The sequence below is a fragment of the Pseudomonas sp. DR 5-09 genome (assembly GCF_001655595.1).
Lineage (GTDB): Bacteria > Pseudomonadota > Gammaproteobacteria > Pseudomonadales > Pseudomonadaceae > Aquipseudomonas > Aquipseudomonas pharyngis.
The window spans coordinates 4,738,470-5,661,215 of sequence record NZ_CP011566.1; the positions used below are offsets into that span (position 1 = coordinate 4,738,470).

The window sequence follows — 922,746 nt, forward strand, 5'->3', positions numbered from 1 at the left end:
GCGGCATTGGATTGCTGCTCGGCCTGGCGAGCGTACTCGCAGGCCTCTTTCAAGGCTTCGCGATCCAGTGCCAGATCGACACTGACCGCGTGATCGAGCCAAGCCTCGAGATTGATACTGCCGTCAGTGTTGATCGGCTGGTGTGCTCTCACCTGTACCATCTTGCTTTACCTTCCCTACGACGCAGATTCAATGCGTCAAATCACTGACCGTCAATGCCCGTTCGCGCTCGCGGGGCCAAGGCGAGCGCTACGGACGACCAGTCGGATCAGACGAGCCATCCTGGCTCGCTTCAAATAACGCCATGGCCTCGACATGTGCCGTCTGAGGAAACATATCGAGAATCCCGGCACGTTTTAACCGGTAGCCCTGCTTGATCAATTCGACCGTATCGCGCGCCAGAGTTGCAGGGTTGCACGACACGTACACCAACCGTTTGGCGCCCAAGGCCGCCAGCTTGCGCACCACCTCGAAAGCACCGTCGCGCGGTGGGTCCAAGAGTACCGCAGAAAAGCCGTTTCCGATCCACTGGGCATCGGTCAAAGGCTGGGATAAATCGGCCTGAAAAAACTTTGTGTTATGCAAATTGTTGCTAGCGGCATTGGCCGCCGCGCGATCGACCATGGTCTGCACGCCTTCGACCGCCACCACTTCACGCGCAGCTTTCGCCAGCGGCAGGGCGAAGTTGCCGAGACCGCAAAACAGGTCGAGCACGCGCTCATCGCTCGTCGGTTTCAACCAGTCCAGCGCCTGGGCGACCATGGCCTCGTTGACCCCGGCGTTGACCTGGATGAAATCCCCCGGCCGGTAGGCCAGTTGCAGGTCCCATTGTTCCAGGCGGTAACCGAGCGACTGTGCATCATCCACTGGCTGCGGTTCGCCTTCGCCATGCAGCCAGAGCTGCGCTTCATGGAACGCGCAGAAATCCTTGAGGATCGTCAGGTCGGCCTCGGACAGCGGCGCCACGTGACGCAGCAGGACGGCGAGTGACGAGCCGCTGAACAGTTCGACATGCCCCAGCGCCTGAGGCTTGCTCAAGCGCCGCAGCATCTCCGGCAAACGGGCCATGATCGGTTGCAAGGGCTGTACCAGCACCGGGCATTCGCTGATCGCGACGATGTCCTGACTGCCGGCGGCACGGAAACCGACTTCAAGCTGTTTGGCCTTGCTGTCCCAGCGCACGGCGATCCGGGCGCGGCGACGGTAGCCGAATTCGGGGCCGGTCAACGGCGCCGCCCACTCTTCGGGCTCGGCACCGGCGACTCGCGACAACTGCTCGGCGAGCATGCGCTGTTTCAGGGCAAGCTGTTCGTTGTGGGGCAGATGCTGAACGCTGCAACCACCGCAACGTCCGGCATGCTGACAAGGTGTGGGACGACGCAATTGACTGGCGCTGAACACGCGCTCGGTACGCGCCTCGACCACTTTGCCGTGGGCGCCGAGCACCCGCGCTTCGACCTCTTCACCGGCGAGGGCGCCGAGGACGAACCAGGTCTTGCCTTCAAAAAACGCGATGCCGCGACCGTCATTGGCCAGGCGCTCGATGCTCAGACGCTGCTTTTTGCCGGTCGGGATTTGCGCGGCCTTGCTGCCGCCGGTGGGCTGGAAGCGCAGGCCTCTCTCATGCTTGGCCATCAGTTGGGCGCGTCGAAAATGCCGGTCGACAGGTAACGGTCGCCACGGTCGCAGATGATCGCGACGATCACCGCGTGTTCAACTTCTTTGGACAGGCGCAGCATCGCTGCCACCGCACCGCCCGAGGACACGCCACAGAAGATGCCTTCTTCGCGGGCCAGACGCCGGGTGACGTCCTCGGCTTCGCTTTGCGCCATGTCGACGATGCGGTCAACGCGGTCGGCCTGGTAGATCTTCGGCAGGTATTCCTGCGGCCAGCGGCGGATGCCGGGAATGGCCGAGCCTTCCATCGGTTGCAGGCCGACGATCTGCACCTTGTCGTTCTGCTCCTTGAGGTAGCGCGACACGCCCATGATGGTGCCGGTGGTACCCATGGAGCTGACGAAATGGGTGATGGAGCCCTGGGTCTGACGCCAGATTTCCGGGCCGGTGGTGGTGTAGTGCGCTTCAGGATTGTCGCCGTTGGCGAACTGATCCAGCACCTTGCCACGGCCTTCGGCTTCCATCCGCTGGGCGAGATCGCGAGCGCCTTCCATGCCCTCTTCCTGGCTGACCAGAATCAGCTGCGCGCCGTAAGCGGTCATCGCCGCCTTACGCTCGGCACTGGAGTTGTCCGGCATGATCAGGATCATCTTGTAACCCTTGATCGCGGCGGCCATCGCCAGGGCGATCCCGGTGTTGCCCGAAGTCGCTTCGATCAGCGTATCGCCTTCGTGGATCTGCCCGCGCAACTCGGCACGGGTGATCATCGACAGCGCCGGACGATCCTTGACCGAACCCGCCGGGTTGTTCCCTTCGAGCTTGAGCAAAAGGGTGTTGCTGGTGACACCGGGCAGGCGCTGCAAACGCACCAGCGGCGTGTTGCCGACGCAATCGGCGATGGTTGGGTACTGCAAGGTCATGGCGTTTTTTCGCAATCCGGACTGCGGGGGCGCCTATCATACCGGCAAACCTGCGCAGGCCATATCACGCAAAGTGTGGTGCTTATGGTTTCTTGGAATAAGCAATAAAAGTCGCGCCAGTGGTGCGACTTTTAAATAGTGTCAGCAGCGCTGACACTTTCTTGTGCAGCTCAAACGATCTGCGGGCGGCTCATGTCCACTGTGGCAGCTGGCTTGCCAGCGAAGACGTCGGGACTGACAGCACTGTCATCCGCCACCAACCGCAGATTCAAGCGCAATCCCGACGGGCCGTTCTCGGCCCACAGGGTTCCGCCCTGGCGTTGCACCGCGTTCCTCGCGATGCTCAGGCCCAGACCAAATCCACCGTCCCCCGGCCGCGAGCCGTCGAGTCGGATGAAGAGCGAGAAGATCCGCTCCAGATCCGCCTCGGCCACGCCGCCACCCTCGTCCTCCAGCCACAGGTGCCAGTAATCGCCATCCCGTCGACCATCGAGCCGCACGATGCCGCCCGGTGGCGAATGTCGAATCGCATTACGCAGAATGTTTTCCAGTGCCTGGGCCAGGGTGTTGAGATTGCCGCGCACCCAGCACGAGGCCTCCACCCCGCACTGCAACTGCCCCATCGGACAGCAGCTTTCGTAGCAGGCGTTTTCCGTGAGCATTTCCCACAGCGCCTGAATCTGGATCGCTTCGTCCGGCAACGGCGCGCGTTCGGTGTCGAGCCAGGCCAACTGCAGGGTGTCCTCCACCAATCGCTGCATCACGTCGACTTCGCGACCGATACGTTCGCGCAGCGGTTGCAGCTGCTGCTCGCTTTCGCTGGCGACCCGCAACCGACTCAGGGGCGTGCGCAGTTCGTGGGACAGGTCGCGCAACAGTTGCTGTTGCAGGGCCACGGTGGATTGCAGGCGTTCGGACATCGAGTCGAAAGCACGGGCCAGTTCGCCAAGCTCATCGGGCCGCTGGGTGATGCCGCTCGACAACCGCACATTCAATTGATCGGCACGCCACGCATTGGCCTGCTCGCGCAGATTGTTCAGCGGCACCACGAGCAGGCGATACAGACCGACGCACAGCAGCAAGGTGAACAGACCTGGAATCACCCCGTTGGTGATGACGCGCCAGAACACCCGGTATTTGCCCGGCAGAAATCGCTCGGGCAACTCGATCACCAGACTGCCGGCGGTCGGGTCAGTGGGAAATGGAACCCGCAGCCACGGCCGGCCCTTTTTGTGAATCGGCCAGTCAAGGCCGCGCAGGAAGGTCAGGCGTTGAAGCTCTTGAGCGTTCAACGGCTGGCTGCCCAGCGACTGCAGGTTGCCGCCGATCACGCCGACCCAGCCGGCTTCGCGCAACTCCATGCTCTGTAACCAGCTATCGATGCCATCGCGCCCGCCCTGCTGCCAGGCGCGCTCGGCCTCGGAGGCATAACGGCTCAGCGTGCGACGGGCGTCGTCGGAGAGGAACTGGTTGCGCTGCTCCATGTACCGGCCCCAGGACCAGCTCAGCCAGATCATCAACAGACAGAACGCCACCAACAGGCAGGCGAGTTTCCAGAACAGCGAGTGCCGGCCCGGCAGGTCAGACACTTTCATCGATGGCACTCAGGACGTAACCCTTGCCCCACACCGTGCGCACTTCCCGCTCGGTGTAGCAGACTGACTTGAGTTTGCGGCGGATCTGGCTGATGTGCATGTCGAGGCTGCGGTCGTGGGCCGCATAGCCGCGTTGCAGAACGTGCTGATAAAGGAAGGCCTTGCTCAGCACTTCCTCGTCGTTGCGGTTGAGGGTTTCCAGCAGACGGTATTCGCTGCGGGTCAGGCCGGCCGGTTGATTACGGTAGAACACATCGCACTGCTCGTCGTCGAAACGCAGCCCGCTGGCCGGCATCACCGGGGCGGCGACAGCCGGGCGCCGGTCGAGCGCGACGCGCCGCAGGATCGCCTCGATGCGCACATGTAACTCGGCCATGCTGAAAGGTTTGGGCAGGTAGTCATCGGCGCCGAGGCGGAAACCGCTGATACGGTCGGCCTCGGCACCCAGCGCCGACATCAGCAGCACCGGGGTGGAATGGCTCTGACGCAGTTGAGTCAGGACATTCAATCCATCCAGCCCCGGCAACAGAATATCCATCAACACCACATCGAACGGCTGGCGCCGGGCAATGCTCAGGCCTTCGCTGCCGTTCTGGCACCAGGTGACCTGGAAGCCGCTGCGGCCCAGTTGTTCATGGACATAGGCACCGAGGACGGGATCGTCTTCGATGGAAAGAATGCGGGGTTGGCCAATAGAGACAGGAGTCATGACTATCTGCAAATAATTCTCAGTTGGGCGATTATTCAAGATTGCCCGGCGCCCGGCAACCCAAGCTTGACCTGTCGGACAGATGACCGGCCTGAGAGTGAACAACCACGACATCATTTTTCCCAAGATTGCCCGCAAGCAAATCGCTACACTGCGCCGATACCGCGTGCCGGACGCACGTGTGAGTCAACGATCAGCGGGATGCAGGAGAAAGGCGTGCTCAAGAAACTGGGAATCAAAGGTCGCGTATTGTTGCTGACCCTGTTGCCGACCAGCCTGATGGCACTGGTGCTGGGCGGGTACTTCACCTGGACGCAGCAATCCGACCTGCAAGCTCAACTGATGCAGCGCGGCGAAATGATCGCCGAGCAACTGGCTCCGCTGGTGGCACCGGCCATGGGCCACGGCGATGCCGAACTGCTCGAGCGCATCGCCACCCAGTCCCTCGAACAACCAGACGTGCGCGCCGTGACCTTCCTCGCGCCCGACCGCTCTCCTCTCGCCCACGCCGGCCCGACCATGCTCAATCAGGCGCCGAGCGGTGACAGCGCGCACCTGCTGCGACGCAGCGGCAACGATGCCACCCGCTATCTGCTGCCGGTCTTCGGCAAACACCGCAACCTCGCCGGCGAGCTGATCCCGCAAGAATCCGACCGCCTGCTCGGCTGGGTTGAACTGGAGCTGTCGCACAACGGCATGTTGTTGCGCGGCTACCGAAGCCTGTTCGCCAGTCTGTTGCTGATTGGTGCGGGGCTGGCCGGCGCCGCGCTGCTGGCCTTGCGCATGGGCCGCACGATCAACCGCCCGCTGAGCCAGATCAAACAGGCCGTCGCCCAGCTCAAGGACGGTCATCTGGAAACCCGCCTGCCACCGCTGGGCAGTCAGGAACTGGATGAACTGGCGTCCGGCATCAACCGCATGGCCGGCACCCTGCAGAACGCCCGGGAAGAATTGCAGCACAGCGTCGATCAGGCCACCGAAGACGTGCGCCAGAACCTGGAAACCATCGAGATCCAGAACATCGAGCTGGACCTCGCCCGCAAGGAAGCGCTGGAAGCGAGCCGGATCAAATCCGAATTCCTCGCCAACATGAGCCACGAGATCCGCACGCCGCTCAACGGCATTCTGGGGTTCACCCACCTGTTGCAGAAAAGCGAACTGACCCCGCGCCAGCTCGACTACCTGGGCACCATCGAAAAATCCGCCGACAGCCTGCTGGGGATCATCAACGAGATCCTCGATTTCTCGAAGATCGAGGCCGGCAAACTGGTGCTCGACCATATTCCGTTCAACCTGCGCGACCTGTTACAGGACACCCTGACCATCCTCGCCCCCGCCGCGCACGCCAAGCAGCTGGAACTGGTGAGTCTGGTGTACCGCGATACACCGCTGTCGCTGGTCGGTGATCCGCTGCGGCTCAAGCAGATCCTGACCAACCTGGTGAGTAACGCGATCAAGTTCACCCGCGAAGGCACCATCGTCGCCCGCGCCATGCTCGAAGAAGAAAACGACGACAGCGTGCAGTTGCGCATCAGTATTCAGGACACCGGCATCGGTTTGTCGAACCAGGACGTGCGCGCGTTGTTCCAGGCCTTCAGCCAAGCTGACAACTCACTGTCGCGCCAACCCGGCGGCACGGGTCTGGGGCTGGTGATTTCCAAGCGCCTGATCGAACAGATGGGCGGCGAAATCGGCGTCGACAGCACCCCGGGTGAAGGTTCGGAATTCTGGATCAGCCTGAACCTGCCCAAGACCCGCGACGATGCCGAAGACCTGCCCGCCGCGCCGTTGCTCGGGCGCCGTGTGGCGGTGCTGGAAAATCACGAACTGGCGCGTCAGGCCCTGCAACATCAGCTGGAAGACTGCGGCCTCGATGTCACGCCGTTCAACACGTTGGAAAGCCTGACCAATGGCGTTACCGGCGCCCATCAGACCGATCAGGCCATCGATCTGGCGGTGCTCGGCATCACCAGTAACGACATGCCGCCGGAGCGCCTCAACCAGCACATCTGGGACCTTGAGCACCTCGGTTGCCGGGTGCTGGTGTTGTGCCCGACCACCGAGCTGACGCTCTATCACCTTTCGGTGCCCAACCCTCACAGTCAGTTGCAATCGAAACCGGCCTGCACCCGCAAACTGCGCCGGGCCTTGTCGGACATGGTCAACCCGCGCCAGCAGCGCAGCGAACCGGGCGAACCGTTGTCGAGCCGCGCGCCGAAAGTGCTGTGCGTCGACGACAACCCGGCCAACCTGTTGCTGGTGCAGACGCTGCTCGAAGACATGGGCGCCAAGGTGCTGGCCGTGGAAAGCGGTTATGCCGCAGTCAAGGCAGTGCAGAACGAAACCTTCGATCTGGTGCTGATGGACGTGCAGATGCCCGGCATGGACGGACGCCAGAGCACCGAGACGATTCGCCAGTGGGAAAGCGAGCGGCACTGCACGCCGCTGCCGATCGTCGCCCTCACCGCCCACGCCATGGCCAATGAAAAACGCGCGCTGCTGCAAAGCGGCATGGACGACTACCTGACCAAGCCGATCAGCGAGCGGCAACTGGCGCAGGTGGTGCTGAAGTGGACCGGCCTGGCGCTGCGCAATCAGGCGCCGGACCGTGGCGGCGAAAGCCTGCTGGGCAATCAGGAACTGCCGATTCTCGATCACGAAGAAGGTTTGCGCCTGGCCGCCGGCAAGGCGGATCTGGCGGCGGACATGCTGGCGATGCTGCTGGCCTCGCTCGAGGCCGATCGCGAAGCCATTCGCACCGCCCGCGACAGTCAGGATCAGAACGGTCTGCTGGAACGGGTGCACCGCCTGCATGGCGCCACCCGTTACTGCGGCGTGCCGCAATTGCGCGCCGCCTGCCAGCGCAGCGAAACCCTGCTCAAGCAGCAGGACCCCAAGGCCTCGACCGCGCTGGACGAGCTGGAACGGGCGATCAATCGTCTGGCGGCCCAGGCGAAGATCAGCGCCTGATCCACGGCAATGCCGGTCAACGCCGACGCGGCTACAGTTGTCGCGGGTGAATTGCGCCCGCGTCGATGCTCCAGGAGGATTTCATGCGCACGATCGTTTTCAGCAGCCAGACCTACGACCGCGACAGTTTCCTCGCCGCCGAATGCCCGGCCGGGATCGAACTGCACTTTCAGCCGGCCCGGCTCAGTCTCGACACGGCGGCGCTGGCCGAACATCACGAGGTAGTCTGCGCCTTCATCAACGATGACCTGAGCGCGCCGGTGCTGGAACGTCTGGCGGCCGGCGGCACACGCTTGATCGCCTTGCGTTCCGCCGGCTACAACCATGTGGATCTGGCCGTCGCCAAACGCCTCGGACTGGCCGTCGTGCGTGTACCAGCCTACTCGCCCCACGCGGTGGCCGAGCATGCGGTGGCGTTGATCCTCGCCCTCAACCGGCGCCTGCATCGCGCCTACAACCGCACCCGCGAAGGCGATTTCAGCCTGCACGGTCTTACCGGTTTCGATCTGGTGGGCAAGACGGTCGGCATCGTCGGCACCGGACAGATCGGCGCGACCTTCGCGAAAATCATGCACGGCTTTGGCTGCGAACTGCTGGCCTACGACCCTTATCCGAATCCCGCCGTCGAAGCGTTGGGCGCGCGCTACCTGAACCTGCCGGATCTGCTGGCGCAAGCACGGATCATCAGCCTGCACTGCCCGCTCAACGAGCAGAGCAGACACCTGATCAACCGCAATTCGCTGGCGCACATGCAACCGGGGGCGATGCTGATCAACACCGGGCGCGGCGGTCTGGTGGACACGCCAGCGCTGATCGACGCCTTGAAGGACGGCCAGCTCGGTTATCTGGGACTGGATGTGTATGAAGAGGAAGCGCAGCTGTTTTTCGAGGACCGTTCCGACCTGCCGCTACAGGACGACGTGCTGGCGCGGCTGCTGACGTTCCCCAATGTGATCGTCACCGCGCATCAGGCGTTTCTGACCCATGAGGCGCTGGGCGCGATTGCCGCGACCACCCTGCACAACATCGCGACCTGGGCGGCGGGTACGCCGCAGAACCAGGTCGAGGGCTGAACGGTCGGACTCAGACCGGAGGCGGCGTCGGGGTAATCGCTACGCACAGGATCAACAGCGCCAGCCAGCCGAACCCCAGTAAACGCTGCTTGAGGGAGTGCCCGTTGCGCAGCAGGAACCAGACAAACACCAGCGGCATCAGAAACGCCATGATCTTCAGCCAGCCTTCCACCGGGCGCGAGCCGTCCGGGTTCAGCACCGGCTCGACCGGCTGCGAACGACGGCGTCGCCCCGCAGCGGCCGGCATGATCTTCGGCCGCTCGGGTGCCGGCGGCGGGACATAAGCCTCGGGCACGGCCTTGTTGCGCGGCAGGCTGCCAAAGGAAATTGTCGACGTGCCCGTCTGGGCGTGCGAAGCAGGCGCCTCTGCCAGCGGGGCCCCGCAATGAATGCATGCCGTGGCTTCGGAGCTGATGCTCCGCTTGCATTCATAACATTCGATCAGCGCCATGTTCCGTTCCTTGAAAATGAAGGCGGCAGTTTGCCACGACTGCGGTGTCGATTTGAACCGGATCGAAGGTCGCACGCGCGCATCATTCTGCAATCAAGCCCGTGCTAGCATGTCGCGCATATTTGGAGGACCCATGGTCGAACACGATTTCCGCTACACCCTGATGAACCCGCAACACACCCTCACCGAATGCCGCGCCCTGGTTCCGGGCCGTTATCAGGTCACCGGCAACGGTGGCTCGATCCGCATCGGCGACGTGCTGGTCGTAACCCTCAAAGGCAGCAAGGACTTGTCCATGCGCCTGACCGTCGACACCGTCCGCCACCTGATCAACCCGCCGGGTCAATGGACTGCCATGACCACCGGCCCGGTGTTTGGTGAGCTGGCGATCCACACCTGGCAGGTCAACTGCGACAGCTGCGCCAGGGAGCTGAGCTTCGAATTCGCCGTGGACGCCAAGTTGGGCAAGCCTGCGGAAAAACCGGCCGCCACCGCACGCATCGCCGAGCTCGGCTGGAAAGCCGTTGGCGACAAGCACCTGTGCCCGAAATGCCAGGAGCCGGCGTGATGAAACACCTGGCCCTGACCGCTGTTGTCGGCGCCGGCCTGATGGGTTGCGCCGCGGAGCCTGTGCAACTGCAACAGAACCGCAGCTACATTCTGGAATGGATCGGCGAGCGTCCGCTGATGGACTACAGCCACCTGACCGTGACCCTTGGCGATGATGGCCGGGCGTATGGCAATGGCGGCTGCAACCACTGGTTCGCGCCGTACACTCTGGAAGGCGACAAGCTGAGCTTCGGCAAGATCGGCAAGACCCGCAAACTCTGCGCACCGGCGCTCATGGAGCAGGAGCAACGCTTCCTCCAGGCCCTGGAGCATGTTGAGCGCTGGGACATCTCGCCGATCGAGCAGATGCGCTTCTGGCCCGCCGAAGGCAAGCCGCTGCGCTGGTGGCTGGAAGAAGGCTGATCTTCAGATCGCCCCTTGATCATTCCCGCGCTCCGGCGTGGGAATGATCAGCCAAGGCGAATCAGTTGGTCGCCTGCAACGCCTCAAGCTTCGCCATCACCCCCGCCGCTGTCTGCTCGCCCAGCAACTGTTCCCGCACCTTGCCCTTGTTGTCGATGATGTAGGTCACCGGCAAGGCCTCACTGCGCGGCAGCTCGAACAGTTCCGACGGATCCTGCGCCAGCACCGTGAATTTGATGCCCAGTTTTTCGCTGGCGCTCTTCAGCTCTTCACCCTGCACATTGTCGAAGTTGACCCCGAACACGCCGATCTTCTTGCCCTTGAGCTCTTCGGCCAAATGATTGAGTTCCGGGATTTCCGTGCGGCACGGGCCGCACCATTCGGCCCAATAGTTCAGCACGACCCATTGTTTGTCGAGGCGCTCGGACGCCACTTTCTGCCCGTTCTGGTCGATGCCGTAGTCGTTACCGCAGCCCCCCAGCATCAACGCCCCGATGATCGTCAATGCCGCTGCCAGTGCCCGTGTCATGTCGTGTTCCTTGTGAAAAATTGAATGCGCCTGCGACCCACCGCCTCCCAAGGTTCTGGATTGCGCGCTGCACAGTTAGAATAGCCGCCACTCTACGCAAGAAGCGACCCGCCCATGACCGATCTGACGCTTTATCACAACCCGCGCTGCTCGAAATCCCGCGGTGCGCTCGAACTCCTCGAAGCCCGTGGCCTGACGCCAAACGTGGTGCGCTACCTCGAAACGCCGCTGGACGCCGCGCAGATCAAGGCTTTGCTCGGCAAGCTCGGAATCAGCGCACGGCAACTGCTGCGCACCGGCGAAGACGAATACAAGACCTTGAACCTGGCCGATGCCAGTCTCACCGAGCAGCAATTGATCGAAGCCGTCGCGGCCCATCCGAAGCTGATGGAGCGACCGATTCTCGAAGCCGGCGACAAAGCCATTATCGGCCGTCCACCGGAGCAGATCCTGGAGCTGCTGCCGTGAGTGCGCCGTACATTCTGGTTCTGTATTACAGCCGCAGCGGCTCGACCAACGAGATGGCCCGGCAGATCGCCCGTGGCGTCGAGCAGGCGGGCCTCGAAGCACGCCTGCGCACCGTGCCGGCGATCTCCACCGAGTGTGAAGCCGTGGCACCGGACATTCCGGATGAAGGCGCGCTGTACGCCACATTGGATGACCTGAAGAACTGCGCCGGCCTGGCCCTCGGCAGCCCGACCCGTTTCGGCAACATGGCCGCGCCGCTCAAGTACTTCCTCGATGGCACCAGCAACCTGTGGCTGACCGGCGCACTGGTCGGCAAGCCGGCCGGAGTGTTCACCTCCACCGCCAGCCTGCACGGTGGTCAGGAAACCACCCTGCTGTCGATGATGCTGCCGCTGCTGCACCACGGCATGCTGATCACCGGCCTGCCTTACAGCGAATCGGCGCTGCTGGAAACCCAGGGCGGCGGCACGCCTTACGGCGCCAGCCATCACGCTGGGGCCGACGGCAAAAGCGGTCTCGATCAGCACGAAGTGGCGCTGTGCCGCGCCCTCGGTGCACGTCTGGCCAAGACCGCCCAGAAGCTGGGGAACTGAGATGGCCAAAAAGCCGAAAGTCCTGCCCGCCGTCGAATGGCTGGAGCCACGGGTGCGGGCCATGCGGGTGATCAGTCTGCTGTGCTTTTTCGGCCTGGCTGGATTGCTCGCCGCTTATTACCTGGTGTTCGCCGACCTGCACGGCGCGCGGCCGTGGGTGATTCTGCTGATCGAGCTGATCCCGTGGATCGTGCTCGCACCGGGCATGATCATGGGCAGCGCACGCGGGCATTCGTGGATGTGCTTTGTGGTGAACCTGTATTTCATCAAGGGCGCGCTGGCCGCATACGACCCGAGCCGGCAGCTGTTTGGCGTGCTGGAGATGATCGCCAGTCTGGCGGTGTTCTGCTCGGCGTTGCTGTATGTGCGCTGGCGGTATCAGCTGAATCGCAAACTGGCGGGCGAAGGCGAAATCTCCGTCGCCTGACAGACCGCTATCGCTGGCAAGCCAGCTCCCACCGGTTTCGGGATCGTTCCCACGCTCCGCGTGGGAATGCCGCCCGGGACGCTCTGCGTCCCTGAGACGCGGAGCGTCTCTTTATGCATTCCCACGCAGAGCGTGGGAACGATCACTCTGAGCTCAATGGTTGACGGTGTAAGCCAGCATCATCGAGATCTGGCTCATCGGCCGTCCGCCACTCTCTTCATGCCACTGGTTGAACGCGTTCTGCACAGTCGCCAGATCCCGCAGGCTGGTGGGTGCCTTGTCGACGATCTTCTGTGCATTCAACGCCGCGACCACGTCGTAGCTCGGCACAAAGGTGTCCTTGCCAACCATCCGCAGGAACCGCGGCGCCGACAGCCCGCCCAATTGATGGCCGTGCTTTTTCAGGTAGGTCCACAAACCGACGATGTCGGTCACCGGCCAGTCGGCCAGCAACGCACCGAAACTGCCCTTCTCTTTCTCGACGTCCAGAATGAACTGCGCATTGCGCGGCACGCTTTTCAGCTTGCCCAGGTGACGGATGATCCGCGCATCCTGCATCAGCCGTTCAAGGTGTTCGGCACTCATCAGCACGACCTTTTCCGGGTCGAACTTGAAGAACACTTCTTCGAAGGCCGGCCACTTGGCGTCCACCAGACTGTGCTTGAGCCCGGCGCGAAATACCCGCAGGGCCATGGTCGAGAGATAACGGTCGTCGCTGATCTTGCGCAGTTGCGCCGGGGTCTTGGGAACGGGCAGATGGGCTTCCAGTTCAGCCGCCGAACCGAAGCGGTTCAGACAGTATTCGTGCAGCCACTTGTAGTCGCGCATGCCCTCTCCTTTTGAATGAAACGAAAAACCAATGTGGGAGCCAGCCTGCTGGCGATAGCGCAGTGTCAGTCACCCATGTAGGGCTGGCACACCGCAATCGCCAGCAGGCTGGCTCCCACAATGGGTACGGCTTACAGGTTTACGACGTTGACGAAACGCGAAGCGGCGGTCTCGTCGATCTTCAGGCTGGTGAAGTCAAACAGGTTACGGTCGGCCAGTTGCGACGGGATCACGTTCTGCAAGCTGCGGAAAATGCTCTCGGTACGGCCCGGGGTCTTGCGTTCCCAGTCCACCAGCATTTCCTTGACCACCTGACGCTGCAGGTTTTCCTGGGAACCGCAGAGGTTGCACGGGATGATCGGGAATTGCTTGAAGTCCGAGTAGGCCTGGATGTCTTTCTCGTTGCAGTAGGCCAGCGGACGGATCACCACGTTGCGCCCGTCATCGGCGCGCAGCTTCGGCGGCATGGCCTTGAGGCTGCCGTTGAAGAACATGTTGAGGAAGAACGTCTCGACGATGTCGTCGCGATGATGACCGAGGGCCATTTTGGTCGCGCCGATTTCGTCGGCGAAGGTGTACAGCGTGCCGCGACGCAGGCGCGAGCACAGCGAGCAGGTGGTCTTGCCTTCCGGGATCAGCTCCTTGACCACCGAGTAGGTGTCCTTCTCGACGATGTGGTACTCGATGCCCAGCTCTTTCAGGTAGGCCGGCAGCACGTGTTCGGGGAAACCCGGCTGCTTCTGGTCCATGTTCACGGCGACAATCTCGAACTTGATCGGTGCAACCTTCTGCAGGTGCATCAGCACGTCGAGCATGGTGTAGCTGTCCTTGCCCCCAGACAGGCAGACCATGACCTTGTCGCCGTCTTCGATCATGTTGAAGTCGGTGACGGCTTCGCCCGCCAGGCGGCGCAGGCGCTTTTGCAGTTTGTTCTGGTTGACCGTAAGAGTGCCCATGACGCGAAATCCGTGAGGTGTGACGAAAGGCGGGCATTTTACGCAAAAACACTGGGCTTGTGGCCACAGGTTGTCGCCGCTCGCAGCGCCCTTCTACACAGACCTCGACGCGATTACCCCGAGGTTTTACAGCGCGATTTGCTCTAAGCCCCTATCACCTGTGCGGTTAAGACCTTTCTATACTGCGACATAAGGTCGCACACAATCTGAAGACCTGTATTTGCTCGGCCGCATTGGCCCGTAGGCGCTCCGCTGGGGGGCGATGGCAATAACGAGAGGAGTGACTGGCATGATCCATCACGTAGTGGGACTTTTTACCCACCCCGATCAGGAATGGAAGGAAATCCGTGGCGACCAGGAAGAAAGCATCAGCCACATGTACCTGACGCACACGCTGATCCTGGCGGCGATCCCCGCTGTTTCGGCCTTTATCGGCACCACCCAGGTCGGCTGGGTGATCGGCAACCGCGCACCGGTGATGCTCACCGTCGAAAGCGCGTTGTGGATGACGATCATGTCTTATCTGGCAATGCTCGGCGGGGTCGCGGTCATGGGTGCCTTCGTGCACTGGATGGCCCGCACCTATGACGCCAACCCGAGCCTGGCCCGTTGCGTGGCATTTGCCACCTACACCGCGACACCGCTGTTCGTCGGCGGGCTGGCGGCGCTCTATCCGCACATGTGGCTGGGGATGATCGTCGGCACGGCGGCCATCTGCTACACGGTGTATCTGTTGTATGTGGGCCTGCCGACCTTCATGAACATTCCGTCCGACGAGGGCTTCCTGTTTTCCAGCTCGGTGCTGGCGGTGGGTCTGGTGGTGCTGGTGGCCATCATGGCGTTTACCGTGATCGTCTGGGGACTGGGCGTGGGGCCCGTCTACACCAATTAGCAATCGGTTCATCCCGAGAAAAACAAGATCCGCCAACACAGGCCGCCGCAAGGCGGCCTTCTCGTGCCGGTTGAAAAGGAGCGACGACCATTCGGCAGTTCGACGATTCGCAACGCCCCGGGGTTGCGGCATACTCGACGCCTCTGGAGATCCATCAAGCATGCCCGAGCAACTCAATACCCGCGTCGAAGACTGTTTCCAACTCGCTGAATCCTTTTTCAAACGTCCCTTCAAACGCCCCGTGGTGAGCCTCAAGCTGCGCGGGCAAAAAGCCGGGGTCGCGCATCTGCACGAGAACCTGCTGCGCTTCAATCCGCAGCTGTACCGGGAAAACACCGAGCACTTCCTCAAGCAGACCGTGGCCCACGAAGTCGCACACCTGATCGCCCATCAACTGTTCGGCGATCGCATCCAGCCCCACGGCGAGGAGTGGCAACTGATCATGCGCGGCGTCTACGAATTGCCACCGGATCGCTGTCACACCTATGAAGTCAAACGCCGCAGCGTGACCCGCTACATCTATAAATGCCCGTGTGCGGACAGCGATTTTCCGTTTTCGGCGCAGCGCCATAGCCTGGTCCGGCAGGGGCGGCGGTATCTGTGCCGGCGCTGTCGCAATACGCTGGTGTTCAGTGGCGAGATGCGGGTCGAATAACCTGGATTTTGTGTTGTCTGGTCGGGCCTCTTCGCGGGCAAGCCCGCTCCCACAGTGTCCGGTGTGTTCACAGCCTCTGTGTACGACACGTAACCTGTGGGAGCGGGCTTGGTCCGGGCGGCGATCCGACGAAGAGGCCGCAACAGGCACTAGAGAACGACCTTTGCCCGCCGCAACTCGGCAATCCGCTCAGGGCTCAACCCCAACTCCGCCAACACCTGATCCGTATGCTGCCCCAGCGCCGCGCCAACATGCCGTGGCGCCGGCAACGCCTCGGAAAACTTCAGCGGGCAAGCGATCTGCGCCTGCGCCGAGCCATCGCCACGGGGCACCTGCGTCACCAGTTCCCGCGCCTGCAATTGCGGATGGCGCACCGCCTCGCCCAGATTCAGCACCGGTTCGACACAGGCATCGATTCCGGCGAACAGCTCACACAGTTCGGCAAAGTCATGCTTCTCGAACTCGACCTTCAAGGCGTCCTTGAGCGCCTGCTGTTGCTCGGGTCTGGGTGACAAGCCCTGCGCCGCCAGCTCCGGCCGACCCAGCGCCGCACACAGTTGCTGCATGAAGGCCGGTTCCAGACTGCCCACCGACATCCAGCGCCCGTCTCGAGAGCGGTAGTAATCGTAGAAACTGCCGCCATTGAGCATCTGCTCTTCCCAGCCCGGCTCTTCGCCGCAGGCCAGATACCCGGCTCCGGCCATGGCGTTCAGGCTGAACGCGCAGTCGGTCATGCTCACGTCCAGATGGGTGCCCTGCCCGGTTTGCTGACGGGAAATCACCGCTGCCAGCAGACCGATCACCCCGTGCAGCGAGCCGCCCGCCACATCCGCTACCTGCATGCCCAGCGGCAACGGCCCGCTGCCGGCGCGCCCGGTGTAACTGGAGAGCCCCGCCAGCGCCAGATAGTTGATGTCGTGGCCGGCGCGATCCTTGTACGGCCCGGTCTGGCCGTAACCGGTGATCGATACGTAAATCAGCTTCGGATTGATCGCCTTCAGCGCCTCGTAACCCAGCCCCAGGCGCTCCATCACTCCGGGTCGGAATTGCTCCAGCACGATGTCGTAATCCACCAGCAACTGCTTCACCAGCTCCAGCGCTTCGGGCTGCTTGAGGTCCAGTGCCAGGCTGCGCTTGTTGCGGTTGAGATACGCGTGACTGGCCGAGACGCCGTGATCGTGAGGCGGCAACACCCGCACCAGGTCGAGCCGGTTCGGCGATTCGATGCGCAGTACCTCGGCGCCCATGTCCGCTAGCAGCAGCGAGGCGAACGGCCCCGGCAGCAGGGTCGAGAAATCCAGAATCTTCAGTGAGGCCAGCGGTGCAGACATGGGCATTCTCCATCAACGATGCATGCAGCCTAGGCAGCCATCGGCGATGGGGCAATTACCGGATCCATCAGTTGCGCTGACCGTTGCGCTCAAACAGCAGACAAGAAAAAACCCGCCGAAGCGGGTTTTTCCATTCGAGCGATGCTTACTTCACATTGCTCGGGGTCGGGCCTTCGGCCACGCCCAGGTCGTCTTCTTGACGCTCGTCAGAGATACCGCGACCGCCCGAGGCCAGCTCGGATTGCAGCACGTCGGTGTCCAGCTCCTTGACCCACTTGGCCACGACGATAGTCGCTACGGCGTTGCCGACCAGGTTGGTCAGGGCGCGGGCTTCGGACATGAAGCGGTCGATACCGAGGATCAGCGCCAGACCGGCCACCGGCAGGTGACCTACGGCCGACAGGGTGGCCGCCAGTACGATGAAGCCCGAACCGGTCACACCGGCTGCGCCTTTGGAGGACAGCAGCAGCACCAGCAGCAGGGTGATCTGATGGGTGATGTCCATGTGGGTGTCGGTCGCCTGAGCGATGAACACGGCCGCCATGGTCAGGTAGATCGAGGTACCGTCGAGGTTGAACGAGTAGCCGGTCGGGATGACCAGACCTACCACCGATTTCTTCGCGCCCAGACGTTCCATCTTGATCAGCATGCGTGGCAGTGCCGATTCCGACGAGGACGTACCCAGTACGATCAACAGCTCTTCACGGATGTAGCGCACCAGTTTGAACACGCTGAAACCGTGAGCCCGGCAGATCGCACCCAGCACCAGCACGACGAACAGTACGCAGGTGATGTAGAAGCAGATCATCAGCTGACCCAACTGCACCAGCGAGCCGACACCGTAGGCACCGATGGTGAACGCCATGGCGCCCAGCGCACCGAGTGGCGCCAGTTTCATGATCATGTTGATGATGTTGAACATCACGTGGGCGAAGCGATCGATCATGTCCAGCAGCGGACGACCGTATGAACCCAGGCGATGCAGCGCATAGCCAAAGATTACCGAGAACATCAACACTTGCAGGATGTCACCGGTGGCGAATGCGCCGACGATGGTGTTCGGGATCACGTTGAGGAGGAAGCCAACGATGCTCTGGTCTTTACTGGCCGTCACATAAGTGGCGATTTTCGAGGCGTCCAGGGTGGTGACGTCGATGTGCATGCCGGCGCCCGGCTGCACAACGTTGACCACGACCAGACCGATCAGCAGGGCAATGGTGGAAACGATTTCGAAGTACAGCAGCGCGTAGCCGCCGGTCTTGCCCACGGATTTCATGTTCTGCATGCCGGCGATGCCGCTGACAACGGTACAGAAGATGATCGGCGCAATGACCATTTTGATCAGTTTGATGAACCCGTCACCCAGTGGCTTGAGCGCCACACCGGTCTGTGGGTAGAAGTGACCGAGCAGGATGCCGATGGCGATGGCAACGATCACCTGGAAATACAGGGATTTGTACAGTGGCTGACGAGTCGTCATTGCAAAGTTCCTCAAGAGTCCCGCGTTGCAACATCCATCTGTTGAACGCGACACCTGAATTGCGAACCCTCCTGCACTGGAGGGATTTGTTGTGTCGAACGGCGCTTTTCCGGACCGGCTCGGCGCACGCTTCTGTCGCTCTTATCGCAAACGTCGTGCCACTTTGGTGCAAATCGCTGCAAGCCTTTTGATATCAGGGGATTCGAGTTTTTCTGTGTCACCATTCGGTGACTCAAGTGTGGCGGATTTCCGCCAACTCGCCCGACCTCGTCCTACAATTTGGCGGAAATCCGCCTTGTTACCGATCAAAGGCAGCCGCTACCATCGGTCGCCAGAGGAAGGATCTGCCGCTCATGCGCGAACGTACCATCGCCAGTCACTTTGCCCGCGCCGCCCTCGGTGGCGCGCGGCGCTCGGGTTACGATTATTCGGACCTGCTGCAGCAACTGGGCATCAGCCCCGAACTGCTCGACGAGCCGCGCGCGCGGATCGCCCCGGAACAATTCACCCAGTTGATCCAGGACCTGTGGCTGGCCCTGGACGACGAATACCTGGGTTTCGGCAACGCGCCGAGCAAGCCCGGCAGCTTCGCCATGATGTGCCACGCGATCATTCATTGCCGCAGCCTGGAAAAGGCTCTGCAACGCGGCTTATTGTTTTATAGCCTATTCCCCGAAGCCCCGCGCCTGACCCTGACCCATGAAGACGAATGGGTGCGCCTGAGCCTCGACGATGCGCAATTGTGGGATCCGGATCACTTTCTCAGCGAGAGCCTGCTGGTGATCTGGCATCGCCTCGGCAGCTGGCTGATCGGCCAGCGGATTCGTCTTGAACAGGCGAGCTTCAGCTACCCGAAACCGGCGCACGGGGCGGAATACGACCTGCTGTTTTCCTGCCCGCTGGAGTTCTCGGCAACGCAAAGCAGCCTGGTGTTTCACAGCCGCTATCTGCACATGCCGCTGTTGCAGGACGAACGCACCCTCAAGCATTTCCTCGAACGCTCCCCCGCCGACCTGCTGTCCCGCCCGGACGACGGCAACAGCCTGAGCAGCCGACTGCGTCGCTTGCTCAGCCACGACAGCGCACGCTGGCCGGATCTGGAAGCCGTGGCCGCACACCTGCACATCAGCCCGCAAACCCTGCGCCGGCATCTGCGCGAGGAAGGCACCAGTTTTCAGGAATTGAAGGATCAGTTGCGGCGGGACATCGCGATTTATCACCTGGGGCGGGCCGATCTGTCGTTGCAACAGATCGCCGAACAGCTCGGGTTTTCCGAGCCGTCGGCGTTTCACCGGGCGTTCAAGAAGTGGACGGGGCTGACGCCGGGGGCGTATCGGGCGCAGGAGCAGTAGGCCGTCACACCGCAGGAAAATGAATCCTGAACGCCGCCCCGCCCATCGGCGAATCCCCCAGGGTCAGCTTGGCGCTGTAGCTCTCGATGATGTCCTTGACCACTGCCAGCCCGATCCCCTGCCCCGGGTGCTGGCGGTCGAGGCGTTCGCCGCGTTCGAGTATCCGTGCGCGCTGATCCGGTGGTACGCCGGGGCCGTCGTCTTCGATGCACAGTTCGATTCCGGAATGGCTTTCGCGCACGCTGATGCGCACTTCGCTCAAACACAGGCGATAGGCGTTTTCCAGCAGGTTGCCCATCATCTCCAGCAAGGCGCCCTGCTCGATCGGCACGTAACAGTGCTCCGGCAGATCGAAGGCGACGCGCACGTGTTTGTCGCGGTAGACCTTGTCCAGCGTGTCGCACAGGCTTTGCAGCACCGGGCGCAGGCGCACCTGATGGCGTACCAGACCGCTTTTGCGCAGGCTGGCGCGTTGCAACTGGTAGCCGATCTGCTGGCTCATGCGTTCGATCTGGGTTTGCAGCACCCAGGCCTGGTCGCGGTCTTCGGGGCGCTGGGCCATGTCTTCGCTGACGCCCTGCAATACCGCCAACGGGGTTTTCAGGCTGTGGGCCAGGTCGTCGAGGGAGTCGCGGTAACGGCTGCGCTGCTGGCGTTCGCTGTGCAACAGGCGGTTGAGGGAGCCGGTCAGGCGCAGCAGTTCGCGCGGGTGTTGTTCACTGAGGCTTTCGAGGGTTCCGCCTTCGATTTCGTCAAGTTCCTGACTGAGCCGGCGCAAGGCTTTCAGGCCCCAGGTCAGGCCGATCCACAGCAGCGCGAGCAGCACCAGCAGCGCCGCGCCGAAACCGAGGTAGAGATTTTCCCGCAGGCCTTCGAGGGTGGTTTCGTATTCGCGCACCGGTTGCAGGGCCACGATACTGAAGGCCGCGCTTTTGCCGCCGAGCAGTTTGACTTCGACGTCGTAGACGAAGAATTCCTGACCGTTGGCCTCGCGGATCCGTGCGAACTCGTTGCCGAGGCCATCGTAGCGCGGCGTGTAGTTGATCTTCTCTTCCTGGGTGCCCTTCGAGCGCCAGACCAGATGCCCTTCGCGGTCATAGATGTAGCCGAGCAGGCGATTGTCCGTGAGGTTGAAGCGCTCGTCGGGCAACTGTGCCGGCATCATCAGGTGGTTGTTTTCAACCCGCGCGGCGGAGATCAGCGTGGTGACGTCGGACGCCAGTCGCTGCTCGATCGAGTCCTGCAGCGCCAGGCTGAACGCGCCCTGCATCGCCGGGAGCAACGCGAGCATGAACAGCACCGCCAGGGTGGTGGCGGCGAGCATCAGCCGGACGCGAAGGGAACGGATCAAGTGCAGCGCTCATTGAACAGGTAGCCGAGGCCACGCACGGTGTCGATCGGCTTGAACCCGGCCGGGCCTTCGAGCTTGCGACGCAGACGGCCGACCAGCACTTCGATCACGTTCGGATCGCGCTCGTCGTCATCCGGGTACAACTGCTCCATCAGCCGATCCTTGGGCACCACTTGCTGGTGATGGCGCATGAGGTATTCGAGGATCCGGTATTCGTAGGCGGTCAGCGCCAGCGGTTGCTCGTCGAGGGTCGCCTGTTTGCGATTGAGGTCCAGCAACAGCGGGCCGGCGACGATGGTCGACTGGGTGAAACCGCTGGAGCGGCGCAGCAACGCATTGAGCCGCGCTTCGAGCTCTTCGAACTGGAACGGCTTGACCACGTAATCGTCAGCGCCGGCGGCCAGGCCTTCGACCTTGTCCTGCCAGTTGCCGCGCGCGGTGAGGATCAGGATCGGAAAGGTCTTGCCGCCCGAGCGCAACTGGCGGATCAGGTCGAGCCCGCCCATGCCCGGCAGGCCGAGGTCGATCACCGCCAGGTCAAAGTTGAATTGCCCGGTCTGGTACAACGCCTCTTCGGCGTTGGCCACGGACTCGACCACGTGACCGCTCTCCGTCAGGCGGGTTTGCAGGTGATGGCGCAACAGCGCTTCATCTTCGACGACCAACAGTTTCATAACCTTCTCCCGGGTAAAACGAAATCTCCAGACAACCAATTGTGGGAGCTAGCCTGCTAGCGATTGCGATTTGACAGCCGACCATGATGTCGACTGTCAGGACGCTATCGCTAGCAGGCTAGCTCCCACAGGGGCCAGGGCAAGCCGCGCTTTAGAAAGCGTAGTTGGCCGACAGGTAAGTCTGGGCGCTGCTGGTCAAGTCCAGCGAGCCTTGCTTGCTGCCGCCGCTCTCTTTCATCTCGGTGCTGGCGTTGCTGCGCAGGTAACGGTAACCGAGTTCGACCGAGGTGTTCTGCGAGACTTGCTGCAGCACACCGAACTGACCGCCGACGGCGTAACCGATGTCGCTGTCACGGCTGTAGCCTGGCGAATCCTGGGTCAGCTTGGTCAGACCCGCCGTGGCACCGCCGAACAGCTTGGTGCTGCCGCCCACCGGGTAGAACAGATCGTAGCTGCCCAGCAGGTTTTCCTGGCGCAGTTTAATGCCATTGTGCGAGCCCGACACGTTGTCGTACGTGGCGTAGTAGCGACCCTGGCTGTTTTGCTGACCCAGACGCAGGCCGTAGGTGTTGTTGCCGTCGATGGCCGCAGTGGCGTCCGGGTGGCCGAGGTTGTCGTTCAGGGCGTTGGATTTCTTGATCTTGTCGCTGGTCTGGCCAAAGGTCAGGCCGGCGAAGTTGCTGGTGGTGTCGGCGTGGGCCGCGATACTGGCGCTCATTACGGTAAAAGCCAGCAGCAGTTTATTTAAACGAGTCATGGAGTTTCCTCTTTCACAGTGCTGTTTGGGTATGGCGCAAGGTTACTGAGCCTCCCCTGTACCGCCCCTGAACGCTCTCTGAACCTCGCCTGAATGAAATGAACTAGGCTGTTTTGACCCCTTATTGTCCGGAGACCCGATCATGCGCCTGCTATTGACCCTCGCCCTTCTCGCCTTAAGCAGCCTCAGCCAGGCTGCGATCAAGACCGAGGAAATCCCCTATCAGAGCGCCGACGGCACGAAGCTGATCGGTTACTACGCCTACGACGACGCGATCAAGGGCCCGCGCCCCGGCGTGGTGGTGGTGCATGAATGGTGGGGACTGAACGACTACGCCAAGCGCCGCGCCCGGGATCTGGCCGGGCTTGGTTACAGCGCGCTGGCCATCGACATGTACGGTGAGGGCAAGAACACCGAGCACCCGAAAGACGCGATGGCGTTCATGCAAGCGGCCACGCAAAACGCCGATGCCGCCAGCAAGCGCTTTCAGGCCGGGCTGGATCTGTTGAAGAAACAGCCGCAGACCGACAAGAATAAAGTCGCCGCCATCGGTTACTGCTTCGGCGGTGGCGTGGTGCTGAATGCGGCGCGTCAGGGTGTGCCGCTGGCCGGCGTGGTGAGTTTCCACGGCGCGCTGGCCACCAAGACCCCGGCTGCGCCTGGCAGCGTGAAGGCGAAAATTCTCGTCGAGCATGGCGCGCTGGACAGCATGGTCACCCCGGACAACGTCGCGGCGTTCAAGTCGGAAATGGACAAGGCCGGCGCCGACTACAAGTTCGTCAGTCTCGACGGCGCCAAGCACGGCTTCAGCAATCCCGACGCGGATCGCCTGAGCCACGGCGATCACGGTGGCCCGGATATCGGCTACAACAAGGCCGCCGATGAAAAATCCTGGGCGGACATGCAGGCGTTCTTCAAGAAAATCTTTGGCTGAACCCCTGTTGCTGATCGTTCCCACGCTCTGCGTGGGAATGCATACAGTGACGCTCCGCGTCACACGGCGAAGGGACGCGGAGCGTCCCGGGCGGCATTCTCACGCGGAGCGTGGGAACGATCATGTCGGCACTATCCAGCCCGAAGACAACCCGGCAAAATGCCGACATGACTGCCAGCCCTTTCCTCCCCGCCTGCTGCACCCCGCTCGATGCCCATTGGCCGCTGCCGACGGTGTTGCCCGACACCGTGCTGCTGACCACCCATTTCGACCCGTCGCAACTGCTCGGCGATGACTTCCGCCGCAGCGCCATCGAGCCGCCGCCGAGCATTCAGCGTTCGGTGGCCAAGCGGCAGGCGGAATTCCTCGCCGGGCGGATTTGCGCCCGGGCCGCGTTGCAGCAATTGGAAGGCTCAAGCACTGTTCCGGCGATCGGCGAGGACCGTGCACCGGTGTGGCCGGCGCACATCTGCGGCTCGATCACCCACAGCACCGGCCGTGCGGCGGCGATTGTCGCCAACAAACAGCACTGGCGCGGGCTGGGCATGGACCTGGAAAACCTGCTCAACGCCGAACGCGCCGAACGACTGGCCGGAGAGATCCTGACCCCGCCGGAAATGCAGCGCATGGCCGCCGGCTCCCGAGATCAGATTGCGTTGTGGGTGACCCTGACCTTCTCGGTGAAAGAAAGCCTGTTCAAGGCGCTGTACCCGATCGTGCAGCAGCGCTTCTACTTCGAACACGCCGAAGTGCTGGAGTGGAATGAACAGGGTCAGGTGCGGCTGCGGTTGCTGACGGATCTGTCCTGTGAATGGCGCAACGGTACGGAGCTTGATGCGCAATTCGGCGTGCAGGACGGCCAGTTGCTGAGTCTGGTCAGCATCCAGGCGTAGGCGGCTTCAGCGCCGCTCCTGATTCCTCGGCCAGCTCAGGCTGAAGCACGCTCCGCCCAGACTCTTGCTCTTGCCAATCAGCGCCCGCCCGTCGTGCCAGTGGATGATCCGCCGCACGATCGACAGGCCCAGCCCGTGTCCGCCGGACGCCCGGGTGCGGCTGTCGTCCAGGCGCAGGAACGGCGTGAAGATTTTCTCCCAGGCGGTTTCCGGCACACCGGGGCCGTCGTCCTCGACATCCACCCGGCAGCGCATCTGCCCGACCTGATAACTGACCGTGACCTTCGAGCGTGCATGGCGCATGGCGTTGCTCACCAGGTTCTGCAAGGCGCGGTGCAGGTAACGCGGCTCGGCCTCGACCCAGGCGTCATCGCAATCCGCTGCTGACAGGCACAGACCGCGCTGCACCGTGACCTCGGCGCGCAGAGGCGCCAGCTCTTCGATCACCTGATTGACCAGCGCATCCAGGTCAATGCGCTGGAAGGTCAGCGCCGGCGAGCCCTGCTCCAGCCGGGCGTACGTGAGCATTTCGTCGACCAGTTTGTCGAGATCTTCGATGTCGTGGTCCATGCCCTCGCGGTATTTTTCCAGCGCCTGCGGGGTGGTGGCCGAGCCGATCATCTCCAGACCGAAACGCAGGCGCGCCACCGGCGTGCGCAATTCGTGGGACACCGCGCGCACCAGTTCACGCTGAATGGCGAGCAACTGCTGCAAGTGCTCGGCCATGCCGTTGAACGCCGCCGCCAGTTTGCCCACCGAGTCGGCACCCCGGGCCGGCACCCGGGTTTCCAGGCTGCCTTTGGCGATGCGCGTAGCGGCAGCTTCGAGTCCGCGCAAACGCCGTTCAAGCTGACGCACCAATAAATAGACGATCAGGCCGATCAGAGTCAGGCCAAGGGCGGCGATCAGCACCAGCCATTCCGGCGGGTACGGGTTCATCTGATACAGCGGCCCGATTTCCAGCACCCACGGCGTGCCGACCATACCGGCGAACACCCGGATCGAATCGCCACCCTTGCCCAGCGCCATCACCGTATCGCCTTCGGACACCCGACGGCTCTGGTCTTCGTCCATGTCCGCGTCGCTGACCGTGACCAGCCGCAAATCGAAGCCGAAGCCTTTGTCTTCTTTCAACTGCGCCAGTCGTTTGGGCTGCTCGCCCACCGGTACACGCACCAGTTCATCGGCCAACAGGTAAATGGTCGCCCGGGCCAGTTGCTCGCTGATCTGCTGCACCTCGCCCACCAGCACCAGTTGATCCTTGTCGCTGACCAGCCGATAGACCTTGGCCGCGTGTGGGCCGGTCTGTTCGACCAGCGCCTGGCCGCGCTGCACCCGGGTGCGCTGAGTCAGGTCGAGGTCGGTCTGGGCAAAGGTTTTCAGCGCCAGCGGAATCCCGAGCAGTCGCTCCCACACCAGCAAGGCGCGATGGCGCTCGGTCTCGTTCATCGGTTGCAGGTTGTCGGCCATCAGCGAAAACGTGCCGTGGGCCAGACGCTCGCGATACTGCTCGCTGCGCACCTGATTGAGCAGGTGCAGCGCAAGCACGCCGAGCACCGCCACCAGAATCAGCGCCGCGCACATGCCGCCATAGATGCGCAGGAAGATCGAATTCACAGCGGCAGGTCTGCGCAGGCTTCCGGCACGAACAGATAGCCTTTGCTGCGGATGGTCTTGATCAGGCGCGGATGGTCGGGGTCGTCGCCGATCTTCGGGCGGATGCGCGAAATGCGCACATCGATCGAACGGTCCTGGCCGTCGTAGCCAATGCCGCGCAGTGCGGTGAAAATTTCTTCTCGGGACAGGATGCGTCCGGCGTTGGACACCAGCAGCCAGAGCAGATCGAATTCGGCGCTGGTCAGTTCGATGCCACTGTCGCTGAGCCAGGCTTCGCGCAACGCGTTGTCCACCACCAGCGGGCCGAATTGCAACCGACGCGGATTGCCTGCCGATGGCTCCGGTGTGTCACTGCGTCGCAACAATGCCTGGATGCGTGCCAGCAACAGCCGCGGGCGCACCGGTTTGCACACGTAATCGTCGGCACCGAGGTCGAGACCGAGGATCTGGTCGGCGTCGTCAGTGCGCGCGGTGAGCATCAGGATCGGCCCGTCGTAGCGGTCACGGACCTTGCGGCAGATGCTCAGGCCGTCTTCGCCGGGGAGCATCAGGTCGAGGATTACCAGATCCGGTTGCTCCTTGATGATCCGCGCCGCCGCCAGTGCGCCGTTGCCTTCGATCTCCACGCGCAATCCGTTGGCTTGCAGGTATTCACGGGTCAGTTCGGCCAGACGCTGGTCATCCTCGACGATCAATACCTGCCAGGCTTCTTGCTCCACGAGTGACCTCTGCTTGCCGATGCTGCTTATAAAGGAAGGATCCTCCCGTCTTTTTGTCATCTTTAAGGAGGATAAGAATGCGTGCGCATGGGCCGATTGTATAAACGGCGAACAACCAGAACACAAGTCGGTAAATGCGTTCGGACAAGGCGGATTTTTGTGATAGGGTTCGCGCCCTCAAAATTCCGCCGCGGCATTTTTTTGCGGTGAAAAACAGTGACAGACGGTCTAGCTCAGCAGGTTCGCGGCCTACACGGGAATTCCTGGTTTCTTACACAATTTACGCACAGGTTTATCCACAGCTCGTACGTTGCAAGCCCCCTCGAAACGCATTATCTTGTAGCACGGCGCGAGGACAGACCCTACATATAGGGTTTTCCATTCCAGAGCCCAACCACATTTCGGACCTGAAACTCAAGTGCTTTATTGCCAGTTTCCGGTTGAACCAAGCAAGTTTTTCAAAGCCCAAACCGCACTTGCGGATGGCACCGTTTTTCAGGTTGGCAACGACCGGAACGGTACGGGTGTTGCAGTCATTACTGTCACCCTGGAAGTAATCCGGCTCGAGCCTTGGCTCGTGGCCGAAAACTTCGGCAAGGATGCGGCGTCATTAGCCTTTTTCCTACTGGTCCGAAGTTGTTATGCCCGACGCCCGTCGGTTGTAGTGCTTCGGACCAGAACGGTGAGCACCATGATGGTGCCCAAACAAACATAGAGAATGTGGAGATCACCCCCCATGCAAACCGACACAACTCGCGAGAACCCGCAGGGCACCTTGCCGCAGGCCGCCGATTCGAATTCGGATCTGGCTGCCACCGCGCCTGGTCAACTGCGCGTGATCAAGCGTAATGGCACTGTCGTTCCTTACACCGATGACAAGATCACCGTCGCTATCACCAAAGCGTTCCTCGCAGTTGAGGGCGGCACCGCTGCCGCTTCGTCGCGAATCCACGACACCGTTGCCCGCCTGACCGAACAGGTCACCGCGACCTTCAAGCGTCGCATGCCGTCGGGCGGCACCATCCACATCGAAGAAATCCAGGACCAGGTCGAACTGGCCCTGATGCGTGCCGGCGAGCAGAAAGTGGCTCGCGACTACGTGATCTACCGTGACGCCCGTTCCAAGGAACGCGCCACCCGCACCACCGCCGAAGCACCGGTACAGGCGCACCCGTCGATCCGCATCACCCGCGCCGACGGCAGCCTCGCGCCGCTGGACATGGGCCGCCTGAACACCATCGTCACCGAAGCCTGCGAAGGCCTGGCCGAAGTCGACGGCGACCTGATCCAGCGCGAAACCCTGAAGAACCTGTACGACGGCGTGGCCCTGAACGACGTCAACACCGCGCTGGTGATGACCGCGCGTACCCTGGTCGAGCGCGAGCCGAACTACTCGTTCGTGACCGCCCGCCTGCTGATGGACACCCTGCGTGCCGAAGGCCTGGGCTTCCTGGGCGTGGCCGAGAGCGCCACTCACCACGAAATGGCCGACCTGTACGCCAAGGCACTGCCGGCCTACGTCGCCAAAGGTATCGAGTTCGAACTGCTGAACCCTGTGCTGGCCTCCTTCGACCTGGAAAAACTGGGCAAGGCGATCAACCACGAGCGCGACCAGCAATTCACCTACCTGGGCCTGCAGACCCTGTACGACCGTTACTTCATCCACAAGGATGGCGTGCGTTTCGAACTGCCGCAGATCTTCTTCATGCGCGTGGCCATGGGCCTGGCGATCGAAGAGAAGCAGAAAGAAGACCGTGCGATCGAGTTCTACAACCTGCTGTCCTCGTTCGACTACATGGCTTCGACCCCGACCCTGTTCAACGCCGGCACCCTGCGTCCACAGCTGTCGAGCTGCTACCTGACCACCGTGCCGGATGACCTGTCGGGCATCTACCACGCGATCCACGACAACGCCATGCTGTCGAAATTCGCCGGCGGCCTGGGCAACGACTGGACCCCGGTTCGTGCGCTGGGCTCGTACATCAAGGGCACCAACGGCAAGTCGCAGGGCGTGGTTCCGTTCCTGAAAGTGGTGAACGACACCGCCGTCGCCGTTAACCAGGGTGGCAAGCGCAAAGGCGCTGTCTGTGCCTACCTGGAAACCTGGCACATGGACATCGAAGAGTTCATCGAGCTGCGCAAGAACACCGGTGATGACCGTCGTCGTACCCACGACATGAACACCGCCAACTGGATCCCTGACCTGTTCATGAAGCGCGTCTTCGATGACGGCAAGTGGACCCTGTTCTCGCCGTCCGAAGTACCGGACCTGCACGACCTGACCGGCAAGGCCTTCGAAGAGCGCTACGAGTACTACGAAGCCCTGACCGAATACCCGGGCAAGATCAAGCTGTTCAAGACCATCCAGGCCAAAGACCTGTGGCGCAAGATGCTGTCGATGCTGTTCGAAACCGGCCACCCATGGCTGACTTTCAAGGATCCGTGCAACCTGCGCAGCCCGCAGCAGCACGTCGGCGTGGTTCACAGCTCGAACCTGTGCACCGAGATCACCTTGAACACCAACAAGGACGAGATCGCGGTCTGCAACCTGGGCTCCATCAACCTGCCGAACCACATCGTCGACGGCAAGCTGGACACCGCCAAGCTCAAGCGCACCATCGACGTCGCCGTGCGCATGCTCGACAACGTGATCGACATCAACTACTACTCGGTACCGCAGGCGAAGAACTCCAACTTCCGTCACCGTCCGGTCGGCCTGGGCATCATGGGCTTCCAGGACGCGCTGTACCTGCAGCACATCCCTTACGGTTCCGACGCTGCCGTCGAGTTCGCCGACAAGTCGATGGAAGCGGTCAGCTACTACGCGATCCAGGCTTCCTGCGATCTGGCCGACGAGCGCGGCTCGTACGAGACGTTCCAGGGTTCGCTGTGGTCCAAAGGCGTACTGCCGCTGGATTCGCAACAGATCCTGATCGAAGCACGTGGCCAGAAGTACATCGACGTCGACCTGACCGAGTCCCTGGACTGGGCACCGGTTCGCGCCCGTGTGCAGAAAGGCATCCGTAACTCGAATATCATGGCCATTGCACCGACCGCAACCATCGCCAACATCACCGGCGTCTCGCAGTCGATCGAACCGACCTACCAGAACCTGTATGTGAAATCGAACCTCTCGGGCGAATTCACCGTGATCAACCCGTACCTGGTTCGCGACCTGAAGGCTCGCGGCCTGTGGGACTCGGTCATGATCAACGACCTGAAGTACTACGACGGTTCGGTTCAGCAGATCGAGCGCATCCCGCAAGAACTCAAAGAGCTCTACGCGACAGCGTTCGAAGTGGACACCAAGTGGATCGTTGACGCCGCCAGCCGTCGTCAGAAGTGGATCGACCAGGCCCAGTCGCTGAACCTGTACATCGCCGGCGCATCGGGCAAGAAGCTGGACGTGACCTACCGCATGGCCTGGTACCGTGGTCTGAAAACCACCTACTACCTCCGTGCCCTGGCCGCGACCAGCACCGAGAAGTCGACCATCAACACCGGCAAGCTGAACGCTGTATCCAGCGGCGGCAACCACGGCGACGACTCGGTCCTGGCAGCCCCTGCCGGCCCGGCTCCAGTACCGAAGGCTTGCGCCATCGACGAGCCGGATTGCGAAGCTTGCCAATAAGCTGAGCCGAATCGGGCGTTGCGAAACGCCTGATCCGAGAAACCCCCGACAGACTTCTGGTTTGTCGGGGGTTTTCTTTTGCCCGCGCAAAAAGCAAAAGCAAAAGCCCCCTCACCCTAACCCTCTCCCGGAGGGAGAGGGAACTGACCGAGGGGTTTGGGAGAGATACGCCGACGTGAAATACCGAGTTGAACTTGGGTTTAAAAAAGCATGCAACTCGACTCCTGCTGCTTCTTCGGCTTTGGCTTTGGCTTTGGCTTCCCACCACTCAACACGATGAGCGTTAGCTCGAGTACCGCTTTTGACGTGCCGGCCCCATCGGAAGGCTGAGTGGAGGGATTTATCCGGGGGTGGGAGCGCAGCGACCGTGCGGCGCAGCCGCATGCATCGAGAGGAGGTGCAGCGAAGCAAACCGTAGGCGATGCCCCCGGATGAATCCCGTAACGAAGGAACACCGAGCCAAAGCGAGGTGCCGAACGCCGGGGCCCAGCGTTTTGGTTACTTTGGGCTGGGCCGGCATTCCGGCGTTTGCAAAAGTGACTCGCTGTAAAAGCGAAACCGCCAGCGGCAGCACCCGAAGCAACGGATATTCACCCAATCAACCAAAGCATGGTCGTCCACCTGGACGCCACAGCAGACAAAAAAAGCCCCTCAAAAAGAGGGGCTCCTTAACCAGCCAAAACCCAGAATCAGGTCATCTGAATAATGGTCTGCATGATAGTGCTCTGAGTCGAAATGGTCTTGGCATTCGCCTGATAGTTACTCTGACCCTTGATCAGATCAACCAGCTCATTGGTCAGGTTAACGTTCGACTCCTCCAGCGAGTTCGAAACCACCGAACCCAGCGTACCGGTCTCCGGCGCATCGTAGCCCGGAATACCCGAAGCGAAAGTCTCTTTCCAGCTGGTACCACCGATCGGCTGCAGGCCCTGCTCGTTGGTGAAGCTCGCCAGCGCAACCTGGCCGATGGCCTTGCTCTGGTTGTTGCTGAAGTTGGCGAACAGCGTACCGGTACCGTCGATGGTCAGGTTGGTGATCTGGCCAGTGGCGTAACCATCCTGAGTCGGGATCGAACGCGCGGTGTCAGCGTTGTATTGAGTGGTCTTGGCCATCGAAATGGTAATGCCGGCCGGGTTAGCCGAAGCACCGTTGGCCGTCCACACACCGTTGGTGACAGTGCCCGGTACCCAGCCAGTGAGTTTCAGGTCGCTGCTGATCACGGCAGGAGGAGTGCTGACCTGAGTCAGCTTGCCAGTGGAGTCAAAGGTCATGGTCGATGCGACAGGCGCAGTGACTTTCGGATCGCTGCCGGTAGCATCCGGGTTGCGACCGTCCACCAGGGTGTAGACCTTCCAGGTGTTGGCGCCGGTCTTCACCATGTACTGATCCATGACATGGGAGTTGCCCTGGCTGTCATAGATCGGAGTGCTGAACGACTTGGTGTAGGTCGCGAGGTTGGTCGGGTCGAACTTGCCGGCCGCTACTGTGTCGTCGATCACCGGAGCGGTCGAGTTCAGGTTGATGGTCGAGGTCACCAGCGAGGTGGACTTCGGCGCCAGGTTCGAGGTGTCGATCTTCAGATCGGTCAACACGCCGTTGATGATCTTGCCGTTGGAGTCCACACCGTAACCTTGCAGACGCGAGGTGTAGTCGGTGTTGGTGATGAAGCCGTCCTTGTCGACCTTGAACGTACCGGCACGGGTGTAGGAGATCGAACCGTTGTTGCTCAGGGTGAAGAAGCCCGAACCATTGATCCCCATATCCAGCACGTTGCCGGTGTTGTTGATGTCGCCTTGGGTGAACTGCTGGGAAACGTTGGCCAGACGCACGCCGTTACCAATGACCTTGCTGCCGCTGCCCAGGCGAGTCGCCGAGTAGACGTCTTCGAATTCTGCGCGGGACGATTTGAAACCGGCGGTCGCGACGTTGGCGATGTTGTTGCCGGTCACGTCCAGTTGCTTGTTGGCTGCATAGAGACCGCTAAGGCCGATATTGAAAGACATATTCCACTCCTTTGTGCCGGTTAGTCGGCTCTATATACCAATGGTTTGTACTTTGGACAGGGCGACGGTGCCCTTGCCGGACAGGTTGAGCATCAGCTCGCCGCCGGTCTGGCTGATCGTCACGCTGGTGACCGTGGCTGGCAGGTAGGTCGCCAAATCGGTCGCGGTGCCGTTGATCGAGGCGTTGGCCTTGACGGTGTAGGTACCGGTTTTCACCAGGTTGCCGTCCTTGTCCTTGCCGTCCCAGGTGAAGCTTGCATCGCCTGCGGCGCGACTGCCCAGATCGATGGTGCGAACGGTGGCGCCGCTGCTGTCGGTGATGGTGACGGTACCGCCGGCAATCGACGACGGAACGGTGACCGAACCGGTCATGCCTTTGCTCGGATCGTCCAACTGAACCGTGTTGGTCTGCACAATCACATTGCGACCCACCAGCGACGACGCCTGCAGGGCTTGCGACGAGTTGTAGTTGCCGGCCAGCGAACTGACGGTGCTGTTGAGGGTGGTGATCCCCTCGAGGCTGCTGAACTGCGCGAGCTGGGCAACGAATGCGCTGTTGTCCTGCGGGTCGAGCGGGTTCTGGTTCTTCAGCTGAGTCACCAGCAGTTGCAGGAACGCGTCCTTGCCCAGGGCCTGGCCGCCGGTCGAGCTGTTGGTGGCCGAAGCGATGCCGCCGGTGGTCGTGCTACTGGTCTTCTTCGAAGAGTTGGCCAGTATGTCGTTCATCGTCAGGCTGCTGGTGGTATCGGTAACACTCATGGCAGTCGCCCCTTATTACTGACCGAGGGTCAGTACCTTCTGCATCATGGTTTTGGCGGTGTTCATCATTTCGGCGTTGGTCTGGAACGACCGGCTCGCGGAAATCATGTCAGCCATTTCTTCCACCACGTTGACGTTCGGGTAGTAGACGTAGCCTTTGGCGTCGGCCGCCGGATGGTTCGGCTCGTAGCGCGCTTCGAGGTTGCTCTGGTCTTCGACCACGCCCATGACCTGCACGCCCTGGCCCGCAGCATCCTGGTTCTGGAACAGCGAATTGCTGCCGCCGCTCTGGCCGCCCTGGAACATGGTGGCGAACACCGGGTGACGGGCGCGATAAGTCTGGTCGATGCTCGACGAGACGGTCTCGGCGTTGGCGATGTTCGAAGCCACGGTATTGAGACGGGTGGTCTGGGCGCTCATGCCGCTGCCGGCAATGTTGAAAACGCTGGACAGGGACATGGATTACTCTCCGCGCAGGGCTGAGACCAGCCCTTTGAATTTGCTGTTGAGCAGGGTGAAGCTGGCCTGGAAGCCGACGGCGTTTTCCGCGTAGTTCGACTGTTCCAGTTGGGCGTCCACGGTGTTCTGGTCGATCGACGGCTGCATCGGCGTGCGATACATCAGCGACTCGTCGCCATTGCCCAGACCTTCAGCTTCGATGTGACGGCTGTTGGTCATGTTCAGGGCGATGGTGCCGTTGGCGTTCTTCTGGCTCTGTGCTTCGAGCACTTTGGAGAACTCCAGATCCCGCGCCTTGTAATTCGGGGTGTCGGCGTTGGCGATGTTGTTGGCCAGCACTTCGGCACGCTGGGCGCGGAAGCCCAGAGCCTTTTCGTGAATGCCGAGCGCTTTATCGAAGCTGATGCTCATGTCGGGAACCTTCAGGTGACCGGATTTTTCGTAACTGGGTTATAGCAAGCGGCGTGCCAGTTTGAGAAAGCCCCGGATTACGGGGCTTTGCATGCAATCGGCAACACGGCAATGCCAGAAAAGCGGCAACCGGTTTCCGCCGGATGCCGCTTTTCTGCCGCCTGCCACCGGCAAAAACCTTCAGGCATAAAAAAACGGGAGCCCCTGAGGACTCCCGTTTTTTGTGTCGCCAGTGTTTCACTTCGCCTGGTAGATGATCCCCGGGCTGCACTGAACCATCTGGTAATGATCCGGCAGACCGTTCAGCGCTTCGGAAGCGCCAAGGAACAGATAACCGCCCGGCTTCAGCGTGCTGTGGATGCGCAACAGGATGTCCTTCTTCACCTCGGCGGAGAAGTAGATCAGCACGTTGCGGCAGAACACGATGTCGAACTTGCCAAGGCTTGCGTAGCTGTCGAGCAGGTTGAACGAGCGGAATTCCACCCGGTTCTTGATCGGCGCCTTGATCACCCAGCGCCCCGGCCCTTTCGGGTCGAAGTAGCGCTGCAGACGATCGGCGGACAAGCCGCGGCCAATCGCCAGGCTGTCGTACTCGCCGGTCTTGCAGTTGGTCAGCATGCTGCCGGACAGATCAGTGGCGACGATCTGCACGCCCATCTTCAACTGGCCGATGTTGGTCCGCTCGAACTCGTCGATCGACATCGACAGCGAGTAGGGTTCCTGACCCGACGAGCAGGCCGCCGACCAGATCCGCAGACGCTGGTTGGGAGCGGCCTTGATCGCTTCGGGCAGCACCTTGTTCTTCAAGACTTCAAACGGATAGGTGTCGCGAAACCACAGGGTTTCGTTGGTCGTCATGGCATCGACCACCTGCTCGCGCAAACCGCTGCGCGGCTGGGTCTGGATGCGCTGAACCAGCTCACCCAGGGACTTGATGCCTTGCTGCTCCATCAGTTTGTTGAGACGGCTCGACACCAGATACTGCTTGTTTTCACCGAGCAAAATGCCACAGGCTTTTTCCAGGAAGACCCGGAACTGTTCGAAATCCAAATTACCCGTAGACAAATGATGCCGCCTCTTAAATCGTGTTGAACGCCGAGGGCAGAAGGCCCTTAGCTGATGTCTGCTGCTTTGATCCGGTCGACTACCCGGGATGCCAGGTCATCAGGACGGAATTTGGCCAGGAAGTCATCGGCACCGACTTTCTTGACCATCGCCTGATTGAACACACCCGACAACGAAGTATGCAGGATGATATGAAGCTTTTGCATGCGAGGGTCGCTGCGAATCTCGGCCGTCAGGGTATACCCGTCCATCTCCGGCATTTCGATGTCGGAGATCATCATCAGGAACTCTTCTTCCGGCTTCTTGCCCTCGTCGACCAGCTTGCGCAGGTAATCCAGCGCCTGCCTGCCGTCGTTCAACGCCACCACTTCGACACCGACCGTCTGCAGGCAACGCGTCACCTGCTTGCGCGCCACCGACGAGTCATCGACCGTCAGCACCCGCAGCGACAACGCCTTGCTCTGGGTCTCGACATCCACCACGCCGACCGAAATCGCTTCCGGGGTCGGCGCAACTTCCGCCAGCACCTTCTCGACGTCGATGATTTCGACTAACTGATTGTCGACCCGAGTCACAGCGGTCAGGTAGTGATCGCGTCCGGTGCCCTTGGGCGGCGGATGAATCTCTTCCCAGTTCATGTTCACGATACGTTCCACCGAGCGCACCAGGAAACCCTGGGTCTTGGTGTTGTATTCCGTGATGATCACAAACGGACTGTTCTTGTCTTTCAACGCACCGGAGCCGGTCGCCATCGCCAGATCAAGGATCGGAATGGTCGCCCCCCGGATATTCGCCACCCCGCACACGACAGGACTGGACTTGGGCATCAGCGTCAGTTGCGGGCACTGCAGCACTTCCCGAACCTTGAACACGTTGATCCCGTAGAGCTGCTGGCCGTCGAGACGGAACAACAACAGCTCCAGGCGATTCTGCCCCACCAGTTGCGTGCGCTGGTTCACCGAATCCATTACACCAGCCATGCCCAGACTCCTACACCAACGCCAAGTGTTGTTGCGACGCACATTCATTGCTAAACGGCACGGCGCTTGCTTTTTAACTCGTATGAACGCTCAAACGACATTTTTCCGACGCCTGACATCTCCCCTCCGCAGAGGGCTTTGCGCGATGTCCGCCGTTTGCCTGTCTTTCGCTGGCAGCCCTGCCGTTGCTGATGCGGTTACCATGCCTGACATGCTTATCGGCGTCACTCAGGGCTTTCTTGAATTCACCGTAGAAGACTATCTGGCCACCAGTCAAACGGAAGGCCGATATGAAATCGAGGTCAACCAGCTCGATCCACGCATGCGCATGCCTATGTGCGACAAGGAATTGACAGCGACACTGGAGAGTCCGGCACGTCCACTGGGCCGTGTCACGGTCAAGGTCCGCTGCGAAGGCGCCTCCCCCTGGACGGTGTTCGTGCCCGCTCAAGTCCGCCTGTTTCGCGAGATTGTCACCACCACCCGGCCACTCAAGCGCGCCGGCATCATCGAGCCGCAGGACGTGACCTTGCGCGAGCGCGACGTCAGCACGATCAATCAGGGTTTCCTGACGTCGGTGGATGAAGCCATCGGCCAGAAATTGACCCGACCAACGGTAGCCGATCAAGTCATTACCCTGGTGCATCTGGAACAGGCGGAAGTGGTTCGCAAGGGCGATCAAGTGGTGATCACCGCCCGCAGCGGCACCCTCGCCGTGCGGATGCCGGGCGAAGCGCTGGCCAACGGCGGCCTGAAAGAACAGATTCGAGTGAAGAACCTCAACTCCCAGCGGGTCATCAAGGCGCAGGTTGTGGCGCCCGGCCAGGTGGAAGTAGCGATGTAAGCGGCGAGTGAGCGGCAGGATGAACGGATATTTGAAAAGCCCCTGAGCGTTTGGCAGAAAACTGGCGCTGACCAGAGCTGTTCCCTAAACTGTGCCGCAGCAGGACCTGCAACGGCGCATGCAAGCTCATTGCTAAATGGGCCTAAAGTTTTCCAGGGGATGGCCGAGAACATGGCAAGCGTCCAAATTCCCAGAGGTTTTTAACATGGTCATCGATTTCAGCCGTTTGAACAGCTCCTCGTCACTTACGGGCAGTACACGTACCAGCAACGCCAAGGAAACCGCCGAAACCGGCACCTCCGCGCCGCTGAATACCCCGGCCGAACAGGCCAGTACCGCAAAAAGCGGGGAATCGGTACACCTCAGCAATGAGGCTCAACAGTTGCAGAAGGTCACTGACAAGCTGCGTGATCAGCCTGCCGTCGACAAGGCCCGCGTGGCCGAGTTGAAAGCAGCGATTGCCGATGGCAGCTACAAGGTCGACAGCAACCGTGTAGCCAGCAAACTGCTCAATTTCGAAGCCCAGCGCTAGGCCTCGGTCAGCGCCAGGCTTTTGGACGCTTAAAACCCAAGGCCAGCCATGCACGACACTAATTTATTGCAACTGATCATCGACGACTTTGCTCCAGCTCAACAATTGCTGGAGTTACTGCAAACCGAGTCCCTCGCCTTGCACGGTCGCGACATGCCTCTGCTGGAAGAAATTCTGGCGAACAAGCAGGCATTGATCATTCTGCTCGAACAGCATGGCCGCAAGCGCAGCGAAATCCTCGCCAGTCTCAATCTGTCGCTCGACCGCGCCGGCCTGGAACAACTGGCCAGCCAGTCGAGTATCGGCGACCAGTTGCTCAGCCAGAGCGATGTCCTGACCGATCTGATCGCCCAGTGCCAGGCAGCCAATGCCAGGAATGGCCAGTCGATCATCATGCAACAGGCCGCCACGGCCAATCAGCTGAAAATCCTCACCGGCGGCGAGCCACCCGCGCTCTACGATGCCAGTGGCACCTTCTCCAAACTGCAGAAACCGCGCGCGCTCAGCCAGGCGTGATGCTTTCTTCTATGCTTGCGCCCTATCAACGTGCGAAACATGCTGGCAAAATACTGGCCAGTCATAGTCAAATTTTGTCTGGAGATTGATTCAACGTGTCCAACGTCCTCAGCGCGGATGATGCTCCGCAGCCCCCAAAGGTGCTCACTACACCTCTGGAAATCTCCAGCAACCTGCGCCAGCTGCAAGAAAGCCATGATCCTCTGATCATCACCTTCCACGAGCGCAGCCAGCGCTTCCAGAGCTACCTGATCAAGGTTGACCGGGAAACCGCCACGATTGCCCTGGACGAAATGATCCCGCGCGATGGCGAACGCTTCCTGCTCGCCGGTGAGCCGTTCAAGGTCGAAGGTTTTCATGACGGCGTGCGCATTGCCTGGGAATGCAACGGCACGCTGAACATCGAAGAATCCAGTGGCGATCGTTTCTACACTGGCGACCTGCCCACCGAAGTGGTTTATCACCAGCGCCGCAATGCGTTCCGCGCCGCTTTGAAGCTGACCGACCTGGTCAGCGTCGAACTGGGCGGCGAAAAGCTCAAGTCGCCTATCGGCGGCAAACTGCTGGATATCTCCGCCACCGGCTGCAAACTGCGCTTCGAAGGCGACATCACCGACCGCCTGCAACTGGGCCAGGTTTATGATCGCCTGATCGCCGCGCCGCTGTTCGGCAACCAGCCGACTTCGGTCGAGCTGCGTTACCTGCACTTCGAAGAAAAACTCAACATCACCTTCGCCGGCCTGCGCTTTCACAACATCAGCGGCCCGGCGGCGCGCAACGTCGAGCGTTTCGTTTATCAACTGCAACGCGAAGCGCGTCGGTTCGATAAAGACGACCTCTGATCGGCAGGCATGAAAAAACGGGCAGTCACTGCGGTGACTGCCCGTTTTTTATGCCTGAATCACGGCCTGGCGGGGCTGATGTCCGGCCCTTCGCCTTCGATTGTCGAGTCGGTTGACGCGACAGGTTCTGGCTCGGGTTCAGGTTCAGGCTCCGGAGCGACCGTATTCTGCATCTGCTCCTGCACCACCTGCTCGTCAACCCGCGGGTCCAGCGCTGCCACCAACGGCGAACTGGACATGCTGTCCGGCATCGCCACGTGATGCAGCGGTGCATCGTCGACCTGGTGCAGATTGGTCACGGCTTTCGGCCGGATCCGCCACACCAGCACCAGCGCGAAAAAGGTGAAGAACGCATACAGGCTCTGCGGCCCGAACAGCTTCATCAGCACCCCGGCCGCCAGCGGGCCGATACTCGCACCCACGCCGTAAGTCACCAGCAACATTGCCGTCAGCGACACCCGGCGCTCGCCTTCGACGTGGTCGTTGGAGAACGCCACCGCCAACGGGTACAGGCAAAACTGCACCAGCGAGCAGAGGAAGCCGACCACGAACAGCACCTCCAGCGGCACCTGCGGCAGAATCGCCAGTGGCAACGAAGCAACCGCGAGGAACAGCGCGAAACAGCGGATCAACAGCGCCCGGTCATAGCGGTCGGACAACCAGCCCAGCGGCCACTGCACCACCAGCCCGGCAAAAATGCAGCTACCCATGAACAGACCGACCTGTTCGGTGGACAGCCCCTGCTGCGAGGCATACAGCGGCGCCAGACCGTAGAACGAACCGATGATCAGCCCCGCCCCGAGCACCGTACTCAGCGACTGCGGCACGCGCTTGATAAAGAAGCGCGGCTCCATCGGCGCCGGATGCAGCGGCGCCGGGTGAATCCGCCGGGTCAGTGCCACCGGCACCAGACACAGGGCGAAGCACAGCGCGACCAGCATCAACAGTTCCAGACCAAGGCCCGGGTGCATGACCAGAATCAGCTGACCGAGCACCAGCCCCAGGTACGACGCGATCATGTAGCCGCTGAACACCAGACCGCGCTGGTTGGCGTCGGCCTGCTCGTTCAGCCAGCTCTCGATGACCATGTACTGGCACATCATGCCGAGGCCGACGATGGTCCGCAGCACCAGCCAGGCCGGCAGCCAGTCCACCAGCCCATGACCGAGCACCGCCGCGCCGACAATCCCGGCACACGCCGAGTAGGCGCGGATATGCCCGACCCGGGCAATCAGGCGGTGACCGATCTTGCCGCCCAGCACCAGACCGAAATAGTTGGCCGCCATCAACGCACCGACCCACAACCCGTCGACATGGTCGGCAGCCAGACGCAAAGCCAGATAAGTAGATAGAAGGCCCGAGCCGATCAACATCATCAGCGAGGCGAAATACAGCGCTCGAAAGGATTTCCAGATTTGGCGCATCGGCGTTCCGAGCGGCTCCTTGCAGTAAGTATCGGGCTATCAAACGATAGCCCGACGGCGACATTTCGTCAGGCCTGGGCTGCTAGAACACGGCGTTCCCAGGGAGTGATTTCATCAAAGAAACTGGTCAACTCCATGGTCTTCGAAGCGATGTAGCCTTCGATGAACTCCGTGCCGAACAGTTCCTTTGCAAGCTGGCTGCGTTTCAGACGTTCGAGCGCCGCGTGCAAGGTACACGGCAGCGAAAGATTGTCCGGCACTTCGAACTCGCCCTGAATCGCTTCGCTTGGTTCGAGTTCATGCTCGATGCCGTACAAGCCGGCGGCCAGGCTTGCGGCAATCGCCAGATACGGGTTGGCATCGGCGCCCGGCAAGCGGTTCTCGACCCGACGGGCAACCGGCGAACTGGCCGGGATGCGCAGGCCGGCGGCACGGTTGTCGTGGGACCAGCAGGCGTTGTTCGGCGATGCAAACGGATGGCACAGGCGCTGGTAGGAATTGACGTTCGGCGCAAACAGCGCGGTGAAATCAGCCATGCCCGCCTGCTGCCCGCCGATGAAGTGGCGGAACATTGCAGTCGGCTGACCGTCCGCATCGCTGAACACATTTTTGCCGCTGCCGATCTCGACGATGCTCTGATGAATGTGCATCGAACTGCCCGGCGTGTGCGCCAGCGGCTTGGCCATGCACACCACGGTCAGGCCGTGCTTGAGCGCGACTTCCTTGAGCAGGTGCTTGAACAGGAAGGTCTGGTCGGCCAGCAGCAGCGGATCGCCGTGCAGCAGGTTGATCTCGAACTGGCTGACGCCCATTTCGTGCATGAAGGTGTCGCGTGGCAGGCCCAGAGCCGCCATGCATTTATAGACTTCACTGAAGAACGGTCGCAGACCGTTGTTGGAACTGACGCTGAACGCCGAATGACCGTCCTCGCGACGACCGTCGAGACCGACTGGCGGCTGGAACGGTTGGGTCGGGTCGGTGTTCGGAGCGAACACAAAAAATTCGAGTTCGGTCGCCACCACCGGCGCCAGACCGAGGGCTGCGTAGCGGGCAATGACCTTCTTGAGCTGGCCACGGGTCGACAGGTTGGAGCTTTCGCCGGTCAACTCGTCGGCATCACAGATTGCGAAGGCCCGCGGCTCTTCGCTCCATGGCAACGGATGGATCTGCGCAGGATCGGCCACCAGCGCCAGATCGCCGTCATCGCTGCCATAGAATTTCGCGGCAGGATAACCGCCCATGATGCATTGCAGCAGCACCCCCCGGGCCAACTGCAGACGCCGCCCTTCGAGGAAGCCCTCGGCGGTCATTACCTTGCCCCGTGGCACGCCGTTCAAATCCGGCGTGACACATTCAATCTCATCAATGCCCGTCAATCGCTGCGCGAGTGAACGCTGGCCATCGGTTGTCATGACGCAATCCTTGTTATTGTGCGAGCCGCGAACGGCGACCCGGACAAAATAGGCTTCGGCTGTTCGGAATATCAAGCAGCAGCCAACAAAAAGAATTCCGGTCGATGAATCGGTGATTCAGGGCAGGTAAATACTGAACACGCCGCCGCCCAACGGGCCGCCATTGCGGATCTCGGTCCGGCCGCCAACACCGTTGCGCTGATGCAGCGCGGCGATGCGTCCGGCGAAGTACAGACCAAGGCCGGTGCTGCCACTGCTGTGGTTGATACCCTGCACGTAATCGGACTGACGCTCGAGCATTTCGGCCGGGTAACCGTCGCCGTCATCGTTGATGCTCAGCACCAGTTGCCCCGCCTCATCGCTGACGGTGATCAGCAGCGATTCGCGGGCGTAGCGGATCGCATTGTTGATGCAGTTGCCCAGCACCGAGGCGATCAGCTCACGATCGAAGAAGCCCAGGGGACTGAGCGGATCGACTTCGTAAGTGGCGAGGATTCCACGACTGGCGAACACTTCCTGATGCGCCGCCAGTTGCGCCTCGATGAAGTCGTCCAGCTCGTGATAAGCCGGCTGCAACGGCATCTGATTGACCCCGAGCTTGTACAGCCCGAGCAGCTGCACCAGCATGCCGTTGAGGTGGGCGAACTCGAAGTCGATCACGCCCTGCTCCGGCCCCTGGCGCTGCGCTTCGGGCAAGCGTGCCAGCCATTGGCTGTGGGCCTGCATCAGCATCGCCAGGGAGTTCTTCATGTCGTGCACGGTGGAGGCGATCACCGTGGAAAAATCCAGTGCCTGCTCGTCTTGGTTCATTCGCCAAACGCCTTGCTTTTCAGCTTCTGATAACGCGGATAACGCGCGTCGGTATCGGGCATCATGCCCACCAGTTTCAGGCAGGCCCGACATTCTTCCAGCTCCGCCGACGGCACATTGGTGTCGGTGCCGTGCAGCAGCGACTGGGCCATGTTCAGCGCAATACTGATGTTCTTCGGTTGCATCTTCAGCGCCTTGCGGAACACCTCGCGGGCCTCCACCAGGTTGCCGGTCTTGTACACGCGCACGCCCTGCCGGTTGAGGTCGGCGGCAGCGTTGCTGGAGCTGAGAATAGTCGGGTCGTCAGTGAGCTTGGCGATGTCTTTCATCACCGTCGGGTCATCGCCGTAGATTTCCGCGCAGCTCTTGAGCATCGACGTACCCGCCTCGGCCTGACCGAGCATCTGCAATTGCTTGGCCACCAGCAACGCGGCCTCGGGGCTCATGAACTGCTCCATGCCGTCCAGGCGCATCAGCGCTTGTTCGGTGAGTTTTTCGGCGGTCTCGGCATCGTTGAGCAACAGGCTCGTGGCCTTCATCAGCCGCGCACGAATCTGCAGGCCCGGATCGGTCGGGTTTTCCTTGGCCACGGCACTGAGGGTGGTGTTGATCTCCAGACGCGTACGGGTGTCGAGCCCGCGTTCGCTGCCCTTGCTGATCAAGGCATGCGCCAGGCCCAGATTGCTTTCCGGATCCTTGAACCGCGATTGCGCGCCCTGATTCACCGCCTGGCGATAAGCCCGGGAAGCGGTGTCGAAATCTTCGTTGGCCATCGCCAGCTTGCCCAGCAACGCCTGACGGCGCACCGCCAGCGGCGACAGGCGAATCGCCTCCTCCAGCACTTGCTGCGCGCCTTTGGTATCGCCTTCGGCGACCAGCACGTCAGCCATGCCGTCATACAGCGCCGGCATCATCGGGAAGACCTTCAGGGCTTTTTCATAAACGCCCTTGGCCTGACTGACCTGCCCACGCTTGAACAGCAACTTGCCTAACCCGGCAAACGCCCACGGCAACGGCCGGTCAGCGATGATGCTGTCGTAAAGGCGCTCGAGCGCTTCGTTCTGGTTCATGTCGCGCAACGCATCGGCGCGATAGCGCAGGCACAGCGGCGAATAGCGGATGTCCTGTTTGCACAGGGCGATGCAGGCGTTGAGCACTTCCATCGGTTTGCCACGGTCGAGGGCTTGCAGAATCGGCTTGAGCAGGGTCTTGCGCTGCTCCAGACGCTCCAGCCGCTGAGCCAGGCCAGAGCGGTTGAACGGCTTGGTCAGGTACGCGTCCGGTTCGTGCTCCAGGGCACTGAGCACCATCGCCTGACTGGTCTCGGCCGTGACCATCACGAACACCGCTTCGTGGCTGATCAGCTTCTCCATCATCAGGTCTTCCAGCACCTGCTGACCGTTCTTCTTGCCGTCACCGAGGTGGAAGTCCTGGAGGATGAAATCGTAGGACTTCTGCGCACACATTTTCAGCGCCTGCTCACCCGTGTCGGCGGTGTCCACATCCTTGACGCCCAACTCGCGCAACATCGAACGCACGGAACTGCGGAAATCCGAGAAATCATCGACGATCAGAAAACTCTTTTGGTGATACGACAGCATCGAGGATTTCCAGGCAATTGAAGAAGATGGACCATTTCCAGGCGCGCAGATGATAGCTGCCGGCCAAATGCTATCAAGCGATTTCGCGCGACTCTGTAGTCACCCAACGGGTTATCGGCCGGATCAGTGGTTCTCTTGAAGCGGGGGTTCAAGATTCGTTGCGCAAGGATTACCCTGCGCGGCGGTTCTCACCTTCCAATGGCAAAGGATTCATCGTGTACATCAAGGGACGCTACATCGTATCGGCCTGTGCGTTGCTGTTTTTTCAGCAGGCACTGGCGAGCGGAATGGACTGCACAAAGGCGGCGAGTGTTGTGGAGCAGGCGATTTGCGCGGACAAGCCGCTATATGAGCTAGATGTGCAGATGGGGGCCGCTTACCGTAGGTTGATGAAAGCTGCCCCGGAGCAGGCCGAAGTGAAAAAGGCTCAGCGTCAGTGGCTCAGGGAGCGTGATAGATGTGGCGAGGAGGTCAGTTGCCTGAGCCAGCGTTATCAGGATCGTTTGCAGGTCTTGCACGCGCAGTGGATCGACGCGGTGGCCTACAAACCGGACGAGATCGATAAACAGGTCATGGAGGATCTGCAGCAGCGGGTTCGGGAGATGAGCAAGGAGAGTCCGGAGTTTGCGCTGGAGCGGGCGCTGAATTCTCTGACCCTTGGCTACGTCGGCAGCTCGTTTTCAGCCGAGCTGGATGAGGATGAGCAACCGCTCTTCCCCACGACCATCCCCAAAGATGTCACGCAAGACGAGTGGAAAGCACTGCAAGCATCCGACATCAAGGGAGCCGCAGAGTCCGGCCAAACCTCGTACACCCTGATGGATCTGGATGGTGACGGCCAGCGCGACCTCATTGTGGAAACCTACGCTGGCGGCACCGGGATGTTTCATTACACGGAAACCTGGCGTCGGGGCGACAGCAGATTTATCAGGAGAACGGCTGAGATTTCCCCTCAGAACAGTAACGACAGCGTCCTTTTCTATACCAATGACCGCGGTGCCAATCAATCCGCGTACCTGATTGGTGCTCGCGGAAAAATCTATTTCGCCTACCGAAACGGCAGCTACGGCGAAGATCAGGTCTATCTGCTCAATCCCCTGAAGATAAACCGGGAGGCGCCAACGGTCAGCGTACGCTATGACTACCAACTGACCGTTCCACACACTCAGCACATCGAGGACAGCGATAAAGCCTACGAACTGGAACCGTCCCTGCAGAAGGTTCTAGCCCAGGCGGTGGCCGGCATGAATGCAAATCCAGGGATGACGGGACAGCAGAAAACACCACTCTGCCCCATCCCTCCATCCGCCAAGGACACTGAGGAGTACTACGGCTATGGCGCGAGTTATTACGCGATCGAACCTGTCGCCGATTTCCCCGTAGTCATTGGTGATGATTGTTATGTCGCACGACTGATCAACTGGTTCGGTACCTACGACGAAAAAAGCGGTCTGCCTGCGTTACTGTTGATGCGCAAACCCGAGTCCGAAGATCCGCAGCGCAGTTATTCAGCGAACGGGCGCCGGCACATCACGCAGGTCAGCACGTCAGTGGGCAAAACCGAAGGCGGAGCTGATAATTTCTAAAGCTTCGCGCCTTTCGAAATACAAAAAAGCCCCACCAGATTTCTCTGCATGGGGCTTTTCAATTCAGGGCGCCTCTCAGACCTCCGCCACCAACACATCGGCAATCCGAATACTCAACGCCGCACCTGTCAGCGTCGGGTTCACGCAGGAGGACGATGGCATGACGCTCGTGCCTGCGATGAACAGGTTGGAATGGTCGTGACTGCGGCAATCGCGGTCCACCACCGAGTCTTTCGGGTCATCGCCCATGATGGTGGTGCCCATGATGTGCTGACGGTTCTGGAAGCCCGTGTCCGTGCTGAGGATGTCGGCGTCGAGCAGTTTTGCAAACTGCTTGAAGTCTTCCAGCGCCTTCTCTTTACCGGCGTGCCAGTAGTCGGGAACGCTGTAGTAGATCTCGGGAACCGGCAGACCGATGGCGTCGAACTTGGTCTTGCTCGGGGTGACCCGGTTTTCCGGCAGCGGCAAGGTTTCGAAATCGACGGCCCAGTTCAGGGAGCGCGCCGATTGCAGGCGGATCTGCTCATCGAGCTTCGAGCCCAGCACGCCTTTGGCAATCAGGTTCGAAGTGATTTGCGACGTCGGCACGGTGTTGCGCACCTTGATCTTGTAGCTCGGGTAATCGTTGCGAAACGCGCCATCGCGACTGTTCAGATAGACCAGCAATTGCGTCGGCCCTTCGCCCGGCCACATGTCTTCCTTGGTCATGACGTTCATGCTGATGCCGGTGTGGTCCATCAGGTTGCGCCCGACCTGATCCGAGGAGTTGGCAATCCCGTTCGGGTACTTTTCCGAGGTCGACATCAACAGCAGCTTCGGCGACTCGATACCGTATGCCGCCAGTACAAAGGCCCGGGCGGTCAGTTTGTGTTTGGACTTGTCGGGGCGCATGTACCAGATCGCGGTGATCTTGCCGTCGTCGCCCGCCTCGATCTTGTAGACGACAGAGTTGTCCAGCACCTTGGCGCCATGGCGCTCGGCTTCATCGATGTGCATCGAACCATCGTACTTGGCTGCAATCGGGCACACCGGGTTGCAGTTGTTGTTGCCGGCACAGGGAGGCCGTTTGCCATAAGGACGGGTCGCCCGGCCATTCGGCTCGAGGATCGGGTTATACCCGCCCTTGCTGAGCAATTCGGAAAGGCGTTTGAACATGTAGCTCGGCTTCAGGCCCTCCATCGGATAGGGAATCGAGCGCGGCGGATAGGCGTCTCCGCCCTGCCCGCTTTCGTCCTGGCCGTCGACACCGGAAACGCCCAGTTCGATTTCAGCTCGAGCGTAATACGGTTCGAGTTCGTCATAACTGATCGGCCAGTCACGCCCACGGCCATACAGCGACTTGAGACGAAAATCATTGGGCAGCATGCGCCACAGCGAGGAACCGAAGTGCCAGGTGGTGCCGCCCACCACACGCAAGTAAGAAGTGTTGTATTTCACTGGCCCTACCTGCTGCAAATAGTCGCCGTAGGTCGACGGCGCGTGAGGCAGGCTCGGATAGGGCGACCCGGCGCCCTGCAGCTTGGCATTGGCCAGCGAGAGTTTTACCGGGGCATTGCGGAATGTTTCCACCACATCACGGCGATTCACCCGGGGACCGGCCTCGAGCACGATCACCGACTTGTTCGCTTTGGCCAGGCCCGTGGCGATCAGACCGCCCATGACACCGGAACCGATGATCACCACATCGGCGTCGAATTGATCGCTGCTCATACTGTCGAGTCCTGAATGACTGCTGGTTTGGGACCCCATGAATCCGGGCCGCCACCGTAGGTTGGAATGATGAGAATGCCGTGAGTGGGCTGATACATCATGGCGAGGGAATAGCTGATCAACTCGGCATCCGCCGGCTCACCGACGATGCCCAGATACCAGGCGGAAATGATGCTGGTGGCCGTGTCCCGCAGCGACGGATCCGGATTCGGTTGCGCCAGGTATTCATCGACATGCTTGTAACCCTGTGCGCCGATCAATTGCTTCAAGGCAATCACGTTGGTCGAGAAATTCGGCGCGCGCTTGTCCAGCGCAGCGTAATAACGACCGGCCAGAACCGGATTGACCGCACGGCTGACCAGAAACTGCGACAGCGCAATGAAATCGTCGCTCGATACCTGGGCTGCCAGCACCGACTGCCAGGGCAGCGCACTGCCGATCATCGCGGCCAGGCCCAGCGTCACGGAACCGCGCAACAGATTGCGGCGAGTGAGCCCAGTCGAGCTTTCGATTTGCGTTTTTTCGTGTTTGTGCGTCATTGAAGTGTCCATTGCTCAGGCCCCCTTGCGCCGACGTGCAATCAAGGCCCATCCGCCCAGGCCGATCAACACGCACACGAGAATGATGACCGGGGTCGTAAACTTCGCCATCACTGCCAGTGGCGCCTGGGGCCCACCGTTGCGTACCTGTGCCACATCGGCGGCGGTGACAACCGTGTCGGCATTGCCGTAGCGCGACAGCACGTAGTTGCTGACGTCGGCAATCTGCTGGTCGTTCAGGCGGTCGGTGAACAACGCGTCCGGACCGAAACCCGGCATGTCGATGGCCACACCGTCGACTTCACGATGCACGCCGTACACGATGGCCGCGATCAGGTTGTCGCTGCGACTGGTGGCGGTGTTGTGAAACAGCGATGGGTATTCCCGCGTGCCTTGACCGTTCGGCTGATGGCAGTTGGCGCAAGTGCCACTGAATATGTGCCATCCCGGATTGTCCCCCGGTTTGCCTCCGCGCAGCGTCAACTCATCGACCGAGGCCTGACCGTACTCGTGCCGGGCCTTGCTCTCCCCGGTCTTGATCGGCGTGGTCTGCAACAGATAGGCCGCGATGGCTTTGAGATCCACATCGCTCAGATGCTGCAGACTGTTCTCCACCGCCTCGGCCATTGGGCCTGCCGCCTGGGCCTTGCCCTCGACGTGACCGGTACGCAGATAGGCCACGATCTCGTCGCTCGACCAGGCACCGATGCCGCTGACTTTGTCGGAAGTGATATTGGGGGCGTACCAACTGCCCAGTGATCCGCCGGCCAACGGTTTTGCGCTGTCGGCCGCCATCAGGACATTGCGCGGTGTGTGGCAGGTATCGCAGTGAGCCAGGCCGTTGACCAGATAGTCGCCGCGATTGACCTCGGCGGACTTGGCCGGATCCGGCGTGAAGCGTGTTTTGCTGTGGAACAGCGCGTTCCAGCCAATCATCGATGCGCGGATATTGAACGGGAAATCCAGAGCGGTTTTCTGGTTCGGCGTATCGACCGGCGCCACTTCATGCATGAAGTAGTCGTAGAGCGCAGCAATGTCGCTATCGGTCATCTTCGAATAAGAGGTGTAGGGCATCGCCGGGTAAAGCCGAGTGCCATCGGCCGCCACCCCGTCACGCACCGCACGGGCGAATTGCTCAGACGTGTAATTGCCGATACCCGCCGTTTTCGAAGGCGTGATGTTGGTCGAGTAGATCGTGCCCATCGGTGAGCCGAGCGGATAGCCGCCCGCAAAAGCCTTGCCGCCTGGCGCCGTATGGCAAGCCACACAGTCAGCCGCTACCGCCAGACGCTTGCCCGCCGAGGCCGTGCTGTCGAGCGTCTCGCCGTACGCGGTGCCAGCTATGGCGATCAGCAGCGTAACCAATCCGGCAGAGGCGTACCCCCTGCGTTTCCCTTTATCAATGCGACGCGACATGAGTCCTATCCTAGGCTGCTTCGTTCTTTTTTTTCACGGTTCTGGAAATCACGAACACAGCGTCCTCGTCATCTTGAGCGACAAGGACGATGAGGTACGATGTCGTACGTATTTATTGGAATATTCCACACAATGTAACACTTGGCAACAAATAGAAAAGGCCAAGTGCCATCTTTTGTATGTATGTGCTGAATGCTCTAAAACGCTGGTTACAAGGGAGTTTAATGCGGAATATATTTAGATAAGAAACAACTGGTAACCCTACAGTTGTGGACTCCGCAGCCGAAAGATGTACGACGACGAACCATTTTCGTACGAGCTGCGCTCGATATTGCTCCGCCCCCACATGTCAGCAGGATGCCCCTTATGAGTTGGTTGAATGACGCAAGACTTTCCACGAAATTGATCACGGCCTTCGCGGCGTGCGCCTTCATCACCCTGGGGGTGGGCCTGCTGGGAAGCCGGGGAGTGACCGAACTCTCGACAAGCCTCAGATCGGTGTTCGGCAACAACCTCGTCGCCGTCGCCAACATCGCGCAGACCAAAATCAAGGCTGTCGGACAGACCCGTGACATGTATCGGCTTTACGTCGCCACTGCCGCCAACCTGCCCCAGAGCACCAAAGACGAATTTCTCGCCTCGATGAGCGCCAACCAGTTGGCGAGTGAAAAAGCCTTTGCCGAATACCGGAAAACCGAGCTTGCCGACGACGAACGTGCAGCCGGTGACCGGATGGAGAAGGCCTGGCCCGTTTACCAGGCGATCGTGCAAAGGTATCTGGGCCTGATGAAGGCCGGCGACCTGGAAAATGGCCGCGAACTGCTGCTCGGCGACCTGCAGAAAAACTATCGCGTCGTCATGGACGAATTGACCATCATGACCAACTCCAACGACATGCAGGTCAGCGAAGCCGCAAAACGATCGGTTCTGACGGAGTCCTCCGCCAAGACCTCGCTGTACATCGGCATCGTGCTGGCCTTCGTCGCGGCGATTTTGCTCGGCCTGTTCATCAGCCGACTAATCAGCCGCCCCATCTCCAAAGCCGTTGAAAGCGCCCGAAGCATCGCTGGGGGCGACTTGACTCAAAACATCGTCAGCACCGGCCGCGACGAGGCCGGCCAGCTGCTCACAGCCCTGGCCGAGATGCAGAGCAGTCTGAAAAGCACTATTCAGCAGATCGCCAGCGCGGCGGATCAACTGGCTTCCGCTGCCGAAGAACTCACCGCCGTCACAGACAATGGAAGCCGCGGACTGATTCGTCAGAACGACGAGATCCAGCAGGCAGCGACGGCTGTCACGGAAATGACCTCCGCCGTGGAGGAAGTTGCGCGCAATGCGGTATCCACCTCCGAGGCCTCCCAGACCACCAGCCGGGAAGCCAGCAACGGACGCGATCAAGCGCGAAACGCCGTTGCCGCGATCAACCATGCAACCACGGAAATCGCCACCTCCACCACCATGGTCAAGGATCTGGCGGAGAAAGTTCGAGACATCGGCAAGGTTCTGGATGTGATCCGGGGGATTGCCGAGCAAACCAATCTGCTGGCGCTTAACGCTGCCATCGAGGCTGCGCGCGCGGGTGAGCAAGGTCGAGGTTTTGCCGTGGTCGCCGACGAGGTACGAGCCCTGGCGGCAAGAACCCAAGCTTCGACGGGGGAAATCGAAGGCATGATCAACGACGTTCGCAACAGTGCAGACGAAGCCGTCGGCGCCATGGGGAAAAGCCAGGCGCTGGTCAGCGAAACCCAGTCACTGGCGCAAGCCACCGGCCAGGCATTGGAGCTGATTGCCGACGGCATCTCGCAGATCAATGATCGCAACCTCGTCATCGCCACAGCCTCGGAAGAACAGGCACACGTAGCTCGCGAAGTGGACCGAAATCTGGTCAACATCCAGGATCTCTCCACCCAGACGGCGGCAGGCGCGCATCAGACCAGCGCCTCGACCCAGGAACTGTCCAACCTGGCGGCATCGTTCAACACCCTGGTCAGTCGCTTCCGCTTGTAAACTCGCGACAACAAAAAAGCCCCGCCAGATCACTCTGCGCGGGGCTTTTTCCATAGATGGTGTCCCAGGGCAGGTTCGAACCCTTATCCGACATTCCCTGGCACCAAGCTAAAGAAAACCCTGTAAAATCAATAGGTTCAAATACGCAGCTACTGCACACTGAGGTGAAGGAGCCCCCATAAACGCTTACTAGTCCGGCCACAGTGGTTCTGCGCCGAAATACGCTTCGATCAATAAGCTCAGCCTTAGCTAGGTTCTGTACGAAAATTAATGCCGTTGCCATCGCAGCGTGGCCTTCGGAGCGCACTCTAACCAGCTTTTCGCAGTATGTGCCGACCACGATTCTCTATCAGCCATCGAATCATCTGACACGAAGATGTTCCTTTTTCATTCCTCGGTTAAGCAAACATCAAGAAGGCTTGGCTTGCGTATGCGCTCGGAGCGGTGCCGCTGACTCACCTAGTGCGCGCACTAGCAGTCAGAGCGTACATTCCTTATCAGCCAGTAACCGGAGACAGCGTCCTCGAGGTCGTCCGATTTTTCAAGGATACCCGCCGACTGAGCATGTGCAATGTCGTCGATAGGCTTCAATGTAGGAAATGAATGGAATGGACATCACAGTTGATCTCCCATGTCGCCAGATCGACCACACCCTCCTGATACTACCGGACACTCAACTACTTAATTACACCATCAACGCGTTCTCGTCCTACCAATTACAGAACAATTGATGTAAAGCTACCCCCTATGGTCAGAGCACTATGGAATTTTACTGCGGATCAATCCAGATCAGAGATGCGCATGATGTTATTGAATCCTCCAGGCGGCCCTCTACTCATACATAGCGAAAATTGCCATGCGCCGTTTTCGGTAAATTTGCAGACCAGTCATAATGAAGATACCAAATTAGCACTACCAGTCGTACAAGCTCCCACACTATTTCACTGACGAAATGTAACTCTAACTCTAGGATACCAAGTCGACACTCAACACATTGGCTAGCCTAGCCTTGCGCCAGTTCAAGAAAGCAGCGATATCTGGTCGAGAAATAGCGATTCTGCGAGCCCTCGTAACAAATAAAACATCACCTGTCTGCTCATCAAACTTAAAAAGCTCCGTACCGATCAGCATATCGAATAGAGCGTTTGCTGCCCTACCCATTTCATCCGTGTCAAAACTATCTGCTGAAACTGGCCATGAATTATTTTTAAAGCGCTTATTTTGATGTTCGATTTTTTTATGAGCACGACCAAGTTTACTGGTGAGATTTTCAATTTCAACATTTTTTGATGTGATCATTCTCCTAGCAATAGGATCAACCACCCAACTTTCGAGGTCGCCGGCATGCATTTTTACCTCAATAAAATAAGCGTCAAGCAGTGACCGATAATTACCATCGGGTCTTAGGAGCGTACTACTATTAATCGGCCGGTACTTTTTCCCCTCCGCGAGAGCCTGCCGCTGCTCTACCGCTCTAATAGTTTGACAAACAACCTCAGCCAACTCAGTAATTTTGGACGCTGGTGATTTCCTTGCCCGCATTGAATTCAATATATCTATGGTAATATCCATCCTAGACCTTACCTTGTTGTCTTGCCAGGCAGCACAGTTACTCGACATCACTCTTCTCCAATTGCAGTCAATATTATAGGAGAATAATTTTCCAATGCGACAATCTGAGCCACTTCTAATCTCTTGGTAAATTCATCAATAGTTATATTGTTGATCTGGAGCATTGACTTAACCTGAGTCACCACTAAAGCAGCAGGATCAGAAGTTGCCGGCCTAAAGATCTCAGCAACATCCACACTACCGCCTCGTAAGCGCATCTTCAAAAAGTTATACTTAGCTCTTACTACTTCAGTTTGCAACTCGGGATATAGACTATTTTCATATAGCCTTGAGAAAATATACTGAATCGATGAGTCATTCATCTCTATTTCGCGCATGCTTTTTCTCATAAGCTGGGGCTGAATAGAAACAAGTTTATCGCTCGAAGCAACATCTCGCCGATAGCACTCCACCAAGTAGTCGCGACTCCAAGTCCAGCCTAGAAGATCAGACACAGTTTTTTCAAGCTTCTCGTCAATCTGCTCTAACTCAAAGATATTTTCATCCGAAATAGAATCAGCGTAGGAATGTAGCTCTTCTACCTCCATAGAAAGATTATAGATCTTGACATCCATGGCAGGGATATTATCAATCCCTTTTACAGAAAAAATGCACAACCCACATCGCTTTTCGAGACCCTCATCAATTATTTCTTGTGTACACCTATCCCCTTTGGTGCATATATGTGTCGAGTGATAACTTACCTTATTATCATACTTGTACGCCAAATCTTTCAACACTGAGTCGTTTTGAAGCACAGAAGTATGTGACATAGTAATACATTTAAAATCCCGCAACGCCTGAGGTACATTGACATTCAGTGCCTTCCGAAAATTAGAAGTTGGATGAGATGCATCAAGACGCTCTCCCTTCCATATTTTTGCTATATCACTGCTGATCTTTTCAGCCACCTCATTATAGTCTTCGTCTATGAGAGTTCCGTAATAACGAACGGTGCGTATGCCTTGACCGGTTTTAAACTTTCCAACCTCACTGTCTTTCATAACTCGCTGCCAGACTTTAACGGTGCTGTTTCGCGTGTGGTGAGGCGTCATATCTGTAACGAGGCGCACAGGACAGTACGGAAAATGCACGTTCAAAACCACCACATGATTTGGAATTACAGTTTCCCCGTGACCAAACCCCTTAGGCTTAAATTCATAGAATTTTGATACAATACCGTGCTCCTTAAGAAAAAACTGAAACCCCACTAAAAAAAACAAATACGCCTCAGAATATACGTTATCTGTATATGGGTCTCCATTTGGAATTGACTTCGAAAAAAGAGGAAAGTAATCCTCACGGACATTATCATGTCTATTCTCGTAGCTCTTCAGCCTTTTAAAAGATTGGCTCGAAACTAACCCTCGGATCTTTCTCTGATAACGCAACACAACAATTGTTTGACCACTGACGATTGTTTTAATCGGTCTCTTTTTTACTTTGTCCACCACCACATGCAACCAATATGCTTTATTTAATTCGACCTCTCCAAGCACATACTTATCGAAATCAGTGGACAGCCATTGAACTGACTGATGCCTAAGACCACTTTCAACGGCTGAAATAGTATGCACAACGAGATGAGGACTGAAAATAGCTTTATTTTCTCCATCCGCCAGTGGAATGCACCAACGTTTGAAAAAACAGCGCGGCAGCACTTTCACTACATATTTACGACCTGAATAGTAAAATTCGTTATTCCATCCAAGCGATTGCGCACGCTGCTCCAAGCTACCATGCATTATATCAGTGTAGTTTTGCTCTAATACATCATCATTAAGAATTTCTAAAGCTAAAAATATACAATATAGATAGTTTATAGCAAGGCTGTACTCCGCCCGTTTGAATGGACGCTTATTCGAATTTGGCAAGCCCGAACCTTCTGGCATGTCAATTTTCAAAAGGTAATTTTTGAACTGCCCCTCTGCATCTTTAAGTTGTTTCGTCTCCATCCACTCAAACATTGCTCGAAGCTGCTGCAAAGATGCGGATTTAACACTAGGAGAATCATTCGTCATACTTTTGACAAATTCTTTGAGAGACAGCGGCATGTCATAACCCTTGCTAAGCGGTGCGACAAACTTTAAGTCCAATTGAGAGATATAATCCGGATACGACAAATCCTTTCGCCCCCCCAAAAAGGCAAACCATTTCTCCAAATAAACAAACAAATATATATTTAAAAGCATCAAGCCAGAAGCGCTATGATTTTCGCTTTCATATGCCTTAAGTTCCAAATACGATGTTTGCACCGCAACCCACCGCACAAGCGTCTCAGTCCTATGGAAATTCGCGTTAATCAAGATTGGATTTTGCATAATCCTGGCAGGCATGAATTGCCTCCTCACCAGAAGACGACAATAATCTACAAGTTGGTTATCTGACTCTGATCGATCAATGATCGGTGCGAAATCTATAGCCGTTAGCTCCCCGCGGCTTCCTGACTTATATTTTGATGGCCGCAGCGCATTAAGAGCATGATATAGCTCATCATAGCTAAATCCGACCCGCCCTCCAAAAAAATTGCATACGTAGTAAGCAATAGTATGAACAGGCATCTCCGCAGTAAGTCGCTCTTTATCATAATAATATTTTTGATGAACCGCGACTAAACTTTCGACAGTCAAGTCTTCTGGCTTAACCGCTCCAATAATCCAGAACAGCCGCGCACCGTATTGTGCTACTCTCTCTCTTACTCGCTGATCAACTCCCTGCCAGAAAGCGGAAAGATTAATTTTATCTCTAGCAGAGATTGTGAAAGCCATTAGCTCGGGATAATGAACTAAACCAAACTCAAGAAGCACGGGTGAGGCATGCTTAAATTGGTTTGCTTTGAGCAATGGAGTCAATAGCAAACACTTGTTCTTAAACAATAAAATCAACAAAAGCCAAAGCGCTCTTCTCAAGCAGACCTTAGTCGCAGAAATATAATCAGCTGCGTCTTCAGCCAAAAGTTTCTTCACCAAACACTTTGATGCCTTCAAATCCCCTAGCAATACGTAGTCATAAGCCGACATCACCCATGAAGAGTCATAAAATCTCTTTCCAGCCCCTTTAGAGAAAACAAAAAACTTTTTGAAGGTGTAGGGTTTCATGGCAGGGCTGGAGTTTACAGACTCATAGCTCGCAGTGATTGAACCATAAGATGCATCCAAAAAACCGCTAACAGTTCGGATATTTTTTCGAACTGCGTCATTCAAAGCTGCGTCATCAACTAGAAATACAGGCTTATCTGTAAAGTTAACATTCATTGGACAGAGCCCATGAGAATATGCTCGTAGTAACCATTGACAATGTAAAAATCTTCTGCGGCCTCCAAAGCACTGGATGAATCAACGTGATTATAAATCTCCGTACTTTCAATATTTATATGCCCTACGTAGCTGCTCGTCTTCTCCACCCCTAACCCTTTACCATTGTCAGTGGGGATATCATTGCACAGATAAGAAATATGCATATGCCGAATATCATGTTGCGCCCCAATACAAACGCCTATTTTTTTAAGATTCGCCTTGAATGTCCGAAGAATTGGAGACTGATCGACCAAACAGAGGGGCATTCCTTTTGTTGGCCCTCTACTTACGCAAAAAAGAAAGTTATGAGAAATATAAAATCCATGACTGTCTACACAGGGTAATTGAGGCGACGACAATAACGTCGGAAGGCTATCCCAAAACATCGTAGCGAAAGGCTCGATCAGAGTAAGCCGTTGATTGGCTCTCCCCTTGAATCTAAGGGAATTCACTTGAGACATTGACAAGCCCATATTTAGGTAAACTTTCTTCCTATCCCGAGGATCATGAATATAGACAATCTTATTCTTCACATCGATATCAGAAATAAGCACTTGCAAAGTTTCAGATATGCGTGCACCTCCCGCGGCTAACAGCGAATAATAAACCCGATCCCTGATATTGCGCGTTTGCTCTATCATCCGCACAACATCATCTACATTAAGCTTGAGCTCTCCGACATTTCGTGAAGATCCACCAACGAAATACTGGGGTATGAAGTTCAGGGCCTTTATCCCCACCCCACCAGCTATGCACTCCGCAAGATATGAGTTAACCCTTCTACTTCCCCACCCTTTTCTTTTGTAATCAAAATCAGATATCTCTGGAAGATGCGAAATTAATGTCCTATTGGATGCTGAACTCAAATGATCAAAGTTTACATCGGCTTCACTTGAGCCCACATATTTTTCGGACAGCTGAAAAAAAAGCGTCAAAGCACTTCGATTGATTTTCATAGTTGCGGATGACGAAACTCCCCACCCTAAACGCTTAACCAAAACCTGCACGATCTCCAATTCAGACTCACAACCAAAACTCAACGCTTGAAAATAAAGCTCCACAGTGGAGTATTTACTTAGATCAACCCAATCTGATGCAGCCAAAACAGCCATGTATTCGACGGTAAAATCTAAATACTTACATACGCACGGGGTATAAGTTTTTACCGTACCAACAGGAGCATTACTAGAAAATAGTCGCCTCACATACTCCTCTACACATTCAATCACTTCACCAGCCAGCGATTCCAGAACATCTATAGGCTGACCTGCTATCACGGTTTTTTTATATCTAAAATTTTTCATCTGTGGAAAAGTCCAAAAAATAATTATCCGACCTAGTTCATACTGCAAAAGGGCGTTGAAATTCAAAATTTACTAATTTGCTAACTTTCTCATTAGCACAGCCGCACTTTTTGAACCGGCATTCCAAGCTAGCAATAGGTCGGAAAAATTACGCACTCGGCGAGAACGTAAGCATGATGCCGTCTTTACAGAAAATTACTTTTTTGAAGCTACTACAAAATCTTCAACACATACAACGACCTCACTAAAAATTCTTCCATGTCAATTTATTGGAATTAAATATCGGCTTGTCAATTCATGACCTATACCAATGAAACGCCCCAGCACTTTGTCAATACAAGCCATATAATCGTACAAATTTGCGTTAGTCGTCAGTCTAGATTTTTTCAAACTGAAAACCGCGTAACGCTGCCCCTCTGCGGCTTTCAGAGTCAACTCAACTAACATTAGCCATAAAATGCCTGTCAATATATTTCATATATTTAGAGAGTTAGAGCTTACTTTCCCGGAGCACATTTGCTGCGCTTTAGGTTGAGCGCGGCGCTGGGATGCACAAAACAAGCCAAAAGAGGAGCAGTCACTAAATAAATGGAACAGTGTAAGCCCCGTTAACATTCAAAGGATTGAGAGTTAATCTAGTGTCCATCTGTTAACAGAATATAATATGGCTCAATACAAAATATGACATGACCGTCGACGTTCACGACCTCACCATTCGGGCTTTCAAACTTAAGATCCAATGATCTTTGTAGTTCATCCTCTACACCCTGTACCGAATGGCCGGGAAATACCTCTGCAATAGGCTGGTAGGATGCCTAGCAGACTGGATTTTTTAGGATGCTGATCCCTCAAGGCAACGGTCAATTGCGTCACACGCACTATTCATTGCACGCAGTAGCATCTTCACTCTAGGAGCCTATCCCCCAGATCACACCGAACGATATGATGGCTGGTGGGTGTATCCAGGCCTCCAGTCTGGTTCAGCACTCGAAACGATGGACTGTTAGAGGTGCTGATGAAGATCACAAAGAACCTGAACACCTACGAAATCGAAGACCTGTACCCCTCTTGTCAAACGGATGCTTCCATCCGCCTGCCCATCAGCATGAGCCACGGTGGTCTTTTAGGGGTAGATGCGGCCCTTGCTCAACTGGTAATCAGCTGGGCCCGAGCTCAGGAACAGAGCGTACTGCGTTTGTTTGCGAATGCTGAGAGCGCGCCAGAACAGATCGCTCAATTGGGTAGAACTGCTGCTGGACTGGCCGCACTCATTATGTGCTCCCGCATTGAGACAGAAACTCATGAGTCCATCGAAAAACGAGCGGCTCTCACCCTAATCAGGCCTCTCATCGAGGCAATGTACGACGGGGATCTTCGCAACACCTCCAGTGAGCGAGGCGCACGCCCTAAGACGATTAACCTATACAGCATTAACTTCGCCAAAATGGAGTTCATCAAGCCATTCTACTTCGGCGAACGTGATCCTCAGATTCAATCTCATGCGTCATTCTCGAGCCTGCTCGAGATGTCATCTGCATTGATGTATCCAAAGCATGACAAAAACACACTGCACCGAGGTGGGCTGCCTGCTTTGGGAAGCGTGTTGGCCGAGCTCATTGCCAACGCTGATCAGCACTCCGTTACTGATGTGCACGGCGTCAAATACAAGAAGGGCCTTCGCGGTTGCTCAGTAAAGGCCAGCCGAATCAAGCGACATGATGTCCACCTCCAATCGGACAAGGAACCTCAATTCGCTCTATTTGTGATCAGGAACATGCTCAAGGGCGATGACTATCTCGACTTCCTCGAAATCTCAGTTATCGACAGCGGCCCTGGACTTGCACGACGGTGGCTTTCTGCAAGGGAGGGTGCGCCAATTGAAGACTTGGGAGAACTCCCATTGGCAGAGGAGCTCAAGGCCACCCTCGACTGCTTCAAAAAACATGTCACGACCAAAGATTCTGTGACATCAGGCATGGGATTGCATAACGCCGTTCAAGCGCTCAACAAACTCAAAGCTTATGTGCGCCTGCGCACAGGAAGACTCTGTCTTTATCAAACCTTCCAAGGTCAAGATCACGTTGTTGAATTCAACCCCAAGAATTGGAGCGGTGACCGAGAGCTGGCTGCGGCCGAAGGCACTGTATTCACCATCTGCATCCCGGTGAAATGACATGGCTGACTTGTTCGATTTCGAAGTTTCCCTCACTCCCTCTTCCACTGCAGAACCAGCCCAGGTTGTTGTTTTCTTCTCCGGCCCGGAAAGGATCGGGGACGCTCAGATCACCGAAGCGCTACAAAAGCGGCTAGGCCAATACATTCTTCCTGACCATGTAACCTTCTTGGTACCTGAGTGCTACCAAGAATGGGTCAAAGAACAGTGCGCTGACAAAACTACGCCTATCGCTATAGCTCTCCAGCGACGAGGGCCTGGCTCCGCTCCGACTTACGGTTTCTCCTTTTTCAATAAACATGGAGACATCAACAAACACGTAATCGTCGCAGGCGTCTCCAAAACGATTGGTCACCTAATCACCTGTGGGGCTGAAAAAATCATTCAAGCTGGGATGAAGAAGCTGGTGAAATGCACGCAGGTACTCACCAAGGCTCCTGCAGGCTTCCTCTTTTCGAAGCCATCGTCGAGGTCATCCAATTATTTCATCCGTGCTGAAAACCTGCTGACTGAAACCCTCCACTCCCACTTTCTGGCATTCTCCTGCCTGAGGGTACTTAAGGAGGCCTCCAACGATGGTTTACGTGCCCTTGACACCATCTACCTCGACACGATGGCGTTCCTGCCAATCGCACTTTCGATTCAGCTTTTCCAAACGAAGTTCGATGATCAAACAATCCTCAGCATCAAGTCATTCCATTCCCATGACGGCTTGAAGGACGGGCCGTTACCAGATGCAGCTTCCTCGCTCTGCTTGATCTCCGCTTCGACTAACTGCGGACTCGCCAAGGAGTGGATGAAGGTCAATGGATCGCCGGCAAGCCGCGTGGCCACCTTCCTCTCGTTTCTGTCCGAATCCGAATGGTGCACAGTTCTCCACACCCTCGATAAACCAGATGACTTCGAATCGCCCGCCGAGACCGACTCCAACGAGGCCAAGCAGATGATTCGAATTCATGGTGAGCGATTCGTCGCGCAACACACCGAGACGCGTCTGCTAAACATCAGCATGGATCACCTTCCAGATGGCTTGCAGACCAAATTCTTCTCATACATGGGCAAAGGTCTGTTTAAGTGCTTCAGCCAGGTTCCTCAGCGGGAAAGGCAGCGAACTATCCACGTTGACAAGGAAAAGCTTGTCGCCACCAAGGAGTTCAAGGATTGGTTCACCAAAGCCCTGATTGAAGAGTCGCCTGCATCGACGTCACTCATCATCCACGACGATGATGCAGCAAGCGAAAAGATGGCAAACGATGCCTTAGATTTCCTCAAGGACAGGGGGTTGAATTGCGGTGTAGTCAGTGCCTCCAACTTCGCCCCACAAAAGAAATTTGATGGGTCAGTGATCATCGTTGCTGCCGCTGCCGAGCGAGGTACTCTACTACTGAGCATCAGTCGTAGGCTCCGATCCGCTCAGAACGCTGGCACAAGAGTGTATCTAGTAGGTGCATTGCTTGGCCGTTCATATGAACTGATGAAAGAACTGACAGCCAACCTTACGCAGCCTCCAAAAGGCAGCAGGAGGTATGTATTTAAACCATACCTTGAAATCCCGGCATCCAGCTTGGCGTGCAATAGTCACTGGCATTTGGAACACAAGCTGCTAAGCGGCCTGATTGCAGTTGACGGGAGCGACGTATCGCCCTTGGTGAAATCTCGCGTTGAGGCCTTCGACACAGCACGCGCCGAAGGCCTGTCAGAACACGTTTTCTGGCAGAGCAGTTATCACAAAGGACAGATGAGTTTGACTAAAGGCTTCGCCTTTGTAAGCGGCACCCAAGACGTCACGGTGGCTGCCTGCGTAGACATCTTCCTGACTATCTTGTGGATCCTTCAAAACGCCCGAGAAAATGCCAAAATCAAGGACGCCAAACGCCTTGAATCCGGCGAGCTCCATCAGGTGCTACTCACGCCTGAAGTTTTCTCTCGATATGACGACGGAATCATCCAAGGCGCATTCCTCCGAGCAGCTCTGCCTACAGAGCTCGATTACAGCGCTCACGAAACCTACAGTGCATCAATGGCCGACATCATCTTGCGTGTTGTCCAGGGCTACGGGTTCGAGCGCGGTGATGCTGCTATGGAATTCATCATTGCGCTGTCGATTGGGAAAATCCGTTTGCACAAAGAGGTGGACGAAAAGCTTCGAGCGAGCATCAAGCTAGCCCTTCAAAATAAGGTAGACGACATCGGACTTCTGCTGGGGGACGAGGCCGCACCGTTCTAGTTAGGTCACTGCACGTTACCCCGACCGTCTTGCTGATAGCTGGGCGGTCGGTGACATGTTCCAACCCAGTAACTCATTGGAGTTATAAGTAGCTACCTACCCGACACACACTAGATTTGCTGTGACCTTCTGAAAGCATTACGCGAGCCGAGCCCTGCCCGAATGTGCGATAAGAACACTCAGGCATCGATGATGAATAGCTATCAGCTCGCCTGACTTACTGAAAGAGAGCAATGGATATGCGCAAGAAATCCCAGTCATGGTTTGTTCCGCTCCTAATTCTCTTTGCTGTCCTATGGGCTATGGGTAAAAAAGCCCCCCCTGCCCCTCAGGTTCAACCGAACATACTGAGCGCGCCAAATACGCTGGTTTCAACTACGCCGGCTTATTCAGCACCGTCCCTCGCAATTGATCAGTTCGTGAGCGCTGACAAACTCAATGTCCGGGATCAACCAGACGGAAAAGTCATCTCTAAGCTAAAGCGTGGGGACAAGGTTCAGGTGTTCGAAAAGCGAAACGATTGGGTGCGCATAAGCGTTGATGGCCAACCTGGGAAATGGCTGTCATCTAAAAGCCTGTGCAGCGGATCGAATTGCTACGTTGTCTCTTCCCCGAAACCGGTGCGGGTCACGCCGCAACCCATTCGTACCCCTAGTACGGAATACGGCTCTTCATGCCCATGCTCTTCTGGGAATGTTTGCATAGGGCCAAGAGGAGGCAGGTACTGCATCACTTCCGGCGGAAATAAACGCTACGGCGTTTAAGTCGATGTACTGGAAAGAACGTGCCAAAACCAACTTGCCCTCGAAGCAGCACTTATGGAGCTTACCCTCCATGTAAAGGCCCAAGGATTGGCAGAAGTAGGAGATAACGTTCGTGGTGCGCATTACACCATCGGTGAGAACGCCGGGCACATCAAACAGGGTTTAGCGCGGCTTAAAAAACTTCCATGACTCACCCGCTCTTTGATTTTAATCTCAAGCGAGTATCGCGTGAGCACTACATCACCGGGAAAGCAGCGATCAACTTTCCCGATCCGGGTAGCACTTCTGGCGGGTGACATTCCCTTTCCTATTTTGATCGCGAATCCGGGGTGGCTAAGGTGTCATTGGAAGGCATCCATTATCCTGACACCACATGGCATCACTGACGTGACTGAACAGTTAGCTCGCCGTGGCTGGTCTGCGGAGGGCCATTGTCTGTTCATGACCGATCACTACAGGGCCGCCGCGGAAAGGGTTGTAATGTAAGTCTCGGGTAAGTCCAGCCACTGTAACGTCGAGATCGCCGAATGGTTTCCTGATGTGGCGGATAGACAACGACTGCTCACTCTCCTCAATGTTGGGATGCCGATGCTAGCCATTCTGAACAAGCGGGAAAAGGTGAGCGCCTTGGTACGCATGCAGCCCCTCGGATAGCGACGCGAGGTTAGGCACGCTTAGCAAACGACTGTGAATTATTTAAATTATTGGCTAGCGATAATTATCGCCCTGCCATAATTCTGAATAATTTTGCATGTATCACAGTCGGAACCTAGCAGGCCATTTGGGTCACCAGTCATAGGCGGGCACAAGGCCCGAAGGGGCGACGCCTTCACGTACGGCCCAGCGATTGCGACGCGTCTTTCTATTAAAGTGAGCGCCACGATGTCGTACGCCGACCAGTTCCCCTCCTTGCTTTATTACCAGTTCGCTTTTGATGCGAGCGATAATGGAGTTCACTGGGTCACCCCATCAGCCCTACCCTCATCCAGCCATGCCCCTAGCAAAGCTGCTGGTGTCATGCGTCGGCGAAACGACAGGTAAGTCAATGAAGAATGTCAGGCTAGTGCGTCATGGAGAAAGTGCGGCCAATGCCGGTGCTGCAACCCTTGATCGCGCAAGTATCCCGCTCACCGAAAAGGGCATCGAACAAGCTAAACGAGTGGCGCAATCCGTCGGCCGTGCACCTGAGTTAATCGTTGTCTCCCCTTTATCTCGGGCTCGAGCGACTGCGGATGCGACCATCTCCGTATTCCCTGATGTACCAATCGAAAAATGGCCCATCGAGGAGTTCACCTATCTTGATCCGGCTAGGTGTGTGAATACCACCGTAGGGCAACGGAAGGCATGGGTGGAACAGTATTGGGCGAACGCGGATCCGTCCTACATTGATGGAGAAGGTGCTGAGTCGTTTCTAGAGTTTGTTGGCCGCGCACGATCGTTCCTAGATCGCCTCACAACGCTCCCGGCGCAAGACATCCTAGTCTTTTCACACGGGCAATTTCTCAATGCGGTAGCTTGGCTCATTGAGCGCAAGCCACTCCAGGTTGATGACCAAGCGATGATCGAGTGGCGCAGGTACGAGATCGATAATCATGTACGTAATGGTTGTGGGTATACCGTGACCCGTGCTCTAGTCGATTCGTTGTGGACAGTGAGCAATTCAATCGACATAGATGGCGCGGTTAATCTCAACAAGCTCCAAGTAAGGTCTCCCATGCCATGAGCATCGAAGCAAAGTTCCTTCACCTCCAAGCAATCCATAACCTCCTCGCGCCATACCGCTACCTCTATTACGTAAACCTTGAAGGTATGGAATCCATCGGAGAGTTCACTGAAGTTTCCTCCTATGCATACTGAGCTGACCGGCGTTTACCGGATCGCCATCGAGATGCTGGAGGACGCCCCTCCCCCGGGACAGGAATACGGGTATTTCAGCGCATTCGTAGATTTCGCGCCGCGCTCCCATGCCGCTCGGGAGATGCGTCGCCTGGCAGATGAGCTCACCCATTGGCGACTTCCCAACAACTGGAAGTGATATAGACTCGGTTTGCAGGGCATCCCGCTCAACTCTGCTCCGCCAAGGGAAGCGCGGCGACCGGGCAGTTGAATAGCGCTTGGATTGTTCAGCTTGATACTCAGACAAGGTTGGCCTGGCAAGCGGACGGAAAGATATCCGACCCTCCGAGGGCGTACCAGATCCGCAGATATATCCGCATATTTAGAGTCTGTATCGGGCTGAAACCCTTGCACAACAGGGGCTCCATGGTTACGGAAAATCCGCGATCCGATGCTGGCTTTTCCTACCGTGGCTACAAGTAAAATACTGCCTTGAAGCCCTCCTGCAAGATATGCTTGACCCTCAAACAAGTCAAAATGCCAACCGTGCTTCGCCTCAGCACAAAGCCAATCAACGCCAAGGAGTGCGCCATGCCGGCCAGTTACCCACCAGAGTGGTTCCAAATGGCGGACGTCCGGCGGCGTCGATTATCGGCAGCTATCTGGATTCCCCTGCGTCAATCCGAAGTGATTCACAAAGGCGGTGCAGACAGGGAGCTCGGCGCATTCGAAGAATTGCTTTGCGTCGGCTCACTAGCGGTATACGCAGATCAGCGTGAGATAGGCGAAACACTAGGTTGGAGCTCCATTGGGTTGATGCATACCCCAGGGCCTTACGCCTTTGACGACGGCCGCTACAAGCCAGCAGATCAGTATCTCCATGAGGATGAAGAGCCGCCGGTGGGAGTGGAACTGGTTCTCCTAAACCATTTCAACATTGATCACGATACGGAGTGGCTGATAAATCAGGATCTGATCCTTGCACTGCGATTGATGCAGGAAGGTGATTCATGGATAAGCCCCAACGAAGGTTACATGGAGGTTATCCGGCAGCGCAGGAATGAAGATGGTCGAGTGATTGCCATCGAAATTCGTGCTGAACATTTGCGAGATTATTTGTGTGCACGCGGTCTCGCCCTCAGGTTGGCGCAATACCGAGAGCGTAAGCAATACCTCGCAGATGCTTCTCACATCCCATGGCATGGTGCACCTGTCGAAGAAAAGAAGGCCAACGAGCTCTTCAAGTTGCATACCTTTAGCATCAGGGCCGATGGAGGCTTGCTGGGCCGAATGTCGATCATGAGGGTCTGGCGCACAGATGTTGACCCTGAAGAAGACGTCCCGACATTTTCGGCAGAAGACAACAGCAACACGGACTATGAGCACTACGAAGTTGAACACTCCGGGCTCACCTATGAGCAAGTAGACGGTCGGCTCTGGCGTGAAGAGTGGGTAGAGCCCGCATCGAAAAGCGAACGAGTCAGGGGAGACCGGCCTGAGGAAGAGCTGTATTACACGACAGGAGCCGCTGGCGAAAAGCTGCCGGCCAGCGAGCTCAACGATGAGGACATCGGGCTGTACCTATGGTTCAAGGCAGAGGTAATTCCAGCCCTGTTGGCGTTTAAGGGGGCGGCGTTGGAGTGGTACACATCAGACACCGGTTCGATCAAATGCTCCCCTGACTACGATATTCATTTTGGGATAAATGAGCAGAGCCACATCAATGCTCACGCCTACGACATCGTCAAGTTACCGCTTTGGCAACAAAAGATATGGCATGGGTTCAACATCTCGCCAGACGGCCGCCCCTCACGCGAACTGGTTGCGTCCCAATTCCAAAGCGATCCCGCAGATACCATCGCGCCGGAAGCGATGTTCAAGATGGTGATTGCCAAACTCAACTCACTCTTCTCCGAACGCTTCGAGGCTCCGCTGTTTAAACCCCATGACCATTCGGCTGATATCCAGCGTAACTGTCACCGCTTCCGCGCGCTAGACAAAAATGGGGTGTTGGCGTTGGCCAAAGACATTTCCAGATTAACTGTGGACTCTATCGACATCGGGCTTTTGAAGCAGACTGTGGATGTTGACCCTAAGGAAAAACTGGGAGGCCTGAAGCTCCTAGAGCGCCTGCTATTGAAATATTGCGACAAGGACACAGCACGTCAGATGATGACACCGCTTCATATCGCCTACGGGCTGCGCCTGGGTGACGCTCACCTGCCTTCCAAGAATGATTAAAAGGAAGCGCTACGCGATCTGAATACAGCTGACGGCGCTCATCCAATCACAATCGGAGCAACCTTGCTGGCCCAAGTGGGGGTCAGCCTCATTGAGATAGGTAATACCATTCATACCGGGCCTAAAGCCGCCAATTCAGATACCTAGCCCATTGCGAATCTATGATCACGATGCTCGATGGAATGGACGAAAGGCGGCTCAAGCCGCGCGGTATTAAGCAAGGCTTTTTGACGGTTTGCTAGTCGGATCACTACATATAAAAAGGGCCTAGGCACCAGCTAGACAAATATTGACTGCAAAATGCCATGCTTCGATTATCTGTACCCCCGTGTACGCTTCTGAGGCTTTGATGAACAAATCCACATATGTCACCCGGTCGGTAAAAGATTTTGTGGATTGGCTTGCTCAGAGGTTATGCGGAGCCCCTATCCACTTCGCGGCACCTAAAGCCAAGCCTTACCAATACCTACACGACGCGCTTGCTGCCTATCAGTGGCCTCCAAGATTTAAGGCACCATTGCCGGTCAGCGTCTCTGGACGTCCATATATCCATCCCTCGTTGCCCTCCCTTCCTGGCGGAAGCAATTTTGCAGTCAACACCGCCTCGCTATCGAGCTTAGAGAACGCTCTCAGTACATCTTATACCGCTGGCTCCTCGCGCAGTAATCAGCTCGCTGGCGCGGTGGCTGCCACGTTCCATTGGGGCGGCGTATACACCAAAAGAGGCAATGGTGCATGGCTTCTGAATAATCATCATCAGCTCCATGGAATTCTAAATGGGTTTGTTCGTGACCATGCGCGCGGAGACGACATATCTACAGTGCCAAATCTTCGGTTCAATTCGGGGATGACGAAGGTCTATGCGCTGTTGCTGAGTGACTTCATCATTTACGACAGCCGTGTCGCTGCCGCCCTTGCTTGGCTGGCGCATAGTTGGTGGACTACCTGGTTGAAACGATCCACTCTATCGTTCCCGGCCGAACTGATGTTTGGCTGTCTCGCCGCAAATGGCTCAATGGCACCGTTCAGAAACCCAGACCCTACAGTGTTTCCGACGCTCCGGAACTGCCCGTACAAACATTACACGTGGAATGTCAGGGCGAATTGGATTTTGGGGGATGCTCACAAGCTAGCAGGTGGGAGTAGCGGCTTCGCGAACCTACGAGAGGTCGAAGCAGCCTTGTTCCAAATGGGTGACAGAGTTTGCTGATCCTCGGCCGTCTAATAGTGCCTGGTACCCAGTTTCTTATTTAAGGCGCGATAGATCCAGTGTTCCTCCCCTCCCCCTCCAGTCACCATAGGAATCGCTAATGCTTGCTAAATCGCTCCCTAACCGAAAAGCGTTCATTCAGTCACTAGGCGCCACGTGCAGAAATTGGACGTGGAGTTGGTCATTCGTGAACGAATCGGAGCAAAGGATCATCTTCGGAGCTTGGGATATCAATAAAAATAGCGGTCGGACGTTAATCCTTAGCGATAAATGGAGGGTTGAGAACGGCAGGCGAACTCGTGGGTATCCTCAGAGCTTGGAGCATCTCAGGTTAGTCGAGGAAAAGGGCTACGAGCTTTATACCTTCAACATCACTCACTCTGATGAGCTTCAGGATGAGCATGGAAATGGCCCTGCGAAGATCAAAGTTTTCGAGCGCACGATCATCCGTAAATGGCTGACCCGAGAAGGTGGCGATTGGTACGCATGCGACGAGCCGGTGCATGCATTGATTCCCGAGGAAGTGATGGAACCTGAGCTTTTCTTGGAAGGCGCATTGAGGGCTATCCAAGTTAACGCCTACGAACGCAGCTTGCCGGCCCGCGACGCATGCATCCGTTATCACGGCGCTGTATGTGCAGCCTGCAGGTTTGATTTTGGGCAAACTTACGGTGCCACTGCTCAGGGCCTCATCCATGTGCACCACATTGTCCCTCTCAGCGAAATCGGCAGGGAGTACGAGCTAAACCCCGTGACGGATCTGATACCCCTTTGTCCAAACTGCCACGCGGTTGTTCACAGACGGAAGGAAACGATGAGTGTTGATGAGCTTCGAAAGTGCTTGGCTTCAGCGAAGGTGTTGCACGGCTGAGGTACGGTACTCAGCAAGAATGTCGCGTAATAGATATCGCAAGCAGATGCCGCCCCAATCGTCATCACTACGGTCGACCACGAGAGTATGTGAACTGAATACCCGAATGCATTTTGATATGCCGACAGCGGTCATGAACTCGTTGCTTTGCGCAAGCGCCTAGACCTGGAAGCCCTGTGATGAAGCTGATGAGCCGGAATCATCAAAGCTGCTCGCAGCCGTCCATGATCAGATAGAAACGGTTGAGGTTTGGAACAACTCGAGGCCGCCGGAGAGCTTAAGCGATTCGTTAAACCCGCTTATCAGTCCTCTCTTCTCCAACTTCTAAAAAAAGCTCACGTCCATCAACAAGCCCACATAAATGATGCAGGAACATATGTAGAGGTAGGTCGTGAACTAAAACCTACCACGTTCGAAAGTAATCAAGACGCTTACAGACTCGCCGATAAAGAAAGCTCGATTAACAAGAATTACATGGTCAACGATGAATCAATACTACTTTCCCGTACCGGATAACCAGAGCTCGCAACCGGTCGTCAGGTTCTCTGAGATCCGCATGCTCGCCACTGTCTCTACCCTAGCATTGCTGCTGCTCCTATCGGCAGCACTCTTGGTAAAAATAGACGCACCATACGCAAACTACATCGCCTTGGCTTTGACCGCCACAATGATTTCCAGCGTGTACGTCGTCATTAGCCTGATCGAATTGAAGCTTGCCGGAAAGCTTATGAACATGAAATCCGGCTTGTCCCTTTGGCTGTCGGTGATTGGCCTTTTGATATGGTTCTCAAAGATTGACGCACAGGTAGAAGTTAACAATATCTTTGGAGTTGATGCGTCGTTGTTGCCGATGACAACAGCAGCTGCAACGTTTATGCACGTTATGATACGTACAGAGCCAGCGATTTATACGATAATGGTCGTTTCAGCCGTGCTGTTCATTTTTTCCTATCCAGCTGCACGTCTGAGAAAAGAAATCCCTTTGTATGCAATCTGCCATACTTCAAACCTGCTCACCTTCATTGTGATCGCGTCCTTAGTTTCTAACGTAATTTCGCTAGATCGCCGCCGCAACCAAATCCTGTACCACATAGCTCACATGGCTGACTTCAGCAGCAAGTCACCCTGCGCGAATGTCAACTCTTTAACAGAAGATGTGCTCTATCTTGATAGCGTACGGAGTAAGATCCTGGTTGCCCCAAAAATCAAAGAGCACGAACCAACAACCTTGTCGACCTTCTCACTTCTGGCTCCTACCCTAGTTCCTAGCGACTTCAAACGCCTTAATTGTGACTACAAGCTGCCCCTCCTTGGCTCAAACTAAGGAACTGTATAGCCCAACAGCCCTCGGTAGGTTGGGCTCGAATCGCTCACGGTCGACAGGGAGGGCTGCGCACGACTTGATCTTCCAAGCATCAAGTCAACATTCATCTTGCCGATACAGCACCCAATGCAATGATTAAGGCCTGCACGTGGATACTTTTCGAGAGTCTTTGTTGGTGGTCGCTAAATACGTTGGGATAGTGTGGAAATATTTTTCCAGTCCAAGCGTGCTGGGTGTACTGTCAGTTATAGCGGCGACAATGTCAGCGTACGCTGCCTTTCTTTCCTATCAGGCGACTCTGAGCGCCACCAACGTAGCCGAAGCATCTCAGGCGCTTGCCCAAAAGATTTACAGCGATCAAATAGCGATGGGACGCCCTTCCATATCCATTCTTTCCGGGGAAACATCCATTTCTGAAGACCAAGAAAGCTCATACTCAAGTCAAACAACGAAAAAGTATAAGGCCTCGCTCACATTGAAAAACTCTGGCCTACGTGTCACAGAAAGAGCCTGGATAGCCTTGTCTAATGCCGGCTCTAACGTTGCAGTCGTTTCTCTGCCAAAGGATACTGACTATCCCGTTGCGTTCGACATTAGCTGGGCCTCAAACTCAGAATTGAGGAGGAGTTCGTGGTATGCCGCGATTGTGTACGAAGACCAAGTACCCAACGATGCCCCTGTCCCGACAAGTATTACCTCAGAATCGGCAGCCCCCCTACGTGTAGTTTGCTCAGATGTAGCCGTCTTCAAGATGTCGTCGTGGCCAAAAGATCCGACTCAGGATCCTTCCATTAGAGCCCTCTCCTCTGGCTCACCTGTCGCCGTCATGCACATTGACTCAGACAAGAAGAGCTCATCTTTCTGGGGCTCAGAGGATTATTCGGTCAGAAACCATTTAGTGAACGCAATCAGGAGTGACCGGGCTTGTTTGGACAAAGTGTTCTGAGAATGGCAAACCGAAGCTCCTGGCTCACTCAAGATTTGCTTTGACCTTCTGATAGCATTAGGACGAGCCGGGCCTTGCCCGAAGGTGCGATAGCAACACTCGTGCATCGATGATGGATAGACATCAGCTCGCCTTGCTAGCGCCCTCTTCCCCAGAGCGAAAACGGCCATCCCTCAGCAGCCTTGTCCTCCACCAAGAAGCCAATGCTGTACCGCGCGCGCGTTATCGCTACATACAACTTATTACGACCCTCTTCTGTTGCATCATCGTCAAACGCTGATTCATCGCCTTTCAAAAAGCGCACAAAATTAGGGGTTGGCAAAATGAGCACTCGATCAAAACCAAGCCCCTTGCTTTTGCCAAACGTGTAGTAGTCGGTGTCGGGAGGCAAATACTTTAGGCCAATGTCGCTGCGCCACTTGAGCACCATGGGCTGGAAAGCTTGCAGGTAAGCTGTCACGTCTGACTGCCTTACCAAGTGCACACCTGTGTGATGGCGATGTTCCTTTGGAACCGCCTTCACCGTCGATTCAGTTTTCTCAAAGAGCGCCGCAACACCACGGTGAACGGAGTCACTCAGGTCACAGATTTCCTGAATGCAGCGACGGTTCTGCCGCAGAGTCTTTCGCTCAAAACCAAGCATATTCAGGAAAATGTCCAGCTTCTGTTCCGGCGATTTTGGCTCTTTTAGCCCATAGGCTGTGTCGTAGATCGTCTGGCGAAAATCACCGACACAACGCAATGAGTGCGGCATGGCCTTGTTCAGCGATTTCATGACCGTGTAATCCCAACCGACAAGGTCTTGCACTTCGTCGAAGAAGACTCGGTCGTAAATTTCAGCCAAGCGTTTGGCCGGCGCATCTTTTGTGAGCTTGGCAACCTGACTGGCGAGCTTACCGAGAAGACTCGTATGCGCTTTTGATCGGCACTCACTTAAGTAGTAGAGAGGATTGACCTCTCCATCGATACGCTCTTTACGACCTGGAATCGGTCTTCGTGTCTTGGGGTTTTGATGAGGGTTACCAGTGTTGAACAGCGTGGTAGCGATGCGATCGGGGAACAAAACCCTCTGGTAAGGCCTGATCATGTCCTCTAGATAGAACGAGTACAAACCTTTCACAACAAATCTTTCGCTGCTTCCACCATACAGTTCCGCAAATCGCGATCGCAACTCCGCCTGATTGTTGGTGGTGTACGTCACCACCAGTACCTTTTCGCCACACTCAATACGCTCGATCGCTTCGGTGACGATTAGATGAGTTTTGCCCGAGCCAGCTCCTGCAATCCACAATTCGTTAGCCAAAGTCGAGCACCTCTTCCAGAAAACCAGGTACGTTGAACTTGAGCTTGCTTTCAAACAGCCGGATCGCCGAATCGACCTTCCTCGCGCCTTTACCGTTTCCTGGAACACTCCGGAACCAATTGATCAGGTACTCTTTGCGCTCACCTAAAGTCGTATGCTCGTCGTAGGTAGCGAAGGTTTTTGTGGCCAGCAAAGTCTTGGCCAGCTCATTCAAGGTCTTGAGGTTCTTCGCGTTGGCATGGATCAGGGCCGGCTCAAGCGAAAATTCCTCATCGACCGGTGACGAAAACACCCTGATGTTGGCATAGTCTTTGTACCTCTCCTTACCGGGCTCGACATGCCTCTTGTAGTTTCCGTCATTGTCCCGCAATACATGAACCCGTGTACCAATGACCTTGCCAATTTCAATGAAGGTAGAGAACCCAACGCCACGCACCACGATGATGTCTATCCCGTGCTCCTCGGGTAATACACCGTGCTTCATCTGGTAAATTTTCTTCAGCACGAGCTCGTCAGATGGCCCTTCGACCAATATCACATTGCGCGCCAACGCTACCCGCAGGGAATCGTAACCAGGCAATCGCTTAAGCGTTTTGACGACCTTCGGGTTCAGTTCATGCAGCCGTTGGTACTTCGTTTGCACGAGGCAAATTTTGTTGATGCTCAGCTTGTTGAGCACGTAGGAGCTGTGGGTCGTTAGGAATAGCTGTTTGTCCGCACGTTGATCCTCGATATATCGCACGAGGCGATTCAGGTTCGAGTGAGAGAGATGGTTTTCAGGCTCCTCAATCAGCACCAGGTCAATGTCGCCAGGTCGGTTCTGAATCGCCAGTTTGATTTGAACCTTGCTCTGCTCACCCTTCCCGATGAAGTGAAAAGGCACCTCATCCACCTTCAGCTGCAGGCCTGTTTGGATCGAACCGGCAGGAAGCGTGTTGGCAGCAATTGACAGTGTTTTGTCCGTAACCAACTTGTCCGAATCGAGACTCTGGTTGATCGCGTCGACTTCGGCAGACTTGTTGAAAGCTTGCTGATTTTCGCGATAGTTGATGGTGAGCTTGACGTAGTCCTCTTTCGCCAGGGCAGCGTTGAGGATGTTACCGATGTATTGATTCTTCCCCATGGTCGGGTGGATGCGGGTTGGGTCGATGTACTGAGCCCTGAACTTCTTGGAGACATGGCGAATCGGCTGCCAGGAAAAGTCCAACCATTCGGTCGTGTAGAACTCCACGGGAATGGCCGTCATTTGGGAACTGGTGCTGAGGAACTCCTGGTAAGCCTCCTCAAGGCTTGGATCAAAATACGCCTGGACGATCACACCTTGAGTGTCCAGACCAAGGTCGTTGTTGCTGCCCTTGTACTCTGGAACTCCGTCGATGTATGCCTCAATCAGAAGCTTGGGAAGATGCTTCGAGGCACGGTTGGTCTTCAGAAATGCCTCGGTGGCATCGCGGTTGAACAGATCTGGTGAAAATTCGCCGGGAAACGGACGACCACGATGGCTGAAATTCAGCACGATCTCCAAAGCTTCCAGGATCGTGCTCTTCCCAGCGTCGTTATCACCCACAAAGATATTCACATCCCGGTTGAACTCGAGATGCTCATCCGTAAATTTTTTGAAGTTCACCAAGCGAAGCGACTTAACGTGCACAGCAATTCCCTCTGACTGATGCGACTGGGTACTGTGGCCTAGTTGGCTTTCGCTTTTTCATCCTGTACCCACTCGCGCTTCCCCCCTACACGATCAGATGCATGGTGAGTAAGGACGGGGATGAATGCTGGCATGTAACGGCCACATGCGGCCGAAAATAGCCCGGAATCTCAACAGCTGTCCAGATGCCAGCAAGGAGCATTACGAGTGAGCTCTTCACATTGCGCACGCGATTAGAGGGCTCGGTGTAATCTGAACAAACTTCCAAGTAAGGTTTCCCTGCCATGAGCATCGAAGCAAAGTTCCTTCACCTCCAAGCAATCCATAACCTCCTCGCGCCATACCGCTACCTCTATTCCATTGACCTTGAGGCAACCTGTGATGAGGTTGGAGTGCACGAATCTCCAAGGTCGCTTGTGGTCGTCCCCGATCAAATGGAAACGATTGAGATTGGCCTGGTGGTGATTGATTTGGAGTCGCTTGAGATCATCGATGAATTCCAGCGTTTCGTACGCCCCCAGATCAACCCTAGACTTACTGATTTCTGCAAGCAGCTCACATCTATTCAGCAATCGAACGTGGACGGTGCCCTAACCTATCAAGAGGTTGGTGAAGAACTGCGAACGTTTGCTGCGCTTTATCCAAATGCGGCCTGGGCGTCATGGGGTGACTACGATGCAAGACAGCTTGATCGCGATGCTGGCTTAGCTAGGTGCCCTTCCCTGCTCGAAGGCTTACCGCATTTCAATGCCAGGAAATGGCATAAAGGCCTATACGACGATCAGCCGATAAGCCTAAAGGAGACAGTTGAGTCGCTGGGCCTAGTTTGGGAGGGCACTTATCACCGAGGTATCGACGATGCTAGAAATGTGGCCTCGATCATCAAGGAAATGCTGGGTTAGTAATGAGCCGGGCCTTAGGGCCCGAAAGTGCGATTGCCTCGTACATGCGCACCAGACCGAACGAATCGTTAACTAGTGATCTGCGCTCTACGGCGGTCGATATTTCAGGCAATGATTGGCGTCTCAATGACTCGATCAGCCGACTCCAAGTAGGTGGCCAAATCGATGATCTGGCGAAGAAAAACGACGACCTCAAGTTTCTGATCGTCGTCGGGCAGCCCTATCCGTTTTAGCATCGCTTTCGCATCCTCTTCGATCGCTGCTAGCGCATCAATATCGCTCTGCAATCTCATTTCGGCCTCCTGCCATGTTGAGATTCGAGATCAATACCTCACTTCTTCATACCACGCCAGCCGGCACACGCGCGGCTCCGCTCGGTATTGACACAAAGCGACGTCGCCTCATCTGCTTGTCGACGATATGCCTACCTAGATTTTAAGTGCTCGGCTCATCAGGCTGGATGAGATCACGCATCCCATATAAACGCCCGCTTCATCACCGTTGACCAAGCGACGATTCGATTCGGATCGATCTGCCTGGGAGCGAGGCGTTGCCAATGCGGATCCGTTTAGGTTGAACCTCTGTTGCCTAGGCGGACTCCCAAACCTAAATCCAGGAGAAACGTATGACCCAGACAGCTTTGGTCGTGGGCGCCAGCGGCATCGTCGGCAGCGCCATCACTCAGTTACTCATCGACAACCAGTGGCAGGTCGCAGCGCTATCGAGGCACCCTTCGCAAGTGCAAGGCGTGATACCTGTGGCGGCAGACCTTCAGGATCCTGCTTCGCTGGAACAGGCGCTGGCGGATCTGAAACCCACTCATGTGTTCATTACCACATGGTCACGGCAAGCCACGGAAGCCGAGAACATTCGCGTTAATGCCGCGATGGTTCGCAATGTGCTCGCCGCCATTCGCCCAGCCAAAAGCGTTGAGCACGTAGCACTGGTTACTGGACTAAAACACTACCTCGGCCCTTTCGAGGCCTACGGTAAAGGCAGCCTTCCACAAACACCGTTCCGCGAGGAGCAGGGCCGTCTGGATGTCGAGAATTTCTATTACGCACAAGAGGACGAGCTCTTCGCCGCTGCTGAAAAGGATGGCTTCACTTGGAGCGTTCATCGCCCGCATACCGTTACCGGGGTTGCTGTAGGCAACGCGATGAATATGGCAACCACCCTCGCCGTCTATGCCTCGATTTGCAAACAAACCAACCGCCCTTTTGTGTTTCCCGGATCGAGAGTGCAGTGGGACAGCCTTACCGATATGACGGATGCCCGGCAATTGGCGAAACAACAACTGTGGGCGGCCACCACGCCGGCTGCGGCCAACCAGGCATTCAACGTCACCAATGGCGACGTGTTTCGTTGGAAATGGATGTGGAGCCGAATTGCCGACTACTTCGACTTGCCTGCTGCCGAATACCCCGCTTCACTCTCACCACTTGAGACGCAGATGGCTGATGACCAAGTCGTATGGGCGCAAATAGTCGCGGAATACGGTTTGAAAGAACCTGATATTGGTCGCCTGGTCTCCCCATGGCACACCGATGCTGACCTCGGTCGACCTATCGAAGTGGTCACGGATATGTCGAAAAGCCGTGCCATGGGTTTCACTACCTACCAGGCGAGTGATCAAGCATTTTTCGACGTGTTCGACAAATTACGCAAGATGCGCTTGATACCCTAGGTCGTGCCACAAGGGATATGCTCAGATGAGTCCAAGGAAAGGAGAAGGAAATTGACAAGCGAATACTCGTTGTCCGACGTGCTGGAAAGGATGTATCAGAATCAGCTCGCCTTAGAGGCGGCGTTGATGGAGTTAACGCTTCATGTCGAAGCCTAGGGGAGCTCTGAGGTTGGAGACAATGTTCGCGGCGCTTTGTGGGGCATCGGTGAGAACGCCGGACATATCAAACAAGGTTTAGCCCGGCTTAAGAAATCCTCTTAAGCCAGGCTTTGCCCGAAGGGATGGTGAGCAGGGATAGCTCCCGAGCTTCAAAGGTGCAGTCATCGATATGGAGTATTTCCGAGCTGAACACACCGAAATCAAAAGTTGCCCTATCGCCACCCTATGGAAATTAGACAGAATGTTCATGCATAAACATTGGGTCACCATTTTTTTCGCCAATACGTTCAAACACAGGAATCATTGTCTCGTCAATCTCACCAAGTTGCCAGCATACAAGTACCCTCTTGTCCTCTGGACTAGCCTTGTAAGACTGAGTGCGATGGATTGTTCCGGTGCCATCAAATAATATGGCTTCTCCCTCAGAGTACGTATGAACTGTCGAACGCTCATCAAAATCCAGCGACTCGCCTCGAAGCACAGCGGTTGTTTCTAATCCTCCGAAATGAGGTTTAAAATCTAACAGTGGCGTGAGCACGGTTGCACTTTGATTTAATTTCAAGCCTTCATCTGTGAAATCGGAGTGCCATCTGCCTGTAGGATAGCTTCCTGTTATTTCAATAATGTTTGCCTGAAGCACTCTCATTTTTTCAGCCTTATCGCCCACTATATTTCGCACTACGTGCAGCTCGCAGCCATCTAGCACCTCCCGAAATAGAGCTATAGCTCGTTCAGACTTTGCAAAATACCAGCGCATGCTTACACCCTCAAACTCCTCGCTATAATCCTCATGAGCCTTAATCCCGATATCAATATCATCTGGCAGACAATCATCTAGAAAATCCTTATACAAGGCGCGAATAGGCTCTAGCGCCTCATATGAAAACTTAAGTTTAGTTACTCGCTCACTCAAAAACTGCGCCTTCTTGGACATTCTTCACCTCAGGAATAAAACCCGCGCAAGAAAACTTGCGCGGTGTCGCAAGCTCAAGACAATTGCTTTACTGGGATATTCGTAAGAGCTTACTTATGCGGCTACGCGAGCCGACATAAGTTCAGCAGCAGCTTTTGCTGGTTTGGTTTCCGCCGCCGCTTTAGCCGGCTTCGTTTCCGCCGCTGCTTTAGCCGGCTTGGTTTCTGCCGCTGCCTTGGCTGGCTTGGTTTCCGCCGCTGCCGTCGCTGGCTTGGTTTCCGCCGCTGCCTTGGCTGGCTTGGTCTCCGCCGCTGCCTTGGCTGGCTTGGTCTCTGCCGCTGCCTTGGCTGGCTTGGTTTCCGCCGCTGCCTTGGCTGGCTTGGTTTCCGCCGCTGCCTTGGCTGGCTTGGTTTCCGCCGCTGCCTTAGCTGGCTTGGTCTCCGCCGCTGCCTTGGCTGGCTTGGTCTCCGCCGCTGCCTTGGCTGGCTTGGTCTCCGCCGCTGCCTTGGCTGGCTTGGTCTCCGCCGCTACCTTGGCTGGCTTGGTTTCCGCCGCTGCCTTGGCTGGCTTGGTTTCCGCCGCTGCCTTGGCTGGCTTGGTCTCCGCCGCTGCCTTGGCTGGCTTGGTTTCCGCCGCTCGCGTCACAATTTCAAAATTCCTTGCGAGGGAACTGCCATTCTGAATCAAACTAATAGATTGCATGAGTTTAGATATCCTTATTAAGTAAAGAGCACGTTTGCTATTACGGTCACATCCTTACAACTTCACCTATGCTACAGATTTGGCTTCCAAGTTTCTGGACGCACATCCTCTTATTATAATTCGCAAAAATACGATATTTCATCGCAACCAATAAGGGAGCAACCTAGAAAGACAGAAAACCAGAACAATCCTTCTTAGCTACGAACTTTAACCATAGCGATCAAAACGCCAGTTAATACAAGTATCGCGGCACACCAGTACGTGACTCCATAACCCACGGCAAGAAGCGACGTCCCAATTAATGGGCCGATCACGTATCCCAGCGCCGCTGCCCCAAATGAAAGTCCAGCAACACTTCCTTGCTCCGACTCTTTTACAGAACTCGAAAGGTTTCCTTGAAGACCGGGAAATAAGAACGCAAATCCAGCCCCTGCGAGAGACGCTCCCACCGTAATCTGCTCAATCGTGACAGCGCCAAGCGCGATTGATGCAAGACCAGTAAATGCAAGTGCACCACCGATAGAAATTGCTTTGAGGGGGCCTGGTTTAAAATACTGAATTATAACAAATTGAGTTATCACCATTGCTACGGCCAGCCCAAATACCACAACTCCTGTTTGTTTTACAGTTTCAGCTGCATTCAAGTGCAATGTGTCTTGGACATGAAAGGCGATAGACTGCTGTAGGGCTGAAAAGCCTACATAAACCAAAACAGTAGCCAGCAAACCTCCGATAACTCTAGAATCGAACAGGTTCAATGCATTGGTTTTATGAACAGCTTCAGGTGAAAGGTTTCCATTTGGCCTGTCTAGCAAAAATATTCCTAACAGGACATTCAAAAAAGAAAGAGCTGCAACAACGTACAGCGGGCAGAGCAATCCGTATCCTCCAAGGCCGGCGCCCAAAAGCGGCCCCAGTGTAGACCCCAACCCAAAACAAGCAGACATTAGGCCCATCTTCGCCGGACGCTTTTCTTTCGGAGTGACCATCGCAATGCTTGCCATCGCTGCTGGATGAATTCCGGCAGTCATCGATGCGTAAATAACACGAACAAAAATCAAAAGACCCAACACACTTATTGCGGAGAACGCTAAATTCATCCCAGCATTTAAAACCAATGCAAAGCACAATGAGCCCGCAGCGTAACTGAACATACCGATCAAATAAACGAGACGACTTCCTGAACGATCGATCACCCTCCCCCAAATGGGCGAAGCGAAAGTAAGTATAAAGGCGGAGATGGCGACGATAGATCCCGTTTGGACATCGGACAGCCCAATCTGACGAGCCGCCGGCCCCAGCAATGCATAGAGAAGTGTCTGCCCTGCACCAACTAAAATCAGCCCCATTGCCAATATCAGTTGACCTAGTGGCAATCTAGGAGAATTTTTAACTTCAGCAATTAATTCAAAAGGCGCTTCAGCCATATTTACCCTTCCTTAGGTATCGGGAGTAATTCCAATCGAAACACAGTGCTCAGCCAGATGTGTTCCCGGCGCAATTTGTAACAACGCCGATCACCCTGTCAAAGTATTTTTTTTCGCACCAATTTAGCTCTTATTTTTTTAGGGCCCGAGTCCAGATCTGTTTAGAAAATTTTCTGGGCGGCTCGAAATGGTGCGCATCTTCCAAATTAGTGCACGCTAAAAACTACTCAGTTTTGACAAAAAAATACCGGAGTGGCGCTTTGATTTAGGTACAACGATCGTGCGCACGTTGCCCGTGATACTACAAGGCGCTATTAGAGCGAAACTGAAGAAGCCCTCGGCACGAGGTGTCGAGCTCTTAGCAGTTCTGCCAATTCGTCAGCTTGTGCGGGTGATCTGGTTGCTATCGGCAGCAGTAAGTTTCACGCCGTCGCTTAGTTCAAAAGGCAACTGGCGCCAGCCCATTGTTGAATTGACGAGGCCGAATCCAGTTTTACCGATGCATCAGGTAATAACTGATGTCGCGGTGCGCTCTTGAGCTGTCATGTTGCCCACGGTCGGTAGGGATATGTGTCCTATCTGGACAGAAAAATTGACTGGTGTTCATGAGCCGGGGTTCCGCTTTTTCGAGCGACCGCTCGTCCATGATGCTCAAAAAAGAGGCGCTCCGAAGAGCGCCTCATTGTTCATCTTACTGCTCACTGACCGGCTTAGAGTCAGTAGACTCAGCCCCTCCGATCATGATGCGCTTAGGCTTCGCCTCCTCTGGTACAACTCTGAGCAAGTCAATGTTCAGCAAACCGTTGGCGAGCTTCGCTCCCTGCACCTCAATGTGATCCATCAATCGGAACGACAGCCGGAACCCCCGCTGAGCGATACCTTGATGCAGGTAGGTGACATCTTCGTTGCTTTCTCGCTTATCACCGGCGACCGTCAAAACGCCTTTTTCAACCTGGATGTCTAAATCCGCCTCAGCAAGGCCTGCCACCGCGATGACAATTCGGTAATGGTCATCACCGTGCTTTTCGACGTTGTGGGGAGGATAGGAAGTTCCGGCGTCACTGCGAAGCGCCGATTCGAAAAGGTCGTTGAAACGGTCAAAGCCGACCGAATGGCGGAAAAGTGGGGCCAACGAAAGAGTAGTAGCCATTGCTAAATCTCCTGAGTTTTCTCCAAGTGATTTGAGACGCGACCCGCATTCGGCATCGCGTAAAACCCCAGGTAGGAACAGAAGACAAAAATTCAAGGGCGTGCGGAAAAATTTCTATGCGCAATAATCTGATCCCCGACGATCTGTAATTCTGCAGTGGCGCTAGCAACATGCGCTAGCATCCTTCGCATCCGCCATCAAAATGGAGATGGCGGATACCGAGTCCGTTAGTTATCAGCTCTTAGGAGCACCTTGGTCGACCAAAGCGCGCCAAGTCTTGTAGCTCGGACGCTCCTGCATTCTTGCGTACCAAGCGCTCAACGCTTCACATTCTTCAGGAACCGGCAGTTTCACCAACGATGCGAAGATCATCCCGCCGATGACTGCGATGTCCGCCATCGAAAATTTGTCGCCGGCAACATAGGACTGTTGTTGGAGGAGCTTGTCGAAGTAACGCATGCCTCGGGTCGCTTTTTCTCCCATCTTCGCACCCCACTCGGCGTTCTGGTAAAGCTCGACCTTTGGCCCAAGCCCCGGCGTTGCGTGATGGAAATAAACACTAACCGCGTCCAGGAATTCGATTTCCGCGCGCTTGGTCATCATATGAATCAGACCTTTCTCTAGAGGTGTTTCCCCGGTTAGGGCCGGGTTGCCATCCAAGCTATCCAAATATTGAGTGATGGCGGTGCACTCAGCGATCCGTGTTCCATCCTTCAGTTCAAGCACCGGAAGGGTGCCGGAGTAGTTGATCGCCAAAAATTCAGGTTCTTTATGCTCCCCAGTCCAGAGATTCACCGAGACGAACTCAATCGTTTGCAACATGCCCTTTTCGGCGAGTGCGATGCGTACTCGGGCTGGGTATGGGCCATCAAACCAGTCATAGATCTTCATTGGAGAGGTGGTCGAGACGTCAGCGCGTGATTGTAAAGTAGTCATAAAACAATACCTGCCTATCAGTTGGTAGGTTAAGATTGTTCCTGAATTTCTTTACCGTCAACCCCCTACCTGTCAATTGGCAGGCTGGAACGAAAGGAGTACGATCAGCGGCATATCAGTAGCATTCAGTTAAGGAAGGTGTGACGTGAGCGAGAACGCTAGAGAGCGCATCCTGGCATCCGCTAAAGCTGCGGCCCAGTTGCACGGCTACGCCGGGATCAACTTCCGTAGCATTGCTGAGGAGGTGGGTATCAAGAATGCGAGTATTTATTACCATTTTCCAAGCAAAGCTGATCTTGGCGCAGCCGTGGCGGAACGGTATTGGCAGGAAACGAAGGAAGAGCTCCGTGAGCTCCGGCTTTCCCATATTGACCCGAAGCGGTGTCTGCAGCTCTATCCATCGATCTTCCGTAAGTCCCTCGAAAACAGGAATAGGCTGTGCCTCTCGAGTTTCATGGCCGCCGAGTTCGAAGACCTCCCTGATCAAGTGTCTAAGGAAGTTAAGGCGTTCGCAGACGTGAACGTGAAGTGGCTTGCAGAGGTTCTAGCTGACAGCAAATGGGGTGACGCTGAAAGTTGTGAGCGACGTGCTCTTGCGATCTACACTGCAGTCGCGGGCGCGCAGCTCATAGCTCGAACCAGAGAGGATATGAACCTGTTCGACGACTTGATTTCAAGCTATCAGGAAGCGGGGTTAATTCCCGCTTATACGTAGCAGTTGCAAGAGCCAAGACGTTTCTTCGTTTGGAAAGCCCCGCCTGAAAGAACTGCTTCAGCTCCAACAAATACATGATTGATCTACGTGTGAATATGAGAAAGAGTCGAACCCATTCTGGCTGTTTCTTTAAGGGCAGGTCATCAAAGTAAATGATGGTGAATCTTTTTGAAAAAGAGTCAGCTCCCAGTCAAAACCTGCATGACCTGCGGCCTTCCTTTCACATGGAGGAAGAAGTGGGCACGTTGCTGGGAGGATGTACGTTACTGCTCGGAGCGCTGCCGTCGCAGTAAACCTGCTAAATCCTGAGCCCAAAAAAGGGCCATCACAGGCCCTTTTGCACCCAAACCAAATTACTTGGTCAGCCAGGACTCAACAGTCGCGGCGCCGTGCTCTGTTTTCCACTCTTTCAGCGTTTTGTGATTGCCACCCTTCGTTTCTACGACTTCGCCTGTGTGAGGGTTTTTATAAACCTTCAATTGACGAGGCTTGCGGCTTCCAGCCTTGGACTCGACAGCTGGAGCGCGACGGCCAGCTTGTGGATCTAGCAGGTTGATAACGTCCTTGAGGCTGTAGCCGTATTTTGCGAGCAAATCGCGCAGTTTGGTTTCAAACTCAATTTCTTTCTTGAGGCCAGCGTCACCCTTGAGGGCTTCCAGAGCCTGGAGCTGTTCGGCGAGGTGTTTTTCGAGCTGGCGAAATTCTGCGAGTTTGGACATGACAGGTCTCGATTAGATAGGTAACTAAGAGTGTATTGCAGTTCTGCATTTCGTGCTCGCTTCGCGCTCGGACTGCGGAAAATTATTACTTAGCGATAACCATGGCTCAGCCATAATTCCAAATATTTTAGGAGAGCGCGTCGTTCCCCCGACAAATACTGTCGACTCTCGGTTTTAGTCAGTCGTCAGCATCAGACGCCAGCGAGATTGGCTGAACCAGATGCGAGCCCTGATTACGAACATTCCCCACATCCTTCGCAACCTTGTACCAATGGAAGTCTGTAGCGGGCCTGCAGTGCTCCAGTGCTAATTCACGAGCACGCTCAGGTGACGTGCCGGGATCGACCCATTCGCGGGCGTGCTCAGGAGCCAAAACCAGCGGTTTCCGATCATGAATATCTACCATTCCTTGATCGCTGGCGGCGGTGATGATCACGAAGCCGTCTCGATCATCCGGCTCCAGGCCCTCGTGCACCTCAGCCAACGCTGCGAAGAACATCGGAATTTGCTCTTTCAGAGTTATGAAATATGGCTGCTTTTTCTTCGGATCTTCTTCGTCCTTGACCCATTCGAACCAGCCGTTCGCCGGAGCAAGCACGCGTCCGTTTGGCCAGAGCTGATTGAAAAACTTGCCGGTGATGACCGTCTCGACTCTGGCATTGATAGGGTCAGGACGCTTTCCCTTCGCCCAGAAAGGCGCCCATCCCCATTTGACCTTATCCACTCTCAAGCCCTCTCGAACGGGCCGAATGATTTCTACCCGCGTCGACGGTGCCACGTTGTACCGCTCAACGGGCCAGAAGTCATAGCCATTGATCACCAGCTGCTTTGGCGCAAGCTCCTTGAGGTAGTGATCCATCGATTCGTAGATCGAGTAGCGTCCGCACATGGTGTCACCCGTCGAATTGTCGTACCTAAGAGATTGACCGCAAGCGAACCGAATCGTTAACTGTATATACGTACAGTAAACCACCTCCCAAGGCTTGCATCATGAGTATCACTATCCTCGGCCCACTCGCGTCTGGCGGCAGGAGGCTGCCCCTCTATTCATCCAGAGTTCCGGCAGGCTTTCCCTCCCCTGCGGCTGACCACATCGAAAAACACATTTCCCTCGATGAGCTGTTCGATATCCGCGCGCCACACGTATACCTGGTGAGAATTGACGGAGATAGCATGCAGGGCGCCGGGATCTTCTCAGGGGATCTGGTAGTTGTTGATCGAAGCATCGATGCAGTGAGTGGGGATATCGTCATCGCGGCGCTCAACTCTGATCCCTTCTGCAAACGCCTGCTTCTGCGAGAGAACGCCGTGGTGCTTGTGTCAGAGAATCCAAAATATCCGGCGAGACATGTCATGGAAGGCGATGAGCTTGTGATCTGGGGCGTTGTAAAATACAGCGTGCGCGATCATGACAACACGTGAGCCTGTCTTCGCCCTGATCGACTGCAACTCGTTTTACGCGAGCTGCGAGCGCGTCTTCAGACCCGACCTCACCAAGACGCCAATCGTGGTGCTGTCCAACAACGACGGCTGTGTGATTGCGCGTAGCTACGATGCCAAACCTTTTGTGAAAATGGGTCAGCCATACTTCCAGATCAAAGACCATCTACGCCGGCATGGAGTTGTGGCGTTCAGCAGCAATTACGCTCTGTACGGCGACATGAGCGAGCGCGTCATGACTATCATCGAATCGATGGTGCCGGCACTTGAGGTCTACAGCATTGATGAAGCATTTGCTGATTTGACTGGCATGCCTGGAGATCTGTCCGCATTTGGTAGGCACATTCGCTCCACCCTTTTTAAGCGAACAGGTATTCCAGTCGGGGTGGGGATTGCACGCACGAAGACGCTGGCCAAACTCGCCAACCACACAGCCAAACGGCTGCTGGACATCACCGGAGGCGTGGTGGATCTTTGCGACCCGTTCAAACGGGACTGGACGCTTCGCAATACCGACGTCGGCGAGGTTTGGGGCGTCGGGCGTCGCATGAAGGCACACCTGGAAACGATGGGCATCAAGACGGCGATGGATATGGCGAAAGCCGACCCATGGATGCTTCGACAAAAATTCAGCGTGGTGATTGAGAAAACGGCTCGGGAGCTAGCCGGTACGCCATGTTTGGAACTGGGGGAAGCTGAGCCACCGAAGCAGGAGATTTGCTGCAGCAGGATGTTCGGCAACCGTCTCACACACATCGAGCCGATCAAGGAAGCGGTCGCTACCTACACCCAACGCGCGGCGGAAAAGCTCCGAGCGCAAAACTCACTGTGCAAGAAGATCCGCGTGAGTATCAGGACAGGCATGTTCAATCCCGAAGAAGCGAAGTACGCAAACGGCGCACTTGTCGAACTCCCCTACCCCACAAACGACGTTCGACTCATGACCAAGGCTGCGACCGAAGCGGTCAATCGCCTCTTCCGACCAGGCTTCAAGTACAGCAAGGCGGAGGTTCTGCTGATGGATCTGCGGCAGCCAGGCGAGTACACCGATGACCTGTTCGCGCACTCTCAACCCGCGATGGCAGACAAGGTCATGAGTGTTCTAGATGAGATCAATAACCGCTGGGGAAAGGGAGTTGTCCGGTTAGCTAGCGTGCCTGCGGCGCCTGAATGGGCGATGCGTCGAGACCTAATGAGCCAGAGTTACACGACCAAGATAGATCAACTGTGGACGGTGAGGGCTGGATAGCAGGCCGGCAGAAGCGAGCAAGCGTCCGACGTAAAGGACATCGTGAATGGCTGTTTAAGGCCAGAAGCGGACGTTCAATTTATTCCGCTCCCGACCAACATTCGTTCAGACTAGGCGGTAGTAAACAACAGTTCAACCTATCCGTCTGAAGTGCCAAATAGCCTAAGCATTAGTGCAGCATAGAGAATTGGCGTACGGGGCATGGCATTGGAAGAAACCCGCTCAGGCTGTCATGGCACGATTGGTGGCAACTATTTGCTCGTGCGTAAACTGACTCCCGGGAGCCATAAACCTGGCGATCAGTGCGTCGCGGTTTTGAGGCGCCCGTACCTTGTCTGCCGCGTTCAGCGCCAATTTCAATTCCGGCAATGTCAATTCGGTACAGTACGCTGGTGTACCTGGTTGCTGGCGCCACGATTCTTCAAGGCTGCCAGCGGCAAGCGCGATAAAGCCAGTATCCTCAACAAGATCCTGCGCGATGGTTTCCGCGTATGTGCTTCCTCCAGCCACAGGTATGGCGAGGCGCGTTGGGGAGCCGACCGGCTGACCTTTGTCTGCGAGGGTCGCGGCGAGGACGGCGTTCCACGCCTTAACAACCGGGTGGCCAATCTGCTCACTTACCCAGATGCTTTCTGGCATGCCATCTTCGACCTCCTTGATTACCCCGTCACGCCCCGGATAATAATTTGATGTATCAATGACAACTGTCTTCTCCGGCACCTTGCTCATGATCGGTTCGAGATCAGGATAATTTGCAAAGGGAATCGAGAGGATAATCACCTCTACCCCGGAAACCACTTCTTCCCTGGTCACCGCATGCACGCCGATTTCATTGGCAAGGCTTTGAATGCTCTCAGGGCCTTTCGAATTTGCCAGTTTAACTTCGTGTCCACACGCAGCGAGCTTTCGCGCCAAAGTAGAGCCAATGTTACCTGCGCCAATAATTCCGATTTTCATTTAAACAACTCCTCGCACTCATGTGAAATTGAAAAAAAGTTTTTGGCCGAGTACTGTTTGATTGGTTTGTATTCGACTATTAAGCACCATCAGAAAAAAAACACGGCGCGCTTATTTTATTAAAAGCATATGCGCCTGAGACATTGTTAGTCTGCATAATGATTTAGAAACTTGACATGCATGGCGACCTTGCAGGTCGTCATCCATGTGTCGTCATAACGAGCTCACGCATAAATTAGCTTGGAAAGCTGAACAATGTAGTTGCGGCTTGGGTTTGTTCCAATATTGCCGAATCTCTCGTTATATACCGAAAAGAAGAGATCTTGGCGCTTTCGCGAGCGCGCCAGATCCGCGTCAGCCAGTGCCTGGGGCAGGTGCTCAAGCGTCACCTCAGTGCAATAGCAGGGCGTGCCGCACTGTTGCTTCCAGGATTCGGCCAACGAACCAGCATAGTAGGCGTCGAATCCGGAATCCTCGACGAGTGCCATCGTCACAACGCGGTCATGATCACGATCAGCCGCGACAGGGACGGCAATGCGCTCCGGATCGCCAACTGGCCTGCCAGCTTCATTTAGCGAGGCGGAGTAAATTGTATTCCAGGCTTTTGCGAGGGGACGGCCAACTTGTTCGGATGCCCATACACTGTCGGGCTGACCATTCTCGATTGCATCCAATCGATCGTCCCGCGCAGGTATATAGTTGGATGTGTCGATGATCACGCTGTCTTCAGGAAGGCCTTCGAGAAGCGCTTTAAGATCTGGAATTCGTACAAAAGGTATCGAGAGAATTACGACGTCAGCACCCACCAAAGCCTCTTCTTTCGTGACTGCAATTGCACCCGTGGAGAGCACACCAGGATCAATTGTATGCGGCCCGCGTGAATTTGAAACTCTTACTGTATGGCCAGCAGTGCTTAGCAGTCTTGCAAGCGTTCCCCCGATAAATCCGCTACCGATAATTCCGACGTTCATAGAGATTCCTCATCTTTGGAGCTGGATGTTCACAACATAAGCCTCAGCGAGTGCTAACAAACAGAGCCTCTCCCTACACGATCTGTTCTACAAATACATCGCGGCTCTGGGAGCCGGTGTTTCATTTGTTTGTGGCATCACCTTAAAAGCTATGCCTTTGTCAGCTGCTTCTGAGGCAGGTATTAACTGATAGCCGGTCGCGCCAAACCCTCAAGCGTGCGATGAAGCTCCTGAAGGTCTTCGGGCGTGAGCTGGCACGCCGTTCTGATCTTGTCAGTGATGCTACGAAGTTCATCCTCCATGCCGCGGGCAGACGCCGTGAGGTCTATAAGCACTCGGCGTTCATCGACGGCATCACGTGTGCGTGTAATCACCCCGGCAGCTTCCAGCCTTTTGAGTAACGGTGTAAGCGTGCCGGTCTCCATGTCGAGACGTTCACACAAGTCGCTCACAGATCGAGGCGACCCGTTCAAGAGCTCAAGCGTGACCAGGTACTGCGAAAAAGTTAGGCCCAGTGGTTCGAGGAACGGCTTGTGCAATCGAACCATCCGGTTCGCGGCAGCGTTAAGCGCGAAGGAAAGTTCTGTGGCTACGCTTCGTTGCGTCGAACTCATATATATCGCCTGCTATTATGTAGTGTGCTACATAAATTATTCTCGACTCCTACAGGTGTCAACAGCTTCTGAAGCTTCCAATCTTTTTTCAGATGAAATGCCCTGGATCGGCAGCGAAATTGTGAACACACCGATTGAGCGATTCGGCCTGCAGGTAAGCAGATGCAATCTGCTCACCTGGACACAGGGCGCGCTTCAGAGCAATGACTCATTCTGCCGGTGGTTTGTATCCCGCAAGCATTTTCAGCACGTCATCATGTGACCCGCTTGCCTCAGCAAACCGCAGGGGCTTAGCCCGCTCAACGACGAGTTCAGGTGGAGTGGGAGAAATCTTTAGCAGTTCGAAGACTTCATCCAAAAACTCCTCCAACGGCATCGCATGCTCGTCGTTTTCCTGGCCGAGCAATGTGGTACGCACACCCGGTGGCGCAAGTTCGATAACCTCAACTGGCGAGGCTTCCAGCTGCACTCGAAGACTTTGAGTGAACGAGTGAACTGCCGCTTTGGTTGCGCTGTAGGTAGGCGTGGCTGGCAGGGGGACAAATGCCAAAGATGAACTGACATTGATCACTGTCGCGCCAGGCTGCTTGATTAGTTGCGGAGTAAACGCATACACCATACGAATCGTGCCTAGCAAGTTCGTTGTCACGATATCTTCGGCTGTACTCAAGTATCCCGGATCAGTCAGATCCTCCCAATGCATGATCCCTGCGTTGTTGATGAGAACGTTAAGATTTGGATGGCTGATCGCAAGCGCTTCGCTGGTGCGCTGGATGGAATGAGCATCAGAAACGTCCAGCAATACTGATTCAATGCCAGGATTTTCCGACACAATTTTGTCGAGCAGAGCCTTGCGACGTCCCGCGATGATGACGTTGTTGCCCGCTTTATGAAGCCGTAGCGCCAGCCCGAGGCCTATGCCTGAGGTGCCGCCTGTAACCAGAATCGTGTTGCCAGTGCTGTTCATAGTAAACTCCAGAAACGATACTTAAGCGGACAAGTGTCCACTTGCAAACCGTACCGGACAGTTGTCCGCTTAGCAATGCAATGAGGGAAAATTATTCATGCCTGACGAGTTGGTGATGCGTTCTGACGCCAAGAAAAATCGGGAGCGGATTCTGGAGGTCGCAGTGGTTGAACTGACCAGCGATCCTGCAGTTCCGCTGAGTACGATTGCGAAAAAGGCTGGAGTAGGACAGGGAACTTTTTATCGCCATTTCCCTACCAGAGAGAAGCTGGTATTCGAGGTCTATCAGTTCGAAATGCAGCAGATCGCCTTGTTGGCACAAGAGCTGCTCGCAACAAGACCCCCGAAGGAAGCCCTCCGAGAGTGGATGGATAGCCTTGCCGAATATGCAATGACAAAGGCAGGACTCGCTACAGCAATCCAACAAGCGGCCTCCGTTTACGACTTCCCTGGCAAGTCGGGTTACGCTCCAGTTCAAGATGCAGCCGAGTTGCTTTTAAGAGCGAACGAAAAGGCGGGGACGATTCGTACCGGGATCACTAACGATGACTTTTTTCTAGCCATCGCCGGCATCTGGCAAATGGATACTCAGAGCGAATGGCGATCTCGCTTGTCCAGATTGATGAACCTAGTGATGGATGGCCTATGTTTTGGGAGCCCTGAAAGCCTGAAAAACAAGGTCTAATACCCAACTGGAAAAGAGGGTCAGAGTTAATTGGGGATAGATCGCGTTCACCAGAAGCAGATGTTGCGCAAAGCTGGCTTGCCTCAGAAAACTCTCGCCGCCCCCTTACCATGTACGTCACCCGGAGAGCAGCCATATTGCCGGCGATTTTGAGCTCAATCCGCCCTACTTCTTCTTACTTCTTGAAGTGCACAAGATCTCTCGGCTGGCGACCTTCCAGACCCGCAAGCAAATTTTCCAGGGCTCGCTTGGCCATTGCGTTGCGGGTGTCAGTCGTCGCAGAGCCAATGTGAGGTACGGTGACGACGTTTCTCAGGTTAAAAAGCTCGGAGTTCGTCAGGGGCTCCTTCACATAAACGTCCAAACCAGCCGCCCGGATTGTCTTTTCTCGCAGAGCCTCGATGAGTGCGTCCTGATCCACGACAGGCCCACGCGAAATATTGATCAAAATACTTTCCGGGCCCATCAAAGCGAGTTCTTTGCGTCCGATAAGATTCCTCGTGGCGTCCGTCAATGGCACGACCGGACAAACAAAGTCAGACGCGCTTAAAAGCTCTTCCTGCGGTACAAACCTCGCACCAAGTTCCTGTTCAAGCTTTGGTTTACGACTGTTGCCGCTATACAAAATGGTCATGCCAAAACCAAAGCGGCCTCTGCGTGCGATGGCTTCTCCGATTTTTCCCAGACCGATAATGCCCAACGTCTTTCCATGAACGTCGCACCCAAATTGGGATGCATCGATGGTTTGTGTCCAGTTTCCCTCTTTAGTCCAGGAATCAAGCTCAGGAATGCGCCTTGCTGTGGCGAGGATCAGGGCCAAAGCCAGGTCAGCAGTGGTTTCGTTCAGCACATCTGGTGTATTGGTCAACATGATCCCTCGGCGGTTGAAGTAGTCGAGGTCATAGTTGTCGTAGCCAACCGATATGCTTGAGACGATCTCAAGATTTACAGCCGCAGCCAGCTCAGCTTCACCCAGACGACGACTTCCACCAATCAGCCCGTGAGCGTTCGAAATAGCGGCCTCGAACTGGGCGTCCATATCACCAAGCTCAGGGCTAATGATGATGACGTCGTAGTCGTCTTTGTAAGGTTCAAGCAGGCTGGGGGAGACCCGGCTGAAGGCCAGGATTGTCTTTTTCATGACGGCGTATTCCACCTGTTCCAATATCAATTTGAATCGTGCTCTGACTTCAAAAAGGTTTTTGCCCACTCACGATAACTGTCCGAGAGTGTGTATTTAGAAAGCAGCTCAGGAAGGGATAGCTCGCTCCCCTCCGTGCCGCTTTGTTCGCGTAGCGCCTCGTAGGTTGCTTTGATTGCGGACAAATAGGGGGCATGCCCATTGACCACGATCCGCACATTGGCAGCACTCAATTTTTCAACATTGCTCAGAGCAGGATTTCCATAGTTGATCAGCATGATCGGCACTCTGAGATGTGCCGTAAGTGCTTCTAGGTGCTGGAAGTCCTTAACACCGACCAGGCAAATAGCATCTGCTCCAGCCTTCTGATAAGCCGCAGTGCGAGCGATGGAGTCGTCCAAAGTGGTCACAGCCACATTCGTACGGGCGATGATGCTGAGTGCATCATCCGACCGGGCAAATCGCGCGGCATAGATTTTGGCTGCGGCTTCTTCCCTTTCAATAAGCACATGCGACTGCTCGTCGTACTTGGCCGGTAGATGGGTGTCTTCCAGTGTCAGGGCTGCAACGCCGGCCTTCTGTAACTCTGTGACTGTTCGCATCACATTCAGCGCGTTACCAAAGCCATGGTCAGCATCCCCAATGATCGGAATCTGGCTTGCCCGTCCGACCCTGGAAACCTGCTCGACATATTCATCCAGCGTGAGTAATGCAATGTCAGGTGCGCCGAGCACCTGAAGCGACGCAACGGAGCCGCCTTGAATGGCAACGTCAAAGCCAAGGTCGTATGCCATCCGAACTGAGATCGGATCGAATACGGAAGCTGCAAATTTGCAGGTGTCTCCCTGGAGTAACTCACCAAACACCTTGCGTAAATCATGATGTGATCGCTCTATCATGTTGGCTCCATCAATCTTTCCAATCAGGTCTCTCCACGCGGAAGAAGGCATGGAAAACACTACCGGTCATAACCGTTTAGATGGGAATGACCGGATCGCTTTGTAGTTTATTTATGCGCCAGCGATGCCTTGCTTGCCGCCTTTTCTTGCTTCATTGCGGCGATTTCACGCTCGCAAGCCTCGACATCGAACGAGTTGTCCCACTTGGCAATGGCGATGGTGCCGATGCCATTGCCGATCAGATTGGTCACGGCCCGCGCTTCGTTCAAGAAACGATCAATGCCCAAAAGCAAAACGAGTCCGACCAGAGGAATGGAGTGGATGGTCGTGAGTGTTGCAGCCAGCGTGACAAACCCCGCACCCGCGACACCAGCTGACCCTTTGGATGTCAGCAGGAATACGCCTAGCAGGATCATCTGATCAACGAAGGTCAGTGGCGTGTTGGTCGCCTGGGCGATGAAGATCGCGGCCATGGTGAGGTAGATGCAGGTGCCGTCTGCGTTGAAGGTGTATCCCGTTGGCAGCACCATGCCCACTACAGATTTCTTGCAGCCAAGTTTTTCAAGTTTCACCATCATGCGTGGCAGCACTGCTTCGGTTGAGCAGGTGCCAAGAGTGATGAGAATTTCGTCCTTGAAATAACGGAGAAACTGCATGAGTGGCATGCCTGACCATCTGGCCACCGTGCCTAGCACCACCACAATGAAAATCAAGGTTGTGATGTAGAGCGCGATCAGCAACTGACCGAGTGACAGCAAGGTGCCAATCCCGTACTTGCCGATAGTGAACGCCATACCTGCACCCGCACCAATCGGCGCCAAGCGCATGACCATTGCAACGATCTTGAACAGGCCTTGCAGGAACAAATCAATAGTGTTGATCAGCGGCTTGCTGGTTTCGCCCATCTGAACCAGGGCAACTCCCATCAAGACCGAAAGCAGAATGACCTGCAGCATGACGCCGTTGGAGAATGCGCCAAGGAACGTGTGGGGAATGATATTAAGGAAGAAATCAATTGTACCGCCTTGTTCACTCGCGGCCTGGCTGTACTTGCTGATAGCATTTCCATCGAGCGCGTTGACGTTAATGTTCATCCCGACGCCAGGCTTGACGATGTTCACCACGATAAGGCCTACGACCAGGGCGATAGTCGATAGAATTTCAAAGTAGATCAGCGCTTTTACGCCAATCCGTCCGACCTCCTTGATACTGCCCATTTTCGCGATACCGACGACGACCGTACCGAAGATAATGGGGGCCAGCAGCATTTTTATCAGCTTGATGAAACCATCGGCGAAGGGTTGGAGCTTGGCTCCAATATCAGGCACGAAGTAACCGATTGCTGCACCGATCACGATGCCGATCAGCACCTGCACATACAGCTGGCTATACCAGCGGGACTTGGAAGTTTCCACGGAAGCACCTCATTTTATTTTTGTGATGGGCATGTGGCTTGGCGTCAGTGGGTGACGCCTGACTCTGCGGCCTCCCTGAAGGAGGCCACAGATAGAGGGAAATCAGCCTTCGCCTAGCTCACGCATGACTGCGTACAAAGCGGATTTGGCTTCGAAGCCAACACCTGGAATATCAGGCAGACCGACATAACCATTTTCCACCTTGATTCCGTCAGCGAAGCCGCCGAAAGGCTGGAACACATCGGGGTAAGACTCGTTGCCGCCCAAGTGCAGGCCTGCTGCGATATTGAGGGACATCTGGTGGCCGCCGTGCGGAACCACGCGACGGGAAGACCATCCCATTTCGTCCATCACTTTCAGGGTGCGCATGTACTCAACGAGTCCGTAAGACAGCGCGCAGTCGAACTGCAGAAAGTCGCGATCAGGGCGCATGCCACCGTGGCGCAGAAGGTTACGAGCGTCCTGATGGGAGAACAGGTTTTCCCCGGTAGCCATCGGCAGCTCGTAGTGATTGGCAAGCTCAGCCTGGAGTGCATAGTCCAGCGGGTCGCCGATTTCTTCGTACCAGAAGAGGTTGTACTTCTTGATGGCTTCCGCATAAGCAATACCGGTCTGAAGATCGAAGCGACCGTTGGCATCGACCGCCAGTCGACGACCGTCCCCAACCACTTCGAGTACCGCTTCGATGCGACGAATATCTTCGTCCAGTGGCACTGCACCGATCTTCATTTTGACAACGTCGTAGCCACGATCTAGGTAGCTCTGCATTTCTGCTTTGAGTTTGGTCTGGTCTTTGCCTGGGTAGTAGTAGCCACCTGCTGCGTAGACCCAGACTTTGTCATCGGCCACGCCGTTACGGTACCGATCAGCCAGCAGACGATAGAGAGGCTTGCCTTCGATCTTGGCAACGGCATCCCACACGGCCATATCAATGGTGCCGACTGCAACTGAACGTTCGCCGTGACCACCTGGCTTTTCGTTGGTCATCAGGGTCTTCCAGATGGCGAACGGATCCAGGTTGTTGTTCTCATGGTCGATAAGAGTATCCGGATCAGCTTCCATGATTCGCGCGAGGAAGCGATCACGCATCAACGCGCCTTGACCATAGCGACCGTTGGAGTTGAAGCCGTAGCCAATGACAGGTTTACCATCGCGAATCACATCCGTGACAACAGCAACGACCGAGCAGGTCATTTTCGAAAAATCGATGTAGGCATTGGCAATGGGAGAAGCGATAGAAACAGTTTTTTCGCGGATGTCTACGATACGCATGACGGGTTCCTCTTGTTGTTGGTGGCCCCACGTTATGCTTTGCGATGACACCCGCCCAATGCTATTAATGCCGCGCCCTATGCACAGGAGGCATTGCCCTTGGAACTCGTTTGGCTTGAGGATTTTTCAGCGCTTGCGGAGTACGGCAGCTTTGTGCGGGCGGCTGAAGCGCGCCACGTTACTCAACCTGCCTTCAGTCGCAGAGTCCGCGCTCTGGAGAATTGGATGGGTGTCGAATTGTTCATACGCACCCCCCAGGGGGCGACGTTGACCGAGGCTGGAAGACAGATTTTGCCTAGCGCCCAAGAGGCTGCCAGACGCTTGTACCGGATGCGCTCCGAGGCACAGGAAGTGGCTGGGATGGCCGCCAAAACGCTGCAGTTTGCAGCCACTCATTCGTTGTCATTTACCTTTTTCCCAAGGTGGTTGAGAAGTGCAGAAAATGGCGCGCCGATAGATGCCGTACGTCTGCATTCAGACAGCATGGCTGTTTGCGAGCAGATGCTGATACATGGCCAGGTTCAATTTCTGCTTTGCCATCGCCACCCCGACGTTCCACCCCTGCTGGCCCCTGATCAGTTCACCGGGAAAAAGGTCGGAGAGGATGTGCTCATACCCTTGGCGAGTGCCTCTGCCACGTTGGGTACGTCCCCGGAAACACTGCCTTATTTGGCATATACCCAGGAATCCGGTCTAGGCCGTATCGTCGCTCACCGACTCCACGGCAAGGAAGACTACCTTCACCTCAAGCCGCTTTTTAGCAGCCATCTTGCGGCGGTTCTGATGTCCATGGCACTGGAAAGCAAGGGCGTAGCGTGGTTACCAAAAAGCCTGACCGAGCAGGAAATGGCTGATGGGCGGCTGGTCAGAGCTCTCGACGAAAGCTGGGATATACCGTTAGAGATTCATCTCACTCGACCTAAAGCCCCCATTAGCTTATCTGCGGAAGAGTTCTGGGCCAGGCTTGCTTAATAGATCCATCTTACTGCCACCCCATTTTTCACTTTCTAACGGCACTCTGGCGAGCCAGAAAACTTGGCTGTTAGTGACTGAGTGCCTCCTACTGGCCGAAAGCAGTCATTTATAAGTGGCTGCTTCCGGCCAAAAGCAGCCGCTTACCTAAGCTTCGCTTTTGGAGGCAGTTTTGCTTTACCCGATATTAACAAATATCGACGCTAGGCTTAGCCGATGTTCACTTCAAATGGGCCGCTTCGAGCTGAGCAGTAGCGTCCTTGACGATAAAGCGCTCAATCGTACGTACCCACCTGTAAACCGCCTGTTCGGTTCTTACTAAGTTGCCGGCTGAGGGGGCCTCTCTTTAGCGTTAAACAACAGCCGTTTGCATGATGTCAGAGTAATCTCCTGTTGGTATGCTTGCTCGATTTCAGGGAGGTGTGGTCTATGCGGGTATGGAGGGATGCAAAAGAGAGATTGTTGCTTGCAGCAGCTTTCGGCGTTTTGGTTCTGATTGTGCTGATTAATCTGAAGTTGCCGGTGTGGCCCCCACTAGATGGCGGAAGAGCTGCTGCATTTTTTCGCGCTGAAGCTACAGGTAGCGTTACCAGTGATCTTCTTGTCGGTCTGTTTTCGGCGTACGTATTTTACGTGATTGTCGATCTCATTCCACGCAATCGGAGAGAACAACTGACCTTGAACCCCTTGAACATGATTGCTGCTTCTGTGATAGACGCATACGAGCGCACAAGGGTATTTGGACATGAGACTCCCATCACCTCAATCGACTTGGCCGTGCTTGATATTCATAGGCTGAAGGCTCTAAAAAGCGAGCTGGTGACTAAAAAAGATATACTGAAAGTGAAGTTCGCAATGGAAACCGGCCACTCTAGGTATCCCGACTTCCAGCATGCGCTAGCAATGGCAGCTTCTATCTCACCAGAACACGCATTGAGCTGGCTTGTGCTTACAGACAAGATTCGTTTGCTTGCCGAGCAGTTTGGGCAGTGGCCAGTAAACCCTTGCCTTGATAATTATCTTGGTCTACCAACTGATGAGCAGCGTGGGAACGAAAAAATCATGGAGGCTTACTGCAAGTATCAGAAAGATATGGCATTAATCGAAGGAGCGCTTCGCCTTAGGGTTATGGAGGTTATTGAGGCGACGATTTTCTGGGTGCAACATCAAACCTCGTAGCACCCAATGCCCTTGACGGGCTGCTAACGGCCAATAGCGGCCACTAGCGAGCTGCCCTTTTCGACCCAAAGCAGACGTCGAACACCAAAATTTTTGCCGTTTAAAAATCGATTTTGCATCGTGCTTCAGCGGCCTGTATTCGTAATGTAAGACCAGACTCGAAGCACATGACAAGATGATGATCTGGTTGGATGTGATCTGTCAGGTAAAAGGCCTGTGTCTCTGCGTTGGACTCCACGGCTCCGATCGAATGAATAACACTATCGTCGCCATCGATTGGGTAATCATCCCGCCCACTTGATGAAAAGTAATCGACCTCATGGAAGCTGATAGTAATCTTGTGTGCTTCTTCGGTCGGCACCCAGGCTTCAGTCCGTCGAGTAAAGATGAGTACAGCCGACCTATCCACGATGTCGTAATTAATGGTGCTGGCGTGGTAGAAGTTATGAAGGTCATACGCACGGTTTTGAATCTCAACCTCAATATGCCCGAATTCGAAACCATGAAATTGCATGGGTAAGCCCTAATGATCTAACGGCAGGCGTGTATCGTACGGCATCGTCGCAATGACTGCTTTTGGCCGAAAGCTGCCAATCGCAAGATTCCGACCTGACGACTAAAGAAAGCTGGAACTGTATAGCTCCAAACAGGATCCCCGAATCCCCATTTTCTCGGCAAGTTCTACCGCTATCAGACTCGCCCGAGTCCGCAGACGCTCACTCCGCGAGCGCACCGGCACCAGCTTGCATCGTTAAACGAGTGTGTAATTGGGTTTGAGATGCTGCAGCTCGTTTCAGATCAATACATCTATGAAGGAGGTGCGCCTTAGCTTGCCAGTTAGCTGCTCTCGCCTAGGGAGAATTTGTTCCCCAAGGCAGGTTCCAAAGGATGAGGCGGATAGGCGAGTTTTCCGGCGTTTAGCCTTAACTCCGCAACACGTTCAATCAGGAAATGGGATGCGGCAATCCCACCAGCGGGACGGGCGCTTTCAGTCGTCTCCTCAGGGATCGAATTTGTCCCCATACCTAGCGTGTAAAGCACGATTTCGTTCGATCCTCCAGATCCACGGATCGTAGTCCTCTGGCAATGCGGCGAGTTTGGCGCTGATGATCACTTGCACCGTTTCATCACGCAGCAACCTACTGGTCAGCTCGCGGTATTCGCCACGCGTAACCACACCATAAGTGGCGTGATTTTCTTTTACGTAGAGGTCGGTCAATCCCACCCGCATATGGCCATACTTTTCTACGTCATCGGGGTAGATGTCGTCTAGGCTGAGGTGCCCCATATCGAACTCCAGGTTTCAAAGCCGCCATCGAAAGCCTGCGCGATCATTGAAATCGTTCCTTCGCGACAGCGCCTACGTAAACCAGCCAACAGCAAGCGACTTAACATGCGCATGATAGCGTTCGCTCAGTTATCAATACTGAGAGTCCGCCTTGAACGCACCTGACGCATGTGTCGATTTCAACAACCTGATCAACGCACCGAAATTTTCCGACGGCACAGTCGGGCTGTACCAGAAGAAGCGGTGGCGACTGCTGGCTGAAGACATATTTCAAAGCACCACAATAGAGGCACTCCTCGAAGCGAGAGGTAAAGCGGAAGGCTATATCCATGGCCTTGTAGATGCCGGGCACCTCTCGACCAAGGACTACGAGCGTGATTTCCTCATTCTGTGCATCACTCAAAGGCGGCGCGAATTCCTGCGCAAATTGCTAAACGAATACGGGTACTGAAGTAATAAACTCATGCCTTAGCAGCAATTCCAAAGCGTTTCGGGGAGTGTTTTACGTCCCCATAATGGCTCTCAGCTTGAGCCATAGCTCCTCCTGGTTCGGTACTGAGCTAAGGCCCAAGTCAGGATCTGTGCGAATTAAACGTCGATCATGATCTGGCCAACTTTCAAAAGGATCATCATCCAGGGCGAGCCAATTCGTCAGGCGGGCCCTAGTTACCGCAGCACGGATCTGCTGATAGCGGCTCTGCATGTCATAGCCCTCAAACGGAGCCTTGGGCATCCTTGAGTGCCATGTACTGCTCACGGTGAGAGCCTGCAACTCTGGCGGTAACGCAGCGCGGGCACGGCGGTAACCGAGGATGCGCACCCAACTGGTCGATAAGCTGATTTTGACCTTAGGAAATTCCTTCAGTATCTCTACAAGGATTCCGGCATGCATCATGAGGTGTCCGGGTGCACGCAACACCAAACCACTCCGGGTACGGTAAACGTCGTCTGGGTGCAGCACTCCATCAAAATCGAGAAATAGAACTCGATCATTCGGCGCCAGCCGGCTGCTTGTCAGGAAGTTCGAATCAAGCATGGTAAAGATCTCTCAAAGCCGGCCCTCCTGGACGTTAGCTTCTTACCGTGGAGAGCACTGCCGTAGGCACTCAATCAACTCCGTCAGTAGCTCGTCAAGACTGACTAGGCCATCCGCATATCGCTGCATCTCAGCAAGGTGCGAAGAGGAAGGCCTCACACCATCGAGTACCTGACAAGCAAGAACCTCAGCCACTGCCTTGCGACGTCGTTCGCGCTCGAAATCATCGGTCTCCACGTGCCACCTCTCCTTCGCTTAGAAAGCCTTCACCACAGGGGACGACTTGCTATGAAGCGCTTACTTAAACGCCTTACTGAAGCGCTGAGAAAGCGTCGCAGCATCGATCACCGTCCAGCTTTCCGGTTGGCTACTTTTTCGAATAAAGTTGATCGCACATCCAACCATGAACACGCCAGCAGCGACTCCTTCCCAAGCCGCAGCCTTAAACGTCGCCGGAACGAGATAACTCGGGTTGACGCTACCCGTTATGAGGTGGATCGGATAAGGCGAAATGAAACAACCAGCAACGGCCACCGCAATCATCAAGGGTACCGCTGCAACTAGCATTAGAACCGGTACTTTGATCTGGTACTGCTTAGCCGCGACAAGCTTGCCGCTCGAACCCTTTACTGCGTAGATGATGGCTTTGTTCTCAGTCTTGTCCTTTTTCTTCGTAAAGATGCCGTACAGGGTCACTCGCTCCCCCGCCTCAATCTCTTCAAAAATCTTTCCTGGCAGCAAAACACTCGGCAACACTTGCCCATCGATAACGATGCGCGCGGTCACAGTCCCCTGCTCGGTGGCAATCACTCGTGGCTTCTCGATCACTCCAGTAACCTGCCGGCAATCAAATCGAATCAAAACGTGCTCCTGCAATTTTTAAAGGCGTAGCTAATCGCGCTGCCTGAATGGCAGCGTGGGTGAAAGTGTTGAGTCGGTTACGCTCGAAACGAAAAAACGGTACTAAGTGCTGCTGGCTTCCTTAACCCATCACCAAGCAACAGGTAGACCGTGCTTTTGGTTTCAAACAAGCACGGGTGATCATGCGAAATTCCGAAATTGGTGCGCACCCAGTGGCCGGGAGAAAAACGTCGGCGGCTGTCCATGACGACCTCATGGGAGTAGACAGCATTTGGTAGGAGCCCCATTGATGCGAGTCGATCCTGCTCCGCCTGAGTGAGCTGGAGATCAGCGATGATCCATTGCTTCACTAGGCAGAAAGGCTTCCCCGGAAAAGTCCTTTCAGCGAGCGCTATTAATTCTTCTTGCTCGCCATGCCAACCAAGAACGACTTCCCCACTTCCGTAAAAAAACTGAGCAATCTCATCAAGAGTTACTGGCATGGCGCCTCCAGTGTTTGAACCATCACGTGCGTGCACTGGTGTAGATATGGCCCGTTCCAGTGATGAACTCGTAGACGGGGTTTTCCTCAGTGCCGGGCTGGATGCGAATTTCAGAGAGAAGCTCCATTGCGTATGACCCCTGCTCGCTCTTTGTGGGTGGAAGTATGAGATGGATGTTCGTCACGATCAGGAACTCACCCTGCTCCGCTGCACGCATCATCTGAACGGTTTTCACATCCGTAACGAGGTGAGCAACCGGGCTAAAGCCACCATCCTCTAATCCCATTCCCTCAATCAGAAACGAGTACTCGCACCGACTGATATCGACCGATTTCCAGAGCATTCGAATGCTGTCCGGAGTTCTAAACTGCCCCTGCAAATTGCTGCTATTGGTTACAAACACTGCGGATAAACCCTATTTCAAACCCTGCCAAGCTCTGAATAAGCTCAGCGTAAGGCAGCCTTCGATTGACCCTGCTCATGCATCGGGCAACCGGATAGGGATGCTGCCGAAAGGCACGCGATTCCTTGGCGCTATGCATCCTGTTGAATGGCCATCATAAGCAAATATCCCACCATTAACAATTAGAGATATTTGGTGGGCCAATGCGAGTATGGCTCTATCCTTCATTTTGAGAAACTGAACGTGAAGGAAGAGCTAGCCGTCACGCTGCGCGCCATCCGGCAAATGAAAGGATTGGGTTATGAGGCCCTGGCGGGAACCATCAGCCAGAGCAACCTTAGCTTGCTCGAGCAAGGGAAAATCCAGGCGACGCTACCTACCCTAGTCAAGATCGCCGAAACGCTCGATATCAACCTTCTGACTCTATTGGCGTTGTGCTTGGCGATCCGTGACAAAGAGGCTCCTGAACATTTGATAAAAAATGCGCAGAAAGAGCTTCAAGGCTTCATCGAGTCGGGCGGCCTTAAATTCATGGAGGATCAGATTCAAGACGGCGCATTGAAAAAACGATCTCGAGGAACTCGAGCGGATGCTCAGAAGGTGAGTGCCGTTGTTGAACTGAAAAAGCGAGGCATGACACAAGCCGAAGCTGCGCGTGAACTGGGTTTGTCGACATCGACTGTTCAACGGTATTGGCAAAAGGGATAAGCCTTCATAGGAGGAACCGTCACAAAGGTTCTCCTCATCTTCACTCATCAACGTTCGACTCGGGATGGAACTTGTGCCTTCAGGGCCTGGACGCTTTCTGCATTTAACAACCATCAACACAATCCCAGAAGGTCGCGTTTACCTCTATGCTGGCCAAATGGTATTGTCAAACCATTGTCGCCCTTCGCGACTTGCCGGTATTAGGAGAAGCCAGCTTGGGAGCTCTAGAAAGGTTGTCTGGAACCTCGCCGTATCTTTCGAGATTCGCCACTCCGAGGACTGGGGAAGACAAAATCCCTGGCTATTACTCTTCTGACCTCAATATGTGGGCGATTGACTCGCCAGCTGGGGCAGTCCCCATCATCGCTGATGGAGCTCTGAATGAGCTCATGACCAAGACCAAGGTAAATGCTGAGCAAGATGATGAGACCCCTTGGCAGGTCGAGTTGTTGACCAAAACCTATCAAAAGGTTGAGAGCGATGATGACGACCACATTCGCTATCGAGGGCAATCGTCCGCTGATAGCTTTAGCAAAGCACTTAGTTTTGATTCCAGCAACCACCTGCTGCAGCTTGTGACCAAGACCGATGCGAATACAGAACGCGACGACCGGTGTGAGGCCAATCAAATTCTCGAGTTGATTACCAAGACGAATGTCGAGTTGGAGCGTGACGACAACGGCGATCCTACCTTCGGGCTGGACACTCGTTACTATATCGACTGACCTGGAAGCGCTTCATGTTGCTGCTTGTTACCAATCGTCGTGACATCACGATGGATTATGTTGTGGCTGAGCTGCGCCGGCGTGGCCAACCTTTCATGCGCTTGAACACGGAGTTGCTCCCACAGGCACTGTGCACGATGGCAGGATATCCTCGAGATGCATGGTCTATATTACTGGATGGGGAAACGGTTCAAGGTTCGCAAATTTCAGGTGCTTATTTTCGCAGACCAGGTGCGCCGGCTGTATCTGACCAAGTAGTGGAAGCAGGAGAGCGGGCCTATATCGAGGCGGAGTGGAGTAGTTTTCTCAAAAGTTTGTATTCACGCTTGGAGGGGCGGTGGCTCAACTCACCAACTAAGATCTTCATGGCTGAAGACAAGCCAATGCAACTTCTACTCGCGCAAGAAATTGGCTTCGCTGTTCCCCAAGCATCCATAACGAACGACATCTCCTCAGCACGAGCCATATCGACAGTCAGCCAGGCGATTGGAAAGCCGCTTCGTCAGGCTGTTCTGACGGGCGAAACAGAACGAGTCATTTTCACCTCGCGATTGGGCATTCTTGAGGATGACCAAGCTCAAGCCATCGCAATGGCCCCCTTCATTGTTCAGGCTGAGGTGCTTAAACAATACGATGTACGGGTCACTGTGGTCGGTGAGCGAGTCTTCGCTACCGCAATTTGGTCTCAAGAAAACCCAGAAACAGAGATCGATTGGCGACAGGGAAGCCGTCCAGATCTTCGTCATGAGAAAATCAATCTTCCCGAATTGGTACAGAGCCAATGCGTAGAGCTGGTGCGTCGTCTTGGTCTGCGCTACGGGGCTATTGATCTGATAAGTGATCGGAAAGGAAAGCTGTGGTTTTTGGAGATTAACCCTAATGGTCAGTGGGCTTGGATAGAAAACCTTACAGGGTATCCAATCGCCTCGGCAATCGTGGATGAGTTGACGGGGAATACGATTGCCAAAATTTAAGGAGCGCCTTCAATGGTTGTGGCCGAGCCTCATCCCCCTGACATCAGAAGAGCAGGTAGAGGATGATGAGTGGGCGCGTCAGCTAGCTTCATCTGTCCAAGCGAGCAATTGGTCTAAGGACAGTGAGGTAGTACTGGAAGAATCGCGTCGTCTGTTCGATGCAGAGGTTGACCGTCGCAAGGGAGCTGATGCCAAGGCAGGTATCTACTTAGCTGCGATCACTGCGCTGATTCCCGTTCTGGTCTCTCTGTTACCTACCGTGTGGAGTGATAAGTCCAGTAAATGGCTGGGTTGTCTTGGATTGTTCATTTTTGGTTGGGCTGTCGCCTATTTGCTGAGAGCCGGAGCGTGGGCGTTCCGTACGTTACAGGTCGCGGGCTTTGCTCAGCTAGGCCCTGGAGAATTAGTAAAGAGCTGGAACAAAAAGACACCGAAGGCTGCACTGGCCAAGCAATTATCTAGTGCTGTGCTCTACAACTACCCTCTGGTGAACAGAAAGGTCACCGGAATCAAAATGACTCATGAATACCTTCTTCGGGCATTCTTGAGCTTTACCATACTGCTGGTTCTGCAAGTAATTTGGCCGGTAGGGGTGTGGATTTTAGTAGAGGGCAACAAGCTAATTAGCCCGGACGTGATATCGCCAATGATCATGTGTTTTTCATAAACGGAGAATTACACGATTGAGAGTCATTATCGAGGTAAGCGACTCCTGTCGTCTTAGTATAACCTGATACAAACCTACAATAACTATTCGCACATATTTATAGTGACCATCAATATTCTTTATAATCTATCTACCCCCTCGACGCGTGAGTGCAAGGCGCCTTCCCAGCGTCGCCATTCAACATTCCTGCATAACAGCAGACTTACACCGGCACCGTTCTAAGGCAAACTTCCAGAACCCTCTATAAATTTCTCCTGCCTATTTAACCAGTAAAGGAATATAGAATTGCATATTAAAAGTTTTGGCCTGCTAGGACTCCGAACACTCCATCTGAATAACATAATGCAGACGAGCTCCCTCGACCGGCGTAATGTTCCGCAACTCGAAGCTTCAAGGATTAATATTTTTGTCGGCCCCAACGGAGGGGGCAAGTCAACTGTGTTGGACATGGTACGTGCACTCAAGAATGTTGATATTATAAAAACGATTGCTCGTGAAAACATGCGCTCAACTACTGCGGCGACATCCATCATCCACTTTAACAATGGAACCTGGGTGGCTTCAATATTTAACAAGCTAGCCATCGACGAATTTGGGACATACATATCCGTCACTACACAGGATAATAGATACCTATTCGAGGGCAGCATCTACAGCAAGGCGTCAAAACCGCCAAAAGAGCTCGTAAAGGTTATAGAAAAACTAAACGCAAAAATTAGTTTCCGTTCCACACACGACGAACGCGGAGTCCGCATCAAAAATATTATCAATGCGCTAAATATTGATGGCAAGCATCTAGTTGGCCTTGCGCCACACCCACTGCGGCCCGACCAAGTAGAATATACTAGGTCCCCGAATGAAAATGACACTTACAAGCATGCCAATCCAATTAGATATATTGATAAAAGCACTCTAGGTGTCTTTCTCAACGATGACTTGGGCCAAGATAACCACATCCCAATAAAGATGCTGCCTTCTGGATGGCGAGCGTATGCGGGGCTGTTGGGATGGCTGAATTCTGTTGACGATGACCAGATATGTGTCATCGAAGAGCCTGAAGTTCACCTGCATCCAACGCTTCAGAGGCTCATGATGGCTAGGGTTTCTGAAATCGTCATTCGCAAAAATCTTCAGCTTTTCATCTCTACGCACTCCTCTGTGCTAATAGACGTATCAAGCTGGCCCGTACCAGATACCAGACTATTCGAGGTCAACGGTTATGCGCTGGCGGAATTAACATTCCCGGCAAGGGCTTTGGCAGGGCTAGGTATTAAGCCTAGCGACGTGTTCCAGGCGAATGGTGTGATATGGGTCGAAGGGGCGTCTGATCGAATCTATATATTGAACTGGCTGTCGGAATGGTGCTCAATGCACGGTAAAAAAATGCCCGTGGAAAATCTTGACTTTTCGTTCGTGCTTTACGGCGGATCGACGCTCGGCCACTTCACATCAAGCGCGGCACCTGGATTGATTGACATATTCAGTATCAACAGAAATTCTATCGTTATTATGGATCGAGATCTCGACTTCCAACGCGCACCTGACGGTACTGACATATGTATCAACAAGCGCTGCGTAAAGTATCAGGTGTGGACTGATATCACTAAACACAACTCAAACACAGGATTTTGCTGGGTTACCGAAGGCTATACTATCGAAAGCTACTTACCACCAACCTTCCTTAATAATTATTATAAATTAGTTAACTCCAGGCTGACAAAGACCTCCACCAAATCCAAGGTAGCTATTGCCGCTCAATTTAAAGTAGAGACAAGTTCATTTAATGAAAGCTTTGACCCGGCAAGCGATTTACCCGTTCGAATTGAAAAGCTTTTCAAGACTATAGAAGCATGGAAGCTGTAGCCCTCTAAAACGATGTTAAAGAGCAAGCAGAGCGCGCCGGCCCGACGCGCCAGATACTTGAGGATGAAAGCCAAAAGGGGCCAAGGTGCTCAGCGCGGCTTGATTCACAACAGCCGACCGGCAGGCACGCCTAAAAAGCTGCTCATCCCTCAGGGCTTCCTTTCTGGTGACGATGGTTCTGCCATCAGGTACGCTAAATCACAGTACGCGACATCAAAAACGTGGATACCGGCTTAAACATGGCTACTCGGCAGGTACCGCAGCGCCCATGATACGCTAGCGCAAACCCACAATGAATCGAAAATATAGGGAAATATATGCTAAAGCGTTTGCAGCTTGATCCTACCCAAGGCCTAGAGAAACAATTCTTATTTTGGCTTTCCATTGGCATACCCTTACTCCTAGGACTTTCCTTGGCAATTCCTGTTTGGATTGGTTACAGCCTTGACTTCAGCGAAGTTGGTTACGAGAATTTTTTAAGAATCAGCAAATTCCCAATTGCAATCTGTTCATTAGCTATTCCTCTAAGCGTATTGGTAGGCAAGCTCCATGGCGCGCGCCAATCTGCTATACAAATTGAAAACACTCGCAAACAGATCGAAAACACCTTAACTCAAATTACCAACACTGAGCAGGACAACAAGACAAAACTATATCTCGCTCACTTTGACCATTTCTGCAAGCACATTGACTTTGTGGAAAGTGCCTTGACGAAGCGTTACCATCACCTATTTGCTGCCGACAAAGATCCCGAACCTCTTATCAATAAGATTGCCCTCTACAAATTTATGTACCGTGAAAACTCTCTTCGCGCAGGAGTCTTCCCACTAGACTCGCACTTCAAAAATTTCAGCTCCAACCTTATGTCCCGTTTACTCAAAAGCTACAGGAGTTTTCTTTATTCACAACAGCGTGAAAATTTTGTTAGGGGGTTGGAGGATTTGGAAAATACTCTGATCCACGTCCAAGTAAAACTCTTTCACTGTAGAAAATCTCGGAGCTCAGTGTTTTTGAGACCAGACATGTTTGATGCTAGCTACCTTGACCGGTTCCCTTATAGTATCAATGCAGATGTGGATGAGTATCTTGAACAGGTAACTTTCTGGGCCCTGCTTCTTGAAAGTGTAGAGTCTTTCGAGAGCTCCGACATTACGGAAAGCAGTGCCCATGGCGTGCTAGCGACATTAGGAATGCCACACACACCCAAACCTTCCGACATAGAAAAAGTCGCGGGATACTGGCACGATCTAGCAATGAAGGTTATCGCTGGTATTTCGTTTACGACCGAGCAGGAATGAGATTTCAACCTATCAGATGTCCAACTCGACCCTACCGTCCGCTCGATCTTTCGGATCTCATTCGGTAGGGAATCGCGTGCTCCGCAATATGTATCAGAAACCCGCAGCGACCGTCGCCACACTCGAGGCGGGTTCACCTGAATAGGTGCCAGCGCTCGCCTCCGTTTCCATGTAAACGCTATTAAAGATATTCCGGGCGTTGAACGACAGCCTCACGTTCTTGTTCGGGTCAGGAAACACCATCAGATCGGCACGTTCATAGCCACTAGCACTTTTTGCTGTGGGCAGAATCTCCACAGCGCTTCCCGGCGTTGAACACCCCGCCACCAAACCCCAGCCCGCGCAGTTGAACTTCTCGAATCTGATATGTCGAACAGAGTGAACCGCTGATGATGGGCACTCCTTCAAGTCGAGCCCCCTCCTCCAGCCGGCTGTGCATGGTGAGTTTGGCGTCGATTAGCTCGCATAAAGCGACAGACGTTCCGTTGGCTGATAGACGATGTCCACGGGCGGCGAGGTGTCCGGAACGCCTGTGCTGAGGATGCTTACAGTGATGGCGCTTGCGAATTTATGAAATACCCCAAGATCGTCAATAGCGCACCGCCAAAGATAAGCAGCGCGTTGATAGCAACGAAAATCTTCCAAATTCTCCGGCTTCGTACGTTGAGATACATGAGCAGCAATCTCCAGGCGTAATCCAATATAGTGTGGTTATGAAGCGCACTGGTGATTGACAGATATTTGAAAAAATTCGCGAACAGCTGCCTGAGCTTACCTTCGGTCAGTTGAACGGGATCTTTGAACATCCCAATTATTATTCCCTTCTCTTTCATCGAGATAAGGTCAGACTTGTAAGGAGCCATGAAGACTGTGAGGCCACCGCTAGCTGTCTGCGTGAACCACATTGCTGAAACATGCTCTGTGTGGGTACTTCGCTTGATCACCCTAACTTTTTGGTCGACACCTTCAGCCTCCCTGACTTCCTCAACCTCTTTGACGCACGAAAGCCCAAGCTGCCTTGACATGCAGGTGATCTGGAGATGATTCAATCGCTTGTTCATGGGTGTTTCATTGGCATCTGGATGCAATTCACTGTGGATTCTCATACCACCATATCAACGAGCGTAGGGTGAGTTTTCGACATCCTTGAACATATTGCGGATGCGGGCTTCCATATCGACCCACATCATTCGCCTGATGACGGCCACTTCCGCGTCCTTCTGAAGCTTTTTGGCGTATTTCTGCAGCGCCTTTTTCATTGCGAATCCCACTCCTAAACTGTCCCACCGGACTGTGGAGCATGGCAAGCGGCTCTATGCCCACCACGTCTCCACTTCTTTCCAAAACCTCATGCAGCAAGAAGACTCACGGCCCCCTGGGCTTGGCTCTGGCTGTCGCATCAGCCACCAATGGGTCATCAGGCCAAAAATGCTTCGGGTATCTTCCTTTGCGATCCTTCTTAACTTATGCATAGGTAGTGCGCCAGAAGTTCGCGAGATCTTGGGTGACTTGCACTGGCCTGCGGGCCGGCGACAGGAGGTGCAGAACCAGCAGCTGCTTGCCTAGGGCGATGCGAGGGGTTTCTGCCAGGCCAAAGAGCTCCTGCAACCGCACGGCAAGGATGGGTGGCTGCTGCGGTAGTCGATACGGATATTGGAGCCTGACGGCACGTGGAGCGCCTGAGGTGCCTGAGCCTCCAGTTCCTGCGGAAGTGGCAAAGGTAGGAGGTTTCGGACTATCGAAGGCAGATCCAGGTGACTGAAGTGACTGAGCCTCGTGACTTTGCCCAAGTATGGCGTCAGCCACTCTTCCAGTGTATCCAGTGATTGGTATCACTGAGATCAGGCCATTTGCTAGCGGATTGGCCACTCTGGATATCCATATGACGGAGCAGATCGACCCGTGCTTGCCACTGCCGCAAATCAGGGCTCCAAGGCGGGAGTTCGATGCCCTTCCGCCTCACTAGACTGACCAAGGCCAACGATCGGGTTTGCTCATCAACACTAGGCAGGGGTGTCGTCGACAGGATGAGTTGCCCAACCTTCAATTGCCTCAGCCTTGAACGCTCTTTCTCTTTCGTCCCAGTCCACCTCGTCGACAGACCTCACAAGATCAGCCATTTCATAGAACAGAGCTGGATTATTGCGCAGTAGTTCGCGAGCACTCAGGCACAGAGCCAGTGCAAGGTTAGAGTCAAGATTTCGCAGATGGTACTCGTCGAAGATGAGTGTTCTACCAAGCGCACGATTTGAAGATAAGAATAGCGAGGGCAGGAGCAGGAGCAGGAGCAGGAGCAGGTCAGAGCCAAATGGCTTTGGCACCAAATGTATAAATGTTTAGAAAACGTTTGATGTGAGGGATGCTCAAACTCTGAACTGATACGAAAAGACCCGGACAGATCTCAGACAGGCAACCAATTCGTGAGATGCGCCCACGGAAGGTGAGCTGCGAGAAGAATGTGTCCCCTGCAGGAATCGAACCTGCATCTAGCCCTTAGGAGGGGCTCGTTCTATCCGTTGAACTAAGAGGACATCACATTTACCACTTCTCTACACCTACATTCTACGCAAAATCAGCAGCTTAAAGAAGCTGTCTCAATGTGCAGTGGAGTTCGGTGCTTCTGCGCTGCATGCCCCAGAATCGGCGACATTCCAATGTGCAGTAAAATCAATGTCGGATAAGAACTGCCAACCTTCCCCTTAGGAGGGGGATGCTCTATCCAATTGAGCTACTGGGACACAAATCTGTCGGTGCGACAGACGGCGTGCATGTTAACGGCCGGGCCCTGTTTTGTCATGTCGTCCGCAGGGCTTTTTAAGTGTAGGCAGGCGCCTTGCAAGGGTGCCCGACGTTTTACCGTGCAATTTGCATCGCCGCAAAAAGCCACCATTGCAAAATGCAATGCTCCACCTCCGAAAAACCCTGATAAATGCTTGTTTTTAAAGGACTTAACAGCGGTTAGACTATTGGCACGACGGCTGCTTTACCGGTTCTTATACAAGAACAACCGGAGACTCGTCTCATGAACAGCGCCCTCGTGTTCGCAAATGCAATCGCATTGGCCGTTCTGGTCGGCTTTCACTTCGCCCCCGCGGATAACGAAAAAGTGGCCGGACGCATGCCGCACTACCTGCAAGTGCAGAAGGCGCCGCAATGGGCGGTGTTGAGCGATAAGAGCTTTGCCCCGCAAGCAGTCAGCGAGTCTGAACAGGCGTTGCCGACGCATTCGACTGAACGTCTGGTTTTTTGAAATATCTTCAGGAGTACAGCATGTCCAAGTCAGCTGCAGGATTTCTGATCCTCGCCTTATTGAGTGGCCTCGGGCATTTTTCGCTGTTCGAGGAAACCGAAATATCCCTGCCCCTGATCGGTTGCGGCGTCTTTTCGGCGCTGTTCGTATTGGCACTGGTGGCCGGACGCAAGATCAAGTTTGATCCGGTATTGCGCTGAACCTGACCAGCTCCAGCAGATGATTGACGGCAACGGCCAGGTCGCCCGAGTTGTCGATCAGGTGCACAGGGCTGTCGGTTGAACGCCTGTCCTTGAACAGCGTGTTGCGGGCCAGCCTCGCATCGATCTGTTCCATCGTCTCCCGCCCACGCCGAAGCAGGCGCTCACGCAAGACGTCGTCTCGCACCGTCAGCAACACCGGCACCAGCGTCGGATAGCGTTCCAGCGCTTGCCTGAGGTTCGCCCGAGAACCGTTCACCAGGACGTGTTTACCGGCTTTCAACCATTGGTCCATTTCCACCGGTATCCCGTAGGCGAGACCATTGGCCTCCCACGCCAGCGAAAAATCGCCAGCGCGCTGAAGTCGTTCGAACTCCTGCGGCGTTACGCCGATCGCATCCTCACCCACGGATTCGGCCGAACGGGTGATGACCCGGCGCATGACTTCACAATTCAACGCCCGCAAAGGTTCGCGCGCAGCCTCAATCAGGCTGTCCTTGCCGGAGCCGGAAGGTCCCATGAGATAAATCAAATTGCCATCCATCCTGAAAACGCCCTCCGGCGGGCAGTTGCCCCTAGTAAATCGGCCATTTGCCACTATCCTGTACAAGGTAAGGAACAACGATTCAACCCGCATAGCATGCACGTTCTGAGGCCTTCGGGCATCAGCCGACGTGCTTCAGGACGCGGTCAGCGATACGGGCCGATGCATTCTTTTCAAACCAGTCCGCATTTCTGATAATTGGTGCTGGCATTACGCCTTTACCCGGATCAATATTTGTCACAGAATTGACGCCAATGATCTGGCAATTTTGAGGCATGATGCGCGCCTCTTAACAATTCAGGTTGAACCATTTGGCGCGGATGCTTGTCCTACCACACATCCTGCGGCCAATCCCGAGAACCGCTCCCCTGAACTAACCGGTTAAATATATGCGCCCATTGAAACAGGCAATTTATTCCAGCCGTACGGCTGACAAGTTCGTCGTACGTCTGCCAGACGGAATGCGTGAACGCATTGCCGAGGTGGCTCGCAATCATCACCGCAGCATGAACTCCGAGATCATTGCGCGCCTTGAGCAGAGTCTTATTCAGGAAGGTGCATTGGGCGAAGAACTGAGCATGCGCCTGGACAGCCCTGAGCTGTCGTTGCACGAACGCGAGCTGCTGCAACGCTTCCGCCAACTCTCCCATCGCCAGCAGAACGCGCTGGTGTCTCTGATCGCCCACGACGCCGAAATGGCCGCAGACGCATCCTGAGCCAAACCGAACATCTCAAGCCAGCATGAATGCTGGCTTTTTTTTGCCTGCAATTTGAGTTTTCCAAGGACGAAAAAAAGCCCGCAAATCGGCGGGCTGTTTTTTTATGCAGTCGGTCAGAGCAAAAAGATCGTCGCCAACCCCAGGAAGATGAAGAAGCCACCACTGTCGGTCATGGCCGTGATCATCACGCTGGCGCCCATCGCCGGATCGCGACCCATCTTCGCCAGGGTCATAGGGATCAACACCCCCATTAACGCTGCCAGCAGCAGGTTCAATGTCATGGCGGCCGTCATGACCACGCCCAGCGACCAGCTGCCATAGAGCAAGTAAGCGACCACACCGATCACCCCGCCCCAGACCAGGCCGTTGATCAACGCCACGGCGAGCTCCTTGCGCATCAGGCGCGAGGTATTGCCGGTGCTGACCTGATCGAGGGCCATGGCGCGAACGATCATGGTGATCGTCTGGTTGCCGGAGTTACCGCCGATGCCCGCCACGATCGGCATCAGCGCCGCCAGGGCCACCAGCTTCTCGATCGAACCTTCGAACAGACCGATCACCCGCGATGCGACGAATGCCGTGATCAGGTTGATCGCCAGCCACGCCCAACGGTTGCGCAGAGATTTCCAGACCGAAGCGAAAATATCTTCCTCTTCACGCAGACCCGCCATGTTGAGGACTTCGCTTTCGCTCTCCTCACGAATCAGGTCGACCATTTCGTCGATGGTCAGACGGCCGATCAGCTTGCCGTTCTTGTCGACCACCGGGGCCGAGATCAAGTCGTAACGTTCGAACGCCTGAGCGGCGTCGTAGGCGTCTTCATCCGGGTGAAAACTCACCGGGTCACTGGCCATGACTTCGGAAACCTGCTTCTCCGGGTCATTAACCAGCAAACGCTTGATTGGCAGCACGCCCTTGAGCACGCCGTCGTAGTCGACCACGAACAGTTTGTCGGTATGGCCCGGCAGCTCTTTGAGGCGGCGCAGGTAACGCAGAACCACTTCGAGACTGACATCCTCACGGATGGTCACCATCTCGAAGTCCATCAGCGCACCGACCTGCTCCTCGTCGTAGGAGAGAGCAGAACGCACACGTTCGCGTTGCTGCTGGTCCAGAGTCTCCATCAGCTCATGGACGACGTCTCGCGGCAGCTCGGAGGCCAGGTCAGCAAGTTCGTCGGCATCCATGTCCTTGGCCGCAGCCAGGAGCTCGTGATCGTCCATGTCGGCGATCAGGGTTTCACGGACGGAATCGGATACTTCGAGAAGAATGTCGCCGTCGCGATCAGCCTTGACCAACTGCCAGAGCGTCAGACGATCGTCCAGCGGCAGAGCTTCAAGAATGTAGGCGACGTCGGCGGAGTGCAGATCATCGAGCTTGCGTTGCAACTCGACGAGGTTTTGCCGGTGGACCAGGTTCTCGACCCGGTCATGATGCGGGCCTTCCTGGCGATGAGTCAGGTCTTCGACGACCCGTTGGCGCTGCAGCAGCTCGACGACCTGAGCCAGGCGATCCTGCAGGCTTTCCTGTGTTTTCTTTACTTCGATTTCGGACATAGGCGAACTCCACTCCCAGCAGCGGGGCACGCCGGAAGGATCAATCAGTCAATTCATGATTGGTGAAACGGGTTACTGAATAACTACTGGGTAAGTCCATGGAGGTTTTCCATAAGCCCCGGCGGGGCTGACGGGCGCAATGATACACCGCCTGACGGTTTTAAACGTTAAAAAATCGTGGCTGAAACAAGCGCTTGCGAGACAAAGCTGAGCACTGCCCTGATCCTTCACACTGCGACGACTCATCCTGAAAAGAAAACACACCGGCGGTGAAAAAACTGCCGGCTACGCTTGAGGAAGATCGTCATGGAGGACGCCGAATGCCATCGAAAACATCCCGATTCATGCTGACCACCCTGCTCTGCCTGCCCGCCATCGGGAGCGCAACGACACTTCATCGTTGCGAAGCCTCTGATGGTAGCGTCACGTTCACAACGCTGAGCTGTGCGAACGACGAGCACCTTTCGTTGCAGGAAGTTCGCCCCTACTCGCCAGGCTCGACAGCCAACCTGATACCCGAAGCCCGGCACGAAGAAATATCCGGTATGAATATCAGAAAGCGAGAAATGGCTGTCGTCGGGCGCACCCAGGACAAATGCGGAGATCTGATCGACGCGCGACAGAAACGCGAGGCAATCATCAATCAACGAATCATCGCCGGCATGAGCCAACAGGATGTTGAAAGCGCTTTGGGCAAACCCGACAAGGTGAGCATCCGTAATTCGGCAACGAGTTATCGTTACGACCTCAAGCGAGGGCGCAGTGCTCAAATCGATTTTGATGAGAAAGGATGCGTGACAGGAAAAGCCAAATCCAGGACAGCAAAAAGCCCGCGTTAAACGCGGGCTTTTCGGTATATGGTGCACTCGACAGGATTCGAACCTGTGACCGCTCGGTTCGTAGCCGAGTACTCTATCCAGCTGAGCTACGAGTGCAGTTTGTGTTTTTAGACCAGACCACAACTGGCTGTAACCAAGTCATCCGCATCGCTGCAACTGACTCTTAAATGGTGCACTCGACAGGATTCGAACCTGTGACCGCTCGGTTCGTAGCCGAGTACTCTATCCAGCTGAGCTACGAGTGCATTCTGTGTTTTTAGACCAGATCACAACTGGTTGAAGCTGAGTCATTTACATCACTGTAATTGACTCTTAAATGGTGCACTCGACAGGATTCGAACCTGTGACCGCTCGGTTCGTAGCCGAGTACTCTATCCAGCTGAGCTACGAGTGCATTTGTTGCGCCGTATTATAGCCCGTCTAATCTCTATTCCAACCACTTTTTCTAATAAATTCAACAACTTACAGAAAAAGCCAGATTACAACGTACTAAGCAAATAATGGCGGAGAACGGGGGATTCGAACCCCCGACACCCTTTTGAGGTGTACTCCCTTAGCAGGGGAGCGCCTTCGGCCACTCGGCCAGCTCTCCGCAACACGGGGCGTATATTAACCACCTTCTTCCCCGTTTGCAAACATAAAAATCGATAAAAATTAATGGCTTGGTTCTTCGTCCTTCTCTTTCTTTATACGCAGATAGATTTCTTCACGGTGCACGGCCACCTCTTTCGGGGCGTTGACGCCGATACGCACTTGATTTCCTTTAACGCCGAGCACGGTCACGGTGATTTCGCCATCACCGATAATCAGGCTTTCTGCGCACCGACGAGTCAGAATCAGCATACCTTTCTCCTCACGCGAATCATTTCAGGGACAACAGTCTGCAAAAAAAAGGCACCCGACCTACAACCGGAGCGATCGTAGCCCTACATGCCTGAGTATTGACCAGCGCGAGCAAAAGAACAGTTCGGGGGCTCGCGCCATTCAAAAAATAAAGGGCGCGGTCAGACCGCGCCCTTCAGACAACGCATCACTCGCCCTGACGGGCCGGAGCGTCGAGCTCGAAAGCCGTGTGCAGGGCGCGCACGGCCAGTTCCAGGTACTTCTCTTCGATCACCACGGAAACCTTGATTTCCGAGGTCGAGATCATCTGGATGTTGATGCTTTCCTTTGCCAGGGATTCAAACATGCGGCTGGCCACGCCTGCGTGGGAACGCATGCCGACGCCGACGATCGAGACCTTGGCAATCTTGGTGTCGCCAACCACTTCACGGGCACCGATCTCGCGAGCGGTGTTTTCCAGCACGGTTTGCGCGGACTGGTAGTCGTTGCGGTGCACGGTGAAGGTGAAGTCGGTAGTGTTATCGTGCGCGACGTTCTGCACGATCATGTCGACTTCGATGTTCGCGGCACTGATCGGGCCGAGAATCTTGAACGCCACGCCCGGGGTGTCTGGCACGCCACGGATGGTCAGCTTGGCTTCATCGCGATTGAAAGCGATGCCGGAAATGATCGGCTGTTCCATGGTTTCCTCTTCATCAATAGTAATGAGGGTGCCCGGACCCTCCTTGAAGCTGTGCAGTACGCGCAGCGGAACGTTGTACTTGCCGGCGAACTCCACCGCGCGGATCTGCAACACCTTGGAACCGAGGCTGGCCATTTCCAGCATCTCTTCGAAGGTGATCTTGTCCAGACGCTGAGCAACCGATACCACGCGCGGGTCAGTGGTATAGACACCATCGACGTCGGTGTAGATCTGGCACTCATCAGCCTTCAGCGCAGCGGCCAGCGCCACGCCGGTGGTGTCGGAACCGCCACGACCCAGGGTCGTGATGTTGCCGTGCTCGTCGACGCCCTGGAAACCGGCGACCACCACCACGCGACCTGCTTTCAGGTCACCGCGAATCTTCTGGTCATCGATCTGCAAGATACGCGCTTTATTGTGCGCACTGTCCGTCAGGATCCGCACCTGGTTGCCGGTGTACGACACCGCCGGCACACCGCGCTTGATCAGCGCCATGGCCAACAGGGCGATCGTCACCTGCTCACCGGTGGAAACGATCACGTCCAGTTCGCGCGGAACCGGTTGATCTTCGCCACTGATTTGCTTGGCCAGATCGATCAGACGGTTGGTCTCGCCGCTCATTGCAGACAGCACAACCACCAGGTCATCGCCGGCATCGCGGAATTTCTTAACCTTGTCGGCGACCTGCTCGATTCTCTCGACAGTGCCGACCGAGGTGCCTCCAAATTTCTGTACGATCAAAGCCATTTCAAAGCCGCCTCTGCCCATGAAGGGCGCCCAATAATCACTCGAACAGCCGTCGGGCCCGCCACTAGACTGCGGGCCCGACGGGCCGTCTTATAAACCCTGCTCGACGAATGGAACGGTCAGCGCCAGTGCGCTATCCAGTGCGCCGGCGTCGACACCGCCGCCCTGCGCCATGTCCGGACGACCACCGCCCTTCCCGCCCACTGCCGCAGCAGCCTGTTTCATCAAATCACCGGCTTTGAGTTGGCCAGTCAGGTCCTTGGTCACGCCTGCGACCAGTACGACCTTTTCCTCATGGACACTGCCGAGCAGGATCACTGCGCGGCCGAGTTTGTTTTTCAGCTGATCGACCAGCGCCAGCAGCGCCTTGCCGTCCTGACCCTCCAGACGCACGGCCAGCACTTTCACGCCCTTGACGTCCACAGCCGAGGCCGACAGATCATCGCCCGCAGCGGCGGCAGCCTTGGCCTGCAACTGCTCGAGCTGCTTTTCAAGCGCACGGTTGCGCTCCAGCACCGCCGAAAGCTTGTCGATCAGGTTGTCGCGGCTGCCCTTGACCAGGCTGGCCGCTTCCTTGAGTTGTTCTTCAGCAGCGTTCAAGTAAGCCAGCGCCGCAGCGCCAGTGACCGCTTCGATACGACGCACGCCCGATGCCACACCGCCTTCGCTGATGATTTTCAGCAGGCCGATGTCGCCGGTACGGTTGGCGTGGATACCGCCGCACAGTTCGACGGAGAAATCACCGCCCATGCTCAGCACGCGCACGTTGTCGCCATACTTCTCGCCGAACAGCGCCATCGCGCCTTTCTGCTTGGCGGTTTCGATGTCGGTTTCTTCGGTTTCAACGGCGGAGTTTTTGCGGATCTCGGCGTTGACGATGTCTTCCAGCGCCTTGATCTGCTCAGGCTTGATCGCTTCGAAGTGACTGAAGTCGAAACGCAGGCGCTGACTGTCGACCAGCGAGCCCTTCTGTTGAACGTGGTCGCCCAGCACTTTGCGCAGCGCAGCGTGCAGCAAGTGAGTGGCCGAGTGGTTCAGCGAAGTGGCGTGACGCACGTCGGCTTCGACGTGGGTTTCCACCGGTGCGCCAACGATCAGGCTGCCCGACGCCAGTACACCGTGGTGCAGGAACGCGCCGCCGGTCTTGGTGGTGTCGCGCACGTCGAAACGGCTGTTGCCGGCCTGCAGGTAACCGCAATCGCCAACCTGACCGCCGGATTCGGCGTAGAAAGGGGTCTGGTTCAGAACCACAACGCCTTCCTGCCCTTCACTCAAGACGTCCACTGACTGGCCATCTTTATAGAGAGCAACGACTTTCGCCGAACCGCTGGTGGCGTGATAACCGGTGAACTCGGTGTCGACGTCAACCTTGACCAGGCTGTTGTAGTCCAGACCGAACGAGCTGGCGGAACGTGCACGGACGCGCTGGGCTTCCATTTCACGCTCGAAACCGGCTTCGTCGATGGTCAGGCTGCGCTCGCGGGCGATGTCCGCAGTCAGGTCCATCGGGAAACCGTAGGTGTCGTAGAGTTTGAACACCACGTCGCCCGGCACCACGTCGCCTTTGAGCTCGGCCAGATCCTGCTCGAGGATTTTCAGGCCCTGCTCCAGGGTCTTGGCGAACTGCTCTTCTTCGGCCTTCAGTACGCGCTCGATATGCGCCTGCTGGGATTTCAGCTCCGGGAACGCTTCGCCCATCTCGGCCACGAGTGCGGCAACGATCTGGTAGAAGAAGCTGCCCTTGGCGCCCAGCTTGTTGCCGTGACGGCAGGCGCGACGGATGATCCGGCGCAGCACGTAACCGCGACCTTCGTTGGACGGCAGCACCCCGTCGGCAATCAGGAAGCCACAGGAACGGATGTGGTCCGCCACGACTTTCAGCGACGCCTGGTTGTCGTTGCTGCAGCCGATGGCCTTGGCCGATGCGGCCAGCAGGCTCTGGAACAGGTCGATTTCATAGTTCGAGTGAACGTGCTGCAGCACGGCACTGATCCGCTCAAGACCCATGCCGGTGTCCACCGACGGCGCTGGCAGCGGGTGCAACACGCCATCGGCGGTGCGGTTGAACTGCATGAACACGTTGTTCCAGATTTCGATGTAACGGTCGCCGTCTTCTTCCGGCGAGCCCGGTGGGCCGCCCCAGATGTCGGCGCCGTGATCGTAGAAAATCTCGGTGCAAGGACCGCACGGGCCGGTATCGCCCATGGTCCAGAAGTTGTCGGACGCGTAAGGCGCGCCTTTGTTGTCGCCGATGCGCACCATGCGCTCGGCCGGCACACCGACTTCCTTGGTCCAGATGTCGTAGGCCTCGTCATCGCTGGCGTAGACGGTGACCCACAGTTTTTCCTTCGGCAGGTTCAGCCACTTCTCGGAGGTCAGGAAGTTCCAGGCGTAGGTGATGGCATCACGCTTGAAGTAGTCGCCGAAGCTGAAGTTACCCAGCATTTCGAAGAAGGTGTGGTGACGGGCGGTGTAACCGACGTTTTCCAGGTCGTTGTGCTTGCCGCCGGCGCGCACGCATTTCTGGCTGGAGACGGCGCGGGTGTACGCGCGCTTTTCCTGGCCCAGGAAGCAGTCCTTGAACTGGTTCATCCCCGCGTTGGTGAACAGCAGGGTGGGGTCGTTGCCCGGAATCAAAGAGCTGGAGGCTACACGGGTGTGGCCTTGCTCTTCGAAGAAGCGAAGGAAGGCTTCACGGATTTCTGCGCTTTTCATTAGGTTCTTCCACGGAGGCTGCGGCCAAAGGCCTGTACGAAACGTCAACAGACGAAACGACGGCAAAGGGCCGCATTATATCGGCCCTGCGCGCGGGGTACAGCGTGTTTATACGATAGAAACGGTCAATTGGGCCGCTAACGCTGTCACTTGCGCGAAAACTCGACGAATGTCGCGATCACTTGCTCGATTTGCGAGCGATTGACGTCCATGTGCGTGACCATCCGCAGCCGGGCGGCAGCGCTCAACTTGATCCCGCGCTCGGCGGCAAATGCCTTGATCGCCTCGGCACGGTCGCCCATCTGCACGTAAACCATGTTGGTCTGCACCGGCTCGACACTGAAACCGGCCTCGCGCAAGCCTTCAGCCAGCAACTGTGCGTTGGCATGGTCATCGGCCAGACGCTCCACGTTGTGATCCAGCGCATACAGCCCCGCCGCCGCCAGCAGTCCGGCCTGACGCATGCCGCCACCGACCATTTTGCGCAGGCGCCGGGCCTTTGCAATCAACGCCGACGAACCGCACAGCACCGAACCGACCGGCGCGCCAAGGCCTTTGGACAGGCACACCGAGACCGAATCGAAATACTGGGTGATTTCCCGTGCATCGACTCCGAGCTTGACCGCCGCGTTATACAGCCGCGCGCCGTCCAGATGCAGCTGAAGGCCATTGTTCTGAGTGAACTGGCGGGCCCGGGCCAGATAGTCCAGCGGCAGCACTTTGCCCTGCATGGTGTTTTCCAGCGCCAGCAGGCGGGTGCGGGCGAAGTGGAAATCATCAGGCTTGATCGCCGCTGCCACCTGATCCAGGTCCAGCGAACCATCGGCCTGCACTTCCAGCGGCTGTGGCTGGATCGAGCCGAGCACCGCTGCGCCGCCACCCTCGTACTTATAGGTGTGCGCCTGCTGGCCGACGATGTACTCGTCACCGCGCTCGCAGTGCGCCATCAAGCCCAGCAAATTGCTCATGGTGCCGGTCGGGACAAACAGCGCCGCAGCAAAACCCAGCCGTTTTGCCAATTCGGCTTCCAGACGATTGACCGTCGGATCTTCGCCATACACGTCATCGCCGGTGTCGGCGCGGGTCATCGCGTCGAGCATGGCGGGGGTCGGTTGAGTGACGGTGTCGCTGCGAAGATCGATAACGCTCATGAACCTGGCCTCAAGTCAGCAGGGAAAATCCCTTTTCGAAGACGAATTACTGCGGGCATGGCGCGGATTAATCAACCCTTGCGCAAGGAAAAGTCGTTTTCACGCTTCGAATAATCCGATGGCAATCATCACAAAGGCGCAATGCACGGCCTGGCAATCTGTGTTAAAAACGCTGCGCCGCCCGATAAAGGGCGGCGAAACGTTCTCAGGGCGGGGTGCAATTCCCCACCGGCGGTAATTGCGCGCAATGCGCATAGCCCGCGAGCGCTTGGTGACGAGCACGGCAAAAGCCGTGAGCGGCGGCAAGGTCAGCAGACCCGGTGTGATTCCGGGGCCGACGGTCACAGTCCGGATGAAGAGAGAACGGGATTGACGCCAAAGGGCCGTCCGCCGTGTATGCGCGAGCGTGCGTACCCTTGAATCCCTTTCGATTCATAACGCCCTGTTTTTCACACAAACAGGAGTCAGAACATGCAACCCACCGCTATCGACAGCAAAAGCAAACACCCTCACGGCGAGCGCGTCGCGTTCATCCAGGCCTGCTGGCACAAGGAAATCGTCGACCAGAGCCGTAAAGGTTTCCTCGCCGAAATGATCGCTCAGGGTTATCAGGAATCGGACATCGATTTCTTCGAAGTCGGCGGCGCCTTTGAAATGCCTCTGCACGCCAAGCTGCTGGCCAAGACCGGTCGTTATGCCGGTATCGTCGCGGCGGCGCTGGTGGTGGACGGCGGGATCTACCGTCACGAGTTCGTCGCCCAGTCGGTGGTCAGCGGCCTGATGCAGGTGCAGCTGGAAACCGAAGTGCCGGTGTTCTCGGTGTCGCTGACCCCGCACCACTTCCATGCCGGCGAAGAGCACCAGAAGTTCTTCTTTGAGCATTTCGTGCACAAGGGTCAGGAAGCGGCGAAGACCTGCGCCGATACGTTGCAGAAAGTGCGTGCATTGCGCCGCACCGAGCCACGTGCTGTAGCGGTCTGATGAAATAACGATCTCCCCCGCGCGCTGCGCGGGGGAGATTCAGTTTCAGGCAAGATTTTCGTCGGTGGTCGGCACGATCAGAATGCCCGCTCGCAGGCCGTTCTTGACCTTGGGATTGGGGAAGATAATCCGCGCGCCCTGCTCTTCGATGATCCAGCGGGTATTGGCCAGGTCTTCGGCCAGCACATAACCCACATCCAGTTCCGAAAAGTTTTCGATGTCCGCTGGCAAGTTCAGGCGGAACGCATCGCTGTGCTTGATGATTTCCCGGGCCACGCTGAACAGTTGCAAACCGTCCAGGCCCTGCTCGGCCATCTCCGGCTCGGTGCCTTCGATGATCTGCTTCAGACGGGTTTCCAGCAGCGACACATTGACCCCGGCGTTCTGCCCGAATGGCCGCGCCTTGCCCAGTTCCAGCGTGAAGGACTCGGCCCCCAGCTTGTCGTAGGTGTAGGAGCTGAACACGATCGACGGCTTGTTCTGCAACAGCACCGCTTCCATGCCGGCGGCGCGCAGACGGGCCAGTTCAAGACGGGAATGCTGGCGACCTTCCTTCCACGGATACAAAGCGAACTGCTCGATCTTCGAACCGCGAATCGCCGTGTGCAGGTCGTAGTGCAGGCGCTGACGGTCAGGAAGGCTGAAGAAACTCGCCGCCAGCCGTTCCAGTTCGCAGGCACGCAGGGCTTCGGAACCGCTGCTTTGTTCGTGACGGCCATTGAACAGCCGATTGACGTCCTGCTCGACGAAACGCTCGCCCTTGCGAATCGCTTCCGGGTTGCCGAACAGAAACAGAATACGTGCACGCGGCTTCAGGTCGCCGCGAGCGATGTCATGCAGCAGCCGGTCGAGCAATTCGATCGGTGCCGTTTCATTACCGTGGATGCCTGCCGACAGCAGCAGGTCCAAGCCGTTATCGCGCGCTTCGGGTGGCCGGACTTCCAGCGCACCCTCGCTCAACCAGCGCATGCGCACGCCTTCGACAGTCAGTTGAGTCTTCTCCGCCGGTTCGCGGCCGGCGAGGGTCAGTTCAAGCAGTTTGCCGAGGGCGAGCATAGAGCGGTTTCCTTAGTGGTCGTGGTTGCAATCCGGGCCGTGCACGTGGCCGTCGTCGTCGCCGAGGTCAGCCGGTTCCATCTCCAGTTGCAGACTTACCAGATTAGTCGCCAATGGGCGCAACAGCAGGTTGGCGTACTCTTCGTCGCCCTCTTCGACGTCCACGCCGATCAGCAGTTGGCCACGGCCGTCCTGCTGGATCCACAGCTCTTTGCCTTGCCACATGACCGCGACGCGGGTGCAGGAAGTTTCCAGTTGCTTGCCGTCGGTGTCTTCAAGGATCAGCCGCAGGGAATCGCTCATGTCTTTTTTACGCTCTGTTGGGGGAGAAAAGCCGCGCGCCGCGTTCAGGCGGCGCGCCGGCCATCAATTGATCTGGAATGGATAAACCGCGCCCAGTTTAAGGATTTGCGTCAGTTCATCCAGTGCCGTCCGGCATTCAAGCAGCAACTGCGGATCCGCCAGATCGCTTTCGGTCAGGCGGTCGCGGTAGTGCTTTTCAACCCATGCGGTCAACGAACCGTACAACGGGGCGGTCATGATAACCCCTGGGTTGACGGCCGCCAGCTCGGTTTCGTTGAGCGCGACGCGCAGTCGCAGGCACGCCGGGCCACCGCCGTTCTGCATGCTTTGCTTGAGGTCGAAGACTTTCACTTCACGGATCAGGCCGCCGGAGCTGGTCAGGCCTTGAAGGTAATTCCACACGCGCTCGTTGCCACGGCATTCTTCCGGCACGATCAGCAGCATCGAACCATCAGGGCGCGACAGCAGCTGGCTGTTGAACAGGTAGGAACGCACGGCGTCGTCCACGGTGACCGCCGAACGCGGCACACAGACCGACTGGAACTTGCCGCCGACCTTGGCCAGTTTGGCTTGCAGTTCGGCCAGCATCTGATCGGTGTCGAGGAACGCGTCCTCGTGATAGAACAGCACCTCGCCGTTGCCCACCGCGATCACGTCGTTGTGGAACACGCCCTGGTCGATAACGGCCGGATTCTGCTGCGCGTAAACCACGCCGTCATCACGCAGGCCGTGCAGACGGGCAACCGCCTGCGACGCTTCGAGGGTCTGGCGCGCCGGGTATTTCTGCGGTGCCGGGTAGCGAGTGTCGAACGCACTGCGACCGAACACGAAGAACTCGACACCAGCCTCGCCGTACTCACGGCAGAAACGGGTGTGGTTCGCTGCGCCTTCGTCGCCGAACTGCGCCACCGCCGGCAATGCGGCGTGGTGAGCGAAGTGTTGCTGGTTGGCGAACATTGCGCCCAGCACGCGACTGGTGGTCGGGTGTTCGATGCTGCGGTGGTATTTGCAGTTCAGGTTGGCGGCGGTGAAATGCACGCGACCGTCAGCAGTGTCGGCACTCGGGCTGACCGTGGCGGCGTTGGCTACCCACATGCTCGACGCCGAGCAACTGGCGACCAGCAGCGGCATCGCTTCTTTGGCGGCGCGCTCGATCACCTGAGCGTCGGTACCGCTGAAACCCAAACGGCGCAAGGCAGCCACGTCCGGACGCTCCTGCGGTGCGAGCACGCCTTGCTGAAAGCCCATTTCCATCAGCGCTTTCATTTTCGCCAAGCCTTGCAGCGCCGCTTCCTTGGGGTTCGAGGATTGCTGGCTGTTGCTCTGGGACGCAACGTTGCCGTAGGACAGACCACCGTAGTTATGGGTCGGCCCCACTAGACCGTCAAAATTGACTTCATAGGATTTCATCAGCGAGGCTCCACGAGAATCTGTTGTTATAGGCTTCAGTAACTATTCTTTGAGACCGCGGCGCGGCCATCGCTGGCAAGCCAGTTCCCACAGGGATCTCATCGCCCTTGTGGGAGCTGGCTTGCCAGCGATTAGCATCACGCCATCTTCACGCCAGGCGTCAGGGCCGCCGGCAACACCAGGCTCGGGGTTTCCAGCGAGGCCACCGGGTACGCGCAGTAATCCGCCGCGTAGTAGGCGCTGGCGCGATGGTTGCCCGAAGCGCCGACACCGCCGAACGGTGCGCTGCTCGCAGCCCCCGTCAGTTGCTTGTTCCAGTTGACGATCCCGGCACGGCTTTCCAGCCAGAACTGCTGATAGCGCTCTTCGGAATCCGACAGCAGGCCAGCGGCCAGACCGAATGCGGTGTCGTTGGCTTCGGCAATCGCGGCTTCGAAATCGCTGTAACGAATTACTTGCAGCAGCGGACCGAACAGTTCTTCGTCGGAACGATCGGCAACCGCCGTCACATCAACGATGCCCGGAGTCAGCAGCGCCGACTGCGCCTGCGGTTGAGTCATCGCCAGCAGCGACACTGCGCCATTGGCCAGCAGATGCGCCTGGGCATCCATCAACGCTTTCGCCGCGCCAAGGGAAACCACCGAGCCCATGAATGGCGCCGGCTGCTGGTCGAACGCGCCGACCTCAATGGTCGAGCTGACTTCCACCAGACGCTTGAGCAGGCTGTCGCCCCACGTGCCTTGCGGCACTAGCAGACGACGGGCGCAGGTGCAACGCTGACCGGCGGAAATGAACGCCGACTGAATGATCGTGTAAACCGCCGCATCAAGATCAGCGACCTGATCGACCACCAACGGGTTGTTGCCGCCCATTTCCAGCGCAAGAATCTTGTCCGGACGACCGGCGAATTGCTGATGCAGGTGATTGCCGGTACGGCTGGAACCGGTGAAGAACAGACCGTCGATACCCGGATTGGCCGCCAGAGCAATCCCGGTTTCCCGGGCGCCTTGCAGCAGGTTCAGGACACCGGCCGGCAGACCGGCTTCGATCCAGCACTTGACCGTCAGCTCGGCGACTTTCGGGGTCAGCTCGCTTGGCTTGAACAGCACGCTGTTACCGGCCAGCAGCGCCGGCACGATGTGGCCGTTCGGCAAATGACCAGGGAAGTTGTAAGGGCCGAACACCGCGACCACGCCGTGGGGCTTGTGGCGCAACACGGCGGTGGCGTCGCCCAACGGGCCGCTCTTCTCGCCGGTACGTTCGCGGTAGCTCTGCACCGAGATCGCGATCTTGTTGACCATGCTGGTGACTTCGGTCGCGGCTTCCCACAGCGGTTTGCCGGTTTCCTCACCAATGGTGCGGGCCAGCTCATCAGCGTGGTTTTTCAGCGCGGCGGCGAACGCTTCGAGCACGCTGATGCGATCTTCCAGGGTACGACGGGCCCAGCTTGGGAATGCCTGACGCGCAGCCTGCACGGCCGACTCGACCTGAGCGGCGGTGGCGCCCTCCCCCGACCACAGCACTTGCTGGGTTACCGGGTTCAGCGATTGAAAGGCCTCGCCCTGACCGGCCAGCCACTCACCTGCGATGTATAGCGAATTCATTATTTCGACTCCCGGGCAGCAGACAACGCCACGGCGCGCACCTGATCGCCAGCGTTGAGTTGAAGACGTTTGGCGGTCAGCGGATCGACCACCAGGGTGCCGGCGGCCAGACGGGCCGGCGCAGCCGTGATGCGGCAGTCTTCACGTTTGCGGTTATGGATGATGAACGGCGTGGCGTCGTCGCCCGGCGTGCCGATGGCCAGCACCAGCGCTTCGCTGTCACGCACCGCGCGGATCTTGCTGGTCTCGCACTCGATGGCCGGGCCGGCGTCGAAGATGTCGACATAACCCTGATAGCTGAAGCCTTCGCTCTTGAGCATCGCCAGCGCAGGCTCAGTGTCCGGGTGCACCTGGCCGATGACGTTGCGCGCGTCCGGCGACAGGAAGCAGGTGTACAGCGGGAATTTCGGCATCAGTTCGGCGATGAACGCCTTGTTGCCGACGCCGGTCAGGTAATCGGCCTGGCTGAATTCCATCTTGAAGAAGTGCCGGCCCAGGCTTTCCCAGAACGGCGAACGACCGGCGTCATCCGACACGCCGCGCATCTCGGCGATTATCTTGTTGCCGAACAGTTGCGGGAATTCGGCGATGAACAGCATCCGCGCCTTGGACAACATGCGGCCGTTGAGGCCGGTGCGGTAATCGGCGTGCAGGAACAGCGAGCACAGCTCGGAGTTGCCGGTCAGGTCGTTGGCCAGGAACAGCGTCGGGATCTCGCGATAGATGTTCAGCTCCTGCGAGGCGCTGACGGTCAGGCCGACGCGGAAGTTGTACCAAGGCTCGCGCAGACCGACGGCGCCGGCGATGGCGGAAATCCCCACCACGCGACCGTTGTCGTCTTCGAGCACGAACAGGTAGTCCGCGTCGCCACGGCCGGCTTCACCGCGAAAGGTCTTCTCGGCCCAGCCGACCCGGTGGGTCAGGCGCTCTTCGTTGGCCGGCAAGGTGGTCAGGCCGGTGCCGGTGCTGCGGGCCAGGTCGATCAGAGCGGACAAATCGCTGCTGCGTACGGGACGAACAATCATGCTATCTCCTCAAACGGGCCGCCGTGGCCACCCGTGAAACTCGCTAAGGCGTTAAACCGCCACCAGGCGCACGCTGGCACCTTCACCGACGCCCAGGGCTTCGGCCGCTTCCAGATCCAGGGTCACCGGTTTGCCCGGCGCGTAATCCAGCTCGAGCAATACCGCGCGGTAATCCTGCAACTGGGCATTGGCCACCAGATACTGGCGACCGGCACCTTTGACCGGCTCGCCGAGCTTCACCGGCACCACACGGCTCTGGGCGATCGAACGGATCCCCGAAACACGCGCATGCAGGGTCGGGCCACCGTCAAAGATGTCGATGTAGTGATCGGTCTCGAAGCCTTCGCGCATCAGGATGTCGAAGGTGATCTGCGCACGCGGGTGTACCTGGCCCATCGCTTCCTGAGCGGAGTCCGGCAGCAGCGGCACGTAGATCGGGTAATGCGGCATCAACTCGGCGAGGAACGTACGGCTTTTCAGGCCACACAGGCGCTCGGCCTCGGCGTAGTTCAGGTCGAAGAAGTTGCGACCGATGGCGTCCCAGAATGGCGAGTCGCCGTTCTCGTCGCTGTAACCGACGATCTCGGTCACCACCGAATCGGCGAACCGCTCAGGGTGGCTGGCGACGAACAGCAGACGGCCACGGGAGTTGAGCTCGGCCCAAGGCGAACCCACCAGCTCGCGCTGCACGTAGAAACTGGTCAGCAAGCTGTTACCGGTCAGATCGTGGCATTGCGAGAGGACGTGGATCTTGTTGTGGATCTTCAGCTCGCGGGAAGCATGCACGAAGGTCTCGTTGCGAAAGCTGTAGAACGGCTCGGAGTAACCGGCCGACGCGACGATTGCCGAGCAGCCCACCAGTTTGCCGGTGGCAGTGTCTTCGAGGACGAAGAAGTAACTCTCTTCGCCGTTGAAGCTCACTTCGGCGGCAAACGAGGCTTCGCTCGCGGCGATCTTGTCGCTCAGGCGTTCAACGTCATCCGGCAAGGAGGTGACACCAATCGGGCTGTCCGCAGCCAGACGCTGTACCTCGCCCAGATCAGCCATTTGCGCGGGGCGCATCACCAGCATGGTGTCACTCCTTTCTCTTATCAATTCACAGAAAATAACCGGGCAGCTACTGCATACACAGAGATCAGTGTGGGAGCGGGCTTGCTCGCGAAAGCGGATTGTCAGTCAACATTTTCGCTGTCTGACCACCGCTTTCGCGAGCAAGCCCGCTCCCACATTTGATTTTGCCCGGCATCAAAATTGGGTTCGGCGCCTGATCAAGTCAGGCGCCGAAGGGGCTATCAGGCTTGCGTCAGTTTCGCCGCAGCACGTTCGAAGCGGTCCAGACCGGCGTCGATGTCCGCGTCTTCAACCACCAGGCTCGGGGCGAAACGGATCACGTCCGGGCCGGCCTGCAGAATCATCAGGCCTTCTTGTTCGGCGGCGTTGAAGATGTCCTTGGCCTTGCCTTTCCAGGCATCGCTCAGCACGCAACCGATCAGCAGACCGAGACCGCGCACCTGGGTGAACAGGCCGTACTTCTCGCCGATCTGCTGCAGGCGGGTCTTGAACTTGTCGTGCTTGGCGTTGACGCCGTTCAGCACCTCAGGGGTGTTGATCACGTCAATCACTGCCTCAGCCACGGCGCACGCCAGCGGGTTGCCGCCGTAAGTGGTGCCGTGAGTGCCGACGACCAGATGCTTGGCCAGCGCTTCGGTGGTCAGCATCGCGGCGATCGGGAAACCGCCGCCCAGGCTCTTGGCGCTGGTCAGGATGTCCGGAACCACACCGAAATGCTGGTAGGCGAACAGGTTGCCGGTGCGGCCCATGCCGGTCTGCACTTCGTCGAACACCAGCAGCGCGTTGTTGGCGTCGCACAGTTCACGGGCGCCTTGCAGGTAAGCCAGCTCGGCCGGCAGCACGCCGCCTTCACCCTGGATCGGCTCCAGAACGACCGCGCAGGTCTTGTCGGAAACAGCGGCTTTCAGCGCTGCCAGATCGTTGTACGGCACGTGGGTGATGCCGGTGATTTTCGGGCCGAAACCGTCGGAGTACTTCGACTGGCCACCGACGTTCACGGTGAACAAAGTACGGCCGTGGAAGCTGTTGAGCGCGGCGATGATTTCGTACTTTTCGGTGCCGAAACGGTCGAACGCGACGCGGCGGGCCAGCTTGAAGGCGGCCTCGTTGGCTTCGGCGCCGGAGTTGCAGAAGAACACGCGCTCGGCAAAGGTGGCGTCGATCAGCTTGTGCGCCAGGCGCAGGGCCGGCTCGTTGGTGAACACGTTGGACACGTGCCACAGCTTGTTCGCTTGCTCGGTCAAGGCACCAACCAGCGCCGGATGCGCGTGACCCAATACGTTGACGGCGATGCCGCCGGCGAAGTCGATCAGCTCGCGGCCGGCCTGATCCCAGACGCGGGACCCGGCGCCACGCACCGGAATGAAAGCGGCAGGCGCGTAGTTGGGAACCATAACCTGGTCGAAATCGGCGCGTTGTACCGCAGCGTGCTCAACGGACATCGGAGTCTCCTGATGAGGGCCACCCGCCTGAAACTGGCGAGCGATGGGGGGATTGTAAGGACAGTTTTGTGCCCGGCCTTGCCGCCAAGCGACAACTTCTTATAGCGCAAACCCCGGATTTTCCCGGGTTTACGGCAATGCGACATATACCGTCGCAAAGGCGCAGTTTAAACCGTCGACGACAATTGCAGCAGGCCTGCGAGGATATCAATTCCACAGCGTGTCGCTGCGATAACTATGTACCGCACTTCATCGTGCGCATTTTGATTCGCTTGGCACTTTTCCAGACGCCAAGGCGCAATCACCATGCAATCACCGACCGAAAAACCACCCGTGCCTCCTCTGGCTTCCGAGTACGCCCCGCTTCATTCGCCGCCACACTATCAACCCCTTCTCAATGGCATCCCTGAATGGCTGGGCAAGTCCTCGCAAACCAGGCGCGACGCACTGAAAAATGCGCGCAGCACAATTCCCGACACATTCAAGTTGGCACCACGGGCACAACACCTCGCGCTACGCGCCGCCATCGCAGATCACATGCAGGTGCAAAACAGTGTCGATCAGTTGCTGGAAGGCGTGCAGGACGCCCACACTTTTGCCGAACCCTTGCTGAAAACCGGGTTGAAATCACGCTACGGACTTGAGCTGGACGTGAGGGCAACTTTCCTGCGCCTCTATATTCCGATCACGCCGCCCGGCCTTTCCATCCGCACCGGCGTACGGGTCTGGACGGTTTCCTTGCTGGACGCGGCGCTGCACAACTTCGAAGAACATGAAACACGAGCCGACGCCTACGACAGCGACTCCTGCTTCATCAACAAACCGTCGACCACAGGACAGTTCGAGACACGGCCGGCGCTCGGCACACAAATTGGCATTCCTGCTTTCACTCGCCTGTGCCGGGAGCTGGATATCGGCGCAGGCTACAAGCGCTACCTTGAAACCAGCCTCGGTATCTCCGATCCTGCCGTGGCCGCTGAATTGACCCCGAAGGTCAAGGCGACCCAGATCGCAGGTCTCAAAGCCGCGCTTGAGCTGGCGCGCCTCAACCGGGATATCGACGAACGCTGGTATCGGCTGATCGGTGGCCTGAGCGACGGTTTGCAGGGCATGCGGGTGAACGGCCAGACCCTGCGCTGTCACGATCTGACGATGATGTCGGCGGAGCTGGCAGGTATCGTGATTTTTGCGCCAGACCTGGAACAGGCAGGCACACCGTCAGGCGTGGTGGCCTACGTGCCAGGCGACCCTGAGCACCCGGTCAAATACTATGCCTCGACCGCCGAACTGGAGAAGGAACTCACCCGTCAGTTGCGCTCCCCGCAGTACCAGCAATTTTTCAGCGGATTCGTCGCCCATGCCCAGCGGGGGCAATTCTTCTCCGAGCTGAACCGGCGCCTGAGCCAAGTGAAATGGCACGCCCCCGAACCCGGCAACCCTCAGCCCACCTGGCGCGATACCCCCATTGAGCACCCCAAGTTGCAGCTGGCGATCAGCGCCATCGCTGGCGACCTGTCGGAACACCTTTATCAACGCAAGCTGAACAAGATACTCAACGATGCCGCCACCCTTGCCGTCCCGACCGCGGCCGTCGACCGCAATGCCCGCTGGGCACGATGGGATTCCTTTGTCAGCGTGGCGACGTCGATTCTCCAGATTGCCGCGTTTGTCGTGCTGCCCTTCGTGCCGTTCCTGGGTGAAATGATGATGGCTTACATGGCCTATCAGTTTCTCGACGAGGTATTCGAGGGCATTGTCGATTGGGCTCAAGGATTGGCCACCGAGGCCGGCGAGCAGCTCTTCGCCGCGCTGGAATCCCTGGTGCAACTCGGCGCTTTCGGCATTGGCGGCAGTATCGCCCTGGCCGAACTTCCCAGGGTTCTGCCGGCCCCCGTCGTGGCCTTCATCGATCGTTTCCGGCCCGTCAAGTTGCGCAACGGCAGAACGCTGTATTGGAAGCCGGACCTGAAGCCCTACGAACAGCAGGCCCTGCCGCCCGATGGCAGCGTGCCGGACCCGTCCGGCCTGCATGAGTATCAAGGACGCAAATGGCTGCCGGCCGAACAGGGGCACTACGCCGTCAGCCATTCGGGACAGCCGGACAAGTTATACATCGAACATCCGAGCCGACCGGACGCGTATCGCCCGACCGTTTTCCATAACGGTGAAGGCGCCTTCCATACCGAACTCGAGCGCCCGCTGGAATGGGACAGAGCGACGGTATTGCAGCGCCTGGGTCCAAGTGTTGAATCGTTGCCCCCGACGCGACGCGAACGGCTGCTCCAGGTCAGCGGTTGCGACGAAGACGTCCTGCGCAGGATGCACATGAACCGCGAGCCCATGCCGCCCTTGCTGGCCGACAGTCTCCAGCGTTTTCTGATTGATCGGGACTTGCAGGATTTCATCGACCGGATCGGCAGCCGCAAGGCCGAGGATTACCTCACCGCCGATCCGCTGATTCAACTCCAGCTTCTCAAGGATCAGCACCTGTGGCCCTTCGGCAGACGACTACGCCTGTTCAGCGAACAGGGCGACGTCGTCTGGCAATCCTCCACCGATCAACAGTTGCCGCTGACGGACATCCATGAGAACAGACTGACCGACGGCGACTTGCTCAAGACTCTGCTGCAGACACTCGACAACCACGAAATCAATACGCTGCTTGAAGAGGAATTCGGCCAGGTGATCGCCCTCGAAGTACGCACCCGAAACCTGCGTGCCCGCCTGACGCAGATCGCGACAACTGTACGCACGGCCTTGTTCGAGACGCGCTATCAGGCGCTTCAACACCGCGATGAACCGCTGGCAAGAACCGTGGCCCTGCACGAACCCCGCCTGCCCGCAAAAATCAGCGAAGCGCTGCTCAATACCGCCACGGGTTCGGAACTGTTGGAGATCGAAGCCGGAAACTGGCCCGCTCGGCAACAGGAACTGGCGCAAGAGGCCCGGTTTGAACTGCGGGTGACTCGCGCCTACGAAGGGCTGGAGCTGGATTCGGTGAGCAACCCCGACTCCGACACCCTGGCGCTGCACAGCCTCCAGCGATTACCGGGCTGGTCTGGCGACGTGCGTCTGGAGGTACGCTCCGGATCCCCGCAAGGACTACTGCTCGACAGCACGGGTCCCGAATCGGCCGCCATCAGGAGGGTACTGGTACTCGACGCCAACGGTCGATGGAAGCCGTATGACCAGCACGGTCTGGAGTTGCAGGGGACCGCCGATTTCTACACCTGTGTTCTGCAAGCCTTGCCGGACGCCCAGCGCCAGGCATTGAACCTGCACATCGGTGAAGGTGAAAAGCTCAGGCAGGCCCTGCGTGACAATCCGCTGCCACGCAGTGATCTGCGCCTGACGATTGTCAACGAACCCCCTTCCCCGCCGGCCATCGAGACTCTGCGCCTGACCGGGGCACAAGGTTACGCCCGAGAAACGCCGCGCACCCCGCGCACTCTGGAAAACCGCATCAGGCAGGTGTACCCGAGCCTGTTGCAGGGCGACTTGCAGGACATGGTCGCGCGACTGCAAGCCCACCCTCACGGGGCGAATGCAGAACTGTCGCGGCTCAGCCTCGAATACGCCCAGCTCGACAGCGACCTGAATCAGTGGATGCACGCCGCTGTTCCCAACAATCCGGAGACAGGGGGCTCTGCGTCCCTCGCCCGGCAGATGGCCAGCCTGCGCGACCGCCAACTGTTCGCCCATCTTCTGCGTAAATGCTGGCGCAGAGAAACCCCGGAAGCGACCGGTTTCCGTCTGTTGTTTTCAGAGCCACTGCCGGGAGACTTGCCCGTCCTGAGCGCCAGTTTCGATCACATCACCAACCTGGAACTGACCGGCACAGACAATCCCGGCAGCGTCGACGCATTTCTCCAGCGTTTTCCAAACTTGCAACGCCTGGCCCTGAACCATTTCGACCTGGACGACCTGCCGCAAAGTCTCCAGACGATGCGCTCGCTGCGACAACTGAGACTGCGCCAATGTGGCGTCGTTCTCACCCCACAAAACCAGCTGCTGCTGTCGTCACTCAACGAACTGACGGCGCTCGATCTGCAGGGTAACCCCTTGGGTATCACGATGGACGTCAACGGCCTTTCTGCGCTGACCTATCTCAATCTCATGGATACCGGCATTTCCGCACTGCCTGCCGGGCTGCTGGATCATCCGCGCCTCAGAAGCGCCTGGCTGGCCGGCAATCAGATCACTTCGCTGCCCGATGTGCTGTTCGAGCTGTCGCCCAGCACCGGGACGACATTCGACTTCGCCGGCAATCCACTTTCCAGCGCCACGCGCGAACAGGTGAAAGTCTATTTCAACCGCACCGGCAATTACATGGGCGTGCGGCCAGGGCAACCCGAGATCGACCGGACCAAAATGCTGTTCACCGACCTCAACGATCGCCAGGCCAGCGAGCTGATTTACCGACTTCCAGGCTCTCTCGCCCAAGGCCGGCTTCAGCTGGAACGATGGGAAGCCGAAATAACCCGTCTGACCGCAGATCTGGCCAGATGGGTCCGGGACATTCCAGACCGCAATCCACTCAGTGGCGAGACACTGACCCTCAATGAACGACTCGAAGAACTCTTTGCCAGGGAAACGTTCGCCGGGCGCCTCGAACGGCTATGGCGCCACCGTTCCACGACTCAGCCGCTGGTACGGGCCGAAACCTTGAATGCGCAGGCAACCTTCATGGGAGACATGCCCGTGCTGAGCGCGGATTTCAGTCACATCCGCACGTTGTCCTTGAGTGGCAACAAATCGATCACCTCCGCATCCTCATTCCTCGCCGGTTTCCCGCGGTTGACTACGCTGATTCTGCGCGATTTCACCCTTGACCGGACTGCGCAAACGCTCGCCCGCCTTCCAGCTCTCGAAGCGCTGGTCCTGAAAAATTGCGGCGTGACCTTCAGTGCCGAAGCGCAAGCGGCACTGGCCGCCATGCCCGCGCTGGACTCCCTTGAGTTGCCCGGCAACCCATTGGGCGATTCACCCGATGTCGGCGCCTTGAGCCAACTCAACTACCTCGATCTTTCCAGCACGGGAATCAACGAAGCGCCAGTCGGCATGACTCGCCATCCGAACCTCAAAACGGCCATCGTCAGTGACAATCGGATCCGCGAATTTCCCGAGGATTTTTTTCAACTGCCGGCCACCGTCAGCGAAGGATTTGATTTTTCCGGCAACCCGCTGAGCGCTGAGACCCGGGAACGCATCAAGACCTACTCTCGGGAAATCGGTCCGGATTTCGGCGTACCTGCCGATGAAGCAGATATCGCAGCCACCAAAGCCCTGTTCCCCGCCCTGGACACCGAGGAAGCCAGCGACGTCTTCTATGGCTTGCCCGGCGACCTGGAACAGGGCCGCATCCTGCTCAGGCACTGGAAGGCGGAAATCGAACAACTGGTCGCGGACCTCGAACAATGGAAGACCGCGATTCCCGCCTCACATCCGGTCAGCGGTCAACCGTTGAGCCCGGCAGAGATGTTCGTCGAGCACACCAGGAGAACAGCCTTTGCCGACCAACTGGAGCGGTTGTGGCACATGCGGTCTTCGGACAACCCCAGGCAGCGGCACGACACCCTGATAACGACGCTTACGTTCATCGGCGAGCTGCCTCGGTTGTCGGCGGACTTCAGCCATATTGCAGAGTTGTCAGTGCATGGAAGTACGACCCTGAGCGCCACCGACGCCTTTCTGGGGTCTTTCACCGGCTTACATCATCTGGAACTGCATGATTTCAACCTCGCAGAGATCCCGCGAGCCTGCGCACGAATGCCTTCGCTGCAACGCCTGATCCTGGAAAACTGCAGGTTGTCACTGACTTCGCCTGGCCAGACCATCCTTTCCTCTTTGAATGCCCTGCAGTATCTGAATCTGAGTCGCAACCCGCTGGGTACGCCTCCGCCTCTCGACAGCCTGCCGGCACTGATTCATTTGCGTCTGGTCGATACCCAACTGACCAGCGTGCCGGACGGCCTGCTCACACACCCGCGCCTGACTGTCGCAATCTTCGATCGCAACCGGATCAGCGAACTGCCCGAAGACCTGTTCGATATTCCGGTGAACCCCCCCCGACAATTCACCTTCGCCGACAACCCGCTGACCCCGGCCACTCGCGATCGGGTCAAAGTCTGCTTCCAGGAGCACCGGCAAAACTTCGGCGTCTCCATGCCCAACGAAGACCTGGACCGGCTCATAGAACTGTTCCCGTCAGTGGATCGCGAGGATGCCGAACGCGTCTTGTACCTGCTGCCTGGAACCATCGAGCAAGGGCGTGCGCAGATTGCCCGCTGGGAATCGGAATTGCAGCAACTGGTCGAAGCCCTGCACCGCTGGGTGGGCGATATTCCCGAGCGTTTCCCCGCTACCGATGAAGTACTCAGTCAAATCGAACGCGATACCGAGCGTGCCGAACGCGAGGCCTTTCGCCTGGAACTCGAGGCGTTCTGGCGCGAGCGACTGGAGGAGAATCCGGAAACACGAGCTGTGACGCTGAGCCTCAATCTTGCGTTCATCGGCGACATGCCCACCTTGAGCACTGACTTCAGCCACGTCACGGCGCTGTCGCTTCATGGCAATTCACAACTGCGGATCAATGACAACTTTCTGCACTGTTTTCCCGGCCTCGAAACCCTGGAGCTGCGCGAACTGGCGCTCGGACGCATTCCACAATCGATCACCCGGATGCCTGCACTCGAGGAGCTGGCATTGAGCGACTGCGACGTGGTGCTGGACAGCGAAGGCCACACCGTTCTTGGAATGCTGACCCGACTCAAAAGCCTGGATCTGTATCGCAATCCACTGGGCATGGTGCCTGACTTGCGCAACCTGCGAGCACTGGAGTACCTCGACCTGTCGGCGACGGCCATCACCGAACTTCCCGCGGGGCTGTTGAACCACCCCGCGCTTGAAACGGTTGTACTCAACAACAACCGCATCACCGAGCTTCCCGAAGATGTCTTCGCCTTGCCGGCAGCCGTCGGCAATGGCTATGACTTCGGCGACAATCCCTTGAATGCCGCCACCCGTGACCGGATCAAGATTTACTATCGCCGTAACGGCGAAGACCTTGGGGTCATGGCCGAAATGACAGACCTGATCCGAGTCCAGACCCTGTACCCCGCCCTCGACGACGAACAGGCGAGCGCCTTCATCTACCGACTGGACGGCTCGCTGGCGGATGGGCGGAGCGAACTGACACGTCGTGAAACCGAACTGGCAACATTGCTGGGTGATCTTGCGGCATGGGAGGCCGACCTGCCGGTCAATGACATCAGCGGCCAGCCACTCGACGCCGCGGAGCGCCTGAAAGAAGAGCAAAACCGTGCGCGTTTCAAGGAGGAATTGCTGACCTGCTGGCGCAAGACACCGCTGGAAGGCGCGGACATCGAAGATCACCGCTTCGCGTCGAGCCTGCCGCTACGAGGTGAACTGCCGACACTGACGGCGCAATTCGGCCACGTATCGGATCTGTACCTGCTCAGTGTCAGCGATCACTCGCCGCGCATCGGCCGTTTCCTGGAGGCGTTCCCCAGTCTTGATAGCCTCGATATCCGAGGCTACGACCTGAGAACCGTCCCCGAAGCCATCTTCAGGATGGGGCGTCTGACGTCGCTGAGCCTGCCGGAATGCAACATCACCCTGACGCCAAACGATGTGCACGGCCTGGCGGGGCTGCACACTCTCGAGCTCTTGCACCTGCAGGACAACCCGCTTGGACTGGCTCCCGACCTGAGCAACCTGCAGGCACTGACCGATCTGGACTTGAGCACGACCGGCATCCGCGAAATTCCCAGGGGTGCGCTTGGCAACTTCAACTGGATGGAAATCGATCTGTCAGGTAATGAAATCAGCGAAATGCCGGACGAACTGATGGAGGTACCGGCCTATGTCGGTGATCGCTACGATTTACGTGGCAACCCCTTTTCCATGCGTGCGATGAACCGCATCCGAGCCTATTTCCAGGAGACGGGCAACACCCTGAACGTCGACGGCATTCTCGATCATCCGCCCCAGGTCATACGGCCCGTCGTCAATATCGAAGACTGAGCAAGACCTGGAGTATCAGCGCCCTCGAGGCGCTGATACCCGGAATCAACCGCGCTCGGGCGGCACCGAGGACAGCTCGAACGGGCTGCTGCTGCGCCGCTGGTTGCGGTCTTCCCGCGGCGTGGCGCCGAAGAAGTTGCGATAGGCGCTGGAGAAATGCGGCCCCGAGGAGAAACCGCACGACAGGCCGATCTGGATGATCGACTTGCTGGTCTGCATCAACATCTGCCGGGCCTTGTTCAGGCGCAGTTCCAGGTAGTACTGGCTCGGCACGCGGTTGAGGTATTGCTTGAAGATCCGCTCCAGCTGGCGACGGGACACGCACACATGCTGGGCGATTTCGTCGGTGGTCAGCGGCTCTTCGATGTTGGCTTCCATCAGCAGCACCGCCTGGGTGAGCTTCGGATGGCTGGAGCCGAGGCGGTTCTGCAATGGAATGCGCTGACGCTCGCCGCCTTCGCGGATGCGTTCGACCACCAGTTCTTCAGAGACCGCACCGGCCAGTTCCGCACCATGATCGCGGGCCAGGACTGCCAGTAACAGATCGAGCACCGACATGCCGCCGCACGCCGTCAGCCGATCGCGATCCCAGTCGAACAGATGGCTGGTGGCGATGACTTTCGGGAAGCGCTCGGCGAAATCGTCCTGCCAGCGCCAGTGCACCGCTGCGCGGTAACCGTCGAGCAGACCGAGATGCGCCAGCGGATACACGCCAGCCGACAAACCACCGATCACACAACCGGCGCGTACCAGTTGCTTGAGCGCGCTGCTGAGTGCCGGCGCCAAAGCTGTCGGTGGCTCATCGGCGAGCAGGAACAGTTTCTGGAAGTTTTCGAGTTTGCCGGCCCAGGGTTCGCCGGGCAGTTGCCACTCACCGTCAATCGGTGCTTCGGCCTGCAGGAACGACAATTCGTAAACCACATCCGGATGCACACGCTGGGCAACACGCAAGGCCTCCTCCGCCAGCGCCAAAGTCAGAGCTTTAGTGCTGGGCCAAATCAGGAAACCAATTCGATGGGCAGTCATGGGCGGGCAATCCGAAACGTAAACAGAGGGAAAAACCGAAATCGGCTGCAACCAAATTAGACCATCTGGCGCGCTGCGCAGCATGACCTAATCTGGTGCATAACGGGAGCGATTACTTCAGGCTGCCCGAGAGGAATTGTTGCAAACGTTCCGATTGCGGATTGACCAGCACTTCACGCGGGTTGCCGCTTTCTTCGACGACGCCTTTGTGCAGGAACACCAACTGGTTCGACACTTCACGGGCAAAGCCCATTTCGTGGGTCACCACCACCATGGTGCGGCCTTCCTGAGCGAGGGCCTGCATGACTTTCAGCACGTCGCCGACCAGTTCCGGGTCGAGGGCCGAAGTCGGTTCGTCGAACAGCATCACTTCCGGTTCCATCGCCAGCGCACGGGCGATTGCCACACGCTGCTGCTCGCCACCGGACATGTGTCCCGGGAACGCATCCTTACGATGAGCCACGCCGACCTTGTTCAGGTAGTGCTCGGCTTTCTCGCGGGCTTCGGCCTTGGACACACCCAGCACGTGAACCGGCGCTTCCATGATGTTTTCCAGCGCGGTCATGTGCGACCACAGGTTGAAGTGCTGGAACACCATCGACAGGCGCGAACGCATGCGTTGCAGCTGTTTCGGATCAGCGGCTTTCAGCGCGCCGTCCTTGTTCGCCACCAGTTTCAGCTCTTCGTTGTTGAGCAGGATCTTGCCCGCGTGCGGCTGCTCGAGCAGGTTGATGCAACGCAGGAAAGTACTTTTGCCGGAGCCACTGGAGCCGATGATGCTGATCACATCGCCGGCGGCCGCTTTCAGGGAAACGCCCTTGAGCACTTCGTGACTGCCATAGCGTTTATGCAGGTCTTGGACTTCAAGTTTGTACATGCGGTCGGTTCTCACAAAAACAGTCAGTCGTTGAGCAAAGGGCCGTCGCGCAGCGCATCGCGCCCCGCCACTTTGGCCAGCCAGAAACCGGGTTGGGCGTAACGCAGCCGCTCAATGGCAAACAGCACCCCGGACGTACCAGCACACACCGTGCTGACCCGATCCGACAGCGGATCGATCACTTCGAAAATCTTGTCACCGGCTTCAACCCACTCGCCGGGCTTGCGCAGAAAACTCACCACCCCCGGATGCGGCGGCAGGAGCATTTCGGTGCCTTCGAACGGCATGCCTTCGCACGGCTCGTGCGCCGCGCTCGGCCACTCGCCACGGATCAGTCCCTGCTCGGCGAGGAACGCCAGAATGCCTTCGGCCCAGGCTTCGGCTTGCGTCGGCGTGGTGTCAGCCTGACCGCCGAGTTCAACGGTGGTCGCCAGGCACGCCAGTGGAATCTGCGCGTCCGGGAACAGCCGCGACAGGCGCAGCCACGGCAGCGAACAGGCCTCGTCGAACGAGCTGCCGCCGGAGTCTTCCGCCAGCAAACCGACCTTCACGTCCAGGTGCGCGGCGAGCGAACGCCACTGCGGCCAGTGTTGCGGCAAGGCGTACATGTGCAGCGCGGCTTCGCAGTCGCAATGCAGGTCCAGCACCACATCGGCGGTGGCGGCATGTTGCAGCAGGATGCGCTGCATGCCTTGCAACTGGCTGCTGGCCTCGGGCAATGCGGCCAGGTGATCGGCCATTGCCTGACGGATCAGACGGATATTGGCGTGCGGATCATCACCGAGTTGTCCTTCCAGCCTGGCGGCTACGGGGGCGCTGAGCTCGACGAAATCACGGTTGAAATTCTTGCCGCTGCCGGCCTCGAAGCGGCCCTGATGGTTGCCTTGCAACAACTGGCCGAGACCCAGCGGGTTGGCCACCGGCACCAGTTCGATGACGCCGTTGAGCAGGCCCTTGGCTTCGAGTTCGCCGAGGCGTTTTTTCAGTTCCCAGGCAGTGCGCATGCCGGGCAGTTCGTCAGCGTGGAGGCTGGCCTGGATGTAGGCCTTGCGCTCGCCGCTGCCGAAGCGAAAAACCGAAATCCGGCGCTCGCTGCCCAAATGACTCCACGGCAGAACGTGGTCGATGCGTTCCATATCAGTGCTTCCTCGGGGCCAGGTAGCTCAGCCAGCGACGCTCGGCCAGCTTGAACAAGCGCACCAGAATGAAGGTCAGGCACAGGTAGAACACGCCGGCGGTGATGTACGCCTCGAACGGCAGGTAGAACTGCGCGTTGACGGTACGGGCGGCACCGGTGATGTCGATCAGGGTCACGATGGACGCCAGACTGGTGGTCTGCAGCATCATGATCACTTCGTTGCTGTACTGCGGCAGCGCCCGGCGCAGGGCCGATGGCAGCAGGATGCGCTTGTACATCTTGACGCGCGACATGCCCATGGCCTTGGCCGCTTCGATCTCGCCGTTCGGCGTGGCCTTCAGGCTGCCGGCGATGATTTCGGCGGTGTAGGCGCTGGTGTTGATCGCGAACGCCAGGCACGCACAGAACGTTGCGCTGGACAGCCACGGCCAGAGAAAGCTTTCACGCACCGCTTCGAACTGGGCCAGACCGTAGTAGATCAGGAACAGTTGCACCAGCATCGGCGTGCCGCGAATCACGTAGGTGTACAGCCAGGCCGCGCCGTTGACCACGGCGTTCTTGGACACACGCATCAGCCCCAGCGGCAGGGCCGCGAGCAGACCGAAGAACAGCGACAGCGCGAGCAACTTGAGGGTCGTGACCAGACCGCCGAAGTACAGCGGCAGGGCCTCCCAAATGACGTTGTAGTCGAAGATCATAGATCAGCCGCCCTTACGCCTACCGAGTAGCGCTTCTCAAGGTGACGCAGCGCCAGCAACGAGACACTGGTGATCACCAGGTACATCGCCGCCACTGCGAGGAAGAAGGTGAAAGGCTCGCGGGTGGCGTCGGCCGCCTGCTTGGCCTTGAACATCATGTCTTGCAGACCGACCACGGAAATCAGCGCGGTGGCCTTGGTCAATACCAACCAGTTGTTGGTGAAGCCCGGAATCGCCAGACGGATCATCTGCGGCACCAGCACCCGGAAGAACACCTGGAAGCTGCTCATGCCGTACGCCATGCCGGCTTCGGCCTGACCTTTGGGGATCGCCATGAATGCGCCGCGGAAGGTTTCCGACAGGTACGCACCGAAGATGAAACCGAGGGTGCCGATACCGGCGGCCAGCGGGTTCAGGTCGATGTAATCGTCATAGCCGAGCATAGGCGCAACGCGGTTGAGCAGGTCCTGACCGCCGTAGAAGATCAGCAGGATCAGCACCAGGTCAGGAATCCCGCGAATCACCGTGGAATACAGATCGCCCAGCCACGCCAGCCAGCGCACCGGCGACAGGCGCAACGCGACGCCGATCAGCCCGAGAACGATGGCCAGGGCCATGGACGACAAGGCGAGCTGAAGCGTCAGCCAAGCGCCATCGAGGATGACAGCCCCGTAGCCTTTCAACATGATTCAGGTCCTCGAAAGTTGGGATGAAAAAATGGCGCAAACCGCAGAGATCCTGTTGCTTGCGCCATTTCGGACGGGTCGAGCGACGTCTTTACTTGCCGTAAATGTCGAAGTCGAAGTACTTGTCCTGGATTGCCTTGTACTTGCCGTTCTCGCGGATGGCCGCGATGGCGGTGTTGATCTTGTCTTTCAGGGCGTCGCCCTTGCGTACCGCGATGCCTACGCCGTCGCCGAAGTATTTGACGTCGGTGAACGCCGGGCCGACGAACGCGAAGCCTTTGCCGGCGTCGGTTTTCAGGAAGCCGTCATTCAACAGCGTAGCGTCCGCCACGGTGCCGTCGAGGCGGCCGGCGGCCACGTCGAGGTAGATTTCGTTCTGCGAGCCGTACGGCTTGATCTCGGCACCCAGCGGGGCCAGGACTTCGCGGGCGAAACGCTCGTGGATCGAACCACGCTGCACGCCGATGTTCTTGCCCTTGAGCTCAGCCAAACCTTCGCTGACCTGAGTGCCTTCCTTCATCACCAGGCGAGCCGGGGTGTTGTAGTACTTGTTGGTGAAGTCCACGGACTTCTTGCGGTCGTCAGTGATCGACATGGACGACAGGATCGCGTCGATCTTGCGCACTTTCAGTGCCGGGATCAGACCGTCGAACTCTTGCTCGACCCACTGGCACTTGACCTTCATTTCTTCGCACAGCGCGTTGCCGATGTCGTAGTCGAAACCGACGATGCTGCCGTCCGGGGCTTTGGATGCGAATGGAGGGTAAGCCGCTTCGATACCGATTTTCAGAGGCTTTTCATCGGCGAACGTCGGCAGGGACAGCACGGACAGTGCCAGGGCGCCAAGCAGCACAAGTTTCTTCATCTTGGGACTCCATCGGTAAAGGGCAAAAACGGCAGAGTGAGCGACAGCCCAATATGCGAATGGGTGTAACGAAATCGGTTGCTGCGTGCGTGGGACAGTTCCAGTCAAAACCGCGACGGCTTCAACGCAAGCCACGACGAGCGAGTGATCGGCATTCTAACGACAGGCCCGAAGCCGATATTTCTTCAATGCGACAACTAATTACAGATGCACCGAGAAACCCGCTTGAGCACATTGACAGCCCTGCAATTTCATGCAAGAGCGAAAGACAGTGAACCGATCTATGCTGCAAATTGCGGGCCTATTATTCGCAAACCCTTCTAATCCGGCAAGCGCGGGGTTATGTCTTATTTTTCACCGGCGGTTTTGAGGCTCTAAAACGGGGCGATGCGTTTCTCATTGCCCCGTTGCGGGGCGCGCGGTTACACATTCGGTTACTTGAAGACTGACAGGTAACAGTGGGAATGGGCTGACGGAACAATTCGATAATTATTGGCTGCGGGTTTTGTGTTACATCAAAGAATTGCACCTTTGCATGACAAACCGCTTTCGCTGGCAAGCCAGCTCCCACAAGGATCTACGCTGCTCGCGCAACCTCCAACACACCACAAAACCTGTGGGAGCTGCGGTGCGACGATTCGACTTGCCAGCGAAGGGGCCAGCACTAACAACCCATAAACTCCAGACAACAAAAAGCCCCGCCCGGCGCAATGCCGGACGGGGCTTTTCAGCCTTCAGACCCGCCGCTTACGCGACGTTCATGGTCTTGTGCGTATCGATCAGATGCTGCACCACACCCGGATCGGCCAGGGTGGAGATGTCGCCCAACCCTTCGTATTCAGCCGTAGCGATCTTGCGCAGGATGCGGCGCATGATCTTGCCCGAACGGGTCTTCGGCAGCCCCGGCGCCCACTGGATCACGTCCGGCGAAGCGATCGGGCCGATCTCCTTGCGCACCCAGTTCTTCAGCTCCAGGCGCAGTTGCTCGCTCGGCTCTTCGCCATTTTTCAGGGTGACGTAGACATAAATGCCCTGCCCCTTGATGTCGTGCGGCACACCGACCACCGCCGCTTCGGCGACTTTCGGGTGAGCAACCATCGCACTTTCGATCTCGGCAGTGCCCATGCGGTGGCCGGAGACGTTGAGCACGTCGTCCACACGACCGGTGATCCAGTAATAACCGTCGGCATCACGGCGCGCGCCGTCACCAGTGAAATACATGCCACGGAAAGTCTTGAAGTAGGTATCGACGAAACGGTCGTGGTCGCCGTACAGCGTGCGCGCCTGACCTGGCCACGAATCGAGAATCACCAGATTGCCCTCGGCCTCGCCCTCGATGATGTTGCCGAGGTTGTCCACAAGCGCCGGAACCACACCAAAGAACGGACGTGCCGCCGAACCCGGCTTCAGCGCATGGGCGCCCGGCAACGGGCTCATCATGTTGCCGCCGGTTTCGGTCTGCCACCAGGTATCGACGATCGGGCAACGGGACTTGCCGACGTTCTTGTAGTACCAGTCCCAGGCTTCCGGGTTGATCGGCTCGCCCACCGAACCCAGCAGACGCAGGCTGCTGCCGTCCGCGCCTTCAACGGCGGCGGTGCCGGAGGCCATCATCGCGCGGATCGCGGTCGGTGCGGTGTAGAGGATGTTGACCTTGTGCTTGTCGACGATCTTCGCCACCCGGGTGATGTCCGGGTAGTTCGGCACGCCTTCGAACAGTAGCGTGGTCGCGCCGTTGGCCAGCGGGCCGTAGACAATGTAGGAGTGACCGGTGACCCAGCCGACGTCGGCGGTGCACCAGTAGATTTCGCCCGGACGGTAGTCGAACACGCGCTCGTGAGTCATCGCTGCGTACAACAGGTAGCCGCCGGTGGTGTGTTGCACGCCCTTCGGCTTGCCGGTGGAGCCGGAGGTATAAAGGATGAACAGCGCTTCTTCAGCACCCATCTCTTTCGGCGCGCAAACGGTGCCCGCCACTTTCATCAGGTCTTCGTACCAGATGTCGCGATGCTGGTTCCACTTGATGTCACCGCCGGTGCGCTTGCACACGATGACTTTCTGGATGCTGCTGGTTTCCGGGTTGGTCAGCGCGTCGTCGACGTTGGCCTTGAGGGAGATCTTCTTGCCGGCGCGGATGCCTTCGTCAGCGGTGATCACCACTTTCGAGCGGCAGTCGATGATGCGGCCGGCCAGGGCTTCCGGCGAGAAACCGCCGAACACCACCGAGTGAATCGCGCCGATCCGGGTACAGGCCAGCATGGCGACCACGGCTTCGGGGATCATCGGCATATAAATGGTCACCACGTCGCCGCGGTGCACGTCCTGGCCACGCAGGGCGTTGGCGAGTTTGCACACTTGTTCGTGCAGTTCGCGGTAGGTGATGTTGCGGCTTTCGGAAGGATCGTCGCCTTCCCAGATGATGGCGACCTGATCGCCGCGCTCGGCCAGATGACGGTCGAGGCAGTTGTAGGAAACGTTCAGGGTGCCGTCGGCAAACCACTTGATGTCGACATGGTGATCGTCGAACGAAGTCTGTTTCACCGTGGTGAAAGGCTTGATCCAGTCGAGGCGCTTGGCTTGTTCGCGCCAGAAGCCGTCAGGGTTGACGACCGACTGTTGGTACATGGCTTTGTAGGTCGCCTCGTCGGTCAGCGTATTGGCCAGAACCTCGGGACGAACGGGATACAGGGAAGCCGCACTCATCTTTCCTACCTCGGTGTAATAGTTGTTTTTGTATGACCCTGTTGTAGCCGGGGCGCCCGTATAGAACCATTCGACGATGGTAGTAACAAGCCCCTACAAAACATCCAGAAATGCCACAGACACCCCTGAAGCAAACCCCGCAACCCTTGTGGGAGCTGGCTTGCCAGCGATTCAGACGACCCGGTTTCCCGAGAAAGCCGCAGCGCTGGTAACACCCTCTCCAAGGATTGTTACCAAATCTGCCAAAGGTGTTTATCAAAACCGGGTCTGTTTACCCCTGCCCCGCCTCCCTAAAATTCACCTCGCCGACAAGGCAAAGCGATTAACAAGGTTACAGCCCCCACGAAGGCCGTTAATCCAGTTCTGAAGTAACAAAGCAAAACGATGAAGTTCCACACGCAACCCCAAAAAGGTTGCGTGACCCCACTCGACCTCAAGAAGGTAAATTTCAAATGAAAGCTTTATTGGTTCTGGCCCTCAGCAGTCTGTGCGCAACCGCCATGGCAGACGAGGTTCCGACTGATGTCGCACAGCAACAACAGGCTATCGAGGAATACACTTACTCCACTCACCTGGACATCGCCAAAGTTGTTTCCATGAGCGAAGTTCCGAATGTCTGCGAAGTTGTTCCGGCAAAAATGGAGTACGACGACTCCAAGGGTCAGCGTCACATCCTGCGTTACAGCATCATGGGCAACGGCTGCACCAATTGATGCGTTGAGACTGCACCGAATCGGATCACTCAGCGCAACATCGAGGGTCGATTCCAGCCCGGCTTCGGTCGGGCTCAGTTGTGTTTGAAGCGGCGCAAAAGGGTTGCAAAACACAAGATATAGTGAAAAACGCGTTTTTTTGCTCGTTTTTTGAGCAATCAATCACACGCCAAAAAATTAATGAAAAAAAATTCTCCGGGGCCAATCCCGGCGAAAGCCCTGTAAACCCTCGCTCCGATCGAAATCACCCGCGCGCTCGACCGCCCTGCGCTGTTTCGCCCTCCCCCACGCCCGTGTTTTTTTCCCTATAATGCCGCCCTAATCGGGTCAGCAATATTCCCTTACAGGGATCAAAGCCATTCTGAAGCCCCGCAGCAGCGACAACGCTGACCTGCGCCCGTCAGAGGCTCTCGGAAACCCGTAAAAATTTTCTGTTTATTGCCTGCGTAGCACCGCTGCAAAAAACGACATCCAACGCGGCCTGTACGGCCGTGTGAAAAACCAACCAATCAGTTTTCACACGGGCACAGGCCCTCACGCAGGAGACGACACGTCATGCTGAGCTGGGACGAATTCGACAAAGAAGACAGTGAAGTAGCAGCAGTGAAAGGCGCCAACGCCGGCCACGCTAGCGAAGCCAACATGGACCGCCTCGACAGCGCCGGCGGTGCCGCCGCCCTCGAAGCCCGCGCCGTGACCGCCGAAGACTCGGCCGCCGTGGCCCGCGCCAAGGCTGCACTGGATTCCCTCGACGTCGCCGAAGGCCTCGCCGAACTCGAAGGCTCCGCCGCCCGTGTCGCCGTTGACGAAAAGCGCATGATCAACTGCCGCGCCGACCTCAACCAGCTCGTGCCATTCAAGTACGACTGGGCCTGGCAGAAATACCTGGACGGCTGCGCAAACCACTGGATGCCGCAAGAAGTCAACATGACCGCCGACATCGCCCTCTGGAAAAACCCGGAAGGCCTGACCGACGACGAGCGCCGCATCGTGATGCGCAACCTCGGCTTCTTCTCCACCGCCGACTCCCTGGTTGCCAACAACCTGGCCCTGGCCGTGTACCGCCTGATCACCAACCCGGAATGCCGCCAGTACATCCTGCGCCAGGCCTTCGAAGAGGCGATCCACACCCACGCCTACCAGTACTGCATCGAATCGCTGGGCATGGATGAAGGCGAGATCTTCAACATGTACCACGAGATCCCGTCGGTCGCGAAAAAAGCCGCCTGGGGCCTGAAATACACCCGCGCCATCTCCGACCCGGAATTCAACACCGGCACCGTCGAGACCGACAAAGAGCTGCTGCGCAACCTGATCGCCTACTACTGCGTTCTGGAAGGCATCTTCTTCTACTGCGGCTTCACCCAGATCCTCTCCATGGGCCGCCGCAACAAAATGACCGGCGTCGCCGAGCAGTTCCAATACATCCTGCGCGACGAATCCATGCACCTGAACTTCGGCATCGACGTGATCAACCAGATCAAAATCGAAAACCCACACCTGTGGGACGCTGAAATGAAGGAAGAAGCTTCGCAGATGATTCTGCAAGGCACTCAGCTGGAAATCGAATACGCCCGCGACACCATGCCTCGCGGCGTACTGGGCATGAACGCGGCGATGATGGAGGACTACCTGAAGTTCATCGCTAACCGTCGTTTGAGCCAGATTGGTTTGAAGGAAGAGTACCCAGGGACCACTAACCCGTTCCCTTGGATGAGCGAGATCATGGACTTGAAGAAAGAGAAGAATTTCTTTGAGACTCGGGTTATTGAGTATCAGACTGGTGGTGCGTTGAGCTGGGACTAATCGTCTCGTGAGACAAGATTTGACGATTGCTGCTTGAGTCGTCGAATTGAGAAAGCAAAAAGCCCTGATTTAATCGGGGCTTTTTTATTTGCGGCTGTTTGTACTTTTCCGTCCCTACGTTACAGCGCTCAATCTCCTACAGCACTTACAGCCGCTTCGCATTGAAGCCAACTGCAAGCACCTCTAAGCTCAATTGCAGGTGCCTAAGAAACACCCAACGTAGAAAGCTTGATCAGTCACACAGACGCATATGCCGTCAGTGGAGCTGCCTCGCTCGTTGGGATTTCTTAAGTCCACTCTACGTTGGGGTCTGGCCTCCAAAAATCTAAACGTAGAGGTAATGGATATGCCCGATCCTTTTTCTGTAACTGTCTTCTCGCGTCACAACCTCGCTCTACATGCCCTTCTACTCGAAAACCAAACGTGGTTCTGCGCTCGCGATGTCGGCCGCTTGATGGGTTTCCATCTGTGCGAACGAATGGTCAACAAGCTAGACAAGGATCAACGTCGCGTTTTGTGGATTGAGTATTTTCGGCAACCCGAAAAACAGCTGATGCTAAGTGAGTCCGGTGTGTATGCGCTGCTGGTGTACCACTACGTCCCGGGGAACCGGTTGTTGCGGGAGTGGTTGACTCTGCAGGTGGTGCCGGCCTTGCGCGATGCAGAGCACTCAGGACATTCAGAACGACCGACGTTGAGTTTGTTGGATTGGCCGGAGATGTCGTTGAGCGTGTTGCATTGGCAGGATGAAGGCTGGATTCGACTGCGGGATATGCCTTATCTGCTGAACGATCAGACGCAACGGCGGGCGACGGAGGCTAAACCTTGGTGGAGGAGAGTCTCCCAGCTGTTTCCGTCATCTAAGCACTCGATCGGCTAAGTATCGCGCTCGCAGCTACCGAGGATTTTCAATCCCCGGTAGCTGTTCTATTAATCCATTTCGCATATTAGGTTAAATCGTCAAAAACCCAACGCCCACTGAGAATTCCTTTCAATTGCTCAACGCTCAGTAGCTGCTGCGGCTTTCTATGAATAATCGCGTGGCAATTTGCACAAAGCGGGATCAAGTCAGTCTCGGGATCCACAACCTGATCCTCGTCGAGTTCGGAAATGGGCTTCAAGTGGTGCACATGAATAAAACCCTTTGCATGAGCTCCGTATGCTTTCTCAAAATCAAAATCACAAGCTTTGCATTGAAGCCCGTGAATAGCGATTGCCTGCGCTCTCAGCTTTGGACAGCGCTCATATCTAACACCGTAGTAAATTATTTTTTTCCCTTCAGTACCAACGATCTTAGTTTCAAACTCCTGCGTGATATTGCTTGGACTGAACTCATCAATCAGAACTGACTTCAACGCTGCTCGGGATAAAATATGGTCGAATACGGTTTGATCGATTGGGCGAACACCATTCCGCCAATAGTTTTTTTCAAGATTTACAGGGATCTGCTCAAAATACTCTCCATCAGCCTTGATCGGGATCGCTGATTCAAATGGTTTGAAATCTTCAATGACAGCAAACCAATCACCCTGCTTGCTATTCACATCCGCGTAAACCTTACCTATTCGGGCAACCCCAAAATAATGAGGCTGAGTACTCAGACGCTGCCCTGAAAAAGCCTTATTTGTCATTTTCCCTTTGTAATACAGCACCCTCGTTCCTTCGGCCAGAATCGCTCGGTACTGCTTCGGAAAGTGATAAGAGACTCCTGTTACGTCGTCCCACTTTGACTCATCATTTTCGGCAATTACAGCTGGCATCCACTCACCTCCCTATCAGAGGATGAAGACTACCAAATTTCAGGAAATCTCCTACACGATCAACAGAAAGCTCTCACTCGCAACTCAAAACAGTACCTAGAAAGCAGCGATTTAGCCTATGTCGCAAAGAAAGCCCTTCCAAGACGCCGAACCTGGGCCGAAAACATGAAGATGCTGGCTACTAAAGTGAATTAACAGGTGCGCTATCACGTACCTCCCGCTATTAATACCCCTCCCCCACTCAAGGACCCGAGCCCCACCATGAAATTCGACCTCGCCTACTGCCTCAGCCTCGACGACAAGTTGTCGATCTATGACGTTCGCGATCTCAATTTCGATGAGACGGTGGCGTTCGATTCTGCGAAGGAACACTTCCAGTGCCCCAACGACGCCTGTCGTTCGGCGTTCGATGCTTCCAACGAGTTGGGTACGTTCAACGCCAAGAACGTGAATTACGTGCGCACGCCGCACTTCAAGAATCTGCCCGGTACGCAGCATGTGGCGGGTTGTCCGTATGTGAGTTTGAAGACGTCGGCGTCGGGGGTTGAGGCGGCGGATGGGGAATCGGATGACGAGCGGGAGGAGCATTTCCCGTCGGAGTTGTTGCTGACGCGTCGTGAGTATGTGCGCAAGCCTGCCGCGCCTGCGGGGGCGGCGGATGTGTTGCGGGATGATCCGGTGCGGGTGGCGGCTACCCCCTCAAAAGAATCGCCGAGTCGTGAGACGGCGCCGGACAAGACCAGTGTCTTCGCTCACCCCGTGGAGTGTTTTGTGTCGAACTTCGCGGACAAGGATTTGCTCAAGCGCATGCCGTTGAAGATTGGCGAGCATACGGCGCCGTACAGTTCGTTCTTCAAGAAGATCGAGTACTTGATGGACAACAAGGGGCTGATTTACTGGGGCCGGATCAAGAAGATCGAGGACTTTCACAGCGCCAGTTTCCGGATCGATTTCGAGGACAAGGTCTGGTTCAAGAAACCGGATGACAGCAAGAAGAAGCCTTATCCAGTCAGTGTTTATCTGAACAAGAAGCTGATCGACAACTACCGCAAGCGCAAGGCGTTTCTGGAAGAGATCAAGCACGCGATCGACAGTGATAAGGAGTTGTTCTGTTTCTTCTATGGTGTGACGCCGGAGTTGAAGCAGGTGCCGGGCAAGAAGAACCCCGAAAAGCCTTTCGAGGTCTTCAATGCCAATATCGAGAACCTGGATCACTTCATCATTCGTGAAGCGCCGGGTCTGGCGTGATGGTTAGCCCTGGGGTAGTTGCAGTTGGACGGCGCCGGGGTGTTGTTTGACGACTGAGTACGGCAGGATCGACCAGTCCGGCGCATCGCAGGCGCGGGCGACGCGAGCGAAGTAGGCGCCCAGGTACAGGCCTTTCGGGGTGAAGTGCCAGGACGGATAACCCCAGATGCTTTCATCGGTGTAGTCGCAACTGTCTTCATCGCCCTCCGCCGGTTTCTTCATTTCCTCGGGGTACAGCGCGGTGAGTTGTTTGATCAGCCACGGCACCAGCACTTCGCGCTGGTAAGTCGAGCGCGCTGCACTTTCTTTTTCGTTCAGCGGCTGATCGCCCAGACTATCGCGCTCGGCGTGCAGTAGTGGTTTGCCCTCGCCTACCCACAACACATCTTCCAGCGACAACGGATGGCCGGTGTTCACGTCGATGTTGAGCGGCGAATCGCCGAAGTCCGGATGCGCGCCGCCGCAGTAATAGCTGGTCGAGATATTCAGGCTGACCACGGCTGGCGAGATCAGTTGCGGTTGTGCCTGCTGCATGAACTCGACGTTTTCCCCGCCCTGCAACTGGCAGCCGTGATAGCTGATGACTTCGCTCCACAAGCGCCCGAGCAACTGTTGGTTGACCCGCTGCAGGTCATCTTTCGGCAGGCCGGACTCCACGGTAAACAAGGCAATCTTCGACTCAGGCTCCGTCCACCATTGCAGGGTGTAGCCCATGAAACCCTCTTTCTTCGTGGCTTTGAGCTTGAGCCCCTGTAGCCGCAGATATTCGTACGGTTCGCTGGCGGGCAGCGTGGCGATGAAGGGCAACATGGTGGCGGTCGGCGCAGCTATTTTGGCCTCGGAGAGTTGTACCGCAAGTTTTTTGCCCTGAGGGCTTTGCCATTCGCCCTGCCAGCCGTTGGCGGTTTCTTCAAGCTTGAGCGTCGGCAAAGGCTTGTCATCGCCATAGCGATTGTTGCCCTCGACCAACGTCAGCGTACTGTCCTGCAACGCACCGCTCAGAGGCAAGTCGCGATGGTATTTCTCATAGAAGTAGCGGCCGGTCACTTCATCCGGCTGCTGTGTATTGAGCTCAACCACAATCGGCGTCTTGCCCAGCGTGCCGGTAAACACACGTCTGCCATCGTCAGCCTGAGCGGTGGAAAGCAGTGAAAACAGCACGGCGGTGTATGGCGCCAGGCGCAACAGTCCCTTGAGCATGGATCGATCCCTGAGTGAATAAGGCTGCGGAGTATGCAGAGGATGCGCGCAGGAATCGAGGTGCTACTTCAGTGTCATGCCCAGCATCACGATGATGAGTAGCGCGATATACACCCACGCATGCACCCGATCCGGTATCCGCCCGATCCACGGCGTGGCCAGTCGAATCCCCAGCATCGAGCCCAACGTCAGCACTGCGAACGCCAGCAGATCTACATACCCGATAAACCATGGCCCAAATTTTGTCTCGCTGAGTCCCGCCATCGCCATGTACGTCAGGGTTCCCGCCAACGCCACAGGCACGCTCAACGGATTGGCCATCGACGTCGCCTGCGACATGCTCAAACCGCAACGCCGCAATAACGGCACGGTCATGACGCTTCCTCCTACACCGAGAAAGGTTGCGATGGTGCCAATGCCTACACCGCCGCCAGACGTTTCCAGTGTTCCCAATCGCCGTGGGATGGCGCCTTCGGACTGCGTAAGAAATCCGCGTCGCAGCAGGCAATCGACAATCGTCACGCCGAGGTAGGCGATGAAGGCATAACGAATGACTTCGCCGCTGACCCACACCGCGGCGATTGCGCCGACGACTGCGCCCAATCCGATGAACCCGCCCAAGGGCCACAGGTAATCACGGATGAGGTTGCCGGCGCGGCGATGTTTGCCGGTGGCGACCAGGGCGTTGACGATCATCACGCAGGTCGAGGTGGCGACAGCGATGTGCATGGCGGATTGGCTGATCGGGTCGTCGGCGCCGTGGCTGGCGGTGAGCATGCGGTATAGCAACGGCACGACGACGAAGCCGCCGCCGAAGCCGAAGAGCACGGCGGTGACGCCGGTCAGGCAACCGAAGAGTGTCAGCAGGAGGTAGAACATGGCGCGTCGTCCGTTGATTGGGAGCGGTCGACGATAGAGCGGCGGCGCTTGGCCCGCTTCAGCAACCCAGCCAATAATGTTTGCGTTTACGCCAACTGCTGGGTGCCGCTCGATGCGCAATGTTTCGATCAATCTGCTGGATGACACGCCGCGCTCGGTGGTGGCGATCGGTACGGATTATTCCCACGGCTATCTGTTGCCACGTCATACGCATCGGCGGGCGCAATTGTTGTACGGCGCGACCGGGGTGATGCAGGTCAGCACGCATGACGGCAACTGGGTGGTGCCGCCGCAGCGAGCGGTGTGGATTCCGCCGGGGGTGGCGCATGAGGTGTTGATGCTGGGGGTCAGCACGCGCAGTTTGTATATCGAGCCGGGGGCGGTGGATCTGGGCGAGCGTTGTCAGGTGATCAGTGTGTCGCCGTTGATGCGGCACTTGCTGATGGAAGCCGTGGAGCTGCCGCTGACGTATGACCTGAGCGGGCGTGACGGCGTGCTCATTGACTTGTTGCTGCATGAATTGGTGCGCAGTGCACCGCTTCCGTTGCATATCCCGCTGCCGTCTGACGGAAGACTGCTCGAGCTGTGTCAGACCTTTCTGCATCAGCCGAATGCCCACCAATCCCCCCAGCATTGGGCCGATCAGCTGCACGTAAGCTTACGCACCTTCAACAGACTGTTTCGTCAGCAGACCGGCCTAAGTTTCAGTCAATGGCGCCAGCGCGCCTGCGTGATACTGGCGCTGGCGCGGCTGGCGGCGGGTGAAGCGGTGACGCGGATTGCCCTGGATTTCGGTTATGACAGCCCGGCGGCGTTCTCGACGATGTTCCGCCGGATCCTCGGTCAGGCACCGTCCGTCTGGTTGGAGGCGGCGAACTAGGGCAAATCAAAAAATGCGTTTGATCCCGGCCGAAAACAACTGTACAAAAACACAGTACATTTTCCATCAGCACTCTCGAGCCCGGAGCACACCATGGCCTCTTCAGCGATGAACCTCATCCTTGAACGTATCGCCCTTTTCCAGTTCACCCCGACCCATTGCGCCCAGGCCCGAGGGATGTTGGGCTGGAGTATTGAACAGTTGTCGCGAGAGGCCAAGGTTTCAGTAGAGGACATTCAGCGGTTCGAAGCGCAGCAGGACGTGGCGGATGAGGTGCGGCTGGCGTTGACCTATCGGTTTGAGGCGCAGGGGCTGGTGTTCTTTCCGGGGTTTGCGCCGGGGCGTGGGGGAAATGTCAGAAGTGCGATGCCGGAATCAGCGAGTCATGGAGATTATGCGATGGCTGACTGAACCAATTGATTGAGATTATCCCAATATAGGTATATTTTTCGCATGAGTACAAGGAAGCCACTCCTGTGGGTTAGCAGTAGCAAGAAAGATCTCAAGCAGATGCCCACTGATGTACAGGATGTTTTTGGTTACGCACTGGATTTGGCCCAAAGCGGTCTCAGACATCCAGATGCAAAACCTCTGAAGGGGTTTGGAGGCGCGGGTGTCCTCGAGTTGATTGAGGACTTTGATACGAATACCTACCGCGCCGTTTACACGGTCCGTTTTGGCAATGCAATTTACGTCCTGCATTGTTTTCAGAAAAAGTCGACCACCGGTATAAAATCCGCGCAGTGCGATGTCGATCTGATCCGAAAGAGACTTCAAGCCGCTCAGGACCACGCGAAAGGAACTTAGAAATGATTGAAATCGAAGAAGGCAGCGGCAACGTCTATCAAGACCTCGGCTTGCCCGACGCCAGTGAAATGCAGGTCAAGTCTCAACTCGCCGCAAAGATCGGTGAAATCATCAAAGCGCGTCATCTCACTCAATCTCAAGCTTCTGAAATCTTGGGGTTATCACAACCCAAGCTATCCGAAATGCTGAGAGGAAAATTCCGCGGCATCAGTGAGGCCAAGATGATGGAATGCCTTTCCCACCTCGGCCGAGATGTGCAGATTGTGGTCAAACCGGCCCCCCGCTCTCGCAAAGAGGGCCGAATTGAAGTGGTGTTCGCATAACGCGAAGCTCCACTACGCCCTTTGAACCACTGCCTCATTCTCCCCTTCAACCGCCAACCACCATGCATTACCTCGTTGCGGTTGTGCCAGGTTAAACACCTCGCCCATTTTCGGCGTGGTGATGGACACACTGCGTTCCCAGGCCAGCGCCAGAATGCGGTCAAACGGCTCATGCCAGGCATGCATCGCCAGGTCGAACGTGCCGTTGTGGATCGGGAACAGCCAGCGCCCCTTGAGGTCGAGGTGGGCCTGCAGGGTTTCTTCAGGTTGCATGTGCACGTGGGGCCATTCGACGTTGTAGGCACCAGTTTCCATCAGGGTCACGTCGAACGGGCCGTACTGTTCCCCAATGCGTTTAAAGCCGTCGAAATAACCGCTGTCACCACTGAAGAAAATCCGCGTATCGCCATCGATGATCACCCACGAAGCCCACAGGGTCTGGTTGCCATCGAACAGGCCCCGACCGGAAAAGTGCTGCGACGGGGTGGCGATGAAGCGGATGCCGGCGACTTCGGTGCCCTGCCACCAGTCGAACTGGCGGATCTTGCTGGCATTGATGCCCCATTTGACCAGCGTGTCGCCGACGCCTAGCGGGGTCAGGAACACGTTGACCTTGTCGGCCAGTTTCAACACCGCTTCGTAGTCCAGGTGGTCGTAGTGGTTGTGCGACAGGATCACCGCTTCGATCGGCGGCAACTCGTCAATGCTGATCGGCGGCTGGTGAAAGCGTTTCGGTCCGGCCCATTGCACAGGCGAGGCGCGCTCGGCAAACACCGGGTCGGTGATCCAGAACTTGTCTTGCAGCTTCAACAGCAAGGTCGAGTGGCCGAGGCGGTAGACACTCTGGTTGGGAGCGGCGATCAGGTCGGCGCGGGTCAGTGGCTGCACCGGGATAGCTGCCGCCGGCCGAGTGTTACGTGGTTTGTGGAAGATCATGTTCCACATGATCCGCAGCATCTTGCGCAAACCTTCGCGCTGCACCGGCGCGTGGTTACGGAAAGTCCCCTCGGCCTGTCGCGCAGCTTCAGGTGCTGGACTAACCGCGGAAGAAATTGATTTGGCCATGACTGAAAGACTCCAGGTAAACCGCGCAATTCACGGCTTTCCACGGTGGGACGATAAATGGCCAAGGCACGCACGCATCAGCCGGACATCTGGTTTTAGGGTGCACCGATTAAGGCAACATTACACTGATCGGTGTAGTTTCTAGGTTGCATCAAACCGGATGCCAAGTAAACTGCCGAGTGTAATTCTCTCCTTTTTCCTGCCGAATCCAATTTATGACAGCTCCAACGCGCCTCACCGACCGCAAACGCGAAGCCATCATCCTCGCGGCCATTTCCGAGTTCCGGGCCAACGGTTTCGAGGTCACCAGCATGGACAAAATCGCGGCGAGCGCCGGGGTGTCGAAGCGCACGGTGTACAACCATTTCCCCAGCAAGGAAGAGCTTTTCGCCGAAATTCTCAATCAGTTGTGGGCACGGATCAGTACTGAGCAGGCCGTGTCGTATCAGCCCGATCAGCCCTTGCGGGATCAGTTGCGAACGATGCTGTTGGCCAAGTTGCAAATGATGGCGGACGACAACTTCATGAATCTGGCCCGTGTCGCCATCGCGGCTGCGATCCACTCGCCCGAACGCGCGCAGAACATGGTGGCGCGCATGGGCGAACGTGAGGAAAGCGTGACCGTGTGGATTCGTGCCGCACAGGCGGATGGTCGATTGAAACCGGTCGATCCAGAGTTCGCCGCCCATCAAGTGCAGGGGCTGCTGAAAACCTTTGCCTTCTGGCCGCAGATCTCCCTGGGCCAGCCCTCGCTCGAGAGCACGATGCAAAATGCCGTGGTCGATTCTGCAATCGACATGTTCCTGGCCTGCTATCAGCTCTAGATCAGGCCTGCGCCACAGTAAATGGCTCACAAGGACACTGAATTTTCCCGCTGGAATAAATGACAATGCCTGCCATTGGCCGATGAACGGTCACGCTGAAGAATTACACTGCAAAGTGTTTCAGAATGAATCTGGCGCAGAACACCATGGAAAACCAACGCGGCAAAGGCTTGTCATTCGCCAGACGCATTTACCTGCCGCGAGCCATCGGGCTGGGCATCGGCTTCTTCAGCGTGGGCGCCGCGGTGTATCCATTGAACATGCCGTCCTGGCTCTGGACCTTGTTGCTGTTTAACGGCTTTCTCTGGCCGCATGTGGCCTATCAATGGTCGACCCGCTCGGCCTTTCCCTATCGCGCCGAACGCCGCAACCTGCTCTATGACTCGGTGTTCGGCGGTTTCTGGACCGCGTGTTTCCAGTTCAACCCACTGACCACCGTGACCATTCTGTCGATGATGACCATGAACAACGTCGCCGCCGGTGGCGTGCGCCTGTTCTGGCTCGGCGCGCTCGCCCAGGTGATCGGCGTGCTGCTGGGCTGGTCAATGTTCGGGGTCAAGTTCACTCTGACGGCCACGCAGACTCAAGTCTGGGCCTGCCTGCCGATGCTGACGCTTTATCCGCTGGCTTTGGGAATGGTTTGCTACCGGTTGGCGATCAAACTCGCCGAACACAAACGCACTCTAAGCGCCCTGAGCCGCACCGACAGCCTGACCGGCCTGCTCAACCACGGCGCCTGGAAAGACCTGCTGCATCTCAAGTTCCAGCAGTGCCGACAGCACGATTCCCAAGCGATTCTGGCGCTGATCGACATCGATCATTTCAAGTCGATCAACGACAGTTACGGACACATCGTCGGCGATGCGGTGCTGCGGCAATTGAGTCACGAGCTGAAGTTCGTGCTCGACGGAAGCGAGCTGGCCGGACGATACGGCGGCGACGAATTCTGCGTGATCCTGCCTAACCTGCCCCTGAGCAAGGCCGAAGCGCTGATGAAGCAACTGCGTCAGGGAATGGATCGTTACCGCCATCCCGACGTCCCCGAGCTGCGAGTCAGCCTGAGTATCGGGCTTGCTCGCTATCAAACCTCGTACGCCGATGCCCTTGAGTGGTTCGAAGATTCCGACAAGGCGCTGTACACGGCCAAGCACACGGGACGTAACACAATCAGCGTAGCGTTGAGCCGATCACCCGCCTGAAAAAACTTGTACAAAATTGAGAAAAATCGATTTCTTGTACAAGTTTATAAAGTTTTGTATAAGTTAATCCGCCAGCCGGGATGCTGGCACACTGCTTCCAGCCATCGATATATCTGGCTGGCTGACGCGGAAACAGGGACCCCACCTTCAGTCCTATTTCCAGAGTGCCATGAACATGATTTTCAACCGCCACAAGACTGCCCTCGTCGATCTCCAAAACACCATCAACCAACAAGCCGGCCTGCTGGAGGCGATCAACCGCTCCATGGCAGTGATCGAATTCGATGTCGACGGTGTGGTTCTGCGCGCCAACGACAACTTCCTGAAAACCATGGGTTACACCCGCGAACAGGTGATCGGGCAGCCCCATCGCCATTTCTGCTCTCCAGAGTTTGCCCGTGGCAATCAGTACACCGAGTTGTGGTCGCGATTGAAAAGCGGCCAGTTCCAGTCCGGCACCTTTGAACGTATTGACAGCCAGGGCCGACCAATCTGGCTCGAAGCCAGCTATAACCCGATCAAGGATGACTCGGGTCGCGTGGTGAAAGTGGTCAAGTACGCCATGGATGTCACCGCCAAAGTGCAGCAGGAAAGCGAAGCCAATGCGAAATTGCAGGCGATCGACCGCGCCATGGCGGTGATCGAATTCGATCTCGACGGCAATATTCTCACTGCCAATCAGAATTTTCTGACGCGCATGGGCTACACCCTCGCCGAACTCAAAGGCAAACATCACCGTTTGTTCTGCCCCGCGCAGCTGGTCAACAGCAGCGCCTACCAGGATTTCTGGCGCCGGCTGAATCAGGGCGAACTGTTTCAGGGCCAGTTCGAACGCGTCGACAAACGCGGGCAGACCGTGTGGCTTGAAGCCAATTACAACCCGGTCTACGACGCCGCCGGCCGCTTGTGCAAAGTGGTGAAGTTCGCGTCGGACGTGACCGCCCGGGTCGAGCAGCACGAGCAGGATGCGCGCAGTGCCAGCGCCGCCTATCACATCTCGGTGGCCACCCGAAAAGTCGCCGAGCAAGGTACGCAAGTGATTCAGCAAGCGGCCAGTGAAATGCGCGAAATTGCCGACGACATCGCCGAATCCTCAACCCTGATCGCACAACTCGGCGAGCGCTCCGAGCAGATCACCGCTATCGTCAACACCATCCGCGCGATTGCCGATCAGACCAATCTTTTGGCCCTGAACGCCGCCATCGAAGCCGCGCGAGCCGGTGAGCAGGGTCGCGGTTTTGCCGTGGTGGCCGATGAAGTGCGGCAACTGGCGGCGCGCACCAGCGGCTCGACAGCGGAAATTTCCAACATGATCGGCCTGATCCAGACCGAAACCCGTCAGGCGATCAAGAGCATGGACGGCACCCGTGGTCGCGCGGCACAGGGTGTTGAGCTGGCGGATCAGGCCGGTACGGTGATTTTGCAGATTCGTGACGGCGCCAGCGAAGCGGTGGAAGCGGTGAGCATGTTCGCCAATGAGCGGGCGCCGGGTTAAACGCGATCACGGCCACCGCAGCGCCCGCCCCAGTTCATCGAACAGCGTGACCACCGAGCGCAATGCGCGGCAGTCCGGGCGGGTCAGCAGCCACAACGCGGTGTCGTAACCGTGCAAGGGTTCGCTCAGGGCTTGCAGCCCTTCATTGATGAGAAAGTCCGGCAACGCCGCCACGCCCAGTCCGGCGCGGACCAGTTCCGTGACAGACAGCATGCTATTGCAGCGATAGCTCGGCGTCACACCGGGCAACTGCTGACGGCGCCAGGCGACGGTCGGGTGATCAGGCAAAAAGTCGTCAGGGGCGATCCAGGTCAGTGCCGCCAAATCGGTCGCTTCAACCTTTTGTAGATAACGCTGACTGGCGCAGATACGGTAGGAGATCTTCGTCAGCTCACGTCCGACCAGATGCTCCGGCGGTGTACGTGTCAGGCGCAGGGCGATGTCGGCATCGCGGCGGCTGAGGTTGGCGAAATCGTTTGAGGTGCTCAGCTCGATGGTCAGCGCCGGATAGTTCGGCATGAACTGCGCCAGCGCCGGCAGCAGCAGACCTTGCAACACCGAATCGGTACAGGTCAGGCGCACCGTACCGCTGACCACTTCGCCGCCCTGCTCCACACCGATACGCGCTGCTTCCAGTGCTTGCTCGGCACGTTCGGCCTGCTCGGCCAGGGTTTGCACGAGGCTGGTGGGCAGATAACCGGCGCGGCTTTTTTCGAACAGTTGCTGGCCGAGGGACGCTTCCAGTCGGCGCACGGCGCGAAACACCGTCGACACATCGACCTTCAACAACTGCGCGGCCCGGGCCAGAGAGCCGCCGCGCACCAAGGCGAGAATCAGGGCCAGATCCGGAAAATCCAGTTGGTATTGCGTGGCTGCATTGATCACTTGGGCAAACGCCAATTTCGAGTGCGTGAACGCCAATCTATAGTGAGCTTCGTCCCTCAACAAGCACAGCGAGTACTCATGGAATCCAGAGCCCTGCGCATCGCCCTGATCGGTGATTACGATCCGCAAGTCACCGCCCACCAGGCCATCCCGGTCGCCCTCGGACTGGCGGCGGAACACCTTCGCCGTCCGGTCGATTTCCAATGGTTGGCCACCGACCGAATCCTGACGGAAACACCGCTGGAACATTTCGACGGCTTCTGGTGTGTGCCGGCCAGCCCCTATAAAAGTGAAGACGGCGCCCTGCGGGCCATCCGCTTTGCCCGCGAGCAGCAGCGCCCTTTCCTCGGCACCTGCGGCGGTTTTCAGCATGCGGTGCTGGAGTTTTCCCGCAACGTGCTGGGCTGGGCCGACGCCGAGCATGGCGAAACTTCGCCCGACGCCAGCCGCGCAGTGCTCTCGCCGCTGACGTGTTCGTTGGTGGAAGCAGTGGACAGTATTCATCTGGTGCCCGGTTCGTTGATCGCCAGGGCGTACGGAACGTCGGAAATTCGCGAAGGCTATCGCTGCCGCTACGGTGTGAATCCGCAGTTCGAACGGGAGTTGCTGACCCATGAACTACACGCCGTGGGTCACGATTCGGCAGACGATCTGCGTGCCATCGAACTGCAAAACCATGTGTTCTTTGTCGCCACACTGTTCCAGCCGGAACGCGCAGCGCTCAAGGGGAACTTGCCATCGCTGGCGCGAGCGTTTGTCGAAGCCTGCTCGGAGCACTGTCGATGAAACCGAACACTGCGTGTTTCGCCGTGATCTTCACTTCGACCCGCACCGAGGGCGATAACGGCTATGCCGAGGCCTCCGAGCGCATGATGCAATTGGTTGCCGAGCAACCGGGTTTTCTCGGCATCGATTCGATCCGGGGCGCGGACGGGGTGGGGATTACGGTTTCGTACTGGGAGAGTGAGGCGGCAATTCTGGCGTGGCGCGAGAATCCGGAGCACCGGGTGATTCAGGCGCGTGGACGGGCCGAGTGGTATTCGGCGTTTCATACGCGGGTGTGTCGGGTGGAACGGGAGTATCGGTTCGGGGAGTGAGTATTGCGGTGTAATCACTGACCCCTTCGCGGGCAAGCCCGCTCCCACAGGTTATGGGTTGTTCTGAAGATCCCACTGTACCTGTGGGAGCGGGCTTGCTCCGGGCGGCGTTCCGACGAAGGGGCCAGAACAGTCGCAGCAGAATCTCAGCCCTTCACCAGACTACGCACCGCCTCAATCTCCGGCACCTCGCGCTTGTTCATGTAAACGCGCAACGGCTCGGTGATGTTGATCCGGTCATCGATGTTCTGGTCCAGCAGCAACTGGATCAGTTCGCGCTTGAGGGTCATGGTCTGTTCGGTGGCCGGTGCCCAGACGAATTCGCTGCACGGAATGATGCCGTCATCGGCCACGTCCATGCCGAACGAGTCCTCACTGAAGCGCACGATGTACTGGCCGGTCTTGCGGTTGAGGCCGACAAAGCCCTTGAGGTCGTCGGCGGCCTGGCAGATGAGTTGCGATGTGATGCGCATGGTAAACCTCACAAAAGTGATCGAAGGTTTACACGCAGGGCAATGGGTGGCGCGCCCTCTGCCGGGGCGGTTGCCGTGGCCAAGCGTACTGCAAACGAACGCACAAAAGTGCGCAAATTTTCGCTTTCAGTACGTTTATGTCGGTCTCGCGATAGCAGGTTTTCGTTTGAGTTGCTAAAAGGTACATCTTTGAAAATGCCTGCGAAAGGAACTCGATAATGCCCGCCACTTTCACCAAAAGCGCACTGCTGCTGAGCCTGATGCTCGGCCTCGGTCAGGCCCACGCCGCCAACCAGTCGAGCCCCGTCGCACTGGCCGCCACTCAAGGCATTCCGCACCCGGCGGTGATCGCCCACCGTGGCGCCTCCTTCGATGCCCCGGAATCCACCGCTGCGTCCTACAAACTGGCCCGCGACCTGGGCGCCGATTACCTGGAAATGGATTTGCAGCGCAGCAAGGACGGCGTGCTGTTCGCCCTGCACGACGACAACCTGCAACGCACCACCGACGTCGCCACCAAATTCCCGGAGCGCAAGGACAGCCCGGCCAATGCCTTCACCATGGCCGAACTGAAAACCCTCGACGCCGGCAGCTGGTACAACGCCAAGTACCCGGATCGCGCCCGCCCGTCCTACGTCGGTCTGAAGATTCTGACCCTCGACGAAATCATCGACATCGCCCAGGCCAACCCAAAGCACAAACCCGGCCTGTACATCGAAACCAAGGAGCCGAAGCTGTTCCCGGGGATCGAGCATGACCTGAAGGAAAAACTCCAGGATCGCGGCTGGTTGAGCCCGGCCGGTTCGAAACTGGCGAAAAGCGCCCTCGGCGTCGGTCAGGGCAAAGGCAAGGTGATCCTGCAGACGTTCGAGAAGAGCAGCCTGGAAATGCTGCAGAAGGAAATGCCGCAGGTGCCGAAAATCCTGTTGCTGTGGGTGGGCGAAGGCAGCATCGAGCCGAAATCCAAAGTGACCTTTGCCGAATCCGGCGAGAAGGACAAGAACGCGTTCTACGGCAAGCAGGAGCCGAAATCCGAAGCCGAGTTCAAGCAGTGGATCGACTACGCCAAGGCCCAGGGTGCAATCGGCACCGGCCCTTCGGCGAAGCTGACCCACGGTGGCGATCAGAGCTATTCGGATCTGGTGCAGCCCTGGATGAACCAGTACACCCACGATCAGGGCCTGCTGGTGCACGTCTACACCGTGGATGAGCCGGTGGACTTCGAGAAAGTCATGGCCGCCGGCGTCGACGGCATCTTCACCAACCGCGCCAGCGAACTGCTGAAATTCTACAAACGCCCGGCCGCCGCCAGTGTGGATCAGGTGTTGAAGAACAACGGCTTCTGATCTGCAAATTCGGGCGTCAGTATCGCGAGCAGGCTCGCTCCCTCGGGGAGTCCGGCCTGCTCGCTGCGTTTTAAGGGTGAGTTAAGTTGCGGCGATTAACCTGAACTCACTTAAACGAATCACCCAAAGGAATAACCGATGAAAACTTTGACTGCCCTGTTTACCGCTGCCGCCCTGACCCTCACCGCTGGCCTGGCCCAGGCTGACGTTCGCGTTGACCAGATCCCGCAACTGGTCAAGGAAGGCAAGATCAAGTCGCTGGAGTCGATGAACGCAGAAGCGCTGAAACTGCATCCGGGTGCGACCATTACTGACACTGACCTGGATAACCACTTCAATGGTTATGAGTACGAAGTTGAACTCAAAACTGCCGATGGCAAAGAATTCGATGTGGACTTCGATGCGACCACCGGCAAGGTGCTGAGCAACAAGCAAGATACTTGATTGGCTGATAAAACAAAGCCGCACGACTTTTGGGTTGTGCGGCTTTTTTGTGTCTGGCGTTTGACGAAACTCCGGTTTCGCCTGTGAGAACCATCCCCTCACCCCAGCCCTCCCGAAACGTCGGACCGCCCCCAAGGGGGCGAGGGGGAAAGGGAGCCGATCTTCATGCTGTTCAAACCTGAGTTCGACTCAGAACTGTCAGGTCGGCGTAACTCGAACATTCAACTCCGTCAGTCCCCTCTCCCTTTGGGAGAGGGCTAGGGTGGGTAAAGACCGGGTACATCCTTTACGTTTGAGACCGGGGACATGGTTTACAGGTATCAATCATGGTCAGGAGGTGCTGACCATGCCCTGGAATCAAGAGTCCCCGATGGATCAACGAGTGAAATTAGTCAGTGACTGGCTCAGTGGCAGCTACACCAAGAGCCAATTGAGCCGGCGTTATGGGGTCAGCCGGCCAACCGTCGATAAATGGCTGGATCGGTATGCAGCGCTCGGTGTGGATGGCTTGAAAGAGCAATCCCGCAAGCCTTTGAACTGCCCTCATCAAACCCCGGATGAAATCATCGCCACATTGCTGGCCAGGAAAAACGAGCATCCCGATCGAGGCCCCAAACAGATCATTGATCGCCTGCGAAAGTCCGATCCACAGATCCCATGGCCGGCCGCGAGCACTGCTGGTGAGTGGTTGAAGAAGGCTGGCTTGGTCATTGCGCGGCGCCCTTATCCTTTGCGCCCGCGTGCTCCGACGCATTTACGCCCGGCCGATGAACCCAACCAGACCTGGTGTGCCGACTTCAAAGGGCAGTTCAGGATGCAGGACGGCAATTGGTGCTATCCGCTGACCATTACCGATCAGATGAGTCGCTATCTGCTGCTCTGCCGGGCGCTGCCCGGCACGCACAGCGAGCCGACGCGACAGGGATTCGAATGGGCTTTCCGGGAGTTTGGATTGCCGGACGTAATCCGCACAGATAACGGGGCGCCTTTCGCATCGACCGGTTTGTCGCGGCTGTCGAAGCTGTCCGTCTGGTTCATCAGGCATGGCATCCATATCGAGACAATCACACCAGGGCGTCCTGACCAGAACGGTCGACACGAACGGATGCACCGCACCCTCAAAGCAGCGGTACTGCGAACACCGGCGGAAAATCTCGTACGCCAACAGCTGGCCTTTGAAGAGTTCGTTCAGGACTTCAACCATGATCGACCACACACCGCACTGGGCATGAAACCGCCGGCTTCCGTCTACAGACCTTCGTTGCGCCCGTATCCGGGCTACTTGCCCGCGGTCGAATATGGCCCTGAGGTTGAGGTACGCAAGGTTCGCTCGAACGGCGAGTTCAAGTGGAAGGGGCAACGAATGTTTTTGGGCGAGGCGCTGATCGGCGAGGACATCGCGCTGAAGGAAGTGGCTGATGACGTGTGGGAGCTGTACCTTTGCAACTTCTGTTTAGGCAGGCTTGAGCGCGGTGCCAACCGCGTATCAAGCCTGTAAAAGGTGTAAACGATGTCCCCGGTCTAATGTGTAAAGGATGTACCGGTCTCTACAGTGAGGGGGAAAGGCTTCACGCGGTCGTACTGACCAACGAACCGGAAGTACCGCTGTCCGAATCCTGCAATGCCGCCAACAACGCCGCCGTCGCCGTCTGCAACGAAGCCGATGTCGTCGCGATCTGCGATTGTGCAGCCGCCACATCCGCAGCCTTGGCGTCCTGACTTTCCTGCTTGGCCTGAGCCGCTTGCAACGCCTGCTGCTCTTCCTGCAACTGCTTCTGCAGCTCGGCAATCTGCTTGCGCAGTTCCTTCACCGTATCCGATTCATCGCTGCTGGAACTGCTGTCCCCCGCCGGCGCCGCACCGCCGCCTGCTGCGACTTTGCTGGTGTCTGCCTTCACGCCAGTGCCGGCCGCCGCGGTGGTCGAAGTGTCGTCGCCCGTGTCGGCAATCGAGGTTTTGCTGGTAGACGTAGTGACGGTCTGATTGATCGAAACAGACGTGATGCTGACCATGGGAAATCTCCAATGCCGGTGATAGATAACCGGGCATCGGCGGCGGTCTGCACGAATTGAGATCGACTGTGTACCGACTCGGTATCCGAACCGGTACACAGTCACTGGCCGGTCAGACGCTCAGGCGAGCGGTGACGTCGTTCAGTTGGCCGGACAGGCCGTGCAGGTTCTGGCTGGCGCTTTCGGTGCGCTGCACGTTGTCGAGGTTGGTGCTGGCAATCGAGGTGATCTCAGTCAGGTTGCGCGAGATGTCTTCGGCGACCGAGGTCTGCTCTTCGGCTGCCGTGGCGATCTGGCGGTTCATGTCGCGGATTGCTTCCACCGCGTGGGTGATGCGCTCGAGCATGGCACCGGCCTGGGTCACTTGCTCGACGCTTTCATCGCTGCGGGTCTGGCCGCTGTCGATGGCGTGGGCCGCATCCACCGCGCCGGTCTGCACGCTGTGGATGATCTGGTTGATCTCGATGATCGACTCCGCCGTACGCTGCGCGAGGTTGCGAACCTCGTCGGCAACCACCGCAAAACCACGCCCGGCTTCACCGGCACGGGCCGCTTCGATGGCGGCGTTGAGCGCCAGCAGGTTGGTCTGCTCAGCGATCCCGCGAATCACTTCCAGCACCTTGCCGATGCGACCGCTGTCGGCTTCCAGACGACGGATGACCGTGGCGGTGTTGGCGATTTCGCCGCGCATCTGGGTGATGCTGTGGATGGTGCTCTGCATGACCTTTTCACCCTGTTGCGCGGACTGGTCGGCATCGTCGGCCGCACGAGCGGCGTCGGCCGCATGACGGGCGACTTCCTGGGCAGTGGCGGACATTTCGTTCATCGCGGTGGCCACCTGATCGGTGCGGTTGAACTGTTCGTTGGTGCCGCCGGCCATCAGCGTGGCGATGGCATTCAACTCGCCGCTGGCGTTGTCCAGATCCTTGGCGCTGCGTTGCAGATGATTGAAGGTTTCGGCGAGGAAATCGCGCAGGGTGTTGGCGGCAGCCGCCAGGTTGCCCAGTTCGTCCTGACGGTCGCTGACCACGCGCTCGACCAGACGGCCCCTGCTCAACTGGGTGACATAGTCGATGAGCTTGCGGATCGGCTCGACCAGGTTGCGGTTGACCAGCCACAGGCTCAGCAAACCAATCAGCAAACCCGACGCGAGCATCACCAGCAGCCCCAGCCACACAGTGCGATCAGCACTGGCGCTGATCTGCGCCGATTGCTCGGTGCCCTGCTTGCGCAACTCGGCGACCAGTTCGCTCATCTGATCGCTGGCGGCACGGTCAACGCCTTTGACGGCGGCATCGCCAGCAGTCGGATCGGCACCGGCGGCGACGTAGGCATCACGACCCTTCTGGTACGCAGCGCCGAGCAGACGATGTTCTTCGCGCAGGCGTTCGATGCGGGTTTTCAGCGCAGGCTCGAGGCCTTTCTGGTTGGCCAGCTCACCGAGGATGCCCTGCACATCGCGCTGACGGTCTTCGAACTGGCCCCAGTACTTGGCCAGATCCGCCGGTTGCTTGCCGCGCAGCAGAACGTTTTTCCACTCCTGGACCTGCACCTTGAATTGCAGGTTGGCTTCGTCGATCAGTTGCGAAGTGTGCAAGGGGCCGGCGATCAACTGGCTGTAACTCTGCACGCCGTTGGACAGGAAGTGAAAGCAGGCCAGCGCGATCAACAGCATCGCCAGCAGGCTGCCGCTCAGCAGGGCGAGAATTTGCGCTCTCAGGGATTTTTGCAGCATCGCAGGTACTCGGGACAGGGATGAGGCACGTCCGGTAAGACGTGATTTTTTAGCCGGACATCCCTGTCGGCGGACCTTGGCTCTTGGCCGAAGGCGCGCAACCTAACTCATGCGTGATCGGCTTGTCAGAGGCCTTCTTGAGAAAACTCCGACCACCGGTAACGCGTTGATTTGACGTCATTTTGCTGTCACACAACCGTCACGTGACATTGCGATGATGCGGCTCGGGTGAATCTGCAAATCCCGCGACAGACGCCTCCTCGCAGCGAGCCTTCATGAACCACAGCCTCGATATCAGCCATCGTGACCCTGACCTGTTCGGCCTGCTTTACGGCTTTCGATTTCGCCCCGGCGAACGCGGGCGCGAGGTGGATTCGGCCACCGCCCTGCGCTGCCTGCAAGACGATAGCGACAGCGATGAGTTTCTCTGGCTGCACCTGAACCTGGCCCACGCTGCGTGCGAGCGCTGGATGAAAAGCCATCTGCAATTGCCCGAAGAATTTTTCGAAGCGCTGCACGAAGGTTCGCGTTCGACCCGCATCGAGCATGTCGATTCGGCGTTGCTGGCGGTGGTCAACGATGTGGTGTTCAACCTCAGCAGCATGGTGTCGTCGGACGTGTCGACGCTTTGGGTCTGCGTGCGCAGCAAACTGATCGTCAGTGCGCGTCTGCAACCGCTGCACTCGGTGGACAAGCTGCGTTCATCGGTGAAGTCCGGCGAGTGCTTTCGTTCGCCGCTGGAACTGCTGGTGCACCTGCTGCGCGACCAGGGCGAAGTGCTGACGCAGATCGTGCGCAAGACCAGCATGAGCGTCGATCAGGTCGAGGACGAATTGCTCTCCTCGCGACTGTCGACCAACCGCGCCGAACTCGGCGCCAACCGGCGGGTGCTGGTGCGCCTGCAACGGCTGCTGGCGCTGGAACCGGGTTCGCTGCTGCGCCTGCTCAACCGACCGCCGCCCTGGTTGCAGAAGGAAGACGTGAAGGAGCTGCGCAAGTCCACCGAGGAGTTCGCGCTGATCATCAACGACCTCACGGCTCTGGGCGAGCGAATCAAGCTGTTGCAGGAAGAGATCGCCGCCAACCTCAACGAACAGAGCAACCGCACGCTGTTCACTCTGACCGTGGTCACGGTGCTGGCGCTGCCGATCAACATCATTGCCGGTTTCTTCGGCATGAACGTCGGCGGTGTGCCACTGGCCACCGATCCGGAGGGGTTCTGGATTCTGGTGGCGCTGGTGGCAACGTTTACGGTGATCGCCGGGCGCTGGGCGTTTCGCAAACGCCGGGATTATTAGGACCGGCGGCGCGGCCAATCCGCCAAACACTGATCTGTCGCAGTCTCTCTGTAATATTTAGCAACGATCATGGGCGACACTCCTTCCCCCGCTCAGGATTGTCCGCCCATGGCTACTCCCTCCCTGACCGTCAGCCCGGCCTCCGCTGCCAGCGGCAGGCCGGCGCTCGACAAAAAAACCGGCCCCTTCACTTACGTGGTGTTCTTCGCCGTGCTGGCCATGGGAATGCTGTTCACCGCCTACAGCCTGATGCACGACATGCACGAACTCGGCACGGTGGTCACCACCTGGACCCCGTTCCTGCTGCTCGGCGTAGCCCTGTTGATTGCGCTGGGCTTCGAGTTCGTCAACGGCTTCCACGACACCGCCAACGCCGTGGCCACGGTGATCTACACCCACTCGCTGCCGCCGAATGTGGCCGTGGTGTGGTCGGGATTCTTCAACTTCCTCGGCGTGCTGCTGTCCAGCGGTGCAGTCGCGTTCGGCATCATTGCGCTGCTGCCAGTGGAGTTGATTCTGCAAGTCGGCTCGTCCGCCGGTTTCGCGATGATCTTCGCCCTGTTGATCGCGGCGATCCTGTGGAACCTCGGCACCTGGTGGCTGGGCCTGCCCGCCTCGTCGTCGCACACGTTGATCGGTTCGATCATCGGCGTCGGCGTGGCCAACGCGCTGATGCACGGCCGCGATGGCACCAGCGGTGTGGACTGGGCCCAGGCCACCAAAATCGGTTACGCGCTGCTGCTGTCGCCGCTGGTGGGTTTCGGTTGCGCGGCGCTGTTGCTGCTGGCGCTGCGTGCGTTCGTGAAGAACCGTTCTCTATACAAGGCACCCGAAGGCAACACCCCGCCGCCGTGGTGGATTCGTGGCTTGCTGATTTTGACCTGCACCGGCGTTTCGTTCGCTCACGGTTCCAACGACGGCCAGAAAGGCATGGGCCTGATCATGCTGATTCTGGTCGGCACCCTGCCGATGGCTTATGCACTGAACCGCACGATGCCGGAAGAACAGTCGCTGCAATTCGCCGCCGTCGCCCAAGTGACCCAGCAAGCGCTGGTGAAAAGTGCGCCACTGCCGGCACCGGCCGATCCGCGCGCCGTGCTCTCCGACTACGTGCGCAGCAAGGAAGCCACGCCACAACTGATCCCGGCCCTCGCCGTCCTGACCGGGCACATCGGTGAAGAAGTCAAAGGCTACGGCTCGCTGGCGAAAGTCCCGGCCGAGGCCATGGGCAACGTGCGTAACGACATGTACCTGGCCAGCGAAACCATTCGCCTGATGGACAAGAACAAGGTCGGCACCTTCGACGCCGACACCAGCGGCAAGCTGCAACTGTTCAAGCAACAGATCGACAACGCCACCCGGTTCATTCCGTTGTGGGTGAAGATCGCGGTGGCGATTGCGTTGGGGCTGGGCACCATGGTCGGCTGGAAGCGGATCGTGGTCACGGTCGGCGAGAAGATCGGCAAGACCCACCTGACCTACGCCCAGGGCGCCTCGGCGGAAACCGTGGCGATGCTGACCATCGGCGCCGCCGACATGTTCGGTCTGCCGGTGTCGACCACTCATGTGTTGTCCTCGGGCGTGGCCGGGACCATGGTCGCCAACGGTGGCGGTTTGCAGATGAAGACCATCCGCAATCTGCTGATGGCGTGGGTACTGACATTGCCGGCGGCGATTCTGTTGTCGGGCAGCCTGTATTGGCTGTTTACCCAGATTTTCTGATCCAGCGGAATCCCTGTGAGAGCCCTTGCTCCCACAGGGATTTGCGGCAGAAATCAGAGCGTCGAACGAATCAAATCCCCCAGCCAGTCCATGAACACCCGCACCCGCAACGGCAGATGCCGCTGCCTCGCGTACAACAGTGAAATGCCCATCGCCGGCGCGGTGTATTGCGGCAGCACGGTGACGATCTCGCCGCTGTCCAGATAGGTGTTCATCCCGGTGCGCGGCACCTGGATCAGACCAAACCCGCCCAGGCACGCCGACTCGTAGGCGTCGGTGCTGTTGACCGTCACACTGCCGGCCATCGGCACCCGGTGGACCTGTCCGTCCTGCTCGTAGACAAACCCTTCTGAACGCGAACCCAGCACACCGACGTAGTGGACCAGTCGATGCTGCGCCAGATCTTCAATGGTCTGCGGCACGCCGTAGCGCTCCAGGTACGCGGGGCTGGCGCAGTTGATCATGCTGAAATCCCCCAGGTGCCGCGCCACCACCGATTGATCGGGCTGCGCGCCGATGCGCAGCACGCAATCGAAACCTTCGGCGAGCAGGTCGACCCGGCGATCGGTGCTGCTGATTTCCAGTTCCAGGTTCGGATGACGGGCCATGAATTCCGGCAACTTCGGCATGATCAGCCGCCGCGCCAGAATGTTCGGCATGTCAATCCGGATCCGCCCGGTCAGCGACGCTTCGTCCTGACGGAACAGGTTTTCGATTTCGTCCATGTGCGACAGCAGATCCTTGCTCCGCTCATACAGCGCGAGGCCGTCCTGAGTCGCCTGGACCTTGCGCGTGGTGCGTTGCAGCAGGCGCGTGCCGAGCAGGGTTTCCAGCGCCTGCACCTGCTCGGATACCGTTGAGCGCGGCAGCCCCAGACTCTCCCCCGCCATCGTGAAACTCGACAATTCGCTGACCCGGACGAAAGTGCGCAGCAGTTCCAGTTTGTTCATGGGCCACCCATTGATTGTTCGGACAATCCGACCAGTGATTCCGGTTTCAGTCTGTTTATCACCTCATGGCGGATAAATAAACTTGGCCCCATCAACCGTCACCGCCATCGAGGAAAACCCATGAACCGCAAAATCGCATTGATCACCGGTGCCAGCCGTGGCCTCGGCAAGAACGCCGCCCTGCACCTCGCCGCGCAAGGCGTGGACATCATCGGCACCTACAACAGCCGCGCCGATGAAGCCCAGGCGCTGGTGCAGGAACTGCAAACACTCGGCGCCAAAGCCGTGATGCTACAACTGGATGTCGGCCGCAGCGAAGGCTTTGCCGATTTCGCTGTGCGAGTCGAGCAGGCGCTGCAACAGCTCGAGCGTCCGCGCTTCGATTTCCTGATCAACAACGCCGGAATTGGCGTGCATGCGTCGTTCGCCGACACCACGCCGGAGCAGTTCGACCTGCTGATGAATGTGCAGTTGAAAGGGCCGTTCTTCCTGACTCAGCAACTGCTGCCGCTGATCAACGATGGCGGGCGGATCATTAACATCTCCAGCGGTCTGGCGCGTTTCACCCTGCCGGGTTACGCGGCTTACGCGGCGATGAAAGGCGCGATGGAAGTGCTGACCCGTTATCAGGCCAAGGAATTGGGGGCGCGGCAGATCGCCGTGAATATCCTGGCACCGGGCGCCATCGAAACCGACTTCGGCGGCGGCGCGGTGCGCGACAATTCGGCGCTGAACGCCATGGTCGCCAGCAACACCGCGCTGGGCCGCGCCGGGCAGCCGGATGACATCGGCGGTGCGCTGGCGCTGTTGCTGTCGCCGGGGGCGCAGTGGATCAACGGTCAGCGGATTGAAGCGTCGGGCGGGATGTTTCTCTAAACCTGTACAAAGTCCGGACAAAAAAATCGCAGCCCTCACAGGCTGCGATTTTTTGTTTTCAGCTCTGGCAAGCGCTGCGCATCACCAGCCGCTCGCGCACCACGTCATAACCCCAGTGATAAACGTAGGTGTATGGCAGGAAGAACAGCAGCACGCCGATGTCGAGCAGGAACGCCTGCCACAGGCTGACCGACAGCCACCAGGCAATCAGCGGCACGCCCATCACGATCAACCCGCCCTCGAACAGCAGCGCGTGCGCCACCCGCACCCAGGCGTTGTGGGCGATGTTCCAGCGCTTGAGCATCCGGTCGAAGAAGCCGTTGAACACCACGTTCCAACCCAAGGCCAGCAACGCGATGGCGATAGTGACGGCGCCCATTTCGACCAGCGGTTTGCCCATGATCCACGCCAGCAACGGGGTACAGATCAGGATCGCCAGCAGTTCGAAACCGATGGCCTGGAAGATACGCTCAGTGATGGATTTGTTGGAAGTCATGGCCGAAGTCCTCTGTGAAGATGGTTGCCATGATCCAGCACCACACCGATACTTCATAACCAATAACCATCGATCAAGGCGATAGTTCATGGCGTCTCAGGAAGTGTTGCTGGCATTTGTCCAGGCGGCGACTCAAGGCTCGTTTTCCGCGGCGGCGCGCAAACTAGGGCGCAGTCAGTCGACCGTGAGCGCGGCGGTGGCCAGTCTGGAGATTGATCTGGATCTGGTGCTGTTCGACCGCAGCAGCCGCAAGCCGACCCTGACCCCGGCCGGGCACGTGATGCTGCAACGGGCCGAGGCGATTCTGTCGGCCACCAGCCGAATGGAAATGACCGCCCGGCAGTTGGCTCAGGGCGTCGAGCCGAAACTGACGGTGGCGATTTCCGACACTTATCAGTCCGACCGTTTCGAAGCGGCACTGGTGGGGTTCGAGCAGCGTTATCCGGATCTGGAGCTGGAATGCCTGATCGCCGAGTGCGATGACCTGGTCGAACTGGTGCAGCGCGGCCGGGCACACCTGGCGTTCGCCGAAATGCAGGACAACTACCCACCGGATCTGGCGAGCGCGACCGTCGCCGAGCGTACGGAAATTGCCTTGTTCGTGGGGCGTGGTCATCCGTTGGCGACGCACGATTCCATCGATCAAACGGTCCTTGAACAGCATCGCGAGCTGCGCCTGGCCACCATCGTCAATCCCTATGACAGTCGCGGCAAAGGTCGGGTGTGGTCGGCGCCGAGTTATCTGATGCTGCTGGAAATGGCTGAAAAAGGTTTCGGCTGGGCCCCGCTGCCGCGCTGGCTGGTAGAGCGTTTCGGCAATGACTTGCTGGTGGAACTGAAGGTGCGCGGCTGGCCGAAACCGGTGTTCGTCGATGCGCTGTGGTCGAGGCTGTACCCGCCGGGGCCGGCGGGGAGCTGGTTGCTGAGCAAGATGCTGGAATAGCGGTGCCCTCAATCGCTAGCAGGCTAGCTCCCACACTGGATCTGTGGGAGCCAGCCTGCTGGCGATGGCGGCCGCTCAGGCCGCTGCAATACCGACCGGACGGTTCACCTGAAAGTACTCGTGCAACCCGCGCATCGTCGGCAACTCCAGCGCCTGCGCCGCGTAGCACAATCCCACCCGCCGGGTCGGCGCCGGCAGGTGCAGCGCTTTTACAACGATGCGCTCGTGCCCGCTCACCAGCGACTGCGGCAACATCGCCACGCCGACACCCGCCGCCACCATGTGCAACGCCTGTTGCAGTGAACCGGCATGCCCGGCCACTACTTCCGGCGAGCGTCCGTACAGCGCCATCAACCGTTGATGCGAAGGATGTTGCGGACAGGTGATCCAGTCTTCGATCGGCGCCCAGCCTGCCTGCGCGTTGGCCATCGGATGGTCGAGAGGCAGCGCCATCACATACGACTCTTCCCACAGCGGCAGGAACAGTTCGTCCTCGCAGCACATTTCCTCGACCGCCAATCGACCATCGCCGTGACAGCTCTCTTCCAGGGTCAGCAGCAGATTGGGCAATGCCTGATGGGCCATCCGCACGAAGGCTTCGATGTGACTGGCGGCGATGTCGCCCTCGATGCCGAGGGTCAGCGGTACGCGATTTTCGCGGCCGCGAAACATCCGGCTCAGCGCCTCGGATTCGGCCACCATCCGGCGTGCCTGCGGGTACAGCAGTCGCGCTTCGTCGCTGACGTCCACACCACGGGGCTGACGCACGAACAGCGTCGCGCCGAGTTCTTCTTCCAGCTGTTTGATGGTCACCGACAACGTGGGCTGACTGATGAACAGCCGTTGCGCGGCAGCGGTGATGTTGCGTTCTTCGAACACCGCGAGGAAGGCTTTGAGATGGCGGAGATCCATAGGAGATTCCGATAGCAGACAGAGGAATAAGGCATTTTTCAGCCTCCAGCGGGCTAAATATACTGCGTCACGAATCTGGTTATTTGTTTTTCTTATCTCAGGAGTTCAACCATGAGCAAGCCCTTGATCATCATCACCGGCGCCAGCTCGGGCATCGGCGAAGCCACCGCCCGCCGCTTGAGCGCGGCCGGCCATCCACTGTTGTTGCTGGCCCGGCGCATCGAACGCCTTGAAGCTCTGGCACTGCCGAACACCCTCAGCCGCCGCGTCGACATCACTGACCGCGGCGCTTTGCTGGCCGCTGTCGCCGAGGCCGAAGCGCAATTTGGCCCGGCCGATGCGCTGATCAACAACGCCGGCGTGATGCTGCTGGGCGAGATGAGCAAACAGGACCCGGCGCAGTGGGACCAGATGCTCGACGTCAACGTGAAGGGTCTGCTCAACGGCGTGCACGCGGTGGTGGCCGGGATGATCGAGCGCAAGCATGGCACCATCATCAACGTCAGCTCGGTGGCCGGGCGCAAGACCTTCCCCAACCATGTGGCCTATGTCGGCACCAAGTTTGCGGTGCATGGGCTGTCGGAGAATCTGCGTGAAGAGCTGTCGCCGCATAACGTGCGGGTGACCACGATTGCTCCGGGCGCGGTGGAGACCGAGTTGCTGAGCCACACCACGGATGAGGCGATCAAGACCGGGTATCAGGCGTGGAAACAGGACATGGGCGGCACGGTGCTGAGCGCCGAGGATGTGGCGACGGCGATTGCTTATGCGTATGGGCAGCCGCAGGGGGTTTGTATTCGCGAGATTGTGATGGCTGCGACTCGGCAGCAGGCCTAAAAGCGAAAGGCGAAAGGCAAAATCAAAAGCGCCCTCACCCTAACCCTCTCCCGGGGGAGAGGGGACTGACCGAGGTGTCTTACGTCATACATCGACCTGAAAGATCTGGTCGATTATGGATTCACAGCGAACCGTTCAGGTCGGCGTATATCCCCAATATCCCCGGATCGGTCCCCTCTACCTCTGGGAGAGGGCTAGGGTGAGGGCAAGCGATCCAAAGCCGAAAGCCGCCCCTCGATAAACCGCCGCTCCGGCTCTTGCAGGGTCAATTCCAAGGCTCGCCGGTAAGCCGCCCGCGCCTCTTCAACCCGCCCCAACTGCCGGCAAAACTCCGCCCGCGCCGAATGCGCCAAGTGGTAATCCTGCAACTCCCCACGCCCCAGAATCCCTTCAATCAGCGTCAACCCCGCCAGCGCCCCGTCACGCTTGGCCACCGCCACCGCCCGGTTCAACTCGATCACCGGCGACGGCACCGCCCGCAGCAACACGTCATACAGCCCGACGATCTGCGCCCAGTCCGTTTCCCCCGCCGTCGGCGCTTCGGCATGCACCGCCGCAATCGCTGCCTGCAGGCAGTAAGGCCCGAAGCGTCCCGTGGTCAGCGCCTTTTCCACCAGATCACAGCCTTCGGCGATCAGCTCGGCATTCCACAATCCGCGATCCTGATCATCCAGCAGAATCAGTTCTCCATCCGGCGTCGACCGCGCCGAGCGCCGCGATTCATGCAGCAGCATCAACGCAAGCAACCCCATGACTTCCGGGTCCGGCAACAACTCCAGCAGCAACCGCCCGAGGCGGATCGCCTCACGGGTCAGGTCTTCGCGGGTCACCTGGGCGCCACCGGATGCCGAGTAGCCTTCGTTGAACACCAGATAAATCACCCGCAACACGCTGTCGAGGCGTTCGGGCAATTCGCTCAGGCTCGGTACTTGATAAGGGATTTTCGCATCACGAATCTTCGCCTTGGCCCGCACGATGCGCTGGGCAATCGCCGCCGGCGCCGAGAGGAATGCCCGGGCGATTTCCTCGGTGGTGAGGTCGCAGACTTCACGCAGGGTCAGCGGCACCTGCGCGTCCGCCGCCAGCGCCGGGTGGCAGCAGGTGAAGATCAGGCGCAGGCGATCGTCTTCCACGTCTTCAGCGTCCCATTCGGACTGCTCCAGTTCTTCCAGTTGCGCCAGCAATAACGGCTGCGAGGCCTTGAACCGCGCACGACGGCGCAACACGTCAATGGCCTTGAAGCGCCCGGTGGAAACCAGCCAGGTCCGCGGATTGTCCGGCACGCCGTCACGCTGCCAGCGTTCGACCGCGACGAAGAACGCCTCGTGCAAGGCTTCTTCGGCGAGGTCGAAATCGCCGAGCAGGCGGATCAGGGTCGCGAGGATCCGCCGCGAGTCTTCGCGATAGACCTGCTCGACCCGCGCCCTGACTTCAGACATTCAACTGGCGCACGGGACGCACTTCGACGCTGCCGACCCGGGCCGCCGGAATGTTGCCAGCGACCTGAATCGCTTCGTTGAGGTCACGCGCGTCGATCAGGTAGAAGCCGGCCAACTGCTCCTTGGTCTCGGCGAACGGGCCGTCGGTGATCGACAGCTTGCCGTTGCGCATGCGCACCGTGGTGGCGGTCTGCACCGACTCCAGCGCTTCGGCGGCGACCATTCGGCCGCTGCCCTGGATCGACTCGGCGTAGGCCCAGCATTCGGCGTCCTCCGGGCTGTCGGGTGACGAATGCAGCAGGCGCTCATCGCTGTAGACCAGGCATAAATACTTCATGGCGTTCTCCTGAATCGGACGAATCAACTATGGCTGAAGATCAGGGTTTCGCATCGAACAGGGTCGAGCCGGTCATCGGATCGAACGGCGCCGACCAGTGCTCGTGGACAATTTTCCAGGCACCGCCGACCAGCCGATAACAGGCGGTGGCACGCATCCAGCAACTCTGGGTTTCGCCCTGTTCATTGGTGCCGCCGCAGTTGGCAACCCAGTGGGCGAAGGCGATGTTGTCGCCTGTTTCGATCGCGATTTCGTGGAACTCGAAGATGTGCGGGCCGGGGCACATTTCCATGCAATCCACCCAGTGCGCGCGGTAGGCCGGTTTGCCCTTGAATTGCAGGGCCTTGATCGCATCGAACGAGAGGATGTCGTCGGCGTACAGCGCCATGACTTTCTCGACGTCCTTGGTCATGACGGCTTCGCGGTAGGTGTTGATCAGAGTCTGGATATCGCTTTGTGCGCTCATGGTGTTCTCCGTGGTTTTTGTTGTGAAGACACCCTTAGTCGTTCGGCGATTTGCCGGATCGACAGCTGAAACAAAAAAATTCCAGGGAACGCAAAGTCGCTAGAATCCGAGGCTCATCTTTGTAGGAAAAAGGAAATTCCCTTGTCAGCCAAACTCGTGCCGTACGAGAGCCTTAACGCCTTGCAGCGTCAGCAGGTCGAAGCGATTGAAATCCACGCCGAGCAGATCAAGTTCTCCGGCGACATCCACGGCGCCCTGCACACGCTGCTGTCGAAACCCGGCCCTGGCGTGAAGGGTTTTGCCCTGCTGGCCGAAGATAAGCCAGTGGCGTTCCTGCTGCTCAAGCGCCCGCCGGTTCTGCCGGAATGGGCCGATGAACACAGCGCCACCCTGCATGCGTTGCAGGTCGATCACCGCGCACAGGGCAAGGGCTATGGCAAGGCTTGCCTGCTGGCGTTGCCGGAGGTTGCACGTCAGGCCTGGCCGGAAATCAAAGGGCTGGAGCTGTCGGTGGACGCCGACAACGACGCTGCGATTGCGCTGTACGCCAAGTACGGCTTCGTCGACAGCGGCGAAGCGTACAAGGGCCGCATCGGTTACGAGCGGCGCATGGGGTTGTTCTTCTAATCGTCGAGGGAGCAACGATGATCGATTCAATCGAAGCGCTGGAAGCCATCTACGGCTTGCCCCACGAACGAGCGGTGCGCAAGCAGATCGGTTTTCTCAACGAGGACTATCAGGCGATGGTCCGGGTTTCGCCGTTGGTGATTGTCAGCTCGGTGGGTGCCGACGGCATCGACGGTTCCCCGCGCGGCGATGCGCCGGGGTTTGTGCGGATCATTGACGAGCGCACTCTGGCCCTGCCGGATCGCCCGGGCAACAACCGCATCGATACCTTGCGCAACGTGTTGCACGATCCACGGGTGTCGCTGCTGTTCATCATTCCGGGGATTGGCGAAACGTTGCGGGTCAACGGTACGGCGACCATCAGCGCTGATCCCGAGTTGCTGGAAAGCTTCGCGGTCAACGGCAAACCGGCGCGTACGGTGTTGCTGGTGAGGGTGGAGGCGGCGTTCTTTCATTGCTCGAAAGCGTTTGTGCGTTCGGATGCGTGGAATCCGCAAACCCATCTACCGCGCTCGGCGCTGCCGACTGCAGGGGCTTTTCACAAGCGGTTGAATGATGGGCAGTTTGATGCCGAGGCTTATGATCGCGAGGCCCCGGCCAGAGTACGTGACACCCTCTACTGACCCCGTCCACCGATCGTTCCCACGCTCTGCGTGGGAACGCAGACTTTGACGCTCTGCGTCATGACGGTGCCAGGCGTTGCATCAGTGGTGCGGCAGGAACGCGGAGCGTCCCGGGCTGCATTCCCACGCAGAGCGTGGGAACGATCAGGTCAGGGGTTCTTCTTCAGAGGGTCAGGATCATCTCGTGCCACGCCATTCCACCGTGGTCGGATTCGGACGGTTTGATGTAGGCAAAACCGAATCCGGCGTACAGCGGTATATGCCGTTCCTTGCACATCAGGTGAATCGTCGCCTTGCCCTGCTCGCGCATGCGTTCGATGAATTCACCCAGCAGACGCTTGGCCAGGCCCAGGCCCTGATAATCCGGGTGCACCACCACCGACATGATCACCACGTTCGGCCCCGCCGGGTCGTGGCCGATCAGTTCCTTGAACGCCTCGTCGGACATCTGCACGTCAAACGCCGCGCCGGAGTTGATGAACCCGGCTACCTGCCCGTCCACCTCGGCGACGATGAAACCGTCCGGCCAGGTGGCGATGCGCGTGGCGATCTTTTCGCGGGTCGCGGCTTCGTCGCCCTCGTAGGCGAGGGTTTCGATGGCGTAGCAGCGATCCAGGTCGGCGGCGGTGACGTGGCGGATGACGGTGTTCATGGCGGCTCGAAATCAGTGGAAACAAGGCCGCCAAGGATAAAGGAATAAGGTGTTCATATCGATCCGCGCAGGGGGCGTAAAGCCTGCGTATAAGCGCTTTTCTTCGGATTCGGGACGGTCTATTTCTGGTGCCTGTCTCTGATCACCCGAGGGGGGAACCGTTTATGAGCAGCGTGGAAATCGGTTTGTTGATGGTGTTGGGCATCAGCTTCTTCGGCTTCATTACCCTGGGCATCGACCTATTGCGGGCACGACGGATCAAGGGCAAGTAAGGCTCGACCGGCAGCGCGAAGCGGGTTCGCGCTGCCGGTTGCCGATCAGGTTTTCTTTTCCACCGGGACGCAGATTTCCAGCTTGCCGGTATTGAGCTTCGGGTTGAAATCGGCGCTGTAGCGTTCCAGCTCCGGGGCGTTGAGCCCTTTGTATTCGGATGCCGGCAGCCAGGTTTTGTAGATGTAATCAATGGTCTGCGGCAACTGATCCAGCGAACCCTTGTGTTCGAACACCGCGTACTGGCGCGGGAGGATTTCGATCCACGGATATTTTTCCTGCGGGAAATCGTCCAGCTTCCTGATCTCGACCCCGGCCATGTAATCGAAACCGCCGTTGCCGTCGAAATTGCTGCAGACACCGTAGGTCACTTCGCCCTTCTGCCCCGGAATATGTCCGATGTGCGGGATCAGTTTTTCCCACAGCGCAGGGATGTCCTGAACGGTCTCTTTGGTGAAGCGATCGCGAAAACCTGCAATCAGCAGGAAGTGTCCATGTTCGAAGCGAGGTTCAGCCACTTCGACGCGTTTTTGCTCATCCATGACTCGACTCCTTGAACGAAAAAAGTGGGTTCGGCTGGGAGTATAGAAGCCAAACCCGATTCGCACATTTACAGCGTATGCAGGGCCTCGGCGGCCCCGGAGCCGACAAACTCGTTATAACCGGATACGATCACGTAGACCGCGAAATAGCAGAAGATCGCGGCAGATGCCATGTACGAATAGCGCAGCAGTTTGTCGCCCAGCAACTTGCCGCCATGGCTCGCGGCGAAACACAGTCCCGCCGACCACAGCAGCCCGGCGCACAGGAAACCACCGAGAAACAGCGCAGAGCTGAGTGGACCGCCGCCACCGGAACGGGCGATCAACGTACCGCCCACCGCCGCGAACCAGAGGATGGCGCTCGGCGACGACATGGCGAGAAAAATCCCACGGAAGAACTCCTTGCGATGGGAGTTCTGGCCGACCTCGGCGGTCGCCGCCAATTGCGCCTCGTGGTGGATCGCCGAATAGATCATCTTCGCCGCGAAGTAGATCAAGAGCGCCGAACCACCGATCCACAGCACCCAGCGCACGGTTTCGTATTGCAGCAGAACGGTCATTCCGGCCAGCGCCAGCACCGCGTAGACCAGGTCACCGACGCAGGTGCCGAGGCCCAGTGCGAAGCCTTGAAAATAGCCGCGCTGCATCGCCAGCGTGATCATCGCGATGTTGGCCACGCCGATATCCAGGCACAGCGAAAGGCTCAGCAAGAAGCCGCTGGTAAATTCCATCAACCGGTTTTCCTTGAGAAAAATTTGTTTACAAAGGCTCTGGACAGTATGCCATCGCTGACCTTATCGTCCGCCACAGGTCACCGCAGTGACCAGCGTCGCTCGGACGGTTCCGGGCGCTTACGTTATCCGAGGCAACAATGGCTGAACAAGGTTCGCCGCGCCGCTTTGCGCGCATTGATCGACTCCCCCCTTACGTTTTCAACATCACTGCCGAGCTGAAGATGGCCGCCCGACGTCGTGGCGAAGACATCATCGACTTGAGCATGGGCAACCCCGACGGCGCCACGCCGCCGCACATCGTTGAAAAACTGGTGCAGGTTGCGCAACGCGAAGACACCCACGGTTACTCCACGTCCAAGGGCATTCCGCGCCTGCGCCGGGCGATTTCCAACTGGTACAAGGAGCGCTACGCGGTCGAGATCGACCCGGAAAGCGAAGCCATCGTCACCATCGGTTCCAAGGAAGGCCTGGCGCACCTGATGCTGGCGACCCTCGACCAGGGCGACACCGTGCTGGTGCCAAATCCGAGCTACCCGATTCACATCTACGGTGCCGTGATTGCCGGCGCCCAGGTGCGGTCGGTGCCGCTGGTGCCGGGCGTGGACTTCTTCGCCGAGCTGGAGCGGGCGATTCGCGGCTCGATCCCGAAACCGAAGATGATGATCCTCGGCTTCCCGTCGAACCCGACCGCGCAGTGCGTGGAGCTGGACTTCTTCGAACGGGTGATCGCCCTCGCCAAACAGTACGACGTGCTGGTGGTGCACGACCTGGCCTACGCCGACATCGTCTACGACGGCTGGAAAGCCCCGTCGATCATGCAGGTGCCGGGCGCCAAGGACATTGCGGTGGAGTTTTTCACCCTGTCCAAGAGCTACAACATGGCGGGCTGGCGTATCGGCTTCATGGTCGGCAACCCGGAGCTGGTCAGCGCCCTGGCGCGGATCAAGAGCTACCACGACTACGGCACCTTCACCCCGCTGCAGGTGGCCGCGATTGCTGCGCTGGAAGGTGATCAGCAATGCGTGCGCGATATCGCCGAGCAATATCGCCAGCGCCGCAATGTGCTGGTCAAAGGCCTGCATGAACTGGGCTGGATGGTCGAGAACCCGAAAGCTTCGATGTACGTCTGGGCGAAGATTCCCGAAGCCTACGCGCACCTCGGTTCGCTGGAGTTCGCCAAGAAGCTGCTGGCCGAGGCCAAGGTCTGCGTCTCGCCGGGTGTCGGTTTTGGTGAGTACGGCGACGATCACGTGCGCTTCGCATTGATCGAAAACCAGGACCGGATTCGCCAGGCGGTACGCGGGATTCGCGGGATGTTCCGGGCGGATGGTCTGGTGACCAAATCCTGAGGTGATGATCGTTCCCACGCTCTGCTTGGGAACGATCAATCCACCAAGCACAAAAAAACCGCATCGCTGCGGTTTTTTTGTGTCTTGCGTTCGGGTTAAACGAACAGCGACAACAACAGAATAAAGCCCAGACCCACCACGGACAGGATGGTTTCCATCGCTGTCCAGGTCTTGAAGGTCTCGGCCACGGTCATGTTGAAGTACTGCTTCACCAGCCAGAAACCGGCGTCGTTGACGTGGGACAGGATCAGCGAACCGGCACCGGTGGCCAGCACAAGCAGCTCACGGTTCACGCCAGGGATCATCCCGACCACCGGCACCACGATGCCCGCGCCAGTGATGGTCGCCACGGTGGCCGAACCGGTCGCGATGCGGATCACCGCGGCCACCAGCCACGCCAGCAGGATCGGCGAGATCTGCGCGCTGACCGCCATGTGGCCGATCACGTCGCCCACGCCGCTGGTCACCAGCATCTGCTTGAAGCCACCACCGGCACCGATGATCAGGATGATCGCGGCAGTCGGCGCCAGGCTCGCGTCGAGCCATTTGAGCATCTGCTGAGAACCGATGCCCTGCTTGTAGCCGAAGGTGTACAGCGACAGCAGCAATGCCAGCAGCAGCGCCGAGATCGGGTGACCGATCATGTCCATCCAGGTGCGGAAGAAATGACCGTCCGGCAGCGCCACGTCAGCGAAGGTTTTCAGCAGCATCAGGAACACCGGCAGCAGCACGGTGACCAGGGTGATGCTGAAGCTCGGCAGATTGGCCGAATCGTTTTCACGCGCCAGTTGATCGACCAGTTCCTGGTTCGGATGACCCGGAATGTGCTTGGCGATGAACGTACCGAAGATCGGACCGGCGATGATGGCGGTCGGCAGTGCGACGATCAGACCGTAAAGAATGGTCTTGCCGATGTCGGCACCGAACACGCCGATGGCCAGCAGCGGGCCCGGGTGCGGCGGCACCAGACCGTGCACGGCGGACAGGCCGGCGAGCAGCGGGATACCGATCTTGATGATCGACACACCGGTGCGGCGAGCCACGATGAACACCAGCGGAATCAGCAGCACGAAGCCGATTTCGAAGAACAGCGGAATGCCCACCAGGAACGCGGCGAACATCATCGCCCACTGAACCTTGTCCTTGCCGAAGGCGCGGATCAGGGTCTGGGCGATCTGATCGGCACCGCCGGATTCGGCCATCATCTTGCCGAGCATCGTACCCAGCGCGAGGATGATGCCGACGAAACCGAGCACGCCACCGAAGCCGTCCTGGAACGCCTTGATGATGGTGCCGATCGGCATGCCGGAGGTCAGGCCGAGGAACGCGGCGGCGATGGTCAGGGCAATGAAGGGGTGAATCTTGAATTTGGTGATCAGGACGATGAGTCCGATCACCGTAACCACTGCATCGAGCAGCAGGTAGGCGTCATGGGACATGCCAAACATGAGGGGGTGTCTCCTGGTTTGTTGTTGTTATTAAAGCGGGTTAATCAGAAGTCGCATGGACAGCGCTATCTTCGCAATCACACTCATACCGCCTGTTTCAGGCCATGGGCCTGCCACCAGACGTGGGCTTGCGATGCGAGCTCTTCAACGCTGTGGATCGAAGCATTCAGGGCCAGGGTCAACGGCTCGCCCTTGGGCGATTCGAGGGTGGCGAACTGGCTTTCGATCAAGGTGGCCGGCATGAAGTGGCCCGGACGGTGGGACACACGTTCAGCGGCGACTTCAGGCGTCAATTCGAGGAACACGAAACCCAGGCCCGGCAAGGCGCTGCGCAGCACTTCGCGATAACTGTGTTTGAGGGCCGAGCAAGTCAGCACCGGGCGTTCGCCCAGGGCGTCGACGCGGCGCAGTTCGTCGCACAGGCTGTCGAGCCAGCCGGCACGGTCTTCGTCGTTCAGGGGGATCCCCGCGCTCATCTTTTCGATGTTCGCGGCCGGATGGAAAGTATCGCCTTCAATGGCAGTGGCGCCGCTCAATTGGCACAGGGCCTCGCTGACGCACGTCTTGCCGCAACCGGCAACGCCCATGATGACCAGGGCGGTGATGGGATGATTCATGTAACACCTCAGCGCGCAGACAGCGCTACCTTTGCTAGCTATGACTCTAGTGCACAGGCAGAAGTTGCCGACGCCTTCTTGTCGTTTTTTTGGGTTGCAGCAGGTTTTGTCCGTACGCCAAAAAGCGAGGATCAGGCAGGACCTCGCTTACGCATTTGCAGCTGCATAAGGACAGCGCTACCTTAGTGCCTTGATTTTTGTTTGGCAAGCCGCCCGATGACCACCCCTAAAAACGATAAAAACACCCGCACCACCGGCCGTCCCACCCTTAATGAAGTCGCCCGTCTGGCTGGCGTCAGTCCGATTACCGCCTCCCGCGCCCTGCGTGGGGTCAGCACGGTTGCCACCGAACTGGTGGAAAAAGTCCAGAAAGCCGCGCTGGAACTCAACTATGTGGTCAACCCCGCCGCCCGCGCCCTGGCCTCGGCCCAAAGCCATTCGGTGGTGGTTCTGGTGCCTTCGCTGTCCAACCTTTTATTCATCGACACCCTGGAAGCCATTCATCGGGTACTGACGCCCAAAGGCTTCGAAGTGCTGATCGGCAACTTCCACTATTCGCGCGATGAAGAAGAAAACCTGCTGCGCAACTACATGGCCTATCAGCCACGCGGTTTGCTGCTGACCGGTTTCGACCGCACCGAAAGTTCGCGGCGGATGATCGAGGCCAGCAACATTCCCTGCGTGTACATGATGGAACTGGACAGCGCCGCCGGGGTGAACTGCGTCGGCTTCTCGCAGCTCAGCGCCGGCGAAACGGCTGCCGAACATTTGCTGTCCCGTGGCCGCAAGCGCCTGGCGTACATCGGTGCGCAGCTCGATCAGCGCACCCTGCTGCGCGGTGAAGGCTTTCGCAAAGCGCTACAGAAGGCCGGTCGCTACGATCCGGATCTGGAAGTGCTGACCCCGCGTTCATCGTCCGTAGGTCTGGGTGGCGAGTTGTTCCTGCAATTGCTGGCGGCGCATCCGGATGTCGATGCGATCTTCTTCGGCAATGACGACCTCGCTCAGGGCGCATTGCTTGAAGCGCTGCGCAACCGGATCAAGATCCCCGAGCAAGTGGCGATCCTCGGCTTCAACGACCTGCCGATGTCGGAACACATGGTGCCGCGCCTGAGCAGCATCAACACGCCCCGAGAAGCGATCGGCAAGCGTGCAGCGGAACAGATGCTGACGCTGATGGCCGGCAACAGCGTGGCGCGGCCGGTGGAGGACATGGGCTTCGAACTGAAGATTCGCGAGAGCACCTGACTCAACCGCCCAGCAACTCCACCAGAGCCAGCGCGCCCTTCTGCAGCGGCTGGCTCTTGAGCCATACCGCATGCACCGGCAGCACCAGGCCGTTTTCGATGTTGCGGAAATTCAGTCGTTTCAGCCGTCCGCTATCGAGCCACGGCTGCACCACAGACAGCGGAAAATTGCCCCAGCCCAACCCTGCCTCGACCATCTCCAGCGCCGTTTCCAGGTTGTCGGTGCGCCAGTGGGATTCGGCCACCAGCGGCCGGGTTTCGCTGATCGGCAAATCACGACTGCCGACGACGATCTGCCGCACATGCACCAGATCCTCGAGAAACAGATCCTGACCCTGCAACAGCGGGCTATCCGCCGCCAGCGTGGCGATCATTCGCTCACTGCCGACGAACTGAAACCGTTCCAGCACATTCACGCTCAACCCGGCGAACGCCAGGCACACGCTGACCCGGCCACTGTGAAGCATTGCCAGCACATCATCCTGCGGCGCAGTCAGCACTTCGATGTCGAGCAGCGGATGGCGCTCGCTGAGGTCCTTGATCGCCGACAGCAACCGTCGGCGATCGATATCCGCCGCCACGCCGATCGACAACTTGCTCTCCAGCCCCAGCGACAACTGCACCGCGTGTACCTGCAATTGCTTGAGCTGATCGGCGATCAGCCGCGCATGGGGTACCAGCGACAGCGCCATCGCAGTGGGTTGCGGTTCGCGATGGCTGCGATCAAACAGCGAGTAACCGAGTTCGGCCTCCAGATTGCCGATGGCCATGCTCACCGCCGACGGGACTTTGCCCAATGCCCTGGCCGCGGCGGAAAACGAGCCGCGCTCGATCACGGCAAGAAACAGCTCGATGCTTTCACTGTTGAAATTCACGTCTCACACCTGTCAATAAAACTGAAAGCTACTGACTTTTTCTGTCACCTCTATTGAAGCTATCTTTCGTCGCCTTCGCCAGTCCCACTGGCCACAAGTCGCAAGAAAGAGGCAATTCCCCATGCAAGGCGTCAAACGCAAACTGGTCTACGTGTCGCTCTATGAAGTGATCGGCATGACCTTCTCGGCCCTCGGTCTGGCCTTGTTGTCCGGCACTTCGCCCGGCAGCACCGGCCCGCTGGCGGTGATCATCACCACCATCGCCGTGACCTGGAACTTCATCTACACCTCGCTGTTCGAGCGCTGGGAAAGCCGCCAAGTGTCGCGAACCCGCACGGTGAAACGGCGCATTGCCCACGCCGTCGGCTTCCAACTGACGCTGATCGTGTTCCTGATTCCACTGATCGCCTGGTGGATGAACATCAGTCTGGTGCAGGCCTTTTTGCTGGACCTGGCGCTGATCGTGTTCATCCCTTGCTACACCTTCGCGTTCAACTGGCTGTTCGATAAGGTGTTCGGCCTTCCGGCCTCGGCATTGCCGGATCCGCAGCCCGCGACATAAATCGTTAATTGGTAAGCGGATATTGCAAGAAATCGGCGGTTTTACTGCGCCAACCGCCGATATAAACAATCCTTGATTTCCGATAGCAGGCTAAGCTTTTCCATCAATAAAAAATGGATCAGCCCATGACTGCAAACGCCCCCGCCGCGCAATGCGACGGCATCGACCCGATACGCGCCGCCGAGATCTCCGCCCGCATCGACCGCCTCCCGGCAGTCGCCACCCTCTGGCGGCTGGTGGCGCTGCTGTCGATCGGTGGTTTTTTCGAACTCTACGACCTGTTCCAGACCGCCTACATCAGCCCCGGCCTGATCCGCGATGGCATCTTCGCCACCGGCAATCAGGGCGTGTTCGGTTTCTCCGATCAGGCTGCGTTCGCCTCAGCGACGTTCCTCGGTTTGTTTCTCGGCGCCAGTCTGCTGAGCCCGATGGCCGATCGGTTCGGTCGGCGGGCGATCTTCACCTTCGCGCTGGTCTGGTACACCGTGGCCACGGTACTGATGGGCGTGCAGAGTTCGGCGTTGGGGATCATCTGCATGCGTTTTCTGGTGGGCATCGGCCTCGGCATCGAACTGGTGACCATCGACGCCTACCTCTCGGAACTGGTGCCCAAGCGCATGCGCAGTTCGGCGTTTGCCTTCGCATTTTTCGTGCAGTTCCTGTCGGTGCCGGCAGTGGCGTTGATGTCCTGGTGGCTGGTGCCGCAAGCGCCGTTCGGGGTGTCCGGCTGGCGTTGGGTGGTGTTGGCGAGCGCGGTGTTTGCACTGTTCATCTGGTGGCTGCGCAAACGTCTGCCGGAGTCGCCGCGCTGGCTGGCGCAGCATGGCCGCTTCGATGAGGCGAACCGGATTCTCGATAACATCGAGGCGCGCTGCGAGAAGGATCACCGCAAGCCATTGGATGCACCGGAAGCGGTAGCCGTCGATGTCGAAGGCAAGGGCCGTTTCGCCGATATCTGGCAACCGCCCTATCGCCGCCGCGCGTTGATGCTGATCGTCTTTCACATTTTCCAGGCGATCGGTTTCTTCGGCTTCGGCAACTGGCTGCCGGCGTTGCTTTCCGGTCAGGGCGTCAGCGTCACTCACAGCTTGATGTACGCGTTCATCATCACCCTCGCCTACCCCCTCGGCCCGCTGCTGTTCGTCAAATTCGCCAACCGTTTCGAGAACAAGTGGCAGATCGTCGGCTCGGCCCTGGGCGCCATGACTTTCGGCACCCTGTTCGCGTTGCAGACCAGCGCCTTCGGCCTGATCTTCTGCGGTGTGATGATCACCTTCTGCAACGCCTGGCTGAGCTTCAGTTATCACTCCTATCAGAGCGAGCTGTTCCCCACCAACATCCGCGCCCGGGCGGTGGGCTTCTGTTACTCGTTCAGTCGCTTGTCGACGGTGTTCAGCAGCCTGTTGATCGGTCTGTTCCTCGACCACTTCGGCACACCGGGCGTGTTGGCGTTCATCGTCGCCAGCATGTTGATCGTGATGCTGACCATCGGCTATTTCGGCCCCCGCACCCGCAACCTGGCGCTGGAAAACATTGCCCATCGCTGACGGACAACGGTCATCCCCTGCCGCCCACCGGCAAGGGATGACCGCTTTACCTGTTCACGAAAAACCACAAGCCATTGATAAATATGAATTTATTCAACAGGCACGGTAATTGCTGCCTAGGGCTGACAGTCATTACCTACAGGTTCATTCATCATGTTGGTCAGTGCAAAACAACAACAAATCATTCATCTACCCAAGCAGCTGAATGACGATGCAACCGCCACCGCCGCAGCCGGACTGCAAGGCGGCCTGCACGGCGCGATGCTGCAAACCCTGCAAAACCAGGCCCAGGCGCAAACCGCCGAAGCCACCGCCAAGGTGCAGGAATCGGCCACGCAACTGGCGACCCAGCAAGTCAGCGAAGCCACGCGCATCAGCGACAACGTCGACGAAGCGTTCGCCAAGACCCGTGTCGCTCTGCAAACCTCCGATACTTCGCAGACCAAATCCACGGGCTCATCGGCTATGGATGAGTTCAAGGACTACATGAGCAAAACGCCGGAACAGCGTCTGCGCGACAGCATCCTCCAGGAAATGGGCCTGACCGAGGACGACATCAAAGCCATGCCGCCGGAGAAACAACTGGCCATCGGCAAAGAAATCGCCGAGCGACTGCAGGACAAGATGAAGCTGGCCGAAGCCGAGAAGCAGAACAAGCAAGACGCCAACTCGGCGAAGATCAGCGACGAGTCGGCTGACAAGTTCCTCGCTTCGCTCTGACTGCTGCCGGTTGAATCGGATTAAACACTGACACCTGTGGGAGCGGGCTTGCCCGCTCCCACAGGTTTTTCGGATGTTGCGATCAGTCAGTTCAACTGCAACGTCTCGTTGAACTGGCTGATCGCATCCACCACATGCCGCGAGCCCTGCTGAATCTCGCGGATCGCATCCCCCGCCTCGTTCGCCAGTTCCACCCCGAGCCCGGTGCGACTCAGGCTCGACTGCATGCTCGACACCGCGCTCAATGACAACTCATGGTTCTTGCGCACCACATCGACGATCTCCAGGGTCGCCTGACTGGTCCGTGCCGCGAGGCTGCGCACTTCGTCTGCCACCACCGCAAAACCACGCCCGTGTTCCCCCGCCCGCGCCGCCTCGATGGCCGCGTTGAGCGCCAGCAGGTTGGTCTGGTCGGCAATTCCGCGAATGGTCTGAACGATGGTGCCGATGATGTCCGACTGTTTGCTGACCGCATCGATGCTCAGCGCCGCCTCGTTGAGGTCGCGGGAAATGTCCTGAATGATCTGCACCGTTTGCTGCACGACCTGTGAGCCTTTTTGCGCACAGGCGTCGTTTTGTACCGAGGTGCTGTGGGCCGATTCCGCAGCAGTCTGCAAGGTGGTCATCTGGTGGGTGATGTCGCTGGCGAACTTCACCACTTTGTACAACCGACCCTTGGCGTCGAACAGCGGGTTGTAAGAAGCTTCGAGGTAAACGGTCTGCCCGGACTTGTTCTTGCGCTCGAAGCGGTGCGAGTGATATTCGCCGCGATTGAGCGAGGCCCAGAACGCCTTGTACTGCGCGGACTCGGCTTCGACCCGATGACAGAACAGACTGTGGTGATGGCCGACGATTTCGTTGAGCGAGTACTGCATGGTTTTGAGAAAGTTGTCGTTGGCCGTGATCACATTGCCTTCCGGGGTGAACTCGATCACCGCCATAGAGCGACCGATGGCGGCCAGCATGCTCTCCTCTTCCTTCTCCTTGTTCACTCGCGCGGTGATATCCGCCGCCACTTTGATCACACTTCGGACCTGTTTGTCCGGGCCATACACCGGCATGTAACTGGCTTCGAGCCAGATCTCCCGACCGCTTTTGTTCAAACGCAGGAAAGTGCCGCTGATGGGTTCGCCCCGGGCCAGGTCACGCCACAATTTGGCGTATTCCTCGCTGCGGTAAAACTCCTCTTCACAAAAGATCCGGTGGTGTTTGCCACGCACTTCATCGGCGCTGTAGCCCATGGTCTTGCAGAAGTTGTCATTGGCATCCAGAACGATGCCCTCGGGGGTGAATTCGATCATTGCCATCGAACGGCTGATCGCCGCCAGCTTGGCGTTGGCTTCGGTCAGGGCACAGCTGAAACGTTCGATTTCCTGCAGATCAGCCTTGTGATGTAGGTTGAACATGTCTCTATCACCTTCCGCGCGTTCTTTTGATTTGATGAAAGTTCAGGTCTTTCAGAATCCACCACTACGTTCCACAGAACAGGCACACGCCTTCCTCCACGGGAGGAAGTTGTCAGGTGATAAACGATGATTAATCAAAGAGTCCATGCAGCGACGCTCTAATCAAGACATCCTTTTCTTGATAGCCCGCAGGCGGGCCATTCCTAACATGCAGAAGAACTTCCATTTAAAAAAAAGCTCCTTGTCGGTCAAGTGTCGGTGCCTTGGATTGCGCACTCTGGCAGCTTTGTTCACGGCTAACCGATTGCCGCCGGAGCGCTTTGAATGGCGGTCGACATAGTTAGTTATGAATGAGCATAGACAGCGCAAGGCCTTGCGCAAGGCCACTAGTCGGCCAGTAATGCGGGAGTTCGGACAGGAAGCGGACGAGAAACGGTTCAGCGCAAAAACGTTTTTGCCGGTCGGACGCCATCGCGGGCAAGCCGCGCTCCCACAGGTACCACGCTGGCTTTAACATTGCGCACAACCCTGTGGGAGCGGGCTTGCCCGCGATGGCGTCGGTGCAGCACTACAGAAATATCAGAAAAGAACTACAGACTCCCACTCACCTTGTTCGCCACATCACCCGGCACCCAAGGCTTCCACACTTGCGGTTGATCGCGCAGGAACGCCTCGGCCACCTGCCGTGGCTGCTGGCGCTTTTCGCTCATCCCGGCCAGAGTCTGGTTCAGCAGATCGATCGGCAAGTCGACCTTTTCAAAGAACGTCACCAGTTCCGGGTACTGCGCCTTGAACGGCGCCGACACGCCAATCGCCAGGCTCGCCGGCATCGAACGGGTGCCTCTCGGATTGGGGTTGTTGGCATCGGCCAGGGTTTTCCAGGCTTCGGCGTCGAACGGTGGCTCTTCCAGCTTCACCAGTTTGAAGCGACCGAGCAGCGGCGTCGGCGACCAGTAGTAGAACAGCACCGGTTTGCCCCGCTTGATCGACGACGCCACCTCGGCATCCAGCGCCGCGCCGGAGCCGGTGCGGAAGTTGACGTAACTGTCGTTCAACGCATACGCCTTGAGTTTCTGGCTGTTGACGATTTCAGAAGTCCAGCCGGTCGGGCTGTTGAGGAAGCGCCCGCGGCTCGGGTCTTCCGGGTCCTTGAACACATCCTTGTAGCGCGGCAGATCGGCCACGGATTTCAGTTCCGGCGCCAGCGGTTTGATCCCGCGCTCCGGGTCGCCCTTGATCACGTATTCCGGCACCCACCAGCCTTCGGTGGCGCCCTTCACCGTGTCGCCGAGGCCAAACACCTTGCCCTCGGCGGCAGCCTTGACCCACGCGGGACTACGCCCTGCCCACTCTTCGCCGATCACTTGAATGTCGTTTTTCGCCAGCGCCGCCTCCAGGCTGACGGTGCTGCCCGGCAGGGTGTCGGTCGGGTAGCCGTAGCCTTTCTCGACGATCAGGCGCAGCACTTCGGTGATGAAACTGCCGCTTTCCCAGGTGATGTCACCGAAGTGGATCGGCGCGGTTTTTTCCGCTGCCACGGCGTGGCCGGCGGTCAGGGTCAGGGCCAGCAGCGAACTGCCGAGCAGGGTTTTGAGCGATCTCATGCGGACCTCTTGTTCTGGGAGGAAATCAGGGTTTGGTTGGCGCTGTGGCGGTTGCACAAGGCCTGGGAGCGGGTCATGTACAGGCTCACCGAACGTTGGGAGATACCCAGTTCGGCGGCGATTTGCGGGTAGGTCAGGCCGTCGATTCGCGCCAGCAGGAAGGTCGAACGCACCTTGCCCGGCAGGCGCTGGAGCGTCCGGTCCAGGTGCTTGAGGCTCTGCGACAGGTCGGCGAGTTCTTCGGGAGACGGCGGGTGATCGAAGTCACCCTGATGAAGCTGGTGCAAATGCCGACGCTCCAGATCACGCCGCCGCCAGCGCTCGTACAGCAGGCGTTGGGCGATGGTGGTGAGCAAGGCGCGGGGTTCACGGATGGCGGTCAGGCCCGGCGCTTCGAGCAGTTGCGCGAAGGTTTCGGCGGCGATGTCTTCGGCGGTGGCCGCATCATTCGATTGCCGACGCAGACGTGTGCACAACCACTGGTAATGGTCGCCAAACAACGTGTGCACATGATTGCGATGGGATAAGTCGGCGCCGGACATGGGGGCTCCTTGGTCAAGGGTCGCTGAATGTCCGGTCGTCCGGTGGCGCGATCCTAGCAAGGCGCCTTATGCGTTAAAAATACTTAAAAAGAATTTTTATATTCCATTAGTGAATTACAAGAGACTGCTAGCGCAAGCGGCCATAACCCAGCTCTTCGACCTCGCGCTGATAATCCAGCAGGACGAGGTAATCACTTTCACTGGCGGGCAGGACTTCGGGCAAACCGAGGATGCGGGCCACATCGGGCAGGTCTTGAAGGCTGCGATTCATCGCCCGGCGCAGGTGTTCAATCTGTTCGTCCGTCGTGCTGGCAGCGGTGATGAAGGGCAAGGTCGGGCTGAACGCACTGCGTGCCACCACCCGCAAGCCGCTGACCTCTGCAGCGGCGTATTGCGCCAGATACGCAAAGGTCACGCTGTCGATGGCCGCCAGATCGGCGCGGTCTTCGCGCAACCAGCGCAGGCTTTCGCGATGCCCGCCACTGATGCCCACAGAGGCGAAAAACTGACCGTCCCGATGCAGCGGCGCCAGACGCTGACGCAACAGGTTCATGCCGCTGTTGGAGTCCTCGCTGTTGATCACCCCGCGACTGTCGAAGAACTCCGCCAGATTGCGGCGCGGATCCTCGGCGCGGGCGAGGATCAGGCTGCAATGGTTGCCGGCGCTGGCGTCGGGCAATTCGTAACGCGGACGACCGACAATCTTTACCTGCCCACGCAGCGCGGTCATCAGCGGATAGCCGCAGGTCTGGGTCAGCAACAAATCAGGCGAGCGCCAAAGTTCAAGCAACGACAAGCCGTCGGCATCGAGCCGCGAACGGCCCAGGTGTTCGAGAATCCGCGCCAGCCACTGCTCGTTCGCCGCGCGAATCGGCTCGGGTGCGATGTACATCAATAGTTCTGCGTAACCTGACGTCATGCTGGCCTCAAATAAAAGGATGCTGCGGGCTGTCGATCGGCTTGATGCCGTGCCGGCGCCACAATTGCCCATATCCTTGCACCAGAAAACCGCCACTGCGCGCCACCCACTGTTCCCGGCGCATGCGGTAGGCCTCGGGCAAGTCGTACCACGAAAGCTTCGGCAAGTCGTGATGCACCAGATGGAAATTCAGGTTCAGGAACAGCCAGCGCCACGGCCATCCGGCTTCGTTGAGCACCGTGCGCTGCTCCGGTTGCGTGTGCGGTCGGTGTTCATAGTAGGAGCGAACCATCGCGATCGACAGCGCCGGGACGCTGATCAAAAACAGGTAATGCCACACCGGCAACACGCTGTAGCGGGCGATGAAAAAAAGCATCAGCACGGTCAGGGCGCCGTGGGTCAACCACATCAGCCAGGCCTGGCGCTCGCCGCTTTTCAGACGTTGCAGTTCTTGACCGGCCAGCGCCAGCAACGCCAGCGGTGCGCCAAGAATGAATCGGCCCAATACGGTTTTGTTCAGCCAGTGCAGGCTGCGTTCGAACAACGAACGGCCCTGCCAGCGCTCGGCACTCAAGTAACGGCTTTCGGGATCGACGCCGGGAATCGTCAGGTGTTCGTCGCGATGGTGCTGCAAATGGCTGTCGCGATACAGCGTGTAGGGATACCACACCGCAAACGGCGCATAGCCGAGGATTTTGTTGACGAAGGTCCAGCGCGTCGGATGACCGTGAAGCAATTCGTGCTGCACCGACAGCCACAGCACCAGTAACGGAATCAGCAGCAGCGTGCTCCACCAGACGCCGAGCCATTCGCTGCCCAGCACAATCGCGAACCAGCCACCATATACGCCAATCAGCAGCAGCCAGGTCGGCCACTCGGTGCGGGCGGTGAAGCGCTGGCGCAGGGTTTCGATCTGTAGGCGATGGGCATCGTCGAAATAGTGGGGCATGGCGTGGCTCGGAACGAGGGTCTGATCGTTCTGTGCAACACCAACGGGAAATCTTGCAGATTATTTTTGCGGGCTGTTTTCAAGGGCAAGACAGGAGCCCGGATCCGGGCTCCCGAACGGCGTGATCAATGGCCAAAGATGTCGACTTTTTTCGCCCTCTTCTCGTGGCGTTTTTCGATGGCGGTCTTGGCCGGTTTCTTCTTCGCGGCTTTCTTCGAATCCATACCTTTGGACATGATGCGTACTCCACTCAGAGGGGATGTGAGATCAGGTATACACCTATCCCGGCGGGCACGTTGTTTTATAATCCGCAGCTTTTGCACCGGCAGTCCGATTCATGACCGACATCCGTTACAGCCAGCTCGACGACCTGTCCTGGCCTCTGATGAACAAGTTCTACCGCCAGCATCAATCGTCGATGAAAGCCGTGCGCGAGGCGCAATTGTGGGTGGCGCGGCGGGAGGAAATCGTGGCGGCGCTGTGCCTGCGGCCGGTGTTCGGCGGGCATTGGCTGACCGGACTGTTTGTTGATCCGGCCTGCCGCGAGCAAGGCATTGCCGCGCAGCTGATTGCCGAAGCGGTGAAGGACGTCGAGGGGCCGGTTTGGCTGTTCTGCCACCCGGACTTGCGCGGATTCTACGAGCGGCGCGGCTTCACTTTCGATCCTGCCCTGCCCCAGGCCATGGCCGAGCGCTTGAGTCGTTATGCGCGGAGCAAGCCGATGATTGCCATGGAACTGGCACCGCGCGCGGGCTAGTCAGTCGTCAGCGTTGGGATCGAGATCCGGAAACATCACTTCGGTAAAACCGAACTTGCTGAAATCGGTAATGCGCGACGGGTACAGGCGCCCGATCAGGTGATCGCATTCATGCTGTACCACCCGCGCATGGAACCCTGAGGCCACCCGCGAGATCGGCTCACCCTTGGGGTCGACGCCTTCGTAACGGATCCGCTGGTATCGATCCACCGCGCCCCGCAGGCCCGGCACCGACAGGCAGCCTTCGAACCCCTCTTCCATCAGCGGACTGAGCGGCGTGATCAGCGGGTTGATCAGGATCGTCTGGGGCACCGCTTCGGCGTCCGGATAACGCTCGCTGTGCTCGAAACCGAAGATCACCAGTTGCAGATCGACACCGATCTGCGGCGCGGCGAGACCGACGCCGCCGACGCTTTCCATGGTCTGGAACATGTCGTCGATCAATTGCCACAGCTCGGGACTGTCGAGCATTTCGGCGGGCACCGGCGGCGCGATGCGCAGCAGGCGTTCGTCGCCCATCTTCAGGATTTCACGGATCATGATCAGGCTTCGTCAGTGTTCGGCTTGAGCGAGTGATCGCGCCCGAGGCCGGAAACGTGTTGTTTGGGATGTTCATCGAGTTCGCCGGGGACTTTCTCGCCCGAATCCTTGCCCTCGCTGGACATGTGTTCGATCACCGCATTCATCTCTGCACCGAGCAACAACACGGCGGCGGAAATGTAGAAATACAGCAACAGCACGATGATCGCACCGATGCTGCCATACATGGCGTTGTAGTTGGCGAACGTCTTGACGTAGAACGCGAAGCCCAGGGACGCGATGATCCACACCACCACCGCCAGCACCGAGCCGGGGGTGATGAAACGGAATTCCTGTTTGACGTCGGGCATCACGTAGTAGATCAGCGCCACGGCCACCATCATCAGGATCACGATCACCGGCCAGCGGGCGATGGTCCACAGGGTGACGATGACTTCTTCGAGCCCGACCTGCGCGGCGATCCAGCCCATCACCTGCGGGCCGAGCACCATCAGCGCTGCGGCCACCAGCAACATGCCGGCGATGCCGACGGTGTAGATGATCGACAGCGGAAACCGCTTCCACAGGGGCCGGCCCTCGACCACGTCGTAGGCGGCGTTCATCGCACTCATCATCAGGCGCACGCCGGCAGACGCGGTGTACAGGGCGATGACGATACCCACCGAAAGCAGGCCGCCCTTGGATTGCTGCAGTTGATCGATCACCGGGTTGACCTGCTCCAGCGCCTGGGGCGGCAACACCAGCTCCGATTGCAGGCGCAGCCAGGAGAAGAAGTCCGGCAGGTGCAGGAAACCGATCAGGGCAATCAGAAACAGAATGAACGGGAACAGCGAGAACAGCATCTGGTAGGCCAGTGCCGAGGCATAGGTCGACATCTCGTCGTCGACGAATTCGGTGACCGTGCGCACCATCACCCGGTGCAGGGGCAGACCTTTCATGTCGGGGAAAATCATTCGCGTCTCCTTTCGCCGCAAAACAGGTTGAAGTCGTGGCGACTCAGGGGCCGTTTTTCTCTCATCAAAGTAGCTTACTTGGCGACTTTGAAACACTGTGTTCCTTGACCGCATGTGAGCGGGATACGAAAACGGCCATCCTTGGATGGCCGCTTCGCTGTTTCGTTCAAGGCCTGATCAGGCCTTGTCGACGCCTTTCTTGACCGCATCCTTGGCTTTGCCCACCGCTTGCTGGGCCTCGCCTTTCTTCTCTTGCACTTTGCCTTCGGCCTGCAGTTTGGTGTTATCGGTGGCTTTACCGACACCTTGCTTGACGTTGCCGACCGCTTCGTTGGCCATGCCTTTCACTTTATCGCTCGTGCTACCCATGGTGATTCTCCTTGGAACATTAACGGGGAAAGTCAGTACGTAATGATTGACTGACCCGGTTTGCGCCAAGTTTCATTTATTTTCAGGGCTTCATTTCGTCGCGGTGTGCAGGTTGGGCTTTATGTTTACGAGCGTACCCCCGAGAATGCCCATCAAAAGGGCGCCAGGCGCCACAGAACCGACCCCGCAGGAATGTTATGAAACTCGATAAAAAGCAGGCCATCGCCCGTCGCAACCAGGAATTGGGCGGTGCCGTGCTCGGCACCAACAACTGCCACTTCGCCGAACTGAACCGTAACCGCAACATCTGGTGGTTCGACCTGCCGGTGTCGCGCCTGGCGATCGGTCAGTACGAGTGGATCCACCTGTTGATGCACACCCCGGCCACCGACGAACTGCTGCACCTGAAAGTGCCGACCGTGTTCCTGCGCGAGAAACTCGAAGGCCTGGTGATCCGCAACGAAGGCAAACGCAAGGCTGCCCTGAGCCTGGAACTGAGCGCCGACAAGGACTCGTACCTGCAGGACATGCGCCCGGCGGGGACCAACGTGAACTTTGCGCCGTTCCGCCAGTAAGATTTCGGGGGCCCCTCCCCCCTCACCCTAGCCCTCTCCCAGAGGGAGAGGGGACCGACCGAGGTGATTGGACAAGGTACGTCGACCTGAGATATCGAGCCGAACTCGGGTTTTGAACAGCCCCCCGATCGGCTCCCTCTCCCTCGGGAGAGGGCTGGGGTGAGGGGCAGGTTCACCGCATAATCCAGGCCCTGCTCTGCACCAACAGAAAGCCCCGCATCTGCGGGGCTTTCTGTTTTATGCGGCGCTCTTCGCCTTGATCTTCTTCAGCTCTTCGTCGCGCAACTCGCGACGCAGGATTTTGCCGACGTTGGTGGTCGGCAACGCATCGCGGAACTCCACGGAACGCGGCACCTTGTAGCCGGTGACGTTGGCGCGCATGTGCTCCATCACCTGTTCCTTGGTCAGGGTGACACCCGGTTTGGCGACGATGAAGATCTTGATCGCCTCGCCGGATTTTTCGTCCGGAACGCCGATGGCTGCGCACTGCAACACGCCCGGCAGGGCCGCCAGCACGTCTTCCAGTTCGTTCGGATACACGTTGAAACCGGACACCAGAATCATGTCTTTCTTGCGATCGACGATGCGCATGTAGCCGTCCGGCTGGATCAGCGCGATGTCGCCGGTCTTCAGCCAGCCTTCGCTGTCGAGCATTTCATCGGTGGCTTCCTGACGCTGCCAGTAGCCTTTCATCACTTGCGGGCCCTTTACGCACAGCTCGCCGATTTCGCCCAGCGGCTGCTCGACACCGGCGTCGTCAATGACTTTGCACAGGGTCGACGGCACCGGAATGCCGATGGTGCCGATCTGGATGTTCTGGATCGGGTTGACCGTGGCCACCGGGCTGGTTTCGGTCATGCCGTAACCTTCGCAGATCGGGCAACCGGTGACCGCTTTCCAGCGCTCGGCTGCGGCCAGTTGCAGGGCCATGCCGCCGGACAGGGTGACTTTCAGCGCCGAGAAATCCAGCTTGCGGAAACCTTCGTTGTTGCACAGGGCCACGAACAGCGTGTTGAGGCCGACGAAGCCGCTGAACTTCCACTTCGAGAGTTCCTTGACCATCGCCGGCAGGTCGCGCGGGTTGCTGATCAGGATGTTGTGGTTGCCGATCAGCATCATCGCCATGCAATGAAAGGTGAACGCATAGATGTGGTACAGCGGCAGTGGCGTGATCAGGATCTCGCAACCTTCATTGAGGTTGGAACCCATCAGCGCCTTGCACTGCAGCATGTTGGCGACGAGGTTGCGATGGGTGAGCATCGCGCCCTTGGCCACGCCGGTGGTGCCGCCGGTGTATTGCAGCACTGCGACATCGCCGCTGTCCGGGTTGGCTTCTGCCACCGGCTGGCCCTGGCCCTTGCTCAGCACGTCGTTGAACTTGACGGCTTTTGGCAGGTGATAGGCTGGAACCATTTTCTTCACGTACTTGATGACGCTGTTGATCAGCAGGCGCTTGATCGGCGGCAGCAGGTCGGCGACTTCGGTGACGATGACGTGTTTGACGCCGGTTTTCGGCACCACGGCTTCGGCCAGGTGCGCCATGTTCGCCAGGCACACCAGCGCCTTGGCACCGGAGTCGTTGAATTGGTGTTCCATTTCCCGCGCGGTGTACAGCGGGTTGGTGTTGACCACGATCAGCCCGGCGCGGATGGCGCCGAAGACGGCGACCGGGTACTGCAACACGTTGGGCAGTTGCACGGCGATTCGATCACCGGGCTGCAAATCGGTATGCTGTTGCAGATAAGCGGCAAACGCACCGGACAATTCGTACAGTTCACCGTAGGTGATGGTCTTGCCCAGGTTGCTGAACGCCGGTTTGTCGGCGAAGCGTTGGCAGGATTGCTTCAACACTGCCTGAATATTCGGGTACTCGTCTGGATTGATGTCGGCAGCAATTCCAGCGGGGTACTTATCCTTCCAAAAGTCTTCGATCATGGAAGCCCACTCCTCAGCAACGCGAATTCAGCACCGCATTTGATGCGATTATTATTGGTGTTTGTTTATTGGTGAGTCTGGCTTTTTACAAGGCCGAGAAGTCACAAAGCGCGCCGAGAGTAGCAGCTTTGCCAAGGGTCGACTAGAGCCAAAAGCGGCCCCTACAGTCATTTTCATGACTCAAGAACTACTGGGAGTCATTTTAGAGCAAAAATCCTATAACACCTTGAAAGTCCCGGTTTTCAGGGGCTTGAACCAAAAAAATCGCGAGCGGGCTCGCTTCCACAGGTTCACTGATGATCCTGTGGGAGCGAGCCCGCTCGCGATAGAGTGAAGCGCAATTCTTTTATGCGATATCGCGTAACTCTCTGCGCAGAATTTTCCCGACAGGCGTCATCGGCAACGACTCACGCAGCACGATGTGTTTTGGCACCTTGTAAGCGGTGAAATTTTCTTTGCAGTAGGCCTTCAGCTCTTCCAGGCTGACTCCGGTTTCCCGCGCCACCACAAACAGCTTCACCGCCTCGCCGGAACGCTCGTCCGGCACGCCGATCACTGCGCAGTTGGCGACTTTCGGGTGGGCCATCACCACGTCTTCGATTTCGTTCGGATACACGTTGAAACCGGAGACGATGATCATGTCTTTCTTGCGGTCGACGATGCGCACGAAACCGTCCGGGTCGATGACTGCAATGTCGCCGGACTTGAACCAGCCCTCGGCATCCAGCACTTCGGCGGTGGCCTCGGGCTTGTTCCAGTAGCCCTTCATGATCTGCGGGCCCTTGATGCACAACTCGCCGCGCTCGCCCAGGGGCTGCTCGACGCCGTCGTCGTTGATGATCTTCAACAAGGTGCCCGGCACCGGCAGGCCGACCGTGCCGATCCGCGACAGCTCGCCGTACGGGTTGGTGCAGGCCACCGGCGAGGTTTCGGTCAGGCCATAACCTTCGGTAATCCGGCAACCGGTGATCTGCTCCCAACGCTCGGCGGTGGCCTTGACCAGCGCGGTGCCGCCGGAGTTGGTGAGCTTGAGGGTGGAGAAATCCAGGGTCTTGAAGTCCGGATGATCCATCAGCGCGACAAACAGCGTGTTGAGCCCCAGCAGCGCCGAGAACTTCCAGTTCTTCAGCTCCTTGATGAAGCCGCCGATGTCACGCGGGTTGGTGATCAGTACGTTGTGGTTGCCCGACACCATCATGCACATGCAATTCGCGGTGAAGGCATAGATGTGGTACAGCGGCAGCGGCGCAATCATCACCTCCTGCCCTTCGCGCAACAGCGGCTGGCCGTCGCTGCCGAACTGACCAAGGCAGGCGCGCACCTGCTGCATGTTCGCCACCAGATTGCCGTGGGTGAGCATCGCGCCCTTGGCCAGGCCGGTGGTGCCGCCGGTGTATTGCAGGACGGCGATGTCATCCAGGCCGGCCTTCAACGGCTTGATGCCCAGGCCCCGACCCATGCGCAACGCGCTCTTGAAGGAAATCGCCTGGGGCAGCGAATACGCCGGCACCATCTTCTTCACTTTGCTGACCACAGTGTTGACCAGCCAGCCCTTGGCGGTGGGCATCAGGTCGCCCATCTTCGCTTCGATCAGATACTGGATGTCGGTGTCCGGCAGCACTTCCTGGACTTTCTGGCCGAACAGGTTCAGGTACACCAGCGCCCGGGCGCCGGAGTCCTTGAACTGGTGGCGCATTTCCCGCGCGGTGTACAGCGGGTTGGTGTTGACCACGATCAGCCCGGCACGCAAGGCGCCGAACACGGCAATCGGATAATGCAGGACGTTGGGCATCTGCACCGCGATGCGATCCCCCGGCGCCAGATCGGTGTGGGCTTGCAGATAACCGGCGAACGCGGCGCTCTGGCGCTCCAGCTCGGCGTAGGTCAGGGTCACGCCCATGTTGCTGAACGCCGGGCGATCAGCGAATTTCTTGCAGGAACGCTCGAACACCTCGATCACCGACTTGAACTCACCCGCGTCGATGTCCAGGGGTACGCCCGCCGGGCGTTTGTCATTCCAGAAATCAGGTTGCATTGTTCTTGTCCTCTTTACCTGAGCCGATCCGGGGCCGCTTCGCTGTCATTTCTTTCGGTCCCTGAAAAAGCCGAGAGCAAAAAGCGGGGCTTCACGGACACTAGCAGCTATGGTCAATCAGGCAAATATGGGTAAGGTCGTCATTGATCGTGTGAATCTTCCTGCCGTGGCGTGAGCTGATCGGACGCGCTATACAATGCAACCTCTGCAAGACGCTTCAGCAAAAACAGGCCGCAAAAGGAATCGCCATGATCCACGACACCTTCTGGCTGGACGCGAGTGACCGCAGCCGCCTCTTCGTCAACCTGTGGCTGCCGAACGCGCCGCTGAAAGCGTTGATTCTGCTGGCCCACGGCATGGCGGAACACAGCGCCCGCTACGCTCGGCTGGCAGAGGCGTTCTGCGCCGAAGGCTACGGTGTGTACGCACCCGATCAGCGCGGCCATGGCAAAACGGCCGATCATGGGACGCTCGGACACTTCGCTGACGACGACGGCTGGTGCAAGGTGGTTGGAGATCTCGCGAGCCTCAACCAGTTCCTCGGCCAGCGTCATCCAGGGGTTCCGATCGTGCTGCTCGGGCACAGCATGGGCAGTTACATTGCCCAGGCTTATCTGCTGCATCACAGCGCCAGCCTGCATGGCGCGATTCTCAGCGGCTCGAATTTCCAGCCGGTTGCGCTGTACCGCGCGGCCCGGCAGATCGCCCGGTTTGAAAAGCTGCGCCAGGGCGCCAAGGGTCGCAGCGCGCTGATCGAATGGCTGTCGTTCGGCTCGTTCAACAATAAATTCAAACCGGCGCGCACCGCGTTTGACTGGCTGAGTCGCGACCCGGCCGAGGTCGACAAGTACGCCACCGACCCGCTGTGCGGCTTTCGCTGCACCAATCAGTTGTGGATCGACCTGCTCGGCGGGTTGCAGCAAATCAGCAAAGCGTCCAATCTCGCCCAGATTGATCCGGGCCTGCCGCTGCTGGTGATTGGCGGCGAATGTGATCCGGTGAGCGAAGGCAAGCGTCTGACTGATCTGGCCAACGCCTTGCGCGCGGCCGGCAGCCAGAACCTGCAACTCAAGATCTACCCACAGGCGCGGCACGAATTGTTCAACGAGAGCAACCGCGACGAAGTGACCGCCGATGTGCTGGCCTGGATCGACCAGGCCTTGAGCCATCGCCGGCCGCACCGCAGCGAATAATTTTTTGTGGATTCATTTAATCCGTCACAGGAATTCAGACCCATGACCCAGGTTACCAACATCCCTTACGAAGCCCTCGAAGTGGGCCAGACCGCGAGCTACAGCAAGACTGTCGAGGAACGCGACATTCAGCTGTTCGCCGCGATGTCCGGTGACCACAACCCGGTGCACCTGGACGCCGAGTTCGCCGCCGCCAGCATGTTCAAGGAACGCATCGCCCACGGCATGTTCAGCGGTGCGCTGATCAGTGCAGCCGTGGCTTGCGAGCTGCCTGGACCGGGCACCATTTATATTGGCCAGCAGATGAGCTTCCAGAAGCCGGTGAAGATCGGCGACACCCTGACAGTACGTCTGGAGATTCTGGAGAAACTGCCGAAATTCCGCGTGCGTATTGCCACGCGCGTATTCAACCAGCGCGATGAGCTGGTGGTGGATGGCGAAGCCGAGATCCTAGCCCCGCGTAAACAGCAAACCGTTACCCTGCCGACCTTGCCGGCCATCAGCATCGGCTGATGGTCCCCCGGTTAAATCCGGACACAAAAAACGCCAGACCAGCTGGCGTTTTTTGTGGGCTTCGAACGCTTACGAGCGTGCGCGAGCCTGGTTACGCAGCGCCTTCACCTGATCGTGATTGCGTTGCACGCCGTGGTACTGGCGCTCCACCAGGTCACGGATGCCGACCAGGTTGTGCTTGTTGATCTTCTCGATCGCTTCACGATAAGCCTTCAGGGCGTGGTCTTCACCGCGCTCGGCTTCGTTGAGCACAGCCTCTTCGTCCTTGCCGGTGAACATCGCTTTGACGTCGACCCAGCGACGGTGCAGATCACCGCTGACGCTGGTCGAGGTTTCCGGATCGCCGCCCATCGAACGCACGGCCGCCTGCAACTCGGCCGCCGCCGTGGCGCAATCGGCAGAGCGCTGGGTGAACAGCGCTTTCAGTTCTGGGTGCTTGATGTCTTCAGCGCAGGTCTTGAAGCCTTCCTGACCGTCCTTGCTGGTTTCGATCAGGTCGTTGAGGACGGAGATGGCTTCTTTATTCATGTCAGTCATTTTTCAATTCCTTGCGTGGTGAAAGATGCAAGGAGTGTTGCAGTGGTCGTGCCAGCTTTTCGAAAAGAAATTAATCGTTAATTTTCAATGACTTAAAAATAAAACGAAAATCTGTATGCCTGTTATTTGCATGATCTGTCATTTGGCCTGCATGCAGAATGCCTGTATTTTCCAACGTGTTTTCAAACCCAGACGATTCCAACGATGAACCCTGAAAAGCTCGAACTGCTGATCACCCGCGAAATGCCCTTCGGCAAGTACAAGGGCCGGATCATTGCCGACCTGCCGGGCCCGTACCTGAACTGGTTCGCCCGGGAAGGTTTTCCCCATGGAGAACTGGGCGGGCTGCTGGCATTGATGCAGGAAATCGATCACAACGGCCTGTCGGAACTGCTCGAACCGCTGCGCGCCAAACATGGCAAGCCTGCCCCGCGCCACTGAGGCGTCATCCTGATCCGAGTCGAGTCGACCATGCCCGATAACACCCGCCGCGCCCGAGACGAAGCCTTCTGGCAAACCTTCGCCGACCGTTACGATCGCCACCCCGGCCCCGTGAACCTGGAGAACGGCTACTTCGGACGGATGTCGCGCACCGTGATCGAGGAGTATCAGCGCAACGTCGAGCTGATCAACAACAGCAACTCGATCTACGTGCGCCAACGTTTCGAACAGAACGACCTCCTCGACATACGCGCGCAACTGGCCGAGCTGATCGGCGTCCGCGCGCAAAGCGTGGCGTTTACCCACAACGCCACTGCCGGCCTGCAATCGCTGATCCGCAACTACAACCGCCTGCAGCCAGGCGACCAGGTGCTGATCTGCGATCTGGAGTACGACACGGTCAAGGGCGCCATGCGCTGGCTGGCGCAGCATCGCGGGGTCGAGGTGATCGAGATCGAGCACGCCCACCCGGCCAGCTTCGACAGCCTGCTGGCAACTTACCGCGAAGCCTTTACCCGCTATCCTAAGCTCAGGCTGATGGCTTTGACTCACGTCACCCACCGCACCGGGCTGGTGATGCCGGTGCAGGCCATTGCCTCGCTGGCCAGGGAGCATGGCGTCGATATCATCCTTGATGGCGCCCATGCTCTCGGGCAGATCGAGTTCGACCTCGAAGCGTTGGGCATCGCCTTCGCCGGGTACAACCTGCACAAGTGGATCGGCTCGCCGCTGACCCTCGGCTTTATCTACATTGCACCGCAGCGCCTGGCCGACATCGACCGGGACATGGGCGAGATGCATTTTTCGGCTGACGACATCCGTTCGCGCACGCCTTACAGCACGCCGAACATTCCGGCGTTGATGACCTTGCCACTGGTGTTCGAGGAACACCGCGCACTGGGTGGCGCGGCCGCCAAAGGCGCGCGGATGAATTACTTGCGCAACCTGTGGGTGAGCGCCGTGCGCAATCTGCCGGGCATCGAAGTCACGACCCCGGACGATCCGCGTCTGTATTGCGGCATCACCTCGCTACGCTTTACCCGTCATGCCGACCAGCAGGCGATGGTCGAACGCCTGCTCAACGACTACAACCTGTTCACCGTGGTGCGCAACGGCGCGGCCTGTGGGCCATGCATCCGTATCACGCCGTCGCTGACCACCACGGCGACGGAAATCCAGCTGCTGGTTCAGGCGCTGAACGAACTGCGTTAAACCGTGTACTTGTCGAAGTCCTCGGGCTTGATCTGCGACGACACCGCAAAGGTGTCGATGCCGATCGTGAGGTGGCCAAAGTAGCCGTCCTCGTGCGAGTCGCGGCCGATCGGCCAGACGGTCAGGGTCGATGCTTCTCCGCCCATAGTGGTGTAGTAGGCATCGTCGGCGTTACACACCGGCGCCGAGCCTCGCCCGCGATAGGCCTTGTTGTTGAGCACGCCGCGGGAGACCACCTCCGGGAAATACAGTTGGCCGACCCAGGCTACATTGCGCTCCTCCAGATATTCATTGCCGGCAACGATGCGCACCGCCACGTGAATGTGCAGGGCTCGCCCGGCGTAGAAACCCGGATAGATCGTGGTGAAGCGCACCCTGCCCTTGTGGTCGCTGAACTGACCACCGCGCAGGTAGGTGTCATCGTCGGTTCGCGGGATCGAGCCGATATCCTCGACGTCGACTTCCAGATCCGGGTTGACCCGACTCCAGCCGGAATACGCGCCGCGTGCGTTGCAGTGCCAGATATCCACCAGCGCACCACTGACCGGCTCGCCGGTCATGGCATCGACGATGGTCAGGCGCAGCAGCAACGGCAGGCCCTCGGCGCCTTCGCTGATGTTGCGGCGCAGCAGTTTGGGATTGCGAAAATAAGGCCCCGCGACTTGCTCGGGGGCCAGTTGATAAACCGATGGAGCTGAAGACTGGTTATCCATGACGCATTCTCTCTTCCATAAGATGAACGCAGGTTAGCGCCACACGCGAGGCCGGGTGCGGTAACTATGTATCTCGAGATAACGAAGGATTTTTCGGGCAAAAAAAAACGGCGCACCGACCAAGCGCACCGTTAAAGCCGTAGAACACACAACGAAGTGTAGGGTTGCAACTAATTGAAAAGTATCAGTCCAGCAGCGCCAACGCCTCGGCAGTGCATTCCTGAATGCGGGCCCAGTCGCCGTTCTTGATCCACTCCGGATCGAGCATCCAGCTACCGCCCACGCACATGACGTTTTTCAGCGCCATGTAGCTCTTGATGTTGGCCGGGCCGACGCCGCCGGTCGGGCAGAATTTCACTTCGCCGAACGGGCCGCCGAGGGCCTTGATTGCCGCTACGCCACCGCTGACTTCAGCCGGGAACAGCTTGAAGCGGCGATAACCCAGGCCATAACCTTCCATGATGCCGGAGGCATTGCTGATGCCCGGCAGCAGCGGGATCGGGCTTTCGACACTGGCTTCCAGCAGGTCACGGGTGATGCCCGGGGTGACGATGAATTGCGAACCGGCGGCTTCGGCCGCGGCCAGCATGTTGCGGTCGAGCACGGTGCCGGCACCGGTCACCAGTTCCGGGCGCTGTTCGCGCAGGATCTGGATCGCCTTGAGGCCGAACTGCGAACGCAGAGTCACTTCCAGCGCGGTCAGACCGCCGGCAGCCAGAGCGTCGGCCAATGGCAGCACGTCCTGTTCGCGGGCGATGGTGATCACCGGCAGGATCCGCGCCTTGGCGCAGAGGCTGTCGATCAGGGCAACTTTGTCCGCCATGGAAACGGTCGGGGATGGAATTGTCATAGCGGCTGTTCCTTGGCTCATGGGCACCAGTAAATCTCTAACGTAGGTTGCAGAAACGCGCGAACCGGCATGGCGGCGACGTCGTTGGATGCCAGTGCGGCATTCAGGGTGGTCAGTTTCGACTGACCGGAAATCGACAGAATCTTGTGCCGGGCCGAGGCCAGCAGTGCGCGGCTCATGGTCAGGCGCTGGCGTGGCACGCTTGGTGCGAGCATCGGCCAGCAGCGACGGGTGCCGTCGGCTTGCAGGGCTTCGGCCAGGTTCGGGCTGTCCGGGAACAGCGACGCGGTGTGACCGTCATCACCCATGCCCAGCACCAGCACGTCAATGGGCGGCAATTCGGCGAGCAAACGATCAGCCTGCTCCGCAGCCCGCTCGACGTTGGCCGCCGCGCTGTAGAGGCTGAGGAACTGCGCCTTGGCCGCCGGGCCCTTGAGCAGATATTGCTTGAGCAGACCGGCGTTGCTGTCGGCATGTTCGACCGGTACCCAGCGTTCGTCGGCCAGGGTCACGACGACCTTCGACCAGTCCAGTTCCTGCTTGGCCAGGTGCTGGAAAAACGCCACCGGGCTACGACCGCCGGACACCACCAGCACGGCGTTGCCACGTGCCGCCAGCGCTTCGCTCAACTGCTTGGCGACATTCAGCGCCAGGCCTTCGGCGAGCAGCACCGGGCTCTTGAATTCGCGGGCATTCACGCCCTCAGGCAGTTTCACATCAGATATCGCCATACCACGACCTCCCGTCCCGCGTGATCAATGCAATGGAGCTCATCGGCCCCCACGACCCGGCCGCATACGGCTTGGGCGCGTCACCGGATTTTTTCCACCCGGCGATCAGCTGGTCACACCATTTCCACGCGGCTTCGATTTCATCTTTACGGACAAACAGGTTCTGATTGCCGTTCATCACTTCCAGCAACAACCGCTCGTAGGCATCGGGGATCCGAGCGCTGCGCCAGGTGTCGGAAAAATTCAGTTGCAGCGGGCCGCTGCGCAGTTGCATGCCCTTGTCCAGGCCTTGCTCCTTGGTCATCACGCGCAAGGAAATGCCTTCGTCCGGTTGCAGGCGGATGATCAGTTTGTTGCTGATCTGCAGGCGCTGTTCGGGGGCGAAGATGTAGTGCGACGGTTCCTTGAAGTGGATGACGATCTGCGACAGTTTCTGCGGCATGCGCTTGCCGGTGCGCAGGTAGAACGGCACGCCGGCCCAGCGCCAGTTGCGGATGTCGGCACGCAGCGCGACGAAGGTTTCGGTGTCGCTCTGGGCGTTGGAATTCGGCTCTTCGAGGTAGCCCGGCACGGACTTGCCTTCACTGTGCCCGGCGATGTACTGGCCGCGCACCACCTGCGTGGTGAGGCCTTCCGGACTGATCGGCGCCAGGGCCTTGAGCACCTTGACCTTCTCGTCGCGGATGCTATCGGCGGACAGGTCGGCCGGCGGATCCATGGCGATCAGGCAGAGCAGTTGCAGCAGGTGGTTCTGGATCATGTCCCGCAGCTGGCCGGCCTTGTCGAAGTAACCCCAACGGCCTTCGATGCCGACCTTTTCGGCCACGGTGATTTCCACGTGGGAGATGTAGTTCTGGTTCCACTGGGTTTCGAACAGGCTGTTGGCGAAACGCAGGGCGATCAGGTTCTGAACGGTTTCTTTGCCCAGGTAGTGGTCGATGCGGTAGGTGCGGTTCTCCGGGAAGAACTGCGCCACGGCGTCGTTGACCTTGCGTGAGGATTCCAGGTCGGAGCCGATCGGTTTTTCCAGCACTACGCGGGTGTTTTCCGCCAGACCCACTTTCGCCAGGTTCTCGCAGATCGCGCCGTACACCGCCGCCGGGGTGGCGAAGTAGGCAATCATGCGTTGCGTGCTGCCGGCCAGTTCGGCCAGCGCCACATAATCTTCAGCCTTGAGGAAGTCGACGTGCAGGTAGGTCAGGCGTGCCAGAAAGCGCTCGGCCACGGCCTCGTCCAGCTCCTTGCCCACGTAACGGCGCAGCTCGGCGGCGATGAACGCCAGATGCTGCTGCTCGGTGCCCGCCTCACGGGCCAGTGCGATAATGCGCGTGTCCTCGTGCAGCAGGCCGGCGCCATCAAGGTGATAAAGGGCAGGAAACAGCTTGCGCAGGGCCAGATCGCCCAAGGCGCCGAACAAGGCGAATGTGCACGGTTCAACCGTAATCAAAGGCATGATGTTTGTTCTTTTATCAAGTTAAGCTACAAATACCTTTTTTCAAGGCATCACTCAAGGGAAAATGTAGTAATAACCACAACATTTTCGCAAAATACAGATTCCGAGTGGTGGTCGGTCGGAGCCATCAGTAGGATAGGCCACCGTCACGGGCCACATCAAAGGCCCAATTTGCATAGCCGCGCGCTTATCGGCGCCGGTGAATCTAGGAATTCTTATGGACCGCGTGCGAAATTTACTGGAACAGATCCAGAGTCGCCTTGAAGAGCTGAACAAGGCCGAACGCAAAGTCGCCGAAGTGATCCTGCTCAACCCACAGCAGGCCACACGCTTCAGCATCGCCGCCCTCGCCCAGGCGGCGTCGGTCAGTGAACCGACGGTCAACCGTTTCTGCCGTTCGTTCGGCGTCAGCGGCTACCCCGAACTCAAGTTGCAACTGGCGCAGAGCCTGGCCAGCGGCGCGGCCTATGTCAGCCGCGCAGTGGAAGCTGACGACAATCCCGAGGCCTATACGCAGAAGATTTTCGGCAGTGCGATCGCCTCGCTGGACAGCGCGTGCCAGGCACTGGACCCGAACCTTATCAGCCGCGCCGTCGACCTGTTGATCCAGGCCCGGCAGATTCACTTCTTCGGCCTCGGTGCTTCGGCTCCGGTGGCGCTGGATGCGCAGCATAAATTCTTCCGCTTCAACCTGGCGGTGACTGCTCACGCCGATGTGCTGATGCAACGGATGATTGCATCGGTGGCGCACACCGGCGAGCTGTTCGTGATCATTTCCTACACCGGCCGCACCCGCGAACTGGTGGAAGTGGCGCGCATCGCACGGGAGAACGGCGCTTCGGTGCTGGGCCTGACGGCCGAGAACTCACCGCTGGCCAAGGCCAGTACGCTGAGCCTGAACATTCCGCTGCCGGAAGACACCGACATCTATATGCCGATGACTTCGCGGATCATTCAGTTGACCGTGCTGGATGTACTGGCGACGGGGATGACCTTGCGTCGCGGGGTGGATTTCCAGCCGCATCTGCGCAAGATCAAAGAGAGCTTGAATGCGAGCCGGTATCCGGTTGGAGATGAGTTCAACTAAGGCGTTAAAAGCTTAAAAGCCAACCCTCATCGGAACGCCGCCCGCCCAGCCCTCTCCCGGAGGGAGAGGGGGCCGACGGTGTTGCCCTCAAAAGTTACATCGACCTGAACGATCAACGTTTCCTCTGGCTTGGCCAAGCCAAGATCACCGCTGTAGTCGCAAGTCGGTGTAAATAGCCAATCCAACTCGGTCAGTCCCCTCTCCCCCCGGGAGAGGGTTAGGGTGAGGGCAGCGGTCGAACTGACACACTCAAGCCCCCGCCCACGCCTGCAAACTCAAATGCGCCTTCTCCCCCGGCGCCAGATGCAGGCTGTCGGTGCCACCCGCCGCCGCTTCAACACAGACAAACTCCGAGATCTCATCCCAGGTTACGCCCAGCAATGGCCGCGCCCCCGGATGCCACACCACGGTGTCCGCGCTGTCGCCAGTGTCGATACACAATTCGCGCTGCCAGGCGTGATCCTTGAGCTGTAATTCGCCGTCGTGCTGGAACACTCGCTGACAGCCACCATCGACCCGCAACTCGCCTTCCTGCTGGCAAACCTCACGGTTCAACTGGTCGTAACCCTGCGCCCCTTCGAGCCCAGACAGCGCTATCTCACTCACGTCACCAATACGCCAGTAAGCGTGCAAAGCCTGGCTCAACTGGCACGGCATGTCGTCCTGATGCTCGGTGCTCAGGCGCAATTCCATGCGTTCGCCCAGGTGCGCGTGCAGGTCCACCTGCCAGTCGCACAGCTGCAATTGCCAATGCAGGCGCACGCCGTCCTCGGCGCTGCTGCTGTCGAGCAGTTTCCAGTCCAGCAATCGCGCCCAGCCATGGGACGGCCACGCGTTTTCGCTCGGGTGACGGCCATACCACGGCCAGCATACCGGCACGCCACCGCGAATCGCGCCGACATGCGGCCATTTCGCCGCGCACCACAACCACGGCTTTTGCCCGCGCGGTTGAAAGTGCAGCAATTGCGCACCCTGACGACTGAACACCGCCTGACACAGCGGATGATCGATCACCAGCACATCGCGCATCTGATAGCGCTCCCAGGCGAACACCGGACGTTCGCGCAAGGATTTGAAGAAGCGTTGCAGCGGATGCTCATGCATGGGCCACGGTTCCAGATTCAACTTTCATGGGCTGCGACACCCCTGTCCAAAAAAAAGCGGACAGCCTTGGCTGTCCGCAAATATGCGCACATAGAGAGGAGCTTATCGCAGACGCGTCAGAACGTAGACTGAATTTTCAGGCCAGCGACCAAAGCGTTATCCACTTCATCCACACCGCCCGGATGAGTGATGTATTGCAGGTTCGGGCGCACGGTCAGCCAGTTGGTCACGTGGAAGCCGTAGTTGATCTCGTAGTTGTATTCGGTTTCACGAATCGGCGAGAACACCGGATTGTCGTAATCCGAAACGCCATTGGAGACGTTAAGCAGTTCGGCGTTTTTCTTCACGTCATCGTTGACGTGAATACGCGCAGCACCGATACCGAAGTCATCCTTCGGACGCGCATCGAACAGACCTTTGTACACAAACATCACGGACTGATAGTTGTCGATGAAGTTGGTGTCCTTGTCGTGGAACGTGGCGTTGGCAGCGATGCTCAGACCACGGCTCTTGTCACCGTTATGGCTGGTGAGTTGCTGTTGCGCAACGAACCAGTAACCGTGCTTGCTGCTGTGGGTACGGTAGGCATCACCGGTGGTCGCCGCGTCGAAACCGTTGACGTCTTCGCGAACGTCGTCGGCATCGGCCGTGCTCTTGTAGTAACCGACACGGTATTCGCCCGGCAGGCTGTTCGGGTTAGGCAACCAGACCAGTTCCACTGGCAATACGGTGCCTTTGGTGCCGCTGCCGCTCAACTTGAAGCCGTTGCCATGTTCCAGCTGCGACGGGTTCTGGTTGTACGCACCGATCTGCGCGTAGAGCTCGTCGTTGATGTTGTATTTGATGCGAATGGCCGCCTGGCTGACCGGCCAGTTGTACCAGATGTTGGTCGCCCAGTTACCCACTTGCGAACCGCAGAACGCCAGGTTCTGGAACTCGCACGGGAAGGTGTTGAAGTCTTCGCCTTCGCCGAAGTAACCGGCCTTGACGTCGAGTTTGTTGTCGAAGAACTGGTGTTTGATCCACAACTGGGTCAGCCGCACCATGTGACCACGACCGTAGACTTCCTGCGAGGAGCTGAGTGTGCCGGCACGCGGATCGCCAACACGGTCGTTGGAAATGTTTTCGCCATTACGGTTGGTCAGCTGGATCTTGGCCTGGGTGTTGTCCCAGCCCCACAGTTTTTGCAGGTCCAGCGCCACGCCCAGACCGAACTGGTCGGAGTAGCGCGCCGTCTTGTCGTTGTTGTAGCCGCCGTGAAGGTTGCCGCCCACCTCACCGACGTAGTCCATCTTGATGTCGATGCCCTGCTCGATCAGCTTGGTCCGCTCGCCACCCCAGTCCCCGGTCATCCACTCCGAATCGGAGCTGAACGCGTCAGCCGCGTGGACGCTGCCGGCCAGCATCATTGCCGCAACTGCTGACAACTGGCCGATTCGCTGAGCGTTGTTGTTCTTCTTCATCCCTACATCCTCGTTTTATTGTTATTAACTGTTCTTCTTATTTAACGCGGTTTACATCTGATGCGGCGCGCGACAGGCCACGCACCGCGTGCTCCCTGCGGGAACGGGCCTGCCCGCTCCCGCCTGTGTTCATCAGCGACCCTTGAACTGGGCCACGTTAGCGCTGTGCGGTTCGGCTTTCGGCAGACCCGCAATCCCCAGGCGTTCGCCGGACTGGGCGTCGAACAGCAGCACTTTCGACGGATCGAACTGCAGGGTCAGGGTTTCGCCCACCTGCGGTGCCACATCCGGCGCCAGACGGCAGCAGACCTTGGTGTCGTTGAGGTTGACGAACACCAGGGTGTCCGGACCGGTCGGCTCGGTGACCTGCACTTCAGCCTTGATGCTCGGCAGGCCATTGCCCTCGCCGTTCGCCAGCGCGATCTGCTCCGGGCGCAGGCCGAGGATCACTTCGCGGTCTTCGAGACCGGCGTCCTGCATCGCCATCGGCAATTCGCAACGGGCCTGGCCGCTGTCGAGCAGCGCCACCAGACGGCCGTCCTTGCGTTGCAGGCGCAGTGGAATGAAGTTCATCGGCGGCGAACCGATGAAGCTCGCCACGAACAGGTTGGCCGGGTCGTTGTAGATCTCTTTCGGCGTACCGAACTGCTGGATGATCCCGTCCTTCATCACCGCCACTTTGTCGCCCAGGGTCATCGCTTCGATCTGGTCGTGGGTCACGTAGACCGTGGTGGTTTTCAGGCGCTGGTGCATCAGTTTCATTTCGGTGCGCATCTCGACACGCAGCTTGGCGTCGAGGTTGGACAGCGGTTCGTCGAACAGATAAATCTTCGGCCGACGCGCCAGGGCACGGCCCATCGCCACGCGCTGTTGCTGGCCGCCGGAGAGCTGACCCGGCTTGCGATTGAGCAGGTGCTCGATCTGCAGCAGCTTGGCCACGCGGGCGACTTCTTCGTCGATCGCCGACTGGCTCATCTTGCGGATCTTCAGACCGAACTCGATGTTCTCGCGCACGCTCATGGTCGGGTACAGCGCGTAGGACTGGAACACCATGGCGATGTCACGATCCTTGGGACTCATGCCGCTTACGTCCTGGTCGCCGATCATGATTGCGCCGCCGGTAATGGTTTCCAGGCCGGCGATGCAGTTCATCAGGGTCGACTTGCCGCAGCCCGAAGGCCCGACGAGGATCAGGAACTCACCGTCCTTGATCGACAGTTCGATGTTCTTCAGGGTGTCCGGCAGGCCGGTACCGTAGGTCTTGTTTACATTGCGAAGTTCGAGCGTAGCCATGATTACCCCTTGACTGCGCCGGCCGTCAGCCCGCGCACGAAATACTTGCCTGCGACCACATAGACCAGCAGGGTCGGCAGCCCGGCGATCATCGCCGCCGCCATGTCCACGTTGTATTCCTTGGCCCCGGTGCTGGTGTTGACCAGGTTGTTCAGCGCCACCGTGATCGGTTGCGAATCACCACTGGAGAACACCACGCCGAACAGGAAGTCGTTCCAGATCTGGGTGAACTGCCAGATCAGGCAGACCATGATGATCGGCGTCGACATCGGCAGGATGATCTGGCGGAAGATCGTGAAGAAGCCCGCGCCATCGAGACGCGCCGCCTTGATCAGCGCATCCGGAATGCTCACGTAGTAGTTACGGAAGAACAGCGTGGTGAACGCCAGACCGTAGACCACATGGATGAACACCAGGCCGGTGGTGGTACTCGCCAGGCCCATCTTGCCGAGGGTGAACGAGGCCGGCAGCAACACGGTCTGGAATGGCAGGAAGCAGCCGAACAACAGCAGACCGAAGAACAGTTGCGAACCGCGGAAGCGCCAGAACGACAGCACATAACCGTTCAACGCACCGATGGCGGTGGAGATGATCACGGCCGGCACGGTGATCTTGATCGAGTTCCAGAAGTAGCCGTCAACGGTGGCCCAGGCTTTCACCCAGCCGATGCCGCTGACCACGGTCGGCCAGCTCAGCAGGTTGCCGGTGGAGATGTCTTCCGGGGTCTTGAAGCTGGTCAACAGCATGACCACCAGCGGTACCAGGTACAGCAGGACCGCGAGGATCAACACCGCGTAGATCGCGATGCGACTCAGGCTGATGGCAGGTTTCGAAGCGAGACTAGTCATGACGCTTGGTCCTCAGCTCGGAGTACAGGTAAGGCACGATGATCGCGAGGATCGCACCGAGCATCAGGATTGCACTGGCCGAGCCCATGCCCATCTGTCCACGGCTGAAGGTGAACGAGTACATGAACATCGCCGGCAAATCGGAGGAATAACCAGGGCCGCCGGCCGTCATGGCCGCCACCAGGTCGAAGCTCTTGATCGCGATGTGCGCCAGAATCATCACTGCACTGAAGAACACCGGACGCAGGCTGGGCAGCACCACTTTCCAGTAGATGCGCGGCATGCTCGCGCCGTCGATCTGGGCGGCACGGATGATCGATTGATCGACGCCACGCAGACCGGCGAGGAACATCGCCATGATGAAGCCCGAGGCTTGCCAGACCGCCGCGATCACCAGGCAATACACCACGCGATCCGGGTCGATCAGCCAGTCGAGACGGAAGCCTTCCCAGCCCCAGTCCCGCAGCAATTTGTCCAGGCCCATGCCCGGGTTGAGCAGCCATTTCCACGCAGTACCGGTGACGATCATCGAGAGCGCCATCGGGTACAGGTAAATGGTGCGGATAAAGCCTTCGCGACGGATTTTCTGGTCGAGGAAAATCGCCAGTGTCACGCCGATTACGAGGGTGATTCCGATGAACATGCCGCCGAACACGGCCAGGTTCTTGCTCGCCACCCACCAGCGGTCGTTGTCGAACAGGCGCTCGTATTGCGCCAGCCCTGCCCACTTGTAGTTCGGCAGGAAGGTCGACGTGGTGAACGACAGGACAAACGTCCAGAGGATATAGCCATAGAAGCCCACCAGAACGATGAACATGCTCGGCGCCAGCACCAGTTTCGGTAGCCAGCGCTGCAATGCGTCGAACGGCGAGGCCTTGCTGAACACAGCAACAGAACTCATGGGAAGATCCAGTAGAAGGATTAAGAATTACGGATGCGATCCCTGTGGGAGCCAGCCTGCTGGCGATTGCGTTGTGTCAGTTCACACTTTCGGTGGCTGACGGTCCGCTATCGCGAGCAGGCTCGCTCCTACAGGCCAAGCATTACTTGGCAGCCTTGATGGCCGTGCCGAGTTTCTTGGCAGCGTCGGCCGGGTCGGCTTTCGGGTCGTTGATGTAGTTGGTCACGACATCAAAGAACGCACCCTGCACGGCCAGCGTGGTCGCCATGTTGTGCGCCATGCTCGGTTGCAGGCCGCCGCTCTTGGCGTCTGCCAGGAAGTCCTTGGCAGCGGTCTGGGCGCAGGAGTCGAAACCGTACTTGCCCATGTCGGCGAGCATGTCGTTGCGCACCGGAATCGAGCCCTTGTTGATGCTGAAGACTTTCTGGAAGTTTTCACCCAGCACGACTTTGGCGATGTCCTGCTGACCGGCCGCGGTGCCCGCGTCCTTCTGCTTGAACACGGCCAGCGAGTCGATGTTGTAGGTGAACGCCTTGTCGGTGCCCGGGAACGCAACGCACTCGTAGTCCTTGCCGGCGACTTTCTTGGCGGCGGTCCATTCGGACTTGGCCCAGTCACCCATGATCTGCATGCCGGCCTTGCCGTTAATGACCTTGGCCGCTTCCAGGTTCCAGTCTTGGCCTTTGCCGTCCTGGTCCATGTAGGTCGCGACTTTCTTCAGCTCGGTCAGGGCCTTGACCATTTCCGGGCCGGTCAGGGCAGCGTTGTCCAGGTCGACCAAGGCTTTCTTGTAACCATCAACGCCCATCACCGACAGCACGACCGCTTCGAACACGGTGCTGTCCTGCCAAGGCTGACCGCCGTGAGCCAGCGGGATGAAGCCCGCCGCTTTCAGCTTGTCGCCGGCGGCGTAGAATTCTTCGAGGGTGGTCGGGGCTTTTTCGATACCGGCTTTCTTGAAGACTTCCGGGTTGATCCACAGCCAGTTCACGCGGTGAATGTTCACCGGCACGGCCACGTAATCACCTTCGAACTTCACAGTGTCGGAGACTTTCTTGTCGAGCAGGCTGTCCCACTTCTCGGACTTGGAAACGTCCTTCAGCACGTCAGTGTCGAGCAGACCGGTCGACGCCCATTCCTGGATGTCCGGGCCCTTGATCTGGGCAACGCCTGGCGGGTTGCCGGCTACTGCGCGGCTTTTCAGCACGGTCATGGCAGTTGCACCGCCACCGCCGGCGACAGCGCCGTCTTTCCAGGTGAAACCGTCTTTCTCGACTTGTGCCTTGAGCACATCGACGGCAGCTTTTTCGCCACCGGACGTCCACCAATGCACGACTTCCACCGAACCTTTGGATTCGGCAGCGGAAACACTCAGGGGCAGCACAGCGAGCGGGAACAGGGAGGCGACAGAAATGACAGTAGCGAGGCGAGAAATCGCATTCATCTGAGATGTACCTTTCTTGTTGTTATGCATGCAAGTCTGGTGCTTGCGCTGCACACGAGTTTAAACAGAGCGTTTCCCCCCGCAGGTAACGAAGGGACGCGCGAATGTCACCACATGGTTACACAGGAACGCTTCGAGACAGGTGTGCCAGAGCACTGGCCATGCTCGGTGCCAGCGGCAGACGCGGAATCAGAACAGCCTGCCAGGCGTGGTACAGATCCGGTTTGCCCGCCCAGATATCGGCACTTGGACGGTTTTGCGGGTCGAGTTCGTGATGCCAGCTGCCGCCGCAGCGGTCGATGAAATACGTTTCGCAAAATTCCCAGAACAGGCGATACCAGGTTTCGTACTGCGCATCGCCGGTGCGTTTGAGCAAGGCACTGGCGGCAGCGCTGGCCTCGGCGTGGGTCCAGTGCAGGCGATGACGCACCACCGCTTTGTTGTTCCAGTCGAGGGTATAGACGATGCCCGGCGCACCATCGACATCCCAGCCATGGCGGCAGTTTTGTTCGAACAGCTTTTGCGCATCGGTGGCCAGCCAGCCGGGCGTCAGCATGCCGGCCTGAACCCGCGCGGCTTCGAGGTGCAGCAACAGCCGCGCCCACTCGAAACCATGGCCCGGCGTGGTCCCGTAGGGACGGAAACCGTCGGCGGGATTGTCATGGTTGTAGTCGCGCAGCGGTTGCCAGTTGCGGTCGAAATGCTCGATCACCAGGTAATCGTTGGCGGCGGCGTGCCCGTGAATCACCCGCTCGACGATGCGTTGCGCACGCACCAGCCAGCGCGGGTCTTCGGTGACATCGGCCAAGGCAAGGAAGGCTTCGGTGGCGTGCATGTTGCTGTTGGCGCCGCGATAGGCCTCTTCTTCGCGCCAGTCGCGATTGAAGAACTCGCGCATGGCGCCCTCTTCCTCGCTCCAGAAATACGTGTCGATGATGTCGATGGCGTCATCCAGCAACGCCTGCGCGCCCGGACGTTGTGCGACCACTGCGGAACTCGCCGCCAGAGCGACGAAAGCATGCAGATAAGCGTTCTTGCCGGTGTTGCCGTCACGGTGTTCGGCGACGGCGAACCAGCCGCCGTGCAGCGCATCACGCAACGGACCGCGCAGGGCTGTAATGCCGTGATCGACCAGCTCGGCGAACCCCGGCAGGCCCTGAATGTGGGCCATGGCGAAGCTGTGGGTCATGCGTGCGGTGTTCATGGTTTCGGCTTGCGCGCCGGCCTGGAGCTGGCCGCGCTCATCGAGATTGCCAAACCCTTCGGGCAGCCGTGAAGCCTTGGCAAATGCCAGCAGGCGCAGGCCTTCATCGGCGAGCCATTGCTGGTGGGCAGGGGCGTTCAGCCAACTGCTGAAGCCCGGATTGAAATGATCCATGGGTGGCCTTTTTTGTTGTTATGACTGCGGGCAGTCTAAACAACGGGCCGGGAGGGGCTTGTAACGAAGGGGGCGGGTTTTGTCACCGAGTCGTGACAAAGAGCCAGCCCTCACCCCAGCCCTCTCCCGGAGGGAGAGGGGGCCGACCGAGGGATATTGCAGAGGTAGGCCGACCTGAACGATTCGCTTTGAATCCATAATCGATAAGGTCTTTCAGGTCGATGTATGACGCCAGACACCTCGGTCGGTCCCCTCTCCCTCCGGGAGAGGGTTAGGGTGAGGGCAAGCTTTTGACTTAATCCGCCGAACGCGGTAATTGCAGGGTCACGCGCAATCCGCCTTCGCGCAGGTTCTGCAGCGTCACTTCACCGCCATGGCTATGGGCAATGTTGCGGGCGATCCCCAAACCGAGACCGTAACCCTGCTGCTGTCCCGCCAAGCGGAAGTGCGGCTCGAACACCTGCTCCAGCCGCTGCTCCGGCACGCCCGGCCCTTCATCGTCGACATGCAGCACAAACGCACGATCATCGTCATCGATGTGCAGGTGGGCGTTCTGCCCGTACTTCAACGCGTTGTCGATCAGGTTGCCGATGCAACGCTTGAGCGCCAGCGGCTTGCCCGGATACGCCGCCAACGCCCGCCCCTGCTGCGTCACGCGACCATTGCCGGCCGGCGCCAGATAGGGTTCCACCAGGCAGTCGAGCACATGGTTCAGGTCCACCGGCTCGATGTTTTCGTGGATGTCGGTGTCCTTCACGCATTGCAGCGCGCCTTTGACCAGCAGCTCCAGTTCGTCCAGATCGCGGCCGAACTTGGTTTGCAGCTTCTCGTCTTCCAGCAGTTCGACCCGCAGGCGCAGTCGCGTAATCGGTGTACGCAGGTCATGGGAAATCGCGCTGAACAACTGGCTGCGCTCGGTCAGGTAACGGCTGATCCGCTCGCGCATGGTGTTGAAGGCGCGGCCCACTTCGACCACTTCGCTGCCGCCGCCCTCGGCCACCGGCTCGACATCGGCGCCCAGCGACAAATCCCGCGCGGCCCGTGCCAGACGCTTGAGCGGCCGGCTCTGCCAGTGCACCAGCAGGCCGATGAACAACAACAGAAAACCGCTGGTGAAGACGATGAACCACACCTGCTGGGTCGGCAGGCCTTGCTCTTCGAGACTGGTGTAGGGCTCGGGCAGCAGCGATGCGATGTACAGCCATTCACCGGGCGCCAACTGAATCTGGGTCACCAGCACCGGTGGATTCACCGGTTCCAGCGTCAGCGCGTAATGCGCCCAGGAACGCGGCAACTCATCGAGCTTCAACCCGGCGTTGAAGATCCGTAGGTCATCGGGGCTGACGAAGGTCACCAGAATGTCGGTGTCCTGGCCCAGCGACTGACGCAGCACTTCATCCACCGCTTTCAGCACCGCCGCCTTGCGCGGCGTCACCGGCAGCACTTCCATGCCCAGCGGTTTGTCATTGAGCGTCACCACAAAACGCGTGCCGCCCATGCTGCGCAATTGGTCGAGCACCAGAGGCCGATAGGCCACCGGCAACGAGCGGAAATAACTGACGCTGGCGGTCATCGAATGGGCGAGGCTGCGGGCGCTGGTGACCAGCCCTTCGAGCTGGGTCGCACGCAATTGGGACACCCAGATCACGCTGGACAGGGTCTGGGCGAACAACACCGCGAGCAGCGTCAGCAGCAGCATTCGCCCAAGCAGCGAACGCGGCATCGGCACTTTGCGCGCGGTGGTGCGCAGGAACTCAATGACCATTGCCGGCAACCACATTGGCTGCCAGTTGGTAGCCGCTGCCGCGCACGGTGCGGATCAGGCGTGGCGGTTTTTCGGTGTCGCGCAGACGCTGGCGCAGACGGCTGACGGCCATGTCGACGATGCGGTCGAGGGGCATCAGGTCGCGGCCACGGGTGGCGTTGCCGATGGTGTCGCGGTCGAGGATTTCCTGGGGATGATCAAGAAACAGTTTCAACAGGGCGAAGTCGGCGCCGGACAGAATCACCTCCTCGCCGTCGGCGTGAAACAGCCGATGGCTGACCATGTCCAGCCGCCATTCATCGAACGCCAGCACTTCACTGCCGCCACGTTCCTGGCCGAATTGGGCGCGACGCAGCAGGGCCTTGATCCGGGCTTGCAGTTCGCGGGGGCTGAAAGGTTTGCCGAGGTAATCGTCGGCGCCAAGCTCCAGGCCGATGACCCGGTCGGCTTCGTCGGAACTGGCGGTGAGCATGATGATCGGCACCTGGGCCTGACGCGGATGCTGGCGCACCCAGCGGCACAGGCTGAAGCCGTCTTCATCGGGCAGCATCACATCGAGGATCACCAGATCGCTCGGCGCGTCGTTCAGCGCCTGACGGAAACCGGCGCCATCCGCCGTGGCCCGTACCTGAAAACCCGCGCGGGTCAGGTAGGTTTCCAGCAACTCGCGTATCTCCTGGTCGTCATCGACCAACAAAATCGACTTGTTGACTGAGCTCACTTCGAAGGCATCCTTGTTGTTGGAATTGGGCGGATTATGCCTGATGTGTTGATTGTTCCCACGCTCGGCGTGGGAATGATCATTTACCGGATTGTTCGAGCGCCACTCCTGCACCGACGAGCCCCGAGTACGGCGCTGTCACCAGCCACACCGGAATCCCCTTGAAGTAATCGCTCATGCAGCCCTTGTCGGCGAAGCTGCGGGCGAAACCGCTTTCGAGAAAGAAGTCGGCAAAGCGCGGAATCACGCCACCCACGATGTACACCCCGCCACGGCCACCGGTGGTCAGCACGTTGTTGCCGGCCACGCGACCGAGCCAGCAGCAGAACTGTTCCAGCACTTCCAGAGCGATCGGGTCGCCTGCAAGACCTGCCGCAGTGATTGCCTCAGGTGTGTCGAGTTTCGGTTCATGACCATCCACCGCGCAGATCGCCCGGTAGACCCGAGGCAAGCCGCCGCCGCTCAATGCGGTTTCCGCGCTGACGTGGCCGATCTCGTTGTGGATGTGTTGCCAGAGCTGGGTTTCACGCGGACTGCTCAGCGGCAGATCGACGTGACCGCCCTCTCCCGGCAACGCGGCAAACCGACCTTCCCCCAGATCGAGCAAGGTGCCGACGCCCAGGCCAGTACCCGGGCCGATCACCACTGCCGGGCGCAATGGTTCCGGCGTGCCTTCGCAGACCACGCGGAATTCGCCGGGCTGCAAACGGGTCATGCCCAGGGCCATGGCCGAGAAGTCGTTGATCAGCAACAGCTGCTCGACCTGCAAGGTCTGGCAGAACGCCTTGCGGCTCAGGCGCCAGTGGTTGTTGGTGAATTTGAATTCATCGCCGCTCACCGGCCCCGCCACCGACAGGCAAACCGAGCCGATAGCGCCCGGCGCCAGACCGAGCCCGCTCAGGTAGAGGCTGATCGCCTCTTCCGGGCTGGCGTGGTCGGCCGTGGCCAGCACCTGAACCGATTCGAGCTGCTGATCTTTCCACAACGCAAACCGCGCGTTGGTGCCTCCGATGTCACCGACCAAAGCCAGTTTCAATTAAGCGTCTCCAGGGCAGAAGTGAAGGCGCTGGCGCCCTGCTCCGCCGAGCTGAAGGCCAAACGCATGAAGCCAAACAGTTCGCGACCGCTGCCGATGTTGTTGCCCAAAAGGCCTTTGGCGGGTTCGCGCGCTGCGAATTCGGCGGCGTCCACCTTGAGTTCCAAAGTGCCTTTGACGCCATCGACGCGGATGATATCGCCCTCTTGCACGCGCGCCAAAGCGCCGCCGACATAAGCCTCGGGACTGACGTGAATGGCCGCCGGGATTTTCCCCGACGCGCCGGACATGCGCCCGTCCGTCACCAACGCCACCTTGAAGCCGCGATCCTGCAGCACACCGAGGAACGGCGTCATTTTGTGCAGCTCCGGCATGCCGTTGGAGCGCGGGCCCTGGAAGCGCATCACCGCGACGAAATCCTTCTCCAGCAGACCGGCCTTGAAAGCGTCGGCCAGATCCTGCTGATCCTGGAACACCATGGCCGGTGCTTCGACGATCTGGTTTTCCAGCGCCACGGCAGACACCTTCATCACGCCGCGACCGAGGTTGCCTTCCATCACCCGCAAGCCGCCCTCTGCCGAGAATGCACGGGCCACCGGACGCAGGATGTTTTCGTCGAGGCTGTCGGTCGGGCCTTCGCGCCACACCAGCTTGCCGTTATCGAGGAACGGCTCCTTGGTGTACTGGCTCAAGCCGTGGCCGAGCACGGTGTTGACGTCTTCGTGCAGCAGACCGGCTTCGAGCAGTTCGCGGATCAGGAACGACATGCCGCCCGCCGCCTGGAAGTGGTTGATGTCAGCCTTGCCGTTCGGATAGACGTGGCTCAGGGTCGGCACGACTTCGGAGAGGTCGGCCATGTCCTGCCAGGTCAGTTGAATGCCTGCCGCCATGGCGATGGCCGGCATGTGCAGGGTGTGGTTGGTCGAGCCGCCGGTGGCGTGCAGCGCGACGATCGAGTTGACCAGCGCCTTCTCGTCGACGATTTCGCCGATCGGCAGGAAGTTGCCATTCTGTTTGGTCAGGCGCGTGACCTGATGCGCGGCTTCGCGAGTCAGGGCCTCACGCAGCGGCGTGTTCGGGTTGACGAACGATGCGCCCGGCAAGTGCAGGCCCATGACTTCCATCAGCAACTGGTTGGTGTTGGCGGTGCCGTAGAAGGTGCAGGTGCCGGGGCTGTGGTACGACTTCATTTCCGATTCCAGCAGCTCTTCGCGGGTCGCCTTGCCTTCGGCGTACTTCTGCCGCACGTCGGCTTTTTCCTTGTTGGAAATCCCCGAGACCATCGGCCCGCCCGGGACGAAAATCGTCGGCAGGTGACCGAAACGCAGGGAGCCCATCATCAGGCCCGGCACGATCTTGTCGCAGATGCCGAGCATCAGCGCGCCGTCGAACATGTTGTGCGACAGCGCCACCGCCGTCGACATCGCGATCACTTCGCGGCTCGGCAGGCTCAGCTCCATGCCCGGTTCGCCCTGGGTCACGCCGTCGCACATCGCAGGCGTGCCGCCGGCGAACTGGCCGACCGAGCCGATTTCGCGCAGGGCGTTCTTGATCTGTTCCGGGAAGACTTCGTACGGCTGATGCGCCGAGAGCATGTCGTTATATGACGAAACAATTGCGATGTTCGCCGAGTTCATCATCCGCAGGCTGTGCTTGTCTTCGCTGCCACACCCGGCCACGCCGTGGGCGAAGTTGGCGCATTGCAGCTTGCCGCGCATCGGCCCGTCGGTGGCGGCGCCGCGAATCAGTGCAAGGTAAGCCTGACGCGTGGCGCGGCTGCGGGCGATAAGCCGTTCGGTGACCTCAAGAACGCGGGGATGCATGTGTAGAACTCCAGGCTAACGGATGTGGCGACCTGATTGTCTATGCTGATCAAAAGCCCGTTCGCGTGGGATGACGAACGGTTTTCTTGATCATTCGGACCAGTTGATTCAGGTCACTCGTTGTAGATAAAACAAAATATTGCCACTAAAAAGGCTTGTTTTCTATTTTTATGCGAATAATCTTGTAATTCCAACAACAAAACGACGGCGGCGCTGTTCAATGACTCTTCGAATCGCAATCAATGGTTTTGGCCGCATCGGCCGTAATGTCCTGCGCGCACTGTATACCCAAGGCTATCGTCAGGATTTGCAGATCGTCGCCATCAACGATCTGGGCGACAGCGCGATCAATGCGCATCTGCTCAAGTACGACACCGTTCATGGCACATTCGACGCCGAAGTGGCTCATGACAACGAGAGCCTGACCGTCAACGGCGACCGCATTTCGGTCAGCGCCATCCGCAACCCGGCCGACCTGCCCTGGGCCGCGGAAAAGATTGATGTGGTGTTCGAATGCACCGGTCTGTTCACCGACCGCGCCAAAGCCGCTGCGCATATTACCGCCGGCGCACGCAAAGTGATTATCTCGGCCCCGGCCAAGGGCGCCGATGCCACCGTCGTTTATGGCGTGAACCACGACATTCTGCGCCAGTCGCATCAGATCATTTCCAACGCCTCGTGCACCACCAACTGCCTGGCCCCGGTGGCCCAGGTGCTGCACCGCGAACTGGGCATCGAAAGCGGTCTGATGACCACGATTCACGCTTACACCAACGACCAGAACCTGACCGACGTTTACCACACCGACCCGTACCGCGCCCGCTCCGCCACCCAGAACATGATCCCGAGCAAGACCGGCGCTGCCGAAGCGGTGGGCCTGGTGCTGCCGGAACTGGCCGGCAAACTGACCGGCATGGCCGTGCGCGTGCCGGTGATCAATGTGTCGCTGGTTGACCTGACCGTGCAGTTGAAGCGCGAAGCCTCGGCCGATGAAGTCAATGCACTGATGAAAGCGGCGAGCCAGCATTCGAAGATCCTCGGCTACAACACCCTGCCGCTGGTTTCGAGCGATTTCAACCACAACCCCTTGTCGTCGATCTTCGACGCCAACCACACCAAATCCACCGGCAAACTGCTGAAAGTGCTGGCCTGGTATGACAACGAGTGGGGCTTCTCCAACCGGATGCTCGATAACTGTCTGGCGCTGTGCAACGCGGAATAAACGCCTGCCCCCACAGGTTTGATTTCAATCTGAAATCAACACTTGACCACTCGGGCGGATGATAAGCATTATCATTCGCTCGAAATGGATCAGGTCTTCCCGTGAGTCAATCACACTTCAATCACGTGTTCCTCGCCCAACGCACGTCGCTGCTGCGGACTCTGGAACGGATGGTCAACAACCACAGCACCGCCGAAGACCTGTTGCAGGAAACCTACCTGCGCGTCACCCGGGCGCTGAGCGAACGGGCCATCGATCACCTTGAACCCTTTGTCTTCCAGACCGCGCGCAACCTGGCGCTGGACCATTTGCGTGCGCGCAAGATTCATTCGCGCACCATGGTCGACGACGTGCCGCAAGACGTGGTGCACAGCGTCGCCGCCCCCGCCAGCAGCGCCGAAGACGCCGCCCACGCCGAACAATTGCTGGAGCGCCTGAACGTGAGCCTCGGTGAACTCAGCCCCCGCCAACAGCAAATCTTCATCCTCAGCCGCCTGCACGGGCACAGCTATCAGGAAATCGCCGAAGAACTGAGCGTCTCTCTCAGCACGGTGCAGAAAGAACTCAAACTGATCATGACCATCTGCATCGGTGTCGCCGAACGCTTGAACAACGACTGATGCCGTAGGGCTTTTCTGTAAACCTCAGGATCGACTGCACTGATCATCGGGCTTTGTTACCCTTGCCCGACTTTTACGCTTCACTAAAAAAACAGCCGTGCACAGACACTGCCGAGGAAACACCGTGACGGACATCCACCGCTCCCCTTCGCCTTCATCGGCGCAGGACGCTGCAAGCGCAATGGACCAGGCTCTGGACTGGCTCATCGTGCTCGGCAGTCCGGACGAGGAGCAGACCCGGCAATTTCACGCCTGGCTGGCGGCCGACCCGTTGAATGCCGAGGCGTTCGCCAAGGCCCAGGCAATCTGGGACGGCCCGCAGATCGCCCAGTGCGCACAGAACCTCGCGGCCAAACCGAAGAAAGTCACCGTCCTCACTCGTTTGCGCCCGCACTGGAAGCCGCTGGCCACCGCCGCCGTGCTGCTGCTCGGGCTGTTCAGTTTCAGCAACCTGCCGATGCGATTGCAGGCCGATCACCTGACCGTGGTCGGCGAACGTCAGCGCCTGCAGCTCGAGGACGGCTCAAAAGTCCTGCTCAACACCAATTCCGCGTTCTCCAGCACGATCAATGATCAGCAGCGAGTCGCGCGGTTGTATCAGGGCGAAGCGTTTTTCGAGATCCCGGCCAGCCGCAGCCAGCCGCTGGAAATCGACGCCGGGCCCGTGAAAGCCAGCGTACGCGACACCGCGTTTGCCGTGCGTTATCTGGACGGCGTGGCGCAGGTGCGGGTGCAGCGCGGCGATGTCGATCTGCGCGCGACCCGTGACGATGCGCGGGTGCGGCTGTCCGCCGGGGAAAGCATCCGCATCGGCCCGAACGGTTTCGACCGCCCGGCCAAGGTCGACGCCGCCACCGATCTGGCGTGGGTGCAGGGTCGGCTGATCTTCGAAAACTGCCCGCTGAACCAGGTGCTGGCCGAACTGCGCCGTTACTATCCGGGCTTCATCATCAACACCAACGAGCAGTTGGCCGACGTCGCCGTCACTGGCAACTACCGTCTCGACCAGCCGCTGGATGTGGTGCGTTCGCTCGCTCATATCACCTCGGCCAGGCTTCGGGAATTCCCGGCGCTGGTGATCCTGAACTAAATGAGAATTATTTTTACTCGATAGCCGAAGCTCGTTCGTCTCGTTATAGCCAATGCAATTGATTCGCATCTCGCGAGATCAATCAGTACCTATAAAGATTCGTGCGACACGGAGCGCTATCGATGTCCTCTCGCCTTACCCGCCAGACTTCTTCCCCTTCCCGCATGCTGTCGCTGCTGACCGCCGCCATCCTGATGGCCGGCACCGCGCCGCTGATGGCCGCCACCGAACAGCCGGCGCGCAACATGGGCGACTACTCGTTCGCCATCGGCCAGCAGCCGCTGGTGTCGGCGCTCAATGCGTTCACCGCCGTCACGGGCTGGCAGGTCGGTTTGCCGGCGCAACTGGGTCAGGACGTGTCGTCGCCGGGCGTGCGCGGTTCGCTGCCACCGGAAAAAGCCCTGGAGCGCCTGTTGGTGGGGACCAACCTGAGCTTCCGCAAACTGAGCAACAACAACGTCGTGCTGGAAAAACGCGCCAGCGGCGGCGCACTCAATCTTGATCAGGTGACCATCAGCGCCACCCGTCAGGAACAGTCGGTGAGCAGCGTGCCGGCCACCGTCTCCGTGCAGACCCGTCAGGATCTGGACCGCAACAACGTCAACACCATCAAGGATCTGGTGCGCTACGAGCCGGGCGTCTCCGTCGGCGGCGCCGGCCAGCGTGGCGGGATCAGCGGCTACAACATTCGCGGCATCGACGGCGACCGGATTCTGACTCAGGTCGACGGCGTCGAAGTGCCGGACGGTTTCTTCAACGGCCCCTACGCCAAGACCCAGCGCAACTACGTTGACCCGGAAATCGTCAAACGCGTCGAAATCCTCCGTGGCCCGGCCTCAGTGCTGTACGGCAGCAACGCCATCGGCGGCGCCGTGAGCTACTACACCCTCGACCCGGACGACATCATCAAGCCCGGCAAAGACGTCGGTGCCCGCCTGAAAACCGGCTACAGCTCCGCCGACGAGAGCTGGCTGAAATCCGCCACCGTCGCCGGTCGCACCGACCAGTTCGACGGCTTGCTGCACTACAGCCAGCGCGACGGTCACGAAACCGATTCCTACGGCAGCAACAACGGCACAGGCCTGGAGCGCACCGCCGCCAACCCGGAAGACGTGAAAGCGACCAACGTGCTGGCCAAGATCGGCTGGAACTACAACGAAGGTTCGCGCCTGGGCCTGACCTACGAAAAGTACAAGGATGATCGCGACACCGATCAGAAAAGTGCTTACGGCGGCCCGTACTTCAACGGTGCTCCGACGATCCCGGACAGCGTGCTGCCCGGCGGCATGTACCAGTGGCGTACCGGCAACGACACCATCACCCGCGAGCGTTTCGGCCTGGAGCACAGCTTCGAGTTGAACAGCCTGCTGGCGGACAACGTGAAGTGGAGCCTCAACCACCAGACCGCCAAGACCGATCAGAGCACCGACGAGTTCTACTACCCGATCACCCGCAAAGTGCTGCGCACCCGCGACACGATTTACGAAGAGAAACAGTGGGTCTTCGACGCGCAACTGGACAAGGCATTCGCCATCGGTGACACCGATCATGTGCTGACTTACGGCACCACCATCAAGCAGCAGAAAGTCACTGGCTCGCGCAGCGGCGACGGCAAGTGCCTGGCGGTCGGTCGCGGCTGCACCGCCATCGGCGCCACCAGCGCGGCTGACGTGCTGAAAAAATCCAGCGACTTCCCGGACCCGACCATCAACACCTACAGCCTGTTCGCCCAGGATCAGATCAGCTGGAACAACTGGACCTTCCTGCCGGGCCTGCGCTACGACTACACCCAGCTCAAGCCGCACATCACCCAGGAATTCCTCAACACCGTGGCCGCCGACGGCAATGGCACGGTCAGTGATTCGAACAAGACCTGGCACAAAGTCTCGCCGAAATTCGGCCTGACCTACGCCCTGACCGAGAACTACACTTGGTACGGTCAGTACGCCGAAGGCTTCCGCACCCCGACCGCGAAAGCGCTGTATGGCCGCTTCGAGAACAGCACCACCGGCTATAACGTGGCACCGAACCCGGACCTGGAGCCGGAAAAAAGCAAAAGCTATGAAACCGGCCTGCGCGGCAACTTCGAGCAAGGCTCGTTCGACGTGGCGGTGTTCTATAACAAGTACCGCGACTTCATCAACGAAGACGCCGTCACCCCTGGCTACGACGAGCTGACCTTCCAGTCGAGCAACATCAAGCACGCCACCATCAAGGGTGCCGAAGTCAAAGGTCGCCTGAATCTCGATTCCTTCGGCGCGCCGCAAGGCCTGTACACCCAAGGCTCGATTGCCTACGCCTACGGACGCAACAACGACAACGGCGAGCCGCTCAACAGCGTCAATCCGCTGACCGGCGTGTTCGGCCTCGGTTACGACCAGGACAACTACGGCGGCCTGCTGAGCTGGACCGTGGTCAAGAAAAAGGACCGCGTCGACGACAGCAACTTCAAGTCGCCTGACGGCGTCAGCAGTCAGTTCAAGACTCCGGGCTTCGGCATTCTCGATCTGGCCGGTTATTACAAAGTCACCGACGACGTCACCGTCAGCGGCGGCATCTACAACCTGACCGACAAGAAATACTGGCTGTGGGATGACGTGCGCGGTTACGACAGCGTCGGCGAAGCTTCGGTGACACAACCGGCCAACCTTGATCGCCTGACCCAGCCGGGTCGCAACTTCGCGATCAACCTGGTCTGGGATATCTGATCCGGATGACCTCACGGCGCGCATGCATTGCCGCGTCGTGAGGTTTTTTACTGTCCGGCGCTTGCCCGTACGTCTCGTTATCAAGCGCCTCTTCTTTTCAAGGACATCTCATGAGCACCCCGGAAAAAGCCCTGCGTTCGCAACGCCTGAACCAGATCACCCACGAGCCGCACAGCAAGCTCGATGCCCTGGTCAAGGCCCATGCGCCGTTCGAGAACCGCGCCAATTTCGCCCGTTTCGTGGTCGCGCAGTACCTGTTCCAGTCGGAACTGGTCTCGCTGTACAACGATGCCGAACTGACCGCCATCGTCCCCGACCTGCCGGCCCGCTGCCGCGCCGAAGCTGCCAGGGCCGACCTCGCCGACCTCGACACCGAAGTGCCTGCGCCAGTCGCCGGCGCCGTGAAGAATCCGAGCAAGGCCCGCGCCCTGGGCTGGATCTTCGTCTCCGAGGGCTCCAAGCTCGGCGCCGCGTTCCTGATCAAACGCGCTGTCGCGCTGGACCTGAGCGAAACCTTCGGCGCCCGTCACCTGGGCGAACCTGAAGGCGGTCGTGCAGAAGGCTGGAAAAGCTTCGTGCGCACCCTCGATTCGCTGCAATTCAGTGCTGAAGAAGAAGCGGAAGTGGAGCAAGGCGCGATTGATGCGTTCAACCGCTTCACCGTGCTGCTGGAACAGGCTTACGCCACAGAAGCCGAGCCGGCCTGAAGCCACACCGACTGCCCATTGTGGGAGCTAGCCTGCTAGCGATTGCGGCCTGACATTCAATTCAGATGTCGACTGATATACCGCCATCGCGAGCAGGCTCGCTCCCACATGGGAACCGAGCAAGTCTGTAGAATCCCCGTTTCGCCTCACGCACTTCGAGCCCATGCCCCAACCCGCCGCCTCCCGACTCGCCCGCCTGCTGTTCGGTCTGCTCGCCTATGTCAGCCTCGGCATCGGCCTGGTCGCCATCGTCGTGCCCGGCCTGCCGACCACCGAGTTCATCCTGCTCGCCGCCTGGGCCGCGACCCGCAGTTCGCCGCGCCTGAGTGCCTGGCTGGAAAACCATCGACTGTTCGGGCCGATCCTGAGCAACTGGCGCAACGGCAAGATCATCGCCCGCAAGGCCAAGGTCAGCGCCACGGCCAGCATGCTGCTGTGCGCCACGCTGATGCTGGTGATGCTCGATCACGGCTGGCCGATTTATCTGGCGATTGCCGGGATGACCCTGGGCAATCTGTGGATCTGGTCGCGACCGGAAGCGTTGCCGAAGATTTCCTGATTTTTCCCTTGTTTTCAGGGTATTTACCCGCGCAAACGTTTAGCCGCGACCGCTCGTCGGCTGGTAATTCATGCCTCTGCGCCTCGCGCCGATGAGCATTGAATGGCGCTGAATGGATTTGGCGAACCGGGCACCTTCCTGCCCCTTAGCCAACAGCTCATCCATTCGCGAGAACGTCCCATGTTCGACTCCCTGTCCATCCGCCTGAAAATCGTCCTGCTGTCCGGCCTGTGCCTGCTCGGTGTGGTCGCGCTGATCGTTGGCATCAACATTTACCAGACCAACCAGAACGACGAACTGGTCAGTGCTTCCAGCAGCAAGATGCTCACCGCCAGCGTGCAGGACCTGCTGCAGGCCAAGGCCGCCGAGCAAGCGGTGCGGGTGCAGAAAACCTTCGGCGAAAGTCTGTTGGTGATCACCGCCCTGGCGGACCAGATCAAGGACATGCGAGTGATGGCCGCCAAGCGTTCGCTGGACGCCGGCGCCCTGCGTGAAGAGTTGAACCTGAGCCTGAAAACCGCCTTCGAGCGCAACAGCAAGGTGCTTGGCATCTGGCTGGCGTTCGAACCCAACGGACTGGACGGCAAGGACAGCGAATTCGCCAACGATGCCGCGCGTCAGTCCAACGAGGCGGGACGCTTCGCCAGTTACTGGAGCCGTGCTGCGGGTCCGTCGCTGAACACGATCATGGTCGAAGACGACATGAACAAGACCACCCTCAGCGTCAGCGGCACGCCTTACAACAGCTGGTACACCTGCCCTCGCGACAACAAACGTACCTGTCTGCTTGATCCTTACGCCGACACCGTGGGCGGCAAGGAAATGCTCATGACCACCATTTCCGTGCCCCTGCTGGTGGACGGCAAGGCCATCGGCGTGGTCGGTGTCGACATTGCCCTCGACGCCCTGCAAGCGGCGGCCGTGGACTCTCAGCGTGACCTGTTCAACAGCGCCGGGCACATGCTGATCGTCTCCGGCAGCGGCGTGCTCGGTGCCTACAGCGCGGATGCCGGCAAGGTCGGCAAGAGCATCGGCGACACCCTCGGCGTCGAGGGCAAGGACGTGCTGCAACTGCTGAGTGCCGGCACACCGAAGATTCTCGAACGGGGCGACCTGATCCGCGCCGTGTATCCGGTCAACCCGATTGCCGACTCCAAGGCCTGGGGTGTGGTCATCGACCTGCCGAAACAAGTGCTGCTGGCCGACTCGGTCAAGCTCCAGGCAGTGCTCGACGACGCGCAGGAAACCGGCACCATTACCGCCCTCGCAGTTGCAGTGATCGCCGGCCTGATCGGTCTGCTGCTGATCTGGCTCACCGCCTCCGGCGTGACCCGTCCGATCAACAGCGTCGCCGAGATGCTGAAGAACATCGCCAGCGGCGAAGGCGACCTGACTCAGCGCCTGAACTACACCAAGCAGGATGAACTGGGCGAACTGGTGAACTGGTTCAACCGCTTCCTCGACAAGCTGCAACCGACCATCGCCCAGATCAAACAGAGCATCACCGAGGCTCGCGGCACCGCCGATCAATCGTCGGAAATCGCCCGCCAGACCAGTGAAGGCATGCAGGTGCAATTCCGCGAGATCGATCAGGTGGCCACCGCCTCCAACGAAATGAGCGCCACCGCCCACGACGTGGCCAACAGCGCCTCGAACGCTGCCAACGCCGCGAAAGGCGCCGACCAGTCGGCCAAGGACGGCATGTCGATCATCGAGCGCAGCACCCGTGACATCAATCAACTGGCCGATGAAGTCAGCAGAGCGGTGACCGAGGTCGAAGAGCTGGCGGTCAACAGCGAGCAGATCGGTTCGGTGCTGGAGGTGATCCGCAGCATTGCCGAGCAGACCAACCTGCTGGCGCTGAACGCCGCGATCGAAGCGGCCCGTGCCGGTGAAAGCGGTCGTGGTTTTGCGGTGGTGGCCGATGAGGTCCGCAACCTCGCCAAGCGCACCCAGGATTCGGTGGAAGAAATCCGCGTGGTCATCGAACGCATCCAGACCGGCACCCGTGGCGTGGTCGCGACCATGCACTCGAGCCAGACCCAGGCCCACAACAACGCCGGTCAGATCCGCCAGGCCGTGGACGCCCTCGGCAAGATCAGCGACGCGGTCACCGTGATCAGCGACATGAACCTGCAAATCGCCAGCGCCGCCGAACAGCAAAGCGCAGTGGCCGAAGAGGTCAACCGCAACGTCTCGGCGATCCGCACCGTCACCGAAACCCTGACCGAACAGGCCACCGAATCGGCGGCGATCAGCAGCCAGCTCAATGCATTGGCCAGCCAGCAGATGAAATTGATGGATCAGTTCCGCGTCTAGAACATCACTGTCATCTCTTGTGGGAGCTTGCCTGCAAGCGATGGCGGTGGATCAGTCGATACATCTATCGGCAGACACTCCGCTATCGCTTGCAGGCAAGCTCCCACAGGGATTTGTGTTGACTAGGGAAATCAGGGTTTTCATCTAACTCGATATTCTTTTGCACTATGATCAGGCCCTCTTCCGGAGGGCCTTCGATGACTGATCTGCTCACGTCCATTCAAGCCGCGCTCGGCTTGTCCCGCATGCCGATTCCGTTCACCGGCGAGGGCGCCCTGCCCTCGGCGTTTGCCGTCACCGACCTGGCCTGCGCGAGCATTGCCGCTGCCGGGAAAGCGGTCGCCGAACTCCTTCAGCAGCAAACCGGCCACTTGCCCGAAGTTGAAGTCGACCGCCGCCTCGCCTCTTTCTGGTTCGCCACCTCGCTGCGGCCGATCGGCTGGGAAGTGCCGCCGCTGTGGGATCCGGTGGCCGGCGACTACGCAACCAAAGACGGCTGGATCCGCCTGCACACCAACGCCCCGCATCACCGCGCCGCCGCTGAAAGCGTGCTCGGCGCCTGTGCCGACCGCGCGGCCATGGCAGCAAAAGTCGCGCAATGGGCCAGTGCCGATCTGGAGCAAGCGGTGGTCGAGGCCAAGGGTTGTGCGGCTGAAATGCGCAGTTGGGAACAGTGGCAAAAACATCCCCAAGGGTTGGCGGTGAATGCCGAGCCCTTGGTGCATTTCAGTGACGGGAAAGAAGAAAGTCATCAACCCTGGCAAGGCTCGGTGGCGCAGCCATTGGCGGGGCTCAAGGTGCTTGATCTGACCCGCGTACTGGCCGGCCCGACCGCCAGCCGCTTCCTCGCAGGGCTGGGCGCCAACGTCCTGCGCATCGACCCGCCGACCTGGAACGAACCCGGCGTGGTGCCGGAAGTGACTCTCGGCAAACGTTGTGCGCGGCTGGATCTGCATGAGCTGGCAGATCGCGCAGTGTTTGAAGGTTTGCTCAAGGATGCCGACATTCTTCTGCACGGTTATCGCGCCGACGCCCTTGAACATTTCGGCTTCGGCGTCGAGCGCCGCCGGCAACTGGCACCGGGGCTGATCGACGTCTGCCTCAACGCCTACGGCTGGAGCGGCCCGTGGCAGAACCGGCGCGGCTTCGACAGCCTGGTGCAGATGAGCAGCGGAATCGCCGAGGCCGGGCAGCGCTGGAAGCAAGCGGACAAACCGACACCGCTGCCGGTGCAGGCGCTGGATCATGCGACGGGGTATCTGATGGCGGCGAGTGTGATTCGGTTGCTGGCTGAACGGTTACGCAGTGGTCGAGGTGGATCGGCGCGGTTGTCGCTGGCGCGGACGGCGAAGTTGTTGGTTGAGCATGGGGCCGGGACTGACGAAGCGTTGCGTCCGGAGGAGGCAAAGGACCAGAGCTTGCAGATGGAACACACGCCATGGGGGCCGGCACGTCGGCTTCAAACGCCGCTGCGTATTGCTGGAGCGCCGTTGCAGTGGGCTTTGCCGGCGACTGAGTTGGGGTCGCATCGTCCGCAGTGGTTTTGAGATTTGTGCATGGTTTGAGATCGCTGCCCTCACCCCAGCCCTCTCCCGGGGGGAGAGGGAGCCGACCGAGTTGTCTGGCGCCATGCATCGACCTGAGAGATCGAGTCGATTTTGGATTCGGTGCATAACGTTCAAGTCGGTGTATTTTCTGAATATCCCGCCCTCACCCTAACCCTCTCCCTCCGGGAGAGGGTTAGGGTGAGGGCAGCGATCTCAAGCCGTACACCAAAATCTCAGTCGAATCGACTCAAAGACGCCCACAACACCTGCGCCGCATACCCCCGAAACGGCCGCCAGGCCTCAGCCCGACCAGACAACTCCCGCGCCGTCATCCGTTCCCCTTCCTGCACCTCCAGCGCCCGCAGCAATCCCACATCCCCGGTCGGAAACCCGTCCATGTCCCGCAACTGCCGCAGGGCAATGTACTGCGCCGTCCAGTCGCCAATCCCTTGCAGCGCCAGCAACCGCGCCGTCCCGGAGGCAAACAGCAGCGGATCGTCCAATGACGCCTGCGCCACCCCGGACAAAGTGCGCCCGCGACTTTTCGGCATGCCCAGCGCCGCCAAATCAGCGTTCGCCAAAACCTTTGCCTGAGGAAAGACGTGAGTCAGGCCCGGCACTGCAGAACGCAAAGGCTCGCCATACTGCGCCACCAGTTTCCCCGCCAGCCGAATCGCCGCGACCACGGTGATCTGTTGCCCCAGCACCGCGCGAAACGCCAGTTCCAGACCATCCCACGCCCCCGGCACCCGCAACCCCGGGCGCTCGGCGATCAGCCGCGCCAGCAGCGGATCTACCGCCAGATGCCGCTGCATCCTGGGTAGATCCGCATCCAGATCAAACATCCGTCGCAAGCGCACAACAATCTCGGGAACCGCCGACGGATCCGGGAAATCCAGCTCCACCTCCAGCGCATCAGCGTCGCCGGGCCAGACCGAAACCGTGCCCTGCACCCCGTTCAACCCGATGCTGCGCGAATACATACCATCAACCACCGTCTCCATTCCCGCCACCGCGCGGGCCGCGAGAAACCCGAGCAGCGCCGGCCAGTCGCAAGATCCCTGATAGTCGAGCCGTAACCTCACAGAGACAACACGCCGCTGTACAACCCATACGCCGCAAGCCCGGCCCCGGCGATCACGCAGGTGAAAATCCCCTTCTCGAGCGTGGTGAACAGCGGCTCGCCCTGCTCATGCTTGGCCTTGGCGAACAGGATCACCCCCGGCGCATACAACAGCGCCGACAACAGCAGGTATTTCACCCCACCGGCATATAACAGCCACACCGCGTAACACAGCGCGATGCCGCCGATCAGCAGATCCTTGGTGCGTTCGGCAGAGGCATGTTCATAGGTTTCTCCCCGCCCGCTCAACAGCACCGCATAGGCTGCCGACCACAGGTACGGCACCAGAATCATCGACGAGGCGAGGTAAATCAGACTGGTATAGGTGCCGGCGGAAAACAGCGTAATCAGCAGGAAAATCTGGATCATCACGTTGGTCAGCCACAACGCGTTGACCGGCACATGGTTGGCGTTTTCCTTTTTCAGGAACGCCGGCATCGTATTGTCCTTGGCGGTGGCGAACAGGATCTCCGCGCACAACAGCGCCCACGACAGCAACGCACCGAGCAACGAAATGGCCAGGCCCACGCTGATCAGCAACGCGCCCCATGGCCCGACGATGTGTTCCAGCACCGCGGCCAGTGACGGGTTCTGCAAGGTCGCCAGTTCCGGCTGACTCATGATCCCCAGCGACAACACATTGACCAGCACCAGCAGCGCCAGCACACCGATAAAACCAATCACCGTGGCGCGGCCCACATCCGTGCGCTTCTCCGCCCGGGCCGAGTAAACGCTGGCGCCTTCGATACCGATGAACACGAACACGGTGACCAGCATCATGTTGCGCACCTGATCCATCACGCCGCCGAAATTCGGGTTGCTCCGGCCCCAGATGTCGCGGGTAAAAATCTCGGCCTTGAACGCCACGGCGGCAATGACCACGAACATGATCAACGGAATGATCTTGGCCACGGTGGTCAACTGATTGATCAGCGCCGCCTCCTTGATCCCGCGCATCACCAGAAAATGCACGGCCCACAGCAACACCGAGGCGCAACCGATGGCGATCGGCGTGTTGCCCTGGCCGAACACCGGAAAGAAGTAACCGAGGGTGCTGAACAGCAACACGAAATACCCGACGTTGCCCAGCCAGGCACTGATCCAGTAACCCCACGCCGAAGAAAAGCCCATGTAGTCGCCGAACCCGGCCTTGGCGTAGGCATACACGCCGGAGTCCAGTTCCGGTTTGCGATTGGCCAGGGTCTGGAACACGAAGGCCAGGGTGAGCATGCCGATCGCCGTGATGCCCCAGCCGATCAGGATGGCGCCGGCATCGGCCCGGGCTGCCATGTTCTGCGGCAGGGAAAATATCCCCCCGCCAATCATCGAACCCACCACCAGGGCGATCAGTGCGCCAAGGCGCAGCTTTTGCGTCGGTTGCGACATTCCAGCGTCTCCAGGTTCCCGAGGTCGGCATTGGCCGCCCATGGTGATGTAACCGGTATTAACCAAACGGTTAGAGCGTAAGTACGTTTATTGAATAACGCCAATCAACGCCTTTTATATATAGCGGATGGCACTAATGCCTAGCACGGATAGGCAGTTTTGTGTGCGAATCCTGATAATTCGATTCTGTACTGAAAACAGAGGTGAAAAATTTGCCAAACCTTGAAAACGGACTAGCGTGATAACTCGAAAGTAATAGGAAAAGTTCCCAACTACATATGCCGAAAGCCTCTAGGACAGGCCTCACAGGCAGAAGCCTTATGCCATCAGACGTTTCATAAGTCATTCATTAACAATGGAATGTGAACATGCACTGATCTAAGTCAGCTGTTTGAATAGCTAACAGAACTACGCTGTGAACTCTTCTCTCCTGCAATGGAGTCATGCAATGTCTGAAGCTCCCGGAAAACTACGACTAGGTGCACTGGTTGCATTGGTAGTCGGCTCAATGATCGGTGGCGGGATATTCTCTTTGCCACAAAACATGGCCGCCAGTGCCGACGTCGGCGCGGTTCTGATTGGCTGGGTCATCACCGCTGTCGGCATGCTCACCCTCGCTTTCGTCTTTCAAACCCTCGCCAATCGCAAGCCTGACCTGGACGGCGGTGTCTACGCCTACGCCAAGGCCGGTTTCGGCGATTACATGGGTTTTTCCTCGGCCTGGGGTTATTGGATCAGTGCCTGGCTGGGCAACGTCGGTTACTTCGTTCTGCTGTTCAGCACCCTCGGGTATTTCTTTCCGGTTTTTGGGGAAGGCAACACCGTTGCTGCTGTGATCGGCGCCTCTGTGCTGTTGTGGGGCGTGCACTTTCTGGTGCTGCGCGGGATCAAGGAGGCGGCGTTCATCAACCTGGTGACCACCGTCGCCAAGGTCGTGCCGCTGCTGCTGTTCGTGCTGATCGCGATCTTCGCCTTCAAACTGGACATCTTCACCGCTGACATCTGGGGCGTGAAAAACCCGGATCTGGGCAGCGTGATGAACCAGGTGCGCAACATGATGCTGGTCACCGTGTGGGTGTTCATCGGCATCGAAGGCGCGAGCATCTTCTCGGCCCGGGCGGAAAAACGTTCGGACGTCGGCAAGGCGACCGTGATCGGTTTCATCACCGTGCTGCTGTTCCTGGTGCTGGTGAACGTGTTGTCGCTGGGCATCATGACCCAGCCGGAACTGGCCAAACTGCAGAACCCGTCGATGGCCGCCGTGCTGGAGCATGTGGTCGGTCACTGGGGCGCGGTGCTGATCAGCGTCGGTCTGATCATCTCGCTGCTGGGGGCGCTGCTGTCGTGGGTGCTGCTGTGTGCGGAGATCATGTTCGCCGCCGCCAAGGACCACACCATGCCGGAGTTCCTGCGCAAGGAGAACGCCAACCACGTGCCGGTCAACGCCCTGTGGCTGACCAACGCGATGGTGCAGCTGTTCCTGATCATCACCCTGTTCTCGGCCAGCACTTACCTGTCGCTGATCTACCTCGCCACATCGATGATTCTGGTGCCGTACCTGTGGTCGGCGGCCTACGCCCTGCTCCTGGCAGTGCGCGGCGAAAGCTACGAAGGCTTCGCGGCCGAACGGCGCAAGGACCTGATCATCGGCGCCATCGCCCTGATCTACGCGGTGTGGCTGCTCTACGCCGGTGGCGTGAAGTACCTGCTGCTGTCGGCACTGCTCTATGCCCCCGGCGCGATCCTGTTCGCCAAGGCCAAGCTCGAACTCAAACAACCGGTTTTCACCAACGTCGAGAAGCTGATTTTCGCCGCAGTGGTCGTGGGCGCCCTCGTGGCCGCCTACGGACTGTATGACGGCTTCCTGACTCTGTAATTGCCCAACGTTTTCTCTCTGGAGGATCACTGAAATGACCACGGAAAAAGTCAAGTACGGCGTCCATTCCGAAGCCGGCAAACTGCGCAAAGTCATGGTTTGCTCCCCAGGTCTGGCCCATCAGCGGCTGACCCCGAACAACTGCGATGAACTGCTGTTCGACGACGTGCTGTGGGTCGCCCAGGCCAAGCGCGACCACTTCGACTTCGTCACCAAGATGCGCGAGCGCGGGATCGACGTGCTGGAAATGCACAACCTGCTGACCGACATCGTCGCCATCCCTGAAGCGCTGGACTGGATCCTCGAACGCAAGGTCACTGCCGATTCGGTGGGCCTGGGCCTGATCAACGAAGTCAAATCCTGGCTGAAAAGCCTGGAGCCGCGACACATCGCCGAATTCCTGATTGGCGGCGTGTCCGCCGATGACCTGCCGGACAGCTTCGGTGGCAAGACCATCCAGATGTTCCGCGACTTCCTCGGCCACTCCAGCTTCATTCTGCCGCCGCTGCCGAACACTCAGTTCACCCGCGACACCACCTGCTGGATTTACGGTGGCGTGACGCTGAACCCGATGTACTGGCCGGCGCGTCGTCAGGAAACCCTGCTGACCACCGCCATCTACAAATTCCATCCGCAATTCACCAACGCCGATTTCGAAATCTGGTACGGCGACCCGGACAAGGATCACGGCAGCTCGACCCTCGAAGGCGGCGACGTGATGCCGATCGGCAACGGCGTGGTGCTGATCGGTATGGGCGAGCGTTCATCCCGTCAGGCCATCGGCCAACTGGCACTGAACCTGTTCAAGAACAAGGCCGTGGAAAAAGTCATCGTCGCCGGACTGCCGAAGTCCCGTGCAGCGATGCACCTGGATACCGTGTTCAGCTTCTGCGACCGCGACCTGGTCACGATCTTCCCGGAAGTGGTCAACCAGATCGTCGCCTTCACCCTGCGCCCTGACGAAAGCAAGCAGGGCGGCATCGACATCCGTCGCGAAGAAGGCACGTTCCTCGACGTCGTGGCCAAAGCCCTCAACCTGCCGAAACTGCGCGTCGTCGAAACCGGCGGCAACAGCTTCGCCGCCGAACGCGAGCAATGGGATGACGGCAACAACGTGGTGGCCGTGGAACCGGGCGTGGTCATCGGCTACGACCGCAACACCTACACCAACACACTGCTGCGCAAGGCGGGGGTGGAGGTCATCACCATCAGCGCCGGCGAACTCGGTCGTGGCCGCGGCGGCGGCCACTGCATGACTTGCCCGATCATCCGCGACCCTATCGATTACTAAACGACCATCTCCCCGGCCGCACCTATCCCGTAGCGGCCGGGCCGATTACCGAATCCAAGGAGAATCATCATGGCGTTCAACATTCACAACCGTAACCTGCTCAGCCTGGAACACCACACCCCACGTGAGCTGCGCTACCTGCTCGACCTGTCCCGCGACCTCAAGCGCGCCAAGTACACCGGCACCGAGCAGCAACACCTGAAGGGCAACAACATCGCCCTGATCTTCGAAAAAACCTCGACCCGCACCCGCTGCGCGTTCGAAGTCGCCGCTTATGACCAGGGCGCCAACGTCACCTACATCGATCCGAACTCCTCGCAGATCGGCCACAAGGAAAGCATGAAGGACACAGCCCGCGTGCTGGGGCGCATGTACGACGCCATCGAGTACCGTGGCTTCAAGCAGGAAATCGTCGAAGAGCTGGCCAAGTTCGCCGGCGTGCCGGTGTTCAACGGCCTGACCGATGAATATCACCCGACCCAGATGATCGCCGACGTGCTGACCATGCGTGAGCACGCCGACAAGCCGATCCACGAAATCAGCTACGCCTACCTGGGCGACGCGCGCAACAACATGGGCAACTCGCTGCTGCTGATCGGCGCCAAACTCGGTATGGACGTGCGCATCTGTGCGCCGAAAGCCCTGTGGCCCCACGACGACCTGGTGGATCGCTGCAAAAAATACGCAGAGGAAAGCGGCGCGCGCATCACCCTGACCGAAGACCCGAAAGCCGCGGTCAAGGGCGTGGACTTCATCCACACCGACGTCTGGGTATCGATGGGCGAGCCGGTGGAAGCCTGGGCCGAGCGTATCCAGCAACTGCTGCCGTACCAGGTCAACGTCGAACTGATGAAAGCCACCGGCAACCCGCGCACCAAGTTCATGCACTGCCTGCCGGCGTTCCACAACAGCGATACCAAGGTCGGCAAACAGATCGCCGAACAGTATCCGCACCTGAAAAATGGCATCGAAGTGACCGACGACGTGTTCGAGTCGCCGGCCTGCATCGCCTTCGAGCAAGCGGAAAACCGCATGCACACCATCAAGGCGATTCTGGTGTCGACTTTGGCTGATCTGTAACCGGCACAGCTCCAACTGACACGACACGGTCACTGTGGGAGCTGGCTTGCCAGCGATAGCGGTGTGTCAGCCAACGACAATGCTGACTGACCCGGCGCCATCGCGGGCAAGCCCGGCTCCCACAGTGACCGCGCTCGTTCAGTCAGACCCTATTGTTATTCAGAAGGACAAGCACCATGCGTATCGTCGTAGCCTTGGGCGGTAACGCCCTGCTCCGCCGTGGCGAGCCGATGACCGCTGACAACCAGCGCGCCAACATCCGCATCGCCACCGAGCAAATCGCCAAGATCCATCCCGGCAACCAACTGGTCATCGCCCACGGCAATGGCCCGCAAGTCGGCCTGCTGTCGTTGCAGGCAGCGGCCTACACCTCCGTCACCCCTTACCCGCTGGACGTGCTCGGTGCCGAAACCGAAGGCATGATCGGCTACATCATCGAACAGGAACTGGGCAACCTGCTGGACTTCGAAGTCCCGTTCGCCACCCTGCTCACCCAGGTCGAAGTCGATGCCAACGACCCGGCCTTCAAGAACCCGACCAAACCGATCGGCCCGGTCTACGAGAAAGCCGAAGCAGAAAAACTTGCCGCTGAAAAAGGCTGGGCGATTGCCCCGGACGGCGACAAGTTCCGCCGCGTGGTGGCCAGCCCACGGCCTAAACGCATCTTTGAAATCCGCCCGATCAAGTGGCTGCTGGACAAGGGCAGCATCGTGATCTGCGCCGGCGGTGGCGGGATTCCGACCATGTACGACGAGAAGCGCAATCTCAAAGGCATTGAAGCGGTGATCGACAAGGATCTGTGCTCGGCGCTGCTGGCCGAACAGCTGGAGGCGGACTTGCTGGTGATCGCCACCGACGTCAACGCGGCGTACGTCGACTTCAAAAAGCCCACCGAGAAAGCCATCGCCCAGGCCCACCCGGACGAACTCGAACGCCTGGGCTTCGCCGCCGGCTCCATGGGGCCGAAGGTGCAGGCAGCCTGTGAATTCGCGCGCCATACTGGCAAGGTCGCGGTGATCGGTTCGCTCTCGGACATCGAAGCCATCGTCCAGGGCACCGCCGGTACGCGGGTCAGCACGGCAGCGCCGGGCATCACCTACCGATAAAAAGAAACTCCGGGGGCAGACCTCATGTCTGCCCTTCTCCCATGCCTTGAAAGGAGAAAACCATGGCCCAGTTCGAACCCGGTCATTTGCATATCGAGCGGCATGCGTTGACTGACGACGACGTCAATTACAACGTGCACCTCGACTATGAAGTGTTCACCGATCCCCAGAAAGGCAAAGGGATACAGTTCACCCTGCATGGCAGCATGCAGGGCAAAGAGGTCAACGAACCGTTCTTTCTGCCCAAGGAGGAAGCCTACAACTTCGCTCGCAACGTGACGCAGATTGCCGAAAAGTACGGCATTCCCAAGAGCCACAGCCAGATCGGCTCGGTGCACAAGCATTACGACCTGATGTTTGAGGACATCCGCAAGCAGCTGAATATGCAGTCCGGGGATCCGGTCAATCCCGAGCATTTCGAGTAACCCCAAAAGCCCCCTCACCCTAACCCTCTCCCGGAGGGAGAGGGGACTGACCGAGTTGCTCGCTCAAGGTACACCGACCTGAATTAGCGAGCCGAACTCAAGTTTTGAAAAGCCCCCAATCTGCTCCCTTTCCCCCTCGCCCCGCTGGGGAGAGGGCTGGGGTGAGGGGTGGATTTCAAGTACGACGCCGATCTCAAGATTTCACCCCAGTCCCCCATCAAGGCATACTTGCCCCCCTCCGCACTCCAGAACCCAGAACCGCCCCATGCGTATCCACGTCAGCTTCATCGACCGCGTCGGCATCACCCAGGAAGTCCTGGCTATCCTCGGCGGGCGCAATCTCAATCTGGATGCGGTGGAGATGATCCCGCCCAACGTCTACATCGACGCCCCGACCCTGAGCCCGCAAGTGCTCGAAGAACTCAAAGATGCGCTGTTTCGCGTGCGTGGTGTAGAAGCAGTGACCGTGGTCGACATCCTCCCCGGCCAGCGTCGGCACTTGCAGCTCGATGCGTTGCTCGCGGCGATGACCGACCCGGTACTGGCGCTGGACAGCGCCGGCAAGGTGCTGCTGGCCAACCCGGCGCTGATCGCCCTGTACGGTCGCGAGCCGGCGGGCGAAAGCGTTTCGGAACTGTTCAACGATCCGGGTCTGCTCGAAACCCTGCTCGAACAAGGCTTCCGCCTGCCGCTGCGGGAAATCACCGTCAATGGCCAGACCCTGTTGCTCGACGCCACGCCGATCACCGACGCCGGCGCCCTGCTCACGCTGTATCAACCCAACCGCATCGGCGAACAACTGTCGGCGCTGCATCACGACCATGCCGAAGGTTTCGATGCGCTGCTCGGTGAATCGCCGCCAATCCGCACCCTCAAGGCCCGCGCCCAACGGGTGGCGGCCCTCGACGCGCCGCTGCTGATCCAGGGCGAAACCGGCACCGGCAAGGAACTGGTGGCCCGCGCCTGTCACGCCATCAGCGCCCGGCACAACGCGCCCTTCCTCGCACTGAACTGCGCGGCCCTGCCGGAGAACCTCGCCGAAAGCGAACTGTTCGGCTACGCCCCCGGCGCCTTCACCGGCGCGCAACGCGGCGGCAAACCGGGGCTGATGGAACTGGCCAACCAGGGCACAGTGTTCCTCGACGAAATCGGCGAGATGTCGCCGTACTTGCAGGCCAAGCTGCTGCGCTTTCTCAACGACGGCAGCTTCCGTCGGGTCGGCGGCGATCGTGAGGTAAAGGTCAACGTGCGGATTCTCAGCGCGACCCACCGCGACCTGGAGAAAATGGTCAGCGAAGGCCTGTTCCGCGAAGACCTGTTCTACCGCCTCAACGTGCTCAACGTCGAAGTACCGCCGCTACGTGAACGCGGTCAGGACATTCTGTTGCTGGCGCGCTATTTCATGCAGCAGGCCTGCGCGCAGATCCAGCGCCCGGTCTGCCGCCTCGCCCCGGGCACTTACCCGGCGCTGCTCGGCAACCGCTGGCCGGGCAACGTGCGGCAATTGCAGAACGTGATCTTCCGCGCCGCCGCGATCTGCGAAAGCAGCCTGGTGGACATCGGCGACCTCGACATCGCCGGCACCTCCGTGGCACGCCAGACCGACACCGACGTCGACAGCCTGGAAGAAGCGGTCGAAGCCTTCGAGAAATCGCTGCTGGAAAAACTCTACGTCAGCTACCCCTCGACCCGCCAACTGGCCAGCCGCCTGCAAACCTCGCACACCGCAATCGCCCATCGGCTGCGCAAGTACGGCATCCCCAACAAACCCTGATCCACCGCAAATTCCCTGTGGGAGCGAGCCTGCTCGCGATGGTGGTCCAGCAAGCAATGATGGCGACTGACACAGCCTCTTCGCGAGCAGGCTCGCTCCCACAAGGTATGTGGCGGATTCGAAATCCGTTCAAAAGCGACCTCCATCTGTACTGAAAGCGCTACAGCGGAACGATATCGCTACACCCTCCTCCGATCACCGCTGTGCAAGGCTTTGATCCGGTTCAGCTTTTTTCTTCGTCTCACGCCGTAGCGATTTCGCTACAGCCAACGTGTTCGCACCCGCACACAAATCAATCAAACCGTTGATTTATAACGATATTTTTACATTGGCCGCGTTCTTGCTAAGTAACCGCTCATAAAATCAGGGCATTGCCGCCCGAGTATTCCACCGCGTCCACCAGACGAGTCTGGCCCCTAGGAGATTCCATGAGCGAGTTGCGTTTTACTGAAGATCACGAATGGCTGCGCGCCGAAGCCGATGGTTCTGTCACCGTTGGCATCACCGCTTTCGCGCAGAACGCCCTGGGCGACGTGGTGTTCGTGCAACTGCCTGAATTGCAGGCGTACGACAAAGGCGCCGAAGCCGCCACCGTGGAATCGGTAAAAGCCGCCAGCGGCGTTTACATGCCACTGGACGGTGAAGTCCTGGCCACTAACCCGGCCCTGGAAGACAGCCCTGAACTGGTCAACGAAGATCCGCTGGGCGAAGGCTGGTTCTTCCGCTTCAAGCCAACCGACGCGACCGCCGTCGCCAAGCTGCTGGATCAGGACGCCTACGACCGCCTGATCAAAGCCCAAGCCGAAGCCTGAGGAATCTGAAATGACCCAAGTAAATCTCGGCACCGCCAACGAATTCATCGCCCGTCACATCGGCCCGCGCGCCGGTGACGAACAAGCCATGCTCAACAGCCTCGGCTTCGACTCGCTCGAAGCCCTGAGCGCCAGCGTCATCCCGGAAAGCATCAAGGGCACCAGCGTGCTCGGCCTCGACGACGGCCTGAGCGAAGCCGATGCCCTGGCGATGATCAAAGGCATCGCCGGCAAGAACCAGCTGTTCAAGACCTACATCGGCCAGGGCTACTACAACTGCCACACGCCATCGCCGATCCTGCGCAACCTGCTAGAAAACCCGGCTTGGTACACCGCTTACACCCCGTACCAGCCGGAAATTTCCCAGGGCCGTCTCGAAGCGCTGCTGAACTTCCAGACCCTGATCAGCGACCTCACCGGCCTGCCGATCGCCAACGCCTCCCTGCTCGACGAAGCCACCGCCGCCGCCGAAGCCATGACCTTCTGCAAACGTCTGAGCAAGAACAAGGGCAGCCACCAGTTCTTCGCCTCGATCCACAGCCATCCGCAAACCCTCGACGTGCTGCGCACCCGTGCCGAGCCTCTGGGCATCGACGTAGTCGTGGGCGATGAGCGTGAGCTGACCGACGTGACGCCGTTCTTCGGCGCGCTGCTGCAATACCCGGCCAGCAATGGTGATGTGTTCGACTATCGCGAACTGACCGAACGCTTCCACGCCGCCAACGCACTGGTCGCCGTCGCCGCTGACCTGCTGGCTCTGACCCTGCTGACCCCGCCGGGCGAATTCGGCGCCGACGTGGCCATCGGCAGCGCGCAACGCTTCGGCGTGCCGCTGGGCTTCGGTGGCCCGCACGCGGCTTACTTCTCCACCAAAGATGCGTTCAAGCGCGACATGCCGGGCCGCCTGGTCGGTGTCTCGGTTGACCGCTTCGGTAAGCCGGCCCTGCGTCTGGCGATGCAGACCCGCGAGCAACACATCCGCCGCGAGAAAGCCACGTCGAACATCTGCACCGCGCAAGTGCTGCTGGCCAACATCGCCAGCATGTACGCCGTGTATCACGGCCCGAAAGGCCTGACCCAGATCGCCAACCGCGTGCATCACCTGACCGCGATCCTGGCCAAGGGCCTGAGCGCACTGGGCGTGACCGTCGAGCAAACCAGCTTCTTCGACACCCTGACCCTCGCCACCGGCGCACAAACCGCCGCGCTGCATGACAAGGCTCGCGCCCAACAGATCAACCTGCGGGTGATCGACGCCCAGCGTCTGGGCTTGTCGGTCGACGAAACCACCACCCAGGCCGACATTGAAACCCTGTGGGGCCTGTTCGCCGACGGCAAGACCCTGCCGGAGTTCGCTGCTCTCGCCGCTGCCGCGCAAAGCACCATTCCAGCCGCGCTGGTGCGTCAGTCGCCGATCCTCAGCCACCCGGTGTTCAACCGCTATCACTCGGAAACCGAGCTGATGCGCTACCTGCGCAAACTGGCGGACAAGGACCTGGCACTGGATCGCACCATGATCCCGCTGGGCTCGTGCACCATGAAACTCAACGCCGCCAGCGAAATGATCCCGGTGACCTGGGCCGAATTCGGTGCGCTGCACCCGTTCGCCCCAGCCGAGCAAAGCGCCGGTTACCAGCAACTGACCGACGAACTGGAAGCGATGCTCTGCGCCGCCACCGGTTACGACTCGATCTCCCTGCAACCGAACGCCGGTTCCCAAGGTGAGTACGCCGGTCTGCTGGCGATTCGCGCCTATCACCAGAGCCGTGGCGAAGACCGTCGCGACATCTGCCTGATCCCGTCGTCCGCCCACGGCACCAACCCGGCGACCGCCAACATGGCCGGCATGCGCGTGGTCGTGACCGCGTGCGACGCCCGTGGCAACGTGGACATCGAAGACCTGCGCGCCAAGGCCATCGAGCACCGCGAACACCTCGCGGCGCTGATGATCACTTACCCGTCGACCCACGGCGTGTTCGAAGAAGGCATCCGCGAAATCTGCGGCATCATTCATGACAACGGCGGCCAGGTGTACATCGACGGCGCCAACATGAACGCGATGGTCGGCCTCTGCGCACCGGGCAAGTTCGGCGGCGACGTGTCGCACCTGAACCTGCACAAGACTTTCTGCATCCCGCACGGTGGTGGCGGCCCGGGCGTCGGCCCGATCGGCGTGAAATCGCACCTGACTCCGTTCCTGCCGGGCCACGGCCACATGGAACGCAAGGAAGGCGCGGTCTGCGCAGCACCGTTCGGCAGCGCGAGCATTCTGCCGATCACCTGGATGTACATTCGCATGATGGGTGGCGCAGGTCTCAAGCGCGCTTCGCAACTGGCGATCCTCAATGCCAACTACATTTCCCGTCGCCTGGAAGAGCACTACCCAGTGCTGTACACCGGCAGCAACGGTCTGGTGGCGCACGAGTGCATCCTGGATCTGCGCCCGCTGAAAGACAGCAGCGGCATCAGCGTCGATGACGTCGCCAAGCGCCTGATCGACTTCGGCTTCCACGCACCGACCATGTCGTTCCCGGTGGCCGGCACGCTGATGATCGAGCCGACCGAAAGCGAATCCAAGGAAGAGCTGGACCGCTTTTGCGACGCCATGATCCGCATCCGCGAAGAAATCCGCGCAGTGGAAAACGGCACCCTGGACAAAGACGACAACCCGCTGAAGAACGCTCCGCACACCGCAGCGGAACTGGTGGGCGAGTGGACTCACCCGTACAGCCGCGAACAAGCGGTGTACCCGGTGGCGTCGTTGATCGAAGGCAAGTACTGGCCGCCGGTCGGTCGCGTCGACAACGTGTTCGGCGACCGCAACCTGGTCTGCGCCTGCCCGTCGATCGAAAGCTACGCTTAAACGAATAGGGGGGCAGGTTTACCTGCCCCGATTTCAGCATCACCACAGATCCCCCTGTGGGAGCGGGCTTGCTCGCGAATGCGGTGTGCCAGGCAACATTGATGGCGACTGATTCACCGCATTCGCGAGCAAGCCCGCTCCCACAAGGAAATGCATCAAGCCTGATATTCCGCCAATTCCTATAACAAGAAACCGGAGAACAACTCATGTCGTTAAGCGTGTTCGACCTGTTCAAGATTGGCATCGGCCCCTCCAGCTCCCACACCGTCGGCCCGATGCGCGCAGCCGCGCGCTTCGTCGAAGGCCTGCGTCGGGAAAACCTGTTGTCGGCCACCACCAGCGTCAGGGTCGAGTTGTATGGATCCCTCGGCGCCACCGGCAAGGGACACGGCAGCGACAAGGCCGTGCTGCTGGGCCTGGAAGGTGAACACCCGGACACCGTGAATACCGAAACCGTCGCCGCCCGTCTCTCGGAGATTCGTGGCAACGGGCGTTTGAACCTGCTTGGCGAACACAGCATTGCGTTCAACGAGAAAGAACACTTGGCAATGATCCGCAAGCCGTTGGCCTATCACCCCAACGGCATGATCTTCCGTGCCTTCGATGCGGCGGGATTGCAGATCCGCAGCCGCGAGTACTACTCGGTCGGCGGTGGTTTCGTGGTCGACGAAGATGCGGCTGGCGCCGACCGTATCGTCGAAGACGCCACCCCGCTGACCTTCCCGTTCAAGAGTGCCAAGGACTTGCTCGGTCACTGCGCCACCTACGGTCTGTCGATCAGCCAGGTGATGCTGACCAACGAAAGCGCCTGGCGCCCGGAAGCGGAAACCCGCGCCGGCCTGCTGAGAATCTGGCAAGTGATGCAGGACTGCGTGGCCGCCGGCTGTCGCAACGAAGGCATCCTGCCGGGAGGCCTGAAGGTCAAGCGGCGGGCGGCGGCGTTGCACCGGCAGCTGTGCAAGAACCCGGAATCGTCGCTGCGCGATCCGCTGTCGGTGCTGGACTGGGTCAACCTCTACGCTCTGGCCGTCAACGAAGAAAACGCCAACGGCGGGCGCGTGGTCACGGCACCGACCAATGGCGCAGCGGGGATCATTCCTGCGGTGCTGCATTACTACATGCGCTTCATTCCCGGCGCGAACGATGACGGCGTGGTGCGTTTTCTGCTGACTGCGGCGGCCATCGGCATTCTGTACAAGGAAAACGCCTCGATCTCCGGCGCCGAAGTCGGCTGTCAGGGCGAGGTCGGCGTGGCCTGTTCGATGGCAGCTGGTGCGTTGTGCGAAGTCCTCGGCGGCAGCGTTCAGCAAGTGGAAAACGCCGCTGAAATCGGCATGGAACACAACCTCGGCCTGACCTGCGATCCGATCGGCGGGCTGGTGCAGGTGCCGTGCATCGAGCGCAACGCCATGGGCTCGGTCAAGGCGATCAACGCCGTGCGCATGGCCATGCGCGGAGACGGGCAGCACTTCGTCTCCCTCGACAAGGTCATCCGCACCATGCGCCAGACCGGCGCCGACATGAAAAGCAAATATAAGGAGACCGCCCGTGGCGGTCTGGCGGTCAACATTATCGAGTGCTGATCGCGCCATAAACTCGCTCTCCCTTTGGGAGAGAACACAAAACTGGCCCCCTCTCCCTCCGGGAGAGGGTTGGTGTGAATCAAGGAGTCACGCATGTCCACTGAACAACTGTCGAAAACCCCGCTGCACGCTCTGCACCTCGAACTCGGCGCCCGCATGGTGCCGTTCGCCGGCTACGACATGCCGGTGCAATACCCGCTGGGCGTGATGAAGGAACACCAGCACACCCGTGAGCAGGCCGGGCTGTTCGATGTCTCGCACATGGGCCAGATCCGCCTGACCGGCGCCAATGCCGCCAAAGCCCTGGAAACCCTGGTGCCGGTAGACATCATCGACCTGCCGGTGGGCATGCAGCGCTACGCAATGTTCACCAACGAAACCGGCGGCATCCTCGATGACCTGATGGTCGCCAACCTCGGCAATGACGAGCTGTTCCTGGTGGTCAACGCCGCATGCAAGGACCAGGACCTGGCCCATCTGCAAAAACACATCGGCGATCAATGCAAGATTGAACAGCTGTTCGAAGAACGCGCCCTGCTCGCCCTGCAAGGCCCGGCTGCCGTGACCGTGCTGGCACGCCTGGCGCCGGAAGTGGCGAAAATGACTTTCATGCAATTCACCCGCGTGAAGCTGCTGGGCGTTGACTGCTTTGTCAGCCGCTCGGGCTACACCGGTGAAGACGGTTATGAAATCTCGGTTCCGGCAGCCGATGCGGAAAAACTCGCCCGCGCCCTGCTGGCCGAACCGGAAGTCGCCGCCATCGGCCTTGGCGCCCGTGACTCGCTGCGCCTGGAAGCCGGCCTGTGCCTGTACGGCCACGACATGAACACCGAGACCACACCGATCGAAGCCAGCCTGTTGTGGGCAATCTCCAAACCTCGGCGTGCCGATGGTGCGCGCGCCGGTGGTTTCCCGGGTGCGGAGCAAGTCTTCGCTCAACAGCAAAACGGCGTTCAGCGCAAACGCGTCGGCCTGCTGCCGCAAGAGCGTACGCCGGTCCGTGAAGGTGCAGAGATCGTCAACGACGCTGGCGAAATCGTCGGTAGCGTGTGCAGCGGCGGGTTCGGCCCGACCCTGGGCGGCCCGTTGGCCATGGGTTACCTGGACAGCGCCTACGTCGCACTCGATACGGCCGTTTGGGCAATTGTTCGTGGGAAAAAGGTGCCATTGCTTGTAAGCAAAATGCCATTTGTTCCACAACGCTACTATCGCGGTTGATTGACTGTTTCTATAAGTAACGCGATTGCGTTATGCGTGCACTAATGTGTAACGCAATCGCCATAAAACAGTGCACTCCACTTACATACGATTCGAATTTGAACTTGGCTTATAACGTTCGAAAACAATTGAACAAGCTAATCGTATAAGCCGGACTAGTGAATCGACTAAGTGCCAGCAAGCGCAGGAAAACCGGGGCCTTCGCGGGGCTTGTTTTTTCTCCCGTAGTTGGCGTAGAGTTTGTCCACTGTGTTTGCATGGGTCAGCTTGGAATCGTGACCTGGGCAGTAGCCTACAAGTTAGCTACATCCCGTTCGACGTCTTCTTACTCTCCTGCAACCAGCCCCAGTACTCTTTCATGAGAAGGAGACTGTCATCAATTTTTGCGTCAAAGGAAATAAGAAATGTCCACACGTCAGAGCGGTACCGTCAAGTGGTTTAACGACGAGAAAGGTTTTGGTTTTATCACTCCAGAAAGCGGTCCGGATCTGTTCGTGCATTTCCGCGCCATTCAGGGCAACGGCTTCAAAAGCCTGAAAGAAGGCCAGAAAGTGACCTTCGTTGCTGTGCAGGGCCAGAAAGGCATGCAGGCTGACGAAGTACAAGCCGAAGGCTGATCTTCTGTTACGAAAAAGCCCCTGATATTGATATCAGGGGCTTTTTTGTGGGCGCAAATCCGTAAAATGGCGCTTCACTTTCCGTCCAGAGGCTGCCATGTCGAAACACCTGCTCACCCCCCAGGGCGATTTCCCCGCCGTCGGCCTGGGTCGTCGTCTGGCAGCGATGTTCTATGACTTTTTGCTGTGCACCGCTCTGCTGATCGTGACCGGTTTTGTTTACAAGCTGATCCAGGCGGCAATCATCGGCGAAGAGCGCCTACGCGTCATGACCGATGCCGGGCAGCTGGATGGCGATCCGCTGTACTCCACGGTGTTGCTGTTGGTGCTGTTTGGCTTCTTTGCCAAATTCTGGACCCACGCCGGGCAGACCCTGGGCATGCAGGTCTGGGGCATTCGCGTGCAGAACGCCGATGGCACTGCGATCAGCCTGTGGCAGGCGTTGCTGCGGTTCATGGTGTCGATTGCGTCGTGGCTGTGCCTGGGCCTGGGGTTCTTCTGGTCGCTGCTCGATAAGCAGAAGCGCGCTTGGCATGACATCTACTCCGACACGCAGCTTGTGCGAATTCCAAAGAAAGCCAAATAATCCTCCAGATGCAAAAACGCCCCGATCCAATCGGGGCGTTTTTGTTTGCGTCGCAAGGTCAGGCGTTGCCGGCCAGCTTCATCCGTGCTGCCTGAGTGAAATCGAGCATGCGTTTCAGCGGACGAATCGCCTGCGGGATCAGGGCCGGGTCGACGAAGATCTCGTTCGAGCCCTCCTTCAGGCACCTCAGCGTGCGTTCAAGGGTGTTCATGGCCATCCACGGGCAATGTGCGCAACTGCGGCATGCCGCGCCGTTACCGGCGGTTGGCGCCTCGATGAAGACCTTGTCCGGGCACAGCTGCTGCATCTTGTAAAAGATGCCGCGATCAGTGGCCACGATCAGGGTCTTGTTCGGCAGCGATTGAGCGGCGGCAATCAGCTGACTGGTAGAACCGACGGCGTCCGCCAACTCGATCACCGAGGTCGGCGACTCCGGATGCACCAGAATGGCGGCGTCCGGGTACAGCGCTTTCATGTCTTCCAGCTGCTTGGACTTGAACTCCTCATGGACGATGCATGCACCATCCCAGAGCAGCATGTCGGCGCCGGTCTGACGCTGGATGTAGGTGCCCAGGTGCTTGTCCGGACCCCAGATAATGGTTTCGCCGTTGTCCATCAGGCTTTCGACGATTTCCAGTGCACAACTGGAGGTCACGACCCAGTCGGCCCGGGCTTTGACGGCGGCCGAGGTGTTGGCATACACCACCACGGTGCGCTCCGGATGCTGATCGCAGAACGCCGAGAACTCGTCCACCGGGCAACCCAGATCCAGCGAGCAGGTCGCTTCCAGGGTCGGCATCAGCACGCGCTTTTCAGGGTTGAGAATCTTCGCGGTCTCGCCCATGAATTTCACGCCGGCAACCACCACGGTCTTGGCCGGATGGGCGTTGCCGAAGCGAGCCATTTCCAGGGAGTCGGAAACACAACCGCCGGTTTCTTCGGCGAGGGCCTGGATGATCGGATCGCAATAAAAGTGGGCAACCAGCACCGCGTCCTGAGCCTTGAGCTCGTCGGCGATGGCGGAACGGTAATAAGCTTCTTCCTCGGCTGTCAGCGGCTTGGGCTGCTTGGCGTCGAGGTGGGCTTGTACCAGAAGGCGTTCGGAAATCTGCGTCATGTTCGCAAGACCTGCAGGCGCATTCGCGCGAAAGTCGAGTATACACCCGGCTCCGGACCGCTTGAGGGTACCGCCGGGAAAGTGAGTATTATCAGGCACGGACAGCAATGAAGCTGCGCAAGGCTACAGAATATCCCGTTGATACAAAAGATGATTCTGACCTGTGTCACGGAGGGAAGAAACGAAGGGAGGAATGCCCGAATCGCAGGCAAAAAAAAACCCGGAAATCCTCACTTTCGTGGGCCTTCCGGATTTTCTAAACCGCCAAATATGGTGGGTCGTGTGGGATTCGAACCTACGACCAATTGGTTAAAAGCCAACTGCTCTACCAACTGAGCTAACGACCCGCTGTGTGGTGGCGCGTATAATACTGATTTTTAAGGACTATTCAACACCTAATTTGAAAAAAATCAAAAATAAGGTGTCGGGTCGCTGATTCCGGCCGCCGCGAAGCCTTCTGCACGCAGTCGGCAGCTGTCGCATTTGCCGCAAGCGCGGCCATCATCGTCGGCCTGATAGCAGGAAACGGTCAGCCCATAATCAACGCCAAGCTTCACCCCCGCCTGGACGATCTGCGCCTTGCTCAGATTCTGCAGCGGTGCCTGGATGCGGAAACCATTGCCTTCGACGCCAGCCTTGGTTGCCAGATTGGCCATGCGCTCGAACGACTCGATGAACTCGGGACGGCAATCCGGGTAACCGGAGTAGTCCACCGCGTTGACGCCGATAAAGATGTCGCGGGCGCCGAGCACTTCAGCCCAGCCCAGGGCCAGCGACAGGAAAACCGTGTTGCGCGCCGGCACGTAAGTCACCGGGATGCCTTCACCCAATTCTTCCGGGATATCGATGCTGGTGTCCGTCAGAGCCGAACCGCCCATCCCGTTCAAGTTCAGGCCGATCACCTTGTGCTCGACCACGCCCAGATCGCGGGCAACGCGAGCGGCGGCATGCAGTTCGGCGTAGGAACGCTGACCGTAATCGAAACTCATGGTGTAGCAGGCGTAGCCTTCAGCGCGGGCCATGGCCACGACAGTGGCCGAGTCCAGGCCACCCGACAGCAGGATTACCGCACGTTTTTGGCTAGTGTTCAGTTGTTCAGTCATCTCAGCGCCCCGGCTCATCATTCCATAGATATTTATGCAGCTGCAGTTGCAGGCGCACTGGCAGGTTATCCGCCACCACCCAGTCCGCCAGATCCCGAGCGTTCAGGTCGTGGTGACTTGGGGAAAACAGCACTTCACCCGCACGTCGCTCAAGACCGTACTGGATCAGCTTCGATACCGCCCAGTCATAGTCGTCCCTCGAGCAGATGACAAACTTCACCTGATCGTTGGGCGTCAGCAGTTCGATGTTCTCGTAACGGTTACGATGGGCTTCTTTGGAGTCTGGCGTCTTCAGGTCGACCACCCGACTGACCCGCGAATCGACCGCCGAGATGTCGAGAGCGCCGCTGGTTTCCAGCGAGACCTCGTAGCCGGCATCGCATAATTGCTTGAGCAAAGGGATTGCATTGGGCTGTGCCAACGGCTCACCGCCAGTGACGCAGACGTAGCGCGGGCGAAAGCCGGCCACTTGCTCGAGGATGTCGTCGAGGGTACGGATCGTGCCACCGCTGAACGCGTAGGCGCTGTCGCAGTATTGGCAACGCAAGGGGCAACCGGTCAGGCGCACAAAAACAGTGGGCAACCCGGCAGTCCGCGTTTCCCCCTGCAACGAGTAGAAAACTTCGGTAATTCTCAATGTGTCTTGCATAGTCGCCACGGGCGTAACAGCTAAACAGGCTGTCCGCCTCCGTCAGGCACCTCTGGCAACCCCGCCAACGCGTAGATCACCAGAAGCGTGTTTCATAAAAGGGCGTGAATTCTAACGAAAAAACCCGCGACAAGCGCGGGTTTCTTCCAAACGGGTCAACGCTGTTACATGCGTTGCAGATCGCGCTGGGCCAACTGAGCGGCGGACGTACCCGGATACTGGGCCACCACCTGCTGCAGAATGCCTTTGACCTTGTCGGTATGACCGAGGCGGCGCTCTACGTCAGCCAGCTTGTACAGCGAATCCGGCACTTTGGCGTGCTTGGGATACAGCTGCGAAACCTTGGCAAAAGCCTGACCTGCACCTTGCAGATCGCCTTTGGCCAGGTTCACTTCACCCAGCCAGTACTGGGCGTTGCCCGCGTATTGGCTGTTCGGGTATTTACGCAGGAATGCGGCAAACGCCTGGCTGGCCTTGTCGAAATCCTTGGCTTTGATCAGGTCGAAAGCGGCATCGTAATACAGCTTTTCCTTGGCCGGATCAGCCGGTTCGCTACCTGCGGCAGGTGCCTGGGCGGCAGCAGCGGCGCCGGCTCCAGCAGCAGCACCGGCAGCAGCACTTGCATCGCCACCGGCAGAAGAATTCTCGGGAGTCGCGGCTGGTGCAACGCCGGATCCTATGCGCCGATCAAGATCCTGGTATCGCTCCAGGGATTCCTGTTTCATGCGCGAAACCTGGTTCTGCAGTTCTTCGATCACGCCTTGCTGGCGCGACAGTTGATCCTGCATTTGTTGCAGTTGGTTGAACAGCATGCCGTTTGCCGAGGCAGGGGCCGAAGCCGCTCCCCCGGCATAGGCGCCGTTCGTACCGTAACCTGCAGGCGGATAACTGCTCCCGCTATTGTTATAACCGGAGTTGTCATCGACCACAGGAACCGCAGCCCACGCCGCAAGCGGCGCGAGGCTGAGAGCCAGAACAGTTACAGCACGACGGCACGTTCGCATATCGAATTACTTACGCAGTTCGACGCGACGGTTTTGAGCCCAGGACTGCTCGTCGTTGCCGGTAGCAACTGGACGCTCTTCGCCGTAGGAAACCAGTTCCAGCTGAGCTGGGGAAACACCTTGCAGTACCAGGTAGCGCTGAACGGCTTTCGCACGACGCTCGCCCAGTGCCATGTTGTACTCACGAGTACCACGTTCGTCGGTGTTGCCTTCCAGAACAACGCGAGCGCCGTTTGCTTTCAGGTCTTTGGCGTGAACGTCCAGAGCGCGCATGGCTTCTGGCTTCAGGTCCGAGCTGTCGTATTCGAAGTAGAAGGTGGTGATTGCGCGCAGAGCAGCTTCTTCGCTCAGGGAACCGTCAACTGCACCAGTGTTTGCGCCGTAACCAGCGTTTGGATCAACAGCGCCTTCACCGGCGTTGTCGCCGCCTTTGGACGAGCAACCTACAGCTACAGCCATGGCCAGAGCCAGCGCAGCAAATTTACCAAACTTCAGCATTTCCATCGTGAAACTCCTAATGAACCCCAGTGTGTTAAGTAAAACGTAAAGCGCCGCGTCAGTTCAGGTAAGGGGACCAGGACGGTTCTCTGACTTCGCCTTGAGCGGTAGGAAGCGGGAGCCTCACGCGTCCATTAATGGACACGAGCATCAAGACTCCCCGGCCCTGCTGGCGGGTGGCGTAGATTACCATGGTGCCGTTGGGCGCAACAGTAGGCGACTCGTCCAGAGTGCTATCAGTGAGGATTTTTACACTTCCGCGCTGCAAATCCTGAGCCGCCACTTTGAAATTGGTGAAACCGTCCTGACGATGGATCATCACCAGGGTCTTTTCATCCGCCGAAAGCTTGGGGTTGGCGTTGTAGTTGCCCACGAACGTCACACGCTCGGCACCGCCACCGCCAGCACTGGTCTTGTAGATCTGCGGTTTGCCGCCACGGTCGGAGGTGAAGTAGATGGTCGAACCATCCTTGCCCCAGTACGGTTCGGTATTGATGCCAGGACCTGCGGTTACGCGGGTGATCTGACGCGAACCGAGGTTCATCACGTAGATGTCCGGGTTACCGTCTTTCGACAGCACGAACGCCAGGCGATTGCCATCCGGCGACCAGGCTGGCGCGCCGTTCAAGCCTTCGAAGTTGGTGATCTGCTCGCGGCGACCGGTGTCGATGTTCTGCATGAAGATGCGCGGACGCTTCTGCTCGAACGACACATAAGCGATACGCTTGCCGTCCGGTGCAAAACGCGGCGACAGGATCGGCTCACGCGATTGCAGCAGGGTCACGGCACGGGCGCCGTCATAGTCCGAACGCTGCAGGGTGTAACGGGTGTTCTTCTCGGAGAAACGCTCGGCCGTGACGTACAGCAGGCGAGTCGAGAATGCACCTTTGATACCGGTCAGTTTTTCGAACGACTGATCGGAGATGTAGTGCGCCATGTCGCGCAGTTGTTCGGTGGTACCGGACACACTGCCGTCAGCCACTTTCTGTTCGGTGGCGACGTTGAACAAAGCCCACTGCACCTGCAGACGGCCACCGGCCGGCACGATGCTGCCGACCATCATGTATTGCGCGCCCACCGCCTTCCAGTCACGGAAGATGATTTCGCTTGGCTGGCTTGGCTGACTGATCATGTTTTGCTTTGGAATCGGCGAGTAATAGCCCGAGTTGCGCAAATCGTTACCAATGATTTCAGCCATGTCATCCGGCAGGACGGCACCGCCCTGGAAACCGAACGGTACGACGGCGATCGGAGTCGCCCGATCGCTGCCGCTGGTGACCAGAATGTTCTTTTCATCCGCCATCGCGATCCCTGCCATGCAGCAGATCACGACCAGCATTCCTCGAAGAAGGTTTCTCACAAGGCTAGATCCTCAGGTGTGAATGTCATCTTGAATGAACGATACGGAGCGAAATCGCTCGGCTTCATTCCCTGCATTTCCGTCAAACGTCCAATATTCTTGACCGCTGCCACTGCCGACGCATCGAACGGACCGTCGCCACTGGACTTGGCCACGCCGACCGAGGTCACCGTACCGTCCGGCAACATGCCGATCTGCAGCACAACCGTCATGCCTTTGCGTGCTGAAGGTGGACGCGCCCAGCCTTCTGCTGCCCGCGCACGAATCAGGTCATCGAAACTGCCCGCAACTTCGTCGCCCTGCTCATCGGCCAAGGCCTGCTGGCGCTGCGGCGTGTCGGAAAGCAAATCTGCCAGGGCCTGAGCCTTTTTGTCTTCGGCGGATTTACGTGCCGCTTCCTGCGCTTTCTTCTTCGCAGCATCGGCAGCAGCTTTCTTCTTCGCGTCTTCGGCGACTTTCTTCTTCGCCTCTTCAGCTTCAGCTTTCTTCTTGGCGTCTTCGGCGGCTTTCTTTTTCGCGTCTTCGACGATCTTCTTCTTGGCTTCTTCAGCGGCCGCTTTCTTGGCCTCTTCTTCAGCAGCCTTTTTGGCTTCTTCTTCGGCTTTCTTCTTGGCTATATCAGCCAATTGTTTCTCTTCTGCCTTCTTGGCTTCGGCGGCTTTCTTGGCGTCGTCGGCTTTCTTGGCTTCATCAGCCTTCTTCGCCTCGTCCGCTTTCTTCGCCTCATCGGCCTTCTTGGCTTCCTCGGCCTTTTGAGCCGCTTCTTCTTTCTTTTGTTCCGCAGCCTTCACCGCTTCCTGCTCGACCTTTTTCTGCTCCATCTGCTCGACTTCGGTCTGGCGCGCGGCGGATTTCTTCGCCTCACCCGCAATCTTCTGATTGGTCTGAGTGGTTGCCTGACTTTTCGATTTCAGCTGGTACAGGGTCGCCTGAACAATCGGCTTGGCTGGCGGTAGCTCCGGGGTCAGGGCGAAACTGACAAACAGCATGCCGAACACCAGCACGTGCAAGCCAATCGCCCAGACACTAGGCCAGAAGTAGCTTTCCGAGGCGGACGGCTCTCGCTGTTGCTGCATCAGGGCGCCTCGGTGATCAAGCCAACGTTACCGACCCCGGCTTTCTGCAACCCGCCCATGGCGCCCATGACGGAGCCATAATCGACGGACTTGTCGCCACGGATGAAAACCTGGGTACGCTTGCCACCTTCAGTGCCGGCGCGAATGATCTTGGTCACCGCATCGGTCATCTGTGGCAGGGTCATGGCCCGGTCCTGCTGCTTCTCGGTGTCGACTTCGCTGCCAAGGTTCCAGTAGTAGGTCTTGTCCGACTTGATCGAAATGGTCAGCACCTGGGTGTTGTTGTCCTGCGGCAAGGCTTCGCTGGAAACCTTGGGCAGATCCACTTTCACGCCCTGATTGAGCATCGGCGCAGTCACCATGAAGATGACCAGCAGCACCAGCATCACGTCGATGTAAGGCACTACGTTCATCTCGGCGACCGGCTTGCGCTTGTGTCGGGCTCGAGTGATTAAAGCCATCGGGAAATACCTGCTTATTCTTCGCTGGTGTGCACTTTGCGGTGCAGGATCGCCTGGAATTCATCGGCGAAGGTGTAGTAGCGGCTCAGCAAGGTTTCGCTGCGGGCAGAGAAACGGTTGTAAGCGATAACGGCCGGGATCGCGGCGAACAGACCGATCGCGGTGGCGATCAGGGCTTCGGCGATGCCGGGTGCCACGGTGGCCAGGGTGGCTTGCTGGGCGCTGGCCAGACCACGGAAGGAGTTCATGATCCCCCACACGGTACCGAACAGACCGATGTACGGGCTGACCGAGCCGACGGTGGCGAGGAACGGCAGGCTCTGCTCGAGTTTTTCTTCTTCGCGGGAGATGGCGACGCGCATGGCACGGGCCACACCTTCCATCACCGCTTCAGGATCGACGCCAGGCTGCTGACGCAGACGGGAGAACTCCTTGAAGCCGGCACGGAAGATCTGCTCGACACCCGAATCCGGATCCGGGTTGCTGCCGGCCTGACGGTAGAGTTTGGACAGGTCGATACCCGACCAGAAGCGCTCCTCGAAGCTCTCGAGGGCACGTCGACCGGCGCGTATCAGATTGCTGCGCTGAAAGATCATGATCCATGAGGTCACCGATGCGGCCACCAGAGTCAACATTACCAACTGCACCACGATGCTGGCATTGCTGACCAGGCTCCACATGGAGGAATGGTCGACGACGTTAGCTTCCACGCTTTATCTCCTGCTTTGAGTGTGTACCCGTGCCGACCGCGTCGGCAAAGGCCGCACGCAGGTCTTCGGGAAGGGCCCGGGGTTTCAAACTGTTAGTGCGCACACAGGCCACCAGAAACTGCCCTTCGCAGAGCAGCACATTATCCGTTGCCCGCCTGACCTGCTGTCGAAAGCGCAGGCTGGCACGGTTCAATTCGATTACATCAGCGCTTACCAGAAGCTCGTCATCCAGTCGCGCCGGCGCGTGATAACGCGCTTCGCTGGAATGCACGACGAACAACAGGTCCTCCCCTGCCAGCGCCGACTGGGCAAAGCCCAGCTCGCGGAGCCGCTCGGTTCGAGCCCGTTCCATAAACTTGAGGTAATTAACGTAATACACGATGCCGCCCGCATCGGTGTCCTCGTAATAAACGCGACAACGATGTGCGAACGGCTCAAGCCCGTTTTGCGCGCGCATACTCTAGTGCTTACTCCTCGGGTTGCCAATCCGGCCAGGCAACTGTTTTTCATTGTTGGAAGGCTTTACCGCAAAAGTACCGTCCTGTGACAGTACAAACGCTGAATAAATCGACAATAAATGTGTATCAATCGTCCACGGCATCGAGAAACTCGTCTACCACGGGCATCTCGCCCATTCGTGTCGGAATGTTTAAACCAAAATGCAGGTACGCGTGACGGGTAACCACCCTGCCCCGCGGCGTACGCATGATGTAGCCCTGCTGAATCAGGTACGGCTCGAGCACGTCTTCAATGGTGTGGCGCTCTTCGCTGATCGCCGCTGCCAGACTGTCGATGCCCACCGGGCCGCCATCGAATTTCTCGATCATGGTCAACAGCAGACGCCGGTCCTGATGATCGAAACCGTGCTCGTCGACATCCAGCAGATTCAGCGCCAGATCCGCGACAGCCTTGGTGATGTGGCCCTTGGCCCGGACTTCAGCGAAATCCCGCACCCGACGCAACAGTCGGTTGGCGATCCGCGGCGTGCCACGGGCGCGGCGGGCAATCTCGAAAGACCCTTCCGGATCCAGCGGCAAGCCGAGGATATTCGCCGAACGGCTGACAATCGTCGCCAGGTCAGCGGTGCTGTAGAACTCGAGACGCTGGACGATGCCGAAACGGTCGCGCAAAGGGTTGGTCAGCATGCCCGCCCGCGTGGTTGCACCGACCAGGGTGAACGGTGGCAGATCGAGTTTGATCGAACGCGCCGCCGGCCCTTCACCGATCATGATGTCGAGCTGGAAATCTTCCATGGCCGGGTACAGTACTTCTTCGACGATCGGCGACAGACGATGGATTTCATCGATGAACAGCACGTCGTGCGGCTCAAGATTGGTCAACAGCGCCGCCAGATCCCCCGGACGCTCCAGCACCGGACCGGAAGTGCTCTTGATCGACACGCCCATTTCCTGAGCGATGATGTTGGCCAGCGTGGTTTTACCCAGCCCCGGCGGACCGAAGATCAGGGTGTGGTCGAGGGATTCGCTACGGCCACGGGCGGCCTGGATAAACAGTTCCATCTGCTCGCGAACGGTCGGCTGGCCGATGTACTCGGCCAGGCTGACGGGACGTATCGCCCGATCCTGGACTTCTTCGCGCTCACGCGGACTGTGCGTGGCGGCGATCAGACGATCAGCTTCAATCACTTAAATCATTCCCTTCAGGGCGCGTCGAATCATGTCTTCGCTGCTCAGGCCTTTCTCTTTGATCGCGGAAATCGCCTTGCTCGCTTCCTGTGGCTTGTAGCCCAGGGAAATCAGCGCGCTGACCGCATCGTTCTCGGCGGTGTTGACCGGCGCCGGGCCGTCCGGCTGGTTCGGCACCAGGGCGAACATGGCCGGCGAGGTTTCCCAGGCCTTGAAGCGATCCTTGAGTTCGACCAGCAGACGCTCGGCGGTTTTCTTGCCCACGCCCGGCACCTTGGTCAGCGCCGAGGTGTCCTGGGACTGCACGCAACGGATCAGTTCGTCGACCTCCAGACTCGACATCAAGGCCAGGGCCAGTTTCGGTCCAACACCATTGAGGCGGATCAACTCGCGAAAAAAGTCTCGCTCACGCTTGCCGGCAAAACCATAGAGTAACTGCGCGTCTTCGCGTACGACCAAATGGGTGTGCAAGGTCAGCGGTTCACCGACCGACGGCAGACGATAAAGGGTGGTCATGGGCACTTCCAGCTCATACCCGAGGCCGTTTACATCCAGAATCAGGTGCGGCGGCTGTTTCTCAGCCAGAGTGCCGCGCAAGCGTCCAATCACGTTTCAGATCCTTGAGCGTTGGCCAGCCGTGGGCTGGCGACCGACAGAGCATGGATTCACGGCCGACAACCCAGGCACGAAATCCACATTCCGTAAAAATGACTGCTGATGCTATCAGAGACGCAGGCGCCCGCCACGACTGCGTGCCGTTCCCAAGCCGTGCGGTAACAGACTGGAGCGTGTGTGGGCATGACAAATGGCAATGGCCAGGGCATCCGATGCATCGATTTGCGGTTTGCTGGTCAGCTTGAGCATGTGCATGACCATCATCTGCACCTGCTCTTTATTAGCGGCACCCGTGCCGACCACGGCCTGCTTGACCTGGGTGGCCGTGTACTCGGCGATTTCCAGGCATTCTTCGGCGCCGGCAACGATAGCGGCCCCCCGGGCCTGCCCGAGCTTCAGCGCCGAATCGGCGTTTTTCGCCATGAACACCTTTTCGATGCCCATGGTGACCGGACCGTAGGTCTGGATGATTTCGCGCACGCCGCGATAAACGATCTGCAGACGTTCATGCAACTCGCCAGCGCCGGTACGAATGCAGCCCGATGCCACGTAGATGCAGCCGCCGCGTCCGGTATCGCGAACAATCCCGTAACCGGTGATACGCGAGCCGGGGTCGATACCTAGAATTAAAGTCATAACGCCTGCGGGTTCGGTAAAAACACAAAAATCAAAACATCAAATAACCAATGCGGGAGCGGGCTTGCTCGCGAAGGCGGCGTATCAGCAAGCATCAATGCTGGAGACACCCCGCCTTCGCGAGCAAGCCCGCTCCCACCGTGAAGCCTAGCCGCTCTTAGCCTAACTGAGCGGCCACGTCTTCCGGAATGTCGGCATTGGAATAGACGTTTTGCACGTCATCCAGATCCTCAAGCATATCGATGAGCTTGAGCACCTTCTCGGCGCCCTCCAGGTCCAGTTCGGCGCTGGTGGTCGGCTGCATGACGATTTCCGCGTCATCACCCTTGAAGCCAGCAGCTTCCAGGGCATTGCGCACTGCGTAGAAACTGGTGAACGAGGTGAACACGTCGATCGAGCCGTCTTCGTGGCTGACCACGTCGTCGGCATCGGCTTCAAGTGCCGCTTCTGTCAGTGCGTCTTCGTCGACACCCGGTGCAAAGCTGATCTGGCCCTTGCGTTCGAACAGATACGCCACCGAACCGTCGGTACCGAGGTTGCCGCCACACTTGCTGAACGCGTGGCGCACTGCCGCTGCGGTACGGTTGCGGTTGTCGGTCATGCACTCGACCATCACCGCCACGCCACCCGGGCCGTAACCTTCGTAGGTCAGTTCTTCAACGTTGTCGGCCTCGGTCGCGCCGGCGCCACGGGCCACGGCACGGTCGATGATGTCCCGGCTCATGTTGGCGCCCAGCGCCTTGTCCAGCGCCAGACGCAGACGCGGGTTGGAGCCCGGATCGCCGCCGCCCTGACGGGCCGCCACGGTCAGTTCGCGGATCCACTTGGTGAAGATCTTGCCTCTCTTGGCATCCTGGCGTTCTTTGCGGTGCTTGATGTTCGCCCACTTGGAATGACCTGCCATAACTCGCTCCGAATTCTCTTGAACAATGCCCGCCATGCAGATGCATCGGCCAGCAAAAAAATCTTGTTTTCAATCACTGCAGAAAGAAAAAAGGCGCATCCGAAGATGCGCCTTCAGGCCCGTCTTACTCGGCCTTTGGCGTTTCGCGCAAACGGATGTGCAATTCGCGCAATGCCTTCGCATCCACGACACCCGGCGCCTGCGTCATCACGTCGGCAGCACTCTGGGTTTTCGGGAAGGCGATCACTTCACGGATCGACTGGGCGCCGGTCATCAGCATCACCAGACGGTCCAGACCGAAGGCCAGACCACCGTGCGGCGGCGCGCCGTATTTCAGGGCGTCGAGCAGGAAGCCGAACTTCTCTTCCTGTTCCGCTTCGTTGATGCCCAGCAGACGGAACACCGCCTGTTGCATCTCCTTGCGGTGGATACGGATCGAACCGCCACCCAGCTCGGTGCCGTTCAGCACCATGTCGTAGGCACGGGACAGAGCGCCGGCCGGGTTGGCTTCCAGCTCTTCTGGCGAGCACTTCGGCGCGGTGAACGGGTGGTGCAGCGCCGAGAAGCTGCCGTCATCGTTCTCTTCGAACATCGGGAAGTCGACGACCCACATCGGTGCCCACTCGCAGGTCAGCAACTTGAGGTCGTGACCGAGCTTGATACGCAGCGCGCCCAGGGCTTCGCTGACGATCTTGGCCTTGTCGGCGCCGAAGAACACGATATCGCCGTCGACTGCACCGACGCGATCGAGGATCACGTTCAAGTTGGCTTCCGGGATGTTTTTCACGATCGGCGATTGCAGACCATCAACACCGGCAGCACGCTCGTTGACCTTGATGTACGCCAGGCCCTTGGCACCATAGATGCCGACGAACTTGGTGTAGTCGTCGATCTGCTTGCGCGGCATGCTCGCCCCGCCTGGAACGCGCAGTGCGGCGATACGGCATTTCGGATCGTTGGCAGGGCCGCTGAAGACCTTGAAATCCACTTCTTTCAGTTGATCGGCCACGTCGACCAGCTCCAGCGGGTTACGCAGGTCCGGCTTGTCGGAACCGTAACGGCGCATGGCTTCTTCGAACGTCATGTGCGGGAATTCGCCGAACTCCAGACCCAGCACTTCCTTGAACAGGTTGCGGATCATGCCTTCGGTCAGGCCCATGATGTCTTTTTCGTCGAGGAAGCTGGTTTCGATGTCGATCTGAGTGAACTCAGGCTGACGGTCGGCACGCAGGTCTTCGTCGCGGAAGCATTTGGCGATCTGGTAGTAACGGTCGAAGCCGGCGACCATCAGCAGTTGCTTGAACAGCTGTGGCGATTGCGGCAACGCGAAGAACGAACCGGCGTGGGTACGGCTCGGTACGAGGTAGTCGCGCGCGCCTTCTGGCGTGGCACGGGTCAGGATCGGCGTTTCGACGTCGAGGAAGCCGTTTTCGTCGAGGTAGCGACGGATGCTGGTGGTCATGCGCGAACGCAGACGCAGCTTCTCGGCCATTTCCGGACGACGCAGGTCCAGGAAGCGATAACGCAGACGGGTTTCTTCGCCGACGTCGGAGAACTCGTTCAGCGGGAACGGCGGGGTTTCCGACTCGTTCAGCACTTCCAGCTCGTAGCCCAGCACTTCGATCATGCCCGACGCCATGTTGGCGTTGGTGGCACCGGCCGGACGCAGACGCACCTTGCCGGTGATCTTCACGACGTATTCGCTGCGCACGCGATCGGCGGCGGCGAAGCTCTCGGCGCGATCCGGATCGAACACTACCTGGGCCAGACCGTCACGATCACGGATATCGAGGAAAATCACCCCGCCGTGGTCGCGACGACGGTGAACCCATCCGCAAAGGGTAATTTCCTGGCCTTCCAGGCTTTCGTTCAGTTGGCCGCAATAATGGCTGCGCATCATGGTAGTGGTTCGCTTCTCGTAATTCGAAATTCGGTGGAGATCCCGCTGCACTCAAGCACTGTGCAACTTGTGGAAACTCGCGCGTGTCGTTCGACCTGGGTCTGAACCCTAGTCAGATTTGTCGCCACCGGCCAGGTTCTTCTTCGCGCCGGTCTTGAAATCGGTTTCGTACCAGCCACTGCCGCTGAGGCGAAAGCCCGGCATGGACAGCTGCTTCTTGAGTTCCGGCGCCTGGCAGGCAGGGCAATCGACCAGTGGTGCGTCGCTGATCTTTTGAATGGCTTCCAACTGATGACCACAGGAAGCACATTGGTAATCGTACATCGGCATGGGGTTGTCTCGGCAATCAGATTGCCAGCACGCGCAGGGCTGTGCGGCGAAAGGGCGGGATTATAGCCATTAAATGCGGCCTGTGCAGCCGGAAGACTGCACAGGCCGTCTCGTCAGTGACACCCCCCGTTATTGATCCCGGGAGAATCCCGCAGGCCGTGCACCACACACACCACCCGCACCAGACCGCTGAAGTTTTTCACCCCGCCATGGCGCAGGTGCACTTCACGATCAACGCGGGACAACAGCGTGCCGACCGAACAGCAATTGTCCTCGGCCATCCGGCCCAGAATGTTCCAGTAAACCTGCTCCAGCCGCATGCAGGTCGCGAACCCGTTCAAACGTACCGATCGGGACGACGGCCGGATCAACTCCATGTCGAATCCGCCGAGAAAGGGCTCCACGATTTTCTGTTGCTGCGAACCGCCAGCGATCTCTATTCGCCTGTCTCCACCTTCCATATCGTTGACACTCCTTTGCCATTTCTGCGCTTGTTTTCAAGGCAACATCCTGTGACCTCATTAAAAGCGCAGGCGCAAAGGCAGATCCAGATGACTTTTTGACCATCCGCGTAGGATAAGCCAACGCGATACGGAGGATCATGGAGCGGTGGGGCGTCTTCCTTGCTTCCTACATTCGCGAATGACTTTTCCGGGCAAAAAAGAGAACAGCGCACGAATGAAGTGAGTCCGTGCGCCTTCCGCCGTCAGGCCTCGAGCAGTGCGCGCAACATCCACGCGGTTTTCTCGTGAACCTGCATACGCTGAGTCAGCAGGTCGGCGGTCGGCTCATCGCTGACTTTATCCAGCAGGGGGAATATCCCCCGCGCCGTGCGAGTGACTGCCTCCTGACCCTCGACCAATTGTTTGATCATGTCCTCGGCACTCGGCACCCCCTCTTCCTCTTTAATGGAAGACAGCCGCGCATAGGTCGCGTACGCGCCCGGGGCGGGAAAACCCAGGGCCCTGATACGTTCGGCAATCGAATCCACCGCCAGGGCCAGTTCGTTGTATTGCTCCTCGAACATCAGATGCAGGGTCCGGAACATCGGCCCGGTGACGTTCCAGTGGAAGTTGTGGGTCTTCAGATACAGCACGTAGGTGTCCGACAGAAGGCGCGAGAGCCCTTCGACGATGGATTTGCGGTCTTCTTCACTGATACCGATATCGATTGCCATGTTTACCCCCTAAAGGCGATTGAATTCATCCAACAGGTGCCGCTCCACTGTAGCAAGGCCACCCCCGCCCCGCAGCCCCCGCATGACCCCGATAGACGCGACAAATCGTCCGACGCCTGCCGCTGGCCGGCGTAATTTGAGTACCCGCAGGCTTTGCTGTTAAATAGGCAGTGTGTCGCTACGCCCCGTTTTCCGGGCCTGCGCATAGGCTGATGCCGGGTACGTGTCCAACGCCTCTTTATTGTTCCGAAGCGAACCGTGCGCCTTCAGCTCTTCCTTGTGAGCCGTCATAACGTGAGTCAATAAAAATGTTGAAAATCGTCCACCTGCTAATGGGCGCAGCAGCCTTGCTGCTGTCCTTCATACCTAGCCTGAAGTCCGAAGCGGTACCTTACCTGCAACAACCCGATGCACTTTACCTGGCCTTTTTCGGCCTGCTGAACCTGATCCTTGCGCCAGTCATCCCTTACTGGAACAAAGGTCCGCGCCAGCATCTGCAAAACCTGGTCAGCGCCTTGCTGGTCCTGACCGTCGTCCTGCAAACCCTGACCCTGATCGCGCCGATGCCTGTCATCGCCGGCCAGCCAGCCGTACTGTTCAGCCTGGTGATTGCACTGATTGCCGTGGTCCTGCACCTGGCCGTCAGCTTTTATAAATCCTCACCGGCCGCCGCTACGCAAAGCTACGACATGAGCAACCGCGATACCGGCACCGTCAAGTGGTTCAACACCTCCAAGGGCTTCGGCTTTATCTCCCGGGATTCCGGCGATGATATTTTCGTGCACTTTCGCGCCATCCGTGGCGAAGGCCACCGCGTTCTGGTCGAAGGCCAGCGCGTGGAGTTCTCGGTGATGAACCGTGACAAGGGCCTGCAGGCCGAAGACGTGATCGCCGCCCTGCCGCGTCGCTGATTCACGCCTCCCGGCAATAAAAAACCGCGAACAGCCTGGCTGTTCGCGGTTTTTTTTGTTCACGGGAGCATGCCCGCACACCTCTCAATAGTGTGGCGGCGGCGCGTCTTCCTCAAAGGATCCGATCTGGCCGACCATCTCTTCCTGACGCTTGAGTACAGCTGCCATCTGCAATTGCAGACGCTCAACCACCCGCTGCTGCTCCACCAGCACATCGTTCAATGCCTGAATGGTGTCGTCCTGAAACGCCAGGCGGCTTTCCAGCTCGGTAACACGTTGTTCGAGGCTCATGACTCAGCCCTCCAGAAAGTTGAAATCGTCGTCCAGCACCAGACGCAGGCGCTCGCGGATCGCGGCCACTTGCTCGGCACTGTAAGGCTTGGCAGGGTGCTTACCCCAGACCGGCGCCGGCCAGGCGGCATCGTCCCGTTTACGCACGATGACATGCATATGCAGTTGGCTGACAACATTACCCAGGGTCGCGACATTCATCTTGTCGGCGTCGAAGGAGTCCTTGAGTACCTCGGCCAGGGCTGTGGTTTCCTGCCACAAGCGCTGCTGGTCGGCGACATCCAACTGAAACAACTCGCTGATATCGTCGCGGCGTGGCACCAGGATGAACCACGGGTAGTTGGCATCGTTGGACAACAGCAGTCGGCAGAGCGGGAAATCGCCGATGGTCAGGGTGTCCTGTTGAAGTCGTGAATCTAAAGCAAACACTGCGCGCACTCCCGGCGGTTGACCTGTTTTCAGCTTAGCGCCCCACTGCGAAAGCAGCGCGCCAAACGACTGGACGGCAGCATACCTGCGATTGTGGAGTCCTTCACGGCGAATGCGCTACTGCAAGGATTTCCAGCGCCCCGGAATGAGCCATTTGCAGCACGAGCGCACCAGTACGGAACCTGCCAATGAACACGGCGCAAGGACCGGGTCATATCGTGGCGTTTACGGCCCTTCAACCGCTCAACTGTATGAATTCAGTACAGCCATTGAAATTTTTTGCACCAAAACCGCACAGCACGTCTACGCTCAGTGCGTCGGGCATCCGCCGAATACTCACTGACGGGGTGAACCGGTAACGTTTTTGGTTGTCGCGCTGCGACTTTCAGGGAGCAACACCATGCGAAGGATGGCGTCAAGCCTGTTCGAAAGGCCCTCGAAGCCCCCGGTTTTATGAGGTTTTTACAGCATCAGACGAGCACGTTGAAAAAAACCGGAACAATTCAGCGGTTTGTGCACGCTTGTTGCATTCATACCCATATGGACTATAAGCGCACCACAAGAAGTGGATGCCTTGAGCCCCATAAAAACAGTGGCAGGGTTGCCCGATGGAGATTCAAGCGTTTTGCCAAGGGACTCTTTTTTACCGATGCTCAAGCTCTGTAAAACAGCGCTGAAGTTGTCAGTCCCATTGCATTTGGACTGTAAATTTGCGACATCTACCAAGCCGTTTGCGACACGCTCGTAAAGAAGCTGAAAGGTTGGATTCGCAAGTATCGCCAACATGGTCGGCGTGATATAAGTTTGCGCCGACACAAAAAGAAAGAGCCGCCCAGATAATAAAACAGGTGGGACGGCAGTACTCTTCTAAAACCAAAGGAGCAAATCACGATGCGCGTGATGAAGTGGAGCATGATCGCACTGGCAGTTGCTGCAGCAGCCAGTACTCAAATGGCTACGGCCGCCCCGTTTGTAAGTGACCAGGCTGAAGCGAAAGGCTTCGTTGAAGACGCGAAAGCTGACTTGCTGATTCGCAACTATTACTTCAACCGTGACAACAAAGACGGTGCCCGTGACGTTAAAGACTGGACCCAGGGTATCTGGGGCAACTTCAGCTCCGGTTACACCCAAGGTACTGTTGGCGTCGGCGTTGATGCGTTCGGCTACCTGGCCATCAAACTGGACGGCGGCGCCGGCACCAGCGGCTCCGGCAACATGAGCCGCAGCAACGAATTCAATGCAAACGGTTCCCGCGACCCTGACGACAGCCAAGGCAAAGCCGGCGCTGCCATCAAGTTCCGCGTATCGAAAACCGAGCTGAAAATCGGTGACATGCAGCCTAGCACCGCTCCGGTGTTCGCTGTCGGCGGCTCCCGTATCCTTCCGCAAACTGCCAGCGGTTTCCAACTGCAGAGCAGCGAGATCAAAGACCTTGACCTCGAAGCCGGTCACTTCTACTCGGCAACCAGCCAGGACCGCAACTCCCGTGAAGGCGGTCTGTACGCGACCTACGCCGGCGTTGAAGCCAACACCATCGACTACTTCGGTGGCAAGTACGGCATCACCGAAAACCTGAGCGCATCGCTCTACGGCGCCAAACTGGAAGACATCTGGAACCAGTACTACGCCAACGTGAACCTCACCACTCCGTTCGGTGGTGACACCTCGCTGAACACCGACTTCAACATCTATCGCACCACCGACACCGGTAGCGCGAAAGCCGGTGACATCAGCAACACCGCGTTCTCCCTGGCCACCGCTCTCTCGTTCCTGAAAGCGCACACCATCACCCTGGCCTTCCAGAAGGTCAACGGCGACACTCCGTTCGACTACATCGGCGTGGGCAAGAACAACCGTGGCGGCGACTCGATCTTCCTCGCCAACTCCATCCAGTACTCTGACTTCAACGCCCCGGGCGAGAAGTCTGCCCAGATCCGTTACGACATCAAGATGGCCGAGTACGGCGTTCCAGGTCTGAGCTTCATGACCCGCTACGTTAAAGGCTGGGACATCGACGGCACCCACACTCCAGCAGGCAGCGCCTACGCTGGTCTGTATGGCGAAGATGGCAAACACAACGAAACCAACTTCGAAGCCAAATACGTAGTTCAGTCTGGCCCGGCCAAAGACCTGTCCTTCCGTATTCGTCAAGCCTGGCACTTCGCTAACGCCGACGAAGGCGAAGGCGATACCAAAGAGTTCCGTCTGATCGTCGACTACCCGCTGTCGATTTTGTAATCGCACCGAGTTAGTTGCGGTAACAAAACAAAAAGGCCCATCTTCGGATGGGCCTTTTTTATTGCCTGTCACTTGTAATAGATGCCTGACCGATAAGTCAGGCAATTAATTAGCAACCTATCATTACACTGCCGATTCCTGAACCACACGAATCACTCGTTGTGGAAAAGGAATATCAATGCCTGCAGTCTTTAAACGATCACGCGACTGTTCGTTAAACATGAACATCACATCCCAGTAATCCGCAGTTTTAACCCAAACGCGCAGGGAAACAGTGATCGAACTGTCACCCAGTGTCGAAATAACGGCCTGAGGTGCCGGATCCTGCAGAACGCGCTCATCCTTGGCCAGATCCAGCAGCACCTGACGGGCCTTTTGCAGATCGGCTTCGTAATCCACACCTACGTCGAACACAACCTTGCGGGTCGGCTGACGGTTGGTGTTGGTGATGATGCCGTTCGACAGGTTGCCGTTCGGGACAATGATGGTCTTGTTGTCGCCAGTGCGCAGCACGGTGTGGAAAATCTGGATGCTGTCGACGGTACCCGCCACACCCTGAGCTTCGATCCAGTCACCGATACGGAACGGACGGAACAGCAGAATCAGCACGCCGCCGGCGAAGTTCGCCAGGCTGCCCTGCAACGCCAGACCGATGGCCAGGCCGGCCGCACCGATTGCCGCGACGAACGAGGTAGTCTCGACGCCGATCATCGACGCCACGCTGACGATCAGCAACACCTTGAGAATGATGTTGGCCAGACTGCTGATGAAACCTTGCAGCGCCAGGTCGGCATTGCGCAGGGCCAGCAGGCCGCCGAGCTTTTGCGTGACCTTGTTGATCAGCCACCAGCCGATGGCCAGGGTGATCACCGCCAGCAGCACACGACTGCCGTATTCCATGATCATCGGAATCCACGCCTGGGACGCCTTGACCAGGTTGTCCACCTCAGCATTCAAATCCATCTTTTATCTCCTGATTACCGGCTTCCCGGGCTGTAAAAAACCAGCGGCAGAAAGACCGAACCGGACAGGGCTCAATCGTTTCTGCCGTTGCTTGGGCCTCGGACGCATTAAACGCCGAGAGGTTCCCGACCGAAAAGCTTAGTCGCGGAAGTTGTTGAACTGCAGTGGCATGCCAAATTCCTTGGCACGCAGGGCCGCGATGGCTTCCTGCAGGTCGTCACGCTTCTTGCCGGTCACACGTACCTGCTCGCCCTGAATGGCAGCCTGCACCTTGAGCTTGGCTTCCTTGATGTGGCCGACGATTTTCTTCGCCAGTTCCTTGTCGATGCCTTCCTTGAGGACGGCGTCCTGCTTCATCAGCTTGCCCGAGGCGAAGGAGTCTTTGACTTCCAGGCACTGCACGTCGATCTTGCGCTTGACCAGGGCCAGCTTGAGGATCTCGATCATCGCTTCCAGCTGGAAATCGGCTTCAGCGGTCAGGTGGACGGTCAGGTCCTTTTCCTTGTATTCGAAGCTGCCCTTGCCTTTCAGGTCATAACGACGATCGAGTTCCTTCACGGCGTTCTCGACCGCGTTGGTGAGTTCGTGTTTGTCCAGTTCGGATACCACGTCGAACGACGGCATGTAAGTTCTCCAATAAAAAGGCGCGCTCGTACGGGACGCGGCGCGCTTGGCTTGCGGTTAAAATCGGGCTCATTATAACGGGTCTTTTCCCACCGACACGGCGAGCCTTGCATGCCAGTACCTTACCGAGTGAAAAACTGATGTCCACCCCCTGGCACGTCCTCGGCGCCGGAAGTCTCGGCACGCTCTGGGCCACACGCCTGGCCCGGGCCGGCCTGCCGGTTCGGTTGATCCTGCGCGACATTGACCGCTTGCACGACTATGCGACGGCGGGCGGCCTGACCCTAGTCGAGCAAGGCGTGGCCAGCAGCTACGCCATCCCTGGCGAAACCCCGGACAGCCCCGAACCGATCCGCCGCCTGCTGGTGGCCTGCAAGGCCTACGACGCCGAAACGGCCGTAGCCGGGCTTGCCCATCGCCTGGCACCGGACGCCGAACTGATCCTTTTGCAGAACGGCCTCGGCAGCCAGGAAGCGGTCGCCGCGCGAGTCCCGCAGGCCCGCTGTATCAGCGCCTCCAGCACCGAAGGCGCTTTTCGCGACGGCGACTGGCGCGTGGTGTTCGCAGGCCATGGCTACACCTGGCTAGGGGACGCCGGTCATCCGGTAGCACCGATCTGGCTGGACGATCTCGAGGCGGCGAAAATCCCCCATGAATGGAGCGCCGACATCCTCACCCGTCTGTGGCGCAAGCTGGCACTCAACTGTGCAATCAATCCGCTGACGGTGCTGCACGATTGCCGCAACGGCGGCTTGCAGCAACATCACTGCGAGGTCGCCACCCTGTGCGGCGAACTGACCGAACTGCTCGAATGCTGCGGGCAACCGGCCGCGGCGGACAACCTGCAACAGGAAGTCGAACGGGTGATCCAGGCCACGGCGGCGAATTTCTCGTCGATGTATCAGGATGTGGCCAGTAAACGCCGCACCGAGATCAGCTATCTGCTCGGCCATGCCTGCAAGGTTGCCCAGCGTCACCAGTTGAACCTGCCGCATCTCAAGCAATTGCAGGAGCGCCTGAGCGCTCATCTGCACAGTCTCGGATTGCCCGTCGACTGAGCAGCGGCTACGCTGGCCACTTGTTCCTTTGCTGCGATAAACCTGATGCCATTGCGCCAGCGTCTTGAAAACCTGCCGGTCGGCCAGAAACTGCTGGCCGCTCTGCTGGTGCTGTTGACCACTGTGTTGCTGGTCGCCAACCTGACCTTTATCAGCGCCGCCTATTACATTTCCCAGGAAAGCATGGCGCCCCAGGCGTTGCAGACCATCGGCCGGCTGGTGTCGAACCCGAGCCTGGTGGCCGACGCCTTGCAGTCGCCACAAAGCGCCGAGCGTTTGCTCAAGGAGCTCGACAGCTATTCCCCGCTGCGTGCCGCGGCTCTGTACGACGGCAAAGGTGAACGCCTGGCGCAGTTGCAGCACGGCGACAAACTCAACCTGCCGGAACGCTACCGGCACATCGAAGCCTGGCAACTGACCGAGTTTCGCAGCAACCAACTCATCACCCTGCCCCGCCCCGGCACTGCGCCAGGCCATCTGTTACTGGTGGCCAGCAGCGAGCTGCCGGTGGCGTTCTACACAGGCACGCTCACGGCGAGTCTGGGGATTCTGATTTTCAGTGTGCTGCTGTGGCTGGTCATCGCCCGGCAAATCAAACGCCTGATCACCCGGCCGATCCATCAGCTCGAAGAACTGTCCCGCCAGGTCACCCGCGAAGAGAACTACGCCCTGCGTGCCTCCCGGGGCAACCATGACGAAATCGGCAGTCTGGCCGAAGCGTTCAACACCATGCTCTCGCGCATCGAGGCCCGGGAGCAGCAACTCAAGCGCGCCCGCGATGACTCGCAAGCAGCTTACGATCAGGCCCAGGGCCTGGCTGAAGAAACCCGCCACACCAACCGCAAGCTGGAGCTGGAAGTCCAGGTGCGCAGCAAGATCGAGAAAAAACTCACCGGGTTCCAGAACTACCTCAACAGCATCATCGACTCCATGCCCTCGGCGCTGATCGCCCTCGACGAACAGCTCTACGTCACCCAATGGAACCAGGAGGCCAGCGCCCTTTCCGGTACCCGGCTGGACGAAGCGCTGAACCAGCCGATCTTCCTCGCGTTCGAGCCGCTCAAGCCGTTCCTCCCGCAACTCAAGCAGACCGTCGAACAGCACACGGTGGCGAAGATCGAGCGAGTGACGTGGTTCAAGGACGACGAGCCCAAGCACTACGCCCTGACCTTCTATCCGTTGATGGGCGGCGCCGGGCGCGGCGTGGTGATCCGCATCGACGACATCACCCAGCGCCTGTCACTGGAAGAAATGATGGTGCAGTCGGAGAAAATGCTGTCGGTCGGTGGCCTCGCTGCCGGCATGGCCCACGAGATCAATAACCCGCTGGGGGCGATCCTGCACAACGTGCAGAACATCCGCCGACGCCTGTCGCCAGACCTGCCGAAGAACCTCGAGCAGGCCGAGCAACTGGGCATCGAACTCGATACCGTGAACCGCTACCTGCAAGGCCGGGAAGTCCCGCAACTGCTCGACGGCATCCAGCAGGCCGGCGCGCGGGCGGCGAAAATTGTCACGCACATGCTCAGTTTCAGTCGCCGCAGCAACCGCCAGATGGCGCCGTGCGACCTGCCGGCGCTGATCGATCAAGCCGTGGAGATCGCCGGCAACGACTTCGACCTGGCCATCGGCTTCGACTTCAAGGGTCAGGCGATCATTCGCCAGTTCGACCCGGCGCTGGGCCCGGTGCCCGGCACTGCCAACGAACTCGAACAGGTGCTGCTGAACCTGCTGAAAAACGCCGCGCAGGCGATCCACCAGCGCGAAGATGACAGCGAGCCAGGGCGAATCACCCTGCGCACCCGGCTCAATCCGCCATGGGCCGAGATTCAGGTCGAGGACAACGGCATCGGCATGAGCGAGAACGTGCGCAAGCGCACCTTCGAGCCGTTCTTCACCACCAAGGAAATCGGCCAGGGCACGGGCCTCGGGCTGTCGGTGTCGTACTTCATCATCACCAACAACCACAAAGGGCAGATGGAAGTGCAGTCGGCGCCAGGGCAAGGCACCTGCTTCACCCTGCGTCTGCCGCTGGCGCAACCGGCGCCCATCGCCGCCGAAACCAATCAACTACCGAGGTAAACCATGGGCTTTCGCTTGTCGAAAATCTACACCCGCACTGGCGACAAGGGCGAAACCGGACTGGGCGACGGCCGCCGGGTACCCAAGGATCACCCGCGCATCGAGGCCATTGGCGAGGTCGATACGCTGAACAGTCAGGTCGGCGTGCTGCTGGCCGGATTGATCGCCGAGCGCGAAACCTGCCCAGGGCTGAATGAGTTGATCGATGTGTTGGTGCCCTGCCAGCACCGTTTGTTCGACCTTGGCGGTGAACTGGCGATGCCGGAGTATCAGGCATTGAACACAGCAGAAATCGAACGGCTGGAAGCCGCTATTGATGTCTGGAATGAAGAATTGGGGCCGCTGGAGAATTTCATTCTGCCGGGCGGTTCGATGCTGATTGCCCAGGCCCATGTCTGTCGCAGCCTGGCGCGCAGTGCCGAGCGGCGTTGCCAGCATTTGAATGCGATCGAACCGTTGGCCGGGGTTGGCCTGGCGTATATCAATCGCTTTTCGGATCTGTTGTTTGTGGCGGCGAGGTTGATTGCGCGGCGCCAGGGTGTTGCAGAAATCCTGTGGCAGCCGGCGGCGAAACCTTCAGATCAGTAGCGACTGTCAGGACGTCTTCGTCGGAACGCCGCCCGGAGCAAGCCCGCTCCCACAGTTGATCGAGTTCCTCCTGCGGCAATGCAATCAACCGTGGGAGCGGGCTTGCTCGCGAAGGGACATCAGCCTCATTAAAGAATCAGGCCTCAGGCCAGAACGCCCGAATCCCCGCCACACCCTGAGCCCCGGCATTCCACGCTTTTTCGCGCTCCGCCGGTCCGACTCCGCCCAGCAGAAATACCGGCTTGCTGAAACCTTCGATCAGCGTCGACGCCTGCTCCCAGCCCAACGGCTGCGCATCCGGGTGAGTCAGGGTCGGTTGCACCGGCGACAGGGTCACGAAATCCACACCCATCTGCTCGGCCAGTGCCAGTTCTTCAGCGTTGTGGCAGGACGCCGCCAACCAGCGCTCCGCCGGCAGCGGACGCCCCGCAGCCGCATACTTGCGCAACTGTGCCGAGGTGATGTGCCAGCCGGCGGCCGGGAAATCGCCCAGCCACTCGAACGGGCCCTTGATCATTAACTGCGCCTTGCCGGCGCACAGGCCGACCGCATCCACCGCCAGATCGCGGTACTTCGGGTCATAGCCATTCGGCGCACGCAGCTGGATCAGTTTGATGCCACCGGCAATCGCCTTCTGGATACCGCGCAGCAAGGCCGGCGTTTCCAGGTCTTCCGGGGTGATCAGGTATTCAGCGGGCAGACGCGCAGCCGCGACGATCGGCTGGTTGGCCGCCGGGAATTCGTAATCCGTCAGCGCTCTGGCGGAAACCCAGGCCAAAGGCTGGCCTTCGGCGCCATGTGGTTCGCCGGTGAAGCTCGACACTTCCCAGACATCCAGCAACACCTGCTTGTCCGGGTAGTCATGACGCACCTTGATCAGCGGCCGAGCGGCACCAACGACAATGCCCAACTCTTCTTGCAGCTCGCGGGCCAGCGCGGTTTGCACCGACTCGTCGGCTTCGACCTTGCCACCGGGAAATTCCCAGAGGCCGCCCTGATGCTGGGTATCGGCACGCCGGGCGATCAGAATCTTGCCGCTGCCATCACGAATGACGGCGGCGGCGACGTGTACACGTTTCACGACTGCAATTCCTCCAGTCCGGCCTTTTGCCAGGCCTTGAAGGCTGGCCATTGGTAGACGGTTTCAACATAGGCTTGATCGTCGGCCGGCAGCTTGACCTGATAGGTGCGCAGACGCACGGCAATCGGGGCGAAGAACGCATCGGCCAGCGACACCCGACCAAACAGGTAAGGCCCCGGTTCGTTCGCGGCGGCGCGGCATTCGGCCCACAGCGCGAGCATGCGTTCGATGTCGACCTTCACTTCCGGCGGCACCGGGTTGAGCGGCGCGTCGTGGCTCAGATTGAACGGCATGTGGTTACGCATGGCGAAAAAGCCGCTGTGCATCTGCGCGCAGGCGGATCGCGCCTGGGCTCGGGCGAAGATATCGGTCGGCCAGAGTTGCTCGGAAGGAAACTGTTCGGCCAGGTATTCGGCAATCGCCAGCGAATCGGCAATGGTGCCGCGGGCGGTTTTCAGCAGCGGCACCTTGGCGGTCGGCGAATGGGTAAGCAACCGCTCGCGGGTGTCGGGCTTGCCGAGTTTGACCAGTTCTTCGGTGTAGGGCGCGCCGGTCAGTTCAAGCGCCAGTGCCGCGCGCAGGGACCAGGAGGAAAGCAGTTTGTCGCCGATGATCAGGTGAAGGCTCATGTTCGGGTCCTTTCATGGGACAGAAGATAAGGAGGTCCGCAGACCTCCTTCTTCGGCAGGGATCAGGTGCGGTATTCGGCGTTGATCTTCACGTACTCGTGGGACAGGTCGGTGGTCCAGATGGTTTCGCTGCAATCGCCGCGACCCAGTTCGATACGGATGGTGATTTCTTCCTGTTGCATCACCGCCGAGCCCTGGGCTTCGGTGTAAGTCGCGGCGCGGGCGCCACGGCTGGCGATGCACACCTCGCCAAGGAATACGTCGATCTTGCTCACATCCAGATCCGGCACGCCGGCACGACCAACGGCGGCGAGGATCCGGCCCCAGTTCGGGTCGGACGCAAACAGTGCCGTCTTGATCAGCGGCGAGTGGGCGACGGTGTAGCCGACGTCCAGGCATTCCTGGTGATTGCCGCCGCCGTTGACTTCAACGGTCACGAACTTGGTCGCGCCTTCGCCGTCACGCACGATGGCCTGGGCCACGTCCATGCACACCTCGAACACGGCTTGTTTCAGCTTGGTGAACAGCTCGCCTTCGGCACGGGTGATTTCCGGCAGCGCAGCCTTGCCGGTGGCGATCAGCATGCAGCAGTCGTTGGTCGAGGTGTCGCCGTCGATGGTGATGCGGTTGAACGACTTGTTGGCGCCGTCCAGGATCAGGTTGTGCAGCACGTCGCGGGAGACTTTGGCGTCGGTGGCGATGTAACCGAGCATGGTCGCCATGTTCGGACGGATCATGCCCGCGCCCTTGCTGATGCCGGTGACGGTGATGGTCACGCCGTCATGCTGGAACTGGCGGCTGGCGCCTTTGGGCAGCGTGTCGGTGGTCATGATGCCGGTGGCGGCGGCTTCCCAGTTGTTTTCCGACAGGTCGTCCAGCGCGGCCTGCAGGGCGCCTTCGATCTTCTCGACCGGCAGCGGCTCGCCGATCACGCCAGTGGAATACGGCAGGATCTGGCTGGCATCCACGCCGGTCAGTTCAGCCAGTTTGGCGGTGGTGCGCTCGGCGGCAGCCAGGCCCGGTTCGCCGGTGCCGGCGTTGGCATTGCCGGTGTTGGTCAACAGGTAGCGCACAGCGTTCTGCACGCGTTTCTTGGCCAGGATCACCGGCGCTGCACAGAAAGCGTTCAACGTAAACACGCCCGCCACGGTGGAACCTTCGGCGCAACGCATCACGACGACATCCTTGCGCCCCGGGCGCTTGATGCCGGCCGAAGCGATACCGAGTTCAAAACCGGCAACCGGGTGCAACGTTGGCAAAGGACCAAGACCAACAGCCATGAATGCGCTCCTTACTCAATGATGTCAGCACCGCCAAGCGTAGTGACGGTGGTGTAAATGGCAAAACGCCGCGACGGCTGGTGCCGGTCGCGGCGCGGGTATTTCAGCGATTGAAACGGGTTTTACTGGATCTGCCCGTGGCAATGCTTGAATTTCTTGCCCGAACCGCAGTAGCACAGTTCGTTGCGGCCCAGCTTCTGCTCGTTGCGCACCGGGGCGGTGGCAAGGGCCACGTCGACCTCTTCACCGACCAGTGCTTCCGGTTGATCCAGACCTGGCGCTTCAGCGTGTTCGAACTGCATGCGGGCGGCCAGTGCTTCGGCTTCCTGACGCAGGCGTTGCTCTTCCTCGGCCGGATCTTCGCGGCGAACCTGAACGTGCGACAGCACACGGATCGAGTCGCGCTTGATCGAATCCAGCAGTTCGGAGAACAGCGTGAAGGACTCGCGCTTGTATTCCTGCTTCGGGTTCTTCTGCGCATAACCACGCAGGTGGATGCCGTGACGCAGGTGATCCATGGTCGACAGGTGGTCTTTCCACAGGTCGTCCAGAACGCGCAGCACGATCTGCTTCTCGAACGAGCGCAGGGCTTCGGCGCCAGCCTGGTCTTCTTTTTCGTTGTACGCGGCGATCAGCTCGTTCATCAGCTTTTCGCGCAGGGTTTCTTCGTACAGGTGATCGTCTTCGTCGAGCCATTGCTGGATCGGCAGCTTCACGCCGAAATCGCTGGCGATCGACGCTTCCAGACCGGCCACGTCCCACTGCTCTGGCAGCGATTGCGGCGGAATGTGCGCGCTGACGGTGGCGTTCAGCACGTCCTGGCGGAAGTCAGCGATGGTTTCGCCGATGTTGTCCGCAGCCAGCAACGTGTTACGCATGTGATAGATCACTTTACGCTGTTCGTTGTTGACGTCGTCGAACTCGAGCAGTTGCTTGCGAATGTCGAAGTTGCGGCCTTCAACCTTGCGCTGCGCCTTCTCGATGGCGTTGGTCACCATACGGTGCTCGATGGCCTCGCCAGGCTGCATCCCCAGGGCTTTCATGAAGTTCTTCACCCGGTCAGAGGCGAAGATGCGCATCAGGCTGTCTTCCAGCGACAGGTAGAAGCGGCTGGAACCGGCATCGCCCTGACGGCCGGCACGGCCACGCAGCTGGTTATCGATACGACGGGATTCGTGACGCTCGGACGCGATCACCTGCAGACCGCCGGACTCCAGCACTTGCTGGTGACGCTTCTGCCAGTCGGCCTTGATCTGGGCAATCTGCTCAGGGGTCGGGTTTTCCAGCGACGCGACTTCAACTTCCCAGTTGCCGCCCAACAGGATGTCGGTACCACGACCGGCCATGTTGGTAGCGATGGTCAGTGCGCCCGGACGACCGGCCTGCGCGATGATTTCAGCTTCTTTTTCGTGGAACTTGGCGTTCAGAACCTTGTGTTCGATGCCTTCCTTCACGAGCAATGCGGACATGTGCTCGGAGGTTTCGATGGTCGCAGTACCCACCAGCACCGGACGACCGGCAGCCATGCTTTCCTTGATGTCGTTGACGATCGCCGCATATTTCTCTTCGGCGGTCAGGAACACCAGGTCGTTGTAGTCCTTACGGGCCAACGGTTTGTTCGGCGGAATGACCATAACGTCCAGACCATAGATCTGGTGGAATTCGAATGCTTCGGTATCAGCGGTACCGGTCATGCCGGACAGCTTGGTGTATAGACGGAAGTAGTTCTGGAACGTGGTCGATGCCAGAGTCTGGCTTTCGGCCTGGATATTCAGGTTTTCCTTGGCCTCGATGGCCTGGTGCAAGCCTTCGGACAGACGACGACCCGGCATGGTGCGACCGGTGTGCTCGTCGACCAGCACGACCTGGCCGTCTTGCACGATGTATTCGACATTGCGGTTGAACAGCTTGTGCGCACGCAGGCCGGCGTAAACGTGAGTCAGCAGACCCAGATTATGCGCCGAGTACAGGCTCTCGCCTTCAGCCAGCAGGCCAACACTGGCGAGTTGCTCTTCGATGAACTGGTGACCGGCTTCGTTGAGTTCGACCTGACGGGTCTTCTCGTCGACGGTGAAATGGCCTTCCTGGGTGACTTCGCCTTCGACTTCTTCGACGTGCAGCTTGAGTTTCGGGATCAGCTTGTTGATCTCGATGTACAGCTTGGAGCTGTCCTCGGCCTGACCGGAAATGATCAGCGGGGTACGCGCTTCGTCAATGAGGATGGAGTCGACTTCGTCGATCACGGCAAAGTTGAGTTCGCGCTGGAATTTCTCTTCCATGCTGAACGCCATGTTGTCGCGCAGGTAGTCGAACCCGAATTCGTTGTTGGTGCCGTAGGTGATGTCGGCGGCGTAGGCGGCGCGCTTCTCTTCCGGCGGCTGGAACGGCGTCACGATGCCGACGCTCAGACCGAGGAATTCATACAGCGGACGCATCCAGTTGGCGTCGCGGCGGGCCAGGTAATCGTTCACGGTCACAACGTGCACGCCCTTGCCGGACAGCGCGTTGAGGTAAACGCCCAGAGTACCCACCAGCGTCTTGCCCTCACCGGTGCGCATTTCGGCGATCTTGCCTTCGTGCAGGGTCATGCCACCGATCAGCTGGACGTCAAAGTGGCGCATGCCCATGACACGCTTGCCGGCTTCACGGGCGACCGCGAAGGCTTCGGGCAACAGCTTGTCGAGGGTCTCCCCCTTGGCAATGCGGTCCTTGAACTCTGCGGTCTTGGCGCGCAGTTGATCGTCCGAGAGGGCGACCATCTTCTCTTCGAAGGCATTGACGAGCTGCACCGTCTTGAGCATGCGTTTGATTTCACGCTCGTTCTTGCTTCCAAAAAGTTTCTTTAACAAAGGCGCAAACATATCGGCAGGATCTTCCACACTAAAGGGATGGAGGGCGGCCCCGTGAGTCGCCCGTGCAGCCCTCATGGCCGCATGCGAACGAGCATTCTACCCGGAAACGGTGGTGAGGAAAGTGGGGATATTCCACGATGCTGGCACTGCGCTTTGACGGGGCTCACTTAAAATAGGGGCGTTTTGCTCAACTTCAAGCCGTACAGCGAAGAAGTTAGTCGTTGATTTAATGGGCAAAGCAGGGACAAAAGCAATGGGCGAGTGAAATGGCTGCCATCTGCTACCATGGCGCCTCTGTCACTTCAGGTCCTAGATCATGGCATTTCGCCCTCTCACAGCCAGAGCGCCCGCCGTTCTGCTACGCGAAGCCAGACCGCTGAAAGCCATCCTCGGTCATGCCCAGCGCCTGGCCCATCTGCAACGTCTGCTCGAAAGCCAGCTGCAACCTGCCGCCCGTGAACACTGCCACGTAGCCAAGTGGCGCGAAGGCGAACTGTTGCTGATCGTCACCGACGGCCATTGGGCCACGCGCCTGCGCTATCAACAGAAGCGCCTGCAACGGCAACTGCAGATGTTCGACGAGTTCGCCAATCTGACGCGAATCAAGTTCGCCGTACGACCACCGACCATCCAACGCGAAGCGAGCGGGCCGACGATCGACCTGTCAACGGATGCGGCGGCGACCATCCAGGCCACCGCCGACGGGATCAGCGATCCGAATCTGCGAGCGGCACTGGAACGACTGGCCGCCCACGCCAAACCCAAAACCTGAGCCTTGTTGATCAGCGGCGTTTGCTGCCGCCGAGCAATGACCCCATCAGACCGCGCACCAACTGTTTACCCAGCGAATTCGCTGCCTGGCGCATCGCAGACTTGAGCGCCTGCCCCGCCGCCGTCCCGAGGAACTCTCCAGCCTTGTCCGCCAGACTCGGCTCTTCAGCGGCCGGTTTGCCCGGCGCCACTTCCGCCTCCGGTCCCAGCCCTTTGCGACCCATCAGGATTTCATAGGCCGACTCGCGATCGATCGGCTTGTCATAACGGCCCTTGAACGGCGAACCGGCGATCAGCATCGTGCGTTCGGTCTCGGTCAACGGCCCGATCCGCGATTGCGGCGGTGCCACCAGCACCCGCTGCACCATTTCCGGCGTGCCCTTCTCTTGCAGCGTGCCGACCAAAGCCTCGCCGATCCCGAGTTCGGTGAGCACCGATAACGTGTCGAACGCCGGATTCGGCCGGAAGCCGTCCGCCACCGCCCGCAGGGATTTCTGCTCCTTGGCGGTGAACGCGCGCAGGCCGTGCTGGATCCGCAGCCCCAGTTGCGCCAGCACGTCGTCCGGCAGATCGCCCGGCGACTGGGTGACGAAATACACGCCCACACCTTTGGAACGGATCAGCCGCACCACTTGCTCCAGCCGCTCCTGCAACGCCTTCGGCGTATCGCCAAACAACAAATGCGCCTCATCGAAGAACAGCGCCAGCAACGGTTTATCGGCATCGCCGCGTTCCGGTAATTGCTCGAACAGCTCGGCCAGCAGCCACAGCAGGAAGGTCGCGTAGACCTTCGGCGCTTCATGCACCAGACGACTGGCGTCGAGCAAATGGATGCGCCCGCGACCGTCAGCGGTCGGCTGCAGAATGTCCTCGAGTTGCAGCGCCGGCTCGCCGAACAACGCCTCGGCGCCCTGCTGCTCCAGCGTGGCCAGACGCCGCAACAGCGCCTGGCTGGAACCGGTGGTGAACAGCGCCGCGTCTTCGCCCAGCAGCTGCGGATTGTCCTTGAGGTGATTGAGCAGCGCTTTCAGGTCTTTAAGATCCAGCAGCAACAGGCCTTCGCGATCCGCCACCTTGAACGCTGCATACAGTGCCGACTGCTGGCTGTCGGTCAGCTCCAGCAGGGCGCCGATCAGCAGCGGGCCCATTTCGCTCAGCGTGGTGCGCAACGGATGACCGGACTGACCGTGAATGTCCCACAAGGTCACGGGATACGCCTGAGGCTTGTGATTGAGCCACGGCATGCCGGCGATGCGCTCGGCAATCTTGCCCTGGGGATTGCCGGCAGCACCGAGGCCGCACAGGTCGCCCTTGACGTCGGCGGCGAACACCGCGACGCCGGCGTCGCTGAACGCCTCGGCCAGACGCTGCAAGGTGACGGTCTTGCCGGTACCGGTGGCCCCGGCCACCAGCCCGTGACGGTTGGCCAGGCGCATGGCCTGGGCGATCGGTTGCCCGGCGAGGTCGGCGCCGATTACGAGTTGCAAGGAGTCAGGCATTTGGTCACCCAATGGTTAATCTTTGTCGAGCATGGCCGATAGCTAAAGGTGACAGATGCGACTGACATCCGCATCGGAGATTTCCCTAAGGAGAAGCGGAAATACCTGCTTGTACTCATCAAGCCCACCTAGCGAGCATCTATAGAAGCACGCCCTGAATAATAAGACCTTAGCGGAACCCCAAGCCATGAACAAAAATCTGCGTTTCAGCCATAAAATTTTGCTTGCCGCCGCCCTCATCGTCATTGCCGCCTTCGCCTCGTTCACGCTGTACAACGACTGGTTGCAACGCAATGCGATCCGCGAGGACCTGGACAATTACCTCAACGAGATGGGCGAGGTCACAGCCGACAACATTCAGACCTGGCTCAGCGGGCGCATCCTGCTGATCGAGAACGCGGCACAGAACATTGCGATCAACCCCGAGCCTGCCGCCGTCGCCAGCCTGCTGGAACAGAAAGCCCTGACGTCGACCTTCATGGCGTCCTACCTCGGCGACGCCACCGGGCACTTCACCATCCGCCCGGATGCGAAGATGCCGGACGGTTTCGATCCGCGCGTTCGCCCTTGGTATAAAGGTGCGGAAAGCAGCAGCACCTCGACCCTGACCGAACCGTACATCGACGCCGCCACCGGCCAGACCATCATTTCCATCGCCACCGCCGCGAAAAAGGCCGGCCAGAGCGTGGGCGTGGTGGGCGGCGATCTGAGCCTGCAAACCCTGATCAACACCCTCAGCGCCCGGGATTTCTCTGGCATGGGTTACGCGTTCCTGGTCAGCGCCGACGGCAAGATCCTGGTGCACCCGGACAAGGCCCTGGTGATGAAATCACTGAAGGATGCCTATCCGCAGGACACGCCGCGCATCAGCAGCGACTTCACTGAAGTCACCGTCGACGGCAAGACCCGCATCGTCAACTTCACCCCGATCAAAGGCCTGCCGACGGTGAACTGGTACATCGGCCTGTCGGTGGACAAAGACAAAGCCTTCTCGATGCTCAGCGAATTCCGCACCTCGGCGGTGATCGCCACCGTGATTGCGGTGGCGATCATCATCGCCCTGCTCGGCATGCTGATCCGCATTCTGATCCAGCCGCTGCACGTGATGACCCGCGCCATGGAAGACATCGCCGACGGCGAAGGCGACCTGACCAAGCGCCTGACCATTCAGAACCAGGACGAATTCGGCGTGCTCGGCACGGCGTTCAACCGTTTCGTCGAACGTATCCACGGCTCGATCCGCGAAGTGTCGTCGGCCACCGGCCAGGTCAACGAAGTCGCCCTGCGGGTAGTCGCGGCCTCGAACTCGTCGATGTACAACTCCGACCAGCAAGCCTCGCGCACCAACAGCGTGGCGGCGGCGATCAACCAGCTCGGCGCCGCCGCCCAGGAAATCGCCCGCAACGCCGCCCAGGCCTCGACCCAGGCCAGCGACGCCCGTGGCCTGGCTGAAGACGGCCAGCAAGTGGTGGAGCGCAGCATCAAGGCGATGAATCAACTGTCGAGCATGCTCAGCGCATCCAGCAGCAATATCGAATCGCTGAACAGCAAGACCGTGAACATCGGCCAGATCCTGGAAGTGATCACCAGCATTTCCCAGCAGACCAACCTGCTGGCGCTCAACGCGGCCATCGAAGCAGCGCGTGCCGGGGAAGCCGGTCGCGGATTTGCGGTGGTGGCGGACGAGGTGCGCAACCTCGCCCACCGCACCCAGGAATCGGCGCAACAGGTACAGACCATGATCGAGGAGCTGCAAGTCGGCGCCCGCGAATCCGTCAGCACCATGAGCGACAGCCAGCGCCACAGCCAGGACAGCGTGGACATCGCCAACCTCGCGGGCGAGCGCCTGAACAGCGTGACCCAGCGCATTGGTGAAATCGACGGAATGAACCAGTCGGTGGCGACCGCGACCGAGGAACAGACTGCCGTGGTCGAGTCGATCAACGTGGATATTACCGAGATCAATACGCTGAACCAGGAAGGTGTCGAGAACTTGCAGGCGACGTTGCGTGCCTGCTCGGATCTGGAGCAGCAGGCTTCGAGACTGAAGCAGTTGGTGGGTAGTTTCCGGATCTAAGATCAAGATCAAAAGCCTACCCCCTCACCCCCAACCCTCTCCCCCAAGGGGGCGAGGGGGAAAGGGAGCAGATCTTCAGGGTTTTCAGGTCCTGAGCTCGGCGCGAAACTTTCAGGTCGATGTATCACGACCAAACACCTCGGTCAGTCCCCTCTCCCCCTGGGAGAGGGTTAGGGTGAGGGCCTGACGCCCTCAACCCCAGCACAAATCCCCCTGCCGCCCCCCACCGCGAAACCCCGACCGAACATCTATTCTTGATAAAGGTCAACCAAGGGAGATCACTGCGGAGGGACGTTCACCGTGCATATCGCTGACATCACCATGTTCTACGCCCCGGCCAGCGGCGGCGTGCGCACCTATCTGGATGCCAAGCACCGTCGGCTGGGGGTCAAGCCCGGCATCCGCCACAGCCTGCTGATCCCCGGGGCGGATTTTGGTGAGTCTGACGGCGTTTATACGGTTCCCGCCCCTGCCCTGCCCTTCGGCAAGGGCTATCGTTTTCCCCTGCGCCTGGCCCCTTGGCGAAACGTCCTGCAGGATCTGCAACCCGATCTGATCGAAGTCGGCGACCCGTACCTCACCGCCTGGGCCGCGCTCGATGCACGGCGACAACTGGATGTGCCGGTGATCGGTTTCTACCACTCGGACCTGCCGCTGCTGGTGGGCAACCGCATGGGCCATTGGGTCACGCCAAATGTCGATGCGTATGTGCGCAAGTTGTACGGCAATTTCGACCGGGTGCTGGCACCCAGCCAGGTCATGGCCGACAAGCTCAGCAGACTGGGGGTACGTAACGTATATGTGCAGCCCCTGGGCGTTGACCTTCAGACCTTCCACCCGGATGTCCGTGACGCTGGATTACGCGCCGAGCTGGGGATCGCCGAGGACACGCGCCTGCTGATCTTTGCCGGTCGCGGTTCCAAGGAGAAAAACCTGCCGGTGCTGCTCGATTGCATGAAACGCCTGGGGCCGCGTTATCACCTGCTGCTGGTCGGCTCGTCGATGCCGGCGTCCGTCCCGGACAACGTCAGCGTGATCGACCGGTTCTGCCCTGCCGTACAGGTCGCGCGGTTGATGGCCAGTGCCGACGCGCTGATCCATGCCGGCGATCAGGAAACCTTCGGCCTGGTGATCCTGGAGGCCATGGCTTGTGGCATTCCGGTGGTGGCGGTGGCGGCCGGGGCGTTCGAAGAAATCGTCAGCGAATCCTGCGGCCTGCTCTGCGCGCCGAACAATGCGCAAGCCATGGCCAATGCCGTGCGCGAACTGTTCAGTCGCGGGACTGACGTAATCGGTCGACAGGCACGCCAACATGTCGAACGGCATTACGCCTGGGACACGGTGGTCGACAGCCTGCTGAGCCATTACCACGCGGTTCTCGGCGATTCGGTTCCTCGGGTGGCCAATGGCTGAATCTCACGAGCGCCCGGCGGTAATGCTGGTGCTGCATGACGTGGCACCCTCCACGTGGGCCGATTATCGAGAGTTTGTCGAAGCCGTTGACCGGTTGGGCAACGTCCCGATGACGTGGCTGGTGGTCCCGGACTTCCATCGCCACGATGCCCTTGAGGCCCACCCGGAGTTCTGTCGCATGCTCGACGAGCGCGTCGCCCGCGGCGATGAACTGGCGCTGCACGGCCACTTTCATGAGGACACCGAGCCCGGCCCGCGTACTGCTCGCGACTGGTTCATGCGCCGGGTCTACACCCATGAAGGCGAGTTCTATCAGTTGTCCCGTGAAGCCGCCCTCGCCCGCCTGCGCCCGGGCATCGATCTGTTTCGACGCCACGGCTGGCCGCTGCACGGTTTCGTGGCCCCGGCCTGGTTGATGAGCGCCGGCACGCGCCAGGCACTGCGCGAATTGCCGCTGCGCTACACCAGCGATCCGCAGCATCTTTATCACTTGCCGGATTTCGCGGCGGTCGAGGCCCCCGGACTGGTGTGGAGCGCGCGCAGTGCCTGGCGTCGCGGTGTGTCAAAGATCGTCAGCGAACAGCGAGAGCAGCGCTGGCGTCAGGCGCCGGTGATTCGTCTAGGCTTGCACCCGGTGGACATGCGTCACCGCTTTTCCCGGGCTTACTGGTGGCGCACCCTTGAACGACTGCTAGCGGACGGACGCGTGCCCATGACCAAAATCGACTGGCTGACACGCCAGCGCACTCAAGCCGAGCGTGCCGCTTGAGTCGCGGCATTCTGCTGCTGATCGGCCTGCTGGTGGCCGTGGCGGTTCCTGTCCTGCTCGGCGGCGGCGAGACCTGGGAGCGCCTGCAGGCTTTCCCGCTGAATTGGCTGTTGATCATGTTCGCCATGGTGCTGCTGTGCTGGGGCATCAACACCCTGCGCCTGCGGCTGCTGCTCGGCGATCAGCGAGACCGGGTCACGCCCGTGAAAAGCCTCGGGGTGGTGATGGCGGCCGAATTCGCCTGGTGCGCCACGCCCGGCGGCAGCGGAGGGCCGTTGACGATCATGGCGCTACTGGCGCGCAGCGGCGTGCGCCCGGCCCGGGGCAGCGCCGTGTTTGCGATGGATCAGTTGAGCGATCTGCTGTTTTTTCTCTGCGCCCTGAGCGGAATTCTGATCTACGCGCTGTTCCAGCATCTGAGCGATCGTATGGAATGGCTGCTGATTGTCAGCGCCGTGTCATTGTCCGGGGGCTTGCTGAGCTGCATATTGGTCGCGCGCTATCACCGCCGTTTGATCCGCTTGAGCGGACGACTGCTGGCCGGGATGAACATCGAACCGCGAACTCGACGGCGCTGGGCGCGGCAGTTACTGCACTTTCTGGCAGCTTTCACCGATGCGCTGAAGTTGCCCTGGACGACATTGATCAAGGTGTTCGTCCTGACCTGCGTGCATTGGTCGCTGCGATACAGCGTGCTGTATCTGGCGTTGCGCGGGCTGGGGACGGATGTGCAGTGGGCCTGGACCTTTCTGATCCAAATGCTTTCGCTGGGAGCGGGGCAATTCAGCCTGTTGCCGGGCGGTGCCGGTGCAGCGGAATTGACCTCGGCGGCGCTGCTGGCGCCGATGGTCGGCAAGTCCACCGCGGCGGCGGCGATCCTGATCTGGCGGGTGGTGACGTATTACTTCTATCTGCTGGTGGGTGGCCCGGTGTTTCTATTGATGCTGGGCCGGCCGTTGCTGAAAAAGCTGCTGAGCGTCAGACAGGCTTCTTGAGGTCATCCTCTTCGTCCTTGAGCTGTTCCCACAGTTCGGCAGCACCGGGAAACTCCGTGCCGTCCTCCGGGCTCAGGTCATCCGGGTCATAACGACTCAGGCAGCCTTCGCCCAGGGTGGCGGGTGCCTTGGAAGTGGCTTTGTCCAGTGGATCGCTCATCGGTCATTCCTCACGGTCCATGGATCGCTCCCACGCTCTGCGTGGGAGCGAACCTGAATCAGAACACCACGGTCTTGTTGCCGTGCACCAGCACGCGGTCTTCCAGGTGATAACGCAGGCCACGGGCCAGCACCATCTTCTCGACGTCACGGCCGAAACGCACCATGTCTTCGATACTGTCGCTGTGGCTGACACGCACCACGTCCTGCTCGATGATCGGGCCGGCATCCAGCTCTTCGGTCACGTAGTGGCAGGTCGCACCGATCAGCTTCACGCCGCGCATCGAAGCCTGATGGTACGGCTTGGCACCGACGAACGACGGCAGGAAGCTGTGGTGAATGTTGATGACCTTGTGCGCGTATTCGCGGCACATGTCCGGCGGCAGGATCTGCATGTAGCGCGCCAGCACCACCACTTCGGCGTCGTGCTGCTTGACCAGGCGCGACACTTCATCGAAGGCCGGTTGCTTGTCCTGCGGATTGACCGGCACGTGGTAATAAGGAATGCCGTGCCACTCGACCATGCTGCGCAGGTCGTCGTGGTTGGAAATCACACAGGAGATCTCGCAATCCAACTCGTCGCTGTGCCAGCGGTGCAGCAGGTCGGCCAGGCAGTGGGATTCGCGGCTGGCCATCAGCACCACGCGTTTTTTCTGCTCGGTGTCGGTGATGCGCCAGTCCATCGAGAACTCTTCGGCGATCGGTGCAAACTTCTCGCGCAACACCTCGATACCGAAAGGCAGGGAATCGGCACGGATTTCGTGACGCATGAAGAACCAGCCGACCTGGTTATCCGAGTGGTGGCTCGCTTCGGTGATCCAGCCATTGTGGGCCGCCAGAAAGTTACTGACTTTGGCAACGATGCCAACGCGGTCCGGGCAAGAAATCACCAACCGAAAAGTGCGCATGAGGGGGAAACTCCAGAACTTCGCAAAGGCGGCCATTCTAGCGACTGCGCGGGAAAACTGCAGTATTGATGACCCACGGAGCCTCACCGCAGCCCGTCGCAGCTTTTTTGACGCGCGTAAACGCCAGAATGATGGCGTTGCAATAGCCATGCTTGAACAGAGCTGTGTGAATATCTGTGAAGACTCCATCACAATATTTAACTGAACATTCAATTCAGGGCTTTTCAACGTAACTAATTCAAATAAAAACCCCGGTTAAATGTTTACTTGATGAAACAGCCTGACTATTATTGCCGCACTGTCCCCTGCCATCGCGCACTCCCACATAAGGTAGTAATCATGTCCTTGATCAACGAATATCGTGCCACCGAAGAAGCTATCAAAGAGCTGCAAGCCCGTTTGAAGAACCTGTCGCAAGACGACAAACTGCAAGCCGAGCTGGAATTCGAAGGCAAACTGCGCACACTGATGGGCGAATATTCCAAATCCCTGCGCGACATCATCGCGCTGCTGGATCCAGAGTCCAAAACCAAGGCTCCACGTGGCGGCGCAGCCAAAACTACCGGCACCAAGCGTGCTCGCAAAGTTAAGCAATACAAGAACCCGCACAACGGCGAAGTCATCGAAACCAAAGGTGGCAACCACAAAACTCTGAAAGAGTGGAAAGCCAAGTGGGGCGGTGACGTGGTTGAAGGCTGGGCTACCCTGCTGGGCTAAGCCGCAACCCTTGTCGCAGAGCGCTTCTGTGATACAAAAAACGCCAGCGAACGCTGGCGTTTTTTTATGCCCGACATTCAAGCGCCGGACATGTTCGATTTCAAAGATTCAAACGTTTGCGCAATGCCTGGACATAGTTCTGCCATTCAACCAGCACCTCGGCCTGCATCGGCGCAGCACTAACCCGCCATTGCTCCATGGCCTCGGCAAAAGATTGCAAGGTATTAGGCGCCCCCCACTCCGGCTCGGACAGGCGTTGCCGACAAAAGATTTTCCAGCGCTCTTGCTCTTCGAAATTCAACGTATCGGGAAAGTTACGTGCTCGATATCGAAACAACAATTCAGGCAAACGTTCGTCATCGAACGGCCATTGCTCTCGCGCCAATTGAGCAGGATCGGTCGCCCTCACTTGCTCACATAAACGACGATCGCGATCACCGATAAATCCGTTGTACAACTGTTGTTCGGGATCTTCACTCGAGGTGAAATCTTCGCTGGCATAAATCGCCGAGACTTTATCTTTCCAAACTTGTTGTGCGTCACTTAGTCGCAAGGCACGCGCCTGATACAACGCCATGTCCAGACCCAGACGCTGTTGATCTTCAGCACGCAGCACCGCCAACGGCGCCACCACCGGGCACTTGTTGATGTGAATGAGTTTGAGCGGCACCGGCAACTCGCCTTCGGCCAGGTCGTCACGCCGGGTATACAGGCGCTGACGCAAAGTTTCGGCATCCAGGTCGAGCAGCCCCTGCGGATCCAGGTGCAGATCACAAACGATCAACGCGTTCTTGTTGCGTGGGTGCCAGGCCAGCGGCAGCACCACGCCGATATAACTGCGCGCGGCCGAGAAGCGGCCGGAAATGTGCACTATCGGCTGCAACAGACGAATCTGGTCCATGACCTTCTGTTTGCTGCGCAACTGGAACAGCCAGTCATACAGCCTCGGCTGCTTCTCGCGGATCAACCGGGCCAGGGCAATCGTGGCGCGAACATCCGACAAGGCTTCGTGAGCATTGCCGTGATCGATGCCATTGGCGGCGGTCAGGCGTTCGAGCTTGAGCGTCACCCGGCCTTCATCATCGGTCGGCCAGACCAGGCCATCGGGGCGCAATGCGTAGGCGGCGCGCACCACATCGATCAAGTCCCAGCGACTGTTACCGCCCTGCCATTCACGGGCGTAGGGATCGAAAAAGTTGCGGTACAGGCTGTAGCGGGTCATTTCGTCGTCGAAGCGCAGGGTGTTGTACCCCGCGCCGCAAGTGCCGGGAGCCGCGAGCTGGGCGTGGACCCGGGTCATGAAGTCGGCTTCGCTCAAGCCTTGCTCGGCGAGACGACTCGGCGTGATCCCGGTGATCGCACACGCCGCCGGGTGCGGCAAGATGTCTTCGCTGGGCTGGCAGTAGAGATTGACCGGCGCATCGATTTCGTTGAGTTCATGGTCGGTGCGGATCCCGGCCACCTGCAACGGGCGGTCGCATCGGGGATTGATGCCGGTGGTTTCGTAGTCGTACCAGAAGATGGAAGTCACGGGCGGTTCCTGAACTGAAGATCGGCAAAGTCTAGGCGTTCGACCGCCGTCGCGGCCAGCACCGCATCATTCAGTCACCTTTGGTTGAAGGATGTGTATGACATAGTTATGTCGTTTCCCCCCGAGAGGCTGCTAGCATCGGACGCACTTGCATCCCGATCCGGCAACATCAGGTAGCCCATGCTCGAGACCACAGCACCGCCAAGGAAAGCACCGCTGGCCCCGCCACTGGACACACGGCATCAGGTCGAAACGCCGGAAGGCATCGACCTGCCGCTGCGTCCCGCCGGCCTGATGGTGCGCGCCGTGGCGTTCACCATTGATCTGGGGTTGCGCGGGCTGATCCTGGGCCTGCTGCTCATGTTGCTGGCGCTGCTCGGAAAACTCGGTATCGGCCTGGGTTCACTGCTGCTGTTCGTGGTGAGCTGGTGGTACATGGTGTTGTTCGAAGTACTGCGTCAAGGCCGTTCGCCGGGCAAGCAATGGATGGGCTTGCGAGTGGTGCACGACGATGGCACGCCGGTCGGCTGGTCGGCTTCCCTGCTGCGCAACCTGCTGCGTTTTGTCGACCTGATGCCGTTCGGCTATTTCCTCGGTGCGATCAGTTGCCTGCAACACCCGACCTTCAAACGCCTCGGCGACATCGCGGCCGGCACGCTGGTGATCTACAGCGAACGCCCTCTCAAGCGTCCGCACTTGCCCGATGCCGAACCCCGTCGTTCGCCGATCCCGCTGACCCTGACTGAACAACGCGCCCTGCTCGCCTTCGCCGAGCGCCAGGGCGAACTGTCGACGGCGCGGGTCAATGAACTGGCTGCATTACTCGCTCAGCCGTTGCACATCAGCGCGCCGAAAGCCGTTGGCGAACTCAACGGCATTGCTCGCGGCCTGTTGGGTCCGACATGAAGCAAAGCCTTTTCGAATCCCGCCACAAGGCCGAATGGGAGCGTTTCAGCCTCGCCCTCGAACGTCTGGAACGGGGCAAGGACACTTCGCAGGTGGCGGAATTTCCCAAGGCTTATCGGCGACTCTGCCAGCATCTGGCCCTGGCGCAGGACCGTGGCTACAGCAGTTTTCTCGTCGACTCCCTGCAACAGCAAGTACTGCGCGGCCATCAACAGCTCTACCGTCATCGCAGCCAGCTCGGCGCTAACGTGCTGGGTTTCATCCTGGCCGGTTTTCCACAATTGGTGCGCGCCGAATGGCGCTTCGTGCTGGCCGCCGCCCTGCTGTTCTTCGGCAGCCTGATCGGTTTCGGGGTGCTGGTGTATCTGAGTCCCGAATTGATCTACAACCTGATCCCGGCCGAGCAGGTGCGCGAGATGCAGAGCATGTACGACCCCGCCGCCGGCCATCTCGGGCGTTCGGCCGAACGCGCGGCGAGCGAAGACTGGGTGATGTTCGGCTACTACATCATGCACAACATCGGCATCGCCTTTCAGACCTTCGCCAGCGGTTTGCTGCTGGGAGTGGGCAGTGCGTTTTTCCTGCTCTACAACGGGTTGATCATCGGCGCGGTGGCCGGGCACCTCAGTGAAATCGGCTTCGGCCAGACCTTCTGGTCGTTCGTGATCGGACACGGTGCGTTCGAACTCAGCGCCATCGCCCTGGCCGGTGCGGCAGGACTGAAACTGGGTTGGGCGTTGATCGCGCCGGGACGCCTGACACGAATCGAAGCCCTGCAGATTGCGGCGCGCCAGAGCATCCTGCTGATCTGCGGCGTGATGCTGTTTCTGTTGATCGCGGCGTTTATCGAAGCCTACTGGTCGTCGCGCACCGGGGTTTCGCCGCAGACCAAATACCTGGTCGGCACCGGGCTCTGGCTCGGCGTGGCGATCTATCTGCTGTTCGCCGGAAGGACCCGTCATGCGCCTGAGTGACGCCACCGTGGCGATCCGTCCGCGCACCACCTGGGAAGCCATGGACCTGGGCGTGCTCATGAGCCAGCAGCACCGGCGCCTGCTGATGACCAGTTGGGCCCTCGTCACCCTGCCGCTGTTCGCAATACTCAGCCTGTTGCTGTGGGATTCACCGTCACTCGCCGTGTTCATCTTCTGGTGGCTGAAACCGGCTTACGAGCGCCTGCCGCTGTACATCCTGTCCAAGGCACTGTTCGGCGAAACACCCACCTTGAAACAGGCCTTGCGCCAATGGCCGCGCCTGCTCAAGCCGCAACTGCTCGCCAGCCTGACCTGGCGTCGCTTCAGCCTGAGCCGCAGCTTCCTGCTGCCCGTGCTGCAACTCGAAGGCCTCGACGGCACCGCTCGCCAACAGCGTTTACAGGTGCTGCTGCAACGCAATGCCGGCGCCGCGCAATGGCTGACGATCATCGGTGTGCATCTGGAAACGGCGCTGTGGATCGGCCTGATGGTGTTGTTCTATCTGCTACTGCCGCAACGGGTCGAAACCGATTGGGACTGGCAAAGCCTGATCTTCGCGGCCGACTACGAATGGCGCTGGCTGGAGCATCTGACCAATGCGTTCTATGCGCTGATTCTGGTGATCTGGGGGCCGGTGTATGTCGCCTGCGGGTTCAGCCTGTATCTGAACCGCCGCACCGTCCTCGAAGCGTGGGACATCGAACTGGTGTTCCGCCGCTTGCGCCAGCGTTTGAACAGCAGCGCAATCGGCTTGCTGCTGGCGGTGTGTCTGCTGTTGCCGGGGTTGCCCTCAGCCTGGGCTGCCGAGCCTGCCACAGCTCCGGATGCACCGCGGCTGTTGAACCAGCCACTGACCAGCGAGGCATCACGCGACAGCATCAAGGCCTTGCTCGAACAACCGCCGTTCAAGAACAAGGAAACCGTCACCCGTTATCGCTTCGGCGAAGATCCCGCTGCTGCCGAAAAAACCAGGGAAGGCGAGGCACCGCAATGGTTGAAAACCCTGCTTGGCTGGCTGGACGGCCGACACCTCGACGGCCTGGCCAAGGCGATCGAAGTCGTGCTGTGGGGCGCGGTGATCGCCGGACTCGGCTGGCTGGTCTGGCGTTATCGAGATCTTCTGCAAACGTTCGTCGGCCGTCGTCCGCGCTTGCCCGAACCGAACAAAAGACCCTTGCCGCAACAGGCCTTCGGTCTGGACCTGCAAAAGGAAAGCCTGCCAGATGACATCGCCAGCCACGCGGAACAGCTCTGGCAAACCGAGCCGCGCGCGGCACTGGGTCTGCTGTACCGGGCATTGCTCAGTCATCTATTGCACGACTTCAACCTGACCTTGAAACCCGCCGACACCGAAAACGAAGTGCTGGCCCGGATCGAACAGTTGCAGCGCCCGGATCTGCTCACTTATAGCCGTCACCTCACCGGTCACTGGCAGAACATGGCCTACGGGCACCGCGTGCCGGCGGCGCATCTGCAACAGGAATTGTGTGATGGCTGGCGGTCCCTGTTCGGCCACGGAGTTGCCCGTTGAACCGGCGCGCACTCTGGCTTTTGGGCGGCGCGTTGATCGTCGCCCTGCTCGGTGCGCTGGGCATTTATCTGTACCTCAAGGCCACGCCTTACCAGGCCGAAGTCGATCACGGCCCGTCCCCCGCTGCGCAAGCCAATCCTTATCTGGCAGCGGAGATGTTTCTGCGCGAGCGCGGGATCGACGTCAGTCATGCCGAAAGCCTCGCCGTGTTGCCCGACATTGATCCGCGCCAGCACACGCTGCTGATGTTCAACGACCGCTCGAAAATGACCCCGCGTCAGGTCGATCAGGTTCTGAACTGGGCCCGGGCCGGCGGACGGCTGGTGTTCGTCGCCGAATCGATCTGGGATGAAAAGACCGGCCAGAGCAACGACCTGCTGCTCGACCGCGTGCAACTGCATCAACTCTTCAGCAAGGATCTCAAGGATCCGCCGCCGGATAACGCCGAAGACGCCTTCCCGAATCTGACCAAACTCTATCTGGAAGACGAGGACGCACCCGCCTACGCCGGATTCGACACCGCCTTCCATCTCGAGGACCCGAAAAACCTCGCCCAGGCCTGGGCCAACAGCGCGAAAGCCACGCACATGATGCAACTGGCTTTCGGCCTCGGCACGATCACCGTGATCACCGATGCCGATCTGTGGAAAACCCCGGCCATTGCGCAACACGACAATGCCTGGCTGCTCTGGTATCTGAGCGCCGATACCGCTGTGACCCTGCTGTTCAACACCGAGCACGACAGTCTGCCGGCCCTGCTCTGGCGGTATTTTCCGCAAGCCATCGTGGCCCTGATTGCCTTGATCGGTCTGTGGCTGTGGCATGTCGGCGTGCGTCACGGCCCGGTGCAGGCGCCGGCACCGAGTGGTCGTCGACAGTTGATGGAACACCTGCGCGCCAGTGCCGATTTCATCCTGCGTCACAACGGCCAACAGACCTTGCTGCAAGCGTTGCAGCAGGACGTTCTGCGCCGCGCCCGTCATCGACATCCCGGTTTCGACCAACTGAATGTCGCCGAACAATGGCTGGCGCTGTCGCGCCTGACCCGCCAACCGACCCGTGCCATCAGCCAGGCCCTGAGCCCGGCACCGAAGCGGCGCCTGTCCAGCGCCGAATTCTGCCGTCAGGTCGCCCACCTGCAAGCCTTGAGGAACACGCTATGACCGAACACATCGAACCCGGCTCGCCCAGCCATGTGGCCCAGCAACGCCAACGCGCCAGCCAGTTGGCCCAGGCCGTGCGCGGCGAATTGCAGAAAGCGCTGATCGGCCAGAACCCGGTGATCGAAGATGTGCTGACCGCGCTGATCGCCGGCGGTCACGTGCTGCTCGAAGGCGTTCCCGGCCTCGGCAAGACCCTGTTGGTACGCGCCCTGGCGAAGTGCTTCGGCGGCGAGTTCGCGCGCATTCAGTTCACCCCGGACCTGATGCCCAGCGACGTCACCGGCCACGCGGTCTACGACCTGCAAACCGAGCAGTTCAAACTGCGCAAGGGCCCGCTGTTCACCAACCTGCTGCTGGCCGACGAGATCAACCGCGCCCCGGCCAAGACCCAAGCCGCCCTGCTCGAAGCGATGCAGGAACGTCAGGTCACCCTCGAAGGGCGCGCCCTGCCGATTGCCCAGCCATTCATGGTGCTCGCCACGCAGAACCCGATCGAACAGGAAGGCACCTATCCGCTGCCCGAAGCCGAGCTCGATCGCTTCATGCTCAAGGTGCGCATGGATTACCCCGACGCCGATCAGGAGCTGGACATGGTGCGGCAGGTCAGCCGCTCGACCCGTGCCGACATGCTCGACGTGCAACCGCTGCGCACGGTGTTGCAGGCCAAGGACGTGCAAGCCCTGCAACGCATCGCCAGCGATTTGCCGCTGGACGATCAGGTGCTCGATTACGCCGTGCGTCTGGCGCGCAGCACCCGCACCTGGCCGGGGCTGAGCCTAGGCGCCGGGCCACGCGCCTCCATTGCACTGGTCCGTTGCGCCCGCGCCCGGGCCTTGCTGCGCGGTGGTGAATTCGTGATTCCCGACGACATCAAGGGTTGCGCACTGGCGGTGTTGCGTCACCGGGTACGCCTCGCGCCAGAGCTGGACATCGAAGGCCTGCAAGTCGATCAAGTCCTTCAGCAACTGCTTGACCAGATCCCGGCGCCGCGCCTGTGAAACCCTCGCGCCTGCTGTTGATCTGGCTGGCGATCCTGCTGGCCATCGGCATTGTGCTGGGCGCGTTGCAGGCGCTGGATGTGGAAGTGCCATCGAGCCTGTTGTCGATCAACTGGGGTTTGTTGCTGGCGCTGTTTGCGCTGAGCCTGCTGGACGCGCTGCGTCTCAAGCGTCTGCCCTCGCCCCGCGTGCAACGACAGGTGCCCGGCAGCCTGGCCCTCGGTCGCTGGAGCGATATCCGGCTGGAAGTCGAACACGAGCTCGACCAGCCACTGGCCATTCAAATCTTCGACCACGTACCCGACAGCCTCGGCTACGAAAACCTGCCGCTCTCCACCGAGCTGCAACCCGGCCAGCGCAGCCTGATCGGCTATCGCCTGCGCCCGCTCAAACGCGGCCACTACACCTTCGAAACCTGCGAACTCAACCTGCCGAGCCCCTTCGGCCTGTGGTCCGGCAAACGCCTGCTGACCATCACCGACCACACCCGCGTCTACCCCGACTTCGCCCGCCTCTACGGCGGCCAGTTGCTGGCGGTCGACAACTGGCTCAGCCAGCTCGGCGTGCGTCAGCGCCAGCGTCGTGGCCTGGGAATGGAATTCCATCAGCTCAGGGAATTTCGCGAAGGCGACAGCCTGCGTCAGATCGACTGGAAAGCCACCGCCCGCCACCGCACACCGATTGCCCGGGAGTACGAAGACGAGCGCGATCAACAGATCATTTTCATGCTCGATTGCGGGCGACAGATGCGCAGTCAGGATGGGGAGCTGTCGCACTTCGACCATGCACTGAATGCGTGTCTGCTGTTGAGTTATGTGGCCTTGCGACAGGGGGATGCGGTGGGCTTGTCCACCTTCGCCAGCGATCAGCCGCGGTTCATTGCACCGGTCAAAGGTGCGGGGCAGCTCAAGGTGTTGCTCAACGGTGTTTATGACCTGGATAGCACGCGGCGTTCGGCGGATTATCCGGCGGCGGTAAATCAGTTGCTGGCGAGGCAGAAGCGTCGGGCGCTGGTGGTGTTGGTGACGAATGTGCGGGATAAGGATGATGAGGAATTGCTGAACGCCGTCAGACAATTAAGCCAACAGCATCAAGTACTCGTGGCCAGCCTGCGTGAAAGCACGCTTGAAGATAGACGGCATTCGCAGGTGCAAACGATTGAGCAAGCGCTTGAATACTGCGCAACAGTGGATTACCTGAACGCCCGATCGGTGCTCCATGAAAAATTGAGTGCCCAAGGAGTGCAAGTGATAGATGCCCCCCCAAGTGAATTGAGTACAGACGTAATTTCGCGGTATCTGAGCTGGAAAAAATCTGGAGCACTCTGCTAACACATTGTGAAATTCACACGGGAAGGCCAGATTAAAACTACGAAAAATCAAAAGCTCTAAACAATAAGCTGGCTCAGTTCACCCGAGGAGCATCACAAGCTGATGCATCTCACCAGTCGAGTAGAAATCGCTAGCCAACTAACACTCGCAGATGCCACTGCTATGCTTGTTTTTTTGCAAAAAGGAGCCTAAGAATGGCCGTTCAATACTCTCTATCAGACGTGTTGGAAAGGATGTATCAGAATCAACTCGGCTTGGAAGCCGCTCTAATGGAATTAGTACTCCTGGTCGAAGCACAGGGAATGGTGGATACCGGAAACAACGTCCGAGAAGCACTTTTTACAATCGGAGAAAACGCTGGCTTCATCAATCAAGGTTTGGCCAAGCTGAAAGGAAAACGTCCCAGCTAAAGCTTTCGGACTTTCGCCTATGTCTCCAAGATCTTTCGATGTATTTCTTCTACGGTTCGTGTCCTCTAGAACCAATAATTAACTGGGGGTTTTCTTACAGCTCGGTTCTCAAGAAAACTCCCTTTGCCTACGACTACACTAGCTCTGCCCCACGTGTAAAAACCTTCAAAAGAGATGCAAAACTGTTGTTCTCTCACTTTTTGTGGACAACAAAAAAACGGTGGAATTGAGGCTACAACACGTGACGCTTTTGCCTACATGTAAGCGCGAATCCGCCGGCTTGTGCACCTTGGCGTTGCCCCGTAACTTGATCCCCGTCGCTGCCAATCAGCGGCCGGGTTTAGTCGCCCGAGGTAAGATAGGTTTGCAAACGCATCGTCCAGTCGGGTATTCCCTATCCATGCACTCGATGGTGGCTGTGAGCAGGGTGCCCCCGGGCACGCCGGAAAAGCCTACTTCCCCGGTCGACTAACCTGCTTACAGCTGCCACCCCCTCGTTTAGTCGCGAAGCGGTAACAGCCCAACTTATTAGGAAGTTAGGTATGTTCAAAGCTACACCAAATCCGCCTTCGGATATCGATCCAACTGACAAGACTGATCAAACCGATCCGGTCTCCCCCTACGCCTCCGTCGATTCAAAAAAACTCCACGACGCGGCCCATCGGGCCCTCGACTTTTACCTCAACCCCAAAGCTGAAAAATCACGCAACTCCGTGGATCGTGGCATGCAGATGTTCAAAGTCGATCCGGACATCAACCCGGAAGCCATCGCCATCCAGACCTACGAAACCTTTTCCTCGGTCAGCATTCTGTTGCTGGATCTGGCCGACAGCCTGGACGACAAGCCGCGGCATCTGGCGATGGCGATCTATCAGTTGAGTGAATTGGGGTTGTTGCTGGTGGAGAAGACACTGGATAACGAACGGGCGATTGCGATAAACGAGTAAGAAAAAGGGCCACAACCTTCGGCAGGTTGTGGCCCTTTTGGTTTTCAAGCCGAGGCCGGCAACGGCTGAAAGCTGAAGTACTGCTTCAACGCCTCGACCAGTTGCCCATACTCGGGCGGCGTCCGGTACAGGCTGAAGCCGGCGTCGTAGTGTCGGGGGGTCGCGTCTTCGTGGCACCACAGGCAGCACGCGGTGAGGTCGATGACCTGCTGACAGCCCTCGCCCAAGGGAATTTTCAGGCGCAGGTTGAACTCGGCACCGATCATCATCGGCAACTGGCTGATGAGCATCAAACCGTCTTCGGACACGTTGCCCAGAAAGCCGATGGGTTTGTCGGTGACGCTGTTGAATACTCGCAGAAAATACGGCAGCTGATGCCGTTCGATTCGACGGTCGGTAAACATAAGCAATTCGCCATGCAAGGCTCCATTACAGAGCCGCACTCTCGCTTCGGAACGGACCTGTGCGTCAGGTTCGCTCTCCCCGCACCCGGTGTGACGCTCGCTACGCGCATCTCATGCCAGTCGCAGGTGTTGCGCCGGTACAGATATCGATCTGCACCGGTGTCATTCGACTATAGCTCACCCTATACAAGCAGCCAGCTTTTGTATGGCAACCGCCATCAGAACCGGGCTGGACGTACCACGGCGGCAGCGCTGCGCGTCGGGTAGTGACCCAAGCTCTGCAGGGTTTCCAGACGCGCGCGGGCGCGGTAGGCGTATTCGCTGTTGGGGTACGAGGCGATGATGAACTGATAGGTCTGCGCCGCATCGACGAACATTTTCTGCCGTTCGAGGCACTGGCCGCGCATCATCGACACTTCCGGCCACACATAAGGGCGGGCGCGGCTGGCGCGTTCGACCTTGGACAGTTCAAGCATCACCTGCTCGCAATTGCCCCGGTCATAGGCGCTGTAGGCGTTGTTCAAATGATGGTTCATCGACCAACGGGTGCAGCCCGAAGCGGCGAGGACGCTGAGGGCAAGGGCGGCAATGGGCACGAATCGCATGGGGGTTCTCCTGTCTTGTGCTCTGTATCGACCCCTGGTCGGAAATCTTCAGGCGCGTTTGTCCCAAAGTTGCCGTGTTCAATAAAGAAAGTATTAAGTAGTGCAAACGAACAATGACTACACCCTTCGAGCATAGTAGCCTTCGCTGGCGCTTGAACCTGAGGAGTCTTTGCATGTCCGTCCGTCGTACCAAAATCGTCGCTACCCTTGGCCCGGCCAGTAACTCGCCGGAAGTTCTCGAACAGCTGATTCTGGCTGGCCTGGACGTCGCCCGTCTGAACTTCTCCCACGGCACCCCCGACGAGCACAAGGCTCGCGCGAAGCTGGTGCGTGACCTCGCGGCCAAGCACGGTCGCTTCGTCGCCCTGCTGGGTGACCTGCAAGGCCCGAAAATCCGTATCGCCAAATTCGCCAACAAGCGCATCGAGCTGAAGATCGGTGACCAGTTCACCTTCTCCACCAGCCATCCGCTGACCGAAGGCAACCAGCAAGTGGTCGGCATCGACTACCCGGACCTGGTCAAGGACTGCGGCGTGGGCGACGAGCTGCTGCTCGATGACGGCCGCGTGGTCATGCGCGTTGAAACCGCCACCGCCACCGAGCTGAACTGCGTCGTGACCATCGGCGGTCCGCTGTCCGACCACAAAGGCATCAACCGTCGCGGTGGCGGCCTGACCGCGCCGGCCCTGACTGAAAAAGACAAGGCCGACATCAAGCTCGCCGCTGAAATGGAAGTCGACTACCTCGCCGTGTCCTTCCCGCGTGACGCCGCCGACATGAACTACGCCCGTCAACTGCGCGACGAAGCCGGCGGCACCGCCTGGCTGGTGGCGAAGATCGAACGCGCCGAAGCCGTCGCCGACGACGAAACCCTCGACGGTCTGATCAAGGCTTCCGACGCGGTGATGGTTGCCCGTGGTGACCTCGGTGTGGAAATCGGCGACGCCGAGCTGGTGGGCATCCAGAAGAAAATCATTCTGCACGCACGCCGCCACAACAAGGCGGTGATCGTGGCGACCCAGATGATGGAGTCGATGATCCAGAACCCGATGCCGACCCGCGCCGAAGTGTCCGACGTGGCCAACGCCGTGCTCGACTACACCGACGCCGTGATGCTGTCTGCCGAGTCCGCTGCCGGCGCTTATCCGCTGGAAGCCGTGCAGGCGATGGCGCGCATCTGTGTCGGCGCTGAAAAGCACCCGACCAGCAAGACCTCCAGCCACCGTATCGGCAAGGAATTCGAGCGCTGCGACGAAAGCATCGCGCTGGCGACCATGTACACCGCCAACCACTTCCCGGGCGTCAAGGCGATCATCGCACTGACCGAAAGCGGCTACACCCCGCTGATCATGTCGCGTATCCGCTCCTCGGTGCCGATCTACTGCTTCACCCCGCACCGCGAAGCCCAGGCTCGCGCGGCGATGTTCCGTGGCGTTTACACCATTCCGTTCGACCCTGCTTCGCTGGAACCGCACGAAGTCAGCCAGAAGGCCATCGACGAGCTGACCAAGCGTGGCGTCGTGGAAAAAGGCGACTGGGTCATCCTGACCAAGGGCGACAGCTACCACACCACCGGCGGCACCAACGGCATGAAGATCCTGCACGTGGGCGATCCGCAGGTCTGAGTGACCGGCTGCTGAAAACGAAAAGCCCCGCCATTTGAATGGCGGGGCTTTTTCATTTCAGGAGTGTTGATCGTTACTACGTTGATCGTTCCCACGCTCTGCGTGGGAATGCCTCAATGGGCGCTCCGCGTCCGCTTCGGCATGGGACGCGGAGCGTCCCGGGCTGCATTCCCACGCGGAGCGTGGGAACGATCGGTGCGCGGAGTGCGGCGGCGGTCGATGCGCGGAGTGCGGGGGCGATCGATGCGCGGAGCGGTCGGCGGATATCTCAATGCCGTTTGATGAACCCGGTCAACGCCGCCAGCGCCTCCGGCGAGCGCAGCCGCTGGGTGAACAGTGCGCCCTCTTCCTCGATCACCTTGCGAATCAACTCGCGATCCGGCGCGCGCATCAATTGCTTGCTGATGCGCACCGCCTCGGCCGGCAACTCGTCAAACCGCAGCGCCATCTCCCGCGCCTTGGTCAATGCGGCTTCGCCGCTGCCCAGCGCCTCGGTGGCGATCCCCCATTGCGCGGCTTGCTCACCCGTGAAGCCTTCACCGAGCAGCAGTAACTCCGAGGCTTTGGCCTGCCCGAGCAAGCGCGGCAGGATCAGGCTGGAGCCAAACTCGGGGCACAACCCTAGATTGACGAACGGCATGCGCAACCGCGCATCCCGCGCCACGTACACCAGATCACAATGCAGCAACAGCGTCGTGCCGATCCCCACCGCCGCCCCGGCCACGGCGGCGATCACCGGTTTACGGCATTCAAGCAAGTTGAGCATGAAGTGAAACACCGGGCTGTCGAGGTCGCTCGGCGGTTGCTGGATGAAGTCGGCGATGTCGTTGCCGGCGGTGAAGCACTCGGCGCTGCCGGTGATCAGCACGGCGTTGATTTCGGGGTCGTGATTGGCTTGCTTGAGCGCTTCGGCCAACTGGCTGTACATGGCCCGGGTCAGGGCGTTTTTCTTGTCCGGGCGGTTGAGGCGCAGGGTCAGCAAACCGCGTTCGCGGTGCAGCAGGATGGCGTCGGTCATGGTGTGTCTCGCGTCTGAAGAATCAGCGCTCAACCACGGCTCAGGAAGACATCGGCCAGCAGTTGATTGCGCGGCAGTCCGGCCAGGAACAGACGCTTGGCAAACGCGTCGACGCTGGCCGTCGAGCCGCAGACTAAGGCCAGGGTTTGCCGGGAAACAAGGCGCAGTTGCGCCAAAGCGCCCGGCAACTCGGCCGCCGTCCACAGTTCGACGCTGAGGTTTTCCCGCTGAGCAGCGAGTGCTTCAAGGGGTTTGGCCAGGTAATGCCCGTCGGCATCATGGGCCAGGTGAATGACGCGGATGGCGCCCCGATGATCCTGGCGCAAGGCTTCGCGCAACACGCCGAACAACGGGCCTAGTCCGGTGCCGGCGGCAAGCAGCCACAGCGGCCGGTCGTGCCAGTCCGGGTCGTAATGCAGCGCGCCGCCACGCAGTTCACCGAGCCGGATCGGATCGCCGATCTGCATGCGCCGCGCGGCATCGCTGAATTCACCGGGTTCGCGGCAATCGAGATGGAATTCAAGAAAACGGTCTTCTTCCGGCAGGCTCGCCAGCGAATACGGCCGCGCAATGTGGCCCGCCCACAGCACCAGATGCTGACCGGCGCTGTAGCGCAACGGTCGCTGGGTTATCAGGCGCAGACGCAACACGCTGTCGCCGAGCCAGTCCAGCGCCTCGACCGTGGCCGGGCGACCATCGGTGACGGGATCGAAGGTGTGCACCTGCAAATCCTCAATCACCTGGCACTGGCATGCCAGCCGCCAGCCCTGATCACGCTGTTCGGCGCTCAGGGCATCGGGGCGACTGTCGGCGGGCAAACCCTGCACGCATTGCACCAGACACGCATGGCAACTGCCGGCGCGACAGCTATAAGGCACCGCCACGCCGTTCTGATTGAGGGCATCGAGCAGGTTGCTGCCCGACGCCACCGACCACTGTCGTTCACCCACTCGCAGTTCAGGCATCGACGTTCTCCCATGCCGCCGCGCAACGGTTACGCCCGTCACGCTTGGCCCGGTACAGCGCCTGATCGGCACGCTGCAAGGCGTCGTCCAGATCGTCGCCCAGTTCCAGCAAGGTCATGCCGGCGGACAGGCTCAGGTTTTTCACATTCAGGCCCACCAGTTCAACGTCGGTGAAGGCGATGCGCAGGCGTTCGCAACAGGCGGTCAGGCTTTCAGCGTTGCAATCGGGCAGCAGCACCACGAATTCTTCACCACCATAACGCGCCAGCACATCGCCGTCGCGCAGGCAGGCCCCGGCGACTCCGGCGAAGGCTTGCAACACCTGATCGCCAGCGGCGTGGCCGTGAATGTCGTTGATGCGTTTGAAGTGGTCGAGGTCGATCAGTGCCAGACCGTGCACCACGTCGGGCTCCATCGCATTCAACTCGCGGGTGGCCAGACGCAGGAAATGCCGGCGATTGAACAGCCCGGTCAGCTCGTCGGTGGCAACAAGGTCTTCGAGTTGGCGCATCATCCCGCGCAGGGTGTCCTGATGCGCCTGCAGGGCGAACCGGCGCTGACGCATGCGTTGGCGCGAGGTCTGGACGAAACGCGCATAGATCACCAGCCAGGCCAGCACGATCAGCAGGATGCAGGCCTGCAACGCGGAAAGCGCCGGATCGTGCAGACGGAAGTGGTAACCGTCCCACAGCGTGATGGCGCAGAAGCTGAAGAACACCAGCATCGCGCAGCGTACGAACGCCCGCTGTGACAGATGGAACAGGCCGAACAGCAGGACCAGCACATAGAAAACGAGAAACTCGCCCCGGGCCTCCTCCAGATGAGCAATCAGCCACGTCTGCCAGCCAAGGCCCAGCAGCACTTGGGCTTCGGTCAGGCTAGGGTCGGAAAAGCGCAGGTTGCAGCCGGAAAAGAACAGGGCGAACAGGACCGCCTGACTGATCACAACCAGGGCACTGCCGACGGCGACGCCGGCCAGTGAATCGTTGTAGTGACCGGTGAAATACGCCAGCCACAGCAGCAGCAAAGCCAATCCGTAGGTGGCTGCAGCGAGGGCGAAGCGTTTGAGCAAAAGACGTTGAATGGCGTTATGGGTCAATCGTTGACTCACCGTGCGATAAGAGGCTGACCGAGTGTCCTACCCTACAGACCGGCTGCCACTTTAGTGGCGCAGGCGATAAATGACCATTGATTTTCGGGCCGGGTATTTGGCGTCAAAAACCTGCAGCCATGCGACCAACGAATGACTCCCGGCAGATGTGCCCGCCACCGAGGCGCGGTATACTGCCGCGCCTTTTTAGCGTCGCGCCAGCAGCCCCGGCGTGCCTTGAAAGGTGTCTGCGACCGACCGATGCACCCAAGCCGCAGGCACCTTATTGAATGTTCCCGTCTTTTAGAGGAGCGCGACTCATGACCGTGATCAAGCAAGACGACCTGATTCAGAGCGTTGCCGACGCCCTGCAGTTCATTTCCTATTACCACCCCGTGGACTTCATCCAGGCGATGCACGAAGCCTACCTGCGCGAAGAATCGCCAGCGGCCCGTGACTCGATGGCGCAGATCCTGATCAACTCGCGCATGTGCGCCACCGGCCACCGGCCGATCTGCCAGGACACCGGCATCGTGACCGTGTTCGTGCGGGTGGGCATGGACGTGCGCTGGGATGGCGCGACCATGAGCCTGGACGACATGATCAACGAAGGCGTGCGCCGCGCCTACAACCTGCCGGAAAACGTCCTGCGTGCCTCGATCCTGGCCGACCCGGCCGGTGCGCGTAAAAACACCAAGGACAACACCCCGGCAGTCATCCACTACTCCATCGTTCCGGGTAACACCGTGGAAGTGGACGTGGCGGCCAAGGGTGGCGGTTCCGAGAACAAGTCGAAAATGGCCATGCTCAACCCGTCCGACTCGATCGTCGACTGGGTACTCAAGACCGTTCCGACCATGGGCGCCGGCTGGTGCCCGCCGGGCATGCTGGGCATCGGCATCGGCGGCACCGCCGAGAAAGCCGCTGTGATGGCCAAGGAAGTGTTGATGGAATCCATCGACATTCACGAGCTGAAAGCCCGTGGCCCGCAGAACCGCATCGAAGAAATGCGTCTGGAGCTGTTCGAGAAGGTCAACCAGCTGGGCATCGGCGCCCAGGGCCTCGGTGGCCTGACCACCGTGCTCGACGTGAAGATCATGGACTACCCGACCCACGCCGCTTCCTTGCCGGTGTGCATGATCCCGAACTGCGCCGCCACCCGTCACGCGCACTTCGTGCTCGACGGTTCCGGCCCTGCTTCGCTGGAGGCGCCACCGCTGGACGCCTACCCGGAAATCGTCTGGGAAGCCGGTCCGTCGGCCCGTCGCGTCAACCTCGACACTCTGACCCCGGAAGACGTGCAGAGCTGGAAGCCGGGCGAAACCGTCCTGCTCAACGGCAAGATGCTCACCGGTCGCGACGCCGCGCACAAGCGCATGGTCGAGATGCTGAACAAGGGCGAAACCCTGCCGGTTGATCTGAAAGGTCGCTTCATCTACTACGTCGGCCCGGTTGATCCGGTCGGTGACGAAGTGGTTGGCCCGGCTGGCCCGACCACCGCCACGCGGATGGACAAGTTCACCCGTCAGATCCTCGAGCAGACCGGCCTGTTGGGCATGATCGGCAAGTCCGAGCGCGGCCCGACCGCGATCGACGCGATCAAGGACAACAAGGCTGTGTACCTGATGGCCGTCGGCGGCGCCGCTTACCTGGTGGCGCAAGCGATCAAGAAGTCCAGGGTTCTGGCGTTTGCCGAACTGGGCATGGAAGCGATCTACGAGTTTGAGGTCAAGGACATGCCGGTCACCGTTGCGGTGGACAGCAAAGGTGAATCGGTACACATCACCGGTCCTGCGATCTGGCAACAGAAGATCAGCGAAAGCCTGGCGGTAGAAGTGCAGTAAGCGCTTCATCGGCTTCGGAAAAAACGGGCGGTCAGCAATGACCGCCCGTTTTTTTTGCCTGCCGTCAGTCGGCACCTGTCAGATCTGACAGGTGTCACGCCCGATGCCCTCTGTTAGCGTGGAACCTCGACGTTTACAGGTTGCGCTGCCATGGTCCCGGATGCAGATGCGCTCGTCACTCCTCCCTCCATCGCCAGGACTGCGTCCATTGCCACCAACGGACGCAGTTGGGGGGAGATCGGTGTCACCGGGCAACGGTCTTACACGCTGCCGTTGCCGAGCCTGGACGCGCGCAGCCTCAATCCCGAGTTGCAACTGGTCTACGACGGCAATGCGGGCAACGGGACGTGCGGCCTCGGCTGGGATCTGCCGCTGGCGGCCATCTCGCGCAAGACCAGCAAAGGCGTACCGAAATACGAAGACGCCGACATCATGCAGGCCGACGGCACGGATCTGCGACCCGAACTGACGGCTGACGACAAGATCCTGTCGACCCGACGCACCCTCGGTATTGGGAGGCGGGCCAGAGAGTTTTCGGTGGTTCGCTACATTCCTCGCCTGCAAAGTACGTTCGACCGCTACGAACTCTGGACACCTGACGATGGCAACCCCTTCTGGATAATCGCGCGTGCCGACGGCTCGCAACAGTGCTATGGCATCACGCCGGATTCGTGCATCTGCGATCCTGAAATCCCGGGCCACATCGCCGCGTGGCTGCTGGTGGAAATCCGCAATGCGGTGGGAGAAAACATCTTTTTCGAGTACAAGCGCGACGACAACGAAGTTGACCCACGCTTTGATTATCGGGCCCAGCGCTACCTGCGGCAGGTCTGCTACTGCAACAAGACCGCCAGTGCCGACCTGCTGTGCCTGGACCACGCGCAACCGCAGGATCTGGAGTGGCTGTTCCGGCTGATCGTGGACTACGGAGAACGTGACACCGGGCTCGATGCGGTTCCGCCGTTCAAGGCACCGGACGAACACGCCTGGCCACTGCGCTCAGACCCTTTTCGCATGCATCGCTATGGCTTCGAGGTCGGTAGCCGACGGTTGTGCAGGCAGTTCCTGTTGTTCAACAACACGGGCCCGGAGAAGGTGCTGGTCAATCGCCTGTTGCTGGAGCACCAGGCCACGGCGCTGCTCTATAACCACCTGAGCGCCGCGCACTACATGAATTACGACGCGCAGGGGCATATCAAACACTTTCCCCCGCTGGAGTACTTCTATGAACTGTTCAAGCCCAATCCATTTCCCCAGGCCTTTCTGGCACTCGACACGATGCCAGGCCTCAATGACGGTCAGCCTTACCATTGCGTCGATCTTTACGGCGAAGGCCTGCCCGGTTTTCTCTGCCGGTACGACGGTGGCTGGTACTACCGCGAACCCTTGCGCGGCATGCCCGGCACAGACGAAATCGTCTACGGCCCCTGGACCCTGCTGCCGCTGATCCCGAATGCCGACAGCAGCAAACAGGTGGTGCAGATTCTTACCGATCTCACCGGTGACGGCCGTCTGGACTGGATCGTTGCCCAGCCCGGTGGCAGTGGGTATTACACGCTCGACCCGGATGGCAGCTGGTCATTGTTCAAACCGTTCAGCCAGTTCCCCGTGGAATATTTCCATCAACTGGCCCAGATGGGCGACTTGAGCGGCGCCGGTCTGGACGACATTGCGCTGATCGGCCCGAACAGCGTACGGGTGTACGCCAATGTGCGGGAAAAAGGATTCGCGCCCGGCAAGGATGTACCGCATACCCCGACCCCGGATTGCTTGCCGCTGTTCGGCCCAGCCCTCACCGAACTGGTGATGTTCGCCAACCTGCACGCCAGCGACCGCTCGGGACTGTGCAGGGTTCGCCACGACAAGATCGAAGCGTGGGCCAATCTGGGTCATGGCAGATTCGGCAAGGGTGTCGAAATCAGCGCTCTGCCTTTCGAATACAAGCACTTCAATGCCGATCACATTCGTTTCGCCGATCTCGACGGTTCCGGCGCGCCTGCGTTGATCAAGCTCTGTTCCGATCACTTCGAGATCTACTGGAATTACGGTGGCAACGCCTTTGCGCAAGTCCCGGAAGTCGTCCAGTGGCCCAGGGGCGTGCGCTACGACAACCTCTGCCAGGTGACCTTCGCCGATCTGCAAGGCATTGGCTGCGCCAGCCTGCTGTTTACCAAGCCGCACATGAAACCGCAGCACTGGGTGTATCACTTCGTCAATGCAAGGCCATACCTGCTCACCGGTTGCAACAACAACATGGGCTACAGCGCTACGCTGCAACATCGCAGCAGTGCGCAATTCTGGCTGGACGAGAAACGCCTGGAGTTGATGGCGCGCAGACGTCCGGTGTGCCGGTTGCCGTTTCCGCAGACGGTGCTCCGCTGCTTGCAACAACTGGACGAAATCACCGGCAATCAGCTGAGTCAGCAATTCGAGTATTTCGAGGGTAACTACGACGGTAGGGAACGTGAATTTCGCGGCTTCGGCCGGGTCTGTCAGATCGACAGCGAACTGGAACCGGGCAAGGCCGAGAGCGGCCACACGGCGCCGATGCGCGTGACGCACTGGTTTCATACCGGCCAATGCATTGACATGTCCCTCAAGAACATCTGTGAGCTGGATCCGGACGCCCTCCCCTTGGGCGCCACCGTGTATTCGCGTTTCAACGCAGTCAAAGGCACTGACGTAATTCGCAAGCCTTACCCCGTCGAAGAAAATGAAATCGCTCGTGCCCTCAGCGGCCAACTGCTGCGCAGCGAAGTGTCCCAGGCTGATGACCCCGAGCCCACGCGGTTGTTTTCCCTGACCGAACATCGCTATCGGGTCCGGCAAGTCCTGGACAAACCTTCGAGCCTGCTGGTGCTTGAACAGGAAACCCGTAGCCATCAATACGAGCGCGTCATGGACGACCCGCTCTGCCAGCATGTGGTCAATATGGAGTGGGACGAGTACGGCCAGTTGACTCACGGTTTTACTGTCGCCTGCGCGCGTCGCCGCACCGAGACCGACGAACCGCCCTTCGACCAGGAGGATCAACGGCAAGCCTGGATGGATAGCCACGATGAGCAACAGCAGTGTTTCTATCTGACGGAAACCCGTGCCGGGTTCAAGCATTTGACTGAAGACGGCCATCGCCTGCTCGGTTTGCCCTGGCGCCAGCGCAGCAACGCGCTGAAGCTGCCCAAGGGTACGCTGCCGGGCGGACTGCGCCCGGAGGACATCAGTTTTGAAAGCTTCACGCGACATATGGACAGCGCCCAGTGGACCGCCGCCCGTGAACTGACTTCGCTCTCGCAGCAAACGTATCTGGAGGCCGACGGCAAGCTCCATTACCCGCCGCTGGCCGGGCCGACGGAACAGGCCGTATTCGACAAGAAGGCATTGTCGGCATACGACGACATCCCGCCGCCATTTGCCATTCGCGCAGAATTGCAGACGATCGGATACAGGTCCATGAATGTGTTTTTCCCCGATGACCCGGTGGAGGACGACCTGAAAAACCTGTGGTCAGCCGACAGCGGATTTTTCACCTACACCGGCGCCAACGGTTTTTACCACGTCACCGATGTGCAACAGACCGCCAGCCATGGCGTGACGCACATCACCCGGGACGAAAACCACCTGCTGACCATTGCCATTACCCTCCCGGATGGCTGCACGACGTCAATCACTCATGACCTTCACACGCTCCAGCCCCTGAGCATCACGGACGCCAACAACAACATCCATGAAGTGCTTTACGAGCCAGGCGGCCAGCCCATGGTGCACAGCTTTCATGGTACGGAAGAAGGCAAACCGGCTGGCTTCATGCCACTGGCCGAGTACCCCGAGCAGACAGATCTGAGCGTCGAGTACGCCCTCGCCCATCCAAAAGAAGTGCTGGCATCCGCCGCCAGTGTGGTGCGTACGGAACTGCACAGCTGGATGCCATTGCTACCGCCCGGAACGCTGCCGCTCAAAAGAAACGAATGTATCGCCAAAGGGCTGATCCTGCCCGACGGCCATATTCGCGCCTCGGCCCTGCGCTGGCTGAACCAGCGGGAAAAGTGCACAGCCAGCGAACAGACACTGTTCGAGATCATCCGCACGGCCAAGCGGCAACCGGTGCACAGTCTCAATCTGGTTGCCGACCGCTACCACACCGACCCGCTGCAATTGATTCAGATGGTCATCGCTTACATCGACGGCTTCGGCCGCGAATTGCAAAGCAAACAACTCGTCCCGCCGGGCGATGCCTTCGTGGCCACGCATGAGGACAACCTCGAGACGGGCGCCGATGGCAGGCCGCTCGAAATGCCGGCCGTTCAACGCTGGCGCGTACAAGGTCGTGTGGAATACAACCACAAAGGCGAAACCATCCGCGTTTACCGCCCCTATTTCCTCAACACCCATCGCTACATCAATGACAGCGCGATGCGTGAGCACGGCTACCACGACCGGATGTTCTACGACGCCCTGGGGCGGCCGATCAAGACCATCAATGCCCTCGGCCATCTGGCGTTCGATATCCTGCACCCATGGTTCAAGCTCAGCTATGACTTCAACGACACCGACGACACACCGGCGAAGAAGGTCAAGCCATGAACGCCAGTGTGCATTGGCACACGCCATCGCTGGCCGTCATCGGCCCGCGCGGCGAGGCCATCAGACAGGTCGACTACCTGCGCAGGGTTGCCGGCGAGGATGTGCAGGCGCTCATTGCCCGACAGCACTATGACGTTGCCGGCCGACTGGTTGCGCTGCGCGATCCGCGTCTACCCACGCCCAATAGCACCATGGTTCACAGGCTGGACGGCATGGCGGTCAAAACTCATAACGTCGACGCTGGCAACGACACTGTGCTGCCAGGTCCCGGCGGTCAACTTCTGCACCATTGGGATGCCAACGACAATCACCGGGAAATGACCTACGACCCACTACTGCGTCTGCTGGCCGTCACAGAAAACGGTGCAGCGAACTTTGAAACCTTTCGCTACCTCGACGCATCGGCCGACCCGACGCTCAATCTGCGCGGGCAAATGACGGCACTGAGCGATCCATCGGGCACGCTCGACCTCGACAGCTTCGGCATGCACGGGCAGACGCTGGAAGAAACCCGCACCTTCAAGGACGGCAAAACCTGCACCAGCCGTCGGGTCTTCAGCGCCGTCGGCGCACTGTTGCAAACCACTGACGCCGGCGGGCACCTACAACAGTCGACCTACGACATCGCCGGGCAACTCGTCCAGGTACAACTGCAACTCAACGGACAAGCCTTCAAGCCGGTTTTGAAAGGTGCGGATTACAACGCCGCCGGCCAGATCACCAGACAACAGCTCGGCAACGACGTGACCAACCGCTGGTGTTACCGGGACGCCGACGGACGCCTGCTGCGACAGTACGCGCAAAAGGCTTCAGAGCCGGCGATTCAGGATTTCGGGTATGAATACGACCGGGTGGGCAACACCACCCGCATTGTTGACCACACCTATACACCGACGTTTTTCCGCAACCAGCGGGTCGACGGCCAGCGCACGTTTGACTATGACACGACTTATCAGCTGATCCGCGCCACCGGGTACAGCGACGCCCCGCCCAGGGACAACCCGGGCCGGCCTCAGCCAACCGACCCACGGGACCGGCGCAACTATGTCGAGACCTTCGAATACGACAAAGGCAAAAACCTCACCCTGCTCACCCATGTCCGCGACGGCAGTACCCATACCTTCGAGATGTTCATCGACCCGGACAGCAACCGCGGTGTGCGCTGGAAAACGGGCGATCCGGAACCGATCTTTCCCGAATGGTTCGACCCCGCCGGCAATCTGCTCGCCCTGCAGCGGGGTCAGCCCATGCAGTGGAACAGCCGCAATCAACTGGCGTCACTGACCCTGGCGGAACATGCCAGCGGTCCGCCTGACCAGGAAATGTATCAATACAGCCAGGGCACCAGGGTCTACAAACGATACGAGACCCACACCCGCAAGGTCAGCCATGTCGAGGAGGTGCACTATGTGGACAATCTGGAAATCCGAAGCAAGAGTTCGGGTGAAGAACTGCACCGGATTTCTGTAAGCACGGGCGTCGGCGAAGTGACCTGCCTGCATTGGGTCGCTGGCAAACCGCCCGGCATCGATGCGGATCAGATGCGTTATTCCCTGACGGATCATCTGGGTTCAAGCGTGACCAAGCTCGATCAACAGGCGCGGCTAATCAACCAGGAAGGCTATTTTGCATTGGGCGGAACCGCGTGGATGGTCGCAGACAAACTCGTGGAGGCGGATTACAAGTTCATCCGCTACTCGGGCAAGGAGATGGATTGCAGCGGGCTTTATTATTATGGAGCGCGGTATTACGCGCCTTGGCTGGGACGCTGGGCCAGCTCTGACCCGGTGGGTGATGAGGACGGGCTGAACCGGTATGCGTTTGTCGGGAACAACCCGATGACGTACGTCGACACTGGCGGACAGACCAGGACGCGGGCAGAGCTGAAAGCTCAAGCTGCCTACTCGATGAAATTCCTGAGTGTTGCCAACAGTGAAATGGATATCCTCGAACGACAGATTGACAACCTTTCGAGTCGGAGACGGTTGCGTACCGTCATAGTTGCAAAATTTCTCGTACAAGTCGCCAAAGTCGTTGCCAGTTGGTTCTCCACAAACGATCTTTTTAGTGCAGTGGAAAAATTAGCAGGAGGAGATCCTTTTTCGTCAATGGTGAGTGAAGTCAAGGGGCTGACCATTGGCAACTTCACTGCTGAACACTCCGCTAAAGTGGTCGATTTGGCTTTTTCAGCCTTCCAGGACGTTTCCAACCCTTTGATACCCCGCAAAACCGATATATCCGCTGATGCAATCTCGAACCAGGCGAGAGGAGTAGAAAGTGGTCCCCTCGATGCGTTCATGGACATCAGATCCTTTGAGCCAAAGGACGCCATCGAAGCCTCGGTCAATGCCATCTCCGCCACCGGGGGATCACAACTCTACGGATTAGGAGAACTTATAGAGCTTGGTAAAGTGGCAGAACAGGGGAGCAGGGCCGAAGAAGGCATGTTTTCACAGGAAATCGAAGCCGAGCTGAATGCGCTCGACGCATTGCGTGAAAACATTCTCGGCGTATCCAACGCCGGCCAGACAGCCTTCAGCGAGCTTGGGGTCAACGAGTTCTACAACTCGGATCTCGATTTTGTACTCGACCTGGCACAAAGGAGAGTCGGCACTCAAAAAGCCAGGTCTGTCCGACGCGAGAATCTGCACGCACTCACTGAAAGAGCCTTGTACGTTATCGATGACAGAAAACAAATGCTCAGGACCTATGGAAGGCAAACTGCACACAAACAGCAGAACAAATAACAACCGGCAGGTGACCAGACCGGGCACGCAAGGGTAAACCTATGGGCAAGTGGCGATGAAGGACACCCAAGCCCATCGACACACCCCTTCGGTGATAGCGACTGACAGCAGAGGCTTGCCCGTTCGCCAGGTTGCTTATCTGCGCGCTATCGCCGATGCCCCTGTGGAAACACTCATCACCCGCCTGCGCCACGACACAGCCGGGCATCTGCTCGAGAAGCAGGATCCGCGCCTGTCCATTGCCAGTCAGGTGACCGTTTTTGCGTTGAGTAGCCAGCCACTCAAGGTCAAGAGTGTCGATGCCGGCATGAGCGTGGTACTGCCGGGTCAATCGGGAGAGGAACTTCAGCGCTGGAATGCACGGGGCAATCACTGGCTCACGACCTACGACAATCATTTGCGCCCGTTGACCGTTGAACAGAACGGGGCACCGGATATCGAGACCCAGAAAGGACATTGGGTGGGCCTTGGGGGGGCAAGGTCCCGTATGTAGGGCCGGGCATAAAGGCGATTCCAGGGACACAAGATATTCTTAAAGAGGTCAAAGCCATTGGCCAAAACCTTACGCAAGAACAAGAAGATGCTCTGGATTCAGACATCACTGGACTGATGGATTTGCTGCAGGTTGGCTCACAACGATTGATCGAACGAGCAACTCTGGCAGGAGAAACACAGTTGCTGGGACGCTCGCTGGAGCGCATCAGACAGAAGACTGAAAAACGCATTGGTGAACTCAAGGATCTGCGGGCGGTGCTGCACTCCAGATCCGCGAGGATTACCGCGGTGTAGGACACAGTGGAACGACGCCTCGTGGTATGGTGCCAACCCCATTTCACCCTCAGTTTTCTCAGCATGCTGCCGACTTCCCGTACCTTGCGTCTGTCGTTGTACACCCTGCTGATCATCGCCGGTGCCGCCCTTGCTGCAACGCTTGCGATCCGCCACGCCGAGCGCCAGGCGCTGGAAGAAGACGCGGCTCGGGCCAATCAGCAACTGGCGCTGTATGCCAACTCGCTGCACACCCTGATCGACCGCTACCGCGCCCTGCCCGCCGTGCTTGCACTGGACCCGCAGCTGCGTGCGGCGCTGGCCGGTCCCGTGAGCGCCGAACAGCAAACGGCACTCAATCTGAAGCTGGAAAAGATCAACGGAGCCGCACAGTCCTCGACCCTTGAACTGCTCGACCGCACCGGCCTCGCGGTGGCCGCCAGCAACTGGCGCCTGCCCAGCAGTTACGTCGGTCACAACTATGGCTTTCGCCCCTATTTCAGCCAGACCCGCACCCAGGGCACCGGGCGTTTCTACGCGGTCGGCGTGACCAGCGGCATTCCCGGTTACTTCCTGTCCAGCGCGGTGCTCGGCGATAACGACGAGTTCCTCGGGGCGATGGTGGTCAAGCTCGAATTCCCCGAACTCGAACGCGAATGGAGCCAGGGCAGTGACACCCTGCTGGTCAGCGATGCGCGCGGGATCATCTTCATCGCCAACCAGCCCGGCTGGCGCTATCGCCTGCTGCACCCGCTGAGCCCGGCCGATTACCGCGAGATCAAGGCCACCCGCCAATACGACAAACAGTCGCTGGTGCCACTGACGCATCTGGCGCTGCGCAGCTTCGATGACAACAGTGATCTGCGCCGCGTCGAAGGCCCGCAAGGCACGGCGGATTACCTGTGGGAATCGCTGCCGCTGACCGCCGAAGACTGGACCCTGCATCTGCTGCGCCGCCCGCAATTGTCCTTTGAAGACCAGCGCAATGCCGGGCTCGCCGCTGCCGGAGTATGGCTGGCGCTGGTGTTCCTGTTGCTGTTTCTCAATCAGCGCTGGCGTCTGGCGAAGATGCGCCAGCGCAGCCGCGCAGAGCTTGAGCAACTGGTCGAGGAACGCACCCGGGATTTGCGCACGGCGCAGGACGGTCTGGTGCAGTCGGCCAAACTCGCGGCACTGGGACAGATGTCCGCCGCGCTGGCCCACGAAATCAATCAGCCGCTGACCGCCCAGCGCATGCAGCTTGCAACTCTGAGACTGCTGCTCGATCACGGTCGGGTCGACGACGCCTACAAGGCGCTCAAACCGGTGGATGAAATGCTCACGCGCATGGCCGCTCTCACCGGCCACCTGAAAACCTTCGCCCGCAAGAGCCCCAGCGGCTTGCGCGAACGGCTGGACTTGGCGACGGTGGTCGATCAGGCCCTGCAATTGCTCGATGCGCGCCTGCGCGATGAACAGGTCAGTCTGGTGCTGCACCTGACCCGTCCGGCCTGGGTGCGCGGCGATGCGATCCGTCTGGAGCAGGTGCTGATCAACCTGTTGCGCAATGCCCTCGATGCCATGCAGGGCAAGCCCTGCAAGCGTCTGGAAATCCGCCTGGAAACCGACGAGCAACTGTGGCGCCTTAGCGTTATCGACAATGGCGGCGGCATCGCCGAAGAACATCTGGGGCAGGTATTCGATCCGTTCTTCACCACTAAACCTGTGGGTGACGGGCTGGGTCTGGGGCTGGCAGTATCGTTCGCCATCGTCCATGAATCCGGCGGGCGCCTGTGCGCCGAGAATGGCGACAACGGCGCGGTGTTCAGCCTGACCTTGCCGATCGATCTGGAGGCGCACATCTGATGCTCAACGCGGTGATGGTGGTCGATGACGAAAGCAGCATTCGCAATGCCGTCGAACAATGGCTGAGCCTGTCCGGGTTCGAGGTGCAGCTGTTCAGCCGCGCCGAGGAATGCCTGGCGGCGCTGCCCGCGCATTTTGCCGGAGTGATTGTCAGCGATGTGCGCATGCCGGGCCTCAGCGGTCTTGAACTGCTGGCCGAAGTGCAGCGCCGGGATCCCGATTTGCCGGTGATTCTGCTGACTGGCCACGGCGATGTGCCGATGGCGGTCGAAGCCATGCGCGACGGCGCTTACGATTTTCTGGAAAAACCCTTCAGCCCCGAGACCCTGCTCGGCAGCCTGCGCCGGGCGCTGGACAAGCGTCGGCTGGTGCTGGAAAACCGCGCCCTGCACGAGCAGGCCGACAACCGCGCCAAACTCGACGCGACGCTGCTCGGCGTGTCCCGTGGTTTGCAGACCTTGCGCCGACAGGTACTCGATCTGGCGACGCTGCCGGTCAACGTGCTGATCCGTGGCGAAACCGGCAGCGGCAAGGAGCTGGTCGCCCGCTGCCTGCACGACTTCGGCACGCGTGCCGACAAGCCGTTTGTGGCCCTGAACTGCGCGGCGATCCCCGAGCAACTGTTCGAAGCCGAGTTGTTCGGGCACGAGAGCGGCGCGTTCACCGGGGCGTCCGGCAAGCGCATCGGCAAGCTGGAATACGCCGATGGCGGCACGCTGTTTCTTGATGAAATCGAAAGCATGCCGCTGGCCCAGCAGGTGAAACTGCTGCGGGTGTTGCAGGAACAGAAACTGGAACGGCTGGGGTCAAACCAGAGCATTCGCGTGGACTTGCGGATCGTCGCCGCGACCAAACCCGATTTGCTGGACGAAGCGCGGGCCGGGCGTTTTCGCGAAGACCTGGCGTATCGGCTGAACGTCGCCGAATTGCGCCTGCCGCCGCTGCGTGATCGTCGCGAAGACATTCCGTTGTTGTTCGAGTCCTTCGCCCAGAGCGCCGCCCAGCGTTTGGGCCGGACGTTCCCGCCGCTCAGTGGTGCGCAGTTGAGCCACCTGCTCAGCCATGACTGGCCGGGTAATGTTCGCGAGTTGGCGAACGTGGCCGAACGGCAGGTGTTGGGGCTGGATGAACCGGTGCAGGGCATAGATCCCGGCCAATCGCTGGCGGCGCAGCAAGAGGCATTTGAAGCGCAGTGCCTGCGGGCTGCAATGACCCGGCACAAGGGGGATGTGAAAGCCGTACTGGAAGAACTGCAACTGCCGCGTCGCACCTTCAATGAAAAGATGCAGCGCCATGGGCTGACCCGCGAGATGTTTGTGCCGTAATGAAACACAAAGTCTAAAGGGCGCTCCACTGTCAGATCTGTCAGGTTACGCGGTACTGCGTAACGCCTAAACTGAGGCCTCTACGTCCTGCCGTGCGGGAGAGGCACAAGGGCATGAATACTTCCCCCCATTGGTGCACACCCTCGCTGTCTGTCCACGACAGCCGTGGCCTTGTGATTCGTCAGGTCGCGTACCTGCGTACGGTTGCCGATGAATCTGTAACGCCCCTGATCACGCGACAGCAACATAACGCGGCCGGCCAGAGGGTGCAGCAGCGTGACCCGCGTCTTGCCCTTGCCAATATCTCAAGTGTTCTCAATCTGGCCGCAGAGCCGTTGAAAGTCGACAGTGTGGACGCCGGTTGGCGACTGAGTCTGCCAGGTCCGGGGGGGGAACCCTTGCAGCAGTGGGACGAGCGCGGCAGTCACTGGCAAAGTACCTATGACGATCAACTTCGCCTGGTGGCCGTGGCGCATAACACCCAACCCGATATTGAGACCTGCGTCTACGCAGACGCATCGGCCGACACAGGTTTCAACCTGCGTGGCCAGTTGATCCAACGGAAGGATTCGTCAGGGCATTTGATTTTCGACAGTTACTCGACGCTGGGTACATCACTGCGCGAAACCCGCACTTACTTTGATGGCAAGGTGTTCACCAGCAGCCGTCTCCACAGTCCAGACGGCAGCGTGCTGGAGCAGACCGACGGCGGCGGACACTGCCAACTGTTCAATTACGACATCGCTGGACAGATCAATCACGTACAGCTTCAGATCAAAGGACAGACTCGCTGGCAGGCAGTCCTGCAGGATGCGAAATATGACGCGGCCGGGCACATCATTGAACAATTGGCGGGCAACGGCGTGACTCGACGCTGGTTTTATGATCCGGCCAGCCTGCGTCTGCTGCGTCAATCGGCTCGGGTGAATGCGCTGCCGCCACTGCAGGATTTCGGATATGAATATGACCGGGTGGGTAACATCACCCGGATTCTCGATCATGTGTTCACGCCACATTACTTCGCCAATCAACGAGTCGATGGTCAGCGCGAATTCAAGTACGACTCTCTGAACAGACTGCGCAGCGCCAGCGGTTACGATGACGCGGCGCCTCAAGACAACCCGGGGCGACCGCACCCCACCGATCCCAAAGACCGGCGTAACTACATTCAAACCTATTCCTATGACTCCGGTGACAATCTGTACCGGATCCGGCATGTGCGTGATGGCCACAACCATACCCGCGAAATGTCCATCGATCCCGGCAGCAACCGGGGAGTACGCCGGGCCTGCGGCGACCCTGCCCCCGATTTCGGCACTCTCTTCGACCGTCATGGCAATCTCTTGGCCCTGCAACCTGGTAATCCCCTTCAATGGGATTCCTTCGACCAACTGGAGTGCGTCACTCTGGTACATCGCGATTCGGCTCCCGACGACACTGAGTTCTATCGCTACAGTCAGGGTTCGCGAGTTTACAAACGCCACGCGACCTACTCGGCCTCGAACAGCCACTACCACGATGTTTACTACCTGCCGGGGCTGGAAGTCCGGTGCAAAGACAATGGCGAAGAACTCAATGTCATCACGCTGAACATCGGTATCGGCACTGTACGGTGCCTTCACTGGGTCGCGCGCGCACCCGCCGGTGTCGATCAGGATCAATTGCGCTTCACGCTGGATGATCACCTGGGTTCGTGCCTGATGGAGCTCGATCACCTGGCGCAATTGATCAGCAACGAAGGCTTTTACTCGTTTGGCGAAACGGCATGGATGGCCGCACGCTCGGTAATCGAACTGGCCTACAAGTTCGTTCGCTATTCAGGCAAGGAAATGGATGAAAGCGGCCTGTATTACTATGGCGCGCGGTACTACGCGCCTTGGCTGCAACGCTGGATAAGCAGCGATCCGGCGGGGGTGGTCGACGGGCCGAATCTTTACGGATTCACAGGCAACAATCCCATCCGTTTTATCGATAACGATGGACAGGGACGTTCCCTGTTCCACGAAACGCCGCAAGAACGCGATGCAAGGAAAGCGCAAAGCGCTGCGGCTCAACAGGCCCTCTCAGCCAACAAGGCGCTTTCACACGCGGTTGTCCGGCATATGAAAATTCTCGAGGTAACCGACCTGCGGATCCGCGCCGTTGAATCACAACTCGACAATCTCCAGTCGCAAAATGCGCTGACCGGTAACGCCGTCAAGCGCACCGGCACCTTCGTCGTAAAACAAGTGACCAGTTACGTGGTCGGGATCGGCGTAGGCGCAGTGGCAGGTGCATTGGGCGCGGTCGCGGGCCCCGTCGGTACCGCGTTCGCCATCGTTCTTGGGATGTTAGCCAAGACGACGACCGGTCTGGCATTCGACTATGTTGCGGAACAGCAGGGCCTATCGACGTCAGTCATACTCAAATCCAGAAAACTGAATCCGGAAAGCATTGTGCGCAAAGGCGAATACAAAACCGTCTCGCTGTCAGGCTACGCTCACATGAAATACAAGAAAACGTTTGAGGGCGTCATGGCTCCCACCGAACTCAACGTGCTCAAGGCAACCAAGGAAGCCTCGTCTCCGCTCATATCCATTGCAATGAAGGCCCATGAGTCTCCGCTATCCGGGGAGATCGGTGCCGTTATGAGCACCCTGGTCGGCGCCGTCGAAATCATGTACGAGATCGAAAGAGCCAAGGACGGAATGACTCCTGCGCTGCAAGAGAAAATCGAACTGCTTAATCAGTACATACCCGCTTTGATTGATGTATTGGAAAGAGGATTGGCTGAAGTGAACACGGCGTTCGATACCGCCAACCGCGACTCGATTCATACCTATCGAATGCTCAGCAAATTCTTCGGGAACGCACCGGGGGATACTTACCAAAGCGTGGCGGATGCGACAAACGCAACCATTTCAAACTTGAGGAATCTTCACGCCCGGACTCAACGCGGTTTCAACTGAGCCATGTTCATCATGCGAGGAGTTGCCGAAGCCAGCAATCTCGGCAACTTTCTGCTCAATCGCCACCGACAATGAGCGGATTTCCGCTCAAAAAATCCACCTCCCCCCTCTAAACCGGCCCTCTCCCCGTTGGCACAGCTCCTGCTATAGCCCTCGCAGGCTGCGTTTCAACGCGCTCCACAACAACAATTAAATGAAGGATCCTTCAATGGATAACTCCAACACCCTGCCCCTTGGGTCGGCTGCCGTGCCGGCCAAAGAACGAACCACCGCCAGTCGCATCAAGTCGATCTTCAGCGGTTCCGTCGGCAACATGGTCGAGTGGTACGACTGGTACGTCTATGCCGCCTTCTCGCTGTACTTCGCCAAAGCCTTCTTCCCCAAAGGCGACACCACCGCCCAACTGCTCAACACCGCCGCGATCTTCGCCGTGGGCTTCCTGATGCGCCCGATCGGTGGTTGGCTGATGGGCCTGTACGCCGACAAGGTCGGGCGCAAAAAAGCCCTGATGGCCTCGGTTTACCTGATGTGCTTCGGCTCGCTGATCATCGCCCTGAGCCCGGGTTATGAAACCATCGGTGTCGGCGCGCCGATCCTGCTGGTGTTCGCCCGCCTGCTGCAAGGCCTGTCGGTCGGTGGCGAATACGGCACCTCGGCGACTTACCTGTCGGAGATGGCGACCAGGGATCGTCGCGGCTTCTTCTCCAGCTTCCAGTACGTGACTTTGATTTCCGGCCAGCTCATCGCGCTGGGCGTGCTGATCGTGCTGCAACAGTTCCTGACCACCGAAGAGCTGTACGCGTGGGGCTGGCGTATTCCGTTCGCCATCGGCGCGCTGTGTGCAATCGTGGCGCTGTACCTGCGTCGTGGCATGGAAGAAACCGAGTCGTTCACCAAGAAGGAAAAGTCCAAGGAAAGCGCCATGCGCACCTTGCTGCGTCATCCGAAGGAACTGCTGACCGTGGTCGGCCTGACCATGGGCGGTACGCTGGCGTTCTACACCTACACCACCTACATGCAGAAATACCTGGTGAATACCGTCGGCATGAGCATCTCCGACTCCACCACCATTTCGGCGGCCACGCTGTTCCTGTTCATGTGCCTGCAACCGATCATCGGCGGCCTGTCCGATAAAATCGGTCGTCGCCCGATCCTGATCGCCTTCGGCGTGCTCGGGACGATCTTCACCGTGCCGATCCTGATGACCCTGCACACCATCCAGACCTGGTGGGGCGCGTTCTTCCTGATCATGGCGGCGCTGATCATCGTCAGCGGCTACACCTCGATCAACGCCGTGGTGAAAGCCGAGCTGTTCCCGACCGAAATCCGCGCCCTGGGCGTCGGCCTGCCGTACGCGCTGACCGTGTCGATCTTCGGCGGCACCGCCGAATACATCGCGCTGTGGTTCAAGAGCATCGGCATGGAAACCGGTTACTACTGGTACGTGACCGCGTGCATCGCGGTATCCCTGCTGGTGTACATCACCATGAAAGACACCCAGAAACACTCGCGCATCGTCACTGACTGATCGGGTTTCTGCAGCCACCGCAACGGTGGCTGTTCTGGCCCCATCGCGAGCAAGCTCGCTCCAACAGATCCAATGTGGGAGCGAGCCTGCTCGCGATTGGAGTCACCTCGGTCTCATGCCGACTCGGCAATCGCCGGTTTTCCATAACGTTTCTGCGCAAAAGACGCGCCGACAATCATCACCAGCAGAATCCCCGCCAGCACCGCCGACGAACCGATGGTGCCAAAGTCCAGCCCACCCTTCTCATGGGACTTGGTCATCAGGTCGCCCAAGGTCGCGCCGAAGGGCCGGGTCAGCACGAACGCCACCCAGAACAGCGCCACCGTCGAAATCTTCGTGAAGTACTTGAGCAGCACGACTACGCCAATCGCCGAGCCGATCAACAGCGCGCCACCGGCAAAGCCCAGACCCGAGTCGTCCGCCAGGTAATCGCCGAGCGCGGTGCCCAGGGTGTTGGAGAACAGAATCGCCATCCAGTAGAACATCTCGCCGCGAAAGCTCTGCACCTTGGTGACGTTGAGCGAGTCGCCACTCAGGCGCCACACCGCGAAAATCGCCAGCAGGATCGCGATCAGGATCATGGAACCTGTGGCGTAACCCAGTTCCAGCGTACGGTCCATGAAGTCCGACATAGTGGTGCCGGCGGTGCTGGTCGACAGGATCACGATCCAGTACAGCAGCGGTTTGTAAGTCTTGGACATCAGTTGCGCGATCAGCGTCAGGACAAACACGCTGATCAGGATCAGCGAGCTGATGGCGTAACCGACATTGAGGGTCATCGACAGCAAATCCCCCGCGGTTTCCCCCAGGGTCGTCGCGCAGATTTTCATGACCCAGAAGGCCAGGGTGATTTGAGGCAGTTTGTTCATCGCAGGCAACGCTCCAGTGGGTGACGGCCGGTTTTTGGCTTTATGGCCGTGGGCAGACTGGCGTTGCGCGGGTGAAAAACCGGTCGGGAATCCATGAAAAATCTGTCACACAAACGAAAAGCGGCGATTAATCACCGGTTAATGCCCCCGCCGCATCCTGCACCTACCTGATCGATTAACTGCGCGACGCTCGCTGCGACGACGAAAGCGAATTGAATGCGTCGCCCTTAATATCAATTTAATCGATTGTTTTTAGCATTATTTTGCGCTTTTTAATCAATTTAGTTGGCGTAGCATGAACCCCATGCGAAACACATCGCCAACGAACCCGGAGACAACGACCATGAAAACCAAACTGATCCTCGCCCTGACCCTGTCCGTACTGGCCGCCAACACCTTCGCCGCCGATGGCTCGGACAAAACCAAATCCTCCGACTTCATTTCCGGCGCCAGCGCCGCCATCGAAACCAGCCACACCGGCACCTACGCTGCTGACGGCTTCGACAAGACCAACGTCGGCAAAGCCGTTGCTGCGGATGGTTTCGACAAGACCGGCACTGCCAACGCTATCGCCGCAGATGGTTTCGATAAAACCGGTACTGCCAACGCCATCGCTGCCGACGGTTTCGATAAAACCGGTACTGCCAACGCCATCGCTGCCGACGGTTTCGATAAAACCGGCACTGCCGCAGCCATCAGCTGAATATCCGCACCGCCTTCACAGCCCGGCCTCGGCCGGGCTTAGTCATTTCTGGGGGATGACAATTACTTGAGTTCACACCAGCTCCCACAAGGTTCTCACTGGGTGGAATATCGGTGTCTGGCTGGAAATATGCGTCGTGTGCTTGCACTATTGGCCACTTGATCCCGCCCTCTTCAGGACCACCCGCCATGCCCGATGACATCCATTTCTACGAACCGGCCAACGGCCACGGCCTGCCCCACGACCCGTTCAACGCCATCGTCGGCCCGCGTCCCATCGGCTGGATTTCTTCGCAGGATGCCGAGGGTCGGCTGAACCTGGCGCCCTACAGTTTTTTCAACGCGTTCAACTACATTCCGCCGATCATCGGGTTCTCCAGCGTCGGGCGCAAAGACAGCCTGAACAACATCGAGCAGACCGGCGAATTCGTCTGGAACCTCGCCACCCGCCCGCTGGCCGAGCAAATGAACCAGAGCTGCGCGATGGTCGGGCCGCAGGTCAATGAGTTCGAACTGGCGGGGCTGACACCGGTGGCGTCGAAGGTGATTGCCGTGCCGCGCGTAGGCGAAAGCCCGGTGTCCTTCGAATGCAAGGTCACCCAGATCATTCAGCTGCAGCGCGCCGACGGCGAAACCGTGCCGAGCTGGCTGGTGCTCGGCGAAGTGGTCGCCGTGCACATTGCCAAGTGGCTGTTGAAGGACGGGATCTACGACACCGCCGCCGCCGAACCGATTCTGCGGGGCGGCGGGCCGGCGGACTACTTCCAGCTGGGGCCGGAGGCGTTGTTCAAGATGTGGCGCCCGGGGGCGACGAAGTAAGCGTTTACCAGATCAGCTCGGCGTCGTCGGTAACGCCCTTGAGCTTGTCCAGCTCATTGATCGCGGCTTCATCGGCCGCGATGGCGCCGGGGAAAACCTGATCGTTCAGCAATTTGTGAAAGCGCGGCGCGCCGCCGTCGACCAGGGCCTTGACGGCGATCGCCGCGTGATAACCCTTGTTGCCGCCCAACTCGACGGGGACTACAGCGGAAACCGCTTCGAAGTGTTCGAACTCTTTACGTGCCATATCGCAGGTCCTGGCTCAGTCGGATAAGCCGGACATTAAACATTCAACCGGCAAGTTTGTGTACCGGCGCAGTGCATTGCCCTACGGCCTGTGCGGCCGAGACTTCCTTGAACGTGTGGAAATCCAGGCTGTTGACCACCAGGTCCTGCACCAGCTCGGCAAAGACTTCCATCGACGGGCTGCTGAAGTACGCGGTCATCGACTGCTGGTTGCTCCAGAAACCGGAGACCAGCCACAACTCGGGATCACACTGCGAATGCTGCAAGGCAAAGCTCAGGCAGCCGGGGGCGGCGCGGGACGGTTCGATCAGGGCGCTCAGGCGCATGCCGAGTTCCGCCGAACGTCCGGCACGCGCTCGAACGAAGGCCATATGACTGACGGGAATCTGCTTGGACATGTTCAACCCTCCCAGGGAGTCGCGTGGCAGCCGGGGACGGGCTGCGACAGGATTCAAGGTTAAGGGCCGCTCCCCGTTCGCCGTTAGTCGATTCCTGCCGTCGCGTTGCACAATCCTGCGAGACTGTCTTGCAGACCTGTAACAAGTCGTAAATTCCTGTCACCGTCCTGTCACACCGGTTTCGGGCAACTCTGACCACCTGCGTCCTGCTATGGCTGGACGGGCCAACAACCCAATGCAGGATCAGGCAAGCATTTCGCAGGATGTGTCTACCGCCCTGGCTTGCACAAACTTATGCTCTGCTCCACTCCACCGACTTTGCCGAGGATGCCGCACGTGACGTCATTCGATCGTTTTCAAGCGCCACCCGATGCCGACATGGAAAAGCAGCGCGCGGAACTGGCGGCGATCATCCGCCGCAACACGTCCGAAGATGGCAGTTATGCCACTGCCGTCGGCTCGCTGTTCATGTCGCGCCACACCCAGTCCCATGATTTCGCCCCGGTGCTCGCGCAACCGGCGCTGTGCATCATGGCCCAGGGTCGCAAAGAGGTACGGCTGGCGGACGAATTCTTCAATTACGATCCGCTGAATTACCTGGTGGTCTCGGTTTCGATGCCGTTGAGCGGTCGGGTGGTGAATGTCTCGCCCGAAGAGCCGATCCTCGCCGTGCGCCTGGACATTGATCCTGCGGAAATCACCGCGCTGATCGCCGACGCCGGCCCGATGGGCGTACCGACCCGGCCGACCGGGCGTGGTCTGTATGTGGAGAAAATCGACAGCGCCATGCTCGATGCGGTGCTGCGTCTGGCGCGTCTGCTCGACGCACCTAAAGACATCGCCATGCTCGCGCCGCTGATCCGCCGGGAAATTCTCTATCGCCTGCTGCGCAGCCCGCAGGGGCATCGGCTGTACGAAATCGCTATCGCCAACAGCCAGAGCCACCGCATCAGCCAGGCGATCAAATGGCTCAACGGCAACTTCGAACAGCCGCTGCGCATTGATGACCTGGCGAAGGAAGTGAACCTCAGCGTCTCGACCTTGCATCACCGCTTCAAGGCGATGACGGCGATGAGTCCGTTGCAGTATCAGAAGCAGCTGCGCCTGCAGGAGGCGCGGCGCCTGATGCTGGCTGAGGGGCTGGAAGCGTCGGCGGCCGGGTATCGGGTGGGGTATGAAAGCCCTTCGCAGTTCAGTCGCGAGTACAGCCGGCTGTTTGGGGCGCCGCCGTTGCGGGATCTGGCGCGGTTGCGGCTGACCGTCTGACCCGTTTTTTTATTGCGGCCACTGGCCCCATCGCGAGCAGGCTCGCTCCCACATTGGATCGGTGTACAACTGAACCTGTGGGAGCGAGCCTGCTCGCGATGGGGCCTCTGATTCAAGCGCCGAGCACCCGACACGCCTCACTCGGCAACGTCACCGACACCGGATGCCCGATCCCCAACCCAATCCCCTGACAAGGCGTACTCAGCGCCGTGAAGGTCACCCCGGAACATTCCACCGTAGTCTCGATGGTCGCACCGATATCCCGCACGAACGTCACCTTGCCCAGCAGGCGATTGCCCGCCGTGGCCTGCGGCGCTGACAGTTGCAGGTCTTCGGGGCGGATCAGCATTTTCACTTTCTGCCCGACCACGATGCTGCTGCAGATTGGCACTTGCAGGGCATCGCCACCCGGCAGCACGACCTTGCCATCGCCCAGTGCGGTAGCCGGGAAGATATTGCCGGAGCCGATAAAGTCCGCGACGAATTCGTTGGCCGGGTGCCGATAGACTTCAATCGGCGTACCCACCTGCTGCACCCGATGCTCACCCAGCACCACCACGATATCGGCCATGGTCATGGCCTCGCGTTGATCGTGAGTGACCATGATCGTGGTGATGTTCAGGCGTTGTTGCAGCTGGCGGATTTCCACCTGCATCGACTCGCGCAACTTGGCATCCAACGCCGACAGCGGTTCGTCGAGCAACAGGATTTTCGGGTGCGAGGCAATCGCCCGGGCAATCGCCACTCGCTGACGCTGGCCGCCGGAGAGCTTGGCCACCGGGCGATCGATCATCGGTTGCAGCTGGATCAGTTCCAGCAACTCCACCACCCGTGCCTGTTGATCGGCCTTGCTGACGCCGCGCAGTTTCAGCGGATAGGCGATGTTCTCGCCCACGGTCATGTGCGGGAACAGCGCCAGCGACTGAAACACCATGCCGAAGTTGCGCAGGTGCGCCGGGGTGTGGCCGATGTCCTCGCCGTCCAGGCGAATCTCGCCGCCGGTGAGGGTTTCCAGCCCGGCGATCATTCGCAGCAACGTGGTCTTGCCGCAGCCCGACGGGCCGAGGAAGCACACCAGTTTGCCCTCGGGCAAATGCAAGTTGACGTCTTTTACCGCGCAGGCCGAGCCGTAGTGTTTCTCGACGTTTTCCAGAATCAGACCAGACATAAAAATCACCTCAAGAAATCAAAAGGAAACGCCACCTTCACCGACCAGTTTCTCCAGCGCCCAGATCAGGACGAAGTCAATCAGCACGATCAGCACGGCGAACGAGAACACGGTAGGGTCGAGCGATGACACGGTGCGGCTGTACATCCAGATCGGCACGGTCATGACGTCGATGGTGTAGAGGAAATAGGTCACGGTGAATTCGTTGAACGAGACGATGAACGCCAGCAGCATCCCCGCCAGAATCCCCGATTTCATCAACGGCACCACCACATCGACGATGGCCCGCAACGGCGAAGCGCCAAGCATCTGCGCCGCCTCTTCGACTTCGCTGCCGATGGAGAGCATGGCCGCGGTGCAGTTCTTCACCACGAACGGCAGCGCCAGAATCACGTGGGCAATCACCAGCCGCGAGGTGGTCATGTGGAACGGCAGGCTGTCGAATACCAGCAGCAAGGCCAACCCCAGCACCACCATCGGGAACACCAGCGGAAGCGACATCAGTTGCAGCGCCACGCCCTTGCCACGGAACTCGCAGCGGGTCAGCGCGTAGGCCGCCGGCACCGCGATCAGCGTGGCGAAAATCATCGTCAGGCACGCCACCAGCAAACTGGTGCCCATGGCCTGGCCGAGGCTCAGCACATCGCTGGCATCCGGCGAGACGAAGGTGTGCCACGCCGCCTTGTACCACTGCAGGCTGTAGCTGCTCGGCGGGAAGTCGAGGTTCGACGCGCCGCTGAACGACATCACGATCATGGTCAAGATCGGCAACACCGCCAGGAATAAAATGATCCCGGACAGGATGCCGGCGAACTTGCCGGTATCGCCCGGCAACAGCGACTGACGCTTCTTGATCAGGGCACTCATTGCGAAGCCTCCAGCAGACGGCGACGGCGGCCGGTGATGTATTCGGACAAAGTCATGATGGCGAGCGTGGTGACGATCAGCACCACGCCAGCGGCGGACGCGGCGGGCCAGTTCATCAGGGGAGCGATCTGGTCATGCACCATCACTGCGAGCATCGGCACGCGCCGACCGCCGAGCAGCAACGGCACCACGAAGCTGCTGGCGTTGTAGGCGAACACCAGGGTCGCGCCCGTGATGATCCCCGGCAGGCTCATCGGCAGCACCACCTGACGGAATACCTGAAAACGACTGGCGCCCAGCGTCGCGGCAGCCTCTTCGTAGCTGCGGGCGACGCCGCGCATGGCGCTGGCAATCGGCAGCACGGCCAGCGGAAACGCGGTCTGCACCAGGCCCATCAACACGCCGTTCTGGTTGTACAGCAACATGATCGGACGCTTGATCAGACCGAGGCCCATCAGGGTCTGGTTGAGCATGCCGCCGGGACCGAGGATCACTAGCCAGCCATAGCTTTGCAGCAGCAGGTTGACCAGCAACGGCAACAGCACCGCCGCCAGAAAGATCCGCCGCACGAACGGCGAGGTCAGACGCGACATGGTGTACGCCACCGGGATCGCCAGCACCACCGCGATCACCGCGCTGATCAGCGCCAGACGCAAGGTCAGCAGCAACGATTTGAGGTAGTAGGGTTCGAGCAACTGCGCGTAACTGGCCAGGCTGAAGCCCGACCACTCCGCGCCCTTGGTGCCGACGCTCATGCGCAGCACCAGCAGGCTGGCGGCAATCAGCACGCCGAGAAACAGCATCGACGGCGTGAGGAAAAACCACGCCCGCGCGGTCGGCGAAACACCGCGCGCCGGGCGCACGTCACCCGTGCCGACCGGTTGGGTCAGGGATTGATGTTCCATAGCAATGATCTCGTCAATGGAAAAACAACGGCTTCAAGCTCACCTGGCCCTCTGTGGGAGCGAGCCTGCTCGCGATGCGGACTGACATTCACCAACAACGTCGGCTGACAGATTGCTATCGCGAGCAGGCTCGCTCCCACAAGAACTTTCAGTGCTTGAGAGCCTGTGTACGTCACTCGATCAGGAAGAAAAGATTTCCGTGTAGCGACGAATCCACTGGTCATGCACGGTCGCCAGGAAGGCGTTGTCGTGCATGATCGCCTTCTCCGCGATCTGCTCCGGCGTGAGGATGAAGGGGCTCTTGCGCGCTTCGGCGGAGATGATCGCCTTGGCGTTGACCGGGCCGTTGAAGATGTCTTCGGCCATCTTGCCCTGCACCAGCGGGTCGAGGGAGTGGTCGATGAAGGCGTAGGCCAGGTCGGTGTCGCCCGGACGGTTCTTCGGCATCACCGAGAGCATCAGGTCGGTGTAGAAGCCTTCCTTCATGCCGAACGTGGCACCGAGGCCATAGTTCGGATCACGGATCTGCTTGGGGAAAAACGCCGGGGCGTAGAGGCCGCCCATATCCAGGGAACCGGTGCGAAACAGCTCGGCAATCTGGTTGGGGTTTTCGCCAAGGGTCACCACGCGGTCTTTCAGCTCGGCGAGTTTCTTGAAGCCCGGTTCGATGTTGTGTTCGTCGCCACCGGCCAGTTTCGCGGCGATGATGATCAGGTCCATCGCTTCGGTCCAGTTCGGCGGCGGCAGGAAAATGTTCGGTGCCAGATCGGCGTCCCACAGTGCCGCGTAGCTGTCCGGCGCGGTGGTCTGGGTGCGAGTGCTGTAGACCAGACTGTTACACCACAGCAGGTAGCCGATGCCGTGACCGTTGGCGCCGGTGCGGTATTTTTCCGGGACGTCGACCAGGTTGGGAATGCGGTTGAGATCGGGTTTTTCCAGCAGCCCGGCAGCGGCCAGACCTTCGGCGCCAACGCCAGCCAGAGTGATGATGTCGTACTGCGGACGGTCACCGCCGGCCTTGAGTTTGGCGACCATTTCCGAGGTGCTGCCGGTGCGGTCGGCAATCACTTTGGCGCCAGTCTTGGCTTCGAACGTTGCGGCGATATTGCGCAGCGCGGCCAGGCCCGTGTCATCGGACCAGGTCAACAGGCGCAGGGTCTTGCCGGCGAAGCGGGTGTCGCTGGCACTGGCCCGGATGAAGGGCATGCTCATGGCCGCCGCAGCCACCGAAGCCACGCCGACGGTTTTGATGAATTGACGCCTGTTCAGATCGTGCTCGCCCATTTGGGACTCCCATTATTCTTGTAAGTATGAGATTGATCGCAACCCTTGCATCTGCTTGACCGATATTGCTCAAGCGCCCGGTTTAAAAGGGCTTGAGCGTGGTCTGCGGGTTCATCCTGAGGTCGTGCAAAACACCTGACTATCGATAAAAACTCATTGGAGCCATGACGCCGGCGCATGCCTCGTTGCGAGGCATGCGCTGACCTTTTTCGGGCATTCAGAGCGCGCGGATCACGTGCTTGATTTCCTGAAATGCCGCCAGGCCCCACGGCCCCAATTCGCGGCCGAGGCTGCTCTGTTTGTAGCCGCCCCACGCGGTCTGCGGGAAGATCACCTGCGGCGCGTTGAGCCACACCAGCCCCGCCTGCAAGGCGTTGGCGACCCGATCCGCGGTCTCGGCATTGCGCGTGACCACGCTGGCCACCAGACCGAACTGGCTGTCGTTGGCCAAGGCAATCGCCTCGGCTTCCGTAACGAAACTGCGCACGCAGATCACCGGGCCGAAAATCTCTTCGCACCACAGCGCACTGTCGAGGGGCACTTCGGTGAAGATTGTCGGCTGCAAGAAATAGCCGCGCGGCAGATCGGCGGGACGATTGCCGCCACAGATCAGCTTGGCCCCGGCGCTGAGGCCACGGTCAATATGACCGAGCACTCGCTGGTATTGCGCCTGATTGACCAGTGCGCCCATCTCGACGTCAGGATCGAACGGATCGGCGACACGGATTTTTTCCGCGCGGGCCTTCAGACGAATCAGGAATTCGTCGGCCAGTTCATCGGCGACCAGCACCCGGCTGGTGGCCGAGCACATCTGCCCGGCATTGAAGAAGCCGCCACCGCAGGCAAGCTCCACCGCCAGATCCAGGTCGGCATCTTCCAGAATCAGCAGCGAGGACTTGCCGCCCAGTTCCAGGCTCACGCCCTTCACGGTTTCAGCGGCGCGCTGCATCACTTGCACACCGACGGCGTTGCTGCCGGTGAAGGAAATCTTGGCGATGCGCGGGTCCGCCGACAGCGGCGCGCCGACTGCCAGACCGGTGCCGCACACCAGGTTGAACACGCCTTTTGGCAAACCGGATTCGGCGATGATGGTAGCCAGTTCCAACTCCGGCAGCGGTGTGACTTCAGACGGTTTGAGCACCACGCAGCAACCGGCGGCCAGGGCCGGGGCGAGTTTCCACGCGGTGGTGACCATCGGGAAATTCCACGGCACGATCAGCCCGACGACACCGCACGGCTCGCGGCGCAGACGTGCGCTGAAGTCGTCGCTGGGCAGCGGCACTTTGCTGTCCTGTTTCGCATCGAGGCCTTCGGCGAGTTCGGCGTAGTACTCGAAGGTGGCGATCACGTCATCGACATCGATGCCCGCTTCGAACTGCGGTTTGCCGTTGTTGCTCGACTGCAACTTCATCAGATGTTCGCGGCCGTTGCGCACGCCATTGGCGATGTTGCGCAGGATCGCGCCGCGCTCGGCGCCGGTGGTTTTCGACCAGCCCTTGAAGGCTTCGGTCGCCGCCGTTACCGCTTGATTGACGGCGCGTTCGTCACCGCCGTTGACCGTGGTCAGCAGTGCTTCGGTGGCCGGGTTGATCACACGCAGGTGTTCGCGCCCGGCGGACCATTGGCCGTTGATGTACAGGCCGTCGAGTGTGGTCGGGAAATTCATCATTGGGCCACCGCCTTCATCCATTGGGTCTGGTCGATCTCGATCAGGGTCGGGCCCTGACGATCGGTGGCGGCGCGCAATGCACTGCGCAGGTGTTCGGCGGAGCTGATCGCCTCGGCCGCGCAACCCAGGGCCTTGGCCACACCGATGAAGTCCGGGGTGTAGATGTCCACGCCCACCGGCTCGATGGCACGGTTGACCATGTATTTCTTGATCTCTTCGTAACCCTGGTTATTCCACAGCAGGATGATCACCGGCGTGCGCGCTTCCACGGCGCTGGCCAGTTCCGGCAGGGTGAATTGCAGACCGCCATCGCCGATCAGGCACACCACCGGCGGACGCGCGCCGTGTTCGAGGTTACCGCCGAGCCATGCGCCAATCGCCGCCGGCAAGGCATAACCGAGAGTGCCGTAACCGGTGGACGAGTTGAACCAGCGGCGCGGGCGCTCCGGGTTGAAGGTCAGGTTGCCGGTGTACACCGGTTGCGTGGAGTCGCCGACGAACACCGCGTTCGGCAATTCGTGCAGCACGGTTTCGAGGAAACGGGTCTGGGCCAGCATCGGGGCATCCCAGGTTGCGGCCAGGTCTTCACGCAGACGGGCGGCGCGTACCTGGCCCCAATCGTTGCGGCGCTCGGCCAGCGGTTTGTGCGACAGCGCACTGAGCAGCGCTTGTGCAGCGTTGCGCGAGTCGGCCACCAGCGCCACGTGCGGCGGGTAATTGCGCACGGTCTGGTCCGGATCGATATCGACGCGCAGCAGCTTGCCGGGGATTTCGAAACCGCCGGCGAAGGTGACGTCGTAGTCGGTTTCCGCCAGTTCGGTGCCAATCGCCAGGACCACGTCGGCATCGGCCACAAAAGCACGGGTCGCCACCAGGCTCTGGGTCGAACCGATCAGCAGCGGATGGCTGGACGGCAGCATGCCTTTGGCGTTGATGGTCAGGGCCACCGGTGCATCGAGCAGCTCGGCCAGTTCGGTGAGTTCGGCAGCTGCGTCGATGGCGCCGCCACCGGCGAGGATCAGCGGACGCTGGGCGCCGGCCAGCAGTTCAGTCATGCGGCTCACGGCGGCCGGCGCCGCCCCGGCGCGGTCGATGTTGACCGGCACGCTGGCCAGCAGTTCGTCGGCTTCTTCGACCAGCACGTCCAGTGGAATTTCGATGTGCACCGGACGCGGACGCCCGGCCTGGAACAGCGCAAACGCACGGGCCAGCACGCCCGGCAATTCGGACGCCGACATCAGGGTGTGGGAGAACGCCGCCACGCCGCCGACCAGTGCGCTCTGGTTCGGCAGTTCATGCAGCTTGCCGCGTCCGCCGCCCAGTTGACTGCGCGACTGCACGCTGGAGATCACCAGCATCGGGATCGAATCGGCGTAAGCCTGGCCCATCGCGGTGGTGATGTTGGTCATGCCTGGACCTGTGATGATGAAGCACACACCCGGTTTGCCACTGGTGCGGGCGTAGCCGTCGGCCATGAAGCCGGCGCCCTGCTCGTGGCGCGGGGTGACGTGGTTGATGCTCGAACGGGCCAGCCCGCGATACAGCTCCACGGTATGCACACCGGGAATGCCGAACACCTGCTCGACCCCATAATCTTCGAGTAACTTGACCAGTACTTCGCCACACGTCGCCATGTCTTTGCCCTTCTTGTTCGTTGAGGCACCGGGCTTTAAAGGAACCGGTGATTGGCCTCATTGAAACGGGCGACCCGTAGCCGCAACAATCGATAAAAGCTCATACTAGCCATGTCCTCACGTCATACCTTGGATCCACATGAAACGACTGCCTCCCCTGCCCGCCCTGCACACGTTTCTGATCACCGCGCAGTGCTGCAACTTCACCCGGGCCGCCGAGCAGTTGCACATCACCCAGGGTGCGGTGAGCCGACAGATCGCCGGGCTGGAGGAACATCTGGGTTATGAGCTGTTCATTCGCCTGGCCCGGGGCCTGGAGCTGACGGCCGAAGGTCGCGAATGGCTGCCACGGGTGCAGCAAGTGTTCAGCCTGATCGGCGATTCGGTGGAGCAGATCGGCGCCAAACGCGAAACCCTGCAACTCAAGGCGCCGAGCTGCGTGATGCGCTGGCTGTTGCCCCGTCTGCTGCAATGGCAGCGCGAGCGCCCGGACGTGCCGGTGAAACTCACGGCATCGCTGCAACACGGGGTGGATTTTCATCGCGAGCAGTTCGACGCGGCGGTGATCTACGGCACCGCGCCACACGACTCTCCTGCGACCCTGCATCTGTTCGATGAACAACTGACGCCGGTCTGCTCACCGACGCTGCTCAACGGCGGACCGGCCCTGCACACACCGGCAGATCTGCAACAGCATCTGCTGCTGCACCCGACTCACACCGATGACGACTGGACACTCTGGCTCAACGCCGCCGAACTGCACCTGAGCAATATCGCCAGCGGTCAGCATTTCGAGACGCTGGATCAGGCGATGTCGATGGCGTCCCATGGGACGGGTGTGGCGATCGGCGACTGGTCACTGATCGGCGACGACTTGAACGCCGGGCGACTGGTGATGCCGTTCGATCTGAAGGTGAAGACGGGACTGGGCTATTACATCGTCGCGCCGGCGTCGGAGCCGTCGGCGAAATTGCAGGAGTTGATGGGGTGGTTGGTGGAGCAGGCTCATACGCGGTGAGGCCCCCCCTCACCCCAGCCCTCTCCCGGAGGGAGAGGGAGCCGATCGTGGGATGCTCGAAAATTACGCCGACCTGAACGTGCTGTACCGAATCCATAATCGACTCGAACTTTCAGGTCGATGAATCACGTCAGACAACTCGGTCGGCTCCCTCTCCCTCCGGGAGAGGGCTGGGGTGAGGGGCTTTTTAGTTCTTAATAACCGACAGTAAACCGCTGACGCGAATGCTTCGGCGTTTCCACTTCGTCGATCAGCGCAATCGCATAGTCGGCAAAAGTGATTGAGCTCTGGCCTTCGGCATTCACCAGCAAGTCATCCTTGCCGACGCGGAACTTGCCGGTGCGCTCGCCTTCGACAAACAGCGCCGACGGCGACAGGAATGTCCAGTCCAGTTCCTTCTCCTGACGCAGTGCATCAAGGAACGCCGCACCGGCGCTGGCCTCAGCCTTGTACTCGGCCGGGAAACCGGCGCTGTCGATCACGCGGGTGCCGTCCGGCAGCAACAGCGAGCCGGCACCGCCGACCACCAGCAGACGTTTCACCCCAGCCTGTTTCACCGGACCGATCAGCGCGCTGGCCGGCACCGTGGCGAAATGCGCGGCGCTGATCACCACATCCTGACCGGCGACGGCGTCCTGCAACGCGGCGGCGTCCAGCACGTCGACATTCTTGCTGACCACACCGGCACGAGCGCCGATCTTCGAGGTATCCCGAGCGATGGCGGTGACGCTGTGGCCGCGACGCAGGGCTTCTTCCAGCAGTTGGCTGCCGGCACGGCCGGTGGCACCAATGATTGCGATCTTGCTCATGACATTCTCCAGTTGGCTTGAGAGTGCTGCGTTTTTCAGAATCGGGTTACCACTGCATTTCGCCCTTGGCGACTTTGGCGCTCAGCTCCAGCGAACTTTCTTCGCCCAGTGTCGGGTAGCGTTTTTTCATCGCGGCGATCAGCGCGGCAGAGTCCTTGGCCTTGGCAGTTTCTGCGTCGAACGCCTTGATGTAATCGGCGGTGAATTTCACGGCCGCCAGCGAACGGGCGCTGTCACCCAGGTAGTGACCCGGCACCACGGTTTTCGGTTTCAGGGTTTCGATCGAGTGCAGGGTTTGCAGCCAGTCGGCATGGGATTGCGCGGTCTGGGTGTCGGCCATCCACACGTGGATGTTCTCGGCGACGACCACACCGCCGACCACCGCTTTCAACGAAGGAATCCACACGAAGCTGCGATCCGGCTGTTTGCCGTACAGGCCGATCACCTGCAGTTTCTGCCCTTCGAGCATCAGGCTGTCGCCTTTGAGCACGCCCGGTACGATGGTTTTGGCCGGCACGTCGGCGCCCATTTTCGGCCCCCAGAAGGCGAGTTTGCCGTCGACGGTTTGCTTGATGTGATCAACGGTCGGTTGCGAGGCCAGCACCTTGGCATTCGGGAATGCCTTGGTCAGGGTGTCGAGACCGAAGTAGTAATCCGGGTCACCGTGGCTGATGTAGATGGTGGTCAATTGCTTGCCGCTGGCGCGGATCTTTTCCACCACTTGTTCGGCCTGGGATTTGCCGAACTGCGCGTCCACCAGAATCGCGTCCTTCTCGCCGCTGACCAGCACCGAGGTCACCGGGAAGATCGCATGGGTGCCTGGGTTGTAGACATCGAGGGTCAGATTCGCGGCCGCTGCATGGGCAGCAAAGCCGAGGGTGGCGGTGGCCAGTAAAACGCGCTTGAGGGTGGTGAAGCCGATCATGGGTTGCTCCGCTGTTCGAATGCCGTGCTTGGCGATGGGGACAGAGCTTAGTTGCCAGACTCGTTACAAAAAATGCGATGCTTGAACATAGTTTGTTTCTGAAAGCGGGCAAATCATGGATCGTCTCCAAGCAATGCGGGTGTTTGTCACGGTGGTGGATCTGGGCAGCCAGTCGGCGGCGGCCGATCACCTGGACCTGTCGCGGCCGGTGGTGTCGCGGTATCTGGCGGAACTGGAAGACTGGGTCGGGGCGCGTCTGATGCACCGCACCACGCGCAAGTTGAGCCTGACCGCCGCCGGCAACGAAATCCTGCCGCGCTGCCGGCAGATGCTGGAGCTGTCCGGTGACATGCAGGCCGCCGTCAGCGAACCCGCCGATGCGCCACGGGGGTTGCTACGGATCAGCGTCAGCACCTCGTTCGGTCAGGCGCAACTGGCCGATGCGATGGCGGCGTTCGTCAAAGCGTATCCGGGGGTAAGCATCGACCTGCAAATGCTCGATCGCACCGTGAACCTGGTGGACGAACGCATCGACCTGGCGATCCGCACCAGCAATGACCTCGACCCCAACCTGATCGCCCGGCGCCTGACGGTCTGCCGTTCGGTGGTCTGCGCCGCACCCGCCTATCTGCGGGAACATCCGCAGCCGCAGCGGGTTGAAGATCTGAGCCGGCACAACTGCCTGACCCATTCCTATTTCGGCAAGAGCCTGTGGCATTTCGAGGAGGATGGCGAACCGGTTTCGGTGCCGGTGCAGGGCAACATCAGCGCCAACGAGGCCAGCACCCTGCTGCGCGCGACCCTGGCCGGCGCCGGGGTGGCGATGCTGCCGACCTATCAGGCCGGGGTGCATGTGCACAGCGGCGAACTGGTTCGCCTGCTGCCTCACGCCGAGCCCCGGCAGATGAACATCTACGCCGTGTATGCCTCACGCAAGCACATGCCGGCAGCGTTGCGCTGCATGCTGGATTTTCTGGTGCAGCGTTTTCCCGAAAACCCGCAGTGGGATATCGGACTGTAAAGCCGTTCACAGAGCCGCTGGCAACTCCACGGCGCTGACCTATGCTGAAAGTAGTACCCAAGGGTATTCGTTCAGAGGTCAACGCCATGAACACCAGAACAAGAAGATACCTCGCGATTTTCATCACCTGCGCGGCCACGCTGGCGCTGTACGGCACCGCGGCATGGCGCGTGGAGCAGTTGCGGCAACTGCCCCGTGAATACGCGAGCTGCAACTTCGAGCGCTGCATCCCTCACAACGCCACCCTCAACGCCCTGCGCTGATAAAGGGCTCAGGCGTCGTCGTTCTGCTCGGCCTTCAAGCGGTCGCGGAACGCCTTTGGCGAGATCCCCACCCGGCGCCGGAACAAGCGCGTGAAGTTGGTCGGATCGGAAAACCCCAACACCTCGGACATCTCGAAAATGGTCATGCTGGTGTACGTCAGCAGACGCTTGGCTTCCAGCAACTGACGCTCGTGCATGATCTGCAACGCCGGCTGCCCCGCCAGTTCGCGGCAGGTGCCGTTGAGGTGCGAGACGGAAATCCCCAGCCGATGGGCCAGGTCTTCGACCTTGACGTGCTGGCGGTAGGTTTCTTCCACCAGCTGAATGAACCCGTTGAGGTATTCGCGCTGACGCTGCGGGCGTTGCGTGGCGTTGTGACGGCGGATCGCCTGACGGCTGACCCAGACCATGATCACACTGACCAGCGAATGCATGAGCATTTCACGTGCCGGTTGATGGCCGTTGTACTCGGCCTGCAACGCGGCAAACAGACTGTTGAGGTAATCCGCGTCCTTGCCCGCCGGATAGCTTTCGGCCTGGGCCAGGGCCTGCACCGCGCTGCCCAGTTGCGCCTGCAAATGGTTGATCAACGGAGTGGCGAGGGTGACGACGAATCCTTCGACGTCCTCGGAAAAACGGAATCCATGCACCGATAACGGCGGCAGGATCTGGATCGCGGTTTCGTTCAGTTGCGTGCGTTGGCCTTCGATTTCAAGCTCTGCCTGACCTTTGAATACGAAGAGCAACTGGCACAAATCGGCGTGGCGGTGGGGTTTGATTTCCCATTGGTGTTCGCGGCTGCGTTTGGAAATGGTTTCACAGTGCAGCAAGTCAGGGGTCGGCCAGTCCAGGCTTTCACCGTAGAGCTTGAACACCGGAATCGAAGGCAGGTCAGGCTTGTTCATCACTTCAATCCAGGCCTCGAGGTTTGCGGGCGATAATCGCACCGATTGGCAGAATGTACAGGTATCGGCTCAGTTTTCACCTTCAATTGACAGACCCGCAAGGGAAAAATGCAAGCACTCGAATCCTCAAACTCATTCACCGGCCGTTGTCGCGTGAAGCTTGCGAGTCATAAAAACAATGAAAACGCTGAAAACCCAAGTCGCCATCATCGGCGCCGGTCCGTCCGGATTACTGCTCGGCCAACTGCTGCACAACGCCGGCATCGACACCCTGATTCTGGAGCGCCAGACACCTGACTACGTGCTCGGCCGAATCCGCGCCGGCGTGCTTGAACAAGGCATGGTAGAGCTGTTGCGCGAGGCTGGCGTGGGTCAGCGGATGGACGCCGAAGGGCTGGTGCACGGCGGGTTCGAACTGGCCCTCGACGGGCGCCGGATCCACATCGACCTGCAAGCGCTGACCGGTGGAAAAACCGTGATGGTTTACGGTCAGACCGAGGTCACCCGCGACCTGATGGCCGCTCGTCGGGAGACCGGAGGGCAGACCATCTACGAAGCCCGCCATGTCGTTCCCTGTGACATGAAAAGCGACGAAGCTTATGTCACCTTCGAAAAGGACGGCGAAACCTGGCGTGTCGATTGTGACTACATCGCCGGTTGCGACGGTTTCCACGGCGTGGCCCGGCAGTCGATTCCCGAGGATTGCCTGAAAGTCTTCGAACGGGTTTATCCGTTTGGCTGGCTGGGGATTCTCGCCGACACGCCACCGATTCACGAGGAACTGGTCTACGCCCGCCACGAGCGCGGCTTCGCCCTGTGCAGCATGCGCTCGGCGACACGCACCCGTTATTACCTGCAAGTGCCGGCCGAGGAAAACGTCGACGACTGGTCGGATCAGCGTTTCTGGGATGAACTGCGCAAGCGTCTGCCGGAGGATCTGGCGCAGAAACTGGTGACCGGTCCGTCGATTGAAAAGAGCATCGCGCCGCTGCGCAGCTTTGTGGTCGAGCCGATGCAATACGGGCGGATGTTTCTCGTTGGGGACGCGGCGCACATCGTTCCGCCGACCGGCGCCAAGGGGCTGAATCTGGCGGCCAGCGATGTCAGCACGCTGTTCAGGATTTTGCTGAAGGTTTACCGCGAAGGTCGCACTGACTTGCTGGAGAAATACTCGGAAATCTGCCTGCGCCGGGTGTGGAAAGCCGAGCGGTTTTCCTGGTGGATGACTTCGATGCTGCACCGCTTCGACGAGCACGATGATTTCAGCCAGCGGATCTGCGCTTCGGAACTGGACTACTTTGTCAGCTCGGAGGCCGGTCAAAAAACCATTGCAGAAAATTACGTCGGGCTTCCTTATGAGGCTATCGAATAGCTTCCTACCGACTTACACTGGCGAGCACTCACCCGCTCGCCCTGGCACTGCGGGTCAATCACTGCCCGCAGGTTCGCCCGTGACCAATCTCAACCATCCCGAAACGCCCAAACCGGCCATTCGCAGCGTGCTGGTCGCGCTGATGATGGCGATCTTCCTTGGCGCGCTCGACCAGACCATCGTCGCCGTTTCCATGCCGGCCATTTCCGCACAGTTCAAGGACGTCAGCCTGCTGGCCTGGGTGATTTCCGGCTACATGGTGGCGATGACCGTGGCGGTGCCGATCTACGGCAAGCTCGGCGATCTGTACGGGCGGCGCAAACTGATGCTGTTCGGCATGGGCCTGTTCACCCTCGCCTCGCTGTTCTGCGGCATGGCCCAGAGCATGGAGCAACTGGTGCTGGCGCGGATTTTCCAGGGCATCGGCGCTGGCGGGATGATTTCGGTAAGCCAGGCGATCATCGGCGACATCGTGCCGCCTCGCGAACGCGGGCGTTATCAGGGCTATTTCTCCAGCATGTATGCGGTGGCCAGCGTTGCCGGCCCGGTGCTCGGCGGCTACATGACCGAGTACCTGTCGTGGCGCTGGGTGTTCCTGATCAACCTGCCGCTGGGCCTCGGCGCGTACTGGGTGGCCCGCCGCAACCTGATCGGTTTGCCGATTCCGCAGCGCAAACCGGTCATCGATTATCTCGGCACACTGTTGATGATCATCGGCCTGACCGCTCTGTTGCTGGCGATCACTCAGGTCGGCCAGGGTCATGCGTGGCGCAGCAGCGAAGTGCTCGGTCTCTTCGCTTGCGCGGTGGCGGTGCTGGCGGTGTTCGTCTGGCACGAGCGGCGCGCCCGGGAGCCGTTGTTGCCGATGCACCTGTTCACCAACCGCAGCGCCCTGCTGTGCTGGTGCACGATTTTCTTTTGCAGCTTCCAGGCGATTTCCCTGATCGTGCTGATGCCGCTGCGCTTCCAGAGCGTGACCGGTGCTGGGGCGGACAGCGCTGCATTGCACTTGCTGCCGCTGGCGATGGGATTACCGATCGGCGCGTATTTCGCCGGACGCCGCACTTCGATCACCGGACGCTATAAACCGCAGATTCTGAGCGGCGCGCTGCTGATGCCGATCTCGATCCTCGGCATGGCCTTCAGCCCGCCCGATGCCACGCTGCTCAGCAGCCTGTTCATGTTGCTCAGCGGGATCGCCGGCGGCATGCAGTTCCCGACCTCGCTGGTCGGTACGCAGAACTCGGTCGAGCAAAAGGACATTGGCGTCGCCACCAGTACCACCAACCTGTTCCGCTCTCTGGGCGGCGCGGTGGGCGTGGCGTTGATGTCGGCGCTGTTGCTGGCGTTGTTGCAGGACTCCAGTTTCGCCCACCTGGCCGGCAGCTCGCTGATGAGCGAAGGGCATTCCGGCAACGTGCTGCTCGACGGCCTGAACGCGGCGCCCGGCGATGCGCAGAACGCTTTGCGTGCCGAATTGCTGGTGACGTTCCGCCATTTGCTGATGGTTAGCGCGGCGGTGTCGCTGCTCGGGCTGGCGGCGGCGATTGCGATGCCGAACCGGTTGCTGCGGGGCCGTGAGCACGGCGCCCGCTGATTGATGCCGATCGCTCCCACGCGCCGCGTGGGAGCTTTCAGCAATCAAGCACTGTAATAACCGACCGCCACCAGCATGTTCCCGACCTTCCTCAGGTAGGCATGCTTGTTCTCGACCTTGCCGGTCACCGGATTTTTCCAGCGGTACTCGTACTCGCCCTCATCCTGCTTGCCGATCAGCGCCAGAATCGGTTCGCCCACCGGTTTGCCCTCCGGGTCGTCGACCTTGGCGAAGTCGGTGTTGATCAGCCGCAGGTTGGTGCCATGGGCGACGTAGCGGTGGTTGTCGAGATTGACCACGAACACATACAGGTCGTCCTGCAGGTAACCGCCCCTGAGTGAGTTGATCGCGGACAGCGTGCCCTTCTCGTCTTTGGTCAGGTCAGTGGCGGCCTTGTCGAGCAACGCTTTCGCCTGCTCCGCCGACGCGCGCGGCAGGTAATAACCCACCGCCAGAATCCGCTGACCGATGCGTTGATAGTAAACGTGCTTGCGCTCGACCTTGCCGTCGGACCAGTTCTGCCAGCGGTATTCGGCCTGCTGGATGCCGTTGCCTTCCGGCACTTTCAAGGCGTCCTTGAAGGACTTCTGCAAGTCCGGCCCGAGGACTTCGCTGACGTCGCGCCCGATCAACGCCGATGACGGCCCACCGCTGGCGAGCATCACGCCCTTGGTATCGACCACGAACACATAGCGATCCTTGTCGACGAATTCGCCCTGACGGCTGAACGCCGCAAACGCCTTGTCGCCGTTGTCGTGGTAATAGGCCAGAGCCTTTTCCAGCAAGGCGATGGCCGCCTTGCTGTCGTCTTTTTCCGTGGTGGCCGCGTTGGCCTGACCGAAACTCAACAGCAGCACCGCGCCGAGCCAGGCCAGCTTGTGCACAAACCCCATGACGCATCCCTCGTTCTTGTTGGTGTTTCAAGAGCGTAGACGGCCTGAAGGCATGTATGGATATTCAGAACGCTTCTGAATGTTGCTGTGGCGAGGGCGCGCACCCTCGCCACACAAGGGGCTTACGGACGCGCGTTGAGTTGCTGTTGCAGGTTCTGGATCTGCGCCTGCAGGGTGTTGATGTTGCGGGTCATCTGCGCGCGGAACACGTCGAACTCGGCAGTGTTGGTGCCACCCTGCGCAGCAGCCGGACGGTTGTCCTGCTCGCTCTTGAGGATGACGATTTCCTGCTCCAGACGATCGATAGCAGGGTTCGACCCAGCTTGTTTTTTCAGGGCCGTGATGTCGGCACCGAGACTTTTGAACTGCGCATCGAAGCCCTTCACCTGTGCATCGAGGCTCTTGAGCTGGGCATCGAGCTTGCTGGTGTCGGCCGGGGTGCTTTTCAGCGTTGCCAGCTCGGCGCTCAGGGCTTTGACCTGAGCCTGCAACTGAGTGTTGGCGTTCTGCTGTTCGGTGGTCTGGGCGGTCATCTGCGCCAGGCGCTTGTCCAGATCCGTCGCCTGCCCGGCCACGCCTTGTTGCTGTTTGCTCTGATCCTGAAGCGCACTTTGCAGCTGTTTGATCTGCAGCTTCAGGGCTTCGCTGTCGGTGGTGACGTTGGTCTGGCTGGCCACGACCTTGCCGGAAATGTCCTGCAGACGCCCCGCCGCTTCCTCACTGATGCGCGCGAAACTTTCCTGGGTCGCCACCAGTTGCTGCTCCATCAGCGAAATCTGCTGGAAGCTCCACCAGGCCAGACCAATGAATGCGAAGAACAGCGCGCCAACCAGTGCCCATAACGGCCCGGTGCTGGCAGTCTTGACCTTGACCACGGGTGGCGTGCGCGAATGCACGGAGGTGCGGGCGGTGACCGGAAAATCGTCGTCATCGAGGGTATCGGCGCGCAGGCTCGGTACATCGTCGAAATCGTCGTGGGCATCGTTACGCATGGACATTGAGGCAACCTTTGTGAAACGCGGTGATGGCAGATTGGCGCGAAGTATAAACCCCGCGGCCGCTGGGGTTGACCCTCAAGCCGTGACGCGGTTCAGTGCCGGCCGGCAGATTCGTATCAACGAATGTCCTGAGCCTTCCACCAGCCACAGAACTCATCGAGGGCCGTCCACAGACTGACTTTCGGATCGTAGTCCAGATAATGCCGGGCGCGACTGATGTCGAGGGTGAAATTTTTGTTCATCACCTGCATGCCCAGGCGCGACAGGGTCGGCTCGGGACGCCCGGGCCAGAGCTTGCACACACCTTCGTTGAGCGCCGCCACGCTGTAGGCCAGACCGTAGGAACGGTACTTGGTGACCTGGGGGACTTCCATCTTGCGCATCACGTAATTGACCACATCCCACAGCGGCACCGGGGCGCCGTTGCTGATGTTGTAGGCCTTGCCCAGCGCGGAAGCGTCGGCCAGCAGACTGCTGAGCAACGCTTCGTTGAGGTTATGCACGCTGGTGAAATCGACCTTGTTCAGACCGTTGCCGATGATTGCCAGACGCCCCTTGCGCTGCATGTTCAGCAAGCGCGGGAAGATGCTCATGTCGCCGGCGCCGGTGACGAAACGCGGGCGCAGGGCGAGGGTTTCGAGGCCGAATTCCTGGGCGCCGAAGACCTTTTGCTCGGCCAGGTATTTGGTCGCCGCATAGTGATGCTTGAAGCGCTTGGGCACTTGCTCTTCGGTCAGGCCGAGATGATCGCGACCGTCAAAGTAGATCGAGGGCGACGACAGATGCACCAGCCGCCGAACCCGTTGCTTCAGGCAGGCCTCGACCACGTTTTCAGTGACCTGCACGTTGCCCTGATGAAAGTCCTGATAGCGGCCCCAAAGGCCAACCGCGCCGGCGCAATGCACCACGGCTTCGACGTCATTGCACAGTTCACGCACCAGATCCGGATCACTCAAATCGCCTTGAACGAACTCGGCACCGCGACGCACCAGATGCTCGACACCCTCGGCCCGGCGACCGTTGACCCGCACGTCCAGGCCCTGCTCCAGGGCGAAACGCGCAAAGCGTCCGCCAATGAAGCCGCTTGCGCCGGTGACCAGAATTTTCATGTAGAGCTCCGCTGTCTTTCGTTTTGCCTGATTCGTGAGTCTTGACGCTGGCCGTCATTCCAACGGCACCAGCCATTGCGCCGACGAGCGCACCAATTGTTCGGTCAACAGCCCGAGCAACTGACCGCCATTGCGCCAATGATGCCAGTACAAGGGCACGTCGATCGGTTTATCTGGCAACAGTTCGCGCAGCACGCCGCGCTCCAACTGCTCGCGGACCTGTAATTCCGGCACCAGGCCCCAGCCGAGCCCGGCTTCGGTCAGGCGGAGGAAACCTTCGGACGACGGGCACAGGTGATGTTCGAAACCGCCATCGACGCCGAGGGACGCGAGGTATCGATGCTGGAGAAAATCGTCAGGGCCGAACACCAGCGCCGGGGTGCGCGGTAATTGTTCGGCCCGCACGCCGTCGGGAAAATGCCGCTCGATGAATGCGGGGCTGGCCAGCGCTCGATAGCGCATCGCCCCGAGCAACACGCTGCGTGCCCCCGCCACCGGCCGCTCGCTGGCGCACAGGCAACCGGCCACTTCACCGGCGCGCATGCGTTTGAGGCCGACGGTCTGGTCTTCGACGATCAGATCCAGCAATAGATGTTGTTCGGCGCAGAAGTCGCCCACCGCCTCGGCCCACCAGGTGGCGAGACTGTCGGCATTCAGGGCGATACGCAGGCGCTCCGGCAGGCCCTCTTCGTCCAGCGCAGGCACCAGCGTCTGCAAATCCCGTTCGAGCAGGCGCACCTGCTGCACATGGTTGAGCAGGCGCCGGCCAATTTCGGTAGGCGACGGCGGCGTGCCACGCACCAGAACCGGCTGGCCGACCCGCGCTTCCAGCAATTTGATCCGCTGGGAGATCGCCGATTGCGAAAGGCCCAGCACCTGCGCCGCCCGCTCGAATCCGGCCTGCTCGACCACGGCGGCCAGAGCGGAAAGCAATTTGTAGTCGAACATCAGTTTTCCTAATGAGCGATCAGCACTATTGGTTTTTCTTATACAACGTCAACCGGGAGAATAGCCAGCAAGCACTCTTTATCAAGGACCACCCCATGGCTGGCGAAACCTCGTTGACCACCCTGCTGCGCAGCATGAGCCCGCAGCTCAATGCCGGCGAATTCGTGTTCTGCACCTTGTCCGACGGCGAGTTGCCGAGCGGCCTGGAAGTCGTAGGCAGTTTCCGTGAACAGGAAGGCCTGACGGTGATTCTCGAACGCTCCCACGCCGAGCGCGCCGGGTTCAGCTTCGACTATGTCGCGGCGTGGATCACGCTGAACGTGCATTCGGCACTGGAAGCCGTCGGCCTGACCGCCGCCTTCGCCACCGCACTGGGCAAGGCCGGGATCAGCTGCAACGTGATTGCCGGCTACTACCACGACCATTTGTTCGTCGGTCAGGCCGAAGCCGAACGTGCCATGCAAGTGCTGCGCGATCTCGCAGCCAACGCGGAGTAATCGTCATGTGGCAAAGCTATACCAACGGTTTGCTGGTGGCGTTCGGGCTGATCATGGCGATCGGCACGCAAAATGCCTTTGTCCTGGCCCAGAGCCTGCGGCGTGAACATCACCTGCCGGTCGCTGCATTGTGCGTCGCCTGCGATGCGTTGCTGGTGGCGGCGGGTGTGTTCGGCCTGGCCACGGTGCTGGCGCAGAACCCGACATTGCTGGCGGTCGCCCGCTGGGGCGGCGCGGTGTTCCTGATCTGGTACGGCAGCCAGGCGTTGCGCAGGGCGTTTTCGAAACAGAGCCTGCAACAGGGTGAAAACCAGACCGTGCGTTCGCTGCGGGCGGTGATGCTCAGCGCACTGGCGGTGACCCTGCTCAACCCGCACGTCTATCTCGACACCGTCTTGCTGATCGGTTCTCTCGGCGCACAACAGTCGGTGCCCGGCGCCTATGTCGTGGGCGCGGCGAGCGCTTCGTTGCTGTGGTTCTTCACCCTGGCGTTCGGCGCGGCATGGCTCGCCCCGTGGCTGGCACGGCCGAGTACGTGGCGGATTCTCGATCTGTTGGTGGCGGTGATGATGTTCACCGTGGCAGGGCAATTGATATTGGCTTCCTGAATTATTCCAAAAGGCTAAGGGGATGCCCTCGCTAAATGACGGTCGCGCCGCCCCCCGTAAAGCGCAAGACTAGGCGTGAGGAGCGCGGTTTGGTGGTCCAAATGAGCGACGAACAACGACGGATTGCGCTTTACGGGGGGCCGGCCCTTCGGGTTGGAGCTGTGATCGTGCCAAGCGGCGTTGCGGGACTCGAAGAGGCAAAAAGCATCCTCTTCGTCCCGCGCCTTGCTTGGCACGATCACAGTTCCAACGCGATCCGTCATTTAACGAGGGCATCCCCTTGAACCTCTATCCCACACAGTTGTTGCGTGGTTAAGCCGCACCCCCGGTGCTATGATCCGAACCCTGCGCCGCAAAGAGTAAAAACTCGCCGGTGCATTTCTGGCCGCCCGTGATCGGCCTTGCGCTCACCGCAACAGACCTGATTAGGAGAATCATCATGGCTTTCGAATTGCCGCCGCTGCCTTACGCACACGATGCCCTGCAGCCGCACATTTCCAAGGAAACCCTGGAATTCCACCACGACAAGCACCACAACACCTACGTCGTGAACCTGAACAACCTGGTGCCAGGCACCGAGTTCGAAGGCAAGACCCTGGAAGAGATCGTCAAGACTTCCTCGGGCGGCATCTTCAACAACGCCGCTCAGGTCTGGAACCACACCTTCTACTGGAACTGCCTGGCGCCAAACGCCGGCGGTCAACCAACCGGCGCACTGGCTGAAGCCATCAACGCGGCTTTCGGTTCGTTCGACAAGTTCAAGGAAGAGTTCAGCAAAACCTCGATCGGCACCTTCGGTTCCGGCTGGGGCTGGCTGGTGAAAAAGGCTGACGGTTCCCTGGCCCTGGCCAGCACCATCGGCGCCGGCAACCCGCTGACCAGCGGCGACACCCCGCTGCTGACCTGCGACGTCTGGGAACACGCTTACTACATCGACTACCGTAACCTGCGTCCTAAGTACGTCGAAGCGTTCTGGAACCTGGTCAACTGGAAGTTCGTGGCCGAGCAGTTCGAAGGCAAGACCTTCACCGCTTAAGCTGCACGCCAGACAAAAACCCGGCTTTGCCGGGTTTTTTTATACCTGCGGAAATAATCGTGAGTGCGTTGCATCACAAACAGGGCTTTTTCCCACACCTGAAGCAGCCCTTCTCGCCTTGCTCCCAAGCCACGGCGAACTAACATCAAAAGAGGAAAAATTGTCCGGCGTCCCTCAAGTTGGAGACCGAAACTACCGACACAGTACAACCAGGGCAAATACTCCAGACAGCAGCATATCGGCCAAGGCCACGGACAAATTTTCCGCGGCTCGATTGTCCCTTTGACTGCCAACACGGGATTGCCAATACTCATGGCAACTTGACGCTACCCGCACGGAACAAGGAATAACCCTTTGAAGCTGGAACTCAAGAACAGCTTGTCGGTGAAGTTGCTCCGGGTCGTGCTCCTGTCGGCATTGATCGTCGGCGTGGTCTTGAGCTGCGCGCAGATCGTGTTCGATGCCTATAAAACACGCCAGGCCGTCGCCGGCGATGCCGAGCGCATCCTCGACATGTTCCGCGATCCCTCCACCCAGGCGGTCTACAGCCTGGACCGGGAGATGGGCATGCAGGTGATCGAAGGCCTGTTCCAGGACGACGCCGTGCGTCAGGCGTCCATCGGCCATCCCAACGAAGCGATGCTCGCGCAAAAGTCGCGTGAGCTGCAGCAATCCAACAGCCGCTGGCTGACCGACCTGATCCTCGGCCAGGAACGCACGTTCACCACCCAACTGGTGGGGCGCGGGCCGTACAGCGAATATTACGGCGACCTGAGCATCACCCTCGACACCGCCACCTACGGTCAGGGTTTCATTGTCAGTTCGGTGATCATCTTCATTTCCGGCGTGTTGCGCGCCCTGGCCATGGGCCTGGTGCTGTATCTGGTCTATCACTGGCTGCTGACCAAACCGCTGTCGCGGATCATCGAGCACCTCACCGAGATCAACCCGGACCGCCCCAGCGAACACAAGATTCCGCAGCTCAAGGGTCACGAAAAAAACGAACTGGGGATCTGGATCAACACCGCCAACCAGCTACTCGAATCCATCGAACGCAATACCCACCTGCGCCATGAAGCGGAAAACAGCCTGCTGCGCATGGCCCAGTACGATTTCCTCACCGGCCTGCCGAATCGCCAGCAATTGCAGCAGCAGCTGGACAAGATTCTGGTGGATGCCGGCAAGCTGCAACGGCGGGTCGCCGTCCTTTGCGTAGGTCTGGACGATTTCAAAGGCATCAACGAACAATTCAGCTACCAGACCGGTGACCAGTTGCTGCTGGCCCTGGCTGACCGGCTTCGTGCCCACAGCGGTCGCCTCGGCGCCCTCGCCCGTCTCGGTGGCGACCAGTTCGCGCTGGTGCAGGCCGATATCGAACAGCCTTACGAAGCGGCGGAGCTGGCCCAAAGCATCCTCGATGACCTGGAAGCCCCGTTCGCCCTTGATCATCAGGAGATCCGCCTGCGCGCGACCATCGGCATCACCTTGTTCCCGGAAGACGGCGACAGCACCGAGAAGCTGCTGCAGAAAGCCGAGCAGACCATGACCCTGGCCAAGACCCGCTCGCGCAATCGCTATCAGTTCTACATCGCGAGCGTCGACAGCGAGATGCGCCGCCGCCGCGAACTGGAAAAAGACCTGCGCGACGCCTTGCTGCGCGACCAGTTCTACCTCGTCTATCAGCCGCAGATCAGCTACCGCGATCATCGCGTAGTCGGGGTCGAGGCATTGATCCGCTGGCAGCATCCGAAACACGGCCTGGTGCCGCCGGACCTGTTCATCCCGCTGGCGGAACAGAACGGCACCATCATCGCCATAGGCGAATGGGTGCTGGATCAGGCCTGCAAGCAACTGCGCGACTGGCACGATCAGGGCTTCGTCGACCTGCGCATGGCAGTCAACCTGTCCACCGTACAACTGCACCACGCCGAGCTGCCACGGGTGGTCAATAACCTGTTGCAGATGTACCGCCTGCCACCCCGGAGCCTGGAGCTGGAAGTCACCGAAACCGGCCTGATGGAAGACATCAGCACCGCCGCGCAGCACCTGCTGAGCCTGCGCCGCTCCGGCGCCTTGATCGCTATCGACGATTTCGGCACCGGCTATTCCTCGCTGAGTTATCTCAAGAGTCTGCCGCTGGACAAGATCAAGATTGACAAGAGCTTTGTTCAGGACCTGCTGGATGACGACGATGATGCGACCATCGTTCGCGCCATCATCCAACTGGGCAAGAGCCTGGGCATGCAGGTGATCGCCGAGGGCGTGGAAACCGCCGAACAGGAAACCTACATCATTTCCGAAGGCTGCCACGAAGGTCAGGGCTACCACTACAGCAAACCGCTGCCGGCGCGCGAGTTGGGCATTTATCTCAAGCAGGCCCAGCGCAGCAACGCGGCCATCCTCTGAAACGTGCCTGCCAGGCCCGACGCAACCCGGGTTCTGCCGGGCATCAACCTCGCTGTTGATCCAGCGCAGCCCCCGCGCAAATAAGAAATATTTCCAGCTACAACCCTTTACACATAATGCGAAAGATTTGCATTATGTCGCAGTTTTGCGCACCCCCGCGCCTGTCCACTCAATCACCGAAGCAGGATGTTCGCCATGATTCGTATGCCTCTGGCTACCGCCAGTCTGCTGGCCATCGCTATTTCCCTCGCCGGTTGCGGCGAAGGTAAAGACAAAGAAAAGGCCGCCGCTCCTGCGCCGACTCCGGCTGCGAGCACCGCTGCACCGGCTGCGCCTGCTGCTGCCGGTAAAGTCGACGAGGCCGCCGGCAAAGCCGTTGTCTCGCACTATGCCGACATGGTCTTCGCCGTTTACAGCGATGCCGAATCCACCGCGAAAACCCTGCAAACCGCCATCGACGCGTTCCTCGCCAAGCCGAACGCCGACACCCTGAAAGCCGCCAAGGCTGCCTGGGTCGCCGCCCGCGTTCCTTACCTGCAGAGCGAAGTGTTCCGCTTCGGCAACACCATCATCGACGACTGGGAAGGTCAGGTGAACGCCTGGCCTCTGGACGAAGGCCTGATCGACTACGTCGACAAGTCCTACGAGCACGCACTGGGCAACCCGGGTGCCACCGCCAACATCATCGCCAACACCGAAGTACAGGTCGGCGAAGACAAGGTCGACGTCAAGGACATCACCCCGGAAAAACTCGCCAGCCTGAACGAGCTGGGCGGTTCCGAAGCCAACGTTGCCACCGGCTACCACGCCATCGAATTCCTGCTCTGGGGCCAGGACCTGAACGGCACCGGCCCTGGCGCCGGCAACCGTCCACCGTCGGACTACCTGGAAGGCAAAGGCGCCACTGGCGGTCACAACGACCGTCGTCGTGCCTACCTGAAAGCCGTGACCCAACTGCTGGTCAGCGACCTGGAAGAAATGGTCGGCAACTGGAAGCCGAACGTGGCCGACAACTACCGCGCCACCCTGGAAGCCGAACCGGCTGAAAGCGGCCTGCGCAAAATGCTGTTCGGCATGGGCAGCCTGTCCCTGGGCGAGCTGGCCGGCGAGCGCATGAAGGTGTCCCTGGAAGCGAACTCCCCGGAAGACGAACAGGATTGCTTCAGCGACAACACCCACAACTCGCACTTCTACGATGCCAAGGGCATTCGTAACGTGTACCTGGGCGAGTACACCCGCGTCGATGGCACCAAAATGACCGGCGCCAGCCTGTCGTCGCTGGTGGCCAAGGTCGACCCGGCTGCCGACACCGCGCTGAAAGCCGATCTGGCCGCCACCGAAGCCAGGATCCAGGTCATGGTCGATCACGCCAACAAGGGTGAGCACTACGACCAGTTGATCGCAGCCGGCAACACGGCTGGTAACCAGATCGTTCGCGACGCCATCGCTTCGCTGGTCAAGCAGACCGGTTCGATCGAAGCCGCTGCCGGCAAACTGGGCATCAGCGACCTGAACCCGGACAACGCTGATCACGAGTTCTGATCAACGCTGTCTGACTGAAAAAGGCGGCCTTCGGGTCGCCTTTTTTATTCCTGCCATACACAAAACCCGTGGGAGCGAGCCTGCTCGCGAAAGCATTTTCTGCTTCAGCACTTTCAGAAAGGCGAATGCCACAATCGCTAGCAGGCTAGCTCCCACAAGGGTTTCAGCGATCCTTCACAATTGCCGCAAATCAAGCAAACGATAATTCCTCTTATTCAAACCCCCTCGCCCTGTTAGACTTTGCGCCTTTAAATTCGCCCCTCTTGCAGGAAGTCTGATGCCCTCGCTGCCTCTTCGCTTGTCCGCACTGTTTCTGGCCCTGGGCCTGAGTGCCTGCGATGACGCCCCGCGTTTCACCAAGGCCGAGCCGGGTGAAGCCCGTTCCGGCGGCGCGGCGACCGTGCGCAAGAGCGATCAAAACGCGTTTTCCCTGCCGTCGGCCAATCTGCCGCCGTCGCGCCGGGTGGACTTCAGCGTCGGCAACAGTTTCTTTCGCAGCCCGTGGGTGATCGCGCCGTCGACCACCACCGCCCGCGATGGCCTCGGCCCGCTGTTCAACACCAACGCCTGCCAGAACTGCCACATCAAGGACGGCCGCGGCCATCCGCCGACGCCGGATGCGGCCAACGCGGTGTCAATGCTGGTGCGCCTGTCGATTCCCGATGCGCCGCAGTACGCCAAATTGATCGAGCAGGTCGGAGTGGTGCCCGAGCCAGTCTACGGCGGCCAGTTCCAGGACATGGCCGTGCCGGGCGTCGCGCCGGAGGGCAAGGTGCGGGTCGATTACACGCCGGTGCCGATCCGTTTCAAGGATGGCACCGAAGTCGAGTTGCGCAAACCGGTCCTGCAGATCACCCAGCTCGGCTACGGCCCGATGCACCCGGACACACGTTTCTCGGCCCGTGTCGCGCCGCCGATGATCGGCCTGGGTCTGCTCGAAGCGATCCCGGAAGAAGCGATTCTCGCCAACGCCGCCGCGCAGGCCAAAGAGAACAACGGCATCAACGGCCGGCCAAACCGGGTCTGGGATGACGCGCAGCAAAAGACCGTCATGGGGCGATTTGGCTGGAAAGCCGGCCAACCAAACCTCAATCAACAAAATGTTCACGCGTTCTCTGGTGATATGGGCCTGACCACCAGCCTGAGACCGTTTGATGACTGCACCGACGCGCAAACCGCCTGCAAACAGGCGCCGAACGGCAACGGCCCGGACGGCGAGCCGGAAGTCAGCGACAACATCCTGCGCCTGGTGCTGTTCTACAGCCGCAACCTCGCCGTTCCCGCGCGCCGTGGGGTCAACGATGCGCAGGTGCTGGCCGGCAAGAACCTGTTCTTCCAGGCAGGCTGCCAGTCCTGTCACACGCCGAAATACACCACCGCCGCCAACGCGGCCGAACCTGAACTGGCCCATCAAGTGATTCGCCCGTACAGCGATCTGCTGCTGCACGACATGGGCGAAGGCCTGGCGGACAACCGTACTGAATTCCAGGCCTCCGGCCGCGACTGGCGCACCCCGCCGCTGTGGGGCATCGGCCTGACGCAAACGGTCAGCGGCCACACCCAGTTTCTGCATGACGGCCGCGCCCGCAATCTGCTCGAAGCCGTGCTCTGGCATGGCGGCGAAGCGAAAGCGGCGCAGCAACAGGTTTTGTCTTTCAACGCCGAGCAGCGTGCCGCGCTGCTGGCGTTCTTGAACTCACTTTAAACACTTGAACGAATCGGGAGCCCGACATGTTCCGTCCCAAGCTGTTGTTCACCAGCCTTGCCGCACTGGCCCTCGGCGCGTGCTCGCCGCAGGATCCGCAAGCCGTCACCTCGGCGGCCATCGCCAAATCGGTGATCCTGCCGACCTACACCCGCTGGGTCGAAGCCGACAAGCAACTGGCCGTCAGCGCCCTCGCCTACTGCCAGGGCAAAGAGTCGCTGGACACCGCCCGTGCCGACTTCCTGCATGCGCAGAAAGCCTGGGCCGAGCTGCAACCGTTGCTGATTGGCCCGCTGGCCGAGGGCAACCGCTCGTGGCAGGTGCAGTTCTGGCCGGACAAGAAAAACCTGGTCGGCCGTCAGGTCGAGCAACTGGTCACCGCGCAGCCGCAGATCGACGCCGCCGCACTGGCCAAGTCCAGCGTTGTGGTGCAAGGCCTGTCCGCTTACGAGTACATCCTGTTCGACGCCAAGCCTGACGTGGCCAACGACGCGCAGAAAGCCAAATACTGCCCACTGCTGGTGGCCATCGGCGAGCGTCAGAAACAACTGGCCGAAGAGATCCTCAGCAGCTGGAACAACACCGACGGCATGCTCGCGCAGATGAGCAAATTCCCCAACCAGCGCTACGCCGACTCCCACGAAGCGATCGCCGATCTGCTGCGGGTACAGGTCACCGCTCTCGACACCCTGAAGAAAAAACTCGGCACGCCGATGGGTCGTCAGAGCAAGGGCGTACCTCAGCCGTTCCAGGCTGACGCATGGCGCAGCCAGTCGTCCATGGAGTCGCTGGAAGCCAGCCTCGCAGCGGCCAAAACCGTCTGGGAAGGCGTCGACAACAAAGGCCTGCGCGGCCTGCTGCCGGCTGAGCAAAAGCCGCTGGCGGACAAGATCGATGCAGCCTACGCGGCGTCGCTCAAACTGTTCGGCAGCACTCAGCGCTCGCTGACCGAAATGCTCAACGATGACGCCGGTCGCCAGCAGCTCAACGATATCTACGACAGCCTCAACGTCGTCCACCGCCTGCACGAAGGCGAGCTGGCCAAGGCGCTGGGCATTCAACTGGGCTTCAACGCCAACGACGGTGACTGATGAGGGCACGTGCCATGCTGCGACGCCAGGCTCTGACTTTAGGTAGTTTGCTGCTGGGAGCAGTGACGCTGGGCGGCTGGACGCTGTTCAAACGCAAGGACCAAAGCCCGCTGCTGTTGTCGGCGCGGGACGACACCGACGGCAAGCATTACGCCGTCGGTTATCGACTGGACGGCACCCAGGTGTTCGCCACCGAAGTCGGCCAGCGTTGCCACGACATCATCAATCACCCGACGCTGTCGATCGCGCTGTTCGTCGCCCGCCGGCCGGGCACCGAGAGCTACCTGATCGACCTGCGCAACGGTGCATTGCTGCAAACCGTGACCTCGCAGCCGAACCGGCATTTCTACGGCCACGCGGTGATCCACCACAGCGGCGACTACCTGTATGCCACCGAAAACGACACCACCGATCCGGGCCGTGGCCTGCTCGGGGTGTACAGATTCGAAGGCGAGCGGCTGGTGCACAGCGGCGAGATTTCCACCCACGGTCTCGGCCCGCATCAGGTGTCGTGGATGCCCGACGGTGAAACCCTGGTGGTGGCCAATGGCGGGATCCGCACCGAGGCCGAAAGCCGGGTCGACATGAACCTCGACGCCATGGAGCCGAGCCTGGTGCTGATGCAGCGCGACGGCACCCTACTGAGCAAGGAAACCCTCGCCCAGCAGATGAACAGCGTGCGCCACCTGGGGATCGCCAGCGATGGCACCATCGTCGCCGGCCAGCAATTCATGGGGCCTTCCAACGAGCGTTCGGAGCTGCTGGCGATCAAACGTCCCGGCCAGCCATTCGTGGCGTTCCCGGTGCCGGAGCATCAGTTGCAGTCGATGGGGCATTACACCGCCAGCGTCGCCGTGCACAGCGACCTGCGTCTGGTGGCACTGACCGCACCGCGCGGCAACCGTTTCTTCATCTGGGACCTGGACAGCGGCGAAGTGCGCCTCGACGCGCCATTACCCGACTGCGCCGGTGTCGGTGCGGTGAAGGACGGGTTTGTCGTGACCTCCGGTCAGGGACGTTGCCGCTACTACGATTGCCGCCAGGATGATCTGCTCGCCAAACCGCTGGATTTGCCCGCAGGGCTCTGGGACAACCATCTTCATCTGATGGCCTGAAATTCGCCGCCGACCGCTCGGTCGGCGGCCCCGCTTTTCTCCACCGTCCTCCCTTACACCCGGTAAAACTGGCAGTTGGAATCCCTGCCGGACTCGGGGTAATGTGCCCGCCTGTCTCGCCTGATTTTCTCCAAGGAACTGGAAATATGCTGCGTCGCCGCATGCTGATCATGTTGGGTGTTGTACTGCTGATCGTTCTGCTTCTCGCCGGTTACAAGGCCTTCTCGATCTATACGATGATCCAGGGCTTTTCCAAACCGAAGCCGCCGATCAGCGTCGCCGTGGCCACGGCCGTCGAGCGCCCGTGGCAGATGCGTCTGCCCACCGTCGGCACGCTGAAGGCCTTGCAAGGTGTCGACCTGAGCCTGGAGAACGCCGGCACCGTCACCGAGCTGAAGTTCGAATCGGGGCAGAAGGTCAAGGCCGGCCAGCCGTTGCTGCAACTGGACAGCGCCGTCGAAGCGGCCTTCCTCGAAACTGCCAAGGCCGATCTCGGCCTCGCACAGCTGGATTACGGTCGCGGCAGCCAGCTCGTCGGCAGCAGCGCCATCTCCAAAGGCGAATTCGACCGGCTCTCGGCGCAGTTGCAAAAGAACAAGGCCACGGTCAATCAACTCAATGCGGCGCTGGCGAAAAAACGCATCGTCGCGCCCTTCAGCGGCACCATCGGCATCCGCCTCGTCGACATCGGCGACTACCTCGCCAGCGGCACCAAGATCGCCACTCTGCAGGATCTGAGCAGTCTCTACGCCGACTTCTACGTGCCCGAACAATCGGTGCCGAAACTGGCCCTCGGTCAGCCGGTGCAGATCACGGTCGCGGCGTATCCCGGCCAGCATTTCACCGGCGCCATCAGCGCCATCAACCCGATCGTCGAAAGCACCACTCGCAACATTCTGGTGCGCGCCACCCTGGCCAACCCCGATGGCAAGTTGCTGCCGGGCATGTTCACCAGCGTCGAAGTGCTGCTGCCGGATCCGCAGAAACGCATCGTGGTCCCGGAAAGCGCGATCACCTACACCCTCTACGGCAACTCGACGTACGTGGTTACCCAGAAAAAAGCCGAAGACGGCACCGTCGAGAAAGACGACAAGGGCCAACCCGTGCTGATCGCCGAGCGCAGGTTCGTCGAGACCGGCGAACGCCGCGATGGCCAGGTGATGATCAACAAGGGCGTGCAGAGTGGCGAACAGGTGGTGACGGCCGGCCAGATCAAACTGGACAACGGCGCCCACATTGCCATCAGCGATGACAAGACCCTCGGCGAGCAGAACAGTCCGCCCCGCGCCGACTGATCAAGGAAACCCCATGGCTTTTACTGATCCGTTCATCCGCCGCCCGGTGCTCGCCACCGTGGTCAGCCTGCTGATTGTGCTGCTGGGCTTCCAGGCCTGGAGCAAACTGCCGCTGCGCCAGTACCCACAAATGGAAAACGCCCTGATCACGGTGACCACCGCGTACCCCGGAGCCAACGCCGAAACCATCCAAGGCTACATCACCCAGCCGATGCAACAGAGCCTGGCCAGCGCCGAAGGCATCGACTACATGACCTCGGTCAGTCGCCAGAACTTCTCGGTGATTTCGATCTACGCACGCATCGGCTCCAACAGCGACCGTTTGTTCACCGAATTGCTGGCCAAGGCCAACGAGGTGAAGAACAAACTGCCCCAGGACGCCGAAGATCCGGTGCTGAGCAAGGAAGCCGCCGACGCCTCGGCACTGATGTACATCAGCTTCTTCAGCAAGGAGCTGAACAACCCGCAGATCACCGACTACCTGTCGCGGGTGATCCAGCCGAAACTGGCGACCCTGCCGGGCATGGCCGAAGCGGAGATTCTCGGCAACCAGGTGTTCGCCATGCGCCTGTGGATTGACCCGGTGAAACTCGCCGGCTTCGGCCTCAGTGCCAGCGACGTGACCAATGCGGTACGCCAGTACAACTTCCTCTCCGCCGCCGGCGAAGTGAAAGGCGAATACGTGGTCACCAGCATCAACGCCAACACCGAACTGAAGTCCGCCGAAGCCTTCGGCAAGATTCCGCTCAAGGTCAGCGGCGACAGCCGGGTGCTGCTCAGCGATGTGGCGCGGGTCGAGATGGGCGCGGAGAACTACAACTCGATCAGTTCATTCGGCGGTACGCCCTCGGTATACATCGGGATCAAGGCCACGCCCGGGGCCAACCCGCTGGAAGTGATCAAGGAAGTACGCAAGATCATGCCGGAGCTGGAAGCCCAGCTGCCGCCCAACCTCAAGAGCGAGATTGCCTACGACGCCACGCTGTTCATCCAGGCGTCCATCGACGAAGTGGTGAAAACCCTGTTCGAGGCGGTGCTGATCGTGATCGTGGTGGTGTTCCTGTTCCTCGGTGCCCTGCGTTCGGTAGTGATTCCGGTGGTGACCATTCCGCTATCGATGATCGGCGTGATGTTCTTCATGCAGATGATGGGCTACTCGATCAACCTGCTGACCCTGCTGGCAATGGTGCTGGCCATCGGGCTGGTGGTGGACGACGCGATTGTGGTGGTGGAAAACATCCACCGGCACATCGAGGAAGGCAAGACACCGCTGGACGCCGCGCTTGAAGGCGCCCGGGAAATCGCCATGCCGGTGGTGTCGATGACCATCACCCTCGCGGCGGTGTACGCACCAATCGGCTTCCTGACCGGACTGACCGGGGCGCTGTTCAAGGAGTTTGCGTTGACCCTGGCCGGGGCGGTGGTGATCTCCGGTGTCGTCGCCCTGACCCTGTCGCCGATGATGTGCGCCATGCTGCTGCGCCACGATGAAAACCCCACGGGCCTGGCCCACCGCCTCGACCGGATTTTCGACAGCCTCAAGCGTCGCTATCAGAGCATGCTGCACGGCACGCTCAATACCCGGCCGGTGGTGCTGGTGTTTGCGGTGATCGTGCTGTGCCTGATTCCGGTGCTGCTCAAGTTCACCAAGTCGGAACTGGCGCCGGACGAGGATCAGGGCATCATCTTCATGATGGCCAACGCCCCGCAGCCGACCAACCTCGACTACCTGAACACCTACACCGACGAGTTCATCAAGATCTTCAAGGAGTTCCCGGAGTACTACTCCTCGTTCCAGATCAACGGCTATAACGGCGTGCAGAGCGGCATCGGCGGCTTCCTGCTCAAGCCCTGGAACGAGCGCAGCCGCACGCAAATGGAAATCCTCCCCGAGGTGCAGGGCAGACTCGAGGGCATTCCGGGCCTGCAGATCTTCGGTTTCAACCTGCCATCCCTGCCCGGCACCGGTGAGGGCCTGCCGTTCGAGTTTGTGATCAACACCGCCAACGACTACGAGCTGTTGCTGCAAGTGGCCGACCGGATCAAGAAGCGCGCCACGGAGTCTGGCAAGTTCGCCTTCGTCGACCTTGACCTCGCCTTCGACAAACCCGAAGTCGTGGTCGACATCGACCGCGCCAAGGCTGCGCAGATGGGCGTGTCGATGCAGGATCTGGGCGGCACCCTCGCGACCTTGCTCGGCGAAGCCGAGATCAACCGGTTCACCATCGAAGGCCGCAGCTACAAGGTCATCGCCCAGGTCGAACGGGCCTACCGCGACAACCCGGACTGGCTGAACAACTACTACGTGAAAAACACCCAGGGCGAACTGTTGCCGCTGTCGACCCTGATCACCGTCACTGACCGCGCGCGACCGCGACAGCTCAACCAGTTCCAGCAACTCAACGCGGCCAAGCTGTCCGGGTTCCCGCTGGTGAGCATGGGCGAAGCCATCGACAGCGTGTTGCAGATCGCCCGGGAAGAAGCCCCGGCCGGTTTTGCCTTCGATTACGGCGGCGCCTCCCGGCAGTTCGTCCAGGAAGGCAGCGCGCTGTGGGTGACGTTCGCCCTGGCGCTGGCGATCATTTTCCTGGTGCTGGCGGCGCAGTTCGAAAGCTTCCGCGATCCATTGGTGATTCTGGTGACCGTGCCGCTGTCGATCTGCGGGGCGCTGATTCCGCTGTTCCTCGGCTGGTCGAGCATGAACATCTACACCCAGGTCGGGCTGGTGACGCTGATCGGGCTGATCAGCAAGCACGGGATCCTGATCGTCGAGTTCGCCAACCAGCTGCGCAAGGAGAAGGGCCTGACACCCCGGGAGGCGGTGGAGGAAGCGGCGGCAATTCGTCTGCGCCCGGTGTTGATGACCACGGCGGCGATGGTGTTCGGCATGGTGCCGCTGATCGTGGCCACCGGCGCCGGTGCGGTCAGCCGCTTCGACATCGGGACGGTGATTGCCACAGGGATGTCGATCGGGACGCTGTTTACGCTGTTTGTCCTGCCATGCGTTTACACCCTGCTGGCGAAACCCGATCCCAAACCATGACGCAATAAAAAAGGCCTCGCATCAGCGAGGCCTTTGGCTCTTATCGAACGATTCAACTCTGCGGCCTCATCCCTTGAGAAAGTCCGAACATGAACAGCAATAGATCATGATCGGGTTGTGTGGCCACGGCGGCTTTCGCCACCCGTGGCATCGGGCAATGCGGATCACTGGCCGATGCGCCAATGACCTGCATGCGTGGCTGTTCCCAGGCCGCCACCGCCAATGATGCAACTGCCAAGGCTCCTACCAGAAACAAACCTCGTGCAATTTCTAGTTTCATCGCTATAAACCTTTGATAGCGCTGCCAAACGCCGTCTCATAAAAGTAGACGAGTTTTTTCCAGTCCGTAGCGCTGAACGACGAGTGGCGGCGCAGTTGCTTCATGTCATGGGCGGCCGCGCGATGAGCGGTCAGACGCTGACGGCATTTTTCCAGATCGATCAGAGCGACTTCGACCTTGGCCGATTCACCTGCGCCCGTCACCCGCACGAACACGTGCTTGATGTAGATGCAGCTGTGCTGCCAACGGCCCTTGTGCATGCGCGCCAGGTTTTCGGCGAGGTCCTTGAGCACGCGTTCATAGACGGCTTCGCCATATTGCTCACGACCGCCGGCGGCCTTCCATTGCTCAAACTCCTGAAAGCCGTCGAGGGATTTGGTCACTAACAGCGCGCGCCAATTGAATTTCGGATCGGGCTGCGCACCACAGAACACGATTTCAGGAACACGAACCCCGAGACGGGAAACCCCGGTCAGCGCATCCAGTTCACGCAACACGGTAGGCCGCCCGAACGGGTGCCGCCAGCTGCGATAGATATGTCCGGTCTGGCGCTTGGCATACAGCAGTTGACCATCGCGCCCCACCACCCGCTGCACACCACTTTCGCCACCACGACGCACATTGGGTTCTTCCACCCACTCACCGCGCTGGTTCCAGTAGTAGTCGAAGCGATCCTCGGGAGCGACTTCCGCTTCTGCTGCAAATTGCACTGCCATCCTCTTACCTCTTGCGTAATACGTAGACTCGCCACATGGCATAGAGCGGAATAAAGTCCAGTTGTTCCTGGATCCGGAATCCTGCTTCTTCGAATTCCTTTTCAACCGTTGCGGCCGGTAACACAAATCGATTCTGGTAACCTTCCTGCCCACGCTTGCGCTCGGCGCGCTTGCGTTTCCAGGCCTTGAAATTGCCGTCCACCCACAGCGAAATGATTACGCTGTCCCGGGTGACACGCTCGAACTCGCGCAGAATCGCCCGGCGGTGCTCGGCTTCGCCGATGTGATGCAGCAGTCGCATGCAAAAAATGCTGTCGACGGCGTTATCAGGCAAGGCAATGTCGAACGCAGATGTGTGCAAGGGTTGTACCCGTTTCACCACATCCGCCGGTTGTGCCTGCATGGCGGTCTTGATCATCGACTCGGAGTTGTCCGCCCCGATGATCACCCGATTGGGTTTTTCCGCCAGCAGTGGCCAGAAACGTCCAGCACCGCATGGCAGGTCCAGCACCAGGCCCGGCTCGCCAACAAGGGTCAACGCCTTGCGGGCCAACTGCTGATCTCGCCAATTGGACAAACGACGCCCCAGACCGTCCTGATGTTTACGCAGGTACTTCTGCGCATGGTTGTCGTCGTATTTTTCGGAAAAATCGAGCTTGATCGGGCCGGCCATCACCAGGACTCCTGAAATTACTGATGACGTCACCTTAAGCAGCGGCGTGTCAGCGTCAGGTCATCCCTTTGTGAAAAAAACGTCATGTAAACCGGCAAACTATTTCAAGGTTATACAGGATTTAGACAGGTTGGAGGCACTCTCGTGTCAGATGCACCGCTTTCAGCGCTTGCCCAGATCCACCTCGAAACGGCAGCCATTAGGCTCCATCGTGCTCAAAGTGACACTCCAGCCCTGGTTCTCGCAGATGCGTTGAACCAGTGACAGACCCAATCCCAGCCCTTCTCCGCGTTTTTCGTTGCCGCGCACAAAAGGCTGGAACATCGCCTCGCGCTTTTCCTCGGGAATGCCGACGCCCGAATCCTCGACCACGAATCCGTTGGCATTGAGGGTCAAGCGAATGAATCCCTGTTCGGTGTAGTGCAAGGCGTTACGCAACAAGTTGCCCATCACGGCATTGAGCAGTGTCGCGTTGTAACGGGTATCGGGCGGATTGCCCGGTTCGAAAATCAGCTGCAAGCCCTTGGATTCGATGGGCTCTCGCCACAGGCACAGCAAACTGTCAGCCACTTGCGAGAGGCTTTGCTGGGGCGCTGCGCCGGCGTCTTCACGCTGGGCCCGTGCCAGCATCAGGAAGGTCTGCACCAGTTCGCGCATTTCCTCACTGGCGCGCGCGATGCGCTGAACCTGAGCCTTGCCGCGCTGATCGATACCCGGGTTTTCCAGCAGCAGTTCACAGGAGCTGGCCAGCACCATGAGCGGTGTACGCAACTCATGGCTGACGTCGCTGGTAAACAAGCGTTCCCGCGTCAGTGCCTGACGCAATCGCCCAAGTGTCGCGTCGAACGCCACCGCAAGCTCGCCCACCTCGTCCGCCGCGTAGTCGGGCGCCAGCGGAGGCGCCAGTCCGAGCAACTGATCGCGATGACGTACCTGGCGGGCCAGCCGCACCACCGGGGCCATCACCTTGCGGGCCAGCACCCAGCCGAGGAACACCGCCAGTGCCAGACTGAGTACGAAGCCCACCAGCACCACGGCGAACAATACGCGCTCGCGCTCTTCAAAATCGCTTTGATCCTGCAGCAGCACATAACGCCGACCATCAACGATCTCGACCATTGCGTGATACGACAGCTGCTCGCGAAAGACTTCATGGAAACCTGAATCCAGGTGTCGCAGGTCCTTGGGCAGCTCGAAATCGCCCGGCCCGCCACTGAAATAAAACAACTGATCCGGTTCTGGTCGATGGCTCCAGTCCGAGACGTTGTCCATCAACAGCAGGCGTTGCAGGTCGCCCCCCAGCCCGGCGGAAATCAGTTTTTCCTCGACCAGGTGCACGGTCGCGACGATGCCCATGGCGAACGCCCCGGCTACCAGCGCGCTCATCAGCGCAAAGGCGATGATGATCCGCTGGGCAAGGCTTTGCTTAAACTCCATCGCGGCCCTCGGCCAGGCGATAGCCCACGCCATGCACGGTGTGCAGCAACGGTTTGGCGAACGGTTTGTCGATCACCTGACGCAATTGGTGAACATGGCTGCGCAGGCTGTCGCTGTCCGGGCAGTCATCGCCCCACAGCGCTTCTTCGAGAATTTCCCGACGCAGGACATGCGGGCTCTTTTGCATCAGCACCGCCAGCAGTTTGAGTCCGACCGGGTTGAGCTTGAGCAATTTGCCTTCGCGGGTCACCTCGAGGGTATCGAGGTCGTAGCTCAGATCACCGACCTGCAGGGCACGACGGCCGCCGCCCTGGGTGCGGCGCATCACGGCTTCGACCCGGGCTGCCAGTTCCGACAGCGCAAACGGCTTGACCAGATAATCGTCGGCTCCGGACTTGAAGCCCTGCAAGCGGTCATCGAGCTGATCGCGGGCGGTGAGCATGATCACCGGCGTATCACGACGGGCGTCTTCGCGTAGGCGCTTGCACAGGGTGTAGCCGTCGATGCCCGGCAGCATGATGTCTAGCACGATCAGGTCGTAATGCTCGGTGGCGGCCAGATGCAGGCCCGACAGACCGTCCTGGGCGCAATCGACGGTATAGCCTTTGAGCCCCAGGTAATCGGCCAGATTGGCCAGGATATCGCGGTTGTCTTCGACCAATAGAATTCGCATGGGCACCTCCTCCGTACACGGTAGCGGCCGTCTTGGCCCGCGCAGCTTAAGGCCAAGTGTGGCTCACGGCTAGGCGCTGGGCAGGTTGATTTGACTTAATTGCACGGATCGCCGGACTTGACGAGTTTTTCACGAGCGGTCGACAAATCGCCGACAGAACCAGGCGCAGACTCACGCGGTTGTGCTTCTTTGAAGACCTTACCGATGAAGGAATTGCCATGGTTTCAATCTCTGCCCGACCTGCCTCAAGGCCTTTGAATGTATGGCTTTGCCTGGGTATTCCCGCCGTTGCGGCGGTCATTCTGGTGTTGCTGGAGCTGACCGATCTGGACATGGATCTGGCCCGGCTGTTTTACGATCCGGTCGCGGGCGACTTCATCGGCCGGCACAGTTATTTTCTCGAAGACATCCTCCACGACCGCGCCAAACAAGTGGTGATCGCCTTTTCGGTGTTTGCCATCCTCGGGTTCATCGGCGCGTTTTTCATCGAGCGGCTCAAACCGTTCAAGCGTGAGCTGGGCTGCCTGGTGTTGTCGCTGGGTCTGGCCACCTCTTTCGTCACGCCGGTGAAAGCGGTGACAGCGGTGCAATGCCCCTGGAGTCTCGAACAATTCGGCGGCCACGAAACCTACAGCAAACTGCTGGAGCATCGCCCGCCGACCGACAAGCCCGGTCGTTGCTGGCCGGGTGGTCATGCGGCTACGGGTTTCACCTTGTTTGCGCTGTTCTTCGTGCTGCGTGATCGTCGCCCACGGTTGGCACGCCAGGCATTCATCTTTGCCTTCGCGCTGGGTTCGGTGTTTTCGATCAGCCGGATGATGCAGGGCGCGCACTTCTTTTCTCATAACGTGTGGACGGCGATCTTCTGCTGGCTGATCTGTCTGGGCTCGTATTACTGGATTCTGTATCGCCCGTCAGTAAAGGCTGAAACAGCAACACAGGCCCGGCCGGTCAACGCCTGAATCCTGGAACGCGGGCAATAAAAAACCCCGTCTGCTCTCGCAGACGGGGTTTTTCGTTACAGGGGTAAGGCTGGCTTACATCATGCCGCCCATGCCACCCATGCCGCCCATGTCTGGCATACCGCCGCCAGCTGCACCTTCTTTCTTCGGTGCGTCAGCAACGGCAGCTTCGGTGGTCAGGATCAGACCGCCGATGGAGGCTGCAGCTTGCAGAGCCGAACGGGTCACCTTGGTTGGGTCCAGGATGCCCATTTCGATCATGTCGCCGTACTCGCCGGAAGCAGCGTTGTAACCGAAGTTACCTTTGCCGTTCTTCACTTCGTTGACGACTACGCTTGGCTCGTCACCGGAGTTGGCAGCGATCTGACGCAGCGGCGCTTCGACAGCGCGACGCAGCACAGCGATACCGACGTTCTGGTCAGCGTTGTCGCCGGTCAGTTCGGTCAGGGCTTCCAGAGCACGGATCAGCGCAACGCCACCGCCAGGTACCACGCCTTCTTCAACGGCTGCGCGGGTTGCGTGCAGGGCGTCTTCAACGCGGGCTTTCTTCTCTTTCATTTCAACTTCGGAACCAGCGCCAACCTTGATCACTGCAACGCCGCCGGACAGCTTGGCCAGACGCTCTTGCAGTTTTTCACGGTCGTAGTCCGAGGAAGTCTCGGCAACCTGGGCACGGATCTGAGCGATGCGGGCTTCGATGTCGCCTTGAACGCCAGCACCGTCGACGATGATGGTGTTTTCCTTGGACAGGGTGACGCGCTTGGCGTTGCCCAGGTGTTCCAGGGTGGTGCTTTCCAAGCTCAGGCCGATCTCTTCGGAGATCACGGTACCGCCGGTCAGAACGGCGATGTCCTGCAGCATGGCCTTGCGACGGTCGCCGAAGCCTGGAGCCTTGACGGCTGCGACTTTAACGATGCCACGCATGTTGTTCACTACCAGAGTCGCCAGGGCTTCGCCTTCAACGTCTTCGGCAACGATCAGCAGTGGACGGCCGGCTTTGGCAACGGCTTCCAGCACTGGCAGCATTTCGCGGATGTTCGAGATCTTCTTGTCGACCAGCAGGATCAGCGGGCCGTCGAGCTCGGCGACCATGGTGTCCGGCTTGTTGACGAAGTACGGGGACAGGTAGCCACGGTCGAACTGCATGCCTTCTACAACCGACAGTTCGTTTTCCAGGCCCGAGCCTTCCTCAACGGTGATCACGCCTTCTTTACCGACTTTTTCCATGGCTTCGGCAATGATGTCGCCGATGGAGTTATCGGAGTTGGCGGAGATGGTGCCGACCTGAGCGATGGCCTTGGTGTCAGCGCATGGCTTGGACAGGGCTTTCAGTTCTTTGACGATCGCGATGGTCGCTTTGTCGATACCGCGCTTCAGGTCCATCGGGTTCATGCCGGCAGCGACGGCTTTCAGGCCTTCGTTGACGATCGACTGAGCCAGAACGGTAGCGGTGGTAGTACCGTCACCGGCGTCATCGTTGGCACGGGAGGCAACGTCTTTGACCAGCTGCGCGCCCATGTTTTCGAAGCGATCTTCGAGTTCGATTTCCTTGGCGACGGAAACGCCGTCCTTGGTGATGGTCGGAGCGCCGAAGCTCTTCTCGAGGATCACGTTACGGCCTTTCGGGCCCAGGGTCGCTTTTACCGCGTCAGCCAGAACGTTGACGCCTTTGAGCATCTTGGAGCGAGCGGCATCGCCGAACTTAACTTCTTTAGCAGCCATGATCGATATTCCTTAAATACTTTGTAGTAGCGGGAAAATGAGCGGGGTATCAGCCTTCCAGTACAGCGAGAATCTCGTTCTCAGCCATTACCAGCAGGTCTTCGCCGTCGACTTTCACAGTGTTGCTGCCGGAGTAAGGACCGAACACAACCTTGTCGCCGACTTTAACGGCCAGCGCACGCACTTCACCGTTTTCCAGAGTCTTGCCTGGACCTGCAGCGACGATCACACCGTGGTTGGCCTTTTCAGCAGCCGAACCTGGCAGGACGATACCGCCAGCGGTTTTCTTTTCTTCTTCGCTGCGACGGATGACGACGCGGTCATGCAGAGGACGAAGCTTCATTGTCGATCTCTCCTAATTGTGGTTTTCATCGGCCGGTGTAGTCCCGGCGGGTTTAACGAATCCGGCCTGCGCCGGTTGCGGCTCGTCGAGCGAACCGCGGAAGTCTGTCCGACTCATACGCCGGAACCTTGCGGTGACCGATACATAAGGGCGCATAAGCTTATTACAAGGGCTGGGGACAAAAAATTTTCATGCGGCTGCATGAATTCGTGCCATAAACGAACACGGCACCCGAAGGTGCCGTGTCGATGCAGAATTTACTTGCTGTCGCGGTGTTCGAACTCGCCTTCGATCACATCGCCTTCGCGGCCAAGAGGCTGGCGCGGCGCGGGACCGCCGCGAGGTTGCAGGTCATCGGCGAACGCTCGCTGGCGCATGGCCTGTTCCTCGGCGCGTTGGCGCATCTTGTTGGCGACCAGCCGACGACTGAACGGCAACAGCAGCACCAGACCGACCACGTCGCTGATGAAGCCCGGCAGGATCAACAGACCACCGGCCAGGGCCAGCATCAGGCCTTCGAGCATGGTTTGCGCAGGCAGTTCGCCGCGGTTCAGGCTTTCACGGGCACGCAGTGCGGTGGCCAGCCCGGCGACGCGCAGCACGAATACGCCGAACATCGAGCCGAGAATGATCAGCAGCAGGGCCGGGAAAAACCCGATAGCCCCTGCCACTTTGACGAATACGAACAGCTCCAACACCGGGAACAGCAGAAAGAGCAACAAAAAAGGGCGCATCAAAGTTTCCTCAACGCAAGAAATGCCTTGCAGTAAGCCTTAGATGACGTCGCCCTTTCGTGAATTCAAGCGTCGGCCAGCGCATTTTTTGGCCAGACCTCGGCGTGAGCCAGAGAAACCAAGGCCTCGCGCACTTGTATCGGCGTATGACAGGGCGCTTGAAACGGCAGCCAGTACAGCGCTTGACCGATGCGCAGGTGCATGCCTTCGGAGTCGATCCCGGCCATTTGTGCGGGAACGGTTTTCGGCAGCCCGGCGAGGTCCACGTAATGGGCGATGGCCTTGGCGTGGTCGCTGTTCATGTGCTCGACCATGCTGATTTCGGCCTTGCCGGCGAACGGGTTGGCCAGTGTCAGTTGGTCGACCCAATGGATCGCACCAAAGCCGCCTATATAGCGGTGGCGTACCGGCTTGAGCACCCAGAAGTCGAAATCGTGGGCCTTGTGGTAATTCTGCGAGTCGGGAAAGTAGCGGTAGTAACGCTCGGCGGCGGCTTCGATGGCGGCAGCGTCTTCGAGTTTTTCCGCCTCGGCCAGATAGGTCAGGCGACCAACGGCTTGCACATCGTCAGCCTCGCGCTCGCCCACCAGCAGCGAACATTTCGGATCTTTCTGCAGATTGTGAGTGTGCTGGGCGATGCGGCTGATCAGGATCAGCGGCCGGCCCTGGTCGTCCAGGCAGTAGGGAACCACAGAGCCGAACGGAAAACCGGGCATCGATCTGGAGTGGGTCGACAGCACGCCACGGTATTCCTTGAGAAGCAATTCTCGGGCATTCTTAGCCGCTTCAACGCTCAATTTATGACTCCTTAAATAGAATCCGTCGACAAAACGGACAGGCGCATGGGATTTGTCCCACACGCCATCGGGCAGTTCTCATGTGCAACAGGCCACCGGGCCGATGCAGATCGAGAGGCTACCTATAAGGACCACTCTGACCTGCTCTCGGGGGCATGCGAATGCAACTCAACGACAAAGTAATCATTATCACTGGCGGTTGCCAAGGCTTGGGCCGCTCGATGGCGGAGTATTTCGCGGGCAAGGGCGCGAAGCTGGCGCTGGTCGACCTGAACCAGGAAAAACTCGACGACGCGGTCGCGGCCTGCAAGGCCAAGGGTGTCGAGGCGCGCAGCTATCTGTGCAACGTCGCCAACGAAGAGCAGGTGACGCACATGGTTGCCCAGGTCGCCGAAGACTTCGGCGCGATCCACGGTCTGATCAACAACGCCGGGATCCTGCGCGACGGCCTGCTGCTCAAGGTCAAGGACGGCGAGATGACCAAGATGAGCCTGGCCCAGTGGCAGGCGGTGATCGACGTCAACCTGACCGGCGTGTTCCTCTGCACCCGTGAAGTGGCGGCGAAAATGGTCGAGCTGAAGAACAGCGGCGCGATCATCAACATCTCGTCGATCTCCCGCGCGGGCAACGTTGGCCAGACCAACTACTCCGCCGCCAAGGCCGGCGTCGCTGCGGCAACCGTAACCTGGGCCAAGGAACTGGCGCGCTACGGCATTCGCGTGGCCGGTATCGCGCCGGGCTTCATCGAAACCGAGATGACCCTGGGCATGAAGCCGGAAGCGCTGGAGAAAATGACCTCGGGCATTCCGCTCAAGCGCATGGGCAAGCCGGAAGAGATCGCCCATTCGGCGGCGTACATCTTCGAGAACGACTACTACACCGGCCGGATTCTGGAGATGGACGGTGGGTTGCGTATCTGACCCCTGCCACGCAATGAAAAACGCCCCGGTGCACAGGCACCGGGGCGTTTTTGTTTAAACCGCAGGCATCAATCGTCGCTGATGGTGATGTTCGGCATCGCCGGCGAGGCTGCTTCCTGCAATACGATCCGCGCGCCGACATGGCGAGCCAGTTCCTGGTAAACCATGGCGATCTGGCTGTCCGGCTCGGAAATCACCGTCGGTTTGCCGCCATCAGCCTGTTCGCGGATCAGCATCGACAGCGGCAACGAAGCCAGCAGCTCGACGCCGAACTGGGTCGCCAGCTTCTCGCCACCGCCCTCACCGAACAGATGCTCGGCATGACCGCAGTTCGAGCAGATGTGCACGGCCATGTTTTCCACCACGCCCAGCACCGGGATGTTGACCTTGCGGAACATTTCCACGCCCTTGCGCGCGTCGAGCAGCGCCAGATCCTGCGGTGTGGTGACGATCACGGCGCCAGCTACCGGGACTTTCTGCGCCAGCGTCAGCTGAATGTCGCCGGTGCCTGGCGGCATGTCGATAACCAGATAATCCAGGTCGCCCCAGGCGGTTTGCGTGACCAGTTGCAGCAGCGCGCCGGAGACCATCGGCCCGCGCCAGACCATCGGCGTGTTGTCGTCGGTCAGAAACGCCATCGACATCACTTCCACGCCATGGGCCTGCAGCGGCACGAACCATTTCTGATCCTTGACCTGCGGGCGGGTGCCCTCGGGAATGCCGAACATGATGCCTTGGCTCGGGCCGTAGATATCGGCGTCGAGAATCCCGACCTTCGCGCCCTCACGGGCCAGCGCCAGTGCCAGGTTGGCGGCGGTGGTGGATTTGCCCACCCCGCCCTTGCCCGACGCAACGGCGACCACGTTCTTGACATTGGCCAGCCCGGGAATCTGCGCCTGGGCCTTGTGCGCGGCGATCACGCTGTTGACCTCGACCTTCGCAGTCACCACGCCGTCGAGGTTTTCGATGGCCAGTTGCAGCAATTGCGCCCAGCCGCTCTTGAACAGACCGGCGGCATAGCCGATTTCCAGCTGCACGCTGACGCGATCGCCGGTGATTTCGATGTTGCGCACGCAACCGGCGCTGACCGGATCCTGGTTCAGGTAAGGGTCGGTGTATTGGCTGAGGACGGCTTCCACCGCTGCGCGAGTGACGGCACTCATGGGCAACTCCGATAACAAGACTGGGAAAAGATGGCGGGTATCCTACCCCTTCTGTCCTCCGGACGGCATTCCCGGCAACGATTTGCAGAGGTGAAATATCTTTCCCGGCGCTTTATAGTGGCCGACCTCCGTTTCATCAAGTAGCGAAGCCCCACATGTCCGAACCACGCAAGATTCTCGTCACCAGCGCCCTGCCCTACGCCAACGGTTCGATCCACCTTGGCCATATGCTGGAATACATCCAGACCGATATGTGGGTGCGCTTCCAGAAGCATCGCGGCAATCAGTGCATTTATGTCTGCGCCGACGACGCCCACGGTTCGGCGATCATGCTGCGCGCGGAAAAGGAAGGCATCACCCCGGAACAACTGATCGCCAACGTCCAGGCCGAACACAGCGCCGACTTTGCCGAGTTCCTGGTGGACTTCGACAACTTCCACTCCACTCACGCCGAAGAGAACCGTGAGCTGTCGAGCCAGATCTACCTGAAGCTGCGTGACGCCGGGCACATCGCCCAACGTTCGATCACCCAGTATTTCGACCCGGAAAAGAAAATGTTCCTGGCCGACCGCTTCATCAAGGGCACCTGCCCGAAATGCGGCACTGAGGACCAGTACGGCGACAACTGCGAAAAGTGCGGCGCGACCTACGCGCCGACCGACCTGAAGGATCCGAAGTCGGCCATCTCCGGCGCCACCCCGGTGCTCAAGGATTCCCAGCACTTCTTCTTCAAGCTGCCGGACTTCCAGGAAATGCTCCAGGCCTGGACCCGCAGCGGCACCCTGCAGGACGCCGTGGCCAACAAGATCGCCGAATGGCTGGACGCCGGCCTGCAACAGTGGGACATCTCCCGCGATGCGCCGTACTTCGGCTTCGAGATCCCGGGCGAGCCGGGCAAGTATTTCTACGTGTGGCTGGACGCGCCGATCGGCTACATGGCCAGCTTCAAGAACCTCTGCAACCGCACGCCGGAGCTGGACTTCGACGCGTTCTGGGGCAAGGACTCCACCGCCGAGCTGTACCACTTCATCGGCAAGGACATCGTCAACTTCCACGCCCTGTTCTGGCCGGCGATGCTCGAAGGCGCGGGGTTCCGCAAGCCGACCGGGATCAACGTGCACGGCTACCTGACCGTCAACGGTCAGAAGATGTCCAAGTCCCGCGGCACCTTCATCAAGGCCCGTACCTACCTGGATCACCTGTCGCCGGAATACCTGCGCTACTACTACGCGGCCAAACTCGGCCGTGGCGTGGACGACCTCGACCTGAACCTCGAAGACTTCGTGCAGAAGGTCAACTCCGATCTGGTCGGCAAAGTCGTCAACATCGCCAGCCGTTGCGCCGGTTTCATCCAGAAGGGCAACGCCGGTCTGCTGGTGGACACCAACGCCGCACCGGAACTGACCGAAGCCTTCCTGGCTGCCGCGCCGAGCATCGCCGACGCCTATGAGGCCCGCGACTTCGCCCGTGCCATGCGCGAAACCATGGCGTTGGCCGACCGCGCCAACGCCTGGATCGCCGACAAGGCGCCATGGTCGCTGAACAAGCAGGAAGGCAAGCAGGATGAAGTCCAGGCAGTCTGCGCCACGGCGATCAACCTGTTCCGTCAGCTGGTGATCTTCCTCAAACCGGTGCTACCAGTGCTGGCCGCCGATGCCGAGGCGTTCCTCAACGTCGCGCCGCTGACCTGGAACGACCACACCACCCTGCTGGCCAACCACCAGTTGAACGAATTCAAACCGTTGATGACCCGCATCGACCCGGTAAAAGTGCAAGCCATGACCGACGCCTCGAAAGAAGACCTGACCGCCAGCCAGACCGACACCGGCGCCGCCGCGCCTGCCGGCAATGGCGAACTGGCCAGGGATCCGCTGTCGCCGGAAATCGACTTCGACACCTTCGCCGCCGTCGACCTGCGCGTGGCGCTGATCGTCAAGGCTGAACACGTTGAAGGTGCGGACAAGCTGCTGCGTCTGACACTCGACATCGGTGACGAGCAACGCAACGTGTTCTCCGGGATCAAGAGCGCTTACCCGGATCCGTCGAAGCTCGACGGCCGTCTGACCATGATGATCGCCAACCTCAAGCCACGGAAAATGAAGTTCGGCATCTCCGAAGGCATGGTGATGGCAGCCGGCCCTGGCGGTGAAGAAATCTACCTGCTGAGCCCGGACAGCGGCGCCAAGCCGGGTCAACGCATCAAGTAAGGTTCTGCCCTGACAGATCCCACAGGCGTACTCCGTGCGCCTGTGGGATTTTTCATATCTGGCCCGCCCTCCACGGCTGCCGGATAATGCCTAACCTTAAGTCACACAGGCCCGTTCCTGCCGGCAGAACCATGACCGAACTCGTGCTTACGCTCTTCAGTGCTGCGCTGATCAACAACTTCGTGTTGCACTGGCCGCTGGGCGTCGATCCGCTGTTGGCGGGCGAACGCCGTCAGGTGCATGCGCTGGGGCTGGCAACGTTGTGTCTGATGCTGATTGTCGGCGTGGCAGGTTATGCGATCTGGCATTGGCTGCTAGTGCCCTTGCGACTGGAATTCCTGCGCCTGTTTGTGTTTCTGCCGTTGAGCGTCCTCCTGATAGCGCCGTTGCTGAAGCTGTTGGCGCGCTGGCGACCCGCGCTGCCATTCGATGGTCTGTGGCCGCTGCTGCTGGGCAATGCCGGTGTGCTGGGGCTGACGCTGCTCAACGCGCAAGCGGACAAAGGCCTGTTGCATGCGACAGCGCTGAGCCTTGGCGCCGGCTTGGGTTTCTGGCTGGTGTTGAGCCTGTTCAACGATTTGCGCGAACGCACAGCCGACAACGATATTGCCCTGCCCTTTCGTGGCCTGCCGATCCTGTTGATCGGCGCCGGACTGATGGCCGTGGCTTTTCTCGGATTCAGTGGACTGATCAAAACATGAGTCTGATTCAACGCATCGATGCCCTGCTGCCGCAGACCCAATGCGGCAAGTGCGGCCATCCCGGATGCAAACCCTACGCTGAAGGCATTGCCGACGGCGAGCCGATCAACAAGTGCCCGCCGGGTGGCGACGAAACCATCGCGGCGCTGGCCGAACTGTTGAAAATCCCGGTGCTGGAGCTGGACACCAGTCGCGGTTCGGCGCCGCCGCAAGTGGCCTACATCCGCGAAGCCGAATGCATCGGCTGCACCAAATGCATTCAGGCCTGCCCGATCGACGCCATTGTCGGCGCAGCGAAGCTGATGCACACGGTCATCATCGACGAATGCACCGGTTGCGATCTGTGCGTGGCGCCCTGCCCGGTCGACTGCATCGAAATGCACCCGTTGCCGCCGGGCACACTGCCGGTGGTCGGTGGTCTGGCCACCAGCCTTGAAGAACAGCAGGCCCGTGCGGCCAAACGCGATCACGCCCGCCAGCGCTTCGAACGGCGCAACGCTCGTCTGCAACGCGAAGAACAGCAGAAGCAGGCCGAACGCGAAGCCCGCGCGCAGCGCGCGGTTCAGGTCGAAGTCGCCGCCACTGCGCTCGATCCGGTGCAGGCGGCGCTGGAGCGGGTCCGCGCGCAAAAAGCCGCGACCGCCGATGCTGCGCTGAAAAAAGCCAAGATCGATGTGGCCATGAGCCGGGCGCAATTGAACAAGTCGCTCAAGGCCTTCGGTCATCCGCCGACCTTCGATCAGCAATCGCAACTGATCGTCCTGCAACAACAGTTCGAAGCGGCCGAACAGGCACTGGCGAAGCTGGAAAGCAACGCGGCACCTGCGCCAGTAGCAGCCGCCCCGGCGAAGGACGCCGATCTGAAACGGGCAAAAATCCAGCTGGCGATGCGCCGTGCCGAACTGAAAAAAGCGCAAACCGCAGAGGCCCCGCCAGCCGAGATCGCCGCGCTGGAGCAAGCGCTGCGTGACGCCGAACAGGCGCTGCACAACGCCGAAGCCGCCAGCGATCAACCGGCGCCGGAGCTTGTGCGTGTCGAGAAACGCCCGATCGACGATCAGCTGCGTCAGCTGAAAACCGAACTGGCCTACGCTCGCGCCGATCTGAACAAACTGCAACGGCGCGACGGCACGCCCGCCGACATCCTCGAAAAGGCCCGCGCCCGCCTGCAAGAAGCAGAGCGGCAGGTACAAGCCCATGTCATCCATTGAAACCAGAGACGAGCGCCTGCAACAGGCAATGAAGCTGGTTTTGCTGGCGACATTGCCGGGATTACTGGCGTTGTTCTGGTTTTACGGATGGGGCGTGTTGATCAACCTGGTCCTGTCCGTCGTCACGGCCTTGGGGGTTGAAGCTGCCGTGACTTATCTGCGCCGGCAACCGCTGCAGTCCACCTTGAGCGATGGCAGCGCGGTGGTCAGCGCCACGCTTCTGGCGATCGCGCTGCCGCCCTATTGCCCGTGGTGGCTGACGGTCACTGCGATCGCCTCGGGCCTGCTGCTGGGCAAACATCTGTACGGTGGCGTGGGCCGAAACCCTTTCAACCCGGCCATGCTCGGCTTTGCCTTGGCCATGGTGATGTTCCCTCAGCCGATGACCCACTGGCCGGCCCACGGCATGGAGCTGACGGCGGCTTTTGGCCAGGTGTTCAATCTGGGCGCGCAACCGGACGCCTGGGTTCAGGCCACCGCGCTGGACAGTCTGCGCATCAATAAAAGCCTGACCATGGATGAACTGTTTGCCGGCGATCCGGCGTTCGGTCGCGTTGGCGGGCACGGCGTCGAATGGGTGAACCTGGCGTTCCTCGGCGGTGGGTTGTTGCTGTTGCAGCGTCGGGTGTTTGGCTGGCACGCGCCGGTCGGCATGCTCGCCAGCCTGTTCATGATCAGCCTGTTGTGCTGGAACGGCTCGGGATCCGACTCCCACGGCTCGCCGCTGTTTCACCTGCTGAGCGGCGCGACAATGCTCGGGGCGTTTTTCATCGTCACTGAACCGGTGTCGGGGGCAAAAAGCCCGCTCGCCCGCCTGCTGTTCGGCGTCGGCGTGGGGTTGCTGACTTATGTGATTCGCACTTGGGGCGGTTACCCCGATGGCGTGGCGTTTGCGGTGCTGTTGATGAACCTGTGCGTGCCGGCCCTGGAGCGCTTCGCGGTGGCCCGTCAGACGCAGGTGACGCCATGAGTCGCACGAGCAGCCTGATCACACTGGCTTTGATTACTGCGTTGGGCATCGGCGTGACGTGGTTGGTGCAACGCAGCAACGCACCTCAGATCGCCGCCGAACAGCGTCTGCTTGAAAGTCGCAAGCTGTTGGACGTGCTTCCGCTCGACGCTTACGACAATCAGCCGCTTGAACAACCTCTGACACTGACCGACATAAACCTGAGCCATAGTCAGTTGCTGAGCGGTTATCGGGCGAGCAAAAACGGACAGCCCGTGGCAGTCCTGTTGCGCAGCCAGACCCAAGGTTATGCCGGCAATATCCAGTTGCTGATTGCCATCGACGCCAACGGCCGATTGCTCGGTGTGAAAACCCTTGAGCAAAACGAAACGCCGTCGCTGGGCGGGCATATCGGTGACTGGCCAAACAGCTGGCTTCAGCGCTTTAGCGGAAAATCGAGCAGCCAGCCGACGGACAGCGGATGGGCTCTGAAAAAGGATCAGGGACAGTTCGACCAGATCGCGGGCGCCACCATTACGTCTCGTGCGGCGATCAATGCCATCCACGATGCCCTGCGTTACTTCGATGAACACCGGACGGCCCTGCTCGGGAGCGCGCCATGAACACGTCAGCGACACTGTCGAATTCAATGATGCTGGTGCTATTGATCGGAGCCACCGACTCCGTGGCGGGTGCGCTGGCGACGCTGTTGATGTTTACGGTTGTCGTGGGCGTTTACGGTTTGTGCATGGCACCGCTGCGCTCGCGCCTGAGCAGCGAGAGCCTGTTGCCGGTCAGCCTGGTGCTGGCCGCAACCCTGGCGGGCTGCGCCGATATTGTTCTGCAACGCGGTGCGCTGCAGTGGCATCAACTGATCAGTCTTTATGCCGGGTTGATTGGCTTGCAGTGCGTCGTGCTGGAGCACGATGGATTTTTTCGCCAGCCTGTACGTGAACGTCTGAAACAGTGCGGGCTGTTTGTCGCGCTGATGATTGCGCTTGCGATGTTGCGTGAGCTGATCGGTCAGGGCAGCATCGGCCATCATTTGTCGGAACACTGGCAAGGTTTGATTCTGTTCGGCGACGGTCTTCATTTCGCGACGCTGGCTCCCGGCGCCTTCATATTGCTTGGACTGTTACTGGCCGCCCGTCAGGCCTGGACTCGCCCTGCCGACCTACCCGAGGAAACGCATCACCCATGAATGCCGCAAAACGTCTGGAGATCTTCCGCCGGTTTCACGAGGACAACCCCGAACCCAAGACCGAGCTGGCCTATTCTTCGCCTTTCGAACTGTTGATCGCAGTGATTCTGTCCGCGCAATCGACTGACGTCGGGGTGAACAAGGCGACGGCCAAACTGTTCCCGGTGGCGAATACGCCGGCGGCCATTCATGCCCTTGGCGTCGAAGGACTGTCCGAATACATCAAGACCATCGGCCTCTATAACAGCAAGGCCAAAAACGTGATCGAGACCTGTCGTCTCCTGGTCGAGTTGCACAATGGCGAAGTCCCGCAGACTCGCGAAGAACTGGAGGCCTTGCCGGGCGTTGGCCGCAAAACTGCCAATGTCGTGCTCAACACTGCGTTCCGACAGTTGACCATGGCCGTTGACACCCACATCTTCCGGGTCAGCAACCGCACCGGCATTGCACCGGGAAAAAACGTGGTCGAGGTGGAAAAGAAGCTGATGAAGTTCGTGCCAAAGGAATACCTGCTCGACTCGCACCACTGGCTCATTCTTCACGGACGCTATGTGTGTCTGGCACGCAAGCCCCGCTGTGGCAGCTGTCGGATCGAAGATTTGTGCGAGTACAAGCACAAGACTTCCGACGATTGAGCGGCTATTGGAGTTATTGATTTATCGATTGAAAAAATCTTTTTTACCATCTGCTGGAATATCGATATAAGGGGCGCCAAAGGCAGTCTTAGCCTGGAGTTGACCTTATGACTGACAGCAAAGAACAACTGGATGTAGACGACGATTTCATCGCTGCCGAAGCCGAAGACGCCGAACCGGTGGTTGAAGTTGCCAAGACCAATCTCAGCAAGCGCCGAACCATCGACAACCTGCTTGAGGAGCGCCGGTTGCAGAAGCAATTGGCCGATTACGACTTTGATCTCTGATATTTGAAAGCCTCCCGAAACGGAGGCTTTTCTCTTTTTTGCTACTCGCTGATTCCGATCCGCCCATGATCCGTCAGCCACAGAAACTCTCAGACCAGGCCGTTCCGCTGCGCCAACTCAATCAGATCCACCAGCGACCGCGCATTGAGCTTTAAAAGCAATCGGGTCTTGTAGGTACTCACGGTCTTGTTACTGAGGAACATCCCGTCGGCGATTTCCTTGTTGGTCTTGCCGCGCGCCAGTTGCTGCAACACCATCATTTCACGCCCGGACAGGCGATCCACCATATCGGCCTCGCTGGCATTTCCCAGGCTGGTCCTCACCGTATGCAACGCCTGATTCGGAAAATAGCTGTATCCGGACAGTACCGCCTTGATTGCACTCAGCAACTCCGTCAGATCCTGTTGCTTGCAAACATAACCCGCCGCCCCCGATTGCATGCAACGCATGGAAAAGTGTCCCGGTGACTGGGACGTCAGCACGAGCACCTTCAACGGCATCGCACTTGTCGTAAGACGCGCAATGACTTCCAGTCCATCCAGTTTCGGTATGCCGATATCCAGTATTACGATATCCGGCATCTGATCACGGGCAAGTTGTAATGCATCCACTCCATTGTCGGTTTCTGCAATGACTTCGTAGCCATGACGTTCCATCAGCATACGCACCGCAAGACGAATGACGGGGTGATCATCCACGATCAGCACTTTATTCATGGGCAAGTCCAGTTTCGCTGTTCGAATTTTTAGAACCGGCACAATAACGCAGTCATTTCACTCATGGCATGGAGAAGTTCATTCACACCGGCATCAAGAGACAACTCCTACGGCCAATAAAGATTATTCCTACAGAAAAGGACCACCAGAAAAATACCAGCCTGAAAAGAACATAAAGCCCGCCACCCTGCCGATCGCCACTCGAAAACTATCCAACAAAAAAACAAACCCACCGAAAGAAATAAAAAGCTGAAACAACATACTTATATTAATTCAACGGTATTTCCGATAAACACCAGCTAACTAGCGTCGGAGCACCAACCCGACACCCAGCTATACAAATCACTAGAACCCCATGACGAGATCAGCAATTTCATGAGCAGAGCACATGTTAAAACCCAACAGAAAGATCACCAACCCCATCAGCATTATCGCCGTATTTGCATTGATAACGGAGACCTCGGCAGCGGTTTCCCTGCCCTTTCTGGATAACGAAGAACGGAAGATCTACATTTGGCTTTTAATCAGCTTTCCTTTTTTCCTGTCGTTCCTGTTCTTCATAACTCTTAATTTCAACTATCGCTCCCTTTATGCACCTTCAGACTTTGAAAACGACAGTAGTTTTTTAAAGGCATTTGAGGAAACTGGATCCCACATGCATGAAACAGCGACACAGATCGATATAGAATTACACACAGTAAAACTGCAAAAGTTTTTAACTACGCTATATATCGTTGATATCAGGGGACGGACTGCCGAATTTGACACAGACGCGCTATTGAAAAAAATCCCACACTCTTCCAAGCACTCACTCAGAATATTCCTGTTCCTGACCCGCTCGACATCGGACGCTTCATTAACAGAAAACATCTTCAAATCGTTTAAACAGGCAAAGAAGGCTGCCGGAACGGCCTACTGCATTGCTTACGACGTGGATTCAATGAGCATGATCCAGGTGGAAAAGGTTTGAACGCCCCGCAGAAAGCGGGAGCAGCAAGATCAGCGCCAATACGGATCCGGATCAGTTTGAAGTACCGCGCTCCCGGAAACACAAAGGCCTTGTCTTACGACAAGGCCTTTGTTTCACATCCGAACCAACGACTCAGAATAGCTTGCGGCCCTTGTTGGCAGCAATGCGCATGCGCAGTGCGTTGAGCTTGATGAAGCCCGCCGCATCGGCCTGGTTGTAGGCGCCGCCGTCTTCTTCGAAGGTCGCGATGTTGGCGTCGAACAACGAATCGTCGGACTTGCGGCCGGTTACGATGACGTTGCCCTTGTACAGCTTCAGACGCACAACGCCGTTCACGTTGACCTGCGAAGCGTCGATCATTTGTTGCAGCATCAGACGCTCAGGGCTCCACCAGTAACCGGTGTAGATCAGGCTGGCGTACTTGGGCATCAGCTCGTCTTTGAGGTGAGCGACTTCGCGGTCCAGAGTGATCGATTCGATGGCGCGGTGAGCGCGCAGCATGATGGTGCCACCCGGGGTTTCGTAGCAGCCACGGGACTTCATGCCGACGTAGCGGTTCTCGACGATGTCGAGACGGCCGATGCCGTGCTCGCCACCGATCTTGTTCAGAGTCGCCAGTACGGTGGCCGGGGTCATTTCGACGCCGTCCAGCGCGACGATGTCGCCGTTGCGGTAGGTCAGTTCCAGGTATTGCGGGGTGTCGGGAGCCTTCTCCGGGGAGACGGTCCAGCGCCACATGTCTTCTTCGTGCTCGGTCCAGGTATCTTCCAGCACGCCGCCTTCATAGGAGATGTGCAGCAGGTTGGCGTCCATCGAGTACGGGGATTTCTTCTTGCCGTGACGCTCGATCGGGATCGCGTGCTTCTCGGCGTAGTCCATCAGCTTCTCGCGGGACAGCAGGTCCCACTCGCGCCATGGAGCAATTACTTTCACGCCTGGCTTGAGTGCATAGGCACCCAGTTCGAAACGCACCTGGTCGTTGCCTTTGCCGGTGGCGCCGTGGGAAATGGCGTCGGCGCCGGTTTCGTTGGCGATTTCGATCAGACGCTTGGCGATCAGCGGACGCGCGATGGAAGTACCCAGCAGGTACTCGCCTTCGTAAACGGTGTTGGCGCGGAACATCGGGAACACGAAGTCACGCACGAATTCTTCGCGCAGGTCGTCGATGTAGATTTCTTTGACGCCCATGGCCTGCGCCTTGGCGCGAGCCGGCTCGACCTCTTCGCCCTGACCCAGGTCAGCGGTGAAGGTCACGACTTCACAGTTATAAGTATCCTGCAGCCACTTGAGGATCACCGAAGTGTCCAGGCCGCCGGAATACGCCAGAACGACCTTGTTTACGTCCGCCATGCCATCACTCCACGGGGTTCTACGGAAAGCCGAGGAGTCTACCGCTCAAACGCGATAATTTACAGAGGCGCGACAGCTTAAGACGACAAAGCGACAGAATCTGTCGAGAGGGCGACGATGACCGGCAGGTCAGGAAGTCGCCGCCGTGTTGGCCGGAGTGCTGGCCTGAGGCGCTGGCGCGGTAGTCGGTGCCACCCGCGCCAGGTGCACGTTGACCCGGCGGTTCTTGGCCCGGTTGGCGGCATTGGTGTTCGGCACCAACGGGTAGCGTTCGCCATGGAAACGCACGGTGATCTGCGATTCCTGGATGCCGTTGGCCTTGAAGAAGTCGACCACGGCCAGCGCGCGGCGGCGCGACAGCTCGCGATTGGTCAGGCGATTGCCGCTGTTGTCGGAATGGCCGTCGAGCTCGATGTGATTGACCGTCGGATCGGCCTTCATGTATTCGAGCATCACCTGCAACTTGGCCTTGGCGGCGGCGTCCAGCTCGATGCCTTCGCCGGGGAAGCCGATCTGCGATTGTTTGACCTGATCGAAATTCTGCGGGAGCAGTTTCGCCACGCAGGTCTGATAGTCATTGAACGCCTTGCTGAACTTGACCGGCAGCAGGCGCACTTCCGACACCCGACCATCGCCTGATGCCCGACGTACCACCGGGCTGCGACCGTCCATCAGCCCGCTGATCAGTTGCCCGGCCTGGGACTGCGAACTGTTGAACAACACGTTGCCGCTGCCCAGTCGAACCGTGCCCAGATTGATATCGCCACGACCCGGCTGCCACGGCGCAGCCGCCGCCAGCAAGGTCGCCGAACCGCCGCCAAGCATGGCGTTGTAGGCGTTCAGGCGAAAGGTCGCCTGCTCGCCGGCCTTGCGCACGAATTGCCCCGAGCCGAAGTCGGTGATCGGCTGCGTCAGACGGCACTCGAACTTGTCGCCCTCGACCGTCCACTCAATGTTCTCCAGACGGGTCTGGTAGGTCAGTGCCATCGCGGGAAGGCTGGCAAACACACTGAGCAAGGCTAAATATCGCTGGCGCACGGGAGGCTCCATTGGCTTCTACAACAAAAAAGACCGAGACATACATCTTTACGGCATACCTATGGGATATCGGACGCTCGTCGCAAAACTTGATAGCGAGTGCCTGCAAGAGTCTTTTCCGGTAGCATTCGCCTCAGTTTGACCCGCCTGGAATCCCCTCATGTCCGACCGCCTGACCCTGCTGCGTCCCGACGACTGGCACATTCATCTTCGCGATGGTGCCGTGTTGACCAATACCGTTGCGGATGTCGCGCGCACCTTTGGTCGCGCCATCATCATGCCCAACCTGGTACCTCCGGTGCGCAACGCCGCTGAAGCCAACGGCTATCGCCAGCGGATTCTCGCTGCCCGCCCGGCCGGCAGTCGTTTCGAGCCGCTGATGGTGCTGTACCTCACCGACCGCACCCAGCCCGAAGAAATCCGTGAGGCCAAGGCCAGCGGTTTCGTGCACGCCGCCAAGCTGTACCCGGCCGGCGCCACCACCAACTCCGATTCCGGGGTCACCAGCATCGACAAGATTTTCCCGGCGCTGGAAGCCATGGCCGAAGTCGGCATGCCGCTGTTGATCCACGGTGAAGTCACCCGTGGCGACGTCGACGTGTTCGACCGCGAAAAAATCTTCATCGACGAGCACATGCGCCGCGTGGTCGAGCGTTTCCCGACGCTGAAAGTGGTGTTCGAACACATCACCACCGGCGATGCCGTGCAGTTCGTCAACGAGGCGTCCGCAAACGTCGGCGCAACGATCACCGCGCATCACCTGCTCTACAACCGCAACCACATGCTGGTGGGCGGGATCCGGCCGCACTTCTATTGCCTGCCGATCCTCAAGCGCAACACACACCAGGAAGCCCTGCTCGACGCCGCCACCAGCGGCAGTGCGAAGTTCTTCCTTGGCACCGACTCGGCGCCGCACGCCCAGCACGCCAAGGAAGCCGCCTGCGGCTGCGCCGGCTGCTACACCGCGTACGCCGCCATCGAGCTGTATGCCGAAGCCTTCGAACAGCGCAATGCGCTGGACAAGCTCGAAGCGTTCGCCAGCCTCAACGGTCCGCGTTTCTACGGCCTGCCGGCAAACACCGATCGCATCACCCTGGTTCGTGACGAATGGACCGCCCCGACCAGCCTGCCTTTCGGCGAGCTGACCGTTATTCCGCTGCGCGCCGGTGAAAAACTGCGCTGGCGCCTGCTGGAGGAACACGCGTGAGTGAAGACCATTTCGACGACGAACTGGACGGTCAAGGTGGCGGCGGTTCGCGCCATCCAATGGCAGCACGCTTTCGCGGCTACCTGCCGGTTGTCGTCGACGTAGAAACCGGTGGCTTCAACTCGGCCACCGACGCTCTGCTGGAGATTGCCGCGACCACCATCGCCATGGATGAAAAGGGTTTCGTCTACCCGGATCACACCTACTTCTTCCGCGTCGAGCCGTTCGAAGGCGCCAACGTTGAAGCGGCGGCACTGGAGTTCACCGGGATCAAGCTCGATCACCCGTTGCGCATGGCCGTCAGCGAAGAAACGGCGCTGACCGACATCTTCCGTGGCGTGCGCAAGGCCTTGAAGGCCAACGGCTGCAAGCGGGCGATCCTGGTAGGCCACAACAGCAGCTTCGACCTCGGTTTCCTCAACGCCGCCGTCGCGCGACTGGACATGAAGCGCAATCCGTTCCACCCGTTCTCCAGCTTCGACACCGCGACCCTCGCCGGTCTGGCTTACGGTCAAACCGTATTGGCCAAGGCCTGTCAGGCCGCCGACATCGACTTCGATGGTCGTGAAGCGCATTCGGCGCGTTACGACACCGAGAAGACGGCCGAGCTGTTCTGCGGCATCGTCAACCGCTGGAAACAGATGGGCGGCTGGGAAGACTTCGACGACTGAGGGTCGTCGGGTTGGATCCCGCGCATGAAAAAACCGGCTCAAGAGCCGGTTTTTTTGTACCTCGACGATGCGCCTTACAGGGCTGCAGCGTTCTCGGTCAGGTAAGCCGCAACGCCTTCTGGCGAAGCGTTCATGCCTTTGTCGCCTTTTTTCCAGTTGGCAGGGCAGACTTCGCCGTGCTCTTCGTGGAATTGCAGCGCGTCGACCAGACGGATCAGCTCTTCCATGTTACGGCCCAGCGGCAGGTCGTTGACGATCTGCGAGCGGACAACGCCTTTGTCGTCGATCAGGAACGCGCCACGGAAAGCCACGCCGCCTTCGGACTCAACGTCGTAGGCCTTGGCGATGTCGTGCTTCATGTCGGCAGCCATGGTGTATTTCACCTGGCCGATGCCGCCATTGTTGACCGGGGTGTTGCGCCAGGCGTTGTGGGTGAAGTGCGAGTCGATCGATACGGCGATCACTTCAACGTTGCGAGCCTTGAAGTCGGCCATGCGGTTGTCCAGGGCGATCAGCTCGGACGGGCAGACGAAGGTGAAGTCCAGCGGGTAGAAGAATACCAGGCCGTATTTGCCTTTGATGGCCGAGGACAGAGTGAAGCTGTCAACGATCTCGCCATTGCCGAGTACGGCCGGGACGGTGAAGTCAGGGGCTTGTTTGCCTACGAGTACGCTCATTGATATCTCCTGGTGTAGAAACTTGAAGTTCAGGGTCCGGGCCAGCCTGCCACCCTCAGGCGACAGCCCTGTGACACGAACCCCCTTCGCAAGGGCCGACCATCATACACTGCGTTTTTGGACTGGCCTTAACGGTTTTTCGCGAAATCCCGGCTGGCATTCAGCCATGCACCACCGTTCGTCAGTCACAGCCGTTGGCGATGAAAACCCTTCGGAAAGCACTTTGACAATCATTCTCGTTAACATTAAGATCCATCGCAATTGAGTCACAACCAGCGACGGTTCTCACTTATGTATGTTTGCCTCTGCACTGGCGTCACCGACGGACAAATTCGCGAAGCGATCTATGAAGGTTGCTGCAGCTATAAAGAAGTCCGTCAGGCCACCGGCGTCGCCAGCCAATGCGGCAAATGCGCGTGCCTGGCGAAGGAAGTGGTTCGCGAAACCCTGACCAAGCTGCAAACCGCCCAGGCCGCGATCCCCTACCCGGCAGAATTTACAGCCGCGTAATTATCCCGATTTCGAAGAACCGGACTTAAGTCCGGTTTTTTTATGCCTGAAAATCAACTGCTTAGCGTCTAGACGCGGAACACAAACATTCTTATTCCGATTAATTTTCATTTATTATTCAATAACTTAGGTTTGACACTTATAAATACCAAGCTCAAACTCTGCCTTATATACCGCTACTTAGGGCAGGACTCCCATCATGAAAGGCGACGTAACAGTCATCCAGCATCTCAACAAGATCCTTGCCAATGAGCTGGTCGCGATCAATCAGTACTTCCTGCATGCACGCATGTATGAAGATTGGGGCCTGAACAAGCTCGGCAAGCACGAGTACCACGAATCCATCGACGAGATGAAGCACGCGGACAAGCTGATCAAGCGCATCCTGTTCCTCGAAGGCCTGCCGAACGTGCAGGACCTGGGCAAGCTGCACATCGGCGAGCACACCCAGGAAATGCTGGAGTGCGACCTGCGTATCGAGAAGACCGGTCACGCCGATCTGAAGGCCGCCATCGCCCACTGCGAATCCGTCGGTGACTTCGGCAGCCGCGAACTGCTCGAAGACATCCTCGAATCCGAAGAAGAACACATCGACTGGCTGGAAACCCAACTGGGCCTGATCGATAAAGTCGGTCTTGAGAACTATCTGCAATCGCAGATGGGCGAAGACGAGTAATCAGCCAGCGCTAAACTCGAGACACTAAAAAGCCCCGCCCTCTTTCGAGATGCGGGGCTTTTTATTGCCTGGACTTCAGGGTTGCCGAAGTCCGGACAGAAACCAATCAGGCTTCGGACTTGGCCGCAGCAGCCTTGGCGGATGCTTCCTTGACCAGAGTCTGCAGCTCACCGTTGGCGAACATTTCAGCCATGATATCGCTGCCGCCGACCAGTTCACCGGCTACCCACAGCTGCGGGAAAGTCGGCCAGTTGGCGTACTTCGGCAGGTTGGCACGGATTTCCGGGTTCTGCAGGATGTCGACGTAGGCGAACTTCTCGCCACAGCCCATCACAGCCTGCGCAGCTTTCGCGGAGAAGCCACACTGCGGGGCATTCGGCGAGCCTTTCATGTAAAGCAGAATGGTGTTGTTGGCAATCTGCTCTTTAATCGTTTCGATGATATCCATGGAGCACCTCGGCTGAACTTTCCGACTCATGGGTCGGCACGGTGGCGCATTGTAACGGAATCCCGAGCGCGCTGCTCGGTCTCCCCGACAGACTTGCTCAAGCCGCCGCCACCGTCACCGGCACGCCATTGAGCGCCGCATTGCCTGACAGCTCGTCGAGCCGGCATTCATCGGTCAGGTCATTGGCGCTGGAGCCCGGCTGACCGCTGGCAATCGCCAACTGCACACCCGGACGGGCGTGGCCCCATCCGTGCGGCAGGCTGACCACGCCCTTCATCATGTCCGCGCTGCCCAGCACCTCGACCTCGATCTGCCCGACCCGCGAACTGACCCGCACAAGCTGACCATCACTGAGCCCGCGACTGGCGAGATCGTCCGGGTTCATCAGCAGCTGATGACGCGGTTTGCCCTTCACCAGTCGATGGTAATTATGCATCCACGAGTTATTGCTGCGTACATGACGGCGGCCGATCATCAACAGCTCATCAGCGGCCGGCGCCTGCAACGCGGCGAAGCGCGCCAGGTCGGCGAGGATTTCCGGCGGCGCCGCCTGAACTCGTTGATTGGCGGTCTTCAATCGCGGTGTCAGGTTGGGCTTCAGTGCTCCCAGATCAACGCCATGTGGATGATCGAACAGCGTCGCCAGCGACAATTTGTGTTCGGACGCATCGCCATAGGCGCCCATGCGCAAACCCATATCGATCATCTTCGCCGGCGGCATCGTCGGTTTCAGCTCCTTGCCGGTCTTCGCGGCAAAGGCCCTGGCCAGGCCGACGAAGATCTCCCAGTCGTGCAGTGCCCCCTCCGGTTTGGCGAGGATCGCCCGATTGAAACGGCTGACGTTGCGCACGGCGAACAGGTTGAAGGTGGTGTCGTAGTGATCGTTCTCCAGCGCCGAGGTCGACGGCAGGATCAGGTCGGCGTAACGGGTGGTTTCGTTGATATACAGGTCGACGCTGACCATGAACTCCAGCCCGTCCAGCGCCTGCTCCAGTTGCCGGCCGTTGGGCGTGGACAACACCGGATTGCCAGCGACGGTAATCAGCGCGCGAATCTGCCCCTCGCCTTCGGTGAGCATCTCTTCGGCCAGCGCCGAGACCGGCAACTCGCCGCCGTATTCAGGACGCCCGGATACGCGGCTCTGCCATTTGTTGAAATGCCCGCCCGAAGTCGACGCCACCAGATCCACCGCAGGCTCGGTGCACAAGGCACCGCCGACGCGGTCCAGGTTGCCGGTGACCAGATTGATCAACTGCACAACCCAATGGCACAGCGTGCCGAAGGCCTGAGTGGAAACCCCCATCCGGCCATAACAAACAGCGCTTGGCGCGGCGGCGAAGTCCCGGGCCAGTTGGCGGATCTGTTCGGCGGGAACGGCGCACAACGGGCTCATGGCTTCGGCGGTGAAACCCGCTACCGCCGCGCGAACCTCGTCCAGACCATCCACCGGCAGAAGACTGTCCGAAGTCAGGCCCTCGGCGAAAAGAGTATTGAGCACACCAAACAGCAACGCCGCATCGCCACCGGGACGCACGAACAGATGCTGATCGGCCATCGCCGCCGTCTCGCTGCGCCGAGGATCGACCACCACCACTTTGCCGCCCCGGGCCTGAATCGCCTTCAGACGCTTCTCGACATCCGGCACGGTCATGATGCTGCCATTGGACGCCAGCGGATTGCCGCCCAGAATCAGCATGAAATCGGTGTGATCGATATCCGGGATCGGCAGCAGCAAGCCGTGGCCGTACATCAAGTAGCTGGTCAGGTGATGGGGCAGTTGATCGACCGACGTCGCCGAATAGCGGTTGCGGGTTTTCAACAGGCCGAGGAAGTAATTGCTGTGGGTCATCAGCCCATAGTTATGCACGCTGGGATTGCCCTGATACACGGCGACCGCGTTCTGCCCATGACGCTCCTGAATCGCCGAGAGTTTTTCGGCGACCAGCTCGAACGCTTCGTCCCACTCGATGGGCAGCCATTCGTTGCCGACCCGGCGCATCGGCTGGCGCAGGCGATCCGGATCGTTCTGGATGTCTTGCAGCGCCACAGCCTTGGGGCAGATGTGCCCACGACTGAACGTGTCCTGAGCATCGCCCTTGATCGAGGTGATTTGCACCTGACCGTCGGTTTCGGTGGTTTCGATGGTCAAGCCGCAGATGGCTTCACACAGGTGGCAGGCACGGTGATGGAGAGTCTTGGTCATGGCCAGTCTCTGTCTTGTTCTGGGCAGGCAATCACGCCTGCGGGAACAAAACTATGGCCCGCAGCCCGATGCAGCGCCAGCGACGTTCGTCTTGTGAATCGGCGGCCATCAGGCCCGCCGATAGACGCGTCAGTTCGCCGGAAGCTGTGGCGGCGCGGCCATCTGGATTTCCTGGATGGTCTCGATCTGCTCGTGGGCGACGTGGACGCCGGTGAGTTCGCCGATCAGTCGCCAATGCTCGTCGAGCCCGGCGCTGATGGTCGCCATACGGTCGATCATCTGTCGACTGGCGGCCTTGACCACGTCGTCTTCGCTGCGCATCAGTTCGAAGGACATCGAGGTCATCGAGGCGGTGAGGTGGGTCAATGAGCGTGCCGTGTGGCCCAGCAGTTCCATTAACAGTTTTTCTTTCGATTCCATGCGGAGGCTTCCTGCGTCGCTCGTGATTTATTTATAACCCAGCACTTTGCTTTAGCAAATGTTTCAACCTGCGCATCCGACCAAGCGAACCGGTGGCTCATCGGTCGCAAACCGACCAGAGCGGTGCCATCCCCGCCGCGGCGGATTGCCAAGCCCGGTGGGGCCAGTGTACAAAGACCTCGCTGCCCTCTCGAAAACTGACCGGAAATCACAGTGTTCGCACTGTTATCACCCCGGCACATTTCTGCAAAAACCGTAGCCTATTGGAAAAACGCGACATTTAGTGTCAATATCGCGCCTTCCCCTATTTCGTCGCCCCCGTGCGGCTTACGCCGCAGGTCTCGCCCGTTGTTCCGATAAACAAGGCTTTGAGCATCTGCGGTTTGTAGCAAAAAGGTAGTCAATGATGAGCGCAAGGCACTTTCTCTCCCTGATGGATTGCACGCCCGAAGAGCTGGTCAGCGTGATCCGTCGAGGCGTTGAGCTCAAGGACCTGCGTAACCGCGGCGTACTGTTCGAGCCTCTGAAAAACCGCGTCCTGGGGATGATCTTCGAGAAATCCTCGACCCGTACCCGCATCTCCTTCGAGGCCGGCATGATCCAGCTCGGCGGCCAGGCGATTTTCCTGTCGCCGCGCGACACCCAGCTGGGCCGTGGCGAGCCGATCGGCGACTGCGCCATCGTCATGTCGAGCATGCTCGACGCGGTGATGATCCGTACCTTTGCCCACAGCACCCTGACCGAATTCGCCGCCAACTCCCGCGTGCCGGTGATCAACGGCCTGTCCGATGACCTGCATCCGTGTCAGTTGCTGGCCGACATGCAGACGTTCCTCGAACACCGCGGCTCGATCCAGGGCAAGACTGTGGCCTGGATCGGCGACGGCAACAACATGTGCAACAGCTATATAGAAGCGGCGATCCAGTTCGACTTCCAGTTGCGCGTGGCCTGCCCCGAAGGCTACGAACCAAACCCTGAGTTCGTGGCCAAGGCCGGTGACCGCGTAACCATCGTCCGCGACCCGCAAGACGCCGTGCGTGGCGCGCATCTGGTGAGCACCGATGTCTGGACCTCCATGGGCCAGGAAGAGGAAACCGCCAAGCGCCTGAAGCTGTTTGCGCCGTTTCAGGTCAACCGTGCCCTGCTCGACCTGGCAGCCGATGACGTGCTATTCATGCACTGCCTGCCCGCTCACCGCGGTGAGGAAATCAGCCTCGACCTGCTCGATGACCCGCGCTCCGTCGCCTGGGATCAGGCAGAAAACCGTCTCCACGCACAAAAGGCCCTGCTCGAGTTCCTTGTTGAACCGGCATATCACCACGCATGAGTCATGAATTACTGCTGAACCTGCGCAACCTCGCTTGCGGCTATCAAGATCAACGTGTGGTGCAGAACCTCAATCTGCACCTCAACGCCGGTGACATCGGCTGCCTGCTTGGCTCCTCCGGCTGCGGCAAGACCACCACCCTGCGTGCGATTGCCGGTTTCGAACCGGTGCACGAAGGGGAAATCTCTCTCGGCGGTGAAGTGATCTCCAGCGCCGGTTTCACCCTCGCCCCGGAAAAACGCCGGATCGGCATGGTGTTCCAGGACTACGCGCTGTTCCCGCACCTGAGTGTCGCGGACAACATCGCCTTCGGCATCCGCAAGCACCCGAACAAGGAGCGCGTGACCGAGGAGCTGCTGGAACTGGTCAACCTGAAGAACCTCGGCAAACGCTTCCCCCATGAGCTGTCCGGCGGCCAGCAACAACGTGTCGCCCTCGCCCGCGCCCTGGCGCCGGAGCCGCAACTGTTGTTGCTCGACGAGCCGTTCTCCAACCTCGATGGCGAATTGCGCCGCAAGCTCAGCCATGAAGTGCGCGACATCCTCAAAGCCCGTGGCACCAGTGCAATTCTGGTGACTCACGATCAGGAAGAAGCCTTCGCCGTCAGCGATCACGTCGGTGTGTTCAAGGAAGGCCGGCTGGAGCAGTGGGACACGCCGTACAACCTCTATCACGAGCCGGCGACACCGTACGTGGCCAGTTTTATCGGTCAGGGTTACTTCATTCGCGGCCAATTGGGCAGCCCGGAATCGGTGCAGACCGAACTCGGTGAACTGCGCGGCAATCGCGCCTACACCTGGCCGATCGGTGGCGCGGTGGATGTGCTGCTGCGTCCGGACGACATCGTTTACGCGCCGGACAGCGGGTTGAAAGCGCGAATCGTCGGCAAGACCTTCCTCGGCGCTTCGACCCTGTATCGCCTGCAACTGCCGACCGGCGCACAGCTGGAATCGATCTTCCCGAGCCATGCCGACCATCAGGTGGGTGCGGATGTCGGGATTCGGGTGGCGGCGGAACATCTGGTGCTGTTCCAGGCCTCCGGCAGCACCGCCGCGCAGATTCCGGCGGTGGAAAACGGCGTTCGCCGTTACAGCACCGCGCACTGATCTGCACACAAACAACGAGGGAGCCTGATGGCTCCCTTATTTTTTGCTCTCAGCCCAGCATCAATGTGCCGCTGGCCACCAGCGTCGCATTGCCGCCGATCTTCACCCGCTCGCCTTCCAGCCGACAGAACAGCTCGCCGCCCCGCGCCGAGCGCTGGCATGCAGTCAGACTGGATTTGCCCAGACGTTTCGACCAGTACGGAATCAGGCTGCAGTGGGTCGAACCGGTCACCGGGTCCTCATTGATACCGATGGCCGGAGCGAAATAGCGCGAGACAAAATCATGCTGATTGCCCCGGGCCGTGACGATAGCGCCCAACCACGGCAGCTTGGCGAGGGCGACCATGTCCGGCTGGCAATCGAGCACCGCCTGCTCCGACTCCAGCACCACAAACAGCTCGTTGGAACTCAGAACATCGACTGCCTGGACATTCAGCGCCCGCTCGATCTCCAGGGTGACGCCTTTCTCAACCGCTTCGATGGCCGGAAAATCCAGCCACAACCGGCCACCTTCGCGGCTGACGCTCAACGGCCCGGACTTGCAAGTGAAGTCCAGACGCTCGGCGCTCTCCTTATAGATCTCGAACAGCACATAGGCGCTGGCCAGGGTCGCATGACCACACAGCGGCACCTCGGTGGTCGGCGTGAACCAGCGAATGTGCCACGCCTGCCCTTCGCGCACCAGAAACGCGGTTTCCGCCAGATTGTGCTCGGCGGCGATCTTTTGCATCAGGTCGTCCGCGAGCCACGCGTCGAGCCGATAGACCATTGCCGGATTGCCACTGAACGGCCGATCACTGAACGCGTCGACCTGATGAAACTCGAGCTGCATAACCTTCTCCCTGTGTCAGTCGAACGAGCATGCAGCGCCGGCCGGATCAGCGCCAGTGACAGTGTCGGCCAATTTTCTTCATACAGACGTCAAGGGCGACCGATGTCGGCAAATTTCGCCTGGGTGTGCTCCGCCAAGACCGCCGGCGCCAGCTCCACTTCCAGCCCGCGCCGACCGGCGCTGACATAAATGGTCGCAAAAGGCTGGGCCGAATTATCGATGAAGGTACGCAGGCGTTTTTTCTGCCCCAGCGGGCTGATGCCGCCCAACAGGTAACCGGTGGAGCGCTGCGCGGCGGTCGGGTCGGCCATCTCGACTTTTTTCACGCCGGCGGCGTGGGCAAGCCCCTTGAGGTCGAGACTTCCGACGACCGGCACCACCGCCACCAGCAACTCTCCCTTCTCACTCGCCGCCAGCAGCGTCTTGAACACCTGCGCCGGATCGAGCCCCAGTTTTTCCGCGGCCTCCAGGCCATACGACGCGGCCTTCGGGTCATGTTCGTAACTGTGCACGCGATGTTCGGCACGAACTTTTTTCAACAAGTCCAACGCAGGGGTCATGGCAGCTCCGGGCTCGGCAGTGGCGAAAAATCCTGCGGCGGATTTTAGGCCATCGCTGGGCAAAAGGCTCTACCACGCGCCACGTTTCCCGGGGTCTACAGGCCGACAACAACCGCGCAGGCCGGGTAACCCGCAGGATCATTCACATGACTGATAGTTTATTTGTGACTGACGGTTCACTTTCGACCTTTGACAGGTTTGTTTCTTGTCTATATTTTTTCGAATCTGAATAATGTAAGAATTATCGTCATCGCAGCACCCAGCAGTAAACCGGGAACAGGATGGGGATCCTGCCTCGGCGAAAATCGCGCGTTGCCCTGTCGGCAACGCGCCAGACAACAACAAAAACCGAGGTTTTCAATGACAACTGCGTTACAGCAACCTTCGCTTTCGAGCCAGTGCCTGGCCGAGTTTCTGGGTACTGCACTCCTGATCTTTTTCGGTACGGGTTGTGTCGCCGCGCTCAAGGTCGCGGGCGCCAGCTTCGGTCTGTGGGAAATCAGCATCATCTGGGGCGTCGGCGTCAGCATGGCGATCTACCTCACTGCCGGCGTTTCCGGTGCGCACCTGAACCCCGCCGTCAGTATTGCCCTGAGCATTTTCGCCGACTTCGAAAAGCGCAAACTGCCGTTCTACATTCTGGCCCAGATCGCCGGTGCCTTCTGCGGCGCGCTGCTGGTTTACACGCTATACAGCAACCTGTTCTTCGATTTCGAACAGACTCACCATATGGTTCGTGGCACTGAAGCCAGCCTCGAACTGGCGTCGGTGTTCTCCACTTTCCCGAACCCTGCGCTGTCGACAGCCCAGGCGTTCCTGGTCGAGGTGATCATCACCGCGATCCTGATGGGCGTGATCATGTCCCTGACCGACGACAACAACGGCCTGCCGAAAGGCCCGCTGGCGCCGCTGCTGATCGGTCTGCTGATTGCCGTGATCGGCAGTTCGATGGGCCCGCTGACCGGTTTCGCGATGAACCCGGCCCGGGACTTCGGCCCGAAACTGATGACTTTCTTCGCCGGCTGGGGTGAAATTTCCTTCACTGGCGCACGTGAAATCCCGTACTTCCTGATTCCGATTTTTGCACCGATTGTCGGTGCCTGCCTCGGCGCTGCCGGGTATCGCGGGCTGATTGCCCGTCACCTGACCGGCGCCACACCTGCTACAAAGGATGCAGAACCGGCCATTGACGGCAAACCAAGAACTTCTTGAAACAGTCGGCGCGGGCTCCTGCCCTTATAGAGCCCGCGCCACGGCCCACTCTCCCTTATTTCGTCCAAGGCAATCGACATGACCGACATTCAGAACAAGAACTACATCATTGCCCTCGATCAGGGTACGACCAGCTCCCGCGCGATCATTTTCGACCGTGACGCGAACGTGGTCTGCACCGCACAACGCGAATTCGCCCAGCATTATCCGCAAGCCGGTTGGGTCGAACACGATCCGATGGAAATCTTCGCCACCCAGAGCGCAGTGATGGTCGAAGCCCTGGCCCAAGCCGGCCTGCATCACGATCAGGTCGCCGCCATCGGCATCACCAACCAGCGTGAAACCACCGTGGTCTGGGACAAGACCACCGGCCGCCCGGTGTACAACGCGATCGTCTGGCAATGCCGCCGCAGCACCGAGATCTGCCAACAGCTCAAGCGCGACGGTCATGAAGACTACATCCGCGACACCACCGGCCTGGTCACCGACCCGTACTTCTCCGGCACCAAGCTGAAGTGGATCCTCGACAACGTCGAAGGCAGCCGTGAGCGTGCGCGCAACGGCGAACTGCTGTTCGGCACCGTCGACAGCTGGCTGATCTGGAAATTCACCGGCGGCAAGGTCCACGTCACCGACTACACCAACGCCTCGCGCACCATGCTCTTCAACATCCACACGCTGGAGTGGGACGCGAAGATGCTGGAGATCCTCGACATCCCGCGCGAGATGCTGCCGGAAGTCAAAGCGTCGTCGGAAATCTACGGCCGTACCAAAAGCGGCATCGCCATCGGCGGTATCGCCGGCGACCAGCAGGCTGCGCTGTTCGGCCAGATGTGCGTCGAGCCGGGCCAGGCGAAAAACACCTACGGCACCGGTTGCTTCCTGCTGATGAACACCGGCGACAAAGCGGTGAAATCGCAACACGGCATGCTCACCACTATCGCTTGCGGCCCACGCGGCGAAGTGGCCTACGCCCTGGAAGGCGCGGTGTTCAACGGCGGTTCGACCGTACAGTGGCTGCGCGATGAACTGAAAATCGTCAACGACGCCCACGACACCGAATACTTCGCCAATAAAGTGAAGGACAGCAACGGCGTCTATCTGGTGCCCGCCTTCACCGGTCTCGGCGCTCCCTACTGGGACCCGTATGCCCGTGGCGCCCTGTTCGGCCTGACCCGTGGCGTGCGTGTGGATCACATCATCCGCGCTGCGCTGGAATCGATTGCCTACCAGACCCGCGACGTCCTTGACGCCATGCAACAGGACTCCGGCGAACGCCTCAAGGCCCTGCGCGTGGACGGCGGTGCGGTAGCGAACAACTTCCTCATGCAGTTCCAGGCCGACATCCTCGGCACCCAGGTCGAACGTCCGAAAATGCGCGAAACCACGGCGCTGGGCGCAGCTTATCTGGCCGGCCTAGCGTGCGGTTTCTGGGGCAGCCTGGAAGAACTGCGCGGCAAAGCGGTGATCGAGCGCGAGTTCGAACCGAGCCTGGACGAAGCGGCCAAAGAGAAGCTCTATAAAGGCTGGAAAAAAGCCGTCAGCCGTACCCGTGATTGGGAACGTGAAGACGCTGAATAAGCCAAGCTGAGTACTCGTAACCTGTTGTAACTGGTAGGGAGCGGATTCCTGCGGCATCATGGGCAAATTTTGCACGGCAGCCCAAAGGAAGCCCCATGAATCTGCCTCCCCGTCAGCAGCAAATCCTCGAGCTGGTCCGCGAACGCGGCTATGTGAGCATCGAGGAAATGGCCACGCTGTTCGTTGTTACCCCGCAAACCATCCGCCGCGATATCAATCAACTGGCGGAAGCCAATCTGCTGCGTCGCTACCACGGCGGCGCCGCCTATGATTCCAGCGTCGAAAATACCGCCTACGCGATGCGCGCCGATCAGATGCGCGATGAAAAGCAACGCATCGGCGAAGCCATCGCCGCACAGATTCCCGATCACGCCTCGCTGTTCATCAATATCGGCACGACGACCGAATCGATTGCCCGCGCCCTGCTCAATCACAGCCACCTGAAGATCATCACCAACAACCTGCACGTCGCTTCGATGCTCAGCGCCAAGGATGATTTCGATGTGCTGCTGACCGGCGGCAACGTGCGTCGCGACGGCGGCGTGGTGGGTCAGGCGAGCGTGGACTTCATCAACCAGTTCAAGGTCGACTTTGCGCTGGTGGGCATCAGCGGTATCGACGAAGACGGCAGCCTGCTCGACTTCGATTACCAGGAAGTGCGGGTGTCCCAGGCGATCATCGCCAATGCCCGGCAGGTGATCCTGGCGGCGGACTCCAGCAAGTTCGGGCGTAACGCGATGATCCGCCTCGGCCCGATCAGCCTGATCGATTGCCTGGTCACCGATCAGCAACCGGTGCCGGCCCTGGCGCAACTGCTGAGCCAGCACAAGATTCGTCTGGAAGTCGTTTAACCCTCTCCCGCATAACTCCCTCCCGGCGAATTCTCGTTCCCACGCTCTGCGTGGGAACGATCAGTCACGCCCTGATCCGCGCCCTGACGCGCATTTCATGTTCGAATATTTTCCTTTTTCGGCCCTTCGATGAGTTTTTTCAATCGAAGTCGACTGGCTGCGCGCGTCTTTATGGGCTACTATTTTCGCAAATGAACATTCATGTTCGATTTCCAAGACAGAAAATCAAAAGAGCCCGAGGCCAGCCGATGTCCACATCTACCTTGCGTACGCCCCCTATCTCCGAGATCTACGACATCGCCGTCATCGGCGGCGGGATCAATGGCGTGGGGATCGCAGCGGATGCCGCCGGTCGCGGTCTTTCGGTGTTCCTTTGCGAAAAGGACGACCTGGCCAGCCACACCTCATCGGCCAGCAGCAAGCTGATCCACGGTGGCCTGCGCTACCTCGAACATTACGAATTCCGTCTGGTGCGCGAAGCCCTGGCCGAACGCGAGGTGCTGCTGGCCAAGGCCCCGCACATCGTCAAGCCAATGCGTTTCGTGCTGCCGCACCGCCCGCACCTGCGTCCGGCGTGGATGATCCGCGCGGGCCTGTTCCTTTATGACCACCTCGGCAAGCGCGAAAAACTGGCGGGCTCGAAAAGCCTGAAGTTCGGCGCAGACAGCGCACTGAAAAGCGAAATCAGCAAAGGCTTCGAATACTCCGACTGCTGGGTCGACGACGCCCGCCTCGTGGTTCTCAACGCCATGGCCGCCCGTGAAAAAGGCGCGCACATTCACACCCAGACCCGTTGCGTCAGCGCCCGCCGCGCCAAGGGCCTGTGGCACCTGAACCTGGAACGCGCCGACGGCAGCCTGTTTTCGATCACCGCCAAGGCATTGGTGAATGCCGCTGGCCCGTGGGTCGCCAAGTTCATCCGTGACGACCTGAAGATGGAATCGCCGTACGGCATCCGCCTGATCCAGGGCAGCCACATCATCGTGCCGAAACTGTACGAAGGCGATCACGCGCACATCCTGCAAAACGAAGATCAGCGCATCGTTTTCACCATTCCGTACCTGAACAACCTGACCCTGATCGGCACCACCGACCGCGAATACACCGGCGATCCGGCCAAAGTGGCGATCACCGACGGCGAAACCGATTACCTGCTCAAAGTGGTCAACGCCCACTTCAAGAAGCAGATCAGCCGTGACGACATCCTGCACACCTACTCGGGCGTGCGTCCGCTGTGCAACGACGAATCCGACAATCCTTCGGCCGTGACCCGCGACTACACCCTGGCGCTGTCCGGCAGTACCGAAGAAGCGCCGCTGCTGTCGGTGTTCGGCGGCAAGCTGACCACCTACCGCAAGCTCGCCGAGTCGGCGATGGCGCAGTTGATGCCGTTCTTCACCCAAATGCGCCCGAGCTGGACCGCCACCGCTACCCTGCCCGGCGGCGAAGACATGACCACGCCACAGGCCCTGAGCGCGCAGATCCGCGACAAGTTTGACTGGGTACCAACCGAAATTGCCCGTCGCTGGGCCACTACCTACGGCAGCCGCACCTGGCGCATGCTCGAAGGCGTCGACACCCTCGCTGACATGGGCGAACACATCGGCGGCGGCCTCTATACCCGTGAAGTCGACTACCTGTGCACCGAAGAATGGGCCACCACCGCGCATGACATTCTTTGGCGTCGCAGCAAACTGGGCCTGTTCACCACGGCGGCGGAGCAAGAGCGCCTGGCGGCTTACCTGAACAAGGTCGAGCAGAACCGCAGCAAGATCGAAGCGGCCTGATCCGTTCCTCGTTGAATAAAAAGCCCCTGAATCGAATGATTCAGGGGCTTTTTGCATTCAGGCTGAGAAAGGATGCGCTGAGGACGTTCGGTTTTCCGAACGCGACCTGACGGTCAATTCGGTTAACCGGATCAGATCCACGGAAAAACACCATCACAAAACTTTAATAACGTTATAAATCAATGAATTAACCTGTATCGACTGGTCTGGCACGACTCATGCTCTACACTCCTTCGACGAATGCCTGTTGCGCCAACACAACAGGAGCCGTCAGGCATTCGAAGCTCAAAAGGGCCCGCTCAACCGGCTCCATAAAAAAAACAATGTCGAGGAAAATTTGATGCGCATCGTTCCCCATATCCTGGGCGCAGCCATTGCTGCCGCTCTGATCAGCACACCAGTTTTCGCTGCCGAACTCACCGGCACCCTTAAGAAGATCAAAGAGTCCGGCGTCATCACCCTGGGCCACCGTGACGCTTCCATCCCTTTCTCCTACATCGCTGACGCTTCCGGCAAGCCGGTCGGCTACTCCCACGATATCCAGCTGGCCATCGTCGAAGCGATCAAGAAAGACCTCGACCTGCCAAACCTGCAGGTCAAATACAACCTCGTCACCTCGCAAACCCGTATCCCGCTGGTGCAGAACGGCACCGTGGACGTCGAGTGCGGCTCCACCACCAACAACGTCGAGCGTCAGCAACAGGTCGACTTCTCCGTCGGCATCTTCGAAATCGGTACCCGTCTGCTGTCCAAGGCTGACTCCAAGTACAAGGATTTCGACGATCTGAAAGGCAAGAACGTCGTGACCACCGCCGGCACCACCTCCGAGCGCATCCTCAAGGCGATGAACGCCGACAAGCAGATGGGCATGAACGTGATCTCCGCCAAGGACCACGGTGAATCCTTCCAGATGCTGGAATCGGGTCGTGCCGTTGCGTTCATGATGGACGACGCCCTGCTGGCCGGCGAAGCCGCCAAGGCCAAGAAAGCCTCCGACTGGGCCGTAACCGGCACGCCACAGTCGTACGAAATCTATGGCTGCATGATGCGCAAAGGCGACGAGCCGTTCAAAAAGGCTGTCGACGACGCCATCAAGGCGACCTACGCCTCGGGTGAGATCAACAAGATCTACGAAAAATGGTTCATGCAGCCGATTCCGCCAAAAGGCCTGAACCTGAACTTCCCGATGAGCGACGAGCTCAAGGCCCTGATCGCCAATCCGACCGACAAAGCGGCTGACGACAAGAAATCCTGATTTCTGACTAACCTTATCCCCTGAGGAGGCGCCTGCCTTTTCAGGGGATGGTCACTCCCTGCTGGCACTTATTGGAAACACTCGAACCGGTGGCTGTCGAGCCGATCGCGTGTGCCTGATTTTCACAATCAGGGCGGGAACGGAGCTTCCCCAGGCGGGCACTTGTACATCGATCGAATCGAGGGGAGACCCTAATGAATTACAACTGGGACTGGGGCGTGTTCTTCAAGTCCACCGGCGTGGGCAGCGAGACCTATCTCGACTGGTTCATTTCCGGTCTGGGCTGGACCATCGCCATCGCCATCGTCGCCTGGATCATCGCCCTGCTGCTCGGCTCGCTGCTGGGCATCATGCGCACCGTGCCGAACCGCATCGTGTCGGGCATCGCGACCTGCTACGTCGAACTGTTCCGTAACGTGCCGCTGCTGGTTCAGCTGTTCATCTGGTACTTCCTGGTGCCCGATCTGCTGCCGCCGGATCTGCAGGAGTGGTACAAGCAGGACCTGAACCCGACCACCTCGGCCTACCTGAGCGTTGTCGTGTGCCTGGGCCTGTTCACCGCCGCCCGGGTCTGCGAACAGGTTCGCACCGGTATCCAGGCGCTGCCACGGGGCCAGGAATCCGCCGCCCGCGCCATGGGTTTCAAGCTGCCGCAGATCTACTGGAACGTGCTGCTGCCCCAGGCCTACCGGATCATCATTCCGCCGCTTACCTCGGAATTTTTGAACGTGTTCAAGAACTCCTCCGTGGCGTCCCTGATCGGTCTGATGGAGCTGCTGGCGCAAACCAAACAGACCGCCGAATTCTCGGCCAACCTGTTTGAAGCCTTCACCCTGGCGACCCTGATCTACTTCACCCTCAACATGAGCCTGATGCTGCTGATGCGCATGGTCGAGAAGAAAGTCGCCGTGCCCGGCCTGATCTCCGTGGGGGGTAAATAATGGAATTCGATTTCAGTGGCATCGTTCCGGCCATTCCCGGCCTGTGGAACGGCATGCTGATGACCCTCAAGCTGATGGCGCTGGGCGTGGTCGGCGGGATCATCCTCGGCACCATCCTCGCGTTGATGCGTCTGTCCCACAGCAAACTGCTGTCGAGCATCGCCGGCGCGTACGTCAACTATTTCCGTTCGATCCCGCTGCTGCTGGTGATCACCTGGTTCTATCTGGCAGTGCCGTTCGTGCTGCGCTGGATCACCGGCGAAGACACCCCGATCGGCGCGTTCACCTCGTGCATCGTGGCGTTCATGATGTTCGAAGCGGCGTACTTCTGCGAAATCGTCCGGGCCGGCGTGCAGTCGATCCCCAAAGGCCAGATGGGCGCGGCGCAGGCACTGGGCATGACCTACGGCCAGATGATGCGCCTGATCATCCTGCCTCAGGCGTTCCGCAAGATGACCCCGCTGCTGCTGCAGCAGAGCATCATCCTGTTCCAGGACACCTCGCTGGTCTACACCGTGGGCCTGGTGGACTTCCTCAACGCCTCGCGCGCCAGTGGCGACATCATTGGCCGCTCGAATGAGTTCCTGATCTTCGCAGGTCTCGTGTACTTCACCATCAGCTTTGCCGCCTCGGTGCTGGTCAAGCGTCTGCAAAAAAGGTTCGCCGTATGATCTCTATCAAGAACATCAACAAGTGGTATGGGGACTTCCAGGTGCTGACCGATTGCAGCACCGAGGTCAAAAAGGGTGAAGTGATCGTGGTCTGCGGCCCGTCCGGTTCGGGCAAGTCGACCCTGATCAAGTGCGTCAACGCACTGGAGCCGTTCCAGAAAGGCGACATCGTGGTCGACGGCACATCGATTGCCGATCCGAAGACCAACCTGCCGAAGCTGCGTTCGCGCGTCGGTATGGTGTTCCAGCATTTCGAACTGTTTCCGCACCTGACCATCACCGAAAACCTGACCATCGCGCAGATCAAGGTGCTGGGCCGCAGCAAGGAGGAAGCCACCAAGAAAGGTCTGCAACTGCTCGAACGTGTCGGCCTGTCGGCTCACGCCCACAAGCATCCGGGGCAACTGTCCGGTGGTCAGCAACAGCGCGTGGCGATTGCCCGTGCGCTGGCGATGGACCCGATCGTCATGCTGTTCGACGAACCGACCTCGGCGCTGGACCCGGAAATGGTCAACGAAGTGCTCGACGTGATGGTGCAGCTGGCCCACGAGGGCATGACCATGATGTGCGTGACCCACGAAATGGGCTTCGCCCGTAAAGTGGCCGACCGCGTGATCTTCATGGACGCCGGCAAGATCATCGAAGACTGCAAGAAAGAAGAGTTCTTTGGCGACATCAGCCAACGCTCCGAACGCGCGCAGCATTTCCTCGAGAAAATCCTGCAGCACTAAGCAATACCTTCGCCGGAGCAACTCCAATCCCTTGTGGGAGCGAGCCTGCTCGCGATGAGGCCATTACAGTCAACATTGATGTTGAATGTCAGTCCGCCATCGCGAGCAGGCTCGCTCCCACAAGGGGCCGGCGATAGCCCTCAAGCAAGTGTTGTGGTTGACCCAAGGCAACTGTGATGAAATGCGACCCCACTCTCTATCGCGCCACGCCGCCATCACTTGCCGTGAAACCCCGTCTGATCCGCCACCTGTTCCTGCCGCCGCTGGTCATCGCTCTGATGATCGGACTGGGTTACATCGGCTTCTGGACCAGCGAACATTTCGGCATCCGCAGCCTCGGCGAAAACGGCCAGCGCCAACTGGAACTGCACGCCCGCGCGGTCGAAAGCGAGATCAGCAAATACACCTACCTACCCAGCCTGCTGGAGCTCGAATCGAGCGTTTCGCAGCTGCTGGACGACCCGACCCCGGAACACCGGCAAACGGTCAACGATTACCTTGAAGGTCTGAACCGGCGCAGCCGCAGTCGGGCCATCTACGTCATGGACACCACCGGCCGGGTCATGGCCACCAGCAACTGGCGTGACGTCGACAGCTACCTCGGTGAAGACCTGTCGTTCCGCGCCTACTTCCAGAATGCCATCCGCGGCCAGCCCGGACGCTTCTACGGGATCGGCAGCACCAACGGCGAGCCCGGTTATTACCTGGCCCACGGCCTCGAAGAACACGGCAAGATCATCGGCGTGGCGGTGGTCAAGGTGCGCCTGGAAGCCATGGAAGAACGCTGGCAGCGGGCGCGCCTCGAAGCATTCGTCAGTGATGAAAACGGCATCATCATTCTGTCCAGCGATCCGGCCCGGCGCCTCAAATCGGTCATACCGCTGAGCGACGAGACCAAGGAAAAACTCGCCCGCAGCTTGCAGTACTACTGGTTCCCGCTGAACGAACTGCAACCGCTGGCCCGGGAAACCCTGTCCGAAGGCGTGGAAAAACTCACCTTCCCGGCCAACAGCGAAGTGCCGAGCCAACAGGATGGCGATGAAGAAAGCATCAGCTACCTGGCGCAAACCCGACCGTTGAGCGATACCCCGTGGAATTTCACCCTGCTCACGCCGTTGCAGGATCTGCGGCGCGAGGCAATCAATCAGGGGATTCTGGTGGCCGTGGCGTTTGCCCTGGTGGCGTTCCTGCTGATCGCCTGGAACGAACGGCGCAAGGTCATCGCCACCCGCCTCGCCGCTCGCGAAGCCTTGCAGGAAGCCAACAATCAACTGGAGCGTCGGATTACCGAACGCACCGCCGACCTGCGCGCCAGCAACGACCGGCTCAAGAGCCAGATCCGCGAACGGCGTCAGGCCGAAGAAACCCTGCGCCGTGCCCAGGACGAACTGGTGCAGGCCGGTAAACTCGCAGCCATCGGCCAGATGTCCACCAGCATCGCCCACGAACTGAACCAGCCGCTGGCGGCGATGCGCACGCTGTCGGGCAACACCATTCGCTTCCTTGAGCGCGGCCAGCTCGATGTCGCCAGCACCAACCTCAAGACCATCAACGACCTGATCGACCGCATGGGCCGGATCACCGCCAGCCTGCGCTCCTTCGCCCGACGCGGCGACGACAAAGGCCGCGCCAGCCTCGGCAAAGCGGTGGACGCCGCCCTGCAAGTGCTCGGCGCCCGTGTGGAAAGTGCCGCCCTGAAAGTGCATCGCCAGTTCGATGATGTGCAGGTGCAGATCGACCAGACCCGCCTGGAACAGATTCTGGTCAACCTGATCGGCAACGCCCTCGACGCCATGCAGGCGCAACCGCTGCCGGAACTGTGGCTGGAAGGCGAAGAATTCAACGGCAAATATCGCCTGCGCGTGCGGGACAACGGCCACGGCATCGACGCAGAAGCGCGCAAGCATCTGTTCGAACCGTTCTTCACCACCAAGCCCGGCGAACAGGGCCTGGGCCTTGGCCTGACCCTGTCGGCCAGTCTGGCGGCCGCCACCGGCGGGCATCTGGGTGTCGAACACCCGGCCAGCGGTGGTACCACTTTCGTCCTCAGTTTACCGTTGGTAAGCCCTACTCCTGCCGAGCCAATATGAACAACGACCTCAGTGTATTGATCGTCGAAGACGACCCCCATGTCCTGCTCGGCTGCCAGCAGGCGCTGACGCTGGAAGACATTCCCTGCATCGGCGTCGGCAGTGCCGAAGAAGCGCTGGAGCAGGTCGGTGACAATTTCGCCGGGATCGTCATCAGCGACATTCGCCTGCCGGGCATCGACGGCCTGGAGCTGCTGACCCGGCTCAAGCAACGCGACCGCAGCCTGCCGGTGGTGCTGATCACCGGCCACGGCGATATTTCCATGGCGGTCGGCGCGATGCAGAAAGGCGCCTACGACTTCATGGAAAAACCGTTCTCCCCCGAGCGTCTGGTCGATGTGGCCCGCCGTGCCCTGGAGCAACGCAGCCTGAATCGCGAAGTCTCGTCCCTGCGTCGGCAACTGGCCGAACGTGATTCACTGGAAGGACGGATCATCGGGCGTTCGCCGGCCATGCAGAACCTGCGCGAACTGATCGCCAACGTCGCCGATACCTCGGCTAATGTGCTGATCGAAGGCGAAACCGGTACCGGCAAGGAACTGGTCGCCCGTTGCCTGCATGATTTCAGCCGCCGTCACAGCAAACAGTTCGTTGCGCTGAACTGTGGCGGGCTGCCGGAAAACCTGTTCGAAAGCGAAATTTTCGGCCACGAAGCCAACGCCTTCACCGGCGCCGGCAAACGGCGGATCGGCAAGATCGAACACGCCGACGGCGGCACGCTGTTCCTCGATGAAGTGGAAAGCATGCCGCTGCCGTTGCAGATCAAACTGCTGCGGGTGTTGCAGGAACGCACCCTCGAACGCCTCGGCTCGAACCAGAGCGTGGCGGTGGATTGCCGGGTGATTGCGGCCACCAAGTCCGACCTCGACGAATCAAGCAAGGCCGGGGAATTTCGCAGCGACTTGTACTACCGCCTCAACGTGGTAACGCTGGAACTGCCGCCCCTGCGCGAGCGCCGCGAAGACATCCTGCAATTGTTCGAACACTTCACCCAGCAATCGGCCCTGCGTTTCGACCGGGCGCTGCCGGAGCTGGACAACCAGACGTTGTCGAGCCTGATGAGCCACGACTGGCCGGGCAACGTGCGCGAACTGCGCAACGTCGCCGAGCGTTTTGCCCTCGGTTTGCCGGCGTTCAAGAAAACCGGCGCGGGCAGCGCAGGTCAGGGCCTGGCGTTCGCCGAAGCGGTGGAAGCGTTCGAACGCAACCTGCTCAGCGACGCCCTGCAACGCAGCGGCGGCAACCTGACCCAGGCCAGCCTCGAACTGGGTATGGCCAAGACCACGCTGTTCGACAAAGTGAAAAAATACGGCCTGAGCCATTAAGCGAGAACGATGTGGATCTGATTTTCAAGGCAATGCTCGGTGCGGCCGTGGTGGTGATCCTCGCCATGCTGGCCAAGACCAAAAACTACTACATCGCCGGCTTGGTGCCGCTGTTCCCGACCTTCGCCCTGATCGCCCACTACATCGTCGGCAAGGGCCGTTCGATCGACGACTTGAAGACCACCATCGTGTTCGGCATGTGGTCGATCATTCCGTACTTCGTGTATCTGGCGACGCTGTACGTGATGGTCGACCGCATGCGTCTCGAAGCTTCACTGGCGGTGGCGGCGGTGGCGTGGCTGATGGCGGCGACGGTGCTGGTGTCGGTGTGGGTGCGGCTGCACGCCTGAGTCAGAGCAGGTTGTGTTCCGCCACCGGTTCGATCTGCGCCCAGTGCGACGTGTCTTCGCGATGCTCGCGCAAATACGGTAACACCGCCGCCAGCAACGGTTCCTTGAACGCTTCCTGAAAGCGGTGCGCCAGCCCCGGAATCAGCCGCAGCTGACTGCCGCGAATGTGCGCCGCCAGGTGCACGCCGTGCATCACCGGCAGCAACGGATCCGCCGTGCCATGCACCACCAGCGTCGGCACCCGCAACTGGTTGAGCAACGCCACCCGGCTCGGCTCGGCAAGGATCGCCATGATCTGGCGCTTCACGCCTTCGGGATTGAACGCCCGGTCATAGGACAGCGCCGCCTGATGCAGCAAGGCCTGCCGGTCATCGCTGACCGAAGGGCTGCCCAGTGCGGCCAGCAGATCGGCCTGTTGCTCCAGCGCAATCTGGCGATTGGGCGCGCCGCGCCGTGACAACAACTGCACCAGCGCCGCGCTCGGCGCCGGCAGCCCTTCGGCACCGGAGCTGGTCATGATCAGCGTCAGGCTTTCGACCCGTTGCGGCGCCATCGCCGCCAGGTGCTGGGCGATCATCCCGCCCATGCTCGCGCCGAGTACGTGGAATTGCTCGACGTGCAAGGCGTCCATCAGGCCCAGCGCATCGTCGGCCATATCGGTCAGGCTGTAAGGCGCCGCCACCGGCAGGCCGAGCTTGTAGCGCAGCACTTCAAAGGTCAGGTTGGCGTCGGCCGGCGCCTGGCGCCAGGTCGACAGACCGACATCGCGGTTGTCATAACGGATCACCCGAAAGCCTTGCTGACACAGCGCGACCACCACCTCATCCGGCCAGTGGATCAACTGCCCGCCCAGGCCCATCACCAGTAACAGCGCCGGATCCGACGCACGACCGATGCTCTGGTACGCCAGGCTTACCTGCTGCAGATCGACCCGTTCGGTCGGTACATTGACGTCGCAACGCGACGCCGCGTAGGACGCCGGAACGCAAAAAACCGCGGCCAACAACGCCGCGATTGCAAAAAATCCCTTGAACATGAAAAACACCGAAACGCAGAACCCCAGTAGAGCGTGAGTCTGATGAAGTTTGTTCAAGCGCGCTGCCACAGTTCGATGACAGTTTGATGAAGAGTGCCGAGCGGTCGACACGCTTCATTCGGTGTTGCCGTTACGCCAACTGACTGCGCAACTGCCGAGCCGCCGCGACCATGTTGACCAATGCGGCTTCGGTCTCCGGCCAGGCGCGAGTCTTCAGGCCGCAATCGGGGTTGACCCATAGCCGCTGCGCCGGAATGCGCTTCACGGCTTTGCTCATCAGTTTCACCATCTCGGCGGTGTCCGGCACGCGCGGCGAGTGGATGTCGTAGACGCCCGGGCCGATGTCGTTCGGGTAGTCGAACGCTTCGAAGGCCTCCAGCAACTCCATGTCCGAACGCGAGGTTTCGATGGTGATCACATCGGCGTCCATGTCGGCGATCGCCTTGATCACATCGTTGAATTCGCTGTAGCACATGTGGGTGTGAATCTGGGTTTCATCTTTCACGCCCGAGGCGGTCAGGCGGAACGCTTGCACCGCCCAGTCGAGGTATTCCTGCCATTGTTCACGGCGCAGCGGCAGGCCTTCGCGGAACGCCGCTTCGTCGATCTGTACGATCCTGATCCCGGCGTTTTCCAGATCGACCACTTCGTCACGCAGGGCCAGCGCCAGTTGTTGCGCCTGGACTTTGCGCGACACGTCTTCGCGGGGGAACGACCACATCAGCATGGTCACGGGACCGGTCAGCATGCCTTTCATCACCTTGTCCGTCAGGCTCTGGGCGTAGCTGATCCAGTCAACGGTCATGGCGTTCGGACGGCTGAGGTCGCCATAAATCACCGCCGGTTTCACGCAGCGGGAACCGTAGCTCTGGACCCAGCCGAAACGGGTGAACAGATAACCGTCGAGCTGTTCGGCGAAGTACTCGACCATGTCGTTGCGCTCGGCTTCACCGTGCACCAGTACATCCAGGCCCAGACGTTCCTGCACCTGCACCGCGTGGCGGATTTCGCTGCGCATGGCATCGTGGTAGTCGTTGGCCGACAGCTTGCCCTGCTTGAATGCCTGACGGGCCAGGCGAATCGAGCCGGTCTGCGGGAACGAACCGATAGTGGTGGTCGGGAACGTCGGCAATTTCAAACGCGCCTGCTGTGCGGCGATGCGTTTGGCAAACGGCGAATGCCGCTGGCTGTCGCTGGCATTGATCGCCTCGATCCGCGCTTGCACGTCGGCCTTGTGAATACGCGGCGAGCGGGCGCGGCTCTCTTGAATCGCGCGGCTTTCGGCCAGTGCGCTTTGCACGTTCGGCACTTGCGGGTCGTTCAGCGCATCACGCAACACCGAGATTTCGCTGCACTTCTGCACGGCGAACGCCAGCCAGCTTTTCAGTTCCGGATCGAGCTTGTCTTCACGCTCGACATCCACCGGGCTGTGCAGCAACGAGCAGGAACTGCTGACCCACAGGTTGTCGCCGAAACGCTCCTGCGCCGGTTGCAGTTGCGCCAGCGCCTGCTCCAGTTCGCAGCGCCAGACGTTGCGCCCGTTGACCAGCCCGACCGAAAGAATCTTGTAGGTCGGCAGACGATCGAGCACCTGACCGAGCTGATCCGGTGCCCGCACAGCGTCGATGTGCAGGCCTTGCACCGGCAGGCCGACGGCCAAACCGAGGTTGTCTTGCAAACCACTGAAATAGGTCGCCACCAGTTTCTTCAGCGGCGAATACTGAAGGATGTGATAGGCGCGTTCGAAGGCGCTTTTCCAGGCTTGCGGCAGATCGAGGGTGAGGATCGGCTCGTCGATCTGCACCCACTCCACGCCCTGGGTGGCGAGGCGGCCGAGGATTTCGTTGTACACCGGCAGCAGGCGCTCAAGCAGATCGAGCTTGTCGAAGCCGTTGCCTTTCGCCTTGCCCAGCCACAGGTAAGTCAGCGGGCCGATGATCACCGGTTTGACGTTGTGACCGAGGGCTTTGGCTTCTTCGACTTCATCGAACAGCTGTTCCCAGCTCAGCTTGAATGGCTGGTCGGCGGTGAATTCCGGGACCAGGTAGTGGTAGTTGGTGTCGAACCACTTGGTCAACTCTTGGGCGTATTGAGTCTTGCCGTGCTCGCCGCCGCAGCAGGAAGACGTGGCGCCACGGGCCATGGCGAACAGGGTGTCGAGGGTCGGCAGGCCGCGTTCGTCACGCACACCGTCGAAACGCTCGGGGATCACACCGAAGGTCAGCGAGTGGGTCAGCACCTGGTCGTACCAGGCGAAGTCGCCGACCGGCAGCAGGTCGATGCCGGCGTCCTTCTGCAATTGCCAGTGCCTGGCGCGCAGCTCGCGGCCGACCTGATTCAGAGCGGCCTGATCGAGATCGCCTTTCCAGTAGGCTTCGAGGGCTTTTTTCAGTTCGCGGTCGGCGCCGATGCGCGGGAAACCCAGGGTGTGTGCCACGGCCATGTCGAGTGTTCTCCATTGCGTAAAAGATGGCGCCATTGTCGACAGCCAGAGCAACATGAGACAAACTCAACCTTTTCGTGTTGATCACAAATTTTCCTCATGGAGCCTGCGGTGCTTGAGATCCGTCACCTGAAAACCCTGCATGCCCTGCGCGAAGCTGACAGCCTGGTCGATGCGGCCGACCGCCTGCACCTGACCCAGTCGGCGCTGTCCCACCAGTTCAAGGAGCTGGAAGAGCGCATGGGCATGCCGTTGTTCGTGCGCAAGACCAAACCGGTGCGCTTCACCAGCGCCGGCCTGCGCCTGCTGCAACTGGCCGACGCGACCCTGCCGCTGCTGCGCGCCGCCGAACGTGATATCGGACGTCTGGCCGGTGGCACCGCCGGGCGACTGCACATGGCCATCGAATGCCACAGCTGCTTCCAGTGGCTGATGCCGACCATCGACCAGTTCCGCGATGCCTGGCCGGAAGTCGAACTCGACCTCGCTTCGGGTTTCTCCTTCGCACCGCTGCCGGCGCTGGCCCGGGGTGATCTGGATCTGGTGGTGACGTCCGACCCGCTGGAAATCGCCGGCATCACCTACGTGCCGCTGTTCACCTACGAAGCCATGCTCGCGGTCGCCAATCAGCATGCGCTGGCGAGCAAACCGTACATCGTCCCCGAAGACCTGCTGACCGAAACCCTGATCACTTATCCGGTGGAACGTGACCGCCTCGATATCTTCACCCGCTTCCTCGAACCGGCCGACATCGAACCGGCGCAGGTACGCACCTCAGAACTGACGGTGATGATGATGCAGCTGGTGGCCAGCGGCCGTGGCGTGTGCGGCATGCCGCACTGGGCGCTGCATGAATACAGCTCGCGCGGTTACGTGAAGGGCAAGCGGCTGGGCGAGAAAGGTCTGTTTGCGACGCTGTACGCGGCGATCCGCGCCGACATGCTCGACGCGCCGTACATGCGCGACTTCCTGCTGACGGCCAAGGACACCTCGTTCTCGACCCTGGATGGGGTCAGCGCGGTTCGTTGAGACTGGCGGTTGGCACGAAAGGCTGGGACCACATGTGGATCTTGTCGAAGTAGTCCTCGCCGACCCGCACCGCCATCGGCTCGAGGCCGAACTGGACGAAGCCGCAGCGCTGGTACAGATGAAACGCCGCATCATTACCGGCGGTGACGGTCAATTGAATGACTTTCAGCGCCGGATGCTGCTGCGCTTCCCCCAGCACCGCCTCCATCAATTTCAGCCCCAGCCCGCGCTGACGAAACTCGGCCGACACATACATGCCGAACACCGTTGTCTTGTGCCGGGCCTTCTCCCGAGGCTCGAACGCCAGGCCGACGATCCCCACCAGCCGGCCCTCTTCGAACGCGCCAAACACTGCGTCGAGCTTGCTGGTCAGGCGTGATTCCCACCAGCTCAGCGGCATCACTGCGCGCTCGCGCACACTGGAGGTAAACGCCTGGGGATGCCGGTCATACGCCTCCAGCATCAATTCGCGATAGGCCAGCGCATGACTGGCGTCCAGCCGTTCGATCCACATGTTCAGGCGGCCTTGCGCTGTTCAAGCATCAGCCGCACGGCCAGACCGCTCAGCACAAACCCCATGAAATAACGCTGCGCCGCCAGCCAGGTCGGGTTGTTGACGAACCACGACGCGATGCCCGCCGCGAACAGCGCGATCAGCAGGTTGACGCTGAAACTGACGCTGATCTGGGTCAGGCCGAGGATGATGCTCTGGGTGAACACCGAGCCGTGCTCGGGGGTGATGAACTGCGGGAATACCGAGAGGTAGAACACCGCGATTTTCGGGTTCAAGGCACTGGTGAGAAAGCCCATGGTGACCAGTTTGCGCGAAGAATCCGCCGGCAACTGTTGCGCCTCGAACGGCGAGCGGGCGCCGGGCTTCACCGCCTGCCAGGCCAGCCACAACAGGTACAGCGCGCCGGCCCACTTCAACACTTCATAGGCCATCGGCACGGCGAGAAACACCGCGGTCAAACCGGCGGCCGCCGCGAACAGGTGCACGAAGAACCCCGCCACCACGCCGAGCAGCGAGGTCACCCCGGCGCGACGTCCCTGGCAGATCGACCGCGAGATCAGGTAGATCATGTTCGGCCCCGGCGTCAGTACCATCAGCAGTGCGGCGGCGGCGAAAATCAACAGGTCTTGAAGCGGGATCATGACGAAGTCCTTTGCACGAATGATCAGGCGATCGCAGTCAGCGAGGCTCGATAAAACGGCAGGATCAGGTCGCGTGTCAATGGGGCGAGAACCACATCCCCGTCGGTAGCCGGATCGATCCAGATCACCTCTTCGATCTCGGCGGCCGGAGACACCCTGGCGTCGATGGTCAGTTGAAAGAGTTCGGCCTGCACAACGAATCCCGGCTCGTTGGCGGCGGGTGCCGAGAACTGACCGAGAAAGCTTGCCTGCGCCGGATCGATCACCAGTCCCAGTTCTTCCTCCAGCTCACGGGCCAGCGCATGCACCGGCAGTTCATGGGCTTCAATCTTGCCGCCCGGTTGCATGAACGCCGTGGTATTGCGCTTGCGCACCAGCAGGGTCTGGCCGTCGGGACCGATCAGCAGCGCGGCGGCGATACGGATGATGCGGGGGGAAACTGCGGATACAGAAGTCATGGGTCAGCCACCGGCCTTGAGAAAAGCCGCAAGGATCCCATGCCGGCCGCGCCAGCGTCATCCACCCTGGGCCGCGAGCGTCGTCTCGGGCTCTTGCGGCACCTTGACGAATACCTTGTATTTGCCGCCCTCCATGGCCTCGAAACTGATCAGTTTTTCAACCAGCGGAGCGCTCAGCACTTTGCCGGCGTTGAGCAGCAACATGCCGTTGTCGGCATTGAGGTTGCGCGCGAGGATCATCCCCGCCGCCAACTCCCGGGTGCCCATGACCTTGACGTCCGGATCGGCCAATGTGATGTCGCTGACCATTGCGCAGACCTTGATGAAATCCTCGATCAGCTCGGGATCGTAGAGTTTGCCGGCGTACTGGCGCAGGTACAGCAAGGCTTCATCGCTGTTCATCTGCCGCTCGAGAATCAGCCCGCGCTGCAACTCGACAAAATCCACCGCCAGTTTCAACAGCCGCGAGCCCAAGGGAATGGCCTCGCCCTTGAGCCGGTCGGGAAACCCGCTGCCGTCCCAGTGCTCCTGATGGTGCAGGATCAGCCGCGCGGCATCCTTCATCGGGTCCAGGGTCATCAACAGCGATTCGCTCTGTTTCGGATAAGCCCGATAGCGGTCGCGCTCGGTGCTGTGCAGCAGGTCCGACGGCGTGGTCATCATGCTGTCGGTCCAGCTCAGCTTGCCGATATTGTAGAGCGCGGCGGCCATGGTCAGATCGCGGCTGGCGGCTTCGTCCAGACGGTGCATCTTGCAGTAGCCGCGTACCAGCTCGATGATCTGCCGATTGGTCTGCTTCGCCGGCGGCAGGCGCAGGTTGGCCAGCAACGAGAACATTTCGGTGCCTGTCAGGAAACTGCGCTTGAGCTCCTCGTAGGCGAGGTCGAGCATGTCGGCGGTCTGCTGCAGTTCGGCGGTACGGGCGGCGACGTGTTTTTCCAGGGTGCTGTTGAGCAATTTCAATTGTTCGTTTTGCACTCGCGTCAGTTTTTCCAGACGTTCGCGCTCGCGTGCCAGATGCTGATGCTCGAGGGCCTGACGCAAGGTCAGCAGCATTTCCTCGTCGTTCCAGGGTTTGCTGATGTAACGGTGGATCTGCCCTTCGTTGATGGCCTTGATGATCGCCGAAGGATCGGCGTAGCCGGTGAGCATGATCCGCGCAGTCGCCGGATACCGCTCATGAACAAGAGCCAGCAGCGTGGCCCCATCCATGTTGGGCATGCGCGCGTCGCTCATCACCAGATTCACCGGTTGCTGCTCGAGTATTTCCAGCGCCTGGGCACCGCTGGTCGCCAGCAAGACGTCATAAGGCTGGCCGCGCAGCAGACGGCGCAGGCTGTTGAGAATCGGTTCCTCGTCATCCACCAGCAGTACTTTGGGCCGGGGCGGCGAAATCGGGGCGGACGGCTCTTCCATGGCGAAGCCTCGTGAAAAACGTTGGACATGACTGACGCGCCGGCAGACCTCCCCTGCTTGCCTGCGCTTGAATCACAGGCTAGATGATTTTCGCCGGGGCCGTGTAAATCCTCTGTTACACCGCGACAGGCGAAGTTGCGCCCCTGCAACTATGCTCAAGTAGCTGGACGACACCATCGGCCTGCGCGCAGGCATGTGATGAGGGGAAAAGGATGCTCCCGATGACGAATGTGCGTGAACACACGGGTATTGCGTCATGAGTGCGCAACCCGGACACACCAACCGCCGCGTGCTCATCGTCGACGATACCGCGTCGATCCATGACGATTTCGCCAAGATCCTCAAACCGGCCACGGCTGAAGCCGACAGCCTGGATGAAACGGAAAGCCTGCTGTTCGGCGATGCGTCCTCCGCCCCCGTCGCACCGAAAGACCGTTTCGAACTGGACTCGGCCTATCAGGGCCGCGAAGCGCTGGACAAAGTGGAAGCCGCACTCGCCGCCGGGCGCCCGTACGCCATGGCCTTCATCGACATGCGCATGCCGCCGGGCTGGGATGGCCTGGAAACCATCGAGCGGCTGTGGCAGGTCGATCCCAAGCTGCAGGTGGCCCTGTGCACCGCCTACTCCGATTACTCGTGGGAAGACATCGACCGGCGGCTGGCCCTGACCGATCGCCTGCTGATCCTGAAAAAACCCTTCGACGCGATCGAAATCCGGCAGATGGCCAGCGCCCTGACGGTCAAGTGGCAAATGACCGAAGACGCCGCCATGAAGATGAACCTGCTGGAGCAGGCAGTTCAGGAGCGTACCCGGGAACTGTCCGACGCCAACATCATCGTGCAGAACAGTCCGACCATCCTCTACCGGTTGCGCGGTGAACCGTCGTTTCCGCTGATGTACATCTCCCACAACATCACCCGCTACGGCCATGTCGCGGCTGATCTGGTGGGTTCGGCCAACTGGGCGCAGACGCTGATTCACCCGGACGATCAGCTCAGTGTCGATACCGCCATGGGCCGGGTGCTCGATCGGCATGCCGAAGGCGCCTCCATCGAGTTTCGCCTGCGTACCGGCGCGGGCGACTGGCGCTGGGTGGAAAACCGCTACATCCCGGTGCGCGATCACGACGGCCGCCTGCTGGAAGTCGAGGGGATCATTCTTGACATCACCGAACGCCGGCTGGCCGAAGAGAAAATGGCCTTGCTGGCCCGCACGGACGGCCTCACCGGACTTGCCAATCGCGCCACGCTGATCGAGCGTCTGCATCAGGCCTTCGCCGCCGCGCGTCGGGGAGCGGCACCTTTTGCGGTGTTTTACCTGGATCTGGATCACTTCAAGCGGATCAACGACACCCTCGGCCATCCGGTCGGCGATCTGTTGTTGCAGGCAGTGGCGCAACGGATCAAATCGAATGTGCGAGAAAACGACGTGGTCGCACGTCTGGGCGGAGACGAGTTCGCGATCCTGCAACTGGACGTCAGCGACCCGACCCAGTCTGCTGCCATTGCGACCAAGATCCGCGATGCGCTTCTGGAGCCCTACCAACTGGCAGGCAATGCCTTGCGCATTTCCGTCAGTATCGGCATCTGCCTGTACCGCGCCAACAGTCTGGATGCCGACAGTCTGCTGGCCGGCGCCGACATGGCGCTATACCGCGCCAAGGAAACGGGGCGTAATCAATACCAGTTCCATTCCGAGCAAATCACTCGCGAAGTCGCCGAGCGCATGGCCCTGGCCGAGGAATTGATGACCGCCCTGACTCAGGGAGGACTGAAGCTCGACTACACGCCGGAAGTGGACATGCACAGCGGCAAGATTCTCGGCATGGCCGCGCAGGTCAAATGGCAACATCCCCGGCTTGGTCTGCTGCCAGCGTCGGCCTTCGTACCGGCAGCGGAAAAGACCGGTGCAATCATCCCGCTCGGTCGCTGGATACTGGATCACGCCTGCTGGCAGATGCGCCAGTGGCAAAACGAGGGAGTGGCGCCTCCAGTGATGGCGATCAGGATTTCCCTGGCGCAACTCAAGAGCGGCCCGGAACTCATCTATGACGTGCTGCGCACCACCGCCCGCTGGGAACTGGCACCGTGGGATCTGCGTTTCGATGTCACCGAAGCGACCCTGGCCCAGACCAAATGGACCCACAACGATGTGCTGCCGCGCCTCAGTGAGCTTGGGGTAAAGATCGCCATCGACGATTTCGGCACCGAATACTCATCGTTCGATTACCTGAAAACCTACCGGGTCAATCACCTCAAACTCGCCCAATCCCTGATCGACAGTGCGGCCCAGGATGAAGGCAGCGCCAATACCCTGCGAGCGATCGTCAATTTCGCCCGGGATCTGGCGATCGACATCAGCGCCGAAGGCGTCCAGCCCGCAGATCGGGATGACGCCCTCACCTCTTCGGCCCCGCTGAAAAACGTGCAAGGCCTTTGCTTCAGGGAAGCTGTCAGCCCCGAGCAAGCAGCCCGCCTGCTGAAGGACGGAAACGCGACTGCCCCGCTGCCCAAGGAGGATGAGGGATGAAAACACCTTTTCCCCAGACCAACCGGCGCATATTGATCGTCGACGATACCCCGGCGATCCATGATGACTTTCGCAAGATACTGACCCCGGACACCAGCGGTGCAGCAGACCTGGATACGCTCGAGCAAACGCTGTTCGGCACCCGGCAATCATCGCACCTGACGTTCCAGCTCGACTCCGCCTATCAGGGGCAGGAAGCGCTGAAACTGGTGCAGCATGCGGTGGAAGAAGGCCGGCCTTATGCCCTCGCGTTCACCGACATGCGCATGCCGCCCGGTTGGGACGGCCTGGAAACCATCGAAAAACTGTGGGCGGTCGATCCGAATCTGCAAATCGCCTTGTGCACCGCCTATTCCGACTACAGCTGGGAGGCCATGGCCGAACGACTGGAATTCGGCGATCAGTTGCTGATCCTGAAAAAACCATTCGACACCCTGGAAATCCGCCAGATGGCCAATGCCCTGACCTGGAAATGGCAGTTGGCCCAGGACGCGGCGCTGAAGATGCTCAGTCTCGAGCAGACCATCGAAGCGCGGGTGCATGAGTTGCTCAAGGTCTCGCACCTGTTGCAGTACGACAGCCTCACGGGCCTGCCCAACAGCACCTTGCTCGGTGACCGTCTGACTCAATCGCTGGCCGCTTGCCGGCGCCATGACAAACAACTGGTGGTGATGTTTCTCGGGCTGGATCGCTTCAAACGCATCAACAACGCCCTGGGCCATCCGGCGGGCGACGAGATGCTCAAGCGGGTCGGCCAGCAATTGCTCGCCTGCGTGCGCGAATCGGATTCGGTTTTTCGTTATGGCTCCGACGAATTCGTGGTGATGCTCAGCGACATCAATCACCCGCAGCAGTCGCGCAGCATCGCCGAGAAACTACTGAGCGCTATCCGCACACCACAGACAATCGTCGGGCATGACGTGAGCGTCACGGCCAGTCTGGGCATCAGCCTCTACCCCGATGACGGGCTCGAGGCCATCGAGCTGATCAAGAAAGCTGAAACGGCCATGCGCAGCGCCAAGGAAAACGGACCGAACGAAATCGGCTTCTTCATCGAAGCCATGAACCAGCGCGCCCGGGAACAGCAAAGCATCGAGTCGGGCATTCGCCAAGCCCTGCAACGCCAGGAATTCGTCCTGCATTACCAACCGAAAATCGAGCTGGCCAGCGGCCGGGTAGTCGGTGCCGAGGCACTGGTGCGCTGGCAGAAACCGGGGCATGGCTGGGTCTATCCCTCGGAGTTCATCCCGGTGGCCGAAGACAGCGGCCTGATCGTGCCGCTGAGCAAATGGGTGCTGGCCGAGGCCTGTCGTCATACCCGTGAATGGCAACAGGCGGGATTGCCGCCGATTCGCATGTCGGTCAACACCTCGGCCATCGACTTTCGTCAGCGCCATTTCGTCGAGGGCATCGAGCAGGTACTGGCACAGACCGGGCTCGATCCCCGTCTGCTGGAACTGGAGATCACCGAAGGTGTGCTGATGCAGAACGTCGACGCAACGATGAACGCGCTGGGCAGGCTGAAGGCGCTGGGGGTTCGGCTGGCCATCGATGACTTCGGCACCGGTTATTCCAGCTTGAGCTATCTGCGCCGTTTTCCCATCGATGTGCTGAAAATCGATCAATCGTTCATTCGCGGCCTGAGCCATGACAGCGGTGATGCCGCCCTGGTCGGCGCGATCATCAGCCTGGGCAAGAGCCTGAACCTCAACGTCATTGCCGAAGGTGTGGAAACAGCACAACAGTTGGAGTTTCTCAGGGCTCACCACTGCGAGGAAGGCCAGGGCTTCTATTTCAGCAAGGCCTTGCCGGCAGAGGCCTTCGCCCGTTTGCTGGAGTCTGCTCAACCTGGCACGTGGGGTGTTTCATGAATCGCCCGGGGTCGTTGGTTCTACTGCTCGGTCTGTGCGCAAATGCCATCGCCGCACCGCTGGACGAGCCGCTGAAACCCTTGCCGCCAAAGCCGCACCTGGATGCCAGGCGGGTCGAGCTCGGGCGCCAGTTGTTCCATGACCCGCGATTGTCGATCAATAACACGCTGTCCTGCGCCAGCTGCCATCAACTGGATAAAAGCGGCGCCGACACCCGCGCCTTCTCCAACGGCTTCGATGGTCAACCGGTGGCGGTCAACACGCCGACCGTATTCAACGCCAGCCTCAATTTCCGCCAGTTCTGGGATGGCCGCGTCGAAACCCTGGAAGAACAAAGCAACATCGTGATCACCAGCCCCCACGAAATGGGCAGCGACTGGAACACCGTCGTGCAACGGATCGCTGACGACGCAGCCTATGGTCAGAGCTTTCGTGCCGCCTACCCCGATGCCGTGAGCCGGGCCAATATCCAGAATGCGCTGGCCACCTATGAGCGCACGCTGCTGACCCCCGACTCCCGTTTCGATCAGTACCTGCTGGGCAATACCGATATCCTGACCCTCGAAGAAAAATACGGCTATCAGCGTTTCAAGGAGTACGGCTGCATTGCCTGCCATCAGGGCGTCAACATTGGCGGCAACATGTTCCAGAAATTTGGCGTGTTCGGCGACTACATCGCCGATCGCGGTAACCCGACGGTGGCCGACCAGGGCCGTTTCAACGTGACCGGCGACGAAGCCGACCGCGCCGTGTTCAAGGTGCCGAGCCTGCGTAATGTCGCGCTGACCGCACCGTACTTCCATGACGGCTCGGCGCCCACCCTCGAACGGGCCGTGGACGTGATGTTCCAGTATCAGTTGGGGCGCATGCCGAGCGAAGAAGACAAGACCCTGATCATCCTGTTTCTCAAGACCCTGACCGGCCATCCGGAGGGCCAGCCATGATGAAGGTTTCACGCCGTGTCAGCCTGATGTTGATCGGGCTCGTCGCCGTGCTGCTGGCCTCGATCCTGGTGTTTCTCTACCTCAAGTCCAGCACCGAGCAGACGACGGCCTACACCGAGTCCCGGGACCTGATCCGCCAGATCAAGCAGCAGGACTCGCTGTGGGAAAACGAAATCCTCAAGGCGCGGGTGGCGATCTCCCACAATTACGACCCGCTGGTCTCGCCGATGAGCGAGATGAACCGCCTGTGGGAACGCTTCGACACCATGGAGTCCGGCCACGGGCGCAACGACTCGACACAATGGGACGAAGCCCACGAGAGTTTTCTCAAGGCGATGCAGGAAAAGACCCGGTTGGTGGAGCAGTTCAAGTCGCACAACGCCTTGCTGCGCAACTCTCTGGCGTTCCTGCCGACCGCCGAAGATGACATTCAGGCACAACTGGCCGGCCTGTCCGATCTCGACAAGATTCAGGTGCAGAACATCGCCACCGATACCTATGACCTGCTGCTCAGCGCACTGGAGTTCTCTCAGGTCACCTCCGACGACAAGGCCGCCGATATCGTCCTGGGCCTGAACAAACTGGCGGTGAACGCGCAACGCCTGCCCCAGGACTTTCAAGCCCCGATCAGGATCCTGAGCAATCACATCAGCCTGATCCTGCGCGAGCAGCCGATCGTCAACCGCTTGCTCGAGGAGATTGAGGCGGTTCCGGTGGCCGAGCGCCTGGACAACATCACCAACATGCTCAACCGGGATCAGCAGCGGGTCGAAAAAATCGACAGGAAATATCACTTCTATCTGCTGCTGTTCTCGGTCCTGCTGATGCTGTCGCTGCTGTGGCTGGCCATCCGTCTGATCCGCAGTTTCGCCGAGATCAACCGGGTCAACGCAGCCCTGCAAACCGCCAACGATGTGCTGGAGCAACGGGTCGACGAGCGCACCCGGGAGCTCAAGAACGCCCAGAGCGAACTGCTCGACGCCGCACGCCAGGCCGGCATGGCCGAGATCGCGACCAACGTGCTGCACAACGTCGGCAACGTGCTCAACAGCGTGAACATTTCCTCCGACCTGATCGCGCGCAAGTTACGCAACAGCAAGACCCTGGGGCTGGGCAAGGCCATGCAGCTGATCAACGAACACCCCGACGACCTCGGCCAGTTCCTCAGCGAAGACCCCAAGGGCAAATTGCTGCCCGGTTATCTCAATCAACTGGTCGTTGCCATCGCCCAGGAACAGCAGGAAATGGTCGACGAACTGAACCAGATGAACAAAAGTGTCGATCACATCAAGGACATCGTCGCCACCCAGCAATCCTATGCCGGGGCCAGCAGCCTGACCGAGCCGCTGTACATCAGCGAACTGCTCGAAGACGCCCTGCGCATGAACGCCGGAGCCCTGACCCGGCACCACGTCACAGTGGTCAGGGACTACGCCGAAGTGCCGCAGGTGATGGGTGACAAACACCGTTTGCTGCTGATCCTGATCAACCTGATCAGCAACGCCAAATACGCGATGTCCGACCTCAGCAACCGCCCGCGCACCATCACCCTGGGCGTAAAAATCGTCGACGGGAATTATCTGGAAATCAGCGTCAAGGACGATGGCGAAGGTATCGCCCCGGAAAACATGACGCGGATCTTTGCCCACGGTTTCACCACCCGCAAAGAGGGCCACGGCTTCGGCCTGCACAGTTGCGCCCTGGCGGCCATCGAGATGAACGGCCACCTCACGGCCCACAGCGACGGACCTGGCCAGGGCGCCCTGTTCACCTTGCAGATTCCGCTGATCGCGGTAACGGAGAACGCATGAGCGAATTGTCGAACCGCCGCATTCTGCTGATCGATGACATGCCGTCGATCCACGAAGACTTTCGCAAGATCCTTGCCCCGGCTTCAGCGCAGTCGGCAGAGATGGACGAAATGGAAGCCGCGCTGTTCGGCGAAACCGCCAGACCCCGGCGAGCGGTTTTCGAACTGGACTCGGCCTACGGAGGGGAAGAAGGCCTGGCCAAACTCAACCTGGCCTTGCAGGAACAATGTCCCTACGCCCTGGCGTTCGTCGACATGCGCATGCCCGACGGCTGGGACGGGGCGCAAACCATCGAAGCGCTGTGGCAGCGGGATCCGCAGTTGCAGGTGGTGGTCTGTACCGCCTATTCCGACTATTCCTGGGACGAATTGCTGGATCGTCTGCACGCCCATGACCGGCTGCTGATTCTGAAAAAACCCTTCGACAACATCGAAGTCCAGCAGATGGCCAACACCCTTCTGACCAAATGGCAGATGACCGAGCGCGCGTCGCTGCAAATGCATCACCTGGAACATCTGGTGGATCAGCGTACCGCCCAGTTCAAGCAGGCCAGCGAAGCCTTGCAGCGGGAAATCGACGAACGCAAACAGCTGGAAGGCCAGTTGGTGCAATCGGAGAAGCTCGCTTCGCTGGGGCAACTGGCCGCTGGCGTCGCCCATGAAATCAACAATCCGATCGGTTTCATTTCCTCCAACCTCGGCACGCTCGACGGCTATTTCCAGCAACTGCTGGCCATGCTCGGCGCCTATCACACCGCCGGGCAAACTCTGCCCGCCGAACTGGCTGGGCAGTTGCAGCAATTGCGCGAGGACCTCGAACTGGATTTTCTGCTCGAAGACATTCCGGTGCTGATCAGGGAATCCAAGGAAGGCATCGCTCGGGTCGGCCAGATCGTCAGGGACCTGAAGGATTTCTCCCGGGTCGACAGCCATCAGGAATGGCAGTGGGCCAATCTGCAACAGGGCATCGAATCGACCCTGAACATTGTCGCCAGCGAGCTCAAGTACAAGGCCGATGTGATCAAGGAATATCAGGATCTGCCGGACATCGAATGCCTGCCCTCGCAAATCAATCAGGTCATCATGAACCTGGTGGTCAACGCGGCGCAGGCAATGGGCCCGGAGCGCGGCACCATCACCCTGCGCACTGGCGTGCAGGGAGAATCGGCAGTCATCGAAGTCGCCGATACGGGCTCGGGTATTGCACCCGAAACCCTGCAAAAGATCTTCGACCCGTTCTTCACCACCAAACCGGTCGGCCAGGGGACGGGCCTGGGCCTGTCCCTGTCCTATGGCATCGTGAAAAAACACGGCGGTGACATTTCCGTCAGCAGCAAACCGGGATTCGGTACGACGTTCCGCGTGCAACTGCCGTTGCGCCAAACCCGGCCGGCGGCCTGATGCCTGATCAGGCCGCTTCCTGAAAGTCCATCTCCGGTGGTTGGCGACGGAAGCCACCGGTCAGCACCGCCAGATACAGCACACCAATCGCCAGCCAACTCAGGCCCAGATACACCGCCAGGTGATCGAGGCTGACCATCAGCCACAAGTCCGCCAGCAGACCGATGAACGGGAAAACCAGGAACAGCACCAGTTCGCGCAGGCCTTTTTTCTCGCCGCCGATCCAGTAGTGAAAAATCACCGACAGATTGACCAGACTGAACGCCAGGAACGCGCCGAAGTTGATGAACGAGGTCGAGGTGGTCACGTCGAGTTTCAGCGCCAGCAACGCGACAACGGCGCACAGCAGGATGCTATTGACCGGCGTACCGAAGCGCTCGTGCAAAGTGCCGAAAAACGACTTCGGCAACACGCCGTCACGGCCCATCGCAAACAACAGCCGCGAACCGCTGGCCTGCGCCGACAGGCCCGAGGCGAACTGACCGACGATCAGGCCGATGAGGAAGATCGACACGAACATATCACCGCCGATGTTGCGCGCAATTTCGTAGGCCGCCGAGTCGACGCTGTCGAACTGGAACGACGGATGGGCGATCTGCACAAAATAAGAGACACCGACGAAAATCAGCCCGCCGATCAGGGTGATCAACATGATTGCCCGAGGGATGGTGCGGCGCGGATCGCGGGTTTCTTCGGTCAAGGTGCTGACCGCATCGAAGCCGAGGAACGAATAGCAGGCAATGGCCGCGCCGCTCATGATCAGCGGCATCTGCATGTCGCCGTTGAAGAACGGTTTGATCGACCACAGCGGCGTGCTGGCATCGCCGCCGACGTAATGCACGCACAGCGCGACGAAGGCGATCAGCACCAGGAACTGCACCAGCATCAGCAAGGCGTTGATGCCGTTGGCCAGTTTCAGGCCAATGATGTTGATCGCGCTGGTGATGCCGATGAATGCCAGTACCCAGATCCACTGCGGAATCGACGGGAACGCCGAAGCCAGGTAGGCGGCGCCGATCAGCCAGATCGCCATCGGCAGAAACAGATAATCGAGCAGCACCGCCCAACCGGCGATGAAGCCGAGTTTCGGGCTGATGGCCTTGCGCACGTAGCTGTAGGCCGAGCCGGCCACCGGAAACGCGGCGGCCATGTGCCCGTAACTCATGGCGGTGAAAAACATCGCCACCAGTGCCGCCAGATACGCGGCGGGCACCATGCCTGCAGTGGATTGGGCGAGGATGCCGAATGTGCCGAGGACAATGATCGGCGTCATGTAGGCGATGCCGAACAGCACCACCGACCCTAGCGAAAGGGTGCGTTGCAAACGAGCCATGGGCGACTTACTCCGGATTTTATTGGATTTATGGCAGAGGCCGAGTTCGGCGAATGTTTCGGGTGTTGCGTTGTTGTTTTTTGGGTAAGGCTTAAAGGTGCGTCAACGTCAAAATCCACCCCTCACCCCAGCCCTCTCCCCAGAGGGGAGAGGGGGAAAGGGAGCAGATCTCCATGCTTTTCAGATCCTGAGTTCGACTCGATTCCTCAGGTCGACGTACTTCGAATGAACACCTCGGTCGGTCCCCTCTCCCTCCGGGAGAGGGTTAGGGTGAGGGCTGGGGTTCAACGGTGTGGAATAAGCAACTCCCGAACACCGCCATCCCGCTCCACCACCTCCCCCGGCAACCTCAACCGCTGGTCATCCAGATACCGATAATCCTTGCGCGCCAGCTCCAGCTGAGCGAAATCCAGATCGACACTGAACCGCCCCTCCTCACGCCCGGCCTCGAACAGCAGCGTGCCCAGCGGATCCACCAGCGCACTGCCGCCGGCAAACATCAACCCGTCATCCCCGGCTTCCACCCGGTTGACCATCAACGCAAACGCCTGGTTTTCCTGGGCGCGGGCCATGATTGCGGTGCGGTGGGTCGGGCCGTACGGGTCCATGTTGCCGTTGGTCACGACCAGCAACTCCGCACCCAATTGCGCCAGGGCACGGGCCGACTCGGGGAACTCGATGTCGTAACAGATCAGCAAGCCGACCCGTACACCGTTCCACAGGCAGGTGGCGTAACGATCGCCGGCCTCGAACACACCACGATCGGAAGCCCAGAGATGGGTCTTGCGGTATTTCAGGGCGATGCCTTCGGGGGTGATCAGCAGCGTGGTGTTGTAGAAGCGGCCGTTGTCGTTCTCGGCCATGCCGATCACCACGGCGAGGTTGCGTTCGCGGGCGGCGGCCTGCACAGCGCTGACGGTCGGGCCGTCCAGCGGCTCGGCGATCTGCGCCACGGTGGCGGCGGTCGGGAAGCCCATCAGGTGGGTCTCGGGGAACACGATCAATTGCGTGTCGGCGGCGCAGGCCGCAATCGCCGCGAGGGCGCGTTCGAGGTTGTACGCCGTGTCTTTGTCACGGCCCGCCAGTTGGGCGAGTTCGACTTTCATGGGCAGTCCTTGTTATGGGCGCCGGGCGCCGAAAGATTGCCCGGCGGCTGTCTGTGGGCCAGTATGCTTCGCATTCGACCGGCCAGGGAATTACGCGGCCGGGGTAACCCGATAGGGGTAGAGGCATGACTCTTTCGTTTGACGACATCACCTGGCACCGCGCCGTCGGGCAGTTGATCGACGCCCTCGACAAGCCGAATTTCTGGGCGCAACTGGTGCGTCTGCTCGACCAGTACGTGCCATTCGATAGCTGGGTGGCGCTGCTGTTCAGCGCCGACCGCCACCCGCAGGTGTTCGCCGAATGCCCCGGCGCCGACGGCAGTCCCGATCAGCTGTTTCAGGATTACCTGCGCGGTCTGTACCTGCTCGACCCGTTCTACATCGCCTGCCGCGAGCAGTCGCGCACCGGGATGTATCGCCTGTCGGAGGTCGCGCCGGAGCACTTCGAACTGACCGAGTATTACCAGCGATACTTTCGTCTGAATGTGGTGGCCGACGAAATCCAGTTCAATTGCCAGCTCGAGGGCGACCGCACGCTGTGTCTGTCACTGGGCAGCCAGCAACGCTTCACCGGCGAGCAGATTGCCCTGTTGTCATTGATCCAGCCGTGGGTGCTCGGCCTGTTGCGCCAGCGCCTGCCCTATGAAATCAACGAAACCGTGGCATTGGCTCCGGCGCCTGCGCAACCGGACTGGCGGGTGCAGCTCGAAGCGTCGGTGCAGCAGCTCAAGGGCGCGCAACTGACCGCCCGGGAACTGGACGTCGGGCGCCTGATGCTCAGCGGTTGCTCCAGTAAAGAAATCGCCCGTAAGCTGGAAATTTCTGTTGAAACCGTGAAAGTCCATAAGAAACACATGTACAGCAAGCTGGGGATCAAATCCCAGTCGGAGCTGTTTTCGATCTTTCTGCAGGCGCAGAACGCCTGACTGCCGCAAAAAAAAACCGTCCGAACCAAGGAAACCGTATGAGCCTGTCACTCCTGAGCCGCTACGCCTTCTTTGCCGTCTGCGTGATGTTCACCCTCGCCAGCCTGCCCTTTCTCGAACACGACTGGCTGTGGCCGATCACCGCCGTCACTGGCGTATTGAGCCTGATCGGTCTGTTCGACCTGCTGCAAAGCCCACACGCGGTGCGCCGCAACTATCCGATCCTGGGCAATATCCGTTATCTGGTCGAAGGCATCCGCCCGGAGATCCGCCAGTACCTGCTGGAATCCGACAGCGACGCCCTGCCCTTCTCCCGCGCCCAGCGTTCGCTGGTGTACTCGCGGGCCAAGAATGAAACCGCCGACAAACCGTTCGGCACCCTGATCGACGTCTATCAGTCCGGCTTCGAATTCATCGGCCACTCGATGCGTCCGGCGCCGTTGAGCGACCCGAGCAGTTTCCGCGTCACCGTCGGTGGCCCGCAGTGCACCCAGCCGTACTCGGCGTCGGTGTTCAACATCTCGGCCATGAGTTTTGGCTCCCTCAGTGCCAACGCGATCCGCGCGCTGAACCAGGGTGCGAAACTCGGCAACTTCGCCCACGACACCGGCGAAGGCAGCATCAGCCCCTATCACCGCGAACATGGCGGCGACCTGACCTGGGAACTGGGCAGCGGCTATTTCGGCTGCCGCACCAGCGACGGCCGCTTCGACCCGGAACGCTTCGCCGCCCAGGCGCAGACCCCGCAAGTACGGATGATCGAAATCAAGATGAGCCAGGGCGCCAAACCCGGTCACGGCGGGATTCTGCCCAAACACAAAGTGACCCAGGAAATCGCCGACACCCGCGGCATCCTGATGGGCGAAGACTGCATCTCGCCGTCGCGCCACAGCGCGTTTTCCACGCCGATCGAAATGATGCATTTCATCCAGCAACTGCGTGAACTGTCCGGCGGCAAACCGGTGGGCTTCAAGTTCTGCCTCGGTCATCCGTGGGAGTTCATGGGCATCGCCAAGGCCATGCTGGAAACCGGCATCCTGCCGGACTTCATCGTGGTCGACGGCAAGGAAGGCGGGACCGGCGCCGCACCGGTGGAATTCACCGACCACATCGGCGTACCGATGCGCGAAGGTCTGCTGTTCGTGCACAACACGCTGGTCGGCCTGAATCTGCGGGACAAGATCAAACTCGGCGCCAGCGGCAAGATCGTCAGCGCCTTCGACATCGCCAGCGTGCTGGCCATCGGTGCCGACTGGGCCAACTCGGCGCGCGGCTTCATGTTCGCCATCGGCTGCATCCAGTCGCAAAGCTGCCACACCAACAAATGCCCGACCGGCGTCGCCACCCAGGACACCCTGCGCCAGCGCGCACTGGTAGTGCCGGACAAGGCTCAGCGGGTCTACAACTTCCACCGCAATACGCTCAAGGCCCTGGCGGAAATGCTCGCCGCCGCCGGCCTCGATCACCCGTCGCAACTGTCGGCCAAGCATTTGGTGCGGCGCATGTCAGCGACCGAAATCAAACTGTTCTCGCAGTTGCACGTGTTCCTGAAGCCAGGGGAATTGCTCACCGGGGAAGTGAACGGCGAGTTCTATTCGCGGATGTGGCAGATGGCGCGGGCGGACAGTTTTGAGCCGCAGGAAATCGCGGCGGCCTAATCAGTTTCGCAGCGCCAGTCGGGCCAGGCTGGCGCTTTCAGGTTCGAGAACGGCGAAACAATACAAATCGGAAAAAGCTGTATCCCAGCAACAGATCCAGCAGCGAAAACACCGACACCGTCACCAGTCCGGGCAGACTCCATGCATCGGCGATCACACCTGTGCCGTAACTCAACGCCCCCATCACGCTGATAAACATCAGGTACGCCAGCACCGACGTTCCGGTCTCGAACGTGTAGAGCGCGTTCATGTAAAACGCGAAGGATGCGGCGATGCAAAACGCAGCGAAGTTGCTTGCCGCCTGATCGAGCTGAACCGCACTGGTCAGTACGAAAAAAACCTGCCAGTGGACCAGCGTTGCGGCCAGGCCGATTGCCGTTTGTGCGGGAAATCCTTTCCACAAGATCCTCATCGTCAATCCTTGCTGTCACTGCAACGGGCGGGGCTTTCACGCTAGGGCAAGGTACGGGTGCGGTCTACTGTCAGAAATTACAGGTAGGCGCTGGTTTCTGACCAACGGTCACCATTGTAATAACCGCCCGTGGGGCGGCTCTTTCATGACGATGAAGCCGTAGTCGCCGATCAGGTAGAGGCGGTAATAGAGGCTGTCCAGCAAGGGTGGATAGCCCATCAGACCGGCGTGGGTCGCGTTGCGCCGCTCGCGTTCTGCGACCACGTTGGTGATACCGGCCGAGGCCAGGTTTTCGGCGAGCATGAAATAGTCGACGTTCAGCAGGTAGCGCAGCACCGGCAGCCGTTTGAACGTGCCCTGCGCCCCCGCGAGCCAGCGGTCGGAGTACGTCACCGAGATATAAATCCGTTTGGCTTCGCGCAGTTCGCGATGGGATGAGATGTCGTGGCTGAGGCTGTAGAGAGCACTGCTGGCGAAGGTTATTTCCATCGTCAGCACCCGGCCATAAGCAAAGGACAGTGACAGCGTGGCCAGGAGCGGAATCGCCAGCATCAGGGGTAATCGCTGATGCAACGGTGCCCACCCCAGATGGGCCAGATAGAACAGCGACATCAGCAATACGCCGAACCCCATCAAGGTGCGCGCGCCTTCGTTGAAATCGCGAAACAGCAGCGTCATGCCCGGCACCAGCAGCACAATCAGCGACCATGCCAGCAGGCAGCTGAAGCTCAGGAGCAAGTCCTTGGCGCGGGACATTTTGCGCTCACGAATATGCCGCCCCAATTGCACGGCGCCGAACACGGCGCACAGCACCAAAACAATAAAAACTACCGTGTACCCGCCGTGAAACAGCAGCGCAACCTTCTCCATCACCCGACCGATATTGACGCCGATCTGCAGCAACGGGTCAGCGCTCGCATTCAGCAATTGCGTGCGTCCGGCGTCAGTGAATGGATAAGCCGTGACGCTGTAGATCGACACTGCCAGCAGCAGTTGCGCCAGCCGCCAGCCCGACCGGTGCCAGAGTTCATCCCACGGCACTCGCCGGTGAACATTCCTGAGCAATTCCAGGCAGCACAACCCGAGAAACACATTCAGGCTGATCTGATACAACCCGATCGCCAGCGCCAGCAACACCGATGGCACCAGCCATCGCTGAATGCGTGAAGCGCCGCAAAAGGTGATTGCATAAATCACCGCGACCAGGCTCAGGGCCATGCCGGCGCCGTCGTATTGATAGGACAGGTTCTGCAACAGGAACGGGTTGTACCAGAGCGGCAACGGCACCAGACAACAGGCCAGCGTCGGTTCGGGAAAATAGTGGAAGGTCAGCCGGGTCAGAGCGAACGACATCGCTACGGTGGCGAGCAACAGCGGCAGTGGAAAAATATTCGGCGCAGCGCCGGTGAAGCTCAGCGCCTGATACAGCCAATCCATGAACAACCGCCCCTGCCCCGCCCAGGCGTTGCCGGCAGCGAGGGTGCGCCAGTTGTCGTCGATGTAGGGGAAATCGGCGAGGATCAGCGGCAGGATGTACAGCAGCGTGGCGAGCAGGAAGAACAGCACGACCTGACGGCGGCCGAGTTCTCTTACGAGAAAATCGCTGATCCTCATACCTGCGCCTCTGTTCACGGCTGCGCGGGAAACAACGTAGATAAACCTTCGAACATGACTCTGAATCAGAGGTCGTTTTTTGCGCTGATTTCAGACCAGCGGCATCAACTCACCCCCATGAAAAAGCCCCGGACTTTCGACCGGGGCTTTCAGGTTTCAGCGACAACGAATTACGAAGCCGAACGCATCGCGCCCTGTACCGAATCCTTCGGTTGCAGCTTGAACACGTAGAACAACACGGTCAGCAGCACCAGGAACGCCGGGCCTACATACAGCGCCACACGAGTATCCGGGAAGTACGCCATCAAGCCGACCACCAGCACCAGGAACGCCAGCGCCAGATACGAGCTGACCGGGAACAGCCACATCTTGTACTTCAGGCCCGCACGTTCGCTGGCGCTCAGGCCTTTGCGGAATTTGAGCTGGGCCAGCAGGATCATCACCCAGGTCCAGATCGCGCCGAAGGTGGCAATCGAGGTCACCCAGACGAAGACTTTTTCCGGCACCAGATAGTTGAGCAGCACGCCCAGCAGCAAGGCGAAGATCGACAGCAGCAACGCCCGACGCGGTACGCCGTTGCTCGAGGTGCGAGCGAATCCGGCCGGCGCCTGGCCGTTCTGCGCCAGGCTGTAGAGCATGCGCCCGGTGCTGAAAATGCCGCCGTTGCACGACGACAGTGCAGCGGTAATCACCACGAAGTTGATGATGCCGGCGGCGGTCTTGATGCCCAGACGCTCGAAGGTCATCACGAAGGGACTGCCCTGGGTGCCGATTTCGTTCCACGGGTAGATCGACAGGATCACGAACAGCGCGCCGACGTAGAACAGCAGGATCCGCCAGAACACCGAGCCGATTGCATTCGGGATGGTCTTCTGCGGGTTCTTCGCTTCACCGGCGGTCAGGCCGATCATTTCCACACCGAGGTAGGCGAACATCACCATCTGCAGGGACATCAGCACGCCCGTCACGCCGTTGGGCATGAAGCCGCCGTGGGCCCACAGGTTGGAAATCCCCAGCGCCACGCCGTCATTGCCGAAACCGAAGGCGATGATGCCGATGCCGCCGAGCACCATGGCGATGATGGTGACGATCTTGATCAGGGCGAACCAGAACTCGAATTCACCGAAGGCCTTCACCGCGATCAGGTTGATCGAGCCCATGCTGACCAGCGCCGCCAGCGCCCAGATCCAGCGCGGCACATCGGGAAACCAGATGCCCATGTACACCGCCACCGCGGTGATTTCGGCGACGCAGGTTACCAGCCACAGGAACCAGTAGTTCCAGCCGGTGAGAAAGCCCGCCAGCGGGCCGAGGTAATCCTGTGCATAGCGACTGAAAGAGCCGGCAACCGGGTTGTGCACGGCCATTTCGCCGAGGGCGCGCATGATCACCAGGATCGCCAGACCGCCGATGATGTACGAGAGCATGATCGCGGGGCCGGCCATTTCGATGGCCTTGGCCGAACCGAGAAACAGACCGACACCGATACAGGCGCCGAGCGCCATCAGGCGAATATGCCGTTCACCAAGTTCGCGTTTGAGCGGACCGCCTTGAGCGGTTTCGCCATGGGGCGGGTGATTGCCGACTGGCATGGGGGAGTTCCTCGTCTTGTTATTGGATGTGACCACCGAGTGTTCAGACGTCGGCCGATAAGCCTGCGCCTGAGGAAAACCGGCCCTTCTTCGTGGGCAGGACCGTCCCGCAGAAGCAACCTGCGGGATCAGCGGGGCGTGCAGTATAAAAAGCTTGCGACAGGTTTTTTCACTCTATAAGGCATCTGATTCAGACTTAAACCTCGTCTATTGCGAGGTTTACGAGACAAACCATCCTGCATTTCGAGGATTATTCACGGCGCAAATGGGCGCCGAGTATTGCACAGCAATGGTGCAACGTCATGCCGCGACCAAAGTCGCAGCTGCCTCAGGACCTCTCTGTTCCGGACTTTTCAGGCCTGCGATCACTTGCCGGAGGGTTGCAGCCGGATGTGCAGATTTGTTCAGGGTCCCGCCTTCACAATTTTTTCACCCGCGCCAACCACCGACTAAGCTTCAGACAAGTCCGATCAATCTGCGTGAATGGATCAATCGACTATGGGCGCTTTGTGGCAAACCGATTCGAGTGAAAAAGTGGTTCCGACTGAACGTGTGGATGAAGCGCCTTTACCTGAAAAACCCCGCCGCAACCGGCACGGGTGGAAGGCTTTCTGGCTCTTGGTGGTGATCATCGCGATTGTCGTGGGCCTGGCCGCGATGAAGGAAATGCGCACCTCGCGCTTTCAGTCCCGCGAGGTCAGCCAGTACGCCGCCAAACTCAAGTACGAATTGCAACCGGGGCCCAGCGAAGCGATCCGCTATCCGGGCAACGGGCCGTTCGACCTGCGCCTGGGCTACAGCTCGCTGGACGAGTTCCTGCCACGGCTGCTCAAGCGCAACTACGTGATCACCGAGCAGACGCGCTTCTCCCCGGCCCTGCTCAACTACACCGACAAGGGCCTGTTCGTGCCCTATTCCGAAAAGATCCAGGCCGGGCTGTCGATCACCGATTGCCGCGCAGCGCCGTTGTATCAGTACAACTATCCGCAGCAGCTGTACGCGAGTTTCGATTCGATTCCACCGGTGGTGGTCAACAGCCTGCTGTTCATCGAAAACCGTTTTCTGCTCGATCCAAAGCAACCGCTGGCCAACCCGGCGGTGGACTGGCCGCGCTTCGGCATGGCCGCGTGGTCGCAGGTCGCCAAGTTGCTGCACTTGCCAAGGCAGTCGGCCGGCGGCAGTACCCTGGCCACCCAGCTTGAGAAATACCGCCACTCGCCCGACGGGCTGACGGTGTCCGGTGCGGAGAAAATCCGCCAGATGATTTCCGCCAGCGTGCGCGCCTATCAGGGCGGCCCGGACACCTTGCCGGCGCGGCAGAACATCATTCGCGATTACCTCAACAGCGTGCCGCTGTCGGCGGTGCCGGGACATGGCGAAGTGCACGGCATGGCCGAGGGCCTGCGGGTCTGGTACGGCGCCGATTTCAACGAGGCCAACCGCAAACTCTCCAGCTCGGCGACCGATCCGCAGTCCATGGCGGACAAGGGCCTGGCCCTGCGCGAAATGCTCTCGCTGATGATCGCTCAGCGCCGTCCTTCGCATTACCTGACCAAGGGCCGCGAGGAACTGGTCGAACTGACAAACAGCCACCTGCGCCTGCTCAAACAGAACGGTGTGATCGACGCCGCCCTGGCCGATGCCGCGCTGGCCAGCACCATCAGCTATCGCGACTGGCAGACCCAGCCGACGATTCAACCGATCGAGACCAACAAGGGCATCAGTGTCGCCCGCAGCCGGTTGGCATCGATGCTCAACCGTCCGCTGTACGACCTTGACCGCCTCGACCTCTCCGCCACCAGCACCCTGCAAGGCGAGCTGCAAACCCAGGCCACCGCCTATCTGAAACGACTGGCTGACCCGGCCTATGCGACCGAAGTCGGCCTGATGGGCGAACGCCTGCTGACGCCCACCAGCACTACTCAGGTGCGTTACAGCTTCACCCTGTTCGAGCTGACCCCGGACGGTTCACGTGTGCGGGTGCAGACCGACAGCACCGATCAGCCGTTCGACATCAACGAAGGCAGCAAACTGGAGCTGGGCTCCACGGCGAAAATGCGGGTGCTGACCACCTACCTGCAAATCATCGCGGAGCTGCATGACAAATACGCCGCCATGAGCGTGCCGGAGCTGAAGAAAGTCGAGGTCCCTGAACAGGATCGCCTGAGCCGGTGGGTGGTCGATTACCTGATCCAGAACAAGGATCGCGATCTGTCGAAATTGCTCGGCGCAGCCCTTGATCGCAAATACTCGGCCAGTCCCGGCGAAGCTTTTTTTACCGGTGGCGGGCTGCACACGTTTCATAACTTTCGCAAGGAAGACAACGGCCGCCTGCCGACCCTGCGCGATGCCCTGCGCGAATCGATCAACCTGCCGTTCATTCGCCTGATGCGCGATCTGGTGCGCTACACCACCTACTCAGGCCCCAACAACAGCGCCGAGCTGCTCAAGGACGACCGCGACCCAAGACGTCAGGAATACCTCGCCTCGTTCGCCGATCGCGAGGGCACCTCGTTCCTGCTCAAGTTCTGGAAGAAGTACCGCAACAAGGACACCCAGGCCCGGCTCGATACCTTCCTCGACAGCATGCGCCCGACCCCGATCCGCATGGCCGCCGTGCACCGTTACCTGCTGCCCAACGCCAGCCAGGAGGACTTCAACACCTTTGTGCGCTCGCACCTCAAGGGCGTAAAAATTACCGAGAAACTCACCGACGAACGCCTGGAGCGGCTCTATCTGGCCTACGGCCCCGGCACCTACGACCTGCCGGATCAGGGCTTCATCGCCAAGGTTCACCCGCTGGACCTGTGGATGATCGGCTACCTGCTCAACCACCCCGATGCGACCTTCAAGGACATCGTCAAGGCCAGCCAGTTCGAGCGCCAGGAAGTCTACAGCTGGCTGTTCAAAAGCCGGCACAAGGGCGCACGTGACAGCCGCATCCGCACCATGCTGGAGATCGAAGCGTTCCTCGACATTCATCAGCGCTGGCAGAAAGTCGGCTACCCGTTCGATCACCTGGTGCCGTCGCTGGCCACCGCCATCGGCAGCTCCGGGGATCGCCCCGCCGCATTGGCCGAACTGATCGGCACCATCCTCAACGACGGTGTGCGCATGCCGACCCTGCGCATCGACAGCCTGCACTTTGCCGCTGGCACGCCTTACGAAACGAAACTGGTCAATGATCCTCATGTGGGCAAACGGGTGATGCCGTCCGAAGTCGCCACGGCGATGCGTGAAGCGCTGTCGCAAGTGGTGGACTCGGGAACCGCCAAACGTGTTTCCGGCAGTTTCAAACTGGCCGATGGAACACCGCTGACCATGGGCGGCAAGACCGGCACAGGCGACAACCGGATCGAAGCGATTGGCTCCGGAGGACGGATTCTCAGTTCGAAGTCGATCAACCGCACGGCGACCTTCGTGTTCTACATCGGCGACCACCATTTCGGCACGCTCACAGCGTTCGTTCCGGGGCGCTCGGCCGAGAACTTCAAATTCACCTCGGCCCTGCCGGTGCAAGTGCTCAAGGGCATGGCACCGATCCTGATGCCGTACCTGCAACCGGGCAGCGACTCGCAGTGCCTGCCCCCTGCAAACACAGCGGTGGCGGCACTGAGTACGGGCACTTGAAACGGATTCAAAGCCGGGGTGTTATTTATATGTTTTATACATATCAATATTCAATGGATCCGCGATAAACCCCAGCATTCCCAAACAGGCTTTTGAACTAATCATTCCGAGTCTTGAACGTTAGTCTGAAAACTCACGACTTATTCAAGGCTTCACCAATGACTGCAATAAATGAATACAAAGGGCAACATTACGAATTGATAAAATCGCGTATCGACGCTGTTTATCTTGATATGCGCTGGCATCGAAACAATGCATTGCGACATGTTCCGCTGCATCGTCATATGTGGATGACCGATTTGCCGGCCAACCATGCCGAACGCCTGGACAGCGCCAACAAGAAGGCCTGGAGCACGCAGAACAAGGTTGACCGGATACTGTCGCGTTTGCAGGACATTCGTGCATTCGCCGAGCCATTGTTGCGGGCAAAGTTGTTTGAGCAATACAAAATCAATGTCGACGTCGAAAACACCTGTTTGCGACTGTATGTCCCCAAGGAAAGCAGTTGGTGGGTGATTCAAGTTTCAAAAGGATATAGCGCAAGAACCGTGTCGCTCCTCGATGCGGCCCTTCATAACTTCGCCTATGACGAAACATTCGCAAAAGACTCGGCTTTCGTCGTCAAGACCGATCCTGCGCGCGACCTGTTCGATGTATCACCGATCAATAGCCGGATCAGTGTCAGCCAGTTTCAGGCGCTGTGCCGCGAACTGGACATCGGCGCGCAGTACAAGGCCCACCTCGAAACGTTCCTGCTCGAGCGGGACCCGGTCTCTGTTGCCTATCTGAAACTCCAGGTCCAGCGCAGCCAGCAATCGGCGCTCAAGGCTGCCGCGCACATCGCGCTGGCGAAAAACGACATCAGCCGTCAGGGGCACGCACTGGTCCGCGAACTGCTCGAAGGTCGGCAGCAATTGAAGCTCGATCAGCAATCCATGCAGCTCTGCGATCTGGGCATGATGGACCTCACGCTCACCGGGATCCTGATCATCAGGCCCGACCCCGATACACCGCAGCGCTCACAGAAAATGATCGCCTATGTGCCTCACGACCCCGAGCATCCGCTCAAGGAATACCCGTCCATCCCCGATTTCATGAACGAACTGAGCCGGCAACTGCGCGACAACAACGTCCTGCCATCGACCGGCATGACCTACCGTCAGTTCTTCAGCCAGTTTGTCGATCACGAACAACGCGGACATTTTTTCGCCGACCTCGAGCAACGTCTCACGTACGTCAAGTGGTACCCGAGGGAGCCGGGCGATCCGCGGCCGTCCTGGCGCGAAACTCCGGTGAGCAATCCCCAGTTGCAGTTCAGCGCCCCGCCGATCAACCAGCCGCTGTGGACTCACCTTTACCAGCAACGACTGAACAAGATTCTCAATGACGCCCGGGGCATCGCGGTGCCCACTGCCGACGCGGACAGCCAGGCGCGCTGGGCCTGGTGGGAAAACTTCAAGAAAATCGCTTCGGATATCTTCAATGCAGCGCTGCTGGTGATGACACCTTTCGTACCGTTTCTGGGCGAACTCATGCTCGCCTATACCGCGTACCAGCTTACGAACGAAGCAGTCGAAGGCATGGTGGACCTGGCTGAGGGGCATTTCGCCGAAGTGGGCGAACATGTGCTGGGGGTGGTGACCGACGTCCTGCAACTGGCGGCATTCGGCGCCGGCGTGACGATCGGCAACACCTTTCGCCTGAAGCTTTCACCGCTGATCGAAGGGATGAGGCCCGTGCGCTCGTTCGACGGCAAGACCCGCCTCTGGCACCCGGATCTCACACCCTATGAGCAACCGACACTGGCACCGAACCCGACATCGAAACCCGACACCCTCGGTCTGCACCAGGTCGCCGGCAAAACCGTCCTGCCCCTGGAGGGCAAGCATTACCAGGTGCTGTACGACATCTCCAGCGACCAATATCGAATCCTGCACCCGACGCGCTCACAAGCCTACGCTCCCCAATTGCGCCACAACGGCCTGGGTGCCTGGGTCCACGAAGGCGAACGGCCACAGGACTGGGAAGGATCGACCCTGATGCGACGGATCGGGCATTCCGTCGATGACTACACGCCCGCCGAGCTGGAAACACTGCGCCGCATCAGCGGCACGCCGGATGACTCATTACGCCGGATGCATGTCGACAACGCCGCTCCGCCACCGCTGCTGGCCGACACCGTCGCCCGTTTCGATACCTGGGATCGAACCCGCGGTGCGAGCCAGCTCGTGCGTCACGGGCAACCCTTGCCCGCCGACTCCTACTGGTTTGAAACCATCGCGGCGAACCTGCCGGGATGGCCGGCGGATAAAGGGCTGAGAGTCTTCGAGCAAGCCGACCTGACCGGCAGCCACCGCCAGTACGGCAACGCCGCAGCGCCCTCCGACAAGATGCTGGACATCAGTCTTGCCGACCTGATGGCTGGCCGGCTGCCGGAGCGTCTGCCCGGTTTTCTGAGTGAATCCGACATGACCGCCGTGCTGGGCAGACATTACCCCCAGGACTTGCAGGTCCAGGCGCTGCGCAATCGGATGGCGCAAGCCGTCGAGGCGCGAACCCCCGAGATTTTCGATTACGAGTACCGACTCAGGAACCGCTCCGGCAATCCGCAGGTGAATCTGCTGCAGCGCCGACTCCCGCAACTGCCATCGGCGGTCGCTCAGCCCCTGCTGGAGCAGGCGACGCCTGCGGAACGACAGCTCATGTCCGAACAGCAGCGCATTCCCCTGCGCCTGAAGAACCTGGCCCGTGAAAGTGCCTTCGAAGCGCGGGCGGCCCGTGCCGTCGAAGGCCTCTACGAACCGGCATTACTGGTGCCCGATACCGAGCGCCTGGCCCTCAATGCCCTGCGACTGCATGTCGACGCTTTCGCCGACTTGCGCATCGAAGTACGCGACGGCACCACTGAAGGACCGCTGCGTTGCCGTGCCGGGGCCGAAGACGCGACCACCGTGCGAATCCTGGTCAGGGACGAGCATGGCCGCTATGAGGTGCACGACGGCGAGAACAGGCTGCTCCACGGTGCCGACAGTCTCTATGAAGCCGTCCTGTCAGCCCTGCCGGTGACAAAACGCAACGCACTGGGCTATCGCCCGGGGCAAGGGGAACTGTTCAGGCAATGGGTGATGGCCAAGGCCCATACACCCGCCGAGCGCCGGACACTGCTTGCCCGGCCGCCCCTGCGGGCGTTCGTGCCACGGCAGACCGAACTGCTGGTGCAGGGCAAGGGGCTGTCCAAGGTACGCTGGCCGTTCACCGAGAAAACCGTCGAAACCAAGGTGCAGGAACTCTATCCGCACTTTGACCGGGGTGAGGTGGCTGCCTTCACCCATTCGTTGCAGGCCAAGGGCGATCCCCACCAGGAAATCGAACGGCTGAAGCTTGAGCGGACAAACCTGAGGAACACCCTGGAGAACTGGCGCCAACGCCATCTGAGCGGATTCGAGCCGGACGACGCCGGCCGCCTGCCCGACGCCTACTGGGAGTTCGAGCGCAAGGGCGGTCGGCTGATCATGGAGCGTCTGGTGGATTGCTTCGACAGGATTGGCGAGGTGTTCGGCGAACGCGGCACCCGCCTGGAGGGCGGTTACACCCTGGACCTGTCCTCACAACTACTGCCGCACAATCTCGAACGCTGGTGGCCACCCTTGCCGGAACTCAAACCGTATCTGGAGCAAATCACGACGCTGAGCCTCGATGCCCAACAGTTCTCGTCCGGGTCAGGGGGTCTGCTCAAGAACTTTCCCAATCTGCAGCAACTCAGTGCCAGGAACTGTGGCTTGCGAAGCCTGCCCGAGAACATCGGCAATATGACGCAGCTCAGAACCCTGCGACTCAGTGACAACATGATCGAGCTGACGCCGTCCGCCATCGGGCAGATGCAGAGACTCGAACGCCTGGAAATCCTGCGACTGGACAACAATCCATTGGGCGACCCGCCGCCCGTGCAGCGCATGCCCTGGCTCAAGGTCCTGAACCTGTCCAATACCGATCTCAAGGCCTGGCCGCCCGGGGTATTCAGTCTTGCCCGACCGAAGGGCTTTTTCCTCGATCTGCGCAGAAACCGGCTGCGTTCCATACCCGACGTCGCCCCAGGCTCGGACAAGGCCCTTCTCATCGCCCGTACCCGAGTCGACCGGGAAAAACTGCCGCCCGACCTTCGCATGACTTACGAACAGTACCGGGAGTCCGTGGGGTTGATGCCTGCCGTCAAGTATCGGTTGCCTGCCGCAGATCTGCTGGAGAAATGGACGCCCGACGAAGATGCATCGCTGTACAGCGAATCACCCGGCATCGGTATCCACCGCGCAGAAGATTGGCATGAACTGATTAACGAGCCGGATTCCGAAGGTTTTTTCAAGGTCATCCAGGACCTGACCCGTTCCGCCGACTACCGCCAGGGGGGACGCGCTCGCGCACAACTGACCGACCGCGTATGGCGCATGGTGGACGCCATGACACTCGACCCGATGCTGCGCGAAGAACTGTTGCTCATGTCCACCGAACCGGAGGGCTGTGAGGACGCCGGCGCCCAGCTGTTCAACAACATGGGGGTAAAAGTGCTGGCCACGGAAGCCTTGAGCTTCTCCACTACCCTCGCTGAAACCGAAGCCCGACTGGTGACGCTGGCCAAAGGGTCGGCGCGCCTTGAGCAAGTGGGTGAAATTGCCCGTGCCGATATCAAGGCACGTGGGCCGGACAGCAACCCCGATCAGGTCGAGGTGCATCTGGCGTATGAAACCGGACTGGCCAGGCGTCTGGATCTGCCCTGGCAGTCCGAGGCCATGAGGTTTCGCCCGGTGGCAGGCGTCACTGACGAGGCGATCGACAAAGCCTACGGGAAGATCATTGCAGCTGAAGCCGGCGACGGGCTGGTCAATCAAATGATCGAACAACCGTTCTGGGATCGCTATCTGCGCCAGACCTACCCGAGCGATTTCGCCCGCAACACCGCGCTGTTCCATGACCGGCTGGAACTGTTGTCATTGCGCCGGGAATGGCAACAGGCACCCAGCCAAAGCGAGCAGCAGACCCTGTTGAAAAGCCTGGTGAAACTGGCGGACAAACTGTCCATCCCGCTGGACCAGGTCCTGACGGAGGAGCCATTGACCGATGCCGTCTACGAGAGCCTGCAACGCGACATCGGTTACGAGGAAAAGGGACTGAGCAGACGCCTGACCCGCGAAGCCATGGCCCGGGCCGGGATCTGATCTTCGACCGGTGTACGTGAGGCAAGCGCGCAACACCCTTCGCAACGCCATGCCAGGCCCGGGATCACGCTCCCGGTGCCCTGGCATTGAACAGCAGCATCACGGTGCCGCTGTAATCCCCCGGCCGGAATCCTCCGGTCGGTTTCAACGGTTCTATCTCCAGCAGCACTCGCTTGCCCACCGCCGCCTCCTCCTGTGACAGCACGAGTCGGGAAGGCACTTCAGGCCCGAGCACTACGCCATTGAAAGTGACCTTCAGCCAGATGTCCTCGCTCGACCTGCCGTTCGACAGATGCGCAGGGCTGTCCAGACGTGCCTCTATAGCGCTGGAGTCATGCCGCACATCGAAGTGCTTGCTCAGCGTGCTCAGCGTCTCGCTGCCGGGATTCCAGACCAGGCGCTGGACCCGGTGGATCCAGTCCGGTTCGGCGGGCACGATATAGAACGGCCGACTTGGAATCGTCAGGGACACCTCGAAAACGTGTTCCTCGCGGGCCCCCCATGTCAGGTGACTGGTCAGTGCGGTGATTGCCATCAATGCAAGGACGGCACATTGCTTGTTCATGTTCTTTACCTGGCGCGTCAATGGAAACCGCCGTCAGCGGCTCGTCACCTTCAAGTCTTTTTTGCTGTCGCCTTCGATCAACTTGAAGCGGTACTCGCGGCCCTTCTCCTTGTCGAAGGCAAACGTCTTGCCGGCCAGGATATGGTGCTTGGTGGTCGCGCCGCAGTCGGTTTCGTTACTCAGGGAACAGCTCTTGAACTCATCGACGATGACCACGGTGTTGCCGCTGTTGCGCAGCTCATAGCGATCGCCCGTTTCATTGACGACGGTCTCGAACCGGGCGTCCCTGGGCCGTACGAAAAAGATCGTGCCGAAACCGGTCATCAGGTTGACCCCGGCCGACAACCCCTCCTTGTACGCGTCACGCTCCTGCTCGCTCACCACGAATTCATCCTCCTTTTCAGGCACCACCGGCACGAAACGCACCCGGAAATAGCGCTCGCGATCCCGCTCGCCCATGTACAGCAGGCGTGTGCCCTGCATGCCTTTGATCGGCACGATCAACCGCGCCGGGCTGGCCATGAGGCCATTGCGCGACGCGCCGTCGGTGGCCGTCTCGATCGGGACTTCCTGCGGCTTGCCCTGATCGTCATAGACGATTTCCAGCACGTTGACCTTGACGAAGGCCGTGCTGTCGCCGCTGTTGAATACACGTTTGAGGTAGGTGCTCTTGTCGCCATCCAGATAGTCGTACACCGTGCCGACATTGATCTGCGGCCCGGCCAGTGCGGGTCCGCCAAGCAGGCCGAGCAGTGAAAGCAGAAACAGGCGTGTCATCGTCTTCAACCTTTTGAAAGATGTAAGGGGTTGATCCGGAGGGTCAGACTTCCGAGTCCCAGATAATGGTGATGCGCCCCGTGAGTGTGTCGTTGACGCCGGGTTGCAATAGAAACTCGATGTCCCGCTGAGAAATCGAAAAATGCAGGTTGCCGGGCTTGCGATCCACATAGTGGGTGGGCTGGAAAGGGCCTATCCACGAGTTGTGGCGCAGCGTGCCCGACCAGCCATCGCCACCACCCGGGCCGACGATTCCCCCCGGCACACTGAGCTTGACGGTCGCTTTGGTGGATCGGCCTGTCGGACTGCGCAAATTGCACTCCTCACCACCCAGCGAGTCACACGTCATCCGGACCTTGAAGCGTGACGACGCCGAGAGGAAATAAGGCTGATCGCGGAAAATCTTGGTCGGCTTGCGGCCGCTGTCGAGCCAGCTCTGCCAGCCCCCGGCCGGCTCCAGCGTCACTTTATTGCCTCCCGGTGGCAGATCGACCTTCAGGGTGTGTTGTACATCCAGTACGAAATCCAGAGTCAGGTTGCTGTCGTCCGGGTACATCTGCATGCCGAGATCGAAATCACCACCGGGACCAAGGGTGTAGGACAACGAGCCGGTATAGAGCCCCGACGACATGCCCAGCGGATTGGGCGTGCGCAGTTCGTAAGCGAAATCCATCGTTCTGAAAGCCATCCCCGGAATCAGGAAAGCCGTTACCTTGGTACAGCTTGCTTCCACCGGCGTTTTCCAGAAAAACCGATACGTCGAAGGCGTGTAGGAACCCACGCCGCTGTACTGACAGGGCGCCGGCGCGTAAACCCAACTGCTGGTGGTCCAGAGTTTTTGATGACCTTCGAGGATGTCCGATACTCCGACCAGATTGGCGGCCGTATCGCTCAGCACAAAATCGGAGCCGATGCCGATGACCCGCACTTCGACGGTTTCGGTTTCCTGGGTGTCCCGGTTGGTGACTGTCAATTGCCTCCAGTTGGCTGGCACCTTCAGTGAAAGCGGAAAACCGGCTGTCATGAAGCGACTGGAAGTGAAACGAATCGGCAACTCGATACTGAACATCTGGTTGTCGACGCATTGATCCGGCCATACCGCGCAATAACCGCTGTTGGGCGTCTGGTTGATGAATACATTTTTGTTCGGATGCGCAGGATCAGGCTGGAACAAGGCACGGATTTCCTGATTCGCCGCCCCTGCCTGCGAGGCGCTCAGCGCCGTCAGCAGCCCCAGCCAATACGTCATCTTTTTCATGGTTTCAACCCGCCTTCTGCTCGGTAGAAGTGACATCGGCCAGGGTGTCCGGGGTGCACCGCAGATCACCGATCATCAACACGTTGTTTTCACTGCGATGGCTGTTCGCATCGAGGCGGAACTGACACAGCAACTGGTTGCCCTGACGCACTTCCAGGGTTGGCGCCCCGGCGTTCATTTCCATCGAGAAGAAGCCATCGACTTCCGTCACCCCCCGGCTCGCGTGGTTGATCACGTGATGGCCCTTGAGCGGCCGGCCTTGGGCATCGACCAACCGACCCAGCACAGTCAGGGTTCTCATCACCCGTACCTTGCGGTACTCCACCCCGCCCTTGTTCATGTGGTAACGGGTTCGTGCCGGCTCAATGGTCGCGGCCGGGGCGTGATTACCCTGGAAGTCGAAGCTCACCGAACTGTTCTGGTACGCGGTGATCGGGATGAAATTGCGCCCCGGTTTCAACGCCGCACTGCCGCCGCTGTAATCGTCGGCGCGCAGGGCGATGCCATCGATGTCCGACTCGACGTCGACGATCATCCCCGCGCCGCGGGTTTCGCTCTGACTGGTCAGGATCATCTGGTCGGCGCCCATGACCAGCGTGCTGTCGAGGTTCAGGCCACCGGTAAAATTGCCGTTGTAGGAGGAGCGCTGCACGAATCCGTCGCCATAAACGACATCCGTGTGGAAACTCGCCAGGCTCGACAGGCCCACGCCATAGGTGTCGCTCAGCGCGGTGACCGACACGTTCTGCAGCACGTGATCCTTGAAGTCCTTGCGCCAGCCCAGGGACGCATTGTTGTCACGCCCGCCTTCACGGGCGGTGCGCGAACCGATGCTGCCGGTGATCTGCTGGCCGGGCGGCCCCAGAGCCAGATTGATACTCAGATCGACCCCGCGATTACGCTCGTCACCGCTGCTGAAAGTGCCCGGTCGGTCAAACAGCGACAGACGCCAGTTGGCGTCGCTGCCCAACAGCGTCGTGCGCTGGGTCCAGCCAAGATCCACGCCGACGCCTTCGGTGTTGCCATCGCTGTGGGAAACCCGGGCGTTGAGCGAATTGCGGCTGTCGAGTCGATGGTTGAGTGCCAGCGATGAGTTGCTGGTCTGCCCGACGAACACATTGCGCTGGCGAATCCGCGTGCCATCCGGCAGGGTTTCGTAGAGATCGGTGGTGTCGAGCCAGCTGCGGTTATGGCTGACCACCAGACTGCCGGCGCCGTAGTTGTACAGCCCTTGCAGGTCGAGGCCGGTGCCATGGTCCTGGGTTTCATAGATGTTGGCGAACAGGCTGACGCTGTTGGCCAGCGTCCAATCGATGGACGTGCCGTACTGCAAGGTGTCGCGTATCTGGCGTGCCGACAGGCCGAGAATCATGCGCGGGTGCAGCAGATAGTTGATCGAAGCCCCGGCCGTGGGATCGCCGGTGACCTGGTTGTCCCAGTTGCTCAGCAGTTTGCTTTCCTCACCGGCAAACAGGTTGTAGCGCCAGCGGTCATCGAGATTGCGCCAGTTGTTCGGCTTGTAGACCAGCTCCTGGGTGGTCGAGGTGATCTGGCCGTCCTCGATCAACCGCACCTCCACGTCATAGATACCGCCCGGCAAGGGACGCGTGTCGAGGGTCTGCAGGCCCGCAGGCACCGACTGGGTGTTGATCAACAAACCGTCACGCAGGATCTCTACCGACGCCTGACGGTTGGCCGTGACGTAAATCGGGTACACGCTGGGCTGAGGCGAATTGATTGCCAGACTGTCGGAGCTGCCATACATCACCCCGACCGTGGTGTCGGGGCTGGCACCGAAGGAACGAGGCTGGCGCATCAGGCCTTCGGAGGCCGGCGTGAAATACCCCAGACGCAGGAAACTGCCCTGCAGTTCGCGCTGGGTGTGCAGCTCATGGACGGCGTGATAAAGCTTGTCGTCCGGGCCGCCGAGGCGGGCCAGCTGCATGTTGAATGTCTGGGTCCAGTTGCCCAGGCTGCCGCTGGCCGCCAGGCCGAAGCGCCCGCCCAGATCCTGATCCTGGCCACCATTGAGGTTGAGCTGGTTACGCACGATCAGGCCGCTGCTGCCACCCTCGGGTTGCTCATGGAAACGCTTGGCCTCGGTGTCACGTTCGGCATTGGCCGTCACGATCGACACCAGCGAGCTTTCCAGGTTGTAGTGCAGCGCAAGCATCTGCTCGGGGCATCGTCCGCTACAGGCACCCAGCGCGACGCCGGGCTTGAGATAGTCGGCCCAGACGTCCCGCTCGAAGGCGCTGAAACGGCTGTCGCTGGTGTCGGTGAATTCCAGCAGCGTCAGGCGATCGTCACGGGACAGCACCACCATGGCCTCGCCCAGAGGCTGTTGGTCGAGTTCGACCCGTACCGCCAGCGGAACATCAAAAAAGTGCTCTTCAAAATCCGCCGGCAAACCTTTGGCCTGCGCCAATAAACTTCGCGGTGTCGTACCAGAGGCGGCAGGAGCCGCCATGGCTGCGGCACAAAACAGCAACGCAAGTGCAGCCGCGATGGGCGTCATCGGGAACATGAACAGTTACTCTGATTGCAAACAGACAAGAAGTCCGACTGACAGAAACGTCCGTCAGCCGGATTTTGTTACTTCCAGACGTTAGAGCGAGCCGAGTACCGGATCCACGGCATCGAACATCATGGTGACCGCGCCGGTGTAATCACCCGGGGTGAAAGTGGAGCCTTTGGCGGTGATGCTGATCGGTGCGCGATAGTTCACATTGGATTCGGTTTCACCGACCACCAGTTGCGGTGTCTGGGTGAGCACGACGTTGTTGAACTTGACCTCCAGATCAATGATGCTCGAGCCGCCCACCAGCTTCGGCACGCCTTCCAGGTAACCATGCACCGAGCCGTTGTTGTTACGAGTGTCGAAGAAGCCGTTGACCGGTTTCATGCTGCCGGTGATCGGGCTGAAGCTCATGTCCTGGTCCTTGTTGACCAGATCCGGATCGACCGGAACCACATAGAAACCATTGGTTGGAACGTGAGCGATCAGGCTGATGGAGTGACGGGCTTCGCCGGCAGCAAACGCCATGGAAGAACCCAGTGCCAGAACAGCCAGTGGAGCAGCGAGTGCGATTTTCTTGAACATCGTTCATTACCCTGTCTTTATAAGATTGAGCATTGAAAGTTCAAACAACGCCGGCCGATATCGACGGTGTGGCTTTGAAGTTTCAACGCCGGGGCATGATCGACTGTTCGCCATTGAATGTAAGCAGGCAACTTCCCACGAACGCGTAGTTAATCACCCCTGCAACTGGAAAGAAAAAAGAACAAAATCTTCAAATATAAAACAATGACTGTAAGTTATAGACTACCGACACTTTTCTCTGAAAAACCATACAGCAACTTCAGCAAGAAGAATGGGGGGCCGAGTGCAAATTAGAACATAAGCTCAACGATTAATAGAGTGATGACTTTAACTTTTTAGTTATGGTCGTATCGATGAGGTTTCCAGACTCACTGCCACGCACCGTTCGTCGCTGGCGTCGTCTTCGGGTCAGAAAATCCTTGCTCGCACGAAAAGATATATCTTAAGTTGTATCTAAATACGACGAGAGAAGACTGAAATGAGAGACCATCATTCCCCCCACCGCGAGCATGGCGACAGCCGTGACGGCTTCGAAAAACGCCACGGCCGCGAGCGCGGCGGTCGCGGCCCACGGGTGTTTGCCCCCGGCGATCTGAAACTGCTGTTGCTGGCGCTGATCGCCGAACAGCCCTGCCATGGCTACGACCTGATCCGCCAGATCGAAACCATGTTCGACGGCGCCTACAGCCCCAGCCCCGGCGTGATCTACCCGACCCTGACCTTCCTTGAAGAAAGCGAAATGATCAGCGGCGATGCCGAGGGCGGGAAAAAACGCTACGCCGTGACCGATGCCGGTCGCCAGTCCCTGAGCGAACAGGCGGTGGCCCTGGACGGCGTGCGCATGCGCATCGACGTCAGCAAGCGCTCGCTGCGCGGCCATGATCGCCCGCCGGAAATCCACGAAGCGGTGCATAACCTGCGCCATGCCCTGCAGATGCACCACGGACGCTGGAGCCCGGAAGAAATCCTGCGCGTGCGCGACCTGCTCAATGACACCGCCAAAGCCATCGTCGACGGCCCCGCCGTTCAATCTGCCCCGGAGAAAGCCGAATGACTGAAGTACAGACCCAAGGCATCCATCGTGTGATGCACGAAATCAAACGTCGTCGCCTGGAAGTGTTGCGCGTCGTCGACCTGACTCCGCGCATGCGCCGCATCACCCTCGGCGGGCCGGAACTGGCCGGCTTCATCAGCCTCGGTACCGACGATCACGTCAAGCTGCTGTTCCCGCAGAACGCCGAACAGGCCGCCGCGCTGGAAACCCTGGTGCTCGGCGCCGGCAAGAGCGACGTGCCGATGCCCGAAATGCGCGACTACACCCCGCGCCGCTACGACCTCGACAAGCTTGAGCTGGACATCGATTTCGTACTGCATGGCGATGGCCCTGCCTCGACCTGGGCGGAGCAGGCCAAGCCCGGGCAATTCCTGCACATCGGCGGCCCGCGTGGCTCGATGATCGTGCCGGACATCTTCGACAGCTACCTGCTGATCGGCGACGAAACCGCCCTGCCCGCCATCGCCCGCCGCCTCGAAGGGCTGGCGGCCAATCGCAAGGCGCTGGTGGTCATCGAAGTGGAAAACGGCAAGGAGCAGCAAACGCTGGAAAGCGCGGCGCAGGTCAACGTGATCTGGGTACTGCGCGAAGGCGGCAAGGACAACCTGCTGACGACCGTCAAACAATTGCAGGTGCCCAAGGGCAATCTGTATGCGTGGGTGGCGACCGAGACCAAGGTTTCGCGGCAGATCCGCCGGGTGCTGCTCGATGAGCACGGACTCGACGAGAAGTTCGTCAAAGCGGTCGGTTACTGGCGCGCAGAAGGCTCCGAAGAAGAGTGAATACGAGCGGCGGCGCTGCTAAAGGCGCCGCCCCTGCCAGCGGTCGATGCCAATCACCAGCAACGCAATCAGCACAAACCCCAGCAGAATCCCCCCGGCATTGACGAACACCTGTGGATAACCCAACAGCGCCACGTCGATGAACGGATACGCGTAAGCCCCCAGCAAATGCCCGCGCAACAGCGCATAGGCGAAGTACACCAGCGGATAAATCAGCCACAGCGGCAGGTGCTTCAGACGCAAGCTGCCCTTCGGCACGCACAACCACCAATAAGCCAGGAACAGCAGCGGCATCACGTCGTGGAGCAATTCGTCAGCGATAAACTGCCAGCCCTGCGGGTGCCACAGATGTCGCAGCAGAATGCTGTAGGCCAGGCCCACCACCGCAATGCTGACGGCAATCCCGCTGCTGACCCACGGTTGCAGAAACCAGCGTCGTGCTGCGGATTCGCGATCCGTCACCGCACAGGTCAGCACCACCGCCACCAGGGTGTTGGTGATCACGGTGAAGTAGCTGAAGAAACTGACCAGCCCGCCCAGCAGACTGGCGCCGACGCTCAGGCGCGCGAAGAAAATCAGGTACAGCTGAATCCCCAGCCCGGCCCAGCCCAGCACCGCAGCCGAAGTGATCAGGCGTCGCCGCCATACGGCGCTCATCTCAGAGCGGACGCTTGGTGCGCATCAGTTTCACGTACAGCCGCTCGACTTTCTCCCGCGCCCAAGGTGTCTTGCGCAAAAAGGTCAGGCTCGACTTGATGGTCGGATCGCTCTTGAAGCAACGGATGTCGATGCGCTCGGCCAGGCCCGACCATTCGTAGTGGGTCACCAGCGCATTGAGGATCTGTTCGAGGGTCACGCCGTGCAGCGGATCGGGATTGTGGTCGTTCATGCCGGGCCTTTGGGCGAAGTGAAAATACAGAAGCCGCGCACCTTAGCCGAGGGCATGGGCGGGTGGAAGGCCTTGGGTTAAATGTAGGCCAACCGAAGAAGATCGCAGGTCTGCGCCAACGCCCGCAATGCGCTGTATTGCCGCACTGTTACCGAATCCGAAAGGGTTCATGTCTGCAAAAGCCCTTTGTGTTTTTGTAACAGGACATTATCCTGCCGCCCTTCTGCTGAACCGCTTCACTGCCTGCGTCAAATCGTAGCGGCCAGCTTATCCCCCAAAAAGATCAAGAAAGACCCTATTCATGCCCGATTTTCCATTCTCCCGAGACAGCGCTATCTCCACCCTGCGCCTGATCGGCGGCTGCACCGCCCTTGGCCTCGCCACCTGCACCCAGGCCGCCCCGGCCTTCGACAGTGAATCACCGTGGATGCTCGGTGACTGGAACGGCACCCGCAGCGAACTCTCGGCAAAAGGTATCGACTTCAAGCTCGACTACACCGGCGAAATGGGCAGCAATCTGCACGGCGGCTACGACCACGACCGCACCGCGCGCTACAGCGACCAATGGGGCCTCGGCACCCATCTGGACCTGCAAAAACTGCTGGGCTGGAACGACGCTGAATTTCAGCTGACCGTGACCAAACGCAGCGGCAACAACATCAGCAACGACCGCATCAACGACCCGCGCGTCGGCGGTTTCACCTCGGCCCAGGAAGTCTGGGGTCGTGGCCAGACCACCCGCCTGACGCAGATGTGGTACCAGCAGAAATTCTTCGACCAGAAGCTCGACATCAAGGTCGGCCGCTTCGGTGAAGGCGAAGACTTCAACAGCTTCCCGTGCGACTTCCAGAACCTGGCGTTCTGCGGTTCGCAGGTCGGCAACTGGGTCGGCGGCATCTGGTACAACTGGCCGGTCAGTCAATGGGCGCTGCGCGTCAAATACCACCTGACGCCAGAGCTGTACGCGCAAGTCGGCGCCTACGAGCAAAACCCGTCGAACCTTGATCGCGGCAACGGCTTCAAGCTCAGTGGCAGCGGCACCCAGGGCGCAATCCTGCCGATCGAACTGGTGTGGAAGCCGAAGCTCAACGGCCTGCCGGGCGAATACCGCGCCGGTTACTACTACAGCAACGCCAAGGCCACCGACGCCTATAAAGACAGCAACGGCCAGCCGGCCGCCCTGAGCGGCGAAGCCTATCGCAGCGCTTCGAGCAAACACGGCGTGTGGCTCGGCGTGCAGCAACAGATCACCAGCGTGGCCAGCGACAACTCCCGTGGTCTGAGCGTGTTCGCCAACGGCACGATGCACGACAAGAAGACCAACGCCATCGACAACTACGTCCAGGCTGGCGTGGTCTACAAGGGCCTGTTCGACGCCCGTGCAAAAGATGACATCGGTTTCGCCCTGGCCCGCGTCCACGTCAACCCGGCCTACCGCAAGAACGCCGAGGCGACCAACCAGGCCCGCGCCGTCTACGACTACGACGATCCGTCCTTCCTGCCACCACAGGACACCGAATACAGCGCCGAACTCTATTACGGCGTGCACGTCACCAACTGGCTGACCGTGCGCCCGAACCTGCAATACATCCGCCATCCGGGCGGTGTGGACAAGGTCGACGACGCGCTGATCGGCGGGATCAAGATCCAGTCGTCGTTCTGATCCAGCGCACGCGGCTCAGTCCTGCGAAAGAAATTCGATAGCAAGACAAGTTTTTATCTGAACCATGCCCGCGCCCGATCGTCATCTACAGTGACTACAGCGCGGGACAACTTGAAACGTCACGGAGAACCACACTATGAGCACTGAAGGTGCTTCGAGTCGAAGCCGTCTTCTGCCGAACCTGCTCGGCATTCTGCTTCTGCTGATGGGCCTGGCCATGCTGGCCGGGGGAATCAAGCTGAGTACGCTCGGCGGCTCGCTGTATTACCTGCTGGCCGGTATCGGCATCACGCTGACCGGCATTCTGATGCTGATGCGCCGTCGCGCAGCATTGGGCCTGTACGCCATCGTGCTGTTCGCCAGTACCGTCTGGGCGCTGTGGGAAGTCGGTCTGGACTGGTGGCAACTGGTGCCGCGCCTGGCACTGTGGTTTGTCCTCGGTTTCGTGATGCTGCTGCCGTGGTTCCGTCGCCCGCTGCTGCTCGCAGGCCCGGCGCCGATGGGCACCGGCGGTTTGACCGTGGCCGTGATTCTGGCCGGCGTCACCGCCCTGGCCAGCCTGTTCACCCACCCGGGCGAAATCTTTGGCGAACTGGGTCGCGACACCGCCGACACTACCAGCACCGCGCCAGCCATGCCTGATGGCGACTGGCAGGCCTATGGCCGCACCGAGTTTGGTGACCGCTACTCGCCACTCAAGCAGATCACCCCGGCCAACGTCGGCAAGCTGCAGGAAGCCTGGCGCATCCAGACCGGCGACCTGCCGACCGCCGATGACCCGGTCGAGCTGACCAACGAAAACACCCCGCTCAAAGCCAACGGCATGCTCTACGCCTGCACCGCCCACAGCAAAGTGCTGGCGCTGGACCCGGACACCGGCAAGGAACTGTGGCGCTTCGACCCGCAGATCAAAAGCCCGGTCGGCTTCAAGGGCTTCGCCCACATGACCTGCCGTGGCGTGTCGTACTACGACGAAGCCGCTTACGCCAAGTCTGAAAACGCAGCCTCCGCTGTCATCTCCGAGGCCGGCAAAGCCGTCGCCCAGGCCTGCCCGCGTCGCCTGTACCTGCCGACCGCCGATGCACGCCTGATCGCACTGAATGCCGACACCGGCAAGATCTGCGAAGGCTTCGGCACCAACGGTGTGGTTGACCTGACCCAGGGTATCGGCCCGTTCACCGCTGGTGGCTACTACTCCACCTCGCCTGCCGCGATCACCCGTGATCTGGTGATCATGGGCGGCCACGTGACCGACAACGAATCGACCAACGAGCCATCGGGCGTGATCCGCGCGTTCGACGTGCGTGACGGTCACCTCGTCTGGAACTGGGACAGCGACAAGCCAGACGCCACCGAGCCTTTGGCGCCAGGTGAAACCTACAGCCGCAACTCGGCCAACATGTGGTCGCTGGCCAGCGTCGACGAAAAACTCGGCATGGTTTACCTGCCACTGGGCAACCAGACCCCGGACCAATGGGGCGCCGACCGCACCCCGGGCGCCGAGAAATTCAGCGCCGGCGTCGTGGCACTGGACCTGGCCACCGGTAAAGTGCGCTGGAACTACCAGTTCACCCACCACGACCTGTGGGACATGGACGTCGGCAGCCAGCCAACGCTGCTGGACATGAAAACCGCCGACGGCATCAAACCTGCGCTGATCGCTCCGACCAAACAGGGCAGCCTGTACGTCCTCGACCGTCGCGACGGCACGCCGATCATCCCGATCAAGGAAATCCCGGTGCCCCAAGGCGCCGTGAAAGGCGACCACACCGCCCCGACCCAGGCCCGTTCGGACCTGAACCTGCTGGCCCCGGAACTGACCGAAAAAGCCATGTGGGGCGCCAGCCCGTTCGACCAGATGCTGTGCCGCATCCAGTTCAAGGAACTGCGCTACGAAGGCCAATACACGCCTCCGTCGGAACAGGGCAGCCTGATCTACCCGGGTAACGTCGGTGTGTTCAACTGGGGCGGCGTCTCGGTCGACCCGGTTCGCCAGATGCTGTTCACCAGCCCGAACTACATGGCCTTCGTCTCGAAAATGGTGCCACGCGAAAAAGTCGCGGCCGGCAGCAAACGCGAGAGCGAAACCGCTGGCGTACAGCCAAACACCGGCGCGCCATACGCGGTGATCATGCACCCGTTCATGTCGCCACTGGGCGTACCGTGCCAGGCTCCGGCCTGGGGCTACGTCGCCGGTATCGACCTGACCACCGGCAAAGTCGTCTGGAAACGCAAAAACGGCACCAGCCGCGACAGCTCGCCAATCCCGATCGGCTTCACCCTGGGCGTGCCAAGCATGGGCGGCTCGATCGTCACCGCCGGCGGCGTCGGCTTCCTCAGCGGCACCCTCGACCAGTACCTGCGCGCCTACGACGTGAACACCGGTAAAGAACTGTGGAAATCGCGTCTGCCGGCCGGCGGCCAAGCGACCCCGATGACCTACACCGGCAAGGACGGCAAGCAATACGTCCTGCTCGTGGTGGGTGGTCACGGTTCGTTGGGCACCAAGATGGGTGACTATGTGATTGCGTACAAACTGCCGGAGTAAGTTGTAACGGCAGTAAGAAAGAAGGCGACGCCCTGTGAGGGGTGTCGCCTTTTTTTGTGGGCTGCGTTTTTTACACAGGGTGTGTATGTCCTACAGACAGGGTGTTTGCAGGGGATGTTTCTGACATGTCGCGTCGGTTGTCGCTCGGAAATGGGGTGGATAGGCTTTGGGGGTCGCTGAAACATTCAGCGAACGGGCGTCGCAGTCCGTGCAGTTCACTTGGTGCATAATCGCCACCCCAAACTGGAGTGCTTCGGTATTTCTCGTTTGCTTATGGTGGCTGTGCGCGGGATACCTTCGGGTATGCCGGGTTTTCAGGTGGACCGGTCTGCGACCCCGCGCACAGCTACCACCCTCCGTCGCGTCGCAGCGATTCGTGGTAGCTCAAATTGCCACTTGGAGTTCCATCATGAAAAAACCAACACCCAATCCTCCCGAATCAAACGACACCTCACCCTACGAATCCGCCGATTCGAAGAAACTCCACGAAGCCGCCGAACGCGCCCTCGACCACCATTTCAATCCCATTCCAAAAAAATGCCCCGGTCGCCGACCGAGCCAGATGTTCCAGATATCGCCAGACATGGACGATGAAAGCCTGTTGGCCCATGCCTGTGAGTCCTTGGCTACAGCAAGCGTCATGGCCAGTGATGTAGCGGCTTTTGTCGATACGCCGCAGAGGCACCGGATCCTGGGGATTCAGCAGGTGATCATGCTGGCGGAATTGGCGGTGAATCGGGTGCTGGATAACGTCGAAGTACAATGTTACCCAACACCCAGCTAAGCGACCCTGACAAAATCGACTGCCAGCCACAGACCGCATTCGCTGGCAGATCGATTGGGACGCAGAGCGTCCCGGGCTGCATTCCCACGCAGAGCGTGGGAACGATCAATAACGTCGAGGTCAGTCGATATCCGGCATAAATGCTGATGAGGTCTCTGCGGGAGTCAGGCTTGTGGTGAGTCAGTCAGGACGCTGCCCTCACCCTAGCCCTCTCCCGGAGGGAGAGGGGACTGACCGCGTTGTCTGGGAGAGGTACGCCGACGTGAGATACCGAGTCGAACTCAGGTATTAGAGCCCCAATCGGCTCCCTCCTCCTCTCACCATCACCTTCTCCCTCTGCTCTTCCCTGCTCTTCCCTGCTCTTCCCTGCTCTTCACCACTCAACACGATGAGCGTTAGCTCGAGTACCGCTCTTGACGTGCCGGCCCCATCGGAAGGCTGAGTGGAGGGATTTATCCGGGGGTGGGAGCGCAGCGACCGTGCGGCGCAGCCGCATGCATCGAGAGGAGGTGCAGCGAAGCAAACCGTAGGCGATGCCCCCGGATGAATCCCGGAACGAAGGAACGCCGAGCCACAGCGAGGCGCCGAACGCAGGGGCCAAGACCTTTGGTTACTTTGGGGCGTTTGCCAAAGTGACCCGCTGTAAGAGCGGAACCGCCAGCCGCAACACCCGAAGCAACGGATATTCACTCAAAACACCCAGAGCATGGTCGGCCCAAAGGCCGCCAAGCCCAACCCCAAAACCCTGTCAAAACCCTGAACACACAAGCAGAAACACCCACCCCCATTGAAACCACCCAAACCCTGCCCCATCTAACAGCCATACCCAATTGCGCAGGTGCCCCATGAGCGACCAGCAAGAATTCCCCGAGAACCCCGACGACATCACCGAAACCGACGCCGAACACATCGAACACCACGTCCCAGGCAAAGGCCTCGCCCTGCCCGGCCAGAACCTGCCGGACAAGGTCTACATCATCCCGATCCACAACCGCCCGTTCTTCCCGGCGCAGGTCCTGCCGGTCATCGTCAACGAAGAACCCTGGGCCGAAACCCTCGAACTGGTCAGCAAATCCGAACACCACTCCCTGGCCCTGTTCTTCATGGACACGCCCCAGGAAGACCCGCGCCACTTCGACACCAAGGCGTTGCCGCAATACGGCACCCTGGTCAAGGTGCATCACGCCAGCCGCGAAAACGGCAAACTGCAATTTGTCGCCCAGGGCCTGAGCCGCGTACGCATCAAGACCTGGCTCAAACACCATCGCCCGCCGTACCTGGTGGAAGTCGAATACCCGCACCAGCCCACCGAGCCGACCGACGAGGTCAAGGCCTACGGCATGGCGCTGATCAACGCGATCAAGGAACTGCTGCCGCTCAACCCGCTGTACAGCGAAGAGCTGAAGAACTACCTCAACCGCTTCAGCCCCAACGATCCGTCGCCGCTGACCGACTTCGCCGCCGCCCTCACATCGGCGACCGGCAATGAACTGCAGGAAGTGCTCGACTGCGTGCCGATGCTCAAGCGCATGGAAAAAGTCCTGCCGATGCTGCGCAAGGAAGTCGAAGTCGCGCGCCTGCAAAAAGAAATCTCCGCCGAAGTGAACCGCAAGATCGGCGAGCATCAGCGCGAGTTCTTCCTCAAGGAACAGCTCAAGGTCATCCAGCAGGAACTCGGCCTGACCAAGGACGACCGCAGCGCCGACCTCGAACAGTTCGAGCAGCGTCTGGAGGGCAAGGTCCTGCCGACGCAGGTGCAGAAACGTCTCGAAGAAGAGATGAACAAGCTGTCGATCCTCGAAACCGGATCGCCGGAATACGCGGTCACCCGCAACTACCTCGACTGGGCGACCTCGGTGCCGTGGGGCGTGTACGGCGAGGACAAGCTCGACCTCAAGCACGCGCGCAAGGTGCTGGACAAGCACCACGCAGGGCTCGAGGACATCAAGGACCGTATTCTCGAATTCCTCGCGGTCGGTGCCTATAAAGGCGAGATCAGCGGCTCCATCGTGCTGCTGGTCGGCCCGCCGGGCGTGGGTAAAACCAGCGTCGGCAAATCCATCGCCGAATCCCTCGGCCGGCCGTTCTACCGTTTCAGCCTCGGCGGCATGCGCGACGAAGCCGAGATCAAGGGCCACCGCCGCACTTACATCGGCGCGCAGCCGGGCAAACTGGTGCAGGCGCTGAAAGACGTCGAAGTGATGAACCCGGTGATCATGCTCGACGAGATCGACAAGATGGGCCAGAGCTATCAGGGCGACCCGGCCTCGGCGCTGCTGGAAACGCTTGATCCGGAACAGAACGTCGAATTCCTCGACCACTATCTGGACCTGCGGATGGACCTGTCGAAAGTATTGTTCGTGTGCACCGCCAACACCTTGGATTCGATCCCCGGCCCGCTGCTGGACCGGATGGAAGTGATTCGCCTGTCGGGCTATATCACCGAAGAAAAAGTCGCCATCGCCAAGCGTCACCTGTGGCCGAAACTGTTGGAAAAGGCCGGTGTGTCCAAGGGCAGCCTGAGCATCAGCGACACCGCCCTCAAGGCTTTGATCGACGGTTACGCCCGTGAAGCCGGCGTGCGCCAGCTGGAAAAACAGATGGGCAAACTGGTGCGCAAAGCGGTGATGAAGCTGATCGAGGATCCGAAAGCGGTGATCAAGATCGGCCCGAAAGACCTCGAAGCCTCGCTTGGACATCCGGTGTTCCGTAACGAGCAAGTGCTGTCCGGCACTGGTGTGATTACAGGGCTCGCCTGGACCAGCATGGGCGGCGCGACCTTGCCGATCGAGGCCACGCGGATTCACACGCTCAATCGTGGTTTCAAACTCACCGGGCAACTGGGCGATGTGATGAAGGAGTCGGCGGAGATCGCCTACAGCTACGTCAGTTCGCACCTCAAATCCTTCGGTGGCGATCCGAAATTCTTCGACGAAGCTTTCGTCCACCTGCACGTGCCGGAAGGCGCGACACCGAAAGACGGCCCGAGCGCCGGCGTGACCATGGCCAGTGCCCTGCTCTCCCTCGCCCGTAATCAGGCGCCGAAAAAAGGTGTGGCGATGACCGGCGAGCTGACGCTGACCGGGCATGTACTGCCGATTGGCGGGGTGCGCGAGAAGGTGATTGCGGCGCGGCGGCAGAAGATCTTCGAGTTGATTCTGCCGGAGCCGAATCGCGGAAACTTTGAAGAGTTGCCGGACTACCTGAAGGAAGGCATTACCGTGCATTTCGCCAAGAAGTTTGCGGATGTGGCGAAGGTGCTTTTTTGATTTCGTCTTGAGGTATTGAGGGGGGCTGGCATCGCAGCCCCTCACCCCAGCCCTCTCCCGGAGGGAGAGGGAGCCGACCTTGGCGTCTTTCGAATTACATCGACCTGAAAGACCGGGTTGATTCTGGATTCAGCGAAGAACTTTCAGGTCGGCGTATCTCTTAAATATTCCCCGCTCGGCCCCCTCTCCCTCCGGGAGAGGGCTGGGGTGAGGGCCGGCGATGCTAAAGATGACGCCAAGCCTGGCGTTGTCACACTTTGTCTCATCTTCAGTTATGCTCGCCGTTCGTCGCCAACGCCGGAGCCGCTGAATTCATGTCCCCCCTTCGCCTGTTTGTCCCCCTGTCCCTCGCCCTGCTGGCCGCCTGTGCCACGCAACCGAAAACCAACGTGACCGTGGAAAAACAGAGCCAATGCCCGGTGCGCCTGACCAACGGGCAAAATCTGATCGTCACGCTCCCGAGCAACCCCACCACCGGTTACCGCTGGGCCATCCAGGATTCCGCCGGCGGCGTATTGCGCGCCCTCAGCCCCGAGGTCTACAGCAATCCGGAAGATGCCGGCGTGGTCGGCGCGGCCGGCCTCTCGACCTGGCGCTTCCAGGCCTTCGCAACCGGCACCGGGCGCCTGCGCCTGACTTCGCAGCAACCGTGGGCGCCGGAAGTGTTGCCGGTGGAGACCTTTGACTGCGCCATTTCGGTGAACTGATCGTGGGCTGGCTGATCCTCGCGCTGATGGGCGCGGTGACTTTCCTCTACGGCCTGAGCACCCATGCGGCGCTGCTGTGTCTGCTGGTCAAACCGTTGCCGGTATTGGCCCTGCTTGGCTGGTTGCATGATGCGCCGCCCAGCGACTATCGCCGCTGGATCAGCCTCGGTCTGATTTTCTCGTTGATCGGCGATGTGCTGCTGGCGTGGCCGGGGGATTTGTTCGTGTTTGGCCTAGGTGCGTTTCTGGTCGCGCATCTGGCGTATCTCAAGGCTTACCTCAGCGATTGCCGGCGCTTGGCCCTGCTGCCACTGATCCTGGCGCTCAGTGTCGGCGCTGTGCTGTTGGGCATCCTGATCTCCAGCGGATTGGGGCCGCTGACCGTGCCGGTGATCGTTTACGGAACGGCCATCAGCGCCATGCTCTGGCGCGCCCTGGCCCGGCTCGGCAGCGGCGTACCTCAGCGTTCGGCGTTGCTGGCGGCGGGCGGCGCGGTGGCGTTCGTGTTCTCCGATAGCGTGATCGGCATCAACCGGTTCGTGTCACCGTTCAATGCGGCGCCTTACATCATCATCCTCAGTTACTGGCTGGGGCAGTGGGGGATTGCGGCATCGGCGTTCTCCCAAACCAAACGTCCCGACCTCTGAAACCGATCGTTACTACGCGCTGCGTCTTTGCGTAAGTGACGCAGAGCGTCACGGGATGCATTCCCACGCGGAGCGTGGGAACGATCACCCGCTGCAAAGCGGTTTATCAGACAACCCGCGCATCTGCGCGCCAGTTTGGCTAAAATGCCGGCCTTTTCATCGACACCGCCGGAACCGCCGTGAGCAAAGAACCCGATCGCATTTTCGCCCAGCCGATGGCCCAGGTGCCTGACTTCGCCTTCAACGAAGACGTGGTGCGGGTGTTCCCGGACATGATCAAGCGCTCGGTGCCGGGTTATCCGACCATCGTGGAAAACCTCGGTGTGCTCGCAGCGCAGTTCGCCCAGCCGAACAGCGTGCTCTACGACCTCGGCTCATCGCTCGGTGCGGTGACCCAAGCCCTGCGTCGCCATGTGCGCACTGACGGTTGCCGGGTGATCGCGGTGGATAACTCGGCCGCCATGGTCGAGCGCTGCCGCGAATACCTCAACGGTCAGGATTCGATGTTCCAGGAGTTGCTGCCGGTCGAGGTGATCGAAGGCGACATCCTCGCCCTCGATTTCAAACCGGCCTCGGTGGTGGCGCTGAACTTCACCCTGCAATTCATCGCTCCGGATCAGCGTACGGCATTGCTGGCGCGCATCCGCCAATCGTTGCTGCCGGGCGGCGCGCTGATTCTGTCGGAGAAGCTGCGCTTCAACGATGCCGAAGAACATGCGCTGCTGACCGATCTGCACGTCGCGTTCAAGCGCGCCAACGGTTACAGCGAACTGGAAATCGCCCAGAAGCGCAGCGCCATCGAAAACGTCATGAAGCCCGACAGCCTCGAAGAACACCGCGAACGCCTGCTGGCCGCCGGGTTCTCGAAAGTCGTGCCGTGGTTCCAGTGTCTTAACTTTGCCTCGTTGATTGCCTTGCCATGATTGATCTGTCCCCCCTCGCCCGCCGTCTGGCCGGCACGCCGCTGGCCGAATGGGCCAGCACCCTGCAAGTGCAGCTCGACAAGAAAATGGAGAAGGGCCACGGCGATCTGGAGCGCTGGCAAAGTGCGCTGGATGCCCTGCCAAAGATCCAGCCGACCGAAGTCGACTTGCTCGACGGCCTGAAACTCGACACCGATTGCGACGATGAAACCCGCGCGCAAATGCGTACGGCGCTGATGGGCCTGTCGCCGTGGCGCAAGGGGCCGTTCGATCTGTTCGGCGTGCACGTCGACACCGAATGGCGCTCGGACTGGAAGTGGTCGCGGGTCTCCCCGCATCTGGATCTGAAGGGCAAACGCATCCTCGATGTCGGTTGCGGCAACGGCTACTACATGTGGCGCATGCTCGGTGCCGGCGCCGACAGCGTGATCGGCGTCGATCCGAACTGGCTGTTCTTCTGCCAGTTCCAGGCGGTGCAGCGTTATCTGTCAGAGCCGAATGCCTGGCACTTGCCCTTCCCGTTCGAAGACCTGCCGCCAAACCTCGAAGGCTTCGACACGGTGTTTTCCATGGGTGTTTTCTATCACCGCCGCTCGCCTATCGAGCATTTGCTGGCGCTGAAGGATTGCCTGGTGAAGGGTGGCGAACTGGTGCTGGAAACGCTGGTGGTCGAGGGCGACAAGCATCAGGTGCTGGTGCCGGAAGACCGTTATGCGCAGATGCGTAACGTGTGGTTCCTGCCGTCGGTGCCGGCGCTGGAATTGTGGTTGCGTCGTGCCGGTTTCACCGATGTGAAATGCGTGGATGTCAGCACCACCACCGTTGAAGAACAGCGCGGGACCGAGTGGATGAAGTATCAGTCGCTGAGCGATTTCCTTGATCCTGAGGATCACAGCAAGACGATCGAAGGACTGCCGGCGCCGATGCGGGCGGTGATTGTCGCGAAGAAGTAACCCCGACCTCCGGAAATAGGAGATCCCCTGTGGGAGCGGGCTTGCTCGCGAAGGCGATGTGTCAGGTACATCAATGTCGCCTGGCACTCCCTCTTCGCGAGCAAGCCCGCTCCCACATTGGTTTTGTGTTCAGTCTGCCGGTTTCGCGCGCCGCGCCCTGAAGAACTCGGTCAACACCGCCCCACACTCCTCCGCCAACACCCCACCTTCATACAACACTCGATGGTTGAGAAAGCCCTGGGTAAAAAACTGCCCCTGACTCTGCACAATCCCGGCCTTGGGCTCCAACGCGCCGTACACCACCCGCGCAACCCGCGAATGCACGATCAGCCCGGCGCACATGCTGCACGGTTCCAGCGTCACGTAGAGCGTGCTGCCCGGCAGACGATAGTTATCCACCGCTTGCGCGGCGGCGCGGATCGCGACCATTTCTGCGTGTGCGCTGGGATCGTTGGTGCTGATCGGGCAGTTGAAACCACGACCAATGATCTCGCCGTCCTGCACCAGCACCGCGCCCACCGGCACTTCGCCGAGGGCCGCGCCTTGGGCCGCCAAGGCCAAGGCTTCACGCATGAAGTCGCGGTCTCGGCTGCGGTCGATGATCGCCGCGGGGCGAATCTGGCGCATCACTTCACCTCGATGGCGGCCATCAGGCCGGTTTCCATGTGGTCGATCACGTGGCAGTGGAACATCCACACCCCCGGGTTATCCGCCACCAGCGCCACTTGCGCGCGCTCGTTCTTGCCCAGCAGGTAGGTGTCGGTGAAGTACGGCACGATCTTGTGCCGGTTCGACGCAATCACCTTGAAGCTCATGCCGTGCAGGTGGATCGGGTGCTGGTACTGGGTCATGTTCTTCAGTTCGAAAATATAGCTCTGGCCCAGTTTCAGGCTGGCGATCGGCCGGTCGGCGCAGGTCTTGTCGGTGATGTCCCATGCCTTGCCGTTGATCTGCCACAGGCTCGGCGGTTTGCCGTTGTCGACATTCACCGACACCGACCCGACCCATTCGAAATTGAAGTTGAGTTTCTCGGCATTGGCCAGGTCCGGCTCGGCCACTGGGTTGGCCGGCAGCGCTTTCGGCCAGTCGGTCGGCGCATCATTGTTGGCCACCGAACGCAGGGTGCCCAGACGCACCGGGCCATTGCGCAGCGACAGTTCCTCACCGGCCGGCGGTGCCTTGATCGCCAGGCAGATGCGCATGCCGGGACCGAGCCAGTACTCCTTGCCCAACGGGCGCGGCTCGACCGGGTTGCCGTCCAGCGCATAGATCTGCGCTTCGACGCCGGGAATGTTGATGCGATAGGTCAGCGTGTTATCGAGGTTGAGCAAGCGTACGCGGGTGATCTGCCCCGCCGGCAGCTCGATCACCGGCGAAGGTACGCCGTTGATGGTCGACAGCCGCCCCGCCGTACCGCCACGGGCCGCTTCGCGCGGGATGCTGAACTCGACGAAGTTGCCCTCGTCGTCGATGTGCCAGTTCTTCAGGCTGAGGGTCTTTTCGTACTTGAATCCGGTCGGCTCGCGCTCCTCGACGATCAACGGCCCGACCAGCCCGCGACCGAGTTCTTCGCTGCTGCTGACGTGCGGGTGATACCAATAGCTGCCGGCGTCCGGCACACGGAATTTGTAATCGAAGTATTCGCCCGGCAGCACCGGCAGTTGCGATACGTAAGGCACACCGTCCATTTCCAGCGGCAGGCGGATGCCGTGCCAGTGAATGGTCGTCGCCACCGGCAGGTGATTGATGAACCGCACCCGCAGCCACTCACCTTGGCGCACGCGCAATTCGGTGCCCGGAGCCGACGGGCCGAAGGCCCAGGCCTCAGTCTTGTGTCCTGGCACCAGCTCGACATCCAGTGGCGCGGCGATCAGTTCGTAGTCGTGACCGGCGTTGGCATCCGCAACCTTGCCCAACCAGTAACGCGTCGCGCCGCCGGCTCCCGCGCCAACCACTGCCAGACCGGCCAGGCCACCGAGGATTTGTCGACGGGAAAAGGACATGGACACAACTACCTCACAGATCAGCCGCAGGCCAGGGCGCCCGCAAAAGGCGAATACGATACACCTGCGCTTGCGAAACAGTAAGGGTGACGCGGCGGATGGCCGCAGATCCGTCCACCGGCGGGTGGTAGATATGTACCGCACCGCCCTGGAACGAATGGCTCATTCTCCAGCCCTCTTCTCAAGGATCAGAGCCAATGAACACAGCAGAACCCCGCTCACTGCCCAACGCTGCCGACAAAGCCGCGCTCAAGATCATCGCCACCCAGGTCGTCACGGCTTGCCCGAGCCTCAACGACACAGCCCATCGGGTAGCCAAAGAGCTGCTGGTCAGACACGGCATTACCGACCTTGACCCCGATCACGTCTATTACCACCGATTCAGAACCGCGCAGAGCCTGGCCGTCTCCTTCACCGGCTGGCAGCACTATGGTGAAAAACCCTATGAGAGCCTGACCCTGACGCAACTGGTGATTCAGCGATTCCGGGTCACCGATCAGGACAATGCCGACTTGCTGGATCTGTACGGGGGCTTTTACAGCGCAGGGCCTGACGCCGAAAACTTCGATGCAACCAACGAGGTTCGCCTGCACGGCAACGAGGTGCTCAGGGCGTTCTGGGACATCAACTTCAGCGAGCGTTACCGCAACGAACTGCAAACCTTCTGGAACAACCACTCCGGCGAGTTCCGCACCCTGGCAAAATGCAGCTTCCTCGGCAAAGCCGTCGAAGCGCGGGAGCTCGGTCACCTGAGTGACGATGACTTTCTGACAGTGGTCAATGCGGTCATCGGCCCGCTGACCTGGCCCGTCGACCTGCACACCCTGCAAACAGAAACCGGGGGCGTCCATGGCGCGCAGGTCTACGCCCTGGATATCGCCGGCCATGTCGCCACGGACATCCTGCGCATCATCGATTCAAAGGGGCGGCATATCGTTTACGTCCCCGGAGACACTCAGGCATTCCATGTACTGAATACACCTTACGAGCTGCACTGGTGGGCTCTGCAACAACTGAACGAAAACGCGCCGCGCGAGCTGTTCCTCAAACACTTCCCGCTGGCCGACCGGCACTCGATGACCGAGAACATCAGCGATCTGATGAATCGCCTGGTCGCCACCTGGGGGCACGGCGATCATCACCTTATCAATCAGAATGAACAGGCAGTCAGCGAAGACGCGTTCAGCTGGCTTCGTGATTCCACCCGCAACGCCATGTTCGCTGAAGCCGACCTTTCCCTGACCTCAAATGGCGATCTGCGCAAGAAGCTGTGGATCGGCTACTTGAGCGCCGGTCTCAAAGTACTGGGTCCGATGGCCGTCGTCGGCTGGCCCGTGGCATTGCCGGTGATCGGCGCCAGCCTCGCCAGCATGGGGCTGAACATTGATCAGGCGGTCAACGGCAAGACTGCCGCGGAGCGCAAGGATGGAGTGATCGGAGCAATCGTCAGTGGTATCGATGCGTTGTTCAACCTGCCGTTTCTTGCCGAGTTCGATGGCGCGTCGCCAGCCGTCGAGGCCGGAGAAATGGCCGAGGCCGATACGGCAACCGAACTGGAGCCGGAACATCCGAATGAAGTGTTTCCGGCCCTGGAGGAGTTGTCTTCGACAGCGCCTGAAACCGTGCAGGTGCCTGAGATTCCCCCACACTATCGATCGAACGAACTGCTGGAAGGTCTGACGCCGGTATCCGAGACTGGCAAGTTTCAGGGTATCTACAGGCTGAATACCGACCCTCCCTACGCCATCGTCATGAACGACACGGCTTATTACGTCCGCTACTTCACCGACTCACAGGGCGGCGGATTCTGGGCGATCGTCGATCCGGTGAGACCCAATCAGCTTATCCATGCAATGCCGGTGCGCTTGAATGACGAAGGGGTTTGGGAGCGCATGACTCAGTTGGGCCTCAAGGGCGGCGGTCAATGCCTCGGCAAACAATGCACCGTAGACGTGGTACTGGAACTCGACGAGCTCGAGCCGACACCCGAGGAATCCGCGCAACCCGTAGAACCCGTCGCTTCATCTGCCCCACCCCCTGCCGAACCCCAGCCTTCGACCTCCAATGCGATCCATCAGGTCCAGACGCCCTATGACGTTGCCGGGGCACGACGGCTCGAGCTGAAACGCTGGGCGCTGCAACTGCGCGAAACCCATGTCCGTCTGCAGATTGGTCCCGATGGCGGGTTTATCGCTCCAGACCGTTATGCGCTGTATTGCGCCGACAAGGCGAGCGCACTCCTGACTTCCGCCAGACGCTTCTTCGGCAACCTTCCATGGGCGAACCTGCCTCCACGCCCGCCGATTCCGGCGGTCACGCCCTCGACGACCTTCGCCGACTTCATTGCACAGGCACTCGAAGAAGCGCCCGGCCTGGTCATTGGCGAGACCCCGGACCGTATCACCAGCATGCGATTGATCATCCAGAACATGCCCGTGCTGGCGCGCAATGGAGTCAAGACACTCTACGTACGTCGATTGCTCAATGACTTTGCCCAGGTCGAACTGAATGACTACTTCAGGTCCGGCGTCATGTCCGAAGACCTGCAACTGTACCTGAGCCGGCTCGGCACCGATCCCGCAGCGCAGTTTGACGAACTGGCGCTGGTCAGGACGGCCCGACAAAACGGTATTCGGGTCCAGGCCACCGATTGTGCGGCGACCTACAAAAAAACCGTTGCGCTCACGCTGCCTGAACAGCAGATGGCGACCACCCACCTGACAGCCGACATCATGTTCATCGACGAGACCATGAATGACGTTGGCAAGTGGGTGGTGCTGACGGGAGTCGAAAATACCAATACGTTCAGAGGGGTGGCCGGTATCAGCGAACTGAAAGGTGGAATCGGCGTTCGGATCGAGGAAGTCGATCCGGGACAGGGCGAGCGCATTGAGCCAGACCCAGGCGTTGCGATAGAACGCGGACCCCATCCACAGACACAGACATTGCGCGGAACCGTCGATACCCATTTCGCCGATCTGCTTTTGCGCGCAGAAGCGCCTTTGGTAAGCCGCAGCGAGTTGCAGATCCATCAATTGCTTTATCGCGCAGGCATGTATGTTTTCGATCGTTTCGAAGGGGTCTACCGATTGTTTCACCGCAGCCAGACGGGCGAGGTTGTACAAACCCCCGTTCAGACTTTCGCGGATGGGCGCTACTACATTGATCGACCATCCTGGGGGACGGTCAACCGCGTTCCCTACGATAATCTTGAACAGTTATCCAGCGCACTGAAGCAGATGGGACTGCAACTCCAAAGCCGTCTTCCAGCTTGATCGGAAACCGGGCGGGTCAATTTCGACCCGCCCGGGTTACGGATCGCTCGTTCGCTGCGGATTTTTCCTATCCGGTTTTCCCCAAATACGACAATCAATCGTCACCCTAGCTGACAGACGTGTCGTGCCTGCACTTGAAATGATCGCGGTGTTTTTTTCAACCACCACGCTCAAGGAAAGACTGTGGACACAACAAAAGACATCGCCCTGCCCAACGCCGACGACCGCAAGGCGCTCAAGGCATTGGTGCCGACACTGGTCGCGGCCTGCCCCGACATGTACGAAATGGCCTGCGCCATCGCCAAGGACATCCTCGCCAGACATGACCTCGCCCACCTGGAACCCGAACAGGTTTATTGGCATCGGTTTCACGCAGCACAAAGCAGCTCTCGAACGTTCACAGGCTGGGAGCACCTGTTCGAAACTCCGCGTGAATCGATGACCCTGCCACAGCTGGTGATCCAGCGATTCAGCGTTCACGACCAGGACAACGCCGACCTGCTCGACGCCGATGCCGGTTTCTACACCGCAGGACCGGAGGCGGGCACCTACAACGAGAGCAACGAGGTACGCCTGCACAGCAGTGATGTATTGAAAGCGTTCTGGGGGATCAACTTTGCCGATCGTTACCGGAAAAAAGTCGATGCGTTCTGGAGCAAACACGCAAAGACCTTCAGGGCCCTGGCCAAATGCACCTTTCTGGCAAAGGCCATGGAGGATCGTGAAAGTGGTCGGCTGTCGGATGACAACTTCAGAACGGCCGTCAAAGCGGTCGCCGGCAATGTGAGCTGGCCGGTCACCCGCCAGATGCTCGAAGACGAAGCCCTGCCGGCTGACGGCTTGCGGATCGGCCTGCTGAAAATCGGCGGTTTCGTCGCGACCGACATCCTGTGCATCACCGATGGCCATGGCGGCGTGATCCTTTACGTACCGGGGGAAATCTGGGGGGTGCATGCCTTGCAAAACGCTCGCGACCTGCATTGGTGGGTGCTGTCGCAAATCAGAAAACCTTCCGATCGAAAACGCTTCATGGCGCATTTCCAGGTCGCCGATCACGACATCATCGAGGACACGTCATGGCGTGCGGTCGCGAAACGGCGATGGCTCTGGGCACTAGGCCCGCTCGCCGGAGTCGTCTCGGAACTGTGGCGCGCCCCGCATATCGAGAATGTCGGACTCAATCATGCGCTGGATCTCTTGGTCAGTACCTGGGACAGCGACGATCACTCCCTCGTCGCCCGTACAGGCAATGCACTGACCACCGATGTGTTCACTTTTCTGGGAACCGCCACCCACGCCCGCATGATCAGCGATGGGGAATTCATGATGCATTCCAATGGCGATCTGCGTAAAAAACTGTGGGTCGGCTATCTGAATGCTTTCAATCGCATGTTCGGTCCCATGGCAGCCGTTGGCTGGCCGGTGGCGTTGGCGGTGGTCGGTGCAGGCATCGCCAACGTTGGCCTGCAGATCGACCAGGCAGTCAATGGCAAGACGCCAGAGGCGCGCAAGACTGGCGTGACCGGGGCGATATTCACGGCCATCGATACCGTGTTCAACGCCCTTTTCATCAAGGGCGGCGAGCTTCTGCCCGAAATTGCCGAAACCGAAACATTTATCGAACCGGAAGAAGAACTCGCTCAAACGGCGCTGTCCATCGCACCGCAAGAAAAACTCGCCGAAGCGGCACTGGCCCGTTCGCCGCTGCCAACGCTGGCCGAGATCGCGCCGAAACAGGTATTGCCTGCGGCACCGGAGGATTTTCTCGCATCGTTCAAGACCGAAATCGGCGAAAGCACCCGGATGGAGACCGGCAATCCGAAACTGCAGGGAATCATTCAAACCGCTTCCGGCAAGCATTACATCTATATGCGCCGTGCCGGATCCGACGGCTTCTACCAGGTGCGCTATGTCGAGCAGATGCGCGGCTGGGTTATCGTCGATCCGAGCAATCCCTATTCGTTTTATCGCAACGTGCCGGTGCGCCTGAACGAAGCACTCAAGTGGCAACCTGTCGCACGCCCAGGCCTCAGGGGAGGCGGAAAAATATTCGGCGACTGGCCCTGGGGACACACTGCCGATCCGCTGCCCGAAGTGGCGATGCAACCCATGCCGTATGACGTTCCTCAACCCTACAGAGCGACGCTGCGCTCGGTAGCGCAAGGCCAGACCGATGACTTTGCGCTGGACAGCCTGCAGGGAAGCGACAGTGTTTATCAGGACTTCAAGATGCTGCGTCGCAGCCTGTATGACGCCTCCATCGACTCTTTCAGCGCCCCGAATCTGCCTCCGCGTCCAGCCATACCACCATTCAAGCCTGCGACTCCCTTCGCGGAGATGACCAAGCGTCTGCTCAAGGAAGTCCCGGGGCTGGTGCTCGGTCAAGACAACGCCGCCTCAGGCGCCCGTGGTGTATTGATCGACAACTTCAAGGCACTGAACAAACAGAAGGTCAGAACCCTGTATCTGGATCATCTGCTGACCGATTTCCATCAGGCGGAACTGGACTTGTTCCACAAGACTGGCAAGCTGCCACCCGCACTTGAGGACTATCTCAAAGCCCTCGACACCCGATTCGCTGCCGATCCTGCCGGCCCCCATTCCTATACGGAACTGGTGAAAGCCGCTCAGAAAAACCACATCCGCGTACAAGCCATCGATTGCATGGCCAGCCGCCGCTTTCCGAATATGGAGAACACCTCCGAGGTCAGCAGCCGGAAGATGATGAATTATTTTTCCGACGCGGTGATCCGGGCCGATCAAGCAGCACGAGGATCCCATCGCTGGATAGCCCTGGTAGATGAGACACGCGCCAGCACCTTCGACAAGGTCGCCGGACTCAGCGAGCTGGAGGGTGCCGCTTCATTGCGTATCGAAGAACTGCCCGTGGGCAAGGCTGGCGTGTTATCGACCGACCCGGGCAAGAAGGTGCGGGACCTGTTGGGCAACCCCATCGATCTGATCAAAAGCGACATGCGTTTGCAATTGAATGCGCCGCCCCCGTTGGCCTCCGCCCGCACGCTGGAAGAGGCCTTGCCCGCAAGAGGCATGTTCATGCTTCAGGAACCGTCCACGCTGGTCCACCGCAGCGGCGACGGGACGCTGGTACATACGCCGATCCAGCAGGATGCCGGAGGTTTTTTCATCGTTCGCCCCCGATGGGCGACAGTCAGCGGCCGTCATTTCGACAGTGTGCATGAGCTGACACAAGCGCTGGCAGATGAAGGCTTGACGCTCAAACGGGTGCGAATCGATCCGATGGCAACGCCAGAAACCCCAGGCATCGAACCTGCCGGCGCAGGTACGTTGGCCACTCCTGAAATGCCGCTGACTGACACCGCTGTCACCCATTCGCCCTATGACATTCCCAAGCCGTTTCGCAGCGAACTGAAGAACGCCCGCATACTGGGCGATGCATTCGAGAGCCTCGACAGTCACTCCCCGCTCAACGCATTCAGGGCTCTGCGCAGGCAGCTGCGCGAAGCTGCCATGCGTTTCTTCGCAGAGCTGAACTTACGTCCGCGTCCGGTCCTGCCTACTGTAGACCCGACCGTGACAGCCGAGTCATTCATCGAACAATTGCTCGCTCGGTTCCAGGGGCTGGTCATCGGTGAGAGCCATGCCGATATCGGCAGTAAACAGTGGCTCATCGAACAGATGCCGACCCTGGCCCGCAAAGGGGTGAAAACGCTTTACATGGAACACCTGCTCACGGACTTCCATCAGGCAGCCCTGGACAACTTCGCCAGGACTTCCGTGATGTCCCAGGACCTTGAGCTTTATCTGGAAAGCCTCGACCAGGGTCACATGACCGACCCGACACGGCGCTACACCTTTCTCAATCTGGTGAAAGAGGCCAACCGCCACGGCGTGCGCATCCAAGCCATCGATTGCATGGCCAGTTACAGACTGGAAGGCATGCGAGGCCTCGACCCGACAATCCGCCAGAAGATGATGAACTTCTTTGCCCACACGATCATCGAGGCCGACCAGGCCGCACGCGGCCCGCACAAATGGGCCGCGCTCATGGGCAATTCACACTCCAATACCTTCGAGGGCGTCGCGGGGGTCAGTGAGCTGGAAGACGCAGTCGGCCTGCGCATCGAGGATGTCGGCTACGGCGAGGCTCGCGGATTCGAACCGGACCCTGGCAAGACTTTTCTTGACCATAACGGCAATCCGACCGGCCGCGTACAAGGTGATATCCGCCTGCAAGTGCAAACACCGTGGAAAGCCGGGACGAAAAAGGAGATCGATCAATTGCTGAGTCGTCCGGGGATGTACACCTTGAAACAGGAGCCCCGCGAAACGCTGCTTCTGCACCGCGGTCGCGACAACGTGATTGCACGTACGCCGATCCACTTTGAATCCGGCCGCTACTTTATCGAGCGTCCCGCCTGGCCGACGCTCCATGAGAAGCGCTGCGGCAGCGTCGAAGCCTTGATCAAGGCGCTGAACGAGCGGGGCCTGACCCTGGCCGGCTGGCACGGGCCTTTGTAAGCGGCAACAAAAAGGCCGCGTGAACACCGTTCACGCGGCCTTGGACTGCCAGCACTCACACCGTCATGGCGCGACGCGGGATCACTCCCACTCAATGGTCGCTGGCGGCTTGCTCGACACGTCGTAAGTAACGCGCGAGATACCCTCGATTTCATTGATGATGCGGCCGGAAACGGTTTCCAGCAGTTCGTAAGGCAGGTGAGCCCAACGTGCGGTCATGAAGTCGATGGTTTCCACCGCACGCAGGGCCACGACCCAGGCGTAACGACGGCCGTCGCCGACCACGCCAACCGATTTCACCGGCTGGAACACGACGAAGGCCTGGCTGACCTTGTGGTACCAGTCGGCCTTGCGCAGTTCTTCGATGAAAATGTGGTCGGCGCGACGCAGCAGGTCGGCGTATTCCTTCTTCACTTCGCCGAGGATGCGCACGCCCAGGCCCGGGCCCGGGAACGGGTGACGGTAGACCATGTCGTACGGCAGGCCCAGTTCCAGGCCCAGACGACGGACTTCGTCCTTGAACAGTTCGCGCAGCGGCTCGACCAGTTTCAGGTTCATCTCTTCCGGCAGGCCGCCCACGTTGTGGTGCGACTTGATCACGTGGGCCTTGCCGCTTTTCGCGCCAGCCGACTCGATCACGTCCGGGTAGATGGTGCCCTGAGCCAGGTACTTGATGTTGTCGAGCTTGCAGGATTCGGCATCGAACACGTCGATGAAGGTGCGGCCGATGATCTTGCGCTTCTTCTCTGGATCGGCTTCGCCGGCCAGGTTGTTTAGGAACTGGTCTTCAGCGTTGGCGCGGATCACCTTGACGCCCATGTTCTCGGCGAACATGGCCATAACCTGCTCGCCTTCGTGCAGACGCAGCAGGCCGTTGTCGACGAAGACGCAGGTCAGTTGATCGCCGATGGCCTTGTGCAGCAGCGCCGCAACCACCGAGGAATCCACACCGCCGGACAGACCCAGCAGCACGTTGTCGGTACCGACCTGTGCGCGGATGTTGGCGATGGCGTCTTCGGCGATCTTCGACGGAGTCCACAGGGCTTCACAGCCGCAGATGTCGAGAACGAAACGCGACAGGATGCGACCGCCCTGCTTGGTGTGGGTCACTTCCGGGTGGAACTGCACGCCGTAGTAGGCGCGCTCGTCGTTGAACATGCCGGCGATCGGGCAGCTCGGGGTGCTGGCCAGGATGTGGAAATCGCTCGGCATCCTGGTGACCTTGTCACCGTGGCTCATCCACACGTCGAGGCCGAACAGGCCGTCGGCGTCGATGTGGTCTTCGATGCCGTCGAGCAGGCGGCTCTTGCCGACCACGTCAACGCGGGCGTAACCGAACTCACGCAGCTCGGAGCCTTCAACCTTGCCGCCCAGTTGTTCGGCCATGGTCTGCATGCCGTAGCAGATACCGAAGACCGGTACGCCCAGGTCGAACACCGCTTGCGGGCAGCGCGGGCTGTTGGCTTCGTGCACGGACTCGGGACCGCCGGCGAGGATCACGCCTTTTGGCGCAAATTCGCGGATCGCATCTTCGTCCATGTCGAACGGGTGCAGTTCGCAGTACACACCGATCTCGCGCACGCGGCGGGCGATCAGTTGGGTGTATTGCGAACCGAAGTCGAGGATCAGGATGCGGTGAGCGTGAATGTCGAGGGCCATGATTCAGTCTCGTCTAAATAATTCAGAAACAGTCTTTGATTCAGAAACGACTCGGGGCTGAATAAAACAGCCCCGGTCATTTAACGTTTTGCTTGAAGCCTCAACCTACGCGGTAGTTTGGCGCTTCCTTGGTGATCTGCACGTCGTGAACGTGGGATTCGGCCATGCCGGCACCGGTGATCCGCACGAACTCAGGCTTGGTGCGCATTTCTTCGATGTTGGCGCTGCCGGTGTAACCCATCGAAGAACGCAGACCGCCCATCAACTGGTGGATGATCGCACTCAGGGTGCCCTTGTAAGGAACACGGCCTTCGATGCCTTCCGGAACGAGTTTCTCGGCGCCTGCCGAGGAGTCCTGGAAGTAACGGTCGGAGGAACCTTGAGCCTGGGACATGGCGCCCAGCGAACCCATGCCGCGATAAGCCTTGTAGGAACGGCCCTGGAACAGTTCGATCTCGCCCGGTGCTTCTTCGGTACCGGCGAACATCGAGCCCATCATCACGCAGGAAGCACCGGCCACGATGGCCTTGGACAGGTCACCGGAGAAACGAATGCCGCCGTCGGCGATCAACGGAACACCGGTGCCTTCAAGGGCAGCGGCAACGTTGGCGATGGCACTGATTTGCGGAACGCCGACACCGGCGACGATACGGGTGGTGCAGATCGAGCCAGGGCCGATACCGACCTTGACCGCGTCGGCGCCGGCTTCGGCCAGGGCCTTGGCGGCTGCGCCGGTGGCGATGTTGCCGCCGATCACCTGCACTTCAGGGAAATTCTCTTTGACCCAGCGAACGCGGTCGATCACGCCCTTGGAGTGACCGTGAGCGGTGTCGACCACCACCACGTCCACACCGGCATTGACCAGGGCTGCAACGCGGTCACCGGTGTCTTTACCGGTACCGACCGCAGCGCCAACGCGCAGACGACCCTGGTCGTCCTTGCTGGCCAGCGGGTAGGCCTTGGCTTTTTCGATGTCTTTGACAGTCATCATGCCTTTGAGGGCAAACTTGTCGTCGACGATCAGGACTTTTTCCAGGCGATGCTTGTGCAGCAGCTCGCGGACTTCGTTCTTGTCGGCGCCTTCGCGAACAGTGACCAGACGCTCTTTCGGCGTCATCACTTCACGAACGGTGGCATCCAGACGGGTTTCGAAACGTACGTCACGGGAAGTGACGATGCCGACCAAGTCGCCATCGTGCAGCACCGGAACGCCGGAAATGTTGTGCATGCGGGTCAGTTCGAACAGATCACGAACCGTGGCGTCAGCCTCGATGGTGATTGGGTCCTTGACCACACCGGCTTCGAACTTCTTGACCTTGCGAACTTCGGCAGCTTGCTGCTCGATGGTCATGTTCTTGTGGATAATGCCGATGCCACCTTCCTGAGCCATGGCGATTGCCAGACGGGCTTCGGTGACGGTGTCCATGGCGGCAGAAACCAGAGGAATGTTCAGCTCGATGCCACGGGTAAGGCGGGTCTTCAGACTGACTTCGTTAGGAAGCACCTCGGAATAACCGGGCACTAGGAGAATGTCGTCGAAGGTCAGAGCTTCTTGGCTGATACGCAGCATCGCGGGGGCTCCCGAGCGGGAAAATGGAAGCGCGCCATTATACTCAGACACCCTACCGGGCTCAATGTAAAACTTGTCTTATATCAATGTTGCTGATGTACGGGAAAAACGCCCCCTACAACTCGACCTTGACCCAGCTCACCGGTTGATCCAGCCAATCGGCGAATTCGTCGATGAAACTCTGCTTGAACCCCGCCTCCAGCCAGTTGTTGAAGATGAAACCGAGGTTGGAAAACCCGCACTCCTGCAAATACAGGAAACCGTTGATGTCGTCCTCATGCCCGCATTCCGGGCAGGTGAAGTTATCGGTGCGGCCCGGCATCCAGTCTTCCAGGCTTTCGAACAGCGCTTCGCCGATTTCCTGACGGCATTCGGCACAACCGGCTTCTTCGAGAAACCCCTTGGCCGGGGTGTAGATGCAGCGCTTGGTGATGACCTCGAGACCGTTGATCGGCTCGCCGAACGGCAGCGCCTCGGGGTGCAGCACCACCGCACGGGCACCATCGGCGATGGCGTAGGCCATGCGATTGCCGGTACGTCCGCAAGTGCTCAGCTCTTCCTTGACGATGTTCTTGCGCACCAGCCAGCGCAGAATCGCCCGCGCGCGGGGCTCGTGCACCGGCAGGTTGGAGATTTTCGGGACGATGATGCTCTGCGAATTCATGGTGCAAGCCTGCTGCGTCAAAGAATGTTCTGCGACAAACGCGGCCGGCAGCTTAATCCCTGACAAAATCCGGTCAAGTGCTTAAATAGCGGCCGATCAGCGCAATCCCGCTCGCCAGCACCAGCCAGGTCACCAGCCGCACGAAGGCCTCGCGGGACAGGCGCATGGTCAGCCGCCGTCCGACCCACAAGCCCAGCGCCATGGCCGGCAACAAGCACAGCGCCAGCATCAACAAGGGTAGCTCGGCATACACCCCGGCGATGGCAAACAGGCTCAAACGCACCACCGTGCTGCAACTGATCAGCGCACTTTGCGTGGCCCGCGCCGCGTCCTTGGGCAATCGGCTGTTGAGGTAGATCGCATAAAGAAAGCCGCCGCTGCCAAACAATGCCCCGAACAGTCCGCCCACGGTGCCCATCGGCAACGCCCACCCGGCAGACAATTGCGCCGGCCGCGCCTTGATCCACAAGCTGTAGATCGCATAAGCACTGATGAACAATCCCATCAACAGCAACAGCAGATCGGACTTGAGGTTAAGCAGAAAAATCACCCCCAGCGTGCACCCCAGCGCCATGCACGGCAGCAGCCGCAGCAACTCCGGTTTCGCCACATCCCGCCGCGACGGCAGCAGATTGCCGAACGCCGCGACGAAATCCAGCAGCACCAGCAACGGCACGATCTTCGACAGCGGCATGAACAGAATCAGAATCGGCCCCGCTACCAGCGCCGTACCGAAACCGGCAATCCCGAACACGATGTAGGCCAGCGCGATGGCCAACCCGATCACTACCCAGCCCTGTGCACCCCACGACCATTCGCTCAACAACCCCGCCACGCTCATCCGTTCGCTTCCTTTATAAGTCTGCGATGACTTTAGCCAGCGCCGAGGGTTGCGACTAATATCTTCGAAACCGCCAAGCTATCTCGAAAAGGCATGCCTCGTGCTTTCAACCCGTCAATTGCGTTACTTCGTGGAAATCGCCGAGAGCGGCAGCTTCAGTGCCGCTGCCGAACGGCTGTTCATTGCTCAGTCGGCGCTGAGCCGGCAGATCAAGGACATGGAAACCCGCCTGCAAACGCCGCTGTTCGAACGAACCGCACGCCAGCCCCGGCTCACCGCCGCTGGCGAAGCGTTCCTGCCCCGGGCGAGAAACCTGCTCAATGAACTGAACAAGGCCAGCACCCTGGCCACGGAAATCGGCCAGGGCCAGCGCGGCATCTTGCGCGTGTGTCACTCCAGCACCGTGCCGATCAGCGGCCGACTGTTGAGCGACATGAGCGCTTACCTGCAGCAGCACCCCGGGGTTTCGCTGGACATCGGCTCGCTCTCCTCGGAAGCACAACTTGAAGAACTGGCCGAGGGCCGCCTCGATATCGGCCTTCTGCGCCTGCCAGTGCTGCGCCAGCGCGAGGGCGTTCAGATTGTGCCGCTCTACACCGAACGTTTGCTGCTTGCAGTGCCGGCGGATCATCGACTGGCGTTGGCGGAGGCAGTCGACCTGGCGCAATTGAAGGACGAAGCATTCATCTCCATCCCGCATCCGCAGCGCGGCGGGCTGAGTTATTTGTGCGCCGATCTGTGCATGCGTCACGGTTTCTTCCCCCGGGCTGCTCGGGTGATGTCGCGCAAGACCACGCAATTGCAATTGATCCAGGCCGGATTCGGCATCGCTCTGCTGCCGGAGTCGATGCAGGACATTGCGCCCGCCGGTGTGAGATTTCTGCCGCTGACCGGCGATTGCCAGAGCACCGTCGCCCTCGCATCTCGGCAAAATCCCACACCTCTGGTGCAACACTTCCTCCAGACATTCACCGGCGAATGCCTTTAAACTGCGCCCCATGATTAAAGATCCCTTTGCAAGACTCGGCCTCGACCGCGAAGTCCTGACCGTCAGCCAGCTCAACGGCCGCGCGCGGGTGTTGCTCGAAGACGTGTTCAGCAACATCTGGGTCGAAGGCGAAATCTCCAACCTCGCCCGCCCGGCGTCCGGCCACGTGTATTTCACGCTCAAGGACAGTGGCGCGCAGGTGCGTTGCGCGCTGTTCCGCCAGAATGCGGCGCGGGTGCGTCAGGCGCTGAAGGATGGCCTGGCGGTCAAGGTGCGCGGCAAGGTCTCGCTGTTCGAAGGGCGTGGCGACTATCAGCTGATCCTCGACACCGTGGAGCCGGCCGGTGACGGTGCCCTGCGCCTGGCCTTCGATGCCTTGAAGGAAAAGCTCAGCGCCGAAGGCCTGTTCAGTGCCGAGCGCAAGGTGCCGCTGCCGGCGCACCCGCAGCGCATCGGCATCATCAGTTCGCCGACCGGCGCGGTGATTCGCGACATTATCAGCGTGTTCCGCCGCCGCGCGCCGCAGGTGCAACTGACGCTGATTCCCACCGCCGTTCAGGGCCGCGAAGCCACCGCGCAGATCGTCCGCGCCCTGAAACTGGCGGATGCCCGTGGTTTCGACGCGCTGATCCTGGCCCGTGGCGGCGGCTCGCTGGAAGACCTCTGGTGCTTCAACGAAGAGGCGGTGGCCCGGGCGGTGGATGCCTGCGTCACGCCGATCGTCAGCGCAGTCGGCCATGAAACCGATGTGTCGATCAGTGACTTCGTGGCGGATGTGCGTGCGCCGACGCCGTCCGCTGCTGCTGAACTGCTTGCCCCGGATTCCAGCCATCTGATCCGTCAGGTCGAAAGCCTGCATCGCCGGTTGGTGATGCGCATGCGTGACCGCTTGATGCGCGATCGCCTGCGCCTTGAAGGCATGACCCGCCGCTTGCGCCATCCTGGCGAGCGTCTGCGTCAACAGGCACAGCGCCTGGATGATCTGGACATGCGCATGCGTCGGGCGTTCGAGCGCCAGCTCAATACCCGTCGTGAACGCCTGATCCGCCTGGAAACCCGCCTCGCCGGGCAGCATCCGGGACGCCAGCTGGCCCTGTTGCGCCAGCGTCTCGACAGCCTCGCCGAACGTCTGCCACGCGCCATGAACGAATGCCTGAAACGCCGTCGCCTGCAGTTGCAAAGCCAGATGCAGACCCTGCACGTGGTCAGCCCGCTGGCGACTCTCGGTCGTGGCTACAGCATTCTGCTGGATGAACGCGGCAACGCGATCCGCAACGCTGCGCAAACGCATAACGGCCAACGCCTCAAGGCCAGGCTGGGCGAAGGCGAACTGCAAGTGCGCGTCGAGGACAATCACCTGACGCCCGTCACCCTTTCTTTACTGGACTGATCCATGCCGCGTTTTCTCGCTCCGCTGCTGTTGCTGTGCCTGACCTTCAACGCCCATGCCGACAGTTACATCACCCGCCTGCTGAACAAACCGGTGCCGGGCGGCGTGGCGGTCGTCGATCTGGGGACCGCTGCGCAAGCGCCGAAAGCCACGTATCAGGGCAAACCGGTGCTGGTGGTCAAGGAACAGAACAACTGGCTGGCGATTGTCGGCGTTCCGTTGACCGTCAAACCCGGCGTCCAGCAGATCAGCAGTGGCGGCCGTAATCTCAACTTCAATGTCGGCAACAAGAAATACCCGGAACAGCACATCACCCTGAAGAACACCCAGCAGGTCAATCCAAACCCGGCTAACCTCAAGCGCATCGAGGGCGAACTGGCCGAGCAGATCAAGGCCTATCGCAGCTTCAGCCCGAATACCCCGAGCAATCTGCTGCTGGACAAACCGGTCAACGGGCCGCTGTCGAGCAAGTTCGGCGTGCGCCGTTTCTTCAACGGTGAAGAGCGCAATCCGCACGCAGGTCTGGACTTCGCGGTGCCGGCGGGCACACCGATCAAGACCCCGGCGGCGGGCAAGGTGATCCTGATCGGCAACTACTTCTTCAATGGCAACACCGTGTTCGTCGACCACGGCCAGGGCTTCATCAGCATGTTCTGCCATATGTCGAAGATAGATGTGCAGAACGGCCAGCAACTGGCGCGCGGTGCGGTGGTGGGTAAGGTTGGCGCTACAGGTCGGGCGACCGGGCCGCACATGCACTGGAACGTCAGCCTGAACGATGCGCGGGTCGATCCGGCGATTTTCATTGGGGCATTCCAGCCTTGATTTGTGGGTGAAGCGACTGGCCCCATCGCGAGCAAGGTCGCTCCCACAGGGATTGCGCACGACGAACGGACTGCGCAATCTCTGCAAACATTCACTTTGATTCAGAGAATAAAATCTCGGAAAAAACCACTTTCCGGGTATTCCTCTCAATTTTTTCCGACTGCTTGCCATCCTCATCCCTCGCGGTTAGGGTTGAGGGCATGAAAACCTCTCACACCCTCATTCAGCTTCGCCAGCACCGCAGCCTGTGCCTCGTCAGCGCACGACTGCCGGGCTGAATCGCTGCGCCTCGTCCCACGCTTTTCCAAGAACGTTCGTTACACCGGCAGGCCGCCTCTTTTCGGCCCAGACAATAAGGAATTTCCCGATGAGCATGCTCAAAGACCCGTCTTCGAAATACCGCGCGTTTCCTGTGATCAACCTGCCGGACCGCACCTGGCCGTCGAAAACCATCAATGCCGCGCCGATCTGGTGCAGCTCCGACCTGCGTGACGGCAACCAGTCGTTGATCGAGCCAATGGACGCGGTGAAAAAACTGCGCTTCTGGAAAACCCTGGTGCAGGTGGGTGTGAAGGAGATCGAGGCGTCGTTCCCGGCCGCTTCGCAAACCGACTTCGACTTCGTGCGCACTTTGATCGAAGACGGCCACATCCCGGACGACACCACTATTCAAGTGCTGACCCAAGGCCGTGAAGACCTGATCGAGCGCACTTTCGAATCCCTGCGCGGGGCGAAAAAAGCCATCGTTCACCTGTACAACGCCACCTCCCCTTCTTTCCGTCGCATCGTCTTCAACCAGGACAAGGACGGGATCAAGGCCATCGCCGTGAACGCTGCCAAGCTGTTCGTCAAATACGCCGCCATGCAGCCGGACACCGAGTGGACCTTCGAGTACTCGCCGGAAACCTTCAGCGCCACCGAGCTGGAATTCGCCAAGGAAGTCTGTGACGCGGTGATCGAGGTCTGGAACCCGACGCCTGAGCACAAGATCATCCTCAACCTGCCGGCCACCGTTGAATGCGCGACCCCAAACGTCTACGCCGACCAGATCGAGTGGTTCCACCGCAACATCAACCGTCGTGACAGCGTGATCATCAGCCTGCACACCCACAACGACCGTGGCACCGGCGTGGCCGCCACCGAGTTGGGCCTGATGGCCGGCGCCGACCGCGTCGAAGGCTGCCTGTTCGGCAACGGCGAGCGCACCGGCAACGTCGACCTCGTGACCGTGGCACTGAACATGTACACCCAGGGCCTCGACCCGCAACTGGACTTCTCCGACATCGACGGCGTGCGCAAAGTCGTTGAAGAGTGCAACCAGATCCAGGTTCACCCGCGCCACCCATACGTCGGCGACCTGGTGCACACCGCGTTCTCCGGCTCCCACCAGGACGCGATCCGCAAGGGCTTCGCCCAGCAGAAATCCGACGCACTGTGGGAAGTACCGTACCTGCCGATCGACCCGGCCGACATCGGCCGCAGCTACGAGGCGGTGATCCGCGTCAACAGCCAGTCGGGCAAGGGCGGCATCGCCTACTTGCTGGAACAGGAATACGGCATCAGCCTGCCACGTCGCATGCAGATCGAATTCAGCCAGGTCGTGCAGCGTGAAACCGACCGTCTGGGTCTGGAGATGACTGCCCAGCAAATCCACGCGCTGTTGCACAGCGAATACCTGCAAGCCAACACCCCGTACGCGCTGGTCAGCCATCGCCTGCAGGAAGAAAACGGCAACAGCGCCGTCGAAGTGGAAGTGGCGAGCAAGGGTCAGGGCGAAACCAATCTGCACTGGCGCGGCAAGGGCAACGGCGCGCTGGAAGCGCTGGTGGCCGGTCTGCCGATTCCGGTGGAGATCATGGACTACAACGAACACGCCATCGGCGCGGGCACCAACGCCAAGGCGGCGGCCTACATCGAACTGCGTGTGAACGGCGAACGTGCGGTGCACGGCGTGGGCATCGATGAAAACATCACCACCGCCAGCTTCAAGGCCCTGTTCAGCGCGCTGAACCGCTCGCTGAGCCAGCCGGAAGCGAAAGCGGCGTAACTGACCGCTGCAATACGAAAGGCCCCGGAGTGCGAACTCCGGGGCCTTTTTTTGCCTGCCAATCTGGTGCTGTCTGTAATGACCCCTTCGCGGGCAAGCCCGCTCCCACAGAGAACGCGGGTGCACCCCAGACTCATGCACACCATAGAACACTGTGGGAGCGGGCTTGCCCGCGAAAAGGCTTTTGCAGACGCTGCAAATGTCAGGTGAACTCGAAGGTGTCGGCATCCAGATTCGCGGGGAACCGCTCGCGGTAAGCCGCCAGCGAAGCCGCTTCCAGAACCACCTTGAACACCCCGTCAGCCTCTCCCGCCGCCAGCAACGTCTCGCCCTGGAAATCCAGCACCTGACTGTCGCCGGTATACGCGAAACCCTTGCCATCGGTGCCAACCCGGTTGACCGCCGCCACATAGCACAGGTTTTCAATGGCCCGAGCCGGCAGCAACCGGTTCCAGTGCTGACGCCGTGCGCCCGGCCAGTTGGCGGTGTACAGCAGCAGGTCGGTGTCCTGAGCGTCGCGACTCCACACCGGGAAGCGCAAGTCGTAGCAAATCAGCGGACGCACCCGCCAGCCCTTGAGTTCGAACTGCACCTGGCGCTCGCCGGGCGTGTAATGATTGTGCTCGCCGGCCATGCGGAACAGGTGGCGTTTGTCGTAATGCAGCACTTCGCCGTCCGGCCGCGCCCACAGCAAGCGGTTGCGGTGGCTGCCGTCGGCAGCCTGGATGATCACGCTGCCCGTGACGACCGCGTTCAGCTTCGCTGCCTGGGCCCGCAGCCATTTGCTGGTCGGGCCGTTTTCGGCTTCGGCCAGGGTTTCGGATTCCATGGAGAATCCGGTAGTGAACATCTCCGGCAGGATGATCAGATCCGCACCGCGCGCCTGTTCGAGCAAAACGTCGAAATGCTCGAGATTGGCCTGACGATCATGCCAGGCCAGGCCGGTCTGGATCAGCGCCAGATTCAGATCGGGCAACGCACTCAGATCACGCATAGTTTGGCCGCCGCTTCCCGCAGCGTCTCCTCACGTTTGGCAAAGCACAGGCGCACCAGGCGCTGGCCTTCGGGTGGACTCTGGTAGAACACCGACACCGGAATACTCGCCACGCCGTGCTCGCGAGTCATCCACATCGCCATCTCGACATCGTTCAGGTCAGGGCGAATCTGCGAGTAATCGACCAACTGGAAATAGGTGCCGGTGACCCGAGTGAAACTGAATCGCGACGGCGCCAGCAGATCACAGAACAGATCGCGCTTGGCCTGATAGAAGCCCGGCAGCTCTTCGACGTGTTCCGGATGCTCGGCCATGTAATCGGCCAGGGCGTACTGCAACGGTGTCACGCCACAGAAGCTGACGTACTGGTGCACCTTGCGCAGCTCCGCAGTCAGGACCGGCGGCGCCACGACGTAGCCGGTTTTCCAGCCGGTGACGTGATAGGTCTTGCCGAACGAACTGACCACGAACGCGCGCTGATACAGCTCTTCATGGGCCAGCACGCTGACGTGCGGCACGCCGTCGAACACCAAGTGTTCATAGACTTCATCGCTGATCACGTAGATGTCGCGATCACGGATCAACGCCGCCAGTTGATCCAGCTCGGCACGGCTGATCAATGCACCGCTCGGGTTGTGCGGGGTGTTGAGGATGATCATCCGCGTGCGCGGGCTCAAGGCTGCGCTGAGCTTGTCGAAGTCGATGGAGAAATCCTTCAGCCCAAGTTGCACATGCACGCAGCGTCCGCCGGCCAGCTCTACTGCGGGCTCATAGCTGTCGTAAGCTGGGTCGAACACGATGACTTCGTCACCGCTGTGGATAACTGCCTGGATGGCGCAGAAGATCGCCTGCGTTGCGCCGGGGGTCACGGTCACTTCGGTATCGGCATCGACGTTGGCGCCATAACTGCGGGTGATTTTCGCCGCGATCTGCTGGCGCAGCGCCGGCAGGCCGGTCATGGGCGAATACTGGTTGTGGCCGCTGGCGATGTGTCGACCGACCGCGTCGCGCAGTGCCTGCGGGCCGTCGAAATCGGGAAAACCCTGGGAAAGGTTGATCGCTCCGGTCTGCGCCGCGAGCTGAGACATCTGCGTGAAAATAGTGATGCCGACATTCGGCAACTTGCTGGTGATCATCGGGGTTCCCTGCTCTGCCCCGGCTCTGACGACGGCGCGGGAGAGCCCGAGGATAGCCCATCCGGCGCCCATAAAAAAAGGGCGCCAAACGGCGCCCCTTCTATCTGTTCGCAACGACCTTACTTCTTGTCGCGGCGCTTCTTGCTGGCTTTCTTGTTGTGCGACATCAAGCGACGCTTCTTGTTGACCTGGCGGTCGGTCAGCGTGTTCTTGTTGCCTTCGTACGGGTTCTCGCCGCCCTTGAACTCGATACGGATCGGCGTACCGACCAGTTTGAGCACACGGCGGTAAGTGTTTTCCAGATAACGCACGTACGACTTCGGCACTTTCTCGATCTGGTTGCCGTGGATCACGATGATCGGCGGGTTCGCACCACCCAGGTGAGCGTAACGCAGTTTGATCCGGCGGCTGTTGACCATCGGCGGTTGGTGCTCGCTGACCGCGTCTTCGAGAATCTGCGTCAGGCGGCTGGTCGGCCAGCGGGTGACCGCCGACTTGAACGAGTTCTGCACCGAGGCGTAAAGGTTGCCCACGCCGGTACCGTGCAGTGCCGAGATAAAGTGGATATCGGCGAAATCAACGAAGAACAACCGACGCTGCAGCTCGACCTTCACGAAGTCGCGCTCGCTCGGGGTCATGCCGTCCCACTTGTTGATCGCGATCACCAGCGCACGACCTGCTTCAAGAGCAAAGCCCAGCAGGTTGAGATCGTGATCGACCACGCCTTCGCGAGCGTCCATCACGAAGATCACCACGTTGGCGTCTTTGATCGCCTGCAGGGTTTTGACCACGGAGAACTTTTCGACTTCTTCGTGGATCTTGCCGCGCTTGCGTACACCGGCGGTGTCGATCAGCGTGTACTTCTCGTCGTTACGCTCGAACGGGATGTAGATACTGTCGCGAGTGGTGCCGGGCTGGTCATAGACGATTACCCGGTCTTCACCGAGCATGCGGTTGACCAGGGTCGACTTGCCGACGTTCGGACGGCCGATGATGGCGATCTTGATCCCGTCTTTCTCGCTCGGGCCAGGAATGCGCTTGGCTTCCTCGCCTTCGGCGACCACTTCTTCCTCTTCACCTTCGGCCGGCTCGTCATCATCGCGCGGGAAGTCGCTCAGGGCGGCTTCCAGCAATTGCGTGATGCCGCGACCGTGGGCGCCGGCGATCGGGATCGCGTGGCCCATGCCCAGCGGGGCGAATTCGGCGCGGGCCATTTCCGGATCGATGTTGTCGACCTTGTTGGCGACCACGTGGGAACGCTTGTTACGTTTGCGCAAGTGTTCGGCGATCATCTGGTCGGCGGCGGTGAAACCGGCCTTGGCATCTACCAGGAACAGAACGACGTCCGCTTCTTCGATGGCCAGCAGCGACTGCTCGGCCATTTTTTCGTCCATACCATGCTCGTCACCGGAGATACCGCCGGTGTCGATCAGAATGTAGGAACGCCCTTGCCACTTGGCCTCACCGTACTGGCGATCACGGGTCAGACCGGACAAGTCGCCGACGATGGCGTCGCGAGTCCTGGTCAGGCGGTTGAACAAGGTGGACTTGCCGACGTTCGGTCGGCCCACCAGGGCGATTACGGGAACCATGCGGCTCTCCACTTCGTTATTTCAGAAAATACAAAAGCCGCTGCGAGGCAGCGGCTGGTGCTCGGGGCAACGCCAGAAAGCGCTGCAAGCCCCGTGGATCCGGGGCCGCCTGGGGGTTTAACCCCAAGCATAGTTGTTACTTGATGGTCAGGGCTTCCAGTTTGCCGCTGTTGCCATACACATAAATCGTGTCACCCACCACCAGCGGACGGGCACGCAGGCCGTCGCTGTCGATGCGCTCGCGGCCGACGAAACGACCGTCCACCTGACTCAGCAGGTGCAGGTAACCTTCCAGGTCACCGACTGCAACGTAGCTGGAGAACACTTCCGGCGCCGACAGTTGACGACGGGCCAGCGAGTCGTTGCTCCACAGGGCTGTGGTGGAACGCTCGTCGACGCCTTCAACGGTGCCCGACGACAGGCTTACGTAGACGTTGCCGAAACCCTGGGCAACACCGGCGTAGCTCGACGCGTCGCGCTGCCAGAGTTGACGGCCGCTTTCCAGATCCAGTGCCGCAACGCGACCCTGATAGCTGGCAACGTACAGGGTACCGCCGGACAGCAGCAGACCGCCGTCGATGTCGACCACGCGCTCCAGTTCCGAACGACCTTGTGGAATCGCGATCCGCTGTTCCCAGACCGGCACGCCGTTGGAAATGTCGAGCGCGACCACTTTACCGGTCGACAGGCCAGCCACCGCGAGGCGGTTGGTGACGATCGGTGCGCTGGTACCGCGCAGGGTCAGTACGGCCGGAGTGCTGTCATACACCCAACGCTGATTGCCGGTGGACGCGTCCAGACCGATCAGACGATCGTCCTGGGTCTGTACCACCACCACGTCACCGTTGCTGGCCGGTGGCGCGAGGACTTCGCTGTTGACGCGCGAGCGCCACTTCTCTTCACCGTTGATGGCGTCGAGGGCAACGACTTCACCGCGCAGGGTGCCGACCATGACCAGACCGTAACCCACGCCAACGGCGCCGGACACAGGCAGTTCGAGGTCTTTCTTCCACTTCACGTCGCCGTTGCCGCGATCCAGGCCCATCACGATACCGGTCACGTCGGCCGCGTAGATGGTGTCACCGTCGATCGCCGGCACCAGCATGTTGTACGTTTCGCCCTGACCGTCACCGATCGAACGGCTCCACTGCTTGTGCAGGACCACTTCTTCTTTGAAGTCGGTCAGCTCGGCCGGTGGCAGTTCTTTTTTGCTGTTGCTGCTGCAACCCGCGGCCAGAATGGCCAGAGCCAGCAATGCTGCATGCTTCCAACGGATCACGTCACGCATCCCCTTTGGCCAGGTCGTCCAGCTTGATTTGAAGGCCACCGACCGCCGCTTCATCCGACAGTGCCGCCTTGGCTTTTTGATACGCCGCGTTCGCTTCGTCGGTGCGGCCCAGCTGTACCAGCAGGTCGCCCTTGAGTTCTTCGCGAGTGGCCAGGAACGACTTGTCGGCATCGCCTTCGAGCAGTTTCAGGGCTTCATCGGCCTTGTTCTGTGCGCCCAGTACCTGCGCCAGACGCTGACGGGCGATTTCGCCCAGCGCCGGGTTGGCCGGTTTGGCAACGATGGCCTTGAGTTCGGTCGCCGCGTCGTCCAGCTTGCCGCTGTCGACCGCGACCTTGGCCACGAACAGGCTGCCGTACTGCGCGTAGGCAGAACCGCCGAATTCGCTGTTGAGCTTGCCGGCCAGATCCGCAACGCGCGCGGCGTCAGGCTTGCCGTCCGGGGTCAGCGTGGTTTCCAGCAATTGCTGATAGAGCACCGAGGCGCCTTGCGACTGGTTGCTCTGATACTTGTGATATGCCTGCCAGCCGAACACGATGACCAGCGCCAACAGGCCGCCGGTGACCAGAGGTTTGCCGTTGCGTGTCCACCAGTCCTTCAAATCCGCCAACTGTTCGTCTTCGGTACTCGACACCCCAATACTCCTTAATCGCTAAATCGGCTGTTTGGACAGCTTCAACCCTGCACGACGCAGGTGGCCAGGTGTGCAGCGAGCGCATCCCAGGCAATGCTTTGTTGTTCGCCCTGGCCACGCAGGGGTTTGAAACCTACCACTTGCTGGGCCATTTCGTCGTCACCGAGGATCAGTGCGTACAGCGCACCGCTCTTGTCGGCTTTCTTGAACTGGCTCTTGAAGCTGCCAGCGCCGGCATTGACTTGCAGGCGCAGGTTGGGCAGTTGGTCGCGTACCCGCTCGGCCAGGGCCAGACCGGCCAGCTCTGCTTCTTCGCCGAAGGCGCAGAGATAGACGTCGACCTGACGGGAGATTTCTTCCGGGATCTGCTCCAGGGTTTCCAGCAGCAGTACCAGACGCTCGATGCCCATGGCGAAACCGACGCCCGGGGTCGGCTTGCCGCCCATCTGCTCGACCAGACCGTCATAGCGCCCACCCGCGCAGACGGTGCCCTGGGCGCCGAGCTTGTCGGTGACCCATTCGAATACGGTTTTGCTGTAGTAATCCAGACCACGCACCAGTTTCGGGTTCAGCACGTAAGGAATGCCGACGGCATCCAGACGGGCCTTCAGGCCTTCGAAGTGGGCACGGGATTCGTCATCCAGGTAATCCGCCATTTTCGGCGCATCGACCAGCACCGCTTGAGTGTCGGCATTTTTGGTGTCGAGCACGCGCAGCGGGTTGGTCTTCAGGCGACGCTGGCTGTCTTCGTCCAGTTTGTCGTGGTGCGCCGAGAGGTACTCGACCAGCGCTTCACGATAACGGCCGCGGGACTCGCTGGTGCCGAGGCTGTTGAGCTCGAGCTTGACCGCATCGCGGATGCCCAGCTCGCCCCACAGGCGCCAGGTCATGATGATCAGCTCGGCGTCGATGTCCGGACCGTCGAGGTTGAACACCTCCAGACCGATCTGGTGGAACTGGCGATAACGGCCTTTCTGCGGACGCTCGTGACGGAACATCGGGCCGATGTACCAGAGTTTCTGCACCTGGCCACCGCCAGTGATGCCGTGCTCGAGCACTGCACGTACGCAGGCGGCCGTGCCTTCCGGACGCAGGGTCAGCGAGTCGCCGTTGCGGTCTTCGAAGGTGTACATCTCTTTTTCGACGATGTCGGTCACTTCACCGATCGAGCGCTTGAATAGCTCGGTGAACTCGACGATCGGCATGCGGATCTGCTTGTAACCGTAGTTATCCAGCAGACGCGAAACGGTGCCTTCGAAATAGCGCCATACCGGCGTCTGTTCCGGCAGGATGTCGTTCATGCCACGAATGGCTTGCAGAGACTTGCTCACAGAAATTCCTTAGTTCGTTCGATCAGCCGCGCGCAATAACCGCTGCGTCAGCTTCGACCTTCTCGGCCGCTTTCTCGCGGATCAGCTTTTCCAGCTCGTCCACCAGATTGTCATTCGTCAGTTTCTGCGACGGTTTGCCGTCGATGTAAATCAGGTTTGGCGTGCCGCCGGTCAAGCCGATATGGGCTTCCTTGGCTTCGCCGGGGCCGTTGACCACGCAACCGATCACCGCGACATCCAGCGGCACCAGCAGGTCTTCAAGGCGCCCTTCCAGCTCGTTCATGGTCTTGACCACATCGAAGTTCTGCCGCGAGCAGCTCGGGCAGGCGATGAAGTTGATGCCACGGGAACGCAGATGCAAAGACTTGAGAATGTCGTAACCGACCTTCACTTCCTCGACCGGGTCGGCCGCCAGCGAGATGCGGATAGTATCGCCAATCCCCTCGGCGAGCAGCATACCTAGGCCCACGGCGGATTTCACTGTACCGGAGCGCAATCCACCGGCTTCGGTGATGCCCAGGTGCAGCGGCTGGACGATTTCCTTGGCCAGCAGACGGTAGGCTTCAACGGCCATGAACACGTCAGAGGCCTTCACGCTGACCTTGAAGTCCTGGAAATTCAGGCGCTCGAGGTGTTCGACGTGGCGCAGGGCGGACTCGACCAGCGCGGCCGGCGTCGGCTCGCCGTATTTCTTTTGCAGGTCTTTTTCCAGCGAGCCGGCGTTGACGCCGATGCGGATCGGGATGCCGCGGTCACGGGCGGCATCGACCACCGCACGCACGCGGTCTTCGCGACCGATGTTGCCCGGGTTGATGCGCAGGCAGTCCACACCCAGTTCGGCCACGCGCAGAGCGATCTTGTAGTCGAAATGGATATCGGCAACCAACGGCACCTTGACCAGTTGCTTGATCTTGCCGAACGCCTCGGCGGCGTCCATGTCCGGTACCGAAACACGGACGATGTCGACGCCGGCGGCTTCCAGACGGTTGATCTGCGCGACGGTGGCAGCGACGTCATTGGTGTCGCTGTTGGTCATGCTCTGCACAGCGATAGGGGCATCGCCGCCCACGGGCACGTTACCTACCCAGATCTTGCGCGATTCGCGACGTTTGATTGGAGATTCGCCGTGCATGACTTATTGACCCAATTTCAGGCGAGCGGTCTCGCCACTGGTGAACGGAGCGACATCGACCGGCTGGCCGTTGTAGCTGACCTGCGCGCCACGGGCAACGCCCAGACGCACGGCAAACGGAGGTTTGCCGACGACAGACAGGCTGTCGCCCTTGCGCTTGAGGCCGCTGTACAGAACCTTGCCGCTGCCATCGGTCACCTGCGTCCAGCAATCGGCGATGAATTGCACCTGAACCTGGCCCTGACCTGCCACCGGAGCAACAGGCGCTGTCGGCGCGGGCGCGGCGACGGCCGGAGCAGTGACGGTCGGTGCAGGCGTGGCCGGAACAGCAGGCGCAGGAGTTGCTGGAGCAGCAACCACAGGCGCTGGCGTATGAGCCGGTGCAGCCGGAGTAGCGGCTGGCGCAGCAGGTGCCGGAGCAACCGGTGCGGTCGCTGGGGCTGCGGCCTCGGTCTCGGCGCCGGTCGATTCAGCCGTGGTTTCCGATTGAGGCAGCGCCAGAGCGGTCGAGCCCTCGGCCTCGCCTTCCGCGACGGCCTGGTCTTCCGGCTCGTCCAGCGGATGAATCTGGGTGGTGCCGTCGGCGCCTTCGACTTCGACGTGCTCCGGCGCCAGGCCGATCAGGTCCTTGGTACGCAGCGAGGTCTGATCCTGCCACCAGACGAAACCGCCGCCGATGACCGCGATCAGCAGCAACAGGCTGACGATACGCAAAATGGTGTGGGAAACCCGCACTGGCTCTTCGATACGGCCCAGGGCGTGGACGTTGCTGCCCTGGGAATCGGTGCCGGTGGACTGGTCGAATTGCTGGACCAGAACGGTCTGGTCCATGCCGAGCAATTTGGCGTAGGCGCGAATGTAGCCGCGAGCGAAGGTATGCCCGGGCAACTTGTCGAATGCGCCGGCTTCAAGATTGCTCAGGGAAGTCACGGTGAGGTTGAGCTTGAGGGCCACTTCGGCCAGCGACCAGCCATTGCTTTCGCGGGCCTGGCGCAGGGTCTCACCGGGGTTAACGCGATTCGCTGCTACAACTTCGGGATGCGCCGCTTTCATCATTGCTCCGACAGGTATTGCTGATATTCCGGCGTACCGGGATAGAGTCGTTTTAATTGCAGGCCCGCACTGGCGGCCTTGTCGCGATCTTCAAATACTTTTGCCAACCGAACGGCGAGCAACAGACTACGTGCATTTTGCTCGGAGAGCTGGCTGAAACGGTCGTAATAGTCACGCGCGGGCACATAATGCCTGTCTTCGAATGACAACTCAGCCATTTCCAGCAATGCCCGTGGCTGCTGGCGGTTCAAACGCAGCGCTTTTTCCAGCTGCTGCTGCGCCAGATCACGCTGCCCGAGCTTCGCCGCCGTCATGCCGAGGTTCTCGAACACCCGCGAACGCTCAGGATACAGGGTATCGGCGGCCGCCTGTTCAAAACGCTCGTAGGCTTCCTTGTAACGCTGTTCTTCGTAGAGAAAACTGCCGTAGTTGTTGAGGATGCGCGCATCGGCGGGACGGGAGGACAAGGCTTTGCGGAAGTGTTCGTCAGCAAGCGCAGGTTCCATTTCGGCCTGGAACACCAGCCCCAGCGCGGCATTGGCGTCGGGATCCGAACCGTCCAGCTCCAGGGCTTTCTTCAGTGGAACCTTGGCCCGTTCGGTCATGCCCTGCTGCAAGTATCCCAGCCCCAGCTGCACGTAGGCAGCCCGCGCTTCGTCACGGCCCTTGCTGGTCTTCATCGGGTTGTAATCGCCCGACAGGACACAACCAGCACACAGGCTGGCCAACAGCAACAGCAGCGCAAAGCGCAGGGACATAGAGATCCTCTCTTAGTTAGTGTTCGCGGCGTTCTGTGCCAGATCGCTGTCGGCGCTCAATTCACGCACGGCGATGTAACGTTCGCTGCGACGGGTGCGATCCAGCACCTGCCCTACCAATTGACCACAAGCCGCGTCGATGTCTTCACCACGGGTGGTGCGCACGGTGACGTTGAAACCGGCCTGGTGAAGCTGATCCTGGAACCGGCGGATGGCGTTGTTGCTCGGCCGCTCGTACCCGGAATGCGGGAACGGGTTGAACGGAATCAGGTTGATCTTGCATGGAATATCTTTGAGCAGCTCGATCATTTCCACGGCGTGCTCAAGCTTGTCGTTGACGTCCTTGAGCAAGGTGTACTCGATGGTCAGCACACGTTTCTCGCCAAGGGCGGACATGTAGCGCTGGCACGACTCGAGCAGCATCTTAAGCGGATATTTCTTGTTGATCGGCACCAATTGGTTACGCAATGCGTCATTCGGTGCGTGCAGGGACAACGCCAGGGATACGTCGATGTGCTTGGCCAGCTCATCGATCATCGGCACCACGCCCGATGTGGACAGGGTCACGCGGCGCTTGGAGATCCCGTAGCCCAGGTCATCCATCATCAGATGCATGGCGGCCACGACGTTATCGAAGTTCAGCAGCGGTTCGCCCATGCCCATCATCACCACGTTGGTGATGGCGCGGTCGATGGTAGCCGGAACACTGCCGAAGGATTTGTTGGCAATCCACACCTGACCGATGACTTCGGCGGCGGTGAGGTTGCTGTTGAAGCCTTGCTTGCCGGTGGAGCAGAAACTGCAGTCCAGGGCACAGCCTGCCTGGGACGAAACGCACAGAGTGCCGCGCTTGCCCTGGGGAATGTAAACGGTCTCGACACAGCTGCCGGACGCCACGCGCACCACCCACTTACGGGTGCCGTCGCTGGAAATGTCCTCGCTGACCACTTCGGGACCACGGACCTCAGCAACAGCCTTGAGCTTTTCGCGCAAGGCCTTGCTGACGTTCGTCATGGCGTCGAAATCATCGACGCCAAAGTGGTGAATCCATTTCATTACCTGACCGGCACGGAAACGCTTCTCCCCGATTGAGTCGAAGAATTTTTCCATTTCCGGCTGGGTCAGACCCAGCAGGTTGGTTTTAACAGTCGATGTCGTCATGGATTCACCTTCACTCTTTAAGCCAATGCTTAGCGAGTGGTTACTTCAGTAGCTGCGAAGAAGTAAGCGATTTCGCGAGCAGCAGCGGCTTCGGAGTCCGAACCGTGAACAGCGTTGGCGTCGATCGATTCAGCGAAGTCAGCACGGATGGTGCCTGGAGCAGCTTCTTTAGGGTTGGTAGCGCCCATCAGCTCACGGTTGCGAGCGATGGCGTTTTCGCCTTCCAGAACCTGAACGACAACTGGACCCGAAGTCATGAAGGCAACCAGGTCGCCGAAGAAACCACGAGCGCTGTGCTCAGCGTAGAAGCCTTCGGCTTCGGCTTTGGACAGTTGCTTCAGTTTCGAAGCTACAACGCGCAGGCCAGCGTCTTCGAAGCGAGTGGTGATCTTGCCGATCACGTTTTTAGCAACGGCGTCAGGCTTGATGATGGAGAAAGTACGTTGAACAGCCATGGTGTAACTCCAGAAACGGTAATTTGCGAAAAATTAAACCCGCGAATTATACGCGGGTTCTTGGGTATTGCCTAACCTGCGAGGACGATCAGTCCAATTCTTCGGCCCAGAGAGTCTGAACCGCCTCCAACACCTTCTCGCCAACACGACCAGAGGTATTGTCGAAATCCGGCAGCTCTTTGATCCATTGCTGCAGGTCGACGAAATTGACAGAAAACGGGTCTACACCCGGTTTGGCTTCCGCCAGCTCTTCTGCAATACGTTGAACATCATTCCAACCGTAGCTCATGACAGTCTTACCAGTCAGTGCGGCGCTTCGGCCGCATGGTTAAGCGAATATTTCGGAATTTCGACAGTGATGTCTTCTTCACCGACGATCGCCTGACAGGCCAGGCGCGACTGGGCTTCCAGACCCCAGGCACGATCAAGGAAATCTTCCTCCAACTCGTCGGCTTCTTCCAGCGAGTCAAAACCCTCGCGGATGATGCAGTGACAAGTGGTGCAGGCGCAGACGCCGCCGCAGGCGCTTTCCATCTCTATATGGTGTTCGTGAGCCAGTTCGAGGATCGACGTGCCGGGTGCTGCGTCGACAACCATGCCTTCAGGGCAGAACTTCTCGTGGGGCAGAAAAATGACCTGCGGCATCAGATATCCTCGATTTCATTCAGATTGCGCCCGGACAGAGCGGCTTTCACCGTCTGATCCATACGACGGGCTGCAAAAGCATCGGTCACTTGCGACAGACGCTTGGTCTGCTGCTCGATGGCATAACCATCGGTACCTTTCATCAGTTCGGTCAGTTCCTGCATTTGCAACTCGATGACCATGCGCTCTTCAGCGTCGAGCAACCGCTCGCCATCGGCCTCAAGAGCGCCCTGCACCGCTTCGATCAGGCGCTGGGCATCGACCTGCTGCTCGCGAAGAACGCGCGCGACTTTGTCGTCATTGGCGTGCTGGAACGAATCTTTCAGCATCTTGGCGATTTCGCCGTCGGTCAGGCCGTAGGACGGTTTGACCTGGATGCTCGCTTCAACGCCCGAACCCAGCTCACGGGCAGAAACGCTGAGCAGACCGTCGGCATCGACCTGGAAGGTCACACGAATTTTCGCCGCGCCGGCCACCATCGCCGGGATGCCGCGCAATTCGAAGCGAGCCAGGGAGCGGCAATCGGAGATCAACTCACGCTCGCCCTGCAACACATGGATCGCCATGGCCGACTGGCCGTCTTTATAAGTGGTGAAATCCTGGGCGCGAGCGACGGGGATGGTGGTGTTACGCGGAATCACCTTCTCCATCAGGCCGCCCATGGTTTCCAGCCCCAGGGACAGCGGAATCACGTCGAGCAGCAGCAGTTCGCCGCCATTACGCTTGTTGCCGGCCAGCGTATCGGCCTGGATCGCGGCACCGATGGCCACCACTTGATCCGGATCGATTTCGGTCAGCGGCTGACGACCGAAGGCTTCGGCGACGGCTTCGCGAACACGTGGAACGCGGGTCGAGCCACCGACCATGACCACGGCGTGCACGTCTTCCAGCTCGACGCCGGAATCGCGCACGGCGCGGCGGCAGGCTTTCAAGCTGCGGGCAACCATTGGCTCGATCAGCGCATCGAAGGCTTCACGGGTCAGCTGTGCTTTCCAGTCGCCGTAGGCAACTTCAACACTGTCGGCATCCGTCAGGGCTTCTTTGGCTGCGCAGGCGGCTTGCAGCAGACTACGCTGTGCGCCCGGATCGAGGTCGGCGGACAAACCGGCGCTCTCGATGATCCAGCCGGCAATCGCGTGATCGAAATCATCGCCGCCCAGCGCGCTGTCGCCGCCGGTTGCCAAGACTTCGAAGACACCGCCAGTGAGGCGCAGAATCGAAATATCGAAGGTGCCGCCGCCCAGATCGTAAATGGCGACCAGGCCTTCGGCATGCTGATCCAGACCGTATGCCACCGCCGCAGCGGTCGGCTCGTTGAGCAGACGCAACACGTTCAGACCGGCAAGTTTCGCCGCGTCCTTGGTAGCCTGGCGCTGAGCATCGTCGAAATACGCCGGAACGGTGATCACCGCACCCACCAGCTCACCGCCAAGGGTGGCTTCAGCGCGCTGACGCAATACTTTCAGGATATCGGCGGAGACTTCGACCGGGCTTTTCGGGCCCTGCACGGTGTCGATGAACGGCATGTGCGATTCGCCGCCGACAAAGCGGTACGGCAGTTGATCGCCCAATTGCTTGACGTCGGACAGACCACGACCCATCAGGCGCTTGACCGACAGCACGGTATTCAGGGGATCGGAGGATGCGGCCAGCTTGGCTGACTCGCCGACTTCGACGCGATCGGCGTGATAACGCACCGCGGAAGGCAGGATGACCCGCCCTTCGGCGTCGGCCAGCGGCTCGGAAAGACCACTGCGCAATGCAGCGACCAGCGAATTGGTAGTGCCCAAGTCAATCCCCACAGCCAGACGACGCTGGTGCGGTTGAGGACTTTGGCCGGGTTCGGCGATCTGCAGTAGGGCCATCGTGATCAGGACTTATCTGTATATCAGGCGTGCGACCGGAGCGGCACTGGGTTAATCGTCGAGGCGCTCTTCTAACTGGCGCACTTCGTAGGTGAGCTTGTCGAGGAACTGCATGCGCCGCATCAGGCGTTCGGCCTGTTCGCGCTGCGCTGCATCATCCCAACAGGCTGCGAAGCTTTCGTTGAGCTCTTCCTGGGCGGTTTTCAGGCGACGCTTGAAAGCCGCAACACCGTCCAGGTCGGCACTGTCCTGCAGATCTTCGAGCTCTTCGCGCCATTGCATCTGCTGCAGAAGAAACTCGGGATCGTGGACCGTGACTTCCATCGGCACTTCATGCCCGCTGATGGTCAGCAGGTAGCGTGCACGCTGGGCCGGACTCTTGAGCGTCTGGTAGGCATCATTGAGCCGCGCAGACTGCTCGAGCGCCGACCGCTGCTCGCGCTCGGAAGCATCGGCAAAGCGGTCAGGATGAACGCCGCGCGCCAACTCGCGATAGCGCGTGGCCAACTGCTCGAGATCCAGACGAAAGCCCGGCTGCAACTCGAATAAAGCGAAATGACAAGGAATACCCACGACAAGCCTCAGATGTTGAAGCTTTCGCCGCAGCCACACTCACCGCGTACGTTGGGGTTGTTGAACTTGAAGCCTTCGTTCAACCCTTCCTTGACGAAGTCGAGCTCGGTGCCGTCGAGGTAGGCCAGGCTCTTCGGGTCGATGATCACTTTTTCGCCGTGACTCTCGAACACCTGATCTTCTGCAACCACCTCATCGACAAACTCCAGCACGTAGGCAAGGCCGGAACAGCCCGTGGTGCGAACACCCAGACGAATCCCTTCACCCTTGCCGCGCCCGTCGAGGGAGCGCCGCACGTGTCGAGCAGCCGCTTCTGTCATGCTGATAGCCATCGTTGACTCCTTACTCGTCGCCAAATCTTGAAAGTCAGATCAAGCCTTTCTTCTGCTTGTAATCGCGAACGGCCGCCTTGATGGCGTCTTCAGCGAGAACCGAGCAGTGGATTTTCACTGGCGGCAGGGCCAGTTCTTCGGCCAGCTGAGTGTTCTTGATGGTTTCAGCTTCGTCCAGGGTCTTGCCTTTCATCCACTCGGTAGCGAGGGAGCTGGAGGCGATAGCCGAACCACAGCCGTAGGTCTTGAACTTGGCGTCTTCGATAACGCCCTGATCGTTGACCTTGATTTGCAGACGCATCACGTCGCCGCACGCCGGAGCGCCGACCATGCCGGTGCCGACATCAGGATCTTCCGCGTTCATCTTGCCGACGTTACGCGGGTTTTCGTAGTGGTCGATGACCTTTTCGCTGTAAGCCATGATTCTCAATCCTCACTCATCAGGGCCGCTCTTGAGACCCTGCAACTGCGCTGCGTAAACCGCCGCGTCGCTACAGGATCTGTATCCGGCGGCTTCTATATTTAGTGTGCCGCCCACTCGATCTTCGAGATATCGACGCCGTCTTTGTACATGTCCCACAGCGGCGACAGAGCGCGCAGCTTGGTAACGGCCTCGCAGACTTTCTGCGCGGCGTAATCGATTTCTTCTTCGGTGGTGAAGCGGCCGAAGGTAAAACGGATCGAGCTGTGTGCCAGTTCGTCGTTGCGGCCCAGGGCGCGCAGTACGTACGAAGGCTCAAGCGACGCCGAGGTGCAGGCCGAACCGGACGAAACCGCCAGATCCTTGAGCGCCATGATCAGCGACTCGCCTTCAACGTAGTTGAAGCTCAGGTTCAGGTTGTGCGGAACGCGGGCGGTCAGGCTGCCGTTGACGTACAGCTCTTCCAGGTGCTCGACCTGCTTGTAGAAACGATCGCTCAACGCCTTGATACGGACGTTTTCGGCAGCCATGTCTTCCTTGGCCACACGGAACGCTTCACCCATGCCGACGATCTGGTGGGTCGCCAGGGTACCGGAACGCATGCCGCGCTCGTGACCGCCGCCGTGCATGGTCGCTTCGATGCGCACACGCGGCTTGCGGCTGACGTACAGCGCGCCGATGCCTTTAGGGCCGTAGGTTTTGTGAGCGGAGAACGACATCATGTCGACTTTCAGTTTCTGCAGGTCGATCTCGACCTTGCCAGTGGACTGAGCGGCGTCGACATGGAACAGGATGCCCTTGGAACGAGTCAGCTCGCCGATGGCGGCGATGTCGTTGACGGTACCGATTTCGTTGTTCACGTGCATCACCGACACCAGGATGGTGTCTTCGCGCAGCGCGGCTTCGATCATGGCCGGCGTGATCAGGCCATCTTCGGTCGGATCGAGGTAGGTGACTTCAAAACCTTCACGCTCCAGTTGGCGCATGGTGTCGAGGACAGCCTTGTGTTCGATCTTGGAGGTGATCAGGTGCTTGCCCTTGGAGGCGTAGAAATGTGCCGCACCCTTGATTGCCAGGTTGTCGGACTCGGTGGCACCGGAGGTCCAGACGATTTCACGCGGGTCGGCGTTGACCAGATCGGCCACCTGACGACGGGCGTTTTCGACGGACTCTTCGGCTTTCCAGCCGAACACGTGGGAACGGGACGCCGGGTTACCGAAGTTTCCGTCGACCAGCAGGCATTCACTCATTTTTTGCGCAACGCGCGGATCGACCGGGGTGGTCGCAGAGTAATCAAGGTAAATCGGCAATTTCATGGACTATCTCCTAAATCAGGCTGGCTGGCGTGCCGCTAGCTCTCTGGCTGTCATTCGACGGCGGACGCTTCAATCTTGTCCAGGCGCGGCGCCTTGCCATTGCAACGACGCTGATCCTGACGCTGGGCCACTTCCTGCACCTCACGGCGAGTTACGAGGTCGGCCAAGCTGATACCGCTGAGAAATTCGTGAATCTGCAGGCTCAGGTCGCACCACAGGTGATGGGTCAGGCAGGTGTCACCGGAGTGACAGTCGCCCTGGCCCTGGCATTTTGTTGCATCGACCGATTCGTTCACCGCATCGATCACCTGAGCCACCTGGATGCCCTGCATGTCGCGGGACAACTGGTAGCCACCGCCCGGACCGCGAACACTGGAAACCAGGTTACTGCGGCGCAGCTTGGCGAAAAGCTGTTCGAGATAGGACAGGGAGATGCCTTGGCGCTCGGAGATATCGGCCAGGGACACCGGCCCGTGTTGCGCGTGCAACGCCAGGTCAAGCATGGCGGTCACGGCGTATCGGCCTTTTGTAGTCAGTCGCATGGACAATTACCACGGAGTTCGGAATGGGCGGGAGTATGCAATTCCCGAGCATTTAAGTCAACTATAAGACCTAGTGCTTTAGTCGGGTTTACCCGCAAAAGAGCGCGCGAATGATAGCAGGGTCTGCGGCCTAATGGCACACCGGTTGGCAGCAGCCCTGCAAGTGCGTCAGTGGAGCTTGGATTCGTCCTTACCCTTGACGCAGGCGAAGTCTTCTTCACGCAGCTCGGGCAGATCTTTCGCACAGTAATTACTGCCCAGATCCTTCAGCGCACCGCACATTCCTTCCAGACGCCCGTCTACCGCTTGCAGGTGATCGAGCAACTGGCCGATGGCGCGCGCCACCGGGTCGGGCATGTCTTCGCTGACACCATAGGCATCGAAGCCGATCTTCTCGGCCATCGCCTTGCGCTTGGCGTCGGCCTCGTCATCGGACTTGACGATGATCCGCCCCGGAATCCCCACCACGGTGGCACCCGGAGGCACTTCCTTGGTGACCACGGCATTGGAACCGACCTTGGCGCCGGCACCCACAGTGAACGGACCGAGCACCTTCGCGCCCGCTCCCACCACCACGCCATCGCCGAGGGTCGGGTGACGCTTGCCCTTGTTCCAGCTGGTACCGCCGAGCGTCACTCCCTGATAGATCGTCACGTCATCGCCGATTTCAGCGGTTTCGCCGATCACAATGCCCATGCCGTGGTCGATGAAGAAGCGTCGACCGACCTTGGCACCCGGATGGATCTCGATCCCGGTCAGCCAGCGACCGAAGTTCGACACCAGCCGCGCCAGCCATTTCAGATCGTTGCGCCAGAGCATGCCGGCCAGTCGATGAATCCAGATCGCATGCATGCCGGGGTAGCAGGTCAGGACTTCAAAAGCGTTACGCGCCGCCGGGTCTCGGTGGAATACGCTCTGGATATCTTCACGCAAACGCTCGAACATCATTAATCCTTCCGCTTAAGGAGCTCGCCACGGGCCGCTTTCTGGGTTTCCGTGAGGATGCCACGCAAAATATTCATTTCCGCCCGGCTGACCGAGCTGCGTCCGTACAACCGGCGCAGGCGCGCCATCAAGTGCCGAGGCTTTTCCGGATCGAGAAATTCGATGGCCACCAAGGTCTGCTCCAGGTGTTCATAGAACCGCTCCAGCTCATCCATGGTCGCAAGCTCTGCGCTTTTCACGGAGGCCACTTCTTCCTTCTCGATCTTGGTCGGCTGACCTTGTGCAGCCAGCCACGCCATGCGCACTTCATAGCTCAACACCTGCACCGCCGCCCCGAGGTTCAGCGAGCTGAACTCAGGATCCGAGGGGATGTGCACGTGATAGTGACATCGCTGTAGCTCGTCATTGGTCAGGCCGGAATCTTCACGACCGAACACCAGCGCGATTTCCGCGCCCTGCCAGGCCTCCTCCACCACTTTGGTCCCGCACTCGCGCGGGTCCAGCAATGGCCAGGGAATGCGCCGGTCACGGGCACTGGTGCCGAGCACCAGATTGCAACCGACCAGGGCGTCTTCCAAGGTGGCGACGACTTGCGCGTTTTCAAGGATGTCACCGGCACCGGAAGCGCGGGCATCGGCTTCGTGATGCGGAAAGACGCGCGGATCAACCAGCACCAAGCGTGACAGGCCCATGTTTTTCATGGCGCGCGCGGTCCCGCCGATGTTTCCCGGATGGCTGGTGTTGACCAGGACGACACGAATATTTTGCAGCACGGCGGGCGCTCTCGGACTCGGCAAAGGGGTGCAAATCTTACAGAACAGCCTACCGTTAAGCTATGAAAGCGAACAGCGACCTTCACCTGAAGAAAAGTTCTGATAGAATGCGCGGCTTTCTTTAACAACCTTAGGTGACACATCCATGCAGCCCATGCTGAATATCGCGCTGCGCGCCGCCCGCAGCGCCAGTGAACTGATCTTCCGCTCCATCGAGCGCCTGGATACCATCAAGGTCGACGAAAAAGACGCCAAGGATTACGTATCCGAGGTCGATCGCGCCGCCGAACAGAAAATCATCGACGCCCTGCGCAAGGCTTACCCGAATCACTCGATCATGGGTGAAGAGACCGGCCTGCACGCCGGCACCGGCATCGAAGGCGAAGAATACCTGTGGATCATCGATCCGCTGGACGGCACCACCAACTTCCTGCGCGGCATTCCTCACTTCGCTGTCAGCATTGCCTGCAAATACCGTGGTCGCCTGGAACACGCCGTTGTTCTGGATCCGGTTCGCCAGGAAGAATTCACCGCCAGCCGTGGTCGCGGCGCTCAACTGAACGGTCGTCGCCTGCGCGTCAGCGGTCGCACCAGCCTGGACGGCGCTCTGCTCGGTACCGGTTTCCCGTTCCGTGACGACCAGATGGACAACCTCGACAACTACCTGGGCATGTTCCGCGCCCTGGTTGGCCAGACTGCCGGCATCCGCCGCGCCGGTTCGGCGAGCCTGGACCTGGCTTACGTGGCCGCCGGCCGTTTCGACGCGTTCTGGGAGTCAGGCCTGTCCGAGTGGGACATGGCTGCTGGCGCCCTGCTGATTCAGGAAGCAGGCGGCCTGGTGAGCGACTTCACCGGCGGTCACGACTTCCTTGAGAAGGGCCACGTCGTTGCCGGCAACACCAAATGCTTCAAGGCAGTTCTGACGGCGATCCAGCCGCACCTGCCGGCCTCGCTGAAGCGCTAAGCGTTTCGCGAAACCAAAAAAAAACACCCTTCGGGGTGTTTTTTTATGGGCATGAAAAAGCACCCCGAAGGGTGCTTTTTTTATAAGCCGTCAACCAGTCACTGGCCCGGCTCGTTCTGCGACAGGATCAGCTTGCCTTCCTTGTCGACCGGAATCTGGTTGCCCGGATCACGATCCATCCGCACCTTGCCTTCCTTGCCGTCCAGCGAATACCGGACGTCATAACCCACGACTTTGTCGCTGATGTCATTCACCGTGTTACAGCGAGTCTGAGTCGTGGTGTAGGTATCACGCTCCTGCATACCCTCCTGAACCTTGTTACCGGCGTAACCACCACCGACCGCACCGGCCACCGTGGCAATCTTCTTGCCGGTGCCGCCGCCGATCTGGTTACCCAGCAGACCACCTGCCAGCGCACCGACCACGGTGCCGGCAATCTGGTGTTGATCTTTCACCGGCGCCTGCCGGGTCACTGTCACATCCTTGCACACTTCACGTGGAGTCTTGATCTGTGTTTTGACCGGTTCTACGGCCAGCACTTGCGCATACTCAGGGCCGCTTTTAACCAGGCTGTAGGTGGCAACAGCACCCCCGGCAGTCACACCGACAGCACCCAATACCGCACCAACCAGCAACGACTTGTTCACATGAACCTCCTGACCATCACATGCGGGACGCGCCCGCGCTTCTCCCAGCCTTGGAGCAAAAAAAAAGACGCGAGTTCAACTCGCGTCTTTTTTGACTGACAACCGGGAAAACGATGGCCGTTATGGACGGTCGTCGACTTCCTTCTCGGTGTTGACCGGCGGAATCAGATCTTCGGTCGACAGGTTCAGCCAGATCAGCACCACGTTGGCGATGTAGATCGACGAGTAGGTACCCGCCAGAACACCCACCAGCAGCGCCAGGGAGAAGCCGTACAGGTTGTCACCGCCGAAGAACAGCAGTGCCGCGATCGCCAGCAAGGTCGAAACCGAGGTCGCGATGGTCCGCAGCAAGGTCTGCGTGGTCGAAATGTTGATGTTCTCGATCAGCGTGGCCTTGCGCAGAACACGGAAGTTCTCACGCACCCGGTCGAACACGACGATGGTGTCGTTGAGCGAGTAACCGATGATCGCCAGTACCGCCGCCAGCACCGTCAGGTCGAAGGTGATCTGGAAGAACGACAGGATACCCACGGTCACGATCACGTCGTGGATCAGCGACACGATGGCGCCGACCGCAAACTTCCACTGAAAGCGGAAAGCCAGGTAGATCAGGATGCCGCCAAGCGCCAGCAGCATGCCCATGCCGCCCTGGTCGCGCAGTTCTTCACCGACCTGCGGGCCGACGAACTCGACGCGCTTGACCGTCGCCGGGTTGTCACCGCCGACCTTCTGCAGCGCTTCCGCCACCTGATGGCCCAACTGCGGGTCTTCACCCGGCATGCGCACCAGCAGATCGGTGGTCGCGCCGAAGTTCTGCACCACGGCTTCGTGATAACCGGAAGAAACCAGTTGCTCGCGCACCTTGGTGACATCGGCCGGACGCTCGTAGGTCAGCTCGATGAGCGTACCGCCGGTGAAGTCCAGCCCCCAGTTCATGCCCTTGTGGAACACACTGAAGATTGCCAGCAAGGTCAGGAATACAGTGACGCCGAACGCAAAGTTGCGGACGCCCATGAAGTTGATTGTACGTAACATGGCAGCCCCTTAAATCCACAACTTCTTGAAGTCACGACCGCCGAAGATCAGATTGACCATCGCGCGGGTGACCATGATGGCCGTGAACATCGAAGTCAGAACCCCGAGGGACATGGTGACTGCGAAGCCCTTCACCGGGCCGGTGCCCATGGCGAAGAGAATACCGCCGACCAGCAAGGTGGTCAGGTTGGCGTCGAGAATCGCAGTGAACGCCCGACCGAAGCCTTCGTTGATTGCACGCTGCACGGTCATGCCGGCGGCGATCTCTTCACGAATCCGCGAGAAGATCAGTACGTTGGCGTCGACCGCCATACCCATGGTCAACACGATACCGGCGATACCCGGCAGGGTCAGCGTGGCACCCAGCAGCGACATCAGCGCCAGCAGCAGCACCATGTTCACCGCCAGTGCGACGGTGGCGATCAGGCCGAAGAAACGGTAGATGGCGATGATGAACAGCGAGACGAACAGCATGCCCCACAGCGATGCATCGATACCCTTGGTGATGTTGTCCGCACCGAGGCTCGGGCCGATGGTGCGTTCTTCAGCGAAGTACATCGGAGCAGCCAGACCACCGGCACGCAGCAGCAGCGCCAGTTCGGACGACTCGCCCTGGCCGTTCAGGCCGGTGATACGGAACTGCGCACCCAGCGGCGACTGAATGGTCGCCAGGCTGATGATCTTCTTCTCTTCTTTGAAGGTCTGCACCGCGACGTCTTTCTCGACGCCGTCGACCACTTGCTTGGTGTAAGTGGTGACCGGACGCTGCTCGATGAAGATCACCGCCATGCTGCGACCGACGTTGCTGCGGGTCGCGCGGCTCATCAGCTCGCCACCGTGGCCATCCAGACGGATGTTCACTTCAGGGGTACCGTGCTCGCCGAAACCGGCCTTGGCGTCAGTCACCTGGTCACCGGTGATGATCAGGCCACGCTCGATCTGCGCCGGAGGACGGTTGCCTTCGCGGAACTCGAAGGTCTCGGAAGTGGCTTTCGAAGCGCCCGGCTCTGCCGCCAGACGGAACTCCAGGTTAGCCGTCTTGCCGAGGATACGCTTGGCTTCGGCGGTGTCCTGCACGCCCGGCAGCTCAACCACGATACGGTTGGCGCCCTGACGCTGGACGATCGGCTCGGCAACACCCAGCTCGTTGACGCGGTTACGTACCGTGGTCAAGTTCTGCTTGATGGAGTATTCACGGATTTCCGCCAGCTTGGCCGGGGTCATCGCCAGACGCAGCACCGGTTGACCGTTGAGGTCGGCCGGAACAATGTCGAAATCGTTGAAATTCTTGCGGATCAGCGCACGGGCCTGTTCGCGGGAATCGGCATCGCTGAAGCCCAGCTGAATGGCGCCATTGAGTTGCGGCAGGCTGCGATAACGCAGTTTCTCTTTGCGCAACAGGCTCTTGACGTCGCCTTCGTAGACTTTCAGGCGGGCGTCGAGGGCTTTGTCCATGTCCACTTCCAGCAGGAAGTGCACACCACCGGACAAGTCCAGACCCAGCTTCATCGGGTGCGCGGCCACGCTGCGCAGCCATTGCGGGGTGGTTTGTGCCAGGTTCAGCGCGACGACGTAGTCATCACCCAATGCCTTGCGGACAACGTCCTTGGCCGGCAGCTGGTCTTCAGCCTTGGTCAGACGGATCAGACCGCCCTTGCCGTTCGCAGCCAGGCTCGAAGCCTTGACGTTGATCCCGGATTCCTTGAGCGCGGTGCTTACGCGATCCAGATCGGCCTGGTTGACCTGCAGAGCCGTGCTGGCGCCGCTGATCTGAATGGCCGGGTCATCGGGGTATAGATTCGGAGCGGAATAAATCAGACCGATCGCCAGCACCGCCAGGATCAGAATGTATTTCCACAGAGGATATTTGTTCAGCATCACGCCGCCCGTTATGAACGCGGGGCGCCTTGCGCGCCCCGTCGATTGAGTAGAAGTTGGAACCTTAGATCGCTTTCAGCGTGCCTTTTGGCAGCGTGGCGGCGATGGCGCCCTTCTGGAACTTCATTTCCACGGTGTCGGAAACTTCCAGAACCACGAAGTCATCGGCCACTTTGGTGATCTTGCCGGCGATGCCGCCGGTGGTGACCACTTCGTCGCCCTTTTGCAGGCTGCTCAGCAGGTTCTTCTGCTCTTTGGCGCGCTTGGCCTGTGGACGCCAGATCATCAGGTAGAAGATGACCAGGAAGCCGACCAGGAAAATCCACTCGAAGCCGCCGCCCATAGGCGCTGCAGCCGGTGCAGCCGCGTCAGCCATGGCATTAGAGATAAAAAAGCTCATTTAGCACTCCAGTTGCAAATGTTGAATCTTGGGGTCAGAAAACTCAGTCCAAAGGCGGAACGGGAAGCCCGCGTTTGGCGTAGAAGGCATCGACAAAGGCGGCCAATGTACCCTGTTGAATAGCCTCGCGCAAACCAGCCATCAGCACCTGATAATGGCGCAAATTGTGGATGGTATTGAGCATGCTGCCGAGCATTTCGCCGCACTTGTCCAGATGATGCAGATAAGCGCGGGAGAAGTTCTGGCAGGTATAGCAATCGCAGGTCGGATCCAGCGGCGAATCATCATGGCGATGGAACGCGTTACGGATCTTCAGCACGCCTGTATCAATGAACAGATGCCCGTTGCGGGCATTACGGGTTGGCATCACGCAATCGAACATGTCCACACCGCGGCGCACACCCTCAACCAGATCTTCCGGTTTGCCAACGCCCATAAGGTAACGAGGTTTGTCAGCCGGCATCATGCCCGGCAGGTAGTCCAGCACCTTGATCATTTCGTGCTTGGGCTCGCCCACCGACAGACCGCCGATGGCCAGGCCGTCGAAACCGATCTTGTCCAGGCCTTCCAGCGAGCGCATGCGCAGGTCCTGGTGCATGCCGCCCTGAACGATGCCGAACAGTGCCGCCGTGTTGTCGCCATGGGCATTCTTCGAACGCTGGGCCCAGCGCAGCGACAGCTCCATGGACACACGGGCCACGTCTTCGTCAGCCGGGTACGGGGTGCATTCGTCGAAGATCATCACGATGTCGGAGCCCAGGTCGCGCTGAACCTGCATCGATTCTTCCGGGCCCATGAACACTTTCGAACCGTCGACCGGGGAGGCGAAGGTCACGCCCTCCTCCTTGATCTTGCGCATGGCGCCGAGGCTGAACACCTGGAAACCGCCGGAGTCGGTCAGGATCGGGCCTTTCCACTGCATGAAATCGTGCAGGTCGCCGTGCTCCTTGATCACTTCCGTACCCGGGCGCAGCCACAGGTGGAAGGTGTTGCCCAGAATGATCTCCGCGCCGGTGGCGACGATGTCACGCGGCAACATGCCCTTGACCGTGCCGTAGGTGCCCACCGGCATGAAGGCCGGGGTCTCGACGGTGCCACGAGGGAAGGTCAGACGACCACGACGGGCCTTGCCATCGGTGGCAAGCAGCTCGAACGACATACGACAGGTGCGACTCATACTGTTTCCTCTGGGCCGCGGGGAGCGGGATTACGGGTGATGAACATCGCATCACCGTAGCTGAAAAAGCGGTATCCGTTATCGACCGCGGCTTTGTAGGCAGCCATGGTTTCCGGATAACCGGCGAATGCCGAGACCAGCATCAACAGCGTGGATTCGGGCAAATGGAAATTGGTGACCAGGGCATCGACCACATGGAACGGCCGGCCGGGGAAGATAAAGATGTCGGTGTCGCCGCTGAACGGCTTGAGTACGCCATCGCGGGCGGCGCTTTCCAGCGAACGCACGCTGGTGGTGCCGACAGCGATGACGCGACCGCCACGCTCACGGCAACCGGCGACGGCATCGACCACGTCCTGACCGACTTCCAGCCATTCAGTGTGCATGTGGTGATCTTCGATCTTCTCGACGCGCACCGGCTGGAAAGTGCCAGCGCCGACGTGCAGCGTGACGAACGCCGTCTCGACACCCTTGGCGGCGATCGCTTCCATCAGCGTCTGATCGAAATGCAGCCCGGCGGTCGGTGCCGCCACCGCGCCGAGCTTCTCGGCGTACACGGTCTGATAGCGCTCGCGATCCGAACCTTCGTCCGGGCGGTCTATATAAGGAGGCAACGGCATGTGCCCGACGCGATCAAGCAGCGGCAGCACTTCTTCGGCAAACCCCAGCTCGAACAGCGCATCGTGACGCGCCAGCATCTCGGCTTCGCCACCGCCGTCGATCAGGATCTTCGAACCCGGCTTCGGCGACTTGCTGGAGCGCACATGAGCCAGCACGCGGTGGGTATCGAGCACGCGTTCGATGAGGATTTCCAGCTTGCCGCCGGACTCCTTCTGCCCGAACAGGCGCGCCGGAATCACCCGGGTATTGTTGAACACCATCAGATCGCCGGGGCGCAAATGCTCCAGCAGATCAGTGAATTGACGGTGTGCCAGGGCGCCGCTGACCCCATCCAGGGTCAACAGGCGACTACCGCGACGCTCGGCCAAAGGATGGCGGGCAATCAGCGAATCAGGAAGCTCGAAGGTAAAGTCAGCAACGCGCATGATGGGGTTCGTCTAGCAGGGCCGGAAAGTCTAGCGGAAATATCGAAAATTGACCATGAAACGTGATTGACCAACGGTAGGCACCTCTCTATACTTCGCCGCCATTGAGCCCTGATGGCGGAATTGGTAGACGCGGCGGATTCAAAATCCGTTTTCGAAAGGAGTGGGAGTTCGAGTCTCCCTCGGGGCACCAAAATTAGAAAAGGTCTTGCTTAGCAAGGCCTTTTTTTTCGTCTGCCGGAAAGTGCCGCTGACTCTCCGACGAGATCTGACACAGGTTCACCCCATGGAAACGTCACTGGAAACCGTCGCCCTGTTCTCCCTCAAACTCGCGTACGAGGAAGAAGGCCTGAGCCCGATTCTGCGGGATGACATGGTCATGGGCGACTATCAGAAAGACGTGTTCGAACTGCTGGTGCGCCGGGGTGATGTCGAGACGATCCAGCTCAAGATGAACGAGTGTCTGGCGCTGGCAATGGATGCGTTGGGTGGCGTCGAGAAACCGTTGGGGCGGGAACTGCACAAGTTGTCGACCGACTTCAGTCAGGCGCAGTCGCTGGAGCAGCTGGATCAGCCGCTCCTCGCGCTCAAGGGTTATTTGAAGGACATTCTTTAAGCTACGCAGATGAAGCAAGTGGCGCGAAGCTTCTATTTTGATATCTTGCCGTCCACTCGCTAGAGGCCTGTCAACCGCCTCTGTTATCGCGCACTCGGGAATAGACCAAAATGGATGCTGTGTTGTGCTTGCTGGTGATGGCTGGAACCTGGCTATGGGTGGTGAAGCAACGAGGTGAGTGGAACCTGTTGCTTGCCAACCTTGCCGGCGCCGGAAGTGGCGTGGTTACCGGCATTGTGTTCACGCTGATTTACGACGCAGTCATTGGTACGTCAATGGCGACACCCAATCTGCATCGCAGTCTGGTGGTGTTCATCACCAGCGCGGGCGTTCTGGCGGGGGTATGGCTGTGGATTGCCAATCGCCGTCAACCCGAACACCCGGTCGCACGTCAGTTGCTCGGCGCGGTGTGTGGCCTGGCTGCCGGCATGGCGACCCTGATGTTTCTCGCGGTGAATTATTTCCCCCACACGTGACAGGACGGCGTGACTGTTTTGCAGTCAGCGCCGAGCCTTCAACACACGAATATCCGTCGCAAACCCATCCGCACCGACAATCTTCTTCCAGCCCACATACTGAAACTCGCCCCGCTCATCGATGTAATCGCCCTTCTCCACCGATCTGCCGCCGACGATCGCCACGCGCTTTTCCTCGCCACACCCGCCATCCGACGGCCGCACGGTGTAGATCACATACGGCTTCACATACTGCGTGGCGCGAAAGTATTGGCCGCAGACTTGATCGACGGTAATCAGCATGGTTTTCAGGCGGGCTTCGCCGTCCATGTCTTCGTGAAGTTTGAGGAAGGAGATTTCGCCGACATCGCTGTAGCCGAGTGAACGGGCGCGTTGGTATTCGGGGGAGTTCTGGTGGGCGATGCGGCCTTGCTCGGCGGCCTGGTTCATTCTGTCGGCGAACTCGGCTTTGCCACGGGCAATCATCGCATCGGCCTCGGCCGCCACGTTTTCGCATTGAGCGAATTCCCCGGAGGCGAGGTATTGGGGAGGCAGGTTTGGGCGGTGTTCATTCATGCTCCCCTGACTGTTCTCCAGATCGCCCATCACCTCAAAGGCACCGGGCACGCGACCGCTTTGGACGTCGGCCATTTTTTCCTGCATGCGCTGACAGTTGGCGAGGTAATACTTCCAGCTGTTTTCCGGGTGCTCTTTCCAGGCGGCGAATGCCGGGGTCAGCGTGGTAGCAAAGACGAACACACAAAACAGACGGCAGGTTTTGAGAGCAGGCATGAGTAGTCCATTACGGAGATGAAGTCAGTGGCGCGACGCTACTATTTTGCTATCTTGCCGTCCACTGTCGACCAAGGTGCCAAGGGCCTGATCAACACCGATTCCGAAGGAAGAATGCGATGGAAATAGCCGTTATGTTTTTTGCCTGGGCGGCCATGTGGGTATGGGTTGTCAGGCAGCGTGGTGCCTGGAATCTGATCCTCGCCAATATGCTCGGTGCCGCCAGCGGCATGATGGTAGGCGTGGTGGTCTCGGAGTTTTACATTCGCTTGTTCGGGGCGGACCGGCCGCCCATACCCGGGCTCATGGGCACAGTGCTGCAGATGCTGACAACCGCTGCGGCGCTGGTGGGTGTATGGATGCTGGTATCCCATCGATCGCAGGTCGAACATCCTGTTGCGCGTCAGCTACTGGCAGGCCTTTGCGGCACCGTGGCCGGCCTGACAACATTCATGTTTTTTGCACTCAAATAATTTTACCGGCGTTGAATGCGATGGTTGCTGTAGCAGCGGATGTCTATTTTGCTATCTTGCCGCCCATCTCAGCACTGCGAGCGCTGAATTCAGGTTTTGCAGGTTTAAGGAAAGGATCGAATGGAGTTTCTGCGTTTTCTGGCATTTGTCGCGGCCTGGGGTTTCATGTGGCGCTGGGTGGTGAAAAACCGCGGCAGCTGGAATCTGTTTTACGCCAACCTGGTCGGTGTCGCGGGCGGTTTCATTGTTTCGATGGTGGTGCTGGCGATCACTTTTTCACTGTTCCCGTCGGCGCATCGCTACGAAGCCGCGCAGACTGCAAACGTCGTGGCACAGCAGCAAGCCGAGCCGACCTCGTTGCTGCCGGAAGCCGAGGCGGTTGCAAGCCCTGCTGCGCTGAAAGATGCGCCGGTGTTTGCCGCTATCGAGCCGGACAACAAGCCCTCTCCAGCGGATTCCGCGTTGTTGCCGAACTATGCCAGTCGCGCGCCGAAGTCGATGTCGGTGCAATCCGTGATCGACCAGAGTGATGATGAGGGGCGCAAGGCCCTGACGGCGCTGAGCAAAAAACTGCGCGCCGACGCCCAGGGCGACAAATCGATGCTCGCGTATGTGATGTGCAGCCCGTTCGTGACCGGCACCTTGCGCTTCCCCGCCTCTGCCCGGTTTGCTGACAGCAAAAGCCTCACGCCGCAGCGCTTCAAGGATCAGGTTTACTCCTTCAGCAACACCGTCACCGCGCGGAACATGAATGGCGACGACGTGACGTACCGCTTCGACTGTTCCGTACAGGAACAGCCAAGCGTCGACGCGACACCTGCCGAATGGCGCCTGTTGGCGCTGAAGCTGGAAAAAACAGGCTCTTAAGTCTGGTTTAAGGGTTCGAGGCGCCGGCTGCGCTATCATCGCCGGCCTGTGCGCCTTGAGCTTGTCCCCCGATGCCTCCGACACCTGATGACCTGAACCTGTTGCCTGCTGTTCTGGCCGGGCCACTGCTGCGCCGACTGGAACCGACGCGCTTAGTGTTTTGGCTGGTGGGCAGCCGCGAGCTGTCGTTGACCTTGCGCCTGCAAGGCGTAGGAGACATTCCACTGGATGCCGGGAAATGCACGGTCATTCCGGTAGGCACCCGGGCGTTTGTTCACCTGATCGACGTTCCGCTGGAAACCGCCCTGCCCTGCGACACCCGCATCGACTACGACCTGTTGATCGATGGCTTGCAGCCCATCGCCGAATGGGCGCCACACCTGCTCTACGACGACGCCACCTGCCCGAACTTCGTCCTGCGCTCGCGCATCGACCAGTTGCTCCACGGTTCCTGCCGCAAGCCCCATCACCCGGCCGCCGACGGCCTGCTCTGCGTTGACCGGTTGCTGGCCGCCGAAACCGATCCGCAACAACGTCCCGCCCTGTTGATGATGAGCGGTGATCAGGTTTACGCCGACGACGTGGCCGGTCCGATGTTGCGGGCGATTCATGCCTTGATCGATCGCCTCGGTCTGTTCGGTGAACACCTCGAAGGCGCGGTCGTCAGCGACAGCGCGAAACTCTACGAACACCCGGCCAGCTACTACCACCGCGCGGATTTGCTGCCGGCACTGGAAAGTAACGAGACATTGCGCGAGCGTTTTTTTGGTGGTGCGCGCAAGCCGATTTTCACCAGCAGCAGCGCTGACAATCACCTCGTGACGTTCGCCGAAGTCATGGCCATGTATTTGCTGGTGTGGTCGCCAACGCCCTGGACGCTGGTCAATCCGCAGCCGCCAGCGCTGACGCCGGAACGCCTCAAGCGCTACGCCATCGAACAGACCCGCATCGACGGTTTCAAGGCCGGTCTCAGCCAGGTGGCCCGGGCATTGGCGCACTTGCCGAGCCTGATGATCTTCGATGACCACGACATCACCGACGACTGGAACCTGTCCGCGCAATGGGAGGAAACGGCCTACGGCCACCCGTTCTCCAAACGCATCATCGGCAACGCGCTGATCGCCTACATGTTGTGTCAGGGCTGGGGCAACAATCCGGATGCATTCAGCGCAGTGCTGGAGAAAACCCGCGGCCTGAGCGCCAGCGGTGACGACCGCTATCTCGACGCTCCCGTGCAGGACGAATTGATTGAGGAATTGCTGCGTTTTCAGCAGTGGCATTTCGTATTACCGACCAGCCCGGCGCTGGTGGTGCTCGATACCCGCACCCGACGCTGGCGCAGCGAAATGGCGCTCAAGCAACCGTCGGGTTTGCTGGACTGGGAAGCCTTGAGCGAACTGCAGCAGGAACTGCTCGACCACCCTTCGGCGATCATCGTTTCGCCAGCACCGATCTTCGGCGTGAAGCTGATCGAAACCGTGCAGCGAGTATTCAGCTGGTGCGGTTATCCACTGCTGGTGGACGCAGAAAACTGGATGGCCCATCGCGGCGCAGCCCAAGTGATCCTGAACATTTTCCGACACTCGCGTACACCGGGCAGCTACGTGGTGCTGTCAGGCGACGTGCATTATTCCTTCGTCTACGAAGTCCTGATCCGACACCGCAAGGCCGGGCCGCGCATCTGGCAGATCACCAGCAGCGGCATCAAGAACGAATTTCCCCCGACCCTGCTGGAATGGTTCGACCGTCTCAACCGCTGGCTCTACTCACCGCGCTCGCCACTCAACTGGTTGACCAAACGCCGCCGCATGCGCATCGTCCCGTACGTGCCCGAGCACGCCGAAGCGGGCGAACGACTGTGGAATTCGGCGGGGATCGGCCAAGTGTTTTTCAATCAACAGGGGCAGCCGAGCGACATCATCCAGCACAACGCGAACGGCGCACCGAAGACCCGGATGCTGGCGCCGGATTTGTCGGACTACCCTGATTAGAAAAATCTCACGTAGACAGTGAGAGGGATGGCAGGCTCGTCGGAATCAGCTTACAGAAGACCCAGAAACGTCTTGATGGGACTTCGGTGATACTCAGCACACCGCAGGCAGCCCGTCTGTGGCGCAACCACTGATAGGTATCGCCTTGTCATCCTGTACTCATTTCTGTACGTTCTTTGCATCAAGCGAGGACTACAACATGGACACTATCAACTACACCACAGCTCGTGCGCACTTGGCCGAAACCATGGATCGCGTGAATGAAGACTGCGCCCCGCTTCTGGTAACCCGCCAAAAAGGCGAGCCTGTAGTGATGATGTCTCTGGCCGAATACAACGCGCTGGAAGAAACGGCTTATCTGCTGCGTTCTCCGGCCAATGCCGAGCGCTTGATCAAATCGATTGGCGAAATGCGCGCTGGAAAAGCCAAAGTCAGGCAACTGATTGAAGAATGAAAATCCAGTTCACGCCAACGGGCTGGGAAGACTACTTATGGTTTCAACAAAACGATAAGGCCGGTCTCAAACGAATCAATCTTTTGATCAAAGCGATCCAGCGCCAACCCTTTGAAGGCTTGGGTAAACCGGAGCCGCTCAAGCACAACATGAGCGGCTTCTGGTCACGGCGGATAACTGCCGAGCATCGCTTGGTCTATGCGATCGTAGACGGCGAAATCTGCGTCATAACTTGCAGATTTCACTACTGACCAAGTGATCAGACATGGCTCAGGGAACGGCCCACCCCTCTGACAATCATCCCCACCTCCCGCTCATCAATCGTCAGCGGCGGCAGCAACCGAATCGTCTTGCCGCGAGTGACATTGATCAGTAGTCCATGATCCCGCGCGGCAATCAATGTCAGGTCGCGGATCGGCTGTTTGAGTTCGATGCCGATCATCAGCCCTTGTCCACGAATCGCCAGCACATTCGGATTGTCTGCCAGCTCTGCACGCAAGCGGGTCAGCAGGCGCTCACCCTGGACCCTGGCATTTTCCAGCAGGCCTTGTTCCTCGATGATCTCGAGCACGGTGCAGCCCACCCGACACGCCAATGGATTGCCGCCGAAGGTGCTGCCGTGGCTGCCGGGGGTGAACAGATCCGCCGCTCGGCCCCGCGCCAGGCAGGCGCCGATCGGCACGCCGTTGCCCAGGCCCTTGGCGAGGGTCATGACGTCGGGAACGATACCTTCGTGCTGGAACGCGAACCAGCGGCCGGTGCGGCCGATGCCGGTCTGGATTTCGTCGAGCATCAGCAGCCAGGCGTGACGGTTGCACAGCTCGCGCAGGGCCTTGAGGTAGCCGGGCGGCGCCAGTTGCACGCCGCTTTCACCCTGAATCGGCTCGACCAGAATCGCCACGATCCGCTGGCCATGCTTGCGCTGTACCTGCTCCAGCGCCTCAAGATCGCCGAACGGAACCTTGACGAAATCCCCGGGCAACTCATTGAAGCCCAGGCGCACCGCCGGGCCATCGCTGGCGGACAAGGTGCCGAGGGTACGGCCATGAAACGCGTTGGCCATCACCACCACCAGCGGCTGCTCGATGCCTTTGCGCCAGCCGTAAAGGCGCGCCAGTTTCAGCGCGGTTTCATTGGCCTCGGCACCGGAATTGTTGAAGAACGCCCGCTCCATCCCCGCCAGCCGCGTCAGCTTCTTCGCCAGCGACTGTTGCCAGTCGATGCTGTAGAGATTGGAGGTGTGCAGCAGCAATCCCGCCTGCTCGCTGATCGCCGACACGATGCGCGGGTGCGAGTGACCGACATTGGTCACCGCCACGCCCGCCACCGCGTCCAGATACTCGCGGCCCGCCTGATCCCAGAGTCGGGTGCCCAGGCCCTTGATGAAGCTCAGGTCCAGCGGTTGATAGGTGTTCATCAGGGCGGCGGTCATGTCGGCAAACTCCAGCGAGGTGAGAGGTGCTGGCAGTATGGTTATCCACCTGAACTGGATAAACTCGGCAAAACTTCAATCATTTAAAAGCCGGACTTGATAATGGATCTGTTCCAGTCGATGAGCGTGTACGTCAAGGTTGTGGAGTCCGGCAGCATGACGGCGGCCGCGCTGCAGTGCGAAATGTCCACGACCATGGTGGGCAATCACCTGCGGGCACTGGAGCAACGGCTCGGTGTGCAATTGCTGCAACGCACCACCCGCCGCCAGCGACTGACTGAATTCGGCAGCGTTTACTACCAGCGCTGCCTGGAAGTGTTAGGCCTTGTTGCCGACTCCGAACGCCTCGCCGAACAGACGCTGGATGAACCGCGCGGCATCCTGCGGGTGACCGCGCCGCTGACCTTTGGCGTCGAACGCCTGGCCCCGGCGCTCAGCGAGTTTTCCCTGCAATGTCCGCAGGTCAAACTCGACGTGATCCTGACCAACCGTCGCCCGGATCTGTTGGAAAGCGGTCTCGACGTGGCCTTCCGACTGGGCCACTTCGACCAGTCCAACCTGATCGCCCGCCCGCTGATCGACTACACCCTGACCGTCTGCGCCTCCCCGGAATACGTTGCCCGACGCGGCATGCCGCTCACGCCTGAAGAACTGCGTCAGCACGACTGTCTGTCCTTCGCCTACCCCGCCGGCGATGACTGGCAATCGGTGGAAAAGCAGTGGCGCCTCAGCGGCCCGGACGGGGACATCATGGTCGACGTAAAAGGCCCGATGCTGATCAACAGCTCCGCCGGCCTGCATCAGGCCGCGCGCACCGGCATGGGCATCGTGATGCTGCCGGATGCACTGGTGGAACAGGATCTGCGCGACGGCCGACTGGTCGTCGTGATGCCGGACTACCAGCCGCCGAACCGCCCGATGCATCTGCTTTACGCGCCGGATCGCTATCGGCTGCCGAAACTGCGTCGCTTCGTCGAGTTCGCCATGCAGATGTGGGGCAGACCGTAAGCAACGCGACTACTGTTGGAAATACACCAGGGACGGGATGAACAAATGAACAAATGAACAAAGACATTGCAATACGCGACCTCCTGCCGACGGAAGTCGAGGCCGCAAGGCAGTTTCTGGGGCGGCACGGCTGGGGTCATCGCACCGGCACCGCCGAACATTTCGCACAACTCATCCAGAACTCCCAACGCACTGCCGTTGCATTGAGCGGCCAGCAGGTTGTCGGTTTCGCCCGTGGCATCACCGATGGTTTGTCCAACGGTTACCTGTCGATGGTCGTGGTCGACGGGCAACACCGGCGCGCGGGAATCGGGCGGGCGCTGGTCGAACATGTGATGGGCGACAACACCGACATTACCTGGGTTCTGCGTGCCGGCCGCGAAGGTGCGGAAGCGTTTTTTGCCAGCCTGGGGTTTGAAACCTCGGTGATCGCGATGGAGCGTTTGCGACTGAAATAGCCGACGGTTACTGTGACCCCGACTATGCTCCACCCTCCTCCTTTTCCAGCATGGATGCTGCGCAATGCTCACGATTCTGCAAAACACTCCGCTACGGGTTTACCTGATTTTTCTGCTGGTGGTTTATTTCGGCATCAAGTCGTTTTCTCCCCGACGCGAGAGCCGTGCCTCGATGCTGATTACGCCCCCGGCGTTTTTGGCATGGTCGCTGTACTCACTGAACCTGACGATCAACCCGGGCCTGTTTTTCAGCACCTGGTTCGCGGCGCTGTTGCTGGGCAGCCTGTCGGCCTGGCTGGTGTTCTCCCGCCGGGGCGTGGTGCTCGACGACTCCGCAACAGGGCTGATCATGCCGGGCACAGTAAAAATCCTGATCATGTACCTGATGTTCTTTTCTGCGAACTACTACTTCAATTACCAGCATGACGTGCATCCGGAGCGTTCCGCGTCCCCGGACCTGCTGTTGATCAAGTCGATTATTTCGGGGTTTCTGGGCGGCCTGATCGGCACCCGCTCGTTGAAGCTCTACTGGACACTGCGTGCTCTGGCGTCCCGGCGGTTGCCGAGGAATGCCGTCGCCAATGAATAAGGCACAGCGCTCGCGGTGCCAGGTCGCTCAACACAAATCATCCGGATAAATAATCGGCACCGCCGGCCCCTTGCTCCGTGACAACGCTGCCGCGCTCCCCTAAATTAGTCGGCCTGAAAAAGCCCCCAGCGCTTTCTCGTCTCATCTCAAGTTAAAAAAGTAGTGAAATTTCAATGTCCGATTTCAACACCGCTGAATCCGTAGTCACTCTGTCGTCCAAAGCGGAATACGAAAACTCCATCAATCTTTCACAACACATCCCACAGGCGAAGATCATCAGCGAGATGGTGCTGGACGCGTTCCAGTCGAGCCGCGAAAGCGATCAGATCCGCGAACTGCGCGCCGCGATCCGTCAGGCCCACGACCGCTTCGATGACGACCAGGCCTATGAGCTGATGGGCGAACTCAAGCGCCTGAAGGACGCCGAAGCCGCCGACATCGCCGCCCTCGAAGATCTGAGCAGCAAATTCCCGATCAGCCGCATCCTGTCCAGCTTCAAGGACGATCCGGCGTTCCAGGAAATCGTCTATGGCCTGGCCCTCAAGGTTCTGAACCAGACCCATCAGGCGATCAGCAACCCGAGCGGCGGTAAGAGCAAGGCTGCACGCGCCAAGAAAGACGTCGAAGTGTTCAGCATCAGCAAGGACGGCATCAGCGTGACCCTGCCAATGCGCACACCGCGTTCGCGCCTGAGCGTGGATCGCGAGGCGCTGGAATTCCTCGGCTTCACCTTCGTCGGCGAAGGCGATGAGGCGGAAATCGAAGGCGAAACCTTCGTCGACAACGCCGGCACCGAACACGCGATCAACCGCAAGAACATCATCACCGCTCTGCAGCAGCAGACCGCGTTTGATGGCTACAGCATCGCCGCCCAGTAATACCGGGCGCTGACAAAAAAGCTCCGCACTGAAATTCAGGCGGGGCTTTTTGTTATGCGGCTTTCAGCGATTACGCCGAAGGATGCACTGCGGCGATCATATCGACTTCGATGGCTGCGTTTTTCGGCAACTGATAGACGCCGACGGTGGTGCGGGTGTGTCGCCCGACATCGCCCAACACATAACTGAACACATCCGACGCGCCATTGGCGACTTCGCTGAGGTCAACGAAATCCGGCGTGGACTTCACGTACACCGTGACCCGCAACAACGACCTGACCTTGTCCAGCGAACCGACTGCATCGACGATAAAGGCCAGACAGCGCATCGCACTGATGCTCGCCGCGGCCTGCGCATCCTTGAGCGTCAACTCCTGCCCCACTCGCCCTGGATACTGAATCCTGCCCTCGGTGCGCGGCACCATGCCGCTGATGTAGATCTCATCGCGATGACGGATCAACGGCGCGTAATTGCCACCCACCGTGTTCTCGCCATTGATGTCGTAGTTCAGCTCTTTTGCCAGGGCAATGAATCGCTCGTCGCAGGTCATCCTCTCAGTCATTTCGCCCAGCCTCTTGATCGATGCATGAAGTTGGATCCGAATCTAGGGCTTTTGCCTGTTGATCGCAACCTGTCGATTTCTAGCTAGTCGTTTCGAGGGAATGGCTGATTACCGCACCCCTTTGGTAGCGAGGCTGTTCACGACAAAGGACGTCGTTTCTCGATCATCCGAGCAACAAAAAACCCCGCTCATCTCTCGATGAACGGGGTTTCTCGTACAACGTTCGAACCTTACGGCGCGTACGTCAGCAGCAGCTCGGTCGGCACCTTGAAGTCCAGGGACATCATGACGCTCAACGCGGTGATGGTGAAGATCGAGAACACGAACAGCTTGCGTGCCCAGACCGTGTCATCCACCGCCTTGTAGCCGGTCCAGGCCATGTACAGCCAGTACATGCCCATGGCCGCGGCGACGGCGAGGTAGCTCATGCCGGCGTAACCGCTGAAGGTCAGCATCAAGGTCGCCACGAGGAAGGCCAGGATGTAGAACAGGATGTGCTTCTTGGCCACCTGGATCCCGCGCTTCACTGGCAGCACCGGAATCGATGCGGCCAGGTAATCGTTGAAGCGGAAGATCGCGATGGCGTAGGAATGCGGCATCTGCCACAGGCTGAACATCACCAGCAGGGTCAGCGCGGCCATGTCGAAGCTGTTGGTCACGGCCACATAACCGATCACCGGCGGCATCGCACCCGACAGACTGCCCACCAGCGTGCCGTGAACTGACTTGCGCTTGAGGTACAGGCTGTAGAAGCCGACGTAGATGATGAAGCCGATCACGGCGAACAGGGCAGCCAACGGGTTGGCCACCTTGTACAGCAACGCAACGCCGGCGACACCCAGGACGGTCGCATAGACCAGGGCCAGTTTCAGGGAGATCAAGCCCTGGACCAGCACCCGGTTCTTGGTGCGCTCCATCTTCAGGTCGATGTCGCGGTCGATGCAGTTGTTGAACACGCAACCGGAGGCCACGACCAGGGAAGTGCCGATCATGGCTGCCAGAAACACGGCCAGATCGACATGCCCTTTCGAGGCCAGGAAGAACCCGCCTGCCACAGAAAGCACGTTACCGAAAATGATCCCCGGTTTGGTGATTTGGATAAAGTGCTTGAGCGACATCGGGTTTACCTCACTTCGCCATCATGTAGGTGTGGATGCTGAACATGATCCACAGCGACAGACCGACCAGCAGCACGATCACGATGGCCGTAAAGACGAACGCAATCACGTTGTTACGTTGAGCGATGGAACGGTCCAGGTGCAGGAAGTAATACAGGTGAACGATCACCTGGATCACGGCGAACAGCAGGACGATTGCCAGCGTCGTCGACTTCGGCAGGGTCGGGAACATCACCAGGCCGAACGGGATGACGGTCAGGATTACCGACAGGATGAAGCCGATGGCGTACGACTTTACGCTGCCGTGGCCAGCATCATGGCTGTCATGGGAGTGTGCATTAGCCATTACAGGGTCCCCATCAGGTAAACAACGGTGAATACGCAGATCCACACCACGTCCAGGAAGTGCCAGAACAGGCTCAGGCAGCTAAGACGGGTCTTGTTGGTCGCCGTCAGGCCGTGCTTGTTGACCTGGTACATCATGATGCCCATCCAGATCAGACCGGCGGACACGTGCAGACCGTGGGTACCGACCAGCGTGAAGAACGCCGACAGGAAGCCCGAACGGCTAGGACCGAAGCCCTCGGAGATCAGCAGGTGGAACTCGTTGATCTCCATGGCGATGAAGCCTGCGCCGAGCAGGAAGGTCATGAACAACCAGCCCAGAACCTGCTGCTTTTTACCCTTGTACAACGCCAGCATGGCGAAGCCGTAGGTGATCGAACTGAACAACAGCAGAGCGGTTTCGCCCAGCACGTATGGCAGTTCGAAGATGTCGTGGCCCGACGGGCCACCGGCGACGTTGTTTACCAGTACCGCGTACACCGCGAAGATCGACGCAAACAGAATGCAGTCGGTCATCAGGTAGAGCCAGAAACCGTATACGGTCATCTCGCCCGAGTCGTGGTGATGGTCATCGTGCCCATGGTCATGACCATGGGCGTGTCCAGCATTGGTCACTAAGTTCGACATTGTTTAAGCCTGTTCCAACTTGGTTTCAACACGGGTTGCGGAAGCAGGGATCTTCCCGGCCGCTACCAGACGCTTGTGCTGCTCGGCTTCGATGCGCTCGATCACGTCGACCGGCACCATATAGCCCTGATCGTCACGTGCTGCGTGGATCACGAAGTAGATGACAGTGCCGGCCAGGCTGGCGATCGCCAACCACCAGATGTGCCAGATCATCGCGAAACCGAACACGGTCAGCAGTGCGCCCATCACCACGCCAGTGGCGGTGTTGTTCGGCATGTGGATCGGTTCGTACTTGGCCGGAGCCTTGTACGCGGTACCGTTTTCCTTGGCCTCGGTGAACGGATCGATGCAGTCTGCTTTTGGCAGCACAGCGAAGTTGTAGAACGGAGGTGGCGACGAGGTCGACCATTCCAGGGTATGGGCATTCCACGGGTCACCGTGTTCGCACATGTTTTCCGGTTTCTTGCGGTCACGCACCGACACGTACAGCTGGATCAGCTGGCAGGCGATACCCACAGCAATCATCACCGCACCGAACATGGCAACGTACAGGTACGGTACCCACTCAGGGTTGGTGGTGGCGTTCAGACGACGGGTCATGCCCATGAAGCCCAGAGCGTAGAGCGGCATGAACGCGACGAAGAAGCCCGAGATCCAGAACCAGAACGCTGCTTTACCCCAGCCTTCGTGCAGCTTGAAGCCGAACGCTTTCGGGAAGTAGAAGCCGAAACCTGCGATGTAGCCGAATACCGCGCCGCCGATGATCACGTTGTGGAAGTGCGCGATCACGAACAGGCTGTTGTGCAGAACGAAGTCAGCACCCGGGATGGCCAGCAGTACGCCGGTCATGCCGCCGATGGCGAAGGTCACCATGAAGCCCAGGGTCCACAGAACCTGGCTGGTGAAGCGCAGACGGCCCTGGTAGATGGTGAACAGCCAGTTGAACAGCTTCACACCCGTCGGGATGGAAATCAGCATCGTCGCCAGACCGAAGAAGGCGTTGACGCTGGCACCCGAACCCATGGTGAAGAAGTGGTGCAGCCAAACCATGAAGCCCAGTACCGAGATCGCGCCCGAGGCGTAGATCATCGAGTGGTGGCCGAACAGTTTCTTGCCGGTGAAGGCCGAGATGACTTCCGAGAAAATGCCGAACGCCGGCAGGATCAGGATGTAAACCTCAGGGTGGCCCCATGCCCAGAACAGGTTGACGTACATCATTGGATTGCCACCAAGTTCATTGGTGAAAATGTGGAAATCCATGTAACGGTCAAGGGTCAGCAGTGCCAGGGTAGCGGTCAGGATCGGGAACGAAGCCACGATCAGAACGTTTGCCCAGGTGCAGGTCCAGGTGAAGATCGGCATGTCCATCAGCTTCATGCCAGGGGTACGCATTTTCAGCACGGTCGCGAGGAAGTTAACCCCGGTTAACGTTGTACCCAGACCCGATAGCTGTAGCGCCCAGATGTAGTAGTCCATCCCCACGCCAGGGCTGTATTGCAGACCCGACAGCGGTGGATAGGCAACCCAGCCGGTCTTGGCGAATTCGCCGACGCCCAGGGACAGGTTGATCAGCACGACGCCGGACACCAGCAGCCAGAAGCTCAGGGAGTTCAGGAACGGGAACGCAACGTCACGCGCGCCGATCTGCAGCGGCACTGCAAGGTTCATCAGGCCGGTGAAGAATGGCATCGCCATGAAGATGATCATGATCACACCGTGAGCGGTGAAGATCTGGTCATAGTGTTCAGGTGGCAGGTAGCCAGGCGAACCCTCGGTGGCCATGGCCAGCTGGGTCCGCATCATGATGGCGTCGGCAAAACCGCGCAGCAGCATGACCATGGCGACGATGATGTACATCACGCCGATTTTCTTGTGGTCGACCGACGTCAGCCACTCGGTCCACAGGTAAGTCCACTTCTTGAAGTAGGTGATTGCAGCGAACAACGCCAGACCACCGAGCGCGATCATCGAGATGGTGACCATCACGATCGGCTCGTGGAAAGGGATCGCTTCCCAACTTAATTTACCAAACATCGTTTACTCCTCTGCCCCGGCAGCTGAATGCGAATTCGAGTCCATATCCGTTGCCGCCACTTCTTTCTCTTTCTTCTCGTGCTTCAGCGGCTTGCCTGGTTTCATGCCTTCGTACTTGTCGACGATGGTCTGGAACAGGTTCGGCGTGACCGAGGAGTAGAGCTCGACTGGATTGTTCTGGCTTGGCTTGGCAAGGGCTGCGTATTCAGCGGCTTCAAGCTGTTTAGGTGCCTTTTTGACTTCACTTACCCAGGCGTCGAAATCTTCCTGAGAAGTTGCGATCGCTTTGAATTTCATACCGGTGAAACCAGCGCCGCTGTAGTTGGCGGAGATACCGTCCATTTCAGCGTTGCGGTCAGCGATCAGGTGCAGCTTGGTGGTCATGCCCGCCATCGCGTAGATCTGGCCGCCCAGGCCCGGGATGAAGAACGAGTTCATCACCGCGTCCGAAGTGATCCGGAAGTTAACCGGGGTGTGCGCCGGGAACACGATCTTGTTGACCGTGGCGATGCCCTGTTCCGGGTAGATGAACAGCCACTTCCAGTCCAGCGCGACCACTTCGATGGTCACCGGCTTGACGTCGGATTCGATCGGACGATACGGATCCAGCGAGTGGGTCGACTTGTAGGTGATGTAACCCAGGGCAATGATGATCAGGACCGGGATGGTCCAGACTGCCACTTCGATCTTGGTCGAGTGCGACCATTTCGGGGTGTAGACGGCGTTCTTGTTGGAGGCGCGGTACTTCCAGGCGAACAGGAAGGTCATGACGATGACCGGCACAACGACCAACAGCATCAGCAGCGTGGCGGTGATGATCAGGTTGCGCTGTTCCAGGCCGACCTGGCCCGTTGGATTGAGCAAGGTCATGTTGCAGCCTCCCAGCAACAACGTGCCGAGCAGCGGCACTAGGCCTAGTAATCTGGGGTACCTGTTTTTACTCATCTCACGACCTCTAAAGCAGCTTGCGCAATGCAGTTGGGTTTTGATCGCCAACACTTCACCCTGCCAAGGGTTGGCATTTTCTTTGGATTGAATAAGGGCCGCCCGTCGCGCGTCAGACGCTCGACAAAACCTGGGACAGCGGTCAGTTCTTATTCGAATTCGTGGTCAAAGGCCTTGTTACAGACCAATTCCATTTGGTGCGGAAAGTTGGAAAGGCACCGACACCTGGGTGTCTCGCAAGCCTCTCGGCTGCCCGACACCCGACTTCCTGCTCGCCTCCTTAATAAAGGCTGAACAGTGCCGGGAATTCAGTGCGGGCGATTGTAGATAGGTAGCGCCCTATACACCATGTCTTATCCCGAAATAATTTTTATCGCTCAGAGCAACAATCCATCATCGTTTTTGCAAAAGTGCCCCATGTTATCGAAATCGATTCTCAACAAAAACATCAAAAAATGTAGGCCTATCGGCCTCAGTTCAGACAGCTCCGAGAGCTTTTTCCCACGGCGCGATCCGCGCAAAGCCCGATATGCCAAGGCTTTTGGCCATCTGTCAGAGTCTGTTAAAACTGCCTGATCCGGCACTCCCGTGCAAAAACCAAAAAACGCTGAAACAGACCAATCCTTTTTTGTAACAGCACTCCAATCCGGGCCTGTGAACCGCGCTGCGACTGGGCGCGTGTGACAACATGTCGCACACCTGTCGCACCCTTCCTTGCCGTTCGTCACGGTGTTTTCACCAAGACCCTGAAATGCCAAACGCCTCGATTTGCGTCACCGCAAATCGAGGCGTTTGTATTATCGGCGCAGGCGTCGAAAAGTTGATTCAGCGCAATGCTTTTCGGTTACGCGAGGTCAGCAGCGGCACCAGAATCACCACCAGCACAAAGGCCACCAGCGCCCATTGCGCCAGCGACAGGCCGAGGATCGGCGGGTACGGCGTCGAGCAGAAACCGTCAACCTGGAAGCCCAGCGGGAAGATCTTCGCCAGCGGCAGGTCATCGACGATCGGCTGCAACACATCGATGCCGCAGCTCACCGCCGGATAGAACTGGGTGTACACGTGATGCCCGGCGACGCCGGCCCCGGCGATGGCACAAATCACCACCAGCACCTCGAACACGGTGATGCTGCGCCGGGTGCGCATGGCCGCGCCGATGAACGCGAACAACGCGATCAGCAGCAACGCATAACGCTGCAGGATGCACAGCGGGCACGGCGCCTCGCCCAGCACGATCTGCATGTACAGCGCGCCACCGATCAGCGCCAGGCAGATGATGCCCAGCAACACCAGATAGCGCCGTTCACGTCCCAATCGAATCGTTTCCTCGCTCATCGCGTTTCCCTTTCATGTCCATGGTTCAGCTGGCTGGCGGCTGCGCTTGCAGTTGCGCCATCAGGCTGATGTTGTCTTCGATATGCCAATTGGCCGCGATGCGACCGTTGTCGATCTGATAGATATCGGTTGCCCGGAAGTCTACACGCTGGCCCTGCCCATTGAGAGCCTTGAACGTGCCGGTGAAATGCCCGCGAAAGTGCAGGTGCACCACCACGCGATCCCCGGCGACGATCATTTGCTCGATCTCGCAACTCAAGTCCGGCACCGCCGTGCGAAAGAACTTCGACGCCAGCAACGGCCCGGTCGGCCCTTGCACCCGACCTTCCGGCGGGGTCTTGTCGACGAACTGCGGCGACAGGGCGGCGGTGGCCAACGCCTCTTCGCCCGTGTTCCAGAAACTGCCATAACGCCGCGCCGCCAGCTCCATCGCATCTCGCTGCGCCTTGGGCAGGCTCTGATCGACGATCAGGGTCTGGGGTTCGATCAAGGCGGATTCGGCGAAGGCGAACGGACTGGACAGCAAGGCAACCGACAGGCCCAAAGTGGCCAGGCTGAAACGACGGGAAGAGGCGAAGTGCGACATGGGGACGATCCTGATCATGTAAACGAACGAGCGCCTATCATCAGCATCGGGGAATAAACGATAAACCGGTTAAGAAACGATTAACCTTTAAACAGAATTTAAGAATCAGGGCCGTGTAACGGCCAATCGCTGGCAAGCCAGCTCCCACAAGGACCGTGTCGAACTCAAATCCTGTGGGAGCGGGCTTGCTCGCGAATGAAGGCGACTCGGTTCCGGATTACTCCAGAGCAGCAGCCGGCCCGAAGAACTCATACCGGCTCTGCTTCTCCGGCACACCCAGCGCCTTCAGGTGACGCTTGATCGCCCCCATGAAGCCTTTCGGCCCAAGGAAGTAAGCGTCCACATCACGCTCCGCCGGCAGCCACTCGCCCAGTTGCTCTTCACTCAACAACCCGACCTTGTCCGCCGCCGGGCTCACGCCGTCATCTTCGGCGTAGCAATAGAAACGCTTGAGCTGCGGATGACGCGCGGCCAGTCCGTCGATCCAGTCACGGAACGCATGCACGCTGCCGTTGCGCGCACTGTGGATAAAGTACACCGGGCGTTCGGTTTCCAGTGCCGCTTCCAGCATCGCCAGCGTCGGCGTGATACCGACGCCGCCGCTGATTAGCACCAGCGGTTTGTCGCTGGCAGTCAGGGTGAACTCACCCGATGGCGGGAACAGCTGAATGCTGGAACCGACATGCAGTTGATCATGCAGGTAATTGGAGGCACGGCCGCCCGGTTCGCGTTTGACGCTGATGCGGTACTGGCCTTTGTTGGCCAGGGCAGACAGCGAGTAGTTGCGGCGGATTTCTTCGCCGTCGAGGATCAGCTTCATGCCGATGTACTGGCCAGGTTCGGCTGCGAGGATCGGGCCTTTGTCCGCCGGTTCAAAGTAAAACGAAATGATTTCCGCACTCTCCTCGACCTTGGCCGCGACAATGAACTCCCGCGCCCCGCGCCAGCCACCGACGGCCTGTTCCTTTTGGTCATAGATGGCGGTTTCGGCGCCGATCAGGATATCGGCCAACTGCCCGTAGGCCGCGCCCCAGGCGCTCATCACTTCTGGCGTGGCGATTTCTTCGCCGAGCACTTCGGAGATGGCGCGCAGCAGGCAGCTGCCGACGATCGGGTAGTGCTCCGGCAGAATCTGCAACGCCACGTGCTTGTTGATGATCTTGGTCACCAGATCGCCCAACTGGTCGAGTTGATCGATGTGACGGGCGTACATCAGCACGCCGTTGGCCAGGGCGCGGGGCTGATCGCCGCTGGCCTGGTGAGCCTGGTTGAACAGCGGGCGGACTTCCGGGTACTCGGAGAGCATCATCCGGTAGAAGTGGGTGATCAGCGCTTCACCGCCGCTTTCCAGCAGAGGCACGGTGGACTTGATGATGGCTCGATCCTGGACGCTAAGCATAAGGGTGACTCCTGAGCTTTCTCTAAAAGTGCCCTACCCATTCCAGTATTCATGCCAACTATTTTTTCCATACAAATCAATAGCTTGAAAATTATGTAGTCAGATCGACACAGGCCGCTCTATAGTCGCTTCGACTACAACGTGTCTCTTTGACTACAAGCCTATGTCCGCCAAATCATTGCTCACCGCCCTGCTCCCACTGGTTTCCGACCTGTCCCGCGAACTGCCCGAGGGTGAGCGCTACCGGCGCCTGCTCGAAGCCATGCGCGCCCTGCTGCCCTGCGATGCCGCCGCACTGCTGCGCCTCGACGGTGAATGGCTGGTGCCGCTGGCCGTGGACGGTTTGAGCACCGATACCCTCGGCCGGCGCTTCAAGGTCAGCGAACACCCGCGCTTTGAAGTGCTGTTGGCCGGCGAAGGGCCGACCCGTTTCGCCGCCGACAGCGATCTGCCCGATCCGTATGACGGACTGGTCGACGGCCTCGACGATCACCTCGAAGTTCACGATTGCCTCGGTTGCCCGTTGTTCGTCGATGAAAAACTCTGGGGCCTGATCACCCTCGACGCCCTCGATCCGGAGCGTTTCGAACCGATCGAACTTGATGCTCTGCAAGCCTTCGCCAGCCTCGCCTCGGCCACTGTGAATGCCGCCGAACGCATCGAACGTCTGGCGATCCGCGCCGAAGACGAACACCAGCGCGCCGAGGTCTATCGCCAGGCCAGCGGCCAGCAGAACCGCGAAATGATCGGCCAGAGCAAGGCGCATAAACGGCTGGTGGAAGAAATCAATCTGGTCGGCGGCAGCGACCTGACCGTGTTGATCACTGGCGAAACCGGAGTCGGCAAGGAACTGGTGGCCCAGGCGATCCACGCTGCCTCCAAGCGCGCCGACAAGCCGATCATCAGCCTCAACTGCGCGGCCCTGCCGGACACGCTGGTGGAAAGCGAACTGTTCGGCCACGTGCGCGGCGCCTTCACTGGCGCCACCAGCGACCGGCGCGGCAAGTTCGAACTGGCCAATGGCGGCACGCTGTTTCTCGATGAAGTCGGCGAGTTGTCGCTGACCGTCCAGGCCAAGCTGTTGCGGGTGTTGCAGAGCGGCCAGTTGCAGCGCCTGGGTTCGGACAAGGAACATCAGGTCGACGTGCGCCTGATCGCCGCGACCAACCGCGACCTGGCCGAAGAAGTGCGCAGCGGCCGCTACCGCGCCGACTTCTACCATCGCCTCAGCGTCTACCCGTTGCGGGTGCCGGCGCTGCGTGACCGGGGGCGCGATGTGTTGCTGCTCAGCGGTTATTTCCTGGAACAGAACCGCTCGCGCATGGGCCTCAACAGCCTGCGTCTGAACAGCGACGCCCAGGAGGCGCTGCTGGCCTACAGCTGGCCGGGTAACGTGCGGGAACTGGAACACCTGATCGGACGCAGCGCACTGAAAGCGCTGGGCAACTGCAAGGTGCGGCCGAAGATTCTCAGCCTCAGTGCGCTGGATCTCGATCTGCCGCGCGAGGTTGTGGATAACTCACCGGCGCCGTCCGAAGCAGCCACCACCCTGCCATTGATCAGCGGGGATCTGCGCACCGCCACCGAGCAGTATCAGCGGCAGTTGATCAGTGCAGCGCTTGAGCGCAATCGGGACAACTGGGCCAGTGCGGCGCGGGAGCTGGGGCTGGACCGGGCGAATCTGGGGCGGATGGCGAAGCGGTTGGGGATGAAAGGCTAAAAGCACACCCTCACCCTAGCCCTCTCCCTGAGGGAGAGGGGAATGATTGGGGGATATTGCAGAAATCCGCCGACGTGAACGATCTTTACTGAATCCAGATCGACTCGGTCATTCAGGTCGATGTACAACGCCAGACACCTCGGTCGGCCCCCTCTCCCTCCGGGAGAGGGCTGGGGTGAGGGGCTCTGGATCTCAAAGCCACCCGACAACTAACCTAAAGCCCAACCTTTTGACGCCGATAACCCGGCATCAATAGTTTCTGGCGACTTCCACCCTCGCCCACCCACCTTTCTCCACAGAAGGTTTTTATGTCTTCCAACAAAGCCCGCGCAGATTCACTTTCGCTTCTGCTGTTTACCTTGCGCAGCGGCAAGCTGATGGCGATCAACCTGCTGAAGGTCAGTGAAATCATCCCCTGTCCGCCGCTGACCAAGCTGCCGGAGTCGCACCCGCACGTCAAAGGCATCGCCACCCTGCGCGGTGCTTCGCTGTCGGTGATCGATCTGAGCCGGGCCATCGGCGAGCGGCCGCTGGAAGACCCGAACGGCGGCTGCCTGATCGTCACCGACGTCAGCCGTTCGAAACAGGGCTTGCATGTGCAGGCGGTGAGCAAGATCGTGCATTGCCTGACCACCGACATCAAACCGCCGCCGTTCGGTTCCGGCGGTTCGCGCGCCTACATCACCGGCGTGACCTCGGTGGACGGCACGCTGGTGCAGGTGCTGGACATTGAAAAAGTCATCCACGGCATCGCCCCGGCGCAGATCGAAATGGCCCCGACCGAGCTGAGCATGGAAGACGCCGAAGTGCTGGGCAACGCGCGGATCCTGGTGGTCGACGACAGTCAGGTGGCGTTGCAGCAATCGGTGCACACCCTGCGCAACCTCGGCCTGCAATGCCACACTGCGCGCAGCGCCAAGGAAGCCATCGACTGCCTGCTGGACCTGCAAGGTACGGCGCAGCAGATCAACCTGATCGTATCCGACATCGAAATGTCCGAGATGGACGGTTACGCCTTCACCCGTACCCTGCGCGAAACCCCGGACTTCGCCCACCTCTACGTGCTGCTGCACACCTCGCTGGACAGCGCGATGAACAGCGAAAAGGCCCGCCTCGCCGGAGCCAACGGCGTGCTGACCAAGTTCTCCTCGCCCGAGCTGACCCACTGCCTGATCGAAGCGGCCAAACACGTCGCAGCTCAGGGTCATTGAGTCTTGAGCAAGACGTTCTGTTTTCTGATGCGGCGCGACCTGAGCCAGGACGTACCGACCATCGAATGGCCGAACGGCATCGAACTCACGACCTACAGCGCCGAACGCGCATCCGCCGTGCATGAACTGATGCAGATCGGCTACCGCGAAGGCGGTGGTCGGGTGCCGGCGCTGGGCGTCTGGCAACAGCAGTTCGAAAACGATCCGGAATACGATCCGGCACTGTGTTTCATCGCCAGCGATGCCGAAGGCGTCATTGGCCTGGCGCAGTGCTGGACCAGTTCCTACATCAAAAATCTGGTAGTGCATCCTCGGGGGCAAGGTCGGGGATTGGGTCGGGCGTTGCTGCTTCATGCGTTCAAGGCGTTTCGGGATCGACGCGAAGGGTTTGTCGATCTGAAGGTGCTGGAGAGCAATCAGCGAGCGCAGCGCTTGTACGAAATGTCTGGAATGTATGTGGTTCGCCGGGAATTGGTGCCGGACTGACAAACTAAAATCCTGCGGCATACTCCAACCTTGGCGATCAACTTCCAAGGATGCCCGAACCATGAAACGCCTCGCCCTCTCCGTACTTTGCCTCATCGCCCCGTTGGCCCACGCCTCCAGCCCCGACGCCTGGGCGGCCTACGACAAAGCCGTGCTCACCAGCTGCACCAAGGCCAGCGGCCTGAAAAACGCCAAACCGGTCGGCAACGCCGCGCAATTCGATGACCGCGTCGGCTACACCGCGCTGTTGCTGCAAGGCCAGTACCCGCAAAAACACATGAAGGGCCAGCAAGGCACCGAGCTGTGTCTCTACAACAAAAAGTCGAAAACCGCGTTCGTCACCGAATGGGACTCGATCCGCCCCACCGCCAAACCCTGAGCGAATGGCGCACAACTTGCTTCACTTCGGGCCTGTACGGCGGCTTTATGTCGCCGATTCACACCCTGATTGAAGATTGCCCGCTCAATGAATACGACCTTTTCCTGCGTAGGTTGCGGCAAATGCTGCACCGATCACCATGTGCCCCTGACCTTGGCCGAGGCCCGTATGTGGGCGGCTGACGGCGGTCAAGTGATCGTGCTGGTGGAGGCGTTTCTCGCCAACGGCCTGGGCCTGCCGGAACAGCAGCGCGAGCATGCACAACGCCGTTCGGCGGTGGTGCGCAGCGGAATGTCCGACGCCCATGTGGCGATCACTTTCGCCGCCTACAACGTCGGCCCCTGCCGGAATCTTGACGAAGACAAGCTGTGCCGCATCTACGAGAGTCGGCCGCTGGTGTGTCGCATCTATCCCGCCGAAATCAATCCGCACATCCCGCTGAACCCTGCGGCCAAGGACTGCCCGCCGGAATCCTGGGAGCAAGGGCCGCAACTGATCGTCGGTGGTGAACTGGTCGATCAGGAACTGGTGACGCTGATCCAGCGCTCGCGTCAGGCCGATCGCGACGACATCCGGATCAAGGATGCGATCTGCGGTTTGCTCGGCATCCGCACCACGGCGCTTAAGGGCGATGGGTTCACCGCGTACCTGCCGGACATGGGCGCGTTTGCCTCGGTGATCGATCAGGTCGCGGCGCAGCCATTGAGCGAAGTTTCCAGCGAATGGCTGTTCCATGTCTCCGGCGACGACATCGCCGGGCAAGTGCGGGCGGCCGGGGCACAGGTGGTGTCCGAGCCGCCGCAGACCTACGCGTTCATTTCGTTGCGAGCGGCCTAAGCGCCCTGCCGCCGCCCCCAGAACTCCCGCGCCAGCGAACGCAAATCCCCCGCCAGCCCCGCCACATCCTGTGAGTTGAGCTGGCTCTGCCGCCCTTCATCCACCGTCAGTTCACAGGCCGTGCGAATACTGACGATGTTGCGGTTGATGTCCTCGCTCACCGCGCTCTGCTCTTCGACCGCCGCCGCAATCTGCAGACTCATCTCGGTGATCTGCTCGACCCGCCCGCTGATCCCGTCCAAGGCCCGGGCCGCACGCTGGGCCTGTTCGACGCTGTTATCCACATGCTCGCTGCTCTGCTGCATCACCAGCACCGCATCCCGCGCGCCGTTTTGCAGGGTGCTGATCATCCGTTGAATCTCGTTGGTCGACTGCTGAGTACGCTGAGCCAGACCACGCACCTCATCGGCCACCACCGCAAACCCGCGCCCGGCATCCCCGGCCCGCGCCGCTTCGATCGCCGCGTTGAGCGCCAGCAGATTGGTTTGCTCGGCGATGCTGCGAATCACCTCCAGCACCCCGGAAATCTCGCTGCTGTGGCCTTCGAGCTGATGAATCACCTCGGTCGCCCGGCCCAACTCCTCTGCCAGCCGCAACACCGCACTGCGACTCTCGCCCACCAGCAGATGACCTTCACGGGTTTCCGTACCCGCCATGTCCGCCGCCACCGACGCCTGCTGCGCATGGCTGGCGACCTCGGCCACACTGGCCGCCATCTGATGAATCGCCGCCGCCACCTGATCGGTTTCCGCCTGCTGCGCCAACGTGCTGGTGTGACTGCTGTGCAGATGATCCACCAATTGCGCCGCATGCCCGGCCAGCCGCTGCGATGCATCACCGATCCGCCCCACCACCGCGCCGACCTGCGCTTCCAGCATCTGCAAGGCAAACTCGATCTGCCCGAACTGATCCCGCCGCCCGGTATAAATGCCCTGGCTCAACGGGTTATCGGCAATCAGCCGGGCACGCTCGGTCAAATGCTCCAGCGGCCGCAATAACCAACCCACGCCCAGCGCACACGCGCCACTGCCGGCCACCAGCGCAGCGGCTTCGATGCCCATGGACTCCGGCCGCAGCCAGGCTTCCATCCCCAGCACCAGCGCCAGCACCGAACTGGTCAACGCCATGATCTTCGCCCGCAAACTCAGGCTCGGCAGCCGCGGCCACCGCGCCACCCGCCCCTCGCGCAACTGCGCATACGCCCGCTCCGCTGCCGCAATCTGCCGCGCATCCGGCCGCGTGCGCACCGACTGATACTCCACCGCCGCACCGTTCTGCGTGACCGGCGTGACATAGGCACTGACCCAGTAGTGATCACCGTTCTTGCAACGATTCTTGACCAGCCCCATCCACGACCGCCCACCCTTGAGCGTCTGCCACATATGGGCAAACGCCTGCGCGGGCATGTCCGGATGACGCAGCAAATTGTGTGGCGCACCCAGCAGCTCGTCGCGGCTGTAACCGCTGATCCTGATGAAGTCGTCGTTGGCGTAGGTGATCGCGCTGGTCAGATCGGTGGTCGAGAGAATGTTCGCATCCGGCGCAACATCGACGTTGCGCCCGGTCACCGGGAGATTGATCTTCATGGAAAGCGCGCTCGTTTTATTGGAAAGAGTCGGCAGGGCTGCTGACTCTAAGCGCACTAACTGGTTAAACGTTGATCTGGCTCAGGAACTGAGCAATTAGCCATCACTGTGACCGAAAAATCACAGCGACGGCCGAGGCGGGATTGAATCAGCGCTTGCCCATCGAACGGCGAGTACCCGACGGCGCCACACCCGGAATCTTGGCGTGACGATCACCGTCCTTGCCCTTGAACTGCGGCTGCTTGGCCACTTTGGCCGCCGCCAGCTCACCTGGCTTGAACGGAAACTTGAACGCAGGAATGGTCGGCTTGGATTCGCCGGCCTCGGCCAGCTCTGCCGGGACATCGCTCACAGCGTTGTCGATTGGGGAAGTCATGAAAGCTCCGCGAAGCAAAAAAGTCCGGCCCGGTGGACGAGCCGCGAAAGCGCGCAGTATACCTGCGCGCGTGGACTTTAAAGAGCCCCCAAAAGGGTACGACTGGTCCCTTTTGGGGACTCTTCGACTAGCGGATCACGTTTGCGGATCAACCCGATCCAGCGCCCTGTTCACCGCCAGCTCCGCCAGCATGATGATCTGCTGGATTCCCAGCGCCGTACTGCGCTGCGGGCCCGAAAGCTCATTGGCGAAATTGCTGGCGATGGTACTGGCCGACGCCAGGGATTCGCAGGCATTGGCCAGCAGGCTTTCGGTGTCGACGTTAGGAGTGACCATGTACATCGTGCTCGGGCGCGGCTTGGTGGGGTTGGGGCAGAGGTAGTAGTCGAGGGCGCGTTTGATGGCTTCGCGGTTACGGGCGAGGTCTTCGGCACGCATGGCCTCTTCGAGTGGGGTGGGGGATTCGAGGGGTGGGTCGGGTATCAGTTTGTCCATGAAAAGCTCCTACTTGGCTATGGAGCCATCCCTTGTCGTTTCCACACGACAAAAGGTGGCAGCTGTACGCAGGGTGGAAAACCGATAAGTAGGCAACCGGCCAGACCGAAGTCTGCCTGCGCACAGCCGCCGCGACGCAGTTTGCAGACGAAAGAAGACATCGGCAACGATTACGGGGAGATGCTTTGCAACTACTTGAAATCAGGTTTCCACGCCTGTTCGCTGAATTGGCAGCGACAGCCAAAGACTAGAGAGCGTGCTTCCGACGGACAACCTGAAAACCTTGTGGGAAGGATCCGGTGTAGTTGTTGAGATTTAAACAACCTCAAAAGCCCCCTCACCCTAGCCCTCTCCCGGAGGGAGAGGGAATTGACCGAGGTGTTTGGGGGAGGTACGCCGACGTGAAAGACCGAGGTGAATTCAGCTTTTGAAAAGCTCCTGTGTTGTCCTCCACTCCCTCGAGAAGGGGCCGAGGTGAGCAAACCCAACAAAAACCAAAAGCCGACCGCACGCCCTTCACCACTCAACACGATGAGCGTTAGCTCGAGTACCGCTTTTGACGTGCCGGCCCCATCGGAAGGCTGAGTGGAGGGATTTATCCGGGGGTGGGAGCGCAGCGACCGTGCGGCGCAGCCGCATGCATCGAGAGGAGGTGCAGCGAAGCAAACCGTAGGCGATGCCCCCGGATGAATCCCAGAACGAAGGAACGCCGAGCCACAGCGAGGCGCCGAACGCAGGGGCCAAGCCCTTTGGTTACTTTGGGCTGGGCCGGCATTCCGGCGTTTGCCAAAGTGACCCGCTGTAAGAGCGGAACCGCCAGCCGCAACACCCGAAGAAACGGATATTCACCCAAACCCAAAACAGCATGGCCGGCCCAAAGGCCGCCAAGTCAAAGCCCGAAACTGACAGCGCCGTCAGTTAGCCGTCACCCTCCTGACCCCCAAACAAGTTTATAAAGAACCAACCTGCCCAAACCACGTCCCCCTGGCGCCCCACAAGCATGCAAATCCAGAAGAAAAAAGCCCTGCTCGCCACCCTGCTGATCGCCCTCGCAGCCGCAGGTCTGTGGTACGCATACAAACCCGCCCCGGCCAAACTGGCAGCCCCCACCGCCATCCCGGTCAGGGTCGTCGCCGTCAGCGAAAAAGACGTCCCCCGCTACACCAGCGGCATCGGCTCGGTCCTCTCGCTGCACAGCGTCGTGGTACGTCCACAAATCGACGGCATCCTCACCAAGCTGTTGGTCAAGGAAGGTCAACTGGTGAAACAGGGCGACCTCCTCGCCACCATCGACGACCGCTCGATCCGCGCCAGCCTCGACCAGGCCCGGGCGCAACTGGGCGAAAGCCAGGCGCAACTGCAAGTCGCTTTGGTCAACCTCAAACGCTACAAACTGCTCAGCGTCGACGACGGCGTCTCCAAGCAGACCTACGACCAGCAACAGGCACTGGTCAACCAGCTAAAGGCCACCGCCCAAGGCAACCAGGCCTCGATTGACGCGGCACAGGTACAACTTTCCTACACCCAGATTCGCTCCCCGGTCACCGGCCGCGTCGGGATTCGCACGGTCGACGAAGGCAACTTCCTGCGCATGACCGACACCCAGGGTCTGTTCACCGTGACCCAGATCGACCCGATCGCCGTTGAGTTCTCCCTGCCCCAGCAAATGCTGCCGACCCTGCAAGGCCTGATCAGCGATCCGCAGCGCGCGCAGGTCAAGGCTTACATCGGCGCCGACACCGACGGCGAAACCGGCAACCTGCTCGGCGAAGGTCACCTGACCCTGATCGACAACCAGATCAACGCCAACACCGGCACCATCCGCGCCAAGGCCGAGTTCGACAACCCCAACCAGAAACTCTGGCCGGGCCTGCTGGTGACGGTAAAGATTCAGACAGCGCTGGATAAAGATGCACTGGTGGTCCCGCCCACCGTCGTACAACGCGGCCTCGATCAGCACTTCGTGTACCGGGTCAACGGTGACAAGGTTGAAGCGGTACAGGTGCAAATGGTTTACCAGGGCAGCGGCCAGGACATCATCAAGGGCGTGAAGCCCGGCGACGTGCTGGTCAGTGATGGCCAGTCGCGGCTCAAGCCCGGCTCGACCGTGCAGGTCATGAGCGAACCGCCGCAGGTGGTGCAAGCGGAGCCCAAGCCATGAAGCAGCACAAAGGCGTTTCGACCTGGTGCATCGATCACCCGGTGGCGACGATTCTGCTGACCATCGCGCTGGTACTGGTCGGGTTGATTGCCTTCCCGCGCCTGCCGATTGCCCCGCTGCCGGAAGCGGAATTTCCGACGATCCAGGTCTCCGCCCAACTGCCCGGCGCCAGCCCCGACACCATGGCTTCGTCCGTGGCCACGCCGCTGGAGGTGCAATTCAGCGCCATCCCCGGCATGACCCAGATGACCTCCAGCAGTGCGCTGGGCTCCACGTTGCTGACCCTGCAATTCACCCTCGACAAGAGCATCGACACCGCCGCCCAGGAAGTGCAGGCCGCGATCAACACCGCCGCCGGCAAACTGCCGAAAGACATGCCGACCCTGCCGACCTGGAAGAAGGTCAACCCGGCCGACAGCCCGGTGCTGATCCTCAGCGTCAGCTCCACGCAAATGCCCGGCACTGAACTCAGCGACCTGGTGGAAACCCTGCTTGCGCGTCAGATCAGTCAGATCGACGGTGTAGGCCAGATCAACATCACCGGTCAGCAACGTCCGGCAATCCGCGTACAGGCCTCGGCCGACAAACTGGCGGCCATCGGCCTGACCCTCGCCGACATTCGTGTGGCGATCCAGCAGACCAGCCTCAACCTCGCCAAGGGCGCCTTGTACGGCGACTCGAGCATTTCCACGTTGTCGACCAACGACCAGTTGTTCCACCCCGAGGAATACAGCCAGCTCATCGTTTCCTACAAGGACGGCGCCCCGGTTCACCTCAAGGATGTCGCCAAAGTCGTCAACGGTTCGGAAGATGCCTACGTGCAGGCCTGGGCCGGCGATCGACCGGGGGTCAATCTGGTGATCTCGCGCCAGCCCGGCGCCAACATCGTCGAAACCGTCGACCGGATTCAAGCCGCCCTGCCCGGCCTCGAAGCCATGCTGCCGGCCTCGGTGCAGGTCAAAACCCTGATCGACCGCACCCAGACCATCCGCGCCTCGCTGCATGAGGTGGAAATCACCCTGCTGATCGCGATCCTGCTGGTGGTGGCGGTCATGGCGCTGTTCCTGCGCCAGTTGTCGGCGACGATGATTGTCTCGGCGGTGCTCGGCGTGTCGCTGACGGCCAGTTTCGCCTTGATGTATTTGCTCGGTTTCAGCCTGAACAACCTGACCCTCGTGGCCATCGTGGTGGCGGTGGGCTTCGTGGTCGACGATGCCATCGTGGTGGTGGAAAACATCCACCGTCATCTGGAGGCCGGCGACAGCATGCGCGACGCCGCGATCAAGGGCGCCGGCGAGATCGGTTTCACCGTGGTCTCGATCAGTTTCTCGCTGGTGGCGGCGTTCATTCCGCTGCTGTTCATGGGCGGCGTGGTCGGGCGCTTGTTCAAGGAATTCGCCCTGACGGCCACCTCGACCATCATGATTTCCGTGGTGGTATCCCTGACGTTGGCGCCGACGCTGGCGGCACTGTTCATGCGCAAACCGGTGCATCACGCCCATGACAAACCGGGCTTCAGCGAACGCCTGCTCGGCTGGTACGAAAAAGGCCTGCGCCGCGCCCTCGCTCACCAGAAATTGATGATCGGCGTGTTCGGCATTTCCGTCGCACTGGCGATTGGCGGCTACGTGTTTATCCCCAAGGGTTTCTTCCCGGTGCAGGACACCGGTTTCGTCCTCGGCACCACCGAAGCCGCCGCCGATATTTCCTACAGCGACATGGTGAAAAAACACCTGGCGATGGCCGAAATCGTCGCCGCCGACCCGGCCGTGCAGGCGTTCTCCCACTCGGTGGGCGTGTCCGGCAGCAACCAGACCATCGCCAACGGCCGCTTCTGGATCGCCCTGAAAAAACGCGGTGACCGCGATGTTTCGGCCAGCCAGTTCATCGATCGCATTCGTCCGCAACTGATGAAAGTCCCCGGCATCGTGCTTTACCTGCGCGCCGGCCAGGACATCAACCTCAGCTCCGGCCCGAGCCGTGCGCAGTATCAATACGTGCTCAAGAGCAACGACGGGCCGACCCTCGCCACCTGGACCCAGAAACTCACCGAGAAACTGCGCAGCATTCCGGCGTTCCGTGACATTTCCAACGACTTGCAATTGGGCGGCAGCATCACCCACATCAGCATCGACCGCAGCGCCGCCGCGCGCTTTGGCCTGACGGCGAGTGATGTCGACGAGGCGCTGTACGACGCCTTCGGTCAGCGGCAGATCAACGAGTTCCAGACCCAGGTCAACCAGTACAACGTGATCCTGGAACTGGACACCAGACAGCGCGGCAAGGCCGAAAGCCTCAACTATTTCTACCTGCGCTCACCGCTGAGCGGAGAGATGGTGCCGCTGTCGGCGCTGGCCCGATTCGACGCGCCGACCATCGGCCCACTGTCGATTGCCCACGACGGCATGTTCCCGGCCGCCAACCTGTCCTTCAACCTGGCGCCCGGCGTGGCATTGGGCGACGCGGTGATTTTGCTCAATCAGGCCAAGGCCGAGATCGGCATGCCGACCGCGATCAGCGGCAACTTCCAGGGTGCGGCCCAGGCGTTCCAGAGTTCGCTGAAAAGTCAGCCGTGGCTGATTCTCGCGGCGCTGGTGGCGGTGTACATCATCCTTGGCGTGCTCTACGAGAGCTTCGTCCATCCGCTGACGATCATTTCGACCTTGCCGGCGGCGGGGCTGGGTGCGGTGATCATGCTGTGGATCTGCGGGCAGGACTTTTCGATCATGGCGTTGATCGGGTTGGTGCTGCTGATCGGTATCGTGAAGAAGAACGGCATCCTGATGATCGACTTCGCCCTGGAAGCGCAGCGTCATCGCGGCTTGTCGCCGCAGGATGCGATTTTCGAGGCATGTATCACGCGGTTCCGGCCAATCATCATGACCACCCTCGCCGCCCTGCTCGGCGCCCTGCCACTGATGCTCGGCTACGGCACCGGCGCGGAACTGCGCCAGCCGCTGGGGATTGCTGTGGTGGGCGGCCTGCTGGTCAGCCAGATGCTGACGCTGTTCACCACGCCGGTCATATACTTGTGGCTCGAGCGGCTGTTCCACAAGCCCAAACCTGCGCCCGTCGCGGCGCTGGCAACGACAGACTGAGGCGGGTCATGCGCGTTCTGATTATCGAAGACGAAGAGAAAACCGCGGACTACCTGCACCGCGGCCTGACGGAACAGGGCTACACCGTGGATCGGGCCCGCGACGGCGTCGAGGGCCTGCATCTGGCGCTGGAAAGCGACTACGCGGTGATCGTCCTCGACGTGATGCTGCCGGGCCTCGACGGCTTCGGCGTACTGCGCGCATTGCGTGCGCGCAAGCAGACGCCGGTGATCATGCTCACCGCCCGCGAGCGGGTCGAAGACCGAATCCGCGGCCTGCGCGATGGCGCCGACGATTACCTCGGCAAACCGTTCTCCTTCCTCGAACTGGTGGCGCGCCTGCAAGCGCTGACCCGGCGCAGTGGCGGCCATGAACCGGTGCAAGTGAGCATCGCCGACCTGTGGATCGATCTGATCAGCCGAAAGGCCACCCGCGCCGGGACGCGGCTGGATCTGACGGCGAAGGAGTTTTCCCTGCTCAGCGTGCTGGCCCGGCGTCAGGGCGAAATCCTCTCGAAGACCGCGATTGCGGAAATGGTCTGGGACATCAATTTCGACAGCGACGCCAACGTGGTCGAAGTCGCGATCAAGCGCCTGCGCGCCAAGCTCGACGGGCCGTTCGACGAGAAACTGCTGCACACCATCCGGGGCATGGGTTATGTGCTGGAGAGCCGTGGTGTCCAGTAACTCTATCGCGCTGCGCTTGAGCGGGATGTTCACGCTGGTGGCGCTGCTGGTGTTCCTGTTGATCGGCGGCGCGCTGTATCAACAAGTGGACAAAGGCCTGGGCCTGCTGCCGGAAGCGGAACTGGATGCACGTTACAGCGTGCTCGAATCGGCGCTCAACCGCTATGGCACCCCCGAGCACTGGGTGAAGATCAACACCAAGCTCAAGCTGCTCGGCGAAGAAGACAAGCGCATCCGGTTCTGGGTGGTCAGCGGCAATCCGGGCTATGAATTCGGCGAGCCCGATGTCTCGATCCGCGCGTTTGCCCAAGGCCCGCTGGGCATGCGCGACCTGCAACTGCCCGACCATCCCTATCCGCTGAAAGTGCTGCTCACCGAACTGCCGGCCAAGGATCAACGCCCGCCGCTGCGCTTCATGATCGGCATCGACACCGAGACCTTTCACCAGACCCAGCATCAGTTGCTGATCGCGCTGGTGAGTCTGGCGGTGATCGGCGTGCTACTGGCCTCGGCGTTGGGTTACTGGGTGGCGCGAATCGGCCTCAAACCGCTGATCAAACTGTCCCACGAAGCCCAGCGGCTGGCACCGCCGTTGCGGGCCGGGCGTCTGCGACTGTCGCCGTTGCCGCCGGAACTGGAGCAGTTCGTCGACTCGTTCAACTCGACGCTGGAGCGGGTTGAGCAAGCCTATTCGCGGCTCGAATCCTTCAACGCCGACGTCGCCCATGAACTGCGCTCGCCGCTGACCAACCTGATCGGCCAGACCCAGGTCGCCCTGACTCGCGGGCGCTCGGCCGAGCATTATTTCGAAGTGCTGCAATCCAACCTCGAAGAACTGGAACGCCTGCGTTCGATCATCAACGACATGCTGTTCCTGGCCAGCGCCGATCAGGGCAGTAAGGCCACCAAACTGACGTCGACTTCGTTGGCCGATGAAGTGGCGACCACTCTCGAATACCTCGATTTCATCCTTGAGGATGCGCAGGTCCAGGTTCGGGTAAGCGGCGATGCGCAGGTGCAGATCGAGATTGCTCATCTGCGCCGGGCCTTGATCAATCTGTTGAGCAACGCAGTGCAACACACCGCGCCGGGACAGGTGATCGAGGTGCAGATCACGGTCGAGGAACATCAGGTCAGCATCGGCGTGGCCAACCCCGGCTCACCGATTGCCAGCGAGCATTTGCCGCGCTTGTTCGAGCGCTTCTACCGGGTCGATGCGTCGCGCAGCAACAGCGGCAACAACCACGGATTGGGGCTGGCGATCGTCAAGGCGATTGCGCTGATGCATGGCGGTGATGTGTTTGTGCGCAGTGATCGCGGGATGAACACTTTCGGGATTTATTTGCCGGTCTGAAAAGCCCCTCACCCTAACCCTCTCCCCAAGGGAGAGGGGACTGACCGAGTTGTTCTTTCGAGTTACGCCGACCTGAAAAATCCAGTCGAACTCAGATTCTGAAAAGTCCCCAATCGGCTCCCTTTCCCCCTCGCCCCCTTGGGGGAGAGGGTTGGGCGGGCGGCGTTCCGATGAGGGGGTGACTTTTGCTTTTGCTGTAACAGTCATTTATGAAAATCACGCTGTTTCCCAACGCCCGGCAACCTTATCTTTGCCCGCACCAAACAGCACTTGCCAAGCAAGAAGGTTTTCAAGATGTCCAACAGTATGGGTATTGCCAGCGCTTTCGTTTTGTCCTCATTGATCCTGTCGCCGATGGCGATGGCTGAAGAATCTCAGACGTTTGTAGCGCAAAACGCCGCTCGCGCTCACGCATTCGAACAGCATCAGGCAGAAGTGATGGCCAAGGCTCAGGACGCTACGCAAGCCCCGCAGGCCTTAAATTCTCAGGCTCAAGCCTCCGAGAAAGACAGCTGAGTCGCGCACTGCGCAACGTTTCCCTCGACGCGGTTGTTTGGCTCTTCCCGTTCAACCGTCGTCCTTGCAGGCCGCTGATTTTCAGCGGCCTTTTTTCGTTGTGGTCTGAAAGCTGTCTGGTACGTCTTTAACAACTGGAATATCCCGCACCTCAAGACATTGAAGTGTCAGTTGACCCAAGGAGCTTTACCGCACGTGCGTTACCCAGTTCGCTTCACCCCGCTGTTCATTGCAATTGCCGCAACGATTGCCCCCGCCGCCCACGCTGCCGAAGCCGAGCAGCAAGGTTTCGTAGAAGGCTCGAGCCTGAACCTCAATGCCCGCAACTACTACATGAACCGCAACCGTCTGCAGCAGACGGACGACAACATCGAGTGGGGCCAGGGGTTTCTCGGCAAATTCGAGTCGGGCTACACCGAAGGCACGGTCGGCTTCGGCCTCGATGCCCACGCCATGCTCGGCCTGAAACTCGACGGTGGTGGCGGAACAGACAACTCCAGCATCCTGCCGGTCAGTGACGGCAGCGGCAAAGCGCCGGGGTCGTTCTCCACGGCGGGCGCCACCCTGAAAATGCGGGCGTTCGATACCGAGTTGAAGGCCGGCGACCTGTTCCTTGCCAACCCGGTGATCGCCGGTGGCGAGACGCGCATGCTGCCGCAGACCTTTCGCGGCCTCAGCCTGACCAACCACAGCTTCGACGGCTGGATGATCGAAGGTGGTCAGGCCAGTTTCACCAAACCCTACAACCAGAGCGGGCACAAACGCATCGGCACCTCTTATGGCACCCTCGCCGACGGCGACAAGAGCCAGCACCTGAACTGGGCCGGCGTGGCCTGGAGCGGTGTCGAAGGCCTGACCAGCAGCCTGTATGCCTCCGAGTTGAAGGACATCTGGAACCAGTACTACTACGACCTCGACTACACCTGGGCACTGAATGACCGGGTGACCCTCAACCCGGGCCTGCACTTCTATCACACCCAGGACACCGGCGACGCGCTGCTGGGCAACATCGACAACAACACCTACAGCCTGCATTTGACCGTGGGCATCGGCAGCCACAGCGTTACCGCCGCGTATCAGCGGGTCAACGGCAACACGCCGTTCGATTACATCAGCCAGGGCGACAGCGTCTACCTCGACAACTCGCAGCAGTACTCGGACTTCAACGGCCCGAACGAGCGCTCGTGGAAACTCAAGTACGCCTACGACTTCGCCGGCGTCGGTCTGCCGGGGCTGACCTCGGCACTGTCCTATTCGCGCGGCACGCTGGACCTGACCAAAGTCGATCCGGACAGCAAGGGTTACGCCTCGTGGTACAGCGCCGAGGGTCGCAACGCCAAACACTGGGAGCGCGACATCGACCTCAAATACGTGGTGCAGAGCGGTCAGGCCAAAGACCTGGCGGTATGCCTGCAATGGGCGACCAACCGCGGCGGCAACGGTTACGGCGCAATCGATACGGACACCGATGAATACCGTGTGATCATCGACTACCCGATCAACGTCTTCTAAGATCGGCACTGCGATAAAAGGCCAGCCTGACGCGCTGGCCTTTTTCTTGCCTGTGGCAGCGAGCGGGTACAACTACGCTTAGAAGAACCCCCAACCGAAAACCGGACCATGATCGCGAGCCGCACCCCTACCGTTCCCGGCACGACCGGACGCTCCGAGCTGCTGCTGATCTCAGGCAGCCTGCTGAGCGTGATCGCGATTGTCTGCATCGTCACGTTCCTGCTGATCCGTGAACGCGCCAACGCCCAGGAATCGGCCACCCGTGGCGCCACCACCATCGCCCAGTTGATCGACGCCGATGTACTGCGCACCGTCGAGCTGTATGACCTGACGCTGCAAGGGCTGATCGCCGCCGCCCAGCGTGACGACCTGAAAGACGTGTCGCCGCAGATCCGCCATCTGGCGTTGTTCGACCGCTCCACCACGGCGCGCTTCAAGGGCGACATCCTGTTGCTCGACAAGTATGGCGAGGTGATTGCCGACTCCTCGCGGGTCGATCCGCTGCCGGGCAATTTCGCCGACCGTGACTACTTCCTCGCCCACGCCTTCAACCGCGACACCGGCATGTTCATCAGCCGTCCGTTCAAACCCCGCTGCGACTGCGATGACGCGGACCAGTGGCGGATCAGTTTCAGTCGGCGCATTTCTTCAGACACCGGTGAGTTTCTGGGCGTGGCCGTGGCGTCGATGAAGCTCGATTACTTCGATCAGTTGTTCAACAGCCTCGACATCGGCATCGACAGCACTCTCAACATCATCAACAACGACGGCATCCTGCTGGCGCAGAAGCCTTATCTGCAGAGCGACTCGATCGGCAAGAGCTTTGCCGCCCGGCCCAATGTGGTGCGGATTCTGCGCGACAACAACGGCAATGGCAGTTTCAACAGCATTTCGAGCATGGATTATCAGCAACGGCTGTACACCTATTCGCGGGTCGGCAATCTGCCGCTGACGGTAATCGTTGCCCTGTCCAGCGAGGAAGTGTTCGGCGCGTGGCGACGCACGGCGATCCTGATCAGCGGCGCTACCGGCGTGTTGTGTGCCGGTCTGCTGTGGCTGACCTGGCTGCTGGCCCGGGAGCTGCGCCTGCGTCAGCGGGCCGAACATGAACTGGCACAACTCGCCGCAACTGATGCCCTGACCGGGGTCGCCAACCGGCGGATGCTCGATCAGTCACTGCGCCACGAGTGGTTCCGCGCCCAGCGCTCGGGCAAGCCGCTTTCATTGCTGATGATCGACGCCGACCACTTCAAGGCCTTCAATGACCGCCACGGGCATCAGGCCGGAGATCAGGCGTTGCGTGAACTGGCCAGGGTGATCACCGCCAATGTGCGGCGTCCGGCGGATCTGGTGGCTCGGTATGGCGGTGAGGAGTTTTCGGTGATCCTCGCGGAAACCGACAGTGCCGGGGCGCAGCAGATCGCCGAACACATTCGTACAGCGGTGGAGCAATTGCCAAGCCTGAATCAAGACCAGTCACCGATGACCGTGAGCGTCGGTATCAGTACCTGGACGGCGACGAGCGAAATCAGTCTGGAGCAGCTGTTGTTCGCGGCAGACAAGGCGTTGTATCAGGCCAAGGAAGGTGGGCGAAACCGGGTCGTCGTCGCCTGATGGGTGTTTTGGCCTTTCTGGCCTAATCGCTGGCTTGCCAGCGATTAGGCCGGTACAGCCAATGCAAAACCTGCGGGCATAAAAAAAGGCCACCCAAAGGTGGCCTTCAAAAAACTAGAGAGGTTTTTTACTTACACCGCCGCAACCGGGCGCATGTAAGAGATTGGTGCAGTGCTGGCGTCTTCGAACGTCACGACTTCCCAGGCATCTTTCTGCTCAATCAACTTGCGCAGCAGCTGGTTGTTCAGTGCGTGGCCGGACTTGAAGCCCTTGAACTCACCAATCAGGCTGTTGCCCAGCAGGTACAGGTCGCCAATCGCATCGAGGATCTTGTGCTTCACGAATTCGTCTTCGTAGCGAAGGCCGTCTTCGTTCAGTACGCCATCGGCATCGACCACGATCGCGTTTTCCACGCTACCGCCGAGTGCGAGGTTGTGCTTGCGCAGGTACTCGATGTCACTCATGAAACCGAAAGTACGGGCGCGGCTGACTTCTTTTACGAACGAAGTGCTGGAAAAATCCACGCTTGCACTCTGGGTGCGGTCCCGGAAAACCGGGTGATCGAAATCGATCTCGAAGCTCACCTTGAACCCTTCGAAAGGGACGAAAGTGGCGCGCTTGTCGCCGTCTTCCACTGTCACTTCACGCAGGATGCGGATGAATTTCTTGGCGGCGTCCTGTTCTTCCAGGCCAGCCGATTGAATCAGGAATACGAAAGGTCCTGCGCTGCCATCCATGATCGGGACTTCAGACGCGGAGAGCTCGACGTAGGCGTTATCGATGCCCAGGCCAGCCATGGCCGAGAGCAAGTGCTCCACCGTGTCTACCTTCACGTCACCGTTGACCAGCGTCGTCGACATGGTTGTCTCGCCGACGTTGGCCGCGCGAGCCGGTATCTCGACAACCGGATCGAGATCGGCACGACGAAAGACGATCCCGGTGTCGACAGGTGCAGGCTTGAGGGTCAGGTAAACCTTCTCCCCGGAGTGCAGACCTACACCGGTGGCACGGATAATATTTTTCAGTGTGCGTTGTTTAATCATGGCATGGGCCGCTTCAGCGCAAATTGCGAACTGGTATCAACAAAGGCTGGCGATGATAGCAGACCGAGCCTTTGCTGAACACCAATCACCTGAATACCCCTGATACATTTCATCAATCGGCCTGACGACGCAGGAAAGCCGGGATGTCCAGGTAGTCCAGGTCATCTTGCGGATTCATCTTCGCGGCAGTTGCAGCACCGGCCTGAGCCTGGTTGCGCATGACGGTCGGACGGTCCAGGTCACGGTAATTCACCGCTGGCTGCTCCTGACGAGCGGGTGCCGGTTGCTGTACCTGAGCAGCGGCCATCGAGGTGTGAACGGTGTTGTCGATGACCTTCACAGGCTTCTCGATTTTCGCGCCCAGACCGGTGGCAACCACGGTCACGTGCAGTTCGTCGCGCATGTCCGGATCGATAACGGTACCGACCTTGACCATCGCGTGCTCGGAAGCGAAGGCTTCGATGATCGAACCCACATCGGAGTACTCACCCAGGGACAGGTCAGGACCGGCAGTGATGTTCACCAGGATGCCGCGTGCGCCTTGCAGGTTCACGTCTTCCAGCAGCGGGTTGCGGATGGCCGCTTCAGTGGCTTCACGTGCACGGTTCGGACCGCTGGCGCAGCCAGTGCCCATCATCGCCATGCCCATTTCGCTCATCACGGTACGTACGTCGGCGAAGTCGACGTTGATCATGCCCGGACGCTTGATGATGTCGGAGATACCGCGAACGGCACCGGCCAGTACATCGTCAGCCTTGGCGAAAGCCGACAGCAGGCTTGCGTCCTTGCCGAGGATGGTCAGCAGTTTTTCGTTCGGAATGGTGATCAGCGAGTCGACGCTTTCCGAGAGCATGCGGATGCCTTCGTCGGCGATCTGCATACGCTTGCGGCCTTCGAACGGGAACGGACGAGTCACGACCGCAACGGTCAGGATGCCCATTTCCTTGGCCACTTCGGCGATGATCGGCGCCGCACCGGTACCGGTACCGCCGCCCATGCCGGTGGTGATGAACACCATGTTGGTGCCGGCCAGCACTTCAGCGATGCGCTCGCGATCTTCCAGCGCAGCCTGACGGCCGACTTCCGGGTTGGCGCCGGCGCCCAGGCCTTTGGTCACGCCGGTGCCCAGTTGCAGAATGGTGCGCGCGCCGATGTTTTTCAGCGCTTGAGCATCGGTGTTGGCGCAGATGAATTCCACGCCTTCGATGTTGCTCTTGACCATGTGATTGACAGCGTTGCCGCCGCCACCGCCAACACCGATAACTTTGATTACCGGGCTTGCGGGGATGTTGTCTACGAGTTCGAACATTTTCCCTCTCCTTACATTCTCTAGTTTTTTCGCCTACTGCTGTTTGTTGCGGTGCTGCGGTAAAGCATTAGAAGTTGCCTTGAACCCACTTCTTCAAACGGTCCAGCAACGGCGCCTGCGGCTCATCGTTGCTGTAGCTGTCGCGGCTGCCGATGCCCGAGAACGAGATCCCGTCGGACTGCTTTTGCAGGCCGTACATCAACAAGCCAACGCCAGTGGAATAAATCGGGTTGCGTACCACGTCATCCAGACCTTTCACGCCGTGCGGCACGCCCAGGCGGACCGGCATGTGGAAGATTTCTTCCGCCAGTTCCGTGGCGCCTTCCATCTTCGAGGTACCACCGGTCAGCACGATGCCGGCCGGGATCAGGTCTTCATAGCCGCTGCGACGCAGCTCGGCCTGGATCAGGGTGAAGAGTTCGTCGTAACGCGGCTCGACCACTTCGGCCAGGGCCTGACGGGACAGTTCGCGCGGCGGACGGTCGCCGACGCTCGGCACTTTGATGGTCTCGCCGGCACCGGCCAGTTTGGCCAGGGCGCAGGCGTAGCGGATCTTGATCTCTTCGGCGTACTGGGTCGGGGTGCGCAACGCCATGGCGATATCGTTGGTCACCTGGTCTCCCGCAATCGGGATCACCGCCGTATGGCGGATCGCGCCTTCGGTAAAGATCGCGATGTCGGTGGTGCCGCCGCCGATGTCGACCAGGCACACGCCCAGCTCTTTTTCGTCGTCGGTCAGGACCGAGTAGGCCGAGGCCAGTTGCTCGAGAATGATGTCGTCGATTTCCAGACCGCAGCGACGCACGCATTTCTCAATGTTCTGTGCGGCGTTGACGGCGCAGGTGACCACGTGAACCTTGGCTTCCAGACGCACGCCGGACATGCCCAGCGGCTCGCGCACGCCTTCCTGGTTATCGATCACGTAATCCTGCGGCAGGGTGTGCAGCACACGCTGGTCGGCCGGGATCGCCACCGCCTGGGCGGCGTCGAGTACGCGCTCCAGGTCAGCCGAGCTGACTTCGCGATCACGAATCGCCACGATGCCGTGGGAGTTCAGGCTGCGAATGTGATTGCCCGCCACGCCGACGAACGCCGAGTGAATGCGGCAGCCCGCCATCAGTTGGGCTTCTTCGATCGCGCGCTGGATCGACTGCACGGTGGACTCGATGTTGACCACCACGCCTTTCTTCAGGCCGCGGGACGGATGAGTGCCGATCCCGACGATTTCCAGCGAGCCGTCGTCCGCAACCTCGCCGACCAGCGCCACCACCTTGGAGGTGCCGATATCGAGACCGACGATCATTTTGCCGCTTTGCACGTTTGCCATGGGTCCTGCCTCTTCTTAATTCTTTGCGACAGCGGGTTGGGCTGTCGTCGGCGCTACTGGTTCCCGCCAGCCAACAGCGAGGCCGTTGGCGTAGCGCAGATCGATGCGCGCAATGTTCGTAATCTGTTCTTTGAGCGTCTTGTCATAGATGGCAATGAAGCGGCGCATCTTTTCCACCAGGTTGCCGCGTCCCAGCAGCAGCTCGATCCCGGGGCCGGAACTGCCGGCACCGGTGGTCAGGAACCAGCTGCCACGTTCACGCAGCTCGAGCCGCGCAATCGAGAAGCCCAATGGCCGGAGCATCTGGCTCAGCACCTGGTATTGCTGCATCACTTGCTGCTGGGCCCGCTGTGGACCGAACAGCTGCGGCAGGTGTTCGTAGTTCGCCAGTTCCTTGGGCGTGAACGCCTGGCCCTGGTTGTTGAGCAACGACTCGTCGCCCCAACGGGCCACCGGCAGTTGCTCTTCGAGGCGGATCACCACCTGGTCCGGCCACACTCGACGTACTTCGGCGTGGGCGATCCACGGCATCTGCTCAAGCTCCGTGCGCATGCTCGCCAGGTCGATGGTGAAGAAGCTCGACGCCACATACGGGGCGATCCGCTGCTGCACCGCTTGCTGACTGATGTAACTCAGGTCGCCCTGCACCGCGATCTTGGTGATTGGCCGGTCGGCGTACGGCAGCAGACGCTGTGCGCCTTCGTAAGTGCCGAACCCCAGAGCCACCAGCAGCACCGGCCAGAACAGACCTTTCAAAAAGCCGAAGTTGGCTTTTGGCAGGCGCGCGGACATCGGCTCTTTGGCCACCATTCGGCTGGCACCCCGCGGCACCGGCTTGCGGCCGGGGGCGGGTGGCTGATGTCTGAGATGAGCGCCTTGCATGGTCTTAACCTCGCGCCTCTTTCTTGCCATCGGCATCGACACTGGCGGCCAGAATGGCCAGGACCAGTTGCTGGAAATCCAGACCGGCCGCTTTCGCCGCCATCGGTACCAGGCTGTGATCGGTCATGCCGGGAGCGGTGTTGACTTCCAGGAACCAGAACTTGCCGTCGGCGTCCTGCATCACGTCCGCCCGGCCCCAACCGGCAATACCCAGCGCCTCGCAGGCTTGCGCCGTGAGGTCCATGAGTTCTTTTTCCTTGGCGGCATCGAGCCCGCACGGAATCCGATACTGGGTATCGTTGGCGATGTACTTGGCGTCGTAGTCGTAGAACGTGTGCGGCGTACCCAGGGCGATAGGAGGCAACACCTGGTCACGCAGGGTGGCGATGGTGAACTCGGGACCGTGGATCCATTGCTCGACCAACACTTGCGAATCGTAGGTACTGGCCGCCTTCCATGCGTCGATCAACTCGGACGCGGAAGTCACTTTGGCCATCCCGATACTTGAACCTTCATGCGCCGGTTTGACGATCAAAGGGAAGCCCAGTTCCGTCGCTGCCGAAATACAATCGGCCTCGCTGCGCAGCACGGCGTGACGTGGCGTCGGAATCCCGAGCGTGTGCCAGACCTGCTTGGTGCGCAGTTTGTCCATCGCCAGTGCCGAAGCCAGGATGCCACTGCCGGTGTACGGAATGCCGGCCACTTCGAGCAGGCCCTGCATGCTGCCGTCTTCACCGCCGCGACCGTGGAGGATGATGAACGCGCGGTCGATCTTCTCGCTCAGCAGGCGCTGCAGGATATCGGCGCCGACGTCAATGCCGAACGCGTCCACACCCGCGCTTTGCAGCGCACTGAGCACGGCATTGCCGGACTTCAGCGAGACTTCACGCTCGGCACTCAGGCCACCGAACAGCACGGCCACACGGCCGAAATCCTTCGGGGCGATGGTGGAGAACAGGTTGGCGTAGGCAGCAGTCATTTCAACTTCCCCTCGACCGATGCCGCCACGGCACCGGCGAACAACTCGCTTTTCAACAGTTTCGGTGCGAGGCCGCCGATGTCACCGGCGCCCTGGCACAGCAGAATGTCGCCGGCACGCAGCAACGGCTTGACCAGCGGCGCCAGATCGACGCCGCGCTCGATGTAGATCGGATCGAGCTGACCGCGCTGGCGGATGCTGTTGCACAGCTTGCGGCTGTCCGCGCCCGGAATCGGCTCTTCGCCGGCCGGATAAACTTCCATCAGCAGCAGCACGTTGGCGTCGGCCAGGACATTGACGAAATCGTCGTACAGGTCACGGGTGCGGCTGTAACGGTGCGGCTGGTAGACCATCACCAGACGGCGCTCCGGCCAGCCACCGCGCACGGCTTTGATGACTGCTGCAACTTCGGTCGGGTGGTGACCGTAGTCGTCGACCAGCATCACATTGCCGCCGTCCACCGGCAGTTCGCCGTAGACCTGGAAGCGTCGGCCGACACCCTGGAACCCGGACAGGCCCTGGACGATGGCTTCATCGCTGACGCCTTCGTCGGTGGCGATGCAGATGGTCGCCAGGGAGTTGAGCACGTTGTGGTTGCCCGGCATGTTCACGGACACATCAAGAGGCTCGCGATCAGGGCGCAGCACGGTAAAGAAGGTCTGCATGCCCTGCTGACGAACATTGATCGCGCGCACGTCGGCGTCTTCGCTGAAGCCATAGGTCACGGTCGGACGCTTGACCAGCGGCAGGATTTCACGCACCACCGGATCGTCCAGGCACATCACCGCCAGCCCGTAGAACGGCAGGTTGTGCAGGAACTCGACGAAGGTTTTCTTCAGTTTGTTGAAGTCACCGTCGTAGGTCGCCATGTGGTCGGCGTCGATGTTGGTGACCACGGCCACCAGCGGTTGCAGGTGCAGGAAGCTCGCGTCGCTTTCATCGGCCTCGGCGATCAGGTAACGGCTGGTGCCGAGCTGGGCATTGGTGCCCGCGGCGTTCAGACGGCCACCGATGACGAAGGTCGGATCCAGGCCACCGGCGGCGAACACCGAAGCGATCAGGCTGGTGGTGGTGGTCTTGCCGTGGGTACCGGCGACGGCGATGCCGTGGCGGTAGCGCATCAGCTCGGCGAGCATTTCGGCACGCGGCACCACCGGGATGCGGCGTTCCAGCGCAGTCGCGACTTCCGGGTTGGAGGTGTTGACGGCGCTCGACACCACCAGCACATCGGCGGCAGCGGCGTTCTCGGCACGGTGGCCGATGAAGATCTGCGCACCGAAGGATTCCAGGCGCTCGGTCACCGGTGAAGCTTTCAGATCCGAACCGGACACTTCATAGCCCAGGTTCAGCAGCACTTCAGCAATACCGCACATGCCCACGCCGCCGATGCCGACGAAGTGGATGCGACGGATGCGGCGCATTTCCGGTTGCGGCATGGCTTTCTGATTCTCAACCATGGGCCACCTCCAGACAGGTATCGACCACGCTGCGGGTGGCTTCGGGTTTCGCCAGACGGCGGGCCGCTTGGGCCATTTGTTCGAGTCGTTGCGGTTGCATCAAGACCTCTGTCAGGCGCGCGGCAAGGTCCGCGGCACCAGTCGTTCTTTGCGGCATCAGGAAGGCAGCGCCTTCGCGGGCCAAATAATCGGCGTTGCGGGTCTGGTGATCGTCGATCGCGTGGGGCAAGGGCACCAGCATCGAGGGCAGACCGGCGGCGGCCAGTTCGCTGATGGTCAATGCGCCGGCGCGGCACACCACCAGGTCAGCCCAGCCATAGGCCTGGGCCATGTCTTTGATGAACGGCTGCACCTGCGCGTCCACGCCGGCGGCGCGGTAGCGCTCTGCAGTCACTTCATCGTGGTTTCTGCCGGCCTGATGGAACACTTCCGGACGCAAGTCGGCAGCGACTTGTGCCAGGGCTTCAGGCAGCAACTTGTTCAACGGCTCTGCGCCCAGGCTTCCGCCCAGGATCAGCAAACGCGCCTTGCGTCCGGCCAGGGCCGGGCGCGGTGTTTCGAGGAACAGCTCGCTGCGCACCGGGTTACCGGTGGTACGGCGGCTGTCCGACAGGGTAAAGGTGTCGGGGAACGCTTCACACACCCGGGCGGCGAACGGCACCAGCAACCGATTGGCGGTGCCGGCCACGGCGTTCTGTTCATGAACGATCACCGGCACGCCGGCCAGTTTGGCGGCAAGACCACCGGGGCCGGTCACATAGCCGCCGAATCCGACCACGCACACCGGACGCAAGCGGCGAATGATCGCCCGCGCCTGCCACACCGATTTCAGCAGCATGAACGGCGCCTTGAGCAGCGAAAGCTTGCCCTTGCCACGCAGGCCAGTGGCGTTGATGCGGTGCAGTTCAATACCTGCCGCCGGCACCAGATCGTTCTCGATCCCGCGCGGCGTCCCGAGCCAGTGCACGGTGTAGCCGCGCGCCTGGAATTCGCGGGCACAGGCCAGCGCCGGGAACACGTGGCCACCGGTGCCGCCGGCCATGATCAATACGTTAGCGCCCATGGTTCGGCTCCTCGGCGAAGTCGCTCTCATGGAATTCCATCTCTTCACTGCCCAGGTGGGTCCGGCTCTCCCACTCGATCCTCAGCAACAGGCCAAGGCAGGCGCAGCAGATCACCAGGGAACTGCCGCCATAACTGAGGAACGGCAAGGTCAGGCCCTTGGTCGGCAACAGGCCGACGTTCACGCCGATGTTGATCAGGAACTGGCCGATCCACAGGAACGACAGGCCGTAGGCAACATAAGCGGCAAAAAACTGTTTGGCCTTCTCGGCCCACAGACCGATGTACATGCCGCGAATACACACGAACACGAACAGCGCCACGGTGCACAGCGAGCCCACGGCGCCGAGCTCTTCGGCGAGAACCGAGAACACGAAGTCGGTGTGCGCTTCCGGCAGGTAGAACTGTTTCTGCACGCTGTTGCCCAGACCAACACCAAGCCATTCACCGCGACCGAACGCGATCAAGGCTTGCGACAATTGATAACCGGCGCCGAACTGGTCGGCCCACGGGTCGGCGAAGTTGGTCAGACGCGCCATCCGGTACGGCTGCATCTGAATCAGCAACACCACCGCACCGACGGCCAGCACCACCATGAGCGAGAACCGAAACAGCCCGACCCCGCCGAGGAACAGCATCGCCGCCGCAGCGCCCATCATCACGACGGTGGCACCGAAGTCCGGCTCCATCAGCAGCAGGCCCGCCATCGGCAGCAGCACGATGAATGGCTTGAAGAAGCCCATCCAGCTCTCGCGCACCTCTTTCTGGCGACGCACCAGGTAACCGGCGAGGTAGATCACCACGAACACCTTGGCGATCTCGGACGGCTGTACGTTGAAGAAGCTGAAACCGATCCAGCGCATCGAACCGTTCACCTCACGGCCGATCCCCGGGATGATCACCATCACCAGCAGACCGAACGCACCGATCAGCATCATCCAGCCGAGGCGCTGCCAGGTGGCGATCGGGATCATCATGGTGACGATGCAGGCACCGAGGCCCAGCACCACGTAGATCAGGTGACGGGTCATGTAATAAAGAGCACTGCCCGACTGCGCCGCGCCGACTTCTGTCGATGCCGAGGCGATCATGATCAAGCCCAGGCCGAGCAGCGCCAGGCAACCGGCGAGCATCGGGAAGTCGAGGTCGATTCCGCGTCCGGTAATGAGCGGCGACGGATATGGCTTGATGATGTTTCTCAAGCTCATGCCAGATCCTCCACGGCGCGGACGAACTGGTGACCACGGTCTTCGTAGTTCTTGAACATGTCGAAACTGGCGCAGGCCGGCGACAGCAGCACCACGTCACCCGGCTGGGCGGCGGCGCGGCATTGGGCGACCGCGTCGACCAGCGTGGTCGCACGAATCAGCGGTACGGCATCGCCGATCGCTTCGCCGATCTTGTCGGAGTCGCGACCCATCAGGATCACGGCGCGGCAGTGGGACGCCACCGGATCGCGCAGGTCTTTGAAGTCGGCACCCTTGCCGTCGCCACCGGCGATCAGCACGACCTTGCCGTCGATGTCCGCGCCCAGGCCTTCGATGGCGGCCAGCGCAGCGCCGACGTTGGTGGCCTTGGAATCGTTGTAGTAACCGACGCCGTCCAGATCACGTACCCACTGGCAACGGTGTTCGAGACCGGCGAAGGTGCGCAGCGCCGCCAGCATGGCGTCGAACGGCAGCCCGACCGCGTGGCCGAGTGCCAGCGCCGCCAGGGCGTTGGACTGGTTGTGGGCGCCGCGAATCTTCAACTCGCGCACCGGCATCAGGTTCTGGAATTCGAAGGCCAGGTATTTCTCGCCATTCTCTTCGCGCAGGCCGAACGCCTTGAAATCCGGTTTGGTCAGGCCGAAGGTCCAGCACGGCTGGCCCTCGCCCATCAGCGGACGGGTCAAGGCGTCCTGGCGGTTGACCACGAACTGCTTCGCACCCCGGAAGATCCGGTGCTTGGCCAGGTGGTAGGCCGGCAGACCGCTGTAGCGATCCATGTGGTCTTCGCTGATGTTGAGCACGGTCGCCACTTCGGCGTTGAGCTGGTCGGTGGTTTCCAGCTGGAAGCTCGACAGCTCCATCACGTACAGCTCGACGTCATCGCTGAGCAGATCCAGCGCCGGCGTACCGAGGTTGCCGCCCACGGCCACGCGCTTGCCGGCCGCAGCCGCCATCTCGCCGACCAGGGTGGTGACGGTGCTTTTCGCATTGGAACCGCTGATGGCCACGATCGGCGCCTTCGCGTTGCGCGCGAACAGCTCGATGTCGCCGGACAGCTTCACGCCACGGGCCGCGGCGGCTTGCAGGGCCGGGGTCGCCAGCGCCAGGCCGGGGCTCACGTAGAGCTCGTCGGCACGGCACAGGAATTCGACGTCCAGCTCGCCACAACGCACTTCCACGTGCGGATAGTCACGCTGGAGCGTGGCCAGTTCCGGTGGATTTTCCCGCGTATCGGCCACAGCAAACGCCACGCCCCGGTTCGCCAGGAAGCGAACCAGGGACATGCCGCTCTTGCCGAGGCCGACAACGATGCGGAAGTGGTCAGAAGCGATCAGAGACACTCGTTCTACCTCAGCTTCAGGGTGGCAAGGCCGATCAGCACGAGAATCACGGTGATGATCCAGAAACGGACGATCACGCGCGGCTCGGGCCAGCCCTTGAGTTCAAAGTGGTGGTGAATCGGTGCCATGCGGAACACACGGCGACCGGTCAGCTTAAAGGAGGCAACCTGAATGACGACTGACAGGGTTTCCATCACGAACACACCGCCCATGATGAACAGGACGATTTCCTGACGGACGATCACCGCGATGGTGCCCAGGGCCGCGCCCAGCGCCAGTGCGCCGACGTCGCCCATGAAGACTTGTGCCGGGTAGGTGTTGAACCACAGGAAGCCCAGGCCGGCACCGATCAGTGCGCCGCAGAACACGATCAACTCGCCTGCGCCCGGTACGTAAGGAATCAGCAGGTATTCCGCGAATTTCACGTTACCCGACAGGTAACAGAAGATGCCCAGACCACCGCCCACCATCACTGTCGGCATGATCGCCAGACCGTCGAGGCCGTCGGTGAGGTTGACCGCGTTGCTCGAGCCAACGATCACAAAGTACGTCAGCACGATGAAACCCGCGCCCAGCGGAATGCTGTAGTCCTTGAGCATCGGCAGGATCAGGGTGGTTTCCACCGGAGTGCTGGCAGTCATATAAAGGAAGATCGCCGCACCGAGGCCGAACACCGACTGCCAGAAATATTTCCAGCGGCTCGGCAGGCCACGGGAGTTCTTCTCGATCACCTTGCGGTAGTCGTCGACCCAGCCGATGGCGCCGAACAGCAGGGTCACCAGCAGCACGACCCACACGTAGCGGTTGCTCAGGTCAGCCCACAGCAGAGTGCTGACTCCGATCGAAGACAGAATCAGCGCACCGCCCATGGTCGGCGTACCGGATTTGGACAGGTGCGATTGCGGGCCGTCGTTACGAACGGACTGGCCGATCTGACGGTTCTGCAGGGTGCGGATCATCCACGGGCCGTAGCACAGCGACAAGACCAGCGCGGTCAGCACACCGAGGATCCCGCGCAGGGTCAGGTACTGGAAGACCGCGAAGCCTTTGTAGAACTGTTGCAGATACTCCGCTAGCAGCAGCAGCATTAATGTTTCTCCAGACTGGACCCGCACAAGGCCGCAACGATGTTTTCCATCGCTGCGCTGCGCGAACCCTTGATCAAAATGGTGGTGTTTGTGTCCTGCTCGGCGCCGAGGGCCTGGATCAGTTCGGCTTGTGTGCCGAAGTGCTGCGCCTCTTCACCGAATGCGTTCACGGCGTGGACCATGTTCGGCCCGACAGCGTAAAGCGCGGAAACCTTGCCCCGGGCGTATTCGCCCACGTCGCGGTGCCCCTGCTCGGCCCAGTCGCCCAACTCGCCGATATCCCCGAGCACCAGAACGGTGCGACCGGAAAAGCCGGCGAGTATATCAACGGCCGCGCACATCGAGGTGGGGTTCGCGTTGTAAGTGTCATCGATCACGCGCATGCCGTTTTTCGCCAGTTGCGCGACGGTGCGACCCTTGACCGGTTGTACCGCGCCAAGCCCGGTGGCAATGCCGAACAGCGACACGCCCAAGGCGTGAGCGGCAGCGGCGGCGGCCATGGCGTTGGCGACGTTGTGGGTGCCGAGCAGGTTCAGTTGAACCCGTTCCATACCTTCAGGAGTGTGAAGGTTGAACGCCGGGCAACCACGGGCATCGGTGGCCAGGTCGCTGGCGTAAAAATCCGCCTGAGTGTTGCTCAGGGCAAACGTCAGCATCTTGCGCGCGCCGGCGCGGGTTTTCCAGATACCAAACGCCTTGTCATCGAGGTTCAGCACGGCGACGCCATCGGCCGCCAGCCCGTCGATGATCTCGCCCTTGGCTTCGACAATTTTTTCCGGACCGCCGAACTCACCGACGTGGGCGGTCCCGGCGTTGTTGAGGATCGCTACGTGCGGCTTGGTCAGCCCTACGGTGTAGGCGATTTCACCCAGACGCGAGGCGCCCAGTTCGATCACCGCCGCGCTGTGTTCCGGGGCGAGTTCGAGCAGGGTCAGCGGCGCACCCAGATCGTTATTCAGGTTGCCACGGGTCGCCAGCACCGGACCGCGTGTGCGCAGGATGCTTGCGAGCATTTCCTTGACCGTGGTCTTGCCACTGGAGCCGGTAACCGCAGCGACCGGTTTGGTGAACGCGGCACGGTTCAAGGCACCCAGCTGGCCGAGCGCCTGGCGAGTGTCCTTGACCAGCAATTGCGGCAGCGTGCTGTCGGCGACTTCGCGCTCGACCAATGCAGCAACGGCGCCTTTGGCGGCGACTTCATTCAGATAGTCATGACCGTCGAAACGCGGGCCGGTCAGGGCGATAAACAGTTGGCCAGCCTTGATCGCGCGGCTGTCGATGCTCACGCCGTCAAAACTGGCGTCGGCGCTGATCAGGCGGGCGTCGAGCGCGCTGGTCAGCTCGCTGAGTTTCAGGGCCTTAAGCATGGGCCACCTCCCACGCGGTCAGGGCGTGATCCGCCTCGACCAGATCAGAGAATGCATGGCGCTCGCCGTTGATTTCCTGATAGTCCTCGTGACCTTTGCCGGCCAGAACGATCACGTCATCCGCCGAAGCGCCGGCAATCAGTTGCGCGATGGCCTGGCCACGACCGGCCACGAACGTCACCTTGTCCACAGCCGTGAAGCCGGCGCGGATATCATCGAAAATCACCGCCGGGTCTTCGGTGCGCGGATTGTCATCGGTGACCAGCACGCGGTCGGCCAGACGCTCGACCACTTCAGCCATCAACGGACGCTTGCCGCGATCGCGATCACCGCCGCAGCCGAACAGACACAGCAATTGGCCTTTGACATGCGGGCGCAGTGCGGTCAGCACTTTTTCCAGGGCATCCGGAGTGTGGGCGTAATCGACCACCACCAGTGGCTGAGTGCCGCCGCCGAGACGCTGCATGCGTCCGGCCGGGCCTTCGAGTTTCGGCAGCACCTTGAGGATTTCGTCGAGGGCGTAGTCGAGACCGAGCAATGCACCGACGGCGGCCAGTACGTTGCTCAGGTTGAAACGGCCCAGCAGCGTGCTGCGCAAATGGTGTTCGCCCTGCGGCGTGACCAGTGTGGCACGCGCGCCTTCGTCGTCGAACTGCGCTTCACGCACATAGAGATAGGCGCTGCTGTCGAGCAGGCTGTAAGTGATCAAACGTGACTCGCGCTTTTCAGCGGCCAGTTGCCGGCCGAAATCGTCGTCGAGATTGACCACGCGGCACTTCAGGTCATTCCAGGCGAACAGCCGGGCCTTTGCCTCGGCGTACGCTTCCATGGTGCCGTGGTAATCGAGGTGATCACGGGACAGGTTGGTCATCACTGCCACATCGAATGCCAGCGCGGTAACCCGGCCTTGATCCAGACCGTGGGACGAGACTTCCATGGCCACGGCTTTGGCGCCGGCCTTTTTCAGGTCGCCCAAGGTCGCTTGCATGGCAATCGGATTCGGCGTGGTGTGCAGGCCGCTTTGCAGCGCGCCATGAAAACCGGAGCCGAGGGTGCCGACGATGCCGCAATGCTGGCCGAGCAAGTCCAGCGCCTGCGCCACCAACTGGGTCACGCTGGTCTTGCCGTTGGTGCCGGTCACGCCGATCAGGTTCAGGTGATGACTCGGCTCACCGTAAAAACGCCCGGCGATGTCAGACAGTTGCGCCGCCAGGCCCTTGACCGGAATCAGCGGAACTTCGGTGATCGGCAGCACGGTGGCGCCTTCCACTTCATAGGCCACCGCAGCAGCACCGCGCTGCAAGGCGTCGGCGATGTGCGCACGCCCGTCGAACTTGCCGCCCGGCACCGCGAGGAACAGATCACCCGCGCGTACATTGCGACTGTCGAGCGCCAGTTCACGGATCAACAGATCATGGCCGGCGTGGGGGAAAATCTTGTTCAGACTCAGAGACATCAGCCGCGCCCTCCATTGGCTTTCAGCGGAACGACCGGGGTGGCGTTGGCCTGTTGTGTGGTCGGCAGGTTGTCCGGGGTGACGTTCATCAGGCGCAGGGTGCCCGACATCACGCGGCTGAACACCGGCGCCGAGACCAGACCACCGAAGTAACCGGCCTTGGTCGGTTCATCGATCACCACAACGATTGCATAACGTGGATCGCTCATCGGGCCGAAACCGGCGAACAGCGAGCGGTAAGAGTTTTCGGCGTAGCCCTTGGTGCCGACCGATGTCTTACGCGCGGTACCGGACTTGCCGCCCACGTGATACGCCGGCACCTGCGCACGGAACACGCCGCGCGGGGCTTCGATCACTTGTTGCAGCATGCCTTGCATGGTTTTGGCGACGGCTTCCGGCAGCACCTGGGTGGTCTGCGGTGCCTTGTCGGTTTTGATCAGGGTAAGTGGTGCCAGGCGACCGTTGTTGGCCAGCGCCGAGAACGCGTGCACCAGCTGGATCGCGGTCACCGAGATACCGTAGCCGTAGGACAGCGTCGCGGTCTCGGCCTTGCGCCACTCGCGGTAGTTCGGCAGGTTGCCGACACGTTCGCCCGGGAAGCCGAGGCCGGTGTCCTGGCCGAGGCCGACTTTCTGTGCGAGGCGGAAAATGGTTTCGCCGCCGATGTCGAACGCGACCTTACTCATGCCGACGTTACTGGAATTGATCAGAATGCCGGTCAGGTCGAGCACCGGACCTTCGGTCTTCGATACGTCCTTGATCGTGTATTTGCCGATCTGCAGGGAGCCCGGATACACCTCGACGGTGTCGCTCGGTTTCCAGCGGCCGGTTTCGATCGCGGCGCTCATCGAGATTGCTTTCATGGTCGAACCGGGTTCGAACACATCGATCATCGCGCGGTTACGCATCATCGCCGGTTGCAGGTTGCGACGGTTGTTCGGGTTGTAGGTCGGCTGGTTGACCATGGCGAGAATCTCGCCGGTCTTCACGTCCATGATCACCAGACTGCCGGCTTTCGCACCGTTCTCAATGATCGCGTTGCGCAGTTCGCGGTTGGCCAGGTATTGCAGGCGCAGGTCAATCGACAACGCCAAGGGCTTGCCGGCCTTGGCGTTTTTGGTGACCTGGACATCCTTGATCAGCCGTCCACGCCGATCCTTGATGACTTGCCGCTTGCCGGGTACGCCGGCCAGCCATTCGTCGTAGGCCAGTTCGACACCTTCACGACCGTGGTCATCGATGTCGGTGAACCCGACCATGTGCGCGGTGACTTCACCGGCCGGGTAGAACCGGCGGAACTCTTCGATGCCGTAGACGCCCGGCACTTTCAGGTCGAGCACGGCCTGGCCCTGCTCGGGGGTCAACCCGCGCACCAGATAAATGAATTCCTTGTTGGCCTGGGCTTCGAGGCGTTCGGCCAAGGCTTTAGGATCCTGCCCCAGCGCGGCAGCCAGCGCCGGCCACTTCTCTTTGGCGGTCTGCATTTCCTTGGCATTCGCCCAGAGCGTGGTCACCGGGGTACTCACGGCCAAAGGCTCGCCGTTACGGTCGGTGATCAGACCACGGTGAGCCGGAATCGGAATGTGCCGAAGACTGCGCGCGTCGCCCTGGCCTTTGAGGAAGTCTCGGTCAACCACTTGCAGGTCGATGATGCGCCAGCAGATGGCCGCGACCATCACGCCGAGCAGTGCCACCATCAGACGGAAGCGCCACGGGAAAAGAGCCCCCTCGAGTTTCATCATGGCGCCACCATCTTCACGTCAGCCGCGCCGGGGATGTGCATCTTCAGTTGTTCGGTGGCCAGTACTTCGATCCGGCTGTGGGCGGTCCAGGTGCTTTGCTCCAGGATCAGGCGCCCCCATTCGGCCTGCGCCTTGTCGCGCACGCTCAGTTCGTTGTAAAGGGTGTTGAGCAACTGCCGGTTCCAGTGGGCGCTGTAAGACACGCCGATGGCCGACACGAGCACACCGATGAACAACAGCAGCATGAAAAAGCTGCCGCCGGGCAGTGGCTTGGCGAAAAGCTTGCTCACCGCAGCTTCTCCGCGACTCGCATGACGGCGCTTCGGGAACGTGGGTTGGCTTTGAGTTCGGCGTCGGAGGCCGTCTGCGCTTTGCCATGGACTTTGATTTTCGGTTCGAACGCAACGTGGCGAACCGGCAGGTTGCGCGGCAGGTTGTCGGCTTCGCCTTTCACCAGCTTGCGCATGAACAGTTTGACGATACGGTCTTCCAGCGAGTGGAAGCTGATCACGACCAGACGACCGCCCACTTCCAGGCATTCGAGCGCGGCTTCAAGACCCGCTTCCAGATCGCCCAGTTCGTTGTTGACGTGAATGCGCAGGCCTTGGAAGGCACGGGTTGCAGGGTTCTTGCCCTTTTCCCACGCCGGGTTGGCGACTTTCAGCACTTCGGCCAGATCGGCGGTGCGCTCGAACGGCGTAATGTCACGACGCTCGGCCACGGCACGGGCCATGCGACCAGAGAAGCGTTCTTCGCCGTATTCCTTGAAAACTCGGGCGATTTCTTCCACCGGCGCGGTATTGACGAACTCGGCGGCGCTGATGCCACGGGACGGATCCATGCGCATGTCCAGCGGACCGTCGTTGAGGAAGCTGAAGCCGCGCTCGGCATCATCGAGCTGCGGCGAAGACACGCCCAGATCCAGCAGAATGCCGCTGACTTTGCCGGCCAGACCTTGTTCGGCAACCACCGAACCGAGCTCGGCAAAGCTGCGCTGCACAACGACAAAGCGGCCGTCTTCGGCCGCTAGCGTTTGCCCGGTGGCAATCGCTTGAGGATCCTTGTCGAATCCGATGAGCCGACCATCCGGCCCGAGCTTGCTCAGGATCAACCGGCTGTGCCCGCCGCGACCGAACGTGCCGTCCAGATAGCAGCCATCAGGACGTACGGCGAGAGCCTCGACGGCTTCGTCAAGCAGTACGGTGATGTGGTTAAAGCCGCTATCAATAGTCACAGGATCAGATCACGCAGTTCGTCAGGCATGGCGCCCGGTTGTTGTATGGCAGCCAGGTCAGCGGCAGAAACCGCGTTCCAGGCATCTTCGTCCCACAGTTGGAACTTGTTCAGTTGGCCCACCAGCATCGCGCGCTTGTCGAGCTTCGCGTATTCGCGCAGGCGCGGCGGCACCAGGAAACGACCACTGCCGTCGAGCTCGAGGTCAACGGCATTACCAATCAATAAACGTTGCAGACGACGGTTCTCTTCGCGAAGCGAAGGAAGCGCGCGCAACTTGGTTTCAATAATTTCCCACTCATCGAGCGGGTAGACACACAAACATGGATCAACGGCATCAATGGTCACGATCAACTGGCCGGAGCTGCGCGAATCGAGCTCGTCACGGTACCGGCTCGGCATGGCGAGACGGCCCTTTGCATCGAGACTGATAGCGTTAGCTCCGCGAAACACGTCTGCGTTTCTCCAATTTTTATCGTTTTGAGCTCAAAAAACCCACTTCATGCCACTTTCCGCCACTTGCGCACACTATAGGAATGCGCCCACCACACCGTCAAGGCGCGGATTAAAGGAAAACCCTTACAGAACGGAGATTTAGGAGCATAAAAGGAGGAGCAACGAGAATCTGGCGGATGCTTTTATCCAATAACTTGAAGCAGCACTGAAAGCTGCGCTCGAAAGTTAAAGTAATTTGTTAAGAGTAAGATTTTTTCGGTATTACAAAAGCGCTTCTGCTGTTGATTGAAGCAAGGTGGGAAATGGCTATTACTGCGTTTGCCGCTGCCAGGTTTCCAGCGCAGGCCTGCTGATAATAAACAGCCCTGTCGCCTTTAATTCAAGCAGGGAAAAGAAAAAGGTGGAGAGTCGATCTGTAAGCCGGGTTCTGTCTTGAACAGTCATTCGTCTACGATGGCCATCACTGGACATCTTTAGCAACCTACCCGGTCCCAGCGCGGGCCACGCCTTGGGACCCTATTTGGTCTTGCTCCAAGTGGGGTTTACCTAGCCACGAACTGTTGCCAGACGTGCGGTGCGCTCTTACCGCACCTTTTCACCCTTACCGGCGCCGAAGCGCTTAGGCGGTTATTTTCTGTGGCACTTTCCGTAGGCTCACGCCTCCCAGGCATTACCTGGCACTTCGCCCTATGGAGCCCGGACTTTCCTCCCCCCCCTAATTTTCATAGAGGGCAGCGACTGTCCGATCGACTCTCCGCCGCGCAGGTTAACGGCAGAGCGGCCGAAGAACAAGCGCTAATAGCCCGCAAACCGGTCTGCGCGACGGGTTACGCGCCTTTTTGCTGATCCAGTGCCACTTGGTACAACACGTTTTTGCGCTCACCGGTGATTTGCGCTGCCAGGGCCGCTGCACGCTTGAGCGGCATCTCTTCCAGCAACAGATTGAGGATGCGCATCGCCTCACTGCTGACGGCGTCTTCGGATTCCGGCGCGGTCCAGCCCGCCACCACCACGACGCATTCGCCGCGCTGCTGATTACTGTCCGCCTCGACGAACGCCCGCAACTCGCTCAACGGCAATCCCTTGAGGGTTTCAAAAGTCTTGGTGATCTCACGAGCGAGCAATGCAGGACGATCAGCGCCGAACACCGCCTCCATATCCTGCAGGCATTCAAGAATGCGATGCGGTGCCTCGTAGAAAATCAGCGTGCGCGGTTCTTCCTTGATCGCTTCCAGGCGCGCTTTGCGCCCCACGGCCTTGGCCGGCAAAAAGCCTTCGAAGATAAAACGGTCGGACGGCAGACCGGCAGCCGACAACGCCGCGATCAATGCGCACGCACCTGGCACCGGCACCACATTGATCCCCGCAGCACGCGCCTGACGTACCAGGTGATAACCGGGATCGGAAATCAGCGGCGTACCGGCATCGGAAATCAGCGCGACGTTGTCTCCTGCCAGAAGACGGGTGATGAAACGACTGCCTTCGTCCCGCTCATTGTGCTCATGACAGGCTGCCAGCGGCGTGGTAATGCCGAAGTGCTGCATCAGGCGTTGGGAGTGGCGCGTATCTTCGGCGGCGATCAGCGCCACCTCGCGCAGGATCTTCAACGCCCGGGCGCTGATGTCATCCAGGTTGCCGATGGGCGTCGCCACCACATAAAGCGAGCCCGCAGCGGAATTCAAAGGACCTGGAGCAGTCAAAGCGCACACCTCATGATCGGTAAAAGCCGCCATTGTAGCGCGTCGTGCGCCGGACGATGCGTCCGGGTCGGACACGGTTTGTCGCACCATTGTGAGGCTGCGCACTCTTTGTATCAGCTAAATTGACGGTTTCACGCCAGTAACATCGCGCCCCGGCCAGTGCTTGGGTACAATTCGACGCTAATTTGATCGAGTATCAGGAACACTTACATGATCGCTTGCCTGCGGCTGTTCACTGCCCTCTGCCTCGCTGCCTTGCTGGCGGCTTGCGCCAGCTCCCCTTCCTCCAGCCTTGGCGAACTTCCACGGACCCCGGATGCCACCATCGAGCAACTGCTCGAACAGGCTGCCCAGGCCAAATCGCCGGACAAGGCTGCGCTGCTGCGCCTGAGCGCGGCAGATATGGCGTACCGCCAGGGCAATGCCGGACAGTCCGCGCAAATCCTGCAGCAAGTGCCGATGGAACAACTCCAGCCCGGCCAGCAGGCCTTCGCCAGCACGCTGTCTGCAGAACTGGCCATGACCCGCAACCAGCCGAAAGCCGCGCTGACTGCCCTGAGCCACCCAAGCCTGCAACGCCTGAGCGAAATGTCGGTACCGCTGCAAGTTCGCGCCGGCACCGTTCACGCCCGCGCCCTTGAAGCCGACGGCCAGACCTTGGCCGCCGCCCGAGAGCGCATCTTCATCGCGCCAATGCTGGAAGGCGAAGCCGCCAGCAAGAACCACGAAGCGATCTGGACCCTGATTGCATCGCTGCCGGCCGATCAACTGCAAGCGAATACCACCGATGACCTCGGCGGCTGGATGAGCCTGGCTCTGGCAGTGAAAACCGCCGGCACCCTGGAGCAACAGCAAGCCGCCATCGACAACTGGCGCAACCAGCACCCGAAGCACCCGGCCGCAATCAACCTGCCGCTGCCCCTGACCAAACTAAAGGAACTGGCCAGCCAGCCCCTGAGCAAGATCGCCCTGCTGTTGCCACAGGACGGCCAACTGGCCTCGGTCGGCAAGGCCCTGCGTGACGGCTTCATGGCCGCGCACTATCAGGCTCAGCAAGCCGGCCAGAAACCACCGGCCATCGAGTTCTATGACAGCTCGAAACTGACCAACCTCGACGAGTTCTACCGCAAGGCCCAGGCCGATGGCGTGCAACTGGTCGTCGGCCCGCTGGAGAAGCCGCTGGTCAAACAGCTGAGCACTCGCCCGCAATTGCCGATCACCACCCTCGCCCTGAACTACAGCGAAGGCGATCAAGGCCCGGCGCAGTTGTTCCAGTTCGGTCTGGCCGCTGAAGACGAAGCCCGCGAAGTCTCCCGCCGCGCCCGTGCCGACGGCCTGCATCGCGCCGCCATCATGGTGCCGAAAGGCGAATGGGGCGACCGCGTCCTGCGTGCCTTCAGCCAGGACTGGCAAGCCAACGGCGGCAGCATTGTCGCCACCGAGCGCGTCGACCAGCCGGTGCAACTGGCCCAGCAGATCGCCGACATGTTCCAGCTGCGTCAAAGCGAAGCCCGCGCGAAGAGCCTGCAGAATGCCGCCGGCACCAACGTTGCCGCCCAGCCTTCGCGTCGCCAGGACATCGAATTCATCTTCCTCGCCGCCACCCCACAGCAGGCGCAGCAGATCAAGCCGACCCTGAACTTCCAGTACGCCGGTGACGTGCCGGTCTACGCGACCTCCCACGTGTTCAGCGCCAGCGGCGACGTGAACCAGTACAACGACATGAACGGCGTGCGCTTCTGCGAAACCCCGTGGCTGCTGGAAACCAGCGATCCGCTGCGCCAGCAGGTCACCGCGCAATGGCCACAAGCCGCCGGCAGCCTGGGCCGCCTGTACGCGATGGGCGTTGATGCGTATCGTCTGGCGCCACGCCTGGATCAGCTCAAGGCACTGCCGGACAGCCGTATCGAAGGTCAGTCTGGCAGCCTGGGCATGACCCAGTCCCAGCGCGTTGTGCGTCAGTTGCCATGGGCGCAGTTCGTCAGCGGTCAGATTCAGCGCCTGCCGGACACTCCACGCTGATGCCCGACAGGTCACACCTGCAAAGCGGCAAGGATGCCGAGCGCCAGGCGCTCGAGCATCTGCAACACCAGGGTCTGCGCCTGCTGGCGCAGAACTGGTTATGCAAACGCGGTGAGCTTGATCTGGTCATGCTTGATGGCGATACAGTAGTATTCGTCGAAGTCCGTTACCGAAAGAACACTCAATGGGGTGGCGCACTCGACAGCATCGATGAGCGCAAACGGCAGAAACTGATTTTCGCCGCACAGTATTTTCTTCAGCGCGAGTCGCGTTGGGCCAATTCCCCCTGCCGCTTCGACGTGGTGGCCATCGACAGCCGCCACGGTCAGCTGAACTGGTTGCAGAATGCGTTCGACAGTTGACCGCCTGCTCCGACCCGGACACTTTCACTCAACACTTTTGCTCTTTGCTTTGCGGGCTGCACATTCACGTGCCGGACAGCCGCGCTAATTAAGGTCACACAGATGGACATGCAATCCCGAATTCGCCAGCTTTTCCAGGCCAGCATCGACACCAAGCAACAGGCGATGGACGTACTTGCACCGCACATCGAGCAAGCCAGCCAGGTGATGGTCAACGCCCTGCTCAACGAGGGAAAAATGCTCTCGTGCGGCAACGGCGGCTCGGCCGGCGATGCCCAGCACTTCTCCTCGGAACTGCTCAACCGTTTCGAGCGTGAGCGTCCTAGCCTGCCGGCGATCGCGCTGACCACCGACAGCTCGACCATCACCTCGATCGCCAACGATTACAGCTACAACGAAGTGTTCTCCAAGCAGATCCGCGCACTCGGCCAGCCGGGCGACGTCTTGCTGGCAATTTCGACCAGCGGCAACTCGGCGAACATTATTCAGGCGATCCAGGCCGCACATGATCGCGAAATGATTGTCGTAGCATTGACCGGACGCGATGGCGGCGGCATGGCTTCGCTGCTGCTGCCTGAAGACGTCGAGATTCGCGTACCGGCCAATGTCACCGCACGTATTCAGGAAGTCCACTTGCTGGCGATCCATTGCCTTTGCGATCTGATCGACAGCCAACTGTTCGGGAGTGAAGAATGACCCCTAATCGCCTTGGCCTTCTGGCCTTGACCCTGTGCCTCGGCATCAGCGGCTGCACCTCTGTGGTGAATGCCAGCCGTGAAGCGCCGATCGAAGACGACCGCGGCACCCGCACTTTCGGCAGCAAGATCGATGACTCGCTGATCGAAACCAAAGTCGGTGTCAACGTGGCCAAGGCCGATCCGGCCCTGGACAACGACTCGCACATCGTCGTCACCAGCTTCAACGGCGTTGTGCTGCTGGCCGGTCAGACCCCGCGCGCGGACCTCAAGGAGAAGGCCGAACAGGCCGCCGCCAACGTTCAGCGCGTGAAAAAGGTCCATAACGAACTGCAAGTGTTGCAGCCCTCCTCCCTGCTGGCCCGCCAGAACGATGCCTGGCTGACCACCAAGATCAAGACCCAGATGCTCACCGACGCCAGCATTCCCGGCTCGCGGATCAAGGTCGTGACCGAGAACGGCATCGTCTACCTGCTGGGACTGCTGACCAAACAGGAAGCCGCCCAGGCGACCAACCTGGTGCAGGGCGTTTCCGGTGTGCAGAAGATTGTGAAGCTGTTCGAGTACATCGACTGAGAACGCCTTGCCCTCGGTGGCGCTTACGAAAGCGCTATCGCGAGCAGGCTCGCTCCCACTGGCACAAAAAAGGCGATCCAACCGGATCGCCTTTTTTATTACTTCACCACTTTCAGGCTTGGCCGGCCGCTTGGGCGCGGCGGCTCGCTGTCCGGTGGCGGAACGTCGTCGTCCTGCTCGATCTCGTCCTCGTCATCCATCGGCGACTCGAGATCGAACACCATGCCCTGACCGTTTTCCCGGGCGTAGATGCCCAGGATTGCAGCAATCGGCACGTACAGACTATGCGGGACGCCGCCGAAGCGACCTTCGAAGGTCACAACGTCGTTGTCCATGTGCAAATGCCGCACGGCACTTGGCGAAATGTTCAGGACAATCTGCCCGTCGCTGGCAAATCCCTGTGGCACCTGCACCGCCGGGTACTCGGAATTGACCAGCATGTGCGGGGTGCAATCGTTATCTACAATCCACTCGTAGAGCGCGCGGACCAGATAAGGTCGACTGGAGTTCATAGCGGCTCCTTAAGCCTTAGCGCATGTCGCGTTCGACACCAGACAGACTCGCCTGGAATGCCTCACGCGCAAACTGACGCTCCATATAATCAAGCAGCGGCTTGGCCGGCCGCGGCAGTTCTATACCCAGAATCGGCAAACGCCAGAGTATTGGCAATAGGCAGCAATCCACCAGACTTTGTTCCTCACTGAGGAAAAACGGCTTGTCGGCAAACAGCGGCGACACGCCCGTCAGGCTTTCGCGCAATTCCTTGCGCGCCACGGCACGAGCCGCTTCCTTGGTGCGCGAATCCAGAATCAGATCCACCAGACCACACCAGTCGCGCTGAATACGATGAATCAGCAGACGGCTGTTGGCACGCGCCACCGGGTACACAGGCATCAACGGTGGATGCGGGTAACGCTCATCCAGATACTCCATCACCACGGTCGACTCCCACAACGCCAGGTCACGATCGACCAGCGTGGGCAGACTGCCGTAAGGGTTCACTTCAATCAGTTTAGGCGGCTGACGACCAGCCTCCACAAAAATGATTTCGGCGCTGACACCCTTCTCTGCAAGCACGATGCGCACTCGGTGGGAATAGTGGTCGGCGGGGTCGGAGTAACAGGCCAACCGATTGGTCACGCCCATGGCGATCCTCCTCGCTTGTTGAAATTGTCGGAGCCGGAAAAACGCGCGCGCCCAGAGGGCGCCTCCCGCAACCGCTGGATAACCAGGCGTTGCGTTTTCAGAGGCGCCCTTGGGCGCGCGCGATTAACAGCAATTGCTTGAAGCGTTATCAGTGCACGTCTTTCCAGTATTCACGCTTGAGCAGGTAGGCGAACACAAAGAAGAACGCCAGGTACAACAAGACGTAAGTACCGATGCGCTGATGTTGCAGCTTAACCGGGTTAGCCGAGTAAGCCAGGAAGGTTACCAGATTCTTGACCTTCTCATCGAACTGCTCTTCGTTGAGGGTTCCGGTTTTCGGCACGATGGTCAATTGATCGCACGCTTCATGAGTCAAAGGCGTACCGGTCAGCGGGTCATATTGCTTCTTGCCGTCTTCGACGATCTGTACCTGTTTGCAACCTACGACCTGACGACCTTGCAGGCCGACCAGCACGTTAGGCATGCCGACGTTCGGGAAGACCTTGTTGTTCACGCCCCATGGACGTGCAGGATCTTCGTAGAACGACTTGAGGTAACCGTAGAGCCAGTCGGTGCCGCGAACACGAGCCACCAGCGTCAGGTCCGGCGGCGCTGCGCCGAACCAGGTCTTGGCGTCGGCCGGCTGCATACCGATGTTCATGTGATCGCCGATCTTGGCGCCGGTGAACACCAGTTTTTCCAGCATCAGCTCGTGCGGAACACCGAGGTCATCGGCGACACGCTCGTAACGCTGAAACTTGGCACTGTGACAACCCATGCAATAGTTGGCGAACGTACGCGCGCCATCCTGCAGGGCAGCCTTGTCGGAAACGTCGATGTCGACCTTTTCCAGTTCCGGACCACCGTGTTCAGCCGCGAAAGACAGCACTGGCAGAGCAGCAAAAATCAGAGCAAAAAATAACTTTTTCATCAGCCAGTCACCCTTTCCGGAACCGGTTTGGTCTTCTCGAGCCTGGTGTAGAACGGCATCAGAATGAAGTAGGCGAAGTACAGGAAGGTGCAGACCTGCGACAGCAGCGTACGGCCTGGCGTCGGGGCCAGAACGCCCAGAATGCCGAGGATCACGAACGAAATGCAGAACACCACCAGCCAGATCTTGCTCATCCAGCCTTTGTAGCGCATCGACTTGACCGGGCTGCGGTCCAGCCATGGCAGGACGAACAGCACCGCAATGGCCGCCCCCATGGCGATAACGCCCATGAGCTTGTCAGGGACCGCCCGCAAGATTGCGTAGAACGGTGTGAAGTACCAGACCGGTGCAATGTGCTCAGGGGTCTTGAACGGGTTGGCTTGCTCGAAGTTAGGCTTTTCGAGGAAGTAACCGCCCATTTCCGGGAAGAAGAACACAATGAAGCAGAAGATGAACAGGAACACCACGACGCCGACGATATCTTTCACGGTGTAATAAGGATGGAAGGCAATGCCGTCCAGCGGGATACCGTTTTCGTCTTTGTGCTTCTTGATGTCCACGCCGTCCGGGTTGTTCGAACCGACTTCGTGCAGCGCCAGGATGTGCAGCACCACCAGACCGAGAATCACGATCGGCAGCGCAACCACGTGCAGGGCGAAGAAGCGGTTCAGGGTGATCCCGGAAATCAGGTAGTCACCACGGATCCACTGGGTCAGGTCGTTGCCGATGACCGGAATCGCACCGAACAGCGAGATGATCACCTGGGCACCCCAGTAGGACATCTGGCCCCACGGCAGCAGGTAACCCATGAAGGCTTCAGCCATCAGCGCCAGATAGATCAGCATGCCGAAGACCCACACCAGCTCACGCGGTTTCTGGTACGAACCGTAGAGCAGGCCACGGAACATGTGCAGATAGACCACGATGAAGAACGCCGAAGCGCCGGTGGAGTGCAGCAGACGCAGGATCGAACCGTACTCGACGTCGCGCATGATGTATTCGACGGAAGCGAACGCTTCTTCCGCCGACGGGGTGTAGCTCATGGTCAGCCAGACGCCGGTGACGATCTGGTTGACCAGAACGAGCAGCGCCAGCGAGCCGAAGAAATAGAAGAAGTTGAAGTTTTTTGGAGCGTAATACTTGCTGAGATGGTCTTCCCACATTTTGGTGGCGGGGAAGCGTGCATCAACCCAATCCATGAACTTGCTCATCACGCTTTCTCCGTATCGACGCCAATGACAATCAGGTCATCGGTCTCATAGGAATGCGGGGGTACTGGCAGGTTCAAAGGCGCAGGTTGCGACTTGTAGACGCGGCCAGCCAGATCGTAGTGGGAACCGTGGCAAGGGCAGAAATAACCGCCTACCCAGTCTTTGCCCAGATCCGCGGGTGCCACTTCGGGACGGAAGGTCGGTGAGCAACCCAGGTGAGTGCAGATCCCGATCAGCAGCAGGATTTCCGGCTTGATCGAGCGCACTTCAGGGTCGACATAAGTGGGTTGCGTGGAGTTTTTGGAGGTCGGATCGGAGAGTTGGCCTTCGATCTTTTTGAGATTCCCCAGGATTTCCTCGGTACGGCGGACAATGAACACCGGCTGGCCGCGCCATTCAGCAATCATCTGCTGTCCTGGCTCGATTTTGCTGACATTCACTTTCACCGGTGCTCCGGCAGCCTTCGCCTTGGCACTGGGAAACCATGACCCCACGAACGGGACCGCAGCCCCCACCGCTCCTGCAGCACCCACCACGGATGTGGCTGCTACCAAGAAGCGACGCCGGCCTGCATTCACGCCGTCATTGCTCATTCAGTCCTCTCCCATCAGCTTTGTGGCCTGTTAAATCAGGCGTCTACTAAATTGAAACTATGTACTTATAAAAATTTTGCCGAATGGTAATGAAAACCCCCAATTCTGACAAGGTAATTACCCGGAGGGCTGGCCCTCAAGCCTTGTAGTATAGGGGGTCTACGAATGTGGCAAGTTGTCACAGCGCAATTATTCAAGAAATCGCACGCATAAAAAAACGCCCGGTTCCGTGAGGAATCGGGCGTTCTTTTTGAACGTGGAAGCGAAATTAACGCTTCGAGTACTGCGGACGCTTACGCGCTTTACGCAGACCAACTTTCTTACGTTCAACTTCACGGGCGTCGCGAGTAACGAAGCCAGCTTTGCGCAGAGCGCTACGCAGGGTTTCGTCGTAGTCCATCAGAGCGCGAGTGATGCCGTGGCGGATTGCGCCAGCCTGACCACTTACACCACCACCGATGACGGTGACGTAGATGTCGAACTTCTCGACAGTCTCAGTCAGTTCCAGCGGCTGACGAACTACCATGCGGGCAGTTTCGCGACCGAAGAACGTGTCCAGGGAGCGGTTGTTGATGGAGATGTTACCAGTACCCGGACGCAGGAAAACGCGTGCGGTTGCGGTCTTGCGACGGCCAGTGCCGTAATTTTGAGTCGCCGACATAATGAACTATTCCGTTAAATCTTCAGTTCTTGGGGCTGCTGAGCAGTATGAGGGTGTGCAGCGCCCGCATAGACTTTCAGCTTACGGTACATGTCGCGACCCAGTGGGTTTTTAGGCAGCATGCCTTTAACCGCGGTCTCGATCACGCGCTCAGGGGCCTTGGCGATCAGCTTTTCAAAGTTGATCGACTTGATGCCGCCCGGGAAACCGGAGTGGGAGTAGTACATTTTGTCAGTGGTTTTAGCGCCGGTAACACGGATCTGCTCAGCGTTGATTACGACGATGTAGTCGCCGGTGTCAACGTGAGGAGTGTACTCAGGCTTGTGCTTGCCACGCAGACGGCTCGCGATTTCGGTGGCCAGACGACCCAGGGTCTGACCAGCAGCGTCGACGACAAACCAGTCGCGCTTTACTGTTTCCGGTTTAGCAGTAAAAGTTTTCATTCTTTATAGCCTCAGGGGCCGCCTGTAAATAAGACGGCGGATCTTACTGAATAGTGCGTACTTTGACAAGTCAAAGGCAGCCGGATACAGACGCTTTCGGGGGCTCGGGTCGGCGCGTCCGTTCAACGGCAAGATTCTTCGGCGGCGGGGCATCACTTCCACTGCAGAAAGAGGTCGGCAATTATGCAGATTGCGAAAAAAATTTCAACCTGCTTTTATGCTTGTTTTGCCCAAGGAGCACCCGATGGACTATCGCCAGCTAGGCCGTACCGACCTGAACGTAAGTGCAATCTGCCTCGGCACCATGACCTGGGGCGAGCAAAACACTGAAGCTGAAGCCTTCGCCCAGATCGAACGGGCAAAAGAGGCCGGGATCAATTTCCTCGACACCGCCGAGATGTATCCGGTGCCACCGAAAGCCGACACCTACGCCACCACCGAGCGCTACATCGGCAATTACTTCAAGAGCCGCGGCGACCGCGCCGACTGGATCCTCGCCAGCAAGATCGCCGGCCCCGGCAACACCATCGACTACATCCGCGACAGGAACCTGCGCCACAATCGCCAGCACATCACCGAAGCCGTGGACGCCAGCCTCCAGCGCCTGCAAACCGACTACATCGATCTGTATCAATTGCACTGGCCGGAGCGCAGCACCAACTTTTTTGGACAACTGGGCTACAAGCACCAGACCGAAGCCAACCTGACGCCGCTCGAAGACACCCTTGAGGCGCTCGATGAGCAAGTGAAGGCCGGCAAGATCCGCCACATCGGTCTTTCCAACGAAACGCCGTGGGGCACCATGCGTTTTCTCGCCCTGGCCGAAGCGCGGGGATGGCCGCGCGCAGTGTCGATCCAGAACCCGTACAACCTGCTCAACCGCAGTTTTGAGATCGGCCTGGCAGAAATCGCCATCCGTGAACAGTGCGGCCTGCTCGCCTATTCGCCGCTGGCGTTCGGTTTCCTGTCGGGCAAGTACGAAGGTGGGGCGCGTCCGCCGAAAGGCCGCCTGAGCCTCTACAGCCGCTTCAGCCGCTATTTCAACCCGCAATCGGAAGCGGCGTGCAGCCGTTATGTGGCACTGGCTCGGGAACATGGCCTGGATCCGGCGCAAATGGCCCTGGCGTTTGTAAATCAGCAACCGTTCGTCACCAGCAACATCATCGGCGCGACGACGCTGGAGCAACTGGACAGCAACATCGCCAGCTACGAGCTGAAACTGTCGAGGGAAGTGCTGGAAGGGATCGAAGCGATTCACAAGGATCATCCGAACCCGGCGCCTTGATCCAAGACGATGATCGTTCCCACGTCGAGGCGGCGAACCGTCTGCGTGGGAACGATCACACTGCATTACAGCGACCGCGCAATGATCTCCTTCATGATTTCATTGGTGCCGGCATAGATCCGCTGCACCCGCGCATCCGCCCAGGCCCGGGCCACCGGGTATTCCCACATGAAACCGTAGCCACCATGCAGTTGCACGCACTCATCGAGCACCTTGCATTGCAGATCGGTCCCCCAATACTTGGCCATCGCCGCTGTCGGCACGTCGAGCTTGCCTTGCAGGTGCAGCTCCAGGCAGCGGTCGACGAACACTCGGCCGATCTGAATCTCGGTGGCCATTTCCGCCAGTTTGAAGCGGGTATTCTGGAAGTCGGCAATCGACTTGCCGAACGCCTTGCGCTCACGGGTGTAATCCAGCGTCCATTGCAGCGCCGCCTCGGCTGAAGCCAGACCGCCAATCGCCACGGTCAAACGTTCCTGCGGCAGTTCCTGCATCAAATAGGCAAACCCAGCCCCGGCCTGACCCAAGAGGTTTTCCTTCGGTACGCGCACGTCCTGGAAGAACAATTCCGACGTGTCCTGCGCCTTCATTCCGACCTTCTCCAGGCGCTTGCCCTTGTCGAAGCCCGGGGTGTTCGCCTCCACCAGAAACAGGCTGGTGCCTTTGGCGCCGGCCTTGGGGTCAGTCTTGGCGACGACGATCACCAGATCCGCCAGGAAGCCATTGGTGATAAAAGTTTTCGAACCGTTGATCACATACTCATCGCCATCCAGTACCGCCGTGGTCTTGACCCCTTGCAGGTCGGAACCGGCGCCCGGCTCGGTCATGGCGATCGCGGTAACCATCTCGCCAGACACCAGTTTCGGCAGGTACTTCCGTTTCAGCGCCTCGCTGCCGTAATGCAGGATGTACGGCGCAACGATGTCCGAATGCAGCGAGAAACCGATGCCGGTCAGGCCCAACCGGCCGACTTCCTCGATCACCACCGCACTGTAGAGAAAGTCCGCCCCCAACCCGCCGTATTCCTCCGGCAAGTGCGAACAGAGCATCCCCGCCTCCCCCGCCTTGTTCCACAGTTTGCGGTCGATGTAGCCTTGCTTTTCCCATTGCCCATGGAACGGCACGGCCTCTTTTTCGAGGAATGTTCGTACGCTGTCGCGGAACAATTCGTGCTCGGAGCTGAACAAGGTTCTGGGAATCATGCGGCACCTTTTCTTTATTGTTGGACGGATCAGACCTTCAGAGACTAAGCCTCACTTCCGATACAGGACACTGGACACATCCGACAAAAAATAAGACGATCCAGCCGTCTGGTGACCACTTTCCCTTATAAAAACAAAAGTTGAATTATGTCCAAGCACGTCTCCCCGCCCTTGCGGCGCGTCAGCATCCTGGCGATCGACCGGGTTTTCGCTTCCACTCTCATGCAAGCCAAGGATTTCTTCCATCTGGCCAGCCTGCGTTACGGCAAACAACTGGGCCACGGCCTGACTCCGGCGTTCGAAACCCGCCTGGTCAGCCCCGACGGCAAACCGGTGAACAGCTTCAGTGACGTGATCATGCCGGTGGACGGCGGCCTGGAAAACGCCGACGTCATCATCCTTCCGGCCTTCTGGGACGATTTCGATACGCTGTGCCAACGTTATCCACAGATCCTGCCGTGGCTGCGCGAACAGCATGCCCGGGGCGCCGTGCTCTGTGGCGAGGCCACCGGGGTGTTCTGGCTGGCCGAGGCCGGATTGCTCAACGGCAAGGAAGCGACGACCTACTGGCGTTTCTTCAACGCCTTCGCCGAGCGCTTCCCGCAGGTCTATCTCAATCAGGACAAGCACCTGACCGACGCCGATAACCTGTATTGCGCCGGCGGTACCACCTCGGCCTGCGATCTCTACATTTACCTGATCGAGCGCTTCTGCGGCGCCAACGTGGCCCAGGCAGTAGCTCGCGACATTCTCTATGAAGTGCAGCGCAGCTACGCCCCGGGACGCATCGGTTTCGGCGGTCAGAAGCTGCACCAGGACGTGATCATCCTGCAGATCCAGCATTGGCTCGAAGAGCATTTCGCCGACAAGTTCCGCTTCGAGGACGTGGCGCGGGAGCACGGCATGAGCATCCGCAACTTCATGCGCCGCTTCCAGACCGCCACCGGCGACAAGCCGCTGCACTACCTGCAACGGCTGCGCATCGAGACCGCCAAAGGGCTGTTGTCCGGCAGCCGCAAGAGCATCAAGACCATCAGCTACGAAGTCGGCTACGACGATGCGAGCTTCTTCGCACGGCTGTTCCGCCAGCACACCGAACTGTCGCCGAACCAGTATCGACAGCAGTTCCAGCAGGCTGCCTGACGACTCGACCAGACACAAAAAAGGGCCTGCATCTGCAGGCCCTTTATGTTTGCCGAATCCGCTTAAGGTTTGTGTGCCCGGGACAGGAATTCGTGCGATTGCATCTCCAGCAGACGGCTGAGGGTACGCTGGAACTCGAACGTCAGGCGTCCGCCGGTGTACAGGTCTTTCAACTCGACTTCGGCAGAAATGATCAGTTTGACGTTACGGTCGTAGAACTCGTCGACCATGTTGATGAAGCGGCGGGCGATGTCGTCGGTGGTGACGCTCATCTGCTCCACGCCACTGAGCAGCACGGCGTGGAAGATCTTGCCCAGTTCGATGTAGTCGTTCTGGCTGCGCGGGCCGTCGCACAGTTCGCGGAAGTCGAACCAGGCCACGTCGTCGCAAGTGCGCAGGGCCCGGATTTCGCGGTTCTCGATGATCAACACATCGTTTTCCACCGCCGCCGTGCATTCCGGCGTCAGCGCGCGGAAGCTCTTGCGCAGGCTTTCATGAGCGGCTTCGTTGAGCGGGAAGTGGAACAGTTCCGCTTGTTCGAGGTGACGCAGACGGTAGTCGACGCCGCTGTCGACGTTGACGATTTCGGTGTTCTGCTTGATCAGCGCGATGGCCGGCAGGAAGCGCGCGCGTTGCAGGCCGTCCTTGTACAGGCCGTCCGGCACGATGTTCGAGGTGGCGACCAAGGTCACGCCGTTCTTGAACAGCTCTTCCATCAGCGTGCCGAGGATCATGGCGTCGGTGATGTCGGAGACGAAGAATTCATCGAAGCAGATGACCCGCGATTCAGTCGCGAAGCGCTTGGCGATGATGGTCAGCGGGTTTTTCTCGCCGCCGAGGGTTTTCATCTCTTCGTGCACACGCTTCATGAAGCGGTGGAAGTGGGTACGGGTCTTTTCCTTGAATGGCAGCGCCTCGAAGAAGGTGTCCACCAGGTAAGTCTTGCCGCGACCCACGCCGCCCCAGAAATACAGACCCTTGACCGGCGTCTGATCCTTTTTGCCAAACAGCTTGCCCAGCAAACCCGGCTTGTTCTGCTCGGCCGCGATCAGATCGTCGTACAGGCGTTGCAGATGACGCACGGCAGTTTCCTGCGCGGCATCATGGAAGAAGTCCGGGCGTTTCAGATCAGCTTGATATCGTTCTAGGGGCGTCATAATTCGTTAGCAAGGCAACAAAAACGGGCCGTCACTGTAGCGATGGCCCGTGGGAATGGCAATCGGCCCTTGGTCGGGCCGAGCCGTTGATTATTCCTGAACCGGTGTCAGAGCGATCCGCAAGGCCTCGACAGCTGCATCCCGCGCAGCCACGTCGGCGAACGCCGGGCTGTCGCCGACGCACTCGCCTTCCAGCCAGACACTGAAGCCCAGGCCTTCGCTACGTACATCCAGCGCCTGACCCGATTGCAGCTGCTTGGTCACCTGACCGGCGGTTTTACCGTCGGCGAAGTTGCGCGACAGCAGCAGTTGCTCGCCGTCAGCCGCCAGCAGACGGAAACGGAAGCTGCCGTAGTCTTCACGGAAGCTGACGAAACGTGCGGCTTTCGCAGCTTTCTTCTTGGTGGTTGCGGCCACCTGAACCTGATTGACGAAGGAACGCAGGCCGACCGCTTCGCGCAGCTCGTTGAGGAACGGCGTCGCCACCGCACGGGCCTTCTGGGCGCCGTGTTGCAGGATGTCCTCCAGATCTGCCGGACGTTCAATCAACTGGTGATAACGCTCGCGGGATTCGCCCAGCTCGTTGTCGAGCAACTGGAACAGACGGTTCTTCGCCTCGCCCCAACCCAGACCGCCCAGCAGCTCGCTGCGGAACTCGTCGGCCTGCGCTGGCGTGGAGAAAGCCTGGAACAGGGTGAACAGGTGCGAGTTGTCCGGATCCTTGGCTTCGCCCGGCGCGCGGGAGTCGGTAACGATGCGCGAGATCGCGTCCTTCATTTCCTTGGCGCTGGAGAACAGCGGGATGGTGTTGTCGTAGCTCTTGGACATCTTGCGACCGTCCAGGCCCGGCAACGTGGCCACGCTTTCCTCGATCAGCGCTTCAGGCATGGTGAAGAATTCCTTGCCCTGGCCAAACAGGTGGTTGAAACGCTGGCCGATATCACGGGCCATTTCCACGTGCTGGATCTGATCGCGACCGACCGGCACCTTGTGCGCGTTGAACATCAGAATGTCCGCCGCCATCAGCACCGGATAGCTGTACAAACCCATCGTGATGCCGGCATCCGGGTCTTCGCCGGTCTCGACGTTCTTGTCCACCGAAGCCTTGTAAGCATGGGCGCGGTTGAGCAGGCCCTTGGCGGCGACGCAGGTCAGCAGCCAGGTCAGCTCGGGGATTTCCGGGATGTCGGACTGACGATAGAAGGTCACGCGATCCACATCCAGGCCACCGGCCAGCCAGGTCGCGGCGATTTCCAGACGCGAGCGCTGGATGCGCAGCGGGTCATCGCACTTGATCAGGGCGTGATAGTCGGCCAGGAAGTAGAACGAATCGGCATGGCTGTCGCGGCTGGCGAGAATCGCCGGGCGGATGGCGCCGGCGTAGTTGCCCAGGTGCGGGGTGCCGGTGGTGGTGATGCCGGTGAGGATGCGGGTACGGTTCGTCATGGGTAATCGCTTGTCAGACTGCAATCAATTCGAGAAACGCGGCAGGATCAGATCCTTGAGATCGGTCAGCTTGCCATGAAAAAAGTGTCCGCATTCTGCCACTTTCAGCAGCTCATGGGGGCGCTGGAGTTTTTCAGACCAGTCGTAGACCAGCTGCGGATCGATCACTTCGTCGGTTTCCGGCTGGATCACGGTCAGCTCACCCTGCTGCGGCAATTGATCCTGCTCGCCCAGACGCATCACCGCCGGCGCGACCATGAACAGATGCTTGAGCGCGATGCCCCGGGATTCGAGACGACCGCCGAGACTTGCTGCAACAAATCCGCCGAAGGAGAAACCGAACAGGGTCAGCGGCAGATCCGGATGCTTTTCCAGCAACCAGGCGGCAGCGGCCTGGGCGTCATCGACTTCACCGGTGCCCATGTCATGGGAGCCTTCGCTGGCACCGACGCCGCGATAGTTGAAACGCAAGGTGATCAGGCCGGCGTCGCGTGCGGTGCGCTGCAGGGTCGAGACGACCTTGTTGAGCATGGTGCCGCCCTGCACCGGGTTAGGATGGCAGATCAACGCGATGCCGCGCGGCTGCTCGTTGTCGAGGTACAGGCTCTCAAGTTGACCCACCGGGCCATCAATCACTACAGGGGTTTCACGCATCAGCAAGGAAGGAACTCCGTGACCTCGGATCGGGTCGACTCGTCTAGCAAATTGTCTGTGCCAGTCTATTGCGAGTGAATCGCGGTATACAGCGCAGGTTCGAGCCGTTAACGTAAAGCAAAGCCGTTTATAGAGGAAGGACTCGTGGAACACTCGCTCTTAGTTTGGTTGTTACCGACTCTTGCCCTGGTTGTGGGTGTCGCCATTGGTTTCCTGATCGCTCGCGTTGCGCCGAACGCCGCGCCCAGCCGCACGCAGCGTCAACTGGACGATATTCAGGAACGTTTCGACAGTTATCAGAACGAAGTGGTGACCCACTTCAACAGCACCGCCAATCTGGTCAAGAAACTGACCCAGAGCTATCAGGAAGTGCAGGATCACCTCGCCGAGGGTGCCAACCGTCTGGCCCTGGATGAGCAGACTCGTCAACGCCTGCTGGCCTCGCTGCACTCCGAAGCAGCACAGGCCCCACGGGAACGCCTGACGCCACCACGGGATCAGGAACCGCCGCGTGACTACGCGCCGAAGACCCCGAACTCGCCGGGCATGCTTGATGAGCATTACGGCCTGAAGAAGTAATCAACCTTCGCGCCAGCAAAAAGCCCCCGGACAATCACTTGTCCGGGGGCTTTTTTGTAGCTGACGGTTACGGGTACTGCTGAACCGTGCCCGGTTGTTGCTGACCACCGTACTGCTGGCCCGGGATCGCCTTGAGGTTGACCTCGACACGGCGGTTCTGCGCCCGGCCATTGACGTCACCGTTGCTGGCGATCGGATTATCCGGACCGGCACCGCGGGCGCTCAGGTTGGCACCGCTGACGCCTTGCGAGGTCAGGTAGGTCGCCACGCTTTGCGCACGACGCTGGGACAGGTCCATGTTGTGCTGGCGGCTGCCGGTGCTGTCGGTGTAGCCGACGATTTCGATCTGATTCTGGTTGAACTCCTTCAGGGAGTTGGCGAGGTTGTTCAGCGGTTGATAGAAGCTGGAAGCGATGTTCGCCGAATCGGTGGCGAAGGTGATGTTGCCCGGCATGATCAGCTTGATCTGGTCACCCTGACGCTGCACTTCAACCCCGGTGTTGGCCATGCTGGCGCGCAGTTTTTTCTCCTGCTGGTCGGCGTAGTAGCCGTAACCGGCGGCCGAGGCACCGACCACGGCCGCGCCAATCAGCGCACCCTTGCCGCGGTTGTTGTGGTCGATGGCGGCACCGGCCAGCGCGCCGGCCAAAGCACCGAGGCCACCGTATTTGGCGGTTTTGCTCATGCCCTGGGAGCCACCGTCGGCCTGACCCTGATTGTCATACGGGTTGGGCGAGGCGCAGCCGGACAAAACGGCCACGGCAGTAGCGACAATAATCAAACGACGCGTGGTGAACATGGAGTGCTCCTACATTTTGCATTCTGTGGTGCAGCGGACATTGGCAACTGGCCCGTGCGGGCGTTGGATCATGACAATGCACAAAAATTCCAATGGGCACCCGTGACAAAATGTTTAGGCACGCACAAATGGATTCTCGCGCATTTCATCCCCCAGACGCGTATCCGGACCATGCCCGGCCACAACAGTCGCGTCTTCATCCAGGGTGTACAGCCGCTGCTTGATCGATCGCACGATGGTCGCCTGATCGCCGCCCCACAAATCCGTGCGCCCTACTCCGCGACGAAACAACGTGTCGCCGGCTATCAACAGCTTAGCCTCGGAAAACCAGAAGCTCATGGAACCTGGCGTATGCCCCGGCGTGTGCAGTGCCACGCCGCAACCGCAGGCCAGTTCTTCGTCGTCGCTCAACCAGCGATCTGGCGACGGCACCGGGGTGTAGGGCACACCGAACATCTGGCACTGCATTTCGAGGTTGTCCCACAGGAACTGATCGTCCTTGTGCAGGTGCAGAGTCGCGCCGGTTTTTTCCTTCATCTGCCCGGAAGCGAGAAAGTGATCCAGATGCGCGTGGGTGTGAATGATGCTGACGACTTTCAGGCCCAGCGCATCGAGGCGCGCCATGATCAGATCAGGGTTGCCGCCGGGGTCGACGACGATGGCTTTCTTGGTCAACGGGTCGCCAATGATGGTGCAGTTGCACTGCAAAGGGCCGACAGGGAAGGTTTCGCGGATGAGAGAAGGCGTTACAACTGACATGAAAAATCCTCGACAGACGGCGGACAGCATTTTTTCAGGATTCTACTGCACGCGCCGATACAGAGTGCCAGGCCAGTAATTTGACGCCACTAATCAGAAATAGTGGCCCTATGATGTCAAATGTATAAATTCTGGTGCAAAATCGCGTTTTTTTGTAGCGGCCGCATTCAGGAAGGGTCGCATAGCTCTCAGGAAATCCTATGCCAACGCCCAAGACGTATTCGATCAGTTTGCCCTCCACGCTGACAGGCAATGCCCTCGTCGACAGCCTCATCTCCGGCACCTATTGGCTGGGAGCCAACTGGAGTCCGACTGGGCCGACCAACCTGAGCTATAGCTTCATGGCACCGGTCACTTCGTATTTCGTGACCGATTACAGCCCCGACAACGAATACAACGCACTGTATGAGCTCACGGCCGGGCAAAAAACCGCAATCACCAGCGCGCTGGGCGCCTGGAGTGCCGTCGCCAACCTCAACTTCACGCTGACCACCGACACCCTTTTCAACGTCGGTGACATGCGTTTTGGCGGCTATCGCTTGATGGACGACAAGACCGCTGCGTGGGCTTACTTCCCGGCCAATACGCCAGTCGCCGGCGATGTCTGGATCGGTCCGCAGACCAATGATCCGAACCCGGGCAAAGGCACCTACGACTACATGACGTTCGTGCATGAAATCGGCCATGCGCTGGGACTCAAGCACCCGTTCGACGCCAGCTCGACCAACAAGACCCTGCTCGACCCGACGCTCGATGATGTTCACTTCACGGTGATGAGCTACAACAGCAATTATTCCTACCAGCCAACCACGCCAATGGTGCTGGACATCATCGCGATCCAGAGCCTGTATGGCGCCAACATGGCGTGGCAGGCCGGTGACACTGTTTACAAGTGGGCAGCCAACCAGTCGATTTTCGAGACCATCTGGGATGGCGGCGGCAACGACACCATCGATGGCAGCAACCAGCTCGCGGCCGTCAGTATCAACCTCAATGAAGGCGCTTACAGCCAGATCGGCAAGGCGTTCATCGATTACAACAACCAGACCGCGATTAATGACGGGCTGGCGATTGCCTACGGGGCCAAGATCGAGAACGCCATCGGTTCTGCGTTCAACGACATCCTCACCGGTAACGCACTGAACAACACGCTTGATGGCGGCGCAGGTGCCGACACCATGTCCGGTGGCGACGGCGTCGACACCTACTACGTCGACAACGTCGGCGATGTAGTAATCGAAACCGATGCCTCGCTGACCGCCCTTGACCGCGTATTCGCGTCCATCGATTACACCCTCGGCAACAACGTCGAAAACCTGATCCTGACCGGCACCGGCAACCTCAACGGTACCGGCAACTCGGTCAATAACCGCATCACCGGTAACGATGGCAATAACATCCTTGATGGCAGCACAGGCGCTGACACATTGATTGGCGGACTCGGCAACGACACCTATATCGTCGACAACGTCGGCGACACCATCGTCGAAACCAGCACCCTGGCCGGCGAGATCGACAGTGTCTGGTCGTCGGTCGACTTCACCTTGAGCGCCAACATAGAAGTCCTCTCGCTTTCCGGTACCGCCAATCTCAACGGCACCGGCAACAGCGGCGTTAACTACATCAATGGTAATTCGGGCAACAACATCCTCGATGGTGGCGCGGGTGCCGACGTCCTGAATGGCGGCTTGGGCAATGACACTTATATCGTCGACAACATCGGCGACACGGTGACTGAAAGCAGCACGCTGGCCAGCGAAATCGACACCGTGCGCGCGTCGGTGGACTGGACTCTGGGCGCCAACCTGGAAAACCTCGTGCTTACCGGCGATGCGATCAACGGCACCGGTAACGCGCTGGACAACACGCTGACCGGTAACGCTGCAGCCAACACCCTCAATGGCGGCGCAGGTGCCGACACCATGATCGGCGGTGATGGCGTCGACACCTACTACGTCGACGACGTCGGCGATGTAGTGATCGAAACCGATGCCTCGCTGACCGCACTCGACCGCGTGTTCGCGTCCATCGACTACACCCTCGGCGCCAACGTCGAAAACCTGATCCTGACCGGCACGGCCAACCTCAACGGCACCGGCAGCGCGGTCAGCAACCGCATCACCGGCAACGACGGCAATAACATTCTTGACGGCGGCCTGGGTGCCGACACGCTGATCGGTGGTCTGGGCAATGACACCTATATCGTCGACAACGTCGGCGACACCGTCACCGAAACCAGCACCCTGGCGAACGAGATCGACACCGTACGTGCATCGGTTGATTGGACACTCGGCGCCAACCTGGAAAACCTCGTGCTCACCGGCAACGCCGTCAACGGCACCGGTAACGCGCTGAACAACACGTTGACCGGCAACGCAGCGGCCAACACCCTCGATGGCGGCCTCGGCGCCGACACCATGATCGGCGGCGACGGTGTCGACACCTACTACGTCGACAACGTCGGCGACGTGGTCATCGAAACCGATGCCTCGCTGACCGCGCTCGACCGCGTGTTCGCCTCCATCGACTACACCCTCGGCGCCAACGTCGAGAACCTGATCCTGATCGGCAGCGCCGTCAACGGCACCGGCAATGAGCGGGATAACCGCATCACCGGCAACGCCCTGGCCAACACCCTCAATGGCGGCGCAGGTGCCGACACCATGATCGGCGGTGATGGCGTCGACACCTACTACGTCGACGACGTCGGCGATGTAGTGATCGAAACCGATGCCTCGCTGACCGCACTCGACCGCGTGTTCGCGTCCATCGACTACACCCTCGGCGCCAACGTCGAAAACCTGATCCTGACCGGCACGGCCAATCTCAACGGCACCGGCAGCGCGGTCAGCAACCGCATCACCGGCAACGACGGCAATAACATTCTTGACGGCGGCCTGGGTGCCGACACGCTGATCGGTGGTCTGGGCAATGACACCTATATCGTCGACAACGTCGGCGACACCGTCACCGAAACCAGCACCCTGGCGAACGAGATCGACACCGTACGTGCATCGGTTGACTGGACACTCGGCGCCAACCTGGAAAACCTCGTGCTCACCGGCAACGCCGTCAACGGCACCGGTAACGCGCTGAACAACACGCTGACCGGCAACGCAGCGGCCAACACCCTCGATGGCGGCCTCGGCTCCGACACCATGATCGGCGGCGACGGTGTCGACACCTACTACGTCGACAACGTCGGCGACGTGGTCATCGAAACCGATGCCTCGCTGACCGCGCTCGACCGAGTGTTCGCCTCCATCGACTACACCCTCGGCGCCAACGTCGAGAACCTGATCCTGATCGGCAGCGCCGTCAACGGCACCGGCAATGAGCGGGATAACCGCATCACCGGCAACGCCTTGGCCAACACCCTCAATGGCGGCGCAGGTGCCGACACCATGATCGGCGGTGATGGCGTCGACACCTACTACGTCGACGACGTCGGCGATGTAGTGATCGAAACCGATGCCTCGCTGACCGCACTCGACCGCGTGTTCGCGTCCATCGACTACACCCTCGGCGCCAACGTCGAAAACCTGATCCTGACCGGCACGGCCAACCTCAACGGCACCGGCAGCGCGGTCAGCAACCGCATCACCGGCAACGACGGCAATAACATTCTTGACGGCGGCCTGGGTGCCGACACGCTGATCGGTGGTCTGGGCAATGACACCTATATCGTCGACAACGTCGGCGACACCGTCACCGAAACCAGCACCCTGGCGAACGAGATCGACACCGTACGTGCATCGGTTGATTGGACACTCGGCGCCAACCTGGAAAACCTCGTGCTCACCGGCAACGCCGTCAACGGCACCGGTAACGCGCTGAACAACACGTTGACCGGCAACGCAGCGGCCAACACCCTCGATGGCGGCCTCGGCGCCGACACCATGATCGGCGGCGACGGTGTCGACACCTACTACGTCGACAACGTCGGCGACGTGGTCATCGAAACCGATGCCTCGCTGACCGCGCTCGACCGCGTGTTCGCCTCCATCGACTACACCCTCGGCGCCAACGTCGAGAACCTGATCCTGATCGGCAGCGCCGTCAACGGCACCGGCAATGAGCGGGATAACCGCATCACCGGCAACGCCCTGGCCAACACCCTCAATGGCGGCGCAGGTGCCGACACCATGATCGGCGGTGATGGCGTCGACACCTACTACGTCGACGACGTCGGCGATGTAGTGATCGAAACCGATGCCTCGCTGACCGCACTCGACCGCGTGTTCGCGTCCATCGACTACACCCTCGGCGCCAACGTCGAAAATCTGATCCTGACCGGCACGGCCAACCTCAACGGCACCGGCAGCGCGGTCAGCAACCGCATCACCGGCAACGACGGCAATAACATTCTTGACGGCGGCCTGGGTGCCGACACGCTGATCGGTGGTCTGGGCAATGACACCTATATCGTCGACAACGTCGGCGACACCGTCACCGAAACCAGCACCCTGGCGAACGAGATCGACACCGTACGTGCATCGGTTGACTGGACACTCGGCGCCAACCTGGAAAACCTCGTGCTCACCGGCAACGCCGTCAACGGCACCGGTAACGCGCTGAACAACACGCTGACCGGCAACGCAGCGGCCAACACCCTCGATGGCGGCCTCGGCGCCGACACCATGATCGGCGGCGACGGTGTCGACACCTACTACGTCGACAACGTCGGCGACGTGGTCATCGAAACCGATGCCTCGCTGACCGCGCTCGACCGCGTGTTCGCCTCCATCGACTACACCCTCGGCGCCAACGTCGAGAACCTGATCCTGATCGGCAATGGCAACCTCAACGGCACCGGCAACGCGGTCAGCAACCGTATGACCGGTAACGCCGGTGACAACATTCTCGACGGCGGCGCCGGCATCGACACGCTGATTGGCGGCTTGGGCAACGACACTTATGTCGTCGACAACGCTGGCGACATCATCACCGAGACCAGCACCCTGGCGAACGAAATCGACACCGTCCGCGCGTCGGTTGACTGGAGACTGGGCGCCAACCTGGAAAATCTGGCGCTGACCGGCAACGCCATCAACGGCACCGGCAACAGCCTGAACAACGTGCTCACCGGCAACGCCATGAACAACACCCTCAGCGGCGGCGCCGGTGACGACACCCTCGACGGCGGCCTCGGCGCCGACACCATGATAGGTGGCGACGGCGTTGATACCTACTACGTCGACAACGTCGGTGATGTGGTGACCGAAACCGACGCCTCGCTGGCCGCACTCGACCGCGTGTTCGCGAGCATCGACTACACCCTCGGCGCCAACGTCGAAAACCTGATCCTGATCGGCAGCACCAACCTCAACGGCACCGGCAACGCGGTCAACAACCGTATCACCGGCAACATCGGCAACAACATTCTCGACGGCGGCATGGGAGCCGACACCATGATCGGTGGCGCCGGCAACGACACCTACGTTGTGGATAACATCAACGATGTCGTGATCGAGCAGATCGGCGAAGGGCATGATCTGGTCAGAACCAGTATCAGCTACACCCTCGGCGCCAATGTTGAAGACTTGACGATGTTTGGCGACACATGGGGTGCACTCACCGGCAATGCGCTGGACAACACCATCACAGGCAACTCCGCCACCAACTACATCGATGGCGGGCTAGGCGCAGACATCATGATTGGTGGAGCCGGGCATGACGTCTACAACGTGGATAACATCAACGACGTTATCGTTGAACTCGCGGATGAGGGGATTGATACCGTCAACACCAGCATCGACTACACACTGGCGGACAACGTCGAAGATGGTCAGATGATTGGCAGTGCCAACCTGAATCTGACAGGTAATGCCATGGAAAACGTCTTGCACGGCAACGATGGCAACAACATCCTGTCGGGCGGTCTCGGCGCTGATCGCATGATTGGCGAGGGCGGCGACGATATCTTTATTGTGGATAACGTCAATGACCTCATCTTCGAGTTCCAGAATGGCGGTCACGACCTGATCCGCACTTCGGTTGATTACAACCTTTCGGATTACGTCGAGGACGGCACCCTGCTCGGCAGCGCAAACCTGACAATGTGGGGCAACAACCTCGATAACATTCTGACGGGTAACGCCGGCAACAACGTACTCGGCGGCAATGGCGGAACCGACAAACTGTTCGGTGGGGAAGGAAACGACACACTGTACGGTGGGTGGGGACATAGCACGTTGACGGGCGGTACCGGGGCTGACACCTTTGCCATCACTAACATGATCAATCTCGGAAAGGAATTCGGAACAAGCTCCTCGCAGAACGTCATTGCCGATTTCAACGCACTGGAAGGGGACAAAATCGATTTCTCCAAATTCGACATTGACCCGATGACCCTCGGCTATCAACACTTGACGTTCATTGGCTCCAGTGAATTCACCGGGCTGGGGCAACTGCGTTTTGCAGATAACGTCCTGTCGGGCAACCTGAGCGCAGACGCTGGGGGGCACTTCGAAGTGCAAGTGGTGGGCGTCAACTCGCTCAGTGCGAACGACGTCATCGTCTGATCCCTTAGCTGCCTGAAACATTCGAAGCTGAAAAATGAAAACACCCCGCCATCGCGGGGTGTTTCTTTTGTCCACTTTTTTCTAGGCCAACAGGCCCAGCTCTTTGGCCCGCGCCACTGCCTGCGTCCGCCGCTCAACCCCCAGCTTGCTGTTGATATGGCTTGCGTGGGTTTTCACGGTGTGCAGCGAAATGAACAATTGCTCGCTGATTTCCTGATTCGAACAACCCTGGGCAATCAACCGCAGTACGGCCAGTTCGCGACTGCTGAGCTGTTCAGTGACCGTGGACTCAGGCATCTGCCGGGGCGGCGCTGGCGGTAGATGCTCGAGCAATTGCTGGCCTGCCAGTCCGGGGAACGCCAGCAATTGCCCACGCAACCAGTCCGTGTGCTCCCTGGCCAATCCATCGAATGGCTGCAACACCCCGCCGGCCGCCAGCTCCAGCGCCTGGCTCAACGTCTTGCGTGCTTCCGGCTCGCGCCCGCCCGCCAGTAGCAACGCCACCTTTTGCGTTAACGCCATCACGCTGAGTAACTGGCGCCCGGTTCGCTCACCGTTTTCGTGCAGCACGTCCAACCGCCCTTCGGCGAGCATCGGCTGGCCGCGGGTCATGTCGAGCAGCGCTTGTTGCAGCTCAACGTGCAATGGCAGTTGGGGGTGAAACTCCGGCGGCGCAGCGGCGCGCTCGCCGGTGTAGGTCTGGCCCAACCGCGCAAGCCACGCCTCTGCCAGATCGGTGCGGCCCTGCGCCAGCCACAACTCACATTTGACCAGGGTGATCATCGCCAGGTAGTAGATCGGCGGCACGTCCCAGATGTGCATCAGGCGTTCGGCTTCGGCGAGTTCGGCGAAGGCCTTGGCGAACTCGCCGCTGCTGCCATCCAGACGCGCGATGACGCAATGGCCGATCAATACGCTGATGTCGCGACAGGCCCGTGCCTCGCCGATTCCGGCCAACAAGCGCACGCGTGCGGCCTGAGGCTGCAAGCGCATCGCCAACAGAAAACCCTCGTACAGGGTCAGCCGTGCACGCACCGCATACAGGCGCTGTGGCGACAGGCCGCGCAACCGCTGCAAGCCCTGATGGACTTCATCGAGTGCGCGCAGAATTTCACCGCGGGCCTGCAACACCCGCGCACGATCGTAGTGCGCCAACGCTTCGAAGAACGGGTTGCCAACGCGCTGCGCCAACTCCAGCGACTCTCGGTTAAGGCCGCGGGCGCGCCATAGGTCACCGTCGGCAATGGCCAGATTGGACAAGGTCGATAGACACATCAGCCGCTGGCCATAGCGCTTGGCCGGCAGACTTTCCAGGGCTTCGCTGCAGTATCTGATCGTCAACTCCCGATGCCCACGCCCGCGAGCGATGATCCCGCTCAGCGCCAGCCATTGCGCGAGCATCGACTTCTGCGCGGTAGCGGAAGGTGCCGGCAGGAAACGGCTCAAATGGCTGGACAATTCTTCGGCGGCATCGAGCTGACAGGCCAGCCCGAGCGCCCAGCTGTACAACACGATCAAGCGTGGCGTGCTGATCAGCAGGCTGTCGGGCAAGTCCATTTTCCAGCGCAGCAGCATGCCGACGTTTTGCTCGGCCAGCAGTTGCTCCTCGGAAAGGTTCTGTACCAGGTTTGCGGCGACGTCGAGATGACCGGCGCGCAACGCCTGTTCAACCGCCTCGTCCAGTAACCCTTGCGCGTTGAACCAGCGACAAGCACGCAGATGCAGCGTTGCAGTTGGCACCATCGCCTCAGCAATCGGCCGGCTGCGCAACAAATCAGAGAATAAATGGTGATAGCGATACCAGTGACCGTGCTCGTCCAGCGGCACCAGAAAGACCTGATGGGCCAACAGGAAACGCAGAATCTCGGCGCTGTCGTGTGCTTCGCGCACGGCGTCGCACAGTTCGCTGCAAAAACGCTCTTGCGGTGCGGTGTCATAGAGGAACGCCTGCACTTCGGCGGGCAGACAATCGATGACTTCCTCCAGCAGGTATTCGCGAATCAGCCCTTCCCCGCCGTTCAACGCTTGAGGCAAGGCCGATTCGGTGCCGGCTTCAGAAATCGCCAGCAGCCAGAATCGCAACCCGGCCACCCAGCCTTCGCTACGCTGGATCAGGTTTTCCAGCGCCTCGCCACGCAGTGAGCTGCTGTGACGATCGAGCAGTGCCAGGGCTTCGTCGTGGGTCAGGCGCAGATCCTGCTCGTGCAGTTCCAGCAACTGCCGGGACAGGCGCAGACGGGCCAGGTGCCAGTCCGGGCGCTGACGGCTGGTGACCATGACCAGTAGACCATCAGGCAAATGGTTGAGGAAAAATTGCAGGCAACGATCGAGCACCGGCCCTTGGGCGAGGTGGTAATCGTCGAGTACCAGCAGCAGCGGCGAAGTCGGTAGCAGGTGCAGAGCCAGCTCATCGAGCAAGCCGTCGAGCCATTCTTCGAAGGCGAACGGCTGGTGACGCTGGCGCATTTTCAACAAACCGAGTGCGCCGCTGCCGAGTTCGGGAAAGTAGTCCTGCAGGCCCTCGAGCAAGCGTTCGAGGAAGCGTCCCGGGTCACTGTCGCGGGCGCTCAGCCCCAGCCACAAACTTTGCCAGTGCGCCGGCAGACTCTGACAGAACTCCACGGCCAGCGAGCTTTTGCCAAACCCGGCCGGGGCGCTGACCAGCAACAGACGTCCACCGAGACCGGCTTGCAGGCGCTCGCAAAGTCGTGGTCGCAATACGTACCCATCAGGCAGCGGAGGACGGAAAAAACGTCCGTCCAGTGCCGCGACGGCAACGCTTGCGGGACCCGGAAGTGGGGACAGATCAGTCATGGCCGGCTCTTGTTCGTATGGCTGTTGGCGGCGTAGCAGATGCCCGCAGACTAGCCTTAAACGGAGCGGTTATGAAGGTCGTTGCTACAAATGGCTACAAAAAGCCTACGGAAAAACTGCAAGCAAAAAAAACGCCCCGAACCTGTCGGGGCGTTTTCACGAGGATGCGGCCTCGATTTACAGGCGCTTAGCGAACACCATCCTGACGCAGGGCGGCCGGGGTGAAGTCGCTGGTGGTGGCGGTGAAACCGAAGTCGTACGCGCTCTTCTCTTCGTTCTTCATGCCCAGTGCCAGGTAACGACCGGATTGCAGGTCGTAGAGGGTTTCCAGGGTGTACCAAGGCACCTGCACGTTGTAGTAGTCCTGGGAGTGGGCTTCCGCCACGCGCCACAGTTGGTTGCGACCGTCGTAGTGATCGATCACCGCCGCTTGCCAGGTGTCTTCGTCGATGAAGAAGTCACGCTTGGCGTAGATGTGGCGCTGACCTTCCTTCAGGGTCGCGGTCACGTGCCATACACGACGCAGTTCATAGCGCGCCAGATCCTGGTTGATGTGCCCGGCCTTGATGATGTCGGAGTACTTGAGCTTCGGATCGTCGAGCTTGTAGCTGTCGGAGGCGATGTACATCTCCTGCTTGCCGACCAGTTTCCAGTCGTAGCGGTCCGGCGCACCGTTGAACATGTCCAGGTTGTCGGAAGTACGCAGGCCGTCCGCCGCAGTACCCGGGCCGTCATAGGACACTTGTGGCGCACGGCGCACGCGGCGCTGACCGGCGTTGTAGACCCACGCCGAACGTGGCTCCTTCACCTGGTCGAGAGTTTCGTGCACCAGCAGCACGCCACCAGCCAGACGTGCCGGCGCGGTCACTTTCTGCTTGAAGTAGAACAGGATATTGCCAGGGTTCGCCGGATCGTAGTCCTTCATCTTGTCGCGGAACACGAACTGGTCCTGGAAGTACACCAGGCTGAACGAGCCGTTCGGTTGCGGCGTGGCCTGGGTCACCAGACGGGTCACGCTGCCGCCGCGATAGCGGGTGATGTGGTTCCAGATCACTTCCACACCGGTTTTCGGAATCGGGAATGGCACGGCGGTATCGAAGTTTTCCAGGCCGTTGCCGCCCGACACCAGGGTCGTGGTGGTGGCGTTCTTCTTGATGGCTGCGAACACCGCATCCGGCACGGTGGCACCGCGATGGGACGGATAGACCGGCATCTTGAAGGTGTCAGGATAGCGCTGGAACATCGCGTACTGGCCCGGCGCGAGCTTGGCCTTGTACTGATCGACGTTCTGCTTGGTGATGGTGAACAGCGGTTTCTCACTGGCGTACGGATCGGACAGGAAACCTTTGCTGTCAACGGTGCCGGCATTTTTCGGCATCGGTTTCCAGGCCGGGATCGAGCCGTCGGCGTTGCCGGCCATTTCGGCGCCCATCGGGGTCAGGCTCTTGCCCAGCTTGTCCGCTTCGGCGGCAGGCACCGCCGCCATGACACCGGTCGCCAGCAGCGACAGGCCCAGAACACCGGCGTGGAACAGACTCTTTGTTATTTTCATAAATTCGTTCGTCCTGAAATGCAGTGCTTAGAAGTTCACGCCGAGGCTGAGCGCCACAAAATCGCGGTCATCCACGGTGGTGTACTTGCCGTCGAAGAAGTTGGTGTACGCCAGGCTCGCGGTGTAGGTGTTCTGGTACTCGGCGTCGACGCCCAGGCTGACGGCCTTGCGACCTTCCTCGAAGTTGCCGCCAGGGCCCGGCGAGTAGCCGCTGACGTCGTGGGACCAGGCCACGTTCGGCTTGAGGTTCACGCCGGCGAAGACATCGTTGTATTCCCAGATTGCACGGCCGCGGTAGCCCCAGGACATCGACGTGGTGAAACCGTCGTTGTCGCAATTGCGGCTGCGGTTGTTCTGCGGCGAACCTGGTCCGGCGCCGTTGATGGTGCCGTTGTTGAGGATGTTGACGCAGGTGTTGGTGGTACCGGTGGCTGGCAGCTCGCCCGGGCCATAGACCGGATCGCGGCCATAGCGCTTGTCGGATCGGCTTTCGAGGCCGCCCACATAAGTCATGCCCACTTCACCCACGAGGGTCAGACGGCTGGCGCCCATGACCTGATCGAAGAAGTGCGTGAAGGTGGTTTGCAGTTGAGTGATTTCCTTGCGCTCGTAGCCATGCAGATCCTGGCCCGGCACGCCATTGAGCAGCGATGCGTTGGCGTAAGGGCCACCCAGTGGACGCACACCGGCGAACAGGATGTCGGTGGAGTTCAGTTGCACCGGTGCATTCGGGCGATAGCTGATCTCACCGCTCCACGCCGTACCGGTAGGCAAGGTGGTGGAGAAGCTCAGACCGTAGAGGCGGATGTCTTCAGGGTATTCGACGAAGTACTTCGAATTGCCGGCAACCAACAGAGGCCCGAGCGCCTGAAACGGACCTGGCAATGCAGCTACGCCGTTGTAGACCGATTGCGGCGCGCCGGTGGCACTGAAGATCGGCGCACGACTGTGGTAATTCATGAAGTAGGCACCGAATTCGGTGTCCAGCGGTTCGAACATGTACTTGAGGGACACGCCCCACTGGCCGCTGTCCCGCGCATCGCGATCGGCGCCGCGCGGCACCAGCACACCTTCTTCATTGACGTTGACGCCGTTGGCCGCCAATGGCCCCAGGGCAATGGCCGGGATCTGCGAGCGCTTGTTCAGTACGCGCAGGTTGTCGGTGCAACCGTCGGCAATGATGTCCGGCTGGGAGAAGAACGTGCCGCAGTTGTCGACGACGGTCTGGTCCCACTCCAGCTGATAGAAGGCTTCGGCCGACAGGTTGTCGGTCAGGCTCTGGGACACGTAGAACATGTTGACCGGGATCAGGCCTTCCTTGATCTCGGCGCCCGGACGACGGAACGCGGAAACGTCGATCGGGTTGATCGAGTTGATGCCGCCGCCGATGAAGGTACTTTCACCCCAGCTCACCACCTGTTTGCCCAGACGCACGGAGCCCGGCTGATCGGCGATCGCGTAGTTGTGGTAGACGAAGGCGTCGAGGATCTGACCGCCGGCGGACTTGGCGCCTTCCTTGCGGTTGCTGTCGCTGATGTCCTTGAACTCGCGGCTCTCGTCTTTCAGTTCGAAGTCGTACCAGTACTTGCCACGGACGAACACGCCGGTGTCGCCGTATTTCAGTTCGAGGTCATGAATGCCCTTGAAGATCTTCGAGAAGGTTTCGCCGCTCTTGAAGTTGGCATGGCCGTCGTCGGAAGTCTGGGACAGACCGTGACCGCCGTTGTTGACGCCGATGAGGTTCTTGTTCGGGCTCTGGGTGGACCAGCTGGCACCGATCGACAGGGAGGAGTCGAACTGGCCTTCGATTTCACCGACGTTGAAACTGACGCCGAATGCGGGCCCGGCGAGCGAAGAAGCAAGACTGACGGCCAGAGGCAGCTTTGCCCGGCGCCAGAACTGGTTTACTGAGGTCATCGACGCTACTCCATGTGCATTATTGTTATGGCAGTGAGTACTTTTAAAAACGCCTGAAGGACCGGGTGCCAGCGGCTTCCCGAAATCGCTTCAATGTTGCATCGCCCCGTTTGTGCGTGTGCCCCGTTCTTAAAAATCCTTGAGCGGACTATAGCCAGCAGGTGGTACTGCTTGATCCCTCTAAAGTGTGATTTGCAGCTGCCGGCCACTCTGGAACAGTCCTTTCGCCAGTCCGACACATGTCGGCACGGCAAGGATGGCTGAAAATTCGAATTTCACAAGCCAAGCGCTTGCTTGGTGGGTCTGGCGCGCCGTTTTCGGCGCGCCAGCGGACGCTCAAAGCGTCGAGAGGAAGGTGCTGTTGTTGGCCTGCCATTCAGTGATGTCGAGGCGGATGCGCTTCTTGTCGAGCTTGCCGACACTGGTCTTGGGAATTTCAGTAACAAGGGCGATCTGGCTTGGTATCGCCCACTTGCTCAAGTGCCCCAGTTCAACGAACGGCTTGAGGTGTTCCTTGAGCTCGCGTGCCCCGATGGCATGCCCTTCGCGGACCACCAGCAAGGCAAACGGACGCTCGCCCCACTGCGGATCGGCGATGCCCACCACTGCTACTTCACGTACCGCGACGTGACGACTGATCAGGTCTTCGAGGTCCAGCGAGGAGATCCATTCGCCGCCGGTCTTGATCACGTCCTTGATCCGGTCGCGGATGTCGATCACACCCATGGCGTCGAGCGTCGCCACGTCGCCGGTGTGCAGCCAGCCGCCGGCCCACAGCTCGGCGCCCTTCTGCGGTTCGTTGAAATAGCCTTCGGTCAGCCACGGTGCGCGCAGCACCAGTTCGCCCTGGGTCTCGCCGTCGGCCGGAAGAAAATTGCCTTCGGTATCGACGATCGCCGCTTCGACCAATGGCCCCGGCACGCCGGCCTTGATCCGATAGGTGGTGCGCTCGTCTTCGGTGCCCGCCATCAACTCATCGTTCAGATGCGCGCATGAAACCAGAGGCCCGGTTTCCGACATGCCGTAAGCAGCCGTCAGCTGAATGCCTTTGCTCTTGGCCGTTTCATACAGCGTGCGGTTCAGCGCACTGCCGCCGATGACGATTTTCCAGCCGCCGAAATCGGTGCCCTGCGCGCCCTTGGCATTGAGCACCATCTGCAGGATGGTCGGCACACAGTGGGAAAACGTGACCTTTTCCTTGCGCCACAACTCGACCAGGAATTCCGGGTCGTAACGCCCCGGATAAACCTGCTTGAGCCCGAGCATGGTCGCCACATACGGCAGACCCCAGGCATGCACGTGGAACATCGGGGTGATCGGCATGTACACGTCGTTGGTGCCCAGCAGCCGCACGCTGTCGATGGCGCCCATGATGGTCGACACACCCATGGTGTGCAGCACCAGTTGCCGATGGGTGAAATACACGCCCTTCGGATTGCCGGTGGTGCCCGTGGTGTAGAACGTGGTGGCGACCGAGTTTTCGTCAAAATCCTGGAAGTCGTACTGCGGACTCGCGGCCGCCAGCAGTTGCTCGTACTCGCCGACCAGATTCGGCAGATCGGCGGTTTTTTCCGGCAGATCGGTCAGCAGCAGGGTTTTCTCCACCGTGGTCAGGTGTGGCGCAATAGCCTGGTACAGCCCGACGAACTCGCTGTTGACCAGCACGAAGTGGTCCTCGGCGTGGTTCATGGTGTAGAGGATCTGTTCCGGCGACAGGCGCACGTTGATGGTGTGGATCACCGCGCCGATCATCGGAATCGCAAACATGCACTCCAGGTAGCGATGGCTGTCCCAGTCCATCACCGCCACGGTGTCACCGGCCTTGACCCCGGCCGCCGTCAGTACGTTGGCCAGCCGCGCGACCCGCTCGATCAGGGTCGGGTAGCTGTAGCGCAGCTGGTCACGGTAGATGATCTCGCGGGTTTTCTCGTAACGGGCACCCGACATCAGCAGCCGTTTGATCAGCAGTGGATACTGGTACGCCCCTTCGGCGGGCGGAATGACGCGAGTCTGCAACATAAGAATCCCTTTTCTGACTGCACGGTGTTGGCTTTGGAGTTTCGTACTCTAGAACCGTTATACGTCAGCCAAATCAGCCAAAGGAATGATTTGCAGAGCCGTACAAATGCTAGCTTTGCGCCAGCATTTGCCGAAACAGATGACAGCCCAGAAGGATCAATGCATCTCGGTGAACGCGAGTTTCACGCCGATGGCGATCAGCACCGCGCCCATGGTGCGGTCGAACCAGTGGCCCATGCGGGCGAAACCGGCGCGCACGCGTTGCTGGCTGAACAGCATGGCCACCAGGCAGAACCAGGTGGCGGTCGCAACGGCGAGATAAATGCCGTAACCGGCCTGGACTGTCAGCGGGGTGTGCGGGTTGATCACCACGGTGAACAGCGACAGGAAGAACAGCGTGGCTTTCGGGTTCAGGCCGTTGGTCACGAAACCCGAAGTGAACGCGCCACGGGCGGTGCGCTCGCCGGCCTCTTTGTGCAGATCATCGCTCACGGTTTTCGCCGGTTGCGCGCGCAGGGCCTTGAAGCCGATGTACAGCAGGTACGCGGCGGCTGCCCATTTCAAGGCGTTGAACAGCACGATCGATTGAGAAACGATCAGGCCGATCCCCAGCAGCGAATAACCCACGTGCAGGAAAATCGCCGTGCCCACGCCCAACGCGGTCCAGGTCCCGGCGCGTCGACCATGGGTCACGCTTTCGCGCACCACCACGGCGAAATCAGGACCGGGGCTGGCAACGGCCAACAGATGGATCAGGGCAACGGTCAAGAATTCGGTCCAGTACATGGGGGCTCCTTTCGGCCAAGCGTAACGAGTTGTTTCATCTGGTAGGCTCGGCAGATTACGCCTTCCCTTCAAAGCACGACAGGTACAGTTGATGACGAACGCCCACCGCGCCGTATTCCTCGATCACCCTTCGCTGGATCTTGGCGATCTCGACTTGAGCCCTTTGCGTGATTGCTTCAGTGATCTGCAACTGTCCGCTCAGACGTTGCCTGCGCAGGTAGCCGAGCGCCTGCAAGGTGCAACCGTGGCGATCAGCAACAAAGTGCTGATCGATTCCGCCGCCATGGCCGCCAACCCACAACTGAAACTGATCCTGATCACCGCGACCGGCACCAACAACGTCGATCTGGCCGCCGCTCGCGCCCACGGCATCACCGTATGCAACTGTCAGGGTTACGGCACGCCGTCGGTGGCGCAGCACACGATCATGCTGCTGCTCAACCTCGCCACGCGCCTGGCCGATTATCAAAAAGCCGTCGGCGAAGGCCGCTGGCAGCAGGCGAAACAGTTCTGCCTGCTGGATTACCCGATCGTCGAGCTGGAAGGCAAAACCCTCGGCCTGCTTGGACACGGCGAACTCGGCGGCGCGGTCGCGCGTCTGGCCGAAGCCTTCGGCATGCGTGTGTTGCTGGGGCAGATTCCGGGGCGACCGACCCGTCCGGATCGTCTGCCGCTGGAAGAATTGCTGCCGCAGATCGACGCCCTCACCCTGCACTGCCCGCTCAACGAACACACTCGGCACTTCATCGGCGCCCGCGAACTCGCTTCGATGAAACACGGCGCTTTCGTGGTCAACACCGCCCGTGGTGGACTGATCGATGAACAGGCCCTGACCGATGCCCTGCGCAGCGGTCATCTGGGCGGCGCTGCCACCGATGTGCTGAGCGTCGAGCCGCCGACCCAAGGCAATCCGCTGCTGGCAGCCGATATCCCGCGCCTGATCGTTACCCCGCACAACGCCTGGGGCAGCCGCGAAGCGCGGCAGCGAATCGTCGGCCAACTGGTGGAAAACACCCAGGCGTTCTACAGCGGTAAGGCGCTGCGGGTCGTCAGTTGATAAACTGCGGCACTTTTTTTCACAGGAGCAGTTATGGATCCGCGCAGTGAAGTACTGCTTCGTCAGGCCGAGTTATTCCAGGGTTCAGTGTTGCTGGCCGGTTTGCCTGCCGATGATCTTTTGGGGCGCCTGCCCGAGGCGTTTGGCTGGTGCTGGCACGCCGGCGACCAGGCTGCACTCGATGCGCGCTTCGAAGGGCGCAGCCATTTTGGCGTGAACGTGCCGGAGCGCTCGTTCGACACGGCGGTGGTGTTCCTGCCCAAGGCCAAGGACCTGACCGATTACATCCTCAATGCCGTGGCTTCACGCCTGGCCGGGCGCGAGGTGTATCTGGTCGGGGAAAAACGCAGCGGTATCGAAGGCGCTTCCAAACAGCTCAACCCGTTCGGCAAACCGCGCAAGCTCGACAGCGCGCGCCATTGCCAATTGTGGCAAGTGACGGTGGCCAACGCTCCTGAAGCCAAACCGCTGGAAAGCCTGGCGCAGACCTACGAACTGCCGCTGGCCGAAGGTCCGTTGAAAGTCATCAGCCTGCCGGGCGTATTCAGCCACGGCCGACTGGATCGCGGCAGCGCCCTGCTGCTGGAACATCTGGACAAACTGCCGAGCGGCCATCTGCTGGACTTCGGTTGCGGCGCCGGCGTGCTGGGTGCGGCGGTCAAGCGTCGTTACCCGCACAATCAGGTCACCTTGCTCGACGTTGATGCCTTCGCTGCCGCCAGCAGCCGTTTGACCCTGGCGGCCAACGGTCTGGAAGCCGAAGTGCTGACCGGTGACGGCATCGATGCCGCGCCGATGGGTTTGAACGCGATCCTGAGCAACCCGCCGTTCCATGTCGGTGTGCATACCGACTATTTCGCTACCGAAAACTTGCTACGAAAAGCGGCCAAACATCTGAAAAACGGCGGCGAACTTCGCTTGGTTGCCAACAGCTTCCTGAAATATCAACCGCTGATCGAAGAGCATCTCGGGGTGTGTGCGATCAAGGCCGAAGGCAATGGATTCCGGATTTACCGGGCCAAGCGCGGCTGAAAATTTGTTCTTGCTCTATCGGATTCGCGAAGGCAGAATCCGCTCCGTCCTAGGGGAGTAGTCTCCCACGAGCGCCAAGCTCGTCCGGCATACGTCAACATACTTGATCCTCAGATCATGGCGTATGCGACCCAAGCGTCCGCAGCAGACGGATCGCAGGGTTTGACAAGACCTATGACACGCACACCTTACCCGGGGCGGGAAGGCTGTACGTGTCATAGCCGTGTCGACCCGCCCCTTAGGAAATCCTGATGCTGGACTCGTTACTCGTTCCCACCGCAATCGTTGCCTTGGCCGAAATCGGCGACAAGACGCAACTGCTCGCGCTGATTCTCGCCGCTCGCTTTCGCAAACCCTGGCCGATCATCGCCGGTATCGTGGCTGCGACCCTGGCCAACCACGCGGCAGCGGGTGCGGTCGGCGCCTGGTTCGGCAGCTTCTTCTCCGATTCGGTCCTGCACTGGATTCTTGCCGCGAGCTTCGCCGCCACCGCCCTGTGGACGTTGGTGCCGGACAAGATGGATGACGATGAAGCCAGCACCGCCCGCAAGTTCGGGCCATTCCTGACCACGCTGATTGCGTTCTTCCTCGCGGAAATCGGCGACAAGACCCAGATCGCCACGGTGATGCTGGCGGCGCAATACCCGGAGCTGTGGCTGGTGATTATTGGCACCACGGCGGGCATGCTGATCGCGAACGTGCCGGTGGTACTGGCGGGTAATTTTGCGGCAGAGAAACTGCCACTGACTCTGATCCGTCGACTGGCGGCCTCGGCGTTCCTGATCCTGGCGATTGTCGCGGTGTACAAGGCGATGCAGAGCAGCGGCTGGGTTTGATCCGGCAGATCGCTCCCGCATTGAGTGCGGGAGCGATCATGACTTCAGGACTTGGGCGCTTTCTCGTAAAGCGGCATGACTTTCGGAATCGCCGCCTGCAAGGCAGCCGTGCGGCTGCTGGAAGACGGGTGAGTGCTCATGAACTCCGGCGGTGCGCCTTCAGAGGCCTTGCTCATCTTGTCCCACAAAGTGATGGCGGCGTTCGGGTTGTACCCGGCACGCGCGGCGAGTTCCAGACCGATCAGGTCAGCCTCGTTTTCGTTGGCGCGGCTGTTCGGCAGCGTCATGCCATAGTTGGCCACGGTGTCGGCCAGCGCCAGGCTGTCCTGACCCAGGCCGAGCAACGCACCGGCGCCCTGCTTGGCCATTTCGATGCCATAGGCCTTGGACATCGCTTCCCGACCGTGCTCGCGCAAGGCGTGGGCGATTTCATGGCCCATGACTGCGGCGATTTCATCGTCGGTAAGTTTCAGGCTGTCGATCAGCCCGGTGTAGAAAATGATCTTGCCGCCAGGCCCGCAGTTGGCGTTGAGCTCGTCGCTCTTGATCAGGTTGACTTCCCATTTCCACTGCGCCGCGTCCGGGCGGAAGTTCGGTGCCTGGGCAATCAAGCGGTTGGCAATCGCCTGAACACGCTTGGCATCGTTGCTGGTCTTGTCCAGCACGCCTTTGCTGGACGCTTCGCCCACGGTCTTCTGATAGGACTGGGCATACATCTGGTCGACCTCTTGCGAGGACAGCATGCTGAACATGTACTGCTTGCGTTCCACGCCCACGGCACCGCCGCTGGTGGTGTTGACCGACTGACAACCGGCCAGCAACAGCGCTGCGCTCAGTGCACTTACAACCAATGTCTTGTTCATTCAAAAGCTCCCTGAAAACCTGTCGCGTATCCTAGGCGGGTAATTGTATCGGCGCCAGATACAACGGACGTGATGCATCCACTTTCGCAAGACCCGCCCGCCCCTGTAGGAAAAGATTCACATCCGCCGCCAATCCCTCTGCCACAGCGTCGCGCACTGATCCATTTGCGACATCCGCCCTCAATTGATCCCTCGTCACCTCATGGCGCAATAGTGGCTGCCGATACAGGAGCGCAGACGTCCTCTCGCGCGCGGAGCTCCCATGAAGTTCAAGTCGATCCAGTTTTCCGTGGCCGCCCTGGCCGGCGCCATCGTACTCAGCGTGGTCGCCGCGCTGGTGCTGTATGCGCTGTTCTCCGGTGCCCGCACCCAGGAAATGGTCCAGCAACGGACCCAGGCCCAGTTCGAGCAAGTCATCGAACAGCGCCTGACCTCGCTGGCGCAGACTCAGGTCAGCCAGATCCAGCGCGAACTCGAAGCACCGCTGCTGATTGCCGGCGGACTGGTGCGGGTCAACGCCCTGCTCGGCACGCCGGGCGCCGATGGTCAGCCGCGACTGACCGTCAACCGTGAGCAACTGATCAGCCTGATCAAGGAAAACGTCGAGAAGAATCCGAAGATTCTCGGCACTTACATCGGCTGGGAAAAAAACGCACTGGACCATAATGACGCGGCCTACGTCGGCACTCAGGTTGTCGGCATCGACCCTGGCAACGGTCGTTTCCTGCCGTGGTGGTTCCGCAACGACGACGGCACCCTGGGCCTGGACAAACTGGTGGACGTCGACGACCAGAAAGTCCTGTCCACCGGCGTGCGCGCCAGCGAGTACTACCTGTGCTCGAAAGAAACCAAAAAATCCTGCGTGATCGATCCGGCCCCGTACAAGGTCGGCGACAAGATCGTCATGCTCGCCTCCTTTATCGAACCGATCATGCTCAACGGCGCCTTCCAGGGCATCGTCGGCGCCGACCTGTCGGTGAACTTCATCCAGGAAATGCTCCTGAGCGCTAACCAGAAACTGTACAGCGGCGCCGGGCAAATGGCCCTGATCGGCGGCAACGGCCGGATCGTCGCCTACACCAAGGACCCAAGCAAATTCGGCGAGAAGGTCAGCGACATCCTCGACGCCCAGCAGATTGCCAACATGGCCAATCTCAAGCGCGGCGAAGTGACGTACACCGTCAATAAAGAGCAAGGCCGGATCGAGTTGTACCTGCCATTCGGCATCGGCCAGACCGACGCACGCTGGACGCTGATGCTGCAACTGCCGCTCGACGCGGTGATGGCCGACCTGCAAAAGCTCCAAGGCGACCTCGACGCCCAGCGCAAATCCGACACCTTCGGCATGGCCATGGTCGGCCTGATCATCGCCGGCCTTGGCTTGCTGGTGATCTGGCTGGTGGGTCACGGCATCGCTCGCCCGCTCAAACAGATGGTGACCATGCTCGATGACATCGCCCAAGGCGAAGGCGATCTGACCCGCCGCCTGACCAGTGATCGCAACGACGAACTCGGTTCAATCGCCAAAGGCTTCAATACCTTCCTCGCCAAACTGCAGGGGATGATCACGCAGGTGGTGTCGTCGGTACAGAGCGTCAGCGATTCCTCGGAGCACACGGCGGACATCGCGATCCGCACCAATATCGGCATTCAGAAACAGATGGCCGAGATCGATCAGGTCGCCACCGCCGTGCAGGAAATGACCGCCACCGCGCAAGACGTGGCGCGTAACGCGACCCAAGCTGCACAAGCCGCCAGCCACGCCGATCAGGCCGCCAGTCAGGGCATGCAGATCGTGCGCGACACCTCCAATTCGATCGGTGTGCTGGCCGTGGAAATCGGCAAAGCTGTGGACGTGGTGCAGACCCTGGCCAAGGACAGCGAGAACATCAACGCGATCCTTATTGCCATTCGCGGGATCGCCGAGCAGACCAACCTGCTGGCCCTCAACGCGGCGATTGAAGCGGCCCGCGCTGGTGAACAGGGACGCGGATTTGCGGTGGTGGCCGATGAAGTGCGCAACCTGGCGCAGAAAACCCAGAAGGCCACCGAAGAAATCCAGAGCATGATCCAGCAACTGCAACAGGGCACACGCGATGTGGTGCGGGTCATGGAGGACAGCCAGAACCGCACCGACGAAAGTGTGCAGCACGCGGCGAAGGCAGCCGAAGCACTGGAAACGATTACTCAGGCGGTTTCGGTGATCAACGACATGAACACCCAGATCGCCAGCGCTGCCGAGGAACAGAGCGCGGTGGCCGACGATATCAACCGCAATGTGATCAATATCGGTCAGGTGGCGAACGAAGTGGCGGGTGGTGCGGATGAGTCGAGTTCGGCGAGTGCCGATCTGACCAAACTGGCGGAGCAGCAGCGGCGGTTGATCAACCAGTTCAAGGTCTGACGTCGAAGGCTAAAAGTCAAAAGCCAAAAGCTCCCTCACCCTAACCCTCTCCCGGAGGGAGAGGGGACTGATGGGGGATATTTCAAAATGACACCGACCTGAAAGATATTCGCTGAATCCATAATCAACTCGGTGTATCAAGTCGCTGGATCGCTCAAGACACCTCGGTCGGCTCCCTCTCCCACCGGGAGAGGGCTGGGCGGGCGGCGTTCCGATGAGGGGGCTTTTGATCTGGATGCATCAGGCCGGGGTCAGGCATTCCGGGCCATTGAGCTTCGGATCATTGACCAGATTCGCCAGCACCCGCTCGCGCAAGGCCGCGGGTTCGCTGGCGAGCAGGCCTTGCAGGACATGCAGCGGCGTTTCGGGATCGAGCCACGCCGCCTGCCCCGCCTCATCGAGTATCAAAGGACGGCGCTGACTGGCCGCCGGCTGGGTGATCACCGCCGTGCTCAGCCACACCTGTTCCTGCACCGGATACGCCTCCCAGATCGCCGCAAAAAACAGCGAAGCCCCCTCTCCCGGTGTCAGCCAGTACGGCCGTTTGCGCACGTTGCCGCGCCATTCGTAAAACCCGTTGGCCGGCAGCAGACAACGACGCAAGCGCAGGGCTTCACGGAACATCGGCTGTTCGGCGACAGTTTCGGCCCGAGCGTGGGCCGGGGTGCGCGACAGGTCGGTCAGCCACGGCGGTGTCAGCCCCCAACGGGCACGGGCCAGCGTGCGCTGGCCGTCGGGTTCGGCGCGCAGCATCAACACCGAATCGTTGGGGGAAATGTTCCACTGCGCCTGCTGATCGGCAGGAAAACCTGGCAGGGACGCGAAATCGCGGTTCCAGCGAAACAGGGCATAACGTCCACACATGGGGCAGCACGACTCACAAATAAAACGAACGCCAGCCTAACAGACCAGCGTCCCGGGATAGCTGTCCGGTTCATCGCCGGGCAGCGGCAGCGCGGCATTGTACGCACTGATCAGCTCACGGGCGTATTCGGCCTGGTCGTTATCGACCGACAGGCCCAGCAGTCCAAAGATCGGCAACTCGCCCGTGCCGCCCAGCAGATCGCGCCCGACCAGATGCGCCTCGATGCCCTCGCTGGCGAGCATGCCCTTGAGCATCTCGCCTTCCATCAGGTTTTCCGGTTCGTAGATTCGCTGCATGGCCGTGCCTCACTCGTTTTCGCTGAAGACTTCCAGAAACCAGTCCTCTCCATGGACCTGCAACACAAAGGTGATCGGCCGACAACACACCTGACAGTCTTCAATATAGGTCTGGTCGCCAGCGGAGAGATCCACGGTCGTCTCGACCTCTTCACCACAATACGGACATTCATATACTGCGCTTTCCAGCATCGCGGTCTCCCGGGTGACTTGTGCGTATAATCGCCGGTCTATTTGCAGGGCTATTTTTGTCTGGCTACTTTTTCAGGCCGTGCCCCGTTGGTTTTCGATCAAAACCTTTACTTACCCTAGCCGTTTCCAACAAGAGAGCATGATGGGCGAATTCGATGCCATCCGACCTTACGACGACAGCGAAGTACCTGCGGTACTGGCGCGACTGCTCGGCGACAAGGCGTTTCTAGATATCCTCACCCACTTCCGCTTCCCGCGTTTTGCCGGTGCCTTCGGCTGGATGCTCAAACCACTTATAGCCCATCGGCTGCGTCGTGAGTTTGCCGACGTAACCTCCGTGGCCACGTTGCAGGACAAGGTCGAGTTCTACGTCGACCACACCATCGAGCGCGCCACCGACGGCGTGACCTACACCGGTGTCGAGCAATTCAAGTCCGGCAGCGCTTATCTGTTCATCGCCAACCACCGCGACATCGTGATGGACCCGGCCTTCGTCAACTACGCCGTGTACCACGCCGGCCTGCCGACGCCGCGCATCGCGATTGGCGACAACCTGCTGCAAAAGCCGTTCGTCAGCGACCTGATGCGCTTGAACAAGAGCTTCATCGTGCATCGCTCGATCACCGGGCGCCGCGAGAAAATGGCCGCGTATCAACTGCTGTCGGCGTACATCAACCACTCGATCCGCAACGATTGCGCCTCGATCTGGATCGCCCAGGCTGAAGGCCGCGCGAAGGACGGCGACGACCGTACCGAGTCGGCGATCCTCAAGATGTTCCACATGAGTCGCAAGGACGAGCCGTTCGGCGGAGTCATTCAGTCGCTGAACCTGACCCCGGTGTCGATCAGCTACGAATACGACCCGTGCGATCAGGCCAAGGCCCGCGAGCTGTACATCCGCGCCACCACCGGCACCTACAGCAAGGCGCCGGGCGAGGATGACGTCAGCATCGCCAAGGGCATCACCGGCTACAAGGGCCGGGTGCACGTGAACTTCGCCGCGCCGATCACCGAGCTGTTCGAAGACACCAAGCAATTGGCGGTCGAGATGGACAAGCAGATTCTCGGTGGCTACCGGTTGTTCCCGGTGCATTACCTGGCATACGCGCAGTGGGCGGATGCCGACCCGCAATTGAACGTGCCGAAGGCTGCCGAGGTGTTTGGTGCCGAGGAACTGGCCAAGGCCCAGGAAGAATGGCAGAACCGTCTGGACGCCTGCCCCGAGGAGCATCGTCCGTATCTGGTGCTGCAATATGCGACGCCGGTGCGCAATCAGTACCGGGTCAAGGCTGGCCTGCCGCTGTAAGCGGTTTTGGCCGGATACAAGAACGGCGCCTTCGGGCGCCGTTCTTCGTTCAGAAGCGGGTACTGATCCACGACACCAGCAGCGCCAGGCCCAGGCAGGCAAAACCGAAGCGGTAGAAGAAGCGGTTCATGCGCAGGGTCGCCCAATCGAGTACCGGCTCCCGATCGGGTTGGTTCTGGCGCTGGGCTGCGATACTGGCCATGGCCCGCTGTTCACGGCGACGGGTCGCGTGCAGCAGCCAACTGCCGGGAAAGGCCAACAGCAGGGCGAGCAGATTGATCAGTTTGGCGGGATGGGCGGTAAACAGCGTCATCAAGTGCAGCGACATCACAGACCTCAATCTAAACCGGTATGGCGAGCGCCAGACCGACGACCGCGGCGCGGATTCTACCGGAACCCTCCCCGACTGCCCTACCCTTTGCGACAAATAGCCCCTCAATCGACCGATGGCTGTCCTGTGTCACGGCATCGTCATTTGTTTCAGTCACCCTGCGCGCCTCGAAACCGACACGGAACGCGACATGCTTCACGCTGAAAACCAGGATCGCCTGTACCTCATCTCTCCGTCCGACGAGCAGCAAGCCCTCGTCGGCAGCCTGGCCTTCAATGTTCAGGACCGTCACTGGCTGGTGTATTGCGCCCTCGGCGGGCACCAGCATGCAGACTTGCCCGAGACCGACCTGCTGACCGGCGTCAGCGTCCTCGACCTCTATTCACAAGCCGCCTGAACGAAAAAGCCCGGAGCCATCACTGGCCCCGGGCTTTTTTCGCAGCAACCGAATACTTACTCGGCGAGGACCTGACCCACGGTCGGATCCTTGAACAGACGGGTCAGCGCATCGCTCAGCACATCGCTGACCAGTTTGGTGTTGGTTTCCTGGTTCGGCGCCATGCCGAAACGCTGATCCAGCGAGGCACCGTAACGGCCGCTGTAGCGACGGTTGGCGTTCTGCACGTCGGAGCGGAAGGTGGCGCCGATGGTGGCTTCGGTCACGTACATGCCTTCTTTGGGCGACTGGTACTTCAGTTCGGCCAAAGTCACGGTCAACTGCGGTGCATTGGGCGCGTTGTTGGTCGGGGTGAACCCGAGCAGACGCACGGCGGCTTCAGCCTGGGCCTGCAGCTTCGGCAGGATCTGCTCGCGCTGCACGGTGATGGCGCTGGTTTCCGGGTACAGGCCGCCACGGGTGCCGAGGGTTGGCGACGGACGACCGTCGACCACGCGAACCACGACAGGCTGGCCATGGCCGACCGGTGCCAGCTGAGTGGTCAGCTTCGGTTCCGGGCTCAGTTGTTGCGGGCTGTGGGCGCAGCCAACCAGGGTCAAACTGGTCACAGTGATCAAACCGAACAACAGGCGTTGCAACATGCTCTTCTCTCCAGAATCAGGCACAGACAGGCCGGCAGTATAGCGGTGGGCCACTGTGGGTCACCAGCACTGAAATCTCTGACAAAACCCGCTGCCAGCGGTTCCTGTCACACATTCGTCACCCCCCATACACGTGCGCGTCACGGCCCTTTGCCAATCTTCCTCACAGATCCCTAAAAGGAGCACTGCCATGCGCTATCTGATCTCGTTGTTCGCCCCACGCCCACTGCACCGCAGCTTCGCCCTGCTCGACCGCAACGGCCATTGCCAGGCCTTCAAGCAATGCAGCCTGCAACCGATGGGTGATGGCTGGGTGGAAATCGAGGAAATCCGTCTCAACTGGCTGCACCAGCCACTGCCCGCCAGCGCCCGGGTCGAACAGCAGCGCCCACGCGCACGGGCTCAGGCGATGTTGAGCATCTGACCGGATGCCTAATAAAAGTCATTAAACTCGACCAACTCCGCGCATTTCTTCGATACAATCTCCCCCCGATTATAAGGACGTCTCCTGATCGGGCCCCGCAACAGCGTCAATGCGCTTGCATTGGCATCCAAATCGCCCACAGAGAGCCGCCCACACAGATCGAGTGAAGCTGGCGTGCTTGCTGTTTCCCTGGCAAATCCCGCTTTTCGCGAATCTGCAGAGCTGTCATGACGCTCGGCCACTGAGTTGTTTGCCCCTCCGGGCACGGTGCCAGCCCCGGACAGCCCTTTTTGAGGTTCACGTCTTCAAAAGAGCGTGAAAAAAACGGGTTTTCACAACTTCACAAGAGTGTGGCGAGCAAATGAATAGTTTTGCGTCTGAACATGCACCATTAGCGTCTGAAACAGCCCAACGACACAGGAACGGGAACGCCTCGACTACCGGAGCCTGAAGCCTGTCCGCTACGGATTTGGTTGCACAAACGGATGTCTCGACCATAAGTCGAATTGCCAGCCCCGTGCCGAAATGAGTTCATGGGACTCTTGAAGCCAGGCCGCACGCATCCGTCGAAGTTGCGAAAAATTGCGAAGATTCGGACATGGCACACCTGACCAAAGATACCCGGGGCTCAACTGACCTGCCCTGGACGCCTGGCAGCCATGCCGACAATTTGGTGCTGCAGATTTTGGAGACGCGTTAAATGGCGCATAACGAAGCAGTCGACGTAGTTCTGGTTGGGGCCGGCATCATGAGTGCCACCCTCGCAGTACTGCTCAAGGAACTCGACCCGGCGATCAAGCTGGAAGTCGTCGAGCTGATGGATTCCGGTGCCGCGGAGAGTTCCAACCCATGGAACAACGCCGGTACCGGCCACGCCGGCCTGTGCGAGCTGAACTACACGCCGCAGGCTGCCGACGGCACCGTCGACATCAAGAAGGCCGTGCACATCAACACCCAGTTCGAGGTGTCGAAGCAGTTCTGGTCGTACCTGACCAAGAAAGGCACGTTCGGCTCGTGCAAATCCTTTATCAGCCCGGTGCCGCACCTGAGTTACGTCGAGGGTGAGAAAGGCGTGTCGTTCCTCAAGGAACGTTTCAATACGCTGCACAAGCACCACGCCTTCGCCGACATGGAATACACCGAAGACAAGGCGAAGATGGCCGAGTGGATGCCGCTGATGATGCCGGGTCGTCCAAAAGACCAGGTACTCGCCGCCACCCGCGTGATCAACGGCACCGACGTCAACTTCGGCGCCCTCACCAATCAGTTGCTCAAGCACCTGACCAGCGCCCCCGATGCTCAGGTCAAGTACTGCAAGCGCGTGACCGGCCTCAAGCGTAACGGCAATGGCTGGACCGTCAGCATCAAGGACGTCAACAGCGGCAGCAGCCGTGAAGTCGACGCCAAGTTCGTGTTCCTCGGCGCCGGTGGCGCGGCCCTGCCGCTGCTGCAGGCTTCGGGCATCGAAGAAAGCAAAGGCTTCGGCGGCTTCCCGATCAGCGGCCAGTGGCTGCGTTGCGACAACCCGGAGGTGGTCAAGCATCACCAGGCCAAGGTTTACAGCCAGGCCGCCGTGGGTTCGCCACCGATGTCCGTGCCGCACCTCGACACCCGCGTGGTCGACGGCAAGAAATCCCTGCTGTTCGGGCCATACGCCGGTTTCACCACCAAGTTCCTCAAGCACGGCTCCTTCATGGACCTGCCGCTGTCGGTTCGCGCCGGCAACATCGGGCCGATGCTGGCCGTGGCGAAAAACAACATGGACCTGACCAAGTACCTGGTCAGCGAAGTGATGCAGTCGATGGAACAGCGCCTGGAATCCCTGCGCCGTTTCTACCCCGAGGCGAAAGCCGAAGACTGGCGCCTGGAAGTGGCCGGCCAACGGGTGCAGATCATCAAGAAAGACCCGAAAAAGGGCGGCATCCTGCAGTTCGGTACCGAACTGGTGGCCGCGAAGGACGGCTCCCTCGCCGCCCTGCTCGGTGCTTCGCCGGGTGCTTCGGTGACCGTCTCGATCATGCTGGAACTGATCGAGAAGTGCTTCCCGGCCAAGGCCAAGGGTGAATGGGCTGCCAAACTGGCGGAAATCTTCCCGGCCCGTGAAAAGGTCCTGGAAACCGACGCGGCGCTGTATCGCAAGATCAACACGCAGAACAACATTGCGCTTGAACTGGTGGAAGAAAGCAGCGAGACCCCAAGCTTCGCTTGATATTGCGACATAAAAAACGCCCCGCACTCAGTGAGTGCGGGGCGTTTTTTTATGCCTTGGGAAAGCCGCGGATATCAGACGCGGGCTTTCTCGATCAGCTCGATGTATTCCGCAGCGTTGCGTTGATCGCGGATCTGGTCGATGAAGGTCTTGCCGTGCTCGTCCTTGCCATCGACGTCATAACCGGCTTCGACGAAGAACGTCAGGAAGCGTTCGAAATCGTCGATGCGCAGGCCACGATAAGCCTTGACCAGTTTGTGCAGCGACGGCGAGGTGGCGTCGACCGGCTCAAAATCGAGGAACAGCTTGATCTGCTCATCGCCGATCTCGTCACCAATCACTTGCTTCTTATCTTTACGCATTGCCGACTCCAGCTCGCAGACATTTCACGGGGCGGGCAGTTTACCCCTGCGCAGGCACAAGGCTCAACGCGAGCGCGTACTGCCGGTGTGCAAATCGGCCCAGATGTGGCCGTTGGCGTAACTGAGAAATTGCACGTAGACCGTATCGTTGCGCAACAGATCGATCACCACCCGGTACTGGGCCAGCGGGTAGTAGAGCGTGAGAGTCTTGCTCTTGTCGTCGTACACCGGCTTTTTCAGGCTTTTGCTTTCGCCATCGAAGTTGACCAGCACCTGATTGATCGTCGCGCCCTTGTTCAGGGATTTGCCCTTGAGGCGGATCATCAATGGCGAGGTCACCGGGATCGGCTGTTGGTTGGATTGGCGCTGGGCCCCCACGACCACTGAATAGTCGGTGACCTGCAACAGTTGCTGCTGCTCGGGTTCCGCATCGCGCAGGGTCAGGTCGTCCGGCGGCAGGAATTGACTGTGCATCGGGGCGGCGGCCAGGGGCAGGCTGAGGGTCAGCAACAGGGCGGCGCAGCTGCGGATCAAGAGGCTCATGACAGGCTCCGGGGGGCGGGGCCGAGCACTTTAGCAGTCTTTAAAAGCAAAAGATCGCAGCCTGGGGCTGCGATCTTTCAGGGGTTCTTACATGCCTTTGACGGCGAAGATCCCGTTGGCGTTGCGCCAGTAGCCTTTGTAGTCCATGCCGTAGCCGAAGATGTAACGGTCGATGCACGGCAGACCGACGAAATCGGCTTTCAGGTCAGGACGGGCCTTGCGGTCGTGGTCCTTGTCGATCAGCACGGCGGTGTGCACTTTGCGCGCGCCGGCGTGACGGCAGAAGTCGATGATCGCGCCCAGGGTGTGCCCTTCGTCGAGAATGTCGTCGATGATCAGCACATCACGGTCGATGAACGAGACTTCCGGCTTGGCTTTCCAGAACAGGTCGCCGCCGCTGGTTTCGTTGCGATAGCGGGTGGCGTGCAGGTAGGACGCTTCCAGCGGGAACTGCAGATGGGTCAGCAGTTTGCCGGAGAAGATCAGGCCGCCGTTCATCACGCAGAACACCACCGGGTTACTGTCGGCCAGTTGTTCGTTGATTTGTGCACCGACGCGGGCAATGGCAGCCTCGACTTCAGCTTCGGTGTACAGGCAGTCAGCCTCTCGCATGATTTGACGGATATGCTCGAGATCAGCGGACATGGCGCTCTCCAAGGGGGGTCTGTTTCGGAAAAGCGAGCAAAGGTACGCATCCCGCACGGCCGAATCAAGCATTTGTGGACTAACGTACTGTATGTCCTATAGGACATCACCGTCGGATAGATTAATCTAGGCCGGTTTTTTTGCCCGCCGCCGGAGCCTTTCCCCATGTCCATCCAAGAGATCCGCCATCCGCTGATCCGTCACAAACTTGGCCTTATGCGCCGTGCAGACATCAGCACCAAGAATTTCCGCGAACTCGCGCAGGAAGTCGGTGCCCTGTTGACCTATGAAGCGACCAAAGACCTGCCGCTGGAAACCTACGATATCGAAGGTTGGTGCGGCACTGTGTCGGTCGAGAAAATCGCCGGCAAGAAAATTACCGTCGTGCCGATCCTGCGTGCCGGCATCGGCATGCTCGAAGGCGTGTTGAGCCTGATCCCGGGCGCAAAAGTCAGTGCCGTGGGCGTTGCCCGTAACGAAGAAACCCTGCAGGCCCACACCTACCTGGAAAAACTGGTTCCGGAAATCGACGAACGCCTGGCGATGATCATCGACCCGATGCTCGCCACCGGCAGCTCCATGGTCGCAACCATCGACCTGCTGAAGAAAGCCGGTTGCAAGGACATCCGCGCGATGGTGCTGGTTGCCGCGCCGGAAGGCATTGCCGCTGTCGAGAAAGCTCACCCGGACGTGATCATCTACACCGCGTCCATCGATCAGAAACTCAACGAGCACGGTTACATCATTCCTGGGCTTGGCGATGCCGGTGACAAGATCTTCGGCACCAAGCAGAAGGACGCGTAAGCATGCAGCAAGAGTTCAACGATCCGCTCTGGCGCACGGTGCTGTCCGGCGCACAGATGCTGTTCGTGGCTTTCGGCGCCCTGGTGCTGATGCCACTGATCACGGGCCTTGACCCGAACGTGGCACTGTTTACCGCAGGTCTGGGAACAATCCTGTTCCAGATCGTCACCGGACGTCAGGTGCCGGTATTCCTGGCGTCGAGCTTCGCCTTCATTACCCCGATCATTCTCGCCAAGGGCCAGTTCGGCCTCGCCGCGACCATGGGCGGCGTGATGGCGGCCGGTTTCGTCTACACCTTCCTCGGCCTGGCCGTGAAGATCAAGGGCACCGGGTTCATTGACCGTTTGCTGCCGCCGGTGGTGATCGGCCCTGTGATCATTTCCATCGGTCTGGCCATGGCGCCGATTGCCGCGAACATGGCGATGGGCAAGGCCGGCGACGGTTCGGAACTGATCCATTACCAGACCGCCATGATGATCTCGATGCCGGCGCTGCTGACCACATTGATCGTGGCGGTGTTCGGCAAGGGCATCTTCCGTCTGGTGCCGATCATTTCCGGCGTGCTGGTGGGTTTTGCCCTGTCCTTCTACTTCGGCGTGGTCGACACCGCGAAAATTGCCGCAGCACCGTGGTTCGCCCTGCCGGCCTTCACCGCACCGGAGTTCAACTGGCAGGCAATCCTGTTCATCGTCCCGGTAGCTTTGGCCCCGGCCATCGAACACATCGGCGGCGTGATTGCCGTCGGCAGCGTGACGGGTCGCGACTACCTGAAGAAGCCGGGCCTGCATCGCACCCTGCTCGGTGACGGGATCGCCACCACTGCAGCCGGCCTGTTCGGCGGCCCGCCCAACACGACCTACGCGGAAGTCACCGGCGCAGTGATGTTGACCAAGAACTACAACCCGAAAATCATGACCTGGGCGGCGATCTTCGCCATCAGCCTGGCGTTCATCGGCAAGTTCGGCGCCCTGCTGCAAAGCATTCCGGTGCCGGTGATGGGCGGGATTCTGTGTCTGCTGTTCGGTTCGATCGCGGCAGTGGGGATGAACACCCTGATCCGTCACAAGATCGACCTGGGCGAAGCGCGCAATCTGGTGATCGTTTCGGTAACCCTGGTGTTCGGTATCGGCGGTGTGCTGGTCGGCACCGGCACAGGTCCGGACGACTTCGGCCTCAAAGGCATCGCGCTGTGCGCGGTGGTGGCGATTGCGCTGAACCTGCTGCTGCCGGGCAATGACGGCTGGAAGCAGAAAAAGGCGGATGAGCCGCTGATCTAAACTTTTAGATCTTCATCGCCTGACAGTCAGCCTTCGCGAGCAAGCCCGCTTGTATGTTTAGACTTGAAGGGGTGGGCGGGACTAAAAGCTCGATTCCGACTCTAGCCAGTACGGACCGTGGGAGACTTCTCGTCCCGCCCTTTCTACCTAAAGCGCCGATAAGGAATTCATCGGTAAAACCGACGATAGAGGCAAGCCAGCGCTACGGTAGACCCCGACAAGCTCTTAAACCCTAGCTCCGAGGATTCGTCATGACAATCCTTACCTCGCCAACGGTGATTGGTGTCGATGTGGCCAAAGCCGAAATCGTCGCTTATCGCGAAGATCTGAAAAACATTCAGGTCATCAACAACGACCGTACGTCTATAGGTCGTTGGCTGAAGACCCTGCCCGCACAAAGCTCGATTTCCCTGGAAGCCACTAATCTCTACCACCTGGATACGGCCGAACTGGCCTATGGTATGGGGCATCGGGTTTACGTCGTGGACCCTTACCGGGTGAGCCATTACCGCGAAAGCATCGGTCAGCGTGCAAAAACCGACCCTTGTGATGCACGTCTTCTGGCGCGTTATCTAACCAGTGAACAGCACCGGCTGCGGGTCTGGAGCCCACCACCACGGCACTACACGGTGTTGAAAAGTCTGCTTAACAAGCGTGCGCAGCTGATGAAGGCCCGAGTCAGTATCATGCTGAGCTGGTCAAACGAACCTCTCCTTGAAGATCTTTTGGCCCATGGGTTGGAGCATTTCAAACAGCTTGATCAGGCCATTCAGGAATTACTTCGCAAAGTCAGCCAAGAGGCCGGCATTAGCGAAAACATCAGACGCTGCAAAGCGATTGAAGGGATTGGTGAACTCACGGCAACGGGACTGGCAACTACGTACATGCGAGGTGAGTTCGCCAGCGCCGATGCGTTCATCGCCTTTCTGGGAATGGATTTGAAGGCAAAGGACTCAGGCAAGAAACACAGTCCTCGCCACTTGAGCAAAAAAGGTGACGGGGAATTACGGCGTCTTGCACACAATGCAGCTATGGCAGCTTGTCGGTCCCCTGTTTGGAAACCGTTCTATGAATCCTATCTGGCAAGAGGTCTAGCCAGAACCCAGGCCTTGGTCATCCTCGCCCGTAAGCTTTGCCGGGTGGCATTCGCCCTCATGAAAAATCAGAGCGAATACCAACCCAATTTAAGGTTGCAGGGTTCCCCTGCAACATAGAATCTCCCACATTGAAATGCAATCAAATGTGGGAGCGGGCTTGCTCGCGAAGCTTTTGGCTCTTACTAGAGGGCCAGTGGCGCCCGTTCACAAAGTGTTGCCAACGCCTTCGCCCAATGCGGGTCGTCATTCAGGCACGGCACCAGCACCAACTCCTCGCCCCCTGCCTCACAAAACTGTTCCTTGCCGCGATCGCCGATCTCTTCCAGGGTCTCGATGCAATCGGCGACGAACGCCGGGCACATCACCAGAATCTTCTTCACGCCGCTTTTGGCCAGTTCATCCAGCCGCGCTTCGGTGTAGGGCTCGATCCATTTCGCCCGGCCCAGCCGCGACTGAAACGACACCGACCACTTGCCGTCCGGCAGCCCCATGCGCTCAGCGAACAACGCCGCTGTGCGCAGACATTGGGCGCGATAACAGGTGGCCAATACGGCAGCCGAGGCGTTCTTGCAGCAATCTTCATTTTTGAAGCAATGATTGCCGGTCGGGTCGAGCTTGGTCAGGTGCCGCTCAGGCAAACCATGGAAGCTCAGCAACAGGTGTTCGTAATCCTGCTGCAAATGCGGTTTGGCGCTGGCCACCAGGGCGTCGAGATATTCCGGCTGATCGTAGAACGGCTGCAACACCGACAGTTGCACATCGAGTTTTTTCTCGCGCACCACCCGCTTGGCTTCTTCGATCACGGTGGTCGTGGTGCTGTCGGCAAACTGTGGATAAAGCGGCGCGAGGGTGATGCGTTTGTGTCCCGCCGCGACCAGTTTCAGCAGATTTGTCTCGATGGACGGCTCACCGTAACGCATGGCCAGCTCCACCGGGCCGTGGGTCCACTGCGCCTTCATCTGCTGTTGCAGGCGACGACTGAGTACCACCAGCGGCGACCCTTCGTCCCACCAGATCGAGGCGTAGGCATGGGCCGACTGCTCCGGGCGCTTGATCAGAATCAGCGACACCAGCAGACGCCGCACCGGCCACGGCAGGTCGATCACGTACGGGTCCATCAGGAATTGATTGAGATAGCGGCGCACGTCGGCCACCGAAGTGGAGGCCGGTGAACCCAGGTTGACCAGAAGCAAGGCGTGATCGGTCATGCAACGTCCTATTTCAGAGGCGGCTGGAAAGATCGTCCAGGGCCGCGCGTAAATCCGTGAACCGGAAAGTGAATCCCGCTTCCAGCAAGCGTTTGGGCGTGGCCCGTTGGCCACCCAGCAACAGCAATGACATCTCGCCGAGCCCGACCTTCAAGGCGAGGGCCGGCATCGGCATGAACGCCGGGCGGTGCAACACGCTGCCCAGGGTCTTGGCGAATTCGCGATTGCGCACAGGTTTCGGCGCGCACGCATTATAAGGACCGCTCGCCTGATCGCGATGCAGAAGAAAATCAATCAGGGCGATTTGGTCATCGATATGAATCCACGGCATCCACTGCCGACCGTTGCCCAAAGGCCCGCCCAGCCCGAGCTTGAACGGCAGCAGCAGGCGCGACAAAAAGCCGCCCTCGGCCGACAGCACCAGCCCGGTGCGCACCAGCACCACGCGAATGTCCATCGCTTCGGCGCGTTGCGCGGTTTCCTCCCAGGCGATGCATAACTGACTGGCGAAATCGTCAATCACCGGTGGCGAGTCCTCGGTCAACTCGCGCTCGCCGCCGTCACCGTACCAACCCACGGCTGAGCCCGAGATCAGCAGCGACGGTTTCTGCCCGCGATGTTCCAGCCACGCCAGCAACGCTTCGGTCAGCGTAATCCGACTGCTCCACAACAACGCCTTGCGCCGATGGGTCCACGGCCGGTCGGCGATCGGCGCGCCGGCCAGGTTGACGATCACGTCGACCGGTTCGTCGCCAAGGTCCTCCAGACGCGCAATGCCACGCACCTGGGCGCCACAGATTTTCGCGACTTTTTCCGGACGACGACTCCAGACCGTCAGGCGATGCCCCTGTGTGGACCAATGCCGGCAAAGCTGACGTCCGATCAATCCAGTACCGCCGGTCAGCAATATGTGCATGACTTCTTCCTCGCGTGGCGTTTTACCCCGATCACTAGTCTATTTTTATAAACAGGGATCTTTTCTATCGGGCAGGCTCTATTGTTTAACCATAGGCCAAGCTGTCAGAACAAGAACGCTGGAAGTTATACCAAAAAACATAATTGTACAGGTTTCATCCACGGCGTAGTCTGTACAGAAAGGTAAACGAGGCCCCTATGACTGTACCTATCGCAATCATTGGCACCGGCATCGCCGGACTCTCCGCCGCCCAGGCGCTGACAGATGCCGGGCATACCGTTCAGTTGTTCGATAAAAGTCGCGGCAGCGGCGGGCGCATGTCGAGCAAGCGCAGCGATGCCGGTTCGCTGGACATGGGTGCGCAATACTTCACTGCCCGTGATCGGCGCTTCGTGACCGAAGTCCAGCGCTGGCAAAGCAAAGGCTGGGTCGCCGAATGGGCACCGCAGCTCTATACCTTTCATGGCGGGCAGTTGAACCTGTCGCCTGACGAACAGACCCGCTGGGTCGGCACGCCGCGCATGAGCGCCATCACCCGGGGCCTGCTCGATGGCCTGGAAGTGCATTTCGCCTGCCGGATCACCGAGGTCTATCGCGGCGAAGAACACTGGCACCTGCAAGATGCCGAAGGTTTCACCCACGGACCATTCAGCCACGTGGTGGTCGCCACACCGGCGCCTCAGGCTACTGCCCTGCTGGCCTCCGCACCGAAACTCGCCGGTGCCGCCGCCGGCGTGAAAATGGACCCGACCTGGGCCGTCGCCCTCGCCTTCGATACACCGCTGGATACGCCAATCGAAGGCTGCTTCGTCCAGGACAGCGCCCTCGATTGGCTGGCCCGCAACCGCAGCAAACCGGGACGCGACACCACGTGCGACACCTGGGTCCTGCACGCCACCAGTGCCTGGAGCCGGCAGCACATCGATCTGCCCAAGGAAGCGGTGATCGAACAATTGCACGGTGCCTTCGCCGAGTTGCTGCACAGCGCCATGCCGGCCCCGACCTTCAGCCTCGCCCACCGCTGGCTCTATGCCCGGCCGGCCAGCAGTCATGAATGGGGCACCCTGGCCGACGCCGATCTGGGCCTGTATGCCTGTGGCGACTGGTGCCTGTCGGGTCGGGTCGAAGGGGCATGGCTCAGTGGCCAGGAGGCGGCAAGACGCTTGCACGAACACCTGCAGTGAATCGCATCAACCCCCGCAAATTGCTGCTGTCGAAATGGACAGCAGCTCACCCGCAAAACCGTGAAAAGCATTTTCTGGTGACCGAACTGTTCCGCGACGAGGACGGCACGGTGCTGGAAATCGAACTGCAGGCGGTGCTGACCCGGCGTACCGAGCAATGCGACTGGCATGCCCTGCAGGATGATTCACGCTGGAAAATGGGCTGGCGCTAAAAACCTCAAAAAAACTTATACAAACAGTTTGACTTGTACACCCATAAATCTATGCTGAAAGCATGGTGTACAAATCTATTTGTCTGTACAGGTTCAGATTCGAGGTTGCTGCATGTCCGACTCATCGACGTCCCTACCGAAAATCGCCATCAGCGCCTGCCTGATGGGCGCCGAAGTGCGCTACAACGGTGGACACAAGGAATCGCGGCTGTGCAGCCGCACCCTGGCCGAGCATTTCGAATTCGTTCCCGTCTGTCCTGAGGTAGCGATTGGCCTGGGGATTCCCCGCGAGCCGATTCGTCTGGTGGGCGATCCGCAAAAGCCTGATGCAGTCGGCACCGTCAATCCGTCGATCAACGTCACCCAGCCATTGGCCGCCTACGGCGAGAAAATGGCGGGGGAACTCAATGACATCTGCGGCTACATCTTCATGCAGCAATCGCCGTCCTGCGGACTTGAGCGAGTCAAGGTCTACCACGCCAACGGCGCACCGGTGAATGGTGGCGGACGCGGCATTTACGCCGAGGCGTTCTGTGCACAGCATCCGGATCTGCCGGTGGAAGAAGCCGGACGCCTCAACGATCCTGTGCTGCGGGAGAACTTCATCACCCGCGTACTCGCCTACCGCGACTGGCAGCAAGTACTCAAGCAAGGCCTGAGCCGCCGCGTGCTCACCGAATTCCACTCGCGCTACAAATACCTGCTGATGGCGCACAACCCGGTGCAATACAAGGCGCTGGGCAATCTGCTGGGCAACATGGGCCAGACCGACCCGGCCGAGCTGGGCCCGCGCTATTTCAGCGAACTGATGGCGGCACTGAAAAAATGCGCCACGCGCCGCACCCACAGCAATGTCCTGCAGCACATCAGTGGCTACCTGAAACAGGCGATCAGCCCCGAAGACAAACAGGAAGTGCAGCACATCATCGGCCAGTACCGGCACGGCATCGTACCGCTGGTGGTGCCGTTGACCCTGCTCAAGCATCACTTTCGCCTCCACCCGGATCCCTACATTGCGCAGCAGGTTTACCTGCAACCGCATCCGGAAAACCTCAGCCTGCGAAACGCCATTTGATGAATGACTCACTCGACACCAGCGCCCGGGAAGACCTCGGCGCCGACTTCAAGAAAGCCCTCGACGAGGGCTGGCTGCCGATCCGCGAAGTCGCCCGTCAGACCGGCGTGAACGCCGTCACCCTGCGCGCCTGGGAACGGCGCTATGGGCTGATCGTTCCGCAGCGCACGCCCAAGGGTCATCGCTTGTACAACGCCGAGCATGTGCAACGTATCCATAACATCCTTACCTGGCTCAACCGTGGCGTAGCGGTCAGCCAGGTCAAACCGCTGCTCGACACCGCGCAGACGTTCAACGAACCGGCGCAGGACGAATGGCATCCACTGCGCCAGGCCGCCCTGATGGCGGTCACCCACCTGAACGAGCGCAGCCTCGACGACGGCATCAACCAGGCGATGGCGCTGTATCCGCCACGCACTCTGTGCGAGCAATTGCTGCTGCCGCTGGTAAGCGATCTTGAACAGCGCTGGCAGGGCCAGTTCGGCGCGCAGATGGAGCGCGTGTTCTTTTATGCCTGGTTGCGCAGCAAATTCGGCGCACGCATCTACCATAACAATCGTCAGTTGCGCACCGCGCCGCTGCTGCTGATTAACCAGTCGGACCTGCCACTGGAGCCGCATCTGTGGCTCTGCGCCTGGCTGATCAGCAGCGCCGATTGCCCGGTGCAGGTATTCGATTGGCCGCTGCCGGCCGGCGAACTGGCGTTGGCAACCGATACCCTGCAAGCCCGTGGCGTACTGCTGTATTCCAGCAAAGCCCTGAATCTGGCGCAGCTACCGAAACTGTTCAACGGTGTCAGCTGCCCGAAACTGATTGTCGGACCAACGGTGTGTATTCACCACGCCGAGTTGTCCGCAAAGACTTCCGAACTCGCTGATCTGTTCCTGGCCGAAGACCCTCTTTCGGCACATCGGGCACTCATTGAGCGTGGGTTGATTTAATGATTCCGACAGAGACCGACATGCAATTGATCTGGCTGCGCAGCGACTTGCGCCAACATGACAACACCGCCCTCGCGGCCGCCGCCGAACGCGGCCCGACCGTCGCCGTGTACCTGTTGAGCCCCGAGCAATGGCAGGAACATGACGACGCGCCGTGCAAGATCGATTTCTGGCTGCGCAATCTGCGTGAATTGAGCAAAAGCCTTGGCGACCTGAACATCCCGCTCCTGATCCGCACCGCGCCTCGCTGGGATCAGGCACCCGCCGTGCTGCTCGAACTGTGTCGGCAACTGAAGATCGAGGCGGTGCACGTCAACGAAGAATACGGCATCAACGAAAGCCGTCGCGACGAGGCAGTTGCCGAAGCGTTGCAAGCGGCAGGCATCACCTTCCACAGTTACCTCGACCAATTGCTGTTCAAGCCCGGCAGTGTGCTGACCCGGACCGGCACTTACTTTCAGGTGTTCAGCCAGTTCCGCAAGGTCTGCTACGAACGCTTGCACCGCTCGATGCCTTCGCTGAAACAGGCCCCGGGCAAACAATCGGCGTTGAACATCGACAGTGACCCCGTTCCAACAACCATCGAAGGGTTCCCGACACCCGGCGACTCCCTGCGCGCCTTGTGGCCCGCCGGTGAATCCGAAGCCCGGCGTCGCCTCGACACGTTCGCCGATGCACAGATCGACTACTACAAGAGCGAACGAGACTTCCCGGCCAAACCCGGCACCAGCCAGCTTTCGGCCTATCTGGCCGCCGGTGTGATCTCGCCGCGCCAATGCCTGCACGCTGCCCTGCAGAGCAATCAGGGCGAGTTCGAAAGCGGCAAGGTCGGCGCCGTCACCTGGATCAACGAACTGCTGTGGCGTGAATTCTACAAACACATCCTCGTCGGTTATCCGCGGGTTTCACGGCATCGCGCATTCCGTCCGGAAACCGAAGCCCTGGCCTGGCGCGACGCCCCGGAGGATCTGGCCGCCTGGCAAGAGGCGCGCACCGGCTTGCCGATCATCGATGCAGCCATGCGCCAACTGCTGGAAACCGGCTGGATGCACAACCGCCTGCGGATGGTAGTGGCGATGTTTCTGACCAAGAACCTGTTGATCGACTGGCGCGAAGGCGAGCGTTTCTTCATGCGCCACCTGATCGACGGCGATCTGGCCGCCAACAACGGCGGCTGGCAGTGGAGTTCCTCGACCGGCACCGATTCGGCGCCGTATTTCCGCATCTTCAACCCACTCAGCCAGTCGGAAAAATTCGACAGCGAAGGCCTGTTCATCAAGCACTGGCTGCCGGAGCTGGCCGGGCTGAACAAGAAAGAAGTGCACAACCCGGCCAGTGCTGGCGGGTTGTTCGGCGTCGCCGACTATCCGGCGCCGATCGTTAATCTGAATGCATCACGGGAGCGGGCGCTGGCAGCGTTCAAGAACCTGCCGTCGCGCGCGTCTCAAGGAGTGAGCGATGAGTGAATTCCTGCGCGGTTTCGCCCAGCGGTTCGCACAGTTGAACAAAGACAACTTGCGCACCCTGGACGGACTGTACAGCGAGGACATTCATTTCACCGATCCGCTGCACGAAGTGCAGGGGCTGACGAACCTGCGCGGTTACTTCAGCGAGTTGTACGCCAACGTCAACGAACTGCGCTTCGATTTCCACGGCTTCGACCAGATCGGCGAAGGCGAAGGCTATTTGCGTTGGGTCATGAGCTACCGCCACCCGTGTCTGAGCGGTGGGCAACTGATCCGCGTCGCCGGCTGCTCGCATCTGCTCTGGCGCGACAAGGTTTACCGCCACCGGGATTACTTCGATGCCGGGGCGCTGCTTTATGAACATTTACCCGTATTGGGTCGGGTGATCGCCTGGCTGAAAAGGAGATTGGGATGAGTCGTACAGCTCCACGTCGTTACTGGTTGACCGGTGCCAGCAGTGGCATCGGCGCAGCACTCGCGGAAGACATTCTCAAAAGCGGTGCACAGCTGGCGGTCAGTTCCCGCCAGGTCGCGCCGCTCAAGGTTCTGTCACAACGGTATCCGGGACAGGTTCTGGTGTTGCCCGGCGATCTGACCAACAGCCAGACCGTACGCGAAATTGGCGAACAGATAGCCGCGGACTGGGGCTCGCTGGATACCGTCATCCTCAATGCCGGGACCTGCGAATACGTCGACGCTCACCAGTTCGACGCCTCGATCATCGAGCACGTGGTGCGTACCAACCTGCTCGCCAGCAGCTATTGCATCGAAGCCGCCCTGCCCTTGCTGCGCAAAGGTACGGCACCGCATCTGGTGGGGATGGCCAGCTCGGTGACCTATGTGCCGCTGCCACGCGCCGAAGCCTATGGCGCATCGAAGGCCGGGCTGCGTTATCTGTTCGAATCCCTGCGCATCGACCTGGCCGGCGAAGGTATCGAAGTCACGGTGATCAGCCCCGGTTTCGTCGACACACCGCTGACTGCCAAAAATGATTTCCCGATGCCACTCAGCTGGCCTGCGGACAAAGCCGCGCGGCATATCTTCGCCAAGCTGAAGGATCGGCCGCTGGAGATCGCCTTCCCCGCACTGTTCATGGCAGCCCTGTGGCCCTTGTCGAAAATGCCCGCCCGCGTACAACTGGCGATTGGCAAACGCATGGTGCGCAGCAACCCGCCGCTCAGGGATGCAACATGAAAATCGCCATCGTCGGCAGCGGCATCGCCGGTTTGACCTGCGCGTACCTGCTCGCACGCCGACACGAAATCACCGTGTTCGAAGCAGACGCCCGGATCGGCGGCCATACGCACACGGTGCCGGTCACCGTAGACGGGCGCGAGTATTCGGTGGACACCGGCTTCATCGTGTTCAACGACTGGACGTATCCGAACTTCATTCGTTTGCTTGGCCAACTGGGTGTGACGTTCAAACCCACCGAGATGAGCTTTTCGGTCAACGATCCGGACACTGGCCTGGAATACAACGGCAACAACCTCAACAGCCTGTTCGCCCAGCGCAGCAATCTGCTGTCGCCCGGATTCTGGGGCATGTTGCGCGACATCCTGCGGTTCAACAAAGAGGCTCGGCGCGACCTTGCCGAACAGCGGATCGCCACCGACACCACCCTCGACGATTACCTCAAGGCCGGCGGGTACGGCGAGCGTTTCATCCTGCATTACATCGTGCCGATGGGCGCGGCGATCTGGTCGATGCCGATGGCCGAGATGCTTAATTTTCCGTTGCAGTTCTTCGTGCGTTTTTTCGAGAATCACGGGTTGCTGTCGATCAGCAACCGGCCGCAGTGGCAGGTGATCGAGGGTGGCTCAAGTGCTTACATCGCGCCGCTGACCGCGTCGTTCAAGGAACGGATCCGCCTGAACTGCCCGGTGGGTCGGATCGATCGCGACGCGCACGGCGTGGTTATCCACAGCCCGGCCGGCATCGAACGTTTCGACAAAGTGGTGCTGGCCTGTCACAGCGATCAGGCGTTGCGACTGCTGGGAAATCCTGACGATAAAGAACGGGAAATCCTCGGCGCCCTGCCCTACGCCGACAACGAAGTGGTGCTGCACACCGACACCCGTCTGCTGCCCACACGCAAACGGGCCTGGGCCAGCTGGAATTATCGCCTCGGCGGAGCGGGTCATACCCGGGCAGCCGTGACCTACGACATGAACATTCTGCAAGGCCTCAAGAGCGACACCACGTTCTGCGTCAGCCTTAACCAGAGCGCTGGCATCACGCCGTCCAAAGTGCTCGCACGCTTCACCTACGCCCACCCGCAATTCAGCCTCGCGGCCGTGGCGGCACAGCAGCGCTGGGCTGAAATCGACGGCGCGCAACACACGCATTATTGCGGCGCCTATTGGGCCAACGGTTTCCATGAGGACGGCGTGGTCAGCGCTTTGCGCGTGGCCGCGTCCTTTGGAGAAAGCCTGTGAACAGCGCGCTCTACAGTGGCTGGATCGCCCATCGGCGATTTGCCCCACGCCGTCATGAATTCCGTTACCGGATCGGCATGCTGTATCTCGATCTGGCTGAGCAGGAGACGGTGCTGGGCCTGTCCCGGCTGGCCGGTGCCAGCCGCTTTGCGCCGTTTTCATTTCGCGAAACCGATTACCTGAAAACCTTCACCGGCCGGGGTATACGCCTGAGCGATGCGGTGCGCCAGTTGGTCGGCGAAGCCCTGGGCCATGCGCCGCAAGGTTCGATCTGCCTGCTGACCCAGCCACGCAGCTGGGGCCTGTCGTTCAACCCGGTGAGTTTTTTCTATTGCCACGAGGCCGACGGCCAACTGGCGGCGATTCTCTGCGAAGTCCGCAACACGCCGTGGCGCGAGCGTTATCACTACGTGCTGCCGGCTCGAGCGCCGACTCAGCTTCAGGACTTTCACCAGCACTTTGCCGTGACCAAGGCCTTTCACGTGTCGCCGTTCCTGCCGCCGGACCTGGAATACCGCATGAGCTTCAGCCCTGCCGCGCAGACCCTGGGCGTGCACATGGCCGACTGGCAAGGCGAGCAAAAACTGTTCGACGCCACCCTCGATCTGCGACGCGTCCCCCTTGATCGGCGCCACTTGCACCGGCACCTGTGGCGCTTCCCCTGGATGACCGCCAAGACCGCGCTGGCGATTTATTGGCAGGCGCTGCGCCTGTTGCTCAAGCGCACCCCGGTGTATGACCACCAGCGTGCCGACGACCGCTTTCGAACCGCCACCGTACCGACCGAGGAACGCCACCATGAAATCCACTAGCGTCTCGGCCAAAGCCAGCCTGCTCAGCCCCCACGGCCTGAGCGGATCGCTGCTGCGCCGGGGAGTGCTGCGCAAGCTCGAGCAGCTCAAGCAGGGTCAACTGATCGTGATCGAGGACGGCGAACGCCACGTCTTTGGTACGCCGGGCAGCACGCTGGTGGGGGAAATTCAGGTGCTGGATCCCGCCGTCTGGGGGCTGGTCGCCGGCAATGGTTCGATCGGTGCCGGTGAGGCCTTTATTCATGGCTACTGGCGCTCGCCGGATCTGACGGCCGTAGTGCGTGTGTTCGTCAGCAACCTTGAAGTGCTCGACGCCATGGAAGGTGGCCTGGCCCGGCTCGGTCGCCCGCTGGTGCGCGGGCTGCACTGGCTCAACCGCAATACGCGCCAGGGCTCGCAGAAAAACATCGCCGCGCATTACGACCTCGGCAATGACCTGTTCGAGCAGTTCCTCGACCCGACCATGATGTATTCGGCTGCGCAGTTTCTCAGCCCCGACGACAGCCTGGAGCAGGCGCAACTGAACAAACTGGAGCGGATCTGCCAGAAACTCGCGCTCAAGCCCGGTGACCACCTTCTGGAAATCGGCACCGGCTGGGGCAGCATGGCGCTCTACGCGGCGCAGCACTACGGCTGCAAAGTCACCACCACCACGCTGTCGAAGGAGCAGTTCGCCTTCACCGCGGCCCGCATCGAACGCCTCGGTTTGCAGGATCAAGTGACGCTGCTGCTCAAGGACTACCGCGACCTCACCGGCCAGTACGACAAACTGGTGTCGATCGAAATGATCGAGGCGGTCGGCCACCGCTTCCTGCCGACCTACTTCAAGCAATGCGCGCACCTGCTCAAGAGCAACGGCCTGATGCTGCTGCAGGCGATCACCATCCGTGAACAGCGCTACGAACAGGCGCGCCGTGGCGTGGACTTCATCCAGCGCTACATTTTCCCCGGTGGCGCCCTGCCCTGCGTGCAGAAAATGCTCGAAATCGTCGGCCGCGACACCGACATGAACCTGTTGCACATGGAAGATTTCGGCCTGCATTACGCCCGCACCCTGCGTCTGTGGCACGAGAACTTTCGCCATGCACACGGCCGTCTGAGCGAACTGGGCTATGACGATTACTTCCTCAGGTTGTGGGAGTTCTACCTGTGTTACTGCGAGGGTGGATTCCTCGAGCGCACCATCGGCACCGCACAGCTGGTGCTGGCCAAACCGGCGGCGATGACCGCGCCTTTGCTGGGCCGGTTCGATGCTTGAGCGGTTGGCCAACGCGGTGCTGTTCCAGATCGGCTGGCTGGCCTGCGTGCTCGGCGGTAACAGTTTGTGGTTGCTGCTGGCGCTGGCGGTGCTGGTGATTCATCTGCGCTGGATCAGCAATTGGGCGCATGAAGGCCGATTGATCCTCAGCGTGGTGATTATCGGCACGGCGGTGGACAGCGTGTTGCGCGGCCTCGGGGTTTTCGATTTCAAGGATCTGTCGCCGCTGATTCCGCTGTGGCTGATGTTGCTGTGGGCGTTGTTCGCCACGACATTGCGTCATTGCCTGCAATGGAGCGCACGGCCGTGGTGGCTGGCCAGTCTGCTCGGCGCGGCGGGTGGCGCGCTGTCCTATGGCGCCGGCGGACGACTGGCCGGTGTGCAATTTCCTTTCGGTGAGTTACCGACCCTGATCGGCATCGCACTGCTGTGGGCGTTGCTGTTTCCGCTGCTGCACCAATTGTCCCGACGGCTGGCGCGCTAAACGCCTGTCAGGCCCTTCACACGGTCATCGGCCACTGCCGTACACTGGCGCCATGAAAACCATTCCCCATCGGCAAATCGCCGAACCCGTTGTCACCTGCTCGACCTGTGCAGCCTGCTGCTGTCAGCTCGAAGTGATGCTGATCACCGATACCGGCGTGCCCGAGCGTTTTATCGATACCGACGATTGGGGTGGAGAGGTGATGCTGCGTCTGGATGACGGCTGGTGCGCGGCGCTGGATCGCGACACGATGATGTGCACGATTTACGAGAAGCGCCCTCTGATCTGCCGCGAATTCGAAATGGGCGCTCCGGAATGCATCGACGAACGCCAGGGAATTGCCACGGCGTATCGCTGAATAAAAAAAGGAGCGCTAGGCGCTCCTTTTTTACGGGGCTGACTTTCTGGGGGCTTATAGCGGCATCGTGTAATGCAGTGCGTAGCTTTCCACCCCGTCGTTGTCGCTGCTCAGACCGGCGTTGGAATAGTGCGTCGCACGGATTCCCACCTCATGCCCGCCATTGAAGCGCAGGCCGAAACCGATACGGTCTTCGAACTGGAAAGAACCGCCGAGCTTGTTGTCTTCGTATTCGGTGTTGGAGAACAGCGCCACGCCGATCCCCGCCTCGACATACGGTTTGACCGACTGACCGGCAAACTCGTAAACAAATACCGGCGAGAACGACAGGCTGTTGTTGCTCGACGTCTTGTCGCCTTCCCAATAAGTGTAGGCACCGCTCCAGTAACCGGTCAGACGACCGACGTCACTTTGCAGCCAGCTCTTGTCCCAGTCGAAATTCATGCCCAGGCGATAAGTCATCGTCGAATCGCTGGTAGCACCCACTGCAAACTCGACGCCAGCAGCCTGTGCGGTAAAACTTTGCCCCATCAGTGCAGCCGCAATCGCGGCCAAGCAGAATAGTCGCTTCACTTTGAAACTTCCTTTTCCGGAACGATCGTTTGGTTTTCTAGGTCACTCTGCGCTATAGAAATCTGCGCTTGGTCAGAAGTTCAGCTGACTTTTTAGATATTTCACATTTTTTTTACAAAGTGAATCTTTTAACGTCGCCAACGACTTGGTCCAGCAGGACCAGGGTCTTGCGTAAAGACGCGGGATCGGCGCTGGTCCAGAATCTGACCGGCCGGTTCGGACCTTCGGCGAGCAGATCACGCTCGGCCAGCAGCCGCTGCAGTTGCCGCGCTACCGCCGCGCCGGTATCGATCAGGCTGATGCTCTCGGGGATCATCGACTTGAGCATCGGCTTGAGAAACGGGTAGTGGGTGCAGCCCAGAATGATCGTGTCGCAACCGCTGGCCAGTAGCGGGTCAACATAGTGCTTGAGCAATGCACGCAACTCGGCGCTGTGCAGATCGCCGCTTTCAATCCGCTCGACCAGTCCGGGACACGGCTGAGTGATGACCCGCACATCCGTGGCGAAGCGGTCGAGCAATGCGGCGAACTTGGCGCTCTGCAAGGTGCCGGTGGTGGCGAGTACGCCGACCACGCCGCTGCGGGTGGCCGCGGCGGCCGGTTTGACCGCTGGCTCCATCCCGACAATCGGCCAGTCGGGAAAGTCCCGGCGCAGATCGGCAACGCCGGCCACGGTCGCGGTATTGCACGCGATCACCAGCGCCTTGGCCCCCTGCTCGCGGAAAAAACCGGCCATCACGCTACAACGCTGGCGGATGAATTCCGGGGTTTTCTCGCCATAGGGAATATGGCCGCAATCGCCGAGGTACAGCAGTGATTCATTCGGCAGCAGGTGCTGGATTTCCGCCAGTACCGACACGCCACCGACGCCGGAGTCGAATACGGCGATCGGCGCTTCACGCATGCTGCGAACCACAAACGCTGCAACCGGGATCGCGCTTGACTCGCAGCTCACGAAAGCGCGAGCCCAGTGCATCGATCAACAGCAGACGGCCCACGAGCGGCTCACCGAACCCCGCCAGCAACTTCAAGGCTTCCAGCGCTTGCAGGCTGCCGACCAGACCGACCAGCGGCCCGACCACACCGGCTTCGCTGCAAGTCAGTTCGGCTTCGCTGCCGTGACCGTACAGGCAGTGGTAGCACGGGCTCTCGGCGCGACGTGGGTCGAACACCGAAAGCTGTCCTTCAAGGCGAATCGCCGCGCCGCTGACCAATGGCTTGCGCGCCGCCACACATGCGGCATTGACCGCTTCGCGAGTGGAGAAATTGTCCGAGCAGTCGAGCACCAGATCCACCGCCGCCACGGCTGCGGCGAGGGAATCCTCGTCCAGCGCCTGACGATGAGGCACCAGTTTGATTTCAGGATTGATCGCGCTCAGGCGCTTGAGCGCCGAGTCGACCTTGGTCATGCCGACGCTGTCGGTGTCGTGGATGATCTGGCGTTGCAGGTTGGTCAGGTCGACCGTGTCGAAATCCGCCAGGTGCAACTCACCGACACCCGCCGCCGCCAGATACAAGGCCACCGGCGCACCGAGACCGCCGAGGCCGACGATCAATACCCGGCTGTCCTTGAGCTTCAACTGTCCATCGATGTCGATGTGTTGCAGCAGGATCTGCCGACTGTAGCGCAACAATTCCTGATCATTCAGCACGGCAGGCGCCCCAGGCTGATCCGTTGATGGCCGCCCAGATCGGTGCGGCTGTGGACTTCGTCGAAACCTTGCGTCAGCAGCAGATCGCGCACGGCTTCGGCTTGATCATAGCCGTGTTCGAGCATCAGCCAGCCACCGGCCTCGAGATGGGCCGGCGCCTGGGCGATGATCAGCCGCAGATCGTCGAGCCCGTCGATGCCGGCCACCAAGGCGCTTTCCGGCTCGAAGCGCACATCGCCTTCCACCAGATGCGGATCGGCCGCTCGGATGTACGGCGGGTTGCTGATGATCAACTCGAAACGCTTGCCTTCGATGGCGCTGAACCAGTGGCTGCTCAGCACCGTTGCGTTATTCAGGTGCAGGCGCTGACGATTGCGCTCGGCCAAGGCCACGGCTTCCAGCACGCGATCCACGGCGGTGACCTTCCACGCCGGGCGCTCGCTGGCCAGAGCCAGGGCAATCGCCCCGCTGCCGGTGCCGAGGTCGAGCACTTTGGCCGGGGTCGCCGGCAACAATTCCAGTGCAGCTTCCACCAGCAGTTCGGTGTCCGGACGCGGGATCAGCGTGTGCGGTGCGACTTCCAGATCGAGCTTCCAGAAACCCTGCTGGCCCAGAATGTAGGCCACCGGCTCGCCGCTGCGGCGGCGTTGCAGGTACTCGGCGAAGACCAGTGCGGCTTCGCTGGGCACGATGCGCTCGGGCCAGGTGTGGAGAAAACTGCGCGACTTGCCCAGCGCGGCGGCCAGAAGCAATTCGGCGTCCAGACGCGCGCTGGGCGAATCCGGCAGTTCGGCGGCGCGCAACAGGCTGGCGATGATGGTCATTTACTCACCTATCGCTGCGAGCTGGTCAGCCTGGTATTCGGCCAGCAACGGCTCGATCACCGCTTCGACGCCACCGGCGAGGATTTCGTCGAGGGAATACAGGGTCAGGTTGACGCGATGATCGGTGACCCGGCCCTGGGCAAAGTTGTAGGTGCGGATGCGCTCGGAGCGGTCACCGGAACCCACCAGCAATTTACGTTCGCTGGCGATGGCGTTGGCCGCCGCAGCAGTCTGCTGGTCGTTGAGCTTGGCCGCCAGCCAGGCCATCGCCCGGGCACGGTTCTTGTGCTGGGAACGTTCTTCCTGGCACTCGACAACGGTGCCGGTCGGGATGTGGGTGATGCGGATCGCCGAGTCGGTGGTGTTGACGTGCTGACCACCGGCCCCGGAGGAGCGGTAAGTGTCGACGCGCAAATCCGCCGGGTTGATCTCGATGGCTTCACGCTCGTCCGGCTCGGGCAATACCGCCACGGTGCAGGCCGAGGTGTGGATACGGCCCTGGGATTCGGTGGCGGGTACACGCTGTACGCGGTGCGCGCCGGATTCGAATTTCAGCTTGCCGTAAACGTTGTCGCCTTCGATGCGGGCGATGACTTCTTTATAGCCGCCATGTTCGCCTTCGTTCTCCGAAAGGATTTCCACCCGCCAGCCACGCCGTTCGGCGTAACGCGAATACATGCGGAACAGGTCGCCGGAGAAGATCGCCGCCTCGTCGCCACCGGTGCCGGCGCGGATTTCGAGGAACACGTTGCGCCCGTCGTTGGGATCCTTGGGCAGCAGCATGCGTTGCAGGTCGGATTCCAGCGTGATCAGCAATTCCTTGGCTTCGCGGACTTCCTCCACGGCCATTTCACGCATGTCCGGGTCGCTGTCCTTGAGCAGCGCCTGCGCGCCTTCAAGATCGCTTTGTACGCCGAGCAACTTTTTATAGCCTTGTACCACCGGCTCAAGTTCGGCGTATTCCTTGGAATAGGCGCGGAACTTGGTCTGGTCGGAAATGACTTCGCCGTCGCCGAGCAGCGCGGTCAGTTCCTCGAAACGGTCCTGGAGAATGTCCAGCTTATTGAGCAGTGACGCTTTCATTGCGGTTTTTTATCCGAAAAGCTATCCGGTGAGCCCTCGAGGGCAAAGAGTTCCTGAGCCATGGCCAGCGCATCGAGGCGGCCTTCGGCAGAAAGCTTTTTCAACTGCACGCTCGGGGCGTGCAGGAGTTTGTTGGTCAGGCCGCGGGCCAATTGCCCGAGGACGTCTTCGGCGTTGCCGCCGTTGGCCAGCAGGCGCAGGGCCTTTTGCAGCTCTTCGTCGCGCAGGCGTTCGCTCTGTTGACGATAGGCCTTGAGCACATCGACCGCCGCCAGCTCGCGCAGGCGCACCATAAAATCGTCGGCGCCGACCGAAACCATCTCTTCGGCCGCCTGCGCTGCACCCTGACGGCTCTTGAGGTTTTCGGCGACTACTTCGTGCAGATCGTCGACGCTATAGAGGTAAACGTCGTCGAGTTCGCCGACTTCCGGCTCGATGTCACGGGGAACGGCGATGTCGACCATGAAGATCGGCTTATGCTTGCGCAGCTTCAGCGCACTTTCCACCGCACCTTTACCTAGGATCGGCAACTGACTGGCGGTGGAGCTGATAACGATATCGCTGCGCACCAGTTCAGCCGGGATGTCCGACAGCAACACCGCGTGGGCACCGAACTGTTCGGCCAGCAGGCTGGCGCGCTCCAGGGTCCGGTTGGCGACCACGATACGCTTGACCCCCAGCTCGTGCAGATGACGGGCGACCAGGGTGATGGTCTCGCCGGCACCGATCAGCAGGGCCTGGCTGCGTTGCAGGTCGCTGAAAATCTGTTTGGCCAGGCTGACGGCGGCAAACGCCACGGATACCGGGTTTTCACCGATGGCAGTGTCGGTGCGCACCTGCTTGGCGGCATTGAAGGTCGCCTGGAACAGTCGCCCGAGCAGCGGCCCGATGGTGCCGGCCTCGCGGGCCACGGCGTAGGCCGATTTCATCTGGCCGAGAATCTGCGGTTCGCCCAGCACCAGCGAGTCGAGCCCGGAGGCGACGCGCATCATGTGACGAACGGCCGCATCGTCTTCATGCACATAAGCACTCGCGCGCAGCTCATCGAGGCTTAAATGGTGATAGTCGGCCAGCCAGCGCAGCACGATATCGGCCGACAGCTGATCCTGTTCTATATACAGCTCACTGCGATTGCAGGTGGAGAGGATCGCAGCTTCGCGGCTGTCGGTGAGTCGGCAGAGCTGCTGCAAGGCCTCCACCAGCTGCTCAGGGGTAAAGGCCACGCGCTCGCGGACGTCTACTGAAGCAGTCTTGTGGTTGATACCGAGTGCAAGGAAGGCCATTCAAGGTCGCTGATGATGACGTGAAGCCGGCAATTGTCCTACTTCGTCAGATTCAGAACAACTACCGCTGACTATTGTCCCAATTGCCGGCCCCTATAATGGCCACAATCGAGACTCGGTTATGTTTGGCCGAAGGCTTGTGTCATGATGATCCGACCGCAGGTTAGTCGTCCTCTTCCTATATGAATAGATCTTCCGCGTTGCTCCTCGCTTTTGTCTTCCTCAGCGGCTGCCAGGCCTTGGCCCCCGTTCCGCAGGACGGTGCCTCACCGGTCGAAGACACCACGCCGGCCCCTGAAAAGCCCAAGGTTTACAGCTCGTTCAGCCAGGAGACGGTGTTCAGCCTGCTGAGCGCCGAGCTCGCTGGTCAGCGCAATCGTTTCGATATTGCCCTGGACAACTACGTGACCCAGGCCATCAATACCCAGGATCCGGGTGTTTCCGAGCGTGCGTTCCGCATCGCCGAGTACCTGGGCGCCGACCAGCCGGCCCTCGATACCGCGCTGATCTGGGCGAAAAACGCCCCGGACGACCTCGAAGCGCAACGCGCCGCCGCCGTGCAACTGGCCCGCGCCGGGCGCTATGACGACTCGATGGTCTATATGGAGAAAGTCCTGCAGGGCAAGGGCGACACCCATTTCGACTTCCTCGCGCTGTCGGCTGCCGACACCGATCAGGAAACCCGCAACGGCCTGATGAAAAGCTTCGACCGCCTGTTGCAGCGTCACCCGAACAACAATCAGCTGATTTTCGGCAAGGCCCTGCTGATGCAGCAGGATGGCGACACCAAAGGTGCCCTTGCCCTGCTCGAAGACCATCCGCCGGAAGACGGCGAGATCGCCCCGATCCTGCTGCGCGCACGCCTGCTGCAAGGGCTGAATCGTGGCGACGAAGCCTTGCCGCTGTTGCAGAAAAGCATCAAAAAATACCCGGACGACAAGCGCCTGCGCCTGACCTACGCGCGGATGCTGGTGGAACAGGACCGGATGGACGACGCCAAGGTCGAGTTCTCCACCCTGGTTCAGCAATACCCGGAAGACGACGAACTGCGTTATTCCCTGGCGCTGGTCTGCCTGGAAGCCAAGGCCTGGGACGAGGCCAAGGGCTATCTGGAAGACCTGATCGCCCGGGAAAGCCATGTCGACTCGGCGCACCTGAACCTGGGCCGCATTGCCGAAGAGCGCAACGACCCGCAAGGCGCGCTCATCGAGTATGCCCAGGTCGGCCCGGGCAACGACTATCTGCCGGCGCAACTGCGTCAGGCCGATATTCTGATGAACAACGGCAAGACCGCCGAAGCCCAGAGCAAACTGGCCGCCGAGCGTGACGAGCAGCCGGATTACGCGATCCAGCTGTACCTGATCGAAGCCGAAACCCTGTCCGCCAATAATCAGGGCGACAAGGCCTGGAAAGTCCTGCAACAAGCCTTGCAGCAGTACCCGGACGATCTGAATCTGCTTTACACCCGCGCGATGCAGGCGGAAAAACGCAATGACCTGGCGCAGATGGAAAAAGACCTGCGCCTGATCATCAAGCGCGATCCGGACAACGCCATGGCCCTCAACGCCCTCGGCTACACGCTGTCCGACCGCACCACCCGCTACGCTGAAGCCAAGGCGCTGATCGAGCAGGCGCACCAGATCAACCCGGAAGACCCGGCCGTGCTCGACAGCCTCGGCTGGGTGAACTTTCGCATGGGCAATCTGGAGGACGCCGAGAAATACCTGCGTCAGGCCCTCGAGCGCTTCCCCGATCATGAGGTCGCCGCGCATCTGGGCGAAGTGCTGTGGGCCAAGGGCAAACAGCGCGAAGCAAAACAAATCTGGGGCAAGTTCCTCAAAGACCAGCCTGACAGCACCATCCTGCGCAGCACCATCAAGCGCCTGACCGGATCCGAGACTCTTTAACTCATGTTTTTGCGCCACATCATAGTTTTCAGCTTCATCGCCCTGCTCGCCGGTTGCGCGGGCTTCGGCTCCCGTGAATCGGTCGAAGGCCACGGCAATCCGGCACAGTGGGCCGCGAACAAACAGCAACTGACCGGCCTCGACGGCTGGCAGATCGACGGCAAGATCGGCATCCGCGCCCCGAAAGATTCGGGCAGCGGCACGCTGTTCTGGCTGCAACGTCAGGATTACTACGACATCCGCCTGTCCGGCCCGCTGGGTCGTGGCGCGGCGCGACTGACCGGCCGTCCGGGCGCAGTGTCGCTGGAAGTGGCGAATCAGGGCCGTTATGAAGCGCCGACTCCGGAAGCGCTGGTCGAAGAGCAACTGGGCTGGAAACTGCCGGTCTCACATCTGGCCTGGTGGGTTCGAGGCCTCCCGGCACCGGACAGCAAAAGCCGTCTGACCCTGGACGGCAACAGCCGTCTGGCCAATCTGGATCAGGATGGCTGGCAGGTCGAATACCTCAGCTATGCCGAACAGAACGGTTACTGGCTGCCCGAGCGAATCAAGCTGCACGGCACCGATCTGGACGTGACGCTGGTCATCAAGACCTGGCAACCGCGCAAATTGGGGCAATAACGCATGACCGCTCCACGCCTCACTCTGCCCTCGCCGGCCAAACTCAATCTGATGCTGCACATTCTCGGTCGTCGTGAAGACGGTTATCACGAGTTGCAGACGCTTTTTCAGTTCCTCGACTACGGCGACGAAATCACCTTCGCCGTGCGTGACGACGGCGTGATTCGCCTGCACACCGAATTCGACGGCGTGCCCCACGACAGCAACCTGATCGTGCGCGCGGCGAAGAAACTGCAGGAACAATCCGGCTGCTCGCTCGGCATCGATATCTGGATCGACAAGATCCTGCCGATGGGCGGCGGCATTGGTGGCGGCAGCTCGAATGCGGCCACCACCCTGCTCGGCCTCAATCACTTATGGCAACTGGGTTGGGATGAAGATCGCCTGGCAGCACTGGGCCTGACACTGGGCGCGGACGTGCCGGTGTTCGTGCGTGGCCACGCAGCTTTCGCCGAAGGTGTCGGCGAGAAACTGACCCCGGTCGAGCCCGCCGAACCGTGGTACGTCGTGCTCGTTCCGCAAGTCTCTGTTAGTACGGCAGAAATTTTTTCAGATCCTTTGTTGACACGTAACACGCCGCCCATTAAAGTGCGCCCCGTTCCCGAGGGAAACAGTCGAAATGACTGCTTGCCGGTGGTCTCGAGGCGTTATCCAGAAGTACGTAACGCATTGAATTTGTTAGGTAATTTTACCGAAGCAAAACTCACCGGAACTGGAAGTTGTGTGTTTGGGGGCTTCCCAAGCAAAGCTGAAGCTGATAAAGTCTCGGCCCTTCTGACAGAGACCCTTACAGGGTTTGTAGCAAAAGGAAGCAACGTTTCGATGTTGCATCGCAAGCTGCAAAGTCTGCTCTAAAGGAATCAAGTGCCCGGCACTTGCAAGCAACAGATACAGGGGCGTCGCCAAGCGGTAAGGCAGCAGGTTTTGATCCTGCCATGCGTTGGTTCGAATCCAGCCGCCCCTGCCATTTTCCTATACTCATCCAGGTATACCCTCAGCCTTCAGGTACTGCGCGTGTCCAAGATGATGGTCTTTACGGGGAACGCTAACCCCGATCTGGCTCGGCGTGTCGTACGTCAGCTGCATATCCCTCTCGGTGACATCTCTGTCGGTAAATTCTCCGACGGCGAAATTACAGCCGAGATCAATGAAAACGTTCGCGGTAAAGACGTCTTCATTATTCAGCCGACTTGCGCTCCGACCAACGATAACCTGATGGAACTGGTAGTGATGGCTGATGCCTTCCGCCGCTCCTCGGCTACTCGTATCACTGCTGTTATTCCTTATTTTGGTTATGCCCGTCAGGATCGCCGTCCGCGTTCCGCACGTGTGGCTATCAGCGCGAAAGTCGTTGCTGACATGCTCACCGTAGTCGGCATCGACCGTGTTCTCACGGTTGATCTGCATGCTGACCAGATTCAGGGCTTCTTCGATATTCCGGTAGATAACATCTACGGCTCCCCGGTTCTGGTGGATGACATCGAAGATCAGCGCTTCGAGAACCTGATGATCGTGTCCCCGGACATTGGTGGCGTCGTGCGTGCACGTGCCGTTGCCAAATCCCTGGGCGTGGATCTCGGGATCATCGACAAACGCCGTGAGAAAGCCAATCACTCTGAAGTGATGCATATCATCGGTGATGTCGAAGGGCGTACCTGCATCCTGGTCGATGACATGGTCGATACCGCCGGCACCCTGTGCCACGCGGCCAAGGCCCTGAAAGAGCATGGCGCAGCCAAGGTCTTTGCCTACTGCACACACCCTGTGCTGTCGGGTCGGGCCATCGAGAATATCGAAAATTCCGTGCTGGACGAGCTGGTGGTCACTAACACCATCCCGCTGTCCGCTGCAGCACAAGCCTGTGCACGTATCCGCCAACTGGATATCGCACCGGTTGTTGCCGAAGCGGTTCGCCGCATCAGCAATGAAGAATCGATCAGCGCGATGTTCCGTTAAGGGCCCTGCCCTTCTCGAAATGTCTCGTTGACGAAAAGCGCCCCGCCCCGGCATTTCTGCCGGGGCGGGGCTTTTTTGCCCATACCGTGTTCGGCGCTGGTCGCAAACGCCACTCGGTCATGGCTATTTTGGAGATACAAAATGAACGATTTTACTTTGAATGCTGAACTGCGTTCCGACCTGGGGAAAGGTGCGAGCCGCCGCCTGCGTCGTCTCGCTGCCCTGGTTCCAGCTGTTGTTTACGGTGGCGACAAAGCCCCTGAATCCATCAGCATGCTGGCCAAAGAAGTTGCCAAACTGCTCGAAAACGAAGCTGCCTACAGCCACGTTATCGAACTGAACGTTGGTGGCACCAAGCAGAACGTGATCATCAAGGCTCTGCAACGTCACCCGGCCAAAGGCCACGTGATGCACGCTGACTTCGTACGCGTTGTAGCTGGCCAGAAACTGACCGCTATCGTTCCTGTGCACTTCATCAACGAAGCTGCTCCAGTGAAGAAAGGCGGCGAAATCTCGCACGTTGTTGCCGAGATCGAAGTTTCCTGCCTGCCGAAAGATCTGCCTGAGTTCATCGAAGTCGACCTGGCTAACGCTGAAATCGGCACCATCGTTCACCTGTCGGACATCAAGGCTCCTAAAGGCGTTGAGTTCGTTGCTCTGGCACACGGCGATGACAAGGCTGTTGCCAACGTCCACGCTCCACGTGTTGCTCCAGAAGCTACCGAAGAAGGCGCAGCAGAGTAATTCACTCTGTCATGCCTGAGTGAGCAGGTAACATCGCGGACTGGAACGTAGCGAGAAAGCGGGCGGGAACGCGGAGTTTACATCCATGGTAAATGAGCATTTTTCGTCCACTTTCGCCGCCTTCCCTGATCGCGGCGATGTTATCCACCACTCAAAGGAAGGGCCCCTATCGTGACTGCCATCAAACTGATCGTTGGCCTGGGAAATCCAGGCGCTGAATACGAGCAGACCCGGCATAACGCAGGGGCCCTTTTTGTTGAGCGCATCGCCCACGCACAGAATGTGAATCTCGTGGCCGATCGCAAGTATTTCGGCCTGACCGGGCGTTTTTCGCATCAGGGTCAGGATGTTCGTCTGCTGATTCCCACCACCTACATGAACCGCAGCGGCCAGGCCGTGGCGGCACTCGCCGGTTTCTTCCGCATCAAGCCTGAAGAGATCCTGGTGGCACACGACGAACTCGATCTGCCTCCGGGCGTCGCCAAACTCAAAGTCGGCGGCGGCCATGGCGGTCACAACGGGTTGCGCGACATCATTGCGCAATTGGGCAATCAGAATACGTTCCACCGCCTGCGGCTTGGCATTGGCCACCCGGGCGTCGCCAGTATGGTTTCAAATTTCGTCCTGGGTCGTGCGCCACGCGCCGAACAGGAAAAACTCGATGCCAGCATCGACTTTGCCCTCGGCGTGCTGCCGGATATCCTCGCCGGTGAATGGAACCGCGCGATGAAAAACCTGCACAGCCAGAAGGCCTGACTCTAATCCGAGGGGAAACACCATGGGATTCAATTGCGGCATCGTCGGCCTGCCTAACGTCGGCAAGTCCACCCTGTTCAACGCCCTGACCAAATCCGGGATCGCGGCCGAGAACTTCCCCTTCTGCACCATCGAGCCGAACAGCGGCATCGTGCCGATGCCGGATCCGCGTCTGGACGCTCTGGCGGCCATCGTCAATCCGAAGCGCATCCTGCCGACCACCATGGAATTCGTCGACATCGCGGGCCTGGTTGCCGGCGCGTCGAAAGGTGAAGGTCTGGGCAACAAGTTCCTGGCCAACATCCGCGAAACCGACGCGATCGCCCACGTCGTGCGCTGCTTCGAAGACGATAACGTGATCCACGTTTCCAACAGCGTCGACCCGAAGCGCGACATCGAAATCATCGACCTGGAACTGATCTTCGCCGACCTCGACAGCTGCGAGAAGCAACTGCAGAAAGTCGCGCGCAACGCCAAGGGCGGTGACAAGGATGCAGTGGCCCAGAAGGCTCTGCTGGAACAACTGATCCCGCACTTCAGCGAAGGCAAGCCTGCGCGCAGCCTGATGAAGAACATGAGCGCCGACGAAAAAGCGATCATCAAGGGCTTCCACCTGCTGACCACCAAGCCGGTCATGTACATCGCCAACGTCGCTGAAGACGGTTTCGAGAACAACCCGCATCTGGACGTGGTCAAGGCCATCGCCGAAGAAGAAGGCGCGATGGTTGTTCCGGTCTGCAACAAGATCGAAGCGGAAATCGCCGAGCTGGACGACGGCGAAGAGAAAGACATGTTCCTCGAGGCCCTGGGCCTGGAAGAGCCTGGCCTGAACCGCGTGATCCGCGCCGGCTACGAAATGCTGCACCTGCAGACCTACTTCACCGCCGGTGTCGAAGAAGTCCGCGCCTGGACCGTCCGCGTCGGTGCCACCGCACCGCAAGCCGCCGGCGTGATCCACACCGACTTCGAGAAAGGCTTCATCCGCGCCGAAGTGATCGCCTACAACGACTTCATCCAGTACAAGGGCGAAGCAGGCACCAAGGAAGCCGGTAAATGGCGCCTGGAAGGCAAAGACTACATCGTCAAGGACGGCGACGTGATGCACTTCCGCTTCAACGTGTAAAAGCTGCACCCATGAAAAAGCCGCGTTTGATACGCGGCTTTTTTGTGCCTGAAATTCGGCCCGTCAGGCCTTCTTGGTTCTTGGCAGGAAGATCGCCAGCACCCCGAACAGCGGCAGGAACGAGCACAGGAAGTACACGTATTCGATGCCGTGAATGTCCGCCAGATGCCCGAGCAACGCAGCACCAATCCCGCCGAAACCGAACATCAGTCCGAAGAACACCCCGGCAATCATTCCGACATTGCCTGGCACCAGTTCCTGCGCGTACACCACAATCGCCGAGAACGCCGAAGCCAGGATGAAGCCGATCACCACGCTAAGGACGCTGGTCCAGAACAGGTCGACATGGGGCATGAGCAGCGTGAACGGTGCCACGCCGAGGATCGAGAACCAGATCACCGCCTTGCGCCCGATCTTGTCGCCAATCGGCCCGCCAAAGAACGTACCCGCCGCCACCGCGCCGAGGAACAGGAACAGATGCAGCTGCGAACTGGCCACCGACAGGTCGAACTTCTCGATCAGGTAGAAGGTGAAGTAACTGGTCAGGCTGGCCATGTAGAAATACTTGGAGAACACCAGCAGCCCCAGCACCACCAGCGCACTGACCACCCTGCCCTTCGACAGTCCATGAGTGGCGGCCTGGCCGGCCTTGAGCTTGAACAGGTTCAGGTGATGGGCGTACCAGCGACTGATGCGATAGAGCACGAACAACGCAAACACCGCGAACAGCCCGAACCAGGCCACATTGCCCTGCCCGAAAGGAATGATGATCGCCGCTGCCAGCAACGGGCCGAAGGCCGAACCGGCGTTACCACCGACCTGAAAGGTCGATTGCGCCAGACCGAAACGCCCGCCCGACGCCAGACGCGCGATGCGGGAAGCTTCAGGGTGGAAGGTCGAAGAGCCGATGCCGATCAGCGCCGCCGCCAGCAAGATAAGAGGGAAACTGCCAACCACCGACATCATCACAATGCCGATCAACGTGCACACGGAACCGGCGGGCAGCAGCCACGGTTTCGGATGCCGGTCGGTGTGATAACCGACCCACGGCTGCAACAGCGACGCGGTCAACTGAAAGGTCAGGGTAATCAGGCCGACCTGGGTAAAACTCAAACCATAGTTGGCCTTGAGCATCGGATAGATCGACGGCAGCACCGACTGGATCAGGTCATTGATCAAATGCGCCAGCGCCACCGCGCCGATGATGCGCATCACCAGTGGACTGCTCTGGGGAGGAGCGGACGCCGAGGCAGCGGCGGTCTGAACGTTGCTGATAGCCATGGGAATTTCCGGACTGCAGATGGGTGCACGCGGGCAGGTGCGTCAATGTGCCATTTTTCGGTGCGCCAGCGCCATCCCCTTAGCCAGCTAACGAACTATTCAGTCGTCGCGCCGCAAGTGATAGCGCAACGCCATGGTCTGAATCTTGCCTTGCTTATCCGCTTGAACGCGGCGCCCTTACAAAGGGCATCGAGAATGGGAAGTTTCGCTACAGAGCCGGCCTACAGAGCGGGCAAGGGTGAACTTTCGAGGCCTTTTAGCAGGGCACCAGTCACGGTCGCAACGACCGCGATGCACGCCGATGGTGCGTGGTGTCCAGAGGAGTCATGGGGCATGCAGGCTTTTTTATCACCGGGGATCAGGTTGCTGGGGCGATTTGGGTTCGCACGTAAATTCCAGTTGTTGTTTCTGCTGTTTATCCTGCCATTGGCCGGCAGCCTGTTGATGATCGGCCAGGACTATCGCGACAAACTTAACCTGATCGCCGGTGAACGTGCCGGTGTGCGGCAGTTGCTCGCCCTCGATGCACTCGACAACCTGCTCGCCGCCCAACGCGACCGCGCCGCCCGCTGGCGCGCCACGGAAACCAACCGCCAGCCGACACCCGCGACTCTGGCCGCCGTGGCCGCCTTCGATGGCGTGCAGCCTGCCGTTGCCCAAGCGACGCTGGAGCTGGGCAGTGCCTTGCAAGCCGAAGGCGCGGAAGGTGAAACCCTGACCCGCTATCAGGCCCTGCAAGCCGCGCTCAATGGTCTGGACTCGAAAAGCCTTTCCGGTGTCGGTTGGTGGCCGGATGGTTACGACCGCTTCACCAACGCCCTCAGCGCCTTGCAAGCTTTGCGTGAGCAAATCGCGATGGACAATCGCCTGATCCTCGCGCCATGGCTGGAAACCTATCTGCTGACACAGATTTCCACCCAGCACGCACCAGACCTGATCGAGCGGGTCGGCCGACTGGCAGCCGTCGGCCAAGCGTCTGTGGTTTCCGGTCAGTTCACCCTGCAAAGCCGCCTGCAACTGCGTGATCTGCGCAGTCGCATCGGCGATGCCCGCGAGCAGTTGGTGAAAACCGCTGGCCTGCTTGAAGCGCGTCTGCCGCCAGCCCTGCAAGGCTGGGCCGGGCAATATCACGACAGCCTCAAACAGCTGGACGCCGGATTGAAAGTGCTGGATGACGGCGTGTTCGGCGGCAGCATCAATCTCAAGCCTGAAGAATTCGAGCGCACTCTCGATGCCCTGCTCGGCAACCTCGCCACGCTGCGCCAGCAATCGCTGGTGTCGCTGGATCAGCGGCTGGATGACTACCACGGATCGGCGATTCGTCAGTTCATCGTTGTCGCGGCGGTCTTCGGTTGCCTGTTGCTGGCGGCGCTATATTTGTTCGTGTGCCTGCAAGCCTCGATCCGTCGTAGCGCCAGCGGCATCACGCTGCTCGCCGAGGCTCTGCGCGACGGCAATCTGAGCTTGCAAGTGCCGGTCGTGGGCCGTGATGAACTGGCGTCGATCAGCACCGCGCTTAACGTGGCCGTAGTGCAACTGCGCACCAGCCTGCTGGGTGTCGATCACGAGACTTCGCAACTGAGCAACGCGGTACGCAGCCTCAACGATCACTCCAGCGGCGCTCTCAGCGAAGTCGAAGCGCAACAATTGCAGATCAGTCAGATCGCTGCAGCGGCCACGCAACTGGCGGCGACGTCCCAAGGCGTGGCGCAGAGTTGCGAACAGGCTTCGGGCAGCGCCCAGCACACCCAGCGCATCGCTGCCGACAGCAGCCGTGACAGTCAACGCACCACGGCAAGTATCCAGCAGCTCAATCAGCGCCTGAACGAAACTGCCGCAGCGCTCGGCCGGGTCAGCGAGCAAGGGCAGCAGATTCAATTGGTGGTCGACACCATTCGCGGCGTCGCCGAGCAGACCAACCTGCTCGCACTCAACGCCGCTATCGAGGCCGCTCGCGCGGGTGAACAAGGTCGTGGCTTTGCCGTGGTGGCCGACGAGGTGCGCAGCCTGTCGCAACGTACGCAATCATCCACGGCGCAGATCGCCGGTACGGTCGACAGCCTGCGCAATACGGTCAACGAAGCCGTGAGCCTGATGGAAGCGGCATGCGGCCAGGCGCAATCGGACGCGGAAGCCGTCACGGGACTGGGCGAACGCCTGGGGGAAATCGCCAGCGCCGTGCAGAGCGTCACCGACACCCTCGCCCAGATCGCCACGGCGGTCGAAGAACAGGCCAGCACCGCCGATGAGGTCAGCGGCAATATCCAGCAGGTGGATCAGGCGGCGGTTCGCCTGCTCGAAGGCGCGCGGGCCGTGAATCTTGCGGCGGACACCTTGAGCCAGGGCAGCCATGCCTTGAGTGCCAACACCGGAAGATTTCAGCTGCGTTGAAGCCCCTCCCGCGCCGATTTTCGGCGCGGGAGGATAAGCGGTTGAAAATAAGAAGAAATATTTTGAATTTACGCTTGACGCTTTTCCATTTCAGGGGAATAATGCGCGCCACTTGGCTACATAGCTCAGTTGGTTAGAGCATAGCATTCATAATGCTGGGGTCCGGGGTTCAAGTCCCTGTGTAGCCACCAAGTACTAAAAACGGCTTACCGAAAGGTAGGCCGTTTTTTTATGCCTCGAGAAAAGTGCCCTTCCTCAGTGAATCGGCTGGCTCCGTAGGAACCGGGTGCGAAAAGCGTACGAAGAGGATTTTTCTTTCGTTCAAGCACGCGCATCCCGGCAAGTCGATTTGATCGCCATCGCGATTGGCCGACAAGCTCCCCTGTCTCGATCCAACGACAGACAGGGAGTTGTCATGGACCCGGACAGAGACCCTTTCGACGATATCTGGCGCCGAAAGCTTCCGAACGGCGGCGCCTCATGGGCCGCCTGGAATCCGCCCCGAGAGCCAGAGCCCCTCTACGTCCCGACGGACGAATGGCCATCCTCAAAACCTCGCGACGATCTGGTTTTTGCCAAGTCCTGCACGCCGGACAACTGGTGCCGGACGGATGCGGGCACAACACCTGAGCCCGCCTCCAGTTTCGGCAAGATCATGGTGGCGGGCGCCATACGCTTTCCCGCAGCCAGTAAGGTCGTAGCGAAAGCAATCGGCGCCGATCTGGCCTTGGGGCGCATGGCGGGCGGTGGAATTCTGCAGCAACGTCTCAACTGGGCAATCCGTGGTGCGACAGGCCCGGCCAGTGTTTTCATCCTAGGGATGCTGCCGGCCAGAATGGGCGACGGCACCCTTTATACCGACGAACAACTGCGCACCCTACCCAGCGCCACCACTCGCGTGCGCTTCCAGTTTCGGCGCGATGCCGAAGGGGTCATGCAGGTCTACGGCATCCACACCGGCGTCTCGGGCGACGACTCCGTGCGTACCGTAAAAGTCGAGTGGAACAACGACAAGACCGCCATGGAGGCGAAGCTCAACGGCATCACGATTTTGTGGACGCCGCAACGCGGGCCGCTGGGATCGATGCCGCCACTGGTTCATCCGGAGCACGGCGAAGCACTGAGTACGATCCTCGTCCACCCGATCGCCGCGAACACCGACAGCCAGATTGAAATCCTGCCCGGCGAATACATCACCGCCGAGGATTGTATTCTGGTGTTTCCGGCGGAGACCGGGCTGAAGTCGTTGTATGTGGTGTTTTCTAAGCCGGCCAGATTGACGCCCGGGACGGTGACGGGGATTGGTGAGGATGTTTCCGGGATATGGCTGGCGGGAGCAGGAACGGGGATTGGTGTGCCAATTCCCACGCGGATAGCGGACAGGCTCAGAGGGCGGGAGTTTTCAAGTTTCGACGCGTTCAGAAAAGCACTCTGGCAAGCCGTGCGGGATGATCCAGAACTTTTCGATCAGTTCAATTCGGATGCCCAAGATCGTTTAATGTCGGGCAACGCACCCGCGGTTCGAGACAGGGAGTCTGTAGGCACAAGAGGGGTATTTGAAATACATCACGTCGAGCGGATTACTGATGGCGGCGCTGTCTACGACATAGACAACCTCCGAATCAACACCCCTAAAAATCACATCTTTCAACATAAAAAACAGTGAACACACATGGAAAAAATATCTGAATACACTGAAACCGAATTTATCCGTTTCATCGAAAAAATACGTGCCACCAATAAAAGTGGATCGGATACGGAGCTTGGCGAGCTGCTGGCACAATTCAGAAAGCTTACTGGTCACCCGGATGGCACCGACTTGATTTTTTATCCCGAACCAGGAGAGGACAACTCTGCCGTGGGCATTACGAAGACCGTGAAAGAATGGCGTGCGACCAACGGACTGCCTGGCTTCAAGCAGTGAACATCAGGCCCCCATAGTCCCACCACTGCAAATATCCAAGAAGTCAAAACGGCTTACCGAAGGGCAAGCCGTTTGTTTATACCTGTTATCCCAGGGCCGCGAGCCCTTTCGCCCAGATCTGCCGCGTGCGCAAACCGACCATCGCCCGCCAGTCCGGATCGGCGGGATAGAACTGCTCCAGCAGATTCAGTTTGATCTCGCGCCCCGTCGCATCCAGCGGATCGCCATGCAAATGCAGCCAGTGATCATCGCGCAGGTAACGATGCACGTCCGGCCCCGGATAAGTCCCGCACTCGATCACGAACGGCATCAGTTGCACATTCGGCAGCGCACTAAGCAGCGCCTGCGAGGTGTAACCCGTAGCGGTTGCCGCAACACCGGTATCACTCAAGGTTTCGGCACCGGTGTGCAGCGTGTAGAGCCACGGGCCGTAAATGGATTGCGCTTGGGCCAGTGCCGGATACGGCGCCTGGGTAATCGTCAGCAGCATCGGATGCCCGTACTCGCCGGCGCCGGTGTGCAGGTCGAAACACATCACGGTTTCAGCACCGGCCAGATGATTCTCGATGATTGAATGCAGCGTGCGATTCGACCAGCTCGGCGCGAGCCCGCCAAAAAACAATCCGTCGGGATGACTGTGCTGCCCGCCCTCGACAATCGACATGACGGCCGGCCATCCGTGCTCGGCAATCTGCGCCTCCAGCAAGGCATCAGCCTTTTGCCGCCCGGCGCCGTTCAAATCGGTGCAGGCGTAGATTTCATGCAGCGCGGCGTAAGCACGGTTGTCCGGAAGCGGTCGGTTGAAATCCAGGTGATTGCGGTTGAGGTCGATGTTGTCTTCATTGACCCGCCGCAGCCACGCCGTGCCCCACGGGTTGATCAGGTGAACCATCACCACCGCGACATCCTTCGGCAGCGACTCCGGCGTGAAATGCTTCAGCCAGTCGATCTGGCACTCCGAACCGTAATAACCCTCAACACCGTGGGTGCCGCTGAGCGCCACTAGGCGCCGTTTGGCCGCTGGATCCCCCAGCACCGCGACATCGGTACCCAAAGACTCGCCAAACGGCCCATTGAGCGGATGCGCGTACGAGGAGAGCGTTGCACCTGCCGCCTTCGCGGCTGCTAGAAAGCGCTCGCGCTGTTCGCGATAGCTGGGCTGTGTCGGAAATGCGTTGTGCATGGCGGCCTCTTGTTGATTGTTCTGGCTTCACTATTGGCTCTGACCCTACAGAAAATTCGCCAAGGCATGAAGGACAAACACACCTGCGGTTTGCGTCGTACACGGTCGGTCGATACAGTCCGTCAGACTTTTATCCCACGGACGGAGAGCCCCGCGTGTTTCCAGCCCTGCCCCTGAACCGTTTCCGCCTGCCCGCCTTGACGCTGATCGTCAGCGCCATCGCCCTCACGGCCTGCAACGCCCCGCCCTCCTCGACCCTGCCGCTGGCACCGGAAGCCGCCTCCGGTTACCGCACCGGCCTGCAAGCCAGCCACGCCGAAAAACACATGGCCGCCGCTGCCAATCCATTAGCCGCCGAGGCCGGGCGCGAGATGTTGCGTCAGGGTGGTTCCGCCATCGATGCCGCCATTGCAATGCAAGCCGTGTTGACCCTGGTCGAACCGCAGTCCTCGGGGATCGGCGGTGGCGCGATGATCGTGCTGTGGGATGGTAAACAGGTGCGCACCTATGACGGTCGCGAAACCGCACCGGCCGGTGCGACCGAAAAGCTGTTTCTACAAGCCGACGGCAAACCGATGCCGTTCCCGCAGGCGCAGATCGGTGGACGCTCCGTCGGCACGCCGGGCGTGATGCGAGCGCTGGAACTGGCGCACAAAAAGCACGGCCGCTTGCCGTGGGCCAAGCTGTTCGAACCGGCGATCAAACTGGCCGGGCAGGGTTTTGCGATCTCCCCGCGCCTGCATTCGCTGCTGGAATCCGACCCGGTGATTCGCCGCTCGCCGGACATGGCCAAGTACTTTCTGAACAGCGATGGCAGCGTCAAAGCCGTCGGCACGCGACTGCAAAACCCGGCGCTGGCCGCCGTTCTCAAACGCATCGCCAACGAAGGTGCGGACGCACTGTACAAAGGCCCGATCGCCGAAGAGATCGTGGCCAAGGTTCAGGGTCACGCCAACCCCGGCAGCCTGTCGCTGACCGACCTTCAGCACTATCAGGCCAAGGAACGCGCGCCCCTGTGCACCGACTACAAGCGCTGGCAAGTTTGCGGAATGCCGCCGCCGTCATCGGGCGGGATTGCGGTGGCGCAGATTCTCGGCACCTTGCAGGCGCTGGAAACCCGCGATCCGCGCCTGTCCCTGACGCCGCTCAAGCCTGTGAAGACCGATAAACCGGCCGGCATCGAACCGGCACCGCAAGCCGTGCACCTGATCGCCGAAGCCGAGCGCCTGGCCTACGCCGACCGCGCGCAATACGTAGCCGATACCGACTTCGTGCCGGTACCGGTAAAAGGCTTGGTCGATCCGGGTTACCTGGCCAGCCGCGCCAGCCTGATCGGCGAACGCAGCATGGGCAGCGCCAAACCCGGCACACCGCCGGGCGTCCAGGTTGCCTACGCGCCGGATCGCTCGCCGCTGCGCATTTCCACCTCGCAAGTGGTGGCCGTGGATGACTTCGGTGGCGCCGTGTCGATGACGACCACCATCGAGGCAGCATTCGGCTCGCACCTGATGGTTCAGGGCTTCCTCCTCAACAACCAGATGACCGATTTCTCGTTCATCCCCGAAGAGAACGGACAGAAAGTCGCCAACCGCGTGGAGCCCGGCAAACGCCCGCGCTCATCGATGGCGCCGACCCTGATCTTCGACCGCAACAGTGGCGAGTTTGTCGCCACCGTCGGCTCCCCCGGCGGCTCACAGATCATCGAATACGTGGCCAAAACCACGGTCGGCCTGCTCGACTGGAACCTCGACCCGCAAAGCGCCATCAGCCAGCCCAACTTCGGCAGCCGCAACGGCCCCACTGAACTGGAACAGGGCCAGTTCAGCCCGACGCTGATCCAGGCACTCAAGGACAAGAGCCACACCGTCAGCGAAATCGACATGACCAGCGGCACCCAGACCATCGTGCGGGTCAAGAATGCTGCGGGGAAGGCAACGCTGTCAGGTGGGGCAGATCCTCGGCGCGAAGGAGTAGCGTTGGGGGATTGAATCAACGCTGCCAACTGAAAAAGGCTTACCGAGAGGTAAGCCTTTTTTGTATTGCAACATCCGGCCATGACTTGTCATCCAGCGATGCTCAAACCTCAAGCATCTTGCCATCCACCGGATCGCCAATTGTCAGGAAATGTCCACCGGCCACATGGTGCAGAGTGCGCAAGCCGTCATGCCCTTCAAAATGCCAGCGTCCATCGCTGAAGACCCGCGAATCAGCCTGCGCCGCAATCACCTCGGCCAGAAACAGATCGTACTGTTCGTGATTGTGCGGCTCCGGCAGCAACCGGCATTCGAGCCAGGCCACGCAACCGTCCAGCATCGGAGCATCAACCTGTTCAGCAGCGAAGGTTTGCAGACCATAAGCCTGGAACTTGTCCTGACCTTGATCGCGATTGATTTCCAGGCCCGATGTCGAGCCGACGGTCTGCGCGATGTCAGCCTGTTTCACACAGGGAACGTTGAGAACAAAGGTGCCCGAGGCTTCGAGCAGTTGCCGGGTCCAGGTGGATTTGTCGAGGACCACCGCGACTTTCGGCGGTTCGAAATCCAGCGGCATGGCCCACGCCGCGGCCATGATGTTGCGCTGCCCGGCATGGGCGGCGCTGACCAGCACGGTCGGCCCGTGATTGAGCAGGCGGTAGGCTTTGTTCAGGGGAACCGGGCGACGGAAAGACTCGCTCATGGGATCTGCTCCGGGAAAAAGAGCCGATTGTAGCGGGATAAAAACCGCGAAGGGATTGCCATGGACAATCCCTTCGCCTGACAGCATCAGCTGGATAACTGATTGGCAAACTGGCCGACCGCGTTCACCACTTTCTGCGCGCCGTCCTGGATCTCGACGATCACCGTACCGGCCTCCGCCGCCAGCGCCAGACCTTGTTCGGCCTGTTGCTTGCCGTCGGTCATCAGGGCCACGGCGTTGCGCGCCATGTCCTGGTTCTGGCGCACCACGCCGACGATTTCTTCGGTCGCCTGGCTGGTGCGCGAGGCCAGTTGCCGCACCTCGTCAGCCACCACCGCAAACCCGCGCCCCTGTTCACCGGCGCGAGCGGCTTCGATGGCGGCGTTGAGCGCCAGCAGGTTGGTCTGTTCGGCAATGCCGCTGATGGTCTTGACGATGGTGCCGATCACCTGGGATTGCTCGTTCAGCGCCTCGATACCTTCGCCGGCGGTCTGCATGTGCCTGGACAGATCGCGCATCACATTGACCGCTTCCGTCACCACACGGGTGCCGCGCTGGGCGGTGCTGTCGGTCTGCAGGGACGTGCTGTAGGCGATATTGGCGGCGTCGGCGACGGCCTGTTCCTGATTCACCTGATCCGTGATCACCGTAGCGAACTTCACCACTTTGTAGAGTTTTTCGTTGGCGTCGAGCACAGGGTTGTAAGACGCCTCCAGCCAGACGACACGACCATGGCTGTCGACCCGCTTGAAACGGCCGGCGACGAATTCGCCGTTGTTCAGGCGGCGCCAGAAGTTCTGGTACTCGGCGCTGTTGTACTCCTCCGGCTCGCAGAACTGGCGGTGATGTTTGCCCTTGATCTGCGCCAGGCTGTAACCCATGCCTTGCAGGAACCGTTCGTTGGCGCTCAGCACGTTTCCGCTGAGGTCGAACTCGATCACGGCGGTCGAACGCACCAGTGCGCCGATCAGGTTTTCGTGTTCGCGCGAGGCCTCGATGGTGCGGGTCAGGTCGCTGGAGAAAATCGAGAAATGCTTGATCCGCCCATCCGATGAACGAATCGGCTGGACGATAGAGCGCAACCACGCCTCCTCCCCGTTGCCTCGAGAGAGGCGCACAGCGCCAGCGAAATGCTCGCCACGGGTCAGAGCGGCCTTGAAGCGGTGATGAAACTCATCGGACTTCACATGGGACGGCACGATGTCTTCGATGGCGCGGCCGATCAGGTCGTGGCTCTTGTAGAGCATTTCGTTGAGGAAATTCTGATTGACCGACTGAATCCGTCCGTCAGGCTCGAGATTGAGCACCAGCATCTCGCTTTCCAGGCTCTCCTTCACTTGCAGAAGGCTGGAGAGTTCTTCACGAAGAGCCGCCAGCTCTTGCTTCAGGCGTTTGTTGAACATGGGGGAGAGCACCGATGGACTGGATGGATAGCGGACACACAGCCTAACCATCGGCCTTGGAGGGCTTTTCTGAAGAGCGTTTGAGGCGTGTCCTACAAAAATAGTTACGCCTCGACAACTCAGGCGGTGCCGGCCACGGCACACCGCTCCGCGCGTGGCATTCGCGAACCAAAATACGCCGCACTGGCGACACCTACCGCGCCCATCACCGCGCAGAACATCACACAGATCCACGGACTCCACGGCATCAGACCGATCAGCAGCAACGGTGTGACACTCGCCCAGGCGGCGTAGGCAATGTTGTAGGTGAAGGAGATCCCGGAAACGCGGATCCGCGCCGGGAACAGGCTGACCATCACCGACGGCACCGCACCGACCACGCCACAGCACAATCCGGCGACGGCGTAAGCCAGACCGACCCAGTCACCGCCGCTGATCAGGCAGGTGTAAAGCAGGCCGATCCCCAGTGGCAGCAACAGACTGTAGAGCATGACCGTGCGCCACGCGCCGATGCGATCGACCAGTCGACCGGCAATCACACAACCGATATTCAGGAAGACGATGCCCAATGCGCTGAGCGCGAAGGTGTGGCCGGCGGTCATGCCAAAGGATTTCTGCATCATGGTCGGGGTGATGACCACGAACACCACCACCGCCGAGGTCAGCACGCAGGTCAGCAGCATCGCCGGCAACATGGCCAGGCGGTGATCGCGCAGCACGGTGCGCAGCGGCAGTTCGACCCGCGCCTCGCGCTGCGCCTCCATGGCCATGAACACCGGGGTTTCGCTCAGCCAGCGGCGCAACCAGACGCCGATCACACCGAACACGCCGCCGAGCAGGAACGGATAACGCCACGCGTAATCCAGCACTTCGGCGGGGGTGAACACTTGCGCCAGAAAAGTCGCGGTCAACGCGCCGATCAGGTAACCGAAGGTCAGCCCGGCCTGCAGAAAGCCCAGGGCATAACCGCGATGGCCGGCCGGCGCATGCTCGGCCACGAACACCCAGGCGCTCGGCACTTCACCGCCCACCGCCGCGCCTTGCAGGATGCGCAGCGCCAGCAGCAACAGCGGTGCGAAATAGCCGATCTGCGCGTAGGTCGGCATGATCCCGATCAGCAGGCACGGCAGCGCCATCATCAGGATGCTCAGGCTGAAGACTTTCTTGCGCCCCAGCCGGTCGGCGAAATGCGCCATCAGGATCCCGCCCAGCGGGCGCGCCAGATAGCCGGTGACGAAGATCCCGAAGCTTTGCAGCAGGCGCAGCCACTCGGGCATTTCCGGCGGGAAGAACAGCTGGCTGAGGGTCAGGGCGAAGAACACGAAAATGATGAAATCGTAGATCTCCAGCGCCCCGCCCAGGGCCGCAAGGCCGAGGGTCTTGTAGTCGGAACGGCTGAACGGCGCCGGTCGGGCAGTGGAATGGGCAGTCATGGCAAAGAACTCTGGCAGGCAAAAAACCAAGGCGCCCATGGTCTACGCAAACGGGCCGCCGGACAACCCGTTAGACCATAGTCTGATTCGGCAAAACACGGTCACAAAAATCCGCCGGTTGATTTACTGTTGGCACCTGTCCAGACGGGCTGGCCAAGCCCCGAAGACCACAATAAACATAAAAATCCGAGGTACTCCCGTGGCCGTTGATATCGAAGATAGCCGCTCTGCGCGCTTTGCCTTGCGCTGTTCAAGTTTTGCCGAACGCTGGTTTCCCGACTCCTGGGTATTCGCCGCGCTGGCGGTGATCATCGTCGCGCTGGCGACCCTGGCCATGGGTGCCAAACCCACCGACGCCGCCATGGCCTTCGGGGACGGGTTCTGGAGCCTGATCCCGTTCACCATGCAGATGGCCTTTGTGGTGATCGGCGGTTACGTGGTGGCCAGTTCGCCGCCTGCCGTGAAGCTGATCGATCGCCTGGCGCGGATCCCGAAGAACGGCCGCTCCGCCGTGGCCTGGGTCGCGCTGATCTCGATGGTCGCGTCCCTGCTCAACTGGGGGCTGTCGCTGGTGTTCGGCGGCCTGCTGGTCCGCGCCCTCGCCCGCCGCACCGATCTGAAAATGGACTACCGCGCCGCCGGTGCCGCCGCCTACCTTGGCCTCGGAGCCGTGTGGGCCTTGGGGCTGTCGTCGTCCGCCGCGCAGTTGCAGGCCAACCCGGCCAGCCTGCCGCCGTCGATCCTGTCGATCACCGGGGTGATTCCGTTCACCCAGACGATTTTCCTCTGGCAGTCGGGAGTCATGCTGCTGGCGCTGATCGTGATTTCGATCATCATCGCCTTCGCCACCGCGCCCGGCCCGAACTCGGCACGTGACGCCAAGGCCTGCGGCATCGACCCGGCCTTCAACCTGCCGCCGCTGCAACCGCGCACCCGCCCAGGCGAATGGCTGGAACACAGCCCGCTGCTGATCATCCTGCTGGTGCTGCTGGCGGCCGGATGGCTGTTCCACGAGTTCTCTACCAAACCCGCGATCACTGCGATTTCCGGGCTCAACACCTACAACTTCCTGTTCATCATGCTCGGCGCGTTGCTTCACTGGCGCCCGCGCAGCTTCCTCGATGCGGTGTCCCGCGCCGTGCCGACCACCACCGGGGTGCTGATCCAGTTCCCGCTGTACGGCTCGATTGCGGCGCTGATGACTACGGTCAAGGGCACTGACGCCCAGACTCTGGCCCATCACATCTCGACCTTCTTCGTCAGCATTGCCTCCCACGACACCTATGCACTGCTGATGGGCGTGTACTCGGCGATTCTCGGCTTTTTCATTCCGTCCGGCGGCGGCAAGTGGATCATCGAGGCGCCGTACGTGATGCAGGTGGCCAACGATCTGAACTATCACCTCGGCTGGGCGGTGCAGATCTACAACGCCGCCGAAGCCCTGCCGAACCTGATCAACCCGTTCTACATGCTGCCGCTGCTGGGCGTACTGGGCCTGAAGGCCCGGGATTTGATCGGTTTCTCGTTCGTGCAATTGCTGGTGCACACGCCGCTGGTGCTGGTGTTGCTGTGGGCGCTGGGCACGACGCTTTCCTACACACCACCAGTCATGCCGTAGGAAACGGAACCAAATGATGGGCTGGGCTCATCTTCTTACATCCACCGCAGCCCTATCCCACCTGACAAGTGGGAAAGGGCTGACTTTTTCCGCCGGCGCCATCGATTAGCCTTTCGGCTTTCAATCCTCCCCTGCTCCAAGGAAGAACCGATGACACCCATTTCCAAAACACTGGAAGAGCTGATCCGCGATATTTACCAGGATGATCACGTGACCGTGGTTGAGTACAGAACACTGCGCGACGACGCCGATCGGCGCATGGATGCGGTTGTTCGTGAATTCGGCCTGCACAACAATATGACTGCCTTCCAGAAAGCCATGGACGTGGCGATGCAGTTATTGCAGAGCGCCGTGATTGATGCAAAAAAAGGCAAGCTGAGCGACACCGGCGAAGCCGTGGTCAAAGATGCCGTAACCGCCCAGGTAAGGTACCTGCAAGCAGGGAGCGAGCTCGCCTTGCGACTGCTGTAGAAGGTGGCGTCCTGATTCAGCTCGCAAAGACAGATTGCGGGCTGGATCGACATTGTCCTGCCCCCCCCCGTTAGACCAACCCGGAGCGCCTGCGATTTGAGCTGGAGAACGTTCCGGGGTACTCCTCTCTCGACCGCCCGCCGCAAATAATGGCTCAGAGCCATCATCTTTCTTTACCGCGCCACTGCCTCGGTAATATTCTTGCGCGCCAATATCTGTTTCATTTTTTGTCTGAGCGCAAAGGGAGTTCGTTGCAATGATCGTCGGGATTGACCTGGGAACCACCAACAGCCTTGTTGCCGTATGGCGCGGCGACGCCACTGAATTGGTGCCCAACGCCCTGGGGCAATTCCTGACACCCAGCGTGGTGGGGTTGGACGATCAGGGCCGGATTCTGGTCGGGCAAGCCGCCCGTGAGCGTCTGCACACCCATCCGCGCCTGACCGCGTCGCTGTTCAAGCGCCATATGGGCAGTGCGACGGAGGTTTACCTCGGGGATAAAAAATTCCGCCCGGAAGAGCTGTCGGCGCTGGTGCTCAAGAGCCTGAAAGAAGACGTCGAGCGCACCTACGGCCAGACCGTCACCGAAGCCGTGATCAGCGTGCCGGCCTATTTCAGCGACGCCCAGCGCAAGGCCACGCGCATCGCCGGTGAACTGGCGGGCCTGAAAGTCGAAAAGCTGATCAACGAACCCACCGCCGCCGCACTGGCTTACGGCCTGCACCAACGGGACAAGGAAACCTCGTTTCTGGTGTTCGACCTGGGCGGCGGCACCTTTGACGTGTCGATTCTCGAACTCTTCGAAGGCGTCATGGAAGTGCGCGCCAGCGCCGGTGACAACTTCCTCGGTGGCGAGGATTTCGACAACGTGTTGCTCGAGCACTTTATCGACCAACATCGCAACGTGTCGGATTTCCCCGAGCGCTCCACCATCCTCCAGCCGCTGCGCCGCGAAGCCGAGCGTGTGCGCCGCGCACTGGGCCAGGACGCCAGCGCCGAATTCCGAGTGCAAGTCGGCGAAAAACAATGGACCCAGACCATCACCCAGGCGCAAATGGCGACGCTGTACATGCCGCTGCTCGAACGCCTGCGCGCGCCGATCGAACGAGCCCTGCGCGACGCACGCATCCGCGTCAGCGACCTCGACGAAATCCTGCTGGTCGGCGGCACCACCCGCATGCCACTGGTGCGCAAACTGGCTGCCGGGCTGTTCGGCCGCTTCCCGTCGATCAGCCTCGATCCGGATCAGGTCGTGGCACAGGGCGCCGCCATTCAGGCAGCGCTCAAGGCCCGTTCGGCCGCGCTGGAAGAAGTGGTGCTCACCGATGTCTGCTCCTACACCCTGGGGATCGAGACCTCCACCCAGGTCGGTCGCCAGTATGAGAGCGGTCATTACCTGCCGATCATCGAACGCAACAGCATCGTTCCGGTCAGCCGGGTGAAAACCGTGCAGACCCTTCACGACAACCAGGAACAGGTCGTCGTGAAAATCTTTCAGGGCGAAAGCCGCCTGGTCAAAGACAACGTGGCGCTCGGCCAACTGGACATCAAGGTGCCCAAGCGCAAGGCCGGCGAAGTCGAGCTGGATGTACGCTTCACCTACGACAACAACGGTTTGCTCGAAGCCCAGGTCAGCATCCCCCTGACCGGTCAGCAACACTCGCTGGTCATCGAGAACAACCCCGGCGTGCTGACGCCCGAGGAAATCCAGCAACGTCTGCAAGCTCTGGCGCAATTGAAGATCCATCCACGCGAGCAGCAAGTGAACACCCTGCTCAGTGCACGGCTGGAACGTCTGTATCAGGAAAGCCTGGGCGACCTGCGTGATCAGATCGGCCATTGGGCCAAGCAATTCCAGCACGCCCTGGACTCTCAGGACGAGCGGCAGATCCGTGAGACCCGCACCGAACTGAGCAAGCAGTTGAGCGCCCTCGACCGCAGCCCCTGGCAGTAAGGAAGCACGACATGGAATGCTGGTCCGTCCTGCAACTGCCCGAAGACGCCGGGCTGCGCGATATCAAGCGCAGCTATGCGCGCCTGTTGAAAGTCTTCCGGCCCGATGAAGATGCCGCAGGCTTCCAGCGCCTGCGCGAGGCCTATGAGCGCGCACTGTCGATTGCCCAATGGCGCCTGGAAAACGAAGAGACCGAGGAACACGGCGACGTGATGCAGGCTCCGGGGATCGCCGCGCTGGCGGCACAAGAGCAGTCCATGGCTCAGCCGCTGCAGAAGACAGGGACCGATGCCTGGGATTACCCTGCGGCGCTATTTGAACCGGTGACCCCGGCCGCGCCCGAAGCACCGCTCGAATCGCCGATCTTGCGGGTACAGCCCCTGAATCCGGAGCCTCTTAACCTGGAACCCGAGCAGCTGACTGCCGACCCGGCCATTGAAGCCGCATCGCAATTGCTGAACGGCCTCTCGGAAGCCAACCTGGACGAGCGCTGGGAGCAAGCGCGCCAGCAGGATTGTGCGCAGGCGTTCCAGACATTGTTGCTGACGTTGTGCTTCGATCAGCCCGCCCTGCGCCTTTCGATTGCCCGTTGGGCGGTGCAGCACCTCGGTTGGCTGGGCCCCTGGCAGGAGATCGTCATCGGCGACGGGCAGCGCAGCATTCTCGCCAACGAGCTGCTGACGGATTACCGGCAATCGCTGGAAACGCTGCTCGCTTCGCAAAACGAGCGCGAATTTCTCGCGCTGCTCAGGACTTATACGGCCCAACCGTGGCTCCAGGTGTTCGACCGTCGGGAACACTGGCAGCAGATCATTCTGCAACTGCTGCAGGACACGGAGTGGAGCGTTCCGCTGTTCGACCGTATCTCCCAATTATTTGGCTGGGACGACACCAAGGGCATTCATCCGCAACCGGACTGGCTCTGGCAGGCGCTGATCGAGCGCTGCAACCAGGAAAGCCTCTACGACACTCTTTGCGCCCGGGCCGAAGATCTGCGCAACGGGTCGCCCGACGCACTGGCCGCGCGCATGCTGATCAGCCCGATGAAGCCGCGGCAACACAAAGACCTGACCGACCGCTTCATTCCGGCGGACTGGCAGGCCTGCCAGCAGTTGTCGGAAACCCTCAAGTGGCGCTTCCCCGACCTGCTCGCCCGCTTGCCATACGCCGACGTTTTCTACTGGCGACGGTTTCTGCCGCGTTACATCGCCGCCGAAACCTGGTTGCGCTCATGGGCCGCGATAGCGTTAGCGCTGTGGCTGTTCTATCTTCCCGCCGAGCACAAAACCACGGCGATGAGCATCGTCATCCCCCTGGCCTTCGCCTGCGTTCCTGTCTGGTTTTTCCGGATCGGCCTGAGTTATTGGTTTCTGATCAGCGCCCATTTGATCGTTCAGGATCTGTGGTTGACCGAAAAAATCATTCCACGCCAATGGAACACTGATACCCGCTGGCTCGTGCTGCGCCATGGCGTGCCGCAAGCCGTGATGATCCTGCTGTTCTCGGTCATGCTTGGTGGTCTGGGAGCCTTCACCTACATCGGCGTAATCGTGATCGGGCTCTGGCACAAGCGGCGCATCGGTACGCTCGACCCGGAGTTCAGCGACAAGCACCCATGGCTGACCGCGCTGCACTGGGCGCATTTCAGCCCGCTGCAATTGCTGTTTCTGGTGGTCATGACCGGCGTGATTCTTGCGAGTCAGCTTGGTTATTCGCTGAAACTCCTGTTCCCCGGCTAGGCTAGACGCGGGCCGGATTGCCCTCCACCAAGGTTTTACCCTCGCTGAAAAGGATCTGAGCATGTTGAAACTTGCAGGCCTCACCCTCGCGGCGCTCACGCTGAGCGCCGCCGCCCACGCCGATGTCGAGCTGAAACTGGGCAGCACCGAACGCGTCACCCGCCTCTTCGCCTACCCCAACAATTGCAGTGTGATCTGCTTTCGCAACTGGACGCTGGAGCAGACCGTCGCCCATTACCTGAGCCAGAGCGTGCAGCGTGACGGCTACACCAACGCCAAAGTGCTGGTGAAAAACGACAACGATCAGCTCTATGCCGAAATCAGCGGCGTACCACAGGGCTACGACAAACCGCTGACCGCGCTGCTGGACGCCGGCGATCTGGCGTACAACGGCGCCAGCAAGCTCAACGCCGACGGCAAATGGGCGTACAGCTGGTACCTGTTCCTGCCACTGGGCATGGCCCTGGAAAACCGCAAGAGTGTCGAGCTGCTGCACTTCCCGCCGGATTACTCGCTGACCCAGGCCCAGGATTACCTGCGCTCGAACACCACCGACCGCTGGGCCGCGCTGCTGACCGACAATGGCATCCCCGCCGACCAGACGCCGGCCTACCAGACCATCGTCGACATCGCCCCGATCGCCGCGCCTGCCAGCGCCGGCAAGGATCTGGAAGGCGTGTACGACTACTTCAAGGACTACCAGACCACCATGGTCAAGCAGGTCAGCCAGAACGCCAGCGGCGCCGTGCTGCCGATGGTTGCCTTTGGTGCGCCGGTGCGTAACTGGATCAAGCAGCAATACGGTGCGACCGTGAATGTACTGGGCCTGGCGACCATCAGCCCGAGCGCGGGGGTGAACGTACCGGTGCTGGGTTCCAACCACCCGAGCTACATCTGGTACGCCGCCGACCCGAGCAACTACACCGGCGACGATGCCCAGGCCAAGGCCGATGCGGCCGGTCTGAAGGTGATGGGACAAGACTTGAGCGCTGCCTGCTGGCAGGCCGGAATGGGCAGCAAACCGGGCATCGATCCGAAGACACTGCTCAACAGCTGTACCCAGACCTGGCAAGTGACGCAGAAAGCCAAGACCTGCGAGCTGTTCTACACCACGATCCGCAACGAGACCGTGGCACAAGCGGACAAAACCTGCTCGACCTCACCGGTCAAATCCCAGCTGCAAGAGCTGAAAAGCCCATTGCCGGACATGGTCGCGCCCGCCGCCCACCTCTGAGCAATCGGACGTTCTTCCCGTGTCAGCCCTGGCTGACCCGGGAAAGCGTCTATTTCGCCTGTCAGATCTGACAGTAGACCGTTAGTGTGATTTGCGCGATCTTGGATCCAATCATCGTGTTGCAGGACTGACAGGACGCCAGCCGAGGGAAGTCGCGACACCGAAGCCAACAGGGACCGTTATGAACACTTACGCACTACCGGGTAAACCGGCGCGCGATACCGAGGGCATTTATCCTTTTGCCGGGCTCCCCGTGCGCATGGGATTTCCGTCGAAGCAGGATTTCGAGATTGTTCACGATCCCGAGGGCGTGGCCACCGCTGTCGTAGCATGCCGGGCATTCCTGCGTATCACCCGAATGTGCCGGGTTTCTGGCCAACTGCTGCCCTATCGATGCCGGCAGACCCGGCAACTGCTGGCCGGTATCCACCTCTACGATCCGCGTTTTTGCGGCGCGTTCGAGCATTCCTGCGACCCGAACACCTTTCTCGACATGAGCGAGTTATGGGTATGGGCCCTGCGCGATATTGTGGAGGGTGAAAGGCTGACCATCGATTACACCGCCACCGAAGACAAACTGCTGCGGCAGTTTGCCTGTGGTTGCGGGTCCTCGAACTGCCGTGGGTGGATCACCGGTTACGACGAAACACCCAATCTTGAAGGCCAGCGCTATTTGCTGAACTGGCGGCGTCGGCAAGGTTTACGCTGAACGACCGATCAAGGCGCGCCGACCGGACGCAAACGGTACTGCGGCGGCAATTGCTCGAAACCGCTGATCGTGGTGTTCAGGCTTTTCCAGCGACCATCCTTGATGCCGTAGATGCAGCCGTGGATCGACAGGCTCTGCCCGCGATGCCAGGCGTTCTGGATGATGCTGGTGTGGGCGACGTTGGCCACTTGCTGGATCACGTTGAGCTCGCACAGACGGTCGACCTGTTCTTCTTCGGTCGGCAGCTTGGCCAGTTCTTCGCGTTTTTCGTAGTACAGGTCGCGGATCGAACGCAGCCAGCCATCGATCAGGCCGAACTGGCGATCCTGCATCGACGCCCGCACACCGCCGCAGCCGTAGTGCCCGGTCACCAGGATATGTTTGACCTTGAGAACGTCCACCGCGTACTGGATCACCGACAGGCAGTTGAGGTCGGTGTGCAGCACCACGTTGGCGACGTTGCGGTGAACGAACAGATCGCCCGGCAGCATGCCGACGATTTCGTTGGCCGGCACCCGTGCGTCGGAGCAGCCGATCCACAGATATTCAGGCGTCTGCTGACGGGCCAGCTTGGCGAAGAAATCCGGGTCTTCCTTGGTGATCGCGTCAGCCCAACGCTCGTTGTTATCAATCAGGTCTTGTAAGTCATGCATGCTGTAAGGCCTCAAGAAAGATGCGCTGGTATGACAGTCGACCGCCCGTCGGGGTCACGCAGGGATCGCGGGTGATTTGCTTTGAATTCTCGCGCGCCTGGTGAGTCCACCTCAGTAAGGCCCACAGTATGAGGATTTGCCATGACTGATTCACGACGTCCGTACGATGCGGTGCAACCGGAGCCCATCGATGATAACGAAGACCGCATGGGGTCGGTGCACGAGCTGGATTTCGACGACGAAGAGCCCAGTGCGAAGATCGGCGATGAACTGCCTGAACGCGAGCGCGAACAGTTGATGCCCCGTGACCGCGTGCGCGAAGCCGGTTTGACCGGGGCATCGACCGCCGATCATGAACCTACCGACGACGACCTCAGCCCGGAAACCCTGATCCGTGAAGATGGCGCCCGGGATGCCCAGGAACTCGGAGAAGGCAATCAGGCCGATTGGGATCTGAGCGTGGTCGACGAGGACGACATCGGCGGCGGCAATGGGCTGGATGAAGCGGAACTGGCGCGGCGTGATCCGCTGGATGGCAACCGCTGATTGGTATTGCCTGACAGGACGCCATCGCGGGCAAGCCCGCTCCCATAGGGATCCGGGTTGTACTCAAATTATGTATACGACACCAGAACCTGCGGGAGCGGGCTTGCTCGCGAAGCTTTTAAAAAGGATCAGTCGACGAGCGTGCAGGCCATGACCACGGCATCTTCACGCCCGCCGACCGCCGGGTAGTAATCCCGACGTCGGCCGATCTCGTTGAAGCCATAACGTTCATACAGGCGAAACGCCGAGGTGTTGCTGTCGCGCACTTCCAGGAAACATTCCCGGGCATTGGCGGCGTAGGCGCGGGACATCAGGTATTCGAGCAGGGTCAGCCCCAGCCCGCGCCCCTGGTTTTCCGGCTTGACCGTGATGTTGAGCAGATGCGCCTCATCGAGAATGATCTGCACCACCCCGTGTCCCACCTGTTGCTCGCCTTCGAACATCAGCCAGATCTGGTACTTGCCCAGGCCATCGAGAAAAATCCCGCGGGTCCACGGATGGCTGTACGCGGCGAATTCAATCTTCAGCACGGCGTCCAGATCCGCCTCGGTCATCGGGCGAAACGATACAGCGTCACTCATTCGATTCTTTCCAGCGCGCCATCAGCCGACGCATGGCTTGCCACACGGCGGCCTTGCGCTGTGGCTCTTCCATCAACAATTCCAGCCCCGGCACGGCCCACGCCAGGCCAAGACCCTCGATTTGCAATTCACGGTTGAACGCTTCGGCATCCGCCTCACCGGCAAAGCGCACCGCCGGCAGGCCGATCAGCCACAGGCAGGCGCACGGCGCCGCCTCCATCTGCACCGACAGGAAACCCTGGACGAAATCCCGGGCCGCTTCAGGGCCCTGATCCATCGTGCCGCGATTCAGCCATGGCCAGCGCACCGGCTCACCGACAATCTGCGGCGCGTCCGGCAGGCCGGCGGCACGCAGCATGTCCTTGAGCAACAGATAGGCAGGATCGCGCGACTGGAAGGCTTCGCCTGTGGGTAACTCCACCAGCAGCAGGCAACGGCCGGCGCGCAGCAATTGCAGGGCGAAACGCGGTGGCGGCACCGGCGCCGGCTTGGCCACCACGGGTGTGTCGTCGACTTCTTCGACCGGTTTGGCGCCCGTACGGGTGCTGGCCAGCGAAGGTCGCGGAACCTCGATCTTCGGCCGCTCGACCGGACGCGCAGCCGGCTGCTCCGGCGCTTCGGCCGGGGTTGCCGGAATCACCGGCGCGGCAATCCCGGGCTCGGGCTCGGGCATGTCCAGCAGCTCGGGCCGCGACGGTGCGGCAAAGGGCAATTCGGTGCGCGGCAGCCAGTTGACCACCTGCATGGCGTTCAAATAGGCGCGGCGGCGGGACTCGATTAGCAAGGGTCGGCCACTTGTGGATAACTGAAGTGCGCTGATTCTACCGCCCTTCGCTCAAGATCGCCCGCTGTTGATCGATACCTTGACGCAAAGAAAAGCGACAGCCCGTCCCGAGAGTGAATCGCATCCTTCGTGATGCAGTACAATCGCGGCTTTTAATCGCCAACCAGCCGGCCATTCCGATGATCGAACCCAAGCGCGTCTTGCGCGCCCTCGCTGAACACTGGGCACTTCTGGAGCCACTGTGCGAGCACTTCGACCAGGGCACCCTGAGCCTCAACGAACTGCGCACGCAACTGGCCGCCCAACAACTGGACAGCACGCCGCAGGACATCACCAGTCTGCTCGACGTGTGGATCCGCCTCGACATTCTGGTTCCCGTGGCGAAAAGCCCGAACCGTTTCGAGCTCAATGCACAGATCCACGACTTTCTCGCCTACCTGCGCCGGGAACACCGTCTGGGCCTGTGCCTGGAAATCGAAGCCTATCTGCGGCACCTCGAGCGTCTGGCCGGTTACATTCAGGATGCATTCGACGTCCGCGACGGCAATGATCTGGCCCGCCAATTGCGTCTGCTCGACATGCGCGTGCGCGACGTTCTGAAGAAACTCGACAACGACGAACAGGCGCTGGTGGCCGTGGCCGAACGGGCCAAGACCAGCGACCGGCAGATCCCGCTGCGTCAGCGTTATGCCGAAGTGCTGGCGACCTGGGACGAATATGTCGAGCCGATGATCGATCTGGTGAACGCCGACGGCGCCTTCGAGCAAGGCGTGCGCAAGGTCGAAACCGTGCTGCTGAAGATGCTCAGCGAACAGCAGCGCCTCGGCCATCTGGTCGATGACGACATGCTGCTGCGCACCCACGCGCGCATCCTCGAAATGCAGACCAGCGCCCAGTTGACCCTGCGTCACGCCCGGGAACTGCTGCTGCCTCTGCGTGAAGAAGCGCGCCGACACAATGCCGTGACCCGTGGCGCGGCGCTGGCTCTCGCCGCGATTCGCCGCAAAGGCATCGACGCCGTGCCGCAAGCCGCGATGCCGCTGTTCACCCGGCCGCAAAGCACCTTCCTCGGCAGTGCCAGCCAGGTTGAAGCCTACGTCTACGCCCTGGCCCGTTTCGAGCCGAAACCGGCGCGCTTCCCCAAGGCGCACAAAGCGCAGAAGACCGGCGATGCCCCGCGTGCACCGCGCACCGTGCGCGAGATGGTCGACCGCTGCGAAGAGTCCCTGCCGATGCCGGATCTGATGACCTGGCTGCTGGAGCAGGAACCGGACGGCGCGACCGACGAATTGCTTTACTGGTTCTCGCGCCTGTCGCGGGAAAAACGCTTCAAGCGCGAGCGTCTGGAACGCCGCGAATATCACACTCACGAGCACCAGGTCAGCCTGCGCTCCTTCGCCCTGCTCTCGGCCGGCGACACCGCCGCCGAGGATTCTGCGAGCATCCCCAATGCATCTTGATCTATCCGAACTGTCGCAACTCGCGCCGATCTTCCGCGAGCTGTTCAAGGGTTACCACGTCAGCCGCCGCGACCCGGAGCTGTACGCACAACTGTCGAACTTCCAGGACCAATACCGCACGCTGTTCAAGGCACTGGGCTTCGAACTGGTCTGCGACACCCGTGGTTTTTATTACTTCGTGCCGGACATGGCGGCTGCGGCGGTGAACAAGACTGCCCAGCGCCTGGCGCTGTTCACTTTCATCCTGGTCGAACATCTGGCCGATCAGGGCCGCGACCCGATCGCCGTACTCGACGGTGGCAGCCTCGGCCGTGAAGAACTGCCGTCGCTGCTGGAAAAGTACCGCGACCTGTTCATCCAGGCCGAAGTACAGACCGTCGAAGAACTCGAAGAAAAAATCATGCGCCGCATGACTCAGCTCGGCTTCGCCAGCGAGGAAAACGGCGTGTACCGTTTCCTGCCGCCGATGCACCGGTTCCTCGACGTCTGCCTGTCGGTTCAGCAGGACCGCGATCTGGCGGCCAGCGTGCACAGCGTTCTGCCCCTGCCGGCACCGGTGCTGATCGACGAAGAGGCCGAGGCGAAATTCCTCGCCACCGACGACCCGCTCGATCTCAGCGAATTTGAGGAAGAGAGCGAAGAAGACGCACTGGCCCGCGCCATTGCCGAAGAACAGGAGTCCGACGCATGAGCCAGGAACGCTACGGCATCCGCCGTTTTGCCCTTTTGAACACCGCCGGTTACAGCCTCGGCCTGTTCCCGCTGGAAGAACCGCTGTCGGTCTACGGCGCAAACAACCTCGGCAAATCCGCCTCGATCAACGCCTTGCAGTTCCCGATCCTGGCGCGCATGTCGGACATGAGTTTCGGCAAGTACAGCCTGGAGCAGTCCCGGCGTTTCTACTTTGCCTCCGACACCAGCTACATCCTCGTCGAAGTGAACCTGCCTCATGGCCCGCACGTGATCGGCGTGGTCGGTCGCGGCCCGGGCGGCGGTTTCGGTCACCAGTTCTTTGCCTACGCCGGCAAGCTCGATCTGGCGCACTACCAGAAAAACGACACTTGCCTGCGGCAGAAAGAGCTATTCAGCAACCTCGAGAAAGAAGGCCTGAAAGCCTACGAACTCAAGCCTGATGAGCTGCGTCGCTTGCTGGTTGGCGGTCACACGTCGATCCCGCTGGATCTGACGCTGATCCCGCTGCGCTCCACCAGCGAGCAGAGCCTGAAGACCTTCCGCGCGCTGTTCATCAACCTGCTGCACATGCGCGAAATCACCGCGGCCAAGCTCAAGCAATTGTTCCTCGATGCGTTCGAACACAGCCTGCGCTCTGGCAGCGTCGATTACATCGCCGCGTGCGAAGAAGCCTTCCGCGATGTGCGTCGCATGGAACAGGACTACAACTCGCTGGTGGCTGCCGGCCCGCTGGTCGAAGCCTTGGCCAACGGCGTGAAACAGCGCGACGTACTGCGCGGCAAACTGCATCGCCTGTCGCCGCTGCTCGACTCGTTGCTCGGCACCTGGTCGGACTACGCCACGGCGCGCAAGGAAGAACTGACGATTCAGGCCGAACACTACCGTCGCGAGCAGGACGATCTGCAAAACGATCAGCGTGGCGGCACTCAGGAACTGATGCGTCTGGAGCGGGAAATCTCCGGCATCCAGCGCTGGCTCGGCGAGTTGTCGGTGCTGAAGAACCGCTTTGCCCTGGTCGATGACGTCAAGGTTCTTGAGCAGCAATTGCTGGCAGCCAAGGACGCTCACGACGAACTGGCCGGTGCGCTGGCGCAGTCCCGCCAGTTCAGCGCCGAGGATCTCGAAGAACGTCTTCGCGATCTGGAAAAGCGTCTGAAGTCGGTGAAGCAGCAACTCGATCACGCCGACAACAACAGCTACGCCCGCCTGCGCGAAGAATTCTCGCAACAGGACGTCGAGCGCCTGATGCGTCTGTTCAACAGCGCGCTGTTCAGCCTGCCGCTGGGCGAACACGGCATCACCCTCGACGACGATGGCGAGTGGGTGAAGTCCGTCGAACTGATCCTCGACGGCTTCAAGGGCGAGCGTTTCGAAGTGCCGGGCCTTTCGATCGACATCTCGCACATCGAGCCGCCGGCTCTGCAAGCGCTGGCCGACCGTGCCGCGTTGCGCGATCAGAAAGAGCGTCTGGAAAAAGAGCTCAAGCAACTCAAGACCCAGCAAGCCGTGGCCGCGGACCGCGCCGCGAGCAAGACCCAGACAGAAGCGCTGTACCAGCAAGTGCTGGATGCGCAGAAAGCGCTGGAAGACTTCCGCCGCACCCAGACCCTGAGCGCCGAAGAAGGCGACAAGCTGGAGCAACTGGCGCAGATGGAAGCCGCGCAGGACGAACTCAAGCGTTCCAGCGATGCGTTCACCGAGCGCGTCCAGCAGCTGTCGGCCAAGCTGCAACTGGTCGGCCGGCAGATCGCCGATATGGAAGCCAAGCAACGCACCCTCGACGACGCCCTGCGCCGTCGTCAGCTGTTGCCGGCGGACCTGCCGTTCGGCACACCGTTCATGGATCCGGTCGACGATTCGATGGACAACCTGCTGCCGCTGCTCAATGACTATCAGGACAGCTGGCAAGGCCTGCTGCGCGCCGATGGCCAGATCGAGGCGCTGTACGCGCAGGTGCGCCTCAAGGGCGTGGCCAAGTTCGACAGTGAAGACGATATGGAGCGCCGTCTGTCGTTGCTGATCAACGCTTACGCGCACCGTACCGACGAAGCCCTGACCCTGGGCAAGGCGCGTCGTGCCGCCGTGACCGATATCGCGCGGACCCTGCGCAACATCCGCAGTGACTACGACAGCCTCGAGCACCAACTGGCGCTGTTCAACCGCGAGATCAACAAACGTCAGGTGTCCAACCTGCAGAGCTTCCGCATCGTGCTCGCGCCGAACAAGGAAGCGCTCAAGCACATCGACCAGATCATCCACAGCGCCGGTCAGTACGAAGAAGGCGAAACCCTGTCGGTGTTCGACCTGAGCCAAAGTGCGGAACAGGACAACAAGAACGAAGAGGCCAAGGAATACCTGGCGCGGCTGGTGGCGGCGAACCACAACCAGCTCGGCCTCAAGGACTTGTTCGAACTGGCGTTCGAGATCACCAAGGTCAACGGCCAGCCAGTTATCCACACCGACATCGATGGCGCAGCGTCCAACGGCACCACGATGACCATCAAGGCGCTGACCAACATGTACCTGTTGCTGCACTTGATGGACCGCGACCTGGCCGGTCGCGTGCGCCTGCCGTACTACCTCGACGAGGCGGCGGACATCGACGAGAAGAACCAGGCTGCGCTGCTGGAAACCAGCCTGCAACTGGGCTTCGTGCCGATTCTGGCGAGCGTGAAGCCGCAGGTCTGCGCCAGTGTCGCCATCGACCTGGAAGGCGGCAGCGGCCCGGCCGGGATCTACATCGACGAGGCGGACTGGAAGTACATCCGTCGCCACGATGTGGTGAAGGCCACCGTCAATGTCCAGGCCGACGAGCCGGAGCTGGATGCGGTTTGATGCGTAACTGACGGGCACAAAAAAGGGCCGCGATCCATTGGATCGCGGCCCTTTTTCATGTCTTGGAATTTTGTGCTGAATGACAGGGCCTATTCGCGGGCAAGCCCGCTCCCACAGGGATTGATGTCTTACACAAATTTGTATTCAACACAAAAACCTGTGGGAGCGGGCTTGCCCGCGAAGGCGTCCTCAACGACGCCTCATATTTCCCGGATTATTTGCCGAGGGGGATTTTCGGCGCCCAGGTCAGCCACTCGTCTTCGAACTTGTCGAACAGCGGGAAGGTTTGTTCGGCGCGCGCGGGGTTGCCCATCTGCTCGCCGTCCGGCGTGGCGAAGGCAATGCCGCCCTGAATAGCTGTCTCAAGCGACTCCGTGCGCACCGTTACGCCTTTGAACAGCCCGATGTCGAAACCGACGCCACTGGTGTTCCAGAAGCGACTGCCGCTGCGCACCAGTGGCGCGTACTTCGGTTCGATCAGGATGTGTACCAACACGCGATCCGCTGTCTGGCCCAGTTCGTAACCGGTAACTTTACCTACGGTGATCTCACGGTAGGTGACCGGCACGCCCGGTTTCAGCGAGCCACGACGGGCAGCGCTCAGTACCAGACTCAAGCCAGCCTCTTGCTTGGTGACTTCCGGCGCATTGGCCAGGGCCACGAAGTTCTTCTGCGGGCCGAGGTTCTTGGCCGCCGGTTGCACTTCGATGTACTGGCCGGTGACCAGGGTTTCCAGGTTCGAGGTCTTGATCAGCCCCAACTCCGGTTTGACCACCCAGAACTGACTGCCGACCCGGGCGATCTTCTCCGGGACTTCGGTGATGCGCGCGGTGAGGATCACCGATTGCAGATCATCGGTCAGGTCGACACTTTCGATCTTGCCGACGTCCAGCCCCTTGAAGCGCACCGGGGTGCCGCTGCGCAGACCGTCCGCGCGATCGACCTTGATGGTGACGACGGCGCCTTTCTGATTCGCTTCATCATGGTTGGCGAACAGACGGAAACGCGGAATACGTTTTTGCAGCGGTGCCTTGGCTTGCGGCGTTTCGAAGGCGATGCCGCCGGCCATCAGGGTCTGCAACGATTCACTCTTGACCTGAATGCCGCCGGTCAAACCGCCGGTCAGCGTGACACCGCTGACGTTCCAGAACCGGGTCGAAGCGTTGACCAGGTTTTCGTATTCCTTCTCGATGTGAACACCGATTACCAGTTGCTTGCGGGTCTTGGAGAACTGATAGCTCTGTACCGAACCGACCTTGACCTGCTTATAGAGGATCGGGCTGCCGACATCGATCGAGCCTAGGGTGTCGGTGAACAGCACCAGGTGCAGGCCGGGTGCGCGCAGATCCAGCGGCGGCGCTTTGGGCCGGGCCTCGAACTCACGCTGTGGCGCACCGCCCTTGTCGCCCGGACGTACGGCGATGTAGTTACCTTTTACCAGCGCTTCCAGACCGGTGATGCCGGCCAGGGAGATCGAAGGTTTGACCACCCAAAACTGCGTGCCGGTGACCAGATAGTCCTCGGCCAACGGATCGAGGGTCAGCTCAGCGGTCGCGCTGGACAGGTCCGGATCGATCTTCAGCGCTTTCAGGTTGCCCACCTGAATGCCCTTGTACATCACCGGAGTGCGCCCGGCTTGCAGGCCTTCGAAATCGCTGAGTTTGACCTTCACGCGGATGCCGGCGGCGGCCGCATCGAAGTCTTCGTAGAGACGGAACGGCAGGCTTGGATCGGTGGGCGGGCTGTCCTTGCGGTTCTCCGGGGTGGCAAAGGCAATACCGCCGGCGACGATGCTGGCCAGGGATTCGCTGCGCACTTTCACGCCGGACAGGTTGGCGTCGATGCTGATGCCGCTGGCGTTCCAAAACCGCGTGTGTTTGCGCACCAGTTTGGCGTAGGTCGGTTCGATGAACACCTTGAGTTCGACCGTGCTCTGGTCTTCCGAGAGCACGTAACTCTTGATCTGGCCGACTTTGATCTGCTTGTAGAACACCGGGCTGCCGCGATTCAACGAACCGAGGCGATCGGCCTTGATCGTCAGGTGCAGGCCGGGCTTGGAGTCCGACAGCGGCGGTTCTTCGGCCAAGGCCTTGAACTTTCGGGTCGGTTCGCCTTCACCAGGGCTGATAGCGACGTAGTTACCCGATACCAGAGTTTCCAGACCCGTGATCCCGGCCAGCGTCACGCTCGGTTTGACCAGCCAGAAACGGGTACTGGTCTTCAGGTACTGATCGACATCCTTGTTCATCTCGATAGTTGCGATGACACCTTTGGAGTTGCCTTCATCATCGAGCTTGAGGGCTTTCACCTTGCCGACCGGCATGCCTTTGTAGACCACTTCGGTCTTGTTGGCCTGAATGCCTTCACCACTTTCAAACCGCACCTGAATCTCGATACCGGTTTCATTGTAGGCACGCCAGCCGAGCCAGCCGCCGATAATCAGGGCGATCAGGGGCAGCACCCAGATGGCAGACCAGTTCGAAGCCGGTCGGGTTTTCGCTACAGGCAAATCAGTCATGGTCGGCGTCCGACTCCGTGTTATCCCAAATCAGTCGGGGATCGAAAGTGACAGCGGCGAGCATCGTCAGAATCACCACAGTGGCGAAGGCGATGGCGCCAAGATTGGCTTCGACACTGGCAAGCCGGCCGAAGTTGACGACCGCCACCAGAATGGCGATCACGAAAATATCGAGCATCGACCAGCGGCCGATGAACTCGATGAAGCGGTACATCCAGATCCGCTGACGTGCGGACAAGGGCTGGCGGCGCTGTACGGAAAACAGCAGCAGCGCGATGCCCACCAGCTTGAATGTCGGCACCAGGATACTGGCGATGAACACCACGGCGGCGATGGGAATCATGCCGTGCTGCACCAATTGGATGACACCGGACATGATCGTGCTGGGATCCCCCTGACCAAGCGAGCTGACTGTCATGATCGGCAGTACGTTGGCCGGGATGTAGATAATCGCGGCCGTGATCAGCAACGCCCAGGTTCGCGCGAGACTATTGGGCCGCCGGACGTGAACCAGCGCACCGCATCGGGTGCAGGTCTGCACATCGCTGTCGGTATCCTGCCTGTTCAGTTCGTGGCATTCGGTACAGATCAGAATGCCTGCATCAATCGCCCGCATGGGCATCTTCTCCTGATAACGCCTGCCAGATCTGATGCGGCGACATCACCACTTCGAGCCAGACCTGAACCAGTAACAAACCGATGAAACATGCCAGACCGAGGCCGACGGTGATGGCCGCCATGTCCGCCAGTTTGACGATCGCGACAAGGACGCCCATGAGATAGACCTCAAGCATGCCCCAGTCTTTGAGGTGGTGATAAATGCGGTAGAGCAACAGACCATAGCTGCGGCCGACATTGAAGCGAATTGTGAGTAAAACGAACAACTGGCAGAGCAGCTTGAGCAGCGGTATGGCCATGCTGCACAGAAATACCACGATCGAAACGCCCTGCATGTCAGTGTTGAACAGACCGAGCACGCCGCTCCATACCGTATCCTGCGAGGATTGCCCGAGGATATTGAGCTGCATGATGGGTAAAAAGTTTGCCGGGATGTACAACAGCAATGCCGCAATCACCAGGGCAAGGCTGCGCTGCACCACATTATGGCGATGGGCATACAGTTCGTAACCGCAACGTGGGCAGAGGGCTTTTTCGCCATGAGCAAGGGTTGGCTTGCGCATCAGCAGGTCGCACTCGTGACAGGCCACCAAGTCTTCCAGCGGTAATTCTGACAGCCCTTGGGCGCCAACCGGATCTGACATAAAGGCTCTGGCTCCGAAAAAGGTGGGGCTATTCTAGTGTTCTAATTCGAAAATAACTGTGCAAATTTGTTCGCTGTCGCGAGTAAAACTTTTCAACGGGCAAAACAAAACCCCAACTGCTTTCGCAATTGGGGTTTCGGAATTTAATCTTGACGATGACCTACTCTCACATGGGGAAACCCCACACTACCATCGGCGATGCATCGTTTCACTTCTGAGTTCGGGATGGGATCAGGTGGTTCCAACGCTCTATGGTCGTCAAGAAATTCGGGTACTGACTCGTGACCGGATGGCCTCGCTTCAGCAAATTGGGTATGTGACAGCTAGGTGTTTTGTGAGCATCGAACTTTCGGTTCATTGCGTCTTCACACACCGCAATCTGGTCTCTTTCGAGTCTACAGATTGCTTGGGTGTTATATGGTCAAGCCTCACGGGCAATTAGTATTGGTTAGCTCAACGCCTCACAGCGCTTACACACCCAACCTATCAACGTCGTAGTCTTCGACGGCCCTTCAGGGAACTCAAGGTTCCAGTGAGATCTCATCTTGAGGCAAGTTTCCCGCTTAGATGCTTTCAGCGGTTATCTTTCCCGAACATAGCTACCCGGCAATGCCACTGGCGTGACAACCGGAACACCAGAGGTTCGTCCACTCCGGTCCTCTCGTACTAGGAGCAGCCCCTCTCAAATCTCAAACGTCCACGGCAGATAGGGACCGAACTGTCTCACGACGTTCTAAACCCAGCTCGCGTACCACTTTAAATGGCGAACAGCCATACCCTTGGGACCGGCTTCAGCCCCAGGATGTGATGAGCCGACATCGAGGTGCCAAACACCGCCGTCGATATGAACTCTTGGGCGGTATCAGCCTGTTATCCCCGGAGTACCTTTTATCCGTTGAGCGATGGCCCTTCCATACAGAACCACCGGATCACTAAGACCTACTTTCGTACCTGCTCGACGTGTCTGTCTCGCAGTCAAGCGCGCTTTTGCCTTTATACTCTACGACCGATTTCCGACCGGTCTGAGCGCACCTTCGTACTCCTCCGTTACTCTTTAGGAGGAGACCGCCCCAGTCAAACTACCCACCATACACTGTCCTCGATCCGGATAACGGACCTGAGTTAGAACCTCAAAGTTGCCAGGGTGGTATTTCAAGGATGGCTCCACGCGAACTGGCGTCCACGCTTCAAAGCCTCCCACCTATCCTACACAAGCAAATTCAAAGTCCAGTGCAAAGCTATAGTAAAGGTTCACGGGGTCTTTCCGTCTAGCCGCGGATACACTGCATCTTCACAGCGATTTCAATTTCACTGAGTCTCGGGTGGAGACAGCGCCGCCATCGTTACGCCATTCGTGCAGGTCGGAACTTACCCGACAAGGAATTTCGCTACCTTAGGACCGTTATAGTTACGGCCGCCGTTTACCGGGGCTTCGATCAAGAGCTTCGCGTTAGCTAACCCCATCAATTAACCTTCCGGCACCGGGCAGGCGTCACACCCTATACGTCCACTTTCGTGTTTGCAGAGTGCTGTGTTTTTAATAAACAGTCGCAGCGGCCTGGTATCTTCGACCGGCGTGGGCTTACGCAGCAAGTGCTTCACCCTCACCGGCGCACCTTCTCCCGAAGTTACGGTGCCATTTTGCCTAGTTCCTTCACCCGAGTTCTCTCAAGCGCCTTGGTATTCTCTACCCAACCACCTGTGTCGGTTTGGGGTACGGTTCCTGGTTATCTGAAGCTTAGAAGCTTTTCTTGGAAGCATGGCATCAACCACTTCGTCGCCTAAAGGCAACTCGTCATCAGCTCTCGGCCTTGAAACCCCGGATTTACCTAAGATTTCAGCCTACCACCTTAAACTTGGACAACCAACGCCAAGCTGGCCTAGCCTTCTCCGTCCCTCCATCGCAATAACCAGAAGTACAGGAATATTAACCTGTTTTCCATCGACTACGCTTTTCAGCCTCGCCTTAGGGACCGACTAACCCTGCGTCGATTAACGTTGCGCAGGAAACCTTGGTCTTTCGGCGTGGGTGTTTTTCACACCCATTGTCGTTACTCATGTCAGCATTCGCACTTCTGATACCTCCAGCAAGCTTCTCAACTCACCTTCACAGGCTTACAGAACGCTCCTCTACCGCATCACTTGCGTGATACCCGTAGCTTCGGTGTATGGTTTGAGCCCCGTTACATCTTCCGCGCAGGCCGACTCGACTAGTGAGCTATTACGCTTTCTTTAAAGGGTGGCTGCTTCTAAGCCAACCTCCTAGCTGTCTAAGCCTTCCCACATCGTTTCCCACTTAACCATAACTTTGGGACCTTAGCTGACGGTCTGGGTTGTTTCCCTTTTCACGACGGACGTTAGCACCCGCCGTGTGTCTCCCATGCTCGGCACTTGTAGGTATTCGGAGTTTGCATCGGTTTGGTAAGTCGGGATGACCCCCTAGCCGAAACAGTGCTCTACCCCCTACAGTGATACATGAGGCGCTACCTAAATAGCTTTCGAGGAGAACCAGCTATCTCCGAGCTTGATTAGCCTTTCACTCCGATCCACAGGTCATCCGCTAACTTTTCAACGGTAGTCGGTTCGGTCCTCCAGTCAGTGTTACCTAACCTTCAACCTGCCCATGGATAGATCGCCCGGTTTCGGGTCTATTCCCAGCGACTAGACGCCCTATTAAGACTCGCTTTCGCTACGCCTCCCCTATTCGGTTAAGCTCGCCACTGAAAATAAGTCGCTGACCCATTATACAAAAGGTACGCAGTCACAGAACAAAGTCTGCTCCCACTGCTTGTACGCATACGGTTTCAGGATCTATTTCACTCCCCTCTCCGGGGTTCTTTTCGCCTTTCCCTCACGGTACTAGTTCACTATCGGTCAGTCAGTAGTATTTAGCCTTGGAGGATGGTCCCCCCATATTCAGACAAAGTTTCTCGTGCTCCGTCCTACTCGATTTCATGACTAAGAGATTTTCGCGTACAGGGCTATCACCCACTATGGCCGCACTTTCCAGAGCGTTCCGCTAATCTCAAAGCCACTTAAGGGCTAGTCCCCGTTCGCTCGCCACTACTAAGGGAATCTCGGTTGATTTCTTTTCCTCAGGGTACTTAGATGTTTCAGTTCCCCTGGTTCGCCTCTTGCACCTATGTATTCAGTACAAGATAACCATCTTGTGATGGCTGGGTTCCCCCATTCAGACATCTCCGGATCAAAGTCTGTTTGCCGACTCCCCGAAGCTTTTCGCAGGCTACCACGTCTTTCATCGCCTCTGACTGCCAAGGCATCCACCGTATGCGCTTCTTCACTTGACCATATAACCCCAAGCAATCTGGTTATACTGTGAAGACGACATTCGCCGAAAATTCGAATTTCTCAACTAAGAGAACTCACAAATTTTACCTTAGCCTGATCACCACCAGTGAAAGTGGATCTCAGTCTATCTTTCTATCACATACCCAAATTTTTAAAGAACGAACTAGTCAAAGACCAGAAATCAACATTCACCATCAGCACGATGGAATGCTCATTTCTAAGCTCTTACTTCAGAAGCAGTAGTGGTGGAGCCAAGCGGGATCGAACCGCTGACCTCCTGCGTGCAAGGCAGGCGCTCTCCCAGCTGAGCTATGGCCCCGTATTTCTACAGGCGTTTCCCACACAAAATTGGTGGGTCTGGGCAGATTCGAACTGCCGACCTCACCCTTATCAGGGGTGCGCTCTAACCAACTGAGCTACAGACCCAATTTCGGGCTGCTTCTTTCGTCTTCTTCAATGAATCAAGCAATTCGTGTGGGAACTTATGGAGCAGCTGATGTCGTCGATTAAGGAGGTGATCCAGCCGCAGGTTCCCCTACGGCTACCTTGTTACGACTTCACCCCAGTCATGAATCACACCGTGGTAACCGTCCTCCCGAAGGTTAGACTAGCTACTTCTGGTGCAACCCACTCCCATGGTGTGACGGGCGGTGTGTACAAGGCCCGGGAACGTATTCACCGCGACATTCTGATTCGCGATTACTAGCGATTCCGACTTCACGCAGTCGAGTTGCAGACTGCGATCCGGACTACGATCGGTTTTATGGGATTAGCTCCACCTCGCGGCTTGGCAACCCTTTGTACCGACCATTGTAGCACGTGTGTAGCCCAGGCCGTAAGGGCCATGATGACTTGACGTCATCCCCACCTTCCTCCGGTTTGTCACCGGCAGTCTCCTTAGAGTGCCCACCATAACGTGCTGGTAACTAAGGACAAGGGTTGCGCTCGTTACGGGACTTAACCCAACATCTCACGACACGAGCTGACGACAGCCATGCAGCACCTGTCTCAATGTTCCCGAAGGCACCAATCCATCTCTGGAAAGTTCATTGGATGTCAAGGCCTGGTAAGGTTCTTCGCGTTGCTTCGAATTAAACCACATGCTCCACCGCTTGTGCGGGCCCCCGTCAATTCATTTGAGTTTTAACCTTGCGGCCGTACTCCCCAGGCGGTCAACTTAATGCGTTAGCTGCGCCACTAAGAGCTCAAGGCTCCCAACGGCTAGTTGACATCGTTTACGGCGTGGACTACCAGGGTATCTAATCCTGTTTGCTCCCCACGCTTTCGCACCTCAGTGTCAGTATCAGTCCAGGTGGTCGCCTTCGCCACTGGTGTTCCTTCCTATATCTACGCATTTCACCGCTACACAGGAAATTCCACCACCCTCTACCATACTCTAGCTCGCCAGTTTTGGATGCAGTTCCCAGGTTGAGCCCGGGGATTTCACATCCAACTTAACGAACCACCTACGCGCGCTTTACGCCCAGTAATTCCGATTAACGCTTGCACCCTCTGTATTACCGCGGCTGCTGGCACAGAGTTAGCCGGTGCTTATTCTGTCGGTAACGTCAAAATTGCAGAGTATTAATCTACAACCCTTCCTCCCAACTTAAAGTGCTTTACAATCCGAAGACCTTCTTCACACACGCGGCATGGCTGGATCAGGCTTTCGCCCATTGTCCAATATTCCCCACTGCTGCCTCCCGTAGGAGTCTGGACCGTGTCTCAGTTCCAGTGTGACTGATCATCCTCTCAGACCAGTTACGGATCGTCGCCTTGGTGAGCCATTACCTCACCAACTAGCTAATCCGACCTAGGCTCATCTGATAGCGCAAGGCCCGAAGGTCCCCTGCTTTCTCCCGTAGGACGTATGCGGTATTAGCGTTCCTTTCGAAACGTTGTCCCCCACTACCAGGCAGATTCCTAGGCATTACTCACCCGTCCGCCGCTGAATCCAGGAGCAAGCTCCCTTCATCCGCTCGACTTGCATGTGTTAGGCCTGCCGCCAGCGTTCAATCTGAGCCATGATCAAACTCTTCAGTTCAAACATCTTTGGGTTTTGAGAAAACCCTAAACTTGGCTCAGCAATCGTTGGTTACATCTTTGATTTCTCGCGGAGTAACTTGTGATGCTGATAATCTTTTTGACTATCAGTCTGACTCCACAAGCACCCACACGAATTGCTTGATTCAGTTGTTAAAGAGCGATTGGTTAAGATCTTTCGTCTCAACCGAGGCGCGCATTCTACAGCAGCCTCATTTACTGTCAAGTGATTATTTTCAGAAGTTTTCGAAGATTTCTTCAACAACTTCAACCACTTGCGCTTCCGATCTCTCGTTAGCGGGAGGCGAATTCTACAGCGTTACACGCTGCTGTCAACACCTCTTTTTCTCCGCTTTCGACCGAGAGGATCGAACCGCTGAAAGCACCCAACAAACCGGCATTTCCAACTGCCTCCAGGCTTCGATGAACTGAAGCGACCCGCCTTCGAAACCTACTTAACTCATTGAATCTCAAGGAGTTTTCCGTTTCGACTGCGCCGGAAGTGGGGCGAATTATAGACCTCTGGAATTCGCCGTCAACACTTAATTTCGCTTTTCTTGAAAAACCTGCTTCTTACCCATCAAACGCGGGATCCGACGGGTCAAGGGAGGAATGCGCAGCGCTAGAAGGAAAACACCTATAAAGGCATAGATCGCCCACTCTTTGAGATCGGCACGTACGATCCATAACATATGCAGCAATCCCAACCCGAGAATCACATACACCAACCGGTGCAGCTTCTTCCAGCGGGTACCTAAACGGCGCTGGCTGTATCGGTTGGAGGTAACCGCCAATGCCAACAATCCCAGAAAACCCAAAGCACCCACAATAATGTAAGGACGCTTGCGCAGTTCGACGCCCAGTTGCGACCAGTCAAAACCGAGAATGAACGCCATATAGCTGCAAAGATGCAGAACCACATAGGCAAAACACCAAAGCCCCAACTGCCTGCGCACAGCAATCCACCCGGCCCACCCCGTAAGCTTCTGCAACGGCGTCATACTCAAGGTGATCAACAGCAACACCAATGTCCCGAGGCCCAGTCGATCAACCAGGACTTTCCCGGGATCAGGCCCAAGCAGATCCGCAAAGGCCTGATAGAACCAGAACAGCGGCCATATTGCCGCAGCCAGGAAAACACCTACGCGCCAGATCGGATATCGCATCAGTAGTTCTTCCGCAGATCGAGCCCTGTATATAAAGAAGCGACCTCGTCCGCATAGCCGTTGAACATCTGCGTATCACGCACATTCGGCTTGAACAGGCTGTTGGGCAACCGCCTCTCCCGCGCCTGGGTCCAACGTGGATGGTCGACCGTAGGGTTCACATTCGCATAAAACCCGTACTCATCCGCCGCAATGCTCTGCCAGGTCGTCTTTGGCTGCTCGCTGACCAGACTGATCCGCACGATGGATTTGACGCTCTTGAATCCGTACTTCCAGGGCACCACCAGACGCAAAGGCGCACCGTTCTGATTGGGCAATTCGCGGCCATACATACCTACCGCAAGAATCGCCAAGGGATTCATCGCCTCATCCAGGCGCAAACCTTCAACATAGGGCCAGTCGATCAGGGCAAATCCCGAACGCTGTCCGGGCATGCTCTTCGGATCCTGCAAGGTTTCGAAGCGAATGTATTTGGCATTGGAAGTAGGTTCTACCTGCTTCAACAGCGCCGAGATGGGGAAACCAATCCAGGGAATCACCATCGACCACGCCTCAACACAACGAAGGCGATAGATGCGCTCTTCCAACTGGTAAGGCTTCATAAAGTCTTCCAGAGCATAACGCCCCGGCTTGCCCACCTCCCCGTCCACGACAACACTCCACGGTTCGGTTTTCAACGAACCCGCATTGGCCGCCGGGTCGCCCTTGTCGGTACCGAATTCATAGAAGTTGTTGTAATGGGTCGCGTCTTTGAAAGGTGTGATCGCCTCATCCTTGACGTTCACCGCTCCCCATTTGACAGAAGGCAGTTTCTCGGCAAACCAGGCGGGCGCCTTTCCGGCTTCGACATCGGCATAGCGGGCGGCCTCTTCGGCACTGGCCCAGCGCGGCAAAGTGCTCATGGCCAACCCGGCCGCAGTTGCTCCGAGCAATTGTCGGCGAGAGAGATAAATGGATTCAGGCGTGACGTCCGACTCATGGCAGTCGGACGCTTTGGGGACTTTGATCAGCATGGCAACTCCGCAGCTTTGGAGGACAGATGCACCATAGACTGCGGAGTATGAGGGAAATTACATCACTCGGCGTGTTTGTGACGACGAAGATGCAACAGATACTGCACCGGGCCCGACGCGGCATAGGCGAGGAACACCAGCAGCAGAATGCGAGGCGGATCACTGAACACCACGGCAAACACCAGCACCACCGCCAGAATCGCCACGAAAGGCACGCGCCCCTTCAGATCCAGCTCCTTGAAGCTGTTGTATTTGATATTGCTGACCATCAGCATGCCGGCGGCCGCAACCATCAGCGCGACCAGGAACGACATCTTCGAACCCTGAATCCCGTAATCGCTGAACGCCCAGACAATCCCCGCAACAACGCCGGCAGCAGCCGGGCTGGCAAGACCGATGAAGTAGCGCTTGTCGGCGGTCCCCACCTGAGTGTTGAAACGCGCCAGACGCAACGCCGCACCCGCCACATAGATGAAGGCAACCATCCAGCCGACCTTGCCCATGTCACCCAGTGCCCAGCCGAAAGCCAGAAGCGCCGGCGCGACACCGAAGGCAACCATGTCCGACAACGAGTCGTACTCGGCACCGAACGCACTTTGGGTATTGGTCATGCGTGCCACGCGACCATCAAGGCCGTCGAGCACCATGGCGACGAAAATCGCGATGGCGGCAAAGGCGAAATACTTGCTCGCATTCGCCGCGTCCCCGGCACTCAAGGCAGCCTGGGCACTCATCGAGTTGATGATGGAATAAAACCCCGCGAACAGATTCGCAGTGGTGAACAGATTCGGCAGAAGATAGATACCACGATGCCGGACTTTACGGCCTTCTGCGTCATGCCCTTCTTCGATGTGCTCATCGATGGGCAGCAGGCTTTCGGCGTCTGAAGCCTGGTTCGGCTCTTCGGGACGTTCGCTCATGGACATTACCTTGCAACGGATTGGACATTTTCGACAGGTGTCTGGGACGACGGTTCGGCCACAAACGATGCAGCTTTATACCAGAACCGCCGGCCCATACGAAAAAACGCGGCCGAGGCCGCGTTTTTTCATACAAGGTTCGACGACTTAGTTTTTGGCTTTGTCGACGATCTTGTTGGCACCGATCCACGGCATCATGGAGCGCAGTTGCTCGCCGATGATTTCGATACCGTGAGCGGCGTTGTTACGACGCTTGGCGGTCATCGAAGGGTAGCCGGTTGCGCCTTCGCTGATGAACATTTTGGCGTATTCGCCGTCCTGAATACGTTTCAGGGCGTTGCGCATGGCCTGACGGGATTCGGCGTTGATCACTTCCGGACCGGTCACGTACTCGCCGTACTCAGCGTTGTTGGAGATCGAGTAGTTCATGTTGGCGATACCGCCTTCGTACATGAGGTCAACGATCAGCTTCAGTTCGTGCAGGCACTCGAAGTAGGCCATTTCCGGCGCGTAGCCAGCTTCAACCAGAGTTTCGAAACCGGCTTTTACCAGTTCAACGGTACCGCCGCACAGAACGGCTTGTTCGCCAAACAGGTCGGTTTCGGTCTCGTCCTTGAAGGTAGTTTCGATGATGCCGGTACGACCGCCACCCACGCCAGCGGCGTAAGACAGCGCAACGTTCTTGGCGTTGCCCGAGGCGTCCTGATAGATCGCGATCAGGTCAGGGATACCACCGCCCTTCACGAACTCGGAACGTACGGTGTGGCCCGGGGCTTTCGGCGCGATCATGATCACGTCGAGGTCGGCACGCGGAACAACCTGGTTGTAGTGAATCGCGAAGCCGTGGGAGAAGGCCAGTGTGGCGCCTTTCTTGATGTTCGGCTCGATTTCGTTCTTGTACAGCTGGGACTGGAACTCGTCCGGGGTCAGGATCATGACCAGGTCGGCACTGGCAACAGCGGCAGCCACGTCGGTCACTTTCAGGCCGTGGGCTTCAGCCTTGGCAACGGTAGCCGAACCTTTACGCAGACCGACGGTAACGTCGACACCGGAATCTTTCAGGTTGCACGCCTGGGCGTGGCCCTGGGAGCCGTAACCGATGATGGCAACTTTCTTGCCCTGGATGATCGACAGGTCGCAGTCTTTATCGTAGAAAACTTTCATGAATTTCCCCTTTATATCCAGGCCGTTCAGGCCATTCGCTAATTTGGTTTAGATGCTGAGTACTTTGTCGCCGCGGGCAATACCGGTGACGCCACTGCGGACGGTCTCCAGAATCGATGCGGTGCCGATGGACTGAATGAAGCTGTCGAGCTTGTCGCTGGTACCGGTCAGTTGAACGGTATACACGCTGGCGCTGACGTCGACGATCTGTCCACGGTAAATATCGGTGGTGCGTTTGATCTCGGCGCGCTGGGCGCCAGTGGCCTTGACCTTGACCAGCATCAGTTCGCGCTCGATGTGAGCGCTTTCCGACAGGTCCACCAGCTTGACCACTTCGATCAGCTTGTTCAGGTTTTTGGTGATCTGCTCGATGATTTCATCGTGACCGACGGTGGTCAGCGTCAGACGCGACAGGGTCGGGTCTTCGGTTGGCGCCACGGTCAGGCTTTCGATGTTGTAGTTGCGCTGCGAGAACAGGCCGACTACGCGAGACAAAGCACCGGGTTCGTTTTCCAGAAGCAAGGAAATAATGTGCCGCATGATTAGGTACGCTCCGTCTTGCTCAGCCACATATCGCGCATCGAGCCGTCTTTGATCTGCATCGGATAGACGTGCTCGCTGGTGTCGACCGAAATATCGATCACGACCAGGCGATCCTTCAGGGCGAACGCTTCTTCCATCTTCGACTTCAAATCTTTCGATTCGGTGATGCGTACGCCGACGTGGCCATAGGCTTCAGCCAGCTTGACGAAGTCAGGCAAGGATTCCATGTAGGAGTGCGAGTGACGGCTGCCGTAACTCATGTCCTGCCACTGACGAACCATGCCCAGAACACCGTTGTTCAAGATGACGATCTTGACCGGCAAACCATATTGCAGGCAGGTCGACAATTCCTGAATGTTCATCTGGATGCTGCCTTCACCGGTGACGCACGCAACATCGGTATCTGGGAAGCTCAAAGCGATACCCATCGCGGCCGGCAGACCGAAGCCCATCGTGCCCAGACCACCGGAGTTGATCCAGCGGTTCGGCTTGTTGAACTTGTAGTACTGCGCAGCAAACATCTGGTGCTGGCCCACGTCGGAGGTCACAAAGGCATCGCCCTTGGTCACTTCGCACAGGGTTTCGATCACGGTCTGTGGCTTGATCTTGCTGCCGTCGCCCTTGTCGTAGGGGAACAGGCCACGATCACCGCGCCATTCATCAACCTGCTTCCACCAGCTGGCAACGGCTTCCTTGTTCGGGGTTTCGCCGATTTCCTTGAGGATCGCGACCATTTCAGTCAGGACGCTCTCCACCGGACCAACGATTGGCACGTCGGCCTTGATGGTCTTGGAAATCGAAGCCGGGTCGATGTCGATGTGAATGATCTTGGCGTTCGGGCAGAACTTCGGCGCGCCGTTGATCACGCGATCGTCGAAACGCGCACCGACCGCCAGGATCACGTCGGCATGGTGCATCGCCAGGTTAGCGGTGTAGCTGCCGTGCATGCCGAGCATGCCGATGAACTGACGGTCAGTGCCAGGGTAGGCACCCAGGCCCATCAAGGTATTGGTAACCGGCAGGTTGAGCATTTGCGCCAGTTCGGTCAGCGGCGCGGAGCCGTTGCCGAGAATCACGCCACCGCCGGAGTACAGCACGGGACGCTTGGCCGCCAGGAGCATTTCTGCCGCCTTGCGGATTTGCCCGGAGTGACCGCGAACGGCCGGGCTGTAGGAACGCAGTTTGGCTTTCTTCGGGAAGATGTATTCGAACTTCTCGGCCGGGTTGGTCATGTCTTTCGGGATATCGACCACGACCGGGCCCGGACGACCGGATTGCGCCAGGTAGAAGGCCTTCTTCATGACTTCCGGTATTTCCGAGGCGTGCTTGATCATGAAGCTGTGCTTCACGATCGGCCGGGAGATACCGATCATGTCGGTTTCCTGGAACGCGTCGGTACCGACCATGGTGCTTGGCACCTGACCGGAAATGATCACCATTGGAATCGAATCCATATAGGCAGTGGCGATACCGGTGATGGCGTTTGTGGCGCCTGGACCGGAAGTCACCAATACCACGCCGGCTTTACCGGTGGCACGGGCGTAGCCGTCAGCCATATGGGTAGCCGCTTGTTCGTGGCGAACCAGGATGTGGGTCACTTCCGGTTCTTTGAACAGGGCATCGTAAACATGAAGGAGAGCACCACCCGGGTACCCGTAGATATATTTGACGCCTTCGTCACGCAAAAAGCGGACGAGCATCTCACCGCCAGATAAAAGCTCCACGTTGTTCACCTCTAAAACGCCAGAATACCGTCCACAAAAAGGCGAACGGGTCTTAATAGGTTTACTTCTCGGCAGAGCATGAGCGACGGTGGTCGCCGACTACGTCAGCACTGACTGAGCAAGTATTGGGATCGTCCCAAGTGTTGCGGGCCTTTCCCACCCAGCGCGAGGTAACGCGTTGCGGGTGTAACAGGTCGACGCGGATATGCGCCTCATGATCTGCCGAGAGGGTCTGCTTCTGGCAGTCCCTGTACAGCGGACTTTGGATTCTTCTGTTTCGCCCTCTGCAAGTCAAGCCGTCTATGTGCTTAATTGTGGGTAAGCACATGAGAACGCAAGAAAAAACCTGGAAACCGCTACTCTGTTAGCTTCAATTGCGCAGTTTTGCCAAGGAATCAGCATGCGAACGCTTCTCCTAATTCTGTTAATCAGCGCCAGCCCATGGTGCATGGCCGCTCAGATCTACAAATGGGTCGACGCCCAAGGCGTCACACATTTCGATCAACAGCCACCACAAGGGCAGTCGTCCACCGCCGTTAAGACGCCCTCCTCTCCCGCACCAATACCTGCCGCATTACCTGGCAGCGGTGCGCTGGGCGATCAGAAAGCCATCGATGACAAGGTCAAGAAGCAAGTGGCCGAACAACAGAATCAACTCAAGGCATTTTGCGAACAGGCGCGCACGAATCTCGCGCAACTGCAGAACAATCCGCGCTTGAGGGAGGAGGTGGAGGGAGAACTGCGGCGGCTGAGCGACGACCAGCGCCAGCAGCGTACTGAAGAGGCAAAGAAACAGATAGCGGAAAACTGCCAGTGACGACTGGCAGCTCCCGGCTCAGCGTGAAGCGGTGATCAGCAGGTCGAACTCTTTGAGCAACACCTGAAGCTGCCGATCCTTGCCCTGCAGGTTGCGTTGGGCAAAAACCATCTCGGCCATTTCCTGAATGCCCGAAGCATTGGGCAACGGCAGATCCTGTTCGAGGATCATCTTCATCCGCGGCAGGAAGATCCATTGCAGCCACTGCTCGAAATCAAGCGTGTCGACCGAAAACGGCTCGACGCTGCTCAGGGCTTCGACCGAGGGCTGGACGTCATCCCACCAGCCCTGGGCGCGCAGTTCGCGCTCGATCAACAGCAGTTGATCGGCGACTTTCGAGAAACGACTGTCCATCACAGCGAAACCTTGGCCTTCTGACGGGCCAGAGTGGCGCCGGCGGAATCACCTTGTTTCTCACGCGCCTGAGCGATCAATTCCCACAGACTGGCCTGCAAGTCCGGACGACCATTGGCCATGGTCAGTGCGCGACGAGCGGTCTGCTCGGCTTGCGGCGCATCGCCCTGGGCCATGCGCACCTGCGCCAGACGGTAAAGTACTTGCGGCTCGCGCGGTGCTACACGCTGCGCACGCTCCAGGCTGGAGGACGCGCCGTTGAGGTCGCCACCGGCCTGCTGCTGTTGCGCAGTAGTCAACAGGGCGAGAACCGGGCCATCCAGTTGTTCATCGGCAGACAGACCACCGCCGCTGCTGGCCGAAGGAATGCCGCTCGGCGTCGAAGGCATGCTGTAGCTGCCGGAGCTGATCGGCGCCGACTCGACCGCCGACGGGTTATACGGCCCCGGCGTGATGCCGCCGGACGCCGGGCCCGGAACGATCGGCGAAGTGCTGATCGGCGCCGAAGCCGCTGCGCCGCCCGGCACCATCACCACCACACCGGTATCACCTTGCGGGATCGCCTGGGTCTGGGCCTGTGCAGGACGTTTCACCGTCGTTTGACGGAAACCGCCATTGGCCGAAATGCGCTCGCTGTTGGACACGGCGGTGCCGGAATCCACGACCGGGATCGAACCACGCTGTACGGTGGAGCAGCCGCTGAGCAAAGCCACGGCGGTCACCGCTGGAATCAACCACTTGTTCACTTGAAACCCTCTTTGCTTAATTCATCCAGCCCTTGACCCAATCCATCACCGACTCGCCCGATGCCGGGCTTTCGCCCGCACAGGAGGCGCCGGGTGGCGGTTCGCTGCCGCGAATATACGGCATCTGCACGGCGCCCGGACAGTTGGCATCGGAGCCTTGGCCGGTACGCGAATCGACCCAGGCCTGCACCACGTTATCCGGCTGCGGCATGTCCAGCGGCAGCGGATCGGCCTTGCGCATGAAACTGGTCCAGACCTGCAACGCACCGGTGGCCCCGGTGAACGGCGTCTTACCGTTGTCGTCGCGGCCGAGCCAGACTACCGCCAGCAGATCCTGGCTGAAGCCGGCAAACCAGCTGTCGCGCGAATCGTTACTGGTGCCGGTCTTGCCCGCCAGTGTCAGGGTTCTTGGCAACACGTTATAAACCGAACTGCCGGTGCCTTCACGCATGACCCGCTGCATGGCGTTCTGGATCAGGTAGATCGAGGCCGGATCGAAACGCTGCTCGATCTGGAACGGATAACGCTTGAGCGGTTCGCCGTCGGCAGTCAGCACGCTGCGAATCCCGCGCATCGGCGTATTGAAACCACCGTTGGCAAGCGTCTGGTACATGGTCGCGACTTCAATCGGGGTCATGCCGCCCGCACCGAGCAGCATCGAAGGGAACGCCGGAAACTCGCGGGTCACGCCCAAGCGACCCAGCGTCTTGAGGACATTCGGAACGCCAACCGCCAGACCGAGGCGCGAGGTCGACAGGTTGTAGGAATGTGCCAGCCCCTGATACAGGAACACCGTACCGTGGGAGCGACGGTCATAGTTCTGCGGTTTCCAGACCTGACCATCCGCACCCTTGATTGAAAGCGGCTCGTCCGACAGCCAACTGGTCAACGTGTACTGGCTCGGCTTCTCCAGCGCCGTCAGATAAACCGCCGGCTTGATCAGCGAGCCAATCGGCCGCACCGCATCCAGTGCCCGGTTGAACCCGGCAAAACTCGCCTGACGGCTGCCGATCATGGCCTGGACTTCGCCGGTTTCCGGGTTGGTAACGACCATCGCCGCTTCCACGTCGTCGGAGCCCTTGCGACCGGACAGGCGCTTGAAAGTGTCGTTGACCGACGCTTCGGCTTTCATCTGCAGAATCGGATCGAAGCTGGTGAAAATCCGCAGGCCTTCTTCGGTCAAGTCTTCGTCGCGATAGTCTTCACGCAACTGGCGTTTGACCAGATCGATGAAACCCGGAAACGAACTGTCGGCCAGCTTGCCGCGGGTGGTTACGCCCAGCGGCATTTTTTTCGCGGCAGCCACCTGCTCGGCGGAAGCGACACCCTGCTGCTCAAGCACGTCGAGCACCAGATTGCGTCGTTCCAGCGCCCGCTCCGGGTTCCGACGCGGGTTGTAATAGGACGGACCTTTGACCATCCCGACCAACAGCGCGACCTGGTGCAGCTTCAACTCGGACAAGGGCTGGGCAAAGAAAAACTGGCTGGCCAGACCGAAACCGTGCACCGCCCGCTGACCGTCCTGACCGACAAAGACTTCGTTGAGGTAAGCCTCGAGGATTTCCTTTTTGTCGTAGTGCAGCTCGAGCAGCATCGCCATCATCGCTTCGGTGAGCTTGCGAGTCAGGCTGCGTTCGTTGGTGAGGTAGAAGTTCTTGACCAGTTGCTGGGTCAGCGTACTGCCGCCCTGGGTCATCTTGCCGCCCGAGGTGTTGACCCAGACTGCGCGGGCAATCGATTTCGGCGATACGCCCCAGTGGCTGTAGAAATCCCGGTCTTCCACGGCGACCAGAGTTTCCAGCAGGTACGGCGGCACCTGATCGAGCTTGATCAGAATCCGGTCTTCAAGATTTTTCGGGTAGATACCGCCGATCATCAGCGGCTCCAGGCGTACCACGGAGAGCTTCGAACCGTTGGTCGCCGAGAGTTCGGCCACATAATCGCCGGAGAAACGCACGCGCACCGGCTGCGGTTTCTCGAGGCCTTCATAGAACTGGAAGCCACGGGTATTCAGATCAACCGTGTTGCCATTGACCGCCGCCGCGCCGGGACCGTTGCTCACGGCTTCGCGGCGATAGCCCAGGGCATCGAGTTCGGTGAGGAAATCGTCCTTGCTCAGCTTCTGTCCGACGAACAGCTCAAGCGGGCGCGCATACACCTTGGCCGGGATGGTCCAGCGCTTGCCGGAGAACTTCTCCTGCACCACGGCATCGAGGTAAACGGCGAAGCCGGCCAGCACCACAAGGCCGACCAGACTGAGTTTAAGGGCCCAGCCCAACCATGGGCGCAGGCCCCGGGAAGCTGGTTTTTTAGGGGAACGGGGGGATCGAGTACGAGTCATGGCGGCGGATTATACGCACTTTATTCATACTCAACAGGAGCGCTCCGAGGTTTGCGTCGGGCTGGCGAGCGGCCATAATGAGCGCCTTGAATTTCCCCCAGTCTCTGAAGGATCGTCCGTGAGCCAGTCCCTGATCGCTGCCCTGCAAAACCCGGCCCTCTACCCGCATCCCGTCGAAGGGTTCCAGGTCATCGAAACCCATATTTCGTGGGTGCTGCTCACCGGTCCCTACGCTTACAAAGTGAAGAAACCGGTGAATTTCGGTTTCCTCGACTTCACCAGCCTCGAATCCCGTGAGCACTTCTGCGGTGAAGAGCTGCGCCTGAACCAGCGCCTGACCGAAGATTTGTATCTGGAAGTGATTCCAGTGACCGGCAGCGCCGAAGCCCCGCAACTGGGTGGCGAAGGCCCGGCCATCGAATACGTGCTGAAAATGCGCCAGTTCCCGCAGACCGGCCTGCTCAGCACCCTGCAAGCCAACGGCGAGCTGACCACCGCGCACATCGACGCGATGGCCGAGCAAATCGCCCGCTTCCACCTCAACGCGCCGAAAGTCCCGACCGAGCACGATGCCGGCACGCCTGACAGCGTGATGGCGCCGGTGCGTCAGAACTTCGAACAAATCCTGCCTTTCCTCAGCGACAAGAACGATCTGCTGCAACTCGACGCTCTGCAAGCGTGGGCTGAAAGCAGCTTCGATCGCCTCAAGCCGCTGTTCGCCCAACGCAAGGCCGACGGTTTCACTCGCGAATGCCACGGTGACATTCACCTGGGCAACGCCACGCTGATCGACGGCAAAGTCGTGATCTTCGACTGCATCGAATTCAACGAACCGTTCCGCTTCACCGACGTCTGGGCCGACACCGGTTTCCTGGCAATGGACCTGGAAGACCGTGGCCTGAAATCCCTCGCCCGTCGCTTCATCAGCCAGTACCTGGAACTGACCGGCGACTATCAAGGCCTGGAAGTGCTGAACTTCTACAAGGCTTACCGCGCATTAGTACGTGCGAAAGTCGCACTGTTCAGCATGCCGGCCGATGCCACTCCGGTGCAGCGCGCCACCACCCTGCGCCAGTACCGCAACTACGCCAACCTGGCGGAAAGCTACAGCACCATTCCTTCGCGCTTCATGGCGATCACCCACGGCGTTTCCGCGGTCGGTAAAAGCCACGTGGCCATGCGTCTGGTCGAAGCGCTGGGCGCGATCCGCCTGCGCTCCGATGTCGAGCGCAAACGCCTGTTCGGCGAGCAAACCGTTGCCAATGATGTTCAGGCCGGGATCTACAGCGCCGATGCCAGCACCGCGACTTATGCTCGCCTGCATGAAATCGCCGAAGTGATCCTGCACGCCGGTTTCCCGGTGGTGATCGACGCCACTTACCTCAAGCGCGAACAACGCGACAACGCCGCCAAGGTTGCCGAAGCCACCGGCGCGCCATTCCTGATCCTCGACTGCAATGCTCCGCAGGCAGTGATCGAGAGCTGGCTGGCGATTCGTCAGGCAGACAAAAAGGATCCGTCCGACGCGACCCTTGCCGTGATCGAAGCGCAACAAGCCAACCGCGAAGCCCTGACGCCGGAAGAAATCCTGCGCAGCAAACGCGTGCAGACCAATGAATCCGGCACCCTGGACACCGTCGTGGCGCAAATCCGCCAGCGCCTGCCAGGCCTGTAAGAAACTATTTCGGCCGTGAAGCCCTCGCTCGCTTCACGGCCGTCAAATAGTGGCACTATACTGGCGTCATAAAACCAACAGGTGATTTGACATGAGCCAGCCGAAACTTCTCGACACCCCGCTTTATGCCTTGCTGCACAAAGATGACATCACAGGTTTCAACAATGAACGGCCGAAAGACGGCCCGATCGATATGGTCGGCGGTGATTTTCGTGGTCTCGACCTGCGCGAACTGAACGCCGATGGCGTGGATTTCCGGGACGCCTACTTCCGTTCCGCCGACCTGCGCGGCATCGACTTTCGCAACGCTTCGCTGGAGGGCGCGAGCTTGGCCCACGCGCAGATTTCCGGTGCCTACTTCCCGCCGGAGCTGAGTGCCGACGAAATCCTGATGTCGATGAATTTCGGTACGCGCCTGCGTTATCGCACTCGCTGAAGCTTTTAAAAACCTGAACCGTCCAGCGCCCCCGCTTTGCGCTGGGCTGCGTGCTATTGGTAATTCTCCCTCGCCCTGCTCAGTGCTGATTCATCAGCGAAAAACTGACGTTTCTTAGAAGCGTTTGCGTCGAATCCGACCAAACAACCACGCTTTTCCTACTGATGGCTACACTCCTGAGAAGCTCGCCCACGCACCATTCGGCCGTCGCAAGGAGGCTTGATGAATGATGAACTGCAACACCTGAAGAATCTTGGCAAGACGTCGGCGCAATGGCTGCATGCCGTGGGCATCCATAGCGCCTCCGACTTGCGTCGCCTGGGCGCGGTGGATGCCTACCGGGCCGTGCGTACCCGCGGGTTCCGGGCGTCGAAGGTGTTGTTGTACGCGATCGAAGGAGCACTGATGGATGTGCACTGGAACGACATTCCCGCCGAACGCAAGGATGCGCTGAACAAGCAGCTGGAAGCCATTTCCTCTCGCCACAAGAACTGACGGGCACTGACCGCCATGTACCTGCTCGGGGAACAATCGGCCAAGGCCGATGCATTGATCAACCACTTGCAGAGCTTGCCTGCGCAATGGCTCGAAGGCCTGACGCCGTGCGGGCCGGCGCTGGAACTGGAAGCCACGGATGATTTGCTGACACGCTTGCCGGACGACCAATTGTTCTTGCTCACGCAAGGTGTCATCACCGGCAGAGTGAGCGGTCGCGGTCTGTTCTATTGGCATGAGGGGGACCTCATCGGCCTGCAGCAGGGGCCGGAATGGGCTGATTGCGCCTTGGGCACGGATAACCCGCTGACGTTGCTGCCCTATCGACGAAGTGATTTGTTTCAGCATGTGTATAGCGATTCATCTCGCTCGGAGCAGTTTCTGCGCTACCTGCTGGGGCAAATGGCGCTGCTGGCCCACGCCGTTGCCGAGTTCAAGCCACGTGAGTTTCGCAGCACCAATGGGTTCAAGCGTGTCGAGGCCGGAGACGTTCTGATACGCCAGGGCGATGTCGCTGACCATGTATTCGTGATTATCGAAGGACACGCCGAAGCCTTTGTTAATGGGCACAAGGTAGGCGATGTGCCCAAGGATGAGATCTTCGGCGCAATGGCTGTATTCACTGGCGAACCGCGCAACGCAACGGTCATTGCCCGGGAAGCGAGCACGGTGATGCTGATTCCCGGCGATCAGTTTCTGAGCATGACCCGCACCAATCCGAAAATCGCCCACAGCCTGATCGAAAGCATGGCGCGGCGTATCGACCAGCTCAACAAGCAGCTCACGGGATTTAACAGCCAGAACTGAAGCCCTGTTCGCGGGGCGTTTACGCCATTGCCGGGACAAAACGACAAAAATGAAAAAACAGCAGTTGACTCGTTAATGAGAATCGCTATGATTATCACAACTGATCGCGAGATCAGTCGATATTCTGAAAAGCCCTTGGTTCGGACTCTCAGATTATCTCCTCATCAGGCTAATCACGGTTATTTGACCCGGTTTTTACCGGGTCTTTTTTTGCCTGTGGAAAAGTCATTCCTTGCCGAACTGCTTACGCATCTGCGCGCAATAATCCGGTTTCGGCGTGGCTGGGGTGAGCCAGACATAATCAGCCATCGCCGCCGTAACCCCACTGCCCTGCTCCGCCAGCATCAACACCGTCGGCGCTTGCGGCGCGCCCAGATCCAGCACATGCAGCGGCACCCCGACATCTTTGCGCGCGTGATACGCACCCGCCAGTAACAAGGCAGGCGCAGGCGCTGCCAGCAAACGCGAGGCCATGCGTCGATCCCGCTGTTGCTGAACGGCCAGCATCGCCGGCATTTGTGATGACGGCAGCAAGCCGCAGTGAGAATCGCCGATCTGCTCCAACAGCGTCTCTTTCACAGATTTGGCATTGCTGCGCTCACCGCTCAGAACCGGAGGATCGCGATAGAACGCGCGGATTTCGATGTTATCGAGGTTCGCCGCCAGCAACGGCCAGGATTGCGCCAGGGCGAACCGCACAATCGGTCCGTAGAGATTCCAGTCCCAACCCTCCTGCCAGGCCAATGCAGCAGGAAGATCAGCCGGTGGCGTTGACGCATGTCGTACGTCATCAACCCGCGACTGTTGATCGGGTGTCAGCATTTCCAACAGGAGACTGCCCTGGGGCCGCGCCTTTTCCAGGTTCTGTAACAGCCACAATTGAAGGGCATGGTGATCAGCGTTGTCATGCTGCTCACCAACAATCACCTGCGATGGACTGCTCAACCGAGCCAGTAATTGCTGCGCCGTCAGATGCTCGCCGCTGCGCAAATCACGGATCTCGCCCACGACCGGGGGCGCCGCAACATGCTGGCAACCTGCAAGCCACAACACCGCCAACAGCAAAATCCCGCGCATACACTCACCTCGATGACGAAATCAGCGGGCGATGATCAGCGGATGCCCGCGCTCCGGGTGCGGCTGCACCAGCACTTCCAGACCGAACACCGCCTTCAGCGATTCCGGACGCAATACCTGCTGCGGCGTGCCCAGCGCAACCGGGCGCCCGCCTTCCAGCAGCAGGATGCGATCACAATAGCGCGCCGCCAGATTCAGATCATGCAGGATCACCAGCACCGCCGCGCCGCGATCGGCAAATTCGCGCACTGCTTGCAGCGTCGTGTGTTGATGCAACGGATCAAGCATCGAGGTCGGCTCATCAAGCAGCAGAGTCTGCCCCGCCTGCCCCGGCCAGAGTTGCGCCAGCACCCGCGCCAGATGCACCCGTTGACGCTCGCCGCCGGACAGCGCCAGATAACTGCGGCCACTCAGGTGCCCGGCATCGGCCGCCCGTAATGCGGCAGCGACGATCTCGTCATCGCGCACCCGCCCGCTCTGATAAGGCAGACGCCCCATGCCGACCACTTCCTCAACACGAAAGGCGAAATCCAGGGTCGACACCTGTGGCAACACCGCCAGCCGCTGAGCGCGCTGAGTGCCGCCCCAATGGCTCAAGGCCTCACCGTCCAGCAGCACTTCCCCTTCCTGTGCGCTCAGCTCACCGCACAACGCGCCGAGCAAAGTGCTTTTGCCGGCGCCATTCGGCCCCAGCACGCCAAGCACTTCGCCCGGTTCGAGTTGCAGGCTGACGTCGGCCAGAACAGTCTTGCGGCCACGGCGGATGTGCAGATTGTGCGCACGCAGCATCAGGCACGCCCTCGCAGCAACAGATAAAGGAAGAACGGCGCGCCGATGAATGCGGTGACGATACCGATCGGCAGCTCCGCCGGCGCCAGCGCCAGCCGCGCAACCAGATCCGCCAGCAGCAACAGACTGGCGCCGGCCAGCACCGACGCCGGCAGCAATACCCGGTGATCCGGCCCGGCGAGCAAGCGCACCAGATGCGGCACCACCAGCCCGACGAAACCGATCATCCCTGCCGCCGCCACCGCCGCACCGACACCCAGCGCCGTGCAGAACACCAGCTCGCGCTTGAGCCGCTCGACATCGATCCCCAGATGCCCGGCTTCCGACTCGCCGAGCAACAATGCATTGAGTGCCGTCGCCCGACGCGGAAGCCAAAGTGCAACACCGGCAGTGATGATCAGCAGCGGCCACAACCGCGCATAGCTCGCGCCGTTAAGGCTGCCCAGGTTCCAGAACGTCAACGTGCGCAATGTGGCGTCGTCGGCCAGATAGGTAAACAGCCCCACCGCCGAACTGGCCAGCGCGGTCAGGGCAATCCCCGCCAGCAACATGGTCGCCACATTGGTCTGCCCGTTGCGGCGGCCGAGTCGATAGACCAGCGCAGTTACGCCAAGGCCACCGAGAAACGCGCAAACCGACAGCAGATAAGGCCCGAACCACTCTGGCAGTCCGCCAAAAAACGAGCCGCCGACGATCGCCACCGCCGCGCCCAGCGCCGCGCCGCTCGAGACGCCAACCAACCCTGGATCGGCCAGCGGATTGCGAAACAGCCCCTGCATCGCCACACCGGACAGGGCAAGCACGCCGCCGACTGCCAGCCCGAGCAACGTACGCGGCAGACGAATCTGCCCGAGAATCAGTTCAGCCTGCTCCAGCCCGTCCGGCGCCAACGGCACACCGATCATGCGCAGCGCAGCGCGCAAGGTATCGAACAACGGCAGGCTGACCGGCCCCAATGCCAGCGACAGCCAGATCGCCAGCAGACACAGCAGGATCAGGCCGATGAACAAGCCACGGGGTTTGACCAGCGAGGTCATTGGCCGCTCGAGGCCGGATAGAAACCGTCAGACAGAGTCTTCAGCGCGGCCGGCAAACGCGGCCCGAGTCCGCCCACCAGCAGCGTCGGATCCAGCTCCAGCACACGGCCGGTCTTGGCGGCACGGCTGGAATTGAGGATCGGGTTTTCCTTGAACAACGCCGCTTTTGCCGCCTCACCGTTCAGCGCACGGTCAGCGAACACCAGCACTTCAGGATCAAGACTGGCCAGTGACTCCACGGAAAACGGCTTGTAACCGGTGTGGGTCGCGAGGTTATGCCCGCCCGCCTGTTGCAGCAGCCAATCGGCGGCGGTGTCCTTGCCGGCGATCAGCGGTTTGCCGCCGGCATGCCCGAGCAGCAACAGCACGCCCGGTGCTTTGTGCTTTGATTGCACCGCAACCACACGTGCCTTCTGAGCATCGAGTTGCTGTTGATAACTGTGCAGCAATTGCGCGGCCTGGCTTTCGGCCCCCAGCAACTGCCCCAGATGGGTGACGTTTTTTTCCAGCGTCGGCAGATCCGGCTGAGCCGAGAACAATTCCACCTGCACCTTGGCGCTGCGAACCTGCGAGATTACCGGCGGCGGGCCCATTTCTTCGGTGCCGATCAGAATGTCCGGGCGCAGGCTGAGGATGCCTTCGGCCGACAGGCTGCGCTGGTAGCCGATGCTCGGCAGGGACTTGAGGGACTGCGGATGCTGGCTGGTTGTATCGACGCCCACCAGTTTGGCCTCGCCACCCAGCGCACTCACCCACTCCGACAACGCGCCGCCGGCGCTGACCCAACGTTGCGGCAACTCGGCCGCTGCAGCCTGGTGGCTGACCAAAAGTCCGACACACAGCACGGCAACGCGGGTACTCAGGCGCATAGACAGCTTCCTTGAAAGGTTTTCCCGGGCATCGGAACGGCAGGCCAAGTATCCTCGGCAGCGATCACCTCGCCACGGGCGAAGGCGGCCATTTGATAATTGTTTGCATTTGAACGTCAAGCTCGGACATATCCGGACACGAGCCGACATTTGAGGATAGCCATGAAGTTTCTTTGCGCGGGTGCCGATCTGGTTGAGGACGGCAGTCGCGGTTTCGATATCGACGGGAAAAAACTGTTCGCCGTGCGCCGCGCGGGGCAGGCTTACGTCTACCTCAATCGCTGCCCGCATCGGGGCGTCGGTCTGGAATGGCATCCCGACCAGTTTCTCGACCCCAGCAACAGCCTGATCCAATGCGCCACCCACGGCGCACTGTTCCTGATCGAAGACGGAGAATGCGTCGCCGGCCCCTGCGCCGGACAATCGCTGACGGCCATCCCTTGCCATGAAGACGCGCAAGGGCTGTGGATCGACGTTTAACCGTTGAGCAGCACGTCCAGGCGCCTGTCGATCACCATCTCTTCATGGCTCAACCGCACGCCGTACGCCAGGACCTCGACCCCGCACGCCACCGCCTCACGTAGCGCAGCGGCGTAGGCCGAGTCGATTTCCTCGGCCGGGCGCACCGCTTCGACACCCGTGAGATTGACGCAGTACAACTGCACCGCACGAATCCCGTCCCGCGCCAGATGCGCCAGCTCACGCAAATGCTTGGCGCCGCGCTGGGTCACTGCATCGGGAAATGCCGCAATCGCCGTGCCGTCGAAACCCAGAGTGACGCTTTTCACTTCAACGTAAGCCGAGCCCGTCGGGTAGTCGAGGCGAAAATCGATCCGGCTCTTTTCCTGCCCGTACGCCACTTCACGCTTGAGCCCGGTAAAACTGTTCAGCTCACTGATGACGCCGGCCTGCAAGGCCTCTTCGACCAGAGCGTTGGCGCGCCCGGTGTTGACGCAAAACAGCCGTCCCTGCGGGGTTTCACCGACTTCCCAGGTGCCGGGCAGCTTGCGCTTCGGATCATTGGAGCGGCTGAACCAGACCTGCCCGCCCTCGACCTGGCAATTGAGCATCGAGCCGGTGTTCGGGCAGTGAATGGTCAGCAATTCGCCGCCAACGGTTTCGATATCGGCGAGAAAACGCTTGTAACGGCGGATCAATCGGCCTTCTTCGAGCGGAGGATGAAAGCGCATCAGCCTTGCCAGCTCTTCAAGCCACGGGCGATACGTTCTACCGCTTCCTGTAGGCGTGGGAGGTTTTGCGTGTAGGCAAAGCGCACGTGATGACCGGCCTGATAGCGGCCGAAATCCAGCCCCGGCGTGAATGCCACGTGTTCGGTTTCGAGGAAATGCCGGCAGAACGCGAAGGCATCGCCGCCGAACTGGCTGATATCGGCATACAAATAGAACGCGCCTTCCGGCTCCACGGCAATGTTGAAGCCCAGCTCCCGCAATGCTGGCAGCAGAAAGTCGCGACGACGGCCGAATTCGGCGCGGCGCTCTTCGAGAATCGCGATGGTGTCCGGTTCAAAACAGGCCAGCGCTGCGTGTTGGGCCATGCTTGGCGCGCTGATGTAGAGGTTCTGCGCGAGTTTTTCCAGCTCACTGACCGCCGCATCCGGCGCTACCAGCCAGCCGAGGCGCCAACCGGTCATGCCGAAATATTTGGAGAAACTGTTGAGGACAAAGGCGCTGTCGTCCACTTCCAGCACACTGGCGGCGTCGGTGCCGTAAGTCAGGCCGTGATAGATCTCGTCCACCACCAGATGCCCGTGACAAGCCTTGATGGCTGCGGATAACCCGGCCAGTTCATCGCGGGTCAGAATCGTGCCGGTCGGGTTGGCCGGCGAGGCAACCAGCGCACCGACGCTGTCGTGATCCCAGTGGCGTGCCACCAGGTCCGGCGTCAGTTGATAGCGAACGTCCGGGCCCACCGGTACAAGCTGTGCCGCGCCTTCGACCAACCGCAGAAAGTGTCGGTTGCAAGGATAGCCGGGGTCGGCCAGCAGCCAGTGTTTGCCCGGATCCACCAGCAACGCACTGGCCAGCAGCAGCGCGCCGGAACCGCCGGGCGTAATGAGAATCCGTCGTGGATCGATGTTCAGGCCGTAGCGCGTTTGATAGAAGCCGGAAATCGCCTCGCGCAGCTCGGGAATGCCACGGGCCGCGGTGTAGCGGGTTTTCCCGGCCGTCAGGGCTTGCTGGCCGGCGCGGATGATCGGCTCGGCGGTGGTGAAGTCCGGTTCGCCGATTTCCAGATGGATCACGTCGTGGCCGGCGGCCTGCAATTCATTGGCCCGCGCCAGCAACGCCATGACATGGAACGGTTCGATCGCACGACTGCGCGCACTGTAGGGCTGAGCCATTGGCCTTCCTTCAACGAGGGAAAAGAAACGATTCTACCCATCTGCCGGAACGAGCGAGAACCCGCAGCGGTCACAGCCTCAAGAACACTGGACTGTAACGACCCGCGCGTACGCTCCAGGATTGACTAAAATCAGTGATTGAGCAGGTTTGCAGCACCGCCGGACATGGCTTGGCAAACATTTGCAAGCCCCATCGGCCACGCGCTCGACATCCGGGAGTAGCGCGGGTCGAATTGATCTGGTAAGTTCGCCCGCTTGCAGCCGCAGGGCCGGCAGGTGTCGGTGATGGAGCAATCCTGCGCAATGGATTACAAGAGTAGAGGCGGTCCATTTCATGCCCACCCAAGCAAAGCAACAGGCAAGTCAGACACTCAGCGGTTTCGAACCTTACGTCCCTAAAGAGGGCGAAGAGTACATGGGCGCGCCTATGCGTGCGCACTTCACCAAGATCCTGACCAAGTGGAAACTCGACTTGATGCAGGAAGTCGACCGCACTGTTGATCACATGAAAGACGAAGCGGCCAACTTTCCTGATCCGGCCGACCGTGCCAGCCAGGAAGAAGAGTTCGCCCTCGAGCTGCGCGCCCGCGACCGCGAGCGCAAACTGATCAAGAAGATCGACAAGACCCTGCAACTGATCGAAGACGAAGAGTACGGCTGGTGCGACTCTTGCGGCATCGAGATCGGCGTCAAGCGCCTCGAGGCCCGTCCGACTGCCGACATGTGCGTCGACTGCAAGAACCTGGCGGAAATCAAGGAAAAGCAGGTCGGCAAATAATCCCGGCCTGAACGAAAAACGGAGCGTGCGAACGCTCCGTTTTTGTTTCTGCTGTTTTCTGACTCTCAAGTAACATCGCCCTCATGACTGCCAACACCTCCCCCGCCTACATTGGCCGCTTTGCCCCGACCCCCAGTGGACACCTGCACTTTGGCTCGCTGGTAGCGGCGCTCGCTTCTTATCTGGATGCCCGCTCGGTGGGCGGCCGCTGGCTGGTGCGCATGGAAGACCTCGATCCGCCTCGCGAGGAACCGGGCGCGCAAGCGGCGATTCTCAAGGCGCTGGAAAGCTACGGTTTCGAATGGGACGGCGAGATGGTTCGCCAAAGCGACCGGCACGAGGCCTATGCTCAAGTGCTCGACAGCCTGTTCAATCACGGCCTCGCCTACGCCTGCACCTGCTCACGCAAACAACTGGAGCCGTACCACGGCATTTATCCGGGACTTTGCCGCAATGCCGGCCATGGTCAGGAAGACGCGGCGATTCGCCTGCGCGTGCCGGAGCTCGAATACCACTTCATCGACCGGGTGCAGGGCGAATACCGCCAGCATCTGGGCCGCGACGTGGGTGATTTCGTGATCCGCCGCCGCGACGGCCTCTACGCCTACCAACTGGCGGTGGTGCTGGACGATGCGTGGCAGGGCATCACCGACATCGTGCGCGGTGCCGATCTGCTCGACTCCACACCGCGTCAGCTCTATCTGCAGGAATTGCTGGGCCTGCGCCAACCGCGCTATCTGCATTTGCCACTGATTACCCAGCCGGACGGCAACAAGCTCGGCAAGTCCTATCGCTCGCCACCGCTGGAAGCCGATCAGGCCACGCCATTGTTGCTGCGGGCCTTGCGCGCACTGGGGCAAAAACCGGGGCCCGAACTGGCCCACGCCTCGCCGCATGAACTGTTGAACTGGGGCAGCGCCCACTGGGATGCCTTGAAAATCCCGCGCACACTGACCCTGCCCGAAGCGCAACTGCTGTGACGACACTTGCAGTGGCGCGCCCATCCGTTACCATCGCCGCACGTTTTCGGGCACGCGCATAAAAAAGAGAGGCCGGGATGTACATCTATCGCTTGGTCCTGCTTCTGGTCGTGGGGATCTACCTGTTTTCTCCCGCCATCATGGATTGGTGGATCGACGCGACGGGCGCCTGGTATCGCCCTTATCTGCTCTGGCTGATCCTGATTGTCGTGACCTTCATCCTGCAGAGCCAAAAAGATGCCGATGAGCTTTAGCCTGACCCAGATGCTGCTGATCAGCGCCGCCTACCTGGCCGCGCTGTTCGGCGTGGCCTGGATCAGTGAACGGGGCATGATCCCGCGGGCGATCATTCGCCATCCGTTGACCTACACCCTGTCGCTGGGGGTCTACGCCAGCGCGTGGGCGTTCTATGGCACGGTGGGTCTGGCCTATCAGTACGGCTATGGCTTTCTGTCCAGTTATCTCGGGGTGTCCGGCGCGTTTCTGCTGGCGCCAGTGCTGCTGTATCCGATCCTCAAGATCACCCGCACTTATCAACTGTCGTCGCTGGCGGACCTGTTCGCCTTCCGCTTTCGCAGCACCTGGGCCGGTGCGCTGACCACGATTTTCATGCTGATCGGCGTCTTGCCGTTGCTGGCGTTGCAGATTCAGGCGGTGGCCGACTCCATTGGCATCCTCACCGGCGAACCGGTGCAGAATCGCGTGGCCCTGGCGTTCTGTGCGCTGATCATTCTGTTCACGATCTTCTTCGGCTCCCGTCACATCGCCACCCGTGAAAAGCACGAAGGACTGGTATTCGCGATTGCCTTCGAATCGGTGATCAAACTGGTGGCCCTTGGCGGCGTTGGCCTCTACGCGCTATACGGCGTATTCGACGGCCCGCAGCAACTTGAACTGTGGCTGTTGCAGAACCAGACCGCCCTCGCCGCCCTGCACACGCCGTTGCAGGAAGGCCCGTGGCGCACGTTGCTGTTGGTGTTCTTCGCCTCGGCGATCGTGATGCCACACATGTATCACATGACCTTCACCGAAAACCTCAACCCGCGCTCGCTGGTCAGCGCAAGCTGGGGCCTGCCGCTGTTCCTGCTGTTAATGAGCCTGGCCGTGCCGCTGATTCTCTGGGCCGGCCTGAAACTCGGCGCCACCACCAATCCGGAATACTTCACCCTCGGCATCGGTATCGCCGCCAACAGCAAGTCGCTGGCGTTGCTGGCCTATGTCGGCGGACTGTCGGCGGCCAGCGGCCTGATCATCGTCACCACGCTGGCGCTGTCGGGCATGGCCCTGAACCATCTGGTGCTGCCGCTCTACCAGCCGCCGGCCGAGGGCAACATCTATCGCTGGCTGAAATGGACCCGCCGGGCGCTGATCGTCGCGATCATCATGGCCGGTTTCTGCTTCTACCTGATGCTCGGCGCCGAGCAGGATCTGGCCAACCTCGGCATCGTCGCCTTCGTCGCGACCCTGCAATTCCTGCCGGGTGTGCTCTCGGTGCTGTACTGGCCGACCGCCAATCGCCGTGGCTTCATCGCCGGTCTGCTGGCGGGGATTGTCGTGTGGGTCGTGACCATGCTCTTGCCGCTGGTCGGCAACCTGCAAGGTTTCTACATTCCGCTGCTGAACATGATTTACGTATTGGACGACACCAGTTGGCACATGGCGGCCATCGCCTCGCTGGCGGCCAACGTCCTGATGTTCACGCTGATTTCGCTGTTCACCAATGCCAGCCCTGAAGAGGCCAGCGCCGCCGAAGCCTGCGCGGTGGACAACGTACGTCGCCCGCAACGCCGCGAATTGCACGCAGCCTCCCCGCAGGAATTCGCCACGCAACTGGCCAAGCCGCTGGGCGCCAAGGCTGCGCAGAAAGAAGTCGAACAGGCCCTGCGCGACCTTTATCTGCCCTTCGACGAACGCCGCCCTTATGCCTTGCGCCGCCTGCGTGACCGGATCGAAGCCAACCTCTCCGGCCTGATGGGCCCGAGCGTCGCCCAGGACATGGTGGAAACCTTTCTGCCGTACAAGGCTGGCGGTGAAAACTACGTCACCGAAGACATCCACTTCATTGAAAGCCGCCTCGAGGACTACCACTCGCGCCTGACCGGGCTGGCCGCCGAACTCGACGCCTTGCGCCGCTACCACCGCCAGACCCTGCAGGAACTGCCGATGGGCGTCTGCTCGCTGGCCAAGGATCAGGAGATCCTGATGTGGAACAAGGCCATGGAAGAGCTGACCGGAATTGCTGCGCAACGGGTGGTCGGCTCGCGCCTGAGTACCATCGCCAATCCGTGGAAAGATCTGCTGCAAGGCTTCATCCATCTGCCGGATGAGCATTTGCACAAACAGCATTTGGCCCTCGACGGCCAGACCCGTTGGCTGAACCTGCACAAAGCGGCGATCGACGAGCCGCTGGCACCGGGCAACAGCGGCCTGGTGTTGCTGGTGGAAGATCTGACCGAAACCCAAATGCTCGAAGACAAACTGGTGCACTCCGAGCGCTTGGCCAGCATCGGCCGACTCGCGGCGGGTGTGGCCCACGAAATCGGCAACCCGATCACCGGCATCGCGTGCCTGGCGCAAAACCTGCGCGAAGAGCGCGAAGAGGACGGTGAGCTGACGGAAATCAGCGGCCAGATCCTCGAGCAGACCAAACGCGTGTCGCGCATCGTCCAGTCGTTAATGAGTTTCGCCCACGCCGGCAGCCATCAGCACAGCGACGAGCCCGTCTGTCTGGCGGAAGTCGCCCAGGACGCCATCGGCCTGCTGGCCCTCAACCGGCGCAATTTCGAAGTCCAGTTCTATAACCTGTGCGATCCCGATCACTGGGTCGAAGGCGATCCGCAGCGGCTCGCCCAGGTGCTGATCAATCTGCTCTCCAACGCCCGCGACGCCTCGCCTGCCGGCAGTGCGGTGCGGGTCAAGAGCGAAGCCGGCGAACACACGGTCGATCTGATCGTCGAAGACGAAGGCAGCGGTATTCCGTCGAGCATCATGGATCGATTGTTCGAACCCTTCTTCACCACCAAGGATCCTGGCGAAGGCACCGGTCTGGGCCTTGCACTGGTCTATTCCATCGTTGAAGAGCATTATGGACAAATCACCATCGACAGCCCGGCTGATGTTCAGAGCCAGCGCGGCACCCGTATCCGGGTGACATTGCCGCGTCATGTCGAAGCGACGTCCGCTGTGAACTGAGACCGTCGAGAGTATCGAATCAATGCCGCACATTTTGATCGTCGAAGACGAAACCATTATCCGCTCCGCCTTGCGCCGCCTGCTGGAACGCAACCAGTACCAGGTCAGCGAAGCCGGTTCAGTGCAGGAAGCACAAGAACGCTTCAGTATTCCCACATTCGATCTGATCGTCAGCGACCTGCGACTACCGGGCGCTCCCGGCACCGAGCTGATCAAGCTCGGCCAGGGCACACCGGTGCTGATCATGACCAGCTACGCCAGCCTGCGCTCGGCGGTCGACTCGATGAAGATGGGCGCGGTGGATTACATTGCCAAGCCTTTCGACCACGATGAAATGCTTCAGGCTGTCGCGCGGATCCTGCGTGATCGCCAATCGGCGCCTGCCGCCGGCGAGGCAGCTGCTGCCAAACCGGCCAGTGGCAGCGGCAAATCCGCCATCGACAACAGCAACGGCGAAATCGGCATCATCGGCTCGTGTCCGCCGATGCAGGATCTTTACGGCAAGATCCGTAAAGTCGCGCCGACCGATTCCAACGTGCTGATCCAGGGTGAGTCCGGCACCGGTAAAGAACTGGTGGCCCGCGCCCTGCACAACCTGTCGAAACGCGCCAAGGCGCCGATGATCTCGGTGAACTGCGCCGCCATTCCGGAAAGCCTGATCGAGTCCGAACTGTTCGGCCACGAAAAAGGTGCGTTCACCGGCGCCAGCGCCGGTCGCGCCGGTCTGGTGGAAGCGGCGGACGGCGGCACGCTGTTCCTCGACGAAATCGGCGAATTGCCACTCGAAGCTCAGGCTCGCCTGCTGCGCGTGTTGCAGGAAGGCGAAATTCGCCGGGTGGGCTCGGTCCAGTCACAAAAAGTCGATGTCCGCTTGATCGCGGCGACCCACCGTGACCTCAAGAGCCTGGCGAAAATCGGCCAGTTCCGTGAAGACTTGTACTACCGCCTCCACGTGATCGCGTTGAAACTGCCGGCCCTGCGCGAGCGCGGCGCCGACGTCAACGAAATCGCCAATGCGTTTCTCGCTCGTCAGAGCGCGCGCATCAACCGCACCGACCTGAAATTTGCCGCCGATGCCGAGCAGGCGATCCGGCACTATTCCTGGCCGGGTAACGTGCGGGAGTTGGAAAACGCCGTCGAGCGCGCGGTGATTCTGAGCGAAAGCCCGGAAATTTCTGCCGACCTGCTGGGCATCGACATCGAACTGGGCGATCTGGAGGACGACGAATTCATCGGCCTGCCGGCTCAACAGTCCGGTAACGCCAGCAACAGCAGCCACGAACCGACGGAAGACCTGTCACTGGAAGACTATTTCCAGCATTTCGTGCTCGAGCATCAGGACCACATGACCGAGACCGAACTGGCGCGCAAACTGGGCGTCAGCCGCAAATGCCTGTGGGAACGCCGTCAGCGTTTGGGCATTCCGCGGCGCAAGACCGGGGTCGCCAGCGAGAGCTGAACGTTACCTGTCGAGTGTGCGGGTAACCGCTAAAGAAGTGAAAAAACTGTTACCTCAGTCTTTTCACGTAACAGAAGCCGGGGTTATCGGTAACGAAATCCCGGCTTTTTTTCGCCCTGCGAAAACGGTTATATCGACCTAACCCCTTGTTTTATTGGGGTTCGCAAAAGTTGGCACGGCACCTGCTATATGTTTGGTACAAGAACAATAACAAGCAATGCACAAGACAATAAAAATAAGACGAATCGACTCACGCACAATAAAAACAAGACGGCGAGAGGCGCAGCTAACTGATTCTTTTGGAGAGGCGTTGTATTTGGGGCTAGCCCCACGACCAGGCCGAGAACAACAAAAACTGTCTTAAGACAGAGCCTGTACTGGTTGGATCGCAAGATCACTGCAACACAGCGACCAAAGCAATCCGTTTGCTCTTGGCTCCCGATTGGGAGGGTCATGAAGGAAAAGCTTCATGACGAGGGCACTCAACAAAAACAAGAAGCCCGAATCAATAATAAAAAGAGCACGCAACTACTTCTTGGGGAGCTTCGGCTCCCCTTGTAGTTTCTCCTTTACGGCAAATCTCTCCTTCATACGCCCCTACACCCCTCTAGCCCGCGGCTTGCAGCGCAAAACGGCAGCGTCCTACACCATCCCTCGACTAAATGCTAGAATCCCGGCCCATCATGCGGTCATTCTCTGGTATGGCCGAACATTCCTTCAAACAGTGCATCCCATGCTGAAGAAGCTGTTCCAGTCATTCCGAACTCCCCTGCGTCGTACGCAACACATCCGTAGCACGCCTGAAGTCCTCAACAGCGGCCAACATTCGCTGCAAAAGGCCCAATTCAGCCGGTACGCGGTCAACATCGTCGAACGTCTGCAGGGCGCCGGCTACCAGGCCTACCTGGTTGGCGGTTGCGTGCGAGACATGCTGCTGGGCATCACGCCCAAAGACTTCGACGTCGCCACCAGCGCCACCCCCGAGCAGGTTCGTGCCGAATTCCGCAATGCGCGGATCATCGGCCGCCGCTTCAAGCTGGTACACATCCATTTCGGCCGCGAAATCATTGAAGTCGCGACCTTCCGCGCCAATCACCCGCAAAACGAAGACGACGAAGACAGCAACCAGTCCTCGCGCAACGAGAGCGGGCGCATTCTGCGTGACAACGTCTACGGCACCCTGGAAGAAGACGCGCAACGCCGCGACTTCACCATCAACGCCCTGTATTACGATCCGGTCAGCGAGCGCATCCTCGACTACGCCAACGGCGTACACGACATCCGCAACCACCTGATCCGCCTGATCGGCGACCCAAAGAAACGTTACCAGGAAGACCCGGTGCGGATGCTGCGGGCCGTGCGTTTCGCTGCCAAGCTCAATTTCGGTATCGAGAAGCACACCGTCCAGCCGATCCGCGAACTGGCGCCGATGCTGCGCGAGATTCCGTCGGCCCGACTGTTCGAGGAAGTGCTCAAGCTGTTCCTCTCCGGTCACGGTGCCATCACCTTCGAGATGCTGGTCGACCTGCAACTGTTCGCGCCGTTGTTCCCGGCCAGTGCCGATGCGCTGGAACACAACCCGGAATACACCCACACGCTGATCAGCGAAGCACTGACCAACACCGACCTGCGGATCAAGCAGAACAAACCGGTGACCCCGGCGTTCCTGTTCGCCGCCCTGCTGTGGCCTGCCCTGCCGGCCCGCGTGTTGCGTCTGCAAGAGCGCGGCATGCCGCCGATTCCGGCGATGCAGGAAGGCGCTCACGAACTGATAGCCGAACAGTGCCAGCGCATTGCAATTCCAAAACGCTTCACCATGCCGATCCGCGAGATCTGGGACATGCAGGAACGCCTGCCACGCCGCAGCGGCAAACGTGCCGACCTGTTGCTGGACAACCCGCGCTTCCGTGCCGGCTACGATTTTCTGCTGTTGCGTGAAAGCGCCGGCGAGCAGACCGATGGCCTGGGCGAATGGTGGACCGATTATCAGGACGCCAACGACAGCGAACGTCGCGACATGATCCGTGACCTCAGCGGTAAGGGTGATGACGCCAGTGGTGCACCGCGCAAGCGTCGCCGCAGCAGCGGTTCCAAGCGCAAACGCGCCGGCGCACCGAGCGCCACGGGCGAATAAGGCATGGAACGCATCTACATCGGCATGGGCAGCAACCTGGCTGACCCGGCCGAACAACTGCGCAGCGCGGTCGACGCGCTGGGGCAATTGCCCGATACCGAACTGGTCGGTGTGTCTGCCTTCTACCAAAGCGACTCCCTGCTGCCGGGGCAACCGCGTTATACCAACGCGGTTGCCGCGCTCGACAGCGCGCTCGTCCCGCTGGATCTGCTCGATGCCTTGCAAGCCATCGAAAACGATCAGGGCCGCGAACGTCTGGAGCGCTGGGGCCCGCGCACGCTGGATCTGGACATTCTGTTATTCGGTGATCGCCTGATCGATGAACCGCGCCTGAAAGTCCCGCATTACCACATGCAGGAACGCGCGTTCGTTCTCTATCCCCTGGCCGAACTGGCTCCCGATGATCTGCGTCTGGCCGATGGCCGCACTCTTGCGGATCTTCTCGCCGCCTGCCCGTTCGTCGGCCTCGAACGCCTTCCCCACCCCTGACATCTATCCCCTGTGGGAGCGGGCTTGCTCGCGAATGCGGTGTATCAGCTCAATAAGATGCTGACTGGCACGGCGCCCTCGCGAGCAAGCCCGCTCCACATCGACCTGTCCAAATCCCGGTTTTTGTCGGACAAAAAAACCGCAGATCAGGCCCGCCGGCCCGCTGAATCGCATCAGTAACGCCGGTAACACTCCCCTCGTAACAATGCGGTAACACATGCAATTGACTTCCTGAGGCCTCATCACGACTATAGGCGTCCCGCTGCCGCCAACCCGGCATACAAGGGCGCAATCCAGGCCTTATAAGCACGACGAAAGAGCGTGCGCCTGAATAGATGACGAATCACGCGCGTTACTCGCAGTAGTTTCCAAAGCGCCTGAACGAGGATTTCTTACATGCCAGCCATCACCCTGACCACGCTCCAGAGCCTCAAGCAGAAAGGTGAAAAGATCACCATGCTGACCTGCTATGACGCGACCTTCGCCCACGCCTGCAACGAGGCCGGTGTCGAAGTGCTGCTGGTGGGCGACTCCCTCGGCATGGTCCTGCAGGGTCACGACAGCACCCTGCCGGTGACCACCGCAGAAATGGCCTACCACGTTGCCAGCGTCAAACGCGGCAACTCTGATGCCCTGATCCTGGCCGACCTGCCGTTCATGGCCAACGCCACCCTCGAACAAACCATGACCAACAGCGCCCTGCTGATGCAGGCCGGCGCGCACATGGTCAAGGTCGAAGGCGCCTTGTGGCTGGCGGACTCGATCCGCCTGCTGGCCGAGCGCGGTGTGCCGGTCTGCGCCCACATGGGCCTGACCCCGCAAGCCGTGAACATTCTCGGTGGCTATAAAGTGCAAGGTCGCAACGAGAACCAGGCACGCCAGATGCGCGCCGACGCGATCTCGCTGGAGCAGGCCGGTGCAGCCATGCTGTTGCTCGAATGCGTGCCGAGCGAACTGGCGGCGGAAATCAGCCAGGCCGTGAAGATTCCGGTGATCGGCATTGGCGCCGGCAGCGACACCGACGGTCAGGTGCTGGTACTGCACGACATGCTCGGCCTGTCGATCAGCGGCCGCGTGCCGAAGTTCGTGAAGAACTTCATGCAGGGTCAGGACAGCATCCAGTCCGCGCTGAAGGCTTACGTCAGTGAAGTCAAAGCCGCCACTTTCCCCGGGATCGAACACGGATTCTCTGCATGAACACCGTCAAAACCGTACGTGAACTGCGCGCCGCCGTGGCGCGCGCCCGCAGTGAAGGCAAGCGCATCGGCTTCGTGCCGACCATGGGCAACCTGCACAGCGGCCACATCGCGCTGATCACCAAGGCCAAACAGCGAGTGGACTTCGTGGTTGCGAGCATTTTCGTCAACCCGCTGCAGTTCGGCGCCGGCGAAGACCTCGACAAGTACCCGCGCACCCTGGCGGCGGATCAGGAAAAACTGCTGGAAGCCGGATGCGATCTGCTGTTCGCCCCGACCGTCGAAGAAATGTACCCCGACGGCATGGCCGGTCAGACCCGGGTCAGCGTGCCGCAACTCTCCGAAGGCCTGTGCGGCGCCAGCCGTCCGGGGCACTTCGAAGGCGTGGCGACGGTGGTCAGCAAGCTGTTCAATATGGTCCAGCCGGACCTGGCGATCTTCGGCCAGAAAGATTTCCAGCAACTGGCGGTGATCCGCGCGCTGGTGCACGACCTGAACATGCCGATCCAGATCATCGGCGAGCCGACCGTACGCGCCGCCGACGGTCTGGCGCTGTCCTCGCGCAACGGTTTCCTCAATGAAGAACAGCGCGCCGTGGCGCCGGTGGTCTATCGCACCCTGAGCAGCATTGCCGAGTCGATCAAGCAAGGCGAGCGCGACTTCCCTGCCCTGATCCAGGCGCAACGCCAGCAACTGGAAGCCGCCGGCCTGCGTCCTGACTACTTGGAAATCCGCCACGCCCTGACCCTGCGTCCGGCAACGGCAGAGGATCGCGATCTGGTGATTCTGGTCGCGGCCTTCCTCGGCACCACCCGGTTGATCGACAACCTGCATCTGAATCTCGATACCCCCGCCTGAACACCGGCAGACGCTGTGGAAGCAACCCCGCTCCCACAGCGTCTGTACCCACTTCCAGACTGTATTGCTGAGCACCTGACCATCGGGCAAACTGCCCGCCGTTCCACTGCGCGCAAAAGCAGGGACTTGCTCGCATTACTCGCCGTCTGTCGGCCCCGTCTGTTATCAATGTTAAAAAAGTACCGAAAACAGGTCAGACAAAGCCAAGACAGATCGCGGCGCTGGGTTTACTGTATTCGCCCTGCGCCAAAGTAATCGTGTCGACGCAGTTGCCCCCTCGCCCAAACATGGCGGGGAGGTCTTTTCAGAGTTCAAAAGGCCGTTCAAGTAAAAAGGAAAACCGCAGCGATGGCGTACTACCGCACTCCTCATGACGTTACCGCTCTGCCTGCCTGGCAAGCGTTGAAAGATCACCGCCAAGCCATGCAGGATTTCAGCATGCGCGAAGCCTTCAACGCCGATCCGCAGCGCTTCAATCAGTTCACTCTCAGCAGCTGCGGACTGTTTCTCGACTATTCGAAGAATCTGATCAACGCCGAGACCCGCAACCTGCTGGTGGGTCTGGCCAATGAAGTCGATCTCAAGGGCGCGATCAAGGCGTTGTTCGACGGCGAAATCGTCAACTCCTCCGAAGGCCGTCCGGCGCTGCACACCGCCCTGCGTCGCCCGGTCGGCGACAAGCTGTCGGTCAACGGCGTCAACGTGATGCCTGAAGTACACAAGGTGCTGAACCAGATCACCGATCTCGTGGGCCGCATCCACGACGGTCTGTGGCGCGGTTACACCGAGAAGCCGATCACTGACGTGGTGAACATCGGCATCGGCGGCTCGTTCCTCGGCCCCGAGCTGGTTTCCGAAGCCCTGCTGTCCTACGCCCAGAAAGGCGTGCGTTGCCATTACCTGGCGAACATCGACGGCAGCGAGTTCCACGAGCTGACGCAAAAACTGCGCGCCGAGACCACGCTGTTCATCGTTTCGTCGAAATCGTTCAACACCCTCGAAACCCTGAAAAACGCCCAGGCCGCACGCGCCTGGTACCTGGCCCAGGGTGGTTCAGAAGCCGAGCTGTATCGCCACTTCATCGCCGTATCGAGCAACAACGCGGCAGCCGTGGCCTTCGGTATCCGCGAAGAAAACATCTTCCCGATGTGGGACTGGGTCGGCGGTCGTTACTCGCTGTGGTCGGCCATCGGCCTGCCAATCGCGCTGGCCATCGGCATGTCCAACTTCAAGGAACTGCTGTCCGGTGCCTACACCATGGACCAGCATTTCCAGAGCGCGCCGTTCGAACAGAACATGCCGGTGCTGCTGGCCCTGCTCGGCGTGTGGTACGGCAACTTCTGGGGCGCGCAAAGCCACGCGATCCTGCCGTACGACCACTATCTGCGTAACATCACCAAGCACTTGCAACAGCTGGACATGGAATCCAACGGCAAGAGCGTGCGTCAGGACGGCACCGCGGTGTCGACCGACACTGGCCCGGTGATCTGGGGCGGCGTCGGCTGCAACGGTCAGCACGCCTACCACCAGCTGCTGCACCAGGGCACCCAACTGATCCCGGCCGACTTCATCGTGCCGATCGTCAGCTTCAACCCGGTCTCCGACCACCATCAGTGGCTGTACGCCAACTGCCTGTCGCAGAGCCAGGCGCTGATGCTCGGCAAGACCCTGCCGGAAGCCGAAGCGGAACTGCGCGACAAGGGCATGAGCGAAGACCAGGTGCAGAAACTGGCACCGCACAAGGTGATCCCGGGCAACCGTCCGAGCAACACCATCGTGGTCGAGCGCATCAGCCCGCGCCGTCTCGGCGCTTTGGTGGCGATGTACGAACACAAAGTCTTCGTGCAAAGCGTGGTCTGGGGCATCAACGCCTTCGACCAGTGGGGCGTGGAACTGGGCAAGGAATTGGGCAAAGGCGTGTACAACCGTCTGGTCGGCAGCGAAGAAACCGCCGCCGAAGACGCTTCCACCCAAGGCCTGATCAACTACTTCCGCGGCCGTCACCGCGGCTGATCCAGCCCCGAACACACCCCCTCGCCATGAGGGGGTGTTTGTTTACAGGTATTGAACCCTCCCCGCTCTCGGCGCATCTTTACCCTTGTCGCACAACAAGAATAAGGAACCGTCATGTTCGATATCAGCACGTTCCCCAAAGCCGATGCCGTCCGCCGGGCTGCACAGTTGAGTCAGGACGACTACCAGCGCCTGTACCGCGAATCGATTGAACACCCCAGTACCTTCTGGGCCGAACAGGCCACCCGCTTCCTCGACTGGAGCACGCCGTGGCAAACCGTCCAGCGCTATGACCTGAAGACCGGCGAAGCCGCCTGGTTTACCGGTGGCAAGCTGAACGTCAGCTACAACTGCATTGACCGCCATCTGGAAAAGCGCGGCGATCAGACCGCCATCCTCTGGGAAGGCGACGACCCTGCCGAATCGACACAAATCACTTACAGCAAACTTCATCACCACGTCTGCCGCCTGGCCAACGTGCTGAAAAGCCGTGGCGTGAAGAAAGGCGACCGGGTGTGCATCTACATGCCGATGATCCCCGAAGCCGCTTACGCGATGCTTGCCTGCGCGCGGATCGGTGCGATTCATTCGGTGGTGTTTGGCGGTTTCTCCCCGGACTCATTGCGTGACCGCATTCTCGACGCCGACTGCCGCACCGTGATCACCGCCGACGAGGGCGTGCGCGGTGGCAAATTCGTGCCACTGAAACAGAATGTCGACAAGGCCCTGCAGAGTTGCCCGAATGTCAGCACCGTCGTGGTGGTCGAGCGCACCCAGAACAACGTCGACTGGGTCGAAGGCCGCGACCTCTGGTATCACCAGGCCGTGCGCGACGTCAGCGACGATTGCCCGCCGGAACCGATGGACGCAGAAGACCCGCTGTTCATCCTCTACACCTCCGGCAGCACCGGCAAACCCAAGGGCGTGCTGCACACCACCGGCGGTTACCTGCTGCAGGCGGCGATGACCTTCAAGTACGTGCTCGACTACCGCGACGGCGAAGTGTTCTGGTGCACTGCCGACGTCGGCTGGGTCACCGGCCACAGTTACATCGTCTACGGGCCGCTGGCCAACGGCGCCACCACACTGATCTTCGAAGGCGTGCCGAGCTACCCGAGTACTTCGCGATTCTGGCAAGTGATCGACAAACACAAGGTCAACATCTTCTACACCGCCCCCACTGCCCTGCGCGCGTTGATGCGTGAAGGTGCGGGCCCCTTGCAGGAAACGTCGCGCGAAAGCCTCAGGTTGCTCGGCAGTGTCGGTGAGCCGATCAACCCGGAAGCGTGGGAATGGTATTTCAACGTAGTCGGCGAACAGCGCTGCCCGATCGTCGATACCTGGTGGCAGACCGAAACTGGCGGCATCATGCTCAGCCCGCTGGTCAGCGCCCAGCGGATCAAACCGGGCTGCGCCACCCAACCGATGTTCGGCGTACAACCGGTGCTGCTCGATGAACACGGCAAGGAAATCCAGGGCGCCGGCAGTGGCGTGCTGGCGATCAAGTCGAGCTGGCCGGCGCAGATCCGCAGCGTTTACGGCGACCCGCAGCGCATGGTCGACACCTACTTCAAGCCCTACCCCGGTTACTACTTCACCGGCGACGGCGCCCGCCGTGACGAGGATGGCGATTACTGGATCACCGGGCGCATCGACGACGTGATCAATGTCTCCGGCCATCGCATCGGCACCGCCGAGGTAGAGAGCGCGCTGGTGCTGCACGACAGCATCGCCGAGGCCGCTGTGGTCGGCTATCCCCACGACGTCAAAGGCCAGGGGATTTATGCCTTCGTCACACCGATGAATGGCACCGAGCCCAGCGATGAACTGAAGAAAGAACTGCTGGCCCACGTCAGCAAGGAAATCGGCAGCTTCGCCAAACCGGACCTGATCCAGTGGGCCCCGGCCCTGCCGAAGACCCGTTCGGGCAAGATCATGCGGAGGATACTGCGCAAGATCGCCTGCAACGAGCTCGACAGCCTCGGCGATACCTCAACCCTGGCGGATCCGAGCGTGGTGCAGGGCTTGATCGATAAACGCTTGAACCAATAGGAGCAGCGGCAAGCGGCGAGCCTCAAGTTTGAAGCTCGCCGCTTGCCGCCAAGTTGCTGCTAAACTCCCGCGCCCCGATTCCCTCCAGCAAGGCGCCCGCATGTCTTCCTTGAACCTGGCGCTGCGCGCCGCTCTCGATCAACGCCAGGATCTGCTCGCCGAGCTGCACCGCCAGGGCACCGACTGCTATCGGCTGTTCCACGGCAGCCAGGAAGGCGCCGGCGGCCTGACCATCGACCGCTACGGCCCGCAACTGATGGTGCAAAGCTTCCACCAGACCCTGGCGCGTGAAGACCTGCTGCAACTGCACGCCATGGTCAACCAGACTCTTGGCCTGGAAACCCTGCTGGTCTACAACGACCGCTCCCGTGGCAACTCACGGATCGATCGTGAAGACAGCGTCTACCGCGCCGACGACGCCGCGCTGGCCGATCTGGTCGGCCACGAATGGGGCTTGAACTATCGCGTGCGCGGACGTCACGCCGGGCAGGATCCGCTGCTGTTCCTCGACCTGCGCAACACCCGCGGCTGGGTCAAGGATCACGCCAAGGGCAAAAGTGTGCTCAACCTGTTCGCCTATACCTGCGGGGTCGGTCTCAGCGCGGCGGCCGGCGGTGCGCGCGAGGTGTGCAACCTGGATTTCGCCGAGGGCAATCTGGCAGTCGGCCGCGAGAACGGCCAGCTCAATCCGCACCTGCCGACCATGGAATTCATCCAGTCCGACTACTTCCCGGCCATCCGCCAACTGGCCGGCCTGCCGATCAGCCAGCGTCGCGGGCAGAAACTGCCGAGCTATCAACGCCTCGAACAGCGCCAGTACGATCTGGTGCTGCTCGACCCGCCCGCATGGGCCAAGAGCGCGTTCGGCACCGTCGACCTGCTGCGCGATTATCAAAGCCTGCTCAAGCCGGCCCTGCTGACCACCGCCGAGAATGGCGTGCTGATCTGCTGCAACAATCTGGCGAAAGTCAGCATGGACGATTGGCGCGAACAGGTGCTGCGCTGCGCCGAAAAAGCCGGGCGGCCGGTGCGTGAGTGGAGCGTGATGACCCCGGGCCACGACTTCCCGTCGCTGGATCAGCAGCCACCGCTGAAGACCTTGATCCTTCAGCTCTAAGCGTTGCCAAGGAAATTTCCCACGGAAAAATCTGAACAATCCTGAGCATGGGCAATTGCTTCGGAACCGGAATCGCGTGCCATACTCCAAGGCACTCCGATTCAGACAGATGAAGCCGCACATGCCCAAAGGATTGATTCGCGCGATTGGCGCCCTGTTGACTGCCCTGGCCCTCTACAGCCTGCTGGGGTTCCTGATTTTGCCGGGCATTGCGCTCAGGGTGGTGAATCAGCAACTGGCCAACTACGCCACGGTGCCGGCGCATCTGCAACGTATCGAACTCAACCCGTTCAGCCTTGAACTCACGCTGTGGGGCCTGGTGATCGGCGAGCCGGGCAAGGAACAGGTCGGCTTCGAACGTCTGTACGCCAACCTGCAACTCGACAGCCTGTGGACCAAAGCCCTGCATCTGTCCGACATCGAACTGGAAAAATCCAAAACCGAGATCCTGTTCGCCAAGGACGGTCAGCTCAATCTCCTCGGTCTGTTCAAGCTCCCCGCCAGCGAGCCCACCCCGGCCGATCCCGACGCCAAACCGTTTCCGCTGCGCATCGACCGGATCCAGCTGGCCGGCGGCAATCTGCATTTTGTGGATGCGCGGCCCAGCGAGCCGATCGAATTTCTGTACGACAAGCTCGACTTCGAGCTGAAAAACCTCAGCACCCTGCCCGAAGACAACGCCGACATGACCCTCGTCGCGATCGGCCCGGCCGGTGGGCAGATCGACTGGAAAGGCAACTTCAGCCTGATCCCGATCGCTTCCGAAGGCACGCTCAAGATCACCGACGGCCAAATGAAAGCCTTCTGGCCCTACGTGCGTGATGCCGTGCCACTGGTGCTGGAAAACGGGGTCGTCAGCCTGAGCACCGACTACAAGCTCAACCTGTCCAAGGAAACCGAACTGCTGCTGAGCAACGTGGCGGTCAATATCGCGCCGTTCGCCATCAAGGCGCCGGACGGACGCCCGCTGGCGAAACTCGAGCGTCTCGACGTCAGCGACACCACGGTGGACCTGGCCAAGCAGCAAGTGGTGGTCGGCAAGATCCGCAGTCAGAAACTGGAAACCTGGGCAGCCCTTGAAGCGGACGGCCAACTGGATTGGCAAAAACTGTTCGCCAGCCAGCCGTCGAAACCCGCCGCAAAAGCGGCTGCCGAACCTGCGAACACACCGGCGGCAGCCGACTCGCCGAAACCCGAACCGACCGCGCCGAGCAAACCGTGGCAAGTGTTGATCAAGGACGTGCAACTGCGTGACTACAAAGTGCATCTGGCCGACCGTTCGGCGAAGCCGGAAGTCACGCTGGATGTCACGCCGCTGAACGTCGATCTGCAGAATTTCGACAGCCTCAACGGCTCGCCCTTCAACCTCAGGCTCGACACCGGGCTGGGCAAGCAAGGCAAGATCAGCGCCGATGGCGTGGTCAACCTGGCGCCGGTCACCGCGCAGCTCAACGTGAAAACCCAGGACATCGACCTGCGGGTCGCGCAGTCCTACATCAACCCGTTCATTCGCCTCGAACTGCGCAGCGGCATGCTCGGCAGCGACCTGAAAGTGAACCTCAAAAGCACTGACCCGCTGGCCCTCAGCGTCACCGGTCGTGCTCAGATCGATCAGTTGCACACCCTCGACACCCTGAAAACCCGCGACTTCCTGAAGTGGCAGCAAGTGGTGGTCGAAGGCCTGAACTATCAACATGGCGACAGCCTGTCGATCGACAGGGTCAACCTGTTCCAGCCGTATGCGCGGTTCATGATCAACGATGATCGCACCACCAACATCGACGACCTGCTCATTCCGCAGCCGGCCGATTCCGGGGCGAAGACCGCCGCGGCGAAACCGGCGAGCAATGACAAACCGCTGGGTATTCACATCGGCGGCATCGCGATCAACGACGGCTCGGCCAACTTCGCCGACTTCAGCCTGACCCCCAACTTCGCCACCGCGATCCAGCAGCTCAACGGCCAGATCGGCACCATCGACAGCCGTCAGGCGAAACCGGCCAGCGTCGACATCAAGGGCAAGGTCGACCGCTATGCGCCAGTGACCATCAAAGGCGCGGTCAACCCGTTCGACCCGATGGCCAGCCTCGACATCGCCACCAGTTTCAAACGGGTCGAACTGACCACCCTGACGCCCTACTCCGGCAAGTTCGCCGGCTACCGCATCCGCAAGGGCCGGCTCAACCTCGACCTGCATTACCTGATCACCAAAGGCCAGCTCAAGGCCGAGAACAAAGTGGTGGTCGAGCAGCTGCAACTGGGTGAGAAAGTCGACAGCCCGGATGCCGTGAGCCTGCCGCTGAAACTGGCGATCGCCCTGCTCAAGGACGTCGACGGCAAGATTTCCATCGAACTGCCGGTCACCGGTGACCTGAACAATCCGCAATTCAGCGTAATGCCGATTGTCTGGCAGACCCTGCGCAACCTGATCGTCAAGGCTGCCGCCGCACCGTTCAAGCTGATTGGAGGTCTGGTCAGCGGTGGCGGCTCGGAAGACCTCGGCACCGTGTCCTTTGCACCGGGTTCCAGCGACCTGAGCAAAGACGCCGAAGCGGCGCTGGTGAAGCTGTCGCAAGCGCTGAAGGAACGTCCGGCCCTGCGCCTGGAAATCGAAGGCACTGCGGCAAAAAGCAGTGATGGCCCGTTGCTCGCCGAACAGCGCCTGGAACGTGAATACCAGTACAACTACTACAAGATGCTCCAGCGCCGTGGCGACAAGGTGCCGGCGCAGGCTTCGCTGATCCAGGTCCCGGATAACGAAAAAGGCCCACTGCTCGAGGGCATCTATCGCACCCGCCTGAAAACCCAGCCACCGGCCGAGTGGAAGGACCTGGGCAAGGAAGAACGCACCGCGAAAATGCGCGCCGACGTGATCAAGTTCTGGAGCTCCAGCGACGTGCTGCTGCGCCAGCTCGGTCAGGACCGTGCCAGCAGTATCAAAGACTATCTGGTGGACAAGGGCCAACTGGCGGACGATCGTGTGTACTTCATCGACGCCAACCTCGGCGAAGCGGAAAGCGACGGCCGGGTGGTGACGCAAATGCATCTGGATGCCGAGTGATGAACCCAAAGTGGCTGGCTGCACTGGGGCTGGTGTTTCTCGCCAGTCAGGCTGCGGCGTCCGATACCCTGCGCTGCGGCAGCCAGTTGGTGAGCCTTGGCGACCGCGCCAGCGAGGTGCTGCAAAAATGTGGCGAGCCGGTTGGTCGCGATCTGCTCGGTTTCAAACGCAGCGCCAACCGTCGTGAAGAGTTTCAGGTCGAGGAATGGACTTACGGCCCGAACAACGGCATGTATCAATACCTGCGTTTTGAAGGCAATCGCCTGAAGCAGATCAACAGCAAGCGCGGCAACTGACCTTCCCCGCCTTTTCCGGCCCCTGAATAGAACAGGCCCCGACATGAATGCCGGGGCCTGTAATGGCCACATTCCGTGTGGCCGGTCGCATGAACTCTAAAGTGCGGCAGACGTATTGCTCGGCCCGCCTGTCGCGTCTTCTCCCGGTCCAGGCGAGAAGTCTTGCCTTACTCGGCTTTCAGGCCGTCAGCGGACACCGCTTTCACGCCTTTGATTTTCTTGGTGATGTTCACAGCGGTGGTTTTCTGAGCTTCGGTGATCGCGACGTCAGAAGACAGGGAAACCACGCCTTTGTTGGTTTCAACTTTGATGTCGGTACCAGGAATGCCTTTTTCGGTTACCAGGTCGCTTTTGACTTTGGTGGTGATCCAGGTATCGGAAGTAGCTTCTTTAGCCTTGGTGACTTCACCGGCAGCCAGGGTCATTGGAGCCTGAGTGGTCTGGGTCGATTGAGCAAATGCACCCGAAGCCATGGTCAGGGTCAGCGCGGTAGCAGCAGCGGCAGTGATAGCGAACTTCTTCATACGAGTAACTCCTGTTTTTCTGGAAAGTCTGCTGGTTGTCTTGTCAGCAGGGTTACTGGAGATATTGCGAACGCTGTGCCAACTTTCAAAATTAGATTAAAACCTTATAAATCAATAACTTATAAATGTTGCATTTTTTCGGAATCATGCAAATTGCATGAGTCGTGAAATATATACATGCAAGTTGCGGCTTTCCGGAAAGTTCCTAACAGCCTGAAATTATTGAAGCTTTTGTGAAGTGTCGCGCAATGAAAAATGCCCCGCATTGCGGGGCATTCCTGCTGTCAGCTTATGTATCAAGCGCCACTGCCAGGGCAACCTCTCGGCGCGTATTCATTGTTGACCGTCGAGGCACATGTCCAGACACCCGACGTGGCACCCGTGGCCGCGCCAGAGCGGGTGAGCGTAATGGTTTTACCCAGGACCGGACCTGGTGCATTAACCAGCGTACATGTAATGGTGCCAGCGCCAGTCGCCGCGGTGCCTGTAACCGTCAACGTACAGTTGGAGGTGGCGGCTGTACCGCCATTCACATTGGTTATATCCGGAGCGGTACCTTGGTTGATGGTGTCCTCGAACGGCACCTTCATCGCACTGATCTCCGCCAACCCCGCCGTCACCTTCGACCGCGCCTGATATTTGGAGTACTGCGGCAGCGCCACAGTGGCGAGAATACCGATGATCGCCACGACGATCAGCAGCTCGATCAGAGTGAAACCCTGTTGTTTATTCATAGACACGCTCCATGCATGAGTCGAAATCTCATGATCTGTTCAGGACTCAGCACAGCCCGTGCCAAACGCACGCAGCCCATACCCGCTGGGCGCCATCCGGCTGACATGCCGATTCCTACAACCCGTAACCGCACTATCTGACACTTTTTGTCACCCGCACTCCACGTGTATGGCGCTGTCACTTGACTAGGCTATAAGTCATGAACGGCAAGCACGTGGAAACCCCATGAATGACATCGCTCTGAGCGGTCTGGCCAAGCAACTGGTCCAGGCCGAATTGCTCACGGAAAAGAGTGCCCAGCAAGCCTGGCAACAGGCGCAGCGCAATCGCCTGTCGCTGGTCAGTTACCTGGTGCAGAACAAACTGGTGAAGAGCTGGCAGGTCGCGGAAATTGCCTCGGAGCATTTCGGCATGGCATTTCTCGACCTCAACTGCCTCGACAAGGAAACCCAGCCCAAAGGCCTGGTCAGCGAAAAACTGGTGCGCCAGCACCACGCCCTGCCCCTCTGGCGACGCGGCAACAAACTGTTCGTGGGGATTTCCGACCCGAGTAATCATCAGGCGATCAACGACATTCAGTTCAGCACCGGACTGAGCACCGAAGCCATTCTGGTCGAGGACGACAAGCTCACCGACGCCATCGAAAAATTCTTCGACACCCACGCCACCGGCCTGGAGGAGATGGCCGATGTCGACCTCGACGGGCTGGACATCGAATCGGTCGACGACAGCAAGCAGGACACCCTCGGCGGAATCGACGCCGACGATGCCCCGGTGGTGCGCTTCGTTCACAAGATGCTGCTGGACGCGATCAAGAGCGGCTCGTCCGACCTGCACTTCGAGCCTTACGAAAAGAACTACCGGGTGCGGGTGCGCACCGACGGCATTCTGCGTGAGGTAGCCAAGCCGCCGATTCAACTGGCCGGGCGCATCGCTGCACGCTTGAAGGTAATGGCCAGCCTCGACATTTCGGAGCGACGCAAACCCCAGGACGGGCGGATCAAGATGCGTCTGTCGAAAAGCAAGTCGATCGATTTCCGGGTCAACACCCTGCCCACCCTCTGGGGGGAGAAAGTGGTGATTCGGATCCTTGACCCGTCCAGCGCCCAGATCGGCATCGATGCCCTCGGCTACGAGCCGGAGCAGAAAGACCTGTACATGGCCGCCCTCAAACAGCCGCAAGGCATGATTCTGGTGACCGGCCCCACCGGCTCGGGCAAGACCGTGTCGCTGTACACCGGGCTGAACATCCTCAATACCGTCGACATCAATATCTCCACGGCCGAAGACCCGGTGGAGATCAATATGGAAGGCATCAACCAGGTCAACGTCAATCCCCGTCAGGGACTGGACTTTGCCCAGGCCCTGCGCTCGTTCCTGCGTCAGGACCCGGACGTGATCATGGTCGGCGAAATCCGCGACCTCGAAACCGCCGAAATCGCGATCAAGGCCGCCCAGACCGGTCACCTCGTGCTGTCCACCCTGCACACCAACAGCGCAGCAGAGACCCTCACCCGCCTGCACAACATGGGCATCCCCGGCTTCAACATCGCGACCTCGGTGAGCCTGATCATTGCCCAGCGTCTGGCGCGAAAACTCTGCACCCACTGCAAGAAACCCATCGAGATCCCACGCGAGACCCTGATCAAGGAAGGCTTCCCCGAGGAACGCATCGGCCATTTCACGATCTATGAGCCCGCCGGTTGCGATCACTGCAACGGCGGGTACAAGGGTCGCGTGGGGATTTATGAAGTGGTAAAGAACACCCCCGATCTGCAACGGCTGATCATGGCCGAGGGCAACTCACTGGAAATCGATACCCAGATGCGCCGGGACGGCTTCAATGACCTGCGTACCTCGGGCCTGATCAAGGCCATGCAAGGCATTACCAGCCTTGGAGAAATCAACCGGGTCACCAAGGACTGAACATGGCGGTCAAGGCAGCAAAAGTCAGCGTCTACGCCTGGGAAGGCACGGACCGTAAAGGCAGCAAGGTAACCGGCGAGTTGAGCGGCCAAAACCCCGCACTGGTCAAGGCTCAGTTGCGCAAGCAAGGCATCAACCCCGGCAAGGTGCGCAAGAAATCCGCCTCGCTGCTGAGCTTCGGCAAGCGCATCAAGGCCCAGGACATTGCCCTGTTCACCCGGCAGATGGCGACCATGATGAAGGCCGGCGTACCGCTGTTGCAGTCGTTCGACATCATTGGCGAAGGCTTCGAAAACCCGGCCATGCGCAAGCTGGTGGACGAGGTGAAACAGGAGGTCGCCGCCGGTAACAGCTTCGCCGCCGCGCTGCGCAAGAAGCCGCAATATTTCGACGAGTTGTACTGCAACCTGGTGGATGCCGGCGAGCAGTCCGGCGCCCTCGACACCCTGCTGGAACGGGTCGCGACCTACAAGGAAAAGAGCGAAAGCCTCAAGGCCAAGATCAAGAAGGCCATGACCTACCCGTCGGCCGTAGTGCTGGTGGCGGCGGTGGTCACCGGGATTCTGCTGGTCAAGGTGGTGCCGCAGTTTCAGTCGGTGTTCTCCGGCTTCGGTGCCGAACTGCCGGCCTTCACGCTGATGGTGATCAGCCTGTCCGAATTCATGCAGCAATGGTGGTGGGCGATTCTCGGTGCGCTGGTGGCCGCGTTTTTCGGCACCCGCCATGCCCTGAAAAAATCCCAGGCCCTGCGCGATCGACGCGACGCCTGGTTTCTCAAGCTGCCGCTGGTGGGCACATTGATGTACAAGTCCGCCGTGGCGCGGTTTGCCCGGACCCTGTCGACTACCTTCGCCGCCGGTGTGCCGCTGGTGGAAGCGCTGGACTCGGTGGCCGGTGCCACCGGCAACGTGGTGTTCAAGCGTGCCGTGCTGCGCATCCGCCAGGACGTCTCTACCGGCATGCAGCTGAATTTCTCGATGCGCTCCACCGGCATCTTTCCGAACATGGCGGTGCAGATGACCGCCATCGGCGAAGAGTCCGGCGCACTGGACGAGATGCTCGACAAGGTCGCAGGTTTCTATGAGGACGAAGTGGACAACATGGTCGACAACCTTACCAGCCTGATGGAGCCGTTCATCATGGTGGTGCTGGGGGTGATCGTCGGCGGTCTGGTGGTGGCGATGTACCTGCCGATCTTCCAACTCGGCTCAGCGATCTGACATGCCTATCGACGAACTCCTCAGCCTGTATCCGCTGGCCTTTGTCGTCGCCGCCCTGCTGCTGGGGCTGGTGGTGGGCAGTTTCCTCAACGTGTTGATCTGGCGCCTGCCGAAAATGCTCGAGCGCGAATGGCGCCAGCAGGCTCACGATGTACTGGGCCTGCCCGGTGAATCGCCATTGCCCACCTACAACCTGATGCTCCCGCACTCGCAATGCCCCCACTGTGGCCACCGGATCCGTGCGTGGGAAAACATTCCCCTGTTGAGTTACGTGTGCCTGCGCGGGCGCTGTTCAAGTTGCAGCGCACCGATCAGCAAGCGTTACCCGCTGACCGAACTGGCCTGTGGCCTGCTCTCTGCGTTCATCGCCTGGCACCTGGGTTTCGGCTGGCCGGCGTGCCTGTTGATCGTGCTGACCTGGGGCCTGTTGGCCATGAGCCTGATCGACACCGAACATCAATTGCTGCCCGACGTGCTGGTGCTGCCGCTGCTGTGGCTGGGGCTGATCGTCAACAGCTTCGAGCTGTTCGTGCCGCTGCACGACGCCCTGTGGGGCGCGGTGCTGGGCTATATGGCGCTGTGGTCGGTGTTCTGGCTGTTCAAACTGCTCACCGGCAAGGACGGCATCGGTCACGGCGATTTCAAGCTGCTGGCGCTGCTCGGGGCCTGGGGCGGCTGGCAGATTCTGCCGCTGACCATCCTCTTGTCCTCGCTGGTGGGCGCCGTGCTCGGGGTGATTTTGCTCAAGCTGCGCGACCAGAAAACCTCGACGCCGATCCCCTTCGGCCCGTATCTGGCAATTGCCGGCTGGATTGCCTTGCTCTGGGGTGGTCAAATAACCGGCTTCTATTGGCAGTTTGTCGGTTTGAAATGAATACCCCTGCGGAAAAACCCTGGATTCTCGGCCTGACCGGCGGCATCGGCAGCGGCAAAAGCGCCGCCGCCCAGCACTTCATTGATCTTGGTATCCACGTGGTGGACGCCGATCACGCGGCGCGCTGGGTGGTCGAACCGGGCCGCCCGGCGCTGACGAAGATCGCTGAACACTTCGGCCCCGATGTGTTGCAGGCCGACGGCACGCTGGATCGTGCAGCCCTGCGCAAACTGATTTTTGAGGTGCCGGAGCAACGGCGCTGGCTCGAAGCGCTGCTGCATCCGCTGATCGCCGAAGAAATCGCCCATCACCTGGCGCTGGCAAAATCGCCTTATGCGATTCTGGTTTCGCCGCTGCTGATCGAATCCGGGCAATACGCGATGACCCAGCGAATCCTGGTGATCGACGCCCCGCAACAACTGCAGATCGAACGCACCTTGCAGCGTGACCAGACCAGCGAAGAGCAGGTCCAGGCGATCCTCAAGGCCCAGTCCAGCCGCGAAGACCGCGTCAGCCGTGCCGATGACGTGGTGGTCAACGACCGCGACCTCGCCTGGCTGCACAGCGAAGTCGAGCGCCTGCATCACTTTTACCTGACTTTATCCGGAGGCCAATCATGAGCCAGACCCCAACCGTCAACTGCCCGACTTGCGGCGCGCCCGTGGAATTCACCCAGGAGAACAAATACCGTCCGTTCTGCTCGGACCGCTGCAAACTCATCGACCTCGGCGCCTGGGCGTCGGAAGAGCACAAGATTCCGGTGGCCCCGGATGCCGAGGACGAACTGTTTTCCGGCGATTTCGACCCGCGTCACTGATCCCGTCAGGGCCGCATGAAGCCGTAGTCCTGATCGTCGTCGAGGTTTTCCGCCAGAAAGCGCAACTCGTCGGCCAGGTCTTCGGCGTTGCGCACCGCCTTGCTCTGCTGCACCACCGCACTGAGCAAAGCGCGCAGGCTCAGGCCCGGATCGAACCCCACCTCCTGCGCCATCTCCAGACTCTGCCGGGTTTCCTGCCTCGCCCACTCGTACACGCTCATGCCGCTGCTCCTGAAGGAATTTGGCCGAGCATGAAATGCCGCGCGCAGAGTGGATTTGATGTGGATCAAGACTTGGGATCGTCGTCTTTCCACGGCGCCGAAAGGTAGCGGGTGCGGTTGAAGGTCTCCAGCCATTCCGGGCAGAACACCACCAGCGCGCTGACCACCATGCCGTTGATGAAGGCTTCGGGAAAAATCAGCAACCACAGGTAACCGATGAAATCTTCCAGCCATTCTGGCATGGCAAAGAGGCCGTCGTACCAGAGCAAGGTCAGGCTCAGCGTCAGGCAGAACAACGCCGAAAGCGCCGCGGCGAAAAAACCGGAACAGAAGATGTACACGAACGGATTGCGCGGCTGGGCGCGCTCGACCAGGATCGCCACGCATTCGGTGATCAGCACCGGCAACAGGATCAGCAAGGTGCCATTGACCCCGACGGCCACCAGATCCTGTCGCCCCAGCAGCACCAGCCCCAGTTGGGCCACCAGTGCGCCGACGATCGCCAGCGGCCAGTCCAGCAGCAGCGTCACCGCTGTCATGCCGATGAAGTGGTAAGACACCCCGGTGTCGAAATCCCTGCGCACCAGCCACAGCAGAAACAACGCGAACACCGTACCGAACAGCAAATGCTGACGGCGGTTGTCGCTGAACAGCTCGACCCACGGTGCGCGGACAATCGCCCAGAGCAGCACCGGCAGGTAAATCAGCCAGCCGAGGGTCAGACTGCTCGATGACAGCAGTTCTGCACCGATCATGATCCCATCACCTTCATTCGCACCGCAGACTCCTTTGATTGGCGCTCCTGCGGCGAAGTCTACACCTGCACGGCGGGACATCTGCCGATGCAAAGCTTTCTGCTTGTCGCAATTGAACGCTAAGCTTGGGCCTATGGATGACTCAGATTATTTACGCCTGCTGACCATCGCGGCCGAGCAAGCCAACGCCTTTCTGTCCAATGCCCGCAAATGGGAGCGTGAGCGTTGGGTCTGCCAGCGCCTGCTGCAAGGCCTGAACATTCCTTATCGCGCCGACGAATTCGCTCCCGCCGGGGAACCACCCGATGTGCTGTTTCGCGACGCCAATTTCGAGGTGTTTTTCGTCCTCGACGAGGGCCGACGGCTCAACGACGAATGGCGCGATGAGCTGCAACGGCGGCGCAGTGCGTTTTCCCTCAGCCAACTGGTGCGGCGTGAAGCCAAGCCGCGGCGAATTCCGGCCAATGAATTTCTGCTGAGACTGGCGCCGACCTTGCGCAAGAAAGCGCACAACTACAAAGAACGCGGCATGGACCTGGGTGAGCTGGACATCATTGCCTTCGCCAGCCTCAAACGCGAAGTGCTCGACCTCAACAGCCACTTTCCGCCGCCCACCGAATACCTGCGTCAGGGCTGGCGTTCGCTGTCGCTGGTCGGACCTACGTTCGCCCGGGTGCTGTTCGCCCATCCCGATGCCCCGGATTTTCTGCGCGGCAACCTGGGGCGCAGCATTGTGTTCGATGTAGGGATCAGCCTGTGACGCCGCTTCAACAATTGATCGCCGAGGTCCCGCAGAGCGGCCGCGTACGCTGGATTGGCGTGCGTCCTGAATCTCGTGGACCGATGATCGAGCTCGACGCCGTAGAGGCACGCCTTGAAGCGGGACTGACCGGGGATCATGCCCGCCCCGGAGTACGTAACGCCCGACAGGTCACGCTGATTCAGTTCGAACACCTGGCCGTGATCAGTGCATTGATGGGCCGTCCCCACGAGCAACCGGTCAGGCCTGAAGATCTGCGGCGCAATCTCGTCATAAGCGGGATCAATCTGTTCAGCCTCAAGGGGCGGCGCTTTCGCATTGGTCAGGCGATTTTCGAAACCACGGGCTGGTGCCAGCCGTGTGCGCGCCTGCAAAACAACCTTGGCCCGGGCACGTTCCAGGCTGTGCGCGGGCATGGCGGAATCACTGCGCGAGTGTTACAAAGCGGGATCATTCGCCTCGGGGACAGTGTGTCTGTCGAACCGGTCCCGGACAGTGGCTATGCTGCGTTCAATCCCGGTTGAAAACCGCTGTAGCGTGTTCTCATTCAGTAACGTCTACCTGACGAGGCCTTTATGACCAGCCGCCTGAAACCCGAAGACCAGAAGCATGTCGAAGAGTACCTGCAGTTGTCCCAACACCGTGTCGAGCGCCGGCCATTCCGGCCGTGGATGCTCCTGGTGCTGGTGCTGGCAGTGACCATTGGTCTGGGCCTGTTGAGCCGATTTATCAGTTACCTGACGCTATGAGCTGCATCGCGCTCGCTTGGGTAACCGTACCGATTTCCTTTAAAAACCTTGCGAGCTATCCCTATGTCCCATCGTATTGTCATTGTCGGCGGCGGCGCCGGCGGTCTGGAGTTGGCTACCCGTCTGGGTAAGACTCTGGGCAAACGCGGCACCGCCAGCATCATGCTGGTCGACGCGAACCTCACGCACATCTGGAAACCGCTGCTGCACGAAGTGGCCGCCGGATCGCTGAACTCCTCCGAAGACGAACTCAACTATGTCGCCCAGGCCAAATGGAACCACTTCGAGTTCCAGCTGGGGCGCATGAGCGGGCTCGATCGTGAGCAGAAGAAGATCCAGCTGGCCGCCACCTACGACGAAAACGGCGTTGAACTGGTCCCGGCGCGGGAAGTGCCCTATGACTCGCTGGTGATCGCGGTCGGCAGCACCACCAACGATTTCGGCACCCAGGGCGCCGCGCAGCACTGCCTGTTCCTCGACACCCGCAAGCAGGCCGAGCGTTTCCACCAGCAACTGCTCAATCACTATCTGCGCGCCCACGCCGGGCAAACCGATGTGGTTCAGCAGATCAGCGTGGCCATCGTCGGTGCGGGCGCCACGGGCGTCGAACTGGCGGCCGAGCTGCACAACGCGGCCCATGAACTGGCGGCTTACGGTCTGGACCGGATCAAACCGGAAAACATGCACATCACCCTGATCGAAGCCGGGCCACGGGTGCTGCCAGCCCTGCCGGAGCGCATCAGCGGGCCGGTGCACAAGACCCTGGAGAAACTCGGGGTCAACGTGATGACCAACGCCTCGGTCAGCCAGGTCACCGCTGACAGCCTGATCACCGCCGATGGCAACGAGATCAAGGCCAGTCTGAAAGTCTGGGCCGCCGGGATCCGCGCACCGGGTTTCCTCAAGGACATCGATGGCCTGGAAACCAACCGCATCAATCAGCTGCAAGTGCTGCCGACGCTGCAAACCACTCGCGACGAGAACATTTTCGCCTTCGGTGACTGCGCCGCCTGCCCGCAACCGGGCTCGGATCGCAACGTTCCACCACGGGCCCAGGCTGCGCACCAGCAGGCGTCGCTGCTGGCCAAATCGCTGAAGCTGCGCATCGAAGGCAAGACCCTGCCGGAGTACAAGTACACCGACTACGGCTCGCTGATTTCGCTGTCGCGTTTCTCGGCGGTGGGTAACCTGATGGGCAACCTGACCGGCAGCGTGATGCTCGAGGGCTGGCTGGCGCGGATGTTCTACGTGTCGCTGTACCGCATGCACCAGATGGCGCTTTATGGGCCGTTCCGCACGGCGATGCTGATGCTCGGCAGCAAGATCGGACGCGGCACCGAGCCACGCCTGAAGCTGCACTGATGTAAAAAACACCGTGGGGGCGGGCTCGCCCTCACGGTGTTTTGTTTTCTACTGTATCTGCCCTCGCTTTCCCCACCTTCGCTTACAAACGCCCCGCTCCTCGACACAGACGCGATACAACGCCACCGCTTAATGGCCACACCCGAGCACACCTGCTCCGGCTTGATCGCCCTTAACGTGTGGTTGCGCTGTGCAACCGAAGGAGAATGCAATGTCCCGTACTTCGAAAATCGGCAAAAACTCCCTTGGCCTGGTCGGTGCCGTACTGGCCGGCGGCATGATGCTGTCCGGCTCGGTGTTTGCCGCGCAACCGCTGGCCCAGGGCTACATGGTCGCTTCGGCCGAGACCTCGGTGAAAACCCCGGAAGGCAAATGCGGTGAAGGCAAATGCGGCGATGCGTCGATGGCCAAGACCGACACCGATGGCGACGGCAAGGTCTCCCGCGCCGAGTTTCTGAAAGTTGCACCGAAGTCCGACTTCGACAAGATCGACACCAACCACGACGGTTTCATCGACGAGCAAGAGGCGTACAACAACGTCAAAGCCAACTTCGAAGCCAATGGCAAGAAAATGCCGAAAGGTCTGTTCGAACACCTGAAAGACCAGGACGGTGCCTGATTTTTCAGACGCCCGACAAAACAAAGCCGCGCTTTCTCTGACGAGAAGCGCGGCTTTTTCACGCCTGCATGATTACAGCTGGAAGCGCCGCACCATGCCTTGCAGGGCGTTGGCCAGTTGCGACAGTTCATGGCTCGACGCATTGGTTTGATCGGCACCCGCCGCCGAGCGCACCGACAGATCGCGAATATTCACCAGGTTGCGATCCACTTCCCGCGCCACTTGCGCCTGCTCTTCGGCGGCGCTGGCGATCACCAGATTGCGCTCGTGGATTTCGTGTACCGACGCCGTGATCGTCTGCAACGCTTCACCGGCCCGCTCGGCCAGCAGCAGCGTGGTAGCGGCGCGCGAGGCACTGGCCTGCATCGACTCCAGCGCCAGGCTCGAACCGTTGCGCATGCCCTGCACCATTTGCTCGATTTCCTGGGTCGATTGCTGAGTGCGATAAGCCAGCGCGCGAACCTCATCGGCAACCACCGCAAACCCGCGTCCGCTCTCCCCGGCTCGCGCTGCTTCGATGGCGGCGTTGAGCGCCAGCAGATTGGTCTGCTCGGCGATCGCTCGAATCACGTCCAGCACTTTGCCGATGTCCTGCGACTGGTTGGCCAGCGATTGCACCAGTTCGCCGGTGTGCTCGACTTCGCTGGCCAAGGCGTTGATGGCCCCAGCAGTTTCGCTGACCCGTTCCTGACCCAACTGCGCCGATTCGCTGGACTGGCGGGTGGCGTCGGACGTCGACACCGCATTGCGGGCGACTTCCTCAACCGCCGTAGTCATCTCGTTGACGGCGGTGGCGGCCTGTTCGATTTCGTTGTTCTGCTGTTGCAGTCCTTGCGTGCTGTCGTGGGTGACCGCGCTCAGTTCGTCGGAAGCGGTCGCCAGTTGCGTGGCCGAGCCGCTGATGCCCTGCAGGGTTTCGCGCAGATTCTGCTGCATGGTTGCCAACGCCTTGAGCAACCGGCTGACCTCATCGTTGCCGTGAGTTTCGATCAGGCGGGTCAGATCGCCTCTGGCGACGTGCTCGGCCGCATCGACAGCGACGCTCAGGGGGCGGACGATGCTACGGGTGAGCAACATGGCCAGGGCCACCGTCGCCAGCGCCGCCAGAGCGATGAACAAGGTCACGATGGTGCGCGAGGTTTCGTAGTGGGCCGCAGAGTTCTGGCTTTCGGCGGCGACCTGGCGGGCGAACAGATCCGCCAGGTCGTTGAGTTGTTTGCCGGAGCCGTCGACCACGGTTTTCATGTCCACCAGCAGCAGTTTGGTCAGCTCGTCGCGCTTGCCCTGCTCGGCGAGGGTGAACGACTGGGCGATCCCGGTGCGGTAGGCGGCAAAGGTTTTCTTAAACTGTTCATACAACTGCTGACCTTCCGGGGTGGTCACCAGTCGATCATAGGCGGCGATTTTCTCGCTCAACTCTTTGTCCCGGGTGTCCATCTGGCTGCGGTACGTGGCGATGTTGGCCGGATCCTGATCCAGCGCCATGCGTAGGGAGATGGTGCGGATGCGCAGCATGATCTCGCGAATTTCGTCGCCGCCACGAATACTCGGCAACCACTGCGTTTCCACCGCCACTTCACTGTCGCGGATGCTCGACATCTGCCCCAGCGCGAACACCCCGAGCAACGCCACCAGTAACGCGATCAGGGCAAAGCCAAGAGCGGCGCGGGGAGCAATATTCAACTGACGAAGCAACATGACGAACGCCCTTTTTCTTGTATTGGCAGAATTCAGGGGCGTTTGATTCGGCAGGCCCCTTTCGTTAGCGGGCTATCGGCAAGTTGTATGACGACTTGAATGAAACATTTCCGGAGGGCAAAAAAAATCCCCGTATCTTTCGATACGAGGATTTTTAATATGGTCGGGGTAAGGGGATTCGAACTCCTGACATCCTGCTCCCAAAGCAGGCGCGCTACCGGACTGCGCTATACCCCGGTAAAAAAAAGGCGATCTTTCAAAGATCGCCTTCTTCGATCAGCGCTTTTGGCCTCTGATCTTAAGATTCGATCCCAGTGTTACCTGGTTTCAAAAATGGTGGGTCGTGTGGGATTCGAACCTACGACCAATTGGTTAAAAGCCAACTGCTCTACCAACTGAGCTAACGACCCAAAAATGGTCGGGGTAAGGGGATTCGAACTCCTGACATCCTGCTCCCAAAGCAGGCGCGCTACCGGACTGCGCTATACCCCGGTTTGAAATTGGCTCCGTGACCAGGACTCGAACCTGGGACCCAATGATTAACAGTCATTTGCTCTACCGACTGAGCTATCACGGAACTACACATTTCAATTTACTACGGTGAAACTTGCAGCTTCTCGACATCGTTTTCGCATCGCTGCGTTCGTGTGTCTGAGGCGCGCTATTCTACAACCTAGAACACCTCTGTCAACCCCCTAAATTGCTTTCAAGTTAATGATTTGCAACTTATTTCAGATTTCTGCCCAGTGAGCTGAAACCCTGTTGGTGACTGACTGCGGGGCGCACTTTACAAGCCTTTTCCTTTGAGTTCAACAGCCTGGCGAAAAAAAAGGCCTCGCATTGCGAGGCCTTGATGACGACACCACCGTCGGGCGTCAGTTGAACGTGATCTCGTCGTTCTCCACGACGCCGGTCGCGGTCTCGCCTGGCAGGAAACGCCCCGACAGGATCAACTGTGCCAGCGGGTTCTCGATCCAGCGCTGGATCGCCCGCTTCAGCGGCCGTGCGCCATAGACCGGGTCGTAGCCGACGGCAATCAGCTTGTCCATCGCTTCCGGGCTCAGTTCCAGCTTCAGCTCGCGCTCGGCCAGACGGCTGCGCAGACGGCCCAGCTGGATCTCGGTGATGCCCGCGATCTGATCCCGCGCCAATGGCTCGAAAATCACCACTTCGTCGACCCGGTTGATGAACTCCGGACGGAAGTGGGTGGAAATCGCATCCATCACCGCTGCCCGTTGTGCTTCACGATCACCGACCAGTTCCTGGATCTGCATCGAACCGAGATTGGAGGTCATGACGATCACGGTATTGCGGAAGTCCACCGTGCGGCCATGGCTGTCGGTCAGACGGCCATCCTCCAGCACTTGCAGCAAGATGTTGAACACATCCGGGTGCGCCTTCTCGACTTCGTCCAGCAGGATCACCGAGTAAGGCTTGCGCCGTACCGCTTCGGTCAGGTAACCGCCCTCTTCATAGCCGACGTAGCCCGGTGGTGCACCGATCAGCCGCGCCACGGAATGTTTTTCCATGAACTCGGACATGTCGATCCGCACCATCGCCTCTTCAGTGTCGAAGAGGAATTCGGCCAGCGCCTTGCACAGCTCGGTTTTACCGACACCGGTCGGGCCGAGGAACATGAACGAGCCGCTCGGACGATTCGGGTCGGACAACCCGGCCCGGGAACGCCGCACCGCATTGGCTACCGCCACCACCGCTTCGTCCTGACCGATCACGCGCTGATGCAACAGGCTTTCCATCTTCATCAGCTTGTCGCGCTCGCCTTCGAGCATTTTCGACACCGGAATGCCGGTCCATTTCGAAACGACTTCGGCGATTTCCTCTTCGGTCACCTTGCTGCGCAGCAACTGGTTTTCGCTCTTGCCGTGCTGGTCGACCATTTGCAGGCTGCGCTCCAGATCCGGGATCACCCCGTACTGCAACTCGGCCATGCGGTTCAGGTCGCCTTTACGGCGCGCGGCTTCCAGTTCCTGACGAGACTGTTCGATCTTCTGCTGAATCTGCGCAGAGCCCTGCACCTCGGCTTTTTCCGAGTTCCAGATTTCTTCCAGATCGGAGTACTCACGCTCGTGGCGATCGATTTCTTCCTGGAGTTTCTCCAGACGTTTCTTCGCCGCGTCGTCACTTTCTTTCTTCAGCGCTTGGGATTCTACTTTCAGTTGAATCAGTCGCCGCTCCAGACGATCCAGCACTTCCGGCTTGGAGTCGATCTCCATGCGGATGCGGCTGGCCGCTTCGTCGATCAGGTCGATCGCCTTGTCCGGCAGCTGTCGGTCAGTGATGTAACGATGGCTGAGCTTGGCTGCCGCGATGATCGCGCCGTCGGTGATCGCCACTTTGTGGTGAACCTCGTAACGCTCCTTGAGGCCACGCAGGATCGCAATGGTGTCTTCTTCGCTCGGCTCGTCCACCAGCACTTTCTGGAAGCGCCGCTCGAGGGCAGCGTCCTTCTCTATATATTGGCGGTACTCGTTGAGCGTGGTCGCGCCGACGCAATGCAGCTCACCACGGGCCAGGGCCGGCTTGAGCATGTTGCCGGCGTCCATCGAGCCTTCGCCCTTGCCGGCGCCGACCATGGTGTGCAGTTCGTCGATGAACAGAATGATCTGCCCTTCCTGCTTCGACAGCTCGTTGAGCAGCGCTTTCAGGCGCTCTTCGAACTCGCCGCGATACTTGGCACCGGCAATCAGCGCGCCCATATCGAGAGACAGCAGGCGTTTGCCACGCAGGCCATCCGGCACTTCGCCGTTGATGATGCGCTGGGCCAGCCCTTCGGCAATCGCGGTTTTACCCACGCCAGGCTCGCCGATCAGCACCGGGTTGTTCTTGGTGCGGCGTTGCAGGACCTGAATGGTGCGACGGATTTCATCGTCACGGCCAATCACCGGGTCAAGCTTGCCTTCTTCGGCGCGCTTGGTCAGGTCGACGGTGTACTTATCCAGTGCCTGACGGGACTCTTCGTGGTTGGCGTCGTTGACCGCCTCGCCACCGCGCAGGTTGTTGATCGCATTTTCCAGCGCTTTTTTGCTCACGCCCTGGCCGAGCAGCAACTTGCCGAGTTTGCTGTTCTCGTCCATCGCGGCGAGCAGCACCAGCTCGCTGGAAATGAACTGGTCGCCCTTCTGCTGGGCCAGACGGTCGGCCTGGTTGAGCAGACGCGCCAGATCCTGCGACATGTTGACGTCGCCGGTCGGGTTCTGGATTTTCGGTAATTGATCGAGCTCTTTGGTCAGCTCTTTACGCAAGCTGTTGACGTCGAAGCCCACCTGCATCAACAGGGGTTTGATCGAACCACCCTGTTGTTCAAGCATGGCTTGCATCAGATGCGCCGGCTCGATGGCTGGATGATCGTGGCCGACAGCCAGGGATTGGGCATCGGACAACGCCAACTGCAATTTGCTGGTTAAACGGTCTATACGCATGGGTCACCTTCCTTTTGAGCAGGCCGGACCTAAAAAACCATCCTGAATAAAGAAACCTGCCAGATACCGCTATAGATGCGGTCGATTCTGGAAGATTCAAGCGTCAGGGAGTTGATGCAGGTCAGACAAGCTTAGCGGGTGAGCCAGACTAGAGAAGCGAAGCGACCGGTGCGCGACGCACGGCGATAAGAGAAGAAGCGCGGATCGGTCACGGTACAGAAACCGCCACCATAAACAGCGGTGACACCGCGGACCGCCAGACGCAGCCGCGCCAGCTTATAGATGTCAGCCATGAACTTGCCGGCGTTGTGGCTCGGGACAAAGGCTGTCTCGGCTTCGGGCAATTGATTGATGAAGACTTCCCGGACTTCCGGGCCGACTTCAAAGGCTCGCGGGCCGATGGCCGGGCCGAGCCAGACCAGAATGTCTTCGGCAGGCACATCCAGACTGTCGAGGGTAGCCTCCAGCACGCCGGCCGCCAATCCACGCCAACCGGCGTGAGCGGCAGCAACGCGAGTGCCGGCACGGTCGCAGAACAGCGTCGGCAGGCAATCGGCAGTCATCGCCGCACAGGCGATACCGGGCGTCGCCGTCCAGCTGGCATCCGCCGTGGCCACCACGGACGGATCAGCATGTGCCACGGCAATCCCGTGAACTTGCTGCAGCCAGGCAGGCTTTATGGAGAAGTGTTCGGTCAGACGCCGACGGTTTTCGGCAACAGCCTCCGGACGGTCATCGACATGATCGCCCAGATTGAGGCTGTCGAACGGCGCCTCGCTGACGCCGCCCTCGCGGGTGGTGACACAGGCTTTGACGCTGGCCGGCGCGGGCCAGTCCGGCGTCAGCCAGTTCATCCGACGAATGCCTCGCGATCCTGCTTGAGCAGGGTCAGCAGCCACACCAGATCTTCCGGCAGCGGCGATTCCCAGCTCATGCGCTCACCGGTGGTCGGATGATCCAGCTCGAGGAACCGCGCGTGCAGGGCCTGACGCGGGAAGTGCTTGAGGGATTCGACCATGGTTTGGCTCGCGGCCGGCGGAATGCGGAAACGACCGCCGTACGCCGGGTCGCCGACCAACGGGAAGTTGATGTGCGCCATGTGCACGCGAATCTGGTGAGTACGACCGGTTTCCAGCTTCACCCGTACGTGGGTGTGGGAACGGAAGCGCTCCAGCACGCGGTAGTGGCTGACGGCCGGCTTGCCGCCTTCCATCACCGCCATCCGCTGGCGCTGCTGGCCGTGACGGCCGATCGGGGCGTTGATCTTGCCGCCGGCGGTCACCACGCCGATCACGATGCACTCGTAGATCCGGCTGACGCTGCGGCTTTGCAACTGCGCGACCAGCTTGGTCTGCGCCTGAATGGTCTTGGCCACCACCATCAGACCGGTGGTGTCCTTGTCCAGACGATGCACGATACCGGCGCGCGGGACATTGATGATGTCCGGCACGTGGTGCAGCAAGGCGTTGAGCAAGGTGCCATCAGCGTGACCGGCAGCCGGGTGCACCACCAGGCCCGCAGGCTTGTTGATCACCAGAATGTCATCGTCTTCATAGACGATGTCGAGTTCGATGTCCTGAGCGACCCATTCACCCTGGGCCTCCTGCTCGGCAGTGAGCTCAAGGATGGCACCGCCATGAACAATGTCGCGCGGGCGGATGACCGCCCCGTCCACAGTCAGGCGACCTTCTTTGATCCAGGCGGAAAGGCGCGAGCGCGAGTGCTCGGCGAAGAGTTGGGCGGCGACTTGATCGAGGCGTTGGCCGCCCAATTCGGACGGCACCTCTGCGCGAAGTTCAATTTTATCGGACATGCTCGGACTGGGCGTCGGCTACAGCCTTTGGTTTCGGCTGCGCGCTTGTGGTTAAATACGGCGTCTTTTGCCCCGGGGCTTTTCAACGGGGCGCTCATCATAACAGGACGGCCCCGCCCAAGACAGCGGCCGTCATAGGGACGCAAGCCGCCATGCAAGTGAAACACCTGCTGCTGATCGCCATCCTCGCATTGACCGCTGCTTGCTCATCGAAGGAAGTCGTAGACGAAAACCTGAGTGAAGCCGAGCTGTACCAGCAGGCTCAACAGGACCTGGACAACAACAGCTACACCAGCGCCACAGCCAAGCTGAAGGCTCTGGAGTCGCGTTATCCGTTCGGTCGCTATGCCGATCAGGCTCAGCTGGAACTGATCTATGCCAACTACAAGAACGCCGAGCCGGAAGCTGCAAAGTCCGCCGCCGAGCGTTTCATTCGTCTGCACCCGCAGCACCCGAACGTGGATTACGCCTACTACCTCAAGGGCCTGACCTCGTTCGACCAGGACGTCGGCCTGCTGGCGCGCTTCCTGCCGCTGGACATGACCAAGCGTGACCCGGGTGCCGCCCGCGACTCCTACAATGAGTTCGCCCAGCTGACCAGCCGCTACCCGAACAGCCGCTACGCGCCGGACGCCAAGCAGCGCATGATCTACCTGCGCAACCTGCTGGCTGCCTACGAAATCCACGTGGCCGACTACTACCTGACCCGTCAGGCCTATGTCGCCGCTGCCAACCGTGGTCGTTATGTAGTGGAAAACTTCCAGGAAACCCCATCGGTCGGTGACGGCCTGGCGGTGATGACCGAAGCCTACCAGCGCCTGCATCTGGACGAACTGGCGGCCACCAGTCTGGAAACCCTGAAGCTCAACTACCCGAACCACCCGAGCCTGCAGGACGGTCAGTTCGTGCCTCGCGTTGCCGAAGCCGACAACCGTTCGTTCCTGAGCAAGGCCACCCTGGGTCTGATCGAATCCCGTCCGCCGCTGCCGCCGGGAGAGACCCGCGCCAACCAGGACGTGCAGAAGCAGTTCCAGGACGCGAAAGACGCGATCCCGAACGAGCTCAAGCCGAAAGACGAAAACGGCGACGTGATCGAAGAGCCGGAACCGGAGTCGAGCGACAGCGACCGTTCCATCTTCAGCTACATGACCTTCGGTCTGTTCGACTGATCACTGCGGTGATGCCAAAAAGGGAGATCTTCGGATCTCCCTTTTTATTGCGGCGTGTGATTGGGCTGTGCGCCTGTCGGGTCCTTGGCTAAACTGCCGAATCATTAGCCGAAAAGCCGCCCATCATGCTTCGTTTACTGTTCTGGATTGCCTTGATCGCCGCCGCTGTGTGGTTGTGGCGCAAATTCAAGGCCCCCGCCTCGTCCACCCGATCGCCTCGCGAACAGGATGCCGCGCCGATGGTGCGCTGCGCCCATTGCGGCGTGCACCTGCCCCGCGACCGCGCGCTGAACCTTCAACAACAGTGGTATTGCAGCCAGGCTCACCTTGAGCAAGGCCCCGGTTCCAGTGATCGCTGAGGCTGACAACGCCGACAGCAAACAGGCCCAGCGACTGCTGCGTCTCTATCATCTGTACCGTTTAAGTGTCGGCATCACCCTGGTGTTGCTGATCTCCAGCAACATGGACAACCGCCTGCTGACCTCGGCCAACGACGAGTGGCTGCGCAATGGCAGCTGGTTGTACCTGGTGCTGAACATCCTGCTGGTGGTGTTCCTCGAGAACATCCGCCGCCCGGCCCAGCTGTTCGGCCTGGCACTGGTCGACATCCTGCTGCTGTGCGGCGTGTTCTACGCGGCGGGCGGTGTGGCCAGTGCGATTGGCAACTTGCTGATCGTTTCGGTGGCCATCAGCAACACCTTGCTGCGACGACGTATCGGCTTGCTGATCGCCGCCATCGCCACCCTCGGCATCGTCGGGCTCAGCTTTCTGCTGAGTTTCAGCCATTCCCTGAGCGCCAACGACTATCTGCAGGCCGGCACCCTCGGCGCCCTATGCTTCGCGGCGTCATTGCTGGTGCAAGGATTGATGCGCCGTCTCGAAGTCAGTGAGAACCTGGCCGAGCTGCGCGCCAGCGAAGTGGTGGGGCTCGAAGCCCTCAACGCGCTGATCCTGCAACGCATGCGCACCGGCATTCTGGTGCTCGACGAACAGCGCCGGGTGCAACTGGCCAATCACAGCGCCAGGACCCTCCTGGGCCAAACACACCTTGAAGGCGACTTGATCGACGAGCACTCGAGCGCATTGGTCGAACGCCTGCAACTGTGGCTGAACAACCCGACCCTGCGCCCGCAAAGCCTGAAAATCGCCGGCAATGGCCTGGAGCTGCAGCCGAGCTTCATCGCCCTGGAACAGAGCCCGAACCGACAGACCCTGGTGTTTCTCGAAGACCTCGCCCAGATCGCCCAGCAGGCCCAGCAATTGAAACTGGCAGCGCTGGGCCGGCTGACCGCCGGTATCGCCCATGAGATCCGCAATCCGCTGGGGGCCATCAGTCATGCCGCGCAGCTGTTGCAGGAATCCGAGGAACTCGACGGCGCGGATAGGCGTCTGACGCAGATCATTCAAGACCACTCCCAGCGCATGAACCGAGTCATCGAAAACGTCCTGCAACTGTCCCGCCGCCAGCAGAGCGCGCCGCAACGGCTGGATCTCAAGCCGTGGCTGGAGCAGTTCGTCGACGAGAGCCGCGAACAGGCCGGCGAGCGCCAGCACATTCATCTGCACATCGGCCCGGGAGATTTCCGCACGTTGATGGATCCCGGCCAGCTCACGCAGATTCTCGACAATCTGTTACGCAACGGCTGGCGCCACAGCGCCCTGCTGCACGATCCGGCCGAGGTCTGGCTGACGCTATCCATCGACCCCGAGAGCACGCTGGCCGTGCTCGAAGTGCAAGATAACGGCCCCGGCGTGCCGCTCGATCAACAGGCTCACCTGTTCGAACCGTTCTTTACCACCAGCAGCCAAGGCACCGGCCTTGGGCTTTATCTGTCCCGTGAGCTGTGCGAAAGCAATCAAGCGCGCCTAGACTTCAAATCACGCCAAGGCGGCGGCTGCTTTCGCATCACCTTTGCTCACGGACGGAAACAAAGTTGAACACGAGCCCACGGCAAAAAATCCTCATCGTCGACGACGAACCGGATATCCGCGAACTCCTGGAAATCACCCTGGGACGGATGAAACTCGACACCTTCAGCGCACGCAATCTCGCAGAAGCCCAAGCGCTGCTGCACCGCGAGACCTTCGATCTGTGCCTGACCGACATGCGCCTGCCCGACGGCACCGGCCTGGAACTGGTGCAGCACATTCAGCAACGTTATCCCCAACTGCCGGTGGCGATGATCACCGCCTATGGCAGCCTGGAAACGGCGATCAACGCCCTCAAGGCCGGGGCTTTCGACTTCCTGACCAAACCGGTGGACCTGACGCGCCTGCGCGAGCTGGTCGGCTCGGCGTTGCGTATGCCGGCGCCGGGCAATGTCTGCACTTCGATCGACCGGCGGCTGCTCGGCGATTCACCGCCGATGCGCAACCTGCGCAAACAGATCGACAAACTGGCCCGCAGCCAGGCACCGGTCTACATCAGCGGCGAGTCTGGCAGTGGCAAGGAGCTGGTGGCCCGATTGATTCATGAACAAGGCCCCCGCGCCAATCAGCCGTTCGTGCCGGTGAACTGCGGGGCGATTCCTTCAGAGTTGATGGAGAGCGAGTTCTTCGGCCACCGCAAAGGCAGTTTCAGCGGTGCAGTGGAGGATAAACCAGGACTGTTTCAGGCGGCCCATGGCGGCACACTGTTTCTCGATGAAGTGGCGGATCTGCCGCTGCCGATGCAGGTCAAGCTGCTACGGGCGATCCAGGAAAAAGCCGTGCGCAGCGTCGGCGGTCAACAGGAAACCGTGGTTGATGTGCGCATCCTTTGCGCGACGCACAAGGATCTCGACGCGGAAGTGGCTGCCGAGCGCTTTCGTCAGGATCTGTATTACCGGTTGAACGTGATCGAACTGCGTGTGCCGTCCCTGCGCGAACGTCGCGAGGACATCGAAGCGTTGGCCGGCCATGTGCTCAAGCGCCTGGCCAATGGCACCGGGCAACCGGCGGCACGTCTTCACCCCCATGCACTCGAAGCGCTGAAAAACTACCGTTTTCCGGGCAACGTGCGGGAGCTGGAGAACGTGCTCGAGCGGGCACACACCCTGTGTGAAAACCGCACGATCGAGGCCGAGGATTTACGCCTGAGTGAAGGTAATGGCACCGCTGAAGGCGGCATTGCCGATCTCACGCAGATCGACAATCTGGAAGACTATCTGGAAAGCGTCGAACGCAAACTGATTCTGCAGGCGCTGGAGGAAACCCGCTGGAATCGCACGGCGGCGGCGCAGCGGTTGAGCCTGTCATTTCGGTCGATGCGCTACAGGCTGAAGAAACTGGGTCTGGATTGAGGGCCTCTTCGCGGGCAAGTCGAATCGTCGCACCGCCGCTCCCACAGTTTTGTGCCGTGCTCAACTTTTGAGTAAAGCGCCGTACCCTGTGGGAGCGGCGGTGCGACGATTCGACTTGCCCGCGAAAGCGATTTATCAGGCACCGCTAAAAAACTGACTAGATCCGTCCGGCCGGTGCATACGGCGCCGGATCAATGATCGGCGCGCGCCCCAGCATCACATCGGCAAACAACTGACAGGACGCCGGCGCCAGCACCAGCCCGTTGCGGTAATGCCCGCAGTTCAGCCACAGACCGTCAAAACCCGGAACCCGGCCAATGTAAGGGATGCCCTCGGGCGAACCCGGTCGCAGCCCGGCCCAGTGCCCCACCACTTCGGCATCGGTCAGCGCCGGCAGCAACTCGACTGCCGAGGCCTTGAGGCTTTCCAGCGCGTTGTCCGTCGGGGTCTTGTCGAAGCCTTCGTGTTCCAGCGTACTGCCGATCAGAATGTGCCCGTCACGGCGCGGAATCGCGTAGCGCCCCTTGGCCAGCACCATGCTCGGCAGGAAATCCGCCGCGCACTTGTAGAGAATCATCTGGCCCTTGACCGGTTCCACCGGCAGCGACAGGTCCAGGGTCTTGAGCAGTTCGCCGCTCCACGCACCTGCGGTGAGAACGACCTGATCACCGGTGATCACACCAGTGGAGGTCTGCACGCCCACCACCCGCTCGCCATCACGGACAAACCCGCTGACTTCACACTGCTCATGGATCGTCACGTTCGGCAGCGCCTGCAACGCCGCTTTCAAAGACTTCACCAGCCGCGGATTGCGCACGTTGGCCACATCGGCCATGTAGATCGCCCGGGAAAAGCCGCCACCGAGCACTGGCACCGCATCATGCGCCGCCGAGATATCCACAGCCCGTAGCGGACGGTCCTCCCGCGCGGCCCAGGCCAGCGCTTCGGCTTCGTCATCCAGATCCAGCCAGTACAGGCCGGTGGTGTGCACTTCGGGATCGACCCCGGTATCGGCAAACAGGCGCTCGCCCAGCTGTGGATAAAAATCCTGCGACCAATGCGCCAGCGCGGTGACGGCCGGGCTGTAGCGCCACGGGTACAGCGGAGAGACGATACCGCCGCCGGCCCAGGACGACTCCTGGCCGACGTTCGAACGATCCAGCAGCACCACGCTGCCGACTTCGTAGGCGAGGTTGTACGCAGTGAGCAGGCCAATCACTCCGCCACCGACAATCACCACTTGCTGTTGCCTGGTCATGTTTGATCCAACCGTAAAAAAGACAGTGGGCGCAAATGGCGCCCGAAATAAAGCGGCTCAGCGGCCCCAGCAATCCTTGGTGGTCAGCCCGGTGGTCGCGTTGTTCATGCTTCTGACACCGGTGTTGGTGAGGGTGAAATCCCCACACTTGTCAGTGGCCATGGCCGTGCCGGTCTTGCGGGTCGCGGTCAGCAGGAAGGTCTGATCGGTGATCGTCGGCGTGATGGTGTAGAAATCGTTGCCGGTGCTCAACCCGGTGACACCGGTGTAGACGTTGTTCTTCGAATAGAAGCGTTCGAGGATCTGTGCCTGTTCCGACAAAGTGCTGACCACGTCGGCACGACGGCCCTTCTTCACGTATTCGGTGAGGCTCGGATAGCCGATGGTGATGACGATACCGATGATCGCAATCACGATCATGATTTCGATCAGGGTGAAACCTCGGTTGAATCTGCGCATGCCTCAACTCTCACTTACTGTATTTGTCGCCACATTATGCGACGGCTGCCGCCGCCGGATTTTTCCACCAGGGTGGTAATACCGCCACTGGAATCGTTCACGACCTTGCGTGATGCACCGTTGACGATGGCGTTCAAGGTCGGGATACCACCGGTGAATACCACGCCGCTGGAAATCGTGTCGTTGCTGTCGACCACGCCATCGGCATTGGTGTCGAGCACCGCGTAGTTGAGCATCTTACCGCTGAACGCATCGAGTTCGATCAGTTTGCCGGTACCGAAACTGGAACACGGGTCGGTGGTATCGACACTGGCCGTGGTGAACACGATGCGTCCCAGCACCAGACTGGCCTGATTGATCACCCGTTCGCCAGTCAAGGCGTTGTTGTACACCAGCGGCAGATACCAGCCCTTCTCCGCCGGATAAGTCGTGTCGTTCTGGCTGGTGGTGACGAACTGCCCGGTACTGCCGGAGAACACCCCGGTAATCGCCTGCGCCTGCAAACTGCTGACCGTGATCTGGCCCGACCCGCCATCGGCATCCCACACCGAATAGAACGCCTGCAAATCCTTGTTGGTCTTGTCGGCGGTTTCGTTGAACTTGCCGGTGCCAACGAAAATCTGTTTGCCGCCCAGAGCGTTGTCCGCCAGTAACGGCTGCGCGGTGATCGGCTGAGTCGTCCCGCCGGCCGTGGTGAACAACGGCTTGCCGGAAAAAGCTACGCCCCAGCTGTCGGAGGACGTGGCGCTCAGGTCGAACTTCCACAACCGCCCCTTCAAGTCACCGCCATACGCCGCCTGCACCACGTTCTGCGAATTGACCCGCAGCTTCACTGAGGACAAACCGTTGGTGGTTTCCGTACTGTCGATGACGATTTTCTTGATCAGCGAGCCGTCACGCACATCCAGCACATACAGCGCCGCCACCCCGGAGTTGCTGCCGTAACCATTGGCAATGAACGCCGCCCAGCGACCATCAGCCAAGCGTGCCACTTCCGGACGGGCATAGGCGTAACCCAGATCATTGAAAGCGTTGGAAGTGCTGGCAGTGGCCGGCGCGCTGACTTCCCACAAGGCACGAATGACGTTGCCCGCCGAGGCGTCGAATAGTTGAAGCCCATAGAAAGTCTTGCCACCGGCCCCTGTCCCGCCGATGGCCAGGGTTTTCCAGGCCGTGCCGAATTGCGCATCGAATACACCGAGTTGACCATCCACCAGAAACTTGTGGCTGACGCCATTGACGTAGTTCGGATCGGCAATCAGGCGCAGCGAGGGCAATACGCTGGACGGCATGTAGGCATAGCGCCGGGTACCGTTGGCCGAGTTGATGACGCTGACAAAACCGTCGTTGGCGTTTACCACCAGGCTGGCATTCATGTTCGAAGCCTTGGTGGTCAGGTAAGTGCTGTAGGTGGTGTCACCGGCCAGATCGGAAGCGGTTTTTTCCGTGGGCGAAGCCAGCACCAGCGGCGAGTTGATGATGTCTCCGAGCAACACGCTGCGCACTTTGAGCCCGGTCTTGTTGGTGCCCTTGCTCCATTCAACCAGGTCGATGCCGCTGATGCCGGTGGGCAAACCCTGGCTGAGAACAGTCTGCTGGGCCGGTGAGAAATTACCGTAGGCCAGCGTAACCACCGCGTTGTTCAGGGAATTCCAGGACTGGTAGGTCGGCGCAGTGGCACCGGGCACGATGGCCGTGTCGGTGGTCCACAGCGCGGTCGACGTATTGACCGCCCCGGCCGAGTTGAACCCAAAGGACTTGATCGTGCCGCGCCAGTCCTTGGGGTCATAACTGGTCTGGAAATAACTGGTGCCGCTCGCCAGCGTGGTGCCACTGGCCACGCCGCTGCCGCCGGAACCGGCCTTCGAGGTGATGTCGCTCAACGCCGAAGACAGCGCGGCATTCAGGCCGGCGCTGTCGGTCGCCTGGTAGTAGCGGCCCTGTCCGTAATCGGCGGCGTCCGAGAGCATGTCGTTGGAAGCGGTGAAACCCACGGTGTAGGTGTTCATGTTCTGCCTGGGGAAATCCACCGCGTTCCAGCTCTTGCCCGCTGCATCGGTGCCGGTGGAACGCATGTCGATGTCGAAGGCGAACTTGGCGATATCGTCCAGATACAGCGTATCGCCCTCCCCGTCCCCGTTGAGGTTGTTCCCGTCATTGTTGATGCCGTCCCAGTTCGGCAAGCGGCTGCCACCCAGCGGGTCGTTGCTGGGAAAGGTGCGGTCATAGGTCGGCAAACCATCAGTGATCACCACCCCGTAGTTTTTCTGGCAGCGGTACTGGATCGGGCTGGTGTAAGTGCTCGGCGTGCTGTTGTAGTACGGCGCCATCCCGCGCATGTAGCGGGTGATTTCGTAGTAGGTCTCGGCCAGCGGCGTGTTGGCCACCGCGCTCAGGCCATTGATCGAGGAAATCAGTGCGTTGTAGTTGGTGTCGGCCTGGGCCTGGGTCACGCTGCCGCTGACCGGTGACAGGTCGCTGACGGAGCGGGCAATGAAACCGCCGTTGCCGGGGTTGTTGCTGGTGGCCGGATTGAAGGTGGCCAGGCCCATGCGCAGGTTGCGGTTGCTGGTGACCAGTGCGGTGGAGACGTTGCGCGCCACGTTGATCCGGTAATCGTTGGGAATCGCCCCGGTGGTGAAGTCGCGTGTGCCGTTGTTGATCGCCAGACTCACCACGTAGGAAATGTAATCCGCCGAATAGCGGGTGTTGCCGCTGCCCACCGGATCCGGCAGCTTCAGGCAGAGCGGCGTCAGGCTGTTGTTGTAGAACGCATAGGCGCCGCCGGAGCAGCCGGAGGTCGGCAGGCTCGACAGAAAGATCGTATCGCCGGTAATGGCGGTCGAGCTCAGACACAGGCCGATGACCGCGTTGCACTGACGGGCCGGCGTGCGATCCACGGTCGGATCGAACCCTGCTGCATAGATGATGCTGTTCATGCTGCCCGAGTCGTCGATCATCAACATGACGTTCGGTGGCACGGCGGCCGCGCTCAACAGTGGCGAGTCGGACGGCGTGAAAGCATACGCCGGTGCCGCCAGATAGAGCCCGGTCAACATGCCGAGCAGCAGCGACAACCATTTGAAGCGTCGCTCAGTACTTCGCATAGACACTCTCCACCACACTGCGCGAAGTGCCGGCGATGCCGACGGCCGTGACCCGGTACAACGTCGCCGAGGTGTTGCTCGGTACGTTCACCGCCGTCAGGGTCGTGCCGATATTCTGCACCCCGTAGAACCCGCTGCCGGCGGCGATCCAGGTGACCCCCGACGTGGAGTTGAACCCGGCCGTGCTGACCACCGAGGACTCCGCCGGCGGCGCGCACTGGGTAGGGCTGGCGCACACCGCCAGCGCGTAGCCGTCCAGTTGCACCGCACTTTCGCCGATGCGCAGCGCCGCCTCGGCCGTCTGGAACGATTGATTGCGCAGACTCACGCTGCCGGCCATTTTTTCCTGCAGGTTGGCGCTCTGCATCGATGACAGGCCGATCACCGTCAGAAGCAGCAGAAATACCAGGCTGACCAGCAACACCATGCCGCCCTGGGACCTTCGCCGATGGAGAGAAACGTTCATCGCTCGCCCCTCACTGCAAGCGGTTGCGCAAGGCGGCAACCACGTTGAAGGTTTGATTGCTGACCCGGTTGTTCGGGTCAGTGAGGGTCAGGCTCAGGCGCACGCTGCGAATCCGCGCCGGATCACCGGGGTTGGCGCTGTAGGTGGACGCCGCAACATCGGTCGCGGAACTCGCCAGACCGAACGTCACGGTAAATGCACTGACGTTGTTCACAAGCACCTGTTGGGCCGGATTGCCGCTGCCAGTGCCCATCAGAATCTGGTTGTTGCTGAAGCTGTAGACCAGCCGACGGATCGGGAACGCGATCTGCCCCGTCGCCGCCACTCGCGCGCCGGTATAAGCGGTGGCGCTGTTGCGGCAATCGGAGACCACGGTCCAGGTCGGCGTCCCGCCCGCGCTGCCGACATCGGCGGTGACCAGGGTCAGTTTGAGATTGGCGTTGTCCCAACTGATCGGCGTGATCTGGGCCGCATTGAAATCCCCCGCCGAGCTGGAATCGGTAATCGTGCCCAGGCAGCCGAACATGCCCACCATGCGCAGCTCCTGAATCATCTTGCTCAGCACAAACCGCGCGTCCTCCTGCATGGCGGCCGCACTGTTCTGACTGACGTAAGTGTTCTTCGCCGCCAGGAAGATCTGCACCACGCCGAGCACCACGATCAGCCCCAGCGCCAGAGCGACCAGCATTTCGATCAGACCGAAACCCAAGTTATGGCGCTTCATGGTGTGGTCACCGGATCGACCGCGGCGCGACTGGTCAGGACGAAGCTGCGGGTTGCACCGGCCGTATTGGCGGCGCGCGCGTCACTCCAGGTGATGGTGATGGTGTACACGCGCTGATTGAGGGTGATGCTGCCGGTGGCGGTCGGGCCGCCGAAATTGACGATGTTGGTGCTGAAGTCGTAGAGATCCTGATCCCGGGCGACACTCAGGTTACCCGTGGTCGGCGGTGTGACGGTGTAGTCGGCGCCCGAGTTGGCGCGGATCCGGTCCATCATGTCGTAGGCGATGAAACTCGCCTGGCTGGTCATCCGCGAGCTGTCGGTGTACTTCAGCGCATTGAGCTGAACCGCCGCCGCGCCCAGCAACCCGACCGTCAGAATCAACAACGCGACCAGCACTTCGATCAGCGTCATGCCCTCCTGTGCGTGCTTGCTCCCTGCCCTCATCCGCAACTTCCACCCAATTGAATTCGTCCGTTCAGACACACGTTCAGCGTCCTGCTTTGCGTGCCCAGCGTGTAACTGATCACCACCGCCGTGGATGGCGCCGCCAGCCCGCCCAGATTGTTGAAATCCAGCGCGGTCACCCCAGAGGGTAGCGTCAGAGTCGCACCGCTGCTCATTGCTGGAACAACCCGTAATACATTGGCCGGAGTGCCAGTACTGTCGTAGACCGACAACTCGCCGGTCCAGACACTGCCGCCGGCGCTCGGCCGCAAGCGAGTGGTGACGCCCCGGTTGATCGCCTCGAGCCTGGCGTAGTTGAGGGCCCGTTGCAGGTCGCCGACCTCGGTGTCGGCCTTGCTGCCCTGCACCGAACGGGTGAATGCCGGCACCGCCATCGTGATCAGGATCACAAACACCGCGACCGCCACCAACAGCTCGATCAGCGTGAAACCTTTTGTACGATGATCCATCGATGCCCTCCGTTGCCGTCGGCTATACCTGTACAAACCTAGAACATTCGACCGGCATGCGCCGGTTGATTTACCGCGTGCGGCGCACGGATTGCGCCGCCGTGCACAATCCAGGGAGGAGGCGCACATGCCGCAACAGGGTTTCAGTCTGGTCGAACTGCTTATGGGACTGGCGATCGGCGCAATTGTTCTGTCGCTGGTCAGTCCGGCGCTGGCGGACTTCACCGAATCAAACCGGCGGCAGCAGGCCGCGCAGTCTTTGCTCGACGGGATTCGTAATGCCCGGAGCATGGCCATCACGCGCAACCAGAGTGTGGTGATTCATGGCATCAACGGTGACTGGGGTCAGGGCTGGCGGATCATCCTGGATCTCAATGGAAAGGGGTCGGCGGATGCGGGTAATCCATTGCTGATCGAGCAGGCGAATGACGGAAAGATACCGATTGTCGGCAACTGGTTGGTGAGCCGGTACATTCGGTTCAGCAGCCTGGGCCAGCCACTGGTGCCGGACCGGAAGTTTCAGGCGGGGACGATACATCTATGTTCGGCTCGTGAACCGGTCAGCCAGCTTCAGGTGGTGCTGGCGGCGACCGGTCGCGTACGCCTGGCCAGCCAAAAGGCTGAACAGGCGTTGTGCCGAAAGGATAAAGCGATCAGATCGAACGGACGCGCAACTCTTTAGGCATCGAGAACGTGATGTTCTCCTCACGCCCGGCCAGTTCGTCGGCGCCGGTGGCGCCCCAGGCCTGCAACTGCTGGATCACGCCACGTACCAGAACTTCCGGGGCGGAGGCGCCGGCAGTGATGCCGATACGCTCGACTCCGTCGAACCAGCTCTTCTGCAGGTCTTCGGCGCCATCGATCAGGTAGGCCGGCGTGGACATGCGTTCGGCCAGCTCACGCAGGCGGTTGGAGTTGGAACTGTTCGGACTGCCCACCACCAACACCACATCGCATTCGTCAGCCAGTTGCTTGACCGCGTCCTGACGGTTCTGGGTGGCGTAGCAGATATCGTCCTTGCGCGGCCCGCCAATGGCCGGGAAACGCGTACGCAGCGCATCGATGACACGGCTGGTGTCATCCATGGACAACGTGGTCTGGGTGACAAAGGCGAGCTTGTCGGGGTTGCGCACCTGCAACTCGGCGACATCCTTCTCGTCTTCGACGAGGTAGATCGCGCCGCCATTGCTGGCGTCGTACTGGCCCATGGTGCCTTCGACTTCCGGGTGACCGGCGTGGCCGATCAGGATGCATTCACGGCCGTCGCGGCTGTATTTCGCGACTTCGATGTGCACCTTGGTCACCAGCGGGCAGGTGGCGTCGAACACTTTCAGGCCACGGCCGGCGGCTTCGCTACGCACAGCTTGCGAGACGCCGTGGGCACTGAAAATCACGATGACATCGTCCGGCACCTGATCCAGCTCTTCGACGAAGATCGCGCCACGACTGCGCAGGTCTTCGACCACGAACTTGTTGTGCACCACTTCATGACGCACATAGATCGGCGGCCCGAAGACTTCCAGGGCGCGGTTGACGATTTCGATCGCCCGGTCCACGCCGGCGCAGAAGCCACGGGGGTTGGCGAGTTTGATTTGCATGCTGTGCCTCGTGTCTTGCGCGCAAGAAAATGGATCATTGCAATCCCTGTGGGAGCGGGCTTGCTCGCGAAAGCGGTGTGCCAGACAACTTTTATGTTGAATGTCAGTCAGCATTCGCGAGCAAGCCCGCTCCCACAGGGGTTCTGCTGTGTTACTCAGAGCGCTTTGACGGAGAAGATTTCCACGTCAAAGGTCAGCGTCTTGCCTGCCAGCGGGTGGTTGAAGTCAACGGTCACTTGCGCGTCGTCGAACTCTTTCACCACACCCGGCAGCTCAGTATTGGCCGCATCGTTGAAGATCACCAGCAGCCCCGGCGACAGTTCCATGTCCGCAAACTGCGAACGCGGGATGATCTGTACGTTTTGCGGGTTCGGCTGGCCGAAGGCGTTTTCCGGCTCGACGGTCAGGGTACGCTTGTCGCCGGCCTTGAAGCCGAACAGCGCCGCCTCGAAACCCGGCAGCAGGTTGCCGTCGCCGACCTTGAAGGTCGCAGGGGCTTTGTCGAAAGTGCTGTCGACCGTGTCGCCGTTCTCCAGGCGCAATGCAAAGTGCAAGGTGACTTCCGTGTTCTGGCCGATGCGTTGCTCAGCCAATACCTGTTCAGTCATGAACGGCTTCTCCGGTTTTTTTACTTTTGAACATGTCCAGTGCCAGCATCACCGCACCAACGGTGATGGCGCTGTCGGCGAAGTTGAACGCCGGGAAGTACCAGCGGTTCTGCCAGTGCACCAGAATGAAGTCGATCACATGGCCCAGGGCAATGCGGTCATAAAGGTTGCCCAGTGCGCCGCCCAGCACCAGCGCCAGCGCGATGGCCAGCCAGGTTTCGTTGCGCCCCAGACGCTTGAGCCAGACCACCAGCACCGCACTGACCACAATCGCGATCAGCGCGAACAGCCAGCGCTGCCAGCCGGAGCTGTCCGCGAGGAAGCTGAAGGCAGCGCCGGTGTTGTAGGCCAGGGTCCAGCTGAAGTAATCAGGGATGATCACGATCTGCTGGAACATCTCGAGCTTGCCTTCGAAGTAGAACTTGCTGGCCTGGTCGATGACCAGAACCAGCAAGCTCAACCAGAGCCAGCTCAGCCGTCCGAAACGGCCAACGGCATTAGGCATAGTGACGAACCTCGCCGGCGCCATCGATGTTGTCCACGCAACGGCCGCAGATTTCCGGATGCTCCGGGTTCACGCCGACATCTTCGCGACAGTGCCAGCAACGGGCACATTTCGGGAAGGCGGATTTGACGATCTTCAGCTTCAGGCCGCTGACTTCGGTGGCCACGGCGTCGGCCGGAGCCTGCACGAACGGCGCAACAGTGGCAGTCGAGGTGATCAGGACAAAGCGCAGCTCGTTGCTCAGTTTGGCCAGGTCGGCAGTCAGCGCGTCTTCGGCAAACAGCGTCACTTCGGCTTGCAGATTGCCACCGACGGCCTTGGCCGCGCGCTGGATTTCCATCTCTTTGTTGACCGCCACCTTCACTTCCATGATGCGATCCCAGTACTCGCGACCCAGCTCGAAGCCTTCCGGCAACTCGGTCAGGCCTTCGTACCAGGTGTTGAGCATCACCGATTCGTTGCGCTCGCCCGGCAGGTATTGCCACAGCTCGTCGGCGGTGAACGCCAGGATCGGCGCGATCCAGCGCACCAGCGCTTCGGAGATGTGGAACAGCGCGGTCTGGCACGAACGACGGGCCTTGCTGTCGGCGCCGGTGGTGTACTGGCGGTCCTTGATGATGTCCAGGTAGAAACCACCCAGCTCCTGCACGCAGAAGTTGTGGATCTTCGAGTAGACGTTCCAGAAACGGTATTCGCCGTAGTGCTCTTGCAGCTCGCGTTGCAGCAGCAGCGTACGGTCCACCGCCCAGCGATCCAGCGCCAGCATGTCTTCGGCCGGCAGCAGATCGGTGGCCGGGTCGAAGCCGGTCAGGTTGGAAAGCAGGAAACGCGCGGTGTTACGAATACGACGATAGGCGTCCGCGCTGCGCTGCAGGATCTGCTCGGACACGGCCATTTCGCCAGAGTAGTCGGTCGACGCAACCCACAGACGCATGATGTCGGCGCCCAGGGTGTCGTTGACTTTCTGCGGCGCGATCACGTTGCCCAGGGACTTGGACATCTTGCGGCCGGACTCGTCCACGGTGAAGCCGTGGGTCAGCAGCTCGCGGTACGGCGCGTGGTTGTCGATGGCGCAACCGGTCAGCAGAGACGAATGGAACCAGCCACGGTGCTGGTCCGAACCTTCCAGGTAAAGGTCGGCACGCGGACCGGTCTCGTGGCCCATCGGGTGCGAACCGCGCAGGACGTGCCAGTGGGTGGTGCCCGAGTCGAACCAGACATCGAGGGTGTCGCTGATCTTGTCGTACTGCGGCGCTTCATCGCCCAGCAGTTCGGCCGCGTCGAGTTTGAACCAGGCTTCGATGCCTTCGACTTCAACGCGCTTGGCGACTTCTTCCATCAGCTCGACGGTACGTGGGTGCAGTTCACCGCTTTCCTTGTTCAGGAAGAACGGGATCGGCACGCCCCAGTTGCGCTGACGGGAGATGCACCAATCCGGACGGTTGGCGATCATCGAGTGCAGGCGCGCCTGGCCCCAGGCCGGAACGAACTTGGTGTCTTCGATGGCTTTGAGCGAGCGTACGCGCAGGGTGTCGCCGCTGACTGGCTCCTTGTCCATGCCGATGAACCACTGCGCGGTGGCGCGGTAGATCAGCGGGGTCTTGTGGCGCCAGCAGTGCATGTAGCTGTGTTCGATGACGGTGGTGTGCAGCAGCGCACCGACTTCGGTCAGTTTTTCGACGATGGCCGGGTTGGCCTTCCAGATGAACTGGCCGCCGAAGAATTCCAGCGACGGCACGTAGACGCCGTTGCTCTGTACCGGGTTGAGGATGTCGTCGTTGACCATGCCGTATTTCTTGCAGGTCACGAAGTCGTCCACGCCGTAGGCCGGCGCGGAGTGAACCACGCCGGTGCCGGCGCCCAGTTCCACGTAGTCGGCCAGGTACACCGGCGACAGACGGTCATAGAACGGGTGACGGAAATTGATCAGTTCCAGCGCCGAACCCGGTGCGGTGGCCAATACGGTGCCTTCGACGCCGTAACGGGTCAGACAGGATTCGACCAGCTCTTCAGCCAGCACCAGCAGCTTGTCGCCGATGTCGACCAGGGCGTAGGTGAATTCCGGATGAACGTTGAGCGCCTGGTTGGCCGGGATGGTCCACGGGGTGGTGGTCCAGATCACGATCGAGGCCGGTTTGCCCAGCGACGGCAGACCGAATGCGGCGGCCAGTTTGGCCTCGTCAGCGATCGGGAACGCTACGTCGATGGTCGAGGACTTCTTGTTCTCGTACTCGACTTCCGCTTCGGCCAGGGCCGAACCGCAATCGAAGCACCAGTTCACCGGTTTCAAGCCCTTGAACACGAAACCGCCCTTGACGATTTCGGCGAGGGCGCGGATTTCACCGGCCTCGTTCTTGAAGTTCATGGTCTTGTACGGATTGGCGAAGTCGCCCAGGACGCCGAGGCGGATGAACTCGGTCTTCTGCCCTTCGATCTGTTCGGTGGCGTAGGCACGGCACAGTTCGCGAGTCTTGTCCGCGCCCAGGTTCTTGCCGTGGGTCACTTCGACCTTGTGCTCGATCGGCAGGCCGTGGCAATCCCAGCCCGGGACATACGGCGCGTCGAAGCCCGACAGGGTCTTCGAGCGGATGATCATGTCCTTGAGAATCTTGTTCAGTGCGTGACCGATGTGAATCGTACCGTTGGCGTACGGAGGGCCGTCGTGCAGGACGAACTTCGGACGATCCTTGCCAATCTCGCGCAACTTTCCGTACAGGCCAATACTGTCCCAGCGCTGCAGGATCTGCGGTTCGCGCTGTGGCAGGCCGGCCTTCATTGGGAAGGCGGTGTCCGGAAGGTTTAGCGTGGCTTTATAGTCGGTCATTTAAGGCTCTTCATTAGCGATGGGCGCTAGGTGCGGCTAGTGCACGGGCGGCGGCGACATCCGCGCTGATCGCCGTTTTCAATGCCTCCAGGGAGGCGAAACGCTGCTCTTCACGCAGCTTCTGGTGGAAAACCACCGTCAAACGCCGGTCATACAGATCGCCGGCAAAATCTAAAAGATGGACTTCAAGGTGGGCCTTGCCATCACCTTGGACCGTGGGCCGAACGCCGATATTGGCGACGCCGGGCCAGGTCTTGCCGTCGATGTCGACGTCGACCAGGTAAACCCCGGTGAACGGCACGCGACGGCGTTTCAGTTGAATGTTCGCCGTGGGCGTACCCAACTGCCGGGCCAGTTTCTGGCCATGCAGCACGCGACCGGCAATCCGGTACGGGCGGCCGAGCAGACGCTCAGCCAAAGCAAAATCGGCGGCGGCCAACGCGTTGCGCACCTGAGTGCTGCTGACACGAATGCCGTCCAGCTCGACGGTTTGCGCGGCTTCGACGGTAAAACCGTGAACCTGGCCGGCCTGCAACAGGAAATCGAAATCGCCGAGGCGGTCGCAACCGAAGCGGAAATCATCACCGACCTCCAGATGCTGCACGCCGAGGCCATCGACCAGGATGGTATCGACGAACTCGCTGGCGCTGAGCTTGCTCAAGCGCTGGTTGAAGGCCAGACACAAGACCCGGTCGACACCTTCAGCGGCCAGCAGTTGCAGCTTGTCGCGCAACCGGGCGAGACGCGCCGGCGCGGTCTCCGGGGCAAAGAATTCCCGTGGCTGCGGCTCGAAAATTACCACGCAGCTGGGTACGCCCAACTCGAGCGCACGCTCACGCAGTCGGGCCAGGATGGCCTGGTGACCACGGTGAACACCGTCAAAGTTGCCAATAGTGGCGACGCAGCCCCGATGCTGGGGGCGCAGATTGTGGAGGCCTCGAACCAGCTGCATAACGCGCTTCTTGCTCATAAAGTGGCCGATTATAACCACACCCGACGGCCGACGACAGGCAACACCGTAACCCAAAGTGATCGAGCCGACAAAACTGCCGGCTCGCGCCCGTCTTTCAGGGGTGAAACCTCAGCTCAACGCCTTGCGATTGAAGTCGCGCAGGCGGAAACCGAGCAGCAGCAACATGCCGAAATAGGCGACCACGCCAGCAATCACCAACGCGCCCAGACGCAGGAAGCGCTCCAGCATGTGACCCTGATCCCACGCGGGCATGAAATGCATGCCGATCAACAGCACGGCCGACATCACCGCCACCGCAACCACCAGCTTGAAACCGAACTTCAGCCAGCCCGGCTGTGGTTGATACATCTGTTGCTTGCGCAGTTGATAGAACAGCAGCCCGGCGTTCAGGCAGGCACCGGCGCTGATAGCCAACGCCAGACCGGCGTGGGCCAGCGGACCGATCAACACCAGGTTGAACAGCTGCGTCACCACCAGGGTGAAGATTGCGATTTTTACCGGTGTCCGGATGTTCTGTTGCGCATAAAAGCCAGGCGCCAACACTTTGATCACGATAATGCCGAGCAGACCGACAGAATAGGCAATCAATGCCCGCTGCGTCATCTGCGCGTCAAAGCCGCTGAACTGGCCGTACTGGAACAGCGAAACGGTTAACGGTTCTGCCAGGATACCCAGCGCCAGCGCACACGGCAGTACCAGCACGAAGCACAGCCGCAGGCCCCAGTCGAGAATCCGCGAATATTCGTGGCGATCCTTGCTCGCATAGGTCTTGGCCAATGTCGGCAGCAGGATCGTGCCCAGCGCCACACCGAGCACACCGGACGGCAGCTCCATCAGACGGTCGGCGTAATACATCCACGACACCGAGCCCGCCACCAGGAACGAGGCGAAAATAGTGTTGATGATCAGGGAAATCTGGCTGACCGAGACGCCGATGATAGCCGGCAACATCTGCTTCATGACCCGCCAGACACCGGTATCGCGCAGATTCAGGCGCGGCAGTACCAGCATGCCGATCTTTCTCAGGTGCGGCAGTTGATAGAGCAGCTGCGCGAGGCCACCGACCAGCACCGCCCAGCCAAGGGCCATGACCGGCGGATCGAAGTACGGCGTCAGGAACAGCGAAAACACGATCATGCTGACGTTGAGAAGGGTCGGCACGAATGCCGGCACCGAGAAACGGTTCCAGGTATTGAGGATCGCCCCCGCCAGGGAAGACAGGGAGATCAGCAATATATAAGGGAAGGTCACTCGCAGCAGGTCGGAGGTCAGCTGGAATTTTTCCGGGGTATCGGTGAAACCCGGCGCTGTGGCCCAGATCACCCAGGGCGCGGCAATCATGCCCAGCGCGGTGACCAGCGCCAGCACCAGCGTCAGCAGACCGGAAACGTAGGCAATAAAGGTGCGCGTCGCCTCTTCGCCCTTCTGGCTTTTATATTCGGCCAGGATAGGCACAAAAGCCTGGGAAAATGCGCCCTCGGCGAAAATCCTGCGCAGCAGGTTGGGCAGTTTGAAGGCGATGAAGAAGGCGTCGGTCGCCATTCCGGCGCCGAAGGTGCGGGCGATGAGCGTGTCGCGAACAAACCCGAGAATCCGGGAAAGCATCGTGATAGAGCTGACGGCGGCCAACGATTTGAGCAGATTCATTGAAGGAATGTGTGCCTGTCGATAAACAGCAGGCGAATAACGCGCCCACTTGTGCGATACTCCGCGCCGCAACAGCACAGAGCCAAAGCTCGCGAGTTTACAGGTCACACGCCGGAAAGAAATATCCCGTCGCACCACGCCTACCACTTAGCGGAACGTTTCAAGCGCCCTTGACAAGACTTCAACTCATCGGCATGATTCGCGGCCTATTTTGTTTGCTATTTCCTAAAAAGTCTTTCGAGGAGCTCGACGGTGGCCAACTCACCTTCCGCCAAAAAACGTGCAAAACAGGCTGAGAAGCGTCGCAGCCACAACGCCAGCCTGCGTTCCATGGTTCGTACCTACATCAAGAATGTAGTTAAAGCCATCGACGCAAAAGACGCTGAAAAAGCTCAAGCTGCATACGTTCTGGCTGTGCCAGTTATCGACCGCATGGCCGATAAAGGCATCATCCACAAGAACAAGGCTGCTCGTCATAAGAGCCGTCTGAATGGCCACGTCAAGGCACTGAAAGAAGCTGCCTAAGCGACGTAGTCATTAAAAAACCGACCTCAGGGTCGGTTTTTTATTGCCTGCGATTTGCTGAAATCAAGACCCAAAAAAGAGGAGCCAATCGGCTTGCCAATCGACTCCTCTTTTTTTACGCGTGATTAATGAGCTGACGCCCACGGCAGAATCGGGATCGCCGTCACCGCATTCTGCGGGCTACCCTCGATCAGACGATCACTGTAGACCAGATAGACCAGCGTATTGCGCTTCTTGTCGAGGAAGCGCACCACCTGCATGGTCTTGAACACCAGCGAAGTGCGCTCCTTGAAAACCTCTTCACCATCCTTCAACTCGCCCCTGAAGTTGATCGGCCCGACCTGGCGGCAAGCAATGGACGCCTCGGCACGATCCTCGGCCAGACCCAACCCACCCTTCACACCACCGGTCTTGGCGCGCGACAGGTAGCAGGTCACACCCTCAACCTTCGGGTCATCGAACGCCTCGACCACAATCCGGTCGTTCGGCCCGACAAACTTGAACACCGTCGACACCTGGCCGATTTCCTCGGCCGAGGCCAGCAATGGCAACACCACCAGCAAGCCCAACAATCCTTTTGCCATACGCATCGCGTTTTTCCTTACACCAGAATCAGGTTGTCACGGTGAACCAGTTCCGGCTCAGCCATGTAACCCAGCAAACCGACAATCGCATCCGACGACTGACCGATGATTTTTTGTGCTTCCAGCGCGCTGTAGTTGGCCAGGCCACGGGCAATCTCTCGACCGTCCGGCGCCACGCACACCACCATTTCGCCGCGACGGAAACTGCCCTGAACCAGTTTGACGCCGACCGGCAGCAGGCTTTTATTGCCCTGAGACAGAGCGGAAACCGCGCCATCATCCAGCACCAGCGTGCCACGGGTTTGCAGATGACCGGCCAGCCACTGCTTGCGCGCCGCGAGCATGCCGCGCTCAGGCGACAGCAGCGTACCGATGCGCTCACCCGCCTTCAGGCGATCGAGCACGCGCTCCAGACGCCCGCCGACAATGATGGTGTGCGCCCCGGAACGCGCCGCCAGACGCGCCGCGCGCAGCTTGGTCTGCATGCCGCCACGCCCCAGCGCACCACCGGTACCGCCCGCCACCGCATCCAGCGTCGGATCATCGGCGCGCGCTTCGTAAATCAGCTGGGCATCAGGGTTATTGCGCGGATCGGCGTCGAACATACCGTCGCGATCCGTCAGGATCACCAGCAGATCGGCCTCGACCAGGTTGGCCACCAACGCTGCAAGCGTGTCGTTGTCGCCGAAGCGGATTTCGTCGGTGACCACAGTGTCGTTCTCGTTGATCACCGGGATGACTTTCAGCTCGACCAGCGCGCGCAAGGTGCTGCGGGCGTTCAGGTAGCGCTTGCGGTCGGACAGGTCGTCGTGAGTCAGGAGAATCTGCGCGGTGTGCCGACCATGCTCGGCAAAGCTCGATTCCCAGGCTTGCACCAGGCCCATCTGACCGATTGCTGCGGCGGCCTGGAGCTCGTGCATCGCACTGGGTCGCGCAGTCCAGCCCAGGCGACTCATGCCCGCCGCCACTGCCCCGGAGGACACCAGCACCAGCTCGACGCCAGCCTCGTGCAAAGCCACCATCTGCTCGACCCAGACACTCATTGCCGCGCGATCCAGCCCTTTGCCATCCGCTGTCAGCAAAGCGCTGCCGATCTTCACGACCCAACGCTGCGCACCTGTCACCTTGCTCCGCATCATCTTCAACCTTAGCTTGAGGGCAGCGCGACGTGGCACTGCCCGTGACGTTATTCGTGGTTCTTCGTGACCAACAATCGATTTCCAGATACTAAAACGCCGCTCGATTGAGCGGCGCTTAAGTTTACTGCAACGAATCAGTCACGCACGTAAATGATTTCCGGACCGTCTTCGTCATCCACATCTTCTTCGTCCCAGTCATCGTCGCCGATGTCATGGACCGACTTCACGCCGCTGCGACGCAGGGCACGCTTGTCATCCAGCGCCTGCAACTGCGCACGGGCTTCGTCTTCGATGCGCTGATCGAGATCGGCCAGCTCTTCCTTGTAGGCCGGGTCATTGGCCAAGCGATCGGCACGATCTTCCAGATAACGCATGATGTCGCGCGTCAGGCGCTCGGTGCCTTCTTTGGCGATGGCCGAGATCACGTAGACCGGACCGGTCCACTCCAGACGATCGACGATTTCCTTGACCCGCGCTTCGTGCTCTTCTTCGAGGATCTGGTCGCACTTGTTCAGCACCAGCCAGCGATCACGCTCGGCCAGCGACGGGCTGAACTTGATCAGCTCGTTGACGATCACTTCAGCGGCGTCCGGAGCGCTGCTTTCATCCAGTGGCGCCATGTCGACGAGGTGCAGCAACAGACGGGTACGCGCCAGGTGCTTGAGGAAACGAATACCCAGGCCAGCACCGTCGGAAGCGCCTTCGATCAGACCCGGAATGTCGGCGATGACGAAGCTTTTCCAGCGATCGACGCTGACCACACCGAGGTTCGGCACCAGGGTGGTAAACGGGTAATCGGCAACTTTCGGCTTGGCAGCCGACACCGAGCGGATAAAGGTACTTTTACCGGCGTTCGGCAGACCGAGCAGACCGACGTCGGCCAGCACTTTCATTTCCAGTTTCAGGTCGCGCTGCTCGCCCGGCTTGCCCGGCGTGGTCTGGCGCGGCGCACGGTTGGTACTGGATTTGAAACGGGTGTTACCCAGACCGTGCCAGCCGCCCTGCACCACCATCAGCTTCTGACCGGCCTTGGTCAGGTCGCCGATGACTTCCTGGGTGGCGGAGTCGATCACGGTGGTGCCGACCGGCACGCGCAGGATCAGGTCGTCACCCTTCTTGCCGGTGCAGTCGGTGCTGCCGCCGTTGGAGCCACGCTCGGCATCGAAGTGCCGGGTGTAACGGTAGTCCACCAGGGTGTTGAGGTTTTCGTCGGCCATCATGTAGATGGAACCGCCGTCACCGCCATCACCACCGTTCGGGCCGCCGTTTTCAATGAATTTTTCCCGACGGAAACTCATGCAGCCATTGCCGCCGTCGCCAGCCTTTACGCGGATCGATACTTCATCAACAAACTTCATAACCAACGCCTCTCGCCGTACGGACGAGCCGAAAAACAATCAAGACATAAGACTCTTGCAAAAATGAGCGCAGCGACCCCAATCCACGACCTGCATCGCACGCCGGCAGCCCATACAAACAGCTTTGCAAGAGACTCACCCCACAAACGAAAAAGCCCCGTCGCAAGACAGGGCTTCTCCAGCACTCTCGCAGTTAGGCTGCGACAACGCTCACGTAACGACGACCGAAGGCGCCTTTTACTTCAAACTTGATCACGCCTTCGATTTTCGCGAAGAGGGTGTGATCTTTACCCATGCCAACGCCGTAACCAGCGTGGAATTGGGTGCCGCGCTGACGCACGATGATGTTGCCGGCCTTGATGACCTGGCCGCCATACATCTTCACGCCAAGGCGTTTGGCTTCTGAGTCGCGACCGTTACGGGTACTACCACCAGCTTTTTTGTGTGCCATGAGTTCAATTCTCCTAGTGAGGAATTAGGCTGTAATTAAGCCTGAATACCGGTGATTTTGATCTCGGTGAACCACTGGCGGTGGCCCATACGCTTCATGTGGTGCTTACGGCGACGGAACTTGATGATGCGGACTTTATCGTGACGACCTTGGGAGATCACTTCAGCCTTGACGGTTGCGCCAGCAACAACAGGTGCGCCGATGTTCACGTCGTCGCCGTTGGCGACCAACAGAACGCGGTCAAAAGTCACGGATTCGCCAGTGGCGACTTCCAGTTTTTCGATCTTCAGGTATTCACCTTCAGCGACCTTGTATTGCTTACCGCCGGTAACGATTACTGCGTACATGGTATTTCTCCGATAATCCTGCTCACCCAGCTCTTTATAAGAAGAGGTATTGGCTGGCATGGCTGCATGGGGCTGGAACGGCCCAAGTGCAATTGCGTAAGGCAGGTGCTGCCCAGGAAGTTCAGGGTGCGCGATTGTACGCAAGCCTTCGAAGTCATGCAAGGGGCCGTCCATCGCGCCTTGACAGGCCCGGACGTGGGTCCTAGCATGCCGCGCAACCCTTCTGGAGCACCTGTCGCTGATGCAACCCCAAGCTTTCTACCGCGCGGTGGCGGACGATTTTAGCGCCGTCGACGGCATCATCAAGAAGCAGCTGACTTCCCGAGTGCCGCTGGTATCGAAAATCGGCGATTACATCACGTCGGCCGGCGGCAAACGCCTGCGTCCTTTATTGGTGCTGCTGTGTGGCAAGGCCCTGGGTCGCGAAGGCGACGACATGCGCCTGCTGGCCGCCACCATCGAATTCCTGCACACCGCCACCCTGCTGCATGACGACGTGGTCGACATGTCCGGCATGCGCCGTGGCCGCTCCACCGCCAACGCCATGTGGGGCAACGCCCCGAGCGTACTGGTCGGCGATTTCCTGTACTCGCGTTCGTTCGAGATGATGGTCGAACTGGGCTCGATGCCGGTGATGAAGATCCTGTCCCAGGCCACGCGCATCATCGCCGAAGGCGAAGTGCTGCAGCTGTCCAAGGTTCGCGACGCCAGCACCACCGAAGAAACCTACATGGAAGTCATCCGCGGCAAGACCGCGATGCTCTTCGAGGCTTCGACCCACAGTGCCGCGGCGCTGGCCGGTGCCACCGCCGAGCAGAGCGAAGCCCTGCGCACCTTCGGCGATCACCTGGGCGTGGCGTTCCAGCTCGTCGACGACCTGCTCGACTACAAGGGCGACGCCGAAACCCTGGGCAAGAACGTCGGTGACGATCTGGCCGAAGGCAAGCCGACCCTGCCGCTGATCTACACCATGCGCGAAGGCACGCCAGAGCAAGCCGCACTGGTACGCCAGGCGATCCAGAAAGGCGGGATCGAAGACCTGGAAAGCATCCGCATCGCCGTGGAAGCCTCCGGTTCGCTGGAATACACAGCGCAACTGGCCCGTGATTACGTGGCCCGTGCGATCAAGTGCCTCGACGCGCTGCCGGCCAGCGAATACCGCGATGCGCTGGTTGAGCTGAGCGAGTTCGCGGTCGCCCGCACGCACTGATCAGCATCGCGTCATCTAAAAACCGCAGCCTCCGTTGGAGCCTGCGGTTTTTTGTTGCCTGCCATCGGCGGCTAAAACCCTATACAATGTGCGACTTTTAGCGATCCCCTCTCCAAGGAGCCTTAGTGAGCACGTTGCCACCCTGCCCGAAATGCAATTCCGAATACACCTACGAAGACGGCACCCAACTGGTGTGCCCGGAGTGCGCCCACGAGTGGTCTGCCGGCGGTGAAGCCGAAGTGGCGTCCGATGACGCCGTGAAGAAAGATTCGGTCGGTAACGTCCTGCAGGACGGCGACACCATCACCGTGATCAAGGACCTGAAGGTCAAGGGCACCTCGCTGGTGGTCAAGGTCGGCACCAAGGTCAAGAACATCCGCCTGTGCGATGGCGATCACGACATCGACTGCAAGATCGACGGCATCGGCCCGATGAAACTCAAATCCGAGTTCGTCAGAAAAGTCTGAGTCTGCTGTCTTCCATCCCGCGCCCGCCGTGGGATGGAGCTTCGCCCTCCCCCGCAATCCCCAACAAATCCTCGCAATAGCCAAACGCCAGCCGTTTTGACCTTACGCAATCTTTACCCGCAAAAAATCACAAACCGCCAATAGGCGCTTGCTATTTGACGAATAAGAATTATTCTCATTGAAACCTTTCAATGGAGATGAGACCCATGACTTATTTGATCGACGCCTGGCTGGATCGCCCGCATCCGTACCTCAGGATCCTGCATCGGGAAACCGGTGAAGTCTGTGCCGTACTGGAAGAAGAAGCCCTGCATGAACTGCAGGATCAAGGGGATCTGGATGTCAGCGGCCTGAGTTCCAGCGAGCCATTGGTGCTCAAGGAGCTGGTGCGCAATCTGTTCCTGTTCTGCTATGCCCGGGCCTTGCGCCCGACCAGTGAACTGCACAACAAAATCGAAGTATGAGAACGGCGAGGAAACCCTGCACAAGCCACGCTTGTGCAGGGTAACGGGATTACAGAACGTCGAGCAGCTCGACGTCGAACACCAGAACGCTGTGCGGCGGGATGCTGCCAACGCCTTGAGCGCCGTAAGCCAGTTCGCTCGGCACGTACAGACGCCATTTGCTGCCGGCATTCATCACTTGCAGGGCTTCGGTCCAGCCAGCGATAACGCCGCCAACCGGGAATTCAGCCGGCTGGCCACGCTCGTAGGAGCTGTCGAACACAGTGCCGTCGATCAGCGTGCCGTGGTAGTGAGTACGCACGGTGTCTTCACGGGATGGCTTGGCGCCTTCGCCCTGCGTCAGCACTTCGAATTGCAGACCGGAGGCCAGGGTGGTGATGCCTTCTTTCTTGGCGTTTTCAGCCAGGAATGCCAGGCCTTCGCCAGCAGCGGCTTCAGCCTTTGCAGCGGCTTCGGCTTGCATGATCTCGCGGATCACCTTGAAGCTGGCGGACATGGCTTCCTGACTTACACGGCTTTCCTTACCGGCGAACGCGTCGGTCAGACCGGCCAGGATGGCGTCCAGGCTGACACCCGGTGGCGGGTTGTCGCGCAACTGGTCACCCAACTGACGGCCAATACCGTAGCTGACGCGGGTTTCGTCGGTGGACAGATTTACTTCGGACATGACACTGCTCCGCTGTGCGGACGGCCTCAGGACCTGCCGTGCGTACACAGCGCGTCCCGGCGCGCCCGGATCCAAAAGGGCGAGAAGACTAGCACAGATGTTCCGGCATTGATCAGGCCCCAGGGCCTACAGCGCGGATCGCCAAGCCAGCGGCACCTTCAGGCTTTCTTCGCCACTGGCGCCAAGACCGCACATTTCATCGTGCACCGAGGTGTGCACCAGGTTGAACGGCAGCACCGGAAAGTTATGCAGCACATCCCGGGCATGCTCGACCGAACGCAGCGTCAGCATATTCCCCTGCGGATCGCTCAGCGGATACGCCGCGCCATGCATCCGGGCCTCCAGCAGATAGATCCCGCCTTCCATGGAGATCAGGTTCAGTTCGTCGACCTTTCTGGCGACGGCAAACGCATTCAACTCTTGCAGGTTCATGAACGCACCTCACGCGGTGACGAGCCTTGAGACCTACAGGGATATGCCTCGGCGGATCAAAGCACAAGCCACAAACGACACCGCCCGTCTGTTTCGCAACAGACGGGCGGTTTTGTTACAGCAATCGTCAGCTCATCAGTGCTTGGTGAGCTTGTCCAGATAACCCATGGCAAACGCCGAGATCACGAAGGTCATGTGGATGATCACGTACCACATCAGGTGCTCGGGATCGACGTTCTTGGCATCCATGAAGATCCGCAGCAGATGGATCGAAGAGATTGCAACGATCGACGCCGCCACTTTCATCTTCAGCGACGAGGAGTCCATGGTGCCCAGCCAGCTGAGCTTTTCCTTGCCTTCATCGATGTTCAGCTCGGAGACGAAGTTCTCGTAGCCGGAAATCATCACCATCACCAGCAAGCCGCCGACCAGCGCCATGTCGATCAGCGACAGCAGCACCAGAATCAGCTCGGACTCGGCCATGGAGAAAACGTTGGGAATGACATGAAACACTTCCTGGAAGAATTTCAATGCCAGCGCCAGCAGCCCCAGGGACAGCCCGATGTAGATCGGCGCCAGCAGCCAGCGCGTGGCGTACATTGCATTTTCGATAAAGCGTTCCATTGACTCTCACACAAGAAGGGTTGAAATCGGCGGCGAGTATACCAGCCGCCCATGACAGCCAGAAACCGCCCGGAAATCCGCCACCTGCGTGTGTGTGTCAAAGTTTTTCTGCTAGTGTCCAAACCATTGACAGCCCAGCGACAGTGCACAGGAAGACGGGAAATGGATGTGCGATTGCCGATAACGACTGCCGGAATTTGCTTTGCCCTGTTGCTTGGCGGGTGTTCGCCCGGCGATGAAAAGCCTGCCGTCAGTCTTGAAGAAAAGACCGCGCAGTTCGAGCAGTCGCTGGACGCCATCACCGACCCCAAACTCAAGGACGCCGTGACCGAACTCGGCGGTTCGCTGCTGTTGCTCGAACGCGCGCAACAGAAGCTCGACAACAAACCGTCCATTACCGAATACGGCGAAGACGCCCTCGGCGTGCTCAGGCACTACCCCACGCCGCAGACGCTGGTCGATACCTTCATCAACGGCCTGTTCGTGCTGCACAAGGATTCCAGTTCCGATTACCTCACCGATCTGCAACCGGTGTTCCCCTTCAATCTCAACATCCCCGGCGGCTTTCTGTTCCCCCATGGCGTGGAGTGGCACTCGGTGACCCTGAGCAACAAACGGGTGATTGCCTATCAACCGGAATGGTCGGAAACCGATCCGGGCATTCAGCTCAGTCCTTCCAGCTCCAACGTCACCAACCCCGATGACCTGACTGTCACTTACCCGTTCATCGAGGGTTTGAATGTCGACAAGAAGAACCTGCCGCGCCCGGTCAGCCTGCAAGGCCAGGTGGAAGTCATCGTCCCGAAACGCCTGCACAGTTTCAATCTGGATAAAAAGGACGTCGGCCAGACCCGCTCCGATGGCAACCTCAGCGTGACCTTGCTGAAACTGGACACACACTACGCCGAACTCGAGTTCAGCAACCAACTGCCGCTCGCCCCGGAAGTCGCCAATACCCGGCTCAATCCGTTGATCGTCCAGGCCCGCGATTCGACGGGCCAGTTTCTGGTGCGCGCCGGCGCCATCAATGAAAACCCCGAGCAGGTGGCGTTCTATCAAAAGCAGCTGGCCTACCTGCAACAGCAAAAAGCCTGGAGCGAGACGCTGGAAAAAAAGCTGGACGATGAACAACAGGCCTTTGAACAGCAGCATCCGCGCCACTACAACAAGGTGTACTTCAACGGCCCGATCGACACCCTCGAAGTCAGCCTGCTGGATTTTTCCGAAGCAACCGTCACCCGCAAGGCGCTGGATTTGCCCGTGCGCGAATTCGATCCGCACACCACGGAAAAAACCGTGCAGCCGCTCGACCTGCCGATCACCGTCTACGATGACCTCGCGCCCGACTGGCTCAAGGGCGCGTCCCTGACTGAAGAACAGCTGAAAAGCGGCGTTCATATCCGTCAGTCGGTTGAAGAGCCGAGCGCCGCGCGCATCGAATTCGACCACCGTAAAACCTTCAACGATGAAATGATCGGCGACGACTTCAGCCCCGGCGAAAGCCCGGTGACGTTCTTCACTGAAAAACACAATGGCAAACTCGACGAGCCGATCGAACTGCCGCCCGAGGCGTATCAGGTCGACCCGCTGCAGGCGACCATCACCTACGACCTGAACCTGTTCCCGGAAACCCCGGCGATTGCCGTCGGCTCGATGCCGTTGTTCCTGGCCACGGTGGACAAACAGGCTTATGAAGCCAAGGCCCTGCCTAAAGGTCTGGAAATCAGGAACAACGCGTTGGTGGTGGATTTGAAGCGATTCCCCGCCAACGAATGGCGATTCTTCGTCAAGGACGACAGCGGTCATTACCTGAAGCGGATTCTGTCGGTCAGCCACGACGTGAGCACGGAAGGGCCGGCGTTATTCGGCGTGCATTATTTCTACGGCCGTCCGACGCACGTTGAAACCTACCAGCGAACCGACCTCGCCACCGTGCAATACGGCTTTGAGGTCAAACTCGACAAGGCGCAGACCCAGGGCGCTGCGCCCTGATCGGCGCTGATGATCGGCACTCTAGTGATCGAAAGTGCCGATGCTGCGTCCGCGTCCACCGTTGATCTGCCGTAACTGCGCCTGCAGATGCAACGACCAGATCTGTGGATCATTGGCCAGTTCATAGCCGTGCATCGTCAGGCTTTCAACGATGGTGTCGAGAATCGACTCGGCGGCGATCGGTCCGTGGAACGGGCCCTGGGCCTTGATGGCGGAAGGTTGTTCACCGGCCATGCCGGCGGCGAAGAGCAACGTCCACATGCCGTTATCGCCGGCCAAAGGCTTGATGGCGCATTCGATACGGGTCACGAGACCCAGGCACTGACGGGTGAGGCAGAGGTTGCGCGACATGGCGGCGACCCTCGGTAAAGCCGGTGTTCAGCCCTTGCTGAAGAGCTGTTTCGATCCAGTGATACTGTCGATGTCCTTGAGCAGAGAATAGAAGAAAAGTCCGCCGCGCAAGCCGCACAGAACCAGAAGGCGCCGAATGGTCATTGTGTGAATATTGACGCCAGACTGATGGCACTTTTGCCGACGTTCGCGACGAAACAAAAACGGGAGCACAAGGCTCCCGTTTTTTTATGGCTGCCTGGCTTACGCCGGTTTGGCCTCGGCCAGCGCCTCCTGCGCCAGTTCCTTTTCGGCCTCTTTCAGATCCTCTTCACTGATCATCTCGGCAATCACCCGCAGGCGCTCCACCACCCGCGCATTGACGCTGCCTTCCGGGAATTCGCCCTGTTCGTTCGGCTCACCGGCCGGCTCGCCCACCAGCAGGCTCAACGCTTCGTCGGCCTGACGCACCGCGTAAACGTGGAACTGCCCGGCACGCACCGCCGCCAATACTTTTTCATCAAGCATCAGCGTGGCAACGTTGGCCTGCGGAATGATCGCGCCCTGCTCGCCCGTCAGCCCGCGCGCTTCGCAGAGACGGAAGAAGCCTTCGATCTTCTCGTTGACCCCGCCCACCGCCTGCACTTCGCCGAACTGGTTGATCGAGCCGGTGATCGCGAAGCATTGCTTGAGCGGGGTTTTCGACAACGCCGAAATCAGTGTGCACGCCTCGCCCAGCGACGCACTGTCGCCATCAACGTAGCCGTAGGATTGCTCCAGCGCGATGCTCGCGGAAATCGCCAGCGGGAATTCCTGGGCGTAACGGCTGCCCAGATACCCGGTGAGGATCATCACGCCCTTGGAGTGGATTGGCTGACCGAGATTGACCTCGCGCTCGATGTCGACGATGCCGCTGCCGCCCGGGTACACCGTGGCGGAAATCCGCGCCGGCACGCCGAACGCCGAGTCGCCGACTTCGAGCACGGTCAGGCCGTTGCACTTGCCGACTGCGGCGCCGTCGGTGTCGATCAGAATGATCCCCGCCAGCATGTCGTCGAGAATCCGCGCCGACACCCGGCCGGTGCGGGTGGCCTTGGCCTTCAGGGCACGCTCGATGTGGCCGGCGTCGGTCATTTCATCGTTGGCCAGATGCCGGATGAAATCCGCCTCGCTGACCAGCTGGAACAGATCGCCGATCCGCGCCGACAAGCGCCCCTGATGCTCGGCCAGTCGCGCGCTGTAGGTCGCCAGGCGCGCCACCGCGTCGGCGGTCAGCGGCGCCATGCCTTCTTCCGAAGTACGGGTTTTCAGCAACTGGGCGAACTGCTCCAGGCTTTCGTCGACCATCGGGATGTCTTCGTCGAAGTCCACCAGAACGCGGAACATCTCCTGGAAGTCCGGATCGAGGTCCTGCAGCGTGTAATACAGCTGACGCGCGCCGATGATGATCACTTTGACCTGCAACGGAATGTGCTGCGGGTTGAGCGTCATGGTGGCGAAACGGCCCATCTCGCCCAGCGGCGACTCCATCTTCAGCTTGCGCGATTGCAGGGCGCGCTTGAGCGCATCCCAGACAAACGGCTCGCCGAGCATTTTTTCCGCTTCAAGAATCAGGAAACCACCGTTGGCGCGGTGCAACGCACCCGGACGCAACTGGCGATAGGTCGTGTAGAGCGCGCCCTGATCGGTGGTGTACTCGATGCGGCCGAACAGGTTTTCGTAGGTCGGATGCGGCTCGAAGACCACCGGCGCACCGCCGCTGGCCGGATGGCCGACCACCAGGCTCGGCGCATATTGCTCTTCCAGCAGCTTGCGCGCGACGGCGTCGGTCTTGCTGTCATCGACCAGTTGCTCGACCACGGTTTTCAGCAGATAGACCTGCATCGCTTGCAGGTAACCGCAGACGGCCGCATTTTCCGCGTACTTTTCCGACAGCGGTGCGAGCAAGGGCTGCAAGGCCAGGGTGATGGTTTCTTCGTTGAGCTGACGCAGCTGGTTGCTCGACTCGCGCTTCCATTGCGGCAGGCTGGCGAGCTCTTCGTTCAGGCGCTCTTCGAGGCCGGAGATGTCGTCATGAAAACGCTCGCGTTCGGCCTCCGGCAACTGGGCGAACTCGGCTTCATCCAGCGCCTTGCCTTCAAGCATCGGGGTGAAGGCGATGTTGCTGCTGTCGCGGTACAGGGCGACGTCTTTTTCCAAAGCCAGACGTTCGATGACGTCCAGCGCCTTGTCGTAGCGCTGGTTGAAGGCGCGGTCGATGGCGCTTTTCTTCTGCTGGTAGGACGGGTGCTCGAACACCGCAGGAAAGGTCGCCAGCAGGTTGTCGATGAGGCCGTTGATGTCGCCGATGAAAGCAGCGGCGCTGCCCGATGGCAGCTCCAAAGCGCGGGGTTCGCGCGGCTCATCGAAATTGTTGACGTAGACCCAGTCCGCCGGGGTCTGCAGGCGTTTGCCTTCGGCCTTCAGGTAGCGTTTGACGAACGAGAAACGGCCGGTGCCGGGCTCGCCCATGACAAATACGTTGTAACCGGGGCGTGGCATGGCCACACCGAACTGCAAGGCTTCGACCGCACGTTCCTGGCCGAGCACACCGCGAAAGGGCTCCAGATCATTGGTGGTAGTGAAGCTGAACTGTTCAGCGGAAAACGGACGGGTCAGCGCTTCGGGCGCTAGACGCAAGCTGGCAGCAACAGGATCAGGCATCGGGCTTCCTTAACAATCAGGCGGGGCAGATAGCGGCATTCTGGCGCTGCCCGAGCCTCACTGGCAAGGCGCGCCACACGACAAAGCATAGACAACCACCCTGCACGCGGCGGCGCCTCGTGAAACCGGGGTTTATTCCAAATATTGTGCAAAAACTCACGGAACCCTCGGAACGTGCCTAAACTCCAAACTGCGCGGCTGGAACTAATACCGGCCCACTGGCTTCGTCTGGATCTGTTTCGTACAGAGCTTGGGGGCCAGAACCCTGTCCATTGGTATGCACACAAAGAGAACAAAGCTATGAAACGGATTCTTCTCGGTACTCTCTTCACCGCTGTATCCATCAACGCCATGGCGCAAGCTCCAGGCGGCCCGGATTGCGGTTGGGGTAACATGCTGTTCGAAGGTCAGCGTGGCACCCCGGCACACTTCCTGGCATCCACCACCAACGGCACCTCCGGCAACGCGACGTTCGGCATGACGTCCGGCACCAACGGCTGCTCCACCAACGCTTCGCTGACCTATGGCGGCAAATCCTGGTTTGCCATGAATGGCATGATGAACGAGCTGTCCGAAGACATGGCAAAAGGCAACGGCGAAGCGCTGACGACCTATGCCGTGGTACTGGGCGTGGCGCCGGAAGACCGTGCGCACTTCGCCGCCGTCACTCACGAGCACTTCCAGCAGATCTTCAGCAAGGCTGACGTGACCGCTGAAGACGTGCATACCAACACCCTGGCCGTTCTGAAGGCAGACCCACGTCTGGCCAAGTACGCGACTCAGGCTTAAGCTCGACCCACCCGCTTCCTTCGGGAAGCGGGTTTTATTTTTTCGGCCCGCCCTTCCCGGGCTTTGTTTCTTTTCGACTTAAGTTGCCATTTATGCTCAAACGCCTTGCCTGGCTGGCGCTGTGTGTCTGCGCCCCGCTGTCCGCCGCGCCTCACATCGACCCTCAACGTTTGCAGCAACTGGCCAACGACCGCTTCTGGATTTCCCTCGGTCATTACGAAACCGCCAAGCTCGGTGGCTGGCGCAGCTACGTCAGCGACAAAAAATTCTTCCTCGCACCCAACGGCAATGAACACCCCGACCATGAGCTGGCCGCCACCGTGCAGGCGCTATACGCCCCGGCCAGTCTCGGTGAGCAACACGCCCAGTGCGTTTACCCGGCACGCACCCGCTGGCTGAAGGATCAACTCAACCTGACCGACCTGCCAACCCCGGACTGCGCCGAATTCAAGAAATGGTTCAAGGACGTCTCGCCCCACAGCGCAGTGATGATTTTCCCGGCGGCCTACCTCAACAGCCCGTCGTCAATGTTCGGCCATACCCTGCTGCGCATCGACCAGGCCGACGTGCAAAGCGACAAGACTTCGCTGCTCAGTTACGCGATCAACTTCGGCGCCTACATCGAAGGTTCGGACAACAGCATTCTTTACGCCTGGAAAGGCCTGATGGGTGGATATCCGGGACTGTTCGCACTCGTGCCTTATCAGGAAAAACTCTCGGAATACCGCAGCCTGGAAAACCGCGATCTGTGGGAGTACCGGCTCAACCTGACGCAAGCCGAAACCGCGCGCATGGTCGAGCATGTGTGGGAGCTGAAGCAGATCCAGTTCGACTATTTTTTCTTCGATGAAAACTGCTCCTATCGCCTGCTTGAACTGCTGCAAGTCGCCCGTCCGAGCCTGCGACTGACCGAGCAATTCCCGCTGACGGCGATCCCCACCGACACCGTCAAAGCGGTGAAGGAAGCCGGGCTGGTCGAGCACATCGAATACCGTCCGTCCCGCGAGCGCGAATTGCTCAGCCGTGCCGAGCCCCTCAGCGGCGAAGAACAGGACTGGGTGCTGAAAGTCAGCGCCGACCAGCAGCAACTTCAGGACCCAGCCTTCCAGGCCCTGCCCCGGGATCGCCAGGCGCTGATTGTTGACGCGGCGTATCGGCTGGAGCGCTACCGCGCCAACGGCCAGGAGCGTGATCCACAGCGAGCGCAACGCAGTTTCGAATTGCTGCGAGCGATCAACAAGAACCCGGCGCCGGAGCTGCAAATTCCCCAACCGGGTCTGCCCGAAGACGGCCACGAATCGCGCACCTGGCAGGCCGGTGTCGGCACTCGCGGCGATCGCGCGTTTGGCGAGTACGGTTTGCGCATGGCCTATCACGACCTCAACGACAACGCCGAGAGTTTCCCCCTCGGCGCACAGATCGAAATCCTGCAAATGAAGCTGCGCCAGTACGAAGGCAATCACTGGCAATTTCAGCAACTGGATCTGGCGACCATCCGCTCGCTGACGCCGCGCAACGCGCTGTTGCAGCCGCTGTCGTGGCAAGTCACCGGTGGTCTTGAACGCGTACCGGGCAAGCATGATGACGAGACGCTGGTCAGCCACGTCAACGGTGGCGGTGGCGGCACGTGGGCGCTGGGTGACGATGTGCTGGGTTTTGCCCTCGGCACCGTGCGCGTTGAACACAACAATGATTTCGCCGAGTTCGTTTCCCCCGCAGGCGGTTTCAATACCGGCGTTTTGTGGAAAAACCCGTTGGGCAATCTCAGCCTGGAGGCCAAAGGCGATTACTTCTTCAATGGTGAAGTGCGCCGTAGCCTGAGCCTGAATCAGCAGTGGGAACTGTCGCGCAACCTCGGCCTGCGCCTGAGCGCCCAGCGTGAGTTCAGCCATCTGGCCACGCCGGAGACCGAAGTGATGCTGGAAGTGAAGTGGTATCACTACTGATCCCGAACATATCCCCGCTCCCACAGGAATCTCTACTGGTTAACGAATTACTGACAGGCCTTTCACCAAAGCCCGACGAATCACCTTCTAGACTTTCCGTATCAGCCGTGTGACGGCCCGGGAGAGTGTGATGTGGCGGTGTGCGGTGTTCGCGGGCGTGTTGCTGTTGCTGGGTGGCTGTCAGAGCACTCACGAAGACCTGATTGCCAAGGGTTATCCACCGGCGTTCGCCGACGGTTTCGATGACGGATGCATCAGCGGTCGTCAGGCGGCCGGTTCGATCAGCGGCGAATTTCGCAAGAACGTGCCGCGTTATCTCAAGGACAAGCAATACGCCGAAGGCTGGAGCGACGGCTTCCGTCAGTGTCAGGCGATGCTGGAAAACAAGGATCGCGAACAGTATCGCAACGAGCACTGGGACGAACGCGAGCGCGCCTGGCAGCAGGAGAAGGATCAGGGCGCCGCGCGGGCATATCGTTCGCCGTAGGTCGCTTCCAGACATCCAGCGAAACCTTTTGCCTGCGACCATGGCCCAACGGCTATAACAGGAGCCCACCATGAGTCGCGCTTTCGTCAACGAAGACAATGCCGCTGCGCAAGCCGATCAGCCGGTCGAACGGCAGGTCAGCACACAGCCCAATTACGTCACGCCGCAAGGGCTTGCCCAATTGCAGGCAAAAGTCGCCGAGCTGCAAAGCCTGCACGCCGAGCAGTCGGCCAAGGGCGAACAGGCTGACAAACAGCGGCTGGCCGATCTCGAACGGGATTTGCGTTATTTCAATCAACGGGTCGGCAGCGCTCAGGTCGCACCGGCCCCGACATCTACCGACAAAGTGCAGATCGGCAGCTGGGTGACCTACGCCGACGAACACGACACCGAGCACCGGGTGCAACTGGTCGGTGAAGACCAGGCCGATGCGGCCAACGGCCTGATCAACTGGGCCTCACCGCTGGGCCGTGCGCTGCTTGGCGCGCGGCTCAACGATGAAGTGCTGTGGCAGCGCCCGGCCGGCGATCAACTGATTGAAGTGATCCGCATAGAGCGCTCTTGAACCCGGTTGCTTAAACCACGCCTTGGGCGAGCATCGCGTCGGCGACTTTGACGAAGCCGGCGATGTTCGCGCCTTTGACGTAGTTGATCCGGCCGTTTTCCTCACCGTAATGCACGCAGGCGTGGTGGATCGACTGCATGATCCCGTGCAACTTGCTGTCCACTTCGCCCCCGGTCCACAGCAGGCGCATGGCGTTCTGCGACATCTCCAGCCCACTGACCGCCACGCCGCCGGCATTCGAGGCCTTGCCCGGCGCAAACAGAATGCCGGCCTCGATAAAGATATCCACAGCCTCAAGGGTGGTCGGCATGTTTGCGCCTTCGGCCACGCAGATGCAGCCGTTGCGCAGCAAGGTGCGGGCGGATTCCGCGTCGAGCTCGTTCTGGGTCGCGCATGGCAGCGCGATGTCGCACGGCAACGACCATGGCAGCTGACCGGCGCGGAACTCCAGGCCGAAGGCGGAAGCCAATTCGCTGATCCGCCCACGCTTGACGTTCTTAAGTTCCAGCAGCGCCAGCCACTGTTCTTCGCTCAGGCCCGCCTCGCAATACAGCGTGCCTTCGGAGTCGGACAGGGAAATCACCTTGCCGCCCAGGTCCATCACTTTGCGAGCCGCGTATTGCGCAACGTTGCCGGAACCGGAGATCGCCACGCGCTTGCCTTCGACGGTCTGCTCGCGGCGCTTGAGCATTTCCTCGGCGAAGTACACGCAACCGAAACCGGTGGCTTCCGGACGGATCAGACTGCCGCCGTAGGTCATGCCCTTGCCGGTCAGCACGCTGGTGAACTGGTTGCTCAGGCGCTTGTACTGGCCGAACAGGAACCCGATTTCCCGGGCGCCGACACCGATATCACCGGCCGGCACGTCCACGTCGGCACCGATGTGCCGGTACAGCTCGCTCATGAATGCCTGGCAGAAACGCATGACTTCGGCGTCGCTCTTGCCCTTCGGATCGAAGTCCGAGCCACCCTTGCCGCCGCCCATGGGCAATGAGGTCAGGGAGTTCTTGAAAGTCTGTTCGAAGGCGAGGAATTTCAGCACGCCCATATTCACCGAAGGATGGAAGCGCAAGCCGCCCTTGTACGGGCCGATGGCGCTGTTCATCTGGATGCGGAAACCGCGATTGACCTGCACCTTGCCCTGATCGTCGACCCACGACACCCGGAACACCACCGCCCACTCCGGCTCGCAGATGCGCTCCAGAATCCCCGAGGTCAGATAGTGCGGATTGGCTTCGAGAAACGGCCACAGGCTGCGCAGGACTTCTTCGACGGCCTGGTGGAATTCGGGTTGATCCGGATCGCGTTTTTTCAGACGGGCGAGGAAGGATTCGACGGATTCGATCATGGGAAAAGTCTCGGCAGATTTGTTGTCGTTGGAAGCGATTGAGCCGGACTGTAACAAACGACATGTACACAGCAACAGACAAAAATGTCGCATTTATGAAAACAAATAGTACACACGCTATAAAACAGTCTGCATTGCAGGCAAAAAAAAGCGGAGCCCGAAGGCTCCGCTTTTTCATGCAACCAACCCGTAATCAGGCCAGTTTCTTGTGGCGTACCCGGTGTGGCTGGGCCGCTGCTTCGCCGAGGCGCTTTTTGCGATCGGCTTCGTACTCGGTGTAGTTGCCTTCGAAGAACACCGCTTGCGAGTCGTCTTCGTACGCCAGGATGTGAGTTGCGACGCGGTCAAGGAACCACCGATCGTGAGAGATCACAATGGCGGCGCCCGGGAAGTCCAGCAGGGCTTCTTCCAGGGAACGCAGGGTTTCAACGTCGAGGTCGTTGGACGGTTCGTCGAGCAGCAGGACGTTGCCGCCCTCCTTCAGGGTCAACGCCAGGTGCAGACGACCGCGCTCACCACCGGACAGGTCCTTGACGAACTTCTGCTGATCGCCGCCCTTGAAGTTGAAGCGACCGACGTAGGTACGCGACGGGATCTCGTAGTTGCCGATGCGGATCTGGTCGGAACCGTCGGAGATCTGCTGGAACACGGTCTTGCTGCCGTCCAGGTCTTCGCGGCTCTGGTCAACGCAGGCCAGTTGCACGGTTTCGCCGATCTCGATGCTGCCGGAGTCCGGGGTTTCCTTGCCCATCAGCATGCGGAACAGGGTCGACTTACCGGCACCGTTACCGCCGATCACGCCGACGATGGCGCCTTTGGGCATCGAGAACGACAGGTTGTCGATCAGGACGCGATCGCCATAGCCCTTGGTGACGTTCTTGAATTCGATGACCTTGTCGCCCAGGCGCGGACCGGCCGGGATGTAGATCTCGTTGGTTTCCGAACGCTTCTGGAATTCCTGCGACTGCATTTCTTCGAAGCGTTGCAGACGAGCCTTGGATTTCGACTGGCGGGCCTTGGCGCCTTTGCGCACCCACTCCAGTTCTTCCTTCATGGCTTTTTCGTGGGCCGATTGCTGCTTGGATTCCTGGGCCAGACGATCGGACTTGGCTTCCAGCCAACCCGAGTAGTTGCCTTCGTAAGGAATGCCCGCGCCGCGGTCGAGTTCCAGAATCCAGCCGGCAACGTTGTCCAGGAAGTAACGGTCGTGCGTGATCGCGACCACAGTGCCCGGGAAGTCGTGCAGGAAGTGTTCGAGCCAGGCAACGGAGTCGGCGTCCAGGTGGTTGGTCGGTTCGTCGAGCAGCAGCATGTCCGGGGCGGACAGCAGCAGACGGCACAGGGCCACACGACGTTTTTCACCACCGGACAGGTGTTCGACCTTGGCGTCCCAGGCCGGCAGACGCAGCGCATCGGCGGCGACTTCCAGCTGGCGCTCCAGGTTGTGACCGTCGCTGGCCTGCAGGATCGCTTCGAGCTTGGCCTGTTCGGCGGCCAGCTTGTCAAAGTCGGCGTCCGGGTCGGCGTAAGCCGCGTAGACCTCGTCCAGACGCGCTTGCGCATCCTTGATCACGCTGACCGCTTCCTCGACCACTTCACGCACGGTCTTGGTCGGATCCAGTTGCGGCTCTTGCGGCAGGTAACCGATGTTCAGTTCCGGCATCGGGCGCGCTTCGCCTTCGAACTCGGTGTCGACGCCGGCCATGATTTTCAGCAGCGTGGATTTACCCGAACCGTTGAGGCCGAGTACGCCGATCTTGGCGCCGGGGAAGAAAGACAGCGAAATGTTTTTCAGGATTTCCCGCTTCGGCGGAACAACTTTGCCCAGCCGATGCATGGTGAAGACGTATTGAGCCATGGAGAACCTTGGGTCAGTGACAGATGAATGATTGGAGCGCAGGCGATGCCCGGCCAGACCGATGCGCGTCGTTCACTTGATGGTCATCAATGCGTGCGCGCTGAAAAAGTCTGAGTCTAGGAGCTGGAACGCTCCCGCGTAACCGGCAAAGCTACCTGAATGACGGAAGGCAGTCCAGCCGAGTGGGGCTGGCACTTCGCCACAACTCAAGGCATGCTAGCCGCCCCTTGGGCGTCCGGCTTATAGTGCACGTCGCGCCAGTCCAGCCAGACCGCAGGATTACAGCTTGTCCAACGTCACTCCGCCAGCCTCTGTGAGCAGCACCCAACCGGCGCCCGGCTCGTCCCTGCGCGGAACCTTGAAAGGCGCGCTGGCGACGCTGGTGCTTTTGCTACTGGCGCTGCTGTTCTGGCAACTGCTCGATCAACTGCGCGAAACCCAGAAAAACCAGCGCCAGTACACCATCGACTACACCGCCGACCTCGCCGCTCAGGTCAGCCTGAACATGGCGCTGAACGCGCAGATCGCCCTCAACCTGCTACCGATCGTCGAACAACCGCAGTCGGCCGACGAACAGCAGGCACTCCTGCGCAAACTTCAGAAATCACTGCCCGACCTGCGCAGCCTGGCCCTGCTCAGCCCGTCCGGAAAGATCCTCAGCGACAGCGCCGCCGACAGCCATGACGCCGATTACCTCAGCGATCTGGTGCGCCGCAGTCGCGCTCAGGCGCATTACTTCAGCAACGACGAAGACGGTTCGGTGGTGCATCTGCTGCTGCATCAGGCCAGTGGCAGCACTCGCGGTTACTGGGCGCTGCGGCTGACACCCACCTTCTTTAAAGCACTGACCAAACAAGGCGAAACAGGCATCCGTCCTCTGTGGCTGGTGGAAAACCGCATCAACCATCAGATCATCAGCCGCGACGAAGCAATGCCCATCGGCAGCACCAGCGTCCTGACCCCGGACGATCTGGCCAACAGTGTGCTGACCGTGCCGCTGAGCAGCAGCGACTGGCAACTGCGTGGCCTGTTCGACCGCCAGCATGTGCTCGAACAACTGCTGCCGGCGTTCATCGGCAAATGCCTGTTGGGCCTGGCGCTGTCGCTGCTGCCGTTTATCGCCCTGCTCAACATGCGTCGCCGTCAGCGTCAGGTGCATGAGGGGCGTCGGCGTTATCAGGATATTTTCGAAGGCACCGGCGTGGCGTTGTGCGTGCTGGATCTTTCGGGGCTCAAACAGGTTTTCGAAAGGGCCCAGATCCAGACCAGCGACCAGCTCAAGGCTTGGCTCGACCAGCCGGCACAGCGCCAGCAATTGCTCCACGAACTGCGGGTGACCGAGGTCAACCAGGTCGCGCTGCAACTGCTCAACGTCAATTCCTGCGACCACGCCTGGCAACTGTTGATCGACGGTCAGCCGCACAGTCAGTGCGCCATCGGCAATCAGGTGCTCGACGCCGTGCTCCAGCAGCAAAAGCAGCTGGAACTGGAAATCAAGCTCCCGGACATCAATGGCCGCGACCAGCACCTGTGGCTGGTGCTGCGCCTGCCTCAGGAACAGCACGACTACAAGGCCGTGATCCTGAGCATCAACGACATCACCAGCCGCAAGCTGATCGAACTGTCGCTGCTGGAGCGCGAAGGTTTCTGGTCGGACGTGGTGCGTACCGTGCCGGATCATCTGTATGTGCAGGACGTGATCAGCCAGCGGATGATTTTCAGCAACCACCACCTCGGCCAGACCCTGGGCTACAACCGCACCGAGCTGCATCAGATGGGCGAGTATTTCTGGGAAATTCTCCTGCACCCGGAAGACGCCGACTATTACCATCGCTCGCGGCAGATGCAGCGTCACGCCGGTTACAGCCAGTTGCTGCAATGTCAGTTGCGCTTCCGTCATCGCGACGGCGAGTGGCGGCGCTTCGACATTCGCGAACAGGCGCTGGCCCGGGACAAACACGATCAGGTCACGCGGATCATCGGCGTGGCCAAGGACATCACCGAGCAGATCGAAGCCAGCGAGTCCCTGCGCGACAGCGAACAACGCTACCGGATGCTCGCCGAAAGCATCAGCGACGTGATTTTCTCCACCGACAGCAAGCTATCCCTGAACTACGTCAGCCCCTCGGTGCAGGCAGTGCTGGGCTATGACGCCGAATGGATTTTCCAGAACGGATGGCAATCGACCATCGCCAACCCGCAGCAACTGAGCGGCATCTATCACCTGATGGATCGCGTCAGCAAAGCCCTGGGCAAACCCGAGCAACTGGTGATTTTGCGCAGCCAGGTGCAGACCCAGCTGTTCCTGTTCGACTGCCTGCGCGCCGACGGCCGCAAGATCCCGATCGAACTGCGCCTGGTGCTGGTGTGGGACGAGCATGGCGCCTTCGAAGGCGTGCTCGGGGTCGGTCGCGACATCAGCCAGCAGCGCCGCGCCGAGAAAGACCTGCGGATGGCGGCCACGGTATTCGAGCACTCGACCTCGGCAATCCTGATCACCGACCCGGCCGGTTATATCGTCCAGGCCAACGAGGCGTTCAGCCGGGTCAGCGGTTACGCGGTGGGTGAGGTGCTCGACCAGTTGCCGAACATGCTGACCGTCGACGAACAGCAGGACGCGCACCTGCGCTACGTACTCAAGCAGTTGCATCAGCACAGCACCTGGGAAGGTGAAGTCTGGCTCAAGCGCCGCAACGGCGAGCACTACCCGGCGTGGGTCGGCATCACCGCCGTGCTCGATGACGAGGGCGACCTGGCCAGTTACGTGTGCTTCTTCAGTGACATCAGCGAGCGCAAGGCCAGCGAGCAGCGGATTCACCGCCTCGCCTACTACGACGCCCTGACCCACCTGCCAAACCGCACGCTGTTCCAGGATCGCCTGCACACCGCGCTGCAATCGGCCGAACGGCAGAAGTCGTGGGTAGTGCTGATGTTCCTCGACCTCGACCGTTTCAAACCGATCAACGACTCCCTCGGCCACGCCGCCGGCGACCGCATGCTCAAGGACATGGCCACGCGTTTGCTGGCGTGCGTCGATGATGACGACACCGTGGCGCGAATGGGCGGCGACGAATTCACCCTGCTGCTGCAACACCGCTCCAGCCGTGAAATGGCGCTGAACCGTGCGATCCACGTGGCCGAACAGATCCTTGGCAGTCTGGTACGACCGTTCGTACTTGAGGGACGCGAGTTCTTCGTCACCGCCAGTATCGGCATCGCCCTGAGCCCGCAGGACGGCAACGAACTCAGCCAGTTGATGAAGAACGCCGACACCGCGATGTACCACGCCAAGGAACGCGGCAAGAACAACTTCCAGTTCTATCAGGCCGACATGAACGCCAGTGCGCTGGAGCGTCTGGAACTGGAAAGCGATCTGCGCCACGCCCTGGAGCAGAACGAATTCGTGCTGTATTACCAGCCGCAGTTCAGCGGCGACGGCAAACGCCTGACCGGCGCCGAAGCCCTGCTGCGCTGGCGTCATCCGCGTCGCGGGCTGGTGCCGCCGGGGGATTTCATCCCGGTGCTCGAAGAACTCGGGCTGGTGGTGGACGTCGGCGACTGGGTGATCAGCGAAGCCTGTCGCCAGCTCAAGACCTGGCACCAGAGCCGCGTGCGCGTGCCGAAAGTCTCGGTGAACATCTCGGCGCGGCAGTTCTCCGACGGCCAGCTCGGCACGCGGATCGCCACCATCCTCAAGGAAACCGGCCTGCCGCCGGCGTGTCTGGAACTGGAGCTGACCGAAAGTATCCTGATGCGCGAAGTCAGCGAGGCGATGCAGATCCTTGCCGGCTTGAAGAACCTCGGTCTGAGCATCGCGGTCGACGACTTCGGCACCGGTTACTCGTCGCTGAACTATCTCAAGCAGTTCCCGATCGACGTGCTGAAGATTGACCGCACCTTCGTCGATGGCCTGCCGTCCGGCGAGCAGGACGCGCAGATCGCCCGGGCAATCATTGCCATGGCCCACAGCCTGAATCTGGCGGTGATCGCCGAGGGCGTGGAAACCCATGAGCAACTGGACTTTCTGCGCGAGCATGGCTGCGACGAGGTTCAGGGTTATCTGTTCGGGCGGCCGATGCCGGCGGGACGGTTCGAGGCGCAGTTCAGCAATGATGCGCTGTTCATGTTCGACTGAACATCTGCGGTGCGGCCTTCACGAGCAGGCTCGCTCCCACAGGAATTGATGTCGATCACAAAATCTCAGGCCTGCCTCGATTACTGTGGGAGCGAGCCTGCTCGCGATGAGGCGAGCAAAAGCACCGCACATCTGTCATGAACGCCACTTGTCTGCGACATGATGTCGTTTCATATGCCATCCAAAACCCGTTGGGTTAGAATGCCCCCCTTTTCTGCCCCCGATCCTTGAGGACCGCCATGTTCAGCCGTGATTTGACTATTGCCAAGTACGACGCCGATCTTTTTGCCGCCATGGAGCAAGAAGCCCAGCGCCAGGAAGAACACATCGAGCTGATCGCTTCGGAGAACTACACCAGCCCAGCGGTGATGGAAGCTCAAGGCTCGGTACTGACCAACAAGTACGCCGAAGGCTACCCGGGCAAGCGCTACTACGGTGGTTGCGAGTACGTCGACGTTGTTGAACAGCTGGCCATCGACCGCGCCAAGGAACTGTTCGGCGCCGACTACGCCAACGTTCAGCCGCACGCCGGTTCGCAAGCCAACGCCGCTGTCTACCTGGCCCTGCTGTCGGCCGGTGATACCATCCTGGGCATGAGCCTGGCTCACGGCGGTCACCTGACCCACGGCGCCAGCGTTTCCTCCTCCGGCAAGCTGTACAACGCCATTCAGTACGGCATCGACGCCAACGGCCTGATCGACTACGACGAAGTCGAGCGTCTGGCTGTTGAACACAAGCCGAAAATGATCGTGGCCGGTTTCTCTGCCTACTCGCAGATCCTCGACTTCCCACGCTTCCGTGCCATCGCTGACAAGGTGGGCGCGTACCTGTTCGTCGACATGGCTCACGTGGCCGGTTTGGTCGCCGCTGGCGTCTACCCGAACCCGGTTCCGTTTGCTGACGTGGTGACCACCACCACCCACAAGACCCTGCGCGGTCCACGGGGTGGCCTGATCCTGGCTCGCGCCAACGCCGACATCGAGAAGAAGCTGAACTCCGCCGTATTCCCGGGCGCCCAGGGTGGCCCGCTGGAGCACGTGATCGCCGCCAAAGCGATCTGCTTCAAGGAAGCCCTGCAGCCTGAGTTCAAGGCTTACCAGCAACAAGTGGTGAAAAACGCCCAGGCCATGGCCGGCGTGTTCATCGAGCGCGGTTTCGACGTGGTTTCCGGCGGTACTCAAAACCACCTGTTCCTGCTGTCGCTGATCAAGCAGGAAATCTCCGGTAAAGACGCCGACGCCGCTCTGGGCAAAGCGTTCATCACCGTGAACAAGAACTCCGTGCCAAACGACCCACGCTCCCCGTTCGTCACCTCCGGCCTGCGCTTCGGTACTCCGGCCGTGACCACTCGCGGCTTCAAAGAGGCTGAGTGCAAAGAGCTGGCTGGCTGGATCTGCGACATCCTGGCAGACCTGAACAACGAAGCGGTGATCGACGCCGTTCGTGAGAAAGTCAAAGCCATCTGCAAGAAACTGCCTGTATACGGCGCTTGATCGCGACGTTAAACCCGCAGCAAGAAAACCGGCCAAGTGATTGGCCGGTTTTTTTTCGCCCGGATTTTTTCAAACAGCTGAATCGCTCAAGAATGGGACTTGCCGCTCAACTGGTCAGACCGGTCATGCCAATTCGTCATTTTTCACTTGCGATCCGTAAAAAACAGCGCCTAGACTGCACCCGCACTGGACATACCGGTAAGACCACAATAATTAAGTCCTGAATCTGATGCGCTCCGCGCACGGCAGCCAGGACACCGACCAGGATTCCTCCCATGCTCAGATGGTGCTCGCGTTCAATCTTCCTCCAAGTGGTTCTCGGACTGATGCTCGGCATCGTCTGCGGGCTGACCCTTCCTGAATACTCGGCCCAGCTCAAACCGCTCGGCGACGGTTTCATCAAACTGATCAAGATGCTCATCGGCCTGATCGTGTTCTGCGTGGTGGTCAGCGGCATCAGCGGCGCGGGCGATCTGAAGAAGGTCGGGCGTATCGGCCTCAAGTCGGTGATCTACTTCGAAGTGCTGACCACCATCGCCCTGGTGATCGGTCTGGTGTTCGCCTTCACCACCGGGATCGGCAGCGGCGCCAACATCCATCTGGAGCAACTGTCCGCCGCCGACATGGGCGACATCGCCGAACGCGGCCAGCACATGCACACCACCACTCAGTTCCTGATGGACCTGATTCCGACTTCGGTACTCGGCGCCTTTGTCGACAACAACATCCTGCAAGTGCTGTTGTTCTCGGTGCTGTTCGGCAGCGCGTTGAATCTGGTGGGCGAAGCAGCTTCCGGAATCTCGCGGCTGATCAACGAACTGAGCCATGTGATCTTCCGCATCATGGGCATGATCGTGCGTCTGGCACCGATCGGCGTGTTCGGCGCCATCGCCTTCACCACCAGCAAATATGGCCTCGATTCCCTGCAACACCTGGGCAGCCTCGTCGGCTTGTTCTACCTGACCTGCATCGCCTTCGTCGCGCTGATTCTCGGTCTGGTGATGCGCCTCTCGGGCCTGCGCATGTGGCCGCTGCTCAGGTACCTGCGTGAAGAACTGCTGATCGTCATGGGCACTGCGTCCTCCGATGCCGTGCTGCCGCAGATCATGCGCAAGCTGGAACATCTGGGCATCGGCAGCTCGACCGTCGGCCTGGTGATTCCCACCGGTTATTCGTTCAACCTCGACGGTTTCTCGATCTACCTGACCCTGGCCATCGTGTTCATCGCCAACGCCACCGGTACACCGCTGGCCATGACCGATCTGCTGACGATTTTGCTGGTATCGCTGATTACCTCCAAAGGTGCCCACGGCATTCCGGGTTCGGCGCTGGTGATTCTCGCGGCCACGCTGACGGCCATCCCGGCGATCCCGGTGGTCGGTCTGGTGTTGGTGCTGGCGGTGGACTGGTTCATGGGCATCGGCCGCGCGCTGACCAACCTGATCGGCAACTGCGTCGCCACCGTGGCCATCGCCCGCTGGGAAAAGGACATCGATGTGCAACGGGCGAACAAGGTGCTCAACGGCGAGCAGGGCTATAACTTTCAGCCGAGAAAAACCGTCGCTCAAGCGGCAGCCAAAGAATTCTGAATGACCGCCGTGCCTGCGCCAATGCAGGCACGGCACATGGAGCGAACCCGTGATTACTTCATCAACCGTCGTCAACTCAGTGGTAGAAAAACTTCGGGCGGCGCTGGCCCGTGGTCAGTGGCGCTCCGGCGAGATGCTACCGGGCCAGCGCGAACTGGCCGAACAACTGGGCATCAGCCGCCCGAGCCTGCGTGAAGCGGTGATCGTGCTGGAAACCCTCGGTCTGGTGCGCTCGATGCCAGGCAAAGGCGTGGTGGTGCTCGACGCCCAGGCCAGTGACAGCCAAAGCCACGACAACGCGGTAGCCGGCGCCAGTCTCGAAGACGTGCTGCAACTGCGCTACACCCTCGAGCCGTTCATCGTCGGGCTGGTGGCGCAGTCAATCAGCAGCAAGGAAGTCGGACAACTGCGCCTGACCCTGATGGACATGCGCGAAGCCCTCGAAGCGGGCGACAGCGAGGCCGGAGTCAGCGCCTACATCGCGTTCCACGAGGAGCTGTTCACCCTGACCTCGAACCCGATTTTCCAGAGCGTGGTGCAACAGACCAGCAACGCTCTCAAGCAAAGCGCCGAAGTGCTGCGCAATTCGCCGGAGCACCTGGCCGAACGCCTTGAAGAAAACGAAGCCGTGGTGCGCGCGATCCGCAGCAAGAACAGCGCCCAGGCCAGTGCCGAAATGCGCCGGCACATTTTGCGTGAAGGCCAGCGGATGGGCATCGAGCTGAATATTCCGGATGACAACCTGAGCCACTGAAACGCCTCACACAGGAGACCGGCCATGAACAGTCTTGCCACGCCGTCGCACCCTCGCCCGACCTCGGCGGCCCTGCCCTTCTCCCGCCTGCACGCGCCGGTGGACGATCTGTATCCGCGCCTGTTCGACGCAATCCTCGAACAGCGCATCGATGCTGCCAGCCGTTTCACCGAAGAAAGTCTCAAGCAGATGTTCGGGGTCAGCCGCGCCGACGTGCGCCGGGCGCTGACCCAGCTGTCCCACGAACAGATCATCGTGCTGCGGACCAACCATCGGCCGCGTGTTGCTGCGCCGGACGCCGAGCAGACACGTCAGGCACTGCACGCCCGGCGACTGGCCGAGAACACGCTGGTGCGGTTGGCTTGTCAGCATGCGCAGGCTGAAGATCTGAAGCGCCTGCGCGCCTTGATCGAAGGTGAGCGCCAGGCTGTGGATAAAGATCGACGCGGGGCGGCGATTCGCCTGTCCGGGGAGTTTCATTTGCAGCTGGCGAAAATGGCGCGGAATGCACCGTTGGCGCATTTTCTCGGCACGCTGGTGCCGCTGACCTCACTGGCGATTGCGCGATGCGGTAAGCAGACGCACAGCTGTTGCGCGTGGGAGGAACACTTGGCAATTGTCGAGGCGGTGGAGCGGGGAGATATTTCAAAAGCCGGCATGCTGATGAATCGGCATCTGGAACATCTTGAGCAGACGTTGCTGGGTTCAGAATCTGAATATTGTGTTGCTGGTTAGAACGCCTTCGCGAGCAAGCCCGCTCCCACAATGAACTGCATTCTTCCTGACAGAATGCGATCTACTGTGGGAGCGGGCTTGCTCGCGAAGAGGCCCTTCGAGCCTCCACAAATTCAGTTTTGCTGTGCAGCCACCCTGGCAAACCCCGCCCGAATTTTCTCTTCCGGCAAATCGTCGGCGATAAACACGATCACGCTTTCCCGAGCCTCGCCCTCGGCCCACTCGGTGTCCCAGTCGAAGCCGTAGAGTTTCAGCACACCCTGGAACACCAGCCGCCGATCTTCACCGGCAATGTTCAACACGCCCTTGTAACGCAGCAACTGCTTGCCGTGCGCATCCAGCAGTTCATTCATGAATTCGCTGAGCTGATCGATATCCAGCGGCTGGTCGGTACGCAGCACCAGACTGGAAATCCGGTCGATGGACGGCGCCTTGCTGACCGGTCGCAGACTCACCCCGCCGCCGAGATCGGCGTTCAGGTTGAAACCGCGCACATCGAGCAGCTCGGCCAGATCGATGTTGCCGTGTTCGACCACGCGGATCGGCGCACGGCGGTTGATGCGGGTCAGGCGTTCGCTGAGCGCGGTGAACGAGGCCTCGTCCACCAGATCGGTCTTGCTCACCAGCAAGCGGTCGGCAAAACCGATCTGCGCCTGGGCAATGGTCTGGGTCAGGTGCAGCTCGGCGTGGGCCGCGTCGACGAGGGTGATGATGCCGTCGAGCAAATAGCGTTCGCGCAGCTCTTCGTCGATGAAAAAGGTCTGCGCCACCGGAGCCGGGTCGGCCAGACCGGTGCATTCGATGATCAGCCGATCAAAGGCGATTTCGCCGCTGTCCAGCCGTTCGAGCAGCAGGTACAGGGCCTTGGTCAGGTCGGTGTGGATGGTGCAGCAGACGCAGCCGTTGGCGAGGGTCATGACTTGCACCGGCTCGTCGCCCAGCAATTGGGTGTCGATGCCGGCGTCGCTGAATTCGTTTTCGATCACGGCGATTTTCAGGCCGTGCTCGGCTTTCAACAGATGGCGCAGCAAAGTGGTCTTGCCGGCGCCGAGGAAACCGCTGAGTACCGTTACAGGTATTGGAGAAGACAACATCGATCCCCTTCACGAAATTGATGAGCAACACAAAACAAATGTGGGAGCGGGCTTGCTCGCGAAGGGGGTCGTGTCAGTCGACATCATTGCTCAATGACACACCGCTTTCGCGAGCAAGCCCGCTCCCACAGTTGGGGACTGCATTCAACCGAAGGCTGTCAGATCAACAGCACTTCGGCCCACCCTTGCCACCGTAACGGGCTTCCTGACGTTCGCGGAAGAACATCTCGTAGCTCATCACCGGTTTGTCCGGGTGTTTGGTCTGCATATGCTCGACGTAGGTGTCGTAGTCGGGCATGCCGACCATCAGGCGCGCGGCCTGACCGAGGTATTTACCGAGGCGACTCAGGTCATTGAACATGCTGCAATCCTCTGGTTACGCGTCCGGCAGGGCCTGGAATGGCGATTCTTTGTCCGTACGCTCTTTTTTGCCCCAGGCGGCGATGCCGACCTTGAGCGCATAGAACAGGATGCTGAATACCACGAACAGGAACAGCGCGGTCAATGTGGCGTTGGTGTAGGCGTTGAAGATCACGTGCTGCATCTGCTCGACGTTCTTGGCCGGAGCGAGCACCTGACCCGCGGCCAGTGCGTCGTTGTATTTCTTGGCCAGCGACAGGAAGCCGATCGCCGGGTTGGCGTCGAACAGCTTGATGAAGCCAGCAGTCGTGGTGCAGATCAGCAGCCAGGTGGCCGGCAACAGGGTGACCCAGATGTAGCGCTGGCGCTTCATCTTGATCAGGACCACGGTGCCGAGCATCAGCGCGATACCGGCGAGCATCTGGTTGGAGATACCGAACAGCGGCCACAGGGTGTTGATACCACCCAGCGGATCGATCACGCCCTGATACAGCAACCAGCCCCACATCGCCACACAACCGGCGGTGGCGATCAGGTTGGCGGTCCAGGATTCGGTACGTTTCAGTGCCGGTACGAAGGAGCCGAGCAGGTCCTGCAGCATGAAGCGCCCGGCACGGGTGCCGGCATCGACAGCGGTCAGGATGAACAGCGCTTCGAACAGGATCGCGAAGTGGTACCAGAACGCCATGGTGTTTTCACCCGGCAGGACACTGTGCAGGATCTGCGCGATACCGACCGCCAGGGTCGGCGCACCACCGGCACGGGCCAGGATGGTGGTTTCGCCGATGTCATGCGCCACGGCTTGCAGGGCTTCCGGGGTAATTGCAAAGCCCCAGTTGCTGACTGCGGTTGCCACGGACACCACGTCACCGCCGACCACGGCGGCCGGACTGTTCATGGCGAAGTACACGCCCGGCTCAATTACCGAGGCAGCGACCATGGCCATGATGGCCACGAACGATTCCATCAGCATGCCGCCGTAACCGATGTAACGGGCGTTGGTTTCGTTATCCAGCAGCTTCGGCGTGGTCCCGGAAGAGATCAGCGCGTGGAAGCCCGATACCGCACCGCAGGCGATGGTGATGAACAGGAACGGGAACAGACCGCCCTTCCACACCGGACCGGTGCCGTCGACGAACTGGGTCAGCGCCGGCATTTTCAGCTCGGGCATGGTCACCAGGATGCCGATCGCCAGAGCGACGATGGTACCGATCTTGAGGAAGGTGGAGAGGTAGTCACGCGGTGCAAGGATCAACCACACCGGGAGCACGGCGGCGACAAAGCCATAACCGATCAACATCCAGGTAATTTGCACACCGGTGAAGCTGAAGGCTTTGGCCCAGACCGGATCGGCGGCAATCTGCCCGCCCAGCCAGATCGAACCGAGCAGCAGCAACACGCCGATGACCGAGATCTCGCCGATACGGCCCGGACGGATATAGCGCATGTAGATGCCCATGAACATCGCGATCGGGATGGTCGCCATCACGGTGAAGATGCCCCACGGGCTTTCAGCCAGGGCTTTCACCACGATCAGCGCCAGCACCGCGAGGATGATGATCATGATCAGGAAGCAGCCGAACAGGGCAATGGTGCCGGGGATGCGGCCCATTTCTTCACGCACCATGTCGCCCAGGGAACGGCCGTTGCGACGGGTCGACATGAACAGAACCATGAAGTCCTGCACCGCGCCCGCCAGCACCACGCCGGCGATCAGCCACAGCGTGCCGGGCAGATAGCCCATCTGCGCCGCCAGTACCGGGCCGACCAGCGGCCCCGCGCCGGCGATGGCTGCGAAGTGGTGACCGAAAAGAATGTGTTTGTTGGTTGGAACGTAGTCCAGACCGTCGTTGTTGAGCACGGCGGGGGTGGCCCGACGCGGATCGAGTTGCATCACATTGTTAGCGATGAACAGACTGTAGTAACGGTACGCAACCAGATAAATGGCCACGGCGGCGACCACAATCCACAAGGCGTTGATCGCCTCGCCTCGGCGCAATGCCACTACGCCCAGGGCGCACGCTCCTACGATTGCCAGCAGCAGCCAGGGTAAGTGGCGTAGCAGGCTATTATTATTTTTCATTTTATTATTCCAGCCAGGGTGGACAAGAAAGACAGCCACCCCGAGTTTAGCGCTGTTGGCGGCAAAGGCCATACCCCGACATTGGTCTAGACAGTCCATTCGTTGGCAACACCCCGCAGGTCGGGTCTATAGTCAGCTGACCTTCCTGAGGATTGCGCCATGAGCGAGCACCCGTCCGAGCGTCGCCGCTTCAAACGTATCGCTTTCGATGCCCGAACCGAATTGAGCCAGGGCGAGTACATCTGGCCGGTGAAGCTGATCGATCTGTCGCTCAAGGGGCTGTTGATCGAGCGGCCCGAGCCCTGGCTGGGCAATCCCGAGCAGGATTTTTTCGTCGACATTCATTTGAGCGAGGACGTACACATCGAGATGGATGTGCAACTGGCGCATGAAGATCACGGCCAGCTCGGTTTCGTGTGCCGGCATATCAGCCTGGAGTCGATTCAGCGCCTGCGCCGCCTGATCGAACTCAATCTGGCGGACGAAACCGAACTGGAGCGCGAGCTCGGGGCGCTGATCGACGTCTGATCACTCGAACAACGAGTCCAGCGCCTGCTCCAGGCGCGTCACCGCAATGATCTGCAAGCCTGGCGGCGCTTCCTTCGGCGCATTGCCCTTGGGCACAATCGCGCGCTTGAAACCGTGCTTGGCAGCTTCCTTCAACCGCTCCTGACCGCTCGGCACCGGGCGCACTTCGCCGGACAGGCCGACTTCGCCGAACACCAGCAAGTCATGGGGCAAAGGACGGTTGCGCAGGCTCGACATGACGGCGGCCATCAACGCCAGGTCAGACGCGGTTTCCAGCACCTTCACCCCGCCGACCACGTTGAGGAACACGTCCTGATCGTGAGTCGGAATGCCGCCATGCCGGTGCAACACCGCCAACAGCATCGCCAGACGATTCTGGTCCAGACCCAGCGTGACCCGACGCGGGTTGGCCAGATGACTGTCATCCACCAGCGCCTGTACTTCCACCAGCATCGGCCGAGTGCCTTCCCACGTCGCCATCACCACACTGCCCGGAACTTCTTCCTGAGCACGGGTGAGAAAAATCGCCGAAGGGTTGGAGACTTCTTTCAGGCCCTTGTCAGTCATGCCGAACACGCCGAGCTCGTTCACCGCGCCGAAACGGTTTTTCACCGCTCGCAGCAAACGCAACCGACCGTCGGACTCACCTTCGAAATACAGCACGGTATCGACCATGTGCTCCAGAACCCGCGGCCCAGCGAGCGCGCCTTCCTTGGTCACGTGGCCGACCAGGAAAATCGCCGTGCCGCTTTGCTTGGCGTACCGCACCAGCAACGCCGCACTCTCGCGCACCTGGGACACCCCGCCCGGCGCCGATTGCAATTGTTCGGTGAAAATCGTCTGGATCGAGTCGATCACCATCACCTTGGGTTTTTCCTGGCGGGCGGTGGCGATGATGGTTTCGATACAGGTTTCGGTCATGACCCGCAGTTGATCCTGCGGCAGACCCAGACGACGTGCACGCATGGCGACCTGTTGCTGAGACTCTTCGCCAGTGACGTACAGCGCCGGCATGGTCTTGGCGAGGTTGCACAGGGTCTGCAGCAGAATCGTCGACTTGCCAATGCCCGGGTCGCCGCCGATCAGCACCACCGAACCGTCCACCAGACCACCGCCGAGCACGCGGTCGAGCTCGCCGGAGGCTGTGGAAAAACGTGGAATCTCTTCGATGCTGACTTCGGCCAGGGTCTTGATCTGCGCTTGCTGCCCGGCCCAACCGGTGCGCCCGCTCGGGGCGGCGGCAGCGCCGCTCTCGACCATGGTTTCGGTCAGGGTGTTCCAGGCGCCGCATTCGCCGCATTGCCCGGCCCACTTGGGAAAGGTTGCGCCGCACTCGGTGCAGCCGTACATGCGCTTGGCCTTGGCCATCTGAACCCCCGACAAAAACCGCGATGATAACGCAGCCATCGTCGATCAGCGCGGCGCAGCGGGATGGATTTCTCCGCTGGCCAGACGCGCGGCGCTGCTGTCGGTCAATCCCCGACAATTGCCGGGGCTTGAAAGGGTCGCTGTCAGTCGACCAGTTTGGCGGCCAGGGCCTTGACCCGCTCCAGGTCACCCTTGGCCACTTTGGTCACACCGGCGCCGTATTCCGGATCCGCCTTATAAAGGAAGGACAGCATGATGTGCTTGCTCTCGTCGTCGGTACCCGCCAGCGAACCGCCGAAGCTCTCGATCAGGTCCTGACGTTCCTTCTTGCTGAACGAGCGATACAGATCGCCAGCCTGCTTGAAGTTCTGCTCACGCTGGATCTTCGCCTGTTGCGTGCTGCCCTGCAGCGCGGTCTGGCTGTAGCGCGCACCTGGCGTCTCTTCACGTGGTTGCAGACGGCTTGGCTGATAGTTGACGCCCGAGGTGCTCGCACCGGCATTCATCGCGCCATCCTGATTGCCATTGTTGACTGCAGTTTTGGCAGCATTGATCGGCAATTGCAGGGCATTGGCGCCGAGGCGATACATTTGCGTATCGGCATAGGCAAATATCCGGCCCTGAAGTAAACGGTCTTCCGAGGGCTCGATGCCCGGCACCACATTCGATGGCGCCATGGCCACTTGTTCGGTTTCCTGGAAGACATTAGAAGGATTGCGGTTCAAGACCATTTGTCCAACTTTGCGCTCTGGAATACCTGGCCAGATCTTGGTTGCATCAAGAGGATCGAAGTCAAACTTGGACAAATCTTGCGGATTCAAGACCTGGATGTACAAGTCCCATTTAGGAAAGTTGCCGCTGTTAATATTTGTTACTAAATCGTGAGTCATGTGACTGTAATCACGGCCCTGAACTTGCACAACTTGTTGCGGATCGAGATTCTTGATGCCCTGCAAACTTTTCCAGTGAAACTTCACATAGTGCACATCGCCCTTGGCATTGACCAACTTGTAAGCGTGCACACTGTTACCGTCCATCTCCCGATAACTGGCCGGAGTTCCCGAGTTGGAATACAACTCGGTCAATGTGCGGGTGGCTTCCGGTACATGGGAGAAGAAGTCGAAGCGGCGTGAATCATCGTCAAGGTTGGTACGCGGATCAGGCTTGAAGGCGTGCACCATGTCCGGGAACTTGATCGCATCGCGGATGAAAAACGTCGGGAAGTTGTTGCCCACCAGATCCCAGTTGCCGTCAGCGGTGTAGAACTTGGTGGCGAAACCCCGTGGGTCCCGCAGGGTTTCCGGTGAATGGTTGCCATGCACCACCGCCGAGAAACGCACGAACACCGGCGTGACCTGGCCGACAGCGAACACCTTGGCCTTGCTCAGATCACTCAGGTCATTGGTCGCGGTGAACGTGCCATGAGCCCCGGTGCCACGAGCATGCACGACGCGTTCGGGAATGCGTTCGCGGTCGAAGCGTTGCAGCTTCTGGATCAGTTGCACGTCCTGCAACAGTACCGGGCCGGTTGCGCCGGCAGTTTGTGAGTTCTGGTTGTCGCCGACCGCCGCACCGTTATCCCGGGTCAACGGCGCCGCACTCGCGGAAAGGGTCAGTAGGCCGGCAGTCAATAAACCGAAGGTATGACGAAGGGAAAAGGCCCTCAGGCCATGCATGGAATTCATTTCAGACTCCTCTGTTATTTTGAGGCGCATCCAGGTGCGCCTGCCAGAGGCTAGAAGCTCAGCTTGCCAAACATAAATAGAAAGTTCGTAACGCGACGATTGAGCATTTTTTCTTGAAGATCAGCACGTTGCAGCGTATTTCGCGCGCGATTAGTGGCACTTTGCAAACTAATTGCGAAATGGTGTGTCGATAAAAGCGGGCTTTGTAAGAAGGTGTTTCGCGCAGGACGCGTTATGCTGATTTACACTGCGTACACCAAACTCATCTGTAACAAGGAAATAACTATGGGCGTGCTCAGCGAGTTCAAGGCCTTCGCGGTCAAAGGCAATGTGGTCGACATGGCCGTCGGTATCATCATCGGCGCGGCCTTCGGCAAGATTGTTTCGTCATTTGTCGGCGACGTGATCATGCCGCCAATCGGCCTGCTGATCGGTGGGGTGGATTTCAGTGACCTGGCGATCACCCTCAAGGCTGCCCAGGGCGATGCCCCCGCCGTGATGCTGGCGTATGGCAAGTTCATCCAGAGTGTTCTGGACTTCGTGATCGTCGCCTTTGCGATTTTCATGGGTGTCAAAGCCATCAATCGCCTGAAGCGTGAAGAAGCCGTGGCTCCTTCCTTGCCACCGGTGCCGACCAAGGAAGAAGAACTGCTGGGCGAGATTCGCGATCTGCTCAAGGCCCGGAACAACCAGCCTTGAAGACTGAAACGGCGTCTTAGGGCGCCGTTTCCTTACCAGTAGTTTTCCACTGCCACCTGCCCCGGTCGCCGGGTCAGGCTCAAGGCCATACCGCGTTGCTTGAGCAAGGCCCGGGTGTCATCGATCATCTGCGGATTGCCGCAGAGCATCACCCGGGAATGCGCCGGCGTCAGCTCCACACCGGCCATCTTTTCCAGTTCGCCATTTTCGATCAGCGTAGTGATGCGTCCGTTGAGGGCGCCGGCATACGGCTCACGCGTGACCACCGGAATAAACTGGAACTTGTGGGCGTATTCCGCGAGGTAGTCGCGCTGTGTCAGTTCCGCGATCAGCTGTTGATAAGCCAGCTCCCGAGACTCTCGCACGCTGTAGACCAGGATGATTCGCTCAAACTTCTCCCAGACCTCGAAGTCCTGCAGGATCGACAGAAAGGGCGCCACACCCGTGCCTGTGGATAACAGCCAGAGATCACGACCATCAATGAATCGATCCAGCGTCAGATAGCCAAAGGCCTGGCGCTCGATCAGCAAGCTGTCCCCCACCTTCAGGCGGCTCAGTTCGCTGGTGAACTCGCCCCCCGGCACCACAATGGAAAAGAACTCGAGAAATTCGTCGAACGGCGAAGACACCATCGAGTAGGCGCGCCACACCGTGCTGCCATCCTCACGGGTCACGCCAATCCGGGCGAATTGTCCGGCTCGGAAGCGAAAACCGGCATCCCGTGTGGTACGCAGGGTGAACAGACTGGGGGTCAGCGACTGTACATCGAGCAATGTCTGGCGGCTGAATTTTTCGCTGCTGGCGGTCATTGGGTCACTCCATCAACAAATGAATGAATTGTTACGCATTAATCCTCATTGGAACACCGACGGTTTGTAATGCTATTTCAATGTGCCATCACCCTGAGAAGGAGTAGTAGATAACATTCAAGCGATGCAATTCTTTAAATGATCCTCCGCATATAAATCGTCATCTGATATTCCCATTACAAGCATCGCTCAAGAGCAAAACAATCCAACAGACTTGTGGGAATCCTCCTACACTTCCATCCGTGTCGGCGCCTTGGATCCAATCCAGCATTCTCACGAAATAGGAAGAGATGGAGAACTCTCGAAATGGAAAGGTGGAAGGAGTATCAAATAGAACAGCTTACGCGCGCGAAGAATATTGAAAACGCATTCCCGATCTTGAAAAATTTTGCCAACAACATCGGTTTTCAATTCTGCGGCATTACAATCTCGCGGCCTGACTCCCAGTCATTCAAACCGTTTTATATCAATAACTTCACAGAGGCGTGGAACGACGAATACGAAAAACAGTGCTGTGAAAGCGACCCGATTGCGGCTTTTTGCCATCAATCAATGTTGCCGTTTCTCTGGACCAGGAAAGCATTTTCCAAGACACCGAAAATGTGGAGTGCACTTCAGAACCACGGGATGGAACATGGCTGGTCACAGTCGTATCTCGACGAAGAGAACGACCTGTGCTGCACAATCAGTCTGGCGCGAACCTACTGCGAAATCTCTGCATTGGAGCTCTACGAACAATACGGTGTGATGCACTTCATCACGCAGCATTTGAGTGAAATGATCGTTCGCGCCCTCCCGCCAGCACAGGCCAAATCACCGCCCGTACGATTGTCTACCCGAGAGCTCGAAATCGTGAGGCTGTGCGCCTTGGGCAAGACCGCCTGGGAAATCGGTCAGATTCTGAATGTGGCCGAACGGACCGTGCACTATCACATCAAAAACCTGATTGTTAAGTTCAACGCCTGCAACAAGATGTCAGCCGTCATCGCCGCCACCAGGGCCGGGTTCATTCCCAATCACCCTTGCTGAAATCAGACGAGTATTGCCAATAAAAAAAACGTACCATTTGCAACCTTCCTGAGTGATGACGCGATCTTTTGCGCCGCTGTCCACTCGGACGGTTCCGCCGCACTACTCCTGGGCCGCGGGACACCCGTCGATTACCCAGAGTCCCCGCCCCATGCCTTTGCTCGATACGCCCTTCGCCCAGCTCGATCTGATCCGCCAGCCCGAACAGCAGAAGGAACCGCTGCAAGCCTTCGACGCAGCCGATGAATACCTGCTCAATCATCTGGCCGAACAGAATCTGCCGGCGGATACCCGAGTATTGGTGCTCAACGACAGTTTCGGCGCGCTGGCCATCAGCCTCTCGGGCAAACTGCAGGTCAGCACCAGCGGTGATTCATTCCTGGCGTTTCAGGGGCTGGAAAAAAACCTGCTGCGCAACAGCAAGGCGTTCGATGCTGTGCGCGGTATTCCCGCCAGCGCGCCATTGGTCGGGCCGTTCGACCGGGTGCTGATTCGCGTCCCGAAAACTCTGGCGCTGCTGGAAGAACAACTGATTCGCCTGCAAGGCCAATTGGCACCGGGCGCTCAGGTAGTGGCAGCGGCGATGGTCAAGCATTTGCCGCGTGCCGCCGGTGATCTGCTGGAACGCTACATCGGGCCGGTTCAGGCTTCGCTGGCAGTGAAGAAGGCCCGACTGCTGATCGCCACGCCCGAGCCCAAGACACCGGCCGTCTCGCCCTACCCGACCCGCTATCACCTCGACGAGCCGGCCATCGAACTGCTCAACCACGCCAACGTGTTCTGCCGCGAAGGGCTGGACATCGGCACCCGTGCCTTCCTTGCGCACCTGCCGAAAAACCTCGGCTCGGCACGAGTCGCCGACCTCGGCTGCGGTAACGGCGTACTGGCCATCGCCAGCGCCCTGCAAAATCCTGAAGCGCATTACACGCTGGTGGACGAATCGTTCATGGCCGTGCAATCGGCAGCCGAGAACTGGCGCGCGGCGTTCGGTGAACGTGACGTGATCGTACGCGCCGGCGACGGTCTGGCCGGTCAGGAAGCGCAATCGCTGGACGTAGTCCTGTGCAACCCGCCGTTCCACCAGCAACAGGTGGTCGGCGACTTCCTCGCCTGGCGCATGTTCCAGCAGGCCCGCGAAGCGCTGGTGGTCGGTGGCGCGCTGTACATCGTCGGCAACCGTCACCTGAGTTATCACAGCAAACTGGCGCGACTGTTCCGGGGTGTCGAGCAAGTCGCCGCGACTCCGAAATTCGTGATCCTCAAGGCGCGCAAATAATCCGGGCAAAAAAACCCTCCGGTCGGAGGGTCAAAAATCCGTGCCGCAAGGCAGCGGGATGGGAAGTCTCAGTGCGTGGTCAGACCTGCGGCGTTCATGAACATGCGCATCAGGCTGGCGACGATGAACAGAGCACCGACGCTGCCGACCCAGATCATGGCCAACCAGCCGAGCCGCTGCCACAGCGGCTTTTTTTCGGCTTCTTCAATATCGTGCAGGGAATGTTTGCCGGTCATGCTTGCATCCTCCGGTTGCGGGAGATGGCGCCGCGCTCGGCGCCATCGTGATCACCATTAGTGATAACCGTCTTCGTGGGTGACCTTGCCGCGGAACACGTAATAGCTCCAGAAGGTGTAACCCAGGATGAACGGGATGATGAACAGCGTGCCCACCAGCATGAAGCCCTGGCTTTGCGGCGGCGCGGCGGCGTCCCAGATCGAGATCGACGGCGGCACGATGTTCGGCCACAGGCTGATGCCCAGACCGCTGTAGCCGAGGAAGATCAGCACCAGGGTCAGCAGGAACGGCATGTAGTTGGCGTTTCGCGCCACCGCACGGATCAGTGCGTACAGCGTCACCAACACCAGAATCGGCACCGGCAGGAACCAGAACAGATTGGGCAGGCTGAACCAGCGCTCGGCGATTTCCGGGTGAGAGAGCGGCGTCCACAGGCTGACGATGCCGATCACCGCCAGCAACACGAAGGCCAGCGGGCGCGCCAGGTCGTGCATCTGCTCCTGAAGCTTGCCTTCGGTCTTCATGATCAGCCAGGTGCAACCGAGCAGCGCATACGCCACAACAAGCGCGGCGCCGCAGAACAGCGTGAACGGCGTCAGCCAGTCCAGTGAACCGCCGGCATATTGCCGGTTGACCACGGGCAAGCCGTCGATGAACGCACCGAGCGCCACGCCCTGGAAGAATGTCGCGGCAATCGAACCACCGATGAACGCCTTGTCCCACAGGTGACGCTTGTCATCCTTGGCCTTGAAGCGGAACTCGAACGCCACGCCGCGAAAAATCAGCCCGATCAGCATGAAGATCAGCGGCAGGTACAGCGCCGACAACACCACCGAATAAGCCAGCGGGAACGCACCGAACAACGCAGCGCCGCCCAGTACAAGCCAGGTTTCATTGCCGTCCCACACCGGGGCAACGGTGTTCATCATCACGTCGCGGTCGGTCTTGCCGGGGATGAACGGAAAGAGAATCCCGATCCCAAGGTCGAAACCGTCCATGACCACGTACATCATGATGCCGAAGATGATGATCACGGCCCAGATCAGCGGAAGATCAATACCCATGACTCAAATCTCCTTGGTCAGGCTGCGGTCGTGTTCGGCACCATCGTCGTCGGCAGCGGACAACGGACGGGCCGGCGTACGTTTCTGGCCAGGACCACCTTCGTTGGTTTCCTTGCCTTCGTCGGTCTTCGGTCCTTTGCGCACCAGGCGCATCATGTAGCCCAGACCCGCACCGAACAGCGCGAAGTACACCACCACGAACATGATCAGCGTGATGCTCATCTGCATGAAACTGTGGTTGGACGACGCATCCGCCGTGCGCATCAGCCCGTAGACCACCCATGGCTGACGACCGATTTCAGTGGTGAACCAGCCCGCCAGGATCGCGATCAGGCCGGATGGCCCCATCCACAGCGCCAGGTACAGGAACGGCCGCGAGGTGTAGAGCGTGTCGCGCTTGCGCAGCCAAAGGCTCCAGAGGCCGGTGAAGATCATCAGGAAGCCGAGGCCGACCATGATCCGGAACGACCAGAACACAATGGTCGAATTCGGCCGGTCTTCTGGCGGGAATTCCTTGAGCGCCGGGACTTGCTTGTCCAGCGAGTGGGTCAGGATCAGGCTGCCGAGGTACGGGATCTCGACGGCGTACTTGGTTTTCTCTTCCTTCATGTCCGGCCAGCCGAACAGGATCAGCGGCGTCGCTTCGTTGCCGACGTTTTCCCAGTGACCTTCGATCGCGGCGATCTTCGCCGGTTGGTGTTCAAGGGTATTGAGGCCATGGAAGTCGCCGATGACTGCCTGGATCGGCGCAACGATCAGCGCCATCCACATCGCCATCGACAGCATGGTGCGGATCGCCGGGTTGTCCTTGCCGCGCAGCAAGTGCCAGGCTGCCGACGAGCCGACGAAGAAAGCCGTCGCGACGAACGCCGCCGTCGCCATGTGCATCAGGCGATAGGGGAATGACGGGTTGAAGATGATTGCCAGCCAGTCGGTTGGAATGACCTGACCGTTGACGATCTCGAAGCCCTGCGGAGTCTGCATCCAACTGTTGGAGGCGAGAATCCAGAACGTGGAAATCAGCGTGCCGATGGCCACCATCACCGTGGAGAAAAAGTGCAGGCCGCGCCCGACCTTGTTCCAGCCGAACAGCATCACCCCGAGGAAACCGGCTTCGAGGAAGAACGCCGTGAGCACTTCGTAGGTCAGCAAGGGCCCGGTGACGGAACCGGCGAAGTCCGAGAAGCGGCTCCAGTTGGTGCCGAACTGGTAGGCCATGACCAGCCCCGAGACCACGCCCATGCCGAAGTTCACGGCAAAGATCTTCGACCAGAAATGGTAGAGGTCACGGTAAGTGTCATTGCCGGTTTTCAGCCACAGGCCTTCCAGCACCGCGAGATAGCTCGCAAGACCGATGGTGATCGCCGGGAACAGGATGTGGAACGAGATGGTGAACGCGAACTGAATTCGGGCGAGATCCAGGGCCTCTAAACCGAACATAAGCTTTCCTCTATCAGATAACGGTTCCAGGACTGGCGGCCTTGAACCACTGCCCCCACGGGTATGGAGTGCGGCGAACTCGAATTCGTTCTTCTTTTTACAGGCATCGCGACGCAGGGAGTCTGCCGACGGGTCCCGGATCAGTTCCGCGATGGGTCTTGATCTGGATCAATCAACGTTGAAAGAGTAGTCCCATTTCCGACGGAGAACCGCGTGGTCTTTTGCCGCGTGACAAGTTGCCTCACAGACCTGGCAACGCCCTGAAATACATCCGAGGCCGGGGTTCGCGCCACGGCGGGGAAAAATCGATGTCTGGCTAACTAAATTTTCTGTCATAGCAACTTCCCGTTACAGACTGGTGATAATCTCGCGGTTCCCCTCGATCAAGACCGGCCCGCAAATGCCCAGCCAAGAGCCCTTGCTGTTACGTCACCACCGTCCCTTTGTTGCGTTCTGGTTTGCCCGGATCTTCACCGCCAGCGGTTTTCAGATGCTCACCGTGGCGATCGGCTGGAACCTCTATCAACTGACCGGCAATGTGCTCGACCTGGGTTTGGTCGGGTTGGTGGAATTCGCGCCACGCGTATTGTTCATGTTGCACACCGGCCACGTTGCCGATCGCTACGACCGGCGCAAGGTCGCGGCGATCTGCCAGTCGCTGCAGGCCCTGATCGCCCTGGCACTGGCCATCGGCAGCGCCACTGACCATGTCACCCGGGAAATGATCTTTATCCTGGCGTTCCTGCTGGGCGCCGCACGCTCCTTCGAAATGCCGACCACCCAGGCGCTGCTGCCGAGCATCGTGCCCAGCGCGCTGTTTCCACGGGCGGTTGCCGCTGCGCAATCGGCGCAGCAATCGGCCACGATCGTCGCCCCGGCGCTCGGCGGTCTTCTTTATGCCTTCGGCAGCGTGTGGGTCTATGGCCCGACGGTCATTCTGTATGTCATCGCCTGCACGCTGATGCTCAACCTGCCGGCCCGGCAAACCCCGCTGAACAAAGGCAAGGCGACGCTGGACTCGTTGCTGGCGGGGATTCGCTTTATCCGCAGCCGCCCGGACATTCTCGGGGCGATTTCGCTGGATCTGTTCGCCGTGTTGCTGGGTGGCGCCACGGCGCTGTTGCCGGTGTTTGCCAAGGACATCCTGCTGACCGGGCCGTGGGGCCTCGGGCTGCTGCGTTCGGCGCCGGCGGTCGGGGCGTTGATGATGTCGCTGTTCCTGGCGCGGTTTGCCGTTGAGCGAAACGTCGGTCGGGTGATGTTCACTGCCGTTGGCGTATTCGGTGTCGCCACCATCGCCTTCGGCCTGTCGACCTCGTTCTGGTTCTCGCTGGCAGTGCTGGTGGTGCTCGGCGCGGCGGATATGATCAGCATGGTGATCCGCGCCTCGTTCGTGCAACTGGAAACACCGGACGAAATGCGCGGCCGGGTCAGCGCGGTGAACGGCCTGTTCATCGGCGCCTCGAACCAGTTGGGCGAATTCGAATCCGGCCTCACCGCCCACTGGTTCGGCACCGTGCCGGCGGTGGTGATGGGCGGCATCGGCACGCTGGTGGTGACCGGAACCTGGATCAAACTGTTCCCGACCCTGGCCAACCGCGACCGGATGCATGTGCCGGTGGAAGAGGTGAAGGCCTGACGCTCTCAGGCCAGCAACTCCCCCGCTACCTTCAATCTGGCGGCCTTGCCCGCCAGTTGCTCGACCAGCGTCAGCGCAAATGCCAGCGCGGCGCCGGAGCCCTGGGCGGTGATGCAATTGCCGTCGACCACCACCGGTTGATCAACAAAGGTGCAACCGGAGAGGTTATGACTGCTGACGGGCAGGCAAGTCATCCGGCGTTGACGTAATACACCGAAGCTTTGCAGGGCGACGGCCGGGGCTTCGGCGATGGCGGCGAACAGGCGTCCGGCGCTGGCTTGGTCCTTGAGTAATTGTTGCAAGGGCTGATGAGCCGCCAGGTGTTGCGCGCCGACAGCGCCGCCGGGCAGGACAATCAGGTCGAAGGTCTGGGCCAGCACATCAATGAGCATGCCGTCGGCGGTCAATCGCGTGCCTCGGGCGCAGGTCAGCATGCGCCGGCCCTCGATGCTGGCCGCCACTACTTCGATGCCGGCGCGGCGCAGCACGTCGATCAGGGTCACGCATTGCAGATCATCGATGCCCTCGGCGAGGGTAATCAGGGCTCTAAAGGTCATGGGCGCCATCCGCTGGGTGATCCTTAAAGCGTAGTCAGCTTTGTCCTGCCCTGTTCGGCGACAGCCGTTACTTGATGTAAAGCTGGGTCGACATCGTGTTGCGCGGGGCGTTGATCGAGGTGTTGCTGAAGGTAAAGGTGCCTTCCTGACGAGTCGCCAGATCGAAGGTGTACAGCGAACCGACGGTCTTCGCGCCTGGCGTGCACTCGGTCAGGTTGCCGTTATCGAAAGCACAGACCGGGCTCCGGGTGCCATTCACTTCGAAACCGTCCAGCGCCGCCTGAGGCTGACTCTGGCCGTAGCCGATTTCCAACACATAGACCTTGATGCCCGGCGCGTTGTGATCGCAACGGGTCTGCACCTGACCATCGGTAATGTCTTCAAGCCCGCAGGACGCCGACTGAACCTTGATGACTTTCACCTCGCTCAATGGCGGTGCCGACGCCGCGAGTGCAGCCGGTACACCGGCCAGCAGCAAGGCCATCAGTCCAGCGGTCTTCATCCAACCCTTGTTCATGCGATCCATCCCCGAAAAAACAGCGCGCAGTATGGCGTAGTTAGTCGTGGTGCAAAACTTCGCCGACGATCGACACCAACATCCGCCATCTTCCTCACGCTGCTGGTATGATGCGCGGCTTTTTCCGGCCCACCACAATTTTCCAGGCGCTTGCGACGGTCTGTGCTTTGCTGTTGAGGTCGATACATTCACGGCGCCACGCGCGCCACGGGGAGCAGACATGCTGGAAAGGCTGTTTCAACTCAAGGCACACAACACCAACGTGCGGACCGAGATTCTCGCGGGCGTCACGACCTTCCTGGCCATGGCCTACATTCTGTTCGTCAACCCGAGCATCCTCGGCGAGACCGGCATGGACAAAGGTGCGGTGTTCGTCGCCACGTGTCTGGCAGCCGCCATCGGCTCCACGGTCATGGGCCTGATCGCCAACTACCCGATCGCCCTCGCGCCGGGCATGGGGCTGAATGCCTTCTTTACCTACACCGTCGTGCTGCACATGGGCCACACCTGGCAAGTGGCGCTGGGCGCGGTGTTCATTTCGGCCGTATGCTTCTTCCTGCTGTCGATCTTCCGCATCCGTGAATGGATCATCAACAGCATCCCGCTGCCACTGCGCTCGGCGATTGCCGCCGGTATCGGCCTGTTCCTGGCGCTGATCGCCCTGCACAACGCCGGCATTGTGGTCAGCAACCCGGCAACCATGGTCGGCCTCGGCGACCTGAAACAACCGGCTCCGATCCTCGCCACCCTCGGTTTCGCCCTGATCGTTGCCCTTGAAGCCCTGAAAGTACGCGGCGCGGTGCTGATCGGCATTCTCGCGGTGACCATCGTTTCGATCGTGATGGGCTTCACCCCGTTCGGCGGCGTGACCTCGATGCCACCTTCGCTGGCCCCGACCTTCCTGCAACTGGACATCAAGGGCGCGCTGGACATCGGTCTGGTCAGCGTGATCTTCGCTTTCCTGTTCGTCGACCTGTTCGACAACTCCGGCACCCTGATCGGCGTCGCCAAGCGCGCCGGCCTGATGGGCAAGGACGGCCACATGCCGAAAATGGGCCGTGCACTGATCGCTGACAGCACCGCGGCCATGGCCGGTTCGCTGCTGGGCACCTCGACCACCACCAGCTACATCGAATCCGCTGCGGGCGTGAGTGCCGGCGGCCGCACCGGCCTGACCGCCATCGTCGTCGCGATCCTGTTCCTGCTGGCGCTGTTCTTCTCGCCACTGGCTGCCAGCGTACCGGCGTTCGCCACCGCACCAGCGCTGCTGTTCGTCGCCGTGCTGATGACTTCCGGTCTGGCGGAAATAGACTGGGAAGACATCACCGTCGCCGCGCCGGTCGTGGTCACCGCTCTGGCGATGCCTTTCACCTATTCCATCGCCAACGGCATCGCCTTCGGCTTCATCGCCTGGACTGCGATCAAACTGCTGTCCGGCCGCGCCCGTGAGCTGAACCCGGCGCTGGTGATCCTGTCGATTCTGTTCGTGATCAAGCTGGGTTGGTTCAACGCATGACTTTTGATTCCCAGGCTTACGCCGCACAACTCGAAGACAAGGTCACGCGCCTGCGTGACCTGCTGGCCCCGTTCGATGCACCGGAGCCAACGGTGTTCGACTCGCCTTTGCAGAACTTCCGCCTGCGCGCCGAATTCCGCCTGTGGCGCGAGGCCGGCGAGCGGCATTACGCGATGTTTTCCCAGGACGACAAACGCACGCCGATCCTGATCGAAGAGTTCCCGATCGCCAGCCTGCGCATCAACCAGTTGATGCCGCAATTGAAAGCGGCCTGGCAGGCCAGCGCGGCGCTGAGCCACAAGCTGTTCCAGGTCGAGTTTCTGACCACCCTGGCCGGCGACGCGATGATCACCCTGTGCTATCACCGTCCGCTGGACGAACACTGGCACGCGGCGGCGACCCAACTGGCGACGGATCTGGGCGTCAGCATCATCGGTCGCTCCAAGGGCAAGCGCGAAGTGCTCGGCCTCGATTACGTGGTCGAGAAACTCGACGTCGGTGGTCGCACGTTTAGCTACCGCCAGCCGGAAGGCGCGTTCACCCAGCCCAACGGCACCGTGAACCAGAAGATGCTCAACTGGGCATACGAAGCACTGGGTGATCGCAGCGACGATCTGCTGGAGCTGTACTGCGGCAACGGCAACTTCACCCTGCCGCTGGCGACTCGCGTGCGCAAAGTGCTGGCCACCGAAATCAGCAAGACCTCGGTCAACGCCGCGTTGAGCAACCTGGCCGAAAACGCTGTGGATAACGTCACGCTGGTGCGCCTGTCCGCCGAAGAGCTGACTGAAGCACTGAACGAAGTTCGCCCGTTCCGTCGCCTGCACGGTATCGACCTGAAAAGCTATGAGTTCGGCAGCGTGTTCGTCGACCCGCCACGGGCCGGCATGGACCCGGACACCTGCGAGCTGACCCGTCGCTTCGACAACATCCTGTACATCTCCTGCAACCCGGAAACGCTGGCGGCAAACATCGCCCAACTGCACGACACGCACCGCATCACCCGCTGCGCGCTGTTCGACCAGTTCCCCTGGACTCACCACATGGAATCCGGCGTGCTGCTGACCCGACGTTGATCGCAAGTGCCAGAAACAAGAAAGCCGTCCTCATCGACGGCTTTTTTGTGCCTGTTCATGGCACGGGATCGATCTTGCGCGGACGCCCGCCCTTCCTGCCGTTGGCCCGTGCAGCTTCAGCTTTCGCAGTGCTGCTCTGGCGGCCATTGCGCGAAGCGATCACCGAGGCAGCCATGGCCATCAGTGGCTGACTGGCGGAGATCATCCCGGCGATGGAAACCTGCAGGTCCTTGCCGTCGTGGCACAGCGCGGTGCCAGCGAAGCCGACGTTCAATCCGCTGAAGTCTTCCGGTTCGAAATCATCGAATTCGCGGTAGAGATTCACTGGGAGCAGCACGCCGCTGTCGTCCTCGAAGTGAATCACCAGGCAGGGTTTCTGAAAGGCCACCGACACGGCTTGAAGGCTGCTGCGTCGGCGCAGCCCTCCCCGCTCAACAGCTTCATCGAGACGCTTTTCTGTTACCGGTCGATCAGCATGCAAACCGGCTTTTACTGTTTTCATAGTTCGATCTCCACACCTTCCTGAGCACCAACCAGGGCCAGCAGGGTTTTGTTTTCTTCTGGTTCGTAATACGCCGATCCGATTCTGAAGGTTGCTCCGGTGACTTCGCGCATGACGGCCACTTCGTTCGAGTCCCCGTCCCACCATTGATTATCGAGACACGCCGTCTGCAATCGAGTCCACCAGATTCGACGGGCCCGCCGCAGATGAACAGTTTCACGCAGCGATTGACGCAGCCCCTCGAGCACTGCAATCGGTGGCCGACGTGACAGGGGCACCACATCCCATAACTCCACGCCGTTGTGCCAGAAGCTGAATTTGAAACGGGCACTCCATGCACCTGAATCAACGTGCGCATGGGGCGGACAATGTTCGTCTCGCAGCATGATCACCACCGACAATCCCTTGTAACTGCACACTTTCATGCTAACCCATCCGTTAGGTTAAAGAGTTTCGAAAACTGCCATTCCCTGACAATTCCGACCATCGGCATTGCTGTCTCAAATGGTCATTACGTTTTCGAGCCTAGTGCGGGATTCAGGAAAGCCCCGCGCAAAATGGTAAGCAGTTCTTTCGCAGCGGCCACGCATTTGCTACATACGAAGACTCATTCCCCGGCGTAATCAATCATGCAGAGACACTTCGACGATCTTCAGCTGGGCAGCATCGAGCTGTTTTGCCTGGCCGCCGAGTGCGGCAGTTTCACCGGCGCGGCGCAGGCGGCTTCGGTGACGCCGGCAGCGGTGAGCCGCTCGGTATCCCGCATGGAGGAACGCCTGGGCGTGCGGCTGTTCGCGCGCACCACCCGCAGCGTGAAACTGACCGACAGCGGCCGGCGCTACTACGAAGAGTGCAGGCAGGCGCTGGCGCAACTGGTCGAGGCGCAACGGGAAGTCATGGGCCAGCAGCAGGAACCGTCCGGCACCCTGCGTATCAGTATTCCTACAACCTACGCCCATCACCGGATCCTGCCGCTGTTGCCCGCGTTTCGTGCGCGCTTCCCGCAGGTGAAGGTCGACATGCACATCAGCAACCGCAACATCGACTTCGTCGGCGAGGGTTACGACATGGCGATCCGCGTGCGGGCAATCCCCGACTCCGGCCTGATCGCCCGCCATCTGGAGGACGCAGCGCTGGTGATGGTCGCCAGCCCCGACTACCTAAAACGCGCCGGCACGCCGCAGACCCTCGAAGACCTCGAACAACACGAGTGTATTCAGTACGAATTGCCCAGCAGCGGGCGGCGGATCACTTGGCTGTTCTATGAGGAAGACGCGCCACGGGAAATCCTCGCCGAGGGCAACTTCTGCTGCTCCGATGACGTGCTCGGTGGCGTGACCCTGGCCAAACATGGCGCCGGGTTGTTCCAGACGTATCGCTTCATTGTCGAAAAAGAACTCGCCGACGGCTCGTTGGTGGAAGTGCTCCAGCCCTACAGCGGACGCTCGCGGCCATTCACTTTGCTGTACCCGCAGAATCGCCACATGCCGCTGCGCGTCAGGGCTTTCATTGATTTTCTGGTCGAGCAGTTGCCGCAGTGATTTCACCAGTGTGCGATCACCGCACACAAAACCGGACTGTCGATGCAGAGCAATTGATTAAAGTAACCATCTAGTACAATTTAACTCCACAGGTCGAAACCCTCGGCCCAAGCCAAAAACAATAAGTGGAGTTTGCCCCCATGCCCCCTATCGTTCTGGTGCTCAACGGCCCGAACCTGAACCTGCTCGGTACCCGTGAACCGGCAACCTACGGTCACGAAACCCTGGCCGACATCTCTGCCCTGTGCGGGCGCGCCGCCGAAGAGTTCGGCCTGGCCGTGGAGTTTCGCCAGACCAACCACGAAGGCGAACTGCTCGACTGGATTCACGGCGCCCGCCAGCGCTGCGCCGGCATCGTCATCAACCCGGCCGCCTGGACCCACACTTCGGTCGCGATCCGCGACGCTCTGGTCGCCAGCGAATTGCCGGTGATCGAAGTACACCTGTCCAACGTCCACGCGCGCGAGCCGTTCCGTCATCACTCGTTCGTCTCGGCCATCGCCACCGCCGTGATGTGTGGCTTCGGCAGCCACGGCTATCGCCTGGCCCTGGAACATTTCAGCCAACGGCTGAAGGGGCGAACCGCATGAATCGTAACAACGTGATACTCGCCGGGCTGATCGGCGCCGGCATCCAGGCCTCCCGCACCCCGGCGCTGCACGAACACGAAGGCGACGAACAGGGCCTGCGCTACCTGTACCGGCTGATCGACCTCGATCAACTGCAACTGGACAGCAACGCCCTGCCCGACCTGCTGCTGGCCGCCGAGCGAATGAACTACACCGGCCTGAACATCACCTTCCCGTGCAAGCAGGCAATCATTCCGCTGCTCGATGAACTATCCCCGGAAGCCCGAGGCATCGGCGCCGTGAACACGGTAGTACTGAAAGACGGTAAACGCGTCGGCCACAACACCGATTGCCTGGGTTTTGCCGAAGGTTTTCGTCGCGGCCTGCCAGACGTCGCCCGCGAACGTGTGGTCCAGATGGGCGCCGGTGGCGCAGGTGCGGCAGTCGCCCACGCCTTGTTGAGCGAAGGCGTACAGCAACTGAGCATTTTTGATGTGGACGTGGAGCGCGCCGAAAGCCTGGCCAACAACCTCAACCAGCATTTCGGTGCCGGTCGGGCCGTGGCCGGACATGATCTGGCGAGCACGCTGAGTCAGGCCGATGGTCTGGTAAACACCACGCCGATGGGCATGGCCAAATTGCCCGGCATGCCCGTGCCGGCGGCGTGGCTGCGGCCCGAGTTGTGGGTGGCGGAGATCGTGTATTTCCCGCTGGAAACCGAACTGCTGCGCAACGCCCGCGCCCTGGGTTGCCGAACCCTGGATGGCGGCAACATGGCGGTGTTTCAGGCAGTGAAGGCGTTTGAGCTGTTCAGCGGTAAGGTGCCGGATGCGCAGCGAATGCTCGCGCATTTTCAAAGCATGAATGGCTAAAACCGTGAGGGGGCCCGTCCCCCTCGACATCGCTCACGCTTGCAAGTAGCGCAGCACCGACTCACAAATCATCTCGCGATGACGTTGCTTGATGCTTTCGTCCGGCAGGTCGATCTGGAAGATCTCACCGAAGGTATGGCGGTTCGATACGCGATAGAAGCAGAACGAACTGATCAACAGATGCACGTCCAGCGCGTCGAGCCCGGCGCGGAACACCCCTTCTTCAGCACCCCGACGCAGAATCTCGCCCAGGGAATCGAGGATGGTGTTGTTCATCGCCTTGATCGCATCGGAACGCTTCACGTACTCGGCGTTGTGGATGTTTTCGATACTGACGATCCGCACGAAATCGACGTTGCGATCGTGGTGATCGAAGGTGAATTCCACCAGACGCCGGATCGCTTCCACCGGCGGCAATTCAGCCAGGTGCAGGCGGTTTTCGGTGCTGCGGATATCGCCGTAGAGCTTCTCCAGCACCTCGACGTACAACTGCTCCTTGCTGCCGAAGTAGTAATAGATCATGCGTTTGGAGGTGTGGATACGCTCGGCGATCGCATCGACGCGAGCACCGGACAGCCCCTGCTGGACGAACTCGACGATCGCCTCCTGCAGGATGTTCTCGCGGGTCTTTTCCGGGTTGTTCTTGCGACTTTTGCGCGGCTCTACCGCGGGTAGAACGGGAGCTGCGGAAAGTTCTGAAGTCATTGTCATTGCGGGCTCACGGCCATCACTGCACAGGCTGGCGATTATGGGCCGCGCGACCCAGTGAAGGAAGCCGCGCGACCGGTGTTTAATCCCGCGTTTACGAATTTCCTACAACTTCGCCTGGCGAACCGCGCCACTGCGTGATTTGGCCATCGCCGCCAGCCGCACCGCGACGTTGGCGGCGCCATAACCGGCGTAACCGTTCTTGCGCTGGATGATCTCGAAGAAGAAGCGCCCCTCGAACGGCTCGGTATAGACGTGAAACAACTCGCCGCCCTGCGCATCGCGGTCGTACAGCACGTTGTAGTACGCCAGCTCGCTGAGAAACTCGTCATCGAAATCGAAGCGCGCCGCCAGGTCGTCGTAATAGTTCAGCGGGATGTCCAGCAGCGGCACGCCCGCCTCTTTCGCCCGGCTGACTTCGGCGAAGATATCGTCGCAATCGAAGGCGATGTGATGCACCCCGGAACCGCGATAACTCGACAGCGCGTGTGAGATCGCGGTATTGCGGTTCTCGGAAATGTTCAGCGGCAGACGGATCGAACTGTCGCGGCTACGCAGGGCGCGGCTCTTCACCAGCCCGTACGGATCGGGCAGCACCACTTCATCGTCAGCCTCGAAATCCAGCAGGCTCTTGTAGAACAACACCCAGCTGTCGAGGCTGTCTGCCGGCAGCGCCATGGCCATGTGATCGATGCGTTTGAGGCCGCCGCGCGCCACCGCGTCCGGCAGCAGATTGAAGTCGGTGCCGTAGACATCCGCCTCCTGATCCACCAGATAAATCAGGCTGCCGTCCGGTGCACGCACCGCCGCCAGTTCCAGTTCATTGGGGCCGACCAGTCCGCGATACGGCTGACCTTTATAGGCGACGGCGCGGGCCAGCGCGCTGGCGCTGTCCTTGACCCGCACGGCAGTAGCGCACAGTGACGGGCCGTGGGCCTCGAAAAAACTGTGGCCGAACGAATAGGGTTCAGAGTTGAGGATCAGGTTGATATCACCCTGACGCAACAGGCTGACACTCTTGGAGCGATGCTGTCCGGCCTTGACGAAACCCAGCCGTTCCAGCCAGTTCGACAGCTTGGCGCCCAGGCTTTCATCCACGGCGAACTCAAGAAACTCGATGCCGTTGTATTCACTGGCCTTCGGCGTTTCGAAGAGGATTTCGCGGTTATCCACAGGACGGAATTCCTGCTCCAGACGCTGGCGGGTTTTCTCCTCCAGGTACAGCAGCGAACGCAGACCGTCAGCGGCATTGGCCCGAGGCGGCGCGGCGCGGAAGCCGTCGTTGAAGATTTCCAGCGACAGTGGCCCGGTGTAGCCGCTCCGGATGATCGGCGCGAGGAAGCCCGGCAGATCGAATTCGCCCTGCCCCGGGAAGCAGCGGAAATGCCGACTCCACTCCAGCACGTCCATCGCCAGGATCGGCGCGTCGGCCATCTGTACGAAAAAAATCTTGTCGCCGGGAATCTCGGCAATCGCCCGTGGATCGCCCTTGAGCGACAAGGTGTGGAAGCTGTCGAGCAACACGCCGAGGGCCGGGTGATCGGCCTGACGTACGATGTCCCAGACCTGTTGATAAGTATTGACGTGACGGCCCCAGGCCAGCGCTTCGTAACCGATGCGCAGGCCACGGGCACCAGCGCGCTCGGCCAGCAGGCGCAGGTCGTCGATGAGGATCTGTTGATCCCCGAGGCTGTCGGGGGAGGCGTTGCTGCAGACCAGCACCAGGTCGGTGCCCAGTTCCTGCATCAGGTCGAACTTGCGCTCGGCCCGTTCCAGGTTGCGCTCCAGGCGATCGCGGCGGCAACCTTCGAAATCGCGGAACGGCTGAAACAGGGTGATGGCGATTCCGAGGTCGGCGCACATCTGCCGGATTTCCCGGGGGCTGCCGTCGTAATACAGAAGATCGTTCTCGAAAATCTCCACCCCGTCGAACCCGGCGGCGGCAATGGCTTCGAGTTTTTCCGGCAGGGTTCCGCTCAAGGAGACGGTGGCAATGGATCGCTGCATGTTTCAACTCCCGGTGGAGACGTCGGCTACGAAAATTGCGCCGCTTTTATAGGGTGAGCGAATTATTGGTCTCGGTTTTTCATTGAGCAATTTAAACTGTACTACCCGGTTAGTTTTGCGTGCGATTATCGAACAGAATGCCGGTTTGGCGAATTGACGATTTTTCGTCCACTGCCCAACATCCGTCTCACCTTGAGTCCGGAACTGAACCACCGGTCGCAGCGTGCACAAGAAAAGCACACCAAATAACAAATCCAAAAACGGGTGGAACACATGATTCCTTCACAGACTTCCCGCATGGCTCCGGCCATGAGCACTGCCACGGGTGGCATCGGCGACAAGATCCGCGGCGCCATGGCCGTCGGCAAGACCCGTTGGGGCATGCTGGCGCTGGTGTTTTTCGCCACCACCCTCAATTACATCGACCGCGCCGCCCTCGGCGTCATGCAGCCGATCCTCGCCAAGGAAATGAGCTGGACGGCGATGGACTACGCCAACATCAACTTCTGGTTTCAGGTCGGCTACGCGATCGGCTTCGTGTTGCAAGGACGGCTGATCGATCGGGTCGGCGTCAAGCGCGTGTTCTTCTGCGCGGTGCTGCTCTGGAGCCTGGCCACCGGCGCCCACGGTCTGGCGACCTCGGCGGTGGGCTTCATGGTCTGCCGATTCATCCTCGGTCTGACTGAAGCGGCCAACTACCCGGCCTGCGTGAAGACCACGCGCCTGTGGTTCCCGGCCGGCGAACGTGCGGTAGCCACCGGCATCTTCAACGCCGGCACCAACGTCGGCGCGATGTTCACCCCGATGCTGCTGCCGCTGATCCTTCACGTGTGGGGCTGGCAGGCTGCGTTCCTGTGCATGTCGGCACTGGGCGGGATCTGGCTGCTGTTCTGGGGCCTGAAGTATTTCAACCCGGAAGATCACCCAAACGTTAAGCAGTCGGAGCTGGAATACATCCAGAAAGAAGTCGAACCGGAACAGGCCCGCGTGCCGTTCTCGAAAATCCTGCGCATGCGCGGCACCTGGGCCTTCGCCCTCGCCTACTCGCTGACCGCGCCGGTGTTCTGGTTCTACCTGTACTGGCTGCCGCCGTTTCTCAATCAGCAATACAACCTGGGCATCAACGTCACCCAGATGGGCATTCCGCTGATCATCATCTACGTCACCGCTGACTTCGGCAGCGTGGGCGGCGGGATTCTGTCTTCGTTCCTGATCGGTCGCGGCATGAACTCGATCAAGGCGCGGCTGCTGTCGATGTTCCTGTTCGCCTGCTGCATCATCGGCGTGGTCATGGCCGCCGGTTCCGCCAACCTGTGGATTGCCGTCGCCGCCATCTCCCTGGCCATCGGCGCGCACCAGGCCTGGACCGCCAACATCTGGAGCCTGGTGATGGACTACACGCCCAAGCACATGATGAGCACGGTGTTCGGTTTCGGCGGCATGTGCGCGGCGATTGGCGGGATGTTCATGACCCAGATCGTCGGCCACATCCTGACCGTCACCAACAACAATTACACCGTGCTGTTCACCCTGATCCCGGCGATGTACTTCATCGCGCTGACCTGGATGTACTTCATGGCACCGCGCAAGATTCCTACCGTCACCGAGTAGCCTTTCAATACTGAATAACCCTCCTGCACCGACCGGCCTGATTTCAGGCCGGTTTTTCTTTCAGCGCCGGCTCTGCTGCCACGCTGCCGCCAGCCCGCTGCAACAGATCACCGCGATCCCGATCACCGTCATCAGGGTCGGTGTGTGAGCAAACAGCAACCAGCCCAACAGCCCCGCAAACACGATCTGGCAATAACCGAACGGCGCCAGCAATGCTGGTGCGGCATGGCGGAACGCCTGGGTCAGAAACAGATGCGCGGTCATTCCGCAACTGCCCAGCGCCAGCATCAACAACGCATGGCCCAGGCTCGGCACTTGCCAGAAGAACGGCACCAGCGCACTCATCACCAGCGTGTTGCACAGCCCGGCGAAAAAGTTGCTGGTGGTCGGGCTGTCGACTTCGGCGAGCTTGCGGGTGAGCAATTGATAGAAGCAGAAAAACAGCGCCGAACAGAATGGCAGGAGAATCGCCGGGGTGAACAGGTCACCGCCCGGATGGACGATGATCAGCACCCCGATGAACCCGCACACCACCGCGATCCACTGACCGCGCGTCACCCGCTCCTTGAGCAGCGGCACCGACAGCGCCGTCACCAGCACCGGCGCAAGAAAGTTGACCGCCGTGGCTTCGGCCAGCGGGATGTACAGCAACGCCGTGGTGAAAAACAGGCTGGTGCCCAACAGGCACAACGCCCGCGCCAACTGCCACAACGGGCGTTTGGTGCGCAGCACCCGCAGCCCGGACTGCGGCAGGAAAATCCCCGCCATCAGCAGCGTGTGCACCAGATACCGCGCCCACACTACCATGACGATCGGATAAAAACCCGAGAGGTATTTCGACAGCGCGTCGTGACTGGAAAACAGGAAGGTTGCCACGACAATCAGCAAGATCCCCTTGAAGGGTTGGTTGACGCCGGAAAGCGGAGTGCTGACGGTCATGGGCTCTCTCTGAATGAAAAATATACGGTGACGAGGTCGCGTGCGCCCTCGCCCCTTGAAGCAGACTTAAAGCCGGGCCAACAATTCCCGCGTCCGGTCGATTGCCATTTGCGCCCGCTGCAATCCACTCACGCCCTGCTCCAGCAATTTGACCGTGGGAATTTCCAGACTCAGGGCAAGGTTAGCCGGAAGACAGCGCAACAAGCCGATCAGGTCACAATCGCCCTCGCCGGGAAACCGTCGCTCATTGCGGGCCTGACGCAAGATCTCGGCCATGTCCGTCGGCCTCGGCCCGGCACCATCGCACAACTGTGCATAGCGCAGCCGTGAGGGCGACACGCCATCCAGATCTTCCAGCCGCGATCCGGAACGGTCGAAGTGAAACGCATCGACCAGCACCGCACCGTTTTCGCGCCCGGCGTTGGCGACGATGCGCAACGCCTGCTCAAGATTGCGTGCATCGGTCCAGGGCATGAACTCCAGATGCGGATGCAAACCGTAACGCGCCGCCAGATCGCAGAGTGCCGCAAAATTATCGGTGAGCCGCTGCTCGTCAGGATCGTTACCGGCGACCAACAACTCACTGGCACCGAACTGCGCGCCGACGCTGAGCAGTGGCTCGAAATCCGCGACCACTGTCTGCGGCTTCAATCGAAGGATTTCCACGTCGAGCACGCCGACTCCGGTGTCACGCAAACGCGCCAGTGTCTGACGCCGCAAATCGCCATCGGCTACCAATGGAAAGTGATATTCCTCGGGCGTCGCCGGCTCCAGACGCAGGCCGACATGGCTGTAACCGGCACGGGCGGCAACCTCGACCATCTCGGGTGGCGACAACTCCAGCACGGTCAGGCTGGCCAGGGACAGAACTCGTTCGCTCATGTTCAGGCCTCGATCTGCGCGGGTTCGGTGGCGCGACCGCTGGCCGCCGCTTCACGGATGGCCTCGACCAGCGCCAGCGTGCGGGCGGCGTCGGCGGCACTCACCAATGGTTCAACTTCCCGCCGTACCACGCGGACGAAATGCTGCAACTGCAACCGCAGGGCTTCGTCCGGTGTGAACGGTTCATCAACGGACAGCAACGGCTCATGCCAACCGGCGTCCACCTGCTCGGCGCGGTAATGCCAGCGCTTGAGTTGCGGAATGCTCAAGGCCCCGGCCGTTCCCGCCAGTAAATAGCACGGCTGATCCGCCTGACGTGGATAGACCGGGTTCTCACCGGAGTTCAACTCCCAGCTCCATGGAGCCGCCACCGCATCGGAACCGGTCAGGGTGCCGAGCGCTCCGCCATCGAATTGCAGCAGAATCGCCGCGCTGTCTTCATTGGCAAAACCGCGCACCGAATGGTCGGTGATCGCCTGCACCGAACGCACTTCACCGTATAGATGACGCAACAGATCGAGGTCGTGGATCAGATTGGTCAACAGCATTCCGGCACCTGCCTCGCGCCGCCACGCCGTTTCGAAATACTGGTCGGGCTTGCGCAGCTGGAACAACGCAGTCACCAGCGTCAGCCGTCCCAACGCCCCATTCTTGACCAGCTCATGAGCACGCACGATCAACGGATTGTGCCGCCGATGATGGCCGACCAGCACCGGCACGCCACTGCGCTTCACCGCTGCCACCAATTCCCGCGCCTCATTCAGATGCACGCCCACCGGTTTTTCCAGCAACACCGGAACGCCTGCAGCCAGGCAGTCCAGCGCGGTGCTGACGTGCTGATTATTGGGATTGGCAACGATCACTGCGTCTGGTCGGTTCTGCTCCAGCATCTGACGGTGATCGGCGAAATGCGCCACACCCCACTCCGCCGCCAGGGCCGGTGCCTGAGGGCCGGGGTCGGCCACGGCGCATAACGTGGCCTCAGTGAGATTCTTCAAGTGCCGGTAATGTTGCTGGCCCATGTTGCCGGCGCCGATCAGGGCAATTCGAAGGGGCGGGTTCAAGGTGCGATCCTTTTGTGATTGTTGTGGGAAAACTCACTCCATCAACAATTTAGAACCGGGTTCCAGATTCTCACACCCACCCGACCGAAAAGTGGGCGAACAGCGCACAGCTTTGCTTAAACGAACAACTCCGAGGCCAGGCTCGCCGCCGACAACTCCTCGGTAAACGTCAGCAACAACGGCGCCAATTCATGCAAGCGCGCCGCCGACATCCTTGCGCTTGGGCCCGCTATGCTGAGCACGCCAATCACCCGACCATCGGCGGGATGTTTCACCACGGCAGCAATCGCCGAAGTGCCCACCGCCGAGCTTTCTTCCACACAGGCATAGCCCTGTTCCCGGGCCACGCGCAGGCGTTCGAGCAGTTCAATGTTGGAGCGCGGCGCGTTGGGCCCGATATCCGCCGGCACCTCCGCGCCCTGGCGCTCGACCAGCGACAACGCCTCGGCGTCGCTCATGCACGCCAGCCACGCATGGCCCGACGCGGTGTAGAACAGCGGCGCGTCGCGGCCCATGTCCGGGTCGTAACGCAGACCGCTGCGAGCGCCCTGGGCCTTGGCGATCCAGGTCTGGCGCTCGCCGTCGATCACCCCCAGACGCACCAGCTCACCGGTCTCCTGGGCCAGTCGATCGAGCACCGGTTGCACAATGTCGGCACCGCTGCTCGACAGATATTGAAAGCCCATCGCCACCAGTTTGGTCGACAGGTGATAACGCAACGTCTCCGGGTTCTGCCGCACATAACCCAGGCGGATCAGCTCGGCGAGCAGGCGGTGCGTCGCGCTCTTCGGAATGTCCAGTTGCTCGGCCAGGGTCTGCATCGGCAGCCCGCGCGGATCACTGGTGAGGCTTTCCAGCACGCTGAAAACCCGTTCGATTTGACTGCCGGCCATGGTGCGCTCTCGGTGAAATTTCGCCGATTCTAGAAGACATCCCGAGGAATGAGAAATCTGGAACCCGGCGTCCGATAACCGCCCACTTTGCGCGTCAGTCGGGTTGATCTGCTTCGCCCGCACTGGTTATTTTCTGGAACATGATTCTAAAAACAATTGATTGCTGGAGCCCTTGCTGATGTCTGCCCTTCCCGATATCGACTGCGACGTTCTGGTGGTCGGCTCCGGCGCCGCCGGTTTGTCGGCCGCCGTCACCGCCGCATGGCATGGCTTGAAGGTCATCGTGGTGGAAAAGGATCCGGTGTTCGGCGGCGCCACCGCGTGGTCCGGTGGCTGGGCGTGGGTGCCGTGCAATCCGCTGGCCCGGCGCGCCGGGATCGTCGAAGACGTGGAGCTGCCGCGCACCTATCTGCGCCACGAACTCGGCGAGCACTACGACCCGGCCATGATCGACGCCTTCCTTGAAGCCGGCCCGCGCATGGTGGCGTTCTTCGAACAACACACCGCCCTGCAATTTGCCGACGGCAACGCCATCGCCGACATCCACGGCGAAACACCGGGCGCCGGCACCGGCGGACGCTCGGTGATTGCCGCTCCCTATGACGGGCGAAAGGTCGGGCGCCTGCTCAAGCGTCTTCGCACAACCATGCGCGAAACTTCATTCATGGGCATGCCGATCATGGCGGGGGCGGATCTGTCGGCGTTTCTCAATCTGACCCGCTCGTTGTCGGCGGCCTGGCACGTGACCCGGCGTTTCACCCGCCATCTGCTGGATCTGGCGTTGCATGGCCGGGCGATGCAATTGGTCAACGGCGTGGCGCTGGTAGCGCGGCTGGCGAAATCCGCCGAAGACCTCGGCGTATTGCTGTGGGAATCGGCGCCAGTGACGGAACTGCTGCGCGACGAATCACGCATCACCGGCGCTCGCGTGAACACCGCAAAAGGCCCGGTCACCGTCCATGCACGCAAAGCCGTGGTGCTCGCGGCGGGCGGTTTTGCCAATGACATCGAGCGGCGCAAGGCCTTGTTCCCTCGCACGCCCACCGGTCATGAACATTGGGCGTTGCCTCCGCTGGCAGTCAATGGCGATGGCCTGCGACTGGGTGAAACCGTCGGAGCCCGGGTCAACACCGATGTGGCTTCGCCCGTGGCGTGGGCGCCGGTCTCGCAGGTGCCACATTCCGACGGCAGCATCGGCCATTTCCCACACATCATCGAGCGCGGCAAACCGGGCGTCATCGGCGTACTGCGCAACGGCCAGCGTTTCGTCAACGAAGCCAACGGCTATTACGACTACGTCAGCGCCATGGTCGCCGCCGCCCCTGAAGGCGAAGAAGTCGTGTCCTGGCTGATCTGCACCCGCGCGTTCCAGCGCCGTTACGGGCTCGGCATGTCTCGGCCGTTTCCGGTTCCGGTGTCAGGTTTTATCCGCAGCGGCTATCTGAAAACCGGCGACACCCTGGAGGAATTGGCCGCTGCATGCGGCATCGACGCGAAGGGTTTACGCGTCACCGTCGATGACTACAACCACCATGCCCGGCACGGCGAAGACCCGCTGTTCGGTCGCGGCTCGACCCCGTACAACCGCAAACAGGGCGATCCGGCGCAACAGCTCAATCCGTGCGTGGCGCCCATCGAACAAGGCCCGTTCTACGCGGTGAAGGTGCAGCCGGGCTGCTTCGGCACCTTCGCCGGGCTCAAGGTCAATCCGCATGCGCAAGTGCTCGACGCCGGAGACCGGCCCATCGCCGGGCTCTACGCGGCGGGTGGCGACATGGCCAGCATCATGGGCGGGCATTATCCGGCAGGCGGGATCAATCTCGGCCCGGCCCTGACTTTCGGTTACATCGCAGCCCGACACATGGCGGGCGTCAAGGCTTTCGAACAGGAGATCGACCATGCAGCACATCGTTAACAGACAAGGACTGAACCTGCCGAAACTCGGCCTCGGCACTTGGCCGATGCTCGGCGACGAATGCACCCGCGCCGTGGAGCAAGCCCTGGAACTCGGTTACCGACACATCGACACGGCAGCGGCCTACAACAACGAAGACGCAGTCGGACAGGCCCTGGCGAATACGCCGACACCCCGCGAGCAGATTCACCTCACCACCAAGGTCTGGTGGGACCAATTGCAACCGGACGCCATGCGTCACTCGCTGGATCGCAGCCTCAAGGCCTTGCGCAGCGAGTACGTCGACCTGTTCATGATCCACTGGCCGACCACTGACTGGGACCTGCCGCGCACCCTTGAAACCCTCGCGTCGTTCAAGGAGCAAGGTCTGGCTCGCAACATCGGTGTGGCGAATTTTCCGCTGCCGCTGCTGCGCAAAGTCGTCGAGGAATACGGCATTCCTCTGTCAGCCATTCAGGTCGAGTACCACGTCCTGCTCGGACAAAACGCCCTGCTCGACTACGCCCGTCAACACGATCTGGCGCTGACGGCCTACACGCCACTGGCACGCAACAAGGTCTCGGAAATTCCGCAGATTCAGCAGATCGCCGAAAAACACGGCGTGCTGCCGACCCAGGTCGCGCTGAAGTGGCTGCTGGATCAGGACAACGTCGCGGCGATTCCCAAGGCCAGCAGCAAGACCAATCAACTGGCCAACCTGGCGTCATTGAAGGTCGAACTGGACGATGACGACCGGGCGCTGATCGCCGCGCTGCCCAAGCGCGAACGTCAGGTCAGCCCGGACTTCGCGCCGGTGTGGGATGCCTTCGACCGCTGATACCTGACCCGGCGAAAGAAATCTGCCGCCGGATTGAATTCCCGGCGCTCGCGCTCGTCAATAACAGGCCCGACCTCGTCACCGCGAGGCCGGGCCTTTGTGCGTGTGTGCGAATAGACGGACGACCGGACTGGCGCCACACTCACACACCAGCAACACTCATCACCACCTACAAATAGAGGATTCCCACATGCTATGGAAAAAAGGCCGACGCAGTGACAACGTCGTCGATGCCCGTGGCGATGACATGGGTGGTGGCGGCGGCATGCGCTTCGGCGGTGGCAAGGGGCTGAGCCTCGGGGCGATCCTGCTGATCGTCGGTATCGGTTGGATCACCGGGCAGGACCCGTTACAGATCCTCGGCCAGCTCACCGGGCAGATGACCGATCAATCGGCCCCTACTTCGCAAACCCGTCAGGCACCGCCGGCCAACGATGAACAGGCCGAATTCGTGCGTTCGATCCTCGGCGACACCGAAGACACCTGGGGCGCAATCTTCCAGCAGGCCGGCCGGCAATATAAGGATCCGACCCTGGTGCTGTTCAGCAACCGGGTCAATTCCGCCTGCGGTCTGGCAACCTCGGCCACCGGCCCGTTCTATTGCCCGGCAGACCAGAAGGTCTATCTGGACATGGCGTTCTTCCAGGAAATGGCCCAGCGCTTCAAGGCCGCCGGCGACTTCGCCCAGGCCTACGTGATCGCTCACGAAGTCGGACACCATGTGCAGACGCTTCTCGGCGTCTCGGCGAAAATTCAGACAGCCCGTCAGCAAGGCCGGCAGATGGAAGGCGACGGCGGTCTGCTGGTGCGTCAGGAACTGCAAGCCGACTGCCTGGCCGGCGTCTGGGCCTACAACGCCCAGAAGCGCCTGAACTGGCTGGAACCGGGCGACATCGAAGAAGCCTTGAACGCGGCGAACGCCATCGGTGATGATCGCCTGCAACAACAGGGTCAGGGCCGTGTGGTGCCGGACTCGTTCACTCACGGTACGTCGGCGCAAAGGGTGCGCTGGTTCAAAACCGGATTCGCCCAGGGCCAGGTCGGCCAGTGCGATACCTTTGCGGCGAAAAACCTGTAAATGCATAAATGGCTGTTGGCTTTACTGTTCATCGGCGGCACCGCCCAAGCGGCCGGCGTCGACGCAATCAGTCCCGGGCGCCTGCAATTGCAGGCCGGCGAAATGGCGGTGGGCATCGGCCCGGCGCCGGCGAAAATCGAGCGCGTGCTGATCGTGATTCATGGCCGCCTGCGCAACGCCGAGACCTATCGCAAAAGCGGCGAAGCCGCGGCGGAACTGGCCGGGCAAACCGCCAACACCCTGGTAATCGCCCCGCAGTTTCTCAACGAAAGCGATGTGTCGCTCTACTCGTTACCCGCCAGCGTGCTGCGCTGGCAAGGCAACGACTGGATGGGTGGCGGGTTATCCACAGGGCCGAACCCGCTGAGTTCCTACGCCGCACTGGACGAAATCGTCGGAAGGCTGAGCGATCGCAAGCAGTTTCCGGACGTGAAGCAGATCGTGATCTTCGGACACTCCGGCGGCGCGCAGGTGGTGCAGCGTTACGCGCTGCTGGCCCAGGAACAGCCGGCGCTCAAGACCGAAGGCATTCGCCTGCGTTACGTGGTGGCCAACCCGTCGTCGTACGCCTATTTCAATGAGCAACGCCCGGTAGCTTTCGATCATGCTAAGTGCCCGGGTTTCAACCGCTGGAAGTACGGTCTGGTGGACCCGCCGATCTACGCGGGTGGGCAAACGCCCGCGCAGCTTGAAGGCCGTTACGTCAAACGCGAGGTGATTTATCTGCTGGGCCAGCAGGACACCGACCCGCAACACCCGGCGCTGGACAAGAGCTGCGCCGCCAAAGCCCAGGGGGCTTATCGACTGGAGCGCGGGAAGCTGTTTTTCGGTTACTTGCTGCGTCGTCACCCTGAAGGGGTGAATCAGCGCCTGATCGAAGTACCCGGCGTCGGGCATAACGGCGACGGCATGCTGACCTCGCCGGAAGGCCAGAAAGCACTATTCGAGCAATAAAAAACGGGGGCCCAAGCCCCCGTTTTTTTAGGCGAACAGCATTCGCCGCAACTCGACACAATCCTTCGCATGCCAGTCGGTCAACTCCGGCCATGGATTGTCCGGCAGGTTCACCAGCACCGTGCATGCGCCCGCCGCCCGGCCGCAATCAAGATCAAACCGGTAATCACCGACCATCACCATCTCGCTCGCCGGCACTTGCCAGGCCTCGGCCAGTTTCAGCAAACCGCCCGGATGCGGTTTTGGCTGTGCTTCATCGCGACCCAGCACATCCTCCACCGCGAAGCAGTCGGCCAGGCCGATGGCCTCCAGCGTCACGTGGGCCAGCTCCCGCGCATTGCGGGTCAGGATGCCGAGGCGATACCCCCGCGCGTGCAGGTCGCGCACCAGCTCCACCGCGCCGACCGCCGGGGTCGAGCCGAGCGTCAGATCGCGCTCATGCTCCAGCAGCCACGCATGTTTCGCCGCCGCTTCCTCGGCGGGCAACGCCGCGAGGTGGGTGAGGATGTCGTCCTCCGGTGGGATCGACAGCGCTACGCGAATCGCCGCGAAATCATGCACCGCGACGGTCAGGGTGCCGTCCATGTCGAACACCCAGTGCCGCACTTCCGCCAGACTCATGCCCAGTCCTTGCGATGACGGATCAGGCCTTCCTGGGTCACCGACGCCACCAGTTGCCCGGCACGGTTGAACACGCTGCCACGGGAGAAACCGCGAGAGTTGCCGGCCCACGGACTGTCCATGGCGTAGAGCAACCAGTCATCGGCGCGCAGGTCGTTGTGGAACCACAACGCGTGGTCGAGGCTGGCGACCTGCATGTCTTTCTGCCAGACCGATTTGCCGTGCGGCAACATCGAGGTGGTCAGCAGACCGAAGTCCGAGGCGTACGCCAGCAGGTATTTGTGCAGCGCCGGGATGTCGGCCAAGGCGCCGTCGGCGCGGAACCACACGTACTTGATCGGATCCGCCGGTTGCGGGTTGTACGGGTCTTTTTCAGTGACCGGGCGCACTTCGATCGGCTTCGGGCACAGCAGCTTTTCGCGCATGTGTTCCGGAATCAGGTGCGCGCGCTGCTGGGTCAATTCCAGCTCCGACGGCAGGTTTTCCGGGCCGACCACCTGGGGCATCTGGCTCTGGTGCTCGAAACCTTCTTCGTCGTACTGGAACGAAGCGCTGCAAGTGAAAATCGGGTGGCCCTTCTGGATCGCAGTCACGCGGCGCGTGCTGAAACTGCCGCCATCACGTACCCGATCAACCGAATACACCACTGGCAACTTGGCATCGCCCGGACGCAGAAAATAACCGTGCATCGAATGCACATGGCGCGCTTCTTCAACGGTCTGACTGGCCGCCGACAGCGACTGGCCGAGCACCTGGCCGCCGAACAACTGGCGAAAGCCCAGATCCTGACTGCGACCACGGAACAGGTTTTCCTCGATCGGTTCGAGGGTCAGCAGATCCACCAGATCTTCCAACACTTGGCTCATTCAGACTCTCCTCACACAACGCTATGCCGCGCAGCCCCGGCTGCGGCGGCCAATTCAGATTCTGGCGCGAGCCACTGATCGCGCCATTGTAAACGTCCGTGTCGGCTTAGCCATGCAAGGTCTGCAGCCATTGCTCCCGGGTGATGCGGTACAACACATGTCGACTTAACGGATGGTCGACAGCCAGTTTCGGGTGATCGAAATCGTCGGCTGGATCGTGATGCATGCCAATCGCCTGCATGACTTTTTCCGACGGCAGATTGCTCTGCGCGGTGAAGGACACGATCTCCTTCAGGGACAAACGGTCAAAGCCGCAACGCAGCGCGGTCCACGCCGCTTCGCTGGCATAACCGAGGCCCCAGTGTTCCTTGGCCAGCCGCCAGCCGATTTCCACCGCCGGGGTGAACGGCGCATCGAAGCCGACCACGCCGAGCCCGGTAAAACCGATGAATTCGCCAGTGTCCTTGCGCTCCAGCGCCCACAGGCCGTACCCGTGTTCGGCGAAATGCCCGCGCACCCGGCCGATCAGCGCGGCGCTTTCCAGCCGGCTCAAGGGCGCGGGGAAGTAGCGCATCACCTGCGGATCGGCGCACATCGCCGCGAATGCCGGCAAATCCTCGTCCTGCCATTGGCGCATCAGCAGCCTTGCGCTTTGCAGCTCCAGTATCGGTTCCATCCCGCCCCTCCGCTTGATGCCGTCAGTCTACATCGCTGTTAGGCTTTGCACTCTTTCCCGCAGCCTTTATGAATAGTCCACCATGCCGTTGCCGCTGATCTACCACGAAGACTACAGCCCGGAATTTCCGGCGGATCACCGCTTCCCCATGGACAAGTTCCGCCTACTGCGCGATCACCTGGTGGACAGCGGCCTGACCCGCGACGAAGACCTGCTGCGCCCCGAGCTGTGCCCTGCCGACATTCTCGCCCTGGCCCATGACCGCGGTTATATCGAACGCTACATGAGCGGCGAGTTGTCCCGCGAAGACCAGCGGCGCCTCGGTCTGCCGTGGAATGAAGCGCTGGCGCGACGCACGGTGCGGGCGGTCGGCGGTTCGATTCTGGCAGCGGAAAAAGCCCTGGAACATGGCCTGGCCTGTCACCTCGCCGGCGGCACCCATCACGCCCACTACGACTACCCCGCCGGGTTCTGCATCTTCAATGACTTGGCAATCATCAGTCACTATTTGCTGCAAAGCGGTCGGGTGAACCGGGTGCTGATCTTCGACTGCGACGTGCATCAGGGCGACGGCACTGCGCGGATTCTGCACAACACGCCGGAAGCGATCACCGTTTCCCTGCACTGCGAAAAGAACTTTCCTGCACGCAAGGCCGAAAGCGACTGGGACATTCCGCTGCCCAACGGCATGGGCGACGCCGACTACCTGAAAGTTGTCGACGACGCACTCAACTATCTGCTGCCGCTGTATCAGCCGGACCTGGTGCTGTACGACGCCGGTGTCGACGTGCACAAGGACGACGCCCTCGGTTATCTGCAACTGACCGACGAAGGCGTTGCCGCTCGAGACGAAAGCGTGATGCGCCACTGCCTGGGCCGCGACATCCCGGTGGTCGGGGTGATCGGCGGCGGCTACAGCAAGGATCGCCACGCCCTCGCCCGCCGCCACGGGATCCTGCATCACAGTGCGCAGCGCGTCTGGCAGTCATCCGGTTGTCATTGAGTTGTGCTGCGTTACCCACAATGGCTGTGGAACGGCCTGTGGATAACCTGAGCGAAAGGGACTACAGCCCACGCTGAACATGGCCTGCAGCACACTGGTTGTTTTTTGATCAGCGATTTGAGCCACCACAAGCCTCTGTGGAAGCGAGCCTGCTCGCAATGAGGCCCTCTCATCCGGAATCGATGGGTACTGATCCGCCGCATCGCGAGCCGGCTCGCTCCCACAAAGGATTTGCGCTGTTAGAATGCGCGCCATATTTCGTCAGACCGCAGCGCACGCCATGACCCAGATTCACGCCACCTCTCCCGCTCACGTCGCCATCATCGGCGGTGGCCCCGCCGGCCTGATGGCCGCCGAAGTGCTGAGCCAGGCCGGAGTCTGCGTCGATCTGTACGACGGCATGCCCTCGGTGGGCCGCAAGTTCCTGCTGGCCGGGGTCGGCGGCATGAACATCACCCATTCCGAAGCCTACCCGGCGTTCCTCTCGCGCTACGCCGAACGCGCCGCGAACATCGCCCCGCTGCTGCGCGCGTTCGACGCCGACGCACTGTGCCGCTGGATTCACGAACTGGGGATCGAAACCTTCGTCGGCAGCTCCGGCCGGGTGTTCCCCACCGACATGAAAGCCGCGCCATTGCTGCGCGCCTGGCTCAAGCGCCTGCGCGACAGCGGCGTGGTTATCCACACCCGCCACCGCTGGCTCGGCTGGGACGAAAACGGCGCGCTGCGCATCGACAGCCCGGAAGGCGAGAAAACCCTTTCCCCCGACGCCACCCTGCTCGCCCTCGGCGGCGGCAGCTGGTCGCGACTGGGCTCCGACGGCGCGTGGATGCTGCCGCTGGAGCAACGCGGTGTAGGACTGGCGCCGTTGCAGCCGAGCAATTGCGGCTTCGAGGTGCAGGCCTGGAGCGAAGTGATGGTCAGCAAATTCGCCGGCGCGCCGTTGAAAAATATCGCCATCGGTTTGAACGACGACGTTCCGCGTCTGGGTGAATGCGTGATTACCGCGACCGGGATCGAGGGCAGTCTGATTTATGCGCTGTCAGCGCCGATTCGTGAGGCGATCAATGTGCACGGTGCCGCGACCATTCACATCGACCTGCTGCCCGGCCGACCTGTGGATAAATTGCAGGCGGCGTTGAGCAAACCACGGGGATCGCGCTCGATGGCCAAGCACCTGCACAGTCAGGTCGGTATTGATGGGGTGAAAGCGGCGCTGCTCCGAGAGCTCACTGATGCTGCGACGTTTGCCGATCCGGCGCTGCTGGCCCGGGCGATCAAGGCTTTGCCGCTGACGCTGGTGAAAACCCGTCCGCTGGATGAGGCGATCAGTAGTGCCGGCGGGGTGACGTTCGAGACGATGGATGAGCGGATGATGCTCAAGGCGTTGCCGGGGGTGTTTTGTGCGGGGGAGATGCTGGACTGGGAGGCGCCGACTGGCGGTTATCTACTGACGGCATGTTTTGCCAGTGGCCGGGCGGCCGGAGCTGGAATGCTGGACTGGTTGAAACAGCGTAACTGATCGTTCCCGCATTGCGCGGGAACGACCCTGTCTGACGCTTAAGGCTTACGCTTACGCGGCCCGGTATTGAACACCGGCACCTTGCGCACAGGCTTGATCGAAGGCTCCGGCGCCTGGGTCTCGCCGCTGTCCACCCACTTGCCCAGATTGCGCTTGCCACCGCCACCCGAAGCTTTCGGCTTCTTCGGTTTCTTCGGCTTCTTGATCACCTGGCCACTGGCATCGGTGTCCGGCACGCGGTGCTCGGGCACGAAATCCGGCTCGACCTCACGCTTCAACGTGCTGCGGGTCAGCATTTCAATCGCCGACAACATGTTCACTTCATCGGCGCACACCAGCGAAATCGCCTCACCGGTCGAACCCGCGCGGCCAGTGCGGCCGATACGGTGAATGTAATCCTCGGCCACGATCGGCAGATCAAAGTTGACCACCAGCGGCAGGTCTTCGATATCCAGACCACGGGCCGCCACGTCGGTGGCCACCAGAATCTGCACTTCGCTCAGTTTGAAGCGGTCCAGCGCCCGCTGCCGGGTCGCCTGCGGCTTGTCGCCGTGGATCCCGTCGGCGTTCACGCCCAGGCCCTGGAGCTTCTCGACCAGCGCGTCCACACCATTACGGGTCTTGGCGAACACCAGCACCTGCTTCCACTTGTTCTTGCGCAGCAGGTGCACGAACAGTTCCGGCTTGCGCTTCTTGTCCACCGTCACCACCCACTGCTTGACGGTGTTGGCGGCGACGTTGCGCGGGCTGACTTCGATGCTCTGCGGATCGTTGAGCATCTGCCCGGCCAGCAGGCGGATGTCATCGGAGAAGGTCGCGGAGAACAGCAGCGTCTGCCGCTTCTTCGGCAGCGCGCGATAAATGTTCGCCAGCTCTTCGGAAAAGCCCAGGTCGAGCATGCGGTCGGCTTCGTCCAGTACCAGGGTTTGCAGCTGGTTGAACTTCAGCGCGTTCTGGCGGAACAGGTCGAGCAGACGGCCCGGGGTCGCGACCAGCAGATCGACGCCGCCGCGCAGCTTCATCATCTGCGGGTTGATACTGACGCCGCCGTACACCGCATAAGTGCGCAATGGCAGGTTTTCAGCGTACTGGCGCACGGCTTCGTGGACTTGCTCGGCCAGCTCGCGGGTCGGCACCAGAATCAGCGCGCGCACCGAGTTGGCGGTGACTTTCGGCCCTTCCATCGCCAGCAGTTGCAGCAGCGGCAAAGCGAAACCGGCGGTCTTGCCGGTGCCGGTCTGGGCCGCAGCCATCAGGTCGCGACCGGCCAGCACGGCCGGAATGGCTTGCGCCTGCACCGGCGTCGGGGTCTGGTAGCCGAGCTTCTCGAGGGAGCGCAGCAAGGGTTCGATCAGGCCAAGGGTGGCGAAAGTCATGGGAGTACCGTAGGAAAAAATCAAAGCAAGTGTGCGATGGCGCGCAGTTTACCCTAATTCGCACGTTGCTCCGTCGCTATGACCTTCGCTGCGGCAGCCGGCTCGCTGACCACCGGCGACCGCGCCGGACGCCGCCACTGCGGCAGACTGATCAGCACCACCGCGCCGATGATCACCAGCATCGCCAGCGCCTCTTCGATGCCGATGGTCTCGCCGACAAACACGATCCCCAGCAACACCGCCACCGCCGGGTTGACGTAGGCATAACTGGTGGCTGCTGCCGGACGAACGTTTTTCAACAGATACATGTAAGCGTTGAAAGCGATGATCGAGCCGAAGAAGATCAGGTACGCCAGCGCCAGCCAGCCTTCCAGCGGCGGCATGGCCTGCAGGTGTTCACCGCTGGCCGCGCTGCCGATCAGCAGCACGACGCCGCCGACCAGCATTTCCACGGCACTGGCCATTGCGCCTTGAGGCAGCGGCAGGTGCTTGCTCCACACCGAACCGAACGCCCAGCTCGCCGCCGCGAAAATCAGCAACGCCGCGCCCAGCGGGCTCGATTGCAGGTTGGAGCCCATGTTGAGCATCGCGATACCGATAATCCCCATCACCACCCCGGCCCACTCCAGGCGAGTGTTGCGCGCGCCCCAGAAATAACCGCAGAGCAAGGTAAACAGCGGCACCGTCGCTACCGCCAGCGCGGCAACACCCGACGCCACGCCGCTGTGCTCGGCCAAAGTCACCGCGCCGTTGCCGAAGCTGAGCAACAGAATCCCGATGATCCCCGCCGCCTTCCACTGCGCCCAGGTCGGCGCCGGTGCACCGCGCCAGCGCAGAAACGCGTACATCAGAGTGCCGGCAATCACGAAGCGCACACCACCGAGCATCAGCGGCGGCCAGTACTCGACGCCGATGCGGATCACCAGATAGGTCGATCCCCAAATCACGTACAACGCAAAAAACGCAGCGATCAAGGGCAGGGAAAAACGGCGCAAGGCAGACATGGGCAGCTCGAAAGTCAGACTCAGGGGATGGGTTATTCTAGAAAGGCCAACCGCTAAAAATAAGTTACAAAACCTGTTTATAGCGCCGGTACACTTTTGAAAACACGGAGATCGACGGCCAAAACCGCGATTTCGAAAGTCTGGCATTTTCAGGAGTCCGACCTTGGACAAATACGACCGCATGCTGCTCAGCGCCCTGCTCGAAAACGGTCGCGCGTCCTACGCCGACCTCGCCCGCAAGGTGAACCTCTCCGCCCCCGCCGTCGCCGAACGCGTGGCCAAACTCGAGGCAGCCGGAGTAATCACCGGGTATCAGGCGAACATCGACCTGTCGAAAATCGGCTTGCCGATCCAGTGCGTGATCGAATTGCGCCTCCACCAGAACGGCAGTCAAAAGGTCTACGACGAACTGGTGAAAATTCCGCAACTGACCGAGTGCTTTCGAGTGACGGGCGATCCGTGCGTGATCATGAAGGCCGCGGTGGGTTCGATGCCGGAGCTGGAGGATTTGATCAACCGGGTGGCGAAATTCGGGTTCAGCAAGACGTCGATCGTGTTGTCGAGTGCGATAGAGAAGCGGGTGCCGCTCGGCCACATTGAAGGCAACGGCAAACCCTGAGACAAGAGTGATCCCTGTGGGAGCGGACTTGCCCGCGATGAGGCCATCACATCCAACAATTTGGGTGACTGACAATACGCCATCGCGGGCAAGCCCGCTCCCACAGGGAAATGTGTTTGCCTGAAAATCAGCGATAGCGCTGCAAGTGCTCACCCACTTTAGCGGCCGGGACTTTCTGCAATTTGCACAGCAGGTCGTGCGATAGCTCCCGCACCCCATGCTTGCGCCGCAACTCTTCAGCCAAATGCGCCATCAGGTTCGCCGCCATCTCCGCATCCGCCATCGCCCGGTGCGCCTGGCCGGTATGCGGCAACTGGGCAAAAGAGGTGAGCGTGCCAAGCTTGTGGTTCGGCGCCGCCGGCATCAGGCGTCGGGCCAGCAGCAGCGAGCAGGCAAAGTTCTGCAAACGGGTGCGTTTGATCCGCCCCAGTTCAAAGTCCCAGAACTTCTGGTCGAACGCGGCGTTGTGCGCCAGCAGCGGCGTGCAGCCGACGAATTCGTTGACTTCGTTCATCACCTTTTCCGCCGAAGGCGCGGTGCGCAGCATGGCGTTGCTGATGCCGGTGAGTTGTTCGATGAAGGCCGGGACGCGGACGCCGGCGTTCATCAGGCTCTGGTAACGCTCGACGATGCGGCCGTTTTCCAGCATGACCACGGCGATTTCCGTGGCCCGACAACTGCTGCTCGGCGAGATGCCGGTGGTTTCAAAGTCGATGACTGCAATGCGTTCCAAACCGGGTTGTACTCCGTCCAAATCAAGTCTTGAGCTTGCGCTCAATTTTTCAACAGCAGTGCGCCTTCGATCGGCACATAACGGCTGGCGGCGCGGATCAGCGAGTTGGCGGTCAGGCCGGGAACGCCGTAGGCCACCGCTTGCACGCCGTGTTTGTTGATGATGCGTTCGAGCAGCATGTCGAAATCGCCATCACCGGAGGCCAGGACGATTTCGTCGACATGGTCGGCGGCGTCCATGATGTCGAGGGTGATGCCCACGTCCCAGTCGCCCTTGGCCGAGCCATCGCTGCGCTGGATGTAGGGTTTGAGTTTTACGGTGAAACCGAGGTTGCGCAGGATCTGCTGGAACTGCTGCTGTTTGCTGTCGCCCCGGTCGATGGCATAGGCGTAGGCCTCGACGATCTGCCCGTGCTGGCTGACATTCGCCCACAGCGCCGCGTAGTTGAAGTGGCAACCATAGGCCTGACGCACGGTGTAGTAGAGGTTCTGCACATCGGCGAACACTGCGATTTTTTTCACCGGAGTTCCTGTGAGCGCTGACGCGCATGAGCCGGATCAGGCACCAGGCCCGAAAAAGGCGCTCAGTATGCCTGCCCGAAGGAAGGTTCCGCGAATAATCGGCCCGGGGCGATCAGGCGCCCCGGACGAATGGTGGATCAGACGAAGGAATCGTCGTCATCGAAGAACGATGAGTTGTCATCGCTGTAGTCGGTGTCGGTAAAGCCGCTCTGGTCATTACCGTAGGAGTCATTGTTGGCCATGCGCTGGTCATCGCCCCAGCCGTTGTTGCTCTGGTCGTTGACCTGAGCCGGCTCTTCCTTGATGACTTCGACGATTTCCTGCGGCTGCTGGTTGTGATGGAACAGGCTGCTGATGCCTTGTGCCAGCATCACGCCACCCGCCACACCGGCGGCGGTTTTCAGGGCACCGCCGAGGAAGCTGCTGCCGGCCGCCGGGGCCGCTTGTTGCTGGCCATAACCCGGTGGTGGCGCGCCGAAGTTCTGTTGCGGCGCGGGTGCACCAAAATTCTGCTGCGGTGCCGGCTCACGCCAGCCGCCGGTGGACGCCGGGGCGCTTTGGGTCGGCGCCGGGCGCGGGCTGCTGCCACCGAAGATGCTCGACAGGAAGCCACCGCCGCTGGAGGCCGGCGGCGCGCTTTGCGCCTTGGCCGATTGCAGTTCGGCCTGCAATTGCTTGACCTGTTGAGTCAGTTGTTTGTTCTGTTCGTCGAGGCTTTTGAGGGCAGCCTCCTGCACCAGAATCGCCTGGGTCATGAAATAACCTGCGGCCGGCTGGCGCGTCAGGTGTTCCTTGATCCGCGCTTCAGCCAGTGCGTCGCGCGGGGCTGCCTCCGTTTCGGCCTGTTGCAGCCGGGAAAACAGTCCATCGATCAGGGTTTGTTCTTCGCTGTTCATGGCGACCTCGTAGATTGCCGGGGATAACGTTGCCCTCGTCCACGTCGGAGGAGGTGCACCTCTGTAATGGAGGCAGTGACAGAATGTTTCAATGACCTTTACCGAACGTTTACGTTTGCGCAGCGAAACGGATCATCGGTTAAAGTGGGCCACTGTTTTTGACCTGCGATACCGACTGATGAATGCCTTCGATGTGCTGCGCGACTCCCTGTATTTTTTCAAACGCAATCTGGGCCGGATCGTCCAGTTGTGCCTGCCGCTGGTGATTGTCGAAGCCGTGCTGCAACAGGTGGTCGACCATGCCAGCGACCCGGACGGTTACTCGGCCATCAGCGTGATCGTCGGCCTGCTGGTGTATCCGTTGTACACCGCCGCGCTGATTCTGTTTCTCGATGCCCGCACTCGCGGCGAATCCCCGCAAACCCGCGATCTGCTGGCGATGGCCGCTCGTCTTTGGCCGCGCTTTGCCCTGCTGACTGCGCTGAACACGCTGTTGATCCTGCTGGGTCTGTCGCTGTATTTCCTGCCGGGGCTGTGGCTGATGGTCACTCTGGCCTTCGGCGAATACCTGCTGGTGCTGCGTGGTTACGGCCCGTTGCAGGCAATGAAGGAAAGCCTGCGCCTGAGTCGTGGGCATTTTCTGCGGATTCTGGCGTGCATCCTGTGTGTAATGGGGCCGCTGTGGCTGCTCAAGGGCCTGACCCTGCAGGTCTACCCCGATCCGCAGAATCCGTTGATTGCGGTGCTGATCGACAGCGGTCACAGCTTCCTGCAACTGTTCACCAGCGTGGTGCTGTTCCGCCTGTTCATGCTGATCAGCGAATTGCCCGACAAACGTGACGGATTAGTCTGACTGCACCGAGCTTGGGCTGATCGATGGGTCTCGGGTATGCTCGGGACCACTTCCGTATCGCTATAAGCCGAGCCATGACCCGTCTACTGCGCTACATCCTGTTGCCCGTACTGCTCGCCCTCGCCCTGATCGGCACGCTGATCTACAGCCTGACCTGGCGCCCCGACGCCCGGAAAACCCTGTCGGTCAGCTGCTCCGGGCAACCGCCAACGCTGGTGCCCGGCCAGGCCCTGAAGGTCATGACCTGGAACGTGCAATACCTGGCCGGCAAGCGCTACGTGTTCTGGAATGACCTGGCGCAAGGCGACGACGAAGCCCCGACCCCGGAAGACATGGCGTTCAGTCTCGATGAAGTGGCGCGGGTGATCCGCGACGAACAGCCCGACGTGGTGCTGTTGCAGGAACTGGATGACGGCGCCAAGGCCAGCGACTATCAGAATCAACTCAAGCTGTTGCAGGAGCGCCTGACCGACCTCTATCCGTGCAGCGCCCACGCCTTTGACTGGAAGGCCGACTTCGTCCCGGATCCGCACATCTTCGGCAGCGTCGGCCGGCAACTCGCGACCCTCAGCCGCTACCGCATCGAACACGCCGAGCGCCTGCAATTGCCGGTGCAGCCGGCGAACCTCATCAGCCGTCAGTTCCAGCCGAAAGATGCGCTGCTCGCCACCACTTTGCCGCTCAGCGATGGCGGACAACTGGTGGTGTTCAACACCCACCTGGATCGCGCCGTACAGCCGGACGACACCTTGCAGGCGCAGGTGACCGCGGTGGCCAAGGTTCTCGACAAACACGAAAGCCACGGCACGCCGTGGCTGATCGGCGGTGACTTCAACCTGTTGCCACTTGGCCAGTACCGGCGCCTGCCCACCGAGCAGCGCACGCCGTACTCCGCCGACAGTGCGCTGCATGTGCTGTGGGACAAGTACCCGATGATCCCGACCAACAACGAAGCCAGCGGCATCGACCGCGCCAAGTGGCTGACCCATTACCCCAACGACCCCGGCCTCAACGGCCCGGACCGCACGGTCGATTACCTGTTCTACAGCCCGAAGATCAAACGGGTCGAAGCCACGGTGCGGCAGGACGATACCTTGCGCATTTCCGATCATTTGCCGGTGATTGCCAAGTTCCTCCTACCGCCCAACTGACCTCAATGAGCTTCTTCGAGATCGTCGTGCAACAGCCCGAAGATCTGCCGTTTCATGTCGATGAACGAGCGCTCCATCACCATGTCCAGAGTGCGCGGGCGCTCGATCGGCACATCGAGAATCTGCTTGATCCGCCCAGGCCGCGCGCCCATCACATACACCCGGTCGCCAAGCAGAATCGCTTCGTCGATGTCGTGAGTGACGAACAGCACGGTTTTCTTGCTGTTGCCCCACACCCGCAATAACAGCTGCTGCATTTGCAGGCGGGTCTGGCTGTCGAGGGCGCCGAAGGGTTCGTCCATCAGCAGGATCTGCGGATCGTTGGCCAGTGCCCGGGCAATCGCCACCCGCTGCATCATGCCGCCGGAGAGCTGCTTGGCGTAGTTGTCGGCAAATCCCGACAGGCCGACTTCGTGCACATAGTGATCGACAATCTCCTTGCGCTTGGCCGCCGGCATGCCCCGTCGCTTGAGGCCGAACTCGACGTTCTGCCGCACCGTCAGCCACGGAAACAGCGTGTAGCTCTGGAACACCATCCCGCGATCCGCGCCGGGGCCCTGCACTTGCTGGCCGCCGACGTAGATCTCGCCAGAGGTCGGCTCGGCCAGGCCGGCGGTGAGGTACAGCAGGCTCGACTTGCCGCAGCCCGACGGCCCGACCAGCACCGCGAATTGCTGATCCGGCACCTCGAACGACACTTCTTCCAGCGCGGTGAAGGTTCCGCCGCCGGGCTTGGTGTAACGCAGGCTGACCTTGTCCACCTGCAACCTTGGCGCGACGTGTGCCGGTGCGGCGACCGGCTCGATGAAACGACGGTTGGCAGCGGTTACTGAGCCCATGCGGCAATCCTCAAACGCAAGAAGCGGAACAGTTGATCGGTGACCAGGCCGAGCAGGCCGATGATCGCGATGGCGAGAAAAATCACATCGACCTGAAAGCCGCGCATGGCCTTGAGGCTCAAGTAACCGAGGCCACTGGAAGCGGCGACCAATTCGGCGACCACCAGATAGGTCCAGGCCCAACCCATGGTCACCCGCAAGGTGTCGAGCACACCGGGCAACGACGCCGGGGCGATCACGTGCAGCACCGCGTCACGCCGGTTGGAGCCGAGGGTGTAAGAGGCGTTTATCAGATCCTTGGAAATGCCTTTGGACACGTCGGCGATCATCACCAGTTGCTGGAAGAACACGCCGAAAATGATCACCGACACCCGTTGCTCCAGACCGATGCCGATCCACAGGATGAACAGCGGCACGAACGAGGTCACCGGCAGATAGCGGATGAAATTCACCAGCGGTTCGAGGAACGCCTGGACGATGCGGAAGCTGCCCATCAGCAAGCCCAGCGGCACCGCCACCAGCGACGACACGATGAAACCGACCATCACCACTTCGACACTGGCCCAGACATGCTGGCCCAAGGTGCCGTCGCGGCTCAGGCGCACGGCGGCTTCGACCACCGCGCCGGGCGTCGGCAAGAACATCCCCGGCACGACGCCGCCATAAGACAACCCGGCCCACAGGCCGACCAGCAACACCCAGGCCAGCCCGCTGGCGCTCCACACCACCGGCACCGGCAAGCCGGTCTTCGGCGTGATGCAACGGCTCAGCCATGAATTGCGCTTGAACATGAGCAGTCTCCTAGAGCGGGCTGACGAAACGGTTATCCACCAGATCGTCGTTGCTGACGTTGTAGGGCTTGCCCTGCAATTCGCTGGCGGTTTCGTTGGCCAGTTTGATCAGCGGTGCGCTGTCACCCGGCTTGCCCGGCGAGCCAAGGAGTTTTTCGCTCATGGCCTGATCGTAGAAGCGCACGCCCTGCGCGGCAGCGGCCAGTTCCTTTGGATCGGACAGGTAACCGCCGACACCCTTGGCCATGATTTCGTAGGCTTTCTGTGGATGGTCCTTGGTGAACTGCACCGCTTTATAGAGGCCGGCGACCAGCGCCTTGACGTCTTCCGGCTGCTTCTCGATCACCGTGCAATTGAGCGCCACCACATCGACGATCACCCCCGGCGTACTGCTGCTGTCGATCAGCACCTTGCCCTGCTGCTTGTCACGCACCATCGACAGATGCGGCTCCCAGGTCACTGCGGCCGGCACACGACCGGCGATGAACGCGGTGGCGGCATCGTCAGCGGTCATGTTCTGCACGGTGATGTCGCTCATGCTCATGCCGTTCTTTTTCAGCAGGTACGACAGCCAGAACTGCGAGGTCGACCCTTCGTTGACGGCCACGGCCTGGCCCTTGAGTTCTTGCAGGCTCTTCACGTTTTTACCGACCAGCACACCGTCGCCGCCATGGCTGTCATCCAGCGCGGCCACGGCCTTGAAGCAGAACTGCGGGCGGTACTTCAGCACTTCGTCGATGGTCGACGCCGAGCCGGACAATTGCCCGGACGCCTGGGCGGCCATGTACATCGAAGCCTCTTCGACCACCGGCAATTCGACGGTCAGGCCGTTTTCCTTGAAGTAGCCCAGATCCTGGGCCAGGTACAGGGTGCCGTAACCGACCCACGTGGTGTGGCCGATCGACAAGGTGCCGGCCTGAGCGGCGGTGACTGAAAGGGCGGAAATCGCCAGAGGACCTGCAAGACGGGTAAACAAGGACTTGTTCATGGAGCACTCCCAACGCTGTTGATTTAGTTGTCATGGGCAGTACGGTCAGCCTCGTCGGCGCGGATGCACGCTGCGGTCTCTGCTGGACTCTGGCGGGCAATGCCTTGGCTGGCGAAATCGATGTTGACCCAGGCTTGGCCTCAGGAAAACGAGGAAATAGTTAGACGCGAACGATGAAAAAACTGGGTAGTGCGCACCGCGAAAGGGCGCGTCGGACGGGGGTGCCCGAGGTGGGTGCAAAGCCCAAAAAAATCGCAGCCGAAAGCTGCGATTGTTAGCGTTTCATACAGGTTTCAGATCAGAGCCGACCGTATTCCTGCGCGGTACGATCCAGCGCTTTCAACGTCTTGCCCACCAGTTCGTCAATCTCCTCACGGCTGGCAATCAACGCCGGCGCCATGATCATCCGCCCCAGTGTCGAGCGAATGATCACCCCCTCCTCAAAACCGATCGTGCGGCAGCGCCAGGCGATGTCGTTCTCATTGGCAAAGCGCTTGCGCGTGGCCTTGTCTTCGGCCAGTTGCAACGCCGCGACCATGCCGGTGCCCTGGATATCGCCCACCAACGGGTGATTGCCGAACACCTCGCGCAGGCACTGTTGCAGGTACGGGCCGATGTCATCCTTGACCCGCGTCACCACGCCTTCATCGCGCAGGGCCTTGAGGTTGGCAATCGCCACCGCCGCCGCCACCGGGTGCCCGGAATAGGTCAGGCCGTGGGCGAACACACCGCCCTGTTCCACCAGCACGTCGGCCATTTTTTTCGACAGGATCAGGCCTCCCATCGGGATGTAACCGGAGGTCAAACCCTTGGCGATGGACAGGGTGTCCGGCTCGAAACCGAAGTATTCGTGAGCGAACCATTCGCCGGTACGACCGAAGCCGCCAATCACCTCGTCGGCGCACAACAGCACGTCGTATTGGCGGCAGATGCGCTGGATTTCCGGCCAGTAGCTTTCCGGCGGGAAGATCATCCCGCCCGCGCCCTGGAACGGTTCGGCGATGAACCCGGCGACCTTGTCCGCGCCCAGTTCGAGGATCTTCGCTTCCAGTTGCTGCGCCGCCAGCAGGCCGAATTCTGCCGGGGTCAGATTGCCTTCGTGGGCGAAGAAGTACGGCTCGTCGATGTGCGCGATGTCGGGAATCATCCCGCCCATTTCGTGCATGAACTTCATGCCGCCGAGGGCCGTCGCCGCCAGGGTCGAACCGTGATAGCCGTTCCAGCGGCCGATCATGACTTTCTTCTCGGGCTTGCCCAGCACCTGCCAGTAACGGCGCACGGTACGGATCAGCACCTCGTTGGCCTCGGAGCCGGAGTTGGTGTAGATCGCGTGGCTGTAGTGCCCCGGCAGCAGGCTGAACAGCAACTCGGAGAGCTCGATCACCTGCGGGTGGGTGGTGTGGAAAAACATGTTGTAGTACGGCAACTGCTCCAGTTGCCGGCTCGCGGCGGCGTTCAGATCCTTGCGCCCGTAACCGAGGTTGGTGCACCACAGCCCGGACATGCCATCGAGGTAGCGCCGACCGTCGTTGTCCCACAGGTGCAGCCGTTCCCCGCGCACCATCACCCGTGGGCCTTCGTCGTTGAGGGCCTTCTGGTCGACGAACGCATGAATGTGGTGCGCTGCATCGGCGGCCTGGTAGTCGCGGGTTTCACGTGAGGTGGTCATCGCCGGATCTCCTTTCTTGTTGTGAGCGGCTGTCATGAGCGCAGTTGAAACCAGGTGGTTTTCAACTGGGTGTATTTGTCGAACGAGTGCAGCGACAGATCGCGGCCGAAACCCGATTGCCGGCCGCCGCCGAACGGCACGGTCACGTCCAGCGCATCGACGCTGTTGACCGACACCGTACCGGCTCGCAATTGCCGCGCCACCCGGTGCGCGCGGTGCAGATCATCGGTCCACAGCGACGCCGCCAGACCGTAGACGCTGTCGTTGGCCAGTTGCACGGCATGGGCCTCGTCATCGAACGGCATCACCGCCAGCACCGGGCCGAACACTTCTTCACGAAACAGGGTCATGTGCGGCTGCACGTCGGTGAAAATCGTCGGCTGAACGAAGTTGTCCGAGCCGTTGAAACTCAATTGACGGCCGCCACAGACGCGGGTCGCGCCTTCGCGTTCGGCCTGATGGATGAAGCGCAGAACGCTTTCGGTCTGACGAGTGTCGACAATCGCCCCGGCCGCACTCGCCGGATCCAGCGGATCGCCCGGCTGCCAGCGCTCGGCCTGAGCCTTCAGCCGCTCGACGAACTCATCATGAATCGAGCGCTCCACCAGCAACCGCGAGTTGGCCGAACAGACTTCGCCCTGATTGAAGAAGATCCCGAACGCGGCTTTCTGCGCCGCCAGATCCAGATCCTTGCAGTCGGCAAACACCAGATTGGCGCTCTTGCCGCCGCACTCCAGCCACACCTGTTTGAGGTTCGACTGCGCGGAGTACTGCATGAAATATTTGCCGACCTGGGTCGAGCCGGTGAACACCAGGCAATCGACATCCGGGTGCAAGCCCAAGGCTTTGCCGGCCTGTTCGCCGAGCCCCGGCAGCACGTTCAGCACACCGGCCGGCAGCCCGGCTTCCAGCGCCAGCTCGGCCAGACGCAACGCGGAGAACGGCGATTGTTCGGCGGGTTTGAGAATCACCGAGTTGCCCGCCGCCAGCGCCGGCGCGAGCTTCCACGCGGCCATGTCCAGCGGGAAGTTCCACGGCACCACAGCCGCGACCACGCCCAGCGCTTCGCGGGTGATGGTCGCCAGCACGTTCGAGGCGCTCGGCGCGACCTGATCGTAGAGCTTGTCGAGACTTTCGGCGTACCAGCGGAACACCCCGGCGGCGCCCGGCACGTCGATGTTGTAAGCGTCCATCACCGGTTTGCCCATGTTCAGCGAATCGAGCAGCGCCAGTTCTTCGCGATTGGCCAGAATCAGATCCGCCAGCCGCAGTAGCACTTGCTTGCGCTCGGTCGGTGAACGCCCGGCCCAGGTGCCTGCTTCGAATACCTGCCGCGCATTCTGCACCGCCGCGTCGACATCCTCTTCACCACACGCGGCGACGTTTGCCAGCAGCTGGCCAGTGGCCGGGTTGATCGCGGCAAAGGTCTGCCCCGACTGCGCCGCACGCAATTTGCCGTCGATCACGGCCTGGTACGGATAGCTCAATTCAGCGGCCTTGCGCTGCCAGTCTGCAAGCTCGAACACGGTGGTTGCTCCTTGGACTTTTATTCTTTTGCGAACAGTGCGGGGTCGATAGTCGCTCAGGCCCGTGCGGGCTAAAACCAGTAAAAATGTCTTCGCAGACAATAAAAAAGGTAACCAGCCAATGGCCCCTTCGCGCGCGTATGGGGCTATTGTTCAGGGACAAAAAAACCGCCGACAGAACGGAGGCCGGCGGCGTACAAATTGCTTGGATGTGCAATCCGTTCGCTTTGAGGTTCACCGTGGCCGCTTACAACCTGCGTCAGTTGAAATACTTCATCACCACCGTCGAATGCGGCAGCGTCGCCGAGGCCTCGCGCAAGCTGTACATCGCGCAACCGGCGATTTCCACGGCGATCAAGGGGCTGGAAGACAGCTTCGGCGTGCAACTGCTGATCCGCCATCACGCCCAGGGCGTGTCCCTGACACCGAGCGGCGCGCGTTTCTTCCGCAAGGCCCAGGAACTGCTGCGCATGGCCAAGGAATTCGAACAGAACGCCCTCGCCGACAACGACGTGGTGGCCGGACAGATCGATATAGGCTGTTTCGAAACGGTAGCGCCGCTGTACTTGCCGCAACTGATTGCCGGCTTCTCGGCGCTGTATCCGGGGGTGAAGATTCGCATCCGCGACGGCGAACAACAGGAGCTGGTGCAAGGCCTGACCTCGGGCACCTTCGATCTGGCAATCCTGTACAAGCACGACCTCGACGCCACCATCGAAACCGAACCGCTGATGCCGGCCCAACGGCCTTACGCCCTGCTCCCGGCCGATCACCGCTTCGCCCAGCTCAAACAGGTTTCGCTGCGAGACCTGTGCCTGGAGCCGATGATCCTGCTCGACGTGCAACCGAGCCGCACCTACTTCGTCAGCCTGTTCGAAGAACTCGGCCTGTCGCCGCGCATCGAGTTCAGCTCGCCGTCGATCGAAATGGTGCGCGGCATGGTCGGCCAAGGTTTCGGCTTCTCGATCCTGGTCACCCGCCCGCATTCGGAATGCACCTACGATGGCAAGAAAGTCGTGTGTGTCGACATCGTCGAAGACGTCACCGGCTCAGGCCTGGTGGCGGCGTGGCTCAAACGCGGACAACTGACCAAACCGGCGCAGCTGTTTGCCGATTATTGTCGGGAGCAGTTGACGGCGAAGGCCAGCCGATAAAAATCAAAAGATCGCAGGCTGCGATCTTTTGATACCAGCTTTATAAAACTCAGGCTGTCGCCGGAAAGCCGATGCCAATCCCCAAAAAACCTATTGATCGTTTTCCGTACCGAGTTGAGGGTCAATTTCAACGAAGTTCCGACGCAAGTAACCTTCCATGGCTATGTCTTCAATTGCCCACTCACCATGCCCGAGGTTGCCGACCAGGTCGCGGCGTTGCAGGCGCTTCAAGGCAGTCTGAACCGTCGTCGCGCTGGGCACGTGGCCACCGGGCATCTCGCTGCCAATCCACTCGCGTCCTTCGGTAGAAAAAATGGGAAGGCCTTTCACCAGCCCGATAAGTACGGTGAAATCCAGAGGTGCCATCTCCAGGATCAGGTTCTCGAAGTTGCCTTCGTCCGTCATGGTGCTCCAGGCTCGATGGTCTGCATCTCGTACGCTGAGCCCCTCAGTGAGGCACAGCAGGAATACGTCGCGAATGTACTTGGGCATGTATCCCCGGGCAGCGAAACGCTCGAAAGCGGCGTTTACCTCCCACTCCCTTCCGGTGATTTCCTGGAACCGCTGGCCCAGATGCTGGACAAATTCCAGGCCAAGATTAGGAAACTGGATCTCGTGGCTGAACTGATAGAACGGTGCTTTGGTACGACGAAACATTCGATGCAGGCCATCCTGGGAGGACCCTGTAAACACTGCAAAGACTTCACCGTGCGCCTGCTGCAATAGCGAACGGAGCGTAGCAGTCAAGTCTTCGAATTCTTTCCGGCTCGCCAGATGCTGGACCTCGTCGATGATCAGCAGCGCCTTGCCGTTACCGAGTATCCGGAAGCGCTCGAAGAGCTCGATCAGGTTCAGTCCGCCCTCCTTCGCCAGCTCGGCCTTGACTGTTACGCCGTCGGTACTGGCACCGGCCTCCACCGACTGGACGAGAGACCCCGGTCGCATGAGCTTCAGCCAGTTGCGTCGCAAGAACCCTGTACCGTGGATGGCCTCATACAACGCACACGCGATCACCCGCTCAGGATGCGCCTTGTCAAACCACAGGTCTGCTGTTGCAACAATAAAGCCGTGAGCCTTGGCAATTGGTATCAAGTCGTTGAGCAGAAAGGTGGTTTTGCCCTTGCGCCGAGGTGCGAATATCGTCGCGGCGTTCTGCAGGCGTGACTCGAAAGTGACCAGGATTCCTTCAGCCAGGTTGGTGCGAGGGAAGAGCAGCGAGTCCTTGGTTTCCGGGGTCATTATGAGCCTTTATGTCAAAATACATAATTTATGAATAAAGAAATAATTACGCATAATTGAGGAAGATGGAAGGCCTACCTGAATGCCGTCTGTTACGTACCCCGTGGTTTTGCCCGAGCAGTGGCTTCAGCCACCAATGGATCATCCGGCCAATAATGCTTCGGATACCGCCCCTTCAGATCTTTCTTCACTTCGGCATAGGTGCTGCGCCAGAAGTTGGCCAGATCCTGGGTCACCTGCACCGGGCGCCGTGCGGGCGACAGCAGGTGCAACTTGACCACTTGCCGGCCGCCGGCGATGCGCGGTGTGTCGGCGAGGCCGAACAACTCCTGCAAGCGCACGGCGAGAATCGGTGGCTGCTCGCTGTAGTCGAGGCGAATCGACGAGCCCGACGGCACGCTCAGGTGATGCGGCGCCTGTTCGTCGAGTTGCTGTGGAAGCGGCCACGGCAGCAGATTGCGCACGATGCTCGACAGGTCGAGGTTGGCGAAATGACTGAGGCGCGAGACCTTGCCCAGGTAAGGCATCAGCCAGTCTTCGAGGGTTTTCAGCAGTGTGGCGTCGCTGACATCCGGCCATTGGCTGTCGCCCTTGGCGTCCAAGTCGAGCTGACGCAGCAACGCGACTCGCGCCTGCCACTGGCGCAGTTCCGGAGTCCACGGCAGCAGCTCCAGACCTTTGCGCCGCACCAGATTGACCAGCGCCTGACTGCGGGCGTTTTCGTCGAGACCAGTCAGCGGTTCGCGGCTGAGGATCAGCTCGCCCACCTTGCGCTGACGCTCGGCGCGCAGCACGCCTTCGCGTTCGTCCCAGTCCAGTTGATCGACGTTGTGCACCTGTTCGGCCAGCACCGAGTCGAACAGCGCCGGATCGAAATCCGCCGCCAGATAGATCCGTTCTTCGCGCTGACCTTGGCGGCTGCCGAGGTCGGCGATGACGATCCACGGTTCCTTCATCAGGCTGTCGGCTTCGGCGAACAGCGCCGCGCGACCGTTGGCCAGACGATATTCGGCGCCACCGGCCCGTCGCTGCTGGGCGACGCGATCCGGGTAGGCCAGCGCCAGCAAGGCGCCGAGCCAGCGCGGGTGATCCGGGTCGGCGACCGGCTCGCTCGGTTGCCCACGCAAGTAGCCGCGATATTGCCGCGCCAGTTGCCGGGCTCGCTGCACACCGCCCTGGGCACCACGAGCCGCGCGCTCTTCGCCGGACAGCAGCGCCAGACGACTGTGCAGATCGGCCCCGGCGCCACGCAAAATGTCGCGCTCGCCGAGCAACGCGGCGACGTCGCACGCCATGTTTGCCAATCCCAGTGCCTGACCGCGCAACAGCAAATGGGCGATGCGCGGATGTGCCGGCAATTCAGCCATGGCCTGACCGTGGCGGTTGAGGCTTTCGCCGTCCAGCGCACCGAGGCGCTGCAACAGGTCTTGAGCCTGTGCATAAGCGGCGGCCGGCGGCACGTCCAGCCAGATCAGATCACTCGGCGCCACACCCCAGCGCCCGAGTTGCAAGGCGAGGCCCGCAAGATCCGCCGAGAGGATTTCCGCGCTGCCATAAGCCGCCAGTTGTTCATGCTGATCCTGCGACCACAGGCGATAACACACGCCCGGTTCCAGACGCCCGGCCCGGCCGGCACGCTGGGTGGCACTGGCCTTCGAGATGCGCTGAGTGTCGAGGCGGGTCATGCCGCTGCCCGGATCGAAACGCGGCACCCGCGCCAGCCCGGCGTCGATCACCACGCGCACACCGTTAATGGTCAGGCTGGTCTCGGCGATGTTGGTGGCCAGCACCACTTTGCGCTGGCCCGGCGGGGCCGGGTCGATGGCGGCACGTTGCGCGTTCAGGTCGAGTTCGCCGTGCAACGGGCAGAGCAACACATCGCTGCGCTCACCGATGGCGTCCGCCAACTGCTGATGAACCCGGCGGATTTCCGCCTGCCCCGGCAGAAACACCAACAGGCTGCCGGTTTCATCATGCAGGGCTTCGAGCACCGTTTGCGTGACGCGTTGATCGATGTATTCGCCGGGCTGGAACGGCCGGCCCCAGCGCATCGTCACCGGGAACATCCGGCCTTCGCTGCGCAGGATCGGTGCGTCGTCGAGCAGCCCGGCCAGACGTTCACCTTCAAGGGTGGCGGACATCAGCAGAATCTTCAGCGGTTGTTCAGCTCGAAACAGCTCGCGACCGTTCAGACTGAGCGCCAGCGCCAGATCGGCGTCGAGGCTGCGTTCGTGAAATTCGTCGAAGATCAGCAGACCCACGCCTTCCAGCGCCGGGTCGTCCTGCAAGCGCCGGGTGAGGATGCCTTCGGTGACCACCTCGATGCGGGTGTTGGGGCCGACTTTGCTGTCGAGACGGATGCGATAACCGACAGTTTCACCGACCTTCTCGCCCAGCTCGCTCGCCAGCCGTTCCGCCGCTGCGCGGGCGGCCAGCCGACGCGGTTCGAGCATGAGAATGGTCTGCCCGTTCAGCCACGCTTCATTGAGCAGGGCCAAGGGCACGCGGGTGGTTTTACCGGCGCCGGGCGGTGCTTCGAGCACGGCTTCGTGGCGTGTCGCGAGGGCTTCACGCAGGGCGGGTAAAACGTCATCGATCGGCAAAGAAATCATGCTGGCTCCAAAACAGAGGGCCGAGTATAACGGCGAACTGCCAGGCGTTCGTCAGGGTCTTAACTTCACACGATGACGCTTCGTTAACAGATGACTCAGGAGATTCCCATGCGCTTACCTTTTCGCCTGATCGGCGGTGTACTGGTTGCCACCCTGCTCACCCAGATCACCGCGTGCGGTTCGATTTTCTACCCAGACCGGCGCGGCCAGATCGACGGCAAGATCGACCCGGCGATTGCCGTGCTCGATGCCGTGGGCCTGCTGTTCTATATCCTTCCTGGCGTAATCGCGTTTGCCGTGGACTTCGCCACCGGCGCGATCTACTTCGAACCGGGCCACACGGCGCAAGTCGATCCGGCCAAGCTCAAGCAAGCCATCGGCCCGGACGGCCAGGTCGATAACCTGAAGTTGCAGGCTATTCTCGAAACGGAGCTGGGTCGTAATCTGCCGCTGGACGACCCGCGCCTGATCCAGCACAAGGGCAGCACCCAGCAACTGGCGATGTTCGGCCTGCAACCTGCCGCATAAGGAATTGACGCACCCATGACCACAAGCACCGAACACGCCCGCCTGCTGCGGCTGGCGACCCGCGCCTCGGTGGCGGTGGCCTGTACGCTGATCATCGCCAAAGCCATCGCCTGGTGGCTGAGCGGTTCGGTGAGCATGCTCGCCGGCCTCACCGACTCGGCCCTCGATGGTGTCACTTCGTTGCTCAATCTGCTGGCGGTGCATTACGCGCTGCGCCCGGCGGATGATGATCACCGTTATGGGCACGGCAAGGCCGAATCCCTGGCGGGCATGGCGCAGGCGCTGTTCATTGGCGGCAGTGCGGTGCTGATCGCGTTTCAGGCTTATGAGCGCCTGAAACATCCCGAGCCGCTCGGCGCGCCGTGGCTGAGCATTGGTGTGATCGTATTTTCCCTGCTGCTGACTGTCGCACTGTTGATGCTGCAGCATCGGGTCATCAAGCAGACCGGCTCCAACGCCGTGCGGGCGGACTCGCTGCATTACCGTTCGGACCTGTTGCTTAACGGCAGCATTCTGATTGCGCTGGTGTTGGCCGGTTTGGGTTTCGATCAGCTGGATGCGTGGTTCGGTCTGGGGATCGCTGCCTACATCTTATGGAGCGCAATCCAGATCGCCCGGGAAAGTTTTTCGGTGTTGATGGATGAAGAACTGCCGACGGATGTCAGTCAGCACATGCTCGAACTGGCCTGCAGCGTACCGGGCGTGTTGGGCGCGCATGATTTGCGCACACGGATTTCCGGCAATCACTGGTTCGTGCAGTTGCACCTGGAACTGCCGGGGGAACTGACGCTGTCAGTGGCTCACGGCATCAGCGATCAGGCGGCGGATGCCATTCACAAAGCCTACCCACGGGCCGAAGTGCTGGTGCACGCCGACCCGCAGGAAGTGGTCAAAGCCGCTCGGGCTCAGTAGTTGACCTGATAACCGCGACTGCTCAGGCAATTGCCCTGGGCCTGGCGGTAGGCCTGCACCACTTCGGGCGCCGGTTGATAAGTCGCGGTGCGCGGATTGAAGCCGCTCTGCTGCACCGCGTACTGATAGCACTCATAGCCGTCGCGCTGAACCTGCTCAGGTGACTGACCGTTGGCCGGATAGGCCTCCACGTCGTAGCCATTGCCGGTCGGCTGCGGTGGTTGCTGCACCGGCGGTTCGACCACCACGTAATCCTGCGTCGCTTCCTGATAGGCGTAGTACGAGCCGGCGGCGAGGAACAGCAACGAACCGCCGACCCACACTTCACGGGCGTAATCCGGCAGGTACTGGATGCGAATTCCGCGCGGCGGTTGGACCACGATGTAGCGCGGGCCTTGCGGGCGATACCAATAGCCGCCGGAGTAGAAATAGTCCTGGCCGCGATACGGCACACGGTAGTCGCGATCCGGGAAACGATCGATTACATGACCCGGCCGGTATTGCGGACCGGGGCCCCAGCCGTTGCCATGCCCGTCGGGGCGACCCGGCCAGCGGTTGTCGTTGGGGCGGTTGCCGGTCTGCCAGTTCTGGTGATAACCGTTCTGCGGGCGCTCGTCGCGGTAGTAACCCTGACGAGGTTCCTGGGTCTGGCGCACGGTGTCGGGGCGCGGCTGGATCGGCAGGTCATTGGCCGGCAGTTGTGGCGGCGGTGGCGGCTGGCGCACCGGGTTGGGGTTGTAGGCCGGACGTGGCTGGTTCTGGTTCTGCCACTGGCCATTGTTCGGTTGGCCGCGGTTCTGCTGGCCGTTGTGCTCGAACTGGCGGCTGTTGTCGCCACGGATGATGTCGTTGTTCTGCCGCTGCGGATTGTCTTGGCCGCGCTGCTGATTGCCGCCGCCATGGCCCTGATTGTTACCCTGATGCTCCGGCCCGCGTCCGCCGCCGTCGGGGCCGCGATTCTGCGGCTCATCCGCCAGCGCTTGCGCACCGATACTCACACACAGCAAACCAACACTGGCCAGACGCCAGATGCGCGACTTCATGGAATTCCTCACTGCGGACCGGGGCCTGAAATTAAGAGGGCGTGTAGCTAAGACCGGGGATGGACACACCGGGTTCTGCTACAGGTTATCAGTCACGGCATTTATTTATTGAGCGAGATGGGCCAAATCGCGGGCAAGAAAAAAGGGAGACCCGTCGGCCTCCCTTCTAGAGAACTTCGTCCTGGCTCGACGCTTTTGACGTCGGCTCACCTCACGCCGTCTTCTGGACAGTGTGCAGCTCGGGGGCCGGCACAACCCCGGTGGGGGTGGCGGCCGCGGCGGGCCGGATTGGGCGGGCCGCAGTGGACTGTGTTACCGAGCAGTGATTCTGGTGATAAGAATAGGCCCGGAGCCGCGACAGATGATTGCGAAGATTGCTCAAATAAACATCACTTGCGCAATTTTTAACCCTGGATAGATAATCCGCCGCAATAGTTAAGACAAAGGACCGTTTGATGAGCAAACTCGACCGTTACGACCTGAGTATTTTGGCGGAATTGCAGCGCGACGCCCGCATCTCCAACCAGGAACTGGCCGAGCGCATCGGTCTGTCGCCCTCCCCGTGCTCGCGCCGGGTCAAGCAACTGGAGGATGACGGCTACATCTCCCGTCAGGTTGCCCTGCTCGATCGCAAGATGCTCGGCCTGAGCCTGACCGCCTACGTGCTGATCGGCATGGACCGGCACACGCCGGAGCGTTTCGAAAATTTCGAAGCGGCGATCCGCACCTTGCCGCAAGTGCTGGAATGCAGCCTGGTGACTGGCGTGGATGCCGACTATCAGCTGAAAGTGGTGGTGCCGGACATGGATCACTATCAGAAGCTGCTGCTGGGGCATCTGACCCGGATCGAAGGCGTGACCAGCGTGCGCTCGAGTTTTGTGCTGAATCAGGTGCTCAACAGCACCGAATTGCCTCTCACGCATCTGCGTAGCTGATCAGAGCTGCCCTCATCGGAACGCCGCCCGCCCAGCCCTCTCCCGGAGGGAGAGGGGGCCGACGGTGGGTTGCTCGAGAAGTACGCCGACCTGAACGCCCTGCTGTGAATCCATAATCGACTGGAAATTTCAGGTCGATGTATGACGCCAGACACCTCGGTCAGTCCCCTCTCCCCCCGGGAGAGGGTTAGGGTGAGGGCCAGTCGTCGGATCAGACCCAGATCAATGCCACCCCGCCCCCCTTGGCGTATACTCGCCGCGCCCTTTTAGCCCCGTGCGTGCCGGAGAACCCGATGGATCCAGCAGTATTTGAAGAGTGGATGATGACCGGTCTGGTCAGCATCCTGATCATTTTCATGGGTTTCATCGTCTGGGATCTGGCGAAGAAGTCCAAGGCCGGGCGCTTCGGCTCGTTCATTCTGTTCTTCGTGCTGGGCCTGGGCGTGGCCGCGTTCATCATCAAGAGTGTGGTGATCGGCCTGATCGAGTCCGGCGCCTTATAAGCGCGCCGGCACTTCTTTCCACTGGCCCTGATCGAGCCCTTCGATCGTCCAGTCACCAATCCTGACCCGCACCAGCCGCAACGTCGGCAGCCCGACCGCCGCCGTCATCCGCCGCACCTGACGGTTGCGCCCTTCGCGAATCACCAGCTCCAGCCAGGTTGTCGGAATCGTTGCGCGAAAGCGTACCGGCGGATTGCGCGGCCACAGCTCGGGCTCATCCAGTTGCCGCGCTTGCGCGGGCAAGGTCATGCCGTCATTCAGCTCGACGCCGTCACGCAGACGCTGCAACTGCTCGGCCGTCGGCACGCCTTCGACCTGCACCCAATAGGTTTTCGTCAGTTTGTGCTTCGGGTCGGCGATCCGCGCCTGCAACTGGCCGTCGTTGGTCAGCAGCAGTAAACCTTCGCTGTCGCGGTCCAGCCGCCCGGCCGGGTAGATGCCCGGAATGTCGATGTAATCCTTGAGCGTCGCCCGCCCTTCACCGTCGCTGAACTGCGTCAGCACATCGAACGGTTTGTTGAACAGGATCAGCTTCGGCTCAGCGGGCGGTGCCTTGGCGACACGGCGCGGGGCTGAAGAAGCTGGCTTCGCGCCGGGACGGCGGGAAGGTGGACGTTGGGGACGGGACATAAGTGCACAGGCATTTGGCGATCAGGGCTGACAATGCTAGTGCCCCGACCGCCAAATGACCACGACAAACCGTTAGCGGAACGGCGGTTCGTCGAAGCTGCGCAGTTTGCGCGAGTGCAGCGAGTTGAGTTCGGTGCGCAGCAGATCCACCGCTTCAATGCCGATCTTCAAATGCTGGCTGACCGCACGTTCGTAGAACGCGTTGGCCGAACCCGGCAGCTTGATTTCACTGTGCAGCGGCTTGTCCGAAACGCACAGCAACGTGCCGTACGGCACTCGCAGGCGATAACCCTGGGCGGCGATGGTGCCGCTTTCCATGTCCACCGCCACGGCGCGGGACAGGTTGATCAGCGGTCGCTCCTGGGCCCAGCGCAACTCCCAGTTACGGTCGTCGTAGGTCAGCACGGTGCCGGTGCGCAGGCGCTTCTTCAGCTCTTCACCCTTCTCGCCGGTGATGTTGGCTGCCGCTTGCTGCAAAGCCAGTTGCACCTCGGCCAGCGCCGGGATCGGAATGTTCGGTGGCACCACGCGGTCGAGGATCCCGTCGCGACGCATGTAAGCGTGAGCCAGCACGTAGTCGCCGATGGTCTGCGACTGACGCAGGCCGCCGCAGTGACCGATCATCAGCCAGCAATGCGGACGCAGCACGGCCAGGTGGTCGGTGATGTTCTTGGCGTTGGACGGGCCGACGCCGATGTTGACCAAGGTCACGCCATGGCCATCGCTGGCGATCAGGTGATAGGCCGGCATCTGGTAGCGATGCCAGACCACACCGGCGGCAATTGCCGAGGCTTCGCCGTGATCCATGCCTTTTTCGATGATTACGTTGCCCGGCAACACCATGCGCACGAAACGCGGGTCGCGGCGCAGTTGCTCCAGGCCATGGACGATGAACTGGTCGACATAACGATGGTAGTTGGTCAACAGGATCCACGGCTGCACATGGCGCCAGTCGCTGCCGGTGTAGTGCACCAGACGACGCAGCGAGAAGTCGACGCGCGCGGCGTCAAACAGCGCCAGCGGCAGCGGATCGGTGTTTTCCCAGTCGTAGAGCCCGTCGGCAATGCCATCGGTGGCGGCGGACAGGTCGGTACTCGGGAACACTCGCGCCAGCACGGCGGCAGTGACGCCGGAGCCGGCCAGTTCATCGCCCTGCTCGACCACGTACGGGTACGGAATGTTCTGCCCGCTGACCCCGACTTCGACGGTCACGGTGAAGTCGTGCATCAGCGGTGTGAGCTGCTCGAGCAGGTATTTGCGAAACGCCTTCGGATGGGTAACGGTCACGCTGTAGGTGCCCGGCAACTGCACCTTGGCGTAGGCGCGGGTGGTCTGCGGGACTTCGCCCTGGCAGTGGTAGGTCAGACGCAGTTCGGGATAACGGAACAGGGCACGTTGCTCGGCGTCGGGCTCGACGCGGTCCTTGAGGTAACGCTTGAGCGCCGAGTTCAGCGCCGTGGTGGCCCGCTCATGCAGCTCGGCCAGACGATCCACGGCCTGTTCGGCGGTTTGAACGACAATAAACGCTTCGGTCACGATCAGCTTCCTGTGTTCTGACTTGCAGGGCTTCATCTTGCCTGCATCGTGGCGTCACGGAAACAGTGGCGTTGTGGCTATTCATCAATCTGTCAGGAATATGCAATTCGTGTGGGAGCGGGCTTGCCCGCGAAGGCGTCAGCACAGCCACCTCGATGCTGAATGTGCTGGCCTCTTCGCGGGCAAGCCCGCTCCCACAAGGTTTTGCAGTGTCTGGGAGATTTGCTTCAGAAACCTTGCGGCGTCGAGCGGGCGACGATGGCTTCGACATCCAGCCCGCGCGGCAACGCGCCGTAGACCCGCCCGCCTCCGTTCAGACGACTGGCGATGAACGCATCGCTGACCGCCGAATTCCCGGCCTCCAGCAGCAGCTTAGCTTGCAGTCCCAAAGCGATGTCTTCGGTCAATTGCCGAGCGCGGTACTGAATGTCACTGGTGTCCTTGAACTGCGCCTGCAATTGCTGGATGTGCGCGGCCAGTCGCTTGTCGCCATGGCCATCGCCCAACTCACTGAACAGCACATCGAGCACGCCCGGCTCTTTCGACAAGGCGCGCAATACATCGAGGCATTGCACGTTGCCGGAGCCTTCCCACGTCGAGTTCACCGGTGCTTCGCGGTACAGACGCGGCAGAATGCTGTCTTCGACATACCCGGCGCCGCCCATACACTCGGCGGCTTCGTTGATCATCCCCGGCGCACGTTTGCAGATCCAGTACTTGCCCACCGCAGTCACCAATCGGGCGAACTGCGCTTCATGGCCGTCGTCCAGATGATCCAGCGCCTTGCCCATGCGCAGGCTCAGAGCCAGCGCGGCTTCGCTTTCCAGCGCCAGATCGGCCAGCACGTTCTGCATCAGCGGTTGTTCGCTGAGCAGTTTGCCGCCGACCTTGCGATGGGCGCAGTGATGACTGGCCTGGGTCAGCGCCTGACGCATCAGCGAACTGGAGCCGACCATGCAGTCGAAACGGGTCATGGCCACCATCTCGATGATGGTCGGCACCCCGCGTCCTTCCTCGCCGACCATCCACGCCAGCGCACCACGGAACTCCACTTCGCTGGAAGCGTTGGACTGGTTGCCGAGTTTGTTTTTCAGACGCTGGATGTAGAACTGGTTGCGCGTGTCGTCCGGACGATGGCGCGGCAGCAGGAAACAGCTCAGGCCCTTGTCGGTCTGCGCCAGCGTCAGGAACGCATCACACATCGGCGCCGAACAGAACCACTTGTGCCCCACCAGTTCATAAGCCTGGCCCGGGCCACTGGCGCCGACCGGATAAGCCTTGGTGGTGTTGGCGCGCACGTCGGTGCCACCCTGCTTCTCGGTCATCGCCATGCCGATGGTCACGCCAGCCTTGTGGGCCATGCCGACATTGCGCGGGTCGTATTCGGTGGCGAGGATTTTCGGCAGCCACTGTTCGGCCAGATTCGGCTGCAAACGCATCGCCGGCACACTGGCGAAGGTCATGGTCAGCGGGCAACCGCTGCCGGCCTCGGCCTGGCTGTGCAGGTAGGTCATGGAGGCGCGGGCGACATGGGCGCCATCCTGTGGATGAGCCCAGGGCAGCGAGGTCAAGCCATGTTCGATAGCGGTGCGCATCAGCTCGTGATACGCCGGATGAAACTCCACCAGGTCGATGCGATGACCGTAGCGGTCATGGCTGGCGAACACCGGTTTGTTTTGATTGGCGAGGAACCCGGCCTCCATCAACGGGCCGCCGGCCAATGCGCCGTAAGCGTCGATCCGCGACTCGGCCCAGCCGGCGCCGAACCGCCGCGACCACTCCTGCAATGGCAGGTCGATGCGGTACAGGTTGGTGCCGTCCAGCGACGGTGGCTGGTTGGTGACTTCGTGGGTTTCGGCGAACTGATGCAGGTTCATGACGGGGCTCCTTGATCGGCCAGAGCTTCAGTTAAGCACCGCCCCGGAACCGATCAAAGTGTCATATTGGCCTAAATGCCGGCGCTTTCACCCTATCAGCAACTCAACACCCGCCGCTGCATCGCCACCTGCAGATCCTCGAATTTCACCGGTTTGCTCAGATAATCGATCGAGCCACCGGAGGCACAATGCTCGCGATCCGCCCCCAGCGCGATCATGAACACCGGCAGATGAGCGCATCCCGGCAGGTCACGAATCTGGCAACACAGCGATGCTCCATCCAGCGGCGGCAACTGGCAATCGATCAGCACGGCATCGAAACGCTCGCGCTGCAAACAGTCGAGCGCCGCCGCGCCGTGGTCGGCGGTGCGTACGCGGAAACCGAGCTTGAGCAACATGCCGCGCATCACCAATTGGTTGACACTGTTGTCGTCCACCAGCAACACGGTGCAATCCTGCGGTGCACGCACGGTGTCGCGGCTGAACGCGGGCACGGCTTCCACTTCCGGCAACTCAAACTCGACATCCAGTTGAAAGCGGCTGCCACTCCCCGGTTCGGAGCGGTGCGTGAGCTTGCCACCGAGCAATTCCACCAATTGACGGCAGATCGCCAGACCGACGCCCAGCCCGCCATATTCGCGGGTCATCGAGCCGTCGAGCTGGAAGAACCGCTGATACATCGTCGCCTCGCCCAGATCGGTAAAACCGATGCCGGTATCGATCACCGCGAAGGACAGCGCCAGGCGATTGTCCGTCGACGGTTTGCCGGTGACCCGCAAGGCGAGGCCGCCGACGCGGGTGAACTTGATCGCGTTGTCCAGCAGGCATTCCAGGCATTGCGCGAGTTTGGCGCTGTCGCCATGCAGGCGATCCGGCAGGGTCGGCAGCACGTCGACCTTGAAGTCCAGCGACTTGCTCGAAGCATTGCCATCGAACTGAATCCGCAACGCCTCGACCACCCCGCGCAGGCTGAAACTGCCCGGCGTCGCCTTGAGTTTGCCGGCCTGCAATTCGGTCAGGGTCAGGATGCCGTTGACCATGCGCATCATGTCCCGCGCCGAACCGGCGGCCGTCTGCTGATACTGCTCCAGTTCCGGATCGAGTTCGACGGTCTGCATCAGCTCCAGCGAACCGATCACCCCGTTCATCGGCGTGCGCAGTTCGTGGGTCAGGGTCGCGAGGAATTCGTCCTTGAGCTTGTTGCTGTGGGCCAGTTGCTGGTTCAGCACTTCAAGTTTCTGGCCGGCGTCGAACAGGGTCTGCGCCTGTTGTTCGCGCATGGCGTTGATGCGATCGGCCAGCGCCAGTGACAGCAGCGCCACTTCGATGGCCGAACCGATCTGGCTGGCGTACATGGTCAGGAACACATTCGGCAGCAGGCCCAGCACCATCATCGTGTTGACGATGCCGCCGATCAGGAACGCCGACCAGGCAATGATGAAATAGCGCGCCACCCGCAGACCGCGCCACCAGGCGAGGATCCCGGCGGCGAAGATCACCACGGTGAAGGTCAGTGCCAGGGTCGTCGCCAGACGCAGGGCCAGGCCATAACTGGTCATCAACGACAGACCGATCACCACGGCGCCAAAAACAATCAGGGCGATCAGCAGACGATCGAGCCAACGGCTGTGGTTCTTCGTCTGCAGGAAACTGCGGGCGAACTGGCTGCCGAACAGCCCCGCGCAACCGATGAAGAACGGCGTGGCGGCGTTGGCCCACCAAGGGTTGTCCGGCCAGAAATACTCGACCGCCGCGCCGTTGACCGACAGCTGATAAAGGCCGAACGAGGCGATATAGAAGATGTAATAGAGGTAACTGGTGTCGCGCACGCTGAGGTAGATGAACAGGTTGTAGACCAGCATCCCCAGCAGCACGCCATAAATGATCCCCAGCACGTACAGGCGCACCGGCTGGTCTTCGAGGTACGCGGTGCTCGACCACAACGTCACCGGCGCCTGGATCGAGCCTTCGCTGGACAACCGCAGATAAACGGTTCGCTGCTGATCCGGCTTGAACGCCAGGTCGAACAGGTAATTGTTCTGGCGGATCTCGCGACTGGCGAACGGCAAGGCGTCCCCTGTCTGTCGCACCAGACGGTAGTCACCGGCCGCATCGGGCAGATACAGGTCGAGATGATCGAGCGGCGGATACGCCAGTTCCAGCAGCCAGCTGCGCTGCGCCGACGGGTTGGTCGGGCGGTAATGCAGGTCGATCTTCAGCCAGAACGCCGAGCGCGAATAACCGGCATTGAGCGTGGCTTTGTCATGGGGTTTGAAGTTTCCGGCGGCGGCTTGCGCGCGGACGTCGGCAATGCTCGCCTGACCGCTCGGGTCTTCGAACACTTGCAGGGATCGACCCAGCGGGAGGCTCTGGGTGAACTCGTCGAACTCGACGGCGCTTGCCAGGAAGGGCAAGCAGAACAGCAACATCAACAAATAGCGCATTGAAGCCCCAGCGTGGCTTGGCCGGTTGTGTCAGGAAGCCCCCCATTCCCTTTGAGATGACGTAAAACCGGTATTACCTGTTATTGGTTTGGATCCACTCTAGCATAGCCGTTGATGGCCATTGAGCACCATGGAAATTTTTCCCACAAAGGCTCTAGAACGGGCGTTCCAGAGAAAAACACCGGGCTAGAGCTGTTGGCTCGGTCAGATTGTGACAAGCGCTGTGGATACCGCTACCCGTGTTATCGGCCGCGCACTGCGCCACAACACCCGCAAAACAGGTTTGGTGGTAAGCTCGCGCACCATGAATATCTACAGCTCACGCCCCGTTGTCCTCTGTCTCTCCGGCCACGACCCCAGTGGTGGCGCCGGCCTGCAGGCAGATATCGAAGCCCTGCTCGCTCAGGGTTGCCATGCGGCTCCGGCCGTCACCGCCCTGACCGTGCAAGACACCGTCAACGTCACTGACTTTCGCGTCCTCGACCGTGAGTGGGTACTGGCCCAGGCCAATGCCGTGCTCAACGACTCCGAAGTCGCGGCGGTGAAACTGGGCATGCTCGGTTCCCTGGAAATGGTCGACACCGTCGTCGAACTGCTTCAGGCGCACCCGCACTTGCCAGTGGTCTGCGACCCGGTGCTGCGTGCCGGCGGCGGCGGACGCCTGGGCAAGGACGAAGTCGGCTACGCCATGCGCGAACGCCTGCTGCCGCTGTCGATCATCGCCACCCCCAACCTTCCCGAAGCCCGGATTCTTGCCGAACTGCCGGAAGGCACCGCAGACGAGTGCGCTGAAAAACTTCTGCCGTTCATCAAGAACCTGCTGATCACCGGCGGTCACGGCGACGAAACTGAAATCCACAACCGCCTGTACAGCCGTGATGGGCTGCGCGAAACCTTCAAGTGCCAGCGCCTGCCCGGCAGCTATCACGGTTCCGGCTGCACCCTGGCCAGCACCCTCGCCGGCCGCCTGGCACTGGGCGAAAACCTCGCCAGCGCGGTGCGTACTGCGCTGGATTACACCTGGCGCACCCTGCGCGATGCTGAACAGCTGGGCAAAGGCCAGTTCGTGCCGCGTCGTCTGCCGCTGGATTTCTGTTCCTGATGTTCCGAGCCTGAGGTCTGCGCGATGAAACTACGTGGCCTGTATGCCATCACCGACAGCCAGTTGCTGGCCGGCAAGTTTCTGTCCTACGTGGAGGCGGCGCTGGAAGGCGGCGTCACCCTGCTGCAATACCGCGACAAGAGCAGCGACGAGGCCCGCCGTCTGCGTGAGGCCGAAGCCCTGCGCGATCTGTGCGAGCGCTACAAGACGCAATTGATCATCAACGATGACGCCGAACTTGCCGCGCGCCTGAACGTCGGCGTGCACCTGGGCCAGACCGACGGCCCGCTGTCGCCGACCCGCGCCCTGCTCGGCTCCAAGGCGATCATCGGTTCGACCTGCCACGCGCAGCTGGAACTGGCCGAACAGGCCGCCAGGGAAGGCGCGAGTTACGTCGCCTTCGGTCGGTTCTTCAATTCCAACACCAAACCCGGTGCACCGAGTTGCAGCCTCGATCTGCTCGACGAAGCCAAGCGCACCCTGCACCTGCCGATCTGCGCGATCGGCGGCATCACCCTCGACAACGCTGCGCCATTGGTGGCCCACGGTGTCGATCTGCTGGCCGTGGTCCATGGCCTGTTCGGCGCCGACAGCAGCGCCGAAGTGACCCGCCGCACTCGCGCCTTCAATGAATTATTAAAAGTCTGAGAGCCCGATCATGTCTCGTTCCGAAACCCTGTTTGCCAACGCCCAGAAACACATTCCCGGTGGCGTGAACTCACCGGTGCGCGCGTTCAAGAGCGTTGGCGGCACGCCGCTGTTCTTCAAGCACGCCGAAGGCGCCTACGTCACTGACGAAGACGACAAGCGTTATGTGGATTACGTCGGCTCCTGGGGCCCGATGATCCTTGGCCACAGCCACCCGGACGTGCTGGACGCAGTGCGTAACCAGTTGCAGCACGGCCTGTCCTACGGCGCGCCGACCGCGATGGAAACCGAGATGGCCGACCTGGTCTGCTCGCTGGTGCCGTCGATGGAGATGGTGCGCATGGTCAGCTCCGGCACCGAAGCGACCATGAGCGCGATCCGTCTGGCCCGTGGCTTCACCGGCCGCGACAGCATCATCAAGTTCGAAGGCTGCTACCACGGTCACTCCGACAGCCTGCTGGTCAAGGCCGGTTCGGGCGCACTGACCCAGGGCGTACCGAGCTCGGCCGGCGTACCGGCAGCGTTCGCCAAACACACCCTGACCCTGCCGTTCAACGACATCGACGCGGTTGAAAAAATGCTCGCCGAAGTCGGCCAGGACGTCGCCTGCATCATCGTCGAGCCAGTGGCCGGCAACATGAACTGCGTACCACCGGCGCCGGGTTTCCTCGAAGGCCTGCGCAGCCTGTGCGACAAGCACGGCGTGGTGCTGATTTTCGACGAAGTGATGACCGGTTTCCGCGTCGCCCTCGGCGGTGCCCAGGCCTACTACGGCGTGACCCCGGACCTGACCACCTTCGGCAAGATCATCGGTGGCGGCATGCCGGTCGGCTGCTTCGGCGGCAAACGCTCGATCATGGAACGCATCGCGCCGCTGGGCCCGGTCTATCAGGCAGGCACCCTGTCGGGCAACCCGCTGGCGATGGCCGCCGGCCTGACCACCCTGCGCCTGATCAGCCGTCCGGGTTTCCACGCCGAGCTGACCGACTACACCACGCGTCTGCTCGACGGCCTGCAACAGCGCGCCGATGCCGCCGGCATTCCGTTCGTGACCACCCAGGCGGGCGGCATGTTCGGTCTGTACTTCAGCGGTGCCGACGACATTGTTACGTTTGAAGACGTAATGGCCAGCGATGCAGCGCTGTTCGGCCGCTTCTTCCACCTGATGCTGGAAGGTGGCGTGTACCTGGCACCGAGCGCCTTCGAAGCCGGTTTCACCTCGATCGCCCATGGCGAAGCCGAGCTGAAACTGACCCTCGACGCCGCCGAACGCGCCTTCGCCAAGTTGAAGTAAAACGCCCCGCCGCTGACGTTGGCCATTGCCAGCGTCAGCGTTCTCCTACATCTGCACGCCTTTTCCGACACGCCTGCCAAAAATCTCCCATAAAGTGGGCGATATATTTCCCGCGCAGCAGAAAATCGAGTAAAGACTTTGTAAGGATGGCCCTGCTTATTTCATAATGCGCGCTTATTGGATCCCTCGACGGGTCCGCGCGCCCTTCAGAGGTAAGTCGATTCCCATGAACCGCACCGGCCGCACCCTTGCCTTGGGCTGCCTGTTGCTCCTTCAGCCGCTGCTCGCACATGCACAAGCAGGCGGCAACTCGTTGTTGATCCCGGCGATGGGTCGCTGCACCCTCAATACTCAGCCGCAAGATGTCACGCAGGCCCTCGCCGCCTGCCAAAAGGCAGCGGATGAAGGGGATGCGCAAGCGCAATACGAGTTGGGTGAGTTCTACTACGACGGCAAGAATGCGCCGCGCGACCTCAATCAAGCCCTGAGCTATTTCGAAAAGGCCTCGCTGCAGGGCCATGCCCAGGCGCAGTTCAAGCTCGGCACCATGTTCTTCCACGGCGAAGGCGTGCAGGCCAACAACATTCAGGCGTACATTGTGCTGAAGATGGCGGCGGTCAACGGCGCAGAAGATGCACTGGACACCGCCGACGAAGTCTCCGAAAAAATGTCCCGCGAAGATCTCGAAACCGCGACCCAGGTGCTCGGGCAAATTTTCCGTAAATACCTGATGGAACTGCAAAGCGCCGACGGGCGTACGCCGTTCTCGCCCCTTCCCTGATTTCTCTATAGATTTTTCTGGCCTCTTCGCGAGCAAGCCCGCTCCCACATTGATTGCATTCCCCTGTGGGAGCGGGCTTGCTCGCGAATGAGGCGACTCGGTCTTACGGTTTACTTCTCAGGCATCGGCATCGGAAACGGCATCACGTTACCAACGCCGCCACGGGCTTCGCTGATCTTCGGCGTTCCCAGACGCTCGACCTCGTCGATGCGCACGATCGAGTGCATCGGCACAAAGCTGCGCACCACACCTTCGAACTGCGCCTTGAGCTTTTCTTCGCTCGGGTCGACGACCACTTGCGTGCGCTCGCCAAAGACGAACTCTTCCACTTCCAGGAAGCCCCACAGATCACTTTGATAGATCTGCTTGGCGTACATTTCGAACACCTGGCCCTGGTTGAGGAAAATCACCTTGTAGATTGGAGCTTCGCGTTTGGTCATGGCGGGCAGACAGCATCGGGGTAAAAAATGAGGGCGCGAACTATAGCATAGCCACCGGACGCACAGCGGTAGGAACCTGGAGACATGTTCCCTATAATGCGCGGTTCTTTGAACCACGTGACGACCCTATTCCATGGCCAAGAAGCTTTACATCGAAACCCACGGTTGCCAGATGAACGAGTACGACAGCTCGCGCATGGTCGATCTGCTGGGCGAACACCAGGCCCTGGAAGTCACGGCGCGCGCCGAAGATGCCGACGTGATTCTGCTCAACACCTGCTCGATTCGCGAACGCGCTCAGGACCGGGTGTACTCCCAGCTCGGCCGCTGGCGCGAACTGAAACTGGCGAACCCGGACATGGTGATCGCCGTCGGCGGTTGCGTGGCCAGCCAGGAAGGCGCGGCGATCCGTGATCGCGCGCCGTACGTCGACGTGGTGTTCGGCCCGCAGACCCTGCACCGCCTGCCGGAAATGATCGACGCCGCGCGCATCAGCAAGCTGCCGCAAGTCGACGTCTCGTTCCCGGAAATCGAAAAATTCGACCACCTGCCCGAGCCGCGCATCGACGGCCCCAGCGCCTACGTGTCGGTGATGGAAGGCTGCAGCAAGTACTGCACCTTCTGCGTGGTGCCTTACACCCGCGGCGAAGAAGTCAGCCGACCGTTCGACGACGTGATCGCCGAGATCATTCACCTGGCCGAAAACGGCGTGCGTGAAGTGACCCTGCTGGGGCAGAACGTCAACGGCTATCGCGGGCTGACCCACGACGGTCGCCTGGCGGATCTGGCGGAACTGATCCGCGTCGTCGCGGCGGTCGACGGCATCGACCGCATCCGTTACACCACCTCGCACCCGCTGGAATTCTCCGACAGCCTGATCCAGGCCCACGCCGAAGTGCCGGAACTGGTCAAGCACCTGCACTTGCCGGTGCAGTCGGGTTCGGACCGGATTCTGGCCGCGATGAAGCGCAACCACACGGCGCTGGAGTACAAATCCAAGTTGCGCAAATTGCGCGCCGCCGTACCGGGCATCTGCATCAGCTCGGACTTCATCGTCGGCTTCCCGGGGGAAACCGAGAAAGATTTCGAACAGACCATGAAGCTGATTGCCGACGTCGGTTTCGACTTTTCCTACTCGTTCGTCTACAGCCAGCGCCCGGGCACCCCGGCCGCCGATCTGGCCGACGACACTCCGGAAGAACTGAAGAAAGAACGTCTGAACGCCTTGCAGCATCGTTTGAATCAGCAAGGGTTCGAGATCAGCCGACAAATGGTCGGTTCGATCCAGCGGATTCTGGTGACCGATTATTCGAAGAAAGACCCGGGCGAGCTGCAAGGGCGGACCGAGAATAACCGTATCGTCAATTTCCGCTGCGACAATCCGACCCTGATTGGCCAGTTCGCCGACGTGCACATCGACGCGGCGCAACCGCACTCGCTGCGCGGCTCGCTGATCCAGTAACACCATTTGTTCAACTGTGGGAGCGAGCCTGCTCGCGATGAACGATGACGCGGTTTGCCAAGTCAACCGTGGCGTGGCCATCGCGAGCAGGCTCGCTCCCACAATGGACCGGCCTGGATCTTGAGAACAGGCTCATCCATTTAAGAGCTTTCGCACCCACGCCGCTGGCGTTATCCTTCAATTCATCCCAATTGCCCCAGGGCGGCTAAATACGACCTTGAACGCACCCATCGAACCACATCGTTTCATTCTCGAGCCCTTTGAGGCTCGCCGCTTCGCCAATCTGTGCGGGCAGTTCGACGAGCACTTGCGGCTGATCGAACAGCGCCTGGCCATCGAGATCCGCAACCGCGGCAATCAGTTCGAGCTGATCGGCGAGCCCAAGCACACCACTTCCGCGGAAAACCTGATTCGCCGCCTGTACCGGGAAACCAAGGGTTCAGAGCTGTCGCCGGATACGGTTCACCTGTTCCTCCAGGAATCGGCCGTCGAGCAACTGGACAACCCCGCCCCCGCCGAAGCCTCCGTCGCCCTGCGCACCAAGAAAGGCATGATTCGCCCACGCGGCTTGAATCAGCTGCGCTACGTGAAGGAAATCCTCGGCAACGACATCAACTTCGGCATCGGCCCGGCCGGTACCGGCAAGACCTACCTGGCTGTCGCCTGCGCCGTCGATGCTCTGGAGCGCGAACAGATCCGGCGCATCCTGCTGGTGCGTCCGGCGGTCGAAGCGGGTGAAAAACTCGGCTTCCTGCCCGGCGACCTGTCGCAGAAGATCGACCCTTACCTGCGCCCGCTCTACGACGCGCTCTACGAAATGCTCGGCTTTGAATACGTGGCCAAGCTGATCGAGCGTCAGGTGATCGAAGTCGCGCCACTGGCCTACATGCGCGGTCGCACGCTGAACAACAGCTTCATCATTCTCGATGAGAGCCAGAACACCACCGTCGAGCAGATGAAGATGTTCCTGACCCGGATCGGTTTCGGCTCCACTGCCGTGATTACCGGCGACATCACCCAGGTCGACCTGCCACGCGGCACCAAATCCGGACTTCATCACGTCATCGAAGTTCTGAAAGATGTGCCGGGTATCAGCTTCACCCATTTCCAGCCTAAGGACGTGGTGCGCCACCCGTTGGTGCAACGCATCGTCGAAGCCTACGAGCGCTTCGAGACGCGTATCGCTGAAGAAGCGCCAAAGGACACTCGCCACGATGCTTGAGCTTGACCTGCAAATCGCGACCGAAGCGTCTGCGCCGACCGAAGCCGAATTCCGCCAATGGTGCGAACTGGCCTTGCGTCAGCGCACCGCCGACTCGGAAATGACCATTCGTCTGGTCGACGAGGAAGAAGGCCGCGAACTGAATCACACCTGGCGGCACAAGGATTACGCGACCAACGTGCTGTCCTTTCCCGCCGAAGTGCCCGACGAGTTTCTCGACATTCCATTGCTGGGCGATCTGGTGATCTGCGTGGCGGTGGTCGAGCGCGAAGCTGCCGAACAGGGCAAGGAACTAAAGGCCCACTGGGCACATCTGGTCATTCACGGCTGCTTGCATCTGCTTGGTTACGACCATATAGATGACGAGGAAGCCGAGGAAATGGAAGCACTGGAACGCGAGTTGCTTGCCGAATTGGGTTATCCCGATCCGTACGCGGACGACGAAACCGAAACATCCCCTACTGTTACAACAAAGGATTCAGAGTAATCGCTATGAGCGAAGATCGATCGAGCAACGGGCAAAAGTCATGGCTGGGTAAACTGACCCAGGCTTTTGCCCACGAGCCGAAGAACCGCCAGGAGCTGCTGGAGCTGCTGCGCGATGCACATCAGAACAAACTGCTGGACAGCGAAGCGCTGGCCATCGTCGAAGGCGCCATCCAGGTGGCTGACCTGCAGGTTCGCGACATCATGGTGCCGCGCTCGCAGATGATCAGCATCAAGGCGACCCAGACACCCCGCGAATTCCTCCCCGCCGTGGTCGACTCGGCCCACTCGCGCTACCCGGTCATCGGCGAAAGCCATGACGACGTGATGGGCGTGCTGCTGGCCAAGGATCTGCTGCCGCTGATCCTCAAGGAGAACGGCGACAGCTTCAACATCAAGGACCTGCTGCGCCCGGCCACCTTTGTGCCGGAGTCCAAGCGCCTGAACGTGTTGCTGCGTGAGTTCCGCGCCAACCACAACCACATGGCCATCGTCATCGACGAATACGGCGGTGTGGCCGGCCTGGTGACCATCGAAGACGTGCTCGAGCAGATCGTCGGCGACATCGAAGACGAGCACGACGTCGAAGAAGACAGCTACATCAAGCCGCTGCCCAGCGGTGATTTCCTGATCAAGGCCCTGACGCCGATCGAGAACTTCAACGAGTTCTTCGACAGCGAATTCTCCGACGACGAGTTCGACACCGTCGGCGGGCTGGTGATGAGCGCGTTCGGGCACTTGCCAAAACGCAACGAAATCACTGAAATCGGCGCCTATCGCTTCCGCATCCTGAACGCCGACAGCCGTCGGATTCACTTGTTGCGACTCACGCCAATCGCCCGGTAAATTTAAGGACTGAAATGCGCTGGACAACCCGCCCCGGCTGGCCCGGTAACCTGCTGGCCGTGGCGGCCGGTGCAATCACCACCTTCGCTCTGGCACCGTTCGATCTCTGGCCGCTGGCCCTGCTGGCGGTCGGCCTGTTCTACGCCGGCCTGCGCGAGCTGAGCCCGCGTCAGGCACTGGGTCGTGGCTGGTGCTTCGGTTTCGGCCTGTTCGGCGCCGGCACCAGCTGGATCTATTACAGCATCCACCACTTCGGCGGAGCCTCGGTGCTGCTGGCCGGTTTCCTGATGCTGATCTTCACGGCGGCCATTGCCTGGTTCTTCGCCCTGCCCGCCTGGCTCTGGGCGCGCTGGTTGCGGCGTAACGAAGCGCCGGTGGCCGACGCCCTTGCATTTGCGGCGCTATGGGTAGGCCAGGAAGCTTTCCGCGGCTGGTTCCTCACCGGTTTTCCGTGGCTGTATTCCGGTTACAGCCAGCTCGATGGCCCGTTGGCCGGACTCGCGCCGGTGGGCGGCATGTGGCTGGTGTCGTTCGTTCTCGCACTGACCGCTGCACTGATCTACAACGCACCGCGCCTGCTGCAAACCCGCCGCAAAGCCTTCATCGCTGCCGGCCTGGTATTGCTGATCGGGCCGTGGGCGGCGGGCATTGCGCTCAAGGGCCATGCCTGGACCAGCCCGGCCGGCGCGCCGCTGACCGTTGCCGCCATCCAGGGGAACGTCGCGCAAAGCATGAAATGGGACCCGGCCGAACTCAATGCGCAACTGGCGCTGTACCGCGATCTGAGTTTCCGCTCCAAACCGGTGGATCTTTTGATCTGGCCGGAAACCGCCGTGCCGGTGCTCAAGGAGTCAGCCGAGGGCTACCTGACCATGATGGGCAACTTCGCCGCCGAGCGTAAATCGGCGCTGATCACCGGCGTGCCGATCCGCGAAATGGTCCGTCACGAAAAACGCTTCTTCAACGGCATCACCGTAGTCGGCGAAGGCGATGGCACTTATCTGAAGCAGAAACTGGTGCCGTTCGGCGAATACGTACCGTTGCAGGACATCCTGCGCGGGCTGATCGCGTTCTTCGACCTGCCGATGTCCGACTTCGCCCGCGGCCCTGCCGATCAGGCGCTGTTGCAAGCGAAGGGCTACCAGATCGCGCCGTTCATCTGCTACGAAGTGGTGTATCCGGAATTCGCCGCAGGCCTGGCGGCACGCAGCGATCTGCTGCTGACGATCAGCAACGACACCTGGTTCGGTACGTCGATCGGCCCGCTGCAACACCTGCAAATGGCGCAGATGCGCGCGCTTGAAGCCGGACGCTGGATGATTCGCGCGACCAACAACGGCGTGACCGGGCTGATCAACCCGTTCGGCCAGATCACCGAGCGAATTCCGCAGTTCGAGCAGGGCGTGCTCTACGGCGAAGTGGTGCCGATGCACAACCTGACGCCGTATCTGCAATGGCGCTCGTGGCCGCTGATCATCCTGTGTGTGGTGCTGTTCGGCTGGGCGCTGATGACCAACCGGATGTCCAAGACGCTCTGAGAAATCGCCCGCTCCCACAGGTGACCACTGTGGGAGCGGGCTTGCTCGCGAAAGCGCCATCAACGACAACGCATCAATCGGTGCTGTCATTCCCTCGGTAGAACAGCGAATAGCCGATCTGCCCCACCGCCTCGTTCATCAACTGCCCGCTCTGCCAGATCGACTTGAACTCCGGCAGCCAGCCGCCGAACGGTCGCGCATTGTCCGTGCCGAGGAAACCGACCGGCGCCGGCACGACCTCGAACCCGGCCTGTTGATAACTCCACACCGCTCGCGGCATATGCCAGGCCTGGGTGACCAGCACGATGCGTTTGACGCCTTCCGGCAACAGCATTTTGGCGCTGAATTCGGCGTTCTCCCACGTAGTGCGGCTCTCTCCCTCCTGCCAGCGCACGGTCACGCCGAAGTCATCGCGCAGCGAATCCGCCATCAGCTTCGCCTCGGTCGGCGGCGTACCGTAATGCAGGCCGCCGCTGGTCAGAATCGGCAGCCCGGATGCCTTGGCCAGTCGCGCCGCATAACGTTGGCGCTCCAGCCCGACACCGGTCGGTTGATCTTCACCCCAGGCCAGATCGCCGCGCTCGCGGCCGGAGCCCAGCACCACAATCGCATCGGCGCGCTGCGCCAGGCTTTTCCATGCTTCCCGGGCCAGCGGCGGCTCGCGCTCCAGGGCTTTGGCGCCCCATTGCACGACTACCGGCAAACTCATCAGCAAGAAGCCACCAAAACCCAGGGCGAAACACAGCCCGGCCAGTCGCGGCCGCGAACGTCGCAACCACCAGGCGACGAGTAGCAGCAACAAGAGAAGGCCTGGCGGCAATAGAAGTTGTTTAATGAAATAACGAAAAGGCATCGAGCATCTCCAGAGATGCCCGAAGCCTAAGTGGGTTGATACAGCGCGACAACCAGTAGGGTCGGATCCCGTTGAAAAAGATCCGCTTTTTGACCTGCCATGCGTTTACTTGGCCTGCAGAGTCCGCACTTTGACGGCGTCTCTGCCGGGTGCCTTGTCCTTGAGCCAGATGACCTTGGCCGAATGGGCAGCATCGAGCTGTTTCACTGCTTGTGACAGGTATCCGTGGGTTTCACGCTCACTGCGATCCAGATAGGCCTTGACCAGTTTGAACTCGGCGGGACTCAAGCCACGCAATTCCAGCTCCAGGGGGCGCTCGTCGCGCAGCCTTCCAGCGGTTTTTGCCGCGTCCAGGGCCATCCCCAGACGATCGATCAACCGCTCGTACAACTCGGGTTTGGTAACGTTTTTTTGCTGTGACTCCACCATCCCTCACCTCATTGAAGATAAGACTCACTCCCCAGTTAGAGCTTAGCTTCGCTGCACAAACCGGCTGCGTGCCGCGACCAACGGCCCTCGCCGCGATTTCGGCCGGTCAAACGGCTGCAATCAGGGTTTCCCTAGGCCAAGCGCGGTCATGTATGCTACGGCGCTTCCTGTAACTCCACTTCCAGCTCGTCCGACATGCCCGGGACGTCGCATTGAAGAGGATTAGGCCACCCCTATCCAGTACAAAAGTAGCCATGCACGAACAATATCAGCCCCGTGAAATCGAAGCCGCCGCCCAATCGTTCTGGGACGAGCAAAAGTCCTTTGAAGTCAGTGAACAGCCAGGCAAGGAAACCTACTACTGCCTGTCGATGTTCCCTTACCCCAGCGGCAAGCTACACATGGGGCACGTGCGCAACTACACCATCGGCGACGTGATCTCCCGCTACCAGCGCATGCTCGGCAAGAACGTTCTGCAACCGATGGGTTGGGACGCCTTCGGCATGCCGGCGGAAAACGCCGCCATGAAGAACAACGTGGCCCCGGCCAAGTGGACCTACGAAAACATCGCCTACATGAAATCCCAGCTGCGCAGCCTGGGCCTGGCGGTCGACTGGTCGCGGGAAGTCACCACCTGCAAGCCGGATTACTACCGCTGGGAACAATGGCTGTTCACTCGCCTGTTCGAGAAAGGCGTGATCTACCGCAAGAATGGCACCGTGAACTGGGACCCGATCGACCAGACCGTTCTGGCCAACGAACAGGTGATCGACGGTCGCGGCTGGCGTTCCGGCGCGCTGATCGAAAAGCGCGAAATCCCGATGTACTACTTCAAGATCACCGCCTACGCGGATGAGCTGCTGGAGAGCCTCGACGAACTGACCGGCTGGCCTGAGCAGGTCAAGACCATGCAGCGCAACTGGATCGGCAAATCGCGCGGGATGGAAGTGCAGTTCCCGTACAACGTCGACTCGATCGGCGAAACCGGCACCCTGAAAGTCTTCACCACCCGTCCGGACACCCTGATGGGCGCAACTTATGTTGCCGTGGCCGCCGAGCACCACCTGGCCGCTCTCGCCGCGAAGAACAACCCTGAGCTGCAAGCGTTCATCGCCGAATGCAAGGGCGGCAGCGTCGCCGAAGCCGACGTCGCCACTCAAGAGAAGAAAGGCCTGCCGACCGGGTTGTTCGTCGAGCACCCGCTGACCGGCGAAAAACTGCCGGTGTGGGTCGCCAACTATGTACTGATGCACTACGGCGACGGCGCGGTCATGGCTGTGCCGGCGCACGACGAGCGCGATTTCGAATTCGCCCACAAGTACAACCTGCCGGTCAAATCCGTGGTGCGCACCAGCTCCGGTGAAACCAACCCGGCGCCATGGCAAGACGCCTACGGCGAGCACGGCACGCTGATCAACTCCGGCGAATTCGACGGTCTGGACTTCGCTGGCGCGTTCGACGCCATGGAAGTCGCCCTGATCAAGAAAAACCTCGGCGCCTCGCGCACCCAGTTCCGCCTGCGCGACTGGGGCATCAGCCGTCAGCGCTACTGGGGCTGCCCGATCCCGATCATCCACTGCGATGCCTGCGGCGACGTGCCGGTGCCGGAAGATCAACTGCCGGTCGTCCTGCCGGAAGACGTGGTGCCGGACGGCGCCGGTTCGCCGCTGGCACGCATGCCCGAGTTCTACGAGTGCACCTGCCCGAAATGCGGTCAGCCTGCCAAGCGTGAAACCGACACCATGGACACCTTCGTCGAGTCGTCCTGGTACTACGCCCGTTACGCCTCGCCGCACTTCGAAGGCGGTCTGGTGGAAAAATCCGCGGCCGACCACTGGTTGCCGGTGGATCAGTACATCGGTGGTATTGAACACGCCATTCTTCACCTGCTGTACGCGCGTTTCTTCCACAAGCTGATGCGCGACGAAGGCCTGGTGAGCTCCAACGAGCCGTTCAAGAACCTGCTGACTCAAGGCATGGTGATTGCCGAGACTTACTATCGCCGCGAAGCCAACGGCGCCTACACCTGGTTCAACCCGGCGGACGTCGATCTCGAACGCGACGGCAAGGGCAACGTCACCAGCGCCAGACTGAAAACCGACGGTCTGCCGGTGGAAATCGGCGGCACCGAGAAAATGGCCAAGTCGAAGAACAACGGCGTCGACCCTCAATCGATGATCGACCAGTTCGGCGCGGACACCTGCCGCCTGTTCATGATGTTCGCCTCGCCGCCCGACATGAGCGCCGCGTGGTCCGACTCCGGCGTTGAAGGTTCGCACCGCTTCCTCAAGCGCGTCTGGCGTCTGGCTCAGGCCCACGTCACTCAGGGCCTGCCGGGCAAACTGGACATCGCCGGCCTGAACGACGAGCAGAAAGCCGTTCGTCGCGCGATCCACCAGGCGATCAAGCAGGCCAGCCATGACGTCGGCCAGAATCACAAATTCAACACCGCCATCGCCCAGGTGATGACGCTGATGAACGTGCTGGAAAAAGCAGCACAATCCACCGAACAGGATCGTGCACTGGTTCAGGAAGGTCTGGAAGCCGTTACGCTGTTGCTGGCTCCGATCACCCCGCACATTTGCCACGAACTGTGGAATCAACTGGGCCACGCCGACCCTGTGATCGACGCCGGCTGGCCAGTGGTGGATGAAAGCGCACTCGTTCAGGACAGCCTGACCCTGGTGATCCAGGTCAACGGCAAGCTGCGTGGCCAGATCGAAATGCCGGCCGCCGCGACCCGTGAAGAAGTCGAAGCGGCAGCCCGTGCCAACGAGAACGTACTGCGTTTCGTTGACGGCCTGACGATTCGCAAAGTGATCGTAGTGCCCGGGAAACTGGTCAATATCGTCGCCAGCTAATTGGATCGGGCGTCAGGTGTGCCTGACGCCCAGTAAAACCTTTCGGGCCACAGAGTCGGCCCACATGGTTTCAAGGGGAGCAACACAATGATCAAACGCAATCTGCTGGTGATGGGCCTCGCCGTCCTGTTGAGCGCCTGCGGTTTCCAGCTGCGTGGTACCGGCACCAACGAACTTTCGATCAAGGAGCTCGATCTGAGCGCCCGCAACGCCTACGGCGAAACCGTGACGCAACTGCGTCAGGTGCTGGAGGCCAGCGGCGTCAAGGTCGTTTCCGGTGCGCCGTACAAGCTTTACCTGTCCGATGAGCAGGAAAGCCAGCGCATCCTCAGCTACGCGGGCGCCGGTCGTACTGGCGAATATCAGGTGAGCACCGTGCTGACCTACGATATCCGCGGCGAAAAGGACCTGTTGCTCAAGAGCGACAAGCTTGAAGTGCAGAAAGTGTTCATCCACGACGGCAACAACCTCGTGGGTTCCGACCAGGAAGCCAACGATGCCCGACGTGAAACACAACGCGAGCTGGTACAGCGCATGATGCTGCGTCTGCAACAGCTGACACCGGCACAGCTTGACGCTCTGCAGCAAACCGCCAACGCACGGGCCAAGGCAGAAGCCGACGCCCTCGAAGCGGCACAGAAGGCTGAAGCGGAAACCCCGCGCCAGTCGCCGCTCGAACTGCCGCAGCAGTAAGACGTTCGGGGCGCTCAGGCGCCCCGTTCGCCCTCTCTTATGAAGCTCGCTCCCGCCCAACTCGGCAAACACCTGCAAGGCGCTCTTGCGCCGGTCTACATCATCAGCGGCGATGACCCGCTGCTGTGTCAGGAAGCCGCCGACGCCATTCGCTCCGCTGCCCGCCAGCAAGGGTTCGACGAACGTCAGGTGTTTGCCGCCGACGCCAATTTCGATTGGGGTACGTTGCTGCAGGCCGGCGCCAGCATGTCGCTGTTCGCTGAAAAACGCCTGCTGGAACTGCGCCTGCCTTCGGGCAAGCCCGGTGACAAGGGCGCCGCCGCACTGATCGAATATTGCTCACGCCCGGCTGAAGACACGGTGCTGCTGATCAGCCTGCCGAAGCTCGACGGCAGCACGCAGAAGACCAAGTGGGGCAAGGCGCTGGTCGAGGGTCAGCAGACCCAGTTCGTGCAGATCTGGCCGGTGGATGCCAACCAGTTGCCGAGCTGGATTCGTCAGCGCCTGTCCCAGGCCGGCTTGTCGGCCAGTCAGGACGCGGTCGAACTGATTGCCGCGCGGGTCGAAGGCAACCTGCTGGCCGCTGCGCAAGAGATCGAAAAGCTCAAGTTGATGGCCGAGGGCGGGCAGATCACCATCGAAACCGTACAGGCGGCCGTGGCCGACAGTGCGCGTTTCGACGTGTTCGGCCTGACCGATGCAGTGCTTAACGGCGAACCGGCCCACGCCCTGCGCATGCTCGAAGGGCTGCGCGGTGAAGGGGTCGAGCCGCCGGTGATCCTCTGGGCCCTGGCTCGGGAGTTACGGCTGCTGGCCAACATCTCGTTGCAATACAGCCAGGGCACGCCGCTGGACAAGTGCTTCAGTCAGGCCAAGCCGCCGGTCTGGGACAAGCGAAAACCGCTGATGAGCAAGGCCCTGCAACGCTACTCGGCGCAACGCTGGGCACAGTTGCTGCTCGAAGCCCAGCGCATCGATGCACAAATCAAGGGCCAGGCGGCCGGCTCGCCGTGGATGAGCCTGAGCCGGTTGGCGCTGCTGATGGCCGGTCAGCGCCTGACATTGCCTGCCGAATGAATTCCGGGATCGCGCGCTGCGATCCCGTTTTTTTACCGAGTCCATTTCCTACAGAACATCCCGCCCTCGGTCCTATAGACAGACGCTCTAGATCGGCAGATTATCTGCCGCGCAAAACCTCACTCAATCGAGAGAATCATCATGAGCAAAAAGCCATCGAAACATGGCCACAACAAGGCCAAATCCATCGTCGCCCAACCCCTGTTCCGCAGCCGTCAGGAACGACCAACCAAGGGTAAAGGCAGCTACCGCCGCGAAGCCTTCCAGTCTGACAGCTGGGAGGCTTCTTACTTTCTGGCCGCTTGAAGCGCAGCACCCCTTCCTCATGTTAAGGTCTGCACCTGATTCGTATTCCCTGGACCCGTGCATGCCCCTCAGTCTTTCCCGTCGTTGGCCCTTTCGCCAACTGATCGCTGCCTCCAGCTTCGTATTGCTCGTCGCCTGCGCGGAAAAACCCACCGCCGCTGACGCTCAACCGCTTCAGACCGTCCCCGTTGCCACAGCCCCAGCGGTCATCCCGCCGGTAGTGCCGTCCGGTGACAACCTCGACCTGCAACCGACCCAGACCTTTGCCGAATGGCAGGCCGGTTTCCGCAAGGAAGCCCTGGCCGCCGGCATTCGTGCCGACCTGTTCGACCGTGCCTTCGCCAATGTCAGCTTCGATGCCAGCGTGATTCGCGCCGACCGCAGCCAGCCGGAGTTCGCCCGGCCGGTCTGGGAATACCTGGATGGCGCACTGTCGCCGTTGCGCGTGCGCAAAGGCCAGGCACTGATCAGCCAGTACGCCGACATTCTGCAGAGCATCGAACAGCGTTACGGCGTCGATCGCCAGGCGCTGGTGTCGGTGTGGGGGATGGAAAGCAATTTCGGCCAGTTCCAGGGCAGCAAGTCGGTGATCAACTCGCTGGCGACCCTGGCCTATGAAGGTCGCCGTCCGGGCTTTGCCCATGCGCAGCTGATTGCGGCGCTGCAGATCCTGCAACAGGGCGACATCACGCCGGAGAAAATGCTCGGCTCCTGGGCCGGCGCAATGGGCCAGACCCAGTTCATCCCGACCACCTACAACACCCACGCCGTGGACTTCGACGGTGACGGTCGCCGCGACATCTGGGGCAGCCCGGCTGACGCATTGGCCTCCACCGCGCACTACCTGCAAAGCTCCGGCTGGCAGCGTGGCCAGCCGTGGGGCTTCGAAGTGCAACTGCCGAGCGGTTTCAACTACACCCTGGCCGACGGCGCTATTCGAAAAAGCGTCGCCGAATGGCGGCAATTGGGCGTAACCCTGCCGAACGGCGGCCAGGTGCCGGCCGGCTCCGAGCAACTGTCTGCTGCTCTACTGCTGCCGGCTGGCTACCGTGGCCCGGCGTTCCTGATCCTCGATAACTTCCGGGCGATCCTCAAGTACAACAATTCGTCGTCCTACGCACTGGCCGTCAGCCTGTTGTCCGAGCGCTTCAACGGCGCCGGCCTGATCAATGGCAGCTGGCCAAAAGATGACCTGCCGTTGAGCCGCACCGAGCGGATCGAACTGCAAAACCTGCTGACCGCGCGCAACTACGACGCAGGCACCGCCGACGGGATCATCGGTGCCAATACGCGCAAGGCGATTCGCGCTGCGCAGCAGTCATTTGGTTGGCCGGCGGATGGTTATCCGACGCACAAGCTGCTGGAAAGCCTGCGTAACCAGTAAAAGCATCGCGGGCAAGCCCGCTCCCACAGGTTTAGAGGTGATCGCAGTTCTGCGTACAACCTGAAAACTGTGGGAGCGGGCTTGCCCGCGATGACTGACTATCAGGCGATCGGTCTCTACGCCTTGATCACCACATCCTGTTCCAGCATCAACTCCTTCTTCCCTGCGTCCAGTCGAACCAGCGCCCCCAGCGGCAACGTCAAATTCGGATCGCAGTGCCCGCTGCGCCAGCCGGACAGCACCGGAATCCTCAGCGGTTCAAAGGTCTGTTTGAGCAAGCGGTTCAAGGCCTCGACATCCACGCCCGCCACGTCCCCGACCAGCACCCCACGCAATCGGGCCAATTTGCCCGCCAGGCGCATCTGGGTCAGCAAGCGGTCGATCCGGTACAGCGGCTCGTTGATGTCCTCGATCAACAGAATCACCCCTTCGACGTCGATTTCGTAGGGCGTGCCCAGGGTCGCTGCGATCATCGCCAGATTGCCGCCCTGCAAACGCCCGTGGGCAATGCCGGGCTCCACGGTGGTCAACGGATAAGCCGCCGGATGACTCAGTACACTGCCGGCCTTCAACTGACCGCGCAGCATGGCGAAGAACGACGTCACCGTCGGCGGCTCCTTGTCACCCAGCAGATCGGCATTCAACAACGGCCCGTGAAAGGTCACGAACCCGGCGTAGCGACTGATGGCCAGGTGCAGTGCGGTGATGTCGCTGTAACCGACGAAGGGCTTGGCATGACGGCTCAGCAGGTCGTAATCGATCCGATCCAGCAACCTTGGCGTGCCGTAACCACCGCGCAGGCAAATGATCGCATCGACCTCTTCGTCAGCGAACGCCGCGTGCAGATCGTTGAGCCGCACCTCGTCGCTGCCGGCCAGATAACCGTCCTTTTCATAGACGCCCGGGAACACCCGTAAACCGTAACCCCGGGCGCGCATCCACTGAACGGCCTTTTCGGTATCCAGCGTGCCGGGGCCGGCGGGCGCAATGACGCCGATCAGCCCTTCCGACGGCAGTGCGGGCACAGACTTGTGCGGAAAAAGGGTGTGGGTCGGTCGAACGGTCATCCATGGATCTCCCTGTGTGAAGTCATGCTCACACAGTAGTCAGGAACGGCGACAAACAGAAGAGGCTCGGCTGCGCCGCAGATTGCTGGAGAAGTCAGTAACGAGTGCAGGCCGGGCAAAAAAATGCCCGCCGGGCGATAAACCCCGGCGGGCATTCTTTCATTCAGCGCTGAATCAGGAACCGAGCAGCTCGGCCTTGACCAGTTTCGCTTGCTCGTCAGCGTGGTACGAAGAACGCACCAACGGGCCGGACGCGACGTTCTTGAAGCCCATCTTGTAACCTTCCTCGGCGAACCAGGCGAAGGTGTCCGGGTGCACGAAACGCTGCACCGGCAAGTGGCTGCGGGACGGTTGCAGATACTGGCCCAGGGTCAGCATGTCGATGTCGTGTTCGCGCATGCGCTTCATGACTTCGATGACTTCGTCGTCGGTCTCGCCCAAGCCGAGCATCAGGCCGGATTTGGTCGGGATGTGCGGCATCATCTGCTTGAAGCGTTGCAGCAGGGTCAGCGACCACTGGTAGTCCGAACCCGGACGCGCAGCCTTGTACAGGCGCGGTACGGTTTCCAGGTTGTGGTTGAACACATCCGGCGGCTCGGCAGCGGTGATTTCCAGGGCGATGTCCATGCGGCCACGGTAGTCCGGGACCAGTGTCTCGAGCTGCACGTTCGGCGACAGTTTGCGGATTTCGCGGATGCAGTCGGCGAAGTGCTGGGCACCGCCGTCACGCAGGTCGTCGCGGTCAACCGAGGTGATCACCACGTACTTGAGCTTCAGATCGGCGATGGCGATGGCCAGGCTTTCCGGCTCGTTGACGTCCAGTGGCTTCGGACGACCGTGGCCAACGTCGCAGAACGGGCAACGACGGGTGCAGATGTCACCCATGATCATGAAGGTCGCGGTGCCGCCGGAGAAGCACTCGCCCAGGTTCGGGCAGGAGGCCTCTTCGCAGACGCTGTGCAGCTTGTGTTTGCGCAGCAGGCTCTTGATGCGGTCGACTTCCGGCGAAACCGGGATGCGCACGCGGATCCAGTCGGGTTTCTTCGGCAGTTCGGTGGTCGGAATGATCTTCACCGGGATGCGTGCAACCTTCTCGGCGCCGCGCAGCTTGACGCCGGCTTCAACCTTGGGACGCGGGGCCGGGCGCTCGGTCACGTCGAGCGTCGGGATCATGGTTTGCACTGCATCAGTAGTCATATCAGTCGATTCCGCCCGTCAGGGTCGTCTGCTCAGCATAGTCGAGGTGTTTGACGAGCTGCGCGCGCAGCCGGGCACTTACCTCGGCAAATTCAATCGATCCTGCGTGCTCGCTCAGCTGGGTCATCGCCAGCCCGGCATAGCCGCAGGGATTAATCCGTCGAAACGGCTCCAGGTTCATGTCCACGTTCAGGGCCAGGCCATGAAAGGAACAACCGTGGCGAATCCGCAAACCCAGAGAAGCGATCTTCGCTCCGTCGACGTAGACGCCGGGAGCATCCGGCTTGGCCACGGCGGTCACGCCGTAGCTGGCCAGCAGTTCGATCAGGCAGCGCTCCATGCGGCTGACCAGATCGCGCACGCCGAAACCGAGTCGGCGCACATCCAGCAGCAGATAGGCCACCAACTGGCCTGGGCCATGGTAGGTCACCTGACCGCCGCGGTCGACCTGCACCACCGGAATGTCTCCCGGCAGCAACAGGTGCTCGGCCTTGCCGGCCTGGCCCTGGGTGAACACCGGCGGGTGCTCCACCAGCCAGATTTCGTCGGGGGCCGTGGTGCCACGCTCGTTGGTAAAACGCTGCATGGCCTGCCAGACCGGCTCGTAAGCCATCTGGCCAAGCTCGCGAAAGCCCAGCGTGCCGGGCATCACAGCACCATGTGCACGAAACCGGTAGCCCGCAGTTCGCTGTTGATGTTGTACAGCTGATCCTGGTCGGTCGCGACGATGTGCAACTGAATGGTGGTGTACTTGCCGTTGCTGCTTTGACGCTCGTCGACACGCTCATCGTTGATCCTGGCGTGTTTCTTGACGATGTCGATGATCTTGTCTTTGTTGCCGACGCCCGTATCGCTGATCACCTTAACCGGATAATCAACCTGGGGAAATTCGATCTTTGGCGCCTTTACTTCGGTATCAGTCATGGCGTAACGGCCTCGTAAGCGTAAGCCCGGTAACGAACAAGGCCCCGCTCCGGATCGGAACGGGGCCATGCAGGTCAACTCAAATCAGTTGAACAAGCCGTAGAAGAATAGACGGATGCTATCCCACATGCGGCGGAAGATACCACCCTCCTCGACAGCGTCCAGGGCGATCAGGTCGGCGCTGTGCACCACCTTGTCGTCCAGTTTCACTTCGACTTTACCGATCACGTCGCCCTTGGCGATTGGCGCGGTCAGTTGCGGGTTCATGGTCATGCTGGCAGCAAGCTTCTTCAGCTGGCCTTTCGGCAGGGTCATGGTCAGGTCTTGTGCCAGGCCGGCCTTGACTTGACTGGTAGTGCCTTTCCACACCGGGGCCTGAGCCAATTCGGTGCCCTTCTGGTAGAAGGTCTGGGTTTCGAAGAAGCGGAAACCGTAGGTCAGCAGCTTCTGGGTCTCGGCGGCGCGAGCCACTTCGCTGTTGGTGCCGAACACCACGGCGATCAGGCGCATGCCATCACGTACGGCCGAGGACACCATGCAGTAGCCGGCTTCGTCGGTGTGGCCGGTTTTCAGACCGTCAACGGTCTTGTCGCGCCACAGCAGCAGGTTGCGGTTAGGCTGTTTGATGCCGTTCCAGAAGAACTCTTTCTGCGAGTAGATCGCGTAGTGAGCCGGATCTTCGTGGATGATCGCGCGCGCCAGGATCGCCATGTCGTGAGCCGACGAGTAGTGCTCGGGGTTCGGCAGACCGGTCGGGTTCATGAAGTGGGTATTGGTCATGCCCAGATCGGCGACGGTCTTGTTCATCAGGTCGGCGAAGGCGTCTTCGCTGCCCGCGATGTGTTCAGCCACCGCGACGCTGGCGTCGTTGCCGGACTGGATGATGATGCCGTGCAGCAGGTCGCTGACAGTGACCTGCGAGCCGACCTTGATGAACATCCGCGAACCGCCGGTGCGCCAGGCGTTTTCGCTGACGGTCACCGGGTCGTTTTCACCGATCTGGCCGCGACGGATTTCCAGCGTGGCGATGTACGCGGTCATCAGTTTGGTCAGGCTGGCCGGCGGCAGACGCTGGTCACCGTTGTTTTCCACCAGCACGTTACCGCTGTTGGCATCCATGAGCACGTAGGATTTGGCGGCCAGTTGTGGTGGCGACGGCATCATCTCGGCCGCGAACGCGGCAGGCGAGAGGAGCAGCGGGACTAGCAGACACAGGCGTTTGGCAAAGGTGGTGATGTTCATCCGTCTCTCGAAATCGCTAATGGAAACTGTCCTTGCGGACAAAATTAATCAGATGGCTTTCAGGCTTTGCCCGAAACCTGCCTGCGCGACGATCATGCTGCGTTAAAAACAGATTCGGAATGCTCATGTAGGTCCCCTACACTCCGCTTCCTCACCTGTTTTTGCCTTGCCTGATCGCCGCTCGGCGAGCTTTCGAGCAAACCCTACGAGCATCGCGTGTTCAGTTGCTCACTCCAGTCACCCTTGCCGGGCTTTTGTTCTTCGACGAGCCAACAACCTGGTTCACCCCCCAATCGCTGGTGAACCGTCAATCAAGTCCTACGTTTACTCGGTGACCACACTTGGCGAACCCAGGTTGGCCAGGCGCACGCTGTTCTGCACCTGGGCAATTTCACCCGGCGAGCCGATCGGTCCCAGGCGAACCCGGTGCAGGGTCTGCTGATTGCGCACGATCGAGCTGATGAACACCGGAGCGCTCACCATCCCGCTGAGCTTCGACCTCAGGAGTTCTGCAGCGTCCGGGTTGGCGAACGCGCCCACCTGCAGATACTGGCCAGACGCTGGTGCAGAAGCGTTTTTTTTTGCATCGAGCTGGACTGGCACGACGGCCGCGGCGTGCTGCTGCGGCGGCGGAGTCCATTGCTCGACGGTGCCGGCCGAGGCCGTGATCACCGGGGCGCTATTCTGCGCGACTTGCGGCTCGTTGAGCATCAAAGGCGCCGGACGGCCCTTGGCGGCCCACCATTGCTGCGGGTCGATGCCTTCGACCTTGACCCGCGCGGTGCCGATTTCGGCATAACCGAGTTTTTTCGCGGCGGCGTAGGACAGGTCGATGATCCGGTCCGAGTAGAACGGCCCGCGGTCATTGACCCGCAGAATCACGCTCTTGTTGTTGTCCAGGTTGGTCACCCGAACGTAACTCGGCAGCGGTAATGTCTTGTGGGCGGCACTCATGCCGTACAGGTCGTAGACCTCCCCGTTGGCGGTGTTCTGACCGTGGAACTTGGTGCCGTACCAGGACGCAGTGCCGGAGGCCACGTAAGTCTTGGATTCCTGCAACGGGAAGTAGGTCTTGCCCAGCACGGTGTACGGGTTGGCCTTGTATGGGCCGGTGTGCAGGGTTGGCGTTGCATCGGGGATGCGCGACACATCGACGTCCCACCACGGCGCGCCGTCCTTGTGGGCCCGGTTGATGTCCAGGCCCGGCTGCGAACGTACGGCGGTGGTCGGCTTCTGGCTCGGCGAACGGCTGGTCGAACAACTGGCGACCAGTACCGCCAATGCAGCAAAGGCCACCAGCTTCAGGGGTTTATTGATAGGCAATGCCCGCATTACTTGACGCCCCGTGCTTGTACCAGCTGTTCAGACAGTTGATGTACGGCCATGGCGTACATCACGCTGCGGTTATAACGCGTGATCGCGTAGAAATTCTTCAGGCCCATCCAGTATTCCGGGCCGTTGTCGCCTTCCAGGCGGAATGCGGTGACCGGCATGTCATCGCGCAGCGCATCATGACTCGACCAGCCCAGCGCTCGCAACTCCCCGACGGTTTTCGTCGGCTCGATGCCAGTGGTCAGGCCTTCATCCACCTGCTCGCCACGGACATCCGCGCGACTGACTACCGGTTCACCGGCGACCCAGCCGTGACGCTTGAAATAGCTGGCGACGCTGCCGATCGCATCATCCGGGTTGTTCCAGATATTGATGTGGCCGTCGCCGTCGAAATCCACCGCGTAGGCGCGAAAACTGCTCGGCATGAACTGCGGCAGCCCCATCGCCCCGGCATAGGAACCCTTGAGGGTCAGCGGGTCGACCTGCTCTTCCCGGGCCAGCAGCAGGAACTCACGCAGCTCCTTGCGGAAAAATTCGGCACGGGGAGGATAGTCGAAACCCAGCGTGGACAAGGCATCGATCACCCGGTAATTGCCGGTATTACGTCCGAAAAAGGTCTCAACGCCGATGATCGACACGATCACCTGGGCTGGAACACCGTATTCCTGCTCGGCGCGGGCCAGGGTGGCCTCGTGCTGGCGCCAGAAGTCCACACCGCGGGCGATGCGCGCGTCGGTGATGAACATCGGCCGGTATTCTTTCCACTGCTTGACCCGTTCGGCGGGTTTGGAAATGGCGTCGAGAATCGCCTGCTTGCGCTGGGCTTCGCGGAACACGGCCATCAGCTGTTCGCCGGCAAAACCGTAGTCGCGGGTCATTTCACCGACGAATTCGGCCACCTGGGGCGAGCCTTCGTAATCGCCGGCCAACGCTTCCTGCGCGCTGCCAAGGATGCCTACCAGGCCGAGCCACGGTGCGTATCGTGTCGCCCAGTCACGCATTACTTGCATTGAACTCTTCACCTTATTCAAACCTGTGCGATCCACTTGCGATGGGTATGGATCGACATCAAAACCCCAAACGCTGACAGCAGCGTCACCAGCGAAGTTCCGCCATAGCTAATGAACGGCAACGGCACCCCCACCACCGGCAACAGGCCACTGACCATACCGATGTTGACGAAAACGTAAACAAAAAACGTCATGGTCAGAGCACCGGCGAGCAATTTGCCGAACAGCGTCTGCGCCTGGGCGGTAATCACCAGGCCGCGGCCGATCAGCAGCAGATAGATCAGCAACAGTGCGCAGATGCCCACCAGCCCGAACTCTTCGCCGAGCACCGCGATGATGAAGTCGGTGTGGCTTTCCGGCAGGAAGTCCAGGTGCGACTGGGTGCCCAGCAGCCAGCCCTTGCCGAATACGCCGCCGGAACCGATGGCGGCTTTCGACTGAATGATGTTCCAGCCGGTGCCCAGCGGATCGCTCTCCGGGTCGAGGAACGTCAGAATCCGTTGCTTCTGGTAGTCGTGCATGATGAAGAACCACATCGCCACCGACACCGGAATCGCCGCTGCCAGCACGCTGAGAATCCAACGCCAGCGCAAACCGCCCATGAACAGTACGAAGGCACCACCGGCCAGAATCAGCAGCGAAGTGCCCAGATCCGGCTGACGCACGATCAGGGCGAATGGCACGCCGATCAGCAGCAGACTGATGCCGACATGCTTGAGCTGCGGCGGCAACGTGCGTTTGGACAGGTACCAGGCGATGGTCGCCGGCATCAGGATCTTCATGAATTCCGAGGGCTGGAAGCGGATCACCCCGGGGATGTTGATCCAGCGGGTCGCGCCCATGGCGTTGTGGCCCATGATGTCCACCACCATCAGCAATACCACCCCGATCACGTAGCCGAGCGGCACCCAGCGCGCCATGAACCTTGGCTCGAACTGGGCGATGACGATCATCGACACCAGACCGATGCCGAACGACGTGGCCTGTTTGGCCAGCAGGTCCCAGCTCTTGCCGCTGGCCGAATACAGCACGAACAGGCTGCCGGCGGCCAGGATCAACAACAGCACCAGCAACGGGCCGTCGATATGCAAACGTTGCAGCAGCGTCGCCCGGCGACGCATCACATCCTCGCTGGAGAGCATGCGATCGAAATTATTCATCACGGGCCGTAGCCTCCGCACTGATAGGGCTGGCGTATTCGGCCTTCAACCGTCCGTCCTGATCCAGCAGCCAGGCATCCATGACCTGGCGCACCACCGGTGCCGCGACGCCGGAACCGGACTCACCGTTCTCGACCATCACCGACACCACGATTTTCGGGTCATCCGCCGGCGCGAAACCGACGAACAGGGCGTGGTCACGGTGGCGCTCCTGAACCTTGGAGCGGTCGTACTTCTCGCCTTGCTTGATCGCCACGACCTGTGCCGTACCCGACTTGCCGGCGATCCGGTATTGCGCGCCGATCGAGGCCTTGCGCGCGGTGCCACGGGCACCGTGCATCACCTGCTGCATGCCGTGGTTGACCTTGTTCCAGTCCGAAGGATCGCGAAGGATGATGTCCGGCATCGGATTTTCATCCTTGGGCTTCTCGCCTTCGATCGTCCTGGCCAGGTGCGGGCGATTCCACACGCCCTTGTTGGCCACCAGCGCCGTGGCCTGGGCCAGTTGCAGCGGGGTCGATTGCATGTAGCCCTGGCCGATCCCGAGAATCAGGGTTTCGCCGGGGAACCACGCCTGACGCCGGGTCGCGCGTTTCCACTCGCGGGACGGCATCAGGCCGGGGGATTCTTCGAACATGTCCAGCGAGACCTTCTGGCCGATGCCGAACTTGTTCATATAGGCCGACAACCGATCGATGCCCAGCTTGTGCGCCAGATCATAGAAGTAGGTGTCGTTGGACCGCATGATCGCCGTATCGAGGTCGACGAAGCCGTCCCCGGTGCGGTTCCAGTTGCGGTACTTGTGATCGTAGTTGGGCAGCATGTAGTAACCGGGGTCGAACACCCGGCTCGACGCCGTCACCACACCCGCATCGAGGCCGGCAATCGCCACCGCCGGCTTGATCGTCGAGCCCGGCGGGTACAGACCGCGCAGCACGCGGTTGAACAGCGGCCGGTCGATCGAATCGCGCAGCTCGGCGTAAGCCTTGAAGCTGATGCCGGTGACGAACAGGTTCGGGTCGAAACTCGGCTGACTGACCATCGCCAGCACTTCGCCGGTTTTCGGATCGAGCGCCACCACCGCGCCACGCCGGCCGCCCAGCGCAGCCTCGGCGGCTTCCTGCAATTTGATGTCGAGGCTCAGGACAATGTCCTTGCCCGGCACCGGATCGGTCCGCTTGAGCACGCGCAGGACGCGGCCACGGGCGTTGGTCTCGACCTCTTCGTAACCCACCTGACCGTGCAGCTCGGCTTCGTAAAAGCGCTCGATGCCGGTCTTGCCGATGTGGTGGGTGCCGCTGTAGTTGACCGGATCGAGGGTCTTCAGCTCTTTCTCGTTGATCCGCCCCATGTAACCCACCGAGTGCGCGAAATGCGCGCCCTGCGGGTAATGACGCACCAACTGCGCGACCACCTCGACACCCGGCAGACGGAACTGGTTCACCGCGATCCGGGCGATCTGCTCTTCGGTCAGTTCGAACAGGATCGGCACCGGCTCAAACGGCCGGCGGCCCTGACGCATGCGTTTCTCGAAGATCACCCGGTCTTCCGGCGTCAGCTCCAGCACCTCGACGATCACGTCGAGCACCTGCTGCCAGTCGCCGGAGCGCTCGCGGGTCATGCTCAGGCTGAAGCTCGGACGGTTGTCCGCCACCACCACGCCGTTGCGGTCGAAAATCAGGCCACGGGTCGGCGGGATCGGCTGAACGTGAACCCGATTGTTTTCCGACAGGGTCGAGTGATATTCGTACTGAATCACCTGCAGGTAATACAGCCGCGCAATCAGCACGCAGATCAGCGCCACCACCGCAATTGCGCCGAACACGACGCGACCACGCACCAGACGGGCGTCTTTTTCGTGGTCCTTGATGCGGATCGGCTGAGACATGAGGGCGGGTTACTTGTGGTAAGGGTGGCCGGACAGCACGGTCCAGGCACGATACAACTGCTCGCCGATGAGGATGCGCACCAGCGGGTGCGGCAGCGTCAGCGGCGACAACGACCAGCGCTGATCCGCGCGGGCACAGACTTCCGGCGCCAACCCTTCCGGGCCACCGACCATGAAGTTGACCGTGCGCGAGTCCAGGCGCCAGCGATCGAGTTCGACCGCCAGTTGCTCGGTGCTCCACGGCTTGCCATGAACCTCGAGGGTGACGATCCGCTCGTTCTGCCCGACCTTGGCCAGCATGGCTTCGCCTTCCTGACGGATGAAGCGGGCCACGTCGGCGTTCTTGCCACGGGTATTGAGCGGAATTTCCACCAGTTCCAGCGCCAGCTCGGACGGAAGACGCTTGGCATATTCATGCCAGCCTTCTTCCACCCACTTGGGCATGCGTGAACCGACGGCGATCAGTCGCAGTCGCACAGCAATCCCTTACAGCTGGTCTTTGTTGAGCTTGGTGAAATGCTCGTGGGTGTTTTCCGGGCTGTGGTGCTTGGCGTCCGCCGCACGGCTCTGCTCGGCACCGGCCCACAGGCGTTCCAGGTCGTAGAACTGACGTGCCGAGGCAGTCATCATGTGCACGATCACCAGGTCCAGGTCCAGCAGCACCCAGTCGCTGTCGCCCTTGCCTTCTTCGCCCAGCGGCCTGGCGCCCTGCTTTTTCACTTCTTCGCGAACCTTGTCCAGCATCGCGTTGATCTGGCGGTTGGAGGTACCGGTGGCGATGATCATGTAGTCGGTGATGCTCTGCTTGTCGCGCACATCAATGATCTGGATGTCCTGGGCTTTCACGTCTTCCAGGGCTGCAACGGCCACCTTGACCAGTTCGTCGCCCTTCAGCGGTTCGTTGGTGTTGACCGGTTCTGGCAGCGGGGCGCTCTTGAATGTGCCTTTGCGCTTTACTTTGGTTTGGTCTTTGTCAGTCATATAAAACTCGTTTTGCTCATATTTTCGGCGGCTTGGCGACACGTGGATTCGTATCAGTGAAGCACGCCTTGTTCAGTTCGACGCACGGTACAGACCGTGCGCATCGATGTAGGCCAGGACCGCGTCGGGCACCAGGAAACGTACCGACTTACCGCTGGCCAGCAGTTGACGGATCTGGGTGGCGGAAACCGCGAGCGGTGTCTGCCAGACGAATGCAATCTGTCCGCTCGGCCCCTTCAGGGCCAGCGGATCGCTCACCGAACGCGCTGCCAGCAGGTTGCGCAAGGCATCCGGCGGTTCGCTGTCGGCGTCCGGGCGCTGTAGCACCAGGATATGGCAATGCTGGAGCAACTCTTCCCAGCGATGCCAAGTGGGCAGGCCGCAAAATGCGTCCCAGCCCAGAAGCAGAAAAACCTGGGTCTCGGCGGCCATTTCGGCACGCAGCGACTCCAGGGTATCGATGGTCCAGGACGGTTTGTCCCGCTGCAATTCGCGGGCGTCCACCACCAGCGGCGGCACACCGGCCACCGCACATTCAACCATTGCCAGCCGGTCCTGCGCCGACACCTGGGGCGTATCGCGGTGTGGCGGCCGGGCGCTGGGCATCATGCGCAGCTCATCGAGCCCCAGCGCTTCGGCGACTTCCAGCGCGCCACGCAAATGGCCGATGTGCACCGGGTCGAACGTCCCGCCCAGGACGCCAATGCGCCGGGGACGGGACTTCTTGCCGGGTTTCGGCGCTTTCAGGTCGAGGTCGGACAAGTCAGACCGTCGCCTGGCCGCGCAACTGGCCATCACCGACCACGATGTACTTCTCGCAGGTCAGTCCTTCCAGGCCCACCGGGCCACGGGCGTGCAGCTTATCAGTAGAAATGCCGATCTCGGCACCCAATCCGTATTCGAATCCGTCGGCGAAGCAGGTCGGGGTGTTGATCATCACCGACGCCGAGTCGACCTGAGCCACGAACTGGCGGGTGTCGGCGAGGTTTTCGCTGACGATCGAGTCGGTGTGGTGGGAGCCGAAATGGTTGATGTGTTCGATGGCCTGATCCAGGCCATCCACCACGCGGATCGACAGGATCGGCGCCAGGTACTCGGTGCTCCAGTCTTCTTCGGTCGCCGCTACGGCTTCGATGATCGCCCGGGTGCGTTCGCAACCACGCAGTTCGACGCCTTTTTCGCGGAACTGCTTCGCCATCGACGGCAGGAAATCCTTCGCAACACTTTGATCGACCAGCAAGGTCTCCATCGCACCGCAGATGCCATAGCGATAGGTCTTGGCATTGAAGGCGATGCGCTGGGCTTTCGCCAGGTCGGCATGTTCGCTGACATAGACGTGGCAGATGCCGTCCAGGTGCTTGATTACCGGCACCCGGGCGTCACGGCTGATGCGCTCGATCAGGCCACGGCCACCGCGCGGTACGATCACGTCGACGTATTCGGGCATGGTGATCAGCGCGCCAACGGCGGCGCGGTCGGTGGTTTCCACCACTTGCACCACGGCGGCCGGCAGTTCGGCTTCGGCCAGACCGCGCTGGATGCAGGCGGCAATCGCGCGGTTGGAATGAATCGCTTCGGAACCGCCGCGCAGGATCGTCGCGTTGCCGGACTTAAGGCACAGGCTCGCCGCATCGATGGTCACGTTGGGACGGGATTCGTAGATGATCCCGATCACGCCCAGCGGTACGCGCAGCTTGCCGACCTGAATGCCCGACGGACGGAAGCTCATGTCGCGGATCGCACCGACCGGATCCGGCAGCGCTGCGACCTGACGCAGGCCGACGATCATGCCGTCGATGCGTGCCGGGGTCAGTTCCAGACGTTCCAGCAGTGCCGGCTCCAGACCGTTGGCGCGACCGGCGGCCAGATCCTGTTCATTGGCTGCCGCAAGCTCGGCGCGGGCGGCGTCCAGAGCATTGGCGGCGGCCAGCAGGGCGCGGTTTTTCTGCGCGGTGCTGGCACGGCCGATGACGCGGGAGGCTTCGCGGGCGGCGCGACCCAATCGGGTCATGTAGTCAAGAACGGACTCAGTCATGGTCAGCTGGGGTCTTGGCAAAGAGGAAAGCGGCAGATTATAGCTGCCGCGTCCCGGGACTAACAGCGGTGACGGGCGGATGGTCGAAATGGACGGCGATTTGCCGACGTTCAGCCGGGATTAAGCCGCGAATTGTTATCATCACGACCTCCTCCGCCTGGATAAACAGTGTTTGCCATGTCCAACCTGACCGTTCGCGCCACCTCCGCGCGCCAGCCTGTCGGCCTTGCGGACGCCTTTTTCGACCGTGACGCCCAGACACTGGCCCGCGACCTGCTCGGCAAAGTCATCCGCCACCGCGTCGGCGATTTATGGCTCAGCGCCCGGATCATCGAAACCGAAGCGTATTACTGCGAAGAAAAAGGCAGCCACGCGTCCCTCGGCTACACAGAAAAGCGTAAGGCTTTGTTTCTGGGTGGCGGCCACATCTATATGTATTACGCCCGGGGCGGCGATTCGCTGAACTTCAGCGCCCAAGGTCCCGGTAATGCGGTGCTGATCAAATCGGCCTATCCGTGGGTCGACGAGATCAGCGGCCCGGCCAGCCTGGCGCAGATGCTGCTGAACAACCCAGATGCCCAGGGGCGACCGCGCCCGTCACAGAAACTGTGTGCCGGGCAGACGCTTTTGTGCAAGGCGCTGGGACTGAAAGTGCCGGTGTGGGATGCCAAGCGCTTCGACCACGACATTCTGCTGGTGGAAGACACCGGCCCCGCGCCGACCCACGTGATTCAGACCACCCGCCTGGGCATTCCCCATGGCCGCGACGAACACTTGATGTATCGCTTCGTCGATGCCGCCTATGCCCAGTGGTGCACGCGGAACCCGCTGCGCCGGGGTCAGGTCGAAGGTCGCGATTATTTTCTGCTGTGAATGCACACCCTGCGGCTCGCCGTTCAGGGACATCAATGAAATGGAGTGGTTTGTATGGGCCCATGGCTCGATAGCGTGACCGGGTGGCTGGCCGCCAATCCGCAGTGGCTGGCCGCCGCCGTGTTCATCGTGGCCTGCGTGGAATGCCTGGCGATTGCCGGGTTGATCGTGCCCGGCACGGTATTGCTGTTTGCCGTGGCGGTGCTGGCCGGCAGCGGTGCACTGTCGTTAAGCGAAACCCTGTTGCTGGGTTTCCTCGGCGGGATTCTTGGCGATGTGATTTCGTATTTCCTCGGCCGCCACTTCCACCAGAACATCCGGCGCTTACCGGGGTTGCGCCATCACCCGGAATGGATGGCCGGCGCCGAAACCTACTTCCAGCGCTACGGTATCGCCAGCCTGCTGGTCGGACGCTTCATCGGCCCGTTGCGACCGATGTTGCCGATGGTCGCGGGCATGTGCGACATGCCCTTCCCGCGCTTCGCCGCCGTGAGTCTGCTGGCGGCGGCCGGCTGGAGCCTCGCGTACCTGCTGCCGGGCTGGGCCACCGGAGCGGCGATTCGGCTGCCACTGCCGGAAGGCTTCTGGCTGCAGGCCGGCATCGTCGCCGGCAGCATTGCGGTGATGGTCGGCCTGAGCGCCAACAGCAGCTTGCGTCGTCATCGCCGGGCGACGCTCTGGATCAGCAGCATGAGCCTGTTGATCCTGATCGGCCTGTTCATCGGCTACCCGTACCTGACCGCCCTCGATCAGGGCGTCATGACCCTGGTGCAGGAACACCGCCGCCCGGCGCTGGATGAAGTCGCGGTGGTTTTCACCCTGATCGGTGAATTCCGCAACATGCTGCTGTTCAGCGCCCTGCTGACTGCGTTGCTGTTGCTGTGCCGACAGTGGCGCCACGCGATCTTCGTGGGCGGCACCCTGCTCGTCACGGCCCTGGCCAACACCGGCACCAAAATGTTCTTCGCCCGGGTGCGCCCGGAAGTACTGACTGATCCGCTTACCAGCTACAGCATGCCCAGTGGTCACGCTTCGGGGTCGTTCGCGCTGTTCCTGGCGCTCGCCGTGCTGGCCGGACGCGGGCAGCCGCCACGACTACGCCTCACCTGGCTGTTGCTCGGCTGCATACCGGCGCTGGCCATTGCCCTGTCACGGGTGTATCTGGGCGCGCACTGGCCAACGGATGTCCTTGCCGGCGCCATGCTCGCCGCCTGTGTCTGCGCAGCGGGGCTATGGCTGAGCCAGCGCCGTTCGCCACTCGGTGCGATGCCGCAGAAAGTCTGGTGGCTGGTGCTGCCAGCCTTGGTCGCCTTGTTCGGTTTTTTTGTATTGCGCCATTTGCCGCATACGTTGTTGCGATATTCATACTAGGCCGGGGAGGCCCATCACGAATCCGTCTACCGGACAAATCATGCAGACACGCAATTGAACACAGTGTGTCTTATATTTTCGAGGCTCTCGCACACAAAGTGTTTGAGCCTTTTTATTGCACAGTCAAAACAAAGCACACGCTCTTTGAATAGCAACTTTGTTTAAAACATCAAACAACCAGATCCAGCCAGGCACTGTTCAAACTAACGTCTTCCTGTTTAAAGCCGCTCTCTAAAGCGGACCAGACCATAACACCCAATCAAACAGACGCACACTTGTAACCACACAAACAGCAAAACAAAAACCAAGTTAACCGACAACAATTCATGCCAGCTTAATCACTCAGATAATCATCACGGAGTATGAGCCTTGGCAAAACCCTTTCAACTCGACACGGAAACTATTCCTACCGAGTTAATTAAAATATCCGACATTAACGATGCTGTGACTCTTCCCGGTGTGGCAGAACATAACCGGTCCTCACCCACCCTGAGTCAGGTGGACGAACTGTTCGGCCCCTTGAGATTTGGTGAACTGACCGTGAGCCGTCAAGAACTCCAGGCCCTGGGCGCCCGACTCGACGGGCAAGCCATCACGGCCGCCGGCACCTACTTTTCCGAACCCGATCAAGCTTTCATCAATGCGCTGGAATTCGACCCAGCACAGGTCGAACAACGGATCAAGTCGGTCAATGCACAGGAAGGCCGGCTGATCCCGCCACTGCTGTACGAGATCGTCACACTGCGCTCACCGAATGCTTCACCGCTGATGCGTGAGGTGCCGACGGGCGAATCCGCCGCTGCGATGAACAAAATCATCGAGACGCTGAACGCCTCGCAGCGTCTGGACATTCGCAAGGATCCGCTGGCCGGGCCGTTGCCGGACTGGGTCGACAAAGCCAAAAGTCGCGGCATGACCAGCATGGGCGTCGGACTGCAAGCGTACGGCCTTTACAGCGCTTACATCGGCGCCATCGATGCGATGAAAAAGGGCCAGACCGCCGAGGTGCTTATCAACGTGGGAGGCGGACTCGCGGAGATCACCTCGCTGGGGCTGGAATACGCCCTGAACAAGACCGGCGATCAGATGATTCGCCAAGGGGCCATGGTTTTCGAGCAGTTCGGCAAAACCACCATGGGGAAGTGGCTGTGTCGCGGATCGGGACTGATCGCCAGTGTTCTCACGTTGCCCTTTGATATCTATACCGCCATCAAGTCCTTCAGTGAAGCCGCCGAGGCCCAAGGCAAACAGGCGCAGGATCTGTACGTCACCGGCGGGCTCAGCGTGTTCAGCGGCGTACTGTCCCTGGCCCTCGGCTGCGCAGCATTGATGGGTTTCCAGGCAGCCGGTCCGGTGGGCATTGCCGCTGCCGCCATCATGATTATCGGCGCCCGCGTCTATGGCGCGGTACGGATGGTCGACGATATCGACGACTACATCGAGCTGAGCGTGAACGAGCGCTGGCGTTCCGGCTGGTTTGCGTTCACCGGGCAGGAGCAGGACAAGGCGCTGATGGAGCGTTTCACCGTCGCCAAGACCCATGCCGACTACGCGAAGGCCTTGAAGACCAAGAGCGTTGCCTGGCTGGATCATGAACTGAAGGACAGTGTCGACACCGTGGTCAATGGCCGCTTCGACGTCAAACTGCAGCCCACCCGACTGTACAAATACCAATGGAGCGAGGGCGAATCCACCTACACCACAAAAAATCTGCCGGTCATCGAAGAGACCGATGACACCTGGGATGCGAGTGCAGGTCTGCCGGCGGATGATGCGGTCATCAGCAAGGGCATCAATGACCCCGCCAAAGGCGTGCTGTGGAATCTGGGTGGCGGCGCCGATACGGTCAAAGGCGTAAGCGACAAACCGAACCTGTTCAGCTACGGCGCCGGTACAAAAAATCTGAGCGGTGGAATCAAGGACGACTCCTTTCTTTTTCAGTCGGCCGCCGACGGACTCGACACCACCCCCGAGCAAGTCAGCCTGTTACAAGGGGGAGAAGGTGTCGACCTGCTGTGGCTGCAGGGCAGAGAAAAGCCTGCGAGTCATGGATCTGCCGCAGCGCCCTATGTCGGGTATGACGTGAACCTGCAAGACGGCACGCTCGGATTACGTTCAGCGGACCCCGAGAAGGCCCCGGTGCTCCATACGCGTTTCGAAGCCATTGAAAAAATCGAAACACTGGCCGGGGCTTCCAACCGGGTCACGGGCTCGGCTCTGGCGGACACCATCGCTGCCAATGGCAACGACCGGGTCGAGGCTGGCGCGGGAGACGATCATATTACTGTTCGGGGCCGGCATGGCATCATCGAGGGAGGTCTCGGCAGCGACACCTACATTCTCGATGCAACGAGTCTCAATGTTTCCATCACCGAAGACGGCCAGGAGCCGAGCAAGGTGTACCTGGGCGTAGCGCTCGAGGCCATCCAGCGCTGGCAACTGCGTGACGACGCCGTGGTGATCGAGACCTTGCGCGATGACGATCCTCGCTCACGGAGACGCCAACTGGTGCTCGAGGCGGTGTACCGGACAGTCGATAACAAACGCCTGCTGCAAAATGACCAATGGACGTTCATCACACAAGACGGCTACCACCTGCAACCTGCGTGGCCAGCCGAAACCCCGGACCTGAGCGACATGCCCCTGAGCGTCGTCGTGGTCACCGCGGGTGTGTCCAGGATCTCCCCGGTTCAGCTCAACGACGCGCCTCATAAAATCTCACCCAAGCCGCACTCGTTCTATTTCGTGTCCCGCAAAAGCCATCACACCATTCTTGTAGCTCCAAAAAATGAAACGCAACGGCGCAGCACCTTGTATGTCGAATACGACAGTTCGGAAATCAACGAAGTCAGAGCCATTTATGATGTCCGCGTCTCGAATACGGGAGCCTTCACCTGGCTCGGTTACCGCAATATCCACTTCACCCTGACATTCCTGCGGGGCGGCCTGCTGTCGCTGCACGACTGCGTATTTGAAAACCCGGGCCGGAAAACCGACGTGGGTAACGGCCTTCATGCACCCGGCTGGACAATGAATCACGCTGTCACACTGGTGATGCGCGATGGCATTTCCTACCACCTCGACTTCCCCCGCCCCGCTTACCTAGAGGACGCCAGGAACCCGGGATATCGACTGGTGCAAAGCCGCGAATCGCTGCGTCAGCGCGCGGGCCAATACCTGTTCGTCAGGCCCTCCATCGACAAACGCACCTTGAAGACGACCCCTCAGCGGGTGGATTTCCGAAACACTGAACATTACAGCAACCACTGGCTGGAGGGCCGATCCTCGACCTACGAGCTGTATCCCGTCCGCAACACATCCATTCGACTGTCCACCGCGACCTCAGACGCCAGTCTCACAGGCTCATCCACCTGGAACATTCATACAGCACAACTGCAGGAAGTCATCACCGACCATCAACTGACCATCAAGGACGACCTGCTCAAGGTCGGCAGCGTTCACGTGCATCTGCCCGACAGCAGCGACCCGGGATTACCGCTGGAAACCGTCAACGTCATCCTCGCCTCCGGCAACCGCTACAGCATCAACGCCTTGTTTGAAACGATCGGTCTGTATGCGGTCAACGTGGCGGGCAGCGCCTCGATCCAGTCAGTCGTAGCGTTGATACAAGAACACAAGAGCCGTGAGTTACTGGAATGGGATGAAGTTCATGTCCTGAACGTCCGATTGCCCGGCGCGCCGGCGGCCCGGATCTTTTACAACGCGTCGACCGGACACTGGACCCGGCATGACGATGCATCGAACCCCATCGACCCCGAACAGCTGACCATTGGAGAAACACCGTTTACCACCCCCTCGCCGAACTGACTCAACGCTGCGCCCATCCATAATTCAATCGTCAAGGAATGACACCATGCGCCCCAAAAACCCATCATCCCCCACAACCAGAACCGACTCGACGACGCACGCCCCGAGCATCAGCCGGCCACGGCCGGACGCGGACCTGCCATTGCTGCACCGGCCACCATCGGAATTGCCCGACCCTGCTGCCCCCGTTCCAAGCCCCGGCAGACTCCCTGATGCGGCCAACGTCCCTCCCAAAGTCGAGACTTCGGACCTGCCGGCCATTCAGACCGAATCCCGTGCCGGCCTGACCCCTTACCTCTTGAGCCCTGCGCTGTTGCGCAACATGCAGGCAGCCGATGACGACGGCTTTCGTTTTGTCGTCGGGCGCCGGTTCGTCGATATCAAGGATGTCGGCACGGTACATGTGGAATTCGACACGGCGCTGAACGCCTATCGAATAACGGATCTATACAAGAAACTGCCACCGGGCCCGCAGATCTTGCGCACCCCGGGTGAAACCACCTGGACCCCGGTGCAACAGGCGCAGACACCATCGCGGCACAAACATACCTCCACAGATGATGCTGCTCGCGACGCGGCCACGGCGGCCAAACGCCCGACCCTTTCCCCGCCGCCCACTCAACCGGCCAAGCCATTGCCGGCGCTGAGCCTGAGGCATTTCAATCCGGCCCACTACCCGCAAGTGCAGGTCGATGCCCAGGGTTATTATCGAAGGGAGGAAGTCGCCTTTGATCCGCAGAGGGTCACCTATCATTACGGTTTCAGGGACACCAAGGATTATTGGGTAGCGGTTGACGAGCCGCCCGCCGGCTTCAATGGCACGCCGACCCACCTGACAAACTGGACGGATCATGAAATCTGGCAGACCTACGGTCTTCACGGCCAGGCCATCTCGCGCTTTCGGCTCGACGCCCAAACTCACGGCACTCGTCCCGGTTGGGCGCGACCGCTGGAAACCGACAACCCGCGCAAGGATCTGCTCGGCGATGCCCTGAAATGGCTGCATCCACAGATGACGCCTGACGAACGAGTAGCCCATCTGCGCGCCTACAATCTGTCGCCGGGGCAGCACGCACAGTTGCGCAAGGACTTGCTCGACAACCCGCAACAAATGCCCCAATGGGCCGAGCAACACAAGTTGCGCTCTGTCGACGAGAACGACCCGACGCGTTTCGAGCCACTGCGTCAGGAAATCGAACCGCTGCTCCTGCCATTGCGCAATGGCACGATCCGACAAAAAAGCATGTTCGATCTTGATGAAAGCATAAGCCCGACTTTTTTCGCCGCCTTCTTGACCTCGTTGGGCTACAAGCGCAACGCCAGCGACTGCCTGTACCGAACAGACATTCCCGGCCTGTTCAGGGCCGATGAGCGCACACCGTTCGAGTTCAACAACGATGGCCGAATGCTGCCACGCATGCTCCATAAACGCGGTGCGACGAGCGAAAAACCGATCAGCGCCACGATCAGCCTGAAGTTGGTTCATGAGTACGCAGGACAGGGTTCGAACGCTCCTGATCCGGAATACCTGCGGTACAACAATCAGAAGAACAAGTACCCCGGAAAAAAACCCGGCGAGTCCGACAACGACTCAGGAGAGTCCGACAATGAATGGTCCGATACGTCCGATGTCGAGCTGGACGCCGAGCGGAACTATGAAACGATCCGGCACGACCAGAGTTTCATTTTCAAATACGTCATCGATACCCGAAACATGGAGGTGGTCCTGAGGGAGGAGAACCTGTTTCTGAATGGCGGCGCCGAAGAACGCGGGGCGTGGTTCCCTGAAGACGAAAACGAAGCCTTGATATCCGCCTCCAGGAGGGGCATCCCTACAGAACGGATCTGGCTGCTCGACTCAACCGGCACCCGCGCGGTGAAGGTCGACGATGTCGTCGATCAGGCGCCGTATCTCAACAGCATGGAGGAAGACACACACTCCGGCAGCGCCAACCAGCATGAATATGACGCGCTCATCGACGCAGCGACCGAGGCAGGCAAACCCGTGCTGTATCTGGACGAGGGCAAGGAGTGGTTCGCCAACGATATCGTCTGGCCTGAGTGACCGAGGCGGTCCTAGGCGAACAGTTCACCCTGCAACTCGTCGAGCAACGCCTGGATCGCATCCAGGCGTTGCTGCGGATCGTCGAGTTGCAACAGGTCGATCTTGTCTTCCTCGGCAAACGGCAGCAGGTAGGCCAACTGGTTCGCCAGCGCCTGCTGCCCCGCCGCTTCGATGCCCATGTTCAGCGCTTCGACCATCGGATGCTCGGCCAGGGCCTTGAGCAGCGCCACCAGATCAGCGTCTTCGTCCTGCAGAGGCTGCTCGGGCTCTTCATCCAGCCACTCGACCTCCGCGACGATCAGCTGATCGCGCTGCACCTCGGTGCGCAGAACATGAAAGCGCCGCCCGCCCTGCACACGAATTCCCAGCAGGCCGTTGTCCTGTTGCTGGAAATCGGTGATCCGCGCTTCGCACCCGACCATCGCAAATCCTTCGGGCGCCACTCCGACTTCGTGGCCTTCGAGGATGCATACCACACCAAACCCGCCGCCCTGTTTCATGCAGCGGCCGATCATGTCCAGATAGCGCGCCTCGAAGATCTGCAGATCCAGATTGCAGCCGGGAAACAGCACCGTGTTCAGCGGAAAAAGCGGCAGACTCATAGACATTTCCTTACACCACCATCGACACCGCCAACGGCAGGAACACCGCCGTGGCCACGCCCATCAGACTCATCGCCAGCGCCGCGAAGGCGCCGCACTCATCGCTTTCCTGCAACGCCACCGAAGTGCCGACCGCATGCGCCGTCATACCCAGCGCCATGCCGCGCGCCTCGGGGCTGTGCACGCCGAGGCGGGTCAGCAGGGCCGGGCCGAAGATCGCGCCGATGACTCCGGTGATCAACACGAATACCGCCGCCAGTGCCGCGACACCGCCGATCTGCTCGGCCACCAGCATGGCAATCGGCGAGGTCACCGACTTGGGCGCCATGGTCATCAGAATCATGTGATCGGCCCCGAACCACCAGCCCAGTGCCACGCCCATCCCCGTGGCGACCACGCCGCCTATCACCAGCGTAGTAAAAATCGGCCAGAACAATTGGCGGATGCGCCGCAGATTCAAATACAGCGGCACGGCCAGCGCCACGGTTGCCGGCCCCAGCAGAATGCTGAGGATTTCCGTGCTCTTGCGGTACTCGGCGTAGGTCACGCCGCAGCCGACCAGCACGCCGATCACCAGCAGCATCGAGACCAGCACCGGTTGCAGGAAGATCCAGCGGGTTTTCTCGAACGCCGCCAGCACCAGTTGATAGGCCCCCAAGGTAATGCCGATGCCGAACAGGGGATGGTGAATCACCGAGGCCCAGGCGCCTTGCCAGTCGAACAGCATCAGGACTCCTCCGAATGCGGCGCGTGACGTTTAACCAGACGCTGCATCAGCACCCCGGCGAAAGCCATCGACAGAATCAGCGACACCACCAGCGCACCGACGATGGCCCAGAAATCCGCGGCAATCGCTGTGGCATACACCATCACGCCCACCGCCGGCGGCACCAGCAACAACGGCAAATAACGCAACAGGCTGCCGGCGGCGAGATTCAGCGGCTCGCCGACTTCACCACGCACGATCAGGAACACCAGCAACAGCAAAAGGCCGATGATCGGCCCCGGCAGCACCGGCAACAGCAAATGATTGAGGGCCGTGCCGAGCAATTGAAACAGCACCAGCATGGTCAGGCCACGTAGCAACATCGGACATCTCCGTCTTACTTTCCAACCCGCAAGTCGTCGGCATTATAAGCACGCCTGCGCTATGGATCGGCATTCGCCAAAAGCATGGTCGGTTGACCTGAGCAAATCGCCATGATGATCTACAGTGGTTCGCAGGGCGGTCAAATCCCCCACCTGAAAACTATAAAACCGATGAACCCAAGGAGAGTCTCAATGCCCTATGTTCCAGTTGCAGAGCTCAAAGATTATGTCGGCAAGGAACTCGGACGTTCCGAATGGCTCACCATCGATCAGGAGCGTATCAACCTGTTCGCCGAAGCCACCGGGGATTATCAGTTCATCCACGTCGATCCGGTCAAAGCCGCGCAAACGCCATTTGGCAGCACCATCGCCCACGGATTCCTGTCGCTGTCGCTGATCCCCAAACTGATGGAAGACATTCTGGTTCTGCCGCAAGGCGTGAAGATGGTGGTCAACTACGGCCTGGACAGCGTGCGCTTCATCCAGCCGGTCAAGGTCGACTCCAAAGTCCGGCTCAAGGTCGATCTGGGTGAAGTGACCGAGAAAAAACCTGGCCAGTGGCTGCTCAAGGCCACCGCCACCCTGGAGATCGAAGGCTCGGACAAACCGGCCTACATCGCCGAACCGCTGTCGCTCTGCTTCGTTTAAGCGCCTGGATGCGAAGCGGCTCACGCTGTTTCGCATCCGCTCCTCCCTGCCGGCTGTATAAGGTCACATAGCTGCGGCATACTCGGTCGCCTAATTGCCCGGATCCCGCTATGCGCTCATTCGCCCCTCTTGCTCCCCTTGCCTTGACCCTGTTGCTGGCCGCGTGTGGCGACGGCGAATCGCTGTTGCCGCCGGATGCGCGCCTGCCCGACGGCGGCCGCTATCGCGGTGAACTGGTCGATGGCTTGCTGCAAGGCCAGGGCCGGGTCGACTACCCCAACGGCAGCTGGTACGCCGGGGCGTTCGACAAGGGGCAATGGCATGGCCAGGGCGAATGGCACGGCAGCAATGGCGAGGTCTATCGCGGCAACTTCCAGCAAGGGCTGTTCGACGGCCAGGGCACGTTGACCACCACCGCCGGCAGCTACACAGGCGGTTTCAAGCTGGGCCGACGCGACGGCGAAGGCACCCTCAAGGAAAACGCGATGACCTATCGCGGCGAATTCAAGGCCGACCAGTACTCCGGGCTCGGTCGCCTGGAGCTGGACGACGGCAGCTCCTATCAGGGCCAGTTCGCCCACGGCAAACCCAATGGCGAAGGCCAGCGCGGCGATGCCAGCGGCAATCAGTTCACCGGCCACTTCGTCAATGGCCAGCTCGAAGGCAACGGCACCTTCAACAGCGCCGACGGCGACATTTACGTCGGCGGTTTCAAGAACAATCAACTGCACGGCAAGGGCCGCTACGAGAACGCCGATGGCGACGTCTGGCTCGGGCAGTTCAAGGAAGGCGCGCTGACCGGCAAGGGTGAATTGATCGGCGCCGACGGCAGCCATTACATCGGTTATTTCAATGACTGGCGCTTCAGCGGTCAGGGCCGCCTGAACCTGTCCGATGGCAGTTTCTACGTCGGCGGATTCGACAGCGACAGTTATTCCGGACGCGGCACCCTGGTGCTCACCGATGGCAGCGTGCTCAGCGGCACCTGGATCAACGGCCAGCGGGTACGCGATGCCGACGGCAAATTGCTGCCGGACACCCTCGAACTCGGCCTGCTGGCCCAGGGTCGCCTGCTCGATGAAGCGCTGGCCAACGTACCGGCCTCAACCCCGGCCGTTGAGCTGTACACCCTGACCCTCGGCGGCGATGGCAAGCAGAGCGTGTTCCTGCGCGAATCCGACTACGTGGCCAACATGCTCACCAGCCGTTTCGGTGCGTTTGGCCAGATTCGCCTGGTCAACCACCGCGACCACCTCGGCGACCGGCCGATGGCCACCCGCGAAAATCTGCGGCGCGCCGCTCAAACCCTGGCCGAACGCAGCGGCCCGGAAGATCTGGTCTTCATCTACCTGACCAGCCACGGCACCGCCGAGCACGAGCTGGTGCTCGATCAGCCGCGCATGGAACTGGCCGACCTGCCCGCCGACGAACTCGCCGCCGTGCTCGCACCGCTGAAGAACCGCGACAAGATCATCGTCATCTCCTCGTGCTATTCCGGCGGTTTCATACCGGCGCTGAAGGACGAACGCACGCTGATCATGACCGCCTCACGCGCCGACCGCGTGTCGTTCGGTTGCTCCGAGGAGGCCAATTTCACCTACTTCGGCGATGCCCTGTTTGCCCAGGCACTGAACCAGACCGACGACCTGGAGCAAGCCTTCAAACTGGCCAAGGCCACCGTTGCCGAGCGCGAACTGGCGGACAATTTCGAAGCCTCCGAACCGCAGATCTGGGCGCCGAAAACCGTGCTGGCGCACTGGCAACTGCTGCGTAAACAACAAGCGAGAAAAGCATTGCAAAGTGCTGCGTTGAACGACGGAGCGACAAAGAGCAACTAAGCTGAACAGTATCAAGGGAGAGACACTATGTACTTGACGCCTCAGCATGTCTTGCTTGCCGGAGCCACCGGTCTGACCGGTGAACATCTGCTCGACCGCCTGCTCAACGAGCCAACGATCAGCCGTGTCCTTGCCCCCTCACGCCGGCCGCTGGCCGAACATCCGCATCTGGAAAACCCGGTCGGCGACCCACAGACCTTCCTGCCGCAGTTGGCGGGTCGCGTCGACATCGCCTATTGCTGCCTCGGCACCACCATCAAGCAGGCCGGCTCCGAAGAAGCGTTCCGCGCCGTGGATCTGGACATGGTCGTAGCTTTCGCCAAGCGCGCCCGGGAAATGGGCGCACGGCACCTGATCGTGATCAGTGCCCTGGGGGCCGATCGCCGATCCTCGATTTTCTACAACCGCGTCAAAGGCGAGATGGAATACGCGTTGCGCGCGCAGGACTGGCCGCAACTGACCATTTGTCGGCCATCGCTGTTGCTCGGCGAACGCAGCGAGCCCCGCCTGGGCGAGCAGCTTGCCGCGCCATTCTCCAAATTGATTCCTGGCAAATACCGCGGCATCGAAGCCTGCCAACTGGCCCGGGCCATGTGGCGGCTGGCGTTGGAGGAGCAGGACGGGGTACGGATCGTCGAATCGGATGAGTTGAGAAAACTCGGCAAGTAAAAACAAAAGATCGCAGCCATTGGCTGTGATCTTTTTAGAGTCCGCCAGTCGCCTGGAACCCCACGCCGATCACCGTCAGCAACGACAACAGCAGCGTGTCGAGCAGTGCGCTGGCCGGCAGATCCACACCGGGGTAACTCGGCGCCTCGGCGCCGAATCGATCCATCGCGCAACATCCGCCATTCATCGCATACAGATCCAGCCGGGTGCCGGAATACACCACCGGCGCGCCGGGCTTGGCGGCATCCAGCGTGCGCGCCGTGGCGCAGCCAGTAAGTTGCAACACCAGCAGGATCGCCAGCAACTTATTCATCGCTGCTCAGATGGTGTTCGCCCCAGCGCGGCAGCATGTCTTGAGGGATGCCCAGCAGATTGAGAATCCGCGCCACCACGAAATCGATCAGGTCATCGATGGTCTGCGGCTGGTGATAGAAGCCCGGCGAGGCTGGCAGGATGGTCACGCCCATGTTCGACAACTTGAGCATGTGTTCCAGGTGAATGCTCGAATACGGCGCTTCGCGCGGCACCAGAATCAACTGGCGCCGTTCCTTCAACGTCACGTCCGCCGCCCGTTCGATCAGGTTGTTGCAGGCGCCGGTGGCGATGGCCGACAAGGTGCCCGTCGAACACGGCACCACCACCATGGCCGCCGGAGCGCCGGAGCCCGAGGCCACCGGCGACATCCAGTCTTCCTTGCCGTACACGCGGATCTGCCCGGCGGCCGCGCCGGTGTATTCGGTGAGGAACGCCTGCATCATTTGCGGCTTGGCCGGCAACGACACGTCAGTCTCGGTGGCCATCACCAGTTGCGCGGCCTTGGAGATCAGAAAGTGCACCTCGCGATCCTCGCGCACCAGACAATCCAGCAGGCGCAAACCGTACTGGGCGCCGGACGCGCCGGTCATCGCCAGCGTGATGCGTTCGGGGCCATTGCTCTCGAAACGACTGCTCATTTCAGCGCCTCGGCGAGTTTGCCGTGCAGGCCACCGAAGCCGCCGTTGCTCATGATCACCACGTGGGTGCCGGGCTGGGCGTGGCTCTTCACGCGTTCGATGATGCCTTCCAGCGAATCGCTGACGATCGACGGCACGGTGCACAACGCGGCGGTGCCTGCCAGATCCCAGCCGAGGTTGGCCGGGGCGTACCAGATCACCTGATCGGCATCGACCACGCTGTCCGGCAGACCGTCACGGTGGGCGCCGAGCTTCATCGAGTTGGAGCGCGGCTCGATGATCGCGATCAGCGGCGCATCGCCAATACGTTTGCGCAAGCCGTCGAGGGTCGTGGCAATCGCGGTCGGGTGGTGGGCGAAGTCGTCGTAGATGGTGATGCCGCGCACTTCCGCGACTTTCTCCATCCGGCGTTTGACGCTCTTGAACGCGCTCAACCCGGCGATGCCCATCGACGGTACAACGCCGACGTGACGCGCGGCAGCCAGAGTGGCCAAGGCGTTGGCAACGTTGTGCTGACCGGTCAATTCCCACTCGACCACGCCTTGGGATACGCCTTCGAACATCACTTCGAACGCCGAGCCGTCGTCTTTCAGCAACTTGACCTGCCACTGACCGCCAGCACCGGTGGTTTGCACCGGAGTCCAGCAGCCCATTTCGATCACGCGCTGCAAGGCCGGCTCAGTGGTCGGGTGAATCACCAGCCCTTCGCTCGGGATGGTGCGCACCAAGTGGTGGAATTGCCGTTCGATAGCCGGTAGATCAGGGAAGATGTCGGCGTGATCGAACTCAAGGTTGTTGAGGATCGCGGTACGCGGACGGTAGTGGACGAACTTCGAGCGCTTGTCGAAGAACGCGCTGTCGTACTCGTCGGCTTCGATCACGAAGAACGGCGTGCCGCCCAGACGCGCCGACACCGAGAAATTCTGCGGCACGCCGCCGATCAGGAAACCCGGGCTCATGCCGGCGTGCTCCAGCACCCAGGCGAGCATGCTGCTGGTCGTTGTCTTGCCGTGCGTACCGGCAACCGCCAGCACCCAGCGACCTTGCAGCACATGGTCGGCCAGCCACTGCGGGCCGGAAACGTACGGCAGGCCTTTGTTCAGCACATATTCCACCGCCGGGTTGCCGCGGGACATGGCGTTGCCGATCACCACCAGATCCGGCGCCGGATCAAGCTGCGCCGGGTCGTAACCCTGGGTCAGCTGAATACCCTGAGCTTCGAGCTGGGTGCTCATCGGCGGATAGACGTTGGCATCGGAGCCGGTCACGTGATGGCCCAGCTCTTTGGCCAGAACCGCCATCGAGCCCATGAAAGTCCCGCAGATACCCAGAATATGAATGTGCATAGTCGACCTCGTAAAACATGGCCGCAGGTTAGCGCAGGGAGGGGGAAATCGCACTCTTTAGCTGATCACCCGACCTTGTCGGGAGGGGGATTCAAGCAGTTCGGGCAATCCCGTGCTTGCGCAGCTTTCTATAAAGCGTATTGCGGCTCACGCCGAGCTGCTGCGCCGTGTGGGTCATGTGCCAGCGCGTGTGTTCCAGCGCATTGAGCAACGCCAGCCGCTCGGCATCTTCCAATGGATGTTCGGACGACGATTCATCGACTTTGACCAACAGCGGCTGCACCTGCCGAAACATCGCCGGCAGATCCTCCAACCCGATCCGCCCTTCATCGCACAATGCCGCCAGCGTGCGCAGCACATTGCGCATCTGCCGCACATTGCCCGGCCAGTTGAAGCCCAGCAACGCCTGGCGCGCCGGTTCTTCGATCAGGATCTTTTCCCCGCCCGCCTCTTCGGCCAGCAGGAAATCCAGCAGCTGAGATTTGTCACTGCGCTCGCGCAACGGCGGCAACGCGACTTCCAGTCCGTTGAGCCGGTAGTAAAGGTCCTCCCGAAAGCTGCCATCACCGACCCGCTCCAGCAAATTGCGGTGAGTGGCGCTGATGATCCGCACGTTGACCGCTTCCGGCTCGCCGCCAATGGGCACCACTTGCCGGTCCTCAAGCACCCGCAGCAGACGGGTCTGCAAGGCCAACGGCATGTCGCCGATTTCATCGAGGAACAGCGTGCCGCCATCGGCCTGCTGCAACTTGCCGCGCATGCCGTCCTTGCGCGCACCGGTGAAACTGCCGCCGCGATATCCGAACAGCTCGCTCTCGATCAGGCTTTCGGGAATTGCCGCGCAGTTGAGAGCGACGAACGCTTTGCCGGCGCGCTGGCTGGCGTTATGCACAGCCTTGGCGAATGCTTCCTTGCCGGAGCCGGTTTCACCGTTGATCAGCAGCGGCACGTCACGCTCGAACACCCGCAGCGACTTGCGGAAATCCGCCTGCAACGTCGCATCACCGAGGCAAATGCCTGCAAGACGCGGCGCTTCCACAGGCGCGGGAGCCGGCGCGACCGGCAACGGCCGGCGGGTCTCACCGCGCAGCACCGCAAACAGATGCCGCCCGTCACGGGTGCGCAGCGGCCAACTGGCGCTGGCATTGGCGCTGGCGCGCCCGAGCAACTCATCCAGCAAACAATCGAAAAACGCCTCAACCGGCTTACCGAGCAAGCCGCCACGAATGTGCCCGAGCAGGTTCAAGGCACTCTGATTGACCGCGCTGATCCGCCCGTCCCCGTCAAACGCCAGCAACCCTTCGCTGAACAGCCCGACGGACTCGGCCTGGAGATGAAAACGCAGCAACCATTGGTTATCGAAACAACGCAGGAAATAGCAGCTCTCGATCATCTTCGCCGACAGATTGACCAGCGCCATGGTGTGGAACTGGCTCTGGCGCGAGACGTCATGCCGCGCCGAGGAAACGTCGAGCACCGCCAGCAGTTCGCCGTGCGGGTCAAACACCGGGCTCGCCGAGCAAGTCAGGCCGGTGTGGCGGCCGCGGAAGTGTTCGTCCTGATGGATGGTCAGAGCCTGACGCTCCACCAGGCAGGTGCCGATGCCGTTGGTGCCCTCGCAGGCCTCGCTCCAGTCGGAACCCAGCCACAGGCCGGCGCGTTCGAAAATCTTGCGTTCAGCGGGAGCGGTGACGCAGTTGAGGATCACCCCGCGCGCGTCGGTCAGCAGCACCGCGTGGCCGGCGCCGGAGAGTTGTTGATGCAGGCTGCTCATTTCATTGCCGGCAATCTGCAACACCTGTTGCAGCCGTTCGCGGCTTTCGAGGATTCGACCGTGTTCGAGCACGGTCGGCGCCACGGTCAGGGCCGGGTCGAGGTGATAATCCTCAAGACAACGCAGCCACGAACGGGCAATCGACGGGTCGGCACCGGGGCCGTGCAGGTGCGGCTTGCCCTGGGTGACGGTGAGAACCTGCCGGGCATGGCGACTCAAATGGTTGTCGTGCATTTCTTATTATTCTCCCCGAGGCTCATCGGCCCATGCGTGAAGTGGTGCCCAGCATCCTCCAGCCCACCGGTCTTTGCAATGCTGGCAAGACCGCCCGGTCACGGGTTGTGCCAGAAGCGGTACAAACTGTCACCCAGGCTGTACCGATACCGTCACAGACGTTCGCCACTTGTCCGACAGAAATCACGCAAGGCCTTGATTTGCCTGACCTGCACGGCAGTGGCCCGGCCTTTGCTCTACGCTTATAGCAAGCGCTCATGCGCGTCTCTCTGATAAGTACAACAGCCAAGGAGAACATCATGCGTTACGCTCACCCCGGTACTGAAGGCGCCAAAGTCTCGTTCAAGAGCAAGTACGGTAACTACATCGGCGGCGAGTTCGTCGCGCCTGTCAAAGGTCAGTACTTCACCAATACCTCGCCAGTGAATGGCCAGCCAATTGCCGAATTCCCGCGTTCCACCGCCGAAGACATCGACAAGGCCCTGGACGCCGCCCACGCCGCTGCCGATGCCTGGGGTTCCACTTCCGCCCAGGCCCGCTCGCTGATCCTGCTGAAAATCGCCGACCGCATCGAACAGAACCTCGAAACCCTGGCGATCACCGAAACCTGGGACAACGGCAAAGCCATCCGCGAAACCCTCAACGCCGACATCCCGCTGGCTGCCGACCATTTCCGCTACTTCGCCGGGTGCCTGCGCGCCCAGGAAGGCAGCGCCGCCGAGATCGATGGCAACACCGTGGCCTATCACATCCATGAACCACTGGGTGTGGTCGGCCAGATCATCCCGTGGAACTTCCCGATCCTGATGGCCGCATGGAAACTCGCCCCGGCCCTGGCCGCCGGCAACTGCGTGGTGCTCAAGCCTGCCGAGCAAACCCCGCTGGGCATCAGCGTGCTGCTGGAACTGATCGGCGACCTGCTGCCGCCGGGCGTGCTCAACGTGGTGCAAGGGTTCGGCAAAGAAGCCGGCGAAGCCCTGGCCACCAGCAAGCGCATCGCCAAGATCGCCTTCACCGGCTCGACCCCGGTCGGCTCGCACATCATGAAATGCGCTGCCGAAAACATCATTCCGTCCACCGTAGAGCTGGGCGGCAAGTCGCCGAACATCTTCTTCGAAGACATCATGCAGGCCGAGCCAAGCTTCATTGAAAAAGCTGCCGAAGGCCTGGTGCTGGCGTTCTTCAATCAGGGCGAAGTCTGCACCTGCCCGTCCCGTGCACTGGTTCAGGAGTCGATCTATCCGCAGTTCATGGAAGCGGTGATGAAGAAAGTCAGCCAGATCAAACGTGGCGACCCACTCGACACCGATACCATGGTCGGCGCCCAGGCGTCCGAGCAGCAATTCGACAAGATCCTGTCGTACCTGGAAATCGCCAAGGGCGAAGGTGCCGAACTGCTGACCGGCGGCAAGGTGGAAAAACTCGAAGGCAACCTGGCTTCCGGTTACTACATCCAGCCGACCCTGCTCAAGGGCACCAACAAGATGCGTGTGTTCCAGGAAGAAATCTTCGGCCCGGTGGTGAGCATTACCACCTTCAAGGACGAAGCCGAAGCCCTGGCGATTGCCAACGACACCGAGTTCGGCCTCGGTGCCGGCCTCTGGACCCGCGACATCAACCGCGCCTATCGCATGGGCCGTGCCATCAAGGCGGGTCGCGTGTGGACCAACTGCTACCACCTGTACCCGGCGCACGCCGCGTTCGGCGGGTACAAGAAGTCCGGCGTCGGCCGTGAAACCCACAAGATGATGCTCGACCACTACCAGCAGACCAAAAACCTGTTGGTGAGCTACGACATCAATCCGTTGGGCTTCTTCTAAACCTCGGGGCAACACAGATAATTTGATTCTGTGTTGCCTGTTCAATCGCCTTCGCGAGCAAGCCCGCTCCCACAGGGGACTTGCGTCGGCCCACATTATTGGATTCTGCACAAATCCAATGTGGGAGCGGACTTGCTCGCGAAGGCGTCCTAAGTGACACAACACAAAGCCTGGCCGCTCTGGCACGGGCCTTGCGTACCCGTCATTCAGGATTTGCGTGAACACTGCCGCTGCGTGAACAGCCTCCACCCACCCAACCGCTACTCCTGAAAGTCCAACAGATCGAACAATAAAAAAGACAGAGAGGACTTATGACTTCCACCACACAGCTCAAACCCACACTCGGCACCCTGCACCTCTGGGGCATTGCCGTCGGCCTGGTGATTTCCGGCGAATACTTCGGCTGGAGTTACGGCTGGGGCACCGCGGGAACCCTGGGTTTCCTGGTCACGGCCCTGATGGTCGCGACCATGTACACCTGCTTCATCTTCAGTTTCACCGAACTGACCACCGCGATTCCTCACGCGGGCGGGCCGTTTGCCTACAGCCGTCGGGCGTTCGGCGAAAAAGGTGGATTGATCGCCGGCATCGCCACCCTGATCGAATTCGTGTTCGCCCCGCCGGCCATCGCCATGGCCATCGGCGCCTATCTGAACGTGCAATATCCGGGGCTCGATCCAAAACTCGCGGCGGTCGGCGCGTATTTTGTGTTCATGACCCTGAACATCCTTGGCGTCAGCATCGCCGCGACCTTCGAGCTGGTGGTGACCGTGCTCGCCGTCGCCGAACTGCTGGTGTTCATGGGCGTGGTCGCGCCGGGCTTCAGCTTCAGCAACTTTGTGCTGAACGGCTGGTCCGGCGCCAATGAATTCACGATGGGTTCGATTCCGGGCATTTTCGCCGCGATTCCCTTCGCGATCTGGTTTTTCCTCGCCATCGAAGGCGCAGCCATGGCGGCCGAGGAAGCCAAGGATCCGAAACGCACAATTCCACGGGCCTACGTCAGCGGCATCCTGACTTTGGTGTTTCTCGCTATCGGTGTGATGGTGATGGCTGGCGGCGTCGGCGACTGGCGTCAACTGTCGAACATCAACGATCCGCTGCCGCAGGCAATGAAAGCGGTAGTCGGCAACAATTCGACCTGGATGCACATGCTGGTGTGGATCGGCCTGTTCGGGCTGGTGGCGAGTTTCCACGGGATCATCCTCGGCTACTCGCGACAGTTCTTTGCCCTGGCCCGGGCCGGTTATCTGCCCAAAGGTCTGGCCAAACTCTCGCGCTTCCAGACGCCGCACCGGGCGATCCTGGCGGGCGGCGTGGTCGGCATCGCGGCAATCTACAGCGACGGTGTGGTCAATCTGCAAGGCATGACCCTGACGGCGGCGATGATCACCATGTCGGTGTTCGGCGCCATCGTGATGTACATCATCAGCATGCTCAGCCTGTTCAAACTGCGCAAAACCGAGCCGAATCTGGAACGCACCTTCCGCGCGCCCGGTTACCCGGTGGTGCCGGCCATCGCGTTGTTTCTGGCGCTGGTGTGCCTGGTGGCGATGGCCTGGTTCAACACGCTGATCGGTTGTGTGTTCCTCGGGTTCATGGCCGCCGGTTACCTGTATTTCCAGCTGACCGCCAAGCAACGCTCCGAAGCACCGACAGACGCTATGCTCGAAGGTATATGAATTGCACCGGCACCGCGCCTTTCGCCCGGTGCCCGCTATATAGAAGTGCATAAAGATCCAATGTGGGAGCGGGCTTGCTCGCGAATGCGGTGCGTCATTCAACAATGATGTCGCCTGACACGACGCCTTCGCGAGCAAGCCCGCTCCCACAGGGGATCGAGTTATCCACAGAACCAGGAGGAACGCGCCCAATGGCCGCATTTGCCCATACCGTCGGCGCCCAGACCTATCGTTTCGACAGCCTCAAGGACGTGATGGCCAAGGCCAGCCCGGCACGCTCCGGGGATTTCCTGGCCGGCGTCGCCGCGCTCAACGATGGCGAGCGGGTAGCCGCGCAAATGGCACTGGCCGACATCCCGCTCACGCATTTCCTGCAGGAAGCGCTGATTCCCTACGAAACCGATGAAGTCACCCGACTGATCATCGACACCCAGGATAAACAGGCTTTCGCCGTGGTCAGCCATCTCACCGTCGGCGGCTTTCGCGACTGGCTGCTCAGTGACGCCGCCGATGAAACCAGCCTGCGCGCCCTCGCCCCCGGCCTGACGCCGGAAATGGTCGCTGCCGTGTCGAAGATCATGCGCGTGCAGGATCTGGTGCTGGTGGCGCAGAAAATCCGCGTGGTCACGAAATTTCGCGGCACCCTCGGCCTGCGTGGACGGTTATCCACAAGGCTGCAACCCAATCACCCGACCGACGAACCGTCCGGCATCGCCGCGAGCATTCTCGACGGTCTGCTGTACGGCAACGGCGACGCGATGATCGGCATCAACCCGGCCACCGACAGCATCGCCTCGATCTGCGCGATGCTGGAAATGCTCGACGCGATCATCCAGCGCTACGACATTCCGACCCAGGCCTGCGTGCTGACCCACGTCACCACCTCTATAGAAGCGATCAACCGTGGCGTGCCGCTGGATCTGGTGTTCCAGTCGATTGCCGGCACCGAAGCGGCCAACGCCAGTTTCGGTATCAACCTGAACATCTTGCAGGAGGGTTATGAAGCGGGCCTGAGCCTCAATCGCGGCACACTCGGGCAAAACCTGATGTATTTCGAAACCGGTCAAGGCAGCGCGCTGTCGGCCAACGCCCACCACGGCGTCGATCAACAGACCTGCGAGACCCGGGCCTACGCCGTGGCGCGCCATTTCAAGCCGTTTCTGGTGAACACCGTCGTAGGATTCATCGGCCCGGAATACCTCTACAACGGCAAACAGATCATCCGCGCCGGCCTCGAAGACCACTTCTGCGGCAAGTTGCTCGGCGTGCCGATGGGCTGCGACATCTGCTACACCAACCACGCCGAAGCCGACCAGGACGACATGGACACCCTGCTGACCCTGCTCGGCGTGGCCGGGATCAACTTCATCATGGGCATCCCCGGCTCCGACGACATCATGCTCAACTACCAGACCACTTCGTTCCACGACGCGCTCTACGCGCGCCAGACCCTGGGCCTGAAACCGGCGCCGGAGTTCGAGCAGTGGCTGGCGAACATGGGCATCTTCACCCAGGCGGACGGCAAGGTCCGCTTCGGCAACAACCTGCCGCCGGCCTTCCGCCAGGCCTTGGCGCAACTGGGATGAGTCAGATGGAAAAACCGCCCGTCGATCCGCAAAACCCGTGGCTGGAGCTGCGTCGTCTGACCCCGGCGCGCATTGCCCTCGGTCGTACTGGCACCAGCCTGCCGACCCGCGCACAACTGGATTTCCAGTACGCCCACGCCCAGGCTCGGGATGCGGTGCATCTGCCGTTCGATCACGCCGGGCTCAGCGCCCAACTGACCGAGCGCCAACGCGACAGTCTGCTGCTGCACAGCGCGGCGGTGGATCGCAACAGCTACCTGCAACGCCCGGATCTGGGGCGCAAGTTGAGCGATCAATCGGCGCAAACCCTGCGCGAATACGCCGAGGCGCATCCGGGCGGTGTGGATCTGGTGATTGTGGTGGCGGACGGTCTATCGGCGCTGGCGGTGCATCGGCATACCCTGCCGTTTCTCACCCGCCTGGAAGAACAGATGAGCGCCGACGAATGGTCGACTGCACCGGTAGTGCTGGTGGAACAGGGTCGAGTGGCGATTGGCGATGAAATCGGCCAGTTGCTGGGCGCCAGAATGGTCGTGATGCTGATTGGAGAGCGTCCGGGCCTCAGTTCGCCGGACAGCCTGGGTTTATATTTCACCTACAATCCCAAGGTCGGCCTCACGGATGCTTACCGCAATTGCATCTCCAACGTGCGGCTGGAAGGGCTCAGCTACGGCATGGCGGCACATCGCTTGTTGTATCTGATGCGCGAAGCCTGTCGGCGCCAGCTGTCGGGCGTCAATCTGAAGGACGAAGCGCAGGTTCAGACGCTGGAATCGGAAGCCGGTGCAGACATGAAGAGTAATTTCCTACTCGATCCGCCCCCAGCCTGAACCGTTTCCGCATTGCCTTTCTGCGCCGGTTTCAGGCAGCATCGATGCACGGCCGCCCGGGTTTCCCATCGCCGTCAGAGCACGTGAAGACAGCCACTTGAAGGACGAGACCTACCATGCGGATTATCCAAGCGACCCTCGAACACCTGGATTTGCTGACCCCGTTGTTCGTTAAGTACCGCGAGTTCTACGGCTCCCTGCCCTATCCGGACTCGTCCCGGGCCTTTCTCGAAAAGCGCCTGCGACGCAAGGAATCGGTGATCTACCTGGCCCTGGCCGATGACGACGACAGAAAACTCATGGGCTTCTGCCAGCTCTACCCGAGCTTTTCCTCGCTGTCGCTCAAGCGCGTGTGGATTCTCAACGACATCTATGTCGCCGAAGACGCCCGCCGCCAGCTGGTGGCCGACAACCTGATCCGCACCGCGAAGAAAATGGCCAAGGAAACCCAGGCCGTGCGCATGCGCGTCTCCACCAGCGCCGACAACGAAGTTGCGCAGAAAACCTACGAATCCATCGGGTTCAAGGAAGACACCGAGTTCAAGAACTACGTGCTGCCGATCAGCGAAGAACTCTGATCGCGAGGTGTCCTGCGGGGAGGGAGCAGACTTCCTCCCCAAAATGAATCCCAACCCGACATTTATTCACACCGACATCCCCCGCTACAAAACCAACGCGCTTTTCACCCCTCAGCCCGTATAATCCCGATCTTTCCGGCTTGTAAGAAAAACTACACCCGCTTGTAGGCTTACACGAAGTCATCCGCACAGGTCTGCCGAGTCAGACCGTCACCACAGGTGCCTCCATGGATTTCAACCCGCTCGACCTTATCCTGCATCTCGATGTTTACCTCGACCTGCTGGTGAATAATTACGGGCCATGGATCTACGCCATCCTGTTTCTGGTGATCTTCTGCGAGACCGGTCTGGTGGTGATGCCATTCCTGCCGGGTGATTCCCTGCTGTTCATCGCCGGCGCAGTGGCTGCGGGCGGCGGTATGGACCCGGTATTGCTGGCGGGCTTGCTGATGCTCGCGGCGATTCTCGGCGACAGTACCAACTACGTGATCGGGCGAACGGCGGGTGAAAAGCTGTTCAGCAATCCGAACTCGAAAATCTTCCGCCGCGACTACCTGCAACAGACCCACGATTTCTACGACAAGCACGGCGGAAAAACCGTGACCCTGGCGCGCTTCCTGCCGATCATCCGCACCTTTGCACCGTTCGTCGCCGGTGTCGCGAAGATGCCTTACCCGCGGTTCTTCGGCTTCAGCGTGTTCGGCACGGTTTTGTGGGTCGGCGGTCTGGTGACGCTGGGTTATTTCTTCGGCAACGTGCCGTTCATCAAGAAGAACCTGTCGCTGCTGGTGGTCGGCATCATCCTGCTGTCGCTGATTCCGATGATCATCGGCGTGGTTCGCAGCCGTTTCGGCGGCACCAAAGCCCAATCGCACTAAGCCGATGTGGTCGCTGAGCGCCTGGCGCCGCCGGCGCATTCTGGCCAGGCACCCGATTGCCGACGAACTGTGGCAGCGGGTGCGCCATCACCTGAGTTTTCTCGATGGCATCACGCCCGCTGAAGACCAGTGGCTGCGTGAAGCCAGCGTGCTGTTCCTCGAAGACAAACACCTGACCGCCCTGCCCGGCGTCGAACTGCACCAGGAACAACGCCTACTGCTCGCCGCCCAGGCCCAATTGCCGCTTTTACATCTCGGCGATCTGAACTGGTATCAGGGTTTCCACGAAATCGTCCTCTACCCCGACGACTTCCTCAGCCCCCAGCGCCATCGCGATGCCAGCGGCGTCGAGCATGAGTGGGACGGCGAACACAGCGGCGAAGCGTGGCAACAAGGGCCGATCATCCTCGCCTGGCCCGGCGTAATGGCCAGCGGTGGCTGGGAAGGCTACAACCTGGTGATCCACGAACTGGCGCACAAGCTCGACATGCTCAACGGTGACGCCAACGGCCTGCCCCCGCTGCATGCCGACATGCGGGTGAAAGACTGGGCCGAAGTGATGCAGACAGCGTACGACGACCTCAATCGCCAGCTCGACCGCCATCCCGACGCCGAAACCGCCATCGACCCCTATGCCGCCGAGAACCCGGCCGAGTTCTTCGCCGTCACGAGTGAGTACTTCTTCAGCGCTCCGGACTTGTTGCACGAGGCTTACCCACAGGTGTATGCGCAGCTGCGGCTTTTCTATCGCCAGGATCCGTTGACCCGCCTGAAGCAACTTCAGGCCAGCGACCCGGTCTATCAGGCTCACGAGTAAAGGTCTGCACGACTTCCGGTACATGGCGTCCACGGCAGAATATGCCTATAATCGCCGCCACTTTTTGGTCAATCCGGCCAAGTGTTTTTGGTCAACTAACGGGGGCAAAGCCCAATGAGCTACAGCAAGATTCCGGCTGGCAAAGACCTGCCGAACGACATCTACGTCGCGATCGAGATCCCGGCCAACCACGCGCCGATCAAATACGAAATCGACAAAGACAGCGATTGCCTGTTCGTTGACCGTTTCATGGCCACCCCGATGTTCTACCCGGCCAACTACGGTTACATCCCGAACACCCTGGCTGACGACGGTGATCCCCTCGATGTGCTGGTCGTGACCCCTTACCCGGTTGCTCCAGGTTCGGTGATCCGCGCGCGTCCAGTCGGCATCCTGAACATGACCGACGACGGCGGCGGCGATGCCAAAGTCATCGCCGTTCCACACGACAAGCTGTCCCAGCTGTACGTGGACGTGAAGGAATACACCGACCTGCCAGCCCTGCTGATCCAGCAGATCGAGCACTTCTTCGCGAACTACAAAGATCTCGAAAAAGGCAAATGGGTGAAAATCGAAGGCTGGGACGGCGCTGACGCTGCCCGCGCCGCGATCACCAAGTCGGTTGCTGCCTACAAAGGCTAAGCCTCGCGACCTGCGACACGCTTGAAGAAAACCCCGGTTGATCCGGGGTTTTTTGTGCCTGCCTGATAAGTGCTTAAACGACTTGTTTATAGCGGCCTACAGAAAAGTTTTAGTGTGTGTAATTTCCCACAAGGGCGTCTTACATCCCGTCGCAAAATTTGCCCTGATTTTGAACGCAAGGTTTATTCAAACCGCTCTAGGCCGGTCGTAGACTCGTGTTTATGAGAAAGAACACTAGCGGTCCAAGATTCAAGGCACTCCTGGAAGCTGCGAACATCACCACCACGGGATTCGCAAAGTTCTGGGGCACGGAAGCCCAAAACGTTCATAACTGGTACACCCGGGGCGTACCCGCGTACCGCATGGAAGAAGTTGCGCGCCTGCTGTCCGTCAACAGCCAATGGCTGAAGACCGGCGAAGGCCCGAAAGACGCCCCGCACCTGCATACGGAGTCGGGCGACATCCTCGATGCCCATGCCATTCGCGGCGTCTACACGGTGCTCGAAACCAACGACATCGAACTGCCGCTCTACAAGGAAGCCCCGACTGCCCCTGGTTCCGACAAGACCCACGTCATCAAGGACCCGGAGCAAACCATCCGTCTGCCCCGCAGCCACCTCGAAGCCTTGGAAATTCGTCACACCGATGCCATCTGCACCCACATGATCGGCAACAGCATGGCCGAGAAAATCGAAGACGGCTCAACCCTCGCCATCGACCGCGGCCTCACCCAGGTGGTGGACGGCGAAATCTACGCCATCGAACACGACGGCATGCTGCGCATCAAATACCTGCACCGCATGCCCGGCAACGCCCTGCGCCTGCGCAGCCACAACAGCGCCGAATACCCGGACGAGATCTTTCGCGCGGCGCAGATCGAGGAGCAGCGGATTCATGTGCTGGGATGGGTGTTCTGGTGGTCGACGCTGGGGAAGCGGCGGCCGGTGGTGCCGTTTCTCTGATCCAGCTTCTGTCGTGAGGGGGCAACCGGCCCGGATAGTCGGTACAAATACGGGATTTTTCATGGATAGAACGCTCTATCCCGCACTTCGCACTGGGAATCCCCAACAAAACTCAGTATCCTGCGCCCCACATTCGCGCATCGGCCCGCCAAGCGGCCCAGATGACGCCTGACGCGGCAGACCACTGTCTGACCAAGTCCCACAGCCGGACGCAAGATCCGGATGTACGTTTTGAAGGCTGGCGCGGTTTACCAAAAATAAACCAAGCCAGTCCCCGAGAAGCCGGCCACAAGCCGGCTTTTTAATGCCTATTGGAAAAGTGGTTTTCGAGAGCCGCTCAGCCAATGGCTGATCAGTACGCAAATCGTGCAGGCGCTACTTGCACAATTGTTCAGCAAAAAAGCTCTTGGCAATTTCGATGCTTAAAGCACTACAAGGACGTTCTAGATTGCTCCCATCTGCCCTGAACTCACGCCTGAAATACGTCGGACTGGTTTCGACCATATGCCTCAGCCTGCCAGCTTGCGTGGGAGTAGGCATTTCCTTCCCTGAAAAAACCACACTCAAAACCGACGCATACAAAACACAAAGTTACCGCTCGCTTCCCCCACAGATCACCAGAACATCAAAATCGACACCCGTCCGAGAATGGTGCGGAGTTACTGTCTGGGCGTTGGTGGTTCCGGTGCCGTTGAAGCTGCCGGTTTGCACGTCGTACTTTGAGCAATCCTTCGGCAAAGACGAGTTCGGAAACGAAGCCGTTCTGCTCAACACACAGCAAAAAGTGCCATCTTCGCTATACGCTTGTGGCCCATTCATGATGTTGGGACCGATCGTCCACGGTTACCAAGGCAACGCGCTTTGCGGTGTTTTCCCGGATTGATGGCGACCATGACAAAGCGGTTTACTCTTTCCCCTCCCAACACTTTCATTTGATTATTCAACCATCGCAATAAGCCATTAGCACATCCGCCCTAATTGCCGCTCACCCAACCTCGCCACTAAATTTCCATTCTGTTTTTGTGCATTGCAAAAGCACCAAGGAATGGAGCAACACCATGTCGTCGTTTTTCAAACTCAATCAATCCCTTGTTCTAGCAACCGCACTTCTGACCGCCACTACTTGCGCGCAGGCAGAAGAACCGAACCCCGTCGGTGACTGGTGGATCATTTACGGCAACGGCATTCCCAACAAGAACATCATGTATGTGGCCGACAGCACTTCAGTCGTGCCGTCGAACCATACCAAGGGTGCGAAATTGGTGGCCGTGACGCTGGTGTATGAAGAACCCGGCAAACCGATGATCGATGCCTACAACCTCGAAGTGCAGTGCTCCACGAACAAGGTCCGCTTTCTTAATGGGCAATCCATAGATCGCATTGCCTACATGATGCGGCACCTGAAAGTTAACAACCAATGGCAGCAGCCGAAGGAGTTCTGGGTACAACGCGCCGCCGAGTTTGTTTGCTCCCCCGCTAAAAAGGACATGATCGCGCTGGGCAAGATGGAGCCCTTGCAGATGATTCAGGGCATGCAACAGATGTTCTTCAAGCTGGCACCGATTCAGGAGAAGGGGCAGATGATGGACAATCTGGATTCGATCCTCGGTAACAAGTAAGCGGCGGAACGCATGATGAATCAATGGACTAAAACGTTACTGGCGGTGCTGCTGACACCCACACTATTGCTGCTGCATGGCTGCCACCTGATTGCTCAGTCTCGCTGGGAAGGACGCGATGTCCAGGAAGCACTCGACCTGTTCGGCAAACCCGACTCGATGAAAAAACAGACCGGTGCCAACGGTGAGAATCTGGCGGTTCTCACTTGGTTCAAATCCTCCAGCTGGACCACTACAGAAGCGGCCGGGACTTCAATGAACCATACCGGCAACGGCATGGTTTACACCGAGTACTACGAGACGGTCGGTCACAGTTCGGATTGCAAACTGGAGGCCACCGTCAATAAGGCCAAGAAGATCGTGCTGTTCAGGATTGAAGACGGGAAGATCATTCACGGGAAGTGCATCAACGTTCCGTTCGTGCCCGGCTACATTCCACCCGGCTTCTAATGCAACCCTGAGCAGGCTCCTGCTCAGGGATAACTAAACGACTTCACCAACGTCAACTCCCCCACCGCCCGCATCGGCACGATGAAAGTCTCCATCTTCTCGCTAGGCGTCCCCTCTTCCGTAATCACCGTCACCTGTGCGGTCGTCAACGGCTGCACCGCCTCTTCCCCACCTTCGTCATCCCCGCGATACCCACCACCAAAATAATTCACGTACACCAGATACTGCCCCTTGATCGGCGCCGGCATGGCGAAAATTTCCGGGCCGTAACCGGTGGTCACGTCAACGTCCAAAGCCGCGCCGTTGGGCGCGACGCGGTCGCCGTACCAGATGTGTGCGCCGTCAGGTGTGATGAGGTGCAGGTCGAGGTCGGTGCCGTCACTGTCCCACGCCAGCAACACCCGCAGTTTGGCCGGAGTAGCGCCACCGCTGGTGTTGAGAAACTGCGTGCGATGCCGTTGCTGGCCGTCCGGGCTGCGGACTTCGACGCTGTTGCTGCCGTTGGGAAACGAGAACGGGCGGTCGAAGCGGCCGCTGTCGTCGATTTTCAGCGGCATGCTGACGCCGTTGACGATCAGTCGGCCGGGCTCTTTGTTTTTCGGTGTGGCTTTGATTTCGCCGCTGATGCGGGCGGTGTTGGCCTGGCCGAGCGGTGTGTTCACCGAGGAGGCTGGATAGTTGACGGTCTGGCGGAAGCTCTCGCCCTCGCCTTCGGGCGCGCCGCTGCGCCAGCCGCCGACCGGGGTGTCGAGTTTGACGCCGTCAGCGGCGACCACCGGCGAAACCGCGGCAAATACGCAGAGCAACAGCAAGACCTGTGGATAACGGAGTGTCATGGTCTATTCCAGCAAAAGGTGACGGGCGAGCCCTTCGATATAGGTTTCATCCTGGCCATTGGGGTGAGCTTCAAAGGCCAGGTGCAGGTATTCGTGAGTCAGGTCGAGGCGGTCCTGCAGGGACAGCACGCCGCGCACGTAGATGCGCTGGCGTTCGCGGTCGACGAAGGGGCGGCCGAAGGCGAGTTTGCAGACGGCGAAAGTGCTGACTTCGTTGTAACCGGTTTCGCTTTCAAGCGTCGGACGCCAGCCGCGACGTTGCTTTTGCAGCCAGTCTTGCGCGGCGGGCAGCGCTTCACAGGACGCCACCGGATTGTCCCAGCGACTGAGGCTCGCGCGCGGATAGGCGTGCAGCAAAATAGCGTCGTAACGCTGGCCGGCATTGGCTTGCTCGACGGCTTGCTGCCAGGCGAGTTTGTCGGGGCCGGGTTGATCGGAGTGATAGGTGACGGTGCTGCCGGCCAATACCAGGTCCGCCGTCCAAGCGGCGATGCTGCGAGATTCGGCGGAGGCCGGACGCGGGGCAACACGCTGGCGAGTGCTGCTGTCGTCGATGCTCAAACATTCGCCGTTGCGCGTGGCGTTTTGCAGCAGATAGGTGCGGATCGCCACGGCCAATGCTTTGGCGGCTTCGGCGGGTTCGGGTTTGGCTTCACGCTCCAGCACGCGGGCGACGTACTCTTCGCGATCCAGCCGGGCGACCAGTTTGTCGTTGAGCAGAAACAGTTCGCCGTCGCTGTGGATATCCAGCGCATTGCCATTGGCGAATTCGACGCGGTAATCGCCCTGCAACGGGCCGGAGCCCGCAACGCGCTCACCCGACAGCACTCGCGTAACCGGATAACGCGAGAACAGTCCGACCTCAACACAACGCCCCGCCTCCGCCGGCCACGATGCGGGCAACACCGTCGCCAACGCCGAACCGTAATGCCGCAGAACCATCTGACTGGTGCCCCGGCCACCGGCCCAGATCGGCGAGCCACCCGCCGTCCACCCAGCGAATCCACCCTGACGTGATTGCGGATCCTGATCGCCGAGCCAGCTCCAGGTTTTTACCCGCAAGCGTCCGCCAAGTTCACCGACGACATTGCCGTCCGCCGCGTTCAGCACCACGTCGAACAGCACACGACGCATCTGCTCCTGAGCCGGCAGCAAAGCCAGAACCTTCAGCAAGTCAGCCACGGAAACCCGAGTAGCCGGCTGCAACGATGGCAAATCCAGCAACCACGACGGCGCCTGTCGCGCCTGCCAATAGGTTCTCCAATCGCCAGCGGTTATGCCCAACCGCGCCGGCTCGAAATACAACCCGCAGGATTTCACCAACGCCTGATCACGCTCGATCTTCCCGCCCGCCGTGCAGCAATAAACCTCTTCCTTCGACTGCCCACGACATTCATAAGCCGGTTCCCGCGCACCGGTATCCACCAGCCACGCATAAACGAACACCTTCCACAGACTGCCCAGCGGTGTCTCCAGCGAAGAAGGCAACGGCTCGCGAGCAGTCAGTTGTGTGGTGTTCAGCGACAGCAACTCACCCTTGTAGGCCACGCGCAACGGCTCATCCTGCGCCGTCGCCAGCGCAGGAATCACACACATCAGCAGCCAGACCAGCAGCCGGGTCATGTCAGTTGACCGTGACCTGACCAAGGGCCGCTTTCGCTTCGCGGGCCTGATGCTGCGGCGCGTAGACCTGAGTGAAGCGCACCGGCGGCAGGTTGAACTGGCCCTTCTGCGAGAACCGCACCAGATGCCGCAGACGCAATTCACCGCTCAGTGCATCCACCGGCACCGCGTAGGCCAGTTGACCCGGTTCGAATCGCGCCTTCTCCAGCGCGGTCGGCTCGGTGCCGTCCTTGCCCTGCAACTTGATGCCCCACGTGGTGCGCTCAACATCGGCGCCCGGCGGCAACGGCACTTCGAGCATGCCGTAGCGCAACGGTTTTGGTGCTTTGCTGGTGAGGATCACCTCGTCCAGATACAGGCTGTCGCTGGACAGCGGTTTAGTGCCGACCGGCTCCAGTTTGAAGGTGAACGCTTCATCACCCGGCACCAGACGCGACAGGCGACGCGTGATGGTCACCGCCATCGGATCGACCGCCGGTTGCTGGGTCTGGTAACTCAGCGCGGCACGCAACGGACGCTCCTGAGTGCCCGATACCGACAACACGCTCGGCACCGGCGCAACACCCTGCCACGTCCAGTACATCTCGCCGGTCGCGCCGTAGTTTTTCTTCCAGCCTTCGCCCGGTGCCAGCGCGATGGTCGGCGAAGCCTGGGCGATGCTGCGTTGCAGCCAGGTCAGCGCCAGCGCACGTTCAAGGGTCGACTGCTGTGGCAACAGGCGTTGCAGCAGCGCGTTCGCGCGAGCCTGATCGAACGGTTGCAGCGACAGGTTCAGCGCTTCGGCAAACGGCTGCGAACTGACCGACAAACGCTGTTGCGCAGCACCCAACTGACGATTGAACGCGTCCGGCAAAGCAACTTTCGACTGGGTCGCCAGCGATGCGGTCAAGACCCGCGCCGCCGCCAGCCCGAGCGCCGAATCCGGATCGCCCATCACCAGACTGTCTTCGCCGTCGTCCATCAGGGTTTCGGCATTGCCTTCTCCGGCCTTGGCCAGATCCTCCATCAAGCCGCTGAGCAGCGTGTTGACCGGCAGATGCATCTGCTTGGCAAACGACAGAATCAGCGCCCGTTGCAGCAACGGCGTGTTCGGCGCCTGCTTGGCGTAAACCTCCAGCACCCGCTGCCAGTGCTCCGGCGGCAAGGTCAGATCCAGCACCTGACTGGCGTTCCAGTCGGCGTAATAGGCGTAAGCGGTGAGGAACGCATCCGGCTCGCCGTCGAAGCCCCACCAGGTGAAGCTCGCCGACGGCCCGGCCATCTGCACCAGGCGCAAACGGCTGTTCTGCATGATCAGGCGCAAGCGGTCGCGGATCTGCGGGCTCGACGCCAGCGACGGATAAGCGATGCTCAGCGGCAGCAAGCGGCTGGCGGTCTGTTCGACGCCGCCGTACGGATAGCTGAGCAGATCATCGAGGGCCGAACGGAACAGCGCTTGCGGGCTGTCATCCAGACGCAGGCGAATGTCGGTGGCGTCCGCCGGCAGGCTCAGCGGCGTGTCGCCGCTGGCCACGTCGAGACTCTGGGTCTGCGTCACTTGCCAGCCTTCGCCGGTGGCGGTCAGGCGTACCGCGAGGGCGTCGGCGGTCTTGCCGTCCTGCACCAGTTCGGCGGTCCATTCGCCGGAGGCCAATGCGAAGGCCGGTAGCGGCAGGTAGTTGATGCCGTTATTGAGGGTCACCGGCAGACGCTGCTCGGCGCCGGCGTAGTGCGTCACCAGCTCAGCCTTGACCGGTTTCTCGGCCTGCCTGAAGGCGAATACGCCGAGTTGCGGCTGATCGCCCTTGCGGAATTTGCTCGGCCCGCTCCACTTCAGGTACAGCGGTTTTTCCGAGCGCACGAACTGCTTTTTCTGCCCGACCTGACCATCATCGGCAATCGCTCGCGCGGTGATGCGCCAGCGGGTCAGCGAGTCCGGCATCTTGAAGGTGAAGCGAGTCTTGCCGTCGGCATCGGTCAGCAATTCTGGCTGCCACGCGGCGGTATCGACGTCTTCGCGGCGCGGCCGCTCCAGCACTTTCACCCCGCGTTCGCTGCGGTTGGCCTTGCCCGGTGCGCCCGGGCTGCCCGGCAACGCCACGTCGTAGCTGATGAACGACAGGCTGGCGCTGGTGCGCACGTTGTTGCGGCGCGGGTGGTAGAAGAACTGGTCGATGGTCGGCGCGACTTCCGGTTGCAGCGCATAGACCATTTCGTCGACCACGCTGACCGTCAGGTGCGCCGGCACAGCCTTGCCGGCGAACTGCGTGGTCAGGTCGACCGTCACGGTATCGCCCGGCTGATAGGTCTCTTTGTCGGTTTTGATTGCCACGTCGATCTGCGGCGCAACAACCTTGATCCCGGCGTTCTGGAAGCTGTACTGACCGCCTTTGGTGTACAGCACGGAGAACGTCAGGTTCGGCGCGAAGTTGTCCTTCACCGGGATGCGTGCGCGGTATTGGGTTTCGCTGAGTTTTTCCAGTTTCAGCCAGTCACCGCCCTTGGCCAGCAGCGCGGTGGCTTCGACCTTGTCACGCTCCAGCGACAGCAGCGCATCGCTGACAGGCTCCGGGAAAGTGATCAGCGCCAGCGCTTCGTCGCCGGCCTTGTACTCGGGTTTGTCGAGGACGATTTCCACGGTGCCCGGCACAGCCTTGACGCCGTCACCGGTGACGGAATGACCAGTCGCACCAAGCACTCGGCCGTGCTGATCTTTCAGCGACAGGTTGTAGGTGCCCGGGCGATCGAACGTCACGCTGAAGCCTTTGTCTTTCGCCGCCAGTTTGCCTTCGCCGGTGGTCTGGTCTTCCAGACGCACCCAGCTGTAGCTGCTCGGCACAACGGCCTGCGCCTGTTGGCTGCCGCCCTCGTTGGCGTAGCTGAACGCGACCTTGTCACCCACCGCGCTGAAGCGCTGCGGCGCGGTCAGGCGGAAGCTGGCGGCGCCGCGGTCGATGAGGATTTCCTTGGTGGTCTTGACCCGATACGCCGCGCCATCGCTGGCAAACACGGTGAGCATGTAGCGGCTTGGCTTGTCGGCGGCCGGCAGGTCGAGGGTCGCGTTGCCCTTGCTGTCGGTGGTCAGTTCGGTGCTGGTCAATTCCACCGGGAATTGCCCGAGGTATTGCAGCTCGTTGTCGACCATCGACAGTTGCTGGGCGCGCAGGCTCAGGGTCAGTTTGGCGTTGGCCACCGGTTTGCCGTCCGGGTACAGCAGCACCAGGCTGCCCTTCACCGGTTCGCCGGTGCGGTAATCCTGCTTGGCCAGATTCAGCGAGATTTCAAAGTGCGGCTTGATGTACTCGGCCACACGGAACGCGCTGCTGTAGGCCTGATCCTTGTAGTTGAAACGCAGCTCGTAACCACCGGCCACCGCGTTGTCCGGCAACTGGAAACGGCCCTGAGTACCGGCCTTGGAATCGAGTTTCAGATCGAGGCGCTGCAGCTCGGTGCCGGTCGCATCGAGCACGCTGAAATTGACGTCCGCTGCACCCGGCAGCACCGAGTCCCGCGCATTCTTGAATTCGCGACCGACGATTTTCAGCGACACCCAATCGCCCGGGCGATACAGCGGCCGGTCGGTGAAGGCGTAGAGTTTGGTGTCGTAGATTTCGCTGTCGTAATAGAAGTTTTCCGAGACGAATACGCCGCCCTCTTCGTCCTCGCCGATCACGAACGAACGCTCGGGGCTGACGTGTTTCAGACGCAGCAGACCATCGGTGTCGGTGGCGCCGCTGCTCATCACGCCGAGGCCGTCGGTCCACAGCACGTTGACCTTCGGCACCGAACTGCCTTCGTGTTTGCGCGCGGCCCACACCAGCAATTCATCACCGGCAATCTTGCTCACCGCCACGGTGTTGGAAACGAACACCATGGTGGTTGCGCGGTACTTGCCGATCAGCGCTTCGACCAGGTACAGGCCCGGTTTCAGATTGCCCAACGGGATGTAGACGTTACCCGGCGCAACGCTGACGAACTCGCTGGAAGACCCGGCCAGATTGACGCCGGTCGGCGGCTGGATCGGCTTCGCTTGCCACAGCGGATAACGGAACTGGCTGACCACCGGCAGACCCGGAATCAGGGCGAACTGCGGTTGCGCGTCGTACGGCGTCGGCGCGGCGATGGCATTGCCCATCTTCAGCTCCGGCACTTCCTCGGTGACTTGCTGGCGCGACTCGTAAGAGAAGGCACGCTGCATCACCCGACGGGATTTGCGATACCAGTTATCCCACAGGTACGCGAGGGTGTTCGACAGGCCTTCGCCCTTGAACTGGCCGTCGCTGACCACGCGGTGCAGGTTCTTCTGGCGCTTGAGGAAGTCCAGCGGCTTGTCGATCTTGTACACGCGGATGTCGGCGCCGCCGTACGGTTCCATGCGGAAACGACGATAGTCACGGCCCGGCGCTTCGAGGCGTACCACCGCCTGTTCGTCGGCGGCGAAACTGCTGTCGGCCAGCAGGAAAAAGCTTTCACCGGACACCGGCGTGTAGCCGCTTGGCTCCACGGTGTCTTCGGCATTCACGGCCGAAAACGGCAGGGTCAACAGCAACAGAAAAGGCAGTAAACGCAGCATGCGGGCACCGGTCATTGGGAGAGAAAATTCAGTCGATAGACGCCGATGAAGTTGGGGTTGGCTGCGTCGGGTATCCATCGGGTGTCCTTCCATGTCATGAGTTGCTGCAGGCTTGCCGAACGCATGCCGTTGTCGGTTGGGGTGGTCGTACCGGTGTGATAGGCGATGTAGCGGCCCATCCAGATCATCAGGTGCTGGTCGTCGCCCTGATCGAAAAACATCAGATCGCCGGGCCGTGCCTGGGACACGTCGCGGCCAATCAGATGGCTGTTGAACTGAATCAGTTTGATCGCGTTGACGTAGGGCCCGACCTTGCCGCCGCCCTGCTGCCATTGCTGGGCGAGCTTGCGCTGGTCGGCGCTCAGGTCCATCTCCGGCGGCAGATAGCGATTGGACACGCCATTGCTGCGCAGCCATTTGTCGTCGTGGACTTTCAGCGCTTCGTTGGCGGCAAACCGCACCAGGCCGGCGCAATCCTGCTGATACCAGCGCGGGCTCGGGCCTTTGCTCAATTGTTCCCGGGCGATGCGCACGAACCAGGCGCGAAACACCTGAGACTGCTGCGGATCGAGGGCAGGGGCCTCAACGGCTCGGACGCCGGCGCTGAGCAAAAGCGCCAGCAAGCCGAGGCTGCGAATCAGTCCGGTCACAGCGCTTTCCACTCCAGCGGCAGCCATTGCCAGTGACCGTCAGGCTCGCTGCCTTCAGGCAGGGTCAGAGCGTATTTGCCCATGCCGCCGAGAGTGCGCAGTTTCGGGATCAGGTAGGTTTGCGCGGCGTTGTAGAACACCGGCTCCATGTCCTGCGGCAGGCTGTCGAGGGTTTCCTGCTGGATCAGCTGTGCCATCGAATCCGGGCCGAAGTAGATCGGCATCAGCACGTCTTTGGGCAGCACGTCGGCCATCGGCGGGAAGCGCTTGTCGAGGGTGCCGAGGGCCTTGTCGACCAGTTTGTCGTCGAGGGAAAACAGCAGCGTCGAACCGTGGCGCGCCAGGCTGACTTTCATGAAGGCACGGCCGGTGATTGCGTCCGGGTTCTCGGCATCCTTTGCCGCGTACGGGCCGAAATTGGAACTGACCTGACGCTGCCAGAGATGGCTCTGGCCTTCCTGTTTCTCGACCACCGGGAACGCGTGTTCTTCGACCTTGCCTTCGTAGGCGCCGACCATCGAATCGAACAGCGTGCCGATATCTGCGTCGAGTTTGCCGTTGTCTTCGTCGTTCAGACTGGCCACCAGCAACGGCGTGTACAGCCGCGAATCGGCGTACCAGCACAGGCCCGCGGCGCCGGCCACGTGTTCGGTGAGTTTTTGCGCCACCGCTTCTTCGGCGCCGAGTTTCACCAGCAACGGTTTCTGCGGCTCGGCCGCCACCGGCAAGGTCACGCAGGCGCTGGCGCCCAGTGGCATGGCTTGCCAGACCGGTTTGAAATCGAAGTCCGGCTGGTTTTCCAGCTCATCCATGGCCAGAAAGCTGTGCCAGCCCTTGTCGTCCATGTCGAAACGCAGGCCGGCGAAGTTCGGGATGAAGCGCTGGTAACCCATGGCCAGGACGCTGGAATTGACCGACAGGCGCTGCTTGGTTTCCGGCGTCTTGGCCGGCAATCCGAACGCTTCGGGGAACAGTTTTTCGCCATTGAGCAACGCCGCCAGCGCCTGCGGCGAAACATGGCCGGATTCCTCCGAAGCACCACTTTCCGGGTCGTAGAATTTGGCCGGATTGGACAGCACCACCAGTTTGTCGCCACGGGAGGCGAACAGCAGGGATTTGCCGGCGTTGTAGGTCAGCTGATACAGCGGCACTTCATCGCCACCGACTTTCAGGGTGCTGAGCACGCTCAGTTGCGAATCATCCAGGGCGACTTTCGCCAGCGGCTCCAGCACCTTGGCCAGACCGCCGCGATCCATCACCAGCAGGAAATCCTTCAAGCGACCATCGGCGCCGCGCCACAACGCTACGTCTGCCGGTTGATCGAAGAGCTGCTCGATCAGGCTGTCCTGCAACTTCAGGTCATGCTCGTAAATGATCCGCCGCAGACTGCCGATCAACCCGAGACGGTCGGCGTGGGTTTCGTAATAGAAGACGAAATCCTCGGTGAGCGTGGCCTTGAGGAACGGCACCGTCAGCAGGTCCTTGGGCAACTGGCTCAGGGAGCGGGTTTCCAGCAGCGCGTCCGGGCGGCTCAGGCCAAGCTTGTCGCTGGCCAGCTCCGCCGGTGGCGCCTTGGGTTTGTGCATCAGCCAGCCGAGCCCGCCCGCCACGCCGGCGACAAGGCACAGCCCGACCGCCAGTAACGGCCAGCGCCGGGAAGGTTTGCCGACAGGTGTTACGGCGGCCGGTGCAGCAGTGTTATCGCTCATCTTTCCAGAACCCGAGTTCATCCGTGGCGGGATGCTTAATAGTTGAAAGTCTTGACCAGCAGCAGATCACCGATGGCCCGCAGGGGCACGATGAACGTTTCGCGTTTTTCGTCGACGGTGTTTTCGTTGAGCACCAGCGTGATCTGCGAGGTGATCACCTCGTTCTGGTTGCTGGTCTCCTCGAAGTTATAGCCGCCGTTACCGAAGTTGCCCCAATAGTTGACGTAAACCAGATAGGTGCCGTGCAGCGGCGCGGTCATGGTGAACATTTCCGGGCCGGGGCCGTCGACACCGTCCGGATCGAGGCCGCCGCCATTGCTCATCGCCGGGCGCGCCCAGAAGGCGTGCTGGCCGTCAGGCGTAATGACGTGCAGGTCGAGTTCGGCTTTAGGGTCGTCCCAACCGAGCACCACGCGGATCCGCGCCGGCGTGCGCAGGTTATTGGCTTCGTAGAATTGAACGCGCTTGAGCGACTGGCCGTCGGCGCTGATCACTTCGACGCTGTTGGAGCCGGCGCCGAACGCATACGGCCGGGCGAAACGCCCATCGTCGTCGGTGTACAGATTCAGTGGATTGCCATTCACCGCCAGGCTGTGGGGCGGGCGCAGATGCCCGATGGCCTTGAGCTGGCCCTGGATCATTGTGCGATTGCGCTGGATGCCGCGATCGATGGGCGGCGTGGGATAGGCGACTTGCGGGTTTTCCGTGCGGTCGAGCAGCCCGTGATAGCGCCAGCCGCCCACCGGCTCCGACAGCTCCGCGCTCGGCGCCGCCAGCAGCGCGGGCGCGCAGGCCAACCCGATCAGCAGCAAAAGAAGTGAACGCATGTGATGCCTCCTGCCATGCCTGACGAAACCTTGCACCCGATCCTCGGCGCTTCACAGTGGGCGATACTGCGTTTCGTCTGAAAGACCCGTGACTGTCGGGTCGTAGAAGGCGCGAAGGTTAGCGATTCGGCAGTTTTTTAACAATCGGATACATCTGGTTTTGCGGTGGGAATCACGCACATTGACGGGGCGTGAGCCGAATAGCGGACTTATTCGGCTCACAAAATGAGCCGAATAACTTTCGGGCCAGACAAGACCGATATCGACACCATGATGAAACGGCCACAACACCCCGCTCATTTGCCCATACCCCCCCTATCTGCTAGTGTCGCGCCGGTTTAACGTCAACCGGAATTAGCCGCCATGGCCCGCAAAAAAGCTGCACTGGATTTCGAACAGTCCCTCGCCGACCTGCAAACGCTGGTGGAGCGTCTGGAGAACGGTGAATTGTCGCTGGAAGACTCGCTGACCGCTTTCGAGCAAGGCATCGGCCTGACCCGTGACTGCCAGGCGGCGCTGGCCCAGGCCGAGCAGAAAGTCCAGGTGTTGCTGGAGCGCGATGGCGAACTCGCCGAGGAACCCTTCGACGCGGATCAGCCAGAATGATTGCAGCGTATTCGGCCACCAGCCAGGCGCGGGTCAACGCGGCACTGGAAACCCTGTTCAACGCCCCGCTGCCAGAACTGGCGCGCCTTTATGAAGCCATGCGCTATAGCGTGATGAACGGCGGCAAACGCGTGCGTCCGCTGCTGGCGTACGCGGCGTGCGAAGCCCTCGGCGGCAAGGCCGAACAGGCCAACGGCGCGGCGTGTGCGGTTGAGCTGATCCACGCGTATTCGCTGGTACACGACGATTTGCCGGCGATGGACGACGACGATCTGCGTCGCGGCCAGCCGACCACTCACAAGAAATTCGACGAAGCTTGCGCGATCCTGGCCGGCGACGGCTTGCAGAGTCTGGCGTTCAGCGCCCTGCTCGACCCGCGTCTGAGCGACCTGAGCGCGGACATCCGCCTGCAGCAGGTCACAGCGCTGGCACACGCGGCGGGCCCGGCCGGCATGGTCGGC

834 protein-coding genes, 16 tRNA genes, 3 rRNA genes, 1 other RNA gene, 11 pseudogenes and 2 riboswitches (2 of these 867 running past the window's edge) are annotated in these 922,746 nt (G+C 60.0%); of the genes and pseudogenes, 401 read left to right on the forward strand and 464 right to left on the reverse strand.

The window, feature by feature from the left end:
* The 5 genes from relA to PDR5_RS21245 form a co-directional block, all read right to left on the reverse strand.
* Positions 1-161, reverse strand: the 5' portion of a protein-coding gene (gene relA / locus PDR5_RS21225) for a GTP diphosphokinase (RefSeq protein ID WP_007957789.1). Its footprint begins 2,083 nt before the window's first position; 161 of the gene's 2,244 nt are visible here — the first part of the coding sequence; the start codon lies at positions 159-161; its stop codon lies beyond the left edge, outside the window.
* 88 nt (positions 162-249) lie between these two features.
* Complete coding sequence (gene rlmD, locus PDR5_RS21230; RefSeq protein ID WP_064598640.1) at positions 250-1,635, reverse strand: 23S rRNA (uracil(1939)-C(5))-methyltransferase RlmD; 1,386 nt, start codon at positions 1,633-1,635, stop codon at positions 250-252.
* Entirely contained in the window at positions 1,635-2,537 is a 903-nt protein-coding gene (cysM, locus tag PDR5_RS21235; protein ID WP_064598642.1) for a cysteine synthase CysM, read from the reverse strand. The genes rlmD and cysM overlap by 1 nt, the downstream gene beginning before the upstream one ends.
* Positions 2,538-2,707: 170 nt before the next feature.
* Positions 2,708-4,132 (reverse strand): HAMP domain-containing sensor histidine kinase, encoded by a 1,425-nt coding sequence (locus PDR5_RS21240; protein ID WP_064598644.1) that lies wholly within the window; start codon positions 4,130-4,132, stop codon positions 2,708-2,710.
* Positions 4,119-4,841 carry a response regulator transcription factor gene (locus tag PDR5_RS21245; protein ID WP_064598646.1) on the reverse strand — a complete coding sequence of 241 codons (723 nt, stop codon included), beginning with the start codon at positions 4,839-4,841 and terminating at the stop codon, positions 4,119-4,121. The genes PDR5_RS21240 and PDR5_RS21245 overlap by 14 nt, the downstream gene beginning before the upstream one ends.
* 216 nt (positions 4,842-5,057) lie before the next feature.
* Between PDR5_RS21245 and PDR5_RS21250 the strand changes: the two genes are divergently transcribed.
* Both PDR5_RS21250 and PDR5_RS21255 read left to right on the forward strand, forming a co-directional pair.
* Positions 5,058-7,811 carry a response regulator gene (locus PDR5_RS21250; RefSeq protein WP_064600919.1) on the forward strand — a complete coding sequence of 918 codons (2,754 nt, stop codon included), beginning with the start codon at positions 5,058-5,060 and terminating at the stop codon, positions 7,809-7,811.
* A gap of 83 nt (positions 7,812-7,894) precedes the next feature.
* Positions 7,895-8,884, forward strand: coding sequence for a 2-hydroxyacid dehydrogenase (locus PDR5_RS21255; RefSeq protein WP_064598649.1), 990 nt, complete (start codon positions 7,895-7,897; stop codon positions 8,882-8,884).
* Between the two features lie 10 nt (positions 8,885-8,894).
* On the opposite strand, the gene PDR5_RS21260 is transcribed toward PDR5_RS21255, so the two are convergent.
* Complete coding sequence (locus tag PDR5_RS21260; protein ID WP_064598651.1) at positions 8,895-9,335, reverse strand: hypothetical protein; 441 nt, start codon at positions 9,333-9,335, stop codon at positions 8,895-8,897.
* A 133-nt stretch (positions 9,336-9,468) separates the two neighbouring features.
* Here PDR5_RS21260 and PDR5_RS21265 point away from each other — a divergent pair, with 133 nt between their 5' ends.
* Together PDR5_RS21265 and PDR5_RS21270 are read left to right on the forward strand one after the other, a co-directional pair.
* Positions 9,469-9,903, forward strand: a complete 435-nt coding sequence (locus tag PDR5_RS21265) for a hypothetical protein (RefSeq protein WP_064598653.1) — start codon at positions 9,469-9,471, stop codon at positions 9,901-9,903.
* Positions 9,903-10,307: an META domain-containing protein gene (locus PDR5_RS21270; RefSeq protein ID WP_039772881.1), complete on the forward strand. Its 405-nt coding sequence runs from the start codon at positions 9,903-9,905 to the stop codon at positions 10,305-10,307. The genes PDR5_RS21265 and PDR5_RS21270 overlap by 1 nt, the downstream gene beginning before the upstream one ends.
* A 61-nt stretch (positions 10,308-10,368) precedes the next feature.
* On the opposite strand, the gene PDR5_RS21275 is transcribed toward PDR5_RS21270, so the two are convergent.
* The gene (locus tag PDR5_RS21275) at positions 10,369-10,836 is read right to left on the reverse strand and encodes a TlpA disulfide reductase family protein (protein WP_064598655.1); all 468 of its coding nucleotides are present in this window, start codon (positions 10,834-10,836) and stop codon (positions 10,369-10,371) included.
* A gap of 114 nt (positions 10,837-10,950) precedes the next feature.
* On the opposite strand from PDR5_RS21275, the gene arsC reads away from it, so the two are divergent.
* Genes arsC through PDR5_RS21290 form a run of 3 tightly spaced genes read left to right on the forward strand, consistent with a single transcriptional unit; the run spans position 10,951 to position 12,324 of the window.
* Positions 10,951-11,304, forward strand: coding sequence for an arsenate reductase (glutaredoxin) (arsC, locus tag PDR5_RS21280; RefSeq protein ID WP_064598657.1), 354 nt, complete (start codon positions 10,951-10,953; stop codon positions 11,302-11,304).
* On the forward strand, positions 11,301-11,897 hold the full coding sequence (wrbA, locus tag PDR5_RS21285; protein WP_007957765.1) for an NAD(P)H:quinone oxidoreductase: 597 nt from the start codon (positions 11,301-11,303) through the stop codon (positions 11,895-11,897). Before arsC ends, wrbA begins: the two co-directional genes overlap by 4 nt.
* Position 11,898: 1 nt before the next feature.
* Positions 11,899-12,324 (forward strand): DUF2069 domain-containing protein, encoded by a 426-nt coding sequence (locus tag PDR5_RS21290; protein WP_064598659.1) that lies wholly within the window; start codon positions 11,899-11,901, stop codon positions 12,322-12,324.
* A gap of 153 nt (positions 12,325-12,477) precedes the next feature.
* Here the strand turns inward: PDR5_RS21290 and PDR5_RS21295 are convergent, their stop codons facing one another.
* Positions 12,478-13,152, reverse strand: coding sequence for a DNA-3-methyladenine glycosylase I (locus PDR5_RS21295; protein ID WP_039772888.1), 675 nt, complete (start codon positions 13,150-13,152; stop codon positions 12,478-12,480).
* A gap of 131 nt (positions 13,153-13,283) precedes the next feature.
* Positions 13,284-14,108 carry a tRNA 2-thiocytidine(32) synthetase TtcA gene (gene ttcA / locus PDR5_RS21300; protein WP_064598661.1) on the reverse strand — a complete coding sequence of 275 codons (825 nt, stop codon included), beginning with the start codon at positions 14,106-14,108 and terminating at the stop codon, positions 13,284-13,286.
* Positions 14,109-14,397: 289 nt separating this feature from the next.
* On the opposite strand from ttcA, the gene PDR5_RS21305 reads away from it, so the two are divergent.
* Together PDR5_RS21305 and PDR5_RS21310 are read left to right on the forward strand one after the other, a co-directional pair.
* Positions 14,398-15,000, forward strand: coding sequence for a Yip1 family protein (locus PDR5_RS21305; RefSeq protein ID WP_007957761.1), 603 nt, complete (start codon positions 14,398-14,400; stop codon positions 14,998-15,000).
* A 160-nt stretch (positions 15,001-15,160) separates the two neighbouring features.
* Positions 15,161-15,655, forward strand: coding sequence for a SprT family zinc-dependent metalloprotease (locus PDR5_RS21310; protein ID WP_007957760.1), 495 nt, complete (start codon positions 15,161-15,163; stop codon positions 15,653-15,655).
* A 149-nt stretch (positions 15,656-15,804) separates the two neighbouring features.
* Here PDR5_RS21310 and PDR5_RS21315 read toward each other — a convergent pair whose 3' ends face one another.
* Positions 15,805-16,986, reverse strand: a complete 1,182-nt coding sequence (locus PDR5_RS21315; RefSeq protein WP_064598663.1) for a CaiB/BaiF CoA transferase family protein — start codon at positions 16,984-16,986, stop codon at positions 15,805-15,807.
* Between the two features lie 145 nt (positions 16,987-17,131).
* A complete protein-coding gene (locus PDR5_RS21320; protein ID WP_039772890.1) occupies positions 17,132-18,466 on the reverse strand; it encodes a dicarboxylate/amino acid:cation symporter in 1,335 nt (444 codons plus the stop codon).
* A 353-nt stretch (positions 18,467-18,819) separates the two neighbouring features.
* Between PDR5_RS21320 and PDR5_RS21325 the strand changes: the two genes are divergently transcribed.
* The gene (locus PDR5_RS21325; protein ID WP_064598665.1) at positions 18,820-19,818 is read left to right on the forward strand and encodes an AraC family transcriptional regulator; all 999 of its coding nucleotides are present in this window, start codon (positions 18,820-18,822) and stop codon (positions 19,816-19,818) included.
* A 4-nt stretch (positions 19,819-19,822) separates the two neighbouring features.
* Here PDR5_RS21325 and PDR5_RS21330 read toward each other — a convergent pair whose 3' ends face one another.
* The 3 genes from PDR5_RS21330 to PDR5_RS21340 all read right to left on the reverse strand — a co-directional run bounded on the left by PDR5_RS21330 (position 19,823) and on the right by PDR5_RS21340 (position 22,600).
* Complete coding sequence (locus PDR5_RS21330) at positions 19,823-21,169, reverse strand: ATP-binding protein (protein WP_064598667.1); 1,347 nt, start codon at positions 21,167-21,169, stop codon at positions 19,823-19,825.
* Positions 21,166-21,843: a response regulator transcription factor gene (locus PDR5_RS21335; RefSeq protein WP_007957754.1), complete on the reverse strand. Its 678-nt coding sequence runs from the start codon at positions 21,841-21,843 to the stop codon at positions 21,166-21,168. The genes PDR5_RS21330 and PDR5_RS21335 overlap by 4 nt, the downstream gene beginning before the upstream one ends.
* Positions 21,844-21,994: 151 nt before the next feature.
* On the reverse strand, positions 21,995-22,600 hold the full coding sequence (locus PDR5_RS21340; RefSeq protein ID WP_064598671.1) for a hypothetical protein: 606 nt from the start codon (positions 22,598-22,600) through the stop codon (positions 21,995-21,997).
* A 142-nt stretch (positions 22,601-22,742) separates the two neighbouring features.
* Here PDR5_RS21340 and PDR5_RS21345 point away from each other — a divergent pair, with 142 nt between their 5' ends.
* Positions 22,743-23,534, forward strand: coding sequence for a dienelactone hydrolase family protein (locus tag PDR5_RS21345; protein WP_064598673.1), 792 nt, complete (start codon positions 22,743-22,745; stop codon positions 23,532-23,534).
* 167 nt (positions 23,535-23,701) lie between these two features.
* Complete coding sequence (locus PDR5_RS21350; protein WP_064598675.1) at positions 23,702-24,427, forward strand: 4'-phosphopantetheinyl transferase family protein; 726 nt, start codon at positions 23,702-23,704, stop codon at positions 24,425-24,427.
* 6 nt (positions 24,428-24,433) lie between these two features.
* Here the strand turns inward: PDR5_RS21350 and PDR5_RS21355 are convergent, their stop codons facing one another.
* Both PDR5_RS21355 and PDR5_RS21360 read right to left on the reverse strand, forming a co-directional pair.
* Positions 24,434-26,044, reverse strand: a complete 1,611-nt coding sequence (locus PDR5_RS21355) for an ATP-binding protein (RefSeq protein ID WP_007957745.1) — start codon at positions 26,042-26,044, stop codon at positions 24,434-24,436.
* Positions 26,041-26,763, reverse strand: a complete 723-nt coding sequence (locus tag PDR5_RS21360; RefSeq protein WP_064598677.1) for a response regulator — start codon at positions 26,761-26,763, stop codon at positions 26,041-26,043. The genes PDR5_RS21355 and PDR5_RS21360 overlap by 4 nt, the downstream gene beginning before the upstream one ends.
* A 736-nt stretch (positions 26,764-27,499) precedes the next feature.
* On the opposite strand from PDR5_RS21360, the gene PDR5_RS21370 reads away from it, so the two are divergent.
* Positions 27,500-30,394: a ribonucleoside-diphosphate reductase subunit alpha gene (locus tag PDR5_RS21370; RefSeq protein WP_011335505.1), complete on the forward strand. Its 2,895-nt coding sequence runs from the start codon at positions 27,500-27,502 to the stop codon at positions 30,392-30,394.
* 689 nt (positions 30,395-31,083) lie between these two features.
* Here PDR5_RS21370 and flgE read toward each other — a convergent pair.
* The 6 genes from flgE to PDR5_RS21400 form a co-directional block, all read right to left on the reverse strand.
* Positions 31,084-32,397: a flagellar hook protein FlgE gene (flgE, locus tag PDR5_RS21375; RefSeq protein WP_039772113.1), complete on the reverse strand. Its 1,314-nt coding sequence runs from the start codon at positions 32,395-32,397 to the stop codon at positions 31,084-31,086.
* 30 nt (positions 32,398-32,427) lie between these two features.
* A complete protein-coding gene (flgD, locus tag PDR5_RS21380; RefSeq protein ID WP_039772111.1) occupies positions 32,428-33,156 on the reverse strand; it encodes a flagellar hook assembly protein FlgD in 729 nt (242 codons plus the stop codon).
* Between the two features lie 15 nt (positions 33,157-33,171).
* Entirely contained in the window at positions 33,172-33,615 is a 444-nt protein-coding gene (flgC, locus tag PDR5_RS21385; RefSeq protein ID WP_007960329.1) for a flagellar basal body rod protein FlgC, read from the reverse strand.
* 3 nt (positions 33,616-33,618) lie between these two features.
* Positions 33,619-34,026, reverse strand: a complete 408-nt coding sequence (gene flgB / locus PDR5_RS21390) for a flagellar basal body rod protein FlgB (protein WP_007960328.1) — start codon at positions 34,024-34,026, stop codon at positions 33,619-33,621.
* Positions 34,027-34,263: 237 nt separating this feature from the next.
* Positions 34,264-35,091: a protein-glutamate O-methyltransferase CheR gene (gene cheR, locus PDR5_RS21395; protein WP_007960327.1), complete on the reverse strand. Its 828-nt coding sequence runs from the start codon at positions 35,089-35,091 to the stop codon at positions 34,264-34,266.
* 47 nt (positions 35,092-35,138) lie between these two features.
* Positions 35,139-36,071 carry a chemotaxis protein CheV gene (locus PDR5_RS21400; RefSeq protein ID WP_011335509.1) on the reverse strand — a complete coding sequence of 311 codons (933 nt, stop codon included), beginning with the start codon at positions 36,069-36,071 and terminating at the stop codon, positions 35,139-35,141.
* 82 nt (positions 36,072-36,153) lie between these two features.
* Here PDR5_RS21400 and flgA point away from each other — a divergent pair, with 82 nt between their 5' ends.
* From flgA to PDR5_RS21420, 4 genes are all read left to right on the forward strand, one after another.
* The gene (gene flgA / locus PDR5_RS21405) at positions 36,154-36,915 is read left to right on the forward strand and encodes a flagellar basal body P-ring formation chaperone FlgA (protein ID WP_064598681.1); all 762 of its coding nucleotides are present in this window, start codon (positions 36,154-36,156) and stop codon (positions 36,913-36,915) included.
* Positions 36,916-37,120: 205 nt separating this feature from the next.
* Positions 37,121-37,447, forward strand: coding sequence for a flagellar biosynthesis anti-sigma factor FlgM (gene flgM, locus PDR5_RS21410; protein ID WP_007960324.1), 327 nt, complete (start codon positions 37,121-37,123; stop codon positions 37,445-37,447).
* 48 nt (positions 37,448-37,495) lie between these two features.
* A complete protein-coding gene (locus PDR5_RS21415) occupies positions 37,496-37,963 on the forward strand; it encodes a flagella synthesis protein FlgN (protein ID WP_039772108.1) in 468 nt (155 codons plus the stop codon).
* A 95-nt stretch (positions 37,964-38,058) separates the two neighbouring features.
* Complete coding sequence (locus PDR5_RS21420; RefSeq protein WP_039772106.1) at positions 38,059-38,805, forward strand: flagellar brake protein; 747 nt, start codon at positions 38,059-38,061, stop codon at positions 38,803-38,805.
* 59 nt (positions 38,806-38,864) lie between these two features.
* Here the strand turns inward: PDR5_RS21420 and PDR5_RS21425 are convergent, their stop codons facing one another.
* The 4 genes from PDR5_RS21425 to PDR5_RS21440 all read right to left on the reverse strand — a co-directional run bounded on the left by PDR5_RS21425 (position 38,865) and on the right by PDR5_RS21440 (position 44,052).
* Positions 38,865-40,229 (reverse strand): MFS transporter, encoded by a 1,365-nt coding sequence (locus PDR5_RS21425; RefSeq protein WP_039772104.1) that lies wholly within the window; start codon positions 40,227-40,229, stop codon positions 38,865-38,867.
* Between the two features lie 68 nt (positions 40,230-40,297).
* A complete protein-coding gene (locus PDR5_RS21430; protein ID WP_172829545.1) occupies positions 40,298-41,539 on the reverse strand; it encodes a glutamine synthetase family protein in 1,242 nt (413 codons plus the stop codon).
* Positions 41,540-41,758: 219 nt separating this feature from the next.
* On the reverse strand, positions 41,759-42,451 hold the full coding sequence (locus PDR5_RS21435) for a sensor histidine kinase (RefSeq protein WP_064598685.1): 693 nt from the start codon (positions 42,449-42,451) through the stop codon (positions 41,759-41,761).
* Entirely contained in the window at positions 42,448-44,052 is a 1,605-nt protein-coding gene (locus tag PDR5_RS21440; protein WP_064598688.1) for a tetratricopeptide repeat-containing response regulator, read from the reverse strand. Before PDR5_RS21440 ends, PDR5_RS21435 begins: the two co-directional genes overlap by 4 nt.
* Positions 44,053-44,267: 215 nt before the next feature.
* Between PDR5_RS21440 and PDR5_RS21445 the strand changes: the two genes are divergently transcribed.
* Positions 44,268-45,638 (forward strand): lysozyme inhibitor LprI family protein, encoded by a 1,371-nt coding sequence (locus PDR5_RS21445; protein ID WP_064598690.1) that lies wholly within the window; start codon positions 44,268-44,270, stop codon positions 45,636-45,638.
* A 75-nt stretch (positions 45,639-45,713) separates the two neighbouring features.
* On the opposite strand, the gene PDR5_RS21450 is transcribed toward PDR5_RS21445, so the two are convergent.
* From PDR5_RS21450 to PDR5_RS21460, 3 genes are read right to left on the reverse strand one after another with little or no spacing between them, the layout of a single operon-like run.
* On the reverse strand, positions 45,714-47,348 hold the full coding sequence (locus tag PDR5_RS21450) for a GMC family oxidoreductase (RefSeq protein WP_039772094.1): 1,635 nt from the start codon (positions 47,346-47,348) through the stop codon (positions 45,714-45,716).
* Complete coding sequence (locus tag PDR5_RS21455) at positions 47,345-47,887, reverse strand: sorbitol dehydrogenase family protein (RefSeq protein WP_237233733.1); 543 nt, start codon at positions 47,885-47,887, stop codon at positions 47,345-47,347. The genes PDR5_RS21450 and PDR5_RS21455 overlap by 4 nt, the downstream gene beginning before the upstream one ends.
* Positions 47,888-47,902: 15 nt before the next feature.
* Positions 47,903-49,303: a c-type cytochrome gene (locus PDR5_RS21460; protein WP_064598694.1), complete on the reverse strand. Its 1,401-nt coding sequence runs from the start codon at positions 49,301-49,303 to the stop codon at positions 47,903-47,905.
* Between the two features lie 366 nt (positions 49,304-49,669).
* On the opposite strand from PDR5_RS21460, the pseudogene PDR5_RS30535 reads away from it, so the two are divergent.
* Positions 49,670-50,452 (forward strand): annotated as a pseudogene (locus tag PDR5_RS30535) (MCP four helix bundle domain-containing protein); the annotation flags it as partial.
* Positions 50,447-51,310: a methyl-accepting chemotaxis protein gene (locus tag PDR5_RS30540; protein WP_442963863.1), complete on the forward strand. Its 864-nt coding sequence runs from the start codon at positions 50,447-50,449 to the stop codon at positions 51,308-51,310. The pseudogene PDR5_RS30535 and the gene PDR5_RS30540, both read left to right, overlap by 6 nt.
* A 966-nt stretch (positions 51,311-52,276) precedes the next feature.
* Here PDR5_RS30540 and PDR5_RS21470 read toward each other — a convergent pair.
* From PDR5_RS21470 to PDR5_RS29450, 3 genes are read right to left on the reverse strand one after another with little or no spacing between them, the layout of a single operon-like run.
* Positions 52,277-52,882: a hypothetical protein gene (locus PDR5_RS21470; protein WP_156669352.1), complete on the reverse strand. Its 606-nt coding sequence runs from the start codon at positions 52,880-52,882 to the stop codon at positions 52,277-52,279.
* Between the two features lie 47 nt (positions 52,883-52,929).
* The gene (locus tag PDR5_RS21475; protein ID WP_156669353.1) at positions 52,930-56,175 is read right to left on the reverse strand and encodes a hypothetical protein; all 3,246 of its coding nucleotides are present in this window, start codon (positions 56,173-56,175) and stop codon (positions 52,930-52,932) included.
* On the reverse strand, positions 56,172-57,521 hold the full coding sequence (locus PDR5_RS29450) for a tyrosine-type recombinase/integrase (RefSeq protein ID WP_156669354.1): 1,350 nt from the start codon (positions 57,519-57,521) through the stop codon (positions 56,172-56,174). Before PDR5_RS29450 ends, PDR5_RS21475 begins: the two co-directional genes overlap by 4 nt.
* Before the next feature lie 1,015 nt (positions 57,522-58,536).
* Between PDR5_RS29450 and PDR5_RS21485 the strand changes: the two genes are divergently transcribed.
* The 10 genes from PDR5_RS21485 (at position 58,537) to PDR5_RS21515 (ending at position 70,167) form a co-directional block, all read left to right on the forward strand.
* Complete coding sequence (locus PDR5_RS21485; RefSeq protein WP_064598705.1) at positions 58,537-59,694, forward strand: ATP-binding protein; 1,158 nt, start codon at positions 58,537-58,539, stop codon at positions 59,692-59,694.
* Between the two features lies 1 nt (position 59,695).
* Positions 59,696-61,921, forward strand: a complete 2,226-nt coding sequence (locus PDR5_RS21490; RefSeq protein ID WP_064598707.1) for a hypothetical protein — start codon at positions 59,696-59,698, stop codon at positions 61,919-61,921.
* A gap of 302 nt (positions 61,922-62,223) precedes the next feature.
* Positions 62,224-62,685 carry an SH3 domain-containing protein gene (locus PDR5_RS29455; protein ID WP_237233874.1) on the forward strand — a complete coding sequence of 154 codons (462 nt, stop codon included), beginning with the start codon at positions 62,224-62,226 and terminating at the stop codon, positions 62,683-62,685.
* A gap of 9 nt (positions 62,686-62,694) precedes the next feature.
* On the forward strand, positions 62,695-62,874 hold the full coding sequence (locus tag PDR5_RS30235; RefSeq protein ID WP_082934441.1) for a hypothetical protein: 180 nt from the start codon (positions 62,695-62,697) through the stop codon (positions 62,872-62,874).
* Positions 62,875-63,730: 856 nt separating this feature from the next.
* Positions 63,731-64,408 carry a histidine phosphatase family protein gene (locus tag PDR5_RS21495; RefSeq protein ID WP_064598709.1) on the forward strand — a complete coding sequence of 226 codons (678 nt, stop codon included), beginning with the start codon at positions 63,731-63,733 and terminating at the stop codon, positions 64,406-64,408.
* Positions 64,409-64,531: 123 nt separating this feature from the next.
* On the forward strand, positions 64,532-64,720 hold the full coding sequence (locus PDR5_RS21500) for a hypothetical protein (RefSeq protein WP_064598711.1): 189 nt from the start codon (positions 64,532-64,534) through the stop codon (positions 64,718-64,720).
* 392 nt (positions 64,721-65,112) lie between these two features.
* Positions 65,113-66,762, forward strand: a complete 1,650-nt coding sequence (locus PDR5_RS21505; RefSeq protein ID WP_064598713.1) for a hypothetical protein — start codon at positions 65,113-65,115, stop codon at positions 66,760-66,762.
* Between the two features lie 349 nt (positions 66,763-67,111).
* A complete protein-coding gene (locus tag PDR5_RS29740; protein WP_156669355.1) occupies positions 67,112-67,972 on the forward strand; it encodes a hypothetical protein in 861 nt (286 codons plus the stop codon).
* A 100-nt stretch (positions 67,973-68,072) separates the two neighbouring features.
* Positions 68,073-68,843 (forward strand): HNH endonuclease, encoded by a 771-nt coding sequence (locus PDR5_RS21510; RefSeq protein ID WP_064598714.1) that lies wholly within the window; start codon positions 68,073-68,075, stop codon positions 68,841-68,843.
* Positions 68,844-69,399: 556 nt separating this feature from the next.
* Positions 69,400-70,167 carry a hypothetical protein gene (locus PDR5_RS21515; RefSeq protein ID WP_156669356.1) on the forward strand — a complete coding sequence of 256 codons (768 nt, stop codon included), beginning with the start codon at positions 69,400-69,402 and terminating at the stop codon, positions 70,165-70,167.
* A gap of 1,082 nt (positions 70,168-71,249) precedes the next feature.
* On the opposite strand, the gene PDR5_RS21520 is transcribed toward PDR5_RS21515, so the two are convergent.
* Both PDR5_RS21520 and PDR5_RS21525 read right to left on the reverse strand, forming a co-directional pair.
* Positions 71,250-72,416: a UvrD-helicase domain-containing protein gene (locus tag PDR5_RS21520; RefSeq protein ID WP_064598717.1), complete on the reverse strand. Its 1,167-nt coding sequence runs from the start codon at positions 72,414-72,416 to the stop codon at positions 71,250-71,252.
* Positions 72,409-74,067: an ATP-dependent nuclease gene (locus PDR5_RS21525; protein WP_064598719.1), complete on the reverse strand. Its 1,659-nt coding sequence runs from the start codon at positions 74,065-74,067 to the stop codon at positions 72,409-72,411. The genes PDR5_RS21520 and PDR5_RS21525 overlap by 8 nt, the downstream gene beginning before the upstream one ends.
* A gap of 284 nt (positions 74,068-74,351) precedes the next feature.
* Between PDR5_RS21525 and PDR5_RS21530 the strand changes: the two genes are divergently transcribed.
* Positions 74,352-74,969, forward strand: a complete 618-nt coding sequence (locus tag PDR5_RS21530) for a 3'-5' exonuclease (protein ID WP_064598722.1) — start codon at positions 74,352-74,354, stop codon at positions 74,967-74,969.
* 104 nt (positions 74,970-75,073) lie between these two features.
* On the opposite strand, the gene PDR5_RS21535 is transcribed toward PDR5_RS21530, so the two are convergent.
* A complete protein-coding gene (locus PDR5_RS21535) occupies positions 75,074-75,262 on the reverse strand; it encodes a hypothetical protein (RefSeq protein WP_064598723.1) in 189 nt (62 codons plus the stop codon).
* A gap of 332 nt (positions 75,263-75,594) precedes the next feature.
* On the opposite strand from PDR5_RS21535, the gene PDR5_RS21540 reads away from it, so the two are divergent.
* Together PDR5_RS21540 and PDR5_RS30245 are read left to right on the forward strand one after the other, a co-directional pair.
* The gene (locus PDR5_RS21540) at positions 75,595-76,656 is read left to right on the forward strand and encodes an SDR family oxidoreductase (protein ID WP_064598725.1); all 1,062 of its coding nucleotides are present in this window, start codon (positions 75,595-75,597) and stop codon (positions 76,654-76,656) included.
* 51 nt (positions 76,657-76,707) lie between these two features.
* A pseudogene (locus tag PDR5_RS30245) lies at positions 76,708-76,917 on the forward strand (hypothetical protein).
* A 130-nt stretch (positions 76,918-77,047) separates the two neighbouring features.
* On the opposite strand, the gene PDR5_RS21550 reads toward PDR5_RS30245, so the two are convergent.
* The 5 genes from PDR5_RS21550 to PDR5_RS21570 form a co-directional block, all read right to left on the reverse strand.
* Complete coding sequence (locus PDR5_RS21550; RefSeq protein ID WP_064598727.1) at positions 77,048-77,749, reverse strand: hypothetical protein; 702 nt, start codon at positions 77,747-77,749, stop codon at positions 77,048-77,050.
* A 93-nt stretch (positions 77,750-77,842) separates the two neighbouring features.
* Entirely contained in the window at positions 77,843-78,373 is a 531-nt protein-coding gene (locus PDR5_RS21555; RefSeq protein WP_172829502.1) for a DUF4573 domain-containing protein, read from the reverse strand.
* Positions 78,374-78,624: 251 nt separating this feature from the next.
* Entirely contained in the window at positions 78,625-79,857 is a 1,233-nt protein-coding gene (locus PDR5_RS21560) for an MFS transporter (protein WP_064598730.1), read from the reverse strand.
* A 691-nt stretch (positions 79,858-80,548) separates the two neighbouring features.
* On the reverse strand, positions 80,549-81,007 hold the full coding sequence (locus tag PDR5_RS21565; protein ID WP_064598732.1) for an Hsp20 family protein: 459 nt from the start codon (positions 81,005-81,007) through the stop codon (positions 80,549-80,551).
* A gap of 234 nt (positions 81,008-81,241) precedes the next feature.
* Positions 81,242-81,943, reverse strand: a complete 702-nt coding sequence (locus tag PDR5_RS21570; RefSeq protein ID WP_064598737.1) for a glutathione S-transferase — start codon at positions 81,941-81,943, stop codon at positions 81,242-81,244.
* A 145-nt stretch (positions 81,944-82,088) separates the two neighbouring features.
* Here PDR5_RS21570 and PDR5_RS21575 point away from each other — a divergent pair, with 145 nt between their 5' ends.
* Both PDR5_RS21575 and PDR5_RS29470 read left to right on the forward strand, forming a co-directional pair.
* Positions 82,089-82,658 carry a TetR/AcrR family transcriptional regulator gene (locus tag PDR5_RS21575; RefSeq protein ID WP_064598739.1) on the forward strand — a complete coding sequence of 190 codons (570 nt, stop codon included), beginning with the start codon at positions 82,089-82,091 and terminating at the stop codon, positions 82,656-82,658.
* 168 nt (positions 82,659-82,826) lie between these two features.
* Positions 82,827-82,967, forward strand: coding sequence for a DUF2256 domain-containing protein (locus PDR5_RS29470; RefSeq protein WP_082934442.1), 141 nt, complete (start codon positions 82,827-82,829; stop codon positions 82,965-82,967).
* A 44-nt stretch (positions 82,968-83,011) separates the two neighbouring features.
* Here PDR5_RS29470 and PDR5_RS21580 read toward each other — a convergent pair whose 3' ends face one another.
* Entirely contained in the window at positions 83,012-83,377 is a 366-nt protein-coding gene (locus PDR5_RS21580; RefSeq protein ID WP_064598741.1) for a histone-like nucleoid-structuring protein, MvaT/MvaU family, read from the reverse strand.
* Between the two features lie 178 nt (positions 83,378-83,555).
* Positions 83,556-84,266 carry an SOS response-associated peptidase family protein gene (locus PDR5_RS21585; protein ID WP_064598743.1) on the reverse strand — a complete coding sequence of 237 codons (711 nt, stop codon included), beginning with the start codon at positions 84,264-84,266 and terminating at the stop codon, positions 83,556-83,558.
* Positions 84,267-84,367: 101 nt separating this feature from the next.
* Between PDR5_RS21585 and PDR5_RS21590 the strand changes: the two genes are divergently transcribed.
* Positions 84,368-84,799: a LexA family protein gene (locus tag PDR5_RS21590; protein WP_064598745.1), complete on the forward strand. Its 432-nt coding sequence runs from the start codon at positions 84,368-84,370 to the stop codon at positions 84,797-84,799.
* Positions 84,786-86,066: a translesion error-prone DNA polymerase V subunit UmuC gene (gene umuC, locus PDR5_RS21595; protein ID WP_064598747.1), complete on the forward strand. Its 1,281-nt coding sequence runs from the start codon at positions 84,786-84,788 to the stop codon at positions 86,064-86,066. The genes PDR5_RS21590 and umuC overlap by 14 nt, the downstream gene beginning before the upstream one ends.
* 222 nt (positions 86,067-86,288) lie before the next feature.
* Here the strand turns inward: umuC and PDR5_RS21600 are convergent, their stop codons facing one another.
* The 4 genes from PDR5_RS21600 to PDR5_RS21615 form a co-directional block, all read right to left on the reverse strand.
* Positions 86,289-87,023 carry an NADPH-dependent F420 reductase gene (locus PDR5_RS21600; RefSeq protein ID WP_064598749.1) on the reverse strand — a complete coding sequence of 245 codons (735 nt, stop codon included), beginning with the start codon at positions 87,021-87,023 and terminating at the stop codon, positions 86,289-86,291.
* Between the two features lie 224 nt (positions 87,024-87,247).
* Complete coding sequence (locus PDR5_RS21605) at positions 87,248-87,994, reverse strand: NADPH-dependent F420 reductase (RefSeq protein ID WP_064598751.1); 747 nt, start codon at positions 87,992-87,994, stop codon at positions 87,248-87,250.
* 182 nt (positions 87,995-88,176) lie between these two features.
* The gene (locus PDR5_RS21610) at positions 88,177-88,608 is read right to left on the reverse strand and encodes a MarR family winged helix-turn-helix transcriptional regulator (protein WP_011334181.1); all 432 of its coding nucleotides are present in this window, start codon (positions 88,606-88,608) and stop codon (positions 88,177-88,179) included.
* Positions 88,609-88,816: 208 nt separating this feature from the next.
* On the reverse strand, positions 88,817-89,575 hold the full coding sequence (locus PDR5_RS21615; protein WP_011334182.1) for an SDR family oxidoreductase: 759 nt from the start codon (positions 89,573-89,575) through the stop codon (positions 88,817-88,819).
* 97 nt (positions 89,576-89,672) lie between these two features.
* On the opposite strand from PDR5_RS21615, the gene PDR5_RS21620 reads away from it, so the two are divergent.
* Entirely contained in the window at positions 89,673-90,260 is a 588-nt protein-coding gene (locus PDR5_RS21620; RefSeq protein WP_064598753.1) for a TetR/AcrR family transcriptional regulator, read from the forward strand.
* 175 nt (positions 90,261-90,435) lie between these two features.
* On the opposite strand, the gene PDR5_RS21625 is transcribed toward PDR5_RS21620, so the two are convergent.
* The 4 genes from PDR5_RS21625 to PDR5_RS21640 all read right to left on the reverse strand — a co-directional run bounded on the left by PDR5_RS21625 (position 90,436) and on the right by PDR5_RS21640 (position 94,987).
* Positions 90,436-91,401 (reverse strand): 2-hydroxyacid dehydrogenase, encoded by a 966-nt coding sequence (locus PDR5_RS21625; protein ID WP_064600920.1) that lies wholly within the window; start codon positions 91,399-91,401, stop codon positions 90,436-90,438.
* Positions 91,402-91,427: 26 nt separating this feature from the next.
* Complete coding sequence (locus tag PDR5_RS21630) at positions 91,428-92,300, reverse strand: isocitrate lyase/PEP mutase family protein (RefSeq protein ID WP_011334185.1); 873 nt, start codon at positions 92,298-92,300, stop codon at positions 91,428-91,430.
* A 107-nt stretch (positions 92,301-92,407) separates the two neighbouring features.
* Entirely contained in the window at positions 92,408-93,715 is a 1,308-nt protein-coding gene (gene dctA, locus PDR5_RS21635) for a C4-dicarboxylate transporter DctA (protein ID WP_011334186.1), read from the reverse strand.
* 102 nt (positions 93,716-93,817) lie between these two features.
* Complete coding sequence (locus tag PDR5_RS21640) at positions 93,818-94,987, reverse strand: mandelate racemase/muconate lactonizing enzyme family protein (RefSeq protein ID WP_064598755.1); 1,170 nt, start codon at positions 94,985-94,987, stop codon at positions 93,818-93,820.
* Positions 94,988-95,086: 99 nt separating this feature from the next.
* On the opposite strand from PDR5_RS21640, the gene PDR5_RS21645 reads away from it, so the two are divergent.
* Both PDR5_RS21645 and PDR5_RS21650 read left to right on the forward strand, forming a co-directional pair.
* Positions 95,087-95,959, forward strand: coding sequence for a LysR family transcriptional regulator (locus PDR5_RS21645; RefSeq protein WP_064598756.1), 873 nt, complete (start codon positions 95,087-95,089; stop codon positions 95,957-95,959).
* 462 nt (positions 95,960-96,421) lie between these two features.
* On the forward strand, positions 96,422-97,138 hold the full coding sequence (locus PDR5_RS21650; RefSeq protein WP_237233738.1) for a hypothetical protein: 717 nt from the start codon (positions 96,422-96,424) through the stop codon (positions 97,136-97,138).
* Positions 97,139-97,238: 100 nt separating this feature from the next.
* Here the strand turns inward: PDR5_RS21650 and PDR5_RS21655 are convergent, their stop codons facing one another.
* Both PDR5_RS21655 and PDR5_RS21660 read right to left on the reverse strand, forming a co-directional pair.
* Positions 97,239-97,652 carry a hypothetical protein gene (locus PDR5_RS21655; RefSeq protein WP_064598760.1) on the reverse strand — a complete coding sequence of 138 codons (414 nt, stop codon included), beginning with the start codon at positions 97,650-97,652 and terminating at the stop codon, positions 97,239-97,241.
* A 486-nt stretch (positions 97,653-98,138) separates the two neighbouring features.
* Positions 98,139-98,426 carry a hypothetical protein gene (locus PDR5_RS21660; protein ID WP_064598762.1) on the reverse strand — a complete coding sequence of 96 codons (288 nt, stop codon included), beginning with the start codon at positions 98,424-98,426 and terminating at the stop codon, positions 98,139-98,141.
* A 151-nt stretch (positions 98,427-98,577) separates the two neighbouring features.
* Here PDR5_RS21660 and PDR5_RS21665 point away from each other — a divergent pair, with 151 nt between their 5' ends.
* Positions 98,578-98,877 (forward strand): hypothetical protein, encoded by a 300-nt coding sequence (locus tag PDR5_RS21665; RefSeq protein WP_064598764.1) that lies wholly within the window; start codon positions 98,578-98,580, stop codon positions 98,875-98,877.
* A gap of 51 nt (positions 98,878-98,928) precedes the next feature.
* On the opposite strand, the gene PDR5_RS21670 is transcribed toward PDR5_RS21665, so the two are convergent.
* The 5 genes from PDR5_RS21670 to PDR5_RS21685 all read right to left on the reverse strand — a co-directional run bounded on the left by PDR5_RS21670 (position 98,929) and on the right by PDR5_RS21685 (position 101,148).
* Positions 98,929-99,462 (reverse strand): HAD domain-containing protein, encoded by a 534-nt coding sequence (locus tag PDR5_RS21670; RefSeq protein WP_064598766.1) that lies wholly within the window; start codon positions 99,460-99,462, stop codon positions 98,929-98,931.
* 42 nt (positions 99,463-99,504) lie between these two features.
* A complete protein-coding gene (locus tag PDR5_RS30545; protein ID WP_172829503.1) occupies positions 99,505-99,699 on the reverse strand; it encodes an antitoxin VbhA family protein in 195 nt (64 codons plus the stop codon).
* A 60-nt stretch (positions 99,700-99,759) separates the two neighbouring features.
* A complete protein-coding gene (locus PDR5_RS21675; protein WP_064598768.1) occupies positions 99,760-100,323 on the reverse strand; it encodes a hypothetical protein in 564 nt (187 codons plus the stop codon).
* A 77-nt stretch (positions 100,324-100,400) separates the two neighbouring features.
* Complete coding sequence (locus PDR5_RS21680) at positions 100,401-100,805, reverse strand: DUF6957 family protein (protein ID WP_064598770.1); 405 nt, start codon at positions 100,803-100,805, stop codon at positions 100,401-100,403.
* A 22-nt stretch (positions 100,806-100,827) separates the two neighbouring features.
* Positions 100,828-101,148 carry a hypothetical protein gene (locus tag PDR5_RS21685; RefSeq protein ID WP_064598772.1) on the reverse strand — a complete coding sequence of 107 codons (321 nt, stop codon included), beginning with the start codon at positions 101,146-101,148 and terminating at the stop codon, positions 100,828-100,830.
* 303 nt (positions 101,149-101,451) lie between these two features.
* Here PDR5_RS21685 and PDR5_RS21690 point away from each other — a divergent pair, with 303 nt between their 5' ends.
* The 6 genes from PDR5_RS21690 (at position 101,452) to PDR5_RS21715 (ending at position 107,443) form a co-directional block, all read left to right on the forward strand.
* Entirely contained in the window at positions 101,452-101,916 is a 465-nt protein-coding gene (locus PDR5_RS21690; RefSeq protein WP_237233741.1) for a helix-turn-helix transcriptional regulator, read from the forward strand.
* A 146-nt stretch (positions 101,917-102,062) separates the two neighbouring features.
* The gene (locus PDR5_RS30250; RefSeq protein WP_237233742.1) at positions 102,063-102,641 is read left to right on the forward strand and encodes a hypothetical protein; all 579 of its coding nucleotides are present in this window, start codon (positions 102,063-102,065) and stop codon (positions 102,639-102,641) included.
* Between the two features lie 14 nt (positions 102,642-102,655).
* Positions 102,656-103,615, forward strand: coding sequence for a hypothetical protein (locus PDR5_RS21700; RefSeq protein ID WP_064598774.1), 960 nt, complete (start codon positions 102,656-102,658; stop codon positions 103,613-103,615).
* Positions 103,602-104,282 carry a hypothetical protein gene (locus tag PDR5_RS21705; RefSeq protein WP_237233743.1) on the forward strand — a complete coding sequence of 227 codons (681 nt, stop codon included), beginning with the start codon at positions 103,602-103,604 and terminating at the stop codon, positions 104,280-104,282. Before PDR5_RS21700 ends, PDR5_RS21705 begins: the two co-directional genes overlap by 14 nt.
* Before the next feature lie 342 nt (positions 104,283-104,624).
* Positions 104,625-106,145, forward strand: a complete 1,521-nt coding sequence (locus PDR5_RS21710) for an ATP-dependent nuclease (RefSeq protein WP_237233745.1) — start codon at positions 104,625-104,627, stop codon at positions 106,143-106,145.
* A gap of 317 nt (positions 106,146-106,462) precedes the next feature.
* Positions 106,463-107,443: a hypothetical protein gene (locus PDR5_RS21715; protein ID WP_064598780.1), complete on the forward strand. Its 981-nt coding sequence runs from the start codon at positions 106,463-106,465 to the stop codon at positions 107,441-107,443.
* A gap of 93 nt (positions 107,444-107,536) precedes the next feature.
* Here the strand turns inward: PDR5_RS21715 and PDR5_RS21720 are convergent, their stop codons facing one another.
* From PDR5_RS21720 to PDR5_RS29750, 6 genes and pseudogenes are all read right to left on the reverse strand, one after another.
* Complete coding sequence (locus PDR5_RS21720) at positions 107,537-107,740, reverse strand: TonB-dependent receptor (RefSeq protein WP_064598782.1); 204 nt, start codon at positions 107,738-107,740, stop codon at positions 107,537-107,539.
* Positions 107,741-107,988: 248 nt separating this feature from the next.
* Positions 107,989-108,504 carry a hypothetical protein gene (locus PDR5_RS21725; RefSeq protein ID WP_064598784.1) on the reverse strand — a complete coding sequence of 172 codons (516 nt, stop codon included), beginning with the start codon at positions 108,502-108,504 and terminating at the stop codon, positions 107,989-107,991.
* A 54-nt stretch (positions 108,505-108,558) separates the two neighbouring features.
* Entirely contained in the window at positions 108,559-108,702 is a 144-nt protein-coding gene (locus PDR5_RS29745; protein ID WP_156669357.1) for a hypothetical protein, read from the reverse strand.
* Positions 108,703-108,907: 205 nt separating this feature from the next.
* Positions 108,908-109,233: pseudogene (locus tag PDR5_RS30550) on the reverse strand (ATP-dependent helicase C-terminal domain-containing protein).
* A gap of 669 nt (positions 109,234-109,902) precedes the next feature.
* Positions 109,903-109,974: transfer RNA gene (locus tag PDR5_RS21730), tRNA-Arg, on the reverse strand.
* A 99-nt stretch (positions 109,975-110,073) separates the two neighbouring features.
* Positions 110,074-110,181 (reverse strand) — tRNA-Arg (locus PDR5_RS29750).
* A 284-nt stretch (positions 110,182-110,465) separates the two neighbouring features.
* Here PDR5_RS29750 and PDR5_RS21735 point away from each other — a divergent pair.
* On the forward strand, positions 110,466-110,693 hold the full coding sequence (locus PDR5_RS21735) for a hypothetical protein (RefSeq protein ID WP_064598789.1): 228 nt from the start codon (positions 110,466-110,468) through the stop codon (positions 110,691-110,693).
* A gap of 20 nt (positions 110,694-110,713) precedes the next feature.
* On the forward strand, positions 110,714-110,893 hold the full coding sequence (locus PDR5_RS21740) for a PA3371 family protein (protein WP_007960291.1): 180 nt from the start codon (positions 110,714-110,716) through the stop codon (positions 110,891-110,893).
* Here the strand turns inward: PDR5_RS21740 and phnN are convergent.
* Positions 110,868-111,437: a phosphonate metabolism protein/1,5-bisphosphokinase (PRPP-forming) PhnN gene (gene phnN, locus PDR5_RS21745; protein ID WP_064598791.1), complete on the reverse strand. Its 570-nt coding sequence runs from the start codon at positions 111,435-111,437 to the stop codon at positions 110,868-110,870. The two genes, PDR5_RS21740 and phnN, sit on opposite strands and share 26 nt — an antisense overlap.
* A gap of 389 nt (positions 111,438-111,826) precedes the next feature.
* Here phnN and PDR5_RS21750 point away from each other — a divergent pair, with 389 nt between their 5' ends.
* The gene (locus PDR5_RS21750; protein WP_003178899.1) at positions 111,827-112,153 is read left to right on the forward strand and encodes an Arc family DNA-binding protein; all 327 of its coding nucleotides are present in this window, start codon (positions 111,827-111,829) and stop codon (positions 112,151-112,153) included.
* Between the two features lie 116 nt (positions 112,154-112,269).
* Here PDR5_RS21750 and mgtE read toward each other — a convergent pair whose 3' ends face one another.
* Entirely contained in the window at positions 112,270-113,712 is a 1,443-nt protein-coding gene (gene mgtE, locus PDR5_RS21755; RefSeq protein WP_007960287.1) for a magnesium transporter, read from the reverse strand.
* 320 nt (positions 113,713-114,032) lie between these two features.
* Between mgtE and PDR5_RS21760 the strand changes: the two genes are divergently transcribed.
* Positions 114,033-114,551 (forward strand): hypothetical protein, encoded by a 519-nt coding sequence (locus PDR5_RS21760; protein WP_064598793.1) that lies wholly within the window; start codon positions 114,033-114,035, stop codon positions 114,549-114,551.
* Between the two features lie 19 nt (positions 114,552-114,570).
* Here PDR5_RS21760 and PDR5_RS21765 read toward each other — a convergent pair.
* From PDR5_RS21765 to ltaE, 8 genes are all read right to left on the reverse strand, one after another.
* Positions 114,571-114,647: transfer RNA gene (locus PDR5_RS21765), tRNA-Arg, on the reverse strand.
* Between the two features lie 72 nt (positions 114,648-114,719).
* Positions 114,720-114,796 (reverse strand) — tRNA-Arg (locus tag PDR5_RS21770).
* A 72-nt stretch (positions 114,797-114,868) separates the two neighbouring features.
* A tRNA-Arg gene (locus PDR5_RS21775) sits at positions 114,869-114,945 on the reverse strand.
* Positions 114,946-115,052: 107 nt separating this feature from the next.
* A tRNA-Ser gene (locus tag PDR5_RS21780) sits at positions 115,053-115,143 on the reverse strand.
* 62 nt (positions 115,144-115,205) lie between these two features.
* Positions 115,206-115,394, reverse strand: coding sequence for a carbon storage regulator CsrA (gene csrA, locus PDR5_RS21785; RefSeq protein ID WP_002554426.1), 189 nt, complete (start codon positions 115,392-115,394; stop codon positions 115,206-115,208).
* A 187-nt stretch (positions 115,395-115,581) separates the two neighbouring features.
* On the reverse strand, positions 115,582-116,823 hold the full coding sequence (locus PDR5_RS21790) for an aspartate kinase (protein ID WP_007951048.1): 1,242 nt from the start codon (positions 116,821-116,823) through the stop codon (positions 115,582-115,584).
* 90 nt (positions 116,824-116,913) lie between these two features.
* Complete coding sequence (gene alaS, locus PDR5_RS21795; RefSeq protein ID WP_064598795.1) at positions 116,914-119,538, reverse strand: alanine--tRNA ligase; 2,625 nt, start codon at positions 119,536-119,538, stop codon at positions 116,914-116,916.
* A gap of 146 nt (positions 119,539-119,684) precedes the next feature.
* Positions 119,685-120,689, reverse strand: a complete 1,005-nt coding sequence (gene ltaE / locus PDR5_RS21800) for a low-specificity L-threonine aldolase (RefSeq protein WP_064598797.1) — start codon at positions 120,687-120,689, stop codon at positions 119,685-119,687.
* 197 nt (positions 120,690-120,886) lie between these two features.
* Positions 120,887-121,058, forward strand: a riboswitch (FMN riboswitch).
* Positions 121,059-121,160: 102 nt separating this feature from the next.
* Between ltaE and PDR5_RS21805 the strand changes: the two genes are divergently transcribed.
* Complete coding sequence (locus PDR5_RS21805; protein WP_039772077.1) at positions 121,161-121,670, forward strand: 6,7-dimethyl-8-ribityllumazine synthase; 510 nt, start codon at positions 121,161-121,163, stop codon at positions 121,668-121,670.
* 45 nt (positions 121,671-121,715) lie between these two features.
* On the opposite strand, the gene astE is transcribed toward PDR5_RS21805, so the two are convergent.
* From astE to PDR5_RS21840, 7 genes are all read right to left on the reverse strand, one after another.
* Entirely contained in the window at positions 121,716-122,726 is a 1,011-nt protein-coding gene (gene astE, locus PDR5_RS21810) for a succinylglutamate desuccinylase (protein WP_007951052.1), read from the reverse strand.
* Positions 122,727-122,738: 12 nt separating this feature from the next.
* The gene (locus tag PDR5_RS21815) at positions 122,739-123,029 is read right to left on the reverse strand and encodes a hypothetical protein (RefSeq protein ID WP_064598799.1); all 291 of its coding nucleotides are present in this window, start codon (positions 123,027-123,029) and stop codon (positions 122,739-122,741) included.
* Between the two features lie 63 nt (positions 123,030-123,092).
* Positions 123,093-124,439, reverse strand: coding sequence for an N-succinylarginine dihydrolase (gene astB, locus PDR5_RS21820; RefSeq protein ID WP_064598800.1), 1,347 nt, complete (start codon positions 124,437-124,439; stop codon positions 123,093-123,095).
* Positions 124,440-124,576: 137 nt separating this feature from the next.
* A complete protein-coding gene (gene astD / locus PDR5_RS21825; RefSeq protein ID WP_172829546.1) occupies positions 124,577-126,046 on the reverse strand; it encodes a succinylglutamate-semialdehyde dehydrogenase in 1,470 nt (489 codons plus the stop codon).
* On the reverse strand, positions 126,043-127,068 hold the full coding sequence (gene astA / locus PDR5_RS21830; RefSeq protein WP_064598805.1) for an arginine N-succinyltransferase: 1,026 nt from the start codon (positions 127,066-127,068) through the stop codon (positions 126,043-126,045). Before astA ends, astD begins: the two co-directional genes overlap by 4 nt.
* A 51-nt stretch (positions 127,069-127,119) precedes the next feature.
* Positions 127,120-128,139 (reverse strand): arginine/ornithine succinyltransferase subunit alpha, encoded by a 1,020-nt coding sequence (gene aruF / locus PDR5_RS21835; protein WP_064598807.1) that lies wholly within the window; start codon positions 128,137-128,139, stop codon positions 127,120-127,122.
* A 221-nt stretch (positions 128,140-128,360) separates the two neighbouring features.
* On the reverse strand, positions 128,361-129,581 hold the full coding sequence (locus PDR5_RS21840; protein WP_064598809.1) for an aspartate aminotransferase family protein: 1,221 nt from the start codon (positions 129,579-129,581) through the stop codon (positions 128,361-128,363).
* Positions 129,582-130,118: 537 nt separating this feature from the next.
* Between PDR5_RS21840 and PDR5_RS21845 the strand changes: the two genes are divergently transcribed.
* On the forward strand, positions 130,119-137,627 hold the full coding sequence (locus PDR5_RS21845) for a dermonecrotic toxin domain-containing protein (RefSeq protein WP_237233747.1): 7,509 nt from the start codon (positions 130,119-130,121) through the stop codon (positions 137,625-137,627).
* A 45-nt stretch (positions 137,628-137,672) separates the two neighbouring features.
* On the opposite strand, the gene argR is transcribed toward PDR5_RS21845, so the two are convergent.
* The 7 genes from argR to acs (PDR5_RS21880) form a co-directional block, all read right to left on the reverse strand.
* Positions 137,673-138,653, reverse strand: a complete 981-nt coding sequence (gene argR / locus PDR5_RS21850; protein ID WP_064598813.1) for a transcriptional regulator ArgR — start codon at positions 138,651-138,653, stop codon at positions 137,673-137,675.
* A 112-nt stretch (positions 138,654-138,765) separates the two neighbouring features.
* Positions 138,766-139,530, reverse strand: coding sequence for an ABC transporter ATP-binding protein (locus PDR5_RS21855; protein WP_003227281.1), 765 nt, complete (start codon positions 139,528-139,530; stop codon positions 138,766-138,768).
* A 23-nt stretch (positions 139,531-139,553) separates the two neighbouring features.
* Positions 139,554-140,666 carry a succinylglutamate desuccinylase/aspartoacylase family protein gene (locus tag PDR5_RS21860; protein WP_064598817.1) on the reverse strand — a complete coding sequence of 371 codons (1,113 nt, stop codon included), beginning with the start codon at positions 140,664-140,666 and terminating at the stop codon, positions 139,554-139,556.
* Between the two features lies 1 nt (position 140,667).
* Positions 140,668-141,366, reverse strand: a complete 699-nt coding sequence (locus PDR5_RS21865; RefSeq protein ID WP_011335540.1) for an ABC transporter permease — start codon at positions 141,364-141,366, stop codon at positions 140,668-140,670.
* Positions 141,363-142,052, reverse strand: a complete 690-nt coding sequence (locus PDR5_RS21870; RefSeq protein WP_007951063.1) for an ABC transporter permease — start codon at positions 142,050-142,052, stop codon at positions 141,363-141,365. The genes PDR5_RS21865 and PDR5_RS21870 overlap by 4 nt, the downstream gene beginning before the upstream one ends.
* A gap of 91 nt (positions 142,053-142,143) precedes the next feature.
* Positions 142,144-142,917 (reverse strand): ABC transporter substrate-binding protein, encoded by a 774-nt coding sequence (locus PDR5_RS21875; RefSeq protein ID WP_011335541.1) that lies wholly within the window; start codon positions 142,915-142,917, stop codon positions 142,144-142,146.
* Positions 142,918-143,664: 747 nt separating this feature from the next.
* Complete coding sequence (gene acs, locus PDR5_RS21880; protein WP_007951065.1) at positions 143,665-145,620, reverse strand: acetate--CoA ligase; 1,956 nt, start codon at positions 145,618-145,620, stop codon at positions 143,665-143,667.
* A 452-nt stretch (positions 145,621-146,072) separates the two neighbouring features.
* Here acs (PDR5_RS21880) and PDR5_RS21885 point away from each other — a divergent pair, with 452 nt between their 5' ends.
* The 3 genes from PDR5_RS21885 to PDR5_RS21895 all read left to right on the forward strand — a co-directional run bounded on the left by PDR5_RS21885 (position 146,073) and on the right by PDR5_RS21895 (position 149,019).
* Positions 146,073-146,333 carry a DUF2790 domain-containing protein gene (locus tag PDR5_RS21885; RefSeq protein WP_064598819.1) on the forward strand — a complete coding sequence of 87 codons (261 nt, stop codon included), beginning with the start codon at positions 146,073-146,075 and terminating at the stop codon, positions 146,331-146,333.
* Positions 146,334-146,888: 555 nt separating this feature from the next.
* Positions 146,889-148,139, forward strand: coding sequence for a ribonucleotide-diphosphate reductase subunit beta (locus tag PDR5_RS21890; RefSeq protein WP_007951068.1), 1,251 nt, complete (start codon positions 146,889-146,891; stop codon positions 148,137-148,139).
* Between the two features lie 346 nt (positions 148,140-148,485).
* Positions 148,486-149,019 carry a BRO-N domain-containing protein gene (locus PDR5_RS21895; RefSeq protein ID WP_064600926.1) on the forward strand — a complete coding sequence of 178 codons (534 nt, stop codon included), beginning with the start codon at positions 148,486-148,488 and terminating at the stop codon, positions 149,017-149,019.
* Between the two features lie 67 nt (positions 149,020-149,086).
* Here the strand turns inward: PDR5_RS21895 and PDR5_RS21900 are convergent, their stop codons facing one another.
* Entirely contained in the window at positions 149,087-149,899 is an 813-nt protein-coding gene (locus PDR5_RS21900) for an HNH endonuclease (RefSeq protein WP_064598821.1), read from the reverse strand.
* Positions 149,900-150,160: 261 nt separating this feature from the next.
* On the opposite strand from PDR5_RS21900, the gene PDR5_RS21905 reads away from it, so the two are divergent.
* Complete coding sequence (locus tag PDR5_RS21905; RefSeq protein WP_064598824.1) at positions 150,161-151,147, forward strand: hypothetical protein; 987 nt, start codon at positions 150,161-150,163, stop codon at positions 151,145-151,147.
* Between the two features lie 3 nt (positions 151,148-151,150).
* Here PDR5_RS21905 and PDR5_RS21910 read toward each other — a convergent pair whose 3' ends face one another.
* Together PDR5_RS21910 and PDR5_RS21915 are read right to left on the reverse strand one after the other, a co-directional pair.
* Positions 151,151-152,347 (reverse strand): hypothetical protein, encoded by a 1,197-nt coding sequence (locus PDR5_RS21910; protein ID WP_064598826.1) that lies wholly within the window; start codon positions 152,345-152,347, stop codon positions 151,151-151,153.
* A 63-nt stretch (positions 152,348-152,410) separates the two neighbouring features.
* Positions 152,411-153,226: a sulfite exporter TauE/SafE family protein gene (locus tag PDR5_RS21915; protein ID WP_064598828.1), complete on the reverse strand. Its 816-nt coding sequence runs from the start codon at positions 153,224-153,226 to the stop codon at positions 152,411-152,413.
* A gap of 112 nt (positions 153,227-153,338) precedes the next feature.
* On the opposite strand from PDR5_RS21915, the gene PDR5_RS21920 reads away from it, so the two are divergent.
* From PDR5_RS21920 to PDR5_RS21935, 4 genes are all read left to right on the forward strand, one after another.
* The gene (locus tag PDR5_RS21920; protein ID WP_064598830.1) at positions 153,339-154,106 is read left to right on the forward strand and encodes an AraC family transcriptional regulator; all 768 of its coding nucleotides are present in this window, start codon (positions 153,339-153,341) and stop codon (positions 154,104-154,106) included.
* 93 nt (positions 154,107-154,199) lie between these two features.
* Entirely contained in the window at positions 154,200-154,517 is a 318-nt protein-coding gene (locus tag PDR5_RS21925) for an XRE family transcriptional regulator (RefSeq protein WP_039773300.1), read from the forward strand.
* Between the two features lie 42 nt (positions 154,518-154,559).
* Positions 154,560-154,913 carry a type II toxin-antitoxin system RelE/ParE family toxin gene (locus PDR5_RS21930; protein WP_064598832.1) on the forward strand — a complete coding sequence of 118 codons (354 nt, stop codon included), beginning with the start codon at positions 154,560-154,562 and terminating at the stop codon, positions 154,911-154,913.
* 2 nt (positions 154,914-154,915) lie between these two features.
* Positions 154,916-155,236 (forward strand): helix-turn-helix domain-containing protein, encoded by a 321-nt coding sequence (locus PDR5_RS21935; protein ID WP_039773303.1) that lies wholly within the window; start codon positions 154,916-154,918, stop codon positions 155,234-155,236.
* A 12-nt stretch (positions 155,237-155,248) separates the two neighbouring features.
* Here the strand turns inward: PDR5_RS21935 and PDR5_RS21940 are convergent, their stop codons facing one another.
* Entirely contained in the window at positions 155,249-156,301 is a 1,053-nt protein-coding gene (locus PDR5_RS21940) for an MBL fold metallo-hydrolase (RefSeq protein ID WP_064598834.1), read from the reverse strand.
* Positions 156,302-156,516: 215 nt separating this feature from the next.
* On the opposite strand from PDR5_RS21940, the gene PDR5_RS21945 reads away from it, so the two are divergent.
* From PDR5_RS21945 to PDR5_RS30560, 4 genes and pseudogenes are all read left to right on the forward strand, one after another.
* Positions 156,517-157,125, forward strand: coding sequence for a TetR/AcrR family transcriptional regulator (locus PDR5_RS21945; protein WP_064598835.1), 609 nt, complete (start codon positions 156,517-156,519; stop codon positions 157,123-157,125).
* A gap of 146 nt (positions 157,126-157,271) precedes the next feature.
* A complete protein-coding gene (locus PDR5_RS21950; protein WP_064600928.1) occupies positions 157,272-158,324 on the forward strand; it encodes a diguanylate cyclase in 1,053 nt (350 codons plus the stop codon).
* 265 nt (positions 158,325-158,589) lie between these two features.
* Positions 158,590-159,273, forward strand: a pseudogene (locus PDR5_RS30555) (PAS domain-containing protein); the annotation flags it as partial.
* A 108-nt stretch (positions 159,274-159,381) separates the two neighbouring features.
* Positions 159,382-159,819, forward strand: a pseudogene (locus PDR5_RS30560) (methyl-accepting chemotaxis protein); the annotation flags it as partial.
* A gap of 6 nt (positions 159,820-159,825) precedes the next feature.
* Here PDR5_RS30560 and PDR5_RS21960 read toward each other — a convergent pair.
* Positions 159,826-160,767, reverse strand: a complete 942-nt coding sequence (locus PDR5_RS21960; RefSeq protein WP_064598837.1) for a LysR family transcriptional regulator — start codon at positions 160,765-160,767, stop codon at positions 159,826-159,828.
* A gap of 15 nt (positions 160,768-160,782) precedes the next feature.
* On the opposite strand from PDR5_RS21960, the gene PDR5_RS21965 reads away from it, so the two are divergent.
* Complete coding sequence (locus PDR5_RS21965) at positions 160,783-161,490, forward strand: CTP synthase C-terminal region-related (seleno)protein (protein ID WP_064598839.1); 708 nt, start codon at positions 160,783-160,785, stop codon at positions 161,488-161,490.
* Positions 161,487-161,801: an antibiotic biosynthesis monooxygenase family protein gene (locus tag PDR5_RS21970; RefSeq protein ID WP_064598841.1), complete on the forward strand. Its 315-nt coding sequence runs from the start codon at positions 161,487-161,489 to the stop codon at positions 161,799-161,801. Before PDR5_RS21965 ends, PDR5_RS21970 begins: the two co-directional genes overlap by 4 nt.
* Positions 161,802-161,947: 146 nt before the next feature.
* Here PDR5_RS21970 and PDR5_RS21975 read toward each other — a convergent pair whose 3' ends face one another.
* Entirely contained in the window at positions 161,948-162,274 is a 327-nt protein-coding gene (locus tag PDR5_RS21975; protein ID WP_064598843.1) for a DUF2025 family protein, read from the reverse strand.
* A gap of 218 nt (positions 162,275-162,492) precedes the next feature.
* Between PDR5_RS21975 and PDR5_RS21980 the strand changes: the two genes are divergently transcribed.
* The 3 genes from PDR5_RS21980 to PDR5_RS21990 all read left to right on the forward strand — a co-directional run bounded on the left by PDR5_RS21980 (position 162,493) and on the right by PDR5_RS21990 (position 165,562).
* Positions 162,493-163,620 (forward strand): glycerophosphodiester phosphodiesterase, encoded by a 1,128-nt coding sequence (locus PDR5_RS21980; RefSeq protein ID WP_064598845.1) that lies wholly within the window; start codon positions 162,493-162,495, stop codon positions 163,618-163,620.
* A 138-nt stretch (positions 163,621-163,758) separates the two neighbouring features.
* Positions 163,759-164,064 carry a PepSY domain-containing protein gene (locus tag PDR5_RS21985; protein WP_007963131.1) on the forward strand — a complete coding sequence of 102 codons (306 nt, stop codon included), beginning with the start codon at positions 163,759-163,761 and terminating at the stop codon, positions 164,062-164,064.
* Positions 164,065-164,410: 346 nt separating this feature from the next.
* Positions 164,411-165,562 (forward strand): integrase core domain-containing protein, encoded by a 1,152-nt coding sequence (locus PDR5_RS21990; RefSeq protein WP_064592843.1) that lies wholly within the window; start codon positions 164,411-164,413, stop codon positions 165,560-165,562.
* Between the two features lie 70 nt (positions 165,563-165,632).
* On the opposite strand, the gene PDR5_RS21995 is transcribed toward PDR5_RS21990, so the two are convergent.
* Positions 165,633-166,076, reverse strand: coding sequence for a hypothetical protein (locus tag PDR5_RS21995; RefSeq protein WP_064598847.1), 444 nt, complete (start codon positions 166,074-166,076; stop codon positions 165,633-165,635).
* A gap of 112 nt (positions 166,077-166,188) precedes the next feature.
* Positions 166,189-167,811, reverse strand: a complete 1,623-nt coding sequence (locus tag PDR5_RS22000; RefSeq protein ID WP_064598849.1) for a methyl-accepting chemotaxis protein — start codon at positions 167,809-167,811, stop codon at positions 166,189-166,191.
* 275 nt (positions 167,812-168,086) lie between these two features.
* Between PDR5_RS22000 and PDR5_RS22005 the strand changes: the two genes are divergently transcribed.
* Entirely contained in the window at positions 168,087-169,109 is a 1,023-nt protein-coding gene (locus PDR5_RS22005; protein ID WP_064598851.1) for a transporter, read from the forward strand.
* 108 nt (positions 169,110-169,217) lie between these two features.
* Positions 169,218-170,831: an inorganic phosphate transporter gene (locus PDR5_RS22010; RefSeq protein ID WP_064598853.1), complete on the forward strand. Its 1,614-nt coding sequence runs from the start codon at positions 169,218-169,220 to the stop codon at positions 170,829-170,831.
* Positions 170,832-170,884: 53 nt separating this feature from the next.
* Here the strand turns inward: PDR5_RS22010 and PDR5_RS22015 are convergent, their stop codons facing one another.
* A complete protein-coding gene (locus tag PDR5_RS22015) occupies positions 170,885-171,781 on the reverse strand; it encodes a LysR family transcriptional regulator (protein ID WP_064598855.1) in 897 nt (298 codons plus the stop codon).
* Positions 171,782-171,901: 120 nt separating this feature from the next.
* On the opposite strand from PDR5_RS22015, the gene PDR5_RS22020 reads away from it, so the two are divergent.
* Positions 171,902-172,657, forward strand: a complete 756-nt coding sequence (locus tag PDR5_RS22020; RefSeq protein ID WP_064598857.1) for an SDR family NAD(P)-dependent oxidoreductase — start codon at positions 171,902-171,904, stop codon at positions 172,655-172,657.
* Positions 172,658-172,715: 58 nt separating this feature from the next.
* On the opposite strand, the gene PDR5_RS22025 is transcribed toward PDR5_RS22020, so the two are convergent.
* Positions 172,716-173,153 carry a multidrug/biocide efflux PACE transporter gene (locus PDR5_RS22025; protein ID WP_064598859.1) on the reverse strand — a complete coding sequence of 146 codons (438 nt, stop codon included), beginning with the start codon at positions 173,151-173,153 and terminating at the stop codon, positions 172,716-172,718.
* Positions 173,154-173,241: 88 nt separating this feature from the next.
* Between PDR5_RS22025 and PDR5_RS22030 the strand changes: the two genes are divergently transcribed.
* On the forward strand, positions 173,242-174,096 hold the full coding sequence (locus PDR5_RS22030) for a LysR family transcriptional regulator (protein ID WP_064598861.1): 855 nt from the start codon (positions 173,242-173,244) through the stop codon (positions 174,094-174,096).
* A 75-nt stretch (positions 174,097-174,171) separates the two neighbouring features.
* Here the strand turns inward: PDR5_RS22030 and PDR5_RS22035 are convergent, their stop codons facing one another.
* The gene (locus PDR5_RS22035; RefSeq protein WP_064598863.1) at positions 174,172-175,008 is read right to left on the reverse strand and encodes a LysR family transcriptional regulator; all 837 of its coding nucleotides are present in this window, start codon (positions 175,006-175,008) and stop codon (positions 174,172-174,174) included.
* 111 nt (positions 175,009-175,119) lie between these two features.
* Here PDR5_RS22035 and PDR5_RS22040 point away from each other — a divergent pair, with 111 nt between their 5' ends.
* Positions 175,120-175,845: an SDR family oxidoreductase gene (locus PDR5_RS22040; protein WP_064598864.1), complete on the forward strand. Its 726-nt coding sequence runs from the start codon at positions 175,120-175,122 to the stop codon at positions 175,843-175,845.
* A 194-nt stretch (positions 175,846-176,039) separates the two neighbouring features.
* On the opposite strand, the gene PDR5_RS22045 is transcribed toward PDR5_RS22040, so the two are convergent.
* From PDR5_RS22045 to PDR5_RS22055, 3 genes are read right to left on the reverse strand one after another with little or no spacing between them, the layout of a single operon-like run.
* The gene (locus PDR5_RS22045) at positions 176,040-177,284 is read right to left on the reverse strand and encodes an RNA polymerase sigma factor (RefSeq protein WP_064598866.1); all 1,245 of its coding nucleotides are present in this window, start codon (positions 177,282-177,284) and stop codon (positions 176,040-176,042) included.
* The gene (locus PDR5_RS22050) at positions 177,277-177,621 is read right to left on the reverse strand and encodes a YciI family protein (protein WP_007951101.1); all 345 of its coding nucleotides are present in this window, start codon (positions 177,619-177,621) and stop codon (positions 177,277-177,279) included. Before PDR5_RS22050 ends, PDR5_RS22045 begins: the two co-directional genes overlap by 8 nt.
* Positions 177,622-177,661: 40 nt before the next feature.
* The gene (locus PDR5_RS22055) at positions 177,662-178,087 is read right to left on the reverse strand and encodes a YybH family protein (protein ID WP_064598868.1); all 426 of its coding nucleotides are present in this window, start codon (positions 178,085-178,087) and stop codon (positions 177,662-177,664) included.
* Positions 178,088-178,228: 141 nt separating this feature from the next.
* Here PDR5_RS22055 and PDR5_RS22060 point away from each other — a divergent pair, with 141 nt between their 5' ends.
* Positions 178,229-178,714, forward strand: coding sequence for a GNAT family N-acetyltransferase (locus tag PDR5_RS22060; protein WP_064598870.1), 486 nt, complete (start codon positions 178,229-178,231; stop codon positions 178,712-178,714).
* Between the two features lie 17 nt (positions 178,715-178,731).
* Complete coding sequence (locus tag PDR5_RS22065) at positions 178,732-179,337, forward strand: pyridoxamine 5'-phosphate oxidase family protein (RefSeq protein WP_064598871.1); 606 nt, start codon at positions 178,732-178,734, stop codon at positions 179,335-179,337.
* Positions 179,338-179,500: 163 nt separating this feature from the next.
* Here PDR5_RS22065 and PDR5_RS22070 read toward each other — a convergent pair whose 3' ends face one another.
* The 3 genes from PDR5_RS22070 to PDR5_RS22080 all read right to left on the reverse strand — a co-directional run bounded on the left by PDR5_RS22070 (position 179,501) and on the right by PDR5_RS22080 (position 181,532).
* A complete protein-coding gene (locus PDR5_RS22070; protein ID WP_007951113.1) occupies positions 179,501-179,989 on the reverse strand; it encodes a GNAT family N-acetyltransferase in 489 nt (162 codons plus the stop codon).
* 317 nt (positions 179,990-180,306) lie between these two features.
* The gene (locus PDR5_RS22075) at positions 180,307-180,801 is read right to left on the reverse strand and encodes a GyrI-like domain-containing protein (protein ID WP_064598873.1); all 495 of its coding nucleotides are present in this window, start codon (positions 180,799-180,801) and stop codon (positions 180,307-180,309) included.
* A 68-nt stretch (positions 180,802-180,869) separates the two neighbouring features.
* On the reverse strand, positions 180,870-181,532 hold the full coding sequence (locus PDR5_RS22080) for a LysE family translocator (protein ID WP_064598875.1): 663 nt from the start codon (positions 181,530-181,532) through the stop codon (positions 180,870-180,872).
* 140 nt (positions 181,533-181,672) lie between these two features.
* On the opposite strand from PDR5_RS22080, the gene alaC reads away from it, so the two are divergent.
* The gene (gene alaC / locus PDR5_RS22085; RefSeq protein ID WP_064598877.1) at positions 181,673-182,884 is read left to right on the forward strand and encodes an alanine transaminase; all 1,212 of its coding nucleotides are present in this window, start codon (positions 181,673-181,675) and stop codon (positions 182,882-182,884) included.
* A 95-nt stretch (positions 182,885-182,979) separates the two neighbouring features.
* On the opposite strand, the gene PDR5_RS22090 is transcribed toward alaC, so the two are convergent.
* Positions 182,980-184,332, reverse strand: coding sequence for a GntP family permease (locus PDR5_RS22090; RefSeq protein ID WP_064598879.1), 1,353 nt, complete (start codon positions 184,330-184,332; stop codon positions 182,980-182,982).
* Positions 184,333-184,415: 83 nt separating this feature from the next.
* Positions 184,416-184,949, reverse strand: coding sequence for a gluconokinase (locus PDR5_RS22095; RefSeq protein ID WP_064598881.1), 534 nt, complete (start codon positions 184,947-184,949; stop codon positions 184,416-184,418).
* 216 nt (positions 184,950-185,165) lie between these two features.
* Between PDR5_RS22095 and PDR5_RS22100 the strand changes: the two genes are divergently transcribed.
* Entirely contained in the window at positions 185,166-186,197 is a 1,032-nt protein-coding gene (locus PDR5_RS22100) for a LacI family DNA-binding transcriptional regulator (protein WP_064598883.1), read from the forward strand.
* Position 186,198: 1 nt separating this feature from the next.
* Here the strand turns inward: PDR5_RS22100 and PDR5_RS22105 are convergent, their stop codons facing one another.
* Entirely contained in the window at positions 186,199-187,071 is an 873-nt protein-coding gene (locus PDR5_RS22105; RefSeq protein WP_064598885.1) for a LysR family transcriptional regulator, read from the reverse strand.
* A gap of 121 nt (positions 187,072-187,192) precedes the next feature.
* On the opposite strand from PDR5_RS22105, the gene PDR5_RS22110 reads away from it, so the two are divergent.
* The 3 genes from PDR5_RS22110 (at position 187,193) to PDR5_RS22120 (ending at position 189,900) form a co-directional block, all read left to right on the forward strand.
* On the forward strand, positions 187,193-187,633 hold the full coding sequence (locus PDR5_RS22110) for a PACE efflux transporter (RefSeq protein ID WP_064598890.1): 441 nt from the start codon (positions 187,193-187,195) through the stop codon (positions 187,631-187,633).
* A 125-nt stretch (positions 187,634-187,758) separates the two neighbouring features.
* The gene (locus PDR5_RS22115; RefSeq protein ID WP_064598892.1) at positions 187,759-189,180 is read left to right on the forward strand and encodes an MFS transporter; all 1,422 of its coding nucleotides are present in this window, start codon (positions 187,759-187,761) and stop codon (positions 189,178-189,180) included.
* Between the two features lie 153 nt (positions 189,181-189,333).
* Positions 189,334-189,900, forward strand: coding sequence for a hypothetical protein (locus tag PDR5_RS22120; protein ID WP_064598894.1), 567 nt, complete (start codon positions 189,334-189,336; stop codon positions 189,898-189,900).
* A gap of 86 nt (positions 189,901-189,986) precedes the next feature.
* Here the strand turns inward: PDR5_RS22120 and PDR5_RS30565 are convergent, their stop codons facing one another.
* The 6 genes and pseudogenes from PDR5_RS30565 to PDR5_RS22145 form a co-directional block, all read right to left on the reverse strand.
* Complete coding sequence (locus tag PDR5_RS30565) at positions 189,987-190,526, reverse strand: methyl-accepting chemotaxis protein (protein WP_371320920.1); 540 nt, start codon at positions 190,524-190,526, stop codon at positions 189,987-189,989.
* Positions 190,527-190,535: 9 nt separating this feature from the next.
* Positions 190,536-191,306 (reverse strand): annotated as a pseudogene (locus PDR5_RS30570) (PAS domain-containing protein); the annotation flags it as partial.
* Positions 191,307-191,896: 590 nt separating this feature from the next.
* Positions 191,897-192,910: an ABC transporter substrate-binding protein gene (locus tag PDR5_RS22130; protein WP_064598898.1), complete on the reverse strand. Its 1,014-nt coding sequence runs from the start codon at positions 192,908-192,910 to the stop codon at positions 191,897-191,899.
* Positions 192,907-193,452: a sigma-70 family RNA polymerase sigma factor gene (locus tag PDR5_RS22135; RefSeq protein WP_064598900.1), complete on the reverse strand. Its 546-nt coding sequence runs from the start codon at positions 193,450-193,452 to the stop codon at positions 192,907-192,909. The genes PDR5_RS22130 and PDR5_RS22135 overlap by 4 nt, the downstream gene beginning before the upstream one ends.
* Positions 193,453-193,579: 127 nt before the next feature.
* Positions 193,580-194,371, reverse strand: coding sequence for a phosphate/phosphite/phosphonate ABC transporter substrate-binding protein (locus PDR5_RS22140; RefSeq protein ID WP_064598903.1), 792 nt, complete (start codon positions 194,369-194,371; stop codon positions 193,580-193,582).
* A gap of 7 nt (positions 194,372-194,378) precedes the next feature.
* Complete coding sequence (locus PDR5_RS22145; protein ID WP_064598905.1) at positions 194,379-195,320, reverse strand: fatty acid desaturase; 942 nt, start codon at positions 195,318-195,320, stop codon at positions 194,379-194,381.
* Positions 195,321-195,657: 337 nt separating this feature from the next.
* On the opposite strand from PDR5_RS22145, the gene PDR5_RS22150 reads away from it, so the two are divergent.
* Positions 195,658-196,077 (forward strand): GNAT family N-acetyltransferase, encoded by a 420-nt coding sequence (locus PDR5_RS22150; RefSeq protein ID WP_064598907.1) that lies wholly within the window; start codon positions 195,658-195,660, stop codon positions 196,075-196,077.
* Here PDR5_RS22150 and def read toward each other — a convergent pair whose 3' ends face one another.
* The 3 genes from def to PDR5_RS22165 all read right to left on the reverse strand — a co-directional run bounded on the left by def (position 196,078) and on the right by PDR5_RS22165 (position 197,939).
* Positions 196,078-196,617: a peptide deformylase gene (gene def, locus PDR5_RS22155; protein ID WP_064598909.1), complete on the reverse strand. Its 540-nt coding sequence runs from the start codon at positions 196,615-196,617 to the stop codon at positions 196,078-196,080.
* 2 nt (positions 196,618-196,619) lie between these two features.
* Complete coding sequence (locus tag PDR5_RS22160; protein ID WP_039766115.1) at positions 196,620-197,570, reverse strand: YihY/virulence factor BrkB family protein; 951 nt, start codon at positions 197,568-197,570, stop codon at positions 196,620-196,622.
* A 177-nt stretch (positions 197,571-197,747) separates the two neighbouring features.
* The gene (locus PDR5_RS22165) at positions 197,748-197,939 is read right to left on the reverse strand and encodes a CsbD family protein (protein ID WP_064598911.1); all 192 of its coding nucleotides are present in this window, start codon (positions 197,937-197,939) and stop codon (positions 197,748-197,750) included.
* A gap of 197 nt (positions 197,940-198,136) precedes the next feature.
* Between PDR5_RS22165 and PDR5_RS22170 the strand changes: the two genes are divergently transcribed.
* On the forward strand, positions 198,137-198,514 hold the full coding sequence (locus tag PDR5_RS22170) for a hypothetical protein (RefSeq protein ID WP_007951149.1): 378 nt from the start codon (positions 198,137-198,139) through the stop codon (positions 198,512-198,514).
* Positions 198,515-198,751: 237 nt separating this feature from the next.
* On the opposite strand, the gene fadD1 is transcribed toward PDR5_RS22170, so the two are convergent.
* Positions 198,752-200,449 carry a long-chain-fatty-acid--CoA ligase FadD1 gene (gene fadD1 / locus PDR5_RS22175; protein ID WP_064598913.1) on the reverse strand — a complete coding sequence of 566 codons (1,698 nt, stop codon included), beginning with the start codon at positions 200,447-200,449 and terminating at the stop codon, positions 198,752-198,754.
* Between the two features lie 346 nt (positions 200,450-200,795).
* Positions 200,796-202,484 carry a long-chain-fatty-acid--CoA ligase FadD2 gene (gene fadD2 / locus PDR5_RS22180; protein WP_064598915.1) on the reverse strand — a complete coding sequence of 563 codons (1,689 nt, stop codon included), beginning with the start codon at positions 202,482-202,484 and terminating at the stop codon, positions 200,796-200,798.
* A 248-nt stretch (positions 202,485-202,732) separates the two neighbouring features.
* Here fadD2 and PDR5_RS22185 point away from each other — a divergent pair, with 248 nt between their 5' ends.
* Together PDR5_RS22185 and PDR5_RS22190 are read left to right on the forward strand one after the other, a co-directional pair.
* Entirely contained in the window at positions 202,733-203,677 is a 945-nt protein-coding gene (locus PDR5_RS22185; protein WP_064598917.1) for an alpha/beta hydrolase, read from the forward strand.
* A 42-nt stretch (positions 203,678-203,719) separates the two neighbouring features.
* On the forward strand, positions 203,720-204,190 hold the full coding sequence (locus PDR5_RS22190) for a MaoC family dehydratase (protein WP_003227420.1): 471 nt from the start codon (positions 203,720-203,722) through the stop codon (positions 204,188-204,190).
* Between the two features lie 69 nt (positions 204,191-204,259).
* On the opposite strand, the gene PDR5_RS22195 is transcribed toward PDR5_RS22190, so the two are convergent.
* On the reverse strand, positions 204,260-204,727 hold the full coding sequence (locus PDR5_RS22195) for a ferritin-like domain-containing protein (RefSeq protein WP_064598919.1): 468 nt from the start codon (positions 204,725-204,727) through the stop codon (positions 204,260-204,262).
* Between the two features lie 204 nt (positions 204,728-204,931).
* On the opposite strand from PDR5_RS22195, the gene PDR5_RS22200 reads away from it, so the two are divergent.
* Both PDR5_RS22200 and PDR5_RS22205 read left to right on the forward strand, forming a co-directional pair.
* A complete protein-coding gene (locus PDR5_RS22200) occupies positions 204,932-205,168 on the forward strand; it encodes a DUF3820 family protein (protein ID WP_003213031.1) in 237 nt (78 codons plus the stop codon).
* Positions 205,169-205,198: 30 nt separating this feature from the next.
* Positions 205,199-206,380, forward strand: coding sequence for an aminotransferase class V-fold PLP-dependent enzyme (locus PDR5_RS22205; RefSeq protein WP_064598921.1), 1,182 nt, complete (start codon positions 205,199-205,201; stop codon positions 206,378-206,380).
* Here the strand turns inward: PDR5_RS22205 and PDR5_RS22210 are convergent.
* The 4 genes from PDR5_RS22210 to zwf form a co-directional block, all read right to left on the reverse strand.
* A complete protein-coding gene (locus PDR5_RS22210; RefSeq protein WP_064598923.1) occupies positions 206,377-207,093 on the reverse strand; it encodes an intradiol ring-cleavage dioxygenase in 717 nt (238 codons plus the stop codon). The two genes, PDR5_RS22205 and PDR5_RS22210, sit on opposite strands and share 4 nt — an antisense overlap.
* Before the next feature lie 184 nt (positions 207,094-207,277).
* Positions 207,278-207,943 (reverse strand): bifunctional 4-hydroxy-2-oxoglutarate aldolase/2-dehydro-3-deoxy-phosphogluconate aldolase, encoded by a 666-nt coding sequence (locus PDR5_RS22215; protein ID WP_064598929.1) that lies wholly within the window; start codon positions 207,941-207,943, stop codon positions 207,278-207,280.
* A gap of 17 nt (positions 207,944-207,960) precedes the next feature.
* Entirely contained in the window at positions 207,961-208,674 is a 714-nt protein-coding gene (gene pgl, locus PDR5_RS22220; RefSeq protein ID WP_064598931.1) for a 6-phosphogluconolactonase, read from the reverse strand.
* A complete protein-coding gene (gene zwf, locus PDR5_RS22225) occupies positions 208,661-210,127 on the reverse strand; it encodes a glucose-6-phosphate dehydrogenase (protein WP_064598933.1) in 1,467 nt (488 codons plus the stop codon). The genes pgl and zwf overlap by 14 nt, the downstream gene beginning before the upstream one ends.
* A 226-nt stretch (positions 210,128-210,353) precedes the next feature.
* Between zwf and PDR5_RS22230 the strand changes: the two genes are divergently transcribed.
* The gene (locus tag PDR5_RS22230; RefSeq protein ID WP_169842436.1) at positions 210,354-211,214 is read left to right on the forward strand and encodes a MurR/RpiR family transcriptional regulator; all 861 of its coding nucleotides are present in this window, start codon (positions 210,354-210,356) and stop codon (positions 211,212-211,214) included.
* Between the two features lie 249 nt (positions 211,215-211,463).
* Here the strand turns inward: PDR5_RS22230 and PDR5_RS22235 are convergent, their stop codons facing one another.
* From PDR5_RS22235 to edd, 11 genes are all read right to left on the reverse strand, one after another.
* Positions 211,464-212,318 (reverse strand): D-hexose-6-phosphate mutarotase, encoded by an 855-nt coding sequence (locus PDR5_RS22235; protein WP_064598935.1) that lies wholly within the window; start codon positions 212,316-212,318, stop codon positions 211,464-211,466.
* Positions 212,319-212,434: 116 nt separating this feature from the next.
* The gene (locus PDR5_RS22240) at positions 212,435-213,781 is read right to left on the reverse strand and encodes a carbohydrate porin (protein ID WP_064598937.1); all 1,347 of its coding nucleotides are present in this window, start codon (positions 213,779-213,781) and stop codon (positions 212,435-212,437) included.
* 132 nt (positions 213,782-213,913) lie between these two features.
* A complete protein-coding gene (locus PDR5_RS22245) occupies positions 213,914-215,074 on the reverse strand; it encodes an ABC transporter ATP-binding protein (protein ID WP_064598939.1) in 1,161 nt (386 codons plus the stop codon).
* Between the two features lie 2 nt (positions 215,075-215,076).
* Positions 215,077-215,922 carry a carbohydrate ABC transporter permease gene (locus PDR5_RS22250; RefSeq protein WP_007951164.1) on the reverse strand — a complete coding sequence of 282 codons (846 nt, stop codon included), beginning with the start codon at positions 215,920-215,922 and terminating at the stop codon, positions 215,077-215,079.
* The gene (locus tag PDR5_RS22255; RefSeq protein WP_007951166.1) at positions 215,915-216,823 is read right to left on the reverse strand and encodes a carbohydrate ABC transporter permease; all 909 of its coding nucleotides are present in this window, start codon (positions 216,821-216,823) and stop codon (positions 215,915-215,917) included. Before PDR5_RS22255 ends, PDR5_RS22250 begins: the two co-directional genes overlap by 8 nt.
* 142 nt (positions 216,824-216,965) lie before the next feature.
* On the reverse strand, positions 216,966-218,267 hold the full coding sequence (locus PDR5_RS22260) for an ABC transporter substrate-binding protein (protein ID WP_064598941.1): 1,302 nt from the start codon (positions 218,265-218,267) through the stop codon (positions 216,966-216,968).
* Between the two features lie 118 nt (positions 218,268-218,385).
* Positions 218,386-219,645, reverse strand: a complete 1,260-nt coding sequence (locus PDR5_RS22265; protein WP_064598943.1) for a D-mannose isomerase — start codon at positions 219,643-219,645, stop codon at positions 218,386-218,388.
* A gap of 295 nt (positions 219,646-219,940) precedes the next feature.
* Positions 219,941-221,368: an ATP-binding protein gene (locus tag PDR5_RS22270; RefSeq protein ID WP_170928295.1), complete on the reverse strand. Its 1,428-nt coding sequence runs from the start codon at positions 221,366-221,368 to the stop codon at positions 219,941-219,943.
* Positions 221,369-221,399: 31 nt separating this feature from the next.
* Positions 221,400-222,131, reverse strand: a complete 732-nt coding sequence (locus PDR5_RS22275) for a response regulator (RefSeq protein WP_064598947.1) — start codon at positions 222,129-222,131, stop codon at positions 221,400-221,402.
* A gap of 79 nt (positions 222,132-222,210) precedes the next feature.
* Complete coding sequence (locus PDR5_RS22280) at positions 222,211-223,167, reverse strand: glucokinase (RefSeq protein ID WP_064598949.1); 957 nt, start codon at positions 223,165-223,167, stop codon at positions 222,211-222,213.
* Positions 223,164-224,990 carry a phosphogluconate dehydratase gene (gene edd, locus PDR5_RS22285; RefSeq protein ID WP_064598951.1) on the reverse strand — a complete coding sequence of 609 codons (1,827 nt, stop codon included), beginning with the start codon at positions 224,988-224,990 and terminating at the stop codon, positions 223,164-223,166. The genes PDR5_RS22280 and edd overlap by 4 nt, the downstream gene beginning before the upstream one ends.
* Positions 224,991-225,210: 220 nt before the next feature.
* On the opposite strand from edd, the gene gap reads away from it, so the two are divergent.
* The 9 genes and pseudogenes from gap (at position 225,211) to PDR5_RS22325 (ending at position 235,762) form a co-directional block, all read left to right on the forward strand.
* The gene (gene gap / locus PDR5_RS22290) at positions 225,211-226,212 is read left to right on the forward strand and encodes a type I glyceraldehyde-3-phosphate dehydrogenase (protein WP_064598953.1); all 1,002 of its coding nucleotides are present in this window, start codon (positions 225,211-225,213) and stop codon (positions 226,210-226,212) included.
* A gap of 101 nt (positions 226,213-226,313) precedes the next feature.
* A complete protein-coding gene (locus tag PDR5_RS22295; protein WP_064598955.1) occupies positions 226,314-226,832 on the forward strand; it encodes an RNA polymerase sigma factor in 519 nt (172 codons plus the stop codon).
* Positions 226,833-226,956: 124 nt separating this feature from the next.
* Entirely contained in the window at positions 226,957-227,922 is a 966-nt protein-coding gene (locus PDR5_RS22300; RefSeq protein WP_064598957.1) for a FecR family protein, read from the forward strand.
* Between the two features lie 122 nt (positions 227,923-228,044).
* A complete protein-coding gene (locus tag PDR5_RS22305; RefSeq protein WP_064598959.1) occupies positions 228,045-230,630 on the forward strand; it encodes a TonB-dependent receptor in 2,586 nt (861 codons plus the stop codon).
* Between the two features lie 110 nt (positions 230,631-230,740).
* Positions 230,741-231,337: a biliverdin-producing heme oxygenase gene (locus PDR5_RS22310; protein ID WP_064598961.1), complete on the forward strand. Its 597-nt coding sequence runs from the start codon at positions 230,741-230,743 to the stop codon at positions 231,335-231,337.
* A 163-nt stretch (positions 231,338-231,500) separates the two neighbouring features.
* A complete protein-coding gene (locus PDR5_RS22315; protein WP_064598963.1) occupies positions 231,501-231,896 on the forward strand; it encodes a YbaN family protein in 396 nt (131 codons plus the stop codon).
* Between the two features lie 453 nt (positions 231,897-232,349).
* Positions 232,350-233,357, forward strand: a pseudogene (locus tag PDR5_RS30575) (PDC sensor domain-containing protein); the annotation flags it as partial.
* A gap of 102 nt (positions 233,358-233,459) precedes the next feature.
* Positions 233,460-234,215 (forward strand): methyl-accepting chemotaxis protein, encoded by a 756-nt coding sequence (locus PDR5_RS30580; RefSeq protein ID WP_408980490.1) that lies wholly within the window; start codon positions 233,460-233,462, stop codon positions 234,213-234,215.
* Between the two features lie 197 nt (positions 234,216-234,412).
* Positions 234,413-235,762 carry a CoA transferase gene (locus tag PDR5_RS22325; RefSeq protein ID WP_064598964.1) on the forward strand — a complete coding sequence of 450 codons (1,350 nt, stop codon included), beginning with the start codon at positions 234,413-234,415 and terminating at the stop codon, positions 235,760-235,762.
* A 233-nt stretch (positions 235,763-235,995) separates the two neighbouring features.
* Here PDR5_RS22325 and PDR5_RS22330 read toward each other — a convergent pair whose 3' ends face one another.
* Together PDR5_RS22330 and arcD (PDR5_RS22335) are read right to left on the reverse strand one after the other, a co-directional pair.
* Positions 235,996-236,847: a DNA-3-methyladenine glycosylase family protein gene (locus PDR5_RS22330; protein ID WP_064598966.1), complete on the reverse strand. Its 852-nt coding sequence runs from the start codon at positions 236,845-236,847 to the stop codon at positions 235,996-235,998.
* Complete coding sequence (arcD, locus tag PDR5_RS22335) at positions 236,844-238,271, reverse strand: arginine-ornithine antiporter (protein ID WP_064598968.1); 1,428 nt, start codon at positions 238,269-238,271, stop codon at positions 236,844-236,846. The genes PDR5_RS22330 and arcD (PDR5_RS22335) overlap by 4 nt, the downstream gene beginning before the upstream one ends.
* Before the next feature lie 448 nt (positions 238,272-238,719).
* On the opposite strand from arcD (PDR5_RS22335), the gene arcD (PDR5_RS22340) reads away from it, so the two are divergent.
* From arcD (PDR5_RS22340) to PDR5_RS22395, 12 genes are all read left to right on the forward strand, one after another.
* A complete protein-coding gene (gene arcD, locus PDR5_RS22340) occupies positions 238,720-240,147 on the forward strand; it encodes an arginine-ornithine antiporter (RefSeq protein WP_064598970.1) in 1,428 nt (475 codons plus the stop codon).
* A 34-nt stretch (positions 240,148-240,181) separates the two neighbouring features.
* Positions 240,182-241,438, forward strand: a complete 1,257-nt coding sequence (gene arcA, locus PDR5_RS22345; RefSeq protein WP_064598972.1) for an arginine deiminase — start codon at positions 240,182-240,184, stop codon at positions 241,436-241,438.
* 69 nt (positions 241,439-241,507) lie between these two features.
* Positions 241,508-242,518: an ornithine carbamoyltransferase gene (locus PDR5_RS22350; RefSeq protein WP_064598974.1), complete on the forward strand. Its 1,011-nt coding sequence runs from the start codon at positions 241,508-241,510 to the stop codon at positions 242,516-242,518.
* Between the two features lie 176 nt (positions 242,519-242,694).
* On the forward strand, positions 242,695-243,624 hold the full coding sequence (arcC, locus tag PDR5_RS22355) for a carbamate kinase (RefSeq protein WP_064598976.1): 930 nt from the start codon (positions 242,695-242,697) through the stop codon (positions 243,622-243,624).
* A 62-nt stretch (positions 243,625-243,686) separates the two neighbouring features.
* Positions 243,687-244,049, forward strand: coding sequence for a DUF5064 family protein (locus PDR5_RS22360; RefSeq protein WP_039766036.1), 363 nt, complete (start codon positions 243,687-243,689; stop codon positions 244,047-244,049).
* Between the two features lie 265 nt (positions 244,050-244,314).
* Positions 244,315-245,823: a sigma-54-dependent transcriptional regulator gene (locus tag PDR5_RS22365; RefSeq protein WP_064598978.1), complete on the forward strand. Its 1,509-nt coding sequence runs from the start codon at positions 244,315-244,317 to the stop codon at positions 245,821-245,823.
* 428 nt (positions 245,824-246,251) lie between these two features.
* Positions 246,252-246,635 carry a glycine cleavage system protein GcvH gene (gene gcvH, locus PDR5_RS22370; RefSeq protein WP_064598980.1) on the forward strand — a complete coding sequence of 128 codons (384 nt, stop codon included), beginning with the start codon at positions 246,252-246,254 and terminating at the stop codon, positions 246,633-246,635.
* Positions 246,636-246,645: 10 nt separating this feature from the next.
* Positions 246,646-249,498: an aminomethyl-transferring glycine dehydrogenase gene (gcvP, locus tag PDR5_RS22375; protein WP_064598981.1), complete on the forward strand. Its 2,853-nt coding sequence runs from the start codon at positions 246,646-246,648 to the stop codon at positions 249,496-249,498.
* Between the two features lie 206 nt (positions 249,499-249,704).
* Complete coding sequence (locus PDR5_RS22380) at positions 249,705-251,081, forward strand: L-serine ammonia-lyase (protein WP_064598983.1); 1,377 nt, start codon at positions 249,705-249,707, stop codon at positions 251,079-251,081.
* Between the two features lie 93 nt (positions 251,082-251,174).
* Positions 251,175-252,299 (forward strand): glycine cleavage system aminomethyltransferase GcvT, encoded by a 1,125-nt coding sequence (gcvT, locus tag PDR5_RS22385; RefSeq protein ID WP_064598985.1) that lies wholly within the window; start codon positions 251,175-251,177, stop codon positions 252,297-252,299.
* A 404-nt stretch (positions 252,300-252,703) separates the two neighbouring features.
* The gene (locus PDR5_RS22390; protein WP_003237709.1) at positions 252,704-252,916 is read left to right on the forward strand and encodes a cold-shock protein; all 213 of its coding nucleotides are present in this window, start codon (positions 252,704-252,706) and stop codon (positions 252,914-252,916) included.
* Positions 252,917-253,013: 97 nt separating this feature from the next.
* Positions 253,014-253,502 carry an RDD family protein gene (locus PDR5_RS22395; RefSeq protein ID WP_064598987.1) on the forward strand — a complete coding sequence of 163 codons (489 nt, stop codon included), beginning with the start codon at positions 253,014-253,016 and terminating at the stop codon, positions 253,500-253,502.
* 58 nt (positions 253,503-253,560) lie between these two features.
* On the opposite strand, the gene nadA is transcribed toward PDR5_RS22395, so the two are convergent.
* From nadA to PDR5_RS22490, 19 genes are all read right to left on the reverse strand, one after another.
* The gene (nadA, locus tag PDR5_RS22400; RefSeq protein WP_064598989.1) at positions 253,561-254,619 is read right to left on the reverse strand and encodes a quinolinate synthase NadA; all 1,059 of its coding nucleotides are present in this window, start codon (positions 254,617-254,619) and stop codon (positions 253,561-253,563) included.
* 271 nt (positions 254,620-254,890) lie between these two features.
* Positions 254,891-254,966, reverse strand: a tRNA-Lys gene (locus PDR5_RS22405).
* 63 nt (positions 254,967-255,029) lie between these two features.
* Positions 255,030-255,722 carry a 7-cyano-7-deazaguanine synthase QueC gene (queC, locus tag PDR5_RS22410; RefSeq protein WP_064598991.1) on the reverse strand — a complete coding sequence of 231 codons (693 nt, stop codon included), beginning with the start codon at positions 255,720-255,722 and terminating at the stop codon, positions 255,030-255,032.
* 1 nt (position 255,723) lies between these two features.
* Positions 255,724-256,371 carry a 7-carboxy-7-deazaguanine synthase QueE gene (gene queE / locus PDR5_RS22415; RefSeq protein WP_064598992.1) on the reverse strand — a complete coding sequence of 216 codons (648 nt, stop codon included), beginning with the start codon at positions 256,369-256,371 and terminating at the stop codon, positions 255,724-255,726.
* Between the two features lie 164 nt (positions 256,372-256,535).
* The gene (gene ybgF / locus PDR5_RS22420) at positions 256,536-257,375 is read right to left on the reverse strand and encodes a tol-pal system protein YbgF (protein WP_064598998.1); all 840 of its coding nucleotides are present in this window, start codon (positions 257,373-257,375) and stop codon (positions 256,536-256,538) included.
* Between the two features lie 6 nt (positions 257,376-257,381).
* A complete protein-coding gene (pal, locus tag PDR5_RS22425) occupies positions 257,382-257,879 on the reverse strand; it encodes a peptidoglycan-associated lipoprotein Pal (RefSeq protein ID WP_003178634.1) in 498 nt (165 codons plus the stop codon).
* 52 nt (positions 257,880-257,931) lie between these two features.
* Positions 257,932-259,212, reverse strand: a complete 1,281-nt coding sequence (tolB, locus tag PDR5_RS22430; protein ID WP_166742344.1) for a Tol-Pal system beta propeller repeat protein TolB — start codon at positions 259,210-259,212, stop codon at positions 257,932-257,934.
* A gap of 17 nt (positions 259,213-259,229) precedes the next feature.
* Positions 259,230-260,309, reverse strand: a complete 1,080-nt coding sequence (gene tolA / locus PDR5_RS22435) for a cell envelope integrity protein TolA (protein ID WP_064599000.1) — start codon at positions 260,307-260,309, stop codon at positions 259,230-259,232.
* Positions 260,309-260,761, reverse strand: a complete 453-nt coding sequence (gene tolR / locus PDR5_RS22440) for a protein TolR (protein ID WP_162130475.1) — start codon at positions 260,759-260,761, stop codon at positions 260,309-260,311. The genes tolA and tolR overlap by 1 nt, the downstream gene beginning before the upstream one ends.
* A 23-nt stretch (positions 260,762-260,784) precedes the next feature.
* Positions 260,785-261,480 carry a protein TolQ gene (gene tolQ, locus PDR5_RS22445; protein WP_039766018.1) on the reverse strand — a complete coding sequence of 232 codons (696 nt, stop codon included), beginning with the start codon at positions 261,478-261,480 and terminating at the stop codon, positions 260,785-260,787.
* Positions 261,470-261,937, reverse strand: a complete 468-nt coding sequence (ybgC, locus tag PDR5_RS22450) for a tol-pal system-associated acyl-CoA thioesterase (protein WP_007951203.1) — start codon at positions 261,935-261,937, stop codon at positions 261,470-261,472. Before ybgC ends, tolQ begins: the two co-directional genes overlap by 11 nt.
* A gap of 127 nt (positions 261,938-262,064) precedes the next feature.
* Positions 262,065-263,126 carry a Holliday junction branch migration DNA helicase RuvB gene (gene ruvB / locus PDR5_RS22455; RefSeq protein ID WP_064383750.1) on the reverse strand — a complete coding sequence of 354 codons (1,062 nt, stop codon included), beginning with the start codon at positions 263,124-263,126 and terminating at the stop codon, positions 262,065-262,067.
* Entirely contained in the window at positions 263,127-263,735 is a 609-nt protein-coding gene (ruvA, locus tag PDR5_RS22460) for a Holliday junction branch migration protein RuvA (protein WP_007951205.1), read from the reverse strand. It abuts the gene before it with no gap.
* Between the two features lie 114 nt (positions 263,736-263,849).
* A complete protein-coding gene (gene ruvC, locus PDR5_RS22465) occupies positions 263,850-264,377 on the reverse strand; it encodes a crossover junction endodeoxyribonuclease RuvC (protein WP_007962095.1) in 528 nt (175 codons plus the stop codon).
* 157 nt (positions 264,378-264,534) lie between these two features.
* Positions 264,535-265,281, reverse strand: coding sequence for a YebC/PmpR family DNA-binding transcriptional regulator (locus PDR5_RS22470; RefSeq protein ID WP_003227527.1), 747 nt, complete (start codon positions 265,279-265,281; stop codon positions 264,535-264,537).
* Between the two features lie 124 nt (positions 265,282-265,405).
* The gene (gene aspS, locus PDR5_RS22475) at positions 265,406-267,181 is read right to left on the reverse strand and encodes an aspartate--tRNA ligase (protein WP_064599001.1); all 1,776 of its coding nucleotides are present in this window, start codon (positions 267,179-267,181) and stop codon (positions 265,406-265,408) included.
* A gap of 108 nt (positions 267,182-267,289) precedes the next feature.
* Positions 267,290-267,511, reverse strand: a complete 222-nt coding sequence (locus PDR5_RS22480; RefSeq protein ID WP_007951210.1) for an FmdB family zinc ribbon protein — start codon at positions 267,509-267,511, stop codon at positions 267,290-267,292.
* A 113-nt stretch (positions 267,512-267,624) separates the two neighbouring features.
* Positions 267,625-267,972 (reverse strand): ribbon-helix-helix domain-containing protein, encoded by a 348-nt coding sequence (locus PDR5_RS22485; RefSeq protein ID WP_064599003.1) that lies wholly within the window; start codon positions 267,970-267,972, stop codon positions 267,625-267,627.
* A 245-nt stretch (positions 267,973-268,217) separates the two neighbouring features.
* A complete protein-coding gene (locus tag PDR5_RS22490) occupies positions 268,218-268,688 on the reverse strand; it encodes a Dps family protein (protein WP_007951212.1) in 471 nt (156 codons plus the stop codon).
* A gap of 308 nt (positions 268,689-268,996) precedes the next feature.
* Here PDR5_RS22490 and PDR5_RS30315 point away from each other — a divergent pair, with 308 nt between their 5' ends.
* On the forward strand, positions 268,997-269,599 hold the full coding sequence (locus PDR5_RS30315) for a cold-shock protein (RefSeq protein ID WP_064599005.1): 603 nt from the start codon (positions 268,997-268,999) through the stop codon (positions 269,597-269,599).
* A gap of 84 nt (positions 269,600-269,683) precedes the next feature.
* Here PDR5_RS30315 and PDR5_RS22500 read toward each other — a convergent pair whose 3' ends face one another.
* Both PDR5_RS22500 and PDR5_RS22505 read right to left on the reverse strand, forming a co-directional pair.
* Positions 269,684-269,890 carry a SlyX family protein gene (locus tag PDR5_RS22500; protein ID WP_039766003.1) on the reverse strand — a complete coding sequence of 69 codons (207 nt, stop codon included), beginning with the start codon at positions 269,888-269,890 and terminating at the stop codon, positions 269,684-269,686.
* 3 nt (positions 269,891-269,893) lie between these two features.
* Positions 269,894-270,319: an HIT family protein gene (locus tag PDR5_RS22505; RefSeq protein ID WP_064599007.1), complete on the reverse strand. Its 426-nt coding sequence runs from the start codon at positions 270,317-270,319 to the stop codon at positions 269,894-269,896.
* 891 nt (positions 270,320-271,210) lie between these two features.
* Here PDR5_RS22505 and PDR5_RS22510 point away from each other — a divergent pair.
* Positions 271,211-272,557, forward strand: coding sequence for an OprD family porin (locus PDR5_RS22510; RefSeq protein ID WP_064599009.1), 1,347 nt, complete (start codon positions 271,211-271,213; stop codon positions 272,555-272,557).
* Between the two features lie 123 nt (positions 272,558-272,680).
* On the opposite strand, the gene PDR5_RS22515 is transcribed toward PDR5_RS22510, so the two are convergent.
* Entirely contained in the window at positions 272,681-273,520 is an 840-nt protein-coding gene (locus tag PDR5_RS22515; protein WP_064599011.1) for a mechanosensitive ion channel family protein, read from the reverse strand.
* Between the two features lie 138 nt (positions 273,521-273,658).
* Positions 273,659-274,144: a YajQ family cyclic di-GMP-binding protein gene (locus tag PDR5_RS22520; protein ID WP_011335651.1), complete on the reverse strand. Its 486-nt coding sequence runs from the start codon at positions 274,142-274,144 to the stop codon at positions 273,659-273,661.
* Between the two features lie 140 nt (positions 274,145-274,284).
* On the opposite strand from PDR5_RS22520, the gene PDR5_RS22525 reads away from it, so the two are divergent.
* From PDR5_RS22525 to PDR5_RS22535, 3 genes are read left to right on the forward strand one after another with little or no spacing between them, the layout of a single operon-like run.
* Entirely contained in the window at positions 274,285-275,202 is a 918-nt protein-coding gene (locus tag PDR5_RS22525) for a putative 2-dehydropantoate 2-reductase (protein ID WP_064599013.1), read from the forward strand.
* Positions 275,203-275,247: 45 nt separating this feature from the next.
* Positions 275,248-277,284: a sensor histidine kinase gene (locus PDR5_RS22530; protein WP_039765991.1), complete on the forward strand. Its 2,037-nt coding sequence runs from the start codon at positions 275,248-275,250 to the stop codon at positions 277,282-277,284.
* A 3-nt stretch (positions 277,285-277,287) separates the two neighbouring features.
* Positions 277,288-277,872 carry a cob(I)yrinic acid a,c-diamide adenosyltransferase gene (locus PDR5_RS22535; RefSeq protein WP_064599015.1) on the forward strand — a complete coding sequence of 195 codons (585 nt, stop codon included), beginning with the start codon at positions 277,288-277,290 and terminating at the stop codon, positions 277,870-277,872.
* A gap of 136 nt (positions 277,873-278,008) precedes the next feature.
* On the opposite strand, the gene PDR5_RS22540 is transcribed toward PDR5_RS22535, so the two are convergent.
* The 4 genes from PDR5_RS22540 to secA all read right to left on the reverse strand — a co-directional run bounded on the left by PDR5_RS22540 (position 278,009) and on the right by secA (position 283,723).
* Positions 278,009-278,953 carry a Nudix family hydrolase gene (locus tag PDR5_RS22540; RefSeq protein WP_064599016.1) on the reverse strand — a complete coding sequence of 315 codons (945 nt, stop codon included), beginning with the start codon at positions 278,951-278,953 and terminating at the stop codon, positions 278,009-278,011.
* Positions 278,950-279,582: a glutathione S-transferase family protein gene (locus PDR5_RS22545; RefSeq protein ID WP_064599017.1), complete on the reverse strand. Its 633-nt coding sequence runs from the start codon at positions 279,580-279,582 to the stop codon at positions 278,950-278,952. The genes PDR5_RS22540 and PDR5_RS22545 overlap by 4 nt, the downstream gene beginning before the upstream one ends.
* Before the next feature lie 62 nt (positions 279,583-279,644).
* Entirely contained in the window at positions 279,645-280,862 is a 1,218-nt protein-coding gene (gene argJ / locus PDR5_RS22550; RefSeq protein WP_039765981.1) for a bifunctional glutamate N-acetyltransferase/amino-acid acetyltransferase ArgJ, read from the reverse strand.
* A 122-nt stretch (positions 280,863-280,984) separates the two neighbouring features.
* A complete protein-coding gene (gene secA / locus PDR5_RS22555) occupies positions 280,985-283,723 on the reverse strand; it encodes a preprotein translocase subunit SecA (RefSeq protein WP_064599018.1) in 2,739 nt (912 codons plus the stop codon).
* Between the two features lie 307 nt (positions 283,724-284,030).
* On the opposite strand from secA, the gene PDR5_RS22560 reads away from it, so the two are divergent.
* Entirely contained in the window at positions 284,031-284,486 is a 456-nt protein-coding gene (locus tag PDR5_RS22560; RefSeq protein WP_007951226.1) for a DUF721 domain-containing protein, read from the forward strand.
* 10 nt (positions 284,487-284,496) lie between these two features.
* Here the strand turns inward: PDR5_RS22560 and PDR5_RS22565 are convergent, their stop codons facing one another.
* Positions 284,497-285,984, reverse strand: coding sequence for a helicase HerA-like domain-containing protein (locus PDR5_RS22565; RefSeq protein ID WP_064600937.1), 1,488 nt, complete (start codon positions 285,982-285,984; stop codon positions 284,497-284,499).
* Between the two features lie 187 nt (positions 285,985-286,171).
* On the opposite strand from PDR5_RS22565, the pseudogene PDR5_RS30585 reads away from it, so the two are divergent.
* The 5 genes and pseudogenes from PDR5_RS30585 to PDR5_RS22585 form a co-directional block, all read left to right on the forward strand.
* Positions 286,172-287,203, forward strand: a pseudogene (locus tag PDR5_RS30585) (HAMP domain-containing protein); the annotation flags it as partial.
* Between the two features lie 93 nt (positions 287,204-287,296).
* Positions 287,297-288,061: a methyl-accepting chemotaxis protein gene (locus PDR5_RS30590; protein WP_371855245.1), complete on the forward strand. Its 765-nt coding sequence runs from the start codon at positions 287,297-287,299 to the stop codon at positions 288,059-288,061.
* 300 nt (positions 288,062-288,361) lie between these two features.
* On the forward strand, positions 288,362-289,474 hold the full coding sequence (locus PDR5_RS22575; protein WP_064599020.1) for a glycosyltransferase family 4 protein: 1,113 nt from the start codon (positions 288,362-288,364) through the stop codon (positions 289,472-289,474).
* The gene (locus PDR5_RS22580) at positions 289,467-290,243 is read left to right on the forward strand and encodes a DUF2334 domain-containing protein (RefSeq protein WP_064599021.1); all 777 of its coding nucleotides are present in this window, start codon (positions 289,467-289,469) and stop codon (positions 290,241-290,243) included. Before PDR5_RS22575 ends, PDR5_RS22580 begins: the two co-directional genes overlap by 8 nt.
* The gene (locus PDR5_RS22585) at positions 290,240-291,238 is read left to right on the forward strand and encodes a lysylphosphatidylglycerol synthase transmembrane domain-containing protein (RefSeq protein WP_064599022.1); all 999 of its coding nucleotides are present in this window, start codon (positions 290,240-290,242) and stop codon (positions 291,236-291,238) included. Before PDR5_RS22580 ends, PDR5_RS22585 begins: the two co-directional genes overlap by 4 nt.
* On the opposite strand, the gene PDR5_RS29925 is transcribed toward PDR5_RS22585, so the two are convergent.
* Positions 291,222-291,398, reverse strand: a complete 177-nt coding sequence (locus PDR5_RS29925; protein WP_007951232.1) for a hypothetical protein — start codon at positions 291,396-291,398, stop codon at positions 291,222-291,224. The genes PDR5_RS22585 and PDR5_RS29925 overlap by 17 nt on opposite strands.
* A 58-nt stretch (positions 291,399-291,456) precedes the next feature.
* Entirely contained in the window at positions 291,457-292,305 is an 849-nt protein-coding gene (gene purU / locus PDR5_RS22590; protein ID WP_011335666.1) for a formyltetrahydrofolate deformylase, read from the reverse strand.
* A 339-nt stretch (positions 292,306-292,644) separates the two neighbouring features.
* On the opposite strand from purU, the gene mvaT reads away from it, so the two are divergent.
* Positions 292,645-293,022: a histone-like nucleoid-structuring protein MvaT gene (gene mvaT / locus PDR5_RS22600; RefSeq protein ID WP_007951234.1), complete on the forward strand. Its 378-nt coding sequence runs from the start codon at positions 292,645-292,647 to the stop codon at positions 293,020-293,022.
* Positions 293,023-293,122: 100 nt separating this feature from the next.
* On the opposite strand, the gene sbcB is transcribed toward mvaT, so the two are convergent.
* The gene (gene sbcB / locus PDR5_RS22605; protein ID WP_064599026.1) at positions 293,123-294,553 is read right to left on the reverse strand and encodes an exodeoxyribonuclease I; all 1,431 of its coding nucleotides are present in this window, start codon (positions 294,551-294,553) and stop codon (positions 293,123-293,125) included.
* Between the two features lie 180 nt (positions 294,554-294,733).
* Here sbcB and PDR5_RS22610 point away from each other — a divergent pair, with 180 nt between their 5' ends.
* From PDR5_RS22610 to PDR5_RS22645, 8 genes are all read left to right on the forward strand, one after another.
* Entirely contained in the window at positions 294,734-295,459 is a 726-nt protein-coding gene (locus tag PDR5_RS22610; protein ID WP_064599028.1) for an RDD family protein, read from the forward strand.
* Entirely contained in the window at positions 295,456-296,433 is a 978-nt protein-coding gene (locus PDR5_RS22615) for a stage II sporulation protein M (protein WP_064600939.1), read from the forward strand. The genes PDR5_RS22610 and PDR5_RS22615 overlap by 4 nt, the downstream gene beginning before the upstream one ends.
* The gene (locus PDR5_RS22620; protein ID WP_064599030.1) at positions 296,420-297,964 is read left to right on the forward strand and encodes a DUF4129 domain-containing protein; all 1,545 of its coding nucleotides are present in this window, start codon (positions 296,420-296,422) and stop codon (positions 297,962-297,964) included. Before PDR5_RS22615 ends, PDR5_RS22620 begins: the two co-directional genes overlap by 14 nt.
* On the forward strand, positions 297,961-299,127 hold the full coding sequence (locus PDR5_RS22625; protein ID WP_064599032.1) for a DUF4350 domain-containing protein: 1,167 nt from the start codon (positions 297,961-297,963) through the stop codon (positions 299,125-299,127). The genes PDR5_RS22620 and PDR5_RS22625 overlap by 4 nt, the downstream gene beginning before the upstream one ends.
* Positions 299,124-300,125, forward strand: a complete 1,002-nt coding sequence (locus PDR5_RS22630) for an AAA family ATPase (protein WP_064599034.1) — start codon at positions 299,124-299,126, stop codon at positions 300,123-300,125. Before PDR5_RS22625 ends, PDR5_RS22630 begins: the two co-directional genes overlap by 4 nt.
* Positions 300,122-301,456, forward strand: coding sequence for a DUF58 domain-containing protein (locus PDR5_RS22635; RefSeq protein WP_064599036.1), 1,335 nt, complete (start codon positions 300,122-300,124; stop codon positions 301,454-301,456). Before PDR5_RS22630 ends, PDR5_RS22635 begins: the two co-directional genes overlap by 4 nt.
* Before the next feature lie 194 nt (positions 301,457-301,650).
* A complete protein-coding gene (locus tag PDR5_RS22640; RefSeq protein ID WP_041475416.1) occupies positions 301,651-301,866 on the forward strand; it encodes a hypothetical protein in 216 nt (71 codons plus the stop codon).
* 542 nt (positions 301,867-302,408) lie between these two features.
* Complete coding sequence (locus tag PDR5_RS22645) at positions 302,409-302,813, forward strand: DUF6124 family protein (protein WP_011335674.1); 405 nt, start codon at positions 302,409-302,411, stop codon at positions 302,811-302,813.
* Between the two features lie 44 nt (positions 302,814-302,857).
* Here the strand turns inward: PDR5_RS22645 and PDR5_RS22650 are convergent, their stop codons facing one another.
* Positions 302,858-303,217: a PilZ domain-containing protein gene (locus tag PDR5_RS22650; RefSeq protein WP_007951248.1), complete on the reverse strand. Its 360-nt coding sequence runs from the start codon at positions 303,215-303,217 to the stop codon at positions 302,858-302,860.
* Between the two features lie 218 nt (positions 303,218-303,435).
* On the reverse strand, positions 303,436-303,822 hold the full coding sequence (locus tag PDR5_RS22655) for a tetratricopeptide repeat protein (RefSeq protein ID WP_064599038.1): 387 nt from the start codon (positions 303,820-303,822) through the stop codon (positions 303,436-303,438).
* 173 nt (positions 303,823-303,995) lie between these two features.
* Between PDR5_RS22655 and pyk the strand changes: the two genes are divergently transcribed.
* The gene (gene pyk, locus PDR5_RS22660) at positions 303,996-305,447 is read left to right on the forward strand and encodes a pyruvate kinase (RefSeq protein ID WP_064599041.1); all 1,452 of its coding nucleotides are present in this window, start codon (positions 303,996-303,998) and stop codon (positions 305,445-305,447) included.
* 268 nt (positions 305,448-305,715) lie between these two features.
* On the opposite strand, the gene PDR5_RS22665 is transcribed toward pyk, so the two are convergent.
* The 3 genes from PDR5_RS22665 to PDR5_RS22675 are packed head-to-tail and all read right to left on the reverse strand — an operon-like array spanning position 305,716 to position 308,529.
* A complete protein-coding gene (locus PDR5_RS22665; protein WP_064599042.1) occupies positions 305,716-306,465 on the reverse strand; it encodes an enoyl-CoA hydratase-related protein in 750 nt (249 codons plus the stop codon).
* A gap of 29 nt (positions 306,466-306,494) precedes the next feature.
* Positions 306,495-307,430, reverse strand: a complete 936-nt coding sequence (locus tag PDR5_RS22670) for an iron-sulfur-binding ferredoxin reductase (protein ID WP_064599044.1) — start codon at positions 307,428-307,430, stop codon at positions 306,495-306,497.
* Positions 307,423-308,529, reverse strand: a complete 1,107-nt coding sequence (locus tag PDR5_RS22675) for a GGDEF domain-containing protein (RefSeq protein WP_064599046.1) — start codon at positions 308,527-308,529, stop codon at positions 307,423-307,425. Before PDR5_RS22675 ends, PDR5_RS22670 begins: the two co-directional genes overlap by 8 nt.
* Before the next feature lie 311 nt (positions 308,530-308,840).
* On the opposite strand from PDR5_RS22675, the gene PDR5_RS22680 reads away from it, so the two are divergent.
* The 9 genes from PDR5_RS22680 (at position 308,841) to PDR5_RS22720 (ending at position 326,106) form a co-directional block, all read left to right on the forward strand.
* A complete protein-coding gene (locus PDR5_RS22680; protein WP_064599048.1) occupies positions 308,841-310,364 on the forward strand; it encodes a fumarate hydratase in 1,524 nt (507 codons plus the stop codon).
* A 150-nt stretch (positions 310,365-310,514) separates the two neighbouring features.
* Positions 310,515-314,945: a SpvB/TcaC N-terminal domain-containing protein gene (locus PDR5_RS22685; protein ID WP_064599049.1), complete on the forward strand. Its 4,431-nt coding sequence runs from the start codon at positions 310,515-310,517 to the stop codon at positions 314,943-314,945.
* On the forward strand, positions 314,942-317,692 hold the full coding sequence (locus PDR5_RS22690; RefSeq protein ID WP_064599051.1) for an RHS repeat-associated core domain-containing protein: 2,751 nt from the start codon (positions 314,942-314,944) through the stop codon (positions 317,690-317,692). The genes PDR5_RS22685 and PDR5_RS22690 overlap by 4 nt, the downstream gene beginning before the upstream one ends.
* Before the next feature lie 55 nt (positions 317,693-317,747).
* Positions 317,748-318,185 carry a hypothetical protein gene (locus PDR5_RS22695; RefSeq protein ID WP_064599053.1) on the forward strand — a complete coding sequence of 146 codons (438 nt, stop codon included), beginning with the start codon at positions 317,748-317,750 and terminating at the stop codon, positions 318,183-318,185.
* Positions 318,186-318,301: 116 nt separating this feature from the next.
* Positions 318,302-318,481 (forward strand): hypothetical protein, encoded by a 180-nt coding sequence (locus PDR5_RS29930; RefSeq protein WP_172829504.1) that lies wholly within the window; start codon positions 318,302-318,304, stop codon positions 318,479-318,481.
* Between the two features lie 63 nt (positions 318,482-318,544).
* Positions 318,545-320,305 (forward strand): ATP-binding protein, encoded by a 1,761-nt coding sequence (locus PDR5_RS22705; RefSeq protein ID WP_064599057.1) that lies wholly within the window; start codon positions 318,545-318,547, stop codon positions 320,303-320,305.
* A complete protein-coding gene (locus tag PDR5_RS22710; protein WP_064599058.1) occupies positions 320,305-321,630 on the forward strand; it encodes a sigma-54-dependent transcriptional regulator in 1,326 nt (441 codons plus the stop codon). Before PDR5_RS22705 ends, PDR5_RS22710 begins: the two co-directional genes overlap by 1 nt.
* A gap of 113 nt (positions 321,631-321,743) precedes the next feature.
* Entirely contained in the window at positions 321,744-324,578 is a 2,835-nt protein-coding gene (locus PDR5_RS22715; RefSeq protein ID WP_064599060.1) for an RHS repeat-associated core domain-containing protein, read from the forward strand.
* A gap of 208 nt (positions 324,579-324,786) precedes the next feature.
* A complete protein-coding gene (locus PDR5_RS22720; RefSeq protein ID WP_064599063.1) occupies positions 324,787-326,106 on the forward strand; it encodes an MFS transporter in 1,320 nt (439 codons plus the stop codon).
* Between the two features lie 113 nt (positions 326,107-326,219).
* On the opposite strand, the gene PDR5_RS22725 is transcribed toward PDR5_RS22720, so the two are convergent.
* Positions 326,220-326,975 carry a COG4705 family protein gene (locus PDR5_RS22725; RefSeq protein ID WP_064599065.1) on the reverse strand — a complete coding sequence of 252 codons (756 nt, stop codon included), beginning with the start codon at positions 326,973-326,975 and terminating at the stop codon, positions 326,220-326,222.
* Between the two features lie 343 nt (positions 326,976-327,318).
* Between PDR5_RS22725 and PDR5_RS22730 the strand changes: the two genes are divergently transcribed.
* Together PDR5_RS22730 and PDR5_RS22735 are read left to right on the forward strand one after the other, a co-directional pair.
* Positions 327,319-327,678, forward strand: coding sequence for a hypothetical protein (locus tag PDR5_RS22730; RefSeq protein WP_064599067.1), 360 nt, complete (start codon positions 327,319-327,321; stop codon positions 327,676-327,678).
* Positions 327,679-327,866: 188 nt separating this feature from the next.
* Positions 327,867-328,496, forward strand: a complete 630-nt coding sequence (locus PDR5_RS22735) for a flavin reductase family protein (RefSeq protein WP_039765924.1) — start codon at positions 327,867-327,869, stop codon at positions 328,494-328,496.
* A 4-nt stretch (positions 328,497-328,500) separates the two neighbouring features.
* Here PDR5_RS22735 and PDR5_RS22740 read toward each other — a convergent pair whose 3' ends face one another.
* A complete protein-coding gene (locus PDR5_RS22740) occupies positions 328,501-328,743 on the reverse strand; it encodes a hypothetical protein (protein WP_007960172.1) in 243 nt (80 codons plus the stop codon).
* 43 nt (positions 328,744-328,786) lie between these two features.
* Positions 328,787-329,140 (reverse strand): putative quinol monooxygenase, encoded by a 354-nt coding sequence (locus PDR5_RS22745; protein ID WP_064599069.1) that lies wholly within the window; start codon positions 329,138-329,140, stop codon positions 328,787-328,789.
* A 336-nt stretch (positions 329,141-329,476) separates the two neighbouring features.
* Here PDR5_RS22745 and PDR5_RS22750 point away from each other — a divergent pair, with 336 nt between their 5' ends.
* The gene (locus PDR5_RS22750; RefSeq protein ID WP_064383794.1) at positions 329,477-330,406 is read left to right on the forward strand and encodes an AraC family transcriptional regulator; all 930 of its coding nucleotides are present in this window, start codon (positions 329,477-329,479) and stop codon (positions 330,404-330,406) included.
* A gap of 112 nt (positions 330,407-330,518) precedes the next feature.
* Here the strand turns inward: PDR5_RS22750 and PDR5_RS22755 are convergent, their stop codons facing one another.
* From PDR5_RS22755 to PDR5_RS22780, 6 genes are all read right to left on the reverse strand, one after another.
* Positions 330,519-331,574, reverse strand: coding sequence for an ABC transporter ATP-binding protein (locus tag PDR5_RS22755; RefSeq protein WP_064599071.1), 1,056 nt, complete (start codon positions 331,572-331,574; stop codon positions 330,519-330,521).
* Positions 331,575-331,592: 18 nt separating this feature from the next.
* Complete coding sequence (locus PDR5_RS22760) at positions 331,593-332,441, reverse strand: ABC transporter permease (protein ID WP_064599073.1); 849 nt, start codon at positions 332,439-332,441, stop codon at positions 331,593-331,595.
* The gene (locus PDR5_RS22765; protein ID WP_039765919.1) at positions 332,438-333,346 is read right to left on the reverse strand and encodes an ABC transporter permease; all 909 of its coding nucleotides are present in this window, start codon (positions 333,344-333,346) and stop codon (positions 332,438-332,440) included. The genes PDR5_RS22760 and PDR5_RS22765 overlap by 4 nt, the downstream gene beginning before the upstream one ends.
* 180 nt (positions 333,347-333,526) lie before the next feature.
* On the reverse strand, positions 333,527-334,630 hold the full coding sequence (locus PDR5_RS22770) for an extracellular solute-binding protein (protein WP_064599076.1): 1,104 nt from the start codon (positions 334,628-334,630) through the stop codon (positions 333,527-333,529).
* A gap of 217 nt (positions 334,631-334,847) precedes the next feature.
* A complete protein-coding gene (locus tag PDR5_RS22775; protein ID WP_172829547.1) occupies positions 334,848-336,296 on the reverse strand; it encodes an aldehyde dehydrogenase family protein in 1,449 nt (482 codons plus the stop codon).
* On the reverse strand, positions 336,296-337,933 hold the full coding sequence (locus tag PDR5_RS22780; protein WP_064599080.1) for a 5-guanidino-2-oxopentanoate decarboxylase: 1,638 nt from the start codon (positions 337,931-337,933) through the stop codon (positions 336,296-336,298). Before PDR5_RS22780 ends, PDR5_RS22775 begins: the two co-directional genes overlap by 1 nt.
* Positions 337,934-338,072: 139 nt before the next feature.
* Here PDR5_RS22780 and PDR5_RS22785 point away from each other — a divergent pair, with 139 nt between their 5' ends.
* Positions 338,073-338,951 (forward strand): LysR substrate-binding domain-containing protein, encoded by an 879-nt coding sequence (locus PDR5_RS22785; protein ID WP_064599082.1) that lies wholly within the window; start codon positions 338,073-338,075, stop codon positions 338,949-338,951.
* Positions 338,952-339,145: 194 nt separating this feature from the next.
* On the opposite strand, the gene PDR5_RS22790 is transcribed toward PDR5_RS22785, so the two are convergent.
* Entirely contained in the window at positions 339,146-339,760 is a 615-nt protein-coding gene (locus PDR5_RS22790; protein ID WP_064599084.1) for an NAD(P)-dependent oxidoreductase, read from the reverse strand.
* 46 nt (positions 339,761-339,806) lie between these two features.
* Complete coding sequence (locus tag PDR5_RS22795; RefSeq protein ID WP_064599086.1) at positions 339,807-340,685, reverse strand: MBL fold metallo-hydrolase; 879 nt, start codon at positions 340,683-340,685, stop codon at positions 339,807-339,809.
* A 115-nt stretch (positions 340,686-340,800) separates the two neighbouring features.
* Between PDR5_RS22795 and PDR5_RS22800 the strand changes: the two genes are divergently transcribed.
* Positions 340,801-341,706 carry a LysR family transcriptional regulator gene (locus PDR5_RS22800; RefSeq protein ID WP_218188768.1) on the forward strand — a complete coding sequence of 302 codons (906 nt, stop codon included), beginning with the start codon at positions 340,801-340,803 and terminating at the stop codon, positions 341,704-341,706.
* An 86-nt stretch (positions 341,707-341,792) separates the two neighbouring features.
* Positions 341,793-341,969: a hypothetical protein gene (locus PDR5_RS29935; protein WP_007953274.1), complete on the forward strand. Its 177-nt coding sequence runs from the start codon at positions 341,793-341,795 to the stop codon at positions 341,967-341,969.
* An 8-nt stretch (positions 341,970-341,977) separates the two neighbouring features.
* Here the strand turns inward: PDR5_RS29935 and PDR5_RS22810 are convergent, their stop codons facing one another.
* Complete coding sequence (locus tag PDR5_RS22810) at positions 341,978-342,874, reverse strand: helix-turn-helix domain-containing protein (RefSeq protein WP_064599091.1); 897 nt, start codon at positions 342,872-342,874, stop codon at positions 341,978-341,980.
* A gap of 187 nt (positions 342,875-343,061) precedes the next feature.
* Between PDR5_RS22810 and pobA the strand changes: the two genes are divergently transcribed.
* Entirely contained in the window at positions 343,062-344,246 is a 1,185-nt protein-coding gene (pobA, locus tag PDR5_RS22815) for a 4-hydroxybenzoate 3-monooxygenase (RefSeq protein WP_373874482.1), read from the forward strand.
* Between the two features lie 79 nt (positions 344,247-344,325).
* Positions 344,326-345,843, forward strand: coding sequence for an MDR family MFS transporter (locus tag PDR5_RS22820; protein ID WP_064599095.1), 1,518 nt, complete (start codon positions 344,326-344,328; stop codon positions 345,841-345,843).
* A 44-nt stretch (positions 345,844-345,887) separates the two neighbouring features.
* Here the strand turns inward: PDR5_RS22820 and PDR5_RS22825 are convergent, their stop codons facing one another.
* The 4 genes from PDR5_RS22825 to PDR5_RS22840 all read right to left on the reverse strand — a co-directional run bounded on the left by PDR5_RS22825 (position 345,888) and on the right by PDR5_RS22840 (position 349,791).
* The gene (locus PDR5_RS22825) at positions 345,888-346,736 is read right to left on the reverse strand and encodes a cache domain-containing protein (RefSeq protein WP_064599097.1); all 849 of its coding nucleotides are present in this window, start codon (positions 346,734-346,736) and stop codon (positions 345,888-345,890) included.
* A gap of 122 nt (positions 346,737-346,858) precedes the next feature.
* A complete protein-coding gene (locus PDR5_RS22830; protein ID WP_064599099.1) occupies positions 346,859-347,734 on the reverse strand; it encodes a hypothetical protein in 876 nt (291 codons plus the stop codon).
* Between the two features lie 116 nt (positions 347,735-347,850).
* Entirely contained in the window at positions 347,851-348,843 is a 993-nt protein-coding gene (locus PDR5_RS22835) for an NAD-dependent epimerase/dehydratase family protein (RefSeq protein WP_039765898.1), read from the reverse strand.
* 54 nt (positions 348,844-348,897) lie between these two features.
* Positions 348,898-349,791, reverse strand: a complete 894-nt coding sequence (locus PDR5_RS22840; protein WP_064599101.1) for a LysR family transcriptional regulator ArgP — start codon at positions 349,789-349,791, stop codon at positions 348,898-348,900.
* Between the two features lie 95 nt (positions 349,792-349,886).
* Here PDR5_RS22840 and PDR5_RS22845 point away from each other — a divergent pair, with 95 nt between their 5' ends.
* From PDR5_RS22845 to PDR5_RS22890, 10 genes are all read left to right on the forward strand, one after another.
* Positions 349,887-350,288, forward strand: a complete 402-nt coding sequence (locus tag PDR5_RS22845; RefSeq protein ID WP_064599105.1) for an ACT domain-containing protein — start codon at positions 349,887-349,889, stop codon at positions 350,286-350,288.
* Positions 350,289-350,293: 5 nt separating this feature from the next.
* Positions 350,294-350,896: a LysE/ArgO family amino acid transporter gene (locus PDR5_RS22850; protein WP_007953256.1), complete on the forward strand. Its 603-nt coding sequence runs from the start codon at positions 350,294-350,296 to the stop codon at positions 350,894-350,896.
* Positions 350,897-351,335: 439 nt separating this feature from the next.
* Positions 351,336-351,932, forward strand: a complete 597-nt coding sequence (locus PDR5_RS22855; protein WP_003227660.1) for a superoxide dismutase — start codon at positions 351,336-351,338, stop codon at positions 351,930-351,932.
* 354 nt (positions 351,933-352,286) lie between these two features.
* A complete protein-coding gene (locus tag PDR5_RS22860; RefSeq protein WP_064599107.1) occupies positions 352,287-354,338 on the forward strand; it encodes a putative bifunctional diguanylate cyclase/phosphodiesterase in 2,052 nt (683 codons plus the stop codon).
* 195 nt (positions 354,339-354,533) lie between these two features.
* Positions 354,534-355,880, forward strand: a complete 1,347-nt coding sequence (locus PDR5_RS22865; protein WP_064599109.1) for an imelysin family protein — start codon at positions 354,534-354,536, stop codon at positions 355,878-355,880.
* A 277-nt stretch (positions 355,881-356,157) separates the two neighbouring features.
* Positions 356,158-357,585 carry a di-heme oxidoreductase family protein gene (locus PDR5_RS22870; protein ID WP_064599111.1) on the forward strand — a complete coding sequence of 476 codons (1,428 nt, stop codon included), beginning with the start codon at positions 356,158-356,160 and terminating at the stop codon, positions 357,583-357,585.
* 26 nt (positions 357,586-357,611) lie between these two features.
* Positions 357,612-358,676: an imelysin family protein gene (locus PDR5_RS22875; RefSeq protein ID WP_007953243.1), complete on the forward strand. Its 1,065-nt coding sequence runs from the start codon at positions 357,612-357,614 to the stop codon at positions 358,674-358,676.
* A gap of 14 nt (positions 358,677-358,690) precedes the next feature.
* Positions 358,691-359,791, forward strand: coding sequence for a DUF1513 domain-containing protein (locus tag PDR5_RS22880; RefSeq protein WP_064599113.1), 1,101 nt, complete (start codon positions 358,691-358,693; stop codon positions 359,789-359,791).
* Between the two features lie 146 nt (positions 359,792-359,937).
* Positions 359,938-361,086, forward strand: a complete 1,149-nt coding sequence (locus tag PDR5_RS22885; protein ID WP_064599115.1) for an efflux RND transporter periplasmic adaptor subunit — start codon at positions 359,938-359,940, stop codon at positions 361,084-361,086.
* Between the two features lie 13 nt (positions 361,087-361,099).
* Positions 361,100-364,129: a multidrug efflux RND transporter permease subunit gene (locus PDR5_RS22890; RefSeq protein ID WP_064599117.1), complete on the forward strand. Its 3,030-nt coding sequence runs from the start codon at positions 361,100-361,102 to the stop codon at positions 364,127-364,129.
* Positions 364,130-364,181: 52 nt separating this feature from the next.
* Here the strand turns inward: PDR5_RS22890 and PDR5_RS22895 are convergent, their stop codons facing one another.
* The 5 genes from PDR5_RS22895 to colR all read right to left on the reverse strand — a co-directional run bounded on the left by PDR5_RS22895 (position 364,182) and on the right by colR (position 367,908).
* A complete protein-coding gene (locus PDR5_RS22895) occupies positions 364,182-364,409 on the reverse strand; it encodes a hypothetical protein (protein ID WP_011335717.1) in 228 nt (75 codons plus the stop codon).
* A gap of 2 nt (positions 364,410-364,411) precedes the next feature.
* Positions 364,412-365,125 (reverse strand): lipopolysaccharide kinase InaA family protein, encoded by a 714-nt coding sequence (locus PDR5_RS22900; RefSeq protein ID WP_064599119.1) that lies wholly within the window; start codon positions 365,123-365,125, stop codon positions 364,412-364,414.
* A 4-nt stretch (positions 365,126-365,129) separates the two neighbouring features.
* On the reverse strand, positions 365,130-365,798 hold the full coding sequence (locus PDR5_RS22905; protein WP_011335719.1) for a class I SAM-dependent methyltransferase: 669 nt from the start codon (positions 365,796-365,798) through the stop codon (positions 365,130-365,132).
* Positions 365,799-365,960: 162 nt separating this feature from the next.
* Positions 365,961-367,235, reverse strand: coding sequence for a sensor histidine kinase (locus tag PDR5_RS22910; protein ID WP_064599121.1), 1,275 nt, complete (start codon positions 367,233-367,235; stop codon positions 365,961-365,963).
* The gene (gene colR, locus PDR5_RS22915) at positions 367,225-367,908 is read right to left on the reverse strand and encodes a two-component system response regulator ColR (protein WP_007953224.1); all 684 of its coding nucleotides are present in this window, start codon (positions 367,906-367,908) and stop codon (positions 367,225-367,227) included. Before colR ends, PDR5_RS22910 begins: the two co-directional genes overlap by 11 nt.
* Positions 367,909-368,126: 218 nt before the next feature.
* Between colR and PDR5_RS22920 the strand changes: the two genes are divergently transcribed.
* Positions 368,127-368,870, forward strand: a complete 744-nt coding sequence (locus tag PDR5_RS22920; protein ID WP_064599123.1) for a phosphatase PAP2 family protein — start codon at positions 368,127-368,129, stop codon at positions 368,868-368,870.
* Positions 368,871-368,945: 75 nt separating this feature from the next.
* On the opposite strand, the gene groL is transcribed toward PDR5_RS22920, so the two are convergent.
* The 4 genes from groL to PDR5_RS22940 form a co-directional block, all read right to left on the reverse strand.
* Positions 368,946-370,592 (reverse strand): chaperonin GroEL, encoded by a 1,647-nt coding sequence (groL, locus tag PDR5_RS22925; RefSeq protein WP_039765873.1) that lies wholly within the window; start codon positions 370,590-370,592, stop codon positions 368,946-368,948.
* A 49-nt stretch (positions 370,593-370,641) separates the two neighbouring features.
* On the reverse strand, positions 370,642-370,935 hold the full coding sequence (locus tag PDR5_RS22930; RefSeq protein ID WP_003227685.1) for a co-chaperone GroES: 294 nt from the start codon (positions 370,933-370,935) through the stop codon (positions 370,642-370,644).
* 257 nt (positions 370,936-371,192) lie between these two features.
* Positions 371,193-371,669, reverse strand: a complete 477-nt coding sequence (locus tag PDR5_RS22935) for an FxsA family protein (RefSeq protein ID WP_064599125.1) — start codon at positions 371,667-371,669, stop codon at positions 371,193-371,195.
* 65 nt (positions 371,670-371,734) lie between these two features.
* A complete protein-coding gene (locus tag PDR5_RS22940) occupies positions 371,735-372,466 on the reverse strand; it encodes a HugZ family pyridoxamine 5'-phosphate oxidase (protein ID WP_064599126.1) in 732 nt (243 codons plus the stop codon).
* A 161-nt stretch (positions 372,467-372,627) separates the two neighbouring features.
* On the opposite strand from PDR5_RS22940, the gene PDR5_RS22945 reads away from it, so the two are divergent.
* Positions 372,628-373,386 (forward strand): SDR family oxidoreductase, encoded by a 759-nt coding sequence (locus tag PDR5_RS22945; RefSeq protein ID WP_011335726.1) that lies wholly within the window; start codon positions 372,628-372,630, stop codon positions 373,384-373,386.
* Between the two features lie 68 nt (positions 373,387-373,454).
* On the opposite strand, the gene apbC is transcribed toward PDR5_RS22945, so the two are convergent.
* On the reverse strand, positions 373,455-374,549 hold the full coding sequence (gene apbC / locus PDR5_RS22950) for an iron-sulfur cluster carrier protein ApbC (protein WP_064383825.1): 1,095 nt from the start codon (positions 374,547-374,549) through the stop codon (positions 373,455-373,457).
* A 155-nt stretch (positions 374,550-374,704) separates the two neighbouring features.
* Here apbC and metG point away from each other — a divergent pair, with 155 nt between their 5' ends.
* From metG to PDR5_RS22990, 8 genes are all read left to right on the forward strand, one after another.
* Positions 374,705-376,756 (forward strand): methionine--tRNA ligase, encoded by a 2,052-nt coding sequence (metG, locus tag PDR5_RS22955; protein ID WP_064599128.1) that lies wholly within the window; start codon positions 374,705-374,707, stop codon positions 376,754-376,756.
* 131 nt (positions 376,757-376,887) lie between these two features.
* Positions 376,888-377,457, forward strand: coding sequence for an electron transport complex protein RnfA (locus PDR5_RS22960; protein WP_064599130.1), 570 nt, complete (start codon positions 376,888-376,890; stop codon positions 377,455-377,457).
* The gene (rsxB, locus tag PDR5_RS22965) at positions 377,454-378,668 is read left to right on the forward strand and encodes an electron transport complex subunit RsxB (protein WP_064599132.1); all 1,215 of its coding nucleotides are present in this window, start codon (positions 377,454-377,456) and stop codon (positions 378,666-378,668) included. The genes PDR5_RS22960 and rsxB overlap by 4 nt, the downstream gene beginning before the upstream one ends.
* The gene (locus PDR5_RS22970) at positions 378,655-379,638 is read left to right on the forward strand and encodes an RnfABCDGE type electron transport complex subunit D (RefSeq protein ID WP_064599134.1); all 984 of its coding nucleotides are present in this window, start codon (positions 378,655-378,657) and stop codon (positions 379,636-379,638) included. Before rsxB ends, PDR5_RS22970 begins: the two co-directional genes overlap by 14 nt.
* On the forward strand, positions 379,635-380,240 hold the full coding sequence (locus PDR5_RS22975; RefSeq protein ID WP_064599136.1) for an RnfABCDGE type electron transport complex subunit G: 606 nt from the start codon (positions 379,635-379,637) through the stop codon (positions 380,238-380,240). Before PDR5_RS22970 ends, PDR5_RS22975 begins: the two co-directional genes overlap by 4 nt.
* Complete coding sequence (locus PDR5_RS22980) at positions 380,237-380,818, forward strand: Rnf-Nqr domain containing protein (RefSeq protein WP_064599138.1); 582 nt, start codon at positions 380,237-380,239, stop codon at positions 380,816-380,818. The genes PDR5_RS22975 and PDR5_RS22980 overlap by 4 nt, the downstream gene beginning before the upstream one ends.
* Positions 380,815-381,453 (forward strand): endonuclease III, encoded by a 639-nt coding sequence (nth, locus tag PDR5_RS22985; RefSeq protein WP_039765852.1) that lies wholly within the window; start codon positions 380,815-380,817, stop codon positions 381,451-381,453. The genes PDR5_RS22980 and nth overlap by 4 nt, the downstream gene beginning before the upstream one ends.
* Before the next feature lie 107 nt (positions 381,454-381,560).
* On the forward strand, positions 381,561-381,740 hold the full coding sequence (locus PDR5_RS22990; protein WP_039765850.1) for a PA3496 family putative envelope integrity protein: 180 nt from the start codon (positions 381,561-381,563) through the stop codon (positions 381,738-381,740).
* Between the two features lie 89 nt (positions 381,741-381,829).
* Here PDR5_RS22990 and PDR5_RS22995 read toward each other — a convergent pair whose 3' ends face one another.
* Complete coding sequence (locus PDR5_RS22995; RefSeq protein ID WP_007953203.1) at positions 381,830-382,456, reverse strand: response regulator transcription factor; 627 nt, start codon at positions 382,454-382,456, stop codon at positions 381,830-381,832.
* 388 nt (positions 382,457-382,844) lie between these two features.
* Between PDR5_RS22995 and PDR5_RS23000 the strand changes: the two genes are divergently transcribed.
* Positions 382,845-383,426, forward strand: a complete 582-nt coding sequence (locus tag PDR5_RS23000; RefSeq protein ID WP_064599141.1) for a hypothetical protein — start codon at positions 382,845-382,847, stop codon at positions 383,424-383,426.
* 132 nt (positions 383,427-383,558) lie between these two features.
* On the opposite strand, the gene PDR5_RS23005 is transcribed toward PDR5_RS23000, so the two are convergent.
* Both PDR5_RS23005 and PDR5_RS23010 read right to left on the reverse strand, forming a co-directional pair.
* Positions 383,559-384,776: an argininosuccinate synthase gene (locus PDR5_RS23005; RefSeq protein WP_007953201.1), complete on the reverse strand. Its 1,218-nt coding sequence runs from the start codon at positions 384,774-384,776 to the stop codon at positions 383,559-383,561.
* Between the two features lie 129 nt (positions 384,777-384,905).
* Entirely contained in the window at positions 384,906-385,814 is a 909-nt protein-coding gene (locus PDR5_RS23010; RefSeq protein WP_007953200.1) for a flagellar protein MotY, read from the reverse strand.
* A 160-nt stretch (positions 385,815-385,974) separates the two neighbouring features.
* Here PDR5_RS23010 and pyrC point away from each other — a divergent pair, with 160 nt between their 5' ends.
* Complete coding sequence (pyrC, locus tag PDR5_RS23015) at positions 385,975-387,021, forward strand: dihydroorotase (protein ID WP_064599143.1); 1,047 nt, start codon at positions 385,975-385,977, stop codon at positions 387,019-387,021.
* The gene (gene rnt, locus PDR5_RS23020; RefSeq protein WP_007953196.1) at positions 387,018-387,692 is read left to right on the forward strand and encodes a ribonuclease T; all 675 of its coding nucleotides are present in this window, start codon (positions 387,018-387,020) and stop codon (positions 387,690-387,692) included. Before pyrC ends, rnt begins: the two co-directional genes overlap by 4 nt.
* A gap of 74 nt (positions 387,693-387,766) precedes the next feature.
* Here rnt and PDR5_RS23025 read toward each other — a convergent pair whose 3' ends face one another.
* A complete protein-coding gene (locus tag PDR5_RS23025; protein ID WP_007953195.1) occupies positions 387,767-388,369 on the reverse strand; it encodes a peroxiredoxin in 603 nt (200 codons plus the stop codon).
* A 291-nt stretch (positions 388,370-388,660) separates the two neighbouring features.
* Between PDR5_RS23025 and PDR5_RS23030 the strand changes: the two genes are divergently transcribed.
* On the forward strand, positions 388,661-388,879 hold the full coding sequence (locus tag PDR5_RS23030) for a bacterioferritin-associated ferredoxin (protein ID WP_007953193.1): 219 nt from the start codon (positions 388,661-388,663) through the stop codon (positions 388,877-388,879).
* Between the two features lie 199 nt (positions 388,880-389,078).
* Positions 389,079-389,555, forward strand: a complete 477-nt coding sequence (gene bfr / locus PDR5_RS23035) for a bacterioferritin (protein WP_064599145.1) — start codon at positions 389,079-389,081, stop codon at positions 389,553-389,555.
* Between the two features lie 106 nt (positions 389,556-389,661).
* On the opposite strand, the gene grxD is transcribed toward bfr, so the two are convergent.
* The 3 genes from grxD to PDR5_RS23050 form a co-directional block, all read right to left on the reverse strand.
* A complete protein-coding gene (gene grxD, locus PDR5_RS23040) occupies positions 389,662-390,003 on the reverse strand; it encodes a Grx4 family monothiol glutaredoxin (protein ID WP_039765841.1) in 342 nt (113 codons plus the stop codon).
* A 97-nt stretch (positions 390,004-390,100) separates the two neighbouring features.
* Positions 390,101-392,206 carry a molybdopterin oxidoreductase family protein gene (locus PDR5_RS23045; RefSeq protein ID WP_064599146.1) on the reverse strand — a complete coding sequence of 702 codons (2,106 nt, stop codon included), beginning with the start codon at positions 392,204-392,206 and terminating at the stop codon, positions 390,101-390,103.
* 129 nt (positions 392,207-392,335) lie between these two features.
* Positions 392,336-392,626 (reverse strand): hypothetical protein, encoded by a 291-nt coding sequence (locus PDR5_RS23050; protein WP_064599148.1) that lies wholly within the window; start codon positions 392,624-392,626, stop codon positions 392,336-392,338.
* Positions 392,627-393,032: 406 nt separating this feature from the next.
* On the opposite strand from PDR5_RS23050, the gene argF reads away from it, so the two are divergent.
* Together argF and PDR5_RS23060 are read left to right on the forward strand one after the other, a co-directional pair.
* A complete protein-coding gene (gene argF, locus PDR5_RS23055; RefSeq protein ID WP_064599150.1) occupies positions 393,033-393,953 on the forward strand; it encodes an ornithine carbamoyltransferase in 921 nt (306 codons plus the stop codon).
* Complete coding sequence (locus tag PDR5_RS23060) at positions 393,950-395,059, forward strand: ABC transporter ATP-binding protein (protein ID WP_064599152.1); 1,110 nt, start codon at positions 393,950-393,952, stop codon at positions 395,057-395,059. The genes argF and PDR5_RS23060 overlap by 4 nt, the downstream gene beginning before the upstream one ends.
* Positions 395,060-395,108: 49 nt before the next feature.
* On the opposite strand, the gene PDR5_RS23065 is transcribed toward PDR5_RS23060, so the two are convergent.
* Both PDR5_RS23065 and ybaK read right to left on the reverse strand, forming a co-directional pair.
* The gene (locus PDR5_RS23065) at positions 395,109-395,891 is read right to left on the reverse strand and encodes a PhzF family phenazine biosynthesis protein (RefSeq protein ID WP_064599153.1); all 783 of its coding nucleotides are present in this window, start codon (positions 395,889-395,891) and stop codon (positions 395,109-395,111) included.
* 89 nt (positions 395,892-395,980) lie between these two features.
* The gene (gene ybaK / locus PDR5_RS23070) at positions 395,981-396,451 is read right to left on the reverse strand and encodes a Cys-tRNA(Pro) deacylase (protein ID WP_064599155.1); all 471 of its coding nucleotides are present in this window, start codon (positions 396,449-396,451) and stop codon (positions 395,981-395,983) included.
* A 360-nt stretch (positions 396,452-396,811) separates the two neighbouring features.
* Here ybaK and PDR5_RS23075 point away from each other — a divergent pair, with 360 nt between their 5' ends.
* The 11 genes from PDR5_RS23075 (at position 396,812) to PDR5_RS23125 (ending at position 409,245) form a co-directional block, all read left to right on the forward strand.
* Positions 396,812-397,663, forward strand: coding sequence for an MIP/aquaporin family protein (locus PDR5_RS23075; protein ID WP_064599156.1), 852 nt, complete (start codon positions 396,812-396,814; stop codon positions 397,661-397,663).
* Positions 397,664-397,741: 78 nt separating this feature from the next.
* Positions 397,742-399,244 (forward strand): glycerol kinase GlpK, encoded by a 1,503-nt coding sequence (gene glpK, locus PDR5_RS23080; protein WP_039765827.1) that lies wholly within the window; start codon positions 397,742-397,744, stop codon positions 399,242-399,244.
* Positions 399,245-399,339: 95 nt separating this feature from the next.
* Positions 399,340-400,095: a DeoR/GlpR family transcriptional regulator gene (locus tag PDR5_RS23085; RefSeq protein ID WP_007953179.1), complete on the forward strand. Its 756-nt coding sequence runs from the start codon at positions 399,340-399,342 to the stop codon at positions 400,093-400,095.
* A gap of 248 nt (positions 400,096-400,343) precedes the next feature.
* Positions 400,344-401,882, forward strand: a complete 1,539-nt coding sequence (glpD, locus tag PDR5_RS23090; protein WP_064599158.1) for a glycerol-3-phosphate dehydrogenase — start codon at positions 400,344-400,346, stop codon at positions 401,880-401,882.
* A 340-nt stretch (positions 401,883-402,222) separates the two neighbouring features.
* Positions 402,223-403,137: a glutamate/aspartate ABC transporter substrate-binding protein gene (locus PDR5_RS23095; RefSeq protein WP_011335750.1), complete on the forward strand. Its 915-nt coding sequence runs from the start codon at positions 402,223-402,225 to the stop codon at positions 403,135-403,137.
* Between the two features lie 194 nt (positions 403,138-403,331).
* A complete protein-coding gene (locus PDR5_RS23100) occupies positions 403,332-404,078 on the forward strand; it encodes an amino acid ABC transporter permease (protein WP_007953174.1) in 747 nt (248 codons plus the stop codon).
* Entirely contained in the window at positions 404,078-404,749 is a 672-nt protein-coding gene (locus PDR5_RS23105) for an amino acid ABC transporter permease (protein WP_007953172.1), read from the forward strand. Before PDR5_RS23100 ends, PDR5_RS23105 begins: the two co-directional genes overlap by 1 nt.
* Positions 404,746-405,480: an amino acid ABC transporter ATP-binding protein gene (locus tag PDR5_RS23110; protein WP_007953170.1), complete on the forward strand. Its 735-nt coding sequence runs from the start codon at positions 404,746-404,748 to the stop codon at positions 405,478-405,480. The genes PDR5_RS23105 and PDR5_RS23110 overlap by 4 nt, the downstream gene beginning before the upstream one ends.
* Positions 405,481-405,656: 176 nt before the next feature.
* A complete protein-coding gene (locus PDR5_RS23115) occupies positions 405,657-407,570 on the forward strand; it encodes a sensor histidine kinase (protein ID WP_064599160.1) in 1,914 nt (637 codons plus the stop codon).
* A complete protein-coding gene (locus PDR5_RS23120) occupies positions 407,567-408,895 on the forward strand; it encodes a sigma-54-dependent transcriptional regulator (RefSeq protein ID WP_039765821.1) in 1,329 nt (442 codons plus the stop codon). Before PDR5_RS23115 ends, PDR5_RS23120 begins: the two co-directional genes overlap by 4 nt.
* Positions 408,896-408,915: 20 nt before the next feature.
* Positions 408,916-409,245, forward strand: a complete 330-nt coding sequence (locus tag PDR5_RS23125; protein WP_162831789.1) for a GlpM family protein — start codon at positions 408,916-408,918, stop codon at positions 409,243-409,245.
* A 1-nt stretch (position 409,246) separates the two neighbouring features.
* On the opposite strand, the gene PDR5_RS23130 is transcribed toward PDR5_RS23125, so the two are convergent.
* Together PDR5_RS23130 and metE are read right to left on the reverse strand one after the other, a co-directional pair.
* A complete protein-coding gene (locus tag PDR5_RS23130) occupies positions 409,247-410,281 on the reverse strand; it encodes an alpha/beta fold hydrolase (protein ID WP_064599162.1) in 1,035 nt (344 codons plus the stop codon).
* A gap of 130 nt (positions 410,282-410,411) precedes the next feature.
* Entirely contained in the window at positions 410,412-412,724 is a 2,313-nt protein-coding gene (gene metE / locus PDR5_RS23135) for a 5-methyltetrahydropteroyltriglutamate--homocysteine S-methyltransferase (protein ID WP_064599164.1), read from the reverse strand.
* Between the two features lie 111 nt (positions 412,725-412,835).
* Here metE and metR point away from each other — a divergent pair, with 111 nt between their 5' ends.
* Positions 412,836-413,753, forward strand: a complete 918-nt coding sequence (metR, locus tag PDR5_RS23140) for a transcriptional regulator MetR (RefSeq protein ID WP_007953158.1) — start codon at positions 412,836-412,838, stop codon at positions 413,751-413,753.
* Here metR and PDR5_RS23145 read toward each other — a convergent pair.
* From PDR5_RS23145 to PDR5_RS23160, 4 genes are read right to left on the reverse strand one after another with little or no spacing between them, the layout of a single operon-like run.
* Positions 413,737-414,267 (reverse strand): GNAT family N-acetyltransferase, encoded by a 531-nt coding sequence (locus PDR5_RS23145; RefSeq protein ID WP_064599166.1) that lies wholly within the window; start codon positions 414,265-414,267, stop codon positions 413,737-413,739. The genes metR and PDR5_RS23145 overlap by 17 nt on opposite strands.
* A 2-nt stretch (positions 414,268-414,269) precedes the next feature.
* Positions 414,270-414,908 carry a LysE family translocator gene (locus PDR5_RS23150; RefSeq protein WP_064599168.1) on the reverse strand — a complete coding sequence of 213 codons (639 nt, stop codon included), beginning with the start codon at positions 414,906-414,908 and terminating at the stop codon, positions 414,270-414,272.
* A gap of 23 nt (positions 414,909-414,931) precedes the next feature.
* A complete protein-coding gene (locus PDR5_RS23155) occupies positions 414,932-415,366 on the reverse strand; it encodes an NUDIX hydrolase (RefSeq protein ID WP_064599170.1) in 435 nt (144 codons plus the stop codon).
* A 57-nt stretch (positions 415,367-415,423) separates the two neighbouring features.
* Positions 415,424-416,782, reverse strand: a complete 1,359-nt coding sequence (locus PDR5_RS23160) for an HD domain-containing phosphohydrolase (RefSeq protein ID WP_064599172.1) — start codon at positions 416,780-416,782, stop codon at positions 415,424-415,426.
* A 256-nt stretch (positions 416,783-417,038) separates the two neighbouring features.
* Between PDR5_RS23160 and PDR5_RS23165 the strand changes: the two genes are divergently transcribed.
* From PDR5_RS23165 to PDR5_RS23185, 5 genes are read left to right on the forward strand one after another with little or no spacing between them, the layout of a single operon-like run.
* Positions 417,039-419,312: a GGDEF/EAL domain-containing response regulator gene (locus tag PDR5_RS23165; protein WP_064599174.1), complete on the forward strand. Its 2,274-nt coding sequence runs from the start codon at positions 417,039-417,041 to the stop codon at positions 419,310-419,312.
* Positions 419,309-421,183, forward strand: coding sequence for a putative bifunctional diguanylate cyclase/phosphodiesterase (locus PDR5_RS23170; protein WP_064599176.1), 1,875 nt, complete (start codon positions 419,309-419,311; stop codon positions 421,181-421,183). The genes PDR5_RS23165 and PDR5_RS23170 overlap by 4 nt, the downstream gene beginning before the upstream one ends.
* The gene (locus tag PDR5_RS23175; RefSeq protein ID WP_064599178.1) at positions 421,180-422,127 is read left to right on the forward strand and encodes a cytochrome-c peroxidase; all 948 of its coding nucleotides are present in this window, start codon (positions 421,180-421,182) and stop codon (positions 422,125-422,127) included. Before PDR5_RS23170 ends, PDR5_RS23175 begins: the two co-directional genes overlap by 4 nt.
* Positions 422,124-423,938 carry a DAHL domain-containing protein gene (locus PDR5_RS23180; protein ID WP_064599180.1) on the forward strand — a complete coding sequence of 605 codons (1,815 nt, stop codon included), beginning with the start codon at positions 422,124-422,126 and terminating at the stop codon, positions 423,936-423,938. The genes PDR5_RS23175 and PDR5_RS23180 overlap by 4 nt, the downstream gene beginning before the upstream one ends.
* The gene (locus PDR5_RS23185; protein ID WP_064599181.1) at positions 423,935-425,338 is read left to right on the forward strand and encodes an ATP-binding protein; all 1,404 of its coding nucleotides are present in this window, start codon (positions 423,935-423,937) and stop codon (positions 425,336-425,338) included. The genes PDR5_RS23180 and PDR5_RS23185 overlap by 4 nt, the downstream gene beginning before the upstream one ends.
* 7 nt (positions 425,339-425,345) lie before the next feature.
* Here PDR5_RS23185 and PDR5_RS23190 read toward each other — a convergent pair whose 3' ends face one another.
* Both PDR5_RS23190 and PDR5_RS23195 read right to left on the reverse strand, forming a co-directional pair.
* Entirely contained in the window at positions 425,346-426,671 is a 1,326-nt protein-coding gene (locus PDR5_RS23190; protein ID WP_064599183.1) for an APC family permease, read from the reverse strand.
* 284 nt (positions 426,672-426,955) lie between these two features.
* On the reverse strand, positions 426,956-427,777 hold the full coding sequence (locus PDR5_RS23195) for a carbon-nitrogen hydrolase family protein (protein ID WP_064599185.1): 822 nt from the start codon (positions 427,775-427,777) through the stop codon (positions 426,956-426,958).
* 125 nt (positions 427,778-427,902) lie between these two features.
* Here PDR5_RS23195 and PDR5_RS23200 point away from each other — a divergent pair, with 125 nt between their 5' ends.
* The gene (locus PDR5_RS23200) at positions 427,903-428,703 is read left to right on the forward strand and encodes a helix-turn-helix transcriptional regulator (protein WP_064599188.1); all 801 of its coding nucleotides are present in this window, start codon (positions 427,903-427,905) and stop codon (positions 428,701-428,703) included.
* A gap of 38 nt (positions 428,704-428,741) precedes the next feature.
* Positions 428,742-430,361 carry an FMN-binding glutamate synthase family protein gene (locus PDR5_RS23205; protein WP_064599190.1) on the forward strand — a complete coding sequence of 540 codons (1,620 nt, stop codon included), beginning with the start codon at positions 428,742-428,744 and terminating at the stop codon, positions 430,359-430,361.
* Positions 430,362-430,398: 37 nt separating this feature from the next.
* Here PDR5_RS23205 and PDR5_RS23210 read toward each other — a convergent pair whose 3' ends face one another.
* The 3 genes from PDR5_RS23210 to PDR5_RS23220 form a co-directional block, all read right to left on the reverse strand.
* Positions 430,399-430,773 carry a GtrA family protein gene (locus PDR5_RS23210; protein ID WP_064599191.1) on the reverse strand — a complete coding sequence of 125 codons (375 nt, stop codon included), beginning with the start codon at positions 430,771-430,773 and terminating at the stop codon, positions 430,399-430,401.
* A gap of 108 nt (positions 430,774-430,881) precedes the next feature.
* Positions 430,882-432,387: a glucosyltransferase domain-containing protein gene (locus PDR5_RS23215; RefSeq protein ID WP_064599193.1), complete on the reverse strand. Its 1,506-nt coding sequence runs from the start codon at positions 432,385-432,387 to the stop codon at positions 430,882-430,884.
* A 170-nt stretch (positions 432,388-432,557) separates the two neighbouring features.
* Positions 432,558-433,979, reverse strand: a complete 1,422-nt coding sequence (locus PDR5_RS23220; RefSeq protein WP_011335773.1) for an amino acid permease — start codon at positions 433,977-433,979, stop codon at positions 432,558-432,560.
* Between the two features lie 498 nt (positions 433,980-434,477).
* Here PDR5_RS23220 and PDR5_RS23225 point away from each other — a divergent pair, with 498 nt between their 5' ends.
* Positions 434,478-437,609: a transglycosylase domain-containing protein gene (locus PDR5_RS23225; RefSeq protein WP_064599195.1), complete on the forward strand. Its 3,132-nt coding sequence runs from the start codon at positions 434,478-434,480 to the stop codon at positions 437,607-437,609.
* Positions 437,610-437,899: 290 nt separating this feature from the next.
* Positions 437,900-442,819, forward strand: a complete 4,920-nt coding sequence (locus PDR5_RS23230; RefSeq protein WP_237233751.1) for an NEL-type E3 ubiquitin ligase domain-containing protein — start codon at positions 437,900-437,902, stop codon at positions 442,817-442,819.
* Positions 442,820-442,883: 64 nt separating this feature from the next.
* Here the strand turns inward: PDR5_RS23230 and PDR5_RS23235 are convergent, their stop codons facing one another.
* From PDR5_RS23235 to PDR5_RS23255, 5 genes are all read right to left on the reverse strand, one after another.
* On the reverse strand, positions 442,884-443,384 hold the full coding sequence (locus tag PDR5_RS23235; protein WP_172829505.1) for a CS1 type fimbrial major subunit: 501 nt from the start codon (positions 443,382-443,384) through the stop codon (positions 442,884-442,886).
* 33 nt (positions 443,385-443,417) lie between these two features.
* On the reverse strand, positions 443,418-444,161 hold the full coding sequence (locus PDR5_RS23240) for a hypothetical protein (protein ID WP_064599201.1): 744 nt from the start codon (positions 444,159-444,161) through the stop codon (positions 443,418-443,420).
* 43 nt (positions 444,162-444,204) lie between these two features.
* Positions 444,205-445,419 carry a hypothetical protein gene (locus tag PDR5_RS23245; RefSeq protein WP_064599204.1) on the reverse strand — a complete coding sequence of 405 codons (1,215 nt, stop codon included), beginning with the start codon at positions 445,417-445,419 and terminating at the stop codon, positions 444,205-444,207.
* Positions 445,420-445,423: 4 nt separating this feature from the next.
* Positions 445,424-447,946: a CS1-pili formation C-terminal domain-containing protein gene (locus PDR5_RS23250; RefSeq protein ID WP_064599205.1), complete on the reverse strand. Its 2,523-nt coding sequence runs from the start codon at positions 447,944-447,946 to the stop codon at positions 445,424-445,426.
* Between the two features lie 81 nt (positions 447,947-448,027).
* A complete protein-coding gene (locus PDR5_RS23255) occupies positions 448,028-448,522 on the reverse strand; it encodes a CS1 type fimbrial major subunit (protein WP_064599207.1) in 495 nt (164 codons plus the stop codon).
* Positions 448,523-449,000: 478 nt separating this feature from the next.
* Between PDR5_RS23255 and PDR5_RS23260 the strand changes: the two genes are divergently transcribed.
* The gene (locus PDR5_RS23260) at positions 449,001-449,576 is read left to right on the forward strand and encodes a PadR family transcriptional regulator (protein ID WP_039765773.1); all 576 of its coding nucleotides are present in this window, start codon (positions 449,001-449,003) and stop codon (positions 449,574-449,576) included.
* Entirely contained in the window at positions 449,573-450,358 is a 786-nt protein-coding gene (locus PDR5_RS23265; RefSeq protein WP_064599209.1) for a siderophore-interacting protein, read from the forward strand. Before PDR5_RS23260 ends, PDR5_RS23265 begins: the two co-directional genes overlap by 4 nt.
* A gap of 18 nt (positions 450,359-450,376) precedes the next feature.
* Here PDR5_RS23265 and PDR5_RS23270 read toward each other — a convergent pair whose 3' ends face one another.
* The gene (locus PDR5_RS23270; protein WP_064599211.1) at positions 450,377-451,015 is read right to left on the reverse strand and encodes a Pr6Pr family membrane protein; all 639 of its coding nucleotides are present in this window, start codon (positions 451,013-451,015) and stop codon (positions 450,377-450,379) included.
* A gap of 1 nt (position 451,016) precedes the next feature.
* Positions 451,017-451,247, reverse strand: coding sequence for a VF530 family DNA-binding protein (locus PDR5_RS23275; RefSeq protein ID WP_007956650.1), 231 nt, complete (start codon positions 451,245-451,247; stop codon positions 451,017-451,019).
* 301 nt (positions 451,248-451,548) lie between these two features.
* Between PDR5_RS23275 and PDR5_RS23280 the strand changes: the two genes are divergently transcribed.
* The 8 genes from PDR5_RS23280 to cmoB all read left to right on the forward strand — a co-directional run bounded on the left by PDR5_RS23280 (position 451,549) and on the right by cmoB (position 462,741).
* Positions 451,549-452,910, forward strand: coding sequence for a carbohydrate porin (locus tag PDR5_RS23280; RefSeq protein ID WP_064599213.1), 1,362 nt, complete (start codon positions 451,549-451,551; stop codon positions 452,908-452,910).
* 136 nt (positions 452,911-453,046) lie between these two features.
* Entirely contained in the window at positions 453,047-455,458 is a 2,412-nt protein-coding gene (locus tag PDR5_RS23285) for a glucose/quinate/shikimate family membrane-bound PQQ-dependent dehydrogenase (protein WP_039765764.1), read from the forward strand.
* A gap of 409 nt (positions 455,459-455,867) precedes the next feature.
* Positions 455,868-456,242 (forward strand): DUF6124 family protein, encoded by a 375-nt coding sequence (locus PDR5_RS23290; protein ID WP_064599216.1) that lies wholly within the window; start codon positions 455,868-455,870, stop codon positions 456,240-456,242.
* 845 nt (positions 456,243-457,087) lie between these two features.
* A complete protein-coding gene (lon, locus tag PDR5_RS23295) occupies positions 457,088-459,511 on the forward strand; it encodes an endopeptidase La (protein WP_064599217.1) in 2,424 nt (807 codons plus the stop codon).
* 314 nt (positions 459,512-459,825) lie between these two features.
* Positions 459,826-460,218, forward strand: coding sequence for a protease inhibitor I42 family protein (locus tag PDR5_RS23300; RefSeq protein WP_064599218.1), 393 nt, complete (start codon positions 459,826-459,828; stop codon positions 460,216-460,218).
* A 2-nt stretch (positions 460,219-460,220) separates the two neighbouring features.
* The gene (locus PDR5_RS23305; RefSeq protein ID WP_172829506.1) at positions 460,221-460,865 is read left to right on the forward strand and encodes a lysoplasmalogenase; all 645 of its coding nucleotides are present in this window, start codon (positions 460,221-460,223) and stop codon (positions 460,863-460,865) included.
* A 215-nt stretch (positions 460,866-461,080) separates the two neighbouring features.
* Complete coding sequence (cmoA, locus tag PDR5_RS23310; RefSeq protein WP_236191106.1) at positions 461,081-461,788, forward strand: carboxy-S-adenosyl-L-methionine synthase CmoA; 708 nt, start codon at positions 461,081-461,083, stop codon at positions 461,786-461,788.
* Positions 461,785-462,741 (forward strand): tRNA 5-methoxyuridine(34)/uridine 5-oxyacetic acid(34) synthase CmoB, encoded by a 957-nt coding sequence (gene cmoB, locus PDR5_RS23315; RefSeq protein WP_064599221.1) that lies wholly within the window; start codon positions 461,785-461,787, stop codon positions 462,739-462,741. The genes cmoA and cmoB overlap by 4 nt, the downstream gene beginning before the upstream one ends.
* A gap of 129 nt (positions 462,742-462,870) precedes the next feature.
* Here the strand turns inward: cmoB and tadA are convergent, their stop codons facing one another.
* Genes tadA through PDR5_RS29760 form a run of 3 tightly spaced genes read right to left on the reverse strand, consistent with a single transcriptional unit; the run spans position 462,871 to position 464,910 of the window.
* Positions 462,871-463,368 (reverse strand): tRNA adenosine(34) deaminase TadA, encoded by a 498-nt coding sequence (gene tadA / locus PDR5_RS23320; protein WP_064599223.1) that lies wholly within the window; start codon positions 463,366-463,368, stop codon positions 462,871-462,873.
* A complete protein-coding gene (locus PDR5_RS23325) occupies positions 463,368-464,744 on the reverse strand; it encodes a multicopper oxidase family protein (RefSeq protein ID WP_064599224.1) in 1,377 nt (458 codons plus the stop codon). The genes tadA and PDR5_RS23325 overlap by 1 nt, the downstream gene beginning before the upstream one ends.
* Before the next feature lie 13 nt (positions 464,745-464,757).
* Positions 464,758-464,910: a hypothetical protein gene (locus PDR5_RS29760; protein WP_156669359.1), complete on the reverse strand. Its 153-nt coding sequence runs from the start codon at positions 464,908-464,910 to the stop codon at positions 464,758-464,760.
* 31 nt (positions 464,911-464,941) lie between these two features.
* Here PDR5_RS29760 and PDR5_RS23330 point away from each other — a divergent pair, with 31 nt between their 5' ends.
* Positions 464,942-468,019: a membrane-targeted effector domain-containing toxin gene (locus PDR5_RS23330; protein ID WP_064599225.1), complete on the forward strand. Its 3,078-nt coding sequence runs from the start codon at positions 464,942-464,944 to the stop codon at positions 468,017-468,019.
* A gap of 246 nt (positions 468,020-468,265) precedes the next feature.
* Complete coding sequence (locus PDR5_RS23335; protein ID WP_335720514.1) at positions 468,266-472,519, forward strand: membrane-targeted effector domain-containing toxin; 4,254 nt, start codon at positions 468,266-468,268, stop codon at positions 472,517-472,519.
* 81 nt (positions 472,520-472,600) lie between these two features.
* Here the strand turns inward: PDR5_RS23335 and guaA are convergent, their stop codons facing one another.
* The 4 genes from guaA to PDR5_RS23355 form a co-directional block, all read right to left on the reverse strand.
* A complete protein-coding gene (guaA, locus tag PDR5_RS23340; RefSeq protein ID WP_064599229.1) occupies positions 472,601-474,178 on the reverse strand; it encodes a glutamine-hydrolyzing GMP synthase in 1,578 nt (525 codons plus the stop codon).
* A 100-nt stretch (positions 474,179-474,278) separates the two neighbouring features.
* Entirely contained in the window at positions 474,279-475,748 is a 1,470-nt protein-coding gene (guaB, locus tag PDR5_RS23345; RefSeq protein WP_011335798.1) for an IMP dehydrogenase, read from the reverse strand.
* A 115-nt stretch (positions 475,749-475,863) separates the two neighbouring features.
* Complete coding sequence (locus tag PDR5_RS23350) at positions 475,864-476,412, reverse strand: hypothetical protein (RefSeq protein WP_011335799.1); 549 nt, start codon at positions 476,410-476,412, stop codon at positions 475,864-475,866.
* Between the two features lie 73 nt (positions 476,413-476,485).
* Positions 476,486-477,253 carry a sulfite exporter TauE/SafE family protein gene (locus PDR5_RS23355; RefSeq protein WP_064599231.1) on the reverse strand — a complete coding sequence of 256 codons (768 nt, stop codon included), beginning with the start codon at positions 477,251-477,253 and terminating at the stop codon, positions 476,486-476,488.
* A gap of 100 nt (positions 477,254-477,353) precedes the next feature.
* Here PDR5_RS23355 and PDR5_RS23360 point away from each other — a divergent pair, with 100 nt between their 5' ends.
* From PDR5_RS23360 to leuA, 4 genes are all read left to right on the forward strand, one after another.
* Complete coding sequence (locus PDR5_RS23360; RefSeq protein ID WP_064599233.1) at positions 477,354-478,241, forward strand: LysR family transcriptional regulator; 888 nt, start codon at positions 477,354-477,356, stop codon at positions 478,239-478,241.
* A gap of 10 nt (positions 478,242-478,251) precedes the next feature.
* Positions 478,252-479,631: an exodeoxyribonuclease VII large subunit gene (gene xseA / locus PDR5_RS23365; protein WP_064599235.1), complete on the forward strand. Its 1,380-nt coding sequence runs from the start codon at positions 478,252-478,254 to the stop codon at positions 479,629-479,631.
* 3 nt (positions 479,632-479,634) lie between these two features.
* The gene (locus tag PDR5_RS23370; protein ID WP_039765736.1) at positions 479,635-480,456 is read left to right on the forward strand and encodes a peptidoglycan DD-metalloendopeptidase family protein; all 822 of its coding nucleotides are present in this window, start codon (positions 479,635-479,637) and stop codon (positions 480,454-480,456) included.
* Positions 480,457-480,823: 367 nt separating this feature from the next.
* Positions 480,824-482,503: a 2-isopropylmalate synthase gene (gene leuA / locus PDR5_RS23375; RefSeq protein ID WP_064599237.1), complete on the forward strand. Its 1,680-nt coding sequence runs from the start codon at positions 480,824-480,826 to the stop codon at positions 482,501-482,503.
* Between the two features lie 202 nt (positions 482,504-482,705).
* On the opposite strand, the gene PDR5_RS23380 is transcribed toward leuA, so the two are convergent.
* The 21 genes from PDR5_RS23380 to trmJ form a co-directional block, all read right to left on the reverse strand.
* Positions 482,706-483,497: an amidohydrolase gene (locus PDR5_RS23380; RefSeq protein ID WP_064599238.1), complete on the reverse strand. Its 792-nt coding sequence runs from the start codon at positions 483,495-483,497 to the stop codon at positions 482,706-482,708.
* On the reverse strand, positions 483,485-484,633 hold the full coding sequence (locus PDR5_RS23385; RefSeq protein WP_064599240.1) for a pyridoxal phosphate-dependent aminotransferase: 1,149 nt from the start codon (positions 484,631-484,633) through the stop codon (positions 483,485-483,487). Before PDR5_RS23385 ends, PDR5_RS23380 begins: the two co-directional genes overlap by 13 nt.
* A gap of 119 nt (positions 484,634-484,752) precedes the next feature.
* Positions 484,753-486,225, reverse strand: a complete 1,473-nt coding sequence (gene der, locus PDR5_RS23390) for a ribosome biogenesis GTPase Der (RefSeq protein ID WP_007956675.1) — start codon at positions 486,223-486,225, stop codon at positions 484,753-484,755.
* Between the two features lie 136 nt (positions 486,226-486,361).
* Positions 486,362-487,513, reverse strand: a complete 1,152-nt coding sequence (gene bamB, locus PDR5_RS23395) for an outer membrane protein assembly factor BamB (RefSeq protein WP_041475426.1) — start codon at positions 487,511-487,513, stop codon at positions 486,362-486,364.
* Positions 487,506-488,147: a tetratricopeptide repeat protein gene (locus PDR5_RS23400; protein ID WP_011335807.1), complete on the reverse strand. Its 642-nt coding sequence runs from the start codon at positions 488,145-488,147 to the stop codon at positions 487,506-487,508. The genes bamB and PDR5_RS23400 overlap by 8 nt, the downstream gene beginning before the upstream one ends.
* Before the next feature lie 41 nt (positions 488,148-488,188).
* Entirely contained in the window at positions 488,189-489,478 is a 1,290-nt protein-coding gene (gene hisS / locus PDR5_RS23405) for a histidine--tRNA ligase (RefSeq protein ID WP_064383908.1), read from the reverse strand.
* Between the two features lie 22 nt (positions 489,479-489,500).
* Positions 489,501-490,610 (reverse strand): flavodoxin-dependent (E)-4-hydroxy-3-methylbut-2-enyl-diphosphate synthase, encoded by a 1,110-nt coding sequence (ispG, locus tag PDR5_RS23410; protein ID WP_007956680.1) that lies wholly within the window; start codon positions 490,608-490,610, stop codon positions 489,501-489,503.
* Positions 490,611-490,613: 3 nt separating this feature from the next.
* Positions 490,614-491,663 (reverse strand): RodZ domain-containing protein, encoded by a 1,050-nt coding sequence (locus PDR5_RS23415; RefSeq protein WP_064599242.1) that lies wholly within the window; start codon positions 491,661-491,663, stop codon positions 490,614-490,616.
* The gene (gene pilW / locus PDR5_RS23420) at positions 491,663-492,421 is read right to left on the reverse strand and encodes a type IV pilus biogenesis/stability protein PilW (RefSeq protein WP_007956682.1); all 759 of its coding nucleotides are present in this window, start codon (positions 492,419-492,421) and stop codon (positions 491,663-491,665) included. The genes PDR5_RS23415 and pilW overlap by 1 nt, the downstream gene beginning before the upstream one ends.
* 12 nt (positions 492,422-492,433) lie before the next feature.
* Positions 492,434-493,582, reverse strand: coding sequence for a 23S rRNA (adenine(2503)-C(2))-methyltransferase RlmN (gene rlmN / locus PDR5_RS23425; protein WP_007964428.1), 1,149 nt, complete (start codon positions 493,580-493,582; stop codon positions 492,434-492,436).
* Between the two features lie 29 nt (positions 493,583-493,611).
* Positions 493,612-494,037: a nucleoside-diphosphate kinase gene (gene ndk, locus PDR5_RS23430; RefSeq protein WP_039765715.1), complete on the reverse strand. Its 426-nt coding sequence runs from the start codon at positions 494,035-494,037 to the stop codon at positions 493,612-493,614.
* A gap of 88 nt (positions 494,038-494,125) precedes the next feature.
* Complete coding sequence (gene iscX, locus PDR5_RS23435) at positions 494,126-494,326, reverse strand: Fe-S cluster assembly protein IscX (protein WP_008084655.1); 201 nt, start codon at positions 494,324-494,326, stop codon at positions 494,126-494,128.
* 14 nt (positions 494,327-494,340) lie between these two features.
* Positions 494,341-494,682 carry an ISC system 2Fe-2S type ferredoxin gene (gene fdx / locus PDR5_RS23440; protein WP_007956685.1) on the reverse strand — a complete coding sequence of 114 codons (342 nt, stop codon included), beginning with the start codon at positions 494,680-494,682 and terminating at the stop codon, positions 494,341-494,343.
* Positions 494,682-496,547: a Fe-S protein assembly chaperone HscA gene (gene hscA / locus PDR5_RS23445; RefSeq protein ID WP_064599244.1), complete on the reverse strand. Its 1,866-nt coding sequence runs from the start codon at positions 496,545-496,547 to the stop codon at positions 494,682-494,684. Before hscA ends, fdx begins: the two co-directional genes overlap by 1 nt.
* 51 nt (positions 496,548-496,598) lie before the next feature.
* Positions 496,599-497,120 carry a co-chaperone HscB gene (gene hscB / locus PDR5_RS23450; protein ID WP_007956687.1) on the reverse strand — a complete coding sequence of 174 codons (522 nt, stop codon included), beginning with the start codon at positions 497,118-497,120 and terminating at the stop codon, positions 496,599-496,601.
* An 8-nt stretch (positions 497,121-497,128) separates the two neighbouring features.
* On the reverse strand, positions 497,129-497,452 hold the full coding sequence (gene iscA, locus PDR5_RS23455; RefSeq protein WP_003227904.1) for an iron-sulfur cluster assembly protein IscA: 324 nt from the start codon (positions 497,450-497,452) through the stop codon (positions 497,129-497,131).
* Positions 497,453-497,486: 34 nt separating this feature from the next.
* Positions 497,487-497,873, reverse strand: coding sequence for a Fe-S cluster assembly scaffold IscU (gene iscU / locus PDR5_RS23460; RefSeq protein ID WP_003227907.1), 387 nt, complete (start codon positions 497,871-497,873; stop codon positions 497,487-497,489).
* A 101-nt stretch (positions 497,874-497,974) separates the two neighbouring features.
* Entirely contained in the window at positions 497,975-499,189 is a 1,215-nt protein-coding gene (locus tag PDR5_RS23465; protein WP_064599246.1) for an IscS subfamily cysteine desulfurase, read from the reverse strand.
* A 50-nt stretch (positions 499,190-499,239) separates the two neighbouring features.
* Complete coding sequence (iscR, locus tag PDR5_RS23470; protein ID WP_007956690.1) at positions 499,240-499,731, reverse strand: Fe-S cluster assembly transcriptional regulator IscR; 492 nt, start codon at positions 499,729-499,731, stop codon at positions 499,240-499,242.
* Positions 499,732-499,899: 168 nt separating this feature from the next.
* On the reverse strand, positions 499,900-500,676 hold the full coding sequence (gene cysE, locus PDR5_RS23475) for a serine O-acetyltransferase (protein ID WP_007956691.1): 777 nt from the start codon (positions 500,674-500,676) through the stop codon (positions 499,900-499,902).
* Positions 500,677-500,678: 2 nt separating this feature from the next.
* A complete protein-coding gene (trmJ, locus tag PDR5_RS23480; protein WP_064599247.1) occupies positions 500,679-501,449 on the reverse strand; it encodes a tRNA (cytosine(32)/uridine(32)-2'-O)-methyltransferase TrmJ in 771 nt (256 codons plus the stop codon).
* Between the two features lie 145 nt (positions 501,450-501,594).
* Here trmJ and suhB point away from each other — a divergent pair, with 145 nt between their 5' ends.
* Entirely contained in the window at positions 501,595-502,413 is an 819-nt protein-coding gene (gene suhB, locus PDR5_RS23485) for a type III secretion system regulator SuhB (RefSeq protein ID WP_007941397.1), read from the forward strand.
* A gap of 98 nt (positions 502,414-502,511) precedes the next feature.
* Here suhB and PDR5_RS23490 read toward each other — a convergent pair whose 3' ends face one another.
* The 6 genes from PDR5_RS23490 to queA all read right to left on the reverse strand — a co-directional run bounded on the left by PDR5_RS23490 (position 502,512) and on the right by queA (position 508,596).
* Positions 502,512-503,060 (reverse strand): glycine zipper 2TM domain-containing protein, encoded by a 549-nt coding sequence (locus PDR5_RS23490; protein WP_007956693.1) that lies wholly within the window; start codon positions 503,058-503,060, stop codon positions 502,512-502,514.
* A gap of 120 nt (positions 503,061-503,180) precedes the next feature.
* A complete protein-coding gene (secF, locus tag PDR5_RS23495) occupies positions 503,181-504,095 on the reverse strand; it encodes a protein translocase subunit SecF (RefSeq protein WP_007956694.1) in 915 nt (304 codons plus the stop codon).
* A gap of 9 nt (positions 504,096-504,104) precedes the next feature.
* Positions 504,105-505,973: a protein translocase subunit SecD gene (gene secD / locus PDR5_RS23500; protein ID WP_039765691.1), complete on the reverse strand. Its 1,869-nt coding sequence runs from the start codon at positions 505,971-505,973 to the stop codon at positions 504,105-504,107.
* A gap of 64 nt (positions 505,974-506,037) precedes the next feature.
* Complete coding sequence (gene yajC / locus PDR5_RS23505; RefSeq protein ID WP_007956696.1) at positions 506,038-506,373, reverse strand: preprotein translocase subunit YajC; 336 nt, start codon at positions 506,371-506,373, stop codon at positions 506,038-506,040.
* Between the two features lie 43 nt (positions 506,374-506,416).
* Positions 506,417-507,532, reverse strand: a complete 1,116-nt coding sequence (tgt, locus tag PDR5_RS23510) for a tRNA guanosine(34) transglycosylase Tgt (RefSeq protein WP_161794909.1) — start codon at positions 507,530-507,532, stop codon at positions 506,417-506,419.
* Positions 507,533-507,546: 14 nt separating this feature from the next.
* Entirely contained in the window at positions 507,547-508,596 is a 1,050-nt protein-coding gene (gene queA / locus PDR5_RS23515) for a tRNA preQ1(34) S-adenosylmethionine ribosyltransferase-isomerase QueA (protein ID WP_064599249.1), read from the reverse strand.
* A 108-nt stretch (positions 508,597-508,704) separates the two neighbouring features.
* Here queA and PDR5_RS23520 point away from each other — a divergent pair.
* The 3 genes from PDR5_RS23520 to PDR5_RS23530 all read left to right on the forward strand — a co-directional run bounded on the left by PDR5_RS23520 (position 508,705) and on the right by PDR5_RS23530 (position 509,688).
* Positions 508,705-508,789: transfer RNA gene (locus PDR5_RS23520), tRNA-Leu, on the forward strand.
* A 93-nt stretch (positions 508,790-508,882) separates the two neighbouring features.
* Entirely contained in the window at positions 508,883-509,212 is a 330-nt protein-coding gene (locus PDR5_RS23525; RefSeq protein WP_064599251.1) for a hypothetical protein, read from the forward strand.
* Between the two features lie 110 nt (positions 509,213-509,322).
* Entirely contained in the window at positions 509,323-509,688 is a 366-nt protein-coding gene (locus PDR5_RS23530) for a hypothetical protein (RefSeq protein WP_064599253.1), read from the forward strand.
* A gap of 24 nt (positions 509,689-509,712) precedes the next feature.
* Here PDR5_RS23530 and PDR5_RS23535 read toward each other — a convergent pair whose 3' ends face one another.
* Positions 509,713-510,459, reverse strand: coding sequence for a hypothetical protein (locus PDR5_RS23535; protein ID WP_064599255.1), 747 nt, complete (start codon positions 510,457-510,459; stop codon positions 509,713-509,715).
* Between the two features lie 119 nt (positions 510,460-510,578).
* On the opposite strand from PDR5_RS23535, the gene PDR5_RS23540 reads away from it, so the two are divergent.
* The 5 genes from PDR5_RS23540 to PDR5_RS23560 all read left to right on the forward strand — a co-directional run bounded on the left by PDR5_RS23540 (position 510,579) and on the right by PDR5_RS23560 (position 514,495).
* Positions 510,579-510,932 (forward strand): hypothetical protein, encoded by a 354-nt coding sequence (locus tag PDR5_RS23540; RefSeq protein WP_082934444.1) that lies wholly within the window; start codon positions 510,579-510,581, stop codon positions 510,930-510,932.
* 120 nt (positions 510,933-511,052) lie between these two features.
* Positions 511,053-511,799 carry a hypothetical protein gene (locus tag PDR5_RS23545; RefSeq protein ID WP_064599258.1) on the forward strand — a complete coding sequence of 249 codons (747 nt, stop codon included), beginning with the start codon at positions 511,053-511,055 and terminating at the stop codon, positions 511,797-511,799.
* 71 nt (positions 511,800-511,870) lie between these two features.
* A complete protein-coding gene (locus PDR5_RS23550; RefSeq protein WP_064599260.1) occupies positions 511,871-513,790 on the forward strand; it encodes an alkaline phosphatase D family protein in 1,920 nt (639 codons plus the stop codon).
* 199 nt (positions 513,791-513,989) lie between these two features.
* The gene (locus PDR5_RS23555; protein WP_039765667.1) at positions 513,990-514,244 is read left to right on the forward strand and encodes a type II toxin-antitoxin system Phd/YefM family antitoxin; all 255 of its coding nucleotides are present in this window, start codon (positions 513,990-513,992) and stop codon (positions 514,242-514,244) included.
* Complete coding sequence (locus tag PDR5_RS23560; protein ID WP_011335833.1) at positions 514,241-514,495, forward strand: Txe/YoeB family addiction module toxin; 255 nt, start codon at positions 514,241-514,243, stop codon at positions 514,493-514,495. Before PDR5_RS23555 ends, PDR5_RS23560 begins: the two co-directional genes overlap by 4 nt.
* A gap of 8 nt (positions 514,496-514,503) precedes the next feature.
* On the opposite strand, the gene PDR5_RS23565 is transcribed toward PDR5_RS23560, so the two are convergent.
* Entirely contained in the window at positions 514,504-515,676 is a 1,173-nt protein-coding gene (locus PDR5_RS23565; protein ID WP_064599262.1) for an aspartate aminotransferase family protein, read from the reverse strand.
* Between the two features lie 102 nt (positions 515,677-515,778).
* Here PDR5_RS23565 and PDR5_RS23570 point away from each other — a divergent pair, with 102 nt between their 5' ends.
* The 4 genes from PDR5_RS23570 to PDR5_RS23585 all read left to right on the forward strand — a co-directional run bounded on the left by PDR5_RS23570 (position 515,779) and on the right by PDR5_RS23585 (position 518,609).
* Positions 515,779-516,684: a LysR family transcriptional regulator gene (locus tag PDR5_RS23570; protein WP_064599264.1), complete on the forward strand. Its 906-nt coding sequence runs from the start codon at positions 515,779-515,781 to the stop codon at positions 516,682-516,684.
* Between the two features lie 53 nt (positions 516,685-516,737).
* Complete coding sequence (locus PDR5_RS23575) at positions 516,738-517,142, forward strand: GNAT family N-acetyltransferase (protein ID WP_064599267.1); 405 nt, start codon at positions 516,738-516,740, stop codon at positions 517,140-517,142.
* A 64-nt stretch (positions 517,143-517,206) separates the two neighbouring features.
* On the forward strand, positions 517,207-517,731 hold the full coding sequence (locus PDR5_RS23580) for a hypothetical protein (protein WP_064599269.1): 525 nt from the start codon (positions 517,207-517,209) through the stop codon (positions 517,729-517,731).
* Between the two features lie 173 nt (positions 517,732-517,904).
* Complete coding sequence (locus PDR5_RS23585; protein ID WP_039765656.1) at positions 517,905-518,609, forward strand: hypothetical protein; 705 nt, start codon at positions 517,905-517,907, stop codon at positions 518,607-518,609.
* Positions 518,610-518,679: 70 nt separating this feature from the next.
* On the opposite strand, the gene PDR5_RS23590 is transcribed toward PDR5_RS23585, so the two are convergent.
* From PDR5_RS23590 to hmpA, 9 genes are all read right to left on the reverse strand, one after another.
* Complete coding sequence (locus PDR5_RS23590) at positions 518,680-519,171, reverse strand: RidA family protein (RefSeq protein WP_064599271.1); 492 nt, start codon at positions 519,169-519,171, stop codon at positions 518,680-518,682.
* A gap of 230 nt (positions 519,172-519,401) precedes the next feature.
* Positions 519,402-520,289: a heme o synthase gene (gene cyoE, locus PDR5_RS23595; protein ID WP_039765651.1), complete on the reverse strand. Its 888-nt coding sequence runs from the start codon at positions 520,287-520,289 to the stop codon at positions 519,402-519,404.
* Positions 520,290-520,299: 10 nt separating this feature from the next.
* A complete protein-coding gene (cyoD, locus tag PDR5_RS23600) occupies positions 520,300-520,635 on the reverse strand; it encodes a cytochrome o ubiquinol oxidase subunit IV (RefSeq protein ID WP_007956718.1) in 336 nt (111 codons plus the stop codon).
* Entirely contained in the window at positions 520,635-521,261 is a 627-nt protein-coding gene (locus PDR5_RS23605) for a cytochrome o ubiquinol oxidase subunit III (RefSeq protein ID WP_007956720.1), read from the reverse strand. The genes cyoD and PDR5_RS23605 overlap by 1 nt, the downstream gene beginning before the upstream one ends.
* A gap of 3 nt (positions 521,262-521,264) precedes the next feature.
* Positions 521,265-523,295 carry a cytochrome o ubiquinol oxidase subunit I gene (cyoB, locus tag PDR5_RS23610; protein WP_064383941.1) on the reverse strand — a complete coding sequence of 677 codons (2,031 nt, stop codon included), beginning with the start codon at positions 523,293-523,295 and terminating at the stop codon, positions 521,265-521,267.
* A gap of 3 nt (positions 523,296-523,298) precedes the next feature.
* The gene (cyoA, locus tag PDR5_RS23615; protein ID WP_011335843.1) at positions 523,299-524,240 is read right to left on the reverse strand and encodes a ubiquinol oxidase subunit II; all 942 of its coding nucleotides are present in this window, start codon (positions 524,238-524,240) and stop codon (positions 523,299-523,301) included.
* Between the two features lie 825 nt (positions 524,241-525,065).
* The gene (locus tag PDR5_RS23620; RefSeq protein ID WP_007956723.1) at positions 525,066-525,575 is read right to left on the reverse strand and encodes a disulfide bond formation protein B; all 510 of its coding nucleotides are present in this window, start codon (positions 525,573-525,575) and stop codon (positions 525,066-525,068) included.
* Positions 525,576-525,600: 25 nt separating this feature from the next.
* A complete protein-coding gene (locus PDR5_RS23625) occupies positions 525,601-526,161 on the reverse strand; it encodes an ester cyclase (RefSeq protein WP_064599273.1) in 561 nt (186 codons plus the stop codon).
* Positions 526,162-526,378: 217 nt separating this feature from the next.
* The gene (gene hmpA / locus PDR5_RS23630) at positions 526,379-527,560 is read right to left on the reverse strand and encodes an NO-inducible flavohemoprotein (protein ID WP_064599275.1); all 1,182 of its coding nucleotides are present in this window, start codon (positions 527,558-527,560) and stop codon (positions 526,379-526,381) included.
* 163 nt (positions 527,561-527,723) lie between these two features.
* Here hmpA and norR point away from each other — a divergent pair, with 163 nt between their 5' ends.
* The 5 genes from norR (at position 527,724) to PDR5_RS23655 (ending at position 532,193) form a co-directional block, all read left to right on the forward strand.
* On the forward strand, positions 527,724-529,280 hold the full coding sequence (norR, locus tag PDR5_RS23635) for a nitric oxide reductase transcriptional regulator NorR (RefSeq protein ID WP_064599276.1): 1,557 nt from the start codon (positions 527,724-527,726) through the stop codon (positions 529,278-529,280).
* 308 nt (positions 529,281-529,588) lie between these two features.
* The gene (locus PDR5_RS23640) at positions 529,589-530,491 is read left to right on the forward strand and encodes a chemotaxis protein CheV (protein ID WP_011335848.1); all 903 of its coding nucleotides are present in this window, start codon (positions 529,589-529,591) and stop codon (positions 530,489-530,491) included.
* 27 nt (positions 530,492-530,518) lie between these two features.
* Complete coding sequence (locus tag PDR5_RS23645) at positions 530,519-530,977, forward strand: GNAT family N-acetyltransferase (protein ID WP_064599278.1); 459 nt, start codon at positions 530,519-530,521, stop codon at positions 530,975-530,977.
* Positions 530,978-531,038: 61 nt separating this feature from the next.
* On the forward strand, positions 531,039-531,356 hold the full coding sequence (locus PDR5_RS23650) for a hypothetical protein (RefSeq protein WP_011335850.1): 318 nt from the start codon (positions 531,039-531,041) through the stop codon (positions 531,354-531,356).
* Positions 531,357-531,443: 87 nt separating this feature from the next.
* Positions 531,444-532,193 carry a YkgJ family cysteine cluster protein gene (locus PDR5_RS23655; RefSeq protein WP_064599280.1) on the forward strand — a complete coding sequence of 250 codons (750 nt, stop codon included), beginning with the start codon at positions 531,444-531,446 and terminating at the stop codon, positions 532,191-532,193.
* Here the strand turns inward: PDR5_RS23655 and PDR5_RS23660 are convergent.
* The 4 genes and pseudogenes from PDR5_RS23660 to PDR5_RS23670 form a co-directional block, all read right to left on the reverse strand.
* Entirely contained in the window at positions 532,190-533,254 is a 1,065-nt protein-coding gene (locus PDR5_RS23660) for a methyl-accepting chemotaxis protein (protein ID WP_371857950.1), read from the reverse strand. The genes PDR5_RS23655 and PDR5_RS23660 overlap by 4 nt on opposite strands.
* A gap of 243 nt (positions 533,255-533,497) precedes the next feature.
* Positions 533,498-533,779, reverse strand: a pseudogene (locus PDR5_RS30595) (PAS domain-containing protein); the annotation flags it as partial.
* A 148-nt stretch (positions 533,780-533,927) separates the two neighbouring features.
* Positions 533,928-534,155, reverse strand: a complete 228-nt coding sequence (locus tag PDR5_RS23665; RefSeq protein WP_064599284.1) for a hypothetical protein — start codon at positions 534,153-534,155, stop codon at positions 533,928-533,930.
* A gap of 135 nt (positions 534,156-534,290) precedes the next feature.
* Positions 534,291-534,650 carry a DUF6124 family protein gene (locus PDR5_RS23670; protein WP_011335854.1) on the reverse strand — a complete coding sequence of 120 codons (360 nt, stop codon included), beginning with the start codon at positions 534,648-534,650 and terminating at the stop codon, positions 534,291-534,293.
* Between the two features lie 1,000 nt (positions 534,651-535,650).
* On the opposite strand from PDR5_RS23670, the gene PDR5_RS23675 reads away from it, so the two are divergent.
* The 7 genes from PDR5_RS23675 (at position 535,651) to PDR5_RS23705 (ending at position 545,591) form a co-directional block, all read left to right on the forward strand.
* Positions 535,651-536,811, forward strand: a complete 1,161-nt coding sequence (locus tag PDR5_RS23675) for an efflux RND transporter periplasmic adaptor subunit (RefSeq protein WP_064599286.1) — start codon at positions 535,651-535,653, stop codon at positions 536,809-536,811.
* Positions 536,808-539,909 (forward strand): multidrug efflux RND transporter permease subunit, encoded by a 3,102-nt coding sequence (locus tag PDR5_RS23680; RefSeq protein ID WP_064599288.1) that lies wholly within the window; start codon positions 536,808-536,810, stop codon positions 539,907-539,909. Before PDR5_RS23675 ends, PDR5_RS23680 begins: the two co-directional genes overlap by 4 nt.
* 8 nt (positions 539,910-539,917) lie before the next feature.
* On the forward strand, positions 539,918-540,595 hold the full coding sequence (locus tag PDR5_RS23685) for a heavy metal response regulator transcription factor (protein WP_011335857.1): 678 nt from the start codon (positions 539,918-539,920) through the stop codon (positions 540,593-540,595).
* Entirely contained in the window at positions 540,585-541,949 is a 1,365-nt protein-coding gene (locus PDR5_RS23690) for a heavy metal sensor histidine kinase (protein WP_064599291.1), read from the forward strand. Before PDR5_RS23685 ends, PDR5_RS23690 begins: the two co-directional genes overlap by 11 nt.
* A gap of 294 nt (positions 541,950-542,243) precedes the next feature.
* Positions 542,244-542,465: a hypothetical protein gene (locus PDR5_RS23695; RefSeq protein ID WP_039766234.1), complete on the forward strand. Its 222-nt coding sequence runs from the start codon at positions 542,244-542,246 to the stop codon at positions 542,463-542,465.
* Positions 542,466-542,660: 195 nt separating this feature from the next.
* The gene (locus PDR5_RS23700) at positions 542,661-543,977 is read left to right on the forward strand and encodes an OprD family porin (protein ID WP_064599293.1); all 1,317 of its coding nucleotides are present in this window, start codon (positions 542,661-542,663) and stop codon (positions 543,975-543,977) included.
* Positions 543,978-544,085: 108 nt separating this feature from the next.
* Positions 544,086-545,591 carry a sensor domain-containing diguanylate cyclase gene (locus PDR5_RS23705; protein WP_064599294.1) on the forward strand — a complete coding sequence of 502 codons (1,506 nt, stop codon included), beginning with the start codon at positions 544,086-544,088 and terminating at the stop codon, positions 545,589-545,591.
* 131 nt (positions 545,592-545,722) lie between these two features.
* On the opposite strand, the gene lpxC is transcribed toward PDR5_RS23705, so the two are convergent.
* The 18 genes from lpxC to rsmI form a co-directional block, all read right to left on the reverse strand.
* Positions 545,723-546,634, reverse strand: a complete 912-nt coding sequence (gene lpxC, locus PDR5_RS23710; protein ID WP_007956752.1) for a UDP-3-O-acyl-N-acetylglucosamine deacetylase — start codon at positions 546,632-546,634, stop codon at positions 545,723-545,725.
* 112 nt (positions 546,635-546,746) lie between these two features.
* Positions 546,747-547,943 carry a cell division protein FtsZ gene (ftsZ, locus tag PDR5_RS23715; RefSeq protein WP_007956754.1) on the reverse strand — a complete coding sequence of 399 codons (1,197 nt, stop codon included), beginning with the start codon at positions 547,941-547,943 and terminating at the stop codon, positions 546,747-546,749.
* A 67-nt stretch (positions 547,944-548,010) separates the two neighbouring features.
* Complete coding sequence (gene ftsA / locus PDR5_RS23720; protein ID WP_007956755.1) at positions 548,011-549,270, reverse strand: cell division protein FtsA; 1,260 nt, start codon at positions 549,268-549,270, stop codon at positions 548,011-548,013.
* Positions 549,271-549,285: 15 nt separating this feature from the next.
* Positions 549,286-550,152, reverse strand: a complete 867-nt coding sequence (locus tag PDR5_RS23725) for a cell division protein FtsQ/DivIB (protein WP_039766241.1) — start codon at positions 550,150-550,152, stop codon at positions 549,286-549,288.
* Between the two features lie 4 nt (positions 550,153-550,156).
* Positions 550,157-551,131, reverse strand: coding sequence for a D-alanine--D-alanine ligase (locus tag PDR5_RS23730; protein ID WP_039766243.1), 975 nt, complete (start codon positions 551,129-551,131; stop codon positions 550,157-550,159).
* On the reverse strand, positions 551,128-552,588 hold the full coding sequence (gene murC / locus PDR5_RS23735; RefSeq protein ID WP_011335862.1) for a UDP-N-acetylmuramate--L-alanine ligase: 1,461 nt from the start codon (positions 552,586-552,588) through the stop codon (positions 551,128-551,130). Before murC ends, PDR5_RS23730 begins: the two co-directional genes overlap by 4 nt.
* Positions 552,581-553,651, reverse strand: coding sequence for an undecaprenyldiphospho-muramoylpentapeptide beta-N-acetylglucosaminyltransferase (gene murG, locus PDR5_RS23740; protein ID WP_039766246.1), 1,071 nt, complete (start codon positions 553,649-553,651; stop codon positions 552,581-552,583). The genes murC and murG overlap by 8 nt, the downstream gene beginning before the upstream one ends.
* The gene (gene ftsW / locus PDR5_RS23745; RefSeq protein ID WP_039766247.1) at positions 553,641-554,858 is read right to left on the reverse strand and encodes a putative lipid II flippase FtsW; all 1,218 of its coding nucleotides are present in this window, start codon (positions 554,856-554,858) and stop codon (positions 553,641-553,643) included. The genes murG and ftsW overlap by 11 nt, the downstream gene beginning before the upstream one ends.
* On the reverse strand, positions 554,855-556,201 hold the full coding sequence (gene murD, locus PDR5_RS23750) for a UDP-N-acetylmuramoyl-L-alanine--D-glutamate ligase (RefSeq protein ID WP_064599297.1): 1,347 nt from the start codon (positions 556,199-556,201) through the stop codon (positions 554,855-554,857). The genes ftsW and murD overlap by 4 nt, the downstream gene beginning before the upstream one ends.
* 5 nt (positions 556,202-556,206) lie before the next feature.
* Positions 556,207-557,289 carry a phospho-N-acetylmuramoyl-pentapeptide-transferase gene (gene mraY / locus PDR5_RS23755; RefSeq protein WP_007956769.1) on the reverse strand — a complete coding sequence of 361 codons (1,083 nt, stop codon included), beginning with the start codon at positions 557,287-557,289 and terminating at the stop codon, positions 556,207-556,209.
* Positions 557,289-558,656 carry a UDP-N-acetylmuramoyl-tripeptide--D-alanyl-D-alanine ligase gene (locus tag PDR5_RS23760; RefSeq protein WP_064599300.1) on the reverse strand — a complete coding sequence of 456 codons (1,368 nt, stop codon included), beginning with the start codon at positions 558,654-558,656 and terminating at the stop codon, positions 557,289-557,291. The genes mraY and PDR5_RS23760 overlap by 1 nt, the downstream gene beginning before the upstream one ends.
* Positions 558,649-560,112 carry a UDP-N-acetylmuramoyl-L-alanyl-D-glutamate--2,6-diaminopimelate ligase gene (locus tag PDR5_RS23765; RefSeq protein WP_064599303.1) on the reverse strand — a complete coding sequence of 488 codons (1,464 nt, stop codon included), beginning with the start codon at positions 560,110-560,112 and terminating at the stop codon, positions 558,649-558,651. Before PDR5_RS23765 ends, PDR5_RS23760 begins: the two co-directional genes overlap by 8 nt.
* The gene (locus PDR5_RS23770; RefSeq protein ID WP_170844883.1) at positions 560,112-561,851 is read right to left on the reverse strand and encodes a peptidoglycan D,D-transpeptidase FtsI family protein; all 1,740 of its coding nucleotides are present in this window, start codon (positions 561,849-561,851) and stop codon (positions 560,112-560,114) included. The genes PDR5_RS23765 and PDR5_RS23770 overlap by 1 nt, the downstream gene beginning before the upstream one ends.
* Complete coding sequence (ftsL, locus tag PDR5_RS23775) at positions 561,851-562,144, reverse strand: cell division protein FtsL (RefSeq protein ID WP_007956777.1); 294 nt, start codon at positions 562,142-562,144, stop codon at positions 561,851-561,853. The genes PDR5_RS23770 and ftsL overlap by 1 nt, the downstream gene beginning before the upstream one ends.
* The gene (gene rsmH / locus PDR5_RS23780) at positions 562,141-563,088 is read right to left on the reverse strand and encodes a 16S rRNA (cytosine(1402)-N(4))-methyltransferase RsmH (RefSeq protein WP_039766256.1); all 948 of its coding nucleotides are present in this window, start codon (positions 563,086-563,088) and stop codon (positions 562,141-562,143) included. The genes ftsL and rsmH overlap by 4 nt, the downstream gene beginning before the upstream one ends.
* Positions 563,085-563,540 (reverse strand): division/cell wall cluster transcriptional repressor MraZ, encoded by a 456-nt coding sequence (mraZ, locus tag PDR5_RS23785; RefSeq protein ID WP_007917012.1) that lies wholly within the window; start codon positions 563,538-563,540, stop codon positions 563,085-563,087. Before mraZ ends, rsmH begins: the two co-directional genes overlap by 4 nt.
* 403 nt (positions 563,541-563,943) lie before the next feature.
* An RNA gene (rnpB, locus tag PDR5_RS23790) (RNase P RNA component class A) lies at positions 563,944-564,297 on the reverse strand.
* 73 nt (positions 564,298-564,370) lie between these two features.
* Positions 564,371-565,276, reverse strand: coding sequence for a 16S rRNA (cytidine(1402)-2'-O)-methyltransferase (gene rsmI / locus PDR5_RS23795; RefSeq protein WP_082934445.1), 906 nt, complete (start codon positions 565,274-565,276; stop codon positions 564,371-564,373).
* Positions 565,277-565,453: 177 nt separating this feature from the next.
* Between rsmI and PDR5_RS23800 the strand changes: the two genes are divergently transcribed.
* The 4 genes from PDR5_RS23800 (at position 565,454) to PDR5_RS23815 (ending at position 568,898) form a co-directional block, all read left to right on the forward strand.
* Positions 565,454-567,265 carry a penicillin-binding protein activator gene (locus PDR5_RS23800; RefSeq protein ID WP_064599306.1) on the forward strand — a complete coding sequence of 604 codons (1,812 nt, stop codon included), beginning with the start codon at positions 565,454-565,456 and terminating at the stop codon, positions 567,263-567,265.
* Positions 567,265-567,627, forward strand: coding sequence for a YraN family protein (locus PDR5_RS23805; RefSeq protein ID WP_064599309.1), 363 nt, complete (start codon positions 567,265-567,267; stop codon positions 567,625-567,627). Before PDR5_RS23800 ends, PDR5_RS23805 begins: the two co-directional genes overlap by 1 nt.
* Before the next feature lie 102 nt (positions 567,628-567,729).
* Positions 567,730-568,323, forward strand: coding sequence for a phosphoheptose isomerase (locus PDR5_RS23810; protein ID WP_007928463.1), 594 nt, complete (start codon positions 567,730-567,732; stop codon positions 568,321-568,323).
* Complete coding sequence (locus tag PDR5_RS23815; protein ID WP_011335871.1) at positions 568,320-568,898, forward strand: BON domain-containing protein; 579 nt, start codon at positions 568,320-568,322, stop codon at positions 568,896-568,898. Before PDR5_RS23810 ends, PDR5_RS23815 begins: the two co-directional genes overlap by 4 nt.
* A gap of 98 nt (positions 568,899-568,996) precedes the next feature.
* Here PDR5_RS23815 and PDR5_RS23820 read toward each other — a convergent pair whose 3' ends face one another.
* The 7 genes from PDR5_RS23820 to rplM all read right to left on the reverse strand — a co-directional run bounded on the left by PDR5_RS23820 (position 568,997) and on the right by rplM (position 573,883).
* A complete protein-coding gene (locus tag PDR5_RS23820) occupies positions 568,997-569,410 on the reverse strand; it encodes a ClpXP protease specificity-enhancing factor (RefSeq protein ID WP_007956787.1) in 414 nt (137 codons plus the stop codon).
* Positions 569,411-569,426: 16 nt separating this feature from the next.
* A complete protein-coding gene (locus tag PDR5_RS23825) occupies positions 569,427-570,044 on the reverse strand; it encodes a glutathione S-transferase N-terminal domain-containing protein (protein ID WP_011335872.1) in 618 nt (205 codons plus the stop codon).
* Positions 570,045-570,192: 148 nt separating this feature from the next.
* Positions 570,193-570,975 carry a cytochrome c1 gene (locus PDR5_RS23830; protein ID WP_007956790.1) on the reverse strand — a complete coding sequence of 261 codons (783 nt, stop codon included), beginning with the start codon at positions 570,973-570,975 and terminating at the stop codon, positions 570,193-570,195.
* Positions 570,975-572,186: a cytochrome b gene (locus tag PDR5_RS23835; protein WP_007956792.1), complete on the reverse strand. Its 1,212-nt coding sequence runs from the start codon at positions 572,184-572,186 to the stop codon at positions 570,975-570,977. Before PDR5_RS23835 ends, PDR5_RS23830 begins: the two co-directional genes overlap by 1 nt.
* Complete coding sequence (gene petA, locus PDR5_RS23840; RefSeq protein WP_007917031.1) at positions 572,186-572,779, reverse strand: ubiquinol-cytochrome c reductase iron-sulfur subunit; 594 nt, start codon at positions 572,777-572,779, stop codon at positions 572,186-572,188. Before petA ends, PDR5_RS23835 begins: the two co-directional genes overlap by 1 nt.
* A 268-nt stretch (positions 572,780-573,047) precedes the next feature.
* Entirely contained in the window at positions 573,048-573,440 is a 393-nt protein-coding gene (rpsI, locus tag PDR5_RS23845) for a 30S ribosomal protein S9 (protein WP_007956794.1), read from the reverse strand.
* A gap of 14 nt (positions 573,441-573,454) precedes the next feature.
* Positions 573,455-573,883 carry a 50S ribosomal protein L13 gene (gene rplM, locus PDR5_RS23850; protein ID WP_003228062.1) on the reverse strand — a complete coding sequence of 143 codons (429 nt, stop codon included), beginning with the start codon at positions 573,881-573,883 and terminating at the stop codon, positions 573,455-573,457.
* A gap of 244 nt (positions 573,884-574,127) precedes the next feature.
* Between rplM and PDR5_RS23855 the strand changes: the two genes are divergently transcribed.
* The gene (locus PDR5_RS23855; RefSeq protein WP_064599312.1) at positions 574,128-575,168 is read left to right on the forward strand and encodes an NADP(H)-dependent aldo-keto reductase; all 1,041 of its coding nucleotides are present in this window, start codon (positions 574,128-574,130) and stop codon (positions 575,166-575,168) included.
* A 65-nt stretch (positions 575,169-575,233) separates the two neighbouring features.
* On the opposite strand, the gene PDR5_RS23860 is transcribed toward PDR5_RS23855, so the two are convergent.
* Positions 575,234-576,370, reverse strand: coding sequence for an acyl-CoA dehydrogenase family protein (locus PDR5_RS23860; protein ID WP_064599315.1), 1,137 nt, complete (start codon positions 576,368-576,370; stop codon positions 575,234-575,236).
* A 246-nt stretch (positions 576,371-576,616) separates the two neighbouring features.
* Here PDR5_RS23860 and PDR5_RS23865 point away from each other — a divergent pair, with 246 nt between their 5' ends.
* Positions 576,617-577,513, forward strand: a complete 897-nt coding sequence (locus PDR5_RS23865) for a GlxA family transcriptional regulator (protein ID WP_170844884.1) — start codon at positions 576,617-576,619, stop codon at positions 577,511-577,513.
* A 62-nt stretch (positions 577,514-577,575) separates the two neighbouring features.
* Here the strand turns inward: PDR5_RS23865 and zapE are convergent, their stop codons facing one another.
* The 3 genes from zapE to PDR5_RS23880 form a co-directional block, all read right to left on the reverse strand.
* Positions 577,576-578,670, reverse strand: coding sequence for a cell division protein ZapE (gene zapE, locus PDR5_RS23870; RefSeq protein ID WP_064599321.1), 1,095 nt, complete (start codon positions 578,668-578,670; stop codon positions 577,576-577,578).
* A gap of 90 nt (positions 578,671-578,760) precedes the next feature.
* Positions 578,761-580,116, reverse strand: a complete 1,356-nt coding sequence (locus PDR5_RS23875) for a tryptophan--tRNA ligase (RefSeq protein ID WP_064599325.1) — start codon at positions 580,114-580,116, stop codon at positions 578,761-578,763.
* Between the two features lie 24 nt (positions 580,117-580,140).
* Entirely contained in the window at positions 580,141-580,770 is a 630-nt protein-coding gene (locus tag PDR5_RS23880; RefSeq protein WP_064600947.1) for an alpha/beta hydrolase, read from the reverse strand.
* A 144-nt stretch (positions 580,771-580,914) separates the two neighbouring features.
* Here PDR5_RS23880 and PDR5_RS23885 point away from each other — a divergent pair, with 144 nt between their 5' ends.
* The gene (locus PDR5_RS23885; protein ID WP_039766275.1) at positions 580,915-581,349 is read left to right on the forward strand and encodes a YhcB family protein; all 435 of its coding nucleotides are present in this window, start codon (positions 580,915-580,917) and stop codon (positions 581,347-581,349) included.
* A 67-nt stretch (positions 581,350-581,416) separates the two neighbouring features.
* Here the strand turns inward: PDR5_RS23885 and PDR5_RS23890 are convergent, their stop codons facing one another.
* Positions 581,417-582,148, reverse strand: coding sequence for an OmpA family lipoprotein (locus PDR5_RS23890; RefSeq protein WP_007956806.1), 732 nt, complete (start codon positions 582,146-582,148; stop codon positions 581,417-581,419).
* A gap of 114 nt (positions 582,149-582,262) precedes the next feature.
* A complete protein-coding gene (locus PDR5_RS23895; protein ID WP_064599327.1) occupies positions 582,263-582,907 on the reverse strand; it encodes an MBL fold metallo-hydrolase in 645 nt (214 codons plus the stop codon).
* A 200-nt stretch (positions 582,908-583,107) separates the two neighbouring features.
* On the opposite strand from PDR5_RS23895, the gene PDR5_RS23900 reads away from it, so the two are divergent.
* Complete coding sequence (locus PDR5_RS23900) at positions 583,108-589,431, forward strand: matrixin family metalloprotease (RefSeq protein ID WP_064599329.1); 6,324 nt, start codon at positions 583,108-583,110, stop codon at positions 589,429-589,431.
* An 81-nt stretch (positions 589,432-589,512) separates the two neighbouring features.
* On the opposite strand, the gene PDR5_RS23905 is transcribed toward PDR5_RS23900, so the two are convergent.
* The 5 genes from PDR5_RS23905 to PDR5_RS23925 all read right to left on the reverse strand — a co-directional run bounded on the left by PDR5_RS23905 (position 589,513) and on the right by PDR5_RS23925 (position 598,519).
* Positions 589,513-592,245 (reverse strand): LuxR C-terminal-related transcriptional regulator, encoded by a 2,733-nt coding sequence (locus tag PDR5_RS23905; protein WP_064599331.1) that lies wholly within the window; start codon positions 592,243-592,245, stop codon positions 589,513-589,515.
* Between the two features lie 187 nt (positions 592,246-592,432).
* A complete protein-coding gene (locus PDR5_RS23910) occupies positions 592,433-593,797 on the reverse strand; it encodes a DUF1329 domain-containing protein (protein ID WP_064599333.1) in 1,365 nt (454 codons plus the stop codon).
* Positions 593,798-593,824: 27 nt separating this feature from the next.
* Positions 593,825-595,714 (reverse strand): DUF1302 domain-containing protein, encoded by a 1,890-nt coding sequence (locus PDR5_RS23915; protein WP_064599335.1) that lies wholly within the window; start codon positions 595,712-595,714, stop codon positions 593,825-593,827.
* A gap of 336 nt (positions 595,715-596,050) precedes the next feature.
* On the reverse strand, positions 596,051-597,733 hold the full coding sequence (locus tag PDR5_RS23920; protein WP_064599337.1) for a fatty acid--CoA ligase: 1,683 nt from the start codon (positions 597,731-597,733) through the stop codon (positions 596,051-596,053).
* A 156-nt stretch (positions 597,734-597,889) separates the two neighbouring features.
* Positions 597,890-598,519: a LysE family translocator gene (locus PDR5_RS23925; RefSeq protein WP_064599339.1), complete on the reverse strand. Its 630-nt coding sequence runs from the start codon at positions 598,517-598,519 to the stop codon at positions 597,890-597,892.
* Between the two features lie 91 nt (positions 598,520-598,610).
* Here PDR5_RS23925 and PDR5_RS23930 point away from each other — a divergent pair, with 91 nt between their 5' ends.
* The 3 genes from PDR5_RS23930 (at position 598,611) to PDR5_RS23940 (ending at position 601,444) form a co-directional block, all read left to right on the forward strand.
* A complete protein-coding gene (locus PDR5_RS23930; protein WP_064599342.1) occupies positions 598,611-599,576 on the forward strand; it encodes a 2-hydroxyacid dehydrogenase in 966 nt (321 codons plus the stop codon).
* A gap of 33 nt (positions 599,577-599,609) precedes the next feature.
* Positions 599,610-600,608 (forward strand): class I SAM-dependent methyltransferase, encoded by a 999-nt coding sequence (locus PDR5_RS23935; RefSeq protein ID WP_064599344.1) that lies wholly within the window; start codon positions 599,610-599,612, stop codon positions 600,606-600,608.
* Positions 600,609-600,647: 39 nt separating this feature from the next.
* Positions 600,648-600,772, forward strand: a riboswitch (yybP-ykoY riboswitch).
* Positions 600,773-600,859: 87 nt separating this feature from the next.
* Positions 600,860-601,444 (forward strand): TMEM165/GDT1 family protein, encoded by a 585-nt coding sequence (locus PDR5_RS23940; RefSeq protein ID WP_007956837.1) that lies wholly within the window; start codon positions 600,860-600,862, stop codon positions 601,442-601,444.
* 44 nt (positions 601,445-601,488) lie between these two features.
* Here the strand turns inward: PDR5_RS23940 and PDR5_RS23945 are convergent, their stop codons facing one another.
* Positions 601,489-602,307 (reverse strand): M48 family metallopeptidase, encoded by an 819-nt coding sequence (locus tag PDR5_RS23945; RefSeq protein ID WP_039766290.1) that lies wholly within the window; start codon positions 602,305-602,307, stop codon positions 601,489-601,491.
* Between the two features lie 1,351 nt (positions 602,308-603,658).
* On the opposite strand from PDR5_RS23945, the pseudogene PDR5_RS30600 reads away from it, so the two are divergent.
* Positions 603,659-603,853, forward strand: a pseudogene (locus tag PDR5_RS30600) (HAMP domain-containing protein); the annotation flags it as partial.
* Positions 603,854-603,967: 114 nt separating this feature from the next.
* Complete coding sequence (locus PDR5_RS30605; protein ID WP_371857322.1) at positions 603,968-604,711, forward strand: methyl-accepting chemotaxis protein; 744 nt, start codon at positions 603,968-603,970, stop codon at positions 604,709-604,711.
* Positions 604,712-604,951: 240 nt separating this feature from the next.
* Here PDR5_RS30605 and PDR5_RS23955 read toward each other — a convergent pair whose 3' ends face one another.
* From PDR5_RS23955 to PDR5_RS23965, 3 genes are read right to left on the reverse strand one after another with little or no spacing between them, the layout of a single operon-like run.
* Positions 604,952-605,575 (reverse strand): SOS response-associated peptidase, encoded by a 624-nt coding sequence (locus PDR5_RS23955; RefSeq protein ID WP_064599348.1) that lies wholly within the window; start codon positions 605,573-605,575, stop codon positions 604,952-604,954.
* Positions 605,576-605,611: 36 nt separating this feature from the next.
* Positions 605,612-605,872: a putative signal transducing protein gene (locus PDR5_RS23960; RefSeq protein ID WP_011335895.1), complete on the reverse strand. Its 261-nt coding sequence runs from the start codon at positions 605,870-605,872 to the stop codon at positions 605,612-605,614.
* A gap of 9 nt (positions 605,873-605,881) precedes the next feature.
* On the reverse strand, positions 605,882-606,064 hold the full coding sequence (locus PDR5_RS23965) for a CPXCG motif-containing cysteine-rich protein (RefSeq protein ID WP_011335896.1): 183 nt from the start codon (positions 606,062-606,064) through the stop codon (positions 605,882-605,884).
* 142 nt (positions 606,065-606,206) lie between these two features.
* Here PDR5_RS23965 and PDR5_RS23970 point away from each other — a divergent pair, with 142 nt between their 5' ends.
* A complete protein-coding gene (locus PDR5_RS23970) occupies positions 606,207-607,370 on the forward strand; it encodes a 1-acyl-sn-glycerol-3-phosphate acyltransferase (protein ID WP_172829507.1) in 1,164 nt (387 codons plus the stop codon).
* A gap of 49 nt (positions 607,371-607,419) precedes the next feature.
* Here the strand turns inward: PDR5_RS23970 and PDR5_RS23975 are convergent, their stop codons facing one another.
* A complete protein-coding gene (locus PDR5_RS23975) occupies positions 607,420-607,698 on the reverse strand; it encodes a hypothetical protein (protein ID WP_039766296.1) in 279 nt (92 codons plus the stop codon).
* Between the two features lie 193 nt (positions 607,699-607,891).
* Here PDR5_RS23975 and PDR5_RS23980 point away from each other — a divergent pair, with 193 nt between their 5' ends.
* Positions 607,892-608,098 (forward strand): hypothetical protein, encoded by a 207-nt coding sequence (locus PDR5_RS23980; protein WP_064599352.1) that lies wholly within the window; start codon positions 607,892-607,894, stop codon positions 608,096-608,098.
* Positions 608,099-608,154: 56 nt separating this feature from the next.
* Here PDR5_RS23980 and PDR5_RS23985 read toward each other — a convergent pair whose 3' ends face one another.
* The gene (locus PDR5_RS23985) at positions 608,155-608,739 is read right to left on the reverse strand and encodes a YajG family lipoprotein (protein WP_007951676.1); all 585 of its coding nucleotides are present in this window, start codon (positions 608,737-608,739) and stop codon (positions 608,155-608,157) included.
* Positions 608,740-608,929: 190 nt separating this feature from the next.
* On the opposite strand from PDR5_RS23985, the gene PDR5_RS23990 reads away from it, so the two are divergent.
* Together PDR5_RS23990 and mqo are read left to right on the forward strand one after the other, a co-directional pair.
* Positions 608,930-609,163 carry a hypothetical protein gene (locus PDR5_RS23990; protein WP_039766297.1) on the forward strand — a complete coding sequence of 78 codons (234 nt, stop codon included), beginning with the start codon at positions 608,930-608,932 and terminating at the stop codon, positions 609,161-609,163.
* A gap of 700 nt (positions 609,164-609,863) precedes the next feature.
* Complete coding sequence (gene mqo, locus PDR5_RS23995; protein ID WP_064599354.1) at positions 609,864-611,372, forward strand: malate dehydrogenase (quinone); 1,509 nt, start codon at positions 609,864-609,866, stop codon at positions 611,370-611,372.
* Positions 611,373-611,446: 74 nt separating this feature from the next.
* Here mqo and PDR5_RS24000 read toward each other — a convergent pair whose 3' ends face one another.
* From PDR5_RS24000 to PDR5_RS24010, 3 genes are all read right to left on the reverse strand, one after another.
* The gene (locus PDR5_RS24000) at positions 611,447-611,734 is read right to left on the reverse strand and encodes a PA4642 family protein (RefSeq protein ID WP_064599356.1); all 288 of its coding nucleotides are present in this window, start codon (positions 611,732-611,734) and stop codon (positions 611,447-611,449) included.
* A 63-nt stretch (positions 611,735-611,797) separates the two neighbouring features.
* Positions 611,798-612,277, reverse strand: a complete 480-nt coding sequence (locus PDR5_RS24005; protein ID WP_064599358.1) for a hypothetical protein — start codon at positions 612,275-612,277, stop codon at positions 611,798-611,800.
* Positions 612,278-612,364: 87 nt separating this feature from the next.
* Positions 612,365-612,922, reverse strand: a complete 558-nt coding sequence (locus tag PDR5_RS24010) for a hypoxanthine-guanine phosphoribosyltransferase (RefSeq protein ID WP_007951681.1) — start codon at positions 612,920-612,922, stop codon at positions 612,365-612,367.
* Between the two features lie 165 nt (positions 612,923-613,087).
* Between PDR5_RS24010 and upp the strand changes: the two genes are divergently transcribed.
* From upp to PDR5_RS24025, 3 genes are all read left to right on the forward strand, one after another.
* A complete protein-coding gene (upp, locus tag PDR5_RS24015; RefSeq protein ID WP_007951682.1) occupies positions 613,088-613,726 on the forward strand; it encodes a uracil phosphoribosyltransferase in 639 nt (212 codons plus the stop codon).
* A 2-nt stretch (positions 613,727-613,728) separates the two neighbouring features.
* Positions 613,729-615,003, forward strand: a complete 1,275-nt coding sequence (locus tag PDR5_RS24020) for a uracil-xanthine permease family protein (RefSeq protein ID WP_039766305.1) — start codon at positions 613,729-613,731, stop codon at positions 615,001-615,003.
* Between the two features lie 251 nt (positions 615,004-615,254).
* The gene (locus PDR5_RS24025; protein ID WP_064599360.1) at positions 615,255-616,217 is read left to right on the forward strand and encodes an IS110 family transposase; all 963 of its coding nucleotides are present in this window, start codon (positions 615,255-615,257) and stop codon (positions 616,215-616,217) included.
* 65 nt (positions 616,218-616,282) lie between these two features.
* Here the strand turns inward: PDR5_RS24025 and hemH are convergent, their stop codons facing one another.
* Complete coding sequence (gene hemH / locus PDR5_RS24030; RefSeq protein WP_064599362.1) at positions 616,283-617,308, reverse strand: ferrochelatase; 1,026 nt, start codon at positions 617,306-617,308, stop codon at positions 616,283-616,285.
* A gap of 13 nt (positions 617,309-617,321) precedes the next feature.
* The gene (locus PDR5_RS24035) at positions 617,322-618,224 is read right to left on the reverse strand and encodes a TIGR01777 family oxidoreductase (RefSeq protein WP_064599364.1); all 903 of its coding nucleotides are present in this window, start codon (positions 618,222-618,224) and stop codon (positions 617,322-617,324) included.
* Positions 618,225-618,421: 197 nt separating this feature from the next.
* On the opposite strand from PDR5_RS24035, the gene PDR5_RS24040 reads away from it, so the two are divergent.
* The 12 genes from PDR5_RS24040 to PDR5_RS24095 all read left to right on the forward strand — a co-directional run bounded on the left by PDR5_RS24040 (position 618,422) and on the right by PDR5_RS24095 (position 628,452).
* Positions 618,422-619,408: an NAD(P)/FAD-dependent oxidoreductase gene (locus PDR5_RS24040; protein WP_039766309.1), complete on the forward strand. Its 987-nt coding sequence runs from the start codon at positions 618,422-618,424 to the stop codon at positions 619,406-619,408.
* Positions 619,405-619,620, forward strand: coding sequence for a TIGR02450 family Trp-rich protein (locus PDR5_RS24045; RefSeq protein WP_039766311.1), 216 nt, complete (start codon positions 619,405-619,407; stop codon positions 619,618-619,620). The genes PDR5_RS24040 and PDR5_RS24045 overlap by 4 nt, the downstream gene beginning before the upstream one ends.
* 112 nt (positions 619,621-619,732) lie before the next feature.
* The gene (locus PDR5_RS24050; RefSeq protein ID WP_064599366.1) at positions 619,733-620,695 is read left to right on the forward strand and encodes a YbgA family protein; all 963 of its coding nucleotides are present in this window, start codon (positions 619,733-619,735) and stop codon (positions 620,693-620,695) included.
* Complete coding sequence (locus PDR5_RS24055) at positions 620,695-621,636, forward strand: MerR family transcriptional regulator (protein WP_064599368.1); 942 nt, start codon at positions 620,695-620,697, stop codon at positions 621,634-621,636. Before PDR5_RS24050 ends, PDR5_RS24055 begins: the two co-directional genes overlap by 1 nt.
* 20 nt (positions 621,637-621,656) lie before the next feature.
* Positions 621,657-623,102 carry a deoxyribodipyrimidine photo-lyase gene (gene phrB, locus PDR5_RS24060; protein WP_143491858.1) on the forward strand — a complete coding sequence of 482 codons (1,446 nt, stop codon included), beginning with the start codon at positions 621,657-621,659 and terminating at the stop codon, positions 623,100-623,102.
* Positions 623,095-623,517 carry a nuclear transport factor 2 family protein gene (locus tag PDR5_RS24065; RefSeq protein ID WP_064599373.1) on the forward strand — a complete coding sequence of 141 codons (423 nt, stop codon included), beginning with the start codon at positions 623,095-623,097 and terminating at the stop codon, positions 623,515-623,517. Before phrB ends, PDR5_RS24065 begins: the two co-directional genes overlap by 8 nt.
* The gene (locus PDR5_RS24070; protein WP_064599375.1) at positions 623,514-624,296 is read left to right on the forward strand and encodes an SDR family NAD(P)-dependent oxidoreductase; all 783 of its coding nucleotides are present in this window, start codon (positions 623,514-623,516) and stop codon (positions 624,294-624,296) included. Before PDR5_RS24065 ends, PDR5_RS24070 begins: the two co-directional genes overlap by 4 nt.
* Entirely contained in the window at positions 624,293-625,540 is a 1,248-nt protein-coding gene (locus tag PDR5_RS24075) for an NAD(P)/FAD-dependent oxidoreductase (protein WP_064599377.1), read from the forward strand. The genes PDR5_RS24070 and PDR5_RS24075 overlap by 4 nt, the downstream gene beginning before the upstream one ends.
* Positions 625,537-626,352, forward strand: coding sequence for a DUF1365 domain-containing protein (locus PDR5_RS24080; protein ID WP_064599379.1), 816 nt, complete (start codon positions 625,537-625,539; stop codon positions 626,350-626,352). The genes PDR5_RS24075 and PDR5_RS24080 overlap by 4 nt, the downstream gene beginning before the upstream one ends.
* Positions 626,339-627,610 (forward strand): SAM-dependent methyltransferase, encoded by a 1,272-nt coding sequence (locus PDR5_RS24085; RefSeq protein ID WP_064599381.1) that lies wholly within the window; start codon positions 626,339-626,341, stop codon positions 627,608-627,610. Before PDR5_RS24080 ends, PDR5_RS24085 begins: the two co-directional genes overlap by 14 nt.
* The gene (locus tag PDR5_RS24090) at positions 627,603-628,094 is read left to right on the forward strand and encodes a DUF2878 domain-containing protein (RefSeq protein ID WP_064599383.1); all 492 of its coding nucleotides are present in this window, start codon (positions 627,603-627,605) and stop codon (positions 628,092-628,094) included. Before PDR5_RS24085 ends, PDR5_RS24090 begins: the two co-directional genes overlap by 8 nt.
* Before the next feature lie 52 nt (positions 628,095-628,146).
* Positions 628,147-628,452, forward strand: coding sequence for a YkgJ family cysteine cluster protein (locus tag PDR5_RS24095; RefSeq protein ID WP_011335918.1), 306 nt, complete (start codon positions 628,147-628,149; stop codon positions 628,450-628,452).
* 54 nt (positions 628,453-628,506) lie between these two features.
* Here PDR5_RS24095 and PDR5_RS24100 read toward each other — a convergent pair whose 3' ends face one another.
* The 6 genes from PDR5_RS24100 to hemA form a co-directional block, all read right to left on the reverse strand.
* Positions 628,507-629,025 (reverse strand): acyloxyacyl hydrolase, encoded by a 519-nt coding sequence (locus PDR5_RS24100; protein WP_039766327.1) that lies wholly within the window; start codon positions 629,023-629,025, stop codon positions 628,507-628,509.
* A gap of 112 nt (positions 629,026-629,137) precedes the next feature.
* A complete protein-coding gene (murI, locus tag PDR5_RS24105) occupies positions 629,138-629,929 on the reverse strand; it encodes a glutamate racemase (RefSeq protein WP_064599385.1) in 792 nt (263 codons plus the stop codon).
* On the reverse strand, positions 629,922-630,677 hold the full coding sequence (locus tag PDR5_RS24110) for a molybdopterin-synthase adenylyltransferase MoeB (RefSeq protein ID WP_007951711.1): 756 nt from the start codon (positions 630,675-630,677) through the stop codon (positions 629,922-629,924). The genes murI and PDR5_RS24110 overlap by 8 nt, the downstream gene beginning before the upstream one ends.
* Positions 630,671-631,501 (reverse strand): peptide chain release factor N(5)-glutamine methyltransferase, encoded by an 831-nt coding sequence (gene prmC, locus PDR5_RS24115; RefSeq protein ID WP_064599387.1) that lies wholly within the window; start codon positions 631,499-631,501, stop codon positions 630,671-630,673. Before prmC ends, PDR5_RS24110 begins: the two co-directional genes overlap by 7 nt.
* Positions 631,502-632,584 (reverse strand): peptide chain release factor 1, encoded by a 1,083-nt coding sequence (prfA, locus tag PDR5_RS24120; protein ID WP_007951714.1) that lies wholly within the window; start codon positions 632,582-632,584, stop codon positions 631,502-631,504.
* Positions 632,581-633,867: a glutamyl-tRNA reductase gene (gene hemA, locus PDR5_RS24125; RefSeq protein WP_007951716.1), complete on the reverse strand. Its 1,287-nt coding sequence runs from the start codon at positions 633,865-633,867 to the stop codon at positions 632,581-632,583. Before hemA ends, prfA begins: the two co-directional genes overlap by 4 nt.
* A 182-nt stretch (positions 633,868-634,049) precedes the next feature.
* Here hemA and PDR5_RS24130 point away from each other — a divergent pair, with 182 nt between their 5' ends.
* From PDR5_RS24130 to ychF, 8 genes are all read left to right on the forward strand, one after another.
* On the forward strand, positions 634,050-635,774 hold the full coding sequence (locus PDR5_RS24130) for a tetratricopeptide repeat protein (RefSeq protein ID WP_039766343.1): 1,725 nt from the start codon (positions 634,050-634,052) through the stop codon (positions 635,772-635,774).
* A gap of 3 nt (positions 635,775-635,777) precedes the next feature.
* The gene (gene lolB, locus PDR5_RS24135) at positions 635,778-636,395 is read left to right on the forward strand and encodes a lipoprotein insertase outer membrane protein LolB (RefSeq protein ID WP_064599390.1); all 618 of its coding nucleotides are present in this window, start codon (positions 635,778-635,780) and stop codon (positions 636,393-636,395) included.
* 3 nt (positions 636,396-636,398) lie between these two features.
* The gene (gene ispE / locus PDR5_RS24140; RefSeq protein ID WP_007951723.1) at positions 636,399-637,250 is read left to right on the forward strand and encodes a 4-(cytidine 5'-diphospho)-2-C-methyl-D-erythritol kinase; all 852 of its coding nucleotides are present in this window, start codon (positions 636,399-636,401) and stop codon (positions 637,248-637,250) included.
* A gap of 37 nt (positions 637,251-637,287) precedes the next feature.
* Positions 637,288-637,362 (forward strand) — tRNA-Gln (locus PDR5_RS24145).
* Positions 637,363-637,409: 47 nt separating this feature from the next.
* Positions 637,410-638,351, forward strand: coding sequence for a ribose-phosphate pyrophosphokinase (locus PDR5_RS24150; RefSeq protein ID WP_003171603.1), 942 nt, complete (start codon positions 637,410-637,412; stop codon positions 638,349-638,351).
* Positions 638,352-638,492: 141 nt separating this feature from the next.
* On the forward strand, positions 638,493-639,095 hold the full coding sequence (locus PDR5_RS24155; protein WP_011335926.1) for a 50S ribosomal protein L25/general stress protein Ctc: 603 nt from the start codon (positions 638,493-638,495) through the stop codon (positions 639,093-639,095).
* Positions 639,096-639,266: 171 nt separating this feature from the next.
* The gene (gene pth / locus PDR5_RS24160; RefSeq protein WP_007951726.1) at positions 639,267-639,851 is read left to right on the forward strand and encodes an aminoacyl-tRNA hydrolase; all 585 of its coding nucleotides are present in this window, start codon (positions 639,267-639,269) and stop codon (positions 639,849-639,851) included.
* A 22-nt stretch (positions 639,852-639,873) separates the two neighbouring features.
* Entirely contained in the window at positions 639,874-640,974 is a 1,101-nt protein-coding gene (gene ychF / locus PDR5_RS24165) for a redox-regulated ATPase YchF (protein WP_064599392.1), read from the forward strand.
* A 63-nt stretch (positions 640,975-641,037) separates the two neighbouring features.
* Here the strand turns inward: ychF and PDR5_RS24170 are convergent, their stop codons facing one another.
* Positions 641,038-642,255: an MFS transporter gene (locus PDR5_RS24170; RefSeq protein ID WP_064599394.1), complete on the reverse strand. Its 1,218-nt coding sequence runs from the start codon at positions 642,253-642,255 to the stop codon at positions 641,038-641,040.
* Positions 642,256-642,588: 333 nt separating this feature from the next.
* Between PDR5_RS24170 and PDR5_RS24175 the strand changes: the two genes are divergently transcribed.
* The 4 genes from PDR5_RS24175 (at position 642,589) to PDR5_RS24190 (ending at position 646,570) form a co-directional block, all read left to right on the forward strand.
* Positions 642,589-644,646: a methyl-accepting chemotaxis protein gene (locus tag PDR5_RS24175; protein ID WP_064599396.1), complete on the forward strand. Its 2,058-nt coding sequence runs from the start codon at positions 642,589-642,591 to the stop codon at positions 644,644-644,646.
* Between the two features lie 114 nt (positions 644,647-644,760).
* Positions 644,761-644,837: transfer RNA gene (locus PDR5_RS24180), tRNA-Met, on the forward strand.
* A gap of 224 nt (positions 644,838-645,061) precedes the next feature.
* Positions 645,062-646,312 carry an S-type pyocin domain-containing protein gene (locus tag PDR5_RS24185; protein ID WP_082934446.1) on the forward strand — a complete coding sequence of 417 codons (1,251 nt, stop codon included), beginning with the start codon at positions 645,062-645,064 and terminating at the stop codon, positions 646,310-646,312.
* Between the two features lie 6 nt (positions 646,313-646,318).
* Complete coding sequence (locus tag PDR5_RS24190; protein ID WP_064599398.1) at positions 646,319-646,570, forward strand: bacteriocin immunity protein; 252 nt, start codon at positions 646,319-646,321, stop codon at positions 646,568-646,570.
* 85 nt (positions 646,571-646,655) lie between these two features.
* Here the strand turns inward: PDR5_RS24190 and PDR5_RS24195 are convergent, their stop codons facing one another.
* On the reverse strand, positions 646,656-647,753 hold the full coding sequence (locus tag PDR5_RS24195; RefSeq protein ID WP_064599400.1) for a DUF2817 domain-containing protein: 1,098 nt from the start codon (positions 647,751-647,753) through the stop codon (positions 646,656-646,658).
* A gap of 155 nt (positions 647,754-647,908) precedes the next feature.
* Between PDR5_RS24195 and ggt the strand changes: the two genes are divergently transcribed.
* Positions 647,909-649,741 carry a gamma-glutamyltransferase gene (gene ggt, locus PDR5_RS24200; protein WP_064599402.1) on the forward strand — a complete coding sequence of 611 codons (1,833 nt, stop codon included), beginning with the start codon at positions 647,909-647,911 and terminating at the stop codon, positions 649,739-649,741.
* Positions 649,742-649,829: 88 nt separating this feature from the next.
* On the opposite strand, the gene PDR5_RS24205 is transcribed toward ggt, so the two are convergent.
* The 4 genes and pseudogenes from PDR5_RS24205 to PDR5_RS24215 all read right to left on the reverse strand — a co-directional run bounded on the left by PDR5_RS24205 (position 649,830) and on the right by PDR5_RS24215 (position 653,265).
* Positions 649,830-650,429 (reverse strand): flavin reductase family protein, encoded by a 600-nt coding sequence (locus PDR5_RS24205; protein ID WP_064599405.1) that lies wholly within the window; start codon positions 650,427-650,429, stop codon positions 649,830-649,832.
* Between the two features lie 86 nt (positions 650,430-650,515).
* Positions 650,516-650,947, reverse strand: a complete 432-nt coding sequence (locus PDR5_RS30610; RefSeq protein WP_371857749.1) for a methyl-accepting chemotaxis protein — start codon at positions 650,945-650,947, stop codon at positions 650,516-650,518.
* A gap of 108 nt (positions 650,948-651,055) precedes the next feature.
* Positions 651,056-651,883: pseudogene (locus PDR5_RS30615) on the reverse strand (PAS domain-containing protein); the annotation flags it as partial.
* Between the two features lie 68 nt (positions 651,884-651,951).
* The gene (locus tag PDR5_RS24215) at positions 651,952-653,265 is read right to left on the reverse strand and encodes an MFS transporter (RefSeq protein ID WP_064599409.1); all 1,314 of its coding nucleotides are present in this window, start codon (positions 653,263-653,265) and stop codon (positions 651,952-651,954) included.
* A 199-nt stretch (positions 653,266-653,464) separates the two neighbouring features.
* Between PDR5_RS24215 and PDR5_RS24220 the strand changes: the two genes are divergently transcribed.
* From PDR5_RS24220 to PDR5_RS24245, 6 genes are all read left to right on the forward strand, one after another.
* Positions 653,465-654,883 (forward strand): short-chain fatty acid transporter, encoded by a 1,419-nt coding sequence (locus PDR5_RS24220; RefSeq protein ID WP_064599411.1) that lies wholly within the window; start codon positions 653,465-653,467, stop codon positions 654,881-654,883.
* 150 nt (positions 654,884-655,033) lie between these two features.
* A complete protein-coding gene (locus PDR5_RS24225) occupies positions 655,034-655,354 on the forward strand; it encodes a hypothetical protein (protein ID WP_064599413.1) in 321 nt (106 codons plus the stop codon).
* A 256-nt stretch (positions 655,355-655,610) separates the two neighbouring features.
* Positions 655,611-657,308, forward strand: coding sequence for a molecular chaperone HscC (locus PDR5_RS24230; protein ID WP_064599415.1), 1,698 nt, complete (start codon positions 655,611-655,613; stop codon positions 657,306-657,308).
* Between the two features lie 11 nt (positions 657,309-657,319).
* A complete protein-coding gene (locus PDR5_RS24235) occupies positions 657,320-659,047 on the forward strand; it encodes a J domain-containing protein (RefSeq protein WP_064599416.1) in 1,728 nt (575 codons plus the stop codon).
* A 61-nt stretch (positions 659,048-659,108) separates the two neighbouring features.
* Positions 659,109-660,281 carry a hypothetical protein gene (locus tag PDR5_RS24240; protein ID WP_064599419.1) on the forward strand — a complete coding sequence of 391 codons (1,173 nt, stop codon included), beginning with the start codon at positions 659,109-659,111 and terminating at the stop codon, positions 660,279-660,281.
* A 181-nt stretch (positions 660,282-660,462) separates the two neighbouring features.
* On the forward strand, positions 660,463-660,990 hold the full coding sequence (locus PDR5_RS24245) for an SET domain-containing protein-lysine N-methyltransferase (RefSeq protein WP_064599421.1): 528 nt from the start codon (positions 660,463-660,465) through the stop codon (positions 660,988-660,990).
* A gap of 8 nt (positions 660,991-660,998) precedes the next feature.
* Here PDR5_RS24245 and can read toward each other — a convergent pair whose 3' ends face one another.
* The gene (gene can / locus PDR5_RS24250) at positions 660,999-661,643 is read right to left on the reverse strand and encodes a carbonate dehydratase (RefSeq protein ID WP_007951756.1); all 645 of its coding nucleotides are present in this window, start codon (positions 661,641-661,643) and stop codon (positions 660,999-661,001) included.
* 141 nt (positions 661,644-661,784) lie between these two features.
* Between can and PDR5_RS24255 the strand changes: the two genes are divergently transcribed.
* The gene (locus PDR5_RS24255) at positions 661,785-662,189 is read left to right on the forward strand and encodes a hypothetical protein (RefSeq protein ID WP_064599423.1); all 405 of its coding nucleotides are present in this window, start codon (positions 661,785-661,787) and stop codon (positions 662,187-662,189) included.
* Between the two features lie 128 nt (positions 662,190-662,317).
* Here the strand turns inward: PDR5_RS24255 and rimI are convergent, their stop codons facing one another.
* A complete protein-coding gene (gene rimI / locus PDR5_RS24260; protein ID WP_039766383.1) occupies positions 662,318-662,770 on the reverse strand; it encodes a ribosomal protein S18-alanine N-acetyltransferase in 453 nt (150 codons plus the stop codon).
* Entirely contained in the window at positions 662,763-663,515 is a 753-nt protein-coding gene (locus PDR5_RS24265; protein ID WP_064599426.1) for a hypothetical protein, read from the reverse strand. Before PDR5_RS24265 ends, rimI begins: the two co-directional genes overlap by 8 nt.
* 218 nt (positions 663,516-663,733) lie before the next feature.
* On the opposite strand from PDR5_RS24265, the gene mksB reads away from it, so the two are divergent.
* Genes mksB through mksF form a run of 3 tightly spaced genes read left to right on the forward strand, consistent with a single transcriptional unit; the run spans position 663,734 to position 668,542 of the window.
* A complete protein-coding gene (mksB, locus tag PDR5_RS24270) occupies positions 663,734-665,014 on the forward strand; it encodes an Mks condensin complex protein MksB (protein WP_172829508.1) in 1,281 nt (426 codons plus the stop codon).
* A complete protein-coding gene (gene mksE / locus PDR5_RS24275; protein ID WP_011335946.1) occupies positions 665,004-665,705 on the forward strand; it encodes an Mks condensin complex protein MksE in 702 nt (233 codons plus the stop codon). Before mksB ends, mksE begins: the two co-directional genes overlap by 11 nt.
* Positions 665,702-668,542 (forward strand): Mks condensin complex protein MksF, encoded by a 2,841-nt coding sequence (gene mksF, locus PDR5_RS24280; protein ID WP_064599430.1) that lies wholly within the window; start codon positions 665,702-665,704, stop codon positions 668,540-668,542. The genes mksE and mksF overlap by 4 nt, the downstream gene beginning before the upstream one ends.
* A gap of 214 nt (positions 668,543-668,756) precedes the next feature.
* Here the strand turns inward: mksF and PDR5_RS24285 are convergent, their stop codons facing one another.
* From PDR5_RS24285 to PDR5_RS24350, 14 genes are all read right to left on the reverse strand, one after another.
* Positions 668,757-671,060: a PqiB family protein gene (locus tag PDR5_RS24285; protein WP_064599432.1), complete on the reverse strand. Its 2,304-nt coding sequence runs from the start codon at positions 671,058-671,060 to the stop codon at positions 668,757-668,759.
* Complete coding sequence (locus tag PDR5_RS24290) at positions 671,053-671,676, reverse strand: paraquat-inducible protein A (protein ID WP_064599434.1); 624 nt, start codon at positions 671,674-671,676, stop codon at positions 671,053-671,055. The genes PDR5_RS24285 and PDR5_RS24290 overlap by 8 nt, the downstream gene beginning before the upstream one ends.
* A complete protein-coding gene (locus tag PDR5_RS24295; RefSeq protein ID WP_039766393.1) occupies positions 671,663-672,322 on the reverse strand; it encodes a paraquat-inducible protein A in 660 nt (219 codons plus the stop codon). Before PDR5_RS24295 ends, PDR5_RS24290 begins: the two co-directional genes overlap by 14 nt.
* A 147-nt stretch (positions 672,323-672,469) precedes the next feature.
* Positions 672,470-672,585 (reverse strand): 5S ribosomal RNA (gene rrf, locus PDR5_RS24300).
* Positions 672,586-672,739: 154 nt separating this feature from the next.
* A 23S ribosomal RNA gene (locus tag PDR5_RS24305) occupies positions 672,740-675,630 on the reverse strand.
* 244 nt (positions 675,631-675,874) lie between these two features.
* Positions 675,875-675,950: transfer RNA gene (locus tag PDR5_RS24310), tRNA-Ala, on the reverse strand.
* A 30-nt stretch (positions 675,951-675,980) separates the two neighbouring features.
* Positions 675,981-676,057, reverse strand: a tRNA-Ile gene (locus tag PDR5_RS24315).
* An 81-nt stretch (positions 676,058-676,138) separates the two neighbouring features.
* Positions 676,139-677,675: ribosomal RNA gene (locus PDR5_RS24320) — 16S ribosomal RNA — on the reverse strand.
* Together the 16S, 23S and 5S rRNA genes with 2 tRNA genes alongside form the textbook arrangement of a ribosomal RNA operon.
* A gap of 541 nt (positions 677,676-678,216) precedes the next feature.
* Positions 678,217-678,840 (reverse strand): protein-methionine-sulfoxide reductase heme-binding subunit MsrQ, encoded by a 624-nt coding sequence (gene msrQ, locus PDR5_RS24325; RefSeq protein ID WP_064599436.1) that lies wholly within the window; start codon positions 678,838-678,840, stop codon positions 678,217-678,219.
* Entirely contained in the window at positions 678,840-679,853 is a 1,014-nt protein-coding gene (gene msrP, locus PDR5_RS24330) for a protein-methionine-sulfoxide reductase catalytic subunit MsrP (RefSeq protein WP_064599438.1), read from the reverse strand. Before msrP ends, msrQ begins: the two co-directional genes overlap by 1 nt.
* Before the next feature lie 62 nt (positions 679,854-679,915).
* Positions 679,916-680,773 carry a CDP-diacylglycerol--serine O-phosphatidyltransferase gene (gene pssA / locus PDR5_RS24335; RefSeq protein WP_039771608.1) on the reverse strand — a complete coding sequence of 286 codons (858 nt, stop codon included), beginning with the start codon at positions 680,771-680,773 and terminating at the stop codon, positions 679,916-679,918.
* 147 nt (positions 680,774-680,920) lie between these two features.
* On the reverse strand, positions 680,921-681,937 hold the full coding sequence (gene ilvC / locus PDR5_RS24340; RefSeq protein WP_064599440.1) for a ketol-acid reductoisomerase: 1,017 nt from the start codon (positions 681,935-681,937) through the stop codon (positions 680,921-680,923).
* A gap of 48 nt (positions 681,938-681,985) precedes the next feature.
* Positions 681,986-682,477: an acetolactate synthase small subunit gene (gene ilvN / locus PDR5_RS24345; protein WP_003205610.1), complete on the reverse strand. Its 492-nt coding sequence runs from the start codon at positions 682,475-682,477 to the stop codon at positions 681,986-681,988.
* Positions 682,478-682,479: 2 nt separating this feature from the next.
* On the reverse strand, positions 682,480-684,204 hold the full coding sequence (locus PDR5_RS24350) for an acetolactate synthase 3 large subunit (RefSeq protein WP_064600949.1): 1,725 nt from the start codon (positions 684,202-684,204) through the stop codon (positions 682,480-682,482).
* 400 nt (positions 684,205-684,604) lie between these two features.
* Between PDR5_RS24350 and PDR5_RS24355 the strand changes: the two genes are divergently transcribed.
* The gene (locus PDR5_RS24355) at positions 684,605-685,021 is read left to right on the forward strand and encodes a DUF4124 domain-containing protein (RefSeq protein ID WP_064599441.1); all 417 of its coding nucleotides are present in this window, start codon (positions 684,605-684,607) and stop codon (positions 685,019-685,021) included.
* 18 nt (positions 685,022-685,039) lie between these two features.
* On the opposite strand, the gene PDR5_RS24360 is transcribed toward PDR5_RS24355, so the two are convergent.
* The 3 genes from PDR5_RS24360 to mrcB are packed head-to-tail and all read right to left on the reverse strand — an operon-like array spanning position 685,040 to position 688,462.
* Entirely contained in the window at positions 685,040-685,375 is a 336-nt protein-coding gene (locus PDR5_RS24360; RefSeq protein WP_064599443.1) for a YqcC family protein, read from the reverse strand.
* Positions 685,375-686,121: a hypothetical protein gene (locus tag PDR5_RS24365; RefSeq protein WP_064599445.1), complete on the reverse strand. Its 747-nt coding sequence runs from the start codon at positions 686,119-686,121 to the stop codon at positions 685,375-685,377. The genes PDR5_RS24360 and PDR5_RS24365 overlap by 1 nt, the downstream gene beginning before the upstream one ends.
* A gap of 16 nt (positions 686,122-686,137) precedes the next feature.
* The gene (gene mrcB, locus PDR5_RS24370; protein WP_064382056.1) at positions 686,138-688,462 is read right to left on the reverse strand and encodes a penicillin-binding protein 1B; all 2,325 of its coding nucleotides are present in this window, start codon (positions 688,460-688,462) and stop codon (positions 686,138-686,140) included.
* Positions 688,463-688,580: 118 nt separating this feature from the next.
* Between mrcB and PDR5_RS24375 the strand changes: the two genes are divergently transcribed.
* The 4 genes from PDR5_RS24375 to PDR5_RS24390 all read left to right on the forward strand — a co-directional run bounded on the left by PDR5_RS24375 (position 688,581) and on the right by PDR5_RS24390 (position 691,875).
* Positions 688,581-690,137 carry a bifunctional aminoglycoside phosphotransferase/ATP-binding protein gene (locus tag PDR5_RS24375; protein ID WP_064599447.1) on the forward strand — a complete coding sequence of 519 codons (1,557 nt, stop codon included), beginning with the start codon at positions 688,581-688,583 and terminating at the stop codon, positions 690,135-690,137.
* A 91-nt stretch (positions 690,138-690,228) separates the two neighbouring features.
* The gene (locus tag PDR5_RS24380; protein ID WP_007959639.1) at positions 690,229-690,573 is read left to right on the forward strand and encodes a pentapeptide repeat-containing protein; all 345 of its coding nucleotides are present in this window, start codon (positions 690,229-690,231) and stop codon (positions 690,571-690,573) included.
* A 222-nt stretch (positions 690,574-690,795) separates the two neighbouring features.
* Positions 690,796-691,068 (forward strand): TfoX/Sxy family protein, encoded by a 273-nt coding sequence (locus PDR5_RS24385; RefSeq protein WP_003228231.1) that lies wholly within the window; start codon positions 690,796-690,798, stop codon positions 691,066-691,068.
* Positions 691,069-691,083: 15 nt separating this feature from the next.
* Entirely contained in the window at positions 691,084-691,875 is a 792-nt protein-coding gene (locus PDR5_RS24390; protein WP_064599449.1) for a Crp/Fnr family transcriptional regulator, read from the forward strand.
* Positions 691,876-692,100: 225 nt separating this feature from the next.
* Here the strand turns inward: PDR5_RS24390 and PDR5_RS24395 are convergent, their stop codons facing one another.
* The 4 genes from PDR5_RS24395 to PDR5_RS24410 are packed head-to-tail and all read right to left on the reverse strand — an operon-like array spanning position 692,101 to position 695,647.
* Positions 692,101-692,952: a ChaN family lipoprotein gene (locus PDR5_RS24395; protein WP_064599450.1), complete on the reverse strand. Its 852-nt coding sequence runs from the start codon at positions 692,950-692,952 to the stop codon at positions 692,101-692,103.
* A 21-nt stretch (positions 692,953-692,973) separates the two neighbouring features.
* The gene (locus tag PDR5_RS24400) at positions 692,974-693,741 is read right to left on the reverse strand and encodes a heme ABC transporter ATP-binding protein (RefSeq protein WP_064599452.1); all 768 of its coding nucleotides are present in this window, start codon (positions 693,739-693,741) and stop codon (positions 692,974-692,976) included.
* Complete coding sequence (locus PDR5_RS24405; RefSeq protein ID WP_172829550.1) at positions 693,741-694,724, reverse strand: FecCD family ABC transporter permease; 984 nt, start codon at positions 694,722-694,724, stop codon at positions 693,741-693,743. The genes PDR5_RS24400 and PDR5_RS24405 overlap by 1 nt, the downstream gene beginning before the upstream one ends.
* Positions 694,725-694,774: 50 nt before the next feature.
* Positions 694,775-695,647, reverse strand: coding sequence for a heme/hemin ABC transporter substrate-binding protein (locus tag PDR5_RS24410; protein ID WP_064599456.1), 873 nt, complete (start codon positions 695,645-695,647; stop codon positions 694,775-694,777).
* Positions 695,648-695,809: 162 nt separating this feature from the next.
* Here PDR5_RS24410 and PDR5_RS24415 point away from each other — a divergent pair, with 162 nt between their 5' ends.
* The gene (locus tag PDR5_RS24415; protein ID WP_064599458.1) at positions 695,810-696,127 is read left to right on the forward strand and encodes a Rieske (2Fe-2S) protein; all 318 of its coding nucleotides are present in this window, start codon (positions 695,810-695,812) and stop codon (positions 696,125-696,127) included.
* Here PDR5_RS24415 and sfsA read toward each other — a convergent pair.
* Positions 696,124-696,837 carry a DNA/RNA nuclease SfsA gene (sfsA, locus tag PDR5_RS24420; RefSeq protein WP_064599462.1) on the reverse strand — a complete coding sequence of 238 codons (714 nt, stop codon included), beginning with the start codon at positions 696,835-696,837 and terminating at the stop codon, positions 696,124-696,126. The genes PDR5_RS24415 and sfsA overlap by 4 nt on opposite strands.
* Positions 696,837-698,009, reverse strand: coding sequence for a pyridoxal phosphate-dependent aminotransferase (locus PDR5_RS24425; protein ID WP_064599463.1), 1,173 nt, complete (start codon positions 698,007-698,009; stop codon positions 696,837-696,839). The genes sfsA and PDR5_RS24425 overlap by 1 nt, the downstream gene beginning before the upstream one ends.
* A 334-nt stretch (positions 698,010-698,343) precedes the next feature.
* On the opposite strand from PDR5_RS24425, the gene dksA reads away from it, so the two are divergent.
* From dksA to PDR5_RS24490, 14 genes are all read left to right on the forward strand, one after another.
* Positions 698,344-698,787: an RNA polymerase-binding protein DksA gene (dksA, locus tag PDR5_RS24430; RefSeq protein WP_039771633.1), complete on the forward strand. Its 444-nt coding sequence runs from the start codon at positions 698,344-698,346 to the stop codon at positions 698,785-698,787.
* Between the two features lie 83 nt (positions 698,788-698,870).
* On the forward strand, positions 698,871-699,767 hold the full coding sequence (gluQRS, locus tag PDR5_RS24435; RefSeq protein WP_064599465.1) for a tRNA glutamyl-Q(34) synthetase GluQRS: 897 nt from the start codon (positions 698,871-698,873) through the stop codon (positions 699,765-699,767).
* A 77-nt stretch (positions 699,768-699,844) separates the two neighbouring features.
* Positions 699,845-700,021, forward strand: a complete 177-nt coding sequence (locus PDR5_RS29770; protein WP_003176118.1) for a hypothetical protein — start codon at positions 699,845-699,847, stop codon at positions 700,019-700,021.
* Complete coding sequence (locus tag PDR5_RS24440; RefSeq protein WP_166742304.1) at positions 700,005-702,959, forward strand: sensor histidine kinase; 2,955 nt, start codon at positions 700,005-700,007, stop codon at positions 702,957-702,959. The genes PDR5_RS29770 and PDR5_RS24440 overlap by 17 nt, the downstream gene beginning before the upstream one ends.
* Positions 702,960-702,981: 22 nt before the next feature.
* Positions 702,982-704,418 (forward strand): sigma-54-dependent transcriptional regulator, encoded by a 1,437-nt coding sequence (locus PDR5_RS24445; RefSeq protein ID WP_064599470.1) that lies wholly within the window; start codon positions 702,982-702,984, stop codon positions 704,416-704,418.
* 733 nt (positions 704,419-705,151) lie between these two features.
* A complete protein-coding gene (locus PDR5_RS24450) occupies positions 705,152-706,552 on the forward strand; it encodes a polynucleotide adenylyltransferase PcnB (protein ID WP_064599472.1) in 1,401 nt (466 codons plus the stop codon).
* Between the two features lie 3 nt (positions 706,553-706,555).
* Positions 706,556-707,041 carry a 2-amino-4-hydroxy-6-hydroxymethyldihydropteridine diphosphokinase gene (folK, locus tag PDR5_RS24455; RefSeq protein WP_064599474.1) on the forward strand — a complete coding sequence of 162 codons (486 nt, stop codon included), beginning with the start codon at positions 706,556-706,558 and terminating at the stop codon, positions 707,039-707,041.
* Between the two features lie 396 nt (positions 707,042-707,437).
* Positions 707,438-708,238, forward strand: coding sequence for a 3-methyl-2-oxobutanoate hydroxymethyltransferase (gene panB, locus PDR5_RS24460; RefSeq protein WP_064599475.1), 801 nt, complete (start codon positions 707,438-707,440; stop codon positions 708,236-708,238).
* Positions 708,235-709,095 (forward strand): pantoate--beta-alanine ligase, encoded by an 861-nt coding sequence (gene panC, locus PDR5_RS24465; protein ID WP_064599477.1) that lies wholly within the window; start codon positions 708,235-708,237, stop codon positions 709,093-709,095. The genes panB and panC overlap by 4 nt, the downstream gene beginning before the upstream one ends.
* Before the next feature lie 348 nt (positions 709,096-709,443).
* A complete protein-coding gene (pgi, locus tag PDR5_RS24470; protein WP_039771644.1) occupies positions 709,444-711,108 on the forward strand; it encodes a glucose-6-phosphate isomerase in 1,665 nt (554 codons plus the stop codon).
* 114 nt (positions 711,109-711,222) lie between these two features.
* The gene (gene acs / locus PDR5_RS24475) at positions 711,223-713,160 is read left to right on the forward strand and encodes an acetate--CoA ligase (RefSeq protein ID WP_064599479.1); all 1,938 of its coding nucleotides are present in this window, start codon (positions 711,223-711,225) and stop codon (positions 713,158-713,160) included.
* A gap of 100 nt (positions 713,161-713,260) precedes the next feature.
* A complete protein-coding gene (locus PDR5_RS24480) occupies positions 713,261-714,277 on the forward strand; it encodes a class I SAM-dependent rRNA methyltransferase (protein ID WP_064599481.1) in 1,017 nt (338 codons plus the stop codon).
* Positions 714,278-714,386: 109 nt separating this feature from the next.
* Positions 714,387-717,338, forward strand: coding sequence for a DUF748 domain-containing protein (locus PDR5_RS24485; RefSeq protein ID WP_064599483.1), 2,952 nt, complete (start codon positions 714,387-714,389; stop codon positions 717,336-717,338).
* Positions 717,338-717,634, forward strand: coding sequence for a DUF2845 domain-containing protein (locus PDR5_RS24490; RefSeq protein WP_064599485.1), 297 nt, complete (start codon positions 717,338-717,340; stop codon positions 717,632-717,634). Before PDR5_RS24485 ends, PDR5_RS24490 begins: the two co-directional genes overlap by 1 nt.
* 167 nt (positions 717,635-717,801) lie before the next feature.
* On the opposite strand, the gene PDR5_RS24495 is transcribed toward PDR5_RS24490, so the two are convergent.
* A complete protein-coding gene (locus PDR5_RS24495) occupies positions 717,802-718,158 on the reverse strand; it encodes a BON domain-containing protein (RefSeq protein ID WP_011335977.1) in 357 nt (118 codons plus the stop codon).
* Between the two features lie 296 nt (positions 718,159-718,454).
* The gene (locus PDR5_RS24500) at positions 718,455-718,892 is read right to left on the reverse strand and encodes a pilin (protein ID WP_064382076.1); all 438 of its coding nucleotides are present in this window, start codon (positions 718,890-718,892) and stop codon (positions 718,455-718,457) included.
* A gap of 226 nt (positions 718,893-719,118) precedes the next feature.
* Here PDR5_RS24500 and pilB point away from each other — a divergent pair, with 226 nt between their 5' ends.
* Genes pilB through yacG form a run of 5 tightly spaced genes read left to right on the forward strand, consistent with a single transcriptional unit; the run spans position 719,119 to position 723,730 of the window.
* Positions 719,119-720,819, forward strand: a complete 1,701-nt coding sequence (gene pilB, locus PDR5_RS24505; protein WP_064599487.1) for a type IV-A pilus assembly ATPase PilB — start codon at positions 719,119-719,121, stop codon at positions 720,817-720,819.
* Between the two features lie 2 nt (positions 720,820-720,821).
* Positions 720,822-722,039: a type II secretion system F family protein gene (locus PDR5_RS24510; RefSeq protein WP_064599489.1), complete on the forward strand. Its 1,218-nt coding sequence runs from the start codon at positions 720,822-720,824 to the stop codon at positions 722,037-722,039.
* A gap of 1 nt (position 722,040) precedes the next feature.
* Positions 722,041-722,913, forward strand: a complete 873-nt coding sequence (locus tag PDR5_RS24515) for a prepilin peptidase (RefSeq protein ID WP_064599491.1) — start codon at positions 722,041-722,043, stop codon at positions 722,911-722,913.
* Complete coding sequence (gene coaE / locus PDR5_RS24520; protein ID WP_064599493.1) at positions 722,910-723,533, forward strand: dephospho-CoA kinase; 624 nt, start codon at positions 722,910-722,912, stop codon at positions 723,531-723,533. Before PDR5_RS24515 ends, coaE begins: the two co-directional genes overlap by 4 nt.
* Entirely contained in the window at positions 723,530-723,730 is a 201-nt protein-coding gene (yacG, locus tag PDR5_RS24525; protein WP_064599495.1) for a DNA gyrase inhibitor YacG, read from the forward strand. The genes coaE and yacG overlap by 4 nt, the downstream gene beginning before the upstream one ends.
* 5 nt (positions 723,731-723,735) lie before the next feature.
* On the opposite strand, the gene PDR5_RS24530 is transcribed toward yacG, so the two are convergent.
* Both PDR5_RS24530 and PDR5_RS24535 read right to left on the reverse strand, forming a co-directional pair.
* Positions 723,736-723,951, reverse strand: coding sequence for a hypothetical protein (locus tag PDR5_RS24530; RefSeq protein ID WP_007959584.1), 216 nt, complete (start codon positions 723,949-723,951; stop codon positions 723,736-723,738).
* Between the two features lie 65 nt (positions 723,952-724,016).
* Positions 724,017-724,706 (reverse strand): energy-coupling factor ABC transporter permease, encoded by a 690-nt coding sequence (locus PDR5_RS24535; RefSeq protein WP_064599497.1) that lies wholly within the window; start codon positions 724,704-724,706, stop codon positions 724,017-724,019.
* Positions 724,707-724,839: 133 nt separating this feature from the next.
* On the opposite strand from PDR5_RS24535, the gene PDR5_RS24540 reads away from it, so the two are divergent.
* The 5 genes from PDR5_RS24540 to PDR5_RS24560 all read left to right on the forward strand — a co-directional run bounded on the left by PDR5_RS24540 (position 724,840) and on the right by PDR5_RS24560 (position 728,196).
* The gene (locus PDR5_RS24540) at positions 724,840-725,466 is read left to right on the forward strand and encodes a DUF1780 domain-containing protein (protein ID WP_007959580.1); all 627 of its coding nucleotides are present in this window, start codon (positions 724,840-724,842) and stop codon (positions 725,464-725,466) included.
* Positions 725,463-725,990, forward strand: coding sequence for an MOSC domain-containing protein (locus PDR5_RS24545; protein ID WP_064599499.1), 528 nt, complete (start codon positions 725,463-725,465; stop codon positions 725,988-725,990). The genes PDR5_RS24540 and PDR5_RS24545 overlap by 4 nt, the downstream gene beginning before the upstream one ends.
* A 51-nt stretch (positions 725,991-726,041) precedes the next feature.
* Positions 726,042-726,215, forward strand: a complete 174-nt coding sequence (locus tag PDR5_RS24550) for a DUF3094 family protein (RefSeq protein WP_042561123.1) — start codon at positions 726,042-726,044, stop codon at positions 726,213-726,215.
* Between the two features lie 63 nt (positions 726,216-726,278).
* A complete protein-coding gene (locus PDR5_RS24555; protein ID WP_064599500.1) occupies positions 726,279-727,577 on the forward strand; it encodes an NAD(P)/FAD-dependent oxidoreductase in 1,299 nt (432 codons plus the stop codon).
* Between the two features lie 211 nt (positions 727,578-727,788).
* Positions 727,789-728,196: an HvfA family oxazolone/thioamide-modified RiPP metallophore gene (locus PDR5_RS24560; RefSeq protein WP_064599501.1), complete on the forward strand. Its 408-nt coding sequence runs from the start codon at positions 727,789-727,791 to the stop codon at positions 728,194-728,196.
* A gap of 72 nt (positions 728,197-728,268) precedes the next feature.
* On the opposite strand, the gene PDR5_RS24565 is transcribed toward PDR5_RS24560, so the two are convergent.
* The 8 genes from PDR5_RS24565 to rluD form a co-directional block, all read right to left on the reverse strand.
* Positions 728,269-729,894 (reverse strand): methyl-accepting chemotaxis protein, encoded by a 1,626-nt coding sequence (locus tag PDR5_RS24565; RefSeq protein ID WP_064599503.1) that lies wholly within the window; start codon positions 729,892-729,894, stop codon positions 728,269-728,271.
* Between the two features lie 160 nt (positions 729,895-730,054).
* Positions 730,055-730,131: transfer RNA gene (locus tag PDR5_RS24570), tRNA-Pro, on the reverse strand.
* 97 nt (positions 730,132-730,228) lie between these two features.
* Positions 730,229-730,304 (reverse strand) — tRNA-Lys (locus PDR5_RS24575).
* A 5-nt stretch (positions 730,305-730,309) separates the two neighbouring features.
* Positions 730,310-730,386: transfer RNA gene (locus PDR5_RS24580), tRNA-Pro, on the reverse strand.
* Between the two features lie 9 nt (positions 730,387-730,395).
* Positions 730,396-730,471: transfer RNA gene (locus tag PDR5_RS24585), tRNA-Asn, on the reverse strand.
* 298 nt (positions 730,472-730,769) lie between these two features.
* On the reverse strand, positions 730,770-733,334 hold the full coding sequence (gene clpB, locus PDR5_RS24590) for an ATP-dependent chaperone ClpB (protein ID WP_064382092.1): 2,565 nt from the start codon (positions 733,332-733,334) through the stop codon (positions 730,770-730,772).
* Positions 733,335-733,465: 131 nt separating this feature from the next.
* Complete coding sequence (gene pgeF / locus PDR5_RS24595) at positions 733,466-734,188, reverse strand: peptidoglycan editing factor PgeF (protein ID WP_064599505.1); 723 nt, start codon at positions 734,186-734,188, stop codon at positions 733,466-733,468.
* Positions 734,185-735,147, reverse strand: a complete 963-nt coding sequence (gene rluD, locus PDR5_RS24600; protein ID WP_011335991.1) for a 23S rRNA pseudouridine(1911/1915/1917) synthase RluD — start codon at positions 735,145-735,147, stop codon at positions 734,185-734,187. Before rluD ends, pgeF begins: the two co-directional genes overlap by 4 nt.
* Positions 735,148-735,299: 152 nt before the next feature.
* On the opposite strand from rluD, the gene PDR5_RS24605 reads away from it, so the two are divergent.
* The 4 genes from PDR5_RS24605 to PDR5_RS24620 all read left to right on the forward strand — a co-directional run bounded on the left by PDR5_RS24605 (position 735,300) and on the right by PDR5_RS24620 (position 739,597).
* Positions 735,300-736,316 carry an outer membrane protein assembly factor BamD gene (locus tag PDR5_RS24605; RefSeq protein WP_007959566.1) on the forward strand — a complete coding sequence of 339 codons (1,017 nt, stop codon included), beginning with the start codon at positions 735,300-735,302 and terminating at the stop codon, positions 736,314-736,316.
* 125 nt (positions 736,317-736,441) lie between these two features.
* Positions 736,442-736,675 carry a PP0621 family protein gene (locus tag PDR5_RS24610; RefSeq protein WP_039771683.1) on the forward strand — a complete coding sequence of 78 codons (234 nt, stop codon included), beginning with the start codon at positions 736,442-736,444 and terminating at the stop codon, positions 736,673-736,675.
* Positions 736,665-738,254, forward strand: coding sequence for an ATP-binding protein (locus tag PDR5_RS24615; protein ID WP_064599507.1), 1,590 nt, complete (start codon positions 736,665-736,667; stop codon positions 738,252-738,254). The genes PDR5_RS24610 and PDR5_RS24615 overlap by 11 nt, the downstream gene beginning before the upstream one ends.
* The gene (locus PDR5_RS24620) at positions 738,251-739,597 is read left to right on the forward strand and encodes a sigma-54-dependent transcriptional regulator (protein ID WP_064599509.1); all 1,347 of its coding nucleotides are present in this window, start codon (positions 738,251-738,253) and stop codon (positions 739,595-739,597) included. Before PDR5_RS24615 ends, PDR5_RS24620 begins: the two co-directional genes overlap by 4 nt.
* A gap of 157 nt (positions 739,598-739,754) precedes the next feature.
* On the opposite strand, the gene thiO is transcribed toward PDR5_RS24620, so the two are convergent.
* The 7 genes from thiO to PDR5_RS24655 are packed head-to-tail and all read right to left on the reverse strand — an operon-like array spanning position 739,755 to position 746,527.
* Positions 739,755-740,855 carry a glycine oxidase ThiO gene (gene thiO, locus PDR5_RS24625; RefSeq protein WP_064599513.1) on the reverse strand — a complete coding sequence of 367 codons (1,101 nt, stop codon included), beginning with the start codon at positions 740,853-740,855 and terminating at the stop codon, positions 739,755-739,757.
* Positions 740,856-740,912: 57 nt separating this feature from the next.
* Entirely contained in the window at positions 740,913-741,314 is a 402-nt protein-coding gene (locus PDR5_RS24630) for a type IV pilin protein (RefSeq protein ID WP_064599515.1), read from the reverse strand.
* 14 nt (positions 741,315-741,328) lie between these two features.
* Positions 741,329-744,421: a pilus assembly protein gene (locus tag PDR5_RS24635; protein WP_064599516.1), complete on the reverse strand. Its 3,093-nt coding sequence runs from the start codon at positions 744,419-744,421 to the stop codon at positions 741,329-741,331.
* Complete coding sequence (locus PDR5_RS24640; protein ID WP_064599517.1) at positions 744,408-744,887, reverse strand: pilus assembly PilX family protein; 480 nt, start codon at positions 744,885-744,887, stop codon at positions 744,408-744,410. The genes PDR5_RS24635 and PDR5_RS24640 overlap by 14 nt, the downstream gene beginning before the upstream one ends.
* Positions 744,888-744,897: 10 nt before the next feature.
* Positions 744,898-745,611, reverse strand: a complete 714-nt coding sequence (locus PDR5_RS24645; RefSeq protein WP_064599518.1) for a PilW family protein — start codon at positions 745,609-745,611, stop codon at positions 744,898-744,900.
* Positions 745,608-746,057, reverse strand: a complete 450-nt coding sequence (gene pilV / locus PDR5_RS24650; protein WP_064599519.1) for a type IV pilus modification protein PilV — start codon at positions 746,055-746,057, stop codon at positions 745,608-745,610. Before pilV ends, PDR5_RS24645 begins: the two co-directional genes overlap by 4 nt.
* On the reverse strand, positions 746,054-746,527 hold the full coding sequence (locus PDR5_RS24655) for a GspH/FimT family pseudopilin (RefSeq protein ID WP_064599521.1): 474 nt from the start codon (positions 746,525-746,527) through the stop codon (positions 746,054-746,056). Before PDR5_RS24655 ends, pilV begins: the two co-directional genes overlap by 4 nt.
* 127 nt (positions 746,528-746,654) lie before the next feature.
* Between PDR5_RS24655 and PDR5_RS24660 the strand changes: the two genes are divergently transcribed.
* Positions 746,655-747,209, forward strand: coding sequence for a GspH/FimT family pseudopilin (locus PDR5_RS24660; protein ID WP_064599523.1), 555 nt, complete (start codon positions 746,655-746,657; stop codon positions 747,207-747,209).
* On the opposite strand, the gene ispH is transcribed toward PDR5_RS24660, so the two are convergent.
* From ispH to murJ, 6 genes are all read right to left on the reverse strand, one after another.
* Positions 747,181-748,125: a 4-hydroxy-3-methylbut-2-enyl diphosphate reductase gene (gene ispH, locus PDR5_RS24665; RefSeq protein ID WP_064599525.1), complete on the reverse strand. Its 945-nt coding sequence runs from the start codon at positions 748,123-748,125 to the stop codon at positions 747,181-747,183. The genes PDR5_RS24660 and ispH overlap by 29 nt on opposite strands.
* A 155-nt stretch (positions 748,126-748,280) precedes the next feature.
* Positions 748,281-748,718, reverse strand: a complete 438-nt coding sequence (gene fkpB / locus PDR5_RS24670) for an FKBP-type peptidyl-prolyl cis-trans isomerase (RefSeq protein WP_170928297.1) — start codon at positions 748,716-748,718, stop codon at positions 748,281-748,283.
* Positions 748,719-748,725: 7 nt separating this feature from the next.
* Positions 748,726-749,238, reverse strand: coding sequence for a signal peptidase II (lspA, locus tag PDR5_RS24675; RefSeq protein ID WP_064118729.1), 513 nt, complete (start codon positions 749,236-749,238; stop codon positions 748,726-748,728).
* Complete coding sequence (gene ileS / locus PDR5_RS24680; RefSeq protein ID WP_064599527.1) at positions 749,231-752,062, reverse strand: isoleucine--tRNA ligase; 2,832 nt, start codon at positions 752,060-752,062, stop codon at positions 749,231-749,233. Before ileS ends, lspA begins: the two co-directional genes overlap by 8 nt.
* Before the next feature lie 13 nt (positions 752,063-752,075).
* Complete coding sequence (gene ribF / locus PDR5_RS24685) at positions 752,076-753,014, reverse strand: bifunctional riboflavin kinase/FAD synthetase (protein ID WP_007959537.1); 939 nt, start codon at positions 753,012-753,014, stop codon at positions 752,076-752,078.
* A 129-nt stretch (positions 753,015-753,143) separates the two neighbouring features.
* Positions 753,144-754,682, reverse strand: a complete 1,539-nt coding sequence (murJ, locus tag PDR5_RS24690) for a murein biosynthesis integral membrane protein MurJ (RefSeq protein WP_064599529.1) — start codon at positions 754,680-754,682, stop codon at positions 753,144-753,146.
* A 252-nt stretch (positions 754,683-754,934) separates the two neighbouring features.
* Here murJ and rpsT point away from each other — a divergent pair, with 252 nt between their 5' ends.
* Positions 754,935-755,207 carry a 30S ribosomal protein S20 gene (gene rpsT / locus PDR5_RS24695; RefSeq protein ID WP_003228351.1) on the forward strand — a complete coding sequence of 91 codons (273 nt, stop codon included), beginning with the start codon at positions 754,935-754,937 and terminating at the stop codon, positions 755,205-755,207.
* A 125-nt stretch (positions 755,208-755,332) separates the two neighbouring features.
* Here rpsT and PDR5_RS24700 read toward each other — a convergent pair whose 3' ends face one another.
* The 5 genes from PDR5_RS24700 to rplU form a co-directional block, all read right to left on the reverse strand.
* On the reverse strand, positions 755,333-755,797 hold the full coding sequence (locus PDR5_RS24700) for a CreA family protein (protein WP_064599531.1): 465 nt from the start codon (positions 755,795-755,797) through the stop codon (positions 755,333-755,335).
* An 11-nt stretch (positions 755,798-755,808) separates the two neighbouring features.
* The gene (gene proB, locus PDR5_RS24705) at positions 755,809-756,927 is read right to left on the reverse strand and encodes a glutamate 5-kinase (protein WP_039771715.1); all 1,119 of its coding nucleotides are present in this window, start codon (positions 756,925-756,927) and stop codon (positions 755,809-755,811) included.
* A gap of 137 nt (positions 756,928-757,064) precedes the next feature.
* Positions 757,065-758,288, reverse strand: a complete 1,224-nt coding sequence (gene cgtA / locus PDR5_RS24710) for an Obg family GTPase CgtA (protein WP_064599533.1) — start codon at positions 758,286-758,288, stop codon at positions 757,065-757,067.
* A 193-nt stretch (positions 758,289-758,481) separates the two neighbouring features.
* Positions 758,482-758,739 (reverse strand): 50S ribosomal protein L27, encoded by a 258-nt coding sequence (rpmA, locus tag PDR5_RS24715; RefSeq protein ID WP_003228360.1) that lies wholly within the window; start codon positions 758,737-758,739, stop codon positions 758,482-758,484.
* 35 nt (positions 758,740-758,774) lie between these two features.
* Complete coding sequence (gene rplU, locus PDR5_RS24720) at positions 758,775-759,086, reverse strand: 50S ribosomal protein L21 (protein WP_003228361.1); 312 nt, start codon at positions 759,084-759,086, stop codon at positions 758,775-758,777.
* Positions 759,087-759,327: 241 nt separating this feature from the next.
* Between rplU and PDR5_RS24725 the strand changes: the two genes are divergently transcribed.
* The 3 genes from PDR5_RS24725 to PDR5_RS24735 all read left to right on the forward strand — a co-directional run bounded on the left by PDR5_RS24725 (position 759,328) and on the right by PDR5_RS24735 (position 761,227).
* On the forward strand, positions 759,328-760,296 hold the full coding sequence (locus PDR5_RS24725) for a polyprenyl synthetase family protein (RefSeq protein ID WP_007950962.1): 969 nt from the start codon (positions 759,328-759,330) through the stop codon (positions 760,294-760,296).
* Positions 760,297-760,421: 125 nt separating this feature from the next.
* The gene (locus PDR5_RS24730; RefSeq protein WP_007950963.1) at positions 760,422-760,763 is read left to right on the forward strand and encodes a zinc ribbon domain-containing protein YjdM; all 342 of its coding nucleotides are present in this window, start codon (positions 760,422-760,424) and stop codon (positions 760,761-760,763) included.
* Between the two features lie 206 nt (positions 760,764-760,969).
* Positions 760,970-761,227, forward strand: coding sequence for a PA4570 family protein (locus tag PDR5_RS24735; RefSeq protein ID WP_007950964.1), 258 nt, complete (start codon positions 760,970-760,972; stop codon positions 761,225-761,227).
* 49 nt (positions 761,228-761,276) lie between these two features.
* On the opposite strand, the gene PDR5_RS24740 is transcribed toward PDR5_RS24735, so the two are convergent.
* From PDR5_RS24740 to PDR5_RS24750, 3 genes are all read right to left on the reverse strand, one after another.
* A complete protein-coding gene (locus PDR5_RS24740; protein WP_064599535.1) occupies positions 761,277-761,894 on the reverse strand; it encodes an FKBP-type peptidyl-prolyl cis-trans isomerase in 618 nt (205 codons plus the stop codon).
* Between the two features lie 126 nt (positions 761,895-762,020).
* Positions 762,021-762,326: a DUF6482 family protein gene (locus PDR5_RS24745; RefSeq protein ID WP_064599536.1), complete on the reverse strand. Its 306-nt coding sequence runs from the start codon at positions 762,324-762,326 to the stop codon at positions 762,021-762,023.
* Positions 762,327-762,461: 135 nt separating this feature from the next.
* A complete protein-coding gene (locus PDR5_RS24750; protein ID WP_007950967.1) occupies positions 762,462-762,950 on the reverse strand; it encodes a TIGR00645 family protein in 489 nt (162 codons plus the stop codon).
* A gap of 162 nt (positions 762,951-763,112) precedes the next feature.
* Here PDR5_RS24750 and PDR5_RS24755 point away from each other — a divergent pair, with 162 nt between their 5' ends.
* Positions 763,113-764,942 carry a hypothetical protein gene (locus PDR5_RS24755; RefSeq protein WP_064599538.1) on the forward strand — a complete coding sequence of 610 codons (1,830 nt, stop codon included), beginning with the start codon at positions 763,113-763,115 and terminating at the stop codon, positions 764,940-764,942.
* A 21-nt stretch (positions 764,943-764,963) separates the two neighbouring features.
* Here PDR5_RS24755 and PDR5_RS24760 read toward each other — a convergent pair whose 3' ends face one another.
* Both PDR5_RS24760 and PDR5_RS24765 read right to left on the reverse strand, forming a co-directional pair.
* Positions 764,964-765,293, reverse strand: a complete 330-nt coding sequence (locus PDR5_RS24760) for a PA4575 family protein (protein ID WP_007950969.1) — start codon at positions 765,291-765,293, stop codon at positions 764,964-764,966.
* Between the two features lie 243 nt (positions 765,294-765,536).
* A complete protein-coding gene (locus PDR5_RS24765) occupies positions 765,537-767,975 on the reverse strand; it encodes a Lon protease family protein (RefSeq protein WP_064599543.1) in 2,439 nt (812 codons plus the stop codon).
* 300 nt (positions 767,976-768,275) lie between these two features.
* Here PDR5_RS24765 and PDR5_RS24770 point away from each other — a divergent pair, with 300 nt between their 5' ends.
* The 4 genes from PDR5_RS24770 to PDR5_RS24785 all read left to right on the forward strand — a co-directional run bounded on the left by PDR5_RS24770 (position 768,276) and on the right by PDR5_RS24785 (position 771,762).
* Positions 768,276-768,764, forward strand: coding sequence for a DUF3015 domain-containing protein (locus PDR5_RS24770; RefSeq protein WP_007950971.1), 489 nt, complete (start codon positions 768,276-768,278; stop codon positions 768,762-768,764).
* Positions 768,765-768,856: 92 nt separating this feature from the next.
* Complete coding sequence (locus tag PDR5_RS24775; RefSeq protein WP_064599545.1) at positions 768,857-770,710, forward strand: Lnb N-terminal periplasmic domain-containing protein; 1,854 nt, start codon at positions 768,857-768,859, stop codon at positions 770,708-770,710.
* Between the two features lie 130 nt (positions 770,711-770,840).
* On the forward strand, positions 770,841-771,197 hold the full coding sequence (locus PDR5_RS24780) for a hypothetical protein (protein ID WP_039771731.1): 357 nt from the start codon (positions 770,841-770,843) through the stop codon (positions 771,195-771,197).
* A 70-nt stretch (positions 771,198-771,267) separates the two neighbouring features.
* Entirely contained in the window at positions 771,268-771,762 is a 495-nt protein-coding gene (locus tag PDR5_RS24785) for a GreA/GreB family elongation factor (RefSeq protein ID WP_064599547.1), read from the forward strand.
* Positions 771,763-771,772: 10 nt separating this feature from the next.
* Here PDR5_RS24785 and gdhA read toward each other — a convergent pair whose 3' ends face one another.
* Positions 771,773-773,110, reverse strand: a complete 1,338-nt coding sequence (gdhA, locus tag PDR5_RS24790; RefSeq protein ID WP_064599548.1) for an NADP-specific glutamate dehydrogenase — start codon at positions 773,108-773,110, stop codon at positions 771,773-771,775.
* Between the two features lie 193 nt (positions 773,111-773,303).
* Entirely contained in the window at positions 773,304-774,968 is a 1,665-nt protein-coding gene (gene ettA, locus PDR5_RS24795) for an energy-dependent translational throttle protein EttA (RefSeq protein ID WP_007950976.1), read from the reverse strand.
* Positions 774,969-775,254: 286 nt separating this feature from the next.
* On the opposite strand from ettA, the gene PDR5_RS24800 reads away from it, so the two are divergent.
* The 5 genes from PDR5_RS24800 to PDR5_RS24820 all read left to right on the forward strand — a co-directional run bounded on the left by PDR5_RS24800 (position 775,255) and on the right by PDR5_RS24820 (position 783,674).
* Positions 775,255-779,103, forward strand: a complete 3,849-nt coding sequence (locus PDR5_RS24800) for a bifunctional diguanylate cyclase/phosphodiesterase (RefSeq protein WP_064599550.1) — start codon at positions 775,255-775,257, stop codon at positions 779,101-779,103.
* A gap of 239 nt (positions 779,104-779,342) precedes the next feature.
* Entirely contained in the window at positions 779,343-780,596 is a 1,254-nt protein-coding gene (gene glyA / locus PDR5_RS24805) for a serine hydroxymethyltransferase (RefSeq protein ID WP_009045723.1), read from the forward strand.
* A gap of 275 nt (positions 780,597-780,871) precedes the next feature.
* A complete protein-coding gene (locus PDR5_RS24810; protein ID WP_064599552.1) occupies positions 780,872-782,185 on the forward strand; it encodes a C4-dicarboxylate transporter DctA in 1,314 nt (437 codons plus the stop codon).
* 49 nt (positions 782,186-782,234) lie between these two features.
* On the forward strand, positions 782,235-782,939 hold the full coding sequence (locus tag PDR5_RS24815) for a FadR/GntR family transcriptional regulator (RefSeq protein ID WP_064599554.1): 705 nt from the start codon (positions 782,235-782,237) through the stop codon (positions 782,937-782,939).
* Positions 782,940-782,963: 24 nt separating this feature from the next.
* Positions 782,964-783,674 (forward strand): GntR family transcriptional regulator, encoded by a 711-nt coding sequence (locus PDR5_RS24820; RefSeq protein WP_064599555.1) that lies wholly within the window; start codon positions 782,964-782,966, stop codon positions 783,672-783,674.
* Positions 783,675-783,787: 113 nt separating this feature from the next.
* Here PDR5_RS24820 and yjiA read toward each other — a convergent pair whose 3' ends face one another.
* From yjiA to PDR5_RS24835, 3 genes are all read right to left on the reverse strand, one after another.
* Positions 783,788-784,768, reverse strand: a complete 981-nt coding sequence (yjiA, locus tag PDR5_RS24825) for a GTPase (RefSeq protein ID WP_442963847.1) — start codon at positions 784,766-784,768, stop codon at positions 783,788-783,790.
* Between the two features lie 163 nt (positions 784,769-784,931).
* Entirely contained in the window at positions 784,932-785,129 is a 198-nt protein-coding gene (locus PDR5_RS24830) for a YbdD/YjiX family protein (RefSeq protein WP_003228401.1), read from the reverse strand.
* A gap of 15 nt (positions 785,130-785,144) precedes the next feature.
* The gene (locus PDR5_RS24835; RefSeq protein WP_064599556.1) at positions 785,145-787,211 is read right to left on the reverse strand and encodes a carbon starvation CstA family protein; all 2,067 of its coding nucleotides are present in this window, start codon (positions 787,209-787,211) and stop codon (positions 785,145-785,147) included.
* Between the two features lie 159 nt (positions 787,212-787,370).
* On the opposite strand from PDR5_RS24835, the gene PDR5_RS24840 reads away from it, so the two are divergent.
* The gene (locus PDR5_RS24840; protein ID WP_064599557.1) at positions 787,371-787,739 is read left to right on the forward strand and encodes a PilZ domain-containing protein; all 369 of its coding nucleotides are present in this window, start codon (positions 787,371-787,373) and stop codon (positions 787,737-787,739) included.
* Here PDR5_RS24840 and radA read toward each other — a convergent pair whose 3' ends face one another.
* Positions 787,740-789,107 (reverse strand): DNA repair protein RadA, encoded by a 1,368-nt coding sequence (radA, locus tag PDR5_RS24845; RefSeq protein ID WP_064599559.1) that lies wholly within the window; start codon positions 789,105-789,107, stop codon positions 787,740-787,742.
* A gap of 143 nt (positions 789,108-789,250) precedes the next feature.
* Positions 789,251-790,792, reverse strand: coding sequence for a catalase KatB (gene katB, locus PDR5_RS24850; RefSeq protein WP_064599561.1), 1,542 nt, complete (start codon positions 790,790-790,792; stop codon positions 789,251-789,253).
* Positions 790,793-791,077: 285 nt separating this feature from the next.
* Here katB and mscL point away from each other — a divergent pair, with 285 nt between their 5' ends.
* Positions 791,078-791,491 (forward strand): large-conductance mechanosensitive channel protein MscL, encoded by a 414-nt coding sequence (gene mscL, locus PDR5_RS24855; RefSeq protein ID WP_064599563.1) that lies wholly within the window; start codon positions 791,078-791,080, stop codon positions 791,489-791,491.
* 32 nt (positions 791,492-791,523) lie between these two features.
* Here the strand turns inward: mscL and PDR5_RS24860 are convergent, their stop codons facing one another.
* Complete coding sequence (locus PDR5_RS24860) at positions 791,524-792,300, reverse strand: ferredoxin--NADP reductase (RefSeq protein WP_064599565.1); 777 nt, start codon at positions 792,298-792,300, stop codon at positions 791,524-791,526.
* Between the two features lie 306 nt (positions 792,301-792,606).
* Here PDR5_RS24860 and PDR5_RS24865 point away from each other — a divergent pair, with 306 nt between their 5' ends.
* Positions 792,607-793,329, forward strand: a complete 723-nt coding sequence (locus PDR5_RS24865; protein ID WP_064599567.1) for a LuxR C-terminal-related transcriptional regulator — start codon at positions 792,607-792,609, stop codon at positions 793,327-793,329.
* Positions 793,330-793,480: 151 nt separating this feature from the next.
* Positions 793,481-794,605, forward strand: coding sequence for a methyltransferase (locus PDR5_RS24870; protein WP_064599569.1), 1,125 nt, complete (start codon positions 793,481-793,483; stop codon positions 794,603-794,605).
* 68 nt (positions 794,606-794,673) lie between these two features.
* Here the strand turns inward: PDR5_RS24870 and PDR5_RS24875 are convergent, their stop codons facing one another.
* The 3 genes from PDR5_RS24875 to PDR5_RS24885 are packed head-to-tail and all read right to left on the reverse strand — an operon-like array spanning position 794,674 to position 797,346.
* Positions 794,674-794,841: a DUF2474 domain-containing protein gene (locus tag PDR5_RS24875; RefSeq protein WP_007950992.1), complete on the reverse strand. Its 168-nt coding sequence runs from the start codon at positions 794,839-794,841 to the stop codon at positions 794,674-794,676.
* Positions 794,842-794,898: 57 nt separating this feature from the next.
* Positions 794,899-795,906: a cytochrome d ubiquinol oxidase subunit II gene (gene cydB / locus PDR5_RS24880; RefSeq protein WP_064599572.1), complete on the reverse strand. Its 1,008-nt coding sequence runs from the start codon at positions 795,904-795,906 to the stop codon at positions 794,899-794,901.
* Positions 795,907-795,909: 3 nt separating this feature from the next.
* Positions 795,910-797,346, reverse strand: a complete 1,437-nt coding sequence (locus tag PDR5_RS24885) for a cytochrome ubiquinol oxidase subunit I (RefSeq protein ID WP_064599574.1) — start codon at positions 797,344-797,346, stop codon at positions 795,910-795,912.
* Positions 797,347-797,746: 400 nt separating this feature from the next.
* Between PDR5_RS24885 and PDR5_RS24890 the strand changes: the two genes are divergently transcribed.
* Positions 797,747-798,985: an MFS transporter gene (locus PDR5_RS24890; protein WP_064599575.1), complete on the forward strand. Its 1,239-nt coding sequence runs from the start codon at positions 797,747-797,749 to the stop codon at positions 798,983-798,985.
* Positions 798,986-798,990: 5 nt separating this feature from the next.
* On the opposite strand, the gene PDR5_RS24895 is transcribed toward PDR5_RS24890, so the two are convergent.
* Both PDR5_RS24895 and PDR5_RS24900 read right to left on the reverse strand, forming a co-directional pair.
* Entirely contained in the window at positions 798,991-799,542 is a 552-nt protein-coding gene (locus PDR5_RS24895) for a DJ-1 family glyoxalase III (RefSeq protein WP_064600953.1), read from the reverse strand.
* 67 nt (positions 799,543-799,609) lie between these two features.
* Positions 799,610-800,059 carry a DUF4879 domain-containing protein gene (locus tag PDR5_RS24900; RefSeq protein ID WP_064599581.1) on the reverse strand — a complete coding sequence of 150 codons (450 nt, stop codon included), beginning with the start codon at positions 800,057-800,059 and terminating at the stop codon, positions 799,610-799,612.
* 220 nt (positions 800,060-800,279) lie between these two features.
* Here PDR5_RS24900 and PDR5_RS24905 point away from each other — a divergent pair, with 220 nt between their 5' ends.
* Both PDR5_RS24905 and trmA read left to right on the forward strand, forming a co-directional pair.
* Positions 800,280-801,575: an NCS2 family permease gene (locus PDR5_RS24905; RefSeq protein WP_064599583.1), complete on the forward strand. Its 1,296-nt coding sequence runs from the start codon at positions 800,280-800,282 to the stop codon at positions 801,573-801,575.
* Entirely contained in the window at positions 801,572-802,651 is a 1,080-nt protein-coding gene (gene trmA, locus PDR5_RS24910) for a tRNA (uridine(54)-C5)-methyltransferase TrmA (protein ID WP_064599586.1), read from the forward strand. The genes PDR5_RS24905 and trmA overlap by 4 nt, the downstream gene beginning before the upstream one ends.
* A 55-nt stretch (positions 802,652-802,706) precedes the next feature.
* Here the strand turns inward: trmA and PDR5_RS24915 are convergent, their stop codons facing one another.
* Together PDR5_RS24915 and PDR5_RS24920 are read right to left on the reverse strand one after the other, a co-directional pair.
* The gene (locus PDR5_RS24915) at positions 802,707-803,153 is read right to left on the reverse strand and encodes a hypothetical protein (RefSeq protein ID WP_064599588.1); all 447 of its coding nucleotides are present in this window, start codon (positions 803,151-803,153) and stop codon (positions 802,707-802,709) included.
* Positions 803,150-803,578: a hypothetical protein gene (locus PDR5_RS24920; RefSeq protein WP_039771768.1), complete on the reverse strand. Its 429-nt coding sequence runs from the start codon at positions 803,576-803,578 to the stop codon at positions 803,150-803,152. The genes PDR5_RS24915 and PDR5_RS24920 overlap by 4 nt, the downstream gene beginning before the upstream one ends.
* 204 nt (positions 803,579-803,782) lie before the next feature.
* On the opposite strand from PDR5_RS24920, the gene PDR5_RS24925 reads away from it, so the two are divergent.
* From PDR5_RS24925 to PDR5_RS24935, 3 genes are all read left to right on the forward strand, one after another.
* Complete coding sequence (locus PDR5_RS24925; RefSeq protein ID WP_064599590.1) at positions 803,783-804,694, forward strand: LysR family transcriptional regulator; 912 nt, start codon at positions 803,783-803,785, stop codon at positions 804,692-804,694.
* A gap of 140 nt (positions 804,695-804,834) precedes the next feature.
* The gene (gene aroQ / locus PDR5_RS24930) at positions 804,835-805,284 is read left to right on the forward strand and encodes a type II 3-dehydroquinate dehydratase (RefSeq protein WP_039771771.1); all 450 of its coding nucleotides are present in this window, start codon (positions 804,835-804,837) and stop codon (positions 805,282-805,284) included.
* Positions 805,281-806,135, forward strand: coding sequence for a shikimate dehydrogenase (locus PDR5_RS24935; RefSeq protein ID WP_064599592.1), 855 nt, complete (start codon positions 805,281-805,283; stop codon positions 806,133-806,135). The genes aroQ and PDR5_RS24935 overlap by 4 nt, the downstream gene beginning before the upstream one ends.
* Before the next feature lie 33 nt (positions 806,136-806,168).
* Here the strand turns inward: PDR5_RS24935 and PDR5_RS24940 are convergent, their stop codons facing one another.
* Both PDR5_RS24940 and quiC read right to left on the reverse strand, forming a co-directional pair.
* Positions 806,169-806,846: a TetR/AcrR family transcriptional regulator gene (locus PDR5_RS24940; RefSeq protein ID WP_007958797.1), complete on the reverse strand. Its 678-nt coding sequence runs from the start codon at positions 806,844-806,846 to the stop codon at positions 806,169-806,171.
* Between the two features lie 102 nt (positions 806,847-806,948).
* The gene (quiC, locus tag PDR5_RS24945) at positions 806,949-808,850 is read right to left on the reverse strand and encodes a 3-dehydroshikimate dehydratase QuiC (RefSeq protein ID WP_064599594.1); all 1,902 of its coding nucleotides are present in this window, start codon (positions 808,848-808,850) and stop codon (positions 806,949-806,951) included.
* 273 nt (positions 808,851-809,123) lie between these two features.
* On the opposite strand from quiC, the gene PDR5_RS24950 reads away from it, so the two are divergent.
* On the forward strand, positions 809,124-810,461 hold the full coding sequence (locus tag PDR5_RS24950; protein ID WP_064599596.1) for an MFS transporter: 1,338 nt from the start codon (positions 809,124-809,126) through the stop codon (positions 810,459-810,461).
* A gap of 60 nt (positions 810,462-810,521) precedes the next feature.
* Here PDR5_RS24950 and PDR5_RS24955 read toward each other — a convergent pair whose 3' ends face one another.
* The 4 genes from PDR5_RS24955 to PDR5_RS24970 form a co-directional block, all read right to left on the reverse strand.
* Positions 810,522-811,400, reverse strand: a complete 879-nt coding sequence (locus PDR5_RS24955) for a DMT family transporter (protein WP_039771776.1) — start codon at positions 811,398-811,400, stop codon at positions 810,522-810,524.
* Between the two features lie 66 nt (positions 811,401-811,466).
* Entirely contained in the window at positions 811,467-812,282 is an 816-nt protein-coding gene (locus tag PDR5_RS24960) for a sugar phosphate isomerase/epimerase family protein (RefSeq protein WP_064599598.1), read from the reverse strand.
* A 2-nt stretch (positions 812,283-812,284) separates the two neighbouring features.
* Complete coding sequence (locus PDR5_RS24965) at positions 812,285-813,346, reverse strand: Gfo/Idh/MocA family protein (protein ID WP_064599600.1); 1,062 nt, start codon at positions 813,344-813,346, stop codon at positions 812,285-812,287.
* Between the two features lie 116 nt (positions 813,347-813,462).
* Positions 813,463-814,239, reverse strand: a complete 777-nt coding sequence (locus PDR5_RS24970; RefSeq protein WP_039771781.1) for an IclR family transcriptional regulator — start codon at positions 814,237-814,239, stop codon at positions 813,463-813,465.
* A 178-nt stretch (positions 814,240-814,417) separates the two neighbouring features.
* On the opposite strand from PDR5_RS24970, the gene PDR5_RS24975 reads away from it, so the two are divergent.
* The 4 genes from PDR5_RS24975 to PDR5_RS24990 all read left to right on the forward strand — a co-directional run bounded on the left by PDR5_RS24975 (position 814,418) and on the right by PDR5_RS24990 (position 819,003).
* The gene (locus PDR5_RS24975; protein ID WP_172829509.1) at positions 814,418-816,154 is read left to right on the forward strand and encodes an FAD-dependent oxidoreductase; all 1,737 of its coding nucleotides are present in this window, start codon (positions 814,418-814,420) and stop codon (positions 816,152-816,154) included.
* Entirely contained in the window at positions 816,138-816,971 is an 834-nt protein-coding gene (locus PDR5_RS24980; RefSeq protein ID WP_064599602.1) for an aldo/keto reductase, read from the forward strand. Before PDR5_RS24975 ends, PDR5_RS24980 begins: the two co-directional genes overlap by 17 nt.
* A 190-nt stretch (positions 816,972-817,161) precedes the next feature.
* Positions 817,162-818,049, forward strand: coding sequence for a KPN_02809 family neutral zinc metallopeptidase (ypfJ, locus tag PDR5_RS24985; protein WP_064599604.1), 888 nt, complete (start codon positions 817,162-817,164; stop codon positions 818,047-818,049).
* Positions 818,050-819,003, forward strand: a complete 954-nt coding sequence (locus tag PDR5_RS24990) for a hypothetical protein (protein ID WP_064599606.1) — start codon at positions 818,050-818,052, stop codon at positions 819,001-819,003.
* Positions 819,004-819,030: 27 nt separating this feature from the next.
* On the opposite strand, the gene PDR5_RS24995 is transcribed toward PDR5_RS24990, so the two are convergent.
* The 3 genes from PDR5_RS24995 to PDR5_RS25005 all read right to left on the reverse strand — a co-directional run bounded on the left by PDR5_RS24995 (position 819,031) and on the right by PDR5_RS25005 (position 821,166).
* A complete protein-coding gene (locus tag PDR5_RS24995) occupies positions 819,031-819,624 on the reverse strand; it encodes an HAD family hydrolase (protein WP_064599609.1) in 594 nt (197 codons plus the stop codon).
* Positions 819,621-820,490, reverse strand: a complete 870-nt coding sequence (gene tesB / locus PDR5_RS25000; protein WP_039771793.1) for an acyl-CoA thioesterase II — start codon at positions 820,488-820,490, stop codon at positions 819,621-819,623. Before tesB ends, PDR5_RS24995 begins: the two co-directional genes overlap by 4 nt.
* A gap of 106 nt (positions 820,491-820,596) precedes the next feature.
* Positions 820,597-821,166, reverse strand: coding sequence for a GNAT family N-acetyltransferase (locus tag PDR5_RS25005; protein ID WP_064599611.1), 570 nt, complete (start codon positions 821,164-821,166; stop codon positions 820,597-820,599).
* Positions 821,167-821,248: 82 nt separating this feature from the next.
* Here PDR5_RS25005 and PDR5_RS25010 point away from each other — a divergent pair, with 82 nt between their 5' ends.
* Both PDR5_RS25010 and PDR5_RS25015 read left to right on the forward strand, forming a co-directional pair.
* Positions 821,249-822,169: a histone deacetylase family protein gene (locus PDR5_RS25010; protein ID WP_007958746.1), complete on the forward strand. Its 921-nt coding sequence runs from the start codon at positions 821,249-821,251 to the stop codon at positions 822,167-822,169.
* A gap of 280 nt (positions 822,170-822,449) precedes the next feature.
* Entirely contained in the window at positions 822,450-823,691 is a 1,242-nt protein-coding gene (locus tag PDR5_RS25015) for a TIGR03862 family flavoprotein (protein WP_064600958.1), read from the forward strand.
* A 38-nt stretch (positions 823,692-823,729) separates the two neighbouring features.
* On the opposite strand, the gene PDR5_RS25020 is transcribed toward PDR5_RS25015, so the two are convergent.
* Together PDR5_RS25020 and yedA are read right to left on the reverse strand one after the other, a co-directional pair.
* Positions 823,730-825,067, reverse strand: coding sequence for a DEAD/DEAH box helicase (locus PDR5_RS25020; protein ID WP_064599613.1), 1,338 nt, complete (start codon positions 825,065-825,067; stop codon positions 823,730-823,732).
* 53 nt (positions 825,068-825,120) lie between these two features.
* Positions 825,121-826,071 carry a drug/metabolite exporter YedA gene (gene yedA / locus PDR5_RS25025; protein WP_039771798.1) on the reverse strand — a complete coding sequence of 317 codons (951 nt, stop codon included), beginning with the start codon at positions 826,069-826,071 and terminating at the stop codon, positions 825,121-825,123.
* Positions 826,072-826,234: 163 nt separating this feature from the next.
* On the opposite strand from yedA, the gene PDR5_RS25030 reads away from it, so the two are divergent.
* Positions 826,235-826,690 (forward strand): Lrp/AsnC family transcriptional regulator, encoded by a 456-nt coding sequence (locus tag PDR5_RS25030; RefSeq protein ID WP_064599615.1) that lies wholly within the window; start codon positions 826,235-826,237, stop codon positions 826,688-826,690.
* Positions 826,691-826,817: 127 nt separating this feature from the next.
* On the opposite strand, the gene PDR5_RS25035 is transcribed toward PDR5_RS25030, so the two are convergent.
* From PDR5_RS25035 to PDR5_RS25045, 3 genes are all read right to left on the reverse strand, one after another.
* Positions 826,818-827,423, reverse strand: coding sequence for a 3'-5' exonuclease (locus PDR5_RS25035; RefSeq protein ID WP_064599616.1), 606 nt, complete (start codon positions 827,421-827,423; stop codon positions 826,818-826,820).
* 41 nt (positions 827,424-827,464) lie between these two features.
* Positions 827,465-827,944 carry an NYN domain-containing protein gene (locus PDR5_RS25040; RefSeq protein ID WP_064599618.1) on the reverse strand — a complete coding sequence of 160 codons (480 nt, stop codon included), beginning with the start codon at positions 827,942-827,944 and terminating at the stop codon, positions 827,465-827,467.
* 137 nt (positions 827,945-828,081) lie between these two features.
* On the reverse strand, positions 828,082-828,840 hold the full coding sequence (locus PDR5_RS25045) for a DUF2076 domain-containing protein (protein ID WP_064599620.1): 759 nt from the start codon (positions 828,838-828,840) through the stop codon (positions 828,082-828,084).
* A 178-nt stretch (positions 828,841-829,018) separates the two neighbouring features.
* On the opposite strand from PDR5_RS25045, the gene PDR5_RS25050 reads away from it, so the two are divergent.
* Together PDR5_RS25050 and PDR5_RS25055 are read left to right on the forward strand one after the other, a co-directional pair.
* Positions 829,019-829,693, forward strand: a complete 675-nt coding sequence (locus tag PDR5_RS25050; RefSeq protein WP_218188769.1) for a YciC family protein — start codon at positions 829,019-829,021, stop codon at positions 829,691-829,693.
* Between the two features lie 74 nt (positions 829,694-829,767).
* Positions 829,768-830,844, forward strand: a complete 1,077-nt coding sequence (locus PDR5_RS25055) for an endonuclease/exonuclease/phosphatase family protein (RefSeq protein ID WP_064599622.1) — start codon at positions 829,768-829,770, stop codon at positions 830,842-830,844.
* A 2-nt stretch (positions 830,845-830,846) separates the two neighbouring features.
* Here the strand turns inward: PDR5_RS25055 and PDR5_RS25060 are convergent, their stop codons facing one another.
* The 5 genes from PDR5_RS25060 to PDR5_RS25080 all read right to left on the reverse strand — a co-directional run bounded on the left by PDR5_RS25060 (position 830,847) and on the right by PDR5_RS25080 (position 836,657).
* On the reverse strand, positions 830,847-831,683 hold the full coding sequence (locus PDR5_RS25060) for an ABC transporter ATP-binding protein (protein WP_064599624.1): 837 nt from the start codon (positions 831,681-831,683) through the stop codon (positions 830,847-830,849).
* Complete coding sequence (locus PDR5_RS25065; protein WP_064599626.1) at positions 831,671-832,474, reverse strand: ABC transporter permease; 804 nt, start codon at positions 832,472-832,474, stop codon at positions 831,671-831,673. The genes PDR5_RS25060 and PDR5_RS25065 overlap by 13 nt, the downstream gene beginning before the upstream one ends.
* Before the next feature lie 10 nt (positions 832,475-832,484).
* The gene (locus PDR5_RS25070) at positions 832,485-833,462 is read right to left on the reverse strand and encodes an ABC transporter substrate-binding protein (RefSeq protein WP_064599628.1); all 978 of its coding nucleotides are present in this window, start codon (positions 833,460-833,462) and stop codon (positions 832,485-832,487) included.
* A 298-nt stretch (positions 833,463-833,760) separates the two neighbouring features.
* Positions 833,761-835,131 (reverse strand): aspartate aminotransferase family protein, encoded by a 1,371-nt coding sequence (locus PDR5_RS25075; RefSeq protein ID WP_064599630.1) that lies wholly within the window; start codon positions 835,129-835,131, stop codon positions 833,761-833,763.
* Between the two features lie 32 nt (positions 835,132-835,163).
* Positions 835,164-836,657 (reverse strand): aldehyde dehydrogenase, encoded by a 1,494-nt coding sequence (locus tag PDR5_RS25080; protein ID WP_064599632.1) that lies wholly within the window; start codon positions 836,655-836,657, stop codon positions 835,164-835,166.
* A 239-nt stretch (positions 836,658-836,896) separates the two neighbouring features.
* Between PDR5_RS25080 and PDR5_RS25085 the strand changes: the two genes are divergently transcribed.
* On the forward strand, positions 836,897-837,811 hold the full coding sequence (locus tag PDR5_RS25085; protein WP_007958716.1) for a LysR family transcriptional regulator: 915 nt from the start codon (positions 836,897-836,899) through the stop codon (positions 837,809-837,811).
* 90 nt (positions 837,812-837,901) lie between these two features.
* Here the strand turns inward: PDR5_RS25085 and PDR5_RS25090 are convergent, their stop codons facing one another.
* On the reverse strand, positions 837,902-839,050 hold the full coding sequence (locus tag PDR5_RS25090; protein ID WP_064599634.1) for a hypothetical protein: 1,149 nt from the start codon (positions 839,048-839,050) through the stop codon (positions 837,902-837,904).
* A 92-nt stretch (positions 839,051-839,142) separates the two neighbouring features.
* Complete coding sequence (gene hrpB / locus PDR5_RS25095; RefSeq protein WP_064599637.1) at positions 839,143-841,662, reverse strand: ATP-dependent helicase HrpB; 2,520 nt, start codon at positions 841,660-841,662, stop codon at positions 839,143-839,145.
* Between the two features lie 108 nt (positions 841,663-841,770).
* Between hrpB and PDR5_RS25100 the strand changes: the two genes are divergently transcribed.
* Positions 841,771-842,190 (forward strand): hypothetical protein, encoded by a 420-nt coding sequence (locus tag PDR5_RS25100; RefSeq protein ID WP_039771823.1) that lies wholly within the window; start codon positions 841,771-841,773, stop codon positions 842,188-842,190.
* A 15-nt stretch (positions 842,191-842,205) separates the two neighbouring features.
* Complete coding sequence (locus PDR5_RS25105) at positions 842,206-843,102, forward strand: cation diffusion facilitator family transporter (RefSeq protein WP_064599639.1); 897 nt, start codon at positions 842,206-842,208, stop codon at positions 843,100-843,102.
* Here PDR5_RS25105 and PDR5_RS25110 read toward each other — a convergent pair.
* Positions 843,096-844,145, reverse strand: a complete 1,050-nt coding sequence (locus tag PDR5_RS25110; RefSeq protein ID WP_064599642.1) for a DUF6515 family protein — start codon at positions 844,143-844,145, stop codon at positions 843,096-843,098. The two genes, PDR5_RS25105 and PDR5_RS25110, sit on opposite strands and share 7 nt — an antisense overlap.
* A gap of 455 nt (positions 844,146-844,600) precedes the next feature.
* Here PDR5_RS25110 and PDR5_RS25115 point away from each other — a divergent pair, with 455 nt between their 5' ends.
* Positions 844,601-845,080: an Lrp/AsnC family transcriptional regulator gene (locus PDR5_RS25115; RefSeq protein WP_007909658.1), complete on the forward strand. Its 480-nt coding sequence runs from the start codon at positions 844,601-844,603 to the stop codon at positions 845,078-845,080.
* Positions 845,081-845,373: 293 nt separating this feature from the next.
* Positions 845,374-845,583: a DUF2788 domain-containing protein gene (locus PDR5_RS25120; protein WP_003228500.1), complete on the forward strand. Its 210-nt coding sequence runs from the start codon at positions 845,374-845,376 to the stop codon at positions 845,581-845,583.
* Here PDR5_RS25120 and PDR5_RS25125 read toward each other — a convergent pair.
* The 4 genes from PDR5_RS25125 to PDR5_RS25140 all read right to left on the reverse strand — a co-directional run bounded on the left by PDR5_RS25125 (position 845,578) and on the right by PDR5_RS25140 (position 852,070).
* A complete protein-coding gene (locus PDR5_RS25125; protein ID WP_064599644.1) occupies positions 845,578-846,213 on the reverse strand; it encodes a pseudouridine synthase in 636 nt (211 codons plus the stop codon). The genes PDR5_RS25120 and PDR5_RS25125 overlap by 6 nt on opposite strands.
* A 72-nt stretch (positions 846,214-846,285) precedes the next feature.
* Complete coding sequence (gene amn, locus PDR5_RS25130; protein ID WP_172829511.1) at positions 846,286-847,785, reverse strand: AMP nucleosidase; 1,500 nt, start codon at positions 847,783-847,785, stop codon at positions 846,286-846,288.
* A gap of 191 nt (positions 847,786-847,976) precedes the next feature.
* The gene (locus PDR5_RS25135; RefSeq protein ID WP_064599645.1) at positions 847,977-849,626 is read right to left on the reverse strand and encodes an acyl-CoA dehydrogenase family protein; all 1,650 of its coding nucleotides are present in this window, start codon (positions 849,624-849,626) and stop codon (positions 847,977-847,979) included.
* A 95-nt stretch (positions 849,627-849,721) separates the two neighbouring features.
* The gene (locus PDR5_RS25140) at positions 849,722-852,070 is read right to left on the reverse strand and encodes a hybrid sensor histidine kinase/response regulator (RefSeq protein WP_064599651.1); all 2,349 of its coding nucleotides are present in this window, start codon (positions 852,068-852,070) and stop codon (positions 849,722-849,724) included.
* A gap of 304 nt (positions 852,071-852,374) precedes the next feature.
* Here PDR5_RS25140 and PDR5_RS25145 point away from each other — a divergent pair, with 304 nt between their 5' ends.
* From PDR5_RS25145 to PDR5_RS25160, 4 genes are all read left to right on the forward strand, one after another.
* Positions 852,375-853,172, forward strand: coding sequence for a hydroxymethylpyrimidine/phosphomethylpyrimidine kinase (locus PDR5_RS25145; RefSeq protein WP_039771996.1), 798 nt, complete (start codon positions 852,375-852,377; stop codon positions 853,170-853,172).
* A gap of 24 nt (positions 853,173-853,196) precedes the next feature.
* Entirely contained in the window at positions 853,197-853,820 is a 624-nt protein-coding gene (gene thiE / locus PDR5_RS25150; protein ID WP_064599653.1) for a thiamine phosphate synthase, read from the forward strand.
* Between the two features lie 10 nt (positions 853,821-853,830).
* Positions 853,831-855,114 carry a glutamate-1-semialdehyde 2,1-aminomutase gene (gene hemL / locus PDR5_RS25155; protein WP_064599654.1) on the forward strand — a complete coding sequence of 428 codons (1,284 nt, stop codon included), beginning with the start codon at positions 853,831-853,833 and terminating at the stop codon, positions 855,112-855,114.
* 226 nt (positions 855,115-855,340) lie between these two features.
* A complete protein-coding gene (locus PDR5_RS25160; protein WP_003228518.1) occupies positions 855,341-855,895 on the forward strand; it encodes a tetratricopeptide repeat protein in 555 nt (184 codons plus the stop codon).
* Between the two features lie 110 nt (positions 855,896-856,005).
* Here PDR5_RS25160 and PDR5_RS25165 read toward each other — a convergent pair whose 3' ends face one another.
* Positions 856,006-856,335, reverse strand: coding sequence for a DUF1820 family protein (locus PDR5_RS25165; RefSeq protein ID WP_027617776.1), 330 nt, complete (start codon positions 856,333-856,335; stop codon positions 856,006-856,008).
* Positions 856,336-856,468: 133 nt separating this feature from the next.
* Here PDR5_RS25165 and miaB point away from each other — a divergent pair, with 133 nt between their 5' ends.
* The 5 genes from miaB (at position 856,469) to lnt (ending at position 861,889) form a co-directional block, all read left to right on the forward strand.
* Complete coding sequence (gene miaB / locus PDR5_RS25170) at positions 856,469-857,797, forward strand: tRNA (N6-isopentenyl adenosine(37)-C2)-methylthiotransferase MiaB (RefSeq protein ID WP_064382169.1); 1,329 nt, start codon at positions 856,469-856,471, stop codon at positions 857,795-857,797.
* A 217-nt stretch (positions 857,798-858,014) separates the two neighbouring features.
* Entirely contained in the window at positions 858,015-859,019 is a 1,005-nt protein-coding gene (locus PDR5_RS25175) for a PhoH family protein (RefSeq protein WP_064599656.1), read from the forward strand.
* Positions 859,012-859,506 (forward strand): rRNA maturation RNase YbeY, encoded by a 495-nt coding sequence (gene ybeY, locus PDR5_RS25180; protein ID WP_007958682.1) that lies wholly within the window; start codon positions 859,012-859,014, stop codon positions 859,504-859,506. Before PDR5_RS25175 ends, ybeY begins: the two co-directional genes overlap by 8 nt.
* 5 nt (positions 859,507-859,511) lie before the next feature.
* Positions 859,512-860,351, forward strand: a complete 840-nt coding sequence (locus PDR5_RS25185) for an HlyC/CorC family transporter (RefSeq protein WP_007909641.1) — start codon at positions 859,512-859,514, stop codon at positions 860,349-860,351.
* 14 nt (positions 860,352-860,365) lie between these two features.
* A complete protein-coding gene (gene lnt, locus PDR5_RS25190; protein WP_039771840.1) occupies positions 860,366-861,889 on the forward strand; it encodes an apolipoprotein N-acyltransferase in 1,524 nt (507 codons plus the stop codon).
* Between the two features lie 73 nt (positions 861,890-861,962).
* On the opposite strand, the gene PDR5_RS25195 is transcribed toward lnt, so the two are convergent.
* Together PDR5_RS25195 and PDR5_RS25200 are read right to left on the reverse strand one after the other, a co-directional pair.
* Entirely contained in the window at positions 861,963-862,742 is a 780-nt protein-coding gene (locus PDR5_RS25195) for a YdcF family protein (RefSeq protein ID WP_064599658.1), read from the reverse strand.
* Between the two features lie 105 nt (positions 862,743-862,847).
* Positions 862,848-863,171 (reverse strand): hypothetical protein, encoded by a 324-nt coding sequence (locus PDR5_RS25200; protein ID WP_039771843.1) that lies wholly within the window; start codon positions 863,169-863,171, stop codon positions 862,848-862,850.
* A gap of 254 nt (positions 863,172-863,425) precedes the next feature.
* On the opposite strand from PDR5_RS25200, the gene leuS reads away from it, so the two are divergent.
* The 5 genes from leuS (at position 863,426) to PDR5_RS25225 (ending at position 869,492) form a co-directional block, all read left to right on the forward strand.
* Complete coding sequence (leuS, locus tag PDR5_RS25205; protein WP_064599659.1) at positions 863,426-866,032, forward strand: leucine--tRNA ligase; 2,607 nt, start codon at positions 863,426-863,428, stop codon at positions 866,030-866,032.
* Positions 866,033-866,119: 87 nt separating this feature from the next.
* Positions 866,120-866,725 carry an LPS-assembly lipoprotein LptE gene (locus tag PDR5_RS25210; protein WP_064599662.1) on the forward strand — a complete coding sequence of 202 codons (606 nt, stop codon included), beginning with the start codon at positions 866,120-866,122 and terminating at the stop codon, positions 866,723-866,725.
* Positions 866,726-866,764: 39 nt separating this feature from the next.
* Positions 866,765-867,802, forward strand: coding sequence for a DNA polymerase III subunit delta (gene holA, locus PDR5_RS25215; RefSeq protein ID WP_064599663.1), 1,038 nt, complete (start codon positions 866,765-866,767; stop codon positions 867,800-867,802).
* 141 nt (positions 867,803-867,943) lie between these two features.
* Positions 867,944-868,108 (forward strand): alternative ribosome rescue factor ArfA, encoded by a 165-nt coding sequence (gene arfA, locus PDR5_RS25220; RefSeq protein ID WP_007958672.1) that lies wholly within the window; start codon positions 867,944-867,946, stop codon positions 868,106-868,108.
* A gap of 61 nt (positions 868,109-868,169) precedes the next feature.
* On the forward strand, positions 868,170-869,492 hold the full coding sequence (locus tag PDR5_RS25225; protein WP_064599666.1) for a lytic murein transglycosylase: 1,323 nt from the start codon (positions 868,170-868,172) through the stop codon (positions 869,490-869,492).
* Between the two features lie 116 nt (positions 869,493-869,608).
* Here the strand turns inward: PDR5_RS25225 and PDR5_RS25230 are convergent, their stop codons facing one another.
* The 13 genes from PDR5_RS25230 to PDR5_RS25290 form a co-directional block, all read right to left on the reverse strand.
* Positions 869,609-870,559, reverse strand: a complete 951-nt coding sequence (locus PDR5_RS25230; RefSeq protein ID WP_064599667.1) for a S66 peptidase family protein — start codon at positions 870,557-870,559, stop codon at positions 869,609-869,611.
* Between the two features lie 174 nt (positions 870,560-870,733).
* The gene (gene lipA / locus PDR5_RS25235) at positions 870,734-871,732 is read right to left on the reverse strand and encodes a lipoyl synthase (RefSeq protein ID WP_162130488.1); all 999 of its coding nucleotides are present in this window, start codon (positions 871,730-871,732) and stop codon (positions 870,734-870,736) included.
* A gap of 25 nt (positions 871,733-871,757) precedes the next feature.
* Positions 871,758-872,405 carry a lipoyl(octanoyl) transferase LipB gene (gene lipB / locus PDR5_RS25240; protein ID WP_039771855.1) on the reverse strand — a complete coding sequence of 216 codons (648 nt, stop codon included), beginning with the start codon at positions 872,403-872,405 and terminating at the stop codon, positions 871,758-871,760.
* Positions 872,405-872,680, reverse strand: coding sequence for a DUF493 domain-containing protein (locus tag PDR5_RS25245; RefSeq protein ID WP_011336094.1), 276 nt, complete (start codon positions 872,678-872,680; stop codon positions 872,405-872,407). The genes lipB and PDR5_RS25245 overlap by 1 nt, the downstream gene beginning before the upstream one ends.
* A gap of 84 nt (positions 872,681-872,764) precedes the next feature.
* On the reverse strand, positions 872,765-873,922 hold the full coding sequence (locus PDR5_RS25250) for a D-alanyl-D-alanine carboxypeptidase family protein (protein WP_011336095.1): 1,158 nt from the start codon (positions 873,920-873,922) through the stop codon (positions 872,765-872,767).
* Between the two features lie 324 nt (positions 873,923-874,246).
* Complete coding sequence (locus tag PDR5_RS25255) at positions 874,247-875,254, reverse strand: septal ring lytic transglycosylase RlpA family protein (protein ID WP_011336096.1); 1,008 nt, start codon at positions 875,252-875,254, stop codon at positions 874,247-874,249.
* Positions 875,254-876,264: a lytic murein transglycosylase B gene (mltB, locus tag PDR5_RS25260; protein WP_007958658.1), complete on the reverse strand. Its 1,011-nt coding sequence runs from the start codon at positions 876,262-876,264 to the stop codon at positions 875,254-875,256. The genes PDR5_RS25255 and mltB overlap by 1 nt, the downstream gene beginning before the upstream one ends.
* Positions 876,265-876,281: 17 nt before the next feature.
* Positions 876,282-877,385 carry a rod shape-determining protein RodA gene (gene rodA / locus PDR5_RS25265; protein WP_050761190.1) on the reverse strand — a complete coding sequence of 368 codons (1,104 nt, stop codon included), beginning with the start codon at positions 877,383-877,385 and terminating at the stop codon, positions 876,282-876,284.
* A gap of 31 nt (positions 877,386-877,416) precedes the next feature.
* Positions 877,417-879,312 carry a penicillin-binding protein 2 gene (mrdA, locus tag PDR5_RS25270; RefSeq protein WP_039771860.1) on the reverse strand — a complete coding sequence of 632 codons (1,896 nt, stop codon included), beginning with the start codon at positions 879,310-879,312 and terminating at the stop codon, positions 877,417-877,419.
* Positions 879,313-879,321: 9 nt separating this feature from the next.
* Positions 879,322-879,789, reverse strand: coding sequence for a 23S rRNA (pseudouridine(1915)-N(3))-methyltransferase RlmH (gene rlmH, locus PDR5_RS25275; RefSeq protein WP_009051038.1), 468 nt, complete (start codon positions 879,787-879,789; stop codon positions 879,322-879,324).
* Positions 879,790-879,798: 9 nt separating this feature from the next.
* Positions 879,799-880,293 (reverse strand): ribosome silencing factor, encoded by a 495-nt coding sequence (rsfS, locus tag PDR5_RS25280; protein ID WP_064382180.1) that lies wholly within the window; start codon positions 880,291-880,293, stop codon positions 879,799-879,801.
* Positions 880,294-880,365: 72 nt separating this feature from the next.
* Positions 880,366-881,088: a nicotinate-nucleotide adenylyltransferase gene (gene nadD / locus PDR5_RS25285; RefSeq protein ID WP_064599670.1), complete on the reverse strand. Its 723-nt coding sequence runs from the start codon at positions 881,086-881,088 to the stop codon at positions 880,366-880,368.
* Positions 881,057-882,328 (reverse strand): glutamate-5-semialdehyde dehydrogenase, encoded by a 1,272-nt coding sequence (locus PDR5_RS25290; protein WP_064599673.1) that lies wholly within the window; start codon positions 882,326-882,328, stop codon positions 881,057-881,059. The genes nadD and PDR5_RS25290 overlap by 32 nt, the downstream gene beginning before the upstream one ends.
* A gap of 177 nt (positions 882,329-882,505) precedes the next feature.
* Between PDR5_RS25290 and PDR5_RS25295 the strand changes: the two genes are divergently transcribed.
* The 4 genes from PDR5_RS25295 (at position 882,506) to PDR5_RS29975 (ending at position 890,465) form a co-directional block, all read left to right on the forward strand.
* The gene (locus tag PDR5_RS25295) at positions 882,506-883,201 is read left to right on the forward strand and encodes a DNA-3-methyladenine glycosylase (RefSeq protein WP_064599674.1); all 696 of its coding nucleotides are present in this window, start codon (positions 882,506-882,508) and stop codon (positions 883,199-883,201) included.
* 54 nt (positions 883,202-883,255) lie between these two features.
* A complete protein-coding gene (locus PDR5_RS25300) occupies positions 883,256-884,572 on the forward strand; it encodes a bifunctional DedA family/phosphatase PAP2 family protein (protein ID WP_064599676.1) in 1,317 nt (438 codons plus the stop codon).
* A 369-nt stretch (positions 884,573-884,941) separates the two neighbouring features.
* A complete protein-coding gene (locus tag PDR5_RS25305; protein WP_177343722.1) occupies positions 884,942-888,400 on the forward strand; it encodes a calcium-binding protein in 3,459 nt (1,152 codons plus the stop codon).
* Positions 888,401-888,542: 142 nt separating this feature from the next.
* The gene (locus tag PDR5_RS29975; RefSeq protein ID WP_177343723.1) at positions 888,543-890,465 is read left to right on the forward strand and encodes a hypothetical protein; all 1,923 of its coding nucleotides are present in this window, start codon (positions 888,543-888,545) and stop codon (positions 890,463-890,465) included.
* A gap of 11 nt (positions 890,466-890,476) precedes the next feature.
* On the opposite strand, the gene PDR5_RS25315 is transcribed toward PDR5_RS29975, so the two are convergent.
* Genes PDR5_RS25315 through PDR5_RS25325 form a run of 3 tightly spaced genes read right to left on the reverse strand, consistent with a single transcriptional unit; the run spans position 890,477 to position 892,156 of the window.
* Entirely contained in the window at positions 890,477-891,067 is a 591-nt protein-coding gene (locus tag PDR5_RS25315; RefSeq protein ID WP_064599681.1) for an LON peptidase substrate-binding domain-containing protein, read from the reverse strand.
* Between the two features lie 10 nt (positions 891,068-891,077).
* The gene (locus PDR5_RS25320; protein WP_064599683.1) at positions 891,078-891,794 is read right to left on the reverse strand and encodes an LrgB family protein; all 717 of its coding nucleotides are present in this window, start codon (positions 891,792-891,794) and stop codon (positions 891,078-891,080) included.
* Positions 891,794-892,156 carry a CidA/LrgA family protein gene (locus PDR5_RS25325; protein ID WP_007958636.1) on the reverse strand — a complete coding sequence of 121 codons (363 nt, stop codon included), beginning with the start codon at positions 892,154-892,156 and terminating at the stop codon, positions 891,794-891,796. Before PDR5_RS25325 ends, PDR5_RS25320 begins: the two co-directional genes overlap by 1 nt.
* A 192-nt stretch (positions 892,157-892,348) precedes the next feature.
* Between PDR5_RS25325 and PDR5_RS25330 the strand changes: the two genes are divergently transcribed.
* The 3 genes from PDR5_RS25330 to PDR5_RS25340 all read left to right on the forward strand — a co-directional run bounded on the left by PDR5_RS25330 (position 892,349) and on the right by PDR5_RS25340 (position 895,311).
* On the forward strand, positions 892,349-892,804 hold the full coding sequence (locus tag PDR5_RS25330) for a MaoC family dehydratase (RefSeq protein ID WP_064599685.1): 456 nt from the start codon (positions 892,349-892,351) through the stop codon (positions 892,802-892,804).
* A gap of 110 nt (positions 892,805-892,914) precedes the next feature.
* Entirely contained in the window at positions 892,915-894,642 is a 1,728-nt protein-coding gene (locus PDR5_RS25335) for a C13 family peptidase (protein WP_064599687.1), read from the forward strand.
* A 27-nt stretch (positions 894,643-894,669) separates the two neighbouring features.
* Positions 894,670-895,311: an oxidoreductase gene (locus PDR5_RS25340; protein WP_011336110.1), complete on the forward strand. Its 642-nt coding sequence runs from the start codon at positions 894,670-894,672 to the stop codon at positions 895,309-895,311.
* 34 nt (positions 895,312-895,345) lie between these two features.
* On the opposite strand, the gene PDR5_RS25345 is transcribed toward PDR5_RS25340, so the two are convergent.
* The 4 genes from PDR5_RS25345 to PDR5_RS25360 form a co-directional block, all read right to left on the reverse strand.
* On the reverse strand, positions 895,346-895,624 hold the full coding sequence (locus tag PDR5_RS25345; RefSeq protein WP_064599689.1) for a YceK/YidQ family lipoprotein: 279 nt from the start codon (positions 895,622-895,624) through the stop codon (positions 895,346-895,348).
* Positions 895,617-896,264, reverse strand: a complete 648-nt coding sequence (gene ubiX / locus PDR5_RS25350; protein ID WP_064599691.1) for a flavin prenyltransferase UbiX — start codon at positions 896,262-896,264, stop codon at positions 895,617-895,619. The genes PDR5_RS25345 and ubiX overlap by 8 nt, the downstream gene beginning before the upstream one ends.
* Complete coding sequence (gene mpl / locus PDR5_RS25355) at positions 896,261-897,610, reverse strand: UDP-N-acetylmuramate:L-alanyl-gamma-D-glutamyl-meso-diaminopimelate ligase (protein ID WP_064599693.1); 1,350 nt, start codon at positions 897,608-897,610, stop codon at positions 896,261-896,263. Before mpl ends, ubiX begins: the two co-directional genes overlap by 4 nt.
* Positions 897,611-897,701: 91 nt before the next feature.
* On the reverse strand, positions 897,702-899,618 hold the full coding sequence (locus tag PDR5_RS25360) for a sigma-54-dependent Fis family transcriptional regulator (protein WP_064599696.1): 1,917 nt from the start codon (positions 899,616-899,618) through the stop codon (positions 897,702-897,704).
* A gap of 299 nt (positions 899,619-899,917) precedes the next feature.
* On the opposite strand from PDR5_RS25360, the gene exaC reads away from it, so the two are divergent.
* The 12 genes from exaC to PDR5_RS25415 all read left to right on the forward strand — a co-directional run bounded on the left by exaC (position 899,918) and on the right by PDR5_RS25415 (position 911,482).
* Positions 899,918-901,438 (forward strand): acetaldehyde dehydrogenase ExaC, encoded by a 1,521-nt coding sequence (gene exaC, locus PDR5_RS25365; RefSeq protein WP_064599698.1) that lies wholly within the window; start codon positions 899,918-899,920, stop codon positions 901,436-901,438.
* A gap of 311 nt (positions 901,439-901,749) precedes the next feature.
* Positions 901,750-903,120, forward strand: a complete 1,371-nt coding sequence (gene eat / locus PDR5_RS25370) for an ethanolamine permease (RefSeq protein WP_064599700.1) — start codon at positions 901,750-901,752, stop codon at positions 903,118-903,120.
* A gap of 191 nt (positions 903,121-903,311) precedes the next feature.
* Positions 903,312-904,706, forward strand: a complete 1,395-nt coding sequence (locus tag PDR5_RS25375) for an ethanolamine ammonia-lyase subunit EutB (RefSeq protein WP_064599701.1) — start codon at positions 903,312-903,314, stop codon at positions 904,704-904,706.
* On the forward strand, positions 904,703-905,536 hold the full coding sequence (gene eutC, locus PDR5_RS25380; protein ID WP_442963848.1) for an ethanolamine ammonia-lyase subunit EutC: 834 nt from the start codon (positions 904,703-904,705) through the stop codon (positions 905,534-905,536). The genes PDR5_RS25375 and eutC overlap by 4 nt, the downstream gene beginning before the upstream one ends.
* Positions 905,537-905,652: 116 nt before the next feature.
* On the forward strand, positions 905,653-906,114 hold the full coding sequence (locus PDR5_RS25385) for a GNAT family N-acetyltransferase (RefSeq protein WP_039771887.1): 462 nt from the start codon (positions 905,653-905,655) through the stop codon (positions 906,112-906,114).
* Positions 906,115-906,341: 227 nt separating this feature from the next.
* Complete coding sequence (locus tag PDR5_RS25390) at positions 906,342-906,992, forward strand: DedA family protein (protein WP_011336118.1); 651 nt, start codon at positions 906,342-906,344, stop codon at positions 906,990-906,992.
* 4 nt (positions 906,993-906,996) lie between these two features.
* Positions 906,997-907,809, forward strand: coding sequence for a zinc-dependent peptidase (locus tag PDR5_RS25395; protein ID WP_064599703.1), 813 nt, complete (start codon positions 906,997-906,999; stop codon positions 907,807-907,809).
* A gap of 114 nt (positions 907,810-907,923) precedes the next feature.
* Positions 907,924-908,451, forward strand: a complete 528-nt coding sequence (ppa, locus tag PDR5_RS25400) for an inorganic diphosphatase (protein WP_007933577.1) — start codon at positions 907,924-907,926, stop codon at positions 908,449-908,451.
* 221 nt (positions 908,452-908,672) lie between these two features.
* Positions 908,673-909,413, forward strand: coding sequence for a S24 family peptidase (locus tag PDR5_RS25405; RefSeq protein ID WP_064599705.1), 741 nt, complete (start codon positions 908,673-908,675; stop codon positions 909,411-909,413).
* 448 nt (positions 909,414-909,861) lie between these two features.
* The gene (locus PDR5_RS29515) at positions 909,862-910,296 is read left to right on the forward strand and encodes a hypothetical protein (protein WP_082934447.1); all 435 of its coding nucleotides are present in this window, start codon (positions 909,862-909,864) and stop codon (positions 910,294-910,296) included.
* Positions 910,297-910,471: 175 nt separating this feature from the next.
* The gene (locus PDR5_RS25410; protein WP_064599708.1) at positions 910,472-911,032 is read left to right on the forward strand and encodes a hypothetical protein; all 561 of its coding nucleotides are present in this window, start codon (positions 910,472-910,474) and stop codon (positions 911,030-911,032) included.
* A 15-nt stretch (positions 911,033-911,047) separates the two neighbouring features.
* Complete coding sequence (locus tag PDR5_RS25415) at positions 911,048-911,482, forward strand: hypothetical protein (RefSeq protein ID WP_039772002.1); 435 nt, start codon at positions 911,048-911,050, stop codon at positions 911,480-911,482.
* Between the two features lie 23 nt (positions 911,483-911,505).
* Here PDR5_RS25415 and PDR5_RS25420 read toward each other — a convergent pair whose 3' ends face one another.
* The 6 genes from PDR5_RS25420 to PDR5_RS25445 are packed head-to-tail and all read right to left on the reverse strand — an operon-like array spanning position 911,506 to position 921,679.
* Complete coding sequence (locus tag PDR5_RS25420) at positions 911,506-912,318, reverse strand: YfaP family protein (RefSeq protein WP_064599710.1); 813 nt, start codon at positions 912,316-912,318, stop codon at positions 911,506-911,508.
* A 3-nt stretch (positions 912,319-912,321) separates the two neighbouring features.
* Positions 912,322-913,941, reverse strand: a complete 1,620-nt coding sequence (locus tag PDR5_RS25425) for a DUF2300 domain-containing protein (protein ID WP_064599712.1) — start codon at positions 913,939-913,941, stop codon at positions 912,322-912,324.
* A 1-nt stretch (position 913,942) separates the two neighbouring features.
* On the reverse strand, positions 913,943-918,508 hold the full coding sequence (locus tag PDR5_RS25430; RefSeq protein ID WP_082934448.1) for an alpha-2-macroglobulin family protein: 4,566 nt from the start codon (positions 918,506-918,508) through the stop codon (positions 913,943-913,945).
* Entirely contained in the window at positions 918,505-919,170 is a 666-nt protein-coding gene (locus tag PDR5_RS25435) for a DUF1175 domain-containing protein (protein ID WP_064599714.1), read from the reverse strand. The genes PDR5_RS25430 and PDR5_RS25435 overlap by 4 nt, the downstream gene beginning before the upstream one ends.
* Positions 919,140-920,852, reverse strand: a complete 1,713-nt coding sequence (locus PDR5_RS25440; protein ID WP_064599716.1) for a DUF2138 domain-containing protein — start codon at positions 920,850-920,852, stop codon at positions 919,140-919,142. Before PDR5_RS25440 ends, PDR5_RS25435 begins: the two co-directional genes overlap by 31 nt.
* Before the next feature lie 35 nt (positions 920,853-920,887).
* Positions 920,888-921,679, reverse strand: a complete 792-nt coding sequence (locus tag PDR5_RS25445) for a YfaP family protein (RefSeq protein ID WP_064599718.1) — start codon at positions 921,677-921,679, stop codon at positions 920,888-920,890.
* Between the two features lie 363 nt (positions 921,680-922,042).
* On the opposite strand from PDR5_RS25445, the gene PDR5_RS25450 reads away from it, so the two are divergent.
* Positions 922,043-922,285, forward strand: a complete 243-nt coding sequence (locus tag PDR5_RS25450) for an exodeoxyribonuclease VII small subunit (protein WP_007894317.1) — start codon at positions 922,043-922,045, stop codon at positions 922,283-922,285.
* Positions 922,282-922,746: the 5' portion of a (2E,6E)-farnesyl diphosphate synthase gene (gene ispA / locus PDR5_RS25455; RefSeq protein ID WP_064599720.1), read on the forward strand. It continues 423 nt past the right edge of the window; the window shows 465 of its 888 coding nt (coding positions 1-465); the start codon lies at positions 922,282-922,284; its stop codon lies beyond the right edge, outside the window. Before PDR5_RS25450 ends, ispA begins: the two co-directional genes overlap by 4 nt.

Bases quoted from the DNA above. Each gene is read 5' to 3' on its own strand.
- rlmD (WP_064598640.1), bottom strand. From the start codon at position 1,635: ATGGCCAAGCATGAGAGAGGCCTGCGCTTCCAGCCCACCGGCGGCAGC.
- cysM (WP_064598642.1), bottom strand. From the start codon at position 2,537: ATGACCTTGCAGTACCCAACCATCGCCGATTGCGTCGGCAACACGCCG.
- PDR5_RS21240 (WP_064598644.1), bottom strand. From the start codon at position 4,132: ATGAAAGTGTCTGACCTGCCGGGCCGGCACTCGCTGTTCTGGAAACTC.
- PDR5_RS21245 (WP_064598646.1), bottom strand. From the start codon at position 4,841: ATGACTCCTGTCTCTATTGGCCAACCCCGCATTCTTTCCATCGAAGAC.
- PDR5_RS21255 (WP_064598649.1), top strand. From the start codon at position 7,895: ATGCGCACGATCGTTTTCAGCAGCCAGACCTACGACCGCGACAGTTTC.
- PDR5_RS21260 (WP_064598651.1), bottom strand. From the start codon at position 9,335: ATGGCGCTGATCGAATGTTATGAATGCAAGCGGAGCATCAGCTCCGAA.
- PDR5_RS21265 (WP_064598653.1), top strand. From the start codon at position 9,469: ATGGTCGAACACGATTTCCGCTACACCCTGATGAACCCGCAACACACC.
- PDR5_RS21270 (WP_039772881.1), top strand. From the start codon at position 9,903: ATGAAACACCTGGCCCTGACCGCTGTTGTCGGCGCCGGCCTGATGGGT.
- PDR5_RS21275 (WP_064598655.1), bottom strand. From the start codon at position 10,836: ATGACACGGGCACTGGCAGCGGCATTGACGATCATCGGGGCGTTGATG.
- arsC (WP_064598657.1), top strand. From the start codon at position 10,951: ATGACCGATCTGACGCTTTATCACAACCCGCGCTGCTCGAAATCCCGC.
- PDR5_RS21290 (WP_064598659.1), top strand. From the start codon at position 11,899: ATGGCCAAAAAGCCGAAAGTCCTGCCCGCCGTCGAATGGCTGGAGCCA.
- PDR5_RS21295 (WP_039772888.1), bottom strand. From the start codon at position 13,152: ATGCGCGACTACAAGTGGCTGCACGAATACTGTCTGAACCGCTTCGGT.
- ttcA (WP_064598661.1), bottom strand. From the start codon at position 14,108: ATGGGCACTCTTACGGTCAACCAGAACAAACTGCAAAAGCGCCTGCGC.
- PDR5_RS21305 (WP_007957761.1), top strand. From the start codon at position 14,398: ATGATCCATCACGTAGTGGGACTTTTTACCCACCCCGATCAGGAATGG.
- PDR5_RS21310 (WP_007957760.1), top strand. From the start codon at position 15,161: ATGCCCGAGCAACTCAATACCCGCGTCGAAGACTGTTTCCAACTCGCT.
- PDR5_RS21315 (WP_064598663.1), bottom strand. From the start codon at position 16,986: ATGTCTGCACCGCTGGCCTCACTGAAGATTCTGGATTTCTCGACCCTG.
- PDR5_RS21320 (WP_039772890.1), bottom strand. From the start codon at position 18,466: ATGACGACTCGTCAGCCACTGTACAAATCCCTGTATTTCCAGGTGATC.
- PDR5_RS21325 (WP_064598665.1), top strand. From the start codon at position 18,820: ATGCGCGAACGTACCATCGCCAGTCACTTTGCCCGCGCCGCCCTCGGT.
- PDR5_RS21335 (WP_007957754.1), bottom strand. From the start codon at position 21,843: ATGAAACTGTTGGTCGTCGAAGATGAAGCGCTGTTGCGCCATCACCTG.
- PDR5_RS21340 (WP_064598671.1), bottom strand. From the start codon at position 22,600: ATGACTCGTTTAAATAAACTGCTGCTGGCTTTTACCGTAATGAGCGCC.
- PDR5_RS21345 (WP_064598673.1), top strand. From the start codon at position 22,743: ATGCGCCTGCTATTGACCCTCGCCCTTCTCGCCTTAAGCAGCCTCAGC.
- PDR5_RS21350 (WP_064598675.1), top strand. From the start codon at position 23,702: ATGACTGCCAGCCCTTTCCTCCCCGCCTGCTGCACCCCGCTCGATGCC.
- PDR5_RS21370 (WP_011335505.1), top strand. From the start codon at position 27,500: ATGCAAACCGACACAACTCGCGAGAACCCGCAGGGCACCTTGCCGCAG.
- flgE (WP_039772113.1), bottom strand. From the start codon at position 32,397: ATGTCTTTCAATATCGGCCTTAGCGGTCTCTATGCAGCCAACAAGCAA.
- flgD (WP_039772111.1), bottom strand. From the start codon at position 33,156: ATGAGTGTTACCGATACCACCAGCAGCCTGACGATGAACGACATACTG.
- flgC (WP_007960329.1), bottom strand. From the start codon at position 33,615: ATGTCCCTGTCCAGCGTTTTCAACATTGCCGGCAGCGGCATGAGCGCC.
- flgB (WP_007960328.1), bottom strand. From the start codon at position 34,026: ATGAGCATCAGCTTCGATAAAGCGCTCGGCATTCACGAAAAGGCTCTG.
- PDR5_RS21400 (WP_011335509.1), bottom strand. From the start codon at position 36,071: ATGGCTGGTGTAATGGATTCGGTGAACCAGCGCACGCAACTGGTGGGG.
- flgA (WP_064598681.1), top strand. From the start codon at position 36,154: ATGAACGCTCAAACGACATTTTTCCGACGCCTGACATCTCCCCTCCGC.
- flgM (WP_007960324.1), top strand. From the start codon at position 37,121: ATGGTCATCGATTTCAGCCGTTTGAACAGCTCCTCGTCACTTACGGGC.
- PDR5_RS21415 (WP_039772108.1), top strand. From the start codon at position 37,496: ATGCACGACACTAATTTATTGCAACTGATCATCGACGACTTTGCTCCA.
- PDR5_RS21425 (WP_039772104.1), bottom strand. From the start codon at position 40,229: ATGCGCCAAATCTGGAAATCCTTTCGAGCGCTGTATTTCGCCTCGCTG.
- PDR5_RS21430 (WP_172829545.1), bottom strand. From the start codon at position 41,539: ATGACCGCCGAGGGCTTCCTCGAAGGGCGGCGTCTGCAGTTGGCCCGG.
- PDR5_RS21435 (WP_064598685.1), bottom strand. From the start codon at position 42,451: ATGAACCAAGACGAGCAGGCACTGGATTTTTCCACGGTGATCGCCTCC.
- PDR5_RS21440 (WP_064598688.1), bottom strand. From the start codon at position 44,052: ATGCTGTCGTATCACCAAAAGAGTTTTCTGATCGTCGATGATTTCTCG.
- PDR5_RS21450 (WP_039772094.1), bottom strand. From the start codon at position 47,348: ATGAGCAGCGATCAATTCGACGCCGATGTGGTGATCATCGGTTCCGGT.
- PDR5_RS21455 (WP_237233733.1), bottom strand. From the start codon at position 47,887: ATGACGCACAAACACGAAAAAACGCAAATCGAAAGCTCGACTGGGCTC.
- PDR5_RS21460 (WP_064598694.1), bottom strand. From the start codon at position 49,303: ATGTCGCGTCGCATTGATAAAGGGAAACGCAGGGGGTACGCCTCTGCC.
- PDR5_RS30540 (WP_442963863.1), top strand. From the start codon at position 50,447: ATGCAGAGCAGTCTGAAAAGCACTATTCAGCAGATCGCCAGCGCGGCG.
- PDR5_RS21470 (WP_156669352.1), bottom strand. From the start codon at position 52,882: ATGGATATTACCATAGATATATTGAATTCAATGCGGGCAAGGAAATCA.
- PDR5_RS21475 (WP_156669353.1), bottom strand. From the start codon at position 56,175: ATGAATGTTAACTTTACAGATAAGCCTGTATTTCTAGTTGATGACGCA.
- PDR5_RS29450 (WP_156669354.1), bottom strand. From the start codon at position 57,521: ATGAAAAATTTTAGATATAAAAAAACCGTGATAGCAGGTCAGCCTATA.
- PDR5_RS21485 (WP_064598705.1), top strand. From the start codon at position 58,537: ATGAAGATCACAAAGAACCTGAACACCTACGAAATCGAAGACCTGTAC.
- PDR5_RS21490 (WP_064598707.1), top strand. From the start codon at position 59,696: ATGGCTGACTTGTTCGATTTCGAAGTTTCCCTCACTCCCTCTTCCACT.
- PDR5_RS29455 (WP_237233874.1), top strand. From the start codon at position 62,224: ATGGGTAAAAAAGCCCCCCCTGCCCCTCAGGTTCAACCGAACATACTG.
- PDR5_RS21495 (WP_064598709.1), top strand. From the start codon at position 63,731: ATGAAGAATGTCAGGCTAGTGCGTCATGGAGAAAGTGCGGCCAATGCC.
- PDR5_RS21500 (WP_064598711.1), top strand. From the start codon at position 64,532: ATGCATACTGAGCTGACCGGCGTTTACCGGATCGCCATCGAGATGCTG.
- PDR5_RS21505 (WP_064598713.1), top strand. From the start codon at position 65,113: ATGCCGGCCAGTTACCCACCAGAGTGGTTCCAAATGGCGGACGTCCGG.
- PDR5_RS29740 (WP_156669355.1), top strand. From the start codon at position 67,112: ATGAACAAATCCACATATGTCACCCGGTCGGTAAAAGATTTTGTGGAT.
- PDR5_RS21510 (WP_064598714.1), top strand. From the start codon at position 68,073: ATGCTTGCTAAATCGCTCCCTAACCGAAAAGCGTTCATTCAGTCACTA.
- PDR5_RS21515 (WP_156669356.1), top strand. From the start codon at position 69,400: ATGCTCGCCACTGTCTCTACCCTAGCATTGCTGCTGCTCCTATCGGCA.
- PDR5_RS21530 (WP_064598722.1), top strand. From the start codon at position 74,352: ATGAGCATCGAAGCAAAGTTCCTTCACCTCCAAGCAATCCATAACCTC.
- PDR5_RS21535 (WP_064598723.1), bottom strand. From the start codon at position 75,262: ATGAGATTGCAGAGCGATATTGATGCGCTAGCAGCGATCGAAGAGGAT.
- PDR5_RS21540 (WP_064598725.1), top strand. From the start codon at position 75,595: ATGACCCAGACAGCTTTGGTCGTGGGCGCCAGCGGCATCGTCGGCAGC.
- PDR5_RS21550 (WP_064598727.1), bottom strand. From the start codon at position 77,749: ATGTCCAAGAAGGCGCAGTTTTTGAGTGAGCGAGTAACTAAACTTAAG.
- PDR5_RS21560 (WP_064598730.1), bottom strand. From the start codon at position 79,857: ATGGCTGAAGCGCCTTTTGAATTAATTGCTGAAGTTAAAAATTCTCCT.
- PDR5_RS21565 (WP_064598732.1), bottom strand. From the start codon at position 81,007: ATGGCTACTACTCTTTCGTTGGCCCCACTTTTCCGCCATTCGGTCGGC.
- PDR5_RS21570 (WP_064598737.1), bottom strand. From the start codon at position 81,943: ATGACTACTTTACAATCACGCGCTGACGTCTCGACCACCTCTCCAATG.
- PDR5_RS21580 (WP_064598741.1), bottom strand. From the start codon at position 83,377: ATGTCCAAACTCGCAGAATTTCGCCAGCTCGAAAAACACCTCGCCGAA.
- PDR5_RS21585 (WP_064598743.1), bottom strand. From the start codon at position 84,266: ATGTGCGGACGCTACTCGATCTACGAATCGATGGATCACTACCTCAAG.
- PDR5_RS21590 (WP_064598745.1), top strand. From the start codon at position 84,368: ATGAGTATCACTATCCTCGGCCCACTCGCGTCTGGCGGCAGGAGGCTG.
- umuC (WP_064598747.1), top strand. From the start codon at position 84,786: ATGACAACACGTGAGCCTGTCTTCGCCCTGATCGACTGCAACTCGTTT.
- PDR5_RS21600 (WP_064598749.1), bottom strand. From the start codon at position 87,023: ATGAAAATCGGAATTATTGGCGCAGGTAACATTGGCTCTACTTTGGCG.
- PDR5_RS21605 (WP_064598751.1), bottom strand. From the start codon at position 87,994: ATGAACGTCGGAATTATCGGTAGCGGATTTATCGGGGGAACGCTTGCA.
- PDR5_RS21610 (WP_011334181.1), bottom strand. From the start codon at position 88,608: ATGAGTTCGACGCAACGAAGCGTAGCCACAGAACTTTCCTTCGCGCTT.
- PDR5_RS21615 (WP_011334182.1), bottom strand. From the start codon at position 89,575: ATGAACAGCACTGGCAACACGATTCTGGTTACAGGCGGCACCTCAGGC.
- PDR5_RS21620 (WP_064598753.1), top strand. From the start codon at position 89,673: ATGCCTGACGAGTTGGTGATGCGTTCTGACGCCAAGAAAAATCGGGAG.
- PDR5_RS21625 (WP_064600920.1), bottom strand. From the start codon at position 91,401: ATGAAAAAGACAATCCTGGCCTTCAGCCGGGTCTCCCCCAGCCTGCTT.
- PDR5_RS21630 (WP_011334185.1), bottom strand. From the start codon at position 92,300: ATGATAGAGCGATCACATCATGATTTACGCAAGGTGTTTGGTGAGTTA.
- PDR5_RS21640 (WP_064598755.1), bottom strand. From the start codon at position 94,987: ATGCGTATCGTAGACATCCGCGAAAAAACTGTTTCTATCGCTTCTCCC.
- PDR5_RS21655 (WP_064598760.1), bottom strand. From the start codon at position 97,652: ATGCAATTTCATGGTTTCGAATTCGGGCATATTGAGGTTGAGATTCAA.
- PDR5_RS21660 (WP_064598762.1), bottom strand. From the start codon at position 98,426: ATGGGGCACCTCAGCCTAGACGACATCTACCCCGATGACGTAGAAAAG.
- PDR5_RS21670 (WP_064598766.1), bottom strand. From the start codon at position 99,462: ATGCTTGATTCGAACTTCCTGACAAGCAGCCGGCTGGCGCCGAATGAT.
- PDR5_RS21680 (WP_064598770.1), bottom strand. From the start codon at position 100,805: ATGCCAGTAACTCTTGATGAGATTGCTCAGTTTTTTTACGGAAGTGGG.
- PDR5_RS21685 (WP_064598772.1), bottom strand. From the start codon at position 101,148: ATGCTCTGGAAATCGGTCGATATCAGTCGGTGCGAGTACTCGTTTCTG.
- PDR5_RS30250 (WP_237233742.1), top strand. From the start codon at position 102,063: ATGCTGGCCAAATGGTATTGTCAAACCATTGTCGCCCTTCGCGACTTG.
- PDR5_RS21700 (WP_064598774.1), top strand. From the start codon at position 102,656: ATGTTGCTGCTTGTTACCAATCGTCGTGACATCACGATGGATTATGTT.
- PDR5_RS21710 (WP_237233745.1), top strand. From the start codon at position 104,625: ATGCAGACGAGCTCCCTCGACCGGCGTAATGTTCCGCAACTCGAAGCT.
- PDR5_RS21715 (WP_064598780.1), top strand. From the start codon at position 106,463: ATGCTAAAGCGTTTGCAGCTTGATCCTACCCAAGGCCTAGAGAAACAA.
- PDR5_RS21725 (WP_064598784.1), bottom strand. From the start codon at position 108,504: ATGAACAAGCGATTGAATCATCTCCAGATCACCTGCATGTCAAGGCAG.
- PDR5_RS29745 (WP_156669357.1), bottom strand. From the start codon at position 108,702: ATGAAAAAGGCGCTGCAGAAATACGCCAAAAAGCTTCAGAAGGACGCG.
- PDR5_RS21735 (WP_064598789.1), top strand. From the start codon at position 110,466: ATGAACAGCGCCCTCGTGTTCGCAAATGCAATCGCATTGGCCGTTCTG.
- PDR5_RS21740 (WP_007960291.1), top strand. From the start codon at position 110,714: ATGTCCAAGTCAGCTGCAGGATTTCTGATCCTCGCCTTATTGAGTGGC.
- phnN (WP_064598791.1), bottom strand. From the start codon at position 111,437: ATGGATGGCAATTTGATTTATCTCATGGGACCTTCCGGCTCCGGCAAG.
- PDR5_RS21750 (WP_003178899.1), top strand. From the start codon at position 111,827: ATGCGCCCATTGAAACAGGCAATTTATTCCAGCCGTACGGCTGACAAG.
- mgtE (WP_007960287.1), bottom strand. From the start codon at position 113,712: ATGTCCGAAATCGAAGTAAAGAAAACACAGGAAAGCCTGCAGGATCGC.
- PDR5_RS21760 (WP_064598793.1), top strand. From the start codon at position 114,033: ATGCCATCGAAAACATCCCGATTCATGCTGACCACCCTGCTCTGCCTG.
- csrA (WP_002554426.1), bottom strand. From the start codon at position 115,394: ATGCTGATTCTGACTCGTCGGTGCGCAGAAAGCCTGATTATCGGTGAT.
- PDR5_RS21790 (WP_007951048.1), bottom strand. From the start codon at position 116,823: ATGGCTTTGATCGTACAGAAATTTGGAGGCACCTCGGTCGGCACTGTC.
- alaS (WP_064598795.1), bottom strand. From the start codon at position 119,538: ATGAAAAGCGCAGAAATCCGTGAAGCCTTCCTTCGCTTCTTCGAAGAG.
- ltaE (WP_064598797.1), bottom strand. From the start codon at position 120,689: ATGAGCGTTATCGATCTTCGCAGCGACACCGTCACTCAACCGACCCCC.
- PDR5_RS21805 (WP_039772077.1), top strand. From the start codon at position 121,161: ATGCAACCCACCGCTATCGACAGCAAAAGCAAACACCCTCACGGCGAG.
- astE (WP_007951052.1), bottom strand. From the start codon at position 122,726: ATGCTCGCCCTCGGCAAACTGCTTGAACTGACCCTCGCCGGCCGCGAA.
- PDR5_RS21815 (WP_064598799.1), bottom strand. From the start codon at position 123,029: ATGAGCGATTCCCTGCGGCTGATCCTTGAAGACACCGACGGCAAGCAA.
- astB (WP_064598800.1), bottom strand. From the start codon at position 124,439: ATGAAATCCTATGAAGTCAATTTTGACGGTCTAGTGGGGCCGACCCAT.
- astA (WP_064598805.1), bottom strand. From the start codon at position 127,068: ATGATTGTTCGTCCCGTACGCAGCAGCGATTTGTCCGCTCTGATCGAC.
- aruF (WP_064598807.1), bottom strand. From the start codon at position 128,139: ATGCTGGTGATGCGCCCCGCGCAAATGGCTGATCTGGGCGAGGTACAG.
- PDR5_RS21840 (WP_064598809.1), bottom strand. From the start codon at position 129,581: ATGTCCGTTGAGCACGCTGCGGTACAACGCGCCGATTTCGACCAGGTT.
- PDR5_RS21845 (WP_237233747.1), top strand. From the start codon at position 130,119: ATGCAGGTGCAAAACAGTGTCGATCAGTTGCTGGAAGGCGTGCAGGAC.
- argR (WP_064598813.1), bottom strand. From the start codon at position 138,653: ATGACTGCCCATCGAATTGGTTTCCTGATTTGGCCCAGCACTAAAGCT.
- PDR5_RS21855 (WP_003227281.1), bottom strand. From the start codon at position 139,530: ATGTACAAACTTGAAGTCCAAGACCTGCATAAACGCTATGGCAGTCAC.
- PDR5_RS21860 (WP_064598817.1), bottom strand. From the start codon at position 140,666: ATGGAACGCATCGACCACGTTCTGCCGTGGAGTCATTTGGGCAGCGAG.
- PDR5_RS21865 (WP_011335540.1), bottom strand. From the start codon at position 141,366: ATGATCTTCGACTACAACGTCATTTGGGAGGCCCTGCCGCTGTACTTC.
- PDR5_RS21870 (WP_007951063.1), bottom strand. From the start codon at position 142,052: ATGTTGAAAGGCTACGGGGCTGTCATCCTCGATGGCGCTTGGCTGACG.
- PDR5_RS21875 (WP_011335541.1), bottom strand. From the start codon at position 142,917: ATGAAGAAACTTGTGCTGCTTGGCGCCCTGGCACTGTCCGTGCTGTCC.
- acs (WP_007951065.1), bottom strand. From the start codon at position 145,620: ATGAGTGCGGCTTCCCTGTATCCCGTTCGTCCCGAGGTTCTGGCCAAT.
- PDR5_RS21885 (WP_064598819.1), top strand. From the start codon at position 146,073: ATGAAAGCTTTATTGGTTCTGGCCCTCAGCAGTCTGTGCGCAACCGCC.
- PDR5_RS21890 (WP_007951068.1), top strand. From the start codon at position 146,889: ATGCTGAGCTGGGACGAATTCGACAAAGAAGACAGTGAAGTAGCAGCA.
- PDR5_RS21895 (WP_064600926.1), top strand. From the start codon at position 148,486: ATGCCCGATCCTTTTTCTGTAACTGTCTTCTCGCGTCACAACCTCGCT.
- PDR5_RS21900 (WP_064598821.1), bottom strand. From the start codon at position 149,899: ATGCCAGCTGTAATTGCCGAAAATGATGAGTCAAAGTGGGACGACGTA.
- PDR5_RS21905 (WP_064598824.1), top strand. From the start codon at position 150,161: ATGAAATTCGACCTCGCCTACTGCCTCAGCCTCGACGACAAGTTGTCG.
- PDR5_RS21910 (WP_064598826.1), bottom strand. From the start codon at position 152,347: ATGCTCAAGGGACTGTTGCGCCTGGCGCCATACACCGCCGTGCTGTTT.
- PDR5_RS21915 (WP_064598828.1), bottom strand. From the start codon at position 153,226: ATGTTCTACCTCCTGCTGACACTCTTCGGTTGCCTGACCGGCGTCACC.
- PDR5_RS21920 (WP_064598830.1), top strand. From the start codon at position 153,339: ATGCGCAATGTTTCGATCAATCTGCTGGATGACACGCCGCGCTCGGTG.
- PDR5_RS21925 (WP_039773300.1), top strand. From the start codon at position 154,200: ATGGCCTCTTCAGCGATGAACCTCATCCTTGAACGTATCGCCCTTTTC.
- PDR5_RS21930 (WP_064598832.1), top strand. From the start codon at position 154,560: ATGAGTACAAGGAAGCCACTCCTGTGGGTTAGCAGTAGCAAGAAAGAT.
- PDR5_RS21935 (WP_039773303.1), top strand. From the start codon at position 154,916: ATGATTGAAATCGAAGAAGGCAGCGGCAACGTCTATCAAGACCTCGGC.
- PDR5_RS21940 (WP_064598834.1), bottom strand. From the start codon at position 156,301: ATGGCCAAATCAATTTCTTCCGCGGTTAGTCCAGCACCTGAAGCTGCG.
- PDR5_RS21945 (WP_064598835.1), top strand. From the start codon at position 156,517: ATGACAGCTCCAACGCGCCTCACCGACCGCAAACGCGAAGCCATCATC.
- PDR5_RS21950 (WP_064600928.1), top strand. From the start codon at position 157,272: ATGGAAAACCAACGCGGCAAAGGCTTGTCATTCGCCAGACGCATTTAC.
- PDR5_RS21965 (WP_064598839.1), top strand. From the start codon at position 160,783: ATGGAATCCAGAGCCCTGCGCATCGCCCTGATCGGTGATTACGATCCG.
- PDR5_RS21970 (WP_064598841.1), top strand. From the start codon at position 161,487: ATGAAACCGAACACTGCGTGTTTCGCCGTGATCTTCACTTCGACCCGC.
- PDR5_RS21975 (WP_064598843.1), bottom strand. From the start codon at position 162,274: ATGCGCATCACATCGCAACTCATCTGCCAGGCCGCCGACGACCTCAAG.
- PDR5_RS21980 (WP_064598845.1), top strand. From the start codon at position 162,493: ATGCCCGCCACTTTCACCAAAAGCGCACTGCTGCTGAGCCTGATGCTC.
- PDR5_RS21985 (WP_007963131.1), top strand. From the start codon at position 163,759: ATGAAAACTTTGACTGCCCTGTTTACCGCTGCCGCCCTGACCCTCACC.
- PDR5_RS21990 (WP_064592843.1), top strand. From the start codon at position 164,411: ATGCCCTGGAATCAAGAGTCCCCGATGGATCAACGAGTGAAATTAGTC.
- PDR5_RS21995 (WP_064598847.1), bottom strand. From the start codon at position 166,076: ATGGTCAGCATCACGTCTGTTTCGATCAATCAGACCGTCACTACGTCT.
- PDR5_RS22000 (WP_064598849.1), bottom strand. From the start codon at position 167,811: ATGCTGCAAAAATCCCTGAGAGCGCAAATTCTCGCCCTGCTGAGCGGC.
- PDR5_RS22005 (WP_064598851.1), top strand. From the start codon at position 168,087: ATGAACCACAGCCTCGATATCAGCCATCGTGACCCTGACCTGTTCGGC.
- PDR5_RS22010 (WP_064598853.1), top strand. From the start codon at position 169,218: ATGGCTACTCCCTCCCTGACCGTCAGCCCGGCCTCCGCTGCCAGCGGC.
- PDR5_RS22015 (WP_064598855.1), bottom strand. From the start codon at position 171,781: ATGAACAAACTGGAACTGCTGCGCACTTTCGTCCGGGTCAGCGAATTG.
- PDR5_RS22020 (WP_064598857.1), top strand. From the start codon at position 171,902: ATGAACCGCAAAATCGCATTGATCACCGGTGCCAGCCGTGGCCTCGGC.
- PDR5_RS22025 (WP_064598859.1), bottom strand. From the start codon at position 173,153: ATGACTTCCAACAAATCCATCACTGAGCGTATCTTCCAGGCCATCGGT.
- PDR5_RS22030 (WP_064598861.1), top strand. From the start codon at position 173,242: ATGGCGTCTCAGGAAGTGTTGCTGGCATTTGTCCAGGCGGCGACTCAA.
- PDR5_RS22035 (WP_064598863.1), bottom strand. From the start codon at position 175,008: ATGGATCTCCGCCATCTCAAAGCCTTCCTCGCGGTGTTCGAAGAACGC.
- PDR5_RS22040 (WP_064598864.1), top strand. From the start codon at position 175,120: ATGAGCAAGCCCTTGATCATCATCACCGGCGCCAGCTCGGGCATCGGC.
- PDR5_RS22045 (WP_064598866.1), bottom strand. From the start codon at position 177,284: ATGTCTGAAGTCAGGGCGCGGGTCGAGCAGGTCTATCGCGAAGACTCG.
- PDR5_RS22050 (WP_007951101.1), bottom strand. From the start codon at position 177,621: ATGAAGTATTTATGCCTGGTCTACAGCGATGAGCGCCTGCTGCATTCG.
- PDR5_RS22055 (WP_064598868.1), bottom strand. From the start codon at position 178,087: ATGAGCGCACAAAGCGATATCCAGACTCTGATCAACACCTACCGCGAA.
- PDR5_RS22065 (WP_064598871.1), top strand. From the start codon at position 178,732: ATGATCGATTCAATCGAAGCGCTGGAAGCCATCTACGGCTTGCCCCAC.
- PDR5_RS22070 (WP_007951113.1), bottom strand. From the start codon at position 179,989: ATGAACACCGTCATCCGCCACGTCACCGCCGCCGACCTGGATCGCTGC.
- PDR5_RS22075 (WP_064598873.1), bottom strand. From the start codon at position 180,801: ATGGATGAGCAAAAACGCGTCGAAGTGGCTGAACCTCGCTTCGAACAT.
- PDR5_RS22080 (WP_064598875.1), bottom strand. From the start codon at position 181,532: ATGGAATTTACCAGCGGCTTCTTGCTGAGCCTTTCGCTGTGCCTGGAT.
- alaC (WP_064598877.1), top strand. From the start codon at position 181,673: ATGGCTGAACAAGGTTCGCCGCGCCGCTTTGCGCGCATTGATCGACTC.
- PDR5_RS22090 (WP_064598879.1), bottom strand. From the start codon at position 184,332: ATGTTTGGCATGTCCCATGACGCCTACCTGCTGCTCGATGCAGTGGTT.
- PDR5_RS22095 (WP_064598881.1), bottom strand. From the start codon at position 184,949: ATGAATCATCCCATCACCGCCCTGGTCATCATGGGCGTTGCCGGTTGC.
- PDR5_RS22100 (WP_064598883.1), top strand. From the start codon at position 185,166: ATGACCACCCCTAAAAACGATAAAAACACCCGCACCACCGGCCGTCCC.
- PDR5_RS22110 (WP_064598890.1), top strand. From the start codon at position 187,193: ATGCAAGGCGTCAAACGCAAACTGGTCTACGTGTCGCTCTATGAAGTG.
- PDR5_RS22115 (WP_064598892.1), top strand. From the start codon at position 187,759: ATGACTGCAAACGCCCCCGCCGCGCAATGCGACGGCATCGACCCGATA.
- PDR5_RS22120 (WP_064598894.1), top strand. From the start codon at position 189,334: ATGTTGGTCAGTGCAAAACAACAACAAATCATTCATCTACCCAAGCAG.
- PDR5_RS30565 (WP_371320920.1), bottom strand. From the start codon at position 190,526: ATGACCACCTTGCAGACTGCTGCGGAATCGGCCCACAGCACCTCGGTA.
- PDR5_RS22130 (WP_064598898.1), bottom strand. From the start codon at position 192,910: ATGAGATCGCTCAAAACCCTGCTCGGCAGTTCGCTGCTGGCCCTGACC.
- PDR5_RS22135 (WP_064598900.1), bottom strand. From the start codon at position 193,452: ATGTCCGGCGCCGACTTATCCCATCGCAATCATGTGCACACGTTGTTT.
- PDR5_RS22140 (WP_064598903.1), bottom strand. From the start codon at position 194,371: ATGACGTCAGGTTACGCAGAACTATTGATGTACATCGCACCCGAGCCG.
- PDR5_RS22145 (WP_064598905.1), bottom strand. From the start codon at position 195,320: ATGCCCCACTATTTCGACGATGCCCATCGCCTACAGATCGAAACCCTG.
- PDR5_RS22150 (WP_064598907.1), top strand. From the start codon at position 195,658: ATGACCGACATCCGTTACAGCCAGCTCGACGACCTGTCCTGGCCTCTG.
- def (WP_064598909.1), bottom strand. From the start codon at position 196,617: ATGATCCGTGAAATCCTGAAGATGGGCGACGAACGCCTGCTGCGCATC.
- PDR5_RS22160 (WP_039766115.1), bottom strand. From the start codon at position 197,570: ATGATTTTCCCCGACATGAAAGGTCTGCCCCTGCACCGGGTGATGGTG.
- PDR5_RS22165 (WP_064598911.1), bottom strand. From the start codon at position 197,939: ATGGGTAGCACGAGCGATAAAGTGAAAGGCATGGCCAACGAAGCGGTC.
- PDR5_RS22170 (WP_007951149.1), top strand. From the start codon at position 198,137: ATGAAACTCGATAAAAAGCAGGCCATCGCCCGTCGCAACCAGGAATTG.
- fadD1 (WP_064598913.1), bottom strand. From the start codon at position 200,449: ATGATCGAAGACTTTTGGAAGGATAAGTACCCCGCTGGAATTGCTGCC.
- fadD2 (WP_064598915.1), bottom strand. From the start codon at position 202,484: ATGCAACCTGATTTCTGGAATGACAAACGCCCGGCGGGCGTACCCCTG.
- PDR5_RS22185 (WP_064598917.1), top strand. From the start codon at position 202,733: ATGATCCACGACACCTTCTGGCTGGACGCGAGTGACCGCAGCCGCCTC.
- PDR5_RS22190 (WP_003227420.1), top strand. From the start codon at position 203,720: ATGACCCAGGTTACCAACATCCCTTACGAAGCCCTCGAAGTGGGCCAG.
- PDR5_RS22195 (WP_064598919.1), bottom strand. From the start codon at position 204,727: ATGACTGACATGAATAAAGAAGCCATCTCCGTCCTCAACGACCTGATC.
- PDR5_RS22200 (WP_003213031.1), top strand. From the start codon at position 204,932: ATGAACCCTGAAAAGCTCGAACTGCTGATCACCCGCGAAATGCCCTTC.
- PDR5_RS22205 (WP_064598921.1), top strand. From the start codon at position 205,199: ATGCCCGATAACACCCGCCGCGCCCGAGACGAAGCCTTCTGGCAAACC.
- PDR5_RS22210 (WP_064598923.1), bottom strand. From the start codon at position 207,093: ATGGATAACCAGTCTTCAGCTCCATCGGTTTATCAACTGGCCCCCGAG.
- PDR5_RS22215 (WP_064598929.1), bottom strand. From the start codon at position 207,943: ATGACAATTCCATCCCCGACCGTTTCCATGGCGGACAAAGTTGCCCTG.
- pgl (WP_064598931.1), bottom strand. From the start codon at position 208,674: ATGGCGATATCTGATGTGAAACTGCCTGAGGGCGTGAATGCCCGCGAA.
- zwf (WP_064598933.1), bottom strand. From the start codon at position 210,127: ATGCCTTTGATTACGGTTGAACCGTGCACATTCGCCTTGTTCGGCGCC.
- PDR5_RS22235 (WP_064598935.1), bottom strand. From the start codon at position 212,318: ATGCATGAGCATCCGCTGCAACGCTTCTTCAAATCCTTGCGCGAACGT.
- PDR5_RS22240 (WP_064598937.1), bottom strand. From the start codon at position 213,781: ATGAAGAAGAACAACAACGCTCAGCGAATCGGCCAGTTGTCAGCAGTT.
- PDR5_RS22245 (WP_064598939.1), bottom strand. From the start codon at position 215,074: ATGGCTACGCTCGAACTTCGCAATGTAAACAAGACCTACGGTACCGGC.
- PDR5_RS22250 (WP_007951164.1), bottom strand. From the start codon at position 215,922: ATGACTAGTCTCGCTTCGAAACCTGCCATCAGCCTGAGTCGCATCGCG.
- PDR5_RS22255 (WP_007951166.1), bottom strand. From the start codon at position 216,823: ATGAGTTCTGTTGCTGTGTTCAGCAAGGCCTCGCCGTTCGACGCATTG.
- PDR5_RS22260 (WP_064598941.1), bottom strand. From the start codon at position 218,267: ATGAATGCGATTTCTCGCCTCGCTACTGTCATTTCTGTCGCCTCCCTG.
- PDR5_RS22265 (WP_064598943.1), bottom strand. From the start codon at position 219,645: ATGGATCATTTCAATCCGGGCTTCAGCAGTTGGCTGAACGCCCCTGCC.
- PDR5_RS22270 (WP_170928295.1), bottom strand. From the start codon at position 221,368: ATGCCGCGTTCGCTGCTTGGGCGAATGCTGCTGCTGACGCTGCTCGCG.
- edd (WP_064598951.1), bottom strand. From the start codon at position 224,990: ATGCATCCCCGCGTTCTTGAGGTCACCGAACGGCTTATCGCCCGCAGC.
- gap (WP_064598953.1), top strand. From the start codon at position 225,211: ATGACTCTTCGAATCGCAATCAATGGTTTTGGCCGCATCGGCCGTAAT.
- PDR5_RS22305 (WP_064598959.1), top strand. From the start codon at position 228,045: ATGTCCTCTCGCCTTACCCGCCAGACTTCTTCCCCTTCCCGCATGCTG.
- PDR5_RS22310 (WP_064598961.1), top strand. From the start codon at position 230,741: ATGAGCACCCCGGAAAAAGCCCTGCGTTCGCAACGCCTGAACCAGATC.
- PDR5_RS22315 (WP_064598963.1), top strand. From the start codon at position 231,501: ATGCCCCAACCCGCCGCCTCCCGACTCGCCCGCCTGCTGTTCGGTCTG.
- PDR5_RS30580 (WP_408980490.1), top strand. From the start codon at position 233,460: ATGCAGGTGCAATTCCGCGAGATCGATCAGGTGGCCACCGCCTCCAAC.
- PDR5_RS22325 (WP_064598964.1), top strand. From the start codon at position 234,413: ATGACTGATCTGCTCACGTCCATTCAAGCCGCGCTCGGCTTGTCCCGC.
- arcD (WP_064598968.1), bottom strand. From the start codon at position 238,271: ATGTCGCAACCGACGCAAAAGCTGCGCCTTGGCGCACTGATCGCCCTG.
- arcD (WP_064598970.1), top strand. From the start codon at position 238,720: ATGTCTGAAGCTCCCGGAAAACTACGACTAGGTGCACTGGTTGCATTG.
- arcA (WP_064598972.1), top strand. From the start codon at position 240,182: ATGACCACGGAAAAAGTCAAGTACGGCGTCCATTCCGAAGCCGGCAAA.
- PDR5_RS22350 (WP_064598974.1), top strand. From the start codon at position 241,508: ATGGCGTTCAACATTCACAACCGTAACCTGCTCAGCCTGGAACACCAC.
- arcC (WP_064598976.1), top strand. From the start codon at position 242,695: ATGCGTATCGTCGTAGCCTTGGGCGGTAACGCCCTGCTCCGCCGTGGC.
- PDR5_RS22360 (WP_039766036.1), top strand. From the start codon at position 243,687: ATGGCCCAGTTCGAACCCGGTCATTTGCATATCGAGCGGCATGCGTTG.
- PDR5_RS22365 (WP_064598978.1), top strand. From the start codon at position 244,315: ATGCGTATCCACGTCAGCTTCATCGACCGCGTCGGCATCACCCAGGAA.
- gcvH (WP_064598980.1), top strand. From the start codon at position 246,252: ATGAGCGAGTTGCGTTTTACTGAAGATCACGAATGGCTGCGCGCCGAA.
- gcvP (WP_064598981.1), top strand. From the start codon at position 246,646: ATGACCCAAGTAAATCTCGGCACCGCCAACGAATTCATCGCCCGTCAC.
- PDR5_RS22380 (WP_064598983.1), top strand. From the start codon at position 249,705: ATGTCGTTAAGCGTGTTCGACCTGTTCAAGATTGGCATCGGCCCCTCC.
- gcvT (WP_064598985.1), top strand. From the start codon at position 251,175: ATGTCCACTGAACAACTGTCGAAAACCCCGCTGCACGCTCTGCACCTC.
- PDR5_RS22390 (WP_003237709.1), top strand. From the start codon at position 252,704: ATGTCCACACGTCAGAGCGGTACCGTCAAGTGGTTTAACGACGAGAAA.
- PDR5_RS22395 (WP_064598987.1), top strand. From the start codon at position 253,014: ATGTCGAAACACCTGCTCACCCCCCAGGGCGATTTCCCCGCCGTCGGC.
- nadA (WP_064598989.1), bottom strand. From the start codon at position 254,619: ATGACGCAGATTTCCGAACGCCTTCTGGTACAAGCCCACCTCGACGCC.
- queC (WP_064598991.1), bottom strand. From the start codon at position 255,722: ATGACTGAACAACTGAACACTAGCCAAAAACGTGCGGTAATCCTGCTG.
- queE (WP_064598992.1), bottom strand. From the start codon at position 256,371: ATGCAAGACACATTGAGAATTACCGAAGTTTTCTACTCGTTGCAGGGG.
- ybgF (WP_064598998.1), bottom strand. From the start codon at position 257,375: ATGCGAACGTGCCGTCGTGCTGTAACTGTTCTGGCTCTCAGCCTCGCG.
- pal (WP_003178634.1), bottom strand. From the start codon at position 257,879: ATGGAAATGCTGAAGTTTGGTAAATTTGCTGCGCTGGCTCTGGCCATG.
- tolB (WP_166742344.1), bottom strand. From the start codon at position 259,212: ATGCTGGTCGTGATCTGCTGCATGGCAGGGATCGCGATGGCGGATGAA.
- tolA (WP_064599000.1), bottom strand. From the start codon at position 260,309: ATGCAGCAACAGCGAGAGCCGTCCGCCTCGGAAAGCTACTTCTGGCCT.
- ybgC (WP_007951203.1), bottom strand. From the start codon at position 261,937: ATGCGCGCGCAAAACGGGCTTGAGCCGTTCGCACATCGTTGTCGCGTT.
- ruvC (WP_007962095.1), bottom strand. From the start codon at position 264,377: ATGACTTTAATTCTAGGTATCGACCCCGGCTCGCGTATCACCGGTTAC.
- PDR5_RS22470 (WP_003227527.1), bottom strand. From the start codon at position 265,281: ATGGCAGGTCATTCCAAGTGGGCGAACATCAAGCACCGCAAAGAACGC.
- aspS (WP_064599001.1), bottom strand. From the start codon at position 267,181: ATGATGCGCAGCCATTATTGCGGCCAACTGAACGAAAGCCTGGAAGGC.
- PDR5_RS22480 (WP_007951210.1), bottom strand. From the start codon at position 267,511: ATGCCGATGTACGATTACCAATGTGCTTCCTGTGGTCATCAGTTGGAA.
- PDR5_RS22485 (WP_064599003.1), bottom strand. From the start codon at position 267,972: ATGGAAGGTGGAGACAGGCGAATAGAGATCGCTGGCGGTTCGCAGCAA.
- PDR5_RS22490 (WP_007951212.1), bottom strand. From the start codon at position 268,688: ATGGCAATCGATATCGGTATCAGTGAAGAAGACCGCAAATCCATCGTC.
- PDR5_RS30315 (WP_064599005.1), top strand. From the start codon at position 268,997: ATGTTGAAAATCGTCCACCTGCTAATGGGCGCAGCAGCCTTGCTGCTG.
- PDR5_RS22500 (WP_039766003.1), bottom strand. From the start codon at position 269,890: ATGAGCCTCGAACAACGTGTTACCGAGCTGGAAAGCCGCCTGGCGTTT.
- PDR5_RS22510 (WP_064599009.1), top strand. From the start codon at position 271,211: ATGCGCGTGATGAAGTGGAGCATGATCGCACTGGCAGTTGCTGCAGCA.
- PDR5_RS22515 (WP_064599011.1), bottom strand. From the start codon at position 273,520: ATGGATTTGAATGCTGAGGTGGACAACCTGGTCAAGGCGTCCCAGGCG.
- PDR5_RS22520 (WP_011335651.1), bottom strand. From the start codon at position 274,144: ATGCCGTCGTTCGACGTGGTATCCGAACTGGACAAACACGAACTCACC.
- PDR5_RS22525 (WP_064599013.1), top strand. From the start codon at position 274,285: ATGTCCACCCCCTGGCACGTCCTCGGCGCCGGAAGTCTCGGCACGCTC.
- PDR5_RS22530 (WP_039765991.1), top strand. From the start codon at position 275,248: ATGCCATTGCGCCAGCGTCTTGAAAACCTGCCGGTCGGCCAGAAACTG.
- PDR5_RS22535 (WP_064599015.1), top strand. From the start codon at position 277,288: ATGGGCTTTCGCTTGTCGAAAATCTACACCCGCACTGGCGACAAGGGC.
- PDR5_RS22545 (WP_064599017.1), bottom strand. From the start codon at position 279,582: ATGAGCCTTCACCTGATCATCGGCGACAAACTGCTTTCCTCCTGGTCC.
- argJ (WP_039765981.1), bottom strand. From the start codon at position 280,862: ATGGCTGTTGGTCTTGGTCCTTTGCCAACGTTGCACCCGGTTGCCGGT.
- secA (WP_064599018.1), bottom strand. From the start codon at position 283,723: ATGTTTGCGCCTTTGTTAAAGAAACTTTTTGGAAGCAAGAACGAGCGT.
- PDR5_RS22560 (WP_007951226.1), top strand. From the start codon at position 284,031: ATGGCATTTCGCCCTCTCACAGCCAGAGCGCCCGCCGTTCTGCTACGC.
- PDR5_RS22565 (WP_064600937.1), bottom strand. From the start codon at position 285,984: ATGCCTGACTCCTTGCAACTCGTAATCGGCGCCGACCTCGCCGGGCAA.
- PDR5_RS30590 (WP_371855245.1), top strand. From the start codon at position 287,297: ATGTACAACTCCGACCAGCAAGCCTCGCGCACCAACAGCGTGGCGGCG.
- PDR5_RS22580 (WP_064599021.1), top strand. From the start codon at position 289,467: ATGGCTGAATCTCACGAGCGCCCGGCGGTAATGCTGGTGCTGCATGAC.
- PDR5_RS29925 (WP_007951232.1), bottom strand. From the start codon at position 291,398: ATGAGCGATCCACTGGACAAAGCCACTTCCAAGGCACCCGCCACCCTG.
- purU (WP_011335666.1), bottom strand. From the start codon at position 292,305: ATGCGCACTTTTCGGTTGGTGATTTCTTGCCCGGACCGCGTTGGCATC.
- mvaT (WP_007951234.1), top strand. From the start codon at position 292,645: ATGTCCTTGATCAACGAATATCGTGCCACCGAAGAAGCTATCAAAGAG.
- PDR5_RS22610 (WP_064599028.1), top strand. From the start codon at position 294,734: ATGCTCGAGACCACAGCACCGCCAAGGAAAGCACCGCTGGCCCCGCCA.
- PDR5_RS22615 (WP_064600939.1), top strand. From the start codon at position 295,456: ATGAAGCAAAGCCTTTTCGAATCCCGCCACAAGGCCGAATGGGAGCGT.
- PDR5_RS22620 (WP_064599030.1), top strand. From the start codon at position 296,420: ATGCGCCTGAGTGACGCCACCGTGGCGATCCGTCCGCGCACCACCTGG.
- PDR5_RS22630 (WP_064599034.1), top strand. From the start codon at position 299,124: ATGACCGAACACATCGAACCCGGCTCGCCCAGCCATGTGGCCCAGCAA.
- PDR5_RS22640 (WP_041475416.1), top strand. From the start codon at position 301,651: ATGGCCGTTCAATACTCTCTATCAGACGTGTTGGAAAGGATGTATCAG.
- PDR5_RS22645 (WP_011335674.1), top strand. From the start codon at position 302,409: ATGTTCAAAGCTACACCAAATCCGCCTTCGGATATCGATCCAACTGAC.
- PDR5_RS22650 (WP_007951248.1), bottom strand. From the start codon at position 303,217: ATGTTTACCGACCGTCGAATCGAACGGCATCAGCTGCCGTATTTTCTG.
- PDR5_RS22655 (WP_064599038.1), bottom strand. From the start codon at position 303,822: ATGCGATTCGTGCCCATTGCCGCCCTTGCCCTCAGCGTCCTCGCCGCT.
- pyk (WP_064599041.1), top strand. From the start codon at position 303,996: ATGTCCGTCCGTCGTACCAAAATCGTCGCTACCCTTGGCCCGGCCAGT.
- PDR5_RS22665 (WP_064599042.1), bottom strand. From the start codon at position 306,465: ATGACCGACGCCATCCTGCTGCACCGCGAACGCGGTTTGCTGACCCTG.
- PDR5_RS22670 (WP_064599044.1), bottom strand. From the start codon at position 307,430: ATGCCTGAACTGCGAGTGGGTGAACGACAGTGGTCGGTGGCGTCGGGC.
- PDR5_RS22680 (WP_064599048.1), top strand. From the start codon at position 308,841: ATGACCGTGATCAAGCAAGACGACCTGATTCAGAGCGTTGCCGACGCC.
- PDR5_RS22685 (WP_064599049.1), top strand. From the start codon at position 310,515: ATGGTCCCGGATGCAGATGCGCTCGTCACTCCTCCCTCCATCGCCAGG.
- PDR5_RS22690 (WP_064599051.1), top strand. From the start codon at position 314,942: ATGAACGCCAGTGTGCATTGGCACACGCCATCGCTGGCCGTCATCGGC.
- PDR5_RS22695 (WP_064599053.1), top strand. From the start codon at position 317,748: ATGAAGGACACCCAAGCCCATCGACACACCCCTTCGGTGATAGCGACT.
- PDR5_RS29930 (WP_172829504.1), top strand. From the start codon at position 318,302: ATGGATTTGCTGCAGGTTGGCTCACAACGATTGATCGAACGAGCAACT.
- PDR5_RS22705 (WP_064599057.1), top strand. From the start codon at position 318,545: ATGCTGCCGACTTCCCGTACCTTGCGTCTGTCGTTGTACACCCTGCTG.
- PDR5_RS22710 (WP_064599058.1), top strand. From the start codon at position 320,305: ATGCTCAACGCGGTGATGGTGGTCGATGACGAAAGCAGCATTCGCAAT.
- PDR5_RS22715 (WP_064599060.1), top strand. From the start codon at position 321,744: ATGAATACTTCCCCCCATTGGTGCACACCCTCGCTGTCTGTCCACGAC.
- PDR5_RS22720 (WP_064599063.1), top strand. From the start codon at position 324,787: ATGGATAACTCCAACACCCTGCCCCTTGGGTCGGCTGCCGTGCCGGCC.
- PDR5_RS22725 (WP_064599065.1), bottom strand. From the start codon at position 326,975: ATGAACAAACTGCCTCAAATCACCCTGGCCTTCTGGGTCATGAAAATC.
- PDR5_RS22730 (WP_064599067.1), top strand. From the start codon at position 327,319: ATGAAAACCAAACTGATCCTCGCCCTGACCCTGTCCGTACTGGCCGCC.
- PDR5_RS22735 (WP_039765924.1), top strand. From the start codon at position 327,867: ATGCCCGATGACATCCATTTCTACGAACCGGCCAACGGCCACGGCCTG.
- PDR5_RS22740 (WP_007960172.1), bottom strand. From the start codon at position 328,743: ATGGCACGTAAAGAGTTCGAACACTTCGAAGCGGTTTCCGCTGTAGTC.
- PDR5_RS22745 (WP_064599069.1), bottom strand. From the start codon at position 329,140: ATGTCCAAGCAGATTCCCGTCAGTCATATGGCCTTCGTTCGAGCGCGT.
- PDR5_RS22755 (WP_064599071.1), bottom strand. From the start codon at position 331,574: ATGTCTGGTCTGATTCTGGAAAACGTCGAGAAACACTACGGCTCGGCC.
- PDR5_RS22760 (WP_064599073.1), bottom strand. From the start codon at position 332,441: ATGAGTGCCCTGATCAAGAAGCGTCAGTCGCTGTTGCCGGGCGATACC.
- PDR5_RS22765 (WP_039765919.1), bottom strand. From the start codon at position 333,346: ATGGAACATCAATCCCTGACCCAACCGGTCGGCACGGGTGACGTGCGC.
- PDR5_RS22770 (WP_064599076.1), bottom strand. From the start codon at position 334,630: ATGGGCGAGCACGATCTGAACAGGCGTCAATTCATCAAAACCGTCGGC.
- PDR5_RS22775 (WP_172829547.1), bottom strand. From the start codon at position 336,296: ATGAATTTCCCGACCACACTCGACGGCCTGTACATCAACGGCCAATGG.
- PDR5_RS22780 (WP_064599080.1), bottom strand. From the start codon at position 337,933: ATGGCGACGTGTGGCGAAGTACTGGTCAAGTTACTCGAAGATTATGGG.
- PDR5_RS22785 (WP_064599082.1), top strand. From the start codon at position 338,073: ATGAAACGACTGCCTCCCCTGCCCGCCCTGCACACGTTTCTGATCACC.
- PDR5_RS22790 (WP_064599084.1), bottom strand. From the start codon at position 339,760: ATGAGCAAGATCGCAATCATTGGTGCCACCGGCCGTGCCGGCAGCCAA.
- PDR5_RS22795 (WP_064599086.1), bottom strand. From the start codon at position 340,685: ATGATCGGCTTCACCACCCTCAAGCGCGTTTTACTGGCCACCGCCACC.
- PDR5_RS22800 (WP_218188768.1), top strand. From the start codon at position 340,801: ATGGATCGTCTCCAAGCAATGCGGGTGTTTGTCACGGTGGTGGATCTG.
- PDR5_RS29935 (WP_007953274.1), top strand. From the start codon at position 341,793: ATGAACACCAGAACAAGAAGATACCTCGCGATTTTCATCACCTGCGCG.
- PDR5_RS22810 (WP_064599091.1), bottom strand. From the start codon at position 342,874: ATGAACAAGCCTGACCTGCCTTCGATTCCGGTGTTCAAGCTCTACGGT.
- PDR5_RS22825 (WP_064599097.1), bottom strand. From the start codon at position 346,736: ATGGGGTTTGTGCACAAGCTGGCCTGGCTCGGCGCGGTGCTGCTGTTG.
- PDR5_RS22830 (WP_064599099.1), bottom strand. From the start codon at position 347,734: ATGTCCATGCGTAACGATGCCCACGACGATTTCGACGATGTACCGAGC.
- PDR5_RS22835 (WP_039765898.1), bottom strand. From the start codon at position 348,843: ATGAAAATTCTGGTCACCGGCGCAAGCGGCTTCATTGGCGGACGCTTT.
- PDR5_RS22840 (WP_064599101.1), bottom strand. From the start codon at position 349,791: ATGTTCGACTACAAATTGCTTTCCGCTCTGGCCGCCGTGGTCGAGCAG.
- PDR5_RS22845 (WP_064599105.1), top strand. From the start codon at position 349,887: ATGGCTGGCGAAACCTCGTTGACCACCCTGCTGCGCAGCATGAGCCCG.
- PDR5_RS22850 (WP_007953256.1), top strand. From the start codon at position 350,294: ATGTGGCAAAGCTATACCAACGGTTTGCTGGTGGCGTTCGGGCTGATC.
- PDR5_RS22855 (WP_003227660.1), top strand. From the start codon at position 351,336: ATGGCTTTCGAATTGCCGCCGCTGCCTTACGCACACGATGCCCTGCAG.
- PDR5_RS22865 (WP_064599109.1), top strand. From the start codon at position 354,534: ATGATTCGTATGCCTCTGGCTACCGCCAGTCTGCTGGCCATCGCTATT.
- PDR5_RS22870 (WP_064599111.1), top strand. From the start codon at position 356,158: ATGCCCTCGCTGCCTCTTCGCTTGTCCGCACTGTTTCTGGCCCTGGGC.
- PDR5_RS22875 (WP_007953243.1), top strand. From the start codon at position 357,612: ATGTTCCGTCCCAAGCTGTTGTTCACCAGCCTTGCCGCACTGGCCCTC.
- PDR5_RS22880 (WP_064599113.1), top strand. From the start codon at position 358,691: ATGCTGCGACGCCAGGCTCTGACTTTAGGTAGTTTGCTGCTGGGAGCA.
- PDR5_RS22885 (WP_064599115.1), top strand. From the start codon at position 359,938: ATGCTGCGTCGCCGCATGCTGATCATGTTGGGTGTTGTACTGCTGATC.
- PDR5_RS22890 (WP_064599117.1), top strand. From the start codon at position 361,100: ATGGCTTTTACTGATCCGTTCATCCGCCGCCCGGTGCTCGCCACCGTG.
- PDR5_RS22895 (WP_011335717.1), bottom strand. From the start codon at position 364,409: ATGAAACTAGAAATTGCACGAGGTTTGTTTCTGGTAGGAGCCTTGGCA.
- PDR5_RS22900 (WP_064599119.1), bottom strand. From the start codon at position 365,125: ATGGCAGTGCAATTTGCAGCAGAAGCGGAAGTCGCTCCCGAGGATCGC.
- PDR5_RS22905 (WP_011335719.1), bottom strand. From the start codon at position 365,798: ATGGCCGGCCCGATCAAGCTCGATTTTTCCGAAAAATACGACGACAAC.
- PDR5_RS22910 (WP_064599121.1), bottom strand. From the start codon at position 367,235: ATGGAGTTTAAGCAAAGCCTTGCCCAGCGGATCATCATCGCCTTTGCG.
- colR (WP_007953224.1), bottom strand. From the start codon at position 367,908: ATGCGAATTCTATTGGTCGAAGACAACCGCGATATCCTGGCCAATCTG.
- PDR5_RS22920 (WP_064599123.1), top strand. From the start codon at position 368,127: ATGGTTTCAATCTCTGCCCGACCTGCCTCAAGGCCTTTGAATGTATGG.
- groL (WP_039765873.1), bottom strand. From the start codon at position 370,592: ATGGCTGCTAAAGAAGTTAAGTTCGGCGATGCCGCTCGCTCCAAGATG.
- PDR5_RS22930 (WP_003227685.1), bottom strand. From the start codon at position 370,935: ATGAAGCTTCGTCCTCTGCATGACCGCGTCGTCATCCGTCGCAGCGAA.
- PDR5_RS22935 (WP_064599125.1), bottom strand. From the start codon at position 371,669: ATGCGCCCTTTTTTGTTGCTCTTTCTGCTGTTCCCGGTGTTGGAGCTG.
- PDR5_RS22945 (WP_011335726.1), top strand. From the start codon at position 372,628: ATGCAACTCAACGACAAAGTAATCATTATCACTGGCGGTTGCCAAGGC.
- apbC (WP_064383825.1), bottom strand. From the start codon at position 374,549: ATGAGTGCCGTCACTCGCGCAGCGGTGGAAGCCGTCCTCAGCCAATAC.
- metG (WP_064599128.1), top strand. From the start codon at position 374,705: ATGTCCGAACCACGCAAGATTCTCGTCACCAGCGCCCTGCCCTACGCC.
- PDR5_RS22960 (WP_064599130.1), top strand. From the start codon at position 376,888: ATGACCGAACTCGTGCTTACGCTCTTCAGTGCTGCGCTGATCAACAAC.
- rsxB (WP_064599132.1), top strand. From the start codon at position 377,454: ATGAGTCTGATTCAACGCATCGATGCCCTGCTGCCGCAGACCCAATGC.
- PDR5_RS22970 (WP_064599134.1), top strand. From the start codon at position 378,655: ATGTCATCCATTGAAACCAGAGACGAGCGCCTGCAACAGGCAATGAAG.
- PDR5_RS22975 (WP_064599136.1), top strand. From the start codon at position 379,635: ATGAGTCGCACGAGCAGCCTGATCACACTGGCTTTGATTACTGCGTTG.
- PDR5_RS22980 (WP_064599138.1), top strand. From the start codon at position 380,237: ATGAACACGTCAGCGACACTGTCGAATTCAATGATGCTGGTGCTATTG.
- nth (WP_039765852.1), top strand. From the start codon at position 380,815: ATGAATGCCGCAAAACGTCTGGAGATCTTCCGCCGGTTTCACGAGGAC.
- PDR5_RS22990 (WP_039765850.1), top strand. From the start codon at position 381,561: ATGACTGACAGCAAAGAACAACTGGATGTAGACGACGATTTCATCGCT.
- PDR5_RS22995 (WP_007953203.1), bottom strand. From the start codon at position 382,456: ATGAATAAAGTGCTGATCGTGGATGATCACCCCGTCATTCGTCTTGCG.
- PDR5_RS23000 (WP_064599141.1), top strand. From the start codon at position 382,845: ATGTTAAAACCCAACAGAAAGATCACCAACCCCATCAGCATTATCGCC.
- PDR5_RS23005 (WP_007953201.1), bottom strand. From the start codon at position 384,776: ATGGCGGACGTAAACAAGGTCGTTCTGGCGTATTCCGGCGGCCTGGAC.
- pyrC (WP_064599143.1), top strand. From the start codon at position 385,975: ATGTCCGACCGCCTGACCCTGCTGCGTCCCGACGACTGGCACATTCAT.
- PDR5_RS23025 (WP_007953195.1), bottom strand. From the start codon at position 388,369: ATGAGCGTACTCGTAGGCAAACAAGCCCCTGACTTCACCGTCCCGGCC.
- PDR5_RS23030 (WP_007953193.1), top strand. From the start codon at position 388,661: ATGTATGTTTGCCTCTGCACTGGCGTCACCGACGGACAAATTCGCGAA.
- bfr (WP_064599145.1), top strand. From the start codon at position 389,079: ATGAAAGGCGACGTAACAGTCATCCAGCATCTCAACAAGATCCTTGCC.
- grxD (WP_039765841.1), bottom strand. From the start codon at position 390,003: ATGGATATCATCGAAACGATTAAAGAGCAGATTGCCAACAACACCATT.
- PDR5_RS23045 (WP_064599146.1), bottom strand. From the start codon at position 392,206: ATGACCAAGACTCTCCATCACCGTGCCTGCCACCTGTGTGAAGCCATC.
- PDR5_RS23050 (WP_064599148.1), bottom strand. From the start codon at position 392,626: ATGGAATCGAAAGAAAAACTGTTAATGGAACTGCTGGGCCACACGGCA.
- argF (WP_064599150.1), top strand. From the start codon at position 393,033: ATGAGCGCAAGGCACTTTCTCTCCCTGATGGATTGCACGCCCGAAGAG.
- PDR5_RS23060 (WP_064599152.1), top strand. From the start codon at position 393,950: ATGAGTCATGAATTACTGCTGAACCTGCGCAACCTCGCTTGCGGCTAT.
- PDR5_RS23065 (WP_064599153.1), bottom strand. From the start codon at position 395,891: ATGCAGCTCGAGTTTCATCAGGTCGACGCGTTCAGTGATCGGCCGTTC.
- ybaK (WP_064599155.1), bottom strand. From the start codon at position 396,451: ATGACCCCTGCGTTGGACTTGTTGAAAAAAGTTCGTGCCGAACATCGC.
- PDR5_RS23075 (WP_064599156.1), top strand. From the start codon at position 396,812: ATGACAACTGCGTTACAGCAACCTTCGCTTTCGAGCCAGTGCCTGGCC.
- glpK (WP_039765827.1), top strand. From the start codon at position 397,742: ATGACCGACATTCAGAACAAGAACTACATCATTGCCCTCGATCAGGGT.
- PDR5_RS23085 (WP_007953179.1), top strand. From the start codon at position 399,340: ATGAATCTGCCTCCCCGTCAGCAGCAAATCCTCGAGCTGGTCCGCGAA.
- glpD (WP_064599158.1), top strand. From the start codon at position 400,344: ATGTCCACATCTACCTTGCGTACGCCCCCTATCTCCGAGATCTACGAC.
- PDR5_RS23095 (WP_011335750.1), top strand. From the start codon at position 402,223: ATGCGCATCGTTCCCCATATCCTGGGCGCAGCCATTGCTGCCGCTCTG.
- PDR5_RS23100 (WP_007953174.1), top strand. From the start codon at position 403,332: ATGAATTACAACTGGGACTGGGGCGTGTTCTTCAAGTCCACCGGCGTG.
- PDR5_RS23105 (WP_007953172.1), top strand. From the start codon at position 404,078: ATGGAATTCGATTTCAGTGGCATCGTTCCGGCCATTCCCGGCCTGTGG.
- PDR5_RS23110 (WP_007953170.1), top strand. From the start codon at position 404,746: ATGATCTCTATCAAGAACATCAACAAGTGGTATGGGGACTTCCAGGTG.
- PDR5_RS23115 (WP_064599160.1), top strand. From the start codon at position 405,657: ATGAAATGCGACCCCACTCTCTATCGCGCCACGCCGCCATCACTTGCC.
- PDR5_RS23120 (WP_039765821.1), top strand. From the start codon at position 407,567: ATGAACAACGACCTCAGTGTATTGATCGTCGAAGACGACCCCCATGTC.
- PDR5_RS23130 (WP_064599162.1), bottom strand. From the start codon at position 410,281: ATGTTCAAGGGATTTTTTGCAATCGCGGCGTTGTTGGCCGCGGTTTTT.
- metE (WP_064599164.1), bottom strand. From the start codon at position 412,724: ATGGCCGTGGCACACACCCTGGGTTTCCCGCGCATCGGCGCCGACCGC.
- PDR5_RS23145 (WP_064599166.1), bottom strand. From the start codon at position 414,267: ATGTGGATCGAACGGCTGGACGCCAGTCATGCGCTGGCCTATCGCGAA.
- PDR5_RS23150 (WP_064599168.1), bottom strand. From the start codon at position 414,908: ATGATCCCGCTTCAAGACCTGTTGATTTTCGCCGCCGCCGCACTGCTG.
- PDR5_RS23155 (WP_064599170.1), bottom strand. From the start codon at position 415,366: ATGACTTCTGTATCCGCAGTTTCCCCCCGCATCATCCGTATCGCCGCC.
- PDR5_RS23160 (WP_064599172.1), bottom strand. From the start codon at position 416,782: ATGGAAGAGCCGTCCGCCCCGATTTCGCCGCCCCGGCCCAAAGTACTG.
- PDR5_RS23165 (WP_064599174.1), top strand. From the start codon at position 417,039: ATGAGTGCGCAACCCGGACACACCAACCGCCGCGTGCTCATCGTCGAC.
- PDR5_RS23170 (WP_064599176.1), top strand. From the start codon at position 419,309: ATGAAAACACCTTTTCCCCAGACCAACCGGCGCATATTGATCGTCGAC.
- PDR5_RS23175 (WP_064599178.1), top strand. From the start codon at position 421,180: ATGAATCGCCCGGGGTCGTTGGTTCTACTGCTCGGTCTGTGCGCAAAT.
- PDR5_RS23180 (WP_064599180.1), top strand. From the start codon at position 422,124: ATGATGAAGGTTTCACGCCGTGTCAGCCTGATGTTGATCGGGCTCGTC.
- PDR5_RS23185 (WP_064599181.1), top strand. From the start codon at position 423,935: ATGAGCGAATTGTCGAACCGCCGCATTCTGCTGATCGATGACATGCCG.
- PDR5_RS23190 (WP_064599183.1), bottom strand. From the start codon at position 426,671: ATGGCTCGTTTGCAACGCACCCTTTCGCTAGGGTCGGTGGTGCTGTTC.
- PDR5_RS23195 (WP_064599185.1), bottom strand. From the start codon at position 427,777: ATGAAAGTCGAACTCGCCCAACTGGCGGGCCGTGACAAAGACACGGCG.
- PDR5_RS23200 (WP_064599188.1), top strand. From the start codon at position 427,903: ATGACTCTTTCGTTTGACGACATCACCTGGCACCGCGCCGTCGGGCAG.
- PDR5_RS23205 (WP_064599190.1), top strand. From the start codon at position 428,742: ATGAGCCTGTCACTCCTGAGCCGCTACGCCTTCTTTGCCGTCTGCGTG.
- PDR5_RS23210 (WP_064599191.1), bottom strand. From the start codon at position 430,773: ATGAGGATCTTGTGGAAAGGATTTCCCGCACAAACGGCAATCGGCCTG.
- PDR5_RS23215 (WP_064599193.1), bottom strand. From the start codon at position 432,387: ATGAGGATCAGCGATTTTCTCGTAAGAGAACTCGGCCGCCGTCAGGTC.
- PDR5_RS23220 (WP_011335773.1), bottom strand. From the start codon at position 433,979: ATGCCAGTCGGCAATCACCCGCCCCATGGCGAAACCGCTCAAGGCGGT.
- PDR5_RS23225 (WP_064599195.1), top strand. From the start codon at position 434,478: ATGGGCGCTTTGTGGCAAACCGATTCGAGTGAAAAAGTGGTTCCGACT.
- PDR5_RS23230 (WP_237233751.1), top strand. From the start codon at position 437,900: ATGACCGATTTGCCGGCCAACCATGCCGAACGCCTGGACAGCGCCAAC.
- PDR5_RS23235 (WP_172829505.1), bottom strand. From the start codon at position 443,384: ATGAACAAGCAATGTGCCGTCCTTGCATTGATGGCAATCACCGCACTG.
- PDR5_RS23240 (WP_064599201.1), bottom strand. From the start codon at position 444,161: ATGACACGCCTGTTTCTGCTTTCACTGCTCGGCCTGCTTGGCGGACCC.
- PDR5_RS23245 (WP_064599204.1), bottom strand. From the start codon at position 445,419: ATGAAAAAGATGACGTATTGGCTGGGGCTGCTGACGGCGCTGAGCGCC.
- PDR5_RS23250 (WP_064599205.1), bottom strand. From the start codon at position 447,946: ATGTTCCCGATGACGCCCATCGCGGCTGCACTTGCGTTGCTGTTTTGT.
- PDR5_RS23255 (WP_064599207.1), bottom strand. From the start codon at position 448,522: ATGTTCAAGAAAATCGCACTCGCTGCTCCACTGGCTGTTCTGGCACTG.
- PDR5_RS23260 (WP_039765773.1), top strand. From the start codon at position 449,001: ATGAGAGACCATCATTCCCCCCACCGCGAGCATGGCGACAGCCGTGAC.
- PDR5_RS23265 (WP_064599209.1), top strand. From the start codon at position 449,573: ATGACTGAAGTACAGACCCAAGGCATCCATCGTGTGATGCACGAAATC.
- PDR5_RS23270 (WP_064599211.1), bottom strand. From the start codon at position 451,015: ATGAGCGCCGTATGGCGGCGACGCCTGATCACTTCGGCTGCGGTGCTG.
- PDR5_RS23275 (WP_007956650.1), bottom strand. From the start codon at position 451,247: ATGAACGACCACAATCCCGATCCGCTGCACGGCGTGACCCTCGAACAG.
- PDR5_RS23280 (WP_064599213.1), top strand. From the start codon at position 451,549: ATGCCCGATTTTCCATTCTCCCGAGACAGCGCTATCTCCACCCTGCGC.
- PDR5_RS23285 (WP_039765764.1), top strand. From the start codon at position 453,047: ATGAGCACTGAAGGTGCTTCGAGTCGAAGCCGTCTTCTGCCGAACCTG.
- PDR5_RS23290 (WP_064599216.1), top strand. From the start codon at position 455,868: ATGAAAAAACCAACACCCAATCCTCCCGAATCAAACGACACCTCACCC.
- lon (WP_064599217.1), top strand. From the start codon at position 457,088: ATGAGCGACCAGCAAGAATTCCCCGAGAACCCCGACGACATCACCGAA.
- PDR5_RS23300 (WP_064599218.1), top strand. From the start codon at position 459,826: ATGTCCCCCCTTCGCCTGTTTGTCCCCCTGTCCCTCGCCCTGCTGGCC.
- cmoA (WP_236191106.1), top strand. From the start codon at position 461,081: ATGGCCCAGGTGCCTGACTTCGCCTTCAACGAAGACGTGGTGCGGGTG.
- cmoB (WP_064599221.1), top strand. From the start codon at position 461,785: ATGATTGATCTGTCCCCCCTCGCCCGCCGTCTGGCCGGCACGCCGCTG.
- tadA (WP_064599223.1), bottom strand. From the start codon at position 463,368: ATGCGCCAGATTCGCCCCGCGGCGATCATCGACCGCAGCCGAGACCGC.
- PDR5_RS23325 (WP_064599224.1), bottom strand. From the start codon at position 464,744: ATGTCCTTTTCCCGTCGACAAATCCTCGGTGGCCTGGCCGGTCTGGCA.
- PDR5_RS29760 (WP_156669359.1), bottom strand. From the start codon at position 464,910: ATGAGCCATTCGTTCCAGGGCGGTGCGGTACATATCTACCACCCGCCG.
- PDR5_RS23330 (WP_064599225.1), top strand. From the start codon at position 464,942: ATGAACACAGCAGAACCCCGCTCACTGCCCAACGCTGCCGACAAAGCC.
- guaA (WP_064599229.1), bottom strand. From the start codon at position 474,178: ATGGCCCTCGACATTCACGCTCACCGCATCCTGATCCTCGACTTCGGT.
- guaB (WP_011335798.1), bottom strand. From the start codon at position 475,748: ATGCTGCGTATCAGCCAAGAAGCTCTGACCTTCGACGACATTCTCCTA.
- PDR5_RS23350 (WP_011335799.1), bottom strand. From the start codon at position 476,412: ATGAATTCGCAGAGCATCATCGTCCCGAAAATCTCCAACCTGCCGGTG.
- PDR5_RS23355 (WP_064599231.1), bottom strand. From the start codon at position 477,253: ATGAGCGTGGCGGGGTTGTTGAGCGAATGGTCGTGGGGTGCACAGGGC.
- xseA (WP_064599235.1), top strand. From the start codon at position 478,252: ATGATTAAAGATCCCTTTGCAAGACTCGGCCTCGACCGCGAAGTCCTG.
- PDR5_RS23370 (WP_039765736.1), top strand. From the start codon at position 479,635: ATGCCGCGTTTTCTCGCTCCGCTGCTGTTGCTGTGCCTGACCTTCAAC.
- leuA (WP_064599237.1), top strand. From the start codon at position 480,824: ATGAGCATGCTCAAAGACCCGTCTTCGAAATACCGCGCGTTTCCTGTG.
- PDR5_RS23380 (WP_064599238.1), bottom strand. From the start codon at position 483,497: ATGCGTGATCTGAGTGCGTTGCCCGATCTGAATCTGGCGCTGATCCAG.
- PDR5_RS23385 (WP_064599240.1), bottom strand. From the start codon at position 484,633: ATGATCACCAGCAAGTTGCCGAATGTCGGCATCACTATTTTCACGCAG.
- der (WP_007956675.1), bottom strand. From the start codon at position 486,225: ATGGTTCCCGTAATCGCCCTGGTGGGCCGACCGAACGTCGGCAAGTCC.
- bamB (WP_041475426.1), bottom strand. From the start codon at position 487,513: ATGCGTGACGTGATCCGTTGGAAGCATGCAGCATTGCTGGCTCTGGCC.
- ispG (WP_007956680.1), bottom strand. From the start codon at position 490,610: ATGCACGGCGAATCTCCAATCAAACGTCGCGAATCGCGCAAGATCTGG.
- PDR5_RS23415 (WP_064599242.1), bottom strand. From the start codon at position 491,663: ATGAAAGCGGCGCATCCCGAAGTTGTAGCAGCGAATCGCGTTAACCCC.
- pilW (WP_007956682.1), bottom strand. From the start codon at position 492,421: ATGTCCCTGCGCTTTGCGCTGCTGTTGCTGTTGGCCAGCCTGTGTGCT.
- rlmN (WP_007964428.1), bottom strand. From the start codon at position 493,582: ATGACGACATCGACTGTTAAAACCAACCTGCTGGGTCTGACCCAGCCG.
- ndk (WP_039765715.1), bottom strand. From the start codon at position 494,037: ATGGCTGTTCAACGTACTTTCTCCATCATCAAGCCTGACGCCGTTGCT.
- iscX (WP_008084655.1), bottom strand. From the start codon at position 494,326: ATGAGCTACGGTTGGAATGATGTTCAACGTATTGCAGAAGAGCTGGCG.
- fdx (WP_007956685.1), bottom strand. From the start codon at position 494,682: ATGCCGCAGGTCATTTTTCTGCCCCACGAGAAGTTCTGCCCTGAAGGC.
- hscA (WP_064599244.1), bottom strand. From the start codon at position 496,547: ATGGCCCTACTGCAGATCGCCGAACCCGGCCAAAGTCCTCAACCGCAC.
- iscA (WP_003227904.1), bottom strand. From the start codon at position 497,452: ATGGCTATCAGCATGACAGAAGCGGCTGCTCGACACGTGCGGCGCTCC.
- iscU (WP_003227907.1), bottom strand. From the start codon at position 497,873: ATGGCTTACAGCGAAAAGGTCATCGACCACTACGAAAACCCGCGTAAC.
- PDR5_RS23465 (WP_064599246.1), bottom strand. From the start codon at position 499,189: ATGAAATTGCCGATTTACCTTGATTACTCTGCGACCACCCCGGTCGAT.
- iscR (WP_007956690.1), bottom strand. From the start codon at position 499,731: ATGCGACTGACTACAAAAGGCCGATACGCCGTGACCGCCATGCTTGAC.
- cysE (WP_007956691.1), bottom strand. From the start codon at position 500,676: ATGTTCGAGCGTTTGCGTGAAGATATCCAGAGCGTATTCCACCGAGAC.
- suhB (WP_007941397.1), top strand. From the start codon at position 501,595: ATGCAGCCCATGCTGAATATCGCGCTGCGCGCCGCCCGCAGCGCCAGT.
- secF (WP_007956694.1), bottom strand. From the start codon at position 504,095: ATGTTACGTACAATCAACTTCATGGGCGTCCGCAACTTTGCGTTCGGC.
- secD (WP_039765691.1), bottom strand. From the start codon at position 505,973: ATGCTGAACAAATATCCTCTGTGGAAATACATTCTGATCCTGGCGGTG.
- yajC (WP_007956696.1), bottom strand. From the start codon at position 506,373: ATGAGCTTTTTTATCTCTAATGCCATGGCTGACGCGGCTGCACCGGCT.
- tgt (WP_161794909.1), bottom strand. From the start codon at position 507,532: ATGTCGTTCGAGCTGCTTGCCACCGATGGCAAGGCCCGTCGTGGTCGT.
- queA (WP_064599249.1), bottom strand. From the start codon at position 508,596: ATGCGCGTTGCTGACTTTACCTTCGAGCTTCCTGATTCGCTGATTGCC.
- PDR5_RS23525 (WP_064599251.1), top strand. From the start codon at position 508,883: ATGGAAACGTCACTGGAAACCGTCGCCCTGTTCTCCCTCAAACTCGCG.
- PDR5_RS23530 (WP_064599253.1), top strand. From the start codon at position 509,323: ATGGATGCTGTGTTGTGCTTGCTGGTGATGGCTGGAACCTGGCTATGG.
- PDR5_RS23535 (WP_064599255.1), bottom strand. From the start codon at position 510,459: ATGCCTGCTCTCAAAACCTGCCGTCTGTTTTGTGTGTTCGTCTTTGCT.
- PDR5_RS23540 (WP_082934444.1), top strand. From the start codon at position 510,579: ATGGAAATAGCCGTTATGTTTTTTGCCTGGGCGGCCATGTGGGTATGG.
- PDR5_RS23545 (WP_064599258.1), top strand. From the start codon at position 511,053: ATGGAGTTTCTGCGTTTTCTGGCATTTGTCGCGGCCTGGGGTTTCATG.
- PDR5_RS23550 (WP_064599260.1), top strand. From the start codon at position 511,871: ATGCCTCCGACACCTGATGACCTGAACCTGTTGCCTGCTGTTCTGGCC.
- PDR5_RS23555 (WP_039765667.1), top strand. From the start codon at position 513,990: ATGGACACTATCAACTACACCACAGCTCGTGCGCACTTGGCCGAAACC.
- PDR5_RS23560 (WP_011335833.1), top strand. From the start codon at position 514,241: ATGAAAATCCAGTTCACGCCAACGGGCTGGGAAGACTACTTATGGTTT.
- PDR5_RS23565 (WP_064599262.1), bottom strand. From the start codon at position 515,676: ATGACCGCCGCCCTGATGAACACCTATCAACCGCTGGACCTGAGCTTC.
- PDR5_RS23570 (WP_064599264.1), top strand. From the start codon at position 515,779: ATGGATCTGTTCCAGTCGATGAGCGTGTACGTCAAGGTTGTGGAGTCC.
- PDR5_RS23575 (WP_064599267.1), top strand. From the start codon at position 516,738: ATGAACAAAGACATTGCAATACGCGACCTCCTGCCGACGGAAGTCGAG.
- PDR5_RS23580 (WP_064599269.1), top strand. From the start codon at position 517,207: ATGCTCACGATTCTGCAAAACACTCCGCTACGGGTTTACCTGATTTTT.
- PDR5_RS23585 (WP_039765656.1), top strand. From the start codon at position 517,905: ATGTCCGATTTCAACACCGCTGAATCCGTAGTCACTCTGTCGTCCAAA.
- PDR5_RS23590 (WP_064599271.1), bottom strand. From the start codon at position 519,171: ATGACTGAGAGGATGACCTGCGACGAGCGATTCATTGCCCTGGCAAAA.
- cyoE (WP_039765651.1), bottom strand. From the start codon at position 520,289: ATGTCGCTCAAGCACTTTATCCAAATCACCAAACCGGGGATCATTTTC.
- cyoD (WP_007956718.1), bottom strand. From the start codon at position 520,635: ATGGCTAATGCACACTCCCATGACAGCCATGATGCTGGCCACGGCAGC.
- PDR5_RS23605 (WP_007956720.1), bottom strand. From the start codon at position 521,261: ATGTCGAACTTAGTGACCAATGCTGGACACGCCCATGGTCATGACCAT.
- cyoB (WP_064383941.1), bottom strand. From the start codon at position 523,295: ATGTTTGGTAAATTAAGTTGGGAAGCGATCCCTTTCCACGAGCCGATC.
- cyoA (WP_011335843.1), bottom strand. From the start codon at position 524,240: ATGAGTAAAAACAGGTACCCCAGATTACTAGGCCTAGTGCCGCTGCTC.
- PDR5_RS23620 (WP_007956723.1), bottom strand. From the start codon at position 525,575: ATGAGCGAGGAAACGATTCGATTGGGACGTGAACGGCGCTATCTGGTG.
- PDR5_RS23625 (WP_064599273.1), bottom strand. From the start codon at position 526,161: ATGTCGCACTTCGCCTCTTCCCGTCGTTTCAGCCTGGCCACTTTGGGC.
- hmpA (WP_064599275.1), bottom strand. From the start codon at position 527,560: ATGCTTAGCGTCCAGGATCGAGCCATCATCAAGTCCACCGTGCCTCTG.
- norR (WP_064599276.1), top strand. From the start codon at position 527,724: ATGTCCGCCAAATCATTGCTCACCGCCCTGCTCCCACTGGTTTCCGAC.
- PDR5_RS23640 (WP_011335848.1), top strand. From the start codon at position 529,589: ATGTCTTCCAACAAAGCCCGCGCAGATTCACTTTCGCTTCTGCTGTTT.
- PDR5_RS23645 (WP_064599278.1), top strand. From the start codon at position 530,519: ATGCGGCGCGACCTGAGCCAGGACGTACCGACCATCGAATGGCCGAAC.
- PDR5_RS23650 (WP_011335850.1), top strand. From the start codon at position 531,039: ATGAAACGCCTCGCCCTCTCCGTACTTTGCCTCATCGCCCCGTTGGCC.
- PDR5_RS23655 (WP_064599280.1), top strand. From the start codon at position 531,444: ATGAATACGACCTTTTCCTGCGTAGGTTGCGGCAAATGCTGCACCGAT.
- PDR5_RS23660 (WP_371857950.1), bottom strand. From the start codon at position 533,254: ATGGGCATCGAAGCCGCTGCGCTGGTGGCCGGCAGTGGCGCGTGTGCG.
- PDR5_RS23665 (WP_064599284.1), bottom strand. From the start codon at position 534,155: ATGACTTCCCCAATCGACAACGCTGTGAGCGATGTCCCGGCAGAGCTG.
- PDR5_RS23670 (WP_011335854.1), bottom strand. From the start codon at position 534,650: ATGGACAAACTGATACCCGACCCACCCCTCGAATCCCCCACCCCACTC.
- PDR5_RS23675 (WP_064599286.1), top strand. From the start codon at position 535,651: ATGCAAATCCAGAAGAAAAAAGCCCTGCTCGCCACCCTGCTGATCGCC.
- PDR5_RS23680 (WP_064599288.1), top strand. From the start codon at position 536,808: ATGAAGCAGCACAAAGGCGTTTCGACCTGGTGCATCGATCACCCGGTG.
- PDR5_RS23685 (WP_011335857.1), top strand. From the start codon at position 539,918: ATGCGCGTTCTGATTATCGAAGACGAAGAGAAAACCGCGGACTACCTG.
- PDR5_RS23695 (WP_039766234.1), top strand. From the start codon at position 542,244: ATGTCCAACAGTATGGGTATTGCCAGCGCTTTCGTTTTGTCCTCATTG.
- PDR5_RS23705 (WP_064599294.1), top strand. From the start codon at position 544,086: ATGATCGCGAGCCGCACCCCTACCGTTCCCGGCACGACCGGACGCTCC.
- lpxC (WP_007956752.1), bottom strand. From the start codon at position 546,634: ATGATTAAACAACGCACACTGAAAAATATTATCCGTGCCACCGGTGTA.
- ftsZ (WP_007956754.1), bottom strand. From the start codon at position 547,943: ATGTTCGAACTCGTAGACAACATCCCCGCAAGCCCGGTAATCAAAGTT.
- ftsA (WP_007956755.1), bottom strand. From the start codon at position 549,270: ATGGCAAACGTGCAAAGCGGCAAAATGATCGTCGGTCTCGATATCGGC.
- PDR5_RS23725 (WP_039766241.1), bottom strand. From the start codon at position 550,152: ATGCAAGGCGCTCATCTCAGACATCAGCCACCCGCCCCCGGCCGCAAG.
- PDR5_RS23730 (WP_039766243.1), bottom strand. From the start codon at position 551,131: ATGACTGCTGCCTACGCCAACCTGTTCTCCACCATCGCCCCGAAGGAT.
- murC (WP_011335862.1), bottom strand. From the start codon at position 552,588: ATGGTTGAGAATCAGAAAGCCATGCCGCAACCGGAAATGCGCCGCATC.
- murG (WP_039766246.1), bottom strand. From the start codon at position 553,651: ATGGGCGCTAACGTATTGATCATGGCCGGCGGCACCGGTGGCCACGTG.
- ftsW (WP_039766247.1), bottom strand. From the start codon at position 554,858: ATGAGCTTGAGAAACATCATCAAGCCATATCCGTCGCCGCTCATTACC.
- mraY (WP_007956769.1), bottom strand. From the start codon at position 557,289: ATGCTGCTGCTGCTAGCGGAGTATCTGCAACAGTTCTACAAAGGCTTC.
- PDR5_RS23760 (WP_064599300.1), bottom strand. From the start codon at position 558,656: ATGCTTAAGGCCCTGAAACTCAGCGAGCTGACCAGCGCGCTCGACGCC.
- PDR5_RS23765 (WP_064599303.1), bottom strand. From the start codon at position 560,112: ATGTCTCTGAGTCTGAACAAGATTTTCCCCCACGCCGGCCATGATCTG.
- PDR5_RS23770 (WP_170844883.1), bottom strand. From the start codon at position 561,851: ATGAAACTCGAGGGGGCTCTTTTCCCGTGGCGCTTCCGTCTGATGGTG.
- rsmI (WP_082934445.1), bottom strand. From the start codon at position 565,276: ATGGCGGCTTTTACCGATCATGAGGTGTGCGCTTTGACTGCTCCAGGT.
- PDR5_RS23800 (WP_064599306.1), top strand. From the start codon at position 565,454: ATGATCGCTTGCCTGCGGCTGTTCACTGCCCTCTGCCTCGCTGCCTTG.
- PDR5_RS23805 (WP_064599309.1), top strand. From the start codon at position 567,265: ATGCCCGACAGGTCACACCTGCAAAGCGGCAAGGATGCCGAGCGCCAG.
- PDR5_RS23810 (WP_007928463.1), top strand. From the start codon at position 567,730: ATGGACATGCAATCCCGAATTCGCCAGCTTTTCCAGGCCAGCATCGAC.
- PDR5_RS23815 (WP_011335871.1), top strand. From the start codon at position 568,320: ATGACCCCTAATCGCCTTGGCCTTCTGGCCTTGACCCTGTGCCTCGGC.
- PDR5_RS23820 (WP_007956787.1), bottom strand. From the start codon at position 569,410: ATGAACTCCAGTCGACCTTATCTGGTCCGCGCGCTCTACGAGTGGATT.
- PDR5_RS23825 (WP_011335872.1), bottom strand. From the start codon at position 570,044: ATGGGCGTGACCAATCGGTTGGCCTGTTACTCCGACCCCGCCGACCAC.
- PDR5_RS23830 (WP_007956790.1), bottom strand. From the start codon at position 570,975: ATGAAAAAGTTATTTTTTGCTCTGATTTTTGCTGCTCTGCCAGTGCTG.
- PDR5_RS23835 (WP_007956792.1), bottom strand. From the start codon at position 572,186: ATGAGCAAGTTCATGGATTGGGTTGATGCACGCTTCCCCGCCACCAAA.
- petA (WP_007917031.1), bottom strand. From the start codon at position 572,779: ATGAGCAATGACGGCGTGAATGCAGGCCGGCGTCGCTTCTTGGTAGCA.
- rpsI (WP_007956794.1), bottom strand. From the start codon at position 573,440: ATGTCGGCGACTCAAAATTACGGCACTGGCCGTCGCAAGACCGCAACC.
- rplM (WP_003228062.1), bottom strand. From the start codon at position 573,883: ATGAAAACTTTTACTGCTAAACCGGAAACAGTAAAGCGCGACTGGTTT.
- PDR5_RS23855 (WP_064599312.1), top strand. From the start codon at position 574,128: ATGGACTATCGCCAGCTAGGCCGTACCGACCTGAACGTAAGTGCAATC.
- PDR5_RS23860 (WP_064599315.1), bottom strand. From the start codon at position 576,370: ATGATTCCCAGAACCTTGTTCAGCTCCGAGCACGAATTGTTCCGCGAC.
- zapE (WP_064599321.1), bottom strand. From the start codon at position 578,670: ATGACGCCCCTAGAACGATATCAAGCTGATCTGAAACGCCCGGACTTC.
- PDR5_RS23875 (WP_064599325.1), bottom strand. From the start codon at position 580,116: ATGACGAACCGTACCCGCATCCTCACCGGCATCACCACCACCGGCACC.
- PDR5_RS23880 (WP_064600947.1), bottom strand. From the start codon at position 580,770: ATGCGTGAAACCCCTGTAGTGATTGATGGCCCGGTGGGTCAACTTGAG.
- PDR5_RS23890 (WP_007956806.1), bottom strand. From the start codon at position 582,148: ATGTTCACCACGCGTCGTTTGATTATTGTCGCTACTGCCGTGGCCGTT.
- PDR5_RS23895 (WP_064599327.1), bottom strand. From the start codon at position 582,907: ATGTCAGTTGTAACGCCTTCTCTCATCCGCGAAACCTTCCCTGTCGGC.
- PDR5_RS23900 (WP_064599329.1), top strand. From the start codon at position 583,108: ATGCCAACGCCCAAGACGTATTCGATCAGTTTGCCCTCCACGCTGACA.
- PDR5_RS23905 (WP_064599331.1), bottom strand. From the start codon at position 592,245: ATGACTGATCTGTCCCCACTTCCGGGTCCCGCAAGCGTTGCCGTCGCG.
- PDR5_RS23910 (WP_064599333.1), bottom strand. From the start codon at position 593,797: ATGAAAATAACAAAGAGTCTGTTCCACGCCGGTGTTCTGGGCCTGTCG.
- PDR5_RS23915 (WP_064599335.1), bottom strand. From the start codon at position 595,714: ATGACCTCAGTAAACCAGTTCTGGCGCCGGGCAAAGCTGCCTCTGGCC.
- PDR5_RS23920 (WP_064599337.1), bottom strand. From the start codon at position 597,733: ATGTTGCAGACTCGCGTCATTCCGCCCGCCGAAGGGGCGTACCAGTAT.
- PDR5_RS23925 (WP_064599339.1), bottom strand. From the start codon at position 598,519: ATGTACTGGACCGAATTCTTGACCGTTGCCCTGATCCATCTGTTGGCC.
- PDR5_RS23930 (WP_064599342.1), top strand. From the start codon at position 598,611: ATGACGAACGCCCACCGCGCCGTATTCCTCGATCACCCTTCGCTGGAT.
- PDR5_RS23935 (WP_064599344.1), top strand. From the start codon at position 599,610: ATGGATCCGCGCAGTGAAGTACTGCTTCGTCAGGCCGAGTTATTCCAG.
- PDR5_RS23940 (WP_007956837.1), top strand. From the start codon at position 600,860: ATGCTGGACTCGTTACTCGTTCCCACCGCAATCGTTGCCTTGGCCGAA.
- PDR5_RS23945 (WP_039766290.1), bottom strand. From the start codon at position 602,307: ATGAACAAGACATTGGTTGTAAGTGCACTGAGCGCAGCGCTGTTGCTG.
- PDR5_RS30605 (WP_371857322.1), top strand. From the start codon at position 603,968: ATGGCCGAGATCGATCAGGTCGCCACCGCCGTGCAGGAAATGACCGCC.
- PDR5_RS23955 (WP_064599348.1), bottom strand. From the start codon at position 605,575: ATGTGTGGACGTTATGCCCTGTTTCGCTGGAACCGCGATTTCGCGTCC.
- PDR5_RS23960 (WP_011335895.1), bottom strand. From the start codon at position 605,872: ATGCAGCGAATCTACGAACCGGAAAACCTGATGGAAGGCGAGATGCTC.
- PDR5_RS23965 (WP_011335896.1), bottom strand. From the start codon at position 606,064: ATGCTGGAAAGCGCAGTATATGAATGTCCGTATTGTGGTGAAGAGGTC.
- PDR5_RS23970 (WP_172829507.1), top strand. From the start codon at position 606,207: ATGGGCGAATTCGATGCCATCCGACCTTACGACGACAGCGAAGTACCT.
- PDR5_RS23975 (WP_039766296.1), bottom strand. From the start codon at position 607,698: ATGTCGCTGCACTTGATGACGCTGTTTACCGCCCATCCCGCCAAACTG.
- PDR5_RS23980 (WP_064599352.1), top strand. From the start codon at position 607,892: ATGCTTCACGCTGAAAACCAGGATCGCCTGTACCTCATCTCTCCGTCC.
- PDR5_RS23985 (WP_007951676.1), bottom strand. From the start codon at position 608,739: ATGTTGCAACGCCTGTTGTTCGGTTTGATCACTGTGACCAGTTTGACC.
- PDR5_RS23990 (WP_039766297.1), top strand. From the start codon at position 608,930: ATGCGCTATCTGATCTCGTTGTTCGCCCCACGCCCACTGCACCGCAGC.
- mqo (WP_064599354.1), top strand. From the start codon at position 609,864: ATGGCGCATAACGAAGCAGTCGACGTAGTTCTGGTTGGGGCCGGCATC.
- PDR5_RS24000 (WP_064599356.1), bottom strand. From the start codon at position 611,734: ATGCGTAAAGATAAGAAGCAAGTGATTGGTGACGAGATCGGCGATGAG.
- PDR5_RS24005 (WP_064599358.1), bottom strand. From the start codon at position 612,277: ATGAGCCTCTTGATCCGCAGCTGCGCCGCCCTGTTGCTGACCCTCAGC.
- PDR5_RS24010 (WP_007951681.1), bottom strand. From the start codon at position 612,922: ATGTCCGCTGATCTCGAGCATATCCGTCAAATCATGCGAGAGGCTGAC.
- upp (WP_007951682.1), top strand. From the start codon at position 613,088: ATGTCCATCCAAGAGATCCGCCATCCGCTGATCCGTCACAAACTTGGC.
- PDR5_RS24020 (WP_039766305.1), top strand. From the start codon at position 613,729: ATGCAGCAAGAGTTCAACGATCCGCTCTGGCGCACGGTGCTGTCCGGC.
- PDR5_RS24025 (WP_064599360.1), top strand. From the start codon at position 615,255: ATGACAATCCTTACCTCGCCAACGGTGATTGGTGTCGATGTGGCCAAA.
- hemH (WP_064599362.1), bottom strand. From the start codon at position 617,308: ATGACCGATCACGCCTTGCTTCTGGTCAACCTGGGTTCACCGGCCTCC.
- PDR5_RS24035 (WP_064599364.1), bottom strand. From the start codon at position 618,224: ATGCACATATTGCTGACCGGCGGTACTGGATTGATCGGACGTCAGCTT.
- PDR5_RS24040 (WP_039766309.1), top strand. From the start codon at position 618,422: ATGACTGTACCTATCGCAATCATTGGCACCGGCATCGCCGGACTCTCC.
- PDR5_RS24050 (WP_064599366.1), top strand. From the start codon at position 619,733: ATGTCCGACTCATCGACGTCCCTACCGAAAATCGCCATCAGCGCCTGC.
- PDR5_RS24055 (WP_064599368.1), top strand. From the start codon at position 620,695: ATGAATGACTCACTCGACACCAGCGCCCGGGAAGACCTCGGCGCCGAC.
- phrB (WP_143491858.1), top strand. From the start codon at position 621,657: ATGCAATTGATCTGGCTGCGCAGCGACTTGCGCCAACATGACAACACC.
- PDR5_RS24065 (WP_064599373.1), top strand. From the start codon at position 623,095: ATGAGTGAATTCCTGCGCGGTTTCGCCCAGCGGTTCGCACAGTTGAAC.
- PDR5_RS24070 (WP_064599375.1), top strand. From the start codon at position 623,514: ATGAGTCGTACAGCTCCACGTCGTTACTGGTTGACCGGTGCCAGCAGT.
- PDR5_RS24075 (WP_064599377.1), top strand. From the start codon at position 624,293: ATGAAAATCGCCATCGTCGGCAGCGGCATCGCCGGTTTGACCTGCGCG.
- PDR5_RS24085 (WP_064599381.1), top strand. From the start codon at position 626,339: ATGAAATCCACTAGCGTCTCGGCCAAAGCCAGCCTGCTCAGCCCCCAC.
- PDR5_RS24090 (WP_064599383.1), top strand. From the start codon at position 627,603: ATGCTTGAGCGGTTGGCCAACGCGGTGCTGTTCCAGATCGGCTGGCTG.
- PDR5_RS24095 (WP_011335918.1), top strand. From the start codon at position 628,147: ATGAAAACCATTCCCCATCGGCAAATCGCCGAACCCGTTGTCACCTGC.
- murI (WP_064599385.1), bottom strand. From the start codon at position 629,929: ATGCGTGAAGCGCCGATCGCCGTATTCGACTCCGGCGTCGGTGGCGTG.
- prmC (WP_064599387.1), bottom strand. From the start codon at position 631,501: ATGACCATCATCGCCAGCCTGTTGCGCGCCGCCGAACTGCCGGATTCG.
- prfA (WP_007951714.1), bottom strand. From the start codon at position 632,584: ATGAAAGCGTCACTGCTCAATAAGCTGGACATTCTCCAGGACCGTTTC.
- hemA (WP_007951716.1), bottom strand. From the start codon at position 633,867: ATGGCCTTCCTTGCACTCGGTATCAACCACAAGACTGCTTCAGTAGAC.
- PDR5_RS24130 (WP_039766343.1), top strand. From the start codon at position 634,050: ATGAATAGATCTTCCGCGTTGCTCCTCGCTTTTGTCTTCCTCAGCGGC.
- lolB (WP_064599390.1), top strand. From the start codon at position 635,778: ATGTTTTTGCGCCACATCATAGTTTTCAGCTTCATCGCCCTGCTCGCC.
- ispE (WP_007951723.1), top strand. From the start codon at position 636,399: ATGACCGCTCCACGCCTCACTCTGCCCTCGCCGGCCAAACTCAATCTG.
- PDR5_RS24155 (WP_011335926.1), top strand. From the start codon at position 638,493: ATGAACGATTTTACTTTGAATGCTGAACTGCGTTCCGACCTGGGGAAA.
- ychF (WP_064599392.1), top strand. From the start codon at position 639,874: ATGGGATTCAATTGCGGCATCGTCGGCCTGCCTAACGTCGGCAAGTCC.
- PDR5_RS24170 (WP_064599394.1), bottom strand. From the start codon at position 642,255: ATGGCTATCAGCAACGTTCAGACCGCCGCTGCCTCGGCGTCCGCTCCT.
- PDR5_RS24175 (WP_064599396.1), top strand. From the start codon at position 642,589: ATGCAGGCTTTTTTATCACCGGGGATCAGGTTGCTGGGGCGATTTGGG.
- PDR5_RS24185 (WP_082934446.1), top strand. From the start codon at position 645,062: ATGGACCCGGACAGAGACCCTTTCGACGATATCTGGCGCCGAAAGCTT.
- PDR5_RS24190 (WP_064599398.1), top strand. From the start codon at position 646,319: ATGGAAAAAATATCTGAATACACTGAAACCGAATTTATCCGTTTCATC.
- PDR5_RS24195 (WP_064599400.1), bottom strand. From the start codon at position 647,753: ATGCACAACGCATTTCCGACACAGCCCAGCTATCGCGAACAGCGCGAG.
- PDR5_RS24205 (WP_064599405.1), bottom strand. From the start codon at position 650,429: ATGAGCGAGTCTTTCCGTCGCCCGGTTCCCCTGAACAAAGCCTACCGC.
- PDR5_RS30610 (WP_371857749.1), bottom strand. From the start codon at position 650,947: ATGCGCGATCTGTCCAGGCACATGCAGACCGCCGGCGAAGGTATCGAG.
- PDR5_RS24215 (WP_064599409.1), bottom strand. From the start codon at position 653,265: ATGACTGCCCATTCCACTGCCCGACCGGCGCCGTTCAGCCGTTCCGAC.
- PDR5_RS24225 (WP_064599413.1), top strand. From the start codon at position 655,034: ATGACACCCATTTCCAAAACACTGGAAGAGCTGATCCGCGATATTTAC.
- PDR5_RS24230 (WP_064599415.1), top strand. From the start codon at position 655,611: ATGATCGTCGGGATTGACCTGGGAACCACCAACAGCCTTGTTGCCGTA.
- PDR5_RS24235 (WP_064599416.1), top strand. From the start codon at position 657,320: ATGGAATGCTGGTCCGTCCTGCAACTGCCCGAAGACGCCGGGCTGCGC.
- PDR5_RS24240 (WP_064599419.1), top strand. From the start codon at position 659,109: ATGTTGAAACTTGCAGGCCTCACCCTCGCGGCGCTCACGCTGAGCGCC.
- PDR5_RS24245 (WP_064599421.1), top strand. From the start codon at position 660,463: ATGAACACTTACGCACTACCGGGTAAACCGGCGCGCGATACCGAGGGC.
- can (WP_007951756.1), bottom strand. From the start codon at position 661,643: ATGCATGACTTACAAGACCTGATTGATAACAACGAGCGTTGGGCTGAC.
- PDR5_RS24255 (WP_064599423.1), top strand. From the start codon at position 661,785: ATGACTGATTCACGACGTCCGTACGATGCGGTGCAACCGGAGCCCATC.
- rimI (WP_039766383.1), bottom strand. From the start codon at position 662,770: ATGAGTGACGCTGTATCGTTTCGCCCGATGACCGAGGCGGATCTGGAC.
- PDR5_RS24265 (WP_064599426.1), bottom strand. From the start codon at position 663,515: ATGCAGGTGGTCAACTGGCTGCCGCGCACCGAATTGCCCTTTGCCGCA.
- mksB (WP_172829508.1), top strand. From the start codon at position 663,734: ATGATCGAACCCAAGCGCGTCTTGCGCGCCCTCGCTGAACACTGGGCA.
- mksE (WP_011335946.1), top strand. From the start codon at position 665,004: ATGCATCTTGATCTATCCGAACTGTCGCAACTCGCGCCGATCTTCCGC.
- mksF (WP_064599430.1), top strand. From the start codon at position 665,702: ATGAGCCAGGAACGCTACGGCATCCGCCGTTTTGCCCTTTTGAACACC.
- PDR5_RS24285 (WP_064599432.1), bottom strand. From the start codon at position 671,060: ATGACTGATTTGCCTGTAGCGAAAACCCGACCGGCTTCGAACTGGTCT.
- PDR5_RS24290 (WP_064599434.1), bottom strand. From the start codon at position 671,676: ATGCGGGCGATTGATGCAGGCATTCTGATCTGTACCGAATGCCACGAA.
- PDR5_RS24295 (WP_039766393.1), bottom strand. From the start codon at position 672,322: ATGTCAGATCCGGTTGGCGCCCAAGGGCTGTCAGAATTACCGCTGGAA.
- msrQ (WP_064599436.1), bottom strand. From the start codon at position 678,840: ATGCGATATCCGATCTGGCGCGTAGGTGTTTTCCTGGCTGCGGCAATA.
- msrP (WP_064599438.1), bottom strand. From the start codon at position 679,853: ATGCTGATCAAAGTCCCCAAAGCGTCCGACTGCCATGAGTCGGACGTC.
- pssA (WP_039771608.1), bottom strand. From the start codon at position 680,773: ATGAGCGAACGTCCCGAAGAGCCGAACCAGGCTTCAGACGCCGAAAGC.
- ilvC (WP_064599440.1), bottom strand. From the start codon at position 681,937: ATGAAAGTTTTCTACGATAAAGACTGCGACCTGTCGATCATCCAGGGC.
- ilvN (WP_003205610.1), bottom strand. From the start codon at position 682,477: ATGCGGCACATTATTTCCTTGCTTCTGGAAAACGAACCCGGTGCTTTG.
- PDR5_RS24355 (WP_064599441.1), top strand. From the start codon at position 684,605: ATGCGAACGCTTCTCCTAATTCTGTTAATCAGCGCCAGCCCATGGTGC.
- PDR5_RS24360 (WP_064599443.1), bottom strand. From the start codon at position 685,375: ATGGACAGTCGTTTCTCGAAAGTCGCCGATCAACTGCTGTTGATCGAG.
- mrcB (WP_064382056.1), bottom strand. From the start codon at position 688,462: ATGACTCGTACTCGATCCCCCCGTTCCCCTAAAAAACCAGCTTCCCGG.
- PDR5_RS24380 (WP_007959639.1), top strand. From the start codon at position 690,229: ATGAGCCAGCCGAAACTTCTCGACACCCCGCTTTATGCCTTGCTGCAC.
- PDR5_RS24385 (WP_003228231.1), top strand. From the start codon at position 690,796: ATGAATGATGAACTGCAACACCTGAAGAATCTTGGCAAGACGTCGGCG.
- PDR5_RS24390 (WP_064599449.1), top strand. From the start codon at position 691,084: ATGTACCTGCTCGGGGAACAATCGGCCAAGGCCGATGCATTGATCAAC.
- PDR5_RS24395 (WP_064599450.1), bottom strand. From the start codon at position 692,952: ATGCGCGGGATTTTGCTGTTGGCGGTGTTGTGGCTTGCAGGTTGCCAG.
- PDR5_RS24400 (WP_064599452.1), bottom strand. From the start codon at position 693,741: ATGCTGCGTGCGCACAATCTGCACATCCGCCGTGGCCGCAAGACTGTT.
- PDR5_RS24410 (WP_064599456.1), bottom strand. From the start codon at position 695,647: ATGCGCCTGAGTACCCGCGTTGCCGTGCTGTGTGTCGGACTTTTGGTC.
- PDR5_RS24415 (WP_064599458.1), top strand. From the start codon at position 695,810: ATGAAGTTTCTTTGCGCGGGTGCCGATCTGGTTGAGGACGGCAGTCGC.
- sfsA (WP_064599462.1), bottom strand. From the start codon at position 696,837: ATGCGCTTTCATCCTCCGCTCGAAGAAGGCCGATTGATCCGCCGTTAC.
- PDR5_RS24425 (WP_064599463.1), bottom strand. From the start codon at position 698,009: ATGGCTCAGCCCTACAGTGCGCGCAGTCGTGCGATCGAACCGTTCCAT.
- dksA (WP_039771633.1), top strand. From the start codon at position 698,344: ATGCCCACCCAAGCAAAGCAACAGGCAAGTCAGACACTCAGCGGTTTC.
- gluQRS (WP_064599465.1), top strand. From the start codon at position 698,871: ATGACTGCCAACACCTCCCCCGCCTACATTGGCCGCTTTGCCCCGACC.
- PDR5_RS29770 (WP_003176118.1), top strand. From the start codon at position 699,845: ATGTACATCTATCGCTTGGTCCTGCTTCTGGTCGTGGGGATCTACCTG.
- PDR5_RS24440 (WP_166742304.1), top strand. From the start codon at position 700,005: ATGCCGATGAGCTTTAGCCTGACCCAGATGCTGCTGATCAGCGCCGCC.
- PDR5_RS24445 (WP_064599470.1), top strand. From the start codon at position 702,982: ATGCCGCACATTTTGATCGTCGAAGACGAAACCATTATCCGCTCCGCC.
- PDR5_RS24450 (WP_064599472.1), top strand. From the start codon at position 705,152: ATGCTGAAGAAGCTGTTCCAGTCATTCCGAACTCCCCTGCGTCGTACG.
- folK (WP_064599474.1), top strand. From the start codon at position 706,556: ATGGAACGCATCTACATCGGCATGGGCAGCAACCTGGCTGACCCGGCC.
- panB (WP_064599475.1), top strand. From the start codon at position 707,438: ATGCCAGCCATCACCCTGACCACGCTCCAGAGCCTCAAGCAGAAAGGT.
- panC (WP_064599477.1), top strand. From the start codon at position 708,235: ATGAACACCGTCAAAACCGTACGTGAACTGCGCGCCGCCGTGGCGCGC.
- pgi (WP_039771644.1), top strand. From the start codon at position 709,444: ATGGCGTACTACCGCACTCCTCATGACGTTACCGCTCTGCCTGCCTGG.
- acs (WP_064599479.1), top strand. From the start codon at position 711,223: ATGTTCGATATCAGCACGTTCCCCAAAGCCGATGCCGTCCGCCGGGCT.
- PDR5_RS24480 (WP_064599481.1), top strand. From the start codon at position 713,261: ATGTCTTCCTTGAACCTGGCGCTGCGCGCCGCTCTCGATCAACGCCAG.
- PDR5_RS24485 (WP_064599483.1), top strand. From the start codon at position 714,387: ATGAAGCCGCACATGCCCAAAGGATTGATTCGCGCGATTGGCGCCCTG.
- PDR5_RS24490 (WP_064599485.1), top strand. From the start codon at position 717,338: ATGAACCCAAAGTGGCTGGCTGCACTGGGGCTGGTGTTTCTCGCCAGT.
- PDR5_RS24495 (WP_011335977.1), bottom strand. From the start codon at position 718,158: ATGAAGAAGTTCGCTATCACTGCCGCTGCTGCTACCGCGCTGACCCTG.
- PDR5_RS24500 (WP_064382076.1), bottom strand. From the start codon at position 718,892: ATGAATAAACAACAGGGTTTCACTCTGATCGAGCTGCTGATCGTCGTG.
- pilB (WP_064599487.1), top strand. From the start codon at position 719,119: ATGAATGACATCGCTCTGAGCGGTCTGGCCAAGCAACTGGTCCAGGCC.
- PDR5_RS24510 (WP_064599489.1), top strand. From the start codon at position 720,822: ATGGCGGTCAAGGCAGCAAAAGTCAGCGTCTACGCCTGGGAAGGCACG.
- PDR5_RS24515 (WP_064599491.1), top strand. From the start codon at position 722,041: ATGCCTATCGACGAACTCCTCAGCCTGTATCCGCTGGCCTTTGTCGTC.
- coaE (WP_064599493.1), top strand. From the start codon at position 722,910: ATGAATACCCCTGCGGAAAAACCCTGGATTCTCGGCCTGACCGGCGGC.
- yacG (WP_064599495.1), top strand. From the start codon at position 723,530: ATGAGCCAGACCCCAACCGTCAACTGCCCGACTTGCGGCGCGCCCGTG.
- PDR5_RS24530 (WP_007959584.1), bottom strand. From the start codon at position 723,951: ATGAGCGTGTACGAGTGGGCGAGGCAGGAAACCCGGCAGAGTCTGGAG.
- PDR5_RS24535 (WP_064599497.1), bottom strand. From the start codon at position 724,706: ATGATCGGTGCAGAACTGCTGTCATCGAGCAGTCTGACCCTCGGCTGG.
- PDR5_RS24540 (WP_007959580.1), top strand. From the start codon at position 724,840: ATGGATGACTCAGATTATTTACGCCTGCTGACCATCGCGGCCGAGCAA.
- PDR5_RS24550 (WP_042561123.1), top strand. From the start codon at position 726,042: ATGACCAGCCGCCTGAAACCCGAAGACCAGAAGCATGTCGAAGAGTAC.
- PDR5_RS24555 (WP_064599500.1), top strand. From the start codon at position 726,279: ATGTCCCATCGTATTGTCATTGTCGGCGGCGGCGCCGGCGGTCTGGAG.
- PDR5_RS24560 (WP_064599501.1), top strand. From the start codon at position 727,789: ATGTCCCGTACTTCGAAAATCGGCAAAAACTCCCTTGGCCTGGTCGGT.
- PDR5_RS24565 (WP_064599503.1), bottom strand. From the start codon at position 729,894: ATGTTGCTTCGTCAGTTGAATATTGCTCCCCGCGCCGCTCTTGGCTTT.
- clpB (WP_064382092.1), bottom strand. From the start codon at position 733,334: ATGCGTATAGACCGTTTAACCAGCAAATTGCAGTTGGCGTTGTCCGAT.
- pgeF (WP_064599505.1), bottom strand. From the start codon at position 734,188: ATGAACTGGCTGACGCCGGACTGGCCCGCGCCGGCCAGCGTCAAAGCC.
- rluD (WP_011335991.1), bottom strand. From the start codon at position 735,147: ATGTCCGATAAAATTGAACTTCGCGCAGAGGTGCCGTCCGAATTGGGC.
- PDR5_RS24605 (WP_007959566.1), top strand. From the start codon at position 735,300: ATGCAAGTGAAACACCTGCTGCTGATCGCCATCCTCGCATTGACCGCT.
- PDR5_RS24610 (WP_039771683.1), top strand. From the start codon at position 736,442: ATGCTTCGTTTACTGTTCTGGATTGCCTTGATCGCCGCCGCTGTGTGG.
- thiO (WP_064599513.1), bottom strand. From the start codon at position 740,855: ATGACCAGGCAACAGCAAGTGGTGATTGTCGGTGGCGGAGTGATTGGC.
- PDR5_RS24630 (WP_064599515.1), bottom strand. From the start codon at position 741,314: ATGCGCAGATTCAACCGAGGTTTCACCCTGATCGAAATCATGATCGTG.
- PDR5_RS24635 (WP_064599516.1), bottom strand. From the start codon at position 744,421: ATGCGAAGTACTGAGCGACGCTTCAAATGGTTGTCGCTGCTGCTCGGC.
- PDR5_RS24640 (WP_064599517.1), bottom strand. From the start codon at position 744,887: ATGAACGTTTCTCTCCATCGGCGAAGGTCCCAGGGCGGCATGGTGTTG.
- PDR5_RS24645 (WP_064599518.1), bottom strand. From the start codon at position 745,611: ATGAAGCGCCATAACTTGGGTTTCGGTCTGATCGAAATGCTGGTCGCT.
- pilV (WP_064599519.1), bottom strand. From the start codon at position 746,057: ATGAGGGCAGGGAGCAAGCACGCACAGGAGGGCATGACGCTGATCGAA.
- PDR5_RS24655 (WP_064599521.1), bottom strand. From the start codon at position 746,527: ATGGATCATCGTACAAAAGGTTTCACGCTGATCGAGCTGTTGGTGGCG.
- PDR5_RS24660 (WP_064599523.1), top strand. From the start codon at position 746,655: ATGCCGCAACAGGGTTTCAGTCTGGTCGAACTGCTTATGGGACTGGCG.
- ispH (WP_064599525.1), bottom strand. From the start codon at position 748,125: ATGCAAATCAAACTCGCCAACCCCCGTGGCTTCTGCGCCGGCGTGGAC.
- lspA (WP_064118729.1), bottom strand. From the start codon at position 749,238: ATGCCTAATGCCGTTGGCCGTTTCGGACGGCTGAGCTGGCTCTGGTTG.
- ileS (WP_064599527.1), bottom strand. From the start codon at position 752,062: ATGACCGACTATAAAGCCACGCTAAACCTTCCGGACACCGCCTTCCCA.
- ribF (WP_007959537.1), bottom strand. From the start codon at position 753,014: ATGCAGCTGGTTCGAGGCCTCCACAATCTGCGCCCCCAGCATCGGGGC.
- murJ (WP_064599529.1), bottom strand. From the start codon at position 754,682: ATGAATCTGCTCAAATCGTTGGCCGCCGTCAGCTCTATCACGATGCTT.
- PDR5_RS24700 (WP_064599531.1), bottom strand. From the start codon at position 755,797: ATGCGTATGGCAAAAGGATTGTTGGGCTTGCTGGTGGTGTTGCCATTG.
- proB (WP_039771715.1), bottom strand. From the start codon at position 756,927: ATGCGGAGCAAGGTGACAGGTGCGCAGCGTTGGGTCGTGAAGATCGGC.
- cgtA (WP_064599533.1), bottom strand. From the start codon at position 758,288: ATGAAGTTTGTTGATGAAGTATCGATCCGCGTAAAGGCTGGCGACGGC.
- rpmA (WP_003228360.1), bottom strand. From the start codon at position 758,739: ATGGCACACAAAAAAGCTGGTGGTAGTACCCGTAACGGTCGCGACTCA.
- rplU (WP_003228361.1), bottom strand. From the start codon at position 759,086: ATGTACGCAGTAATCGTTACCGGCGGTAAGCAATACAAGGTCGCTGAA.
- PDR5_RS24725 (WP_007950962.1), top strand. From the start codon at position 759,328: ATGCAACCCCAAGCTTTCTACCGCGCGGTGGCGGACGATTTTAGCGCC.
- PDR5_RS24735 (WP_007950964.1), top strand. From the start codon at position 760,970: ATGACTTATTTGATCGACGCCTGGCTGGATCGCCCGCATCCGTACCTC.
- PDR5_RS24740 (WP_064599535.1), bottom strand. From the start codon at position 761,894: ATGTCCGAAGTAAATCTGTCCACCGACGAAACCCGCGTCAGCTACGGT.
- PDR5_RS24745 (WP_064599536.1), bottom strand. From the start codon at position 762,326: ATGAACCTGCAAGAGTTGAATGCGTTTGCCGTCGCCAGAAAGGTCGAC.
- PDR5_RS24750 (WP_007950967.1), bottom strand. From the start codon at position 762,950: ATGGAACGCTTTATCGAAAATGCAATGTACGCCACGCGCTGGCTGCTG.
- PDR5_RS24755 (WP_064599538.1), top strand. From the start codon at position 763,113: ATGGATGTGCGATTGCCGATAACGACTGCCGGAATTTGCTTTGCCCTG.
- PDR5_RS24760 (WP_007950969.1), bottom strand. From the start codon at position 765,293: ATGTCGCGCAACCTCTGCCTCACCCGTCAGTGCCTGGGTCTCGTGACC.
- PDR5_RS24765 (WP_064599543.1), bottom strand. From the start codon at position 767,975: ATGCCTGATCCTGTTGCTGCCAGCTTGCGTCTAGCGCCCGAAGCGCTG.
- PDR5_RS24770 (WP_007950971.1), top strand. From the start codon at position 768,276: ATGAAACGGATTCTTCTCGGTACTCTCTTCACCGCTGTATCCATCAAC.
- PDR5_RS24775 (WP_064599545.1), top strand. From the start codon at position 768,857: ATGCTCAAACGCCTTGCCTGGCTGGCGCTGTGTGTCTGCGCCCCGCTG.
- PDR5_RS24780 (WP_039771731.1), top strand. From the start codon at position 770,841: ATGTGGCGGTGTGCGGTGTTCGCGGGCGTGTTGCTGTTGCTGGGTGGC.
- PDR5_RS24785 (WP_064599547.1), top strand. From the start codon at position 771,268: ATGAGTCGCGCTTTCGTCAACGAAGACAATGCCGCTGCGCAAGCCGAT.
- gdhA (WP_064599548.1), bottom strand. From the start codon at position 773,110: ATGATCGAATCCGTCGAATCCTTCCTCGCCCGTCTGAAAAAACGCGAT.
- ettA (WP_007950976.1), bottom strand. From the start codon at position 774,968: ATGGCTCAATACGTCTTCACCATGCATCGGCTGGGCAAAGTTGTTCCG.
- glyA (WP_009045723.1), top strand. From the start codon at position 779,343: ATGTTCAGCCGTGATTTGACTATTGCCAAGTACGACGCCGATCTTTTT.
- PDR5_RS24810 (WP_064599552.1), top strand. From the start codon at position 780,872: ATGCTCAGATGGTGCTCGCGTTCAATCTTCCTCCAAGTGGTTCTCGGA.
- PDR5_RS24820 (WP_064599555.1), top strand. From the start codon at position 782,964: ATGAACAGTCTTGCCACGCCGTCGCACCCTCGCCCGACCTCGGCGGCC.
- yjiA (WP_442963847.1), bottom strand. From the start codon at position 784,768: ATGTTGTCTTCTCCAATACCTGTAACGGTACTCAGCGGTTTCCTCGGC.
- PDR5_RS24830 (WP_003228401.1), bottom strand. From the start codon at position 785,129: ATGTTCAATGACCTGAGTCGCCTCGGTAAATACCTCGGTCAGGCCGCG.
- PDR5_RS24835 (WP_064599556.1), bottom strand. From the start codon at position 787,211: ATGAAAAATAATAATAGCCTGCTACGCCACTTACCCTGGCTGCTGCTG.
- PDR5_RS24840 (WP_064599557.1), top strand. From the start codon at position 787,371: ATGAGCGAGCACCCGTCCGAGCGTCGCCGCTTCAAACGTATCGCTTTC.
- radA (WP_064599559.1), bottom strand. From the start codon at position 789,107: ATGGCCAAGGCCAAGCGCATGTACGGCTGCACCGAGTGCGGCGCAACC.
- katB (WP_064599561.1), bottom strand. From the start codon at position 790,792: ATGAATTCCATGCATGGCCTGAGGGCCTTTTCCCTTCGTCATACCTTC.
- mscL (WP_064599563.1), top strand. From the start codon at position 791,078: ATGGGCGTGCTCAGCGAGTTCAAGGCCTTCGCGGTCAAAGGCAATGTG.
- PDR5_RS24860 (WP_064599565.1), bottom strand. From the start codon at position 792,300: ATGACCGCCAGCAGCGAAAAATTCAGCCGCCAGACATTGCTCGATGTA.
- PDR5_RS24865 (WP_064599567.1), top strand. From the start codon at position 792,607: ATGGAAAGGTGGAAGGAGTATCAAATAGAACAGCTTACGCGCGCGAAG.
- PDR5_RS24870 (WP_064599569.1), top strand. From the start codon at position 793,481: ATGCCTTTGCTCGATACGCCCTTCGCCCAGCTCGATCTGATCCGCCAG.
- PDR5_RS24875 (WP_007950992.1), bottom strand. From the start codon at position 794,841: ATGACCGGCAAACATTCCCTGCACGATATTGAAGAAGCCGAAAAAAAG.
- cydB (WP_064599572.1), bottom strand. From the start codon at position 795,906: ATGGGTATTGATCTTCCGCTGATCTGGGCCGTGATCATCATCTTCGGC.
- PDR5_RS24885 (WP_064599574.1), bottom strand. From the start codon at position 797,346: ATGTTCGGTTTAGAGGCCCTGGATCTCGCCCGAATTCAGTTCGCGTTC.
- PDR5_RS24890 (WP_064599575.1), top strand. From the start codon at position 797,747: ATGCCCAGCCAAGAGCCCTTGCTGTTACGTCACCACCGTCCCTTTGTT.
- PDR5_RS24895 (WP_064600953.1), bottom strand. From the start codon at position 799,542: ATGACCTTTAGAGCCCTGATTACCCTCGCCGAGGGCATCGATGATCTG.
- PDR5_RS24900 (WP_064599581.1), bottom strand. From the start codon at position 800,059: ATGAACAAGGGTTGGATGAAGACCGCTGGACTGATGGCCTTGCTGCTG.
- PDR5_RS24905 (WP_064599583.1), top strand. From the start codon at position 800,280: ATGCTGGAAAGGCTGTTTCAACTCAAGGCACACAACACCAACGTGCGG.
- trmA (WP_064599586.1), top strand. From the start codon at position 801,572: ATGACTTTTGATTCCCAGGCTTACGCCGCACAACTCGAAGACAAGGTC.
- PDR5_RS24915 (WP_064599588.1), bottom strand. From the start codon at position 803,153: ATGAAAACAGTAAAAGCCGGTTTGCATGCTGATCGACCGGTAACAGAA.
- PDR5_RS24920 (WP_039771768.1), bottom strand. From the start codon at position 803,578: ATGAAAGTGTGCAGTTACAAGGGATTGTCGGTGGTGATCATGCTGCGA.
- PDR5_RS24925 (WP_064599590.1), top strand. From the start codon at position 803,783: ATGCAGAGACACTTCGACGATCTTCAGCTGGGCAGCATCGAGCTGTTT.
- aroQ (WP_039771771.1), top strand. From the start codon at position 804,835: ATGCCCCCTATCGTTCTGGTGCTCAACGGCCCGAACCTGAACCTGCTC.
- PDR5_RS24935 (WP_064599592.1), top strand. From the start codon at position 805,281: ATGAATCGTAACAACGTGATACTCGCCGGGCTGATCGGCGCCGGCATC.
- PDR5_RS24940 (WP_007958797.1), bottom strand. From the start codon at position 806,846: ATGACAATGACTTCAGAACTTTCCGCAGCTCCCGTTCTACCCGCGGTA.
- quiC (WP_064599594.1), bottom strand. From the start codon at position 808,850: ATGCAGCGATCCATTGCCACCGTCTCCTTGAGCGGAACCCTGCCGGAA.
- PDR5_RS24950 (WP_064599596.1), top strand. From the start codon at position 809,124: ATGATTCCTTCACAGACTTCCCGCATGGCTCCGGCCATGAGCACTGCC.
- PDR5_RS24955 (WP_039771776.1), bottom strand. From the start codon at position 811,400: ATGACCGTCAGCACTCCGCTTTCCGGCGTCAACCAACCCTTCAAGGGG.
- PDR5_RS24960 (WP_064599598.1), bottom strand. From the start codon at position 812,282: ATGAGCGAACGAGTTCTGTCCCTGGCCAGCCTGACCGTGCTGGAGTTG.
- PDR5_RS24970 (WP_039771781.1), bottom strand. From the start codon at position 814,239: ATGGCCGGCAGTCAAATCGAACGGGTTTTCAGCGTGCTGGAAAGCCTC.
- PDR5_RS24975 (WP_172829509.1), top strand. From the start codon at position 814,418: ATGTCTGCCCTTCCCGATATCGACTGCGACGTTCTGGTGGTCGGCTCC.
- PDR5_RS24980 (WP_064599602.1), top strand. From the start codon at position 816,138: ATGCAGCACATCGTTAACAGACAAGGACTGAACCTGCCGAAACTCGGC.
- ypfJ (WP_064599604.1), top strand. From the start codon at position 817,162: ATGCTATGGAAAAAAGGCCGACGCAGTGACAACGTCGTCGATGCCCGT.
- PDR5_RS24990 (WP_064599606.1), top strand. From the start codon at position 818,050: ATGCATAAATGGCTGTTGGCTTTACTGTTCATCGGCGGCACCGCCCAA.
- PDR5_RS24995 (WP_064599609.1), bottom strand. From the start codon at position 819,624: ATGAGTCTGGCGGAAGTGCGGCACTGGGTGTTCGACATGGACGGCACC.
- tesB (WP_039771793.1), bottom strand. From the start codon at position 820,490: ATGAGCCAAGTGTTGGAAGATCTGGTGGATCTGCTGACCCTCGAACCG.
- PDR5_RS25005 (WP_064599611.1), bottom strand. From the start codon at position 821,166: ATGGAACCGATACTGGAGCTGCAAAGCGCAAGGCTGCTGATGCGCCAA.
- PDR5_RS25010 (WP_007958746.1), top strand. From the start codon at position 821,249: ATGCCGTTGCCGCTGATCTACCACGAAGACTACAGCCCGGAATTTCCG.
- PDR5_RS25015 (WP_064600958.1), top strand. From the start codon at position 822,450: ATGACCCAGATTCACGCCACCTCTCCCGCTCACGTCGCCATCATCGGC.
- PDR5_RS25020 (WP_064599613.1), bottom strand. From the start codon at position 825,067: ATGACTTTCGCCACCCTTGGCCTGATCGAACCCTTGCTGCGCTCCCTC.
- yedA (WP_039771798.1), bottom strand. From the start codon at position 826,071: ATGTCTGCCTTGCGCCGTTTTTCCCTGCCCTTGATCGCTGCGTTTTTT.
- PDR5_RS25045 (WP_064599620.1), bottom strand. From the start codon at position 828,840: ATGAACAGCGAAGAACAAACCCTGATCGATGGACTGTTTTCCCGGCTG.
- PDR5_RS25050 (WP_218188769.1), top strand. From the start codon at position 829,019: ATGAATGCCTTCGATGTGCTGCGCGACTCCCTGTATTTTTTCAAACGC.
- PDR5_RS25055 (WP_064599622.1), top strand. From the start codon at position 829,768: ATGACCCGTCTACTGCGCTACATCCTGTTGCCCGTACTGCTCGCCCTC.
- PDR5_RS25060 (WP_064599624.1), bottom strand. From the start codon at position 831,683: ATGGGCTCAGTAACCGCTGCCAACCGTCGTTTCATCGAGCCGGTCGCC.
- PDR5_RS25065 (WP_064599626.1), bottom strand. From the start codon at position 832,474: ATGTTCAAGCGCAATTCATGGCTGAGCCGTTGCATCACGCCGAAGACC.
- PDR5_RS25070 (WP_064599628.1), bottom strand. From the start codon at position 833,462: ATGAACAAGTCCTTGTTTACCCGTCTTGCAGGTCCTCTGGCGATTTCC.
- PDR5_RS25075 (WP_064599630.1), bottom strand. From the start codon at position 835,131: ATGACCACCTCACGTGAAACCCGCGACTACCAGGCCGCCGATGCAGCG.
- PDR5_RS25090 (WP_064599634.1), bottom strand. From the start codon at position 839,050: ATGACCCCGGAAACCAAGGACTCGCTGCTCTTCCCTCGCACCAACCTG.
- hrpB (WP_064599637.1), bottom strand. From the start codon at position 841,662: ATGATTTCTTTGCCGATCGATGACGTTTTACCCGCCCTGCGTGAAGCC.
- PDR5_RS25100 (WP_039771823.1), top strand. From the start codon at position 841,771: ATGCGCTTACCTTTTCGCCTGATCGGCGGTGTACTGGTTGCCACCCTG.
- PDR5_RS25105 (WP_064599639.1), top strand. From the start codon at position 842,206: ATGACCACAAGCACCGAACACGCCCGCCTGCTGCGGCTGGCGACCCGC.
- PDR5_RS25110 (WP_064599642.1), bottom strand. From the start codon at position 844,145: ATGAAGTCGCGCATCTGGCGTCTGGCCAGTGTTGGTTTGCTGTGTGTG.
- PDR5_RS25115 (WP_007909658.1), top strand. From the start codon at position 844,601: ATGAGCAAACTCGACCGTTACGACCTGAGTATTTTGGCGGAATTGCAG.
- PDR5_RS25120 (WP_003228500.1), top strand. From the start codon at position 845,374: ATGGATCCAGCAGTATTTGAAGAGTGGATGATGACCGGTCTGGTCAGC.
- PDR5_RS25125 (WP_064599644.1), bottom strand. From the start codon at position 846,213: ATGTCCCGTCCCCAACGTCCACCTTCCCGCCGTCCCGGCGCGAAGCCA.
- amn (WP_172829511.1), bottom strand. From the start codon at position 847,785: ATGAAGCCCTGCAAGTCAGAACACAGGAAGCTGATCGTGACCGAAGCG.
- PDR5_RS25135 (WP_064599645.1), bottom strand. From the start codon at position 849,626: ATGAACCTGCATCAGTTCGCCGAAACCCACGAAGTCACCAACCAGCCA.
- PDR5_RS25140 (WP_064599651.1), bottom strand. From the start codon at position 852,070: ATGCGCTATTTGTTGATGTTGCTGTTCTGCTTGCCCTTCCTGGCAAGC.
- PDR5_RS25145 (WP_039771996.1), top strand. From the start codon at position 852,375: ATGAATATCTACAGCTCACGCCCCGTTGTCCTCTGTCTCTCCGGCCAC.
- thiE (WP_064599653.1), top strand. From the start codon at position 853,197: ATGAAACTACGTGGCCTGTATGCCATCACCGACAGCCAGTTGCTGGCC.
- hemL (WP_064599654.1), top strand. From the start codon at position 853,831: ATGTCTCGTTCCGAAACCCTGTTTGCCAACGCCCAGAAACACATTCCC.
- PDR5_RS25160 (WP_003228518.1), top strand. From the start codon at position 855,341: ATGAACCGCACCGGCCGCACCCTTGCCTTGGGCTGCCTGTTGCTCCTT.
- PDR5_RS25165 (WP_027617776.1), bottom strand. From the start codon at position 856,335: ATGACCAAACGCGAAGCTCCAATCTACAAGGTGATTTTCCTCAACCAG.
- miaB (WP_064382169.1), top strand. From the start codon at position 856,469: ATGGCCAAGAAGCTTTACATCGAAACCCACGGTTGCCAGATGAACGAG.
- ybeY (WP_007958682.1), top strand. From the start codon at position 859,012: ATGCTTGAGCTTGACCTGCAAATCGCGACCGAAGCGTCTGCGCCGACC.
- PDR5_RS25185 (WP_007909641.1), top strand. From the start codon at position 859,512: ATGAGCGAAGATCGATCGAGCAACGGGCAAAAGTCATGGCTGGGTAAA.
- lnt (WP_039771840.1), top strand. From the start codon at position 860,366: ATGCGCTGGACAACCCGCCCCGGCTGGCCCGGTAACCTGCTGGCCGTG.
- PDR5_RS25195 (WP_064599658.1), bottom strand. From the start codon at position 862,742: ATGCCTTTTCGTTATTTCATTAAACAACTTCTATTGCCGCCAGGCCTT.
- PDR5_RS25200 (WP_039771843.1), bottom strand. From the start codon at position 863,171: ATGGTGGAGTCACAGCAAAAAAACGTTACCAAACCCGAGTTGTACGAG.
- leuS (WP_064599659.1), top strand. From the start codon at position 863,426: ATGCACGAACAATATCAGCCCCGTGAAATCGAAGCCGCCGCCCAATCG.
- PDR5_RS25210 (WP_064599662.1), top strand. From the start codon at position 866,120: ATGATCAAACGCAATCTGCTGGTGATGGGCCTCGCCGTCCTGTTGAGC.
- holA (WP_064599663.1), top strand. From the start codon at position 866,765: ATGAAGCTCGCTCCCGCCCAACTCGGCAAACACCTGCAAGGCGCTCTT.
- arfA (WP_007958672.1), top strand. From the start codon at position 867,944: ATGAGCAAAAAGCCATCGAAACATGGCCACAACAAGGCCAAATCCATC.
- PDR5_RS25225 (WP_064599666.1), top strand. From the start codon at position 868,170: ATGCCCCTCAGTCTTTCCCGTCGTTGGCCCTTTCGCCAACTGATCGCT.
- PDR5_RS25230 (WP_064599667.1), bottom strand. From the start codon at position 870,559: ATGACCGTTCGACCGACCCACACCCTTTTTCCGCACAAGTCTGTGCCC.
- lipA (WP_162130488.1), bottom strand. From the start codon at position 871,732: ATGATCCCGACGCTCGACGTGACCGAGCGCCCGGCCCCGCGTCCCAAG.
- lipB (WP_039771855.1), bottom strand. From the start codon at position 872,405: ATGCCCGGCACGCTGGGCTTTCGCGAGCTTGGCCAGATGGCTTACGAG.
- PDR5_RS25245 (WP_011336094.1), bottom strand. From the start codon at position 872,680: ATGACTGATACCGAAGTAAAGGCGCCAAAGATCGAATTTCCCCAGGTT.
- PDR5_RS25250 (WP_011336095.1), bottom strand. From the start codon at position 873,922: ATGAACATCACCACCTTTGCCAAACGCCTGTGTCTGCTAGTCCCGCTG.
- PDR5_RS25255 (WP_011336096.1), bottom strand. From the start codon at position 875,254: ATGCGGGCATTGCCTATCAATAAACCCCTGAAGCTGGTGGCCTTTGCT.
- mltB (WP_007958658.1), bottom strand. From the start codon at position 876,264: ATGCAAGTAATGCGTGACTGGGCGACACGATACGCACCGTGGCTCGGC.
- rodA (WP_050761190.1), bottom strand. From the start codon at position 877,385: ATGCGTCGCCGGGCGACGCTGCTGCAACGTTTGCATATCGACGGCCCG.
- mrdA (WP_039771860.1), bottom strand. From the start codon at position 879,312: ATGTCTCAGCCGATCCGCATCAAGGACCACGAAAAAGACGCCCGTCTG.
- rsfS (WP_064382180.1), bottom strand. From the start codon at position 880,293: ATGACTGACAAAGACCAAACCAAAGTAAAGCGCAAAGGCACATTCAAG.
- nadD (WP_064599670.1), bottom strand. From the start codon at position 881,088: ATGGCCAGTTGCGCGGCCAGGCGACGGTCTGACTTGTCCGACCTCGAC.
- PDR5_RS25290 (WP_064599673.1), bottom strand. From the start codon at position 882,328: ATGACTGAGTCCGTTCTTGACTACATGACCCGATTGGGTCGCGCCGCC.
- PDR5_RS25295 (WP_064599674.1), top strand. From the start codon at position 882,506: ATGTCCAACCTGACCGTTCGCGCCACCTCCGCGCGCCAGCCTGTCGGC.
- PDR5_RS25300 (WP_064599676.1), top strand. From the start codon at position 883,256: ATGGGCCCATGGCTCGATAGCGTGACCGGGTGGCTGGCCGCCAATCCG.
- PDR5_RS25315 (WP_064599681.1), bottom strand. From the start codon at position 891,067: ATGAGTCTGCCGCTTTTTCCGCTGAACACGGTGCTGTTTCCCGGCTGC.
- PDR5_RS25320 (WP_064599683.1), bottom strand. From the start codon at position 891,794: ATGCTGTTCGACTGGCAAGGCGCCTGGGCCTCGGTGATTCACCATCCC.
- PDR5_RS25325 (WP_007958636.1), bottom strand. From the start codon at position 892,156: ATGTTGCTACGTGGCCTGACCATGCTGGTGCTGTTTCAATTGCTCGGC.
- PDR5_RS25330 (WP_064599685.1), top strand. From the start codon at position 892,349: ATGCCCTATGTTCCAGTTGCAGAGCTCAAAGATTATGTCGGCAAGGAA.
- PDR5_RS25335 (WP_064599687.1), top strand. From the start codon at position 892,915: ATGCGCTCATTCGCCCCTCTTGCTCCCCTTGCCTTGACCCTGTTGCTG.
- PDR5_RS25340 (WP_011336110.1), top strand. From the start codon at position 894,670: ATGTACTTGACGCCTCAGCATGTCTTGCTTGCCGGAGCCACCGGTCTG.
- PDR5_RS25345 (WP_064599689.1), bottom strand. From the start codon at position 895,624: ATGAATAAGTTGCTGGCGATCCTGCTGGTGTTGCAACTTACTGGCTGC.
- ubiX (WP_064599691.1), bottom strand. From the start codon at position 896,264: ATGAGCAGTCGTTTCGAGAGCAATGGCCCCGAACGCATCACGCTGGCG.
- mpl (WP_064599693.1), bottom strand. From the start codon at position 897,610: ATGCACATTCATATTCTGGGTATCTGCGGGACTTTCATGGGCTCGATG.
- PDR5_RS25360 (WP_064599696.1), bottom strand. From the start codon at position 899,618: ATGCACGACAACCATTTGAGTCGCCATGCCCGGCAGGTTCTCACCGTC.
- exaC (WP_064599698.1), top strand. From the start codon at position 899,918: ATGCGTTACGCTCACCCCGGTACTGAAGGCGCCAAAGTCTCGTTCAAG.
- eat (WP_064599700.1), top strand. From the start codon at position 901,750: ATGACTTCCACCACACAGCTCAAACCCACACTCGGCACCCTGCACCTC.
- PDR5_RS25375 (WP_064599701.1), top strand. From the start codon at position 903,312: ATGGCCGCATTTGCCCATACCGTCGGCGCCCAGACCTATCGTTTCGAC.
- eutC (WP_442963848.1), top strand. From the start codon at position 904,703: ATGAGTCAGATGGAAAAACCGCCCGTCGATCCGCAAAACCCGTGGCTG.
- PDR5_RS25385 (WP_039771887.1), top strand. From the start codon at position 905,653: ATGCGGATTATCCAAGCGACCCTCGAACACCTGGATTTGCTGACCCCG.
- PDR5_RS25390 (WP_011336118.1), top strand. From the start codon at position 906,342: ATGGATTTCAACCCGCTCGACCTTATCCTGCATCTCGATGTTTACCTC.
- PDR5_RS25395 (WP_064599703.1), top strand. From the start codon at position 906,997: ATGTGGTCGCTGAGCGCCTGGCGCCGCCGGCGCATTCTGGCCAGGCAC.
- ppa (WP_007933577.1), top strand. From the start codon at position 907,924: ATGAGCTACAGCAAGATTCCGGCTGGCAAAGACCTGCCGAACGACATC.
- PDR5_RS25405 (WP_064599705.1), top strand. From the start codon at position 908,673: ATGAGAAAGAACACTAGCGGTCCAAGATTCAAGGCACTCCTGGAAGCT.
- PDR5_RS25410 (WP_064599708.1), top strand. From the start codon at position 910,472: ATGTCGTCGTTTTTCAAACTCAATCAATCCCTTGTTCTAGCAACCGCA.
- PDR5_RS25415 (WP_039772002.1), top strand. From the start codon at position 911,048: ATGAATCAATGGACTAAAACGTTACTGGCGGTGCTGCTGACACCCACA.
- PDR5_RS25420 (WP_064599710.1), bottom strand. From the start codon at position 912,318: ATGACACTCCGTTATCCACAGGTCTTGCTGTTGCTCTGCGTATTTGCC.
- PDR5_RS25425 (WP_064599712.1), bottom strand. From the start codon at position 913,941: ATGACCCGGCTGCTGGTCTGGCTGCTGATGTGTGTGATTCCTGCGCTG.
- PDR5_RS25430 (WP_082934448.1), bottom strand. From the start codon at position 918,508: ATGACCGGTGCCCGCATGCTGCGTTTACTGCCTTTTCTGTTGCTGTTG.
- PDR5_RS25435 (WP_064599714.1), bottom strand. From the start codon at position 919,170: ATGGCTGCCGCTGGAGTGGAAAGCGCTGTGACCGGACTGATTCGCAGC.
- PDR5_RS25440 (WP_064599716.1), bottom strand. From the start codon at position 920,852: ATGAGCGATAACACTGCTGCACCGGCCGCCGTAACACCTGTCGGCAAA.
- PDR5_RS25445 (WP_064599718.1), bottom strand. From the start codon at position 921,679: ATGCGTTCACTTCTTTTGCTGCTGATCGGGTTGGCCTGCGCGCCCGCG.
- PDR5_RS25450 (WP_007894317.1), top strand. From the start codon at position 922,043: ATGGCCCGCAAAAAAGCTGCACTGGATTTCGAACAGTCCCTCGCCGAC.